The sequence below is a fragment of the Acinetobacter sp. FDAARGOS_559 genome (assembly GCF_003940475.1).
Taxonomy (GTDB): Bacteria; Pseudomonadota; Gammaproteobacteria; order Pseudomonadales; family Moraxellaceae; genus Acinetobacter; species Acinetobacter baumannii.
The window spans coordinates 403,699-1,326,444 of record NZ_RKJG01000005.1; the positions used below are offsets into that span (position 1 = coordinate 403,699).

Genomic DNA, 922,746 nt, shown 5'->3' on the forward strand with positions numbered 1-922,746 from the left:
CAACGTTTTGATGTAGCCATTATGGCTGATGAGGCTTTAACTGGACCTGACAGCGCGTACCGTATTGCAAAAAATCATGGTGCAGATGTATTTGCCGTAAAAATTGAACAATCTGGTGGTCTGATTGAAGCATGTGAAGTTGGCAAAATTGCTGGTTTGGCTGGTATCGATCTATATGGCGGCACTATGCTTGAAGGTCCTGTAGGAAGTATTGCATCGGCCCATGTATTTGCAACTTTTGAAACGTTAGCGTTCGGCACTGAATTATTTGGTCCGTTATTACTTACCGAAGAAATTTTAAAAGAGCCGCTACGTTACGAAAACTTTGAATTGCATTTGCCGACAGCTCCGGGCTTAGGCATTGAAGTTGATGAAGATAAGATTGAGAAATTACGTCGTTAAGGCAACAGGATAAGGAGTTTCCCATGTTATTTCATGTACGTATGGATGTGCATATTCCACTTGATATGCCAGCCGACAAAGCAAATGAAATTAAGGCCGTTGAAAAAGCTTATTCGCAAGACTTACAACGCCAAGGTAAATGGCGTCATATCTGGCGAATTACAGGCCAGTACTCGAACATCAGCATTTTTGATGTAGAGAGCAATGAAGAATTGCACAACATTTTACAAGGTTTACCTCTCTATCCATATATGGACATTGAAGTGATGGCACTTAACCGTCATCCATCTTCTGTTCGTGATGATGATTCGTAAATAGAAAGAATTTTTTAAATGCGATCTCTGAAGTCCATTTAAAAACCAAGCAGATTATTCAGAAGGTAACAAGGAACGTGGCGGCAATTATTCGCTAGCAAAACAAAATGCCCGCAGCGCTGCCACCCAAAACCGTATTGCATACTTAAGGAGTTTTAGTATGAACCGTCAACAAATTGATGCGCTTGTAAAACAAATGAATGTCGACACTGCAAAAGGCGAAGTTGATGCACGTGTTCAACAAATTGTAGTGCGCCTTCTTGGGGATTTATTTCAAGCCATTGAAGATTTAGACATCCAGCCTTCTGAAGTTTGGAAAGGTTTGGAATATTTTACCGATGCAGGTCAAGCAAATGAACTTGGTCTTTTGGCAGCAGGCTTAGGTCTTGAACATTACCTTGACTTACGTGCAGATGAAGCAGATGCCAAAGCTGGTATTACAGGCGGTACACCTCGTACTATCGAAGGTCCACTTTATGTTGCTGGCGCACCTGAATCAGTTGGCTTTGCACGTATGGATGACGGAACCGAGACTGGCAAAATCGATACCTTAATTATTGAAGGTACGGTAACCGACACTGATGGCAATATTATTGAAAATGCCAAAGTTGAAGTATGGCATGCCAACAGTTTAGGTAACTATTCATTCTTTGATAAGTCACAATCTGACTTTAACTTACGCCGTACCATTTTCACCGATGCAGATGGTAAATATGTAGCGTTAACCACTATGCCAGTTGGTTATGGATGCCCTCCTGAAGGTACAACACAGGCTCTTCTTAACAAGTTAGGCCGTCATGGTAACCGTCCATCTCACGTTCACTACTTCGTTTCTGCACCGGGTTACCGCAAGCTGACTACTCAATTCAACATTGAGGGTGATGAGTATTTATGGGATGACTTTGCCTTCGCTACTCGTGACGGTTTAGTAGCAACAGCAGTAGATGTCACAGATCCTGCTGAAATTCAACGCCGTGGTTTAGATCACGCTTTCAAACACATCACATTTAACATTGAACTGGTTAAAGAAGCCGCTGCTGCTCCTTCAACTGAAGTTGAACGCCGTCGCGCTAGTGCTTAATTGAAAGCGTATGTGAGTTAAAAGTTCGCTTTTGACTCACAAAATTTACTCCATTTATTACTACCATTAAGAATTTCAATAAATTTTTAGCGGTAGTAATACATCACGTTACCTCATGCTCTAAGGTTTCTCACATGATTGACAAAAGTAAGTCCTCACTAAGCGAGGTTCTATCGCAGATTAAAGATGGTGCAACCATCCTGATTGGTGGTTTTGGTACCGCAGGACAACCCGCTGAACTCATTGACGGTCTGATTGAACTTGGCGTTAAGGACCTGACCATTGTGAGCAACAATGCCGGTAATGGGGATTATGGTCTGGCTAAACTGCTCAAAGCCGGTTCTATTAAAAAAGTGATTTGCTCTTTCCCACGTCAGTCTGACTCTTATGTGTTTGATGAACTGTACCGTGCCGGAAAGGTTGAACTTGAACTGGTACCGCAAGGCAATCTGGCGTGCCGTATTCAGGCAGCAGGTATGGGCCTTGGGGCGGTGTTTACCCCAACTGGCTTTGGAACACTTTTAGCTGAAGGCAAAGAAACCCGTCATATTGATGGTAAAGATTACGTGCTTGAGTATCCGATCAAGGCTGACTTTGCCCTGATTAAAGCCTATAAGGGCGACCGCTGGGGCAATCTGGTTTACCGTAAATCTGCACGTAACTTTGGCCCGATCATGGCCATGGCTGCTGATGTCACTATTGCTCAGGTCTCTGAAGTGGTTGAGCTGGGTGGATTAGACCCGGAACACATCATTACCCCAGGTATTTTTGTACAGCACGTTGTACAAGTAGCGCCCGCACAGTAAGCAATAAGGAGAAATAACATGAGCTACCAGAAACTCAGCCGTGACCAGATTGCACAACGTGTGGCACAAGATATTCCAGATGGTGCCTATGTCAACTTGGGTATTGGTTTACCAACCAAGATTGCCAGCTACTTACCTGCCGATAAAGATGTCTTCCTACATTCTGAAAATGGTCTGTTGGCTTTTGGCCCACCACCAGCGGCAGGTGAAGAAGACCCTGAACTGATTAATGCGGGTAAAGAGTTCGTGACCATGCTTGAAGGTGGCAGCTTTTTCCACCATGGCGATTCATTTGCCATGATGCGTGGTGGCCACCTTGATATTGCTGTACTCGGTGCATTTCAGGTGGCAGCCAATGGTGACTTGGCGAACTGGCACACGGGTGCACCTGATGCAATTCCTGCGGTAGGTGGTGCGATGGATTTAGCGGTTGGTGCCAAGAAAGTATTTATCACTACAGACCATGTGACCAAACAAGGCGAGCCAAAGATTGTCGCTGAGCTCACTTATCCGGTAACGGGTAAACAGTGTGTTGACCGTATTTACACTGACCTGTGTGTGATTGATGTGACCAAAGCTGGTTTAAAGGTGATTGAGAAAGTTGAAGGTCTTAGCTTTGATGAGTTACAGGCTTTAACGGGTGCAACTTTGATTGATGCGACTCAAGGGTAAGGTTTACACAACAAACACCTATTACACAGCATTCACTATCGTGACAGGCGACATGGATGTCGCCCGTTGGACAGGGAGGCAAGGAAGCCTCCTCTATTCAACAAAGGTTTTTGTTACTTTTGACCTTTCAAAAGTAAGGTATCGCTTAAGCAAAAGACCTACGGTTATCACAGTAAATTACAGCCGTGATGTTATTTGTTGATATGAAAATTTATAAAGCATCACAACGGAGTCTTATCTGTTTAAGCCAGATGCCACCAGCTAATTCGTGTCACTTTTTTAAAAAAGTAACCAAAAACCTTTGTTACTCAGACACAACATCCCTGTTGTGCTGAGCAACGAGGCGACATCCATGTCGCCACCGTGAAATACCTACGGAGAATGGCTAAAAAGGCCTGAAGTAAAGGACAAAAGTTAGAATGAAAAACGCTTATATCATCGATGCCATCCGTACTCCATTCGGCCGTTATGCCGGTGGCCTTGCACCCGTCCGTGCCGATGACCTTGGCGCTGTGCCGATTAAGGCTCTCATGCAGCGTAACCCAAGTGTAGATTGGGAACAGGTCGATGATGTGATTTATGGCTGTGCCAACCAAGCGGGTGAAGACAACCGTAACGTGGGCCGTATGTCAGCACTACTTGCTGGTTTACCGTATCAGGTGCCGGCAACCACCATTAACCGTTTGTGTGGTTCATCACTCGATGCCATTGCTATTGCTGCCCGTGCCATTAAAGCAGGTGAAGCGAACTTGGTGATTGCAGGTGGTGTAGAAAGCATGAGCCGTGCACCGTATGTGATGAGTAAGTCTGACAGTGCCTTTGGCCGTAGCCAGAAGATTGAAGATACCACCATGGGCTGGCGTTTCATTAACCCTAAACTTAAAGAATTGTATGGTGTAGACACCATGCCCCAGACTGCCGAAAACGTAGCTGAACAGTTCAACGTCAATCGTGCAGATCAGGACCAGTTTGCCTTGGTGAGCCAACAACGCACCGCAAGCGCGCAAGCCAAAGGCTTTTTTTCTAAAGAAATCGTGGCAGTTGAAATCCCTCAGCGTAAGGGTGATGCGGTGGTGATTGATACCGATGAGCATCCTCGTGCATCAACCACACTTGAAGCTTTAAGCAAACTTAAGCCTGTTGTAAAAGCAGAGGGCACGGTCACTGCGGGTAATGCTTCAGGCATCAACGATGGTGCAGCAGCTCTATTGATTGCTTCGGATGAGGCAGTTCAGGCCTACAATCTCAAACCACGTGCCAAGATCATTGCTTCAACAGCAGTGGGTGTAGAGCCACGTATTATGGGTTTTGCTCCGGCACCAGCCATTAAAAAATTACTTAAACAAGCCAACCTGACTTTAGAGCAGATGGATGTGATTGAGCTGAATGAAGCCTTTGCTGCACAAGCTTTGGCAGTGACCCGTGATTTAGGCTTACCAGACAACTCTGACAAGGTAAACCCAAACGGTGGTGCCATTGCTTTAGGCCATCCACTTGGTGCATCAGGTGCACGTCTTGTGACTACAGCCTTAAACCAGCTTGAACAAACAGGCGGTCGTTATGCCTTGTGTTCAATGTGTATTGGGGTGGGTCAAGGCATCGCATTGATTATTGAACGTGTTGAAGCACTTTAAGGAGAAACAAATGCCATCTTTTCAATCTGCCGATGCACAAATTAACTATCAAACCTTTGGTGAGCCATCTTCCCCTGCTCTGGTGTTTTCCAACTCTTTGGGCACCAATTATGGTATGTGGCAAAAACAGTTTAATGAGCTAAAAGATCAATTTTTTGTGATCTGCTATGACACTCGTGGTCACGGTTCATCATCTACGCCTAACGGCCCATACACTGTAGAGCAATTAGGTGAAGATGTTGTCCGTTTACTGGATCATCTGAATATTAGCAAAGCTGCTTTTTGTGGTATTTCCATGGGCGGTTTAACAGGTCAATGGCTGGCGATTTACTACCCTAACCGTTTTAGTCATGTCATTGTGGCAAATACTGCCGCTAAAATTGGACAAGAACAGGCATGGCTTGACCGTGCAAAATTAGTACGTGAGCAAGGTTTACAACCAATCGCAGCTACAGCAGCTTCGAGATGGTTTACAGATCCCTTTATCCAAAGTCATCCTTCAATTGTCAACAACCTGTGTAACGACTTAAGTGCTGGCAGCGCAATAGGTTATGCCAATTGTTGTGAGGCTTTGGCTAAAGCGGATGTCCGTGAGCAATTAAAAGACATCAAAATTCCTGTATTGGTGGTTGCAGGAACTCAAGACCCTGTAACGACAGTTGCAGATAGTCAATTTATGCAGCAGCGCATTCCTCAATCAAAACTTGCAGAAATAGATGCCTCTCATATTTCTAATGTCGAGCAACCAGAAGTTTTTAATAAAATCTTAACGGATTTTTTAGCAGATTAATTTAATGATTCAAAAAAATGGCCTATAGGGGCCATTTTTTATATTTCTTAGAGTTTTGAAATTTAATACCGAATCATCACCGATTTTAATTCGGTGTAATCTTCAATAAATGCATCTGAAAACTCCCTACCAATTCCTGAAGCTTTCACGCCACCAAATGGAACTGATGGATCTAAGAACGTATGCATATTAACCCACAAGGTACCTGCTTCAATTTTAGGAATTAAACGTAAGGCTTTAGATAAGTCATTTGTCCAAATACTTGCGGTTAAACCAAAGCGTGACTGATTCATCAGTTGAACGAGTTCTTCATCAGTGTCGAATGACATTACCCCAACTACTGGACCAAAAGTTTCCTCTGAAAATAAAGGATCATCCGTATTTTTAAAAGAAATTAAAGTCGGCTGTACAAAATACCCTGTCTGATCTAGAGCCTCTCCACCTGCAATAATCTGATTGTTAGCTTTAGCCATATCTAAATAATGTTTTACTTTATGAAAATGTGGCTGATTAGAGAGTGGACCAAACATACTTCTCTCATCCATGGCCGAACCAATTTTGAAACTAGAGAGAGCTTTAGAGAGTTTTTCTACCAATTCATCATATTTTGTACGGTGTACAAAAAACCGTTCTGGGGATGCACAAACTTGACCTTGATGCACAAAAGTTGCTTGTAATAAAGTTGGTAAAATCTCATCAATATTTGCATCAGCCAAAACGGCTATGGCATTTTTACCGCCCAGCTCTAGACTTACACGGGTTAAATCACTATTCATCGCGAGCTTACCAATGGCAATGCCGGTTGGTACTGAACCTGTAAACGAAACTTTCTTAACGAGCGGAGATTCAATTAAATATTGCCCTGTATCGCCCTTACCTGTCACTACATTAATTACACCGGCTGGAATACCTGCCTCAATAGCAAGTTCAGCTAAACGTAATAAAGATAAACTGGCAAACTCACTTGGTTTAAGCACAATGGTACAGCCTGTTGTTAAAGCTGAACCGATTTTCCAAACGCCAATCATGAGTGAAAAATTCCAAGGCACAATCCCTGCAACCACACCCACTGGTTGCCTTAAAGTAAAGGCTGTATATTTCTCACCTTGCATAGAAGGAATAGACGGTTGCATGGTTTGACCATTAATTTTGGTTGCCCACCCTGCAAAATATCTTAAGAAAATAACGGATTGTGCAACTTCAAGATGACGGGAAATATTGATAAGTTTTCCTGTAGACAACGTCTCGAGTTGTGCAAGTTCTTCACCATATTGCTCAATTAAATCGGCTAGCTTGTTCAGTTTAACGCCACGTTCATACGGCGTCGTTTCAGCCCAAGCATTTTGAAAAGCATGTTCAGCACTTTTGACGGCGCTTTCGACATCTTGTTGACTACCAATACTAATTTGAGCAACCACTTGTTCAGTCGATGGATTCACAATATCCACTTTATCTAAATGCTCTGCAGTAGCTAATTTTCCATCAATAAAATGTCCATGTTGACGTGTCATAAATTGCTGCACGCTTTGTAAAATCTTAACTTCACTCATTTTTTATTTCTCTCAATTCATTTAAAAGGATTTATTAATAGATGTATTGCAAAATTAACTGCGCATAGACATTGGTTTTGTCATCGTAGTTTTGAGTACCGCCACTATGGATATCGTGTTTTGGTTTATAAAGTCCCACTAAAGGAATCACGTTGAATTTTTTATTAACTGACCAGACTGAAAAGACATCCAGCTCATATCCATCTATATTGGTTAAAGACTTATTTACTGTTTTAAACTTATAGGCCAAAGCACCCAACATAAAATTTTCTTTTAAGTTCATCATGTAAGAAAGTTGATGAATGTCGGCATTTTTATTGAATGGTCCAGCATAGTTTCCGGCAACTTCACCCTGAAACCATGTACCAAAGCCGACCGTATTTCCATAAAACATAGGGTCGTATTGGTCTGAAAAATGACTAAAACGGTAGCCTAATGAAGGCGTATATTTTGAAGATAAAAAGTTATAGTTCAGCGCTAAGTAGCCAGCATTTTCTTGGCCATCTTTTTTATCTTGAACTACAAACTCAGTTTTAACTTGTATCTCTGGTAAAGGTTGATAATTCAAGCGTAAAGCATAATTTTTAAGGTCTTGTCGTCCTGAAACCTGTTCAGCATCTGTAAGATCTAATACGTTTAAATAGGTAAACCCAACGCCCTTATCTTTAAGCTGATACATCAGATCAGTCACAAATAGTTCTGGGGAAAATTGTGCTTTATTATCTGACTTTAAATAAGCCAGCTTTAGCGTTGTATTCTCTTGCGGTTTATATTGAAGCAAACTTGTAAAATCAAAGCTTCGACGAGCTGCCAGATAATATGCTCCGCCTCGATCTAGTGTGCCATCCGCAGGCGCTTTTCCAAGGTTTAATGCATCACCCGCAATAAAGAACCCGTCACCAATCATGATATTTTGCCGACCAATACTTAAATCATAGGTCGTTAACTCATCTTTATTGGTGCCGTCTTTAAAACCAATGACCCATTCATTCACATCTGTTTTACGTTCTTTGCCATTACTATTTTGGCCTGCGTCACCATCACCAAATGTGGCCGAACTAATACCACTCAAACTTGCATAGAGCTGATTGTTTTTAAAGGTGTATTGTCCTTTAGCACCATATTTAAGATGGCCTTCTTGCCAATTGATTCTTTCATCATGTAGGTTTTCGCCGTTATAGCTTTTACCACTACTAAAAGCTCCAAAAGTTGCTTCAAAAGTTGGCTTAATTTCAAGTTCACCAGCATGCACAGTTGAAAAAAATGAGACAAAGAGAGTCCCTCTCACAACCTGAGAAAATAAATTTTTCATTGAGAAATTCCTTTTTTGCGAACAGCCTAACCGTGCTCAGATATGGGTAATTTATTCGTTACCCATCCTCGTCATGTTGGTCTTTAGTGATGGTCGTGCTGCGTGCTTTGCTCTTCTTCACCCAAGTTTAAAGTCGGGGTGTTGTCAAAGAAGTTCCAAGGTTTGATTAGGGTATAAACCCATTCTGTCGGCATAATTGGCCATTCTTCAGCACGTGCCACATGGGTTGTGCCTGTTGTCATCCACACCACAAGGTCTTTATTTTCAATATTTTCGTTGTTACCAATGAACTGTCCTAAGCCTGTATCATGAGTTGAACGGTTTGAATATTTCCCTTCAGGATAGCGTTCGTCTGGATTGTACTGAGTCACCCAAATTTGCTTATCCATAAAGTTCAAACGTTTAAATAACCATTCATCTTTAGAAAAATTAGCTCCTTTCGCCACAGGGTGTGTTCCACCTGCAAAAGGAATCAATTGGTAAGAAACCGGATTACCTAATTTATTTTCCTTATTGAAATTAGTCAGTAATCGAATGGTAGATGGATCAAACTTTTCAGCTGCATTTTGCTCATTGGTAATGACTTTACTGTCAATTTGCATTGAACTTGTACGAACACCACCTTTGTCATTGGCTTTCACTACAGGGTCCATATGCATAAAGCTGTTATTTTCCCCATCTACATCCATGTCTAAGCGGAAGTTATAGATGTGCTGATGCGTTGTACCCACAATATTATGGTCAATTAAAGTTCCATATTTGGTGTCTTCTTTGGCAGTACTGTCATGCATGGTGCGTGCTTTAACACCTTTAACAGCTTCAATACCCGTTGCACCCGCATTAATTCCAATTACACCATTTTGGGAAAATACCCAGTCAAACATGTAATCGTAGTTTCCAACTGTACTAATCCAGCGCACAACAAGTTCACGGCGTGCTTCACTCGCATCCTGATTGCCAAAAATTTCGTGATGTTTATATTCAGGTCCTGCATAACGTTCAAACACGGCAATGGCATTTGGAATCACTTGTGGCTGGCCTTTATAGTCTGCAATCACGGCATCAAGTAAAACTGCATTGTCGGGTGCATCTGTTCCCGGAAGAATAGATGAGGTAAGTGTTCCCATACCATATTCGCCAGAGTCTAAATAAGATTTGAAGTACCATCCAATATCAGGGTCACCATATGGAACCACCATTCCACCCAAGTTACCCTCATACATGACTTTACGCTTTACGCCCTTATCTTTATAAGTCACAGTTGAAAGCTGCAAGCCAACACGAGAATCTAACGCCACATGCAAACACCAGTTGCCCCAATGTATGGTTTGACCGGTAATGCTAAAGTTCTTACCCTCAGGTTCAGTAATATTGAGTGGTTTTAGCTTACTTGCTACGGGCTTATTCGACATATAAGGTCGATTTGCCATTGGCACAGGAATGATCGCACCTTCTTCAATCTTGATAATTTTTTCTTTATCTAAATCGACTACAGCAACTAGGTTCTCAATAGGATGCGCCCAATAGTTACCATCGCCGACATCGAGATAAGCAACGACTTTTAATATATTGAGTTGTTTATCCAGACCATCTTTACCGCCAAAATATCCAACAGTTAGCGGAGTAGCGATCACTTTCTTCACATCGGTAATACCGCGTTTGCGTAACGCGTCTTGATATTCTTTACTCGTCTCAATTACGCGCTGTACGGCTTCAAAATTATCAAGCAAAACCATACCGTGAGTATCTTTAAGTACATTCCATTTTGTGACTTGTTGAGTATTAAGATTAACTTCACCTTCAATCGCTTGATTGCCCTTTAATAAAATAAATGAGGCAATACGATCTTCTTTAAAATCTTTATGATTAATAAAGTAATCCCATACTTTGGCTTTTTCAGGTTCTTTAAGCTTTAACTCGGCAAAACGCATATTTTTATAGGCGTATTTCGAGCGGTTAATCACATCAAATGTCTTTTTAATTTCATCGGAATTTAAGCTATTGAGTGGATGAAACGTATTTTCAATTTTAAAGGTTTGATCTAACCCAGACTGGAAGACTTCGTTAAAAAAATCTTTTCCAATAACAGGCTTACCATCTTTGATTAATAACGGGACACTGAGTTTTAAAGGTTTGCCATTCACTAAAACCTGATTTGAGTTTGGCTTGGCTCTCACCACTATAGAACCTTTGGTAATTGTATAGGTATTGGTAAAGTCATCTTTAACAACTTTAGCGCCTTGCTCATTCATGTTCTGATAAAGTGAGACCATGTCGGCCTTTCCACCATGCGCAAACGCTTGAGTATTGAGTCCCCAAAAGCTTGCAGCGATTGATAAGTTAAGTGCCAGTATTTTTTGTATGTCATTCAATAATCGTTGTTTACGCATTGGTTTCATCCTTTTCATCTATCCCTGAACTATCTGAATCAGACAGTTAAAATGCACTTTCCTGTGAGTGAAATTCATTAGACCAACTTAATAGTTCTATGGTTATTAAGCTTATCTAACCTGTTCTAATGAATTTAATTTCAACACAGTTACATAGGGCTAGCTTGTTCAAGAATGACGTCGAATTTGTCTAAAAATGACATTAAAAGAAGAAGTATTTTAAACTGACATACCCTCTCTAAATTCTTTAGGAGAGATACCATAGGTCTTTTTAAAGATTTTTGAAAAATGAGCACCATCCCAAAACCCCCACTTCAAGGCAATTTGGGCAATCGAATTCTGTTTGTTCTTTTTATCGAGTAAATCTGCTTTGACTTTTTCTAGGCGTTTGAGCTGTATGTATTTGTTAATAGATAAATTTTCTTGAAGGAATAAACGGTAGAGATGTCGTAGTGATACTCCAATATGCTCTGCAATTAATTTAGGGGTTAAATCTGGTTTTGCTAAGTTCTCAATAATAAAACGCTCGGCTTTTTCCATCAGGTTATTTGAACTATTAATATTTTTATAATTGATTGTGGGTTTGATTAAAGCAATCAGCGCATCTTCAAAAGCATTACCATCTTCCGTTGCATACCAAAGTTTGATGTTTTCAGCAGACATATTTTTCAAAATATTCTTGAGTAAAAAACCACTCATATTTTGCGTAATCAGTTTTCCAAAATATTCGGTACTAATATTTTCTTTAAGTAATTTTTCACGCGACAGGTGCACTGAAATCTGACTCACCAAACCTTGCGGATACATCGAAATAGTTTCGACCGGGTCTACCAACACAATATCGCCTTCATTCAGACTTAGAGTCTCATTCTTATACTCGAGCAGCATTTTTCCCGAATACTGCAAAATCAAAAAACAAAAACGATTATTCACTCGATCTATTTCATCGGCTTTTCGGACAATTTTATTGGCATTATTTTTAATAAAAGCAATTTCGGTATCGCCCAATAAAAAGCACTGAACCTCACCAATGAATAAATTACGGGTTCCATCAAAATCGGTTTCAAAATTGCCGCACACATTTTTAATATGGTGCGTCCATGTGAGTAATGCATCACTTACATATTGGTTCATCCCTTACCTCTCTATACATGTGCCACCGCTCAAGATTTTGCGCTTGTGGTGGTGCACTGTCTTGGCATATTTGCAATCATGTTTTATTGATAAACAAATTGTGTGCCAAAAATTCCTTATCCGTGGAATTGTTTTGATGATAGTCAGCTAGATGTAAAGAAGCTGATAAATCAATTCAATTTATCAGCTTAATGGGGCTTATGCTACTCCCGCAAAATCTCGCAGCATGGTAATAAAAATATTCTTTTGTTCCTCAGAATACTTTTTAAACACCTCATTTTGGTGGCTATCGGCAATATCAAACAAATACTGCGCCGTTTGTTTGCCTTTTTCGGTCAGGGCGTACAAATTATCATGATCGACCAATAATCCTTCAAATTTTAGAATTTCAGCCGACCTTTCAACTTCTTGCATTGGCATAGCAATATCGCGCGGTAAATCTTCTTTACTTGAAGCAGTACCACTGGCCAAAACAAGCAAGAGACGAGATTCACTGGTACGAAAACCCGAAGCCATTTGCTTTGGAATATAGTCGGTTTGATAAGCTTTGAAAGCACGGCTCATTAAGTAGCAGACATTATTATATAAGTGCCCATAATGTGTTTGGTCTACGCCGCTCTGTTCAGTTTGCTTAACTTGAAGGCTCGGATGCGGCATGACACAAGAATATGCACCTTGATGGTAGACCAATGGGCTTCGACCTTGGTCATGGAAACGAACCACCTTACCAATAATAATCCAGTGATCACCGCCTTCAATAACCTGATAGCGTTCGCACTCAAACACCGCAGAACAATTTTCTAAGATGGGTGCACGTCCTGCACCGAGTTGAAAATTTGTGTCGGCAAATTTATCTATATTGCGTCTCGAAAACTTATTAGACAGCTCAATTTGCGTGCCCGATAAAATATTAACTGCAAAATGTGTTGCTTCTTCAAATACTGAAAAACTTGACGATTTTTTATCAATACTCCACAAAATAAGTGGTGGATCGAGTGATACCGAGTTAAAACTATTTGCGGTTACACCGACTTTCTCACCTTGTGCATTTTGTGCAGTAACAATGGTAACGCCTGTTGCAAAATTTCCTAATGCTCGTCGAAACTGTAGTGGATCGACCGTAAACTCATCTATTTGTTGTAATACATTCATCATCTTTCTCCTAAACCTTCTCTTACATCCATATAAATCGCGAGAGCATTAGATATCTAAAACTAATCTCGGTGTTTTAGAGCGTGAACAGCACACTAATATTTGCTCATTGCTGGCCTTTTCTTCGTCAGTAAAATAAACATCTCTGTGATCTGGTTCGCCTTCAATCACATCGCACATGCAGGTTCCACATACGCCTTGCTCGCATGACATTTCGATCTCGATGCCTTCTTTAGCCAAAGCCTGCAAAATGGTTTCACCAGCTTCGACCATAATGATTTTTCCACTTCGCTCAGCCACCACCTCAAATGAATCTCCTGACGTGTCTGTTTCGACTTGGAAATACTCTTTGTGGATTTGCTGCTCAGGAAAATCGTGAGTCGTGGCGAGATTAATCACCCAATCCATGAAACCGACTGGACCACAGGTATAAATATGACTTTCAGGGTCAATATCTTTAATGGCAGATTCAAAAAATGCTCTGTGGCTTGCGCCTTCAGATTTAAAATGGAAAGTTGTGTATTGTGCTAACACACCATTTTTAATTTCATCAACAAAAGCACATTTTTCAGGGCTAGCACCACAGTAGTGAAGCTCAAATGATGCACCTTCATGTGCAAGTTGATATGCCATCGTAATTAATGGCGTAATCCCGATTCCACCGCCAATCAATACACTGTGCTTGGCTTTTAAAAGTGGAAATAAATTTTTTGGCTCACTGACCTGAATTTGCATCCCATCTCTAATTTCATCAAATGCAGAAATCGAGCCGCCACGTGATTCAGGGTCACGTAAGATTCCAAGGCGAAACTTTCCTTCGTCATTTGGATTTTGGCAAAGCGAATATTGGCGCACCATACCATTCGGTAAGTGCACATCAATATGTGCACCGGGTTCAACCTTTGGTAATGCAGCAGAAGTTGCAGATTCAAACTCCATAACTGCAATATTTCCACCTTCCACATGGCGATTTTTAACGACAACATCATAAAGTGTAGTCATGATTTAACTCCCTTTTCATGGTTAAGCGATTGGCTTAACGCATGAATAAACCACCGTTAATATCCCATGTTGTGCCAGTCACAAAACTTGCATTTGGACTCGCAAGCAACCCACAAGTTTCAGCAATAAAATGCATACTTCCTAAGGCCTTAACCGGAATATTCTGGATGAACTGTTCCATTTTTTCGTCTGGCACCACACTATGAACGATTGGTGACTCCATTGGTCCCGGTGCAATCGCATTGACCGTAACACCTTTTGCCGCAAACTCTTTGGCAAAGATTTTGGTTAACGTCACAATGGCACCTTTGGTTGCCGCGTAGTGTGCACCCGTTGCAGTACCGCCGTTTTGTCCTGCTAACGACGCCATATTAATGATGCGTCCATAACCTTTTTTCGCCATATATTGGCCAATAATTTGACAAGCCTGAAAGGTGCCGCGTTGATTAACTTGGGTCACCCAATCAAAATCGGCTGCGGTAATTTCTAATACAGGCGTTGCTTTGGTGACGGTGGCATTGTTAATTAACACATCAAGTTTAGAAAATTTCTCTTCAATCCATTGCACCGCTGCATGAAAATCTGCCTCGACCGAAATATCCAGCTTTAAAGGAAACATATTTTGGGCATACTGACTTTGTGCCTTGGCATTTTCGGCTTTTTCAAGCGTACTGGCTGACAAAATCACTTGATGGCCTTGGCTCGCAAAATATTCAGCAATCACATTACCGAGTCCAGAAGCAGCACCTGTCACTAAAACAACCTGTTTCATGTTACCGCTCCTAAAGAATGTAGCTAATACCAGCCAAGGTATCTGTTGAGTTAACCAAGTTAATGATTTTACGGTTAATCTTAAAACCAGTATCGGCATCACGAGTTAGATGGTATGTAATATCGGCCGTGTAATGCTTGAGGTTTTCTTTACGGAATTCACGTAGGTTTTGAGCACAACGTAAAACGATTTCATCATTTTGATCTTGAATCACTCGTACTCGCGAAATACTGCGTACCGTATTCGCCTTTGGTGCTGTAGAAATTGCCTCACCATTTTCAAGACGCTCTACCCGTAACTTACGCATATGATTATCGTCATAGGCATAATTTAAGTTGTTTTCGTAGTCTGTGAGGTTCGGGTCAATCGGAATGATATAAATGCCCTTTTCACTCCATAAATTAAGCCATTCACGGTACTCGCTGTGGTCTAACATATCTGCTTCAGCCCAGATGAAAGCAGTGACTTCATTTAATAATTGCAGATTCATATTCATTGCTCTCTCCTTAAGCTGTCATCATCTTTTTCCATTGCTGATATGCTGCACGCATACCTGTTTCAGCACTGACATCACTTTTTAAGCCATCTTCAGTTTTGACTTCGCCCGGTAAACCGCGGTTGAGCATGATCCATAAATCATTACCGGCATTGGCACCGTGTTGCACGCGTTCCCAAGCCTCAGAGTCATCTGGCGTACCAAAACCAAATGGGCCTTGGAAATGTTCATGCAAACGTAAACGATATTGATTGGCAATTTGTGGACCGCCATCCATCGTAATCACCGAGTGATGAATTTCTGTTTCAGCAACTGAAATTGGCTGTAACACACGGAAGAACGCCATTGAGCACGCAATATTCGGAAATAAATTTAAGTTAAAGCCAGAACCACCGACGGCACGAACAATACGGCGTACTTCTAACTCTTCATGACCTTCATCACGCAAAGCTTGAGCCAAGTCTTCGAAACGCTCTTGAATTGGTCGCTCCATTAAGTCTTCTTCTAAATCGACCAGTTCAGGAATCATCACCATGACACTGTGACCATTACCTAAGTCTTCAACAAAGCCCGGCTGGTTTTCGAAGTTAAAGAGTTCTTCGGTTTTTTCATCTACAGAACTTAAGAATGACTTATGTACCAACGGGAAGTGATATGCATCGGTGGTATTTTCAAGCTGGATTTTCCAGTTACCCGGGAAACGGAAACGGTGTTCACCCAACACTTTAATTGGATAACCCGCACCTTGTTTCATAAACAGGTCAATCCATTTTTTCGCAGGCCCAAGGAACTCTTCAAGCGGTTGGATGTCTTCTTTAAATGAAGCGAAGATCATGCCGTTATATTCTTCTACCCGTAGACTCACCAGCGGTAATTCTGACTTATCTAAACAATCGCCGTAACTTTCCGGAGATGGCACACCACGTAAACTGCCATCAAGTGCATAACTCCAACCGTGATATGGGCATACAAAACTGTTAGTTTTTCCTTTTTTATGTTCACATACGGTTGCTGCACGGTGACGGCAACGGTTTAAAAGTACATGGACTTTCTTTTTACGGTCACGCACCACTACAACAGGCTGTTTACCGATATTAATGGTTTTATAGCTTCCGCCTTCTGGAATTTCGCTGGTATGCGCAACCCACACCCAAGTGCTATAAAAGATTTTTTCCATCTCTTCATCAAAAATGCGTTCATCTTTATAAAGAGAAGTATGGGCACGGTCACTTTTAACTAAAGCATCATAATCAATGCCAATGTTATGCGTTGGGATAATACTGTTCATATCAATAGTCCTTTTAAATATGTCCTGGGTCATTCCTGGGAAGGTACCGGCAACTCGGCTTCACTGTGCCAATGCGATACCGGACGACTGAAAATATTCTGTGTTTGGAAATGTTTAATTTTCCATGTTCCATCTGCTTGCTTCTGAAACTTCACCTTGAGCTTTGCTGCATTTAGATGACTACGGCCATCTTGAAAAGTTGAAGTTTGCAACATCAGCCATGAAGCATTTGCATCATTTTGATTTACATAAATTTGTTCTGAATTTACAAAGTGTGCATTCATGACAAAGTGAGATTCTTTTTGTGTATAGCGTTTGAACATGTCGTAAATCGACTGCCAAGAATCATAACGGCCAAAAGATTTGGCATATTTCTCACCAATACCTTCCCAAATACAGTCTTGATCAAAAAGATTCATCAACTCATAAAGATCTGTATTTGCATTGAGCTCGTCGCAGATTTCCATATAACGGTTTATGCAGTTACGAATGGCATTGTGTGCTTCCAACTGTTCTAGCCGTTCTATGATTTCTGCAATATTCACTTTGTCAGTCATTGCGGTCGCCTTAACGTTGAATAATCAATTCACGCCCAACACGAGCTTCAACTTTGCAATATTTCCAAAGTTTGTATGGCCCTTCACCCACTACGGTCGTTCTAAACAAGTTACAAGCTGCATGTACTGTCTCAATATCCGGAACATCTGCAAGCAAATAAGTGGTCCAAGGCCAGCCCGTACTTGCACCCACCATGCTTTGGTCATCATCAAGATTCCCAAAAACATGCACACCAGGTAGGTCATGAATGCCATTCCACATTTCACCAAATGCTGCCCAAACCGCTTTTGCTTCAGCAGGTTCTGCATCAAAAAAGTTCTGGTTAATACCCATGCAAAACAACACGCGTAATGGTTTTTTAGCTTCCATCTCAATATTCCTTTTTTAAAATTTAAACTTATAGATAACCAGGGGTTGGCTTTAACCCGAAACTGACTAAACCTGCATTTTGTAAAGTTGCATCACCCATAAAGGCATGCTGGGTCACCACGTTGGTGTCATTTACAAAACGGCTAAATGGATTGTTGGTATAAATCGCTGTCATACCCGCAAGCATTTGCATTTTTCGGGTGACTTTGGCGCAAACTCGCGCTGCATGGGTACATGCCAAACGCATATCGCTAATTTGTTCAGCAGTTGCTTCACGACCAGCAATAATTTCATTCCACACAATATCCATGGTTTGATAAAACCAAGACTTTGCCGCCTGAAACTCTGCATCAGCTTGAGCAAACTCATATTGAGTCACTGGGCGGTTTGCAATTTCTGACCCACCTGTAATAGATGCTTTACCCGGTGCTAATTTTTCAAATTCTTCTAATGCGGCAGCTGCAACCCCAATACCCACCACGGTTAATACTTGAGTCGCTAAAGACAGTGATGGATATTTAAAAAATGGCTCGCTGAGTTTTGAAGGTTCGCCACGTACAAAGGTCCATTTCTTTTCGACCAATACATCTTCAACCACCAAATCATGGCTTCCGGTACCTTTTAGGCCAACAGTGTCCCATGTCATTTCGATTTTGGCTTTGTTGGCAGGCATCACTGCCATGCGTGGTAAACCTTGCATTTCATTATTTTTAAGGGGTGAAATTCCCACGCCAACAATGTCAGCGCCCATACAACCACTTGAGAATTTCCAGCGTCCGCGCACCACCACACCTTCATCGGTAATTTCGGCAGGCTGCGGCGGAAAAATACCTCCGGCAAATACGACATCTGGCCCGTTTTGGTATAACTCTTTCAGCGTTTCTTCCGGCAAACTTCCTAAATACGCAGGACTCATACCGAAACTTGCTACCCAACCCACTGAACCATCAGCTTTAGATAAAGTTTCGATCAACTCACAAAACTGCCGTGGTGACCATTCTTCACCACCAAAACGTTTAGGCACTAAGGCACGGTAAACACCAATTTTTTTAAGTTTTTCGATAATGTCTTGGCTCACATAGGCCTGATTATCAAACTCACCTGCACAGGCACGCTCACGAATTTCTTGGCACAAAGCATCTAAATCAACTGCTTTGTCTTGAGAAGCAAACTCCATTTTAGACAACTTATTCATCATCTAACTCCTTGTAATTTATTGCATTGCATCAACACAAAATTTAGCTATTGCACATAATTGCTCATCTTTTTGATGCTTTGATACGATCTGTAAGCCCACAGGCAAACCTTCACTGGTTTCAAGTGGCACTGAAATGGCTGGATGTCCTGATAAATTAAATGGTCGAACTAAACCGGTTAGGTTCAAAAAAGCGACCGTGTTTTCAGCTTCAGAAACTTTTGGTGGAATTTGTGGAAGTGTCGGCAGAACCAATGCGTCATATTTTTCTAATAAAGCATCGAGTTCCTCTGTCAGTTGTGCTTTCACAACTTCTGCTTGTTTTACTTGCTCTAAAGTGGTTTGGGCTGCTTTTAATAAACGATTATTTACATCAGAACCAATTAAGCCTGTTTGGGTTAACTCACCAAAAGCTTGCCAGTTTTCATAGTTAATAATCTGCATGCCTGCATCATAAGCTGCTTCAAAATGTTCAACTTTTTCTAAAACGGTCTCTAAATTCGCTTTTTGAAGTGCTTGATAAATACAGTTCCAAACAACCTCATCTGCTTTGACATTGAGCAGCGCAAGTTTTGGTGTACGAGTGCATTCAGCCGGCTTAAAAGTTGGATCAATAATTTGCATAGCTTTTTCAATCATCTCGACTGAATTTGCAAAAGGACCAACGCAATCTAAAGAACTTGACGGCGGGTATACGCCTTCGCGACTTACCCGACCGAAAGTCGGTTTTAAACCATAAACTCCACAGCATGCAGCGGGCATACGGATAGAGCCGCCCGTGTCTGTCCCTAAAGTAAAGTCAGCTTGTTTAGCTGCAACTGCTGCGGCTGAACCACTTGAAGAGCCGCCCGGAATAAGTTCAGGATATTTAGGGTTAATAGGTGTACCAAAAGCGTGGTTAATGCCTGTAATTCCAAAAGCCAATTCGTGCAAATTTGTCTTGCCAATAATTTCGCAATCAGCTTTTAAGATGTTTTTAACTACCTCAGCATCATCATGTGCGGGTTCGACTTCTAATAAAGCTCTACTGCCAGCAATGGTTTTTAGACCTTGAATATCTATAGTGTCCTTCACCATCACCTTAAGTTTGCCGTTTCCTTTTTGCACACTTTGGCTAATAATATTCATTCACTTTTCCATGTATTTTTATCCATTAATTAAAATATCAGAAAATTTAATGGAATTGTCAAGTAATTTTTCTAATGTGTGTTCAAGGAAATATGCAAAATTTTGTTTATAATAGAATTACCCTTTTTTTACTAAGTTATTGCTTAGCTATGCTTGATCATTTAGAACAATTTCTTCCCAATAAAGAACCGTCGAGTATTCAAAACTTCCCCTTTTTCTGGATTTCCCAAGTTAATGGTAAATATTCACAACTTATTGAAAAATCTATAAAGAAACTTGGCATTGATAATACTCGCCGCAAAATTATTTTAAGTACCAATGCGCTTGGGGAAGCCAGTATCACTGACATTGCCAATCTTTCTACTTTAAAACTCACAACAGCAACAAAGGCTGTATATCGTTTGGTAGAAGATGGAATTGTGGAAGTCTACTCTTCTACCGCTGATGAACGGATTTCGATGGTGAAATTAACGGCCAAAGGTGTTGAGCTTGTTGAACAGATTAACCAAATTAGTGTGGTTACCTTAGCGGGGATCCTCAATGCTTTTTCAGAAGATGAACTGCATAATCTAAATCATCAGTTAAAAAAATTATTTGATCTCATGCCATCAAGTTAATTATTTCCATCGACACTAAATTAACTTGGCTCTAGAGCAGTTAAAGCTAGTCTTTCTTTAGCTGCTCACTATAAAAAATCTGCTATCAATAATAAAATTCATTAAATTCAAATATTTATAATAATTCACCCCTCCTAATAGCTCACTTAACATACTTTTTAGGTATCTAAACATACTCAACAAGTAATGGAATTTTACATATAAAAAGAAAATAATAATTCAATAATCTAGTCAGCATTACTATTTCCGTTTGTGTTAAGTCACCTTCTTCAAGGCCCCTTACCAAACCAAATTCAATCATTTCTAGCCGTTTCATAATTCATTTCAAATGGGGACGTATCAAAAATTTTGAGGATGAATAGAAGCTAGAGATCAATTTCTTTAAAGCGTTTTATACATAAGGATTAAGTGTATGAACCAAAGTAATATCGCTGTTGAAAGGACACAAAAGAAAACCAATGCATATGCATGGTATGTGGTCATACTTTGTATGTTGGCCTATATATTTTCATTTATTGACCGTCAAATTCTGGCGTTGATGATTGAACCCATCAAAGCAGACCTTCAACTTTCAGATACTCAATTTAGCTTGTTACATGGCCTTGCCTTTTCACTATTCTACGCTGTGATGGGCTTACCATTAGCCTATATTGCCGACCGTTTTTCCCGACCAAAACTGATTTCAATCGGGATTATTGTCTGGAGCTTAGCAACAGCAACTTGCGGTTTAAGTAAAAACTTTATTCAACTATTCCTAAGCCGTATGGCTGTGGGCGTTGGTGAAGCAGCTTTATCTCCAGCGGCCTATTCAATGTTTAGTGACATGTTCAGTAAAGACAAACTAGGCCGCGCGGTCGGGATCTATTCAATTGGTGCTTTCTTAGGTGGAGGTATCGCCTTTTTAGTTGGCGGTTATGTGATTAACTTGCTTAAAGGCGTGACACTCATTGAAGTTCCTTTATTAGGTGCACTCAAAGCATGGCAAATTGCCTTTTTAGTGGTGGGATTACCCGGCATTATTATTGGTTTGCTATTTATTTTGACAGTTAAAGACCCTGCACGTAAAGGACAGCAGCTCAACCAAAGCGGACAAGTTGACCAAGTTAAATTCACGCAGTGCCTACAGTTTATCAAGAAACATGCAAAAACTTTTGCTTGTCACTATTTAGGTTTTACCTTTTATGCAATGGCACTCTACAGCCTGACTAGTTGGACACCAGCATTTTATATTCGTAAGTTTCAACTCGCGCCGACTGAAACAGGCTATATGCTCGGCACTATATTGCTAGTTGCAAATACTTTAGGCGTGTTTTGTGCAGGATGGCTAAACGACTGGTTTATTAAAAAAGGACGCCAAGATGCACCGATGTTCACGGGGGTGATTGGTATTGTTGGCCTGATTATTCCAATTGCATTTTTCACCCAAACAGATCAACTCTGGCTTTCAGTAACTTTGCTCATTCCTGCAATGTTCTTTGCCTCTTTCCCACTTGTGATTTCGGCAACAGCATTGCAAATGTTAGCACCCAACCAATTTAGAGCACGCCTTTCTGCCCTATTCCTTTTGGTAAGTAACTTAATTGGACTAGGTGTTGGTACAACATTAGTCGCAATTATTACAGATAAGGTTTTTGGCAATCCATTAATGGTGGGTTCTTCTTTATCTATTGTGGGTGGTTTGTCCTGTGTACTGGCTTTGGCTCTACTTTTTAAAGGCTGTAAATCCTTTAGTGAAAGCATGAAGCTTGAAAAATTACATTAATTGAAGCAACAGCCACTTATAAAAACAGGAGTTCCCTTTAAACAATTTAGGGAACACCACACCAATATTTCACAATACGTAATGCCGAGGACTGGCATATATCTTGGAAATGGATTATGGAATTATTTCACCGTTTTAAACCACACACTTTAGCTTTTGCCACTTTATTTATTATGTGCAGCAGTTCTTGGGCTGCAAATCCAAATCAGCAAACTGAAGATGAGTGGAAATTCACTTTAAAAAATGCCTATATCAATCGTGATTTTGATAATGACGCCCTTAAAGATACCGGTAGTTGGTCTCAGGCAGCATCTTTATTTTATAAATCGAAAATGCATGACACTCCACTAGTCATAGCAGATAAACCTATTACGATTGGAGCTGACGCTTCCGTTCAATACGCCGTACGTTTGAGTTCAGACAAACATGTCGCAGATACAGTTTTGCCTTTTAATAAAGAAACGCAATCTCAAGCATCTGATTATCTAAAATACGGCGCGACTTTAAAACTAGGTTATGACAAAACACTTTTAAGTGTCGGTGAACTCTGGCTAGATTTACCTGTAACGGCTGTTGATGCTAGCCGCCAGTTACTCACCTCGTATTGGGGAACCAATCTTAAATCACAACTTTCAGATCAACTTTACGCAGAAATTGGCCGAGTGGAAAAAGTCTCGCCACGAAATGAAGAAGATTTTAAAAAGTTTTCGTTCACAGCAAATGGAATGACCAAAGAATCTGATGGCTTAAATTATATTGACCTGCGCTATCAGTTTACGCCGTCTTTGAAGGGCGAATATTATTTTGGTAATTTAGAAAATCTCTACAATAAACACTATGTAGGGCTTGAGCATACGTGGAAACAACCAACTTTTGCCCTGACCTCCAAATTTAAATACTTCAATGCAAAAGATGACGGCAATACTTTTGATATTGATGCCCAGAACATCGGTTTACTTGAAACCGTTAAAGTTAAAAACCACACCTTTGGCTTGGGGTACCAGCAAATTATGGGTGAATCAGCTTACCCTCTACCGGATGGATTCTTGCCAGAAACCTATTTCATTAACTGGAATGCTACAGGTTTCTTTAAAGAAGATGAAAAGTCTTACCATGTCATGTATGGCTATGACTTTAAAGATTACATTCCCGGCTTAAACGCAATGGTGAAATATGTTTACGGTCATGACTTTAAAGCAGCTAATGGTGAGAAAAACCACGAAACCGAGTCTAATGTGATTTTAAACTATGCATTTCAGCAACCTTTCCTAAAAGGTGTGGCCCTGCAATACATTCGGATTGACTACAACGTAAAACATGGTAATGACTTTGGTGAAGACCGTTTATTTGTTAATTACACCAAAAAATTCTAAATAAAAATTACCCCCTAAATCTTAGGGGGTAATTTTTTATCCTAATTTATTAACCAATCTCAAAGGTAAAACCTTCATGGCAATACTCATTGGTAACCACGGCCACTGCGGTACATAAGCTTTTACAGGTTGTTTTTCGATCGCTTTTACTAAAGCTTTACACCCTGTTTTGGCGTCAACTTCAAAAGGTAAATGTTTAGCACCTTCATTCATTTCGGTACGGATATAACCCGGGAAAATGGTTGAGACTTTAATTGGAGTATCTAGTAATTCAGCACGAATACCTTCAGCCAAGTGAGCGACCGCAGCTTTACTTGCCGCATAAGTCGATAAATGTTTTGGTAATCCGCGCATCGCACTCATGGATGACATCACCACCAAATGACCAGCGTTTTGCTCTCTAAAAATTTCAACTGCTGCTTCACACTGCGCTAAGGCAGAAATAAAGTTTGTTTCAGCTGTGGCTCTGTTAATTTCAAAATTACCTTTACCAATACGACGGCCATTTCCGACTCCCGCATTTACAATAATTCGGTCTAAATAGCCAAACTCTTGTTTAAAGGCTCGAAATACTTCAAAAACCTGATCGTAATTGGTGACGTCCAGACTTTTTGCAATTACTTTAATACCATACTGATTTTCCAGTTCAGTTTTTAAAGTTTCTAATCTGTCTAAACGGCGTGCACAAATCGCTAAGTTATAGCCTTTGGCTGCAAATTCATGCGCCATACCCGCGCCCAATCCAGAACTTGCACCTGTAATTAAAATTGTCTTTGCCATGCTTTTATCCTTATTTTAAATCCATGTCAGTAAATCTGGACGCTCAGCTTTTATAAAATGATGTTCATTTAAACTTAAAACCTGAGCTTCATTTCCAACCAAACGTAAAGTCGTGAGGCTTGTATTAGCAATTGCCCAATTCAATGCAAAAGTTCGATTAGGACTGAGTTCAAGCAGTTTTCCAATTGCTACAGAAATCACACCACCCGAGGTAAAAACAATTGCATAGCGAGGTTTGGTTTTTGCTAACTCATCACAAAGTTGCTGCAATGCTGTTTCGACTCTTTCTTTAAAATGTGGCCAAGACTCATCATATTCATGATGAAAATCACCATCTGTCCATCGTCCAATGGCACCTTCAAATATTTTGGCAAGATAAGCACGTGGGTTCTGTTCTTGCGCCACGTCAGCTTTTAACAGTTCAGGTTGTTCAAATCGCGGCTCATAACGGGCAAAAACCTGTTGATGGTTAAACTCATTCCATAAATTATTATGATGAATCACCGCATCTGGAAAGCATTCATTAAGTGCAAGCTTTGCAGTCTGCTCATGACGCTGCATAGTTCCAGCAACCACATAAGGTTGTTCTTTCAATATTTGCTTAAAATAACGACCTAACAAAGTCGCTTGAGCCTCGCCATTTTCAGACAGCTCATCATAGTTACTTTTACCAAACGATGCCTGTCCGTGTCTTACCAGATAAATTGTGGTCATCTTCTTAAAATACCCTGTATTTTCTGTAGAGATTGCTGAGCAAATTCAGATTCTTGCAATTTTTGCTGTGCGATAAGTTTTAAAGCTCGAATATGTAGCGCATGAATCACGATCCAGAAATCTTTAAATGCAGGATTTCGGGTTTGCTTGTGGTAATAACGGTAATAGATTTGCTGGGCAATCACGGCTAAACGGAATACACCGAAGACTTCATAAAAAGCCCAGTTTTCAGGCTCCAGACCTGTTTTTTGCAAATAATACTCAACAACTTCTTTGCGAGAGAACATTCCCTTTAAGTGAGTAGGCTGACGGCGTGTTGATCTAAAAATCATATTATCCGTTGGCTCAACCCAATAGGCCAAAGCGCTACCCAAATCCATTAATGGATCACCTAAGGTCGCCATTTCCCAATCCAGTACCCCAATCACTTCTGTTGGATGCTCTGGATCTAAAATCACATTATCAAAACGCCAATCATTATGAATAATACAAGTCGTAGAGTCTTGAGGGATATTATCATTTAACCATTTTCGGACATATTTAAATGAAGGAACGTTGATTGTACGGACTTTTTCATAGCGCTTATCCCAACCTTCAACTTGTCTACGGCAATATCCCGCACCTTTGCCTAGTTCAGCTAAAGGCGTGTTCTCATAAGGAACTTGATGTAACTCAATCAGCTTATCAATAACATTTACACAAAGCTCATGAACATTTTCTTCAGTAAAACCAAGCTCAGGCGGTAACTTTGCACGAGGAATAATGCCTTCAATGCGTTCCATGACATAAAAATCACAGCCAATGACCGATTCATCCTGACAAAGTGCCACCATTTTAGGAAGCACTGGATAATAAGGCGCAAGATTTTTTTGCACCATATATTCACGGGCCATATCGTGGGCCGACTTCGCTTTTGTTCCTTTTGGAGGACGTCGTAAAATTAAATCGGTATTTTCATACTTTAAACGATAAGTCCAATTCGACGCCCCACCTGTATATTGAGTAACGACTGCTGGGCCAACCAACTCAACACCTTGGTTTTTTAACCAGTTTTCAACTGCCCCAATATCAAGTTCTTCACCTTCACGTACTTCACCGCCTACATCAATTACCGACATATTTACTTCCTTTAAACTTATACTTTTTTATGACGACCAAAATAACCACGTTTGGCTAACTCTAATTTGGCAATCATGCCTTTATGTACTTCATCTGGACCATCAGCTAAACGTAAACTGCGTGCTTGGGCAAAGAAACCCGTTAATGGCGTATCTCTCGAAACGCCCGCACCGCCATGTAGCTGAATCGCCATATCGACTACTTTTTCTAATACACTTGGAGCCACTACTTTAATTGCAGATATTTCTGTTAAAGCAACCATATTTCCTAAAGTATCCATTTTATAAGCAGCATACAAGGTTAATAGTCTGGCTTGATCTATGGCTACCCTTGCATCAGCTACGCGTTCAAGGTTCCCACCAAGTTTTAAAATTTCTTTGCCAAACGCCGTTCTAGACATACCTCGATCAATCATAAGTTCTAGAGCTTTTTCAGCAGCTCCAATACAACGCATACAATGGTGAATACGCCCTGGCCCTAAACGACCTTGTGCAATCTCAAAACCTTGGCCCGCTCCACCAATAAAGTTTTCAAGAGGCACTCGAACATTATTAAAATGAACTTCACCATGTCCATGCGGTGCATCGTAGTCACCAAACACAGGTAACATCCGTTGAATTTTGACACCTGCTGTATCAATTGGTACTAAAACCATGGAGTGTTGATGGTGACGGTCTTTGGTTTCATCTGGAGTATGCGCCATAAAAATAATGACTTTAGCATTTGGGTCACCTAAACCAGACGACCACCACTTTTTGCCATTTAAAACAATTTCATTACCATCGATGAGCGCAGTCGCTTGCATATTGGTTGCATCGCTTGAAGCAACATCGGGTTCAGTCATACAAAAAACCGAACGAATTTTTCCGTCCAATAAAGGCTCTAACCATTGTTGTTTTTGCTGTTCACTGCCATAGCGCCATAACAATTCCATATTTCCTGTGTCTGGTGCATTACAGTTAAAAACGGTAGGTGCCAATAAGCTACGGCCAGTTAATTCAGCTATGTGCGCATATTCTTGAACAGTTAACCCTGCACCCAGCTTTTCATCGGGTAAAAACATATTCCAAAGACCAGCTTGCTTTGCTTTAGATTTCAAAGTTTCTAAAAGCTCAGGCCATTGCCATTTTTTCCAGTTTCCATCCGGATTTAACTCGTGAACTTCTTCCCAAAATTTTGCCTCGACAGGTTCTATTTCTTCTAAAATAAATTTTCTTGTTCGCTCGGTAAAATCCTGAGCTTTCTTTGAGAGTTCAAACATTCTTTTTCCTTTACATCATTATCTGGTCTTTACATCAACATAACTTGAAACTTAATATGAATGAAATGATTTTATTAAATAATACCTCATGAATAATATTCATAACCTGCATGGCCTAGACTTAAGTTTTTTCCATCGAATTGATATCAATTTATATCCGCTATTTATCGCAATTTATGAGCAAAAAAGTATTTCAAATGCGGCAAGCAGTCTCAATATTACGCAGTCGGCAGCAAGTCATGCTTTACAAAGATTACGCCAGCAACTTGAAGATGATGTATTCATACGTGTAGGCAATAAAATGTCTGCAACGCCTTTTGCAGAACAGATTTATCCAACTGTTAAGCAAGCACTTTTAACGATTCAAAATATTAGCCAACAGAAACATGTCTTTGATCCAACCAGTTTAAAAAGCTTAAAAATCGCCGTTCATGATGAGATTGAACCGATTATTCTTCCAAGGCTTGCTCAACATTTTCAAAATCTTAATTTAGATTTGCAGTTTGTCAGTATGAAGCTAGATCGAAAACACATCATGGCGGACTTAGCGACGCAGCAGCTCGATTTCGTGATTGACCTAGAACAATACTTATCTCCTAAAATTACCTTTGATCATTTGGTCACAGATGAGTTCGTCATTTGCAGCCCACTTAAAGAAGTCGATTTATCTCGTTATATTAATGGTCGACACATCGGTGTTTCATCACGCCGTACGGGTGCCTTACTTGAAGATATTTATTTAAACCAGCATCAGAAAATTTCAAGAAATGTATTTATGCGCTGTCAAAACTACTCAACAGCGTTACAAGTTTTGGGAGCTCAAGCCGACGCAATATTGACCATGCCTCGTATGATTTTGCAGCATTTATCTTATAGCCCTAAGATTCGGTTACATTCTCTACCTTTTGAGATGACCAATATTAAAATGGGTATGTTTTGGCACGAAGATTTAAGGGATAATTTAAGACATCAATTTTTGCGACATGAAATTATTAAACTTTTTCAGTAAAGCAAATTGATCTACTAAGCTTCTATCGTACAAGGACCAGTAATGAGTAAAGATGAACGGATAATCCAGAATCAGGACAACAAAAAAACGATTCGTCATGAAGATTACATTGCTGGCATCGGTAAAGGCATGGCGATTCTAGATAGCTTTAGCAGTAATCAACATCGTTTAAATATTTCTATGGCGGCTGAAAAAACTGGGCTCACCCGAGCGGCAGCAAGACGTCACTTATTAACTTTAGAATATTTAGGTTATCTTGAGTCAGATGGCCACTATTACTATTTAACTCCGAAAGTTCTTAAATTTTCAGGAGCTTATTTAGGTGCAGCTCAGCTTCCAAAAGTGTCCCAGCCTTTATTAAACCTTCTAACTAACCAGACTTCCCTTATTTATTCAGTGATGGTACTTGATGGTTATGAAGCCATCACCATTGCCCGTAGTGCTGCCCACCAACAAACTGACCGTGTAAATCCATATGGCTTGCATTTGGGTAACCGCTTACCTGCTCATGCGACATCGGCGGGTAAAATTTTACTGGCACATTTAAGCCAAGAGGAACAATTAGATTGGCTCCAAAAATATCCTCTTCAACGTCTAACCAAATATACACATGTTGAAAATGATAAATTTTTAGAGTTACTACAAGAGATTCGAGAACAAGATTGGTGTTATTCACGTGAAGAACACGAATTAGGTGTTCATGCGCTCGCCGTACCAATTTATGGACAAGACTTTAAAGTGGTTGCAGCTTTAAATATTGTCTCTCCGACCATGAAAACAACTGAAGAATATTTGGTTCAACACATTCTGCCTTTATTGCAAGAGACTTCGCGGGACTTAAGACAAGTTCTTTAAATCTTGCTTAGGCTATTTCCATAAGATTAATTTTATTTTTGCTTAGGCTATTTGAATAAATAAAATGGTCGGAATGTATGCTTAGGCTATTTCTAAAAGTAATTAAATGGGATTTTTAAATAGCGGATGCCATTCACTTCAGGTTCCGGAAAATTTCCACCGTTCATATTAATTTGAATTGAAGGCAGAATTAATTTTGGCATTGCCAAAGTAGCATCTCTTTCTTGACGCATTTTTATGAATGATTCTTTGGAAACTCGTCGATTTAAATGGATATTGCTTTGCTTTTGAGTTTTTATATCTGTTTGACAGATATATTCGTCACGGCCTTCGGGCTTATAATCATGGCATAGAAACATACGCATATCGTCAGGAAGTGTATAAAGCTTTTGTACCGAATCATAAAGTGCAGCAGCACTTCCTTTAGGAAAATCGCATCTGGCCGAACCATAATCGGGCATAAATAAAGTATCCCCGACAAAAACAGCATCACCAATCACATAGCTTAAGCAAGCAGGTGTATGCCCTGGTGTAGGAATGTTATAGGCATCTATTTCCCCTATTTTGAAATGTTCATAATCTTCAAATAGATAATCAAAAGGCTGATTTTCATTGAATTTCTTAAAATCAAAATTATAAATAGCCGAAAATGTTTCTTGTACTACCGAGATTTTTTGACTAATCGCAATTGTACCGCCCAATTTAGATTTTAAATATTGAGCCGCAGTCATATGGTCCGCATGTACATGGGTTTCTAAAATCCATTGTACTTTAAAGTTTTGCGCCAAGACATAATCGACGATCAGATCAGCATTAGTTGTTTTTGTAGTGGCCGAAGCAGCATCATAGTCAAGCACACTATCAATAATTGCGCATTGACGAGTCGCTAAATCCGCAACAACATAGCTAAAAGTATTGGTATTTTCATCAAAAAAATCTTTTACTAGAGGTTGTTGCATATCTTTAATTTCCTTTATTTAAAATTCGGTAAATAAACATTCCTACTAACATCGCGACAATAAAATAAAGTGCTTCAAAATGCCCTAATCCAATAAGAGTTAAAGCGGGCGCTGGACATATACCTGCTATTCCCCAGCCTATACCGAAAATAAAAGCGCCTACAATTAACCTTTGGTCAATCTGTGTATTTGTTGGTAATTGAATTTGTTCATTAAAAATCGTTTTTGGTTTTTTAATAGCCCTTTGAAACGGAATAAATGCCACAGCAATAGCACCTAGCATCACAAACATTAAGCTAATATCCCATTGTCCAAAAATATCTAGAAACCCTAAAACCTTTGCAGGGTTAGACATACCAGAAATCATTAACCCCAATGAAAACAAACCACCAAATATAAAAGCAAAGATATTTTTCATAAGATTACCCCAGCACATGGCGAATGGTATAAACAGTCAGCATGCCAGCAAACATAAAAACTGCGGTCGCTATTATTGAGCGTTTTGATAGCCTGCTCATTCCACAAATACCATGCCCACTTGTACAGCCTGATCCAAGTCGTGTACCAAAACCAACAAGTAGCCCTGCCAGAATAAGTACAAATGAATTGGCTTTAATTTCGATTTCAGGCTGATAGAAATAACCATATATAAAAGGTGTAATCACGAGTCCTGCAATGAACCAGAATGCAGAACTTTTAAATATATCTCTAGATGGGCTAATGAATTGAGCAAGCAAACCACTAATTCCAGCTATACGACCATTTATATATAAATACCCAACTGTTGCGATACCGAGTAATAAACCACCCACAAAGGCATAGACAATACTTGACATATAAGCACTCTTAACAATATATGTTTTTATAATCTGTATTATACGCTGATTCTTTTAGAAATACTTAATATAAAAATTTTAAGTTTATAATTCTTCTTAACAAGAAAAAACCCCAAGATTTTGGGGCTTTTATCATTAAATTAGATCTTTAATGCCTAATTGTTCAGGTAATTTTTCCATAACTTTATTTAATCTATTATTTGCTGGAGAGATACAACCTGTGTAATGGCTTAATTTTGTTTCTGTACCATTGGGTTGAATCCAGGTGATGTAATAGCTAGGCATATCGGTCGCAGTTTGCTGACAACCTGCAGTTTTAGATTGGGTTCCTGTTTGCGGACGATAAGTTTTTAATTCATCAGCAAGTTTTTGATAATCTTTTACGCTACCTTGAATTTCTTTAACGCCAATTGCTTTTGTATATTGCTTACCTTCAAAACGAATTAAACCTGTAGGTGTTACTTCTACTGAGTAAATTGGGCATGCGCCGAAACATGGACTAGAAGCATAACGAATGGTTTCTTGTGTATTAGGTGCTTGTTGAACAGAAGCACAACCCATTAAAGCCAAACCGGATAAAGTTGCAAGAACTAAAAATCTCATTACATCACCTATTATTATCAAGTGGCATTAATCTAACAAATCATATGCAAATTGTCATTAAAGACTCATTTTTCATAGTATTATTTGCTATTACTTAGGCTATTTTTAGTTATTAAGAAAATTAAAATATAAAGCACATAAAAAAAGGCCCATCGTTAGATGAGCCTTAAGCCAATTAAAGCTTAAATTCCTGAAATACAAATTATTACTGGGTAGTAATAACCTGCGCCGACCATTCTATCTTAATGCAATACATTATTTAAATATAATATAAGTATATATTTACGCTCGTTTTTCCAACAAAAAAAACCTGTTTTTTAGAGTTAAAAACTCAATAATGTTTATTTTTAATTAAAATTCACAACTTTAAGTTAAACAAAACTTAATAAATTTTGAAATTTTATTTATAGGTAAAACATTATAAAAAAATGCTTAATAGTTCGGCTATATCTAGTGTTCAGGATGAATCAATTATAGGAATATTTTAAGTTTAGCAATAACTTCAAGCACTTTTTTACTATTTGGTAAAGCTATCTCACTAAAATTACAGAATTTACGCAAACACTCTAATAGAAAAAAGATATTAAAAAAATAAGGGCAAAAGAAAATTTAACCTTTTGCCCTCTTTCATTATTTCTCTAAACTATATGCGATCACATAATCACCATGGTCTGGGGACTGTCGTGCACCACCCGCGGTAACCACTACATATTGTTTACCTGTTTTAGGTGAAACATAGCTGATTGGTGTACCTTGACTACCTACTGGCATACGTGACTTCCACAGCTCTTTACCTGTAGATGAATCAAAAGCACGCAAGTAATAATCTTGAGTTGCAGCAAAGAAAACTAAACCACCTTGAGTTGCCATTGGCCCACCAATAGTTGGCATACCAATCGGTGCTTTCAAGCCCATCTTAATACCAAGTGGTCCAGTGTCCTCAACTGTACCAAGTGGTACTTGCCATGCAATCTGACGAGTTTTCATGTCAATTGCTGTCATGGTACCAAACGGTGGTTTTTGACAAGGAATACTTAAAGCGGACATAAAGCGGTTTTTATTCACTTTATATGGTGTACCTTTCATTGGTACAGCACCCATACCTGTATTTACTTTTTCGCCACCACTCGCCTGAATCTTAATATCTTCAGGTGTTTGTTTAATGAGTTGAACCCATAAACCAAGACGCATATCGTTTACGAACATGTAACGATGTGTCGGGTCAAAAGCAATACTACCCCAGTTCATGCCACCTAAAGAACCAGGGAAGCTTAATGAAACATCAGTACCCGGTGCAGTAAATAAACCTTCGTAACGCATTGACTTAAAGTTAATACGACACATGAGCTGATCAAACGGCGTTGCACCCCACATATCTGACTCAGTTAAAGTCTGATTACCAATTTGAGGCATTTCAACAGAACGTGGTTGAGTTAAACTGTATTGCTCACCCGGAATATTTGCCGCTTTCACTGGCTGTTCAATTACTTTAGTTAGCGGTTTACCAGTTATGCGGTCAAGGACAAAGAATTGACCTGATTTGGTTCCAATCACAACAGCTGGCTTAGTCGTACCATCTTTTAATGGAAAGTCGACTAGACTTGGTTGCATTGGTAAGTCAAAGTCCCATAAATCGTTATGAACAGTTTGATATACCCACTTTTCTTTACCCGTTGTCGCATCAAGTGCCAAAACAGAAGTATTGTATTTGTGATCTAACGGATTACGGTTACCACCCCAAATGTCGACAGATGAACTACCCATCGGTAAAAACACCGTATTCATTTGTGGATCATATGACATTGCAGCCCAAGAGTTTGCCGAACTACGTTTATAGGTTTCACCCGGTTTAAGAACATAGTTAGGATCTGGATTACGCGGGTCAAATGCCCAGCGAAGTTTACCCGTGATCACGTCATAACCACGTATTACACCACCCGGCATATCTGCTGCCACGTTGTCTGCAATACGGCTACCCACCACAATAGTTGTTCCGGCAATAGTTGGTGCAGAAGTCACTTCAAAACGTGGAGCCTTAGTCCCACCACCTAAGCCTTCGAGTAGATCAACCGTTCCATTTACACCAAAGTCCGCACAGCGCTGACCATTATCTGCATTGACTGCAATTAAACGGCCATCTGGCGTATTGGTATATACACGACGTGGACAGGCTGTGTTGTTGGCAACAGTAGTGACTGGAGTTGCACCAGCTAAAGTTGGTTGCACCAGTGGTTTAGTTGAATCGAAGTATGCAACACCACGGCAACGTTCCCAAGCATCGGCTTTTGAGTTTACCTCAGCTTTCCAGATCTGTTTGCCCGAGTCAGCATCTATGGCAAAAATGTTGTTATGTGGCGTACATAAAAAGACTTTATTTCCAACTTGTAGTGGCGTCATTTGATCTTCGGCACCATTACCGCTACCCGTTGTAAAATCACCTGTTCTAAAGCGCCAAGCTTCTTTTAGTTTATGAACGTTATCTCGGTTAATTTGATCGAGAGCAACAAAGCGACTACCACCCGCATCATTTCCATAATTTTCCCAATTCACCTGTTTTTTTGCAGGGTCAACTGGTACTAAAGGTAGTTTTTCACCTGAGCTTGCTACTGTCGGATGCGGTTGGAACATTTGATAGAGCGCAATTAACATACCCACAACGACTAAGCCACCTACTGCATAGGCTGAAGATGCCAAACTAGTTTGAAATTGGTAGCGTCGAATTGAAGGTAAGGTAAATAACAACGCAGCAAAAAGACCAGCAGGAAACATTAACCGCGAGAATAACGGCCAAAATTCCCATCCAGCATCAATGAGTGACCAAATTACGGTACCAACAAAAACAGCCGCAAAAATCCAGACACCCAGCGCTTTTTTCCGGAAAATACTAATTGCTGAAATGGTTATAAACAGTCCTGAGATAAGGAAATACCAAGAACCACCGAGAGATACTAGCTTTCCACCGCCCACGATATAAAAAATACCAGTAGCCAATAAAGCTAAACCTAAAATAAAACACCATATTTTGAATAAGATATGAAACTTAGAATCTGACTCAGACATAGATCCTACTCCACATATACTGAACCCGAATAGTTCAAGCATTTGGGCCAGTTAAACTATGTCTAACCAGCCATCAATATTATTAAAAATTAACTTTTACACTCAGGCCTGCCACCCAAGCATCATCGACTTCTTTCACACCAGCAGGTTGATGGATATATTGAATGTTTGGACGTAACATGACGGCCGGAGACCATTGATAGGTATAGTTCAACTCGACATTTAACTCGTCGTCTTGAATTGGAATATAGTCAGATGCAATCGGATCATAGCTATAGTATCCGCGGCTTTCGTTTGTCGCGATCTGTTTATCTTTAGCACGATCATTGACTACATAATTGGCAATACCAAAGCCAATCGAATCATTTGGACGGCTATCAAACGGTCCCTTATACCAAAGAGCAAGCTGTTGCGTACTTTGAACAAAAGTCGTTGCTTTATCATTTACAACGCCATTAAAACTTACATATAAACCGCGTTTCGGATCTTGGCCGGCATGGCTAAGTTGTTGCTGTGCATTAATCCAGAAGCTTTGTTTTCCGTGATGCACTTTACCCGCAGTTTTAATATCATTTGCTTCTGCGGTTGAGTACAGCGCACCTACTTTATATTCACCCGGTAAACCATTAAAAGCAGCAAGTTTTGGTTTCCATGCAAGTTCAACTGGTATGGTAGCACCCTTGACGTTATTCATATCCAGATTAAAACCATCACTATTTGATTCGGTTTTAATATTGTCTGGATTGACCTCATACACACCAACACCTAAAGTCCACTCAGGTGCAAACTGATATTTAACGTTTGCAGCCCAAACACCGACTGGTGAGTTATACCAAATTGAACCAATTGATTTTCCTAACTGCCCACCGCAAAGCAATAAGTTCTGAAACTCACATTGAGAACTATTAAAGTCCTCTGACATTCCCATACGACCAAATTTGACCTGTACAGTATTATCAACAAAGCCCTTCTTCACCCATGCTTGGGATAAACGCCAAATTTTCCCGCGACCATAAATTTCTTGAGCATTGCCCAATTGGCTAGAACGTGGGTCTTTAATACGCTCAAGAGTTAATGCATTACCGTCACGTTTAGTCACGACTAGGCTCGCTGTTGTATCTTTCCAACCAGCAATTTTTTCTAAATCGAAGTTGGCACCTAAAGAAAGTTGTGCGGCATTTTCAAAAGTATTGCTGTCGTTATAACCACCCTCTAAATTGGTGGCAGCTTGACTCATGATAGAAGCCGTAAATTTATAGCCCTGTTGCTCTAATTGTTGGCGTTTTCCATTCCAGTCGCCTAGCAACCATTGACGGTCTTGTGACCACGGCTCATTTGCAAGTGCAAATTGGCTGCCCAATATAGCAATTGTTAGCATACTCAATTTCATTACATTTGGCATTTCAAGTCCCTTTTGTCTTTTCTGAAATGCGCCCCTGTTTTGAGGCGCTTTATTTTTTGTTATTTAACTTGCACAAACCCGAGTTCAGATGTAGCACCAAAGCGATCAGTCACATTTGCTGTAATTGAGGCAACTTTGACTGTTGGTTTCCAATTGGCTTTTGCTTTACCTTCGGTATCTGTAGCTACTGTTATTGTTCCTAAATATTGCTCAGCTTCTTTTGATACTGTATTTTGGTTGCCAAAAAACTCAACTTGATAGCGTTGATTTGGTAAGCCATTAACTTCTACTGTAACTGAACCTTTATTCGCTGTTAACTTAGGAGCTTTAATACCCTGATTCGGCTGAGCATTACAGCCCTGTTGATTTGGCTGAGTACATGTCTTTTGAAGCTTAGATGGTTCAATCACCACACCACCACCACGAGAACCAACAAACCCTTCATGCTCAAGTGCGGGTACTCCAAATACAATTGCCCCTAAACGCTGATCTGGTACACATGAACCACCTGCTTCACAACGTTTAATATCTTTACCATTGTCCCAAATCAGGTTTTTAGTTAATGTAATTCTTGCATTTGCATCTTTTTCAGAGCGGATGGCTACACCAATACGGTTACCATGTACTTTATTGCTATCAAGAATGTTGCCATCACCCGTCATATTGAAACCAATCGAGTTATTGGTCATTTCGTTGTAGGCGATATAGTTACGTTTGCCCCAGTTAATCTGTAAACCATCTGAATAGTTTTCGAATTTATTACCAACTACGGCATTGTCATTACCCCACAAAATTTCAATACCTTGTGATGGTTCAGGATTTGCTTTGGTTGAAACAAAATGGTTATTCGCAATTAAGTTAAATGCTGCACCACGTGTCAGTTCTAAGCCATCACCATTGTCTTGGAAAATGTTGTCTAAAACTTTGTTGTTATTAGTCGTAGTTGCGGTTGGGTTACCTTTACCATCATCACCCGTCAACATAACACCTGCACCACCATAGTTATTACTAATACGGTTGTGTTGAATCAGGTTATTGCTCGAGCGGTTAATCAATACCCCAATACAGAAGCGATGAATGTCTAAACCTTTTAAAGTGACATTGTTGACGTCACGCAATACCAACCCCGGTAAAGTCATAGTACGTACATTGGTGCCGTACTGCTCAGGGTTTGCACCTGGACAAGCTTTTGCACCTTCGCCTTTAATATAGTTTGAACCATCAATTGCGATGTATTCGCCAGTTTTATCCCACTGAGTACCAATGATTTTGACGGGTGCTTTAATTTCAGGAAGTGCACTATTTAATTTAATCGCATAAGGTGCTTTGCCTACTGCTTGAATCAAGATATCGCTAGCTTCGCTTGGGTTTGCATTGGCTTGTTCAATTGCCCAGCGTAAAGAGCCTTTATTGCTATCATCTTGATAACGGTCAACCACATAAGTTTGAGCCGCAGCTATGCCTGAAACCATCAAACCTAATGCAAGAGTAATTAAACGTAATGTATTCATTTCATCATATCCTTATGATTTACGGGTTTGTTGGTTGAACGGTTTGTAAAATCTGTTTGAGCTTAGTTACATCAATTTGACCCGGTGCAGAAGCCTGACCAATCATGCCAAAGCTATAACTTCCGCCCATATTGGCAGTCGCAACACGAGAAATCGTACCTAATTGCCCCATCGACATTGTCAATAATGGCTTAGTGGTTTGCTGGCTTACTTTTAAAGTTGCGTTCATTAAAGTGAAGACATCTTGTTTAGATTTAGGCATTACAGCAATTTTGAGAACATCTGCGCCCATTTGATCTTGTTTTAACAAGCGTTTTTCAATTTCATCTTGGCTTGGTGTTTTTTGGAAGTCGTGATTAGACATGACAACGAGCACTTTCTTTTGATGTGCTTTTTGAACAATTTCTGAAACTACTTTTTGATCACGGAACATTTCAACATCTAACCAGTCCATGAACGGATTCTTTAAATAAGCCTGATAAGTCTTACCATAATCAGCATCACTAATTTCAAGCTGGCCCCCTTCGTTTTTGGTACGAATAGTGGCAATCATTGGCTTATTGCCTAAAATCTTTTTCAGCTCATGACCTAAGGCAATGACTTGTTTTGTATCGCTGGCAAAGCTTAATAAATCGATACGGAACTCTGCTAAATCAGCATCTGCTGTATTTGCAATGACTTGAGCTTGTGCCAATGCTTGTTCTTTAGTTTTTGCGGTAATCGGAACAATCGTTTTAACGGCTGTAGCGGCAGGTTGTGTCTGAGCAGCTAAAGCAACAGGTTCAGCATTTACCTGTGCTGTAAAAAATGGGAGTGCAAGCAAACTGAGGCTTAATAATGTTTTCATGTTCATATCGTTCATCCTTAAAAAGGCTACACGCATCCTTGAATAATCAGGTGTAGCCTTAGGTGTTTCTTAAATATCAAAAAATACAGTTTCGTCATCGCCTTGAATACGAATATCAAAGCGGTAAACAACTTCACCATTTTCTTCAAAACGTTTTGCAATAAGAGTTTGGCGACGTGGGGCCCATTCAATGCTATTTAGAATTGGATCGTTAGCATTTGCCTCTGCTTCATCTTCAAAATAAACACGTGTATGAAGACCCAAGTTAATACCGCGAGCGAAAATAACTAACGCAATATGTGGAGCTTGAGTTGAACCCTTACGACCTGCTGTCGCGCCCGGTTTAATCGTATTGAAACTCCAAACGCCTGTTTCAAAATCGGCACCTGTACGGCCCCAACCCTGAAATGCCGGGTCAGCTTTTTGCTCACGCGTATCTGCCTGACTTGGATAAATACCGTTCGCATCAGCCTGCCAAATTTCAATGAGTACATCACGTAGCGGTAAACCTAATCCGTCAAATACTTGACCTTCAAGACGAATACGCTCACCTTTTGTCTGGTCTTTAACTAACTGGTTATTAAAGTTATTTTCAAAAACTTCAATACCGGCCTGTTGTGGCAATAAACCAATGTGAACGTAAGGACCACCTGTTTGAGATGGAGTTTCTTTTAATTCCTGAAAATTCCAGTTGTTCATGCTCGTGCTCCCGATTAAGTCAAATCATTTTCGAAGTAAGTCGCTCGACGTCCACGTAAAGTGATGTCAAAACGGTAACAACGGCTATCTGCTTCGATAAAGTTGTTTTTATCTTCTAGTGCAATCAAGGCACGACGTTGATCTTCAGACGGAATCGTTTTTAAGATCGGGCAAGTATCAATGAGCGTATCGCCCTCAAAATAAAACTGTGAAATCAGACGCTGCGCCCAACCATCAGCGATTAAAGAGAAATGAATATGGGCAGGACGCCATTCATTAATACGGTTACGCCATGGGTACGGACCCGGTTTAATGGTACGGAAAATATAAAAACCGTTTTCATCAGTTAAGGTACGACCACAACCACCAAAGTTAGGGTCCATTGCACCAATAAACTTATCGTTTGGATGACGGTAACGACCAGAAGCGTTGGCCTGCCATACTTCTAGAAGTGCATTTTTTACAGGACGACCAAATTGGTCACGAACATAGCCATGAACAATGACACGCTCCCCAATTGGCAAACCATCTTTGGCATAGTTCAAAATCAAATCGTTATCTTTTGGGCCAAACAGGTTTGAAGAAAAATGCGGCGCAGTGACTTCAGTTAAAGTCTCATTAATTGAGATCAATGCATTTTTTGGCGAACGTAATACACTTGTTTTATAACCTGGCGTATACGCTGGTGGATGATCATCTGTATTACGTTGGGCGTAAGCACCCCAGCTATGTTGTGACATCTTTATCTCCTTAATCCTGTTCTTTCGCTGCAATTGGGTTTACTTCTATCCCCAACTCTTTAAAGACTTCTTCAGCCATATGCATTGCAGCGTTTGCAGCAGGTAAACCCGCATAGAGTGAACTGTGTAAGATCAGCTCTTTTAAATCTTCTTTAGTTACACCGTTGTTGAAACAAGCACGTAAATGCATGCGTAGTTCATCTTCACGGCCCAGTGCCAATAAAATTGCGATAGTCACTAAACTACGGGTATGACGTGGTAAGCCTGGGCGAGACCACACTTCACCCCATGCATAACGGCTAATAAAATTTTGGAAATCTTGGTTAAAGTCATTTAGGTTCTGCAAAGACCGACCAACATGTTTTTCACCCAAAACTTCAGTCCGCACCTCAATGCCTTGTTTATAGCGTTGTTCATCATTCATTGTGATAGACCTCTATTAAGTTGCATCGGTATGCGCAACAATTGATTTAATAAATACCGCAACAGCAGCAGCGGTCGCTGGAATGAGTAATAAACTAAGAATGGCGGTAAACGACCAATCATTGCCGAGTAACACAGCTCCAATCCACGCACCAAATACCGCACCAAAACGCCCAATACCCGTCATCCAAGACACACCAGTTGCGCGGCACTGCGTTGGGTAGAAACGAGCGCTTAACGCCGGCATCGAAGATTGCGCACCATTAATGGCGATACCCGCACAAAGTACCAATACTGCAAGTAAGGTTGAGTTGCCTAAGCTTTGACCGACAGCAATTGCAAATAGACCTGCGGCAAAGTAGAAAATGGCGATAACTCGGTTCGGGTTGAATTTGTCCATTGCCCAACCAATAAACAATGCACTCACTACACCGCCGAACTGGAACAAACCGCCAATAAATGCAGCACGCTCCATCGAAGCACCTGTTTCACGCATAAGTGTTGGTAACCAACTTGTTAGCAAGTAAACAACCACGAGTCCCATGAAGTAAGTCACCCAAAGCAAAACCGTACCTTTGGCATATGGCTTAGAAAACATAATTCCAAAGACATTTTTCTTTTGAACAACTTCTGTTTTTTCTTCAGGCACATGAAATGCTGTCGCATTTTGAATCTGTGCTGGTGCAATATGGTTTAAGATTTTGCGTACTTTTTCTGGATTCTTGCCTTTCACAATTAAAAAGCGGTAAGACTCAGGTAACACCAAAATCACTAAAATCATTAAAATTAAAGGTGACCAGCCGCCGAGCAAAAATAAACTATGCCAACCGTAGGTCGGGATAAGCCAACTGCTAATAAAACCACCTGTAGCCATACCCAAGTTGTAGCCACAGAACATACATGTCACGAGTAATGAGCGAATGCGGGTTGGACAGTACTCAGAAAATAAAGTGGTCGCATTCGGCATAGCTGCGCCAAGCCCAATACCTGTCAAAAACCGTAAAACGACAAGGCTATCCAAGTTGGTTGCATAAGCAGATGCCAAGGTGAACCCACCAAATACAAGCATCGAAAAGGCTAAAACAATTTTGCGGCCAAAGCGGTCAGCTGTCGGGCCAGAAACTAAAGCTCCAATAATCATTCCACCAAGTGCGGCACTCATCACCGGCCCTAACTGAGAACGGTCAACGCCCCAGTCCTGAGCCAAAGCTGGAGCGATAAAACCCATTGCAGCAGTATCAATACCATCAGTAAAAATAATTAAGAAACAGATGATTGCGATCATCCATTGATACTTACTGAGTGGAGCATCATTAATTAATGCTTGAGCATCGATACTTTTGCTTGGTGCAGCGTAATCCTGAGACGCCATATTTGCCTCCTTAAGGCCAATTCCTTTTAAATTACTAAGCGATTAGATTTGCTGAATAAATCTAGTCAATTCCTGAGTAAATCTTTGTGGTTGCTCAATATTAGAAAGATGAGATGCTTCAAGTTTTGCAAGCTGGCTATTATTAATTGCTTTCTGCATAAATTCGGCATCTGCCACTGTCGTTACCGGATCTTCTGTTCCTGCAATCAGTAGCGCTGGAATTTGAATTTGTGCAATTTCATCTCTTAAATCAGCATACGCTAAAGCACGACAGGCATTCGCATAACCTTGTGCTGGTGTGTTTGCGAGACTTTGAATCGTTGTCTGTGCAACCACATTATGTTGATAGTCAAATTTTTCACTGAACCAGCGGGTATGCGTAGTTTTAACTAGCTCGGCTAAACCATTTTTTTCTACCGATTCAGCACGACTTAACCAAGCCTCAGTCTGACCAATTTTGGCTGCTGAGTTTGCAACCGTAATGCTATTAAAACGATTTGGATGATGAATACCCAACCAAAGCCCTGTAATTCCGCCCATTGATATGCCGCAAAAATGAGCTTTTTCAATATTCAAGGCATCTAAAATATCAACAACATCTTCAGCTAAGTTTTGCAATGTGGTGTCACTAATTACATCACTTTCGCCATGACCACGTGTGTCGTATGTAATGACATTAAAATGACTTTTTAATTCATTCAGCTGAGGTTGCCACATACCATGGTCTGTTCCTAATGAATTAGAAAACATAAGCACAGGAGCATCTTTTAGACCATCTGTATAAACTGCTAACTGTTTTCCTTGACGATTGCTAATAGTCTGTTTCACTTTGACTCTCCTTGTGCTTCTTTCAAAACCGCATCAATCTGTTGCTGAATATTGCCTAAATAGTTTTCTGGTTTGAAAATATTCCTTATCTCTTCTTGGCTAAACTGCCCTTTTATTTCATCTAGTTGGCTAACAACATCAAACAAATGCTCATTTTGTGCTACTGCTGTTTTACATGCAGCTTCAACTAAATGATGAGCATTTAAACGACCAATTTTGGGAGCAAGTGCCATCATCACCGCTTCTGCCATAATTAACCCGTTGGTACACTCAAGGTTCTGTTGCATATGCTCAGCATTAACTTCAAAACCTTGTAGAACTTCACCAGTACGGCTTAATGCTCCAGCACAAAGCTGAAAGATTTCTGGAACTGCTAACCATTCTGCATGCCACGCACCTAAGCTACGTTCATGTTCCTGTACCATGCTTTGATAAATGCTAGACATCAGTGCTGGTACACGATTCGCCGCGGCCAATACGGATGCTGCCGCAACTGGATTACGCTTATGAGGCATGGTCGATGAACCACCACGACCCTTTGCGGTTGGCTCAAACAACTCTGCAATTTCAGTTTGCATCATGAGTGACCAATCCCGTGCCATCTTGCCCGTATTCCCGACAATCATGCCAAGCACACTTGCAATTTCTACAATACGATCACGCTCACCATGCCATGTACTTGTTGGTACAGTCAGATTCAGTTGCTTCGCAAATGCGCTGACCACAAGCGAACCTTGGTCTTGCAATGAAGCCAACGAACCCACAGCACCGCCTAACTGAGCAGTGAGCACACGTGACTTCATAGCTTGTATACGATCTAAATCACGTTTAAATGCAGAAGCCCAACGAGCAAGCTTATGCCCTAAAGTAATAGGTAAAGCTTGCTGTAACCATGTACGCCCAATCATGACTTGATGGCGATATTGTTTAGCTTGTTGTAATGCTGTGGTGTAGCACTGTTGAAGTTGACCTTCCACAATTTTCAACGCATCACGGCATTGCAAAATACAAGCTGTGTCTAAAATATCCTGACTGGTTGCTCCCCAATGCATATAACGCGAAGCATCTTCATCAGTATCTTTAACAATTGCCGTAAGCTGTTTTACAAATGGAATTGCGATATTCCCAGCTAAGCCAGTTGCTACCGCCAAAGCCGAAAAGTCAAACTTTTCTAACGCCTGTTCAGCTACTTGGGCAATGGTATTTGCTGCATTTTGAGGAATCACGCCAACTTGTGCCTGCGCTTGGGCTAACGCAACTTCAACCTGAATCATGTAGGTGATTAAAGATGAATCACTAAAGATTTCAGTGACGTCTTTTTGGTAAAACAAGCTGGCATATAACTGGCTCATGATTAGACTCTCTCAATAATCAATGCGATACCTTGACCTACCCCAATACACATTGAACACAAGGCATAACGGCCACCTGTTTGTTCAAGCTGGTTTAAAGCTGTCGTCACAAGACGTGCACCTGATGCACCAAGTGGATGACCTAAAGCAATGGCACCACCATTTGGATTTACCTTGTCAGAGTTGTCTGGTAAGCCTAAATCACGGGTCACTGCCAAAGCCTGTGCAGCAAAGGCTTCATTGAGCTCAATTACATCCATTTGCTCTAAAGTCAGGTTGGCTTGTTTAAGTAATTTTTTAATGGCTGGTGCTGGAGCAAAACCCATAATGCGTGGTTCTACACCTACAGCTGTCGAAGCAATGATCTTGGCACGTGGTTTTAGGTTGTAAGCCTGAACTGCATCATCAGAAGCAATCAGCAGAGCCGCTGCACCATCGTTAATGCCTGAAGCATTCCCCGCAGTAACTGTGCCATCTGCTTTAACCACAGGTTTAAGTCTGCTTAAACCTTCAAGTGTGGTTGATGCACGAGGATGCTCATCGGTATCAATCACCACCGCATCACCCTTACGCTGAGGGATTTCAACTGCCACGATTTCTTTAGAAAAAAAGCCTTTGGCTTGCGCGCTTGCGGTGCGTTGTTGGCTCACCAAGGCAAACTGGTCCTGATCTGCACGATTGACATTGAACTGTTCAGCGACGTTTTCAGCAGTCTGGGGCATGGTGTCTACACCATACAATTCTTTAAGTTTAGGGTTAATGAAACGCCAGCCCATGGTGGTGTCCTCAATCTTCTGGCTACGGCCAAAGGCACTGTCAGACTTACCCATCACATAAGGTGCACGGCTCATGCTTTCCACACCACCAGCAATTACTAGATTTGCTTCACCTGCTTTAATGGCACGGGCAGCAATAGCAATGGCATCGAGTGATGAACCACACAAACGGTTAATGGTGGTTGCTGGAACCTGATACGGTAACCCAGCAAGCAGTGCTGACATACGGCCGACATTACGGTTATCTTCACCGGCTTGATTGGCACAGCCATAGATCACATCATCGACCTGTTCCCAATCTACACTTGGGTTACGCTGCATGAGCGCTTTAATCGGCACAGCGCCAAGGTCATCGGCACGGACAGGCGCAAGGCCACCGGCATAACGGCCAAATGGAGTACGGATGGCATCGATGATATAAGCGTTTTTTAATGTCATTTCCCTACTTCCTTACCCTTGAGTCGCATCAATCAAAGTTGCACCGGTTAAAGCCTGTAACTCATCAAAGCTAAGACCTTCAACTTTCTCAATCACCTTTAAACCATCTTTAGTCACATCAATCACACACAGGTCAGTGTAAATACGGTCAACACAGTGTTTACCCGTTACCGGATAGGTCAGCTCAGCCACAATCTTTGGCTCACCTTGCTTGGTTACATGGTCTGTAGTGATAAATACTTTCTTGGCACCAACCGCCAAATCCATCGCACCACCAACAGCAGGAATCGCATCCGGCGCACCCGTGTGCCAGTTCGCTAAGTCACCATTCGCTGCCACCTGAAATGCCCCAAGCACCGCAATATCAAGGTGACCACCACGCATCATGGCAAATGAATCGCCATGGTGGAAAAAGCTGCCGCCTTCAAGCATAGTCACAAACTCTTTACCCGCATTAATCAGTTCAGGGTCTTCTTCACCCGCAGCTGGCGGTGGGCCAAAAGCCAACAGGCCATTTTCAGAATGTAGAAAGACATCTTTGTCAGCAGGTAAGTAGCTGGCAATCTTGGTTGGTAAACCAATACCCAAGTTCACATAGGCACCATCTGGAATATCTTGTGCCACACGTTGTGCAATCTGGTCACGGCTGAGTTTCTGGTAGCTCATGTTATTTCTCCTTATTGCTTACTGTGCGGGCTGTACTTGTACAACGTGCTGTACAAAGATACCTGGGGTAATGATGTGTTCCGGGTCTAATCCACCCAGTTCAACCACTTCAGAAACCTGGGCAATGGTGACATTGTTAGCGGCAATGTAAAAATGACCCCCCAACAGCATTTGAAAATTGACCCCCTTGGTTAATATAGTGGTCTTTTTGGACTGCTCAACATGTTAACTTTGGAGCAAGCAGTGACAATCCAAATACTTCATCAACAAGGTCAATCTATTAAGGCAATTAGCCGCGAACTCGGTATTTCTAGAAATACTGTGCGTAAATATTTACGATCTCAAGTAACACCTAAATATCAACGAACACAATCTAAAGTGAGTATTCTTGAGCCTTATAAACCGTATTTAATCAAACGTGTAAATGCCGCCGATCCAGAATGGATACCGGCTGCAGTGTTGTATCAAGAAATCTTGCAAAAAGGCTACACGGGGAAAATTAGAACACTACAAAATTATCTCAATACATTAAAGCCAACTAAACAACCAGAGCCGATTAAGCGATTTGAGACTCAACCAGGTCAACAAATGCAGGTTGATTTCACAAAAATTCGACGTCATCACACCACATTAAAAGCATTTGTTGCAACTTTGGGATACTCTAGAGCAACCTTTGTTAAGTTTTATGATCATGAACGTTCTGATGCATGGATTGATGGCTTAGAAAGTGCTTTTCAGTTCTTTGGTGGTGTTCCTAAAGATGTATTATTTGATAATGCTAAGGCCATTATGATTGAACGTGATGCTTATCAAGATGGTCAACATCGCTGGAATGCTAAATTACTTGATTGTGCTAAGAAATATAACTTCCGACCACGTGTTTGTAAGCCATATCGTGCGCAAACAAAAGGTAAAGTAGAACGCTTTAATAGTTATTTGAAATCAAGTTTTATCGTGCCATTAAAAGCAAGTTTAAAGGTGGTTGACCTTAGCTTAGATGTTGATATGGCAAATGCCTATATTGGTCGATGGCTTAGTGAAACAGCAAATCAACGCATTCATGCAACAACTAAAGAAAAACCAAGTACTCGTTTGCTTGAAGAACAACAATATTTTTCTTCATTACCTTTATTTAATGATGGTTCTAAAAAATCTGTAATTGATGATGTTAGCCCATCATCACTCATACCTCATGAGAGTGTTCAACACCCCTTATCAATCTATGATGAATTACTGGAGGTTTCTTAATGAATTTACAGTATGAGCGTATTGAACAGCTTTGCCGTCAGCTTGGTCTACAAACAGTGGCATCACAATGGTCACATCATGCACAACAAACCTTAGCAAAGGATGGCAGTTATGCAGATTTCGTTGAAGCTATGCTATTACATGAATACACAGCCAAGCAGCAACGTAGTCAACAGATTCTTTTACAACTTTCAGGTCTTACTCAAATCAAAACGTTGGAGGCTTATGATTTTAATTATGCTTTAGGTGCTCCAAAGTCGCAGTTGCTTGAACTATTTAATTTAAGCTTTATTCCAAGAGCTGAAAATGTTGTATTTATTGGTGCAAGTGGTGTTGGGAAAACACATCTATCAATGGCTTTAGGCTATAAGGCAATTATGAATAATATTAAGACTAAGTTTATTACTGCAGCTGATTTAATGTTGCAACTTAGCCTAGCTTATCAACAAGGTAAATTAAAAAACTACATGCAACGTGTTGTACTTGCTCCAAAGTTATTGATTATCGATGAAATAGGATATTTACCATTTGGTCGTGAAGAAGCAAATTTATTTTTTAATGTTATTGCCAAGCGCTATGAAAAAGGCAGTACGATTTTGACCAGTAATTTACCATTTAGCCAGTGGTCTAAATCATTCGCAGATGATGTTACTTTGACAGCAGCAATGTTGGATCGTTTATTACATCATTGTCATGTTGTACAAATATCTGGGGAAAGTTATCGTCTAAAAGATAAAAAGAGAGTAGGAATTCAACCACAAATTGAGTCTTAATAAATCATCAAAGGGGTCAATTTTACTTTGCTGTTTTAAGGTAAAAGGGGTCAGTTTTAAATTGCCGTTGACAACATCAGCAGCCATGGCCATGATCGGGCCAAAGTTACGGGCAGATTTACGGTAAACCAGATTGCCCCAGCGGTCGCCCTTGTAAGCTTTAATCAGGGCAAAGTCAGCCTTGATCGGATACTCAAGCACATAGTCTTTACCATTAATATGACGGGTTTCTTTACCTTCGGCCAAAAGTGTTCCAAAGCCAGTAGGTGTAAACACCGCCCCAAGTCCCATACCTGCTGCCTGAATACGGCACGCCAGATTGCCTTGTGGTACCAGTTCAAGTTCAACCTTTCCGGCACGGTATAGTTCATCAAACACATAAGAGTCCGACTGACGTGGGAAAGAGCAAATCACTTTTTTAATTGAACCGGCTTTGAGCAGTTTAGCCAGACCATAATCCCCATTACCGGCATTGTTGCTCACAATGGTCAGGTCCTTAACACCGAGTTCAATCAGACCGTCAATGAGTTCAGCGGGTTGTCCTGCGGTACCGAAACCACCAATCAGAATGGTTGCACCATCTTTAATCTGCGATAGAACCTCGCTTAGTGAGGACTTACTTTTGTCAATCATTAGACAACTCCATTGTGCTCATTGAAGAAGAGAGAGGTAAGAGATTTAGGCACACTGAGGCGAGAAGAATAGATAAATATTTCACTCAATCCCGAGTGTTTCCCTTAGATTTCCCTTTTAAACATTTTTGATAATTTTCAGATTTTGATCTAGTCAGCTATATATAGTTTTGTTCGATTTAGGATTTTTTTGTTCGACTATCGAACATTATCTAAGTAAATTACTTATTCAATCTTACAAATACAAGTTGTAAAAAAATACTAATTATTTTGGATAGATATGTAGAAACACCATATTCACTTAGGCTATTTTATAGGTAAAAAATTACCATCTATCCTGTATATAAAATCTTAATTTTGTGATTGTAAAATCAAGCGAGCAAGTTCTAAATCATCGGGGTAAGTAATTTTTATATTATCAGAACGCCCCATGACCACCAGTACACTCTCTCCTATAGATTCAAGTGCACTCGCCTCATCAGTAATAGTCAAATTATTTTTTAGCGCTGTTTCTATCGCTTTTTTAAGAATTCCGATTTTAGCAATTTGAGGAGTTTGAGCTTGCCACAACAGCTCTCGACTCACTGTTTTGTCAATTTGCTGTTCCTGATTCACTTGTTTTAGCGTATCGCGTACCGGAATTGCCAAAATAGCACTCTGGTTAGTCTCAATTGCATTTTTAATAAGAGTATTCAAGCATTCGAAAGTCACGCAAGGCCTTGCTGCATCATGTACTAATACCCAATCATCCTCATCTGCAATCTGTGATAGATAATTCAGCGCATTTAATACCGAATGCACACGTTCAACGCCACCATTACAAAAATGCGCTTTATGCTTATCTTGAAAAGATAAAGTTGAGGCAAAAGTATCTTGTTTTCCAATTGCCAAAACATAACCCGTCAGCGGAAGCTGACTTAAACGCTTAACCGTATGTTCTATAACAGTAGCATCTTGAATATATTGGTATTGCTTTAATTCAGTTTTGGAAAACCGACTTCCTGAACCAGCCGCAGGGATAACTGCCCATAATTTAGTCTGGGATGTCTGGTGATGGAGGTGTCTCATTAGTTTCCAAATCTACTTTAGCGTTCGGGTCAATATAAATAGGTTTGTAATGGGTACTAATTGTACTCATTTGAACAAATGTCTCATGTGGCTTAACCAAACCTAGATCTAGGCGAGCATGCTCTTCTATCGCCTCCGTACCATTCTTTAGGTCGAAAACTTCAGCTGCCAAAATACGGTTTCGCTCTTTAAGCTCGTCATTTACTTCGGCTTGTTGTTGAATCTGCTGCATAAGCGCTTGATGAGGAAAATAACCACCCTCACCTAACCAAAACTGATATTGCAATATAGCCACTAAAACAATAACCAGTAGCAATATAAGTTTGCTTGAAGTGGAACGAAATACTTCTAACATAGCATTAAGAGCTTTAATTAAAAACTTTGATTAAGTTTTTGTATTGTATGACAATTTACAAGCAGCATGCAAAATTCCTGCAAAGTTCCTGCAAAACGATGAATGGTCATATTACTTTAAATTGACCATTGTGACATGTTTCATTTTGTCAAAATTCAACTCAATTGGAAAGGAAAATAATGTTTATGAACACAACTGCTTATAAATCAATCTATGCATATAAAAATACTTCTAATTAACAAAAAAAGCATCTCAGTAAATATAAAAAAGCTTCCTGAAAGATATAAAGAAATAGATTCTCTGAACATAAAGACTATCTTCTTACCACCAATGACCAAAGTTTAAATATTGTATTACTTACAATGCTTGATTCCGGCCGTAGTTTTATTCAAGATGATAAATTAATAAAACAGAATTTTTTTAAAATTTAATAGCTGTATCGTCATTTTTTTCAGGCTCGGCCCTTCTATTCTATATATGAGATTTATATCTTTTAATTTCATATAACAATACACATATATCAATTTCTTAACCAATAACCACTTAAAAAGTATATTTTTTTTAATTTTATTCTGATATGAATTTTAAATGTATTTTTTATACATATTTAAACAAGTGAGAAAAAGATGGATCTTTCTAATATTCTTATAGGTGACACAACGTGGTCCTTTGTTTTAGAAATTTTGGTCCGTTGTACCATCATGTTTATCATTATCATTAGTTTTCTAAGGCTATCTGGTAAACGTGGTATTCGGCAACTCTCCTTATTTGAGCTTGCCATTATTTTATGTTTAGGTTCTGCTGCTGGCGATCCTATGTTTACTAAAGATTTACCGATTGCCCATGCATTGATAGCTTTTATCGCTATTCTTTCTCTATATCGTCTGGTCACTTGGGGTATGGTAAAACATAAAAAAATTGAAGACTTATTAGAAGGAAAAGCGCTCTGTGTCGTTAAAGAAGGCCTTTTAGTCTACAAAGATTTCCAAAAACAGACCTATTCTCATGATGAGTTTTTTTCGGAAATGCGCCAACAAAATGTTGAACATTTAGGCCAAGTCAGAACAGCCCTGCTTGAATCAGATGGTATTCTGAGCTTGCTTTATTATGAAGATGAAGATGTCAAATGGGGACTTCCTTTATTCCCTGATGCTTATCGTAAAGCAGAAGTTCTTAAAATTAATACTTTTTATTCCTGTATGAAATGTGGCGAAACTAAAATTTTAAATAAGCTAGATCAAGAATGCTCTCGTTGTCATCACCACAGTTGGGCTGAATCTTTAAAAACCCGGCGCTTAGGGTAAATAAAAAGTGCTATTTCTAACACTTAGAAATAGCACTTATATTTAGATATTAATTTTTCATCAATATTTAAATATATAAAGCTTTATTCAAAAGATTAGTTTAAACCTTTGAATTCAGCTTTACCGCGGTAAACCGCTTTAGTTAACTCTTCAATACGAAGCAATTGGTTATATTTAGAAACACGGTCAGAACGGCAAAGTGAACCAGTCTTAATTTGACCTGCTGCTGTACCTACTGCTAAATCAGCAATAGTTGAATCTTCTGTTTCACCAGAACGGTGAGAAATAACAGTAGTGTAACCATTTGCTTTAGCAAGGTAGATTGCATCTAAAGTTTCAGTCAATGTACCAATCTGGTTATATTTGATCAAAATTGAGTTACCAACTTTTTCATCAATACCACGTTGTAAAATCTTAGGATTAGTTACGAATAAATCGTCACCAACCAATTGGATTTTATCACCAAGAATTGAAGTTAAGTAACTCCAGCCTTCCCAGTCAGACTCATCCAAACCATCTTCAATAGAGATAATTGGATACTGCTTAACAAGACCAGCTAAGTAATCAGCAAATTGATTGCTTGTAAAAGACTTGTTGCCTTCACCTTCAAGAATATATTGACCATTCTTGTAGAATTCTGAAGATGCACAGTCAAGTGCAAGCATAATATCTGAACCAGCTTTATAACCAGTTTGCTCAATTGCTTGAAGAATTACTGTAATCGCTTCTTCATTTGAACGAAGGTTAGGCGCAAAACCACCCTCATCACCTACAGCTGTGTTCAAACCTTGTTTCTTAAGAACTGATTTCAAAGAATGGAATACTTCTGCACCAGCACGTAATGCTTCAGCGAATGAAGTGAACCCAACTGGCTCAATCATGAACTCTTGAATATCAACAGTGTTATCTGCGTGAGCACCACCGTTCAAAATGTTCATCATTGGTACAGGCATAGTCAAAGTAGTTTGACCACGTAAGTTAGCAATGTATTGGAACAATGGAAGTTTTTGTTCAGCTGCTGCTGCGTGAGCTGCTGCTAAAGATACCGCCAAAGTTGCATTAGCACCTAGTTTAGATTTGTTTTCAGTGCCATCAAAAGCAATCATTTTTTCATCAAGCGCTTTTTGTTCAAAAACACTTTGACCAACAAGCAATTCATGAATTGAGCTATTTACATTCTGAACAGCAGTACGAACGCCTTTACCTAAGTAACGAGATTTGTCGCCGTCACGAAGTTCTAAAGCTTCACGAGAACCAGTTGAAGCACCAGATGGTGCACATGCACGACCAACCACCCCAGATTCTAAGATGACGTCTGCTTCGATGGTTGGGTTACCACGAGAGTCCAAAATTTCACGTGCACGAATGTCAACGATTTGGCTCATGAACAATTCCTCAGTTGAATGAATAACGCGATGCAAATTCCTGCATCAATGAGTATCTAACTTTTTGAATCCTTTAACTAAAGTATCCAATTCTTTTAGTTGTGCCAAGAATGGCTCAAGCTGTGACAAGCGCAATGCAGATGGTCCATCACATTTCGCTTTATCTGGATCTGGATGAGACTCTAGGAATAATCCCGCTAAACCTGTTGCCATACCTGCGCGCGCTAAAGTTGTAATTTGAGCACGGCGACCACCAGCTGAATCTGAACGACCACCTGGAGTTTGTAAAGCATGAGTCACGTCAAAGAATACAGGTACATTCATTTCTTTCATGATGTCAAAGCCAAGCATGTCTACAACTAAATTGTTATAGCCAAATGCTGAGCCACGCTCACAAAGAATAAGTTTGTCATTTCCCGCTTCTAAACATTTATGCAAAATATGGCGCATTTCATGAGGAGCCAAGAACTGTGCTTTTTTAATGTTGATAATAGCTTGGGTTTTCGCCATTGCTTCAACAAGATCAGTTTGACGGCTTAAGAAAGCAGGAAGCTGGATAATATCAGCGACTTCGGCAACTGGCGCTGCCTGATATGGTTCGTGAACGTCGGTAATAATTGGTACATTAAAATGTTTTTTAATGTCGCCTAACCATTCAATACCTTTTTCAAGTCCAGGACCACGGAATGAATGCAAACTAGAACGGTTTGCTTTATCAAAACTCGCCTTAAATACATAAGGAATATCTAGGCGTTTACAAATATCAATATAAGTTTCAGCAATTTCAAAAGCTAAATCTTTTGACTCGAGTACGTTCATTCCGCCAAATAATACAAATGGCAAATGATTTGCCATTTGTATATCGCCTAAACGTACAACTTCTTGTGGTTTTAATTGTGACATTTAAACTTTCCCAGTTTATTTTAAAATCGCATTACTTACTTTTTTGGTGCTGTGTTTTTGCAGCGTCAATAAAACTAGCAAATAATGGATGTCCATCACGTGGTGAACTTGTAAATTCCGGGTGGAATTGTACAGCAATAAACCAAGGATGTTCAGGAATTTCTACAGTTTCAACTAAATGTTGCGCTGAAGAATAACCAGAAATCTTCATGCCCGCTTGTTCAATCGCTTCAATGAAACGATTATTCATTTCATAACGGTGACGATGACGTTCGGTAATCTCAGCTTTTCCGTAGACTTCACGAGTTTTTGTGCCTTCAACCAATTCTGATTTTTGTGCACCTAAACGCATTGTTCCGCCTAAGTCAGACTCAAGGCTACGCTGTTGTAATTCACCGCGCTCATCTAACCATTCGGTAATTAAACCAATCAATGGATATTTTGTAGAGCGGTTAAATTCTGTAGAAGAAGCTTCTGGCATACCTGCAACATGGCGAGCATATTCAATAACAGCCAACTGCATACCCAAACAGATTCCCAAGAAAGGAATACCATTTTCACGTGCGTATTGAATAGCTTTCATTTTGCCTTCAGTACCACGCTCACCAAAACCACCAGGAACTAAAATCGCATCAGCTGTTTTCAAAATAGAAACATCTTGACTTTCAAGCTCTTCAGCATTGACATAATCAATTTGTACTTTTACGCGATTTTTAATACCAGCATGTAACAATGCTTCGTTTACGGACTTATAAGCATCCGGTAATTCAACATACTTACCGACCATTGCTACACGTACTGTGTATTCTGGGTTAAGTAATGCTTCTACAACATTATCCCAATCAGTTAAGTCAGCTTCCGGTAAATCAGTAAAACCAAAACGTTCACAAATCAGGTCATCTACGTTTTGCTCATAGAAGCCACGTGGAATTTGATAGATCGTTTTCGCATCTTTACACACGACAACCGCACGAGCCTCGACGTTAGTGAATAACGCGATCTTACGTTTAGTGTCAGCATCAACATCATACTCAGTACGACAGATAAGAATATCTGGCTGAATACCGATTGAAAGTAACTCTTTTACAGAGTGCTGAGTTGGTTTGGTTTTTAACTCTGCTGCCGACTTAATATATGGCAACAAAGTTAAATGCATAAGCATGGTACGTTTATGACCAAGCTCAACCATTAACTGACGAACCGACTCCATAAACGGTAAAGATTCGATATCACCTACGGTACCACCGATCTCTACGATAGCAACATCATAACCTTCGCCTGCGCGGAGTACACGTTCTTTAATATTGTCAGTAATATGAGGAATAACCTGAACTGTACCACCTAAGTAATCACCACGACGCTCTTTATTTAAAACGTCTTGATATACACGACCACTAGTGAAGTTGTTTAGTTTGGTCATTTTCGCGCGACGTAAGAAACGTTCGTAATAACCCAGATCCAGATCTGTTTCTGCACCATCTTCGGTAACAAAAACTTCACCATGCTGGAATGGGCTCATTGTCCCTGGATCGACATTAATATAAGGATCCATTTTAACCATTGTGACTTTTAAGCCACGAGCTTCCAAAAGTGCAGCAACAGAAGCAGCAGAAATACCTTTACCTAGCGATGAAACCACACCACCAGTGACAAAAATAAAATGGGTCATTAAGTTTCTCGTACAATCAAGCCGAAATCGGCCTACAATGTTTGGCAATTTTACTGTACTCTGCCCCTATAAAGCAAAGTCAAACCGCATCAATTCAAAGAACAATAAACAACTGGTTATTCTATCAGCATTTTTAATAAAAAATTAGCTCAATCTGACATGATTTTTTCATAGCTATTTACTGTTATAATGCCAATTCCTCAATTAAATGTTGTTTAGGGCAATGGCAAATAAAAAACTTTTAATCTGTGCTGCAATTGCGGCTGGACTATTGTTAACCGCATGCGTTAAAAAAGAGACACCGAAAGAAGAAGAGCAAGACAAGATTGAAACTGCTGTTTCAGAACCTCAACCACAGAAGCCTGCAAAATTTGAATCTTTAGAGAGTGTAGATACTCAAGAAGCTCAAGTTCAAGAGCAACCACAAGTTGAAGTTCATCGTGAAGAAACTGCTAACACGACAACTGAAATTCGCCGTGAAACTCGTCCTGCGCGTTCTGATGAATCTTCACAGACACAAGTTGCTGAACAACCTAAATCTGAGACACCAAAAGTAGAACCTAAACCAGAAAAAAAACCTGAGCCTAAAGCTGAACCTAAACCGGAAAAAGCTCAGTCAAAACCAGCTGCTAAGGCAACTGAACCTGCGAACACAGAAGATGATGCCGTTGCTGCTGCTATTGCTGCTGCAACACCAGCACTTAAGAACTAAGCTTCTGTTCAAGAATGCCCAAATTATTTTTTTAATTTGGGCATTTATATAAATAGTCATAATACAAATAAATTTAATTTTATTACTTTTTGTCTTTAAAGCTCTCCTGTCTATCATTTTAGGACAATCTATTTTCAATCATTCGAAATTTATTGACTCCAATCTAGTCTGCTTATAATTTTTATTAACAAGTTCCTTTTTGGAACTTAATCTAAAAGAAGATTGGAGCAAGAAAATGAAAACAGCTTTAAACCGTACACCAGCCTCTTTTCCTGTCCGCCGCATGGACTACAATTTTGAAGATACTCCGCGCTATTGGTGCAATCATGAGCCTTCTCTCACCCACTATTTCACGGGTCTTTCAACTTTATTTCCTGAAGGTGAATCATACTTTGTTAGATCTGTCCGTGCTTTACGAGCTAAAGCCAAAGAGAATGAAATTCTAGACAGAGAAATAGGTGCATTTATTGGTCAAGAAGCAATGCATTCTAAAGAACATCATGCTTTCCATGTCAGTGCACAACAATATGGTTTAAATCCAGAATCACTAGAGAAAGCTACAGGTATTGTTCTTAAAGCTATTGAGAAAGTTTTTAGTAAAAAATGGAATTTATTGGTAACTGTTGGATTAGAACACTATACAGCTGTTCTGGTAGTCAGCATGATGCAATCTGTAAATGAGCTTATGACCGACAACACTATTCGCAACTTATGGTTATGGCACAGTGTTGAAGAAACCGAGCATAAAGCTGTTGCATTCGATTTATATCAACATCTATATGGCAACGGATTAGATGCATATATTCCACGTGTTGCAGTTTTTACATTCAGTTTAGTTCTGATTACAGCCTTTTCAACTATTTACCATATTGTTCTAATGAAACGAGATAAGCAACTGACCAATTTCAAAACTTGGCGCAACTTTTTTAACTTTGCGAGCAAACAATATAAAGTGTTGATTCCTAAATTTCTTGAATACTACCGTTTTGATTTTCACCCCAACCAGACAGATGAAAAAGCTTTAGTTGCCGCTACAAAAGTAAAACTTGGAATAAGTGATAGATCACCCCTCTTATCTTAAAGTATAAAAAATAAAGCCCGAGATCTGGGCTTTATTTATATTCAAAGATTATCTATTTATTATGTTCAATTAAAAAATAATCAGCCATGAGACGTGCTGCCCACGATGTACTGCGCCATCCCTCATAAAATGCACAATGACTTCCTTTTTTCGTTGTCACCACAGCAACATTGCTCATCTGCTGAATTGGCTCTTTATATGGCTCTAAATTTTTAATAGAACATACAGGGTCATCTTCAGCATTCAAAATCATTAAAGGAATTTTAATATTTTCGAACACATAAATCGGGTTAATAGATTTACAGTAAGTTTCATAATCTTCAAAACCCGCCATCTCGAAGTATTCTTTTTCAAATTCTTCTAAATTGGTTGCTGATAAAACTTTCTCTAAAGATGCAATCTGACTCCATGTATTTTGGTACGGATAAATAAAATACTTGAAGAGCTTCTTAGTCATCATTTTACTGTAAAAAGGATGGACATTTTTAAAACCAATTTCTGTGTTATAGCCCGGACACATCGCAAAAGCAGCTTTAAAAGGTGTATCTTCGCCTTGTTCACCCAAATAACGAACTAGCAGCCCCGTACCGGCCGAAGAACCTACCGCATATAAATCCGATGCCGGAAATAAACTTTGAATATGGTTAAGTTGTTCTTTTAAATCACTTGTAGAACCAAAAAGAGAAATTTGGGGCACAGGCATTGGCAAACCTGCGTGACCACGGCGCAGGCATAATGCAATTCGCCAGCCTGTGTATTGATTTAAATCACGTACCAATTCACGCATACTCTCAGGTGTACCTGTAATGGTATGCATAATTACAATTGTTGGTGTATCTGGAGGTAAGTTATAGCCATACCAAGCAATTGCGGTAATACCACCATCACTCATAGTGAGTTGATCAATTCGATCATATGCCAACTTTATTGTTTGTTTTCTAATAAGATCAAAATAAAGTAAGTGAACATGACTATTTGTGAGCCAAGGCGTAGGACGATATTTCTGTTTAAGTTGAGGTAGCTTATCCAAAATATCTTTTATTTTTCCTTGAGGATGATAATAGACTTTTGGGTGCTCAGCGCCCAATACTAAATCGAACAGCTCCGAACCGAAATCTTTAATTTTATTAAAAACAGATATGCCCATATCCAATAACTACCTATGACTATGAGTTAAATGATTGCCGCACTAAGGCTGCAACCTGCCGTCCCCAAACTGCGTAAACATCTTTACTTGGATGAAAACCGTCGCTTGCCATAGGCAAGTTCATGGCTTGAAAAGTTTCAATATCATATTCAAGAAACTTAAAATGGCTTTGTGGTGCTAACCATTGTTGTAATTTTTGATTCATTTGCTCTGCATATTGCCCAAACAACCAAGCTAGTGGATTCGGTAAAGCCGGGAAATGTTGCATTGGAGGCACACCGGAAATGATAATCAACTTTGGCTGAAAACGTTTCTGTATATGCTCAAATAATTGCTTCTGTTGTTTAATCCATGATTTAGCAGAGGTCAACTTTGTGACATCATTTACACCAATAGATGTCACAATCACATCATACTTCTGCTCTTCTAAATGCTGCAAAGCATTAAAAACTTGTCGAGTTGTATCACCAGTTTTGGCATGAAGTTTCCACTGTAGGGAAAATTCATTTTGCAGTTCTTGAATAATAGCACCAGACAAGGCATCTTTCTGATTTTCTACACCAACACCTGCTGCGGCAGAATCCCCCAAAATAAGCAGAGATAAAGATTTACCTTGACCAGCTCTACCTTCTCGTTCACCTTTAGCTTCTGCTAAACGTGGTGTGTTCTTCCGAACTTTATGGCCTTGTATAAATAATACGGGTAATAAAAACAACGTTGAAAGTTTTAACCACATTTTTATATACCTCAATATTCTTTCTTAGGCTATTTAACAAAATTATTGAGGTTTAAATTGAGCTATTCGTATGCCCATTTGCTCAGCTAATGCAGCTAAACCGCTCATTGGACGAATCATTACTTCAAAATCAACAATTTTACCCTGCTCATTAAAACGAATCATATCAATACCTTTTAATGATTTATCTCCCACATCCGCACTAAACTCTAGCACTACATTTTCACCATCTTCCGTGTAAAATTCTCGATGATAGGTAAAATTCTGAAATACCTGAATTACATTGGTGAGAATAAAGAAAACAACTTGTCTTCCCTCATAAGGTTTATAAGCAACCGGTGAATGGAAAACGACTTCATCTGCCAGCAAATCATTTAAGTTCGATAAGTCATTTGATTGAATCATGTGATGCCATTTTTCTAATGACTGTTTAGTTATTTCGAGTGTCATTTTTATTTTTCCTTCAAATAGGTTTTAGTAATGAGCATTCTCTTACACAAGACAATGCTCATTTAAGTCATTAAAGAACCGCTGCTAGTTCAGCACCTTGACGAATAGCACGTTTAGCATCCAACTCACCTGCTTCTTTAGCACCACCAATCAAATGAACATTCTTACCATCTGCTTTTAATTGGTCATACATCGCAGTAAATGATTCTTGGCCCGCGCAAATCACAACATTATCAACCTCAAGTACCGTTGGTTTGCCATCAACAGTAATATGAAGCCCTTGATCATCTACTTTGTCGTATTGCACACCTGCTAACATTTTCACGTTTCTGTTCTTAAGCCCGGTACGGTGAATCCAACCAGTCGTTTTACCCAGCCCTGCGCCTACTGAGGAAGCTTTACGCTGCAACAAATAGATTTCTCGTTCAGAAGCTTCAACTTTTGGCTGCTTTAAACCTCCGACATGTTCATAGTGAGTATCAATACCCCACTCTTCATAAAATTTTTCTGGATTTAAACTGCCACTTTCACCTTCATGGGTTAGGTACTCAGCCGTATCAAAACCAATACCACCCGCACCAATAATGGCAACACGCTGACCTACTGCTACACGCTCTTTAAGCACCTGTAAGTAGCTCAACACTTTTGGATGATCAATACCTTCAAATTGCAATTGACGAGGCGTTACACCAGTTGCAACTACGATTTCATCAAAGTCTGATTGGCTTAACTCTTCATAAGTGGCTGGATGGTTTAATACAAGTTCAATGTTCGGGCGTAATTCAATTTGACGATTGAAATAACGCAATGTTTCGTAGAACTCTTCTTTGCCTGGCACAGTTTTAGCGATATTAAACTGACCACCAATTTGATGACTTGCTTCAAAGATTTTAACTTGGTGTCCACGATCTGCCGCATATACAGCAAAACTTAAACCTGCTGGTCCTGCACCTATGACAGCAATATTTTTCTGATTTTGTGCTTCTTTAAAGATTAGTTCTGTTTCATAACATGCTCGAGGATTAACCAAACATGTTGCAATTTTCATAGAGAAAATGTGGTCGAGACAAGCTTGGTTACAGCCAATACACGTATTAATTTCATCGCTACGGCCTTCACTTGCTTTTAAAACAAAATCAGGATCTGCAAGCATTGGACGTGCCATTGAAACCATATCCGCATGACCCGACGCTAATACATGTTCAGCCATTTCTGGTGTATTAATACGGTTCGATGTAATTAATGGAACTGAAACTTCACCTTTTAATTTTTCAGTGACCCAAGTAAATGCAGCTCTTGGAACTTTGGTGGCAATTGTTGGAATACGAGCTTCATGCCAGCCAATACCCGTATTAATGATCGTAGCCCCAGCTTTTTCAATCGCTTTAGCAAGTTGAATAACTTCTTCTAAAGTAGAACCACCTTCAACCAGATCAAGCATCGATAACCGGTAAATAATAATAAAGTTTTCACCCACTATTTCACGTGTGCGTTTTACGATCTCAACAGGAAAACGAATACGGTTTTCATAGCTACCACCCCATTCATCATCACGATGGTTTGTTCTGGCTGCAATAAACTCGTTAATTAAATAACCTTCTGAACCCATAATCTCAACGCCGTCATATCCAGCGTATTGAGCAAGCTTCGCACAGTTTGCAAAATCATCAATCGTTTGTTGAACCTCAGCAGAAGTCATTGCTTTAGGCTTAATAGGATTAATAGGTGCCTGAATTGCCGAAGGCGCAACAATCTCTGGCTGATAAGAATATCGGCCCGTATGTAATATTTGTAATGCAATCTTCCCGCCAGCAGCATGTACAGCTTCGGTAATGACTTTATGTTTTTCTGCTTCTTCTGTGCTATCTAACTTAGAAGCATGAGCAAAGGTTAAACCTGCCTGATTGGGTGCAATACCGCCAGTAACAATAAGACCCACATCACCTTTAGCACGTTCTGCATAAAAAGCTGCCATACGCTCATAACCACCAGGCGCTTCTTCTAGACCAACATGCATAGACCCCATCAATACGCGATTTTTTAATGTCGTAAAACCTAAATCTAATGGTTTTAATAAATGTGGATATAACGACATAACAACTCCTTGGCTTGCTAATCTGCTTGCTTAATGCAACTTGTTGCACAAATTTATAATCAAATTTTGACTTTTATGCAACATGTTGCATAATCTAATGAGTCACACTTTACTTTTGCTTACAAACGGATTGCCATGTCACTTCCTCATGTTTTATTGACCAGTTTACTAGAACGGCCAAGCACGGGCTTTGAACTCGCCCGCCGTTTTGACCGATCTATGGGCTTTTTCTGGAATGCCACACATCAGCAAATTTATCGTGAACTCAATAACATGCTTAAAAAAGGCTGGGTTTCCACTTTAGAAAATGAGATGGATAGTGGCCGAAAAAAAACTTATCAAGTCGAACAGCTTGGCCGTATTGAACTCGCTTCATGGATGACGCAGCAAAGCGAACCGGCACAGCTTAGAGATGACCTAATGGTAAGATTGCGCGCTGAGGCGCAATTGGGCAATAATCAAATATTACCCGAACTGTTACGACATCTTGGTCTACATCAAGAAAAGCTTAAGCTTTACCAAACTATTTACGATAAAGATTTTAAAGATAGCGATGATTTGAATAATCGAGTGTTATATATTCATAAAATGATCTTAAAACTCGGCATTACTATGGAAACTGAGTGGATCAAATGGTTGGAACAAGTCATCCCGCAATTAAAACACTTTGCTCAAGATAATGTATCTGGAGAATAATCATGCCTTATTACACCATGCCCGATCAGGAAAGTTTATTTGTACGCCGTGTTGGTCGTGGTGAACCGGTATTAGTTTTATCCGGCTTAGGTATGCAAAGTTGGCAATGGCTACCTTTTATCTATGCAAATCGTAAAGAATACGAGTTTATTATTCCCGACTGGCGGGGCTTTGGCGGTTCAAAAAATTGTGCAATTCCCGAGCAAGATGCCATATCAAGCCACTGGCAAGATGTTGCTCACTTAATTGAGCAATTAAAATTAGATAAATTTATTTTAATAGGCTACTCAATGGGAGCCACCACTGCAATGCATGGCATGAAACATGCTCATCTCGCTCAGCAGTTAAAGGCCTATTTACATATCGATCAAACGCCTAAAATTTCAGTAGATGCTACATGGCAATATGGGTTATTTGGGCCATTACATGCCCAATTTAAACAATTACTCAATGATATTTATCAGTTATTATCAATCCATAAAAATGCTAAATATCTTTATGAATTATCACTTCCGGACCGTCAAAAGTTGGTGCGGTTGTGGGTAGATTTTATTGAATTGCAAAGTAGCAATCCGTTTAGTCCTTTTGTTTTTAAAACTGCATTAAAACAACCATTTTTACAAAAATATCTTCTTCCGATTCAGCGTTTAGACTACTTATTTTGGTATGTCGAAAATTATCTTTTCCACAATGAAGATTATCGTGAAGCACTTCAGCAATTACAGTGCCCAACAACTTTCTTTATTGGTCGCAATTCGACACTCTATCCAGAAACGGGCCAAACCCTGATTGCACATAGTGTCGAACATGCAAAAACAATTTATTTTGAACGTTCAGGCCACACGCCATTATTAACCGAGCCAAAAAAATTCGGGCATGAAATCACTACTTTTTTATCCGAACTTAAACATGCTTCTTAAAAAAAGGGATCTGCTAAAACAGATCCCTTTTTAAATTTTTACATCATTAAGCTGAATGAGCTAATTCACTTGCTTTTAACTGTTTAGCAACATTTAACAAAAGCTGTTCAGTTTTATCCCACCCCAAACAACCATCCGTTACCGACTGACCATAAGTCATTTCACATGAAATCTTCTGGTTACCATCAACTAAATGGCTTTCAATCATGATACCCTTTACCTGAGTTTTTAGACGTTCAGCAACGATTTGCTGTAAAACTTCTGGCTGACGTAAAGGATCTTTACCACTGTTACCATGACTACAGTCAATAACTAAGGCAGGTAGGTTTTGTTTGTGCTTTTCTCTAATTGCCTGAATTGAAGCCAAATCATAATTAGGACCGTGATTGGCTCCACGTAAAATCAAGTGTGGCAATGGATTTCCAGCACTCTGAATCACTGAAGGCAAACCTTGCTGATTCATACCTAAAAATTGATGCTCATTTTGTGCAGACTGAATAGCATCTAAAGCAATTTGAATTGAGCCATCCGTACCATTCTTGAAGCCAATACTGTATGGCATATGACTTGAGATTTCACGGTGGATCTGAGACTCACTAGTACGAGCTCCAATTGCACCCCAGGCCAATAAATCATCAAAATAGCCTGTTGCCATTGGGCTTAAAATTTCGCTCGCAATCGGCAAGCCTTTTTCAATAATTTGTAAATATAGCTCACGCGATTTTTCTAAACCTAATTGTAGATTAGATGAACCATCAAGATTTGGGTCATACATAAACCCTTTCCAACCTACTGTTGTACGCGGCTTTTCAATATAAGCACGCATCACAATGAAGATTTGATCTTTTACTTTTTCTTGTAATTTTTGCAATCTATCTGCGTATTCAAGTACAGCAACTGGGTCATGAATTGAACATGGTCCTGTAATAACCATTAAGCGCTGATCTTTGCCAGCAAGAATATTTTGAATAATTTGACGATGTTCTGCAATTTGTCGTGCGAAGGTCTGCACAAGCGGGTATTTAGCTTTTAACTGAACAGGTAAACTAACTGGTGTTTCTTTTGTATTGCTTTGAGTTAGTAAAGTATTTAAGGCATTCATTGGTCTTTTCCTTTGGACTGAAACCTAATCAGTCCGATCATTTATTTGAGCGTTTTGGATCTATTCGTTGGCAAAGGTAGGCAAAAGTAAAACCAATAAAAGTTGCTAAAGTATGAATAAGTCATGTTGTTCATTTTAAAGTCCTCGATTTGAAAAAGATAAAGCATAAAAAAACCTGATCGGGGTTGCCGATCAGGTATTAACTGTGATGGGCAACTCTCGTGCCCGAATACGCTCAGGCAACTATCTAAATTGCCAGAAATAAAAGTAAGCGTTAGAATTCACAGATTGATTTAACATCTTTATCTCAAATATTAAAAAATGTTCCTTAAATCTAAAATACGCATTGTTGATGACTTTGACAAGTATTTTTTGCGAAAAAATTGCTTATTTTTTTCACTTAAAATTTAAATAATCACTCTCAGAATTAACGGATTAATCCTTGGGGCTGTAAAATAATTAAACCTGCTCCGCAAAGCACGATTACGCCACCCAAGATATCCCATCTGGTTAAAGCGACCTGATCTACAAAACGAAGCCACATAAGCGCAGTAAAAATATAAATACCGCCATAGGCTGCATAAATCCGTCCAGAAGCTGCCGGATGCAATGTCAGCAACCAGACAAACACGGCCAAACTCAGAGCTGTAGGTAACCATAGCCACGCAGACTTCCCTTCTTTTAAAATAAGATAAGGAAAGTAACAACCCAAAATCTCAGCAATTGCAGTAATAATAAATAACCCGAACACACTAAATATTCGGGTTATAGAAAGACTATCAATTAACATAAATTAAGCTGGTTCTGCCGTATGGTGATCTTCAAACACTTCAAGTTTTAGACCCACTGCTTTACCATCTTCTTTCTTCACTGATACCGCCACATTACCGCCATGATCTGCAAGTTCACCAAACAAAATCATTTCAGCTAATGGTTTCTTCAAGTGTTCTTGAATGAGTCGTTGCATTGGTCGAGCGCCCATTAAACGATCATAACCATTTGTCGCTAACCAGTCGCGTGCACTTTGATCGACATCTAAAACTACGCGTTTTTCATCTAGCTGCGCTTGCAATTCTGTCAAGAACTTATCAACTACAGATTCAATCACTGTGGTTGGTAAAGCTTTGAATTGAATAACACCATCTAGACGGTTACGGAATTCAGGTGAGAATGCACGTTTCATGGCTTCTTGGTTGTCCGAACTATGGTCTTGCTCTGTAAATCCAATGCTTGCACGAGAAATACTTTCTGCACCAATGTTCGTCGTCAACACAATAATGACATTTCTAAAGTCTGACTTACGACCATTATTGTCTGTTAATGCACCATGATCCATGATTTGTAATAACAGGTTAAACACATCAGGATGTGCTTTCTCAATTTCATCCAGTAACAATACACAGTGTGGATTTTTATGAATCGCATCTGTGAGTAAGCCACCTTGATCATAACCTACATAGCCTGGAGGAGCACCAATTAAGCGAGAAACAGCATGACGCTCCATATACTCAGACATATCGAAACGGACAAGCTCTACACCTAAAAGTTTTGCTAATTGCTTAGTGACTTCCGTTTTACCAACACCCGTTGGACCAGCAAATACAAAGCTACCAACAGGCTTGTCTGGTGATTTCAAACCAGCACGTGACAACTTGATTGCAGAAGCTAATGCAGTAATTGCCTCATCTTGACCAAATACAACACGTTTTAGGTCACGCTCAAGATTTTCAAGTACTGATTTATCATCTTTAGACACTGTCTTAGGCGGAATACGCGCAATTTTAGAAACGATGTCTTCGATATTTTCTACAGTAATTAAGCTGTCTTCACTTTCTGCTTTTAGACGGCGCTGTGCACCTGCTTCATCAATGACATCAATCGCTTTATCTGGCAAGAAACGATCATTAATAAATTTCGCAGAAAGCTCAACCGCAGAAACCAAAGCTTTGTCGTCATACTGTACATGGTGGAAATCTTCAAACTTCGTTTTCAAGCCACGTAAAATATCAATAGTTTCAGAAATGCTCGGTTCATTTACGTCAATTTTTTGGAAACGACGAGATAACGCATGATCCTTTTCAAATACCTGACGATATTCTTGGAACGTGGTTGATCCAATGCAGCGTAAAGTACCATTTGCTAAAGCTGGTTTGATGAGATTCGATGCATCCATTGTGCTGCCCATACTAGAGCCTGCACCAATGATCATATGGATTTCATCAATGAATAAAATCGCATTCGGATTTTTCTTCAAAGCGTTTAACAATTGTTTTAAACGTTTTTCAAAGTCACCACGATATTTTGTACCCGCAACCAATGCACCAATATCAAGACTGTAAATTTCTGCATGGCTTAGCGGTTTTGGTGCTTTACCATTTACAATGAGCCAAGCAAGGCCTTCTGCAATTGAAGTTTTACCTACACCTGGGTCGCCTACTAACAATGGATTGTTTTTACGACGACGGCAAAGAATTTGTGCTGTACGCTCAATTTCTTTCTCACGACCAATGAGTGGATCAGTTTTACCTTTTTGCGCTTCAACATTTAAATTGAGCGTATAAAGTTCTAATGGTCCGGCATTGCCTGAATTGCTTTCACCTTCAATGTCTTCAACTTCTTCTTCAACCTGAACTTCGTCTTTACGTGTCCCATGAGACAAGTATTGAGTTAAAGTCAATCGATTAATTTGATGACGTTTAAGCAGATAAACAGCAAAAGAATCACGCTCTGAATACATTGCGACTAAAACATCCGCACCTTCAACAGTACGGTCACCACCACTCGATTGAACGTGGAAAATTGCACGTTGCAAAATACGGTCGAAACTTTCTGTTGGATGTGGAGCTTGCTCGCTATTTTCGCCAAGCTTAGGAGTATGTTGTTCTACATATTCTTCTAATTCTTTACGTAAAGAAACAATATCAGCTCCGCATGCTTTTAATGCATTCACAGCCGAATCGTTATCGAGTAAGGCTAATAGTAAATGTTCAACTGTAAGAAACTCATGTCTCTTTTGACGAGCCATGCTAACAGCCAAACGTAATGATACTTCTAATTGACGACTGAGCATGTGACCCCCTTATGCTTTAGGCTCAATCTGGCAAAGTAATGGATGACCTTGCGATCGAGCGTAATTATTAACAAGGTTTGCCTTGGTTTCCGCGATGTCTCTTGGATATACCCCGGCAGTACCTTTACCTTCATAGTGTACTGTTAGCATTACTTGAGTTGCTTGGTCAAGATTCATTGCAAAGTATTGTTGTAAAATTTCAATTACAAAGTCCATTGGCGTGTAATCGTCATTCAATAATACCACTGCATATAAGGGAGGACGCTTGAGTTCGGGAGGTGCTGTTTGCACAACAACCTCTCCGTCATGATCTTCGTTTTGCGAATCACTTAAGCGTGGATTGAAGTGCCAATCGACATAGCCAGACTGCTGAAAAGAAGCCTTAATATCTTTTAAATTTGTTTGACGCTTATTTGTTCGCATATGATGTTACTATTGTGAATTTGCTTCAGCTTGAGGAATTTCTGCAACAAAAGCAGAAGGTGTTTCGACAGGTTTACCACGCTGCCAACTAAAACGCTTAATAACCGGTGTATCAGAACCGCCTGTTAGACGCACTTCAATAAATTGAGGTGTGAACCCCTTAGGCATCGTCCAACGGCCAGTCAAACGCTCAAAATCAGTGAAGTTAAAGTTCTTATCTTCAAGTGGTACCACTAAAACTTCTGTATCTTTAATCAGTCTTATTTCAACTGAACCTGCAGCACGGCGTTTACTCGGGCTAACTTGTACCAGATCAAGCTGATATTCATAAGCATTTTCCGGTAACGGTTTAATCGCCAAATTCTGAATTGTTAAGCTTAAACCACCACGTTGTCTTAAAATTTCACGGTAGATGTTACTCATACCTTCTTGCTGTGTTTTATCAGCATTGGCTTGATTAAGTGCTTCAAACAAATCATTAGCATTTGTAACAGCAACATCACGCTCTTGTACAGCAGCATTCAAACTTTTGTTAACTGCATCTAATGCTGTTTTTTGTTTTTGCACTACCTCAACCAATTGCTCTGCATCTGCATCGTAACCAACAACAGTTAAACCTTGACGGTGCCCAATTGTATAGCCGAGCGCAAAACAACCACTCATTAAAATAGCGGCACCAATAAATAATGGTTTATTGGTGTTTAAAAATTTTTTCTTTTGCAACGAACTTTCTACAGAAGTCGTCTGTTCCGAGTTTTGCATCGTCATCTCAGTGTTTAAGATCAGAGTCAAGACACACATTTAAATCGAAATTTAAATGTGTGTGAAGCAAAAAAGAGTTTTTTATGGTAATAAACCAATCCCTTGTAAGCCTTCATCTTCATTAAAGCCAAACATAAGGTTCATATTTTGTACAGCTTGGCCAGATGCACCTTTTACAAGGTTATCTTGAGCCGCCAAAATAATGAGTTTATTTGGTTGTGGTTTATACAAAGCAATACGTAATTCATTTGCTCCACGCACGCTGCGAGTTTCAGGTGAACTATTTGCAGGCATGACATCTACAAATTTTTCATTTGCATAGAAGTCTTCATACAAAGCTTGTAAGTCTGTTTGTTTACCCGCTTCTGTCAAGTCTACATAAATTGTACTTAACATACCGCGAATCATCGGTACTAGGTGCGGAACAAATAAAAGACCCTCAAAAACATCTTTCTTACCTGCAATATTTTCCAAAGCCTCTACAATCTCTGGATGGTGGCGATGGCCTGCAACACCATAAGCTTTAAAGTTATCCGCATTTTCACTGTAAATCATGCCCAAACTTGCTTTACGACCAGCACCAGAAACACCGGATTTTGCATCAATAATAATATTCTTTGTTTCAATCAATGCTTGTGCTGATTTTAAAAGTGGAGCCAAGCCTAGTTGAACAGTCGTTGGGTAACAACCCGGATTACCAATGACTTGAGCTTGCTTAATTTTTTCACGATTTAACTCGGTTAAACCATAAACAGAATCTTTTAGTACATCTGGGCAAGCATGCTCCATACCATACCACTTTTCAAATTGCTCAAGATTCTGTAAACGAAAGTCAGCAGCTAAATCAATAACTTTGGTGCCTGCCGCAATCAAATCTTTCGCATGTTGCATCGCAACACCATGAGGAGTTGCAAAAAATACAACATCACATTCTTTTAATGCATCAATGTTTAAATCTGAAAATTGAAGATCTGTATGCCCACGTAAGTTTGGGAACATATCAGCAACTGGTTTGCCCGCTTCTGTACGTGAAGTCAGAACTCGAACCTGCGCTTTTGGATGTCGTAATAAAATACGTAATAGTTCAACGCCTGTATAACCAGTTCCACCAACAATTCCGACAGAAATCACGTGCATTACCTCAAATTTTGAATCTATACTTGCGGTAGTATGACAGGATGTCTAGGCTTACAAAACCATTTCATGCTTGGTAATTTTAATTTTTTTATTTTAAACGATAATTACATAGCACTTGCCGGCCTGTCAGTACCAAACAAATATCAGTAAATAAATACCAAATTTATTTTTGGAGAGCTAGGATGCTTGATCAATCAAAAGAAATAAAAGTGTGCACTTATCTCGGCCTCACCACTTTAATTTTAAGTGTAGCCCTTGTTGGGTGTGGTGGTGGTAGCAGTAGCGGAGGTTCATCTAACACGCCTAAACCGTCTGAACCCACTCCTGAAGTCATGACGGATATTACGCTTAAAACCCCTGTCGAAATGCGCAATGTTCAACTCAAGGTATATGATAATACCGACAATAGTATTTTGATTGATACCCAAGTTGCCAGTTTAACGAGTTACGATATTAAACTTCCAAGCACAAAACTAAATCGTCTTTATCGTGTTGAAGTCACGACCCAAGGCTCATCTCAAGTATTTGATCCAACCAAATCTGAATATCAAAATATTTCTGGTGTTTATCACGCTTTTATTACCCCAAGCTCGATAAGCAATAAAACACAATTGATCAGCCCAAGTTCAGAAGCAATTTATCAACGTGCTGTGATTCGTTCAGGTCAGTTGCCTAATGAGACAATTATCCCAACCCGTATTGAACAATTACATGTTGACTTAGCCTCTCAAGATGTCTACAGATCTCTTCTTAATGCGTTTAAAGATACCAATATTCCAAGTTTAAGTCCGGCAAGTACGCTTACAATTTTAAATTTATTGAAATACTCAACCACAAAGCCAAGTACTTATGTGGATAGTTATCTAAGCTTTGGTTATCTTCAATATTGGTCAAGCATCCATAATACGAATTCACCTTATCAAGATCTCACCCAAAGTCTCGCTACAGATTTAAAAGATGGATATTTAGACGGCAAAAAACTTATTGGGGACAAAACATCTTTTACCCCTATCTTCACCTCAGCCCCTGATAATATTGATCCAGCAAAAAACACACTTTTAGATATCGCAGCTAATCAAAAGGTAACACGTGATTACTTTGCCACTAATCTAAGAGCAGCCACCTTTAAACTAGCAGATTTGCAAGATCAATCCCATCTAGACCCAATAGGTTATGATCTACTGGACAAGAAACAATATTCGGGGATTATACCTGCTGGTAATACATCTGAATTTTTCCGTATAGATGGTGCGGGAGATTACCGACGTGCTGTTGGCTTTAGTGGTATTACAGCGACCTGCAGTGGTTCGGCTTATCCGTGTAAACAAGGTTTAACTAGTATCAATATTTCTGACCCAAAACTACCAGCTACAGACTATTTAGTTGGTCACTATGAAGACAGTACAACAGGCTGCCAACTTAACTTCCGTGCTAATGGTCAAATTGAATTAATTAAAGGCTCTCAAAGCTATCGCTCTGCCTTAAGCGCAGATAGTACAGATAACTTACTGCAAACCGACGCTGCAAGTTATAGTTATTTACTTAACTCAAGTTCATCCGAACCTAACAATTCAACACAGCAATATAATTTTATACAGCTACATATTAAAGCGAACAAGATTGTTAGTGCTCAAGCAGGCCTTGATAGCCGCAAAGCACCAGATGTCTTACAAACAACACAATTAGAGTGTAGTTTTAGTTAAGCTGTAACATACCACCATGCAGGCAATGGATTACCTTTTAATTGTCTGCGATGCTGCATATAGTTAGGGTCGAACTTTGCAACTTCGGCCCAAAATGCAGGACTATGGTCGAAGTGTTTGGTGTGTGCTAGTTCATGAATGCAAACATAACGGGTAATTTGAGCAGGCATAAGAACCAGACCTGCATGCAGCATAATATTATGTTGACTACTGCAACTTCCCCAACGAGTTTTAGGACGTCGGATTGCACACTCTGTATAACTCAGCCGAGTTTTTTGGCTAAGCTCTGACAAAAGTACTGGCAACTCTTGTTTTGCATAAGCAATAACAGCGTTTTGTAAAGCTTGATAGGGTTGTTGATCTTTAATAAATAAATAACTATTTTCCCAATCAAATTGAAAAATGCGATGTTGCTTCTGCACAACAATTTGAAAAGGCTGTTCTCTATTAAAAAAAGAAATTTCTGAAGGAATTTCAAACGAGGTAGATTGAACGTGGTGCTGTTTATTCCACGTCTCGATTAACCATTGTTCAGACTGAGCTAAAAACTGCTGAATTTGTTTCTTACTACAAAATAACGGCACAGTAAGTCGTATAGACGCAGGCTCAACACGTAAGCGCAATTTTCTTGCCCTTACGTGACGAACAATTTTAATTTCTGGCATTTCCACAGACATTACTGTGCAGTACGCTCTTCAATACCATCATTTGTTGCAACAATTGCAATCGTTGCTGGATTTAACGCAAAAATACCGTTAGTCACAACACCCGGAATGTTGTTAATTGTCTTTTCCAAATCAATTGCATTTAAGATATTCAAATTAAATACATCTAAAATAACGTTTCCGTTATCTGTTACCACACCTTCACGATAAACCGGATCACCCCCTAAGCTTACCAATTTACGAGCTACAGCAGAACGCGCCATTGGAATCACTTCTACAGGTAATGGGAAATCACGACCAAGTTGATCAACCCATTTTGAATCATCAACGATACATACAAACTTTTTAGCAATTGAGGCTACAATTTTTTCACGAGTTAATGCTGCGCCGCCGCCTTTAATCATATGCATGTGACGATCAATCTCATCTGCACCATCAACATAAGCATCAAGGCTACCCACATGGTTCATATCAACCACTTCTATGCCTAATTTTTTAAGACGATCTGCTGTTGCTTGAGAACTTGCTACTGCTGCTTCTAATTGTAGTTCAGGCAATAAATCAATCAGGAAATTTACAGTACTTCCAGTTCCTACCCCCAAAATGCCACCTTTGGGTAAGTGTTTTAAAGCAGCTTTCGCAGCAGCTTGTTTCTTTTCATCTTGGGTTGCATATAGGCTCATTACATCACTCAACTATTTTTTGACATTTATGCGCCAATAAACGGCGCAAATGCACAAGGGTTTGCTACAATAATTTCCTATTTTAAACTGTTATAGGGAAGATGAACATGCTGTCTCGTGTGGTACGACAAATTTTACAAGCAACGGTTTATGATGTTGCAATTGAAACACCTCTCGAAGCAGCTCCACGAATTAGTCAAAAATTAAACAACACAATTCGTTTTAAGCGTGAAGATTTACAACCAGTTTTTTCTTTTAAATTACGCGGTGCCTATAACCGTATTAGCCAATTACCGAAAGAACAACTTGAACGTGGCGTGATTTGCGCATCTGCCGGCAACCATGCGCAAGGTGTAGCGTTGTCTGGTCAACGTTTAGGTATTCCTGCAATTATTGTTATGCCAAGTACTACCCCTGACATTAAAGTTCAGGCAGTGAAGCGTTTGGGTGGCCAAGTTGTATTACATGGCGATAGTTTTGATATTGCAAACAAATACGCTCAGCAACGTGCCGAAGCTGAAGGATTAGTTTTTATTCCACCTTATGACGACGAGTTGGTTATTGCGGGCCAAGGCACAATTGCGAATGAAATTTTACGCCAATGGCGTGATGTAGAATATGTTTTTGTTGCTGTTGGTGGTGGTGGCTTAATTGCTGGTGTAGCAGCTTACTTAGGTGATGTTGCACCGCATGTCAAAGTCATCGGTGTTGAATATGAAGAGTCAGCTTGTTTAAAAGCAGCGCTAGAAGCAAATGAACGTGTAGTCTTACCCCATGTAGGCCTATTTGCTGATGGTACAGCAGTCGCTCAAATTGGTGCCTTACCTTTTGATATCGTTCGTCTACGCAAATCAGATAACTCTGGACCAATTGTTGAACCAGATATTGTTACTGTAAATACAGATGAGATCTGCGCTGCAATTAAAGATACTTTTGATGAAAACCGCAGCATTGTTGAACCGTCTGGTGCAATGGCCCTAGCGGGTATCAAAAAATATGTTGCCGAGCATAAAATTAGCGGCAAAAACATGGTCTCGATTGTTTGCGGCGCCAACATGAACTTTGACCGCTTACGTTACATTGCAGAGCGCACCGAATTGGGTGAACAACGTGAAGCAATTTATGCAGTTACTCTTTCTGAAGAAAAAGGCGCATTCTTAGGCTTCTGCCGTGCTCTACAGGGCCGTAACATTACCGAGTTTAACTACCGTGCAAATAACACAGAAGAAGCACAAGTTTTTGTGGGTATTAGCTTAAAAGGTGGTGACACTGAACGTCATGAAATTTTAGAACAACTTAAACAGCAAAATTATGTTGTAGATGATTTATCTGATGATGAAGTTGCCAAATTGCATATTCGTTACTTGATTGGTGGTCATGCCAATCTGGATGACGAAAGATTGTTCCGTGTTGAGTTTCCGGAACGTCCAGGTGCCTTACTCACCTTCTTAACTCGTTTAGGTCCAACCCACAATATTACGCTATTCCATTATCGTAACCACGGCGCGGCTGAAGGTCGTGTACTAGTTGGCTTACAAGCAACAGATGCTAAACAAAACCCAGATGGTTTAATTGAAACTCTTGAGCAAATTAGCTATCCATATGCAGAAATTACCGACAATGTGGGCTATAAACGTTTCTTGAAGTAACCTTTCATTTTGATAAAAAAGCCGGCAAATATGTCGGCTTTTTTATCATTTAAGCTTATTATTTTTTATATTTACATTGCTTCTCTTTATCTCAAAGAAAATATCATTAAAAATAAAGCCCTAACTAAGTATAAAAGGACAACTATGGCACAGTTCGCGGTCATCGGCTTGGGAAGTTTTGGGGCAACTGTTGCTCAGGAGCTTACGAGATTAAACCATGATGTTATTGGTATTGATACAGTCAAAAAGAATGTTGAGAATCTTGCCGATGTTTTAACTCATGCTGTCATTGCTGATGCTACAGATGAACATGTATTGGATGAATTAAACATTCAAAATTGTGATGCAGTGGTTGTAGCAATTGGTGAAGATATTGAAGCCAGTATTTTATGTGTGCTGAATTTAAAAAATCTGGGCATTGATAAAATTTGGGTAAAAGCAAAAACCAAAGCACATCATACGATCTTATCTCATCTAAATATCAATAAAATCATTCATCCTGAAGAAGACATGGGGGTACGTGTTGCTCAAGCACTAAACTACCCAATGGTGAGCCGTTACATGTCTTTAGATGATGAGCACTATATTGTAAAAATTGATATTCCAGAGAAATTAAACGGCATTAATTTGTACGGAATTATGCAGCAAGCTCCTCAAGTAAAAACGCTTCTTGTAAAAAGACAACAGCAGATTTTATTTGAAACCGAAGAGACTTTTACTTTACAAACGCATGATATTCTTATTTTAGAAGGTCATTTACAACAGCTAAAAAAACTCTCAAATTGTTTCATATAAGAAAACGAACCAGAAAATATGTCTCTTAAGCCTAAACCGCATAAAACACTAAATTTAAGCCCACCTTCTCTGTTAGCACTGGGCTTTCTGGGCTTTATTGTCTTTGGCACATTATTGCTTAAACTTCCCATTGCCAATAACGGACATGTTAGTTGGATGGATGCTCTATTTACGGCGACCTCGGCAGTCACTATTACAGGTCTATCCGTTTTAAATATTCATGAATCTTTTACACTTTTCGGACAGGTCATTATTTTATTATTGATTCAGTCAGGTGGTTTGGGCTTTATGACTTTTGCTATTTTGGCAGCATTAAGTTTATCTCCTAAAGTTGGCCTTAAACAGCAAATGATGGCTCAAGATAGCCTTGGGCAGACTAGTCTTTCAAAGGTTACTTTTGTAGCAAAAGGTGTTGTTACTTACACACTTCTTTTTGAACTGATTGGAACAGTGATCTTAACTACCGCATTTACACCGATTTATGGCTTTGCTCGAGGACTATATTATGCAGTTTTCTATAGTATCTCATCATTTAACAATGCGGGTTTTTCACTATTTAGCAACAGTTTAGTTAACTTCCAAAGCAACTACCTTATATGTATTACGATTAGTTTGCTCTATACATTAGGTGGACTGGGTTTTTTAGTCCTCATGGATATCAAACAAAATAAAAAATGGAAAAAACTCAGCCCAAATAGCAAACTCATCCTAACAACTATTGCGATTATTAATTTGGTTGCGTTTGTATTAATTTGGGTTTTGGAAGCACAAAATCCTCATACCTTAGGTCTGCTCAATGTAGGTGATCAAGCTTTAAATGCATGGTTTCAAGCGACTGTTCCACGTTCTTCAGGGTTCAATACTATTGATACTGGAGCAATGACCAACAGTAGTTCTTTACTTATGATGCTACTCATGTTCATCGGTGGAGGTTCACTCAGTACTGCTGGAGGTATAAAAGTCGGCACCTTTGTCATATTAGTTTTAAGTGTACTTTCCTTTTTAAGACGTACCGATGAAATCAGGGTTTTCAATCACTCCGTTTCTCACGAAACTACTTATAAAGCCTTAGCTGTCACCGCAATTACCAGTATTCTCATATTTATCGGGTTCTTTATACTTTTACTTTTAGAACCTAAAGCAGACTTTATGAACTTATTATTTGAAGTCGTTTCAGCAGCCTGTACGGTAGGCCTTTCTCGCGGTATCACGCCAGATTTACACAATAGTAGTTTATTTATTTTAAGCCTACTTATGTTTGCAGGCCGTTTAGGCCCCTTAACACTCGCCTATTTAATTGCTACTCCTAAAAAAAGCCGTCTCAAACACCCTCAAGCCAATATTCAAATTGGTTAATAAAAAAGCCGCTGTAAAAGCGGCATTTTTATAGGTCAAACTTAGTACCAGTTCATGAGTGAAACACCCAAACCGGCATAAGTTGCACGATGGTTATAGTCAATTAAGCTTTCCCCATAACCATTAAATAATTGGAAGTGTCCGCGCAGCTTGCCACTAATCGGGAAAGCCCAGTCAAACTGAACAGCACCATGAGAATCATCACCACCTTTTAAAGAGTGACGTAGCATTAATGAGAAGTCATTTTGCTTCCACTTATAAAAAGCAGTTAAATCACCACGACCGATGTAATCTTCAATATCTGGATTGTTATCATCTTTGCTGTCTTCTTCAATGCGTATCCATGGACGAAGCATTAAAGCAAAGTTACCGCGTTCTAAACCCACATTAAAGATGACACGGTTCCAGCTACGAGATAAAGGATCTGAACGTCCATTTGATTGGTGATTTAAAGTTACCCCAAGCAAACGACCATCTAAGCCAAGCAACTCATAGTTTGTTCTAAACATTAAACTTGCTTCTGGCTCATAGTTCGTTTCACGGAATGGACGAGATTCTTCAGCATTAAAGGTCTGCCAACGTGAAGATTGAGTATAACCTACCCACAAGTCACCATTGTTACCAAAAATATTTTCCCAAGCTTTCGTTTTCAAAGAAATCTGGAATTTACTTTCAGTTGATTTAAGGTTTTGGGCCTCTGTCACCGTATTATTTGGGTTTGGACTGCTTGGAAACTCATTTTTATCGCTCGTCCAGAAAACTGGTAGCAAGTAAACAGGTTGATAAGCACGAATATTCCAAACACCCAGTTTGCTTTTTTCAGACAACTCCCAGCGCTGATCTAGCAAAGAAGAAGTAGGTTCAATTGTAGGTGCCTTACCAATTACTTTGATATTACTTACCTTATCTACAACCTTTTCTTTAAATGTTTCAGGTTGAACAACAGGTTTATCAATTTTTTTAACAGGCTCTGGTACTACTGCGGCTTGAACTACTGGTAAGGCCGATGGTTTAAACACAGCATCATAACAAGCTAGGCGATCAGCATTCGAAGCAAGGGCAACACATGCATCTACACTCGCAGGTTTTACAGGGGCTAAGGTGTCGGCATATGCCACCGACGCACATAAACAGCTAAGCAGGGTTCCCATACTTAGCTGTAAAGATGTGCGTTCAAATTGTCTGAACGCCATGTTCATCTCCAATTTTTATTTTAATTAACTTGTTTGATCGTAAAGCCCAGTTGTTGCAATTCATCACGTTTTGCAAAAGGTGCAACGACAGCTTTTACAGGTGCTTGTTCAATTAAATATTGACGCGCAACACGTTGTAAATCTTCTAAAGTTACATACAATAATCTTTCACGTAATGTACGACGGAAAGTCGGAGTTCTTGCATGCAACAATGCATAACACGCTGTTATTGCTTCACCTGCTGGTGAACCAGGTTTGTCCATACTTGCCACCAGACCAAGAATTGCTTCTTCAAGCTGATGAGGTTGTTGCTCTGTGTTTAACAACCATTGCACGCTCGCTTCAAAATCTTTAAAAGTCTCTGCTAAGCGTGGGTCACGGTAACTAAAGAAACGGAATGAACATGCATTTCCATCATAACTAGCACCACCACCATAAGCACCCCCTTTTTCACGGATAGCACTGTGCAAGAAACCATTACGCAAGTAAGCTGCCAATACCATTAGAGGTGCCGCATCTGGATGAGATACTTCCACAGCTTGATATGCAGAGGCACAGAACTGAACATTGGTTTGAATTAACCAAGCTTCATGTTCATTATCATTTTCTTGCTCAACTTGGGTTAACTCAGCCGCTGCTGTATCAACGTTTAATTTATCCCAAACATTTTGTATTTCTTCAACTAAACGTTCTGACTGATGCTCTTCACATACGAGCAGGAACTGTTTAGGTGCTTGCAATAATTTTGTGTGAATATGCTTCAATTCAGTAATAAGCGCATCATAAGCAGCATCATCTTGGGTAATTTTAGTAACAAGCTCGCCTAACCAGTTCAACGCACCTAAACCTGTGTTTTGATAGTCGCGTTGAGCTAATGCACTCATGTTACGAGAAGCAATCTGCATTGCATAACTATGACCAGCACCAGATAAACGAGACTGCCAGCGTGTCTTACGTTGCTGCAATAACTCAATGATTCGCTCTTTTTCATCAAAACGAAGTTGTTCAAATGCTAATTTTAATAAATGAATCGCATCGAACTTCTGAGTTAAAGATTTAGTTGTTAAAGTTAACCAAGCACTAATTTTGTCTTTATCATCAACCTTACTGCGTAACGAAGCACCCATGCCCAAACCACCACTTACAGCTGTTTGTAAGTTCTGGAGTTCAAGATAATCGTACTCACCTGCACCAACTTCACCCATTAAAATAGAGAGCAAATTGAAGTATGGTGATTTAACCACATCATCTGGAATTTGAATAAGTACTTGTTGATAGTAAATACCATTGGTTCCGGCATGATACAAATTCAACGGCGTATCCATTCGATTACAGATAATTTCACGCAATTGACCTTGTACAATATGCAAGTCAGCCGGTACGTCTTCTAGACCTACTTTTGGCAACAGTTCAAGATTATCTGGTGTATCTTGACGTTCTTGCAATGCCTTGGTTTTAGCGATGATCTCTGCTTTATCTTCTTCAGTTAGCTTTTCACCAATCGCAGCTAAACGTGCTTTTTCAGCTTCTTGTTCTTTCGCTGACTTGGTTGCATCCGGTACTAAAGTCATTTGCACGCGGTGCGGATTATCTAATAAATGCGTTTGAATCAGGTTAGATAACCACATTGGGTCTTGGAGTTCTTCTTTAACCTGAGCAATGGCACTATCAACATCCCAAATTTGAATCGGATCGTTATGGTGAATCGCACCACTTAACCCATTTAAAATTAGGCTTAAGCCATATGGTGTACCATCACCATTAATTTCACGTTGGTGTAACTCGATTTGATGCAAAATTGCATCAACTAACGATGAGTCAATTGGTTTTGCAGCTACTTCACGTAAAACGTTTAAAACACCATCTCTAAAGCTCTCTGCATGCTCTGGATTTGAACCTTGAACACCACAGTAGAACGTCATTTCAAAGTTACTATCGTCTACACCCATTAAAGGACCAGTCGACTGAGCATAGCCACAAGTTTCTAAATAATGACGAAGTGGTGAAGCTGAGTTTTCGAGTAAAACGCCTTCTACTAATCGCATACCCAGACGAAGTTTAATGTCACTTGCCTGAGGTAATAACCACGACAATACATGGTAAGTTTTGTCCTTTAACTCATCGCCATCAACAGCATAAGTTTCAGTAACTTCAACAGGTGCTGTTAAGCGTTTTTCTGGTTTCGAATATAAAGTTGTACCAGCAGTGAACTTATGTAGAGCCAATTTTTCAAATTGCTCTTGTAATTCATAGGCGGTTTGGTTACCAAAAGTCATAAATACCGCATTACTCGGATGATAATGGGTTTTATAAAATTCAACCAATTGTTCATACGTTAAGTCAGGAATATCTTTTGGATCGCCACCTGAGTTGTAGTGATAAGTGGTTTCAGGGAATAAATGATGGGCCAACTGGTGGTAAAGCTGATCAGAAGGCGCACTCATTGCACCTTTCATTTCATTGAAGACTACGCCTTTGTATACAGGCTGACCATTTTCAAGTTCAATACGGATACCTTCCTGAGCAAAATCCAGAGGATTCAAATTTGCCGAGAAAGCAGCATCAAGATAAACAGATAATAAGTTTTGGAAATCTTTCTTATTTTGAGTTGCAAATGGATATGCAGTCCAATCTGCTGCTGTAAACGCGTTCATAAAAGTATTTAATGAACGGCGTATCATTAAGAAGAATGGGTCACGAACAGGAAACTTTTCAGAGCCACATAAAGCAGTATGCTCTAAAATATGTGCGGTTCCTTTAGAGTCCATAGGTTGTGTTCTGAACGCAACAAGAAATACATTTTCATCATAATCAGTTGCCAAGTGATAATGCACCGCACCTGTGACTTTATGCTTATATTCAGACACTAAAATATCTAATGCTTCAACATGGTGCTGACGTAGCAACTGAAACGCAGGGTGAACAGTTTGAGAAATGGTTTCAGTGACATCTACAGTCATGTGATCTCCTAACATATCGGATAAGTGAATAAGTCTCATTATAGCCTGAGTCGGCTTGAGAATGGCGAATAAAAGCCAAGCAAAACACTATGTTTTTGTTAAGTATTAGTTTTCATAGCCATAGCTTTAATATCAAGCACATAGCCCGCGTCGTTGTATCCTATCAGAACAAAACCTTTTAATACCATCTATATCCTACACGACAAATAAAAAAGCTCATCGAAATGATGAGCTTTTTAGAGTTTTTTTTAATTAAAAACGATAGCGAAGTGCAACTTGAGCATTTAAAGGATCGCCCATCATGTTCGAATCATTTGCTCCACTATGACCTGACACAAAATAATCGCGATCAAACAAGTTATTTAGGTTCAAGTTCACATCATAACGTTCACTTTGATAACCTAACGCCGCATTTACAACTGCATATCCCGGTAAAACGTTTTTGTTGTCTGGCGCACTAAAACGTGATGATTCACCACGACCACCCACAGCTGCATACCAATGATCATTAATTTGATATTTTAACCATAAGTTAGCAGTATTGTTTGGCGTGAGCGCAGAATGATTGCCTGTAAATCCGATAGTCGATTTTTCAATCTTACCATCCATATACGAATAACCAGCCAATACTGACAATTGATCGGTCAACTGACCTGTTAATGAAAGCTCAACACCTTTGGTTTTTTGCTCACCTGCTAAAATTGCATTTGAACCATTAGGATCATTCGGGTCTTTATTTTGAATATTAGTTTGGCTCATTTCAAATAAAGCCAAGGTTACATTCAACTGATCATTTACATCCCACTTTGCACCGATTTCATAGTTTTCAGTTTTTGTTGGCCTTAAGTCATCACTGTTTTGATAAAAAACAAATGAATCAGCCAAAGGTTGGAAAGAGCGGTTATAAGAAGTATAAAGTGAGATATTATTTACTGGCTGATAAACTACCCCTATTCGTGGTGAATAAGTATTATCAGTACGATTTAAATCCAGATTCTTACTCGTTTTATCGTCACGATCTTGCGACAAATTGTCATAACGTAAACCAACTAAAACTTTAAGCTGGTCTGTCACTGTCATTAAATCTTGCAGATATACACCATAGTTTTCAAAGGTATTAGTATTATTTGTGTCTGCGTCTATATTTGTATCTAAAGGAGTCCAATTTTCGAGCTGTGGATTAAATATGTTCGTAATTTGACGAGCTTTACTCCACACAAGTTCGTCTTTATGTTGCTTACTATATTCAGCACCTATGAGTGTATTATGCTTTAAAAAGCCTGTATTAAATAAAGCACTTAACTCTTGCTGGACATATATACCATCTTCATTACGTATTCGTTTATTCTGACTTAATTGAATTTGATCAGCAGGCAATTTATTTTTGTCAGGATCTTGATGAGATACAACACTATACTGGCGATCGAGTGAGTAATTATAGTGACGAACTGCACCATGATATTTAAAATTATCATTAAACTCATGGTCTAAGCTGATAGTTTGGCTTGAGATTTCAGTATCAACATCCCCAACCTCTTTACCATTTAAAGCGCCATAAAAAGTTTTAGGATTTGTTTTAACAGGTTTACCTGTAATCGGGTCTGTCGGGAAACCTTGATCTGCCAAACGGTTATCATGCAAATAGTCAGCCTGAAGTAAAAGTTTGGTCTTATCAGTAATATCCCACTGTACAGATGGAGCAACCGCTTGACGTTTTAAAAAAGCCTGATCACGGTAACCATCTGAGTCTTCAACTGCACCAGTTAAACGAACCTTAACATTCTCTGCGACTTTTTCATTTACATCGACTTCTGCGCGGCGTTGTCCTGTTGTACTACCAATCAGGCTCACTTCATGCAAAGATTGATCGATTGGTTTTTTATTAATCTTGTTAACTAAACCACCTGCCGAACCACGCCCATATAATACCGAAGCAGGTCCTTTTAAAACTTCGATCCGCTCTACATTCGACATATCGCGAAAATACAATGCGTCATCGCGAATACCATCTACATAGTTATCGGTGATTGCAGAGAAACCACGAATCATGACCTGATCACGTTGTCCATCTCCTACACTAAAGCTTAAACCTGCAACGTTTTGCAAGGCACCTTGCATAGAGGTAACTGTCTGTTCTCTTAAAACTTGTTTGGGTACAACGTTTACAATTTGAGGGACATCTTTTAATTGCATAAGTCCTTTAGTTGCACTTGATGCTTGCCCCACTTCTTGTTTTAAACTGATTTCCTTATCAGCTTTAACTGAAATTGTTGGAAGGTTGGTTACTGCCTGTTGATCTGCTTCCAGAGCATATACATGGCTTGTCATAACCCCAACTGATGAAATAAATAAAACTGAACGCTTCATATAAGTTCGCTACGAAAAATTTCAGGCGAAGTTTCAATGAAACAGTATAGATTTGTAAATATTAGCAAGAATCATTATTAATTGATAATATTTATTAAAAAGATTATTTCAATTGCTTAGGCAAAAAATAAAACTCTGCTAGCCGCTGAATAACCTGAATTTTATTCAACAAACTACAGGAAATGTGAGCAATGGTGTAAACTTATCGATCTGATTTTTTATTCTGTGACAACACATATGGCAACTGTAGATCTTTTTGCAATTGGTAATGCATTAATCGACCAAGAATTTAAAGTTTCTGATGATTTTCTTAGTCAGCAAGGCTTACAAAAAGGCACCATGCAGTTGTCTGATGGTGAAACACAATCTGCCCTTTATGAAAAATTAAAACAAACTCAAGATTACAAAGGTCAAGCAAGTGGCGGCTCTGCTGCAAATACAACTGTAGCGTTTAGTGCATTAGGTGGTAGCGCATTTTATGGTTGCCGCGTTGGTCATGATGATTTAGGTGGAATTTACCTGCAAGGGCTAAATGATGCAGGCATCCAGACTACACCAAAGTCCATCAGTGAAGGTGTGACCGGTACCTGTATGGTTCTCATTAGCCCAGATTCTGAGCGTACTATGCATACCTATTTAGGTATTACCGCTGAGCTCTCTCAAGGCCAAATCGATTTTGAACCATTAAAAACAGCGAAATGGCTTTATATTGAAGGCTATCTTTCTACAAGTGAAACAGCACGTAAAGCGGTAAAACAAGCTAGAGAAATTGCAAAAGCTCACGGCGTTAAAATTGCCCTATCTTTATCAGATCCTGCAATGGTTCAATACGCTCGTGAAGGCCTAGAAGAGCTTATGGATGATGGTGTGGATTTATTGTTCTGTAATGAACAAGAAGCCTTAATGTATACCAATACCACTACTGTTGAAGATGCACTTACTCAATTACGTTTTAAAAACCATACTGTTGTGATTACACAAAGTGCAAAAGGTGCTTTAGTTGCAAATCCAACTCACCATTTTCACGTCGCAGGCCGTCATGTTGAAGCTGTAGATACAAATGGTGCGGGTGATGCTTTTGCAGGTGCCTTCCTCTACGCATTAAACCATCATGAAGATTTAACTGCTGCTGCACAGTTAGCCATCTTAATTTCAAGTGAAGTCGTGTCTCAATTTGGTCCTCGTTTAGCCATTAATGACTATGCTAAACTTCTCGAAAATTTTCAGAAGGAATGTGCTTGAAATGGAAAGGATCTGTATGACGGAAGAAGTTCCTGAGCGTGAAGCTAGAGCTTTTGACACTTTACAAGGAACTACTATTTTCATTACACAGCGTGATGGCTCTTTCTACGCCTATCAGAATTTATGCCCACATTTGCAAACCGAACTTGAATATCTAGAAAACCAATTTCTAGATCAAGACCAAGAATATATCCAATGCTCAACCCACGGTGCTTTATTTAACGTGGAGACTGGTGAATGTATTTCAGGTCCTTGTTTAGGTGAGTTTCTAAATAAAGTTGAGATTAAGGTGCATTCAGATGGCGGTATTTATATCGTAGACTGAGATCATCAACATTAGAGTTTCTACCATGGCTGATTTCTTTTTTAATTATTATCTTATGCCATTTCATTTAAGTGTTGTGGCTTTGATATTGCTCAGCGTGGTAGAAACTATTGGTATGTATGTTGGTTTACGACCAAGCCAGCTATTAAAAAAAATTGCGCCAGTTTGGCTTACCAACTCCCCTTTGCTCAATGTTAAATTCTCTAAAGCTCTAATTTTTGTTTTTTTACTCATCAATTTCAGTTTTGCCGGTTATTTTTTACAGCTTTCTTTCTTTGCTATACAGCATTACTTTATCACGCCGTTTTACTTAATCATCCCTGCACTGGTCATCGCGATTTTCTTTACCGTGTTTATGATTCACTGCCTTGATCAAGTCATTAAGCCCAAGCTTACACATACCAACTATAACCTTTTAGGGCGTCTAGCAACTATTTCCAGTGGTAGTGCAAGACCTGGTTTTTCAGCACAAGCTCGTGTACGTGATGAGTTTGGACAACTGCACTATGTCCAGGTTGAACCTGAGTATGGTGAGTTAGAACTATATTCACAAGTCATCCTTATCAAAGTGCATAAAAGCCATTATGTTGCCAAGAAAATTTCTGTTTCGAATGACCTTTTCGCGCCTGATTAATTATTAATAATTCTTCTCGTCTTTTATTGCTTTTAAAAGGTGTAATTATTGCCTTTATTTTACTGTTATTTTAATTGAATATTAAACCAACCATTTTAGTTAGAAATAAAAAAATACTTTATTATATCCAACCTTTTTAATCAGAATTAAATATAAATCAAACTATTTTAATCAACTTAATATTTTTATTTACAAGTGTTTTAGTTGGATTTAATAATTAATTCAAACTATTTTAGTCAGATATTTTATCAATAATTATTTTAAATTATTAACCACATGATTTTTATTACAAAAATAATTAAGTTTCTATTTAAAATATATTTATTGTTTATTTTTAATATATTTTGATTAATAATGAAATTAATATGTATCGAGGTTTATTTTATGAGCCTTAAAAATCTAGATATTAACTCCCGATTAATTAGAGAAATCGCAATTATTCTAATAATTAAAGTCGCGCTTCTCTTAACAATCAAACATATTTGGTTTGACGCTCCTACTATCCCCAAAAATTTTGACAATCAGGTCGCCGAGCATATTGCAGGCGATAACTCTTCCCACATTAAGGAGACACGTTGATGATTTCTGAAAGCGTGGTTGATCTTTCGCGGTTCCAATTTGCCATGACCGCAATGTATCACTTTCTTTTCGTACCTTTGACCCTAGGCCTTGCATTTATTCTGGCTATTATGGAAACCACTTACGTTATATCTGGTAAAGAGATTTACAAGGATATGACTAAGTTTTGGGGAAAACTATTTGGTATTAACTTTGCCTTAGGCGTAACTACAGGCTTAACCATGGAGTTCCAGTTCGGAACAAACTGGGCATATTACTCTCATTATGTAGGTGATATATTCGGTGCACCATTAGCAATTGAAGGCTTAATGGCATTCTTCCTTGAGTCTACATTTATCGGTCTATTCTTTTTTGGATGGGACCGCTTAAGTAAAGTTCAACATCTAGGAGTAACTTGGTTAGTTGCCCTAGGTTCTAACATGTCAGCGCTCTGGATTTTAGTTGCGAATGGCTGGATGCAAAACCCTGTAGGTGCAGCATTTAACTTCGAAACCATGCGTATGGAGCTTGTTGATTTCGGTGCACTTATTTTCAACCCGGTTGCACAGGTTAAATTTGTACACACTGTTTCTGCCGGATATGTAACAGGTGCGATTTTCGTACTCGCCATTTCAAGCTACTATCTACTCAAAAAACGTGACCTTCCTTTCGCACGTCGTTCATTTGCAATTGCTGCCATTTTTGGCCTTGCTTCTACACTTTCAGTAATTTTACTTGGTGACGAGTCGGGTTATGAGTTAGGTGATGTTCAAAAAACTAAACTCGCTGCAATTGAAGCCGAATGGGATACTCATCCTGCTCCTGCTCCGTTTACTTTGTTTGGTGTACCAAACCATGAAGAAATGCGAACAGATTATGCAGTTAAAATTCCATACGCATTAGGCCTCATCGCCACTCGTTCAACTACCAAAGAAGTTACTGGTTTAAAAGACTTAATGCAGCAGCACGAAGTTCGTATTCGTAACGGTATGCTTGCTTATGCTGAACTTGAAAAATTACGTGCTGGTGATCGCTCACCAGAGTTATTAGCTTCATTTGAGAAAAATCAAAAAGACTTAGGCTATGGTCTACTTCTTAAGAAATATGCTCCTAATGTAGTCGATGCAAGCGAGCAGCACATTCAAGCAGCGGTAAAAGATACTATTCCAAATGTTACAGCTCTGTTTTTCTCTTTCCGTGCAATGGTTGCTTCTGGCTTCTTAATGCTGCTTCTTTTCATTTTAGCGACTTGGGCAGTAGCGAAAAGAAATGCTGAGAATAAACCTTGGCTACTTAAATATGCATTATTTGCCCTACCACTTCCGTGGATTGCTGCACAAACTGGTTGGTATGTAGCAGAGGGCGGCCGTCAGCCGTGGTCTATTGGTGAAATTTTACCTACGCACTTATCAGCTTCAAGTTTAAGTACGGGCGATGTGTGGGGCTCAATTCTCGCTCTAGCAGCGTTCTATACCGTACTTTTGATTATTGAAATGTACTTAATGATTAAGTTTGCTCGCTTAGGTCCAAGCTCACTTCACACTGGTAAATACCATTTTGAAAAACAAGAGCCAAAAGCAGCTGTTAATGGGGAGGCTTTATCATGATTGAATACGAACTCCTAAAAATCATATGGTGGGTGTTAGTTGGAGTCCTACTCATTGGATTTGCCCTAACCGATGGTTTCGATATGGGCTCAATGGCACTCATGCCTTTTGTTGGTAAAACTGATAACGAACGCCGTGCTGCTATTAATACGATCGCACCCCACTGGGATGGTAATCAGGTCTGGTTTATCACTGCTGGTGGCGCGCTATTTGCAGCTTGGCCAATGGTATACTCGGTCGCATTTTCCGGAATGTATTGGGCCTTATTACTTGTGCTATTTGCCCTGTTCTTACGTCCTGTAGGTTTTGACTATCGTTCTAAACTTGAAAATACCCAATGGCGCAACTCTTGGGACTGGGGACTTTGTATTGGTGGTGCCGTACCAGCGCTTGTTTTTGGTGTTGCCTTCGGTAATTTATTCTTAGGTATTCCGTTTAGTTTAGACAGTACATTACGCTCGGAATATTCAGGTAGCTTCTTTGCTCTTCTTAACCCATTTGCTTTAATTTGCGGTATTGTCAGCCTTTCTATGTTGTGTGCTCATGGCGGCGCTTGGCTTATGCTACGCACAGAAGGTGCCTTGAAACAACGCTCTGCTAAAGCAACTCAAATTATGGCAGCCATATTTTTAGTTTGTTTCCTTGTAATTGGTGCATGGTTGTACTTCGGTCAAGTCCCAGGTTATAGCTATGCTGCTGCAGTTGATCCAAACGCAGCACTTAACCCTTTAGCCAAAGAAGTAGTCACAAACAACAACCCAGGCTGGTTGAATAACTACAGCAGCTATCCGATTACAAAAGTAGCTCCTGTACTGGCAATTTTAGGGGCAATTATTGCCTTCTTTACAGCATCAAAAGCCAAAGCGGGTTTAAGTTTTGCTGGCACAAGCTTAATGATTGTAGGTGCGATTTTAACTGCCGGTTTTGCACTCTTCCCATTTTTATTGCCATCAAGTGTTAATCCAAACTCTAGCTTAACAATGTGGGATGCCGTATCAAGTCATCGTACTTTAGGGGTTATGACTGTTGCTGCATGCATATTCGTTCCGATCATTTTGATCTACACCAGTTGGTCGTATTACAAAATGTGGGGCGTTATTACTAACAAACATATCGAGTCAAACTCGCATAGCCTGTACTAATAAGGAGAAGCAAATGTGGTATTTCGCATGGATTCTTGGAATTTTGATGGCATGTTTCGCGGGTGTATTGAGCGCTCTTTATATCGAACATCATCAAAATTTAGATGAGGAATAAATCATGGCAACCGCAATGACAGCATCAAATCAACGAAAAGCTCAAGCATTCGCAATGGCCATTTCATTTCTGTTGGCATTGCCGCTTGCTGTAATTTTACTGGTGCATCCTTCCCTCATGTTAGATGCAAACGGACACTACAATCATAGCCAGCTTATGCTGGTGATGGTGGGTATTTCCGGAGGCTTCATTTATGGGGTGGGTTTTGTGCCGCACTTCTGGTTATGGAAATGGTTGTTTAGTCCATGGATAGCTTGGCCTCTCATGCTTTTAGGCTATTACATCTGGTTTCTAACCTAAACAAAAAGGACCTCATTTGAGGTCCTTTTTCATTTCGATTAGTTTAATAGATAATAATTAATTCGACTGCTCAGCTAACCAAGCCATAAACTTTTGACGCTCTGCTTTAGAAGATTTTTTCCAAATTTCTGCCAAACGCTGATCATTAGTTTGTGCTACACCAGTAGCAGGCATAGTTGTTGCAACAGGCGCATTAGCTTGAGTCGTGGTAGGTTTTGCAGCAGCATACACAGCGTCAGGTTGTTGTTTAGATGATTTAGTCGTGAAATCAGTAACCTTACCTAGCAATCCCGATGCAAACCACGGTCTTGCCTCATTATTGGCACCAGTTTGTTGAACAATTAACTCATTATTTGAATTATATAAAGCCACTGTAGGTTGCTCAGCATATTTTTTGGCTTGTTCAAATTGTTTTGGAGCATCTACCATTGCAAGCTTATAAGTTTGACCATCTTTGAGCGCTGGAGTTTGAATGGTAACCACTCCTGACTTAACAATATCGTGTTCGCCACTTAAATGCTCAAAATATTCTTGATAACGTACACTTAGGCTTGTCTCACCAGCATCGACTTTATAATTATTTTTAGAAGAACGGAATAATCCAGAGTTGACTTCCTGACCATTCACCGCAAGGATTACGATTTCCTCTGGCGCTGTAATTGTAACTGCTGAAAATACTGAACCGCTGAGTAATAAACCCATCGCAGCGACACTTAATCTTAAAGTCATCTGTTCACGTCTCTGTAATATTTAATAGTTTGTAAAAACATGAGCAATATGCAATATGATTATGACGATTTTATGACAACCTCCTGTTTACGAAGCTGCCTCTCAAGCTTTTAAAATATTTTTTTGAATTCTAATAAACACCTATTTTATTGATCATTAATTTCTAACTAATTTTAAAAGCATAAAAAAAGAGTACCTCTAGGTACTCTTTTCATCCACTCAATTTAGTTGAATGTTTTAAAACGATCTTCATCGCTAATAAATGCTTTTTCACCAGCTGGTGCTTCAACAGAACCAAATACAAGTTGAGCACGTAATTTCCAAGTTGCTGGAACATCAAATGCTTCAGCAGCATCAGCATCAACAATCGGGTTATAATGCTGTAACGATGCACCTAAACCAAGTTCTGAAAGCGCAGTCCAAGTCGCAAACTGAGCAATTGCACTTGAATGTTCAGACCAAACTGGGAAGTTATCTGCATATAATTCAAATTGTTCTTGTAAGCTTTTAACAACGGCTTGATCTTCATAAAATAGTACTGTACCAACACCAGCAACGAAGCTATCAATCTTTGCATTTGTACCGGCAAAGGCATCTGCAGGAACAATTTTACGTAATGCTTCACGAACTAAATTCCAAAATTTAGCATGTGATTCACCATAAAGAGTAACAACACGTGAAGATTGAGAGTTGAACGCTGATGGGCTATGTTTAACCGCTTCACGAATAGTTTCTTCAATTTTTGTGCGATCTAATGCAACATTTTTACCAATTGCATAAATAGTACGACGGTTTTTAATTTTATCTAAGAAAGTAGACATTTTTTATTTCCTACCTATTTAATTGACCATGGGCCGTTGTTTGGGAATGAATATAGTCTATGGAACTCATTTCTTATAATCAGCATTAAAAATATGACAGTTCGTTTTATTTTCGCAACAATAAAAAAAGATATGGATATAAAAAAACCTCACTATTTTGTGAGGTTTTTTTAAGTCTTGGCTAAGAATTATTTTTCAGTTTCAAATAGTGCTGCAACAAACGATTTCGCCGAGAATGGTCTTAAATCATCAATTTTTTCACCCACACCAATGAAACGAATTGGCACATGAGTACGACTAGCAATATTAAATAATACTCCACCTTTTGCTGTACCATCCAACTTAGTAATGGTAATACCTGTTAAACCGACAGCCTGGTCAAATTCTTGTACTTGGTTGATTGCATTTTGCCCAGTACCCGCATCTACAACCAACATAATTTCATGAGGCGCTGTTGCATCAATTTTTTGCATAACACGCTTAACTTTCTTAAGCTCTTCCATCAAATTACTTTTGTTATGCAAACGGCCCGCAGTATCTGCAATCAGTACATCAATACCTTTAGCTCGCGCACTTTCAAAAGCATCAAAAATAACTGATGCACTATCGGCACCATGACCTTGAGCAACTACAGCAATATCGTTACGCTCACCCCAGATTTGCAATTGTTCAGTAGCAGCAGCACGGAATGTATCACCTGCCGCCAACATCACTTTTTTGCCTTCACCTTGTAAACGCTTCGCTAATTTACCAATTGTTGTTGTTTTTCCAACACCATTTACCCCAACCATTAAAATCACATAAGGTGATTTATTAGGGTCAATATGCAAAGGCTTCACACGTGGAGCAAGCAAAGCAACTAACTCTTCTTGCAAGGCTTTATAAAGTGAATGTGAATAGATCAAATCACCACGAGCAGTACGTTCAGTTAAGTTGGTAATAATCGTTTTTGTTGCATCAACACCAATATCTGCAACTAATAATTGCTCTTCGACTTCTTCAAGCAACTCATCATCAATTTCTTTCCCACCAATTAAGATATTAACCATCCCATCGGTGAAATTACGACGAGTTTTGCTCAAGCCTTCTTTCATTCGCCCAAAGAAACCAGATTTTGGTTGCTCAGGTTCTGTAGAAGGTGCAGCCTCGACCACTTCTTCAGCTTTTACTTCTTGCTTAACAGGTGACTCAACGATAGGAACATCGATAGCAGGTAAATTAGGCAATGTGACATCGTCATCCCCGATCTCAGCATCTATCAAGAATTTATTTTGCATATTCGATTGTTGTTGCATGCCGATTCCTTGAAAAGCAGCGTGTTAAAAAACGGAAAGTTTAGCATAAATTCAAATTTTTGCCTGCTTCAATAGCGTGCAAAACCTTTTTGAAATAAAGACAATACTTATTGAGTATCTTCTTGCGCTAATGCAGGATATTGCTTGATATGATTATGTTCAAACTGATAAGCATGCATTAACTTTAAATACTCTGCTCTATGAATTTCTGATTGAGCCATAATCAACTCGGCCATATCTTGAGTTCTTGGATAAGTAGCCTGTCGAGAAAGTTGCACAATTCGTTGATACTGTTCTGAATTCACAGGACGTAGTAATGCCAAATAAGACAGCATAAAAATACAGCCAATGATAATAATCACAACCAGATTAAAACATTGATCTGCCTTTAACTCAGACTTTAATTTAAGAAAATTTTCTTTGAATGTGAGCATGACCTACCTCTAATGAATGTAGTGTAGGGTTCAATGCACTTCAGCACAAGGTCAAAATCCAGTAAGGCTATTATTCTTTAACCTTACTGGATGACAATTGCTAGCCCATTAAGGAACGAATTACAGAGAAGTATAAAATTGCAGCAATAATAACTAATACTAATAGCATAGCAAAAATACTTAAACCTTCTTCTGCATCTGCTGGGTGCAATTCATCTTCATCTGCAATTTTTCTAAGTTCACCATCATAAACTTGATAGAACCAAGCTTTTTGATTAGGGTCTAATTGACGAGCATAGTCGAAAACCCGTTTCCTTTGTGCTAAACAATAATCCCCTAAATGTATTTCTTGATGGAAAATTGCTTCGTCTAATAATTTACGATGGTAATGGGCAAGTTCTATGATTTGCTCCTCTTTAGGAGGATTATCAAAAACAAAGCCATCAATAGTATTTGTCATAGTTATTCTCCTTGTCTTTTATTCTCATATTGATTTTACTCAAAATTATTTGTGAATAATGTTTAATCATGTATCCTAATAGTGAACTAATTGATGCTTCTCAATAGTTGACAAATCCATTAATTTGTAATATTAGTTTAACAATTCTAAGTTAAATTAGTTCAAAGGCAGTGGCCTTTAGAAAAAGTAATCATAATTACAATAAGGAGTTTTATATGATTCAACGTATCTCTCATCATGATTTAGAACATGTATACGCAACTGCGGTTAACACAATTCAGTCTCAAATGAATTTCCAAGATGCAGTTGCACAGTTAGAAGAAGTTGCTCGTGCTGGTCACGGTAAAGCTGCTTTGTTCTTAGCAGAACTATACTACCAAGGTTTCCGTGTTGAACGTGATTCCATGAAAGCACAATACTGGCAGAAACTAGCCACGATGCAAGCATAAAGAAACGTCACTTAGGTGGCGTTTTTTTATGTCTGTAAAAAATTCAATATAAATTAACCATAACTATGTTCATCTTGCGCTTCGCCAAAGCTTTAGCCGCTTTGTCTTGCTCAGGTGGCGTTTTTTTATACCTGTAAAAAGTTCAATACAAATTAACCATAACTTCGTTCATCTTGCGCTTTGTCAAAGCTTTAGCTGCTTTGTCTTGCTCAGGTGGCATTTTTTATACCTATACAAAACCAAAATTACCTATTTATCTAAAGCCTTACTTCGCCACTTCAGTCGTGACTTAGAAAGTCCCCCTTATCCAGCATTTATTTGTATAGATATTTCTACTCATCAATATTTGTTTACGATTTGACACCTGTTTAAACTGAAATGTCATGTGGTTCTCTTATAATAAGCAGGACAAGTTGAAAACCTTTAAATTTAAAATGAACAGTTTAAGTAATCTACAACCGGTTTCTAAAGACTTGATGATCAAGATTTATATTTTAAGAACCATGATGTACTGCGGGGTTCTGTGGGGACTATTTGATGAAGGCTGGGCCATTAAATCAGATCAGGAAGATTTTATTTTTCCGTTCTGGCTAAATGGAGTACAAGCACATCGATACGCCAAAACTCACTGGCCCAATTACAAGCCAAGAAAAATTACCCCAAAAGACTTCCATGAATCTTTATTACCTACTTTAACACGGTTAAAAGTCACTCCTGCTTTATTTAACTCATCTCATCGCAAGTTGAAGTTATCTACACAGCAAATGCATCATTTCTTTTTTAATCATCCAAAATGGCAGGTAGCTTAAAGTTTCTTTGAGCTACCCAAGATAGCGTGCTTTTTGAACGCTTAAGCATAAAACTTATATTTGAATGACTAGCAAGTCTTTGCATTTTTCAAAAATCGAGCTAATTTAAATCAAAATGATAAAACAACAGGACAGAAGAAATGACTATCGTTGCACAAGTAATTAAGAACAAATCTGAACAAGCCATTTTTACAATTTCACCCGAAGCAACTGTCCTCGAAGCAATTACGATTATGGCTGAAAAAGGTATTGGTGCTTTAGTCGTAGCAGAAGGTGAACAAGTTGTTGGAATATTATCTGAACGCGATTACACACGAAAAGTAACGCTTATGGAGCGCTCATCTTATAGCACTACTGTTGCTGAAATTATGACAGCAAAAGTGATTACGGTAGGTTTAAATAATACGGTTGAAGAATGTTTACAGCTCATGACTGATCGTCATTTACGTCACTTACCTGTATTAGATAATGGAAAATTGGTTGGTTTCATTTCAATTGGTGACTTGGTTAAAGCCGCAATGGAAGACCAGAAAGTTTTGATTGAACAATTAAAACAATATATTTCAGGCTAAATAGAAAAAATAAAAATGGGCGATTAACGCCCATTTTTATTGTTTTTAAACTTAAAGATAATTCGTAATTAATGCGACTAAACGCTCTAGCAAAATATCAGCTTGAGCTTGTGTCATGTTAATTGGCGGTAATAAACGAACCACCGAACCTGCCGTAACGTTAATAATAAGTTTGTATTCATCACGAGCAATCGCAACGAGCTCAGCACAATCTTTAGGTAATTGGATACCAATCATCATACCGAAACCACGTACTTGCACATTCTTATCCGACAATTGAGCACGTAATTGGTCAACAATATAATTACCCACTACTGCTGCATTCTCTACTGCATTTTCCTTCTGGATCGTATCAATTACCGTGTAAACCACACGAGAACCCAATACTGTACCACCATAAGTAGAACCATGACTGCCAGGCCCTAATAACCCTACCGCTTTACCTTGAGTCATTACAGCACCCACCGGAAAACCGTTACCCAAACCTTTTGCAGTAGTCAAAACATCCGGAATAATATTCGTATGTTGATACGCAAAGTATTTACCAGTACGGCCATTACCAGTTTGGATTTCATCTAGCATCATTAACCAGTTATGCTGGTTACAAATTTGGCGAACTTCTTCTAAATAGCTAAATCCTTGTGGTGCAGTATTAATACCACCTTCACCTTGAATTGGTTCAATTAAAATAGCAACGATATCTGGATGCTGTAAGGCAGCCTCTTGGATGGCTTCAATATCACCAAATGGCACTCGAATAAAGCCTTCCACTAAAGGTGCAAAACCGTCTTGTACTTTCTTGTTACCAGTTGCTGAAAGTGTCGCCAAAGTACGACCATGAAATGACTGCTCAGCAACAATAATCTTTGGCAAGCTTATACCTTGTTGAGTACCAAATTTACGAGCAATTTTAATTGCCCCTTCATTTGACTCGGCGCCACTGTTTGAAAAGAAAATTTCTTCCATACCTGAAACTTCAGCAAGCTTTTGAGCAGCCGCAGTTTGCCAAGGAATTTCAAATAAATTGCTCGTATGCACGAGTGAAGCTGCTTGCTCTGCAATGGCCTCTGCAATAGCTGGATGAGCGTGCCCTAAACCACATACAGCAATACCAGTGAGTGCATCTAAATATTCTGTACCATCTTGTGTATAAAGATACGCCCCTCGGCCTCGAACAAAACTGATCGCTTGGCGACCATAAGTAGCCATTAAATGTGTTGGTTGATCAGGTTGTACTGGAGCTAGGGTAATATCAGTCATCACGAACTCTGTCTGTATGAGGTTTTAAGAAGGGTTTATATAAACAAAAACTTGCACTGATGAAAAGTCTCATCATTCATTTATCTAAAATTTCGTCTGCTTTTTGCTATCGCTTCGGTTTATACAATAAAATATTGAATATTCTGTCCAACTTTAAGCAACAAGGCGGTTTGCAAAGCGATGTGAACACCCCCTATAATGCTGCAAGATTAGTTGAGGATCTATTTATGACTGAACAAGCACGTGATACTGAAGCGTTAATTCGCGATCAAATTGCGAAGCATCCCGTTTTACTTTACATGAAAGGCACTCCACAGTTTCCACAATGTGGTTTCTCTGCACGTGCAGTAGAGGCGCTCAGTCAAATTGGTCGTCCATTTGCATATGTGAACATCTTAGAAAACCCTGATATTCGTGCAACTTTACCAAAAATTGCAAACTGGCCTACTTTCCCACAATTATGGGTAAACGGCGAGCTTATTGGTGGTAGCGATATCATGCTTGAAATGTTCCAAAATGGCGAATTAAAACCATTAATCGAACAATACAGCGCAGCTCCAGAAGCTTAAGTATAAAAAAGCCAATCGAAAGATTGGCTTTTTTATACTTATAAATTTAACAATCACTTATACCGACATAACGAAATAGTCCATCTACACCAAGATCTGCTTTTAAAATAGTTAAATTTTTATATGGTGTAGTCGTTATCGCATCAAAAATATTCATGTTCGGATCTTCATGTAACTCATCTACGTTTTGATTCATAACTTGTTCAAAACGGTCAGCAACAAATTCAAATCCTAAGTCCATTGCAATAAATACTGTATGTTCACAAGGTTGAACATATTGCTCTTGTGTCCAATCAATAACAGCAAGCTTACAAATCGGGCAAATAATATTAGCGGTTGCGTTCTCTAATTCAACTAACTGGTAAGACATATTATTTAAAAAATCGAGAAAAATATATTTTAGGAGAATTAGCCTATAAGCGCCATATTTGCTTATTAATTTAAGAAAATAAATTACAAAATAATTTCAATGTAATTACAATGAAATTTCAACTTATTTAATACTCTCTTTTAAGGTTTATTTATAAGCTTTTTACAAAAAATTAAAATCAAACTTTATCGTTGCAAAAGTAATAATGTAAAATCTTTAGTGTTGCATAAATAGGATATTTTAATGCTCACAGATCTTGATGATTTTTATTGTTTTGCCCTTGTTGTTGAGCATGGTGGATTTAGTGCCGCCGAACGTGTTACGGATATTCCAAAATCAAAATTAAGTCGTCGTGTTTATAACTTAGAGGAAAATTTAGGGGTTCGCTTAATTCAGCGCAGTTCTCGTCATTTTGCAGTTACCGATATTGGTATGGATATTTATAGACACGCCCAAGTCATGATGAATGCCGCACAAGCAGCTCATGATTTGGTTGATCACTTAAGTATTCAACCTAGGGGTGTAGTCAAAGTAAGCGTTCCTGTAGATATAGCACAAAACCAGCTACCCAAAATTTTACCGGCATTTTTAAAAAAATATCCTGAAATTCGTTTACAACTTATTGTAAGTAATCGACGCGTTGATGTAATTAATGAAGGAATTGATATTGCTCTACGGGTCAGATCTAAACTAGATGATGACCCTAGTCTGGTACTAAGACAGTTTGCGCTAATAGAACAAAGTCTCTTTGCAAGCCAAGCTTATTTAAATGAGTTTGGTAATATTAAGTCACCTGATGAGTTAAGTGATCATCGTATTTTAAGCTTGTCTGAAGAGCATTTAGATCAACAATTTATATTACATGGCCCAGACAACCAACTGAAGAAAGTGAAAGTTAGCCCAACTATCATGGGAACAAATATTTATATGCTTGCCCAACTTGCAAGTCAAAATTGTGGTATTGCCTTGTTACCTGACACAGCAGCTGAGGATTTTGTAAAATCAGGTCAGCTTGTGCAAATCTTGCCAGATTGGAAAGCAGCCCACGGTATATTCCATGCTGTTTATCCGTCACGAAGAGGCTTATTGCCAGCTGTACGTGTATTTATTGATTATTTGGTAGAACATCTTTCAGAACATCCATAAATCAAAGCCGCATAAAAAAGTTCGATAGATTATCGAACTTTTTTATGCATATTAAATTTCTGAATAATTTCCCACACCTTCAGGCCACGGTGTTAATAATTCAAATCCAGTATCTGTAACAGCAACCATGTGTTCCCATTGAGCAGATAATGAATGATCCTGAGTAATTACGGTCCAGCCGTCATTTAGCTCTTTTACCTGAGGTTTGCCTGCATTAACCATAGGTTCAATTGTAAAGACCATCCCTTTTTTCAAAACAAGACCTTGGCCGCGTTGTCCATAATGCAGAATATTAGGTTGTTCATGATAAACTTTACCAATACCATGCCCGCAATATTCACGAACAATGCTATATCCTTCGCGATGAGCGACCGATTGAATAGCGTAACCAATATCCCCTAAAGTCGCCCCTGGTTTAACTGCATGTATACCAGCGACCATTGCTTCATAAGTAGTTTCAACTAATTTTTTAGCATGTGGATTTACGTTACCGACATAGTACATACGGCTCGTATCACCAAAATAGCCATCTTTAATAATTGCTACATCAATATTAATAATATCGCCATCTTTTAAAATTTTATTTTGAGAAGGGATACCGTGACATACCACTTCATTGACTGAAGTACATATTGTTTTTGTGAATCCATGATATCCCACATTAGCCGGTATAACTTTTAAAGTATTTACGATGTAATCATTACAAATATTGTCTAAATATTCAGTTGTTACACCTGGCTTGACATACTCCCCTATCATTTCTAAAACTTGTGCAGCCAAACGCCCAGAAACTCTTAATTTTTCTAGATCTTGTTCAGTTTTAATTGTAACAGTAGAAGCTCTCATTCAATTTTATCCTCGTAGGCACTGCTTTTACCACGCCTACAAAAATGTTAGTTAATTTAGAATATTTTAGAATGGATATAGGATAGGCGGAAAGCTTTAAATGTCCAAATATTCAACATTCATAATAGAAATTTATATTTTCATTTTTACACAATTTCTTTAAAAAGTCAGACCTAAAAAATGTTTTCTTTATTTCTTTCAATGAGTTTTCAAGTAGATAACTTAACCAGTTGATATTTTTAATATCTCTGGATGATTGATACGGCCTAAAAAAAAGCTTTTTCACATAAAATAGCGCTTGATCATGATCTCTTTTGCTCTAAAATTCTTTCTTTTTTGTTAAATTTAATTTATGCAACAGCTTCGTACCGGAGATATTATTGCCTTAGGTTTTATGACCTTTGCCCTCTTTATTGGGGCTGGCAATATTATCTTTCCTCCCATTGTCGCTCAACAAGCTGGTGATCATGTATGGCTAGCTGCCATAGGTTTTTTGATTACTGCCGTTGGTTTACCTGTAATTACCATTATGGCCCTCTCTCGTATGCAGGGTTCCATTGAAATTATTAGTTCACCGCTAGGTCGTATCGCAAGTCTGATCTTAACTGTAGTTTGTTATCTATCAGTTGGCCCTTTATTTGCTACACCACGCACCGCAACTGTTTCTTATGAAATTGGTTTCTCATCTTATTTTGGAACGTCTAGCAGTAGCCTTTTAATTTACAGTGCAATTTACTTCGCATTTGTAACTGTCGTTTCTTTATATCCGAACAAGCTTTTAGACACAGTTGGACATGTTCTAGCTCCTCTGAAAATTATCGCTTTAGCAATTTTAGGTATTGCAGCGGTTATGATTCCTGCGGGTTATGTTCCTGCTCCAATTAATCATTACGTTAACTCTCCTGTTTCAGAAGGTTTCGTAAATGGTTATCTCACCATGGATACTTTAGGTGCCTTAGTATTTGGTATCGTCATTATTCAAGCGATCTATTCGCGTGGTGTTACTGACAACAAGCTAGTAACCAAGTATGCAATTATTGCCAGCCTTATTTCTGGTGTAGGGCTTACTTTAGTTTACTTAAGCTTATTTAAATTAGGTTTGGGTAGTCATGAAGTCGCTCCTAATGCAGCAAATGGTGCTGTAATCCTACATGCATATGTTCAACATGCTTTTGGGAATATGGGTTCACTCTTCTTAACAGGCCTCATTTTCTTAGCATGTATGGTTACTGCAATTGGCTTAACTTGTGCATGTGCTGAATATTTCGCTCAACTCACCAAATTGCCATATAAGCTTTTAGTTTTCATCTTAGTTGGTTTCTCTTTCATTATTTCCAACCTTGGATTGACTAAGCTAATTGCCGTATCAGTACCTGTCTTGAGTGCAATTTATCCACCTGCAATTGTAGTTATTATGCTCAGTTTCTTCTGGAAATTTTGGCATAAACCATCTTTTATTGTCGGTTCAGTAACAAGCATTGCTTTAATTTTCGGAATTATTGACGGGCTTAAGGTTGCGGGCTTTGGTGATTACCTTCCTAATTTCCTTCAACACTTACCGTTAAATGAACAAAACTTGGCATGGTTGATCCCATCTTTAGTTGTTCTTGTAGTGACTACTCTTATCGACAAAGTTAAACATAAAAGCATTTAATCTGATGTTTTTTTGAAATCGAGTTTTACCCAAACATGATTTTATATATTGAATAAAATGCTGCGTTTACCCAACCAGCATTTTATTTCTAACATCAGCATTTAGTGACAATTCAACTATAGATATAATTAATTTTTACTGTAATATTACACTAAAATAATTTTTAGCTTACTCAGGAAAGAAGAGCATAAATGAAAAGTAAATATTATTTAACATTAGCAGATGCTGAGTTTTTAATGGAAGAAGCTCAGAAATATGCAATTGAACACAACTTTAAAGTCAGTATAGCCATTGTTGATGAAACAAGCTCTTTATTACTTATGAAACGTCTAGATGGCGCTTCTCCTCTCACCACACATCTTTGCTTAGAAAAAGCTAAATGCTCATCAATGAGCGGTCGTCCTTCTAAATTTTACGAAGAGCTTCTTCAAAATGGTCGTCTTGGTTTCTTGAGTATGCCAAGTGCTAAAGGTATGCTAGAAGGCGGAAAAGCGATTATTTATGAAGGCCAGATTTTAGGCGCGATTGGTGTTTCAGGTGTTCAATCTTTTGAAGATGCTGAAATTGCTCAACACGCTATTGATGTTTTTTTAAAAAAACAAAGTAGCTAAAGCAAATTTAAAGAACAGAGAAATTATTACACTTTTCATTTAAATAATTTCTCTTTTCTAAAAAAGTAATTATTTTATACAAAAATGTTTAATATTTACTTTTTTAATACCTTAACCATTTATAAACATAGAAGTTTTTATAAAACTGTTCAAAAAATTTTCTATTGACTATTGAATTAAGCTAAAAATACAAGTACAACATTAAACTTATTCTTGACTAAAACATTCGGTTTTAGCGCAACCACAAGGAGGGATGGAGATGTTATCATTACATTTCAACAAACAAGTCTTCATTAACACTCTGAACAGCAAAGATTCAGTTGTTTATGGAGTAACGACGCTTGCTCTTATGCTGACTTTACTGTTTCAAGGTATGATTAAAGGGAATCTGAAACCCGAATACTTTATGTATGCCATGGTTGTTTCTTTTGTATTTTGTGTATGGGCCTTTGTCGACCACAAAATGCGAAAATTAGCTAAAAGACGACTTAGTCAACAGAAATAAGAATTCTAAAAATGGATGAGCGATCATCCATTTTTATTTGCTTAAAAACAATAAAATTGTCCCCATCACTAAAATAGCAGTTGCTAATAGCTCAGTAATAATTAAGGCGAACATCATAAACGTCATCAACCATGTAGGTAAACTAAAATGTCCTAACCTATGAGGTTGTTTAAACTGATTGGTCGTATCCTGCAAAAATCCGTGGATGATATAAACTAAAATTGAGAAACTAAAAAACAGTATATTTGCCAATACACACCATAAAGCAATATCTTCATTTAAAATCGTGAAATAGCTCAATACAGCCAGAATAAGTGTGGCTGCTGCATAAAGCAAACTGCTTCTATGTGCAATATCTACATAATAATGTGCGCGGCTTAATTCGGAACGGCGAATTTGCCAATATTTCCATACTCCAGTTAACATTCCTATCCATAAAAAGACGCCACTAAAGACAATAGCCAGCTGTACAGCTTTTGATAAATCCATAATTTCCATTATTCGTTTTATTAAAATTTGATGAGCTATATAACATAAATCTTGACTTTATAGTCACATTTTAATCAAGTACCTTTTCAGAACTCATGTACATTAAGATAAATGATTAGCCAATTAACTTTAAATCTATGGATAAGACTTTTGAATCTTTTGGGATTACCTGTAAAGATGGTTATCAGCTTGCAGCTCAATTTTATCCTGCTCAAGAAAAGAAAGCTGAATACCCTATCCTGATTTGTCCAGCAACAGGTATAACTAAAAACTTTTATCACTCTTTCGCAACGTGGTTAAGCCAACAAGGCTATGATGTATTGAGTTTTGACTTCCGTGGTATTGGCGAATCCCTACATGGAGCTTTAAAACAAAGTACCGCAAGTATTACCGACTGGGGAACACTTGATATTCCTGCTGCAATTGATGCTTTATTAATAAAAACGAAAGCAAATCAAGTTATTCTTATTGGACATAGTGCTGGCGGACAACTACTAGGGGTCGTACCTAACTATAATAAAGTCGCAAAAGTGATAACGGTTGCAGGTTCAACTGGACATATTAAAGGTCTTAAAGGAAAAACCAAGGTTTTAGCGCCAGTTATGTTTAATCTTATCTTCCCTATTTCTAGTCTTGTTAAAGGTTATGGAGCAACTCAATTCATTGGTATGGGAGAAAACCTACCTAAAAAAGTTGCTCAACAATGGCGAGAGTTTTGTAGCCGTCCCGGATATGTAAAAAACGCCATAGGCAAGACAATTTTTCATGATTTTCATTCAGATATTCAATGTCCAATTACTGCTATTTGGGCTGATGATGATGAGATTGCAACCAAACGTAACGTACAAGAATTATTAAGTTTATATCCAAATGCAAATAAAAAAATGATTGAGCTTAGCCCAAAAGATTTAGGCTATAAATCAATTGGCCATATGCTGTTATTTAAAAAATCACATCAAAAACTTTGGTCTATTTTAGAACAAGAAATTAAACATTAATCACTGCTTTTATTTTCGCCTCTAAGTCAGTAATCCGGCTTAGAGGTTTTTTTGTATTAAAAACGAGCAGCTTTTTACTTAAATGCGTCGATATACCATTAAAGTTCTGCTAAGGTAATTCATCTGAAGCTGTTGTCAAAAAACAGGTATATTTACTTGTTTAATGCAAACAGCTTCTTTTTTTCTGTTTTAGCTAAAGCCAAAGAAATTGTTCAAGGATAATTATGCTAGCACTAGAGCCTCAACATATTCATATGAATCAACATGCTGTTGATAAAACACATGCATTAAAGTGTCTAGTAGATATATTAGAAAAAGATGGGTTAGTTACGCCTGAATATATAACGGGACTCATCAATCGTGAACAACAAAGCGCGACTTATTTAGGCCAAGGCATTGCCATTCCCCACGGTACTCCTCAATCACGTGAATATATTTTAAAAACAGGTATCCGCTTAGCCCATTTTCCCGAAGGTGTGATCTGGGATGGAGAAAATAAAATTTATTTAGCTGTAGTGATTGCAGCAAAATCTGATGAACATTTGCAAGTTTTGCAAATTCTTACTCGTGCATTAATGCATGACGTCAGCGAACAAGTAAAGAATGCTTCTAAACCTGAGCAGATTATCGAATTACTACAAGCTCAGCCATTATCTTTAGCGCTTCATGAAAATCTTATTCAAACCGAAATCGACGCACAAGATATCGAAGATTTATTTTGGGCAGCTTCTCAAACACTCAAAAAACATAATTTTGTAAAATGTGGTTTTCTAAGCTCACTTGATCCAGAACAGGCCATTCAACTGCAAGATCAAATCTGGTCCATTTCTAGCAATCACTTTGTTCAGCAACCAGCTATTAGCATTACTAAACCATCACAGGCTTTAGAGCTAAATGGTAAAAAGCTGAACACCCTCGTTTGTATAGCAGCCAATGACCAACTCGATAATGAAAGATTTAATCGTTTAATTGATATTTTATTTAACCCTGAGCAAGTTGCCGAGCTAGATAAAACTCAAACTCCAAACGAAATTGCAAAAATTATTGGAGCTGACGTTGTTCCTGACTGGCCTCAACGTTCAGTAGTGCTGGCAAATGCACACGGCTTACATGCCCGACCAGCTACACACCTTGTCAATCTTACAAAAACCTTTCAAGGCGACATCCAAGTTGCAGTAGACGATGGTAGCTTTGTTTCTGCCAAAAGTTTAACTCGTCTTTTAGCATTAGGTTGTAAGCGTGGCCAAACTCTACGTTTTATCGCTGAGCCAGAAACCGATGCCGTAGAGGCTTTAGATCAAGTTATTTTGGCAGTGCAGCAAGGCTTAGGTGAAGAAGTTGAAGCGCTACCTGTAACCAGTGAAACTCCTGACCAGCTCCCTGCTCAAACTGCAATATCAAATGCTACGACATTAGGTAACAATACGGGCATTGCAGCATCAAGTGGCTTAGCTTTTGGACCCGTCCATGTGATTAAACCAAAGGTTTATCAATATGAACGTATGGGTTCAGGCGTAAAAGTCGAGAAAGAAAATTTAGATATTGCCCTACATGCAGTAAAAAACAATATTCACCAAGTCATAGCCAAAGCTGATGCCTCTGAAATTAAACAAATCTTTCGAGCTCACCTAGAAATGCTTGATGATCCTGATTTAATTAATGGTGTATATCAAAAAATTTATCAAAATTTATCAGCACCAGCTGCGTGGCATGAACATATTGAAGCTGCAGCTAAAGCACAGGAAGCACTACCAGATCGTTTACTCGCTGAACGCGCAACAGATCTACGTGACATTGGTGACAGAGTTTTAACCCAATTATGTGGTGAAGTGGTTATTGAAGAGCCTAAAGAGCCTTATATTCTAATCATGCATGACGTGGGGCCAAGTGATGTCGCTCGTCTCAACAAAGACCGTGTCGCAGGTATTTTAACTGCTATAGGCGGTGCAAGTGCGCATAGTGCAATTGTCGCACGTGCTTTAGGCATTCCAGCTATTGTTGGTGCTGGTGAACAAGTCCTAGAAATTGATCCGAAAAGCACTTTACTTATTAATGGTGATACTGGAACTTTTGTTTTAAATCCAGATGCAGCGCAAATCGAACAAGCCAAGCAAGAGCGTGAGCAACAGCGTCAAATTCGTGAAGAAGCTGAACGCCATAGCCACGAGCCAGCAATTACCTTAGATCAACACCAAATCGAAATTGCAGCCAATTTGGGTAAAGTTCAAGCGACAGCACAAGCAGTAGAATGTGGTGCTGAAGCAATTGGCCTACTTAGAACCGAACTTGTTTTTATGTCTCATAGCAGTGCACCTAATGAGGCTGTTCAAGAGGCTGATTACCGAGTTGTATTAGATGCACTTGCAGGTCGCCCGCTTGTAGTACGTACATTAGATGTAGGCGGTGATAAGCCTTTACCTTACTTACCAATTGCTGAAGAAGAAAACCCATTCTTAGGGTTAAGAGGAATTCGTTTAACTTTAAGACGCCCTGAGCTTTTAAAACAGCAATTAACCGCTCTACTAAAAGCATCTGATAATCGTCCGTTACGCATTATGTTCCCTATGATTGGACGCGTTGAAGAATGGCGTGCAGCCAAAGCAATTCTTGACGAAGTAAGAGCCCAACATCCATGTGACAATTTACAAGTTGGTATTATGATTGAGGTTCCGTCTGCTGCTTTACTTGCACCGGTTCTTGCACAAGAAGTCGACTTTTTCAGTATCGGCACAAATGACCTGACCCAATATACTTTAGCGATTGACCGAGGCCACCCAATACTCTCAGCGGAAGCAGACGGATTACATCCAAGTATTCTTAATTTGATTGATCAAACAGTAAAAGCTGCCCACAAACATGGCAAATGGGTAGGAATCTGTGGTGAGCTTGCAGCAGACCCTAAAGCTGTACCTATTCTCATGGGATTAGGTGTAGATGAACTGAGTATGTCCCCAAATAGCATTCCTTTGGTAAAAGCTCAAATCCGTACACTAAGCTATAGCCATGCTCAAAAGCTTGCGCAACAAGCTTTACTATGCGATAGCGCCCCTGCTGTGCGCCAGCTATCTGAACAAGACTTATAAGATTGGGAATAGTAATGGCTAAAATTTTAACAATTACTTTAAACCCTGCAATTGATGTAACCATTCAACTGAATGAGTTATTAGTAGGAGAAGTGAACCGACAAGAGTCGGTAGAAATTCATGCGGCTGGCAAAGGCCTTAATGTTGCTCAAGTATTAAAAGACTTAGGTCACGATGTAATCGTAACCGGCTTTTTAGGTGAGCATAATCGACAAATTTTCGATACACATTTTGCACAAGCTCAATTTCAACCTGAGTTTATTTATATTGATGGTGAAACCCGTCAAAATATAAAAATTGCTGAGCATTCTGGGCGGATGACCGATTTAAACGGCAAAGGTTTCTTTGTTTCTGAAACAGACAAACAAAGGCTATTTAATAAGATTGAAGCTCTGTTACCACAAGTCGAGGTTGTTGCAATAGCTGGTAGCCTCCCACAAGGTTTTAGTATTGATGAGTTACAACAACTTATTCAACTGATCAAAAAAAATAATAAGAAAGTTGCCCTAGATACCAGTGGTAAAGCATTGGTTGCTGCAATTGAGTGTCAACCTTGGATGATCAAACCGAATACCGATGAGTTGGTTGAAAGTTATCAACGTCCTGCAACAAGCTATGCTGAACAAAGAAAACTTTTTGATAGCTTAACCAATATTGAGCATGTGGTTATCTCAATGGGTGAAGATGGCGTAAATTGGTTACACGCCATTCATCCCTTACATGCTCAAGCACCAAAAGTTATCGTAAAAAGTACAGTAGGCGCTGGTGATTCACTCTTAGCCGGCATGATCCATGGACTTGTTAACCAAATGCCTCCTGAAGAGACCTTAAAAACTGCGACAGCCATTGCAAGCCATGCTGTAACACAAATTGGTTTTCGAATCCCTACTTCTGAGGTTCTAAACCAATTAAAAGCACAAACTATTATCAATTCATTGAGTGAATCTGATGCAAACTGCTAAACATTTATTATTTGTCACTAATAGTCCGCAACAGCAAGTCAATGCTTTAATCTTGGCTCGTAAACTTGCTTTAGTCGCAACCCAACACGGCTATAAACATAGTGTCATTTCACTCGATGAGTTTGAATCAAGCGATCATTTTGATCATGTCATTATTATTGGACAGCAACCTAAAAATCTAAATATTTTTGGTCAAAACGCTTTATCTTTAGTTTCTATTGAAGATATTAAAGATGATGCAGACAAAGCACTTTTAACGGCACTTGAACACTCAAAACCAGCAAATGAGTGGGAACAAAAACCTAAGCAAGCTTCAAATACCGCAACTCATTTTGTTGCCATTACTGCTTGCCCAACTGGAGTTGCCCATACATTTATGGCAGCTGAAGCGTTACAACAAGGTGCAGAAAGACTTGGGTATCAAATCGATGTAGAAACTCAAGGTTCTGTAGGTGCGAAGAATATTTTATCACCTCAAGCGATTGCTGATGCCGATATTGTTATTCTTGCTACTGACATTGAAGTCAACACTGACCGTTTTGTAGGTAAACGTGTCTATAGATGTAGCACTGGTTTTGCTTTAAAACAAACCGACAAGGCTTTTGCTGAGGCAATTGCTAATGCTCAGGTTTTAGAACAAGGTAAACAGCAAGCAACAACGGAAAATAAGGATAAAACTGAAAAAGTTGGTGTATATAAACACTTATTAACTGGTGTTTCTTATATGCTGCCTATGGTTGTTGCGGGTGGCTTGCTAATTGCACTTTCTTTATGTTTTGGCCTAAATGCAGCAGAACAAGCTGGTAGTCTGCCAGCCATATTAAAACAGATTGGCGCAGCAGCATTTACCCTCATGGTACCCATGCTGTCGGGTTATATTGCATATTCGATTGCAGATCGCCCTGGTCTTGCACCCGGTTTAATCGGGGGTTTATTGGCAGCACAGTTACAAGCAGGATTTTTAGGTGGTATTGTTTCTGGCTTCCTGGCAGGTTATATCGCATTATTTATTGCTAAAAAAGTCAAGCTTCCAACTAGCTTAGAGTCCCTTAAGCCCATTTTGATTATTCCATTATTAGGAACATTATCTGTTGGGTTGATTATGTTCTATGTGGTAGGTCAACCTGTAGCGCATATTTTTGAGTTAATGAAAGATTTCCTCAACAACATGGGCACAACAAATGCTGTATTAATGGGAATTATTTTGGCAAGTATGATGTGTATTGATTTGGGCGGACCAATCAATAAAGCTGCTTATGCTTTTACAGTTGGACTACTTACCACCAATACCTATATGCCAATGGCAGCCACGATGGCAGGCGGTATGGTTCCTGCAATTGGGATGGCAATTGCAACCTTCCTCGCTAGAAATAAATTTAGTACTGGCGAAAAAGATGCAGGTAAAGCTGCGTTTGTGCTTGGTTTATGCTTTATTTCAGAAGGTGCAATTCCATTTGCAGCAAAAGATCCAATGCGCGTTATTCCAACCTGTATTCTAGGTGGCGCAGTAACTGGTGCATTAGTTGCTTTATTTCACTGTGAGCTTGTGACTCCGCATGGCGGTGTATTTGTACTACTGATTCCGAATGCAATCAATCATGCGTGGTTGTATCTTGCAGCAATTGCGGCTGGAAGTATCGTAACGGGAGTAAGTTATGCCATCATTAAAAAGAATCAAGAAGAAAAATTATTAACAAACTCATAATTTAAAAAGGGAGAATATAAATTCTCCCTTTTTATTAGTACTCAGTTTTATAGATTAATTTGAACGGCATGTGTTATCAGTTGTTCTAAGGTAAAACACTAAAAATTTAATTTGAGGCCACACTCATCTTTTAATTTCAAAATTTGTAGAATTACATTTGAATCTTTGAGAAATAATTACCCCTTATTCACACAAATAATTTTAACATTTAAAATCAATAACTTACAAACAAATATTCATTAATTTTATAGATAATTCATCAATTGTGTTAAATGTATGGTAAATTTTCATCTTCAAAAAATCTTTTAAACATATGATTAATTTAAATATTTACCTATTGAATGGATTTATTTTTTTAAGTTATGACTTTATAGACAAAAAATTTTGATAGAAATGTCACGTTCAAAACGAGTTTTTTTTTCTACGATTCTCATGCAAACAAATATCGTTCATTTTACGACCAAGCGAGTAGCCAAGTTCAAATAAACGGTAAGGAATAAGTTTTATCAGAAGAGAAAAATTTATAGTTTGTCCTTGTTAATCAAACAATATAAATTTTGCTCATGACTTAAAGTCCTGATATAACTTGCTTAGTGAAACTATATTTTTCCACTATTAAAATAAGTTTCATAAAATGCGATCCACCAAGGTATGGGGAAAAGTCAATGACAAAGAAGTATGCGCGTTTTTTACCTACAACAGAATCTTTCACTCTTGAAGATTTTCCATATTATTGGATTACTCAGGTCCATGCTCAATATGTTCAAAATATTGATAATGCCCTCAAAAAATATGGCCTAGATAATTCACGTCGACGTATTATGCTTGCACTAAGTAGTAAACCTCACGCTAGCGTATCAGAGCTATCTGATATGATTATTTCAAAAATGTCGACTACCACTAAAATTGTTTATCGCTTAAAAGATGAAGGCTTAGTTGAAACCTATTCTTGTCAATCAGATGGTCGTATTACACGTGTATATCTTACCGAACGTGGTACAGAAATGATTAATAAAATTAATGACCTAACGAGTGTAGTACTTGAACAATCATTCGAAGGTATCACCCCTCTTCAACTAGAAAAAATGATGGAAAGCTTAAAATTGCTTTTAAAAAATCTTTCTCGATAATTGTTGTTTTTAACATTTTAAAACGATTAATTCTCAAGCTCTCTCATGAGAGCTTTTTTATTATTTTCTCTTATGTTTATAGGAATACAGACTTCATAAAGTAATCAATTAAACACTATGCTTGTTGACTTGTTCCTTCAACTCCAGTAGAAACTCTCTCTTAATATCTCTAACGTAATTTTAGGAAAAAATGGCTAAAAGAAAATATAAAAGTGATAAGTTTCAAGTACGTCGTATTAACCGTCAATGGTGGGTACTTGAAAAAGATTTAGAAACTAACTGTTACAGCAAGCATGAACAGGTAGCTACTAAGACATTAGCTAACAATTATGCTGACGATTATATAGAGCAGTATTATATGAACCTCTACATTCAACAACAGTTGAAAAAACCGGAAACCGTATAAAAAGCCTCCATGGCTTTTTTTATTTATAATTTAATAAGTTAAATAAAATTAAAATAATAAAATTTTGACATAAAAAAAACCTACATCTTGGGGAAAATGTAGGCTATAAAATGCACAAAAAGGAATTATATATCCTTTTTGATGAAAAGAATTCTACGATAATATAAGACCTTATTTTATATTACTTTTGTAAAGTTAATAGTATTTATTGTATTAACCTCTAATATCTTAAATGCTTTTTCTTTATAAATTTTTTCTCATAAATATTTAAATTAATTAACTCTTCACGAGTTAAAATGTTTTTGATGTATGAGTTTTTTATAAAAACTCTATTTGAATTTTATAAACAACTGTTTTAACAAGTTTTTTACAAAAATACGCATAATTTTTTCAAGTTAAAATTCTACATTTCATAATCTTTAGGAGATTAAAAGTTAATAAATAACATATGCATAGATGATTAATAAAATTTTTATTTAAAAAAAACCTTTATTCAAGACGAAAAAAACATCAAATATTAATTTTTTATAGCTTTTGTGGTGACGACACAACTATTACAATACAGTTTATAAATAGTTTAACTCTTCAGCAGTTTTAGGCATGTTATGACTTCAATGTCGAACACTACCCAAAAGCATTTTATTGTTGAGCAGTTTCCTTTACCGACTTGGGTCAGTGATGAAAAAGGCTTAATTTTATACTGCAATACGGAGTGTACAAAGTACTGGCGCGATACTTCTCCTCCATTGTTTCAACAATGGCTAGATTTCGTGTACCCTGCCGATTTAGAAGAAGTTAAAAACAACTGGTTAGATGCGATACGACTCCGATCAAGAATTGAATTTAAATGCCGTCTTTTGCATAAAACCCATTATTATCGATGGTGTAAAATTTCTATTCAATTGTCGAAATACCATGAATCTTCTCAAGAAAATGAATGGTTTATTAGTTTTCTTGATATTGACCAAGATATACAAGAGCAGCAAAGCTTACGAAAAGATATCGATATACAAAATCAAATGCTCGATATCAGTGTCGATTGTATTAAGGTTTTAAATACAGATGGCACTGTATCTCATATGAATAAATCAGGATGCCTTGCATTAGGTATACCTGTAGATGAAAAAAAATTCGGTATGCGATGGTTAGATCTTTTACCACCCCATATTCGTAAACGCGGAAGAGTTGCCTTAAAAAAAGCCTTACAGGGTAAAGTGGCCCGATTCGCTGGCATGAGTTGCTTACCAAATCAAGATCCAGAATATTGGGATAACATGCTTACCCCAATTCAACATACAAACGGCGAAATTATTCAAATATTGTGTGTTTCGCGAAATGTCACTCAACAGTATCTTACCGAAAACCGTCTAAGAGATATTAGCGAGAGAGATGAACTCACAGGATTATTTAACCGACGCTCATTTAAGCTACAACTAAAACGCACCCTAGCTTACTCAAGAGAAACCCAAACCAGTGTAGGGCTACTTTTAATTGATCTAGATCATTTCAAGCATATTAATGACACTATAGGTCATAGTGCTGGTGACCACTTATTAAAAATACTTTCTAAACGTTTTAATCAGTGCGTAGACCCTGAAAGATGTTCAGTTGCCAGATTAGGTGGTGATGAGTTTGCAGTTATTGTTAGCCATTTAAAAAATGAGAGTGATGTTCGTGAACTTGCAGAAGTATTGCTTCAACAACTCAATCAACCCATTACATATGCTGGGAATGTGCTCAACGGCGGCATGAGCATCGGCTGCGCCATTTATCCTCAAGATGCAGTTGATCAATCGAGCTTATTAAGTTGTGCCGATATGGCATTACATGACTTAAAAGCCCGTGGTCGTGGCGGCATACGTATGTATAACCCAAGTATGATGCAGTTAACCGAGGCAATCGCCTCTCAACTCAACATTGCTCGCCAGCTTATTCGTCATCATACCATTCAGCCCTACTATCAACCCAAAGTCGATCTAAAAACTCATGCTGTAGTGGGCTTTGAAGCATTACTCCGCTGGCATACGACTTCGGCCCAAAGAGGTTTGCCTTCTCAGATTGCTGAAGCTTTTAAAGACTACGATTTAGCCAGTAAAATTGGTGAAATCATGCAACAACAAGTTTTGCATGATATTGCTAAATGGATAAAATTAGGTTTTGTGCCGCTTCCTGTTTCTCTAAATGCCGCACCAGTTGAGTTCTTAAGAGATAATTATGCTGAACGTTTATTAAAAAAGATTAATCAACTTGAAATTCCTACCCATTTAATTGAAATAGAAGTTACTGAACATATGCTGGGTGACCGTGGTTCTGAATATGTGATTCGCGCACTTAATAAACTAAAACAGCATGGAGTACGCATTGCTTTAGATGACTTCGGAACAGGTTTCTCTTCTTTAACACATATAAGAGACTATCCTATTGATTGCTTAAAAGTTGATTGTAGCTTTATACAAAAGATGCAACATGATCCATCCATTTATGCAATTGTTCAGGCAATTGGCTTACTTGCTCCAAATCTCTCACTCGGATTAATTGCAGAAGGTATTGAAACACCAGAACAAGAAGAGTTGCTTCTTCAATTTGGATACAACATAGGGCAAGGTTTTTTATTTGAATCAGCTATTGACGCTAATCAGGTGATCTCTATTCTTAAACAGGGTCAGGCTTATCTAGAAAGTCACTATTCTATGAATTAGTCATTTACCTTACACACTAAAAACAAACAATAAAAATTATAAAATTGGCGATAATATAATCATAACGATAACAAGTTTAGGTTCTTCAACAATAAATATTGTCACAAGACAATAAGGAGCAATATATGAGTTATCACCATATTTTAGTTCCGGTCGATGGTTCTCCTACCTCACTTATTGCTGTTAATCATGCTGCAAGTCTTGCTAAAGCCTTTAGTAGTAAAGTTACTTTGGTATATGCGCTCACTATTGATCCATTTATTTCAGTTGAAATTATTGATAGTACAGAAATTGCGCAAGATTATTTTAATAAAGCGAGAGCTTCGATTCAGAGCATTTTAGATCAAGCTAAAGAACAATTTAGCCAACATGGAATTTCTGTTGAAACCAAAATTGTTGAAGGTCAAACAATTCATACAGAAATCATCAAAGCAGCAACTGAGCTAAAAGCTGATTTATTAGTGATTGGTTCTCATGGGCGAAAAGGTTTTAAAAAGTTCTTCTTAGGAAGTGTAACTCAAGCACTTTTAGGAGAAATTCATGTGCCAGTATTGGTCGTAACTGAATAAATCTAAACCTTTATATAAAAAACCCAGCTATATAGCTGGGTTTTTTGAAATAAGTTACTTACCGTTATATGTAAATTTAATGAGAGAACCGGGATTCTCTAAAGTATGAGTGACTGAACCATCATCTTTTTGTACATTCCCCGCTGTATCAGTCAGCACATATAAGGTATTACCTTCTGGACTAGCGATGACATCACGATAACGGTTATTGCTTTTAAACATTGGGATAGCATCATCCAAAGTCGTGCTATATGTCGGGTCCAATTTAATACGGAAAATCACCCCACGTTTTAAAGATGGGACCAATAATGTATTTTCCCACCCTGGAATCGCTTTTTTGCCTCCCGTATATACATATGCCGATGACGGCGCAACCGTTGGCCAGCAAATATATGCCATCTCACCACAAGTAGGGTCATTATAGTTATAGGTATCTTGTACCGTATATAAAGTTTTCAAAGGCGGCACAAAGTTTTTACCAGTCCATTCAGACTCTTTAGTCACAGGAACACCTGTTGCTACTTTTATCCCGTTTTGAGCTAAATCTTTAATTTGTGATTTATTGGTTGCTGCCGAATAGTTTGCATAGGCATAACCACTGTCATCTTTATAACCAGCTACATTTGGCCAGCCATAGTTACCACCTTTTAATACAAGGTTAATTTCATCATCAGAATTTGGCCCTTGCTCAGATTGTAAAAGCTTTCCATTTGGAGCAAATGCTAAACCTTGTGGATTACGGTGCCCTAAAGTGTAGATATGACTCACTACTCCGTTAAAGCTTGGGTTGTCTTTAGGAATACTTCCGTCCAGATTTAAGCGTAATACTTTACCCATATATGTATGGTAGTCTTTACTATTGAGCTCTTGCTGAGTCGGAGTATGCTGTGCCTGATTCGGTAAGAACAGATAAGCTAACTGATTACGACCTTGGTCACCAATCGTATAGTAGATTTTTTGGTCTGGACCAATGACGAGACGACCAGACTGATGATCTTTTGATGACGGTAAACCTGCAATCAAATCAATAGGCTTTTCAAATGTATCTGTAGTTTTATTATAGGTATATCTACGAATAATCGTCTGATTAGGTAACTCTTTATCTGTAGATTTTGGATTTTTAAAAGTGCCTGAAATATAGATATAAGGGTTATGTTTAAAGTCAGGATGAAAAGCAAAGCCTAACAAACCATTTTGCCCATCAGCATCACTCACAATTTCAGGCACCTGAAATACTGTTTTCGCGCTACCAGATTCAGGATTTACTCTTAAAATTTTGCCAGTTGCACGTTCGGTTAACCAAATTTGATTATCTGGCCCCCATAACAAAGCATGTGGTTTATTTAAATTGGACAGAATCACTTTTTTATCAAAATTTTCTGTTTTCGCTTTTGCGAACTGAGCAGGTGTCAGAGGTATATCTGCAAATGCCGTATGAAACGTAAATAGTTGTGCAGCACCTAAAAGAGTGATTTTTGCTAATAAATGTTTATTCATAGTTCCACCTTATAAAGTTTTCTAAAGAGTTACTTAAACCGCTGAAAACATTGGTTTGTATACGTTCTCTATATCTTTTGTATTATGATGATTAGCTCATTTATTAAAATCCAAATTTCTGCAAGGCTCTGTTGCATAAAAGTAGCTATTCAAAACAAATGAATATTTTATAAGTTGCCTTATAAATCATTGATCTCATTTTTAAGATAAATAATTTGAAAGAAAGCTTTAACAAAGTAATTGAAAAGTAAAATTTAATACTCAAATAGACAATTCAATCTATAAAAATATACATACCACATAGTTAAAAGATCCAAGCTAAAGATTAAGGATCCTTACAAATCGAATTTCGTTATGTGTGCAAATTTTAAACCCCTTAAGAGAGAGCATTCTTATCAATTAGACTTACTTGAACCCACCTTTGATTACAAATCAGATGTCTATCCAAGTGATGATTGCCCAATAATCTTATCTCATCAAAATGAATGGGAATGGCGAAAAGTTAAATTTGGAATGTTGCCACCATATGCGAAAGAAGTTTCATTTAAATATGCAACTTATGATGCAAGAACTGAAACGGTTGATCACAAACGTTCATTTAAACATGCCTGGTCAAATGATCAATTTGGCCTAGTTCCTGTTGAAGCTATTTATGAACCGAAATATATCAATGGTAAAGCACATTGGTATGGCATCTTTCGTCAAGATGGGAAGCCATTTACGCTTGCAGCAATTTATGAAGAAACCATAATTGATGAGCAGAAAGTTAGAACAATGTCGCTATTAACAATCAATGCAGATCGACATTCTTTTATGAAACAGTTTCATAAACCTGACGATGAAAAACGTTCAATTATTGTAATACCTGACCATCTTAGAAACGATTGGTTAAACTGCAAACACACTGACGCTCCTAACTTTTTCTTAGATATGCCATTAAATGAATTTACGTCTCTGCCTAAAGCAGAAATGAACAAATCAAAAAAAAGTTAGATGCCTAATAAGTGAAAGTAGCAAGCTTAAATGGCTCCCCCTAAAAACTTATGTTATCCTTCGCACCTCTTTAAAACTTCAAATTTTCATTATCCATGACACTAACGCCACCTTAAGTTTATTTACCCTTCTCCTTTGTAAATAACTCATCACTGTCTAGTGATGTGGTGTAGTCGCTTGTGTGTTGGTATATCACATCACTAGCCTTTCTAAAATTTAAAATTCTAGGCTATTTCCATGTTAACGAATCTTCGAGAACAATGGTTCTCTAATGTCCGTGCAGATATTCTTTCTGGGCTTGTTGTTGGTCTGGCTTTAATTCCAGAGGCGATTGCCTTTTCAATTATTGCAGGTGTAGATCCCCAAATCGGTTTATATGCGTCTTTTTGTATTGCGGTTATTATTTCTTTTGTAGGTGGCCGTCCTGCCATGATTTCGGCAGCAACGGGTGCTATGGCCTTAGTCATGACGACCCTAGTGAAAGAACATGGTCTTCAGTATTTATTCGCAGCTACTATTTTGACGGGTGTCATACAAATTATAGTAGGATATCTTAAGCTTGCTAAGCTCATGCGCTTTGTCTCTAAATCGGTTGTGATTGGTTTTGTAAATGCTCTCGCCATACTCATTTTTATGGCCCAGCTTCCAGAACTAGTCAATGTAAGTTGGTACGTCTATCTATTAGTCGCTATTGGTTTAGCAATTATTTATCTATTCCCTTATGTACCAAAGCTTGGAAAAATTTTTCCATCTCCCCTTATATGTATTGTTATAGTCACATTACTTGCTCTCTTTTTGGACCTTGATGTGCGAACAGTTGGCGATATGGGAGCACTCCCAAAGTAAGCATCCGGCTAACACAGCCTTACCAAGCGGTCCTATAAGCCTTAATTTAGTTCCCACCTAAAAACAAGGTAAGCATCCGGCTAACACAGCCTTACCAAGCGGTCCTATAAGCCTTAATTTAGTTCCCACCTAAAAACAAGTGGGGACTTAATCCATGAACATGGATATATATTCAGCAACACCTCCTGTTGCTAAAAAACGCAGAACATACAGCAAAGAATTCAAACTCAGTATTGTCAATGCCTGTAAAAATCCTAATACCTCGATCGCTTCGGTCGCACTGCAACATAGTATTAATGCCAACCTTGTCAGTCGTTGGATCAGGATCTTCAGCCATCATGAGGGTGCCGTGCAGGATCCTACTCATGTGAATCCAGCATTTATTGCTTTGCCTTACACTGCTGCAATCAGCCAACCTATTGATGAGAGGATCACGTTGTGTATCACCGTGCCTCATACGAATAATGATATTCAGCTAAAATGGCAGACATCAGAAATACCTGCCTTGGCAGAATTACTCAAGGCACTGGCAACATGATCCGTATCAATGAAATTTGGCTCTCTACCCAGCCCATGGATATGCGAGCAGGAATGGATACTGTCATGGCTCAGGTGGTGAGAGCCTTTGGCTACATCAAACCGCATTGCGCCTACCTGTTCTGTAATAAACGTGGTCATCGTATGAAAGTGTTGGTACATGATGGACTGGGCATCTGGCTGTGTGCCCGGCGTTTGGAACAGGGTAAATTTCACTGGGCTCAAGTTCACCAAGGTGAAACCGTGGCCCTCAGCCCGGAACAGTTACAGGCATTAATCCAAGGTTTGCCCTGGCAGAGAATTGGATTGCAGCAAGTGGTGAATATGCTCTAAACCAAGCTCGACCATTCTGCCATCCTCCAAACGTTCTATTTCATTCTCTTCATGACCTCAGGCATACTGCGGTCATGAATACGCTGCCTGACTTAAGCCAACTGACCCATGAACAACTGCTGGAATTCACCAGACAGTTGGCGATGCAGCATCAGTCTCTAGCACAATCAAACCAACAATTGGATGCCAAAGTTCAACATCTTTCTATTCTCAATCAAAAATACGAGCATGAACTGGCGCTGTTTAAAAAGCACAAATTCGCCCAAAAGAATGAACACTTAACGGCAAAACAAATCCACCTATGGGATGAAGCGGTTGAAGAAGATATTGCTGCTGTTGATCTGGAATTAGAACGATTAAATGCAGATAAAACCGATGCAGCGACACAGAAAGCCAAAACCAATAAACCTAAACGTCGACCACTGCCAGATCATCTACACACCATCCGTATTGAGCATGAACCTGCATCAACCCAATGCACTTGTGGATGCCAACTCCGTCGTATCGGCGAAGATGTCAGTGAGAAACTGCATTTCAGACCGGCACAGTTCTATAAGGAACAGCATGTGCGTGGTAAATGGGTCTGTGATCAGTGTGACACTCTGACTCAGCAAGCGATGCCCGCCTATGTGATTGATAAAGGCATTGCTTCACCTGAATTGCTCAGCCATGTGCTGGTATCGAAGTATGCCGATCATTTGCCGCTGTACCGTCAACGTCTGATCTATCAGCGGGCGGGAATCGAACTTTCTAGATCAACTTTATCTGACTGGATAGGTCGCTGCGGTGTAGAACTGGAACCTCTGGCCAATGCCTTAAAAGAGGTGGTGCTGCAACAGCGGGTGCTGCATGCAGATGAAACACCGGTCACCATCATGCGGATGGGTGAGAATGAGAAAAAACCGAAGAAAGGTTATGTCTGGGCCTATGCCACCACACAGTACAATCCAGTTCAGGCGGTGATCTATGACTTTCAGGATAGTCGTTCAGGCCAGCATGCTGCAGAGTTCTTGAAAGGCTGGCAGGGCAATCTAGTCTGTGATGATTACAGTGGTTATAAAGCACGCTTTAAATCAGGCCAGGTCATAGAGGTCGGCTGCATGGCCCATGCACGTCGTAAATTCCATGAACTGCATGTGACCGGGAAAAGTCAGGTCGCTGAACAGGCATTGGTGCTGATTCAGAAACTGTATGCGATAGAAGCAGAACTCAGGAAAAAGACCGATGGTACAGCGGAAGACCGCCGCGAATACCGACAACAGCATAGTCAACCAGTGATGCAACAACTATATGAATGGCTCAACCAACATCATCTGACAGTGCCATCGAGTTCTCCCACCGCCAAGGCCATCAATTACACTCTGAAGCGTTGGCCAGCCTTAAGCCGCTATCTGGATGATGGCAATCTACCGATATGCAACAATTGGGTAGAGAATCAGATGCGTCCCTGGGCGTTGGGGCGCAAGAACTGGCTGTTTGCAGGTTCGCTGCGCAGTGGTCAGCGAGCGGCAAACATCATGACTTTAATCCAGTCAGCAAAGCTGAATGGGCTGGATCCGTATGCCTATTTAAGTGATGTGCTGAAAAGGTTACCGACACATAAAGTGACCCAGATTGAAGAGTTACTGCCGCACTGCTGGAAACCTAAATCGAATTAAAAAATAGGTATGGGATTCAGCGGACGCTTACAAAACAAGTGGGGACTTAATCCATGAACATGGATATATATTCAGCAACACCTCCTGTTGCTAAAAAACGCAGAACATACAGCAAAGAATTCAAACTCAGTATTGTCAATGCCTGTAAAAATCCTAATACCTCGATCGCTTCGGTCGCACTGCAACATAGTATTAATGCCAACCTTGTCAGTCGTTGGATCAGGATCTTCAGCCATCATGAGGGTGCCGTGCAGGATCCTACTCATGTGAATCCAGCATTTATTGCTTTGCCTTACACTGCTGCAATCAGCCAACCTATTGATGAGAGGATCACGTTGTGTATCACCGTGCCTCATACGAATAATGATATTCAGCTAAAATGGCAGACATCAGAAATACCTGCCTTGGCAGAATTACTCAAGGCACTGGCAACATGATCCGTATCAATGAAATTTGGCTCTCTACCCAGCCCATGGATATGCGAGCAGGAATGGATACTGTCATGGCTCAGGTGGTGAGAGCCTTTGGCTACATCAAACCGCATTGCGCCTACCTGTTCTGTAATAAACGTGGTCATCGTATGAAAGTGTTGGTACATGATGGACTGGGCATCTGGCTGTGTGCCCGGCGTTTGGAACAGGGTAAATTTCACTGGGCTCAAGTTCACCAAGGTGAAACCGTGGCCCTCAGCCCGGAACAGTTACAGGCATTAATCCAAGGTTTGCCCTGGCAGAGAATTGGATTGCAGCAAGTGGTGAATATGCTCTAAACCAAGCTCGACCATTCTGCCATCCTCCAAACGTTCTATTTCATTCTCTTCATGACCTCAGGCATACTGCGGTCATGAATACGCTGCCTGACTTAAGCCAACTGACCCATGAACAACTGCTGGAATTCACCAGACAGTTGGCGATGCAGCATCAGTCTCTAGCACAATCAAACCAACAATTGGATGCCAAAGTTCAACATCTTTCTATTCTCAATCAAAAATACGAGCATGAACTGGCGCTGTTTAAAAAGCACAAATTCGCCCAAAAGAATGAACACTTAACGGCAAAACAAATCCACCTATGGGATGAAGCGGTTGAAGAAGATATTGCTGCTGTTGATCTGGAATTAGAACGATTAAATGCAGATAAAACCGATGCAGCGACACAGAAAGCCAAAACCAATAAACCTAAACGTCGACCACTGCCAGATCATCTACACACCATCCGTATTGAGCATGAACCTGCATCAACCCAATGCACTTGTGGATGCCAACTCCGTCGTATCGGCGAAGATGTCAGTGAGAAACTGCATTTCAGACCGGCACAGTTCTATAAGGAACAGCATGTGCGTGGTAAATGGGTCTGTGATCAGTGTGACACTCTGACTCAGCAAGCGATGCCCGCCTATGTGATTGATAAAGGCATTGCTTCACCTGAATTGCTCAGCCATGTGCTGGTATCGAAGTATGCCGATCATTTGCCGCTGTACCGTCAACGTCTGATCTATCAGCGGGCGGGAATCGAACTTTCTAGATCAACTTTATCTGACTGGATAGGTCGCTGCGGTGTAGAACTGGAACCTCTGGCCAATGCCTTAAAAGAGGTGGTGCTGCAACAGCGGGTGCTGCATGCAGATGAAACACCGGTCACCATCATGCGGATGGGTGAGAATGAGAAAAAACCGAAGAAAGGTTATGTCTGGGCCTATGCCACCACACAGTACAATCCAGTTCAGGCGGTGATCTATGACTTTCAGGATAGTCGTTCAGGCCAGCATGCTGCAGAGTTCTTGAAAGGCTGGCAGGGCAATCTAGTCTGTGATGATTACAGTGGTTATAAAGCACGCTTTAAATCAGGCCAGGTCATAGAGGTCGGCTGCATGGCCCATGCACGTCGTAAATTCCATGAACTGCATGTGACCGGGAAAAGTCAGGTCGCTGAACAGGCATTGGTGCTGATTCAGAAACTGTATGCGATAGAAGCAGAACTCAGGAAAAAGACCGATGGTACAGCGGAAGACCGCCGCGAATACCGACAACAGCATAGTCAACCAGTGATGCAACAACTATATGAATGGCTCAACCAACATCATCTGACAGTGCCATCGAGTTCTCCCACCGCCAAGGCCATCAATTACACTCTGAAGCGTTGGCCAGCCTTAAGCCGCTATCTGGATGATGGCAATCTACCGATATGCAACAATTGGGTAGAGAATCAGATGCGTCCCTGGGCGTTGGGGCGCAAGAACTGGCTGTTTGCAGGTTCGCTGCGCAGTGGTCAGCGAGCGGCAAACATCATGACTTTAATCCAGTCAGCAAAGCTGAATGGGCTGGATCCGTATGCCTATTTAAGTGATGTGCTGAAAAGGTTACCGACACATAAAGTGACCCAGATTGAAGAGTTACTGCCGCACTGCTGGAAACCTAAATCGAATTAAAAAATAGGTATGGGATTCAGCGGACGCTTACCTCCCAAATACTCTACCTATTTTTTTAATTCCGGATATTCCTCTTAATTTAGATACAATTCTTATCATTCTTCCTTATTCATTGGCGTTAGCTGCAGTTGGCTTACTTGAGTCGATGATGACAGCCACAATTGTTGATGAAATGACGGACAGCCCGAGTAATAAATTTAAGGAATGTAAAGGTCAAGGTATTGCCAATATTGCCTCGGGTTTTATGGGTGGGATGGCTGGATGTGCCATGATTGGGCAATCAATGATTAATGTTAAATCAGGTGGTCGCACACGCTTATCTACTTTATGCGCAGGCATATTTTTGCTGATTTTAGTAGTATTTTTAAGTGATTGGTTGAAAGTTATTCCTATGGCTGCGCTTGTTGCTGTCATGATTATGGTATCAATAAGTACTTTTGAGTGGCGTTCACTTACCCAATTTAAAACTAATCCTAAAAGTAGCAATACCGTTATGATTGCAACGGTTGTTGTAGTTGTAGCTACTCACAATCTAGCATTAGGCGTATTGACAGGTGTGCTACTCTCCGCGCTTTTCTTAGCCAATAAACTTGAAAATGATATACAGGTAATAAGTTCATTAGAAGGCAACGCTCGTTTATATGATTTAAGAGGACAAATCTTTTTTAGTTCTTCAGATAAATTCATGCACGGCTTTAACTTTAAAGAAGAAGTAAAAGAAGTCATTATTGATCTGACTCATTCACATATTTGGGATGTCACTTCGGTTGCAATGCTTGATTCAGCAGTAGAAAAGTTCCAAAAGAATGGCATACAAGTTACTGTACGTGGTTTAAATGAAGCCAGTTCAATCATGATTGACAAGTATGGTACACATGCAAAAATTTAAAAAAAGGTCCTTCGGGACCTTTTCAATCATAGAGAATTATATTTTTATTAAGGAGATTTATATAACAAGCGGTTTGGGCTACCTGAAGGGTTTTTTACTACGTTACTGCTCGCTTGATTTAAAAGATTGGTAGAGATCGTTTGAGGTGAAGCCGTAGGTGTACTTTGAAGCATTTCAGCAACTACACCAGCAACATGCGGGGTTGCCATTGAAGTACCATTTAATATCTTGGTAGCTGTATTACTTCCAATCCAAGAAGAATTAATTTGGCTACCCGGTGCAAAAATATCAACACAGCTTCCATAATTAGAATAGCTTGCCCGAGTATCGGTATTATCTGTCGCAGCAACTGTAATAGCCTTACTTACTCTTGCTGGAGAAGATGTACATGCATCTGTATTTGAATTGCCAGCGGCTACGACCATGACATAACCATTATTATATAAGTTTTCCACTGCACTATCTAAAGAAGAACTTGTCGCCCCACCTAAAGACATATTTACAACTGCAGGTTTTTTACCATTTTTCAATATCCAGTCTAAACCAGCAATAACATTACTTGAGGCCCCTGACCCATCACATCCCAAAATCCGGATTGGAACTAAATTGACATTTTTGGCAACACCATAGGTCGTACCCCCTACCGTTCCAGCAACATGGGTCCCATGTCCATTACAGTCGGTTGTACCATTGCCATCAGATATTGCGGTATAACCACTTAATACACGTCCTGAAAACTCTTGGTGACTAGATAATATACCAGTATCCACGATATAAGCCGTAGTACCTGAACCGGTCTGTAAATAAGAATAAGCCGAATTTAATGGTAAAGCTTTCTGGTCTATACGATCTAGTCCCCAATCTGGATTACTTTGAGTAGTTGCATCAATATTTACTATTGTATCGCTTTCTACTGAAAGAACATGAGGGTTCTTTTTCATCGCTTCAATAAAGGCTGCCCCTGCTGTATCAGGTAAATAAATTGCAAAACCTTTAAGAACAGTATCGTAGCTTTGTAAAACTTTACCAGCATGTTGTTTAGCAATATTTTGTGCGAAATCTTTAGAAGGACCTGCATCCTTATTTAATATAACAATATATTGATTTTTAATAATTCCTTTTGCTTGGGAAGAATCATTTACAGGATTTGTAACATTTGAAGCGGCATACACAAAATGAGTAGCTGCTATTGAAAGACAAATAGCAGACACTTGGCGAATATTCATGACTATCTCCATATATTATATTTCAGGTATTTTTATGATAATTAATAACTTTTTACTTCAGGATTAAAATTTTAGATGAGAACTTTGAGGAGTTTTATCTGCTTTTAAACCCCAACCATATTTTCATAATTTTTTAGGTTAAACAATATCAATCCACTTTTTTATAGAAAAATGTGACATCTATCTACTTATAATTTAAATATTTTATTTTTTTATAATTAAAATATCACTCTATTTGGGTTCAATAATATAAAAGAATATAACCATTATGATAAGAACTATAGTAGCCATTGCTAAGTAAGTACCAACAGTATTAAAACTTCTTAAAAACTTCAAAATATCCATAACAATATGATAATTAACAGGTTATAGACAATTATTTCAAAATATAAAAGTCCATACAACTATAAAAAATTAACAATTTCTTTAACTGTGATTAATATGTATAATAAATGTATAAATATATATTCCCTATTTTTTTATTAATCAAGCTTATTAGTAATAAATTATATAAACAAATGATTTGAATTTTCTTATCTAACTAAAATAAACCCTTTATATAAAACTTAGCCAGTTTAAAAATATTTTTAATAAAAAATACCCACATATCTTAAAAATATGTGGGTATTAAAAAACAAACAACTTTACAGACGCAGTATATGCATATATAAATATATACCTTTAAAGATATATTTACAATACTTCTTTAAATTTTTCACTTGAATTGAACCGAATTTACTATTAACTGTCTTTTTAATGCGCGGATCTTTGTATCGTTAACGAATTGTACAAAAATAAAAAAGTCCGCATCTTGGGAAGCTACGGACTATAAACTCATCTAAGCAACAGCTAAACAGTTTGTCGATTAGAGAGAAAACACTATCTTTTTAATCTAATCGAGATATTAGTTTAGGTCAACTTAAAATAGTATACAGCAGTAAAAAACTCAAAAAATTGTGACACACTCTACACTTCCTTGTTGATTAAGCAAAAATCAATATATTTATTTAAATTTAATAAAACAATATATCAATTTATATGTTGTTCAACTTGGTTATTTATCATACTCAGTGCTCTTGTACTGAAATATTTTATTAGCTGAACTTAATATTATAAATAAGATAACTTTTCATGATTTTCCAGCCACCTATTGTTTCTATAATATTTAAATCAACTTACCCTATGTTTACCAAGGCTAACTCAAACTTAATTTCTCACTTAAATATAAATTTAAAATAGTGTTCTAAAATAGAGTAATGGTTAATCTCAGGAATAATTTCAAAAGAAATCATATCGTCACCTTGACTAAGTCGGTACTCAAAATAATTTTGACTTTGCCATTTTAATTCACTAAGTTCTAATCCACCACACAAAATCGTACAAGGAATATTGATCTGTTCCTGCTGATGAATAGGACTATATTTCAAAATATCCTCTTGCGATAAGTTTAAAGCGTGATTTAAATGACTCTCTTGTATAGGTAATAAATCATAAATCCCACTTAATAAAGTTGCCTTGGATAATAACGGATGGTTTAAACATAAAGCACCAAGATGAGCACCTGCTGAATGGCCGACCAATACTACTTCGTCTGTTTTCCAATTCTGCTGTGCAATAAAATCGAGCGCTTGTTGAGTTTGAGCAACGATTTGTGAAATATGACTTTGAGGAGCCAAGTCATATTCTAAAAGTACACACTGCGCTCCTTTTGCTAATATGTACGGCGCTATAAAGACAAAGTCCGATTTATCACACCACTGCCAATATCCCCCATGTATAAAAATTACGGTTTTATTGACATGTTCTAGAGGAAAAAAATCCAGCGTTGATCGGTTCTTTGAACCGTACTTTATATCTTTTATATGATGATAGGCCTGATAACTCAGCAAGCTTCTGTATTGGAAGCCTGCTAGTATTTCACCTTCATTCTCTACCGTTGTAGCATTGTCATACTTTCTCATATACCAATCACTTCAATGTTTCTTCACTAGAGTTGAGATTTAACTTTACGGTAGAACGTTTCAAATAATAGAAAAATATAAGAACCAGAACTAAAGGTACGCCAAATTGTAAAGTAGACTTAAATTCACTGGTAAACCAGGTAGTCACTGTAATGCTTAAAATCGCAATAAACCCAAACAAAGAGATAAATCGACTAGCAGGAATTTTAAATTTTAGTTGTATATTTTGCTGAACCATATGTCTTCTAAAAAACATATGAGTCACAAATATACTTCCCCACGTGAACAACGCACCAAACATGGATAGCGCAATCATAATTGGAAATGCGGAAGCTGGATTAATCGTATAAACAATACTAGCAATACCAATCCCTACCGCAGATAACAACAGCGCATTTACCGGTACACCATTACTACTAATTCGACCAAAGACTTTTGGGGCATCACCTGCACGTGACAAGCTAAACAGCATACGAGTTGAAATATAAAGCATGCTATTCATGGCTGATAAGGCAGCTACAATTACAATAAAGTTTAAAATACTATCCGCATACGGGATACCGACATTCTTCATGACCATAACAAACGGACTTGTTGCATCTGCTCCAATCAAAACAGTCCACGGCACCAAAGTAACGATTAGGAATAAGGACAATAAATAAAACAAAATGAGTCGAAGTGCTGTGCTTTTGAATGCTTTTTTAACTGCCTTTTCTGGGTCTTTAGCTTCGCCAGCCGCGACAGCAATCATTTCTATACTTAAATAACTAAATATTGAAATGATTACTCCAATCCAGACCCCACTAAAGCCATTTGGAAAAAAGCCCCCATGTCCTGATAAATGAGTTACAACTTGTGTCATTCCCTGATTGCTTTGCGTCAAGATACCAATAGACAAAAGAATAAACACAATAATGGCAAAAACTTTAATTGTGGAAAACCAGTATTCCACTAGTCCAAAAGCTTTAACACTATAGGCATTTACAACAAGTAAGGTCAGTGAAAAAAATCCAATCCAGACCCAAGAGCCTACATTTGGGAACCAGAGCTTCATATAATCAGCAACGGCGGTAATCTCTGTACCTACCGCCAGTACAATACAAGCCCAGTAACAGTAGCGAACTAAGAAGCCAGCAAGTGGACTTATATAATGTTCTGCATATGCACCAAATGAGCCCGAAGTAGGATGCTGAACTGTCATTTCAGCCAAACAAGCCATAAGCGCAAAAGCAATTAAACCACCAATCGCATAGCTGACTATGACTGCGGGACCTGCAAAGCTAATTGCAAATTTGCTTCCCATAAACAATCCGGTTCCAATTGCTCCACCAATCGCAATCATCCCCATCTGTTTTGCAGATAACTTTTTATGCAGCCCAGCTTCTCTATTTTGTATTTCATCAAAACTACTCATAGGCCCTCCTAGCCATTTGTTTTATTTTGATTCCTTAAAATCAGGTCACTTCACCGCGAACTAAATACTTTTTGTTTTTCCATTCACTATTCAGCATGGTTTCTTTTAAGTGCTGTACTGCATTCCAAATATCTTCAAAGCCCAGATACAAAGGTGTAATACCAAATCTCAAGACTGCAGGTTCCCGATAATCACCAATCACACCGCGTGCAATAAGTGCCTGAATAATTTCATAACCGAATTCATGACGATAACTAACATGGCTACCACGATGCTTATGATCTAAAGGCGTAATTAACTCAAATCCAAATTCAGAACATTCTTGATGTACCAATTGAATAAATAAATCAGTTAATTTCAAAGATTTCTCACGGATTTTTTTCATATCAGCATGCAGGAAAATATCCACTCCGCATTCAATCAAACTCATAGAAATAACCGGCTGAGTTCCACATAAATATCGGCGGATACTATTCGCTGGCTCATAATGCTGTGCCATATCAAATGGTTTTTTATGACTCCACCAACCTGATAAAGGCTGCCAGAACTGATCACGGTGCTTTTCATTGACCCAGAGCAATGCAGGAGAACCAGGGCCACCATTTAAATATTTATAGGTACAACCAATCGCAAAATCGCTATCAGTTTGATTAAGGTGCATAGGAACAGCACCGACTGAGTGACATAAATCCCAAATCACCAAAGCACCTTTAGAATGAATTTGTTCATTAATAGATGCCATATCATAAAAATAACCAGTGCGGTAATTCACATGGGAAAGTACCACTACAGCAACATCTTTCTCTAAAGCACGAGATAAGTCTTCTACGCCATCAATTAATTCAACCTGATAGCCCTTTTGAATTAAGTCAATGAAACCTTCAATAATGTAAATATCTGTTGGAAAGGCATCTTTTTCTGCCACAATAATTTTGTGTTCAGGGAATTTATCAGCCTGAATTTTTACCGCTGCAGATAAAACTTTAAATAAGTTCAGTGTAGTTGAATCTGAAATAACAACTTCACCTTTTTCCGCACCAATCAGTTTAGCGACTTTGTCACCCAGCCGTGTTGGTAGCCCCCACCAGTCTGCCTTATTCCAGCTATTGATCAGATCTTCTCCCCATTCTTGGGAAATAATATGCTGAGCGACAGCCAAAGATTTCTTTGGTCTAGCACCTAAAGAGTTACCATCTAAATAAATGACGCCTTCTGGCAATGCAAATTCATCTTTAAATTTTTTGAGTTCATCTTCCTGATCCCAATACAAACACTGTTCACGAGTAATCATTTGATATTGCACCTATTTCTACATTTCCTTTGTATTTGAATTTTATCACGTCAATTTGTACGATTTATTCGATAATATTTGATCAAAAATAGCTATTTTCGTATAAAATTCTAATTAAAATTAAAAAATATGGATGAAATTCGAAAATGAATGTAGATGCGATCGATCTAAAAATTTTGAAGTATTTACAAGACAATGCCCGTTTAAGTAACCAAGAACTTGCTGATCTTGTTAATCTTTCAGCATCTGCTTGTCACAGACGCGTTAAAATTTTAGAAACCAACGGAATCATTGAAAAATATCAAGCAAAAGTTAATTATGAAAAATTAGGTATAAAAATTGAGGCAATAGTTGAAATAAAACTTGCTCAACTCACCGAAAATGACCACAACTTTTTTTTAAGCCAAATCAAGAATTTTGATGAAGTCATCAATGCTTATATCATTACAGGTGAATCTAATTATGTACTGCACGTTGCCACTAAAGATCTAAACTCTTTTTCTCATTTTGTTATTAATACACTCAATAAAATTAAAGGTGTGGTAAGCATTAACTCAAAAATTATCTTACAGAAAATTATACAAAAGCCGCTGTAGAATATTTAGCTAAAATTAAAAAACTCTCGTTAAAAAATTTTTACTATGATCGAAACTGAACGTTTAATCTTAAGACAATGGAAAGAGTCTGATTCAGAGCCATTTATCAAAATGGGTTTAGACGAAGATGTTATGCGTTTTTTCCCAAAGCTTTTAGCTGCTACTGAAAGTATAAGTTTAATTCAAAGAATATCAGCTCTTATTGATGAAAATGGCTGGGGATTTTGGGCGGTAGAATTAAAAGAAACTCAAGAATTTATAGGCTTTATTGGCTTACACAACCAACCAGAACAATTTGATTTTTCTCCCTGCATTGAAATTGGATGGAGAATTGCTACAGAACACTGGAAAAAAGGTTATGCCACTGAAGGAGCAAAAGCAGCATTGGACTATGCCTTTAATATTCTCAATAAAGATAAAGTGGTTTCTTTCACAGCAACAGTGAATAAGCCATCTCAAGCCGTGATGGAAAGACTAGGAATGCGCAAAGTTAAATACTTTAATCATCCCAAGCTTCCAGATGAACATGCCTTACAAAAGCATGTTCTTTATGAAATATATCATCCTAAGCTTGAGTTATGACTGAGTTAAATACTAATATAAAAATATTTCAATAAATTTAAATGGTTACTACTCATCAAAGTCATAACCTACAGAGGTGGAATACTCCCAATACTCATTAATCTTATTCGCTATATCTTCTTTGTCCATGGTAGTTAAAACGTAGAAAAGTTTTGCCTCTTTATTTTTTCTCAAAATTAATAAATTGTAATAGTCATATTCGGGGCCATTTAGCCCTAATGATGGCTGTTCTTCACAATGCTTCTCAGCCTTGTAATGCCATTCAAGTTTATAAGTATCAATACCATTGGCAGCATTGATTACAATGCCATCATTGGCTCCTCCAATAAATCCAATTTTCATCGCCTACTCTAAATTGTTATTCAAATGATTTTTAATATAACTTTAAATAAGTAGAGTTCAATTTATAAAATGTTTGCCAATACGTATCCTATGTAAATCAAAATAACGAGATGATTATTTCATTGTCCGTAAATACTCATAAGCTTCTTTTTCGTTGCTCTCAAGATGAACTTTTGCTTCCGTTTCATCATTTAATGTTTCGTTTATTATTTTGCTCCCTTCATAAGAAATTTGATGACCAATCTGGAAATCTGCTCCTAATGCATCAATCACAATAAACTGCCCAGCCGTGTTTGAAGCAATAAAAAAACTGTTGTTACGATAACCATATCTAATTGTATATAATCCCACTTTTATTCCAACTTTTAATAATATTTAAATAATAATAATTTCATATAAAGTATAGAAACGCAAAAAAGTATCAAAAAACTAATTTACAATTCATATAACTACCTATTTTTAAAAATTTTATCAGTCATTTTTTTATCTACTCTACTTCTATGACCATTTTCAAAAAATTTATTCACATGGCACAATTTAGTAGTGGTATCACAAAATACACCATTAGAAAAAGTAAAAGCAGATGTATCAAAGTCACCTTGTGAAAAAGCTTGTTTTGCTTTTTTTGCACCTAAATATTGATTAGTTAAGGATTTGGAAACGCCCTTTTTATCTGCACAAATATATTTATCACAGACTACACCTCTTTTAGGTGAAAAAACTGCAGCTGTATTTTGTGCCAATGTATTTGCACTAAACGCAAAACAAACAGAACCGATAAAAACAACAAAGAAATTAGAATTTTTCATTTTTTAATTCACTCGTTATCATTAATTATTGAAATAATATACCAAAAGTAAAATATCTTTAGAACTTTAAAATGATGAGATAACAACAAATCAATCTGTTTTTGAGGCTTTAATGTTTATAATCTTAAGCTAATTTCTTCCATGTATATTTAAAGCTGGAGCGTTCGCAACATGAATAAGGTAGTCCTGTTTGACATGGATGGAACTTTACTAGATTTGGCTTTTGATGACTTTATCTGGAACGAATGCTTACCTAAAAGACATTCTGAAACACATCATCTATCTTTAACTGAGAGTCAAGAAATATTAAACCAGTTTTATCGCAGCCATAAACATACGCTTGCTTGGTACTCATCAAATTACTGGACACAAACAACTGGCGTGGATGTTTTAAAGCTCCAGCAAGAATTTCAGCATAAAATTAAAGCGAGACCAGGATGCATGGAGCTGCTCAACGCTTTAAAAGCACAAGATTATCAATGTTGGCTAGTCACCAATGCTGACTGTGCAAGCCTAAAATTAAAACTTGATAACGTTCCTATCCAAGATTTTTTTGAAGTCATCGTATCTAGCGAACAAATTGGTTACGCAAAAGAAAACATCCGATTCTGGCAAGAGTTGCAACGCTTGCATTATTTTGCGCCAGAAAGCACTATTTTTTTAGATGACACTCTTCCTGTTTTAAAAACAGCAGAAAAATTTGGTATAAGACACTTGTTTACTATCTTACAGCCCTCAAGTCTTAAGAGTAAAAGACAGCCACAAGATTTAGAGTATAAAGCTCTAGATCAGCTTACAGAGCTACTGTCTATTTTGAATCAAATTGATAGAAAGGATAATGATGTCAAAATTGCGTGAAAACGATGCTGTAGAAACCATGCGTGTCGACAAATGGTTGTGGGCAGCACGTTTTTTTAAAACCCGTTCTATTGCTAAAGCTGCAATTGAAGGGGGTAAAGTACATCACAATAATGAACGTGTAAAAGTTTCTAAAGAGATTCGTGTCGGTATGGAGCTCGTAGTTCAACAAGGTTTCGATAAAAAAACAGTTGTTGTTAAAGCGCTCTCCAATACCCGAGGACCGGCTCCTGTTGCACAACAACTTTATGAAGAAACAGAAGTAAGTATTGCAAGACGGGAGTTGATTGCTTCCCAACGAAAATTGCATAATCTAGCACGACCTGACCATAGACCAAGCAAGAAAGATCGGCGACAAATCAATCGGTTTAAACAGGATAATGATCAACATTATGAAGATCACTGGTCTTATAATGATGAATAAAAACGTCGAGTTGTGTCGCACTCACATATACAATATATAGAAGCTAGAGAAAAAATCTGTCACTATTAGCCCTGTGAAACAAGTTGAGATTCAATGCATCCACTTGGGTTAAACGTGATGAACATAGAGTATTGAGGTTTTTGAGATGGATGAGAATAAAAGCAAAGCATTACAAGCCGCTTTGAGCCAAATTGAGAAGCAATTTGGTAAAAATACGGTTATGCGTCTTGGTGATAACACTGTTCAAGCAGTTGAAGCCGTATCTACAGGTTCTTTAACTTTAGACATCGCATTGGGGATTGGTGGTTTACCAAAAGGCCGTATTATCGAAATTTATGGTCCTGAATCTTCTGGTAAAACTACAATGACATTGCAAGCAATTGCTCAATGTCAAAAATCTGGTGGTACATGTGCTTTCATTGATGCTGAGCACGCCCTAGACCCTCAATATGCACGCAAACTTGGTGTAGATATTGATAACCTACTTGTTTCACAACCCGACAATGGTGAGCAAGCACTTGAAATTGCTGACATGCTTGTCCGTTCAGGCGCAATTGATTTAATCGTTGTGGACTCGGTAGCTGCACTTACCCCTAAAGCAGAAATCGAAGGTGAGATGGGTGACTCTCATATGGGTCTACAAGCACGTCTTATGAGCCAGGCACTTCGTAAAATTACGGGTAATGCTAAACGTTCAAACTGTATGGTTATCTTCATTAACCAGATTCGTATGAAAATTGGTGTTATGTTTGGTAGCCCAGAAACTACCACTGGTGGTAACGCTCTTAAATTCTACGCTTCAGTTCGTTTAGATATTCGTCGTATCGGTCAAGTAAAAGAAGGCGATGAAATTGTTGGTTCAGAAACTAAAGTTAAAGTCGTTAAGAACAAAATGGCTCCTCCGTTTAAAGAAGCTATTTTCCAAATTCTATACGGTAAAGGTACTAACCAACTAGGTGAACTTGTAGATTTAGCTGTACAACAGGATATCGTACAAAAAGCTGGTGCATGGTATTCATATCAAGGCAATAAAATTGGCCAAGGTAAAAACAATGTAATTCGCTATTTTGAAGAAAATACTCAAATAGCTGAAGAAATTGAACGTAATATCCGTGAACAATTGCTGACTACAGGCACAAATGGTGCAGTTCAAATTGAAGATGAAGAAGAGCCAGATCTTTTATTAGAATCGTAATTATACATGAGTCATAAAACGCCCTTCGGGGCGTTTTTTACAAGGAATTTTATATGTTCAAAAGAAACGATGAGCAATCTCAGCAGCGCCCTCCTCTTACTGGCCAACGTTTACGCTCATATGCTTTTGCTTTACTCACTCGCCGAGATTACTCTAAAGCAGAGCTTATCGAGAAATTAGCTCTTTATGCACAAAATATAGAAGAAGTAAAACAACTGGTTGAGGAGTTATCTGAACAAAATTACCAGAGTGATCAGCGTGTTGCTGAGCAAATGCTAGCAAGCCAAATTCGTAAAGGTAAAGGACCGAAACGGATTCAACAAGCTTTAAAAACTAAACAAATTGAAAATGATTTAATTGCAGATGAAATTCAAGAAATTGATTGGGTAGAACAAGCTTATCAACTTAAAGTTAAAAAATTTGGAGAAGCTGTAGAGAAAGATCCAAAACTTAAAGCAAAACAGATCAGATTCTTACAATATAGAGGATTTGATTTAGATGTAATTTTAAAAGCAATCCAAAGAAAATTGGATTAAAAGAATGGTGGCAACCCCACTAGCAAAACTTCGGCACATCATAGATCTGCTACCGTTGCTACCTTCCGGTCCTGGCGGGGTTCACAGAGTACAATTGCGAAGCCACCAGCGGGGCTACCATTGCAAAACAAAGTATAGAGATTTTTAAAAGAGTTGCAACCCTTCTCTGTCTTTTTCAGCAAGTTTTTGTTTCGATTGATTAATTCATCAGCAAAAATAGCTTAAAACACTAAAAATGTAATTTTCTGAACTTATGCTCTTTTCGTATTTTGCATAAAATATGCTTGAAGATTGTAAACTATCCTTGCATTTAAACTGTTAACTGCTTTAATTGCATTGATCAATGAAAAACCTTAGATATTTAGAGAATTGTTTTTTATATTCCTGTATCGAGGTGGCTTTTATATAAAATTATGGATTTATACACATGCAAATGAAGAAGCATTCTTTATTATTTATTGCCTTAATGAGTACCACTTCTCTATACGCAAACATTCCTATCGAGTCTCGTGGTTTAAGTCAAAATGATGGTAGTGCATCTAATACTTCTTCAAGCAATATTTCAGTTCCTACAAATTTAAACTGGGAATTGATGCAAAAAAACCAACAATTAGAAAATGATATTCGTACATTAAGAGGTCAGTTAGAAGAACAAGCGAATGATATTGAGCAATTAAAGAAAGACCTTGCGAACCGCTATACTGATTTAGATCAACGTTTAGAATTATTACACCAAAAAGTTGACCCTGACAGTGCTACACAAGATGATAGTTCGAATGCAACGTCCGATAACACTACTCCTGCTAGTGCACCAGCCCCTCAAACCACAGAGAGTAATAAAGTAGCTACAGTACCAGCCACACAAACTTCTGAGCAGCAGCCTAGCGCACCAACAACCACTACTCAACCAGCACCAGCTGCTGCGCAAAACCCGTCAAATTCCCTCGAATTAGAAAAAGCTGCTTATACTGTAGCTTTAGATGCGTATAAACAAGGCGGTGCTAAAAAAGCAATTGCTCCAATGCAAAACTTTATAAAAAACCATCCTAATAGTATCTATACAGGTAATGCTTATTTTTGGTTAGCCGAGTTTCATTTAGCGACAGATCCAGTAAACTATAATGAAGCAAAGAAAAACTATAATGTCGTAGCTAACCAATACCCAAATTCAAGTAAGGCACCTCGAGCATTGTACCAACTTTATAGTATTGCTAAAGATGTTGATAAGAATACTGTGTCAGCAAATCAATACAAGAACAAGTTACTTAGCCAATATCCAAAGTCTGAAGAAGCAAAATTCTTTAACAAATAATTTAGACATAAAAAAGACACTGTTTTAACAGTGTCTTTTTTTATGTCTTCTTGATTAGCGCACAATTCCACGCTCTGATTGTTCAAGAGAATCAATCAAGAGTTGAGCTTCCGGAACTGAAGGTAAGATTTCACTTTTAATTTGGTCAATAGCTTGAACAGAAGTTAATCCAGATTTAAATATCAATTTATAAGCTTCTCTTAAGCCTTGAATTGTATTTTTAGACCAACCTTTTCTTCGCATACCTTCAATATTTATACCAAACGCATGTGCAGGGTTACCAGACGCCATCACATAGGCCGGAACATCTTTAAGAATCAGAGATGCCCCACCAATCATGCTATAAGAATCGATCTTACAGAATTGATGAATTCCAGAATTACCACCCACAATAACGTGATCACCAATATGTACATGTCCAGCGACACCTACATTATTAGCAAAGATATTATGGTCACCTACGATACAATCATGTGCAATATGTGTATTTACCATTAATAGGTTATGACTACCTATCTTGGTTAATGCATTATCTTGCACCGTACCTCTATGTAAGCTGCAATGTTCGCGAATTAGATTATTGTTACCAATTTCAAGCCACGTTTCTTCACCTTTATATTTGAGGTCTTGGCAAACTTCGCCAACACTTGCAAATTGAAAGATTTCGTTATTTTGGCCAATTCTGGTAAAACCACCTACAACCACATGAGAATGTAATTTAGTACCAGCACCAATAGTCACTTGAGGACCAATAATACAATAAGGTCCTATTTGAACATCTGAAGCAATCACTGCAGATGGATCAATAATGGCGGTAGAATGGATTAAATCGTGATTGCTCATGCCTGCTCTGTTTTTTGGTGTGAAATCATAATCTCAGCGGTTGCTGCTACAATGCCGTCAACGCTAGCTGTACAATTGTATTTGTAGATACCGCGCTTCTGCATAACCAACTCAGATTTTAATACAAGTTGATCACCTGCAACTACTTGTTTTTTAAATCTAACTCTTTCTGCACCAGCAAACAGGAATAATGAACCTGGTTTTGGCGTTTCATTGTTCATAATAAAACCAAGAACGCCTGAAACTTGAGCTAATGCTTCAACAATGAGAACACCAGGCATAATTGGATATTCTGGGAAATGCCCTTGTAGGAACTCTTCATTGATAGAAACATTTTTATAACCAACAATACTATTGTCAGTAACTTCAGTCACACGATCAACCAATAAGAATGGGTAACGATGCGGCAAATATTGACGAATCGTTTGAATCTGCATTGGTAATTCAGGGATGGCAAATTTAGGTGTAGTAGACTCGGTCATAATATTCTATTTACGCAAATTAAAAGTTGATTCAAGAGACTCTATTTGAGCTTGTATATGATCAAGTCGTTTAGTGATTTGGGTCAATGGCACATCTGCTAATTGTCGCAAGCGTACAATCGTCTTTTTCCAATGATTATTTTCAAATAATCCGGTTCCCGAAGAGTAAGTTCCAGCTTCAGAAATATTTTTTGTGACCATTGACATTCCAGTCAAAGTCACATTATCAGCAATTGAAAGGTGTCCTGCCACTCCACACGCCCCAGCTAGAATACAGTTTTTGCCAATTTTTGTACTTCCAGCAATACCGCACTTCGCTGCAATAGCAGTATTTGAACCAATATGGACGTTATGTGCAATTTGCACAAGGTTATCAATAATAACCCCATCTTCCAAAATTGTATTATCAAGTGCGCCTCTATCAATACTACAATTTGATCCAATTCGGACATCATTTCCAATTAAAACTGAACCTAATTGAGCAATACGATGCCACTTTCCTTGATATGGAGCAAAACCAAAACCTTCTCCACCAATGACAGTACTTGAATGAATACGGACGCGATCTCGTAATTTAGAACTACCTGTAATAGTGACATGAGAATCAATAAAACAGTCTTTTCCAACTTCTACATTATCATCAAGTTTGGTATGTGACTGAATGACGGTATTATCGCCAACTACACAATTCTCACCAATAACCACATAGTGACCAATATAAGCAGTTTCGGAAATAACAGCAGATGGATGAATTTGGGCAGTGCTTTCTATGCCTGTTGAGCTAATCTTTTTATCAAATACATGGGTAAGGATTGCAAACGCAAGATAGGGATTATCAACAATAATAAAATTATCTTTTTCAGGAAGATGCTCTTTTAAAGCTGCAGTAATAATGTAAGCACCCGCACGGCTTACTTTAGCTTGATCGAGATGTTTCTCACCATTCACAAAAGTAAGATGGTTAACCTCTGCATTTTCCAAACTCGCCAAGTTTGAAAATTGAAGACTACCTTCACCAATTAGCTCACCTTTAACAAGGTGAGCTAATTCATCTAAACGATATTGTTGCACTTTCATTAATTTATTTCATTGAATTAACCTTTTGTATCATTTTATCAGTTAAATCATACTTAGCGTCATAGGCAACAGTCGAATTTTTATTCAAAATAAAGTCAAGATTATTTTCTTTTCGTAATTGCTCAGCAGCTTGCTTAACTCTAGTCTCAAAAGTTGTATTCATACTTTGTAAGCTCGTTTGAACTCTTGACTGTAAGCCTTGCTGTGTTGAATTAAACTCATTTAATTTCGATTGATACTGAGATTGTAATTTTTTAATCTCATCTTCTTTCATTTTTTGGCCTTGAGTCTGCGCTTGACGTTGAAGCCCTTCTAACTCTTTACCTAATTGCTCAAGCTTAGTTGTAGTTGGTTTCACAGACTGGTTTAAGCTTGCATTTTGCTGTTTCAAATAAGTACTACTTTCAACAACTTTAGCAAGATCAATTACCCCATAACCAGCTGCATTAGCTGCTACTGAAGCTACTGTCAGGCCTAACCCTAACATTAATTTATTTAATTTATTCATATAAATCTCTTTCCTTATTTCGTTATGCAAAAAGATCGTACTTAGAAAGTACGACCAATTTCAAACTGAATTTCTTTAGTTTCATCACCCGGTTTATCATTTAACGGGAATGCATAGCTAAGTGACAATGGACCAATCATGGTAATCCAGGTTACACCAACACCCACACTATAACGTAAGTTACCTAAATCAAATCCATAATTATCTTCACAATATTTTCTAACATCCGTAATGGTCTGGCCATTAATCTTCATACCTTTGTTGCCATAAACAGAGTTATCAATATTACATTTAGTATCAAAAACCTGACCGCCTTCAGCAAAAAGAACAGGACGTACTTGTCGAGTCCAGTCACCTTTAAATGGCATTGGTAAAACTAACTCTGTACCAAATTGGACCAGAGCATTGCCACCTACTTCTTCAGGAGAACTATCATTTTGCTTAGTTTCTTGTAGATTTACACTTGGATATTTAGGTCCTAGGGTACTGTTATCATAGCCACGAACAGAACCGTAACCGCCTGCATAGAAGTTTTTATAGAATGGCAAATCATTACCATAACCTAACTTACCATAACCACGAAGTACAAAGCCGGTACTACCAATAGGGAAAAATGCTTGAGTATCATAAGTTACTTTTTGATAATCAACATCACTACCTGGTAAACCAATTTCAAGACCTACACGATGAGACATACCTGACGTTGGGAAAATTGGTCTGTTTAAAGTGTTATAAGACCAACCCAAGTTCAAGTTATAAGTAAAGAATTCCCCTTCAAATGCATTATCATAAGTTTCTTCAGGGACTTTACATTCCCCCTTCTCGGTATCATATTGAGAATTACCATTTGCATCTGTTGGGCAATATGTACCTTTACTAGTTGCCTTACCGCCATTTGCCAATAAATAATCACGTACATATGTAGAAACATAAGGACCTGTGGTTACTTTAGTGTTATCAACGCCCACCGAAGCACTTAAACTTTGATTTTCGTCAATTGGATAACCAAAACTTAAACTACCACCGAAACTATCCGTTACATAGTTGTTAACGTTATAGTCATCATTCAGCTTCGTTTTACGATAATAGACATTATAACCGCGGCTTACCCCATCAATGGTAAAGTAAGGGTCAGTAACACTTAAGTTGTAATAGTCTTGAGTTTCAGAACGCGATAAGTCAATTGCAACTCGGTTACCAGTACCCATAAAGTTAGTTTGACTAAGTCCTGCTTGGAACGTAATACCACCACTTTGCGAATAACCAACCGCTAATGTAGTAGTACCTGAATGTTGTTCTTCAACATTTACGTTTAAGTCAACTTGGTCTGGAGAGTTTGGAATACGAGCAGGTTTAATATCAACGGTTTTAAAGAAACCTGTACGCTCTAAACGAACTTTAGATAAGTCAATTTTTTCATTGCTCGCTAATGCACCTTCCATCTGACGCATTTCACGACGTAATACTTCATCAGAAGTTTTGCTATTACCAGTAAAATTAATACGACGTACGGTAACTTGTTGACCTGGATTCACATAATAATTTAAGTCAACAACGCCAGTTTCATTATTAATCTGCGGCACAATATTTACATCTGCAAAATAATAACCTGCATTACCATACTTACGTAAAAGTAATTGCTTAACTGCATTTACTTTTTCTTGTGAATAGGTATCACCATCTTTATAAATTTTTAATGCTTGTAATTCTTCAGGCTTATAAAGTGCATCACCTAAGAATTTAGTTTGACCAAATTTAAATTGACTACCTTCATCAACAGCAACCTCAATAAAGATATGCTTTTTATCTTCACTAATATTGAGTTGGGAATTATTAATATTAAAATTAATATAGCCTTTGTTAAGGTACATGGCACGTAAAGCTTCAAGGCTTGCAGCCATTTTTTCACGTGCATAGCGGTCATTACGTGTGACTACAGAAGCCCAACCACTTTCTTTAACTGCAAATGCTTGTTTAATTTCACTGTCTTTAAAAACAGTATTACCAATTACATTAATATCAAAGACTTTTGCCGGCGTTCCTTCATTAAAATTAATTTTTAATTCAACGCGGTTATTTGGACGAGCAACTGTATCAACTGTAACATCAGCATCGTAACGGCCTTGTTGAGTATATTGTTGCTCTAATTCTGTCTCAATGGTTTGCAAAGCAGATTTCTTAAAAACCTCACCCTCAGCAATACCCATTTTTTTGAGGCCTTGTTCTAGAGCCTCTTTTGGAATAAGTTTATTACCCTTAAATTCAAGCTTTGAAATAATTGGGCGCTCAATAACATTAAAAACCAAAGTATCATTTTCTTTTGATGCTTTAATATCATCAAAAAGTCCAGTGGCATACAATGTTCGAATTGCTTCGGCGATCATCGGTTCATTAACGCGATCGCCACTGTTGATTGGCAACATGGTATAAACATTTGCAGGAGTAAGACGGACCAACCCGTTTACACGAATATCTCTAACAACGAAATCATCAGCTGCATATGCTTGTTGTACCGCTGCCATAGCGCTAACAAGTGCCAAAGGCATTAAAAAATGTGTGTGCCGCATGCCAGTTTTTTCCAGTAAGTTATAAATCCATATACGTTTACAAACGCATAAAGTCATTAAATAAAGCTAAAAGCATCATACTACCGAGCAGTACCATACCAATTTTTAGACCAAACATTTGTATTTGTTCAGAAACAGGCTTCCCACGAATAGCTTCAATAATGTAATACACTAGATGGCCACCATCTAGCATTGGAATTGGTAATAAGTTTAAAATTCCAAGGCTTACACTCATTAAAGCCATAAAAGAGATAAAGGTTTCCCAACCCATTTCTGCACTTTGGCCAGCTACTTTTGCAATGGTAATTGGTCCAGAAAGATTTTCTAATCCAATTAGTCCCTTAACCATTTTTACTATTGAATTCAAAATCATGCTAGAGATTTGGCCAGTTTTATCAAGTGCCATTTCAAAAGCTTGTATTGGAGTATATTGAATTGTTTGCTTATATTCGTCAGGAATTGTAATTTTTCCAGCATCACTTTTTACACCAAGTACTCCATTTACCTGCCCCATGCTATCACGCTTACCTTGTGGCATAACTTGTAAATGTACTAGTTGTTCATGACGTAAGACATCAATCTTAAGTAACTTTTCTGGGGAACGCTGGACAACTTCTACCACGTCGAACCAATCTTTCATAGGCTGGCCATCAATCGCAACAATACGATCGCCCACTTTCATCCCTTGACGAATCGCCGCACCATCTTCCGTTAACTCTGTTACAACAGCAGGAATCACAGGTCGATAAGGCAAGAAACCTAATACGTCCAGTGCAGATTCATTTTGATTTTTTAGAAAATCTTTAATTGGTAATACAAAATTTTGTTCGGAACCAGCACGGTCCACATCAATATTTATAGTACCTGTTTCCCCAACTCGATCAATCAAAGCAAAGTTTAGCTTTTCCCATGTCGTTGTCTCTTTCCCATCAACAGCAATAATTTTGTCACCTACATGCAACTGAGCTGCTGCAGCTGGAGAGTTTGGAATAATTTTGCCAATTTTAGTATTTAATTGTTCTTGTGCTGGTAAAAACAAAATCCAAAAGAGGAGTACGGCAAAAATCAAGTTAATTAATGGTCCAGCAGCAACAATCGCTATACGTTTCCACGGTTTTTGACGGTTAAAAGCATATGGTAGATCTTGTTCTGCCACATTACCTTCTCGCTCGTCCAACATTTTGACATAGCCACCTAAAGGTAAGGCAGAAAGCTGATATTTAATACCAGACTTCTTAGACGTCCATTTCAGTAAAGTTGGTCCAAACCCAATTGAGTAAACTAAAACTTTAACGCCAAGTTTTCGCGCAACCCAGTAATGGCCAAACTCATGGATTGCAATTAGAGGCCCAAGTAAAAGAGCTGCCGCTGCAATCATAAACAGTGCATTCATTTCAGCCTCCAATACTTGATATATATTGCTGAGCTACAGATCGGGCCACTTTATCTTTATCTAAAATGCACTCGATGCTTTCAGCCGCTGCATTCTCTAATTTTTCCAAAGTATGCTCTACCACTTGCGGAATACTTGTGAATCCAATCCTTTCCATTAAGAATGCTTCAACTGCAATTTCATTAGCTGCATTCAAAATGGTGGGCGCCAAACCTCCCGCACGCATTGCTTGTCTTGCCAAATTTAATGCAGGAAATTTTTGGGTATCCGGTGCCTGAAAATTAAGTTGAGAATACTCAAATAAATCTAAAGCAGGAACATTAGTTTGTAAACGCTCAGGCCATGCCAATGCATGTGCAATCGGAGTACACATATCCGGGTTACCCATTTGTGCTAATGTTGAACCATCAACATACTGCACCATAGAGTGAATGATACTTTGTGGATGAACAACAACTGTAACAAAATGTTCAGATATTGAAAATAAATGACAAGCCTCAATTAACTCTAACCCTTTATTCATAAGAGTAGCCGAGTCAACCGAAATTTTTTGTCCCATTGACCAGTTTGGATGTTTACATGCTTGTTGCGGTGTTACATGAACCAATTGTTCTAGGGAATGATTTAAAAAAGGACCACCAGATGCTGTAAGCAATATTTTAGATACACCTAGCTGTGGTTGCCCTGTTCTATCTGCTTGTAAATAATTATGAGGCAATGATTGGAAAATTGCATTATGTTCCGAATCAACTGGCAATAACAATGCCTGATGATCACGAGCAGCTTGCATCATGATTTCACCAGACATAACTAATGCTTCTTTGTTGGCAAGTAGTACTCTTTTACCTGCCTTAACAGCCGCTAAAGTTGGCAACAGCCCAGCTGCCCCTACAATTGCAGCCATAACAATATCCACATCTGTATGAGATGCGATATCGACTAAACCCTCTTGCCCAGCTAAAACATCAATAGCCGATATATTTTGCTGAGCAAATAGTGTTTTTAGTTCAGCTATTTTCTGTTCAGGAACAACAACAACTTTAGGTCGAAACTGTTTGCAGATTTCAACAAGTTCAGAAATTCGACTATGCGCCGAAACTGCAAAGACTGAATACTTATCTGGATGTTGACCTAAAATTTTTAAGGTACTTTGTCCAATAGAACCGGTTACACCCAATATGCAAACAGATTGTGTCATCTATAAATCTACACCAATAAGCTTTAATATATACATTCCCGTTGCAAAAATCGGGGCTGCTGCGAGTAAAGAATCAATACGGTCCAATACACCACCATGACCTGGCAAAACACGGCCAGAGTCTTTAATACCAGCACGGCGTTTGATCATTGATTCAAATAAATCACCTAATACTGAACCGAACACTGTAATTAAAGACAAAATCAAGAATAGAAGTTGTTGAACCCAAGTTAGGTTTAAATATTGATATTGCACCACAAGCATTACAATAATTGTAGTGAGAATACCGCCATATAAACCTTCTACTGATTTATTAGGACTTACTGTAGGCGCCAATTTTCTTTTACCGAATTTACGGCCTACAAAGTAAGCTCCACTATCTGCACCCCACACAAGCAAGAACAAATACATCAACCACCATGGTGAGCTTTGCCATACTACAAAGATTGCAGTCACTGCTGCACAGATAAGAATCAAACCAATGACATATAGGGTCGCGTTATACCACCCATCGAATTCAGGAAAAGACTTGACCCAATAAACACTAACGAGCCAAGTTAAAATTGAAGCAGACCATAACAGTAAAGCAATGTCATGAAAGAATAAGGCAACACCAGAAACAAAGGCAACAAGTAGACCATAACCCCAAGCTTTAGGTTTTACTACTGCACCAACTTCCCGAGGCATTAACTTATACCATTCATACCCCGCAACTCCTGCTGCTACAATCATAAGTACCAACATTGGATAATGTGATTGCGTAGCAAACATACAGCCCAAAACAACTGCAACAAGTACCAATGCGGTAACAATCCGCTCTAACATTATAATTTCTCGATTTTCTCTTGCTGAATTTGTTCAGATGTTTTACCGAAACGACGTTCACGCCCTGAAAAGACATTCAATGCATGGTCGAATTCTTCCACTGTAAATTCCGGCCACAAAGTATCCGTAAAATACAGCTCCGCATAAGCTGCTTGCCATAACAAGAAGTTAGATATACGGAAATCTCCACCTGTACGGATCAACAAGTCCACAGCTGGCAGATCGTTTAGACTGACATATTTTTCGAACAAATCAACATTTATTTGATCAGCGTCAATTTCGCCACGGGAAACTGCTTGAGCAACCTGCTTAGCTGCATTTGCAATATCCCACATACCACCATAGCTTACTGCAATAGTTAATGTCATGGCGTCATGATGTGCTGTTTGTTGCTCTGCATCTTCCATTAAGGCAACTAAATGTGAAGGTAATCGGGAACGATCCCCTATAAAGCGCAAAGCAATATTGAATTTCTTCATGCGAGGTATTTGCTCATGAATCGTTTCTTCAAGAAGTTTCATAAGCAGATCGACTTCATATTGTGGTCGATTCCAATTTTCACTCGAAAATGCAAAAACAGTTAAAGCACGAACGCCAGTTTTAACACAATGTTCAACAATAGGGTCAAGAACATTTTTACCCTCTCTGTGCCCATCGCCTTTTTGCATTTGATTTTTCTTTGCAAAGCGATTGTTGCCATCCATGATGATGGCAACATGCTGAGGAAGATGATACTCTTCTGAATCGGTCATAAAAATTAGACCTTCATCAATTCTGCTTCTTTCGCTGCTAGACGCTTGTCTACTTCTGCAACATATTTATCAGTGATTTTTTGGATATCATCGCCTGCACGACGCTCATCATCTTCAGAAATTTCTTTCTCTTTTAACAATGCCTTGATATCACCTAATACATCACGACGAATATTACGGATAGCAACTTTCGCATTTTCAGCTTCACTACGAGCGATTTTCTGCATATCACGACGTGTTTCTTCAGTTAAAGCTGGTAAAGGTACACGGATTGAATCAGCAGTAATAGGATTTAAACCTAAATCACTTTCACGAATTGCTTTATCAATTGCAGCAACCATCGTACGTTCAAAGGGTTGAACGATAAGCGTACGAGAATCTTCAACACCAACGTTCGCTACTTGGTTTAAAGGCACATCAGAACCATAGTAAGGAACCATTACCCCATTTAAAATTGATGGGTGTGCACGGCCGGTACGAACTTTAGCAAACCCTTGTTCCAAAGACTCAAGAGTTTTTAACATACGCTGTTCGCTGTCTTTTTTCAGATCGTTAATCATATGATCTTCCTTACTTATTTATTCAAGGATGTATATAACAAATTTAATTTAGCGCTAGTATAAAGAGCTTTACGGCACACGTACATTATTTAGTAACGCGTGTACCCTCTTTTTCACCCATTACCACTGACAATAGCGCACCAGATTTATTCATATCAAATACTTGTAATGGAACATTATGGTCACGGCATAAGCAAATTGCCGTTAAATCCATAACACCCAGTTTTTCATCTAACACTTGGTCAAATGTTAAATGGTCATATTTCACCGCATCTTCGTATTTGCTCGGATCTTTATTATAAACACCATCTACTTTGGTCGCTTTCAAAATTAAATTTGCTTCAATTTCAATACCACGTAAACATGCTGCTGTATCAGTTGTAAAGAAGGGATTCCCTGTTCCTGCTACGAAAACGCACACTTCGCCTTGGCTTAAATGACGAATCGCATCACGACTTGAGTAAGACTCTACAACAGTACCGATTGGTAGCGCTGACATAAGACGAGTTCTGATGTTACGGCGCACCAATGCATCACGCATTGCCAAACCATTCATAACAGTTGCAAGCATCCCCATCTGATCACCTGTTACACGGCCAACCAAACCGTCTTTTTGTAACTGGCTACCACGATATAAGTTACCGCCACCCACAACGATACCTACTTGCACCCCCAAGCCAACCAAATGTGCAATAGAAAGTGACATCTGATCTAAAACTTGAGCATCAATACCCATATCTTTATTACCTGATAAAGCTTCACCAGATAATTTTAATAAAATTCGTGAATAACGGGGGCTGATTGTTTCCGCCATGATTTTGCTCCAAGACCTCTTAAACTGAATGCTTTTTGAATCGTGATTCGATTAGACCGATTTAATTTTAATTAACTTTGCAAATAAGTCGTATTCATCCGCATCGGTAATTTCGACTTCCAACATATCGCCTGGTTGAATAGTGCTCTTATCGATATCTTCTACAAAGACATTACCGTCAATTTCCGGAGCATCGGCATAAGAACGTGCAACAGCAACAGGATATTCATCTTCCAAACTATCGACCAATACAGTCATCGTTTGACCAATACGTTTTTGTAATTTGGCAGCAGAGATTTGTTGCTGCACTTGCATAAAGCGCTCGTAACGCTCTTGCTTAATTTCTTCTGGCACATGATCTGGTAAATCATTTGCCGTAGCGCCTTCTACTGGTGAATAGGTAAAGCAGCCTACACGATCAAGTTGAGCTTCAACCAACCAATCGAGCAAAATCTGGAAGTCTTCTTCAGTTTCGCCTGGAAAGCCAACCACGAAAGTAGAACGGATCACAAGATCCGGGCATTTTTCGCGCCATAATTTAATTTTTTCTAATGTATTCTCACTATGCGCCGGACGTTTCATTAATTTAAGAACGCGTGGGCTTGCATGCTGGAATGGAATATCGAGGTATGGCAAGATTTTACCTTGAGCCATCAAATCGATTACTGCATCAACATGTGGATATGGATATACATAATGTAAGCGAACCCAAATTCCAAGCTGACCAAGTGCTTCACACATGTCAAAGAATTTGGTTTTTACGGGCTGTCCATTCCAGAAATCGAGCTTATATTTGGTGTCTACGCCATAAGCTGAGGTATCTTGGGAAATGACCAAGATTTCTTTTACACCTGCACGTTTTAACGCAGCAGCTTCTTCTAATACGCTTCCAACCGGACGTGATACTAAATCACCGCGCATGCTCGGGATAATACAGAAGGTACAACGGTGGTTACAGCCTTCAGATATTTTTAAATAAGCATAATGTTTCGGTGTTAAACGGATACCTTGTTCAGGAACAAGGTCAATAAACGGATTATGTTTAGGCGGTGCTGGGACATATTCATGTACAGCTTCCATAACGTCTTGATAAGCTGCTGCACCAGTAACTTTTAGAACATTAGGGTGCATTTGACGAATTTTATCTTCGTCTTTACCTAAACAGCCCGTCACAATAACTCGGCCATTTTCACTCATGGCTTCGCCAATTGCATCTAAAGATTCTTGTACTGCAGATTCAATAAAACCACAGGTATTAACAACAACTAAATCAGCACCATCATAATCTGATGCAACTTGATAACCTTCAGTCTTTAACTGAGTTAAAATTCGTTCAGAATCTACCAATGCCTTAGGACAACCTAAAGAAACAAAACCGACTTTGGGGGTCTTCATGAATCTGCGCTCCACTTGAATGCGCGTATTGTATGTCTTTTCTCGTCTCAAGCATAGGTGGAAACCCCACTCTTTGTGTAATGCACCAAAATACAACCAATATTTGCACCAAAACTCAATATTGCACCAAGTTGGATCATGATATTATTGGTCTATACATCCGTATTTTTGACCAAAAGATATTAAGAACGATTTTAGAGCGCTTTAACTACGCTTAAAACCTTAAAATAAACCATAAACAAAGTTGGCGTACATTTTGCATCAATCATGTTCTATAACGGTGAAAACCGATAACCAATGAAGATGCCATTGCGCCATTTTAAGACAGGAACGATTCGCTAATGGATCAACACACACCTATCGACTATCGCCTATTGGTAGACAATTTAACTACTGCGATTTTATTAATCGATAGTAACTTTAATATTTTTTATTTGAATTCCGCTTGTGAAGCACTTTTTGACATTAGTTTGCTTCGCGCTTCTGGACAACCGGTTTTAAATTTACTTCATGCACCTGATGATACCTTTAATACGCATGAAGCCTTATTGAACACATTAAAAACGGGACAACCTTATACACGTCGTGAAGCCATCATTAATGTCAATTTTAAAGATTTACATGTGGATTATACGGTCTCTCAATTAAATGCAGGTAAAAGCTACCACCCGCTGTTACTTATTGAGTTAAATCCTATTGATCGTATGTTGAAAATTTCTAAGGAAGAAAACCTAATTCAACAACATCAAGTGGCTAGACAACTGGTTCGAGGCGTTGCTCACGAAATTAAAAACCCTCTGGCTGGTATTCGGGGGGCAACTCAGTTACTTGCTCGTAGTTTAAATGACGAGAGCTATGCTGAATTTACAGATATCATTATTAACGAGGTAGATCGTCTCACCAATTTGGCCGACACCATGTTGGGCTCAAGACAACTGCCAAGTTATGAAAATGTAAATGTGCATGAACCTCTAGAACGGGTACGCTCTTTAATCGCAAATCAGACCAAGAAAAAAATCAAAATTACGCGTGATTATGATTTGTCTTTACCCGATGTAAAAGCCGATCGAGATCAGCTCATTCAAGTCATGCTCAATATTAGCGTTAATGCGATTCAAGCTATTACAGAAAATAAATCATTTTTTACAGATCAAGAGCCTGAATTAATTTTACGCACCCGTATTCAACGTCTAGTCACCATTAATGGAGTACTCAACCGCTCTGCTGTACGAGTCGATATTGAAGACAATGGACCGGGTATTCCCGAAAGCATTTTAGAGTCTGTGTTTTACCCTTTGGTTACAGGACGAGCAAAAGGCACAGGGCTTGGCCTGAGTATTGCACAGAACATCATGCATCAACATAACGGAATGATTGAATGCCAATCAGTTCCTGGAAAAACAATGTTTAGCTTATATTTACCTTGGGAGTCAGACCGTGTCGCGAAATAAAATATGGGTTATTGATGACGATCGCGCCATGCGATGGGTACTTGAAAAGACCTTTAAAGAAGAAGGATTTGACGTCACCAATTTTGAAGAAGCTCAAACAGCACTGGAACGTTTACATCATGATGCGCCCGATGTCATCTTAACTGACATTCGTATGCCAGGTATTGATGGGTTAACTTTCTTATCTAAAGTGAAAAACTCTCACCCCGACTTGCCTGTTATCATTATGACAGCGCATTCGGACTTAGAGTCTGCTGTATCAAGCTATCAGACTGGTGCATTTGAGTATTTACCAAAACCATTTGATATTGATGAAGCTTTAGCTCTAGTCAATCGAGCGATTTTGCATATCAATAAATTGCAGCAGCAAGAAGCGACAAAAACAGCTTCACCACTACAATCAACAGAAATTATTGGCGAATCTCCTGCTATGCAAGAGGTTTTCCGAGCGATTGGTCGTTTATCTCAGTCGCATATTACCGTTTTAATTAATGGTGAATCAGGCACAGGTAAAGAACTGGTTGCGCATGCTTTACATAAACATTCTCCACGACGCGCTAAGCCTTTTATTGCTTTAAACATGGCAGCAATTCCTAAAGATTTAATCGAAACGGAATTATTTGGTCATGAAAAAGGTGCTTTCACGGGTGCAAACACCCAACATCAAGGCCGCTTTGAACAAGCAAATGGTGGAACTCTCTTCCTTGATGAAATTGGTGACATGCCATTTGAAACCCAGACTCGATTGTTACGTGTGCTCGCAGATGGTGAGTTTTACCGAGTTGGTGGTCATATACCGGTTAAAGTAGATGTCAGAATTGTCGCGGCAACCCATCAAGACTTAGAAAAACTGGTGAATGAAGGTCGTTTTCGTGAAGACTTATACCACCGTCTAAATGTTATTCGAATTCATATTCCGAAGCTTGCGCATCGTAGTGAAGACATCCCGATGCTGGCTCAACATTTCTTGGCTCGCGCGGGTAAAGAGCTAGGTGTAAGTCCAAAGATTTTACGCACTGAAACAACGGACTATATGCAACAATTACCTTGGCCTGGTAATGTTCGTCAGCTTGAGAATACCTGCCGTTGGTTAACCGTCATGATTACTGGTCGTGAGGTTTATCCGGAAGATTTACCTTCTGAGCTTAAACAGGTTCCACTCCAAAAAAGTAGTGAGACTAGTCAACCAGCACCATCTTTTGAACGTATTTCTTTGCACCATTGGGATGAGCTACTAAGCCAATGGGCAATTCAAAAACTTAAAAATGGTGAAATGAAGATTTTAGACATTGCTACTCCAATGTTTGAGCGCACCTTAATTAATGCAGCACTACAGCAAACTCGTGGGCGCAAACGTCATGCAGCCGAACTGTTAGGTTGGGGTCGTAACACCCTAACCAGAAAGTTAAAAGAGCTAGGCATGGATTCTGCTGATGATGATGATGAAGACGAACATAAAGCAACTTTGTCAGAAGCTTAAAACCGAAGCAAAAATCAAAAAGCGGCTAATTTAATTTAGCCGCTTTTCTTTATGACTATTTAAATCGGAATTAACTGCCAAACTAAAATGTGAACATACAGTTACATGATCAAAAAATTCTAAATTTCCACATAAATCATTATATTTTATATATTTTACCTGAACCTATGCTCTACTTATTGTTTACCAGATGACCTAAAAACATACCAATGACCATCGTTAAAGATAGATTTGCTATACTAGATAAGCAGTGTTAGCCGTCGTTATTAAATTTTATGCATGATCCAGTCCTTGAGTCACATCATCTCGTATGTGAGAAACCCCAAACACGCCGCGGTATAGAACGTCGTTTAGCTCTATTGCTAAGCGCAACCGAGCTGTTTTTGGAAAAAGGATATGATGCTGTCTCTCTTGACGACATCGTTAATCATGCTGGTGGTTCAAAAACCTCTATTTATAAATACTTTGGTAATAAAGATGGCTTATTTACTGCAATCTGCGATTATCGCCGTGAAATGTTTTTTAAAGATATCTGCATTGCATTTCAAACAGAGCAAACTTCTTTAAAAGATTATTTAATCCAAACTCTCATCCGTTTTTATAAGCACATTATTCAACCTGAACACATTGCCTTTTTACGTTTGGTTATTGAACAAACTCAATGTAATGCGACTTTAAGCCAATACTTATATGAAAAATGTGCTCTGGATGTCCAAAATACAATTGCTCAAGCCTTACTCATATCTCATCAATCAGGTGAAATTACCTGTACATCTCCTGATCATTCCTCTCTTATGTATTTTGGAATTTTACGTGATATTGAATGGCGAATGATTATGGGAATGCCTCTCCCACCTAATGAAACGGAAGTCATTGATTATATTAACTATTGTGTTGATATTTTCTTAAAGGGCCATCATAAAGTCTAATTCTTTTGCATTTTGAAATGCTTATAGTATAGTAGACTTCTTTTTTCCCACTTCCACCCAGCCAACAACAGATAATTGTTGTAATTCAAAACAATTATTATGGAGTAGCTACATGGCTCTAAGACATTTCCTGACTTTACGTGATCTATCCACTCTAGAACTTAATCGCATTTTGGAACGCGCAAGCGAACTTAAGAAAATGCAGCAAAGCAATAAGGTATATCAACCTTTTGTTGGTAAAGTATTGGGAATGATTTTTGAAAAATCGAGCACACGCACTCGTATTTCTTTTGAAGCTGGTATTAATCAATTTGGTGGTAGTGCCATTTTCTTATCACCACGTGATACGCAATTAGGCCGTGGTGAACCGATTGAAGATTCAGCCCGTGTTATTTCAAGCATGCTTGATATCGTAATGATTCGTACTTTTGGTCACGATATCGTTGAACGTTTTGCATCTTATTCAAAAGTTCCCGTTATCAATGGCTTAACTGATGATCACCATCCTTGTCAGTTACTTGCAGATTTACAAACTTATATTGAACATCGCGGCAGTATTGAAGGCAAAACCGTAGCTTGGATTGGTGATGGCAATAATATGTGTAATTCATACATTGAAGCTGCACACATGATGGGTTTCAAACTCAAGATTGCATCACCAAAAGGTTATGAACCTAAACCTGAGTTTTTAGCAGAGTTTGGGCATTGTGTTGAACTTTTTGATAATGCGGAAGATGCGGCTGTAAATGCTGATCTTATCGTTACAGATGTATGGGCAAGCATGGGACAAGAAGAAGAACAGAAACTTCGTGAAAAAGCCTTTGCTGATTTTCAGGTTAACGAGAAATTAATGGGACTTGCACACCCAGACTGTTTATTCATGCACTGCTTACCTGCTCATCGTGGTGAAGAAATTTCTGAAACCATGCTCGACCATAAAAATGCCGTAGTATGGGACGAAGCAGAAAACCGTCTGCATGCACAAAAAGCTTTAATGGAATTTTTACTCAACGAAAATTTGAAAAAAGCTTAATTCTAATTCAAAAAACAGCATCGTTAAGGTGCTGTTTTTTTTATTTTTATAAGATCCCTATTCCCCTCATTTATTATTTTAAAAATTTTTATGATGTTGCCCAATATATAAACAGTCTATATTTCAACTGTCACACATAATCGTGTATAACATTCTACACAATAAGCCAAGCCTACTCGTGTAGAGTGCGATTATGACAACCCTTGAACAATCATTATCTGAAATCCCTGCATTTTCGATCATTCATGAACATTTATTTAGTTCAGCGCAACCTTCTATCGAACAACTTAAGCTCATTAAAGAGTATGGTTGTAGCACTGTTATAAATTTAGCTTTATCGAATTCACCAGATAGTATTAAAAATGAAGATCAGGTCTGTCTTGAATATGGTTTAAATTATATTCATATTCCAATTGACTGGGAAACACCCTCTTCTGACCAATGCTTATTAGTTTTAGATTTGATTGATCATTTAGTGCAGAATGAAATTGCTTGGATACATTGTGCCAAAAATAAACGCGTAAGTTGTCTTATGTATGTCTACAGACAATTTTATATGAATATGGATATGCCAACCTGTCAGGATTTGCTTCATGAGATTTGGGAGCCAAATGAAACATGGACAGGACTCATTCATAGTATTACCTTACAGCTTCAAGGCCGTAAGGCTACCTTAGAACTTCAACAGTCTTTGCAACAAACCAATGATTTAGTTTAATGAGATATTAACACCGTCGCTGTTGCTAAAATTCCTTCTTGGCGACCAGTAAATCCAAGTTTTTCGGTTGTGGTCGCTTTGATACTAATTTGATTTAAATCTACATTTAAAACATCTGCAATGCTTTGACGCATTTCCAAATTGTATTTGGCTAATTTAGGACGCTCACAAGCTACCGTAATATCAGCATTATTTAAATGATAACCTCGGTCTAATATTAATTGATAAACATGTTTAAGTAGAACACGGCTATCCGCTCCTTTAAATTCTGGATCTGTATCCGGAAAATGCTGACCAATATCACCAAGTGCTAGAGCACCTAGTAATGCATCACATAATGCATGTAGCACGACATCGCCATCAGAATGTGCCTTCAAACCATGCGTATGCGGAATTTGAACGCCAGCTAAGGTTACGAAGTTACCCTCTTCAAAGGCATGCACATCCATTCCTTGTCCAATACGAATTTGAGCAACCATATAAACTCTTCCCTTCTATTATAAAAGCTTAAGAAATCTTGTATTCAACCGTCGTGTTTCGCTATAGTACACTTAGCAAAGTAGACTGAAAGTATAAGCGATCATGCCGTCGAATACTGATATGAATCAATTGAAAAGATTAAGTTTTGTCGTGACATTGAGTTGTTTATGCTCATCGCTTGTTTTTGCAGAGTCTATCGACTGCTCCAACTCAAAAGCAGAGCTAAAAATCTGTTCAAAAACCTTTAGCGAAGCACGAAAGCAGCTCAACAATAAATATCTTTCTGCATACTTGGTCACAGATGCCCCCCTGCAGCTTCTACAAGATACTCAAACATTGTGGCTTAGACAAACACAACAATGCAAAACCAATTCATGTATTCAACAACAGTTTGATGTACGTGGTGATGATTTAAATTTTTATGCTTCACTTAAACAAACCCTAACTCAGCATTATCTTAAATTTGAAAATGGACATATTGCATCTCAGCCCGTTCATTTACAAATACATCAACTTGCTAAAGATAAAATCAAAATTGAAGGTTTAGCTTACCGTAATCCGAATAACCGAAAAGAAACCCAAACGGTTTCACTTATGGCTTACAGCTCTCCTGAACAGAAAAGTGAAATTTTAGATAATGAACATAACTGTAAATATAAATTTGACTTTCAGAAAGCACTGCTCATCGTAAAAACCCAGCAAAAAGGTTGTGAGCGCTTCACAGGAATTTATCGCCTGTACGACTAGTGAATATAAAATAAAAAAGCCAGTGCATAGACACTGGCTTTTCTTTTTATGCTGGATACTTTTGTTGAATATCCTGACTCACCAAAACAGCTGTAGCTGCTGACAAAGTCCAGCCTAGATGACCATGCCCCGTATTATAGAAAACTCGAGACTGTTTAGACTGTTTCACAACTGGCAACATATTAGGCATCATTGGTCTTAAACCCGCCCAAGGCACAACATGCTCAGTTGAAATGTCAAAATTGCGGTTTACCCAATTTACCAAAGGTTGAATACGGTCGGCTCGAATATCTCGATTATAACCATTAAACTCGGCCGTACCTGCTACACGTAAACGATCTGGTCCTAAACGAGACGTTACAATTTTAGCGCTCTCATCCAACAAACTCACCCACGGTGCATTTTTTATACTTTTTTCATCTTTTAATTGGACGGTAATTGAATAACCTTTGACCGGATAAACATTTACACGTTCACCAATCATATCAGCCAACTGATAACTTCCTACACCACCACAAACCACCAGAACATCACCTTCTAATTGAAAGCTGTCTGTTTGGGAAAGATGCGGATGCTCAGCACTTGGCTGACAATTCAGTACCACTTTATCTGTATGACACTTAATATCAGTAACTTCCAAACCGAATTTGTACTGAACGCCATATTGTTTAGTCTTTTCAGCTAAAGAGGTTGAATATTTATGGATATCACCGGTTGCATCGCTTGGTGTGTAATAGCCACCAAAGTACTCACCCGTTAAAGAAGGTTCGATTGATTTCATTTCCTCAGGTGAAACCGAGTAACGTTCTAAAGTCCCTTTATTTAAGACATCATTAACTCGCTTGGCGATGTCATAATCATCCTTTGTATGGTACATATGAAGAATACCGCGTTTCTCCAAATCAAATTGAAGCTGCTCTTTTTCAGCTACGTCAAACAAGCGCTTACGCGCAAGTAATGCCAAGCGAACGGTTTCTATTGTGTTGGCTTCATAGTTTTTAATATGAGACAAAAACTCAACCAACCAACTATATTTATGTAGGCTAAAGGAAGGATTCAATAATAAAGGAGCATCTTTTTGCCTCATCCATTTAAAACCTTTTATAACGGTCGCTTTCTGGTTCCAGACTTCTGCATTACAAGCAGATAATTGCCCTCCATTTGCAAATGATGTTTCCATGGCTGGATAAAGATGGCGATCAATCACTGTGACTTGGTAACCTAATTGAGATAATTCATAGGCTGAAGTAACCCCTGTGATTCCTGCACCAATCACAATAACATGTGGCATAACAGACTCCTCTGAAATGCAAGAACATTTCATCAGTACAGCCCATCTGTCATTTGTACCTGAGAGTTTCGACCTAAATACTACCTTTTAGTATTTCGATCTTCCCCTTCGGTGAGTTTATGACTTATAAGTTTTTATTCTCCATGCTTATAAATCTTAAGCTGCTCTCCAGATTTTTTAATTATTACAGTCCTTTTGCCTGAGAGTTTCCGGGCCTGTTGCTCCTTCGGCGGGTTCTTAAGAACCTCTCTCCCGCAATAATTTTGTATTTATATAAGCAATGTATCTGCCACTTTTAAAAAAACGCATTCTTTTCTTGTAAACTTTTGTACAACCCACCAAAAAAACACACAATCTTTTGATTTAATTATAAAAAAGGTGAATTATAAGAATTCACCTTTTGATATTCATTAGAGCTTTCCATTAAGCACTTGGTCCGAAACGGTACCTTTCCATTGCTCCCGCAAGGTTGGCAAATAAAATTTCTCGCCTATTGTGAACAGTTCAGCATCAATGAGTGCATGAATTTCGTGCATAAAAATATAATCCAATGCAACTAAAGAAAGTTGATGATTTTTTTGTGCTACTTTTTTACGTTTCGCTTGAGCTTGTTTAATTAGCTCATTTGCAAAGTTTTTATCTTTATAAGCAGTAATTGCATTTAAACGAAGCTCAATCACACCCCAACCTGCCAATAACTTTTTGAAGATTTCAAAGTCTTTTGAGGTTGATTCCCAAGTTACATTTTCCAGATCATTATCTTCAGGTAAAACAGGTAATAATAAATCACCAGTACTTGGAAAAATCTTTTTAAGATTTAACAGAAATTTAACAGGCTGATCACTTGGGTAATCATTAAATTGCACATGTTGTTGAGTATCTGTTAAATAAATAGAGAGCATTCAAAAAATCCTTAACTAAACGACTGTTTTTCATAATTAATTTAAAAATTGCAAGAACGAAAGCAATTAAAAAATAATATAAAAACAGGATAAGGTGGGCATTTTAACAATTATGGCAGCTTATTCAACACCAAGTTGGTTTGATAAAGCTTAATAATGAATAATTACAACCTAGAAACTTGCAAATAAATCTTATACAACTTTGAAAATTAAAAATATGCATATTTTAGATATATTATTTTTTAGTTTACTGTTAAATTTAGTGTTATAATACAGTGATTTACTCACTTTCATCTGGGCTTCCAAAGAAATGAATAGATTACAATTAATTTTATTAGTTTTAAGTACTGCTACTTTTTCTCCTTTTGTATTTTCTGAAACAACTCTCTCCCCAACCAAATATGAATTTTATGGACAAGAGTCAAAACGTCATAAAAGTATGCTTGAGGTAAATAATAGTTCAGATCATAAAATTAACGAATCACAACACAATCCTTTCCGCTCTGATTCAAACAAACAAAACGTAGATTTTTTTGAGATTGCAAAACACTACCAAGAAGAGCAACCACAAAACACTTATTCTCACTCTCCTGACCATACTGTAAATATGAGTGATCATGAACGAAGTCTCTATTACATTAGAAATCATGACAACATGGGCCTTCAAAGAGATGTTCGTTATCAACAATATAGATCATTAAAACAACAATATGATAAAGGTGTCATTTCTCGTGATGAATATAAAAATAAAGTTTACAAAATCTCAAGATAAGCTTATCTATATTGAAGCCTTCTTTTAAAAAGGAGGCTTCTACAGTTAATTTTGATATAGATTGTTAAAAATATTTTAAATAACAAAGATTCATAGTAAACAAACAATAAAAAGTAAACAGTTTTAGCTTTTAAAACGCGCCACACTACTCAAATCTTCTCTACAAATAAAGGAGATAGCAATGAAGATTCGCGCTTCACGTACCTATTCAACTTATTCAAATAATTATTTTATTTCTAAAGAGTATGAATGCAGTGTTATTCCGGTAAAAGGAATGTGCTTTACTGATCTTGGTTTGACCGAAAATGGTGTGATTCAGCCAGTAGAAATTAATGAGGTCACTATAGATCCAGCATCTAATTCTTATCATATTCTTTTAGCTAAAGACTCACATGAATATACAAAAGAAGAATTAAAAAGAAAGTTTGAAGAGATGAAAGCTAATGGCTGGGAATATATAGAAGATCTATTGGTATAGCTCTTATTTTTAATAAATAACTTAGGGTAAATGAATGGCCCTAACTTTAACATCTTAAGCATAATAGCCATCAGTAGTTAAGAGTTTGTAAAATCGCTACAAAATATACTGCTGATGGCTATTGTTAAATCGCTTATTTACTATTTGGCGAAACCATTTTTTCAGGTTTAACCACTTCATCAAATTGCTCCGCTGTAACAAGTCCTAGCTCTACAGCAACTTGTTTTAAAGTTTTATTCTCTTTATAAGCAGTTTTCGCCACTTTTGCAGAGTTTTCATAACCAATAACCGGATTTAATGCCGTAACTAACATAAGAGAATTATGCAAGAAATGATCAATTTTCTCACGATTTGGCTCAATCCCTACTGCACAGTGATCATTAAAACTATTACATGCATCACCAAGCAACTGAATAGATTGCAGTAAGTTATAAGCAATCACTGGCATAAATACATTGAGCTCGAAGTTACCGGAAGCACCAGCGACATTAATAGTGGTATCGTTGCCAAGTACTTGGGCAACAACCATGGTCATGGCTTCACTTTGAGTCGGGTTCACTTTACCTGGCATGATACTTGAACCAGGTTCATTTTCAGGAATACGGATTTCGCCGAAGCCGCAACGTGGACCACTTGCTAACCAACGAATATCATTGGCAATCTTGTTTAAGCTTACCGCTAGTGTTTTTAATGCACCTGATGCAAACACAGCAGCATCACGTCCTGCAAGTGCTTCAAATTTATTAGGAGCGGTAACAAATGGCAAACCCGTTAAAGCTGCAAGCTGAGCTGCTGCCTTAACAGCATAGTCAGGATGAGCATTTAACCCAGTTCCTACGGCTGTGCCACCTAATGGCAACTCATACAGACCACTTAAAGCTTGTTGTAAACGCACTAAACCATGCTCGAGCTGAGAAACATAACCGCTAAACTCTTGACCAAGTGTCAGTGGCGTTGCGTCTTGTAAATGGGTACGGCCAATTTTAACAATATCTTGGAATTCGTCTGACTTTTTTTGCAAAGTCGCTTTAAGCTGTTCTACAGCAGGGATCAGTAATTCATTAATTTGCAAACTTGCCGCAACATGAATAGCCGTTGGGAATGAGTCATTAGTAGATTGTGCGCGGTTAACATGGTCGTTTGGATGTACCGGCTTTTGTGCTCCGAGCGCTTGGCCTAGCTTTTGATTTGCAATATTTGCAATCACCTCATTACAGTTCATATTACTTTGCGTACCTGAACCTGTTTGCCAAACCACAAGTGGAAACTGAGAGTCCCATTTCCCTGCAATCACTTCCTCAGCTGCCCCCACAATATATTGGCTCAAATCTTGTGGTAACTGGCCTAACTCTGCATTGGTTATTGCCGCTGCTTTTTTTACCAAGCCCATCGCTCGAATCATGGCACGGGGTAAACGCTCCTGCCCGATTTTAAAGTTCTGTAAGCTACGTTGGGTTTGTGCACCCCACAGCGCTTCATTCGGAACTTCAATCTCACCCATTGTGTCATGTTCAATTCGTGTTTGCATAGAAACCTCGGTTATCTGGTTAAAGAACTCACGGGCTGAAGCAATTTATGCTTTGGCTAGTTAATTTTAGTATCGTACTCAAGCATTCCATTATTGTAAATAAGAATCATTATCTTATCTTCCATTTAATGTATTTTGATAAAATCTCCATTCATCTTCAATCATTTGTTTTAAAGTTCGCTTAGGTGCCCATTGTAATAAAGTTTTTGCTTTTCCTATATTTGCACCAATCTGTGCTAACTCTTCATGCTTATAAATCGCAGATTGTGTCGGAATTTCGGCTTGGGTAACCTGTGAAATTTCATCTAATAATTGACGAATCGAATGCACTTGCTCATGAGCAATATTAAAAGCTTCACAGCAATGGGTTTGATCACGTAACCAATGTAAAGTTGAGCTTACTGCCTCACATACATCTAATACATGTAAAAAGCTACGTTCCACGGTATGGTCCTCGGTAGAAGACTGATCTTGTAACTCAATTAAATCACGTTGCATCGCTGCAACTTGCATGGCAAGCGGTACAATATTTTTAGGGAGCTGTGCTACATACTCGCCTAATACGCCATGCTCAAAAGCACCTACAATATTTGATAGACGTAAAATTGCAATTTTCCATTCATGATCAATTTTGTAAGTATCACGGATGATTTCTTCAATCATCTGTTGCGACTTAATATAAGGGTTAGGATAAGCATAGTTGAAATCATCTGTTTCGCTTAACTGTGAACCAGATTTTCCATAGACTGCCAAACTAGATAAATGAATAAAATGACGGACGCCTGTACGTTGCATTGCACGCAATAGGCTCATGATACAACTGACATTATCATTATAATATTCAAGCGGTTTTAAATTAGACTCTTCAATAGATTTAAAACCAGCCGTATGAATGACTGCATCAATTGAGTACTGTTCAAATACTTTGTTCAATGCAGGCGTGTTACGTACATCAAGTTTAACAAACGGAACGTACATACCAGAGATGTATTCTAACCGCTCAAGCGTTTGCAAGGTCGAGTTAGCCAAATTATCGACAAGAACCACTTCTTGGCCTTGAGCCATGAGACTCAATGCAATATGTGAACCGATAAAGCCTAAACCACCTGTCACTAAAATCATTGTATACTTACCTTTCTCTTAATGTATCTACGCCCATTTAGACGTATGACCATAGTGAATTCTCAATGAGTACATTACTACTAATAACCTCTGCTCCTACTTCGATCCATGCTTGGCATGCGCTGGGCCTAGCTCAGGCACTCAAAAGTAAAAATGAAGACTTTCGTGTATTCTTTTACCAAGATGGCGTTCAAGTTGCGAATGATTTTCAGTGGGTTCCTGACGACCAGCGTAATTTAACGCATGAATGGCAAAAGCTCGCGATCAGACTTCCTGTTTGCGTTAGCGCTGCTCTTGCACGCGGGATTACCGATGCAGAAAATGCGAGTCGCCATCAACTTAGTCATCACAACCTAGCGAACAACTTTGAGTTGGTTGGTCTAGGTGAACTTGCTGATGCAGTACAGTCAGCCTCTCGTCTTCTTCAATTTTAAGTTACTTTGTTAACTTAGATTGTTGCTTTTAAAAGGTATATTGTGTGAAAACTGTACTCGTTATTTTGACCCAAGCCAATTTAACCAGCCTACAAGTCAATGAAAGCCTCGCCGCTACTATGGTTTTAGCAACCTTTGGCTCACCAGTCAAAGTATTATTAAAAGATGCGGCTCTTAGTCTTTTACAAAATGAAGGTAACTTCGACCAATTGCAGCATGCTTTTAAAATTGCTTCAAACATGGTGGATAGCTTTGAGTTTTATGACTTAAGTCCAATTCTTATTGAAGCAAAAAACAAACAGCATCCATTTGTTCAAAACAGTGAGCAAGAACTAGAATTTGTTCAGTTAGATACTGAACTCATCCAGTCTTTCGATCATGTCTTATATTGGTAGATAAAGGTGTAATTTTAATGACGCAATCAACTCTTTATCTTGTGCAAGCTTCTTATCACCATACTCCTCGCATTATTGAAGAACTTGCAAAGCTATTTCATAAAGATGATCAAATTGTTTTTATGGGTGACTCAACTGCTCAACTTTCGGTAAATATTTGTCAGCAGTTTGGCTCAGTTTCTTGTTTGTCTCATGAAAAAGATTTAATTGATGCAGAAACCTTGGCTCACGTTAAGGTATTGAACTATGATCAGTTTGCGGATCTGGTTTTACAATTTAATCGATGCATTTCTTTGAAATAATATAGTTAGGCTCATTTTTATGAATTTAGAATTAGATCAAGATGGTCATTTAGTCGACTATACGATTTGGAATCCCGAAGTCGCACAGGAACTCGCCAAATCTCTCGATCTTGAATTAACAGATTGGCATTATGAAGTTTTAGCTGCGGTTCGCCAATTTTATCAGCAATTTGGGCATTCTCCTGCAACACGTCCTTTGATTAAGTTTTTAATGAAAACCGTCAGTCCAGATATTAATAATGCTGTTTTACAGCAAAAATTTAATACCGGTTTAGTTGCTCGCCATCTCAGTCGCTTGGCTGGTATTCCTAAACCGGCAAATTGTTTATAAATTTTTATGCGAATTTTTTAGCGGCAGCGACACATAAAATTGTTACTGCCGTTACCATTAACATCGACCAACTTACGTGTTCATGTAATAAAAGTGCGGCAATCGCAAGTCCCATTAAAGGCTGTAAAAGCTGTAGCTGGCTAATTGCAGCAATACCGCCTTGTGCAAGTCCTTTGTACCAAAAAAAGAACCCGATGAGCATACTAAATAAAGATACGTAAACCAGTCCTGCTACCGCTGATGTAGATACATCTTGAAAGGAAACGGGCATATAAAAAAGAGTAGCAAGCAGCATAATCGGCAAAGCTAAAATAAGCGCCCAACAAATCACCTGCCATCCACCTATTTTTTTCGAAAGTACTCCGCCTTCTGCATAACCAAATCCACATAGAATAATTGCAATAAGCATGTATAAATCGCCGATGCCAAAAAAAGCTTCACCCGATAAGAAAAACATATAGGTAAAAACAACCAAACTGCCTAAAATTGCAAATATCCAAAAAAATAAATTTGGTTTTTCTCCACCTCTCACTACTGCAAATATGGCAGTAGCTAATGGCAGAAGACTAACAAAGACAATCGAGTGGGCTGCGTTCATATACTGTAGAGCAAGCGCAGTAAATAAGGGAAAACCAACTACAACGCCTAAAGCCACAATAGCGAGTGGCCACCAATCTTGTTTAGCAGGCTTTTTTTCCTTAAGCAAAAAGATAAGAATTAAACCCAAAACTCCTGCAATGACAGCTCTTGCTGCTGTTAGAAAACCAGGCTCAAAACCTGTTACCGCAACACGGGTAGCCGGTAATGAACCAGCAAAAATTGCAACCCCAATAAAACCATTCACCCAACCGTTCATAAACTTTTGCATATTATTCTCCGCAACTATACGAAGAATTTAAGCTGTGATATGGTGTCAAAACCAGATACAAAGCAGTACAATTTAAAAAAACTGTTATGTATAAGCAAACAGTACAGTTAGAGATAAATAGTGTGAACCAGACCAAAACAAAAATCGAACTTGTTATTTCACAGATTGAACAACAAATTAAGAATCGCTCTTTAACTCCAGGAACCCGACTTCCCTCTGTACGTAAACTAGCCAAAGATTTAGGTTTTTCTGTTTCTACTATTGTCGAAGCTTATGAGCGATTAATTGCCCTAGGTAAAATTGAATCACGTAGTGGTTCCGGCTTTTATGTCGTGGCACCACTTGCACCTTTAGCCTTAAGTGAATTAGGACCCAAATTAGATCGCTCTATAGATCCGTTATGGATTTCACGCCAGTCTTTAGAAGCAGAACCTAATGCGTTTAAACCCGGTTGTGGTTGGTTACCAAATGATTGGATGCCACTTGAAAGTATCCGCAAAGCATTAAGATCAGCCACACGTAGCGAAGACGATAGTTTATTGGGTTATTCTTCACCGTTAGGGCTGCCCGCATTAAGAGATCTACTGGCTAGACGGGCACAAAGTAAAGGTATAGAGGCAAACCTTAATCAAGTCCTTCTAACCGATTCAGGCACTCAAGCTATTGATCTGGTTTGTCGTTTTTTACTTAAACCAGATGATGTAGTTCTAATTGATGACCCTTGCTACTTTAACTTTCATGCTCTACTTAAAGTTCATCAAGTTAAAGTTGTTGGTATTCCCTACACTCCAAATGGCCCGGACTTAGAGGCATTTAAAGAAGCTATCGAGAGCTATAACCCTCGGCTTTATATTACAAATTCCGGAATACACAACCCAACTGGTGCAACACTCTCACTCTCGACAGCTCATCAATTATTAAAGTTGATTGATCAGTCTAATTTAATTGTGATTGAAGACGATATCTTCTCAGATTTTGAATATACTCCCGCTCCACGACTTGCAGCCCTAGACAACCTTTCACGCGTGATTTTTATTGGAAGTTTCTCTAAAACGCTCTCTGCTTCCATTCGCTGCGGCTATATTATTGCGAAACCAGAATGGATTGATCAAATTACCGATTTAAAAATAGCCACCAGCTTTTCTCACAATGGACTCTCAGCCAAGATTTTACACACAGCTTTAACCGATGGTTCATATCGTAAGCATCTAGATTTATTAAAAGTTCGTTTAGCTCAAGCCATGCAAGAAACAATCGCGAAGCTTAAATCGATTGGGATAGAACCGTGGATTGAGCCCAAAGCTGGAATTTTTGTGTGGTGTCGTCTACCGGAAGGTGTAGATGCAGCGAAGATTGCCCGTTTTTGCCTGAATCGGCAAGTGATTCTCGCCCCGGGTAATGCCTTTAGCCAAGCACAATCGGCAGGTCAATTTATCCGTTTTAATATTACACAATCAAATCATGATTATATTTATAAGACTCTTGCAGAAGCGCTTCTACAAGAGTCGTTAGAGAAACAAGTTTAAGCCTGTTTTTGCTTTTGTTCCATATAAGCAAAATAGCCCGGCCCAGCCGAAACCTGAACTTGTTTTGCATGTAATGGTTCACGACATACTGAACACACCATAACAGGTTCAAACTTATGTCCACATGCTTTGTGTCGATATTCCAAAGGTTTACCTAAACCTTGGTCCATCCATTTATCTGCCCAGTTCGCCATAGATAAGATAATTGGATAAAGCTCAAAGCCTTTATCTGTGAGACGATATTCAAAGCGTTCCTGACGGTCAAAATAAGGCGCTTTCACTAAAATTTCGTATTCAACCAACCGTTTTAAGCGATCAGAAAGGACATGACGAGTGACACCTAATGATTTTTGAAAGTCATCAAAACGACGAATTCCCATAAAAGCATTACGTAATATTAGCATCGTCCATCGATCACCAATCACTGATAGCATACGGGCAACAGAACAAGGCTGATCACCGATGTCATCCCATTTCATCTTTATGCTTTCCTCAATATAAAACTGGCCTACTTGCCTTATTATTTATACCCTAAACCACTTAATATGTTATATGCAATATTCAGCTTAGAAATAAGTTTTTAGTATATTTATAAAGCTTATTTTTTAAAATAACAGTCACTAAAAATAGTTATAAAATATAATTAATCCATCAGTATGGATTAATTATATACAGCTTATTTATAAGTTAATTTGAAATAAAGATCCCCTTTAGCACCGTTCCTGATGCTAGTTTTGTACTTGCAGGAATACGGACTAAACTATTGGCTTGCATAAGGTTACTCAGCATATGGGACTGCTGCTTGGCCAAACTTTTTACTTTAAGTTGCCCTGCATCAAAGTAAGCATACATTCGTAAAAAACGCTCACGTGCATCTTCTTTTAAATCATGCTCTAAAATTGCAGTAAACCATTCTGGTCCATGTCTATTGCCCTGCAATGCATCAAGCAAAGATTTACCATAAACTTGCATTGCGACATATACCGCAGCCGGATTGCCCGGTAAGCCTAACAAATAACAGGAATGGTGGGTTTGTGAATTATGGTATTCGGCAAAGAATAAAGGTTTACCCGGTTTTTGTTTAACTTTCCAAAAGATTTGTTCAAATCCAACTTCGAAAGCACAGGGCCGAACAAAGTCGTAGTCTCCTACCGAAACTCCGCCAGTCGTTATAACAACATCATAGCTGTCTTTTAGTTGGTTAAAGTAATGGGTGACCTGATCTGCTTCATCTGCCACATGAATGAGTTCAACATCTAAACCATAATCTTCAAACCAAGCTTTTAGTAATGGACCATTTGCATCAAAGACTTTTCCATCGATTAAATCTTTTGCCGTTTGAGCAACTTCATCACCCGTGATCAAAACAGCGACTTTCGGTGCACGATAGACTTCAAGGGTTTGCACACCTGCCATACTTAAAGCAGCCAAGCTTCCAATATTTAGAAACTGACCTACTTGAGCAAGTAACTGCCCTTGCTGGATTTCTTCTCCGGTAAAGCGGATATCGGCTTGAGGGCGTATATGTTCCGTTAAACAAATTTCTTGAGCCGAAATAACCGATACGATTTCTTGCCGTGCTACATGCGTTGTCCCTTCAGGAATTTTGCCGCCCGTAAATATACGAATCGCCTGACCTTCACCGAGTATGTCATGACTCTCGCTTCCGGTACGAATCTCACCTGTGACTTGGAACTTTTGATTATTTAAATCTTCTGTATGGCTACAAAGTGCATAACCGTCTACCGCACTTTGAGAAAAGCTAGGTAGATTAATTTCAGAGTAAATCTCTTTGGCAAGATAACTACTTAGGCTATTTGTTAGAGTCTTTTGAATAGAGCTTAAGTTTTTAGGCTTATTAATAACTAAATCTAGCGCTTCATCTATACTGATTAATCCACGCTCAGCACCACAACCTGACATTATTCATAGCCTCCTGGATGCGGTAAATCACGGCAAACATCAAAAATATGGACTAATGCGGGTAAAATAGCGGCCATTGATTCGCTTGCTCCACCACGGCTTCCCGGTAACGTCACTACTAACGAACGGTCAATAAACCCGGCTACTCCGCGTGACATAGCAGCGTATGGCGTGCGTTTTTGTCCAAATGAGCGAGCAGCTTCCATTAAGCCATCTAATTTACGTTCTAAAAGAGGCTCTAGCGTATCAACTGTAATGTCACGCTTACCAATTCCTGTCCCACCCACGGTCATAATACAAGCATACGATTTGGTGAGTTCTAGGACCAATTCTTTGAGATCATCTGCTTCATCAGGCAAAATTTGATAATGGATCGGATCAAATCCAGCTTCAGTTAAAGTTTCAACCACAGATTTTCCGGCAGTATCCGGCTTTCTACCCGCTGCTACGGTGTCTGACAAGACAATAACAGCAGCCGAAACAGGTTGACGCAATACCCGTTTAAAATGGGATTTTCCGCCTTTTTTCTTAAGTAGTTTACATTGATCCATCCAGAGTTCTTCTGGTTCACAATGAGGCTTTAACATATCGTAAATAGTTAAACCTGCAAGGCTTGCCGCCGTTAAAGCTTCCATTTCTACACCAGTTGGTCCAATGGTCTCAACGACAGCAATAATTTTTACAAAGTCATGTTCCAATTCATATTCTACATCTGCCCGATAAATCGGTAGCGGATGACATAGTGGAATCAGCTCATCAGTTCGTTTTGCTGCCAAAATTCCTGCAACACGTGCTGTTTTTAATGCATCACCTTTTTCCGTGTTTCCTTGTCTTAATAGTTCAATACAGTGCGGTGGTGCATATAAAATCGCTTGTGCTTCGGCAACACGATAACTTTCCGGCTTCATTCCTACGTTTTTCATTATTTATCCTAGTATTACATATTTCAGTGTGAGTGCTCATGGCCGGCATGATGATGGTGATGTTTGTGCTCGTGCGGTGCATCCTTACGAATACAACAGCCCTCTACATAATGACTTGTGCCATCTGTAAAAAACTCTTCTTTAAAGACAGGTACTTCATGCTTTACCCGTTCGACCGCTTCCTCACATGCCTGAAAAGCTTCACGGCGATGGGCTGCATAAGCAATTGCAATGATTGCTGTTTCGCCCACATCTAAATATCCAATCCGATGAACCACTCGCACATAAGATACCTGATACTTTTTCTCAATTTCTAGTTCAATTTCATGTATCATTTTTTCTGCAAGCGGTTTATACGATGTATATTTCAGCGCCTTTACCGCTTTACCTTCGTGGTGATTACGAACCGTACCCATAAAAATATCGATACCGCCACATTCAGGAAAAGACTGAATCGGATCAAAAGTATCCAAGCTTAAAGCCTGCTCTTGTATTCTTGCGAACTCTTTCATGACTCATCCTCCGGCAACTGGTGATAATAAAACCAAAGTACATGGCTCACTTAAGACAGTTTGTCTGGTTATGACATTATCACCAATCGCACATGCTCATTTTTCCATGGCTTTTGTAGATTCCGGATGCAATAAAACAATTTCATCTAATACATCTTTAACCAGACTATGGCTAGGACAAACTAGCAAAAGATTTTCAGGAAGCAATTTTTCAATTGCACCAAATGCTTCGACTTTAATTTGGATAGATTGTTGCATTTATCCCCCAAGCATATGCATGCTGATTTTACGGGTTTGTTGATGTTGTAAGGCATGGAAACCTTTGGCTTTATGCCAGATATAAGGATGAACCAGATTCTTTAAATTTTGGATATACACACCATATTCCGGAGTATGTTGTTTGCTTACCAGCGTTTGAAGCTGAGGCTTAATATTTAAGCCTTGCGGCGCAAATAAACAGTTATATAGTTCGCCTTTTGCGGTAAGCCGTATACGGTCACATTGGTGGCAAAATGAATGCGTAATTGTGGAAATAATTCCTAAATGATAGCTACCGTTAATTAGATATTGACGCGCTGGCTCATGTTGCTGCTCGATGACTTGTACCGAATAATACGGTTGCAATACCTGTAAAATTTCAGCCTCACTTACCACATCTTTATTTGACCAAAGTGCATCACCATCAAGCGGCATAAACTCGATAAAACGCAAAGGAATATGATGAGCAATTGACCATTTCACCATAGGTAAGATTTGATCATCATTTCTATCTTTCATTAACACGCAGTTAATTTTAAAAGGTAATCCTACTTCTTTTGCAGCTTGTATCCCCTCTAAAACAGGCTCCAATTTTTTCTTGGTCAACTCTTTAAACTGAACAGGATCTAAACTATCTAAACTAATGTTTAAATCATCTAATCCAGCGTCTTTTAACTGCTTGGCATGTTTAGCAAGGTAATGACCATTGGTAGTCATCGATATACGTTTTAAACCTAAACTTTTTAAAGACTGTAGATCTCGAATGAAATGAACAATACCTTGACGCATTAATGGTTCACCACCCGTAATGCGAATACTTTCGATACCTTGCTGCACCATAAAATGACAAAATTGAAAGAGCGCTTCAAAACTAAGCAAGTCTTGTTTATTTAACCATTCTGGATGCTCAGGCATGCAATATACACACTTAAAATTACAGCGATCAGTTACAGAAATTCGTAACTTACGCTTGATACGCCCATATTGATCTTGCAGAAGGCTTGGCGCAGTTTCAGAGTGATATTGTTTCATCATTTGCACTCATATCGAGAACAGTTCAAATATTGCGAGCACCGATTATGAACAATCAAATAGAAAAAATTGCGCCTAAATAGTGCTTTGCTTTTTATGCAAAATTTGTTCCAGCTCTACTTATCTTCCATAACATTTAAATTTTTATCGGTTTTTCACCGCGCCTTCTCAAGAATAATTTAAAAATAAATCTCGAGTTAGCGCGGTAAAATCTATGTTTTACTTGATTCTATTTCTAACACTTTTCTAAACGGATGGGTACATATTTATGGTACGGCGTTTTCGACAATGGATCACAATGTTCAGCAGAAATAAGTAAGTTTAATTGTGGTCCAATCGGTTCTCCATTTTGAAATCGCATACCATAGCCGTGTGGAAGTGATACGACACCTCTTCTCATCCCATCATCCAACTCAATAGCTACCTGAATTTCTCCATGCGCTGAGATACATTTAAGCTGCCCTCCTGCATCTACATTTAAGTGTCTTGCATCTTCAGGATGAATACGCAGTGCACCTTCTGCATCTACTTTTCGCCAAGCAGGGTCACGGTAAATTTGGTTGGCATTGTAACTACGGCGTTCACCTGACAAAAGGATGAAAGGAAACTCTTCAACATTAACGTTATGGCTTTTCAAGCTTGCGAGTTCACTTAACATCTCGGGAATTGCAAGACGTATTTTCTTATCTTTATAAGCTACCAGTTTCCAGACTTCGTCATATTCATGTTGCGATAAAACCATACCTGAACGTTGCTTTAATATCTGCTCAAATAGTTTGACACCTTGTGTTAACGGATTACCTTTATAACCTGCACGGCGTACTGCTTTGGTATGTAAAACAGCATATTGAATAGATAGCGGCAATAAAAAAGCAACTGAATCTGCAGAATTGCCAAGTCGTTTACCAAGAGTTCGATAAATAATAGAGGCAGCAAAAGGAATATATTTTTTATGTCGTGCTAAGGTAAGTCCTAGCGCCGACAAGTAGGGTAAATAGGCTGTTTTTCTCGAGTCGACCGCAGCTATTTTTTCTAGAATTGGAAAATTCTTCGGAATGGCATACATAGCTTCCAGTAATCGAGTATAAATTTCGGCTTCCGGTAAAGTGTTTGCTTGAGCAGCCAATACGGGATGACGCAGGTGAAAACCATTCTTAGGAAATTCCAAGTTAAAACCGGTAAATTCCCATTTTTCAAACTGAGTATGAGCAGGCAAAATATAGTCCGCTAGTCTCGCGGTTTCCGTCATGGCAACATCGACCACAACCAACAAATCTAATGCTTTAAAGGCTTCCTCAAAGGCAGGTGTGTCAGGGTAAGTTAATAGTGGATTACAACTATCTACAAACACAGCACGAATTCGCTTTTCCCCTGCTTTTAGGATTTCATCGGGTAAAATATTAGGTGGAAAAAACCCAGAGATCGGGAACATTTTATGATAAACGCTACGTCGATATTTTGGTTTTCTTTCGTCCGTATCGGTCAAAATTGGAATAAACATGGTATGCAAATTATTGGTACCCTGTTTTCCAAAATTCCCTGTCAGCAAGTATAAAAGCTTTTCTAAATAACCATTTAATGTCGTATTCAAAGTATGTTGAATACCTAAATCGATACGTACACAGCCTCTTTTTGCCTTTGAAAAATCTCGAACAACCTGATAAATCAAATCGACAGGTACATCAGCTTTAGCAATATAGTCTTCAATCGGGACATGGTTAAATGCAGCTTTTACTTCTTCAAACCCGTGTGTATGCTGCTCAATAAACGCTGCATCATAAAGCTTTTCTTTAATAATGATTGCAATCATGGCCGACATTAAAAAAGCATCTGTTCCCGGTTTTAGCTGCACGTGAATGTCTGCTTGTTTTGCCGTTTCAGTAACACGCGGGTCGAACACCACCATGGTTCGGTTCGAATCTTTCTTAATATGTTTTAGCGTGTCTCGTGCGTTGGGAATACCATGTGCCTGAAACGGGTTCGTTCCAATAAAAAGTACGTAATCTGCGTATTCAACATCTTCTGTAGTATGGCAGGCCTGACTACCGAATAAACGTCCATTGAGCCAGAAATCACCTGTTTTTTCTTGGGCAAGTGAGTTATATGCATAATAACTTTTCATAGCCAATAAAAGTTGTCGGCCATAAGCTGCGCCGAGGTGGTTACCCTGACCACCGCCCCCAACTGAAGCAAAAGCAGTACCGCCAAATTTATCTCTAATCTGAACCAATTGATCGGCAATTTCTTGTATCGCTACATCCCAACTAATTTCTTGAAATGAGCCATCTGGCTGGCGTTTTAAAGGTGCGGTCAAACGGTCTGCATGTTTCTGGTAATGCTGTAATCTTGCGGCTTTTTGGCAAATGTAACCTTGAGAAAATGGATGCTCAGGATTACCTTTAATTTTGACAAATTGGTTATCTTTAATTTCTACGCTCAAACCGCAGTTTCTTGAACATAAAATACATGCGGTCACATCTGTTTTACTTTGCTGAGCTGCAGCTGCGTCCATCATTTTTCTGGCTCCGTTTATTTTTATACATCTGGCTAGAATGAAAATAACAAGTTCCAAAATAGAACTTAAATTCTAAACAGTCAATAACTCAAAATTTAAAAAATGATTTCAGATTATCAATGTAAATTTTAAATCGATATGATTGAAGTTCTAATTTGTCGAAAAAATCTCTTTAAATGCTTTAATTTGTTTGTATTGTTGAAGCTCATCTAAAGAATTAATGCTATGGAAAAATAAGTTCTGCTTTTGAAAAATGGCTACTTGTGCATGTAAAAGTTTAAAGCAATTTTTTAAACTCAATTGTTGCTTATCAATTTGCTGCTCTAGAACCTCTAAACTTTCACGTTTTAACAAACAAAATGGGTATAAAGCATCTCCGTTAATTGAAACGTAAGCTGCCTGAGCCTGTTTATTTTTCCGAAGAGCGCTGTGTAATTTCGCAACGACTTGTGTAGGTATGTAGGTCACATCACAAGGAATAAACAAAACATAATCTGCCTTTACATGTGACCATGCACTTTTCATCCCCATAAGCGGACCAAAAAAACCGGAAGCATCATCTTGAAAACATTTAATATCGGGCACAATACTTTGATAGATTGAATAGTCTCGATGACTATTCACCCAAATTTCAGATACTGAAGATTTTAGCTTTTGGTGAATCTTAAGAAGTTGCGTATCGCCATCGAATTGCTGCAACAGCTTATTTAAACCATTCATACGGCGGGCTTGTCCACCCGCCAGAATGACCAGATCAGTTATAGGATATCCCTTATTCACACTTCTACCTCTTGCTGGCAAGCTTTAATTAAGCCACGGATTTCAGGTAAACATGATCCACAATTGCCACCAGCTTTTAAACAAGCAGTGACCTGTTTTTCATGGGTAATGTTTTGTGTTTTTATTGCTTCGATAATTTTATTCTTACCTACTTTAAAACAACTACACACCAAAGGCCCATCATTATTGGTAGCCGACATTGGCATACCTGCTAGTAAAGCTTTACGGTGCAAGGCGCTCAAACGTTCTCGTTTAAACAGACTTGCTACCCAGTCACGGTCTGGCAATAAATCTGGCGGTGCAATATATAGACTTGCAATTACAATGCCATCTTTCAAAATAATACTATGGCTCAGCTGTGAAGAAATATCTTCTATGCTTAACCATTCAAAGGTTTCATCGGCAAATGGCAAAAAGCTTTTCAGATTCTTTTGAGTATCATGAAAAGTTTGGCGGTCTGCAAGTTCATAGCGATTGGTTTTCACCATTTTGACTTTAGTCCACCATGCACAGTGCTGTAGCGATTCTTGAATATGCGAATCGTATCCTTCACGAATATAGAGCACACCTTGCCAAGTGGTATAGAACGGCTGAATAGTTACAGGCGTATGTTTGAACTCGGGCTCACCTGAAATTGCATCAACTTCCGGATTCACGACTTTACCAATACGGGCGTCGGATGCGACCTGTTCAGTCCAGTGAATCGGTGCAAAAATTTGCCCACGACGGACACCTGATGAGAATGTCACGCGTAGTACACAACTGCCCCATTTCGAACGAACTTCTACCAAGCCTTGATCACGCACACCAAACTTCAATGCATCACTCGGATGAATCTCACAGAATGGTTCAGCACGATGACTGGTTAAATTTGGCGACAAACCAGTACGGGTCATGGTATGCCATTGATCACGAATACGCCCCGTGTTCAAAATGAGCGGATAATCTTCTGAAATTGCATGTACCGGATTAATTGCAACAGTAGCAATCAATTTTGCCTTAGCATTTTTGTGACTAAACTGGCCCTTGCCAAACAGTTGTTGAACAGCTTTAGCGTCTTGGTTTTTATCCCATACTGGCCATTGCACTGGTTGTAGAGCGTCGTACTCAGCAGTACTTAGGTTCATTAAACCTTTTAAGTTGAAATAACGGAACGTATCAGTTTGCTCACGTGTATTGATGTCAGCATTATCTTGTGCTGACAAAGCCGCATGTTCATTAAAAATATCAACAGCACTATTAAAGTCAAAACCTTTAAAGCCTAATTTTTTCGCAACTTGGCTCACTGACCACCAATCCGCTTTTGCTTCACCCGGCGCAGGTAAAAAAGCACGTTGACGTGAAATACGGCGTTCGGAGTTGGTTACTGTACCGTCCTTTTCACCCCAACCTAAAGCTGGAAGTAACACATCGGCGTAAGCCGTAGTATCGGTATCGGCACAGATATCTGACACCACAACCAATTCGCATTTCTCTAAAGCACGTTTCACCTGATCGGCATCTGGTAAACTTACCACCGGATTGGTTGCCATAATCCAGATGGCTTTAATTTTTCCAGCTTCAACAGCACGGAACAAATCAACAGCTTTTAAGCCAGCTTGAGTTGCAATAAATGGGCTGTCCCAAAAGGTTTGCACTACTTTTTGATGTAAAGGGCTATCTAAGTCCATGTGTGCCGCTAGCATGTTGGCTAAGCCACCCACTTCTCGACCACCCATAGCATTGGGCTGGCCTGTCATTGAAAATGGTGCAGCACCGAGTTTTCCAATTTTACCTGTTAGTAAGTGGCAATTAATAATGCTGTTGGCTTTATTCACACCCTGACTTGATTGATTCACACCCATTGAAAATAGCGTGATTACCTTTTCAGTCTGCGCAAATTTCTCAAAGAACTGCTGTAATTTGTCTAAAGAAATACCACTGCGTTTGGCAACATAGGCAATATCCGTTTCTTGCTGACTACTTACCAAAACCTCTTGCAAACCTTCAGTATAGGCATCCACAAAGGCCTGATCGGCATGACCATTTTGATATAGATATTGGAATAGTCCGTTAAACAATGCGACATCTTGGCCCGGTAAAATCGGTAAATGTAAATCCGCTTGCTCACAAGTACTGGTAAAACGTGGGTCAATCACCACAACAAACATATCTGGATTGTGGCTTTTAGCCTGCATAATCCGCTGATACAGCACAGGATGGCACCATGCGGTATTGGAACCAACCAAAACCACCATATCTGCATGTTCAAAATCTTCATAACTTGCAGGCACAATATCTTCACCGAAACTACGTTTGTGACCTGCCACTGCAGATGACATGCAAAGGCGTGAGTTGGTATCGATATTTGCAGTGCCCAAATAGCCTTTTACAAACTTGTTCACCACATAATAGTCTTCAGTCAAAAGCTGACCTGAAACATAAAATGCAATGCTGTCACGACCATATTGATCGATACAAGACTGGAATTTATCGGCAATTTTATTGATTGCTGCATCCCATGTGGTTACAGTCCGAAGTGGCTTACGACCAAACATCGGTTGAAGTAGACGTGTTTCTAACCCCAAAGTATCCGCAAGTCGGCTACCTTTAATGCATAAGCGCCCAAAGTTGGAAGGATGCTCAGCATCCCCCTCAACTTGCACCACAGGTCCTTGAGGTTTTTGTTGAACGTTTACACTAACACCACAACCTACACCGCAATATGGACATGTTGTTTTAGTTGTTTTTGCAACATGGTCGGAGCTATCGATTTCAACGCTTGGAATACTATTCATAACTGCTCCTTTCCCTATTTAGCCTGCATTTTTTAATGCAAAATCTCGACCAAATAGCAGCTTATTTCTAAATGAAGAAACAGGAGTTTGATCTGCAATTAACTCTGCATACCACATGCCATCTTCAGTATCACCGAACAGTACTGCACCGATTACTCGATCGCTTTGAATGATAATACGCTTATAAATCTGGCGTTTTTCATCGTTCAGAATAATGTCTTCATAATCATTTTTCGGTTCAAAATTGCCCGCAGAGAATACATCGACTCCACTCACCTTTAACTGAGTCGGTACGGTTGGCGCTTTAAAAGTTAAGCTGCCGTGTTCTGCTAAATGGGTCGCGCAAATAAAAGCTTGCCCCCATAGTGGCTCAACTAAACCAAAGGTCTGTCCACGATGTTCGATACACTCACCCACCGCATAAATACTTGGATCAAACGTTTGCATGGTGTCATTCACCAACACCCCTCGATTGCAACGTAGACCAGCACTTTGCGCCAAAGCAATATTCGGACGGATACCTACAGCAAACACCACAAGGTCAGCATCTAACACTGTGCCATCTTTCAAACGGATTTGTTTGACATGACCGTTTTCATCACCGATTAACGCTTCGGTATTAGCTTCGGTAATGATTTGAATGCCTTTTTGCTCAATGCTATGACGAAGTAATTGACTCGCACGCCCATCAAGTTGGCGTTCCATAATACGGTCCATTAAATGCAGCACAGTCACATTCATACCACGTTGCTTTAATCCATAGGCAGCTTCTAAACCCAGCAAACCGCCACCAATCACGACTGCATTAGTTTTTGAACCACAGTATTCAATCATGGTGTTAACGTCATAAATATCACGGAAAGTTAACACCCCTTTTAGGTCAACACCTTGAACTGGTGGAATAAATGGTGCCGAGCCTGTTGCCAGAATCAAACGGTCATAATCAACTGTCTGGCCTTTTTCGGTGTAAACCACTTTACGCGGACGATCAATTTTTACGGCTTTATCACCAGCAATAAATTTAATGCCTTTATCGTCGTACCACTTCGGTGGATGCAACATAATGTCTTCAATGGTTTTCTCACCCGATAAAACCGGAGACAACATAATACGGTTATAGTTACCCCATGGTTCTTCACCAATCACCGTAACTTCATAACGGTCTGGTGCCATATCAAGCAAATCTTCCAGACAACGCATCCCTGCCAAACCATTCCCGATCAGCACCAGTCTAAGTTTGTCTTGTGATACACCTGTATTGGTAATATAAGTTTTTTGCGGCACCGCATTGACCCAAACACGACCATCAACAATTTTGCTCGGATAAACCGCCAATTTTTGGTCTTTATCTTCTAAACAACGGCCCGTAGCTAAACTGAAATGTTGTTTATAAATTGGTGATGCAACGACTCGTTCGCCTTGTAAATCACCAATAATCCCGCGGCTCATCACATTCGCTTGGCTAAACGGATCTTTATTGCTCAGTACATAAACACGTTTTTCATGCCCCACACGGAAGATTGCAACCGCTTGGCCGCCCACTAGCGCTCCCGCACCCGTGTTTGGGGTTAAATCATCGAGTGCACAAACGTCAATCCATTGATCATCAGGAAGCATATTTTTGTCTTGTACAATATTCATAGAAACTCTCCTTTATGCTTCAACCATTGGAATACGGTCTTCTGAACGTTCAGCTTCGGTTAATGGACGGATTTGACCACGTTCAGTTGTAAATTGAATGTGTGGATCGGCCTGTTCATTTGCTCCTGCGTTGATATACGTTTGGAAGCGTTTACGCACCTCAGGGTTTTCGACAGCTGTACGCCATTCATCTTGATATGTACCAATAATGTGTTCCATACGGCGCTCAAGCTCGGCAGCTAAACCAAGAGAGTCATCAACGATCACAGATTTAAGGTAGTCTAGACCGCCTTCCATGTTGTCACGCCATACACTGGTACGTTGTAAACGGTCTGCCGTTTGAATGTAGAACATAAAGAAACGGTCGATATAACGAATAAGTGTTTCTTTATCGAGGTCAGATGCAAGTAATTCTGCATGACGCGGTTTCATACCACCGTTACCACATACATAAAGGTTCCAACCCTTTTCAGTGGCAATCACGCCTACATCTTTACCTTGTGCCTCTGCACACTCACGTGTACAGCCAGACACTGCCATTTTCAATTTATGTGGTGAACGCAAACCTTTGTAGCGGTTTTCAAGTTCAATCGCCAAACCAACCGAGTTATCTACCCCGTAACGGCACCAAGTGCTACCCACACAAGATTTCACTGTACGTAACGACTTACCATAGGCATGACCAGACTCGAAGCCCGCAGCATTTAACTCTTCCCAAATAAATGGAAGCTCATGAACTTGCGCACCAAACATATCAACACGTTGACCACCAGTAATTTTGGTGTACAAGTTATATTTCTTCGCAATTTGACCAATCGCAATTAAGCCATCCGGAGTGACTTCCCCGCCTGCCATACGCGGTACAATTGAGTAAGAGCCATCTTTTTGAATGTTACCTAGGTAGTAGTCGTTACTGTCTTGCAGACCTGCATGACTTGGCTTAAGTACGAAATCATTCCAGCAAGATGCCAAAATATTTGCTGCCGCCGGTTTACAAATATCACAACCTAAACCATGACCATGTTGATGAATTAAATCATCAAATGTCTTGATTTCATTGACACGAACCAAGTGATACAACTCTTGACGCGAGTACGGAAAGTGTTCGCAAATGTGATTATTAACAGTCACACCTTGACGTTGTAACTCTGACTTCAATACTTGAGTCACTAATGGTGCACAACCACCACATGCTGTTGCTGCTTTGGTGCATTTCTTTAATGCACCTAAAGAGGTCGAACCATCACTAATTGCTTGGCAGATGTCCGCTTTTGATACGTTGTTACATGAACAAATAGTCGCACTGTCTGGCAGCAAATCGACTCCGCTACCACCAGATTTTGCTGCTGATTGCTCAAAACCCGGCATGATTAAACTTTCAGGCACTTCCGGTAAAGCCAGACCATTAAGCATCATTTGTAAAAGGTCGTTGTATTCTTTGGCATCACCCACTAAAACCGCGCCAAGCAATTTGGTTTTGTCGGCATTTACAACAATCTTTTTATAAACCAGTGCATGTTCATCTGCATAGAAATAGCTTAATGCACCTGGGGTCATAGCATGTGCGTCACCAACAGAAGCAACATCAACGCCCATCAACTTCAACTTGGTGCTCATGTCTGCGCCAGCGAAGCAATGACACTCTTCATCTAAAATGTGTTTTGCTGCAATACGCGCCATGTCATAGCCCGGTGCAACTAAGCCATAAATTTTATTTTGCCAAAGCGCACATTCACCAATGGCATAAATGTTTTGATCCGATGTTTGGCAATAATCATTAATCACAATACCGCCACGCTCACCAATCGCAAGTCCGCTATTACGCGCTAATTCATCCCGTGGGCGGATCCCCGCAGAGAATAAAATCACATCAGTTTCGAGTTCACTACCGTCGGCGAACTTCATCACATGAGTGGTATTTACACCAGACTCAATAGACTGAGTCGCTTTTTGTGTATGGACTTTTACACCTAAATCTTCAATTTTACGGCGTAAAACCTTGCCCCCTAAATCATCAATTTGAACTGCCATCAAACGTGGTGCAAACTCAACAACGTGTGTTTCTAAATCTAAATCACGTAATGCTTTGGCTGCCTCAAGCCCAAGTAAACCACCGCCAATTACTACGCCTGTTTTAGCCTTTAAACTTGCTGCACGAATGGCATCTAGATCTTCAATGGTACGGTAAACAAAGCAGTTCTCGCGATCATTACCCGGAATTGGCGGAACAAATGCATATGAACCAGTCGCCAGCACCAACTTGTCATAGCTAATCACATCACCATGATTGGTTGTTACGGTTTGTGCAGTCGTATCAATCGCCACTGCTTTAGTATTTAAACGCAGGTCAATGCCATACGCATCGGCAAAATCAAAACGTGCTAAAGATAAATCTTTTGCCGATTTCCCTGAGAAGTATTCAGTCAAATGCACGCGGTCATATGCGATACGAGGTTCTTCTGCAAGAATCGTGATTTCCAATTCATCATCTGCTTTTTCTAAAATGGCTTCGATGAATTTGTGGCCCACCATACCATGACCAATCATTACCAATTTCATAGTGTTTCTCCTCAAATCACGTTGCTTTTAAGCTGCGTTCTTGCGTTCTCAAATAGACATTGTTGTTTTGCCTTGTGCTCTACCGAGAAACGTATCAACATCACAAAGCGTATAGCTGCTTGGAACCCATTTTTTCCACTCGTTGACGACACCCAATGCATAGCAAAGTCATAAAAACAAATAAAAAAAGCGAGCCCCCTCATACGGAAGGCTCGCATCGCTGAAACTGAAAAATTAGTTAATTCAGATGTAACTTTTTTATGCAATAAAAATAAAGACATAACCTTCACTCCGACTGAACGTAAATTTTCTGTGTGTACAGTTGCACTCACAAATTCGATCAGAACGGACATCGTTGGCCGTCTTTAAAACTTATGGTCGTCTTCGACCTGTAATTAACTAAGCATTTTGCATGCCAATTCTTTTTAAAATTAATATTAATAATTTTTTATTTTTATTTTCAATTACTTAAAATAAAACCCATTTTTATCCAAAAAGAATATTTAATTTCCCCTGCACTATTGCTGCTCGTCTATATGGTTTAAACAAAAATAAGTCTTGCCACAAAATGAATCGCTTTTTTGCACCAATATTGATCAAAACAATGCTTTAGCATAGTAAAGGACCACTCATGCCTGGTTTTTTGTTTAATTTTGGATGGCACTAATCTTGCTTAAAAATTGATAACAAAAAACGCGTCGAATTGGCGCATTTTCTTAGCCTGATTTTCTGAACTTATGCCAAAACTCAAAATAGCTCTTATCGATGATGATCATGCGCGGGCCGACTATATAAAAAATAGTCTGCTTGAAAATGACTTTGAAGTGGTTGCCTGCCTTACTTTGGACCACTTAAATATTTTTCGTCTTGAAGATTTACAAGCCGATGTCATCTTGCTCGATATGGATCATCCCCATCGTGACATTATTGAAAGTTGTGTGAGTAGCTATGACCTACCAACTGTTCTATTCACTAAAAATTCAGATAAAGACACCATCAAACAAGCTATAGATGCAGGCGTAACGGCTTATATTGTAGATGGCATAGACCCCGCCCGCTTACATACCATTTTAGAGATTTCAATTGAGCAATATAAAAAACATAAAAAGCTCGAAGGTGACTTAAAAGAAGCTCAAACTAAACTGGCAGATCGTAAAGATGTTGAAAAGGCCAAAGTGCTACTCATGCAACTGCATGGCTTACCTGAAGACACAGCTTTCCAATTACTCAGAAAAAATGCCATGAGTCACCGTATAACGATTGGAGAAATGGCACGGCGTTTACTTGATGCTCAAAAATTACTAAATGATCAACTAAAGGATGAATAAATGAGCAAATTAGAAAAGACTCAATTGCAACTCGGCTATATTCCTTTACTTGATTGCATCGCTTTACTTTGGGCAAAGCAGCAAGGTTTCTTCGAAGAAGTCGATTTAGATGTTACTTTAGTCAAAGAAGCATCATGGGCAAGTCTACGCGACCGTTTAGCTTTTGGTTTATTAGATGCTGCACATTGTTTATCTGCAATGCTCCCTGCAGCAGCAATGGGTGCAGATCAAATTGGTATTGCACTGCAAACCCCGCTCGTTTTAAGTAAAAACCGTGCTTTTATCAGCTTAAGCCAAAAATTAATTCATCAACTGGCTATTCAAGAAAACGATAATGCACAAACTACCGCCCAAAAAGTTATTCAATACATTGAACAAGATCATACTCTTTCTCTAGCCCATGTATTTAAACATTCAATCCATCATTATTGTTTAAGAGAATGGCTTGCGTTGGCAGACTCTAGAATAGCTCAAATGCTCAAACTCAAAGCACTTCCGCCACCGTATATGGTCGAAGCTTTAGATAACCATGTGATTGATGGTTTTTGTGTGGGAGAGCCTTGGAATACTCAAGGTGAACTTTTAGGTTTAAGTAAAATCGTCTGCTCAAGTCAAGACATTATTCCCAATGTGGCAGATAAAGTTCTCGCAGTAACTCAAGAATGGGCTGAACAACATCCTCAAACCTTAGTTGCCCTTACAACGGCAATTATGAAAGCTCAAAAAGAATTGAGTAATTTAAAAGATTTTGCACCTGTCTTAAAGTTATTGGTCGAGTTTGGGATTGTCCGATTTCACTGTTCTGAAGAAGTGCATGTCGATAAATATTATATGATTCAAAATATTGTAAAGTACTTGGTTAAAGAAAATGCGGCTCCCCAACCTGAAGATTTCCATTGGTTATTTCAGCAAATGCAAAAATGGGAAAAACTTCAATTAGCCCCTGATCAAATCATAGAACTGAGTGCACAATGCATTAATCTCGAGTGCTACAATCAAGCCAAACTCTAAAAAAACTTAAGCGTATTATAAAAAAAGCTGTCTTTATTAACAAAGACAGCTTGAAAGACCCATAAGACAAATGCGTTATACGCATTACTACATTTAAAAGACTCAACTCATCCATTAAATATAGCTCTTATGTTTCCGATCATAACCAGTTAAAACTTATCATTTTCAGACATTTCCATATCAATAACTGACATTTCATAGATTTTATCTCCCACCTATAATTTCGACGAACAGCTGAAACTCCCCTAGATATCAGCCCGTAATTTTGTTAACTTGATTATGTTACAAATTCAAAATGCAGATTTTAGTTAATGAGTAAGGGGATAAAATAATGAAAGATATCTCACACCGTGAAGTTTATGCACTGGTTGATATTAATAATTGCTATGTCAGCTGTGAGCGTCTTTTCAACCCTAAACTCAATGATAAAGCTGTAGTTGTTTTATCTAATAACGATGGATGTGTGGTCTCACGTAGTGAAGAGGCAAAACTTTTAGGAATAAAAATGGGAGTACCTTGGTTCCAAATTGAAAAAGATGCTTTACAAGCAGGCGTTCAAGTCTATTCAAGCAACTACACTTTATATGCCGAGATGTCCCGCCGTTTTTTTGCTGTTCTCGGTGAGTTTTTCTCTCCAGATGATTTAGAAGCCTACTCTATAGATGAATGCTTTATTCATCTCACCCCTTACCTCCAATCTATCGATATCTCTGACTACTGCAACAAAGTGAGAAACACTCTCCTAAAATGGTTAGGCTTACCTTGTTGCATTGGAATTGGATATTCAAAGACACAAGCAAAACTTGCCAATCACTATGCTAAGAAAATTAAAAGTTTTAAAGGAGTATGTAATTTCATCACCTTAGATCCATTAATTATGGAAGACCTCATGCAACAGACATCAGTCAAAGAGGTATGGGGAATCGGCTATCAATTAGTCAAACAGCTACAAAGTTATGAGGTGTACACATGCCTAGACTTAACTTTTGCCAATGAACACCATATGGCAAAGGCATTTTCTGTGGTCATGGCACGCACTATTCGTGAGCTAAAAGGCCAATCCTGTATTCAACTTGATGATCCAGCTATTCCAACGAAACGGATTTTAGCATCACGAAGTTTTGCTCAAGCTTTATCCAGTATTGAGATTATTAAACAAGCACTTATCTTTCACCTTAACCGGGCACATCGCCGTTTAATGAAACAAGAACAACTTTGTGCCTGTGTTCAAGTTATGCTTTATGAAAAAACCGACAAACCGCCCTATAAAAAAGCCACATCTCAAGCAATTGGTCTTCATTATGCAACAGATGATTTATGCATACTTACTAAAGCAGCTATGCAGCAAATTGATGTTTTATATAAAGAAAATAAAAGTTACATAAAAATTGGAGTATTATTTTGTGCTCTACACGCACGTCAGCAACATATTGATGATTTATGGCAGCCTCTGGAACTTATTCATCAAAGACAACAATTGATGGAAACTTTAGGTACAGTCCGTAAGCGCTTTGGTAGCCACTATTTACAAGTTGGATATCACTCACGTAATCCATCTTGGCAAATGAAACAATGTCATCGCTCAAAAAATTACCTAACTCGCTGGAATGAAATGTTAACGATTGAAGATGCTTATACCCCCGTTACACAAAATACATGAACTGTTTTTGTCAATTCGGTTTAAAATAAGCTCCGTTAAATTACTTGAAATTTTGTCATTTTTTAACATTGCTAATTCGTCGCAAAATTTACAATATATAAGCCGAATTTGGTGTACCCTTTCTGCGACAATTAAAAGAAATTATAAAAAACTTGTAGAAATATATGCCATAATAAGCAAACTTTGCAGACATCTTGCAAAGATTATTTGCAACTTTAGAGCTGGAGCAATCTGAATGAGTTCGACCATTTTGGTAATTCATGGACCGAATTTGAATTTGCTGGGAAAACGCGAACCAGAAGTATATGGTCATCTTACCCTAGACAATATCAACCAACAACTTATTGCTCAAGCTGAACAAGCCTCAATTACACTAGATACTTTTCAAAGCAACTGGGAAGGTGCCATTGTTGACCGTATTCATCAGGCACAAACAGAAGGCGTAAAACTGATTATTATTAACCCTGCTGCCCTCACTCACACTTCAGTTGCTTTACGCGATGCCTTACTTGGCGTTGCCATTCCCTTTATTGAAGTACATTTATCAAATGTTCACGCACGTGAAGCTTTCAGACATCATTCTTATTTATCAGACAAAGCAATTGGCGTGATTTGTGGTCTAGGCGCAAAAGGTTATAGCTTTGCGCTCGATTACGCTATTGAAAAAATTCAACCATCTAACCCAAACTAGTTCAGGAATAGTCGCCCATGGATATCCGCAAAATTAAGAAACTCATCGATTTAATGATTGAGTCTGACTTGCAAGCGATTGAAGTTAAAGAAGGTGATCAATCGATCGCTTTAACTCGTCGCAATCCTGTCGTTGCTGCGGCTGGTGTAGCACTTCCGGCAGCTCCTGTTGCTGAAGCACCTGTTGCAAAAACACCACGTGGAGCAGTTGAAACTTCTCCTATGGTTGGTGTGTTCTATGCTGCTCCAAGCCCAGGCGAAGCACCATTTGTTAAAGTAGGTCAAACAGTATCTGCTGGTGAGACTTTGGGTATTATTGAAGCAATGAAAATCATGAACCCGATTGAAGCAACTCAAAGCGGTGTGATTGAAGAAATTTTAGTGAAAAATGGTGAAGTGATCCAATTCGGTCAACCTTTATTCCGTTATCGCGCGTAATACCCCGGGGACATCTATGTTGCAAAAAGTTTTAATTGCAAACCGTGGTGAAATCGCTTTACGAATTACCCGGGCTTGCAAAACATTAGGAATCAAAACTGTTGGTATCTATTCAGATGCCGATAAAGATTTGATGCATTTACGTTTCGTTGATGAAGCAGTATGTATTGGTCCGGGTGCAAGTAGTGACAGCTATTTAAACATTCCGGCAATTATTACTGCTGCAGAAATTACTGGTGCCGATGCAATTCATCCAGGTTATGGCTTCCTTTCGGAAAATGCCGAGTTTGCTGAAATTGTAGAAAGCTCAGGTTTCACATTTATTGGCCCTCGCCCAGAACATATTCGTTTAATGGGTAACAAGGTTTCTGCAATTGTTGCAATGAAAAAAGCTGGCGTACCTACGGTACCTGGCTGCGACCATGCTGTAACTATCCATAACGCATTAGCTGAAGCGAAAGAAATCGGTTTCCCGCTTATTGTTAAAGCGGCAGCTGGTGGTGGTGGTCGTGGTATGCGTATTGTTGAACGTGTAGACACACTACTTGAGTCAGTTCAAGCGGCTCAACGTGATGCAGAAATGTGGTTCGGCGATGATACCGTATACATGGAACGCTTCTTACAAAAACCTCGCCATGTCGAAGTTCAAGTTTTAGGTGATGGTAATGGCCACGCGATTCATTTATATGACCGTGACTGTTCATTACAACGTCGTCACCAAAAAGTGTTAGAAGAAGCTCCTGCGCCAAATCTACCGGAACAAGCACGTGCTGATATTTTACAAGCCTGTGTACACGCATGTCAGTTAATGCAATATCGTGGTGCTGGTACGTTTGAATTCTTATTTGAAGATGGTGAATTCTTCTTCATTGAAATGAATACTCGTGTTCAGGTTGAGCACCCTGTAACTGAAATGGTGACTGGTGTTGACATTATTGAGCAGCAATTACGTATTGCAGCTGGTTTAGGCTTAGAGCTTCAACAAGAAGATATTGAAGTTCGTGGTCATGCCATTGAATGTCGTATCAATGCCGAAGATCCAACAACATTCTTACCTTCACCAGGTAAAATTGAAAGTTTCTATGCACCAGGCGGTGCGGGTATTCGTTTAGATTCTCATATCTATCCTGGATATAGCATTCCGCCATATTACGATTCAATGATTGCAAAATTGATTGCTCATGGTAAAGATCGTGAAACTTCACTTGCCCGCATGCGTCAAGCGTTAGATGAAATGATTCTTACAGGAATTAAAACCAATATTCCTTTGCATAAAGATCTTATTTTGCAGGATAAAAACTTCTGTTCTCAAGCAATGGACATCCATTACCTTGAAAAACACTTGTTAAAGCAAGTGGAAGAAGAAAAGAAAGCTGAAACTGCATAATATGCTTCATATAAAAAAGCCTCTTAAATAAGAGGCTTTTTTATATCTACTTGTTTATGGCAACATTCGGCGTAAAGTTGCGAAACATTGCTCACCCTTAGCCGTTGAGCAGAAATTAATAGTATGGTCATTTTTCCATTGCACGAAATATTGAGAAATATCACCTGTCTGATCTTGCTTCTGACCAGAACAATCTACTTTATTATTATCAAACTTAATTTGCATTACTAAAGCCGATAGCTGCTCTTTAGGGTCATCAGATGGCTGATATTCATAAATACCGTATGACCACTCTTCACCACTTTTAATCACCACATCGTTACTACTGCGGAAATTATAATACTCTACACATTTTTTATTATTTGGAATCTCCATTCCCCATAATCCCATAATTTCAGGACGCGTAACAATACGTATAGCATTAGGATTACTTGCAGTGCGAACAGGTTGTGCTGTTGGCTGTTGAGTCGCTGTCTCAGCCATAGCAAAACCAGAACAAGCCAATAATAATCCCATAATATAAATATTTTTCATAGATTTATTAATCATTAAACGCATGGGTTTAAGTTAGCACATTTTTTTAGAAAAACATTGTTTCATAACCATATAAAAACAATATTTTTCAACCGTAACGAACCGATACTTCTCATCAAACAATTTCTATCTTTAACTCGGTATTCCTAACAATTTTTATCACTATTTAATCTAAGAAACTGACTTTTCGATTTGTTTAGGTAACCAATAGACAAAGCACAAACCAAATAGAACCACTAAAGCAGCGATCATAAAAATATGCTCACCCGTAAGAATTTTCCAGTAATGACCAGCCAAAATACTTCCGAACGCCACTCCAAGTCCCCACATGGTGCTATAAAAAGCCTGACCTCGACCTTGCTGCCCTATTGAAAAGTTTTGAAAGATAAGCCGCATTGCGATGAGATGAAATAAGCCAAAACTAAAGGCGTGTAGGCACTGTGCAAATAGCTGACCTATGAAATAGTGAGAGAAAATAGCAACTAATAACCAGCGTATACTTGTCAAAATCAAACATACTGCTACAAGGCTACGCCAAGAAAATATTTAAAAAACGTAGTTGCATATGCAAACATCACAATTTCAGAAACCACGCCCATAGCCCATAAAAAGCCAATTTCCGTTGTACTAAAATTTAACGATTTCAGAAAATTGCTATAGAAGCTATAAAAAGGTGCATGTGAAAAAAGAAGAATAAACTCAATTGTGAAAAAAGCAGCAACTTCAGGACGTTTCAGCACAGGCAATAAAGGTTCTAAATGCTTTTGTGAAGTTGGGGCCCCTTCTGGTTCACGTATCGTAAATGCCCAAATAAATGCTAAGGAGGCAATGATAAGCAATAATATAGGCAACATTGAAATCGGAATGATTTCTAAAATTGCCCCTATTGTAAATACACCTACAATAAACCCAACTGATCCCCATTTTCGAATCTTGCCATAAAGTTTCGCCCTTTGGTCTCCTAACCAAAATAAAGTTACTCCTTCAAATTGAGCTAAAATAGCATTTTGGAAAAAACTAAAAATAAGCATCAATAAAGCAACTGACTGAAAAGTATTAGGAATTATAAAAATAGCTAACCATATACATGCCTCCATCCATGTGGCAATCCGCACTAATAGCATTCTTTTACCGGATTTATCGGCGATCCAGCCCCAAACCAAAGGGGCAAAGAAGCGCGTCACAATAGCAATAGAAGATAAAATACCTATCTCTTGATAATTAAATCCCTGATCTTGGAGATATAAGTTCCAATACGGCATAAATGTGCCAACAATGGAATAATAAAAGAAGTAGAATCCGCCTAATCTGGTTTGGATTGTAAATGGTGGGAACAAGATGTAAACCTTTTTACTTTCAATAGGTTAAAAATTTTAGATAGCTGTATATGAATGTATTCATTTGCTCACACTTATAGGATGCATGTTTTTAAGCTCTATACATATCAACTTACTGACTTTCGTAATTCTATCATTTCCAACAGATGCAAATAATGTATTAAATTAAATACTTCAGGTTATTAGTTTATAGATGGGCTGGATTTAAAGTATTAAAAAAGCCTATTCATATATGAATAGGCTTTTTAGTTTTTATCAATTATTCGTCTTACTATGAATACAAGTTATGCTAACTTCTTTGCTTCTAAATAGTGAATATCAGCAATTTGTGCATCCAAAACTCATTCCATAAAGCACAATAATCTATACAAAGCGTTGTTAAGCTCTCATAATCTTCTTTGTTATTGCTTGCGCTAACGCAAACCAGAGATCATCTTCATGATCATCATCTGCTGCTTCTGAGGTTTCGTCAGTAGATACCCCATGAACATGGTAATAGCCGCCACCTTCAACATCCACGCCAATGGCTTTAGTCGCTTCACGAAGTGGTGGGCTAAAAAGAATCACTTCTTCTTCCGCCACTGCAAGTAAAGCAACTACTTTAATATAACTATCATAAGATGATTCTAGAAAATTTCTTACCTGATCTGCAATTTTGAAGGTTGATACTCTCTACGGTCCTTCTCACTCAAACCATAATCATTCAATAAATCTTCATATAAAGGATAATGTGCATACTCCGGATTACCTAGATAATAATTGTCCGGGTCTGTTCCTGGTCTAAAACCAAATTCATCAAGTACATTTAAACTTAATAAAACACGTGGAAACATTTTAGCTCCAGAATGGAGTTTAGGCTCCAATTGTTTTGTCTGGAACTGGCCATTAATAAGGCATCAGTAAAAATCTGAACAATCGCATGACGATATTCTAAATGAATTCTTGTTAAAGTGAATTTATCAAGCAATCCATTATTTAAAACTTCGATCGCCGGATGTTACATACTGGTAATTCAGCAATTCTCGCTCTTAATTGTTTGAGAAATTTTAGATTTTCTTCCCACTGTTCTGTAGGAATACTATTCTTCATCCCCAGTAATGCCTTTTGTCTTGGATTATCGAAATCTTCAAATTTTTTGACATAATCATTCTCAATAACAAATTAATTCTTATAGTTAGGTTATGAGTTCCCCATTATTTTAATCGTGCATTCATTTGCTACTAAATAAAATTGTATACTCATCCCTAACAATTTGATATTAGGTTTATTATTACTACAAATCAATGGATAATTTAATGAATTTTTTTAATGAATCAAATAACAATTAATATCGAAAAATACTATTTTTTTTAGGCTCTCACATGTTGTATTACATTAGCGTTTTCAATATGATTAAACTGACTTTTGCCAGAGCACTAGCCTTAAAAAGAAACGGATTTCAAAAGATTTACTACGGGGAAATCGATGTCAAAAGAGACACTATTATAAAAACAGCAACTGCCCTTTTTAATGAAAAAGCTATAACTCTATTGGAGTGGACAGAATTATGCTGAATCTAATGTTGCAAAGATGACATTCTACAAGTATTTTCCTTCAAAGGAAAAGCTAATAGAATCATGCCTTTACAGAGAAACTCTGATATACAGTCCGCTATATTAGAAAGAATCAATACCAATGACCTACCTTTAGTTCAACTCAGAAGCTTATTTAATTGGTATATTGACTGATTTACACAGAAGACTTTAATGGATGCTTATTTAAAAGGCAACTATGGAAGTAGTACAACTTTATCCATCCGTTAAAAATCCTATTAATGAATATAGAGAATGGCTCTATGAGCTTGTTTTTCTATTTTAATTAAAATTCAGGTAGAAGACGCAGCTGCATTAACCAATCTATTTCTTAATATCCTCGATGGAGTTATTAATGATGGAACAATTGATAAAAATTTAATTAATGCTGAAAAACTTGGTCTTATATTAAAAAATAATCGATCTTGAAAAAATTGAGGAATTAGTCGCTATTTAATTTAATAACATTGAAATACTAGACTAAAAACAAGAGTGTATACTTTTGTTTTTAGTCTAGAAGTTTCATTTAAAAATTTTATTAAGCACTAAATATTATAAAATTAATAAGATAATTTTTCTTAAATATTAACCAATAGAATTAGTAACAATATAAATTTTATTAAAAAGCTTATACATAAACCCTTAATACCTCTAAAAGAGTTCTTACTCATTAGCTGTATTCCCTCAAACCAACCTCATAAATCTATTGGTACTAGAATAAATTACGAAATTATAATTACTAAGAAATAAATCATAGATTATTTAGTTTCTCTAGATAAATTAAAGAATAATATTTAAACAAACTTAACAATAAAAATTTTTCTATAAAGTGCTTTTCATAAATATCTATACTAAATATTGTATTGATCATATGAGCTGTGTATTTAGAGAGCAAAATTTACGAGATATTTCATAACACCAAGCAACAGCATTGCTAGTAATTCAGCACAATGATACTTTAAAATCTACAATCAAGCTAACCAATGAAAAGTGCAATTTCAAATACAATTTAAAATAGATATACTTCACGACAAAGTTTGCTCGATATCTCTTTAAAATGTCCCCTATTCTAGCTTTTGGCGTAGTCTGTTCCGTCTCATACATATTTATGCCGGTATTTTTATTGCCCCATTTATATTTGTTGCCGCATTTACTGGCTTACTATATGCAATACGCCTCAGCTAGAGCAATTCATCTATAAAGTGTTTATACGTTCAGCCTTTAAATAAGAATACACCCTCTAAGCCAGCAGATTGAAGCGCAAAAAAGTCATGCCTGCAACTGCAAAATTACAGAGTCAGCCATCACCAAGCCCTGTGCAAATACCGGGTCTATTTTTCAGATATTCATTAATAGTTAACCCTCCTTAACTGTTAACCAAAACCCTAGTGTTGGCGCACTGGGGTTTTTGCTTTTTGGAATAAAGTACATTTCTTACTTCCCATAGAATTAATAGACGCACTTTACCCCCTTCCGTTTTTTAATATCAGGCGGAAAAACTTCCGTTGACTTTGTTAAAAAATTGTTTCTGTTAGTTGACTCACACTTCATACCCGTTTTCTACCCGTAAAAAAAGAATTACCACCCGAAGGTGGTCGTTTCATAATATTGGTTGTCAATAATTTTTCGTAGTAGTCAGCGACATGCAGTGTCAACAGGTAATTTCTCTCTTATACTTGATACTTCTAAACAAAACCGCCCGAAGGCGGCATTAACTGTTTTCAATGTCTTTTCTGGCTTTTTTAAACTCTTTGATCACTTCAACGATCGTTTTACCTTCCTGCTTATCAATGAAGTTAAAGATCCAACGGACCAAAGCCCAACCGGGTAAACCACACACAAAGAAGAATCCACCAAGTGCAATCATCCCCCATATATCAGTAACCCATTCATGAAGCCCCCACTTCACGATAATGAATGAACCGCCAGCAAGGCTTGATACAACCGTACAGATCAAACCTACAGCCCACTCTTGTGGTGAACGTGGCATACGTGTCATTAATACAACTGCTGCAACCAAGCCGACCGCTAAAGCCACCACAATTGCAACCCCATAAAATTTTAATAGTGCTGTAAAACCGCTTGTAGAAACTGGTTCCATGCCTTTTACTCCAGAATTAGGCAATAAAAAAGCACCCATTTGGGTGCAATGCTTTTGTTAAAATCAAGCTTCTAAAGTCGCTTGAGTCACTCTCGCCGAGTAGTTCCATGATGTTGGCTTCCAGACATCACGTGCTGCAACCCGAATGTAATAAGTCGTGGTTGAATCCAGATTTTCAATTGTGCAGGCATTCTCGGTACCGGTCCAACTCGCGGCCAGCGTTTCCGGATTAAAGCTGGCATTTTTGCTGATCCACACCTGGTAATCTTTCAAGTCTGGCACCTCACTTGGTATCCATGTCACCGTGATTGAGTTTGATGTAGCCGATGTATAGACATTGGCCAAGATTGGAGGGACTGGATTGCTGATATTCAGGTCCGTAAATGTACTGGTACCGTTTTCTGATTTGCTCGCAACACGGATTGTATAGTTACGCTGCACTCCATCCACTCTAGCTTCTTCCATCGAATAGGTGTATTCAGCACTGGTCGTTTCAATCGTTCTAAGCAGAGTGCTTCCAGACGAGACCTGCACAATATAACCCTGTGCGCCAGCAGCAAACTGCCATTGTACCTTAAATGAACTACCCACAAATGGCGACTGTAGCGATAATCCCTTAACACCTGAAGGACGCCCACCGTTGAGTGTATGGCTATAAGCTGTGACCTCATCAAGAGTTTGTTCTTTCTGCTGCAGGCCATTGAAGCTGGTGAATTTCAAATAGAGGGTTTTATTAATCAGATTCGAATTGAATTCATGCTGAAAGATGGCTTTATCTATTCGCACAAAGGATTCACCGGTATTATGCGCTAAAGCATCATCAAACCGTCCACGTAACACACCTCCAAGCGTATACAAGCCAGATCCATTTAAAGTTGCATCGACATAGCTGACATATTCATCACCGACTCTACAGAGCGTTGTATTCACCTGAGCATCTTCAGACGTTCCACTAAAAATCTGACTGGATGTATTTAGCTGGACTTGCATTGCAGTTGCACTGGAATTAATTGCAGCAACTAACTGGCCATAGCGTGCAGATCCGTAAATTGTTCCAATCATTTCATACGTTGTATTGTCCAGACTCGCCCAGACATTACAGCCGCCCCAGTTGCTTCCACCCGATGCTGCTACCCATACCTGATTTTTACCATCCGTTAGATCGAGCGGCGGTTCAAAGATTACCGGTGCATTAACATTACCAGGTTCCTCGTTACCCCCCTGATATCCGTTTGATGCCTGTAAGTCGTATTCAACGGCTGAGCGTGAACCTAAGGCCAGTTCTTCTGCAGTCACTGTGAGTAATCCGTCCTGATCCTCCTCGATACGCGTGATACGCACTGGGAAGCGATCTAAACCCAAAGACTCATCTGTGAGCGTCACGATATCCATCGGCTCGAGTCGGCAGTACTTCCAGCCCAGATCAAACTCATATTCATTGCGCACGTAAAGTTTGCGCTGTAGCAATAATTGCACAGCATGTCGGGCAATCTTCGGCTCACAGAAAAAGTCGTACTTCACTGGATCCTGAGTGCGTAGTCCAAACATTTCAATGTTTGCTTGGTCTTTCGCTTCGACCGTCTCGGTATTGTATTGATTGAAGCGATTCACGTACTCAATCTGACAGTGATTAAATGCATCCGTATCACGGCTACGCTTCACGCGAACGGGCTGATCATCACCAATGAAGTCATCATCTGTTAAATGATAGGCTGGTGTGAGATCCGGTGTAAACGTGACTCCATTTCCCGATACCGCAGTGTCACCATAAGATCTAATTTTTAAGCCATCCGGGCTGGGTACAATCGCACAATTTACCGCCTCAACAATTTCATTAACGATTTCATGCGCGGCACGTTGTTCTGTCAGTGCAGGACTGATAAATAAGCCGGTGGCTGTACAGTAACGGCGAAACTCTGAGAGATCCGCCACATTCAAATTAGGTGCAGCACCATAGCGTGGATGACTAATTAGATCCTCAACAACGTCGGCCGGATTAGCATCATGAATCGTATCTGAAAACGTAATGTCGCTAATCACTTCAAAGTTATGATTCGATAATGATGCACTACCACCTAAGTCATAATTTGCACACGCGATATAGCCGAGAAATGGATAGTGTACTGCCTGATCAGGATGCATTGACGCCAGATAACCCCACACTGGGTTATGATCACCGTCGAAGAGTTCAAATCCGAGTTGATCAATTGGCTTGAGCTGCACACCGCCTTCAGTTTTTGGAACAATCTGCTCCTTATCTCGCCAGATATTGCCAATATCGCGTATTTTGGTTTCGCATAAACCCAGCATTAACGATGCGCTGTATGTATACGTTGTATTGCTTGTTTTCGTTTTACCGCCCTTACCTCCCGACTTGGTTGTCGTAGTATGCGCAGTCGATGAGAAATCGCCATACCAGAACATATTCGCAGCCAACCGGTTTTTGCCGTAGACCAGTGGCTGGCATAGTCCATATGCAGATTGCTGAACACGCATAGAGTTGATGCGGTTGTCTGATGTACTGATTGTTGTACTACCAAAGATTCCACCCATTATTTTTTCAGCCTCTTCATACGAAAAAACCCGGCGATTCGCCGGGCTAAACTTCCTTTGGTACCATCTTGAAGAATGACTCCCAGATGGATATATGAATGAATGATTGTTGGCCATTCAACGACAATTGCGCCATGGCTGACACATTTGCCAATTTTATAAAGCACAATATCCCCCGGCTCTGGTGGCCCGTCCACTTCAAAGCAGACACTCCTGATATGCTCAAGATAGCGCTCACCCATCTGATGCATATGCCAGTCTGGCGGATACGGACGCGGATCTAAATGGTCCATGAGTCCAACTTTTTCATAGACCTCACAGATCAGCGTACCGCAATCCACACCCACGCCTTTGACACGGCCTTGGTGGTGATATGGGGTGCCGAGCCAAGTCAGTGCTTCTTGAACAGCGAGCTGGTTTTTCTGCATAGACTCCCCTAAATTTTGGTAATAAAAAAACCGCTAAATGCGGCCTTTTATATCATCTTGGTTTCAGACAACGCTTCAGGCTTCGGGCGCTCAGCTTCGTACTGCTCTTCTGAAATGAACTCGACGTTGTGAATTGTCGAAAGTGTATTTGTGTCAGATAGCTCACCCATTGTGATGACAGCACCAGTGTCTTTATCTATAACTTTGTAGAACTGCCCATCTGTAATTGTATAATCAGTCATTATACTTGTCCTCCATCTGTAATTGTCCAACCTGCACTTACTAAATTTGCTCTAGCACTCGAAGATACAGAAGAATATTTTGATAAACCCATGCCCAATAATCTAGGTTTAATTCTTGATGCCCACTGGTTTCTTCTTGTCGTATTTACATCTAGCCATAAAGCGTTCAAGAAATCATCATAATAGGATGTTCTATATGCCTTACCCTCCATGAAAGAATCCAAAGATACCTCTACGTTGAACTTAGGACACCATGCTGCTAGTGGCTGATCAAACGCCGTTGCATATGCAAACATTCTCCACATGTCCAAACACGCAGACACGTTCCATGATTCCACAGGCTGATTAAATGACAAAGCTTCTTCAAAGAACTGCGCAAGATCCGTACACACAGATACATCCAAAGCTGCCACTGGCTTATTGAACGACTTGGCTTGGTGCATGAACATCCTTAATGCTGTGCATTTAGAGAAGTTGAGGTTCTCGATGGTCTGATTGAAGGATTCAGCCCCCATGAACATTTGACTAGCCGTCACAACAGATCTTGTATCCCAGTTACTTAGTGGCTGATTAAACGACTTAGCGTACTTGAATAAGCCATCCATGTATTCGACCTTTTGAACATTCCAGTCGTTCAGGTCCTGATTAAACGCATGGGCGTTTTCGAACATATACGATATATTTGTGGCAGAAGACGTGTCCCAGTTGCCAATAGGCTGATTAAAAGACTTGGCCCAGCCGAACATAGATGAAAAATCAGATACCTTAGAGGTATTCCATTTATCCAAAGGCTGGTTGAAATCAACACAATTCGCGAACATCCCTGCAAATGCAACGGCTGATTCCGTTACCCATGAATTTAGGGGCTGATTGAATGGAGTCCCTTGAAACATAGAAGAAAACTCAGTTATTTTCCTAACATCCCACAAGCTCAAATCCTGATTGAAATTAGGGGAATTATGAAACATACTTACGGCATATACTACGTCAGACATGTCCCAGTCTGATAAATCATATGCCACAAATTGGTTCCAAAACATCTTAGCCATACTGTTAATAGTATACGGTCTTCTAGAGTAATCGATCTTCATCTGATCTGGTTTGTTTCCGCCACAGAGAGATGTATCGGTAAGATAATTGTTGAACATCAACTGACAACTTTTCAGACCATCATCGATTTTTATTTTAAAATAACATACTATTTGTCTAGGTAAAGTTAACTCAGTAGTATCAATCGCGATAGGGTTCTCTGGAACTACCAGTCTATCTGGAACATTTGCGGCCCATGCGACGAATTTGCCTCCGTTTATGGTGATAGGGTTTTCAGCATGTGAAAGGCCCCATGTCCAGAGTTCAACCTCGTCGGCTCCGTTAGTTCTGCGATAAATCGCAATATTGCACTTGCCTAATTTAGGGAATACTTTAGATCTAGTATTGATAGATCCGTCTGTTTTAAGTAAAAGAGTATTTGACATATCTCACCTGATTAATTGATTAACCATACCGTATCTAGGTAGTTGATTCTGGCATCGATATACCTATATGCCTGCTCTAGATCTGGATAATTACTATTGCCGAAGATCGGTGTTACCCCCCATTTGGCTTTATCTTTCGAATAGATGTCTCTGGGGATATTTCGGGCTACTTCCACATAATGCTTAACTACCGCATATGTAGATATGTCTCCGCTTTTTCTTAACTTTGTGTAAAGCTCACGGATTTGAGGCAGATATACTTGTCTAAATCTAGGCCAGATATCACCACTGACAATGAAACCTGTTTGAGTGGCTCCCGCGTTTTCGCCAGTAAACCAGTTTAAAGTCCAGTCCAAATCGTAAGGCAGAATAGACCAATGGATATTGTCCCATGTCATGATATTGTAGTTATTGCCATTGATATCCCAATGCCCAACTAATTCAGCAAAGATGTAAAATATCAACCAGTGAGGTAAAACCAAAACAGAAGCGTGGTTTTGATAATTACTATCTAAGTCCTTAGTAAAGTTGAAAAGTCTTTCGATCGAGGTTTGTACCGCAGCAAATTTACTGGGTACAGGCCCTTGGTCTTCATATCCTGACATTTTAGGAGACTTTATTTCCCAGTCATGTGGATCAAAACTTTGACTCAAGTGTGCATCATATGTTGCACTATCTAAAAAGATATGGTTCAAATCAGCATTGTTAAGTGCGTAATTTTGTCTAGTTTTCTTTAATCTTAAGGTATATAGACCATAAAACTGATTATTTAAATAGACAACACAAGGTATTCCGTGAGGATAGTACTTTGCATCAGCTGTGTATTCTGCATCTGCTTTCCTATCAGTATTTGCTTGATAAATAATATTATTTACTTTGCAGTAAGGATAATCCAGTTTTCTTACAAGGCTATTCCAAAATCTGTAGCCACCTTGGTCGCGGAAATGGGTAGGGTCCCTGTAGAATCCCTTTAAGTGAAAAGAGTCAGTGGCGATCATGCTACCTACTTTGACCTTGAGCGATTCCATATCTGAATTAAAAAGATCCAATGTGTAGTTTTTCTTATAGTCGTATGCTGACCCTTGACCTTGGACCGTTACTTCCATGTTTGATTTGAAAAATGTCTGAGAGTTAGATGGGTCACTAAACGAACACACACCCGATACAGTTGTCTCGCCTAAATCGGTAGGCGGCTGGCCCACCATAGTGAAATCGATCCTGTAAAAACTCAATTCAGGGATGGCGATTTCGGTTTGCTCGATCACTTCGTCTGATGATTCCGAGCTGCTACCGAAAGGAGTAACTACTTCATCTGCTATGATTTTTGTGAAATACCACTCACCTTTAGAATTCAAAGAGGCAAGCATGTTTCCTGTATTATCGGAAACTGCAAGAACCGTGTCTCCACCAACCTCACTTGTAGATTCGATATTCAAATCAATATTTGAAAGATCAAATGAACCTCTTACCGTTCCATCTCTTCCAATTGAGAATAAAACATTATCCAAAGCATCTGAAATGATGAATAAGTCATCTGGGGTTGAGGAAATTGTATAAGGATTATTCGAGGTTTCTACTTTTGTTAAATTTGCGCCATCCCAAACATAAAGCCCTGCATCGTCTCCCCGAGCAATACGTACGGTAGAATTAGCAGGTACATTTATTTTATCTGCATCAAATAAGGCCATTGTTGCATAGCTATAGTTGCCACCTTGCGCCTCGACTAAATCAAGTGACATTTGACGAATATGATTGAGCAAAACGGTTAATGCATTTTTAAACTGTGATTCGGTGATAGTGTTCCCGATAAAATCGTAATCGCTCGGTACAGTCATTGGGTTACCCTCAAGAACAAAAAACCCCGCGAATGCGAGGCTTAGAAAGTTAAATTTGATTAAACGGATGTTTCAGGGATTGGTATAAAAGGCACGCCGCGGAAACGGGAAAAGTTATTGAAGCGGTTCTGGCAAGTTTCCAGACGCTTGTCGCAACCCGGATAAACCTTGATTCTCTGCCCCACCTCAGGATTTTCAAGTAATGGCAATGTAAGAAGCAGCACATCGAGCTCATGCAGACGAATCGTTCGTTTAAGACCTTTATTACCACCCTCTAAAAATTCGATCACTCCTTGGGTAAACCATCCTTGCGGCTGGTTAATGTCACACAAGATTCGTGATGCAGTACTGTCTGTTGCGACGGTAGTCTCAAATGCATAATTTGCACGGTCTAAACCACAGGCGTGATCAAACAGTGTATTGCTGCAGCTCGGCTGGTATAAATTACGCGGCATCTGCACGTTCAATTCATCCAAATCTGATGCAACACTGGCGTGAATCGTATTGCGATCGAACTCAGGTTCAATAATCCGGCCTTCAAACAACTTGATTGTTCCCGCACTGGTATCCGTAGGTGTGGATGCATCCATAAAAATACGTTCAAGCTTGAAACGTGCACCGTCCATTTGACCATTGTGAAAGGCTTGGACAATAGGAATTCCACCAATAGTATTTTCATCCAATCCATTGATCGTAATAGACAGGTTATCAACCTCAATACCAATCGAAAGACTAATCCCTTCTCTCTGGATGATTTCGCCACTTGAAAAATAAGTATAGCCTTCCACAATCAAATCGAAGTCATAACTAGTCGCTCTTATAACATCACCTTGAATGGTAGTAATTGTATAAAGATCTGCCGTAATGAATTGATTTGCATCTAATAACGCAATAAGTTTATCTGAAGCTGCTCTCATACCTTATTTCCTAGTGACCCAATCATGTCGACTTTCCCAGCTTTCCAGAGCTTAGACATAAAATTGGTATATTGCTGTTCATCATCAGCAAAACGACAACGATAGTAAAAGGTGCCAGTTACAGTAATAGATTCACCTTCTAACAATGGAATCGATAGCTGCAACAGACCATTGCTTGTAATCGTAAATTGAAGATTCCACATCTGAGCACTTGGAATTGACCACATCTCATTGTTGGGATTTGACCACATCAATGGATCTTCATTTTCTTTAGCTAATGTATGCTGAATCGGAATTCTGGTCGTGTATATCTGTTTGTATAGCTGGAATAGTGTTTGCGTTCCATTTCCTACAATCGTGCATTCAAATTGATGATCTTCTGGCATCTTAAAAAGAAAAGAATCAAATGATCCACGGCGCTCAAGAAAGAACCCTTCAAGCTGCTGTAATTCCTTGCGTCCTTTGCTTTCACGAAGAAAGGCAAAGGACATGCTGATTTGATACTTGGGTACCGCCTGATAACTGGCCCGTAGCTCGCGGCCGTTTACGGACTGCATGATCTTGGTATTGAACATCGGGGTTTTGGTGAGATCCCACTCTAAACCCGGCAGTTCAGGAAACAATACGTCTGACATGAATCCTCCTTATTTACCAAAATTGCGGTTATAGCCTTTCAAGCTGTTTGCTACAGCTTTACCGTTTTTCTTCAGCCATCGATCAGCACCTTTGGTGTCTACAAATCCAAAATTAAAGTGATACGAATCACCACCAGATGCAGAAGCAGGATCAGCAAACCCAGCATTGGCCATAGATTTACCTAAGGCACGAATGGTATTGGCATGCTGTTTCGGCAATACCATTTCTTCTTCGTGCAATTGCGTCATAGGGTTTACACCAGATGGAATGTCGTAACCGCCTCGAGCAGATTTGATCTTGCCCGCAAGACCAGCAACCAAACCAAAAGCAGCCGCACCAGCACCAACGGCTAAAATTGGACCGACATACGGAATTGCGACCATCGCTTTAAAAGCTCCGGCCATTGCTTCCCAAGCGGACATCATGATGCCTTTGATAGCTTCAGCTGCTTTTAATCCCAATCGAGCTAAACCACCCGCAGCTGTAACACTGGTACGTGTTGCCTCACCTGCGATCGTTGCTCCCGTTTGAGCCGCTTGGCCGGAAGCCTCGGCCGCTGTTTCAGCACCAACGAAACCAAGTTTACGAGCCAACTTAATGGCTTGGATTCTTAGCCATCCTTGCAACTCTTTAGTAGCTGTTTGCAAGGCAAATTGCCCCATGTCAGCCAGAACTGCTTTAGTTGCATTACTCCAAGTCAAGGTACCATTCATAAGAGACTGAATGCCCTGATCCCAAAGGTTAGAAAGTCGAGAAGTAAACCCACCGAACTTAGCTTCAAAGTCTTTCATTTCCGCATCACTGATTAAGCCCATAGACTTAGTGTCAGCAACTTTCTGATCTGTCTCTAAATCAGAAATGTTGTTTGTGATTTGGTTTTGATTGCCTTGTTTGCCAGTAATACCGGTTTGCTCATTCTCAAGTGCCAAACGCTCTAAAAGACCTTGCCGCTTAATTTCGCGTAACTGATCTTCTAGCTGTTTTTCCAATTGAACTTTACGGACATTTGAAATTTTCTTGGCATCAAATTCAGCTTGGATCCGTGCAGCTTCGATTTCATAAAGTCGTTGTGCTTGCTGTTGATAATTGTCGATCTGTTCTTCACGAGCTTTTTTGTATTCCTCAAACTCTTTTAAACGGATAGCAATAATCTTGTCTGAAGCATCCTTCTCGGCTTTGACTTTTGCAGCGGCTTTTTCATCTGCAGTCATCTTGGATTTTTCAATCTCTTCCAGTGCCTTTTGCAGATCTAAAGCGACTTTCTTTTCTTCGGATGCATATTTATACCGAATATCAGCCAGCGCTTTAGCTGCCTGCTCAGCCTGTCGTTGACGCTCTTTAGCCTCTTGTTCAGCTTTGGATTTTGCAGATGATTTAGAACCGCCTTTATCATCCTTAACGCCTGTACCAATCCCCTTATTAGGATTTGGAGGCGGAGTGCCAATTCCAATTTTTGGCGTATCTGGTTTTTCAATGGGCTTTGCAGGATCCTTATACACATAGTTGGTAATTTTTTTACCACCTGCGGAAGTAACATCGAGAATCCGTTGCCCAGCAGTTACGAGTGAATTAGTGGCTGTAGCTGCCCCTGCATTCCATGTGTTTTTCAGGTCATTCATTCGTCCTTTCATTTGATTGGTATATCGATCAGTGATACCGCCAAGTTGAGATAAGCCACCCTCCCATGCTGCTTTCGCACCTGAGAAATTGAAGTGAAGAATATTGTTAACAACACTACCAAATGTTTGAAACTTAACTTGTAGAACATCCAGACCGTATTGGATAGTGCTACGAACCATATCAAAGCCAGCCATAAGGCCATTAAATGCAATGATAAGAGCTTGGCATACTGTAACTACAACGGCGCGAATAATTGCAAAGGCGGACTGAACACCAACCTGAAAGCCTGTTACTACTATTCCTAAACCACGAATCACAACCGATACAGCATCCATAAAACCAATTTGTGCTACTGATCCATCACCGATATTGCTCGTCAAATCCTGCCAAATCCCACCAATGGTATTAAAAATATCCTCAACAATACTAAAGAAGCTGCCAAAAATACTGATAATAGATTTTATGGAATCATCAATTCCTTCTTTAGATTCAACTGCAAAATTTAAAAATCTATTTGCCAAGTCTGTCAATGCTGGTGCTGCTTGAGCAGCCATTCGAGACATAACACCTTGCACAGTTGAATGAATCGTCTCTAATGCTGTATTGAATTCTTTCGTTGATTGCATTGTTTCTGAACTCATGATCACCCCTAAATCATGAGCTTGTTTTGCGTATTCCTTTAATTTTTCGGCATTATTATCTAAAAGTGGTGCCAATAATGTCGCATCATCAGCCAATGAATCCATATAAAAAGTCATTTCGGCTTGAGAGACATTGGCCTTTTGAAGGGTTTGATGATACTTCTCAAGAATTTGAGGTCCAGATAAACCTTGAAATTCTTTAGCAGTTACTCCAACTTTAGGGGCAATCTTTTCAAAGAAGTCGGCCATTTCTCCGCCGCCTGTTTGCATGAAGTCACCAAACTTATCGTTGACATCCTTCATGATGTCACTCAGCTTATCTTGCTCGACACCAACCTTCTTTGCAGCAAATGCCCACTCTTGAAACTCTGTTGCATTGGCATTTGCTAAACGGGATTGTATTTCTATTTCTTTTGATGCTTTCCCAACTGCTGAAACTAAGTCAGGTATTGCACCTATAGCCTCAGCTGCTGTTCTAGCCAATTCCTCACCAATACCTAAGAGAAAGCCTCCTTTAATTAGTGAGAAACCACCCGTTAATGAATCTTTAATATCATTGCCTACACTCTTAAACTTATCTGAGATGTTGTTTGCAAAATTATTAAATTCTGAACGTATACCTGACAAGTCGATTTTAAGATCAATGCCTTGACTGGAATTTTCAATTTTCCTTGAAGAATCTGAAACTATTTTTTCTGCATCTTTCATCCCCTCTTTTAGTTCAGAGGTCTTGGCACCGACATGGACTTCAACACGGTTATTGTTTGCCATAACTTCCTCACTGGCATTAAAAAAGCCCCTTGAAAGGGGCTGAGCTAAAATAAAAAAACCTTGCAATAGCAAGGCTTTTTAAGGTTATTTATGGCAAGTTAATCAGCCATATTTTTTGGCAAAATCTTCATCAGAGGTGCATAGATAAATTATGCCCTCAAAAAATGCAATTATTGCAGGCAATAACGTCCAGCAAAAAATCAAATAAAGTATCCCCATACCGACTTTGCCCAAGTAAAACTTATGAACTCCTATACCCCCAAGAAATAGAGCAAAAATCCCAGCAGCAATTTTGCTTTTCTTTCCATTTACTTTTGCGTCTTGTTGTCTTACACCACATTTTGGGCAAATTTCAGCACGTGCATCAATTTGCTGACCGCATGCATAACAAAATTTAGTTGGAACCATTTAAATACTGCCTATTTAATTTCAGCTTTAATTTTTTGAATCATTTTCTGTTCCAAAACACCACGTGAAACACAAGTTAAAGTGATATTTTGAGTTACATCACCAACTTTATAATCACCTTGCAATGTTGTGCGAACATCTAAAGAATTATCAGCAATTAAAATATTATAAGCAACCTTAGTACTGGTTCGATTATCTTTTAAATAATCAATGCCCATTGTTGTTCCGCAATCAGCTAAATCTGGTGTAAGGCGATAATCACGAGCTGCAGTAGAGATTACTCCAGCATCAGCATTAGCGCTCATAATCTGTTCACCATTAATTGCTACCGCACGTTGAGCTGCTTTAAAAATTTGATCCTTCGTAGCGCTCACTTGCTCGCTTGCACTTTGATTTAATGTGACAGGCGCTTTATATGTCGTTGCACAACCTACTAAACTAGATCCCACCACCAAAGCAAATAATATCTTTTTCATGATTTCACCGATTGTTATAAAGTGAACCTAATTTAACAAACCGATTACTTTTTGTCACATTGAAAAAAATCAGGGCGGCTTTAACCACCCTGCGGGAAACTTTCTAACACTTCTAGCATATCATCCTCTTCATCATCTGAAACGGTGATAGCTTGCGGAGTTTCTTCGATACCCATGAAAGCTTCTAAAATACGACAAAGACGTTGTATTCCTATATGGGCGGGAGGGTTACTTTGCTGATACGCACTTAATGCTCTTAATCTAGGTAGATCCATTTCTTCACGTACATACTCGTAATCTTTACCCATAGTTAGCACTAAATGCGTGTAAAGCTCCTCCCAATCTATTCCCCCGAACCACCTGCAGCGTTGTCATCATTTCCTTTAAGACCTGACACAGACATTACAGCTTCCATAACTTCCGTGAGTTGATCCATATAAATCATGTCAGCAACATCATCACGTGTGATATCCGGGTAATTGCGCTTAAGCGACTTAAACGCAACATCAATCACGGTACCCACATCATCGGGCTTAAATGCTTGAAGAGCTGGCAATAACTTTTCAACCGCACCAAGTGACAAAGGAGCAAATACAAATGGCTGACCATCAATAATAATTGTTGAGCCACGTGGGTTATCAACTTGCTTAAATTGCATCTGGTATTACTCCGATAAATCGATTTTGAAAACACGGTTAAGATCATCAGCCATAGGCTGGAATTCAAACTCAGGAATATCGTAATCGTCCTGTTTTGAACTGAATCCAAGTTTGTTACTGGTACAACGGAAGAAATTCATGTGCATGAACTTGCCTTTGTAGTCACGTTGCAGGTCAACGGCAAACTCTGGCGTATAACCCATATCTAGGTTAGATACAGTGATTGACTTAGCACCCGCTACCATTGCTGAATAACGGAAGTTAATAAATACCGTTTTACCAGCATCGGCAGCAGCAAATGTATAAGCACCGGTTGCCGCATCTACACTGTATTGCCCTGTTGTTGGCGCTGAAGCTACACGTTTAAGTGGGATTGCTTTCGCATCCGTTACGCCTAGATCCTTTACATATGTACCGCTGTTAGGAACAACTGGTGTAACAGTACCACCAGCCGGAATCACTTCACCATTAATGGTTTGGGAAACTGTTTCGATTCCACCTTCAGCAACAACGCCACCGAAGAAAATGGAATTTAATAAGGTACCGTTAATACGTCCGAAAGAAGCTTTACATTTAATGGTACCTTTACCGCGTGCTGCATCAACGGCGAATTGACCACGACCGAAAAGCTCTTTTAAGTCATAGCTAATATCCACACCAACGGATTGCATCACCCCCACTTCTACTGGTGTGGGATTAATAATCGGTTGCCCGTATACATCTTGAATCGGTGTAGCAAAGATCTTGCCGGCACCAAATAAATATTGAGCCATTTATTTTGACCTCTCTAAAATGACAAAACCGCCATCGAGGCGGTCATATAATGAATATTTTGTTAATTGGTTGTGAGGATCCGGATAGGGATAATTGCAATCGCCTGATCATCCAGCATGTTTTCTACTGCTTCATACACTTCTATTGTGCCTTCAATCCAGCAATGCTCTACCAAACCACCTAAGGTTTGATATTCACTGAAATCCGGATGGTCTGGCTGAATAGCTTCACGTATACGATCGATGAATATATTCATCTGCGATGATGGTGGCTTTGTAGTGTCCGATTCATGAATATAGAGATAAACCTCAGCAGCTAGTTCAACTTTTGAATCTAAACCATGTACCGGGACTTCTTGCTGATTGCCTTGTGTAATAAACATGGCTGGACGCTGTTCTGGTGTTACATGGTTAAAATGACGTAAACGGCGACTTACCGTAATCAATCCTTCTACCCTTGCGCTTAACCTTTCAAACAACGCCTGATAGATTGCTTCGCTATCCACCTGCTATACCTCGCTCAATTGCTGCATCAATATTTTTCGGCACAATCTTGGCCACGATATCCAGTGAATCACGCATGAACCGCAATTCTCTAAACCGAACATTCCTTGAATGGGCCTTAATATTGACCTGAACCGGTGATATAGGTCGGCCAAAAGCCTGTTTAATTGTCCTTAGGTGTGCTTTAACACCCAAAGCACCATTTAGACCAAACTCATGTGCAGGTGCATAAGGCACCAAAGCACCGCCAGCTCCCACGGTTCCCTCAATGGAATCCTTATCCTCATCCACCTTTGATGAAACGGATCCACGCAAACGGCCAGACTGAACTTTGAGTCGTTGGCCACTTAACATGTCTTCCTGAACAATCCGCTGTAAGCGCAAAGTAAGAGCGTTAACCGTGCGTCTTATTTCAAACCTAACGCGATTATTCATCTCATCAAAATTGACCTGAGTATCAACACGATAATCGCTCATAGCTTAATTACTCTTTAGCAGATGCTGCAGATTTCTTTGGCTCAACCACTTCAACATAACGCTCAAAACCTAAGGGCTTTAAAATATGGATAATGTCATTATCCGATTCCAAAACGCCGTTTTTGATATCTAGGTTTTGCCCAGCAATAACGAGTTTGGTTGGCTTGTAACCTTCTGGTGCCTGATACTTAAAAGGCATATGATTCTCCTATACAACAAAAGCACCAACACCCAAACGGTTAGGGTTAGTGCCTTCATCATCAATTGGAATGGAATTTTTTAACGCAAGGTAACGTTGGCCATACATGCTGAGATCATAGAAAGCTTCTTTCGATGATCGTGAATAACTCACACTTTGGCCCGCAATTGTCATGCTTGAGGCGGTACCAAAAGCAGCACCATTGCCACTTACAGTACCAACTTTAAGAATATGTGCTGCATATAGACCTACAGCACGTTCCTTTAATGCCCCGAACTCAATTTGAGAAACAATCAGATCCGCTTCTTCTAAAGCATCCTGAATTTTTGCATCTGGCAAAGACATTAAACTCGAATCAGTCGAGAACTTTTCACGAAACGTTTGTACGTCCATAGACTCACCTTATTCTTTAGCCTGAGCTAACTTAGCTTGTAACTGCTCAAGTGTTTCATCATCACTGAACGTTACTTCAAGCGCTGTTAATTCAGCCTTCACGGCGGCCAAAGCGTCTTCATCAGTTGGCTTTTGCTGCTCACCTGCTGCATCGTTTTGTTTACCACCTTTACCACCACGGCCACCAGTTTTACCTGTTGCTTTTGGCTCATCATCTGGGATTTCCTGAACTTCAAGTTCACCGATATTAATAAGATGTTTAGCAAACTTATTTTTAGTGAGCTTCTTGTGCGCTTCTTCATCCACAAGAGTTGGTGTGCCTGTAGGCAAAACAGCAATACCAGAAAAAACAAAAGCGGCCTGTAAGCCGCTATAGATATAAGAATATTTCATACTGTTTTAATCCTTACACGTGATCCAAGTAACGGAGAGAATCAACGCGCTTCAACCATACGCCTTGATATTTATAGTGACCAGGCACTTTAATATCCACACCAACTGGTTGAGCTGCCAAGAAAGTGACGTCATCACATTTCATTTGAATGCATGACGGATCACGGCGGTAAATAATAGAACGGTCAGCACCTGCCGTACCTTTACCATTTGAACGACCTAAACCACGAATGGTTAACGGCTTACCTTGTGATGCGAAGATGTTATTTTCTTCAATGAATTTTAAGAAAGTCTTTCCGCCAGAATCAGCAACTACACGGGTAGAAAGATGTAAGTACTGATTTGATGCCATCAAATAAGTATCTGGCTGTACGGATACATCCCCATCAACAAGATCTTCAGCATCTGCCAAGCTTGCATTGAAGTCACTTAGTACTTCTTCAATGGTTGCGGTGGCCCAGTTATGTTGGGCTGTAACTATGGTTACACCCGTCTGATTTAAGAAGCCCTTAACTCCGGTAAGAGCATTGCCATACCAAGCAATGTTACTTAAGTGTTTTTCTGCAGCTAGGCGAGCGGCCTCTACTTTATCTGCTTCAAGTGCTAAATTTATTTTTTGGGCTGCTTGTAACTCAAATACTGAATACATATAACTGATCGTGCCGACCTTCACTGGCAATTGAACAGTATCATATTCAACTTCAGCCACGGGAATATCATTACCAGTTCCTGAATGATCTTTACCCATACCCACACCCTTCTTACGGCTTAGGATCTCTCCTCCACCATATACGGCATTGACAGGTTTAACAGGAATGTATTTAGCGTAATCCATCACTTGCTGAAGCTGAGGACCCATTTCGTTAAATTCTTCCAATTTAACGAATAACTGGGCTAATGCATCAATATTAAATGCATCCCCAATATTTGCCTGAACCATTTGAGCTACTGGTGTTAGACGTAGCTTCATTGCTGCCAATTTACTCATAATTATTATGCCCCACGTAAGCGAACAGCAGCTAAGCCCTGCTCATTTGAAATTGTTTCCCAAGATGCGTTCGGTAACTCTGTACCGTCTGTTGCTGTTGGGGATAAAGAACCTAACGGCGCTGCTGTGGTACCGTTAGCTGTTTTAACATAAACCTTTGCGTTGATATCGGTAACTGGTGCGGTGACCTTCACGTAAATCGAGCCTATCGTCATAACCGGTGCTACATCAGTAGCCTTATAGGCTTCTTTGCCATCAGCCGTTTTGCCTGACTTACCTACGCCGTGACGTACGATAATTCCAAACTTGGTATTAGTTGCACCAGTTACCGCTGAAACTGTTTTTCCGTCAGTACTTCGTACAACCACGTCACCATCGTTTACCAAACCGGTACCAGCCACAGGCAGGGATAAAATATCCTCTGGGCCAATGAGGTGAAACTTCATACCGGGTACAGCATCGTATTGCTTAACCATGATTTACTTCCCCTTAGATTGTTTTGTATGCGTTTTCTTTACTGTAGGTCTTTTCTTCCCCACCGCCTGCTGGGTCACCATCGCCAGCTTTAACACTTTGTTGCTGGTGAAGTGCATCACCTACAGGATTAGAAGGTTGAGTACCCTTCACAGCACAGAGTGCACGGAAAGTTGTGTCGATCTGCTCAGGCTTTGCATCACCTACTGATACGTTACCCATCAAAGCAGTTACTAAAGCATCACCAGCTTTTGCAGCAATAACATCACGCTTGATTTGCTCACATGAGCAACCTTCGGTTTTAACTGTTGGCACCAATGCTTTAGCATCGGCAATCACAGCAGCACGCTCTGCAGCAGCTTGCTCAAGCTTTTCAGGCGTCATCTGGTTCTTTTCCAGATCACCTACTTTTTGCTCCAGTGCTGTTTTTTCGGCATGTAACTGATCTACAACCGCTTGAACTGCGTTCAATTCATCACCTATAGAAAATTGCTTATCACCAACTTTGAGCTTTGCCGCCTTTAGATTGTCAAGCTGCTCTTGCTGGATTTTTAATGCATCCGCTAAAGGCGTGTTATCGCCAATGTTATAGCGCACACCATTTACAATAACTTCCATTGATATATTCCCCTTATGTGGAGTTTGTTGTTTGTCACCGATGCGGCAATCACCACCACAACGGCCATATTTAACGAGCGCTACGTGATTGCCTATAAAATTGATAAATTTGGCTTGATACGGCGTGCCATCTGGCGCCGTACCCTGCTCAACGATTAATAAGGCTCCATAGCCAAGCGACATTTCTAGCCGCTCGTTGCTTTGGATCAGATCAATACTGATCTTGTCTTTAATGAGCAAATCACCCACCAGATAATCGCCTTCCTGCCGGACGTTCTCACAATAGCCAATGTGATAATCCTTCCAGTTAGAAGCGTTAATTTCATTTTTAGGCGGGTGATAGTCAGTAGCGTCTACACCATTGAAGCTTTGAATAGCCTCAGGTTTGAAAAGCTCTTCTGCAGGCGTGTAGACACTGATGACTTGATCAGCGGTATAACCTTCCAGAGATGGAAACTCATACGCATAGTACTGTCGTACTTGTGGCGCTTTAGCTAAGCGAACATTGACGCATTTCAGATACCCCTCTTTGGTAAATGAGCGTGTCGATTCGCTTGGCGCAAAGTCACCAATTTTGAGTTGGTAAATGGTTTTCATAAATTGCGCTCAATAAAAAAACCACCCGAAGGTGGCTTTATTAATTTTCAAAATTACGTTCTTGAATAGGTAACAGAAAAGTCTTTAGCAGAACCGAAATCTACACCATCAATAAAAATATTAGTTTTAATGGGTTTGATATTCGGCGGCTGCAATCCTTTTAAACTTCCCACCACCTCTTGAAACTTTTCAGCAGCCTTACCCGCCGCCTTAGCCAAGTTAGGAAACCCGTCACAGCAAGACATTAACCACAGTGGAGTGAAGTCGCCACCAGTTACAAACCCGCCTTTAGCAAATTTCTGTGCTTGTAAACGGCGATAAAACCGTTTTTTACTAAACTTTTTGCGTTTCATGGCCATAAATCCTTATTAATGGTATTAGGCTTTTAAAGCCATAATGATCGAATCTAATTTCCAAAGCAGAATGGGGATTGAAATTAAAAGAACTGACAAGAAAACCTTTTTCAAAGTGAGTTCTCGGATCTGGTTCATTTGCTCAGGGGTTACGTTACTTACTTCATCCCATTTTATTGGAGGGGTAGAAACAGTTGGTGGTGGAGGCTTAGGTTTTTTAGAGCTTTCTACTCCATCTACTTTAACTAATGGGGGTGTACAAACAATCGGCGGAGTGGGTCTTCTTGGACCGTGGTCCTTCCCACACTTCCAGCATTTCTCGCTAGCGTTAGAATCAGTCAATTAAGATATCCTCATAGTTAGGCAATGCCGTGCAACGACATCGGATAGGCTGACCGGGATGTCCTCCATCTGGCGGTGAATCCCATCTGAATGTCTTGCCTTGCTTATGTTGATGATCTGGCCGCACTCGCTCGTCTTTGGCCGTTTGCCATGTGTATGTCTCAACACCCATCGAAAGCTGTCGGGCTTGGTTGATTTGGCCGTTAATCTTGCCCATCTGATCACTAGCAATAAGGCGCGCACGATAATCAGTAGATAACCCTAATTGCTTAATAGCTTTGGCCAACTCTTCATTTGTTTGTCCAGTCTGCAAAGCATTAGTAATTAATACTTCAAGCTTATCGGCATATTGCTGTGGAATGGACTTAATCAAACTGACATTAGCCGTAATGTTTAGATCTACCTCATCCTGAATATCAGCAGCTCGATAGAACGGCGTTAGATCCACACCAATAATCGTTTTAGTGTGCTCTGCAATTTGCTTGTCCACTTCCTTTTGGGTGTCAGTCACAACTTTTGTGGCCAACGGTCGCGAAACCTCAACAACATACTTTGTGAGCTTTTCCCTAAACGCCGTCATCATGTCTGAGAACCAAGCATCACCGATATTCTGGCCGACTGTAGGAATAACCAATTCTTTTGTTTGTTCCTGACAGTATTTTGAAATAGCCAGTAGTTGTCGTGTGTAATAAAGCTCTACACGGCGGTTTACGTGCACGGCTCTCGGCTTGGAAGCTTTACGACCTTTTTTACGTTTCTTCGCCTGCTGGAGGTGGGGTTTCAGGATCTGAATTATCGTTGTCATTAAGCTTCACCATTGTCTCAAGCTCTTTGATATGTTTTTCATCAATCACTGAATAAACACCATCAATAACAAGCTGTTTTGCTATCTGTGGCTCTGTAATAATGCCCATCTCTAAATATTTAGCATCCCGTTCTGCGTTAGCTTTCTCAACTTCAGAGCGGACCTTAGCGTCTAATTGCCATAACGGGTTAAATACTACGTCCAAACTTGGAATCTGACGTCCAAATGTAGTTTGAACAATCACTCTTAAAAGCTTCATCATGAAAGGCTTTAAGGACCATATTTGCTTGGTAGCAATACTGTCGTAATAGTTCCGAGTGTCATGCTCACCAGTCGCGTTCATACCTGCAGGTGATTGCCCAAATAAAATTGTATATGGCATATCGGCAGCGCCAGCAGCTTGAATTGAGAATTCACGCATAAGATCAGGCAAACCACCAAAGCTATAAGATTTAGAGTCGTACTCCTCATCCTTATCCAAAACGATCATACCGTTCAAGCCCTTAAGCAATCCGACACTAAGAAAACGTTCAGCTACGGATTTCATATCCTCTTTGATCTTATCGACCAAGTTAGGTGTTCTAATCACGTCAATTTTTGATTCATGGACCAGACTAGCAGTGGCTTTCTTTACGGCAGCATGATCAAGTAGATCCTCATAAACTTCCTGTAAGACACTTACCGGCTCTTCATTAACTACATCGGCATGGCCAAACTTATATAAGCGGGTATGGTGGATTCTTTGAGTTGATTTCCCGTCCAGCTTTAACTTATAAAATTCAGGCTGCTTTAAAAGTCCACCTGCCTCCTTAGGCGATAAGTATTTACTGGTATCAGCTTCAATGTGCTTTTTCTTAAGCACCGTGAAAAACTCTAAACGCCCCACGCCTAACTTGTTTAAATCAAACGGTTGATCTAAGTTGCCGCCGTCCACAGTTCCTAGAAGCACATAGCAAACGCCATACAAGCGAGAAAGGACCAAGCTAGATAAGAGCACCCCATCTAAGTTAAAAGTCTTACACGCCTCTTTGAGCTTTAATAAATCGTTATCCTGAATCCCTTCATAGAACCATCCAGCTCGTAACATGTCACTTGCTGGGCGGTTGACGATTCGCTTAGCCAACCAGTGTTGATACACCGCTTCTAATTGCTCATCAGGAATAACTTTCTTAACGAATGAACCATGTGAAGCTTTGTCACGGTCGGTACCAATATTTGAGACAAAGTTTGTATATGCCCCTGCATCGCCAATTGCATCGGGCTTTTTAGTTTCAGCCATAATTTCCTCTAATCAAATACAGTTGGCTTTTTGGCTAATGAATCATTAATCGCATCAATGGTCGGGTCCCACTGGTCGTCATGGTCATGTGACCAATCAGCAGTAAGGCCTTCAATCTCTTCAATGTAGTTCAATAGCCACGGTGCATTAGCAGGTAACCAGACACGGCGTTCTTCAACATAAAGAATGACGTCCATTGTCCTTGATAGTTTGTCAGTACTTCGCTGAATCGCACGTATTGGTAAAGTGGTCTGCTTAGATATGGACTGAATTAAACCGGTACCACTCGCCTTATCCTCTACGGCCATATAACGAAGCTTGCCAATCTTTGTGTTGCTATCCTTGTGTTTGTTGATAAATGACTTCGCTTCTTTTAAAAGTTCTGGTGCTTCCCATTTGCCACGCTTCACGTCAATGATGTAAAGGTTATTGTCATAGCCAAGACCAGCACATAAGAACACTGAGAAGTCGTTATGTTCTTTTGTCTTTTGCGCCGTATCTGCCCAAATCGCACGCCATTTAAGAACAGGTAATTCAACATAACGGCCAAACCATTCAGCCTTAACAAGATCACCACCCAGCTTTTTAGGGTTTTGCATGTATTGGCTTGCAAATGTATAACGGGATACTGTTGCACCGTCTTTATCCTGTCCGCCTTGTTCGAGTTGCAATAGCGATTGCAATGATTCTTTTAACGGCCAATAGCTTTGACGGCCTTTCGCATCTCTCTCAACATCACGTGGAATTTTGCTTTGTATTTTTTTAGGCAACTTACTGATGTACTCATCATCGATAAGCGCGGGAATACTGATCTGCTCCCACTCACCAGGTACATTACCCGTCATCACAAAGTTAGTCGGATCTTCAACATGCAAACGCTGCATGATCAGAATAATTGGCGTGTCTGATTTAGCTTTACGCGAGTTGACCGTATTTAAGATCTTACGGTTAGCTTTACGTCTTGCTGTTTGGCTAAATGCATCCTCAGGCTTTAATGGGTCATCAAGAATAATTGCACCGGTAAAGCCTTTATCCGCTAATGTACCAGCACGGCGACCCGTGACCTGCCCACCCATTGATGCAGAATAAACATGACCAGCATCATAACCATCAACGGTAGTTTTCCAGCTCGACTTAGCATCCGTACTGGTAGAAATCTTTACTGGCCATAAACTCTGAAAGTCTTCCGACTTAACAATGTTTCTGGCTGTTGCCGATACATCCTCAACTAGTGACTGTGAGAAAGACAAATACAGAAACCGCGAACGAGGATTACGTGCTATACCACGGGCAATAAGGTTTGTAAGTAATTCAGTTTTGCCGCTTCCGGGTGGAACGTTAATAACTAGGTTTTTAACCTTGCCAGCAATTACCTCGTCAATCTTGTCGGCAATATATTCATGATGCCAATTGACCGAAAACTTAAAGCCCATACGTGGCAAGAAGAAAGCACGAGTGAAAAATAAATGTTCTTTCTCACATTTAATCCGTTTAGCTTTGGCTTTAACAGGATCAATATTCGTTCTCGAGTTCATCTATCGCCTGCCTTACCTGCTCATCGGTAGCAGTCACATAGGTAATATTTTCGCTTTGTAATGGACCACCACCAGCGCCTGTAATTTCAGTCTTATTCGTGTACTTGCCGCCTATGTCCTCAGCAGCTTGCTTAAGAATGCTTAGAGCTGCTACACGGTTTCTACTGTGCTTTTGATATTGGCTTTCGTAGCGCTGTAAACGCACCGCTAAATTTGCAATAGGGATTGCCTCAGGCTTACCCAAAAACATTTCGCGAGTCTTTTCAAAATCTTTTCTTAATTCTTCGCTCAGGTTCTCGCCTGCCCGTTTGGTCGGGTCGTATTTCTCACACTGCTGTTTAGTAACTTTTATCCCGTATTCTTGGTTGACGAGCTCAGCAGTTTCTGTGGGTGTATTAAATACGGCAAGTGAGCGAACTATAAAGAGTTTTACCTCTTTTTTTAGAGCCGCCATATCCTCAATCCTGTCAACCTACGTCAACCTAAATAGCCAAAAAAAAAGAGCCTCAAGGCTCAGGTAATTACGCAGTTTCCACAACATTTCGAAATATCTAAATCAGAAACAAACGGCGGGTTTTTAGCGACTTCAATAAGCCGCTTAACGTTTTCATTTGCACCCCAGCGTTTAACAACACCGATAAACTCTTCCACATCGTGACCAGCTAAATAGTGCTTTGGCAAGCCAGTATGATCACTGTAAATAATCTCGCCGTCTTCTTCACGTTCTACACCTATATGGTAAAGCTCATGTTCAAGCAAAGCACAAAACTCACGATCATTTGCTTTTTCGCAAAAGGTAGCATCAACAGTTATTAAGTAAGTTGGCACAAAGCCGAACCAGTCTCGCATCTGTTGCTCTTGTCTGGCCTTACGCCAGCCACCAACATTGAACATGACTTTTTCGCACTGGCCTAACACCATAGCTTGCTTGCTTTTATATGCAGAAGAGGCCCAAGCAAATGCTAAAAATTCTTCATTATCGTGAAGCAGTTCAGCTATGTGATCATGATCGGGGTTATAAAGAGGTCCACCAATAGTTAAGTAATTAGCAACAACCCAATTTTTTAAATCGGGCGCTGGAACAATACGAATTGCTTCCTCTTCTTCAGCTTGATCAATAAAATCAGTCGGTGGAAATGGTCTTATTTGCTCCATCTTCAATTCTCGCTAATTCACTTTTTATCCAGTTGATGACATATCCCGACAAAATAGAATCTGGATGAAAGCGCTCTATTTTGTATCCCATCTCTTCAGCAAGATCATATCGATCAAGATTCCATGCTTTATTTGACAGCTTTCCACCACGCCCACCAGACCAGGGCCCACCCTCAATTTCAATGAGCAAACGCAATTTCACTATATGAAAATCAAAGCGCCAGTGTTTGGTATGGATCGGCTGAAACTTACTTTCAAATCCAATCGCCAAATCCTCAAGCTCTTCCTTAAGTGTTGCCTCAGCCTCGAGATATTTTTGCTTCGCTTTAGGTAGCGGTCTGGATTTAGGCTTGGTTTTAGGTTCTTTTTTCCGAGTAAGCCAAAAGTATTCTGTAGAATCCATTATTCTCACCCATAAAAAAACCGCCCTAAGGCGGTGGCTAAACTCACAGGCAATATAGTATTACTTCTTAAAAGTTGCCTTATAAAGCTTTGAATTAAAGTAATCCGTAATTTCTTTACCTTCGTTTTGAATTTTTTCCTCATTTAAGGGTAAAAAATCTAATTCAGATTTGAAGCTCATATACTCTGGAATAAATTTCTTTATAGGCGGAGGTGGTTTAGGTCCACCTTCTGTAATTTTTTCGATAAATCCAGCTAACCATAAAATATACTCACCTTCTGAATTATGAGGAGGAATCAAACTCACATCTATTTTTACTTTACATTCATCTAATTGTTTACTAAACAATTCAACAAAATCAATAAAATTATATTTTAATTTAAATTTTGTTCCCTTAATTTCTCTGCGTATACATGTCATAAGTAAGTTCATATTTTCAATACAGTCATGTGAAAACAATTCCTCATCTTTAATTTTGTTATAAATATTTTCCGCAAACATGAGATACTGTGTCATTTCAGCAGCTCCTCATTTTTATAAAGTATTTTTCTTAAGGTAGCCCTATTATAACAATGTTGCAACAAGAAATTTTCCATTTTTAGTTTAAGAAAATTTTAAAAATTATAAAAACGATTATATTCAATAAATTAGTACAAATAAAAGCTATGGAAGTTTGATCTTTCTATTGAGCTTTAAAATGGATTATTGTGTTTAAATCATCAATTTAAAAAGCTTGCCTAGTAGGCAAGCTCCCCCTTTTTTTGATATTTGCGCTGATCAATAAGGTTTAGTGTTACTTAAAGCAACACACTGATAATACTGAAATATTTAAAAATAAAAAAGCCCACTTCCTATTTTTATTCAGAAATGGGCTTAGCGAAAAAAAACGCTTAGACCTGAAATAGGAAATATCTATTCGGAAATATCTCCAACTTCATATTGGCATAATATTTAAGCACTAGCAATAGGGATTGAATTAAAAATATTAAATATTCATATTTAAATAGATAAAGATTTCTTTTTAAATAGTTTTATTTGTAGCCTACATAATTTTTTTTCTTATCAAGAGTTATAAAGAATATGTGCCCATCAATAGGTAATACTTAATAAGGTCTTATGTGTAGTAACCATTAGGCTCTAGAGACTAAGAACTCAAACTGACTAAAAATAAAAAATAATTAATTTTCAATATTAATGATCATATACTGCAAAGTTATGTATATTCCAACTTCTCCATTGTTGAGTGCCTCATATAAGTCTTCATCAACGAAATCTCCAGATTCATCATATAGCCATTTATGAATTTGAATAATTTGTATATTCCCTTTTTTGTCTATTCTTGCTATTGGGTCTATTACGGACCGAACTATCACTTTCTTCTTCGTCTTAACATCGAGCAATGTGATAATTGTCATTTTAAAATCCTTATAAATATCCTGTATAACAACTACTCTCAATCAATAAAGATTTTTATATTTAAATTACTTAAATAGCAATCTTTTCAATCTAAAAAATAAATTAAAAACACTTCAATAGTATGTGCCTATTAGAAAAGATACCTTAAATATTCTACTAGCAATAAAAAACCGCTTTAAGGGCGGTTCATCTAAAATTCACAGGTACTTAATGAAGATTTTTTTTCTGTCTTTGCATCTTTCTGGGCTCACAAATTTTTCCAATAAAGTTAGTTAACCACAAAATACTTTCTTCACGATCTTCAAAATGAGGTATAAGGCTTAAATCTACTTTTATTTTGCGATCAACTAAAGGCAAACTTAAACAATGTTCAAAGTCTATTGAGCTGTACTTCAATTTGAGTCTTTTTTCTGCAGCTTGATTCTTTATCTCAGCCATAATGCGATTTAGATTAACAATCAAATTATTTGAAATTTTATTATTTTCATATACCCGTTCGTAAACTGTCTCAGCTACATCAATGTAATTTATTAGCTCTACATTCTCATTCATAGCATTTGTACTCCGTTTTTTTAATTATTCTCCTAAAATCATGTTTATTTGAGTCACCTAATGCATCATCTAAGTAAATATTGTTTAAATTCGATTAATTTAATTTTAAATAAATTATTGAATTAATAATATAATTATTGGATTTTATAATATTTTTATACATCTTTATCCTTAGCAAATTCAATTAAAATTTAATAAAAAACCCCGCCAATAACTAGTATGTAGCGGGGCCATTTGCGCCGTAATACGTCCGGCAAACGATAAAACTAGTTTTTAGGTGCTCTAAGGATATTTAGAACTTTCTCAGACATATCATGTAAGTCAGATCCAATTGGCAACCAGAAATGGAACACCGTATTGTCGCGGTTAAAAACTTGCTTGTAGTACTCAGTTTTAAAAGATGGGTCGATATCTGAAGCTTTTAACAATCGCCCTTCTTTTTCAATCTTTTGCCCGTCAAGTTCACCACCAACACAGATATTCATTTTAAGTACCAGATTTTAATTAGACTGGACTATAGCACAAAATAAAAAAGCCCACCGATTGGCGAGCTCTTAAATTCATTCTGGCGATTACTTTACATTTCGCCCATTTTAGAAATCTTTATACTCAAGTGTATACCCAACTGTCAAGCGTAAGTTTCTTGACTATCAGGAAGTTCAAAACGGAATGATCGAGAAATACGCGATCTAATTTCATTTTCCCATTCTGCAACAATAGATTCTCCAAATAACTCAAACTTCTGATAGCTTTTTATATATGCAGTCTTGGTGGCAACAATACCTGCAATTTTCATTTTTTCATTTAACGTATATGGTCGCTTACCAGTACCATTACATTTTTCACAAAACCTTGCCCCATCAGGAAAACCCTTTGAATTAAAAGTTTCAAGTTTTCCTATTCCTTGGCATGCTCCACACATAGCTTTAACAAAAACATGGCCACGCAAAATAATCTCAGCCATACCTTTTGCCAGATTAGTAAGATCACCTTGGGCATTAGTAGGGGTAAATTTTTTCTTTACCATTTCTTTATGAATCTCTACCGCTAATTTATTTCGCGCTCGGAAAAAATTACCTGATTTAATCTCACCACGAACAAACTCAACCTTACCCGGAATATCTTCAATACGGCGTTCGGTTTGAAAATTAAAGTCATACTTACTGTAAAAAGTTTCAGTCTGTTTTTGTGCTGGGGTAATTATTGCGATTCGCTCAAAATCAACCTTTTCAATCAAGACAGTGGCCCAAAGCTTTGCAGCTGGCGATAACAGCGCTAATTCACCTAAAACTACATCTTTCGAAATTTTCTTTCCTTCAGCTTTGCCTTGAGCAATAGCAAGGCGAAGTAACTCAATAAAATCAAACTTTTCAACCAACATAATCGCCTTCCTATTTACCCTTAATTAATAATTCAATTTGCTTTAATGCTATACCGGACTTAACTTGCTCTGTGCTGAACCGTAAAACTGTAAAACCCATCATTGCTGCGGAGTTGTATTTCTCCATATCCCCTATATAGCCTTTGCCCCTTGTATGGCGGCCTCCACTCCAGATCCCGCCTTCAACCTCAATCAAAATTTTTGTACCAGTAATCAGAAAATCAGCTCTCCATTTGCGTTTTGGATGGAACTTATATTCCTGTTCAAAACCTATCTTGCATGCTCTTAAATGCGTTGCCAGAACCATTTCACCCACACTTGGTTGTCTGGCAACTTGCTTTGCTGAACGCCGCTTTTTATTTTTCTTAATAGGAAATAACTTACGGTATTCAGCAATGCTGACTGATGACATCAAGCACCACCTTTCAGCAAATGGTCCAATTGATTAGCAAAGCAGTTATAAACTCGCGCTTTATCCTGATCACCAAAAAGGCTGGAAGAATGAGCATCTTGTTTATACTTCTGAGCCAGTTTTTCAATTGACTCCCTTAGTTCAACCAGTGTGCTTTGCTTTTTACCGCTGAGTGGTTCAATTGAGCGTGATACGTGGTCAGCCATTTCTTTTTCCATATGATCGAAGTAACTTTGACGTGCTAAATTCCTCGACTTGATTAGCTCTGGTGAAATAAGCTTTTCCATTTCACGGCGTTGCGCTTCAATCCACCTACTGTCCATTTTTTGCGCCCTCCGCATTAAACTTCTTCGCTTGGTCAAGTGCCTTCTCTAATTGAAGTAACTCGTTGTAATCAGTATTAGATAGCCCACTCCGGTTATATCGGCCTCGTAATTTTTCACAAAGAGTCTTAACTTCTGCAAAACCGCCGTAAGAATTTATTAACTCTTCAACTGCACAGTGTTGGCATTTACTCATGGCGATATCCTTTCTCATCTAGCTCTTTACGCGCCAACCACCACAAAACCACCGCACCGCTAATAGCTGCTGTAAAAAATGAAATTAATAAGCCCCACGCTAAAATCTCGAATTTATTCAAGCCGCCTCTCCTTTACCTTTTTGTTGAAATCCAACCTGAATGAGGTATGGCATCAATTTTTGTTGTTGCTCTGGATCTGCAAGTTTCACTGCGACACGTGCAGCAAGTTGTTCATAGCTCTCGTTACCTTCAGCGTATTTGCTTGCAAACTCAGGATGTACAGAAAGTTTTTGAGCAAATGAGTAAATCTGTTTTGAACTAAGAGTATTTGATTCTCCCTGCGGGACTCGGACCTGCGTTCCAGAATTTGGTTTTTTAGATTGTTCACGTGCTTGGTATTTTCCACATGCGTTGATTAACCAATCTGCAAAGTGGTAATTCATGAGTTCATCGCAAAGATTCTTCTCGGCGTTGTAGAGTTCAAATGCTCGTAACTCTCGATCGAACCAAGTCGCGTTTTTGATCTGCTCGTAAGTTTCCTGATCAGTTGCCAAAAGAATTTCTTCACGAAGTTTTTTCAAACTCAACCATGTTTTTTTATTTTTAGATTCTTCTGATAGATTCTTTGAAAGATTCCGTGTCCCAACGTTGGGACTGTTTAACGGAATTGTTGGGACTCTTTCATGGAATTGTTGGAACTGTTCCGTTGTTGGAACTGTTCCATTGTTGGTATTGTTTAAATCATCATTTTCAGTGTCAAAGTGTACCTTTGTTGGTACTGTTTCCCGACCTTTAACTCCGATCAAAAGATAGACTTTTACCTGCTTAGTTTTACCTTCGCGCTTACCAGTATCGATAATAAATCCGTCTTCAATTAACTCATCAATGATTTTTAAAACGGTCTTACGGTCCATTTCCGTGTCATCAACTAAACGAGCAATACTTGGATAGCATTCATGTGTTTCACCAGCTCGATCGGCTAGTGAAAGAAGGACTAATTTTTTGAGTGGTTTTAATGCTCCACCCACCTTTTGTTTTTGACGGGTTTTCCAAGCCCAAACTGTTGCATCTAGACTCATTTATCCCCCTCTTCATTCAACTGAATGAATGTGCTACCCAAATAGCGGATCCGTTTAGCTCGATATAAACTTGAGATGATCGGGCCAGCATGAATAAGATAAATCCCATGTTTTCCATGCTCGTCAACCAAAGCCTGCATGAATTCATCACGTGTTACAGCAGCATTTTTTTCGTCACGGTTTTGGCGGGCTAAATTTTCCTTCCGTTTTTTCAACAAACCAGACAAAGTTCTTAATGCTGGTTCATGCCAGGATTGAATATGCTTTTGTTGTTGTTCAAAGGTACTCATGACACCTCCGCTAATGCTTGCTCAGCTTTTGTTAGGCGGCGTTTGGCATTAAGTTCTGCAACTGTTGCTGTGCGGATTTCTTTTGAAGAAACTAGAATCAAATGATTCTCTGATTTGATGGTCCATAAACTAGTCAAAGTTTTGTTTTTAACTTCAAACAAATCATTTGATTTAAAAGTGCGGCACTCTTCAGTAAGTACAACAACGTCACCAGATAGAAATTCTGGTAAGTTGTAATTAGCCGATTGATTTGCTAAATTGTTTTGCATATTCGATTCCTCTAGCAAGTAATTGAATTAACTAGCCTGATGGACCAGATCAGGCTTTTTCTTTCTTTACCTTAGAAATATAAGTTGCAGCTTCCGACTTAAGCGCCTCTCGAAGTTGGCGAATGTGGTTTTCCATTTCTTCTAAGATTTCTTCTGTATCTGCTAATTCCGCAGGTGTAACAACTCCATCCTCTAAAACTTTGTGGACCTGTTGATTGGTTTGGCCATTGTTAATATTTATATGTAGCAAGGTTTCAACAATGCTGACTTCATGGCCTTTCTCATCCACTTGATTAGCTGGCACTAGAACATAACCAAGCATGTGTGCCCATGCCTTAACTAAAGCTGGGTTGCGTGTAAACTGAATCATTGCCTCAAGCTTCTTAATACTTGGTAAATGGCTTTCCATATTTGGGTTTGCGTAATTAAGTACGCTCTTGTAAGAGTCACCAAGTACGTTTGCAATTTCTTGCGGCGTAACTCCTTGTGACTGGTGAATCATCTTGTAAATTGCTGTTTTAGCCTCTGGGCTTAAGTTGATTTCACTCATATGTGAATCCCTCTTTAAATTTCACGTATACGCACGTTTGCTAATTTGTGAGAATTAGCTCACGGATTGGTTTTGCTTCTTAAGGTTCTTGCGAACATATTCCCAGTTAATATCTGGTCGTAATTGTTCTGCCTTAACTTGACCCTGAGTAATTTCCTCAATTTTCAAACAGCGATCTTCTGGAATTTTCTCAGGATTCCATTTGCTAGCAGCCCAAGGTGTAACCCCTATTTTTCGAGCTAAAGCTGAGATGCTCCCTGCAAAAGTCACAGCGTTATTAAATGCTTCATGTGGAGTAGTCATAAATGACACCAAAAAACCTACTTAAAGTAGAAAGAAATATACTACCAAAAATAGAATTGGTGCAACTAAAAATTGATAGTAAAATTCTACCCACAGTAGAAAAGAAGCCTATTTTGATGGAAGACGCTAAATACAAAGACTTTGCGGACCGACTCAACGCATTGATGAAGGCAAAAGACTCTCCAATTAAAACTATCAATGAGTTAAAAAATGCTATTGGTGTTTCTTATGAGATGGCTCGTAGATATACACTCGGTTCTGCTAAACCAAGAATTGAAAAGCTACAAACATTGGCTGATATTTTTGGAGTGGAAATTAGTTACTTAGACCATGGCACTAAGTTAGACAATAATATTGATTTATCAGATAAAGTTGGTTTCGAAGGACGCAGGGTTCCAGTAATCTCTTGGGTTGCGGCTGGTTCATTTACACCGATTGAGACAGTTTTGAAAGATACGGAAATTGAAGAATATTTACCGCCAAATAAAAGATGCGGGAAAAATGGATATGCTTTAAAAGTAGTAGGATATTCTATGGCTCCAACCTTTCTACCGGGTGATAGAATATATGTGAATCCAGACATTCAAACATTTGATCTTAAAACAGATGATCTTGTAATTGTAGCTTGCGGCCCATGTATTTAAACATTCAATCCATCATTATTGTTTAAGAGAATGGCTTGCGTTGGCAGACTCTAGAATAGCTCAAATGCTCAAACTCAAAGCACTTCCGCCACCGTATATGGTCGAAGCTTTAGATAACCATGTGATTGATGGTTTTTGTGTGGGAGAGCCTTGGAATACTCAAGGTGAACTTTTAGGTTTAAGTAAAATCGTCTGCTCAAGTCAAGACATTATTCCCAATGTGGCAGATAAAGTTCTCGCAGTAACTCAAGAATGGGCTGAACAACATCCTCAAACCTTAGTTGCCCTTACAACGGCAATTATGAAAGCTCAAAAGAATTGAGTAATTTAAAAGATTTTGCACCTGTCTTAAAGTTATTGGTCGAGTTTGGGATTGTCCGATTTCACTGTTCTGAAGAAGTGCATGTCGATAAATATTATATGATTCAAAATATTGTAAAGTACTTGGTTAAAGAAAATGCGGCTCCCCAACCTGAAGATTTCCATTGGTTATTTCAGCAAATGCAAAAATGGGAAAAACTTCAATTAGCCCCTGATCAAATCATAGAACTGAGTGCACAATGCATTAATCTCGAGTGCTACAATCAAGCCAAACTCTAAAAAAACTTAAGCGTATTATAAAAAAAGCTGTCTTTATTAACAAAGACAGCTTGAAAGACCCATAAGACAAATGCGTTATACGCATTACTACATTTAAAAGACTCAACTCATCCATTAAATATAGCTCTTATGTTTCCGATCATAACCAGTTAAAACTTATCATTTTCAGACATTTCCATATCAATAACTGACATTTCATAGATTTTATCTCCCACCTATAATTTCGACGAACAGCTGAAACTCCCCTAGATATCAGCCCGTAATTTTGTTAACTTGATTATGTTACAAATTCAAAATGCAGATTTTAGTTAATGAGTAAGGGGATAAAATAATGAAAGATATCTCACACCGTGAAGTTTATGCACTGGTTGATATTAATAATTGCTATGTCAGCTGTGAGCGTCTTTTCAACCCTAAACTCAATGATAAAGCTGTAGTTGTTTTATCTAATAACGATGGATGTGTGGTCTCACGTAGTGAAGAGGCAAAACTTTTAGGAATAAAAATGGGAGTACCTTGGTTCCAAATTGAAAAAGATGCTTTACAAGCAGGCGTTCAAGTCTATTCAAGCAACTACACTTATATGCCGAGATGTCCGCCGTTTTTTTGCTGTTCTCGGTGAGTTTTTCTCTCCAGATGATTTAGAAGCCTACTCTATAGATGAATGCTTTATTCATCTCACCCCTTACCTCCAATCTATCGATATCTCTGACTACTGCAACAAAGTGAGAAACACTCTCCTAAAATGGTTAGGCTTACCTTGTTGCATTGGAATTGGATATTCAAAGACACAAGCAAAACTTGCCAATCACTATGCTAAGAAAATTAAAAGTTTTAAAGGAGTATGTAATTTCATCACCTTAGATCCATTAATTATGGAAGACCTCATGCAACAGACATCAGTCAAAGAGGTATGGGGAATCGGCTATCAATTAGTCAAACAGCTACAAAGTTATGAGGTGTACACATGCCTAGACTTAACTTTTGCCAATGAACACCATATGGCAAAGGCATTTTCTGTGGTCATGGCACGCACTATTCGTGAGCTAAAAGGCCAATCCTGTATTCAACTTGATGATCCAGCTATTCCAACGAAACGGATTTTAGCATCACGAAGTTTTGCTCAAGCTTTATCCAGTATTGAGATTATTAAACAAGCACTTATCTTTCACCTTAACCGGGCACATCGCCGTTTAATGAAACAAGAACAACTTTGTGCCTGTGTTCAAGTTATGCTTTATGAAAAAACCGACAAACCGCCCTATAAAAAAGCCACATCTCAAGCAATTGGTCTTCATTATGCAACAGATGATTTATGCATACTTACTAAAGCAGCTATGCAGCAAATTGATGTTTTATATAAAGAAAATAAAAGTTACATAAAAATTGGAGTATTATTTTGTGCTCTACACGCACGTCAGCAACATATTGATGATTTATGGCAGCCTCTGGAACTTATTCATCAAAGACAACAATTGATGGAAACTTTAGGTACAGTCCGTAAGCGCTTTGGTAGCCACTATTTACAAGTTGGATATCACTCACGTAATCCATCTTGGCAAATGAAACAATGTCATCGCTCAAAAAATTACCTAACTCGCTGGAATGAAATGTTAACGATTGAAGATGCTTATACCCCCGTTACACAAAATACATGAACTGTTTTTGTCAATTCGGTTTAAAATAAGCTCCGTTAAATTACTTGAAATTTTGTCATTTTTTAACATTGCTAATTCGTCGCAAAATTTACAATATATAAGCCGAATTTGGTGTACCCTTTCTGCGACAATTAAAAGAAATTATAAAAAACTTGTAGAAATATATGCCATAATAAGCAAACTTTGCAGACATCTTGCAAAGATTATTTGCAACTTTAGAGCTGGAGCAATCTGAATGAGTTCGACCATTTTGGTAATTCATGGACCGAATTTGAATTTGCTGGGAAAACGCGAACCAGAAGTATATGGTCATCTTACCCTAGACAATATCAACCAACAACTTATTGCTCAAGCTGAACAAGCCTCAATTACACTAGATACTTTTCAAAGCAACTGGGAAGGTGCCATTGTTGACCGTATTCATCAGGCACAAACAGAAGGCGTAAAACTGATTATTATTAACCCTGCTGCCCTCACTCACACTTCAGTTGCTTTACGCGATGCCTTACTTGGCGTTGCCATTCCCTTTATTGAAGTACATTTATCAAATGTTCACGCACGTGAAGCTTTCAGACATCATTCTTATTTATCAGACAAAGCAATTGGCGTGATTTGTGGTCTAGGCGCAAAAGGTTATAGCTTTGCGCTCGATTACGCTATTGAAAAAATTCAACCATCTAACCCAAACTAGTTCAGGAATAGTCGCCCATGGATATCCGCAAAATTAAGAAACTCATCGATTTAATGATTGAGTCTGACTTGCAAGCGATTGAAGTTAAAGAAGGTGATCAATCGATCGCTTTAACTCGTCGCAATCCTGTCGTTGCTGCGGCTGGTGTAGCACTTCCGGCAGCTCCTGTTGCTGAAGCACCTGTTGCAAAAACACCACGTGGAGCAGTTGAAACTTCTCCTATGGTTGGTGTGTTCTATGCTGCTCCAAGCCCAGGCGAAGCACCATTTGTTAAAGTAGGTCAAACAGTATCTGCTGGTGAGACTTTGGGTATTATTGAAGCAATGAAAATCATGAACCCGATTGAAGCAACTCAAAGCGGTGTGATTGAAGAAATTTTAGTGAAAAATGGTGAAGTGATCCAATTCGGTCAACCTTTATTCCGTTATCGCGCGTAATACCCCGGGGACATCTATGTTGCAAAAAGTTTTAATTGCAAACCGTGGTGAAATCGCTTTACGAATTACCCGGGCTTGCAAAACATTAGGAATCAAAACTGTTGGTATCTATTCAGATGCCGATAAAGATTTGATGCATTTACGTTTCGTTGATGAAGCAGTATGTATTGGTCCGGGTGCAAGTAGTGACAGCTATTTAAACATTCCGGCAATTATTACTGCTGCAGAAATTACTGGTGCCGATGCAATTCATCCAGGTTATGGCTTCCTTTCGGAAAATGCCGAGTTTGCTGAAATTGTAGAAAGCTCAGGTTTCACATTTATTGGCCCTCGCCCAGAACATATTCGTTTAATGGGTAACAAGGTTTCTGCAATTGTTGCAATGAAAAAAGCTGGCGTACCTACGGTACCTGGCTGCGACCATGCTGTAACTATCCATAACGCATTAGCTGAAGCGAAAGAAATCGGTTTCCCGCTTATTGTTAAAGCGGCAGCTGGTGGTGGTGGTCGTGGTATGCGTATTGTTGAACGTGTAGACACACTACTTGAGTCAGTTCAAGCGGCTCAACGTGATGCAGAAATGTGGTTCGGCGATGATACCGTATACATGGAACGCTTCTTACAAAAACCTCGCCATGTCGAAGTTCAAGTTTTAGGTGATGGTAATGGCCACGCGATTCATTTATATGACCGTGACTGTTCATTACAACGTCGTCACCAAAAAGTGTTAGAAGAAGCTCCTGCGCCAAATCTACCGGAACAAGCACGTGCTGATATTTTACAAGCCTGTGTACACGCATGTCAGTTAATGCAATATCGTGGTGCTGGTACGTTTGAATTCTTATTTGAAGATGGTGAATTCTTCTTCATTGAAATGAATACTCGTGTTCAGGTTGAGCACCCTGTAACTGAAATGGTGACTGGTGTTGACATTATTGAGCAGCAATTACGTATTGCAGCTGGTTTAGGCTTAGAGCTTCAACAAGAAGATATTGAAGTTCGTGGTCATGCCATTGAATGTCGTATCAATGCCGAAGATCCAACAACATTCTTACCTTCACCAGGTAAAATTGAAAGTTTCTATGCACCAGGCGGTGCGGGTATTCGTTTAGATTCTCATATCTATCCTGGATATAGCATTCCGCCATATTACGATTCAATGATTGCAAAATTGATTGCTCATGGTAAAGATCGTGAAACTTCACTTGCCCGCATGCGTCAAGCGTTAGATGAAATGATTCTTACAGGAATTAAAACCAATATTCCTTTGCATAAAGATCTTATTTTGCAGGATAAAAACTTCTGTTCTCAAGCAATGGACATCCATTACCTTGAAAAACACTTGTTAAAGCAAGTGGAAGAAGAAAAGAAAGCTGAAACTGCATAATATGCTTCATATAAAAAAGCCTCTTAAATAAGAGGCTTTTTATATCTACTTGTTTATGGCAACATTCGGCGTAAAGTTGCGAAACATTGCTCACCCTTAGCCGTTGAGCAGAAATTAATAGTATGGTCATTTTTCCATTGCACGAAATATTGAGAAATATCACCTGTCTGATCTTGCTTCTGACCAGAACAATCTACTTTATTATTATCAAACTTAATTTGCATTACTAAAGCCGATAGCTGCTCTTTAGGGTCATCAGATGGCTGATATTCATAAATACCGTATGACCACTCTTCACCACTTTTAATCACCACATCGTTACTACTGCGGAAATTATAATACTCTACACATTTTTTATTATTTGGAATCTCCATTCCCCATAATCCCATAATTTCAGGACGCGTAACAATACGTATAGCATTAGGATTACTTGCAGTGCGAACAGGTTGTGCTGTTGGCTGTTGAGTCGCTGTCTCAGCCATAGCAAAACCAGAACAAGCCAATAATAATCCCATAATATAAATATTTTTCATAGATTTATTAATCATTAAACGCATGGGTTTAAGTTAGCACATTTTTTTAGAAAAACATTGTTTCATAACCATATAAAAACAATATTTTTCAACCGTAACGAACCGATACTTCTCATCAAACAATTTCTATCTTTAACTCGGTATTCCTAACAATTTTTATCACTATTTAATCTAAGAAACTGACTTTTCGATTTGTTTAGGTAACCAATAGACAAAGCACAAACCAAATAGAACCACTAAAGCAGCGATCATAAAAATATGCTCACCCGTAAGAATTTTCCAGTAATGACCAGCCAAAATACTTCCGAACGCCACTCCAAGTCCCCACATGGTGCTATAAAAAGCCTGACCTCGACCTTGCTGCCCTATTGAAAAGTTTTGAAAGATAAGCCGCATTGCGATGAGATGAAATAAGCCAAAACTAAAGGCGTGTAGGCACTGTGCAAATAGCTGACCTATGAAATAGTGAGAGAAAATAGCAACTAATAACCAGCGTATACTTGTCAAAATCAAACATACTGCTACAAGGCTACGCCAAGAAAAATATTTAAAAAACGTAGTTGCATATGCAAACATCACAATTTCAGAAACCACGCCCATAGCCCATAAAAAGCCAATTTCCGTTGTACTAAAATTTAACGATTTCAGAAAATTGCTATAGAAGCTATAAAAAGGTGCATGTGAAAAAAGAAGAATAAACTCAATTGTGAAAAAAGCAGCAACTTCAGGACGTTTCAGCACAGGCAATAAAGGTTCTAAATGCTTTTGTGAAGTTGGGGCCCCTTCTGGTTCACGTATCGTAAATGCCCAAATAAATGCTAAGGAGGCAATGATAAGCAATAATATAGGCAACATTGAAATCGGAATGATTTCTAAAATTGCCCCTATTGTAAATACACCTACAATAAACCCAACTGATCCCCATTTTCGAATCTTGCCATAAAGTTTCGCCCTTTGGTCTCCTAACCAAAATAAAGTTACTCCTTCAAATTGAGCTAAAATAGCATTTTGGAAAAAACTAAAATAAGCATCAATAAAGCAACTGACTGAAAAGTATTAGGAATTATAAAATAGCTAACCATATACATGCCTCCATCCATGTGGCAATCCGCACTAATAGCATTCTTTTACCGGATTTATCGGCGATCCAGCCCCAAACCAAAGGGGCAAAGAAGCGCGTCACAATAGCAATAGAAGATAAAATACCTATCTCTTGATAATTAAATCCCTGATCTTGGAGATATAAGTTCCAATACGGCATAAATGTGCCAACAATGGAATAATAAAGAAGTAGAATCCGCCTAATCTGGTTTGGATTGTAAATGGTGGGAACAAGATGTAAACCTTTTTACTTTCAATAGGTTAAAAATTTTAGATAGCTGTATATGAATGTATTCATTTGCTCACACTTATAGGATGCATGTTTTTAAGCTCTATACATATCAACTTACTGACTTTCGTAATTCTATCATTTCCAACAGATGCAAATAATGTATTAAATTAAATACTTCAGGTTATTAGTTTATAGATGGGCTGGATTTAAAGTATTAAAAAAGCCTATTCATATATGAATAGGCTTTTTAGTTTTTATCAATTATTCGTCTTACTATGAATACAAGTTATGCTAACTTCTTTGCTTCTAAATAGTGAATATCAGCAATTTGTGCATCCCAAAACTCATTCCATAAAGCACAATAATCTATACAAAGCGTTGTTAAGCTCTCATAATCTTCTTTTGTTATTGCTTGCGCTAACGCAAACCAGAGATCATCTTCATGATCATCATCTGCTGCTTCTGAGGTTTCGTCAGTAGATACCCCATGAACATGGTAATAGCCGCCACCTTCAACATCCACGCCAATGGCTTTAGTCGCTTCACGAAGTGGTGGGCTAAAAAGAATCACTTCTTCTTCCGCCACTGCAAGTAAAGCAACTACTTTAATATAACTATCATAAGATGATTCTAGAAAATTTCTTACCTGATCTGCAATTTTTGAAGGTTGATACTCTCTACGGTCCTTCTCACTCAAACCATAATCATTCAATAAATCTTCATATAAAGGATAATGTGCATACTCCGGATTACCTAGATAATAATTGTCCGGGTCTGTTCCTGGTCTAAAACCAAATTCATCAAGTACATTTAAACTTAATAAAACACGTGGAAACATTTTAGCTCCAGAATGGAGTTTAGGCTCCAATTGTTTTGTCTGGAACTGGGCCATTAATAAGGCATCAGTAAAAATCTGAACAATCGCATGACGATATTCTAAATGAATTCTTGTTAAAGTGAATTTATCAAGCAATCCATTATTTAAAACTTCGATCGCCGGATGTTTACATACTGGTAATTCAGCAATTCTCGCTCTTAATTGTTTGAGAAATTTTAGATTTTCTTCCCACTGTTCTGTAGGAATACTATTCTTCATCCCCAGTAATGCCTTTTGTCTTGGATTATCGAAATCTTCAAATTTTTTTGACATAATCATTCTCAATAACAAATTAATTCTTATAGTTAGGTTATGAGTTCCCCATTATTTTAATCGTGCATTCATTTGCTACTAAATAAAATTGTATACTCATCCCTAAACAATTTGATATTAGGTTTATTATTACTACAAATCAATGGATAATTTAATGAATTTTTTTAATGAATCAAATAACAATTAATATCGAAAAATACTATTTTTTTTAGGCTCTCACATGTTGTATTACATTAGCGTTTTCAATATGATTAAACTGACTTTTGCCAGAGCACTAGCCTTAAAAAAGAAACGGATTTCAAAAGATTTACTACGGGGAAATCGATGTCAAAAAGAGACACTATTATAAAAACAGCAACTGCCCTTTTTAATGAAAAAAGCTATAACTCTATTGGAGTGGACAGAATTATTGCTGAATCTAATGTTGCAAAGATGACATTCTACAAGTATTTTCCTTCAAAGGAAAAGCTAATAGAATCATGCCTTTACAAGAGAAACTCTGATATACAGTCCGCTATATTAGAAAGAATCAATACCAATGACCTACCTTTAGTTCAACTCAGAAGCTTATTTAATTGGTATATTGACTGGATTTACACAGAAGACTTTAATGGATGCTTATTTAAAAAGGCAACTATGGAAGTAGTACAACTTTATCCATCCGTTAAAAATCCTATTAATGAATATAGAGAATGGCTCTATGAGCTTGTTTTTTCTATTTTAATTAAAATTCAGGTAGAAGACGCAGCTGCATTAACCAATCTATTTCTTAATATCCTCGATGGAGTTATTAATGATGGAACAATTGATAAAAATTTAATTAATGCTGAAAAAACTTGGTCTTATATTAAAAAAATAATCGATCTTGAAAAAATTGAGGAATTAGTCGCTATTTAATTTAATAACATTGAAATACTAGACTAAAAAACAAGAGTGTATACTTTTGTTTTTAGTCTAGAAGTTTCATTTAAAAATTTTATTAAGCACTAAATATTATAAAAATTAATAAGATAATTTTTCTTAAAATATTAACCAATAGAATTAGTAACAATATAAAATTTTATTAAAAAGCTTATACATAAACCCTTAATACCTCTAAAAGAGTTCTTACTCATTAGCTGTATTCCCTCAAACCAACCTCATAAATCTATTGGTACTAGAATAAATTACGAAATTATAATTACTAAGAAATAAATCATAGATTATTTAGTTTCTCTAGATAAATTAAAAGAATAATATTTAAAACAAACTTAACAATAAAAATTTTTCTATAAAGTGCTTTTTCATAAATATCTATACTAAATATTGTATTGATCATATGAGCTGTGTATTTAGAGAGCAAAATTTACGAGATATTTCATAACACCAAGCAACAGCATTGCTAGTAATTCAGCACAATGATACTTTAGAAAATCTACAATCAAGCTAACCAATGAAAAGTGCAATTTCAAAATACAATTTAAAATAGATATACTTCACGACAAAGTTTGCTCGATATCTCTTTAAAATGTCCCCTATTTCTAGCTTTTGGCGTAGTCTGTTCCGTCTCATACATATTTATGCCGGTATTTTTATTGCCCCATTTATATTTGTTGCCGCATTTACTGGCTTACTATATGCAATTACGCCTCAGCTAGAGCAATTCATCTATAAAGATGTATTATACGTTCAGCCTTTAAATAAGGAGATACACCCTCTAAGCCAGCAGATTGAAAGCGCAAGAAAAGTCATGCCTGCAACTGCAAAAATTACAGAAGTCAGACCATCACCAAGCCCTGTGCAAACTACGCGGGTTATTTTTTCCGATCATACACACCATCTAAATAATGAAGCCATTTTTATTGATCCTTATACGCTTTCTGTAAAAGGACAACTTGCTGTGTATGGAACCAGTGGCGTATTACCGTTACGTACATTCTTAGATCAATTACACAGCAATTTATTATTAGGAAAATGGGGACGTTTTTATAGTGAACTTGCTGCAAGTTGGCTTGGTTTTTTAACTTTAAGTGGGCTATACAGTTGGTGGAAGCGTCGCTCAAACTTCAAAAACAGACAAACAAATAAAAATCACTTATTAAAATGGCATAGTTCTATTGGGTTAGCTTTACTACCACTTTTATTGTTCATTGCGATTACTGGTCTTACATGGTCTCAATGGGCTGGTGATAATATTCGTATTGCCCGTCAATGGTTAAACTGGCAAACACCAACATTGACCACCTCACTAAATCAGATTTCATTGCCAGAAATGTCTCATCATGAACATCACGAAATGATCATGGAAACGCCAAATTTAGACATCATGCCAGCTGAATTCGATTCTGTATTAGCAATTGCTCGAGCAAAAGGGATTAATTCAACAGAAATACAAATCAAACCGCCAGTTGCTGCGAACCAAGCTTGGACTGTTGCGGAAATACAGCGTAAATGGCCCACACAAGCAGATAGTATTGCGATTGATATGCATGAACACAAGGTAATCGATAAACTCGCTTTTAAAGATTATTCATTAGTTGCAAAACTTACACGCTGGGGAGTTGATGCACATATTGGGGTACTATTCGGTTGGGTCAATCAATTAATTCTGGTTCTGTATGCGCTCGGGCTATGTGTAATGATTGTTTATGCGTATAAAGCTTGGTTTAAAACCTCCAATGTAAAACTTACGACCCATCATTTTATTAACCAAACTTTGTTCGTATGGAAACATGCAACTACACAACAAAGAATAATTACGATATTAATGCTTGCTGTTCTAGGGCTGAGTTTACCTATTTTTGGATTTAGCTTAGTCATCACCTTATTTATTTTGTTCATAAAAAAACAGCTCCCTCTTAAAGCTTAATAAAGCTCTGGTCTTTGCCAACTCATCAGCTTCTCGTATTAGGGAGATGATCAGTTGGTAAAAGATTAAATGAATAAAATACCGGTTAAACAATTCCCTACTTGTAGTTTTGGCTGCTTCTTGGCAAGGTATGTGCCAGTAAAACATTAGGAATTTGTTCACATATGGCGAGTCCGGCACAAATCATTCGACATAAATTTCTCAATACATTCTTTTCACGCCACTCTATTTGGTTCTTGTGTATTTTTACTGCACTCACAATCACGTGGTTTAGAACCGTATATACACCTCATAGTATTTATTATTTTATTTCGGATACTTTACTCAACGGTTTATGGGTCGTCAGTGGCGCATTAAGCTTATTAGGTCTATATGATGTCTTACAAAATAGACATTCAATCTTAAGAAATTACCCGATTATGGGCCATTTCCGTTTTTTATTTGAAGATATACGCCCTGAAATTCGCCAATACTTTATTGAAGCGGATCAAGATGCCCTTCCTTTCTCGCGTATGCAAAGAAGTTTGGTTTATCAACGTGCTAAAAATGAGAATGCAGATAAACCTTTTGGATCAATTATTGATGTCTATCAAGAAGATTATCGCTTTATTGTTCATTCCATTAGTCCATGTCCACCAGCGGATCCTAAGAGTTTCCGTATTCAAATTGGTAATGCCCAATGCCTTCAACCTTATAGTGCATCCATTATGAATATCTCTGCCATGAGCTTTGGTAGTTTAAGTGCGAATGCAATACGTGCATTAAACAAAGGAGCACAATTAGGCGGTTTTTATCACGATACCGGTGAAGGTAGTCTCAGCCCTTATCATTTAGAAAATGGTGGTGATATTGTTTGGCAAATTGCCAGTGGATATTTTGGCTGCCGAACTTTAGATGGAAAATTTGATGAACAGAAGTTTGCTAAGCAGTCTCAATTGCCACAAATCAAAATGATTGAGCTTAAGCTTTCGCAAGGGGCTAAACCGGGCCATGGCGGTATTTTACCTAAACATAAGATTACTGCTGAAATTGCCGAGATCCGTGGTGTTTCCCGTGACCATGATTGTATCTCTCCTGCGAAGCATTCAAGCTTTTCGACACCAATTGAAATGATGCATTTCTTACAGAAGTTACGAACTTTATCTGGTGGTAAACCGGTAGGTTTCAAACTGTGTATTGGTCAACCTTGGCAGTTTATGAGTATTGTAAAAGCAATGCTTGAAACAAAAATTGTGCCTGATTTTATTGTAGTTGATGGTTCTGAAGGTGGCACTGGCGCAGCCCCTATTGAGTTTAGTGACTATATCGGAACACCATTACGTGAAGGCCTACGTTTTGTTCATAACACACTTGTAGGTGCTGGCCTAAGAGATCAAGTTAAAATTGGTGCAAGCGGTAAAATTATTAGTGCATTTGATATTGCCAGCACATTTGCACTCGGTGCAGATTGGGTGAACTCAGCACGTGGCTTTATGTTTGCAGTTGGATGTATTCAAGCGCAAAGTTGCCATACAAACCAATGTCCTGTAGGCGTTGCAACCCAAGATAAAGATCGCCAGAAAGCACTCCATGTACCGACCAAAGCAGAACGTGTATTTAATTTCCACAAAAATACATTACATGCATTATCAGAAATGTAAGCGTCCGCTGAATCCCATACCTATTTTTTAATTCGATTTAGGTTTCCAGCAGTGCGGCAGTAACTCTTCAATCTGGGTCACTTTATGTGTCGGTAACCTTTTCAGCACATCACTTAAATAGGCATACGGATCCAGCCCATTCAGCTTTGCTGACTGGATTAAAGTCATGATGTTTGCCGCTCGCTGACCACTGCGCAGCGAACCTGCAAACAGCCAGTTCTTGCGCCCCAACGCCCAGGGACGCATCTGATTCTCTACCCAATTGTTGCATATCGGTAGATTGCCATCATCCAGATAGCGGCTTAAGGCTGGCCAACGCTTCAGAGTGTAATTGATGGCCTTGGCGGTGGGAGAACTCGATGGCACTGTCAGATGATGTTGGTTGAGCCATTCATATAGTTGTTGCATCACTGGTTGACTATGCTGTTGTCGGTATTCGCGGCGGTCTTCCGCTGTACCATCGGTCTTTTTCCTGAGTTCTGCTTCTATCGCATACAGTTTCTGAATCAGCACCAATGCCTGTTCAGCGACCTGACTTTTCCCGGTCACATGCAGTTCATGGAATTTACGACGTGCATGGGCCATGCAGCCGACCTCTATGACCTGGCCTGATTTAAAGCGTGCTTTATAACCACTGTAATCATCACAGACTAGATTGCCCTGCCAGCCTTTCAAGAACTCTGCAGCATGCTGGCCTGAACGACTATCCTGAAAGTCATAGATCACCGCCTGAACTGGATTGTACTGTGTGGTGGCATAGGCCCAGACATAACCTTTCTTCGGTTTTTTCTCATTCTCACCCATCCGCATGATGGTGACCGGTGTTTCATCTGCATGCAGCACCCGCTGTTGCAGCACCACCTCTTTTAAGGCATTGGCCAGAGGTTCCAGTTCTACACCGCAGCGACCTATCCAGTCAGATAAAGTTGATCTAGAAAGTTCGATTCCCGCCCGCTGATAGATCAGACGTTGACGGTACAGCGGCAAATGATCGGCATACTTCGATACCAGCACATGGCTGAGCAATTCAGGTGAAGCAATGCCTTTATCAATCACATAGGCGGGCATCGCTTGCTGAGTCAGAGTGTCACACTGATCACAGACCCATTTACCACGCACATGCTGTTCCTTATAGAACTGTGCCGGTCTGAAATGCAGTTTCTCACTGACATCTTCGCCGATACGACGGAGTTGGCATCCACAAGTGCATTGGGTTGATGCAGGTTCATGCTCAATACGGATGGTGTGTAGATGATCTGGCAGTGGTCGACGTTTAGGTTTATTGGTTTTGGCTTTCTGTGTCGCTGCATCGGTTTTATCTGCATTTAATCGTTCTAATTCCAGATCAACAGCAGCAATATCTTCTTCAACCGCTTCATCCCATAGGTGGATTTGTTTTGCCGTTAAGTGTTCATTCTTTTGGGCGAATTTGTGCTTTTTAAACAGCGCCAGTTCATGCTCGTATTTTTGATTGAGAATAGAAAGATGTTGAACTTTGGCATCCAATTGTTGGTTTGATTGTGCTAGAGACTGATGCTGCATCGCCAACTGTCTGGTGAATTCCAGCAGTTGTTCATGGGTCAGTTGGCTTAAGTCAGGCAGCGTATTCATGACCGCAGTATGCCTGAGGTCATGAAGAGAATGAAATAGAACGTTTGGAGGATGGCAGAATGGTCGAGCTTGGTTTAGAGCATATTCACCACTTGCTGCAATCCAATTCTCTGCCAGGGCAAACCTTGGATTAATGCCTGTAACTGTTCCGGGCTGAGGGCCACGGTTTCACCTTGGTGAACTTGAGCCCAGTGAAATTTACCCTGTTCCAAACGCCGGGCACACAGCCAGATGCCCAGTCCATCATGTACCAACACTTTCATACGATGACCACGTTTATTACAGAACAGGTAGGCGCAATGCGGTTTGATGTAGCCAAAGGCTCTCACCACCTGAGCCATGACAGTATCCATTCCTGCTCGCATATCCATGGGCTGGGTAGAGAGCCAAATTTCATTGATACGGATCATGTTGCCAGTGCCTTGAGTAATTCTGCCAAGGCAGGTATTTCTGATGTCTGCCATTTTAGCTGAATATCATTATTCGTATGAGGCACGGTGATACACAACGTGATCCTCTCATCAATAGGTTGGCTGATTGCAGCAGTGTAAGGCAAAGCAATAAATGCTGGATTCACATGAGTAGGATCCTGCACGGCACCCTCATGATGGCTGAAGATCCTGATCCAACGACTGACAAGGTTGGCATTAATACTATGTTGCAGTGCGACCGAAGCGATCGAGGTATTAGGATTTTTACAGGCATTGACAATACTGAGTTTGAATTCTTTGCTGTATGTTCTGCGTTTTTTAGCAACAGGAGGTGTTGCTGAATATATATCCATGTTCATGGATTAAGTCCCCACTTGTTTTTAGGTGGGAACTAAATTAAGGCTTATAGGACCGCTTGGTAAGGCTGTGTTAGCCGGATGCTTACTCAGAAATGATTGCTGCGGCAGGTTTACGTCATCCATCGGATATTAAAGCTCATCATTTAGCTCAACGGATTAATGACCGTGAAATTAAAAACTATGCTCAATTACACTTCTTCTTAAAAGAAGGTGAGCTTTTACAATCTGAACTGAAAAATGATGATGATAATTTCTATTATCGTATGTGGAATATGGCTGACGCCAATCATTTTTAAATAGTTAAAACTGAAGCTGCCTCTATAGGCAGCTTCAAACTTTAATAATAAAAATGTTTCGGCTTTGCATGTAAAAAGGCTGGAATTAAACCTGTTAAAGCCGCACGAATATCTGCACGTTCGTTAATTAATTGATGGGAACCCTCTTCCAGCATCAATAAGGTTTGAAGCCTAAACTTACGGCGAATAAACTCGATGTTGTAACGCCAGTCTACTGTTTGATCTAATGCCCCTTGTGCAAGCCAGACAGGAATACGACAAGCAGGTCGCTCTTCCATTTCCTGCATCCATTTTGACATTGCCAAAATCCAGTCCATGCCCATCATGCGTGGCTGCAATGGATCTTTTAAACGAATAAATCTTAAAAATTCAGGATTATGGTTATTTCGTCTAAAGTGTCGAGGCACTTGACGCTTAATACGACGAATAATGCCTAGACCTACCGGATTATGCCACCATGCTGTTTTAGCAGGTCGAATTAATGGTGAAAGCAATAAAACCCTATCGACGATTGGGTCTTGTCTTTTTTCTGCATACTCAAGCAAGTGATGCATCCAGATTGCCCCACCCGTACTTTGACCAATACCTACCCATGGTTTCGGTAATTGATCAGCATGTTTGACATATTGATAAACCGCCATCAAAACTTGTTGATAATGGTCAAAATTTTGAATACTTGCAGGTGAACCATTACTCAAACCATGACCAGGTAAGTCGTAGGTAATAACACTAAAGCCTTGTTCAAGTATTTCGCGAATAATGGGCTGATAAATTCCGCTATGCTCCAGATAACCATGCAATAAACATACGGTTCCTTGGATTTTGTCTAATTTAGGTTTAAAAACTTGGACATGCAGACGGAATAAAGGCATTTGGACATAGCCTTGCCAATGCTCACAGTCCAGTAAATGTAAACCGTATAATTTACGGTATGCTAAAAGCTCACGAGAAGGTTCTTCTAAGGTATTTAAATTGAGTGGGCTTAAAACTTGCGGAGTGAGTTCACGGTTCGGAACCGGTAAATCTAATTGTTTTAATACGGCAGGATTGAGAAATGGAATCTCAGACATTAAGGCACCTCTCGACAATCACTTGAACCAAATAACATGTCACGAATTGTCGCAAGTAATTCATAATTTGCACGACGACTATGATCGTAGTTTTGTGTACTCGGTTGCCAACGTGTAAGCGGGGTTGGCATTGGAGCGGTAACAGGAATAGTTTCTATCCCATTTAAAGCAAATAAACGGCGCGTACGTGGCATATGATATTCATCTGTGACCAACATAACTGTAGGCGCACCACCTTTCTTTTGAAGTAACAATGAACTAAAGCGAGTATTCTCACAGGTATTCATACTGCGCTTTTCTAATAATTTTGCATCTACCCCACGCGCTTTCAACCATGCTTGCATATAAGGGGCTTCAACTCCACTTAGTACGATAGGTAGATGGTTTTTCTTTTCAACTTCTAAGGTTTTTTCTAGTCTTAACCGCGTATAGCTGTTAACTACAATATCTTTGCCATTTTTATCTAAAGTTAAACCGCCACCCAATACTACAATCGCATAAGGTTCTGATAACTTTTTAGGTTGAGCAGGCAGAGGGTTTTTACGAACATATTCAACTTTCTGCTCAGGCTCGCTCGCCGCTTTTTGATGCTCTGGCACTACAGGTTTTCTTGCTAAAAACTCCGTATATTGCTCTGTAAGGGCTTTATTTTCAGAACTATTAATAGAAAGTGCTGCATCGATAGGACTACTTGCTTCATCAGCTGCATCAATTTCTGAATTTTTTGCAACCAAAGGAACACTCACAGCCGTCGTTTCTTTCTCTTCCTGTAGTTCTTGTTCTTTTTCTTCTAAAAGAATAATTTGCTGCAAAGCCTTATAGTTTTCTTGTATGTAACCCAAATCTGCTGTCTTATTTTCACGTAAAGCATCTTCTGTTAACTTCAAATAAGCCTGACGAGCAATCCATAAATTTGACCCCGGCTCTAAGTTATCATGTTCACTTAATGCTGCTTTTCGCTGGCTTTCCGCAGCCACCTCATTAACATCTACCGGAACAAAATAGTTAAGTCCAGCTACAATAAGTTTTGAATAAAACGGCGAATACAAAAAAATCACGAAACAGCCTAATAGTACAAATAGTACAGTAACTACTTGTACAAAACGTACCATCAAGTGTACTTTTGGCATAAAACTATTCCGTATGATTTTCAATTAAACCTAAATTGTTATAAAGCACAGGCTCTGGTTCTAACATAATTTGGAAACGCTGTTCAACATCATGTTGTACAGCTTGATAAGTTTTCTTTACATCCGCAAGAGATGCATTGGCATAATTCACCAAAACCAAGGCTTGCTTATGGAACATTCCCACTACACCGAGCTGTTTACCTTTCCATCCAGCCTGATCAATTAACCAACCAGCAGCAATTTTAACGTTACCATTAGCCTGAGGATAATGTGGAATTGTTGAGAATTGTGCGATTAATCGTTCAAATTCTTGAGTATTTACAATCGGATTTTTAAAGAAACTTCCTACATTCGGATATTCTTTTGGATCAGGTAATTTACTTTGACGAATATGAATGACCTGATTTTGTAAATTTTCAGCAGTCAGGTTATCTCCTACTGCCTGTTTTAAATCGCCGTAATTTAGCTTTAGATTGGCTTGTTTAAGCAGCTTAAAGGTGACATGAGTAATGATGTAACGAGCTGGGTCATCTTTAAAAATGCTATGTCGATAAGAAAAATGACAATCTGCTGCCGAAATTGATCCGGTTTGTTTTAATAGACGGTCATAGACTTGTACCGACTCAATAAACTCACCAACCTCAACACCATAAGCACCAATATTTTGCACTGGTGAAGCACCAACCAAGCCCGGAATAAGTGCCAAGTTCTGTAAGCCAAACCAATTTTGCCTTGTAGTATATAAAACGAAATCGTGCCAAACTTGTCCTGCACCGACTTTAACTTGAATAAAATCCTGATCTTCAGATAAAACGTCTATGCCCTGAATATCAAGATGAATAACTAAAGCATTAATTTTTTGCGGTAATAGCATGTTACTACCGCCAGATAATACAAGTACATTTAGCTCATGCTCTTTAGCAAAAGTTAAAGCTTTTTCAATATCTTCAATAGATTTGACCTTAGTGTAATGAGAAGCTGTAACATCTAAACTTAAAGTATTGAATGGCTTAAGCTGTACTTGATTTTGAATTTGCATTGTATTGAAAAACCTGTTCTTAAACATTCAATTGTTTTTTTAGGATATTAATCCACGCCAACGCACTTGATTCACATTGGTCGAGTACACGTTCAAAGCCCTCATCTCCACCATAGTAAGGGTCAGGCAGAGCTTGTTGTGGATATTGAGGATCATGTTCACTCATTAATGCCACTTTTGCTCGAATTTGATGGCTGCCAAATTGGAAGATAGCTCTTTGTAGCAAGTCGTGGATATCATCAAAGTTTTGATGATCCATTGCCAAAATCAAATCAAAATCTAAAAAGTCTTGAGTTGAAAGTTGTCTTGCCCGCAAAGAAGATAAGTCATAGCCTCTTTTTTTTGCATGCAATTGGCTACGCTGATCAGGTGCTTTATTTGGATGATAATTACTTGTTCCAGCTGAATCGACAATGATATTGAGTTGATGCTGATCACAATAATGTCTAAAAACCACTTCAGCCGTGGGAGAACGGCAAATATTTCCTAAACAGACACATAACACCTTATACTGTGCTTCCATTAGAAATTTATTCCAACCACTTAAACTAAAAAATAAATAAGTATTTTACACGCAAAAATCTGCAAAAACCCGACAAAATTATCCATTATTATCAGGTTTGAATTGACCATTGTGACAAGCTCTCATTTTCTCAAAACTCACGCAGCTTGAAAAGTAAAATGAGAGATTTTAAAGGAATTTTCTATGTGCTCAATCCTCAACTCAATCTTGATTGCCTTTCAAGATTGAGTATCTGTAGCAATGAACACTGAAAAATCTAATAGCTTATAAATATTGCAGGATCAGTGTGAGAAAAAATTATTAAAAGAATTTGATATCAGTTGGAGTCGATATTTTAGCTGCATCGCCTAAAGGTTTTAATGAGCCATTTTTGGTATCAAAACGGAATAAGCTAATGTTATTACTATAAACATTCGTCACATACAGATATTTACCTGACTCATCAAATGAAAAAGCACGTGGTTCAATACCATTGGCCTTATAAACTTGTGGTTGACCTAAAAGCCCATTCTGTTGGATTTTAAATACCAAAAGTTTGTTGTCCGCACCACGATTTGCAGCGATCACATACTTACCATTTGGACTAAGAATAATTCCACTTGCACTCTTGAATTCAGGTGTTTTGTCTTCGTGAACCAGTTTTAGCTCAGCGACTTTTTTCAAATGGCCATCTTGTACGTTAAATGTCACAATTTCACTTCGCATTTCCGCGGTAATGTATGCCTGTTTACCATTTGGTGAAAAGACCATATGACGTGGACCAGAACCATGCTTAAAACTCACATCTCGGCTCTTGTCCGCTTCAAGTGGTTGAGGCTTACTTGGGTTGTAACGAAAAGCATAGACTTTGTCATTTCCAAGATCACTTGCATATAAATACTTACCATCTGGGCTAAAAGTTGTCGAATGGGCATGGCCACTATCCTGACGCCCTTTAACATGACCAGAACCCTCCGAAAAAACAATATTTTGTACCATTTCACCCAAATGTCCATTTGGTAAAATTGGCAAAACAGCGACACCGCCACGTCCTTTATCAAATGCAGAATAATTCGACACAAATAGGAATTTACCATCTAAACTGATAGAGGCATGTGTTGGATGCCCGCCATGACTATTTACCGTGTTCAATACCTCTACCTTTCCGTTTTGAACCGATAATGCCGTTACCGCCCCTTCATTTTCTTCATTAGTGGTATATGCAAAACGGCCATCTTTCGATTTTACAACCCAAGATGGACTTTTCATTTGCAATACCTTAACAGGAGTTAAGGTCCCGTCAGCATTAACTTGTAGCTGGTACAAACCTTCACTGGCTTTTTCTGGTTTTTGCACAAGCGGTGCATCTGGGATAGATGTCCAGGTTCCTACTAAAGCGATTTGTTGTTGTGCTGCGTTTACTGTAGAGCCCCATCCAAATGACAAAAGCGTCAATGATAATGTTGCTGTTAATTTTTGAATTAGCTCACGATACTTAATATTTGCATATCCATTTTTGTCGGTATCCTTGCCGTATCCAGTATTGACATCAGTATCTATTTTCACATGCATATCCTTAAAAAAATTTACCTTATTTGCATTTGCCAATAAGGTATTCACAATCTAATTTCATTTAATAATTTTGAAAATTAGTTTATAAAATGCCAATTTTCAAGTGAATTTTCTTTAACTAAATGCAGCTTAAAAGCACAGCTACTTTTAAGAGAATTTGCAGAATGAATCCTATAGAATGCATCTATAATAATTTTCAAAAATAAGGAAATAATGTATATGAGCCATTTTCAGTTTCAGACCGTTCCCAACATTATTTCAGGACTCGGTTCTATACAAGAATTACAGAATGTGTTGGCATCAAAAACTTACCGCAAGTTATTATTGGTAACTGATGCGGGTATGATTAAAAATCAGTTACACCTGCCTATTCTTCAAATTTTAGATACTCTTAAAATTGAACATGTCATTTATGCTGATGTTCAGGCCGACCCACCAGAGCAAGTGGTATTAGATGCAGCAAATTATGCTAAACAGCAAAATGTAGATGTTATTGTCGGCTTTGGAGGCGGAAGTTCTTTAGATGTAGCCAAAGTGATTGCCTTACTCGCACATCCTAACCAAACTCAAAACCTACAAGAAATGTACGGGGTAAATCAGGTCAAAACAACCCGACTTCCACTTATTTTAATTCCCACTACAGCCGGTACTGGCTCGGAAGTGACACCCATCTCAATAGTGACTACAGGTGAAACGACAAAAATGGGAATTGTCTCTCCGGTACTCTATGCCGATACAGCAATTCTTGATGCAACTTTTACTCAAAATCTACCTGCCCATATTACGGCTGCTACAGGTATTGATGCAATGGTCCATGCCATTGAGGCATATACCTCTAAACATAAGAAAAATATTTATACCGATATTTTAGCGAAACACGCTTTGAAGCTGCTGAACCATAACTTACCGAAAGTTCTTAAAAACGGTAATGACTTAGAAGCACGTCAGAACATGCTGTTCGGTTCAATGCTTGCAGGTCAGGCATTTGCAAACTCACCTGTTGCTGCCGTGCATGCTTTAGCATATCCATTGGGTGGACATTTTCATTTGTCGCATGGACATACCAATGCTTTGGTGCTCGTTGAAGTACTGAAATTTAATGCGCCTTATGCCAAACAATACTATGCAGAACTTATGCAATGGCTTGATCCATATAGTAATGGCAGCACCGATGGTTTGTGTGATCTGTTTATTGACCATATGCAAAATCACTTAGACCGTAGTGGTTTGACTTTAAAACTTAGCGATTTGAGTATTGAAGAGTCTAGCTTACCAAGACTTGCTCAAGATGCCATGTTGCAAACTCGATTACTGCAAAATAATCCACGTGACATGACAGAAGCAGCTGCTTTAGCAATTTATCAGGCGATTTATTAATGACTAAACCCGTTTTAAAAACTCGTGATCAATTTAAATTCTTTTTAGATATTCAAACTCGCTGGGCAGATAACGATATTTACGGTCATGTGAATAATGTGACCTACTATAGCTATTTTGATACGGCAGCCAATGCTTTGCTCATCCAGAAAACAGGTTTTGATATTCATGAAGCAAAATCAATTGGTTTAGTCGTTGACTCAGCTTGTAGCTTTTTTCAAGAGTTATCATTTCCAGAAGTTATTCAGGTAGGCGTTGCGATTGGTAAAATTGGTACGACATCTTTACGCTATGAATTGGCAATCTTTAAACAAGGTCAAGACCAAGCATCAGCTCAAGGACATTTTGTGCATGTGTTTGTTGATCGTGAAACACGCAAGACTGTTCCAATATCCGAGTCAGTCCGTGAAGTTCTAGAGAATTTTTTATTATAAAAAATGAGGCAAAAAGAAAATAAGTTCCTCTTTTTGCCTCATCCTAACTTAGATCATTGCAGGATCACTAAAGGAATCCTCACCTGTTTCGACTCGGCCAGCAAAACGTCGGTAATAATACGGATCACTCTGGCTCGTAACTTCAAAATCATACCAATGCCCAACATCAACCAACGACCAATGTTGCTTAACAACTTGTCCCGCTTTTACGGTCAGTTGCAATGGTGCATCTTGTCGATATGCACAAGGTTTTACTGTCAATATTGTATCCTTGGTTCCCTCATTCATGAGTTCGACATAAACATCACCATTAGCAATGTCATAGCACACTCGAATTTCAGGTTTAACACCACTATCGATAATACGTTGAGTATCCCCTTTAAAATGACGATGGTAGCCATTTGGACCAAGTACCCATAGGTCATAACGGCCTAAGTTATCGTTTAAAGCATCCCATTTATCATCTAAAGTTTTATTCGGCTCGACAATATAACGCTTTGGAATACGGTCTAAATTGAGCTTATCATATACGTGGAAAACCGCTGCTTGCTTACCCGTATTAGAAAAAATCAATTGCACCTTACCATCTGCTTTACAACGCGCACTGGTATGCAACTCATAAGGTAGCGCCCGTGATAGACGGATCCCACTTTGCTGAATGGGTAACTTAACATCCGTGGGTACAGGAACAGCTGGCAAAGCTTCTTGGTTTTCCCTTAGCGCATCTGCCTGCAGACGTGTTTGTTTACCACTCAACTGCGGTAAAACATCTGCATTTGGTGTTTTAAAGTTAAATGCACTTGTTAAATCACCACACACCGCACGACGGTATGGACTGATATTCGGCTCTTTTACACCAAAACGTTTTTCTAAAAACATGAGCACAGAAGTATGGTCAAACACTTGTGAGTTGACCCAACCGCCACGACTCCATGGAGAAATCACATATAAAGGAACACGAGGACCCGGACCATAAACTCGTCCATCAGGTGTAGGCTGTGAATGGCTCCCCTCAGGTGCAGCATGATCAAAATATTCATCTTGCATATCAGCATTGCTTAGTGTCGATTTACCTGCGTACTGGCCATTTTTGAGTCGAGATGGTGCTGATGGCGATGGCATATGGTCAAAGTAACCATCATTTTCATCAAAGTTGATGAGCAGAGCCGTTTTACTCCACACCTCTGGTACAGCAGTTAATGCATCAATAATTTCTTGAATAAACCAAGCTCCTTGAACCGGGCTTGAAGGGTCCGGATGTTCGCAGTATATCGATGGCGCGTTAATCCAAGAAACTTGAGGTAACTTCCCTTCACGAATATCTCTTTTAAAAGCGTCGAGATACTCTTCTGGTTTATTGCCCGGTAGCGTATTTGCAATGCCTTTATAGAGTGGATTTTTGGTATTATCAGTAGCCGCATCATAGGCTTTATACGGTAGTTTTTGACCCGTATCGGCATACGGTTTATTCGGCTCTCCCCCGCTTGAAACGGGATAACCGGATGCAATGTTGGCCTTTCTAAAAGAACGGAATGCACCCAACATATTATCGCCCCATTCATCTGGCATATTCTGATAACAAATCCAGCTTATCCCTGCTTCTTCTAATCTTTCGGCATAGGTTTTCCAAGTGTAACCACGGTCTGCCGTCGCTGGGTTACCATCAATCCAGTCCCATTCATTATTTACAAATGAACGCTTGGTCGGTGTTGCACCATTGGTACCAGTTAAATGAAAAGAGCGGTTCGCATCTGTTCCGGTGTGCATAGAACAATGGTAGGCATCACAAATCGTAAAGGCATTGGCAAGTGCAAACTGATATGGGATTTCTTTTTCTTTAAAATAGCCCATAGATATATCGGTTTTATGAGTTGGCCAGTTTGCCATACGTCCATTGTCCCACGCCAACTGACTGTCATCCCACGTATGAGGCGTACCATCTGCACGCTGTGCATTATTGGCTGTTCCATCTAAGTGAAATGGGGTTAAAACCTGACCATTACTTCTCAGCTGTTCCCATACACGGCGACCATTTGGCAGAGGGATTGTAAAACGGTCAGCAAAGCCTCGAACGCCCTTTAACGTACCAAAATAATGGTCAAAAGATCGGTTTTCCTGCATTAAGATGATGACATGTTCAACATCCTGAATAGTGCCCGTTTTATTATTTGCAGGAATTGCTAGAGCTTTTTGAATACTCGATGGGAAAGCCGCTAACGCTGCAGCGCCAAAGCCCATATTTAAAGAGTAATTTAAAAATTTACGACGTGTAATCATGATCAAATTCTTTTTATTATTTAAGTTTATGGAGCACAGCGCATGACAGGCTTTTTACCTGTGTCGGGTGTATTCGAATTATCATTTGCCGAGTCGTTACAACCACTCAGCAGAATAGCGCCGATTAATAAAAAATAAGAATATTTAAAGGAAGTTGTTCCTGTGCATTGCCTTTTCATGACGATATATAGTCCATTTAAAATCTAAAATGGCTAACATAGAAAAGTACAATGACAGTGGCGTGACCTGAATATTTCAATCCAGTGAAAACTATGAAAATTCTATTTTTCAAGTTTCTCACCAGATCAAAACTCAATTGAACTTAAGGCTTTAATTGAATATTTTGCAGCTCACCATCAAAAGTCTCTATGAGGCTTTTAATAACGGGTTGTTGCTGTAATAGTTCTGTAGCCCGATGGAAAGCTTTTTCTTTACGAACGCTTTGCATAACATACGGTGTAGCAGTATTGACTGCACCATACTCGACCGTAAATTGTGTATTTGGCCACTGCTGCTTTAAAGCTTCAATTAAGGCTTGTTGTAGCTGAGTCAACATATTTTCATATTCTTGAGGAATATGGAAAACCGTGTTGCCACCAATTTCCCCAGTCATCACACCATGTTGAGCAAGTTCTTGAACGGCTGGAGAAAGCTGGCTATTTCTAAACCAAAACTCCCACTTTTCAAGTGTCCACTCACCTTCCAAAGTTTGTGATGGCAACTTTAAAATATCTTGTGGCATCAGCTGGCTGTTATCTGTTGCGTTAGGCTCTTTTACCACCGCAACTGTTTCAACAATTTCAACTTGCACCAATGACTGTTGTTCAATAACAGGTTCAGAAACCAAGTCATAAGCTGACGTATCTTGAGCAAGTGAAAATTCAGCACTCGATGCTTCAAATAAACCTATAGGCTCAGCAGTAGAAGCTGGTTCAGGTTCGATTTGTTTGACTTGGGTTTCAGCCTGAACTTGTACTAACTTTTGTTCTGGTACCGGAATGAAATCTTCCTCAAGGACACTAACAGTCTCTTGAACAACTGCTGACTCAAGTCCAATCAACTCATGATGATTTGGGTCAAATACCATTAAGTCCTGATTAGGCTGAGGTTCAGGTTCAGGTTCAGGTTCAGGTTCAGGTTCAGGTTCAGGTTCAGGTTCAGGTTCAGGTTCAGGTTCAGGTTCAGGTTCAGGTTCAGGTTCAGGTTCAACCATAGCGGGTTGGCTAATAACTTCAACAGGCTGAATAGCACTTACAGGAGTAATCTCTTGGGCTGTTTGAGCTTGTGAATTTAGGCCTACTTCTGCTTGCCCATTTTTTTGAACAGGCTCTGAAACTAAAATTTCATTTGGTGCTAAAGGACGGAATGCCAATAATCGTAAAACGCACATTTCAAAACCTTGCTCTTGCGTTACGGCAAGCTGCAAGTCTGAACGGCCTTTACATGCGATTTGGTAGTAAAGCTGCAAATCTTGAGCAGAAATCAGTTTAGAAAGCTGAAGAATTTTGGCATTAATTTCTTCACTGTACTTTAAGCCGAGCTCTGGTAAATATTGTAACAAAGCCAACTCATGCAATGTTGAAATGAGCTGATCCAGTACTAACGAGACATCTAAGGCTTGATATCTAAATTGGAGTAATAACTGGCTCACTTTTTCACGTTGGTTTTGATGAACCGCTAAAATCAAATCATATATGATCGTACGGTCAATCAGGCCAAGCATTTCTTTAACATCTTGATGATGTACAGCACCTTGCCCATAAGCAATGGCTTGGTCAGTTAAAGATAATGCATCACGTAATGAACCTTGAGCAGATTCAGCAATTTGCCAAATTGCATCTTGATCAGCAGTAATCTGTTCTTTTTCAAGAATAGCACCGAGGTGCTTGGTAATTTCATCGACAGCTAAAGGTCTTAGAGTAAATTGCAAACACCGTGAAATAACCGTAATCGGTAGCTTTTGTGGGTCTGTCGTAGCAAACAAAAACTTAACGTGTTCTGGTGGTTCTTCTAGTGTTTTTAATAACGCATTAAAAGAATGCGTAGAGAGCATATGTACTTCGTCAATCAGGTAAACTTTAAAACGACCTTGCGTTGGTGCATAAGGAACGTTGTCTAAAAGTTCACGCGTATCTTCTACTTTTGTTCTTGAAGCAGCATCGATTTCGATTAGGTCAATAAAGCGGCCTTCGTTTACCGCTTTACATGTTGCGCAGACTTCACATGGCGTAGAAGTCACACCTGTTTCACAGTTCAAACACTTGGCTAAAATACGTGCAATTGTAGTTTTACCTACACCACGCGTTCCTGTAAATAAATAAGCATGGTGAAGACGACCGCGTTCCAATGCACTACTTAATGCACGAGAAACATGGTTTTGTCCCACTAACTCATTGAAATTACGTGGACGGTATTTTCTAGCAAGTACTTGATACATGTATGCTCCTTGTTACAGGCATAAGCATACTTTGTTTTTAAAAGAGTGTGAACGTATAAAGCTCATATCCGTACAGATAAACTGCGAACTGGCTTCTTTTCTCTACCAGAACCGTTTATTTGTCTAAGGATGATCATGGTGTAACTCCTGATCTGTAACACCCTCATCCATCGTTTGCACGAGCCCCACACCATCCTTAATTTCAGCCGAATAATTTCCCTTCTCGGTAAAAATCTGCATGATTGTATAATGGTCTTTTTGACTTTGAGTAATGGTAAAGAAATTCTGATTCGGATCGCCCTGATCAAATTTCCCAGCCCATCGAACAATATCTTGGTCAACAGGTTCGATCTCTACAATTTTACCCGTGCGATTAATGCCATATTCCAACATTTGGAACTTAACAGTGTCACCCACTTTTTTAAGTTCAATCACATTTGGATCATATTTAATGACCATACCTTCTGCATTTTTAATTAGTGGAAAATTAACATTAGAAGGCAGTTGATCCTTTTCTATTTCATTAAAAACAATCTGTTGTTGAGACAATCTTTCTTTTTCGGACGCACTCAAATTCAGTATATTTTGACGAGCAAATTCATTCTGATTATCTGCCAGTTTTTGCCCAGTCCCTTGCCCATTTTCTGAAAATGATGTTAAAACAGAAGAGCTTTGCTGTGAAAAGGCAAACCAGATTAAAACTGCTAACGCCACACAAGCGATAGTAGTTCCTATTAACAATTTATTTTTCTTCATTATTTACAGCTAGAAATAGAGATTAGTTATATAGAGAAATTTTCTGCGCATTCAGATTAATGACACTGACCGCATCAATTTTTCCTTCTACACCTAAACGTACACCATATTTAGGGTTATCTAGATAGGGACTCGAATAAAAATTAATATTATTGCCACCCATTGCTGTACTTCCTAAAGGATGAGCAAAACCTGAGCCAATATTGGTTGAACCATTATGGTAAAGACCAAGATTGTGCCCAACTTCATGACGCATAGCAGCGAAAGAACAACCTGCAATATCATTTGCACCAATCATGTTATATGCAGAAGCATTAATCCAAGCCCAACCACAACCGCCATCACCCGGTTCATTACCTTGATAATAGACACCGTCTGCCAATACACGTTTCCGCTCATTTTGTACCGTGGTGTCATCTCGGCCAGTAGAGATTGCTTCTTTTAAAGTGGCAGCCGGGATTTTATAAGTTAAATAGCCCACATTTCTTAAGTAAAAGCGTGCATTCGAATTTTCAGCAGTTAAATTCGTTAAATTTACGCCTTCAATCATTCTAAGTTTAGCAGCGCTCTCTCCTAAAATTGAGTTTACCTCTGGGCTAGAAACCAACAACATATCAATTGTATAACTATCTACTGTCCAGCCTTGAGCGGTATAAATAAAACGGCGATTTTCACCATTTTTAATTGCAGTAGACAAGCCATTAGCGGCATTAATATAAGTGTCTGCCGATGCATTAGACACAATAACCACCTTATCCCCGACTTGAGCTTTAGCAGGTAGCTGCAAGGTCGGTTGCCAATTTGAGGTAGACAGTTTCACCTTTAAAGTGGGCTGCGTCATATTCGGTAAAGTTGCTGGGATTGTTGCTGTAGAATCAATCACCTTTGTTGGTGAAGAGATCAGCTGCCAATATCCTTTGTCGCTTACATACATAAACTCATATTGATCGCCTGTTTTAAGCGTTAAAGTCGCTTGGCTATTAATATTTGTATTATTAATTTTTGCAGACCAAGTTGCAGTAGACTTGATAATAATTCTATCCCGATCACTTGCAGTGGTCGGCAAAGTGAAATTGGAAACCCAGTTTCCATCTCCAAATGCAATTTCGGTAAGTGGACTATTAACTGTCGCTAATGACGTTCCAATTTGCTGAACATTTAGCTTCTGAGGCTTTATATATTCAGGAACCCATTTTCCTAAAGCAGAATAATATTTAAACCAATATTCAGATCCATTTTTTAATATAAAACTGCTTGGGAATAGTAAGTTTGTTTTATCAATCTCCGAACTTGTACTTGCTGTAGAAACAACTTGTACGGTTGTTCCGTCACGTACGTCACTCGGTAAAGCAATGGTTTGTGCCCATTTGTCATTTTGAATGATTACTTTTTGCATAGATGCAGTTGTTAATGGAACAACTTCATAGGTCGCACCATTAGTAGGACTCACAGTCGCTAACTGAGCGATCCATTTATTTTGACTGCTATTAAAGATGAATTGATAAACATCTCCACTATTTATCTTTAATACTTCTAACGGAATATTGGTATTAGAAGTATCTAAATAACTACTATAAGCAGCACTAGAACGAATTGTAATTTTGTCCAAATTATTAGCGCTTGTGGGTAAAGTAAGGTTTTTGACCCAATTCCCATTTGCTAGATTAAATTCTAAATCTGAATAACCGGATGGAATTGATCCACTATTATTATTCTGATTTGGTGAAAGTACAGTTGCGGCATATACAAGTGAAGACGCAACAATTGCTCCAATAATGAGTGATGTTTTTAATTTAAAATTCACAGCAGCCTCTTTTATTTTTTTTAGATTTTTCGAATAGCAGGTTAGCAAACCATTTTTACACAGTCAATTTCACAACAATTAATTTTTCATTAAATTTCAATTACATGGCCACCGAATCATTTTGAAATAAAAATATGAACCTTTTTAAAGAATAGTTTAGTTATGAGAATTAAATAACCAATTTTTAATATGTAGAAAATATTAAAAAGATATTTAAGGATAAAAAGAAAGGTAGCCTCTCTTTTTATCCTTTAGTTTTAATTTACTTTCTTCGGAAAACTAAACCAGACAAATACAGTTAAAAGGAAGAAACAGATCGCTGAGAGGGTAAGTACCCAACTATGGGCATAGCTAAAAGCTTGCTGCGCCACTACAATTAATTGCCCTCCTAAAGGATTTTCAAGATTAGAGGCTAATTGCATGGTTTCTCCAATCGAGATACTCGCTTTTTCAATTAAGCCTGACGGAAGCTCGGCTGGCAAAACAATTGAGCGGCTATAAAACCAAGACAACATTAAACCAAAAATAGCAACACCTAAGCCAGCGCCAAGCTCATAGGCCATTCCCTCAATGGCACCTGCTGCACTCGCCTTTTGAGGGGGCACAGATGACATAATGGCAGCAGTTGAGGCCAGTAAGGCAATCTCAATACTAAAGCCCAAAAAGACCATACACGTCCATGCTAAAAAGTGGTCGGTTGAAAAGTTGAGCTGAGCAAGCCCCCATAAACTGAGCGCGCTCACTAAAATACCTAGGCTCGATACTCTACGTAAACCCCATTTATTTAAACAAATACCTGCTAATGGACCACCTAAACTAATTGCAATCATAAATGGAATAATAAACATCGCCGCCTGTAATGGAGAAAACCCGTGTACAAATTGCAACTCTTGAGACAAAAGTAATTCAAAGCCAACCAAAGCAATCATGGACACAACTGCCATAACAATACTGGTAGAAATCACTGGATGTTTAAATAATTCCAGATCAATCATTGGTGTCGTAGCTCTTTTTTGGCTTCGAATGAAGTGAATTAATGTGCTTATACCCACCACAAACATCACAACCGTGAACACCGAAAAGTTATACATAGCCGATTTAATTGAATAGATGAGGCTTAAAATTGCTACAACCAAAACTAAAGCTTGCCCTAAGTTAATTGGCTGATCAGTTTTCTCTTTTTGTTTAGGAATGATCATCACGATCATAACTAGAACGACTAAAATGATCGGGATATTAATGAGGAATACAGCTCCCCAGTGGAAATGCTCTAATACAAAACCACCGACTAATGGACCAAAAGCTGCTCCACCTCCACCTACTGTAGACCAAAGACCAAGTGCAAAATTTCTCTGCTTTTCTTCGGTAAAGGCATTACGGATACCGGATAAAGTGGCAGGAATAAGCATAGCTGCCCCTAGACCTAAGACAGCACGAGAAGCAATTAAGGCATAGGCAGTTGGAGAAAAAGCCGCAGCTAACGAACCCACACCAAAAACTGCGGTTCCAATAAATAATAATTTTTTAAAGCCAATACGATCACCAAGTGCACCCATCGGCAAAATCAAACCCGCCATAATCAGTGAATAAATATCAATAATCCATAAAAGCTGATTGGCAGTTAAATTCAATGCTGCACTTAAAGATGGTGTTGCAACATGCATTACCGTTGCATCAATCGTAACTGGTAAATAAATGAGGACGATAATTGTCAGGATTAACCATTTTTTTTGCATAACGCTCTTCAATATCCAAAACTTGGACATGTGTTCAAATCATGGTTATTATATACACAACTGGACACTTGTCCAACTTTTAGTTTTAATGTAATTTGTGTCGAATTCAGTCAGGTAAAAAAACATGGCCTATCTTAATCGCGATCAACGCAGAGAAATGATTCTGCAAGCTGCCATGCAAATTGCTTTGGCTGAAGGTTTTACAGCCATGACGGTACGTAGAATCGCAACAGAAGCACAAACCTCTACCGGACAAGTCCATCATCATTTTTCTTCGGCATCTCATTTAAAAGCTGAAGCTTTTTTAAAGCTGATGGAACAGCTTGATGAAATTGAACAAACTCTCCAAACAACTAGCCAATTTCAAAGACTCTTCATCTTATTAGGTGCAGAAAATATAGACAGGCTTCAGCCCTACTTACGTTTATGGAATGAAGCTGAACTCTTAATTGAACAAGATATTGAAATACAAAAAGCGTATAACCTCGCCATGCAAAGTTGGCATCAAGCTATTGTGCAATCGATTGAATGCGGTCAAAAAGAAGGCGAATTTAAAAATAGGTCTAATTCCACAGATATTGCGTGGCGACTCATTGCCTTTGTGTGTGGATTAGAAGGGATTTATAAACTTGGTTTACAAGGTTTAGTTGAAGAAGATTTTAAGCGTCATACCGAAGCAATTATTCGCCTAGAATTATTATAAATGTTGAGCTGGCATTGCTTAAAAATACCAGCTTTAAAATACTAAAATTAGAACCAGCCTTTACGGCCTTTTAAAATTTGGTCGGTGCAACGTAAAGCTTCTTGAGTCAGCCCCCACAAACGATAATCGCCTGTAATTGAACCAATCTGGAAGTTATGGGTATAGGCAAAGCTGAGGTCACGCTCAGGATCACACCACGCTCCTGAACCATTGTAACCAATATGCCCAAAACCATTTTTAGCTCGTTTACCCATAGTAATAATGCGGTGATATCCTAAGCGCCAATTCATCGGTATTGGCATGACACGATCACGTGCATAACTTTGAATAGTACTAAGTTCTTTAAATACTTCTGGGCGAATCAATTGCTGTCCATCCCATTCACCTTGATTTGCTAGCATCGCATAAATTTTAGCAAGGCTATTTGCAGTAAATGTCCCGTTCGCTGCCGGAATGACTGCTTGCAGTCCCTCATCACTAAAGAAACTAAAATTTTTCATTCCTTTTGGAATCATCGCATCCTGAAAGTCTTGCGGGTCTTGACCCGTCCATGTAATCACTTTTTCAGAGAGTGAACTCTTACGCGTCTGTGGCTTTTTAGGTTTTTCAACTTGAGTAGACGCTGGTTTTTCTGGTTTTGGTTGAATAATTAAACGTGCTACACGATCCAACTCATTTGCAGGCGTTCCAAAATAAGCACCATCTAACTGTAATGGCTCAACAAGATAATTTTGCATGAGCTGATCTAGAGATTGACCAGTTGCTTTTTCAAGTACGCCACCGACAAGCCAACCGAATGTTAAAGCTTGATAAGCATTGCCCTCTCCTGCAAGGAATCTTGGCTTAGTCGCCGCGACCACCTCTAACATATGTGACCAGTCGAGCATTTCTCTCGCACTTTCGATGATATTTCGAACATCAAACATGCCGCTTTGATGGCTTAGCACATGACGCAAAGTCATTTGCTCTTTTCCATTTTGAGCAAACTCAGGCCAATAGGTCGCAATCGGTTTGTCGTATTCTAAAAACCCTTCACTTACCAAAATATGCGCTAAAGTTGCAAGTACACCCTTACCTGTAGAGTAGCAAACTGCCAATGTGTCAGGTTGCCAAGCTTCAGTTTGTGATTTTAGACCGGTGTAGATATCTACAACTTTTTGGCCTCTAAAATAAACCGCTAAAGCAGCTCCACCTTGTCCTGTTCTAGCATCTTGAAGACGGCTGAACTGGTGAGCTAAATCAATAAAACGTTCATCTAAAATACCGTGATAGTTATGGGTATCGGCCAGTAAAATTTCTTTAATCACATGAAGTTCCTTGCATTTTTTGTTATTTTGCTCAAAAGCAGCCCAAACCTCTGTTCAGGCTGCTGCTATTTTTATAATGCTTTTACAGTTCCTGCAACATGCGGTTTTTGTGATTTGGCATTACGAATCAAGAAATCTGTCTTTTTATCTGCATTTGCAGTTAAAAACTCAACTTTTGATGGCAAGAACATTGGTAGCTTAAACCACACATCTGCTTCATAAGCATTTGGCAACTCAAGGTTCGCTAAAGCTTTTGCTTTGCTCCACATGCCATGCGCAATGGCTTGCTTAAAACCAAATGCTTTTGCAGTAATGGCATGAATGTGAATTAAGTTAAAATCACCAGACACTTTCGCATAACGGCGGCCTGTGTTTTCTAAAATATTCCACTCTGCCTTTGGAACATAAGATGGCGCTTGTTCTTCTTTGGCTTTCTCACCTACTCTTTTCTCAACTTTTTGGCGAGATAAATAAGTTGTTAAGCCTTCCATCACCACTTCATTGCCAACTTTTGCTGTGGTAATAAAGTCAAACTGAACACCTTTATCATGTGGTTTTAATTCCCCAAATTTACATGAGAGAGTGAGTTTTTCAGTTACGCCAATCGGTCTGGTCTGTTTAATCTGGTTACGGATATGCACTAAACCTAAAATTGGAAATGGAAATGCTTCTGCCGTCATCATATGCATTTGCAAGCTTTGAGAAAGTACCGCTAGATAAATTGCCGGTACAAAGCCATTATTTTGAAAGCCACATACTTCGTTATAAGCCTTCAAATGGTTCTGATCAATTTCTAAAGTATCTACCACATATTCAACTTGCGGTAATATTTTTGGACCTTTCGGTTTTTTAAAAATTAAACCTTGCACTACTTTTGGATAAGCCAATGCCGCTTTTGGTAGTTGGCTAAAATGACGAGTATTCATACCTAACCTTTTATAATTTATAAATTCTTGAATAAAAAAGGGATGCACAAGCACCCCTATTTAGCTAAAAGTGCTTAAGCGCCCAACAAGCTTTGACCGCACACGCGTACAACGTTGCCATTTACACCTGTAGAAGCAGTTGATGCAAACCATGCAATCGTTTCTGCTACATCAACAGGTAAACCACCTTGTTGCATTGAGTTCATACGGCGACCAGCTTCACGAATCGCAAATGGAATCGCAGCAGTCATTTGGGTCTCGATAAAGCCAGGTGCTACTGCGTTAATGGTAATACCATTTTTTAGAATAGGCGCAGTAAATTTCACTAGGCCAATTACACCTGCTTTAGATGCAGCATAGTTGGTTTGACCAAGGTTACCAGCAATACCACTAATTGATGATACACAAACAATGCGGCCATTTGCATTTAGACCATCGTTTTCTAACAAGTAGTCGTTTACGCGTTCAGCAGCAGACAAGTTAATGTTAATGACTAAGTCCCAAAGCTCTGGCTTCATGTTTGCCAAAGTTTTGTCACGTGTAATACCTGCGTTATGAACAATAATATCTAAACCACCTTGTTTAGCCGCAGCAGCTTTAATTTTTTCGCCCGCATCAGCAGCTGTAATGTCAATTGCCAATGTAGAACCACCAATGTCAGCAGCTACACGGTCAAGATCAGCTTGTTGTTGTGGTACGTCTAGACAAATAACATGCGCACCATCACGTGCCAACACATGTGCAATTGCTTCACCAATACCACGGCTTGCACCAGTTACTAACGCAGTTTTTCCAGCAAGCGGTTTTGCCCAATCAACATCAACTACATCTGCTTTAGATACACGAATCACTTGACCAGATACATAAGCTGAACGTGGTGAAAGCAAGAAGCGTAATGTTGATTCAAGGTTTGCAGCAGCACCTTCGTCTACATACACAACTTGAGCAGTAATACCCTTTTTAAATTCTTTACCTACAGATTTGATAAAGCCTTCAAGTGCACGCTGAGCAATCGCCTGTTTTACAGTTTTTGCAGTTTCAGGCGTTGTACCAATAACAATCACTCGACCAGAAGTCGCAACTTGACGTGCAATCGGGTTAAAGAATTTATAAAGTTCGTTTAACTGTTCTGAGTTTTGAATACCAGATGCATCAAATACAACAGCTTTGAATTTTGATTCTTTATCGCCTGCATTGAATGGACGTAAATTTAATCCAACTTTTGCAGCTTCTTGTTGTAATGCAACATTATTGCCTACATAGCTATCTGCATGAATATTGCTAAGTACTTGTGCAATCGCACCAGACAAAACGCTTGACGGCGCCGCGCCAACCAATACTGCACCTTTCACTACTGGCTGAGCACTTTCAAAACGCTCTAATACAACAGGCGAAGGTAAACCCAGATTTTTAACAACGAATTTACCAATAGGAGATTGCGTAAATGCTTGGTATTGATCAGTCATGATTATTATCTCTCAAAGAAATGAATTTTCTACGACAGGCTTCATTATGTTATGAGATGGATAGAAACAATATGAAAGCAGTCGTTCATTAGAGTTACTCCAAATCATACTTGAGTTCATCTTTGGATGTCTTGACCTGAATGCTATCTACAATGTCATTCTAGTCAATACAGGTCTATTTGAATTGTGTTAAGGTAGCTAACAAGAATATCGTTATTATGCTTGGAAAAGCCTTATGAGCAAAACAACTCAAGAAAATCCAGCAGTCGAGAATTCTGCTCAGGAAAAAGTGTCAAATACATCAAAGTCGGCTTCTAACACGGCTAAGCGTAACAGCACTACTCCTAAAGCAGCAACTAATACACCAAAAACGACACGTACTCGTTCAACGACTGCACCTGCACGTAGCCCTCGTAGTAAGAGCGCTGCTTCAGCAACCCCGTCTACATCTTCAAATGTAGCTGCAGCACCAAAAGCAACAAAAACCAAAACTTCTGTTCAACAGGATAAAACCATGAGTCAAAACACTGTTCGCCGCGTTGCAATCCTTGGTGGCAACCGTATTCCATTTGCACGTTCAAATACTGCCTACTTTAAAGCGTCTAATTCTGACATGCTGACAGCAGCATTGAATGGTTTGGTTGAGCGCTTTAATTTACAAGGTAAACGTATTGGCGAAGTTGTTGCGGGCGCTGTTTTAAAACATAGCCGTGACTTCAACATGACTCGTGAAGTTGTATTGAGCACAGATCTTGCTCCTGAAACTCCTGCTTATGACATCCAAATTGCATGTGGTACAGGTTTACAAGCAGCATTTGTTGTTGCTAACAAAATTGCGCTTGGTCAAATCGACGTAGGTATTGCAGGTGGCGTAGATACAACTTCTGACGCACCGATTGCTGTAGGTGATGGCTTACGTAAAGTTTTACTTGAACTTAATGTTGCTAAAACAGGTAAAGACCGTCTTAAAGCTCTAACAAAGATTGATTTTAAAAAGCTTCTTGATGCACCAAGCAATGGTGAACCACGTACTGGCCTTTCAATGGGTGAGCACCAAGCAATCACTGCATTAGAATGGGGTATCACTCGTGAAGCACAAGACGAGCTAGCTGCAAGCAGCCATCAAAAACTTGCTGCTGCTTATGAGCGTGGTTTCTTTGATGACTTAATGACTCCATTCTTAGGTCTTAACCGTGACAACAACTTACGTCCTGACAGTACAGTTGAAAAACTTGCTAAGTTAAAACCAGTTTTCGGTAAAGGCGAAACTGCAACAATGACTGCAGGTAACTCAACTCCGTTAACTGACGGTGCGTCTGTGGTATTGCTTGCTTCTGAAGAATGGGCAAAAGAAAACGGACATGAAGTTTTAGCTTATCTTTCTTTCTCAGAAACAGCAGCTGTTGACTTCATTGGTAAGAACGGTCCTAAAGAAGGCTTATTGATGGCTCCTGCTTATGCAGTACCTCGTATGCTTAAGCGTGCTAACCTTAAGCTTCAAGACTTTGATTTCTACGAAATCCATGAAGCATTTGCATCTCAAGTACTCTCTACTTTAAAAGCTTGGGAAGATGAAAAATTCTGTAAAGAACGTCTTGGCTTAGATGCACCTTTAGGTTCAATTGACCGCTCTAAACTGAACGTAAATGGTTCATCTTTAGGTGCAGGTCACCCATTTGCTGCAACTGGTGGTCGTATCTTGGCTACAGCAGCTAAATTAATTAATGAAAAAGGTTCAGGCCGCGCATTAATCTCGATCTGTACAGCAGGCGGTGAAGGTGTGGTTGCGATTGTAGAAAAATAATTTCTATTTATCGACCAAAAAAATAAGCACCCATCTGGGTGCTTATTTCATTTCAATCTATGTGAATTAATGAAGTGATGCTGCTTTAGCATTTGGGAAAAACTTATCTTCAATATGGTCATAGCACCACTGGAAAATAAAGGTATAAACCAAAATACATAAGGTCAAACCTATATCTAAAATAAATGCATCAATCACTGTCATCTGCATCATATATGCAATCATTGGAACAGTCGCAATCAGCAAACCACCCTCAAAACCAATCGCATGTAAAATCCGCACAGGGATCGTTCTTTCCCAATTAAATTTATGCTCTACTTTTTCGAAATAGTGGTTAAAAATCATATTCCAGAAAACTGAAACCACTGCCATAAACACACCAAGTGTTCCGGTCACTTCCATCGGCATGTCAAAAATAAAACTTAATGCAATCGCAATGATGACCAACAAAATTCCTTCATAACTGATTGCATGAATGAGTCTTCTCTTGGAAATCAACATTTTTAAATACTCAATAATAACTTGGATAATGTGCATTTTATTTTTATAATTTTGATTAATCTAATCAGGTTCTTTCAATTTTTTTGACAGATGAATATTAATCAAGAACAACTTCTCATGTTCCAAGCCGTTATGGAAACAGGTTCATTTTCAGCAGCAGCAAGGAAACTCGGTAAAGTCCCCTCTGCTGTGAGTATGTCGATTGCTAATTTAGAAATTGATCTGAACCTGACTTTATTTGAACGTAAAGGCCGTGAACCTACTCCTACAGCCGAAGCACGAGTGCTATATGAAAAAACGGCGCAACTATTGATTGAAATGAATCAATGGAAACAGCACGCGCATGCATTAAGTACTGGGCTGGAACCTAATCTTACTATTGTTGTGGTGTCTGAGCTGCTACATACCAATTGGACCGACTATGTTTGCCTGCTAGAAAGTCGCTTTCCCGATCTACAAATTAATATTGTGTCTGCCCCTCAAGAAGATGCGCTTCAAATGTTGTTAGATGGATCTGCCCAACTGGCCCTTATGTTTGAACGTGAGCATTTAGACAATAGAGAACAGTTTGTTGAACTCAAACGTGAAGCCTTAATTCCTGTTATTTCAAAAACCCATCCGCTCGCAAGCCAAGAGCATGTCTCATATGAGCAGATTTTGGGTACAAGACAAATTGTGGTGGCAAGTCGAGATGAAACATTAAAACCCGAATTATTATTTTCAAAACATTACTGGCGTACAGACAACCACCACTCTGCTTGCTTAATGATTTTACGTAATTTAGGTTGGGGCGTACTTCCACAAGAGATGTTTAAAGAAAATCCCGAGTTAAACAACAAGCTTAAAGCATTAGATGTATTTGATTTTACGCCTCGATTTGAATATTACGTTGATTTGGTCTGGAGCCGCGAAAGTGAACTCGGTGCTGCTGCACGGTTTTTGATTGACTATATTCGTAATAAGCGAATGCAACCAGCTCCGTAAAATCATTTCAATTTAGATGCAGAACCTAAACGTTTTTCTTTGAAACATAACAATTGATATATCGACAGTATGGATAGAGTTTGTGCTATAAAGAAAACATAAGATTTTTTATTGAAGATGTTGAATATCAATGACTCATACAGCACTTGACCAATTAAAAACATTAACGACCGTTGTTGCTGACAGTAGCGACCTTGAAGCAATTCGTAAATTTCGTCCCTTAGATGCTACGACGAATCCTTCGTTAATTACCGCTGCGGCAGAACAACCAGAAAGTAAAGAGCTCATTGAAGATGCTTATTATCAAGCTAAAGAAGAAGGCTATAAAAATGATGAACTGATTGAAAGAACCATTGATATTTTAACCGTAAAATTTGGTGTAGAAATTTTAAAACTCATTGAAGGCCGTGTTTCTACAGAAGTCGATGCTGCACTTTCATATGACACCGAAGCGACCATTCAAAAAGCACATGAATTATGTGAGCTTTATAAAGGTTATGGTATCGATCAGTCACGTATTCTGATTAAAATTGCATCGACTTGGGAAGGTATTCAAGCGGCTAAAGTGTTAGAAGCTGAAGGTATTGCTTGTAACCTCACTCTCCTTTTCGGTTTACATCAAGCCCAAGCGTGTGCAGATGCCAAAGTTACTTTAATCTCACCTTTTGTAGGCCGTATTTTAGACTGGTACAAAAAAGCTGAAGGTGTAGATTCTTACCCAATCGAGAAAGATCCAGGTGTGGTTTCAGTTAAGAAAATCTACACTTACTACAAGCAGCAAAATATTCCAACTCAAGTCATGGGTGCGAGCTTCCGTAGCATCGACCAAGTGCTAGGCCTTGCAGGATGTGATTTGCTTACGATCTCTCCAAGCTTGCTAACGCAGCTTGAACAAGATACGCGTCCAGTCGATGCAGCACTTGATGCGAACAAAGCAAAACAGGCAGAAGCGATAGTTAGACCAGCTCAAGATGAGCAAAGTTTTAAAGATGAACTTAACCATGACTTAATGGCATTCCAACTTTTACAAGGTGGTGTTGATGGCTTTATTAAAGCGCGAGATCAATTAAGTCTTTTATTACGTCAATCTTTTGGAATTGATGCAGAAATTAAATCTTAAAAACTGCACTTTTCATACAAAATTACCGATTTTTGTTATCATGACAAAAATCGGTTTTTTATTGGGTTTCTCGTGTTCGGCATAACAGACTTAACAACATATATTATTGGTACATTCCTAATTGTGTTATTGCCAGGGCCCAATTCTCTTTATGTGATGTCGATTGCTTCACGCTATGGTATTAAAACCGGATATATGGGGGCACTTGGTATTTTTACCGGTGACTTAATTTTAATGCTCTGTACTGTACTTGGTGCGGCTTCTTTATTAAAAGCATTCCCTTGGGTTTTTATCGTACTCAAACTCGTCGGCGCACTTTACTTGTCTTATTTAGGTTTTAAGCTTCTACAAGGCAGTATTCAGCGCTGGAAATTACGTAATCAACCCCAAGCAGAAATGGCTGATTTACCTGCTTTAGATAAAGTTCACCCTTATAAAACAGCCTTAAGTATTAGTTTACTCAACCCTAAAGCGATTTTATTTTTCCTGTCTTTCTTTGTGCAGTTTGTTGAACCGGATTATGCCTATCCAGCTTTAAGCTTTTTAATTTTAGCGGTGATTTTACAAATTATTAGCTTTAGTTATTTAACTGCGCTTATTTTCTCTGGAATTAAACTTTCAACTTTTTTCAAACAAAACCATAAAATTGCAGCAAGCGGAATTTTCTTAGTTGGCATTTTATTTTTCGGATTTGGCTTAAAGCTGGCAACTTCAACAATGTAAGCTGCCGAGTCAAGGAAGTCTGAATTTATTAGGTTGTTAAAATGCCAGCATGCCATCTGTTTTAACTTCATTGAGCACAAAAAATGTTCTTACCTGTCTTACCCCGGGTAAAGCAATAATTTTTTCACTATGAAAACGGTTAAAAGCAGCCAAATCTTTAACACGAATTTTTAGAAAGTAGTCAACTTCTCCGGCAACCAAGTAACATTCAAGAACATTCTCCAAATCACCTGCTGCTTGTTCAAATGCCTGAAAGCTATCAGGTGTCGAGCGATCCAGCACTACTCCGACCAAAACAATAGTCTCACGTTGCACCATACCCGGATTAATTCGAGCACGCACATCCAAGATGGCCCCAATCTTAAAAAGACGCTGAGTATGGTTCCAACATGACGAAGTACTAATGCCAACAAGTTTTGCCAGTTCAGCATTACTTAAACGTCCATTCTCTTGTAAACAGCGCATAATTTTCAATTCAAGAGGTGTTAAATTTTCAGCCTGCTCATCCATAAAACAATATCCCAAATTCCCCGTTTGTTATGAAATAAATAATACCATTAATGGCTATTTAAAAAATATTCTTTCATTTTAAAGTCAAAAATAGAAAGCACCTTCTTAAAAAAAATTGTTAGATTTACCTAGCTGAAAACATAGGCAGAAACATATTAATTTTTCAGGGACTTAGAACATTTAGCTATGCAAAAGATTCTTCAAGATTTCTCAATACCAGCCGTATTTGCTGGTTTTATTACCTTTCTTATTGGTATTAGTGTTTCGGCTATTTTAGTGATTCAGGCTGCTCAAGCTTTAGGTGCGTCATCTGAACAAATCACCTCATGGTTTTGGGCTTTAGGCTTAGGTATTGGTTTATCAGGACTTATCCTTTCTTGGAAATTTAAATATCCCGTAGCAACAGCTTGGTCAACAGCGGGCCTCGCTTTAATTATGGCAACAGGTAGTGGCTATAGTTTAAATGAAGCAATTGGCGCTTTTTTAGTAGGTGGTTTACTCACTGCGATTTTAGGCTTTTCAGGTATATTCCAAAAAGCGCTTTCCTATATACCACAAAGCCTAACCAGTGCCATGCTTGCCGGAGTTCTGCTTAAGTTTGGTATTTCACTTTTCGCGAGCTTGCAAAATGATTGGACATTTGTTTTATCTTTACTCGCCATTTATGTCATTACAAAAAGATTATGGCCGCGTTACAGCATTGTATTTACCGCCTTGGCAGGTATTGCCCTCTGCCCTGTTTTTTTAGACTTTCATATGCCTACTCTTGAGTGGTCCTTGGCTAAACCCGTTTGGATTAGCCCTGAATTTAGCTGGTCAGCACTTTTAGGCTTAGCATTACCACTTTTTGTGATTAACATGGCATCGCAATATCTACCTGGTATAGCCATGATCAAGAGTTATGGCTATAAACCGCACGTTAATCAACTAATTGGTTGGACTGGTTTAACTCAAGTTGTGCTTGCACCTTTTGGATGTTACAGCGTTAATATTGCTGCGATAAGTGCTGCCGTAAGCTTAGACGACCAAGTTCATCCTGACCCAAGCAAACGTTATATTGCTGGTATAAGCTGTGGCTTTTTTTATATCTTGATGGGGCTATTTGCTGCAACCCTCACAAGCTTGCTGATGTCTTTTCCTCATATTTTTATTGTAGCGTTAGCAGGCATTGCCTTACTTGGTACGATTAGTCACAACATTGCGCTTGCGTTTGGTCCAGTTGAAGACCGCGAAGCGGCATTATTTACCTTTTTATGTAGTGCGTCGGGTATCCAATTTTTCGGTGTTGGTTCAGCTTTCTGGGGACTGGTTGTCGGTATTGTTGTATTTATAGTCCTTAAATTTAAAGCTAAAAAATAAGGCTTAAACGAAAGAGTTTGCGCTTCATCATTTAGAGAAATTCATAAAAAATTAAACGCAAACTCTCGTTAAATTAGTTAATTGTGTTTTTATCCCAAAACGCTTGCCGTATTTGCGGCATTGCATTTAAGTGATTAATGATGTGTTGTGCTTCTTCTGCTTCGATTGAGGTTGCAATTAGCGTTACTTCTATCTCAACCTCTTTTTCTCCAAAAGGTGTGACATCAATATCTTTAGCAGGATAATTATGATGCTTTAGGGTTAGGTTTAATTCATCCATAACGACCTTGCTCTGACTTCGGTCACATATAATGTAAATTACATGTAAAACTTCTGTGTCATCGTCTAACGGACGACGGTCAATGATATGGACAATCGGCCTTAATAGCGTATTGGCAGATAAAATAAAGGCTGTCGCCAATATTGCTTCAATAATTAAATCAGCACCCGCGGCAGCACCTACTGCCGCAGAACACCATAAAGTCGCTGCGGTATTTAAACCGTGGATGTTGCCTTCTTGGCGCATAATGACACCCGCACCCAAAAAACCAATACCCGAAACAACATAGGCAATTACCCGAACAGCTCCATCTGCTCCAGTAAGATTAATTGCAATATCTACAAAAATTGCTGCACCTACCGCAACTAGAACATTTGTTCGAAGACCAGCTGTACGTTGCCTATACTGACGTTCGAACCCAATTAACGCCCCTAAAATAAAAGCAGCCGAGAGACTAATTAAAGTATCAATAATATTTGATAAGTCTGTATGTTGTAAAAATTGCAATTTCATTTTGCACCTATTGTTTTATTGCCAGCCATAACGGCGGATATAAATTTTCTTTACCCATTGAGTAACACACATATAAGCACCTAAAATTACAGGTAAATATAAAAAATAACTTAAAGGTAAAGCTTGTAGTTTTAAATAACTTGCTAAAGGACCCATTGGTAAGAAAATCCCGATACACATAATCACCGCTGTCATTATTAATAATGGAGTCGCGGCACGACTCTGAATAAATGGAATTTGAGCTGTACGGATCATATGGACAATTAATGTCTGGGTAAGTAAACCCACCACAAACCAGCCTGATTGGAATAGCGTCTGATGTTCAGGAGTATTTGCTGAAAATACAAACCACATTAACCCAAAAGTAATCATGTCAAAAATGGAGCTAATCGGTCCGAACACCACCATAAAACGGCCAACTTCTTCAGGTTGCCAACGCTGTGGTTTTGCAATTAACTCTTCATCCACATTGTCAAAAGGAATCACAATTTGTGAAACATCATAAAGTAAGTTTTGAATGAGTAAGTGAATAGGCAACATGGGTAAGAAAGGAATAAAAGCACTTGCAATAAGTACCGAAAAAACGTTACCAAAATTTGAACTCGCCGTCATTTTGATATATTTCAGCATATTGGCAAAAGTTCTACGGCCTTCAATCGCACCTTTTTCAAGAACCATCAGACTTTTTTCAAGCAAGATTAAATCTGCAGACTCTTTAGCGATATCTACTGCAGTATCTACTGAAATACCAATATCGGCAGCACGTATAGCAGCGGCATCGTTAATACCGTCTCCTAAAAAACCAACCACGTGACCATTTGCTTTTAACTGCTCAACAATACGTTCTTTGTGAACCGGACTTAATTTCGCAAAAATGTGGTATTGCTCTACTGCTCTTTTGAGTTGTTGATCAGTTAAGGTTTCAATTACACCGCCCAATAAAACTTGATCATAATTCAGGCCAATTTCTCGGCACACTTTTTGGGTGACAAACTCATTATCCCCAGTTAGCACTTTTACCGTTACACCATGGGCATGTAAACTCTGTATAGCTTCTTTGGCAGACTCTTTAGGTGGATCAAGAAAAGTAATATAACCTATTAAAATCAGATCACTTTCATCAACAACTGAATAATTTTCCTGATGATTTTTAAACTCACGATACGCTACTGCCACCACTCTTAAACCATCTCGGTTATAGCGTTGAGTTAATGCCTCAATTGCTACTTCACGTTGCTTTGTTAAAGGCTCTACTTTGCCATTTACCTCGACATAACGGCAAACCTTTAACATTTCCTCAACTGCACCTTTGGTAATCATACGGGCTTTTTGTTGAGGCGTTTGTACCACGACTGACATACGGCGGCGATCAAAATCAAAAGGAACTTCATCTAACTTCTTGTAACGTAACTTCTGTATTTTGATCTGATCATCAACAGCTTCTAAAACAGCCACATCAAGCAAATTTTTTAGGCCTGTTTGATAATAACTATTTAAAAATGCCTGCATGAGTACAAAGTCTGATTTCCCGCCTTGAACATCAATATGTTGGGATAAAAAGATTTTGTCTTGAGTCAGTGTTCCAGTTTTATCGGTACACAGAACATCCATGGCACCAAAGTTTTGGATCGCATCTAGACGTTTAACAATCACTCTCTTTTTAGATAAGAAAACCGCCCCCTTTGCCAAAGTTGAAGTCACAATCATCGGTAGCATTTCTGGAGTAAGACCGACAGCTACAGATAATGCGAATAAAAATGCTTCGGCCCAATCGCCTTTGGTGAAGCCATTAATGAAAAGTACAACAGGTGCCATCACCAACATAAAGCGAATGAGCAACCAACTTACTTTGTTGACACCCATTTGAAATGCAGTCGTGCTCCGATCAGTAGCCGTAACTCGATGAGCCAATGCACCGAAATATGTTTGAATACCCGTACTTAAAACCACTGCCTGAGCTGAACCAGAAACAATATTGGTCCCCATGAATACAATATTATCTAGCTCTAAAGCGCTGGTTTCTTCGAGATTTTTCTGCAACGGAAATTTCTCGACAGGCATTGATTCACCAGTCATTGCAGCTTGAGAGACAAACAAATCTTTAGCAGACAAAATTCTACAATCCGCAGGAATCATGTCACCCGCAGATAATAAAATCACATCACCTGGCACTAAATACTGAATTGGTATCTCAAATTGTTGATTGGTTTGGTCTTTAGTATCAATGCCATAACGCTCATGCATAAGTTCTAAATCTTCTGCACTGACTTGATGGCGCAATACAGTAGCAGTATTACTCACCATTGCCTTTAAGGCATCCGCAGCTTGATTTGACTTTGCTTCTTGCCAGTAACGAAGTAGTGTTGAAAGAATTACCATCACACTAATAATGGTTGAACCCGTTAGATCATCGGTAAAGAAAGCAATCAATGCCAAAAGGCTAAGTAAAATATTGAACGGATTACGGTAGCAATACCAAAGGTGTTGCCACCAAGTTAATGGCTTTTCATGAGTAACTTCATTAAGCCCCACCGTCATTTGTTGGGTATACGCTTGCTCTTCTGTAAGCCCCGTCAAATGAGTATCAAATTGTTTTAATAGATCATTCGTTTGAGCCCTTGATGCTTTAAGCAAACGCTTAGATAAATTTTTGCTAATTTCTTGAGCATAACTAGATTGATGTAGCTCTTTAAAAGATCGATTACGACCGAAAAAACGCATCAAATGAAATCTTTGTAAAAATGCTGTAAAGAGTCGTTGCCAGAATTTCATCACGAAATCCTCCATTTTTTAGGCGTACAAAGCTCTTGACCTTATTAAAAATAAAGTCTTTTAAATTTTTTAATTTAGAAAGGAATAGGAGATCGTAGACTTACGATGAAGAAGAGAAAATTAGCCCAAAGCCAGACCAACGTTGACGGAATGTCACATAACTGAACATGGTCCGAATGCTTTGAATCGCATGAGACGAATTGTTTACCAAGATTAAAATCTGGTAAATATAACGGTCGTGTATGGAAGCGTATAAAAACATTGGCTTCTCCCCATTTCTAGCGAGAAACTAAACAGATAAATGCTGAAGTGAATGATTACAAATCAAGTAATTTGTATAGGTTTAATCTAATTTTTAACAAAGCTATCTCATTGCAAGATAGCCTCTCCTAAAGGTTACCTTGCTCAGTATTGGCTTTGGTTTAATTGATAATTAAACTCGAACCTCGAACAACTACCCATTTAGGATCTCCGTTAAATAAACTCGCGGCAAGTATAGGTTTTACTCTACAAGGCACAAGATTTTTTTTGTAATTTTTTATTAATTCATCAGTGACTATAACTCACAGTTCTCTAACCACCACTGTTTTCGCCATCTTGTCATGCCATCCTTGTTTTTTAGCATCAAATGCGACCCAAATAAGGCCGATACAAAACACTAAAATAGATGGAATATATCCGATATAGCGAATGAGAGATTGTACGAAAGTTAACTTATTACCTGTCTTTTCATCGAGAACTTTTAAACGCATTAGACGTTTTCCTGGTGTCCCTGCAAAGTAGATCCAACACAAAACAGTATATAAAAATGGAAATGCATAATTTACGATCATATCAAACCAATAGTTTTGCGGTTTACTACTCATACCTGTAGCAAATATGAGATCGTAATCTCCATGATAAAAGATCCATGCGGCTGGAATAATTGCTAAAAAAAGAATAAGAGTATCAATGATCATTGCGCCAAATCTTAACCAAAACCCTGCATATTCATATTTATAGGTCATGTGTTCACCTCGCTTTTGTTATTTTTTACCTAATGCCACAGTAACTAATTTATTGGTCTTTCATCGTAATTGAAATCTTTTTATTTTTAAATACTTAATGTATTTTTTAATTTCCGGTTTTATTTAGAATTGTAATAAGATTTTTGAAAAATAAAAGCCATATCAATTTAAGTTAAAATAATATATATCATATTAAAATATTTAAATTACACCTCATTTGTATGAGGTGAAAACTAATTATATTTATTAATTTAATCATTTATAACCAATGGTTATTTCCAGAATAAAACATCAATTTTAAATTCTTTTTTTAGCAAAAAAGCTGCACAAATAAGCCCAATACCGATGATGATTAAAAACATGCTTAAACTTAATAATCCTCCCAGAGCAGAGCAAAAGCCTAAAATAGCTAAAATATAAAATAAAATTACACTAATACTTGGCATTCAATTTATTCCACTACTTAAAAATAAAAGCAATTTATTCTATCGAGTCTGTAAAGGAATGCTGTTTTCAAATGTTGATTACACCCCATATTTGTATCAACTTAAAAACAATATGTTAATAATTCCTACTAAATGTAAACAACAAAAATATAAATGTGATAAATATCACATTTATATTTTATTTAACTTCAAAATAATGTTTTTCAGTAATAAGTTTTATTTTTAGATTTTTATATAATCGATCTTTTGAGTTTTCTAACGAAGGAACAACTTTTTCTGCAAACTTATCATCTGCCATGAGTCTTGCATAAGTTTTATATCCAATTACTAGCTTTTCTGGCTCTTTACCAGTTTGGCGAAATTCCTCGATAAGTTTACTGACTTTCTTTGCTGTTAAATCGGCCATATCTTACTACTTCCCCCTTACATATGATTTGGTTATACGATTTCTGTGTGACAAAAATATGAAAGGTAATTTATTGTAAAGTTCTTCTAAAAAATTAAATTTGGCATAGTCTCAACTCCCTCTTTATCGCCCCTCACTAAAAACATTAAAAATCAAATATATAATTAAATACCATTTAATTTAACTACAAGTGAATTGAATTGATTTCTACCTTTAAACAAATGTGTTAATCTTTAAGTAAGAAAAGCTTCATACATATAACAACTTGTAAATAAGAGGAATAACATTATGAATTACCGACATATTATTGTACCTGTAGATGGTTCTGAGATTTCTTTGGCAGCAGCACGACAAGCCGCCCATATCGCTAAAGCTTTTGGTAGTAAACTTACAGCAATTAGTCTAGTTGCAGTGGACCCGTTTAGTGGTGTTGATTTCTATTACATCTCTCCTGTTGTAAAAGATTATTTTGTTGAAGCGCGTGCTAATGCAGAAAAAACACTTGCGAAAGTAAAAGCTCTTTGCGCTGAAGAAGGTGTTGATATTGAAACACAAATTATTCAAGGTGAAATCTCATCTGATGGCATTCTTAAAGCTGTAGAAGAGTTGGGTTCAGACCTGATTGTTATTGGTTCACATGGTCGTAAAGGTTTCCAAAAACTTATTTTGGGTAGTTTTGCGCAAGATGTTCTAAACAGCACTAAAATCCAAGTTTTGGTGGTAAAAGAATAATTGCTGAGTCGACTAAAAGCCTAATCCATTGATTAGGCTTTTTATCATAAAAAATGCATAAGTTTTACACAGCTTAAAAACCGTTATACACTATTGTTCTCTTTCCCTCTATTTTGTGAGTCACGCCAATGAAGTAAGTCTTTTTTCTCATCAATTTTCTCTTTTTTGATGTGCAAAATAGACTATTCTTTAGTGACTTAGCGTCTTTATTTAAAGCTTTACACTCCTATTTTGTACATCCTGTATTTATGAGGTTCTTATGACTCAGCAGCAGGCATGTGTAATTTCACAACTCACTTTGGAGTTTCCTTCAAAAGTGGTGTTTAAAGAATTGAATTTCTCACTTGAGCATCATCAAGTATCAGCCTTAATTGGCCGCAATGGTCAAGGTAAGTCTTTACTTATGCAATTGCTTCACAAGATTTCACCCACTACAGAAATGCATATAAGTGGTCAAATAAACTGGCAAACAAACCATGCATATTTATCTCAGCTCACTCGTCTCCAATCAGACACAATTGCAGAAGCTTTAGAGGTCAACCATCTTTACAACGCTTTTCAAAGAGTGGAACAAGGCGAAGCTGAATACGATGATTATGATTTGTTAGAAGGACATTGGGATCTTCCTAATATTTGGGAGGCTTTACTACGGTCTGCTCAGCTACCAACCGATTTAGACTTTCCTGTTAAGCAGCTAAGCGAAGGCCAAAAAACCAAGTTAGCCTTATCCGCATTATTTTTAAAAACTGATCATTACCTATTACTTGATGAGCCAAGCAACCATCTCGATCAAGAAGCTAGACAGTGGTTAATTGCTCAGTTAAAGAAACATCCAGTAGGCGCTCTTATTATTAGTCATGATCTGACTTTGTTAAATGAAGTCGACCATATTTATCACTTAAATGAGCATGGCCTACAGCACACTACAGGAAATTATGAAAAATTTTATGAGCAATATCAGTCCCAAATCGAGGCTTTAGAACAGTCAGTACATCTGCATCAACGTGAAGTTAAGCACATGAAGCAAAAGCAGCATGAAGTTTTAATGAAAGCCCAAAAACGTGAACGTGCTGGCAACAAACTTCGTGACTCAAACTCGCAAGCTAAAATTTTGCTCGATTTTAAAAAAGAACAGGCTGGGCAAAGCCTAGGAGCAATTCATTCTCAACATCAGCGTCAAATCGATCAAAGCCAGCAAGACTTGAAGAGTAAAAAAGTACTTCTAGAAACTGTTAAGCCCCAACAATTTATATTCCCCTCTTTTAACAAAAGAACTGGAGAAATTCTTAGAATTGAGAACTTAAAACTCAACTATGGGACACAACAACCAATTCATCTCGCCTTAAGAGCTTGTCAAAAGATTCATTTGGTTGGCCGAAATGGTATTGGGAAATCAACTTTGCTGAAACAGATTGATCAATCAGCTGTAACTGCTACAGATGAAATTAAACTGTTTGCAAATTGCTTTTATCTCGACCAGAACTTCAGCTTTTTATTAGACCATCTCTCTGCTGTTGAAAACTTAAGAAATATTAACCCAAATATTACTGAGTTAGAGTGGAGAAATTTATTAGGTCAGCTTCGGATTCGTGGTGATAAAAGCACATATCCCTTAGCTCAACTCAGTGGTGGTGAGAAGTTAAAAGTTGCTTTACTAGGTTTGAGCCATGCTCAGCCTATGCCTGAACTTTTATTACTTGATGAACCAGAAAACCACTTAGATATCGAGTCAAGAGAGTTATTTGCAAATGCTATTTCTAATTATGAGGGTGCTGTGCTATTAGTTTCACATGATTTAAGTTTTGTTGAAAAATGCGGGATTGTTGATTCAATTTATTTAAATTAACACTACGCTATTTTTATGCCTATATAAAAGCTCTAATTATTAGAGCTTTTATATAAATCTTTTAATTATCATTTTATTTTTTATTATCTAATATTTGTAGATCTAGATTAAAAGAAACTGCTCTATTTCTTTGTGCGCTTTTTTTCATTTGATAAACTTGAACAATATAATCACCATCGACAGGTAGCGTTACTTCACCTGAAAAACCTACAGTCGAACCCACGAATAATGGCTTATCTTTACCAGGCTTTTGACCTGGAGCGAAAATATTAATATAAGCTAAATTACCATAACTATTAATATTAAATTTTAAAATCTGTCCACTTTTTGCAAAAACTCGATATCTTACATCATCATAACCTTGAAACTTTCCGGTTAATGTAGTTTGAGAAGAACCTTTTAAAAAGCTTACTTTAGTCTCAATATTTTTAGCAACTACAGATAATGGTATAGATGAAATCAAACTAGATAATAATAAAATTTTAATGATTTTTTTCATTTTTAGCCCTCAAAATTATTTTTAAATTATTATAAGAAAGATAATTTTTATTAAATTTAACTTTATGTATAGATTTGATGAGTAGCGTTTGGATTTGTAAGTTATTTCTTCGCTATTCAAAAGTGAGTGTCATAAAACTTAACTTATCAGCTCTTGAAATTTTACAGCCGAAATTTATGGTAATGGCCATAATGAGTCATTTTATCAAAGTGGCTTTAAGTACATGTCCTATAAAAACCGTATGCAATTCAATGCAAGCTATGGAAACCAACTGGCACATATAAAAGAAGATTCATATTTTTCTGTAGTGCTGTCTTATCAATGCAAGATTATTTTGATCCCTAACAATAGCTAGGAATAGCAAGACGCAGCAAAGTTATTTTAAAGCCCATCTAACGATAGGCTTTAAAATTTATAAAAATTAGGAGTCTTTATCCATTGAGTGTGGAGTCGTGGTTTTATCTTGCTGTTTAGTATCATTCTCACCTTGGCAAGCCGCCACAGAAAGCGAAACGATTGCTGCTAAACCTAGGGTAGCGATAATTTTAGTCATATCTCACCTCATACAGTTTTAATTGATTAGCTTATAAATACTGGCTATCAATATTACGATCAGCATAGATTTATAGACTTTTTTGTAGTGTTCACAAAGAAATGTAAAATGAAAAAGTATCCCAAAGATTTTAGTTTATTGAATTCATCTTCAGGATACTGCTTCAAATGATTAAAAAATTAAAATCTGTAGCCCACCCCTAAATATGTAATGATCGGATCAATATCAACTTTAGTTGACCCATGAATTAAGCGAGCGCCCGTATTTTGGTTAATGACATCAATTTGTGTTCGATTATTTAGTTTTGCATAAGATACTGAGGCAACCGTATACCAAGAATCATTAAAATCATAAGTAAAACCGGCAGTAAATATAGGCGCAATCGCATCATCTGCATCTACTTTAACCACCATATTTCCACTAGACTCTTTACGATCCAAGGCAGCCCCAGCCTTACCATCTAATACATTTTGAATCATATGACCTGCAGAGATCAGGTCAGAACGAATTTCGTCATTTAGCTTAATATCATTAAAATGAGCATACATTAAACCCACACCTAAATAAGGTCTAAACTTGTTCACCCCACTCTTCCCAAATTGATATTGTGCTTCAATTGCAGGGGTCCAAGCACGAACACTAGCTGCTTTAGGTTTATTGCCTAAATTGGTAATCGGGACCGCTTGACCTAAGGTAATGCCGTTCGGAAAAAGAATTTTAACTAATTCATGTGGTGACAACGCGACACCACTTAATGGAGCCAAGATTTCGCCTTGACCTTTAATATCGACTTTAGGGGGAATGCCTCCAATAAATTGTAAAGACACATTGTCATTGAGGTAATAGTTAAACATAAGCCCTAATGTGTCTGTGTCATCTACTTCAAGGCCAGCATCATTTTGATGCCACTGCTCTAACCCTTGAATCGTTGCCTCACCTGCTACCTCAGGTTTTATATTGCCTTCTTCATCAAGTAAGAGCCCTTTTAAAAAGTCATCATTTAAAGCGAGTTCAAGAAACTCTTTTTGATTAAAAGGTTCACCGCCTACATCTACCTCTGTAGCATTAGGATCAACGGAGTTTAAGAAACTGGTCGGCGAAATGCTTCCAACTTTAGCAACTGTTCCATTTTTAACACTTGTATTGATATTAAATGGATTAGCTTTACCTTGAGGCATTACATGTAACCAACCTGCCGAGACAGAAAACCGTTTTACTCCCTCTGCATAACTCATATTTGCAAATATCAATAATGAGCTGGCTATTACTATTTTCGATAATTTTATTTTCATTTTTATTCCATCCTAGAAATGCATATTGCTAACTCTGCAATATGTTCTTGGAATATAGCCAAGTTATATTTTTTATCAATTAGTATAATTTTTAAGCAAATAAATTTAAGTTAAATCCATCACATTTTCATATATAAATTGATGACTTAGTTATCTTAATTAGCAGACGAACGGTAAAATTTTAGTTAAAAATAATTTTATCAAATGGTAAAAAATAGAGGTGAAAACCAGTGCTATTTTGATACTTAGCTCTTTTTTAGAATTATAAAAAAAGCACCCTTAGGTGCTTTAAAAAAATAACTTCATTAAAACTTATATTGTAGTGTTAGCGCCGCATTTCGAGGGGCACCTAAAGTAATTTGGCCATATGCCGGGAAAACACCGTAATATTTTTTATCAAATACGTTGTTAATATTAAGCTGAGCCGAAAAATCTTTTGTAATTTGATAACGAGCCATAAGGTTTACAAGTGCATAATCTCCTTGCTCAACTTTCTCAATAACTTCTTTGGGATTTTCGGCATTAATATAGGTACTGCTTTGCCAATTTACCCCGCCACCCACGGTTATGTTTTCTAATTTGCCCGGTAATTTATAGGTGGTAAATGTCTGAATCATCTTGCGAGGAAGTTGGGTATTAACATCGGCATCATTTGCATCTTTGGCAGAGAACTGGCTATAACCTGCTGTAATATTCCAGTCTGGTGTGATTTGTCCACTTACTTCAACTTCAAAACCTTCACTCGTCGCACCTTTTGCTGCCCGATAATAGGTTTCTTTTACCCCGTTACGAGTAACTTGTCCTGCTTCCTGAGCTAAATTGTCTTGCTTAATATGATAAAGCGCTAAAGTACCATTCAAACGTCCATCAAACCATGCAGATTTTAAGCCTACTTCAGTACTGTTTCCTTCAACCGGGTCTAAATAGTTTCCATCAAAGTCTTTATTGTCTTGAGGCTGAAAAATACTGGTATAACTTGCATATGCAGTATAGACATCATTGAAATCATAGATAATACCTGCATAAGGAACAAATTCGTGGTCATATTTTATGGATGAACTACGACCATATATATTCTTTTCATAATTTGTAAAACGCCCACCTAAAATAAATTTTAGAGGCTCAATCGGATTTAAATAAGTCGCAGCGAATAGTGCATTTTGTTCAATATTATATTTTTCATTGAGTGTAGGTGCATTCCACACTGGCTCAGGCATGCTGCCGTTCCATTCAAAGAAATTGCCAATTTCCATTTTTGTATCAGTTGAACGAGCATACGCTGTAAAGTCCTGATTGGAATATTGATAACCCAAAACAACCTTTTGCTCTAAGCCCCACAAATCAAAACTACCATTGAGCTGCAAAGAAGCGTTATCTTGCTCTACCTCAAGGTCATACGCTGATGCATAAGGAGATAGCCCTAGACCAGTATTTTTGTCTACACTACCCGAAACATATAAAAGCTTTGAATTAGCATCACGCTTACCATGAGAATAAGACAGTTTAGCTGACCAGTTGTCATTAAATTTATGAGTTAAATCTGCAAATAGATTGGTATATTTAACATTCCAACGTGTCCAGTCAGCACTTGTAGTGGTATTTTTAGACCAGTTCGTTTTTGTGCCATCACTAAACCAGACAGGTAAACCTCCCCACATTGGTCCACGCGGATCATCTTCTTGATAAGTTACCCCACCCGATAAAAGGGTATTTTCAGATAAATCTGCTTCAGCACTTAACAGTAAAGTTAGCTTTTCTTTAGACAACAAGTCGGTATAGCTGTCGCCTTGTTCATATTGGGCCACTGCTCGTCCACGTACTGTCCCTGATTGATTAAGGGAGTTGGCAATATCACCCATAACACGGTAATTATCCCAACTCCCTGCACTCACTTCTACGTTAGCAGTTGGCTCTGTACTCGTAGCACGCTTACGAACCATATTAATCGCAGCAGATGGATTTCCAGCACCAAATGTAAGACCTGTTGCCCCTCGAACTACATCAATATGATCATATAAGGCCATACTTGAGAAAATTTCACCTGAAGACCAAGGCAAGCTATATGTGGTGGGAATACCATCAATAATATAATTATCTACTACAAAACCACGTGAATAGATTCCGCCTCGGTTGGTTTCATAACGGTTGACACTTACCCCTGTAACATTTTCAGCGACCTCAACCAAAGTTGACAATTGCTGGTCTTGTAAACGCTGTTGAGTAATGACAGAAACAGATTGTGGAATCTCACGAACGGATAAACCCAGTGGAACCGCTGTATCTGTTTTCCCTGCTATATAACTTTTTTCATTTTCTTCGCCACTTCCAGCTTTTACTTTAATGGTAGGAAGAGTTCCATATTCCGAAGTCTGCTGATCAGTCTCTGCATGCGCTGAAATTGTGCTCATTGCTATAGCAAGTGCTAATGCATTAATTTGAAAGTGTTTCGTAGTCCTTTGCATAATCTTTAAGTAGCTTTAAAAAAATTACATGAATAATACAAAGAATAATTATCATTTGATACCGATTATCAATATTACTTTCATTTATTTTATTTATGGATTATACAAGTTTTTATGATTGAAATTTATTCCTAACTAAGCCTATTGATGCTAAAAATAAAAGAGTAGCTGAGAAAAACGGATCAAACTTAAGATGAATATTTTTATTCGTGATGAGCGAGAAGAAGATATTAAAGAAATTGAAGAATTGACTAAAGCGGCATTTCTAAATGCTGAACATACGAGCCATACTGAACACTTTATTGTTAATAATTTAAGAAAGCACAAACAACTTACAGTCTCTTTAGTTGCGGTTGAAGATAATACTATTGTTGGGCATGTGGCAATTTCACCAGTGCAAATTTCATCAGGTGAAAAGAATTGGTATGGCTTAGGACCTATTTCTGTCGCGCCGAATAAGCAAGGACAAGGTATTGGATCATTGCTTATGAATAGCTCTTTAGAAAAATTAAAAAAATCAGGCGCAAAAGGTTGTGTTTTATTAGGTGATCCAAAGTATTACAGTCGCTTTGGTTTTAAGGCATACCCTGACCTAAAACTACCTGGTGTGCCCCCTGAATACTTCCAAGCCTTAAGTTTTCAAAATTATGTTCCTAAAGGTGATGTAAGCTACCATGAAGCATTTAATGCCCAAGACTAATTTAGAATTTTCTTTATTAAAAATAGATTTTATTAATTATAAGAAATACAAAAGTCTAATTTATCAATTGGTTGCTTAAAACAGGTCCATGAATCTTTTTCCGGTTTTTCAATAATTTTTTTAGTTTTTAAATCACGATAATAAATAGTCGCATCTTTTAAATTCGACAAATTACTTCCTACAGAAACACATGAATCGTTATTTGAACAAATATTTGATTCTTTAATAAAAACTTTTGTATTAGCAAAAGTTAATCTTTCAAAGTTAGATGTCGAGTTATTTGTAGAAGAAAGTAAGCAAGGCTCAGTAATATTTCTACCATTCACTACAAAACAACTTTTACTGACTTCGAATGGCACTTGAGCAAAGGAGCTTGTAGCATAAGCTAATAGAAATAATATAATAAGGCGCTTCATGTTCTTTCTCTCTATATAATCAACATCTAGTCTAAAACTGCCTATAAATATTTAGACTATATTTTCAGTTCGCTATTTATAATACCTGTATTAAGATAAGTTAAATATTTACTATTCGATAAATTTTACAAAATATTAAAGCATTAGCTTATAGGCTACCTAACAATCGCAAAGTTATTCATTAAGCACTTTCCAATCGGTTCCAATTTGTGCCAAAGCTGGTAGCTCATCACTATTAAAAACATTGTAATTAGCATCTACAGCGAATCGATAGAGTGGTATTGAATCTGCCTCTGTTTTCTTAAAAAAACTAAAATCTTCAGTGATATGTATTAAGTCTTCTGCCCTATTATCTATTCCCAATTTGTTTCCACTGGCACCTGACGGTATATGTATATAACTTTCACAAGTTAATTCGACTATATTTCCATCTAGATCTTGATATGAACATTTCATGTTTAAACCCTTCCGTAATTTTTATAGATGTGTAGAAAAACTTAACATGCTATACAGATAAGTTATGGAATTTTTTATGATGTAATTGTTTAAGTATGTATATGGCAAAAGAAAACCGCCCCAGAAGGCGGTTGCTGAAATTTTCCAGCGATTATAAAAGTGCGGTGGACACACACTTTTATATGGCTTTAAACCAGATTTATTTTTTTATTATTTTTCTGATATTCTTCAGAATTAAAATAATTCACAATCATCTTTGCATTTTCTTCCGATACTGCTTTTTTATTTTCAACTACCGTCTGAGCTTCTTTTTTTGCGTTAAAGTCGGCTGGCACAATACTTGAAAGTGGTGGTAATTTTGGCTGCCCGCCAACCGTGATTCTTTCAATAAAGCTCGCTAGCCACATAATATATTCACCTTTATTTTTATATTTAGGCATTAAACTCATGTCGAGTTTAATCGTGCATTCACTTAAAGGTTTACTTAGGCATTCTTCAAAATCGATAAAATTGTATTTGAGTTTACAGGGAGTTCCCTTTATCTCTTTACGAATAATACTGACCAAGTTATTTAGTTGTTCGATCAGGTTATCTGAAAACAATTTATCTTCTTCTAGTTTTTTATAAACCTTCTCGGCAATTATTAGAAATTTTGGCATATTTCCTTCCCTCTTATATTGACCATCGCGATTGATCAGACTTTTAGGGAAGTATGATGAATATATTATTGCAATATGTAAGTATTGAAATACCAAATGTAATCTATAAGAGTGTTCTGAAACTGACTTCCATAACGAACCACAGCAATGAATAGAAATGTAAAATCCATCACATTTTAACTCCGAAAAATTTTTATATTTAGTAATAATTTTCTAAAAAAATTAAGCTCATCAATAATATTATTTGACCGGTATTTTTTTGGTTTTTTGAGTAAAAAATAGAATATAGAAATATTTGAATTATTTTTATTTTACTGCCTTGCTGAATAACTAAGTTGCCTAGTCGAGGGGCTAGAACGTTAACCGTGTCTTCAGCAAGGTCTTTTATGATTATGTTTTAGTTTGATGCTGCTCACGCACCGCTTAAAGCTGCTTCAAACATTTCAATAATTGCTTTGGCTCCTTCTGCCTTTTGCCTTGCGTCCTGATCGTCAAAGATAACCGTTTCGTCATTTAGTTCACTCACATATCGCCGGGCTTCGTCTAGAGCTCTCCTTATTTTTTGTACTTTATGTTTGTTTACGTCTTTGGCAATGGTTGGCGCATATCCTCCACGTTTAGCGTTTTTAAGTTGTCTAGCTCTGTTCTCAATTGCTGTAGCCATTCAAACACTCCAACTCACCTAACAAATCTTAGTAAAGCAACTTTATTGTTTGTTATTCTTAAACATTTAGTATTTTCTTTGTTCAAAGTGTCAAATTTGTTACTTAAGCCTTACTCCTGCAAGTTTTAGATTGAGTTTGCTTAAAATCTTTTAAGCTACAATGTGCATGTAGCTTTCAAAGTCAACTTATACAGCTATTTAATAATAATTTTCTAAGAATAGTTATAAATTAATGTATAAAATTATTAAAAAGATGCTATCTATTTGAAAATAAAATAGATAGCACGCTAACAGTTGTTTATTCTACTGTTAATTTCTGAAAATCATGGCCTGAAGGTGCCTGATACACTCTTAAGCCAAACTCAGGCAAAATCGCAATCAGATGATCAAAAATATCTGACTGAATTGCTTCATAAGAAACCCATGCGGTGGTATTGGTAAATGCATAGATTTCTAATGGTAGACCTTCACTCGTTGGTTGTAGTTGGCGAACGATAAGCGTTTGATTTTGAGCAATCCCCTTATGCTGGCGCAAATAGAATTCAACATATGCTCTAAATGTTCCAATATTGGTTAAGCGTCTTTTGTTATAACGTGACTGACTACCTAAATGCTTATTAAATTCGTCAATCTCAGATTGCTTGGCATTGAGGTATTGATCTAGCAATAAAAAATCTTTGAGTTTTTGTTGCTCTTCTTCGGTCATGAAGTGCACGCTAGTTTGATCGATATAAAGAGAACGCTTCATACGGCGACAGCCCGCATTACTCATACCACGCCAGTTTTTAAAAGTGTCTGTCACTAGTTTATTGGTTGGAATCGTGGTGTATGTTTTATCAAAGTTTTGAACGGTCACTGTGTGCAATGAAATATCAATGACATCACCATCAGCATTGAGCGATGGCATTTCAATCCAGTCCCCAATACGTACCATGTCATAAGAGGCAATTTGTACACTCGCGACCAATGACAAAATCGTATTTTGGAAAACTAACATTAATACGGCTGCCATTGCACCGAAGCCAGCCAACAACGTAAATACATCCTTTTTCAGGAATGTACCCAAAATCATTAATCCGCAAACAACAAAAATAATGAGTTTAACGAGTTGCAAATAACCTTTAATCGGCTTGTTTCTAGATTTTGGATTACGCTGATAGATTAAATTAAATATATTTAATAATTCACTAATGGTGAGCGCAATCGTGAGAAAAATAAATGCCTGTGCGCCCATCTGTACTAAAGCAACCGCTTTTTCCGACAAATGCGGAACGGTAGTAATACCATTCATAATAACAATGGCCGGCACAATATTGGCAAATCGCTTAATGACACTATGCTGGGCAAAAACTGACTGGTTGAGTGACTTAATTTTAGTCACTAAATGACGTATTCCCCGAACAATAATTCTTTTGGCAATGAAATTTGCTAATGCAGCAAAAAGGATCAAAAGTGTGAGCGAAACTAGCATTTCTAGCCAAGGATAGTTGCTTAACTCAGCTTGAAGATCACGATAAAAATTAAAAAAATCCAAAACCTACACCTTAAAACTTTATTTTCAATAATTTTAAAGTGTTCATGTGTGATAGATTAAGGCTTGTTTACATATGTCGTCATAAATACAACAAGGAAGTAATATTCAATCGTAAAATTAGATAAAAGCTGATCACTACTATTCGACTAGACAATAAATAGATTAACAAGTATGGAATAGGTGGAAAGATATTGATCTCAAGTCACTGTTTCTCTTTGTACATATAAAAAAAGATTTTTATTCCTTAAGAATGCTACAGATGAACAAGTTTTAAGACTTTTAAAATGTATTAAATTAATCAAAACTCTTAACTCTCTTAGAAGATCTTTTGTTATTTATGTTTATTTAAGAGCCACAAATACTTCTATTATATAGATTAATAATATTATTAATTAAAATCATTCTCATTTATAATTCGACGAATTTACAATCACTCTCAGGGCGAGAAAATGGGAAATAAGATAAAAAGTAATAAACTTTTTACTAGGAAGTCTGAAGCAAAAAATATCATTCCACTTCTATCACTTGGTGGAGCCATCTTTCTCTCAAACTCGGCCTTTGCAGCCTCGCCTTCTGAGACAACAGATGCTGAAAAAAAACCTGAAGCACTCCCTACAATTACAATCACCGCTTCACGTGCAGATGAACTTTCTACATCTGCCAAACAAGTGACCAAGCTAGATGAAAAACAAATTGAACTTTTAAGAAATGGTTCATCTGGAAATATTGCAACTGTTTTAGCTAAAGCCGTACCGGGCCTTTCCGACTCAAGCCGAACCATTACCGATTATGGTCAAACTTTACGGGGCCGTAATGCCCTCATCTTGGTCGATGGCGTTCCAATGAACCTGACACGCGACACATCAAGAGGTCTTTCAGCTATCGACCCTGAAAGTATTGCTAACATTGAAGTCATTCGCGGTAGTAACGCAATTTATGGTGGTGGCGCTTCTGGCGGTATTATTTCAATTACCACGAAAGCTGCTGGCGGTGAACCTACCGCCAAAACAGTCGTTGGGCTTCAAACACCTTTAACAAATTTCCGTTCTAATGCTTTAAGTGGTGACATTCATCAATATTTCACAGGCAGCTTTAACGCTTTTGACTATGCACTCGACTTTGGTTACCAACGTATTGGTAGTCCGTACGATGCAAGTGGCGACCGTGTTGCCCCTGAACCAAGTCAAGGAGATTTATATGATGCCGATGCTTACAGCGTAGGCGGTAAGCTTGGTTATCATATTGATGACAACCAATATGTCCAGTTTGCTGCAAACTACTATAATGCCGAGCAAGACTCAGATTATGCATCTGACCCAAGTGTTAAAAAAGCTCCAGCTGGTACAGTGCCAGCAAAAGCCATTAAAGGCTTAAAGCTTAAAGACCAGACTAAAAACGAAAATCAGATTTACAATTTAACCTATAACCATAAAGACTTTTTTGGCAATAAAGTTGAAGCTCAAATTTATTACCGCGACTTCTTTACCCGTTTTTCACCATTTGATGCACGTGTTTCTGAAAATGAAGTCAGCCCACGTGGTGGACAAGTGGATCAGGTATCTCAAGAAAATAATGTACTCGGTAGCCGTTTAACTGTAACCACCCCCCTCGAGTTTTTAGGTGATACCTCATTGGTTTGGGGTGGCGACTTTAACCGTGAAAAAAGCGAAATGCCTTTAGATATTTTCGATTCTGATATTTATGACCAATCTGGTGGTCTAGAATTTGTAAAAACTGGCAAGCTCATTTACTTACCCGAACTCACCACGCAAAGTGTTGGTGGTTTTGTACAGTTAAAACACCGCTTTAATGACCAATGGTCGGCTGAAGCTGGTACGCGTTATGAAGACAGCTACGCGCAAATTGATAGCTTTATTCCACTATCACAACTTGATCCTGACACACAATCATATAAGCCCAACCCTTACACCGTTGAGGGCGGAAAAGTGAAAGCTGATGCATGGTTGTATAATGCTAATGTGACTTTCTCTCCAAATGATCAACACTCGATTTATGCATCTTTTAACCAAGGTTTCCAGTTGCCTGATGTCGGTGTAGTTATTCGCAATGCCAGCACAGGTTTTAATCTTGGTTCGTCATTCTTAGAGCCTGTAAAAGTTGATAACTATGAGTTAGGCTGGAAAGGAAACTTCAATAACTTCTCTTCAAGTTTAGCTATATTCCACTCTACTTCTGATCTTGGCGCTGTTCAACCAGTGAGTAATAGTTTGGTTATGCTTAGAACCAAAGAGAAAATCACTGGTGTTGAAGCAACTTTTGACTATCTGGACGATGCCAATGTTTGGGGAACCGGTGGTAGCGTTACGTGGATGAAAGGTCGTGAAAAACCTCAAGATGGTGCTGAACGAGACATGACGGGTTTCCGTATTCCACCATTAAAACTTACAGCTTACGTTTCTTATAGCCCAACTGAAACTTGGACCAACCGCCTACAAGCGACTTACTTCGGTTCAGAAGATTACCGCTTAAATGGCGTAAATAGTTTTGGTCGTTACGATGTAAAAACGTATACAACAGCAGATTTAATCAGTAGCTTTGCGCTTAACAAAAAAGACACTGTGACGATTGGTTTAGAGAACATGTTTAACCGCAAATACTATCCTCTCTATAGCCAATTATTAAGATCGGGTAATAACACTAGCCATTTAATGGCAAATGGTGCAACGCTGAAAGTTTCTTATAGCCATAAGTGGTAATTGAGATTTTAGTTAGTAACTAACATTATAAAAGCCCCATTATCGGGGCTTTTGTTTCTTATAGAGCGCTGTTCTAAGAAAACTTCGATATAAAATAATCTAATAGTTTATCCTTTTCATCCACTTGGTTGTTACCGAGTTGCTGAATGATTGTGCCCTCCACCATATATACAAATAGCTTGGCATCATTAAAAGAAGCATCCGCATTTAGCATTCTAAGCTGACTGTAAATTTCATTTTTGAGCCATGTTCTATAGCGCATTGCGGTCTGATAGGCGTTGGGATAACTATTTTTAATCTCAAAAATAGCTTTAAATAATAAGTAATACGGCCCTTCTAAATCGGTATGTAAATAATAAAGCTTTTTGAGTTTATCTATTGCGGCAGTGTTTAAGTCATACTCGACCATTGCGACCACTTGTTCTTGGAGCTTTTCTTTTTGCACCATCAGGCAGATTTCAATAAGTCGCTCTTTGGAGTGAAAGTAATTATAAAAAGTGGCTTTCGTAATTTCTGATTCTTTCACTATTCTGTCGATCCCAATAAGGTGGAACCCACGGTGATGAAACAGATCAATCGCTTTATTTACAACGTATAAGGCACGTGTTGGGAGAACTAAATTTGGCATAGTTTTACCGTTATAAAATTTTTTGTTGGATGTAGAGATAAAAAAGCCTGTGCCCTTTTTGGGAGAAAAAAGGCACAGCAAAGCCGTAAAGACTGTGCTTGGCACATCTCAAGTTTTATTATTGATACAAATTTTTGAGCCGTAATAACCTAAAGCCTGAAAACCCTAAAGGCCATCAAGCTGTTTAAAGATGATTTAAGTAGTATCGTTATAGCTTTTGGCAGTGAGAGCCAAGAAATAATGAATGCGCAAAGCCAACTCCTTCTATTGGGAGTTCTGCCAGGCATTAAAATTATGGTGGCAACGGAAGCGGGTTAGCAGACTTGGTAATACACAAGCACACCCAAAGGTGTCCCACTCCCGTCCTACCGCTACAGGAGGAGACGAGAAGCTTACACACAAGACTATTCCTCAGAAGGAATAATTCTGATGCGGTATTACAGGCGGTCTGCTAAAACCGACTGGTAATGTAGGCCAGTCCGGAAAGGATATTATCCAAGTTACGTGCAGTCAAGCACGCAAAATGCTATTTGCTTTAAAATAAGTCATTAAAAAGTAAGGGTAAATAATTTAGCTTCATTATTAAATGAGGGTTTATAAAATCGAAGAAATTTATATAGATATATAAGTTTTGATGGGCCAAAATGAATGCTTATTTTAAAACCATTTATAAAAACCTGTAGATGAGTCTGAATATAAGAGGACATTTAATGAAGAACTTTCTCACCAAGAAAATGTACGTAACTAGAGCTTTATTTTTTGCTGTAGGCGTTATGGCTTTGGATGTTTCCCCTATAGTTATTTCTAATACTCATGCAGCGACAGAACAAAAAATGGATAATTTATCGACTACACTTTCATTAATTTTTGCAGATAAACCCATAGAAGCTTCTTTATTTAGCCCTCAATTTTTAGGACAAGTTTCCATCACACAAATTCAAAAAATTGTTGATGATTTAAAAGTCTCTTTAGGTGCTCTTAAAAGTATTAATGTTTCAAATGGCTCTGGGACTATTGATTTCGAAAAAGGAGAATTACCCGTTTCAATTAGCTTAAATGAGCAAGGACAAATTAGTACTCTTTGGTTTAGCGCGCCTCATTTTAAGACAATAAGCCTAGACGAAATGGTTAAAGGTCTACATGAAAATACAATCGGTAAAACATCTCTTTTAGTTATTGTAGATAACAAGCCTGTGGTTGTAGAAAACGATAAAACTCCTATGGCTGTCGGTTCGACTTTTAAATTACTGGTTTTAAAAGCTTATGAAGATGCAATAAAAAAAGGCGAATTAAAAAGAGAAACTATTGTTTCTTTAAAAGAAAAGAATCGCTCATTGCCAACAGGAGTTTTACAAAACTTGCCTGCTAGTACACCTGTAAATCTCGAACTTCTTGCGCAGTTAATGATACAAATTAGCGATAATACAGCAACAGATAGCTTGATAGAGGTATTAAAGAAACCTCGTATAGAAGCGTTGTCACCTAGGAATTCTCCTCTGCTGACCACACGAGAGCTATTTCAACTGATTGACCCAAGTAATGAAAAGCTCAGAAATAAGTTTAAAACAGGAACAAAGTCGACTCGTCTAGAAGTACTCGCTGAGCTAGACAAACTACCGCTACCGAATGTGAGTAGTATTGGAAAATCGGCTACTTGGCAAGATGCTGAATGGTATATGTCAGCCAATGAGATTTGTCCTCTGCTTGAAAGTGTTCAAGATGCTCCTGCTCTGAACAGTTCTTTAAATCCACTTTTTAAAAATTTAAATTGGCAAAAGATTGGTTTCAAAGGTGGATCCGAATACGGCGTCATCAACTTTTCTGTAATTGGAAAAACTCAAAAAGGCCATAAAGTGTGCGCCGTATTTACCGCAAATGGAAATGAACCACAGCCTGAGTCTAAACTAGCACTATTATTTACTGGAATACTTCAAGCTGTTGATTCTATGAATTATTAGACATAAAAGATTAAAAAATTGAAGATAATATTTAAAGGAAGAATAATGGAAATTTCATTAAGATTCGCGACCCCTGCCGATCTCAAAGCTATAAACGAACGCTATGCCAAAATTGATTTTGTACCATCACATGATGATGAACTTATTGTACTAGCTTCTATTAGTGAGAAAACTGTTGGTCAAGGTAGAGTTGTAGGTATTGATGCTAACAGCGGCGAGCTTGGTGGAATTTATGTTTTTCCGGGCAATGAAGGATTAGGAATCGCCCGTAAGGTAGTTGATTTCTTAATTAAAAATTCAGATTTTTCTATGCTTTACTGTTTACCCTTTGCCGAGTTAGAAGGCTTTTACGGCTCTATGGGTTTTGCTGCTGTGAAAGATATGGCTCAGGTTCCAGAAGCTGTACTAAAAAAACATGAGTGGTGTAACAGTAATTACGACAAACCGGTTTTGCTTTTAGAAAGAAGTAAATAAAAGAATATCTATAAAAAAACCGCCCCAGAAGGCGGTGGCTGAATTTAAACCAGCAATATATAGAAGTATGGTGGACGAATACTTCTATATTCTTTTACGAAGGAGTTTTTTTGGTTTTCATAAAATCTTCCGATTTAAAATATTTAATAATCATATCTGCATGCTCTTCTTTAGGAGGAGCAACAGTCACAGGAAATGATTCTTTAGAAATTTTAAATCCGTGCGGAATTAATTGTGAAATTGGTGGAAATTTAGGTTTTCCACCATCGGTAATTCGCTCGATAAAACTTGCTAACCAGAGCAAATACTCTCCTTCGTTTTCAAACTTCGGCATTACACTTAGATCAACTTTGACTTTACATTCACAAAGAGGCTTCGTGAGCTGCTCGTCAAAATCAATATAATTGAACTTAAGTTTAAACTCAGTCCCTTTAATGGCCTTACGTATCTGACTGATTAAACAATTCAGATTTTGTGTAAGGTCATTGGTGAATAAGTCGTCTTTTTTAATATTCTTATAAACCTTTTCAGCCACGGCTAAATACTTTGGCATTTTTACCCTCCTCAATCTCAATTGTTATAAATTTTTGATCTTAAAATGTTTTATGGTTCTGATTATGATTAAACAAATGTAAAGGAGTGAAACAATATTATACTCAAACGTAAGTAGTTAAAGTTTTATGTAAAGGTTACTGGACAATCACCTAAAAAAATTATGGTTTTAATAACTCATCCGCAATTTTTTTTAAATATTATTATTTTTTTAAATATTTATTTTCAATTAAAATTTATCATTTGGTAAAATTAATACGATCTTATTTGCTGATCTCGTCTTACGAGTCCTAAAACTGATCTACGAACTCTTATTTCATCTTCAGAAAATGGTAAATGCTCTTTTAGCTCATCTATAGAAAGTGAATTATTTTCTATTAAAAAACAGTCTTGTTCGGTCGTCCAACGTGAAGCTATTGATTCAGTTTGTTTCCAGTAACGTTTCATATGCCCTAGTAAATTAATCAGTCTAAAAGCTTACGATGAGTGCAAGCTTTTTATAGATTTTGTGCAGAAAGAAGAGTAGGAATAGTACCGAAATACTCAAAAATAAAAAAGCCAAACACCTCAATAAAACATTGTTAACTATTTCAAATGACTTTTTCGGTAATAAATGACATGCTAAATTATTAAATTTTTACTAATAGGAAAGAATGAAATTGAAGCATGACTTTCCCTCACGCTTTGTTTTCTGTTCACATAGAATTTTCTGGCAGCGGCCTGTTTTGCGCTTGCTGCTGGTAAGCAAAGCTGGTCTACAGAACAAAGAGCCCGTTATGCTCAGGAATAATTTTAAGCTCATGTAGTGCCAAAATTACTAATGAGCTAAAGTATTATTCTCTTTAATACCCCATACAAATGTTCTAAATATTTATTTAAGCCGTGTATATAAATTAATTTTTTAATATACAAATTAAATTCTAATATTAATTTCTTTCAATTATAATTTAAAACAATGATGGGATTAAAAAAACCTATTACAAAATATTTAAAAATCCTTTAAATACAATACATTAAAATCAATAAAGCATACTTAACCCTTTAAAAAATCGTCTTATTAAACTATTGATTAAATTTAGCTTTGTTTCAATTTTGATATTAATAAGAAAACTAGATAGTAAGGGATATTTACTGTGAATCAGACTCAACATCACACCACGGAAGTTGCAATTTTAGGTGCAGGCCCAGTTGGGTTAACAATTGCAAATTATTTAAGTAAACAAGGTGTACAAGTTACTGTTATTGAACAACTAGACCAACTCATTGATTATCCAAGAGCGATTGGTATTGATGATGAATCATTACGTACAATTCAGTCAGTAGGGTTAATCAAACAAGTTTTACCGCACACCACCCCTAATCATGCTATGCGGTTTTTAACACCCAAAGGTCGCTGTTTTGCGGATATCCAGCCTATGACTCGCGAATTTGGCTGGCCACGTCGTAATGCATTTATCCAACCCCAAGTTGACCGTGTTTTACTGGAAGGTTTAGCAGCCTATCCAACCACGGAGGTGCGTTTTTCACGTCAATTAAATAGCTTCACTCAAGACAAAGACCATGTAACTTTAAATTTAACGACTAAAGATCAAAAGCAGGAAATTGTTCAAGCGCAGTATTTAATCGCTTGCGATGGCGGGAATTCATTTGTACGCCGTACACTTAACATTAATTTTGAGGGTGAAACTGCTCCAAACCAATGGATTGTTATTGACCTTGCCAACGATCCACTAGCGACGCCTCATGTATATTTATGCTGTGATCCAGTACGTCCTTATGTATCGGCTGCTTTACCACATGGTATTCGTCGTTTTGAGTTTATGGTAATGCCAGGAGAAACTCAGGAAGAACTAAGTAAACCCGAAAATATTAATCGTTTATTGCGTAAAGTTTTACCACATACCGACAATATTGAAGTAATTCGTCAACGTGTCTATACGCACAATGCACGTATTGCAGACCGTTTCCGTGTAGACCGTATTTTATTAGCTGGAGATGCAGCGCATATTATGCCTGTATGGCAAGGCCAAGGTTACAATAGTGGCATGCGTGATGCTTTTAACCTTGCTTGGAAGATGGCTTTAGTCATCAAAAAAGTTGCAGGCCCAGAAATTCTAGATAGTTACCAATTAGAAAGAAGAGATCATGCTCAAGCCATGATTAATTTATCTGTTCTGGCAGGCCATGTACTTGCTCCACCAAAGAAATGGCAAGGTGTTGTGCGTGATGGTATTGCATACGTATTAAATTACATACAACCAATAAAACGTTATTTGTTAGAAATGCGTTTTAAACCCATGCCAAAATATCATCAAGGCATCTTGGCACCCTTTCCAGAAAAAAATACGCCTGTCGGAAAGATGTTCATCCAGCCTCATGTTCAGCTTGAAAATAAAGACAAAATTTTACTCGACGAAGTGATTGGCAATAACTTTGCTATTCTTGCTTGGGGAGTTAATCCTACTTGGGGTATATCACCAAATGTAATGAAAAAATGGGATAAGTTAGGAATCAAGTTTATTCAAGTCGTACCAGCTGTTCAGTTAGATGCACCGAACCGTTCTTCTCATGAACATGTAATTACTATTGGCGATGTAGATACTGAAATTCGCTCTTGGTTCAGTCAAACGAATCAATCTATGGTGATTTTAAGACCTGATCGTTTTATAGCAGGACTCGCTATTCCTCAAACAGTAAACAGTATAAGTGAAGAGTTGTTCCAAAAAATGCATTTGGTCATCTAAAAGTAATTAAGCCATTCTTTAGAATGGCTTTTTTTTAAAAGGAAAAATTTAGATGAAACTGTTTTTTAAGTACATCCAAAATTAAATCTATAGCTTTGTTAACATGGTCTTTTCTATAAGAAACATATAAACCTATCATAGGCAAAGGTTCTACGGTTTTTTTTACTACAATTTTATCTCCTAAAAGTGGGATGACATACTGAGGAACGAGACTCCATCCAATTTCCATTCCAACCAAGTTAACATTCAGTAAAATGTTAGTTGAGTACTGTACGACATTGATATTAAGTTTAGATTTTTTAAAAAATCCATCAATAATTCGATAAAGTTCAGGTGAAGCTTCTTCATTACACATCACAAAGTTATGGTGCTCAAAACTTTTTATACTGATGCGTTCCTGTTGAGCATCTGGAGAGTTTTTAGGAATAATTAAAGTCAACGGTTCTTGAAAGATTTGAATAGAAACTAATTCATTTGTATTAGCCCCGTAACGGGTAAAAGCAATATCTATCTCGCCCTTCTTAAGCGCCTGTAGTTGAGCATCATCGGTTAAGCTTTGAAAATCAATTGTAAGCTCTGGGAAATGTGCTCTAATATTCGGCATGATGTAAGGGAAAACTTTCATTTCAGCTGCTGGAACAAAACCAATATTTAATTGTTCTTGTTCAACTTTTGCAGTTTGTCTAGCCAAGCTAATAGCTTTCTCTGTGTGCTCTAATATAATCAAAGCTTCTTTAAAAAAAACTTCCCCTGCTTTTGTAAGCTCGACTTTTCGCTTGCTACGTATAAAAAGTTGAACACCAACTTCATCTTCTAAATCTTTAATTTGCTGGCTGAGCGAAGGCTGTACCGTATGCATTCGTAATGCCGCTTTTGTAAAATTCAGCTCTTCAGCAACCGCAACAAAATAACGTAAGTGACGTAATTCCATGTCATATCCCAATTTTTGTCTTTATATCTCGATTACATAGCCAACGATATAAAAATAAAGTCATTATCGTTACCCATGCACACAACTGGTAAGTTTTTTCATAGCCTATTTGAGCAATAATAAGTCCTACCAGAACCGAACCAATTGCCAGCCCTAAATCAAATAAAGTAAAAAAGGTTGAAACCGCATACCCAATTCTGTTTTTCTCAACCGTTTGTATAGCCATCGTTTGAAAAACAGGAAAAAGTGATCCGTACCCTGCACCAATTAAAACCGCAGCAAACCAATATTCCCACTGGGTTTGCATTTGACTCACCAAGAATAATCCTACCGCAAAAAGAATAAACGAAGGATAAACCACTGAGTTAGCTCCTCTTTTATCGTACGAATAGCCAACCCAAGGACGCGCGATAATCATTGATATTGCAAAGATAATAAAAAAAATACTTGTTTCAGCAAGTAAGTGTTTCGTTTCGCTATAGACACTAATGAAACTCATAATGCTTGAATAAGCCATGGCAACAAATAATGCAACCACCCCTATAGGTACCACTCTCCTTTCGATAATACCGTTTAAAGAAATTTTTTGCTTTGCTTGAACCCACTGTCTATCTTTTAACGAAGACACAGGTATAAGAAAGCAAAAAACCAAACCTAGACACACAATTAAAGTGAGAAGAATAAATAGATTATAAAAACTAGTGTAACGCAGAGTAGCTAGTGCAATCATCGGCCCAAATACAACTGCAAAATTCGTAGACATGACAAAATATCCCATGCCTTCGCCTTTCCTCTGCTCTGGGATGAATTCATTCACAATAGGTACGGTTACTGTAGTTAAAATACTAAACCAGATTCCATGCACGAATCGGATCAACAGTAATACCCATAGTTGATTTATAAATAAATAACCAAAGGCCAAAAATGCAAACAGTAATCCTGAACCGCGCAATGCAGTTTTTTCGCCTAAGCGTTCAATGATCAAACCAGCAAAAGGACGAATGGCAATCGATGAAATCAAGAATAAAGTTAGTGCCAAACCTGCCTGACTAATTGAACCAGATAATTCTTTTAAAATATAAAGAGGTAATATGGTGAGTAAAGCATAGTAATAAATGAATAAAAAAAGGTTGTTCAATACACAAAGGATAAATGAACGATTCCAAAGCTTTTCATTGGCAATTGGGTGCATTTTTCTTACTCAATTAAGGTTTTTATTTAAAATACGAAGTCAATTCATCTGACATTTACAATCATTGATTTGCTCTAAACTTAGAGTGGATAGACTTGAGGGCTTCTTGAATTGAAATAAAATGAAAAAAGCTCCCAGAGCTGAGCTTTTTTCATTGTTCTATTTGGACTTTGGACTATTTAGCCTGATGTAATCGACGAATTACCAAAAGCATCAGTAATGCTGAAATGACAATTCCAGGAATAGCAGCGGAAATAACACCTGTAGCACCGCTTCCCATTGCGAGTAATTGACCAGCAATTGCGGGACCTAACATTGCACCAATACGTCCAACCGCTGCGGCACTGCCTACACCAGTTGCCCGAATCTCTGTTGGATATACGATACTGCCAAAAGCATATAAAACGCCTTGTCCACCAATAGTAAATGTCCCCATTAAGGCTGCGGCTGCATACATTGCAGTTAGATTTCCAGCTCCATTTAAACTAAATAAACCAGCTAAAATACCTATATACATAAGGATAATCACATAGGCTTTATTCCAGCGGTCAATCAAAATACCCAGTACAACAGTCCCAATGGCAGCTCCCATTTGGAAAAATACTTGAGCTAAACTGCCCTGTTGACGAGAGAATCCCAACTCCATAAATAGAGACGGTAACCAACTCAACATGATGTAAACCACCATCAAGGTAAAAAAATAGCTTGCCCACAGTAATAAAGTCTGTGAAGCATAATTATTTTGAAAAAGATTTTTAAAAGAGCTTTGTATGTGGGTAATCGATTTATCTTGAAATCTCGTTTGTAAAAACTCTCGAGATTCAGGTAAAAATTTGATCATAAGAGGAAGTACCAAGAGTGGAACAACTCCCCCTACATAGAAAATCGTTTGCCAGTGACCGCTTACATCGTAGGCTGCTAATAAAGATACTAAGATAGCTCCTATTGGCATACCACAGTACATTAGACCAACGGCACGACCACGATTTTCGTTAGAAACAGCTTCTGAAACAAGAGCAATCAAATTCGGCATCGCAGCCCCTAAACCTGCTCCAGCAAGAAAGCGTACTAATAGCAAAGTATAGAAAGTATTTACCCAGACTGTAAAAAGCGTAAATACAGCAAAAATAGCCACAGCCCCGATCAACACCATTTTACGACCAATACGATCGGCATAACGTCCACCCATTAACGCGCCTGGTAGTAAACCCAATATTCCTGCACTAAAAAAAATACCTAGTTGAGAGCTATTTAAACCAAAGGATTCTCGAATACCTACAGCCGCAATACCGGCTGCCTGTATATCAATTCCCTCAATCACAGCAATTAGAAAACAAATAGCGATCGTAATAATAGAGTGCTTATTTCCTGCACGGTTCATAGAAAAATCCTTTTCTATCAATTTGAAAAATCTCAGCACATCATTTATTAATCACTTTGATTTCGACATTAGCCTTAAGTTTTATACATTCAAAAAAAACAACAAAGAAAACTTTATCCTCTTCTTTAAAATATTTTATTTTTAGACAAATTAATTATAATAAAATTAAAAACTAAATTAAATTTCAAATACTTAAAAACAATTAAAGGGGTTTTTAAAATTTATATATCTAAAAAAGATATTAATCATGATGAAACAAAACTGCTTTCTCAATAGTTAAGAGTTATTATACAGTTCAAATTAAGTATTAATGCTTTCGATTTCTAAGAGATATCTATAATCAGGCATAAAAAAACCGTCATATAATCATGACGGTTTTTCTTTTCAATATTAAATAGGCTTTTAGTATAACAAGGCTATTTAAATTAATTTTCGCAATTCAATTGATATATCTAGTAATTTTTCTTTATCAAAGGCGCTAGAACTAGAAACTAATTTTTTTAAGTGTCTAACATCACGCGCCTGATTGACTGCAATACCCGCAACAACGATGCCTTGATCTAACCCGAATAAGGTAAATCCTACATTTTGGTCTTCTTGCGGATTCATATTGCCTCGTATATGCCATTCTTTTGCAGACATATCTCCAACGAATTGAAAATTAAAATCATATTGATCTGTCCAGAACCATGATGGATTAGCTTGAGGTTGTGCTAACCCCATGACATGACGAGCAAAAGTACCTGCTTGATTATTGGCATTTTCCCAAGTTTCAATACGGGCATAATTACCATCTGAACGCAACTGAGTTGCTACATCACCAGCAGCATAAATATCAGGATTTGAAGTTTGGCAGTTTTCATTCACTTTAATAGCAAAATCGACATCTAAACCAGCATCTATGGCCAATTGAGCATTCGGTACAATCCCAATGCCATAAATAACAGCATCGGCAATTAACTCTTCACCACTGTCCAATAGCATGACAATTTCTTCACCACGAAGTTTAGTTTCAACAATTTTCACATTTAATCGAACATCAACACCTCGGCTACGGTGTTGATCCAATAGAAACTCACTAATAATTGCTGGCGAACGCCCCATAATCATTGGGCTTTGTTCTAGCACAACTACATCACAACCCTTAAAGCGAGCGCTAGATGCTAATTCTAGACCAATCACTCCACCACCGATCAATACAATACGCTTTTCTGGCTGTAGTACAGAAAATAATGCTTGCGAGTCCTCTAAATTCCGTAGGGTATAAACATTTTTTCCTAATATATCAAAAATAGGAAGACGCCGAGGTGCACCACCTGTTGCCAACAACAACTTGTCATAATGGACATGTTCACCACTTTCCAAAATTACTTGATATTGTTCAGGTACAATCTTTACAACAGCATTTCCCTTAATAAACTCAACACCTAAGTCTTCTAACTTCTGTTGAGACAGAATCTCAATTTTAGTCTGTTCAGGTCTTAGAATCATATCTTTAGACAAAGGCGGACGCTCATAAGGTAAATGAGGTTCATCACCTATTAAAATGATTTTACCGTCGTAATTGTTATTACGTAGTTCCAGAATTGCACTTGCACCTGCTTGCCCAGCACCGATGATGACAATAGTTTGAATATTCATCGCCTTATCCCTTATTTCAGCTCGGCAGAGACTATGCCAAAGCCCGCAATCCATTCACTAATTGGTTCATAGCAATGTAAGGTCATTTCATAATCGCCTACTGTCTGTAATGCCGCAAAAGCAGCCATCCAAGTTCGGACTTCTTGTCCCCCACGTCCACCTTCATGTCGAATTTCGTCTTCGGTCATCGCTTCAAGCGCAGCAAAGTTTGCATTTTTGAATTTTTCCAATAACTGCTCATCCCATTCTGGATTGAGTGGTATAGACACACTCTTGTCACCTGCTGCTAGACGTTGTCCAACTGAAATGATTTTGGCCTGACGTGTATTACGAGCTTCAACAGTTGGGTTTCGTCCAGCAATGAGAAATTCTTCAACTTCTAGTGGTACCGAACCCATCTGAGGTGTTGGAGGATCATGTGAAAGACCGCCTGTACCTAAAATTAATATACGTTCATTGTCCAGATTGATTGACTTAATAAAGGCGCCAATTGCACGACCTAATGCAATAGTTCGTTTTGTCGTAGGCATTGGCGCAGCAGCACCATTAATAAATATTGGAATGGTTGGATAGCGATTAAGTTGACCATCACATAAAAAATGCAGCGGTTGGGTTACCCCATGATCCGCTTGCATACGATATGAATATGCAACATCCACACCTTCATCAAGTACTTTTCGAATTAAGTTTAATGCTGTGCTTTCAGGCACATTAAGCTCACCAGGTCCATAATTCCAATCACCTGCTGCTGTTGCGCGGACACCCACGCAGAAACTCGGCATCAGATCATAAAAGAAGCCGTTAAAATGATCTGGCCCAAAAGCAATAATTAAAGTTGGGTCGTATGCTTTGACCTCGGCAGCCAATTTTTCAAAAGTATGACGCACCGTTTGTTCTTGTTGTTTTTCTGCCGGAGACGCAAATTCCATTAGCGGGCTATGAGAAGCACAAATAAGTTTAACAGTCATGATTAGCTCCGAAATAAGACAGTTTTTAGCTGACTTATTAGTCCATTAATATCGGATTAAAATTAAGCATCAAAAAAACCAGCGTTCGCTTGGCGTAAGCCACGAATGCCCAAACCACAGTCAGCATTTATAAAAACGCCAGATAATGGACGGTTATTTTGACGAGATGCGAGCAATACATAAGAACCAGTCATGTCTTCTGGTTCTGGTAAGAATCTCAATGGCATGCCTTGCCCAATTCTTTGTGGATCACGTGCATCAAGTAATCCTAGATTTTCCTGTCCAAGGGATGCAGCACCTTTCACATTGACATTCATGCCTGATGGAGCAACTGCATTCACACGCACTTTCGGTGCCAACTCATAGGCCAGTTCACGCACTAAACCTACATCAGCATGTTTTGATGCGGTATAAATTGGACCACCACCAGATGAATAAAACGCTGAGTTAGATAAGGTAAAAATCATTGAGCCTTCAGTTTTGAGTAACTCATCTAAAGCTGCTTTTGCACCAAGCAAATAACCCTTCGTGTTAATACTCATGATTTCATCAAAGGCTTTATCTAACTGTTCGCCACTCATGTTAACGATGTCGGCATAATGATCCCAAATACCGGCATTACCAATAAAACAGTCAAGTTTTCCAAAACGTTCTACGGTAGCCTGCACAGCACGAACGTTATCCTGAAAATTAGCCACATCTCCTGTCACTGCTACGATTTTGTCACCATAGCGTGCAATCAATTCATCTACTTTTGATTGAGATCGTTGCAACACGCCAACATGTGCTCCCTCTTGTAAAAAGCGCTCAACCAACGCAAGCCCTAGTCCTGAACCGCCACCAGTAATTAGCGCAACTTCACCCTCTAGCCAGCCCATCATTACGCTCCTACCATTTCGACATAAAGTGCACCATCTTCAATCACGACAGGGAATGTCTGAATCGAGTCAGTCGCTGGTACACATTGTGGTACGCCAGTTTTCAAACAAAAACGTGATGCATGAAGTGGACATTCGACCGTGCCATCATCCTCTAGGTAACCTTCTGACATAGAAGCATTACCATGACTGCATTTATCATTCATGGCAAAAAATTCACCATTGAAATTGAACACAGCAAGTGCGGCAATATCACCTACATTACAATCTACTTTCAGTGCTTCGCCTTCATCCAACTCATCAATCTGACAAACAAAAATCTTATTCATTAGAAAAACACCGTAATATTGTGAGAAATCAAAGTCGCTTGATCGAGGGTGATATCGCGTTTAGCAATTTTCCAACCTAAACTACTGCTCTCATCTTTTCGAATCAGATCAACTCGTTTACCAATATAGGTCAGTATGTCTTTTTCTTTTTGCGAGCGATAAAGCAAATAATTACTAAAAACTTGATATTCATTTGCTTGTGCAGTTGCTTCGACCCGTATATTAGTAATCAAGTGACGAGTACGTGATGGCGGTTCTTCGGACCACGACATCCCTGTTTCTAATTTTGCTACACGGCGTTCTAGTACAAATTTGTCGTCGTGATAAATCCATGTTGATGGTGGTGCAATACATTTACGACGATCACGTGTTTGCGCATTTGTCGTCGTTTTGAGCGTATATAAAATATCTTCGCTTAAGATTTCCAACCAATCACGAAATTTCCAGTCATCTAACAATTGTGCTTCTGCATATAGAAACTGACTAATGTCGTGGTGAAGTTCCAATCCAATAGAACGCCATACTGGCTGTGGTTTTAATGAGTCAATGATCTGGTTCATTTCACAAGCTCCTTCTCACCCTTTTTAGCCGCTTTTTTCAAAAGCTCTTGCTCATACGCCTCATCTGCCCGTTGCACGTCTTCCCATTTTTCATGCATCAATAGGTTTGCCCAATGACGATACATGCCACGCGCGGCGGTTTCAGAAAAAACATGGTTAGTAATACCGGGGATACCATCTTCACGGTATTTTTCATTGCCAAGTCCCATTTCCATAATGAGTTTACTTTTTCGCGCTTTATAACCACGTAACACTTTCTGGATCTCAATCCAGTTTTCACCATCGTCTGCTTCAGCAAAACCAGCTGGGCCAAATGCTCGGCAAGCATTCAACTCCATCGCTTCTTTGATGTGCTGCGGAGCTGCTTTGTCCGTGATACAGAACGCCCAAACTTCAGTTTTATCTGGTCCACGTGGATGCCAAATGCGCATCGTCGTCATACCATTCAACCAAGACAAAGTTGGGAACATGGTGTTGTGTCCAGCCAAGCGTAAAGCACGTGTGTCGCCCAAACGCTCTTTGGTTTCTTCATAGGTTTCACGGAAGTAATCCGCTACTTGACCATCTACCCAGAAATTAGCATCTGGTCTTTCGGTCAGAAAGAAACCTGAGCCATGGCCGCGTTGACCATATTGCACACAGCTTTCTGCTGTTTCCCACACTGGACGTGCAGTTTGTGCTGTACCTAATGCTTTAGAAGCATCATCATTTGGTTTACCACCTAAAACTTGTACTGCAGAGGCATGCGAGTACGGCGCGTGGTATTGATCAGAAGCAAACTGTTCTGCTGCAAATTTCCAGTTACAGTTAATTTCCCATTTATGAATGCCACCAATGACTTCCGAGCCACCTTCACGGCGGTCAATCATTGCATCCAGATACCAAGCAATATCTCCCATATAATCAAGTAATTCGGGTGTGTCATCTGCCCAACAACCAAAAACTAAACCTTTATAGCTTGCAACACGAGGAACCTCTTGCAATCCCCATTCTTCTTTACAAGCCCCATGTGGGAAGGCGACACCTTCTAATGGAATATCTTTAAGTGAACCGTCAATCCCATAGGACCAACCATGATAGGGACAAGTAAATGCACGCGTATTACCACAGTCAGCATAGCTAACCCGCATAGAACGGTGACGACATTGATTTAATAATGCTTTAATAGAACCGTCTTTTTGGCGAATAACAATAATTGGGTCCTCGCCCATATACGTATTGAAAAAGTCGCCTGATTTTGGAATTTGGCTTTCGTGACAAAGAAATAACCAACAACGTCCAAAAACACGCTCTAACTCTAGTTCGTATAATTGCGGATCTGTATAGATAGCTGGCGAGATACGTCCATTTTGTGCATCGACTAAAGCATCGATTTCGCACACTTCAATTTTTCCATTCATGAGAAGCACTCCTGCTGTCGCCAAAAAAGCACAACATAAAATTCAATTTAAATGGATAATGATTTTTTAAACGTTTTAAGTGAAATATTTTATTTGTTTCAAATTAGACTTTTTATGAATTATTCATTATAGATTTTAAATATTAAAATTAAGCTCAACTGATACTAATCGGTAGTTTTTATAAACGGATTTATGGTTTTTAACCATTTAACATTACTCTATTAACGACCTAAAGTTAATAAGAGGATTTTTGGATCACAACTGATATGGAATTACGTCATTTACGCTACTTTGTAATGGTGGCTGAAGAACTCAACTTTAGTAAAGCTGCACTTCGCCTTTACACAGCTCAACCATCATTAAGTCAACAAATTAAAGACCTTGAAGATGAAGTTGGCGTTACATTACTACATCGTACTAAACGTAAAGTTGAGCTCACCGAAGAAGGAAGTATATTTCTTGAGCAGGCGCGTTTAACTTTAGCTCAAGCAGATAAAGCGATTGCAATGGCCCGCCAAGTTTCGAAATTAAAAAAACAACAACTGACGATTGGTTTTGTCCCTGTCGTAGAAATGAAAGTTTTTCCATCTGTTCTTCCAAGTTTAAGGGTACAAAACCCAAACCTGAAGATCGAATTACGTAGTATGAATAACACCGAACAAATGGAAGCCCTAAAGAATGGGATTATTGATATTGCATTTATGAGAGATAATTTAAATAACGATGAAATACAAAGCCAGTTCGTATTACGTGAACCATTAATGCTATTAATCCCTCATAACCATTCACTTGCCCAGTTCAAACGTATACCAGTAAAGCTTTTAGATAATATTGACTTTATTATTCCATCGCCCGAGCAGTCTTCAATTTTACATCATACTATTCTTAATTTTGCCGAAATTCACAATATTAAATTTAATATTGTTCAAACTGCCCATAATATTCTATTTAATATTAATTCGATAGGAATGGGATTAGGCTGCGGTATTTTGCCTAGTTATATAGAGCCCTTAACTTTAAATAATATTGTCACCCGACCACTGGATGTAGATCTACCCTTTTTAGATTTATACGTCAGCTATAGAAAAGATGCTGAGTCTTCAGGAGTCAAAGAATTTATAGATTTATTGAGTAAAGTTTTTTACTTAAATATTAATAAAGCTTAAAATCCTTCAGTTAATACAAAAGTCTAAGATAAAATGACAAGGCTCAGCAAAAAACTAAAAATTTTACTTTAAATACAGGAAGAATAATAATTTATCCTTCCTGTATTGTTATATTTTATTTAACATCATGTACTGCTAAATATTGTTTAATAATCTGGTTAAATTCTTGTGCTTTTTCAACTTGTGACCAATGACCACATTGACTAAAAATATGTGCATCTGCATGAGGTACAATATTCAAAATATCCCAAGTACGAGATACAGGAATAACTACATCTTGCACACCATGAATGAGTAATACAGGAACTTGAATCTCTTTCATCTTTTCAAAATCAAGCGGGAACTCAAAACGGTCACGGTCTCGTGCACCAACAACATCCATCAATCGATCCGAAGCGTAGTCATTTTTTGCTGAGTCAAAACGAACTTTAACCAATTCATCTGTGACTAAAGACTTATCGACCACAAACATTTCTAAAGTTTTACGGATACCAGCTTCTGTCAATTCAGGATTAGCATGTGCTTTAAGTGCTGCCGTCTGTTTAGCACCACCCGTTCCCATTGATACAATACCCAGTACACGCTCTGGGTAATCCAATATAAACTGGAATGCTAACCAACCACCTAAAGAATTGCCTACTAACCAGGTTTTTTCAATTCCTAAAGCATCTAATACACGGACCGCATGATCTACCCATGCCCGGATACCGTAGGCTGTGCCTTCTGCAACAACAGTTTGTCCATAACCAATCGAATCAATAGCAATACAGCGTGCCTGCTCAGCAATTTGTGGTAAGTTCAACCACCAGTTTGCTGCTGCTGAAACACCAGTACCCGAACCATGTAAAAATAAAATTGGAGTACCTTCTCCAAGCTCATGATAATGAGTGAGCTCGCCTGCTGCAGTTTCAATCCATTTGTCTTCCAAACCAAAAAATGGATCTGTTTTATATTCGGGGATTTGTACTGTGCCCATGTCATTCCTCTTACAATTTATACAGCTCAACTCAAGATTAAGCTGCTTTTACTAGGTCAAATTTTAAATGTTTTACTCACCCATCTTACCTGTTCACGGCGCCTAAACTGATACTTGTTTACGATGAGGTGATACAAAAAAAATATTAATAACCATTTGTTATTTAAATAAATATTTAAAAGTATTTAAAATTTATAGGTGTATGTCGTTGCAATACGATGTTCCTGCAAATCGCTTGCTTGGCCTGCAATATTGTCGAAGTTCACATCGATATACATCCACTGAAAACCTAAGCCTTGTAACCTCCCTTCTGGCACAACGTAATTCAGAATAAAGTTGAATTCATCTTCTTTGCCTTTGCCTGTTAATGCACTTGATTCATAAGCTGAATCAATGCCCCAACCATGCCAATATTTTGCAGTGGTTTTTAAACCTTTAATGCCAAGATCACTAAAATCATAGCTATAAGCCACACCCACCGATTTTTCATCTTTACGGATAAAGCTCGCAACTGACCAGTTATCTAAATAAGGCTGGGGTACCCAACCTGCGAGGGATGGGAAATATGGTGCGCCAGTTGCTGCACTCGGGTTACTACCATGGTCACCAAACATTTGCTGATAAGATAAACCTATACTGTGTGAGCCATAAGTTAAGGTTGAGCCTATAGACAATGCCTGATTATCAATATCACCATACAAGGCATCTCCCGACTCTGCATTGTCGAAAAAACGTATGTGTGAATCGACTTTTAACTTGTCATAATTGTTCTTATAGTTCACACCCAAGTAATTTTGACGATAGATATTCGTCACATCACCATAAAAGTAACTTGCAGTCCAGTTTTTATTTAATTGGTAATCTATGCCCGCAACATACATTCCATCAGTTTTACCATCATTATTTAATGCTTTAGGCCATAGACCAAAATCCATTGGCTGATTTTCATAACGGGCATTGATACTATCCAAATAACCTAACGTTAATTTGGTGTTTTTGAAATCTTTTGACTCTAGCCATACCCCATTATAAGTGGTCAATAATTGACGTGATGGATCAAAATGGATTACTGGTGTTACAGGTAAAAGTTCACCAATTCGTAATTCAGTTTGGCTGATTTTCGCTTTAAGAGTTGCTCCTATTTTTCCAAACTGGCGCTCTTGTTTTCCTGTGCCTGTATCAGAAATCCCACTGTATGGCAGAACCCAATCTGCGTTACGGTCACGCCCATCCAGACGTACAGCATACTGTGCTAACACATCAACACCGAGTTGTAACGCCCCAAACTCTGCATAGCCCGATTTTGCATCCAGTGTCACAGCTTGCGACCAACTCCCCCAGTTTTTTGCAGGGGTGTCATCATACTGACGATCTAAATAGAAGTTTTTAAATTTCAGCTGAACCTGACTATCTTCAACAAAACCAGCATATGTACAAGTAGTTCCTATTGTTGCTACCAAACAAGCCATTGCGATCCATAACGTTTGACGACGCATTGCGTACTTCCTTTCAATCAATCCATGAAACCAAGCCCTATCATGCTCAACTCTATTTTTATGAAAAATGCGACTAGAGTATTAAGATATTTTTCTTTTTAAACTCAATGCTTTAAAAAAATGTTACTTTTCCAGTAATGGGAATTTTTAACAGATCACTAAAAACGATTAATCATTTCAAAAAAAATAGACCAACTATTTGTTATATATGTATTTATTATAAAAATAACTTTATTTAAATTCGCTATTTTTAATTTTTTAATCGATTTTTTATTTAAATAGAGACTTATTTAATTAAAATGATGTCTATCCATTTATAGAAAATAACGCTTATATCCAAGTTATTTCATCTAGATCAAATCATTAGATGTAAAAAAAGCACTCTCGTGGAGTGCTCTTTCATTTGTAAAAAACTTATGCGCTTATTACTTTCGCTTTTGACATAGTCAAGGCAAGATCTTCAATCATATCCTCCTGTCCCCCAACCGTACCACGGCGACCTAGCTCTAATAAAATTTCACGTGCAGAGACGCCATATTTAGCTTCGGCACGTTTTGCAAACAACAAGAAAGATGAATATACACCTGCATAACCTAACGTTGCTGCATCACGATCGGCACGAATTGGATTTAGCATCATTGGAATTACAAGATCTTCTGCAATATCCTGTACTTTAAACAAGTCTACGCCTGTTTCTATTTGCATACGATTTGCAACTGCAATAAATAACTCAAGTGGCGTATTGCCCGCTCCAGCTCCTAGACCAGCTGCTGCCAAGTCGACCCGAATTGCACCAGCTTCAACCGCAGCAACAGTATTGGCAACACCCATACTCAAATTATGGTGACCATGGAAACCTAATTCAATACTGCTATCAAGCTCCTGACGAAGTAACCCAATCCGATCGGTTACATCCTGTGGCAACATGTACCCAGCAGAGTCAGTGACATAAATACAGTTAGCACCGTAAGACACCATTTTTTTTGCTTCTTCTAGCAAATGTTTTGGCGATGCCATATGTGCCAACATTAGAAAGCCTACTGTATCCATTCCCAATTTTCGAGCAGCAGTAATATGCTGTTCAGATACATCTGCTTCCGTACAGTGTGTTGCAACACGAATGGTTGAAACACCAATCTCATGTGCCATTTTCAAATGATCAACTGTCCCAATACCCGGTAATAAAAGTGCGGAAACCTTAGCATTTTTCATGCGTGGTACAACAGCAGACAAATATTCCTCATCTGTTGCAGCGGCGAAACCATAGTTAACTGAACTCCCTCCCAAACCATCACCATGAGTGACTTCAATCAAGGGGACACCTGCTTCGTCTAACGCTGTTGAAATGGCAATCATTTGCTCAACTGTAGTTTGATGACGTTGTGGATGCATACCATCACGTAACGTCATATCATGCACAATAATCTTAGACATACGGTTTCTCCTTAAACAACTTCAGCTTTTGGGTTAGATAAAACGCGCTCTGCAAACATTTCTGCAGTACGTGCGGCTGCGGCTGTCATAATGTCAAGGTTACCGGCATATTTTGGCAAATAATCTCCTAGGCCTTCTACCTCAAGAAATATCGAAACACGATTACCATCAAATACAGGGCCATTTACTAACTTGTAGCCCGGAACATATTTTTGGACTTCTTTGATCATGGCATTTACTGATTCAGTAATTGCAACTTGGTCCGGTTCTCCATCAACTAAACAGTGAACTGTGTCACGCATCATTAGTGGTGGTTCAGCCGGGTTAATAATAATGATGGCTTTACCTTGTTTAGCTCCGCCAACCTTTTCAATTGCACCAGCAGTGGTGCGAGTAAATTCATCAATGTTCTTACGAGTACCCGGGCCAACCGATTTTGTTGATACAGTGGCAATGATTTCAGCATAGTTAACAGTCTGTACCCGTGAAATCGCTGCGACCATAGGAATAGTTGCTTGCCCACCACAAGTCACCATATTCACATTAGGGACTTCACCCGCATCCAACAAAGCTTCTAAATTCACTGGCGGTACACAAAATGGACCAATTGCTGCAGGAGTTAAATCAATCATCAATACCCCAAGCTCATTTAGCTTGCGACTGTTCTCTGCATGTACATATGCTGAAGTTGCATCAAAAGCAATTTTGATATCATCTTCAAGGACATGAGGTAATAAACCATCAACGCCTTCAGCCGTAGTTTTTAAACCTATTTTTTCAGCGCGAGCCAAGCCTTCGGAAGCAGGATCAATTCCAACCATCCATACTGGTTCCAATAATTCACTACGCTGTAATTTATATAATAAATCCGTTCCAATATTTCCTGGACCGATTAAAGCGCATTTAATCTTTTTCATTTCCTTATCCTTTATTCAGCAGCAAAGCATGCAACGACTGAATTGAAGCCTTCAATTTCAACTTTAAATTCATCCCCCGGATGAGCCACCACCATTGGACCCAATGCACCCGTCAGGACAATATCTCCTGCTTGTAATGGACGTCCGCGTCGTACCATTTCATCAGCTAACCAAATTGCTGCATTCAATGGATTAGCTAAACAAGCTTTACCAACACCTTGCGAAACGACTTCTTCACTACGAGTCATAGTCATTTTGCAATTCACTAAATCAAGTTGATTAAGCTGTACTGGACGTGAACCCAACACAAAAGCTGCACTTGATGCATTGTCAGCAACTGTGTCAATCAAAGAGATTTTCCAGTTCTCAATACGACTATCAACTATTTCAATAGCGGGTAAGGCATAGTCTGTTGCACTAATAATGTCTGCATATGTATGTCGGGTTTGGGTTAAATCCTTTTTGAGTACGAGCGCAATTTCAGCTTCAACTTTTGGCTGAATCAGTTTGCTAATTGGAATTTCTTCACCATCACCGTATGCCATATCAGCAAATAGCATCCCAAAGTCAGGTTGATCTACGCCAAGTTGGGCTTGTACTACTTTAGACGTTAGACCAATTTTTCGCCCTACTAAACGGCGCCCTTCCGAAAGTGCACGTACAGTATTGATTTCCTGTACTGCATAAGCGATATCCACATTTGCCTGTTCACCACCAAGCTCAGCACGAATAGGAATAATCGCAGTTTGTGATAGTTCAGCTTGTCTTAAGGCCAAAGCAACTGAATCAACAACAGCAGAATTCGACATCAATATTTCCTTAAACTGCAAAATTGAATGTATACTGCGTCACTGAAGGTATAAAAACGGAATACGAATTTCAGGCAAAGTTAGACACAACAAATCCCTTGTATTTTCCGAGACAGCTACCTACTGGAACGTGTACATAAAACAGTTTAAGAATGAAAAAATCCCCATCTAAATGCCAATACTTATTTTGTTTCATATAATAGTTTTTATTTATAATCGGAACAGAATGCCTTTAAATATTTATATTAGGCCTACGAGAGCTATGTTGATCTACAACCTCTACCTCTAAAAGTTCTTTAATTTTTATGATTTTCAATCAGAGGATCCCCCCAAAATTTATCCATCTAATATAATTCTATTGAACTTAAATAAATTATATAGAATTATCCATTTTTCTAACTTCAGAGGAAGTACATTTTAAAATCCCTTAAAAGGTGTATATGAAATATTAAAGAAGTGTATTTCTAATATTTCATGACGTTTTATGATGAAATTCCTGTAATTATATTAAGTAATAGCTATGAACATGAATGAATATGAATATGTCGATGGGCAAAGACATTCTAGTTTTGCTGATCTGTTTGTTTATTATGAAAAATTAAATCAAGAAATACTTCAAGAAAAGGAATGGGCACTAGATCAGCCCTATGGTTTTCAAGAACGCGAATTATTCGATGTGTGTTATGCAAAAACTCCAGCTAAGGCAATTATTATTTATTTACATGCGGGTTACTGGCAATCGAGAGATAAAAGCCAGTTTCGTTTTATTGCACAGGATATAAGCTCTCAAGGGTATCATTTTGTTTTAGTCAATTACCCACTTTGTCCTACAGTTAAAATTGGAGGCATTGTAAGATCTATACAATATGCTATCCATTCTATAAAAAATTTTTTTAGATATAAAGAAATCGATCTCCCTATCATTTTGTGTGGTCATTCAGCAGGTGCTCACCTAGTAACTGAACTAGCTATTCAGAATAGTAAATCAGTACACTCAAAACTTTTTCATGGCGTCATAGCAATTAGTGGTATTTATGATCTAGCTCCTCTAAAAGATACTAGCCTAAACCAAGCATTGCAATTAACGGAAAGTGAAATTCAATATTATTCACCAGTTTATAAAAATAGCTTATTGATAGATTTGCCATTTACTTTTCTAGTAGGCCAAAAAGAAACTAACGCTTTTATTCAACAAAATCAGAATATGGCAAAACTTTTAGCTGCTCGAGGAATAGTTAAGAAAGAAGAACTATTAGAGCATGATCACTTCAGTTTATTACAAGAGTTCTTTAAAAAAGGACGTATCTTTCAACATATTGAAATGATGTATGACTTTATTTCAATATGAATAAATAAATTAAAAGTGCCCATGGGCACTTTTAATTTATGGTTTAGCTTTTAATATTTATTAAATTTTGTAGAGACTTAGCTGTCTTATCTGGGTTTAGGAAAATTACCGCAGCTATACCTATGATCAATAAATATAATCCAATATATTGGAAACCAATATTCATACCTGTTAATAAATGGTTCATCATTTCAGGTAATAGAGGTTCGCTTTTCTTAGGTTGAATATATCCGGCTGTATCCATCAGGATTCCGACCATTATAGGTGATACCATCCCACCACAAGAAGCAAGTGCTGTTAGTGTAGCCATGACCACGGCTCTTTGTTTAGAACAAACACTATATGCAACTGCCGTAGGAACTAGAGGAAAAGTCATAGCAAAGCCAGCAGCAAAGATTAAAACGGCTACGGCTGTTTCACCGTTTAAAAATGGAAGAATCTGAAATAGAACACCTGAAGTTATTAAGATTATTCCTAATAAGACGCCTAAAGATACATGTACAGACCTTCCTTGTGCCATTAACTTTCTAGACAAAACTCCTGCTAAAAAAAGTACAAGTGCTCCACAAATCCAAGGGAGGGTCACTAAAACCCCTAATGATTCAGGAGTGACATTTACTACGGCAGATAAATAACGTGGAGCCCAAGTTGTAAGAAATCCCATTGCCCAAAAACAACCAGCGCCAGCAAGAAATGCAACAATAAACATTGGAGAGAAAAATATCTTTGCCATTGGTATGGGAGTTAGATCATCACATAGGTCGACAATACTTTGCTTATTATTTGCATCTAACCGCTTAGTTAGAGGACGACTCAGCTCCTTTTCAGAGCGAATATGGCTATATGGCCCTTCTTTCGCAACAAAAAACCATAAAGATGTCCAAATTAATCCAATAATTCCAAGAAAACCAAAAGCCCAACGCCAACCGTAATTAGGATGAGCAATAATCCAAGCCAGTATCGGAGCAGCAATAATTGGCCCTAGAGTAGAACCTATGGCTACCAGACTACTAGGTAAGCCTCTTTCTTTTGGTTCATACCAACCATGTACATGTTGTAATGTAATAGGGGTCGCCGGGCCTTCAGCCGCACCTAATAATATTCTTGAGATCAGTAATAAGGCAGCTCCACCCCATAACATTGGAAACATTAAAACAGCCCAAGCAACTCCCATAAAAAAGATTAACCATCTTGTTTGTACTCTCATAGCAATAAAACCGACTAAAATTGCCGAAATTGCAAATAAGAAAAAGAAAGCACTACCAATAAATCCAAATTGACTACCTGAAAGTGACAACTCTTGCATAGCAGGTTCTGCGACTAATCCCAAAACAGCCTTATCGGCAAAATTAATCATCTGAAAAATAATTAATAGGCCCGTAATAACCCAAGCTTTTTTTTGTATGCTTTTATCTATTATCTCAGAGGGAGCTAATAGCTCAATACTAGAGCTTTTCATAATAATTCCTCCTGATTTCTTAATACAGCTTCAGCTTTTTGAATTACTTTTAAGTTATTAATTTCAAAAATATCATTATCTTCTGCTGCACTCACAAGCCCACCGAATTCTGACTGTGCGTATGAGACCATTTTTTCTATATCTGCTGCATTTGGTAAATTAGGAACAATATGATGTAAAATTAGATGCTTAACATTTGCATTGGCCGCAACTTTGCCGACTTGTTTATAAGAAGTATGAGATTCTTCAAGATGTACAGCAATCCCATCCCTAGTAGGACCTTCAGGAAAAGTTTGTAATATAGCCTCTAGATCAATGACTTCATGTAATAACACATCTGCATTTCTTGCTAATCGAATACAGTTTTCTGAATATGTAGTATCTCCTGATATTACTACTGAACCGTATTTAGAGTCGAAACGAAATCCAAAAGCTGGATAACACAAACGATGATCGACTAAAATTGTACTTACTTTAACATTTTCATCTTCATAAATAATGAAAGGTTCCATTTCAGGATGTCGTGCATATATCGGATCTGCTTTGGCTTCTTTGGGAATTTCAATATCATGTGCTTCTATCCATTCGCTAGGACTTGTTCTTTCCTCATCTGCCATTCTAATTGCAATATCTGAAGCAAATACGCCTCGCATTAATGCTCCCACCATCTCCTTTGTGCCAACCATAGGATGATCGCCTCCACAACATCCTTGGATATGCACGTGATTTTTCTCAGCTAAAGCTGGATTTTTAGGTGGTTTCCCTGGTCCAAATACTTTTATAGGTTGGCTGAAAGACTCACCAGGAACTTGCCATCCTGTAAAGAGATAAGCCCCTAGATCATAAATATGGTCAGAATGATGATGGGTTATAAAAATACTACGTAACTGCCCCCAAGATGCATGATTTCTATAATTACGAATGCTTCCCATTCCACAATCTACAACATAAACTGCTCCGTCAACACAAATAGCTGTTGAAATACCAGCTCGGCTACTTGAAACAATTGGCCCACCTCCTGTTCCAAGTGCGTAAATCTTCATTCCTTTTGCTACATTATTCGACATTTAATTTTCCTCGTCATAAATTTGATCCCGCATTTCTAAATTATTCGACGAGCCCATATGTAAATATCCGCGTATTCATGAATAACTATACTTTTATTCTGTAAGTTTATATTCATATATAAAAAGAGCACCTTAAGGCGCTCTTTTAACTCATCAGGTTATTCATAATTTTCTAGCTTGTCAGGTGCAATAAAGCGAATATTTCTTAAAGCAGAAATACGCACAACTTCTTCTGGCTCAGTTAAATTGTGTAATTCAGAGAACAAACTAGCTAAATCATTTCCTGGACTTACCCAGAAAATTCCTTTCCCAGGTGTTTCAGAAACAATTTTATAACCATGTATTGTCCCTCTTGGCCAGTATAAGTAGTCGCCAGCCTTGGCAATACTCCACTCCCCATCGAGATATAAAGCATATTCACCTTCAATAATAAATGCGTGCTCATCTTGAATAGGATGCATATGAGGAGGCACAAAAGTGCCAGGAGGATCATTAGAGATCCATGCAAAACTAGATTTTTGATCTCCTCCTACCATCGGCTCATAAACATGTCCCAAAACATTCCATTTTATTTTTTCACTTTCATCATCATGCCTTGTTTCTCCGAATTCAAAATTACTTTGTATTTCCGAAAAAATTAATTGATTCATAAAATAAACTCCTGTTTTGCCCTCTCTCAGTCAAGCAAAAAGACACTTATCGTTTCTATTCATTTATTAGATAGATAATGTCTATTTATTAGAATTATTTTAAATTTTATAAAGATCGGATAAGGAATCCTTAAAATTTGAATAGTATTCTCTTCTGCTTATTTATAAGTTAGTTGAGTTATCGAAGGAATACTTTCGAGTTTAAATTATGATTAATCTTTTTATAAAGCAACTACTTCTAAAAGTGGGTGAAGAACCAGATCCACGTTTTACGCTTGCCAACGAGCGGACTTTTTTAGCCTGGACACGTACAGCTCTTGCTTTACTGGCTTCAGCAGTAGCATTGATTACGATTTCAGAACATTATCATCAACTTCAAAAAGCTCAACAAATTTTTAATGTATTAGTCATAGCGTCTTTAATCATTAGTTCCTCTGCCCTCCTTCGCTGGTATCGAGTAGAAATTGCTCTAAGATTAAAGAAGCCGCTACCCTTTCCCTTCATGACTCCTGTACTAACGCTACTAAGCTTTATCATTTTATTTGTTTTTTCTTTTAAGTAAGTTGAACTAAAATGCTAAAAGATGATTCAGGATTACAACCCCAAAGGACTTATTTAGCTAATGAACGAACTCTTTTTTCTATTTTAGCTACCAGTTTATTTATTAGTAAAATTTTTACCAATTTTCCTGTTATTAGTCTTTTAATTTTAACTATTACTTGTCTCTACTTTACTAGTCACTTATTTTTAGCTTTCCATGTTCAAATAAAGAATCTGGAAGTAACAGAACGAAAATATACTTTTTTATCACACGCATTAATGATTTTTTTAATAGGTTTTATTTGTTTTGTTGCAAAAAATTTGTGACTTTAAGAGGTCTAATAACAACTTCAAAAAACTTAAAAGCAGTAGTAACCTGCTAAATTTTAGAGGAGAGTTAAGCGCTATACTTCTATAGATTAAAATTTGAGAATACCCTCAACTATGGACAAGACTTAAATTCTGGATGAAACTGTTAAAATGAAAACATTTTAACCCTAAAATTTCAATTTTGAATATGGAAAAACTACTTCAATATATTGAATTATATTGTACTTAAATCAAAGCATAGATTTGCTTTTTATAGATATCTTTTATCTGAGTTAAATGGATTTTAAGGAGATGAAGATGACCGAATCAATTAGACAAATTGGCCCTTTTAGAAATAAATTTAGTGTGCATCACACCGAAATTACCAGGACAATCCAATGGATGGGAAAAATAAATGGCCCCCATCAATTAGATGTCCCATCACCAAAACACATGGACTTTTTCCATGAAGGTTTCAGCTTGGGGGATATTACTTTTGGTCAAGTTTCTTATTCAACAGAAGTGCAAATTAAACTAGATGATCTTCAAAAAAGCTATATTTTTAATATTCCTATTCATGGCCAGCAAACGCTAAAAATTGGTAATTTAAATATAGAGTCAAACTCAGAGGTTGCTACTCTTCTCTCTCCACAGCTCCCACTTATTATGACTGTAAATGAGGGATGTACTAAACAAGTTATCCGGCTTTCGAAAAGCCTTGTAGAAGAACATCTAGTTAAATTACTAGGTTATAAATTACATCGACCATTAGTATTTGATGTTCATGCTCCTTTGCAGGGTAAAATAAAACAATGGTTTCAACTTGCAATGCATTTACAGGAAATGGTCAGTGATGATTATTCTTTATGCGATGATTCTGGAGTTTGGCGTAATTTTGAGTCTAATCTAGTTATTATGCTTTTAAATGCTCAGCCACATAACTATTCTCAAGAACTGAATTTGCGTCAACAAGGTCGGCCTAATTATTTATTAAAAGTAGAACAAATTTTGATAAATTCTCTAAACCAACCTTTAAACTTGAAAGAACTAGGAAAAGTTTTAGGGGTCTCTCGAGAACGGTTATATAGGGACTTCCATTTATATTTTGGCCAATCGCCTATTGCTTATTTTCGTAATTTACGTTTTGAAGTAGTTCACAAACGCCTTCAAGAAATTCGACCTTGGGAAAATGTTTCCAGTATTGCTTTAGACTGTGGTTTTCAACAATTAGGAAGGTTCTCAAGCGAGTACAAAAAAAAGTTTGGAGAACTTCCTTCAGAGACTTTATTTAACTCTAAAACCTCAATCTTACTTGAATAGAAATATCTTTTCCTTCAAAAATCTAAAGCCTAATCAATTTATTAAATAGTTTTAATAGTTGATTTAACAAACATGTTTAGATTAAATCAAAAGGTGAAATTTAAAAAATCAATTCTCATTAATATAAAAGCAATTATTAAAATTCAAAATAAATATTCTCCCTTAAACCAGAAAAATATTAATAAAAGCCCACTTTAATGTGGGCCTTTATTACTTCTTTTTCTTTGCGCTGATCAAGAAGGTTAATATAAAAAACAATAATCGAATTAAAATATTAAATTACACCTCCTTATAAAATTTAAAAAACCAAAGGAACTTTATAAATCCACTGTAAAATTCTTATTTTTTGAAGATTTATTACCTTTCCCTTAAAGCTTCTCTTGCTTTATTAAAAGGCTTAATCAAATAATCTAATACTGTTTTTTCTCCTGTTTTAATATCTACTGTAGCTACCATACCTGGTGTAATATTAAAATATTTTCCAGCTTTATTTATTAGCTTATCAGATTCTGCGCGAATATAGACTCTATAATAAAATTGGTCTTGTTTAACTTCATCACGTAATGTATCTGGGGAAATAATAGTAACTTTTCCTTTTAAACCACCATAAATAGAATAGTCATAAGCAGTAATTTTAACCAAAGCTTCTTGTCCCGGCCTAATAAAGGCAATATCTCTTGGAGATATACGTGCTTCGATTAAAAGTTTTTCATCTAAAGGAACGATTGTCATTAATTTTCCATTTTGAGGAATAACACCTCCAATAGTCATAACATTTATTTCTTTAATAATCCCTCGAACTGGTGATTTAAAAATCGCCCGTTTAAGCATATCTGATTTTCCCCTTACAACTTGAGATTGGGTTTCGATATCAGTATTTGCTTTTGCTAATTCTTCACGGGATTTAACTAAATATTGATTTTGAACATCATTCATTTGATTTATTAAATCGGTCGCCTGACGTTTCAAACGTAAGACTTCAACATTACTAGCTGCCCCCTTGGCTACAAGCGGCTCTGTCATTGCTAACTCTTGTTGCACTAAAACTAAAGCTTTTTTTAAACCGGCCAAGGATTCTTCTAAATTTGAACGTCGCGAGTAATAAAGAGCTGTTTCCTCTTTCACAAGAGTCTGCTCTTCTAATACTTCTTTTGGAAATACTAAAGCTGTCCCATTTACCTCAGCACTTAAACGTGCAGCTGTTGCTTTAGCAGAAAGCAGTAACGATTTGGACTCACCAACATTTGATGCAAATCGAGTAGGGTCAAGTTGTGCAAGGTTCTGCCCCTTATCCACAATTTCACCTTCGTTGACATTGAGTTTAGTTAAAATCCCACCTTCTAAAGATTGAATAATCTGTTCTTTTGAAGAAGGGATAACCTTTCCAGTTCCTGTCGAGACTTCTTCTAATGTAAATAGCCAAGCCCAAATGAATAAAGCAAGAAGCCCACAACAGATAACCCATATAAATACGCTAACTTTAGGTAAAGGTTGTCTTAATTGTTCATTTTTATTTGAACTAGCCCAATTCAGCTGTTTATAACTCATCATTCGGCTCCTATTTTTTGCTTTGGTTGTGATAATTTCAGAACCTGCTCTTTAGGGCCATCTAATACAATTTTTCCATTATTAATAACAATTACACGATCAACTAACTCTAATATTGCCCGTCGATGAGTCGCAACAATTAATGTTTTATTACCTAACCAACTCTGAAGTTGCTCAATAAACTGTTTTTCAGAAACATCATCAAGAGCAGCTGTAGGTTCATCTAGAAATAAAACATTAGGTTTTCTGATTAACAACCGTGCCAATAATAAGGCTTGTTTTTGTCCACCAGATAGACCAGCTCCACCTTCTAAAATTTGATAGTCTAACCCTTCCTTTTTCTCATGTATAAAATCTAAAACCCCTGAAAGATTTAATGCTTCTAAAATATCTAAATCTGTTGCTAACGGTGCCCCTAATTTTAAATTCTCTCGGATTGATCCATAGAATAAGTGGGAGTTTTGGTTTAAGAGTCCTATATCACGCCGAATATCTAATGGATCTATCAAGCCTAAAGTAACACCATCTAATTTAATATGACCTTGTAAAGGTTCCTGCATACCTGCTAATAACTGTAATAAAGTGGATTTCCCAGCCCCATTACGTCCTAAAATTGCAATTTTCTCTCCTGTTCTAATAGTAAGCTTTGGAATTACCAATGTTGGTTTTCCATCATTTTGACTATATCTAAATTCGACTTGATCTAATTCATAGTTTCCAAATAATACAGGCCTGTGAATGAGATGTGCACGAGGAGGTTGATCAACTGGCTTTTTCATAAGCTCATCTAAGCCATTTTTCGCAACTTTAGCTTGTTGTAAACGTCCTAGCACCCCTGAGATTTGTGCAATAGGACCCAGCATCCTAGATGAAAGGATTGAACAAGCCACTAAAGCACCAGTTGTCATTTCCCCTTTCATGACAGCAAAACAGCCGATAAGTACCACAATAGCAAAAGTCAAACCTTGTATTTTTTGAGTCCATGCCATCATGACACCAACTAATTTACGGTGTCGCATTGAAATATCGGCTGATACTTCATTCATATGATTCCATTGATTTTGGAAACGGGATTCTGCTCTTAATAACTTTATATCTTCAATTCCCTGGACAGATTCAACTAACATTGCATTGCGTATAGCACTTTCTCGCATTCCTTCAGAAGCTAATTTTGCCAATGGTTTTTGTATTAAAATGCCAGGAATAATCATAAGTGGTACTACAATTACCATCACCCAAAATAGGTTTCCACCGATCAACCAAAAAATAATAAGAAATAAGAAGAAAAACGGTAAATCAGCAATCGCGGATATTGTGGTAGAGGTTACTAACTCTCTAACACCTTCCAATTCCCTAATTTGTGAAATAAAAGTACCTGTTGATTTAGAGCGTTCTTTATTTTTAATTCTTAAAGCATGACCGAATACTAAGTCTGAAATAGTTAAGTCAGCACGCTTTCCTAAAATATCTGATAAATAAATACGGGCTACACGTAAGCAAAATTCAAAAATTGCTGCTATTAATACCCCTCCTGCTAATACCCACAAGGTTGGTACAGATTGAGCTGGAATAACTCGGTCATATACATTCATAGAAAAAACTATAGTTGCTAATGCCAATATATTTGCAACCAAAGAAGCAAACATAATGTCTATATATCTTTTCCAGTCACGTAAAATAACTGCCCAGAACCAGTGAGCTTCATATGGTTTTATATATTCATCAATACGAGCATCTGGCACAGATTTTTCGGGCCGTAAAATATAAATATTAGTTACATATGCTTTAAGATTATCGAGCGTAAAAGTTTGTGCTAAACCCTGATCACCACTGAACTGAACACTTAGATTCTGATTTGCATCAATTTTGTCTAATACACCTACTTGGCCATCTTTCATTTCAATGATGACTGGCAAATGCCATGGACTAATCTCACATAAGTCTAACTTGGCTTTACGATAATTCATTCCAATTTGGCGTGCCGCCAATGTTAAAATTTCATCTATTGTTTGGTTCTGATTCCAATCAAATTGAAGTCTGAGCTTCTCTTCCGATGGATCAATAAGATAATGTCTAGCAATAACTAAAATGGCATGAAGCCATGGCTGATAACTAATTTTGTTGCTCATGGCTCAATTTTGAATCCTTGAATAGAAGTATCATTTAAATGATATAAATCTCGAGAACGACCAGTTATTTTAATAAACTGTACTAAATTCGAATAAATATCATATCTAGCAGTCTCTATTTCCTGAGCTGCGCTATGAATGGCTTGTTCAGCATTTAAAAGATCAACAACGGACCGCGTGCCTAATTTATATTGCTCTTGATATAGCTCTTTTGTACGAATCGTAGACTTTTGACGCTCTCTAAGGATCTGAATTTGTTTTTGCTTATTTTCTATCTCTTGTCGAATACGCTGAACTTGATCTGATATATCTAAATATACGGAATTTAACTTTGCTTTCGCTGCTTCCTCAGCATAACTTGCTGCCCGTTCCTTAGAACGTATCGCCCCTCCTTGAAAAAAATCACTCGTTGTTTCAAGCATTATAGAATTATAAAACCCATCATCTTTATTGTTATTCGGATTTCTACCATTTATTGCCTGACTTAAACTTCCTTTAATATTTATAGTTGGATAATTACTTAATTTCGTTTGTTCCTTTTGATATTGAGCAACTTGTATTGCTGCTTGTGCAACCATCATTTCTGGAATTAATGTAAACTTTGTTTCATTATAAAGACCTGAATTTTCAGCTAGATAGTCGGGTATATTTATTTCTAAATTTGAAACGTTGTAGCCTAATAAATTACGTAATTTTTGTTGATACTGTTTTAGTTGAGTTTCTTGAACAATTTTATTCGACTCAGCAGCTTCTAAATTTGACTGAGCTTGTACTGGATCGGCTTGGCTACTAATACCTGCATTTGCACGTAGATTCGCAATCTCAGCAATACGTGCTATGCCATTAATTTGCTGATCAGCTATACGTATAATCTCTTGATAGCGTTTAATGTTAACAATTGCATTTGCTGTTTGATAAGCAATGTCATCAATATTTACCAAAGTATTGGCTTGTTCTTGAATTAATTTAGCTTTTTCAATATCAACAGATCTTTTAACTTTTCCAAAGTCATATAACATTTGAGATGCTGAAATCGTAAAAAGTTGTCTTCCTCGCTCTCCTGAAGTTAAATCAGCTGTAGTAATTCCACCCGATATTTGAGGATAATATGCAGCCTTAGCCACATCAATACTTGCGCTTTGTCCAGCAATCATCGCAATACTTTCAGTAATTTCTGGGCGACGTTGTAACGCTTGATATATTGCGCCAGTAAAATCTAGGTATTTCGAGTTCCTTTTCAAATTTTCGTCTGGAATTTCAGTCAAGAAATTCTTCTCTTGATTTTTTGAATAAGTTACTAAAGGTAACGAATCTGATATAGTCCTCTCATCCAAACTAAAATCGCTCAGCATTTGAATATTTACTTTAAGAAAATTATTTTCTGTTTCTTTTTTGAATATATAGTTCATCTCTTTCTTTGCAGTATTTAATATATCTGCCTGAGCTTGAGTTATAAACAAAAAGATAGGAGAAAATAAAATCCACCCTAATCTTGATTTCATTAGTGCCATTTTAGAAAACTATATTAAATCCATCGATTATGGATTATTAAATTAAAGAATATTCAAATAAATAATCTTTTAATCAATATAAAATAGAAATAAAAAAGGTTATAGATCTATGATCTATAACCTTTTCATTAATTAACCAATAATAATCTGATTATTGTTGAGTAAATCTTGCAAACTTAAGCCTGCTTGATTTTCAATAATTAATAAATCAGACATATTATGTGTCCCAGCACTACCATCACGGTCTACCTGAACTATGGCATTACCATTACCATCATCAACTACAGTAATATAATCACCTAAATTACTTTTATCTGTTAATAAACCTTCAAAGAAATCTGATCCAAATTGAATTTTGTCATTAGCTTCGTAATCTACCCAAGTGTCTGTACCATTCCCTCCAGTAGCATCTGTTGCATTTAATAAATCATATATAATGGTATCCTCACCTCGACCAGTGGAAATAATGTCATTGCCTGAACCACCATAAATAACATCATTACCTGCACCAGCAATAATAATATCATTTCCAGCACCACCATAAATCGTATCATTCCCACCTTTAGTTTCTGGATCAGCAGCATCAGCAGCAACAAAATCGCGGAAATTCTCTTTTATATAGTCATAGATATCTTGCTGGCTTGGTTCTGCACCATTAGTAACCTCAGCTTTTAAATATGCGATTAATTTTGAATAACCTGAGTATTTAGGATATTGAAGAGGATCATATCCTGCCCATGTTAAATGATCCGTATTTATAGCATCACCGAACAGAACATCATCTCCAGCTCCTCCTTTAACTGTATCATCCCCAACATTAGCAGGTATAAAGTTTTCAGAACCACCTATTAAATAAGCTATCAGTTTATCAGCATCCGCAATAGCTTTGGCTTCACCATGATTAGTACCACTCCAATCACCAGGAAGTTTATTTCCATTGACATCGGTATTATCATAACGAGAGACCGTAGCATCACTAATTGAACTACTCACACCTACTGCGAAAACTTTACTCTGCTCCGCTAATGGAGCAAATGCGTTGTCCAAAGTTGATTGAGAACTGTTTGGTTCTCCATCTGTAAGGTAATAAGTTTGATTTTCAAAATCAGCAGTAGAGATATCGTCAAACCAATCTACAGCTTTATTAAATCCTTGTTCTGGATAGGTACCACCGCCAGCTTTTAAGCTATCAAGATAAGTGAATATTTCATTAATATTATCTTTACTTACATTTAGGAAAACTTGGTTATAACCATTTCCAACACTACCATTTGCTGAGAATGAAGCGATTTGTAGATTAATCACGCCATCATGATCAGCCATTTGCTGAATAAAGGCTTTAAGGCCTTTAATAGCAATTGCTAAGCGAGATTCACCAGCTGGTGGGTTACTTGTACCATTCATTGCCCATAGCATACTGCCAGACAAATCTAATACAACAGAGACATTATAATTTTGCCCAGCAACAAAATTGGTCTGTAAACCTCCGATATCCCCTGCGAGTACATCATTCCCTGAAGTACCGACTACATTATTATCACCATTATTAACATCTGTCGTTGGATCTGCTTTAATTATTGCTTCCAACGAATCATTATCTTGAAGTTCAGTACCATTACGATCTTCAACTTTGGCAACAACCTCCGTAGCATTTCCTTGTGCTGTAGTTAAAGTGTAACTATATTCACCATCAGCATTCGTAAATACTTCTTCAGTAAATGTTAATGTTTCACCATTTTCATCAATACTAGTAATTTCTAGAGTGACTTTACTATTTGGAGCAACATCTTCTGTCACACCAGTAATTTTGGTGCTATCAGTATCATTAATATCTACTGTAATTGATCCGTCAACGCGGTCCAATCCACCTTGATCCGGCGTAGATGGATCATTGTCATGATCGGTCTTCAACAGGCTGTCTTCTGCATTGACCGGAGTACCATTACGATCCACTGTTTCTGCCTTAACGGTCAATTCGCCATCAGCAAAGCCGGCCGGCACTTCTGCCGTATAGCTGCCATCAGGATTAACTGTGGCTTTCACCTGCTGTTCCAGCGGATTGCCTGACTGGTCCTGACCGGTAATGGTTAAGGTCACTTCGCTGCCCGGTGCTACATCTGTGGTCCCACCTGTGATATGGCCCTGGTCGTCAACATCTACTGTAATTGATCCGTCAACGCGGTCCAGACCACCTTGATCCGGTGTAGATGGATCATTGTCATGATCGGTCTTCAACAGGCTGTCTTCTGCATTGACTGGTGTACCGTTACGATCAACTGTTTCTGCCTTAACGGTCAATTCGCCATCAGCAAAGCCGGCCGGCACTTCTGCCGTATAGCTGCCATCAGGATTAACTGTGGCTTTCACCTGCTGTTCCAGCGGATTGCCTGACTGGTCCTGACCGGTAATGGTTAAGGTCACTTCGCTGCCCGGTGCTACATCTGTGGTCCCACCTGTGATATGGCCCTGGTCGTCAACATCTACTGTAATTGATCCGTCAACGCGGTCCAGACCACCTTGATCCGGTGTAGATGGATCATTGTCATGATCGGTCTTCAACAGGCTGTCTTCTGCATTGACCGGAGTACCATTACGATCCACTGTTTCTGCCTTAACGGTCAATTCGCCATCAGCAAAGCCGGCCGGCACTTCTGCCGTATAGCTGCCATCAGGATTAACTGTGGCTTTCACCTGCTGTTCCAGCGGATTGCCTGACTGGTCCTGACCGGTAATGGTTAAGGTCACTTCGCTGCCCGGTGCTACATCTGTGGTCCCACCTGTGATATGGCCCTGATCATCAACATCTACTGTAATTGATCCGTCAACGCGGTCCAGACCACCTTGATCCGGTGTAGATGGATCATTGTCATGATCGGTCTTCAACAGGCTGTCTTCTGCATTGACCGGAGTACCATTACGATCAACTGTTTCTGCCTTAACGGTCAATTCGCCATCAGCAAAGCCGGCCGGTGTTAGCGGCAATGTAAAAATGACCCCCCAACAGCATTTGAAAATTGACCCCCTTGGTTAATATAGTGGTCTTTTTGGACTGCTCAACATGTTAACTTTGGAGCAAGCAGTGACAATCCAAATACTTCATCAACAAGGTCAATCTATTAAGGCAATTAGCCGCGAACTCGGTATTTCTAGAAATACTGTGCGTAAATATTTACGATCTCAAGTAACACCTAAATATCAACGAACACAATCTAAAGTGAGTATTCTTGAGCCTTATAAACCGTATTTAATCAAACGTGTAAATGCCGCCGATCCAGAATGGATACCGGCTGCAGTGTTGTATCAAGAAATCTTGCAAAAAGGCTACACGGGGAAAATTAGAACACTACAAAATTATCTCAATACATTAAAGCCAACTAAACAACCAGAGCCGATTAAGCGATTTGAGACTCAACCAGGTCAACAAATGCAGGTTGATTTCACAAAAATTCGACGTCATCACACCACATTAAAAGCATTTGTTGCAACTTTGGGATACTCTAGAGCAACCTTTGTTAAGTTTTATGATCATGAACGTTCTGATGCATGGATTGATGGCTTAGAAAGTGCTTTTCAGTTCTTTGGTGGTGTTCCTAAAGATGTATTATTTGATAATGCTAAGGCCATTATGATTGAACGTGATGCTTATCAAGATGGTCAACATCGCTGGAATGCTAAATTACTTGATTGTGCTAAGAAATATAACTTCCGACCACGTGTTTGTAAGCCATATCGTGCGCAAACAAAAGGTAAAGTAGAACGCTTTAATAGTTATTTGAAATCAAGTTTTATCGTGCCATTAAAAGCAAGTTTAAAGGTGGTTGACCTTAGCTTAGATGTTGATATGGCAAATGCCTATATTGGTCGATGGCTTAGTGAAACAGCAAATCAACGCATTCATGCAACAACTAAAGAAAAACCAAGTACTCGTTTGCTTGAAGAACAACAATATTTTTCTTCATTACCTTTATTTAATGATGGTTCTAAAAAATCTGTAATTGATGATGTTAGCCCATCATCACTCATACCTCATGAGAGTGTTCAACACCCCTTATCAATCTATGATGAATTACTGGAGGTTTCTTAATGAATTTACAGTATGAGCGTATTGAACAGCTTTGCCGTCAGCTTGGTCTACAAACAGTGGCATCACAATGGTCACATCATGCACAACAAACCTTAGCAAAGGATGGCAGTTATGCAGATTTCGTTGAAGCTATGCTATTACATGAATACACAGCCAAGCAGCAACGTAGTCAACAGATTCTTTTACAACTTTCAGGTCTTACTCAAATCAAAACGTTGGAGGCTTATGATTTTAATTATGCTTTAGGTGCTCCAAAGTCGCAGTTGCTTGAACTATTTAATTTAAGCTTTATTCCAAGAGCTGAAAATGTTGTATTTATTGGTGCAAGTGGTGTTGGGAAAACACATCTATCAATGGCTTTAGGCTATAAGGCAATTATGAATAATATTAAGACTAAGTTTATTACTGCAGCTGATTTAATGTTGCAACTTAGCCTAGCTTATCAACAAGGTAAATTAAAAAACTACATGCAACGTGTTGTACTTGCTCCAAAGTTATTGATTATCGATGAAATAGGATATTTACCATTTGGTCGTGAAGAAGCAAATTTATTTTTTAATGTTATTGCCAAGCGCTATGAAAAAGGCAGTACGATTTTGACCAGTAATTTACCATTTAGCCAGTGGTCTAAATCATTCGCAGATGATGTTACTTTGACAGCAGCAATGTTGGATCGTTTATTACATCATTGTCATGTTGTACAAATATCTGGGGAAAGTTATCGTCTAAAAGATAAAAAGAGAGTAGGAATTCAACCACAAATTGAGTCTTAATAAATCATCAAAGGGGTCAATTTTACTTTGCTGTTTTAAGGTAAAAGGGGTCAGTTTTAAATTGCCGTTGACACCGGCACTTCTGCCGTATAGCTGCCATCAGGATTAACTGTGGCTTTCACCTGCTGTTCCAGCGGATTGCCTGACTGGTCCTGACCGGTAATGGTTAAGGTCACTTCGCTGCCCGGTGCTACATCTGTGGTCCCACCTGTGATATGGCCCTGGTCGTCAACATCTACTGTAATTGATCCGTCAACGCGGTCCAGACCACCTTGATCCGGTGTAGATGGATCATTGTCATGATCAGTCTTCAACAGGCTGTCTTCTGCATTGACTGGTGTACCGTTACGATCAACCGTTTCTGCCTTAACGGTCAATTCGCCATCAGCAAAGCCGGCCGGCACTTCTGCCGTATAGCTGCCATCAGGATTAACTGTGGCTTTCACCTGCTGTTCCAGCGGATTGCCTGACTGGTCCTGACCGGTAATGGTTAAGGTCACTTCGCTGCCCGGTGCTACATCTGTGGTCCCACCTGTGATATGGCCCTGATCATCAACATCTACTGTAATTGATCCGTCAACGCGGTCCAGACCACCTTGATCCGGCGTAGATGGATCATTGTCATGATCGGTCTTCAACAGGCTGTCTTCTGCATTGACCGGTGTACCGTTACGATCAACCGTTTCTGCCTTAACGGTCAATTCGCCATCAGCAAAGCCGGCCGGCACTTCTGCCGTATAGCTGCCATCAGGATTAACTGTGGCTTTCACCTGCTGTTCCAGCGGATTGCCTGACTGGTCCTGACCGGTAATGGTTAAGGTCACTTCGCTGCCCGGTGCTACATCTGTGGTCCCACCTGTGATATGGCCCTGATCATCAACATCTACTGTAATTGATCCGTCAACGCGGTCCAGACCACCTTGATCCGGTGTAGATGGATCATTGTCATGATCGGTCTTCAACAGGCTGTCTTCTGCATTGACTGGTGTACCGTTACGATCAACCGTTTCTGCCTTAACGGTCAATTCGCCATCAGCAAAGCCGGCCGGCACTTCTGCCGTATAGCTGCCATCAGGATTAACTGTGGCTTTCACCTGCTGTTCCAGCGGATTGCCTGACTGGTCCTGACCGGTAATGGTTAAGGTCACTTCGCTGCCCGGTGCTACATCTGTGGTACCACCTGTGATATGGCCCTGATCATCAACATCTACTGTAATTGATCCGTCAACGCGGTCCAGACCACCTTGATCCGGCGTAGATGGATCATTGTCATGATCGGTCTTCAACAGGCTGTCTTCTGCATTGACTGGTGTACCGTTACGATCAACCGTTTCTGCCTTAACGGTCAATTCGCCATCAGCAAAGCCGGCCGGCACTTCTGCCGTATAGCTGCCATCAGGATTAACTGTGGCTTTCACCTGCTGTTCCAGCGGATTGCCTGACTGGTCCTGACCGGTAATGGTTAAGGTCACTTCGCTGCCCGGTGCTACATCTGTGGTCCCACCTGTGATATGGCCCTGGTCGTCAACATCTACTGTAATTGATCCGTCAACGCGGTCCAGACCACCTTGATCCGGCGTAGATGAATCATTGTCATGATCGGTCTTCAACAGGCTGTCTTCTGCATTGACCGGAGTACCATTACGATCCACTGTTTCTGCCTTAACGGTCAATTCGCCATCAGCAAAGCCGGCCGGCACTTCTGCCGTATAGCTGCCATCAGGATTAACTGTGGCTTTCACCTGCTGTTCCAGCGGATTGCCTGACTGGTCCTGACCGGTAGTGGTTAAGGTCACTTCGCTGCCCGGTGCTACATCTGTGGTCCCACCTGTGATATGGCCCTGGTCGTCAACATCTACTGTAATTGATCCGTCAACGCGGTCCAGACCACCTTGATCCGGCGTAGATGGATCATTGTCATGATCGGTCTTCAACAGGCTGTCTTCTGCATTGACCGGAGTACCATTACGATCCACTGTTTCTGCCTTAACGGTCAATTCGCCATCAGCAAAGCCGGCCGGCACTTCTGCCGTATAGCTGCCATCAGGATTAACTGTGGCTTTCACCTGCTGTTCCAGCGGATTGCCTGACTGGTCCTGACCGGTAATGGTTAAGGTCACTTCGCTGCCCGGTGCTACATCTGTGGTCCCACCTGTGATATGGCCCTGATCATCAACATCTACTGTAATTGATCCGTCAACGCGGTCCAGACCACCTTGATCCGGCGTAGATGGATCATTGTCATGATCGGTCTTCAACAGGCTGTCTTCTGCATTGACCGGAGTACCATTACGATCAACTGTTTCTGCCTTAACGGTCAATTCGCCATCAGCAAAGCCGGCCGGCACTTCTGCCGTATAGCTGCCATCAGGATTAACTGTGGCTTTCACCTGCTGTTCCAGCGGATTGCCTGACTGGTCCTGACCGGTAATGGTTAAGGTCACTTCGCTGCCCGGTGCTACATCTGTGGTCCCACCTGTGATATGGCCCTGGTCGTCAACATCTACTGTAATTGATCCGTCAACGCGGTCCAGACCACCTTGATCCGGCGTAGATGGATCATTGTCATGATCGGTCTTCAACAGGCTGTCTTCTGCATTGACCGGAGTACCATTACGATCCACTGTTTCTGCCTTAACGGTCAATTCGCCATCAGCAAAGCCGGCCGGCACTTCTGCCGTATAGCTGCCATCAGGATTAACTGTGGCTTTCACCTGCTGTTCCAGCGGATTGCCTGACTGGTCCTGACCGGTAATGGTTAAGGTCACTTCGCTGCCCGGTGCTACATCTGTGGTCCCACCTGTGATATGGCCCTGATCATCAACATCTACTGTAATTGATCCGTCAACGCGGTCCAGACCACCTTGATCCGGTGTAGATGGATCATTGTCATGATCGGTCTTCAACAGGCTGTCTTCTGCATTGACCGGAGTACCATTACGATCCACTGTTTCTGCCTTAACGGTCAATTCGCCATCAGCAAAGCCGGCCGGCACTTCTGCCGTATAGCTGCCATCAGGATTAACTGTGGCTTTCACCTGCTGTTCCAGCGGATTGCCTGACTGGTCCTGACCGGTAATGGTTAAGGTCACTTCGCTGCCCGGTGCTACATCTGTGGTCCCACCTGTGATATGGCCCTGATCATCAACATCTACTGTAATTGATCCGTCAACGCGGTCCAGACCACCTTGATCCGGTGTAGATGGATCATTGTCATGATCGGTCTTCAACAGGCTGTCTTCTGCATTGACCGGAGTACCATTACGATCAACTGTTTCTGCCTTAACGGTCAATTCGCCATCAGCAAAGCCGGCCGGCACTTCTGCCGTATAGCTGCCATCAGGATTAACTGTGGCTTTCACCTGCTGTTCCAGCGGATTGCCTGACTGGTCCTGACCGGTAATGGTTAAGGTCACTTCGCTGCCCGGTGCTACATCTGTGGTCCCACCTGTGATATGGCCCTGGTCGTCAACATCTACTGTAATTGATCCGTCAACGCGGTCCAGACCACCTTGATCCGGCGTAGATGGATCATTGTCATGATCGGTCTTCAACAGGCTGTCTTCTGCATTGACTGGTGTACCGTTACGATCAACCGTTTCTGCCTTAACGGTCAATTCGCCATCAGCAAAGCCGGCCGGCACTTCTGCCGTATAGCTGCCATCAGGATTAACTGTGGCTTTCACCTGCTGTTCCAGCGGATTGCCTGACTGGTCCTGACCGGTAATGGTTAAGGTCACTTCGCTGCCCGGTGCTACATCTGTGGTCCCACCTGTGATATGGCCCTGGTCGTCAACATCTACTGTAATTGATCCGTCAACGCGGTCCAGACCACCTTGATCCGGCGTAGATGGATCATTGTCATGATCGGTCTTCAACAGGCTGTCTTCTGCATTGACCGGAGTACCATTACGATCCACTGTTTCTGCCTTAACGGTCAATTCGCCATCAGCAAAGCCGGCCGGCACTTCTGCCGTATAGCTGCCATCAGGATTAACTGTGGCTTTCACCTGCTGTTCCAGCGGATTGCCTGACTGGTCCTGACCGGTAATGGTTAAGGTCACTTCGCTGCCCGGTGCTACATCTGTGGTCCCACCTGTGATATGGCCCTGATCGTCAACATCTACTGTAATTGATCCGTCAACGCGGTCCAGACCACCTTGATCCGGTGTAGATGGATCATTGTCATGATCGGTCTTCAACAGGCTGTCTTCTGCATTGACTGGTGTACCGTTACGATCAACCGTTTCTGCCTTAACGGTCAATTCGCCATCAGCAAAGCCGGCCGGCACTTCTGCCGTATAGCTGCCATCAGGATTAACTGTGGCTTTCACCTGCTGTTCCAGCGGATTGCCTGACTGGTCCTGACCGGTAATGGTTAAGGTCACTTCGCTGCCCGGTGCTACATCTGTGGTCCCACCTGTGATATGGCCCTGGTCGTCAACATCTACTGTAATTGATCCGTCAACGCGGTCCAGACCACCTTGATCCGGTGTAGATGGATCATTGTCATGATCGGTCTTCAACAGGCTGTCTTCTGCATTGACTGGTGTACCGTTACGATCAACCGTTTCTGCCTTAACGGTCAATTCGCCATCAGCAAAGCCGGCCGGCACTTCTGCCGTATAGCTGCCATCAGGATTAACTGTGGCTTTCACCTGCTGTTCCAGCGGATTGCCTGACTGGTCCTGACCGGTAATGGTTAAGGTCACTTCGCTGCCCGGTGCTACATCTGTGGTCCCACCTGTGATATGGCCCTGGTCGTCAACATCTACTGTAATTGATCCGTCAACGCGGTCCAAACCACCAGGGACCGATTCATCTTCGGGTGTATTTGGATCATCTGGCTTACCTGCATTCAACTGATCTTCAGCTTTTACAACTTTACCATTTTGATCTACAACCTCAGACTCTACTTTTAAATCGCCATCGGCAAAATCTTTTGGTACTTCTGCGGTATAACTACCATCAGAATTAACAGTTGTTTCAATTTCCTTGCTAATTAAATTGCCATCTTTATCTTTACCTGTAACTGTAATATTTACTTTACTACCGTCAGCAATATTCTCAGTCTTACCCGTTATAAATCCATCGCTTTTAACTTGAATAGTATTCGTACCATTTGGTGTACTAGATGAGTCATCATTATTCGCTGCAGCAATTACCCCTCCAACAACCCCAACGCCAGCTAACCAAGGTAAAAGACTAACAAGTTTACTACCAGCCTCTGGCAGTAAAACCTCTAATCCAGGAATACCTTTAAAGTCAGAAAGCCCATCAAACCAATATAGAACACATCCTTCTTCTTCAAATACTAAATCAGAAACCACATCATCATAAGCAATGAAGAAATTTTCAATAACTATCACTTCACCATTTTTCAATTTAAGCAATAAGTTATTACCGTCACGGATAAATTCCTCAACATCATCACGATGCATTTTCGTATGAACGATTGATGCTTCTGTTAAAGTAATCTGATTCGAATTAACTATTGATTTCTCTAATGAATCTTTTTCTATTACAATAAAATTAGTCATATTTCACCTAAACTTCTTATTCCATAAATTGGTAATTACTTAGAAATCCCAGTAATTTCGACAGTTACACGACGATCTGGTTGCAAGCAGGTTTTTAAGGCTTCTTGTGATTTAGCGTTAGGACACCCATCAGTTACAGGTTGAGTTTCTCCCATGCTTGCTGTACTGATAACGCTATCAGCCACCCCATTTTGGATTAGAAGATTCCGTACTGTATCCGCCCGGCTTTGCGCCAGCTTTTGGTTATAATTGTGATTGCCTAATCGGTCTGTATGACCAGTCAATTTAATTGCACTTACCGAGACGTATCCCTGCGAAATTTTAGAAGCTAAATCCGTTACTTCTTGGCGCCCTTTTGGCAGCAAGTCATTAAGTGTAGAACCATCAAATTTGAATAAAGTATCTGCTGATAATTGGATTACTGAAGTGTGTTCAATAGTTGGAGTTGCTTCTTTTTTTGAGCAAACAAGTTCTTTTCCATTATTTAAAATATAAGGTTTGCCATTCTTATCTATGGAAAGGGTCAAATTATTGTCGGATAACTGATTGGTTTGAAGGTCTACATCACATGATTGACACTCTTGAGAAGTACAATTTTTAACTTTGAAATTGTAAATTTCAGGCTTCAAACGGTACTGCGCTGCATTATTAATATAGAAGCTACCCGATTGAATGTTGTCTATATAGAAATTAATAGGACAGTTTTGCTTTTCCGGAGCATCTTCTGCACATAATTTATCATCTCGTTTTACGTTTATTACTTGAGCCTTATCGTTGCCCCCTTCTTGAAACCGTAAACCTGTAGGCTGGGAATAATTGTTGGCTGCACAGGCAGACAGTCCAATTGACACAGCTATTACTAACAATCGCAATTTATACATATAGCATTCCCTAAACGTTAAAAGTAAAAACCATTGTTATCTCTATACTTGTGAAGCAGTTCTCACATATGCAAAGTGAAGTTATCAAATTCACATCATGATTTATGTTCATTTTACACATTTTTATTTGATTTCAAACTATGCTTTTTATATTAAAAAAATAAAAATAGTTTCAAAAAATTCTTTTATAAATTTAAATACTTAATATTTAATATTTTTTTTAATTTATTTTTTTAATAAAAAATTGTTATTTTTTATCTACAACTAATTATGTGCATTTTTAACATAGAAAATTTGTGACTGCGTGACTTAAGCTCAGTAGCGTCTTATGCGGATAAAGTAAATAATTTCTATAAGAGAATAAGACATAAAAAAAGCCATACTTAAGTAGATGGCTTAGATGAAGAGCAGTTTGAAAGAAAAAATTAAGTTAAATTTAGTCTACTTTAAATTTAAACTTATAAATCAAACCCACCGAAGATTGGGGGCTCTTCTGTCGTACTATCATCATTATTTGAGTTTCCTTCCGACGAGTTAGAACCATTTTCTTGTTCAGATGTTTGTGGAGGAGCTCCATCTTTACTTGATGGATAATCATCCATTAATAATATTGTACTTAGCGCAGCACAATGAGTTCTTAGGCTCTCATTATCATCATCGTACATTGTTGGATATAATTGTTTAGAATATTGTGAAGTATAACTTGCAGTCCAATTCTGCAAGATATTAGGTAAATTAAAAGTATAGTAATATGTTTTTTCTTCATTGGGTTGATAAGTATTAACAGTTTCATCATTTAAACAATAATTCGTTTCTGTTTCTTTTTCTGTTTTAGAACCCGTTAATTGTATAGCAGCTTTACAACTGTTGATGTACTCATAGATCGGTTCTGATGTCGTATTTTTCACAATAACTTGTAATTTATACCTTACCTTTAATCCACTATTTATTCCTAAAAGATCCATCCGATCCCCCATTTTCATAGGGATAAATGGAGCATAGTGTCTAACAAATTGAATTGTTCGCTCTACACCGCCACAATATTGTGTTACAGGATTTGGATAAGCAACAGCATACTCACCATCATCTTCCATTTGATTAGAACCTGGATTTGGTCGAGGATTAGTAACAGGGTTTTCAGTACCAACTGTCATTTCGCCCGTACCAGTTCCCCCTAAAGTCACTCCAACATTAAATCCGCCATCCTCTCCAGTACAACCCGAGAGCATAAATAAACCTACAGATACTAATGGTAGTGTAAGACGCGAATGAGGCATATGAGTTATCTCAATAAATATTGTAAGAACTAAAAAACAGAAAATTCCTTTAAACCTGTTTTTTCATGAAATATTTTATAGGAAACTTAAATACTTGGAATTATTCAATCACTATAAAATTTAAATTTTATAGAATTCAAGTAGCTAACAAAAATCTAGGTATTCAGAAATAAATATATTCTTTTACAATTCTATGATGTCTGGAACTCCGGTCTTATTAAAACCTAATATAATTTAACAATAAACATACTTTTTGACAAACAAAAATGTGCAATTAAACCATTTTTCATAAAAAAATTATGTGAGAGGGGAAATAAAATTTTAAAAAAATAATAATATGTGCAATATGTACATATTTTTTAAATAATGGTACATTTTCTTTGAGTGACTCTAAACAAAAGGAGATAGAACTGTAACATTTGAATAGAAAAAATTACGATAGCTCAAACAGTAAGTTTTTATTAAACAGTTGACACTAGGGAAATGAGTTAAATTCTATGCGTGCGTATTCTTTAGACTTTCGCCAGAATGTAATGGCTGCTTACAAACAAACGCAACATAAGTCAAAAGTCTGTAAACAGTTTAAGATTGCCAGATCAACACTGGATGAATGGATTGCTCTTGAAGAAACAACACAAGATTTAAAACCACTACCACTTACTCGTACTGGCAGACCCTTTTCTATTTATGACTTAAAAAGCTTTGAAGATTTTGTAAAATCTACACCCTTCTCTAAAATCAGAGAATTAATAGACCCTTTTGAACATAGATTTGGTTATAAAGTCTCATATTCTATTCTATGGAGAGGCTTAAAAAAAATTGGGTGGAAAAATAAATTTAAAAGTCGAGAGTGAATCAATATTTATTTATCATATTGGAAAATACCCAGACGAAACTGTTTATTCGCGTCAGGGGATCTTTCATCGTTTTTACAATATTCTATTGCCGAAGAAAGGATAGCCTTAGACATCAAATTCCACATATCAAGACTTAATTTTTTAAGCTTTTCTACAGATTCAGGACTTAACTCGTCTGCAAAAATAGCTTGTTCTAAAAAATTGGTTTTTTGTGTTAGATTACTAATCCCGGCTGCAAGATGATCTGAAATATTTTGAGTAAATAGTTGCTTACTTTCATCCATTTGTGGATCTGGAGTAAAACTGGAATTCTGCAAAATAATTTGATTATTTTCTTCTATGACCAACCCCAATCGTTTAAGTTCGAGTAATATTGATTTTGGATGCTTTTCAGAAGATATCTGCTTAACCAAGCCCTCAAAACTTGGTTCCTCCCCATTAAAAGGAATTTGGGTTGGCAGTTTTTGTCCTATCCATAAACCTATTACACGAGCAGGTACACTAATAGGTAATTGCTGATTAAACTGATTAATTAATCTATACTCACCATAGGTCTGACAAAAACTTCTGACATCACGTCGCCCTAAACCAGATAATAAGCTAACAGCAGAGTCTGTTTTTTTTTGTTTAATAGAGTCTAGCTCTTTAATGGCTTCATTATAAAATACCGACTTTAGGGCGGTTGAAAACTCATTGTAACCAATACCAGTTTTAATAAGCCAACGAACCAACTCAGGCATAATACTGATAGCATGTTCTAATGTCGTTTCAGTGTCATGAGACAACATCATGTCTTTAGAAGTTACCAAAGCCGATGTCTCTTTACCCATGCATACTCCAGTGTGAGATGAAATAGACTTCCCCAAATCAATAGTAGTTAGAAAGTTAAAAAACATTTTAATTTAATAAAATTATACTTTTTCAACCTAATAAATTGTAGGCTTTTTTTTAAAAAAATGTAGGCTTTTTTTTATAAACTAACGGACTATTTCGTACACTTGGTTCATTCTCTACAAGCTGTGTTAATGGTAAAAAGAGAATTATTAAGTTTCTTATAACACTAAGATATGTCTAAAAATATAAAAAAAACAATATTCAAAGAAATTAAATTATTAAAATATTTCAAATAAAAACAAAAACTTATACAAAAACCATTTTGATTATCAATAACAATTTGAAAAATTTAATTCTGTAAAAAAATAGGCTTATTCTTCATTCAATATGAATAAGCCTTTTATAGAAATAATATATGAATTTTTTTACTCAATGATACCATCAACATCTATTACTACGCGCCTATTGGGTTCTAGGCATTTCACTAATAGATTTTTTGAAAGACCATCTGCACAGTGTTTTACAGGATCCTGCTCGCCTAGACCTTGTGCAATAAGAACTTGGGCGTTGATTTGATTATTCAAAAAATATTGTTTTATCGTTTCTGCTCTTTTTTGAGATAACGTTAAGTTATAAACCTCCCGTCCTAAGTAATCTGTATATCCCAAAATCCGAATTGTTCTAATTTCTTTAAATTTATGAAGTTCTGCAACCAAACGATCTAAATCCTCCCTTCCTTTTAGATTTATATGATTCAGATCACTTTTATCAAAAGCAAATAATGCATCTGCGCCTAGTGTATAACGTTTGATTGATACTTGCTGTTTAGGCTCTTCTTTCTTTGGTGGATTGAATGATGGAGGACAAGCAGCATTTTCCGGATCAATCGGATTCCAATAAAAACTGCTTGCAATCATATTTTGATCAAATAAAACCTTATATTGGCAAGTAATTATGCCATTTTCACCTTTGCCAGGTGTATTAAAGTGAAATAAATAATTCCATTCTCTTGGTCTCCACCCATCATCATATTGTGGTCGTCCAATTAATTCATATAACTGATCTTTTGTCATACCTGAACGAACTTGGCTTAAACTTTGTAAATTTGGAAATGTTCCTAACTCCTTATTAAAAATAACATCATTAGTTTTATGCCATTTAGGATTGTCAGTCATACCCTCTTTTGTAATTAACGTACCAGTTGAACACCCACTAAAAATTCCCACTGCTAAACACATGATAAATAAATTTTTCATATCTGAATTCCCGTATAAATTTTGTATTCGATAATTTAATTTTAAGTAGTCTTTATATTAGACACACTGAAATATTCAATGTGCCTAATAATCACTAAAGGCTTACCATTGGATACCGGCACCTACAGTTCCTCCAAAATCACCACGGGAATTACCACTTCCAGACATTTTAAAGACCCATTTTCCATTATCTGAAATCGATGACATACCTATTGCATAACCAGATTCACCTCGGTACGTACCACCGCTGATTGCCATCATACTTTTACCTGGAATGTAAGCTTGTGGTAATCCCGCGGTTGCCATTGCTTGAGCAATACCTCCATTGGCATGATCTTCTAAATCATCGATACGTTTATTCGTTGTATAGAATGCTTGTTCTAATTGATTACTTACATTAGTGACTTGTTGATCTAAGGAATTCAGTGCATCTCCAACATTATTGTAAGAGCCTCCACCCACATTATAAGTAGGGCCTGTATTGGTTTCATAATTGGCACCACCACCTAAGTAGTTATAAATATTGGTGTTGCTCGCATGTAACTGAGATCCATTAATCGCATCTTTCGATGTAGAGTTAATTGTGCCGTCCGCTACATTTGTAACTTTACTTGCACCAGCATTTATACCTGTTTGATCAATTGTGATATTTCCTACAGAAACTTTATCTGTAGTAATCGAACCAGAAGTAACTGTATCAAACTTCACATCTTTACTGGTTGCCACTTGATAGTTCGTACTACCATCGGCATTTTTACTACTTGAAACCGTAATATTCTCACCAGCCGATACTGTTGTTTTAGCAGCTGTCGCAGCCGCAGTTGCATTTTGAGCAACCTGTTGTAGTTGATCTTCAGTAGCAGCTTGTCCTGAAAAAATATTGTTAGGATTCCAAGTCGTATTTGTTAATCCATTAACTGTACCAGCCTCACCATTAACAGTAACTTTTCCAGCAGAGATATTGCCTTTTGATCCATCAATCAAAACATCTCCAGCTTGAATTGTTCCAGAATTACCATCAATTGATACTGCATTATCTCCTGCGCCAATTTTAATTTGATCAGCTAAGCCCACTTTAATGTCATTACCAGAATTCGTTACTAGTACACCATTATCAGAGTCACCATTAATATTTACAGTTTGACCTGGTTTTACTGTGCTTGTCGCATTCGAACCTGAATCAGTACTTACATTCCAACCTTGGTTTGCATTTGCAGCCTGATCATTTACATGTTTAATTGCATCATCGATGGTGTTTTGCCCAGTGCCACCAATATTGCTCCAAGTAATCTGATTATTAGTATAAAGAGCATTACCACCAAACAGTTGAGTCAAGTTATTACCTAAGCCAAAAAGCTGACTACCATTGATGGCATCTTTAGAATCTGCACTAATAAGACCATCTGCAACATCAGTTACTTTTTTATCACCTGCACTAATACCATCTTTTGTTATGCTTGGGCCATTAGCGATAACAATACCGTCTGTTGTAATTGTGGTATCGCCAACTGTGACCTTATTAAAATCAACCTCATCTGCTGTAGCAACAGTGTATATATTTTGCCCATCCACACCAGTGCTTGAAGTAACAGTAATATTTTTCCCTTGTTCAACCTCCGTTCTTGATGCTGCTGTTGCCTGGTCTACATAGGTTTTATTGGTAATATGGTTTCCTTCGGTAATTGGGCCTGTGTAGTAGCTGCCTCCATTATTCACCGTGAAGCTATCGCCTAGCTTGGTTTCTCCTGTCGCAGTCAGGTTCGTCGTGTTCACTGTATTGAATGTCACATCTGCTGCCGTACCCACCGTGATACTGCCATCCGCATTCGCTGTTAACTCAACATTGTCTCCTGTCACAAAGTTAACCTTGTTGTCATCTTTATTGACTGTCTTAACATCAACTCCGTCAATCTGCGTCACCACACTTTGCAAGGCTGTATCCGCCTTAACCAGACTGTCTTTGGTACTTTGACTCAAATCAACTGCATAGTCCGTAACATTGTTGGCATCAGGACTACCTGCCGTTACCGTAATTGCACTTGATCCTGCTGACGCAGTGCTACCTTTGGCATTTACCGTATAAATATTCTGTCCATTGCTACCTGTAGTTTTAACTACATCGGCAACATTCGTTCCCGCTGCAACCTCCGTTCTTGATGCTGCTGTTGCCTGGTCTACATAGGTTTTATTGGTAATGTGATTGCCTTCGGTAATTGGACCTGTATAGTAACTGCCTCCATTATTCACCGTGAAGCTATCGCCTAGCTTGGTTTCTCCTGTCGCAGTCAGGTTCGTCGTGTTCACTGTATTGAATGTCACATCTGCTGCCGTACCCACCGTGATACTGCCATCCGCATTCGCTGTTAACTCAACATTGTCTCCTGTCACAAAGTTAACCTTGTTGTCATCTTTATTGACTGTCTTAACATCAACTCCGTCAATCTGTGTCACCACACTTTGCAAGGCTGTATCCGCCTTAACCAGACTGTCTTTGGTACTTTGACTCAAATCAACTGCATAGTCCGTAACATTGTTGGCATCAGCTGTACCTGCCGTTACCGTAACTGCACTTGATCCTGCTGACGCAGTGCTACCTTTGGCATTTACCGTATAAATATCCTGTCCATTGCTGCCTGTAGTTTTAACTACATCGGCAACATTGGTGCCCGCTGCAACCTTCGTTCTTGATGCTGCTATTGCTGAATCAATTGTATTTTGTCCAGTACCACCAATGTTACTCATTGAAAGTGTGCCATTACTATTTAAACTAGCATCACCTCCTAAAATATCTATTGTGCTATTAGCAACATTACCTAATATATTATTCGTTGCATATAACTGACTACCATTGATAGCATCTGTACTAGTCTCGGAAATAGAACCAGATCCTACATTTTTAATTTGACGTTCTGCTCCCGCTGAACCAACTGACAATTGCATCCCTGTATTTGTAACTTGTCCCGCAAAATTACCATAGGTCAAACCATTTAAATTTGCCTCTGACTCTAGTGTTGCATCAGTAACAGTATTTGCATTTGCACCTAAAGCAATTGAATTCTCTTTAGTAGCTCGAGTATTCGTTCCAATACTTACAACATTATTAGTATTTACACCTATATTAGAATTTGAGCCTAAAAGAACATTGTTGTTGCCTTGAGAAGAAACCCCAGAAAGGTACCCTATAGCAATATTCTCATTTCCTTTTATATTTGCACCAGCATTATTTCCGAATGCCGAATTATTATTTCCAATAATGCGTTGACCTGTATATACACCTGTCAATGTATTGCCATCTCCTTCTAGAGAGACACCTGAAGCCGTACCGATAGCCGTATTAGAATTACCAGTAGAGTTTGTAGTATTACTAATTCCTGTTAATGCATTACTACCTAGAGCGGTATTATAGCTCCCAGTTCGGTATCTTGCTGCATTTTGCCCTACATAACTATTGTGTTGACCAATGCTATTTTGACCTGCTTGATCACCAATAAATGTCGCATATAGATATTGAGAATTACGCCCAGCTTGATTGCCTAACATAACACTATCTGAACCATAGGTATTTTTAGCACCGTCATCATAGCGTTGCGCATTCTGAGCGGCATAAGATCCAATAATAACTTCGCTACCACCTACTGAACGAGCATTTAGACCTATTGCTATAGAACCAGGTAGGCCATTCACATCATTAATGTGACTTCCCACAATTACTTGTGCATTATCACCAATAGCAATACCACTATTACGATTACTTACGGTTGCATCACTTCCAATTGCTACAGCATTTCGTGCAGTTGTCACTGAACTTCCATAACCTTGAGCAATTGATTCATTAGAATTAGCATCAATATAACTGTTACGCCCCAAAGCTAACGCACTATAAGATAATGCTTGAGCAAAATCACCCATAGCTATTGAGAAATCGGCATCGGCATTTGCAACACGACCAATACTGATTGCACTCCATCCATCTGCCGTAGAGCTATCACCAACAGCCACAGCAGCAGTCCCAATAGCATGGGCAACAGAACCTACTGCGACTGCCCGATCTCCATTTGCAATACTACTGTCTCCTAGCGCAATAGTTCCATCTCCAATTGCATTATTTATTCGACCTACTGCAACTGCCCCATCACCTTCAGCTGTATTTGATGAACCTATCGCTACAGCCCCGACACCATTAGCATGCTCACCATAACCAATAGCTACAGCACCTCCAGAACCTACAGTATATTGACTACCTTTTGTACTAGCTATACTGTTAGATCCAATCGCTACATTATTAGATAGGTCTTCATTTATATTAGAGTTATCTGCGATAATATTTTTACCAATAGCAACTGAGTTTTTACCTAACGCATTAGCAGTTTCTCCAATTGCCACACTATTAGTACCCGAAGCAGTTGTATCAATAAAACCAATTGCAATTGCTTCTTGTCCAGAAGCTCTTGCATCTAAATTAGCCTGACCTACATTTTGTGCGTTGGCTTGCACGCCGTTAATGAGAGTAAAACCGCCAGTTGCTGTTTGGCCAAGACATGTCCATGGAACGACACTAGTAAGATTGGTTGCCGCTTGACTCACACAATTATTGCTCGGTCCAATAGCCGCAGTTACTATTGGTGTTCCTATATCTGCGCTACCTGCTGCAAACACACCAGTTGATATTAAAGCACTTAAAAAGATACCACCCACCCAAATGTTAATATATTGATTATATTTAACTTTACTAGATGAATTACCAATATTTTTATTTTTAATATTATTACCTGAACTACGCTTCCCTCTGGCCTTAGAGAGTTCTGAAGCAGTAACCCAAATACCTAGAACATCATTCCAAATTAACCGATATATCTTATTCATTTTAATTTCCTTTTTAGCATACGTTGATTGGAAATATTTTTGTGCTCAAGCTAACTGCTAGAGATGCGACAGTTATAACTGCAGCAACAATTTTTCTATTAGTGTGATCAAATTATCATCACATTTAAATATGTGCAATATGCACATAATATTTAATAAAAATATTATTCGTGTCGTAAAATTTCTTCTATTTACATTTCAGGATTTGATAAATTTATAATTTTTAATTATTACAAAAGGTTACTATGTTTTTTTACTAAACTTGAAAGATATCGGCCCCATAAAAGGCACAACTGTACAATAAAATAAATTTAATATTTTTTTTAAAAAATTAGCTTTAGATCTGTTTAGTGATTAAAAGGTTCCACTAGTTAAATCAATTGCAAAAAAATTCTCAAAAAACACTAAAAAATTACTTAAAATCAATGTAATAAAATTATTTATAAACTTGAGGTAATAGAAATATTAGACCTATAAATATTAATAAATTAAGCCCTACAAAACTATAAAATAAAAAAGCTCAAAGCATTTTGCATTGAGCTGTGCATAATACATGCAATAGATATCACATTATGCCTGAACAACGTGAATCTTGTCTTAAAATACCATAAAAATGTACACATTGAACATATTTATGGTATTAATTAAAGATTTGTTCTAAATCACAATGAATGATTGTTAAGAGATAATATTTTGCTCTATTTTTACTTATTCACAATTGTTGCTCCTATAACAAATTATGGAGATGTTTCTAACTCATCGTATGATGTTCTTGATCAACAAACTCAAAAGTAGCCACATCAATCAAATATCCTATAATCTAAAGGTTCTTTAATCTTAAAGAGGTAGGTCTAAAAAACATCTCTACAACCATATCTCGTTCGTCCAAACTATTTGAACTTAAAAATTGGGACATCAAACCATCTATTAGGTTTAAAACCATGTCAGCATCGGGTTTTAATGCACGGGTTTCTAAACTAAAAATTAGATCAAAAATTTCTCGAAGCAACCATTTTCTATATTCTATCGCCATACGGTAAGCTTGAGGATAAACTCCTTTAGTTTCAAAGAAAGCTTTAAGTAGTAAGTGGTACAGGCTATTAAAATTGACGTGTAAAATAATAATTTCTTTGAGTTTATCGGTTGTGTTGTAATAACGGTTTGAATAAATAATGGATAGCACTTCTTCTTTAAGCAGGCTTGTTTGAAAGGCGATACACATTTCAATCAAGCGTTCTTTTGAGTAAAAGTAGTTGTAAAGCGTAGCTTTTGGAATTTTAGATTCTTTAACTATAAGGTTTACACCCGTTGTATGAAAACCACGAGTTGTAAATAAACGGATAGCTGTATGAATAATGTTTAGTTTTTTGGAAGATGTTTCTAAATTTGACATAGTTATACCGCTTAAAATAATTTTTTGTTGTATATAAAAGAGATAGAAATGCCGTCACTCTTAAATTGAGCGCTAAAAACAGACATGCAAAAGCCGCACAATAAAGATGTGCTCGCCTATCTCGGGTTTATTGTTGCTATGATTTTTGAGTCGTAACGATGTTTAGGTTTAAAAACCTAGAGTCGATTCAACCGCTTTATAGACTGTTTAAGTGGTATAGACAAAAAGACTTTGGCAAAAACCAATAAATGAGAAGAATTAGTACGCATAGCGAACTCCTTTGGCTATAAAATAACTTTACTTAAGATTTAGTCATCCATTCTAGAATCTTTTATTTTTGAAATTTAAAAATATAAGTAAACTTAAAATGTACTCCGTTATATTAATTAAGACTTTGAATGCCGACTGATGCTTATTTTTCCTCCATAATACATAACGAACGGCTAATCCAAGGAAGGAAATGTTATTTTTATGGTTACAATAAGGGATTCAAACTAAAAAATGATTATTGTTAGATCTAAAACAAGGTAAAGTTTTATATTAGCTAATTTTTTAAGAATTATTCTCTAATTTAACTAGTAAATTTATAGACCGATAAAATGAATAATTAAATCCATCTTATCGGCTTGCTAGAAGAGGTTTTTAAAACCTTATTTTTTATTGTTTAATATATTTTGGAAATTCTTTTAAAACCTTATGACAAAAGTGGCCTTGTGTATCCTCTTTCTTCCGCTCTTCAAATTCCTTCATCCCAAATTTCATAACCTCTCTACCATATTTTTCGCCGAGATCATGTTTAGTACATTTTGCGGCAGCCTCTTTTAACTCTTCTGAATAATAGTGATAGTTACAGTCAAGTTGAGCTCGGCTTAAAAAACCATGGAGCTCTACTGCTTTTTCGCATTGTGTTTGCTCTAGAAGATTTCTAGATTCTTGACTCGCATAAATTGAAGTTCCTACTAATAAAGTGAAAATCGTTACTAAAAAATTACGCATTATTTCCCCGACGAAGTTATTAAAAGTATTAGTCATAATATTGCGGGCGTATTAAATAATAATTATCTCTAAGTGTCTATTAATAATAAAGAAAACAGGATAACCTTCTTCTCTTTCGAATATTTAATCACCTTATTAAAATTAGGTGATTAAGTTTTAACAAGTATATATTATTTATTTTACTTCCCTATTTAATTGTTAAATTAGTACTTTGGTTAGGGATTAAAGTATGCCTTTTTTTTGACTTTCAATAATAATATTTAGCTATTTAGTTAGGATATTTAATAAGATTCTTGGAAAGATGAGCGCTATGACCAATAAGAATATATTTATTATTTAACCAGTATTTGATGATTCTAATGTATGAATCAAAAATTCCTAATATTTGATTTTTGGGTAAGATCCGCAAAGAGCACTGTTTAGTCACCCTTACTGAAACAGTGCTCTTTGCTTCATCACAACTCCTATCCAGTAGAGTCCGATGCATAGAAATAGTGTATGGCTGTGTCGCTCAAAATGTTTACTGAATTTTCAGTTTTTTTAAATGATATCAGCATAAAAATCACGTATATTTAAAATTAACAGAAGAATCTTCTTTGGTTTATATTTTGAACAGCACAGAATACACACTAGATCGCATAGATCGGAAAATATTATCTGCCCTACGTAGAAATGGCCGTTTAACGGTTGCACAGCTCGCCGAAGAAGTCGGGCTTTCATCTTCGCCTTGCTGGACTCGACTCAAACGTTTAGAAAGTCTAAAAATTATTGAAGGCTATACCGTAAACGTAAACCCCAAAGCGATTGGCATTCATGAGTTGTTTTTTATTGAAATTACCCTAGAACGCCACGACGATGAAATGCTAGAAAACTTTAGCGAGGCTTTGGCAGACATTCCAGAAGTGGTCGAGGCGCATTTAGTTACGGGCGACTATGATTATTTGGTGAAAGTGGCCGTAAAAGATGCCGAGCATTACGAGCGTTTTTTACGTAAAAAGCTCTACTCGATTAAAGGAATCCGCCACACGCGTTCAACCTTTGCTTTACGACCACTTAAATCTGCCAATACTGCCGATTTAATGTTGATTGAATAATTTACTTATAGGGACGGTTGAGTGGTTCATTGTTTTAATTTGATTTTATTCAATGTTACACATAAAGCTCTCTTGTCAGCTTCTTTAAGTTGAGGATGCTGAACAGGCCACATATAGCTACAGCCATGAGGCGCTTTGTTATTATTTTTCTTAAGTTCATAGGCGATATTTTTTAGCAGCTCTGTGTTTAAAGCGCTAATTTTTACGCGTACTTCGCTTAAGTCTTGAGGCTTCCAGTTGGTTTCCGGACTCGACAACCAGTCGGCGCGATAACGGTACTGGATTGCTTTAGCCACATCCATTTGCACCACTATAAATGGCTTTACTGTTTCGCTGTTAAGCCCAAAAGATTCGGCTTCAGAAAGCGATTGATCGAGTACTTTCTTTTCTTGTGTTAAATCTTCAATCGGTAAATGCTGCTCTGCCTTATAACCTGCGACATCTTTCATATAAGATAAGCGTTCGTTAATTAAACGCGCGGTTTGCTCATATTGATATGCTTGTGCCAGTGAAGAAAAGCACATCAAAGCTGCCACTGTAGTCGCTACTTTAACCGTTTGTTGAATATTCTTAATATTTAACATTTAAGTACCTTCAAAATTATTGTTCTGTTGTCATTCCAAAGAAGTACTCTATTTTAAGAACACTCGAAAGTAAAATCTCAAGACACGCTAAGCTCTTGACTCCATGCAGTGTTAGGTTGTTGATAGATGTACTGACAGACTTGTTTAACAGATGAAATAAAGTGCTGGTTTTGCCCATCCCATTTTTCCACCATGCAATATGTCACATGTATACCTTTGGGTTGAAACTCTCTTGCCAATGACTGTGATAACGCTCGAATACTCGCAAACATGCTTTGGCTTAACACATCGTAGTGAGCCGAGTTATTAGATGGCGCTCCAAGAAAAATAACAGTACCCCGCTGCTGCTTTAGCATTGGTTTAATCACTGCTTGTGACACGCTCACTGCGCTTAAACCCGTTGTTTGCCAACTGTGCTCAATTTCTTCTAAAGATAAAGCTTCAATATTTGGCGCAGATGAAAAATTTGGCTGAAACACGCATAACTCAATGTTATGACTATGACTGGCAATATATTTTAGTAAGCTTTTTAAATGCTCAGTATTCACCAAGTTTAAACGGACACTCGTTATGCCATCATTTACACGGTTTACTTGTATATTCTGAACGCTAGAATCATGCACAGCTTGATAGACATGCAATGGAGATTGCTCATTTTTGTCTAAAATTACAAAGTTCTGGTCAAGTAGTTCTATATCATGACCTGCAATAACTACACAGCCCTGCTTTTTTTGAAACTTCTGAAATATTGTTTTTAGCATATGAGTCTCTCAAAATTTTTCTTGGTATGGGCGTAAATCTAGCTCGCGTGTCCAAAGCTCAGGGCTTTGCTGGTAGAGCATCCAATAGTTGTCGGCTATGGCATTAATATTGAGTCCACCTGTCCCCCGTGTGAGACGAATGAAACGTCCTAGACCAAATAAAGCTTTATTAATTCTGTCGCCATCCACCATTCCATCAATAATGACATGAGCAATATGAATGCCTTGAGTTTTATAAATTTGAGCTAAATTTAACGCATAAGTCCGCAAGGCAGATTTCCCCATAGTGAAAGCTGCGAAAAAAGGCTTTCCACGCAATGAAGCACTGGCTCCGGTAAAAATAAGCGTACCGTGGTTTTGTTCTTTAAATATTTTTAAACAGCTTTGAGAAACTAAATAGGCTGATAAAAAAGTGGATTGCCACATTTGAGTAAAAAATGATAACGGACTGCGTAAAAAAATTGAGGGAATATTTCCCCCAACATTATGAATAACTGCAGTAATGCGTTCATTCTGACTTATGATGGTGTCAAACAATGCCTGTACTTGATTGATATCTTCTGCATCTAGACGAAATGCCACAGCTTCACCTGCATTGGCATGGATTTCGGCAGCTACTGCCTCAATTTTTTGGAAAGTACATCCAGCAACGTAAACTTTTAAGCCCTCTTTTGCAAAGCGATGACAGACAGCAGCACCAATGCCCTGTGATGCCCCAACGCCAATAACAACTGCACAATCTCGTATTTTATCTGGTGTTGCTGATGCCATAGTCGTCTCAACCTGTTTGTTTTTTATACCATGATGCCATAAATGGACGATCCAAGATTTCCTTACCAAACTTCTTACTTGTACGAATGACTTCACCAAGTTGAGCAACTACAGCTATGTCTGCAATCGTTTGATTCTCACCTACTAACCATTCACTTTGTGATAAAACCTGCTCAACACGGTCGAGGTGTCGTATAAATTCTTCTTCAACATTTTCAGCCTTCATTCTGCCCAAGCCTTGAAAGAAAAGCTGTGTTTTGAGTTCAGCTAAAATAAAACCCTTCACCATAGGTTTTTCATATGCAGGACGGCCAATACTGCTAATACGAATTGCTTCTTCTAAAGCTTCCGAATCATTTACCCTTAAATATACTTCATAAAAATAGAGTGATTCATCTGCCCAGTCTTCCCAAAGTTCTGCAAGTGCTTTTTGATTTGTGTCTTCGGGATAAAGTCGAGGTGTATCCGGAAAGGTTTCGTCTAGGTAGCGAGCGATACGGGTACTGTCTTGTATACGTTGCCCTTTATGGTCAATAACAGGTACTTTGCCCACTTTACTGAGCAAAGGAACTTTCGCTCCAAGAATGCCGTTGTAATTAATCGTTTCGTATGGGATTCCCTTAAATTTCAAAACCCTTGCAATTTTTTGGCAAAATGGAGAAATTTCCCATTGATGCAAAATAATATCCGACATTTATTCACCTTTATTTTTAATTGCCTGTTTTGCCACTCAGTTCCTTTTTGGAACTAATTATTAAATATACAGTATATCTTTTTAAGTCAAACTGTTTTTGATGACGACCAAGTTTCAAAATATAAAAAAGCGCTACCCCTTTTAAAGAAATAGCGCTTTGAAAACATGAATAATTCAGAAAATCTAATTAAACGCTCAGCATACTATTTAAAGTTTCAGAAACGTTTTTAGATTTCACTTTAGGCTGCAACGCTTGTAAAGCCTGTTGCACTTGAGTGCGCTGAGGTTCGGCAAGCGTATACCAGCGAGATAACACCTGTAATAAGCGTGAACCTAAAATCGGGTTTTTCTCGTCCAGATATTCTGCAAGATTAATAAAGTGAGATACACCAAAGCCCCACGTATTTTCTGGGTTATTTGACAAACCACCACTCACGGCGCGAATACGGTTTGGTGTGGTTAAGTCATAATCAGGATGCTGAGTTAGATATTCAATTGTCTCAACTGTGGCATTTGGGTTTGCTGCCTGAATCATAAACCATTGGTCTAAAGACAATGCTTCGTCTTTAAAGCGGTTATAGAAATCAGCTAGGGCTTCTTGTGCTTGAGGCGCACTTTGCCACACTAGTACACGCAGCGCACCTAAACGTTCAGACATATTCCCCGTGCTTTGATATTGCTCATAAGCTAATTCAAATGCACTTTGATCACCCTGACGCGCCATCATCATGAGCATAATGTTCTTTAATGCACGTACACCCATCGCTAAAGAAAATTCTTTTTGCAAGTCAGGGTCCAGTGTAAGGTACGTATCTTTCCAGAACGAACCCAGCTCTTGAGCCAAACGATTGAGTAAGGCTTCACGTTTTACATGAATATCGGCTGGTGCATAGTTTTGATCAATACGGCTACCCAAATAACCTTCAGTTGGTACATCAAACAAACGCGATGCTAAAAGTGGATCACGACCAACTAATTCAGGCAATGTACTTTGAATAGCTTGAATATAGGTATCCGCAGAGTGATCTTCTAACAAAATACGTTCAAGCAAGGTTTGTGTTGCTTGCCATTGGTTAAAACCATTTGTTTCATGTTGAATTAAGAATGCTAATTCTTCATCACTGTAATCAAATACCAGATTTACAGGTGCAGAGAAATTACGTAGTAGCGAAACAACAGGTTGCTCAGTTACCCCTGTAAACTCAATAGTTGCTTCATCTTGATCAAATAAGTACACACCATCTTTAACACCATTTACAAATAGGCTTTCGTTTTGGAGCGTATATTGTTCACCTGTTTTCGCATTAAATAATGCCAACGCTACAGGAATTGGGACAGCTTTTAAATTTGGATATTTTGGATGTGCTTTTAGGCTTTGTTTAAAGCTTAGACGATAAGTTTGCGCTGCTGCATCATATTCACCTTTCGCTTCAAGCTTTGGTGTACCTGGTTGGTTATACCAAGTTAAGAATGCAGATAAATCAACACCTGAACCTGCAGAGAGTGCAGCAACCCAGTCTTCAACAGTTACGGCTTGTCCATCATGACGACGGAAATATTCATCCGTTCCCTGACGGAATTTTTCTTTACCCAGTAATGTCGACATCATGCGGTTAATTTCCGCACCTTTTTCATAAACAGTCGCTGTATAGAAGTTATTAATTTCGACAAAGTGGTCAGGGCGTGGTGGGTGCGACAATGGACCTGCATCTTCTGGGAATTGATGCGATTTAAGAACAGCGACATCGTCAATACGTTGAACCGCAGCAGATTGTAAATCTTCCGAGAAAGATTGATCACGGAATACAGTTAGACCCTCTTTTAAGCACAACTGGAACCAGTCACGACAAGTAATACGGTTCCCTGTCCAGTTATGGAAATATTCATGGGCAATTACAGACTGTACACGCATAATCGCTGCGTCAGTTGTGTATTCTTCATCGGCAAGTACGCATGAGGTGTTAAAGATATTTAAACCTTTATTTTCCATGGCACCCATGTTGAACTGGCTCACCGCCACAATCATATAGTTGTCGAGATCATAGGCACGGCCATAGTGCTCTTCATCCCAACGCATAGAATGTTTTAAAGCTTCCATTGCGATATGGCATTTTGGAATGTCTTTCTCAATGGCATAGATTTCTAAAGCAACATCACGTCCTTCAGAAGTGGTATAGCGGTCTTTCAATACAGCTAAATCACCAATCACACAAGCAAACAAATAGCTTGGCTTTTTAGTCGGGTCTTGCCAGATCGCAAAGTGACGGTTTTCACCAACTTCACCTGTTTCAAGCAAGTTACCATTCGCAAGTAAAACCGGATATTTTTTGTCTGCTTCTACACGTGTAGTAAAAACTGAAAGTACGTCTGGACGGTCTGGATAGAACGTAATTTTACGGAAACCTTCAGGCTCATTTTGCGTTACAAATAAGTCGCCAGCTTTATATAAACCTTCAAGCTGAGTGTTGGTTTCAGGGTGAATAATCACTTGAGTTTGTAAAATGACTTCATCTGGTGCATCAGTGATCACCAGTTGTTCACTATCGAGTGAATATTGTGCAGGAGTAAGATCTTGGCCATTGAGCTGAATAGATTGCAACTCAAGATCACGGCCCAGTAGCACCAAGTCTCCAGCAGTTTGACGCTTCATGACTAAAGTTGAATCAACAATTGTTTTATCGTCATAGACTTGAATATCAAGATTAATTGATTCAACCAAGAACGCAGGTTTTTGATAATCTTTTAAATAAACTGTTTGATCTGCCTGAACTGGAGGCTGCGCCGCAATATTCATCTTTATTCCTTATATACTTTTCGGAAACCGTAGTACGAATTTTATGAACTTGATCATACACATTCATACATACTGTGTTTGTTTACCTTTATAAAATTAATGGGACTTCATTTATACATTTCAAATTAGAATCGTCTTTTATTAGCACAGATTAGACCAAAATTACGATAATCGCTGCTTATATAATCAATCTATACAATAAAAATAAAACTCCTTTCGCTTTTAACATTTTTGAGGAGCTGCTTACATTTTGGGCATGGTTCTTGCCTTAACCAATATACCAGTATAAGTATTTCAATCAGAACAAGAGGAACTCACTATGGAATTAAAAGCTTATTTACATCGAATAGAAAACATTAAAGCGATTCATGATCTAGATGCAGCAGGACTCGACCATCATGTGATTGCCGTGTTCTTGTCTGCCGAAGGTATTTCAATGACTGCTCAGGAGGTAACCACTATCGTTAATACGTATGACGCCTTAGGTAAAGTGAAATTACCAAGTAAAAAAGTGCAGGCACTGATCAATGCCAAAAAACTTGGACAAAATGATGAGACCTTGCCGTGCCCTGTTTAATCTTAACTTTTAACCTCTTATAAAAACCTAAAGTCAAAACAAAGACTTTAGGTTTTCTATTTTTGCATCAAACAAAAAGACAATCTCATCTATCGGCAATGCGGCTGTGTATAATAGGTCAGTCATGATTAATTTAAACGTTCGGAGCGAAATGGCCTTACAAATTCTACAAAAACAGCTAGATGAAAGTAGCCATTGCCCTCTCTGCCAAGCGTCGATGTATTGGGTAGATGCCGAACAATTTGAGCAAGACGTTCAATTTCATGAATGTAGTCATTGCCAACACCGTGTATTTAAAGACACAAAAATGACGTGTCATTGCGACCAATGCACTAAACAAAGAAAAAAGCTTTTACAGCAGACCAGATTACAAGAACAACGCCAGTTTAAGTCAAAAGATCAACCTCAGCGTAGTCTGGAACAACTGAGTTTTTTAAATAAACTTTTTCTGCTTAGTCTGCTCGATGACTATGCACGAGACGATGTTGCACATGACGAATACATTCACTGGGACCAGATAAAATATCAGCCGATAACCCCCAACTGGATGTTCCAAAGCCATCTCATTAAACAGCTTCATAAAGATGGGATTTTAAATGCACAAGATCAAACCGATGAACCACAGTGCTTTTATTTAAATATTCGTCTAGATGGTTATAGCGACCCAAGTTTATTTAGTGTAGCTCAGCAACTACGCCACTGGTTCTATGAAAACCTAAGTCTTGGTATTCCATTTCGTAGTGCCGATGAAGTGAAAGACGTGCTGTTTCAGGTGCTCTATCAAGAAATTATTCAGTTCACTCAGTTCTATTGCCGAACTTGGGGTATCCAAATTGCAGGAAGCTCTAATTTTCAAGCCTTTTGCTACCGTTTAATGGACTCATTGGCAATTGGACAAATTTATTATCTTATTCAGACCGCACTTGAATACCTTTATAAACAAAAGGCGTTACAGCCACGAAATGAAAAGTTTATTAATACCAATTTATTAAAGAAAACTTTAGAGCAATATCGGGAACGAGCTTTAGCTGAAAAGTGGGAAACTTCGATGTTGCCACGCCCTTACAATATTCCTTACAGTAAAATGAGCCATATATTATTTAACCGCTTTTTAGGTTATGACGAACAGATATTTGTACAACCTGTATGGAAAGCATGGCGAAAAATCGAACCTCGTTTAAACTTTTACTCGGTTAAACGTTGTATGTACTGTGGTTCAAATGATCTAAGCGTGGACTATGATGCAGCAGATTATGTGTCGTTGATTTGCCAAAATTGCAAACATCAAGATCACTATTTTACCCGTTAACTTTCTTATCTCTGGCTTAATAAGGATTATCAGATGACTTCGACATCCAACCTCATTGAACAGGTGATTGAAGCTTGGCAAAACATGCAGGCAAAAACGCCGCTGGTACAATGTATTACCAACAGCGTTGCTGCCAACTACACAGCCAATGTATTACTTGCTTCCGGTGCTTCACCTGCCATGATTGATAATCCTTATGAAGCAGAAAGTTTTACCAAAATTTCATCGGCTTTAAGCATTAATTTAGGCACACCGACTTCAGAGCAAATGCAAGCCATGCAAATCTCTGCCAAGACCGCACAGCTCAATAACATTCCGTGGGTACTTGATCCGGTGGGATATGGGCCAATATTAGCTTGGCGTAGTCAAATGACAGACGAGCTTTTACAGTTCAAACCAAGCGTTATTCGTGGTAATGCCTCAGAAATCAGTACGCTAGCAGGCAACCAAGTTCAATCTAAAGGTGTGGATAGTACCTTAAGTAGTGATCAGGCCTATCAACAGGCTTATGCACTATTAGCACATGCAGACTGTATCGCTATTTCAGGTGAGTCAGATTATATTTTATCTAGAGAATTAGATGCTGTGATCCAAGTAAACGGCGGAAGCCCGTTACAACCCAAAATTACTGCAACTGGCTGCGCTTTGGGTGCATTAATTGCAGCATATAGCGCTGTGACGACACCAACCATTGCAGCTCTTTCAGCTCATATTCATTTTGCAATTGCAGGTAAACTTGCTGCAAATCAAGCTCAAACGATGGGTAGTTTTAGTAGTATATTTATGGATTATATCCATATGTTAGATGCTAATCTGATTGAGCAATACGCAGATATCAAACTTTTAAATAAACAGGCATAACCTAAACTATGCCTGAATTACACTAGACTCACTTTAAAAGTAAGTAGATGTCGGTAATAAGGTCGCACTCGTTCACTTCATGCACAAAGTTGTGATAGTGAAAGAAAACCGGATAATCCCCTGCTTCTTCTGGTTGCTCAGGTAACCAGTTTCTAAAGATGTAATAGACGCTATCTTTAATCTGGTCATGGCTACCAAAATGTCTTACGGTTGCATAACGCCCCGCAGGAATTTCACCTGTTTGTACGCCGTAACTATTTTCAGGTACCGCCTTTTCAATTAAACCTGCTATATCAAACCGAAACTCGTCAGCTGGTGTCTGATCGGGGTCAGCAAAAGGAATACCATAAGTTTTAGACTTAGTTACAGGCGATAAGCCAGTTTCTTTACGCCAAGCAATAAACTGCGCAGCAGTTTCCAAAACTTTATCGGGACTTCCTAAATGTGATAGATAGGCAATCTTTTCAGCAGGTCGCTCAACAATATTTACATTCATTTTTAGCTCACTTTTTGGAATCGTAAAAACAAACTTCTGGCGCCAAGATTCCCAGTCTGGTTTATCTCTAAAAGCCCTAGGAGTTTGATCAAATGAACGCTTAAATGCACGAGTAAATGCCTCTGGACTATCAAACCCTGCTTGCAAGGCAATCTCAATAATTTTGAGATCGGGTTCAAAAGCCAATTGAAAAGAGGCCCGCTTTAAACGAGAAAGTTGGATAAACTTCATCACATTTAAACCAACATGAATGGCAAAAATACGATGAAAATGAAACTTAGATAAGGCCGCAACCTGGCTCAACCTATCGACATCTAGGTCTTCATCTAAATGTCTTTGAATATAATCGCAAACCAGTTGCAGCTTTTGTGTATATACAGCCATACATTTATGTCTGTTCATTCGATAGCACTACTTTTACATAGTGCTCATTGCTATTCTTGATCGAAATTGCGTTTTTTAGAGTTATACAACTTGCTTAAAATAATCGTCTCTTGGCATGTCGATAATCTCAACACACAATTGAATTTCTTTATTAAACTCTTGTGGTAGATATTTTTTGTTGCTGAGCACCGCTAATAATTGCTCACCCACAAGCTGTTTTTGTTCAGTAGTTCTTCCCGACAAAATATAGGCTTTTACAAGGATATAGGCTTGATCAACCCCTAAGCCAATCAGAAAAACCTCATCTCTACGCGCACGACTTTTAATGTCTTCTGGACTAAACAACTCTGTTTCAATCAACGTGGTATTAATTTCTTCAAGTAATTGTTTTGCATTTATTCCAGTTAAGTTATCTGAATAATCAACTACAACGTGCGGCATAGCCACCTCAATTTATATAATAAGTCATTAAGCCAATTAAACTTTATTCAATAAATAATAAAGCTAATCGAACCTGATCATATCCCATTCGAGGGCTAGTTGCCTCAACAATTGGTCTTAGTTTGATCGAACCATCATCAGAAAAATGATCCGGATTTTGGCGTTTTTTCAATTTTTTATAAATTTTACGCACTTCTTCGACCACTTCTTCACCAGGATGGGCAACCGAAATATCTAGCTTTTGTTCTTTATGCAGTCGTGCCAAGTGATTAATAATGGTTGCAGGTGTTAGACCACGTTCATGTGCAATATCTTCAATTTCGTAGCCTTCTTCAAACAATGCACGAGTTTCGTCCAAAGTCGCTGAGGCGTAATTTTGCTTCTCGCCTCTCGCTAGTTTTTTCTCATTCCTTGAAATTTCAGTTTCATTTAAGGTTCCACCACAATGACGAATAAAGGCTTTATGTTGAGCCGTTAAATCGACATTAGCAAAATTATCTTCGGCTTCTGTAGAAAGTTCTTGAAAACGGCGATCAGCTTTTACAGCCAGACTATCTAACTCCAAAGCTTGTTCATTAAAACCTAATAATTTTAACCCTGTTAAAGACTTCAAACGTGAGAGCGCAACATAACCTTGCCCTTTTTCAAAGGTATGCATCAGGTTAATTTCAGCAGCTTCCAAAGTCATACCTTGGCTTTTATGAATGGTAATCGCCCATGCCAAACGAAGTGGAATTTGCTGGAAACTTGCAATGACTTTTCCTGCTTCATTTTCAATTGACCATGTTTCAGGCGCTACCAGCAAAGTTGTACCATCGGTTAATTTTACCTTTGGCAATAACCCATTTTCGTCATCTTCTTCAAAACCGATCACCTCACCTAAACTTCCGTTGATATAACCCATATCAAAGTTGTTTTTTACAAACATGACTTTGGCATGCTTTTTAAGTGTGAGTTCTTCCGGAGCACGGACTGAAGATTTTAAGGTCTCTAATAACTTTTCATTACCGTCTAAAACGGCATTAAATTGATGCCCTTCATTATCAATTTCGTTTAAGTGCTGATAATTGATATTGTCGACATCCATATTATGCGTATAAAGACGAGTAAAGGTTTCGCCAATGTCATGAGTACGGGATTGATGCAAAGCTTGCAAATGCTCGGTTTGAATACTTTGCGCACGAATCGCATTTAATATCTGATTCAGAATTTCATCATCTTGGCGGTGTTGTTCTGTTAAATAACATACCCGAAATTTGGCTTCGACCCATGCATCAGACATAAAACAGAACTTGTCACGATTGTCTTCACCATTACGGCCTACAGGCGGCAACTGGAAGAAATCTCCAGCCACAATTACTTGAATGCCACCGAATGCTTCATCACTTTCTTTAAAATATTTTAAAACCTGATTGACCAGATTAAGCTGCTTCGCATGGAGCATTGAGATTTCATCAATCACAAGAACTTGCGCGTTTTCAAGATGTTCCTTGAGATATTTACGCTCTTTCATGCGTTTCAAGTCATCGTCAGTTAGATGATCTTTGATGCCAATACCAGCCCATGTATGAATGGTCATGCCATTCATATGCGTTGCAGCAATACCGGTAGACGCTGTAATCGCTACAGGTACTTTACGCGCTTTTAAATAATGGATGTACTGATTGAGTGTATAGGTTTTCCCTGCACCAGCCGAACCGGTTAAAAAGACATTTTCACCTGCTTTTAGCAGTTTAAGTGCAGTTTCCTGTTTCATAATCTCATATGTACATCTTCAACAGCCCATAGCTTAACGATTTTCCCGAAAAATTTAAATGAATGAGCTAAACTTTCTATAAAAGCAATATAAATCAACAACTAATATCAAGTTGGTATTTGGTAGGTTTTTGGTAGGTAGGAAAATAATCTACACATCACAATACTAAGGCCATGGTGAGGCTCACCTGTAATAACAAACAATGGATTTATGGAAAAAGGAATCACTCCATGGCTTTTAAAAATATTGCAGATCAAACAAACGGTTTTTATATTCCTTGCGTATCACTCTTTGGACCAGGATGTGCCAAAGAAATTGGAACAAAGGCGCAGAACCTCGGCGCAAAAAAAGCATTAATTGTGACCGATGAAGGGCTATTTAAATTTGGCGTTGCAGATCTTATCGCAAGCTATTTAACCGAAGCAGGCGTAGCGAGCCATATTTTCCCGGGCGCGGAACCTAACCCAACCGATATTAATGTTCACAACGGTGTGAATGCCTATAACGAAAATGGCTGTGACTTTATTGTGTCGTTAGGCGGTGGCTCATCTCATGACTGTGCAAAAGGGATTGGCTTAGTGACTGCAGGTGGTGGTCATATTCGTGACTACGAAGGCATCGATAAAAGTAAAGTTCCAATGACGCCATTGATTGCAGTCAATACAACGGCTGGTACTGCATCGGAAATGACCCGTTTCTGTATTATTACCAATACCGATACTCACGTAAAAATGGCTATTGTGGACTGGCGTTGTACCCCACTTATTGCGATCGATGATCCGAAACTCATGATTGCAAAACCGGCGGGTTTAACGGCTGCAACAGGTATGGATGCATTAACCCATGCAGTTGAAGCATATGTATCTACGGCGGCAAACCCAATTACTGATGCGTGTGCAGAAAAAGCAATCACCATGATTAGTCAATGGTTACAACCCGCTGTCGCAAATGGCGAAAACATCGAAGCGCGTGATGCGATGAGCTATGCGCAGTACTTGGCTGGTATGGCATTTAACAATGCATCTTTAGGTTATGTTCATGCAATGGCACACCAGTTAGGCGGGTTCTACAACCTACCTCACGGTGTATGTAACGCAATCTTGCTACCACATGTTTGTGAATTTAACTTAATTGCTTGTCCAGATCGTTATGCAAAAATCGCAGAATTAATGGGTGTAAATACCCACGGTCTCACCGTAACAGAAGCTGCGTATGCTGCAATTGATGCCATTCGCAAACTGTCTTCTTCAATTGGTATCCCATCTGGCTTAACAGAACTTGGCGTAAAAACTGAGGACCTCGCGGTGATGGCCGAAAATGCTCAAAAAGATGCATGTATGCTCACCAACCCTCGTAAAGCAAACCATGCACAAGTTGTGGAGATTTTCAAAGCAGCACTTTAATACTGATGTAACGCTATGTTCCTGTAGTAAGTCAAATCCCTCCGACCGTTGACTTACTTTTTGGGGAATACTTAGCTCCAGCGGTATTCCCTTTTTTTTTAAAACCTATACTCCAACCTTCTCTAAACCTAATTGACAATTTGCCCATTTCATTGAAGGATACTCAACATGACTTAATGACAATAGCTCGATAAAAATGAATACATTTACAGCTAAACACAATTATGCCCCAGATATTTTAGGTGCCGGCTATGAGCAGCTAACGCTCAACTTTCCAGATGATTATGAAGGTAAAGTTGTAGCCACCTTAGTTCGTAAAAAAGCCACTCAACCAACTCAAAAAGCGGTACTTTATATTCATGGTTTTTTAGATTATTTCTTTCAAACCGAAATGGCCGAGCAATTTAATGCCCATGGTTATGACTTCTATGCACTCGATTTAAGAAAATATGGCCGCTCAAAACTGCCTCATCAAATTTTCTATAATGTGCTCGATTTAAATGAATATGATGCCGAAATTACTCAAGCATTAGAGATTATTGGCCAAGAAAAACATACACAAGTTTTACTTGCAGGTCACTCAACAGGCGGCTTAACGGCAACGCTTTATGCTGCGCATCATCCTGATCATCCCCTCATTAAAGCACTCTGGGCGAATAGTCCGTTTTACGATTTTAATTTAAGCTTAGTCGAAAAGAAGTTTGGTATTCCAATGCTCAGTCGAGTAGGAAAATATCTGCCAAAAGTTAAATTTCCAAGCCAACTGAACAAATGGTACACCACCAGCCTACACAAACAACTTAAAGGTGAATGGGACTTTAATCTGGACTGGAAACTGACCTCTGCACCAACAGTGCAATTGAGTTTTGTACATGCGATTCATACTGCGCAAAAAGAAATTCACCGCGGTGTTAAATTGAATATTCCAGCCCTGATTATGCATTCGCACCAAACTAAAAACCCACGCAAATGGGGACCCGATGCAACTCAAAGCGATGTCATTTTAGACGTTAAAGACATTGCCAAATTTGGGAAAAAAATGAAAGGCGATGTCTCGGTTGTCTCTATTCACAATGGTTTACACGATTTAGTCCTTTCGGCCCAGCCAGTACGGGAACAAGTCTATCAGCAACTATTCCAATGGCTGGATCAAAAAATCACCTAACTTAGCTTAGGTGAGTCAATATATTTCACCAGCAATTGATGCGCAGGATGTTCACTCGGTAATAACTCCATAAGACGTTCTACCGCATCGATTGCTTCAGGGAAATGAGCTAAATGCTTAAGTAATAAATCTGTTTCTTGTGTTTTAAAAATCGCATCACTTAAGCGCGACTCAAGGCAGTCACGCCATGCACACAGAAACGGACTTTCGGTTTTTGCCAGAAATACGCCCGTATAAAGCTGTAATGCAGAGGCGACATATCCAGCATCAAGCGCTTGTTCAGCTTGTAAAAAATCGGCCTCAACATGCACAAGTAACCGATATGGACGTGAACCAAGCAAACCTCCCAATATATCTCGCAGTTGAGACATTTCAGCTTTAAGCGTACCCATGCTTACTTTACGCTCACCATAAAGTGCCTGATAGAGATGCTCTAAGGTTAAACCATGTGGACATAGTGCCAATATCGTTAAAATTTCAATTTGACGCGGCGTCAATAATAAACTTTTGCCGTTAAATTTAACTTGCGGCGTCGAAAATGCCCGGATGTGTAAGTGCTGGCGCTGTTGTTCTAACAAGGCAGATTGAATAATGGAGGCACAACGCTCAGCGGCCAAAATGCCCAAGGTATTATGGTTTTTCCATGTGGTTGATAAATCTACCACGCCCAAGGTTTGTTTTGAGTATGGATCGATAATGGGTGCCGCATAACAAACCCAATCGTGAATCGACTCCATATAATGTTCATTGGAAAAAACACAGCTTGATTGTTGAGTTTTTAAAGATAACGCCAATGCATTCGTACCTACAAATTCTTCACGCCATTGACCACCTTGTACAAAATGTACACGTTCAGCAGCACTCTGCATTTGAGCACTTGAGGCTGTCCAGATAATGGTACTACCGATGTCACCCACAGCAATAACCATAGAAGACTGCTCTGCAATATGACGTAAGTCATCAGCACACTGGCTTAGTGCCAGATCTAAAGCATTTTGTGAAGCAGATTTTCTTTCAAGTAGAGGTGCTGCAAATCTTTCTTTAGGAATCGCAGCAGAAGCTGATCGTTCCCACGAGCTTGCAATACTTTGGCCGAGTTTGGCAGCGTTCTGAGGAGAGAGACTATTTTGCGTGCGCAGTTGATCAATCAACATCCTTTGCTGCAATAAATCCTTTTTTGTGAACATTTGTAAATTCCTTATATATTCACATTTCTATTCCAACCTTTCTCCAACCTTCTTCTTTATATCCTAATTATACAAAGTACGAAAGTACTTACTGACAGGGTTCTTGTTAGTCTTTAGTCCTAAAAAAGCAAAGGAATATTTATATGCGCTATATCGATCCAAATCAACCAGGCTCAAAAGTTCAATTTAAATCACAATATGAAAATTTTATTGGCGGTGAATGGGTTGCACCTCTAAAGGGTGAATATTTTGATAATGTGTCACCAGTGGATGGAAAAGCTTTCACACGCATTCCACGCTCTAGTGCTGAAGATATTGAACTTGCTTTAGATGCAGCACACAAAGCGAAAGCTTCATGGAATAAATCTTCACCGACTACACGTTCTAATATACTTTTAAAAATTGCTGATCGTTTAGAAGCAAATCTTGAAATGCTTGCGGTTGCAGAAACTTGGGATAACGGTAAAGCAGTGCGTGAAACTTTGGCAGCTGACCTTCCACTTGCAATCGACCATTTCCGTTATTTCGCAGGATGTATTCGTGCTCAAGAAGGCGGCATCTCTGAAATTGATGAAGATACCATTGCCTACCATTTCCATGAACCACTAGGTGTGGTTGGTCAAATTATTCCATGGAATTTCCCGATTTTAATGGCTGCATGGAAGCTCGCTCCCGCTTTGGCGGCTGGTAACTGTGTGGTGATTAAGCCAGCTGAGCAAACTCCGGTAGGTATTTTGTTGGTTGCCGAACTCATCCAAGATATCTTACCGCCGGGCGTACTTAATATTGTGAATGGTTTCGGTGCAGAAGTTGGCCGTCCGTTAGCGACAAGCCCACGTATTGCCAAAATTGCGTTCACAGGTTCAACTCAAACTGGGCAAATGGTGATGCAATATGCGACCGAAAATATTATTCCAGTCACGCTAGAGCTTGGCGGCAAGTCACCGAACCTTTTCTTTGAAGACATCATGGATAAAGAAGATGACTTCTTAGAAAAAACGCTGGAAGGTTTTGCCATGTTTGCCTTAAACCAAGGTGAAGTATGTACTTGCCCTTCTCGTGCTTTAGTACAAGAAAGTATTGCTGATCAATTCTTAGAGTTGGCCGTCGAACGTGTAAAACGTATTAAAACTGGTCATCCTCTTGATACTGAAACCATGATTGGTGCTCAAGCATCTTTGCAACAACAAGAGAAAATCTTACGTTGTATTAATACGGGCCGAGAAGAAGGTGCAGAACTCTTACTTGGTGGTAGTGGCCGTAAAGAAGTAGGTGATGGTTTCTATGTTGATCCGACTATTTTTAAAGGCCACAACAGCATGCAAGTTTTCCAAGAAGAAATTTTTGGTCCTGTACTGGCTGTGACAACATTTAAAGACTTTGACGATGCAATCAAAATTGCCAACGACACTATGTATGGTTTAGGTGCAGGTGTATGGTCACGTTCAGCCCATATTTCTTACCGTGCTGGTCGTGCTATTGAGGCGGGTCGTGTCTGGACAAACTGCTATAACATCTACCCTGCTCATGCTGCATTTGGTGGCTACAAGAAGTCTGGTATTGGTCGTGAAAACCATAAGATGATGCTAGATCACTACCAACAAACCAAAAACTTGTTGGTGAGTTATTCAACCAAACCAATGGGCTTCTTCTAAGTTTCGCACCAAGTTGATACCAAACTATCAATGCTAGAAGGAAACAAGCTCATTAATTATATAAGAAGCCGGTAATTTAAATTGCTGGCTTTTTTATTTAGTACAGTCAGCTCTCAGATTTTTACTATCTGGAATAAAAAAGCATCATCTAATATTTAAAGCACATCATTTAGGCATTGCTTTTGCATTCATTCATACAAACCAACTCGCAGGAGTATTGTATGAATCAACCAGAAACAGCTTCCGTTATTTCTTCAAGCGCAGAAGTCTCATCAGCAGAATATTTTGCTCAGCGCCAACTTAAACAAGGTACCGTGGGTTGGTTACTCCTGATTGGTTTAGGCGTAGCGTATGTGATATCAGGTGATTTTGCCGGCTGGAACTTTGGTATTGCTCAAGGTGGTTGGGGTGGTATGTTTATTGCCACTGCTCTTGCTGCCTTGATGTACCTGTGCCTATGTCTTTCTATGTCAGAAATGTCCACCATGATGCCGACAGCAGGTGGCGGTTATAGTTTTGCACGTGCTGCCTTTGGACCTTTTGGTGGTTATTTAACAGGTACGGCGATTTTAATTGAATACGCAATTGCACCAGCGGCGATTGCCGTATTTATTGGTGGTTATTGCGAATCTCTATTTGGTATTAATGGCTGGATGATTTACCTCGCCTGTTATGCCATTTTTATGGGTATACATCTCAAAGGTGCCGGCGAAGCTTTAAAAATCATGTTTGCGATTACACTTGTCGCCGCTGTTGCCCTTGTCGTGTTTATTGGGGCAATGATTCCACACTTTAATGCACAAAATTTATTTGATATTCCAGTTAGTACAGGTGTTGGCGCAAGTCTTTTTTTACCTCATGGCTACTTGGGCATCTGGGCCGCGGTTCCTTTTGCTATCTGGTTTTTTCTTGCAGTAGAAGGTGTTCCGTTAGCAGCAGAAGAAGCAAAAGATCCAGCCAAATCTCTGCCACGCGGTTTAATCGGTGCAATGCTCATCTTAACAGCATTTGCCATGCTTATTTTGTTCTTGGGTGCAGGCGCAGCAGGTGCAAGTACTTTACAAAACTCAGGTGCCCCTCTGGTAGATGCTTTGGTTAAAGTTTATGGCACCAACACTTGGCTTGCGACATTCGTAAACTTTGTGGGTTTAGCTGGTTTAATCGCAAGTTTCTTCTCAATTATCTATGCCTATTCACGTCAAATCTTTGCATTGTCACGAGCTGGTTACTTACCTACTTCACTCTCGTTAACTAACAAAAATAAAGCTCCTTATCTGGCAATTATTATTCCGGGCATTATCGGGTTCTTACTTTCACTCACAAAAGAAGGCGATTCACTCATTTTAATCGCGGTTTTTGGTGCAACTATTTCTTATGTGCTGATTCTTTTATCCCACATCAAACTGCGCTTATCTAAACCCAACATGCCTCGTCCTTATAAAACTCCAGGAGGAATCATCACTTCAAGCATTGCACTAGTTTTAGCAGTCGCTGCTGTGGTCGCAGGTTTTGTTGTTAATCCGAAAGTGTGGTTTATTGCTGCCGGTATCTATGTCGTATTTATTGCTTACTTTTTGTTCTACAGCCGCTATCATTTAGTGAAAGGAACACCAGAAGAAGAGTTTGCAAATATTAAAGCCGCAGAACAAGAACTATAAATAAAAGGATGTAACTATGAGTTATCGCAATATTGTCGCCAATCAACAGTATCACTTTGCTGACCTAAAAACGTTAATGGCCAAAGCTACACCGTTACGTTCAGGCGATGAGTTAGCCGGTGTAGCTGCCAGAGATGCAACCGAACATGTTGCGGCACAAATGACTTTGGCTGATGTGCCATTAAAAACCTTTTTAAATGAAGTTGTAATCGATTATGAAACTGATGAAATTACACGACTGATTATTGATGAACATGATCTGGCAGCCTTTGCCCCTATTTCACACTTTACAGTAGGCGATTTTAGAAATTGGCTACTTGGAGAAGATGCCACTGCAGAAAGCTTAAAAGCATTAGCATCGGGTTTAACTCCAGAAATGGTGGCTGCTGTCAGCAAAATTATGCGCAATCAAGATTTGATTTATGTCGCCAGCAAATGTGAAGTGGTCACCCAATTTCGCAACACAATTGGTTTAAAAGGACATCTTTCTACCCGTTTACAACCCAACCACCCTACCGATGATGTGCTCGGTATTTCAGCCAGTATTTTAGATGGGTTGATGTATGGCAATGGCGATGCCGTAATTGGCATTAACCCTGCCACGGATAACCTGCATAATTTGTCAGAGCTACTGAAATTGCTTGATCATGTCATTCAGGAATATCAAATTCCAACGCAATCTTGTGTACTTACGCATATCAGCTCAGGCATTCAACTGGCTGAAAAAAATGTACCGATTGATTTAATGTTCCAATCAATTGCCGGCACCCAACTGGCTAATGAAGGTTTTGGAATTTCACTTGATTTACTACAAGAAGGATATGAAGCCACCCTCTCACTCAAGCGCGGAACCATTGGACAAAACGTCATGTACTTTGAAACGGGTCAAGGCAGTGCCCTATCAAGCAATGCTCATCACGGCGTTGACCAACAAACATTAGAAACTCGTGCCTATGCGGTGGCCCGTAAATACAATCCGCTTTTAGTGAATACAGTCGTTGGTTTTATTGGCCCCGAATATCTCTTTAACGGTAAACAAATTATACGTGCGGGACTGGAAGATCACTTCTGCGGTAAGTTACTTGGCGTGCCAATGGGCTGCGACATTTGTTATACCAACCATGCCGATGCCGACCAAAATGATATGGATGTACTTCTTACTCTATTTGGCGCCGCGGGCATTAACTTTATTATGGGGATTCCGGGTTCAGACGATGTCATGCTCAACTATCAAACCACTTCCTTTCATGATGCTCTCTATTTAAGACAACTCTTAGGTTTAAAACCCGCTCCTGAGTTCTCCGCTTGGCTTGAACAACAAGGGATTTTTAAACAGCAAAACTCTCAAATTTGTTGGGCAGACCATATGCCTGACCAATTCTCTCGTCTGCTCATGAATTAGGGAGAACACTATGAAACTTAATCGTGATATTCAATATCCATCCTCTACCCATCAGGATCAGTGGGAAAAGCTCAAACAGTTTACCGATGCCCGCATTGCTCTGGGTCGTGCAGGTTGTAGTATCCCAACACGCGCCTTACTTGAGTTTCAGTTGTCTCATGCACAAGCAAAAGATGCAGTTTATCAAGAGATGGATGTTTCCTACCTCTCGGAGCAATTAGCACAGCAGCAGCTGCAAAGTTTTCATATACAAAGTAATGCACCTAATAAAGAAATTTATCTTAAACGTCCAGATTTGGGGCGCCAACTTTCAAACCCATCAAAAGATACCTTAATTAAGAAGTATGCAGAAAACCCGCAACAGTATGATGTTTGTATTGTGGTAGGTGACGGTCTCTCTGCAAGAGCGATTGAAGCAAATGCCATCGCATTTATTGCAGCGCTAAGTGAACATATTCAGCAAGAAAATTGGAGCCTTGCCCCAATTGTACTTGCAACAGGGAGCAGAGTTGCTTTAGGCGATGAAGTTGCAGAAATTTTTAAAGCATCCATGTTAGTCATGCTGATTGGAGAACGCCCTGGTTTAAGCTCTCCTGACAGTATGGGAATTTACTACACATGGAATGCATATTCAGGCTGTCTCGACTCCAAACGCAACTGTATTTCAAACGTTCGCTCAGCAGGTTTAAGTATTCCGGTTGCTGTACAACGTTTAATGGCATTAATGAGAAAATCGAAACAGCTTGGCTTTTCAGGAGTGAATTTAAAAGATGAACATCAACTTTCAAATATCGACCATAATGAAAACGCAAAGCTTTTATTTTAAATAGCAGTTACGCGTAGATATTTCTTACCTACAAAATATTTATGCGTAACAAGATTATCTTAACGAAAAATAGCAATTTTCAGGTATTGACGATTTGTATGGATATTTTCTTCTTTATATTTATCGCTATACTCCACCTATTGATCTTCTCTAAATCATTTGTATGAACACAACAAACGCCTTCCCTAAAACTATTTATGCCATTCAGCATCTTGCTTTCGAAGACCTAGGTTCATTAGAAGATGTTTTTTATCAACTTGGGTTTCGTGTCCGCTATTTTGAAGCAGGTGTGGATGATTTAACCCCTGCTTTTACACATGACGGTTTAACTATTATTTTAGGCGGCCCAATCGGAGTTTATGAAACCGAAGATTATCCATTTTTAAAAGATGAAATCGCTTTACTCAAACAACGATTGGCAGCAGATAAACCTACACTTGGTATTTGCTTAGGCGCACAGCTCATTGCTCATGCACTTGGCGCCAAAGTATATGCAGGCCATCAAAAAGAAATTGGCTGGGGAGCCTTAAGCTTAAGTTTACGTCCTAATCAGGTATTATCACCTTTGCTTAATAATGTGCATGTTTTACACTGGCATGGCGACACTTTTGACCTGCCTGAAAACGCAGTGTTATTAGCTAGTTCAGAGATTTATACTAATCAGGCTTTTGAAGTTGGAAATAATATTCTTGCCTTGCAGTTTCATATTGAAACAACAGAAGAAAATTTTGAGAAATGGCTCATTGGCCATACATGTGAACTTCGCCATGCTGGAGTTTCAATTCCAAAACTGCGTGAGCAAAATATTGAATATGCCCCTGCACTTGAGCAAGCTGCATTTGAAATTATTCAAAAATTCTTAAAAAGAATTGGATATAGTGCTTAAATGAGTGATTTTTTAATCCGCATTAAATATAGCTTTTTACTACCTCGTATTTTTTGATTGTTTTTTAAACAAAAAAAGCTTTATATTTTATTTTTAGAAACATTTCAGAAAAATTTCAGTGTATTATTAATTTGTAACATAAAATATACGCTGATTTACTATGGATATCTGGAAGTTTATTAAAAGCTTTAATACGGTTAATACTTATTTAATGCTTTCAACTATGCTTCTCATACTATTAGTTCTTTATTTTTATGTGATTAACCCGGCCTAAGCTACTTTGCCAAGGACGTTAATCATAAAGAAAAAGAAAATATGAGAAGACACCTAAATAAAAAGCCCAACTTTACAGTTGGGCTTTTTTATATCTGCTGTTTACTCACCACATGGTATTCATCTTGCGAAAAAGTAAGAGATAATCAATCTCTTACTTTTTCTCAGGCTTGAAGCTGTCTTTTAAGTCAAGAACACGGTTAAACACAGGCTTCTCAGGAGTATGATCGTATTGATCAGCAACGAAATAACCTTCGCGTTCAAACTGGAAGCGATCTTCTGGCTTCGCTTGAGCTAAAGCAGGTTCGATCACAGCTTGAACCACTTTCAAAGAATCTGGATTTAAGTTTGCTAAGAAATCATCACCAGTTTCAGGGTCCGCTTCTGTAAACAATCGATCATAAATACGTACCTCAGCAGGAATACCTTTAGTTGCAGATACCCAGTGAATTACGCCTTTTACTTTGCGACCTTCAGGATTTTTACCTAAAGTATCCGGATCGATTGAACACTTCAGCTCAACGACTTCACCGTTTGCATCTTTAATGACTTCATCACACTTAATCACATATGCATGGCGTAAACGAACTTCACCATCAGGAATTAAACGTTTAAAGCCTTTTGGCGGTACTTCTTCGAAATCTTTACGGTCAATATAGATTTCTTTAGTCAATGGAATAACGCGCTCACCCATATCGACATTAGGATGACGAGCATGGGTAAGGTCTAAATCTTCCGGTAAGTTCGTAAGTGTTACTTTTAATGGATTTAACACTGCCATACCGCGCGCTGCCGTATTCTCTAAAGATTGACGAATACAGAACTCAAGCATTGCGACATCCACAATACCGTCAGTTTTAGACACACCTACACGTTTACAGAAATCACGTAGGCCTTCTGGTGTGAAACCACGGCGACGCATACCGACAACCGTTGGCATCCGAGGATCATCCCATCCATTCACATAACCGCCTTCAACCAATTTACGTAATTTACGTTTAGACGTAATGGTGTAATCTACGTTTAAACGAGAAGATTCATACTGGTGCGGCACAGCTTTAGACTTAACTTTTTCAACGATCCAGTCATAAAACGGACGGTGGTCTTGGAACTCTAATGTACAAAGTGAATGTGTGATTCCTTCGATCGCATCAGACAATGGATGAGCATAGTCATACATTGGGTAGATTTTCCACTTATCACCTGTTTGGTGATGCTCTGAATGTAAAACACGATACAAAATTGGGTCACGCATATGTACATTCGGGCTTGCCATATCAATTTTGGCGCGTAAAACAGCTTCCCCCTCTTTAAGTTCACCATTGCGCATTTTTTCAAAACGAGCAAGGTTTTCTTCAACAGAAGCATCACGATATGGCGAATTTTTACCTGGCTCAACAAAGCTACCACGATTTAATTTGATTTCTTCTGGAGACTGCAAATCAACATATGCATCGCCTTGTTCAATCAACTGAATTGCCCAAGCATAAAGCTGATCAAAATAACCGGAAGCATAACGTGGTTCGCCATTCCAGCTAAATCCAAGCCATTTCACATCATTGGCGATCCCATCAACATACTCTTGTTCTTCCGCATCGGGGTTAGTATCGTCAAAACGTAAATTACAAAGACCATCAAACTCTTCAGCAACGCCAAAGTTGAGGCAAATTGCTTTTACGTGACCAATATGTAAATAACCATTTGGTTCTGGCGGGAAACGCGTTACGATTTGTTTGGCACGTCCGGTAGCTAAATCATCGGTAATGACTTGGCGAACAAAATCTAATCCAGCCTGTTGTTCTTGCTGCGCAGAATCGACAGAGGCATGAGTATTCGGTGTCGGGTTGTTTGGCAGGTTCGAGACAACATCATTAGGCTTCATAGTGTATCAATCACTTCTTTGTAGATAAAATTTCGAAAAAATAAACGCTATCTTCATTTTTCACAAAGATTTTAACGTTTTTTACTTGCCTTGTAGTTTACAGTTTGCTTATGCTTCTCTCAACCAAAAACCCATGGTCAATTTGCCCATGTTTAGGAGATTAATGTAATGAGTTTTCCTCAAGTCGAATTAAACACCAACAAAGGTCGTATTGTTCTTGAGCTTAACACTGAAAAAGCACCGAAAACGGCTGCTAATTTTCTAGAATACGTACGTGACGGTTTCTATGATGGCGTGATTTTCCACCGCGTTATCGACGGTTTCATGATCCAAGGTGGTGGCTTTGACGAAAACTTCAAAGAAAAAGCAACTCGTGATGCGATTGAAAATGAAGCTGACAACGGTTTAAGCAACGATGTAGGTACCATTGCAATGGCACGTACTCAAGCTCCACACTCTGCTTCTGCACAATTCTTCATCAACGTAAAAAACAACTCTTTCCTGAACCATACTTCAAAAACTGCACAAGGTTGGGGTTATGCTGTATTCGGTAAAGTTGTTGAAGGTATGGACGTTGTAGAAGCAATCAAAGGCGTACGTACAGGTAACCGTGGTTATCACGCTGACGTTCCTTTAGAAAACGTTGTTATCGAATCTGCTAAAATTATTTCTGAATAATTTTAGGATAAAGCTGTGACTTATCTGTTTATTTCAGATTTACACTTGTCACCTGAACACCCTCGACTCGTTCGAGGGTTTTTAGATTTGTTGGTACATTATCAAAATAATCAAACACAGCTTTATATTTTAGGTGATTGGTTTAATGCTTGGATTGGTGATGACTATTCAGCGCCTTGGCTCGACGAAATTGTCGAGACTTTAAAAGTATTTAACCAAAAAGGGAATCACGTTTATTTCCAAGTGGGTAACCGAGACTTTGCTTTAAATCAGGTTTTCCTTGATAAGTTTAATGGTGTATTACTTCCTGATATTTATTATCTCAACATTGCAGGTCACCAATACCGTTTGGAACATGGCGATGCGTTATGTACTGATGATATTTCCTATCAAAGATTTAAAAAAATTATCCGAAATCCCTTCCTAGTTGCTTTTTTACGCCGCACCCCCTTGAGTTTCCGTACAAAACTGGTCAATGGTTTTCGCAAAAGAAGTCATTCAGACAAACAGCAAAAAAGTTATGAAATTATGGATGTAAATGAACAAGCTGTTGTCTCTGCCCTCACAGATGTAGATATACTTATTCATGGACACACTCACCGTCCAGCAATTCATCAATTACAACATAAACAGCGGATTGTTCTTGGCGATTGGCGTGAAGATCATGCACAAATTTTAGAAATTGATCCCTCTTCACATCTGCAGCAAATCAAACTAACTGATTGGTATTATTAATTAATATTCAGTTATTTTTCAAATACTTAGCTTGTTTATTTAAATCAAAACCCCAAATCATACATAGACAGGTAATAAATACAAATTTCCAGTTTATATGTGCATACTTTTGATATTCGATATATAAAATTAAAAGACACAATACAAATGCAAAAATTAGAAAGGCTTTAATAATTCTAATTTCTCGCAGCTTACTTTTTCGATTAATTGGTATTAATTCAAACATTTTCAATAAATTAGTAAAAAATTTATATAAGTATTATATTTCTTTATCACATTAAAATGCAGATGTTTTTCTCTAAAATCGCGTATGATGCCAAAGATTAGAACCCTTCCATTGTAATAAGATTGATATGGAGTAAAGTATGGATTTATTAAATACGGTTAAAAGTCGCTACACTACCAAAGCGTACGATCCCGAGAAAAAAATTCCTCAAGAAAAATTCAATAAGTTATTAGAAATTTTATGCTTTACCCCTTCTTCAGTGAATATTCAACCTTGGCATTTCTTGGTTGCAGACAATCCTACTGCTAAAGAACGCATTGCCAAAGCCTTAACAGGACGATATGCCTACAATGCACCCAAGGTTCTTGAGTCATCACATACCCTTGTATTTTGTACAAGAACAGATATTTCACCCGAATATTTAAATCAGTTACTTGAACAAGATGATTTAAGTGGCCGTTTTAAAGATGAGAAAGCCAAACTTGGTCAAAAGGATACTCGTCATGGCTATGTTGAGTTTTACCGCAATGAGCAAAAGAATTTATTCGGCTGGATGGAAAATCAAACTTTTATCGCTTTAGGACAACTACTGTTTGCAGCTGGTCTTGAAGGCATAGATGCAACCCCAATGGGTGGCTTTGACGAAAATGTTTTAAATGAAGAATTTGGCTTAAAAGAAAAAGGCCTGCGTAGCTCTGTAATTGTTTCACTGGGTTATAGAAGCGAAAATGACTTCAATGCGAAATTGCCAAAATCTCGTCTGCCGGATGAAGTTATTTTTACACATTTATAAGAATTCAGTGGAGTTCAAAAGAACAGTCTTTTGAACTCCTATTTCATAGCTAAGGCTAAACTCACCAGTCCGCTTATTCCTAAAATAATTCCTAGGATGGTAGGTAATTTTAATTTTTCTTTATATAAAACTACGCCACAAACTATTCCAAGTAACACGACCAAAATATTCATACTCGCAAAGACAATGGCCGGAGAATCTTTGAGTAAAATATGCGCTTTAACGTATAGGGCAATGTTTGAAAAATTTAGTACGCCTAGCATTAACCCAGCAAAAGTATTTTTAAAATGCCATGCTGAATTTTTTTGAAATATTAAATAAATAATCGATAAAACAAAGGCCGTTATAAAAATTAGATTTAAAGTCAAAGTAAACTGTAGGCCTAAGCTACTCGTATATTTTAACAAGATATCTACAGCGGCATATCCAAACCAGACACTCATTAACGCAAGAATTGCTTTTTTTGACTGAGATCCGGAAGACTCGTTGAAATGACCTAATAAAATTAAGAGAACAGCAAAAATTCCCAAACCTATCCCTAATAATTTAAGAGAATTAAACTGCTCTTGGAAAAAGAAATAAGCCGCCAATAAAGAAAGTACCACGGACAGCCGCTGAGCAATTTCGGTTTTGACAATACCTGCGTACTCTAAAGATTTAGCAAGGCACAAAAAAATACTCGGTAGAATGACGCCTAAAGCCACTATTAGCCACCAAGGTGTATGTTGTATAGAAATATGCTGAATATCTGGCTTAAACCACAGATAACATAGCAAGCTGGCACTTGAGTAATTCCATGCAATCATTTGCATGGGTTGATATCCCTTTTTCTTTAAATTTTTAAGTAGTACAGAAACCAGAACACTGCACAATGCTGCAGCAAATATTAATACCATTTGCAAAGAACCTATTAATCTAAATTTTAAGAAACAGAGATGGACCGCAGGTAGCTTTAATATGCTTTTTTATATTTTTAAAGCCATAAAAAAACCAGTCATCACTGACTGGTTTTTTTCAAGCTAATCAATTAACGATTGTTCTCGTCGTCTTGACCATCTTCAAATTTAGAATCGTTATCAAAACCGCCTTGATGTCCGCCGAAGCCGCCTTGACCACCGAAGCCGCCTTGACCACCGAAGCCACCTTGACCACCGAAGCCACCTTGACCACCGAAGCCGCCTTGACCACCGAAGCCACCTTGACCACCGAAGCCGCCTTGACCACCGAAGCCAGCACCTTGAGCACCACCAAAGCCAGCACCTTGACCACCGAAGCCACCTTGACTACCACCCTGAGCTGGGAAACCTGCACCTTGTGCACCTGCTGGACGTGGGTTACGAGCTGGAACAACTGTAGAAATTGCGTGTTTGTAAACCATTTGACTTACAGTATTTTTTAATAAAACAACATATTGGTCAAAAGATTCAATATGACCTTGTAATTTAATACCGTTAACAAGGAAAATAGAAACTGGGATGCGTTCTTTACGGAGAGAATTTAAGAACGGATCTTGTAAAGTTTGACCTTTAGACATTTTTAACTCCAAAAAAAAATTTTTAAATCAGCGCAAAAAAACTATCTTTATTTTTCAACTAAAAATTATAAAAAGACAGTGTGCAAATTTTGCTTTATCCATAAGAGTTTCGCAAGTCTTCTTTCGCCTGCTTTATCGTCAAGTAAGTTTTAAAATCGTGTATTTCTTGCAAAGAACGTAACCACGTATATTGACGTTTGGCAAGTTGTCGTGTTGCAAATAAGGCTTTATCCTCCATCTCCTGCTTTTTTTTGTGACTCATATCACTTTTTAATAGAAATTCTAGAGCTTGTCGATAACCAACAGAACGCATAGAGGGTAAATTTTCATCTAAATCGTATTTTTCAATTAGAGACTCGACTTCACTCAAAAAACCGATATCCCACATTTTGCTTAATCTTTGCTCAATGCGTTGATGTAATTCTAACCGATCTGGAAGTAAAGCGTAGTTATGAAATGTGTATCGATATGGTACATTTTTTGGTTGTTCTGCCTGCAATTTGGTAATTGGTTGACCTGTAATACGGTAAACTTCCAACGCCCGAATAATTCTTTGCTTATCAGAAACCTTAAACTTCACTCCAGCCGCCGGATCTACTGCCACCAGCTCATCATAAACAGCTTGCCACCCTTCATTTGCTGCTTTTTCTTCAATTGCTGCGCGAACATTTGCATCTGCACTTGGCAAGTTACTTGATAATCCTTCTAAGAGAGCTTTGAAATACAGCATGGTTCCTCCTACCAAAATAGGAGTTTTGCCACGTGAATGCATCTCATCAATTAAAGCACAAGCGTCTTCAACAAACTGAGCAGCCGAATAGACCTCAAGTGGAGTAATAATATCAATTAAATGATGCGGATATAGCTCCTGCTCTTCACGCGTTGGCTTAGCCGTACCAATATCCATATCTTTATATACAAGTGCAGAATCAACTGAAATTAATTCAAAATTTCCACGTTCATAGAGTTCACATGCCAAAGCGGTTTTTCCGCTTGCAGTCGGTCCCATTAAATTGATGACGGGCAATTGGTTTGACATGTAAAACTACTCTCCTCGAGCAAATAATTTATCTAGTTGAGATAATGGAAATGCACGCCAAGTTGGGCGACCATGGTTACATTGGCTCGCAAATTCGGTTTGTTCCATTTGGCGAAGTAAAGCATTCATTTCTGAGAGACTAAGTTGTCGATGAGCACGTACTGCACCATGACACGCCATACCTGCTAACAGTTCATCACGCTTTTGCAATAAACCTTGTGCTTCATCATTTGGATCTAAGTCATTGAGAAGTTCGGGAATAAGATTTTCAAAATCCGCTTTTTGCAAAATAGCCGGCACACCACGCACAATGACTTGCTCATCGCCATATAAATCAATCTCTAACCCTAAGCGTTCAAGCTGAGGTTTTAAGTCCTCAACACGAACAGCTTGCATACGACTAATTGAGATCACTTTAGGGATAAGCAACTGTTGAGATGTCCAAAACTCAGGTTTATCCCAAGCATTTTTCATTTGTTGCAACAAAATACGCTCATGTGCTGCATGCATATCAACAATAATCAAGCCTTCAGTATTTTGCGCCAAAATATAAATTCCATGAAGCTGGGCAATTGCGATACCTAATGGAAATTCATCTACCTTAGCGACAGGCTCAATATTTTCATCAACTGAAAAATTAGCAGGTTGATCACGTAATGGAGCCAAGTAAGTCTTTAATGCATTATTTAACTGCGCAGAACCATTATATTTTGGAGTTTGTTCCGCATAATGAACAGCTTGGGGACGACTATTATTAAAATCAGTTAAAAGCTCAGTAGAAGGCTGATAACCATTTGGCTTGTCTACTGCTGTATCAGCGGCTTGCGCTGTACGGTGCAATGTAAATTGTTCTTGGTATTTAGGCTGAGGTTGTACCGAAAGATTTTGAGTATCGTCCACTTTCATGGCTTGTGCTAAATCAGCACTAGCTGTCTGAAATTGTGCTAGCGTTTCTTTCGCATAATGTCTTACAAACTCATGTACTTCACGTTGATTTAGAAAACGAATCTCATGTTTCGTCGGGTGAACGTTAACATCAATATTTTCAGGATCGACTTCTAAGAAAAGTAAATAAGATGAATGCTGATGGCCATGTAAAATACCGTCATATGCCATTCTTAAAGCATGTGAAATGGTTTTATCTTTCACAATCCGGCCATTTACATACACATATTGTAAGTCTGCTTGGGCACGTGCATCTGAAGGATGCCCTAGCCAACCTGACAAACGCATATTAATACTTTCGGCATCGATCCAGTAAGCATTTTGAACAAACTGTTGACCCAATAATTGCTGTACACGCTGAAATCTTAATTCACCACTATCTGCTATTGGTAAATTAATTCGAATATTATCGTTATGCTCAAGTACAAAACGTATATCAAAATGCGTTAAAGCTAAACGGCGTACAATTTCTTCAATATGCCCAAATTCAGTGGTTGGCTTTTTTAAAAATTTACGGCGAGCAGGTACATTAAAAAACAAGTCCTGAACTCGAATATGAGTGCCCTTTTGTGCAGCAACAGCTTGGACTTGTTGATGATCAAAGGCTGTACCATTCACCTCAACCTGATGACCAATTCCGCTTTCATCTTGGCTACTGGTTAAAGTCAATCGTGAAACTGCTGCAATAGAAGCAAGTGCTTCACCACGGAAACCTAAGCTAACAATCGCGTGTAAATCTTCTGCTGTTTTAATTTTACTGGTTGCATGGCGCATCACTGCCAATGGTAAGTCATCAGGATGAATCCCATGTCCATTGTCAATAATCTCGATTAATGTTGAGCCGCCTTGTGCAATCCGCACAATTAACTCGGTTGCACCTGCATCAATTGAGTTTTCTAATAATTCTTTTACGACCGATGAAGGACGTTCAATCACCTCACCGGCAGCAATCTGGTTGGCTAACGCGGCGTCTAATGTATGAATACGACGTTGTGTTAGCTTTTCATCAGTCATGAAGCTGTTCCTGCAAAGTCTGGTATAAATGCTCTGTTGGTAAAGTTAAGGTGACGAAACGATTGAGTTCATCATCTGATTTTTGAATATCAATGACGATATCTGCTTCAGGGATTTCGTCTCCACCTTTCGATGGCCACTCAAATAAAAATAGTGCATCCTGAATATCTAGATAATCACGGATTCCCATTAATTCAAGTTCGTACGGATCATTGAGACGATATAAGTCAAAATGAAAAATTTCTTTATTATTGATTTTATATGGTTCAACCAACGTATACGTCGGACTTTTAACCGAGCCTTTATGCCCTAGAGCTTGCAAAAAATAACGGGTCAATGTCGTTTTACCGGCGCCCAAATCTCCAATCAGATAAATCACGCCAGCTTGAACATGCTGCGCCAATGCCTGAGCTAAACGCTGAGTATCTTCTTCATGATTTAAGACCATTTTCAATGAATACGACATAACACACATAACATGATTCAAAATAATCGATATGATACCATTGCCCTGCTTTAAAGCCTACTTAAGTGCTTAAAGTTGGCTTTTTTTACATCACATTTATTAAATATTGACACACTTTTATGTCTAGCCCGATTGAATTTTTCCCACCTATGATTGATGGCGTAAGCGCAAGCCAAGTCTATCTTCCTCCACAAACGACAGCACAAACCATCTATCAATTTCTTTGCGAAAATTTTCCACATATAAAAGCAACAGAGTGGCAGCAGCGTTTTCAAGATGGGCTTATTTACGCGGCAAATGGCGAAAAATTAACATTAAACAGCCCTTATATAGCAAACACGCATATTTTTTATTACCGATTCCTTGCTAACGAAGTACATGTTCCCTTTGAGCATCAGATTTTATTTGAAAATGATGACTTGCTTGTTGTAGATAAACCCCATTTTTTAACGATTAGCCCAACAGGACAATATGTACAAGAAACATTATTAGTCCGATTAAAAAAGCAAACTGGTAATGAGTTTTTAACCCCGATCCACCGATTAGACCGTGAAACTGCCGGTGTCGTTTTATTTTGCAAACGACCGCAGTCACGTGGAATTTACCAACAGTTATTTGCAGATCGTCAAGTCAATAAGACTTACCATGCAATCGCTCCATATAAAGCTGAATTAAAATTTCCTCAGAGTTTAAAACTGTATTTAGATAAAGGTACACCCTTTTATACAATGCAGGTGATTGCACATACAAAAACCAATACCGAAACTAAAATTGAGCTGATTGAACATAATCACTCATGGGCTAAATATTGTTTAACGCCAACCACCGGAAAACAGCATCAACTCCGCGTCCATTTAAATCATTTGGGAATTCCGATTAAAAATGATCCGTTTTATCCAATAGTTCAACATAAAGCCGATGATGATTTTTCTCAGCCCTTACAGCTTCTAGCTAAGCAAATTTCTTTTATAGACCCGCTAACAAAACAGGAAATGGTTTTCAATTCACAGCTTGAATTGACACTGTAATCGCATCGTAATGACAAAAAGATTATTTTTTATGCTGAAAGACATTGAAATTACATTCCGATGGTTTAAAATAAATCCCTAAAAATTAAAAATCATTTGGTTTTGTTATTCATGCGAAAAACAGAAGTTTATCAGGTTCGACTTGACTCCCAAGAGAAAAAACAGGCTTTTGCTGTTTTTAAACAATTGGGGATTACCCCTGCCCAAGCAGTGCGACTGTTCTTTAAACAAGTCGTCTTAACCAAATCTATTCCTTTTGCGATCGAAAACCAGAATATTAATATGGAACAATTATTAAAACTGAGAAAAGCAAAAGCATCTTCATTAAATCAGAACGCTTCAACTTTAAATGAAGATGATGACCATGAAGATTTATTTGAAGAGTTAAATGCACTATTAGGTGAAAGTGACAAAACTTAACGGTGTTGCATTTTTAAACAACTTTTAACGTCAATTCGCTTCTTTTTTAGTTATGCTCTCTTTGTAAAAATATAAACATAAATACAAGGAGCGCCTAATGATTGTAAGACGAGCGACCTATGAAGATCTAAGCCAACTCGCTGTCCTATTTGATGAATACCGTCAATTTTATGGTGCATCTTCTAATCTCGAAGAATCCCATCATTTCTTAAAACAACGTTTTGAGAATAAAGAGAGCGTATTTTTCATCCATATTAAGGACGAAAAAATTACTGGGTTCGTATTGCTTTATTTAGGTTTTTCTTCAGTTGCTTGTTCAACTTACTACATCTTAGATGATGTATATGTTACTCCCCTATTCCGTCGTCAAGGCTCAGCAAAACAGCTCATTGATACAGCGATTTTATTTGCAAAACAAGAAAATGCTTTACGTATTAGCCTAGAAACCCAATCGAATAATCATGAATCTCACCGCCTCTATGAAAAAATGGGGTTTATTAGAGACAGTGAGTTCCAGACATTTCATTGTTTTCTTAAATAATATTTTGAGCGAGTTGTTTTTCCTGCTCCGACAAATATACCCAATCCCCGTCCTCAATTTCAGGTAGAACCAATTGACCAATTTGATGTCGATGTAATTTCTCGACTTTATTGCCTACGGCTGCAATCATTCTTTTGACTTGATGATAAACACCTTGATGAATAGTCATCGTTAATTGATGAGTTTCTAGTAGTGCTACATCTGTGGCAGCAAATACCCCTTTTTCTTGGTGTAAATTAACTCCCTGAATAAGCATTTCAATTTGCTCAGGGGTTACGGGGTCGTAAGTTGTAACGTGATAAACCTTTGGTACATGTTTACGAGGATGAGTTAAAGCTTGTAGATATTTACCATCATCAGTAAGTAAAAGCAGCCCCGTTGTGTCTTGATCCAAGCGTCCAACCGCCTGCACACCACGATGAATCATGGTCTCAGGCAGTAGGCTAAAAACACTTTGATGATGCTGAGGATGATGAGAACACTCGAAACCCTGAGGTTTTCTTAGAGCAATATAAATTTTTTCTCTATATTGATAATTTTGACCAAAAACGGAAAACTCAAAATTTTCTGGGGCGAACTGCTTTTTGAGATCACTCACAACCTCCCCATCAATACTTACTGAACCATTTTTTATTAACTGCTGACAATATTTACGTGAACCAAACCCTTGTGATTGTAAAATTTTTTCCAGCAGCATAAAGCTTTCTCTTTAAAACGAAACCATTATTTTAACGTAATTTTAGTGTTTTATTACCTTCTGCTTTATCATCTTCGCATTTAACTTCATTAACTTTGAATTATTCTTCAATAACACGATAAATTTTTTCGTTTTGTTCACTTTCAAATAGCAATTCTGTAGTGGGTAAGATCACCTCATTATCTACAATAATATGTTCGATACGCTGACTTAGCTTTAAAGGCTCATTTTCATGTTCAACTAAATTCTTCTTTAATTGAGCTTTCGCATCATGAATTTGATCAAATTGGTCTTTGATCTTGATATCTATAATATCCATAAGATTAATCCTGTACTCATGAGTAGTGATTATTTTTATATCACACTCTCTCAAAAGAATACTTTTTAAGTTGTTAATTTATATAACATTGTTTCCAAGCGTAACCACAGATAAAACTCTTTATCATTGAGTCATATACAAGAAAATCTCCACTAAAAAGCCTTTGTTTGATCTTTTTTAACCTTAAAAGCTCTGACATTTTGGCTCTCAATTATTATACAATTCAAATTATTTGCTTTTCTTACCGCTTCTCATGCTTGCCCAATTCGATGTTAATTTAGTTGTTTTATTAGTTTTACTTATCTGCGGTTTACTAAGTCAAAATGCAGCTGTAACCATCGCAGCAGGTATTCTAATCGTCATAAAAATCACGCCATTAAATCAATTTTTTCCTTATATTCAGGCCCATGGTTTAAACTTAGGCATACTTATTCTAACAATTGGCGTACTCACCCCTATTGCAAGTGGCAAGCTTAGTGGAGAGAGTATTTTAAAATCCTTTATTAGTTTTAAATCTTTAGTCGCTATTGCAATTGGCCTGCTCGTCGCGTGGCTAGGTGGTCGTGGTGTAAAACTTATGTCGAGCCAACCTGATGTTGTGGCAGGCTTACTTATTGGTACGGTTGCAGGTGTGGCGTTACTCCGTGGTGTACCTGTTGGCCCACTGATTGCAGCAGGTCTATTATCTTTATTTATAGGTAAATAAAAGGCACCCGAAGGCACCTTTTAATAAATGCTTAGGCTAAATAAGTACTTTTAACCTGAATAGTAAGAAGTGCGTTTTAAAGAAAACTTTTCTAGCTGCTTTAAGAAACCTTCAAAGTAGCTCTTCTCTTTTTCTTCAGTTCTATAACCTGCATACAAGGTACGTCTTAAACCCGCTGGAGAAACACAATCTAGACGGCGGCTAGTCACCCAACCCTTTTGTTCGTATTCATTGACTACCCAATCTGGCAAAGCAGCAATACCTCGGCCACTCGCAACGAGTTGAATAAGCATTTGCGTTAAGTCTGTTGTTCGGATTTGTTTTGGTTGAATATTTGCAGGTATAAACAGTTTCGACATGATATCTAAACGGTGCTTATCAACCGGGTAAGTAATAAGAACCTCTTCTGCGAGATCCTGAACAGTAATATTTTCAGCACGAACCAATCGATGAGTATTTGATAAAACCAAACGCGACTCATATTCAAAAATCGGGAAGTATTCGATTCCTTTTAGTGCGATCGGATCGGCTGTAATAAGTAAATCAAACTCAGCATTTTGTAAAAGTTCATGTGGGTTCGCTTCGAACCCCGAAGCAAAGTCTAAATCGACGTCTGGATATTGCTGACGGTACTGATTGAGTAAAGGCATTAGCCAGTCAAAACAGCTATGACATTCAGATGAAAAAATAATTCTGCCCGTTTGTCCGTGCACAATACGTGTAATATCACTCTGAGTAATCTGAATTTGCGGCAATACATCATCAGCTAACTTAAGTAGGCGTTGTCCTACATTAGAAAAACTAACAGGTCGACTGCGGCGATTAACCACCTCTACCCCATACCAATGATCTAATTCTTTTAATTGGTGAGAAATAGCCGAGGGCGTTAAGCATAGGTCATTAGCTGCAGCGACCAGTGAACCATGTTCACGTAAAGCAACTAAAGTTTTAAGGTGTCGAATTTCTAACATGGGCACAAGCCTGAATACATAAATTTATCTATAAATTTTCAAGTTATCTCTTGTTTATTACTAAACAGAGTTAACGGAGATAAATCATCACCAATGAATACCATTCATCTTATCACAAAATTAATTAATTTGTCTCAACATAAGTTTTTGTTAATTACATATGGACTTTACTAACAAATAAAAAATAGACCCATTCAGATCTATTTTTTATAAAATGAAAATATTCTTACTCGGTAACTTGTAAGCTAACAATCGTATAATTTTGATTTTTAGGCTTTAACTTTAAATCTACTGGAGCTGTGACTTCCATTAAATATTCTCCAGCTTTTGGAAATTTAAGTTCAACTTGTCCTTTATCATCAGCTTTAAAATGTAATACTTGTTTATCAGTTGCACCTTTTTCTCTTAAATTAATTTCAGCATAAGGTAGGTTCTGGCCTTTTTCACTTATGGTTAGCTGAACTGCTTGAGTAACTTTAAGCTGGTTAGGATGAACAGAAAAATTAACTTTAATTGGTGTATTTGGAAGTTGAATATCTGAAACTTTACCTTTTGAAAGATAACTTTGTAATACCCATTCTCTTGTTACTTCCTCTGTTTTAATCTTTTTAGTTTTAAGATCAGCAGGAATTAAATAGTCACGCTCTTTTTTTGGCGGAGCTTTATCTGCTGGTAAATCAAAAAATAAATGCCACTCCTTTTGATCATATACATATTTTAAAGGGTAACTTGCCTGAGTTTGCAGAATATATGTACCGTCTTCCGGTAAAGCAACATCGAAAACAGTTACAGATTTATGTAGAGCTTCAGCATTAATAACTTTAGGATCGTGTTTAGGGGTAATGACGGTAAGCTTGGCATCTTTTAAAGCGTATTCACTATTTAGTGCTTCTTCAGCATAACCAGCTACTACCGGTACTTGTGTCTGCTCAGTTTTATACGCTAATGGCGCAACATAAGGTTCATGAGCAAGGCTGTAACTACATACAAAAACAAGTGATGTTACTAATAATCTATTCATTATTTCTCAATCCTAATTAGGAAAATTTAAATTTTTACAGACAAATCATAAGCAAATGTATTATACACAAATAAAAATAATTCTTATTATCATTAATAAATTTAAGTTAAAGATTTTTATATAAAAAGAAAAAGGCCAAGTGGCCTCTTTCATTACCTCATTGTTCTTTTACTTTTGGAAAAGCTTGATTAAAGTCAATAAGCTTATAACTTTTTACTAAATCATCTTCGCCATAAGTCACTTCATAAGTTGTTTCTTTACCATTAAAGTATGCTTCAGCTGGAGTTCCAAATACTTCCCATAAACCTATTGAGGCAACATCTGCAACCCCATGCCCAAATGCACGACCTACTTTCACCCACTTTGAATAGCCTTGCTGGAATGTATAGATTTCAACTCTTGTCCCATCACGGTACTCAGACAATACAGGTGCCCCAAACTCTGCAATAACATAATTACGAGAGCTACCCGGATTTAAAACATTTAAATTTTTTTTACTTGGTTGATTACCAGCCATAAATACGGCACAACCAGACATAGATAACATAGCCATACCAATAAGGCAGGCAATAAATAATTTTCTCACGATTTAACTTCTCTATTTCTTAAGTATTTATACAAATTATTGTAATGCTTAAAGTATTACGCGCTCATCATATCCAATTTGATAAAAGAATTCGATAAATTATTCAATATAAAGATAAAATGTTCCGGTTTTAAATGTGCAAACTTCCTCTCGAGATTCTAGTTTTTTATTATTTTGGTCTCTTTTCCCTTATACTTTCTTTTTTGAGTTTCCTTTTATTAATTTATTATGGCGTCACCCCAATCCCCTTCTTCTTCCCCTCGACATTACTCACTCTTCTTGGCAATTTTTTCTCTTGCAGTAGGCGGTTTCTGTATTGGCACTACAGAATTTGTCGCAATGGGTCTTATTCAGGAAATTGCACACAATTTAAAGATTACAGTACCTGAAGCTGGGCATTTTATTAGTGCTTATGCATTAGGTGTTGTTATTGGTGCCCCTATTATTGCCATTTTGGGTGCCAAAGTACCTAGAAAGACCCTATTGCTTTGCCTCATGCTGTTTTATGGTATTGCCAATGCATGCACAGCTTTAGCACATACCCCAGAAACCGTTTTAGTCTCCCGTTTTATTGCAGGTTTACCTCATGGCGCATATTTTGGTGTCGGCGCTTTAGTCGCGGCTGAACTAGCAGGCCCTTCACGAAGAGCTTCAGCAGTTGCGCAAATGATGATGGGGCTGACCGTTGCTACCGTTATTGGCGTACCCTTAGCAACATGGTTAGGTCAACATTTTGGCTGGAGAGCAGGTTTTGAATTTTCAGCAACGATCGCATTCTTTACTTTAATTGCTGTAGCTTGCTTTGTACCGAATATTCCAGTTCAAGCTACTGCCAGCATAAAAACAGAATTAGCTGGGCTTAAAAATATAAATATGTGGTTAACCCTTGCAGTCGGCGCAATTGGCTTTGGGGGCATGTTCTCGGTATATAGCTATGTCTCACCAATTCTCACTGAATACACTAAAGTTAATATCCAGATTGTTCCTATTGCATTAGCGCTGTGGGGCATCGGGATGGTGATTGGTGGTTTAGCTGCGGGTTGGCTTGCAGATAAAAACCTCAATAAAACTATTGTGGGCGTACTCATTAGCTCAGCGATCGCATTTGTAGTCGCAAGCTTTCTAATGAGTAATATCTATAGCGCAATTGGCTCTTTATTCTTAATTGGCCTAACCGTTATGGGTTTAGGTGGGGCTTTACAGACACGCCTCATGGATGTTGCAGGTGATGCACAAACGCTAGCAGCCTCACTTAACCACTCCGCCTTTAATCTTGCTAATGCATTAGGCGCTTTTTTAGGTGGTTGGGTACTGAGCCATCAGATGGGTTGGATTGCACCAATCTGGGTAGGTTTTGTACTGAGCCTTGGTGGCCTTATTATCTTACTCATTGCATTTGCTGTAGAAAAAGCAACTCAAAAAGCCTGAGTATGATCAGGCTTTCGTTGAATCTCTAATCTGTTAACTTTTCACCACAGTGCGGGCAATAACATTTCTTCTCTCTAACAGCTTCTTTCTCTTCTAATACTTTTTCGCGCATAATTTGAATAATCAGATTATGCGCTTGTTCTTTTGGTAGCCCTACTTTTTGTCGAATACGTTCTATTTCAACTTCATCATGCATGATATCAATACCACGCACTTGAAGTAACTCACGGAACTCTTGTTCAAGGCGCTGATTACGCTGGTTAAGTTCATTGGCCAAACCAGAAGCTAAAATACCAGCTGGTAAAGCAGCAATCCCTACCCCTAGAATTGTTATTAAGGCTCCCAATAATTTTCCTAGACTAGTTACTGGTGTGACATCGCCATATCCGACTGTAGTTAAAGTCACAACCGCCCACCACATTGCTTTAGGAATAGAGCTAAAAGCTTCCGGTTGTGCTTTATTCTCAACGACATAAATACCAGAGGCAGTCATAATAATCATAATGATTAAAATAAAAATCACTGCCTGAAAAGAACCTTTTTCTCGCTTAATCACACATAACAATATTTGCAATGAGATGAAATAACGAGTTAATTTTAATAATCGGAGTAACCGTAAAATTCTTAACATACGAAGATCTATTCGTACAAAGAAATTTAGATACGCAGGCAAAATTGCCATGAGGTCAATCAGTGCTTCACCACTTTTCATCCATGCTAAACGCTGCTTCCATGCAGCTTGTGTCGGATCACGCTCGACTATACTCCAGAGCCGTAAGAGATATTCAATACTGAAAATTGCAATTGAGACATTTTCAAAGTAGTCAAACCATATACGGTAGCTGTAATACAGATCATTTACTGTTTCTAGTAATACAGCAACTACATTCCCAATAATTAAGAAAACTAAAAAGTAGTTAATACATCGACTTACTGTCGTTTCGTAATCATGATTATGAAGGTTGTTATAGAAGAACCGACGTACTGTCTTCCATGCTAAAATTCGCATACGGATCTGAACCACGTTATATTGAACATATATTAAGCTCACATACGTAAAATCACCATTATAGCGGCCAATAAAATATTTTATTAATTGTATTAGCTAAACAATCATAAATAATATTTCATATTTACTAATTATATTTTAATGCGCTGCAACATATCTAAACTCATTTTCCTCCCACCATTGCACATCATATATACCGGCATGGGACTTCAAAATGACATTAATATAATTTTGTAGCAACATAATATGGTGAGTAATATCTAACTTTCTAAAAAGAAATCTTCTTAAAATTGGTGTATTTGGTGAAATGAATATTGCAAAACCATTACTGTATTCTTCATAAACGCTAATACCGATATACATCGTAATCTCAGGTAATGGCACTTCTATTTCCCAGCCCCAACGCTCAGCATTTAACTCAATATTTAAGTGATATCTATTTTTTAATATACTATAAATATATTGTGCAATATCTTCAGTTTTCTGTACTAAAGTATTCCCGTCTTCTGCTGATAAATTTTGATCATATAGCTGATAATCATCAAATTTAAATTCAACAATTGTCTTTAGCATTTTTAAATTCCATATATAAAATACCCATGTTCTTTTTAATTATTTTTAAGTTCATACAAATATTTTAAAACAAAATCTTCTTTAATATCTAGCGTTATATTTATTTTTACATTTTATTAGAATAAAACATGATTAATTTATTATTTTAATAATTAAAATATGTACCAATTCTCATTAAAATAAAAAGGAGCTGAATAATCAGCTCCTTTTTTGTACTAGATCGACCTATTAAGTCAACTGAGCAGCAGCAATTTTCTTAGTATCTACTTTATCAGCAGCATTTGTATATTCGCCCATTTGGTCGAAATTCAAATATTTGTAGATGTCAGCAGACATACTGTCAATTTGAGCTGCATATTGTTGGTATTCTTCTGGAGTTGGTAATTTACCAAGTACAGCAGCAACAGATGCAAGCTCAGCAGATGCTAAGTAAACGTTAGAACCTTGGCCTAAACGGTTAGGGAAGTTACGTGTAGAAGTCGAAACAACAGTTGTGTTCGGCGCAACACGTGCTTGGTTACCCATACATAATGAACAACCAGGCATTTCTGTACGCGCACCAGCACGGCCATAAGTGTTATAGAAGCCTTCTTCCATTAACTGATGTTCGTCCATACGTGTTGGTGGAGCCAACCATAAACGAGTTGTTAATGAACCGCTTGGTACTTTCTCAAGTAACTGACCAGCAGCACGGAAGTGACCAATGTTAGTCATACAAGAACCGATGAATACTTCATCAATTTTGTCGCCTTGAACGTCAGAAAGAAGTTTCGCATCATCTGGATCGTTCGGGCAGCAAAGGATAGGTTCTTTGATTTCTGACAAGTCAATTTCATACACTTTAGTGTATTCAGCATCAGCATCAGCTTTAAGTAAGCTTGGGTTTGCTAACCATTTTTCCATGTTTTCAACACGGCGAGCCATCGTACGTGCATCACCATAGCCTTGTGAAATCATCCACTTAAGCATTGTGATGTTAGAACGTAAGTACTCAGCAACTTTCTCTTCTGAAAGTGTGATTGCACAACCAGCAGCTGAACGTTCAGCAGAAGCATCAGAAAGTTCGAATGCTTGCTCAACTGTTAAGTCAGTTTCCATTTCTGTTAAGTCGATTTCTAAGATACGACCAGAGAAGATGTTTTTCTTACCTTTTTTCTCAACAGTAAGATCGCCTTCTTTGATTGCATAGTAAGGAATCGCATGTACAAGGTCACGTAAAGTGATACCAGGCTGCATTTTACCTTTGAACTTAACAAGAACTGATTCAGGCATATCAAGTGGCATTACACCAGTTGCAGCAGCGAAAGCTACAAGGCCAGAACCTGCTGGGAACGAAATACCAATTGGGAAACGAGTATGCGAGTCACCACCAGTACCTACTGTATCTGGAAGAAGCATACGGTTTAACCAAGAGTGGATAATACCGTCACCTGGACGTAAAGATACACCACCACGGTTCATGATGAAGTCTGGAAGTGTATGTTGCATTTGTACGTCAACTGGCTTTGGATAAGCAGCAGTGTGACAGAAAGACTGCATTACTAAGTCAGCAGAGAAGCCCAAGCAAGCTAAGTCTTTTAACTCATCACGAGTCATAGGACCAGTTGTATCTTGAGAACCAACTGTAGTCATTTTAGGCTCACAGTAAGTACCTGGACGGATACCTTGACCTTCTGGAAGACCACATGCGCGACCAACCATCTTCTGAGCTAAAGTGAAACCTTTGCCAGTGTCAGCTGGTTGTACTGGAGTACGGAATAATGTAGATGGAGCTAAACCTAAAGCTTCACGCGCTTTAGCAGTTAAGCCACGACCAATGATCAAGTTAATACGACCACCAGCACGTACTTCATCTAAAAGTACTGGAGTTTTAAGTTCAGACTCAGCGATTTGTTCGCCATTTTTGAACGCAGTTACTTTTGCAGCAGCATGATCGATTTTAAGAGTAACTTCGTCACCCATGTTCATGTTAGAAACATCGATTTCTACTGGTAACGCACCAGCATCTTCCATTGTGTTAAAGAAGATCGGAGCAATTTTACCGCCTAAGCACACACCACCGTCTTTTTTGTTTGGAATGTGAGCGATTTCATCACCAAAGAACCAAAGAACAGAGTTTGTTGCAGATTTACGAGATGAACCTGTACCAACAACGTCACCTACATAAGCAACTTGGTTGCCTTTAGCAATGAGTTCTTTAATTTGGCTTAATGGACCAACTTCACCTGGTTTTTCAGGGTTGATACCATCACGCTCATTTTTCAACATTGCATTTGCATGCAATGGGATGTCTGGACGGCTCCATGCGTCTTGAGCTGGAGACAAGTCATCAGTGTTTGTTTCACCTGTTACTTTGAACACAGTGATTTTGATTTCTTCTGGTACATCTTTACGACTAGTGAACCATTCAGCATCAGCCCAAGATTGTAAAACAGCTTTTGCATTTGCATTGCCAGCTTTAGCTTTATCAGCTACGTCATGGAACGCATCAAATACAAGTAATGTTTTTTTCAAAGCTTCAGCAGCCAAGCTACCTAATTCAGCATCATCCAGAAGCTCAACTAAAGGCGCTACGTTATAGCCACCAAGCATCGTACCTAGTAAATAAACTGCACGTTCTTTAGAAACTAGCGGAGATGTCGCTTCGCCTTTTGCAATCGCTGCCAAGAAAGCTGCTTTTACGTAAGCTGCTTGGTCAACACCTGCAGGAACACGGTTTTCAAGCAAATCAACCAAGAATGCTTCTTCACCTGCCGGTGGGTTTTTTAATAACTCAACAAGTTGAGCAGTTTGAGCATCATCAAGTGGCTTCGGTGGGACTCCGAGTGCGGCACGTTCAGCAACGTGTTGGCGGTAAGCTTCTAGCACGGTGTTCATTCCTCTTTTTTTAAAAAATTACTTGTAAATTCCAGCTTTCACAAAGCTTCACAAGTAATATGGACTACAAAATTTTACTAGAGTTCAAGCCAAAAGTTAATGAGCGCGGGGTGTTTCTCCGTGATGCCCATTATTTTGTAACTAAATACCCGTGTATAAATAATGATCTTAATGATGGATTTATCATGCGGTATTTTAAGTTAAAAGAACACTCCACCTTAGTGGAGTGTTTGATGATGTCTTATACACTTAGAATTTTTTGTAGTTTGGCATTTTGTCATGTGGGGTAACCAAACACTCATCTGTCATTTGTTTTCTAATCTTTTCTTGTAAGGCTTCTGGATTCGTTTTTAATTCGTCTTGTGGAATGGCGTAAACTTTTTCAATAATATTAAAGATGAATTTTTTCGTAATTTCGTCTTCAATTTTATTAGCATGCTCAATGGCTTGAGACTTCTCAATTGCTTGCTGACGGTCAAACAGAATACTTCTTGCTGCATTTCCCACACTTGTACAATAGCCATGCCATTGCTCTTCAGGTGTTAAAGGCTTTTTTTCTGTACAGCCGACTAATAACATGCCCATTAAAACAAATAAAACTTTTTTCATCATTACTCTACACAGACTATGCTGCCCACATCATACTGAATCTGACAGACTTTGCAAAAATTCTACTTATATGTCTTTATTTTTGCCCAACATTCAATAAAAAACCGAGATGTTTTCATCTCGGTTTTTAGTGTTCTTAAAGTGTTTAGAATCGCCAATTGTAGAATAAATCTATTGCTCGTTCTAAAGATTGACTTGCTTCCAAATACAAACGGCGGTTCATTTGATAACGCAACGTCAGTTTATTGACTGGAGTAAACACACCCACACCATAACGAATAAATAAATCAGGTGTAATGTAACCAGTTAAACTTACTTGAGTATCATCTCCTGTACCTTGAGCATCTAATGCAAGACCACTCAAACCAAAAGTACGACCAATTTGATTCGTTAAAGCACGAGTACCACCCAAGCCCATACTAATACCGGCAGCAGCAATTGTATTGTTCACATCAGATTTAAAGCCTTCTGCATTACTTAAACCACTGGCACCTTCATTAATACGCCCTGTCACGAGTGCATTTAATGCCTCTTGTTCAGAAAGGCCTGCATCATTATAAACTTGAATGTTTGGTGATGAAGCAGTACCGGTGACACGAACCCCAACCATACTACCCTGAACATTTTTATTCGCATCAATATCTAACGTCGGGTTTGCTAATGGACCATTAAAACGGGCAATTGCACGATTTAAATCCAGGCTTTGACCATAGGCCTCAATTTTCACTTTTTGACTTACACCAATAGCACCCATTGCTCGCATTGCCGTTTCATAACCGCGTTGGGTTAAATTCAAACGACCCACTAAAGGAATATTACTGTTAAAGCCTTGGAAGATGACTTGATTGCCAATATTTACCGAGATATCTGCACGGATATCCCACGGTTTTGCCGCACGTAAAATTGCAAGTGGGTCCTGACCTTGGCGAACAATACGAACATCTGAAGATGTGTTAACCACTGGTGCAGTTGTTTCAGGCATTGAAATACGTGCACGAGGAACATCTACTGATCCTTTCAAGCTTAAACGCTTATCAAAAGGATACATATCAAGTGTCAAATTCGGATTTGCAATGGCCGTAATTAATGGAGCTTGACGTACAAGTAAGTTATCGCCTTTTAAGTTTAACTGTAGACGCGGTGCATTTTTCCAGTCAAAACTACCTTTAAGTAACCCTACACCTTGTCCACTATTGAATGCACCATCAATTGTTGCCATGTCCTGACGAATAGATGAATACACCTGTACATTGGTTAAATTAACCGGCAGGGAAATCATACTGATCGCCCCGTTTTTCAAACGCATTTCGCCCGTAAACTGTGGCTGGGTCAAAGTACCATTCACTTTGCCAGCTAAGGCTAAGGTACCACTCATTGACCGTACATCTTGAATGAATGGTTTTAACACTTTTAACTGTACATCGTTAAAAGCTACCTCACCATGCATTGGCATAGATGATTGGTATGGATTAATAATAACATTCGCATATCCTGTACCAATATCAGGTGTTTTTACATCGACACGGAACAATAAGCCTTCTGAAATACTTTTTGCAATTACACTCAGTTCATCATAAGCCAAAGTAGTCGGTGGATCTTGCGGGTCTTCCGCTGCTAGGCCCAGTTCACCTTTTCTGGTCACTAAGCGTGCATCAAGCTTAGGATGCCCACCATTTACCCAAGAAGCTTTAGCATAACCATTAAGTTGGCCTGTCATAGCCAAACCTTCCGGCATGAACGCAGCAAAATCACCTAAATCTAGATTTTGAGTAACAAATGAAATATTACCTTGTGCTTTACTCACACGCACAGGCTGGTCAAGACACAACTGGCTATTTGTACTTTGCCAGCAATGTTGCCCAACATATAATTCAGAACGTGCCGATGAGAAAACAACTGGTGCATTTTGATTTTGTGCTAGGCGAATTCGGCGTGAATCAAAACTTCCTTTTTGAATTTGCCCTAACCAATCATTCTTCGCATTAAATCCACCTGCTAACTGAACATAGAATTTAGAAACATTATTATTTCCTTGCACTTTTAATAAATGTGCTTTTCTTGTTCCTGTTAAATTCACCTCAGCAGACTGAATTTGACGGCTACCACTACGTAAATTGTCTAATTTTGCTGTTAACTGAGTTGGTGTTGTTTCGGAAGTAGGCAATTCACCCTGGATACGAAGTTTTTTAATACTGACTAATGTATTAAATGCAAAATTATCAACCGCAATATTCGCCGTAGCTTTCAAACGCGGTTGAGATTGGACACTCAAGTCTCCATATGCACGCCCACTTAAACCCGGATACAACTCATAAAGCGCAGGGGCATTCAGCTTAATTTTTAAATTCTGTGCATTACCAGTCGCCTGCAACTGGTTTTGCGCATAAACTAAAAATAGATTATTTGCTTCAAATTGCTGAGGTAAAAAGCCTTTTTGGTTCGAATCCATAAGTATGGATAAGTTACCTTTACCTCTGACTGGCTTATTATTCAAATAACCTGCAAGGTTCAATTGTTGAATATCAATACGCTTTAACTTGTCAGACCAGATGCCTTGTGTTTTTACATTTCCTGAAATTTCACCTTTTACACTGGAGGCAAAATATTGAGGTTTAAAGCGTACTAACGAGCTATTAATATCCCAAGCAATACGGTCTTTTAAATTTAATGCCCCAGTCGCATAGATTTTCCCAGCAACACCATCATGTTGTAACTGACTAATTCGGATAAATTCTGGAGTACCTGCAATAGAAAACTTTAATAGTCCATTGGCTTGATTAAGCGCTTTTAAAGATCCGTCATAATTGACCGCAAAGCCTTTAAAACCGCCACCTGCTTTAACATCATTAAATAATAAAGCTGCTGTACTTTTTCCAGCTAGCGCAACCATTTCTTGACCTGCTTGAGCCAAGCGACCTTTTAAATCAATTTTTTCAAGCTGAATAATTTGTTGATTTGGCTTTGCAAAACCGCTGGCTTTAATTGATCCGTTGAGCAAGTTAACTGGCGCCGCTGTATGTATACTTTGTGGATTAAAGTCTTTTGCATTTAATAATGCATTCCATGCCAGCTGACGTTTTTCACTTGGTAATAAGACTTTGGCCTGACCTGTGAGGCTACCCTTTTGAGCCGCAAAACTAAAACTAGGAACATTAAGAATATTATCTTTAATATTCAAAGTTGCTAAATATTGTCCAGCCGGTAATAAGGTCTGTTCATGCTGATATACCTTTGTCGAAACTTTAATATCTTGCTGACCGTCTCGCAAAGTCAAATCAACTTGACCACTATCACTACTTAACCAACCTATATATGGCATAGCACGATCTATATTTGCCCAAGCCACATTCATAAACATAGGTTGTGGCTTCTTATTCTTTTCAGGTGCTTGGTTTAGTTTAAGTTTCCAAGATTCATAGCGGTCAAAGTCTACATTGGCAAATACTTCCGTACCTTTTTCCAAAGAGCCAGTTGAAGAAACAGCTGCATCTAGACTTGGCGGCAAGAAATCCTGAACGACCTGAGGAATAGCTTTGTCTTTAGGATTAACATGATCTAGACGACCTTTGATGTCCCAAGTGACATGATCTTTCCAGTTCACTAATCCTTTAAGATTAACTGCACCCTTCATGACCTGACCGTTAAAATCAGTAATATTCAACTGATGAACCAGATCAGTATTCATTAAGGCGTTGTACTGGCCTTCAGGTAAATTCTCCCCTTTTAAATCTGTCTCAAGTGCTAAGTTGAGTTGCTTAATATCACCTTGAAATTTAATTACACCGTTTTTAGCAAATAATTTTTGCTCAACCAGTAAAGGCAAGTGATAATTTTTGAGTAACAATGCACCTTGCATAGGCACTTCATGACGAACAGGATGTAAAACAACCCAACCTGTTAATAAATCTGGTGTTGTCGTTGCTACACCGGCTTGCAAGGTATCTAAACTACCTCGCGCTGCCACCTTAATATTTTGGATGTTTAAACTTTTTAAAGAAGGGATTCTTAAATCTGCAGTCGCATTCAGTGGATATTTACCGCTAAAGTCCATATTTCCTGTTGCGTTATGAACAGAAAGATATCCCATATCCATACTTGAATTTTCAAATTTCAGTTTTGTCTCTGACCACAAAGCATCATTTAGATGAACATCATGGAAATTTACGACAGAACCTGAATTTTTAATTTCTAAATGATCAACATCTCCAACATCTACACGAAGCACAAATGGTAATTTAATGGGTTTAAACTCAAATGGCTTATCCGATGGCGGAGCTTTGTTAATAATAACTAAGTTACGGACATCTGCATTGCTCAAATGCACTTCTTTTTCTAATATTAAAGAACGCCACCCTAAACGGACATCAGCTCTATCTAAAGTAACGTCAACTTCTTTTAACTGAACAATAATATTTTTAAGAATAATTCCCCTGAGTAAATTACCCCCCTCATACTCGTATTTAATGACTTGCTGAGCTTGTAAAACACGATCTAATAAAAAACGACTTCCACGGTCAGTCGACATCATAATAATGATGGAAGCAACAAGTAATAAAAGTATGATCAAAATTGTCAGCAAGAAGCTACGCAAAATACGTCGCTTCTTAGGAGAGCTAGGTGCCGAAGTGGGCTGCTGTTCTACTTCCGCCATAAAATAAACCTAATAAAATTTTATTTTTAAAGTTGTGGACCAATAAAGAAATGCAAACGAATCGGATGGTTATCATCAGAAATACCAGAAGCCACGTCTAAACGAATTGGTCCAATTGGGGACTTCCAACGAATACCGACACCCACACTATAGGCCGTCGGATTACTAAAACTCTTATCGTAAGCATTACCAAAATCAGAAAAAACAGCTGCTCGCCAACCCTCTTTGAATTGATAGTTATATTCTAAAGAGCCTACTGCTAGAGCCTGTCCACCAATCTTATATCCATTATCTTCTGGTGAAAGACTTTTATAATCAAAACCACGAATTGTCTGGTCACCACCAGTAAAGAATCTTAAATTGTATGGAACTTTATCAAACTCATCGGTAAAAATATAACTAAAATCGGACCGCCCAACAAACTGATGGTCATCATTTTCACCTAAAGAATAAATAAATCTCCAACCCGCAGTTGCAATCGCCATATTGGCATCTGAAAGTAAACTTTCACTACCTAATTCTAATTTATAAGTTTGTTTAAAAGCTTTGGTCGGGTTTAAGCGTGTATTACTTGAAGTTTTAGAGGTCTCATAACTAAATAATAATGCTTCTTGCTCTGATGCAGCAGTTTTAAATGCATCTGGTAGCTCAGAGATATCCACATTCCCCTTTTGAGTTAGGCGGTCGAGACGATAACGTACCCCAATAGTATGTTGCCAGTTTCCGAGTGGTTTTTTAATAACTCGCTCACCCCCTAAAACTGCCGATTCTGTAAGTAAGCTTACATCCGGACCAATATCATCCCTGGTCTCACGCTCGTAACCACCCACAATATTAAAGTAATCATTTAATGGATGTTTATAAGGAATACTATAGCGCCCATCTATAGATTGACGAATTTCAGAAACTTCTAAGTTAGCATCAAATGAATGACCGTATTTATTTACAAGCGAACGTCTATATTGACTACGTAAACGGGCGCCAGTGTCGGTACCATAACCAATACCTGTTTCCAGACTATTTAGTTTATCGGCATTTAACGTCACAATCACTGGTATACGTTTTTCTTCCCGAGCTTGAGCCTGTAAACGGTCTTGTTCAGACTCTTGTTCTTCATGTTGTACAGTTGCAGCTTTTAAAGATGCAGGTGCGGCTTGTACATTTTCAGTTCCGGCAAATTGTTTTTCATCTACCACATTTTGTGTTACTTCTTTACTTGAGGAAGCCAACTGGCGTGCTTTGGCAAGTTGTTGTTGCTCTAAAGGAAGCAGCTTCGATTCGTCAATATCAACATTCTGCTGATCGACCAACGCTTGTAAATCGGGTGGTAACTCAAGTGGTTTTTCAATTGGGTCGGGTTTAATTGAATCGACCAAGGTATAGTTAAAATAACGTGAGTTAGTCAGGTTATTTGCTAAAACATTTACACGCCAAAAAGCATAGTCATCACCCTCTTTCCACGGTGCCATGCTTTCAAGAATATTCATATTTAAAGGTAATGGTTTTGATGGATCGCTCATGCGGAACTCAACCTTACCAAGCTTATAACGCTCCCCCGTCTCATACTTGAGGTTAATATCCGCTTTATTTTCAGGTTGGCTCACTTTTACGTCATGTAAACGCCAATACGCATCAAAATAACCATTATCCGATGCAGCATCGACAATTCGGCTTTTTGTGGTTTCGTAAAGGCCATGATTAAAAATATCACCTACATCTTGGTCAGGAACTAAACGAATGACCTGAAATTGTGGCTGTTTTGCACCAGCACCAGTAAATTCAATGTTTTGTTCATTAATCCGTACTGGTTCATTTGGCGTTACATTAACGCGTACGCGACTGGCACTTAACTTTTCAAAACGAAACTCAGCATTGTAATAGCCTACAGCTTGAGCAGCCTGATTACTTAAGCTCCTAAGTTGCGGTAGCGCTGCATTAAAATCTTCAAATGATTCTTGGGTAAATGTAGATAATTTACCTTTGATATTTTTAGCTAAATCATCTGGCGCACCCGTAACCTCAGCAGTAATACGGGGTATCTGCTCCATTGGAATTACCCGAGGTGGACGGATTTTATTGAATATACGTCTAAAGAAACCTTTTTCTTCGGGTGGCTCTTCAACGGCAGCAGTAAGCTCAGGTAAAGTTTTTCCTGTTTCATTGGCTTCAACCACAATCTTACTATCAGATTGAATCTCATGCATGAGCTGGTCAATATTTACAGGGGCCTGATTAATTTCATGTAATTCTGCTTGTGATGCGTCATTCACCACCATTTCTGGTTGTTTTTGCGTACCATTTTGGAAGTTTTGAGCCTCGTTTTTTGCCTCTTCTGCTACCCGATAAATTTCATTTGCCATATTCTGGTCAACAGGCATAACCGGTAAGTCTTCAAGATTATCAAGCGTAATTGGCTTAAATTCTTCAATCTGTTTCGGAAATTGTTCTTGTTGTTGCAATATAGCCAAGCTATCTTGTTGTTGCTGTGCTTGAGTTACAAGAGTAGCGACATCGGTAATTGGAACATCACTTGGGTTATTTGTATTAGTTTGTTGTACCAATGAATCTGTTACCGTCTGGTTTGCTTCTGGTGTAACGGTCTCAGCCGAACTTTGAGCATAACAAGGAGTAACACATAAACTTAATAATAAGCTGCTACAAATAAGTTTAGGTATACTCTGCATTTTTAAGATTAAATGCATAGAGTGAGAAAGAGTTGACTGTTTAAACTTAATTTTAGAAGGCATGAAAAACTCTAAACTTATTTTTTAATAAACGCACCAATATGAGGACAAAACTCACTCAAAACCATTGATTTTTCATTTAATCAAGCGTTAAAAATATCATACATGGTTTTAGATGCAAATTAACACTCCGTCACATTTTTTTATAAAACTCAATGAAGCTTGCACATGATGAAACAAGATGAATCCCTGATGACATCACGTCGGTTTGTACCGATGTTTTTTACCCAGTTTTTTGGCGCATTAAATGACAATGTTTATAAGCAAGCTTTATTGTTAGTCATTACTTATGGTTGGATTCAGCAACAATCTGCACCAGTAAGCACACTCAATAATTTAGCAGCATTGTTGTTTATTTTGCCATATTTCTTTTTTTCAGCAACTGCCGGACAAATTGCTGATAAGTATGAACGCTCACAACTTGTCCGTGGCATAAAAATTTTAGAAATCATTATTATGCTCATCGGTTCTGCCGGTTTTTTATTGGGGCATTTATGGTTGCTTCTTTTAGCCCTATTTTTGATGGGCACACATTCAACTTTCTTTGGTCCTATTAAATATGCCATTTTGCCAGAAATCTTAAAACCACATGAACTCATGTCTGGCAATGCCCTGTTTCAGTCTGGTACATCCATGGCTATCTTATTCGGAATGATCTTGGGTGGTGCCGTAATTGCATCATCAGATGGAAACTTATTGTGGATTAGTATTACTGTAGTAGCGATTGCTTGCATAGGTTATTTATTCAGCCGTTTCATCTTGCCACAAAAAGTTGCCGCACCTGATTTAGATATTGACTGGAACTTTATTCGTACAAGCTTTCAAACTATCAAATATGCCAAAAGCTTACCGTTAGTGTTTACAATTTTGTTAGGTAACTCATGGTACTGGTTTTATGGAGCGACTTATTTAACTCAAATTCCGCAGCTTACCCAGCAAAACCTTCATGCATCGGAAAATGTGGTTAGCCTATTACTCACTTTCTTTTCAGTCGGTATTGGTGTGGGTTCTCTTCTTTGCCGCAAAATTGGTGGTTCAGAAATTAATATTAAAATGGTGCCAATCGGTGCAGTTGGCCTTACTGTTTTTGCGCTCTACCTTGCAGCCAGTCTGGCTTTTGTACCTGAAAGAACTGGAGCATTACTGACTTTAAAAGATGTTTTTACCCAAGGCTGGGTTTACTACCATGTCATGATTGCTGTGACTTTATTGGGTATTAGTGGCGGTTTTTATATTGTTCCCCTATATGCCATGATGCAGGCTTATTCACCACGTTCACATCGTGCACGTGTTGTTGCAGCGAATAACATCCTAAATGCCGTTTTTATGGTTTCTTCTGCAATTTTTTCAATCTTAATCTTAAGTGTTTTAAAAATTGATATTAAAATACTATTTATTATTACAGCTGTACTTAGTGCAATCTTTAGTATCTGGCTTCTTGCCCGACTAAAACCAATGCTTGCCACAGCCCACCTTTCTTTAGAGGACTAATTTATGCGCCACTATACTGGATTTGATCAACTTATTAACTCTTTTGATCAAGCATTACGTAGTCTTGTTCCGGGTGCAACAGCAGCACAGCGCCAAAATCCAGCTGAAACAGTAGAAGCAAAACTTGGTGTAGAAGATGCTCGCCATGTTGCAGGTTTAATGCGTGTTAACCATAGTGGTGAAGTGTGTGCTCAAGCACTTTATCATGGGCAAGCATTGACAGCGAAATTGCCAAATGTACGCCGCGAAATGCAACAGGCAGCGATTGAAGAACAAGACCATTTAGCTTGGTGTGAAGACCGTTTAAAAGAGCTAAATAGTCATACAAGCTTATTGAACCCGATTTGGTATGGCCTTTCATATGGTATGGGTGCTCTTGCCGGTATTGCAGGTGATAAATATAGCTTAGGTTTTGTTGCTGAAACTGAACGTCAAGTTAGTCTACATTTGCAAGATCACTTAAATCAGTTACCAGCACAAGATGAACGCTCGCGCAAAATTCTAGAGCAAATGAATGAAGATGAATTGCATCACCGTCATACTGCACTTGAAGCAGGTGGTGTTGAATTACCATATGCAGTAAAAATCACAATGACTGCTATTTCAAAGTTAATGACAAAAACGAGTTATTATCTTTAAAAAAACAAAGGATTGATCTCATTCAGATCAATCCTTTTTTAAAATATTATTTTAATCCATGATCATATTTGAAGCGTTCGATATCTCGAATTGAGTTCCAATAGTTTCTGTTAATACGGTCACGATCAATTTGTAATTCTCTTAAAAGCTTACGATAACGTTCACGCTCTTCTGGCTTTAATTTTTCGTTATAAGCACTGTCAGAATATTGCTTAAACTTCTCGTCATAACGCTCATATTCAGCTTTTGCATTGTAGTAATCTGAGGCAGCTCGATAATAAGGTCTTAAACGATTACGCTGCTCAACTGGGCATACATTAATATTACCGTTACCCTCTAAAGCGTTATAAAAAATATTTGCTGGCTGGCAATAATAACCTAGGCCTTCTTTATACCCACGTTCATATGACTTTTGATCTGGAACAATATTGGCTTTTCCACATGCTTTGTAATATTGATCTAAACGTGGCGAAGAACCTTTCGAACCATCTTTCTCACCCACTAATGACCAATTCGCAGTCTTACATTCTTCTACGCTCATTGCAGCACAACCTGAAAGGCTGATTGCTAAAATGGCTAAACCGATATTTTTCATATTAAGAGAACTCAAAAATAAAAATTAAAAAAACGCAAAAAATAAAATTCCATTACATACACTATATAAGTCTTGCTCAATTCAAGATTTATACATAAATGTTTAACTGGATAAGATTTTAAGTTTAAAGCAGTTTGACCATCTCACCAAATTTAAGGATCACAATTCTTAATTATGTTTAGTTTTTAAAAGCGAAATCATGAACGATCAGACAACTCTTTGATGGCCCTTATACGTTAATTTTACTTTAAAGCCTTATCATAAAAGCACCAATTAAATTATTGATTATTAATATAAAAAACTAAATTCACTTATAAATAAACTATTTATTATTTTACTGTTTTTTTACGGGATTAACGCCAAAGGCTACGGTAGGATTTGAGCTAAATAACCACCAAGGTTTTTTATAATGAGTACGCTTATTTACCCAAATTTAAACTTAAAAGATCCTCACTTTAAGGCATTTAAAATATCAGATGATTTTATTCCACCGACACAAGATCATACTTTCAACGCAGATCTTTTTTTAAAAGAAGTTGATGAATATTTAAGTTTATATCCTCACACTCAGCACATTGATATTTGTCTACATGACTTAAACGGGCATATTCGTGGCAAACGTATTGACGTTAAGAGTCTGAAAAATCTATCGAATGGATGTTATTTTCCTCTTTCTATTTATGCCATGAGCCTTGATGGGAAAGTGATTGAAGAAACAGGTCTGGGAAAATATATTGGTGAACCAGATAGACTTTGCCTGCCCATTTTAGGCAGCTTGCAACCCAGTGCCTTATCCCCAGAATTAAATGCTCAGCTTTACCTATCAATGCAAGAAGAAGATGGTTCTGGCTGTCGCTATGAACCACGTAATATATTAAAAAAACTATTAAATCAGTTACATGCTAATAATTATTTCCCTGTCATGGCTGCCGAGCTAGAGTTTTATCTTTTCTCACCTCTGCATCAATCTGAAATATGTTCAGAAAACCAATGTTTTGATATAGATGCGCCAAATAACTATCAACAAGTCCTAGATGAAGTTGAAAAAGCAGCCTTACTACAATCAATTGAAATTACCGCAATTGTTGCGGAATCATCCCCTGGACAATACGAATTAAATCTTCAACACAGCCATGACATTTTAAAGCTCTGCGATCAAATTAATGCTTTAAAAAGAATTGTAAAACAAGTCACAAGAAAGCATGACTTAACCGCTTGTTTCATGGCGAAACCAAACTTGGCAAAGGCTGGTAGTGGCATGCATTTTCATATGAGCATACTGAATCAATACCATCAAAATATATTTAGCTCAGAAGAAAAAGATGAGCTTTCAGCCAAATTATTGAGCGCGATTAGTGGCCTAATTGAGTTAATGCCTGCATCTATGGCGATTTTAGCGCCTAATATTAATTCTTATAGACGTTTTAAAATTGGTCATCACGTGCCATTAGAAGCCAATTGGGATACTAACAACCGGAATGTTGCAATCCGAATTCCATGCTCAGACGTACAAAATCAACGCTTAGAATATCGTGTTGCTGGAGCGGACTGTAATCCCTATTTGGTAACAGCGACTATTTTAGCGGGCGCGTCTTATGGCTTATCTCATAAGTTACCACTGCCAAAACCTGCACATCTTTTAAAATTTCCAGACGAGCACATTTTATTAGCTAACAACCAACCAGAGGCCTTAAAAATATTTAAAGGAAGTCTTATTTTAAAAGGGTATTTAGGGGCAGACTTTGTAGAGCATTGGTACACAGTTAAACAGGCTGAATATCAAAATATTCACAGTCAAATGACTGAAGCAGAACAACATTGGGATATATAAAATAAAAAGAGCAAAAAAACTATAAACCACTTTGCAAACCCTTAGGGAGAAATACCCTAAGGTTTTTTTTATATCTCATTAATGATTTTTCTGTTTAGCTAAAAAACGTAACCCAACACCTGGTTCAGTAGCAATATAACGTGGCTGAATCGCGTTATCTCCCAACTTACTGCGCAATTTACCCACCAAAATACGTAAATAGTGCGTATCTTCCTGATGGGTGGGTCCCCATAGCTCTTTTAAGAGCTGTGGCTGTGTTAAAAGCTGCCCTTGGTAGCGCATTAATAACGTCAAAAGTTGAAACTCTTTTCGAGTTAAAGTAATTGGCTGTTGCTCGATCCAAACTAAACGTTGCGTGACATCAACCTTGAGATAACCATCGTCATACACATGAGCTTCTTGCTGAATCGGTTGATTTCTTAAAATGACACGTATGCGTGCCAAAAGCTCTTGCACACTAAAAGGCTTGGTCATGTAGTCATTTGCACCAGCATCTAGCAAAGCAACTTTTTCGTATTCATCAGCGCGTACAGATAACACAATAACGGGAACATTCGACCAGCTACGTAATTCTTGAAGGACTTCTTTCCCATCTAAATCGGGTAAGCCTAAGTCTAGAATCACCAAATCAGCCCCTTGGGTTGCTAATGCCTCTAGGCCTTTGTAACCCGTTTCACAGAGCGTGGTTTTGTATTTTTGAGTTCTTAAAGCAATGTCTAAAAATTTACGGATTTGAGGCTCATCATCAATAATCACAATACGTGTTTCTACAGGTGATGTTTCTGAACTTATCATGAATTTACAACTTATTCTTTTACTGGACGAAGGGGTAATTTGATTTGAATTAAAGTACCTTTATTTTGGCGCCCTGAAAATGCTTCTATTGTACCCATATGAGCACCAATAATCGCTTTTACAATTGTTAGCCCTAAACCTGTACCGAATTTTCCACGGTCTCCACGCTCCATAGTATAAAACATATCGAAAATGCGATGTCTTTCGTCTTCAGGGATGCCTACACCTTTATCTTCAATTTCTATTTTTACTTCATCTTCTGACAAAAGATGAGTACGGATCATGACTGGCTCATCTGGAGGTGAAAAGTTTGCCGCATTTTCTAAAACATTAAAAATAGCTTGCTCTACCAGTGCTGGGTGGACATACAAACTAATTTGTTGCTCAGGTAATTCAACTGACACTTGAGTATCTGGTTTATAACGCTTTAAACGGCGGGTTGCCGAACCAATTAATTCATCCACCCCAATCCAGTCCCTTTTTAAAGTTAGACCTTCGTGTCCCAAACGGGTCATATCAAGCAAGTTTTGAATATAACGGTCTAAGCGCTCACCTTCTAAATGAATTGTTTCAAGCAGATCTTGTTGGTCTTGTTCTGACATATCAGCTTTAAAATTAGCAAGCGTGTCTGCTGCGCCAATGATAGAAGCAAGTGGCGAGCGTAAATCATGCGATACCGAAGATAATAAAGCAGAACGCAAACGCTCTGTTTCACTGATGACTTTTGCTTGTTCAAGCTCATCCACCAATTGGGTTCGAAGTACTGCCTGTGCAATATATTCGATTACACTTTCAGTCAATTTCTTTTGCTCAAAATTTAAGGAAACCACTTCATCCTTAAAGTAAATTCCCACAATACCTAGGCTATTTTTTTGTTCTAAAAGTGGTAAAAACCACCAGTTTGACTGACTCAGAGTATCGGTAAAGCGCCCGCATGGCTGCTGATGTTTCAAACACCATTCTGCAGCTACTTTTTCTTTATCATTTAGCTCAATATCAGATGAAATTATTTTATCTCGAATAGAAATCCACACTTTAGTTTGAAGTTGTGTTTCTAAAGTCATACGTCCTGTTTGCATGACTTCTTCAAGGTTTACTGCGCTAGAAAGCTTACGCGCCAAGTCTTGCATTACCGTAGTGTAGGCATTCGCAGCTTTTAAAGACAAAACTTGCTGGCGTAACTGAGAAGCTAAACGGCCAGCAATTAAAGCTGCTGCAAAAAAAGCAACAACGGTGACTACCCCTTGGTGTGCTGAAATCTGAAAGGTATAACGCGGGGCAATAAAGAAAAAATTATAGGCTAAGAAACAAATAAGAGCAGCCACTACTGCAGCGAGCATTCGGGTCTTAGTTGCAACAATTAAAACAGAAATAATAAAAATGACAGAGAAGTCTTCAATACCAAATAGAACTTCTGCGAAGTGAGCTATAAAAATACTTGCGCATGTAACAGCTAAAACAAAAACACTTTCTTTTAATGATAAAAATGAAGGTTTTTCGAGCTGATTAATCTTTTTAGTGCCCTGTTCTGGGTGCAAAATGGTTAAAGCAATCGAGTTTTCTTGATTTAATAATTGCTGAGCTAAATTTTTCTTAAATAACTTTAACCACCACGGTGAAATACTTTTACCAATGACTAGATTGGAAATACCTCGGTCAATCGCAGCATCCATTAACACTGAAGCAACTCGCGGCCCATATAAAACCTCCGTTCGACCACCGAGTTGCCGAGCCAGCTCAAATGCACGGTCAATCTCGATGTATTCTTTTTTATAAGAATTCGCTGAACTCTGTCCAAAGTCCGAACTTTTAGCAACATTCACTACAGTCCATGTAGCACCATTACGTTCTGCTAAACGACAGCCTGCTCGCACTAAATATTCAGAAGAGCCTTGCCCATCTATCGCAATCATCAATTCATTTTGCAACGAGATAGATTTCAAACCCTTTGAGACATAACTCTCTTTTAAGTCTGAATCGACATGCTCAGCAACGCATTGCATTGCCAGTTCACGTAATGCCGTTAAATTTGAAATGCTAAAAAAGCCTTGTAATGCCAGATTTGCTTGCTCTGGCATATAGACTTTTCCTTGATGGAGCCTTTCAATAAGCTCACTAACTGGTAAATCAATTAAGCGAATGTCCCGAATACGGTCAAATACCCGATCTGGTACCGTTTCATTTACTCGGATTCCCGTAATCTGGTACACCACATCATTTAAGCTTTCTAAATGTTGAATATTTATAGTGGTGAATACATCAATACCTGCGTCTAGCAATTCATTGACGTCTTGCCAACGTCGTTCATGGCGACTATTTGGGACGTTGCGATGAGCCAGTTCATCAACTAAAACGATTTGCGGATGCCTAAGTAAAATAGCATCCAAGTCCATTTCTTCTAAAGTATGCCCCTGATATTGCATTTCCTTTCTAGCAATTTGAGGCAACCCTTCCAAAATTTTTAGAGTTTCAATTCTTCCGTGGGTTTCAACAATACCAACAACAACATCTGTGCCCTGTTGAAATAGTTCTTTAGCGCGGGCGAGCATGGCATAGGTTTTTCCTACACCTGGTGCCGCACCAAGAAAGACCGTTAGACGACCGGCTTGATATCTATTAACATGATTTAATAAGGCCTCAGCCTGATTTTCGCGATTGCTTTGCACTTGATATCATCCGGTAAACTAACAACTTTATTTTTAAGTTAATGTGTAGATTGTAATTGATCTAAAGCGATATTTAGCTCTAATACATTAACACGAGCTTGCCCCAATACACCAAACTGCTTCGGTTCAACATACTTTTGCAAAAGCTCTTCAACAACCTTAGGGTCGACATGACGCGCTTGAGCCACTCGAGCAACCTGTAACTGAGCAGATTCAGGACTAATATGCGGATCAATACCACTCCCCGATTTAGTCACCAAATCACTTGGAATAGGGTTATTACCTGTGTGGTCTTGTTTTTTCACCGCAAGAATCTGAGCATCAATTTGTTGCTGTAGTTCAGGATTAGTACGCGCTAAGTTTGTACCTGCCATAGCCATCGGGTCATAAGCGACTGCTGAAGGACGCGGATGAAAATAAGCCTCTCCAACAAATGGCTGAGCAACTAATTTTGACCCTAGAACTGTATGGTCTATTTCAATCAAACTACCATTTGCTTGATTGTTGAATAACACCTGTCCCGCACCTGTAGCGATCGCACTATAAACAGCACCGCAACCCACAAGGGTAAAAATTAGAAGTCCGAAAGATGCTCTTAAGGTCTGACCCAAATTTGCTTCTGAATTTTGTATATAAGTTTTCATTTCAAACTCCAGATTACAAACCAAATAATTGAACAATCACTACATCAATCGCTTTGATGGCAAGGAATGGTAGAACCACACCGCCCACCCCATAAATCAACATATTTCGACGTAGTAACTGAGTTGCAGTTGAAGGTTTAAATTTGACGCCTCGGAGTGCGATTGGAATTAATAGCGGGATAATAATCGCGTTAAAAATTAATGCAGATAAAATCGCGCTGTTTGGACTTGCTAAGTGCATTACATTCAATACTTGCATTTGTGGAATCGCAGCAGCGAACAATGCAGGTAAAATGGCAAAGTATTTAGAGACGTCGTTTGCCAATGAAAATGTTGTTAAAGCACCACGGGTAATCAACTGCTGTTTCCCAATCTCGACCACAGCAAGTAATTTGGTTGGGTCTGAGTCTAAATCGACCATATTGCCAGCTTCTTTTGCAGCTTGTGTGCCTGAATTCATGGCTAAACCAATATCAGCTTGTGCTAATGCTGGCGCATCATTGGTTCCATCACCGACCATCGCAACTAAACGACCTTGTTGTTGTTCGGTGCGAATACAAGCCAATTTGTCTTCTGGTTTTGCTTCGGCAATATAGTCATCTACCCCTGCTTCAGCAGCAATCGCAGCAGCAGTTAATGGGTTATCGCCTGTGACCATGACAGTTTTAATACCCATTTCTCTTAAACGAGCAAAACGTTCTTTAATGCCGTGTTTAATCACATCTGAGAGTTCAATCACCCCCAGTACATGATGTTGATTTGCGACAACCAATGGTGTCGCACCCTTTTTGGCAACTTGCTCAACACGTGCTTTTAACTCTAAATCTTGAGAATAATCTTCATCTACAAATTTCAAGATTGCATCTAAAGCACCTTTACGAATTTGGTCACCATTCGGTAAATTCACACCAGAAATTCGAGTCGAAGCACTAAAAGAGATAAATTCGGCTTGCTCAGGTTCTTGCTGTTTTAAGCCTTGCTCTTTTGCTAACTTAACAATCGATTTACCTTCTGGTGTTGGGTCGGCAAGTGAACTTACCCAAGCAGCAGCTCTTAATTCAGACTCGGTTACCGAAGTTAAGGGATAAAAAGAAGTCGCTTGACGATCACCATAAGTAATGGTTCCTGTTTTATCGAGTAAAAGCATATCAATGTCACCCGCAACTTCGACAGCTTTACCTGATTTCGCCAAAACATTGGCTTTAAGTGCGCGGTTCATGCCCGCAATACCAATCGCAGGTAACAAGCCACCAATCGTTGTTGGAATTAAGCAGACCAATAACGCCACGAGTACAACTGGATCGAGCTCAATATGCAAGTAATGAGCAATAAATGGCAGGCTAATCACGACAATTAAAAATGTGATTGTCATCACCATTAACAAGAAGCCAAGCGCAATCTCATTCGGAGTTTTCTGGCGATTTGAGCCTTCGACCAAAGCAATCATACGGTCTAAGAAACTTTGCCCAGATTCAGCAGTCACTTGCACAACAATACGATCTGTAAGAACTTTGGTTCCACCAATAACACCTGAACGGTCTGTTCCAGCTTCACGTAGCACAGGTGCAGACTCACCTGTAACAGCCGATTCATTAATAGTTGCAAAGCCTTCTACAATCTCACCGTCGGCTGGAACAAGCTCACCTGCATGTACTTCAATAAAATCATTTAAATGAAGTTGGGTCGCTGCAACTTGAGTCGCTTGACGGTCTGTCAAAGAGTTGAGTCTTCGAGCTGTTAAATTTTCTCTTGCTGCACGTAATGAAGATGCCTGTCCACGACCTCTGGCCTCTGCAACTGCTTCAGCATAGTTAGCAAATAAAATAGTAATAAACAGAATTGCTGTAACCGCAAAACCAAATAACAGCGTGGTGTAACCCAAGATTGTACTAATGCCTGTAACTACTGTTCCAAGCCATACGATTGCCATCACAGGATTTTTAATTGCATGCTGCGGTAGCAGTTTCACAAATGCATTTTTCCAAACTTCAAAATTTGGCACTGCCATGGTTTGTTTATGGCTATTTACATGAGTTTGTGTATTCATTTTCACTCGCCTCCTTAGCCTTTAACCAACAAAAGTTGATCGGCAATAGGCCCAAGGACAAGAACTGGCATAAATTGTAATAAGGTAAGCAACACAACAATCGTAATCAGTGTTAAAGCAAAGGTTGGTGTTTCAACCTGAAGACTACCTGCTGTTTCGGGTGCCTTTCTTTTTGCTGCTAAACGTGTGGCAATCATTAATGGCAAAATTAATGTAGGGAAACGTCCTAACAGTAGAGCGATACTACAAGTGACATTCCACCATACAGTGTTGTCTCCAAGACCTTCAAAACCTGAACCGTTATTAGCAAACGCAGAAACATATTCATAGAACACTTGGCTAATACCGTGTGGTCCTGGATTACTAATTCCAGATATGCCTGGAACGCTGAGGCTTAATGCAGTAAACGCAAGAATGACTAAAGGTTGAATCAAGATAATAATCGCGAGCAACTTAATTTCTGCCGCTTCAATCTTGCGTCCAAACAATTCAGGTGTACGACCTGTCATTAAACCTGCAATAAATACTGCGAGTAACAGATAAATCATAAACTGTTGCAGACCACAGCCCATACCACCCCAAATGGCATTAATCAGCATGTTAATGAGTTCGACTAAACCGGTAAGCGGTGCTGAAGAATCATGCATCATATTGACCGAACCGTTATTCACCTGCGTAGTGATCGCTGCCCAAACTGCTGATGCGGCTGGTCCAAAACGTTGTTCTTTACCTTCCATTACGGCAAGTTGAGATGCTGTCGATGACATACTCTCAGACCAGACAGCCGCCGCACCTGAAATAATCGACATGAAAAGCATGCTACCAAACACAAAGTAAGCAAACTTTTTACGCTGGGTAAAATGCCCAACCATAAAAATCACGGTAAGTGGAATAAGTAATATCGCAATCATTTCTAATAAATTAGAAAGTGGTGTCGGATTTTCTAAAGGCACAGAACTATTTGGACCATACCAACCACCACCGTTACTACCTAATTGCTTAATCGCCACCATTGGCGCAACTGGCCCTAAAGGAATTTTTTGAGTTTCAACGCTATTGGCTTTATCAATAAGCTGTACTTCTGGCCCACCTTGGAAAGTTGATGGCACGCCTTGGCTGTTAAGCAATAATGACCAGACAAAACAGAGTGGAAGCAAAAAGCGAACTGTAGGGCGAATTACATCTGCCCAATAGTTCCCAATTAAAATTTGGTCTGGCTGCTCGGCAACATCGGCTGCAATATGGCTTGGGCGCTGATAAAAGAAAGCTCTTAAGGTCGCGACAACTAAAGCCAGCCCCATCATTGGAGTAATGACTTGCAAGCCCACAATACCTGTCATTTGCGACAAATAAGATAATTGAGCTTGTCCAGAATAATGCTGTTGATTGGTATTAGTTAAAAATGAAATAACCGTGTGTAATGCTAAATCCCAACTCATATTTGGTGCATGGTTCGGGTTTAATGGTAGCCATGCTTGCGTCATAAAAATAGCAAGAATAGCCACTGCAAGAAAAATACAGCTCACAACAAATGCTAGAGAATATTGTTTCCAGTTCATTTGTTGTTGTGGAGATACACCTAATAAGCGATATACAGGATTTTCAATCCAGCGAAATAATCCATCGCCCCACATCGGCTGACTTGCCATCACTTTGGATAGATATTTACTGAGGCACCATGCTAGAAAAATAGCAATAAATAAAACAAGTATAAGTTCTAACATGGCTATTCTCCTCTATACCCCTTGTTGGCTTGATTTGCCAAACTGGAAATAAGGAGAGATGGAGAAATATCATTTGTTTTAAGTCCGCATAAGACAATGCCAGACTGATGCAAGATGCGCATTTGAGAATTTATAAGCATCTTTATTGTCCTGAAATAACACTAATTTAGTGAATTTCAGTATTGATAAAATGCCCGTAAATTCTCTATTGAAGAAGTCAAAACCCGCGTAAAGTTTGCGTAAAATTTAGTTTGAAAGACATTAAACTTTAAAATTAACGACTGGATAAAGTGTGCTATCAGCCTTTAAGGTCTCACAATGCCAAAGTTCATATAAAGGAATTTTTACATCGAGTGCTAACGGCAATTTTTTAGAATTAAATTGCATATGGTCCAGATCAGCTCCCCATGCAATCAAATCTACATCTAAAGAAATATGATGTGATGGTCGAACACGCCCAGAATCTGACTCAAGTTTCTTTAAAAAAGATTCAATTTGTTCACACGATAAAGTACTTCTTAATAGACACGCTGAGTTCCAGTAATCATCTCCAATACCATCTCGACATGGAATTTGATAAACAGATGAAAACTGCACTTTCCCCAAAGTTGCTAATTGCGTATAAGCAAAAGTAAAGTGTTGTGCTGCGTCTAAATTACTCGCTAGGGCGAGCGCAAAAATTGTTTCTGGTGCGTTCAAGACGAATTCCTACAGCATTTGCTTCTGCAATGATGGCTGGCTTACGGATGGTTATGGTAATTTTTTCAATTGTTGGAAAGGTTTCAAACAAACATTGCAGAACGAGATGTGCTGCATGCTCGATTAATTCGGGCTTAGCTTTCTGAATGGTTTGGGCCGATAACTCACAAATCTGGGCATAGTTGAGTGTGTCTTCAAGCTTGTCAGACGCTGCAGCTCGGCTCAAATCATTATGGATGGTTAAATCCAACATCAAAGGTTGAATGATTTGTCTTTCCCAGTTGAAACAGCCAATCACTGTCTCAACCTTCAAGCCTTCAATAATAATGGCATCCATAAATTTAAACTGACCTTAGTGCTTTAATAACGAAGCAGGTTCCATATTTTGAACCATTTTCAAACGTTGGTCTGCATAAATATCAGTATAAGGTGCGAGTACGCGCATAAAACGATCGAAATAAAGCATTTGCTTAAATAATAAGGCAAAATCTCGAGGGAATTTAATACCATGACGCTCACCAACAGCTACCATATCCATCATGATGTCGTTTAAATCGGCTGGATTAGAAGCCAAAATCTGCTGTGGATCAGCCATTAACACACCATTAAATAAACGCTCTAGATCTTGTGCTAAAACCTGAACGTCAATTTTATTATGGGTCATACCCATTTTGAGCATGTTTTCAGCCATTGCCTGATAATCAGTTTTTTGTAAAGCATCCATAAATGCAATGCATGCTGTCCAAACTTCCGGCTTTAACTGCCCGACAATACCGAAATCAATAAAACCAACACGGCCATCTTCAAGCAGCATTAGATTTCCAGCATGTAAGTCCGCATGGAAGCTCTTACATAACATTAAGCTACCAAACCATGTGTTCATGGCAGTAATGAGTACTTGCGATGGATCTTTAGCATATTGTTTAACAACGCTAAAGTCTGTCAAAGGGACCCCATATAAACGCTGCATGGTCAAAACACGGCGCGTAGAAAACTGATGATAAACTTTAGGTGCAGTAGCAGCTTGGTTTTGGGAAATATTTAAATATTCCACAAAGTCATCTAAATTTTGTGCTTCTTCAATGAAATCGACTTCACGCACCATACGGGTTTTAATTTCATCAACAATGTCAGAAAGAGCGGCAAATTTAATTTTAGGTACCGCACGTTCAAGCAATTTAGCAGCCCAATGCACCACATTTAGGTCAGTGTACAAAATGGTTTCAACACCCGGTTTTTGTACTTTAATAACGACATCTTCACCAGTAGTTAATTTAGCCGCATGAACCTGAGCAATTGAGGCAGAAGCTAGTGGTGTTTCATCGATATAACTAAAAATCTGGCTTAAATCACGCCCTTCAAACTCAGACGCAAGTACACCTTGAATATAGCTAAAAGGTAAAGTTGGGGTCTGGTCTAAACAGCCTTGGAATTCTTCTACATACTCACGTGGGAATAGCGATGGGGTACTCGCGATAAACTGACCAAGCTTAATATATGTTGAGCCAAGCGACTCAAAAGTCTCACGCATAAGTTTGGCATTACTTAGCTTATCAGTTGCATACTTAATACCGGCTTTAGCCGCAACTACTGCGGTTTCACCGATGCGGGCAACAGAGCGCAATCCATCAAATAAAACATTTTTTTTCATATTTCTTTAAAACCAGAATATTCAAATCAAGTGTAGCAAATTTTGGTTTATTTGCTGATTAGCTTGCCTGACAAAGTGGACAATTTATGTCTTTATCAAAATTAACAATACGTTGCATCATATTTAACCCATCCCAAAGTAACAGTTTTTGTTTTAGCGGCGTTCTGTTTAGTCCTAAATACAATAAAGTGTGATGTGCTTGTAATGACGCAATCATTACAGGTGTAGTCGCAAGCACACCAGATTCCGCACATCGCAGCCCTTCATTGGCATGTTGTTCTTTCGGGAACAAACATTCATAACAAGCTGAATCACCTTCAACCATAAACATTTGCGCCTGAAAACCAATTGCAGAAGCGCTAATTAATGCGACTTGATGCTTTTTACAAGCTGCATTCACTAAATAACGCGTTGTAAAGTTATCACAGCCATCTAAAACGACGTCTTGATGTTCAACTAGTTTATCAATATTATGTTCGTCTAAACGTTCGTTAAAGTATTCAACACAGATATAAGGGTTAATTTTCTGTAACCGTTTAGCTAAAACTTCAGCTTTATAACGTCCAATATCTTCATGACCAAATGCGATTTGACGTTGTAAATTACTTATCTCAATGGTATCTGCATCAATGAGGGTAATTTTCCCAACTCCTGCTCGTGCAAGTAGTTCCGCGCTACTACAGCCTATTCCGCCAGCACCGACAATTAATACATTGGCGAGTTTAAGTTTTTCCTGAGCTTCAATATCCCATCCATCAAGTAAAATCTGACGGCTATAGAGATGCATTTCTTCATCACTTAACTCTACAAAATCGATATCTTGGAGCTCGGTCACACGTTAATCCTTTCACTTAGAAGCCAAGTGATTTTATGACTAAGTTCGTCATTAGGAAAGCTATAAAATGGAAACAACTTTTTTATTCAGTTAATCCCCTATTACATTACTTCTCACATGCTTTCTGCAACAATAGAGCTATCCCTTTTCTGTATTACTTAGGCTAAATATGTCCCAATCATATATTGCACCAGTAGAGTTAGAAAAAGCTTATCGTTTGTTAAATCATGGTCCAACTGTACTAGTCTCTGCTCAGCATGGTGATGACCGTAACGTGATGGCTGCCGCATGGGCATGTGCCTTAGAGTTTAAACCTGCCAAAGTGACCGTCGTTTTAGATAAAAGTACTAAAACCCGACAGCTGGTTGAGCAAAGTGGTTATTTCACACTACAAGTTCCTTGCTATGCACAGCTCAATATGACCAAGCAACTTGGTACCATTAGCAAATTAGATGACCCACAAAAACTTGAACACTGCGGGGTTGAGCTGTTTTATCAAAAAGATCTGACCAGTCCGCTTGTATCAGGTTGTATCGCATGGCTGGTATGTAAACTTATTCCTGAACCACATAATCAGTCAGCTCATGACCTATTTATTGGTTCTGTTGTAGGTGCATGGGCAGATAGTCGCGTTTTTAGAGATGGGCACTGGCATTTTCAAGATGCACCAAAAGAACTTCGTAGCCTGCACTATATTGCTGGTGGAACATTTTATTTAATTGGTGAGGAAGTGAAAGCCGATCTTTAATATAAAGAATAAAGGGAAATTCTAAATATTTCCCTTTGTTCAAATTAGCTTGCGTAGGCTTGCTGCATTTTTGCAATTTCTTGCTGCTTCAACAGTCCTCTTTGAATTTTTCCGCTCGTGGTTTTCGGTAGACTGTCCACAAACTCAATTTCTTTTGGATAAGCATGACGAGATAAACGGTTACGAACATATTGCTGTAACTTATCTTTTAATGTTTCACACGCTTGATAAGCAGGCTTAAGTACCACAAAAGCTTTGACTATTTCGGTTCGTTCCGGATCTGGCTTACCAATTACTGCTGACTCTAATACGGCCTCACACTCTAATAAAGTACTTTCAACATCAAATGGTCCAACTCTATAGCCCGAAGTTGTAATGACATCGTCAGCACGACCCACAAAATCAATGCCCCCATGTTCGTTTAAAGTGACCGTGTCACCAGTTAAATAGTATTTGCCAACAAAGGCTTTGCGATTATTGCCACCATAACCTTTAAACCACATCAATGGAGATTGCTCCGAGTCCATTGCCAAAATACCAACACCACCAGTTGGCAATTCTTGATAATTTTGGTCTAACACCGCAAAACGATGTCCAGGTATTGCAAAACCAGCTGAACCTACTTTTAATGGATGCTCAAGAGCATGATGATTTGCAATCACCATCCCTAGTTCAGTTTGGCCATATTGATCAAAAATATTGACCTCCAAATCCTGCTTAAACCAGCTCACAACCTCAGGAGTTAATGGCTCACCTGCACTGCTCACTACGCGTAAATGTTGTTTAATTGAAGAGTCAAATTTTTCCTTAAAACCAAAGAACATGCGAAATGCTGTAGGCGATCCTGTTAAATTACTTACTTTATATTTTTTAATTAATTCTATTGCCTGATCTACATTAAATGAACGCTCATCCATAATAATGCTATGCCCCAAGCTTAAAGGCCCGGTAATGCCATAATACAAACCATATGCCCAGCCCGGATCTGCCAGATTCCAGAACATATCCTCTTCACGCAAATCGACAGCATGAGTCATATAACCTTTAAATGCTAAAATTGCTTTTAGTGGAACAGGTACAGACTTCGCAAGTCCAGTTGTGCCTGAGGTAAACATCATTAAAAAGTCATCATCAAAGCTACGATTTACTGGCTCACATTGCTCAGAATATCGTTGTAAAGATTGCCAAAAATCAAAGTCATGCTCAGATAAAAGACCTGTTTGATGAACAGTTACAATAACCGGAACATTTAAGGTATTCAGTTTAGGGCGCTGTTCATCATTGGTCACAATCAATTTAGTTTGAGCAGTCGTAATTCGGTGATCAATCGATTTTGCTTCAAAGGCAGTAAATAAAGGCTGATAAATAGCGCCTATACGCCATGCTGCCAAAATTGTAATTAATAACTCAGGCGTTCTTGGTAGAAGTCCTGCAATACAATCTCCAGCTTGAATTCCTTGTGCTTTAAAGAAGTTAGCAAGTTTTCCAGAAAGTTCAGCAAGTTGTTCGAACATATAGTGCTCTGCCTGCCCGTTTTTTCCTTCCCAGATAAGCGCTGTTTTATTTTTTCCTACATAACGCTCACAGCACTCAACATAAGCATTTATTGCTTGGGGATGCCCAACAAGTTGCTCTTCGATGAGCCTTGTAAGATCAAATTGCTGATAAGCTTCTGCCAAAGTTTTCATGATGCTCACCTTCATTCCGTTTGATGATTGATTTTGTGTAAGGCCACAAAATCTGTCCTGACTGTTATTGTTTTAGCTAAAGCTTGAAGAATATTTCTTCAACTTTTCCATCTATTTCAAACAAAACTAATAGCAAAAATGCATCATTTCAATTGCAAGAAACCGCACATAGTGTGCGGCTTCTTGCAGTTTTAAGTTTAAAAACTCAATACCTTATGATCTAAACTTGAGCCACTTCACGAGCAATCACCAAGCGCTGAATATCAGAAGCACCTTCATAAATCTGGCTTACACGAACATCCCGATAAATTCTCTCAACAGGGAAATCACTGACGTATCCATAACCGCCATGAATCTGGATTGCATCCGAACAAACTCGCTCAGCCATAGTTGATGCAAAGAGTTTCGCCATTGAGGCCTCTTTTAAACAAGGTAGTCCCGCATCTTTTAAAGTTGCAGCATGCAAAACTAGCTGATGTGCAGCTTCAATCTGAGTTGCCATATCGGCTAAGCGAAAACCAACCGCCTGATGCTGAACCAGCTCTACACCGAAGGCCTTACGTTCGTTTGCATATTGCACGGCTGCATCAAAAGCCGCTCTTGCCATACCAACAGACTGAGCGGCAATACCAATACGTCCAGCCGCTAAATTAGATAGCGCAATTTTATAACCTTCACCTTCTTGTCCCACCAAATTTTCTAAAGGAATCCGGCAGTCCTCTAACGTAATGGTTGCGGTGTCCGAAGCATGTTGACCCATTTTGTCTTCAATACGAGTCACCAAGTAACCTGGTGTATTGGTCGGTACAAGAAAACACGAAATTCCTTTTTTGCCAGCCTGTTTATCTGTAACCGCAAATACCAAAGCTACTTGGGCATTTTTACCACTGGTAATAAATTGCTTTACGCCATTGAGTACCCAATGGTCGCCATCTCGCTCTGCTTTACATAAAATCGCGCTCGCATCGGAACCGACATGTGGCTCAGTTAAACAAAAGCATCCTAGCCATTCACCAGAGGCAAATTTTGGCAAATAGGTTTGTTTTTGCTGCTCTGAACCGTATGCCAGTGTAATACCGCAAATCAAAGAGTTTTGTACGCTTACGATTGTCGAAATAGCACCATCGCCTGCGGCAATTTCCTCAATTGCGAGTACCAAAGATACATAATCCATTCCGGCACCGCCCCATTCATCGGGCACAGTCATCCCCATAGCGCCTAGGGCACCTAAGTCTTTTAATTCCTGAGCCGGAAATTCATGGGTCTTATCGCGATGTGCAGCAGTTGGTTTTAACTGATTTTGCGCATAGTTACGCATCATCTCCTGAACCATACTTTGTTCAGCATTTAGAATCATTTCAACATCCTTATTTTATTATTTTGCTGCCATGCGAATTGCACCATCTAAACGGATGACTTCACCATTTAAGTAAGAGTTTTCAGCAATATGGGCAACCAAACGAGCAAACTCTTCTGGTTTTCCTAAACGAGATGGGTACGGCACCATTTGCCCCAAAGCATCTTGTACATTTTGTGGCATACCCTTAAGCATTGGAGTTTCCATAATTCCCGGTGCAATGGTCATAATACGAATGGCATGTCGTGCTAGCTCACGAGCAATCGGCAAAGTCATCGCCACAATAGCGCCTTTTGATGCAGAATAAGCTGCCTGTCCAATTTGACCGTCAAATGCTGCAACAGAAGCAGTGTTCACAATGATGCCACGGTCCTCTTCACCTTCTTCAACCGTGTTTTTGCTCATTGCATCTGCTGCAAAACGCAACATGTTAAATGTACCTGTGACATTAATATTTAAAGTCTTTGCAAATAACCCCAAGTCATGAACGCCCTCACGGCCAACTACTTTTGCAGAAGGGCCAATACCGGCACAGTTCACCAAACCATACAAATGACCATGTTTGGCCAACACATCTTTAAAGAACTGCTCAGCAGCTGCTTCATCAGTTACATCAAGTTTTACAAAGTCAGCTTTTGGTCCTAGTTGTTTCGCCTGCTGCTCACCTGCTTCTACATTCATGTCTACTAATGTGACTGAGGCACCCTGCTTTACTAAATATTCAGCCGTTGCAGCTCCTAAACCAGAGCCACCACCTGTAATCACGAAATGTTTTCCTTGAATTTTCATTATGTAACGTCCTATAGAAATGTTCTTTAAGCTTAGTAGTGAGAGTAAAAGTTGTTTTTTTCCGATACAATTTCAAAAAACCTCAAAATGCTTGCAGCTTTTGATCAATCCAAATTTTGAATATGAAATATTTCACTTGAAATACGTAAAAAATGAGTCTTTGACATGGTTGTCCAATCTTCTTTAAGTAAAGGAACAATTTCGATTGCACTGGTACATGAAGCATTAAGTGCGGCTTATGCCAAAGGGCTCAATACTCAAATTATTTTGAATAAAGCTGGCATTCCTGCTGAATTACTTATGACACCTAAAGCGCGTGTTCCGGTAGCAACGTATGCACAATTATGGATAGAACTTGCCAATGCCATGGATGACGAGTTTTTTGGCATGGATAGTCACCCTATGCGCCGTGGTAGTTATAAATTACTTACAAAACTCGTCAGTACGGCTGAAACTTTAGAAAAAGCGCTCTACGATATTTTGAAGTTTTTTAATTTTGTACTTGACGATATACGAGGAGAACTCATTCAAGAACAAGAAAAAGCTTATTTGGTGATTCATGATCAAGAACAACCCAAACGTATGTTTACCTACGCAACCTTTTTAATGTTGGTACATGGGCTTATGTGTTGGTTAGTCGATCAAAGAATTGGCTTAAACCGTATTGCTGTACGTTGTCCAAAACCGAACGATATTCAAGATTATTTGGTACGCTTTTGTGAAGATATACAATTTAATGCCGAGACAAATCAGATTGAATTTGATGCACACTATTTAAATATAAAAATTAAAAAAGATAAAAAAGCGCTTTACGATTTTTTAGAGCAAACTCCACAAAATCTTTTGGTTCGTTTTAAAAATGAAAATGCATTGAGTGTTGTTATTCGGCGTCATTTATTAAAACTTCACCCAGCCGAATGGCCTGAACTCAAAGATGTCGCACAGCAGCTCAATATTTCAGAAGCTACCGTTCAACGCCGACTTAAACATGAAGGAGTGAGTTATCAACAAATCAAAAATGAAATTCGCTGTGATATTGCAATTGAACGTTTAAGCAAAAGCAATGATTCAATACAAGACATTAGTGAAGACTTAAATTTCCATGACCCGAGTGCATTTCACCGTGCTTTTAAAAAATGGACAGGTGTTAGCCCCGGCGCTTATCGGGAAGCAACCCTTAACTCTACAGCTTGAGTTATTCTTATTTTATTAATAATGATGCTAAAGTGACTCGATCATTTTGACCATAATCTTGAATAGTTTTTATCTCACTAAAACCATGCTCTGCGAAAATGCCTCGAACAGCTTGCCCCTGATCGTAACCATGTTCCAGTGCAATCCAGCCTTGCGGTTTTAACCAGTTCTTGCCTTGAGCAATAATAATTTCAATATCGGCTAACCCATGATGGTCTGCAACCAACGCACGACGCGGCTCTGTTGCCAAAGCTTGCATGTGTTCATCTTCAGGGTCAATGTAAGGCGGATTAGAAACAATTAAATCAAATTGTTGGGGTTCCAGTGCTTCAAACCAAGCGCCACAAGCAAATTTCACATGATGCAAGCCGTGTGTTTGTGCATTTTCTTTTGCAACATCTAAAGTAGGTGCGTAAATATCAGTTGCTGTGACGAACCAATCTGGACGTTCACTTGCCAATGCAAGCGCAATTGCACCTGTTCCCGTTCCCAAATCCACGATATTTGCATTCTTTGGCAAATTTAGATTTAAAACAGTTTCAACTAAAACCTCAGTATCTGGTCGTGGCACTAAAGTATCCGACGTTACTTTTAAATCGAGCGTCCAAAATGGCTGCGAACCTGTCACATAGGCTAAAGGTTCACCATTTTGGATACGTTCAAGACCAGCCAAGTAATCTTGCTCTTGTTGGGCTGTTAACTCTTGCTCAAGTCTGAACTTTAATTCGAGAGAATTGATTTTTAGAAAATGCTCAAGCAGCCAAGCATTTTCCTGTCGTTCATAACTGTCAGGCTCACCACGAATTGCAAGCGCTTGAGCAATATTCATTAGCCGCCATTTTCCTGTGCAAGCATCGCAAGCTGATCTGCCTGATATTCACGATGTAAACTATCGAGCAATTCCGTTAGATCACCTTCCATAATGGCATCTAACTTATATAAAGTTAGGTTAATACGGTGATCCGTCATACGTCCTTGCGGGTAGTTATAAGTACGGATACGTTCAGAGCGGTCACCAGAACCGACCAAATCACGGCGCATTTCAGAAGTTGCTGCATCGGCTGCTGCACGTTTAGCATTTTCTAGACGTGATACTAGCAATGCCATCGCCTTAGCTTTATTTTTATGCTGTGAACGTTCTTCTTGGCACTCAACGACTGTACCGGTTGGTATGTGAGTAATACGGACTGCCGAATCGGTTTTGTTAATGTGCTGACCACCCGCACCTGACGCACGGTAAGTATCAATACGCAAATCTGCCGGGTTAATTTCAACGTTAGTATCAACGTCAATTTCAGGCAAGATTGCTACTGTACAAGCTGACGTATGCACACGACCTTGTGATTCAGTTGCTGGAACACGTTGTACACGATGCGCGCCACTTTCGAACTTTAAGCGGCCATACACACCATCACCATCTACACGGCAAATAACTTCTTTAAAACCACCATGCTCGCCTTCATTTTCAGAAAGGACTTCAATACGCCAACCTTGCGATTCGGCATATTTGCTATACATACGGAATAAATCGCCTGAGAAAATTGCAGCTTCATCACCGCCCGTCCCAGCACGAATTTCTAAATATGCAGCATTAGAGTCATTTGGATCTTTTGGAATCATCAAAATATTAAGCTGGCTTTCTAATTCTTCAAGCAATGCTTTATTTGCTTGAATTTCTTCTTCTGCCATATCTTTAAAGTCAGGGTCCGACTTCATCATTTCAGCAGTTTCAATATCTTCTTCTGCTTGACGGTATTTGCCCCAAACTTCGGTAATTTCAGTTAAATCACTATGTTCACGAGACAGTTTACGGAAACGTTTGTTATCGGAAATCACTTCTGCATCTGCAAGCAATGCAGTAAGTTCTTCATGACGATCACAGAGTTGATCAAGACGTAAACGGAGTGACGCTTTCATAAGAGGAAATATCTCAAAAGTCCAAAAAACTTATCTAGATAAATATAAGAAGATAAGCCAAATCATAAAAATAGCGCATAGTTTACAGTTTATGCCAATTAAATAACATATGTAATCCTTTAAAACATTAACTTTCCAAATCCATATAATAAAAGAGACTTTATTTATAAAGTCTCTTTAACCGCTATAGTTATTTTAATTTTTCTAATAAAGATTTACCGACAAGAACAGCCGAAGTTGGATTTTGTCCAGTAATAAGTTCACGATCCACCACTACATTTGGCGACCAAGCTTTCGTATTGCTTTGATATTTTGCTCCAAGTGACTCTAATGCAGTTTGTGGATAGAACTTCATCTCACCGCCTTTTAATAAGCCCTTCGCTTGCTCTTCTTCTTGATTGCTAATTACTGTCATCCGATAATTTTTATAAATCCATTCGCCAGTTTTGACTGTTTTACCTTGTTCTAGTTGTCCAACTACTTCCGAGGCATTAGGTAAAGCTGACATCAAAGCTATAGCCCCATGACAAACCAAAGCTGTAGGTTTTCCAGCTTTATGGAAAGCTGTAAGTACTTTTCCAAGTTGTTTATCTTTTAATAGGTCTTGCATAGGCGCATGTCCGCCCGGAATATAAATAGCATCAAATTGATCTATACCAATTTGCTCAATACGAGATAGGCTCACAACTGGAGAATCTTGAGCAGAAGTTAATTTTAGATCATGTAATAAACCAGCATACTGCTTTAATGCTTTTTCATCTTGATTAAAATACATTACATTATTTGATGACTCATCTAACGTTGGAGCTTTCCCCTTTGGAGTGGCAAATGTTACGGTATGCCCTGCATCTAAAAGCATTTTTGTAGGCTGCATCAACTCATTAAGATAAAAACCCGTTTTAAAAACCTGCTTATTCTTTAGCTCTAACTGTCCTTCATCAGACAATACAATCAATACATGAGCGGCATTTGCACTTAATGCTGCCGAAGCTGCAATCATTGCAAACATTATTTGATTTAACTTCTTCATTATTCGACCTTCATTCCAAGCATTTGCTGGATTTATAACTGGGATGGATATATTCTATTTTTACCCCAGAGGTAGAAAAACAACTCATTTCACAAATCTTTTTTGCGTTTGAGGACAAAATGTCTCGCCAATTTGACCATCTTGCCGATGTTGAAGTGTTTTTAATTGTGGCCGAAAAGCTTTCTATTAGTGCAGCTGCAATTGATTTATCTACAACGCCTTCAGTCATTAGTAGAACAATTACAAGACTCGAGAAAAAATTAGGTATCCAGTTTTTTAGAAGAACTACTCGCCATTTAAGTCTGACCGAAGCAGGTCAGCTTTACTATGAAAAAATGCAACATGCTTTTCAGTTAATTGACCATGCTGAACGCGTGGTTCAAGGTGAACAACTACAAATTTCTGGAAAAATTAAATTAAGTGTACCTACGACTTATGGGCACTATCGTCTACCACCCTTATTAGAAAAATTTCTTTTGAAATATCCGGACATTCAAATTGAAATTAGTATTTCTAATCGAAACGTTGACTTAATTGCTGAGGGTTTTGATTTAGCCATCCGTCAAGGACAACTTCCTAACAGCACCCTTATTGCTAGACCTTTAGAGCAAGCACCTTTAAAACTTGTCGCCTCACCTGCTTATTTGAAACGCATGGGTATTCCAAAAAATTTGGAAGAATTAAAACATCATCAATGTATTGCCTTTGAATTGCCCAGTAGCGGCAAAATAACCCCATGGTTTTTAAAAAACGATAATGAGGAAATTCAATGGACACCAACAAATCGAATTTTAGTAAAAGAAGATATTGTTGGTGTGGTAACTCTTGCTGAAAGCGGGCTAGGTATATGTCAAAGTTACGACTTTATTGTTAATGAAAAAATTCAACAAGGAAAACTACAACCTATACTTAATACATATGCAGGTCATACACGTCCTTTTTCTTTGTTATATGCGAAGCATAAACACATGTCCTCTGCTACCCGAGCTTTAATTGATTTCTTATGTTCAAATGATGACTAGCTAAACTGAATATATATAAATGGTATTTAATTTTTCTAGGTGAATAATAAATATTCTATTTTAATAGAAAGCATACAAAGAAGACACTAAACTCCAATAATCGAATGAAGGTTCTCCACATTTAAAGAGAAGTGTTTTGTTACATTTGCCGTAACGAAAGATATTAAGGTCCTGTAACTTGGGACACGGAGTAAATGATGAAATTAAATGCTTTATTATGTAGTGCTGTTTTAGCTACTTCTATGGTAACTGTAGCACATGCTGACAACACAACTCATGTAGCAGCAGCTTCTGCTTTAGGTAGTGTTGCTGGTACTGCAATTGGTAAAAGCATGGGTGGTACATCTGGCGCAACAATTGGTGCTGCTTTAGGTGGTGCTGGTGGTGCAGCAGTTGCAAGTGACCGTCGTCACCGTACAGAATCTGCAATTGGCGGTGGTTTAGGTGGCGGTGCAGGTTATACTGTTGGTAAAAGCATGGGTGGTACAAACGGTGGTTACATCGGTGCTGCTTTAGGTGCAGCAGGTGGTTCTGCTTTAGGTAATAAAATTTCTAAAGACCGTGATGCAGACCATTCTTCTAAATATTGGAAGAAAAAACACCGTCATCATCGTCACTAATTACCGTGATGAAATCGGCTTAAAAACACCTTCGGGTGTTTTTTTATAACCCAAAATTTTGGTTTCCAAGATAGTTGCTCATAGTTTATCCACATATTAATAGAAACAATACAAAGCAGACACAAAACTATCGTATCAGCATGTGCCTTCTTCATAATTTTCTCGAAATTTTTAATTACATTTAGCTCAAGACATAAAGATTGCTCGTTATTGAAAAGAGCATGGAGTTCCACAATGAAAATGAATGTTTGGTTAGCAAGTGCATTAATCGCAACAACATCTATGGTTACAGTTGCTCATGCAGATAATGGTACCCGTGTAGCGGCAACTTCTGCTCTAGGTAGTGTAGTAGGAACAGCAATCGGTAAAAGTATCGGTGGTACATCAGGTGCAACAATTGGTGCAGCTTTAGGCGGTGCTGGTGGTGCAGCAGCAGCAAGTGACCGTCGTAACCGTACAGAAGCGGCTATTGGTGGTGCTTTAGGCGGTGGCGCAGGTTACACCGTTGGTAAAAACATGGGCGGTACAAATGGCGGATATATCGGTGCAGCAGTTGGTGCCGCTGGTGGTTCTGCTCTAGGTCGTAAAGTTGCCCAAGATCGTAACTATGATGACCGTTATGACCGTCGTTATGATCGTGATGACCGTAGATATTATGATGGTGATCGCCGCTATTACAGAGGTGGTAACTACCGTCATGACAACGGTTTACACCGTGGTTGGTACAAACATCGTTAATTTATATATCAATCTAAAAAAGCACCCTAGTGGTGCTTTTTTATTTTAGGAAGAAAGCCATATCGAAAAAAAACGATATACATTAGCTTCTTTATATCGTATTATTTCGATATAACGTTTTCCGAGAATATCGCATGCGATCACTTCAAGATACTAAATTTTCAATTTTGGAGCTTGCCCCTATACGTGATGATAAAACTATTGAGTTTTCATTACGTCATGCATTAGAGCTTGCCCAACATGCAGAAAAGTTAGGTTATGACCGTTTTTGGCTTGCAGAACATCATAATATGGATGGAATTGCGAGTTCGGCAACAGCTGTTTTACTTGGTTTTATCGCGGCTCATACCCAGCGCATTCGTTTAGGTTCAGGCGGGATCATGCTGCCAAACCATGCTCCCTTAGTGGTTGCAGAACAATTCGGTACATTAGCTACTTTATATCCAGACCGTATTGAGTTAGGTTTAGGTCGCGCTCCAGGTACAGATCAGGTCACCATGCGTGCCTTACGCCGCGGACATCAGGAAACAGAAGATCAATTCCCGAGAGATGTTGTAGAAATCTTGCAATATTTCAAAGCACCTCAAGTGGGCCAGAAGATTATTGCGACACCTGGACAAAATACTCATGTACCTGTCTGGTTGTTAGGTTCAAGCTTATTTAGTGCCCAGTTGGCTGCAAAACTTGGTTTACCCTACTCATTTGCATCACATTTTGCACCACGTATGCTTGGTCAAGCCATTGAACTTTATCGTGAGAATTTCGAGCCTTCTGAATATCTAGATAAACCTTACGTTTCAATGGGTGTTCCAGTTGTCGTTGCAAGCACAGATGAAGAAGCACAATTCTTGGCAACAAGTGCTTATCAACGTGTATTAGGATTAATTCGTGGGGAAAGTCTCAAACTTAAGCCACCAGTTACATCTATGCAGGGATTATGGAACACGGCAGAACAACTTTCTGTTGAAAACTTCTATACGATGGCACAAATCGGTTCAGTTGAAACAGTACGTTCGGGTCTGCAAAAACTTCTGGACACTTATGAAGTCGATGAGTTTATTTTTACTTGTGATGTATACGAAACAGCTAAACGCTTAGATAGTTTCACCCAATTAATGCAAGTAAAATCAGGAAATTAATATATATGCAACATCTCATGTTTGAATCTATATCAAGCATGAGATAACCACCTATCTGAAAATACTTTACCCAGACTCCTTGCTTGGTTATTTATATTAAAACGATAAAAAATCATCATAAATGAAAACCAAAAGGACTTTTGGAAAATGAGTATTGACCTTAAAAATAATGTCGCTAAATCAGCTATTTTTCAAAATACAGTTGAGGATTTTGAAGCCTTCACTGGTCAAATTCTGCCATCAAATAAACTTAAAGAATTTGATTTTTCTCATTTAAATGTAGCCATTATTGGAACGGATCAGGAGACCGTAACGCATTTAGAAAAAATCTGCCAACAGGCAAAATTCGTAACGGTATTTCAAATTACGCCTCACTTTATTTTACCTCACAGTCAAATCGGTATACATCGATTAATTACCCATCCACTTATTGCCAAGAACCGGAGGTTATTTAACAATCGTGTTAAAAGCATCTTAGCTTTACGTTTTCTTGAAACCCAAGTAAATGAAACATGGCTTAAACGACTTTTGACGCCCAATACCGCACGGGCAAATAAAACATTTTTTAAATCGGATAGCTACTATACGGCACTGCAAAGACCAAATTGCAAACTACAAACTTGGCCGATTGTAAAAGTTACCGATACAGCCATTTATAGTATGGATGGCACTCAACGACCCGTTGATATCATTATCAGAACTACACCTTAAAAATAAAAAAGCATGGTTGATAGACCATGCTTTTTTTCACTCATTTCAAATCATATCGAGTTAAATACCCCTGCTCATCATAATGTAAGATGATGCGCTGAGACTTTTGTAATTCTAATAATGATTCGGTACTGACCATAAATTGTGAGGCCAGCAACTCAACAGAGCTATTCGGAGCTTTGCTGCGGCGATCATCTCCATGAAATCTAAGCCAGTTATAACTTGCCCATAAAATTAAAATGAGCGCGCTCAGACCTATTAACAGAAGTAAATGCAATAAAGTTTTCACTTCTGAAACATGATCTACCCACACATAGTCATAGATGAGGTGCCCTTCAAAAATCCATAAAAATAATGAAACGAGTGGAAAAAGCAGCCACATTAAACAAAACCAACCTATTGTTTGTAACGTATAGTTTGCGGTTTTATTTTTCACATATTCAGGCTGATCAATATATTCAGGTATATCTAAAACTTCTACGTCGATATTTGCATCATTTTTCATGAATGATCTCCACGGAAGCCTCGGTCAGGGCTTACCCAACGAGCACGTTTTTTGGTGTTAAAAATAGTCTTAGGTACTGCAACAACACTGGTAAATAACGTCAGTAACCAGAAAAATAATGGATACCAAATTACCCAAAAATAATTTCTAAAAAGCCGACCACGATCATAACGATGGTCTATCCATAAACTTACTAGAAATTGGACAAGACATGTTCCACCTAATATCACGCCATACCACTGCGGCATGAGTGAATTAATTTGAAATTGTTGCGGTAAATCCACAAACAATCCCACAAAAAATAGAATAAAAATCATAATCATCACATATGACCAAATAATGCTGACTAAAGCTTCGAGCATTACCGGCCACATACGGCGCAAGCGGAGTTTGAACATTTTAGGAATATATTCTAATAATACCTCTACCCCACCTTGTGCCCAGCGTAAACGCTGTTTCCAAAGGCCTTTAAAGGTTTCCGGCATATAGATATAACAAAGTGCTTGAGGAATATATTGAATGTCCCAATGGTCCATTTGGAGCTTCCAAGAGATATCAATATCTTCCGTAATTTTGTCATCAGACCAAAAGCCCACGCGAACCAAAGCGGTCTTTCTAAATGCTGCAATTACACCTGATACTGTAAAAATACGGCCATATGTTCTTTGTGCGCGCTTAATCAAGCCAATAATTGAAGAGAACTCGCCAACTTGTAATTTACCTAAAATACTTGAGCGATTTAAAATTCTAGGATTCCCAGTTACAGCACCAATTCTTGGAAAATTCAAAAAAGGCTGCATAAGCCAAAGTACTGCATGAGGATGTAATAAAGCATCTCCGTCAATACAAACTAGATATTCGTATTTACTTACTAACACTCCCGATCTTAAAGCTACGGCCTTACCTTGGTTTTCTGCCAGGTGCACAACTCTTAATCGGGCATCTTGAGCTGCCAGTTCATCAAGAATTTCGGCAGTGCTGTCACTACTTCCGTCATTTACAGCAATGACTTCAAAATTCGGATATTTTGTTTGTAAGGCATAACGAATCGTTTGTCGGACCTGAGCTTCTTCGTTAAAGCAAGGAATAATAATACTGCACCCTTCACTTGATGGTTCAGGCAGTTGCTGCTCATGATATTCCCTTTTAAAAAAAAACCAGAGACCTCCTACCATCCATGTCCAAGCCATCAGCAACGGATATAAAAAGGCAAAAGCAAATAAAATATCGAGTAATACTTTCATTACTTTTTCCCCTCAGTCGCGAGACCTGCAAAGGGTTGATATATGACCGAACTCGAATTCAAGCTAATCGGGTTATATAAATATTCATGAACATTTTTTGAGTTTTCATTGGTATAGCCATCAATACCAAATTTCTGAATACCTATGCGCTGAATATTGAAAAGACCTTGTTTCACTTCTTGCCAGGCATTTTGCTGACTATTTTCGGGTAATGATAAAGTCAGCATAATGCGCTGTTTATATTTCGAATCAAGCGTATTTAAAAGTGCTAATACGTGATTAAACTGTTTTTGCTTACCCACTATATTGAACTTAAGATTTACTAAATCATGTTGGGATAAAAGCGTTTTTAAAAGCGTTGGTAAATTTTTGATATGTTCAAAATCAGGTGTAAGCAATAAACTAAACTGAGCCTGATTACTCATGTTTAAATAAGGCTTCACAGCCTTTTGAGTAAGCTGGCTCACATATGTAAGCTGTTTTAATTGGTCAGCACAGGCATTTTCTTTTATTGTTGTGCTTTGCATAGCACAATTTAAAGTGGTTCCAGCATTAAGTTGAATACCACTTAAATTACTATTGAAACGTGCGATATCCTTCGCTAAATCTGCCACCAAAAACGGTTTATTTTTTTGAGGATATACAGGCAACTCTAAAATAACCGACTGTCCGGCACGAGTTTGTGCCTGCCATAAAGTTCGGTTCAAAATATCTTGCTGGACGCTTAGTTGATTTGTTGGGAAATAAGCAATGTCATACTGCCCATCGCCATCTTGATCATCTAAAGGTTTCAATATCAATGTGTTATTTTTTAAGCTATAAAGCTTGGATAACAATAACCCTAGTTTCTCATCTGACTGAGTATTAGTTGAAGCAGCTAATTGTTTTAAGTCCATACTCACAAAGTGGCGAGGTTGCTTAAATAAATCTAATTCTTCAAAGTTGAGAATATTGATCATACCCTCTGTTAACTGCTCAGCTGTAGGATTATTAGTGACCAAACTACGTTTAAAAGTCGAGTCACTCACTCTATTCATTCCATCACGCCCTAAACTGAAAGAAAAAATAAAGCCGGCTTCTTGAGACAATTTTTCTAATTGCTCATTCACAGCACCATAAGGCCAAATAATTGCCTTAGGTTCAACACCCACTTCTTTCTTTAAAACGGCGTATGATTTTTTTAAGTCCTGCAAAATACGTTGTTGATATTCTGCATCCGTTTCATAACGCTTTTGTGATTTTAAATACGCGTAAGAAGTCGCAGCAGGCTGTTCATTCCCTTGGGGATTAGCCAATACTCCATGGTGCAAATTATCACTATGACTTGCAAACTCGGCTAAGCCCGAAGCTTGCATTTCTCGCACTTGCTTCCAATTGACTAGATTTCCTTGTCCATAAGCTTCATAGCCAGCTTGTGTATTCCCATTTAGCCAACTGGTCGGAAGTGCAAATACTGCTGGAATCTGATATTGCTTAAGTAATGGAAATACACGGCTATAACTACTTAAAGCGCCATCATCGAAAGTTAACAAAATAGAATTATGAGGTAATTCCTTACCTTGTTTACGCGCTTCTTCAATATCTTTTAAGCGAATGGGCTTCCAGTCAGATTGACTTAACCAGTCAAAGAACTGTGCTAAATTTTTCGTTTGGATTGCATAAATATCCCGATCCCCTTCTTTTAAGACATCATCTCTGACATCATGAAAAGTTAAAGAAACCGTATGATTTTTTGGTAAATCTTTTTCTATCTGGGCATATGCAAATTGCAGAGGCAACAATGTTGAGATCAAGGCACAGCCCAACATCTTCGACAATAAATTATTCATTAAAAACGCCCTTCAAATCCAAAAATACCGTAGGTATGTTGTTCATCATGACCATCGTAAGGATGGTATTGCCAACCAATTCCATAATTGAGCTGCCATGTCCGTGATAGCTGCCATTGATGTTGATATTGCAAAGAGTAAGTGGGTTTAGCAGAGTAATCGGCCTGTTTATAAAGGCCTACACCCGCTTCAAAATGCTGTTTAAATGAACGCTCATATTCACGCCAAGTCACCCAATCATGACTTAAGTTCAACTCAGCGCTGTAATGTGAACTTGGACTAAAATAAGCTGTTTGATCTTGGCTGTTAGTACCGTAGAAACCTCGAACAGTGCCATACGTAATATGATGAGGTGCGTCGAATAGTCTTTCACGCCAAAATGTTGAAAATTCTTGTTGTTTGTTACCATCACTAATATCAGTTAAACCGTAACTCGCGCCAATCTGGCGAGATTCATCTTTTTGCCATGTGACAGCAGCTCGGTAAGATTGACCATCTTCCCCTGCATGAAGGGCTTGTAGAGGAATGTCAGCCTGACTGTTATATTGCAATTGATACTGCCAGTGGTCATTTAGCCATTGGGACCAATCAAGACGGACTCCTGCTTGTCCACCATCCGTACTTTGCGACACAATTGCCGCCAACGCCTTACGGTTCGCCTGCCATTCTGCTCCGACCCCATAACGCTGGTCATGCACATCGCCAAAACGGTACTCACCATAACGATCTTGATGCCAAGCGAATAAACGATAATTATCCTTAATCCAAGGGCTATTAAGACGCGTTTCCATTTCACGGTCTTTTAAACCATTCTGCCCACTTACAGTATCGCGACCGTCGGCCTTACTTTGCCCCCAAGTGGTTGAGTGTGAAATTGTGGCTCTATTACGATCTTCTAATTCTTTTCGACTTTTAATGACCCCACTATCATCAGGGTAATATTGCACTAAGTTTTGAGTCGTTTTTCGCCATGTCGGAATATCACCTAAAGCTTGAGCATTTTGCATTTCATTAATGCGGGTGTCTTTAGCAATCGGATCTATACCATTTAACCGGGAAATTGTTTTTTTTGCCTCTAGCGGTTTTTCTCTCCAACGTTCTACACGCGCAAGATTATTAATCAGGCTCTCATTCGCAGGCGCCTGCTCTACTTTTTTTTGAAAATGCTTTTCAGCTTGATTCAGATGATTAGCATAGGCTAAATGCATTCCTTGTAAAGCAATATAATCATCACGATCAGGATGACTGGTTTTATCTACACCCTTAGCCTGACTATATTTATAAGTTGGAATAAGCCGATCAACTTCAGCGAGAAGTTGTTCAGCTTCCTTATATTTTTCTTGTTCAATATAAGAATAATACAGTCCCGTATAAACGGTCATATCCGGATAATTCTTTTCACTTAAAAGCGTTTTATAAGCAAACTCGGCCTGTTTCGGTTTTTGCTCCGCCAAATAACTATCCGCAATTGCATGACGTACATATGCCGGTAATTTTCCGAGTGGAATATTCAACTGGGTGAAACTCTCTATAACCGCTTTTGAACGCCCTCTAAAATCTAATCCATATAAATAATCGTAATAAAACCGTAAGTAATTAGGATCGGAAGGATTCATTTGCTGATGCATTTTTTGTCCTTGCTCCAGCACTTTATCTAATTCAGCAAAGCTTTCGGCATCGGCTAGTCCTTCACGATTTAAATATTTATATCGAGCAATTGCATTGTTGATATGTTGAGAAAACTCACTAACTTGTAAAGTCTGCAACATTTGCACTGTTTGTTCAGTTTTTTCGCTCGCTTGCAGCAATTGCTGTGCCTTTTTATATGAGCCAATAGCAATTAAATCGTAAACATATTCTTGTAAAACAGATGAAGATTTTGGTTGTTGTTGATAAGCATGCTCAACTGTAGCTAAAGCATCTACGGGTAAATTTATTAAACGATAAGCATATGCAACCCGTACCAACTGATCAGCAGTTAAACCTTTAATATCGATCTTCGACAACTGATCTTTAGCATTCGCCACATCTTGAGCTTCAGCATACAAAACCGATAATAAAATACGGCCATCAACTGACTTTTGAATATTGAACTTATTTGACCAGTCAATTGCAGTTTTAAAATGCTTAAAATCACGAAAATTTTGAATTAAAGGTAACTTTGCATATTCTGGAAAGCCTACATAATTAATATTTACCAAAAATCGTGAAAAATTCGTAAGATCCCTTTTTTCACTTGACATAATAAACAGATAATCAGCAAGCAGCTTTTGATCATGCGGGTATTTATTTAGCAATTGATCTAGTTGAGATACAGCTTGTTGAGTTTGTCCTGCTCTATAATTTTGAATAGCTTGCTCACGCAATACATCAACCTGAGCAGCGTATAAATGAATTGGCAAGAGATAGACCAATGAAAAAACACATTTCTTTAGCATTTTGAGAATCGAATAGTCCCATATCGAGATGGGAAAGTATAGTTAAAAATGTGACTCACATCACAATAATCAAATAACCAGCAACTTCAATCACAAATGATAAATATGGAGAAAAAAAGTATTTGTTTTTTTAAAAGCCACCTAAAAACAAACATTTATAAAAATATAGATTATTCTTTTATATACATTTCTTTTCAAAATTATTCTTTTTGAATATATTTAATTTGCACAAAACACACTTAACATTAACCAATCAAAAACATTTTTATATAAATGGTTTTATATTTAAAACTTTTATTTTTAATTTGTTTTATATTTAAAACCATTCAATTTAATCATATTAATAAAGTTTAAATTGAATGGTTAAAATAAATAATTGACTTAATTAACCAATACGACGTTTTAAACCTGTCATTTGTAAAATACGAGTAGAAATTTCTTCAATCGACATTTCGGTAACATTTAAGTATTTAATTCCCTCAGAAATATAAATACCTTCAATAGCTCGCAACTCCATCTGACACTGACTAAAGCTTGCATATCGGCTATTCGCTTTACGTTCACTTCGAATGGCAACCAAGCGCTCAGCATCAATCATCAAACCAAATAATTTACTGCGGTGCTCTCTTAAAACTGCCGGTAAACGATTATCGTCTAAATCTTCTTCGGTTAAAGGATAGTTAGCAACACGTATACCAAATTGCAAAGATAGATAAATAGAAGTCGGTGTTTTACCGGAACGAGACACGCCAATTAAAATTAAATCGGCTTTGTCATAATGGCGGGTACGTGCTCCATCATCATTATCAAGCGCAAAATGAACAGCATCAATCCGGGCCTTGTAATACTCCGAATCGGTCACGGCATGAGTCTGTCCGACTAAAGTTGTAGGCGGGGTTCCAAGCTCCTGTTCCAGCTTACTAATTAACCCTTCAAACACATCCAGATTAACCGCTTTAGCCGTATTAATAATTTCTCGCACATGCGGATCGACCAAAGTATCAAATACTAATGGCAGGCAACCATCTCTGGTCTGACACTTGTTAATCTCGACCACCACTGCCATTGCGGCCTCTTCAGTGGTGATATAAGGCATGATGTGAATATCAAAATCTACGTTAGGAAATTGGGCTAATAACGAATGTCCAAGGGTCTCGGCAGTAATCGCAGTTCCATCAGAAATAAAAAAAACACTCCGCTTAAATTGTTTACTTTCTGACATTAAAATTCTCCTTAAACATTTGTCTTAGTGCTATATAATCTTTATAGTAAACTGATCTTACATGACTGTCGCTTAGTAAAATTCTCAACTAAGCACTTTATTTTTTAATTTCATGCCAAGATAGACATTAATACTGCAAAAGTGGAGTGAAAACTTTGGAAGCGCGCGTAATCGGTCTAGAAAAATTAGGGAAACACGATGTCGAACTCGTAGGTGGGAAAAACTCATCTTTGGGTGAAATGATCAGCCATTTATCAAATGCTGGTGTATCGGTACCTGGTGGTTTTGCAACAACTGCTGATGCCTATCGTGAGTTCTTAGACCAAAGCGGTCTTAACGCTCGAATTCAAGCAGAACTTGCAGAGCTTAACGTTGACGATGTAAATGCCTTAGCAGAAACTGGCGCTAAAATTCGTCAATGGATTGTAGAGACTCCACTTACACCTGGCTTAGAACAAGAAATTCGTGAAGCATTTGCTGCACTTTCAAATGGTAATCCAGATATTGCTGTTGCTGTTCGTTCGTCTGCTACTGCAGAAGACTTACCGGATGCATCGTTCGCCGGTCAGCAAGAAACTTTCTTGAATATTCGCGGTATTGATAACGTATTAATTGCTGTAAAAGAAGTATTTGCATCATTATTTAATGACCGTGCTATTGCATATCGCGTTCACCAAGGTTTTGAACACAGTCTAGTTGCGCTTTCTGCTGGTGTTCAACGTATGGTTCGCTCTGAAACTGGCGCTGCAGGCGTAATGTTTACCCTTGATACTGAGTCTGGCTTCCGTGATGTTGTATTTATTACTGCATCTTACGGTTTAGGTGAAATGGTTGTACAAGGTGCCGTTAACCCGGATGAATTCTATCTTTCTAAACCATTATTAAATGCAGGTAAACACGCGGTATTACGCCGTAACCTTGGTTCTAAGCACCAGAAAATGATTTATGGTGAAGAAGGTTCAGCGGGTAAATCTGTTGTAGTTGTAGACGTTGAAAAACAAGAACGTCAACAATTCGCGTTAAATGATCACGAGTTACAAGAGTTAGCGAAACAAGCGCTTATTATCGAAAAGCACTATGGCGCTCCAATGGATATCGAGTGGGCAAAAGATGGTGACGATGGTCAAATCTATATTGTTCAAGCTCGTCCTGAAACTGTAAAGAGCCGTCAAAATGTCGGCACAATGGAACGCTACCTACTCAAGCAAAAAGGTACTGTACTTTGTGAAGGCCGTTCAATCGGTCAACGTATTGGTTCTGGTAAAGTCCGTATTGTTAACTCAATTAAAGAAATGGACAAAGTACAAGACGGTGACGTACTTGTATCAGACATGACTGACCCAGATTGGGAACCAGTAATGAAACGTGCTGCTGCCATCATTACTAACCGTGGTGGCCGTACTTGTCACGCTGCAATTATTGCCCGTGAACTTGGCGTACCAGCAATCGTAGGTTGTGGTAACGCAACTGAAGTATTGACTGATGGTCAAGAAGTTACTGTTTCTTGTGCTGAAGGCGACACTGGTTTCATCTACGAAGGCGCGTTAGATTTTGAAGTTCAACGTAACTCTATCGAATCTATGCCTAAACTTTCATTCAAAATCATGATGAACGTAGGTAACCCTGACCGTGCCTTTGACTTTGCTCAAATTCCAAACGAAGGTATTGGACTTGCTCGTCTAGAGTTCATTATTAACCGTATGATCGGTGTTCACCCTAAAGCTCTTCTGAACATTGAAAGCTTGCCTCGCGAAACTCGTGCTGCGGTAATGACCCGTACAGCTGGTTATGCATCACCTGTAGAATTCTATGTTGAAAAACTAGTTGAAGGTATTGCTACACTTGCAGCAGCATTTGCTGATAAACCAGTTATTGTTCGTATGTCTGACTTTAAGTCAAATGAATATGCGAATCTTATTGGTGGTAAGTTATACGAGCCAGAAGAAGAAAACCCAATGCTTGGCTTCCGTGGCGCAAGCCGTTATGTTTCGGACAATTTCCGTGACTGTTTCGAACTTGAATGCCGCGCACTTAAAAAAGTTCGTGATGAAATGGGTTTAACTAACATCCAAATCATGATCCCATTCGTACGTACAGTGTCTGAAGCGAAACGCGTTATTGAGTTATTAGCTCAAAATGGCTTGAAGCGTGGTGAGAATGGCTTAAAAGTCATCATGATGTGTGAATTACCAACTAATGCATTGTTAGCTGAACAATTCCTTGAACACTTCGACGGCTTCTCTATCGGTTCTAACGACTTAACTCAGTTAACACTTGGTCTTGACCGTGACTCTGGTATTGTTTCTCACTTGTTCGATGAGCGTGATGCTGCTGTAAAAGCTCTCCTTTCTATGGCAATTCATGCTTGTCGTAAAGCGGGTAAATATGTCGGTATCTGTGGTCAAGGACCATCAGACCACCCAGACCTTGCAAAATGGTTAATGGAGCAAGGCATTGAATCAGTATCTCTTAACCCTGACTCGGTTTTAGACACATGGTTCTTCCTTGCTGAAGAAAAAATCAAGCAAATCTAATTTGTTATAAAAAAAGACCCATCCGTGGGTCTTTTTTCATCTTTAGAATAGAGAATTTTTACTTATGCAAATTTACTTGGCACGTAATAATCAACAAGCTGGGCCTTACACCTTAGAACAACTAAATCAAATGTTGGCAAGTCAACAAGTTTTGCTTACTGATTTAGCTTGGCATGAAGGCATGACAGAATGGAAAGCTTTAGGAGAATTAACCCAAGGTAAACTTGTATATCAACCTACTGGTTATTCTGCTTTTTCAGCAAATACAAATACGCCTTATAATGAGACCATTCAGCACATTCGTGTAGAAACTAAAACACACGAGCTTGCTTCAATTTCGTCTCGTGCTCTTGCAAAAATTATTGACTTATTACTTTGGCTACCTATTGCAGCTATTCCGTCTTTTTTCTTTAATGAAGCTCAATATAAACAACTTTTTGAGTTACAAAAACAGATGCAATCTGCAGAAGTTGCATCAACTAAAGCAGCTGAACTCCAACAGCAGCTTTTTACCCTTATTCCTATAGAAGCTTGGCATACAATGCTACTTTATGTCGTCATAATGCTCGCTATTCAAGCATTTTTATTGACTAAGTTTGGGCAAAGTATTGGTAAAAAAATTGTCGGAATTAGAATTGTCGATGCCGAAACCAATGGTAAAGTTAATTTAACGCGTATCTTCCTTCTAAGAAGTGTCGTTTTCAGTAAGCGTCCGCTGAATCCCATACCTATTTTTTAATTCGATTTAGGTTTCCAGCAGTGCGGCAGTAACTCTTCAATCTGGGTCACTTTATGTGTCGGTAACCTTTTCAGCACATCACTTAAATAGGCATACGGATCCAGCCCATTCAGCTTTGCTGACTGGATTAAAGTCATGATGTTTGCCGCTCGCTGACCACTGCGCAGCGAACCTGCAAACAGCCAGTTCTTGCGCCCCAACGCCCAGGGACGCATCTGATTCTCTACCCAATTGTTGCATATCGGTAGATTGCCATCATCCAGATAGCGGCTTAAGGCTGGCCAACGCTTCAGAGTGTAATTGATGGCCTTGGCGGTGGGAGAACTCGATGGCACTGTCAGATGATGTTGGTTGAGCCATTCATATAGTTGTTGCATCACTGGTTGACTATGCTGTTGTCGGTATTCGCGGCGGTCTTCCGCTGTACCATCGGTCTTTTTCCTGAGTTCTGCTTCTATCGCATACAGTTTCTGAATCAGCACCAATGCCTGTTCAGCGACCTGACTTTTCCCGGTCACATGCAGTTCATGGAATTTACGACGTGCATGGGCCATGCAGCCGACCTCTATGACCTGGCCTGATTTAAAGCGTGCTTTATAACCACTGTAATCATCACAGACTAGATTGCCCTGCCAGCCTTTCAAGAACTCTGCAGCATGCTGGCCTGAACGACTATCCTGAAAGTCATAGATCACCGCCTGAACTGGATTGTACTGTGTGGTGGCATAGGCCCAGACATAACCTTTCTTCGGTTTTTTCTCATTCTCACCCATCCGCATGATGGTGACCGGTGTTTCATCTGCATGCAGCACCCGCTGTTGCAGCACCACCTCTTTTAAGGCATTGGCCAGAGGTTCCAGTTCTACACCGCAGCGACCTATCCAGTCAGATAAAGTTGATCTAGAAAGTTCGATTCCCGCCCGCTGATAGATCAGACGTTGACGGTACAGCGGCAAATGATCGGCATACTTCGATACCAGCACATGGCTGAGCAATTCAGGTGAAGCAATGCCTTTATCAATCACATAGGCGGGCATCGCTTGCTGAGTCAGAGTGTCACACTGATCACAGACCCATTTACCACGCACATGCTGTTCCTTATAGAACTGTGCCGGTCTGAAATGCAGTTTCTCACTGACATCTTCGCCGATACGACGGAGTTGGCATCCACAAGTGCATTGGGTTGATGCAGGTTCATGCTCAATACGGATGGTGTGTAGATGATCTGGCAGTGGTCGACGTTTAGGTTTATTGGTTTTGGCTTTCTGTGTCGCTGCATCGGTTTTATCTGCATTTAATCGTTCTAATTCCAGATCAACAGCAGCAATATCTTCTTCAACCGCTTCATCCCATAGGTGGATTTGTTTTGCCGTTAAGTGTTCATTCTTTTGGGCGAATTTGTGCTTTTTAAACAGCGCCAGTTCATGCTCGTATTTTTGATTGAGAATAGAAAGATGTTGAACTTTGGCATCCAATTGTTGGTTTGATTGTGCTAGAGACTGATGCTGCATCGCCAACTGTCTGGTGAATTCCAGCAGTTGTTCATGGGTCAGTTGGCTTAAGTCAGGCAGCGTATTCATGACCGCAGTATGCCTGAGGTCATGAAGAGAATGAAATAGAACGTTTGGAGGATGGCAGAATGGTCGAGCTTGGTTTAGAGCATATTCACCACTTGCTGCAATCCAATTCTCTGCCAGGGCAAACCTTGGATTAATGCCTGTAACTGTTCCGGGCTGAGGGCCACGGTTTCACCTTGGTGAACTTGAGCCCAGTGAAATTTACCCTGTTCCAAACGCCGGGCACACAGCCAGATGCCCAGTCCATCATGTACCAACACTTTCATACGATGACCACGTTTATTACAGAACAGGTAGGCGCAATGCGGTTTGATGTAGCCAAAGGCTCTCACCACCTGAGCCATGACAGTATCCATTCCTGCTCGCATATCCATGGGCTGGGTAGAGAGCCAAATTTCATTGATACGGATCATGTTGCCAGTGCCTTGAGTAATTCTGCCAAGGCAGGTATTTCTGATGTCTGCCATTTTAGCTGAATATCATTATTCGTATGAGGCACGGTGATACACAACGTGATCCTCTCATCAATAGGTTGGCTGATTGCAGCAGTGTAAGGCAAAGCAATAAATGCTGGATTCACATGAGTAGGATCCTGCACGGCACCCTCATGATGGCTGAAGATCCTGATCCAACGACTGACAAGGTTGGCATTAATACTATGTTGCAGTGCGACCGAAGCGATCGAGGTATTAGGATTTTTACAGGCATTGACAATACTGAGTTTGAATTCTTTGCTGTATGTTCTGCGTTTTTTAGCAACAGGAGGTGTTGCTGAATATATATCCATGTTCATGGATTAAGTCCCCACTTGTTTTTAGGTGGGAACTAAATTAAGGCTTATAGGACCGCTTGGTAAGGCTGTGTTAGCCGGATGCTTACCGTTTTCATTATATTAAACTTACTATTTATGCCTATTAGTACAATTATTGACTATGCTTTTGCATTAGGACAAAAGCGACAAGCTCTACATGACAAAATTGCAAGAACAAAAGTGATCAAATGATAGTAAATGACTCATTCATTTAATGTCTAAAAAAAAGGAGGCACCTCGCCTCCTTTTTTTCCATAGAGAGTTGATATTTAAATAAAAGCTCTGTTGAAATTAGATACCCTACAAAAAAAATCGGGTTTTAAAACAATTATTTCAGACGACTTTATGTGTAGCTTAGTTTGTCGATATGAGGCATAATGCCCTACAACGTAGCGGTGTCACATCATTGAGAAGTCTAATTTTTAAGACTAGCGTTCTCAATCATGCGACACTTTAATCGCTATCCCATATTTAATTAGGGAATGGGACTCTTCACCGAGGTTGTAAAATGAGACAAACGATTTTAGCTGTATTGTCTTTATCAACGCTTGCCGCACTTTTGACTGGGTGTGGTGGTGATATGGTACTTCTAAACTCTAAAGGTCCAGTTGGTCAAGGTCAAAGTGACCTTATGATGACTGCGATCTATTTAATGTTACTTGTGGTGATTCCTTCAATCATCATGGCATTATGGTTTGGTTGGAAATATCGTGCGTCAAATAAAGATGCAGACTATAAACCTACATGGGCACACTCAACTGCAATTGAAGTTGTAGTATGGGGTATTCCTGTCATTATTATTGGTATTTTAGCTTGGTTAACTTGGTGGGGTTCCCACAAGTATGACCCATACCGTCCTTTAGAATCAGATAAAGCACCTTTAACTATTCAGGTTATTGCTGAACAGTTCAAGTGGATTTTTATTTATCCTGAACAAAACATTGCGACTGTTAACGAAGTACGTTTCCCAGAGAAAACTCCGTTAAGTTTCAAAATCACTTCTAACTTCACGATGAACTCATTCTTCATCCCACAGTTAGGCGGTCAGATTTATGCAATGGCAGGTATGCAAACTCACCTTCATTTGTTAGCAAATGAAACTGGTGTATATCGTGGTTTCTCTTCTAACTACTCAGGCTATGGTTTCTCTCAAATGCGTTTCAAAGCGCATAGCGTTACAGAGCAACAATTCAACGAATGGGTAGCGGCTGTTAAAGCAGGTAATGGTACAACCATTAACCCAGAAGCAGTTCAAAAAACTACGCTTGACCAAGCTGAATTGGCAACCTTACGTGATGGCGATCGTTCTAAGCACCAAATCGAGCATTTAGTAAATCGTGCTAAAGCTGCTGGTGACCAAGAAGCGCTTGCTAAAGCAGAAGCGATGAAACCGTTCCCGACTAAGCCACACCCTGTGACTTATTACTCTTCAGTTGAACCAAAATTGTTTGAAACAATTATCAACCACTATATGAGTAACTATCATGGTGCTGACCACTCTGCTGCACATACAACAGCAGAAACTCATGTTGCAGCTGAACACGCTGCTCAAGGGGAATAAGACATGGATATGATTTTTGGTAAATTGGGTTGGGACTCTATCCCGACAGAGCCAATCGTACTTGTCACCATGGTCTTTATGGCACTTGGTGCAATTGCTGTGCTTGGCGGTATCACCTATTTCAAAAAATGGGGATATTTGTGGAAAGAATGGTTTACAACTGTAGACCATAAAAAAATTGGTATCATGTATATCATCGTATCTGTCGTCATGCTTTTGCGTGGTTTCGCCGATGCGATCATGATGCGTTTACAACTTTTCCTCGCTAAAGGCGGTGGTGAAGGTTATTTACATCCTGACCATTACGACCAGATCTTCACCGCACACGGTGTAATCATGATCTTCTTCGTAGCAATGGGTCTAGTTGTAGGTATGATGAACATCTCTGTACCTTTACAGATCGGTGCTCGTGACGTTGCTTTCCCATTATTAAACTCTTTAAGCTTCTGGTTATTCGCTGGTGCTGCTGGTTTAATGATGCTTTCACTTGTATTAGGTGAATTTGCTGCGACTGGTTGGATGGCTTACCCTCCTCTGTCTGGTATTCAATATTCTCCTGGTGTAGGTGTTGACTACTATATCTGGGCACTTCAGGTTTCTGGTCTAGGTACGCTTTTATCTGGTGTTAACTTCTTCGTTACCATCATCAAAATGCGTGCGCCTGGCATGAAATTGATGGATATGCCTATTTTCACGTGGACTTCACTTTGTACGGCTGTATTAATCATTGCATCTTTCCCTGTATTAACAGGTACTCTTGCGATGCTTACATTAGACCGTTACTTCGGTTTCCATTTCTTCACAAATGAGCTTGGCGGTAGTCCAATGCTTTATGTGAACTTGATCTGGACATGGGGTCACCCTGAAGTATATATCTTGGTATTACCAGCATTTGGTTTATACTCAGAAATCGTTGCAACCTTCTCTCGTAAAGCGTTGTTCGGTTACAAGTCTATGGTATATGCAACAATTGCAATTACTGTATTAGCATTTGTTGTATGGCTTCACCACTTCTTCACCATGGGTGCTGGTGCGAACGTTAACGCGTTCTTCGGTATCATGACCATGGTTATTGCGATTCCTACTGGTGTGAAAATCTTCTCTTGGTTATTCACCATGTATAAAGGTCGCATCACCTTTACTACTCCAATGTTATGGACGCTTGGCTTCCTTGTAACATTCGGTATCGGTGGTTTAACTGGTGTACTTATGGCTGTTCCACCTGCGGACTTCCTTGTACACAACTCATTATTCTTGATCGCTCACTTCCATAACGTAATTATCGGTGGTGTGGTGTTTGGTATGTTTGCCGGCATCATTTACTACTGGCCAAAAATGTTTGGTTGGAAGCTCAATGAAGCATGGGGTAAAGCTGCATTCTGGTTCTGGTTCTTCGGTTTCTATTTTGCATTCATGCCACTTTATATCCTTGGTTTCATGGGTATGACTCGTCGTTTGAATACATATGACAACCCTGAATGGGACCCATACCTTGCGATTGCATTATTCGGTGCTGTTCTTGTTGCGATTGGTATTGCATGTTTCTTAATGCAAATCATCGTTGGTTTCTTACAACGTCACCAAAACATGGACTACACAGGCGATCCATGGGATGCTCGTACACTTGAATGGGCTACTTCTTCCCCTGCTCCATTCTATAACTTTGCTCATGAACCAGATGCAAGCGGTATTGACCGTTTCTGGACTGACAAAGAAAACGGTGTAGCATACGCACGTAATACTAAATATGAAGACATCCACATGCCGACTGATCGTGCTGCTGGTTTTGTCATTGCAATGTTCATTACTCTTCTTGGCTTTGCACTCATCTGGCATATTTGGTGGCTCGTAGTTGTTTCATTCGTTGCAGCTGTTGTTAGCTTGATCGTAAGCTCATTCACTAAGAATGTTGATTACTATGTTCCAGCTGCAGAAGTTGAGCGTATTGAAAACGAACGCTATGCTTTACTTGAAAAACACTTGAAGAAGGACTAAGGAAATGGCTGAAGTACTTCATCACGACAACCACGGCCATGATGGTCATCATGAACATGATGATACTGACTTAACGGTCTTTGGTTTCTGGACATACTTGATGAGTGACTTGATTCTTTTCGGATCACTCTTCATTGCGTTCGCTGTATTAAGCAGTCATGTTCCACCAGGAACTCCAAGTGCATATGACCTGTTCCATGAATCATTAGGCTACGTGTTAACTGAAACATTTGCCTTATTGATTTCATCGGTAACTTTTGGTTTTGCGGTACTTGCATCTTATAAAAAGAATGTAAATCAAGTGATCACTTGGTTATTTATTACATTCCTTTTTGGTGCAACCTTCATCGGGATGGAACTCTATGAATTCCATCACCTTGTAGAAGAAGGTCATGGTCCAACTCACAGTGCTTTCTTATCATCGTTCTTTACTTTGGTAGGTACGCACGGTATCCACGTAACTTCTGGTTTAGTGTGGATGTTGGTATTGATGTATCAAATCAAAACTAAAGGTTTGACTTTACCGAATACACGTCGTCTTGCTTGCTTAAGCTTGTTCTGGCACTTCCTTGACATCGTTTGGATCTGTGTATTCAGCGTCGTTTACTTACTGGGAGTTCTCTAATGAGTAGTCATGAGCATAATGCTGCTGGTGCGTCACACGGTAACTTTAAGCAATACACTGTTGGCTTTATTCTTTCTGTCATCCTTACCATCATCCCATTCGGGATGGTGATGGCGGGTGGTTTCAGCCGCGGTCTTTTGGTTACAGTGATTGCAATCACTGCCGTTGCTCAGGTTCTTGTACAACTTGTGTACTTCTTACACATGAATACATCATCTGAACAACGTTGGAATATGATTGCATTTATCTACACAATCCTATGTATCGCTGTACTTTTAATCGGTTCTGTGTGGATTATGAATTACCTTCACTACAATATGATGATCTAAACTGATTGTCATGTTGAAAAAGTATTTATTCCTGACTAAACCAGGAATTCTCTTCGGTAATTTCATTACCACCTTGGGCGGCTTCTTCTTAGCCGCCCAAGGCTCTATAGACATCTTATTATTATTGCTCACTCTCATTGGAACAACATTAGTTGTTGCTTCAGGTTGTGTGGTTAATAATGTTATAGATCAAGATATTGATACAAAGATGCAGCGCACTCAAAACCGTGCACTCGTTAAAAAAACCATCTCTCCTACTGTTGCGCTTGTATATGCTTTCGTACTCGGAGTAATGGGTTTTAGCATTTTGTGGTTTGGTGTAAATGGTTACGCGTTTTTGTTTGCAATGATTGGTTTTATTGTCTATGTCGGTTTTTACAGTTTGTGGACTAAACGTACCTCAATCCATCAAACCGTCATTGGTAGTATCTCCGGAGCGAGCCCTCCTGTTATTGGTTATACAGCAGTAACTCATCAATTTGATGTGGCAGCCTTGCTTTTGTTTTTAGCATACGCTTTATGGCAAATGCCTCACTCTTGGGCAATTGCAATTTATCGTTTTGATGATTACAAAAATGCGGGAATTCCTATCTTGCCTGTAGCACGTTCCATTTATCGCACGAAAATTGAATGTGTAATCTATATCCTGTTGTTTGCAGCTGTTTTGAATGGGTTATATTGTTTTGGCTACACCAATGTATTTTTCTTGATTACCTTTAATGCTTTGAGCGCATACTGGTTTTATTTATCAATTATTGGATTTAAAGCCGAAAACGACCAACTTTGGGCTAAACGCTTTTTCCTTTACTCAGTAATCTTAATTACTTTGCTAAGTTTAAGTTTTAGCTTTACCTATCAATCCCCTGCTCCAAATCTTCCTCTCTTTTAATTAAGGGAGGATTTCCTCCTCTCTCAAATAACTTTTATATTTCTCATCAAAAGATTTGTTTTTAGTCTAATTTTTACCTATAATTCAGCCTTCGCATTTTTTGCGACGTAGCTATTTATATTTTTAGCTATGACTCCTTGCTTCTAATTTTATTAGGGGCTGTTTAAACCGTAAGGAGCTGACAATGCGTCATTACGAAATCGTACTTTTGGTACACCCAGACCAAAGCGATCAAGTTGTAGGTATGGTTGAACGCTATATCTCTCAGATCAAAGAAGCTGATGGTCAAATTCACCGTTTAGAAGATTGGGGCCGTCGTCAATTGGCTTACCCAATTAACAAAATTCACAAAGCGCACTACATTCTTATGAATGTTGAATGTGGTCAATCTACGCTTGATGAGTTAGAAGAATTATTCCGTTATAACGACGCGATCATTCGTAACCTTATCATCCGTCGTGAACACGCAATCACTGAAGAGTCATTGCTTGCTAAGAGTGCTGAAGAAAAGCGTGCGCGTAAAGCTCAACGTGAAGAAGCACAGCAAGTTGCTCAAGAAGCTGAATAAGGAGAACATCAATGGCACGTTTTTACCGTCGTCGCAAGTTCTGCCGCTTTACAGCTGAGAATGTTGCGTACATCGACTACAAAGATATCGATACTTTAAAACAGTACATCACTGAAAACGGCAAGATTGTTCCTAGCCGTATCACTGGTACTAAAGCTCGTTATCAACGTCAATTAGCGCTTGCTATCAAACAAGCTCGCTACTTGTCTTTGATTCCGTACACTGACAACCATAAGTGAGGTGATCTGTGGACGTTATCTTATTACAACGCATTAAGAACCTTGGTAAATTAGGCGATAAAGTATCAGTTAAAGCTGGTTACGGCCGTAACTTCCTTATCCCTCAAGGTAAAGCAGTTGCAGCTACTGAAGCTAACACTGCTGCTTTCGAAGCTCGTCGCGCTGAACTTGAGAAGCAAGAAGCTGAAGTATTAGCTGCTGCTCAAGCACGTGCTGAACAATTGAACGAAGTTAACATCGTTATCACTGCTAAAGCTGGTGACGAAGGTAAACTCTTCGGTTCTATCGGTACTCGTGACATCGCTGACGCGTTAACGAATGCTGGTCTTACAGTTGACCGTGCAGAAGTTCGTTTACCAAACGGTGCGCTTCGTCACACTGGTGAATTCAACATCGCAATTCAATTGCACCATGATGTTGTTGCAGAAGTTCTCGTTACTATCGTATCTGAGTAATTTCTCATCAAAAAAAGAGCATGCTTACGCATGCTCTTTTTTTATCTCTTAAATTTAAGCAATAAAATTAGATATATTAATTCCTGATCAGTTCTTCAGTTTAATTGGTTTTTTAATTAGGTAGTTTATTTAGTTTTGTTTTAAGATAGTTCTCGGCTTAAAACCCTTTTTGTGTACACATTTTATCATCAGGTCTAATTATGTCTCAGGCGAATGCCACTTCTTTAACCCTTTCATCTCCAACAGAAAATAAGACGAGTGAATCAGGCCAACTTAAAGAGTTTCGCACTCCCCCACACAATTTAGCCATTGAGCAAGCTGTACTTGCTGCGCTGATGACCGTTGCTGAATCTTTTGAACAAGTCAGTGACTTACTCAAAGAAAATGATTTTTATGCCACTCGTCATAAATATATTTATCGTGCAATTGAAAAATTAGCACAGGAAAACTCACCGTATGATGCGGTTTTGGTCAACGACTGGCTTTTAAAACAAAACTTACTCGATGCGATTGGCGGTGAAGAATATTTGATGCAGCTTATGGCTGACTCACCTTCGAGTTTCTATAATCTTGAAACTTATGCGACTAAAATTAAAGAATTTTCTACACTACGCAGTATGATTAAGGTAAGTACTGAAATTTTACAAAATGCTTATGACACAAAAGGTCGAGGTGTAAGTGAAATTTTAGATTTAGCCGAAACAAGTATTTTCTCTTTAGCAGAACAACATAACAACAATAAAAAAGATTCTGGACCTAAAGCAATTAGTTCTGTAACTGCCGATGTAATTAGTAAACTTGATGAACTTTCAAAATTAGACGGAAATATTACTGGTTTAACGACTGGCTTCTTAGAGCTCGATAATAAAACTTCTGGTATGCAACCGGGTGATTTGATTATTGTCGCAGCACGTCCATCTATGGGTAAAACTACTTTCGCCATGAACTTGGTTGAAAGTGTTTTGCAATACAATAAACTCCCAGCTCTCGTATTCTCTATGGAGATGCCAGCAGACTCTATTGCGATGCGTCTAATTTCAGCTATGGGTAAAGTGCATCAAGGGCATTTACGTTCAGGTAATTTGGATGCTGATGAATGGACTAAAGTAACGGGTACCATTCTGCAACTTCAACAAATGCATTTGTATATTGATGATTCCTCTGCCCTACCACCTACTGAAGTTCGTGCCCGAGCTAGACGTATTGCAAAAATGCATGATGGTAAAATCGGCTGTATCATGGTCGACTATTTACAGTTGATGAAAGTTCCGGGCATGGGTGACAACCGCGTTGGTGAGATCTCGGAAATTTCACGTAGCTTAAAAGCTTTAGCTAAAGAAATGAACTGTCCTGTGATTGCACTATCTCAGCTTAACCGAAGTCTGGAAAACCGACCTAATAAACGCCCAGTAATGTCTGACTTACGTGAATCTGGTGCGATTGAGCAGGATGCCGACTTAATCATGTTTATTTACCGTGATGAAGTTTATAACAAAGAATCGAAAGAAGCAGGCACCGCAGAAATTATCATCGGTAAACAGCGTAATGGTCCAATTGGTACTGTTCGCCTTGCCTTTGAAGGCCAATATACTCGTTTTAGTAATCTCTCTCCTGAGTATTACAGCCAATATGATGATGAAGAATAAACTCTATCTCTAGCCCAAAGGAGTAAATGAGGGTGCGTCAAGCAACAGTTTATATTGATCGCCAAGCGCTTCAATATAATTTAAACCGTGTCAAACAACTCGCAGCAAATTCAAAAATCGTAAGCATGGTAAAGGCCAATGCATACGGACATGGAGTCAAAGACTGTTTAGCAGCCTTAAATGCCTCAGATGCCTTTGGTGTAGCCTGCCTACAAGAAGGATTAGAAATCCGTGAACTTGGTTTCGAGCAACCAGTTACTTTAATTGAAGGGGTATTTTCTGAAGATGAAATGCCCGTCGCAATTGAACAAAAATTTGAATGCGTCATTCACCATCAACAACAGTTTGAATGGTTAATTAAACACAAACAAGCATATATTGCCCAAGGCTTAAAAGTATGGGTTAAATTAAATAGCGGTATGAACCGTTTAGGTTTTAAAAACCCAGAAATTATTGAAGTGATTAAGACATTAAAGTCTGAAGGTTTTACATGTGTACTTGCTATGCATTTTGCAAATGCAGATGTAGACCACCCTTTAAATGAACAACAAAAACAGCAATTTTTGCATATTAAAGAAACTTGCGATCCAATTTTAGCATCATGCTGTAATTCAGCTGCCATCTTTAAATGGCCAGAACTAAATTTTGACTATGTACGTCCTGGTATTATGCTCTACGGAGCTTCACCTTTTGCAGATAAAACAGTGCATGATCTTGATTTGAAACCTGTCATGACTTTTACTGCAGAAATAATAGCGTTAAACCATATTGAAGCTGGTGAACACGTAGGTTATGGCTCTACTTTTTGTGCTCAACAGGCTATGGATATCGCCATTGTTTCTATTGGCTATGGTGATGGTTATCCAAGAGCTTATGTTAAGCAAAATTTTGTCGCTATTGATGGCAAACTTTGCCCAGTTGTGGGCCGTGTAAGTATGGATATGATTGCGATTGATGTCACAAATACTCAAGTAAAACTTGGCACCAAGGTTGAACTTTGGGGAAATCACCGTTTAGTTGATGATGTGGCTGAAGCAAATGGCACAATCGGTTATGAATTACTTTGCCGTCTAAGTTCTCGCCCAGTCCGTCAAGGTACTTAAAGTTCACTAAATAAAAAATCCAAGCACTGCTTGGATTTTTTTTGAATAAATTTTAGCGCCAATAATCATCTGTAGGTTTTGGCATTTCCTGTAAACCACGGCGTAACGTATCTGACCATTGACGACTAATTTGTGAAAAATATGGATCGTCTTCAGTAATTCGCTTACCCATAGGGATCACAAAACTATCTTTACTATAAACTAATGCATCTAACGGCAAACCAACAGAGACATTAGAACGCAATGTAGAATCAAATGAAATTAAACTACAACGAAGAGCATCATCTAATGGCATCGCATAATATAAAGCTCGATCTAAAATAGGTTTGCCATATTTACTTTCGCCAATTTGAAAGTAAGGCGTATCTGTGGTGGCACAAATAAAATTGCCTTGCGGATAAACATTATAAAGCTGCATATCTCCGCCTTTGATTTGTCCCCCCACTAAAATACTACAGGCATAATTCATTTGTTCTTGGGTATCTGAACTGATATCTTCTAAAACGCTTTTCAAGGTTTTACCGACTAGGTCAGCCACTTCAAACATAGTATTAATGCTATATAAATTAGGCTCTTGTTGCAAAATAAGCGCATTTTGCAAATGCCCAATAACCGCTTGTGTAGTTGCTAAATTGCCTGCTGTTTGCAAGGCAATAAATCGCTCTCCCGTTACTCCAAAAGTATGCAGTTTACGGAACACAGAAATATGATCGACCCCGGCATTAGTTCGAGTGTCACTTATAAACACCAAACCCTGTTCTAATCTCAGCGCACAACAATAGGTCATTTCGTTCTCTTTACATTCAACAAGCCAGCACTTGAACCACAGACATCATATTTTCAGTACCACCTTTTTCTCGCACCCCCCTAATGGGCGCAACATCGAGATAGTCCCGACCAACAGCAAGATAAATATGATGCTTTGGTGTAAACAATTGATTGCTTACATCAAAACAATACCACTGATTATCTAAAAATACCTCCGCCCAAGCGTGACTGGCAAGGTGCGGATAATTTTGATCAAATAAATAACCAGAGACATAACGTGCTGGTAATTGTAACGCACGACACATGGCGATTAAAACATGTGCATGATCTTGGCATACTCCTTGAGCTGCATGAAAGGCTTGCGTGGCAGTCGTATGAACAGATGTACTATCTGGTTGATATGGCATCTTTTGCAGGATATTTTCACTGAGCAAAGCAATGTGTTGTCGATCTTTGACGGTTACAATTTTCTGGGCAAAATCCAACATTTCAGAATCATATTGAGTGGCCGCTGTACTTTGAAGAAATATTTTTGATGGTATAGGTACATCTACTCCACCTATCTCTGTATTTAAAAGCTCAACAATACCCTGCGCCATAAAAGTAAGATGTTGGTATTCATAACGCTGGCTAGCCGTTATCCAAATATTATTAAAAATATCTCTTTTGAGCGTCTTGTCACCAGGCACACTGATTGCCCAATTCATAACATGTTGATGCAGCGATGTTTGAGGCATCATCTTGATATACTGAATACTGTTTTTAGCAGTTTCAGTATAGTTATAATGGGTTTGATGATTAACCATCAATTTCATAATTATGCCTCGAACATATATTCCAACTGCTGGGTAAAATTATAATAAGCTTCCCAATTTGGATAATCTTTTAATAATTGCCATGGTTGAGTTAATTTATTCCACCCTAAGTCATTCAGCTGTTGAAGTAATTGTTCTAACTCCTGCAAGAGCTGTGTAAGGTCTTGCTGAAAACGTAGTTGTATATCAAATAATTCTATCTTTTGTCCTAAATGCAGAAATAACGCTATATCTTCATGTTCAGCATCAAGTATTTGATTACATTTCGCTAAAGCCTGCTTTAATGAATCAGGATGAGCTTGGACTCCCTTAATCGCATGATTTAATTCTGCATAGGCATTTGAAGATAATATTCCTCTTAACTCTTGAATATTATCTTTAGCAATAGCAAACTGATTCAGTAACGAATATGTTTGTTTCGTATCCAACATATAGCAATTCAGTAATTCTGCTTGATCAATAACTAGCCCAAATGCTGCTGCAAATTGGGCTGCTTTAGCATCATCTGTAAATGGCAAATGTGATACAGCAAATTGAATTCGCATTAAATAACGACCCAACCAATAAATGTGGTGCGCACTCGAATTGAGTAAAACCATAAATTTCCTCTTTAACCAACCATTAAGAATGTAGCGTTTCAACGACCCATGTATCTTTAATACCTCCTCCTTGTGAGGAGTTAACGACTAAAGAACCTGCCTGCATGGCTACTCGTGTTAAACCTCCGGGCACAATTTCGGTCCGATAAGGAGAACTGAGTACAAACGGGCGTAGGTCGATGTGGCGCTCAGCCACCCCTGCTGTAGTTAAAGTCGGTGCAACCGATAAAGCCAATGTTGGCTGGGCAATATATTCATGCGGTGTAGCAAGCAGTTTTTGTCTAAATTCATCAATTTCACATGAGCTTGCTTTAGGACCAATTAACATGCCATATCCACCCGATCCTTGAGCTTCTTTAATGACCAATTGATCTAAATGAGCCAGTACATAGTCCAGATGTTCTTTCTCACGGCACTGGTAAGTAGGTACATTCTTCAAAATTGGTGTTTCACCCAAATAATATTGGATCATCTGATCAACATATGGATAAATCGATTTATCGTCAGCTACTCCAGTGCCGGGTGCATTGGCAATCACTACATTTTTCTGTAAATAAGCAGACATTAAACCTGCCACACCTAAAGCACTATCAGGTCTAAATGCAAGTGGATCTAAAAAATCATCATCTAAACGGCGATAAATCACATCAACCTTTTGACGGCCGCGAATCGTTTTTACAAATACTTGATCATTTTCTACAAATAAATCTCGATTGGTGACCAGTGGCACATCCATTTCACGTGCCAAAAAAGCGTGTTCATAATAAGCACTGTTAAAACGTCCTGGCGTTAAGACCACAATAAAAGGCTGATCAATTTCAGAGTTTTCTTGAAGTATTTCTTTTAATAAGCTTGGGTAGTGTTCAATACCTTGCAGATTGTTAGCAGCACAGAGCTCAGGCATGAGTTGTTGACTAATATTCCTGCATTCAATCATATAAGATACGCCAGATGGTGTTCTTAAATTATCTTCAAGTACAAAAAACTCGCCTTCACTGTCACGAATAATATCTATTCCGCTAATTTGAGAATAAATTTTGCCTTTAAGCGTGTGTTTAAGCATATGGGGCTGAAAAGCCTCATGACAAATAATCTGACTTTCCGGAATTAATTGCTCTTTTAAAATATGTTGCCCATGATAGATGTCATCTAAAAAATAATTAAGCGCTTTAACTCGCTGTGAGCAGCCAGCTGCGATTTTTTCCCACTGTTTTTTCTCAATAACCCTTGGAATGAGATCAAAAGGTATCGTTCTCTCCACTCCCTCCTTATCACCGTATACGTTAAATGTAATGCCGTGATAGAGAAAATGTTGCTTAGCCTCCGCATTTAATTGTTTCAACTCATCCAAAGTACGAATGCTCAGCCATTGTTCAATTTTTTTAGAGGCCACACCGTTAGACGTTGCATCATCCAACATCTCATTAAAAAACTGCGATTTTAGTTGTTCAAATAGGTTCGACTGTACGGAAAGATTTTCTATAAACGAAGTTTGGTTAAGTAATGCGTTGGTCGCCTGTTCCTGTAAAAAATAATCAATATCGGCTTGTAGGTCTTTCTCTTGTTCTGACATAGCAACCTCGTCTTATCATTTATCTATATTTCATTTTTAAATAAGCAATTTCAGTGCCACTTATATATCTATAATGCTTATTGAGTATCATTGTTATAACTTTCTTCTAAATTTTAGCATTGATTGTAAAAGCTGCTATAAACCAAATCTGACAAACTTGCTAAATCTGTAAAGTTTTTTTATTGTGTTGACACCAAAGCAATTGGATATAGATGTATTACGCTTATGTCTGTAACAGAAAAAGAAACTTCAAATAGTTTATATCGCCAATGGCAGATTCTATCTCGCCTTCCTACCGGTAAATGGATCGGAACTCGAGAATTGCAAGAAATGCTTGAGCGTGAAGGTATTGAAATCAGTTTAAGGACAATTCAGCGTGATTTAAACCAAATTGCTCAGCGTTTTCCAATTGAAAGTAATAAAGCTGTACCTCAAGGCTGGCGTTGGCAATCAGATGCACCAATTCAAAGCTTACCGCATATGACAAGCTCTCAAGCTGTAACTTTTATGATGGTTGAGGAACATCTCAAACATTTACTTCCACCCAGTCTCCTTGACGAGATGGGGCCTTGGTTTGATTTGGCAAAACGTAGTCTGTCTACACAAAATAATGTGAGACAGTGGATTAATCGTGTCCGTATTGTGCCAGCAAGCCAACCTCTTATTCCACCTGTAGTGGACCGTGCTGCTCAGCAGGCAATTTATGAAGGTCTACTACAAGACAAACAGATTGAGTGCGTCTATCGGGCCCGTGTAAATCAAGGCGAAGATAAAACTTATATTTTAAATCCTCTTGCTTTGGTCCAAAAAGGTGCTGTGATTTACTTAATTTGTACTCGCCATGATAAAACTGAAGTACAAACATTTGCCTTGCACCGATTCAAATCTGCTAAAGTTTTAGAAAGTCGGGCTTTACACCCTGTCAATTTCGATATTGACCATTATATTGACTCAGGAGCTTTAGGTTTCAGAGTAGATTACAACCAACCCACTGAATCTATTCAGCTTACTTTAACCATGACCGAGCAAACTGCTAAAACTTTTTATGAAAGTCAGTTAAGTAAAGATCAGACCGTTACCCCAATTGAAGAAAATATTGTCGAAGTTACGGCGACCGTTCCATTTACATCCCAACTCGTATGGTGGTTACGGAGTTTTGGTAAAAAACTGCTTCATATTGAGCCAGTTCAAGTACACAATGCTGTGCGAGAAATTGAGCCTGATAGCAAATAATCAGTAGATATAAAAAAGAGAACCATATGGTTCTCTTTAGATTTTGAATTGTAATTTTCTTAATTTTATATTGGTATTTATACTTTTATTTATTTTCAGATCAATATGTTTTCCCCCGCCAAAACTGATCTGCTTCTTCTTTTGCGCTATGTTGAACATGAGCATTGGCATGCCATTTCATATCCATTGTAGCGAATTGATTTCATTGTCATGTTTAAAGCCCTCTTGTTTGAACGTGAATTTAATATAACTTTCGCTTTAAAACTTGTGAAATAAGAAAAAAAGGATGCAAAATCTCTTTTGATGCTTAGGAAAATTCCATATATTTTTTGATCAGAAAATAAAAAAGCCCAGTCTTAACCGGGCTTTTTTTACACGCTTAAATAATTAAGCCGTTTTTTTCGTCATATTATTTTTACGAATCGTGATCATTACAAGCTGAACAGCGGCTGGGGTAACACCAGGAATACGGCTCGCTTGAGCTAATGTTTCCGGACGAACTGTTTTCAACTTCTGAGTAATTTCGCGAGATAAACCTGAAACGACGTCATAATCAAAATCAGCAGGAATTTTGGTTTCTTCAAGACGTTTTAATTGAGCTACATCTTCATGCTGACGGTTGATATAACCTTCGTATTTAACAGCAATTTCAATTTGCTCGCCGACTTGCTGTGATACGTCAGAACCAGTAAGTTCCGCAATTTGGCCAAAATTAATATTAGGACGTTTAAGCAAGTCAATCGCACTACATTCTTTACTTAAGTCAGCACCTGTCATTTCAACAAACTTTTTACCCATTGGGTTGTTAGGTGCCGCCCATAAATGTTGTAAACGAGATGTTTCGCGCTCAACTGCTTCCATTTTTTCGCAATAAGCCGCCCAACGAACATCATCAACCAAACCAAGCTCACGACCAATAGTTGTTAAACGTTGATCGGCATTATCTTCACGTAACATCAAACGATATTCCGCACGTGAAGTGAACATACGGTATGGCTCTTTCGTACCTAAAGTAATCAAGTCGTCAACCAATACACCCATATAAGCTTGGTCACGTTTAGGTGTCCATTCTTCTTGTTCCCATGCACGGCGTGCAGCATTCAAGCCTGCAAGTAAACCTTGGGCACCCGCTTCTTCATAACCGGTAGTACCATTAATTTGCCCTGCAAAATACAAGCCGTTAATTGCTTTAGTTTCTAGGGTAAATTTCAAAGCTTGCGGGTTGAAATAGTCATATTCGATTGCATAACCCGGACGTAAGATATGGGCATTTTCCATACCGCGAATCGAGCGCACAAGTTCAAACTGAACATCAAATGGTAATGAAGTCGAAATACCATTTGGATAAAGCTCATGTGTATCAAGCCCTTCTGGCTCTAAGAATACCTGATGCGAGTCTTTATCAGAGAAACGATGAATCTTATCTTCAATTGAAGGACAGTAACGTGGACCTACCCCTTCAATAACACCGGTATACATTGGTGAACGGTCTAAACCACCACGAATAATATCATGAGTTTTTTCGTTAGTATGCGTGATATAGCAGTTCACTTGTTCTGGGTGCATAGACACATCACCCATGAACGACATTACCGGAGACGGGAAGTCGCCTGGTTGTGGTGTCATAACAGAAAAATCAACTGAACGTGCATCAATACGTGGAGGTGTACCTGTTTTTAAACGGCCTACCGGTAATTTCAATTCACGAAGACGCTGAGCAAGAGCAATAGAAGGAGGATCACCAGCACGTCCGCCGCTTGATTTCTCTAAACCAACGTGAATAACACCGCCCAAGAATGTACCAGTAGTTAACACAACAGTTTTTGCATCAAAGCGGATACCCATTTGGGTCACAACACCCTTAACTGTATCGCCTTCAACAATCAGGTCATCAGCCGCTTGTTGGAAAATATCAAGATTTGCTTGATTTTCTAAGGTCTCACGAATCGCAGCTTTATAGCGAACACGATCAGCCTGAGCACGCGTTGCACGTACTGCTGCACCTTTACGCGAGTTTAAAATACGGAATTGAATACCGCCTTTATCGGCAGCTAAAGCCATTGCACCGCCAAGCGCATCAATTTCACGAACTAAGTGCGACTTACCAATGCCACCAATTGCTGGGTTACAGCTCATCTGACCCAAAGTCTCAATGTTATGGGTCAAAAGCAAAGTCTGTCGTCCCATACGCGCAGCAGCAAGCGCCGCTTCCGTACCTGCGTGACCGCCACCGATAACGATAACATCATAAACTTTAGGATAGTGCATGAGTACAAAAACACCAGAAAAAAAAGACGGAACATTATAGCAAAATTATCTGCTTATAGATGTACATAATTACAAAATTGTCGTGACATGATTTACGGTAAGCCACATGTTTTGACATTTTGTTTCATGAACTCAATACAAAGTGAATGTTTTTAAAACTTTTTCATTTTAGAATAAAAAACGTACAGCACTTCTATGACTTTAAAATTAACGCAACTAGAAGGAACACAAAATGAAAACGACCATGTTGAAAATCTTAACAGCATCTCTAATTTGTTTTTCAGGCGTAACTTTTACACACGCTGCTGACACGAGCAAAGCCGAAACTCAAAAACAAATTCGAGTGTGTGCAAAAAAACAGCAAGGTGAATGGGTTTCTTACAATCACAACGGTGTAACCTTTAATGGTACTTGCCAGCCGAACGAAAATGGCAAATTACAATTCAAGGCCCCTGCTCCTTAATACAGTTTTGACTTAAGATATAGAGAAATCGTTTTATATTCTTCTATATCACATCATCATTTTCAAAAAGCGGTCCATTAAAGATGGGCCGTTTTCTTTTTTAAACTACTCTAGTCGGCTACAATATGCCTTTAAATAAAATTTTAGGTCCTTTTCGTGAAGTGGTTACAAATACACATTACCGTTGATCAAGAACAAGTTGAATTCACAGAAACACTTTTAATGTCTCTAGGTGCGGTAAGCGTAACTTTGGATGATGCCGAAGATCAGGCTTTACTGGAACCATTACCAGGTGAAACACCACTCTGGAACAAAGTCATTGTTACTGGTATTTACCAACAAGACGAACAAGACCCAATTGATGTTGATACTTTAGAAGCTTTCTTAAAAGCACAACTTCCAGATGTGCCGATGCGTCATGAAGAACTTGAAGATCAAGTTTGGGAACGCGCATGGATGGATTATTATGAGCCAATTCAGATCGGGGAAAAATTCTGGATTGTTCCTGAATGGTTAGAGCCACCAGAAGCAGATGCTACAAATATTAAGCTTGACCCAGGCCTTGCTTTTGGTACAGGTAATCATGCAAGTACTTTCTTATGCTTACAATGGTTAGGTAAAACTGATGTTAAAGATAAGATCGTGATTGATTATGGTTGTGGCTCAGGCATTTTAGGTGTTGCAGCTTTATTATTAGGCGCTAAGAAAGTCTATGCGACAGACATCGACCCACAAGCAGTTTTAGCAACTAAACAAAATGCAGAACTCAATGGTGTATTAGACCGTTTATATGTAGGTCTTCCTGAAGAGTTTGATCAAGAATTCAAACCTCAACAAGCAGATGTTTTAGTCGCAAATATTTTAGCGGGTCCTTTAATGGCACTTGCGCCAGAGTTCGCAAAATTACTTAAATCTGATGGTGATTTCGCACTTGCTGGTGTAATCGAAGAGCAAGTTGCTGATGTTTCAGGTGTTTATTCTGAATTTTTTGATATATTAGATGTCGAAAAGCGCGAAGAAAACTGGTGCCGCATTTCAGGAAAACGTAAAACAACAAATTGAGATGTTTTAACTCATGAATGAAAAACAAACCCGCTGCCCTAAGTGTCTAACAGTTTATAAAGTTTCTCTTACTCAGTTAACTGTTGCTCAGGGTATGGTTTGTTGCCCTAAATGTAATTTAAGTTTTAATGCTCTGACTAATTTAGTAAATGTTGAGCAGCCGGAAACGGTAAACTCATCTGCTTTAGCTCATGGCTCTATGCAAACACGATATATGACCCATTCTCATGTGTTAGATATCTTTGATCAAAAAGTTGAAAACTCTAATATTGATCTTTTGACTTATTTGAATAATTTAAATTACTTCCATAATGAACCTATTAATGCTCTTCCTAATCTTAATTTGGCTGAGCAAGCAACCTCTCCTGAACAAGATAACGGTAAAAAGCATAGCTGGTTGTACTATACGCTTTGGAGTTCTGCAAATCTGATTCTGATTTTGGTTTTTACTTTTCAGATTCTTTGGTTTAACCCTAAACTCATGCAACAAAGCCCTGCGATTAGCCATGCCTTTAATTATGTTTGTCAAATATTGCATTGCAACAAGTCAGCTGAACAATATCAACTTCTTTATATAGAAAAGGTAAAGCTACGTAAAATTGGTACAGAGCATACTCAACTTTCAGGTGTTCTCATAAATCAGAATAATAAAAGTATTGAGTTGCCCAACCTAAAACTCAGCTTTGGCAAAGAAACCGATCAAGAAGAAATCATTTTTACCCCTCAACAATACTTGGTCGAAAATTTACGTGGTATTCAACGTATTCCGACCAATACACCTTTTAGATTCCAAGTTGAGCTAAATAAAAGCAAAAAAAGCCTAGTAAATTATCGATTAGAAATTGTCCACCCCTAATTTGTAAAAAAAGTGAAAAAAAATTAAAAAAAAATGCAGTTAATTTGCTCACTTTTTCCTAGACAATGGTATGATACGCGCCACGAAAGCTTTGACTCATATACTCCTCGCTCTCAATTCAAAAAATATACTGTTAAGCATGTGTGCTTTTCTACATTAAGCGCATAGCCTAACTTTTTTTGTTTTTGAGGGGGCTGTAACAAATATTTAATTATTGTTACGCTTATTTTTTACTCAATACGAAGAAATATGGCAAGCTAATTGTTCTTATGTTTTAGAGTCACTGTTTTAGGATCTAAAACAGGACTCCGTATTTTTAGACCACATTTATATACTACTTTACCCAAGCTAGTATTTGATTTTCGGATTAACTCGCATGAATAGCAAATCTCCTATTTTTACTGCACAATCTGATGTTGCTCTTCGCATCCACGTGGATCGCGCAGTTCGCCATTATTTTGCACAATTGCAAGGTGAGCAACCATCTCAGGTATATGACATGGTGCTAGCAGAAATGGAGAAACCTCTTTTATCTGTAGTTCTAGAATATACTCGTGGTAACCAAACACGTGCCGCAGAAATTCTTGGACTCAACCGTGGCACTTTACGTAAAAAGTTAAAAGCTCACGGTTTAATGAGTGAATAAATGATAAAATGCTCACGGCTTCGTGGGCATTTTTTTTGTGCTTCTAATTGGTTTTAATCCGTAGACTTGAAATTGTTGACTTGAACATCATGACTATTAAACGTGCTTTGATTTCTGTATCAGACAAAACAGGAATTGTCGAATTTGCTCAAAACCTTGCAGCTTTAGGGGTAGAATTATTATCTACAGGCGGCACATACAAGTTGCTTAAAGATAATAATATTGCTGTTGTTGAAGTATCTGAACATACCGGTTTCCCGGAAATGATGGATGGCCGTGTTAAAACACTACATCCAAAAATTCATGGCGGTATTTTGGCTCGTCGTGGTCTAGACGAAGCTGTTATGCAAGAACACAACATCGATCCAATCGATTTAGTTGTAGTTAACCTTTACCCATTTGCGGCTACAGTAGCTAAACCTAACTGTTCTCTTGCTGATGCTATCGAAAATATCGACATCGGTGGTCCAACAATGGTACGTGCTGCTGCTAAGAACCATGCATCTGTCGGTATTGTGGTAAATGCTTCAGATTACGATACAGTTATTAGCGAATTAAAAGCTTCTGGTTCACTTTCTTACGAAACACGCTTCGATTTAGCGGTTAAAGCATTTGAACATACAGCTCAATATGATGGCATGATTGCTTCTTACTTAGGCGCTCGCGTTGGTAAGGCCGAAGGTGAAGCAGATTTATTCCCTCGTACGTTCAATACCCAATTAAACAAAGCACAAGATTTACGTTACGGTGAAAATCCACACCAATCTGCTGCTTTCTATGTTGAAGCAAATGCAAAAGAAGCTTCTGTTTCTACTGCAAAACAATTACAAGGCAAAGAATTGTCTTATAACAACATTGCTGATACTGATGCTGCCCTTGAGTGCGTAAAATCATTTGCAAAACCAGCTTGTGTCATCGTAAAACATGCTAACCCTTGTGGTGTTGCCGTTTCTTTAGACGGTATTAAAGCTGCTTATGATTTAGCTTACGCAACAGATCCAGAATCTGCTTTCGGCGGTATTATTGCATTTAACCGTGAGTTAGATGTTGCTACTGCTCAAGCAATTGTAGATCGCCAATTCGTTGAAGTAATTATTGCTCCAAGCATTGCTGATGGTGTACTTGAAGTTACTGGCGCGAAGAAAAATGTTCGTGTTTTAGTATGTGGTGAATTACCTGCAATTGATGCACGTGCTCCACAACTTGACTATAAACGCGTTAACGGCGGTTTACTTGTTCAAGACCAAGACTTGGGCATGATCACCAAAGATGATCTTAAAGTTGTGACTAAACGTGCACCAACTGAACAAGAAATTGATGACCTTATTTTCGCATGGAAAGTTGCGAAATACGTAAAATCAAACGCTATTGTTTATGCGAAAAACCGTCAAACTATTGGTGTAGGTGCAGGCCAAATGAGCCGTGTTAACTCAGCACGTATCGCAGCAATTAAAGCTGAGCATGCTGGTCTGGTTGTTGAAGGCGCAGTTATGGCATCTGATGCATTCTTCCCGTTCCGTGACGGTATTGATAATGCAGCGAAAGCTGGCATTAAATGCATTATTCAACCGGGTGGTTCTATGCGTGATGAAGAAGTTATTGCAGCTGCTGATGAAGCTGGCATTGCAATGGTCTTCACTGGTATGCGCCATTTCCGCCACTAATTTAAATTTAGTCCTCCCTAACCCTCCTTTTATTCAGGAGGGTTTTCCACAATAATGGAACTATCTCTCCACCTTGAGAAATAGAGGGGGATGAAAAAGGATTAAAGTTAAGGAACAAATTAAAAATGAATATTTTAGTTTTAGGTAGTGGTGGTCGTGAGCATGCTTTAGCATGGAAAATCGCGCAAGATGCCAAAGTTACTCAAGTTTTCGTTGCGCCTGGTAACGCAGGAACTGCAACAGAACCAAAATGCGTTAACGTTCAGCTCGATATTTTAGACAACCCGGCAATTATTGCTTTTGCTAAAGAAAATAATGTTGAACTGATTGTTGTTGGCCCAGAAGCGCCATTAGTAAATGGTGTTGTTGATGCTGCGCGTGAAGCAGGCGTAAAAATTTGGGGACCTACTCAATATGCAGCACAGCTTGAAGGTTCAAAAGCATTTGCTAAGCACTTTTTAAAACGCCACAACATTCCAACTGCTTTTTATGAAGTATTTACGGAAGTTGATGCAGCAAAAGCTTATGTTGAAAAAAATGGTGCACCAATTGTAATTAAAGCTGACGGTCTTGCGGCTGGTAAAGGCGTTATCGTTGCAATGACCAATGAAGAAGCTTTTGCAGCAATTGATGACATGCTTGCAGGCAACAAATTTGGTGATGCAGGCTCACGTGTTGTAATTGAACAGTTCCTTGCTGGTGAAGAAGCTTCTTTCATTTGTATGATTGACGGTAAAAACATTTTACCAATGGCAACTTCACAAGATCACAAACGTATTTTTGAAGGTGACCAAGGTCCTAACACAGGTGGTATGGGTGCCTACTCTCCTGCTCCAGTTGTGACTCCAGACGTTTTTGAGCGTGTAATGAATGAAATTATGCGCCCAACTGTTGATGGTATGGCTGCTGATGGACATGTTTATACTGGCTTCTTATATGCTGGTTTAATGATTGATGAACAAGGTCAACCACGCGTAATTGAGTTTAACTGCCGTTTCGGTGATCCGGAAACTCAACCTATCATGATGCGTTTGAAGTCATCTCTTGTTGATTTGGTTGAAGCAGGTATCGCAGGTAACTTACCAAGCGAAGCAGAATGGGATGAGCGTAAGTCAATCGGTATTGTACTTGCAGCAGAAGGTTACCCAGACAGCGTGCGTAAAGGTGACGTTATCTCAGGTATCGGTCAATCACCAGAAGATACTAAAATCTTCCATGCAGGTACTGCTACTCGTGAAGATGGCCATATCGTTACTTCTGGCGGACGTGTACTTTGCGTGACTGCTCTAGGTGACAGCGTTCTTGAAGCACAAATCAATGCTTTAGAAGTATGTGGGCAAGTAACCTTCACAGGTATGCAATACCGCAGTGACATTGGTTACCGTGCTATTGCTCGTGAAAAAGCTGAATAAAAATTTAAATAGTAAAAAAGCTCTCTTATGAGGGCTTTTTTATTTTGCTTATTCACTTATCACAAATATTCATATTAATCTTAATTTTTATTCAATTCTGATTAATAAGATCGAAACATGTCCACTATATTGAATATGTTTTTATTGTTATGATTGGTTAAACCGTTGGAACTTTCAACATCACCAATTTTCCCAGCTGAGAGCCAACCTGAATGGTTGAGATCTCTCATAATCAGGACTTTTTTTACATGAAAAAGCTGATCAGTCTTTTTTTAAGCGCGTCTGTAGTATTACTTGCAGCTTGCGGCAAACAGCAAAATGAACCACAAAATGGCAAAGACTCTGCTCAGTTACAAACTGTAGTCATTGCTTCTACTGGTTCTGACGCTGATATTTGGCGCTATATTGCAACTTTACCGGAAACTAAAGCTGCGGGTCTTAAACTTGAGGTGAAAAACTTCACTGATTATGTTGCAATGAATACAGCTACTGCAAACAAAGAAGTTGACCTAAATGCATTCCAATCTTATGCCTACCTTGTTGCATTTAATGCTTCAAATAAAGATAAGATTGCTCCTGTTGCTACAACTTATCTTGAACCAATGGGTATTTACTCAAGTAAATACAAAAAAGTTGATGAGTTCCCTCAAGGTGCAAGCATTGCTATTCCTAATGATGCAGCGAACGAAGCTCGTGCATTGTTATTGTTACAAAGCGCAGGTCTAATCAAGCTTAAAGCTGACTTTGATCCAGCGAAAGGCACTCCAAGCGATATTACTGACAACAGCAAAAAAATTGACATTAAACCAATTCAGATGGCAACTGCTGTTCGTGTAAAAGACGAAGTTGATGCAATTGTTTTAGGTAATACTTTAGCAATGGAAGGTGGTTTAAATGTGCTTAAAGATTCTATCTATTATGAGCCAGTTGACCAAAGCACAAAGCTGAATGTAAATATTCTTGCAACTGCTGAATCACGTAAAGATGACCCTGTTCTTCAGAAAGTTGGTCAGCTTTACCACACTGAAGCTGTTAAAAAATACGTTGAACAGGACTTTGGTGGTACAAAAGTTGACGTGAATCAGCCAATCAGCTACCTCACGCAAGCTAAATAGTAATATAATAGCTGCAACGCGAAACAGGCAAAGACTCTTTGCCTGTTTTTTCTTTTTAGCATAGTTTTTGACGACATGATTCAATTTAAAAACATTTCAAAGCACTATCAGCTTAAAGGCCAAACTATACGTGCACTGGACCAAATTAATTTGGAAATTCCTGAAGGCAGTATTTTCGGCATTATTGGCTATAGTGGTGCAGGTAAAAGTACTTTAATCCGCCTGATTAACTTACTTGAACGACCAAATGAAGGTCAGGTTATCATTAATCAAAAGGACTTCACTGCTTTGGATGCGCGTTCATTACGTCAGGAACGTGCAAATATTGGTATGATTTTTCAGCACTTCAATTTGCTTCAAACCAAAACAGTTGCTGAAAATATTGAAATGCCAATGCGTCTGCTAAATTACAGCAAAGCAGAACGTGAAAAGCGTTTAAATGAGTTACTTGAATTCATTGATCTTAAGCATAAAAAAGATGCTTATCCAGATGAGCTTTCTGGCGGTCAGAAACAACGTGTTGGTATCGCTCGTGCTTTAGCCAACCACCCTAAAATTCTTTTGTGTGATGAGGCCACCTCTGCCCTCGACCCACAAACGACAAAGTCGGTTTTAGAATTATTAAAGAAAATTAACCAAGAGCAAAAAATCACAATCGTCATGGTAACTCATGAAATGGATGTGATTGAGACTGTATGTGACCATGTTGCTGTCATGGAAGCTGGTAAAGTGATTGAGCAAGGCTCAACCATTGATATCTTTAGTAATCCACAACATCCGACAACTAAAAACTTTATACAAACTGTTTTACATCAGCAGTTGCCTGTAAATATTTTAAATCAACTGGAAAACCAGCATCATCACAGCATTTATTGCTTACAGTTCTTAGGGCGTTCAGCACAAGAGCCTGTGATTCAGTCGCTTATTAAACAATTTGATATTAGTTTAAATATCTTATTTGCCAATATGACTGAAATTAACGGCACCGTCATTGGTCAGATGTTTGTACAGCTTTTAGGTGATCCACAGTTGATTCGTCAGGCGATTGAGTTTTTAGAGAAAAATGAAGTGAGTGTAGTTCAATCAGGAGATCAAGTATGAGAGATTTAATCGTACAGTGGTTAACTGAACTTACTCAACCTTTCTGGCACAGTTCACTTTCAATTGACCAGTTTGTAACTGCATTGCAAGAAACCTTCCATATGGTGTTCTTTGCGCTTTTATTTGGTGGTATTTGGGGCTTTATCCAAGGGATTATTCTACTTGTAACCCGCCCAGAAGGCATTTTGCCAAATAAATTCATTTATCATTTACTCAACCCAATTGTAAATGCTTTACGTTCTCTGCCATTTATTATTTTACTTATTGCAGTTATTCCACTGACCAAATTATTGGTAGGAACTTCAATTGGTACATGGGCAGCGATCGTTCCTTTAACAATTTACGTTGGACCATATATGGGACGTCTTATTGAGACTTCCCTGCTTGAAGTAAATGAAGGAATTATCGAATCTGCTCAAGCTATGGGTGCAACACCTTGGCAGATTATTTCGCGCTTTATCTTACCTGAAGCTCGTAGTTCGCTTATTTTGAACTTAACGACTGCTACGATTAGCCTTATTGGTGCAACCGCTATGGCGGGTGCAGTTGGTGCTGGTGGTATTGGTGACTTGGCAATTTCTTATGGCTATCAACGTTTTGATACAAGCGTCGTTATTTTAACGGTTATTGTATTATTACTTTTGGTACAAATCGTTCAAATGCTAGGAAATTGGCTCGCAAAAATGCGCTAATTGAACTCCTACAAAAGCCCTCTTCCATGAGGGCTTTTTTATTTTAGAGAGTCTAATTTATAGAGCATTTTATTAGACAGGTTACTCAAGGTAATTTCTGTTATTATCAAAATTAGCCCGTAGATACTGCTTTGGGATTTAGTTTCAGGATAAAAAAATGCGTTATAGAATTCATTATATTGATGTGCAAAATGCCCTACAAAACTATATCTGGATTTTAGAAGATACTGAGACTCATGAAGCTGTTGCAGTTGATCCAACAGAGGCTGAGTTAGTCACCCACTTTTGCCAAGAACATCAATTAACTCTAAAACAGATTTGGCTTACCCATTGGCATAAAGACCATATCGGCGGTGTTGCTGATTTAACGGCTAATACGCCTATGGCGGTATATGGCCCAAGAGATGAACTAAGTAAAATCCCTGGCATTACTCATCCCTTACAACACGATGATCATCTAAAATTTAATGATTTAAAAGTAGAGATTATTGCAACACCAGGCCATACCTTAGGTCATATTGTATATTTTATTGAAGAGCTTAATACCCTCTTTTGTGGAGATACCTTATTTGCAATGGGATGCGGGCGACTATTTGAAGGTACAGCAGAACAGATGTACCACTCACTAAATCGTCTTGCTGCACTACCCACTGCAACAAAAGTGTATTGCACACATGAATATACACTTTCTAATGCGGAATTTGCCTTAAGTGTAGAACCTGAAAACCACGCACTGCAAGAACGTGCTGAACAAGTCCGCATGCTTCGTCAAGAAGGTAAAATTACCTTGCCAAGTAGTATTGAACTTGAACTAGCAACAAATCCCTTTTTACGTGCTGAAAGTGTAGATGAGTTCGCTCACTTACGTAGCTTAAAAGACAATTTTTAAAATTATAAGCTTTCAACCAAGATACAGTTTAATTTTAAGAACTGTATCTTTTTGAATAAAGCATGTTGCATGAAATTATTTTTTACATTTATTGATTTTAGATTAATTTAAATTGATTAAATTTTATCCCAATATCATTATTTTAAAATATATATAAAAAACAAAAACTTAAAATTTATAAATATCCAGATTAATTACATAAAAACTTAATAAATTTATAAAATGAAGGATATTGCTTTATCTATTTTACTTTTTTTACAAGATGCAAAATAAAACAAAGTTTTCCCCCTTTAAAAAATTCGAGTAAATCCCTATTAATAAATAAGGTGTAAGACACGGATAGAAGGAGTTCTCACGTGAAAAAGGTTGTTAAAGCGAAAAATTTAATTGCGTTCCGTATTTGGTTAGAAAAATTAGGGTATTCGGTTAAAAACCTTGCTGATGGAAAAGGTTTTACTTTCAGTTTTAAAAAAGAATATGGCTTAGTGACCTGTGATTTGGCAGGTAATGCTTTAGCAATGCAATTAGGTGAAGAGTTTGAGGATCACTTAAAAGCATAAGCCTAGGTTATTTAATATACTATTTATAGTATAGGTAACTCAAAAGTTCTGCTTTTTAAAAAGTAGTTCTATACGAGAATTTGTGAAATTTTTATAGTGGCTTTTTCCTTAATAACTATTAATGAGTAGATAGTTTTTAAATTATATTTTTTGATCATTAAATAATAAAACCTGTAGCATAGCACCTCTCCCGATTTGCCAGTTGCTACAGGTTTTTATTTCGAATTAAAAATTAAATAATTAATTCGTTTTCGATTTGCGTAATGCTTTATCTAGAACATCCTTGTCCAGAGCTTTGTCCCAACGGGCAACTACAATGGTTGCACATGCATTACCAATTAAATTGGTTAATGCACGACACTCCGACATAAAACGGTCAATACCTAAAATAAGCGCCATACCTGCCACTGGTACAGCAGGTACTACCGACAAAGTAGCTGCGAGTGTAATAAAGCCTGCGCCCGTTACCCCTGCCGCACCTTTAGAACTCACCATTGCCACTAAAAGCAATGCAACCTGCTCACCAATTGATAAATCAACATTACATGCTTGTGCAATAAATAAAGCTGCCATAGTCATATAGATATTAGTTCCATCAAGGTTAAATGAGTAACCTGTTGGAATGACAAGACCTACTACAGATTTTTCACAACCTGCTTTTTGCATTTTATCCATTAAAGATGGTAAAGCAGCTTCAGAAGAGCTTGTACCTAAAACTAACCAGAGTTCGTCTTTGATGTAACGAATTAAATCGATAATTGAAAAGCCATTGTAGCGTGCTACAGCCCCTAAAATGATTAATACGAACAGCACTGCCGTGATATAGAAAGTCATAATCAATAGTAATAAATTACCGATTGATTCGATTCCATACGCACCGATAGTAAATGCCATAGCACCAAAAGCTCCAATTGGTGCAAGTTTCATTAACATGCCAACCAAATAGAAAACCGGAGCCGTGAGGTTATTTAAAAAATCAGTAATTGGACGTGCACGGTCACCCAAGGCAGCTAAAGAAATACCAAATAGGACTGCTACAAATAGAACCTGCAAAATTTCACCACCAGCAAGCGGACTCACTAATGTTTGCGGGATAATATTCATGAAAAAGTCAGTAATATTTGTAGCATGAGCCTTTTCAACGTAACTATTTACTTTATCGTTGACTAAGGTTGCCGGGTCAATATTTAGGCCTTTACCAGGTTGAATGATATTAGCCACAATCATACCAACCACAAGCGCAAGGCTAGAGAAAGTAAGGAAATATAGCATTGCCTTACCTGTCACTCGCCCAACTCGACTCATGTTCGTCATGCTGGCAATACCGGTAACCACTGTCAAAAAGATTACGGGAGCAATAATCATTTTGACGATTTTGATGAATGCATCACCAAGCGGTTTTAAGCTCTCGCCAAGTTCTGGGTAAAAATGACCAATTAAAATGCCCAAAATAATTGCAAAGATGACCTGTACATACAAAATTTGATGAAACTTTTGTTTTTTCTGTACCGTTTCTTGGTCAAGGGTATTGAAATCCATTATCTAAATACCTTTTCGATGGGGATAAAAAAATAAAATATAAAGCGTGCACCACAAGCTGCTTTAAATGAAGTGGAGCCATTGTAAAGAATAAAAAACACCCTGTGTCATAAATTTAAAAAATGTAAAATTTAAAAACCATGCATAATTTTGTATAGAAAATATTTATCTCAATAAGTTTCATAAAACTCAAAGCCTTCAAAAATTTACATAAATGCATGTTTATAAAATAATTTAATTAATTACATCATTCATTATCTATGTTTATTTTTGATTTTTAAATGAGCAGAACAGGTATTTTAAAAATAAATGATTAACTCATCCTCATATCAATCTTAAATTATGAGAATTTATTTTTTAAATAATAAGAAAGATTGATATATATTTATTTAATAAAAACAAGGGACTAGTCTTTTTATAGATTTTATCTACTTATTTTTTATAAAAAGACGGTTTAAAAGGTCATATACATACTCAAGACTAAGATCATGATTGGTAAATAAAATTCGAAATAACATAGGTGCGATTACTGCCTCGATGATTTCCTGATTAGGTATAGTAAGCTCATTACGTAATTTTGCCCTGTTTTGAATAATATCGAGCTGCTGGATAATTAAAGTCTCACATTTACGGGCATTAGAATCCGAGTTTGATGTATAGAGTACATCTCGCAATAAGTCTTGCCCAACCTCTGAAGCATATTCTTCAAAATATTGCTCAACCCATGCTGTAATATCTTGTTGGAACGAACCTAAATCTTTGGGTTCCATATCAGGCTTGAGTTCATTTAAAGCTACATCTGAAAATAATTGATTGATGTCACCCCATCGACGGTAAATGGTTGAAGGTGTAACCCCTGCCTGCACTGCAATCATAGGAATAGTAATTTGGCTTTGCTCAAAATCTTTTTGTAGTTCTTTTACAGCTTGATGCACCGCAGTTTGTATCCTTTCGCTGCGTCCACCAGGGCGTAATCCAGTAACAACTTTTGCCATTTATAAACTCTGTAAAGGGATCAAAAAATTTATAAATATTTATAACTATATACAAAATACACTAAAGCTAAGGATTTGCTTTAGTGGAAAAATAATGTATAAAAGCTAAATATTTGCTTTTATGTTATTCATCTTATATGAACAATTCAAGTTCAAAACGGTCAAGAGCTGTTTTTCAATTAGATGCGGCAAGTGCTTTGACACTTAATACCATCACGCTCATGACATTCATGGCTGCATCTAGTGCGCCGACACCACTCTACCGCCTATACCAACAGCTTTGGCAATTTTCACCGGTTACATTGACTTTGATTTTTGCCACCTATGCTTTTACGCTGCTTGGCTCATTACTCATTATTGGTTCTTTGTCTGACTATATTGGACGCCGCCCAGTCATTATTGCAGCTATTACTCTGCAAATTATTTCAATGAGCTTTTTTTTATTTGCTTCAGATGTTTCGATGTTATTCATTGCACGAGGCTTACAAGGAATCGCAACAGGGCTTGCTGTTTCAGCTATAGGCGCAGCAATTTTAGATTTTAGTAAGCTTCATGGCTCACTGATTAATAGTATTGCACCAATGATAGGTATGGCTGTTGGAATTTTTCTGACTTGTTCTATTTTGCAATTCTCTGCCCACCCCTTACAGCTTGTTTTTGAGTTCTTATGTTTTCTTCTTATTTGTGAACTCATTTTAAGTTTTCTTACTCCAGAGACCGCACAAAGAAGATCCGGTGCACTTGCTTCATTAAAACCCAATATGGCCATTCCTCCACAGACAAAAAGCGCTTTATTGAGTATTAGCCCGATTAACATTGCACTTTGGATGGTCAGTGGTTTCTTCCTATCGCTTATGCCATCTTTACTGGCAAAAATTTTCCACACGTCATCGGCATGGCTAAACGGGATTATGTTTATGGCGCTCGCCCTTTCCGGTGCGGTAGGTATATTAACGCTTAGGAAGTCGACAAATTTCCGTATTTTATTAACCGGTACGCTCTCGATTGCTATTGGTGCCATTGTCTTATTCATCGCCATTAATCTAACCAATGCTGTAGTTCTATTTTTAGGTTCTATTATTACTGGAGTTGGTTTTGGTACAGCATTTATGGGGGCTATTCGTAGTGTAATGCCATTGGCACTTCCCGAAGAACGTGCGGGTCTTATGGCTGCTTTTTTTGTTGAAAGTTATTTGGCTTTTAGTATTCCTGCAATTTTAGCTGGCTATTTTGTAGGTAAAATTGGGCTGATGAGTACGGCAAATAGTTATATTGGTTTTATTATCTTATTGTCACTGGTCGCCCTTCAGATGATTATTAGAAATTTTAAAAATAAATAAGCCATAAAAAATAGCCTCACTAGAGGCTATTTTTTATTTACTGATCACGCCAATGCTTTAAAAAGCTTTTCATGTATTTTTTAAATGGCCAAGTAAACTGTTTTACAAAGCTATTTGGAATTTTATAACCTACTGTTCCATATACACTTGCCAAGTGATTCGGCATATATACGGTTTTAAATATGACATCATAGAGTGGAATAAAAGCAGCATAATTTTTATCAATCGCAGGTTTTTCTGAAGAATGATGCCAATGATGAAATTCTGGTGTTGCGATAAACCAACGTAGATATGGAAAGCGAAAACGTACATTCGAATGAATAAAAATCGCATGAAACGAAATAAAAATTAAATAAGCAAAAACAGCAGAAGTATGAAACCCTAAAAGAAAAATCGGTAAAGTGGCAATAAAACGAGTCATTAAGACTTCAACAACATGTAAACGGGAAGATGCTAACCAATCCATATACTCGGTCGAATGATGAATCGCATGAAACCGCCATAAAAAGTTAACTTCATGCATGGCTCGATGCAACCAATACACTGTAAAATCAACCACAATGAGCAATTCAATGAATTGCAGCCAAATTGGTTGAGCTTGAACATACGGCACAATTGGATTATCAGGCAAATGTGTAATCCAATATTGAATTGGCATAACCGTTAAGAAGCTAAATAGTTGAATGCCAATATGACTGACCATGAAATATTTCATATCAGTCACCCAGCCCACTCTTAAGATCTTTTGTTCAGGGTTTTTACCAAAAAATCCTTCAAGGGGTATGAAAATAAAAGCCAAGATGACTAAGGTAAGTACAAAATAATCAATACCTGCATAAAATGGTACACTTGGAATGACTGGAGCATGAATTACACCACAGCCTAATACTACTGCTATGAGTGCAAAGCATAAACCATAAAAGCCATATCTATTTTTTCGTATGATTGCACTAAATGCTCCAAAACCTGCGCTAATAATAATGCCTGTGATCAGGCCATAATAAAAAAGACTATAGTGCTTTGCATAAAGTGGACGTAACTCAGGAGTTGTCAACACACTGGGAAATAAAAAACATAAAGCACCAAATAAGCAAAGTAAACTTAATACCATGGAGATAAAGGCACTAATTTTTCCTAAACCAGCATTAAGCTCTAAATTTTCAAATTTTGCTCTTAATTGATCGGTCATAATTCATATAAAGTTCTTATTATATATAACGCGAATGCTATCAAAGTTTAATAATAAATTGGAAATAACTTTAACCTCTTAGATCAAACCTCTTAATCTGAAAATAAAATTTTAAATAGCTGTAAATTGTTCTTATAAAACTTCAAATATTTGACCTACAGATTGAATCAGCCATTTTCTGGCAATAATATCATCACTACGATTAAACCAGTTTAAGCTCACTTTAAAAGAATCCATAGCAAAAGGTAATTCAAACATTTGGACATTACCATGAGCTAAATAATGCCGAGCTGCTCGCGACGGTAAGGTCACCAACATATCTGAACTCTGCAAAACACCTTGTAAAACACTAAAATGTGGAACCTCTAAACGAATTCGTCGCTTCAAATCCATTGTTTTTAAATATTGCTCAACTTGGATATGCCCTGTCGATGACTTGATGGCAACATGATCTTCTTGCAAATATTGTTCTAACGTCAGTTGCTGTTGTAGCCTTGGATGGTCAGCTCTAGCAATACATACATATCTTTCTTCAAATAAAGTACGCGTTTCTATTTTAGGCATTATGGTCTGCGTACTATTAAATACGGCTAGATCTAAAAAGCCATCAATAAGCCACTGCTCAACCTTAGACGACTGAATCTCTTCAATCTCAATTTGAATAGAGGGTGCTGTTTTCTGCAAAAAAGCCATAAGACTAGGCAAGAGACATATCTCCCCTGCGTCAGAGAGTCCGATTCGGAAAGTTTTATTTGAATTTTGAGGATGAAATTCCTGTGCTTGAGCAATCGCTGATTCAATATTAAAAATTGCTTGATGAAAAATTGGATAAAGCTCATGTGCAACTTTTGTCGGCTCGACACCGCCTCGGCTTCGGGTAAACAACTCGTCATTTAACTGACGGCGTAAACGATTCAAATTATAAGTTACAGAAGGCTGGCTCAAATTCAATTTATCCGCAGCTTTACTAATATGCCGAGACTCGTAAATACAGACAAAAACTTTAATCAAACCTAAATCCATGGTTCTGATCCTTTAAATACTCTAAACAAAGACTTTAACTTCTTTGCTTAGAGTTTAGTTCTTTTTACAGGAATAAAAATGCTTAATTCTTATGGAGATATACTTGAATTTAGCATTACACGTTTGGTTCGATTACAAATACTTATGGCAATAACACTTAAGGCTGCTAGCACACAAGGAATGGCTAGCGCGATAAAATTATATTCAATGGGTAGATGCAAACTTAAAAGCCAACCGCATAAAATCGGACCTAAAATCGCCCCAATCCGACCTACACCCAAAGCCATACCAATGCCAGTGCTGCGAATTGGTGAAGGATAGAACTGAGCCATATAAGCGAGCAATAAAATTTGCCCACCGATAGACGCTGCACCTGCAATGGCAACACAGAAATATAAAATGACCATGGGTAAAGCATAGCTTAGCAAGTAGAGCGACACTGCACCTGCAAAGAAGAGTGAACAAATGACCTTACCAAGGTGAAAACGATCAGCAAAGTATCCTCCACCGATTGCGCCCAGCATCCCGCCCAAGTTTAGTGCCAGTAAAAAGACCAGACTGGTTGATAAATCATATCCTGCCTCGACCATGAGTTTTGGTATCCAGTTGCCGAGCGCATACACCATGAGTAAAGCCATAAATACACTTAGCCAGAAAAATACAGTGACTAAAGCACGGTTCTCGGTAAATAGAGCAACCAAAGGCCGAGCCGCAGTTTGTTGGTTTTCTTGGTGTAATACGATGCTCGTATGATCAGTTATGCTTTGTTCTGGTGCTAATTGTTGAAGTAAGTCACGCACCTCATTCCATTTTTTTTGGCGAACCAGATAATCAATTGATTCAGGTAAAAATTTCCAAATAATCGGTAATGAAATGAGTGGAATACCCGCCAGAATAAACATGATTTGCCAACCAAATTTAGGAACCAACCACATGCCTAAAAGTGCTGAACTCATCCCGCCAATCGCATAGCCGCTAAACATGAGCGATACCAAAGTTGATCTTAATTTCTTTGGGGCGAATTCGGTCATTAAAGCAATAACGTTCGGCATTACTCCGCCCAAACCCAGGCCGGCAATAAAACGGTAAATGGCAAACTCTTTGGGGCTGTTGGCAAAACCACATAACACCGTAAAACCACTAAAAATAAGGACACACAGCATAATTAAACGCTTACGGCTAAAGCCATAGGACTCTAATTTGTCAGCTAAGCTACCGAAAATCATGGCACCAAACATCATGCCAAATAATGCGACACTGCCCAGCAATCCAGCAGTCATACTATCTAACTGCCAGTGTTGCATAAGCTTGGGTAATGCAACGCCATAAATGACTAAGTCATAGCCATCAAAAATAATTATGAGTGCACTCAGCAAGATCACTCGCCAATGTAAGGACGTTAATCTTGCATCATCAATCAATTGATTTGCATTTAGTTTTTCCATAATTGCTTTCCTTAGCAAATTGTGTGTAAAACAAAAAATTATTTAAATAGTTGCCATTCCTAGCTGATGTAATTGTTGCTGTGCTTCTGCAACATCCTGTTCTAGATCGTGTTGCCATAACCAGTCAAAACGATGTTCAAGATGTTCGCCAATTGCGGCAAATGTTGGGTATTGAGCTGAATAACATTCATAAATTTCGCCAGACTCACGAGAAGTTTGTTGAACACGACAAGCGCGTTTTAAACGCAAATTTTCATAGATGGCAGACACATCGGTTAATTGATCTGCTTGTAAGTTCTTTGTCGACAATAAAGTTGCAAGGATTAATGCATCTTCAAGACCTTGGCCTGCCCCTGCACCTTGGTGAGGTAACATGGCATGTGCAGCGTCACCCATAAGAATCACACGTCCCGAGACGCTTTGATAAGTCGAGAGTTCTTCAATTTCATGTAAGGCCCAAATAGTAGGCTGTTCAATTAAACCGAGTAATGTTTGACAGCTTTCACTCCAGTCTGAAAAATCGGAAAGCATTTGAGCTTTATCTACAGGCTTAGTCCACGGTGTATCGGCTGGTAATACCGTATCTTCGCGGTTTGAGCAGAAAGCAACGATATTAATTTGCTCCCCTTTACGAATTGGGAACGTTAAAATATGTTTATCTTTGCCCAATAACATTTGGGGAATATCTGCTAAATCTGTATCGCCATTTATTTGCTGCAAAGCTTCTTTAAATGAAGCGTGAGAAATAATGCCACGATATGCCCAAGTTCCTGAAAAACGTGGATGAACTGGTGGTAAATGATGAGAAGCTAAAACATATTGGCGTGTCACAGAGCGGATACCGTCCGCCCCTATCAAATAGTCACATTCATGCTGAGTACCATCATTAAAATGCAAAATCACCTGATCATCTTGTTCTTCAATCGCCTCTAGACGTTTAGAAAAATGGACATTTTGCGTAGGCATGTGAGGAATAATTGCATCTAGAAAATCAGCACGATGAACAGATGACTGCCCTACACCTGCCGCGATAGATGCAGATAAATATTCATCGGTATAGCCATTGCGCCATTGAAACCAAACCTCTTGAAATGGAGCCGATACTTTATCTGCAATCGCATGATATTCGTTAGTTAAACCTAACAGTTCAATCGCTTTAACTGCATTGGCACCAAAAGAAATCCCTGCCCCAATTTCAGAAAACTGAGGTGCAGATTCAAACATTTGCACGTCTAAATGGGCGTGTTTACTTAAATTACTTGCTAAAGCCAGACCAGCAATACCACCACCGACCACGGCAATTCGAATATATGTATTCATGTGTTTGTTCCTTAAACATCATTATCGTTTTCACATATTCATTTTTGAGAAGTTGGCTTATAAAGTCCAATTAGTATTTTTTTTGTTCAATTATTTAAAAATTAAATAATTCAGTTTAAGGATTAAATAACTCCTTAAATTATTAAGTTTTTCTTAAATTTTATTTCTAACACATTGACTTAGAATCTAGTCTTAAAATAAAATTAAAAATGAACTTTTGTTCAATTTTATTAATTCAATTAAAAACATTCTGTTCTGTAGTGTATGTTTTAATTTAAAGGTATAGTTATGAAATTAGTTAAATTATCTTTTGCGGGTCTTGCTCTTTTTGCATCAGTTCAAACTTTTGCTGCTGAGCAAACTACAGCTACACCAACTACCCAAGCTTCTCCATCAAAATTTGTTGAAGTACCTGTAGCTAATACAGATAAAGCAGCTTCGGAAGTAGCTGCATCTGAAGCTGCTCCTGCAAAATAATTAACTAACTATTAGTTATATAGCCTCTATATAGAGGCTATTTTTGTATGGGGTCTTTCTTATATATTTATTTATGAATACTGTTAAAAGAAATCGTAGTCCAAGCATAGAAAAAACCGAAGCTACTAAAAATTCAATTTTAAAGGCCGCTTTAAAAAAATTTTTAGAAGTCGGCTTTGCAAATACCAAAATTAGAGATATTGCGGATTTGGCTCAAGTCGGGGTGGGCACTGTTTATTGTTATTTCAAAACCAAAGAAGATCTCTTTGAAGGGGTCATTAATATTATGTTGAATGAAGAATTTATGGTGGTTAAAGCGGATACTCTAAAGCCAGATCAAAGCGTATATGAATTTTTATATAAACATTTTGAACAGATTATTGAATCTATCTATTCATCAGGACGTGATGGTATTTCTAAATTAGTGATTAAAGAAGGACAAAACTTTCCTCAGCTTAAAGAAATTTATTTTAATAAGATGGTGACTCCATATCTACGTGAGTTTGAAAAATTAGCTACGATTGCCAACGAGCGTAAAGAAATCTCTCTAACCTGTACACCTGCAGAATTTGCACTACTTATTGTGGCTCCCATCTGGATGGGTATTTTATATAACGGAATATTACAAGAGAGTGAGTCAATATCTATTAATCATATTTTTTACTCAAATTTATATGCTTTATTCCACTCAAAAGTTTCATGAATTACATAAGATAGTTAAAAAAGCCTTCATATTAAAGGCTTTTTATCTAATATTTTTTAAGTTCTATTAAAAAGTATCTGCTACATACATACGTACCATCTCGCCTTCCTCATCCTTTACCAACATTAAAAACCGCCAACCACATTTTTCATAAAACTCGGTATGGTCTGTTATTAAATAAAGTGTTTGGATGCCCTGATTACTCAAGTCTTCACGTACAAAATCTAAAATCTGTTTTGCAATATTTTGGTTTCGATAGTTCTCTTCTACAAATAAAGCACATAAGTTTGGTGTTAAATCTTTACGCTCATGGAAGTCATTATCAATGACTCCTGCTCCAGCAATTAAATGCTTATTTTCATTTAAAACAATGTACCACTGTGGAATAGCATGCCTTTGATCAATGGAAATCTGAATACTCTCAAGATAGGCTTCCACAGGGATTTGCCATTTTTCAGAAAACCACTGTGCAGCCATTTCTTTGTATTGAGGGTAATCAGATAACCGTAATATTTGCATAAAATAAACCTATTTTGCCCAACCTTTTTAAGGTTGAGTCACTGAACTACGAATGGATTGCTGGGTTGGACTCTCATAAGTTGTTTCAGCAACTGGTGAGACACGCCATATTGTATTACCAACATCATCTGCGACTAATACTGCACCCGAAAAATCAATTGCTACCCCGACAGGACGCCCATACGCTTTGCCTTTTTCACTTAAAAACCCTGTCAAAATATCTTGCGGTGGACCAGAGGGCTGACCACTTCTAAATGGCACAAAAATGACTTTATATCCACTATGTGGTTTACGGTTCCAAGAACCGTGCTGTCCAATAAATGCTCCGCCTCTAAATTGTGGCATGAGTTCGGCTGTATAAAATGCAAGACCTAACGAAGCAGTGTGGTTACCTAGAGCATAGTCTGGTTTAATTGCACGAGCCACCATGTCAGGATTTTGTGGTTTGACTCGTACATCTACGTGTTGACCATAGTAACTATAAGGCCAGCCATAAAAAGCGCCATCTTGTACCGACGTCATATAGTCGGGCACTAAATCACTACCAATTTCATCGCGCTCATTTACAACTGTCCAAAGTTTGCCACTTTGAGGTTGCCAAGCCATACCATTTGGATTACGCAATCCTGTTGCAAATGGACGTGACTGACCACTTGCAATATCGAACTCCATAATTTGTGCACGGCCTTTTTCTTGATCTAGACCATTTTCGGCCACATTACTATTGGAGCCAACGGTAATGTAGAGCTTTGTACCTTCACGATTGGCAATAACATTTTTGGTCCAATGGTGGTTTAGAGGCCCACCCGGTAAGTCCAATACTTTAGTACCGGTTGAAGTAATATGGGTTTCACCTTCTTGGTAAGGAAAACGCATGAGTGAATCCGTATTGGCAACGTATAAATGATTTCCTACCAGTGCCATACCAAACGGTGAGTTTAGGTTTTTAAGGAATACCGTTTTTTGGTCAGCTATACCATCGCCATTCGTATCACGGAGTAAACTAATTCGGTTTGCACTTGGATGAGATGACCCTGCCCGTCTCATTACGAAGGTCATAATTTTGCCTTTAATCCCTTTGCTGTCTTCAGGTTTAGGTGGAGCATCCGTTTCAGCCACCAGCACATCACCATTTGGTAATACATAGAGCCAACGTGGGTGCTCAAGTCCTTTAGCAAATGCTTTTACTTTTAAACCTTCTGCCGGAGTCGGCATCACACCACTTGGCCAACCTTGTGCCGGTGCTATATTTACGGTCGGAAATAAGCTTGTTTTCGGTTCAGGCAACTTTGGCTCTGGGCCATAACTCTCGTTAATCGGATATTGAGAGGACGAAGCACAGCCTGTAACTAAAACGGTAGTGCCCAAAATCGGCAGTAAAAAACGTGTAAGCATCTTTTATCTCCATTTATTATTTTTTCGCAATAAACACAGGGTAATGCTTTAGAAGAGAGACTTATAGTTGATTTATTTAACTGTACTGAGCATTACAGTCTATATTTTTAAAATTTTAATACATAACTGGGTGTTTTCTAGAGGTTTAGCTTACCCTAATGCTTAGCTATAAATTAATACCTGACATTTAGTTTAATTACCAAAAGTATTTATGTTGGCTGATAATACTTATTAAGTAATTTGGTTTATTGTGCCTATTTTTTAATTAAAAATTCCTTTACCCTGACTTACTTTAATTATTTTTAACTTTCACTGTAGCTCAGGTGTTCAATTAAGTTCATTTATTTCTTATGTCAAAAAATTTAGCAACCTTGATTGGTTTAAGTGCCATCCTAATGTGGGCCTCTATGGTGGGTTTTGTAAAACATATTACGACTGCAATCGGTCCAGATGTTGGCATTACGCTGATCTATACCTTAAGTGCTTTACTCCTGCTCATTATTTTTAGGGTGCCAAATTTTAAATTAATTTCTAAAAAATACTTAATTTTAGGGGCAATTTTATTTATTGCTTATGAGCTTTGCTTTTCGTTTGCACTTGCCTATTCAAAGACAGCGCAACAAGCGATTGAAGTAAGTATTGTGAACTACCTTTGGCCAAGCCTGACTGTTTTAGCTTTTGTTATTTTTAGAGAGTTAAAATTTAATGTGTTTATTATTTTAGGATTACTCATTTCAATTGCCGGTATCATTTTTATTCAGACCGGGAACGGAGATTTTAGTTTAGGTCGTGTTGTCGATAATTTTCATAGTAATCCTTTAAGTTATATTTTGGCCTTTATAGGTGCCATTATTTGGGCTTTTTACTGTGTGTTGACCAAGAAAATGGGTAAAGGACAAAACCCTATTTCTATTTTCTTTCTTGGTGTTGCCATAACCTTGTGGCTAAAATTACTTTTTAGCGGCCAAGTGAGTTTGCCTTCACTCGATTTAAATACAATTTTATCTTTAATCGTTGCTTCTGCTGCAATTGGCCTCGGTTATGCAGCATGGAATATTGGCATTATTCATGGCAACATTACCATGCTGGTGGTTGCTTCTTATTTTACCCCAATCATTTCATCTTTACTTGCCATGCTGGTTTTACAGACAGAGTTATCAATCAGTTTTTGGCAAGGTACAGCCATGGTCACGGCGGGTTCACTGATCTGCTGGCTTTCAACAAATTGGGCTGTGATTCGTTCCTATTTCAGCATAAATTAAAAGCTGATGAGTATTTATACCGAACCAGCAGCAATAGAACGGACTGCCGTTTTTTGCTTTAATGCAAAATTTACAGCTTCTTTCGCATGAATGGTGGTGGTATCAAATAGTGGCACAGAAAATTTGATATCACCAATCAACATACAAATTTCGGTACACCCCAAAATAATGCCCTCGGCACCCTGCCCAATCAACTCTTCAACAATGGTCGTGTATTTGTGTTGCGAATCGGGGTTGATCACACCTAAACAAAGCTCTTCATAGATAATGCTATGTACTATTTTCCGATTTGCATCATTTGGAATAATCACCTCAATTCCACGATCTTGTAATCTGGCTTTATAAAAGTCTTGCTCCATGGTGAAAGCGGTTCCCAACAGTGCAACTTTACGGATGTTTTGACTTAAAATTTCTTTTGCTGTGGCATCAGCAATATGTATAAATGGAACCGTAATGGCATCTTCAATTTGAGGCGCTACTTTATGCATGGTATTAGTACAGACTAAAATACAGTCTGCCCCTGCTTTTTCTAAATTTTTTGCTTGCTCAGCTAAGTAGGCTCCAGCTTCTTGCCATAAACCTTTCGATTGTAAGGCTGCTATTTCTTCAAAATCGACACTATTTAGAATGATTTTGGCTGAATGTAGTTTCCCTAACTTGTTCTGAACCATTCTATTAATTTGTTGATAGTAAAGTGCTGTAGATTCCCAGCTCATACCGCCGAGTAAACCGATTGTTTTCATTATTTAAACCTTTTACTGGACCTAAAGCTTATCTATATCTTCTTAGATAAATAGACAGCTAGAATAAAATTGCTTTTTTACATTCTTTCTACTTTTAGCATTTTAAGTGGGGGGACAATTGTACTTCTTAATAGTTTTTACTAAAAAATGAAAAAGAAGCTCTGCTGTAACCAAGGAGTAGCAGAGCTTTTTGCAGAAATAGTTACCAATCAGCACATAGGTTTTTTAGCCAGCAATTGCCTAAATAAAATCGATGCGTGATTATGTATATGTGAAGAATGTACAAGCTTTATTCTAAAATTTTAAGGTATTTTAAAATTACACATTAAAAACAAGTGAACGGTGAGCGCTCACCCCAGCCATCATTCCATCTGCAACTGCGAATGGTACTGAACCACCTAAACGTGCAATATCCCCACAAGCAAAAACTCCATTTACTGTGGTGTCTTTTGTCGCGCTTGTTTTGATTATTTGTCCAAACGGTGTGTCTTCGACTTCACATCCAAGCTCAGCCACCCAAGGTTGAGTAATATAGGTACGTGTAGGAACAAACAGTCCATCTAGAGCAATAATCTTTCCATCCGTAAAAACTACCTCAGCATTCGCTCTAATTTCCTGAATAAAACCTGGTTCTACAACTACACCACGTTTTTGCAAGGAAGTATGCCATTCTGTATGGATGAGTTGATCATCTCCATTAAGTAAAAGTGTAGTTGGCCCCCAATCAGGCAACATCATCGCCAATTGCAGGCTGTGCTCAGAAGTGGCCAAAATACCGATTTTCCCTTGTTGTAATTCATATCCATGGCAATATGGGCAATGAAAAATCGTTTTTCCCCATCTCTCAGCCAAACCAGATATTTCCGGCAACTGATCGTTAACTCCTGCCGCAATAATAATTTTTTTTGTCTGAATGGAAACTACCCCATCAATACAAATACAAAAGCCTTCATCTATTTTTGCGATTTGTTTAACCCATCCATTTTTCCAGTGAACAGTGCTATATGCTTCTAATTGATTTTTTGCAATTTCAACAATTTCACTAGCTCGAGTTCCATCTTGGGTAAGGAACCCATGAGAATGTTCAGCAAAACGATTTCTTCTTTGCCCTGCATCAATAATCGCAATATTTCTACGTGCGCGGGCTAACGGCATTGCTGCTGATAAACCCGCATAACTGCCGCCGATAATCGTAACGTCGTAAAGCATTTTGTGCACCCTTAATAAGTAACTTATGAAGTTACATTAATGCTTTTTATTTTAATTTGCAACTTTTCATGTTACATTTTATCCATCCTATTAATTGCGCTGTTTTTTTTTGCTTATGCGTACAGACAATAAACTTTCCCGAATACTTCACGTACTTTTACATATGGCAAGGCAAAACCGCAGTTTTACTTCTGAAGAAATTGCAAAAATGCTATCAACTAATCCTGTAGTCATTCGTCGCACTATGATTGGATTAAAACAGGCTAACTTCGTACAATCAGAAAAAGGGCCTGGTGGTGGCTGGCATTTAATTGGTGATATAGAAAAAATTACGCTTTTTGATATTTATAATGCTGTTGGTGAACCTACAATTTTTGCAATCGGCAATGAAAGACAAAATCCAGAATGTGCAGTAGAACAAGTCGTCAATGCAGCTCTAGATGCAAGTATTCAAGCTGCACAGGCGATTTTGATCCAGCGCTTAAAAGGAACTACCCTAGCCGATCTTGCAAAATCATTTGATCAAATTTGTATCGAAAAAGGATGGGATTCACAACACTCACATTGAGTAATTTTTTCCTCACATGCTTTTAACTTAAAAAGCTCCTTAGCCATAAGGAGCCTTTTATTAAACGTATAACAAATAAGTCTTTATTAAGATGAACATATACCGTTATTGATGTTCATCTTTTTATTTGAATCTAGCGCCACAATTGAAGAAGATATGGTATTAATAATTTGACTCATCGCTTCATTTGAAGCACTTACAATTGCTTCCATTTTTTTAGCTTTTTGATCAATCGGCTGTTTAAACGCAATTCTACAATTGAGCTGCGCTCCTCTATTCGAGATTACTTTCGGATTCGTTGATTCTAGTTGCGTAGGCGGTATTTGGCGCTTCACTACCCAAGATACGGCAACGTTGATATTGCTATTATCTATAATATCAAAATGAGAAAAGTCAGTAGAAACTCGATATAGAGGCTGATTGTTTCCAGAAAGCCCACTGCTATAACTGTCAATTGCTCCAAGTTTTTGTTGCAAACCAGCCGATAAGGTATCGCGTAATTGTGTACCCAAAGTCGATGTCCAGCGCTCATTATCAAGTACAGTCGACTTACCATTACTGTCTTGTAGCACCAGTGGCGCACGGTCTAAGCGATCTGGAATCCCGACCGGCAAGACCTCAATCACCTGCACGGTCGAGTTCGAGACCGGAGTCACTTTAGGTGTAAGCGTATAATAGTTTGGTGTTGGTGAACTAGAACATGCTGTCATGGCTATCGCTGTCAAAAGCACTCCACTCCCAAGCAGCCATTTGGCTACTTTAGAGTGTTGCAATGATCGGTTCTTTTTATTTTTCATCGTTGGCCTCTGGTCTCTTACCACGAATAATAGATTCAGGATGTTGTTCAATATAGTCTGCCATTAACTGTAATGACGCAGCCGCACGAGTCATTTGTTGTAGTGCTTTACGTACGTCTTGTTGTAACGGCGCATCGCTTGACAAAATAGACTCGGAAGATCTTACAGTTTTACGAACATCGTCTAAGGTTGCTTGTAAACCAGGGGCAACTTTACCATCTAACTGTTTAACCAGCTTGTCGGTAGACTCAATGGCTGTATTCATATTCTTAAGCGTTTTGCGAACATCCTGCCCAATTTCGACTAGTGGGAATTTCGTTAATTTATCAGCAATTTGGGAAACCTGTGCCTGTAAACCACTTAACTCTGTTGCAGTGGTTGGAATTACCACACGGCCATCATTCAAGATTTGTAGAGTGGCAGGTTTTGCTTTAGGGAACTTATCTAAAGCAATATAGTTTTGACCCGTTAAGAGGTTGCCGGTTCTCATTTGGGCACGCCATCCATGCTCAACAAAATTTTTGAAAATGTCGCTGTTTGGATTGAGTGCTTGGCCGTTTTCAACACGTGAAGGATAAATCACTGCCTCAACACGCATGCGAATCTGCTTATAGTTGTTATAAAACTCTGCATTAATTGATTTAATACTACCAATTTCAATTCCCATGAAGTCAATTGGCGCACCCACAGCCAAACCACGTAATGAGTGATCAAAGTACATAATCACGCCACGCGGTAGACCATCCGGCTCTTTTAATGCTTCAGCTTTTGAGTCCCAAAGATTAAAACGGCTCTTGTTAGCAGCGACAGTCCCATTTGAGTTTTCAGGGAAACCAAACGCAATACCACCAGCCACAATACTTGCAAGCGATTGAGTATCTAAGTTAAAGCCTGAAGCATTTAACGTCACATCAATACCACTTGCTTGCCAGAAACGTGTGTCAGTCGTTACAAATTTATCGTACGGCGCACGAATAAACGTCTGAAGTTCTACACTTTTACCGTCATCAGATAGCTTATAAGCTGTAATTTGTCCTACGTTAATTCTTCGGTAATAAATTGGCGAACCAATATCTAAAGATCCCAAATCATCGGCTTTCAAGAAAAACTCTTTGCCCGGCACATCGGACGTAATCACTGGCGGTATTTCCAGACCTGTGAATTCAAGTTTTTTCTCGGGTGATTTCCCGCCATCCACTTCAATATATGAACCCGACAATAAAGTGTCGATGCCTGAAACCCCACTTGTCCCAATCCGAGGACGCACTACCCAGAACCGTGAATCTTGAGCGGCGAAATTGCTTGCATCCTTACGTAAATCAATGCGCGCAATAATGTGAGATCGGTCTTCTGCAAGATCGATTTGCCGTACCACCCCAATGTCTACCTGCTTATAGCGTACTGTTGTTTTACCTGCGACTAAACCTTCGGCAGTACGAAAAGATACTTCAATGGTTGGTCCATTAGAAAGTAATGCTTTCACCGCCAAAGAAAGCGCAATCAGCAGCGCAATAAGTGGAATAATCCAGATTAGTAGAGGCTTCCACCGATTTTTCTTTTCTTGGGGTTCTGGTAAATCATTCATGTTTTCCAGTTCAACATCTGTTTCATGATGATCTGAGGTCTCACTGGTTGTTTTGTTTTCAGACATACTCATTGTTCTTTTATTGACTGGGATTAATGGAATCATTATTCAAAGGCGAGTGTTCTGCCTGAATAATTGTGTTTTTTTCCGAAGAAACACGGTTAGGTTTATTTGTATTTTGAGATGCATAAAAATTATCCCAAATAATACGTGGGTCAAAACTTAAAGATGCAAACATGGTTAAAACCACAACCGCACCAAAAGCAATTGAACCCGGTCCCGCTAAAATAGTTGCAAGTGATTGAATTTGAATAAGAGCGGTAAGTAAGGCTACCACAAACACATCAATCATGGACCAGCGCCCTACAAATTCAACAATGCGGTAGAGTTTAATGCATTGCTCTGGTGCAAACTTCCACGCCGCGGATGACTGTATATATACAACCAACAACAGGAAATACAAAATAAGAAGCTTTAGCATCGGAATAAAAATACTCGCCATAAAAATGACCACCGATACCAAATAGTCTCCACTTTGCCAAAAGTAAATGACCCCACTCATAATGGTATCTTGCTGACGGCCCAGAAGAGAGTCAGTTACCGTCATAGGAAGGACATTTGCAGGAATATAGAGAATGGTAGCAGCCACCACTAAAGCGAAGGTACGATTTAAACTTCCTGGCTTACGCTCGTGCAAAACGCTATGGCATCTAACACAGCGGAGAATTTGGTTTTTATGAGTATCAGCTTTATTTACTTTTGAAGAATTCAATAACCCACAACAATGACACAATATCAGTGAAAGATCTTTGGCTCTTGGATATTGTTTTAAAATCATATTGGTATTTGTGATTTTTTCAGAAGTCACATTTTTTATTTTTGCCATGGCTGTGACCTATCAATTTCATTCCATATATCACTCACCTTTACGGAAGTAATATAAACCATTAATAGGCTCAAGACCGCAAATGCCCATAGAGCAATTTCCGGAATAACAAGAACCATGCCCATTAGTTTTACAAGCGTGACCAGAATTCCAATCAGGAACACCTCAACCATTCCCCACACTCTCATAAAATAAAGTGTTCGCAAGGCACCGACTAAAAATTGGGGGCGTTTCTTTAATATACTGACCATACCGAGTACATAGCCCATCAATAATAAATATGTAAGTGGCACAATGAATGTAGTAATTAAAATAAGAACACCGACAAATGCCCGATCGTAATGAAACATCACCCACACGGCGCCCAGTAAAGTGGTTTCTGATATGTTGCCTTGCAGTTCAATTTTGACAATGGGAAAGCTATTGGCAATAACAAATACAATGAGGGCCGTTAAAATTAGAGCTAACAATGTAGTAAAAGGCTTGGTATGCCGATAAAGCTCTGCACCACAGCAGACACAATAAGCTCTTTTCCCGTAAGCAAGCGGGACTCTACGATAGACGGTATCGCACTCCTCACAACCTGCTAATTCTTTAAGCTTCATAGTTATACTCTAAGATTTATCGTTTTACTGTGCTAATAATTGCTTACTACAACGCTTGCCTAAAATAGTATTTATAAGCAATGTGCCAAACTAATCTCATTTCTTCAAGAAAAAATTAGTGACCGCATCAATGAATTCTTTTATTAAATAAAAGAAAAAGAACTAAAAGCCCCTTTTCTCAAAGGAGCTTTTAACACGTTTAAAATTAAATGGATATTATATTTGAATAAAATTAGGCGCTCTTCAACGCAAAAATATTCCAATGCAACTTCACGCCCAATACGCCTAATAAAATTAAACCTGCACCTAAAACTTGAGTACTAGTCAACACATGATCAAAGAAGAAATAATCAATCACTATGGTCGATATTGGATAAATAAAAGATAAGATCGCAATATTATTTAAAGGTATTTTCTTAATCGCCGAATACATTAAATAGTAGAGAAATGCAGTATGCAAAACTCCCAATCCGACCACAAACAGCCATTGTTGACCGATCGGCGGGTTTTCAAAAACCGAAATAAACGGAGCCATGACAATCGCCCCGCTCAGAGTTTGTATAAATACAATTAATAACGGCGGTGTATTACTTAATTTTTTAGTGATTAATACCGATATTGAATAAAGTGTTGTGGCAATAAGAACTAGCCCCAAGCCGACTAACTCATTAGAGTTCACCGAAGCACTGCCTAAGCCTATAATCACGATTAGCCCTATAAAAGCAACGATGGTCCATAGCACATCATTTTTATTGAGCTTTTCGTGAAAGACCAACGCCCCTAAAAATAAAATGACAAACGGATTCACGTGATAAACAATCGTCGCTAAAGAAATAGAAGTTTTAGGAAAAGCAGCAAACAGTAGAACCCAGTTAAAAATAATTAGAAGGCCCGAAGTCACCATTAAAAACAGTTCTTTTTTACCGAAGTATACTTTTTTAAAATGACCATAAAAGTAACAAATCGGTATTAAACACAATGCTGAAATAAGGCAACGGAAAAATACAATATTAACGGGTGATTGACCTGACTTAATCACAAATAGACCAATACTCCCTGAAAGCAGCATAGCTACAACCATTTCAAGCGTGCCGACTTTTCTTTTTAGATGATGATCATCCACGAATTTCTCCAAAAATTTATATTGTTAAGTCTTCATCTATTTTTATTTCAGATTTTATAAACTCACTTTTTCTTAGTATTCCGTGAGTTTTTAGTCTAAATAACTTGTCCTTTTTAAAATCTAGAACAATAAAATAAAAGATAAATCATGTTAATTTTTAATTAAGAAATCATTATTTCAAAATAAAAAGATAGTTAATTCATTCTAAAATACTGATTCTTTAGCTCAATAAATTTAGTCAACCCTCACTAAAAAGTAATCTAACAACTTGGTTTGTTCTTCGGCTCTGTCTGAAGTCAAAAGTCCTAAAACTGCCCCATCTATCATAAATATAAAAATTTCCGCTTCGGCATATGAAACGGCTTTTTTAGTTTCCATAAGCAGGCAGAAAATTTCATTTTTAATCCATCGTCTATAGCGTATTGCCGTTTGGTAAGCTATAGGATAACTCGTTTTAATTTCAAAAATTGCTTTAAACAACAGATAATAAGCGCTCTTTAAATTGGCATGTAAGAGATAGATTTGCCTGAGTTTATGAGCGAAAGTTGAATAGTGAGTCGTTTCTATCTCCACTCTTACTTTTTCCATTAATGTGTCTTTTTGAAGTAAGAGGCACATTTCAATCAGACGTTCTTTTGAATGAAAGTAGTTATAAAAAGTAGCTTTGGAAATTTTAGTTTCGCTAATAATTCGGTCTACCCCAACCTTATGAAACCCGTATTGTTTAAATAAATCCGATGCTATGTGAAGCACGTGTAATGCTCTAAATGAAGTGCCTAAATTTTTCATGTATACCGCTTAAAATAATTTTTTTTGTATATAAACGAGATAAAAATGCCGTCACTCTTAAAATGAGTGCTAAATACAGGCATGCGAAAACCGCACAAAATGGTGTGCTCGCCTATCTCGGGTTTATTGTTGCTATGATTTTGAGACGTAACGATACTTAAGGCGTAGAAAACCTACGGTCTATTGAGCCGTTTTAATGACTGTTTAGGCGGTATAAATAGAGAGAATTTGGCAAAGGCCAATAAATAAGAAATAGTACGCATAGAAAACTCCTCATGTCTAAAGAAGTTCTACCGAATCACTGTCAAATGATTATGGTGGCAGAACGAGAGAAGGTTGACAGACTGGTTAGACGCCAGCACACCCGAAGGTGTCCCTCTCCCGTCCTACCGCTACGGGAGGAGACGAGAAGCTTACACACAGAACTATTCCTCAGAAGAAATAACTCTGATGCGGTCTAAATCAGCCTGTCAAAGCCGGCTGGCAATGTAGGCCAGCAGGCAAAGGATAGTGCTCTGCCCTATTACAGTCAAGCACACAAAATGACATTTGTTTTAAATTAGATCATTAAAAAGTAAGGATAAATAATTAAAATTTATTGTTCATTTGGGTTTATAAATTATTTATATAAAACGTAGTATATATGCCTAATAAAAGTTTATTGTTTACTTTAACTTGAGTATGAATCATATATTTTGATAACAATTTAATTCATTTATACAAGGATAATTATGACTTTAAATACAGTAATGCTCTCTACTCAAAGGCTTACCCTAAAACCATTTACCGCAAATGATGCAGATGAAACCTATAACTGTATTACTCCTACGCTCACACGCTATATGGCTTGGGATCCTCAACCAAGGCATGAATTCGATCAAACTTGGAGTAATTGGCTAAAGAACTTTGCTCTTGGCACTGAAATTATTTTTGTTATTAGAGAGACATCTTCTCAAATATTTATAGGTCTTGTAGGACTACACCGCATGCAAACGAGTAACCCAGAGTTAGGCATATGGATACGCGAAGACTATCACCATCATGGCTATGGTAGAGAAGCTGTAACAGCAGTAGCAAAATGGGCAATTGACTTTGTTAAGCCAGACTTTTTTGTTTATCCCGTCGCCGAAGATAACTACCCAAGTCGCAAAATTGCTGAATCTTTAGGGGGCAAAGTAGTTTCAAAATTTTCTGGTCCCAAATACGAAGTTGTAACCTATGAAATTCCTGTTAGCTTTTAATTCTATAAAAACCATATTAATCAAACGGCTATTAGCTTCATAAAAGATACAACTTGCAAAATAACTGCTATGGCAATATTTTAGAGTAATTACTCTAAAATGAGATCTAATAATGAAAAATATAAGAATTGGTTCATATCACTGGATGCAAACTACAAATGGTCAGCTCAGCTTCAAAGAAAAAATTAAATTAATTCAAAAAATTATGGTGCCTAGCATCCTGAGTTCTATAAAAATAAATTACTATCGATTTCAAACTGGTAACGATTTTGATATAGGGCAAATTGTAATACCAGATACTCAAATGATTAAAATCGCACTTGAGGAATTAGAATCAAAAGCAAGTATATCTATTTACAATCATTCATGGCGAACATACTTCTGGGGAGCCGCCCTAGGTCATTTACAAAACCAGCAGTTTGACCCTGAGTTACTCTTATTAGCTTCACTTTTTCATGATATTGGTCTAACTGAGCAACATATGCATAGTAAAGGCTGTCAATGTTTTACATATGAGAGCGCTAAACAATTTGAGCAAAAGGCGAAAGAATATAACTTTGATGACAAGAAAAGCGAAGTGATTAAAGATGCTATATGTCTACACATGAATGGATATATAGAGGATTCTGATCCACCTGAAGTTGTTCTATTACAGCAAGGTGCTTCTTGTGATGTAATTAGTGACAACCAATATAAGCTCCCCTTATCTTTTAGAAATGAAATTTTAGAAAAATATCCTAGAAATCAATTTAATAAAGAATTCATTAAACTTATTAATTTAGAGAGAAAAAATGTTCCGAGTTCGCGAACAGGCTTATTATATAACCTTGGATTACCCCTCATGATTAAATCAAATTTATATAAAGAATAATTTTAATAAAACATATTAGTTATAAAACTACTTTCTATTATGACTAGAAATTTCGATTAACAACTGTTTAATATTTCTTAGCATGAGTATGCCTTAATATATGTAAAAGATATAAATTAAAGGCACCCGCTCTAATGAATGATTCAGTTAAGTGGTTAGAAATTCTAAATAAAATTACTGGTATTGCTCAAACAGGCTTACATTACTCAAAAGATGTTTATGATAAAGAACGTTATGAGCAACTTTTAGGGCATATTGAACATCTATTAGAACTAAAAGAAATTAATACAGAAAATTTTATTAATAATGTTCTTCAAAATGTGGGTTATGCGACTCCCAAACTAGATGTTAGAGCAGTTGTGTTTAAAGAAAATAAATTGTTATTAGCAAAAGAAATTGGCGATGGACGCTGGTCTGTTCCCGGTGGTTGGGCTGATGTAGGCTACTCAGCATCGGAAAATGCAGAAAAAGAAGTTTTAGAAGAGACAGGATTGCGGGTTAAAGCCATTAAATTATTAGCTTTAACTGATAGAACCAAGCACCCTCATCCTCCAATGTTTTTACATGTGTATAAGGCATTTTTCTGGTGCGAAATCATTGATGGCGAACTTACCCCGAGTATTGAAACACCAGAAGTTGGCTTCTTTGGTAGAGATGAATTACCCGCGATTTCTACAGCACGTGTAACTGAAGAACAGATTCAACAATTTTTTGATTATTTAGAGTCAATCCCTGAAGCAACAAAGTTTGATTAATGAAAACCTGATATAAGGCAAGTTCAGTTTTTGTATATGAAAAGTAAAAAAACTTGGCCTTTTAAGCTCAAAAAATAGCGCTTAACTTTTATGCTAATCTCATGTCTTTTATCAATTTTTATATAATTTTTTTACCCCATAATTCAGTTTTACCACTAAGTAAACTTATGTAACTTTATCCATACAATTTCTCCACAATTTAAAACTCTAACATAAACAAATAATTAGTTCTCTTTTGCTATCTTGTTGATCATTAAGAGAACACCTCTTAATTCCCTTTTCTTGAGTAACTCATCGTTATTCTGTCTCTTTATTCTGCAATTTTTTAATTCAGTATTTAAAACCGTATATTTTCACTTTAAATACTGAGATTCAATTCTTAGGCTAGATATGCGCACATCTGAAAAACAAGTAAAACCTATTGAGATTGATGATATCAATATCATCGAGAACGAAAAAACCAAAAAAGCGATTACTGCAGCTGCATTAGGTAATGCAATTGAATGGTTTGATTTCGGCGTTTATGGTTATGTGGCATACGTTCTCGGTAAAGTATTTTTCCCAGATGCTTCACCAAGCGTGCAGATGATTGCCGCGCTTGCTACATTTTCAGTACCTTTTATTTTCCGTCCATTAGGTGGTCTTTTCTTTGGACATTTAGGTGACAAATACGGACGTCAAAAAGTTCTGGCCATTACTGTCATTATTATGTCCATCAGTACCTTTGGTATTGGCCTTATTCCATCTTATGAAACAATCGGTTTATGGGCACCTATTCTTTTACTCATCGTAAAAATTGTACAAGGCTTCTCCATTGGTGGTGAATACTCAGGTGCTGCGATTTTTGTAGCTGAATATTCTCCGGACCGAAAACGTGGTTTTATGGGAAGCTGGCTTGATTTTGGATCGATAGCCGGCTTTGTACTTGGGGCTGCAACTGTCGCCTTGATCACACACGCCGTGGGTGAGGCACGTTTTGCCGAGTGGGGTTGGCGTATTCCATTCTTTCTCGCTCTACCACTGGGCATAATCGGTTTATATTTACGAAACCGCCTTGAAGAAACCCCTGTATATCAACAGCATTCAGAGCAACAAGCACAAAAAAGCAAACCTCAAAAATTTAGTTTCAAAGAAATTTTTGTTAAACATAAACGTAGTTTATTGGTGTGCATTGGCCTCGTAATCAGCACTAATGTTACTTACTACATGTTGCTAACTTATTTACCAAGCTATTTTTCGCATAACTTAGGCTATTCAGAAGCACATGGTGCACTTATTATCATTGCGGTTATGGTTGGCATGTTATTTGTACAACCTGTGATTGGTTATTTGAGTGATAAGTTCGGACGTCGCCCATTTATTTTTATTGGAAGCTTTTCTCTTATTTTCTTGTCCTATCCTGCCTTTGTATTACTTAACTCTGGAGTAAATTATCAAATTTTTATAGGCTTACTTATTCTTGCTTTATCTCTCAATATGTCTATCGGAGTGATGGCATCAACTTTACCTGCCCTATTTCCAACTGAAATTCGTTATAGCGCTTTAGGTATTGCCTTTAATTTCTCAGTGGTTATTGCTGGTTTAACCCCAACTCTTACCGCAACGCTGGTTGAAACTACCCACAATCTGATGGTTCCAGCCTATTACTTGATGATTTGCGGGGTGGTAGGTATTGCTACTGCAATGTATTTAAAGGAAACAGCCAATAAGCCTTTAATTGGGGGCGTGCCTATTGCTCACAATATAGAGGAAGCACAAGAGTTACTTGAAGAGTTTCATGAAACTATTGAACAGAAAATTGAAAATATTGATCAGAAAATTCAGGAGCTTCAACAAAAACGTCAAAAACTTGCAGATAAACACCCTGATATAGCATGAGTGAAGCAACGTTTTTTATAAGAGTAGCGACTTAAATGTCGCTATTCTTTTAATATATTTTTCATTCAATTTGATAGTAAAAAAGAATTAACTTAGTAAATCTATTATTAGGAATAATATTTAATAAATAAAAAAGCCAATTCTTTCGAATTAGCTTAATTACAGCAGACCAGCTTTAGTTGAAAATTGCTTCTTGGTTTTATTGTTCGCAACAATCTTCATTCGTTTTTGTTATAGGTCTAACTTAGCTTTCCATTGTGACAATTCAATTAAAAAAACACCTCAGCCTACCCCAAAACAAACTTAATACATATATAAGTTATTTTAGAGAACTCCATCACAATTTTGATGGGTGCTTATGATAAACAGCTACACAGCAAAAGGTTTAAATCTATTATGCTTGAGTTATCTAATTGTTAAGTATGTATGATGGAACAGCAAACTTTATTACAAGAACTGAACTCACTCATTGAATACTATTCAAAAAGAACCGATTGCCCGCCTAGTCGAATACGCATCGGCTATAGAGCTTATGCAAAACTCATGCAGTGCCCGCCTTTTGCCGATGAAGTAATAAACTCGGCGCTAGATCCAAATAAGCGGAAATATAAAAAGATAAAAATTAAAATTACAAAAGATGATGATCAGTTAGAAATTGAATAGTTTGGTTAAAGATAAAAGCCCTTTAACTGAGCTTTTATCTTCTATATAAAACAGCTTTTAAAACTCGACTTGTACCGTGACCGTATCTTGATAAGTTCCCGCTGGTATCGTGTCTGCGTTTTCATCCACAATTTTCGTGGTAAACACATAATTCTGCTGCGTTACTCCATTATGTACGCCTGGATTAATCGTTGCATTTAAACTCGACCAACGCTCGTTACCGCTTCCCCATCGGTCATTCGATGAATTCTTGAAAATATCGTATTTTAAATATGTATTTCCCGTTTGTGACTTCATAGCTCGCTGGTTGCCGTTTTGCGGGGAAAGTCCATTATTTAAACTCACATAATATGGTGTATTTACCGAACAACGTATTCCCATAGACGACTGAACAGGTTCAAGCTTGGAAGCAAACGCCGCCGTACCAAAGTTTACGTCTTGAGCTAAAATTCGGCAGTCTGGCAGTACAGTAATTGAGAGTGAACCAAGCGAGTCTGCCCCACTTCCCCAGTTAAAACCAATACCTAATACCCCACGTTTAAACCCAGGGCTCTCAAAGAAGGCACCGATTCCCACAATCGCAACTGCGGGCACAGAATAGAACCATTTTACTTTTAACGGTGAGTCGGCTCGATAAACACCCGGCGATACACTTTGCCCAGCCGGAAGCCGTATGTAGAAAGGTAAATTGCCATCAGGCCCGCTAAAAAGATTGACCAGCGTAAAGCTACTCATATCTTTTTCTTGACCTAAACTAATGATTTCATTGTTACTGTCTAAAATAATGGCGTTAAGTTTTTCTCCGGTCTGAGCATTGGTAAATGAATTCGACATTTGCTCGACCCGATATTTTAGGTAGGTCATGTTTGCTAAAGCCAAGCTAAAACCCGTACACGACAAACCCGAATTAAATTGTGATGAGTTTTCACCGTTTTCCATTAAGTAAATAGACGGGACCGAAATAGAGGATGTACCTGAAGCGCTCACGCTACATGCAGCATGAGCCAAATTTCCCGTCAATATCAGTCCAGAGAACATGCATAAATGTCTGAGTAATTTTTTTGTTTTTATATTCATGGCAAAGATACCTCGTGACAAGTAACAGGTTTAACCACCACAATCTGCTGCTTGGCTTGTTCTACATCTACAGAAAAATCTGCTTTACAAATACTTTGGTCCGAACGCTGAACCGTTACGGTGTTATTCGGTTTTAAATTTTCTAAATAGACAATGCCATCCATTCCCACATAAGAAGACTCTTGATCAGCTCTATGTACTACAGACCCTACCGGCACAGGTTTGCCATCTGCCTGAGTCAAATAGACATTTGCAGAAATAGACTGATGAACAGGGAACTTAATCACAACGCCCGAACCGCGTTTAGCCGCTATCCGTTGTTCAACTTGTGTGATTGTAAAGTTTGAAGGTAAGTCGATTGGGTCGACGCTGTATTTACCCGAATAATAAGGTGTTACCGATGGCACAAAAATATGGCCTTTTTTATTACTGCGGCCAATTAAACTGTTTTCGTATCTGACCAGAACATCAGGCACTTGGTTTGTATCGATCAATGCAAAAGATTCACCTAATCGGTTTGAAGCAAATAAATCACCTGCCATATAAATTAGGGAACCGGATAGGCCAAACCAGTAGTTATAGTCATGGTTTCCAGACAGACCAAAGTCAGTATTAATATAACTGTTGCGATAATTGACGCGTGCCTGATTTAAATCTTCACTATTTTCATTAAAGCGTCGGGTTAAATCGACACCAAAACCACCTTCAGATGGAACAGAGCGGTTGAAGTTAACGTAGCCAGTATCGCCCTGCTTATTAAACGCATAACCTGAGTTAACAGTCGCGTTTCGCTGAAACAACGGTATCGAAAGCTGAAATGCAGCACTCCATTCTTTTTCGATGAAATCACGGTTGGCACTTAATGAAACAGTCACACCATTCATATAAGTCGGTAAAACAGGCGCCCAAGACAAGTTTAAAAAGCGATTTTTGAAGTCATTCGCCTTGGTATTGATATAACCAACGCCAAAAGTTCCTGAGTTTTTAGTGGCAAAGTAAGTATTGGCCGTTAGGCTTTTATTGCTATTAACTGAAATTAAATTGCTATATTGCAGCCGTGAAAGGTCAGTATATTCATCATCACGTTGGTTATGGTTAATGCTAAAACCAAACCGATTACGGTTATAGCTGTATCCAACTGTATATTGATTACCTTCCAAGTCTTTCGTTCGATCTTCAGACATAGATTTGTCGGCTTTACTTTGGGTAAAAGAGGCACTCAGCACACCTAAATTTGCAAGCTTGAGTACAGACCCAGCACCCCATAACTGTAAATCTGAAGAAAGTTCGGTGCGTCCTTCTACAGTCAGCCAGTCATTTACCCCATAACGGGCATCAGCTGCACTTGCAAATTTTCCATAAGAAAAATTCTTAAGTCCGTAGTCTTCTCGAATTTTTCCTAAAGACAATGAGTAATCAAATAAGCCGGGCTTGAGCAAAGTATTAGAAATATAAAATGGGACCGATGTTGTGACTTGACGCCCGACTGCATCAGTCGTAACCACAACGGCTTCCCCTTTACCGTTAATAAAAGGAACATTATTTAAAATAAACGGTCCAGACTGTACTTCTGTTGAGCTGGTTTTTTGCCCATTAATAATTAAGTCGACTGTACTTGGCAACGCGGCTTGCCCAATAAATTGTGGCAATGGATAGGTAATTAAATCCGGTCGGGTTGAATAGTTTCTCTGTACCTGAAAACCGCCTAGTCGAACAGAACTTCCCCACGTCGTTTTACTACCGGTAATAATGTCACCCAATAAAAAAGATGTAGCATTCTTTTGGTTATCAAACTGCCAAGATGTGTCATAACGACGATAGCCGTCATTATCTACAGACTCGGCGTTACCTTCATTTTTGTATTGGTTTTTGACATAGACACCAGAGTTTTTAATGACCCCTAACGGAGAGAAAAAACGCTGCTCAGTAAATAAACTACTGGTTGAACCGCCTTGATAGGGTCTATATGTATAAAAATCATAGTTATTGAGCAGCCCTATACCAGACTGAGCGACTTCCGGCTTATACCATGAGTCTTTACCCAAAACTTGAGTGGGCATCCAAGCGGGCGGAAAATTGAGCTTAAAGTATTGGTTCGAAGATTGATATTCATAACTTACATCTTTTAATTTATCTAAAGATATCCAATCACTCGCGTCACCACTAAACCCCAAGGTCAAAACATCTTGATTAGATAAAGATGTGTCAGTGTTTGTTAATAACTCTTGAGGGATCTTAATTTCTAATTCATCAATCAGCTTCTTTTTTTGTATGAAGTACTCATCATTTTTCACAATCACTGGCACAACTTGCTGGACTGAATATTGGTTCACAACCAAATCTAGGTACAGTTTAAAAAGTTGATTAATTTCATTAATGTCTCTTGGTGGTGGAGGCAAATCGCCTGCGAACACAGTATTTGGAATATTTAAACATCCACCCGACAATAAAATCAGCAAAATACTTTTGCATAAATTATTATGCCGAAGGATCATGATGGATCCTCCATTTTGGTGATTTCGATCAATTCTTGTTTAATACCAGAACTGTCTACACCATAAATTTTAGATGTTTTTGACAACTCATGTGCCGTTGACTGATCAATAGCAAACTTTACAGTGCTATTTGATAAAACATAGCCAAAAGCAGCCTTTCCTAAAGAGATATCATTACCTGTTTTTGAAGTTTTCAGTGCCGAAAGACGGGCAAACTTCTGACCATTATTTTTAAGATATAGCTCAGACTGGCCTTGTTGATTATTGCGGATTGACCACTGCAAAACCGGTTTTGCTAAAGCATTTTTTGCATTAAGTTTTTGACTTTCTTCGGTTAATCCACTGCCAATTCCTTTCCCATAAGCAAACAATGGAATTGAGTAACGCATTTGGAAACTTACTTTAGAAGCATCTTGCTCGTTGCCATCAGAAAGTCGAATTGGCAACTCATCTACAATCAGACGATATGACTGCTCTTTGCCATCCGGCAAATTGGCGCTTTTGGTTAAGCGAAGCATATGCTTCTCGCCTGCTTTAATTTTGGCTACAGGCGGGCTTGGTATAATTTCTGATTGCTCACTATAGTTATCTTTTAAGCCATCTTGATTCCATTTAAACACCCGAATTTGCACCATCGCATCGGTCTTACCCGTATTTTGAAGCCAAACCGCAGTTGCCTTTTCATTGGCTTCTATTTTTGGATAAATCGGCCAAATTAGAAAAGTTGCTTGTGCCATCACAGGTGTAACAAGTGATAATGTACTTGCAAATAAAAAAGATTTTAAAATGCCATTTTTAATAAATGCAGAATTGTTCATACAAATCACCATGTAATCATTATTGAAACAGTATCTTTATAAATTCCGGCCGTATGGGGTTCATTATTATTTTCTAAATCAACGACACCATATATTTCAAAATTTGCCAGACGGTTTGTAGGTGTTGTAGTAGGCAATAAATATTTATTACCTACAATATATTCATTAGATAAACTGCTAGAGTTATACAGTTTGTAAGATAAATAATTAGGGGATGAACCATTCTTCATACGTCTTGTATTATTTTGAAGGTTTTCACCACCATCTATAGAAATACTTACAGGTAAACTTTCCGTACAACGGATATTCCAAGAACCTTTGCTATTAATAACATTAGTCATTACTTTATTTTTTGATAAAGCAGAGTATTTACCAAAATCCATGTTTTGCTCAATATTATCTATTGAACAGCCATTTTCAATTTTAGCTTGTACTTTAAAACTTGAATTGAGCTGAGGATCTGCTGCATATATAAATTGACTAACAGATAGCAAAAATATTGCTTTAAAATATAAGTATTTCATTTTTCTTAAAACTCAATCGTAATTGGTACTATATCTTTATATTCACCCCTAGATATACGACTACCATCATGGGCTGCTTGACCAAAAATATCGATATTCTTTTTATTATTCATATCATTAAGAATAAAAGCTTCATTTGCTTTAATGACTTGTTTATTTAAACCATAGAGCAAGTTATAAGCAATAAAATCTCTACCATTACTTAAAGCATGATAATAATTTTGTGAAAATGAAGCTGGAATATTACTATCATTATTTCCTGCTCCAAATATTATTTTTACAGTTGAAATACCTGCACACTCGATCTGAAAACCTGAATTACCATTATTAACTAAACTAGCGTCTAAAACCCCTTTAAAAGCTGTGGTAGCTTCACCAAAATCTATAGTTCCAAAATTTAAATTTGCTGCATTATTTTCTACAACATTATTATTAACAGAACAAGAAGGCAATAATTCAATTTGACTAGTTAATTTAGCTCCAATTTCACCTGCATTTACTAAAGAAATTAAAAAATAAGAAATTATAAATGCCGAACCACGATTGAATATCATCTTCCCTCCATTTAAAACAGGTCTACTCATATTTGAGCAAACCTGCTACTCAATTAATTATTTCTTTTTTATATTTAGAAATTTACAGTGACTAATAGAGTATCTTTATAATCGCCTTGTGCTTTTGGTGTACCTGTGTTTGGAGCAATTGCACCGAAAATTGGTACAGCAGTAGCTTGGCCACTTACTGTAGTGAACTGTTGTGGTTGGTTTACAACATAAAGGTTTGTACGTGCAGCATCGCGATAAACGTTATATGCAACTACATCAGCAGAAGCAGTATTTTTTAAAGTACGGTCTGTACGTTCACCACCGTCAATTGCGACTGTAAAATCAACAGGATCTGTTCCGTCACAAGTCACAGAAATATTGCCACCTGTTGCTGCTGAAGCAACTTCAGCAGTTAATACGTTATTCCAAGTACCGGAAGTTTTACCAAAATCTAAAGTACCAAACTTGTTCATATTTCCTTCAGTTTGACTACCACCTACAGTACAGCCTGTTGAGATATTTAATTTAACGTCAACCTGTCCAGTAACAGCTGCTTGAGTATTTACCGCATAACCAGCAACTATTAATGCTGCAAGAAGTGATTTCTGAATGTTTTTCATATTCATAACCTACATATATAATGATTAGATTTGTAGAACAAAATGAATCAAACTCGACAAATAAAATATGGCTAATCTGTTTTATATATAAAACAAACTACCTTTTACTATTGTGTGATTCTCTTCACAATTTAATAACAATTATTTAACTTGTATACACATATTACAAAAAGACTATGTTGAGTTATTTAAAATCAATTTTTTTAATCTTACAAAAACTCCCAATTAAATACCCACCCCTACTTTATTAAAATGGCTAAAAATTAGAAAAAGAAATTATCTTTTTAACGATCATACTTTTTAAATAATTATTCAAATACAATTATTTATACACACAACAAAAACAAGTATTATTTGTTTTTATTAAAATAGGTAACATGACCTATTTTAACCCTACCTAAAGAAATAAAAATAAGTCATTTGACCCATTTTTTAACCATTAATTAGGTCGAATGACCTAGATTTAAAAAATATAGGTCGTTCGACCTAATTTTAGTTTAATAGAATTTAAATATTTTATTTATATTTTTTTAATTTCATGGTTTAGAATGCCTTTTTTTAAATAGTACTTACAGGCTGGATAATGATCAAAATTGATACCTTTGATACTATGCAAATAAAGAAGTCCTTTACCACTCTAAAAGGGCAAGAAAGAATAAAGCAGATCTTAAGAAATGCTGAAATAGTTTTTCTTACTAAAGGTTATTCCGGATTTAGTATGAGAGGAGTTGCAACTCAATCAAATATTAGTTTAAGTACTTTGCAACATTATTTTCAAAATAAAGATATTTTATTAAAAGCTTTACTTAATAAATTAATTTGTGACTATATACAGCGTATTGAAATTTTAATTAATTTGAATGCAAATGAACCACCTTTAATTCGGTTTATGAATATTATCACTAATATAATTTATGAAATAGAGCAACCGATCATCACAAATGCATTTAAAGAGTTTTTCTCTATTTCAGATCATTTGCCCTATGTATATGAAGCTTTGTCAATCATACAAAAGTATAATCTCGAACTTATCTATAAAATCATCCTACCCATTCATAATAAAATATCTTCAGAAGAATATAAAGAAAGAGCCATTATTATAATCACTCAACTTAATGGATATTTAGTTCAACATTCGAACAAAAATACAGATGAAAGTTATAAAGAATTTTTAAGAAGTATACTGTTAAAAAATATATTAAGATTAGTCAGTGAACCATAAATTTTAAAACATAGGAGCCAGTTCTCCTATGTTTTTAATATATGGTGGTGTTGTACTCAATTATTATATTACTGTGCGAAAGCTTTAATTTCACTTCGAATCAAAATATGTCGAGATGGAAAGTAAAAGCGATAAGCCAATTCGTAAGAGTCAAATAGAGCTAACTGAGATTGATGAGTTGCCCAATAATAGGCCGTCATTCCCTTTTCTTTCCTCACGTTTAAATAGTAAGGAACAGCAAAGTTGTTCGAAACAATCATAAAACTCATAGTACTTGATCTAGCTATTTAGTGGTTTTGGACAAAGTCAGCTTTAATTGAATCTAACGAACGTAATATGGGCGCCAACATAGACTCCGCAATTCGCATGGCTTCTGACTCAGACTTGTGTTGAATAGCTTGAACAAGTTCACTATGTATTTGCTGGTTTGGGTCAGGTAAATTTTTATTAGTCACTAGCTCTAAGGTGTATTGATAGCTTGAGTTTAAGAAATACTCATAAGTTGCCTGTAAAGCTTTATTATGAGTCGCCTTGGCAATTGCCAAATGTAGTTTCTTATCACTTAACATGAAGTTAGCAACATCTTGTTGATTTGTTGCTGCTCTATCTTCTAAACACGCTATAACATCGCGCATATCTTCAGGCGTGCTATGTCTAGCGGCTAATTTAGCAATTTCGATTTCTAATAAACATCGTACTTCTACGTGTTCATATAAATCAGAATGATGAATTGAATTAATCACAATCGAAAAGTCATTCTTCGTACGTACAAAAGTACCCAGCCCCTGTTTGACTTCTAAAACACCTAAATATTCTAAAATTTTAATTGCTTCACGAATGGTGTTTCGACCCACACCCAAACCTTGAACAAGCTCAGGTTCAGTCGGAATTTTCTCATCTACTTTCCAAATGTCATTTTTAATATTCTGACGTATGACATGAATCACTTCATCTACCAGAGATCTTTTTTGAATTTGCTCAATCATTAAAATTGGTACTAGTAATCTTAAACATACGGTGATACTATCATCCTATGTTTAATTGTTCAATTTCTCTTTCATGCATTTTTAAAGGTTGAGCTCATGGAATTAAGTCAGACAATTTCAAATCTTATTTTTGAAATTCAAAAGCTTACTCAAGCAGTCGAAAAAATTTCTAAAACCCAAGAAATTTCTGTAGATGTCTTAGATGAGGCAATTGCCTTTAGATGGGAAAGAGAAAATAACAAAGGTTCGCTCGTCGCGATCCGCAAACCTCAACTCATTTCTTTTAATCATCTGTGCAATATCGACAGCCAACTCACCAAAGTAAAGTTAAATACTGAAGCTTTTGCAAAAGGCTTGTTGGCAAATAATGTACTCTTGACAGGCTCACGTGGTACAGGCAAATCGTCTATTGTAAAAGCCTGTTTAAATGAATATCACCACTTAGGTCTTCGGGTGATTGAACTTGAGAAAAAGTATTTAGAAGATTTGCCTAAGATTATTAACTTACTACAAGACCGTACTGAGCGTTTTATCATTTTTTGTGATGACTTGGCCTTTGAAGCCGGTGACTCAAGTTACGCAACTTTAAAAACTGTATTAGATGGTTCACTGGCCTCTAGTTCAGACAATACACTCATTTATGCGACATCAAATCGAAAGCATATGGTGGCCGAATACAATAAAGATAATACCGAGTTAAATGTCGGGGAAAATGGCGAATTACGCCCAGGCGATAGCATTGAACAAAAGATTTCTTTAGCAGACAGATTTGGTTTACAAATTAATTTCTATGGCTTTAGCCAACAAGAGTATTTAAAAACAGTTCAATACTGGCTAAATGAATACAAATGGCAACAACGTGAAACTTGGGAAACGATTCAGTTAAAAGCTATTCAATATGCAACTCAGCAAGGCAACCGCTCAGGAAGAATTGCCAATCAATTTGCCAAAATGATTGTGGGCCAAGAAATGCTAAGTGCAGCAGATTTAACGGTTTAAGTTGTTGGCTATAAAATGCCCCATAAAAAAAGCCCTTACGGGCTTTTTTTAATTAAGCAATAAATTTCAACATAAGCTGAATCACAGTTGCATTAATCAAGTCGACAAAGAATGCACCACAAAGCGGAACAATTAAGAATGCTTTATGCGATGGGCCATACATATTGGTAATCGCCTGCATATTTGCAACGGCGGTTGGTGTAGCCCCCATACCGAAACCACAGTGACCTGCTGCCAATACTGCCGCATCGTAATTTTTCCCCATTACACGGAAAGTCACAAATGCTGCATATAAAGCCATAGTCAGTGTTTGAGCACCTAAAATAACCACAAGTGGACCTGCTAAGTCAGCAAGTTGCCAAAGCTTTAACGAAAGCAATGCCATTGCTAAATAAAGAGATAAAGACGCATTACCAAAAACGTCAATCGCGCGGTCAAAAATATCAACCTTCAACACGCTTTCTAAAATATTTCTTAAGATTACACCGCCACCAAGCGCCCAAACGAAAGTTGGTAACTCAAACCAAGTTCCCTTACTGAAGCCAGTCATAAATTCAGCAAATGCTAAACAGGCTGCAAACATACCAAGCGTGGTAATTGCATTGTCGGCAGTAATTAAACGAACTTGATGCGGGTTTTCAAACGGTGCAAGATCATCTGAATTTTGTTCAACATGCGTGTCACGCTGCTGAATCTCAGCATTGGTTTTTGCTTGAGCAAGGCTATAACGATTAATGAGCAATTTGGCTAAAGGACCACCAATAACACCACCAATAATCAAGCCAAACGTAGCACTTGCCATACCTAACGCTAAAGCACCCTGAATACCATGCTGGCTTTCTAGAATTTCACCCCACGCACCTGCTGTACCATGACCACCGGTTAATGTAATTGAACCTGCAATCAAACCAATAAGTGGGTCTAGACCCAATAAGGTTGCAAGGCTCATACCGACAGCATTTTGAACAACAATAAATGAGGCTACACAAATTAAGAAGATGACTAAAGCAGTACCACCCTCTTTAAGCTTCATAAAATTGGCACTTAAACCAATTGAAGCAAAGAACACGAGCATAAAGCTAGTTTGTAATTCACTACTAAAAACAATACTGTATCCCCAAAAAGTGTGGACAAGTAAAGAAACTACCGCAGCGACCAAACCACCTGCTACTGGTTCAGGGATATTATAACGTTTTAAAAAATCAATCCGATTGACAAGAAAGCGACCCAACAATAGAACGATGACCGCCGAAATTAGTGTATAAAAACCATTAAAAACAAATTCCATATATACTACTTTCTGATTACATTCCTAACGGATTGTAAAATAATTATATTTTATTTTTTAATATGTAAAAAAAACACAAATAAACTTTACAAAATTACTCTACCAATAAATTTTTACTATTCTTAAGAATAGCTTAAATTTTTAAATATTTTATACAAAATCATACCCTATTATTTAATTTATCAATCATTTCAAAATCTTATGTAAAGAAATCATTAATTTAGTATAACTTCACTTTGATCTCTTAAACAGAAAATCCTGTCTTTTAGGTCACTGAACTCATCTTTTATTCCCTTTAATATCCGCAAAAGACCAGCTCGTTATTTGCTCTGGGCAACATCTTTATAGGTTTTATATTCAATGAGTTTATTGCTTAAAGTTCGACAGAATGTTCCACAGGTACAGTCGATTAAAACATCTCTTAAAAAGCGTGCTGGTCAGAAAATACCTCACATGCTCTCCAATGCATCAGATCTGTTTTTTAGAGGGTCGGAAATTGCCCTGTCAGGAAAAACACCTTTTGATGTAATTTATAAGCATGAAATTATAAGCCTTCGCCATTATAGAAATGAGACAGAAGCATCAGCCAAACACCGTGTGCCGTTAGTGATTGTTCCACCTTTAGCTGTGAACATGCTCATTTACGATTTGTTCCCTACCCGCAGTCTCATACGTTATTTTTTAGATCAAGGCTTCGAAGTTTATTTAATAGACTGGGGCGTACCTACCCGCAATCAAGCCAAATACAATTTTGGCACCTACGTAAAAGTCTTTATGCCTGAAATGTTAAAGCAGGTCCGTATACATAATGGGCAACAACAGCTTTCATTACATGGCTGGAGCTTAGGCGGCGCACTTTCACTTTGCTATACCGCGTTATTTAAAGATAAAAATATTAAGAATCTGATGATTCTTGCTTCCCCGATCGACACACATAAAGCAGGTTATATGGGTAAGCTCTATGGAAGTCTGACTAAACCTGCACAGTGGGTCCGTAAGCATACGCCTTTTCGTATTCGCCAACATGTACCAAGTGAAGTGTTTCATATTCATGGATGGCAAAACACACTCGGTTTTAAATTAACGGACCCCATTGGCAATTTAAAAACCTATTGGCAACTTCTTAAAAATCTGGATAACCGAGAATTTATTGTTGACCACGCTACCTCTAGTTCATTTATCGACAATATGCTGGCCTATCCGGGTGGCGTTATGCGCGACATTATTTTACGTTTCTGGATTGATAATGAACTCTCAACAGGTGTAATCAAATTTGGGGAACTTACAGCTTATTTAAAAGATATTGATTGTTCAGTGTTGGCTGTAGGTGGAGATACAGACATTATTGTGACCGCCGATGCTGTTAAGCCCCTTATGGATTTAATTAGTAGCCAAGATAAAACATTCAAAACTGTGCCCGGCGGCCATATGGGCGTAGTGTCCGGTAGCCAAGCTCCGACCTCTGTTTGGCCTGAAATGAGTAATTGGCTGGCTACGCGTTCAGATTAATCAATTCAAACGTTAATGAAAAACCAGCCTGTTAAACCTTAGGCTGGTTTTAATGCACACTAAATTTTTAAAGTTTTTGCACAAATCTTCTAGAACTACTTTTATCTCTTTTATATTGTTTCAGGGGACTAAAATTAAAAGTTTATAGGTCAGTGCTTATGAGTAGTAACTGGGTGGATATTTCAAAAGATACCAATACGGGTATCGAAACAATCCGTGCTCATTTTACTGGCCATGCTTATGATCCCCATTGGCATTCAAGTTATTTAATTGGTGTAACTGAATCTGGCATTCAACAATTTCATTGCCGTAAAAAGCAAATCAATAGTCATGCTGGGCAAGTCTTTATGCTTGAGCCAGAAGAAATTCATGATGGACATGCGCCTGCATCTGATGGTTTTACCTACCAAATGCTTTATCTACATCCAGAATGGTTAAAGCAACGCCTTCAAGGTTTGTTTCACAACAGCCCCGATCATTACGAACTAGTGATTGATGCGCCATTAAAATCCGATGATCAACTTGCAATCATTACTTCGCAAGCATTTCGACACTTACACTATAAAGAAATGAATATTGTGAAAGACAATAGTCTAGATGTGCTTATTCAATATATTGCCCAAGGTAAATGGTTAAAAAAAGCTTCTCAATCTTCTTGTATTCATGTTCCCCAGATCGCCCATCAAATCCGAGATATTCTGCATGATCATTTATTTGAAGATATTGGGTTAGAAGATATATCACGTATGGTGGGACTAGACCGTTACCATATTCACCGTATTTTTAAATCCACTTTTCATTTAGCTCCTCATCAATATCTTATTCAACTGAGACTTACACGAGCACGTGATTTACTCGCTAGAAGTATTTCTCCAGCACAAGTTGCTTCTGATTTATGTTTTTCAGACCAAAGTCATTTAAGTCGTTGGTTTAAACGCTGTTATGGACTAACACCAGCCGCTTACAGAAAAATCTGCACAAATCTTCAAGATTAAAAATCTTAATTATTTCATCTTGTCTCTCCCAATTAACTAAGGTAGACAAGATGGAAAACCTTACTGCATTTTCATTATTTGCAATTGTTGCCTCAATTACTCCAGGCCCGACCAACTTTATAATTTTAAGTTTAAGTAGTCATTATAAAATTTCTAAAACACTTCCCGTTATTTTAGGTTCTTGTATTGGAGCGGCCTTACTTGTATTAGTGGTTGGTATTGGCCTTGGCTCCACTATTCTGGCTTACCCTGTTATTCAAAAAATTATGACATGGGGTGGTTTAATCTGGCTTACTGTTCTAGCTTGGAAACTATATAACTACAATCCTGTTATCTCTTTAGAAAAAAATGAACAATACCCTCCTATTGGTTTTAAAGCTGCATTTTTAATGCAAGCGATTAATCCTAAAACATGGATGATGGCTTTTGCAGTTATTAGCGTCTATACAAAACAGGGACAAGATATCTTGATAAATGTCTCAATTTTATCCTGCATTTTTTTACTTATAGCATTTCCTTGTCTCTACCTATGGGCCTTAGTAGGCAGACTAAGTACTCGGCTTCTTTCAAAACCCAAGCATATAAATATTTTTAACAAAATAATGGCTATTATATTACTAGCCTCGGTCTGGTGGCCCATGTTCTCTATATTTTGATCATCAAAATCTAATCAAAATAGATAAGGAAATCTATTTTTAACAAACATATTTTAAATTTATAAGTTCAAATTATTACTTCCCATTATACAAATTATAAAAACTCATATTAACCAACTTTTTAATAATAATATTTTTAATTCATCAAATTTTATTTAAAAATAATAATTGAATATCTGATGTTACTTTTTGTTATTTATGTAAAGACCATCCCAACAATAATTTTAAATAAACATATGTAAAATATAAATTTTTATTCATACAACTTTGTAAAATTAGGTTATTTTTTATACAAATGTAGGCAATGTCTCACAATTATGTAAGCCAAAACTTACAACATAATTGATTGTTTTTCCTATAATTAATTTCAGTACATATAAGCACTCTTTACTATTAAATAGAAAGCTGAATATTAATAAAGAGATCTGGAGAAAATGATAAAGTCATCTTTATTAATATAAAAAGTCTCAATAATAGAAAAAGAATCTCAAAAAATGAATATGTACTATCTTTCCTCTGGAAACAGAGGAAAGATTACTTTTTAAATCTTCAGATAGGATATAAAGAATGTTTATTGCAAAAAATATATTTGTATATTTACTATCAATGTTAGCTTTATGCTTACTAATTATTCTTTTTAACTATCTAGGAATGAATCAGACACTAAATCTCATCATTTCTTCAGCGCTCTTTGGAATATTTATTACTTGGTACTACAAAGGAAGCGGACTGTGTATTGCCCTTTTTAGCTTTTTTTACTGGGCAATGTTTGTGATTAGTCAAAGTTTAGAAGTGATATGGATGCTGTCGATTTCAGTAATTGTCTATTTAGTCATGACACAAATCGTACCTAAACTCAAACACATCCATATCGGTATTGCATCTAATAGCTAGAACGGGTTTACTCCCCGATTCACCATTCCAACTTTTTTAACCGTATTCATCTTAGTTTGCTCTGCAATTAAGAGTTCATTTAAGAAAAATTTGAGGTTTTGCTGGTTCAGCAAAAGCGGGTTAAAGGTATTCTCTCCCATGTTAAGAAAGAAAGCTTCAATAGTTGTATTACGCTGCACGTATTTCATTGACCAACGCTGAAAAGAGTGTTCATCAATGGAGTATGTGCATAACCATTTAATATTATAATGCCTTTGATCTTTTTGAATTTTTTCAAATAATCTTTCAACGACCTCTTGTTCGCCTTCTAGACATTGAAAAAATGCATTATCGGCATAATAAAGCACCCCACAAATCCCGTTTAAATCGTTGAAATCACGAGCTTCTGTCAGAATATCACGTAAATCTTGTAGCAAATCTTCATTTTTTTCATTTCGTTGGCTGGCATAACACAGGCGAACGTTCATAAGACTTCCGTGAAATATAAAATTTCATTATTAATGGAATTTTCAACTTAACATACCTTTATTTAAAATACTTTATATTTCATTATTATAAAAAATTTATAAGCTTGCTTATTTCAATAAAAAAGCCCGAATCTAGTTCGAGCTTTTTATTTAAAATGAAAAATTAGTTAACACGTTCAATTTGTAATACTTCAATTTCAGTCGGTTTAACGCGGTGGGTATCAACCTCACCTACAATACGCACTTTATCTCCAACCTTTAACTGCCAACCATTTGCCAAATCATCATCGACATCAATCACGATTGAACCTGTTTTGTCTTTAAATTCATAATGGTCGCCAGCGATATGCTTAACGATAGTACCAGTTAAGGTTACTCCTGTTTCATCAGCTAAAGTTTTAGCTTTTGAAACAGTGACTACATTTTTTGCTGCTTGATTAAGTAAAGTGGGATCTGTTCTTGCAAATGCTGCACTACTAGTTAATAAAACAAGTCCAGTGAGTGTGGTAAATAATATTTTTTTCATGAATGTTCTCCTCGTTATTTTATCTATAGCTATCTAAACAATTTGTGAAAACCGTGAGTTTTAGCTTTTGTGATTTTTTGTGTCATCGTGTCAGATATACAGCACTATTGTTGAGAAGGTCTTTGCGTTGGCCTAGATATTTGTATGGTCATAATGAAAAAAAACCACATCGGGTGATGTGGCAAAAAGGTATAGCTCAATGAACACTAAACTACTATATATAACAGAGGATCTGAGTTTAGAATATATTTTAATTATTAAAATAATCTTAAGAAAATAAGTTTAATTAAAGATTTTCTAAAAATTTTGATAAACCTTCCGGCGCTCTTCCTTCGAGTCGACTACTGGTAGTTACTCGGACTAAATTACTCCATGTAATATTACAGCACTGCCTTATCAGTTTTTGAATGAGTGAAATATCTTCATGACAAGGAACAGGTTCAAAACCGCCTACTTGCATATAAGCAGCAGCACTAAAACTTAAATTTGCGCCATGAATATGGTGATGATTCATACAATCCTGATAATGCGATAAATATTTTTTTTGTTTCATAACTGATAAACGGCTAAGGTCATCTAAAGTCACAATGCCACAAATTGCATCTGTAGGTTGATGCAAAATCTGGCAGCGTAACCAGTCAGGGCTGACCACACTATCAGCATCTGTACAAGCCAGCCAAGTTGCGCCGTTTTGAATAAGTTGGCGGATACCTAAGTCCCGTGCCTTTCCGACACATGCATAATTACATTCAATCCAGCTTACTCCGTAGCGCTGTACAATTGAGCGCGACTGATCCGTACAACTATCAAGTACAACCATAACCTCGACTTGTTCATCCGGTACTTTTTCAATCGCCTCCTGAATTGATTGCAAACAGGCGGGCAAATGTTGCTCTTCATTATGCGCTGGAACTACAACACCTATTTTCATCGTAATTGTTCTCGCTGAGCTATTGATGAAGGATTAACCGTCCAAACATCGACCATAAAGTCCGGATCGTTCAGACTTAAATAGTGATGAAATGGAAAAGATTGTTGAAAGCTTTGATGGACTTTTTGGGCATTCAATTCAAAATCTTGAATATCATGTCGCCAATGGCAACACAAAATTTCCCCTTCCGGGTTTAAGGCCTGTTTTAACTGTTCAATAAACTCACCTAACTCATCGAATGTGAGGTAGTACGCCACTTCGCTAATTACAATCAGGTCAAATTTTAGTTCATAAAAATCTTCAGGTATTTTTCTATTTTCAACAGTCACATGTTCAAATGCTTCTAACCGTTGGGATGCGAGCTGAACGGCTTGCTCCGACACATCAATACATAACAGACGAGCAGCGCGCTGAGCCAGATAAACACTTAAATGCCCATTTGAACAACCAATTTCTAAAACTCTTTCGTAGTGTGGTCGCGTTAATAATGCAAGGCAGATTTGTCTTTTACGGGCTTCATACCAGTGATAGTCATAGCCCCATGGGTCATTATTACTACGATACAACTCTTCAAAATACACACGAGAATGAATCACTCAGATATACCTCATAAGGCATTAAAAGACGGCTAATCGCACTTGAGGATAAAACGGCGGAATTTCCTGTGCTCTCATCGGCTTCAAGTTGTGTTTTAAATTGCATAACCGCCTGATGTTTTTTAATTAACTGGTTTTCAGTTAAGGCATAAGCTTTTGCTTTGGACCAGTTAATTCGTGTGTCAAAAGGCTCTGCCCAATGCCATGCCCAAATCAATACATGCAAACATAGTAAGTCCCGAGCTTCGGCAAAAGCTTGTACTGTTTTCCCGACCGCCTCATGATCTGGATGGCCATCAAGTGCATAGCTACAAATTAAAATATCTTCGGGCTGAACTATTTGGCTAAGCGCCTGATTCAATTGATCAGTCTGTAAATGAATTTGACCATCCATTAGATTTAAACCAATCCGTTCAGAAAAAGCTGAAATACCTAAAGTATTTAAAGCAGCCAGTGTTTCTTGCGGACGTAAATCGTTCAATTGGTCAGGAGTATATTTCACTGAATGAGGATGGCTTTGTGTTCCATTACTGACTGCCAAAATGACAATATGGCAGTTTTGCTCGACTAGCTGCTGCATTAAACCGCCACAACCCAGCACTTCGTCATCAGGATGCGGAGCAACAATCACCACTCTTTTAGACTGAAACAACTTTAAATTCAGCCGATCTAAAGGATTTTTTTTAAATGCCTCAAGCCACATGAATTCGGGTGTGCCTTCACCTGAAATCATACGGTCCTCTACTAAGGGATGCTTCAAAGTTCCCATAAGCTTTTCTCCGGTAAACAGAGCTCAGCAATAGACTCATAATCAAAAGCCGCATGGCTCTGTCGGATAAATACTGGTAAATCAGCGATGAGCTGTGAAAATGTAGGCTCTTCACAATAAGGACGCGCGCCCAAAGCTTTACCAACGAGTTGAATAACACTCTGGCAGCATTGTTCTGTTTGGGCACGTAATATACGGATTTCACGCTCATGGCTGAGCGCAGGCTCATCATCAATGAGCTTGGCAATATATTGAAAATACTGTTTGGTTACAGAGAGCTGTTGAGCCAACTGCCCTAAATACATTTTTTTAAATGCGTTTGGGTTAAGGGTGCAACTTTTATGTAAGAAGCTAACCAAGCGTACCGCGGCACCATACCAACAAGCCGCAACACCAGCAGCACCATGCCAAAAACCCGGACGCTCCAAATAGCAATTTGGCAGTCCGATAGGAATAACAGGAGTATTGTCAAAATGCACTTGAGCTGTTTGGGTTCCCTGCATACCGACTGCTTGCCAGTGGCTCAAGTCAACATGAACAGAGGGATGAGCCAAATCAACGATACAAAGCTGTGCTTGGCCTTCTTTGTCCTTATAACTCATTAGGGCTTTTTGAATAAACTCTGCACCTGAGCACCAGGTTTTTATGCCATTACAGTGATTGTTCTGGACCTGTACAGGTGCCGGACCACCCTCTGCTGCCCATACCGCCCAAATCTGATCATCGATTTCGTCTTGATAGCCCAATTCATTTAGAATACTTAAAGCATCATGATGTGACTCAAATAATTTAGCGAGACTTAAATCATACCCTGCAATTTGAGCAAATAATTGCCATCGCTGATAGGTATGACCTGAAGCTGGATAAGGCAAACTTTTAGATAAACTTACCAATTGGTAGAGTAAATCTTGGCGGAGCTGACTTTTGTTTTCGGCCTGAGCATGTTCAAATTCATTCAACATACTCAAGATTGTCATATTTATAGATATTTTAATATTCATTACAAATAATTATTCAAAAGTATTCACTTAAACATATCGAAATAATTCTGTTTAATTAAAGATATAAAATGTAATAAAAAGATATTTTATATAACTTTATTCAAGGAATATTTCTTTTTATTTCATTGTTACCTAAATATATCGCTTAAGTGAAATTATAAAATAATCATGTAAGGTTTATTAAAAATTAAGGATTTCTGCCGTTTTATCCAGTAATTTAGTTTCTACCGTTTTTCTATTTCCAAAGAAGAGGTCAAAGATGAATACTTTAAATATTAATGATATTAAAAAACATGCAGACGTTATTGCTTCTTGTGGCACCAAAGTAGGAACTGTCGATCATCTTGAAGGTGAAAATCAGTTAAAACTCACCAAAGATGAAAATGATCAACATCATCTTATCCCTACTTCTTGGATTGGTGAGGTAAAAGAAGATCAAGTCATTTTAAATAAAAACTCAGAAGAAGTTAAAGAAAACTGGCAAGCGATTTAAACATCTTTGCTCAGTTAGCTTTTAACTCTTTATATTATTATAAAAATCCAACTACAATTAAAATAAAATAATTAGAATTAAAAAAAGTAAAAAGCTCCTTTTTATTAAGGAGCTTTTTATTTATATGGTTAAAAATTAATTTAATATTTATAAATTACTCTGATTGATCGCAACCGAACGGGTTGCTTTACGCTTTCGGGTCACAAACAAACCGCAAACCACCACACCTAAGGTTACACCTAAAGATAGAGTCGTTTCATAACTATAGGCTGGTGAGAAGAACATATAAGCCAATACACTTAAAATAATGATAATCACAAACCAAGTCAGCCATGGGAATAACCACATTTTAAATGGAATTTCCGCTCCAGCCGCTTCTAGCTTATGTCTTAAACGTAGTTGCGAAAACGCAATAACCAAGTACACGAGTAAAGCAATTGACCCTGTGCTTGAGAGCAATAAGCCAAAGACTTTTCCAGGAAATACATAGTTAATGACACAGCATACTAAACCAATAAAAGTTGAGGAAAACACCGCAATTGCCGGTACACCGGCATAGTTCACTTTAGTGACTGCCTGTGGTGCTTCATTACGTGTTCCCAAACGAAATAACATACGAGAAGACGTATAAATTGCCGCATTCATACAGCTCGCCACGGCGATAAACACGACCGTATCAATAATAAGTTTAGTGCCTGGTACGTTTAAGCTCATTAAAACGTATTGGAATGTCCCGTACTTTTGTAAGTCCGGTGAACGCCAATCGACAAGTGAAACCGCAATAAACATTGAGACCACGAAAAAAAGAATAATACGGTACAACACCAAATTGGTGGCACGTCTAATTTTTTGTTTAGGGTTAGATGACTCTGCTGCGGCAATCGAAACAATTTCCACACCAAAGAATGAAAATGCCGTAATTAAAATGGCAGATAAAATTCCTCCCATACCGTGCGGCATAAAACCAGCGTTGTTGTATAAATTGGCAACACCACTGACATTTTTAGCTAAAGGCCAAATACCTGAAATTGCCAAAATACCAATAATAATGAAACCAATAATGGCTACCACTTTGACCAAAGAAAACCAGAACTCAAGCTCACCAAAACTTTTGGTACTAAAAAAGTTGGCTAAGCTTAAGAACACAATAAAGCAAAATGCATAGATAGAAACCGAAACGCTCGGAAACCACGAATGTAAAATTTCAGCACCTGCGATGGCTTCTACCGGAATCGCAAGTACCCAAAACCACCAATATAACCAACCAATGGTAAAGCCTGCCCACGGGCCAATGGCTTTACGGGCATAGGTAGAAAAGGAACCAGTATCTGGCTCTAAAACGGCCATTTCACCTAACATACGCATAACCAGAAAAACCATAATGCTGGTAATCAGGTACGCAAGAATCACCGCTGGGCCTGCTTTGGCAATTGCAGAAGATGAACCGACAAATAAACCTGCACCAATAACACCGCCAATACTAATCATTGTGATATGGCGATTTGAAAGTCCTTCGCCTAATTTTTTTGTTCTATCATTATTCATATTTCATTCCTTAAAAATATATCCATAAAAACAATCTATTACATGTTCAAAATCCTATGTTATGAAAAAGGGAAAACCTAATGTTTTCCCCTTGTTGCAATAATTAATTTAAAGTTGGCATTGAGAACTGTTTTGCTTCACGGACTTGAGCCGAAGGCCAGCGCTGTGTAATGGTTTTACGGCGTGTGTAAAAACGGACACCATCTGGACCATACGCATGTAAATCACCAAATAACGAACGTTTCCAGCCACCAAAGCTATGATAAGCCACAGGTACTGGTAAAGGCACATTAATACCCACCATACCGACTTGAATATGACTGCTAAAATAGCGTGCTGCCTCACCGTCACGGGTATAGATACAAGTACCGTTACCATATTCATGGTCATTAATGAGTTGCATCGCTTCTTGCATGGTATTTACACGCATAACTTGCAACACAGGACCAAAAATCTCTTGCTGGTAACTGGTCATGTTTGGTGTGACTTGATCAATTAAAGTTGGCCCAACAAAGAAACCTTTTTCATAGCCTGCCGGTTTTGCATCGCGGCCATCGACCACAATTTTTGCGCCTTGCTGCTCTGCGCTTTGAATATAAGCCTGCACTTTGTCTTTATGCGCTTGGGTAATAAGTGGTCCAAAGTCGTTGCTTGCATCTGCATAGTTGCCGAACTTCAATTTTTTCATTTCCTGAGTCAGCTTATCAATCACAACATCGGCAACTTCATCTCCAATGGCAACCGCAACCGAAAGTGCCATACAACGTTCGCCAGAAGAGCCAAAAGCTGCACCTAATAATGAAGTCACTACGTTATCAATATCGGCATCAGGCATAATGATCGCATGATTTTTTGCACCGCCTAATGCTTGACAACGTTTGCCCGTTGAAGTCGCTGTACGGTAAATATATTCAGCAATTGGTGTTGAACCCACAAAGCTGACTGCCTGAATACGAGGATGGTGCAATAAGGCATCTACCGCCTCTTTGTCACCATTCACCACATTAAACACGCCGTCAGGCAAACCTGCCTGTTTTAATAATTCTGCAAGGTATAAAACCACAGAAGGTGCTTTTTCAGAAGGTTTTAAAATAAAGCAGTTACCGCAAACCAGTGCCATTGGGAACATCCATAACGCCACCATGGCCGGGAAGTTAAACGGTGTAATTCCAGCAACAACACCTAACGGCTGGAACTCACTCCATGAGTCGATATCTGGTCCGACATTTTTTGAATATTCCCCTTTTAAAAGCTCCGGTGCGCCGCAAGCATATTCAACATTTTCAATACCACGTTGCAGTTCGCCTTGAGCATCATGAGAAATTTTACCGTGCTCTTGCCCAATCAAAGCGCAAATCTTTTCGGCATTTTGCTCTAATAATTGTTTGAACTTAAACATGACACGTGCACGTTTAATGACCGGTGTATCTCGCCATGCAGGAAATGCTTGTTCGGCCGCCTGAACTGCTTCATTTACCGTTTGTGCATCTGCAATTTCGACTTCTTTACTAATTTCACCCGTCGCAGGATTGTAAACTGGCTGTTTTCTTGCCGTTTTAGATACAATTCTTCCTTGAATGAAATGCCCTAGCACTTTTTTGGCTTGTTCACTATGCGTACTATTTTCAGTTGAAACTTCGTCATAGCTAAAATCTTCTAGGCCATTTGTCATTGTTGTTACTCCTTACTACAATTAGTTTTCAGATCAAACTGTATTTTTCATTTAGATTTTGAAGATGGGTCTGTTGACATTACAGACTTCGGTAAAATGCCTAATAAAGCTTAATTCACTTGATAAAGCGCATCGCCTACAGCATTCATTAAGCGGTCAATATCTGCTTCTGTACTATTAAACATTGGACCGAACTGAAGCGTGTCGCCACCAAAGCGAACATAGAAACCTTCTTTCCAGAGTTTCATACCTATTTCAAAGCCTCGAATGGTGGCATCACCATCACGCGGAGCTAACTGCAAAGCACCAATCAAGCCACAGTTACGAATGTCTAAAATGTGCGGTGCGCCTTTTAAACCATGCAGCATTTTTTCAAAACTTGGTGCCAACGCTGCCGATTGAGCCAGCAGGTTTTTCTTCTCTAAAATTTCAAGCGCAGCTAAAGCGGCAGCACAAGCAACCGGATGTGCCGAATAGGTATAGCCGTGGGTAAATTCAATGGCATGTTCGGGTAGGTCCTGCTGCATAAAGGCAGAATAAATTTCATGGCTTGCCACCACTCCACCTAAAGGAATAGCACCATTGGTCACCTGTTTCGCAAAGTTCAAAATATCTGGTGTTACCCCAAAATATTCTGCCGCCGTCCACGTTCCTAAACGCCCAAAACCTGTAATCACCTCATCAAAAATTAACAAGATGTCATGCTCATCACAGATTTCTCTTAAACGTTGTAAATAGCCTGTTGGCGGCACAATACAACCCGCAGAACCAGAAATAGGCTCCACAATGACGGCTGCAATATTTGAAGCATCGTGTAGCTCAATTAACTTAAGCATTTCATTGGCAAGTTCTACCCCGCCTGTTTCTGCACAGCCTTTGGTAAAAGTTAAATCAGGTTGCAAAGTATGAGGTAAATGGTCTACATCCATAAGTTGTCCAAACATTTTACGGTTGCCGCCAATCCCACCTAAACTTGTCCCTGCAACGTTCACACCATGATAGCCACGGGCGCGACCAATCAATTTGGTTTTACTTGGTTTACCTTTAATGCGCCAATAGGCACGTGCCATTTTTATAGACGTATCTGCCGACTCCGAACCTGAGTTGGTAAAGAAAACGTGTTGTAGTTTTCCAGGCATATGCTGAACAATTTTATCTGCCAGCTTAAAAGAAAGCGGATGACCAAACTGGAACGCTGGTGAGTAGTCGAGCTGACCTAATTGAGCACTTACCGCTTGTTGAATTTCAGGCAAGCTATGACCTGCACCACACGTCCATAAGCCTGAAAGTGAATCGAATATTTCACGGCCAGAATCATCAATTAGGTACGATCCTTTGGCACCCACAATCATACGTGGGTCTTTAGCAAAGTTTCGGTTTGCTGAAAAAGGCATCCAGTGTGCCTGATAATTTATGTGCATATTATTATTGGTTTGAACCGCGTCCAAAGTATGTTCAGAGTCGCTGAATTTATCCGTATCAAACATAACCATTCCTGTTTATTTTCAAATTATGGTTTGAGTGTACATAGCGAGATAAGTTTGATAAATTCAAATTATCTTGAGTTTAGATTTAAAAAAACAAAACTAAATGAAACCTAAAAAATTAAATCAAGTTACTGATTTTGATATAAAACTTCTCAAAATATTTAAAACGGTTTGCGACTGTCACAGCTTTACATCTGCAGAAAGTATTTTAGGTATTAGCCGCTCTGCAATTAGTTTGCATATGAGTGATTTAGAAAATCGTCTGGGCATTCGGCTGTGCCAACGTGGCCGTGCCGGCTTTGCCCTGACCGATGAAGGACGGGAAATTTTAGAATATATCGAAGTGCTGACAGCAGCCATTGAAGACTTCCGTTCTAAAGTCAATCAAATGCATAACCGTCTTAAGGGTGAATTTAATATCGGCATTATTAACAACCTTGTGACTATGCCTAGAGGCTATATCACCAACACCTTGACACAACTTGCCGAGGAACATGCCGAGGTTATTATTAATATCAGTATGAGCACCCTTTCAGATATTGAGTGCCGTGTACTTGATAACCGTTTGCACGCAGGTGTTATCCCCCTTGTTACGCCTTTGTCTGGTTTAGACTATTTCGATTTATATAGTGAAAGTTCATTTTTATATTGCGGCAAAAATCATCCTTTATTTAACCAATGTAGCAACATTCATTTAAATGAATTAAAAAAATGGCAAGCCATTCTTCCTAATTATGCAATTACCTCGGAAGCAGCCAAATTGCATCAGCTTTTAGATTGTAAAGCGACGGCAAGTGACCGCGAAGGTATTGCCTTTCTCATTTTAACCGGAAAATTTTTAGGTTTTTTACCCGACCACTATGCAAAAAAATGGGTTGAAGATGGTGTTATGCAACCTATTTTAAAAGATAAAATGCACTACAGCACCCCTATATGCTTAATTACTCATAAGGGTAAAAATCACAATAATATTTTAAAAACCTTTATGGAAATGCTTGAGAAGCGAATAGCTAACAATTAAAAGTACCAAATATTTCAGTAGAATTTATATTTATTAGTATAATTTAATCTCCTATTTTTATTAATAAAAATATATAATTTTTATTTCACATTAGAGATAACTACATAAGGTCTATTCATGAAAAAAATTTCAAATTTAACAGCCTCTCTTTTATTTATTATATTAACTGGTTGTGGAGGAAGTAGTTCAAGCACTAATAATACAGAGAATCTATCATCCCAAACTAAAGAACAATCTCCACAAGAAACCAATACTCTAAAGTGTAATCGAGGGATTCTACTCAACTCTACACTTTCAACAAATACAATTTTTGATGAGCCCTTATATTCCCTTACATACAATTATAAGCAAATACCTACAGGCAATAGCTTCACTACTATAAGACAATTGTATGCAGATGAATTTCAAAGAAATGGGCAGATGATATATTCATCACCAAAAGCAATTTATAATGTAACCGCTGACGAAATTGAAAGTAGTTTAGCTGAAGATGTTGTACAAACTTATGACCTTAACTCTTTTGGCCTTTTCACTAAAAAGACTTATCAAAAGCAAAATAATGGTTGGCCTGAGGGCTATATTGTTGCCTCACAAGGTTCACAAATTACGACTGCTCAATTTAATGATAGTTGTAGCTTAAATTCAGATAATGTTAGTTTCGATTATGAGAAAATTAATGTTTCTGGTAAAAAAGTAGCTGATATTTTCCCTCCTAATATCATAAATTCAATACCAAAACATTCAGACTATATTTATATTAGTGATCAATTTTCTCGTATTCTTAAAGATAATCAAACAGCCTTTGCAAATTTAGTAAATAGTAATGCAACTTTCCCAAGTGGCTCTTTTGTTTATGTCCCAAAGTCTGTTATTTATAACAATACAGAATTTTATTTATTTGATAGCTCACTCACTGATTTCAAAACTCTAGCTGAATGGCAACAAAAACTTTATCCGAATTTTAATTATAAATTTGATACTGTTGCTGGCTATAAAGTGACTTATTTTGTAGATAGTGCAGGTAACCCAATTTTTGACAATGGTAAAGATCCAGCCATTGAAATGAATGGTAAAATTTACGATGGGGAATGGCAAGTTAAAGGCAATGTTATCTCTGAAACATATGGAGCACCACCAACTACATGGAATACTAACTACCAATCAAAAAGTGAATTTGCTTTATACAATAAAGCAAGTTATGACTTTCTTGTTGCCCAAATCCAAACTTACTATAAGTAAAATTTAAAACCTGTATATCCCCAAGTACCTTACCAAAGTACTTTGGGATATTTATCTAAACCAAACCAATCTTTAATAAAAAGTAATCTAATGCCTTATTTCCTTCATGCGCATCGTTCTTGTCTAAACACTGAATAGTTGCGCCTTCAATCATATATAAAAATAGTTTGGCATCATTAAATGAAGCACCAAATTTAAGTATTCTAAGCTGACTATAAATTTCATTTTTTAGCCATGTTCTATAGCGCACGGCGGTTTGATAAGCGTTGGGATAGCTATTTTTTATCTCGAAAATGGCTTTAAATAATAAGTAATACGGCCCTTCTACATCGGTATGTAAGTCATAAAGCTTTTTGAGTTTATCGATTGCGGGAGTGCTTAAGTCATACTCAATCATTGCGACCATTTGCTCTTGGAGCTTTTCTTTTTGCACCATCAGGCAGATTTCAATCAGCCTTTCTTTAGAGTGAAAATAATTATAAAAAGTCGTTTTTGTAATCTCTGATTCTTTCACTATTCTGTCGATGCCAATAAGGTGAAATCCACGGTGATGAAACAGATCAATTGCTTTATTTACAACGTATAAGGCACGTGTTGGGAGAACTAAATTTGGCATAGTTTTACCGTTATAAATTCTTGTTGTTTGTAAATGAGATACTTTTTTGGGAGAAAAAAAGGCACAGCAAAGCCATAAAGACTGTGCTTGGCACATCTCACATTTTGTTGTTACTAAGTTTTAAATAAAAATGACTTTGAGCGTGAAAACCTTAGGGTAATCAAACTGCTTTAAATTTTTAAGCTGTGTCGTTATAGCTTTTGGCTTCGAGAGCCAAGAAACAATGGATGTGCAAAGCCAACTCCTTTTTATTGGAAGTTCTGCCAGACATTAAAATTATGGTGGCAGAACGAAAAGGGGTTGACGGACTGGTCATAGAGCCAGCACACCCGAAGGTGTCCCCCTCCCGTTCCGCCGCAGAGGGGGCACGAGGGGCTAAGCATTAAAAGTAAAACCTTTAATGCTTCTATGATACGGTCCGTCAAAACCGACTGGCGATGTAGGCCAGCACGCAAAGGATAATAGTCACTCTATTTATCGTCAAGCACAAAAAATGACATTTGCACTAAAATACAGCAATTAAAATAATCGACAGTTAAACAAGTAGTTAACAAATTTTTTTAGAATATCTAACTAAAAAAGTTATAATTTCACAATATGCATAAGATTAACTAAAATCAGGCTTCTAATAATTAAATAGAAGCCTCTTTTTTATAAATTAATAAATACTTGTACACTTCTCATAGGCTAAGCGTACCGCTTGTCCTAATTCTTCATCAGTTACATTATTTGTAACAATAATTTCATCATCTTTACTTAAATCTGAAAAAACTATAATCTAATCATCTTGATGATATCAATTAAACTCTATGAGTATTACTACATACTAAATCATAAAACAATCCTATAATCCCTATCTACAAGGGGTTTTATTAATTTATTCCACCAATATATACCATTTTTTACATCATCTGGTAAATAATCCAAACTACTTGATAACCTATTAATCTGATCAATAATAAAATGAAAATCTTGTTTACTTAACTCATCAAAACGCATAAAAATAATTTGTTCAACAATTTGTTTATATATATCTGGATAACTTTTCTCAAAAAGATATGAAATCAAACTTGATATATAGGCATCAACAGTAGAGTTAACATTAATAGTCAACAATATTTCATCAGAAAGTTTTTTTCTTTACCAATAATATAAGTCATACCCATATTCTATCTCACTATTAAAATCTTTTCTCTTTGATAAGAAGGAAGGCTTTTTATAAAATTATTAGATACAAAAAAATCAATTAAAATTTTGTCTTTATTAGACTTTCCTAATAAGACTATTAAATGATCTAAAAAACTATTCGTCATTTTTCTTAACCTCTTCCTGTATGATATTTTTTAGGAATTTATCATAATCCACATTAGTGAAATCATTAAATTCTCATGCACTAAATAAAAAGCCCCTGATCAAGCAGTTTTTTTTTATTATTAAGTATTAGTCTCGACTTTTGATCTCCAATCCTGGCTTAGAAATATCAATATCAAAATTATTGTTCTTAACAGTCCCTTTACTAATACCTCCAACAACAATTCCTGCTGCTGCATTAATTAAATACTCTGCTCCCTGCTTACTATTACTTAATTCATTTGATAAGGACTCATAAGTATCTCGTTCAGCTTCAGGGACTTCACTCTCATATTGTGGATTTGTTAATTTCTCTACAACATCTGTACTTGTCAAATGCGCCGATGCAGTAAACGCATTCGCCAATACATCTATACTTTTTCTTTATAAGGGTACACTCTTAACTATTACTGCTAACTAAAAAACCCACTTAAATTTAAGTGGGTTTTACTAATATACTTATTTAACCCCTAATCTACAGGTATTTAGTTATTCTAAAATTCTTTAATAATATTTAGATACCTTACCCTAATAAGTAATATCACTTCTTAAACTAAGCTACGAAAATACTGCTTGATTATGAGGCCTCCAAATTAACCCAAAAAAAACGATTTTAGGTTCACAAAATAAAATATCAAAATTTCCACCAGAAACAATTATAAATATCAAACTTCAACGATTACTTTTTCCTTACTTCCCGATTTAAGATACTCCCCCCACAAATTCAAAATTTTTAGAAATAAATCTGTAGGTATACCACCTCTATAACCTATTTGTATATTAGGCATTATATTAAAAGCAGTTATATCCTTACATACCTCTGCCTTTCTAAAATAGCCATCCACTATATATTGGCATTCATTACTATTATCATCCAATACATTACTTAATTAAATAAGTATACTTTCAACTTTTTTACTTGTATCAACATTACTGATAAAGTATAAATAATCATCATTACCTTCTAAAAAATTTTCAAACCCTCTATTTTCATCCAGATTATCTAATCTAAATAATTGTGGAACAAGAGTTCCTTCATCACCTTCATATTCTTCACGTAAAGTATAAGAAAATTCTAAAATCATTTTAACCTCAATCATTGTAAAGGCCATCCTCGCCATTGACTAATATTACCACTAGGTGGTACAAACTTAACTTTTACCCCAGAAGGTGTAGTAGTAAAATCTTCTTGTGGACGTAAATTAGCTGGCTTATTTTTAAAAGCCTCTGATAGTTCATATTTCAATCTTGCTTCCGACCATCCTTGAGGAAAAATGTCGAGCCATTAGGCTGACCTTGTTTATCCTTTTCTACCTCATTGGCAAATTTAAGACTGGCTATTACTACTAACTAAAAAACCCACTTAAATTTAAGTGGGTTTTCCTAATATATTTTTTAGCTCCTAATCTACTGCATCTACCCATTCTAAAAATTCTTTAATGATTTTTAATAAATAAGATTTAGGCACCTTACCTGAATAAGTAATATCACTTCTTAAATCAAGATATGAAAATACTGTTTGATTATGAAGCTTCCAAATGAATTCAACAAAATTTGATTCATATTCATAAAAGAAAATATCAAAATCATCAAAGGAGTCACCTAAACTTGCCATATATTTTCCAGTTGTATTAGGATTTAAGAAATAATCAAATTTTCCTTCTGTGCTTAGTTCTACTTTCTTTATATCAAGCTTTTCTGGATTAACAATTCTATTAAGGCTCGCTTTAAATGTAGGAATATAAGTGCCATCCTCTAATGTACCAACTTCAATTCCATTTATAACAAGCACTAAGTTAATCATGACTTTTCTTTGCTTACTATTAGCATCAATACACTTTAAGGCAAAAATACTAGGATCACCAAATAACATTTTACTTCCTCAATATTTCAGGTGGAATTTTGCCAACATCACTTCTATCAACCCCACTTGCTGTTTTACCATTCGTAGAACCGTTCCAATGGAAATTACCATTACCATCATTTTGGAAGCGATGATAAACTTTTTTTCCGTTTATCACCTCTACTGCCCATCTATTCCCATCAGAAGCTACAATACTGTTGTCCCATAAAGTCTTATGGTTATCTGGCAGAACTGATTTTGTCTTGTTGTAACCAATTTGATTCCCTCCTTTAGGGTCATGGTGGCCAGGATTTTCATAATATTGAATATCCGTTTTTATTACTTTATCTTTAGTAGAAGGCTTTGTTCCTTCAACAATATAATTACCAACTGTGTTATTACTTTCATCTTTATGAGTACCTAATATTTTATGGCCTGTAATAGGATTAATATTTCCTATCTCAAATCCTGACTTAGAAATATCAATATCAGAATTATTGTTCTTAACAGCCCCTTTACCAATACCACCAACAACAATTCCTGCAGCTGCATTAATTAAATACTCAGCGCCCTGCTTACTGCTACTTAATTCATTTGATAATGACTCATAATTATCCCGTTCAGCTTCAGGCACTTCTTTGGCATATTGTGGGTTGATCATTTTCTCTACAACATCTGTACTCGTTGAATGTGCTGATGCTGTAAAGGCTGTTGCTAATACATCTATTCCCTTTTTCTTATATGGTCCTGCTAATGCATCCATTCCTAAAGATTGTGCTGAACCAACGACTAAACGTACAGGTCCCGAAATCATTAAGCCAACCGCTAATTGCACAGTTTCTAAATCAACTCCTGTATCCTTACTAATCTCTTCAATACTATTACCTATGAAATTAATCTCTTGTAATAGTTTCATCCCAATTGTTGATTGATTTTGTATCTCAACCTTATAGTCCTTAAAGGTAATTTCATCATTCGCAGTCGGTGACTGGTTCCTATCTGTTCCTAAAATGTCATTTATACTTAGACCTTGCTGTTTCAAGTGATCTATTTTGTTGTTCAGATCATTTAAGTTTTCTAAAACTGTGGTCATTCCCGCTGCTTTGTCATCAAACAACTTATTAATTGTTTGTGGCTCTACCCCTTGTTTGATTAGTCCTAAAACAACCTCACTGCCTAAAGTACCAGAATCTTTATACTGCGTTGGCATTTTATAAAGCTTCGCTTGAACATTATTTAATGTCTGTAAAACTTGATTTTTATATTCACTTTCAGGCAATGCTTTAATAACATTTTCAGCACTTTGACGGAAGTTCTCTGGCAAATCTTTCTGCTGCTGAACAATCTCCGCTCGACCACTTTCACTCAACAAGCGATGATCCACCGTGAAACTACCATTTAACATTCCTGTGGTTTGATCGCGGGTAATCTCTTGAGTAGTGTTAATGTCACGATTGGTCAGTTCAGTTGTGTTTTTAACTGTACCTTGCCCCATCGTCGCTTTAGTAAGCTGCTCAGTTTCCTGTCCATTGCTTTGTAATCCAAGCGTGGTACTGCCATTCGGATATTTAGATTTTTGACCATCTTTTTCTTGAGTAGTCTTACCAATCGTTGTAGAGACATTAAATCCACGGCTACTGTTATAGTTATGGTCTTGAATATCTTTCAGCTCAAGCGCACCGCTATAATTTAGGCCTTTATAGTCAGTTAACGTACCATCTGCATTCTTGGTCGCATTGGCAATCACACCACCAATATTCGTAACCTGTTTAACTCCCATTGCATCTAGATTAGCATCGTGGTCTTTGTCACCTATAAGCAACTTACTCGTGTTATTGACCCACGCACTGTCACTACTGCCCTTACTTTGGTTATAGCTAGCACTAACATTACTGATTCCACTTGAACCAAAACCAGCTCCAATACTGCCGCCTTTACTACTGTTACTACTTTTCGCCGTATCTTGTAAACTTTCTACATGGATTTGGTTGACCTGTAAGTTACCCCGATCAGCAATGGAAACTTCACCACCCTGAATATTGAGTTTATTCAACTGACCTTCTGTACGGTTTAATGCAACCTCACTGTTCACATGGGTGAGGCTTTCACTTTGTGATTGACTGGTTTGTTTGCCAATTGAAGCACTTCCACCACCACCTGAACTATAACTAATACTTTGACTGTTAGTTTTACTACTGCTCTCTTGGGTACTATGTTCTGTACCTGCCGTTACATTTAAATCTTTAGTTCCATTGAAAGTCGTTGTGCCCGTAGCTGTTAAACGACTACCCTGAATATTGGTATTTTGGCCTTCAGATTTCAGCGTCAGATTATTCAGCTCTAAATTACTTCCTTGCCAATGTCCCTGAGTCTGGTTGTTATTGGTTGTGGTTTCTATACGTTCACCATTCGCACCAATGGTAAAACCATAAGTCGCGGAACTGGCTGCTGCCGCGGCGGCTGAAGCACCCACTGCAATTTGTGCGCTGGCTAAGTTTGCTGTAGCCATCGCAACATTTGCTTTACTGTCATCCAATGCTTCTTTGGTGAGTTTACCTGCTGCATAATCACGCTGGGCCTGACTATAAGCATCTTTGGCATCTTTCAGTGCTGAAGCCGCATCTTTCACCGCACCCACTGCGAGTGCAGCATCTAAATAGGCATTACGTACTCCAACTTCTACACTCGTTTTTTCATTTTTTGTTTTTTCTTCTGTGGTGGTTTTATTTTCATAGCCACCAATATTGAGCTCTCCTCGACCATGGTCTATCGTGGTATCGCCTGTTGCCTTGATATTCTGTCCTAGAATATCAACGCCTTTACCCCCATTAATACTCAAGTTATCTGTATTAATGCTACCAGCCTTATGAGTCGTTTCAGTCACCGTTAAAGTATTTTTATCTTTTTCAGAAACAAAACCGCCTAAACGAATACTGTCCTTATTCAGCTTAACCCCTAGGCCTTCTATAGTTTCAGTGCTATGACTACTGCTTTCGATATTTTGCTCTTCCGCAGCATTTAATGTCACTTTTTGACCTGATAATGCAACATTTTTCGCCGTCAGATCTGCGCTAGTTAATGTTGTTTGTCCAGATGAACCAACCGCAATATTTGCTGCATTTAAACTCGTACCTGTTTGACGAATCTGTTCTGTTCTTTGATTATTTGATTCACCCACAGTAATTTTCTTATCAAGTTTAAGTCCTGGAGCCAAAGCCTCTAAACCTGACATCCCCACAGCAAGACCTTTTACAAGTTCTTTAGCAATACCTCGGTACCCTTTTTGCTGCTCATCCCACTGTTGGTCGTGAGTTTCTAAGGTAGATAAGGTCACATTTTCAGGCATCACGGAACCATCAGCAGCTTTTAATGTTCCATCTGCCTGACGTTGCATCTGGGTATTTCCAACGTAAATACTTTGCCCAGCTTGTACATCATTGGCTTGAAGCTCAATATCCTTAGCAGCATTAACATCAACCGTATTGCCCGCTTTTAAGGTCGTTTGCGCAACTTCTTGATCGATATAACCAGATTGTCGATTGTTATAGGTAGCAGCATTCTTTTTTGATGATGTCGAACTTTCACTCTTTTCATTTAAAGCAGATAATAGTTGAACATTGCCTTGCTCTGCTTGTATCTGAATATTATTCCCCGCCGTTGCTTTTAGGTCTATCGCGGTAATATTGCCTTGTTGGCTATTCAGAATTACATTTTGACCGGCATTAATTTGGTTTGCCTGCGAAACCGTTTCATGGGCATTATAAGTTGATGATTTTTTACCACCAAATGAACTCTTGTAGGCAAACTGACTAGATGCTGTACTCTGAGTTAAACCATTTTCGAGTTGGATATCATTTTCAGCTAATAATTCAACATTACCAATTTGACTAGAAAACTGAACCGCTTTCCCTGTAATGTTTTTGCCTTGAATCGCAAGTGTACCTGCACTAGAAATCTGACTACCAATATCTTGTTGTTGCGCGATCTTATAGTTATTTTTTGCATCAAGATTCAGTTGTTCTTGCTTACCAATCTGCACAGCACCGATATCAACATTACCTTGTGTATTGATTAAGGTTGCACCATTGCTGTTATTAATTTCAGCGCCTTTTAATACACTATTACCCGCAACATTCAATACAAATGTCGCTTTATTCAAATCGACGGCCCCGGCTTGAATATCACCAACATATAGACCTGCAACCCGATCCAAACCAGTTGTACTTGCACTGAACCCACCGACTTGTGTATCAGTGGTACGCGTGGTTGATGTGACATTAAGATTCCCACCGACATTCATGGCCATGGTATCTTTAGCTTGAATTGACCCACCAATATTATTCAGGTCTTTTTTACTGGTGATATCAACCGCATTCCCTTGAATACGTCCCATCAGGTTGTTGACATTATCTGCGGTAATCTGCACGGCCTCACGTCCAGCAATTGTTGCTGTATTGAGTAAATCACCATCCAGATTAAATTTGATGCTATTCCCTGAAAGTAATGTTCCATCTCCTTTTAAGTCACCCGCACGAGCTTTGACATACACCTGTGGTGCTAAAGCCTTGGTTTGAGTTCCATCTGGTAATGTGACATCTTTTTCAACTAACCACACAATATCACTGGTGAGTTGTGCGATCTGTGCTGGGGTTAAAGCAATGCCCGGACGTAAGCCATATTGTTTGGCATAAGTGACACCGTTATTCATCAAAGCTTTATATTGTTCTTCATCCGAACCATAGCCTTCAAGGAAGCGATAACCAGTTAAATTAGCAATCTGGTCTTGAACCATACGCTGCTCATAAAAACCATCACCCAGACGTTTTTGTTGTAACGCTGGGTCTAACCCTAATGCATCTAACATGTAGTCTGAAGAGAGCCATTGGTTATAATTGGTAAAACTTGAATCAGTTTCGATTAAATAGCCAGCTTTGCTGTCAGCACCCACACGGTATAAGGCATTATTTGCAACTTTAAACTGGCTATTGTTGATCGTACGGATTTCAAGCTGCTCGCCTGTTCCAGCTTGGTCTGGTGCATTTGCTTGATCCGTTGTCGATGCCTCAGACACCTGTTCTGCCGTTTGACCTTGCAATTGCTCCAAAACTGAAACTTGTGTCGTATTGTTTTTAGCCTGAGTATTAGCAGTATCTTGATTGAGATTAGAAACTTGTATGTCTGACTGAACAGCATTTGGCTGTGCAGAAACTAAATCTTGCCCTTGTGCCTTTTGAGCATCTGCTACATCAACTTGTGATGTACTCACAGTCACATCATTATTTTGTGTAGTCTGAGAAATATCAGGGTTTTGTGAAGTCGTTTGAGCATCAGTACCTTGTGCAGTCTGACCAGAATCACTCACTGATAAATTCTGTCCTTGTGATGTTCCAGCCTGTCCAACATCTGTGGTTTGATCTGTTCCTTTTAAACCATTGACATTAGTTGTATTGGTTTGTGCTGATGTTATGTTATTGCTACTGGTATTATTAGATACCCTAGTAATATCTTGGTTCGTTTGGTTAAGCGGATAATGCTCTATCGTTTGACTTACAGGCAATTTGATCGTTTCTACTGAACTAAAACTAAATTGATAATCTCCAAAGAAATCTTTTCCACTACGCTTTTCATAGAGATGTTGCCAACCACTTACATTCGTTTCTCGATTACCAAGAACTTCTGTGTTTGTAATCGTTCCGCCCGTATTCGTTAAATTTCCGCCCGCAAAAATCTGACTTTTATCATTAATCACTTGTGAACCTGATAAATCCATATTACCACCAGCGATAATTTTTGCAGGTGCAGAAGTTAGAACCTGAGTTTCAGTAATAACTTCATCGTAATCATAGCTACTGGAGTCCTCACCAGGATGCATGTATCTAAATACAGTCCCATCAAAGTTGGCCCAAACACCATCAAAATACTTATTTAGCCCCTCTTGACGTGAAACCTCCACCTCATGAGTACTAAAATTCTTATTAATATTATTAATCGTTTGAGTTGAAAGGCGCATATCGCCCAGTGATTCAATCGTTGCACTTTCATTATTAATGACAGTCGCTTGACCTGTGGCTTTACGATTCTCATCTAAAGCACCACCCAAATATAAATTTCCAGCACTAAAGATCAATGCCTGACTGTCATAATCCTGCGTATTCGCCAGATTATTCAGAACATTAACACCTAAGTTCATGTCACCACGTGATGCAATCACCGGTGCAGTGCCATTGGCATCAGGTAAGTTATTTAGAGTGTTAGTACTAATCGCCAAGTCTGTTCCATAAATACGACCCGTACCTTGGTTATTCACCGTATCGGCAGTCAAAGTAGTCAAATCACCATTGATCAACCCTGTATTATTAATCTGCTGCTGAGCTATAAGCTGGGTATCATGACTCTCTATTTTAGCGTTGTTACTATTACTGATATTCACTGCACTGAGTTGTAACTGATTGCCCGCATTAATAGTGCCATCGTTATTGATGTCACCAGCACTGGTTAGGCTCAGGTTTTGATTGGCTTGCAGTTGCGCAGTTGCATTGTGTTGATAACTGTCTTTAAGCTGGATATCAGCATTCCCTAGACTTAACACCTTGCCATCACCTGTCAATGATTTCGCATTGATATTCAGATTTTCACCAGCAAGTAATTGCCCATTCAGGTTATTAACTACGAGTTGGTCACCTTGAATACCAAGTTGCTTCACTGCACTGATTTCACCAGCTTGGTTATTCAATTGTTGGCTAATATTCAACTGGCTGTTTTCACTGCTTCGAATCGTAGCCGACTGGTTATTTACAATCGAAGTATCTAGATTCAGATTTCCGGCATCAATGCCCTGAACCGAAGTATCGGTATCTGTGAGCGCTTTAGTATTCTGGTTATCCAACTGCTGGGTTTGAATATCAAGCTGCCCGGCTGCCATGATATGGCTATCAGCATCGGTAGACGTCAGTTTGCCCTGGTTATTAATATGCTCTATTGAGAGTTGCATATCTCCCATGGAAAGGATCTGGCCCGACTGATTGTTCAGTAACTGATTTTGACCAGTTCCCTGTAATTTTAAGTTTTGAACAGCCAGTAAAGTACCGCCACTGTTTTGCACTTGATTGAGACTGATATCTAGGTTTTGGCCACTGGCCACATACCCTTTAGTATTATCCAGTGTTCCGAGATTCTTTAAAGTGAGATTACCTTGGCTGAGTAAACCACCTTGTGTACCACTATTGCTATTCACCAGATTTTGCCCGTTGGTATCAAGCACCAGTGAAGTTTTAGCCTGAACTAGACCCTGATCGTTATTGAATGCGCCAGAAGTAACATTAACTGTATCTGAACTCATTAAACCGTTTTGGTTGTTGATCGCTTGCAACTCGGCATCAATATCCAGAAGTTGCTGGGCAACAATCTGGCCTTGACTATTATTTAGACCTGTCGCATGGATACTGATTTGATTGTTTGAAAGCAATGAGCCCGACTGGTTATTGAGAATCTGATCACCACTATCTAGATTCAAACTGCCGGTTACACTGCCAATTTGACCTTGGGTATTATTTAAGCCCTGGCTCGTGAGCATCACATCCTGATTGGCTGCGATGACTCCAGTCTCATTATTGATCAGCCCTGTACTTTGTAAGGCTACACTGCCTTGTGCATTGATCTTACCAGATAATGAGTTATCAATTGCTGCCGCACTGATGTTAAGGTTCTGTCCAGCTTGCAGTAAACCTGTCTGATTCTGCAAGACCTGAGTACCAGCCTGAACTGTTAAATCCCCTTGTGTACCAATCTGACCTTGATTGTTATTCAAACCTTGACTGTTGATATTGATACTTTGATCACCAACAATTGAACCTTGTGTATTATTGATATTTTGTTGACTGACTAAATCAATACCACCTTGAGTATTAATTTGTCCCGCGCTGTTATCTACTGATAATGCTTTAACCGCGATATCAGTTTTTGCCTGCAATGTACCTGCCTGATTACTCAGCGCCTGATTTCCAGTATCAATAGCGAGTCCACCTTCAACACTGCCAATCTGCCCTTGATTATTATTTAAACCTTGGCTGTTTAAAGTGACTTCATGGTTGGCAACCAGAGTTCCTGCCTGATTATCAACTAAATCTGCACTGATAATATTCAATGCATCCTGTGCACTGATTTGCCCTTGCTGACTGTTATTGATTGAGCTGGCATTAATCTGAGTACTGGCACCGCTGTGAATTTGACCTGTCTGATTGTTCAACGCACCATTAATATTCAGATCAAGATCGGCCTGCTCACCACTTTGAATAATCCCTGTCTGATTACTCAAATTTTGGCCAGTCAACTGAAGCTGTTTGTTCGATAAAATTTGTCCATGATCGTTATTCACATCACCCTGGCTACTGATAGTCAACTGCTCTAAAGCGCTGATCACTCCACTATTGGTGAGACCCTTAACATCAAGGCTGAGTGATTTCCCAGACTGGATCGCACCTGTACCATTATTTAAAGCCAAATCACCTGTCTCAATCAGTAGATCGCCTTGCTCTGTTCCTATTTGACCACCATCGTTGTTAAGACCTTGACTCTTTAACTGCATTTGCTGAGATGAGACGATGATCCCACCAGCATTATTAATCCCTTGAGCTGTTGTAAGATTTAAGTCGCCTTGAGCACTGATTTGACCTTGCGAACTATTGTCTACAGAAGCGGCTTGAACCTTGGTAGAGCCACCACTATACAGCTGACCACCTAGGCTGTTATCCAACACACCACTTAAATTAAGATTGAGATCACTATTCGTTTGTAATAAACCACCTTGGTTATTGAGGTCTTTACCCACAAATGTTAAGGCTGTTCCTGAGATAATCTGGCCTTTTAGGTTGTTTAAACCTTGAGTATTTAATACCAGTTGTTGGGCGGAAATTAGTCCTGACTGGTTATCTACATGTTGAGCACTTAAAGTTAAATCTTGTGTGGAAATGATTTTGCCGGATTGATTACTCAGATCACCAGAACCAGCCTCTATCATTACAGGTCCCGTAACACTGCCAATTTGACCAGCATCATTATTTAAACCCTGACTATTTAGCTGTACAGCGTGATTAGCAACAATCTGACCCGCATTGTTATCAATATCCTGATTGATCTGTGCCGATAGATTACCTTGAGTATTGATCAATCCTGATTGATTCAATAAGCGATCCGCTATGAGTTGAATATCTCCTTGCGCCTGCAATAGACCCGCCTGATTTTGAAGCTCTCCTGAACCACTATTAATGTTCAGTACATCATTCACACTTGCGATTTGACCCTGGTTATTATTAAGTCCCAGGCTTTGTATCTGTACTGCATTATTGGCAATAATCTGTCCAGAGCTATTATCTACAAGCTGATGAGCTTGTAGATCAATTCTATCTTCTGAACTGATTAAACCGGATTGGCTATTCACCTGTTCAGCATCAATCTGGATATTGCTTTTCGATTGTAAAACACCAGACTGATTATCTAAGGCGCCCGTACCACTATTTACAGTCAATGCATCATTCAGGCTGACAATTTGACCTTTATTGTTATTGAGTCCTTGGCTATTCAAATTAACTTGCTGGTTTGCAGCAATAATACCGCTTTGGTTATTAATATCTTTTGTGGCCTGGATATCTAAAGTCGTTTGACTGTTCAACTGTCCTGTCTGGCTATTGTCCACCTGACCCGCGCTGAGTTGCAAAGCCTGACCTGCAATGACTTTACCTGTTTGATTACTCAATACACCTTGGCCTGCATTCAGAACGATATTGCCCTGCGCACTGCTGATATTTCCTAGATTATTATTCAGCCCTTGGCTATTTACCTGAATACCCTGATCGGCAGAGATTATCCCTTGCTGATTATTGATTTCTTTCTGGCTCTGCAAATCAATTTTCGCTTGAGAAATGATTTGCCCTTCAGTGCTATCAATCGATAATGCTTTTGCGGTTAAATCAGTTTTTGCCTGTAATGTACCCGCTTTATTGCTTAAGGCCTGATTTCCGGTATCAACAGTTAAACCACCTTGAATGCTACCAATCTGTCCTTGATTATTATTTAATCCCTGACTGTTTAAAGTGACATCTTGATTGGCAACTATAGTGCCTGTTTGGTTATTAATCAGTCCAGCACTCATGATATTGAGTGCATCCTGTGCACTGATTTGTCCTTGCTGACTGTTGTCTAAAGCATTCACTTGTAGATTCAAACCAGCACCACTCAGCAACTGGCCTGCTTGACTATTATCTAAGGTACCATTGAGTACAAGATCCAATGCTGAACCACTACCCGACTGAATGATTCCAGTCTGATTAGTTAAGTTTTGTCCATTGACTTGCAAGGTCGCATTGGTCGCAATCTGTCCAGCGTTGTTACTAATATCACCCGAACTTAAAATATGGCTATTACCTAAAGAACCGACAATACCTGAATCATTGTTAATTCCTGCTGCTTGTAGATGAAGTTCAGTTCCAGCCTGCAAAGAACCAGCTTGGTTAGAGAGCTGACCTTGACCGACGTCAATCATTAACGAACCATTTTTACTTCCAATTTGACCCTGGCTATTATTTAAACCTTGGCTTGTTAGCGTAATATCCTGATTGGCAACCATAGTTCCCAATTGGTTATCAATCGCTTGCACAGCATCAATATTCAATACGCCTTGAGCACTAATTTTACCTTGTCCACTATTCTTGACTGAACCTGCTTGAATAATCGTGTTGCCACCGCTTGCCAATTGTCCTGATTGACTATTATCGAGTAAGCCACTGAGCTTGAAGTTAAGATCAGCACCACTTTGCAGTAAGCCGCCCTGGTTATTAAAGTCCTTTCCTACAAAGCTTAAGGCTGTTCCAGAAATAATTTGGCCTTTGGTATTATTCAGCCATTGCTGCTGCATATCCAATTTTGCTTGAGTAGCAATGACCCCTTGCTGATTATCAATCCCTTGGGCTTTTAATGTTAAATCTTTGACGGATTGAATATGACCTTGCTGGTTACTCAACACACCAGAACCCGCATTAATGTTGACAATATCTTCAACACTGCCTATCAGACCTGCATTGTTATTTAAACTCTGACTGCTGAGTAAGACTGCCTTATTGGCAACGATCTGACCTTCACTGTTATCAATATCTTGCGTGATTTGTGCTTGAATCGATCCTTGAACACTAATTAAACCTGTTTCATTTTTTAATTGATCTGCCTTGATCTGGATATCTTGAGCTGACTGTAAAGAACCCGACTGATTGATGAGTTGCCCTGTACCCGCATCTAGCGTTAACCCACCTTGTACCGAACCAATTTGCCCGCCGGTATTATCCAGTCCTTCTGACTGAATCCCAACATCACTATTGGCAATGATCTTGCCAGATTGATTGTTGATCACTCCTAAACTGGTCACGGTTAATGCATTTTGTGCAGAAATAAGCCCATCTAAGCGATTATCGACATCACCGGCCTGAATAATACTATCTTGACCTGCATAGATTTTTCCTGCTTGGCTGTTATCCAATAATCCTGTTATTTGTAAATTTAGATTCTGGTCTTGTGCTGAACTCAACTGACCGCCCTGATTGTTCAGGCTGCCAGAAGTAATATAAAGGGTCGTTGGACTCTGAATAAGTCCGGATTGATTATTGATCTGTTCTTTAACAGCGAGTGTAAGCGGTTTTAATGTTCCGCGTTGAACCATTTGACCTTTTTGATGGCTCAAACTATTCGCAGTCAAGTTGATCTGATTCGCCGAAGTGGTTGCACCATCTAATACAACTTGTCCACCCTTCAATAATAGTTGTCCATTACTGAGAATCTGGCCTTGTGCGCCTTGCAATTGATCGGCAGTGATATTCAGTTGCTGGCTCCCTGCATGGATAATCTTTCCAGCTTCATTATTCAGAGCAGACGTGTTCAGGTTAATTGAGGATGCATTACTGCTAATTTCACCTGCTTTGTTATTTAAACCATTCACAAAGTTTAAAGCAAATTCATTAATGCCCGTATGCTGGATTTTACCTTGACTGTTATCAAGTTGTTTGGCGTTCAGCACTATATTTTGAGCACTTAATTGCCCTTGTTGATTATTAATGAGGTTCTGGCTAACTAGGTTGAGTTGATCTTTGGCAACTACGCTTCCAGCTTGTGTGGAAATGTTGCCAGTTACACTCCCTAGTTCAATATTTTGTGCCTGCAATTGCCCTTTTGCCGCATCAATATTGCTTTGTGCTTGTACTTTTAAATTACCGCCAGCTAAGGTTTGTCCATGTAAACCGACTTGATCTGAACTAATTGAAACATCACCAGCATTAGCTAATTTGCCTTCCCGATCTAGGCCCGCTGCAATCAATCCACCTACACTATGTTCTAAAGTTGAACTGGTAATTTGGACATTTTTTCCAGCCGCCAAAGTACCAGCATTCTGAGTATTTTGTCCTGTAATCGTTAAATCTTGATCTGCATAAACACTCCCCGTGTTTTTAAGTTGATCATGCTGTAACTTTATTGATTTAGCTTGAATCTGACCTTGAGTATTATCAAACTGCTGAGCAATACTGTTTAAATTTTGCTGAGCTGCGATAGATCCCTGATTGTTATTAACCGTCACATGTTTCTGATTAATTTGATCTGCAACAATTTGTCCTGATGTATTATTAAGAGATTGGCTATCTAAATTTAAATTGGTTTTAGCCTGAATGAGCCCCTCAGTATTATCAATCGCTTTATTCGCTTTAATATTTACAGCTTGGTTTTCTGAGTAAACAACACCTGACTGGTTCTTCACATCACTTGCATTAACGTTGACAGTTGCTCCACTAGCAATTTGTCCATCAACATTATTCAACTCACCAGTTACCGCTAAATCAAGCTGTCCAATTGACTGGATTTTTCCGCCTTTATTGTTGGCAGACTGAGTTTGAATATTAAGAGTACTATTAGAAGCAAGCTGGCCTTGCTGGTTAGTAAAACTTGAGGTTTGGATATTGGCACTTTTAACAGTAAGCTGACCTTGGTTATTATTAAAGCTATTTCCTTTAATATTGATAGCACCTAAATTAAGTTGGCCGCCTTGGTTATCTAAACCATTTTGGCTGTCTAAATCTACACCACCATTAGCAACAATTGCACCTTGATCATTATTCAGCACATCTGACACATGGATAAAACCAGTATCGTAAGTTTTTGGAGTTGTATCTACTGGAGTTACAACACCTAAACTTCCACCATCTTTAGATGGATCTGTTGGAACTGTCGGAACACTTCCCCCTGTAGATCCCCCAGTACCGCCACCAGTATTACTTTTAGCAATTCCGATTTTACCGCCAAGGTTTGTCATTGAACCCGACTTTAAATCAAGTCCTTGTATGCCTGTTTGTTCGATAGAGCCACTATTTTTTAGATTTTTAGAATTAATCGCTATTCGAGCAGCATTTAACGTACCACTATTGGTAATAGTACTCTGATTTTGGAGATGTAACTCATCTGCACTACTGATTAGACCAGAGTTATTTAAATTTTGGCTCTCAACTAAAATTTGTGAAGTTGCGCTACTGATATTACCTGTATTCTGGATATTCTGAGCTTTCAGCTGTACCTGATCTTTATTCGCGATCAAGTTACCATTATTGATCAAATCACCATTTGCATTTAGCGTAAGCGTACTTTGAGTACTATTTATCGTACCTGCGTTACGTACACCTAGTCCCTGCTCTGTTCCCACCAAAAAGATTTTTCCGGCATACATCCCACCCAGTTGGCCTACATCTAAAGCAAAATTTGGCTGAGGTGTGGTTGTAGCTGCTGTCGTTGCCGTGATTTGAGGAGCAACTTGGTCTTTGACTTGAATATCATTTTGTCCAAGGACCGTATTGAGTTCATTTGCATACAAGCCTGCATTTACTTTTAAAGCACGCGCATAAATATCCGTATAAGGGGTTAAACTTCCGTTTAAGCCTTTACCTTCAATCGTAACCTGACCTTCACGAACTCGGAATGATTCAAGATAACCTTGGTTCATTACCGCTTGACCCGTGGTTAAAGTAAAACGGTCTGCGTTAATCACACCACAGCCATCACAGATCAAACCAGATGGATTCGCAATAACAACTTGTGCTTGTTTTCCGGCAACTTCAATATAGCCTTTGAGTTGACTTGGATTATTACTATTCACTTCATTCAAAATAACTTTGGCTTCGCCTTTTGCAAGCCATGGGTTACCTTGTACCCAGCCTCCTAACTGAGTTTGGGTGTTATTTCGTGAATTATTTAAAATGGCACCTTCTTGACCAACATCAAATTGTGTATAGGTATTCCGCGAAACTCCACCCGCACTTGGTGTCTGAATATTGACCTGAGTTGTTCCATTTGCGCTATTTAAAATAGTCGGTTGCTGCGATGTAGGCGCACCTTTATCGGCAATAATCTGAGTTTCAGCCACACTGCTCATTGGTAAGCTAATTACCAATGCTCCCAAACAACCAATTACAGCAAAATTAAGTGGATTTAGTTTTTTATAATGAATAGGTAGAACCGAATCTATAGTCGAATCTGTTCCCACTTGTCCCTGACTTTGCCCTGCTTGCTTAGTTTTACTTTTTACAATTTCAGCAACAGCAATAAACATACCGCGAGCATGGCTAAAAATAATACGATAACGGTTCTTATTCATTCTAAAATCTCACTAAATCTTTTTTTAATAAAGTTGATTAAGTTCTGGACCTTTAAACTTGAATTAATAGGTCCAATTCACGCTAAATCCAGTCGTGTAATCATCTGTTTCGAAGTGATCTGGCTTTTTCAAAGGCGCACCCACAAAAGCGTCATAATTCAAACGCAAGGGAGTAATTTGTCCACGCAACCCAATAACTGCACCTAATAAACTCGTGCCTGGTAAAGGATTCGGATAATGTGCAGTTTTTCCACCAACCTCTCCGTAATCGATACCTGCATACCAAGAGTGTGGCTTATTCATAATTGAGCCACTCAGTTCATTGCGAACTAAAAAACCATTATCAGCCAATAAAGTTTGCTCGCCATCAAAACCTCTTACGGTATAACGGTTTCCAATTGAAAATCTGTCTTGAGGAGTTAAAGGTTGATTGCTGTGCTGAGTACGCCATTCAGCTAAATATTGCAGATTTTGCTGACCCACTTTAAAAGGCACTTGTAAACTGGCATTGGCCTGTAGAATCCCGACATGTGTATAAGCTTCACCAAAGTCTTCTTCTGGTGCCCTCATTGCATTCAACCAACCTGTACCACGTTTATAAGTCACATTGCCGCTTAAAGTGGCATTAGAAAAATATTCGGTATGATCAAGAGTTGCTTTCCAGCCTGCAGTCTTACGGCGCTGTACTTCTACTTCGACATCATTAATATAGTTTTGTGATTCACGATACCATCCACCAAAACCTACAGCAGTTTTACGGTGAGCATCTCGATAAATAATTCGAGACAAATCTGCATTAATGAGTTCGCTTTTACCGCTGTATTGATAAGTTTCAGTGCTTCCAGCGACTGTTTGTAAATAGTTAGAACGGCTATAACTGGTTGAAAATAACCAATAATCAAATGGAATGGTATAACTTGCATAAAAGCCATCTGTACCATGTTTACCAGAACCATTGCTACCTAAATCATGGTTATAACTGATATAAAATAAATCATTTAAAGTTAACACATGGTCAAGTGACAAGGTCGCTGTACCTTGGTATTTTCCAGTAGCATCAGAACCTGAATCATCAATCCCCACATGTAAGCGATAAGGTTTAGCTTGTTGCCATGCAAGAATCACATCACTATAACCCGGTTCATTTTTTTGTTCTGCTGGCTGGATTTTAAAGTCAGCTTCAACCGTTGGCACTCGTTTAAAGTTTTCTAAACCTTGCTCCATATCACGAATATTTAACAGCTCACCCGACTTCATCGGTAAAGCATTCCACAAATGTGCACGTTTAGAAGTACCATCAGCGAACTTAATCTGATCCACTCGTCCTGGAATAACACGAACACGCACCGTACCGGATGCAATATTTTGCTGAGGAAGCAAAACTCGTGTTGTTACATAACCGTTTGCTATAATTTTATTTTGTACAAGATCAAGGGCTTGGTTTAGTCCATTTACCCCTAAACATCTTCCAATAATATTGTTCTTGCCAGTAGTAATTACATTAAAATCTGATATGAATTGATGGGCTTCTTCACCTTCTAAAAATATTTTTTTAATTTCAAAACAAGGTGTTTCACTGTTAGAACGTAAATATTGTAATTGCTGAGCTGAAATCTTATTTTGTTCTTGCCCTAGATTAACGTTTACATCTGGTTGAATTTGTTTTTCTAAAGCACTATCACGTTGCTGTTGTCGAATAGTTTGGTCAGCCTGAATTCTCTGACGAATAGGATCATCCGAGTCCGCAGCAAAACTTAGGCCCCCCGTTAGTGATAAGCAGATGAATAAGACACTTTTATTAAATTTGTTATAGTTCAACATATAAAATTAAACCGTGATTAATATCAACTTAATTTTATTTTAACAAAACCTTAACAAAGTGGAAGCATTTTTTATACAGATTTGTCTGTATGTAAAATAAATCTTATTTTCTTAAATCTTACTTTTATAAGATATTAGTTTTAAATCACAATTTATTTATAAAAATCAGCTAGACATAAAAAAAGCTCCCGTAACAGGAGCTTTTTTGAATCTTGGCAGAGGATCAAGGACTCGAACCTTGACGAACGGTTTTGGAGACCGTCATGCTACCATTACACCAATCCTCTATAGACAATTAAACCATTCAGATTTAATCATAAAAAAAGCAAGATCATCGTCTTGCTTCTTTCTATGGTGGGGGCGAAGAGACTCGAACTCTTACACCTTGCGGCGCTGGAACCTAAATCCAGTGCGTCTACCAATTTCGCCACGCCCCCATCTGGGACATTTATTTAAAATAAATGTGGCAGAGGATCAAGGACTCGAACCTTGACGAACGGTTTTGGAGACCGTCATGCTACCATTACACCAATCCTCTTCCGAGATCTAGATGTCTTAACATCTATATCAAACTTTAAGACTTAACTTAAAGTGGTGGGGGCGAAGAGACTCGAACTCTTACACCTTGCGGCGCTGGAACCTAAATCCAGTGCGTCTACCAATTTCGCCACGCCCCCGATGGCTGTGTATATTAGCGATAAGATCTAACAGTGACAAGTGTTTTTTTTTCAAAAAAAAACTGACCGAGTAATTTGTATACAGTTACTAGATCAATGATTTTTATCAGGTTGAGAGCGCTTTTAAGCAATTTATCGCTTCATGTACATTTGAAAACCGGTTTTGCTGCTGTTTTTGTAACAAGCCTGAAAGTAGTGGCAAGAAAATTTGCAACGAACTTGGTAATTCCACATTTAATTTTTGACAGTGCAATACCGCCCACTCATGGTAACTATTTGCTTGTAAACGAGTTTGCGTTAACCATTCATACAATACGATTCCCAATGCATATAAATCACTTTGAACGGTTTTATTGGCACCATGAAATAGCTCTGGCGCCATATACCGTGGTGTAGCATCAGTTATTGGATCAGGGCTTGAAATAAGTCGTGTTTTTTCAAAGTCAATTAAATAAAGCTCTTGCTTAAACTTTCGAAAATGTTCTTTTTTAATATCACCATGAATCCATCCTAACTCATGAAGCTCTGCTAACTTAACAAGTGTCAGATAGATTTTCTCATTTATATTTTTTAAATTTTGCTTTTGATCTAAATCATCAAACCAACAATCTGTATCCGGTAAAACTAATACTCTTCCTTGAAATTGTAGTTGTTGAGAAACAGTACTGCCCTCGATAATTTTAAATGGCAAAAGCCAATTCGCTATTTTATATGTAATATCTTCATAAAATTGCAATTCATGCAAAAAATCTTGCTCACTTTGAGCATGTACATTTGGCAAATGAAATTTTAACCAGTAGGAATCAGCATCTATAGTACATGTCCATAGATGCCGTCCTAAAGCTTCACTTCTAGGCTTTGTCACACATTTTAGGTTTTCTATATGAGAAGCAAAATCATGCTTCAGCATAATAAGATTCTGGCTGTTGTTTCTTTTCTTCAAAACGTAAAACTTCTAAACAGTGCTGAATCGTTTTACCAATACGCGCGTGCGTTTCAATAGAAGAGATTTTCGGCCAAGTCGCGCGCTCACCTTCTCGCTGTAAACGTTTAAACAAATGTGGGCGTGGGTTTTGTAGCGTATAGGCATAATGTTTTAAGCTATATTTGGCAATAATATTAACATCACCATAATAGCGCTGCCCTACTACGCCATATCCATGATCGAGCAGTCTTCTTACGGGTGAAATCGCGCCTAATCTTTGCCGTGTAAAGTCCATCAGCCCCATTGAAAGTACTTTACCTTGGCGTCTTAAAATTCGTTCAGGCCAACTTAAAACGTCTTTACGGAAACGGCGCGCATCATCTTGCATAAACGGTACAACATGCGGATTCACTTGACTGGCAATGGTGTAGTTTAAATTATAAAGTCTTGCCATTCTTTCTTGTGGGAAATCGCTACGTACACTGCCGTCCACCCATTTAGTATTTGCCATATATGGAGTATGTTCACCATCATAACGCTTACTGGTTAAACGCACAGGTGGAAATAAAACTGGCACAGCACAAGAAGCCAATACCGCACTCCAAACCAAAACATTTGGAGTCATAATCGCATTCATAATTCGAGGGTTTTCAGTTGCATCGTACGGCGCAACAGCGACATTAATATTCAAACCTGATTTTTTGAATGCTTCTTCAAAAGTAAGATCGCCTAAATTTTCAATTAAGAATTTTTTTAAATAGTGGACATCTGCAATACCACCATTCCCTTTTATAAGCTCACGAAGTTTTCTAAAGTGAAAAGCATCACTAAAAAATTGCTCACCATTTAGCAAGTTTTGGATATCTTCACTGGCAGAAATTCCCAACATACCCGTCATAATGGCACCCGCACTTGAACCAGACAGGACTTTAGGCATTAAATCTTGTTCAATTAAAGCCTTACATACACCAGTATGAAAAAGACCTAAGGTTGCTCCCCCCGAGAACATAAGAGCAGGTTGTCCATATGCTTTTTCACAATTTTCAAAAAATTCGATTTTTTCTTTTCTTTGGAATGTAATACATTCACTAGATGCAATGTAAGCCAAGCTTTGGCTGACTTCTTCAATATAATCTTCAATTAGTTTTTTTGTGCCTACATGTGTGGCAGCAAACAACATAGGGTGGCCAATATTTGCAATATCGTAGGTCAACCCTTCTTTTAAAAGATAAATCAAATCTAAAGTGCGGTGCTGCTGACGATATCTTTTCAGTAAAGTGTAACGATAAGAAATGAGCTCGGCATCGAAGTAAGGCGAACTATTATCAAACTTCCACTCTTGCGCCCCAGTTTCTTCATCCAGTTTTAATGCAAAAGACTTCCACTCTTCATAAGATTCAGCCATGTCTAACTGACGTTGTAATTTTTTGATACGGTAAGCCTGATGCGGATTCATATCACTTCGTATTTTTTCAAACATATTTCGTCCTCATCTTCACAGATGATTTTACTGAATAGACATGACAACACTATGCGCGGTCTGAACATTTCAATCAATTGCAAAACCGATAAACTGCATGAGTCGTATCTTTTTTGTCAGCTTGCAAATTTCGGTGTTAGTATCCTAGTAAATTACTGTTTAACATGATTGATTAACCATGGCTACCATTGATTTACCCGACAATTTAGTTCAAACCTTATCACTTGTATTAAATCAGTTACAGCAGGTCTTACCTGAACCGAAACAAGAGACCGATTTTACTGCCCCTGCTTTTAGATGGGAAAACCAGCAGCTTAAAGCCATTTATACACCTAAAAATATTTATCTTGATGACTTAAAAGGCATCGAAAGACAAAAAGAAAAGATCATTCAAAATACTTTGCAGTTTTTAAATGGCTTACCGGCAAATGATGTACTTTTAACGGGTTCACGTGGTACGGGTAAATCCTCTATTGTTCGTGCTTTACTCACGGAGTATGCACCTCAAGGATTACGTTTGATTGAAATTGAACGTGATGATTTAGCAGACTTACCGAAAATTCAAAAAATTATTCAAAACCGACCTGAAAAATACATCGTCTATTGTGATGATTTAGCATTTAATGCTGAAGATGAAAATTACCGCAGCTTAAAAAGCGTACTAGATGGTTCCTTACAGTCGGGTTCAACAAATTTTATTATTTATGCGACCAGTAACCGTCGTCACTTGTTACCTGAGTTCATGCATGAAAACACCCCTGTAACCAAAGTAGATGTGCCTCAATATACTGAGCTTCATCCGCAAGAAGCGATTGAAGAAAAGATCTCTTTGTCTGACCGTTTTGGTTTGTGGTTATCTTTTTATCCAATGGATCAAAACTTATATTTAGAAATCGTAGAGCATTATCTAGATAAAGCAAACATGCCTTTTAATGATGAAGTTCGTGCTGAAAGCTTGCGTTGGTGCCAAATGCGGGGTCAACGCTCTGGTCGAGCTGCTTATCAGTTTTCTAAGCATTGGATTGGTTTAAACGCCTTAAAAGATTTGTCTAACAATTAAATAAAATGTCCCGCAAAGCCTTAGCTTTGGCCTATAAACCGCTTAGCTTTGGCAGTTGTTTTTCATAACCTAAGACAAAGATAGCCCTTCTTTAGGTTTATATATGAAAAAACAATTGCCAAAAATTTCTACAACAAGTAAAGCGCTTGCTAAAAGTTTATTACTTGCACAAGGCGTTTTAGACCAAGCAAAAAAATATTCAACTCTTCCTTTTACTCAAACTCATATCATCCGTCCAAGAATTGACGAAAAATATTATAGCTGGACACACTACGGTATCTTTTTCCCACTTTTACCAGAGCCGCATCGTTACTTAAATATTATGATTTTAATCGGTACACCAGGTGCACTTGCTTTTGATCATGATGACATCATCACTGGTAACCCGAGAAAAACCGCTACTTTCTTTTCAAGCACAGCTGCTCTGGAACAAGCTTTACTGAAGGCCTATATCATTCCTGAAGATACAAAAATTAATAAAGATGGGGCCTTAATAGAACTAGGTCAGGAAATTTTACTTCAAGGAAAATTTCCACACATCCATATTAATGGACATTATAATGGGTTTGATTTCGACTTTGATATCGATATCACTTCACATGTTTCATGGTTTATAAAAACACCAATCTATGATCATTTTAGTTTATTGGCAAAGTTTAAAGGTTTTTTAAACTATCAAGCAAAATGCATTGAAACCCAAGGACTTTGTACTTACGAATATGCACGAGCAGTGGGTCCTCACTCCATTACAAATAAACTTATTCCTGATGCATATAAACTGCCACTTGATTTTTTTACTTATCAAATTATCAATTTAAACGAGGCCACTCAACTTCTTCTTACCAAAGCCGATATTGCAGGACAAACAGTTGCATACACCCTGCATATTAGACATCTGGACCAGCCAGCTGAAATTTACACAGATGTAAGCTTTGATATTATTTCGCACCAAGTTGATGACTTCGTTTCACCTAGTGGACAAAAAATGCGACTTCCAAAATATTTTTCTTGGATCGCTCGAAATGATGCAAAGCAAATTATCTTAAACATTCAGGCAGAAATTGACTGCCCATTCCGCTATGGTCATGGGCGAGGTTATGCAAGTAGCTATATATTTACTGGTCATTATTTTGGCAATGAAGTTCAAGGCCGTGGATACATCGAATATATTGATATCGAAAATCCTAAAGCCTTTGAAGATGGGTAATCTTACTCAGGAATAGTAAGTTCAGTCATTGGCCATCTTGGTGTGGTCGTTACCGCTAAACCATCATGCTGACCTGCTTTTAAACGCTGATAACCTGCAAATGCAATCATTGCACCATTATCTGTACATAAAGCAGGCTCAGCATAGTAAACCTGAGCTTTAATTTTCGCCAATGAAGTTTCCAACTGTTCACGTAATCGTAAATTTGCACTTACCCCACCAGCAATTACTAAACGCTTAAGCCCAGTCTGCTTTAAAGCTTTTACAGATTTTTTTACTAAGGTATCTACAATGGCTTCTTGGAATGAGGCAGCAATATCAGCATCACGGTTTTCGCCGTTCAATTTTTTCAACTGAACAGAAACTGCCGTCTTTAAACCACTAAAAGAAAAGTCTAAGCCCTGATGAAGCATTGGGCGTGGAAATTCAAATGCTAAAGGATCACCAGATAACGCCAACTTAGCAATATTTGGTCCACCTGGATACGGCAGATTCATCATTTTTGCGACTTTGTCGAAAGCTTCACCTGCCGCATCATCAATTGACTCACCTAATAGCTCATATTGACCAATACCATGAGCTGCCATCAATTGTGTATGACCACCTGAAACAAGCAATGCAACAAATGGAAACTCAGGCGGTTGGCTTGAAAGCAAAGGAGCTAACATATGACCTTCCATGTGGTGAACACCAATTGCCGGTTTATTAAGTGAAAATGCTAAAGTTCTTCCAAACAAGGCTCCAGTCATTAACGCTCCCATTAAACCCGGGCCACGTGTATATGCGACTGCATCAATTTCCTGTTTCTTAACACCACTTTGTTCAAGCAGCTGATTCATTAAAGGAATAAGCTTACGAACATGGTCACGAGAAGCTAACTCTGGAACCACACCACCATATTCGGCATGAAGTTTTATCTGGCTATAAAGAACCTGTCCCCGTAAGCCGAGTTCGCTATCATAAAGTGCCAACCCTGTTTCATCACAAGAAGTTTCCAAGCCTAAAACAATCATCAAAACTGCCTTTTATATGAGTCAAAATATTGCAATCGCTATTATAGACTTGTGATATGAGTTGTAAATGAGTAAAATACTGACCTTCACTTGTGATCTGGCGCAATGGTGTGCCTGATCTTATCCATAATCTAGAGGATTTTACATGCCACAAGTTAAGTTGAAAGAAGGCGAACCAGTTGACGTAGCTATCCGTCGTTTCAAACGTTCATGCGAAAAAGCTGGTGTTTTAGCTGACGTTCGTAAACGCGAATTCTACGAAAAACCAACTCAAGAACGTAAGCGCAAAAAAGCTGCTGCAGTTAAACGCTACCAAAAGAAATTGGCTCGCGAATCTGTACGTACTACTCGCCTTTACTAATTAATTTGTGATTGACTGCTAACATTATGACTACTTTAAAAAACCAAATTACTGATGCATTAAAAACTTCTATGCGTGCCAAAGATATGGCAACAGTGACGGTTTTGCGTAGTCTACAAGCAGCAATTAAGCAAATCGAAGTCGATGAGCGCATAGAGCTTGACGACGCTCAGGTTCTTGCGGTCATTGAAAAGCAAATTAAACAACGTAAAGAATCGATCAAAGCCTTCGAAGGTGCTGGTCGTGATGATTTAGCTAGTAAAGAACAAGCCGAAGCTGAGGTTTTATCTCAGTTTCTACCAGAAGCTATGACTGAGGAAGAGCTTGATTCTCTTATTGAGCAAACGATTGCTGCTCAAGAAGCAACTAGCATGAAAGATATGGGTAAGGTGATGAATTCTCTACGTCCGATCATAGCCGGGCGTGCCGATCCTGCTCAAGTTTCAGCAAAAATTAAAGCTAAATTAGCTTAATCCCCCTCTCTTCTTATATATCCTTAAATTAAACTTTCTCGTAAGTTTAAGTATATTTATGCCTGTGAAAATTCCAAAGTCATCCTAGACCTTAAATTTTCATTCGTCGCTCATCTTGCATTTGCTTTAATCGACTATCTATTCTGGCTGACATGGCCTGATTACCTTTTGCAAGACGTTGTGCATGCAACATCGATTTAATTGCATCCTCTTCACTACCAGACCAGTACTGTGCTTCAGCACGATATCGTAATACATTCACAGCTCTTAATGGTGAATTTTTATCTAAATTGGCGGCTTGTTGTAATAATTGCCAACCTTGAATATCTCGGGCATTTTTATTAATAAAACGCTGCACCAAAGTTTGCACTTGAGCATATTTACCTTGACGTAATAAAACCTCAGCCAATTTGTAGCTAAAAGCTTTATTTTCAGGCATTGTCATTTGCAAGGAAGCAATTGAATTATAGGCCTGATCAAGTTTATTCTGGCCTAAATAAATATCTGTTTGAATTAAGGCAACTAATGGCTTACCGCTTGATTTCGCCTGCTCCAACGTTGCTTGGGCTTGAGTATAATCACCTTGTTTAAGATAGAAAGCCGACAAAGCCAATAAGCCTGCCAGATTTTTTTGCGATGCCAGACTTTGCAACTGATTTTCAGTAGCTTCTCCAGCAACCACCATGGTATACCATTTTAAAATTTCAAAATCGACATCATATATTCGACTTTTAACTTTAGGCATCTGGTTTGCTCTCAAGCGAGCCTCACTCATACGTTCAGAGGTAAGAGGGTGAGTCAGCCAAAAATCTGGTAAAAAACTTACACGGCTCGTCGCTCTATGCATCGTTTCAAAATAATCCGCCATGCTTTGCGGGTTATAACCAGCGGCATACATATATTGCATACCGATTCGATCCGCTTCACGCTCTTGATTACGACTATAAGTGAGCTGTTTATCAAGAAGTGCTGCTTGTGTACCCAACATAACAGCGGCACCAGCGTCTCCACCAGCCTGAGCAGCTAAAGCCACCCCTGCCAACAAACCAGCCAAGCTTAAAAGGGTTTGTCCTTTAAAAGCTTCTTCCGAACGACTAAAGTGCCTTTGCGAAACGTGAGCAATTTCATGAGCCATTACCCCCGCAATTTCATCAATATTTCGTGCCGATGAGATAAGGCCAGTATTTAATGCAAATAACCCACCTGGAACAGCAAATGCGTTAATTTGAGGGTCTTTAATTACAACCAGAGCGATCGGCTGCCCCAGCTGAGTTTCACTTAAAATATTAGAGAAAACTTGAAAAAACTGATCTTCTAGCCATACATCCTGTATAACCGGCATTTGCTTATGAACTTCACGGAAAACTTTTTCGCCAATAAATTTTTCTTTCTGTTGGTCGAGCAGCCCTATTCCACTTCCAATATTTGGAATTTCAACCTGTCCAGAAGCTGGCTTGGGGTCAAAAGGATTAGCGTAAGAGGCATTTGTTATCAAAGCCAAACTTAAAATAACTGGCAAAAATTTCAAAAGTTCTTCTCTTATTAAAAATTAAAATAACAAAAAAGCCCATCAATATCATGCTTCAGTTATTTTGCATCATATCAACAGGCTTTCACTATAACATTGAAAATAGACTATATTTGCAATGAAGTGTTATTCATCCTTTACACAAAATTAGGATTCACTAAATATCTAGGCGTCTTGTCCTCTAGTGCTTCCACCAAGTTTTTATAAGCTAAATTTGCCATTTTCTTACGTGTTTCAGCTGTAGCAGAACCTACGTGAGGCAAAGTGACAACGTTCGGCAAATTGAAAAGTGCAGATTCTTGCAGAGGTTCTTTCTCATAGACGTCTAAACCAGCCGCAAAAATAACTTCATTTTGCAATGCTTCAATTAGGGCTTGCTCATCGACAACTGAGCCACGCGCAATATTAATAAATATGGCATGCTTTTGCATAAGCTCAAATTGAGCCTTGCCCATTAAAGCTTTAGATTCCGCATTTAAGTCAACAGCCGTCACTACAAAATCAGATTGTTGTAATAATTCTTCCAACCCCAGATATTGAGCTTTTAAAGGTTCCGCTAACTCAGGTTTCTCGCGACGATTATGGTAAACAATATTCATGTTAAAACCATAAAAGCCACGACGTGCAATTGCAGCACCAATATTACCAAGTCCAATAATACCTAATGTTTTTCCAAAAACATCGAGACCAAACTGCTGTGGCCCAACTGTTCTTTTCCACTCACCTTGTTTAGTCCAGTGATCTAGAAAAGGAACTTTTCTGGCTGCACTTAATAACAAAGTAAAAGCAAGATCTGCTGTCGTTTCAGTTAGAACATGAGGTGTGTTTGCTAACCAGATTTTTTTCTGATTTAAATAACCAACATCATAATTGTCATAACCTACAGTCACAGAAGAAATAATTTTTAATTTTTGGGCAGGAGAAAGATTACTTTCATTGAGCAAACGACCAGCCCCAATCATGCCATCAGCATCTACTACTTCTTGTCGTATCTGTTCATTAATATCACCCAGTTTAGGGTTCAATACGACAACATAGTAATCCTGCTGTAACCGTGACAAAATTTCCTCATCAATTTGGCTAAAAACCACAACCTTTTTCATGTAAATCCCTACTACTCATTGTTATCTTGCATAAGTTGCCACAATCTTTTCTTAAGAAGAGGCTTATCTAACATTTCTTTTAAACTAGCTAAATGAATAATATTTGCATGTTGAATATAGGTACATTTACCCAAACATAAAATCTTTTTCTCTGCCGCTACAGCATCTAAGAAACCTTGAATATAAGAACCTACCCCTCGTTGATCTTGATAGGCTACCAGAGGAAATGGCCATCTTAATTCAGAATATTGTCCTACCTTCACCTTTTGTATATTTGCCCAAAGTTGTTTCTCTTCTGTTTCCAAAGCCGTTACATCAACAAAAATTACACATTTTTCAAGACAATAAGCCTGTAACTCAAATGGAGCAATTGTCTCTTGCTCAATGACTTTAGGTTTTTCTACAAGTTTCTCTGGCTGCGAGACTTCTGCAACCACTATTGATGGCTCTTCCACCACTTTAGGAATTTCAAGCACCTGTGGCTGAGTGTTCTTTTTCTCAAAAGCAGGAACATCTATGGTAGGTACGGTAATTGACTCATGAGGTTCAACAACCTGATCTCGCCACAAAGTATGGGCATTATTTTTTTGGCACACTTGTGTTCTAGGAATCCATACGTCTATTCCTAAAGTTGCCAGTATATTTCTTTGCTGCCCAATCATGTCTAAATCAGTACCTCTAATCTACACACATTCTAACGGGCTTCTGATTTTTTTTCAGCGTTTTCTTTTAATGATACTCTTTGGAAACTACATATGTTTCTTAAATAATCATAACGCTATTTTTCTTCTGCATTTGCTCTACAATTTCATCAGACTCAAAACCAAATCGCCAATAGAGCAACTCAAGCACATCAAGTTCATCTTGAGTAATAATACGATCACTCCACAAGCACATTTCAGCAATTGCCAATATACTTAAGCGGTCACGCAGCAATAACCCAGCAATATCATTTAAAATTTCTGCCAAGTCTAAAGGTTCATCCGAAATTTCATCATAAATATGCATTTCATCAGGATTAAGCAAAGAACGTAAGATACGTTCGCGAACCTCTAACTGATTCGGACTATTGATTTGTTGCACATGAAGTAATGCATCAATTAAACGAACAATTTGAGGTTTTACCTCTTCAAATGCTGTCGGCAAATGAAGTGGCATCAAGTTTAACTCGTACTTAACACGCTCGAGTAGAAGTGCATCAAGTAATCCAATTTCCCCATCTTCTTGAATAATAAGGGCCAGTTTAGTCAAAAATTGACGAGCAATGCTGGCAGGCATATGACCAATATTTTTACATGCATCATGAAATATCTGAATATGAATACGCCCATCAAGATTAAGTAAGGCATCCACAATTGCATGGCTTACTGGCGCATCTTGTGGAATAAATTCTCGATATTGACGAATCATTAAAATAGCAACCATCACCTCACGTGAACCAGTCGCAGTTTGTAATGCACGTTGAATAAGTTCAGGGCGCTTTTTATTACGACGGATATCACTACTTAATGGTTTAATTGCATCATTCAAAGCAAAACTGATTGGAGAAAGACGCAACAAAGGCAAAGGTTGTGGAGATGACCACGGCGTATAAATTTCAGTCTCAGATTCTTCTAGTACATGGAACAAACTAAATAAAGGACGATTTCGAAGTTTCTTTAAATTTTCTAATTGCAAATCTTGCAATAAAGTTGGGTTAAGCTCATAAATACGTTCACGAATACTTGGGTGAATATTCATCCAACTTTGCGGGCTAAGTGAATTCGCAAAACACATATGTGCAATCGATTCAGAATAAGCACTATGAATCTGCGAACCAGAATGGTGAACGTAAATACGCAATAAAGTTTGGGTATTAGTGCTATTTTTTAATAACCGCATCGTTTTTTGGTCATTGCGAAATGTACGACCACTTAATGTTAAATATTTAATAAAACGAGTGATTAAAACACCTAAACTTCCCGCCAACCAAATCACACCACCTACGGCTACAAATACAGTCTCGAACTTATGCTTATAACCCGGACTGTAGCGCTTAAACCCTTGTTTGGCGAGCTTACTCCCCCACTGACTAAAAGTAGTCAAACCACTATATAAAATTTTTAGTTTAGTATTTTCTACTGCTTCACCCGATAAAATCTGGTTAAATTCATGACCCAATAAGCCATATAGCTCTAGCTCATCAAGGTTCTGTAAGGCACCCCAAGTTAAAATAATTACAATATCATTCGAGTGAAAACCTGCCGTTAATGCATTAACACCTACTTCATCAGGTAAAACATAAAGTGTTGGAACGTTCAGGGAAAATGTTTGTGCCAGATGTTCTGTAATTTTTAATGCGGCATGTTCTTCTGGTGTACTTTCACCTTTTACCAAACGACGAGCTTTCAACTGCTTAGCAAGTGAATGGCCACCTTTACGCAAAATATAAAGTTCGGTCACCACAGACCAAACCATAATAAAAAGCAAAAGAGCAATAAAATATGGACTTAAAGCATGCCACCAAATCGGCTCGCTATAATCAAAGAAATGAACAAGTAAACCTAAAATTAGATTTAAAATAAAAATAGTTAAAAGCACAGCGACCAAACACATAGTGATGGACCATGCCATATTTTTATTTTCGATTAAATAGTGGCTTACTTCTTTCAATGTAAATAATCCCAATTACATTGTTAAGTTTCATCATAAAAGAAAAAAGCGGGAAATACCCGCTTTTTTCGGCTATTTCTATTCTTCTTTAATACCGGTCAAATCTACTGATGCTGCATCAATATTGACATCAATATAACCATCTTTTTTCTTTTTCGCAGAATCATTACGTTTCTGCTCCAAATTATTCAGATAGTCTGCATCAATTCCACCAGTTACATAGATACCATCAAAAACAGAGCAATCAAACTCGGTTAATGTAGGTACTTTACTTGTACGTACAGCGTTCTTCAAATCTTCCAAATCTTGGAAAATTAAACGATCAGCACCAATAATTTCCTGAATTTCTTCTACACTGCGTTCTGAAGCAATAAGCTCAGTTTTAGCAGGCATATCGATACCATATACGTTCGGATACATCACTTTCGGTGCAGCTGAAGCAAAGTATACTTTTTTCGCACCTGAGTCACGCGCCATTTGAATGATCTCATTACACGTTGTACCACGCACAATTGAGTCATCCACTAATAGAACGTTCTTGCCTTTAAACTCTAACTCAACAGGGTTTAATTTCTGACGTACAGATTTTTTACGTTGTTGTTGACCTGGCATAATGAAGGTACGACCGATATAACGGTTTTTCATAAAACCTTCACGGAACTTCACGCCAAGAATATTTGCCAACTCTAAAGCTGAGGTACGGCTTGTATCTGGAATTGGGATAACCACGTCAATATCATGGTCTTCACCCCAGTCACGCAAAATTTTATGCGCTAATTTCTCACCCATTTTTAAGCGAGCTTTATAAACCGAAATACCATCAATAATTGCATCTGGACGAGCAAAATAAACATATTCAAAAATACATGGACGGTATTTTGGATTTGCAGCACATTGCTTTGTAAATAACTCGCCGTCAGCATTAATGAAAATTGCTTCACCCGGAGCAATATCGCGCTCAATTTTAAAGCCAAGCGCTGTAATCGCTACAGATTCTGATGCAATGATATATTCCATCTCGCCTTGCTCAGTTACACGAGAACCGTAAATAAGCGGACGGATACCATTTGGATCACGGAAACCAACTAAGCCGTGACCAGTAATCATTGCCACCACACCATAAGCACCTTGGCAGCGCTCATGTACACGCGAAACGGTATGGAAAATATCTTCCGGTGTAGGATTTAAAGTTCCTATCTTTTGCAATTCATGAGCAAAAACGTTTAAAAGAACTTCCGAATCAGAGTCCGTATTCATGTGACGCAAATCTGTTTTGAATAGGTCATCATGAATTTCTTCTGCATTCGTCAAGTTACCATTATGTGCAAGTGTAATACCGTAAGGTGAGTTCACATAAAATGGTTGAGCTTCCGCACTGCTTGAAGAACCAGCAGTTGGATAGCGCACATGACCAATACCGTAATTACCAAGTAATGCTCTCATATGACGAGTATGAAAAACATCACGTACCATACCGTTATCCTTACGAAGGAAAAGACGGCCTTCATGGCAGGTTACTATTCCAGCTGCATCTTGCCCACGATGTTGCAACATCGTTAATGCATCAAACAACATTTGGTTCACTGGCGATTTACCGGCTATACCAACAACTCCACACATAGCAACCTCGCAGACAAGCTAGGAATTAATAAAAAGGATTCTTTGTTGAATGGTCAGGTCGAAGTTCTGTTTCCTCCGACTCTTCCATTGGTTTTGGAGAAGTGCGCGTTACACCGCCTCCAGATGTTATCTGATGAAATGCCTCACTTGCTGCATCTTTAGAAAGCTCTGTCGCTAAAGGTGCATAAGGCAATAAAAACTGGATAAATTTGGATTGTTTCCAATGAGGCGAACTTTCTACCCAAGGACCAACACCCTGCATGGTAATAAGAACAACCAATAAACCTTTCAACGAACCAAAAGCACCACCTGCTAAACGATTTAATGGCCCCAACTTCAAACTTTTCAAGAGGCCATTTAAAAATGCAGTGACGATCCAAGTTAAAACGATAATTAAAAGTGCAATAAAAGCGAAAGCCGCGATCTTTTGAACCACCGGATCCTGACTTAAACCTGACATTGACGGAGCTAGAAGAACAGCATATTTTGCACCCATAATTAATGCAAAAATCCATCCTACCAAGTTCGCAAAGGCTTTTATAAATCCTTGTCGCAAACCGTTTAGCCCCCCAATGAGCAAAAGTATCAGAATGATGATATCAATGGTGTTCATGTTCAATTAAGTCATGGCTTCAACACATTGCTTCACAAGCGTTGGTCCCGTATAAATCAGACCACTATAAATTTGTACAAGCGTTGCTCCAGCCTGTTGTTTCGCTGCAGCTTGTTCACCCGACAAAATTCCGCCCACACCAATTAAAGGAATCTGTCCTTTTAATGTTTGAGCAAATAAACGTAAACATTCCGTACTTTTTTCAAATACAGGTGCACCCGACAAACCACCTGACTCATTACCATAAGGCAGGTTCTCTACCCCTTCTCTCGATAAGGTCGTGTTCGTCACAATAAGACCATCAATTTTAAAATCTAATAATTGTGCCGAAATAAATTCAACATCTTCAGCTGTTAAGTCTGGAGCGACTTTAAGAACTAAAGGTACATAGTGATTATATTGCTCTGCCAACTCAAGTTGACGTGCTTTTAAGGTTTGCAATAATTCAGTTAATGCATCACCACTTTGCAAACTACGCAAATTTTTAGTATTTGGAGACGAAATATTAACCGTAATGTATGAAGCGTAGTTATAAACTTTCTCAAGACAAATCAAATAATCATCAACGGCTTTTTCAACAGGTGTATCAGCATTTTTACCAATATTAATTCCTAAAATGCCTCTAAATTTTGATGCTTTAACATTCTCGATTAGCTTATCAACGCCATCATTATTAAAACCCATGCGGTTAATAATAGCTTTAGCTTCAGGAATACGGAATAAACGTGGTTTTGGGTTACCAATTTGTGGGCGAGGTGTAATTGTACCAATTTCAATGAAACCGAAACCCAACCCAGCTAATGCATCAATATGAGCACCATTTTTATCAAGACCGGCTGCCAACCCTACCGGATTAGGAAATTCGATTCCCATACATGTAGTTGGCTTTGCTTCTACGGTCTGGCGCATCATGCCTAGCTTATGCGCTTTATCAAGCATGGATAATGTTAATTCATGGGCACGCTCTGGTGCTAAACTAAACAACATCGGGCGAGCAAGTGAATATAACATACCAATCACAGTCTACTGATTTTAGGTACGCATATTATAGGCACAGGCAGCACAAAACACCATGCTTGACACAAGCATATTTTGATATGTTATTGAACTGTCGCTGTTAATTTAATCTGACCTTCACTAGAAACCATTTCCATCTTTTGAATACTTAAGCCCATCTGTGCAAGTTGTGTTAAAAAGTTAGCTAAAATTGCATAATTCTGATGTGTTACAACAATTTGTAACTGTTCTCCATTTTGCTGGGAAGACACAGTTAAACCTTGTTGCTGAGCTACTCGTTGTATTTTTCCAGACTTATCTAGTTCAAGCTCATTGGCAGGCTTCATCGTGACTGCATTACTTTGCATCCATACCATCAAATCTTTTAAATCATTTAAACGTTTTTGCTGTTGTTCTGCTAAGGAATGCATTTTCCAAAGTGAATATCCAACAATGACGACTACAACAAAAATAGTAGTAAAGACCACCATAATACGTTCACGGACAGTTAAGCGATCTAAATATTGAACAATTTGTTCAACCCACTGATCGAAGCGGTTTTGCAACTGAGCTAACATTTTCATTATTGTATTTTCACCACCCCAATCGCACCACTACCATCAGCTTGAACATTACCTAACTCAGCTTTAAAACCTTGTTGATTAAGTTGTTGGGTTAAAGCTTGCAAATCATCTGCTGATTTTGCTTTTAGTGCCATTGTTAAGATTGAAGCATCATAATTGAGTTGCTGAGCTAAAATCTGTCTTTGCATTAAAATAGGTCCAACCCGGCTTAACAGAGAAAGTGCCTGGGTATCACCTTGCTGGCTCATTCTTAAATGACTTTCGAATTGTCCTTTAATATTTTGTTCAGTCACACGACTAGATGGACCAAACCAATATTTATATTGCTCAATTGCCTGTTCAGCAGTCTGATCTGCCACCTTTTTCAATTTTACCCAACGCAATAAATCATAGCTAAACTGCACGACAATAATTGCTAGAACAACGGCGGCACAAGCTTTCCAATAGTTAGAGAAAGTACGTTCTTGCCCTTTTGATTTTGGCAAAACATTAAAAGGATGCTGCTTAGTTTTATCTAAAGGCTGAAATTGATAAACAAACTCAGAACGTTGCTCTGCGCTTGAGGCGGCTTCTAAACTCTCTAGTTGCTCTGCTGCTAAACCACTATATTGATAATGTGTTTCGGCTGACTGGAACTCTAAAAAAAGCCCCAAGTCATCAATGGAATTACCTAACCACTTATTCTCACGCACCAAAAGCTGATGACCAATATTACACAGAATAACTTGCTGAGCTTGTGGTTCAGGTAAAACTAGAAAATCTGGCAACAAAGCTACAAGTTTGGTTGGTAACAAAGCTAAAGAATGTTGCCATGTCTCTACCATCCCTTGAGCAACACCCAAAACAGTTAACCGATCGGCATGAAAATGGTGAACCACTTTCATGTGATCAATCGGTAAAGTCACAAACTCTTCAAGTAGATATTTAACCCCATCAGCGCCAAGCTGTTTGTAATGGGACTTTGCCATCGTTTGCTGAAGCATTTGAGCATGACGACTCGGAAAAAAGACTGTAGCTTCTTTTCCTTGATGTATTTGCAAGTCTTGTATTAATTGATCGAGACTTGCAGCCTGCAACCAGTTTTCTCCGTTAGACCAATGCCAAACTCCATTGGTTTCAGGCATCCATATGTACAGCATGTGGGCTAAATAACCTTTTTAATTATATTGTGGGTATAAAACTATTCTTTTGTGTTGATAAACCATTTGCAATAACAGCTTGATCATAAATTCTAGCTTCAGCAAGTGCAAATGGATTGAAATTTTCATGAGTAAGTAACTCTGCAATATGCCCTACCACATTCATATGGCAAACAACCACAATCGACTCATAAGGAATTTGAGATAGCCATTCAATCGCTTCTTTTGCATCATCGTCAGGCTTAATTTTGTCGCATAACAACACTGGCACATCTTTAAAATAGGTCTGGATATGCGCCAACGTTTCCTGAGCACGCAGCAAAGGACTAACAACAAAAATATCTGGTTTTACAATATCTTTTAAAAACGTTGCCGTTTGCTCGGCCTGTGCATGTCCACGCGCAGTCAGAGGACGTTTAATATCATTACCATTTACTGGCGGAGCAGCTTCCCCATGACGAACTAATGTCAGTTGCATAAAATTTCCTTGTAAACAATTCCTGCATTATAACCACAATTTATGACATTTATTCGTCAGACTTCATGATGAGGTAAAACAAACTCGACATCACTACGGTGTCCATTTTTCATAAGAGAAAGTGCAATATTTAATGGTGGAGCGCCTTCAAAAATGACCTCATATAAAGCATTGGTTATTGGCATATATACGTCTAGTTCTTGTGCCTTGCCACGCACCTGAACAATCGTGTTAATACCTTCTGCAGTTTGACCTAATTCTTTACTCGCTTGTTCAAGCGTTTTACCAGAACCTAGCGCATAACCAATTTGATAATTACGACTTAATGGACTATTACAAGTCGCAAATAAATCACCTACTCCAGATAAACCTAAGAACGTGAGCGGATTTGCACCTTGTTTTACCGCGAAACGGCTCATTTCAGCCAAAGCACGCGTTAAAATCATACTTTTGGTATTTTCACCAATTTTATATGCTGCACCAATTCCCATAGCAACGGCATAAATATTCTTAAGCGCACCGCCTAACTCAACTCCATGTACATCATCGCTACCAAAAACGCGGAATAACGCACTATGAAGTGCATGCTGTACGGCATAACGGACGAGTTCAGAATCACTTGCAATTACAGTACCAGAAGGCATACCTGCCATAATTTCTTTAGCAAGATTTGGTCCTGACAACACACCATACGGAACTTCTGGTAATTCTTCACGAATAATATCGCTCATGAAGCTAAATGTTTTAGCTTCAACACCTTTGGTTAAAGACACAACAGCTTGCGCGGTAATGTAAGGCGCTATTTGTTTTAAAACGTCACGGAATGAGTGGCTTGGAATTGCAACTAAAATAATATCTCGGTCACATACTGCTTGCTCAAGATCAGAAACTGCACGTAATGAAGATTCTAAAGTGAAGTCTGGTAAATAACGTTTATTAATATGGGTTTTATTAATTTCTTCTGCTGTTTCGGCATCACGAATCCAGATCATGGTATCGCAGCCATTACGAGCAGCTAAATTTGCCATGGCTGTACCAAAGCTACCGCCCCCTAAAACGGTAATACGTAATGCCGTTTTTTTATCGACCGCAACAGGTTCCACCAAATCTGTAAACTTAAATTCAGCCATGCTTTATTATCCTATTTCTTACTTTTACAGACGTTAAGCCTGCCAAACTTTTACGAATTCTTTACTATCAATATCTGCACGCGGTGCAATTGCTTTAGCTGCTGTGCCGACATAAATAATACCTGAAATCAAATCATGCGGTTGCAGACCTAAATGCTGTTTTAACCAGTTTGATTCGACAACGGCACCACTACGCCACATGGTCGAGAACCCTTGAGCTTGTAAAGATAACAAAAGATTTTGTACTGCTGCGCCTGTACTCAAAATTTGTTCGAAGTGTGGAACTTTCGGATGATCTTGTAATTGCGTAAGAGCTAAAATAAGTAGCGGAGCTCGAAAAGGATGTTGCTTCACTCGTTCAAGCTGTGCAGGATCAGACTCACCCAAATCGACCAATGCTTTTGCCAGAACTTCACCAAAAGCAGCACGTTGGTCACCTGACACAATTACAAAACGCGTTGGCTTAAGTCTATGATGATCTGGAGCTGTTAAAGCTGCCTGAAAAGCCAACTCTAACTGATCTGTATTTGGGGCTGGCTCAACTAATTGGCCAATAGACTGACGCTGATGAATATTTTGGTGAATTATTTGTATTGCTGAATCCGTCATTAATATTAATCTAACTCAAAAATTCGAAATAGATTAGCATAATCTACCGTTAATCCACCATTGAATCTAGCTTATAAACTTAGTGAATTCATAGTTTGACATTTTTTAATACAAAACATCAAAACTCATACAACGTCTTCAAAATCAATTAGAAAACTTATGTTCAAATAACCCTATCTTTTGGTGATTAACTTAGGTGCATTATGAAAAAAATAATTTTAGCGAGCGCAATGAGCGGTGTTGTTTTATTACTAGGTGCTTGTGCAACCACGCCTAAAAACACTTTAGCGATTCAAAAAGAAAATAATCAGTTTGAAGTGACTGGAATTGGCAAAACCAATTTAATTGCAAAGAATAATGCGGTTACTGCGGCACAAAAAACATGCTCTAAGAGCACAACGCCAGTTATTGTTGATGAAAAAACGTCGTACCATGGGGTTTTAAAAGATGTGGTAAGTGAAAAGACTGGTCAAATGGTAGAAGCTGCTGCGGGTGTCATCGGTACTTTAACGGGTAAAAATGCATCTTTAGCAAAAGATGATGACTATCAAACAACGCTTACCTTCTATTGTAAAATAAATTAATCAAAAAAAATCCCAATCATTTGATTGGGATTTTTTATTAGCAATAACCATCTAGTCGGGTTAGAGGCAATTTCTTACCAATTGCTTTTTCAATTTCGGGTAAATAGAAAGCATCATCTTCAGATAAGAAACTAATACTTACCCCTTGTGCCCCTGCACGACCTGTACGACCAATACGATGGACATAATCATCAGACTGTTCAGGCAATGTAAAATTCACTACATGTGATACGCCGTCTACATGAATACCACGACCAGCAACATCGGTTGCGATCATGATGTTATGCTTGCCTTGCTTAAACTGCTCCAACATTTTTAAACGTTTATCTTGAGCAATTTCACCAGATAGCATCCCCACTTTGTATCCATCTTTTTTCAAATGGTCGTAAAGACGACGTACCTGATCACGGCGATTGGCAAAGATCATGACTTTATCAATTGGCTCTTCACGTAAAATATCTTGTAAAAGACGATATTTATCTTGTTTAGCCACAACGTAAACACGTTGTTCGACATCATTATTGGTCTTTTGTTCAGGTTCAATTTCAACAGTTACTGGTTCAAATAACCACTGTCTTGCCAAGTTCAAGACATCATAACTAAATGTTGCAGAGAACATTAAGGTTTGACGTTGTTCCTTACGTGGTGAATAACGCACAATACGTTTTACCGAAGGAATAAAGCCCATATCCAATAAACGGTCAGCTTCATCAATCACTAAAAATTCAATTTGATCGAGCCAAACTTCTTTTTGTTCTACAAAATCAATTAAACGCCCTGGTGTGGCAACCATGATATCGACAAAATTAGCATCAAGTTGCTTCTTCTGCTTATCGAAATCAACACCACCTAATAGGGTCACTAGGTGTAAATTAGAAAATTTTGTGAGAGATTTTGCATCACTTTCAATCTGCAATGCCAACTCACGAGTAGGTGCTAAGATTAAAGCACGAGGCTCACCACGGAAGCGTTGCTCCTGAACCGGATTATTGAGCAAATCATTAATTACACTAATCAGAAAGGCAGCAGTCTTACCTGTACCTGTCTGTGCTCGCCCAATTGCATCATGCCCGGCTAATGTATATTTTAAAACCTTTTGCTGAATTGGGGTCATTTGAGTAAACCCTAAAGCATCAATCGCCTTTTTAAGTTGCGGATGTAAATTCAAGGTTTCAAAACCAGATGTCATAAATACGCGCTCTAACAAACAATCTCTCGAATGAGAAGATCATTATAAACAAAAACGCCCCAATTCAAAAATTGGAGCGTCCATGATTCATCAAAAAGATGAATTAGTCTAAAGGCTGAACGTTTTCAGCTTGAAAACCTTTTTGACCTTGTACAACGCTAAATTCTACACGTTGACCGTCACGTAGAGAACGGTGACCGTCACCTACGATTGCACGGAAGTGAACGAATACATCGTCGCCGCCGTTACGTTGAATAAAACCAAAGCCTTTAGTGTCATTAAACCACTTTACTACGCCTTGTTCACGAGCTGTCATAAGTCAATCCTCAGATGATGAAAAAAGGACCTTCCGGTGTTGCAAACAGCAGAGCAAACAAGGTTTTAAAATTTTTATAATCTTAAAGCTTGTAATCATTCTGTAAAACTATCAACAATTTCCGGTTACATCCATTTGTTATAGGGTTATTAAAACAATTTAACTGTGTGGTAATTCCTAAAACGGTTCGAGCTTAACACGGGTTTATGACAATTAATAGAATTTTTTTCATTTATTTCCCCTATTTTTAGCTGTTTTTTTAAACAGCTTATTACAATAATTTTTATCAGTATTGATTAGTTGTTCTTTATATAAAGTTATGTAGTGTTTACAAAAATTTGTTAAAATAATTTTTTTAGTTGTTTTGATGATGAATGAGCACTACTTCTTCCGCTACGACGCCTATTGAAATTAATGCCCTTGGCCAACCTTGTCCAATGCCATTATTAATGTTGAAACGTGAACTTAAAAAATTATCGGGAAAACAACTATTCTTATTAAAATCATCTGACCCGCATAGTGAAATTGATGTAACACGTTATTGCCAATTACATCATTTTACGTGTCAAACCATGCAGATTTCAGAAAGAGAATTTCACTATTTAATTGAAACTCAATAATTCTTTGCTAAACTAAAAGATTAGAAACTGCATAAAATTTTACATTTCTATACCCAATTTTCCTTAATTATGAAGCCGATTCAAATTAAGATGAACTTATTGGTTAATCCATCCTATCCTATAAGGAGAACTCATGAGTGACAGCAGCAATCAATTGATGCCCCTGTCATTGTCTGCGCCCGGTGTAAACCTTGGTGCATATATCAGTACTGTCAATCAGATTCCTATTTTAACGGCTGAGCAAGAAAAAGAGCTTGCTGAGCGTTATTATTATGACCAAGATCTTGATGCCGCAAAAATGCTGGTAATGTCGCATTTACGCTTTGTCGTTCACATTGCGCGCAGCTATGCAGGTTATGGCCTACCTCAAGGTGACCTTATTCAAGAAGGTAACTTAGGCTTAATGAAAGCCGTAAAACGTTTTGACCCAAATATGGGCGTACGTCTTGTATCTTTTGCCGTCCACTGGATTAAGGCAGAAATCCACGAATATGTTATTCGTAACTGGCGTATTGTAAAAATTGCAACAACCAAAGCTCAGCGTAAACTTTTCTTCAATTTACGCAGCTTAAAAAAATCGAGTAAAAAGCTCACATTAGAAGAAGCACAATCTATTGCAAACGACTTAAATGTTACTCCAGAACAAGTTTTGGAAATGGAAGGTCGTTTAACAGCATATGATGCTGCTTTTGAAGCTCAAGGCGATGACGATGATGACACCCCGCACACTGCGCCAGTGTTATATCTTGAAGATAATCGTTATGACCCTGCTCGTTTAGTAGAAAATGAGGATTGGGAAGAACAAAGTACATCTGCTTTGCATGACGCAATGAACCAGCTAGATGACCGTTCACGTAATATTTTGCAGCGCCGTTGGTTAGATGACGATAAATCTACCCTCCATGAGCTTGCTGCTGAATATAATGTTTCTGCTGAACGTATTCGTCAGCTTGAAAAGAATGCGATGGAAAAAATTAAAGTCGCAATGTCTGCAAGCTAAAGAAAATGAAAAAAATAAAAGGGCGATAAGCCCTTTTGTTTTATCTGGCTATGTTTAGCCAACCTATTCTATGGTAACGTTGCCTTTCATTATTCAGTTGCGTTTTTTGTTATGTGGATTGCCATTTCAGCCCTTAATCTTGCTTTCGCAGTCATGTTGGGTGCTTTTGGAGCACATGGTCTTAAAGCTCACGCGAGCCCTGAACAACTTGCTTGGTGGCAGACTGCAACCGACTACTTTTTTTATCATGCGCTTGGATTGTTAGCGCTTGGTATTTTAAGCAAGGTTCTTCCTCATTTCCCAATCAAGTTATCTTTCTTGCTTATTCAGATTGGCATTCTGTTCTTTTGTGGTTCGCTTTATATCATGGCATTGGGTTTACCGCGGATATTAGGCGCAATTACGCCAATAGGTGGAGCTTTGATGATTGCTGGATGGCTAATCTTGGCTTGGAATGCTTTCAAATACGCAAAATAATCGGAATGTGATCATGCAAATTTATTTAAATGGCGAATTAACGGACACGCCTAGCCAAAACCTGTTGCAACTCATTCAGGAACTGGCACTTGAAGGAAAACGTTTTGCTGTTGAACACAATCAGCAAATCGTGCCTAAAAGCAAATTAGAGCAAATTACGATTGCTCAACATGACCGTATCGAAATTATTCACGCTGTTGGCGGCGGCTAAGTCGGAGTTATCCATGCAAGACACCCCTCTCATTATTGGTTCACGTTCTTTTCAATCTCGTTTATTGGTAGGAACAGGGAAATATAAAGACTTAAATGAAACGGATTTAGCCATTCAAGCTAGTGGTGCAGAAATCGTAACTGTCGCAATCCGCCGTGTGAATATTGGACAAAATCCAGATCAACCGAATTTACTTTCTGTCATTCCACCAGAAAAATATACAATCTTGCCAAATACCGCAGGTTGTTTTGACGCTGACAGCGCAGTACGCACGTGTATGCTAGCGCGCGAGCTACTTGATGGTCATAACCTAGTAAAACTTGAAGTGTTGGGTGATGAAAAAACTTTATATCCAAATGTAACCGAGACTTTAAAAGCCGCTCGCACTTTGATTGATGACGGTTTTGAGATTATGGTCTATACCTCTGACGACCCAATCATTGCTCAAGAACTTGAAAGTATGGGCTGTGTTGCAATTATGCCTTTAGGTAGTTTGATTGGTTCAGGCCTAGGTATTTTAAACCCGCATACCATTTCAATTATTAAAGAAAATGCCAATGTACCGGTTTTAGTAGATGCAGGTGTTGGTACAGCAAGTGACGCTGCGATTGCGATGGAGCTTGGTTGTGATGGCGTATTGATGAACACAGCGATTGCAGCGGCTCAAAATCCTATTTTGATGGCTTCTGCAATGAAGAAAGCTGTTGAAGCAGGACGTGAAGCATTTTTAGCTGGGCGTATGTCACGCAAACGCATGGCAAATGCAAGTTCACCAGAAACAGGTTATTTCTTTAAATAATTTATTTCTAAGGAATCACTGTTTTTTTCAGTGGTTCCTCTCTCCTCTCATGTAACCATTTTCACTTTTCAAAAAAGATTAAAAATCTATATCACTTTATTCAATCAACAGATCTAAATTTTATATATTCAGCTTAGGCTATTCCAATATTTTCTTTAAATTTTGCTTGGCGTTTAACTCAAAATTCTTTTGGAAATATGCAGTTTGATAAAGCGGCTCAGACTGATAAAAATTCATTAAAACTTCTTTTCGCTTAATTGAATATACTTCTGAATCAACCCAAGAATACTCCTGCTGAATTTGCTGTTCATACTGGATAAAACGTTCAGGTGTTGCTGCCAAAATAGCTAAATCGATATCTAACAAAAATTGCAAATCTGTTTCACCGGTTGGTGCATGCTTTTGAGTCGCAAGAATCCAACGCTTTATTTTCTGTATTGTATCGAGCTGTAAATCTTGAGCCATTAATTGCTCAAATAACTCGGCACTTTTAAGTTCATTATCTAGCGCTTGAGGTTCGTAGACTACATCATGGAACCAGAGAGCCAATGCAACAGCATATGGATCATTTAATTCGGACTGAATCGTCTCAATTAAACTCAAACATTCATATAAATGTTGTACGGTGTGGTAGGCACGCTGCTTTTCACTATAAGCAGCAATAAGTTCATTTAAAATTTTCTGCGGTTCAGAAAAATGATAATGCTGATGCAGCTCAAACCAAAAAAGTTCCAGTTTTAATAAGTAAAGCTGTATCAGCATCTATTAACCACGCTTAGGATTATTGTTCATCACGCTTAAACACCAACTCTTTTGCCGATGAGTTATCAGCATCAAAGTAGTAACCCTCGGTATTAAACGCTTTGATGTCTTCAGCTTTATTTAATTGGTTTTCAATAATAAAACGAGCCATTAAACCACGTGCTTTTTTCGCATAGAAACTAATGACTTTATATTTGCCATTTTTCTGGTCAAGGAAAATAGGCTTCACAATTTCAGCCTTAATTTTCTTTTCATTGACAGATTTGTAATATTCATCTGAAGCCAAATTTACCAGCAATTCTGATTTAATTGCCGCTAAATCTTCATTAATCTGGTTAGTGATGATGTCATCCCAAAATTCATACAAATTGTGACCGCGCGTATTTTTTAATTTAGTGCCCATCTCTAAACGATAAGGCATCATTAAATCTAAAGGACGCAATAAACCATATAAACCAGAGAGCATACGCAAATGCTGCTGAGCAAAATCAATATCTTTATCTTTTAAGTGATAAGCATCTAAACCAGTATAAACATCTCCTTTAAATGCATAAATTGCCTGACGAGCATTTGAAAAATCAAATTCTGGCTTCCAGTCCCTAAAACGATCAGCATTAAGTGTGGCAATTTTTTCACTGACACTCATTAGACTCGCAATTTCCGACGCAGAAAGTTTGCGGCAAACATCAATTAATTGTGCGGAGTGTTCTAACAAGCGCGGCTGAGTAAACTCATCTGTAGGTAACGCTGTTTCATAATCTAAAGTTTTTGCAGGAGAAATTAAAGCAAGCATAGACAACCTGAAAAAATTATTATTAATGCCAACTATAACAGTAGATATTTTTTAATGCTAACTCGTGTTTTCAATGACGACTATCGGTAAAATAGCACTTATGTATTGTTATTTAGCGGTTCTTCTATGTCTGAGCAAATTTTCATCCAGGGTCCAGTAGGTAAAATTGAACTTTTCGTTGACCGCCCTGAAGGTGAAATCAAAGGCTTTGCAGTTGTTTGTCACCCCCACCCATTACAAGGTGGAACCCCTCAACATAAAGTCCCTGCTCTTTTAACCCAAATCTTTAATGAATATGGCTGTATTGTTTACCGTCCTAGTTTCCGTGGTTTAGGCGGCAGTGAAGGTGTTCATGATGAAGGTCATGGAGAAACTGAAGATATTTTAGCTGTGATTGAGCATGTTCGTAAGCTTCATGCAGGTTTGCCATTTTATGCAGGTGGCTTTAGCTTTGGCTCACATGTTTTGGCAAAATGTCATGCGCAGCTTAGCCCTGAATTACAGCCGGTACAGTTAATTTTATGTGGTTTACCAACAGCTACTGTTGTGGGATTACGTCACTATAAAACACCTGAAATTCAAGGTGATATTCTACTCATTCACGGTGAGCAAGATGACATTACCTTACTTTCAGATGCAATTGAGTGGGCAAAACCACAAAAGCATCCAATTACGATTTTGCCGGGCGCCAACCACTTCTTTACAGGTTATTTAAAACAGCTTCGCCAAATCATTACACGTTTTATTATTATGAAATAAACGGTAACATGATGGGCATAGATTGAGTCTATGCCCATCAAGTTATATAACGTGTCATTATTGAAAATTATTCCAACTTAATCCAAAACGCGCTAAATATTTTTTCACTCGGTCGCTATCATTTGTTGTATTACGTTGTTGGCGTGATACTGAAAAGAGTTGTCTTCCTGCCTCTGCCATTGATTTTGAATTTTCGCAGACTTTGAGTACACCTCGTAATTGAATCTGATCAAATTCATCTATTTGTTCCAGCTGCTCAGGACTTAAATAGCTCAACAGAATATCTGCATCTTTATCATTGTAAGATTCATCCTGAATAAGCCAAAGCTGCTTTAGACGTTGAATTTCTTTTTCTACAGCATCACGACGAATTAACTCACCTTGAGATAAAGTTGCCAACCGAGTTACGCTCGCTGCTAAATCTCTAAAATTCCCTTGCCACGATGCATCTGCTGATTTAGCAAATTTTAAATATATTTCTAAGGCATCACGTTGAAAACGTAATTGTCTTTGATGAATTGCAGCAAAACGCTGTAGCTCAAAATCAATATTGGGTGCAATATCTTCTACACGGTCTTTTAAATTTGGCAAGAAGAATGTCCATGTATTCAAACGGGCCCATAAATCTTCACGGAATCGACCAGCTTGAACTTCATTACGTAAATCACGGTTAGTACCTGCAATTAGCTGAAAGTCGGCCTGGATTTCTTTATCACTTCCAACAGGAAAAAAGCTTTTGTCTTCTAAAGCTTTTAGCAGCATGGCTTGTTCATCAAGTCCTAATTCACCAATTTCATCTAAAAATAAAATACCTTGGTCAGCACTTTTTAATAAACCAGCACGAGAGGCAGCGGCTCCCGTAAATGCACCTTTTATATGACCAAATAAGGTCGACATGGCACTATCACCACGTAAGGTTGCACAGTTAACATCAATAAAACGGCCACTTAATTGAAATTTATCTTTCTTTAACTGAAAAATTTGTTTTGCCAAATGAGACTTACCAACACCTGTCGCACCCATAATTAAAATAGGCGCGCTAGATCGGGTTGCGACTAACTCAACCTCCTCAATAAGCTGATTAAACGCTTTATTATGAGTAGAGATATTTGCTTTAAGTTGCTGCCAATTTTGTTTTTGTTCATCATCGAAGCGCTGTTTTAAAACATCGTATCGAGACAAATCCAAATCAATAATTCTATATTCACCTTCTGATGTCTTGTGTTGGTTAGGTGAACTTTGAATGAGTTGAGCTGGTAAATAATGTGCATCTACCAATAAGTACCAACAAATTTGAGCAACATGCGTTCCTGTCGTGATATGCAGTAAATAGTTATTTTTTTCAACATCAAACGGATAGGTTTTTACAAAGTCATAGAGTGCACCATAAACTTCAGCAAAATCCCAAGGATCTTTTATACTGACCTTATGTCCAGAAACCTGTGTTTGTGGAGAAATCTCTTTAGCATCTGCTGCTATAGATTTAACTAAATTATGATGTTGTCGATCATGTAAAAGCACCAATTCATCTACAAGCAAATCTTCATGCATTAACAGGCTAATCGTAGGACGCCAACGTTGCCATCGATCTGGCTTTCTCCCCTGATCAAGTGTAGAACCGACAAAGCCAATAACGACTGTTTTCTTTGCATCCTTCATAATTTCTATAAAATTTTATAAGTGTCTATAATATACAATACGCATTTGACCAAACAATTCCAAGAATATGCTTCATTTTACTTTTTTAGGCACGTCTTCAGGTGTACCGACCCTGACACGTAATGTTTCAGGATTAGCAGTTCGTAACAGCAAAAATAAGGACTGGATTTTAATTGATGCTGGCGAAGGGACACAGCATCGCATTCAACAAGCCAAACTTTCACTACAAAACCTAGTTGCCATTTGTATTACACATGTTCACGGCGACCATTGTTATGGTCTAGTTGGTTTATTGGCAAGTGCAGGCATGAATGCCCGTAGTAAACCCTTAATCGTGATTGCACCGAAAGAAATTCAGCAATGGTTTGAAATCACTGCCCAGCTTACAGATTTATATTTGCCCTATTCCCTTCAATTTATTGATGTAAATGAAGCAATGCAGCCACAACAGATCACTGACGAATTCATTGTTCAGGCACACCCTCTAAGCCATCGTGTTCCAAGTTTTGCTTTTAGCATTTATATCAAATCTATTCAGAAGAAGTTAGATACCAAAGCTCTAACTCAGCTTGGCGTACCTCAAGGAGATATGTGGGGCCATTTGAAACGAGGCTACAATATTGAATTTGAGGGACAAACTTTAAAAGCTCAAGACTTTATCAAAATTCAAAATCACCAAGTTCATGCAATTATAGGTGGTGATAATGACCAACCAGAACTATTAGTTGATGCTTGCAAAGATGCTCAACTCCTTATTCACGAATCGACTTACTTGCAAACGGTTTTAGATAAAGTCGGCAAAGGTCCAATGCATAGCTCAGCAAAAATGGTGGCTGAATTTGCAGAACAGCAATCTTTAAGCAATTTAATTCTGACGCATTTTAGCCCCCGACATCAGGATAAAGCTGGGCAGCAAGCTATTACTGAAGAAGTTCGTCAGTTTTATAAAGGTCATTTTTATTTAGCAAATGATTTTGATGAATTTACTTTAAGTGAAGCTGGACAGCTTTTAAAAGTCGATAAAAATGAGAAGACCCATTAAATAAATATATCCAAAAAGATATTTAAATATATTTTTAGATATCTTTTAAATATTAAAATTTTCAACAGAAATTAGTTACACAGAAAGAATAATTATTTTTATATATTATTTTCAATAACTTATATTTTAAATTAAGTGTATTTTTAAAAGTTGGCACACTCAGTGCAATAGTACAAAGCACACAACATCATTCGGATATTGTGAATAACACCTGCCTGCAAACGCTTGGCAGGCAGGCTTTGAAAGGAAAAGAAAATGTCTGTCATTGAAGAAATTAACCAACAAGCTCAGTTTGAACAAAAGCAGCAACAACGTTCTTATGAAGTTCTGCAAAATGAAAAAAGTACGCCAGTCAAAATGTGGACTAAAGGCGTGCTTGTTGATGACAACTCAAAACAACAATTATTACAAACAGCTCAAATGCCTTTTATTTATAAATGGATGGCTGTTATGCCAGATGTACACTTTGGTTTAGGAGCAACTATTGGTAGCGTAATTCCAACTAAAGGGGCAATTATTCCTGCTGCCGTGGGTGTAGATATTGGTTGTGGAATGATGGCAACCCGTACAAGCTTAACTGCTTCAGATTTACCAGATAACTTACATGCTCTACGTAGTGAACTTGAACGATTAATTCCCCATGGAATGACTAAGCGCGGACGTGATCGTGGTTCATGGGAAACTCCCCCAGAAATGGTAGATCAAGCTTGGGCCGATCTTGTTGCAGATTTTGAATACATTTGTGCAAAACATCCACGCTTAAAAAACACTAATAATCGCAAGCATTTGGGGACTTTAGGTACTGGAAACCACTTTGTCGAAATCTGTTTAGATGAGCATGATCATGTTTGGATTATGTTGCACTCAGGTTCTCGTGGTGTAGGCAATGCTATCGGTAATTATTTTATTGAACTTGCACGTAAAGACATGCAGAAGCATTTCATTAACTTGCCAAATAAAGATTTAGCATACTTGGTTGAAGGAACTGAACATTTTGATGATTACTGGTTTGCTGTAGGTTGGGCTCAACGCTTTGCGATGAAGAACCGAGAAATCATGATGCAATCTGCGATTAAAGCCTTGGCCACCATTGTACCAAAGCCTTTTCAGGCACGTTTAGAAGCAGTGAACTGTCACCATAACTATGTGGAAAAGGAAGAACACTACGGTGAAGAAGTAATGGTCACTCGTAAGGGTGCAGTCCGTGCGCGTCTAGGTGAATACGGAATTATTCCAGGTTCAATGGGAGCGAAGTCGTTTATTGTCCGTGGGCTTGGAAATCAGGAATCTTTCTGTTCATGTTCGCATGGTGCTGGCCGTGTTATGAGCCGTACTGAAGCAAAACGACGTTTTACTGTGGAAGATCAAATTGCTCAAACTGAAGGTGTGGAATGCCGTAAAGATGCAGCAGTTATTGACGAAATTCCATCGGCATATAAACCAATTGAAGATGTAATGAAAGCACAAAGTGATTTGGTTGAAGTGGTTTATACATTAAGACAAGTGGTTTGTGTTAAGGGTTAATGCTATGCAAAATACAGATATAGAAAAACTCAATCATATTTTAGAAGGGATATGTATAACAGCAAATGCTTTAGATCCAGAATTTCAACCACAATTTGACTGTTATATAGAACTATTAAATTTCAATGAAAATATACCAATTTATGAGAACTTCAAGCAATTCTTTACTATTAACTCCGTTTGGAGAAGTATGAAGAAAATGTGTGATGACCCACAATTTGTAGACTGGCAATTTCAAATGAAAAGTATAGGAACACCTACTGAAACAATAAATTATTTTTTCCGTAAAAATCTATTTCCTACGTTAAGTGATAAGCAATTTACAGTAATTGCAGTTTATTTAAAATCATATATTGAAGGTCTAATCGGAGAATTAAAAGACTCCCAACAAGGCTATATAAGACCACCAAATAAATACCTTCCAAAGTATCTCCAACATTGGCAGCACCTTTACCTCCAAGGTAAAGATGCAGAAATTCTGGTTACTTTTGAAGCCAACACTTAAAATTAATACAGGTAAATAAATGAAACTCGCAGAAGCACTTTTACTGCGAAGCGATCAACAAAAAAAGCTCGCTTCGTTAAAACAACGAATTAATGCCAATGTATTGGTACAAGATGGTGATGAACCTAGTGAAGATCCAAATGAGCTCATCAAACAAGTATTCGCTTTAACTCAGGAAAGCAATCAATTGATTTGTCGTATTCATTTGACCAATGCACAAGCAAAACTGGAAGATGGCAAAGTATTGTTGTCCCTATTAAGCTTGCGCGATAGTTATGCTGAACAGCATAAGATTTTAATAGATGCGATTGCCAATACGCATCGAGAACCTGATCGTTATAGCTCACGTGAAATTAAGTGGAAGAAAGTCATTCCTGTTTATAGCTTACAAAAGCAGGCGGATGATATCAGTGCGAAACTACGTGACTTAAACGTAAAAATTCAGGCTGCTAACTGGCAAATTGATCTAATCAATTAAACAATAGATTTTGTGAAATTATTTTCACAATCAAAGTTTGGGCATACTGGGCGAGTACAAGATCCTGCATTACTCCGATCTGAGGGATTGAAAATAATTCAGGCGGCTATGGCAGCATGTGAGCCGTGCATCGATATTCACTTATCAGGCTCAGCATTATGCACCTACTAAACCTTTGTCAAAAGCAAAGTCACGCGTTACTTCGCATTACCATGTACTGACAGTATGTTCATTAAATTAGAAAATAAGGAAAACAGAAGTGAATACAGTTTTGGCAAATATGCCAAAAGCCATTCAAATTGATGGCTCACAAGGTGAAGGTGGTGGACAGATTTTAAGAACCGCCCTTACCCTTTCAATGATTACAGGTCAGGCATTTGAATTAATTAATATACGTGCAGGACGTAAAAAACCAGGGTTAATGCGTCAACATTTGGTTTGTGTACAAGCATCTCAACAAATTAGCCAAGCTTATGTAGAGGGTGCTGAATTACATAGCCAACGTTTATATTTCGCACCTCAGCATGTTCAAAGTGGTAAATATCAATTTCAAATCGGTTCAGCGGGTAGTACAACACTGGTTTTACAAACGCTTCTACCTGTTTTGTTATTACAAAATGAAGCTACCGAACTCACCATTTCAGGGGGTACACATAACCCACTTGCACCAACAGCAGATTTTATTGAACACTGCTTTTTACCTGCTCTAACAAAGATTGGAATTAACGTCGATTTTAGATTAAATAAAGCTGGCTTTTTTCTAATTGGTGCGGGTGAAATTCAAGTTACCATTCAGCCATGGCAACATCGAAACAGCTTAAAGTTATTAGATCGTGGTGCTTTGCAATGCAATGAAGCTTTTGCAGCAGTATTAAATCTTTCAGAAGAAGCACAGATAGCACAACGTGAATTAATCACATTAAGTAAAAAACTAAACTTAAGCTCTCAGCAACAATTTCATTTAAATGGAATTAGCCAAGGCAATACAATGTATGTGAAAGTTACTCATCAATATCACACTCAACTGTTTACAGCTTTAGGTGAGATGCGCAAAAGTGCAGAGCAAATAGCTGATCATTTAGCAAAAGATGTAAATTTATATTTATCTTCGCAGGCTGTTGTAGATGAGTATTTGGCAGATCAATTGCTTCTGCCTTTAGCTTTAGGTCAAGGTGGTGAATTCACCGCACAATGTATTAGCGAACATACTCGTACTCAAGCAGCCATGATTGAAAAATTTATTGATTGTGAAATCGAATTTGTCGAGTTAAATCCACATCATTTTCATGTAAAAGTTAAAGTTTAAGAAGCTCATAATTGAGCTTCTTATCTCTTAAAAAATTACTCTACAGATGCCAAAGCGATTACCAGTAGCTTCCAGCATTTCTCTACAGTATCAACTTTGACTCGTTCACCCGGTGCATGTGCCCCCTGAATATCCGGACCAAACGAAACCATCTGTAAATGTGGGTAATGTTCAGCAATAATCCCACATTCTAAGCCTGCATGAATTACTTTTAGATTTGGCTCAATATTAAATGCATTTTGATAAGCTTGTTGTAAGCACTTTAGAGCAGCCGAATCTGGATTTGGTGTCCAACCCGACACTAACGGCGTAAGTGTAGAGCCGATATTAAATTGGCTAAAATGGGCCTGAATTTTTTCGGCAAAATCTTGAGCTTCTTGGTTCACCATTGAACGGACCATTAAAACAGCTTTTCCACCTTCTCGATTTAGTCTCACCACCCCAATATTATTTGAGGTTTCAACTACATCTGGTAGAACCTGACTCATACTTGCAACACCATAAGGACTTGTTGCCAAAGCTTGCAACCATTCATTTTGCTGTTGTTGAGCAATCGCTTCGGTCACTTCAGCACCAGCGGGTTGAATACTTAATTGCAAGTTGTCATCAATACCCTGTAGCTGTTCTTTCCATGCCGTTTGATATTCAGCAAGTAACTTTTCTAGGCTTGATAACTGATTAGGCGAAATTGCAATAGTTGCTACAGCTTCTCGCGGTAAAGCATTACGGGCCGTACCACCTGTAAACTCAACAAGATGCCCACCTAGAGAGGCTAAATGTTGATTTAAAAAGCGAGCCAAAATAACGTTGGCATTGCCACGTCCTAAATGAATATCTACGCCAGAGTGACCACCTTTAAGACCAGCCACCTGAATATTCACAATATTCAAATTTTCAGGAATTGGCTCATAATTAAGCGGCTGCTCTACCTCAACATCAATACTACCAGCACACCCTAAATACAACTCACCCCACTCTTCCGTATCAATATTAAATAGCCATTTTCCTTTTAGCACACCTGTCTCTAAAAGTCGCGCACCACTCATCCCTGCTTCTTCATCGACTGTTAAAAGAACCTCTATTGGGCCATGAGCAATATCATTTGAATCTAAAACAGCTAATGCCAAAGCCACCCCAATGCCATTATCAGCACCTAAAGTAGTGTCTTTGGCAATTAGCCAGCCATCCTCAAGAACTGGACGAATCGGGTCTTTAAAGAAGTCATGTACCGTACCAGTATTGGCTTGTGTGACCATATCTAAATGGCCCTGAAGAATAACTCCAGACACATGTTCTTTACCCTGAGTCGCATTTTTACGGATAATCAAGTTTCCTACTTCATCTACATAAGTTTCTAAATTCCGACTTTCGGCCCAGTTTTGTAAAAACTCACGAAGCTGCTGTTCATGCTTTGACGGACGAGGAATAGTACAAAGTGTTTGAAAATGCTGCCAAACGACTTGAGGAGATAATGCTGCAATATCAACTTGTGTCATGAAAACTACACTCTAATTATGTAAATATCTTAATAATTTCAATATACACAAAGCATTAAAGATAGGTAGCGATTTCGGGAAAGATTTTGTATTTTTATATTTAATCTAAAGAAATTGTACGACTTTTCTAAAAAGCCGTACTTCACAAATAAGTCTTAACAATAATATGTTTAGCTTTTCCACTCAAATGCTGAAAAGCTATGATCGGCTTTCAAGCTATTTTCAACAGCCTGTGCAAGCTGACGAATAATACTTTGTGTTTCGATTTTCTCAAACCAGTCTTGTTCTTCATCAGGATTGGCAGAGATTTCACACATTAAATGCCCATCATGGTCGGTTTGCTGGCAAGTAATAGACAATGGTAAAAGGTGATTATCAATACTTACTTCCACTTTTTCATGTTCATGCACAATATGCTGTGCATCAAAACCATAATTCCCCAGTTGTTTAAACAGTAAAGCCGCTACATATTCTTGAGTGATATGGCATTCATTTGGTGGATGATCAAGCACCCCATGTTGTGGGCAACTGGCAATAAATTGTAATTTTTTCATCCTTTGTCCTAACACTTTTATCATTATCTGCACTTAGCATAAGCAATAAACAAACAGCAGCCAAGCCTTTAGCTCGCTGCTGCCGTTGCTATTGTGTTAGCAATTATAAAATGTGTTAGGTAAAAAGTTATTGGCTAACTTCAATCGTTAAGCCTGCACGATTCGCCAACTCAGTAAAAGTTGGGAAACTTGTAGCAACAGTTTCAGTACCGTGAATTGTAATCGGACCAGAAGTACGAAGACCTGCCATACTAAAACTCATCGCAATACGGTGGTCATGGTGTGATTCAATTTCACCACCAGCAAAGATTGGTGACCAATCACCAGATTTGCCTTTACCTTCGATAATGATGCCATCTTCAGTAGGTGTGCAATCAATGCCCATGATTTTTAAACCATCTGCCATAACTTGAATACGGTCAGATTCTTTCACGCGAAGCTCTGCTGCACCTGTTAATACTGTTTGGCCTTCAGCACAAGCCGCTGCAATAAATAAGGCTGGGAATTCATCAATTGCTAAAGGTACTTGGTCTTCAGGCATGTGAATGCCTTTAAGCGTGCGTGAACCTTTAATATGAATATCAGCAATAGGCTCTCCACCAGCGATACGCTCATTTTCAACAGTCAGGTCAGCACCCATCTGTTTTAAAATTTCAATTACGCCAGTACGTGTTGGATTAATACCTACCGCTTCAAGTACAACGTCTGCACCTTCAGTAATTGCAGCGCCCACCATGAAGAAAGCAGCAGATGAAATATCAGATGGTACTTGAATATTAGTACCCACTAACTTACCGCCGCCCACAAGGGAAATTTTATTGCCTTCAGTTTTAACATCATAGCCAAATGCACGAAGCATACGCTCTGTATGATCACGTGTTGGTTCCGGTTCAGTTACCGAAGTTTCACCTTCAGCCCATAAACCAGCTAGTAAAATACCAGATTTCACTTGAGCAGATGCCATAGGTAAATCATATTGAATACCTTTTAATTGCTGACCACCAGTAATGCTTACAGGTGGTGTACCTTTCTCACCTGTCGTTTGGATTTGCGCCCCCATTAAACGTAATGGTTTAGCAATACGCTCCATTGGACGTTTAGAGAGCGAAGCATCACCTGTCATAACAGAATCAAACTTTTGTGCAGAAAGCATACCTGAAAGCAAACGCATGCTTGTTCCAGAGTTACCCATATATAAGGCACTTGCTGGTGCTTTTAAACCATGCATACCCACGCCATGAATGGTCACTTCACCATTTTTAGGGCCTTCAATGCTTACACCCATATCACGGAAAGCTTGTAAAGTTGCTAAAGCATCTTCACCTTCAAGGAAGCCAGTTACATGAGTCGTGCCTTCTGCAATAGCACCAAACATAATGGAGCGATGTGACACAGATTTGTCACCCGGTACGGTAAATTTACCTTTAAAAGCCTTATTTCCCGGTAAGATACTGAATTGCTGTGTCACCTTATTTTTCTCCATTAAAGGTTTTTTGGCTAACATATGATTGAAATGCTGACGTGCTGCCTGAGCATGGCCGAGTAAACCCATTAATGCATGAGAATCTTCGTTTTCAATCAATTTTCTAAGTACGGTAAGTTGTTTCTCGAAGCCATCTACAGCATTTAATATGGCTATTTTATTGGCAAAGAAAATGTCATGCCACATTTGAGGATCACTGGCAGCAATTCGTGAAAAGTCACGAAAACCACCCGCTGCATAACGGAAAATATCAAGGTTATCTTCACGGTTTGCAAGTTGCTCGACCAGATTAAATGCCATTAAGTGCGGTAAATGACTGGTATGCGCCAAAACCTCATCATGTTTGGCAACATTCATACATATCACTTCAGCTTTAGCAGCTGACCAAAGTTGAATCAGTTTCTCAACTGCCCATTCTGCACTGGTTGGTAATGGCGTCAAAATCACTTTGTGATTTGCAAATAGATCGACCTTACCTGCGTGGACACCCGTGTGTTCACTTCCCGCAATCGGATGCCCAGGAACAAACCCTGCTGGTAAATCTTCACCAAATACAGCTTTTGCTGCATCTACGACATTACCTTTTGTACTTCCCACGTCAGTTACAATTGTGGTTTCAGACAAATAAGGTTTAATTTGCTCAAGCACTTTTTGAGTGGCACGCACTGGCAAGGCTAAAACAACTAAATCCGCCCCTTTCACAGCTTCTACAGGATCGGAAAACCCTTCTTGTATTAAGCCAAGTGATTTTGCATCTTCTAAAGTTTTCTGTGAGCGTGTAGATGCCACTATAGTTGTCGCCATCTTTTCGGCAACAATAACCCGTGCCAAACTCGACCCAATGAGTCCTAAACCAATAAATGCAACTTTTTTAAATAGGGGTTGTGACATAACTTCAACTTTGCTTTTGCTCAACGTTATTTAAACCTTTGAGCAATTTGTTTTTTAAGCATAATGACATGCCCATCTTGATACATGTCATTATTCCAACATGAGTGATTAAAGAACGGCAGCAGGATAAGAACCTAAAATACGAAGCTCTTTTACCATTGGACGAATCTCATTGATTGCCGCAGCCACATTTTCCTGATCGATATGACCTTCTAAGTCAATAAAGAATACATATGCCCATTTTTCAGGTAATGCTGGACGGGTCTCAATGCTCGTTAAGCTAATATTATGTTTTGCAAACGGCGCTAAAATTTCTAATAAAGCACCTGCACGGTCATGCGCTGAAATTAATAACGATGTTTTGTCATTGCCACTTTGTGGAATTTTTTCACGGCCAATCACTAAGAAACGAGTAGTATTTTCCGGATTATCTTCAATATTGCTATGCAAGATTTCAAGGTTATACATGCCTGCTGCAATATCAGACGCGATCGCTGCTGAATGCCATTCATTGCGAATACGGCGTGCAGCTTCTGCATTTGAGTTTAAGGCAACACGTTCAACACCCGGATAATGCGCGTCTAACCATTGGCGACATTGAGCCAAAGTTTGCTGATGCGCATAAATCTGCTTAATACTGTCTTTACGTGTATTTTCAGAAACAAGGAATTGATGATGAATACGCAATTCAACTTCACCAATCACATTTAAATTCGAAGTTTTAAAACAATCTAAAGTATGATTTACGATACCTTCAGATGAGTTTTCAACCGGAACTACACCGTAATGCGCACTACCCGCTTCTACTTCACGGAATACTTCATCAATAGTTGGTAGCGGACGAACAACCGCATCTTTACCAAAATGTTTAAGTACGGCAGATTGAGTAAAAGTACCTTCTGGGCCTAAAAATGCAATACTTTGCGGAGCTTCTAAAGCAAGGCAAGCAGACATAATTTCACGGAACAAACGGGCCATAGTTACGTCAGATAAAGGCCCTTGATTGCGCTCCATAACTTTACGTAAAACTTGTGCTTCACGTTCAGGACGATAAAACAAAGGATTCTCTTCAGAAGCAAATTTAGCTTTCGCAACAGCTTCAGCAAGGCTTGCGCGGCGATTTAATAACTCTTGAATCTGTTGATCTACGCTATCAATATCTTCGCGAATTTGTTCTAAACTAAGAGAAGTCGTTTTGTTTTGATCATCGTTGATCATTGGAAGGCAGCCTCAGCAAAATCATCTTTTAAACGAGAGTATAACAATAGTCGGCTTTGATTTGTTAGGCAATATGGGTGTATGGGCTTTTTTCATTAATCCGGCTCGAACCTTTGTATAAGATTACTTTATTTGATAATGATTTTCATTTATTATTTGACTTATAACATTTTCTTAACTTTATTATGCTTAAATCTTTTTTCTTTTTATCTTGTAATTTCCTTCTAGGCTCTTTAATAAGTAGTTCCGTTTTGGCTCAAGCCCCTGTAAAAAATCAATCAAAAATCGATTTTCACAACAATCAGGCCCAGTTCCAAATCAAATCTAAAAATACTGGACATGAATACCTTATTCAAATTTATAAACCACCTGTTGCCCCACCCCAACATGGTTATCCGGTACTTTATATATTAGATGGTAATGCAACATTTCCAAGCGCAATGAATATTGCCCAGTCGATTGGAGCAGGCTCTGCAAAATTAGGTTTAGATCCGCTCATTATTGTAGCTGTGGGCTATCCTCAGCAAAAAACCTTTGATGTGCAAAAACGCGCTTATGATTACACCCCAAAACCTTCTGCCGAGTTTCAAGCACAAGGTAAATATAAATATGGTGGTGCTGACCAGTTTATTGCTTTTTTAAATAATGAGCTTAAGCCTGAAATCGCTAAACAATTTCCAATTAATAGCCAACAGCAAAGTCTCTATGGGCATTCTTTTGGAGGGTTGTTTGTGCTTTATCATTTTTTTCAAAAACCTACTGCATTCCAGCGTTACTTTGCTGCAAGTCCTTCTCTCTGGTTTGATCAAGGCATGTTATTTCGAGAATTAGAACAATGGCAAAGTCAAAAGCAAACCGTGTTCCCAATGCTAATGACGACAGTCGGTACACATGAACAAGGTGGGCCACATACCCAGTTTAATCAAAGAATTAATAAAGACGATTTCTTTAAAGTCTTAGAAAATAAGCGTTCAGACCAATTTACTTATTGGCATTTCAATAATCCTGCTGAACAGCATATCACCAATTTGTATGCGAGCTTACCTAAAGCGCTTATGTTTGCTTCATGCCAAAATCTAGAAAGCTGTAAATCTTTATTCGATGAACCATCGCAGAAAACAGCTAAATAATAAAAAAAGCCTACTCAAAGGTAGGCTTTTTTTGAAACTATTATTAAGCTTTGCCGATTAATCCACGTGCTACGATTTCTTTCATAATTTCATTTGTACCGCCGTAAATACGTTGAATACGGGCATCTACAAAGAAGCGTGAAATTGGATATTCAGTCATATAACCATAACCACCAAATAGTTGTAATAGGTTATCCGCCACCTTCATTTGCATATCTGTACTAAAACTTTTCAGTGCTGCAGCCGTCTCAACATCAAGTTTACCTTCTTGATATAAAGCAACATTTCGCTCATAGAAAGCTGTTGTCGCAAGCTCATCAATTTTTGCTTGTGCTAAAACAAAACGAGTATTTTGGAACTGTGAAATAGGTTGACCAAATGCATGACGTTCTTTTACATAAGCGGTTGCCAAATCAATTGCACCACGAATAGCGCCAACCGCTGTCGATGCGATAGCCGTACGTTCACGCGGTAATTCTTGCATTAAATAAGCAAAACCTTGTCCAGCTTGTCCGAGTAACTGATTTTTAGGAACCTTAACATTGTCAAAAAATAGCTCAGATGTGTCTTGAGAATGCAATCCGATTTTGTCGAGGTTAGTTCCTTTTTTGAAACCTTCTAGGTGAGTATCCACCAATAATAACGATACACCTTTCGCACGCGCTTGCGGATCGGTTTTTACTGCAAGCACTACAAGGTCAGCATGTTGTCCATTTGAAATAAACGTTTTAGAACCATTTAGCAAATAATGGTCATCTTGCAAAATGGCACTGGTACGCATTGACTGTAAGTCTGAACCGGCACCCGGTTCTGTCATACCAATTGCTCCGACTACTTCACCTGTTACCATTTTCGGTAACCAGTATTGTTTTTGTTCTTCGGTCCCAATATGTAAAATATAAGGCGACGCAATCTCAGAGTGACAAGAAATAGCAGTTGATAATGCGCAAAATCCAGCACGAGCCGATTCTTCAACTAACATTAATGAATAATACGTTGGGACGCCATAACCACCATATTCTTCTGGGACATCCACACATAAAAAACCATTTTCGCCCAGTTGAGACCAAACTGAACGTGGCATAATTCCTTCACGTTCCCATTGGTCATAATGTGGAGCAATATGCTCATTCATAAAACGTTTAAAATTATCACGGAATAATTCTAAATCTGCATCATATGCCAACATAATATTTTCCTTCGGCTTTATTGTTTTATCGAATCTCATTGCTGTGCATGCTAATCATTTTTTACACAACTGTCATGGCTTAGCTGCTCATTTAAACTGTACTTTTCAGTCAGCCAATAAAAAAGGAAGCCAAAGCTTCCTTTTTTATTGGTAGATCTGAATTAATCTAAACCTTCTGCAACCTGAGGATTTTTTGGAGCCAACATTTTTCTGTCAACTTCATCTGGGTTGTTTAAAGCATCATTGAGCTTATCTTTGTCTAAAGCACCCACCCATTTTGCAACTACAATCGTTGCCAAAGAGTTACCAACAAGATTGGTTAAAGCACGTGCTTCTGACATGAAGCGGTCAATACCTAAAATCAATGCCAAACCAGCTACCGGAATATGTCCTACTGCAGATAAAGTTGCTGCCATAACAATAAAGCCAGAGCCTGTTACACCCGCTGCACCTTTAGATGAGATTAGGAGTACCAACAACAAAGTAATTTGATGTTGAATATCAAGCTGTGTATTCGTTGCCTGAGCAATAAAGATTGCAGCCATAGTCAAATAGATTGATGTACCATCAAGGTTAAATGAATAACCTGTTGGAATAACTAAACCAACAACCGACTTTTCACAACCTGCAATTTCGAGTTTACGTAACATGCGAGGCAAAACAGATTCAGAAGAAGATGTACCAAGTACAATTAATAGTTCTTCACGAATCAGGCGAATCATTTTCAGAATACTGAATCCACTAATGCGGCTGATTGTACCCAAAATTAAGAAAATAAAGAGTAAACACGTAATATAGAAGCAGATAATAAGCTGGCCTAACTGTACCAGTGAACCTACACCATATTTACCGATAGTAAACGCCATTGCCCCAAATGCACCAATTGGCGCAAGCTTCATAATCATGTTCACAATGTTAAAGAACACGTGTGCAATTTGATCAATTAACTTTAAAACTGGGCGTCCTGCATCACCTAACTTATGAAGCGCAAAACCAAATAGTATTGCAAAAAGAAGGACCTGTAAGATTTCACCATTTGCAAATGCACCAACCACCGTATCTGGGATGATATGCATCAAGAAATCAATGGTAGATTGTGACTCACCAGAAGTAACGTATTTTTGGATACCTGAAGTGTCCAGAGTTGCAGGATCAACATTCATTCCTACGCCTGGCTTTGCAATGTTAATCACCACAAGGCCAATCAGAAGCGCGATTGTTGAAACGATCTCGAAGTATAACAACGCAACACCGCCAGTTTTACCAACTGACTTCATGCTTTCCATACCAGCAATACCACTCACTACTGTACAGAAAATAACAGGTGCGATGATCATTTTAATCAAACGAATAAAAGCATCACCTAATGGCTTGAGTTGCTCACCTAAACCTGGAATATGTTGTTCAACACCATTAACAATTTGCGTTGTACTTGGTGAGAAATGCCCTACCAAAACACCCGCAATAATCGCAATAATCACTTGAAAATAAAGTGATTTATAAATCGGTTTTTTAGCCATAACTTTACTTCAATCTATATTTCCAAGTCCGTTGGAAATATCAAAATGAAACGTCTATTCTTTACGAATACACAGCCCTAACCTTTCACATGAACACCGCAAAAGGGAAACGGTTTTTTAGAAACAAAAACCTTCCTACTACCTCAATGAAAACAAAAAACTGTTTTCTAAAACAGGAGAATACCTGAAGTTTCTAACTACTTTGAGTAGCTAGAAATAACCTCTTACTTTTTCAATAAAAAGCTGAAGATATAGGAGAATCACAGAAAATTATGATATGAGTGCTCAAAAAAGCACATGAAGTTTACTCGAATTAAATCACGATTCGATTAAAATTTTGGCTAATACGCACAAAAAATACTCATGCAGCCTTAAGACTTTAGTATGAGAAACACTTTTGATATTTTTTCATCAGTTTTTTATGTCATATTGATAAGTCCTTGTAGACATTTCATTTTGAGCTGCCTACTCCCCTTACTTTTACTGTTTTGAATTGCCATGAATACTAAACGTAATATATATAAAGATGCTGAACATCCCTTTGCTCAATATGTCCGTATTTTAGGTAAGGGGAAAACTGGATCTCGCTCACTGAGTTATGAAGAAGCCTATCAGGCTTTTACTATGATTTTAAAAGGCGAAGTTCTTGACGTTCAGTTGGGTGCTTTTTTAATGCTGCTACGTGTTAAAGAAGAATCTATTGATGAACTTGCAGGTTTTGTACAAGCCACAAAAGACCAGCTTCATTTTGCACCTTTAGAAGTTGACTTAGATTGGTCATCTTATGCCGGTAAGCGTAAACATTATCCTTGGTTTTTATTAGCGGCTCTTACCCTTGCTCATCACGGTTATAAAATCGTAATGCATGGCGCTTCCGGACATACCATTAACCGAGTTTATACCGAACAAGTTTTGGAATATTTAGATTATAAAATTTGCCATTCTGAACAAGAAGTTCGTACCCAATTGGCAGAACAAAATTTCGCTTACTTACCGCTAGATGTGATTTCACCAGTTTTAAGCGAATTAATATCTCTAAGAAATGTCATGGGATTGCGTTCACCTATTCATACTTTAGCCCGTTTAATTAATCCTTTTAACGCTAAAGCCACCTTACAAGCCATATTCCATCCTGCTTACAGAACTTCACATCAGCATAGTGCACTTCGCTTAGGCTATCAAAATAGCGCAGTTATTAAGGGCGAAGGCGGCGAATTCGAGCGAAACCCAGACGCGAAAACACTCATTTGTGGTATTAAAAATGGCGAACTCTATGAGCATGAGTTGCCAAAGCTTACGCCTGAACGTAGCCCAATTGAAGAAGAGTTAGACTTAGCAACCTTTAAAGCTGTCTGGCTTGGGCAACAGCATCATGAATATGGGGAAATGGCCGTAACAGAAACCATGGGTATTGCGTTATATACCATGGGCGTGGTTTCTAATTTCGAGGAAGCGATGCAAAAAGCAAAAGTATTATGGGAAACACGAAATTTAAGCAATCTTAATTTGTAGTTAACAAATGCTATCGTGAAGGTCGACATGGATGTCGACCGTATCACTGCGATACAGGAAGTATCGTCAGTGATACAGAGGATTTTTGGTTACTTTTGATCCTTCAAAAGTAATAAAAGCCTATATGCTATAACTTATGAAAAACATGCTATATAAGGCTGTATGGAATAACCAAAAATAATTTTTCTATCTTATTAAGTTTTAAACAAAACGAATCGGTTTAAATTCAGGCTCATGCTTGTGATGATCATCTTCACAAACCTCACCCTCTTCTTTTGTACCACGGTCAATATAACCACTACGCTGTTCTTCTGGTAAGTTCTTTAACTCCCAAGCAATAACAGCTTGCATACATGTTTCACGCTGTTCTTTCGTTAAAGCAACACCATTTGGCCATTTACCAATTTCTACTGCTGTTTTTAAACGCTCTACAATCTCAGGGTTTAAAACAGATAGCATTTGTTCAATATTCATGATTCATCTCTTTGAAAAGATTCAAAATCTTGGTTCCAACCCAATTTGGTACGACAAGCCATATAGAAATCATAACCAGGTGGGTGTAATAAACTTAATTTAAATGGGTGTTTGCGGATGTGCAAACTATCACCGACATTGAGAGAGACACTATGTTGTCCATCTGCACTTACCATCGGTAATACCCGATTTTCGCGAATGACGATTTTAATTTCACTTTGCCCACCAACTACGATTGGGCGTGAAGATAATGTATGGGGATGCATAGGAACTAATGCAATAGCATCCATACTAGGATGTAAAATTGGACCACCACCTGATAAAGCATAAGCAGTTGAACCAGTTGGTGTCGAAACAATTAAACCATCACTATGCTGGCGATAAACATATTGCCCATCGATATTGAGTTCAAAATCGATCATATGTACCGACTTACCAGAGTGTAGTACGACATCATTTAAAGCAATTGCATCATAAATGACTTCCCCATTAGTACGTACTTCCATTTCAAGCAAGAAACGGCGATCAAGTTGGAAATGACCTTGTAAAACCTGATCAAGCTTAAAAATAGCTTCCGAAGGCTTAATATCGGTTAAAAAACCTAAACGTCCACGGTTAATCCCGATCACAGGCGTATTGTAGCGCACTAAAGCTCTGGCTGCATGAAGCAATGAACCGTCACCACCTACAACAATCACCAGATCAGCGACTTCACCTAATAAGTGACGACTAACGACTTGCGCATGATCATAGGGCACTAATTCGGCAGTTTCCTGATCAAAAATGGGGTTTAGGCCTAAACTTAGCAAATGGTCATGAATTAAACATAGTGTTTCTACAACTGATGATTTATCTGGTCGACCAATTAACCCGACGTTTCTGAAGGACTTATGTGAAATTTGCACGAATGAGTAAGCTCCGCTGCGATTCTAAGCTATCATAACATTAACCAGATTAATTTAAAAAAACATAACAACAAGATACTGTAAAATTCAATCTAAGTTTTCCATTTATTCACAGTTTTATCATTGCAAATTGATGACAAGCTATCGCATCATTAACGCATTGTTTAGGGTTTTATCTCATTTATATGAAGTTTGAACGTGGTATCGGTTTCTTCGCGCTAATTTTTTCCATTTTGGTGATTGGTGCTTTTATTGCTCTTAGTATCTATCTGATTCGTTTAGATAATATTATACGTGAAAAATTTGAAGGACAACGCTGGGACATTCCGGCCAAGGTGTTTGCTCGACCTTTGGAAATTTATAATAATGCGCCAATTACTCAAGCAAATTTCACCCAAGAATTAAAATTACTAGGTTACAAAACTTCAAGTAATTATGACAAGTCTGGAACCTATGTTGCTCAAGGCAGCAACATGTATGTCCATACACGTGGTTTCGACTATGGCGACAGCGTAGAGCCTGAACAGGTTTTAGAACTGAGTTTTGCAAACGACCAAGTTGTAGAAGTTCGCAGTACAAAACCTTCATCAACTGGAGTTGCCCGTTTAGAACCTTTATTAATTGGGGGCATTTATCCTCAACATAATGAAGACCGCGTTTTGATTAAGCTTAATAGTGTTCCTAAACCACTTATTGAAGCTTTAATTTCTACAGAAGACCGTAACTTTTATCATCACCACGGTATTTCGATTCGTGGTACAGCACGTGCTTTGGTAAGTAATGTAACTGGAGGACGTCGCCAAGGTGGTTCGACCCTCACCCAACAGTTAGTCAAAAACTTCTATCTAACCCCTGAACGCACACTTAAACGTAAAGTTAATGAAGCATTAATGGCTTTACTTATTGAGTTGCATTACAGCAAAGATGAAATTTTAGAAGCATATTTAAATGAAGTGAATTTAGGTCAAAACGGTAACTATTCAATCAATGGTTATGGATTGGCCTCTCAGTTTTATTTCGGTTTACCACTACGTGAGCTTAATGTTGCACAACAAGCTTATTTAGTCGGTTTGGTTCAAGGTCCATCTTTATATAACCCTTGGAAAAACCCTGAAGGGGCAAAAAATCGTCGCGATACAGTATTAAATAACATGCGTGTCATGGGGTATTTAACTCAAGCAGAGTATGAAACTGAAATTGCGCGCCCTTTAAATGTTCTAAGCAAGCCAAGCCTAGGTCCAGCAAAATTCCCTGACTTTTTAGATATTGTGCGTCGTCAATTACGTACCGAATATCAGGAAAGTGATTTAACCAATCAAGGATTACGTATTTTTACGACCTTGGACCCAATTGCGCAAACACAAGTTCAAAATGCCTTTAAAGCTTCTGTAGAGCGCTTAGCTAATAGCAACCCTGCTCGCTTGAAAAACCTGCAAGGGGCTGTACTGATTGCCCATCCTGAAAATGGCGAATTAATTGCAGCTGTCGGGTCAACACAAGACTTTACCGGCTTTAACCGTGCCTTAGATGCAAAACGCCAAGTCGGTTCTTTATTGAAACCTGTCATTTATTTGAGCGCAATTGAATCTGGACGTTATAACTGGGCAAGCCAGATTGAAGACGCTCCAATTAGTGTTCCAGTAGACGGCGGTAAAAGTTGGACACCGAAGAACTATAGCGGCGGTGGTCATGGAATTGTGAGTTTAAGTGAAGCCTTAGCAAATTCTTATAACCTTTCTGCTGTGCGCTTAGGTCAAGAGTTCGGGTTATCTACATTTACCAACAATTTAAGAAAATTTGGTGTTGAATCGACAATCCCGGCCTACCCTTCTATTTTCCTTGGTGCAGTTAATATGTCACCAATGGAAGTACTGGGTATTTATGAAAACTTTGCTACAGGCGGTTTCAAATATCCGACTCGTGCGATTCGTTCTGTTGTAGATGCAAATGGACGTTTACTTGATCGTTATGGCCTAAACGTACAACAAACCATTGATCCATCTGTCGGTTATATCATGAACTATGGCTTACAACAGGTCATGTCATCAGGTACAGGACGTGCAGCCTATAACAGCTTATCTCCAGCTTTAAAATTAGCGGGTAAATCAGGTACGACTAACGATACACGTGACTCATGGTTTGCCGGCTATTCAGGTAATCATGTTGCAGTAGTATGGTTAGGTTTAGATGACAATAAAGTAACTGGTTTAACAGGTTCATCTGGTGCATTACCAGTATGGATTAATGTGATGAAACAATTACGCCAGACACCAGTAAACTTACGTCAACCAGACTCTGTACAGTGGCAATGGATTGACCGTGCATCGGGTGACTTATCGGCACAAGCTTGTGATGGTGCCATGTATATTCCAATGCTAGCGCATACAGTCCCACATCGTGCTACGCCATGTGGAGCACCGTATTATCAAGTTGATCCAACATATACGCCACAAAGTGATAACACAATTCCTGAGCCTCAGGATGATAATACCGACAGTTATATTCGTGAAAGTGAAAACCAGATGGAACAAGATCTGTCGAATAACACACGAATCATTTCAAGTGGTAGTTATAACAACTAAGCGTTAACAGGAAACAGGATATGTTAAAGAAAGGTGTTTTTTATATTGGTGCTGTACTTATGGTCGGCTGTACAACTTTACCAGATCATTCAGCTCCAAAAGAGAAAACACCTCCTGTTTCTGAAAAGAAGAAGTCCGAGTCCTCATCTGGTGTAAAAATTACACCTTATGATCATCCGGAAATTCAACGTAAAAGCTTACAAGTGATTGTTCCTCAGCAGAAAAAGCCGCAACGCTTTAATGATGATGGAAGCCAGTTACCCGCTTTTAAAACTTTAATGCAAAAAACCGAGCAGGCTTACAAAAACCAACAATGGTCCGAGGCTGAGCGCTACGCTCTTCAAGCACAGCGTTTAGCGCCACAGGCAGCCGAGACCTATTTATTTCTGGCATTAACTGCAAATCATAAACAGCAATATTCTAACGCTGAGTCTCTTGCAAGACGTGGTTTAAGCTTTGCGCAGAGTCAAGCCATGAAAAAACAACTTTGGTTGGTCATTTTAAAAGCTGGACAACAGCGCAATAACCCAAAAACTGTTCAAGAAGCACAACAAGCATTGAAAGCTTTCTAGCTTTTAATGCTTTATTCCTTATTAAAAATTACGAATACCCGCCAAGCCATATGCACCATGTTGTTGTGCTGTGGCTAAATCATCAGGACTCATGCCTCCCAAAGCAAATACGGGAATTTGGCACTTCTCGATTAAATCAGCAAAACGATCCGTAAGCATCCGGCTAACACAGCCTTACCAAGCGGTCCTATAAGCCTTAATTTAGTTCCCACCTAAAAACAAGTGGGGACTTAATCCATGAACATGGATATATATTCAGCAACACCTCCTGTTGCTAAAAAACGCAGAACATACAGCAAAGAATTCAAACTCAGTATTGTCAATGCCTGTAAAAATCCTAATACCTCGATCGCTTCGGTCGCACTGCAACATAGTATTAATGCCAACCTTGTCAGTCGTTGGATCAGGATCTTCAGCCATCATGAGGGTGCCGTGCAGGATCCTACTCATGTGAATCCAGCATTTATTGCTTTGCCTTACACTGCTGCAATCAGCCAACCTATTGATGAGAGGATCACGTTGTGTATCACCGTGCCTCATACGAATAATGATATTCAGCTAAAATGGCAGACATCAGAAATACCTGCCTTGGCAGAATTACTCAAGGCACTGGCAACATGATCCGTATCAATGAAATTTGGCTCTCTACCCAGCCCATGGATATGCGAGCAGGAATGGATACTGTCATGGCTCAGGTGGTGAGAGCCTTTGGCTACATCAAACCGCATTGCGCCTACCTGTTCTGTAATAAACGTGGTCATCGTATGAAAGTGTTGGTACATGATGGACTGGGCATCTGGCTGTGTGCCCGGCGTTTGGAACAGGGTAAATTTCACTGGGCTCAAGTTCACCAAGGTGAAACCGTGGCCCTCAGCCCGGAACAGTTACAGGCATTAATCCAAGGTTTGCCCTGGCAGAGAATTGGATTGCAGCAAGTGGTGAATATGCTCTAAACCAAGCTCGACCATTCTGCCATCCTCCAAACGTTCTATTTCATTCTCTTCATGACCTCAGGCATACTGCGGTCATGAATACGCTGCCTGACTTAAGCCAACTGACCCATGAACAACTGCTGGAATTCACCAGACAGTTGGCGATGCAGCATCAGTCTCTAGCACAATCAAACCAACAATTGGATGCCAAAGTTCAACATCTTTCTATTCTCAATCAAAAATACGAGCATGAACTGGCGCTGTTTAAAAAGCACAAATTCGCCCAAAAGAATGAACACTTAACGGCAAAACAAATCCACCTATGGGATGAAGCGGTTGAAGAAGATATTGCTGCTGTTGATCTGGAATTAGAACGATTAAATGCAGATAAAACCGATGCAGCGACACAGAAAGCCAAAACCAATAAACCTAAACGTCGACCACTGCCAGATCATCTACACACCATCCGTATTGAGCATGAACCTGCATCAACCCAATGCACTTGTGGATGCCAACTCCGTCGTATCGGCGAAGATGTCAGTGAGAAACTGCATTTCAGACCGGCACAGTTCTATAAGGAACAGCATGTGCGTGGTAAATGGGTCTGTGATCAGTGTGACACTCTGACTCAGCAAGCGATGCCCGCCTATGTGATTGATAAAGGCATTGCTTCACCTGAATTGCTCAGCCATGTGCTGGTATCGAAGTATGCCGATCATTTGCCGCTGTACCGTCAACGTCTGATCTATCAGCGGGCGGGAATCGAACTTTCTAGATCAACTTTATCTGACTGGATAGGTCGCTGCGGTGTAGAACTGGAACCTCTGGCCAATGCCTTAAAAGAGGTGGTGCTGCAACAGCGGGTGCTGCATGCAGATGAAACACCGGTCACCATCATGCGGATGGGTGAGAATGAGAAAAAACCGAAGAAAGGTTATGTCTGGGCCTATGCCACCACACAGTACAATCCAGTTCAGGCGGTGATCTATGACTTTCAGGATAGTCGTTCAGGCCAGCATGCTGCAGAGTTCTTGAAAGGCTGGCAGGGCAATCTAGTCTGTGATGATTACAGTGGTTATAAAGCACGCTTTAAATCAGGCCAGGTCATAGAGGTCGGCTGCATGGCCCATGCACGTCGTAAATTCCATGAACTGCATGTGACCGGGAAAAGTCAGGTCGCTGAACAGGCATTGGTGCTGATTCAGAAACTGTGTTAGCGGCAATGTAAAAATGACCCCCCAACAGCATTTGAAAATTGACCCCCTTGGTTAATATAGTGGTCTTTTTGGACTGCTCAACATGTTAACTTTGGAGCAAGCAGTGACAATCCAAATACTTCATCAACAAGGTCAATCTATTAAGGCAATTAGCCGCGAACTCGGTATTTCTAGAAATACTGTGCGTAAATATTTACGATCTCAAGTAACACCTAAATATCAACGAACACAATCTAAAGTGAGTATTCTTGAGCCTTATAAACCGTATTTAATCAAACGTGTAAATGCCGCCGATCCAGAATGGATACCGGCTGCAGTGTTGTATCAAGAAATCTTGCAAAAAGGCTACACGGGGAAAATTAGAACACTACAAAATTATCTCAATACATTAAAGCCAACTAAACAACCAGAGCCGATTAAGCGATTTGAGACTCAACCAGGTCAACAAATGCAGGTTGATTTCACAAAAATTCGACGTCATCACACCACATTAAAAGCATTTGTTGCAACTTTGGGATACTCTAGAGCAACCTTTGTTAAGTTTTATGATCATGAACGTTCTGATGCATGGATTGATGGCTTAGAAAGTGCTTTTCAGTTCTTTGGTGGTGTTCCTAAAGATGTATTATTTGATAATGCTAAGGCCATTATGATTGAACGTGATGCTTATCAAGATGGTCAACATCGCTGGAATGCTAAATTACTTGATTGTGCTAAGAAATATAACTTCCGACCACGTGTTTGTAAGCCATATCGTGCGCAAACAAAAGGTAAAGTAGAACGCTTTAATAGTTATTTGAAATCAAGTTTTATCGTGCCATTAAAAGCAAGTTTAAAGGTGGTTGACCTTAGCTTAGATGTTGATATGGCAAATGCCTATATTGGTCGATGGCTTAGTGAAACAGCAAATCAACGCATTCATGCAACAACTAAAGAAAAACCAAGTACTCGTTTGCTTGAAGAACAACAATATTTTTCTTCATTACCTTTATTTAATGATGGTTCTAAAAAATCTGTAATTGATGATGTTAGCCCATCATCACTCATACCTCATGAGAGTGTTCAACACCCCTTATCAATCTATGATGAATTACTGGAGGTTTCTTAATGAATTTACAGTATGAGCGTATTGAACAGCTTTGCCGTCAGCTTGGTCTACAAACAGTGGCATCACAATGGTCACATCATGCACAACAAACCTTAGCAAAGGATGGCAGTTATGCAGATTTCGTTGAAGCTATGCTATTACATGAATACACAGCCAAGCAGCAACGTAGTCAACAGATTCTTTTACAACTTTCAGGTCTTACTCAAATCAAAACGTTGGAGGCTTATGATTTTAATTATGCTTTAGGTGCTCCAAAGGTAAGCGTCCGCTGAATCCCATACCTATTTTTTAATTCGATTTAGGTTTCCAGCAGTGCGGCAGTAACTCTTCAATCTGGGTCACTTTATGTGTCGGTAACCTTTTCAGCACATCACTTAAATAGGCATACGGATCCAGCCCATTCAGCTTTGCTGACTGGATTAAAGTCATGATGTTTGCCGCTCGCTGACCACTGCGCAGCGAACCTGCAAACAGCCAGTTCTTGCGCCCCAACGCCCAGGGACGCATCTGATTCTCTACCCAATTGTTGCATATCGGTAGATTGCCATCATCCAGATAGCGGCTTAAGGCTGGCCAACGCTTCAGAGTGTAATTGATGGCCTTGGCGGTGGGAGAACTCGATGGCACTGTCAGATGATGTTGGTTGAGCCATTCATATAGTTGTTGCATCACTGGTTGACTATGCTGTTGTCGGTATTCGCGGCGGTCTTCCGCTGTACCATCGGTCTTTTTCCTGAGTTCTGCTTCTATCGCATACAGTTTCTGAATCAGCACCAATGCCTGTTCAGCGACCTGACTTTTCCCGGTCACATGCAGTTCATGGAATTTACGACGTGCATGGGCCATGCAGCCGACCTCTATGACCTGGCCTGATTTAAAGCGTGCTTTATAACCACTGTAATCATCACAGACTAGATTGCCCTGCCAGCCTTTCAAGAACTCTGCAGCATGCTGGCCTGAACGACTATCCTGAAAGTCATAGATCACCGCCTGAACTGGATTGTACTGTGTGGTGGCATAGGCCCAGACATAACCTTTCTTCGGTTTTTTCTCATTCTCACCCATCCGCATGATGGTGACCGGTGTTTCATCTGCATGCAGCACCCGCTGTTGCAGCACCACCTCTTTTAAGGCATTGGCCAGAGGTTCCAGTTCTACACCGCAGCGACCTATCCAGTCAGATAAAGTTGATCTAGAAAGTTCGATTCCCGCCCGCTGATAGATCAGACGTTGACGGTACAGCGGCAAATGATCGGCATACTTCGATACCAGCACATGGCTGAGCAATTCAGGTGAAGCAATGCCTTTATCAATCACATAGGCGGGCATCGCTTGCTGAGTCAGAGTGTCACACTGATCACAGACCCATTTACCACGCACATGCTGTTCCTTATAGAACTGTGCCGGTCTGAAATGCAGTTTCTCACTGACATCTTCGCCGATACGACGGAGTTGGCATCCACAAGTGCATTGGGTTGATGCAGGTTCATGCTCAATACGGATGGTGTGTAGATGATCTGGCAGTGGTCGACGTTTAGGTTTATTGGTTTTGGCTTTCTGTGTCGCTGCATCGGTTTTATCTGCATTTAATCGTTCTAATTCCAGATCAACAGCAGCAATATCTTCTTCAACCGCTTCATCCCATAGGTGGATTTGTTTTGCCGTTAAGTGTTCATTCTTTTGGGCGAATTTGTGCTTTTTAAACAGCGCCAGTTCATGCTCGTATTTTTGATTGAGAATAGAAAGATGTTGAACTTTGGCATCCAATTGTTGGTTTGATTGTGCTAGAGACTGATGCTGCATCGCCAACTGTCTGGTGAATTCCAGCAGTTGTTCATGGGTCAGTTGGCTTAAGTCAGGCAGCGTATTCATGACCGCAGTATGCCTGAGGTCATGAAGAGAATGAAATAGAACGTTTGGAGGATGGCAGAATGGTCGAGCTTGGTTTAGAGCATATTCACCACTTGCTGCAATCCAATTCTCTGCCAGGGCAAACCTTGGATTAATGCCTGTAACTGTTCCGGGCTGAGGGCCACGGTTTCACCTTGGTGAACTTGAGCCCAGTGAAATTTACCCTGTTCCAAACGCCGGGCACACAGCCAGATGCCCAGTCCATCATGTACCAACACTTTCATACGATGACCACGTTTATTACAGAACAGGTAGGCGCAATGCGGTTTGATGTAGCCAAAGGCTCTCACCACCTGAGCCATGACAGTATCCATTCCTGCTCGCATATCCATGGGCTGGGTAGAGAGCCAAATTTCATTGATACGGATCATGTTGCCAGTGCCTTGAGTAATTCTGCCAAGGCAGGTATTTCTGATGTCTGCCATTTTAGCTGAATATCATTATTCGTATGAGGCACGGTGATACACAACGTGATCCTCTCATCAATAGGTTGGCTGATTGCAGCAGTGTAAGGCAAAGCAATAAATGCTGGATTCACATGAGTAGGATCCTGCACGGCACCCTCATGATGGCTGAAGATCCTGATCCAACGACTGACAAGGTTGGCATTAATACTATGTTGCAGTGCGACCGAAGCGATCGAGGTATTAGGATTTTTACAGGCATTGACAATACTGAGTTTGAATTCTTTGCTGTATGTTCTGCGTTTTTTAGCAACAGGAGGTGTTGCTGAATATATATCCATGTTCATGGATTAAGTCCCCACTTGTTTTTAGGTGGGAACTAAATTAAGGCTTATAGGACCGCTTGGTAAGGCTGTGTTAGCCGGATGCTTACAACGATCCCATCCTAATGCACTAACGTCCGGATGAGTAGCCGTCACTTTTACAGGACTAACAAAAACGGCATCACAGCCAATTTGCTGAGCATGTTGTAAAGAAACTGCATCGTGACAAGCAGCAATAAAACGTATTCCTATCTCTAAGTCACCTTTATGTAAACTCATGAGCTGAGATTGTTTTAAATGAACAGTCTTGATCTGTTTTTTTAATTCGGAGTTCAATTGCTGCCAAATATCTACATTTATAATTAAATTTGATCGTTGCCCTTCATCTAAGGCCGTTAATTGTTCTACTTCTCGCGGGCCAAATTCATCTTCTATACGCCAATACAATAAAGCATCACTATTCGCTACAGATGTAAGTGTATGGCTAATTTTAATAAAATGAGGCCAATACAATCTTTTAATAATGTCTTTATTGGCTTTCGGGAAGTTTAGGTGAAGTAGCTGTTCACGTGTGTACCATGTCCAAGGCTGATGGATAAGATTTAATAACTCATCAGGTACATAACTATGGAACAAATGAAGGTTGACGATAATGTCATCATATTCATGGTGAATATAATCAAATTGATGCCAATCTTTTAAACCAATACCGACTTCTTCATAAATTTCACGGCGGCAGGCTTCTTCAGGCGTTTCACCCTGCTCTACCTTTCCACCAGGAAACTCATGCTTTCCACCTTGATGCTGCTGTTCACCACGCCATCCCACTAATATTTTTCCACGATGAATTAAGATAGCTATTGCGACATCGACAATCGGTTTGGGCATTTTTCTACTCACTAAAATTTTTCACAAGTGTAAGCAAATTTTATCAATTTATAAAATCTTTAAAATCTCATTGACAGATCTATTCGATAATGATTATCATTTAAATCGTTCAAGAATATACCACGGAGCACAACAAATGAACGCACCTTTTAGCTTATTTACACGCAATACAGATTCAGCTCATGCCTTACCAATGCTGCATTCTAACAACCTATTCGCCTTAGGTCGTGAAATTCGAATTATGCATGCTGGCGAGGAATATCGTTTACGCCTTACTCGCAATAACCGTCTCATTTTAACTAAATAAGAACGATCCTCGCGTTTCAATAATATTCGTGGGAAAACAAAAAATGGATAGCATGGGCAACCATGCTATTTTTGTATTTCACGGTTAAAAGGCAGTATTACTTCAACTTTTAAGCCACCTTGGCTTGCATGCATAAAATGTAATTCCCCACCATGGAGTTGAATAATTTTTTTAGTAATTGATAACCCTAACCCTGAGCCTTGTTGCTTTGTCCCTAATACACGAAAAAAACGCTGTCCTAAACGCCTTAAGACTTCATCATCCACACCATTCCCAGTATCTTCTATAGAAATCTTCAGCTTTTGCTGGTACTGGCTTAGCTCAACATGAATAGCACCCAAAGCCGGACTATAACGAATAGCGTTATCAAATAGATTTCTAAAAGCAATAAACATGAGCTCTTCATTTGCAAATGTTTTGGTTTCATTTGACAGAATGTTTGTCTCAATTACCATGTGTTTGGCTTGTGCATCAATATTTACTGTATCTATCACTCTAGCTAATACATGATTTAAATCAACGACACTCTTAGAGAGTTCTAATTGCTCTGTTTCATTAGGTTCCAAGCGAGCGAGTAACAATAAATTTTCCAGTATTTTTGTACTTCTTGAAACGTCTTCTTGAATACGCTCAAAATCATGATCAAGCTCTGGAATATGCTGATATTTCCGTTGCAACACCTGAAGACGCATTTGTATGGCTGATAAAGGTGAACGTAGTTCATGTGAAGCATCTGCAGTAAAACGCTGTTCAGCAACCAGTGCCCTTTGTAGCCTTGCAAGTAGCTGATTTAAAGCATCAATCACAGGCTGAATTTCTGTAATAACATCTGGTTCTTGAATTGGCTCTAAGTTTGAGGCAGTTTTTTGAGCAATACGTTTAGAGAGTAAATTCAGCGCAGCCAATTGTTGTTCGGTACGCCAACTTACAATAACCCACTGTAGTAACCAGAACAGCACCATAAGGCCACTATATCCAGCAAGTGCTTTTAATACTTCTTCAATACGTGTACTAATGGGCTGAAAAACTTCAACTTGTAGCTCTGAATCTTCTTGTTGTGCAGCCAGACTACGCCATAATTGGCCATCAAACCAAAAATATGAAAAACCTTCTGATAAATTACCTTTTTCAAAAAGTTCATGCTGATAGGTATGAGAATGGGTAAGCACCTGACCTGTATCTAATAACTCATATTGAATATCAAATTCATCACTCAGCTCGTCAAACTGCTTCATCGAGTGTTTAGAAAGGTCAGAAACCAGTAAGGTATCTGAAATTTCATCCATGATTTCATCTTGTACTGACATGTTGTGATAAATCGAAAATATGGTGAGTAAACTTAATGCCAGTAGCCCCACCACAATACTGCTCCACATGGTGGTTTTAACCAGTTGTGACTGCAAGGATGAACGATTTGATCTCATTTTAAGTCTCCCATACGGTAGCCTAGCCCCCGTATGGTTTTAATACTGCTGCTTCCGATTTTTTTTCGAAGCTGATAAATAAAAACTTCGATTGCGTTACTCTCGATTTCCTCGCCCCATGCATAGAGTGCTTCTTCTAATTGATCACGGGTAATAATATGCTCAGGATGAACCATAAGTTTACGTAATATTTGAAATTCTTTTGCTGTTAAATCGATAGTCTTACCAGCACATAATACAACTTTCGCTTGTGTATCAAGTTGCAAATCACCCCACGTTAAAATCGATTGCTGACTCAGAGTTTGTTTACGTAATTGAGCGCGGATGCGAGCCGATAATTCTTCTAGGCTAAATGGTTTAACCAAATAATCATTTGCACCTAAATCAAGCCCTTCTACTCGGTCATGAATGCTGTCACGTGCGGTAATAAAAATCACGGGAACGTTTTTTTGTTTGTGGCGGATGGTTGTTAAAACTTTTTCACCAGTCAGTTGGGGCAAGCCCCGATCAAGCAAAATACAGTCATAATCATGCTGCTCAATTGCTGTAAGGGCATAATCACCACGTTCTACCCAGTCTACTTGATAACCGTCTAATTCTAACCATGATTGAATACTTTCAGCTTGAGAGCGATCATCTTCTGCAAGCAAAATTCTCATCTGTTTTTCCTGTTATATCCTGATTGGATGTTGCCAAGTCTTTATAAAAAAAGCAAAGCCGCATGATTTAAATGCGGCTAAAAGGAATAAATGTAGAAATTAATTTATTAGAACTGGACCTGATCTACATCAATTTCTACACGTTTTAAAGGCTTATAATCTATGTCTACTTCACCAATTAAAGTCACATTTGTATTGGCTGAAACAGCACGTCCTTGCCAAAGCTCATCATCTACATCAATTGTAATGCTACCGCTCTTATCGCGGAATTGATATTTTTCATCACCTAAAGATTTTACGACCTGACCATGTAATTTTACAGGTGTATTATCTTTTGATGCTAAAGCTTGTTTCACTGTAGTAACTGTCGCTGGAGCAATAGCTGCCTGATTCACAGGTGTATTTGCTACTACCATACCCGCAGTTGCCATACCCGCAGTCATCAAAATTACTTTAAGCATTTTCATAAAATTACCCTCTGTTATTTGGTTTACCCTTGGAATAAAACAATTACATCATCGGTAGATGAGGTGAATCTTAAGAAAAATTTAATTTAATGGAACAACCCGCAGCACCTCTTCCAAGGTGGTCAAACCTTCAACAACTTTGCGAGCTCCTGCAATTCTTAAAGGCTCTACACTTTCTTTTTTAGTTTGGCTTCTTAATTCATTTAATGTCGCATGACTGCTAATAAGATGCTTAAGCTCAAGACTAACTGGCATAAACTCATAAATGCCGATTCGACCTTTATAACCCGTATGCCGGCACTCTTCACAACCTACTGCCCGATAAACTTTTTCTGGCATTTCCATAATGTAGTCAAATGTTAGGTGCTGCCATTCCTCCTCATTAATATGAGTTTGTTGTTTGCAGTTTGGGCAAAGCTTACGCACTAAGCGCTGTGCCAATACACCTAAAATAGTCGCGGCTGTTAAAAATGGTTGTACACCTAAATCATGTAAACGGGTCAAACTAGACGGCGCATCATTGGTGTGTAAAGTTGATAATACCAAGTGGCCTGTGAGTGCAGCCTGAATGGCCATATTCGCAGTATCTTGGTCACGAATTTCCCCAATCATAATAATGTCTGGGTCTTGTCGCATAAGCGCACGCACACCATCTGCAAAGCCCAGTTCAATTGCATGATTGACCTGCATTTGGTTAAAACTAGGCTCTAGCATTTCAATCGGATCTTCAATGGTACAGACATTGACCTGCTCGGTTGCAAGCTGTTTTAAAGAAGAATATAACGTTGTAGTTTTACCAGAACCTGTTGGCCCCGTAACCAAAATAATGCCATGACTATTTTGCGTAATACGCTGCCATTGCTGTAATAAAGACTGGTCAAAACCCAATTGCTGAAAGGAACGTACTAACACATCTGGATCAAAAATACGCATAACCAGTTTTTCACCAAACGCTGTTGGTAAGGTAGATAGACGTAGTTCGGTTTCTTGGCCTTTCGGCGTACGTGTTTTTAATCGACCATCTTGCGGTTTACGCTTTTCTGCTACATTTAGCCGCCCTAAAATTTTAATCCGAGAAATCACGGCGGTCAGAGTATTTGAAGGCATGTTATAAATGGTATGTAAAACACCATCGATACGGAACCGAACTTTGCCATTGTCTTTACGCGGTTCCATGTGAATGTCACTGGCGCTCTGTTCAAATGCAAATTGCAATATCCAGTCGACCAATTTCACAATATGCTGATCATTGGCATCAGGGTTTTGGCTATCACCAAGCTGTAAAAGCGCCTCTACACCTTTGTTATCACGGTCATGAGCCGCATCTTTTTGAGCTGAGTTTACTGCTCGGCTGACTTGATAATATTCTCGTAAATAACGTTGTAATTGCTCGGGGTTGAGAAATACCCGTTCAATTTTTTTGGGTGCTAAACTCTTCTCTAAATTATTTAGCCAGTCTGTTTGAAAAGGCTGGTCTGTTCCTATCACAATTCGGTCCGCATGGACTTCTACAGCTAAAATATGATTACGGATCGCAAACTCTTGCGACATGACTTGAGTTAAAGCACTCACATCTGCCTTTAAAGGATCAATCACAAATAAAGGTAATTGTGCCCGATCTGCAAACCATTGGCACAGACGGTTTAAACTTAAATGTGCTTGTACATGATGTTGGTCTTTTAAATTAAAATGCGCAATCCACTGTAATGGATGCCATTTCAACTGATCTTTTTGCCTATTTGTGGTTTGTACAAGTAACTTATCTCGTTCAGTGATACGGCCTTCTTGTAATAGTTGTTCTAGACACCAATGTGTGTCTATTTCTACATGTATATTCATGTGTTTTCCCCAATATATTTTTATAATATATCAGAGAAGTTTTAGATTTAGCCCGTCTAAAAAACCCAAGTTTAGCTTTTAAATATCTTTGAACTTCAAATAATTAATCCAATTCTCAACTTAGTATTTTTTTGTGTCGTAGATCATATTTATAAAGATGCTTATTGTGATGGTTTGATTAAAAAAGAGACTAGGCTCAATACAAGAAAAAGCATAAACTGAAATGGAATACATGATTTTTAAATAGCTGACATCTACATATAACAATAAACCAAAGAGGAAGTATTATGAATCTTCCAATGACAATGTCATTACAAACCGTATCTTTTGAAGAGTTTATTACCACCATTGCGGCTGCATTAGGCTGCGGCTTATTGGTAGGTCTGGAACGCGAACGAAGTAAGTTAAAACACGAATATAAAACTTTCGCGGGTTTTCGTTCTTTTGCAATTAGTTCCCTACTTGGAGCAATTTGTTTTTTATTTGGTACCGCAATCGGGATTGTAGGCGCTCTACTTATAGGCGCGATCAGTATCGTATCTCTTAAAAATCAGCCAAATGACCCCGGTGTCACCACAGAACTTGCCTTTATTATGACTTACTTTATTGGGGCACTTTGTATCTGGAATATTTCGTTAGCTGCGGGACTCGCCGTCATCATGACAATTATTTTATTAGCAAAACAATCAATGCACGGCATTGCCAGTCAATGGATTACCGAATCGGAATTGCGCGACGGGATTTTTTTACTTGCTCTACTTCTAATTGCTTTACCTTTAGTTCCCAATAAACCTTTTTGGGGACCCGTTCTAAACCCTCATGTGATTTTAAAGTTACTGACGTTGATTTTATTTGTACAAGCCCTTGCACATATTGCAAAACGGCTTTTATCCTCTAAAAATGCCTTATTACTTTCTTCTTTAGCCTCGGGTTTTGTTTCAAGTACTGCCACCATCGCGAGTCTAGGCTTAGAAGTACGCTCTGGTCGCGCGAATGCAAAAACAAATGCAGGTGCAGCATTAATGTCATGCGTTTCCACATTGGTACAAACCTTAATTATTGTCGTCGGTATAAGTTTGGCATGGTTCAAACTCATTATATTTCCAACACTCATTGCATTGGCTTTTTTAGCGGTATGGGCTTTCATCTTATTACGTAAGGCAGAACCAAGTACGACTTCATCTGAACTCGATACCAGAATGTTCAGCTTAAAAGAAGCGATTATTATTGCTGGGACACTTACGCTCATTCAGGCAGGGGTTTATGGCCTAAGTCTATATTTAGGTAATGCAGGCTTAATCGCGGGGACACTACTTGCTTCTTTATTCGAAATACATGCCGCTATTGCAGCAGTGATTGTACAAGGTGAACCAAATAACTCTCAGACGTCGTTATTAATCGCGTTCATGGGTGGCTTTGCTGTTCATGCAATTGCCAAGAGCATTAACTCTGCCATTTCTGGTGGACTGCATTATGCCCTTGCTTTCATACCTGCCCAAATTTTGCATATGACAATATTTATTGGCTTGCTATGGATGAACATACATTGGTTCTAAATAGCTTTATTACACGAGCGATGTGTCTTTCACCATATCAACAACTGTAATGACATTGCCATTAACTTTAAAATGAATATCAAAATTCGAAAATTTCATTTTATAGACTCGTTCAGGGTCTTCTTGATAGGCAGGTCTAGGATCTAATGACAATACTTGTTCTAATTCATCAAGATATTGTGCATTAATTTCTTTATTTTTAAAAAGAGACTGCTGGGTAGACAATGCATTTTCAGACCATAAGACCGATTTTCGTTCTGGTTCGGCCTGCGCATAACCACTTTGAGCATCAACAATTGCATCTGAATAGTGAATATAAGGCTTAATATCTAAAATTGGCGTGCCATTTAATAAATCACTGCCAGTAACATAAACTCTTAATGATTTACCGAATTTTTCAAGCTTGTTTAAACGTACTACAGATAAGCCTATAGGCGCTGGGCGATACATACTACGTGTTGCAAACACACCTATTTTTTCATTGCCCCCTAGACGTGGTGGGCGAACTTGAGGCCGAAACTTAGTTGCAGTCTCCTGATTTTTATTGTCATGAAACTGCCAGATGAGCCAAAGATGACTAAATTGTTCGATTCCCTCAAAAGCTAATAAGTCATTATAAGGTTCTACCATTTCGATATAAGACTCGATATTGACCAAATTAGGCTGACGTGGAATACCAAATTTTTCTCGAAAAGGTGAGCACATGTGCCCGACTATTGGGAGGGTGACAGAATTCATCATCACTTTTTCTTATAAACACAATTAAATATATTCAGTTTATCGGGAATGAAATTAGATTAGAATAGCAACCTGTTTTCTTTTAATCGTGATCGAGACCTTTAATGGCTGCTTTTAACGTTGAACGCATTACTCATGTGCACCACTGGAATGACACCCTTTTCAGTTTTAAAACTACACGCGACGCTAGCTTACGTTTTAAAAATGGTCAGTTCGTGATGATCGGACTTGAAGTGAATGGCAAACCGTTAATGCGTGCATATTCGATTGCAAGTGCGAACTACGAAGAAGAGTTAGAATTCTTCTCGATTAAAGTACAAGACGGTCCTTTAACTTCGATTTTGCAAAAAGTACAAGTTGGCGACGAAATTTTAGTTTCTAAAAAACCAACAGGTACATTGGTTCATGATGACCTTTTACCTGGTAAAAACTTGTATCTATTATCTTCTGGTACTGGTCTTGCTCCATTCTTGTCAATTATTCGTGACCCAGAAACTTACGAACGCTTTGAAAAAGTAATCGTAGTTCACGGTACGCGTTATATTTCTGAATTAGCTTATCAAGACCTAATCTTGAACGAATTACCAAACAATGAGTTCTTTGAAGAATTAGGTATTAAAGACAAACTTGTTTACTACCCTACCGTTACTCGTGAACCTTTCCATACTCAAGGCCGTGTAACAACTGCAATTGAAACTGGTGCTTTATTTGAAAAAATTGGTTTACCACGTTTCAACCGTGAAACTGACCGCGCAATGCTTTGTGGTAGCCCTGCATTCTTGAAAGATGTTGCTGCGTTACTTGACCAACACGGTTTAGTTGAATCACCTCGTATGGGTGAAATGGGCGACTATGTCATTGAACGTGCGTTCGTAGAAAAATAAGATTTTTTCTAATTAAAAAACCGAGGCAAAGGCCTCGGTTTTTTATTTCTGTTTTTACAACTTAATCGTACCGTCGATACAAGTAACAGCAGCTCCACCCACTAAAATTTTATCTTGATGTAATTCAAGTTGAAGCTGTCCTTCACGCCCTAAAGCTTGCCCCTGAGAAGAAAGCACCACATCATTTTGCGCAGGCAAAATACCATGGTAACGAATGAAAGATGCCACGCTACCATTACCGCTACCACAAACAGGATCTTCGTTAACTCCATATGCCGGAGCAAATGAACGAACTTCTATGCGCTTTTGCTCATTACTTTCTTCATAAAATCCATAAATTGTAGAGCCTGTTACTTTCATCTCTAAACTAAATTGCTTTAAAGCATTTAGATCAGGCTGACTTGCCAAAACAGCCTTAGCATTAACAGCTTGCAATACAACCCAGCGGGCTCCGACATCCACCAATGCGGCATTCCATTGAGTATTGATTTTACATTTTAAAATCTCGGCCAACTTCTCAGTTTGCAGTGCATCTAATAGTGTAATTTTAGGTTTAGGTAACTCAAAGGAAATATGATTTGAGTCATTCACGGTCAGCGTCACCAAACCAGCAGCGCACTGCTGTACCAGCTGACCTTCTTTCGCTTTAATTAGACCTGCCTCAAGCAAAGCATAGGCTGTACCAATGGTAGGATGTCCTGCAAACGGCAACTCGCTTTGTGGAGTAAAGATTCGAACCTGATAGTCAGCTTGTGAATCAGTGGCTGGCAATACAAATGTGGTTTCAGAAAGATTGGTCCAGTTCGCAATGGCTTGCATCTGCTCAGACGTTAAGGTACTGGCGTCCATAATGACCGCAACAGGGTTTCCTTTAAATGCTTGTGAAGTAAAAACATCAACTTGTTTAAATGCAACAACAGACATAGACCACTCCTACTGATTTTGTAATTTAAAATATGGCTTTAAATCCTCACCATTTTTTGATCTTACTGTTTTATTTTTAATGGTCACAGTATCAGTTAATATGAAAAATAATAGACACAGTTCTTAAAACTAAATCCTCCATTAAAAGTATTAAACTAAATTAATCACAATATTTGAGATAAATATGAGATCACTATAAAGTGTATCCATTGCTTTTGCTTTTTAATAAATTGATATGTACAAATATAAAAAAGTGAGTGATGACCTTACTCTTCAAATTCAGAATGGCAGGCAACCTGTGGGTTCTCGGTTGCCATCAATTCGAGACTGTGCCCAACATTATCAAGTTAGTATTAACACCGTAAAGGAAGCTTATCGGAAGCTTGAAGACCAAGGTTTAATTTCTGTTCGTCCACAGTCTGGCTACTATGTTTGCCATACACCTTCAAACTTGCCAGATCTTGAGGAGCGTTATATCAGTGAAGAAAAAGTATCTCTTTCGGGAATTAGCTGTTTTCTCGCACAAATTGTTAAAAAGCAGATGGACCCCGACTATGTCAATTTGGCCCTAGCTTGTCCCTCAGGTGAAAACTTCTACCCGATTGAACGCTTAAAACGTTTAACTGCTCAGGTTTTACGAACACAGCCGGATATTTTTAAAAGCTATACTTTACCGCCCGGCTCTATACGTTTACGTACTCAAATTGCTAGACGAAGCTTACAGTTAGGTATGTTTCTTTCAGCAGATGACATTGTGCTGACTCATGGCACTATGGAGGCTTTAAGTCTTGCAATTATGGCAACCACCCAAGCAGGTGACAGCATAGCGCTTGAGATTCCTACTTTTCATAACTTATATCCACTTCTTCAGAATTTAGGACGAAAAATTGTAGAAGTGCCTACTTCGCCGCATACAGGGATGTGTCTAGACGCACTTGAAGAACTATTAAAATCTCAAAGTGTACAAGCCATATTAACTATTCCAACAGGACATAATCCTCTTGGTTTTAGCATGGCTGAAAACAACCGACGTCGTTTAGCAGAGCTCGCTAATCAATTCCAAATTCCTGTTATTGAAGATGCGATGTATGCCGAATTACAACTCACCGAGCCTCTACTACCCAACATTAAGGCATTTGACCAAAATGGATGGGTTTTGGTCTGCGGCAGCTACACCAAAACTGTGGCACCCGACTATCGAATTGGTTGGCTAGAAGCTGGACGCTTCCGTAATATTGTGCAGCAGCTTAAATTTACAACCACTGTTGCCGAGCCAGCTTTACTCACAGAAACGTTAGGACTTTTTTTAGAAAATGGCGGATATGATCTACATTTACGTCAGCTCAAAAAACGCTATCAACAACAAATTGACACCATCAAATCTTATATTTGTCGTTATTTTCCAGTCGGTACTCGAGTCAGTCGTCCACAAGCGGGATTTATTTTATGGTTAGAGCTACCCGAATCAATTGATACCCTAGAACTGTTTCATCAGGCCATGGATGAAAAAATCTTATGTATGCCGGGAATTTTGTGCTCGGCTGATAAACGATTTAGTCATTGTTTACGTATTGCAGCTTGTTTTGAGTTAAATCCTAAAATGTTAAATGCTTTGATGCGTTTAGGAGAGTTAGCAAAAAATATGCTACCTGTACAAAAAGATGTAGATCAAATCCCTACTAATTCAGTAGGTTGAATCGAAAATATAGAGTTAATAAAATAAAACCATATATTTTTTATGCCTTTTATTTTATGAAAACCGAACTTCTCTCTCCCGCAGGTTCACTTAAAAACATGCGCTATGCATTTGCCTATGGTGCAGATGCCGTATATGCAGGACAACCACGTTATAGCTTACGTGTACGTAATAATGGTTTTGACCATGACAATTTAAAAATCGGAATTGATGAAGCCCACGCTTTGGGTAAAAAGTTTTATGTTGTGGTGAATATCCAGCCACATAACAGCAAATTAAAAAACTTTATTCGTGATCTTGAGCCGATTGTGGCTATGCAACCAGATGCTTTGATTATGTCTGATCCCGGCTTAATTATGATGGTACGTGAGCATTTTCCAGAAATGCAAATTCATCTATCGGTTCAAGCCAACGCTATTAACTGGGCCACTGTTAAATTTTGGAAAGACTACGGCCTAAGCCGTGTAATTTTATCTCGTGAATTATCTTTAGAAGAAATAAAAGAAATCCAGCAACATGTGCCAGATATTGAACTCGAAGTTTTTGTACATGGCGCTCTATGCATGGCCTACTCAGGCCGCTGTTTACTTTCTGGATATATGAACAAGCGTGATGCCAACCAAGGTGCTTGTACCAATGCTTGCCGTTGGGACTATAAACTGCATAAAGCCCAAGAAGATTTAAACGGCGATGTAATTCCAGTCACTCAGCTAAATACACCAGAAAAGTCTTGCTGCTCATCAGGACAATCAGAAGCAACCTCGGTTCAAACTTTACTCGTACAACGTAATGAAGAAGAAATGTTTGCTGCCGAAGAAGATGAACACGGCACCTATTTTATGAACTCCAAAGATTTACGTGCGGTACAACATGTAGATCGTTTAACAAAAATGGGCATCGCCTCACTCAAGATTGAAGGCCGTACTAAATCCTATTTTTACTGTGCCCGTACTGCTCAAATTTATCGAAAAGCCATTGATGATGCTTTAGCAGGTAAACCTTTTGACCCAAGCTTAATGACCCAACTCGAAGGGTTGGCAAATCGCGGTTATACCGAAGGCTTTTTAAGACGGCATGTACATAGCGAATATCAAAACTATACTGATGGATCATCACATTTCAACTACCAACAATTTTGTGGAGAGGTTGTAGAACGTCACGGTAATTATATTCGGATTGAAGTTAAAAACCGTTTTGTGGTGGGCGACTCACTTGAGCTGATGACGCCTCAAGGCAATATCACCTTTAACTTAACCGAAATGCGCGATTTAAAAGGCAACCCAATTACAGATGCTAAAGGTTCGGGACATTTTGTTGAGATTCCACTTTCACAAGATGTTGATATCAGTTATGCCCTACTCATACGTAATTTGCCGCATGCAAAAGAAAGTATTACTGCATCTACATTGGCTTATTCAGCGAGTTAAATATGGCACTTTTAATTACGAGTGACTGCATCAATTGTGATATGTGCTTACCAGAATGCCCCAATACGGCTATTTTTGAAGGCAACAAAGTTTATGAAATCGATCCACTTCGTTGTACAGAATGTGTAGGTTTTTATGATGCCCCAACATGTAAGGCGGTTTGTCCAATCGATTGCATTAAACAAGACCCTGCACATATTGAAAACAAAGAACAATTATTAGAGAAATTTAAAGGTCTGAATTTAATTGGCTCATTCTCTTCTTAAAACCATTTAGAGGATCAAGTTAAAATCGCTGATCCTCTTTTTATGACTATGCTGACCAGCTATTAAATAAATGAAGAAATGGTCTAGAGCATATTGCTAGTGATAAAATCAATTTATCAGTTTAGTTCCATTTACTGGTACTTTTGTACCAAAAAAATTGAACAATCGTTAAAACAGGTCAAACTATATCAACATCTCATGTAGATTGATTAAAACCCTTTCTGGCGCAGCTTCCCATGTCTTATCTTTATTTAGCAATTGCGATTGCTTGTGAAGTTATTGCAACTTCAGCATTAAAAGCATCTCAAGGTTTTACTGTTCCAATTCCGTCTATTATTACGGTTGTGGGTTATGCAGTTGCTTTTTATTTATTATCTCTTACGCTCAAAACAATTCCGATCGGGATTGCCTATGCCATTTGGTCAGGCGCAGGTATTATTTTAATTTCTGCAATTGGCTGGATATTTTACAAACAGCATTTAGACTTGGCTGCCTGCATTGGTTTAGCTTTAATGATTGCAGGCATTGTGATTATTAATGTGTTTTCTAAAAACACCCATCTATAAAATATAATAAAAAGCAACCGAGTATGCTGAGAAGCCTTTTAAAAAATTTCATCATACTCGGTATCAGCAGCTTATTTTAAACTGCCCGTCAAAAATTGCTTTAAACGTTCACTTTTCGGGTTATTGAGTACTTCATCAGGATGGCCCTGTTCCTCAATTTTTCCTTGATGCAAAAAAATCACCTGATTAGATACATGACGCGCGAAACCCATTTCATGTGTCACCACAATCATGGTACGTCCTTCTTCAGCCAAGCCCTGCATTACTTTTAGTACTTCACCTACCAACTCTGGGTCAAGCGCACTGGTTGGTTCGTCAAACAACATCACTTCCGGTTCCATAGCCAAAGCACGAGCAATCGCTACACGTTGTTGCTGACCACCAGATAAAAATGCCGGATATTTACTTTCAACGCTTTCAGGTAATCCCACTTTACGTAAATATTTGCGCGCACGTTCTTCCGCTTCAGAACGCTTTACTCCAAGTACATGGATTGGCCCTTCAATGACATTTTCCAGTACTGTCATGTGAGACCATAAATTAAAGTGCTGAAATACCATCATCAGCTGGGTACGCATTTTTTGTAGTTGCTTTGGTTCAACCACTTTTAAATTGCCTTTTTTATCAAAGACCGTGCGTAATTTTTCACCATTGAGCTTAATCGTACCATTGCTCGGTTGTTCTAAAAAGTTGATACAACGTAGCAAGGTACTTTTACCTGAACCAGATGAACCAATAATACTAATTACATCACCGGCATTTGCATCAAGTGATATTCCTTTAAGTACCTCATGATCGCCGAATGTCTTATGTAAATCGCGAATCACTAGTTTTGCAACCTGTTCCATTTATGTCTCCTAATGATTCGATGGCTTTAAAAATGCCAACCAACGTTTTTCCAACTTACGAAATATCCAAATCAAAATAAATGCCAACACTGCATATAACACTGCAGCAATTCCAAAAGCACTGAAAGTGTCATAGGTTGCCGCATTCACATCACGCGCAATTTTTAAAATGTCGGGAACTGTTGCTGTAAATGCAATGGTTGTGGCATGCAACATTAAAATGACTTCATTGCCGTAAAACGGCAAAGCACGGCGTAACATCGACGGAATGATAATACGTGTGTAGAGTTTCCATTTTGACATACCAAAAGCTTGGGCAGCTTCAATCTCACCATGTGGAATAGAACGAATTGCTCCAGCGAAGATTTCAGTAGTATATGCACCAGTATTAAGCGCGAATGCCAAAATGGTGCAATTTATGCCCTCTCGAAAGAATGCATCGAGTGTCTGATGCTCGTGGATATAATCAAAGCTGTAAATACCTGAGTAAATAATCAGTAGTTGGATATACAGTGGTGTGCCACGAAAAACATAGGTAAACAACCAAACTGGACCATGCAACCAGATATTTTCTGATACTCGCGCAAGTGACAAAGGCACAGCAAGCACAAATCCAATACCAATCGATAGCACCAATAACCAAGCAGTCATCGCGACACCGGTAATTTGTAGGCCATCGGTCCAAAGGTATGACTGCCAATATTGTTGAAGGATTTCAATCATAATTGTCCCTTCCTCACACCAGCAGAATAATGACGTTCAAGCCATATTAAAATCAGGTTCGACACTGTGGTAATTGCCAAATAAATAGCGGCAGCGACGATGCTGAAAAAGAACAGTTGCATGGTACTTCTACCCGCATCTTGCGTAATTTTTACGATATCAGTCAGGCCAATAATGGAAACCAGTGCGGTCGCCTTAATCAAAACTTGCCAGTTGTTACCAATGCCGGGCAATGCAAAACGCATCATTTGAGGGAATAATACACGGTGAAAAACCTGCCACGGCGTCATCCCATAGGCCATTGCTGCTTCAATTTGTCCCCTTGGAACCGATTGAAATGCACCACGAAAGGTCTCGGTAAAATATGCACCATAAATGAACGCTAAGGTAATCACACCAGCCACAAATGGGTTGATATCAATTTGATCCATTTGCAGTGCTTCAGTAATTTGGTTTAGACCCAACTGCAAGCTATAAAATAACAGCAGCATAATCACTAAGTCAGGCACACTACGGATGAGTGTGGTATAGGCGGTTGCAATATAACGTAAGGCTTTAATATTAGAGAGTTTTGAACTCGCACCAATTAAGCCAATAATGACAGAAAGCAAGAGTGATAACAGCGCAAGCTGTATGGTCATCCATGTTCCGCTAAGAAGGAGTGGCCCGTAGCCAGAAAAAGACATGACTCATCTTCTCCTTAAAAACAATATCTAATATTGATGAGATGAGAATAGATTTAAAAATGTCGGCACTTAGCCGACATTTTTCACATCATTAGTAAATGCTAAAAGAGAAGTATTTTTTCTCGAGTTTCTTGTATGTACCATCCGCAATGATTGCAGCGAGTGCCTTGTCAATATTCGCTTTCAAGTCTGCATCTTCTTTACGTAAACCGATAGCCGCACCTACACCCAATGTTTTGACATCAATTACATTGCCGCCGGCAAAAGAGAAGTTTTTACCCTTCGGTTGTTTTAAGAAAGCGCCATCAACCATGATTGCATCTTGTAAAGTTGCATCCAAACGACCAGACATCATGTCTTGGTAAATCAAATCTTGAGTTGGATAAGGGACAACACTTACACCTTTTGGAGCCCAATAGGTTTTAGCGTAAGTTTCTTGAATTGTGCCCTGCTGTACACCGACACGCTTACCTTTTAATGAAGTAGGTGTTGGTAATAACGGTGAACCTTTTTTTGCAACCATACGCGTTGGTGTGTTGTAGATTTTGCTACTAAATAAAATTTGTTTTGCACGTTCATCAGTAACAGTCATTGATGAAAGAATGCCATCAAATTTTTTCGCTTTAAGTGCGGGAATCATCCCGTCAAAAGAGTTTTCAACCCAAACACATTTGGCTTTAAGTTTTGCACAAATAGCATTACCCAAATCAACATCAAAACCAGTTAACTTGCCATCTGGTGTTTTATATTCAAACGGCGCATAAGACGACTCAGTACCAAAACGAATCACCTTCCAATCCTTTGCTTGGACATTCGTCGCAACAGCAGCCAGAACTAAGGTTGTTGAAACGAATATTTTTTTCATAAAGCTTGCCATCTTGAAGCTTCTCCTTAAAACACAAATAAGGTGATAAAAACTTGAGTATTTCGAACTTACTCATCTACTGAAATAACAGCAATTTCTATACCATAAGTTAAGGATTTATGAAGATGTCTAAGCAATGATCTGTATTGACGGATTAAATGTTGAAAAATCAATCAAATTTTAAGATTAAGTTTTGAGCGTATAAGCTTCAGCAATATTATGCTGCTCGACCAAAGTACGAATTGTATATTCATGACCAGTTTCTTTATCACAGGCAAATTCACATTTCTGGTCGAAAGGTAAAGCTGTACCGCCAAGTAATGGACAGCCTGCAAAAAGTTCAGCGACCCAATCTACAAACACTTTTACTTTAAGCGATAAATGACGATTTTGAAGATAAACTGCTGAAATCGGCATCGGTGCTGGCGTCCACTGAGGCAATACCTCTTTTAACAAACCTGATTCTAAATGGTTGGTGAGCATATAACGTGGGCCTTGAATTATGCCAAAACCTTGCAAAGCCAAGTCGATATAAGCATCACCATCATTTACCGAAACACGTCCACGTACTGACACACTTTTAATTAAATCATCAACCACAAAGTCCCAATCGAAGTTGCGTCCGGTACGGCTTGAAAAGAAGTGAATTGCTTTATGATTTTTTTGCAAATCTTCAATTGAGGTAGGTTCGCCATATTTTTCTAAATAAATCGGTGAAGCAGCAGTTGCACACTGGAAAGTTCCGATACGACGCGCAATTAAGCTTGAATCTTTTAATTCACCCACCCGAATTGCACAATCAACCGCTTCTCCAACCAAGTCTACAGGTCGGTCGTTCAGACCAATTACTAAATCAATATCAGGATAGCGTGCATGAAAATCGCGGAGCCTTGGAATTAAAATTAAACGTCCAATCGATACAGGCACATCAATACGAAGCTGACCTCTTGGCCCCCGCTCTGCATCATGAAAAGAAGATTCAATATCGGCAACATCCGCTAAAATACGGGCTGTCCGATCATAATATACGGCGCCATCCGGTGTGAGACTAATTTTTCGTGTTGTCCGATTAAGCAATCGAACTTGTAAATGCTTCTCTAAAGCCTGAATGGTTGTAGTCACAGAAGCACGCGGTAAACCCAAACTATCAGCTGCTAAACTGAAACTATTTGTTTCAACAACTTTGTTGAATACTCTCATGGCATGAAATAGATCCACACGCACACTCCTATTAATGCATTTTCTAGTGCAAACACATCAATTGTTATAAAAATACGAATAGTGTTATCAAATTTAATATATTTATTCGTGATTGACAAACTTTTATGCTCCGTCCATTCCATAAACCCTGTTTCTCCCATACGGACCATAACTAAAAGTCTGAAAACAGGTATCCAAATAACTAGGAGCACCTCATGTCATTTTCCCGCAAACAGTTTGCACTGTCTGCCATCTTTGTCGCTATTTTAGCAACCGGTGGCAGTTTTATGTTGTTACATGAAAATGCCGATGCAAAAGCTGCACCAACCGCTGCCCAACAAGCTGCTACTGTTGATGTAGCCCCAGTAGTAAGCAAAACCATTACCGATTGGCAAGAATATTCCGGTCGTTTAGAAGCAATTGATCAAGTTGATATTCGGCCTCAAGTTTCAGGAAAACTCATTGCCGTACATTTCAAAGATGGAAGCCTCGTTAAAAAAGGTGATTTACTTTTCACAATCGACCCTCGTCCTTTTGAAGCAGAACTGAACCGTGCAAAAGCCCAGCTTGCTTCAGCTGAAGCACAGGTAACATATACCGCAAGCAATCTTTCGCGTATTCAACGTCTCATTCAGAGTAATGCTGTTTCTCGCCAAGAACTGGATTTAGCCGAAAATGATGCACGTTCAGCAAATGCTAACCTACAAGCCGCTAGAGCTGCTGTCCAATCTGCACGTTTAAATCTGGAATACACCCGTATTACTGCACCAGTCAGCGGCCGGATTTCACGAGCTGAAGTGACCGTTGGTAATGTAGTTTCTGCAGGTAACGGCGCACAGGTTTTAACAAGTTTAGTGTCTGTATCACGCCTATACGCATCTTTCGATGTTGATGAACAAACTTACCTGAAATATATCAGTAATCAGCGTAATTCAGCACAAGTACCTGTCTATATGGGACTTGCCAATGAAACAGGCTTTACTCGCGAAGGTACAATCAACTCAATCGATAACAACCTGAATACAACCTCAGGTACGATTCGTGTTCGCGCAACTTTTGACAATCCAAACGGCGTTTTATTACCGGGCCTATATGCACGAATTCGTTTAGGTGGAGGCCAACCTCGACCAGCGATTCTGATTAGTCCAACCGCGGTTGGTGTCGACCAAGATAAACGTTTTGTCGTAGTAGTTGATGCGAAAAATCAAACTGCTTATCGCGAAGTAAAACTCGGTGCCCAACAAGATGGCTTGCAAATCGTAAATAGCGGATTACAAGCGGGTGATCGTATTGTAGTGAATGGTTTACAGCGAATTCGTCCGGGTGACCCTGTTACACCGCATCTCGTTCCTATGCCAAATTCACAAATCACTGCTAACGCTACTCCTCAACCTCAGCCAACAGATAAAACATCAACTCCGGCAAAAGGTTAATCACATATGAATATTTCTAAGTTTTTTATTGATCGGCCGATCTTTGCTGGTGTTTTATCAGTATTGATTTTACTCGCCGGTCTGCTTTCGGTATTCCAATTACCGATTTCTGAATATCCCGAGGTTGTTCCACCATCTGTGGTGGTACGCGCCCAATATCCGGGTGCAAACCCAAAAGTGATTGCTGAAACGGTTGCATCTCCGCTCGAAGAGTCAATCAACGGCGTCGAAGACATGCTGTATATGCAATCTCAAGCAAACAGCGACGGTAACCTAACCATTACGGTGAACTTTAAGCTCGGTATCGACCCAGATAAAGCCCAACAATTGGTTCAAAACCGTGTGTCTCAGGCCATGCCCCGTTTACCTGAAGATGTACAGCGCTTAGGTGTAACCACACTAAAAAGCTCACCTACTCTAACTATGGTAGTGCATCTGACCTCACCAGATAATCGCTATGACATGACCTACTTACGTAACTATGCGGTGCTCAACGTGAAAGACCGTTTAGCGCGTTTACAAGGGGTTGGTGAAGTCGGATTATTTGGTTCTGGTGACTACGCGATGCGTGTGTGGCTCGATCCACAAAAAGTAGCACAGCGTAACCTCACCGCGACCGAAATTGTGAATGCAATCCGTGAACAAAATATTCAGGTTGCAGCGGGTACAATCGGTGCATCACCAAGTAATTCACCTTTACAGCTTTCGGTCAATGCTCAAGGTCGTTTAACCACTGAACAAGAATTTGCAGATATTATTTTAAAAACTGCCCCTGATGGCGCGGTTACCCGATTGGGTGATGTTGCACGTGTTGAACTCGCAGCTTCACAATATGGCTTACGTTCATTACTCGATAATAAACAAGCTGTCGCAATTCCAATTTTCCAAGCTCCGGGTGCGAATGCTTTACAAGTTTCCGATCAAGTGCGTAGCACGATGAAGGAGCTTTCAAAAGATTTCCCATCTTCAATTAAATACGACATTGTTTATGACCCGACTCAATTCGTACGTGCCAGTATTAAAGCGGTCGTTCATACCCTACTTGAAGCAATTGCACTGGTTGTTGTGGTTGTTATTTTATTTTTACAAACATGGCGCGCCTCAATCATTCCATTGCTTGCCGTACCGGTTTCAATTATTGGTACATTCGCGCTCATGCTCGCTTTTGGTTACTCAATCAATGCGCTATCACTGTTCGGGATGGTGCTTGCCATCGGTATTGTCGTCGATGACGCGATTGTGGTCGTCGAAAATGTCGAGAGGAATATTGAAGCAGGCTTAAACCCAAGGGAGGCGACTTACCGTGCCATGCGAGAAGTCAGTGGACCGATTATTGCCATTGCTTTAACACTTGTTGCAGTATTCGTACCTCTTGCCTTTATGACAGGCTTAACAGGGCAATTCTATAAACAATTTGCCATGACTATTGCCATTTCAACGGTTATTTCGGCATTTAACTCGCTTACCCTATCTCCTGCTTTGGCAGCGCTGTTACTGAAAGGACATGATGCTAAACCGGATGCCTTAACACGTATTATGAATCGTGTATTCGGTCGTTTCTTTGCACTGTTTAACCGTGTGTTTTCACGTGCTTCAGACCGTTATAGTCAAGGCGTCAGCCGTGTCATTTCCCATAAAGCTTCGGCAATGGGTGTCTATGCAGCACTTCTAGGTTTAACCGTTGGTATTTCCTATATTGTTCCGGGCGGTTTCGTTCCTGCTCAAGACAAACAATATTTGATTAGCTTTGCGCAGCTACCAAACGGCGCATCATTAGATCGTACCGAAGCAGTCATTCGTAAAATGAGTGATACTGCGCTTAAACAACCTGGTGTAGAAAGTGCGGTTGCCTTTCCTGGCCTATCAATTAACGGTTTCACCAATAGCTCGAGTGCCGGTATTGTCTTTGTGACCTTAAAGCCATTCGATGAACGTAAGGCTAAAGACTTATCTGCAAATGCAATTGCAGGTGCACTCAACCAGAAATATTCAGCTATTCAAGATGCTTATATCGCGGTTTTCCCACCACCACCAGTGATGGGCTTAGGCACGATGGGCGGCTTTAAACTCCAACTTGAAGACCGAGGTGCCTTAGGCTATTCAGCCTTGAACGATGCTGCTCAAAACTTTATGAAGGCAGCACAATCAGCTCCTGAACTGGGTCCAATGTTCTCAAGTTATCAAATTAACGTACCTCAACTAAATGTAGATCTGGACCGTGTAAAAGCTAAACAGCAAGGCGTTGCTGTGACAGATGTTTTCAACACTATGCAGATTTATTTAGGTTCTCAGTACGTTAACGACTTTAACCGTTTTGGACGTGTTTATCAGGTCCGTGCACAAGCCGATGCGCCTTTCCGTGCTAACCCTGAAGATATTTTGCAGCTTAAAACCCGTAATAGTGCCGGACAAATGGTGCCATTATCTTCATTGGTGAATGTAACTCAAACCTATGGTCCTGAAATGGTCGTTCGTTATAACGGTTACACATCAGCAGATATTAACGGCGGCCCTGCCCCAGGTTATTCATCTAGCCAAGCAGAAGCTGCGGTTGAACGTATTGCTGCACAAACTCTACCGCGTGGTATCAAGTTTGAATGGACAGATTTAACTTACCAAAAAATCTTGGCTGGTAATGCTGGACTTTGGGTATTCCCAATTAGCGTATTACTCGTGTTCTTGGTTTTAGCTGCTCAATATGAAAGCTTAACCCTACCATTAGCAGTTATCTTAATTGTACCAATGGGAATCTTAGCGGCTCTGACAGGTGTCTGGTTGACAGCTGGAGATAACAACATCTTTACTCAAATCGGTCTAATGGTACTGGTCGGGCTAGCCTGTAAAAATGCCATTTTAATTGTCGAATTTGCGCGGGAACTTGAAATGCAAGGTGCGACTGCCTTTAAAGCAGCCGTTGAAGCAAGTCGTCTACGTTTACGCCCAATTTTAATGACCTCTATTGCATTTATTATGGGTGTAGTGCCACTGGTTACTTCAACTGGCGCAGGTTCTGAAATGCGACATGCGATGGGTGTTGCCGTATTCTTCGGCATGATCGGTGTAACATTCTTTGGTTTATTCCTCACCCCGGCCTTTTACGTTCTGATTCGTACCCTCAACAGCAAACATAAACTGCATTCTGCGGCAGTTCATGAAGCGCCGTTAGCTAGCCCACACGATCATTAAGGAGGACATTTGGTGATTACATCAAAACAAAACTGGTTGTTGTCCTCACTCATGGGAAGCCTGCTTCTTGCAGGCTGCTCATTGGCCCCAGAATATCAACCTGCAAAAGTTATAGTGCCAGTCAAATTCAAAGAATCTGACCCCAAACTTGAAGATAATAACTGGAAGATTGCCCAACCTGCTGATCAGCAAACTCGTGGTGAATGGTGGCGCATTTACAATGATGCTCAACTGAATGAACTTGAACAGCAAGCTATCGCAGGCAACCAGAACCTAAAAGCGGTGGCAGCCAATATTCAGGCTTCACGTGCATTACGTTCGGCAGCTCAAGCTGAACGCTTACCAAGTATTGATGCCGGATTTGGGCCAACCCGCCAAAAGCCGTCTCCGGCTTCACTCGGTTTAGATGACAAAGCACATACTTCGGCTCAAACCTTATGGCGCGCTCAAGCCAATGTTTCATATGAGCTCGATTTATTTGGTCGTGTAGCAAGTAGTGTCAACGCAGCAACAGCAGATCTACAGCAACAAGAGGCTCTATATCAGTCGGCACTTTTAGCTCTACAAGCGGATGTAGCTCAAGGTTATTTTCTGATACGTCAACTTGATACAGAACAAGCAATTTATAACCGAACAATCAAATTGCTAGGTGAAACACGAGATTTAATGCAGCTTCGTTTTAAAAACGGACTGGTCAGTGAATTAGATGTTTCTCGTGCACAAAGCGAACTTGCTACCGCACAAACCACTGCCCTAAATATTGCTCGTAACAGAGCCAGTGCAGAACATGCGCTTGCAGTCTTATTAGGAAAACCACCAGCAGACTTTAACTTGGCAGTTCAACCTTTAACTGCAAATAGTATCCGTCTCCCTGCCGGTTTGCCGTCAACTTTACTTGAAAGACGACCCGATATTGCGGCTGCAGAGCGTGCAATGGCAGCAGATAATGCACGTATTGGGATTGCTCGTGCAGCATTTTTCCCAAAACTCAGTCTTACAGGAGCTTTAGGTTATGAATCTTCAAGTTTAAGCGAGTTGGGTAAATGGTCGAGTCGGACTTTTTTACTAGGACCTGTCGCTGGTACTATTTTGTCGTTACCTTTATTTGATGGTGGACAACGTAAAGCAGGCGTTGCTCAAGCAAGAGCGGCTTATGAGGAAAGCGTCGCCAACTATAGACAAACTGTACTAAACGCATTTCGCGAAGTTGAAAATGGTTTATCTGATCAAAGAATTCTCGATCAGCAAATTCAGGCTCAAAACCAAGCACTCTCCTCTTCTCGTCATGCCAATCAACTTTCTCATTTACGTTATCGAGAAGGTGCTATTAGCTATCTTGATGTAATTGATTCTGACCGCACTATTTTGCAACAAGAACAATTAGCAGCTCAGCTGAAAGGTAGCCAAATCATTGCAAGCATCAATTTAATCCGTGCTTTAGGGGGCGGTTGGAGTAGTTAATAAAAAAGCGCCTTACGGCGCTTTTTTTATATACACAAATTATTTTGCATATACAGGGAATTTTGCACAAACAGCTTCAACTTTTGCTTTTACATCAGCAATAACTTTTTCGTCACCTTTGCTGTCAATCACGTCAGCGATCCAACCAGCAAGTTCACGAACTTCAGCTTCACCAAAACCACGAGTTGTTACTGCCGGAGTACCGATACGGATACCAGAAGTCACAAATGGAGAACGTGGGTCATTTGGAACTGAGTTTTTGTTCACAGTAATGTGAGCAGCACCTAACCAAGCGTCTGCATCTTTACCAGTTACGTCTTGTTTGATTAAAGATAACAAGAATAAGTGGTTGTCTGTACCACCAGAAACAACATCATAACCACGAGCGATGAATACTTCAGCCATTGCTTGAGCATTTTTCACAACTTGTTGTTGGTAAGCTTTAAAGTCGTCAGACATTGCTTCTTTGAAGCAGATTGCTTTAGCAGCAATCGCATGCATTAATGGACCACCTTGGTTACCAGGGAATACAGCTGATTGAAGTTTTTTCTCGATTTCTTCATTCGCTTTCGCAAGGATTAAACCAGAACGTGGACCACGAAGCGTTTTGTGAGTCGTCGTTGTTGTTACGTCAGCAATTTGAACTGGGTTTGGATATACACCAGCAGCAACAAGACCAGCAACGTGAGCCATATCAACAAAAAGGTAAGCACCAACTTTGTCCGCGATGTCACGGAAACGTTGCCAATCTACAACACGGCTATAAGCAGAGAAACCAGCAACGATCATACGTGGCTTGTGTTCCAATGCTAAACGTTCAACTTCTTCGTAATCAATCTCACCAGTTTCAGCATTTAGACCATACTGAACAGCGTTATACGTTTTACCAGAGAAGCTAACTTTTGCACCGTGAGTCAAGTGACCACCGTGAGCCAAGCTCATACCTAAAACTGTATCGCCTGGGTTAAGAAGCGCTAGATAAACAGCAGAGTTAGCTTGTGAGCCAGCGTGTGGTTGAACGTTTGCGTAATCTGCACCAAAAAGTTCTTTAGCACGGTCAATCGCCATTTGCTCAATAACATCTACAAATTCGCAACCGCCATAATAGCGTTTGCCAGGATAACCTTCTGCGTATTTGTTCGTAAGTTTTGATCCTTGCGCTTCCATTACCGCAGGAGAGCAATAGTTTTCAGATGCAATTAACTCGATATGTGCTTCTTGACGCTCATCTTCAGAAGCAATTGCTTGAGCTAATTCTGGATCAAATTCAGAAATGGAAATATTGGCAAACATTAGCGGGGGTCCTATAAATTAGGGCTTTTAAGCCGTGCTAAGATTGCGGCATATTGTAGCATGAACTTTATAATTAAACAGAATGAAGTTAGCTCAGTTTTAAATAAAAATGGCTCAAGTTTTATAAAAAATGAGCCATTGTTTATAAATCAATTAAAAAGCTCGTTTAAAGCTTATATTTTAAATTTATCCATCGTTAATTTTAGCTTACAATAATATTAAAAAGTCTTTAAATATCAATAACTCTACTGAGCTGCCAGTAAAGACTGAACATTTCCAACAATATTATCTACATTACTACTCATCGCCGTCCCATGATCCCAGTTACCCGTCACATAACTATTAATTTTAGTACCTACGACAGTGGCATTAGATATCAAGATATCCGTTGCTACTTTAGGTACTGTCGAATCTGCTAAACCCTGATAGATAATGATTGGTGTCGTAACTTTTACTTGTAACGGCTGCGAATCTTTATCTAAAAATGTTTTAACTAACGGTACAGCCATAAAGTTAGGCTGTGTGCGGGTATAACCGTCAAGTGTTCCATTATGTTCTGTAACATACTGAGTCATACCCGCTCCAAAGGCCTGTCCTAATGGTCCAGAACAAATTGTTTCCGCTTGTTGGGCAATACTTGAAATTTGTGGAGTAAATACTTGTGGATAATCAAAAGTGGGTTGTGTGTTGCGAATACCAGCTGTGACTAAAGCTGTATAAGTGTCAAGTTGAGCATACATTGAGATCTTTTTATCTAGAGTTGCATTCGCAACAGACTGCTCGCCTGCTATTAAAATAAAACCTAAATTAGAAGCAGGCGCTACGGCTACTGTACCTTTATATTCTAGTTGTGCACGGCTCGCATACTGTGCAGCTCCTAATGCAGCATGCCCACCTTGAGAATGACCTACAGTGACCCATTTTTTCGAAGTTAATAAATTACGTTGCGATAAATAATTGCGTGTTGCAACCACTGCATCGGTAATTGAAAAAGCCTCACTTTTAACATTTAAGAAAGGATGTATACCTGGGGTACCCAAACCTTCATAATCAGGTGCCACAACAACATAACCTGCTGCTAATAATTTACTAATTAAATCTTTTGTACTGTCTGCTAAAGCTGCTTTACTTGGTGCACATACATCTGCCACACCCGTAGTGCCATGCGCCCAGACTACAATGGGCCAACCGCCGACTGGTGGTGGAGTGTTTGGTGTAAACACTAGACTTGTTGCCTGCACTTCTTGTCCACTTTGACCTAACATTTTATAAGTTAAAATACTACTTTCTGCGGCAACTGATCCTAAGTTAGTACTTGTATAGGCTTCAACTTTAACAACTGGATTTTGAATATTATTGGTTGGAGTTCCAGATGGATTAGTAGTAGCTGGGCCATCATCACTACTTCCACCTCCACAAGCGACTAAAAATAAACTCGTACTAAGAACGCTCGTCATTAATAGTTTCATTTTCATTGGTATATCTTCCCTTAAATTCCATTTTTGTTGTGCTTTAGTTTTTTAATCAACATTCTCTAATGTCTTAAAAACAATTACGCCTAATCTTAATTTTCCGCAAGTTCTATTCGACAAAATCAATCCCTGAAAAATTCTATTTTTAATATAAATTGTCGTTCTCACCACTTTCCGCCTCACTTCAGGTTTTAAAGTGCGAGGCCAACTGTTAACATTCTTGGTTACTCGTAATTGTTTAAAGGGCCGGATATGCAAGCCATTATTTTAGATACAGAAACACATACACTAAATGGTTTGCCTATTGAAATTGCATATGCCCCAATTGAAATTAATGCAGGCAAGCTCACCTTAGATAAAAGCAAATTGTTTGATCAACTTTATCAAGTTGGGACCCCTATCTCTTACGCAGCTATGGCAGTACACCATATATTAGAATCAGATTTAGAAAATCAGCCCCACTATAAAACTTTTAAATTGCCAGACACTACAACTTATATTATTGGCCACAATATTGATTATGATATTGCCGCGATTGCGCGTTGCGGTGTAGATGTTTCTCATATCAAACCAATTTGTACGCTAGCTTTAGCACGTAAAACCTGGCCTGATGCAGAAGCGCATAATATCTCAGCACTGATCTATATGATTTCTCAAGGCAGCAGTAAAGCTCGTGAATTACTCAAAGGCGCGCACCGTGCCGATGCGGATATTATTTTAACTGCCAATATCTTGATGCATATTGTCTATCATTTAAATATTCATGACATTGAAGAGTTGTACCGTGTTTCTGAAGAAGCACGTATTCCCACAACAATTAACTTTGGCAAGCATAAAGGTACAGCTATTGCTGAACTCCCTAAAGACTATATTCAATGGCTATTGCGCCAAGACGAGCTGGACGTTTACCTACGTAAAGCATTAGAAAGTGCATTTTAACGGCCTAAATAGATGATATTCATAAATTCTTCATCATATTGTCATTTTTGAGTTTTATCGTTAGCCCCATTTATATTTTATTAAGAACAGTACTGTTTGATAGAAAAAATCAAACAGGCTGCTTCATTTTTATATTGGGGAAAAATGATGGCTGGTTTTTATCGAACCAATTTGGGAAGAGTCGCGCTTCAACAACGTAATATTGCTTTAAATGCCAAACAAAGACGTTTACTTCTATTAATTGATCATGAAGATTTTCAAACTCTCAATACCGAGTTTAAAAAACGCATTGCTCCACCAGAACTCATTCAACAACTTATTGACTTAAAGCTTATTGCCCCTATTAGCGAAAACGATTCAGAATTTGCTGAACAAATACCTCTCTCAGAATCACCTACCACGAGTTTAGAAGTAAAAGCGCAACAAAAAAGCACCATAGATGAAAATGAAAGTGCCGATTTGACTGGAGAAATTAAAGTTTCTCTAGAACCATCATGCCATTCTTCAAATATTGAAAATACTCAGCCACCAATTCCTGTTCAACAACTTACTTTTGAAGAAATACAACTATTAATGAAACAAAGCTTAAGCCAATACTGTGGGCTTATGGCCAAACCACTTATTCAAAAAATAGAACAAATTAAAAATCTTCAAGAACTAAAAATGTGCCAAATGCAATGGATTACCAGTTTGCAAGAGTCAAGGATTCCCCCTCATGAGCTGGCACATACGCTTCACTCTATTAATTATTCAATTCAGCTCATTCAGCAAAAGAACTAAAACATAACAAGCTGCTGTTTAATTAAGCATTAAATTCACTTGGTACGTATTTCGTGCTTTACCTGCAAGTGTTTTTTTCCTATGATGTGCCCCACACACGCGCTCGTAGCTCAGTTGGATAGAGTACAGGTTTCCGAAGCCTGGGGTCGTGGGTTCGATCCCCGCCGAGCGCACCATTTTATATATAATAACTTCATAAATTTATCTCAATTTTATAAAATTCCGACTATTTTACTTGGTTTATTAATCATTATCGCTCAAAATATACCCCTCTTTCATAATGTGAGAATTTCATGACTGATGCTTTGGTTTTAAGAGATTTGTCCAAAACATATCGTAATGGTTTTCAGGCGTTAAAAGGTATTAACCTCACTGTGCCTGAAGGTGAATTTTATGCGTTGTTAGGTCCAAATGGCGCCGGCAAATCAACAACCATTGGTATTATCAGCTCCCTCACGAAAAAGACCTCAGGAACAGTTGAGATTTTCGGGCATAATCTCGACACTCATCCATCCTTAGCAAAACAGCAGCTTGGCGTTGTCCCTCAGGAATTTAACTTTGGGCAGTTTGAAAAAGCATTTGATATTTTAGTAACGCAAGCTGGTTATTACGGTATCCATAGAAAGATTGCAGAAAAGCGCGCAGAACATTATTTAGAAAAACTGGGCCTATGGGAAAAACGTAATATACAAGCACGTATGCTGTCAGGTGGTATGAAACGCCGTCTTATGATTGCCCGTGCCATGATGCATGAGCCTAAACTTCTTATTTTAGATGAGCCTACTGCGGGTGTAGATATTGAGTTACGCCGTTCTATGTGGGATTTTCTGACCGAAATGAACGAAAACGGTACTTCTATTATTTTAACGACACATTATCTCGAAGAAGCAGAAATGTTGTGTCGTCAAATTGCCATCATTGACCGTGGTGTCATTAAAGAAGATACCAGCATGAAAAGTTTCTTAAACCAGCTAAGTGAAGAGTCTTTTATTTTTGATTTGGCTGAACCTATTGCCCCACTCCAGCTCAATATTATTGGTGTGAAGTTCAATTTAATTGATAGTAGTACTTTAGAAGTAACAATGGATAAAGCACATACATTAAATGATTTATTCCAACTTTTAGAGTCACAAGGTATTCGTGTTCGCAGCATGCGAAATAAATCGAATCGTCTTGAAGAGCTATTTGTCAAAATGGTCGAGAAAAATCTTGAAGGAGCGGCAAAATGAACTTTAACCAACTGCAAATTGCCCTCTGGACTCTAGTTCGTAAAGAAGTACGCCGATTTCTACGCATTTGGCCACAAACCTTATTACCACCTGCAATTACCATGAGTTTGTACTTTGTCATTTTCGGTAATTTGGTTGGCTCACGTATTGGTGAAATGGGTGGCGTAAGTTACATGCAATTTATTGTACCTGGCCTCATCATGATGGCTGTCATTACCAACAGTTATGCCAATGTATCATCGAGTTTCTTTAGTGTGAAATTTCAAAAAAGCATTGAAGAGCTGATTATGAGCCCTGTGCCTCTGCATATTATTTTGTGGGGCTATGTTATTGGTGGTATTTGTCGAGGTGTCTTGGTTGGTGCAATCGTTACCGCGATGAGTATGTTTTTTACTGACCTTTTTATCCATAACTGGTTCGTAACTATATATACAGTATTAATTACATCCGTTTTATTTTCTTTAGGCGGTTTCATTAATGCAGTCTACGCAAAATCATTCGATGATATTTCTATTATTCCAACATTTGTACTTACTCCACTTACCTATTTAGGTGGTGTGTTTTATGCCATTAGTGCACTTGGTCCTTTTTGGCAAAAACTTTCTTTAATTAATCCTATTGTTTATATGGTAAATGCTTTCCGTTTCGGCATTTTAGGTCATAGTGACGTGAACGTTTCGTTCTCTTTAATCATTGTGACATTGTGCTGTGCTGTACTTTACGGAATTGCTTATTATTTACTTGCTCGTGGTTCAGGAATGCGTGAATGAGTGTCGAACAGTCTTTATTGGGTAAAGAAACCCAATATCCAACTAGCTATCAACCCGATGTGTTATTTCCAATTGCACGTGCTCAATCTCGTGAAAAATATGCTCATATCGAAGGTATAACCCAAGGTAAAGATTGGTGGCACGTTTTCGAAATTTCTTGGTTGAATGCTCACGGTATTCCACAGGTTGCTATCGGCAGAATTACACTGCCAGCTTCTTCACCGAATTTGATTGAATCAAAGTCATTAAAACTTTATTTCAATAGTCTTAACTTCACTCAGTTTGACTCTACACAGTCATTCATTAAAACAGTTGAAAAAGATTTATCTGCTGCGGCAGGTGCAAAAGTTGAATTAACCCTATTTCAAGTAGATGATTTAGAGATTTCTAAACCTCAAGGGATCTGTATTGATGATCTTATGCCAGAGCGTTTAGAACGACACCCTGATGCTACTCTCTTAAAACTTGATGAGTCAGGTGAAGAAATCGAAGTTGAACTGTATTCTCATCTTTTGAGAAGTAACTGCCCAGTCACGGGTCAACCGGATTGGGGGACAGTTTTTATTCGTTTTAAGGGCAAAAAACCTTGTTATCGTAGTCTTTTAGCCTATATTATTTCGTACCGTCAGCATAACGGTTTCCACGAACAATGTGTCGAACAAATCTTTGCCGATATTTGGCAAAATTTGCAACCTGAAAAGCTGATGGTTTATGCAACTTATACTCGCCGCGGTGGACTTGATATCAATCCTTGCCGAGTATCGGATCTTACATGGATGCCAAAACCGATTCGATTGGCACGACAATAAAACGAATAATTTGAGGATACACCATGCCGTTTTTTGGTTTTACCCCTTCTGAAGGCTTATTGAACGATATACAGACTGGAATTGCGAATAAAAATTCTAGTGAACCGTTATATCCACTTCGAGACAAAATCGCTTTACAACTCAATGAAGAAATTATTGAAAATGTACTTACCCAGTTAGTACAACATTTCCCAGCGAGTGAAAAAAGAGATACTGCCGAAAAACTAGCTGGTTATGTCAAATCAACAGTTGCCGTGCTTTTAAAGCAATTACTCAGCAAAGCGCCAAACGATGTGGTTAAACAGTCAGTTGAGTTTTCAGAGAAAAGCTTATTTAAAGATCCGCAAGGCCAATATAAAGTTGGCGTTGCTTTAGATGCTGGCCTAGTTACCAACTTGAAGCATAATTTTGCCGAGCTTCAGGCGGGTAATGACATTAATAAAGCAGCATTAGCAGAACTATATAAACAGTTCGGTGATGCTATGGTGAGACATTTTATGTCTGACTTTAATAAAACATTAGATTTAGGCATGATTAAGCGTAAAGCAGCCGATATTGGCGCTGCTGCTGTAACTAAAGCAGTTCATATTGCGATCGACAAACTCATTCCAAGTTTAAATCGCACTGAACTAAAAGCGATGGCTGAATATCATGATGGACTATTCTTTAACTAATAAAAAATAGTCTATCGGAAACCTGGTGAGAGCCAGGTTTTTTTATTGCAAAATATTGATATACATTGTCATAAATCAGGTTTATGTTAGCATGCGCCAAGCACTGATTGACCTTTAGTTAAAGCCGCATGTCTCCTAGTCCACAATATAAATTTTTACGCCAAGCTCCTCGAGATGGCCTTAGTACTGCCATGCAACCTTCGCGCTGGCAGCAGCTTCATATTGACCCTTGGTTATGCCTATTTTTATTCCTAAATGCATTGTTAGGTTTAACGGTACTTTATAGTGCATCTGCACAAGATGTGGGACTCGTCAGTAAACAGGCCATGAGCTTTGGTATCGGCTTTCTGGTCATGATTAGCCTAGCGCAAATTCCACCCAAGGTTTATCAAGCTTTTTCACCTTATTTTTATTTATTTGGCCTGTTTTCCTTAATTGGCGTTATGGTTTTTGGCGAAGTTCGCATGGGTGCGCAGCGCTGGATCGATATTCCGGGGTTCGGGAGTGTTCAACCCAGCGAATTTATGAAAATTGGCATGCCAATGATGGTTGCATGGTTTTTAGCTCGTAAACCTCTTCCTCCTAGCTTCTCGCAGGTTATTTTGTCTTTAATGTTAATTGGTGTTCCATTTTTACTTATTGCAGAACAGCCTGACCTAGGAACATCACTATTAGTATTAGCAAGTGGGATTTTTGTACTGTTCTTAAGCGGGTTATCTTGGCGCATGATCGGTGCAGCAGCAGCTTGTGCAGCTATTGTGATTCCAATTGCATGGGAATTCCTTTTACACGACTATCAACGTCAACGGGTATTAACGTTGCTTGACCCGGAAGCGGATGCTTTAGGAACAGGCTGGAATATTATTCAGTCCAAAACAGCAATCGGTTCTGGTGGGTTTTCAGGTAAAGGTTTCCTCGAAGGTACTCAATCACATTTGCACTTCTTACCAGAAGGCCATACTGACTTTATTATTGCTGCTTACTCAGAAGAATTCGGTTTAATTGGTGTACTTATATTAGTAATTCTTTATTCGGCCATTATTTTTAGAACATTTCAAATCGGTTTACAAAGCTTTCACAATTATGGCCGATTAGTGGCTGGCGCGTTTGGTTTGTCTTTTTTTGTTTATGTATTTGTAAACGCAGGAATGGTCAGTGGTATTTTACCTGTAGTGGGTGTTCCCTTACCTTTTATGAGTTATGGCGGTACCGCTATTATTACTTTAATGGCCACTTTTGGTTTAGTCATGTCTATTCATACACATCGATAATCTGGAATTTAAAAAAGATATGTTGTCTCAATTTGTTAATAAAACTTTAAAAGTGCTTGCCTTGTGTACTGGCCTTATTAGCACAAGTCATTTTGCTCAGGCCAATGATTTTGTAACTCATCCTAACTATTTAAATTTTAAACAAAAAGCCATGAGCACTTATGGCTTAAGCGGTGAACAGGTTGACGCCGCTATGAATGGTGCAAAAAATTTACCAAACATTATAAATATTATGACTCGCCCTGGTGAAAGTAAGCCTTGGTACGACTATCGCTCTATGTTTTTAGTCGAAGGTACTATTCAACGTGGTGTCCGCTTTAAAAACCAATATGCCGATGCTCTCAATCGTGCTGAACAACAATTTGGTGTCTCTCAAGCGGTTATTCTAGGCATTTTAGGTGTTGAAACAGGTTATGGAGCCAATAAAGGCTCGTTTATTACTCGTGATGCACTTGCAACGTTAGCTTTTGGCTACCCACGCCGTGCTGAATATTTTGGTGATGAGTTAGCTGCTCTCATTGCATGGACTTACAAAGAAGGCTATCCAACCAATAGTATTGTAGGTTCTTATGCAGGTGCCATTGGCTTCCCGCAGTTTATGCCAAGCAACATTAGTAAGTACGGGGTCGACTTTGATGGTAATGGTCATATCGACCTACGAAACTCTGCAGAAGATGCGATTGGCTCAATCGCAAATTACTTAGCAAAACAAGGCTGGCAACGCGATCAACCTATTGGTTTTATGGCTCGTTACACAGGTTCAAATCCGGAAAGTATCATTGCTAAAGATTTGACCCAGCCCACTCCGTATGGTGCACTAAAAAACCAAGGGATTTCCCCTTTAAATCCGTTAGTCAAAATTGATGACTTAGATATGGTAAATGTTATTCAATTACAAGACTATAACGGTCCAATTTACTATTTAACCTATCCGAACTTTCAAGTAATTACGACTTATAACAAAAGCCGAATGTATGCGACTGCCGTATGGTTGTTAGGTACAGAAGTAGCTAGCCGATAGGCTAGCTTTTTGATGAGTTTATGTAAAAGTCAATAAATATTTTTGTTAAATCGATCACAATACAAACATTTTAAATAACTTGTTACATATTTGGTTATTTTTTAACCTAAAACTGTAAGTTTTTGCCCTTTTTGTAACTATTTCTCGTTAAAGACTAGACACTCTCCGTAAGCGATGAATATTATCCACCCCAATCAAGCAATTGCAAAAGTGAATAATTAGGCATGTTCACTTCAATTTTTAGCTCTTTGGCTAAATGAAAAAGTGCATGTTCTCAGGAGTTTATATAAATGCAGTTATCGCTGAAATACATTCTTGCACTGACGGCTAGTTTAAGCATGGCCCCACTGCACGCTGAAATGATGCAATCATCATCATTAAATAGCGATGTAGATGGTCCAAATGCAAATTTAGCTGCACGTGTGTTGAGTAAAGATACTCAAAACTTTAATTCTCGTTTCTCTAACATTAACAGTCTTTCAATCACTGAACGTTCTGGCGATCAAATCCGTCGTCAAGCTATCGCAGCTAAAATTGAAATCCCTGAAGATGAGCCTTCAGTGATTGAAAAACTTAACACAGTAGCTTCAAATACTGTTCGTAAGTTTAGCCAAACTGGCATGGCATCGTGGTATGGTCGTCAATTTCATGGCCGTAAAACTGCAAGTGGTGAAACATTCGATATGAATGCACTTACTGCTGCTCACCGTAGCTTACCGCTTAACTGTTATATCCGTGTCACCAACAAAGACAATGGCAAAAGCGTAGTGGTAAAAGTAAACGATCGTGGTCCTTTCCATGGTAATCGTGTGCTTGATTTATCATACGGTGCAGCTAAACGCCTTGGTATTACCAATGCTGGTACTGCTAAAGTAAGTATTGAGCGTGTAGACGGTCCTACTTCATAAGCGATTACTCCTCGAGTTCATGAAAAAGCCACAAGTTAAGTTGTGGCTTTTTTAATATAAAAAAGAGCAAAAAGACCCTATAAAAATTTTGTGTCTAGACTCGTTTTTTCATTACAAAAATGATTATTTTTTAACCCAAAAACACAATGATTTATTCTTTATCGATTTTTGCGCATATTTTTCGATTACAGCCATTTTAAAATAATTCCGCTACCCTAGTACCACTTTAGTCTAAAAAGAATTGTTTAACGCGTTTTAAGACAAGATGAGTTGAGTATTTTTCTATTATTTTCCCATTCTTCATGAAAATGAGGTTTTTTTGAGGATTTGTCTCTCTCAAAATCACAAATAAATAACCTAAAATTTTTGAGCTCATCCCTCCCTTTCTTCAGTACTGTTTTTCATTTTTGTGCTGAAATGAATAAACTTTAAATTTTAGGCTTACTTGATTTAACAAACATGTCGATATACAACTTGTCTTGTCTCTCCCGATAACGAGAGGATAAAATATAAACAGAAAAAGAATGACTCAAAATTAGACAAGGAGAACAAGGTCTATGAAATCTATCGGTGAATGGTTTGATGAATATAGTGAAAGTCATCAAAACCCGATAAATAAGAAAATTCACTGGGTATGTGTTCCAGCTATTTTATTTTCGATTATTGGAATTATTGCTCACTTTAGTGCCCTACTCACCGCTTTACTCGTAGTACTGACCCTCATTTTTTATGCTCGGCTTGATCTTGTACTTGCAGTAGCAATGGCTGCTCTACTTGTTGTGATGGCATGGCTTATTTATGTTCTGCCAGTAGGTGTAGGATTTTATATTGCTCTTTTTGTGTTTGCCTGGATTGGACAATTTTATGGACATAAAGTTGAAGGCAAAAAACCTTCTTTCTTTAAAGATTTGCAATTTCTCTTGATTGGTCCGGTCTGGTGTATGGATGCTTATCTTGCAAAGATATTACCTCATTGGAAAAGCCGTCAGAAGAAACTGATTGCTCAATAAATTTTTAAGAAGCTGAATCCTAAAAAGATTCAGCTTTAACTTAATGATTTATTAGAAAATTTATAAAATAAAAAAATGCCAGGCTCAGCAGAACGCTCGGTAACACTTTTTTAAAATAGAAAGCCACGATAGTACAAAATATCGTTGCGTATAAGTAAGGATTATCTAAAAATCCTCTTAATTCATTATTTTCAAAAAAAATTACTGGAATACAAATAGCACTTAATAAACAAGGAGCTGAATAATTCAACATTTTATTCATAAGTACTGGTAATTTAACTTTTACATTTGGTTCCAAAAAATAATAACGATTAAAAAATACGATAGCTGCCAGTCCTAAAATCATGAGCCATGACATTTTATTTTTCTCCCATTTTATTTTCGACTATTACCGCAATAAACATCCCCAATAAACCAGAAATTAGAATGGCTCCTTCTATATGAAAATACTTAAGTACAAAACCACTGACACAAGTCATTAAAATGCCTGCCATTACAGGCTTCCCCTTACACATAGGAACAATCATGGCAACAAAAATAGCAATAATGGAAAAATCCAAATGATAATTTAATAAGTTAGGTAGCGCGGTTGCTAATAAAATACCAACTAAACTAAAAACCACCCAAAATAAATAAAAGCAAAGACCTGCTCCGAATAAGTATTGAGGATGTTTTTTCTCATTAGGAACACTTACTGCAAATAATTCGTCGGTAAGCAGAAACCCTAAAGTTAGTCTTTTTGAGAGAGGTAAAATAGAAACGTCATTTCTTAAAGTTAAAGCATAAATAAAATGTTGAGCAGTAAGAAAGAAAATAGTGACATAGATGGTTAATAACGATGCACCTTCCATCACCATGCTTAAACTTACTAATTGCGCAGCGCCAGCAAACACAATTCCTGACATCGCTAGTGCTTTATAAAATGATAAACCCGCATGAATTGCCATTGATCCAGCTAAAATAGCCCATGGTATAACCGAAATAGATAGTGGCAATATATCTGTAAGCATCCGGCTAACACAGCCTTACCAAGCGGTCCTATAAGCCTTAATTTAGTTCCCACCTAAAAACAAGTGGGGACTTAATCCATGAACATGGATATATATTCAGCAACACCTCCTGTTGCTAAAAAACGCAGAACATACAGCAAAGAATTCAAACTCAGTATTGTCAATGCCTGTAAAAATCCTAATACCTCGATCGCTTCGGTCGCACTGCAACATAGTATTAATGCCAACCTTGTCAGTCGTTGGATCAGGATCTTCAGCCATCATGAGGGTGCCGTGCAGGATCCTACTCATGTGAATCCAGCATTTATTGCTTTGCCTTACACTGCTGCAATCAGCCAACCTATTGATGAGAGGATCACGTTGTGTATCACCGTGCCTCATACGAATAATGATATTCAGCTAAAATGGCAGACATCAGAAATACCTGCCTTGGCAGAATTACTCAAGGCACTGGCAACATGATCCGTATCAATGAAATTTGGCTCTCTACCCAGCCCATGGATATGCGAGCAGGAATGGATACTGTCATGGCTCAGGTGGTGAGAGCCTTTGGCTACATCAAACCGCATTGCGCCTACCTGTTCTGTAATAAACGTGGTCATCGTATGAAAGTGTTGGTACATGATGGACTGGGCATCTGGCTGTGTGCCCGGCGTTTGGAACAGGGTAAATTTCACTGGGCTCAAGTTCACCAAGGTGAAACCGTGGCCCTCAGCCCGGAACAGTTACAGGCATTAATCCAAGGTTTGCCCTGGCAGAGAATTGGATTGCAGCAAGTGGTGAATATGCTCTAAACCAAGCTCGACCATTCTGCCATCCTCCAAACGTTCTATTTCATTCTCTTCATGACCTCAGGCATACTGCGGTCATGAATACGCTGCCTGACTTAAGCCAACTGACCCATGAACAACTGCTGGAATTCACCAGACAGTTGGCGATGCAGCATCAGTCTCTAGCACAATCAAACCAACAATTGGATGCCAAAGTTCAACATCTTTCTATTCTCAATCAAAAATACGAGCATGAACTGGCGCTGTTTAAAAAGCACAAATTCGCCCAAAAGAATGAACACTTAACGGCAAAACAAATCCACCTATGGGATGAAGCGGTTGAAGAAGATATTGCTGCTGTTGATCTGGAATTAGAACGATTAAATGCAGATAAAACCGATGCAGCGACACAGAAAGCCAAAACCAATAAACCTAAACGTCGACCACTGCCAGATCATCTACACACCATCCGTATTGAGCATGAACCTGCATCAACCCAATGCACTTGTGGATGCCAACTCCGTCGTATCGGCGAAGATGTCAGTGAGAAACTGCATTTCAGACCGGCACAGTTCTATAAGGAACAGCATGTGCGTGGTAAATGGGTCTGTGATCAGTGTGACACTCTGACTCAGCAAGCGATGCCCGCCTATGTGATTGATAAAGGCATTGCTTCACCTGAATTGCTCAGCCATGTGCTGGTATCGAAGTATGCCGATCATTTGCCGCTGTACCGTCAACGTCTGATCTATCAGCGGGCGGGAATCGAACTTTCTAGATCAACTTTATCTGACTGGATAGGTCGCTGCGGTGTAGAACTGGAACCTCTGGCCAATGCCTTAAAAGAGGTGGTGCTGCAACAGCGGGTGCTGCATGCAGATGAAACACCGGTCACCATCATGCGGATGGGTGAGAATGAGAAAAAACCGAAGAAAGGTTATGTCTGGGCCTATGCCACCACACAGTACAATCCAGTTCAGGCGGTGATCTATGACTTTCAGGATAGTCGTTCAGGCCAGCATGCTGCAGAGTTCTTGAAAGGCTGGCAGGGCAATCTAGTCTGTGATGATTACAGTGGTTATAAAGCACGCTTTAAATCAGGCCAGGTCATAGAGGTCGGCTGCATGGCCCATGCACGTCGTAAATTCCATGAACTGCATGTGACCGGGAAAAGTCAGGTCGCTGAACAGGCATTGGTGCTGATTCAGAAACTGTATGCGATAGAAGCAGAACTCAGGAAAAAGACCGATGGTACAGCGGAAGACCGCCGCGAATACCGACAACAGCATAGTCAACCAGTGATGCAACAACTATATGAATGGCTCAACCAACATCATCTGACAGTGCCATCGAGTTCTCCCACCGCCAAGGCCATCAATTACACTCTGAAGCGTTGGCCAGCCTTAAGCCGCTATCTGGATGATGGCAATCTACCGATATGCAACAATTGGGTAGAGAATCAGATGCGTCCCTGGGCGTTGGGGCGCAAGAACTGGCTGTTTGCAGGTTCGCTGCGCAGTGGTCAGCGAGCGGCAAACATCATGACTTTAATCCAGTCAGCAAAGCTGAATGGGCTGGATCCGTATGCCTATTTAAGTGATGTGCTGAAAAGGTTACCGACACATAAAGTGACCCAGATTGAAGAGTTACTGCCGCACTGCTGGAAACCTAAATCGAATTAAAAAATAGGTATGGGATTCAGCGGACGCTTACATATATCTATCGCCCCTCGTAAAAAAAGATGCGGTGGTCGGCTTTTAGAAAATCTAATAGATTGATTTAAATGAGTATTCATCCCTAGACATCTATAACAGTTATTATTTATAGATTTTCTGGTATTTAGCTCAGCTTCTCTTGAACAAAATTGCGGTTAGCACTGCAAATAAATTTTAAAGATTAAGACTCGCCACATATTGGGTTGGTGTAACACCCATCGCCTTTTTAAAATGACGATTAAAATGGCTTTGATCAGAAAAACCACATTGCTGTGCAACCATTACAATTTGAACGCCTTGTTTTAATAATTGTCTCGCTTTTTGCAAACGCGCCTGTACTAACCATGCATGAGGCGGTAAACCTACATGTTTTTTAAATTGTCTTAAAAAATGCCATGCACTTAATCCGACCATATCAGCCAATTCCTGCAAAGAAAAATTCTTTTCAGGCATATCAGCTAACAAATCTTTAACTTTTAATACTTTTGAATAAGCTTCTGGTAACTCGCAAAAGGTGTGTCTTGACTTACCATGACGTACCATTAAGCATGCTAATGTTGATAAATACATGGTTTCTTTAAGCAAAAAATTGTCTTTTTGTTCTAATAAATCAAATAATAAACACAGTTGTTGAGATAATCCCAAGTCCTGAATTACAGCTTGCGGAAACCAAGGTGCCCCATGGCCTTGCTCAAAAAAATCTTGGCTTACTTCAGCAAGCATTTCGGGTGTAGGATAGATTGCACGGTAACGCCAGCCCGATTCAACAGCAGATGAGCCTGTGTGAATTTCATCTGCATTAACTAAAATAATGTCACCTTTAGGGGCAACATGTAGCTGACCCGTCCTAAAAAAAGACTGTGCACCCTCTTCAATGACACCAATACAATATCCTTCATGAGTATGCTTTGAAAATTGTGTTTGGTGATAATGTGCTTTTAATAATTCTAAACCGCCCAACTCTCGCAAATGCAAGTAGTCAGCCTGTTCCCGGTGCATATATACATCTCATCTATTTATCTACAAAAAACATAGCATGTTTTAAAAAGATGCATAGAACAAAATTGCTGTTATGGGGAAATGGATATCCTATTTTCTATTGATAAATACGACCATTATGTTTTAGCCAACCATTTTCATGACGGTTCTGGGGATCATGATGCGTCCAATGTAATACTCCACCTTTTGCGTTATATTCATATTCCCCGTTAAATTCGACAATATCACCCTTTCTTAAATCTTCAATTTTTGGTGCTAAATCAATATTATGTGCTACTAAAATTGAAAGTCCATTTTTTAATACCAAAATAAATTTCTGGTGTCTCGACCCATCATTATCTTCTCTTAAGATTGCTTTTACTCGACCACTACCCTGCACTTGAATGTTACTTTGTCTACGTTCATAAGCAGCCTTTATGGTATCTACTCCATCATTTGAAAACGTCGTTTCAGTACGCTGATTCGCAGGTATGCTTGATGATGGTGTCGAATTGTTTTTATGCCCAGATAAGTCCAGACCCAAATATGCAGCAATCAATAAAACAATTATGCCGCCAATACCTAGATTCTTTTTATTTGTCATCTTTATATTCCGTTTTCAACAGAGATAAAAAAAGCCCCATAGGGGGCTTTTTTTTGAAGATACGAATTACTTCGCAGCAGCTTGAGCAGCAGCAACTTCTTCAGCAAAGCTAAGTTCAGCTTTTTTCTCGATACCTTCACCAACTTCGAAACGTACGAAGTTAGCAACATTTGTACCAGTTGCTTTTAGTACGTCAGCAACTTTTTTCTCGTTGTCGATAACGTACATTTGACGGTCAAGAGCAACTTCGTTTAAGTATTTCTCAACAGAACCAGTTACCATTTTCTCAACGATGTTCGCTGGTTTACCAGATTCTAACGCTTTCGCTTCAGCAATTTCTTTCTCTTTAGCGATAAGGTCAGCTGGAACAGCTTCAGCATTTACTGCTACTGGGTTGAATGCAGCAACGTGCATTGCAATACCTTTACCAGTGTCAGCATCACCAGTATAAGAAACTACAACACCGATTTTTAAACCGTGTTTATAGATAGCCAATTGTTCGCCTTCAACGATTTTCGCACGACGAACTTGGATGTTTTCACCGATTTTTTGAACAAGCGCGATACGAGCTTCTTCAACTGATTGGCCATCAGCTAATTTTAATTCAGCAATTTTAGCAGCATCAGTTTCGCCAGCAGCTAATGCAGCAGCAGCAACTGTGTGTGCAAAGTTAGAGAAGTTTTCGTCTTTAGCAACGAAGTCAGTTTGACAGTTTACTTCAACTAAGATCGCTTTATTACCGTCTTGAACGATAGTGATTGCACCGTCAGCAGCAATGTTGCCAGCTTTTTTAGCAGCTTTAGCTTGACCAGATTTACGAAGGTTATCAATAGCAAGTTCGATGTCACCGTTCGCTTCTGTTAATGCTTTTTTGCATTCCATCATTGCAAGACCAGTACGGTCACGTAATTCTTTTACCATGCTTGCAGTAATTGCAGTCATGTTGATCTCCTAAAATCGGTAGAAAATAAATCTGTTCAACAAAAACGGCCCAAAGAAACTCTGGGCCGTTTGCACTCTCGACGCTTAATTTGCCACCATTACATGTCGCAAAAATGACAAGCCTGCGTCAAAACGCATTAAGCCTCAGAAGCGTCTTTCGCAGCGTCATCGCCTTTTGCTTGAGCGTTCGCTTGAGATTGAGCGTATTCTTTACCAGCAAGAATTGCATCAGCCATAGCTGAAGCATATAAAGTTACTGCACGGATCGCATCGTCGTTACCAGGAATAACGTAATCTACGTTGTCTGGGTTAGAGTTTGTATCAACGATACCGATAACAGGAATACCTAAGTTTTTCGCTTCTTTGATTGCAATCGCTTCGTGATCAACGTCGATTACAAATAATGCGTCAGGTAAACCACCCATGTTTTTAACGCCGCCTAAAGAGCGCTCAAGTTTTTCCATCTCACGAGTACGTTCTAAAGCTTCACGTTTAGTAAGCTTAGCAAAAGTACCGTCTTGAGATTGAGTTTGAAGATCTTTTAAACGGTTGATAGATTGGCGAAGTGTTTTCCAGTTCGTCAACATACCACCTAACCAACGGTGATCTACGTATGGTTGACCAGCGCGTTGAGCTTGTTCACGGATGATGTTAGAAGCAGCACGTTTTGTACCAACGAACAAAACTTTATTCTTTTTGCTTGCTAATTGGTTAGCGAAGTTCAAAGCATCATTTAACGCAGGAACAGTGTGCTCAAGGTTGATGATGTGAATTTTGTTGCGCGCGCCAAAAATGTATTGACGCATTTTTGGGTTCCAGAAACGAGTTTGGTGACCAAAGTGCGCACCTGCTTGAAGAAGGTCGCGCATGCTTACGTTGTAATCTGCCATTTTCTTTACCTTAAAAGTTGGGTTAGGCCTCCATATATCCGCATTCTCCACCTTTTTACGGGCACCCAGAGTAATGTGACGATATATGTGCGGATTTTTACTCCACCTATCAAAATTCTTCGTAAAAGATATTCACGAAAAGCATTTGATAAAATGGGCGGCTATTTATACCATAGACGCTTGTAAATTACCAAAAGTTTTTAGAGATCATGAACAGTACTTATACAGCTCCACGTCGATTAATCAAAACTCCAGATGAAATTGAAAAAATGCGCATTGCAGGACGACTGGCGGCTGAAGTTCTAGATATGATCAAGCCGCATATTAAAGCTGGTGTAAGCACACTCGAGCTTGATACGATTTGTCGTAATCATATTGAAAATGTACAGCACGCTATTCCGGCCTGTGTAGGTTACGGTGGTGCGCCAGGACGCCCTGCTTTTCAACACTCTATCTGTACTTCGGTTAACCATGTTGTATGTCATGGTATTCCTTCTGAAAATAAAATCTTAAAAAACGGCGATATCCTTAACATCGACGTGACCGTCATTAAAGATGGTTATCATGGCGATACCAACATGATGTATATCGTGGGTGGTGAAACTTCTATTCTGGCAAATCGTTTATGTAAAGTAGCTCAAGAAGCGATGTATCGTGGAATGGCAACAGTTAGAGATGGTTCGTATTTAGGCGATATTGGACATGCCATCCAAAAATATGTCGAATCAGAGCGTTTTAGCGTAGTGCGTGAATATTGTGGTCATGGCATTGGTACCGTTTTCCATGATGAACCTCAAGTGTTGCACTATGGCCAAGCTGGTACGGGCATGCGTTTAGAAGCTGGTATGACTTTCACTATTGAACCTATGGTAAATGCGGGGGTTTGGCAAACCAAATTGCTTGGTGACAAATGGACAGTTGTAACCAAAGACCATAAACTTTCAGCTCAATATGAACATACTATTTTAGTCACTAAAACAGGGATTGAAGTATTAACAGCTCGCCCAGAAGAAGATCTTTCACGCTTCAATCAATAATTTAATCAAAATTAATAAAAGGCTGCTTTATGTAGCCTTTTCTTTTTTATTTTGTACTTTTTATTAATAAAAATTTCCAAATATAAACAAATATTTCAAAAAAATTACAATTATTAATTTTTAATACACAATTATTTCAATAAAACGCGTTATGGTGGGCTCAATAAAAATCAGTAAACAAATGCTCGGACATGGAGTCCTTTTATGATGAAAAAGTCATTATTTTGTATGACAGCTGCCTTATTTGCTCTGCCAACAGTCACTTCCGCCGCTTCCCCATATTTTAGTTTAAAAGATGGTGATGGTTTCAAACGTTTTTCAGTCTCAGCTGGTTGGCTCCATGCTATGCCTCAAGGCTCAGGAAATCCTGTCAATATCAATACTAGCGTTGCAGAAGGTACAAAATCTAAAGTTGGAGATGTATCTACAAAAGCCGTTTTAGACGCAATCGATCAAAGTAAATCTTCAGGACAATTTTGGCATAGCACTATTAACCTTCTTGATAAGTTTACAGACACTCTTCCCTCATCACTTGCGGGTACAGCAGAAATTAATGGTCTTTCTCAATGGGAACAACAAGGTTCTGGCTTAGAAGCTGCTGATGTTGATACCGTTGGTCTTATGTTTAACTACAACTTTACGGATAATTTATCTTTAGAAATTAAAGGTGGTATTCCCCCTAAAGTAGATATTAATGGAAAAGGTAATATTTACGCTCCCCTCTCTGGAAAAGCGACTCCACTAAAAGATGGAACTGTGATTGGAGGAATCATCGGAGATGGTATTGCCAAAGCGGGTGGAGATATTCCTTTAAAGCAAGACATTCATATTACTGATCTTTCTCAGGGCGGTAAGGCTGCGACCGCACGTGCATGGTTACCAGCTGTTGAGCTACATTATCAATTTGGTAAAACAGGTGTAAATAAGTTCCGTCCTTATATCGGAGCTGGCGTGATGTATGCATACTTTAATGATTTAAAAATGAATTCCGGTATTGAAGCTGATTTAATTCAAGCGGGTCACATGATCCAGAATATCCATGATAATAAAGCAGGTGCAGCATTAGATCGTAAAACATCTTCTGCTAATCCTATTGTGAAACTAGAAGCGACAGATACATTTGCACCTATCGTTACCGTAGGAGCAACTTATGATTTTAATCCGAACTTGTTTGCTGTAGGCTCAGTTTCTTATTCGAAAATGAATAGCGAAGCAAAAATTTATGTGACTGATCAAAATACAGGTAAAGAATTAATTCAGGCAAATAGCAAAATTGATATTGACCCGCTTATTACTTATTTAGGTGTGGGTTACCGATTCTAAATCTCAAAAGCACACAAGCTATAAAAGCTTTACTTAAGCTTTTATAGCTTTTTTATTTATCCTGCCAAAATTGCTTCTTTTTAAACCAAAATGCCAAAAAAATGAGCATTTTTTAGGATCATATTTACTAAGTTCAACCTTCTTTATTTTTTATTAACACCTCTTCTTTTAATTCCTTTTCTCTAATGATTTTTATGTTAGACAACTAACCTAATAAAATTAAAAACTAAGATTTTCCTTTTAGTAAAAATTATCTTTTGGCACGCCCTTTGCTTTATTTATGACATGATGAATCAATGGCGATTCAATGGATAAACCAAGACGGCCAAAGATGTCCGCTCTGATCGGTATGCAAATAGACAATTCATTTTGTCGTGCAAATTAAAATTTCGTTCAGTTCAGGGGGACGGCGTATGTCTTCAAATATTAATTTAGATGCAAAAAAAGCGACTGAAATTAAATTATTCAGTTTTTCAACCCCAGCCATGCGTGCTTTCCACATGACTTGGCTCGCGTTCTTTGTCTGCTTCTTCGCATGGTTTGCTTGCGCTCCATTAATGCCCGTTATTAAAGGTGAGTTCGGCTTAACCAAAGATCAAATTACCAATATTAATATTGCCGCCGTTGCAATTACAATTTTAGTGCGGCTTGCTGTCGGACCACTTTGTGATAAATATGGTCCGCGTATTACTTACACCACCCTTCTCTTACTTGGCAGTATTCCTGTATTTGGTGTTGCCGCTGCCAACAGCTATGAATCTTTTCTTTTCTTCCGTTTACTCATCGGTGCAATTGGCGCAAGCTTTGTCATTACGCAATATCATACCAGTATCATGTTTGCACCAAATGTCGTAGGCACAGCAAATGCAGCTGCTGCGGGTTGGGGTAATGCTGGCGGTGGTGCAACACAAGCTCTAATGCCTTTATTACTCGGTGCAATTGTCATGTTCGGTGTCGAGCAAACTATGGGTTGGCGCGTTGCATTAATCGTACCAGGCGTAATGATGGTAATTGTTGGGGTTCTTTACTGGAAACTTACCCAAGACTGTCCTCAAGGAAACTTTAAAGAAGTTCGTGCACAAGGTATTGAGGTGGGTAGTGGTAAAAAAGGTGGCATGGCAATCTTAATGCAAGCGGCTCGTAACTACCGTGTCTGGATTTTATTCCTCGCTTATGGTGCTTGCTTTGGTATTGAAATTTTCATCCATAATGTTGCCGCAATGTACTATGTTGACCAATTCAAAATGGATTTAAAAACAGCAGGGTTAACCGCAGGTATATTTGGACTTCTTGCCTTATTTGCACGTGCATTGGGCGGTATTATTTCCGATAAAGTCGCACTCAAAAAAGGTTTAGACGGACGTACTAAAGTACTTGTACTGATGATTTTAGGCGAAGGTTTATTCTTAATACTCTTCTCTCAAATGAACGTCGTAGCTCTTGCAATTATTTCCATGACAGTTTTTGCATTGTTTACCCATATGGCTTGCGGAGCAACATATGCACTGGTCCCTTTTATTGACCGAAATGCATTAGGCGGCGTCGCAGGCATTATTGGCGCAGGTGGAAATGTGGGCGCAGTAGCAGCTGGTTTCTTACTAAAAGGCGTACTTGATATTCAAACTTGTCTATTTATTTTAGGTGGACTGGTTATGGTTGCAGGCTGTAGTGTAATTTTGATTCGCTTCACAACCGAGCACAAAGAAAAAGAAAAAGTACTTTTTGAACAGGCTCTACTTGAACGCAATTCAGCAGCTTAATTCTGATAAGAAGCAGAAATCACAAATGATTTTTGCTTCTTCACCTTTTTCATAATAATCCGAAATCTCTAAGATACTTTTTAATTTTTCTTAAAATAATTTTATAGATATATCGATATTATTCGATATATCTTCTACAATGATTTATCACATTCTTATAATTTTCTACTCACAATGACTAAAACAAGCCATCAGTTTTCTCAATCACTCATTTATATGCTCATTGGAAGTGCCATTATTTTGGCTTTGTCACTAGGTGTACGACATGGTTTTGGGCTTTATTTAGTCCCGATGAGTCATGAGTTCGGTTGGGGACAGCATGTTTTTAGTCTAGCAATTGCCATGCAAAATCTAATCTGGGGTGCAGTTCAGCCTTTTACTGGGGCAATTGCAGATAAATATGGCAGTAAAGTTGTGGTAACAGTCGGCGGATTACTTTATACCCTTGGCTTACTCTTAATGGCTTTTAGTTCAAGTGTACTCATTTTGAATTTAAGCTTAGGTCTGATTATTGGTTTAGCTTTATCAGCAACTTCTTTTACAGTTCTGCTTAGCGCAGTAGGCCGAGCTGCTCCGCCAGAAAAAAGAAGTATGGCAATGGGTATTGCCAGTGCAGCCGGTTCTTTTGGCCAATTTATTATGCTGCCTTCTACCCTTCTCTTACTTAAGACAGTGGGGTGGTCATCAGCTTTAATGGTAAGTGCGCTGTTAATCGCTCTTATTATTCCTCTAGCATGGATGTTAAAAGGGCCAAGCAACCAAACCCCAAAAGCAATTGCCCAACCTCAGCTCACCTTTAAACAAGTACTTCACATTGCGAGAAAACATAAACCTTTTTGGTGGTTAGCTTTAGGCTTTTTAGTATGTGGCTTCCAAGTTGTCTTTTTGGGTGTTCACCTACCAGGTTATTTAATCGACCACGACTTTGATGCCGCTACAGGTACAGTGTTTCTTGCTTTAGTCGGATTATTTAATATCGTAGGGACTTATGGCGCAGGCTGGTTAGGAGATCGTTTCTCGAAACCTAAGTTATTAATGGCACTTTATGGTAGCCGCGGCATCGCAATCATTGCTTTCTTATTATTACCTCTAAGCACTTATACAGTATATGCTTTCGGTATTATCATGGGGCTTCTATGGCTTTCTACGGTTCCTCTCACCAATGGTATCGTGGCAAATATGTTTGGTGTTAAATACCTTTCAATGTTAAGTGGTATTGTATTTTTCACCCATCAAGTCGGGTCTTTCTTTGGTGGTTGGCTTGGTGGTGTTAACCATGATTTAACAGGTAATTACAATGCGATTTGGCTCTGTTCTATCGCATTGAGTATATTAGGGGTAATCGTACATTTCTTTGTAAATGAGGAGGCTGTTATTCATGACGCATAATGCCGTACTTTTGAAAACAATTGTGACTTTCCTCATCTTAGCTCTTCTGGTTTTATCTATTGTTTTATGGAAACAGACACCTGATTTGTTTGAATATTTTAATCAAGCATTTTGTGCACACTAGAGGGATGAGACGCTGAAATCACTCTGTACATTGTCATAAAAATATAAAAAACATATGGTCTAATAAAAATAAAAAAGCCCGCAAGTTTGCGGGCTTTTTCATGAAAAACTTATTTAAAATCAAAATAAACGATTCATACCATTAAGTGCAGCTACACGGTATGCTTCAGCCATGGTTGGATAGTTAAATGTCGTTTCAACAAAATATTTCAAAGTATTGTTTGGGCTGTGCATAACTGCTTGTCCAATGTGGATAATTTCAGCAGCATTATTACCAAAACAGTGAATACCTAAAATTTCCAAAGTGTCACGATGGAAAAGAATCTTCAACTCACCTACTGTATCACCGGTAATTTGTGCACGCGCTAAATGACGGAAAGAAGCCTGACCGACTTCATACGGAATTTTCTCTTCCGTTAATTCCTGTTCATTCTTACCAATAGATGAGATTTCCGGAATGGTATAAATACCTGTAGGGATATCACGTACTGGCTTCGCATCTTCACCACTCATGTTTGCACCAGCACAGCGCCCTTGGTCATAGGCAGCCGAAGCAAGTGAAGGCCAACCAATCACGTCACCAGCAGCATAGATGTTTTCAACTTCAGTTTGATATTGATCATTTACAGAAAGTTGACCACGGCTATTTGGTACCAACCCAACATTTTCAAGACCTAAACCTTCTGTGTTACCTGAACGGCCATTACACCAAAGAATCGCATCAGCTTTAATCTTTTTACCACTTTGTAAATGTAGAACAACGTGGTCATCAAATGTTTCAAGATGATCCATTTGTTCATTGTGACGAATCAACACGCCCTGTTCACGTAAGTGATAAGACAAAGCATCGGCAATTTCATCATCTAGATAACTTAAGAGTTTTTGTTGAGTATTGATCAAATCAACTTTGTGGTCTAAACCAATAAAGATTGAGGCATATTCACAGCCAATAACACCTGCGCCGTAAATAATGATTTTTTGAATTGAGTAATCAAGATCAAGAATTTTGTCCGAATCAAATACGCGCGGGTGGTCAAAATCAAGACCTTGCGGATGATAAGGACGACTACCTGTCGCGATCACGATTTGCTTACAGATAATTGTTTCTTTAATGCCTTCGTGGCTAAAAACTAAAACTGTATTTTTGTCTTGAATATATGCACGACCATGGAAGACACCAATTTTGTTACGGTCATAAAAGCGTGTATGCGTATCAACCTGTTGTTGAATCACTTTGTGCGCATTACGCAAGACCTGTTTCATAGTGAACTGTTTCCATTCACCTACTTTTTGAAACATTGGATCACGCTGATAGCGAATAATGCTAGAAACTGTTTGACGTAATGCTTTACTTGGAATGGTTCCTACGTGTGCACAGTTACCACCGAGTTGATCACGTACATCTACAATTGCAACACGCTTACCAGCTTTTGCAAGCTTCATTGCCGCGCCTTCACCTGCAGGTCCAGAACCGAGAACTACCGCATCGTACTTAACGAAATTCCCACTAACGACCTCTTTTTTACGTGGCATTGAAAGCTCCTTCCTCTGTTGAATGACCATATTTTATAATAAATTATGGCTAATATGCGGTGAATTTATGTATTTCTCAACCCTATATTTCTGAATAGCCACATTTATTATATGAATAGTTATTTTCCGCTATTACTTGTAGAAGTCCGCTATAATACAATGTCAATGTCTCTATAAACGAGTGGAAAAGTTAAATATGTCAGAACACCGTAAACCTGAACAGGGTGTAAAACTTCGTGGCGCAGAAAAAGTCGCAAGAATTCCTGTAAAAGTTGTACCTACGGTTGAAGTGCCGCGTAAACCTGACTGGATTCGTGTCAAGATGACGGCACCAGAAGAAGTTCAGCGTATTAAAACGACTTTACGTGCTCAAAAACTCCATACCGTTTGTGAAGAAGCAGCTTGTCCGAACCTTCCAGAATGCTTTGGCGGTGGTACAGCAACATTCATGATCATGGGTGATATTTGTACACGTCGTTGCCCTTTCTGTGACGTAGCGCATGGTCGTCCCAATGCATTGGACCCTGATGAACCACGCCACATGGCAGAGACAATTGCCAATCTTAAGCTCAAATATGCAGTAATCACTTCGGTTGACCGTGATGACTTGCTTGACGGCGGTGCACAACATTTTGTGGACTGTATTAAAGAAGCTCGCGCACTTAGCCCAAATACATTACTTGAAATTTTAGTACCAGACTTCCGTGGACGTATGGATATTGCTTTACGCATTATGACCGAATGTCCACCAGACGTATTTAACCACAACATTGAGACTGTACCTCGTCTATATAAAGCGATGCGTCCAGGTTCAGATTATCAGCACTCTTTAAACCTATTAAAAATGTTTAAAGAATACTGCCCAGACATCCCAACAAAATGTGGTTTGATGGTGGGTATTGGTGAAACTGAAGAAGAAGTCATTGCATTGCTTGATGACTTACGTGCTCACGATGTCGACTATGTCACTATTGGTCAATACTTGCAGCCTTCTAAACAGCATGCACCAATTGACCGTTTTGTAACACCAGAAGAATTTGAACGTTATGCAGAGCATGGCCGTAAACTTGGCTTTAGAAATATTTGGTCTGCACCAATGGTTCGTTCAAGCTATTTTGCTGATCGCCAATACTATGGTGAACCTGTTCCTGAAGTTCGTCGCAAGGTAGATCCTGCGAAAAAAATTGCGGTACAAGCAATCGAAGCTTAACACTTCATAAGTATTAAAAAGGCCTTCAGATTATGAGGGCTTTTTTATTTATACAAGAAAATCAATAACATTTCTTGACAAATCGATAAAACAAGCCATTACACTTTCATTCAAAAATATTTTATACCTAAAAGCACGATATATCCCTGCTCTAGCATATACATCAATTGCGACATAAAAAATCAAATTTAAACAGCATTAAAAAATTCGCTAGTTAAGCCTTAAATCTCTCCTCGCTTTTTTATTATTTCTAACTTGAGGGCTTATCTAGCAAGGAGCAAGTATGATTTTCCTACTCTTTGTTTTAAGTATTGTCATTCAGCTTGTTGCAATATGGGCAATTTTCTTTTTTAACCTAAATAGAGTCACTGGTAGTGTTATTACGATTGCTGTAGCCATACTTACTGCTTTCATTTTAACGCCGTGGGCATTACTTTTAGGGATTCCCCTTATTGCACTTAGCATTATTATTTTGTTTAAACCTTTACGGTTTAACTTAATTACCCAACCTGCATATAAAACTCTGGCCAACTCAATGCCGAGCATCAGTACCACTGAACAAGAAGCCTTAGAAGCAGGAACAAGCTGGTGGGAAAAAGAGTTATTTATGGGGGCTCCAGATTGGTCGCAATTTGAAAAATATCCCTATCCTACACTTTCACCAGAAGAACAAAGTTTTATTGATAATGAAGTTGAAGTGCTATGTAGCATGCTTGATGAATGGGAAATTCACCATCAATTAAAAGACCTTCCTCCTGAAGTTTGGCAGTTCATTAAAGATAAAGGCTTCTTGGGTCTTATTATTCCAAAATCCTTTGGTGGTAAAGAGTTCAGCTCATTTGCTCAAAGTCGCATTATGAGCAAAATTGCCTCGCGTTCATTAACTGCTGCGGTGAGTTGTATGGTTCCTAACTCATTAGGACCCGGTGAATTACTCATGCATTACGGTACAGATGCGCAAAAGCAGCAATATCTACCGGGACTTGCTAAAGGTGAAGAAATTCCATGCTTTGGTTTAACCAGTCCGGAAGCAGGTTCAGATGCAGGTGCAATTCCAGATTCGGGTGTAGTCTGCTATGGCGAATATGAAGGTGCTCAAGTTCTTGGGCTCCGCATGAATTTCTCTAAACGTTGGATTACGCTCGCTCCAATTGCCACAGTGGTCGGTCTAGCATTTAAACTTTATGACCCCGAAGGTTTACTTGGAGATAAAACTAAAACTGAGTACGGGATTACCTGTGCTTTAATTCCAGCCAATCATGCAGGCGTAAAAAAAGGTGCACGACATTATCCAGGCTCTCCATTCATGAATGGGACAGTAGAGGGTGAAGATGTCTTCATTCCAATTGACTGGATTATTGGCGGACAAGAAAATGCTGGTAAAGGCTGGCGCATGCTGATGGAATGCTTAGGTGTTGGCCGCGGTATTTCACTGCCAGCATTGGCCACGGCCGCAGGTGAAATGAGCTATCTCACTGTCGGTGCATTTGCAAGAATTCGTCAACAGTTCAATATTTCTGTCGGCAAGTTTGAAGGTGTACAAGAAGCAAGCAGTGAAATTGCCAGCGATGCCTATATGCTTGAAGCATTCCGTTATTTAGTGACGTGTGGTCTAAACCAAGGTGGAACCCCTGCTGTAATGACTGCCATGGCAAAATACTATGCAACTGAAACAATGCGTAAAGTGGTTAATCACGGAATGGATATTGCTGGAGGACGTGCAATTCAACTTGGACCACGCAATTTCCTTGCTCTCACCTATCAAGCGATTCCAATTGCCATTACGGTAGAAGGTGCAAACATTTTAACCCGCTCGTTGATGATTTTTGGTCAAGGCTCAATGCGTTGTCATCCTTATCTTTTTGAAGAATTGCAATTACTTCAGTCTGACGACAAAGCCAATGCCGTACAAAAATTCGATGATTTGTTGTTTAAACATTTAGCCTATACCTTTAACCGCGGTGCTAGATCATTTGCTTATGGTTGGACAGGTGGTTCGAGTGATGCGCCTCAGTCAGCAGATCAATTCACTGCAAGTTACTATAAAACCATCAATCGTTTTAGCGCCAATTTTTCACTTGTTTCCGATATGGCGCTAGGATTACTCGCAGGAGATCTAAAGCGTAAAGAAATGCTATCAGGCCGCTTGGCAGATATTCACGCGCACTTGTTTATTGCCACTGCAATTTTAAAATATTATGAGGCTGGACAAAAAACTGAAGCTGAACAACTTCATGCCAAACTAGCACTGCAAAAAGCATTCTTGAATATTCAGGAAGCATTTTGGGGGCTATTTGACAACTTCCCAGCCAAGCTTCCAGCAGCATTTGTTAAATGGATATGCTTCCCGTTAGGTCGTGTGATTTCAAAACCTGACGATGAGTTAAAACAACAAGTTGCTGAACTCATGATGGAAGAACATCCGTTTAGAGAGCAACTCAAACGCCATGTGTACTATTCAACTGAACCTAATGATGTCACTGGCCGTCTAGAGCACACGTTCCAAATGTTAAGAACCATTGAACCGCTTTGGGATAAGTTTAAGAAAGCTGAATCCAAAGGCAAGTTTACGGGTCTTACTTTTGAAGAGAATATTGCGCAAGCGATAAAAGAAGGCTTTATTTCTGAAAGCGAAGCTCAACAATTATTGCAGTACAACGCAATTCGATTCGATAGCATGCTTACCGATGTTTTTGATGAAAAGTTAAATAAAGACCTACCTTTATCAAATCCTCATCAAATAGTATGACTGATGCCTCCACTAATTCACTATTGCAATCATTTTTGATTCGCATTAATTAATAAACAGCCATAAAAGCGTCACTCGACGCTTTTATTTTTAGGAGAAATTAATGTCTAAGCAAGATTACGAAAATGGATTAAAAGTACGCACAGAAGTGATGGGAGAAGCTTTTGTAAAACGTGCCCAAGAAAATACTGTGCCCTTTACCCAGCCTTTACAAGACTGGATTAATGAACATGCATGGGGATCGACTTGGCAACGTGAAGGTGTGCTGCCACGTAAATATCGCTCATTAATTACTTTGGCAATGTTAACTGCACTCAAATCACCAACAGAACTCAAGGGCCATGTTCGTGGTGCACTCAACAATGGTTGTACAGTTGAAGAAATTCAGGAAACTTTATTGCATAGCCTGCCATATTGCGGTGCCCCTGCTACTCAGGAAGCTTTCCGGGCTGCGTTAGAAGTCATTCAAGAATATCAACAACAATAACTTCAGTATGAGCCAGCACTTTACTGGCTCATTTAAGTTTAATTCAATTTAGTCGAATGAATATTTAAATTACGGTCACCAATTACGACAGCCTGACGGCAAATACCTTCTGCTTTACGTTGATTCTCAAAAACTGCTGCCGACATCGGCTCAAAACTATCAAAAAAGCAGATTTCATTTTGATCTATAGAATAAATGAGCGACTGATTCCCTACCCCTTCTAAAGTGTCGTAGTACACAATCACCATTTTTCCATTTTGCGTCTCTGTTTGAATATCTTGATAGCTCAGCGCTGGCCCAGTTGGTATTCTTAATACCTTTGCTTCTTTATAGCTCATGCGTTCGCTTGGGCTAATGTTAGGATCATGATCTGAGTGAAATGACACCTCAAAGCCCAACTTTTTTAAAGCAACGGCTAAAGCAATCGTATAAGTTCCTTCATCGTCATAGCGGCAAACTTTAATCAGCTCAGCAACATCAATTGGTACTCCATGATGTTGAAGTACCATCCAAACTGCAAAAAGGCCACAGTTCGCTTCGAGGTTTGCCAAAGATTCGGGAATATTTAAGGCCATAATTTAAATCTAAAGTCGTAATTACGCAGATAATAAACAAAACTGGATTGGCACTAAAAGCTTTTCCAAGTACAATGTTCCGCTAGTCGAGGGATGCTGCGACAAATGATCGGCACTAAAGATCATTTTGCCAGGCTCGACGATCGGTTAAACAGTTGTTTTAACCAACAACGGCATCCGCGAACAGAATGATCAATACTATTTTTTCCTAGGAGATCCTGATGAACGCGGTTAATGCTTCATTTACAGATTACAAAGTTGCTGACATCTCACTTGCTGACTACGGTCGTAAAGAAATCAAACTTGCTGAAGCAGAAATGCCAGCTTTAATCGGCTTACGTAAACGCTATGCAGCTTCTAAACCACTTGCTGGTGCAAAAATTCTTGGTTGTATCCACATGACCATTCAAACAGCGGTTCTTATTGAAACGCTTGTTGAATTAGGTGCTGAAGTTCGTTGGACATCTTGTAATATCTTCTCGACTCAAGACCACGCTGCTGCTGCAATTGCTGCTCGCGGTATTCCAGTTTTTGCTTGGAAAGGTGAAACTGAAGAAGAATATGTATGGTGTCTTGAACAACAAATCAATGTAAATGGCCAACCTTGGGATGCCAACATGATCTTGGATGATGGCGGTGACTTAACTGCTCTTGTTCATGAAAAATATCCTGCTCTTTTAGAGCGCATTCACGGTATTACGGAAGAAACTACAACAGGTGTTCAACGTCTTATCGAAATGTGGAAAGACGGCACTTTAAAAGTACCTGCAATCAACGTAAATGACTCTGTTACTAAATCTAAAAATGACAACAAATATGGTTGCCGTCACTCGTTAAATGACGCAATCAAACGCGCAACAGATATGCTTTTATCTGGCCGTCGTGCGCTTGTGATCGGTTACGGTGACGTAGGTAAAGGTTCTGCTCAATCTTTACGTCAAGAAGGCATGATCGTTCGTGTAACTGAAGTTGACCCAATTTGCGCAATGCAAGCATGTATGGATGGTTATGAAGTTGTATCTCCATACAAAAACGGCGTACAAACAGGTAAAAAAGAAGACATTAACCACGATCTTCTTGGCAACACTGACCTTGTTGTAACAACAACTGGTAACTACCATGTGTGTGATGCAGCAATGTTAGACAGCTTAAAAGCTGGTGCAGTTGTATGTAACATCGGTCACTTCGATACAGAAATCGACACGGCTTATTTACGTGGTTACAAGTGGGTTGAAGTTAAGCCACAAGTTCACCAAGTTTATCGTTCAGAAGACGAAAACAACTATCTTATCCTTCTTTCTGAAGGCCGCCTTGTAAACTTAGGTAATGCAACTGGTCACCCATCACGTGTAATGGACGGTTCTTTTGCTAACCAAGTTTTAGGTCAAATTCACTTATTCCAAGAGAAATTTGCCGACCTACCTGCAAGTGAAAAAGCTGCAAAAATTCGCGTAGAAGTTCTTCCTAAGAAACTTGACGAAGAAGTTGCTGCTGCAATGGTTGCAGGTTTCGGTGGTGTACTTACTCAGTTAACTCAAGAGCAAGCTGATTATTTAGGCGTTGCTGTTGAGGGGCCATTCAAATCTGACGCTTACAAATACTAAGAACATAAGGGCAGACGGTGAACCGACTGCCCTTTTTTCTAAAAATGTTTCGCTGTTTACAAGGATTTGACATGACTAAACGTACACCTATTTCTTTTGAGTTTTTTCCGCCAAAAACTGATGCTGGTGCTGAAAAACTTCGTATTGTTCACCAAGAATTACAGCAATTAAATCCAGAGTTTTTCTCGATTACTTATGGTGCTGGTGGTTCTACTCGTGAACGCACACTTGCTGCTATTGAAGATTTCAATGGTAAAGGCACTCCTGTTGCCCCTCACCTTTCTTGTATTGGTGATGATAAGACGCGTATTGCTGAACTACTCGATTTATACAAAGCTCAAGGCATTGACCGTATTGTCGCTTTACGTGGTGACTTACCATCTGGACAGGTTGGTCTTGGCGAACTTCCTTATGCTCAAGATTTAGTACGTTTTATTCGTGAGCACTCAGGCGACCACTTTCATATTGAAGTTGCGGCTTATCCAGAAATGCATCCTCAAGCCGAAAGCCTTGACTCAGATATCCAACGTTTTATTGAAAAAGTACAAGCTGGTGCCAATGCGGGAATTACTCAATTCTTCTTTAATCCAGACTCATACTTTTATTTTATAGAGCGTTTGGAAAAAGCTGGAATTAACATTCCAGTCGCTCCTGGTATCATGCCTATTACCAATGCAAGTAATTTAATTCGCTTTGCAGATGGTACTGGTGCTGAAATTCCTCGCTGGATTCGTAAGCAATTACAAGCCTATGGCGATGACAGTGAAAGTATTAAAGCTTTTGGTCATGAAGTTGTTGTTAAGCTATGCGAACGCCTCATTGCAGGTGGTGCACCAAGCTTACACTTCTACTCAATGAACCAAGTCGAACCAACTCGTCAGCTTGTTGTTGACCTTGGTTTAAATTAATTTTGTAAGGCGTACCCAATGAATCGTTTTTTTATCGAAACTGAACTTACAGTTGGCTCAACAATTCAACTAACTGAATCAGTCTTCCATCATTGGGTACGTGTTTTACGCGCACAATTACAAGAACAAGCCATACTATTTAATGGCCAAGGTGGTGAGTATCTCGCGACATTGACCGAAATTAATAAAAAAAATGCGTTTGTCACTATTGAGAATTTTAATCCTGTAAACCGTAATGCCCCATTTAAAGCCATTCTTGGTCAGGTCATGAGTAAAGGTGACCGAATGGATTATGCCATTCAGAAAGCAACTGAACTTGGCGTCAGTAAGATTCAGCTCTTGACCAGTGAACGTTGCGAAATGCGTTTGAAATACGACCGCGATCAAAAAAAATTAGATCATTGGCAAGCTGTTGCAATTGCAGCATGTGAGCAATGTGGACTCAATTTAGTTCCAGAAGTTTTAGCACCTATTTCTCTTTATGAATGGTTAAACTCATCTGACCTTCCTGCATCTAAATTTGTTTTAGCTCCTGAAAAAGAGCAAAAAGATGTATTGGCAGGAATACAACCTGAACTAGCCCTCTTAATTGGTCCTGAGGGTGGTTTAAGTGACAATGAAATTACTCAAGCCAATCAAGCTGGATTTATGAACTGGTGTATTGGGGACCGTGTATTACGTACTGAAACTGCACCTGTTGTAGCATTATCTATTTTAAATTATCGGTTTTTATCCATATAAACTTATTGAACATTGATTAAATCAACAATTAAAGTTAACTTACTTTTACGGTATGAATATTAATTTAAATTTTTTTCCACTGATAAATCAGATTCTTTCTGTATAAATGTAAAAAAATAGGATAGAAAAATCTTATGTCTGGCCTTCAGGAAGAATATTTACAGCATCAAACAAAAATTGAGCAGCTTCGCCTCTCAATTCAATATATCCGCTGGTATCTTGTTAGCCTAATTTTACTGTGCCTAATTTCAGCTATTATTTTCTTTTGTTACTTTACTTCTTACATTACAAACTTTATTTGGTCAATTGGCTTTACTATTTTGACGCTTACTTGTCTATTATTTGTCCCAAAGCTATTAACACATTATCGTGATATTCATTTCATTAAGAAAACAGATTTAGTGCTACAAGGCATTTGTTTGGCGTCTGGAATTTTAATGGGAATAAATATCATTGTTCTGCATTTTTCCCTTCCTGACACTTTAATATCTGTTTCTGATGTTCATATCCTCATAGCATTATTTATTACCTCAGCCCACATAATTGGTCTTACATTTTTAACTCAACAACCTCGATATTTTTATTTACTCTTTATTCCAAGTACAGTTCCACTCATTATTGGACAGTTTACTCATTCTCAAATCACCCAACTCCCCTTTTACTTTGCTTATAATTTAGCTTTCGTCGCAACTTTACTTTGTGCTTATGCAACTCAGCGTAACTATCAAAAAATTTCTCAACTATTATTTAAAAATAAACAACTTGTTCAAGTAGCAGAACAGCATACTCAATGGGCTGAAGAGTTATGTGTACAGCTCCAACAAGAAGTAAATAAATCTAAAGATATTGAAGCACAGCTTCAATTTAATAATCATTTGCTCGAACAAAAGGTTCGGGAAAGGACATATGACCTCACTAAAATGAATGAGAGGCTTGAAAGCCATCATCATAATTTAGCATTTGCACATGAAACAGCAGGTATCCGACCGTGGGATTGGGATATTGAGAAACAAAAATTAGAAATAACGTTTTTTGATCAACAAAAACAAACTCAAAATACTCCTTTACACCTCAAGTCAATTTTAGAGCGCATTCATCCCAATGACCGAAAGTTATTTGATGAACGTTTAAAAGAACACTTGGAAGGAAAGTCTGATCACTTCAATATTACTTTCCGCATTTTACGTCGTAATGGTTCTTGGCGTTGGATTCATGACGTAGGACGTGTCATTAGCCGTGATCCTAAAACCAATAAAGCTTTACGTATGGTTGGAATGACCAGAGATATTCATCAGGAAAAAAAAGATCAAGAACATTTGAGACTTTCTGCGATTGTGCTTGAGCAAGCAGCTGAAGGAATTTTTATTCTAGATGAAAAACTCAACTATATTGAAGTTAACCCCTATTATGAGAAATTAACTGGCTTTTCAAAATCTGAATTATTAAGTCAGCAGCTATTTAATATCACAATAAATCAGAAGCTACAGCAACAACAATTTCACGACTCCATTACTCAACAACTTCTAAAAACTGGTGAATATATGGGCCAATTTGATGAAAAGTTTACATCGGGTAAAAGTGTCTATTTATGGCTTCATATTAATGCAGTTAAAGATGACTACAATCAAATTATTAATTATATTGGTTTTGCACGTGATTTAACCGACCAAAAGCGACAAGAGCAGCATTTATCTTATTTAAAAAATTATGATAGTTTAACTCACCTTCCTAACCGCTTTTACTATTATAATCAATTACATCAATATCTTGTTAATCCATCTTATAGTTTTAAAAATTTGGCTTTAATACGTATTAATATCGATAGATTTAGAGCATTTAATGAGTTTCTAAATAATGATAGTGGGGATGAGTTACTTAAACAATTTGCACAGCGACTACGACTGACCAATATCAATGCAATTTTAGTGGCTTACTTAAACGGTGATGATTTTGCAATTATTTATGAAATATCACCTATTCATCCCAACATTGAGCAATATTGCCAAAATATATTACAAGCTTTAAATGCGCCTTTTTATATTGATGAACAAGAATATTTCATTACAGCTTCTATTGGAGTCGCTTGTTTCCCTGAGCATGGCCGACAAATTGATCACCTCAACAATCATGCCGAACAAGCGTTGTCGGAAGCAAAACGTTTAGGTGGCAACACTATTAGCTATTATTGTAATAAAACTACAAACCCATATAAGACAGCAGACTTAGAACAAGAGTTGCGTAAAGCCATTCAAAATGATGAATTTGTGGTGTATTACCAACCAAAAATTAATTTAAATGACAAATCGATTAAAGGTTTTGAAGCCCTCATTCGCTGGCAGCATCCTGAAAAAGGGTTAGTTATGCCGAATATGTTCATTCCTTTTGCTGAACGTAGTAGCCTTATTTCCGATATTGGTAAAGTCGTTTTAGATAAAGTTGGCAAACAGCTACAAGAATGGAAAAAAGCTGGCTATGCCGATGTTCGAGTTTCTGTAAATATTGTTGCTCAACAAATTCATCGAGGTCTTTTACTCAGTGATTTAGACGAAGTTTTAGACACATATCATCTTGATGGTTCAAATTTAGAACTAGAAATCACGGAATCTGCTTTATTAGATAATACTGACAATGTAAAAAAACTATTACACTCCATTAAAGAACGTAATATTTCAATTGCACTAGATGATTTTGGCACTGGATATTCATCGCTAGCTTATTTAACAGAATACCCAATCGATGTTTTGAAAATTGACCGAGCCTTTGTTTTGAAAATCGGTGATCAAAAACAAGAAGCAATTGTGAATGCGATGATTGCGATGGGTAAAAGCATGGGATTAAAGCTAGTTGCTGAAGGTGTAGAAACCAAAGAACAAGTTATTTATCTACAAAAGCAGCAATGTGATTTTTTACAAGGCTTTTTCTTTAGCCGTCCACTTCATCCAAATCAGATTCTTCAATATCTACAAACAAATACGCATATTTGATAATTGTTTTAACAGTCTATTTTACATGCGCTGGTTTTTCCAAAAATGAGCGTTTTTGACTGTGAGAAATAGAGAAGTAGTGTTATATTCTTTAGCATTTAGCTCACCATGAGGCTATTGGCCATTCGTCTACCTATTATGTTACTTGATATAATTTTGTACATAGTAAGCAGATAAATAACCAACCTTTGTGAGCAACTTGACTAGTTTGCTTTTTTGTATCAATAGAGACTCAGATGGACGATCAATCTTTAAAACAGGCCGCTTTAAATTACCACGAATATCCAAATCCAGGGAAAATCAGCGTCACGCCAAGTAAGCAACTTGTCAACCAACGAGATTTGGCTCTAGCTTATTCACCAGGGGTTGCTGCTCCATGTTTAGAGATTGAACGTGATCCTTCAGCTGCTGCAAAATATACAGCGCGTGGTAACTTGGTTGCTGTTGTCAGTAACGGTACTGCGGTTCTTGGTTTAGGTAATATTGGTCCATTAGCTTCTAAACCGGTAATGGAAGGTAAAGGCGTTCTGTTCAAAAAGTTCGCTGGTGTCGATGTATTTGATATTGAAATTGCTGAAAACGATCCAGATAAAATCGTTGATATTGTTGCTTCATTAGAACCAACTTTCGGCGGTATTAACCTTGAAGATATCAAAGCACCTGAATGTTTCTATATCGAAAAGAAACTTCGTGAACGCATGAAAATTCCTGTGTTCCATGATGACCAACACGGAACAAGTATTATTGTAGGTTCAGCATTATTAAATGCTCTACAAATCGTTAATAAGAAAATTGAAGAAATCAAAATCGTTGCTTCAGGTGCAGGTGCTGCTGCTCTTTCTTGTTTAGATTTACTTTGTGCTTTAGGCGTAAATAAAGAAAATATCATTGTTGCCGATTCTCGTGGTCTACTTACGACTTCACGTGAAGGCTTGGATGAATCGAAAAAACGTTATGTACAAGACATTAAAGCGACCCAATTACATGAAGTAATGGCTGGCGCGGATATGTTCTTAGGTCTTTCAGCTGCTGGTATTCTCACCAAAGATATGGTGAAACAAATGGCTGAAAATCCGATTATTTTTGCATTAGCAAACCCGGATCCAGAAATTCTGCCTGAACATGCACATGAAGTACGTCCAGATGTAATCATGGCAACTGGTCGTTCGGACTACCCGAACCAAGTAAACAATGCTTTATGTTTCCCTTATATCTTCCGTGGTGCACTTGACGTAGGTGCTACAACAATTAACGAAGATATGAAAATTGCATGTGTACATGCAATTGCACGTATGGCTCACGTAGAAGCTGACGCAGCTACTTATGGTGAAAAATCTGCTTCATTTGGTCGTGACTACTTAATTCCACGTCCACTTGATCAACGTTTGATTTTAGAAATTGCGCCTGCTGTTGCTAAAGCAGCAATGGATTCAGGTGTTGCAACTCGTCCTATCGAAGATTTCTCTGCATATCGTCAAAAACTTTCTGAGTTTGTTTATAACTCAGCATTCTTGATGAAACCGATTTTTGCTCAAGCAAAAACAGATCCTAAACGTATTGCATACGCTGAAGGTGAAGATGAGCGCGTATTACGTGCTGTTCAAATTGCAGTTGATGAAGATTTAGCTAAACCAATCTTAGTTGGTCGTACAGCAGTCATTGAAGCAAACATCAAAAAATTAGGCTTACGTTTACAACACGGCGTAAATATCGAAATTGTAGATCAAGAACAAAATCCGTTATACGAAGAGTTCTGGAAAGACTACTATCAAACCATGCAACGCAAAGGCATCACTGTTGAATATGCTCAACGTGAAGCTCGCCGTCGTTCAACACTCATTGCTGCACTTCTAGTTAAGTTTGGCAAAGCAGATGGTATGTTATGTGGTACTTACAGTAGCTATAACATTCACCTTGACTTCGTACGCAATGTAATTGGCCTTAAAGAAGGCATGAACAACTTCTTCACGCTTAATGCATTAATGCTTGAAGATCGCAACTTGTTTATTGCTGATACTTATGTAAACACTAATCCTACTGCTGAACAACTTGCTGAAATGACTATTTTAGCGGCTGAAGAAGTACGTCGCTTTGGTATTACACCACGCGTAGCGCTACTTTCTCATTCAAGCTTTGGTAGTGACCAGACAGATTCAAGCGCTCAAAAAATGCGTGAAGTTTATCGTATTTTATCTGAGCAAGCTCCAGAGCTTGAAGTTGAAGGTGAAATGCATGGTGATGCAGCATTAGACGAAAATATTCGTCATTTTGCATTCCCTGGTTCTCGTTTCAAAGGTTCAGCGAACTTATTGATTATGCCGAACCTAGATGCAGCAAATATTTCGTTCAACTTGTTAAAAGCAACTTCTGGCAACAACGTAACAATTGGTCCAATTTTACTAGGTGCTGCTAAACCAGTTCATATTTTGACTCCGACAGCGACGACACGCCGTCTTATCAATATGACTGCTTTAACTGTTGCTGAAATTCAACAGCAAGAAAAGTAATTTAGAAACCGCTTTTTACGAAAAGCCTTTCTAATGACTTGAGAAAACCTCTATTCTGTAGCATGATTGCTTGAAGAATAGAGGTTTTTTCATGCAAGTGTATTTAGTAGGCGGTGCTGTTCGAGATTATTTACTTGGGCATCCCTATCAAGAAAAAGACTATGTTGTGGTCGGTGCAACGCCGGAACACATGCTCGCCCAAGGTTTTCAACCTGTAGGCAAAGATTTCCCTGTGTTTCTTCATCCCGAAACTAAAGAAGAATACGCACTTGCACGAACCGAACGAAAGTCTGGGCAGGGATATCACGGGTTTCAATTCTTTACTGATACAACCGTAAGTTTAGAAGATGACTTAATTCGTCGAGACTTAACCATTAATGCGATTGCAATGGATCAAGACGGTAAAATATATGATCCATATGGTGGTCAAAACGACTTAGAAAATAAAACTCTGCGCCACGTTTCAGAAGCTTTTGCTGAAGATCCTCTACGGGTATTGCGAGTCGCGCGTTTTGCAGCCCGATATTTCCCATATGGTTTTCAAATTGCGCCAGAGACATTGCAACTTATGCAAACCATGGCAGATTCAGGTGAACTTGATGCACTAACACCAGAGCGCGTCTGGAAAGAAACTTCACGCGCTTTAATGGAAAATCATGCCGATATTTATTTCCAAACTTTGCGTGATTGTGGGGCTTTAAAACATCTTTTCCCTGAGATTGATGCTTTATTCGGTGTGCCTCAACGTCCCGAATATCATCCTGAAGTGGATTGCGGCATTCATACTTTAATGTCATTACAGCAAGCTTGTAAGTCGAACTACTCGCTTGATGTACGTTTCGCTGTTTTAGTACATGATCTTGGTAAGGCCCTCACTCCAGCCGAGGAACTTCCTCGCCATATCATGCATGAAGAACGCGGGATTAAGCCAGTCACCCAATTATGTGAACGTTTAAGAGTTCCGACACAGACCAAACAATTAGCCTTATCTGTTTGCAAAGAACATTTAAAATGTCACCAGATTATGTCCTTGAAACCTGGTACTTTATGGCGTCTATTGCAACGCTTAGATGTTTTACGTCGTCCAGAAAGAGTGGAAGCTTTTGTACAAGCCTGCGAATGTGATGCAAAAGGCAGATTAGGACTAGAAGACCGTCCATATCCTCAAGCTCAATACATGCGTGAAGCCATGCAAATTGTTCGCTCCATTAAAGTTCAAGATTTACCAGAGAACATTAAGGGTGCTGAAATTGGTGAAATGCTTATTCAATATCGAATTGAAGCTTTAGCTGAATTTAAAAATCAGCATCAAAGTCTTAGTCACTCCTAATGAACAACAATAAAAAAAAGCCTCAAAATGAGGCTTTTTTTATTTAGGTTTTAACGTCTTGGAAGCGGAATATACTGAGATTGTGTATTCTGTGCTTTTCGCTCACCTACCGTTACAACATAGTTTTGTTGTTTGCCTTCTCTTTCAACCAGAACATTAATTTCGCTATTTGGTGCTTGTAAAGCGACATAATTAATTAAATGAGAAGCTGAAGTGATCGGCTCATTATTCACCTGAACAATTTTATCGCCAACTTTAATTCCTGCAGCATCTGCCGGACCATTTTTTAAGACATCAGCAACCACTACACCTACTTGCTGCTTAGGTGCCAATACATCGTCTTGTGTAGGTGGAAGTAAACTAATACCCAACCAACCACGAACAACACGACCATCTTTTAAAATCGAGTTTAATACTTGCTGACAAACCTTTGCCGGAATCGCGAAGCCAATACCTAAAGAGCCACCCGATTGTGAGAAAATCGCCGTATTTACACCAATCAAGTTACCAGCCACATCGATTAATGCGCCACCTGAGTTACCTGGGTTAATTGCAGCATCAGTTTGGATAAAGTCTTCATAGGTATTAATACCTAAATCAGAGCGACCGGTTGCTGAAATAATCCCTTGAGTTACAGTTTGCCCTACGCCAAATGGGTTACCAATTGCTAAAACAACATCACCAACTTCATTACCACTGAGCTTAAAAGGCAATACTGGCAATTTATCTAAATCGATTTTAATAACCGCCAAATCCGTATCAGGGTCGGTACCAACAATTGTAGCTTCTGCTCGACGTCCATCATGTAATGCCACCACAATCTGGTCAGCTTGAGCAATCACATGATTATTGGTGAGAATATAACCATCGGCGCGAACAATAACCCCTGAACCTAAACTATTTTCATTTTGCTGTTGTTGCTCAGGAACCTGATTTCCAAAAAATTCACGGAATACCGGATCACTTAATAAAGGATGATTTTGTTTAACTTTCTGGGTCGTAAAAATATTAACTACTGCTGGTGCTGCAACTTTTACCGCAGCACTATAAGACACCACCCCGCCCGTTCGAGAAGTATCAACCAGTGGCTCAACTTTCTCAGCTGGCATTTGCACCCCATCAACTGCAACAGTTGGTTTCGGCTGATGGTATTTTTGCCATGCAATAAAACTGGCAATTACAATAATAAGTAACACCCAAGGTAACCATGTAAAGGTGCGGCGCACGTTCATATCCTCTACGCAAAGAAGTTTTTAATTAAATTAATATATTGAACAAAAAGAGTTTTCAGTTAAGCATTTTAAATTAAATATGTCGATATACATAAAAAAGTCAAAAAAGATTTGTCTAGCTTTAGTTACACAACAAAATATGTTTCTATAGCTTTAGCAACTTTTACTACTCAATTCAGGAAATATCATGGCAAATTTGCATGAAATTATTCAGTGGTGCGACCAAACCTTAAAAGCAGCAGAATTTAAAGATTACGCACCAAATGGCCTGCAAATTGAAGGTTCAACTGAAGTAAAACGTATTCTTTGTGCAGTAACTGCTTCTGAAGATGCAATTGATGCAGCCATTGCTCAGAATGCCGATCTCTTACTCGTACACCACGGTTATTTTTGGAAGGGCGAACCGTACCCAATTACTGGTATGCGAGGTAACCGTATAAAAAAACTTATTCAAAATAATATCTCATTAGTCGCTTACCATCTGCCTTTAGATGCACATCCGAGTTTAGGCAATAATATCGCTATTGCAGAAAAACTAAACTTACAAAATTTAGAACCACTTGATCTAACCGAGAAACATCCAATTGGTAATATTGGTTATTTAGAGCAAGCGCTTTCTGTAGAGGAATTTAAAGCAAAACTACAAAACAGTTTTGATTTTAAAGTGATCCATTTACCGGCTGAAAAACAAAGTATTCAAAAAGTGGGCTTCTGTACAGGCGGTGCTCAAGATTTTATTGTTAAAGCTGCTTTACAAAATTGCGATGCTTATATTTCAGGCGAAGTCAGTGAACGAACTTTTTATGAAGCAAAAGAATTAGGCGTTCATTATTTTGCCTGTGGTCACCATGCAACCGAACGTTATGGGGTTCAACGTTTAGCACAAGCAATTTCAAAGCAGTTTGCTATTGAAAGTGAATATTTTGAATTGAATAATCCGATTTAATTAAGTCTTTTTTTCAATCTGTGTTATGCGTATTAATTAGATCTTTATTGTGTATAGTTCTTTAAAAGGCTGCCCTATTGCATCCAGAATCATTTACAATAGAGCCACTTAATTGTATAACCCAGCAAATGCAAGGAATAGGAACATGACAACCATTACTTTACCTGCACTTCCATATGGCTATGATGATTTAGCGCCACATATCAGTAAAGAAACTTTAGAATACCATCACGATAAACACCACAATACCTATGTTGTTAACTTAAACAACTTAATCAAAGGTACTGACCTTGAAGGTAAAACTTTAGAAGAAATCATTAAAGCAACTGCTGGTGATGCATCTAAAGCTGGTATTTTCAACAATGCTGCTCAAGTTTGGAACCACACTTTCTACTGGAACAGCATGAAGCCAAACGGTGGTGGTAAGCCTACTGGCGCAATCGCTGCTAAAATTGACGAAGCTTTTGGTAGCTACGAAAAATTTGCAGAAGAATTTACTGCTGCTGCAACAACTCAATTCGGTTCAGGTTGGGCTTGGTTAGTTGCTGATGAAGTAAACGGTAAACTTTCTATTACTAAAACTTCTAATGCAGACACTCCACTTGCACATGGTCAAATTGCTGTATTAACAATTGACGTATGGGAACACGCTTACTACATCGATTTCCGTAACTTACGTCCTAAATACATCGCAACTTTCTTAGAAAACCTTGTGAACTGGGACTATGCAAATGCAAAACTTGCAGGCCAACCAGCTGGTGTAGAGAAATAATTTTATTTCTTTATAAAAAACCACCCTGTTTTGGGTGGTTTTTTTTATTTTTAGTACAACAAAAGCATATTAATCAAGCAAACGATTCATTTTCTTTAATATTCTTATTGACGCTTTTAGATTTCATCCATAAAATGCGCATCAGATTCTCCAATAGCTCAGTCGGTAGAGCGACGGACTGTTAATCCGCAGGTCCCTGGTTCGAGCCCAGGTTGGAGAGCCATCTACTAATCTCCCATAGCTCAGTCGGTAGAGCGACGGACTGTTAATCCGCAGGTCCCTGGTTCGAGCCCAGGTGGGAGAGCCAAGATTCTAAAAGCCCACATTCATTGTGGGCTTTTTCTTTTCTAATCATTTAATATTTTTCTATTATTTTGAATAAAATCAATGTTTCGAATATTTTTAAACCAATCAGTTAGATATTCTCACTAATTCCATTATTAACCCTTGACCTCGCCCCCTTTCCTGCCTAAAATCCCTTTCCAGATTCTCCCATAGCTCAGTCGGTAGAGCGACGGACTGTTAATCCGCAGGTCCCTGGTTCGAGCCCAGGTGGGAGAGCCAAGATTCTTAAAAACCCACTCCTTATGAGTGGGTTTTTATTTGTATGATGTCTTCACATGTTCGAATCGAGTCACTTATTTTTTATTATTTTAGGTTGCTTAAGCACCTGTATTTTTCTTCTTGTTTGTTTACGCCCTTATTTATTTCCAAAACAAAAGTTCTTCGCCCGTCCTGTTATTACTAATTTTGAAACTCAAATGTTTATACGCTTAAAACAGAGTTTCCCAAGTTATCATGTTCTAGCACAAGTGGCTTTTAGCGCATTAATAACCAGTAATGATTATAAGATTCGTAGTCAGTTCAACCGTAAAGTCACTGATTTTGTTTTGCTTGATGAAAACATGGAAGTAATAGCCATTATTGAGCTAGATGACCCTACTCACCTTGAGAAAGTAGAAGAAGATCGTCTTCGTGATCAAATGCTCATAGAGGCAGGTTATATCGTAAGACGCTATACAAGTATCCCGAGTGTACGCCAGCTACAAAAAGATATTTATTAAAAATTACTGTTATTTCTTGTCAGAATTGGCAGCTTCTTTCTCAGCTATTCTTTTTTCCATTTCTAAACGCTGCTGTTCATATTGTTTCTTATTCTGAGCATCACTTTTTGCAGCCAAAAAAAGTATTCCAATAATCAGAAAAAGAATAAGTAAACCTAATCCCATTAATAACCAAGGAACAGATTTTTTTTCAACAGATTGCTGGCTCATAAGTTCTTCAAACTCAAATGGTATCAATTTAAGAATGCGTAACAATATAACAAAAAGAGCCTCTATAAAGAGACTCTTTTTTAAAACTAATTTTAATCAAGTAAATAGTTCTTAAAATTTACCTGTACAGTGAGGGCTTTGGCTGGCATCTTTCTGCGCATCAGTTAACACAATACCTGTACCCGCTGACATTTTAGCTTGAATGAAATCTACAGCATTGGCATTTTGACATACGATTGCTTGAGTATGAGTTGCATTTGGTACAATTGTTAATTGATAGCCTTTATCGTAGCCTGCTTGAGGGAAAAACTTCAAAGCATTCGCTTTCATATTGGCAAATAAGCCTTGTGTTACTACTGGTAATACTGCTTGATCTTTTTCACCCTGAATAATAAATACTGGTGTTTTAATAACTTTCTCGGCTGTAGCATTCGTCGCAGGTTGAGTCGCTTTCAAAAAGTTTTGAACAACTTGATCTGTCTTAAATTTATTCAGATCGATACCGTACTGAGTAATTTGATGTGTAGGGTCAGCCAAGAAAGCTAATATTCCCGCTTTAAATTTCTCTTGCAGGCCGTTTGCAGTATCAGGCGCAGGATAACTTAAACAAGCACCATCATCGCCAGTACGACCATAGGCCAATTCTGCAATGTCAGCTGCTCCCGATGTAAAAATTGCCTTCAAGTCATAGTCTGGTTGCTGTGCTTTAATCCCCGCACTAGCGAATGCTGCATATGCTAATAATTCGGCATATCCTTCTGCAGTTTTATCAATTGTAGGTACAGCAAGTGCTAGTGGATCATTTGGAGACATTTGACCTGCAGCAATCGCTGCATCAATCTGTCTACGCGCTCTAATTGCCTGATCTAGCTTACTAACTGCAAAATTACTGTCTTGATTCATTTCAGGATCAATATAAATTTGAATGATTGTTCCTAAGCTTGAAGCAGGTGCTCCAGCTACAGCACCCTTATAACTTACATCCGTATTAGCAAACTCAGCAGTACCCAATGAGGCATGTCCACCTTGAGACTGACCAATTGACATCCAATCGCCTTTTAACTGAGTCCCATAATGCTCTTTTACTGCTTTAACTGCAGCTAATGCTGATTTTGCTTCGCTAGATAAGTTTAAGTACGGATGTACCCCTGGGGTGCCTAAACCCTCATAATCTGGTGCCACAATCACATAACCTGCTGCCAACAAAGTCTCAGCAAGGATTTTAAATCTCGGATTAATTGCATTTTTACTTGGTGCGCAACCATCACCCACCCCAACAGTTCCGTGTTCCCATACTACTACACGATAACCATCTTTCGGTTGTGTTGCTTTTGGAAACAGTACCATTGCTGTAGCAGTTGCGGTTTTTCCTTGAACATTTGTCATGTTATAAGTCATGACTTTAATTGATGAAGCATTATCAACTTTATCAATAGCATAATTACTTTCAGAGACATAAGCTTTATTTGTGTCTACCCCTGTGTAGTCATCATCATCGTCATTACATGCTGTAAGAAATAATGCTGAAATTGATAATGTTATAGCTAAAGCAATTTTTGACCGTTTCATAGAATATCCTTTTTATGTGTTATTTATTCCGCATATTTTTCATGCACAAATATTAAGACATAAAAAAAGTGCTCTGCATAGAACACTTTTCAACCTCACGGTCATTTTTACTATATGAAATTTAAAAATATTCCTAGAAAAATGATTAATCCAACCCAACGATTGTGACGGAATGCCCAAAAACATACCTGAGGGTTGCGGTCTTTGGTTTTAATTGTTTGATATATAAAATCAAATGCCACTACAACTAAAGCAATAATGGCCCAAGGAAATAAGATATTTTCTAAATATAGCGCTGTACCAATCAAAACAAGACTTATTGCTTGTAAAAGCGCAATAATCTGGATGTCATATCGACCAAAAAGAATAGCGGTAGATTTCACACCAATCTTTAAATCATATTCACGGTCTGTAATTGCATATTGAGTGTCATAAGCCACTGTCCAAGCCAAATTACCAAAATAGAGCAGCCAGCAAGTCAGATCCGGAGTTTTACCTACCGCAGTAAAGGCCATTGGAATTGACCATGAAAATGCTGCTCCTAAAAAAACTTGCGGTAAGTTGGTATAGCGTTTCATAAATGGATAAATGAAAGCTAAAAATAATGCTCCAAATGACCAGTAGAAAGTTTCTATGGGTAAAAAGAACAACAAACATGCACTTGCTAAAACAAGACCCAAGAATACATATACTGCTTCTCTGGCTCGAATAACCCCTGTTGCTAACGGACGTGTTTTTGTACGCTCTACATGACCATCTACTTTACGATCAGCAAAGTCATTAATGGCACATCCAGCAGCGCGCATAAAAATGACGCCTAAAATCATGACGAATAAAATACCTAAATTCGGTATTCCTTTTGATGCAACCCAAAGTGCCCACATGGTTGGCCAAAACACCAGTTCAGTACCAATTGGCTTATCAAATCGGCATAGATAATAATAAGCTTCTAAACGCTGACGCCATGTTGTACCTGTTGCAGTCGTCATAGTAATTCCTTGTCGTGCTGCTGATATAAAAAAGCTTCAAAAGCCGGTAAGAATGTTTCTTGAACAATAAATTTACATCCATGCCAAGTATAACAACTTTGTCGCGTCCAGCCTTCTGGTAAACGAATAACCCGGCGATCACAAAGTGGTGTTGTTCTTTGAAATAAAAAAAGACCTATCGGCTTAGAACCAATATGCTGAAATATACGGGCTTTTTTTTGTAAACTTTGAATTGGAAAAATACTTTTTGCTTTCACCCAAGGCTCTACATCACTGCCATATAAATAGGTTTCCCTTACCCAAGAAGTGTGAGTATGGGGCATGTTCATCCATTGACTGTCGGCAAAAGTTAAACGCTGGAAATGTTCTTTGAAAGGCTTTACGCTGAACTTCCCACCACCCAGCTCAGTGAGTTGTTGTGTCAGAGAACCAGACGCATACAACCATGTTTTCAATTCAGGATTTAAAGTCTTTTCCTGCTTAAGTACTGGTTGTCGTTTACGCATAATCTGCTCACATGAAAACTCGCACCTAGTTTACCCCAATTTTTTGATAAAAAACGTAGAGAATTCAATCAACATTCCAAGCAATAAAAAAGCCTGCATAAGCAGGCTTTTTTATGAAGTATGTATTACAGGCTGTAGTACATATCGAATTCAACTGGGTGAGTAGTCGTGTTAAGACGACGTACATCTTCAGTTTTAAGTTCGATGTATGCATCAAGCATTTCTTTAGTGAACACGCCGCCTTTTAACAAGAATTCGTGATCTGCTTGAAGTGCTTCAAGAGCCATATCTAGGCTATGAGCAACTGTTGGGATTTTTGCTTCTTCTTCTGGAGGAAGATCGTACAAGTTTTTGTCAGCAGCTTCGCCCGGATGGATCTTGTTTTGGATACCGTCGATACCAGCCATTAATAACGCAGCGAAACCTAAGTACGGGTTCATCATTGGGTCTGGGAAACGAGCTTCGATACGTTTGCCTTTAGGGTTAGAAACGTAAGGAATACGGATAGACGCAGAACGGTTACGCGCTGAGTAAGCAAGCATAATTGGTGCTTCGAAGTGAGGAACCAAACGTTTGTATGAGTTTGTAGATGGGTTTGTGATTGCATTCAATGCACGAGCGTGCTTGATGATACCACCGATGAAGTACAACGCCATTTCTGAAAGGCCTGCATATTCATCACCAGCAAACAAGTTCTTGCCATCTTTAGAGATAGACATGTGAACGTGCATACCAGAACCGTTATCACCTACCATTGGTTTAGGCATAAACGTAGCTGTTTTTGCATATTGATGTGCAACGTTCCAAACAGCATATTTGAACTGTTGAACTTCGTCAGCTTTACGTACAAGCGTATTGAAGCTCACACCAATTTCTAATTGGCAAGAAGCAACTTCGTGGTGGTGTACTTCTACACGACCTGGGCCCATGATGTCTTCAATTTTTGCACACATTTCTGCACGCATATCTTGTGCAGAGTCAACTGGAGGAACTGGGAAGTAACCACCTTTAACACGTGGACGGTGACCTGAGTTACCAGACTCGTAATCTTTACCAGTAGACCAAGCAGCTTCTTCAGCGATTAATGTATGACGAGCGCCAGACATATCGATGTCCCATTTCACTTCGTCAAATACAAAGAATTCTGGCTCTGGACCAAAGAATGCAGTATCACCGATACCTGTAGATTTTAAGTATTCTTCTGCACGGCGAGCAATCGAACGTGGGTCACGTTCATAACCTTGACCAGTTGAAGGTTCAATAACGTCACAAGTCACAACTACTGTTGGCTCAGCAAAGAACGGGTCGATGAAACCAGTTTCTGCATCCGGACGTAAAATCATGTCAGATGCTTCAATACCTTTCCAACCAGCGATTGAAGAACCATCGAACATTTTACCGTCTTCAAAAGTATCTTCATCAATAGAATCAGCTGGGTAAGTTACGTGCTGTTCTTTACCCTTAGTATCAGTAAAGCGAAAATCGACCCATTTTGCGCCACTTTCTTGTATGAGTTGAAGGACCTTGTTCGCCATGCTCATTTTGCTCCAATGAAATTTTGTTGCACTTGTTGAGTGCGTGTTAGTTGCTGGTATTTATTAAGCAATTCTCATACCAACTTTATAAGACTTACCTAAAACATTGAATTACTTATAAGTATTCATGATTTAGGCCCCTTGTCTTGAACCCATTATACTGTTTGCTTGTGCAAATGCACCATATTCACACATTTTCAAATTATGGCATATTTAAATAGCTCATTATTGCCCTAATTTAGTGCAAAATTGTTGCACTGATATAAACCGCTGCATCAATTTCTAACAGTCGTCCATGATCATAATACTTTCTTATATATAATGCTGAGATTCTTATCGGATTACTTGAAAATAATCACTCCTTTGACATCGATCTTCCCCAATGAGTTCCTTTGGTTTATTTCAGCAACTTAAATTTATGACTTAAACCATCAGTTAAATGCCTTCTGCTTTAGTTAAAATCTAATAATTATTTTTCATTTTTATGAATTTCTCTAAATAAACGCACTATTTAGTCGCTATCTAAGCAGTTAATAAGACCACATATAGTAGATCTCACATTACTCAGCAAAAAATAAATTTTACTATTCATGTTCTTTTTCATTCACTTTTTTTATACAGGCCAAACTTGCTTTTATTATTAAAAAAAACTAAAAACTATATGCATAAATTTTTGTTATAAATAAACAAACCAAAAGTTATGTTTATAAAAAACTTAAAAGCATTCAAGGATTTGAATAATGAAATATGACTTTGAACAATCGGATAAAGCTTTTTTCGGCCATCCTAAACCATTACAAACGCTATTTTTTACAGAGCTTTGGGAAAGATTTTCTTATTATGGAATCCGGCCCTTACTCGTTCTTTATATGATTGCGATGGTCAATGACGGCGGTCTAGCACTTGATCGACCAACTGCCGCAGCGATTGTTGGATTATTTGCAGGCTCCATGTATTTAATGACCGTTTTTGGGGGGTGGGTTGCTGATAACTGGTTAGGCCAAGCACGTGCTGTCTGGTACGGTTCAATTATTATTGCCTTAGGCCACTTATCAATTGCCCTTACATCTGTATTTGATCAGTCTTTCTTTTACTTAGGTTTAATACTGATTGTTTTAGGTACAGGGTTATTTAAAACATGTATTTCCGTGATCGTGGGAACACTATATAAAGCCAATGATGCAAGACGTGATGCAGGTTTTTCCATTTTCTATATGGGAATTAACATGGGGTCATTTATTGCCCCACTTATTACAGGGCTTTTGGCGAAAGACCATGGCTGGCATTTAGGCTTTGGTATTGGTGGCATTGGGATGTTAATTGCTTTATTAATTTTCCGTTTTATGGCAATGCCTCAGCTCCAAACTTTTAATGAGCTACGCCAAGAAGCCAATAGCTGTAGCAAACCTGTCGTAGAAAATAAAAATGCGCCTAAAATTGTATTTAGCTTTTTATTCGCAGTTGCAGTCGTTATTGCGCTAACCTTCCTTAGTATCATTCACATCAATCCCGTGGCTGTCGCGACCTATTTAACCGTAGGAATTAGCATTGGGATTATTGCTTATTTTGCATATTTACTACTTTTCCTGAATTTAGAGCAACATGAAAAATTTAAAATAATTATTTGCTTCGTTTTATTAGCAGCCTCTGCCCTATTCTGGTCAGCTTTCGAACAAAAACCCACAACTTTTACTTTATTTGCGCAAGATTATACGGACCGTATTGTTTTCGGATTTGAGATTCCCACTGTATGGTTTGAATCAATCAATGCTCTTTTTATTATTATCTTTGCTCCAGTTGCAGCTTGGCTATGGGCGAAACTAGGTAAAGCGAATAAAGATCCAAGCTATATCAGCAAATTTATTATTGCGTTGTTATTCGCAGCAGGTGGCTTTTTACTTATGTCTCTAGCCAGTCATTTTGCTATTCATGGCGGAGTAGTTTCACCATTTTGGTTAGTCGGTACTTTATTTCTTCTTACCATAGGTGAACTTTGCTTAAGCCCAATTGGCTTATCAACCATGACCAAACTTGCACCTGATGTCATACGTAGTCAAATTATGGGTTTATGGTTTACAGGTACAGCTCTTGGCAACCTCATGGCAGGTTTAATTGGCGGGCAAGTCTCGGCAGATGGTATTAATCATTTACCTAGCCTATTTATGCGCTGTGTATTAGCCTTGGTTATTGGCGCAATCGTGTTATTTTTATTAAAGAAACCAATGAATAAATTAATGGACAAAAGTACCAACAAAGTTCAACCTGATTTGGAAACGATATGAACGACTTAACTGTTCCAGAAAAACTAGCGAAACTTCGTGAACTCATGACCAATCAAAGTATTGATGCTTTGGTTGTCATGAGTGCAGACCCCCATATGTCTGAATATTTACCAGACTATTGGAAAGCAAGGCAGTGGTTAAGCGGTTTTAGTGGCTCTGTTGGCACTTTAGTTGTGACCCAAAATTTTGCAGGACTCTGGGCCGATGGGCGCTATTGGGTACAAGCCGAACAACAACTCGCTGGAACTGGCTTTCAATTACAAAAACTGACCAGTGATGAATCTTCTACACATCTCGCATGGATTGAGAAAAATCTACCGGCTGGTTCGGTTATTTCAATAAATGGGCAAACACTTTCAATCCAGCAATTTAAAGGGTTGGAAAATACAGCAAAGCAACGTGGCTTTAAGCTTGAAACACAGCAAGATTTAATTGATTCGATCTGGTCTAATCGTCCAGAACTTCCTTTAGAGCAGATTCATTTAATGCCTGAAGGGTTAAATGCCCTATCTCGTAAAGAAAAAATTCAGGCAATACGCGAAATATTAAAAACTAAAGCGATTGAAGGACATTTCATTTCATCTTTAGATGATATTGCTTGGGTCTTAAATGCACGTGGACAAGATGTAGAATACAACCCTGTATTTCTTTCGCATTTATATATCAGTGCTCAACAGGCTGTTTTATTCATTGATAGTAACAAAGTTGATTTAACTACCCAACAGGCTTTTAAAGCTGATGGCATTGAGATTCGTGACTATCAAGATACAGCTAAGTTTTTATCGAATATTTCTGATGCCTCAGTACTTTTAGATCCAGCCAAAGTCTCGATTTTTCATGAACAAGCCATCGCAAAAGATATTCAGGTTGTCTACGACATCAATCCAAGTACACTTTTTAAATCGCGTAAACATGAAAGCGAAATTGCTCATATCCGTCATGCCATGGTGAAAGATGGTGTTGCCCTTTGCCATTTCTTCAACTGGTTAGAAAAAGCACTTCATCAAGGTCAACGCATTTCAGAACTCACCATTGATGAAAAGATTACGGCTTTCCGTGCTCAACAAGAGGGTTTTATAGGCCCAAGCTTTTCAACGATTGCCGGCTTTAATGCCAATGGTGCTCTACCTCACTACCGTGCAACTGAAGAACATTACTCATTCATTGAAGGCGATGGTTTATTGCTGATTGATTCTGGTGGACAATACGTAGACGGCACTACCGACATTACCCGTGTTGTTCCTGTAGGAACACCAACAGAGCAACAAAAACGTGACTATACTCTGGTTTTAAAATGTCATATTGCTTTGGCAAAAACGATTTATCCGGAAGGTTTAGCTGCCCCACTACTCGATTCAATTTGTCGTCATACGTTATGGCAATATGGTTTAGATTATCGTCACGGTACAGGTCATGGCGTAGGCTTTGCGCTTAACGTGCATGAAGGACCACAAGTGCTTTCTTATTACGCGCCTATTCATGCCTATAGTAAGTTGCGTGAAGGTATGATTCTTTCTAACGAGCCGGGCTTATACCATGAGGGACAATACGGTATTCGTATTGAGAATCTGGTTGCAAACAGACTTCACTCAGGGTTTGAGAAAACCTACGGCGATTTCTTAGAATTTGAAACACTGACCCTTTGCCCGATTCATTTAGATTGTATCGTCGTTGACATGCTAACGGATGAAGAGAAAGACTGGTTAAATAGTTATCATCAAACTGTTCAAGAAAGACTGGCTGAACATTTATCTGGCGATGTTTTAGATTGGTTGATTTATAACACACGTAAGATTTAATCTTCTTGTATGACCAAGGCAGAATAGTTTTTTATTTACAATAGAAGCTTATTCTGCCTTAATTGTAGTTATCTATAATTTCAAAAAGCCTCACCTCTTAAAGCCCTTTTTTCTGCAAATTTCTAGCGAATGAAATAGTTAAACTGGTTACTTCTTTTTTTGCTATATTAGCCCATTAGAAAACGGCTTCTTATTTTTCAAACCTAAAAAGCCTTTTCTGTAAACGGGTATCAATATGGGTAACTTTTTAGTCACTTATTAAATATATTTTAATTATCATGAGGTTAAGTTCATCATGCTTCTAATGATCGAAAAGAAGCATTGAACAAATCTAAAAAAATCTAGCAAAATTTTAAAAATCATAAATTATTGAAAATTATTAAAAATACAAATCTAAGCAAATCTAAGCAAACTATGCAAAATCTCTAATCTTGAGTATCATTTTGAGTATGGCCCTAAAAATGATAATTGGATACTCAAGATTTCATGTTAAGTGACTCTAAAATTAGAAGTGCAAAACCAAAAGCAAAGCTTTATCGAATTGGTGATTCGGATGGTTTATGTATTGAAATTAAACCTAATGGAAAGAAGTATTGGCGCTATCGTTTCCAGTGGCTTAAGAAAACTCAAATGATGAGTTTAGGCGAGTACCCTATTGTGGGATTAGCCGAAGCTCGTACAAAAAGAGATGAAGCTAAATCTTTAGTAGCAAGCGGTATAAATCCAGTTGAAGAAAAAGAAAATCAGAAAAAAGCTAAATCTGATGAATATGAAAATAGAGTTCTCTTTAAACATGTTGCTGCAGAATATAAAGCTGAAAAACTAAAAAATCGTTCAGAAAGATATCAAGAAGCTTTTCAACGTGCTTTAGATAAAGATATTTTAAAAGTTATTGGTGATAAGGATATTAAAGAGGTTACCTCAGCAGACGTTTTGACAATTATGAAAAAGACGATTGCACGAGTTAAGCGTCAAAAAAACCATGGTACTGGCGAAGTATCAGCAATCCAAAATCGTACTTTTATTGGTGGTGTAATGCGTTATGCAATCGCTACACTTAGAGCTGAGTATGACCCAACGTATGCAGTTAAAAACGTTGTTGAGCGTCCTGAAATAGAACATGCCAGACCAATGGAAAAACATGAAGCTGTGCAACTCAGGAATAAATTAAATAGTTATGGTGGATCTACTACAGTTAAAAATGCTGGTCTTGTAATGCTCTACTCAATGCTTAGGACTATCGAGATCCGTCGCATGAAATGGGAATATGTCGATTTTGAAGAAAGAACAATCACCTTTCCAAAAGAGATGATGAAAAAGAAACGTATTCATATCGTTCCTATGTCCGATCAAGTTTTTAATATTCTTCAAGAGCAACGCAATATTGTTGGAAATCGTGAATATGTTTTCCCAGCAATTTATCAAGATGGAATGCTCTCAGCTACTACATTGAACAAAATGCTTGATTATATTGGTTTGTCTGATGTAACAGCTCATGATTTTCGCGCTACAGCATCCACATTACTAAATGAAAAAGATTACGATGATAAATGGATTGAAAAACAACTAGCCCATGCGGATGGAAATAAAACCAGAGCTACATATAACCATGCAAAATATCTTGAAAGCAGACGAAAAATGCTACAAGACTGGGCTAATATCGTAGATAGTTGGGCTAATTAATAGGTAGTCTATGTGCGCTAATTATGAACCTATATCAAAAGACCGAGTACATCTACTAGATTTGCTTGAGCCGACATTTGAATATAAAAATGATATTTATCCTGGTTACGACTGCCCTCTTATTTTTTCTAAAGATGGCCACATTGAATGGCGGCAAGTTAAATTCGGCATGATCCCGCCTTGGAACCATGACTTAAAATTCTCAAAGTATACCTATAACGCTAGAACTGAGACGGTAGATAAAAAGCCAAGCTTTAGACATGCATGGGCTAAAAGCCAGTTTGCACTAATACCAGTTGAAAAGATCTATGAACCGAGATATGTGAATGGTAAAGCGGAAAGATGGGGAATTTATCGAGAGGATGGCTTACCTTTTACAGTTGCTGCTATTTATGATTCAACTGTTATTGATGGGCAGCAAGTTCGATCTATGTCGATGTTGACCATTAATGCAGATAATCACCCTTTCATGAGTCAGTTCCATAAACCAGAAGATGAAAAGAGATCTATCATTGTCATTCCTGAAGAGTATCGAGGAGATTGGTTGAATTGCAAAAAAGAGGATGCAGATCAATTTTTCTTTGATATGCCTTTAGGTGAATTTACTGCCGAGTATTTTCCTAAACCAAGAAAATCAGCCAATTAAGTGCGTAGAATTTCCGACCAAATGCACTTTTGGCTACGTCAATTTTTGACTTCTATTTGTTTATCCACAGCTTTTTAAATTTGAATTTATGCTCATCTCTAGAATATCATCTTGAATATGTTACAAAATCAAGCTAGGGGAAACATATGAGCGAAATTGTACCATCCATTATCCAGATAAAACCGTACATCGCACAAAGTATTGTTTTATCTGAGGCCTTATCTATCAAACAAGTTGTACCATCAACTCATCTACTCATCCCTTACGCATTAGAAAAAATCAATGCAGGTTTCCCCTCTCCGGCTCAAGATTACATCGATAAAGCACTCGATATGAATGAGCACTTAATCAAAAATGCAACTTCAACGTTTATTGTCAAAGTTGCATCACTATCAATGCTCAATGCGGGTATAGATATTGATGATGAATTGATTGTGGATCGTAGTCTTGATGCAAAGCACGGCGATATTGTTATTGCACTAATTGACAATGAATTCACAGTTAAACGTTTAATGATCGATGAAAAAGGTCAATGGCTTAAAGCTGAGAATCCTGAATATAAAAATATCTATCTACAAGAGGGCCAAGAACTAATTATCTGGGGCGTTGTCACTCATATCATTAAAATGACACGGCATTAAGTCATGAAACATGAGAACAAAGTATTTTTTCTCATCGATGTAAATAACATGTATGTTTCATGTGAGCGAGTCTTTGACCCGTCTTTGAATGATAAGCCTGTTATTGTTTTGTCAAATAACGATGGGTGCGCCGTGGCGCGTAGCAATGAGTCTAAAACTTTAGGTATTAAAATGGGTGTGCCGCTTTTTCAAATTAAAGACATTGTTCAGCAACATAACGTAATCGTTCTTTCAAGCAACTATGCAATGTATGCTGAAATGTCACGGCGCTTTCATACGATCCTTGCGTCTTACGTCACAGATGAAGAAGTTGAACCGTACTCGATTGATGAGTGCTTTATTGATTTCACAGCCTATGAAAAGAATTTTGACTTAGAAAAAGTTGGCCAGCAAATGCACCAACAAATATGGAAGTGGTTAGGCTTACCTGTCTGTGTCGGAATCGGCAGAAGTAAAACAGAAGCAAAGATTGCAAATCATATTGCAAAGAAATATCCCGGCTTTAACAGCGTTTGCGATTTAGTGAATATGGATCCGTGCAACAAAGAATACTACTTTGCTCAAATTGATGTTTCAGAAGTTTGGGGCGTTGGCCGTAAGCATGCGAAAAAATTGCAAGGTATGGGTATCAACACTGTTTTAGACCTTGCATGTGCTGAACCACGCGAGATGCAAAAACGTTTTTCTATCGTCATGGCCAGAACCATTTACGAACTGCAAGGTATCTCATGCATTGAGATCGAGCACACTCCACCCTCAAAAAAGCAAATAGTTGCAAGCCGGTCTTTCGGTGGTCGCGTAACTGAACTAACGGATCTAAAAGAAGCTATCTCGATGTATGCTCAGGATGCTTGTAAGAGATTGCGCGATGAAGGGTTACTATGCGGATGTATGATTGCTTTTGTGCAGTCAAACCCTTTCGATCCCAATATGCCTTTTTACAATAAATCTATTACTGGCTCTTTTTCAGAACCTACTGACTGTGCAGTAGACTTTGTTAGAGCCGCAACAAGGATGTTGAACGATATCTATAAAGAAGGAATTAAATATAAGAAGTGCGGAGTAATATTAACTAGTTTAGAGCCTAAGGCTGGGCATACTTATGACCTTTTAACCGACTTTGAGCACATAGAGAAAAAGGAATGTTTGATGAAAGCCATGGATGGTATCCATAGTAAGTTTGGAAAGAAGAAAATAGGAATCGGACCATGTTTTGTTCCTGGTCGGAACTGGTCTATGACTAGGGATAAATTGAGTAGAAATCCGTTTCGGTGGGACGAGCTGTTGACTATTAAGTTTTAAAAAGTAAAATCGATGTAAATATCTAATACTGTTATCAAATGACAAATATAATTCAATTTAGAAGAAAAAAAGTTTATCGAGGTATTGTTGCCCCTAGTGGTATTATGGCTATTAAGGGAAATAATTTGTTTTTAGAACGAACATATATACCAGAAGATATTTTTTATTATGTAATGTATTGGGATAAAATAGCTATTCCTACAAGTTCAATAATTCATATGGGATTACCTTTAGAAAAAGAATTAAAATCGTTAGGTATATTGGAAAGGCCAAGTTTACCAGCTACAGGAACAGTAGAGGCTGCTAGGCATGTTCACTGGACATTTGGTGAAGTTGCTAAACAAAAATTAAAGGATGATGATTTTGATTGGATTATCCACCATATGTCTGGCGATCCTATTTATCTTCCTGAACATTCTACAAAAAAAGATACACTACGACTTAAAATTACCAATGCATTACCGATCCCATCCTCTGATGGGAAATTTTCTTTAGATGATTTATTAGAGTTTAAAAATAGAAGAGCTTCCGAACTTGAAGGTTTACATACTACAATGGATAGGCTATTAAAAAAGCTTAATCATGAAGAATTAGATGTAATCAGAAAAACTGAATTAAAAAGATTTGAAAATGCAATTTTGGAGTTAGATAGAACAGTATTTGAGCGTTTTAAAATAATGAAAAAAAGTGATTTTGAAGTTAATATTGACTTAACTGGAGATGCTATTCAAGCACTTATTTTAAATACCCCTGCACTTATACATGATATAAAATCAAATGGTATACCGCTTGCAACTATTGCTACTTCTATACTTTCCATGTTTTCACTTTCTAAAAAGTATGGAGTTACGCTAAATCAGTATAATCATGGTGATTTTAATTTAGAATATATTTCTAGTGCACGTTCAGAAAATATAATATTCTAAATTCCAACCTCATTTGAAAATCTATAAAAATTAAGCCCTCATTAGAGGGCTTTTACACAAATGCCTATATTCACATTGTTATTGATCGTATGTGCTGTACATCCTGAAAGAAGTATGCACAGCAATATTAAAGCTTTCATGACATCCAACTTTTAACTTTGACTAGATTGGCTTTACGTTCAACTAAGCCATTTGTACCGCCATTAATGCGACGGGTTATAGTTATAACGTCATCACGATCTGCAAGTTCATTCAATCCGTTGTTAGACCAGAATTTACAAGCGACTAGCAAGCCGATACTGGGAATTGCTACAAGTTCCGGATGTGATTCAAAATCAATGCCCAATGCTCGACCATATTTTTGATAGTTTTCACGTCCAGTCAACTGGATGGGACCACGCCCTTTAAAACGCACTCCATCGCCAGCCATAATATTGCCCAAGTCTTTACGACCTTCATAAGCTGTACCACTTGCGATTTCTTCCATGTATCGAAAATTACCCGACTCATGTGCAAGCTGTGCAATGAAGTGAGCAAAGCGCAACTCATTGTAGAGAATTGCATAATCTTTGAAGTGTACGTTAGCTGCTAATGCCAGCTCTTCAGCTCGACTTTGATTTGCGCCAAGTTTCTTAAATAAGGCTGTAAGAGTGCCGCGCCCTATCTTCCCATCAGCTGCAACACCGAGAGACTTCTGTAAATTGATAAATTTCATTTCACTCTTCCTAATATAATAAAAAAACCGCCCGAAGGCGGCATTAGGTGTTTTCAATGTCTTTTCTGGCTTTCTTAAACTCTTTAATCACTTCAACAATCGTTTTCCCTTCCTGTTTATCTATGAAATTAAAAATCCAACGGACTAAAGCCCAACCAGGTAAACCACAAACAAAGAAGAACCCACCAAGTGCAATCATCCCCCATACATCAGTAACCCATTCATGAAGCCCCCACTTCACAATAATGAATGAGCCACCAGCCAAACTTGATACAACCGTACAAATCAAGCCTACGGCCCACTCTTGTGGTGAGCGTGGCATACGCGTCATTAATACAACTGCTGCAACTAAAGCGACCGCTAAAGTCACCATGATTGCTGCACCATAAAATTTTAAAATTGCTGTTAAACCGCTTGTAGAAACTGGTTCCATGCCTTTTGCTCCAGAAGTAGGCAAAAAAAAGCACCCGATCGGGTGCTATGTAAAAATTTAAATTAACCTTCAGAAGTACTTTGAGTAATCTGATTTGTATAGTTCCAGACTGTGTTTTCCCATACATCTCGTGCAGCAACACGAATGTAATATGGAGTAGTTGGTTGTAGTCCTCCAAATGTAGTTGTTAAATCTGTGCCGGTCCACGTAGGCGGCATTTGTGTAGGATCAAAATTAGGAGTAGGACTTAGCCACACTGCATAATCTTTCAGGTCTGGTACTTCGCTCGGTACCCAATTCACTGTAATAGAATCTACCGTAGCAGCTGTATAAACATTTAGAAGTACTGGCGGTACCGGATTGCTAATACTTAATTCAGCAAAAGTACTAATCTGGTCGCCGTTCTTACTTGCTACACGTATTGTATAAGCTCGTCCTACTCCATCAGTCTTAGCTTCTTCTATCGAATAGCTATAATCCGTATTGGTTGTGTCAACTTGACGAATCATAGCCCCATTAGACCAGACCTGAACACGATAGCCATCTGCACCAGTTGAGCTTTGCCATTGAACCTTGAAAGTGGTACCAACAAACGGTGATTGAAGGGAAAGACCTTTAACACCTGCTGGACGTCCACCAGATAATGTATAGCTATAAGCTGTTACCTCATCTAATGTTTGTTCTTTGCGCTCCAATCCGTTAAAACTCGTGAACTTTAAGAAGATCTGCTTACCCACCAAATTTTCATTATATGGATATACAAAAATAGCCCGATCAAGACGTACAAAAGGCTCACCAGCGTTATGAACCTGAGCATCATCAAAACGCCCACGTAGCACATCACTTAAGGCATAAAGACCAGATCCGTTTAAGGTGGCCACTTGATAATTAAAATACTCGTCACCTACTTTACAAAGCGTTTGATCGGCTTGAGCATCTTGTAGGGTTCCACTGAAGATACGACTTGCTGTATTGAGCTCAACTTGCAAGGCAGTATCATCTGCATCAATTGCAGTAACTAGTTGGCCGTATCGTGCGGATCCGTAGATAGTCCCGATCATTTCATAAGTCGTATTATCAAGACTTACCCATACATTACAGCCACCCCAATTGATGCCACCAGACACCGCAACCCATACCTGATTTTTACCGTCTGTTAGATCTAACGGAGGCTCAAAAATAGCTGGAGCATTCACATTACCCGGCTCTTCATTACCGCCTTGATAACCATTAGATGCTTGTGAATCGTATTCAATAGCAGATCTTGAACCTATGGCCAGCTCCTCAGCAGTAACCGTTAACATGCCTCCCTCATCCTCCTCAATGCGTGTAATACGTACAGGAAACTGATTTAGGCCTAATGCTTCATCAGTAATAGTAACAACATCCATAGGTTCCAAGCGGCAGTACTTCCAGCCTAAATCAAATTCATACTCGTTACGAACATAAAGCAGTCGTTGTAAGCGAAGCTGTGCAGCATGACGGGCTATTTTAGGTTCACAGAAATAATGACATTCCACAGGATCTTCGGTACGTAGGCCAAACATTTCAATATTCGCTTGATCCTTAGCTTCAGTAGTTTCTGTGTTGTACTGGTTATATCGATTGATGTATTCGATCTGCACATGATTATAAGCATCTGTATCACGGCTACGGCGAACTCGCACCGGTTCATCATCGCTAATAAAATCATCATCAGTTAAGTGATAAACCGGTGTGAGATCCGGAGTAAAAGTAACGCCGTTTCCAGTAATAGCTGAATCGCCAAAAGAACGGATCTTTAAACCATCTGGACTTGGTACCACAGCACAATTTACAGCTTCGACAATCTCGTTGATTGTTTCATATGCTGGGCGCTGTTCTGTGAATGCGGGACTAATTAAAAGATTGGCAGCTCGGCAGTAAGTGCGAAACTCTTCTAAATCAGCCATATTTAAATTAGGCGCAGCCCCGTACCGGGGATGTGTAATAAAATCTTCAATCACATCAGCTGGATTAGCATCATCAATGGTATCCGACAAGGTAATTGTACTAATCACCTCAAAGTTATGATTTGAAAGGCTGGCGCTATTCCCCATCTCATAATTCGCGCATGCAACATATCCCAAAAATGGATAGTTAATTGCCTGATCCGGATGCTTTGAAACAAGCCAGCCCCAAGGAGGATTATTATTGCCATCAAATAGTTCAAACTTTAACTGGTCGATAGGATCTAGCGTAATTGATCCTTCCTGCTTTGGTATGTACTGTTCTTTATCAACCCATATCAAGCCAATCCTTTTAATCTGATTCTCACACAAGCCAAGCATGAGCGAAGCACTATAACTAAATGTAGTATTGCTGATTTTAGTGCCCCCACCCTTACCGCCTGATTTCTCGACCGTAGTGTGAGGCGTTGCCAAGAAATCCCCGTACCAAAACATGTTTGCCGCCACACGAGTTTTACCATATACCAATGGCTGGCAAAGCCCGTAAGCTGATTGTTGAATCCGCATAGAGTTAATACGGGTATCTGACGTACTAATTGTTGTACTACCAAAAACACCACTCATTCTTTTAGCCTCTTCATACGAAAAAACCCGGCAATTCGCCGGGCTAAACTTCCTTTTGTTCCATCTTGGATTATGACTCCTTGATGGATATAACTGTGAATGACCTGAGGCCACTCAATAACAATTGCACCATGACTGATACATTTGCCAAAGTGGTATAAAACAATATCACCTGGTTGAGGTGGTCCTTCTATCTTGTCACATACACCTAAGATGAGTTCTAAATAACGCTGCCCCATCTGGTGCATGTGCCAGTCTGGTGGATATGGCCGTGGGTCCAAATGATCCATGAGACCTACTTTTTCGTAGACCTCACAAATCAATGTACCACAGTCCACACCAACCCCCTTAACACGGCCTTGGTGATGATATGGTGTGCCCAACCATGTTAGAGCCTCTTCAACTGCTCGCCTTCCAGTACTCATTGTTTGCTCCATAAAAAAAGCCCCAATAAAAATTGGAGCTTTTCTACGTTAAACCCAGTGCTAGTCACATAATTTGATTTTCAGCATGCTTTTAAATAGCCAAGCGCCTATTCCCAGCAAAAGAGCGACCATTAAAAAAGTTTTATCAAAAGTCACAAAACCAAATAGTAATGTAAAATTTAAGAAAATCTTATAAATATCAAAATCATTGTGAATTATAAAGTTAATTCCTGCTATTACAGCAATTGCCACCCAAAGCAATGGTAAAAGTCTAAACAGTCTTCGAACAAAGAATACAATAGATGTCTAGAAATCTTTTATAAAACGATTGTAAATAATTCCCATGCTAAGACCTGATAATACAAAGAATATTGAGACTCCATAAATTCCAAAATTCCCAAGAGTACTACCAGCTTCAGGATGAAATAGCTTCCAACTAATAAGATGATAGATCATGATTGCGAAAGCCATTAACCCTCGCAACCAGTCTAAACTTTCATATCTTTTCATGTATTTCTTCTTTGTTTTAAAACAAAGAAGAAATACATGAATATTAAATTAAAAGTCACCTTCAAGATTATGCAAAAATTAACAATTAATGTGGAAAAACTACATAATATTTATCGTTAATGCGCTCACTGATTTTAGTCAATTTTTCAGAATCTGTGTTTACTAAAACCCAGTTCTCAAAGAAATGCCCTATAAAATATGATGAGGCCTGATCGCCATTTGCAGTAATGCTTGATCCAAACCAAAAACCTAGATTGTTTTTCTGGGTTTGCAATTGAGTTACTGTAACGTCAGATGTGACTAGTACGCCATTATTAAAAGCCTTCAATCCAGCCGAGTCAGCATAAATAGAAAGTGGTTTTGCACTCTCATACCCAGTTGTAACATTTGAGCCAACAGAACCAGTTGCACCCCAAGCTGAAGCGAAATTTGTCCAGGATTTCAATGTTGTATTATTTGAATCTGGTCGACTAAGTGTCCACGCCGCTGCTGTGTATGGGCTTGCCGCACCACTTGGACTATTAGCATCATGATCAATTTTTGAATACAGTAGCCCTAATGCAAAGGTTGTTGAACTTCCGTAAGATGCTAGTTGTGGAACCAAATATGCTGTAGCAGCACCGAAAGCATTAACATCGGAAACTGTACCAACAGAATGCATATATGTAGTCATTGTGCCGGCAAAATAAACAGATGGCACAGTAAGATTACTATTTAATTTTGCTGGAATAGTTCCATTCGTCACAATCATGTCTCCTGATTCATTAAAAATACTATAGAGTTTTGACACATTGCCAGAGTTTTTGTCATATTTAATTCCCCAAGCAGGGTTTACTGCGCTAAATACTTCCCCTTCAGAAATGCCATTAGCATAAATAAAACTAAAAACATCTAAGAGGGCATTCGTATCATAAATAATGCCCCCATCAGCAACTACACGATTTATATAGAAATTAATATCAGGTAGATCAATGATATTATCTACTGCATTTTGTGATTTCAAAACTAATTGACCAGCCATAATTAAAGCTCCTGTGCTTGTTTGCCAGTGTTGGTTTCATTGATAGATAAAATCTGACATTTTAGTGAGGTGACATAGTCCGCCTCCCACAAAACAAAACATTGTGTTGGCGATAAACGTTCTATACAGCTATAAACAGATGTAATATTCGTATTTGCTACGTCATATTCGTGGGTCCAGTCAGAACCACCGTTAAAAGAAGTGAAGAGTTTTAGGTTTTTGCGACCGATTGAATAAGTTCCCACATAATGAAATTTGGCATTGCTTTTATCAAACTTATTTTGAGCTTGAATAAGTCCGCTCATGATTGGAGTTTCACAAAGCTGATTATGTGGAGTGAAAGGAGTTAATTTAAAATCGCCATCAAGCAACTTGCTCCAAGTTTTTGTGTTGATTCCCGTGACTTCTCTTCGTATACAGAAAAGAATATCTCCATTTACATCTTCAGCGCACTGTACCTCATTACTCATTGTTTCATTGTTGAACGAGCCATCATGCCATGTCTCGCCATCATCATCGGAATAAATGTAACCTGCTCGAAATTCTTCGGTTCTATATCGCACACCAGAATACCAAACAGGGAAAATTATACGTCCACGATTAGAGCCAAAACGTTTTACAAGTCCTTGTGAGCACGGACAAAGTAAATTGTAAAAAGGCATATTTAAAAAATGCCCTATATCTTCATATTCTGACCATGTAACCCCATCATCGTCTGAGTAACGTTTATATAAGGCATGACTTGTAGTGCCATTGCGCTTTACATACAGAACGATAATACGTCCCGAATCAAGTTTCACAGCACAAGCATTCATAAATGACCAACGCTTGTTATTTTCATCAACATAAGTACTGTGTAGCGATTGCAAATTAGTTGCCGACACAGTCAAATTATCTTGATCAACTGTTAGCGTTACTACACCCTGCGAATTCTCGCCAAAGTCATCACCATCCCGTCTCGCTTCAAAAAAACATAAATATTTGTTAACTGCTATCCTTGTTATAGCTGGGATGCGGAGCATAGTTACAGGGTGTGGGAAAATACCAGAATCATTAACTTGAGCTGCTGTGATAGCTGTTAGTGTTGTACTTGATTGGGAATTGGTAAGTTGCTCAAGTACATTATCTGCATACTCGGCACCGGCAGCTGAACTTAGACTCTGTGCTAACTTTGATGTAATTTTTTTGGAAAGTAAGGCTTGCTCAGTAAGATTACCAATTTTCGGTATAAATAAATCTTTATTCTGATTCAGTTTTATTAAAGGCAAGTTATTTACATCATTAAAAACGAAATAATTCTTCCCATTATTTTTAAAAACCATGCTTTTTAAGGTATTCAAAGCATCAGACATTAAACTTAATTTATATTTTCCTATGTTCACATCAAGAGCTTTATTAATACTAAATACTGGTACATTATTAAAATCTCTAATTTCAATAATATTTGATCCAGCAGTAATACTTAAGAGACTATTTAGAAGTTCGACATTTTGATTCAATGAATTGATATATGTTGCAATATCTTTTTTTAACCCTTTAATCCAAACAGATCCATTCTTATAAATATTAACAATAGGAGTATTATTTCCATCTTCCAAACTAAATAACTTCATAAATGAAGTTCTAATCAAGGCACGCGCATCAACATATTCTTTTGAAATATTGATAGCTTGTGTCTTAGGATCATATTGAGATTTTTTTAATGTGACTCCATCCCAATTATATGAACCATTCTTGTTCGGATCTGGATCATTCCCAACTTCAATGATTGTTCCGGCAGGCAAGGAGGTTTTGATTGTATCCGCGGTTGCATAAGTATCTACGCCATAGTGCCCCGCTCCTATTGCTGAAACTCTCCCGTCCAAGTCTCCAAGGAAATCGATAAGTTGAGTTTGCGCAGCCTTAAAACCACTCTCAGTTACATCTGAACCCACAAATGCTTCAGCACTAGGTAGTTCTGCCATTTTGACCTCCAAAATGAAAAAGCCCTGCTATATTGCAGGGCTTTGGTCTATTTAAAAGTAATTAAACTGAAGTTTCGGGCACCGGAACAAATGGAGAACCACGGAACCGAGCTCGATTATTAAAACGATTTATACAAGTTTCTAAGCACTTATCACATCCCGGATAAACACGAATTGCTTCACCAATTGCTGGCATTTCTAAAAGTGGCAAAGTTAGAAGTAAAGCACCTGTTTCATGTAGGCGTACAGTGCGTTTAATTCCAATATTTACCCCCTCTAAAAACTCTACAACACCTTGAGTAAACCACCCTTGTGGCTGGCTTAGTTCACATAGAATCCTGTTAGGCGTGCTATTTGCTGCAATAGTTGTATTAACGGCAAAATCAGCACTTTGTAAGCCACAAGCGCTATCAAACAAGGTGTTTAAGCAACCTGGTTGATAAAGGTTGCGTGGCATCTGAAGTTTTAATCCGTCAACATCTGAAACCACACTAGCTTTAATTTCGTAACGGTCAAACTCTGGCTCTACAATTCGACCTTCAAATAAAACCAATGTGCCGGCACTTGTATCAGTTGGTGTATGAGCATCCATAAAGATACGCTCTAACTTAAATCGCGCACCATCAAGCACACCATTATGAAATGCTTGAGCCACTGGTACTTCTCCAAATTTAGTAGTTTCATTTGTACCAATCGTGATAGATAAATTATCTACTTCAATGCCTAAAGAAAGACTAATACCCTCACGACTTATAATTGGACCTTGTGACGAAAATACTTTACCGCCCACGGTTAAATCAAAGTCATAGTTTGTAAAGCGATACGCAATGCCCTGAATTGTGGTAATCGTATATAGATCAGCCATTATGAATTGATCTGCATCTAACAGGGCAATAAGTTTCTGGGATGCTTGTCTCATATCTTATTTCCTAGTGAACCAATCAACTCAACTTTTCCAATTTTCCAAAGCTTATGCATAAAGTTGACATATTCTTGTTCATCATCTTTAAATCTGCACCGATAATAGAAAGTTCCAGATATGGTGAATTTTTGTCCTATTTGTAAAGGGGCAGAAAAAATTACCTTTCCATTTGCGTTAATACCAAAACCTGTATACCACATTAAATTATTGTCATTACTCCACATTAACTTTGAAGAATTTTGACCCCACATCTTAGGATCTCTGACTTCACTATTATCTGCTTCAGTATTTCCCAATAAAAGCTTAGCTGACCCAACCTGTTTAAATAATTGATATTCCGTAGAACCATCGCCAATAATTGTGCATGTGAACTGATTATCATCAGGCATTTTGTAAAGAAACGAATCAAATGAACCACGGCGCTCTAAAAAGAATCCTTCTAACTGCTGTAATTCTTGCCTGCCTTTCGACTCTCTCAAAAATGCATATGACATTGAAATTTCATACTTGGGTACAGCCTGATAGCTTGCCCGTAATTCACGACCATTTATGGATGTCATAATTTTGGTGTTAAAAATGGGACTCTTTGACAAGTCCCACTCCAAACCGGGTAATTCAGGAAAAAATACATCTGACATGCACTACTCCTTATTTCCCAAAACTGCGGCTATAGCCCTTAAGTCCACCAGCCAAATCACGGCCATGTTTCTTCATAAAGTCTCTAACTCCTTTGGCATCAATGGCATTAATGTTGAAAACAGTGGCACCACCTCCCCCGCCTTCAGCAACCGCAGCAGCTCCAAAACTTGCCCCATTGCGTAATGCGTTACCCATTTCACGAATGGTATTCGCATGTTGTGAAGGTAGAACCATTTCATCTTCATGCAGTTGAGTAACAGGATTCACACCGGATGGAATGTCGTAACCGCCTCGAGCAGATTTAATCTTGCCCGCTAGACCAGCAACCAAACCAAAAGCAGCCGCACCAGCACCAACGGCTAAAATTGGACCGACATATGGAATTGCGACCATTGCTTTAAAAGCTCCGGCCATCGCTTCCCATGCCGACATCATGATGCCTTTGATAGCTTCAGCAGCTTTTAAACCTAAACGAGCTAAACCACCTGCTGCAGTAACGCTGGTACGTGTTGCTTCACCTGCAATGGTTGCCCCTGTTTGAGCAGCTTGGCCAGAAGCTTCTGCTGCTGTTTCAGCACCGACAAAGCCAAGTTTACGAGCCAATTTAATAGCTTGAATTCTTAGCCATCCTTGCAGTGTTAGCGGCAATGTAAAAATGACCCCCCAACAGCATTTGAAAATTGACCCCCTTGGTTAATATAGTGGTCTTTTTGGACTGCTCAACATGTTAACTTTGGAGCAAGCAGTGACAATCCAAATACTTCATCAACAAGGTCAATCTATTAAGGCAATTAGCCGCGAACTCGGTATTTCTAGAAATACTGTGCGTAAATATTTACGATCTCAAGTAACACCTAAATATCAACGAACACAATCTAAAGTGAGTATTCTTGAGCCTTATAAACCGTATTTAATCAAACGTGTAAATGCCGCCGATCCAGAATGGATACCGGCTGCAGTGTTGTATCAAGAAATCTTGCAAAAAGGCTACACGGGGAAAATTAGAACACTACAAAATTATCTCAATACATTAAAGCCAACTAAACAACCAGAGCCGATTAAGCGATTTGAGACTCAACCAGGTCAACAAATGCAGGTTGATTTCACAAAAATTCGACGTCATCACACCACATTAAAAGCATTTGTTGCAACTTTGGGATACTCTAGAGCAACCTTTGTTAAGTTTTATGATCATGAACGTTCTGATGCATGGATTGATGGCTTAGAAAGTGCTTTTCAGTTCTTTGGTGGTGTTCCTAAAGATGTATTATTTGATAATGCTAAGGCCATTATGATTGAACGTGATGCTTATCAAGATGGTCAACATCGCTGGAATGCTAAATTACTTGATTGTGCTAAGAAATATAACTTCCGACCACGTGTTTGTAAGCCATATCGTGCGCAAACAAAAGGTAAAGTAGAACGCTTTAATAGTTATTTGAAATCAAGTTTTATCGTGCCATTAAAAGCAAGTTTAAAGGTGGTTGACCTTAGCTTAGATGTTGATATGGCAAATGCCTATATTGGTCGATGGCTTAGTGAAACAGCAAATCAACGCATTCATGCAACAACTAAAGAAAAACCAAGTACTCGTTTGCTTGAAGAACAACAATATTTTTCTTCATTACCTTTATTTAATGATGGTTCTAAAAAATCTGTAATTGATGATGTTAGCCCATCATCACTCATACCTCATGAGAGTGTTCAACACCCCTTATCAATCTATGATGAATTACTGGAGGTTTCTTAATGAATTTACAGTATGAGCGTATTGAACAGCTTTGCCGTCAGCTTGGTCTACAAACAGTGGCATCACAATGGTCACATCATGCACAACAAACCTTAGCAAAGGATGGCAGTTATGCAGATTTCGTTGAAGCTATGCTATTACATGAATACACAGCCAAGCAGCAACGTAGTCAACAGATTCTTTTACAACTTTCAGGTCTTACTCAAATCAAAACGTTGGAGGCTTATGATTTTAATTATGCTTTAGGTGCTCCAAAGTCGCAGTTGCTTGAACTATTTAATTTAAGCTTTATTCCAAGAGCTGAAAATGTTGTATTTATTGGTGCAAGTGGTGTTGGGAAAACACATCTATCAATGGCTTTAGGCTATAAGGCAATTATGAATAATATTAAGACTAAGTTTATTACTGCAGCTGATTTAATGTTGCAACTTAGCCTAGCTTATCAACAAGGTAAATTAAAAAACTACATGCAACGTGTTGTACTTGCTCCAAAGTTATTGATTATCGATGAAATAGGATATTTACCATTTGGTCGTGAAGAAGCAAATTTATTTTTTAATGTTATTGCCAAGCGCTATGAAAAAGGCAGTACGATTTTGACCAGTAATTTACCATTTAGCCAGTGGTCTAAATCATTCGCAGATGATGTTACTTTGACAGCAGCAATGTTGGATCGTTTATTACATCATTGTCATGTTGTACAAATATCTGGGGAAAGTTATCGTCTAAAAGATAAAAAGAGAGTAGGAATTCAACCACAAATTGAGTCTTAATAAATCATCAAAGGGGTCAATTTTACTTTGCTGTTTTAAGGTAAAAGGGGTCAGTTTTAAATTGCCGTTGACAGCAGCTCTTTAGTAGCTGTTTGCAAGGCAAATGCTCCCATATCAGCAAGCACTGCTTTAGTGGCATTACTCCAAGTCAAGGTGCCATTCATAAGGGACTGAATGCCTTGATCCCAAAGGTTGGCAAGACGAGAAGTAAAGCCACCAAACTTAGCCTCAAAGTCTTTCATTTCCGCATCACTGATTAAGCCCATAGACTTAGTGTCAGCAACTTTCTGGTCTGTCTCTAAATCAGAAATGTTGTTGGTGATTTGGTTTTGGTTACCTTGTTTGCCTGTAATGTTGGTCTGCTCATTTTCCAAAGCCAAACGCTCTAAAAGACCTTGCCGCTTAATTTCGCGTAACTGATCTTCTAGCTGTTTTTCCAACTGAACTTTACGGACATTTGAAATTTTCTTGGCATCAAATTCAGCCTGAATTCGAGCTGCTTCAATTTCATAAAGTCGTTGTGCTTGCTGTTGATAATTGTCGATCTGTTCTTCACGAGCTTTTTTGTATTCCTCAAACTCTTTTAAACGGATAGCAATAATCTTGTCTGAAGCATCCTTCTCGGCTTTGACTTTTGCAGCGGCTTTTTCATCTGCAGTCATCTTGGATTTTTCAATCTCTTCCAGTGCCTTTTGCAGATCTAAAGCGACTTTCTTTTCTTCGGATGCATATTTATACCGAATATCAGCCAGCGCTTTAGCGGCTTGCTCCGCTTGTCGTTGACGCTCTTTAGCCTCTTGCTCAGCTTTTGATTTAGCCGATGATTTAGATCCACCTTTCTCGTCCTTTTCACCAGTACCAATACCTAATTTTGTATTAGGTGGTGCAGTTCCTAAACCAAGCTTAGGAGGTTTTGGCGGTTCGACTGGTTTGGTCGGATCCTTAAATACATAGTTGGTAATCTTCTGATTACCCGCTGTTGTAACCTCAAGAATTCGCTTACCTGCTGTGACAAGTGAATTTGCTGCTGTAGTGGCTCCTGCATTCCAAGAGTTTTTCAGGTCAGCCATGCGGCCTTTCATTTGATTGGTATAACGTTCTGTAATCCCGCCTAATTGAGATAATCCACCTTCCCATGCAGCTTTTGCGCCTGAGAAGTTAAAATGGAGGATATTATTAACAACACTACCAAATGTTTGAAACTTAACTTGTAGTACATCCAAACCATACTGAATAGTACTTCGTACCATATCAAAGCCAGCCATAAGGCCATTAAAAGCAATGATTAAAGCTTGGCATACCGTGACTACAACGGCGCGAATAATTGCAAATGCAGATTGAACACCTACCTGAAAGCCTGTAACCACTACACCTAAAGCACGCAGAACCACAGATATTGCATCCATGAAACCAATCTGAGTATTAGCATCGTCTCCGATACTTCCAGTTAAGTCGCTCCAGATTCCCCCGATAGTTGTAAACTGCTCACTTAGAATGCTAAACAGGCTTTCAAAAATTCCAATAATCGATTTAATTGAATCATCAATGGCATCCTTGGAATCAACTGCAAAAGTTAAAAATTGATTAGCTAATTCAGTAAGGGATGGAGCTGCTTGTGCTGCAATACGGGTTAATACTCCTTGAAGTGTTGTTTGAACAGTCTCAAGGGACGTATTAAATTCTTTGGTAGCAGCTATGGCATCTTCACTCATGATTACGCCTAAATCATGAGCCTGTTTAGCGTACTCTTTTAATTTTTGACCATTGTTATCCAGTAATGGAGCTAATAATGTTGCATCGTTCGCAATGGCTTCCATATAGAAAGTCATTTCAGCCTGTGACACATTAGCTTTTTGCAAAGTCTGGTAGTACTTTTCTAGGATTTGCGGACCAGATAAGCCTTTAAATTGTTGGGCGGTGACACCGACTTTTGGCGCGATCTTCTCAAAGAAATCGGCCATCTCACCACCACCAGTTTGCATGAAGTCACCAAACTTATCGTTTACATCTTTCATGATGTCCGATAGCTTGTCCTGCTCCACGTTTACTTTTTTGGCAGCAAATGCCCATTCTTGAAATTCTAAAGTATTCGAGTTTGCTAATCGGGCTTGAATCTCTAACTCTTTGGAAGCCTTACCCACTGCAGATACAAGATCAGGAATTGCTGCAACCGCTTCCGCTGCACTTCTAGCAATCTCTTGGCCAATACCAAGAAAAAAACCGCCTCTGACTAAAGATAGGCCATTAGTCAGCGAGCTCTTAATATCATTGCCTACTGTCTTGAACTTATCAGAAAGGTTTGAGGCAAAGCCATTTAGCTCTGACCGTAGATTAGAAAGATCAAGTTTAAAATCAATGTTATGCCCAGTACTTTCAATCTTCTTGGCGGAATCTGAAACTATTTTTTCTGCATCTTGCATACCTTCCTTTAACTCGGAAGTTTTAGCACCAACATGCACTTCGACACGGTTATTATTTGCCATACACACCTCATAGGCATAAAAAAACCTTGCCGATGCAAGGTAAATTTGAAAAATAAAAAACCCCGTGTGAACGGGGTTATTTTCTAAAGAATATTTATTGAATTACAACTAAGTCAGTTATTCCACAACCTGACGATGCAGCTTGAGAATGTATAAATCCCATATTAAATTGTTTGACTGTTTTAGTTTCACCAGCTTTAACAATCTCATAAATTACTCGGCTATTGCTGTCGATCTTTGTTTTACTATTAGAATAGTGCTCACACTCTACAGTGATATCTTTAATGTCATATTTACTATTATTTTTGATTTTAAAATCAACCAACATGACACTATCAAAACCACCTTTTGACCAATCATAATCAAGTACAGTATTTTTTAATGCATCTTCTTTAGGTGACAATTCTCTAGTGCTACTTGATGAAGAAGATCCCTCTCCACCACCAGCAATAATGCCAATAATAAATAGAATAACAAATCCTAGAAAGATCCATTTTAATAAGGAGCGTTTTTTAACTTTTGCTCCACAACTTGGACAATTTTTAGCTTGAGTACTAACTTGTGCCCCACACTCTTTACAATTTGTTAAAGCCATTGATTTATCCTTATAAAGTTTAATCAACAAACTTTAACCAACGCTTACAAATAATGCAAACAGGGCAGCCTCAACCACCCTGCGGAAAATTCGACAAAACTTCCAACATATCGTCCTCGTCATCATCTGAAACGGTAATAGCTGGCGGAGTATCATCAATACCCATAAATGCTTCCAAAATACGGCAAAGGCGCTGTATTCCAATATGCGCGGGAGGGTTACTTTGCTGATACGCACTTAATGCTCTTAATCTAGGCAGGTCCATTTCATTACGTACATAGTCGTAATCTTTACCCATCGTTAGTACTAAATGCGTGTACAGCTCCTCCCAATCTATTCCCCCGAACCACCTGCAGCGTTGTCTTCATTTCCTTTAAGACCAGACACAGACATTACAGCTTCCATAACTTCCGTGAGTTGATCCATATAAATCATGTCAGCAACATCATCACGTGTGATATCCGGGTAATTGCGCTTAAGCGACTTAAACGCAACATCAATCACGGTACCCACATCATCGGGCTTAAATGCTTGAAGAGCTGGCAATAACTTTTCAACCGCACCAAGTGACAAAGGAGCAAATACAAATGGCTGACCATCAATAATAATTGTTGAGCCACGCGGGTTATCAACTTGCTTAAATTGCATCTGGCATTACTCCGATAAATCAATTTTGAAAACACGGTTAAGATCGTCAGCCATAGGCTGGAATTCAAACTCAGGAATATCGTAATCGTCCTGTTTTGAACTGAATCCAAGTTTGTTACTGGTACAACGGAAGAAATTCATGTGCATGAACTTACCTTTGTAGTCACGTTGCAGGTCAACGGCAAACTCTGGCGTATAACCCATATCTAGGTTAGATACAGTGATTGACTTAGCACCCGCTACCATTGCTGAATAACGGAAGTTAATAAATACCGTTTTACCTGCATCGGCAGCAGCAAATGTATAAGCACCGGTTGCCGCATCTACACTGTATTGCCCTGTTGTTGGCGCTGAAGCTACACGTTTAAGGGGAATTGCTTTCGCATCCGTTACGCCTAGATCCTTTACGAACGTACCGCTATTAGGAACAACCGGAGTAACAGTACCGCCAGCCGGAATCACTTCACCATTAATGGTTTGGGAAACTGTTTCAATTCCACCTTCAGCAACAACGCCACCGAAAAAAATTGAATTTAACAATGTACCGTTAATACGTCCGAAAGAAGCTTTACATTTAATAGTACCTTTACCGCGTGCAGCATCTACGGCGAATTGACCACGACCGAAAAGCTCTTTTAAGTCATAGCTAATATCTACACCAACGGATTGCATCACCCCCACTTCAACTGGTGTGGGATTACTAATCGGTTGCCCGTATACATCTTGAATCGGTGTAGCAAAGATCTTGCCAGCACCAAATAAATATTGAGCCATTTATTTTGACCTCTCTAAAATGACAAAACCGCCATAGAGGCGGTCATAAAATGAATGTTTTGTTAATTGGTTGTGAGGATCCGGATAGGAATAATGGCAATCGCCTGATCATCAAGCATGTTTTCTACTGCTTCATATACTTCTACGGTGCCCTCGATCCAGCAGTGCTCTACCAAACCACCTAAGGTTTGATACTCATTAAAATCTGGATGGTCCGGCTGAATAGCTTCACGTACACGATCGATGAATATATTCATCTGTGATGATGGCGGCTTTGTAGTGTCCGATTCATGAATATAGAGATAAACCTCAGCAGCTAGTTCAACTTTTGAATCTAAACCATGTACCGGGACTTCTTGTTGATTGCCTTGTGTAATAAACATGGCTGGGCGCTGTTCTGGTGTTACATGGTTAAAGTGACGTAAACGGCGACTTGCCGTAATCAATCCCTCTACCCTTGTGCTTAACCTTTCAAACAACGCCTGATAGATTGCTTCACTATCCACCTGCTATACCTCGCTCAATTGCTGCATCAATATTTTTCGGCACAATCTTGGCCACGATATCCAGTGAATCACGCATGAACCGCAATTCCCTAAAACGTACATTCCTTGAATGGGCCTTAATATTGACCTGAACCGGCGAAATAGGCCGGCCAAACGCCTGCTTAATTGTCCTTAGGTGTGCTTTAACACCCAAAGCTCCATTTAGACCAAATTCATGTGCAGGTGCATAAGGTACCAAAGCACCACCAGCTCCTACAGTTCCCTCAATGGAATCCTTATCCTCATCCACCTTTGATGAAACGGATCCACGTAAGCGGCCTGACTGAACTTTAAGTCGTTGGCCACTTAACATGTCTTCCTGAACAATCCGCTGTAAGCGCAAAGTAAGAGCGTTAATCGTGCGTCTTATTTCAAACCTAACGCGATTATTCATCTCATCAAAATTGACCTGAGTATCAACACGATAATCGCTCATAGCTTATTTACTCTTTAGCAGAGGTAGCCGTTTTCTTTGGCTCAACAACTTCAACATAACGCTCAAAACCTAAGGGCTTTAAAATATGGATAATGTCATTATCAGATTCTAAAACGCCGTTTTTGATATCTAGGTTTTGCCCGGCAATAACGAGTTTGGTTGGCTTATAACCTTCTGGTGCCTGATATTTAAAAGGCATGGGATTCTCCTATACGACAAAAGCACCAACACCTAAACGGTTAGGGTTTGTGCCTTCATCATCAATTGGAATTGAATTTTTTAACGCAAGGTAACGCTGGCCATACATGCTGAGATCATAGAAAGCTTCTTTCGATGATCGTGAATAACTCACACTTTGGCCCGCAATTGTCATGCTTGAGGCTGTACCAAAAGCAGCACCATTGCCACTTACAGTACCAACTTTAAGAATATGTGCTGCATATAGACCTACAGCACGTTCCTTTAATGCCCCGAACTCAATTTGAGAAACAATCAGATCCGCTTCTTCTAAAGCATCCTGAATTTTTGCATCTGGCAAAGACATTAAACTCGAATCAGTCGAGAACTTTTCACGAAACGTTTGTACGTCCATAGACTCACCTTATTCTTTAGCCTGAGCTAACTTAGCTTGTAACTGCTCAAGTGTTTCATCATCACTAAACGTTACTTCAAGCGCTGTTAATTCAGCCTTCACGGTGGCCAAAGCGTCTTCATCAGTTGGCTTTTGCTGCTCACCTGCTGCGTCGTTTTGCTTGCTGCCTTTACCACCACGGCCACCAGTTTTACCCGCTGCTTTTGGCTCATCATCTGGGATTTCCTGAACTTCAAGTTCACCGATATCAATAAGATGTTTAGCAAACTTATTTTTAGCGAGCTTCTTGTGCGCTTCTTCATCCAGAAGAATTGGTGTGCCTGTAGGCAAAACAGCAATACCAGAAAAAACAAAAGCGGCCTGTAAGCCGCTATAGATATAAGAATATTTCATACTGTTTTAATCCTTACACGTGATCCAAGTAACGGAGAGAATCAACACGCTTCAACCATACGCCCTGATATTTGTAGTGACCAGGCACTTTAATATCTACACCAACTGGTTGAGCAGCTAAGAAAGTGACGTCATCACATTTCATTTGGATGCATGACGGATCACGGCGGTAAATAATAGAACGGTCAGCACCTGCGGTACCTTTACCATTTGAACGACCTAAACCACGAATGGTTAACGGCTTACCTTGTGATGCGAAGATGTTATTTTCTTCAATGAATTTTAAGAAAGTCTTTCCGCCAGAATCAGCAACTACACGGGTAGAAAGGTGTAAGTACTGATTTGATGCCATCAAATAAGTATCTGGCTGTACGGATACATCCCCATCAACAAGATCTTCAGCATCTGCCAAGCTTGCATTGAAGTCACTTAGTACTTCTTCAATGGTTGCGGTGGCCCAGTTATGTTGGGCTGTAACTATGGTTACACCCGTCTGATTTAAGAAGCCCTTAACTCCGGTAAGAGCATTGCCATACCAAGCAATGTTACTTAAGTGTTTTTCTGCAGCTAGGCGAGCGGCCTCTACTTTATCTGCTTCAAGTGCTAAATTTAATTTTTGGGCTGCTTGTAACTCAAATACTGAATACATATAACTGATCGTGCCGACCTTCACTGGCAATTGAACAGTATCATATTCAACTTCAGCCAAGGGAATATCATTACCAGTTCCTGAATGATCTTTACCCATACCCACACCCTTCTTACGGCTTAGGATTTCTCCTCCGCCATATACGGCATTGACAGGTTTAACAGGAATGTATTTAGCGTAATCCATCACTTGCTGAAGCTGAGGACCCATTTCATTAAATTCTTCCAATTTAACGAATAACTGAGCTAATGCATCAATATTAAATGCATCCCCAATATTTGCCTGAACCATTTGAGCTACTGGTGTTAGACGTAGCTTCATTGCTGCCAATTTACTCATATTTATTATGCCCCACGTAAGCGAACAGCTGCTAAACCCTGTTCATTTGAAATTGTTTCCCAAGATGCGTTCGGTAACTCTGTACCGTCTGTTGCTGTTGGGGATAAAGAACCTAACGGCGCTGCTGTGGTACCGTTAGCTGTTTTGACATAAACCTTTGCGTTGATATCGGTGACTGGTGCAGTGACCTTCACGTAAATCGAGCCTATCGTCATAACCGGTGCTACGTCAGTAGCTTTATAGGCTTCTTTGCCATCTGCCGTTTTACCTGATTTACCTACGCCGTGACGTACGATAATTCCAAACTTGGTATTAGTTGCACCAGTTACCGCTGAAACTGTTTTTCCGTCAGTACTTCGTACAACCACGTCACCATCGTTTACCAAACCGGTACCAGCTACAGGCAGGGATAAAATATCCTCTGGCCCAATGAGGTGAAACTTCATGCCGGGTGCAGCATCGTATTGCTTAACCATGATTTACATCCCCTTAGATTGTTTTGTATGCGTTTTCTTTGCTGTAGGTCTTTTCTTCCCCACCGCCTGCTGGGTTGCCATCACCAGCTTTAACACTTTGCTGCTGGTGAAGAGCATCACCTACAGGATTAGAAGGATGAGTACCCTTCACAGCACAGAGTGCACGGAAAGTTGTGTCGATCTGCTCAGGCTTTGCATCACCTACTGATACGTTACCCATCAAAGCAGTTACTAAAGCATCACCAGCTTTTGCAGCAATAACATCACGCTTGATTTGCTCACATGAGCAACCTTCGGTTTTAACTGTTGGCACCAATGCTTTAGCATCGGCAATCACAGCAGCACGCTCTGCAGCAGCTTGCTCAAGCTTTTCAGGAGTCATCTGGTTCTTTTCCAGATCACCTACTTTTTGCTCCAGTGCTGTTTTTTCGGCATGTAACTGATCTACAACCGCTTGAACTGCGTTCAATTCATCACCGATAGAAAATTGCTTATCACCAACTTTGAGCTTTGCCGCCTTTAAATTTTCAAGCTGCTCTTGCTGGATTTTTAATGCATCCGCTAAAGGCGTGTTGTCGCCAATGTTATAGCGCACACCATTTACAATAACTTCCATTGATATATTCCCCTTATGTGGAGTTTGTTGTTTGTCACCGATGCGGCAATCACCACCACAACGGCCATATTTAACGAGCGCTACGTGATTGCCTATAAAATTGATAAATTTCGCTTGATACGGCGTACCATCTGGCGCCGTACCCTGCTCAACGATTAATAAGGCTCCATAGCCAAGCGACATTTCTAGCCGCTCGTTGCTTTGGATCAGATCAATACTGATCTTGTCTTTAATGAGCAAATCACCAACCAGATAATCGCCTTCCTGCCGGACGTTCTCACAATAGCCAATGTGATAATCCTTCCAGTTAGAAGCGTTAATTTCATTCTTAGGCGGGTGATAGTCAGTAGCGTCTACACCATTGAAGCTTTGAATAGCCTCAGGCTTAAAAAGCTCCTCTGGCGGTGTGTAAACATTAATGACTTGATCAGCGGTATAACCTTCCAGAGATGGAAACTCATACGCATAGTACTGACGTACTTGAGGCGCTTTAGCTAAGCGAACATTGACGCATTTCAGATACCCCTCTTTGGTAAATGAGCGTGTCGATTCGCTTGGCGCAAAGTCACCAATTTTGAGTTGGTAAATGGTTTTCATAAATTGCGCTCAATAAAAAACCACCCTAAGGTGGCTTTACCAATTTTAAAAATTAAGTTCTTGAATAGGTAACCGAAAAATCTTTGCCTGCACCCAAGTCGACACCATCAATAAAAATTTTTGTTTTAATGGGTTTAATATTTGGAGGCTGAAAATCTATCTTTTTGATACTTTCCACCACCTCTTGAAACTTTTCCGCAGCTTTACCCGCTGCCTTAGCCAAGTTAGGGAAGCCATCACAGCAGGACATTAACCACGGCGGGGTGAAGTCACCGCCAATTACTAGCCCACCTTTAACTAATCCCTGTGCTTGCAAACGGCGATAAAACCGTTTTTTACTAAACTTTTTACGCTTCATGGCCATAAATCCTTATTAATGGTATTAGGCTTTTAAAGCCATAATGATCGAATCTAATTTCCAAAGCAGAATGGGGATTGAAATTAAAAGAACTGATAAGAAAACCTTTTTCAAAGTGAGTTCTCGGATCTGGTTAATTTGCTCTGGTGTCAATTTTTTAGAGCTTTCTACTCCATCTACTTTAACTAATGGGGGTGTGCAAACGATTGGTGGTGTTGGTCTTCTTGGCCCGTGGTCCTTCCCACACTTCCAGCATTTATCATTTGAATCAGTCAATTAAAATATCCTCATAGTTAGGTAATGCTGTACACCGACATCGGATAGGCTGTCCGGGATGTCCACCGTCTGGTGGTGAATCCCATCTAAATGTCTTGCCTTGCTTATGCTGGTGATCTGGTCGCACACGCTCATCTTTCGCTGTTTGCCATGTGTATGTCTCAACACCCATAGAAAGCTGTCTGGCTTGGTTAATTTGGCCGTTAATCTTACCCATCTGATCACTAGCAATAAGACGCGCTCGATAATCAGTAGATAACCCTAATTGCTTAATAGCTTTGGCCAACTCTTCATTGGTTTGTCCAGTCTGCAAAGCATTAGTAATTAGTACTTCAAGCTTATCGGCGTATTGCTGCGGAATAGACTTAATCAAACTGACATTGGCCGTAATGTTTAGATCTACTTCATCCTGAATATCAGCAGCTCGATAGAACGGCGTAAGATCCACACCAATAATTGTTTTGGTGTGCTCTGCAATTTGCTTGTCCACTTCCTTTTGGGTGTCAGTCACAACTTTTGTGGCCAACGGTCGGGAAATCTCAACAACATACTTTGTGAGCTTTTCCCTAAAGGCCGTCATCATGTCTGAGAACCAAGCATCACCGATATTCTGGCCTACTGTAGGAATAACTAATTCCTTTGTTTGTTCCTGACAGTATTTAGATATAGCTAGTAATTGCCGTGTGTAATAAAGCTCTACACGGCGATTTACGTGCACGGCCCTCGGCTTAGAAGCTTTACGACCTTTTTTACGTTTCTTCGCCTGCTGGAGGTGTGGTTTCAGGATCTGAATTATCGTTGTCATTAAGCTTCACCATTGTCTCAAGCTCTTTGATATGAGCTTCATCGATCACTGAATAAACACCGTCAATAACAAGCTGTTTTGCTATCTGTGGCTCGGTAATGATGCCCATTTCTAAATACTTGGAATCCCGTTCAGCGTTAGCTTTCTCAACCTCAGAACGTACCTTAGCGTCTAGTTGCCATAACGGGTTAAACACAACATCTAAACTTGGAATCTGACGACCAAATGTAGCTTGAACAATTACTCTTAAAAGCTTCATCATGAATGGCTTTAAGGACCATATTTGCTTAGTAGCAATACTGTCGTAATAGTTCCGTGTGTCGTGCTCACCAGTTGCGTTCATGCCTGCAGGTGATTGCCCGAATAAAATCGTATATGGCATATCGGCAGCACCAGCAGCTTGGATAGAGAATTCACGCATAAGATCTGGCAAACCGCCAAAGCTATATGACTTAGAGTCATATTCCTCTTCTGCATCAAGCACGATCATGCCATTTAAGCCTTTAAGCAATCCGACACTAAGAAAACGTTCAGCAACTGCTTGCATGTCAGCTTTAATCTTATCCACGAGACCGGGTGTTCTAATCACGTCAATTTTTGATTCATGCACAAGACTTGCTGAGGCTTTCTTAACGGCGGCATGATCAAGCAGATCTTCATAAACTTCCTGTAAAACACTTACCGGCTCTTCATTAACTACATCGGCATGGCCAAACTTATATAAGCGTGTATGGTGGATCCTTTGCGTAGATTTTCCATCAAGCTTTAGCTTATAAAATTCAGGCTGCTTTAAAAGTCCACCTGCCTCCTTAGGCGATAAGTATTTACTGGTATCAGCTTCAATGTACTTTTTCTTAAGCACCGTGAAAAACTCTAAACGCCCCACGCCTAACTTGTTTAAATCAAACGGTTGATCTAGGTCACCGCCGTCTACAGTCCCTAGAAGCACATAGCAAACGCCATATAAGCGAGAAAGTACCAAACTAGATAAGAGCACCCCATCTAAGTTAAAAGCCTTACACGCCTCTTTAAGCTTCAATAAATCGTTATCTTGAATCCCTTCAAAAAACCATCCAGCTCGGAGCATGTCACTTGCTGGTCGGTTGACGATGCGCTTAGCTAACCAGTGTTGATACACAGCTTCTAATTGCTCATCAGGAATTACTTTCTTAACGAAAGAACCGTGTGAAGCTTTGTCACGTTCGGTACCAATATTTGAGACAAAGTTTGTATACGCCCCTGCATCGCCAATTGCATCGGGCTTTTTAGTTTCAGCCATAATTTCCTCTAATCAAATACAGTTGGCTTTTTGGCTAATGAATCATTAATTGCATCAATGGTCGGGTCCCACTGGTCGTCATGATCATGTGACCAATCAGCAGTAAGGCCTTCAATCTCTTCAATGTAATTCAATAGCCACGGTGCATTAGCTGGCAACCAAACACGGCGTTCTTCAACATAAAGAATGACGTCCATTGTCCTTGATAGCTTGTCAGTACTTCGCTGAATCGCACGTATTGGTAAAGTGGTCTGCTTAGATATGGACTGAATTAAACCGGTACCACTCGCCTTATCCTCTACGGCCATATAACGAAGCTTGCCAATCTTTGTGTTACTGTCCTTGTGTTTATTGATAAAAGCTTTTGCTTCTTTCAATAGCTCTGGTGCTTCCCATTTGCCACGCTTCACGTCAATGATGTAAAGGTTATTGTCATAGCCAAGACCAGCACATAAGAACACTGAAAAGTCGTTATGTTCTTTTGTCTTTTGCGCCGTATCTGCCCAAATCGCACGCCATTTAAGAACAGGTAATTCAACATAACGGCCAAACCATTCAGCCTTAACAAGATCACCACCCAGCTTTTTAGGGTTTTGCATGTATTGGCTTGCAAATGTATAGCGTGACACTGTGGCGCCGTCTTTATCTTCCCCGCCTTTCTCCAGCTGAAGCAAAGAAAGTAAAGATTCTTTTAACGGCCAGTAGCTTTGACGGCCTTTCTCATCACGTTCAACATCACGTGGAATTTTGCGCTGTATGTGCTCTGGTAGCTTACTGATGTACTCATCATCAATAAGTGCGGGAATACTGATTTGTTCCCACTCACCAGGTACATTGCCAGTCAACACAAAGTTAGTCGGATCTTCAACGTGCAAACGCTGCATGATCAGAATAATTGGCGTATCAGATTTAGCTTTACGAGAGTTGACCGTGTTTAAGATCTTACGGTTAGCTTTCCGTCTAGCTGTTTGGCTAAATGCATCCTCAGGCTTTAATGGGTCATCGAGAATAATCGCACCGGTAAAGCCCTCATTGGCTAATGTACCAGCACGGCGACCGGTGACCTGCCCGCCCATTGAAGCAGAATAAACATGACCAGCATCATAGCCATCAACGGTGGTTTTCCAGCTCGACTTAGCATCCGTACTGGTAGAAATCTTTACAGGCCATAAGTTCTGAAAGTCTTCCGACTTAACAATATTTCTAGCTGTAGCTGATACATGGCAGAGTAAAACTTGAAGTGCGACATAAACCACCTAATTAATTTAAAGGGTTTATGGAGTATATAAAATTGTCATACCATCATCTTAACTTTGAAGATCGTACTGCATTAATGCTTGAGTCAAGAAAAGAAGGCTTTTCAGCCAGAAAATTTGCTGAACTTATTAAAAGACATCCTAGTACGATCTATCGTGAGCTTAAAAGAAATAGCATCAATGACGTTTATCAAGCTCAATATGCTTCTGATAACACTTTTGCTAGACGTAGACGTGGTCACAGAAAACTCAAAATCGATTCAATCCTCTGGAAATTTATTGTTGAAGCGATCCGTTGTTTATGGTCTCCTCAGCAAATAGCAAAGCGTTTAAAGACATTTCCTGATTTGGATCAAACAATGAATGTAAGCCATACAACGATTTATTCAACGATACGAGCATTACCCAAGGGTGAGTTGAAAAAAGACTTATTATCCTGTCTACGTCATGAAAATAAAAAGCGAAAAGCTAACGGTGAACCTAAAAAAGATTCTATATTACAGGATATTAAAACTATTCATGAGCGCCCAGCCGAAGTTCAAGAAAGAAAAATACCGGGTCATTGGGAAGCTGATTTAATTAAAGGTAAAGACAATAAAAGTTCGATAGCAACACTTATTGAACGAAATACACGGCTCTGTATCTTGGCAACATTACCTGATGCAAAGGCAGAATCAGTGCGCAAGGCTTTAACTGAAGCTCTGAAATATTTACCTGCAGAACTGCGTAAAACGTTGACCTATGACCGTGGACGTGAGATGTCAGAACATAAAATACTCGAAGAAGATTTAGGCATAGATGTATATTTCTGTGACCCACATTCACCCTGGCAAAAAGGCACATGCGAAAATATGAATGGTTTAATTAGGCAATATTTACCTAAAGGGATTGATTTAAATCAGGCAGATCAGCATTATTTAAATCAAGTTGCCATGTCACTGAATACTCGTCCTAGAAAGGCGTTAGATTGGCTTACACCATTAGAGAAATTTGCTCAGCTTGTTGATTATCATATGGCTTTTGAAACTGTCGCACCTCATGTTTGAATTCGCCCATCCTCTACAAGTGATTGCGAGAAAGACAAATACAAAAAGCGCGAACGAGGATTACGAGCTATACCACGGGCAATAAGATTTGTGAGTAGTTCAGTCTTACCGCTTCCGGGTGGAACGTTAATAACTAGGTTTTTAACCTTGCCAGCTATAACCTCATCAATCTTGTCGGCAATATATTCATGATGCCAATTGACCGAAAACTTAAAACCCATGCGAGGCAAGAAAAATGCTCGTGTGAAAAATAAATGTTCTTTCTCACATTTGATCCGCTTAGCTTTGGTTTTAACAGGATCAATATTCGTTCTCGAGTTCATCTATCGCCTGCCTTACCTGCTCATCGGTAGCAGTCACATAGGTAATGTTTTCGCTTTGTAATGGACCGCCGCCAGCGCCTGTAATTTCAGTCTTATTCGTGTACTTGCCGCCTATGTCCTCAGCAGCTTGCTTAAGAATGCTTAAAGCTGCTACACGGTTTCTACTGTGCTTTTGATATTGGCTTTCATATCGCTGTAAACGCACCGCTAAGTTTGCAATTGGGATTGCCTCAGGCTTACCCAAAAACATTTCGCGAGTCTTTTCAAAATCTTTTCTTAATTCTTCACTCAGGTTCTCGCCTGCCCGTTTTGTCGGATCGTATTTCTCACACTGCTGTTTAGTAACTTTTATCCCGTATTCTTGGTTGACGAGCTCAGCAGTTTCTGTGGGTGTATTAAATACGGCAAGTGAGCGAACTATAAAGAGTTTTACCTCTTTTTTTAGAGCCGCCATATCCTCAATCCTGTCAACCTACGTCAACCTAAATAGCCAAAAAAAAGAGCCTCAAGGCTCAGGTAATTACGCAGTTTCCACAACATTTCGAAATATCTAAACCAGAAACAAACGGCGGGTTTTTAGCGACTTCAATAAGCCGCTTAACGTTTTCATTTGCACCCCAGCGTTTAACAACACCGATAAACTCTTCAACGTCATGACCTGCAAGATAGTGCTTAGGAAGACCAGAACTATCGCTATAAACAATTTCTCCGTCCTCGTCTCTCATCACTCCAATGTGGTAAAGCTCATGTTCAAGCAAATAACAGAACTCTGTATCGTTTGCACGCTCACAGAAAGAAGCGTCGACAGTTATTAAATATGTAGGTACAAAACCAAACCAGTCTCGCATCTGTTGCTCTTGTCGAGCTTTACGCCAGCCACCAACATTGAACATGACTTTTTCGCACTGGCCTAACACCATAGCTTGCTTGCTTTTATATGCAGAAGAAGCCCAAGCAAATGCTAAGAACTCTTCATTATCATGAAGCAACTCAGCAATATGGTTATGATCAGGGTTATGAAGTGGTCCACCTATAGTTAAGTAGTTAGCCACAACCCATTTCTTTAGGTCTGGTGCCGGTATTAAACGAATTGCTTCCTCTTCTTCGGCCTGGTCAATAAAATCAGTTGGTGGGAATGGTCTGATCTGATCCATTAAATATTTGCCTCTTTAAGTTTTTAAGCCACTGACTAGCGAAATGAGCTTGGATCTGTAATGGACCAGATTCATTAATCTTAAATCTTGGTGCTGCCTCTATGCGAATTACTGTGTAACCCATCTCTTCAGCCACATCGTAACGATCAAGACTCCAAGCTTTGTTTTTTAGCTTACCCTTTCGACCACCCGACCAAGGGCCACCAGCAATTTCAACTAATATGTGATGTTCAATTAAATGAAAATCAAAACGCCAATGCTTAGTAGACTTAAACTGGAATTTCTTTTCGTACTTAATTTCCAGATTGTCTAAAGCTTCAGTAAATTCTTCTTCAGCTTTTAAGTATTTTTCTGTAGCTTTCGGCAACGGCATGCTCTTTGGTTTAGGTTTCCTTTCTTTTTTTCTGGTGAGAATAAAATACTTTTTAGGATCCATTGCACCACCAATATTTATAAGAAGCCCTCAGGCTTATTGTTGAGCCGTGCGATTAATTTATTTTGCTTTGCTATGGCCAAAAAAAATCGCTCATCTAAGTGAGCGATCTCTTCTTCTGTTAGGCCTTTGGTTGTGCAACTGCCTGTGTGATTTAGCTCTATTTGGAGCTGTCTAATCTCATGCGTAATTTTTTGAAATTCAGTCATACATACTCCAAAAAGAAAAAGCCCCGCCAATAACTAGTATTTGGCAGGGCTTCATGCGCCGTAATACGCTCGGCAAATTAAAAATTTAAATCTGAAGAAAAATTTATACTTCTTATTAAATGGATAAATTGATTGTATTCATCTTCACTATCGAACGGAAACTCTACTTCAGAACCATCCGAGAAATTAACTAATACGGAGCTAAGGTCTATACTTGATTCTATTTTGACAATTTGATCAAGATTATAATGACATGTACCAACTTGATAGAATTTAGGCAGATTACCCATTTCTTATTCCTGTTTAATTTTATTTAGAAAATTATAAGGCCTAAGCATAAAATTTCATAATTCATTCAATACAAAAAAGCTCACCATTTGGCGAGCTTTTAAAATCTTTCTGGCGATTACTTTACATTTCGCCCATTTTAGAAATCTTTATACTCAAGTGTATACCCAACTGTCAAGCACAAGTTTCTTGATTATCAGGAAGTTCAAAACGAAATGAGCGAGAAATACCCGATCTAATTTCATTTTCCCATTCTGCAACAATAGATTCTCCTAATAACTCAAACTTTTGATAGCTTTTTATGTAAGCAGTCTTAGTGGCAACAATTCCTGCAATTTTCATTTTTTCATTTAATGTATATGGACGCTTGCCAGTTCCATTACATTTTTCGCAAAACTTTGCACCCTCAGGAAAACCCTTTGAATTAAATGTTTCGAGTTTTCCTAATCCTTGGCATGCTCCACACATAGCTTTAACGAAAACATGTCCGCGTAAAATAATCTCAGCCATACCTTTTGCCAGATTAGTAAGATCACCTTGGGCATTGGTAGGGGTAAATTTTTTCTTTACCATTTCTTCATGAATCTTTACCGCTAATTTATTTCGCGCTCGGAAAAAATTACCAGATTTAATCTCGCCGCGAACGAATTCAACCTTGCCCGGAATATCTTCAATACGGCGTTCAGTTTGAAAATTAAAATCATATTTACTGTAAAAAGTTTCAGTTTGTTTTTGTGCCGGGGTAATTATTGCAATACGTTCAAAATCAACCTTCTCAACCAGTACTGTGGCCCAAAGCTTTGCAGCTGGTGATAAAAGTGCTAATTCACCTAAAACAACATCTTTAGAAATTTTCTTACCTTCTGCTTTGCCTTGAGCAATAGCAAGGCGAAGTAACTCAATAAAATCAAACTTTTCAACTAACATAATCGCCTTCCTATTTACCCTTAATTAATAATTCAATTTGCTTTAATGCCATACCGGACTTAACTTGCTCTGTGCTGAACCGTAAAACTGTAAAACCCATCATTGCTGCGGAGTTGTATTTCTCCATATCCCCTAAATAGCCCTTGCCTCTTGTGTGACGGCCTCCGCTCCAGATCCCGCCTTCTACCTCAATCAAAATCTTTGTACCCGTTATTAAAAAATCTGCTCTCCATTTACGATCAGAATGGAACTTATATTCCTGTTCAAAACCGATCTTGCATGCTCTTAAATGCGTTGCCAGAACCATTTCACCCACACTTGGTTGTCTGGCAACTTGCTTTGCTGAACGCCGCTTTTTATTTTTCTTTATCGGAAATAACTTACGGTATTCAGCAATGCTGACTGATGACATCAAGCACCACCTTTAAGCAAATGTTCCAACTGATTAGCAAAATGGCTATACATCTGAGACTTTTCAAAATCTCTAATACGACTTAATTCGTGTGCCTCAACTCTGTAACTTTGAGCCATTTCACTTATTGTTTTTTTTAACTCCTCCACTTTCGCTTGCTTTGACTGCTGACCAGCTTCATAGGCAATTCGGCAGCAATTAGCATGAATCAAAGCTAAATTGCCTTGCTTTCCCATCCATTCGTTAAATGTCATTGGCTTATCCATGCTTCACCTCATACGATTCAAAGAAAAACTTTACCGGCTCAGACTTAATTTCAATCAGTCCAAATCGAAGTAAATGACGAGCATGTGTGCTATCGCGTAGTAACTGCACATCACGGTAATGTGCAAGCATTTTTCGCCACCCTTCCAGCGGCATAGACGATTTGTTTGTATTGCAAGGAACACATGCAGGGTTCATGTTTTCTAAAGTGTCGTTTTGCGGTCTAGTCATTTCACCCGTAATTAACTTACCGCCACCAACATGAATTAAATCTCGCTTCACTGCTTCGATATGGTCTGCATGCCACTTATCGCCAAGCAAATCACCACAGTAAGCGCAATGTCCACCAAACTTTTGTTTTAGCTCAGCACGTTGCTGTTTAGTTAACTTCATCGGCTATGCTCCACTTTCATACCGTCAAACTCTTGATCAATTACGGCCATACCGCGCACTACAGCTGCTTGTGAAGGAAGCTTCTTAAAATCAATAGTGTTTACTTCATGGCAGTGTTTGCACATAAACTTATTTTTCTTTTCAAGCTTTGCCTGTATTTCACGGACCTCTGCCAGCATTCTGTTATTACGTTGGGTGACTTGATTCAATTGGTCTAAATATTTGGCAATCCATAAAACTGGATTAAGTTTTGTTTTGCAGTCCATACAAAGGATCTCATTATCTTCCTTTGATATTTGAATACGCCCGTGATCACACTCCACAATCTCATTTCTACGTGTGAACTTGATAACTTGATTTTGTTCATCAACATGAATCACATGCTTATCTTGGAAATGGCTCATATATTCACCCGATCAATTAGCTGAAGAATATTTCGAGGAATCGGCATACCTTCACGGCGACACATCTCAACGTATTCGTGCGGATTATCGAAAGGATCTGGACCTAATTCTTTTGCAAGTTCAGGCTCTTTTTCCTTAGCCTTAAGCTTTTGTAATGGTGCAGGTTTACGACCATTGATTTTTAAACGTTCCATCAATGATTGGAGATGCTTTTGCGCTTCGTCATTGCTTACTGGGGTGTGTTCAGGTTCTTTATGCTCTAGTTGTAGCGGTGGAGTGTAAAACTCTTGCTGACGGCCTTTTAACTGAGCTTTAGCCACCATCACGTTGTATGTCCCGAAGAAATTATCTTGAGCTGCTCGCATTTGGCCGGCTTCGATCAAATACATAACCTCGTCTAAGGCGTACTTAGTGATTTGGGTAATAACCACGGAACGGTCAGTTGTAAACTTACATGCGCGAGACCAAGCTTCTTCTGGAGGCATCCAACTTTCACCGATACACCAGGTGCGAAACTCGGCAAATGACGGCATAAAGCGTCCACCTGCTGTAAGTAATCGAGCAAGTGCGTTGTTAAATTGGTTTTGTTGAACGCCAACCAGTGTTTTAAGTGCGATTTGCTCAACCACTGACAGAGGAATTGCACTTTCGCCTGTTGCTGGAAATTGCTTATTGAACTGAGCAGCGTAAACAGTGCGAAGAGAAGCGATTAATTGACGCACTTCGTTCAAGGTAATCTCATGCATGACCTACCTCCTCAATCATTGGAAACTTTTTTGCTGGGGTTACATCCACGATTTGAGATTCGCTCTGTTCTTCAAAAAGATTAGCGAAGTAACCCGACTCTTGTGGTTTTTGACCAGCTGAATTGATTTGCTCTTGTTTCTTGCGGTTAGCAGCGACTTGTTTCTCGTTGTTTTGAACCCAAGAGAACCACTTAACCAACCAGATGCTTGGTGTATTCAACGAACTTGATTCGTTTGCAAAGTACCAGTCACCGAAATTTTGAATCATGGTTCTCAAGTCGATTTCAGGTACAGAAACAAATCTTTGTTGAGCAAGTGAGATGAAATCGTATTGAAACTCGCTGTATTCAGAAATGAATTCACGCATTGAATAACGCTTGTGATCATCGATCTGATACTGAGCAAATTGAATTGGAGTTAATTGCGAATTTTCTCCACGCGTATTACCACTACTATCAATAATTGGTTCTTGGTTAATGGTTAATGGTTTATGGTTATTGGTTGGTTGCACGCCCGTTTGTTCTTCGTTTAACGGATTTTCAACGACCGTTGAATTTTCGTTAGACGATTGATCATCTTTTGATGAACCACTGTTGGACGAACCTTTCTTTTTCGCTGCACGTTTTGCAGCAGACGCTTTACCAGCCTCACTCGCTTGTTTCTTTTTCCCGTGGTATTCAGCAATTTCTCGTTCACAACGATTATTGCGATAAACACCTTCTTCAAGAATGAAAAACTCATCAAGTACATATTTGAGAGCTTCTTTTTGCTCTTCGGTAGTACATTGCAAACGACGTGCTAAACGATCAATGCTTGTTGCATCAATCGCCTTCTCCGTGTCGTAATACATGTCTAATAAGTCACGGTAAATCGCACGCTCAATTAAACTGAGGTGGCGAGTCGCATTGTTAAAGTCACCAATATGGTGTTGGTAATAATTCATGCGGCCCCCTTAATTTGTTGCGTAATAAATGGATTATTTGCTCTGGCGATAGCAGCCATTGGATATGGAGAAACGGAGTTACCAACCATAAAGACTTGATCTTTTTTAGATAGAGGCTTTCCATCGCTCCCGTATTCAATTACGTATGAATCTGGAAACCCCTGCGCTCTAAAAAGTTCACGTGGTTTAAGCATGCGTATACAGATATCAACAATTGCCCAAGGTTCACCTTTGATCCAAACAGTAACTAGGGCTAAACGATCTTTAGTAGTGATCGTATCCATTGGCTCAGTGATACTTCTTGCGTCTCCATTGCCGTAGTAGTTAATTAAAAATGCAGCAACACGAAGAGCGCCCTTATAGTTATCTTTGCTCAACTTGGCAGTAACTAATCCATGATGCCCACCTTTCACTTGTGCACATATGGTTGATAGAGGCTCATCAATTGACCAATTCCGCTGTTGAGAAGCGTTTGCAAACTCTGTAATAAACGGAACAAGGATTGGACTTATTAAAGAACTATGTCCGCCATAACCTGCTGTAGTTGTTGCTAATGGTTCACGTATGTCATGACCAAAACTTGTACGGAAATCACGGCCAATAAAAGGTGTGGCAGAATTAACAAAAAATGGCTCTTTAGTTTCAATGACATATTTTTGAATACCTTTAGCTATGCGTTTTAGAGTTGCATCAGCTAGAGGACCTTGCGGCCTATCAAAAATAGAATTTCCTAAATCTGAAAAATCAACACATTCAACTGTTGAGCGCCATTTTTTTAAATTGCCCTTAGGTTTCTTTGAGAAGTATTTTTCTGGCCATACTATTGGTTGCCCATCACAGCGTGCAATGAGAAATAATCGCTCACGTTTTGTTGGCGCCCCAAAGTCAGCAGCAATAATATTTTTTTGCCACTCAACTTCATAACCAAGTTGTTCAAGACTACGGACAAAGTGTTTCCAAGTCCTCCCTTTCTTTTTTGGGTTTGGTACTAAGAATTGATTGTGACGAGGAACTCGCTCACCAGGCTCTGCAATTCGATTTACCTTTTTTCCATTAAGATCAATTTTATCGAGAGTAATGACTCTGCCTGTTGCTTTGTCTCGTTTTGCAATTAAAGGCCCCCATCCTAAGATCTGCTTAACATTTTCTAAGCTGATCACATCAGGTTTAACTTTGCCTGCAAACTTAAGAACCACCCAAGAAAGGTCACGTATTTCTTTTTTACGTGGTTGGCCACCTGCAGCTTGAGAATGGTGTGTACAGTCAGGGCTTGCATGAAACCAACCCACTTGATAGCCATCACATATTTCAATAGGATCTACTGCGAATACATCTTGAACATAATGCTTTGCATGGGGATGATTAGCCTCATGCATAGAAATTGCTTTAGGATTATGATTTACAGCAACATAAACAGGCCTGTTTAAACCCATTTCTAAACCGGTGCTTGCACCACCACCGCCTGCAAAGAAATCTACGATGATTTTTTCAGAAAAATTTAAGTCGAATTGAGTTCTAAAAGAACGAGCAGCATCAACAAATGTATTCATGCTTCACCGCCTTCTTTAATCTGAATGTATGTGCTACCTAAGTATCGAATACGCCCAGCACGACCAAGGCTTCTAATAATTTCCTCAGCATGGTTGTACGTAATACGATGCTGACGCACTAAAACCTCTTTAAATTCATCTCGCTTTACAGCTGCATTTTTAGTATCAGCTTTAATTCGCTCTAGGTTCTCTTCACACTTTTTGATTAATGCTTTAAGTGTGTGGAGAGACGGCTCAAACCAGCTCTGGATTATTTGCTGTTGATTTGATAGATTAGTTTGCATATTCGATTCCTCTAGCAAGTAATTGAATTAACTAGCCTGATGGACCAGATCAGGCTTTTTCTTTCTTTACCTTAGAAATATAAGTTGCAGCTTCCGACTTAAGCGCCTCTCGAAGTTGGCGAATGTGGTTTTCCATTTCTTCTAAGATTTCTTCTGTATCTGCTAATTCCGCAGGCGTAACAACTCCATCCTCTAAAACTTTGTGGACCTGTTGATTGGTTTGGCCATTGTTAATATTTATATGTAGCAAGGTTTCAACAATGCTGACTTCATGGCCTTTCTCATCCACTTGATTAGCTGGCACTAGAACATAACCAAGCATGTGTGCCCATGCCTTAACTAAAGCTGGGTTGCGTGTAAACTGAATCATTGCCTCAAGCTTCTTAATACTTGGTAAATGGCTTTCCATATTTGGGTTTGCGTAATTAAGTACGCTCTTGTAAGAGTCACCAAGTACGTTTGCAATTTCTTGCGGCGTAACTCCTTGTGACTGGTGAATCATCTTGTAAATTGCTGTTTTAGCCTCTGGGCTTAAGTTGATTTCACTCATATGTGAATCCCTCTTTAAATTTCACGTATACGCACGTTTGCTAATTTGTGAGAATTAGCTCACGGATTGGTTTTGCTTCTTAAGGTTCTTGCGAACATATTCCCAGTTAATATCTGGTCGTAATTGTTCTGCCTTAACTTGACCCTGAGTAATTTCCTCAATTTTCAAACAGCGATCTTCTGGAATTTTCTCAGGATTCCATTTGCTAGCAGCCCAAGGTGTAACCCCTATTTTTCGAGCTAAAGCTGAGATGCTCCCTGCAAAAGTCACAGCGTTATTAAATGCTTCATGTGGAGTAGTCATAAATGACACCAAAAAACCTACTTAAAGTAGAAAGAAATATACTACCAAAAATAGAATTGGTGCAACTAAAAATTGATAGTAAAATTCTACCCACAGTAGAAAAGAAGCCTATTTTGATGGATGATGCTAAATACAAAGACTTTGCGGACCGACTCAACGCATTGATGAAGGCAAAAGACTCTCCAATTAAAACTATCAATGAGTTAAAAAATGCTATTGGTGTTTCTTATGAGATGGCTCGTAGATATACACTCGGTTCTGCTAAACCAAGAATTGAAAAGCTACAAACATTGGCTGATATTTTTGGAGTGGAAATTAGTTACTTAGACCATGGCACTAAGTTAGACAATAATATTGATTTATCAGATAAAGTTGGTTTCGAAGGACGCAGGGTTCCAGTAATCTCTTGGGTTGCGGCTGGTTCATTTACACCGATTGAGACAGTTTTGAAAGATACGGAAATTGAAGAATATTTACCGCCAAATAAAAGATGCGGGAAAAATGGATATGCTTTAAAAGTAGTAGGATATTCTATGGCTCCAACCTTTCTACCGGGTGATAGAATATATGTGAATCCAGACATTCAAACATTTGATCTTAAAACAGATGATCTTGTAATTGTAGCTTGCGCTGGCGATTCAGAGGCGACTTTTAAAAAGCTTATCATTGAGGGCGAAGGAACAAGTAAATTCTTGGAACCATTGAACCCAGACTGGCCTGATAAAATTATTAAACTTTCCGAAGATTGCCGCCTTGTTGGAAAAGTGGTTGGCTTGTACCGAGATATTTATTGAATTTCAGCTTATTTTCTTTGAAACCAATTATTAATTTTTTACTTTAAACCCACTTTTTGTGGGTTTTTTATTATTTAAAACTAATAATATACAACTTTAAGTAGGAAATAATCCCTACTATGTATTGACTTAATTTCTACTTAAAGTAGTATTTGTCTCGTAGACAACAAAAAAGCACACCGAACCTCCTACCTCTCGATGTGCTTTTGCAAACTGCGAGATCAATTATGAACGTAAAAGTAAACTCATTCAACTCATTTGCATTTGTCAGCATGGCTGCACTTGCAATCTCTGGTGGTTCTTTAGTTGCTTGCCAATTGCAGCCAGCTTTCCAAACAAAAGAAGCTCCTTCTCTATTTACTCCAAAAACGCAACCAAGTACTTACGGGGTTTTAACCGCAAAAATCACAGGTAAACATTCTGGCGTTGCTGTAATTAAATTAGATAGCTTCCGTTTAAACGTTAGCTTTGATTTTGAAGCTCATCCAGACAGCTACGGCGTTCCGGGTTCTGAATTCACCGCTGTCGATATTACCCAACTCACTGTGAATGAAATCACTGACATTAACGGTAAGTCATATAACGATTTCACCGAATTTGAAGACATCCGAAACATCAATGGCCTTCTAAAAGGCTTCATCGAACGTAACAAGTTGGTGGAGGCTGAACATGTCTAATTTCAAAAAGCACCCTGACGGCTACAAGTCTTATTTGGGCCGTGATGATAAAGGTCTTTATTCCGTACGTATTAAGTGGGCTATCTATGCTGCAAACGCTAACGGCTCAGTACTTTACGAAATTAAAGATGGCGTTAAAAAGCCACTTAATGTTGAGCAATTTAAAGCTAAGGAACCAAAGATTTTCGCTTCTCTTATGCAAGTAATCGACTTCCAACGCAGAAAGCAGCTCGCTATAAAACTGCGTGAAACAAACATTCCTACTTATGACCGCAAAGCTTATAAAACTAAGCGCGGCTTCACTGGCTCAAGATAAGGATAATAAAATGGCTCTACCGATTATTACTGCTGACCAAACTTTATTGGTTCAAGCAATTATTGTGTACCTATACGCTGATCCGGGTTTAGGTAAATCATCGATGGGCTTTACTGCGGAAAAAGCAATTTCTTTTGACTTTGACCGTGGTGCTCACCGTACTGGTGAATTACGTCGTGGTGCAGTTGTACAGGTTCAACAATGGAGTGATGTTGCAAACCTTACTCCGCAGGACTTAGCACCATATAAAACCGTAGTCATTGATACCGTGGGTGCAATGCTTGAATGCATTAAAACCCACCTGTTACTTACGGCAAATAACCGTCAAAAAGATGGTTCTTTAAAGTTAAAGGCTCAAGGTTTAGCGAACCAAACGTTCAAGCAATACATCAATACTTTGATCAGTTTAGGTAAAGATGTTGTTTTCATTGCACACGCATCAGAAGATCAAAACGGTGATCAAATTATTTACCGACCAGATCTAGGTGGTAAAAACCGTAACGAGCTTTACCGTATCGCAGATGTCATGGGTTATCTAACAACTGTTACTACAGGTGAAGGTAAAAATGCCCGCGTTATTAATTTCAAACCTTCGCCTACACATCATGCGAAAAACTCAGGTGCTTTAGGCGGTGAAACCGGTGAAGTATGGGTACCTGATCTTAAAGCACACCCTACTTTCTTGGCTGACCTGATTACTCAAGCTAAAGATCACATTAACACCTTAACGCCTGCACAACTTGCAGCAGCTAAAGCCCAAGAAGAGCTAGAAAACTGGAAACAAAGCTGTGAAGAAGCTGAGCATGCAGGTGACCTTAATCAATTAACTGAGTCGCTTGATAAAGAACACATGTATTACCAGAACATGCGACAAGCAATGTTAATGAGAGCTAAAGCATTGAATTGCACGTTTGATAAGCAACGTGGCACTTGGATTAGTCCCCCTGAATTTAACGGCATCTCAGATCAACAAAGAGATGAACTTCAAAACTTCATAGCTGAACGCGGCCTAGACGTGAAAACAGTTTGTGAACACTTCGGCATAGATACCCTTATTCAAATTGAAGCAGCAAATCTGCCAGCAGTTAAACAAGACATTGAAACATTAGCTAAAACGGGGATGACAGCATGAATAATCTAATCACTGCAGCTGAAGCATTTGCAGCTCTTCAAAAAGGTAAAACTGTTCTTTGTCGTCCTATTGGAGACATGTTGGACTTTTCTGACTTAGATCAATTCCCCGCTTCTGTTTTTGGTAAACCGGGTTTTGAATTCTGCATCAAAATCGAAACTATTGAGCTGGCTGGCATTACATTCACAAAGCCATTAACTATTGATGAGTATGAAGAGGGTCAGGAAGTTTATGTAATCAGTACATATTCACCTACGGTTTATGTTTTAGATTTCAAAACTAACGCATTAATTGATTCTATTAACAGTGGCTTCGTTCAACGTGATGCAGAAAACGCCAAGCTTCAATTAAAAGCACTGTCCAAAGCGTTAGGTTTTGAAGTTAATGATGACTTAAGTGTTATTCGTCTTGGTGAGGAACCTAAAAAACAGAGAGGCAAAAAATCAAAAGCTGAAAAGCCTAGTGAAGTTATTTCTGCAGAAACTCAACCAACAATTGTTATTACCGAACAAACAAATGTCATCACATCTGAAGATCTGTTAGTTCCAGAAACTAACGAGCCTAAAGTAGATCCTGAATATCAGAAGGCATTAGATGCTCTTCTACAGCGTGTAAAAGAGTCAAAAACACCTGCAGAAGTAAATGCGGTTTATCGATATACCCGTACGTGGAATGACAAACAAATGGAACCTCTCCTCGTTGCCACTCACAAACGACTTGAAGAGCTAGAAAAAGAAAAGGCATCTGCTAATGAGCCACCCTCTTTAATGGTTCAAATCCAAACTGCACCAGACCTTACAACGCTAGATGCTTTGGAAATAGACGTGGCTACACGAGATCCGCAGATTCAACCGAAGCTAATGGGGTATGTGAGAAAACGCCGCTATGAATTAGAAAATCCAGCAGTTTCTCAACCAGAAGCAGAGCCAGCCTATCTTTTAGAGGATGGCCTCTAATATGAAAGATCAGTACAAGAAAGTGAGCCCAAAACACATGCTTGGTTTTATGTACTACTTGCAATTGCTGGGCTACGTAATAGTCCGGCAAGGCATGGATCAAGCAATGTTCCTAACAAAACATTATGCGGTACCAGTCGCTTGGCGCCGCATAACGATCGACTACAACAACCGTTTAAATAAACCAGCACAACAACTTTATAAAGAGTTTGTTGAGTGGACTAAAGAAGAATATGCAGAGATGGTGGCTTAAATGACAGGTAATGAACGTATCCCTTTTGAATCACAATTCAAAACTACAGAAATTTTTAAACGTGAAAGTGCTATTCGTAAAAATGACATCCTAGCATTCAGTGAAACAATGAATGGCTATTTCAATATTGTAACTAATGATGCTTGGCAGTTATGGAATAAAGCCAAAGCCGAGACGGTGCCAGAGAAAAAGATTTACTTAACCTGTGAGCAATTATATGCAGCAGCAAACTTTGGTGCACCAAACAAAGATCCAGAACTTTTAGAAACTGAATTAACAATTGCTTGGTTTGATGAAGCTCATAGCGGCAGTGGTTACTACGTTTATATAAGTGAGTATCCAGAAGAAGGTGCAATGAAGCTGGAAAGCGAATCAGGAGCTGAGGGATGAGTGACTATATGCACATGACACTTGAGCAGCTTCAGCAAGAACATGCAGAGTTACTTCTGTTTAATGAAGAATTGGATCGTCGTTGTAAAGCTCACAAAGCAGATGCACAAAAATATCAAACTAAGTGCTGGCACATCACAACACTTTTGATGAATCCAGTTGATCAAGACATGACTTTGAAAGCAATCCAAACAGTGATTGAAAGGGTTGGTGAAGAATGAGTAGTCTCGATTTTGAGCAACTTTATCTAATGGCTCTCATGAATAGTAAAAAGCCAAAGTACGTTTTGAATTGGGTTCATGTATCCAGACATGGGCCAGGTGCGACAAAAGCTACAGAAATTTGTGAATATTTTGGGATAGATCCAGAAGGTACAGATTTTGTTAAAGCGGAAAGTAAGGAGGGGTAAATGGGACAAATAGTTAAAATAGAGGCTAGCATTCTAGAAAAGATTGTTGCTGTAGCTGAACGTATTGCTCAGTCAAAAGAAGAACGCCGAGTTGGTCGTGAAGAATTTGCACACATGCTCAATATCGAACCTGAAACTCTAGACGCTCGGATTCGTGAAGGCAGATACCAAAGGCCATACAAGGATGGGCGAAAAAGTTTTTGGTTATTGTCCTACGTGCAATCTGTCGTTACAGACACAAAAGAATCTGGTAAAGTAGCCACCTATTGAGGTGGCTTTATTTTATACAATGAGATAGGTACTTTTTCAATATTGAGTACCAAATTGAGTATCAAAATCACCCCAAAATAAAATCCCTTTATATATTAGTGAGTTGAATCTAAAATGCTTCTAATGATCGACAATTACGACTCTTTTACCTACAACATCGTTCAATACTTTGGCGAGTTGAATCAGGAAGTAAAAGTAGTTCGCAATGATCAAGTCACATTAGAGGATATTGAACGATGGCAACCAAAATATCTTGTGATTGGTCCTGGCCCTTGCTCTCCAAGCGAGGCAGGTATTTCAATTCCTGCAATTAATCATTTTGCTGGAAAAATTCCTTTACTTGGGGTGTGTTTAGGCCATCAAAGTATTGGGCAAGCTTTTGGCGGAAAAATTGTAAGAGCCAAAACGGTGATGCACGGACGTTTATCTGATATGTACCATAGCAATAAAGGTATTTTCAGTAATCTTCCTAGCCCTTTCTCAGCAACTCGTTATCATTCATTAGTCATTGATCAAGAAACACTACCTGACTGCCTTGAAGTAACATGCTGGACCAATGAAGCAGATGGCTCAATGGAAGAAATTATGGGCGTTAAACATAAGACACTTCCTGTTGAAGGCGTACAATTCCATCCTGAATCCATTTTGAGTCAACATGGCCATCAAATCTTTAAAAACTTTTTAGACATCTACGCATAAGTCAGCCGTCAATAGATTGTTTTAAAAGTAATTTGATAAGAACCCTGAATAAAAAAGCCAACTACGATCAGTTGGCTTTTTTTATGGCTGAATCAATTACAACTTTAACTGCTGCACAATCGATCCATCTTGTTTTGCCACCAAAGATTCGCAGAGTTGAATACGTTCTTTGGTTTGTTTCAATCCTCTTTCTACCCCAACCAACTCTTTAGTTCGTGGTGCAAAAAAGTCATTTAACTGTGCCGCTTGTTGTTGGGTACAAGCTGCCCCACTGAACATTGCAGGGAAACGCCCAGCCGAAGATTTACCTAAACGATCAAACACGGCGTCATGATTTACCTTAAACCAAGACCATAAGCCACCTTGTTCATCTCCATAATTATTGATGGAGTTAACCACGGTACGAACTTCACCTACTTTAACCCGCGGATTTAAAATCAACTGACGTGCTTGTTGGCGTGTTGCTTCTTGATTTGCTGAACCTAGGGCTGTAAGAATCGCAAGACGTTGTGTTGGTTGAGTCACGCGTTGTAACTCTCCAGACAATCGGTCAAAAGCTGGTTGACCTTTTTCTTGTACACGTACAGCTAAAATGGTTGGCAATAATTCAGGTGTTACTTGCGCAAAATTAAGCTGCTTTTGGGCAAATAGAACTTCTGACTGTTTTAACAGTTGGGTACGAACTTCAGGAACTTGAATATCTAGAGCAAGAAATCTAACCAACTCACTACGCCATAAACTGTCTTCAGCTGATTCACCTGTTTTGCTGACATAACCCAACTGATTTAATTTAGGTAAATATAAATTTGCCAAAACTTTTCTAAAATGTTCACGTTCAGCTTCTGTTTTCAATACATGGCGATGAATGGTACTTAACTGGGAAAACAGCGCTGTACTAATTTGTCGGCTATTCGAATTGGCAAATTTCTTCGCAGCATCTACGACAGCCAATAAATTAATATCACCGTGGTTAAATGCAGCTGAAATCGCGTAGGCGTAGGCCAGCTGTTCAGTATTAGAAAGCTTTTCTGTAGCTGCAGTCAGACGAGTAAATTCTTTTTGTGGCAAACTAAATTGGTAGTATCCTGCCGCATCTGCATTTGGTATATACCAACTGCCAAGGCTGGCACCTTTGAGTTCAATTTTGGCTTCTGCTTGGTCTACCAATTCACATTGCACTTTACTACCTGCATTTGGAACTTCATAACGTACACATAATGGTACACCCCATAGGCTTCTTGCATCACCTTTTGAACCCACAGGTAAGTAACGGCTTTGCTTCACATTTAAAAAGACTTTATTGCCTTCTTGCTGTAATGCGGTATTAATTAAAGGCACACCTGGTTGATCAAGAAAACTTTTCATCGCTCTAGTAAAGCGCTCACCTTGTCCAGATTGCTCTGCTAAAGCGCTAATTAAATCATTGGCTGTCGCATTACCATATTGGTGCTTATTAATATAACTGCGCACACCTTGTTTGAATTTTTCTTCACCCAAATAGCTTTCAAACATATTTAAAACAGCTGCACCTTTTTGGTAAGTAATACCATCAAAAGCAGTTTGAATATCGGCATTACTTAAAATAGGCTGGCGAATACGGCGCACACTCACCAAGCTATCACTTTTCATCGCATCTGCGGTGTCTGTAATACGTTCTAGGTCAGCATTAAATTCGGGATGTAATTTTTGAGTAATTTTACTTTGCATCCATGTGGCAAAAGATTCATTTAGCCACAAATCATCCCACCATGGCATCGTGACGACATCACCGAACCATTGATGCGCCAACTCATGTGCATTGACATTAAATGAATTCTGTACAAAAGAAACTGGCGAGTCCTTATCTAACAACATTAGATAGTCTCTAAAAGTAATTAGCCCCGGGTTTTCCATAGCCCCAGCGGCAAAGTCTGGTGCTGCAAGTAAGTCGAGCTTGTCAAATGGATAACCAAAGGCAAAATAATCTTCTAAAGTTTTTAAAATGGCTGGCGTTTCAGATAAGGCATGCTGCATTTTTTCAGCTTTAGCATCGGGTGCAATACCACGTAACTGGATCGGCTGCTTACGCCATGAAGTTGCTCCAATATCAGGTCCTTTTTGTAATTGCCACGGCCCGACAGCCAATGCAAGTAAATATGTTGGTAGTGGTTTGGTTTGTGCAAAACTGAGTGTTTTCCACCCTGACTTCTCTATTTGCTCAGATGTTTGTTGAGTATTGGCAAAACCTGAATATTTGCTTGGAATCGTCAAACGAATATTAAACGGCGTTTTAAAACGTGGTTCATCAAATGATGGGAATGACTGGCGTGCACTAATTGCTTCCATTTGAGTCATCACATAAGGTTTACCCTCAAACTCGATTTTATAAATACCATCGAGCTGCTGGTCATACGCTGCATTAAAATCTAGAACGAGTTGATACTGTCCTGCGGGCAAGATTTTGGCAAATTTAATTTTACTCACCCCATCTACTTCAGAGGCTTGCTCATATTTTGCCTTGGTTTTAGTACCCTCTGCCGATGTGATATTCACATCTTTCACCGTCAAAGATTTACCATGAATCCAGATGTGATCTGTGGCTTGAGCCAGCTTTAAATGAATCGTAGTTTTACCGGTATAGCCTTTTTGTGCGGGATCAATCTTAAAATCTAAATCATAAGATTCGGGTACGACCCACTCAGGTAATTTACCAATCGGGATTTGTTCACTATTATTAGATGCAAAAATCTGTGTAGCCGATAAAGATAATAATGTTGTAAGTAGTAATCTTTTTTTAAATGAAGGCTTGACCAACATAAGGGGTTTTATCCTCTGTAGTTTTAAATAAAAAGATGCAGCAATTGCTGTACCACTTCGCTGCATCCCCACATCATTCTTAGAATTTATAGTTAAACTCCAACCAACCTTGACGGCCGAATGGTGAATATGATCCTATCGGATAATACGGCCAACCGCCTGTGTCATCTCGTTTCACTTTGTCAAACAGGTTATTAATAATGATTGAAGCAGAAGCTTTTGGAGAGATTTGATAAGTACCGCTCCAGTTCACCAAATACGTTGGGCTTAAATAGGCAGTTTGGTTACCATTTGGAATTTTGCCATAACGATTAACTAATACTGTTGATGCCCAATCACCAAAGCTCCAGCTGAGACTGGTATTAAAACGGTCACGCCAATCAGGAATGGTTAAATCTTTTAAATAGTCATCTTTCTCGTGATCTTTTGATTGTTGATATTCATGTTCTAGTACACGACTATAATTTACCGTCCAGAGAAAGTTACCAAAGCTGTCTGTTTTCCAACGCCATCTGCTAGTGAAATCAATCCCACGCGTATGGTCGGATGCAGCATTAATCGGAACGATATTTATATTCTTAATCACATTTGGGTCGACAACTGCATTTGCAGGATTACGCTCTACACGTGCCAATGCATCAATACAGGCCGCAGAGTTAATATCTTGGTTGCCTAAACGACAATCTGCTTCTAAACGTAGAATTTTGTCATCACTCAAATTTCTCACAAGATTATCAATTTTGATATCCCAGTAATCGACGCTAATGTCAAACTTATTGGTTGGCGACCAAACAAAACCTGCCCCATAAGATTTACCCTCTTCAGGTTTAAGCTCTTTGTTTCCGGTTAAAGTGTAGTTCGCCCCAGGTGCGTAATCTTTAAAGCTACATTTATCTAAAGATTGTCCCGTTTGGCTACAACGTAAATAATCGGTGGTCTTTTCGAAATAACCTTTTTGTTTATTTAAAAACAGATAGTTCATATCTGGTGCACGAAAACTAGTTGCATAGTTACCACGCACTAATAAAGTCGGATGTGGTCTAAACTCGAGACCCGAACCGAAAGTTAGCTTATCAATGCTGTTATCTGACAAAGCATAACGGTCATAACGTCCGGACAAGGTTAAATTTAACGGTTTTGCTAAGGGTAAGAATAATTCAGCACCGAGTGCTTGGCGCGCACGTGTACCTCCATATTCGCCACTAGAACTTAAATTATAATATTCACCATTTTCGATCGCCTCATCTGGCTTAATCGAGAAGCCTTGACGTCCGATTTCAGCCACAGCCGCAAGTTTGGCCATTCCTGCAGGTAACTTAAATACGTCACCATTCGCGCTTAAGGTTAAACTTTGCGCCCACGACTTATCTTTTTCTTTTGTTGTGCCCGAAATACTTTCAAATTCACTTGCTGTGAGTGGTCGACTTAAACGATCTAAATGAGGTGAATAAATAGGAATACCATCTGCATCTGTACCAAGTTGCTGACCTAAGAAGTACTCATCAACATTCGAACGTAATAAGCCTTGGCGGCGTAGCTGACTGGTATAGATGGAACCATTATAGGCTGCTTCATAACTCCAGCTCGTCTCTCCAATATCACCTCGAATTCCAAAATTTAAGTTAGAAGAAAGTTCTTTCCATTTTTTATTTATTCGTTCTACTCCGCCTAACTCTTCAGGCGCAAAACGACGATTCCAAATTTCATAATTTCCCGAGTCTTGATTTAGGAAATAACCACTTGATGCGCCTAAAGAGGTCCATATCGGACTACGGGTATTGTTTTCAATTTGATTTACCCCAATTAAAAAATCGGCAAATAATTGAGTTTTATCATTTAACTCATAATCTAAACCGAGATAACCATTTTGGCTGCGGTTTTGGGTCTGAACCGTCCAATAAGTTGGCCGTGCCAAACCACTGGCACAATTGTCCGCCCCTGCTTGTCCAATATTATTGACTGATCCGTTAAATAAACCATTAAAGGCCTGACACCCACCAATAGAAAGGTATTTACCAGTATCGGCATTTTTACGGCCCACAATCGTGTCTGGTTTTTCTCCCAAACGAGTTCGGCTCTTCATAAAATCCCGATCGGCTGCCCATATCGGTTCACGGCCGCTGAGTTCAATCCCATAAACGAGACTAAGCTTGTCTAAAGTTTTACTGCCACTCAGTTGTAAACGTAAGTTTTCACCACCTTCTTTAGTTCCACCTGCCTTAATATTAAATTGTGTGCCATCTGTTTTCTTTTTTAGAATAATATTTACCACGCCTGCAATTGCATCTGAACCATAAATTGCAGAAGCGCCACCGTTTAATATTTCAATACGGTCAATAATAGCAGTTGGAATATTGGCTAAATTTACAAAATTGACAGAACCGTCGTACGGTACAGGATAGTCTGCAACCCGATGTCCATTAATTAAAGTTAAAGTATGATTAGGTCCTAAGCCTCGTAAGCTAATGGCATTAGCCGCAGGTGTAAAAGTATTTCCATAATCGGCACCTTGCACAAAACCAGTGTTTTGCGTCAGGTTATTGAGTGCATCAAATGCGTTACTAAAACCTTGTTTTTCAATATCGGCTGCGGTAATGACGGTCACACTAGTCGGGCCATCTTTTTGTGCTTTTGAAATTCGAGATCCTGTTACTGCAACACGGACTACTTTATCTGGTTTAGCTTGGTTTTGTGTTTGCTCTACGGTTTCTTGCGCATAGCTTTTTAATGGATGAAACAGTGCAACAAATACAAAAATAAATGAGCGCTTATTTTTTAAAGCCCCTACATATTTCAAGTTATTTAAATACATATTTATTAATAGACAAAATAAAGATCGCCCTACTATATCCACTTTTATTTGGTTGATTTATACACATTTTTTCTAGATATATTGATGTTTAAGATATACCAAATGGTTAATTATTTATCATAAAAACTCACAACAAACTAAAACCTTTTTCAATAAATAAATTCTGTTTATGACTCAAACCCATACCCTAACTGAGCAAAATTTTTAAAACTCTTATCGAACAACAAAAATCTTTGGTTATTTTCTGCTAACATAGCTCCCCTAGCTAGTGAATCATGGAACGCAATAGGCCGAACCTCCCACACTCGATCAACTTCACCTAAAAATTTTAATCATTAATGCTGTAAATCATGACTATGAATATCCAACAGGCGCTCAACCACATTACCAAGAACATTCATTTGACTCAGCCTCAAATGGAAGAAATTATGCGCAGCATCATGCAAGGTGAGGCAACCGAAGCACAAATTGGTGCTTTAATGATGGGCCTACGCATGAAAGGTGAAAGCATTGACGAAATGACAGCGGCCGCACGTGTCATGCGTGAATTTGCGATCAAGATCGATGTGAGTGATATCAAACATTTAGTGGATATCGTTGGAACTGGCGGTGATGGACAAAATTTATTTAACGTCTCTACAGCATCTAGCTTTGTGATTGCTGCAGCAGGTGCGACTATTGCAAAACATGGTAATCGTGGCGTTTCAAGTAAATCAGGTTCATCAGACCTACTTGAACAAGCAGGTATTCACCTTGATTTAGATATGCAACAAACCGAACGCTGTATCCGTGAAATGGGTGTAGGTTTCTTGTTTGCACCAAACCACCACAAAGCCATGAAATACGCTGCTGGCCCACGTCGTGAACTTGGTATTCGTAGTATTTTTAATTTACTCGGCCCACTGACCAACCCGGCTGGTGTAAAACGCTTTGTGATTGGTGTGTTTTCAGATGAACTTTGTCGCCCGATTGCCGAAGTGATGAAACAACTTGGTGCCGAACATGTCATGGTTGTCCATTCAAAAGATGGTCTTGATGAAATCAGTCTTGCAGCTCCGACAACTATTGCTGAGCTTAAAAACGGTGAAATTACGGAATGGGCCCTTAATCCTGAAGATGTCGGGATTGAGTCACAAACATTAAATGGTTTGGTTGTCGCAGATGCAACGGCGAGTCTAAAGCTCATTAAAGATGCTTTAAGCAAAAATAAATCCGATATTGGTGAAAAAGCAGCAAACATGATTGCGCTTAATGCAGGCGCAGGCATTTATGTAGCAGGCATTACCAAGACTTATGCTCAGGCTGTTGCATTCGCTCAAGATATTATTTACGGCGGGCAAGCATTAGAGAAAATGAGTGTTTTAGCTGAATTTACTAAAACATTAAAACAATCTCAGGCAGATTAAGGACTTCTCATGATTAATATTCGAAATACCATTTTAGGTAAAATTGTTGACCGTAAACATGAGGAACTTGCTGCGCGTTTAAAACAACGTAATTTGCAAGATGTAGAAGAGCTTGCAAAAGCAGCGACTCCGGTGCGTGGCTTTGCAAATGCTTTACAACATAAACGTCCGGGGGTGATTGCTGAAATTAAAAAAGCATCTCCATCAAAAGGAATCATTCGCGCAGACTTTAATCCTGCCGAAATTGCTCAGCAATATGAACAAGCTGGAGCAGCATGTTTATCGGTATTGACCGATGTTGATTTCTTTCAGGGTGCAGATGAAAATATTGCGATTGCCCGTCATCATTGTGCCCTACCTGCTTTACGTAAAGACTTTTTGGTCGACCCGTACAATGTAGTTGAAGCACGTGCTTTGCATGCTGACTGTATTTTATTAATTGTTGCTTGTTTGTCTGACCAGCAACTCGAAGAAATGTCTAAAACTGCGTTTGAGCATCAACTTGATGTATTGGTTGAAGTCCATGACGAAGAAGAAATGGAACGCGCTTTAAAGCTTTCTGAGCAATGTTTATTAGGCGTGAATAACCGTAATTTAAAAACGTTTGATGTAGATTTAAATACATCCATTCGATTGAAAAAATTACTTCCGACCTCACGTTTACTAATTACTGAAAGCGGTATTGCTACACCAGATGATGTACATATGATGCAAGAGCATGATATTCACAGCTTCTTGGTGGGCGAAAGTTTTATGAAACAACCTCGTCCAGATCAAGCTTTTACTGCCCTTTTTGGACAACCTCAAACGGTTTAATGAAGATATATGAGTAATAAAGATTCATCGCTTTCTAAAGAGCAACAGAAGTTATTGAAGCAATTTAAAAAGCAAATCTCCAATCCTCATTCAAGCAAAATCGCAAGTCAGCCTGAGACTAAAAAATCTCAGGCTGAGTCTGAAGAATTGGAAGATACCCATCTGTTTCAACAGGCTGTTGCAGGTGTAAAACGCATCAACAATAGCAATGTTGCCGATGTAAAAACACCTCGTGCCAGAAAAGTCGACGCACAAACGCTAGCGAAACGTGTAGCTGCCGAAGGTGGTCGTGACACCGAACATGCCGAGTTATCAGATACGCAAGCTGCTTTAAATCCGGTCGCAAGCCAAGCAACGTTAAGCTATCGCATCGCGACTCTGCAACATAAGGTTTTTGAAGACTTAAAAGCAGGCAAGATGCGTTGGTTTGAAGCTGTAGATTTACACGGCTGTACCATTGAACAAGCACGTGACGCAGTTTTACAAATTATCCAGATGGCAAAAGATGAAAATCAAAATGTCATCAAAATTGTGCATGGTAAAGGCCCAGAAGCGGTCTTAAAAACCTATGTCAACGGATGGTTACGTCAGCACCGCGATGTTTTAGCTTTTGTCAGTGCTCCAGAAAATCAAGGTGGTACAGGTGCCGTTCTCGTACTGCTTAAACGTGCAGAAAAAAATCCAAAATTCGAACAAAAAAAATGATCCTTTGGGATCATTTTTTTACATCAAATACCTGTAATAATTGAGCAACTACTGCAACGGCAATCGTTGCAGGTCGTTTCGATGAAATCCCCTCTATCCCGATCGGGCAAACCAAACGTTGTAATGTTTCCTGAGTATAACCTCTCACCTGCATACGTTTTTCAAAAATGGCCCTTTTACTCTTTGAACCAATCATCCCAACATAAGCAAATGTTTTTGCCGTAGGTTTTAAGGCTGTAAAACACAGTTGCAAATCTAGTTGATGATCGTGCGTTAAAATTAAAACTGCACCTGAACGGTCAAAATGCTCTATCTCGGCGTCTAAGGTATCAGTTGTTATACAGTGCACCTGTTCCAGTAAATCGGTTGGGAAAATATCATCACGCGGATCAATCCATTTCACCCGAACACCAATAGGCAATAAACAACGAACAATTGCTTCACCCACATGCCCTGCACCACAAACCAGTACTTGCATGGCATAAGGCTGAATCTGCTGGCTAAATTGCCATTGCTCACTACTGTCAGAATCAAACTCGAAACTTGGTTGTTGTTCCATCTCTATAGCCTGCCAAGTGGATGCATATTGATGTGAGACGTTACGCCATATATGCTTTCCAGCTCGCCATGCTTGGAAACTTCCAGATAAATCCGACGCAATTTCAGCGGGTAATATTTTTTCAAACAATAACCAAATTACTCCGCCACAACACTGCCCAAGCCGAGCACTGAGGTTAAAACGTTCAATACGCCTTACACAAGTTCCCGTTTCACTTAACATTGCTTTAGCAATATCAATTGCCTGAAACTCTAAATGCCCACCACCGATCGTATCTGACTGCTGCCATTGCAGTTGTAAATTAAACCGCAACAACATCGTTGCACCAACTTCTCGTGGTGTAGAACCATCAGCACGGACCACTGTGACCAATACCATAGGCAACGCATCGGCTTGCCAAGCTACAAAATCAGTCCACCATTGTAAATGTTGCATAATCTTCTACATTCTAGCTTGTGGGCGATCTGCCAAAGCTTGTCCCCGTCCAATAGCGATTGCACGTAAAATTTCTTCGGCAGTTGCCGGAGCATTGAGTACGAGCAGTGCATTTTCTGGTATAGCCGCCTGTACAGCCTGCCGAATTGCAGAGAAAACAGATAATGCCAACATAAATGGCGGTTCACCTACCGCTTTAGAGCGATAGATGGTGTCTGCCTGATTTTGATTATTAAATAGTTTGACATTAAAAATATGAGGAATGTCCACACTGGTCGGGATTTTGTAAGTTGAAGGTGCATGGGTAAATAATCGGCCTGCGTGTGGACCCTGCGGCTGCCAATACAACTCTTCTGTCGTGAGCCATCCCATCCCTTGCACAAACCCACCTTCAATTTGCCCAATATCAATTGCAGGGTTAATTGACTGCCCAACGTCATGCAAAATGTCAGCACGTAATACTTTCATTTCCCCAGTTAAGGTATCTATTGCGACCTCACTGACCGCTGCACCATAGGCATAATAGAAAAATGGACGCCCCAAATGGTTGACCTGATCATAGTGAATTTCTGGCGTTTTATAAAAACCGCTGTCCCATAGCTGTACACGTGCCATATATGCCCGTTGAACCAAATCTGGAAATGTCCATGAGTGACCATTCGCTGTTGAAACCATACTATCTTCAAACTGGACTTGCCCTGCATCACTGTCGCTTATGTCTGCTGCAAGTTTTGCCAGACGCTCACGAACTTTAATACAGGCATTTTGAACAGCTTTACCGTTTAGATCCGCGCCACTCGATGCTGCAGTTGCCGAAGTATTTGGTACACGAGAAGTATCGGTTGCAATTAAACGAACGCTATCGATTGGTAAACCCAACTCATATGCAGCGACCTGCCGTACTTTGGTATATAGCCCTTGTCCCATTTCTGTACCACCGTGCGTAATCGCGACAGTGCCATCCATGTAGACATAGACCAGTGCACCTGCCTGATTGTAGTGCACGGCGTTAAACGAAATACCAAACATTAATGGGGTTAACGCAATACCACGCTTAATGATGTCATTGTTCTGATTAAAGGCATGAATAGTCTGTCTACGCTTCGCGTAATCACTACTTTGCAATAGTTCGGCTACCAATTTTGGCGCAACATTATCACGGACTTCTGCCCCATAGTGCATACGGTCACGTCCACCACCGGGCTGCTCGGCAAAGAAATTGCGCTGACGAATTTCAACTGGATCACAACCTAAATAACGCGCAATGTCATCAATAATATTTTCAATGACAAACATACCTTGCGGTCCACCAAAACCACGATATGCCGTATTGGAAACAGTATTGGTTTTACAACGTAAGTTACGTAGCTCAACTGCATTTAGATAATAGGCATTGCCAATATGGCAAATCGCCCGTTCATTCACTGGCCCAGAAAGATCAGCCGAAAAACCACAATTTGAAGCCAGTTGTACCTTTAAACCTTGCAGAACACCACTGTCATCAAAAGCTACAGACCACTCATAAGCAAAACCGTGACGTTTGCCTGTAGCACTCATGTCATCATCACGATCTAAGCGTAATTTACACGGACGGCCCGTTTTTTGTGCTGCCAAAGATGCAATGCATGCCCACTGTGCCGACTGCGACTCTTTACCACCAAAACCACCGCCCATACGGCGGCTTTCCACACTCACCTGATGCATATTCATGCCTAGTGCATGACAAATCAGCAGCTGCATTTCGGTTGGATGTTGCGTTGAGCAATAGACTTTTAAGCTCTGATTTTCTTGTGGAATCGCATAGGAAATTTGCCCTTCAAGATAAAAATGCTCTTGCCCACCCAGCTCAATAGCACCTGAAAGTTGATGTGCTGCGTTTTGAAATGCCTGCTCAACTTCACCATGGCTAAATTCAACAGGCGGCAACACCCACGATTCTTTTTTAATCGCATCTTGAATCGTTAAAATTGGGGTTTCGGGCACATACTCAATTTTTGCTAAGCGAACTGCCTGACGGGCTTGCTGATAACTCTCGGCCACAACCACAAACAAGGCTTGTCCATAAAACTCAACCTGTTCCTCGGCAAAAATTGGGTCATCTTTAACAATGGGTCCCCAATTATTTTCAACCTCAATATCTTTTGCCGAAAAAACTGCATGGACGCCATCGGCCTGACGTACTGCATCTAAATCAAACTTACTGATTTTGCCTTTGGCACAATTCGAGAATCCGACTGCCAAATGCAACGTATTTTCAAGCTCGGGTAAATCATCAATATAAGTTGCCTGCCCCGTCACATGTAAATGCGCGCTCTCGTGTGGAATCGAATCACCTGCTTTAGCTGATTTTTTAGAAATATTTAAGTCAATGGTTTGATTCATTTTAGATCTCCACCATAGCGATCAAGTCATTCACACGAGTGATCGTTTGAGACAGGATTTTTTCTACATAAAAACGCTGTAAACAGTTTTTCGAGACGTGTAAACGATATGCCGAGCTAGCACGTCCATCATCTAAAGGCTGATAGTCTTGCGACAATGCCTGCTGCGCCTGAACGATCAATTCTGCTGTAATTTGCTGGCCTTCTAATATGGCTTCTGCATATTTTGCACGTTTGGGAATAGCTGCCATACCACCAAAAGCAATTCTTACATTGTGAGTGACATCATCATTATCTAACTCACAAGAAATAGCTGCACATACCGCAGAAATATCTTGCTCAAATCGTTTGGCAATTTTATAGCTGGCAAATTTAAAACGTGTCTGCCCTTCACGAAGCGGAATAACAATCGCCTCAACAAACTCACCAAGCTGTAATGCTGTTTTTTGATAGTCTAAATAAAAGTCTTCCAAAGCAATTTCACGAGTCTGCTCACCTACACGCAAAATCAATCGTGTACCTAGCGTAATTAATGCTGGCATTGAATCACCAATAGGCGAACCATTGGCAATATTTCCACCTAGCGTTCCTGCGTTTTTAATCGGCATGGAAGCAAAACGGCGCTGCAATTCTTGAAAGTCGGGATAAAAATCTGAAATTTTAATGAGTGCATCACTCAAACTTACATTTGCCCCAATCGTTAAAGCATGGTCTGTGACTACAATCTTTTTCAGCTCTTCAACTTGACCGATATAAAGTATATCGCCCAAATTACGGCCCTGCTTTGTGACCCACAAACCGACATCTGTGCTACCTGCAACAATACGTGCTTGCGGCAACTCTAAGCGTAATACGGCAAAATCCTGCAAAGTCTTGGGTGCAAAAAATTGCTGACTATGATTATTTAAATGCAATGCAGGTAATGCTTTGATCTCTTTTAATACATCCATTACTTTTTGGCGTTGTAATACCACACGTGGATAGTCATAAGCTTTTTGTGCTGCATCTAAAATAGGGCGATAGCCTGTGCAGCGACATAAGTTTCCAGAAAGATAATCACTGATTTTATCTTTGCTTGGAGACTGTTGTTCATTTTCATACATTGACCATAACGACATGATAAAACCGGGTGTACAAAAACCGCATTGTGAACCATGCATATCGACCATCGCCTGTTGTACCGGATGAAGTGTGCCATCTGGTACTGGCAATAAGCTATGAAGGTCTTCTACTGTAAATAGGGCCTTACCATCTAAAGTTGGTAAAAACTGAATACACGCATTCACACTACGTAATTGCAGGTTGTCATTGACCAACTCACCAATCACTACTGTACATGCACCACAATCGCCCTCAGCACATCCCTCTTTTGTACCAGTCTGCCTAGTCTTACCAGTTTGAGTATATTCTCGCAGAAATTGTAAAACCGTCATTGTAGGTACTACGTTTTTTACTTGCTGCTGACCACCACGGAAAAAGAAGGTGATTGGACGTTCTAACATGTTTTATCCTTATGCTTTATAATAATGCTTCTGTGCAAATATGATGCCATTAGGCGATCATTTAGAACTTATCAATATTAAGCGCACATTTCATGTCCAAACACTTGACTATTAACGATAAAAAACATGAAATTTATTCATCTTTTATCAAGCGTACAGAAAAACCAAAATAAATATAGTGCGAGGATTTATGAACATCAGGTCATGTTTCTGATACAATGCCGAGCTTGTCTAATAGAGTAAATTTATACGTCTTATGTCAATGCAGCAATCGTACGCAAATATTCTGACTGCCGTCGGTGAAGACCTTAATCGTCCCGGCCTTAAAGATACGCCTGTGCGTGCGGCTAAAGCTTTTTCATATTTAACTTCTGGCTATAGTAAAACTTTAGAAGAAGTCACCAATAATGCTGTTTTCCCATCAGATAACCATGAAATGGTATTGGTGAAGAATATTGAATTTTATTCGCTCTGCGAACATCATCTTCTCCCATTCTATGGCCGTGTTCATGTTGCCTATTTACCAGAAGGCAAAGTTCTTGGCTTATCTAAATTTGCACGTATTACCGAGATGTTTGCTCGTCGTTTGCAAATTCAGGAAAACCTGACTCAGCAAATCGCTGAAGCTGTTGCAGAAGTCACTGGTGCTCGCGGTGTCGCTGTAGTCATCGATTCAGCACATATGTGTATGATGATGCGTGGTGTAGGTAAACAAGAATCTACCACCCGTACAGTTTCATTTGTCGGAGATTTTAAAACCGATAAAGAAGCACGCCGTGAATTCTTAAGTGCAGTACCAGAAAGCTACTAATATAGTTTTTACTGTCTAAATAAGAGCCCGACAATGTTGGGCTTTTTTTATAGCTGAACGCGATAAACTTCGATCCAATTCTATAAAACATAACAATTAAATTAGGTGATTTTTGTTATAAAAGTAGGCATCTTTCTTTTTAAATAATTTATGAGCTAATCCTCTGTACACGACAAATTTCACAGAACCCTTATCCTATCAGGATTCTGCTTTCTTAAAATTGCCAAAATTTCCTTAAACTCTTCTTTTTTCCCAAAACCAATTAAACGCTGAATCGCCATTTGAACATAGTCTAAACCATAGCGAAATAAACTCATTGAGAGTCGTCCATGCTTCTTTATTTTTATCGCTTTTTTTTGATTATGTTGCCATTCACCCGTTAAGTAACACCAACAGAAGCTTATAGCTAACACCGCAATCAATTTTTTCACTCGTCTAGGGTCTGTCAAGCGCGTATTTTCAAGATTAAACCCGCGTCCTTTGAGACAACTGAATAAGGTTTCAATTTCCCAGCGTAATGCATAATCCTGAATAGCATTGGCATTAAACTGAGGAGAAACGACGAGTAAAAGCTCTCCATTTTCTAACTGTAGTGCACTTATATATAGTTTCACCCGACCAACCAAAATCCGTCGTTTACGACATTCAATTTGACCAACTTTAAGATGGCGAAATAAATCACTAATTTTATGATTCTTTCCTAAATGATTGGTGACAATGAAGTTTTTTTAACACGAATGCAGAAGTTGATGTCTTGTTCAATTAACCATGTAAACCACTGCTCACCGATAAACTCTCTGTCTGCGAACACATTCACAATACGGTCTTTACCAAAAATGGCTATAAAGCGTTGAATCAAAGCAATACGCTCTTTCGTATCTGAATTTCCACGTTTATTAAGCAATGTCCAAAGGATAGGTATCGCTATTCCACGATAAACGATTGCGAGCATCAGGATATTAATATTTCGTTTTCCCCATTTCCAATTGGTTCTATCTAAAGTCAGTTGCACTTGGTCGAATGAAAACATATTGAAAATCAACTGAGAAATTTGACGATAATCAAAATACTGACCTGCAAAGAAGCGCTGCATACGTCGATAAAATGATTGTGGTAAACACTTGATGGGCAAGGCTTTAGATGCAGAAGAAAGATTACATGTTTGCTTTAAAATAATCACAAGCATGATGAGCGCAAAGCACTTTAAATGTGACTTGTTCCATTTTAGAGATTTGTTTAAGATAAGATATAACTCATTGAGATGTGTCATAGTATTCGTCGTTAGAAAACAATTATTGTGACATTATTTCAATGAGTTATCTATTTTTGTCGTGTACAGAGGAGCTAATCATGCGATTTAAAAAAATTTCTTGTCTACTTTTATCCCCGCTTTTTATTTTTAGTACCTCAATTTATGCGGGCAATACCCCAAAAGACCAAGAAATTAAAAAACTGGTAGATCAAAATTTTAAACCATTATTAGAAAAATATGATGTGCCGGGTATGGCTGTGGGTGTTATTCAAAATAATAAAAAGTATGAAATGTATTATGGTCTTCAATCTGTTCAAGATAAAAAAGCCGTAAATAGCAGTACTATTTTTGAGCTAGGTTCTGTCAGTAAATTATTTACCGCGACAGCAGGTGGATATGCAAAAAATAAAGGAAAAATCTCTTTTGACGATACGCCTGGTAAATATTGGAAAGTGCTAAAAAATACACCGATTGACCAAGTTAACTTACTTCAACTCGCGACGTATACAAGTGGTAACCTTGCCTTGCAGTTTCCAGATGAAGTACAAACAGACCAACAAGTTTTAACTTTTTTCAAAGACTGGAAACCTAAAAACCCAATCGGTGAATACAGACAATATTCAAATCCAAGTATTGGCCTATTTGGAAAGGTTGTAGCTTTGTCTATGAATAAACCTTTCGACCAAGTCTTAGAAAAAACAATTTTTCCGGCCCTTGGCTTAAAACATAGCTATGTAAATGTACCTAAGACCCAAATGCAAAACTATGCTTTTGGCTATAACCAAGAAAATCAGCCGATTCGAGTTAACCCCGGTCCACTCGATGCCCCAGCATACGGCGTCAAATCCACCTTACCGGATATGTTGAGTTTTATTCATGCCAACCTCAACCCACAGAAATATCCGGCAGATATTCAACGGGCAATTAATGAAACACATCAAGGGTTCTATCAAGTAAATACCATGTATCAGGCACTCGGTTGGGAAGAGTTTTCTTATCCGGCAACGTTACAAACTTTATTAGACAGTAATTCAGAACAGATTGTGATGAAACCTAATAAAGTGACTGCTATTTCAAAGGAACCTTCAGTTAAGATGTACCATAAAACTGGCTCAACCAACGGTTTCGGAACATATGTGGTCTTTATTCCTAAAGAAAATATTGGCTTAGTCATGTTAACCAATAAACGTATTCCAAATGAAGAGCGCATTAAGGCAGCTTATGCTGTGCTGAATGCAATAAAGAAATAACCGTTTTAGCCAAAAACAAAAAGAGAAATGGATAATCCCATTTCTCTTTTTTATGCACTTATTCTTTAAAAGAACCAAACATATCCTAAGCTTGATTTCATCCAATCTAGATGATTTTGTTTTTCATAATCCCAATTAAAGCGAATGGCATTATTACTATTAATGGCATATTGCCACTGTGTATTTAGCCGTAAGTTCCATTGGTTTTGGTCTTCCCAATATGGCAGCTCAACTTGTACCACAGTGTTAAATTTTTCAAACCACTGATTCATACATCCTAATGTCGGCCCTACTCCCACACGCCAGCCTTTATCTAAATTTGAACCCGCTTGGACATAAGTTTGTACCTGCCCATAGCAAATATGTTTGCGCTCATAATCTGCAAGACTGTAACCAACCTGAGCATTAAAACTCGCGACGCCATGCTGCTTTTCATCACTATAAACACCGTCATGAACCGCTTCCTGACGCCAGCCTAAGTTAAATCCCCAAGTCAGCGGAGTTTTAAATGGTTGAATCGGGTTATAAGAGTTCACTTCTAACAGATCAAGATATTCTAGTTTTAAATGATCATCTCGCCACTGTGCATTACCATTTAAAAATAATAATTGAGTACCTGCACGGTATCCGCCCTGTGGATCTATTAAGTCATGATAAGCCTGCCTATGACCTATCTCGATAAACTTGTCACCTTGCACCTCGCCCAGTTTTAGCGAAACATTACGTGCATTATGGCCTTGAATCGGCTCGGTTGATGGTCTTTTAGGTTCTTGGCGCTGTTTGTCTAAATCAATCTGACTTCGTAGTGCTAAAAGCTGTCTAAGCTGTGGTTGAGCAAAGCTTTCTTCAACTTTGCGGCCAATAAACTGTAGATATAAATCATCATAAGCCATCTCAAGAATTTTGGCCTGATCTGATGGGCTAAATGATTTAAGTGTTTCCGAAGACTCTTTAATTGGCTTCATTGCTAACTGATGAGCAACTTTAGCTAAAGATGCGCCATGCTGGTGAGCTTGGGCCAATAATTGAGTTTCTAAAGCAGGTCGATACACAGGAGCTTTGGTGAGTCCTTGTTGTTGCATCGCTTTAATGGTTTCCATTGGAATAGAAGCGTAGTTAAACTTTTCTTGTAGATGAGATTCAGGTTTAACTAAATCGACTAAGCCCAATAACCGATATGCACAGTTATCACTCACAAAGTAATAAGGGAAGCTTACATGTTGCATTTCCCAAATATGACTCACCAAAAACCGCGTTTCTTCTGGAGATAGATTTAACTCATATTCCCACAAATCACGGCTCTCAAAATCACCATATTCTTTTACCTTACGATAGTAAGGCATAAGTGAGTATTCACCCGGATATTGCCCTGTTAAGCCTTTCCATGCATATGACCAGTTGTCATTGCCTGCCACAGTTGCTGCATAGTTTACGGCATAAGAAACGAGGTTCAACTGCTGTTGATCTTTAGGATCTAGACGCAATAAGGTATGGCCAAACATTGAGCTTGGATTGCCCATAAAATCTGTGGCGTAAATTAGGGTCGCTTTGTAAGGCTTAATCTGCCCAATCCAGTTTTCAAATTCTGAACATTTTACTTGCGGCAATTCATTTTCTTGAATACCTAATTGCTGTATAAGCCACTGACTGCGTGCCGGAAATTTACAACGAATTGACTGGTTATCTTGCGTAGGTATAAATAATGCCGAGATGTCTGCTTTCAGTTCTTCTTTTAAATTATTTTTTCCATTTTCTGATAGAAAATAGCCAGCATAAGTGACCTCACTTTTCTGGTTTTTATTGGCATACATGAGCCTTTGCCATGTAATGTCTTGGTCTAATTTTTTTTGTTCTGCAATGGACCAGTAGTTTTGAATAGATGGATTTGTTTCTGCTGAATACGCAATATTCACTGCCAAAGAGGCAAAAATTAAAACAACCGATTTCATTAAGCTCATCAATTTTAATCATTAAATATAAGAAAAACCCTGCCAAATGACAGGGTTTTCAATTTCAAACTTATACGTAAGCTTTTAAAACTTCGTCTTTAGCCATTACGTTTTGTAATGATGCTAATACTTGAAGTGTGTTTTGGTTGTTTGTTGAATAGATTTCACCAAAGTTTGCTTTTGAAACTTTGAAGAAACGGTCTTTATCTTGTGGTTTGATTTGCATTAACTCAGCAAGTACATTCAGGCTTTCACCTTGGCCTACAGCCATGTCACGCGCTAGAGCTTCTGCATTTTCATTTGTGAAAGTAACAACTTGTGCTGTAACTGTTCCACCTTGACGGCAACCTAGAGTACCGAAAGTAATACCTAATAATTGGTTAGTAAAAATACCGTTTGTTGTTGCAGCAAGAATTTTAGGCACCACTCCTTTTTGGCCAGCCCATACTTGCGTACCCACACCACAACCTACATCGTTATCAGCCATAGCAACACTTGAACCAGCTGCTAACAAAGCAGCTAAAGCTAATTTTTTTAACATAGATGTATATCTCCAAAAATCATTATTGATTGTTTCTTATGTATTGTTATGTGTAATTCTTATTACACGATATTAAAGATAGCGATAAGCCAATCATTTAGCAATTAAAAAATAAATAATATGATAAAAAGTGTAAAAGAAAAATTTATCTTAAATTCCAATTACCTTGATTATCTCGATGACCTAATATTTTAAGCACCAGTACTAAACTTAAGAGTAATAATAAATACCATGAACCAAGTTTACCCCAGCCCACCATATGCCAAGCCTCTACCTGACTTGGATAAAGCCAAATTTTATAAAAGGTACTAATATTTTCAGCAATCCAGATCAGAAAAGCGAGTGTTAACAATACAGGTAGCATCGGTGTTTTAAATTTATGCTCATTTAATTGGAAATAAAGTTTTGTTTTCCAAAAAATAAAAACACTGATGGCAAATAAAATATAGCGAATATCGGGTACAAAAAATTTACTCATAAAATTTATATATGAGAAAAATGCGAGCAAAAGCATACTTCCGAAACTCGGAAGTTTTTCAAAAGAAACTTGCAGCAGGCGTATTGAGCGTGCAAAAAAACTACCTACGGCAGAGTACATAAAGCCTGCAAATAAAGGCACAGTCAAAATTTTAAATACCGCAGGCTGCGGATATTGCCATGAAGCAATCGCAGGATGAGTCAAGAATATTTCCATGACCATCGCCATGACATGAAATAAAGCAATAACTTTGGCTTCTGCCCATGATTCAAGTTTTAAATATAAGAGACATATCTGAATAATCAGTGCATATATGAGTAAATAATCATAACGATAAAAGCCCATATATTCATGGCTTCCCATCGACGCAGTTAGGGCAAAAGCAATGAGAAGCAAAATACCAAACAAGGCTGCCGAAACAGCCTTGCCAATAAATTGAAGAGGCAAAAACAGATATTGCACAAAAAACTATCCTAGATATTTAGCACTATATTCATGTACCGTATCTACAAAGATTTTTGGCTGCGCCGGATCTACCCATTGGGTAATACCGTGCCCTAAGTTAGCAACGTAACCGGTCTTCTCACCGTTTGCGTAAGCATCGTCTAACATTGCCTTTACAGCTTTTTCAATTGAAGCCGCCGAACCATATAAAACAGCCGGGTCAAGGTTCCCTTGTAGGGCAACACGACCTGCCACCGTGGTTCGAGCCGTATTTAATGGTGTCGTCCAGTCCAGCCCTAATGCATCGGCACCTGTCGTGATCATTGGTTCTAACCATTGACCGCCACCTTTAGTGAACACAATCACTGGAATACGGCGTCCATCTTTTTCACGTTGTAAGCCCGCGATAATCTTCTTCATATAGTTAAGAGAGAACTCTACATATTCACGGTGTGCTAAAGCCCCACCCCAACTATCAAAGATTTGAATTGCCTGAGCGCCTGCATCAATTTGCGCATTTAAGTAGTCAATGACTGAATCTGCTAAATGGTCGAGCAACGCATGCAAAACTTCCGGCTGCGCATACATCATTTGCTTGGTAAAACGGAACTCTTTGCTTGAGCCGCCTTCAACCATATAAGTCGCCAGTGTCCAAGGACTACCCGAAAAACCAATCAGTGGAACTTGTCCACCTAAAGCAGAACGAATCGTACTTACTGCATTCATCACATAATCAAGATCGGCTTTAGCATTAAGCTTAGGTAAGTTAGCCACATCTTGTTCAGTACGTACCGTTTTATGAAACTTCGGACCTTCTCCAGTTTCAAAATATAGTCCAAGCCCTAATGCGTCAGGAATAGTTAAAATATCTGAAAATAAAATTGCTGCGTCTAAATCGTAGCGACGCAAAGGCTGCAAAGTCACTTCACAAGCAAACTCTGTATTTTTGCATAAAGATAGAAAGTCACCAGCTTTTGAGCGTGTTTCCCGATATTCAGGCAAATAACGTCCTGCTTGGCGCATCATCCATATTGGAGTGGTATCTACAGGCTCACGTAATAAAGCACGTAAGAAACGATCATTTTTAAGTGTCGTCATTGCCGATCTCTATCTTTTTCATGTGGCAGCATCATAACAAAAGGTGAGTGTTTTTATAATTTCAATTTCACACAAAAAACTTGCCAATCTACTAAAAAATGCATATTTACACAAAAGTCTACTGCAAGAAGAAACGTTTTCTGCAATACTTGCAGCATGTTACATCGGGTTTATTTATATCCCTTCGAGTCTCAAATAAGCCAATATTAAATTCATAAGAATGAATGATTGGTGAGTTTATGGCCTAAAGGATCTGATTTTCCCTATTGCTTATATGAAAATTCTTAAGGTTGAATTACATGTTTGTTCGCTCATTACTCGCTATGAGTTTAAGTTGTATTATTGCTAATGTTGCTTTGGCTGCGTCAACAACTGAGCAACCACTGAACCCTAATAAAGTATCTGCTCCTGTAGAAGATCCGATTGATCCGCTTGCTGTAGATGCTGCTTCAACTGTAAAAGCTCAAGCTCAGACTCAGATTACAGCTCAAGAACAAAATGACTTAAATCGAGCGTCTACAACATTACAAAATTTACAAAAAGCTGAAGATCCAAATGCCGATTCAGGTATTGCTGCTTCAGAACCAACAGCGCCAGCTAAAACAACAACAGCATCTAAGACTGCTACTTCTGCTCCAGCCGTTTCATGGACATTAGATGGCTTAAACAATGCTGAGTGGTACGAAAATATTGGTAAAGGTCAATTACCAGTTTATGCACGTGCCCATGTCATGCTAAACAATGCGCATGCTTCACCGGGTGCAATTGATGGCATGAGCGGTAAAAACACATTTAAAGCAATTGCATCTTTCCAGCAAATGAATGGTTTATCTCCTACTGGTGAACTGACTAAAGAAACTTGGGATGCGCTTGTTGCTAAACAAAACAAACCAGCATTTATTGAATACACTATTACCGATGCCGATTTAAAAGGTCCTTACGCACAATCAATTCCTTCTGACTATGCTTTACAAGCAAAAATGAAAGGTTTGTACTACACACGCGTAAGTGAAATGTTGGGCGAGAAGTTTCATATTGATGAAGCCTTCTTAAAGAAAATTAACCCGACTGCGACATTCAAAAAAGTTGGTGAAAAAATCATTGTTCCAAATGTACGCAATGACTTACCAGAAGATATTCACTTGATTATTGCGCATAAAGGTGCAAAACAGTTGTATCTGTTTAACAGCCGTAATCAAATGATTGCGTCATTTCCTGCAACAATTGGCAGTACTGATACGCCTTCTCCGACCGGTACTTACAAGGTAGTTGGTGTAGCACGTAACCCTTGGTATAGCTACTCACCTTCTAACTTCGTACAAGGTAAAAACTTAAAACCGCTTTCTTTACCACCTGGCCCAAATGCTCCTGTAGGTAATATCTGGATCGGTTTAAGTAAAAAATCTTTTGGTATTCACGGTACACCAAACCCGTCTTTAATTTCTAAAACTGCATCACATGGTTGTATCCGTTTAACTAACTGGGATGCTAACGATTTAGGTAATAAAGTACGTTCTGGCGTAACTGTTAAATTCTTAGAATAATCCTTTTAAATAAAAATAAAAGAGCCTGCTTTATGCAGGCTTTTTTATTAAATTTTTAATATATCTCAGTGGAATATTTAGTTATTGTTTTGACTATAAACATAACACCAGCCTAGGTTTAATAATTACACAGCAATTTTTGTATTTAGAATATTTAGCATGGTTTGCATCTTAGCTTCTGTTTCTAGCCATTCAGCTTCAGCATCTGACCCTTCAACAATCCCCGCACCAGCATATAAGCGCATTTTATTTTCACTGAGTAGACCACAGCGAATCGTCACTACCCATTCTCCATTACCCTCGGCATCCATCCAGCCTACTAACCCCGTGTAATAATGTCGGTCATAACCTTCATGATCTAAAATAAACTGCTTAGCAACATGAGTTGGTGAGCCACAAACCGCTGGTGTTGGATGTAATTCTAATGCAAGGTTTAATGCATTCGGTGCCTGTTGTTTGAGCATACCTTGGAATTCTGATGATAAATGCAACATTGTTGATGTTTCTAAAATATCTGGAAATTCAGAAACCTTAAGCTCTACACAATGAGTGGCTAAATTTCTAATAATATTTTCAACCACAATTCGATGTTCATGTTGGTCTTTCTCAGAATGATTTAATTCTTGTTGGCTGACGAAATTTTTTTCGGAAATCTGAGATTTGGGTCTAGAACCGGCCAAAGGATTACTGGTTACAATACGACCTTGTTTTGATAAAAGCAGTTCTGGGCTTGCGCCTAGAATATAATTATTATGTTCTACTGGAATCACAAAATTATAAGCATTTGGATTTTGTTTTAATAAAGCAGCCAATAAGTTTTCTGGCTCTTGATGACGGTTGAACTCATATTCAACAGCCTGAGAAAGAACAACTTTTTCTACCTTCTTTTTCTCAAAAGCATCTAATGCTAACTGTACTGTACCTTCAAATTTTTGGCGTTGAATGAGTAATGATTTATTAATTATCTCAATGTTATTACGATTTTTTAATGAGTTAATCGTAGAAGATGCTTGTGTTATTTTTTTATGATCAACATAAAAATTTAAGCTACTTTTCTTTGTAATATCAAAAGGTATAGCACCAATTAAAACTGGATTTTGATGGCCTTGCTTTTTAATTTCTTCAAAACATTTTGCAATCTCATCATTAAATAGTGCGGTATTTGCTGCAGGTGTATTTAGCGTTTTAACGAATTCGTTCACTTCGAGATAATAATTTTTCGTAGAGAAACATGAAAATTTCTTTTGACCGACATGATCTAAATTTTGCTCTACTGATATTTGAGTCTGCATCATCTGTATATCACCTCTCACATTGATTTTTTTCAAGCAAATTCTGTAGTACTTCTTTTTAAATATAGGAGTATAAAAATACTGAAACACACATTAATGCAAATGATTATTATTATCAATAATAAAATTAGTTTTCAATGCAAGAAATTGTAATTATCTCGTTATTTGTATAAAAAAATTGAACTTTAATCTCTAGATTTATCTCGATTGAACTTTCTTGACTAAGGTAAAAATAAAGAAACTCGCCATCTTGTTGTTTAAAATTTATATTTTTAAAATCAATAATTTGCTTATATTTTAAATAAATTGCTTTAATGATACTTTCTTTAGCAGAGAATATTACCAAATATAAATATGCTTGTTTTTTTTGCAGCTTTTCAATTTCTGCTTGTTCATTTTTATTTAGAAAAACATCATAAAACTCATCTTTCTTTTGAAAAAAAATATAATGTTTTTGAGACTCTATATCGATCCCAAATATTTTTTCTTGAACCGTGTTATTTCTAGCATATGCGATGGCATGACATGATTTTTTTGATCCAACATGGCTAATCCCACCTATCACTCCTTCGGGCCATAGGGGTTCCCCATGTCTACCTTGATAGACAATAGAATGTTCTAAATTGAGGCTTTGTAATGCATATTTTGCTGCTAAGCGCCCCGTCAAGAACTCTAATTGTCGAATGAAGCGTGAGTTTTTTATCTTCGGTGGAAGAAATATATTCAGCTCCTGATAGATATGATCAAGCTGAGGTATTTCTTTGATTTCACTGAGCTGGACTTTATGTATATCTAGCCCGAAAGCTGTTAGCTTTTCATATTGAATATTTATTTCATCCAGGCATGGATTAGCCCCTCTACTTAACTGCTTCTCCGTATTCATAGCCTGTACTTTATTCAATATTCACTGTCAATGTTTCAACGATGGCAGCAATGTTTTCAAGCATCTTTAGTCGGGTCTCGCGATTGAGAAAGTAGAAATGATCCCCTTCAAACTCAATACTTCCTAACCAATTTTCTGTGTGTTGTTGCCATGCATCCATCATTCTCTTATTAGGAATATCAGGGTCCTGTTTGCCATAAAATGCAACAATCGGAACCTCAGTCTTGTGTATATTCTCGCTAAGCAATTGATCGCTAAGATAGAAGTCGTTACGAATGATTTTGAGAAAGAATGTGAGTGCATCCTGATTATTTAAAATTTCGTCAGGAAAATTATTGTATCGCTTTAATTCATCAATAATTTTTTCATCGGTTAGCTCATGCTTGTACCGCATATGTTGAATATAGTGGTGCTCAGGTCGGCTACTTATAACAATTAATCTCAACTGATCAATTATGGGTTTTTCATTCAAATAATTGAGTACTTTCCAAATCAAGCCACCTCCTACACTATGTCCAAATAAAATAAATGGTGTGTCTGAGTAAGCTTGTATTTCATTGGCAATTTGCATAGCCAATAGATCAGGATCATCAATCAATGGTTCATTTATTTTTATACCATGACCCGAATATTCAATAGGAATAATACGAATACTGTCAGAGATTAGCTTTTTCCATGGATGATAAATACTCGCGCTACTCCCCGCAGGCGGTAAACAGAACATATTATATTGATGTTTATTCACTTAAGAATTCTCCAAATATTAAGCATTTTTCTTTTATAAAAAATGCTTAAATCAGGTTTCTGCTCTATTTTTTAAACAGAAGTTGAAGCTAAATTGATAGTTTGAGTCGGTTGCCAAATAGCTGAATCACGATGTGTCACAAAAATAACCGTAGAAGAAAGAGCACGTATCGTTGTAACAATTTCCTGCTCAGTCTCTTCATCCAAGGCAGAGGTTGCTTCATCAAGTATTAAAATCGGCGCATTTTTGAGTAATGCTCGGGCAATTGCGACCCGCTGACGTTCACCACCAGACAATGCGGTGCCTTGTTTACCCACCGATTGATTAATTCCTTCTGAACTACGGTCAATCATTGCGCCTAATGCGGCATCTCTTGCAGCCTTTTCTATTTCATCATCAGTTGCATCAGGTTTACCTAAACGGATATTTTCAGCCAGTGTACTTGTGAACAAAATAGGTTCTTGTGTGACATAAGCGATATTCGAGACCAAATCTTCATATTTCATTTGATCAAGAGCTATGCCACCAAGGGTAATTTTTCCTCTTTGTGGATCATCAAACCGTGTAAGCAATTCAAGTAAAGTACTCTTACCACTACCGCTTGGTCCGGTAACCCATACTCTGCTCCCCAATGCGATATCGAGAGATATATTTTCAAGTGCTGGCGCATAGCTAACGCCTTGTACCGAAATATGATGGCCAGTAGGAATTTGAGGGTGTAATGGCTCAGGTAACTCAGGTGGATGGGTGATCTGATTAAAGTTGCGTAGTGCAGCAAATAAATCATTGATATGCAACCCTGCGGTAGCAAGTTCACCTAATGGCGCTGCTGCACGTCCAATTAAGACGAGTAATGCCAACACCAAAGCAGCATGATTGACACCAGCAAGTACCAGATAGGTTGCCATCCCTGCAATGGGTAAAACACTTGCCAAGGTCGCAACAAAACTTGCAAATGCAGCAGCACGGTTGATCCGTACTAATGTCTCTTCTTGCTCTTCCCAACGATGTTCCAGCCTTTGAACCGCACGTTCTGGTCCCGCGGCTGTGCGTAATAACTCAACATGATCAACCAATTCCAACGTTGCTTGTGAAGCAGCTAAATCGGCAGTATTACGTTTTTTATCAATATGCATGAGTGCACGTTGTGCTAGGAATTGAGCAAATAAAGAGAGTAAAAGTAAGCCTAAAGCGACAAATGCTACGCCTGCTCCAGCAAGCAGGCCTATTCCTATTGTTAGAAATAAAGGCATAAAAGGCGCATGTAAAAAGGTTTGCAATTGATGAGCAGGGATACTCATAAACCCAGGAATTCCCTGTCCAGCAATTGTCTTAATCTGAGCACGCTGTTCATTGGTAAACCAAGAGAGCTTAGCACGAGCTAAAGATTTGCCTAACTCAGCAAATAGGTCTCCTGCTAAGCGCACACCAGTAAGGAAGCCAGCACGAGTGACCACCACTGTCACTAATATTGCTGCAATTGCACTGATGAGAACCCAGCTTGGTGACCATTGATTGACAATTGCAAATGCCAATACGGTATATGCGATTGCTTCAATTGCTGCAACAATGATCCATCCGATACCAACAATAATTAATTTTTGTTTGGCCGCACGAGGAAGCATCGAAAAAATCTGATCTTTATTTAATTTAGCAGGAGTATTCATAAAGATTTCCCTGAGTCAGTTGGGCCGTTAAGCACTAACCTGCTGTCGGCATGAGCAGCTAAGGCAAGATCATGAGTGACCATGACGATGGTTTTATTCTGGTTTTTAGCTAAGTCGCTTAACTCCAATATTATTTTTGTCGCATTGGTCTGGTCGAGTGCGCTCGTTGGCTCATCTAATAAAATAATAGGAGCTGTGGATAAAAACGCACGCGCTATTCCTATGCGCTGTTTTTCACCGCCTGAAAGTAAAGTTGCATCTGCATTTAAATCTACTTTTAATTGGGCCTTGAGTAATGCCTGCTCAAGTTGTTCATCATTTGCATTAACGGCAGATAAGGATAAGTTTTCTCTTACTGTGGTCGGTAATACATCTCCACCTTGTGGAATAAACAAAACCTTTTCATGTCTTAGTTTTTCATGTAATTGCAAAATATCTGTTTTTGCTAATTGAACGACACCTTCTTGCAATACGACTAATCCAGCAAGTGCCCGCAGTAAGGTTGTTTTGCCAACTCCACTTGGTCCTGTAATTGCAGTCATTGAATTTTTTGGAAATGAATAACTTAATCGATCAAATACTTTTTGATTTTCAATTGCAAAGCTTGCATTCACTATTTCGAGTGTTACATCTTGCTCAATCTGTTGTAGATTGCCCGATGAAAGTACTGGCTCTTTTAAGAAAGCAGATAAACGAGTAGCTGCAGCCCGCCCAGCAGCGACATAATCAAGACCATGCCCTAAACGTAGCGAAGGTGTCACGATGGCCAAACTAAAGAAAAGTGTTGCAGCCAAGGTCATGCTGTCGTATTGATAAGCTACAAAATAGGCTATGGCAAAGGTTGCAACAGCTTGTAGTAATGCAGTGGCAACAGCAGCGAGTGTTGCGACTTTACTCACCCAAGACACCATATTTTGAGTGAAATTTTGTGCTGATTGAGTATAGGCTGTTAAAGCACCTGATTGTTGCCCATATATTCGATTATCACGAATGCCGCGCGCATAATCATCAGCAGAACCAATAATATCTAACATGACCTGCATACGTGCAGCGCCATCCCGTTTTGATACATGTGGGACAATAATTAAATAATAAAGTGAAGCTATTGCACCAGGTAATAATACCCAAAGGGCCATCGGGCCAACCAAAGCAATTAATAAAACAATAGAAACTAAAGGGATTACAGCAAAAATCGCAATTTCCGACGGTAAATGCGCCACCATATGGTGTAAGGTTGCGATATCGTCTGAAACCAGTCGTTTTAAGTTTTGGTCACCCTGTTTTGATAGGGTTGTGTTAGGTAACCGAATTAAATGATGAGCAATTTGACGACGTAATCGTGCCGAAAATCCAGCCTCTGCATCATGCACTAACCATGAAGCCAGTGCTGCCAATGCCGCCCCGACTATCCAAAAAACCGCTGAAAAGATCACCCAATAAGAAGATAAATAACCAATCAACTGAATCATGCCCCACAAGGCAGTTAAAATGGCTAAACCAGAAAATACGGCAGCAAGTGTTCCTGCAAATAATTTAGGAAATGCTGGCTTGAGTGCAGGTGCCAAGGAAGAGTCTGTCATCAGATGAGATAACTTTAAATCAGACATGCTTATCTCTCTTTATATTCATAGAAAAAGCGGTACTTAAAATGAAATCTCGCTTCAATTGACCAGCAAGAATTGCCTTTTTCGGCTTTAAAAAAGTATGAATAAGAAAATCAAATAAAAAGTATTTTTTTAAAAACTTTAATTGCATCAAAAACTTCCTAACCACCCTATCAAAATATTTTTAGATCATTTTCTAGACTGTAAAAATTAATATGGATTTGTCTAAATCATTTTGGTTGATATGACTAAAAACCAACTGTACGTTTAGAGGCACCTTGTAAATCAAAAATAACGTCGTCAATTAAGCTATCAATCTGACGTGTATCTCGGTGATGTGCCGTAGTAATTAAATGAGCCATATTTCCGGAAGTTGCCAGATAATGCTTTTTCCAGATGTGCTCAGAGGGACACGGAAATACCACAGTGATTGAATTCGGATTTCGCCAAGCAGGAATGCCCACTGCCTGAAAGCGATCAACCGCGTACTGGGCCATTTTTAGACAATGTTGAATTCTCTGCCGTCTTTGTAAATTGGTTTGGCTACGTATTGCTGCCCACATCAGCAAGACGGTATGACCATTACGAGAACCGCTAATGGTTTGATCCCGTGTAGAGATATAGTCAACATCTACCGATATACGTTCTACATTTTGGCGCTTGGCCACAACAATGCCACACGGAATTGGTGAGCCAATCATTTTATGACCAGACACACAAATCGAGTCGATGCCATGAGCAAAGGTAAATGCTTGAGGATGGTCAACAAAAGGTAAAATCATGCCACTCAAGGCAGCGTCGGCATGAATATAATAATCTCGGCGCATGATTCCGATTTGCGCTAAGCGCTTTTGAATCATTTCAATATCATCAATTGCGCCGGTCATGGTCGTACCAATATTTGCAAAAATAATGGGGTGACTTTCTTTATTGGTTTTTATTTTATGGGTTAAATGATCATAGTCGATTTCACCATTATCCAATGATTCGATCACACAAGATTTCATCTGCAATAATTTGGCGATTTTTCCCACCGAATAATGCGTATCTTTTGAGTAATATAATGTGGAATCAGGAAATAGCTCACGCGCCAGATAGCAGCCAAACATATTACCTTCTGTGCCACCATTGGTTACGTATCCCCAGCTTTCTTCAAAGGGAATTTGAAAAATTTCAGCAAAATACGCCATCACATCTTTTTCAAAATCAAAAGAATTCAATGCGTAATTACTATAGTCTTTCCAATCACCACAATTATTAATAGAGAATTTGAAAAAACGGAATAAAGCGGAATAATCAAAATCTGCAGATTCAGGATATCCAATATTGAAGTATTGATGTTTTAAACAGTAATTCCAGAATGTCTCTATTCTCTCTTGATCAGCAGGCGATAAAATCATTTTTTGCTCCGTTAATATGACGATTACAAGTCGTCTAAGGAGTCGCTATCAAAGATATAAATTTTATGTAAAATTTAGCGACCAGGATTTGTCGTATGCCTTATGATGGCAACCCTCTACCCTGCAATCCTTTGCCGTGCATCAACCAATGACCACCAATTTGATAAGGTGGGTGTGCGTCCTAATTCTTCAAAACTGATATTGATTCCCTGCGCTTTGAGTTCCGAAGAAAACTGCATAATTCGTAATGAGTCCAATCCATAAAGAATCAGGTTTTCTTCTGGATCTAATTCATCTTCTTCAATAAGCTGCTGGACCTTTTGCTCTAGCCAAGGTCGTGTAATGCCTGTTGCCACCTGCCCCACTACAGATTCGGTATCCACAACTTGACCACAACGTGAAGATACATATTTCAAAGCTAAGCGGTGTTCTTCTTCTGAAAAATCGGCAACTGCATCTCCAACCAGAAAGGGTTGTATGTCACTCATAAAAGCTTCAATTGCCGTAACCATACACCCGATATGGGCATAGACACCGCCAATAATGAGCTGATCACGATTCCAGTTTTGCATTCTTTCAAGCAAATCCGAACGTTTAAACGCGCTATAACGCCATTTCGTTAAGACAATGTCATGTTCAGCAGGAGAAAGTTGATCAATAATTTTTTGCTGATCGATTGTTGAGGCTGGCAAACCCGGTCCCCACATCGCATTCAGTAATGCACGATCTGCCGCTGGCTGTTCATAAGGCTGTGCTGTATAGACAACAGGAACATTGTTCTGATGTGCCCAACTTCTTAGTTGAACTAAATGATTAACAACCGTTTTAATTAATTCACTTTCAGCATCGTAAAAATTTAAAAAGTAACGCTGCATATCATGAATTAATAAAACTGCTCGAGAAGGATCTAATTGCCAGTCTGTTTTGTTATTTGGATAACTCTCTCTTTTGGGCATGAGATAAGTAGAAATTTTTGAAATAGCCATATGCTGCTCAATATTTACTAAGATGTTGTAGATGTATTTAAAATGCTGCGAAGTTGTTTTTTGTCCACCTTACCGACTGCGGTCAGTGGCAAACTTTCGATTAATTTGATCTGATCTGGAAGTTTGTATTGTGCAATACCCAGCTCCATGAGATGGCGTCTGAGCACAACAGCTTTAAGTTCAGGATTACGAGAAACAATAAAGGCACAACTCTTTTCACCGAATTGTTCATCAACAATTGCGACTAAAGCTGCGTGCATAACTTCCGGATGTAAAAGAATAAGTTTTTCTATTTCTTCCGAAGCAATCTTTTCACCACCACGGTTAATCTGGTCTTTAATTCTTCCTACTACACGTAAATTACCATCAGGGGTACGCTGCACGAGATCGCCCGAATAGTAATAGTTATCCTCATCAAAGACCTGTGAATTATGTTCAGGGCTTTGGTAATAACCACAGAAGGTATAAGGCCCACGAGTCGCAAGCATTCCTACTTCACCTTCCGGAACTTCTTTATACTGCTCATCTACAATTTTTATTTCATCATCAGAACTGATAGGACGCCCTTGTGTCGTAAAGATTTGCTCATCGGAGTCATCGAGTCTGGTGTAATTGACCAAGCCTTCAGCCATTCCAAATACTTGTTGTAATTTACAATTGAGGACTTCAGGAACTTGACGAGCTAAAGATTCAGGGAAACTTGCTCCCCCCACTTGAAGCAACTTTAAAGACTGAGTTTGATCTTTATATTGCGCGGCTTTTTCTAGCCACATAATGACAGCACTCGGCACTAAAGATGCCATATTGACTTGATGTCTTTGAATAATAGAAAAACAATTGAGCGGTTCAGGATTTGGTGCCATAACAACACATCCACCTGCATGTAAAACACCTAATGCACCGGGTGAGCTCAACATAAAGTTATGCGGAGCTGGCAGAGCACATAATAACCGGGTATTCGAGTTTAAACCGCAAATCTCGGCACTGGCTCGCACACTATAGTCATAGTCATTATGCGTGCGTGGAATAAGTTTTGGTGTTCCCGTACTTCCACCTGACAACTGAAAGAAAGCAACTTCATCAGCAGGTGTAGATGAAAAATCGACTAAGGTCTCTGCTGGTGTTTCAATCCAGTCTAATAGTCCGAAATCGGTAGCTTGATGATTGAGCATCAAAATAATTTCAGGACTTAAATTTACTTCATGAAGTGAGTCAATAAATTGATTATTGCTAAAGACTTCATGCTGACGCGAACCAATTAAAAGCTTAGGTTGAATCTGTTTAATGAAGGCATTTAGTTCATATTGGCGATGGCTATATAGCGCATTGAGCACAACCACGCCTGCTTTAAGCAAGGCAAAAAAGACAATATAAAACTCCGCAACATTGGGAAGTTGTACTAAAGCAGTATCACCCTTGCCCAAGCCTTTTTCAGCTAGTCGAGAGGCTAAATTTGTTGATAGCTGGTCCAGCTCGATATAACTCAACTGACGCTCACCACAAATAATTGCCGGTGAATGCGGATGCGATTGAACCCCTACCGTTAAAATGCGCGTCAAAGGTTGGTCAATCCAATAACCTTTATTTCGATAGTTTTGCGCTCTCTCGGGAGACCAGCGACCAAACTCAATCAACTGTTTTTTCATGACATTCTAAATATTCAATTTAATTTAATGGTTTTCAAGCTATTGATTCTTCGTAAAGTTTCTTACATATCGGCATAAATATTTAATTTGAATACCGACTAAAGAAAACTCTTAAGACGGACAAGCTATATATTCACAGCAAAATTGGAAATGATTAACAAATGCAACTGGTAATCATTTTCATTTGTTTGTATGATGCTGAAACAAGATTAATTTGTCAACCGAGTTATCGTTCAATGTGTGAATTAACTTCGATGCAAGCGGCCTGCTGGTTTGGTCGCTCTGGCAACGCAACTTTAGGTGGGGTTGCTGCCCACCTCTATGCAGAATTTGACGGTCAATTTATTGATCTACAAAAATTACATTTAGCACTTCAACGACTTTATAAAGAACACCCTATTTTGAGATTAAGTTTGAGTGCCGATGGCATCGCAAACATCATGTCTGAGAAGACTCAACAGATATTAGAAGTCTATGATTTTTCAAAGCTTAGCGATTATCAAATTGAGCAAATGCTCATGCAAAAACGGGAGCAATGGACCCATCAAAAACTTGATCTAAGTCAGGGCCAGACTGCAAGATTTTCTATAAGTGTTCTTAAAAATAATATTTTTCGTTTTCATATAGATACGGACATGATTGCTATAGATCCGTCCAGTTTTTTGAACTTGATGGAAGATCTTTCTTTGTTTTATGAAGACCCAGAAATATCATTCTCCCGTCCGCCTAATTTTTTTGACTGGTATCAAAAAATACGGACAGATCCTGACCTAAAAAAATTAAACCAACGAGACCGCTTATGGTGGAAACAACGTCTGCCTCATATTAGCCCTGCTCCGTCTCTACCTTTCATTCATCAAGAATTCAAAACAGCAAAAAGTGATCGTTTAAGTACGTGGTTATCGCCGGAAGAACGAAAAGCATTACAACAACTTGCTAGAGAACAACGCATTACTGTGACCAATCTGATATTAGGTCTATTTGCCTATACGCTTGGTCATGCAACCAAAGATCACAGCTTCCGATTAAATATTCCTACTTTTTGGCGTGAGCCGGTTTTAAAAAATGTCGAAGGCACTATTGGTGATTTTGCTAATCTAGTCATCCTTGATGTCGATATGAAAGGAATAACTACCTTAGCTGCATTCTGCAAACAAATAGCAAATCAAATGCTTGAGTTATTAGAGCATTCACATTATTCGGGTGTGAATGTTCTACGTGACCTGTCCCGTTATCATGGTAGTGCACAGATTGCTCCAGTGGTATTTACAGCGGCACTCGACTTAGAAAACGATAATTTGCTTTCCGAACGTGTCCGCCGTGTTTTTGGCTCAATGAATTGGGTCATTTCACAAGGGCCGCAAGTTGCACTTGATGCACAAGTTGCTCATGTAGATGGCGGTATTTTAGTTAATTGGGACATCCGTTTAGATGCTCTACCCAAAGAATGGACCACAAATTTATTTGAATCTTTCATTCATTTACTTAAAAATCTTGCCGCACATCCTGAGCAACTTAATACACAAATTATAAACTCAGCACAAAATACCTCGTCAGATCGTACGTCTCAAAAACCATTAAATGCATTACAGCAAGCTTATCTATTGGGTCGAACTCAAGCCCTTCCTTTAGGTGGTGTTGCCATGCAAGAGTTTAGGCAGTATCACGGCAAAATGGATATTGTTTTATTAAGACAACGATTGGCAAAAATGGTACGGCGGCATGACAGCTTACGAACCTATATTGATAAAAATAGGTTCGTACAATATGTAAGCGATCAAGTGAGTGTCAATTTAAAAGAAATAGACCTAACTACATGGGATCCTGAACATGCTTCTCACCACATCCAGTCCTATAAAAATAGTTATACGCATGAGCTATTTGATTTAAATCAGTCGCCTTGGAATATCACCGTATTTTTATTAAAAAATAATCTATTAACAATTTTTGTCCGCTTTGATGCATTGATTTTAGATGGCCGATCTATAGCTTCACTTATGTTAGAGCTATTTGATGGGCAACAACATGATATCCAAACACAAATAGAAGAAAATGAAGCTGAAAATAGCTTATCTGTTCATCACACAGATATGGCTTACTGGGAAAGAAAATTTTCTAAATTATCGGCTATTCCTGCGCTTCCGTGGAAAACGCCCTTACAGCATTTACCGACTTCACGTTACCAACGTAAAAGTTTGGTTATAGAAAAAGATCAATTTAAACAGTTGTCTAAAATTGGCGCAAAACATTCACTGTTTAAAAACTCAATCATCATGGCGATTATTTTGGAAGTGCTATCTCATTGGAGCACGGACAAATCTCTATGCGTTGCTGTTCCTACACTTCCTCTCTATGCCGGACCATTTTCTAATAGCTCTACGTTTATTGCTGTTGAGTGGAAAACCTCACATCAATTTGCTGAACAAGCAAACCGTTTGCAAACTGAAGTTTTAGAGGGTTTACAGCATCTTTCATTTTCAGGCGTTGATCTCGCTCGACTATTATTTGAAAAAGTTGGCACTGCTCCAGTATTACCGATTGTAATTACAAATGGTTTGTCATGGCCGGTATTATCTGAATCTCATCCTATTCAGCAACTAGATGGACTGACCCAAACACCTCAAGTTGCAATTGATATTCGCTTTAGCACAAGAAATGACGGCGCTTTGATTTTCGATATTGATTATGCCCAAGAAGCATTTCCACCCAACATGATTGACGATTTCTTGGATGCACTGCAATTAGCAATCAAGCAAATTATTGGTTCAGAAATATTCAGTTTTGATCTCAGCAGTTTTTTCAGTGAGCTTCAAAATAAACGTCTATATTTTAAAAATAATGAGTCCGGTCATTCATCTATACCACTTGAAAATAATGCTAAACAGCAAAATCAACTACTCGACATTTATTTAGAAGTGATAGGTCACCCGCCAAATAAGGAAGTGGACAACTCAACTCATTTTACTCATCTCGGGCTACGTCCGCATCATTTAAAGGTTGTTTCAAAACGTATTAATGAAGCATACGCGATTCAGCTCTCACCTGTTCAACTTATTCAATGTCGCAATATTGCTGATGTAGAGAAACTACTAACAGCACATTAATTCGTATTTTGAACTTTCATCATTTTGGAAACAGATAAAGTATAAACATGAAAAAAATAGATATTACCGGAATTGGTATTGGGCCATTCAACTTAGGTTTAGCTGCTCTTTTGTCTCATCATCCCGAAATCAAAAGCGTATTTTTAGAACGCAAACCAGAATTTCGATGGCATGAAGGACTGCTATTGCAAGGTACGACATTACAAGTTCCTTTCTTTGCCGACTTGGTTACTATGGCCAATCCTTGCCATCCCTTAGGCTATATTAATTATTTACATCAACATGATCGCTTGCATCAGTTTTATTATTACGACAGTTTTTTAATTCCACGCCGTGAATATGACCATTATTGCCGTTGGGCTTCAAAACAATTACCCGATTGTCGATTTGGAGAAAACGTAAGCCATGTGGAATATGATGCCAAGCTGAATAAATTTATTATAGAAAGTGAATCAGCCTCGGGCGAAAAACAAAAATATATAAGCCAAAATCTGGCGATTGGTATTGGAACTAAACCTCGAATTCCTAAATGGCTGGAAATATGCAAACACCCTTTGGTAAAACATTCAGCGGAGTTTGCAAAAATTCAGGAACAACTCAAGCAATGTAAACAGGTCACGGTTATTGGCTCGGGCCAGAGTGCAGCAGAATGTGTACTTGCTTTATTTAATTCACTTACACCAGAACAAGTAAAAGCAGGTGCATCTATTCGTTGGATCACACGTTCTGCCGGCTTTCACCCAATGGAATATTCTAAACTTGGACAAGAGTGCTTTACCCCTGCATATATGCAATATTTCCAAAGCCTGCCTAGAGATAAACGCCGCGATATTGCTGCTAGTCAGGGCCTGATCTATAAAGGGATTAGCTTCTCAACCATTGGTGATATATATGATGTGCTTTATGAGCGTTCAGTGGGTGGTGAAAAATCCGGCTTAAGCCTATACACAAGCTGTGAGGTTGAATCGGTTGAAGAACTTGAATCGGGTTCTCTGCGTTTAACCTGTTTGCACACCCAACTCGATCAACGTTGCGAATTAGAAACTGATGCCCTTGTCGCAGCTACAGGCTATGTTCATGATTGGCCTGAATGGTTCCAAAATATGAAGGGTTTTATTTTAGCTGTTGATGATAAAAATGATTGTATTGTTCAAGAAGACTTTACGGCTTTACGTTGTGATCAAGGACAAGGTCGAATTTTCATTCAAAATGCCGAGATTTTTCAGCAAGGCGTTGGTTCTCCTGACTTAGGGATCGGAGCAACTCGAAACTCAGTCATTATTAATCAATTACTAGGACGTAATGCTTATCGAATTCCTAAACAGTCTTCTTTCCAGCACTATGGTTTGCCAGAATAAAATACGAATATCATAAAAAACCCGCGATTGCGGGTTTTTTATTCGGTTGAAGATTACAACAAATTAAAAGTCATATGATACAGATAGCATATACGTTCTTGGTGCGCCTAAAGCCAAATTCGTCAATTGTGGCTGTGCCCAATACGCTTTGTTGGTTAAGTTGTAGATATTGGCACGGAAAGTAACTGGGTGGTCCTCGACTTTCGTGCTATAGCGTGCGCCAACATCTAAGAGCGTACGCCCAGGTACGGACAAGGTATTTTCTGCATTAATATATTGCTTAGAAACTGCATTGATATTTCCTGATAAGGTTAAAGTCCCTTGTGCTACTTGAGTATCCCACTCTGCTCCAAGCTTAGCCTGATTTTTTGGCACAGCAACTGCTGTATGACCATCGTTTCCTCCACTCTTAGTCTTGGTAAGTTCAGGATCAAGATAGGTAAAGCCACCCATTAAACGCACATGTTCAATCGGTGAACCAAAAAATGACCATTCAATACCACGATTTCGTTGTTCTCCATCCGAAACAAAGGTAGGTAAGTTATTCACAAGCTTTGAAGGATCTAAATAACTACTTGGTTTGGTAATTTCAAATGCACTCAAGGTATGCGCAAATGTCCCCAAATCAACCTTCAAACCAAGTTCCTGTTGTTTGGTTTTTTGAGGAGGAAATATTTCCCCTGGATTTGATGCAGTTGCAGGTGCCTGATCACCCTTTGTCAAACCTTCAATATAGTTTGCATAAACAGAAATTTTATCAGTCGCTTTAATCAGTAAGGCGACACCAGGCGTGGTTGCTGATTTAGCATTTTCAGGTAATGTATTAACAGAACTTGTTGCTTTTACAGTCTGATGACGAAGTCCTAAAGTCAACTGTACTTTATCTTGAGCAAACGACAATGTATCGGCTAAACCAAAGCTAGAGGTAGAGAGTGTCGAATGAAATAGAAACGGCGGTGTAAATTCCGGTTTAGGCCCCCAATTTGGATTGGGATCATAAATATTCGTAATAACAGGATCACTAAAACCTGGGATAATTCTATAACCATAATCATCTTGTGCATGATTATAGTAGGTTGCATTGGCGACCCATTGATGTTTCACAGGCCCCGTCTCAAACTTGCCTTTAAAACCAGCATCTGCTGATTTTTTATCGACGTCAAAAGCAAGTTGACCAAGTGTTGAACTCAGTGTTCCAGTGCTACTCGTAATCGTCCCTGCACTTGCCCCATTGTATTTATATTCAGTTGTACTTTGTCCATAAGCCGCATATGCCATCAACTGATCAGAAAAATCATATTCGCCACGAATCATTGCGCCTTTATCTTTGGTTTCAACAGAGCCCCAATCCGGACTAAGTAAGGTATCCGCTTTCGGCGGTTTCGGAATTCCAACTGCAGTAGAGACGTTAACACCACGTGTCACACCATCAACATGATCTAAGGCATCGTAAGCATCAACAAAAACACGTGCTTTTTCACCTTGCCAATCTAAGCCAAGCGAAAATAAACGACTTTCTTTAGACTGATCATTAACTGCTGCATCTCCATCTCGATACATTCCATTGATACGAACGCCGAATTCTTTATTTTCACCAAATCTTCTTCCAACATCGACATGTCCACCAAACTGGGCATCCGACATATAAGTTGTGGTCAATCGTGCAAACGGTTCATCAGCCGCATATTTGGTCACTAGATTTACCGTTCCACCCACCGATCCTGCTGGCGGCATCCCATTTAACAAAGCGGAGGGACCTTTCAACACCTCAACGCGGCCAAACATTTCCGGAGAAGTTCGATAAAACGGTGTGATACCAAAAAGTCCGTTCATTGACATATCATTCGTACTCGAAGCATATCCACGAATATAATAGTTTTCACTCCAACCACCACTTGCACCGTTGGTATATATCGATGGATCAGTTGCTGCAATCACCTCTGTAATATCTTTTGCCTGTTTATCTTCGATATACTTATCGGTATAACTAATCGTATTAAATGGCGTATCTAGAAATTTTTTACTACCGAGAAATCCAACATTGCTCGATGTTGCAACTTGCCCACCTGCATAAGTATCGTCTTGTTCAGCTTTTACGGTAATTGCTGGTAAAGCTGCTACATTTGTTTGAACAGCCTGTTGTTGTTCTAGAGTTTTTGTTGAATTATCAATAACAGCAGCATAGGTGTTTGATGCACATAGAACAAATACGGTGCCTAATGCATAGCCTAATCGAAGGGCCATTTGTGCAGATGCAACACCATTTAATACAAAAGAACGGTGATTAATTCTTTGATCATTCCCACTTTTAAAATTACGGTTATCGCTAACGTTGTTCATTGAAAGACCTTTAATGTTGTGATTCATTTTTTATTAACTATCTGCTTAAAATTCATAGCAAAATAGTGAAAATTTATGCTGTAAAATTTAACTAAGTGATGTGCCCAAAAATTTATTGATAGCCTTTTTTCACATCTTCCATCACTATTTTGAGTGAGGTTGGGCTTGCAGCCGTGGTGTACCACGCATCGGCATCGACAAAAATGACACGACCGTTTTTCCATGCTTTGGTTTGACGTAATAATGGATTTTCAACACTGGCAGCATTAATGTTTGAGCGATGTTCCATCACAGCAGTTCGGTCCACGATATAAAGAATATCGGGATCCGCTTTTTTGATGAATTCACTCGAAATAGGTTGCCCATGTAGACTTGTATCCACCACACCACTTGCAGGCTTTACACCAAAAGCATTAAAAATAAAGCCATAGCGTGACTGAATACCAAAATTACTAAATGCCCCATTGTTATGAAGAACGACTAACGCTCTTTCTGGGCGATTGGCCGTTATGGCTTGTACTTGCTTCACCTGTTCATCAAGTTCAGAAACTTTCTGGCGAGCTAAGTCTTCTTTATTAAATATTTTTCCTAAGGTCATCATATGGTCTTTAACCAGACCAATATGATTACTCTCACTGTTGTTGAAGTTAATATCGTAGTGAATGGTCGGGACAATTTTTGACAGTTCCTGATATTGATTAACGTGTAATGGCGTCATCAAAATCAGGTCTGGTTTTAATGCATATATCCGCTCCATATTGGGCTGTACAATTGCACCCAAATCCTGAATTTGTGCATCTTTTTTATATTTTTCCAAAAAGTGTGGAACATAATCTTTTGGCATTCCCATAATCGGGACATTGAGTTGATCTAGAAAGTCAGCTTCATTCATATCAAGTACGGCAACGCGTTGCGGTAAATGATCTATCACCGTAGTTCCAAGCGCATGTTTCACCGTAATCGGTTCTGCTAGCTTCTGAGAAGCCTGAGTGGTATCTGCAACTTTTTGATCACATGCTTGTAGAGTGACAGCTGCCGCTATGATGAGGGCTACTCCCCCATACTTTTTCTTCCAGTTCATATGTATTCAAGCTCCAGATGAGTTGAAGTAATTACACATACAGCCACGCTCACTGTATGTAATTTCAAAATCAAGCTCGTACAGATCATTTAATTGCGCCTCTGTAATCACTTGTTCCGTTAACCCACTGAAATGAAGCTTGCCGTTCTTGAGCGCGACAATATGGTCCGAGTAATTCGTGGCAAAATTGATGTCATGAATGACTAAAATCACAGTGCGCCCTTGTTCATCACATAAGCGTCTGAGTGCACGCATAATTTGAACGGCATGTTTCATATCAAGGTTATTTAAGGGTTCATCTAATAAAAGTACGTCTGTTTGCTGGGCGATCGTCATCGCCAAAAAGGCCATTTGCCTTTGACCACCACTAATTTCATCTATGTAAGATTTGCGCAGTGGTTCTAAAGAAAGAAACTCAATCGCCTCATCAACCACCTGACGATCTTGCTCGGTTAAAACACCACGGCTATAAGGAAAGCGTCCAAATGAAACCAGCTCTTCTACGGTTAAGCGCAAATTAAAGCCGGGTGCTTGACGTAAAGTCGCGACATGCTTGGCGTAAACAGCGGTTTTAATATCCGCAATATTTTGATGATTAAGAAAAATCTCGCCTTTATCCGGCTCAATTAAACGTGCCATCATCATGAGCAATGTCGATTTTCCGGCTCCATTTGGACCAATGAGTGACGTCACCTGACCTGTAGGAAATTCAACATTTACGTCAGTCAGTATTGGCTTATTTCCATATGACTTATTGATATTCTTGACATGAATCATGCAACACCTCGGGTACGAACCGTCAGCGCAAGGAAATAAATGCCACATACGAGGTTGACCAGAATGCTGACGGTCGTTTTGTAATTAAAAACGTGCTCAACTAAAATTTGAGCAGCAATAAATATGGCAATCGTGATGGCACAACCCATGGGCAGCGTTAATTTATGCTTATAACTTCTTGCTAGTGCATAAGTAATGTTGGCAATGAATACGCCCATAAATACTGTCGGGCCAATCAGGCTGGTAGATACCGCAACCAAAATAGCGATCAGGGCTAAATAGAAACTGACATAGCGGTGATGATGAATGCCTAATGAAATGGCTTGCTCACGCCCTAAAATCAGAACATCCAGAACAGGGAGCGCTTTTCTACCGAGGAATAGAACAATGACTACGGCTAAGCTGGCATACAATAAAGTTTCTGGTTGAGAGCGATTAAAAGAAGCATAGCTAAGGCCTTGGAAAACAGAAAATTCACCAGGATTAATTTTGAGTTGAATAAATTGAGTAACCGTCCCGACGACCATCGTAAGGACTAAGCCTAAAAGCAACAGGAGAAAGACATCATTTCTGCCATATGGCAATAACCACTTATGGATTACCCACGAATAAAGCAGCATTAAAACGATAGAGATAAAGAAATTACCATTTACCCCTAACTGGCTTAGTCCATGCGTTCCCCAAAAGAACAACAACAAAACTTGCCATAAGAGATAAATCGCTTCATAGCCCATAATTGAGGGAGTCAAAATACGATTACCGACCAATGTTTGAAAAACAATCGAGGAAAAAGCAACGCAAATACCGGCTATCACAATCGTGGCAAGACGCAGAAGTCGGTTAGGAATGACGTCATCAAAATCTAGTCCTGAGTTTAAAAATAAAAAACTTATTGCTAGGCAGATGACAATCAGATAAATCATCCATAGCTTTGTAATACGCATTATCTGAACTCCCTCAAAATGAGGATGAGGAAAATAATTCCCCCCACACCACCTGCGGTAAGTCCAATTGGCACTTCAAATGGATAAATAATCGAGCGACCAAGAATGTCGCAAACCAGTAATAGAGACGCCCCACCTAAAGCCACAATGGGCAAGGTTTTAGCTAAGTTCTCTCCGTATTTCAGTGCGACTAAATTGGGGACCACGAGCCCGACAAAAGGAATAGCACCAACCGTAATTACTGTGGTTGAAACTGTAATGGCAACCAGTATCAAACCAATGGCGGCTATAGCCGCATAACTGAGTCCTAAGCTAGAAGCCATCTCTTCCCCCATACCAATCACAGTAAAGCGGTGTGCAAAAAGATAAGTCAGGACAACAATCGGAAAAATAATGTAAATAACTTCATAGTGGCCTTGGACAATTTTTGAAAAATCTCCTAAAAGCCACCCTTGCATACTTTGTAAAATATTAAAGCGATAGGCATAAAACTCAGCTAAGGCACTCAGTACACTGCCGTACATCAAGCCAATAACTGGTACTAAAACCGTATTTCTAAAACGGATCCGCCGAATAATTGCGATATAAATTAAGCTAGCAATAAAACAAAAAATGATCGCAAATATCATCTTGCTCAGCGTGCTGGTTACCGGAACTAAAGTTAACGACACTAAAATTCCCAGTTTGGCAGCATCTAAACCACCCGAAGTTTCCGGTTCAACAAACTTGTTACGCACAATGTGCTGCAAGATGACGCCACATACCGCCAACCCGATACCGGTAAGCACAATAGTAATTAAACGAGGAATACGGCTGGCTGTAAGAGTGAGCCAACTCTCATGAGAAAAAGAAAATAAGGTAGACCACTGGATTTGCTCAGCCCCCAGCAATAACGAACAAATACATAAAATGATAAAAATACAGAATAAGCCAAATCGCATCAGTGGCGTGCCCCACTTGAGCGTAATAAAGCCGATGCAAATTGCAAATTTAGTCCCATCAAACCAAAGTGAGGGAAAATTTGTTCAACATTTGATGGGTTTATCAACCTTTCATGATTGAATATTCTCATGAAAATTCCTCAATTTTATCGAGACAACAGAATCAGTTCCTTTTGAATAGGCAAAATCACAGCCCTATTCCGAGGAGCGTTTTTTCATCTTTAAATTATTTTTGCCCAACCAATTTCGAATTAAATAAATATTAATCAATCACTTATTATTTATTTTCTATTTTAAAAATTCGTCATTCTCAATTGGTACTATCTACTTGCAAATAATAATCTTGATGTAAATGAGAATCAATTATAGTATGTTTAAAGGTAAAATGTAACCCTACTGTTACATCAGCACAGTTCATGTGGACATCAACTCATTAGAAAAAGGTCAATTTTTGCAAACAAGCAAATCTATAACATTATGAATTATATGAAATTTAATCTAATGTAAAAATTTGCGAAATAAAAATTGATGAAAATAGCCATTTGATAAACCAGGATTCATTTATGTTGGAACAATTTTCCAAATCGCCCTCTCTCCTTTCGGTTACTGATTACGAAGAACATATCTGGATGTTGCAATTACAACAGCCTGAACAAGTTAACCGACGTTTTAATCTATGGAAACTTAATCAAGATTTAGACATTCAACTGCTCACTAAAGCAATTCAAGACATCATTAAAACTACACCTGACTTAAATGTCCGCTATACATTTAGTGACGAAGGTGATTTATACAAATATCCATTTGATGACCATTCAACTTGCCTAGAAGTAAAAAAGAGCAATGCAGAACACGTATTTGAGCAGGTAAATACCTTAAAAGCGCAAGCATGGAATGCAGAATTTCATCCCCCTTTTTTTACAAGTCTCGTAGAAACTGAACAAGACTATTTCCTTATTTTAGCGCTCCACCCGATTCTCGATGAAAGCTATCAAAAGTCAGATTTCATTCAAGCTATACAAAATCGATATCAACAATATTCACCCAATAATGTGCCATTGGTGCTGACAGAAATTGATATCTCAAATCATCTTGCAAGTTCTACAAAAGCGCCAGAACAACCTAATCAAACTTATGTTTCAGAAATTATTTTAGAAGAGTTCCGAAATACGCTCGCTGAACCAGAAATGAGCCAACATGATGACTTTTTTGATTTTGGTGGCCATTCACTATTAGCAACACGAATTATTGGAAACCTACTCAATAAACATGGAATTGAGATTCAATTTAATGATTTCTTTAAATCCCCATCTGCTGCTGATTTAGCTCAATACGCTTTAGTTAAATCTGCAAAAACTGAAAAAACTACCTTACAAAGTGTCGATCAAGCCCCGCTTACTTTAGCTCAAGATTTCCTGTGGCAAGCTTATTCCGCGTTCGATTTTAGCCCAATTTATAACTTACCATTTGCCGTAGAATTCCTTGAAGAAATTAATGAAGATGTTTTCTTTCAGGCGTTTACAGATATTGTTGAGCGCCATGCAGGTTTACGCACAATTTTTAATAGCGCCAATGGTCAAACCTATCAACAGGTTATTCCTACATCTGAACTTAAACAATTCAAATGGTTTTGGAACAGTGCCGAAAGTCACGATGCAACGCTTGCAAGTGAAGCTTCATATAAATTTGATTTAACCCGTGAACTTCCCCTAAGAATTCGTTTAATTCGAAATGCTAAAGGTCGCCAAACTTTATCGTTTTTAGTTCATCACATGGTGATTGATGAATGGTCTTTAAATACGATTATGGCTGACCTTGCGCATGCTTATCTTGCTCGCTCAAATGCTCAAGCCCCAAACTGGAAGGCACCTGCCCAATCCATTCTTGATTTTTCTTTACTCCAGCAAAAACAAGGTATCAACCAAGACCATCTAAATTATTGGACTAACCTATTAAGAGGAGCAACCAAAGGTCTAAACCTTCCTGTTTCGGAACATGAATTAAATACTGAAAAGGAAAAACCACAAGTCCAATGGCTCGAACTTAAATTTGCACCGGAAATGTATGAAAAGCTTCTCGCATTTTCGAGACAACATAGCTCTTCTATTTTCGCGGTTCTCTATACTGCTATCGCCCATGCATTACAGCAACAAGGTAATTTAAAAGATATTGTGATTGGTACTTCTGCCTCTGGACGAACTGATCCTGAGTTTTTTGATACGGTGGGTTACTTTACGACCATGGTTGCGCATCGCACACAGTTTAGCCCTTCAGATTCATTCCAATCGTTGCTCCACAATATCAGCACAATGATTAATACCTCGATGGCCTATGCAGATATTCCAATCAACCATATACAAAATGCATTAGGAATGAGCGCAGATGAAGGACTGTTATTTGATGTGTTTATTCATATCCATTCAAATAATGCTTTAAACGGCGCGCTCAAAACACCACAGGGACAAGACCTTCCTTATCGTCAGATTTTGCCGGAACGTGATGAATCGATGTTCGGGTTACATTTTGAAATTATGGAAAATGTGATTGATGGACAGCATCAGTTAAGCATGATTATTACGTATCAGGCCCACCGCTTCCCGACTGCAACAGTGCAAAGTATCTGTGAAAAAATTAAGGCAACCTTAGCTCAAATCTAGTTACCCTAAAACCCACCATGTGCTTAAAAGCAAACAACTCAACTCCGCTTTTAAGCACATTTCAATTTTTCTATTTTATTTGCTGCTCTACTTTATTCACCACATCCTGAATTGTTTTGCAGCTAACTAGCGTATAAAAATCAATTTGTGTATTGAGTTTTTGAGAAAGTTTCTGAGCAATACTCATGAGTTGTTTCGGACGAACGCCTATCGCTAATATTTCACTTCTATAAAAAATATCCATTTTTTCAGCTTGACTGTCAGATATGCATTCACGGAAAACCGATAAAACCGAATCCCCCACCTCAGCGATTGATGACTGTGTTTTAGAAGAGTTTGCAGACAACGTAGAAGTTACGTAAATTTTCCCCTGAGCGATTTCTTGCACAGCTTTACGATCAATTTTTCCATTTCGGGTCAGAGGTATGGTTTCGACGGCCAAATATTTGGAAGGAATATGTGAACTCGGTAAATGTATTTTTAAAAAGTTCTTTAATTCGGGAGTATTTAAGCGAGTAGTTTTGTATTTATTTTCTAGAGTGTAAACGGCGACTAACTCTTGAGTTTCAGTTGTTGGATGTACACAACTTACTACCACACAGTTATGGATATACGGGTTCTTCGTCAAAGCATTTTCAACCTCGGCCGCAGAGATTCTCACACCTTTTATTTTTAAATAACCTTCCTCACGTCCCGCAAAAATAATATTTCCATCTTCCCTAAAATATCCTTGATCACTCATGCGAAAAGCAGTTTGAGTTTCATTTTCACTCGCTTGAATTTCAACGAAATCTTTATAGTAAATTTCCCCATCAAGTAAATAACCATTAGATAAATTTAGGCCAGTCATATACATCGTACCGACCTCACCCATTTGGCAAGGCTTCAGATTTTCATCCAAAATAAAATAACGGTTATTTTCTAAAGCTTTTCCATACGGAATAATTTCCTGATCCTGCTCATTTATTTCATGCCATATACTCCAAATTGTGGTCTCGGTAGGTCCACCTAATGAAAATAAACGAGCGTTAGGCAATTGTTGTCTTAACTTCGCTATAAGTGAAGGCTTGATATAGTCACCGCCTTGGGCAATTAAACGCAAAGACTGTAGTTGTTCTTTTTGAGCTACACTGAACAGCATATCGACAATGGCAGGAACACTGCTCCAAATTGTAACCTTGCAACGATCTACTAAATTGGCCCAGACAACGGCATTTTTACTTTGCTCAAAAGATGGAACCACCAAAGTTGCACCCACTGCCATTGAAGCAAATATATCAAATACCGACATATCATGATGAAACGGTGTTACCGCCATAATCACATCGTCAGCAGTAATTTTCCATTCCGAGATTGTCTGTTGTAGCGTGTTTTCTGTGGCCTGATTATTTAAGACTACACATTTCGGAGTCCCTGTACTTCCCGAAGTATATAAATAATAAGCCGGACGTCGGTTAATTTCTGCATTTAAGCTCGGTTCATACTCAGTTGTGGCCGATAAAATCTCATTAATATTTAGTGTTTGCACACCTGCAATGGATGAGTCACTTACCACAACATCTGCCCGACTATTCGTCAATAAATAGTTCAGACGCGACGGTGGAGAATCCATATCTACAGGTAGCCAAATGATACCTGTAAGCGCACATGCCAAAGCTGTATAAATATGCTCAGGACTTTTTCTCAGGCAAATTGCCACCACTGACCCTGTTGCCAAGTCTTGCATTTTTAGTGCATACATGACTTTGGCGACCTGAGTCCCTACCTCAGCATAACTAATGCTACGACCTTCAAAAATGAGTGCTGTTCGATTGGAATTTTGCTCAAAAATATTTTCATAAATTCGCTTTAAGAAATTTTCTACATTGTTATTTTTATCATTCGTTTGCCCTAAATTTTGACTCAAATCTTTTAGCATTTATCTTGGTCCTCACCCTATTCTTTATGCAATACCACCCAACCTAATATTCAAAACAAAGTTATAAAAATTTCGTCTTTATCGCTGTTTGTTTGAATAATAGATACCCCAGCACAATAATATAAATGATAATCATTTACAATTACTATTAAGAGAAATATCAATTTCTCTCCTTTAAAAGCCATTAATAAAAAATGATAAATATCAAAATAATAAAATAATTTTTGCTATTCGATTTAATTGCTTAGAGAACTAATTCTATCGTTTAAAACCCACAATTAATAATGATTATTATTTACATTGAGAGCTAACTTGGTTATCGTAATGAATAGAGAGACTACATCTATATCAATTATTACGCTCTATAGTAATCATGAAGCTTGGGTTATATGTATGACAAAAATTGCAGAAAAATCGAAACAAGAATATGGCGACTTACTAAAAGAAAAAGACCATTTACAAGATATGGAACAGCTTGAGATGACTATCGTCTCGATCCATACGCCGTATCCGTCCATTGTAAGAATTCAAGGAAAAATCAACACATTACAGCCAGAGCTTTGGCAAGCTCCCAATTTAGCAATTCGGTTAATTGTGAGCAATCCGCCAGAGGGACAACCCATTTCACGCGTCTATACGGTCCGTTCATTTAACCCTATAAACGCTCAAATCGAAATTGATTTTGTTAAACATGAAGATTTAAGCCCAGCAATGGAATGGCTTAATTCGGCTCAAGTAGGTACAAAAATCGGGCTTATTGGCCCCCGCCCTCATTTCATTCCCAATTTCACAGCTAAAAAGCATGTGGTCATGTTTGCCGACGATACGGCTGTACCCGCGTTATATTCAATACTCAAGCAATGGGAACTCGGCATAAGTGCGGATATTTTCATTGAAAGTTTTGAAAAAGACATTGCTAGCCAATTACCCGAACTTGAGCATGTCAAAATTCATTCGTTCCATAAAGAACATCACACGTCACAGAAAGGCCTTCTTTTAAAGGCAGCATTTGCGCTAGAAAATTATGAAAATATTACGATTTGGGCGGCTTGCGAACGCAACGAAGCAAGAGCCTTACGTCAATTTTTTCTAGAAGACCAACAGTTAAATAAAAATGACGTGCGCATTGCTGGCTACTGGAGAGATGGCATATCAAGTTCAGAGTTAGACAAACTGCGTGCTCAACATTATCAGGAACATATTCAGCAAGGTAAGACCTTAAACGAATATGATGACCTCGATTTGGCAAATTAAGTTTCTTTTACATACAAATAGGCACTGGCTCTGGATATACCTAAATGTTGGGCAACCGTTTCCACCGCCTTTTTAATTTCTAGTAAGCCATTATTCTTGAGTTCTTGTATTAATTGCTTTCTCTCATTGAGTTTTAACATACGCGGTGTAGTGGCATGTTTTGAAGCAAACTGATCGATATATTTTCGAATTGCTTCCGTGCCATTCGGTTCCAAGTTTTCAATAATGCTGTCAGTTTCAATTTTAGTGAAATGCTCTAAAGCGCTTTGCATCCCTCTAAATAAGGTTAAATCAATATTCATACATAAAGCAGCTACGTACTGGCCCTCTTCATCTTTAATGCCGATCGAGGTGCTTTTTGCAGGGCGGCCATCTGCAAACTGGTTAGCATAGTTTGTAATAAGGTTTGGAAACTCCGGAGACATAATTCTTGCCAGCCCCAACTCAGTTGCCGGATCTCCAACTTGTCGGCCAGATAAATTATTGTGTATGGATAGTATGGCATGCTCAGGATTGGTTAAGTCATGGACAACCACTTCACAAAAAGGCGCTAGTGTTTCACTTAACCCTTTCGCGATAGTATCAAGTTGAGTGAGTAAATGTTTATCACGATTGCCCAATGTATTTCTCCTAATGACTTCATTACTGTTTCAAACCTTACATTGACCAAGCAAACAGTAATTTAGACTTTTTATCTAATTTTAAACTTAATGTAAATCAAAATCTTATATCTCATTGTTATCAAATTAAAAAATAAATTAGACATTTTATCTAAATATATATATTTTATCTAAACAAGGTCAATAGATTGTGCTTTCCTTGGCAATACGAAATCTTGCATCCGAAAACATTGAATAGAATCAGGTTTAATTATGAAAAATTTAACCCTTCCCACTTATGAAGATGTTGCAGCCGCTGCTGAACGTATAAAAGATTTTATAAATAAAACTCCTGTTTTAACTTCACGTACGGTGAACAATGAATTTGAAGCAGAAGTGTTCTTTAAATGTGAGAATTTTCAGCGTGTAGGCGCTTTCAAATTTCGTGGTGCCATGAATGCACTTTTGCAATTTAATGAGATTCAAAAGAAAGCAGGTGTAGTTGCTTTTTCTTCGGGAAATCATGCACAAGCCATTGCGCTTTCATCAAAAATTCTTGGTATTCCAGCAACCATTATCATGCCTAAAGATGCACCTGCTGCAAAAATGGCAGCAACGCGAGAATACGGCGGCAATATTGTTGAATTTGACCGTTATACGGAAGATCGGGAAAAAATTGGAAAAGAGATTGCCGAAAAAAATGGTCTGACATTAATTCCGTCTTATGACCACCCGCATGTGATTGCAGGTCAAGGTACGGCTGCTAAAGAGTTATTTGAAGAAGTTGGTGATTTAGATTACCTGTTTGTATGTTTAGGTGGCGGCGGTTTGTTGGCAGGTTCTGCCCTGTCTGCTCGCCAGCTTTCTCCGAACTGCAAAATATATGGCGTTGAACCTGCGCTAGGAAATGATGGACAAATGTCTTTTAGAAAAGACGAAATTGTTCATATTGATACCCCTCCAACCATTGCCGATGGCGCGCAAACTCAATATTTAGGCAAATTGACCTTTCCTATTATTCAACAGAAAGTTGATGACATTTTGACGGTCACAGACGAAGAACTCATTAACGCTATGAAGTTCTTTGCTGAAAGAATGAAGATGGTGGTTGAACCGACTGGATGTCTCGGATTTGCGGCTGCCCGTAATTTAAAAGATGAGTTAAAAGGCAAACGTATCGGCATTATTATTAGTGGTGGCAATGTCGATATTTCTAAATACGCGGAGTTTTTATCTGCTTAATCAAACTCAGTGTCTCTCTATAATTTCCTTTAAAGCCTTATAGATAGACATTTATATGTAAAGTCTTTTTAAAAAGCCTGTTTTATACAGGCTTTTTTTATATCTAAAATTTAAAACGAATATTTATAAAAATCTTAATCATCTTAAAAATGCAACAATATGTTGCATCTACTCTATTTTTAGCTTTACCCCACAGGTTTAACATATTCCTCAAGAGATAAATAATAATTGAGGAGATCGAGTCATGAATGCTTATTTGCATCGTAGTGAAGATCGTGGTCATGTTAAAGCAAGCTGGTTAGAGTCTTATCATAGCTTTTCGTTTGGTAGCTGGTATAACCCTAAATATATGGGGGTAAGTGCACTTCGAGTCATTAATGATGACCGAATCGATGCCCACAACGGTTTCGGTACTCACTCGCATGACAATATGGAAATTTTAACCTGTGTGCTTGATGGTGCAATTTCACACCGTGACACCATGGGAAATGAAGGCCAGATTAAAGCAGGTGAATGGCAACTTATGAGTGCCGGAACAGGTGTTGCTCATAGTGAGATTAATAACACCGATACGCCAGTGCACTTATTACAAATCTGGATTATTCCTGATGTAAAAGAAGCCGAGCCAAATTATCAGCAAATTAGTTTGGACCCACGTAATCAACCGAACGAATGGCATTTGATTGCAGGCCCTGACGCAAATGCACCAATGCATATTCGCCAAGATACACAGGTAAAATCTGCTGTACTTGAAAAAGGTCGTGAACTGCCAGTTGAGACTTCAAAACGAGTAAATTACGTTCATGTAATTTCAGGTGAAGTTCGTATTGGTGAGTACGAAGTGAAAGCGGGTGATGCTCTGGTCTTTGAAGATAATGCCGTGATTCATGCAAATGAAGACAGCCAGTTTATCTGGTTTGATTTACCTTAAACTGCTAAAAAGCCCTTTTATATGAAAGGGCTTTTTAGTCACTGCTACCGCCCCCATCACATCCGCCTGAGTCGGAAAATGATGAGCAATCATTTGATGAATGAGAACTATGGTGACTGTTATCGTAAATATGGTGGTGTGGTGAATGTGTTGAAGCTGAATAATCATGCTCACCCGATGGTGAATAATTTTTTGAATTTCTGAGTAATGCGATTAAGCAAATGATTCCAATACTCGAAAAAATGGCTATAAATATCACAATAAATAACTTCAAATAACGTCCTCCCTCATACAGCTATAGAGATCATTGTTGTTTTTCTCTTTCATTATTTAAAGGAGCCATGCTAAATAAACAAGTTATTTTTTGATAAATACAGCATGCAGCCCCTTTCTTATAACTCGTATTTAGCCGCTACTGACACAACCCTAAACTTTTCATTTGCATGTAGTTAGTCCTCTTAAAAAACATTCAAACACACTCTCCCGCTCGCTTACCCCACCTGAGCTTAAAAGCTGAATAATTGTGCCCTCCACCATATATAAAAATAGTTTGGCATCGGTAAAAGAGACATCGGGTTTAAGCAATCTAAGTTGGCTATAAATCTCATTTTTTAGCCATGTTCTATAGCGTACTGCGGATTGATAAGCGTTGGGATAGCTATTTTTAATTTCAAAAACGGCTTTAAATAATAAGTAATACGGCCCTTCTACATCGGTATGTAAATCATAAAGTTTTTTGAGTTTATCGATTGCGGAAGTACTTAAATCATATTCGACCATTGCGACTACTTGTTCTTGAAGCTTTTCTTTTTGCACCATTAGGCAGATTTCAATAAGCCTTTCTTTAGAGTGAAAGTAATTATAAAAAGTCGCTTTTGTAATCTCTGATTCTTTCACTATTCTGTCGACGCCAATAAGGTGAAACCCACGGTGATGAAACAGATCAATTGCTTTATTTACAACGTATAAGGCACGTGTTGGGAGAACTACATTTCGCATAATTTTACCGTTATAAATTCTTGTTGTTTGTAAATGAGATACTTTTTTGGGAGAAAAAAAGGCACAGCAAAGCCTATAAAGACTGTGCTTGGCACATCTCAAGTTTTATTGTTGCTAAGTTTTTGGTTGTGACGATTTAAAGCCTGAAAGGCCTAATAGCCCTCAAACTGCTTTAAAGTTTATGTGGTGTCGTTATAGCTTTTGGCATTGAGAGCCAAGAAATAATGGATGTGCAAAGCCAACTCCTTTTTATTGGGAGTTCTGCCAAAGCATTAAAATTATGGTGGCAGAACGAGAAAGGGTTAGCAGACTGGTGAAAGATATAACCAGCACACCCGTAGGTGTCCCTCTCCCGTCCTACCGCTACGGGAGGAGACTAGGAGTTTACACATAAGAGTATCCCTCAGATGGAATAACTCTGATGCGATCTTTCATCACGGTCTGCTAAAACCGACTGGCAATGTGGCCAGCAGGCAAAGGATAGTGCTCTGCCCTTTAGCAGTCAAGCACACAAAATGACATTTGCTTTAATTTAGATCATTAAAAAAGTAAGGCTAAATAATGAGTAAGTTATTGTTTAAGAGGGGTTTATAAGGGTGGGAAGATAAAGAAATATGAATGAAGCCTTCATTGACTGAGCTTTATTATTAAATCTATTTCTTGTTTATATAATTTTTAATATTTTAGTTTACATAACATTAAAAAGCCATAATTGATTGATAAATAATAATTTAATAAATTAATTTAGGATTTTAATAATACGAAAAATTGCTTTTCATGAGTTTATTATCATCAAACAACAAGGATTATGGTAAAAATTATTCTTTCAGCAATATATCATTGATATAATTGAAAACACTAAATTTCAGTTCGATCTGACTAACTAGACAATTAAATTAATTTGTGAGTACTTAAAAGTGGAATTCAAAAAAATAGAACATATGCTATCCCTCCAAGATCAAGTAAACTCGCTGATTTCAACACATTGGAGACAAAATCAAAATCCTTGGTACCGAGCAATTTGGCTTGAGAGTGCTGAGCTATTGGAACATCTTTCTTGGAAATGGTGGAGCCATAATAAAAATAATATTGAACAAGCTCAATTAGAGTTGATAGATATTTGGCATTTTGGTCTTAGTGATTTATTACAGAAATATGGTACATCTGAAGAGGTTATTAATTTTCTAAAAGAAACTCACAATGAAGATGAACCAAAAATAGAAAATGTAACGGATATCCACCTTTTAATTGAAAGGTTTGCTTTATCAACATTAAAAAATAAATCATTCGATATATCTTTATTCTTTAATTTATGTGAAATTTTAAATTTAGAATTCAATGAATTATATAAAATTTATTTAGGAAAGAACGTACTAAATGAGTTTAGACAAAAAAATGGCTATAAAACAGGTAACTATAAGAAAATCTGGAACAAGCATGAAGATAATTACTATTTATTTAAAATTATTAATGAACTTGATGTCGATAAAAGTGAATTTTGCCATCTTGTATATGAAAAATTAGATAATCAGTATCAAGAGTCTTTTAAATCATGATAGATGAAGATGAAATTGAGCGGCATCTACGTATCTCTAAAGATATGTGGTCTGATCTTGTTATGCTCCAAAGTTGGCCGCAGCAACGATATTTTAATCCTCGAGGATGGGTTCAAAATTTTAGGAAAAGTGAAATACCATATGCTCTTCGATTAATTGACAACATGACATACTATTCAGATGAAATGAGTAAAGCTCTTTTTAAGAGTGCTTTTCACAGATTATGTAAAATCATTCTACAAAATGAAACATGTGTACATTACAATCAAGCTTCTATAAATTGGCAAACTTTTAAGAATTCAGCATATATAATCCCAATAAGTGGTGAAACCCCAAACCCCAGTGATAGTGGTTTTAGATATGCCAGATATGCTAGAGATTTATGTAAGATTGAAGAAGCAAATATACTTTCATTAGAGCAAGCGATTAGAACGATTCAAAATGGACGCCCTGCAAAATTAATTTTTGTTGATGATTTTCTAGGCTCTGGAGAACAATTTCTAAAAACATGGTCTAAAAAATTTGATATTGGAGGATCTTATAAATCATTAGCTAATTCAGTGTGTAGTAATAGTAGAATTGAAATATATATTTGTACAATTATTAGTACTCAATATGCCATTGAAAACATTCACCAAGTTTTACCAAATGCTGTTATATCCCCTGCTCACATATTTACCCCTTATCATAGTGTTCTTAGTGAACATTCTTATATTTGGCGTGATGATATGAAAACTGAGGGGCCACAGTTTATACAAGAAATAAGTAGTAGACTTGGGATTCCAGACTTAAATGGAGAACTAGGTGAAAATGATGAAATATGTTGGCGTGGTTTCAAGAAATTAGGCTTGTGCGTCGCTTTTCAGGATTCTATACCTGATGCCTCAATTCCATTACTGAATTTTAGTTCAGAAGAATGGCAACCATTGATTAGGATTGGCTGATGAATTTAACATATCAAGAACTTAAAGATGGAAATGAAAAATTAGGTCTTTATAAAGCAGAATGGTTAAGTGATAAAATTTTTGATTACTTTAGCGAACCAGGTTATTTTCATCAGCTTGTTAATAGTCGACCGTGTATTATTGTAGGTGGCCGAGGCACTGGTAAAACTACCGTTTTAAAAAGTCTATCATATGAAGGACAAAGTAGATTAAATAAGGAATCCTCACCATCTGAATGGAATTTTTATGGTTTATACTGGAAAGTAAATCTAAATCGTATAACTAGTTTTGTGAAGAGAGGCCTTTCAGATAACGAATGGCAGCCGTACTTTATACACTATTTAAATTTAATTTTATGTCATAAATTATGTCAATTTGCAGTTTGGTATGAAAAAACGCAAGATCAAAAATTAAATCTTGATGAAAGACTATTACGTAAAGCTGTAACGACTCTAAATATACCAATAGAATACGTACAAAATATCGAAGACTTAGAGGATGAAATTGATATTTTAATTGCAGAGCTAGAATCTAAGTTAAATACAATTTCAAGCGATGATAAAATTTTCTTGACTATGTTAGGGGCCCCAATAGATAGAGTATCTGAACTTCTACTACAGACTACAGAGTTAAATGGAAAACAATTTGTATTTTTAATCGATGAGTTTGAAAACTTTGAAGATTATCAACAATGTATTGTTAATACATTAATGAAGCAAATTAATCATTTATATACTTTTAAAATCGGTGTCAGAGAGTTGGGTTGGAGAAAACGTTCAACTTTAAGAGAAAATGAAATTCTAAACTCTCCAGCAGACTATTTTAAAATTGATATGAGAACTGTTTTTCAGGAAAATAGTTTTTCAGTTTTTGCAAAACAAGTTGTAGAAAGTCGTTTACCAGAGTTAAAAAAAATTGGAGGTATTGAAAAACTTTTACCATCATTAGTAGAAGAAGAAGAAGCTAATATTCTAATTGGTGCAGAGCAAGAAGCACAAATTAGAAAAAATTTAGCCTCATCATTACCAAAAAAATATTTAAAGCTTTTAGATCAAAAATCTATAGGTCATATTCAATTTATTGACTATATGTCTAGATCACGTGAAGAGCCATTTATAGAAAACTTAATTAACTGGTTAGAAAATGAGGGTGAATGGAAAGACAAGTTTAATAACTATTTTCATGCTTACCTTTTCAGTATAAGAAAAGGTAAATCAGGAATAAGAAAATATTATACAGGTTGGGACACTTTTATATTGTTAGCCAATAATAATATTCGTTATCTTATTGAACTTGTAAATAAATCCATACAAATATACTTAGATAACCAGAGTATAGCCCAAATTCAATATATTGATTTTGATTCTCAGACTAAGGCAACACAAATAATTGCAAAGAAAAATTTTACTGAATTAGAGGGTATTAGTATTAATGGAGCAACATTAACTAAACTTTTATTAGGCTTAGGACGTCTATTTGAAGTTCTAGCTTCCAATTCAGAAGGCCATGCACCAGAAGTAAATCAATTTTATTTAAATAAAACAAGCGAAGAAAATCAAAATGTAGAAGCTATACTTACTCATGCTGTTATGCATTTAGCTCTTATACGTATCCCAGGTACAAAAATAGGTGATATAACAAGTACGAGAGACTTTGATTATATGATCCACCCTATTTTTGCTCCCTTTTTTGTATTTTCTCACAGAAAAAAGAGAAAACTAGCGCTTGAAGCTACAGATATAATTACACTCATTGATGATCCCAAAAAAGCTTTAAAACATCTTATTCAAAAAAATAAGCGACCAGCTGAGGTATTACAATCTTCATTACCCGATCAATTGGACTTATTTGGGGAGTACTTAAATGTATCTAATTGATAGACCTATCATTACTAAAACTTACAATAACTTAGAAAGTATTGAAATTGAAAATGACAGTGTATATTTATATGGACAGAGTCTAGAGGACAGAGCAGATATCTCGACTCTTATTCAAACAGCCTCTAAAAACATAAAATATATAAAATTAAATATTAATAATGAGGAAACTACTCTTTCAGTTCATCTAAAAGAGATTCTTACAGTTAATTTAAATGATGAGAATAGTATTAATAATTTTTTCTCTCATTTTCAAGAAAAAAATTTTTATTTAGATATTACAGGATTAACTCATTCAGCTTGGGCTCCATTAATAAAATTTTTTTCAAAACATAATGAACTTTCTATTAAAGTTATCTATATCGAACCAAGTAGTTATTCCCGAAAATTAGCTCCATTAGATAATGAGTTTTACAATCTGAGCTCACATATTAAAGGAGTAGCCCCTGTAAATGGTTTCCATACTTTAATTGATTCAGATGAATTTACCTTCGTGCCTTTACTGGGATTCGAAGGAGCAAGATTTAATTTAATCAATAATACTGTAGAACCTAAAAGTAAAGACTCTATTATTCCTTTAGTAGGTCTACCAGGTTTTGAACCTTGGTATGTTTTTGAAACTATTCGTGGTAATCGACAAATTTTAAAAATTACTGAATCTTATCAATGGATAGACTACATACCTAGTGATTGTACATTTAGCTGCTACTACAAGTTAGAAGAAATTTTAAATATTAAAAAAAACTTAAAAGTCGCTCCAATCGGCACAAAACCACATGCTTTAGCCGCATTTATTTTGGCGTTAAATTATCCAAATAATGTTGAAATTGTATATGATCACCCTATACGAACATCGAAAAGAACTGACGGAGCTTCCAAAGTTCATGTTTATGATATAAAACATCTGTTTAGGTATCCCCCTTCTATCAACCTCAACCTTGCTGATAGAAGGAGAGAAAGACGAGAAAGACGAACTTAAGTTGTGATAGACCAAATTTTTACTCCAGATGCTCTGGCTAATGAACTAGTACAATTCTATTCATTATCAAGCCCCCCTCTCCTAGTCGCAGATTTCGCGGTAGGAGAAGGAAGTCTCATTCAGGCTGCTCATAAATACTGGCCTGAGGCAAAATATATAGTAAATGATATTGATCAGAATATTCTTAATAAGATTAAATTAAAAAATGCAGAAATTGATTATTATAATGAAGATTTTTTAGTATCTAATTTTACGAAATTGTTTGAAAAAATTGACCTAATATTATTAAACCCTCCCTTTTCACATGGGAATAGAAAAATGTATGTATGGGATGAAAATAACATTTCAAGTGGAATAGCTCTTTTTTTTATTTATAAATCTTTAAATTACTTGACTAAAAATGGTCAACTTTTAGCCATACTACCTAATGGATGTTTTTCAACTGAGCGAGACGCTTTAGGTTTAAAATATATTCAAGATTTTTATCATTTTGAAAAATTTGAAATAAAAAATAATCCGGCTTTCTATAAAGCTCGTCCTAACACAAGTATAGTACGAATTACAAAACAAAAAGATAAATTAAAAAGCTTAAATAATATTAGCCATTCTATACATTCTCAGTTCTTAAATAATTTTAAAGTATTTAGAGGAAATATTCAGCTACACAAAGAAGTAACTAGAGGACCGATACCACTTCTACATACAACTTCATTTAAAAATAATAATGTAGAACCTATCAATTTTATTTTTAGCACTCTCCCTACTGTTAAAGGAAGGATGTTAATTATTCCAAGGGTTGGCAACTTTAATAAAAATCATATTATAATTTATTATGCAAAAAATAATATTCATCTTTCTGATTGTTTATTTTCTATAAAATGTAAAAATCTAAAAGAAGCAACTCTATTAAAAAAATATATTTTTAATAACTGGGAATCCTTCATTAATCTTTACAATGGTTCTGGTGCCAAATTTATTACAAAAAGAAAATTAGAAAATTTTTTACAAAATTTTAAATAGTATTTTTCTATTTTATAATTAGCAAAGACTATATTAAATATAATATTATTTAAAGCCATAAGAAAAGCCCTAAACCATTATAGTTTAGGGCTTTTTTAAGTCATATAAAGCTATTCGAGTTTATATGACTTTAAATCTTGGTAGGCATATCCAGACTCGAACTGGAGACCTCTACGATGTCAACGTAGCGCTCTAACCAACTGAGCTATACGCCTAAGATGGAAAGCATCATATTCATTTTTCAAAAGCAAAACAAGTGATTTACCAGTGAAAAAAATACAAATGAGCAGACTTTGAGCAAACTCTTTTTCATTTCCCAAAAAGTAAAACGGTACATGGTTCAACCACATACCGTCTTTGTTTAGCCAAATATCAAGGTCAACTTAACAAGGGCACTTCTTCAAAGTACCACCTGCAGATGGGTATCTTGCATCAACACAATGTCGATAGAAAGTTTGTGCATCCATAGGCGTTAAATCTGGATGATGGGCTTTCATATGCTCCAGATACGTTTGATAGTCCGGCACACCAACCATGAGTCGGAAGCTTTGCTGTAAACGCTGCCATAAGGTTGCGATACGTGACCAGTTCTTTGGAGAGAGCAATATCTCTTTTTGCGAAAGCACGGTCATTTTGATGATTTTCGCAATAATGACAGTACCATTTTTTGCAAATTTAAAATTCATCTTTATTCTCCTCGAGTGGTAACCACTTCAGGATCGGTATATACCGCAGGCGCTTCATTTACAGTCGGTGTTGGACTTGCTAAAGCACGACGAACAATACCAATTGAGGCAATAATCATGACAATCGATACAATCATAAAGAAGCCACAAAGTGCAGCATTAATCTGGTTCGACATCACGATAGTTTGCATTTCGGCAATGGTTTTTGCAGGCTTAAGAATTTCACCGCGAGCAATCGCATCGGAGAACTTATGTGCTTGAGCCAAGAAACCGATTTTCGGGTTTTCGTGGAAAATCTTCTGCCACCCTGCTGTCATACAGGTAATGAACAAGAAAATGGTTGGAATGATCGTCACCCACACATACTTCTCTTTTTTCATTTTGAACAGAATCACGGTACCCAAAATGAGTGCCATCGAAGCCAGCATTTGGTTACCCACACCAAATAAAGGCCATAATGAGTTGACGCCGCCAAGTGGGTCAATCACACCTTGATAGACGAAGAAGCCCCATCCACCTACCGCAACGGCCGTACCTAACAAGTTACCAAAGAATGAACCTGAAGATTTAACCGCCGGAATAACAATACCAACCGTGTCTTGCACCATAAAACGACAAGCACATGTTCCTGCATCTACCGCAGTTAAAATGAACAATGCTTCAAATAAAATCGCAAAGTGATACCAGAATGCCATCATGGCACGGCTGTTAAAGATTTCAGAAATGATATGAGCCATACCAATAGCAAAGGTAGGCGCACCACCTGTACGTGAAAGGATTGAGCTTTCACCCACTTCTTGAGCTAAAACCGTCAACATTTCAGGCGTAACAACAAAGCCTAAATTACGTACAGCTTCCGCTGCAGATTCTACGGTTGTGCCGAGCACTGCTGCTGGTGCATTAATCGCGAAGTACACACCTGGGTCTAATACTGTCGCACAGATCATCGCCATGATCCCGACAAAAGACTCCATAAGCATACCGCCGTAACCGATCATGCGGATATTAACTTCGTTATCAACAAGTTTTGGTGTCGTACCACTCGATACCAGCGCATGGAAACCTGAAATGGCACCACAGGCAATAGTAATAAATAAGAACGGGAATAAGCTACCTGAGAAAACCGGACCTGTACCGTCAATAAAATGGGTAACAGCAGGCATTTTAAGGTCAGGCAATGCAATCACAATACCGACTGCCAAACCAAGAATAACCCCGATTTTAAGGAAAGTAGATAAATAATCACGTGGTGCTAATAACAACCAAACCGGTAGTACCGATGCGATAAAACCATAAATGATGAGACACCAAGTGAGCTGTGTTCCAGTTAAAGTGAAGAACTCACCCCAATATGGATCTGCGGCAACATGTCCACCATACACAATTGCCAGCATCATTAAAACGAAGCCAATAATTGAAACTTCGGCGATACGTCCCGGACGAATAAAGCGCATGTAAACGCCCATGAACAATGCAATTGGAATAGTGGCTGCAATACTAAAGACACCCCACGGACTATGTGCAAGTGCTTTCACAACAACTAAAGCCAATACCGCAAGGATAATAATCATTACCCCAAGTGCACCCAACATGACCACAATACCGGCAAAAGGACCAAGCTCCTGCTTTGCCATTTCACCCAGTGAACGGCCATCACGGCGTGTTGATATAAATAAAACTAGAAAGTCTTGTACCGCACCCGCCAGAACCACACCAACCAATAACCAGATGGTGCCCGGTAAAAAGCCCATTTGTGCAGCCAAAATTGGCCCAACTAATGGCCCTGCGCCGGCAATCGCGGCAAAGTGGTGTCCAAACAGTACATACTTATTTGTTGGCACATAGTCTAAGCCATCGGCTAAACGATGTGCAGGAGTTAACCGTCTCGGGTTTAATTCAAATACTTTAGTTGCAATAAATAGACTATAAAATCGATATGCGATGCTATACACACATGCAGCTGCCAGTACCAACCATACTGCATTAACATGTTCACCACGACTTAGCGCCAGCATCCCGAAAGAAATAGCACCTATAATTGCTACTAGGCTCCAGACCAATTTGGAGGGAAGCGTAGATTTCGCTTGCATTGTGTCCATTCTTAACCTCTCAATAAATAATTACAGCAGTTTTATATTGTTATGTACTGTTCTCTGCTCAATCCTTGTGACTCTACTCCTCCTTTGTTCTTTTTCCTCTTATACTTTCGCATAAAAAAAGGGATGATTGACATCATCCCTTCGATAATAGTTTATTTTTTAACTATTATGCACGCTCTAAATACTCACCAGTACGAGTATCTACACGAACGCTTTCTTCTTGCTGAACAAATAACGGAACACGAACAACCGCACCTGTTTCAAGCTTAGCTGGCTTACCACCACCGCCAGAAGTATCACCACGTACGCCCGGATCAGTTTCAACAACTTTCAACACAACGAAGTTAGGTGCATTTACGTTTAAAGGAACGCCATTGAATAACATGATTGTACATGTTTCATTTGAGTCGTCTTTTAACCATTTAGCAGCATCACCCATTGCAGTTTTGTCAGCTGCAATTTGTTCGAAGCTTTCTGGGTCCATGAAGTGCCACATTTCGCCATCGTTGTATAGGTAGTTCATTTCTACTTCTACGATGTCAGCAGCTTCTAAAGTATCACCAGATTTAAAAGTTTTTTCTAAAACTTTACCAGTTTTAAGGTTACGTAATTTTACACGGTTGAACGCTTGGCCTTTACCCGGTTTTACGTATTCGTTTTCCATGATTGAACATGGGTTACTATCAAGCATGACCTTAAGGCCTGGCTTGAAATCATTTGTAGAATAATTGGCCATGACTGGCACACTCCAAACTTAACAAGTCAACTATGCGATATAATGCGCTGTTGCATTATCTTAATCGTGTCGCATGATAAACTATTTACACCAAGAGCAAAACTGGCAATCACAACTCAGTGACCTTATTACCGATCCTTTAGAGTTGTTGAACCTGCTCGAGTTATCCACTGATCAGCTATTATCAGGGGCGATTCTGGCTTCTGAAAAGTTTAAATTGCGTGTTCCGCGTGCGTTCGTCGGAAAAATGAACGCTAAAGATCCTCTTGATCCGCTTTTACTCCAAGTGTTACCGCATCATTTAGAACTTGAGGAACATCCTGAGTTTGTCACCGACCCTTTAGGTGAAGAAGCAGCCAATCAGTTACCGGGTGTTTTACATAAATATAAATCTCGTTTTTTACTGACTTTGACCGGTGCATGTGCGGTCCATTGCCGTTACTGCTTCCGCCGTCACTTTCCTTATCAGGAAAATTTACCTAAAAATGAAGATTGGCTAAACATTAAAAATTATATCGAGTCGAACCCCGATATTAACGAAGTGATTTTAAGCGGAGGTGACCCTCTTACGCTTTCTAACCGTAAATTAGCACTTTGGCTAGAACGTTTATCATCTCTCAAACAAGTGAAGATTCTGAGAATTCATTCACGCGTTCCAATTGTCATTCCAAACCGTATCGATGAAGAGCTTATTTCTTTATTAAAAAACAGTAGGCTGCGTATTATTCTGGTGGTACACTCAAACCATGCTTCTGAACTCGATGACTTTACTTGTTCAAAATTGTTGCAGCTATCTGAACACCACATTACTGTTCTAAATCAGGCAGTATTGCTTAAAGGGGTGAATGATTCTGCTCAAACTTTAACTGATTTAAGTTATCGTCTATTTGAAGCTCGCGTTATGCCATATTACTTACATGTATTAGATAAAGTAAAAGGCGCACAACATTTTGATTTAATACCATCTGAAATAGATGCGATATATCAAGACGTGTTAGCGAGCCTACCAGGATATTTGGTTCCTAAACTCGTCAGGGAAATTGCGGGCGAAAAGAATAAAACACCGCTTTTTGGGGCTACAACTTTTTGAGTTATATAATAAGTGATGATGAATAATGCACTTTCGGACATTTTTCACAATCAAACCGCACTTACTCGTGAACGGTTAAGCTTTTGTGAAGCCAACATTAAAGATCTTAATGAGTGGGTCACTACCCTTTCTATTATGCAATTGGGTGATACTTCAAAAGCGCTATTTACAGCAATTTTGGAGCTGAATGAGTTAAATTGTAGTGAAACCTTACGCTTTGACTTAATTCAGACACTTCACCCAACCATTAATAATGTGTTGGCGAGTTTAGAAAAAAACTTCTTTAACCAAGGCGTCATTAGTACCGACCGTAACGAGCACATTATTGAACTGGCTATGCTTCTGCGCTGTTATTTTGCCAGTATTTATTTAAATATTGCGCAAACAAGCCACGAACAGCTACAAAAGCAGAAGTTTTCTTTATTCTCTTTTAAACAAAAGAAAAATTTACAAACCGCACGAATTCTGGCGACATTCCACGCATTGCAGCAGTTGACCAATCTTTTATATCAACAGCATATGCTCTATAGCGAACCTGTCAAAGGTCAATGGTTAATTGCCCACCAGCTTTATGAAACAGCGGTTCAATACAAATATCATTTAACCAATATTAATCATATTCAAGGTGTACAGCACCCGTTAGCCAATATTACGCAGGCTTATGCACAGCTTATTTTATTAGATATTTTTAACACCAATCAGATTCGCCAGTCAGAAATTCAAGCCCTGTTTCAATGTAGTTTTGACTGGGCACGCATGATTCAGATCTTGCCGAAAGACACTGCTTCAACAAAGTATGTGGTCGACCCGACTAAAGATCATCCGCCTGTATATAACAAGAAACAAAGCTCAAATTTCAATCCAAGTATTTTTATTAGCACGCAAGCTTTGCTTGAGCATGTCACTGCCACCATGCATAAAAATGCTCAATATATGTCTAAAAATGAAAAGATTTATTTAAGTCCCGCATTAAAGTTCCATGTTCAAACGATTTTGGGAACCACAGCACAGCGCCGTCATGAGCGTTATGAATATAATGCAGCTTTACAAATCTGTTTTGGCTTAAGTACCGCACATTTTTATTTATCTAAAGCCAAAAACTTTGAAGAAACGCTACAACTGAGTAATAACTATAATTTACAAAGTGAATCGAAAGTCTTATCCAATTTAGAGAAAAAAGAACAACAAACCTCATCTTATCAACGCTTAAGCCGTGAGAGTAAAACCATTTATCAAACTACCGTGCTTGATATTAGTGTTAATGGCTATCGTATTAAATGGTCCGGCGAAGCACCTAAAAACTTAAGAACCGGCGAATATATTTTGGTGAAGGAAACGCTACATGGTCAGTGGCGTGGCGGTGTAATTCGCTGGATTAAGCAATCTACAGAAAAAAGTCTGGAACTGGGTTTAGAAATTCTTTCACAAGCCATGTTCCCTTGCGCTGTACATATTCAGGCAGAGCGTCATACGCGTAATTATCACCCTGCACTATTACTACAAACTCAAAACCTAGAAGAAATACAAAACACGCTTATTTTACCGGGGTCTCAAATTTTTAGAGAGCAACAAACAATTCATTTACGATTGGGGACAGAAGAAATCAAAGTGTATCTACTCAAAGCACAACTCATTACTCAAAGTTTTATTCAATTTCAATTTGAGCTTCTGAATGAGCAGCAACAGTACCTGCTTGATCAGTTCATGCTGAAAAAGAATAACACCGTGAATAGCCAAGATTTATGGGAAGCATTAAAGTGAGAAACTCTTTACTATCTAAAAGGTTAAAACGTACTGAAATACGTTTACTCATTATTGATGATAACCAGTTACGTTATAACCAAATTTTAAATTTATTATCGGGGAATGATTATCAAGTTAATGCCTTATTACTTGATGATTTAAAAAGTTTTGAAAAGCAGCTCAATACATCTTGGGATGTCATTATTTTTGGTCGCGCCTATGATTTGAAAATTGAACAAACTCTCTCCCTTGTTCAAGCCTCAGAACAGCCGCAGCTTCCAATATTACTTTTACAGCCAGACGATTACCAAGCGCAGCAATATCAAAGCTATATTCAAAAAGGGATTTATGATGTAGTCCCATTAGAACCGCTAGATTATTTCTATATTACCTTGGTTCGGGCACTGTCATACAGCCGCCTTTTACAGACGGAACAACGTCTTTTGGCCGAGCTTGATACCATTCATACGCATACGCAAACGCTGGTCGACAACAGCCATAAAGCAGTTGCTATTTTTCAAGAAGGCATCCACATTAAGGCAAATACCGAATATTTGAATCTTTTTGGTTTTCAACAAGAAGAAGACATTATCGGATTACCGATTTTAGATGTCTTACAACCCAACGATTTAAATGTTTTTAAGCAGCGGTTTAAGAAAATTTCTTTAGGCCAGTTCGATCAAGCACGCTTTGAAATCCAGAGTCAGCATCAGGCTATTTCGGGTAATAATGCGCTAAAACTCGAGTTTATTCCAAGTCAAGAAGAAGACGCGGTACAACTCACCATCGACTATCAAGTTGATTTAACTACTCCAGCAAATAGTGCTCCGTCCGAAAAAAGTGTTGGGTTAAGTGCAGCTTGGCCACAGATTAATCGTCATTTATCGACCCACCCTGCCCAAGCAAACGCCGTTGTTTTATTTAGACTTGCACAGTGCCCAGAACGAATTTTTCAACAGGGTTGGCAAACTTTAGGGCAATATCTCAATCAGCTCCATGGTTTTTTAAAAGACCATGCACAGATGCCGATTTTCCAAGTCGACTTGGGTAGTTATGTGGGGATTTTACAAGCCGAAAATAGTTCAGTTTTAAACTCACAGCTAACGAGTTTACAAACTTTGCAAAAAGAACATTTGTTGAAAGTGAATGAGCAAAACTTTTCAGTACAGTTAAAGCTTGGTTATGCTTTTCTCAACCAACCCTTAACTGAGAACTCTTTTAACTCACTGCTGAACGAGGCGGAAAAGCAAGGCTTACCTCAGGTTACACCTCAACTTGAAGTAATGCCAACAGTAGAAAAAACGGTTTCACCGAGCATCGAAGCTGTTCCTCTTGATTTAACAATTGAACATTTTGATCATACGCCTCAGTCCTCTTTACTCCAGCAGTTAAGACAAAAACTAGCTCAGGGCGAAATACATCTGAAGTACCAGCAAATTTATGATAAACATGACCAAGAAACTCATAACTATGAAGTGACAAGTGGTTTTATTGCTGGTGAACAATGGTATGACTTAAATGATTTAAGTGATCTTAAAGAAGATGCCGAGCTTTCAATTCAGTTAGACCGCTGGATATTGGTAGAAGCGTGTAAACAGCTTCATAATTTCATTGCTCAGTATCCTAAAGCGAAACTCATTATTAACCTTAATATTGATATTTTGCTGAAAGATAAAACATTCCCCGAGCTGATTTCCAAACTACTGACTATTATCGGAAGTAAAATTGAAAGCCCACTGATTTTGCAATTTTCAGAACAAGCTCTTCAGCCTTATCTCCCAATTGCTCAACAGCACATTGCTCGCTTACGCCAACATGGTGCGGAAATTTCAATTCGAGATTTTGCTTCTTCTATGTATAGCGATTCAATATTACAGCAGCTTGATATTCAACTTGTAAAATTACAGTCCAGCAAAACTGATCTATTAAGCTCAGACCAAGGGCTTAATAACTTGCAAGAAAAAATATTGAACTATTTGACTGTAAAACCGATTGGAATTTTATTAGCTCACTTGAATGATATGAACCTGTTTGCCAATGCATGGAATGTAGAAGCGCGCTTTCTACAAGGTGATTATTTTCAGAAAAAACTTGACCGCTTAACAGACGTACAAGACCAATAATGGTCTTGTATATTAAAAACAAAAAACGGGCATAAGCCCGTTTTTTGTTTCGTTTTGAAGTATTAACGCTTGATAGAGCGAGACATACCAGCAAAACGTTGTTTGAATTTGTCGATACGACCACCAGTGTCTACATTCTTTTGTTTACCAGTGTAGAACGGGTGGCAAGCTGAACATACGTCAAGGTAAATAGTTTCTTTACCTAAAGCAGAACGAGTTTCGATTACGTTACCGCAAGAACAAGTTGCAACTAATTTTTCATATTTTGGGTGAATATCGGCGCGCATCGTCGATTACTCCTAATTGAAGAAAGGCTTAAGCTGTCATCGCAATTGATCACTCTCAATTAAATTGAGGAAAGCTTTTACAAGCAGATCAACACCACAACAGACCATTCTTTTGGCCCACCGAAACCTCAAGGGTTAGAGCTAAGCACAACAAGTGGGCAGTATTATACGCCATATAAATTTTTTTTGCGAATTAATCTTGGGATTTAGCCAAGTAATTTGCAATCACTCCACAGACCATTAACTGGATTTGGTGAAAGATCATAATTGGTAAAACGATCATACCTAAAGGTTGGCCAATAAATAAGATTTGTGCCATAGGTACACCACTGGCCAAGGTCTTTTTTGAGCCACAAAAGAACACTGTAATTTGATCAGCTCGGTTAAAACCAAAAACGCGCGGTAAATAAAGTGCAAGCAGCATAATAATGGTGAGTAAAACAGAACAAGCAATCGTCAAAAGCAGTAAGGTTTTCCAACTCACCTGATGCCAAAGCCCCGCAACCACTGCCCCACTAAATGCACCATAGACCACCATCAAAATTGAACCTTGGTCAAATGCTTTTACAATACTTGGTACTTTTGCCATATATGGAAAAACATAGGGACGAAGTAATTGCCCTAAAACAAAAGGCACTAATAGCAACAAAGTAATTTGTATAATTGAAGATGTAGGATCAAATCCGTGCTGACTTTGTCCTAAAATAAAGAAACTGACTAAAACTGGCGTAATAAACATACCTACCAAGTTTGAGAAAGATGCGCTACATACCGCCCCCGCTACATTCCCTTTTGCAACTGAAGTAAATGCAATAGAAGACTGAACAGTAGATGGCAAGAAACACATAAACAAAAAACCCCAATAGAGCTGCTGCCCTAATAGAGGTAAAAGAATAGGTTTAGCCAATAAACCAATAGCAGGAAAAATAAAGAACGTAATTGCAAATACCAGTAAGTGCATTTTCCAATGCAAAATACCTTCAATGACTGCCTCACGAGACAGCTTTGCACCATGCAAGAAAAATAAAATAGCAATCGCGACTGTAGTTAATGTATTGAAATACTGCGCAGCTTGACCACTGACTGGAAAAAAAGTTGCTAGTAGTACCATGCCAACCAACAAAATTGTAAATCGATCAAGTGCCAAGAACTTCAGCATGTTCACATCCTATGATTATTTTAGATAAAGAAAAGCCCAGTTGATAAATTGACCATTTGGTCAAGCCTTCATCATACTGGGCTATAAAAATAAAGCTAGACTTTTAAGACCTAAATCTTAAAGCGCCTGAGTCATTTATTTAATTATTTCTAGCATTTGCGTCTTGTTGAATAAGCTCGACTTTGTAGCCATCCGGATCTTCAACAAATGCAATCACCGTTACACCACCCTTCATTGGGCCAGCTTCACGAACGACTTTACCGCCACGTGCTTTGATTTCTTCACAAGCTTTATAAGCATCTTCAACACCAATCGCAATGTGACCATAGCCATTTCCTAAATCATAACTTGAGGTATCCCAGTTATGAGTAAGTTCAAGCACGGTATTATTTTCTTCATCGCCATAACCAACAAATGCCAGTGTAAAGCGACCTTCTTCATAATCACGCTTACGAAGTAACTTCATCCCTAATACTTCGGTATAGAACTTTAAAGATTGTTCTAAATTGCCTACTCGCAACATTGTATGAAGCATTCGCATATATTTATCTCCAGAAAACCCTCATTCTGATGCTTGTTTAGCCAATAACTTACTTACCCAAATTACAAGTAGTAAAATTGGTAATCCCATCAAGAACGTAACCGTAAAAAAGCCAGAATAGCCTATATGATTTACTATTGTACCTGAGTATCCGCCAATAGTTTTAGGCAGTAATAACATTAATGAACTAAAAATAGCGTATTGCATAGCTGTAAAAGATACACTTGTTAGACTTGAAAGAAATGCAATAAAAACCGCTCCTGCCAGACCCGAAGCTAGATTATCAAATATGATTCCCATAACAAGCCATGTCTTACTGTAAGGTACAACTACTTTTCCTTTCAATTCGATATCAATATTTTTATCAATCGGAATCGCTGGGATATCGGATAAACTCATACGATATCTAGGTTGGCTTTCTGATAAATTTTTTTGATAGGTATGAGTCTGAACTAAAGTCTTTGTTTGCCCATTAACCTCATAATTTGCCTGCACTCTTATTGCATCAAGCTTAGCAAGTTCTGTCCCTGAAATAACTGCATTCCAGTCACTATTTTTAATTTTACCATCTACTTTAACTTGTGGATTTAAGAAAATATTTACAGATTTTATTTGACTATTTTTCGGCAAATTTAGCAAAGTGCCATGAAGGATTATATCTTTTGCTAACTCATCTTTATATACAAGATTATCGCCCCCTATAGCTTGGATATAAATCTCCGGTTTTGGCTCATTTTTGTATAGTTTTAGTGGAATAGTTATTTTTAAAGGTTCAATATACCCTTTAGGTTGCGAGGCAATAGAAACTTCTGCTTGGGTTGTTAAAGTATTACTTGGAAATTTTAAAGACCAGTTTCCTACCTCATCAGGGTTTGCGGTATATACTTGATCGCCAATATTAACCCGGACCTCTTGCATAGAAGCACCAGATTTGACTAAACCAACAAAAATTAAATTAGTTGTGCTCGCTAAAATTGCTCCTAACAACATCATTTTCATGACGTTATAACGCTGAGCTAACATCCCTCCGAGAAATCCACCTAATATTACAAAGAAAATCGCAAAAAACTTATTAAACCAAGCAATTTCTTCTTTATCAAAATTTAAATCTAAATAAAACAGATTAGCCATTACCCCAGCAACGACATCTGAAATACGATAGAAACCTATTAATAATAAAATTGCTAAAGCTACTTTTAATCCATATCGCTTAAAAAAGTCTAGTAAAGGTGATAACCATGTTTCTACAACAATTTTTTTATTAATTAAACCAAATTTAATTAAACCCAGAATAACAATAACAGCAATTGATATACTAATTAAAAACTTAATAACTAAAAGTATAAAATTTAAAAAAGCATCTTCGATAGAAAATGAATCAAAAATTAAACCGATTTGATAAAAACTAATTCCAAAAACTATGGTTGAAATAACAAAAACTGCAAATAACTGGACATAATCTTTTGCATGATAATGATGTTGTAGGCGCTTAACTACAGGTTCATGGATGAGTAAAGTTGTAATAATTCCTACAATCATCAAACCAGCCATTAATAAATAGGTGGTTCGCCATGCTTCATAAATATAATTACCAACTGCTGTTCCCAAAGATGCAGCAAATAATAGTGCACCTAATTGAGTAATAATTGTAGCAGTGCGATACCCTGCATTATAAGTTGAAGCTAAAACAGTTTGTATATTTGGGTCTTCAGTTAATTCGATACGGTAAGCATCCACAATAATATCTTGTGTTGCTGATGAGAAGCCAAGAAAAATAGCAGCCCCTGCCATAATCGTTAAATTTGACAATGAACCGAAATCAGATGTGTTGGGTAATGGATTTGTAAATGCCATCATACAAATTGCACAAATTACCAAAAGTTGTGATACCAACAACCAACTACGTCTTAGGCCCATTCTTCTGGTTAGATATGGCAAGGGTAACTTGTCTATTAGCGGCGCCCAAATAAACTTAAATGAATAAGCCAAAGCTGCCCAAGAGAACATTGTAATAGTACTTCGGTTAATTCCAGCCTCAGTCAACCAAAATGATAGAGTTGAAAAAATTAGAAAAATTGGAATTCCCGATGAAAAACCCAAAAACAACATAATGATTGCACGGCGATCCAAGAAAGCTTTAAAAGAACTTTTCCACCCTTTCGATTCAGAAATCATTCGTTTTTTATTTTCCATAAATTATAAATGCGCCTATTCAATCGCTTCTTACAATTGCTTTCAAGATTCTTTATGCAATCAAGTTTTGTTTTGATGATAAAAACGGCAAGTTTGCTTGATATTTTATGCTAAACCTGTATACCTTTAATCTTCAACCTTCGTTTTCTTTTGCTGGATATCAACAGTGACACAAAAACTTGATCAAGTGACATCTTCAACTTTATCACTCGCTAAAACAAACACCACAAACGTCACAATAAATGCATTTCCTTCAGCTTTTGAGCAACCTGATATTAAAATGACTTTAGATAAAACAGCGTTAAAACCCGAACAACTTACGCACATTCCAAATTTTGAAAATATTCCAGCCTCAACAAAACGCATCAAGCCGCTCAACAACTTTTTAGGGCAAGACCGCGCCAAAGCTTCGGTAGAAGCCGGTATTTCCTTACCCTACTCTGGTTATAATATTTTTGCGGTAGGAACTGCAGGCTTAGGTAAACGCACCATGATTAAGCGTTTACTCCAACAACATGCCAAAACAATGCCTACTCCAGATGATTGGGTATATGTTTATAACTTTAAACAAGCTCGTCAGCCTATTGCGCTACGCTTTCCTGCTGGACAAGGAACCAAGTTTCAACAAACTCTTCATCAAACTTGGCAAATTATTTTAAAGCAGCTTGAACGTCGTTTTAGTGCAGAGACTTATCATAACCGTATCGAGCGAATCCGTCAGGAAACTGGTGATGAACAGCAACAGGCGCTTGTCGAATTAACAAAAGAAGGCGAAGAACTTGATCTAAAATTGATTTCTCGAAATGAGAAACATGGCTTTGTACCTGTACAGTTAAAAGATAATCAGGTTCAAGAACTGACTCAAACAGAAATTGACGCTTTAAATAGTAAACAGCGTGCTGAGATTGCAGCCAATATTCGCTATATGGATAAAAAGCTTGAGCGTCTTGGTTTGCATTTGGGCGACTTAGAAGATGATGCACGCGACAAAGTTTCTGTTTTAAATCGAGACATCGCCACTCAGGTGGTTATGCCGCGCATGGACTTAATTTTAAATAAATATGGGCAAGTGAAAGGCCTTGAAGATTATTTAAAACAGTATGCTCAAGATATCATTGACAATGTTGAGTTAATTTTAGAACAAGAAGAAGATGACTTTGCTCCTGCTATGTTCAATCGCGTACCAGCGCGTTATCAAGCAAATGTGATTGTCTCAAACAAGCCAAATAGCGGTGCACCAGTTATTTTTGAAGATTTCCCAACGCACTATAACTTGCTGGGTCATGTAGAACAACTCACCCACAACGGCACAATTACCACAGATTTCACTCTTATTCGCCCTGGTGCCCTACATCAAGCCAATGGTGGTTTTTTAATGCTTGAGGCCGAGCAATTACTCGAACAGCCTTATGCATGGCAAGGTTTAAAGCGTGCCTTAAAATCGGGCCAACTCAAGCTCTCTTCTCTTGAACATATGTTGACTTTAACCGGCAGTATCTCGATAGAGCCTGCTGCTATTCCACTTGATATTAAAGTGGTACTGATGGCAGAGCCTGAGATTTATTATGAAATTTTAGAAGTAGAACCAGAGCTTGGTAGCGTATTTAAAATTCGCGCAGATTTTACCGATACATTACAACGTAATGACGAAAATGAACAAGCTTATATGCAGCTGATTGCAGACTATGTACAAGCCGATAAACTGCTTCCATTTGACCGCAGTGCTCTAGCGGCATTACTGACAGACTCAAGCCGTCAGGCCGAAGACCAAAGCTCATTGTCGTTACATGCTTCAACGTTGGGTGATCTTATTCGTGAAGCGCATCATCATGCATTTAAAGCCAATGATAAGATGGTAACCGACCAGCACATTAACCTTGCCTTACAACACCGACAATATCGCTTAGGCTATTTAAGAGAACTTTACTGGCAAGATTTATCGCGTGGAACCCAGTTAATCGAAACTTCTGGCCATCGTTTAGGTCAAATTAATGCCCTCTCTGTCATTCACTATGCAGATGTTGAGTTTGGTTTACCTTCACGCTTAACTGCCTCGGTTTATCAAGGCGGTGGCGATATTCTTGATATTGAACGTAGTGTAGAACTAGGCGGTTCATTGCATGCCAAAGGCGTGTTACTCATGTCTAGCTTCTTAAAAGCTCACTTTGGCCGTGAACAGATTTTACATTTTTCTGCTGCTCTGGCTTTTGAGCAAAGCTACGGACAAGTGGACGGCGACAGTGCAACCGTTGCCGAGCTTTCTGCATTAATCTCTGCAATTAGCCAGTTACCAATTGATCAGTCATGGGCAATTACCGGTTCTATGAACCAGTTAGGTCAAGTTCAACCAATTGGTGGCGTAAATGCAAAAATTGAGGGCTTCTATGATGCATGTAAGCTACAAGGTTTAACTGGCAAACAGGGTGTCATTATTCCACGCCAAAACATGCAACACTTGATGCTACGTCAAGATGTGATTGATGCGGTGCGAATGGGTCAATTCCATATCCATGCAATTGATACAATTGATCAAGCACTTGAGATTTTAATGGCTCGCCCTGTTGGTACCCTCGACAAAAAAGGCAAATACAGTAAGCATTCTATTTATGCCGCTGTAATGGAACAACTTGAGTACTGGCAAGCGATCGAAGATGGCGCAGAAGTTGAAGAGGAGCCGAAGAAGAAAAAGAAAAATAAGAAAAAAATTAAAAAGCATGAAGAGCTCACAGCCGATGATCTTCCTCAAGAAACTCAAGAGGAAGTTGCTACGCTAAAGCAAAAATAACACTGACATAAAAAAGGGCTTGTAATAACAAGCCCTTTTTTATGAATGAGATAAAAGTTAACGAACAATCTGCATTGCTCTTCCGCCAGCCAACTGGCTGAAGTATTGCTTAAGCGCTTCGACACAACGTTGAATTTTCATTGGCTGTTGATCGTGTTTTGCAATCTCTGCATATAAAGTGAAAGCTGGGAGTTTCCAATCTGGAAGGATTTCAATTAAAGAACCATTCTTCAGTTCTTTTTGAGCATCTAAATATAAAATTCTGGCAATTCCATGCCCTTGCTGGCATAGCGCTTTAGCCACTTGTAAATTATTACTTTGCAAACGGCTTGCCATCTCGATATTTAATTTTTCACCAGTTTTAGCGTGCTGAAAATTAAAACTACGTGAATCATTCATTGCATTGATAGAAAGCAACTCATGGTTGTTTAAATCATTTGGATGCAAGATTGGGCTTGTTTGATTGAGATAGCTGGGAGAGGCTACCAAAATCTGATCGACAAAAGCCATAGGAATAACAGAGTCGCTCTCTTCTACCGCTGTAGAACTCATGCGCACTGCAATATCAATTCGCTCTTCGATTAAATCGATATATCGATGCCCCACTTCAAAATGAACAGATAGACCACGATGGGCAGACATCCAGTGAGATAAAGCAGGAATAATGTGCTGAACCGCTAAATCAGGGGTAGTTGCAATACGCAAGTCACCAATCAAATCATCTCGCAATTCATTGATTCTGATTTTGCCTCTTTCTGCTGCTGCCAACATTTCTTGGCAACTTGAGAAAAAAGCCTGCCCTGCCTCAGTCAAACTAAGTTTTCGCGTAGAACGATGTAATAAAATTACATCCATTTCATTTTCAAGAGAACGGATTTGCTGACTTACAGCACTTGTTGTAATGCCTAATTCACGTGCCGCACCACTAAATGAACTTTTTTCAACCACACAAGCAAAAACACCCATCGCACGAAGCTGATCTAACATAGGTTTCCTCAAATCTAATTCTAAATTTATAAAAAATGCTTATTGTTGTAATGAAAGCAACCAATTGTATTATACGAGGAAACCTATATTTAATGCATTAGCTAATTTGGTAAAAGATTTGCAGGGTTGATCGGTTTACCGTCAAGGCGAATTTGGAACTCAAGCATAACGCGAGATGCCCCTGAAGACCCCATTTCAGCAATCTTTTGGCCTGCAGTTACATTGTCACCACTCTTCACCATCATCTTGCTATTGTGGGCATACGCACTGATGTAACCATCAATATGTTTAATTAAAACTAAGTTACCATATTCTTTCAGACCATCGGCTGCGTATACAACTTGACCATCAGCCGCCGCATAAATCGGGTCACCTTGGTTACCACCATAACGGATTCCTTTGACATTATTCGCCAAATTAAAGCCTTGAATAACCGGACCGTTATTTGGTTTCACCCAACGTAAGCTTGAGCTTGGAATAGATGCTCCCACTGTTGTATTGGTTGATGGCGCAACAGTTGCTGGCGGTGGAGTGGTTGTGGTTGGTGCAGTAGTTGTCGGTAAAGCAATTGTTTGACGCTTAATTGGTTCCGGTTGCGCCATGACTTGTGTCGACACAGTTCTTGGTGAAGAAGATTTCTTCAATCGTAATGATTGATTAACATAAATACGATATGGCGGTGCAATACCATTCATCTCTGCAATACTGAGATAGTCCAGACCATAACGCATTGCAATACCACTTAAAGTATCACCTGAACGGACCGTGTAATAGTTAGGAGCCATTGCATAGCGAGAACTATTATTAATTTGTGGTTTAGAAGCACATCCTGCCATTGCAACAGTAAAACCTACAGCTACAGACAACATCATAATTTTCATTATTTTGTCTCTTTGAATATGCAATCTGCTTTGTTGCCCAGTTAAATGCATCGATCTCCCTCACTAAATGCTACAAATCATTTCGGCTAAGAGTACCAAAAAAGTAAGAGGAAACATGTTCCTCTTTTTCTTTATTCACAAAGTTATAACATTCGGCTCAGTTTATTACCCCAAACTGGCCTGCAAATCTTCTAAAACCGCATAGTTTGTTGCGTCCATCTGAATTGGCGTCACGCTCACAAAACCATTCGCGACCGCAAAAAAATCAGATTGTATTTGACTGGCAATACGCTGTGGATCAGTTACCGCCTCACCAGCAAGACCAATCCAGTAAACCTGTCTTCCTCTAGGGTCTACATGGCTGGTGATAGGTTTAGATTGAGCGCGGCGGCCTTGGTAAGTAATTTGAGTCCCTTTAAGCTGAGGTACATCTGGAATATTAATATTAAAAATATGTCGCGGTGGCAGTGCAGGTAGTCCTTTTGCAATAAAGTCATGTACCCATTTGGCAGCTTGTGCATAATCATCTTTATGGTCGTATGAACGTACATCAGGCCCAGCCAAAGAAACCGCAATTGCAGGTTGTTTCATTAAACGACCTTCAAAGGCGGCGCCAACAGTTCCCGAATATAAAACATCATCGCCTAAATTTGCGCCACTATTGATACCACTGACAACTAAATCAAATTCGAAATCAAATAATCCATTCATGGATAAATAAACACAATCGGCTGGTGTGCCATTAACAGCCCATACATCTTCAGCAATTTGAATAGGACGTAAAGGACGATCTAAAGTTAAGGCACTCGAAAACCCGCTTCTTTCACTTTCTGGAGCAACCACCACAACACGGCCTAGTGGTTTTAACGCGTCAGCTAAAGCTTGTATACCTGGTGCAAATACACCGTCATCATTGGCAATTAAAATATTCACAAAAAATCTTTCTCGACAAATAAACCCAGAGGTTTTCTCAATTGAATTATTTGTTGAATTATATATATTTATGCCTCCATAGCATTATAAAATTGTGAAAAAATGAAAACTTTCGCTCCTTTTTTTCAAGTATTGGGGATCAGTATCACATTGTGTACTCAAGCGGTTTTTGCTGATGAGGGTATCTCAACACAAGAAGCTGACAGCTTAATTAAAGATGACATTGCCTCTACTCAAGTCTTACAAGAAATTTGCCCTACTTTTGTTGGTGCAAATAAAAAACTTGAAACCAATACTCAAAAGATTATTGCCATGTACCTGAGTGGTTATTCCAATAAATCAATTACCTTCTCTGCGCTGCAAAATGATTCAGAATATAAAACCCTGTTAAGTGAAGCACGTCAGGCTGCCAAAGAAATGGATCACCACGAACAACATGAACTTTGTGAGGAAGTGGTAAATTATAAAGATTAAGAGCTTAGCTCAATCAGTACGCTTATCTTTGGGGTTTTCTGTTGAGATAAAGCAGAAAACCTACATAACAATACATTTTTTCCATTTTTTTAGCGTTTAAATTGTTTAAGCTATCGACATATTTCAAATTTTGGTTTCAGGTTATCCATGTTTATGAAAAAAAGCTTAGTTCAATCACTTTCTGTTGTTTTACTCATGACAATGGCAACAGTGGGTTATGCTGCTGACAAGAAAAAAACAGCTGAAAAGAAAACTGAAAATGAAAATGTTGTTGAAGTTACACCGTCCAAAGGTACTACACCGGAAGAATTAGCAGCAATTCAAGTACTTTCTGAAATTTGCCCAAGTTTGATTGGTAAAAAAGATGCCGAATTTGCTCAAGGTTATGAGCGTCTTGTAAAAGACTATTTACCAAATGAAGCCGATCCAGTTGCAGCTTTAGAAAAACGTAGTAAAGACAAGAGCTTCAAGAAAGTCTTAAAAGAAGCACGTAATGATGCAAAAGCTGCTGGTAACGAACAAAATACGTTAGTTTGCCAAGACGTGAAAGCTTATCAATCGCAAAACTAAATTAGTTAAAAACTCTCTAGTTACAATACTGTTTGAAAAAGCCGACTTCCCCCATAGAAGTCGGCTTTGCTTTATCCTAAAATGCTAGGCTCTTCTGCTTCATACAAGATATTGGAATTACCTAGAATGACTCGAAAAAGCGCTATTGCTGCACTCCTCCTCTTACCAAGTTTTTCTTATGCAGCAACTGTCTTATCAGCTCCGCCAGAATTAAATAATAAGTCTTATGTATTAATGGATTACGAGACAGGACAAATTCTCGCTTCTAAAAATGAAAATGAAAAGCTTGCTCCTGCTTCTATGACTAAAATGATGACAAGCTACATCATTGAACAAAAATTATTAAAAGGTGAGCTTACCGAAAATGAACAGGTTCGTATGAATGAATCTGCTTGGTGTAAAGGCAGTAGTTCTGAATCATGTATGTATGTTCCATTAAATGGCACAGCAACTGTTTTAGAAATGCTTCGCGGTATTATTATTCAGTCAGGTAATGATGCATCAAAAGCAATGGCTGAACATATTGCTGGGAATGAAGGTACTTTTGCTCACATGATGAACCAGGAAGCAAAACGTATCGGAATGACCAATACCCAGTTTATTAACTCAACAGGTATGCCAGCTGAAGGTCATTACTCAACTGCAAAAGATATGGCTGTTTTAGCACAACATATTATTAAAGACAGCTCAAAATACTACCCGATTTATTCTGAAAAAGAATTCACATTTAACGGTATCAAACAAGGTAACCGTAATGCTTTACTTTACACTGACCCAAGTGTTGATGGCTTAAAAACAGGCCATACTGATGAAGCTGGTTACTGCTTAACGACTTCAAGTAAACGCGGTCCAATGCGTTTAATCTCAGTTATTTTTGGTACACCAAGCATGTCTGAACGTGCTGACCAAACTCGTGCACTATTGGCATGGGGTTTTGCAAACTTTGAAACTGCAAATGTACAACCTGCAAACCAAGTTCTTGCAAAAGCTAAAGTTTGGTTTGGTAAAGAAAATGAAGTTCAGGTTGGTTTAGCTGAAAACTTTAATGTGACTATGCCTAAAGGCAAAGCGGACGGCATTAAAACTCAATTGGTTGTTCAACCGAACCTAAATGCACCACTTCAAAAAGGTCAAGTCGTTGGTAAGCTTGTTGCAAGTTTAGACGGTAAAGTTATTGCTGAAAAACCATTGGTTGCTTTAAAACCTGTTGAAGAAGCTGGTTTCTTCGCACGTTTAATTGACCATATCAAACAATTCTTCAGCAACTTATTCTAAATTTAAATAATTTTAGAATAGTTGAATTAAGCACTCATGCTATTAGCGTGAGTGCTTTTTTATTTTATACTTTTACTAAATTTTCTATTGATACTTCTCATGGCAAAAAATATCCGCCCTTATTTAGACCATCACCCACAAATTGATCCAAGCTGTTACATTGATGAAATGTCCGTGGTTGTAGGTGATGTTAAATTGGCCGAAAATGTTTCGGTGTGGCCTTTTGCAGTCATTCGCGGAGATGTAAACAGTATTCAAATTGGCAAAAACAGTAATGTACAAGACCACTGTATGCTACATGTCAGCCATAAAAATGATGCAAAACCTAATGGTTCACCTCTTATTATTGGTGAAGATGTGACAGTAGGCCATCATGTGACTTTACATGGCTGTACTATTGGTAACCGCGTACTAGTCGGAATCAATACGGTTATTTTAGATGATGTTGTTATTGAAGATGATGTGATGATTGGTGCGGGAAGCTTAGTTCCGCCTCGTAAAGTTTTAAAAAGTGGTTATCTTTATGTTGGAAGCCCTGTACAACAAGTACGCCCTCTAACCGAAAAAGAATTGGCATTTTTACCTTACTCAGCAAGACATTATGTAAAAGTGCAAAATAACCATAAAGATAATCAAATAAATTAAAACAAACCGAGTTTTTCAAACGATAGAGTTATTCGCATGCTCTATCGTTTGTAAGATGACCGTAGCCAAAAACCCCTAAATTTCGTATCATACGACTTTTAAATTCATGGTGCTTTTTTATGGCCGCATGGACTCCTCATGTCACTGTCGCTACAGTCGTAGAAAAAGATGGACGCTATCTTTTTGTCGAAGAACATAGCGAAGGTTTTGTACACACAGTGTTTAATCAACCTGCTGGTCATGTGGAATGTGGTGAAACACTAACAGAAGCAGCGATCCGTGAAACGCTTGAAGAAACAGGACATCATATAGATATAGATGCCCTACTTGGTATTTATACTTATACCCCCCCTATGTTTCCGGACCGTACTTATTATCGCTTCTGCTTTTTAGCGCATGTGACCCACGTCGAAAGCGACCCAAAACTTGATACAGGTATTGTTTCTGCTGTCTGGATGACTCTAGATGAACTTAAAGAATCTGCCCGTGCACGTAGTCCTCTTGTCATTAAAGCCATTGAAGACGCCATGAAAGGACAACATTATCCTTTAGCTCTTATTTATGAGCACCCTTTCTCTCCCTCATTAACTTCTCATTTGGATGCCTAGTCCTATGCAACAACGTGTCATCGTCGGTATGTCTGGTGGCGTAGATTCCTCTGTTTCTGCGGCGCTCTTACTTCAACAGGGTTATCAAGTTGAAGGCCTTTTCATGAAAAACTGGGAGGAAGATGACGGCACGGAATACTGTACGGCAATGGAAGATTTAGCCGATGCTCAAGCAGTCGCAGATAAAATCGGTATTAAACTTCATACTGCAAACTTTGCTATGGAATATTGGGACCGCGTATTCGAACACTTCTTGGCTGAATATGCAGCCGGTCGCACTCCAAACCCAGATATCTTATGTAATAAAGAAATTAAGTTTCGCGCATTTTTAGATCATGCCATGACCTTAGGTGCAGATTTTATTGCAACAGGTCATTATGCTCGTCGTGCTGAAACTGCTTATAACTCTAAAGGTGAAGCATATGCACCTTTATTACGTGGTTTAGATAACAATAAAGACCAAACTTATTTCTTACATGCAGTGCATGGCCGTGAAATTAATAAAACCCTTTTCCCGGTAGGGGAAATTGAAAAACCGGAAGTTCGTAGAATTGCTGAAGAACTGGACTTAGCAACTGCGAAGAAAAAAGATTCAACTGGTATATGTTTTATCGGTGAACGTCGCTTTAATGACTTCCTTAAACAATATTTACCCGCTCAACCAGGTAAAATTGTACTTGATAACGGCAAAGAAGTTGGTGAACATCACGGTCTGATGTACTATACGCTCGGTCAACGTGGCGGTATTGGTCTAGGCGGTATGAAAGGTGCATCAGAAGGTGCATGGTTTGTACTTCATAAAGATGTTGCCAATAACCGTTTAGTGGTCGGCCAAGGACATGATCACCCACTTATGCAAAGTACACAGCTTTGGAGTGAGGCCATTGACTGGGTAGCAGGCGAGCAAAATATTCCGGCTGAAGGATTACGTTGCACCGCTAAAACACGCTATCGCCAGCCTGATCAAGCTTGTACAGTGTTTATTGATGAAAATAGTGAGCATGGTGTTCGTGTTGAGTTTGATGAACCTCAACGTGCAGTTACACCAGGCCAAAGTGTTGTATTTTATTCGGATGAAGTTTGCCTAGGCGGGGGTGTTATTCACCATACAAACGCCCCTACACCAAATTTTATTTAAGGGAATGAATGGCATGGTGGAGTTACCCTTTCAACAATCACAAGCCTTGAATGTTCGCCAAAACCGTGCCCTTGCCTTGGCTGGGGTATTTCAAGCGGCCCAGCTTACGCATATGACCGCCATGACAGGTCAGCAAAGTATTGGTGAAAGTGGTAACTTTTATTTTGAGTTATTAATAAAGGCGAGTTTAAATATTCGCCCTACAACAAATAATAATGCTGTTCAGACGTTGGATTTTTTCAATCAATTGGCTGATATTTCGTTGGGTCTTAAAACTCTTGAAAATTGTATCACTCAGCCTTTTACCAATGCGCCTAAATCTCGTTTACCTAAAATGCGTAGTGCAAAACTTCCAATGTCTTATGCGATGTCACTTTTGCAGTTAGAGAAAAAGGTCTATAGCAATCCTGAATATGTGGCGATTATTGAAAAAGCGCAGCAAAAAATTTTAAAACAGCTTTCTTTTTTTGATAATAACTATTTACACCCAAGTATTTTAGCCAATTTGGCGCAAACCTATGTTGATACTGCCGGACAGATTAATCCACGCATTCTTGTTCGTGGTAATGCTGAGGCATTTAAAGATACCAACCATACCAACCGTATTCGTGCTTGTCTGTTTACAGGGCTACAAATGGCCCATTTATGGCGACAACTCGGCGGTAGTTCATGGAACATGATTTTTAGCAAACGTAAATTGCTACAGGATATTCAAGCACTTGCTCGTTTACAGTACCAAGTTATCTAAGGCTGTAACGAGATTATTTTTGTTTTATGTTTATTCCAGCATTAAGGAATCGTTATGAACGCTTTAACCGCACTATCACCATTAGATGGACGTTATGCCAGCAAATGTGATGCGCTACGCCCTTTTCTTTCTGAGTTTGGTTTAATTCATGCTCGTGTCACTGTGGAAGTGCGTTGGTTACAAGCGCTTTCTAACCGCCCGGAAATTGTTGAAGTTGCTCCTTTCTCAGCTGAAACAAATGCAGCTCTAGATGCAATCGTAAGCAACTTCTCTGAAGAAGATGCGAACCGCATTAAAGAAATTGAACGCACAACTAACCATGACGTAAAAGCAGTTGAATACTTCTTGAAAGAGAAAATTGCAGGTATTGCTGAATTACAAAATGCGGGTGAGTTCATTCACTTTGCTTGTACATCAGAAGACATCAATAACTTGTCTCATGCACTTATGCTTAAAAACGGTCGTGAAGTTTTAGTATCAAGCATGAAGCAAATTTTAAATGCAATCTCTGCTTTAGCTACAACTCATGCTGAACAACCGATGTTGTCTCGTACACATGGTCAAACTGCTAGCCCAACAACTTTGGGTAAAGAAATGGCGAACGTTGCATATCGTTTAGCTCGCCAAATCAAACAATTTGAAAATGTTGAATTACTAGGCAAAATCAATGGTGCAGTAGGTAACTACAATGCTCACCTTTCTGCTTATCCAAATGTGGATTGGCCAGCGCATTCACAAGCTTTTGTTGAATCTTTAGGTTTAACATTTAACCCATATACAACTCAAATCGAGCCACATGACTATATGGCTGAATTATTTGACGCATTACGTCGTTTCAATACAATTTTGATCGACTTTAACCGTGACGTATGGGGTTATATCTCTTTAGGTTACTTCAAGCAAAAACTTAAAGAAGGTGAAGTTGGCTCATCAACTATGCCACATAAAGTTAACCCAATCGACTTTGAAAACTCTGAAGGTAACTTAGGCATTGCAAATGCAGTGTTGGCTCACTTAGGCGAAAAATTACCAATTTCTCGCTGGCAGCGTGACTTAACTGACTCAACTGTACTTCGTAACATGGGTGTTGGTTTTGCTCAAAGCTTAATTGCTTTTGATGCTTGCTTAAAAGGTATTGGTAAACTTGAACTCAATGCAAACCGCTTAAATGAAGATCTTGACCAAGCTCAAGAAGTTCTTGCAGAGCCAATTCAAACGGTTATGCGTCGTTATAACGTTGAAAAACCATATGAGAAGTTAAAAGCATTAACTCGTGGTCAAGCAATGACGCGTGACATGATGGTTGACTTCGTAAATGGTAACGAACTTGCTCAAGTACCAAGTGAAGAGCGTGCTCGCTTAGCTGAGCTTACACCTGCAACTTACACAGGTAATGCTGCTGAACAAGCTAAACAAATTAACGAATTAATTAGCAAAATCTAATTAAAAAAGTTATAAAAAGCGAAGCTTAGGCTTCGCTTTTTTATTACACTCATACAAATCAGAATAAAGACTTATTTATAAAATGATCGAAAAAGAATTCAAAGTTAAACACTATATTGCACTTGGCCTGCTTTTTATTGCCATTATCATTTCAGGTATTCAACCACTTGAGTTTGAGGCTTATTTGCTTCATCAAGCTGGCACTGTTTTTATGGTGATTCTGCTTTTTATTATTTTCAAAAAAATTGGACTCGATTTCTTAAGTTTTACTTTTTATCTACTGTTTTTATTAATCCATATTATTGGTGCTCACTATCTCTACTCCTACGTTCCATACAATGACTGGATACAACAGGTGTTCCATTTCAACCTAGATCAATATATGGGCTGGTCCCGCAATATGTATGATCGTTTAGTTCATCTTGCCTATGGTGTTTTGCTCTATCCTCTTATTTATCGTGTATTCCAAGTATGGTTACCCACTGCACGTCCTTTTTCTTTATTCTTACTTGTAGTCCAGTTTGTGATGGCGTCTAGTGTCTTTTATGAACTGATCGAATGGGTAATTGCAATCGGGCTATCACCTGAACAAGCTGAAAATTATAATGGGCAACAAGGTGATATGTGGGATGCACATAAAGACATGTTACTCGCTACAATTGGTGCAATCCTCTATGGGCTAATCGCTCTTCTCACAACACCAAAAAATCAAACAATAAATTAAAAAAGCGCTCATTGAGCGCTTTTTACATGTTGTCTCAAATACCCTAAATAACTGGATAAGTTTGATCTAAAAGGTTTTGTAAAACCGAAGAAGTTGTATCAGGTAAAGGATGACCAGCATTTGATGTTGTCTGACCAACTGATGCATTTACTTCGATTGGCTCAGATGCCTGAGTCATTTTTAACGCTGTTGATGAGAGAAGTTTTGCGATTGGGTCTGATTCACTAGCCGTAGAACTTTTTAATAAATCATCTAAAGGAACTGATTTCTGCGGGTTATTCGTCTCAGTTGTTGTATTTTGCGCTACCTTTAAAGTATGCAATCCGACACTATCTGCCAAAGATGGTCCCTCTGTACTTAAAGTATCTACTGAAGTTTCAGACAGACTCGCAGCCTTTGGAGCAACTACATAAAAGGTAAATGGAGAACTTGCCTCACTGGTAAGGCCTGCCGCATCAGTTTGAGTCAAAGTAATAGTATGCTTACCAAGAGCTAAGTCTTTATCAAATGTAAATGACCAAGATCTACCACTTGTTACCGTCACAACTCCAATTGCAACACCATTATCATAAATCGTAAGAGTTGCATTTGCTTCACCTGAGCCTGTAAGTTTTGGTCTAGCATCGTCAGTTTCAGAACCAGCCGTTATAGCTCCTTTAACAGCACCTACATCATCATCTACGCTATTTAATATAGGTTTTGCTGGTGGTGTTGTATCTTTTGTACCTACAATATCAACAATTTCAGACTTATTTCCAGCATTATCTATAGCTGATACCGAAGCATGTTTATTATCCGTTAAAGCTGGTGAAATAGAAATTGTAAATTTTCCATTCGCATCCGCTGTTCCACTACCAATTACCTTCCCTGTTGTATCTTTAATTTCAATTTTGGCATTGGCCTCAGCCGTACCAGTTACAGAAGTACCATCTGTATTAATTTGAACAGTCGGTTTATCTGGTGCAATCGAGTCAAAGCCTGGCGTAATTTCAACTGGTTTAGATACATTACCAGCAGCATCTTCCACAACCACTGTGCCCTTTTGCGCCTCTTTTAAAGCAGGTGAAAGTGTAATTTGAAATTCACCTTGAGCATCGGCGGTCCCACTTCCAATCACTTTACCATCGGCATCTTTTATTTGAACTTTTGCATTTGCTTCAGTTTTACCATGGATTACCGATCCTTCTTTATTTACTTCAACAAAAGGAGAGGCTGGTGGTATGGTATCTTTACCCGCAATAATTTTAACTTCCTCAGATTTGTTACCCGCAGCATCTTCGGCAACCACTTTACCGCCCGCTTCACTGGTTAATGGTGGAGTAAGTTTTAAAGAATAAATACCATCTTTATTCGCAAAAACAGTTCCTAATACTTTGCCAGTGGCATCATAAACAGTGATTTTTGCATTTGCTTCTGCTTTACCTGTCACTAAGGAACCATCATCACTCAATTGAGCTTGTGGAACATCTGGGGCAATTGTATCTTTTGTTCCTGTTACCACAGTAACTTTAGAATTATTTCCAGCCGCATCTTGGGCAATAACATTTAATTTATCCCCATTCACTAACGGCTTATCTAATTTAATCGTGTAATTTCCGCTCGCATCAGCAACACCTGAGGCCACTGTATTACCTGCTGCATCTTTAATGTAGATTTTCGCATTTGCTTCAGTTTTGCCAGTCACTGTCACAGTATCATCAGCAAGCGTAGCTGTAGGAGCAGCAGGTGCTATTAAATCGGGAGTACTGGGTGAATCATCTTTGTCATCTTTATCAAATGCCCAAAGATATAAACCTTCAGCGGCTAAAACTGCTAAGCCTGCTTTTAGTACATTACCCATTGAAAAGCTTGGATCATTATCAACGGCCATTGTTGCAGCTGAAGGACTCGTACTGGTATAGGCCAAATCCGTAACATGATTTAAGCCTCTATAATCTATAACCTTACCTTGAGCATCAAATTGTGCTTCAACAAATTTTCCTTGTTCAGTTGGAAAAACGAGTGAATGCTCTGTTGTATTCGTTGCTTCATTAAAGAAATTTTCTAAGACAATTGTTTCTCCATTTTTTAAATGGATGACTAGACTTCCACCCTGCTTTTCCATCGATGCGATATCTTTTTGACTTACACCAATTTGAATAATAGTAGGTTGGTTTAAAACCACCTTATTGAGCTGACCATCTTGCAGAACGTCCAAACCCTCTTTGGATGCTACAATTATTCTTGTCATTATTTCCTGTCCTAAATTTCAGTTATATTTTTAAATGTTTATCTTTTAAATGGATCATCTAAAAACTATTTTATTGTTGCCTAAAATATCAAAATCACTTATTTATCACAATTCAATAAGTATATTTATCAACAATTTTTTTTGAATCTTTATTCAATATCTATTTTTTATAAAAATGAATTGTCGTTCCGGCAATTCAAATCAAATTCTTTTAATCTTTCGCATAAAAAAGAGCACCCCTAAAAGGCACTCTTTAATTTGAAAATATATCTTAATTAAAATTTAGTATCGCGCATTTGAACTAAAGTTGAATTCGCTTTTGCTAAAGTATCAGCCACTTTATTCATTACAGCCGGGATCAGGCTATCTGCCATTTGAGCTGCTTGTAAACCTAATTTTTCACCCAAAGTTGCTTTTTTACGGGTATTAATTACATATACATCATGCTGAGGTAACAATGCTAATAGATACTCATCGGAAGTTTGTAGTTTGTCTACAAGGTTTAAATCAAGTGCATCTTGACCATACCAATGTTCACCTGTAGCAACCTTGTCCACATTAAGCTGTGGACGATATTTCTCTACAAAGTGCTTAAACAACACATGCGTTTGTTGTAGCTCTTCTTCAAACTTCGCCTTACCTTCAGGAGTATTCTCACCAAACATGGTGACAGTACGTTTATATTGCCCTGCTGTGTAAAGTTCGAAGTCCACGTTATGTTCTTTTAAAAGACGATTAAAATTTGGTACCTGAGCCACAACACCAATCGAACCCACAACAGCAAACGGTGCAGAAATAATTTCATTTGCAATACAAGCCATCATGTAGCCGCCACTTGCCGCAACCTTATCGACACAAATCGTTAAATGAAAACCTGCGTCACGCAAACGAACCAATTGAGCTGCCGCCAATCCATATCCATGAACCATACCACCCGGACTTTCAAGACGTACCACAACACGGTCACGTCCAGCTTTAGCCGTTGCTAAAATAAGGGTGATTTCTTCACGAAGATTTTCAACCGCAGATGCCTGAATGTCACCTTTAAAATCTAAAACAAAAATTTTCTGGTTGTTCTTACGGCGAATTTTAGCTTCTTTTGCAAGTTGTTGAGCCAATTGTAAAAGCTCTAAACGACTTGCTGTGGTTTGTGCAATTTTTTTTCTCTGTTCATTTACACGTGCATTTAAATGACTGACACGTATTTCCGCAGGGAGTTTAGGCAAATGGAATAACATAAAATTCTATGCTCATAAGTTTGTCTTTATAGCCTTAAGATGTGGTTCTTTTGATTAAAATTCAATAGCGATTTTGCAAAATAGAGTCATTTTCATTTATTAAATAAAAGAAAAAGAGCACGAGGCTCTTTTTCTTTTACAACGATCAATTAACCGAAACGGCCAGTAATGTACGCTTCTGTCAATTGGTGGTCAGGCTGAGTAAATACTTTCTCTGTAGAGTTTACTTCAATCAAATCACCTAAATGGAAGTAAGCTGTACGGTCTGAAACACGAGCTGCTTGTTGCATCGAGTGCGTTACAATAACGATTGTGTATTGATCAGAAAGTTCAGAAATCAGCTCTTCCACTTTCGCCGTTGCGATTGGGTCAAGCGCAGAACAAGGTTCATCCATCAAGATCACTTCTGGACTTACTGCAATTGTACGTGCAATACATAAACGTTGTTGCTGACCACCAGATAAGCCAGTACCCGGTTGGTTTAAACGATCCTTCACTTCTTCCCATAGACCTGCTTTACGCAAGCTATTTTCAACAATTTCTTCTAAGTCATATTTGTCACGTGCTAAACCGTGTAGCTTCGGACCATATGCCACGTTATCAAAAATAGATTTAGGAAATGGATTTGGCTTTTGGAACACCATACCAACCTGTGCACGCAGCAATACAACATCCAGATTTGGATCATAGATATTTTTGTTATCTAGAGTGATCTTACCTGTCACACGACAGCCATCAATCGTGTCGTTCATACGGTTTAAAGTACGCAGGAAAGTCGATTTACCGCAGCCTGATGGCCCAATAAACGCAATTACTTCATTTTGATAAATATCTAAATCGATGCCTTTAATCGCTTCAAAGTCACCATAATAAACATGGGCATCTTGTGCACTGATCTTGATTTCGGTTGAGTTTGGCTTTTTTGAAGCATGTGGTTCAAAATGCGAAACGTACGAAGTGCCATGATGCAGTTGTGTATCTGTAAGTTGAGATTGTTCAGTATTCACTAACTTATCCTTTTCTAAGGAATTCGTAATATCAATAGTATTCATGATTTATCCTCTATTACCAACGCACTTCGAACTTTTTACGTAACCAAATTGCAAGGCTGTTTAAACCAATCATTAATGCAAGAAGTACGATAATCGCAGCAGCAGTACGGCCTTCGAAGAAGTTACGCAACTCATTACCCTGCCATAGATAAACTTGGACAGGTAAAGCAGTTGCTTGATCAAATGGGGTGGTTGGAACACTTGCAACGAATGCACTCATCCCGATTAAAAGTAAAGGTGCAGTTTCACCGAGTGCGTGTGCAACACCAATAATTGCACCCGTCATGATGCCCGGCAACGCTAACGGTAAAACATGATGGAAAACGGTTTGTACTTTAGACGCACCTAAACCTAGAGCAGCTTGTCGAATTGAAGGTGGCACAGCTTTTAAAGAAGCACGTGTTGTAATAATGACTGTTGGTAGTGTCATTAAACTTAATACCAAACCACCGACAAAAGGAGCTGACAACGGTAAATGCATCCAACCAATAAAGATTGCAGCACCCAACAAACCAAACACGATTGAAGGTACAGCAGCAAGGTTATTAATGTTGACTTCAATAATGTCTGTAATGACATTCTTTGGAGCAAATTCTTCAAGATAGATTGCGCTGGCAACACCGATTGGAATTGAAATAATGATCACAATCAGCATCATGAATAATGAACCCATGAATGCGCCTGCAAGACCACTAATCGCTGGTGAACTACGAGAGTCAGGATTCTTAAATAAAGTCGTATTAAAGGTATTTTCAAGTACACCTTTTGCTTTAAGGTCATCTGCCAACTTGCGGATTTCCGGATCAAGTTGTTGCTGGTCGTCTGGTAATGAACGGTCAATATTACCCTTCAGCCATACATCTACATTGGCATCACCCAAGAAAGTTAAGTTCTCTTTTTTCCCAATGAGTGATGGGTCAGCAAACACCATATCACGTAAGCGATAAGCTTCAGAACTTGCATAAAGGCTACTTAAATAATCGCGTTGTGATGCAAGTGAAGGATCTTTAGCAATCATGCCATTTACGATCAGGCTATCCCAATCGACCATCCCCATTTTCGTTTGCCAATCGACATAACGCTCTTGGTAATGTGCAGGTGTTTCACCTTGTGTACGTACCGGCACTGGACCTGCATCAATTACTTTAGGATCGAAGTAGACCGGTACATTCATACTGGTTTGCCAGAATGCCGGTAACCCTTTTGCCAAAATACTGCCAAACAGTAGCGCAACGAATGCAAGGCCAATAACAACTGCTGACAAACCTGCAAAGCGGAAAGCTTTTTCTTTGCGGTGACGTTTAGCCAGTGATTTTTCAATCACTTTTTTACGGCGATCACGTGCCTGAGCAGCGGCTTGTGGATCAAATACGTTCTGATCCATAGGAGACGATGTATTTGATGTACTCATTCGTATTGCTCACGGTATTTACGCACAATGTACAGTGCAACAATGTTTAATCCTAAAGTGATCACAAAGAGTGTTAAACCCAGTGCAAATGCCACCAAGGCCTGTGGGCTCGCAAAATCAGTATCACCCGTTAACTGTTTTACAATGGTTACGGTAACTGTCGAAACAGCTTCAAACGGATTTGCATGTAGAAGTGGACTGTTCCCTGCTGCCAAAACCACAATCATGGTTTCCCCTACGGCACGCGAAACAGCCAATAAAAATGCCCCTGTAATACCCGGTAAAGCTGCCGGTAAAACCACTTGGCGAATCGTTTCTGATTTGGTTGCGCCCAGTCCTAACGAACCATCACGAAGTGCACGAGGAACTTGAGTAATAATGTCATCAGACAAAGATGAAACGAATGGGATAATCATAATTCCCATTACAAAACCAGCAGTCAAAGCACTGGTTGCATTAATTTCAATACCAACATACGCACCAGCAGCTTTAAAGAATGGCCCAATAATCATCATGGCAAAAACACCATAAACGATTGTTGGAATACCCGCTAAAACTTCAATGGTAGGTTTTGCCCATGAGCGTAACCACGGCGAAGCATATTCAGCTAAATAAATAGCAATCATTAAGCCAACAGGTACAGCAACTAATAAGGCAATACCACTGACCATGAGCGTGCCCCATAGTAATGGTAATAAACCATAACTACCTTCTGCATTACCTGAAGTACTAAAGCCGGGGTTCCATTCTGTACCAAAGAAAAAGTCGATTGGACTTACAAAATGGAAGAAGTGCATTGCCTCACCAAACATCGACATTACAATGCCGATCGTGGTTAAAATTGCAACGCCAGAACATAAGATCAAACCAACATTAATTGCACGCTCAACTTGGTTACGTGCGCGATATTCTTGGCTGATTTTTTTCTTTGCCCACACTAAGCCCAACAAAGCGGCACAGACAACAACAGCAAATTTGGCAAAAGAGCCAATAGTTTGAAATTTTGCATATTGCTGAGCAGCAGCCAACTCATAAGCTGCGGGATGATCACTTACCCCAAAACCAGAAGCGATCGCTTGAACTCGATCAACAAGTACACTTCTTGCTGCTTCATCTAGAGAAGCTGTTACAGAAGCAGGTACGTTGTTAAAGATAATATGATTTAAAATACTTGGCTCAACCAAGTTCCAAATGATCAAAATTAAAAAAGCAGGGATACCGCACCAAAGCCCAACCAGTGCGCCATAATAACCAGGACGAGAATGTAATGTCGCCGAGTTGCTTCCCTTACCTGCTAGGTGGCGGCTCTTTCTCAGCCCAAGTTGATATGCAATTGCCACAAGGGCTAACAACACACCGATAAGTAGCAGATTCATGTATTCTCCACTGTTTTCTCAATTGTCATAATTTGGGAAAAACGTGTTAGACAAAAAGGCTGATGATCGCTTGAGATCACCAGCCCCTATTCAAACTAACTTATTTAACAGTTTTACCTGCTTTAAAGTCAGCTAAAACTTTAGCGCGTTCTGCATCAGACATCGCGATTAAACCATCACGCTCAGCTTTAGAACCTTTACCAGTCGCTTTTTTGCTTAGGAAGTATTCTACGTATTGTGGTAAACCTTTAACTGATTTTAAGTGCTCGCCTTTTACATAGAAGTATAGTGGACGAGATACAGGGTATGTACCATTTAACACAGTTTTCTCAGAAGGAACTACGTTGTTTACTGTCGCTACACGTAACTTGTCACGGTTCATGTCATAGAAACTTAAACCAAATACGCCTACTGCACTTGGAGAAGTTTTTAAGCGAGCTAGAGTTTCTGTATAGTCACCAGCAATTTCAATTACACGGCCGTCTTTACGGAAAGTAGAACATGCTTTCTTTTGAGCGTCTTTGTCTAAGCTCTTGAAGTATTCATACGCTTCGCAACCAGCTTCAACCATTTTCTCTTGGAAAACTTCACGCGTACCGTGGTTAGACGCAGGAATAACAAGTGTAATAGGCTCATTAGGAAGTGATTTGTCAATTTGGTTCCAGTTTGTATAAGGGTTTGGAACCAATTTACCTTTTGAAGGTAACTGTGCAGCTAAAGCAGCAAACACATGGTAAGGTTTTAATTTATAAGCTGCTTTGCTTGAGCTAGAGGCAAATACAATACCGTCATAACCAATTTTGATTTCTTGAATTTGTTTTACACCAGCTTTGTTACAAGCTTCGATTTCAGTGCTTTTAATTTTACGAGAAGCGTTTGCAACGTCGATTGTGTTGTCACCAACACCTTGACAGAACTGTTTTAAACCAGCAGAAGAACCACCAGAACCTACAACAGGAGTTTTAAATTGAGGGAATGTATTACCAAACTCTTCAGCTACAACGCTGGCAAATGGTAATACAGTTGAAGAACCAGCAATTTGAATCGTATCACGAGCTGCATTTGCAGTCGTTGTTACAGCGGCCCCAGTTACTGCTAATGCAATTGCGATTTGACGTGGATTTAAGCGCATTCTGTTCTCTCTCATTAATGCAATAGGTTGTACGTCACTTTTTGTTGAGTGCTTGTACGCTCTTCGATAGCTGCATTGTGAATAGAAAATATGACAAATAAGTTACAGTATTATGACGCTTTCATGATTTTTATAATGTTCATTGTCACATTTTTAAATCTATTTTATATCAAATATTTAAGATGATTTTACAAGTACTTTGATATTTAGATTTAATGGGAAATATGACAAATGTTCAAAATAATAAAATTATAATTATGCTTAAATTATAAAAACTTAAGTAATTTAATGAATTGATGTTACAAAATTATTTTATTGACACAATTCTCAATTTTTTACGTGTCACCTTTATTTTTAAAAAATTATTTCGCCCGAACATGAAAATATTATGACAAAACAAAAACGGTTATCTGTCATATGTCAGATAACCGCAATATCACTGTAAATTTAGCTTATTAGTTTGATTGTACTTCCGGCATTGCGACCATTTTTTTACGATACTTAAAGAAATACATAATCGCTAAAACAGCAAGCCAGATAGGCCCCAAAATAACAGCGAGCCTCATATCTGGTGTCATCGCCATAATAATGAGAATGAAACATACAAAGCTAATAGTTAAATAATTACTCCATGGGCTCATAATGCTTTGGAATTTGGTTTGACGCTTTTGCAATTTCATTGCTTTGGTAAATTTCAAATGCGTGACTGAGATCATAAGCCAGTTAATAACAAGCGCCGCCACAACCAACATCATAAAGAGCTGAAAAGCTTGACCTGGAATTAAATAGTTGACCACTACACAGACTGCTGTAATTGAAGCAGACACAATTGCAGCAGGGACCGGAATACCGCGGCTGTTCACTTTTTTCAAAATTGCTGGCGCATTGCCCTGCTCTGCTAAACCATGCAACATACGACTATTACAGTAAATACAACTGTTATAAACCGAAATAGCAGCAATCAAGACCACAAAGTTTAGAACGTTCGCAACACCATTACTATTGAGTGACTGGAAAATTAAGACAAACGGGCTACCGCCTTCTGCCACCATATTCCATGGATAAAGACATAAAAGAATACCGATTGCACCGATATAAAAAATCAGGATGCGATAAACAATCTGGTTTACTGCCTTTGGAATTGTTGTTTCAGGTTTTTTCGTTTCAGCCGCAGCAATACCGATAAGTTCCAGACCACCGAATGCAAACATAATGACAGCCAAAGCCATAATAAAGCCATGAATACCATGCGGAAAGAAACCACCGTGTTGCCATAAATTTGCAACACCCGCTTGCGGACCTGCTGAGCCTGAAAGTAAAAGATAAGCACCGAAGCCAATCATACTTAAAATCGCAACAATTTTAATGCAGGAAAATAAGAACTCCGATTCCCCAAAAAAGCGGACATTTACCAAGTTAATGCCGTTAATTAAAATAAAGAAAAATAGAGCGGTCAGCCATGTCGGAATTTCTGGCCACCAAAACTGAATAAAAGTACCAATCGCACTCAGTTCGGCCATACTCACCAGTACATACAAAACCCAGTAGTTCCAGCCAGACATAAAACCAGCCATTTTGCCCCAGTATTTGTTCGCAAAATAACTAAAAGAACCACTTACCGGTTCTTCAACAACCATTTCACCTAAATGACGCATAATCAAAAAGGCAATAATTCCTGCAATTGCATATCCCAATAAAATTGAAGGACCTGCCAGTTTAATTGTTTGTGATAAACCTAAGAATAATCCTGTTCCGATCGCCCCTCCGAGTGCGATGAGTTGAATATGCCGATTGGATAAGCCTTGTTTTAACTCGTGCTTATTGTTTGCATCCATAACATTATCTCCAATGTTGGTGTCACTTCCTGTACACCTTTATTCAGCACCATATCCGAAGGTCAGAAACCGACCTTCGGACATAAGTTGCTTTAGTATGAGTCCATTTAATTTTTGAGAAGACGTGTCCTATCTTCTATTTAAAAAGAGATTGCATCCTTACATTTAACTGGTTGGGAACGCTCCTTTAAAATTTCATAGCCGCGATCACCGTAGTCAAAACGTGCAATCACAGAAGCAAATTTTTTCAAACTTACCGGCGCATCCATTGCTGGTAGTTTCAATTCAATGAAAGTTAACTGATCATTTTGCTGAACATTATCTAAAACGCTCTTCAGTTGGCCAGCAGTCTCAACCACGTAAGTGGTATGGCCTTTTTTACCGTTAAATACCGCTGGAATTTCGGTGTATTTCCAGTTTTGCACGTCGTTATAGGCAGCGTTTTCACCCATAATTAAACGTTCAATGGTATAGCCGCCATTGTTCAACAAGAAAATAATTGGTTTTAAACCATGGCGGATAATCGTAGAGAGTTCTTGTACCGTAAGCTGGAACGAACCGTCACCAATAAACAAAATTTGACGACGCTCAGGAGCAGCTAACAAACTACCAAGCAAAGCTGGCAAGGTATAACCAATAGAACCCCAAAGCGGCTGCGCAATATATTTAGCTGAGGCAGGAAGTTTGATACCTGACAAAGCAGAGTTTGATGTTCCTACTTCACCAATAATCACATCATCTTCTTTTAAGAACCCTGAAATGTAGTTCCAAAGCACATCTTGGCTAAGCTTCTGTTGAGCTGGCGCTTCAATTACTTTCTGAGGTTGTTTTTCAAGAAGAGGTATTGACGATTTACGTGGCGCAACTTTTTTATTTAGCTCGACAAGTAATTGTCCAATTTCAATACCCGGAAAATCCTGACCAAAAATATTTAAGCCATAAGATTTAATTTCGATGTAGTTCTTGGTCTCAATTTGATGCGTAAATACAGCTGAGCCTACATCGGTAAAGCGCGCGCCAACACCAATTAAACAGTCAGATTGTTCAATGATATTTTTTACATGCGGTTGGCTTGCTCCACCCACATAAGTTCCGATGTAACGAGGTGAGCCTTCATCCATAATATTTTTTGCAGTATTCATACCTGCAAATGGAATTGAGCATTTTTGAGATAAATCATTTAAAAGTGAAGTTACACCAAAAACTGAAGCCTCATTATCAATTAAAAGCGCTGGACTTTGAGCATTCTCAATAATGTCACAAAGTTTGCTTACCACACTTTGCAATAATTCAGGTTCAACAGCTGGGTAGCTTAGGTCGAGCGGACGCTCAGACACTTCAATTTTAACGTGAGTAATATCACCAGGTAGTTGGATGTGTACAGGACGGCGTTCAAGGAAACACTGACGCAATACGCGGTCAATTTCAGAAGCTGCATTTGCAGGAGTTAAACGAGTTTGGGCAACTGTGAACTCTTTCATACAGTTCATAATGTTGTCGTAGTTACCATCAACTAACGTATGATGTATGAGAGTGCCCTTTTGAACTGCATGTAAAGGTGGAATACCTGAGATATGAATAAGAGGTACATTTTCTGCATAGGCACCGGCAATACCATTAATAGCACTTAAGTCACCTACACCATAAGTGGTTGCCAAGGCAGAAAAACCGTTAATTCGTGCATAACCGTCTGCTGCATAGGCAGCATTTAATTCATTACAATTTCCAATAAATTCGAGTTGTGGGTCTGCTTCAACTTGTTCTAGATATGAGAGGTTAAAATCACCAGGTACACCAAAAAGATGTTGGATACCCATTTGTTTTAGACGAAGATTTAAAAATTCACCAATTTCTATGAACATTGCTCTATATCCTTTGAGACCAATTTTTATTCCATAGAAAAATAATATTTCATCTATCTTTTAGATTTCGTGCATAATGAAAACGCATTTTAATAAAAATACATGATTTGTGTATCATAAAAGGATTTTATGCAATGGATAAGTTCGACTGGCAAATCATTCAGGCACTACAAAAGAATGGACGACTCACCAATCAGGAAATTGGAGATTTAATCGGTTTATCTGCTTCTCAATGTTCAAGACGACGTCAATTGCTTGAACAAAAGGGCGTGATTCTTGGCTACACGGCACGCATCCAGCAACAGGCGCTAGGGCTGGAAGTTACAGCGATGATTCACATAAACTTAAGGACACACGAGGCGAAATCACAGCAGGCTTTCCAAGAGCTGATTGAAGCTGAAGATAACATTCAGGATGCATTTTCAATTAGTGGTGATGCAGATTTTATTTTAAAAGTCGTTGCTGAAAATTTAGAACAGCTTTCTCAATTTGTGACTGAAAGATTACTTTCTTATAATTTTATAGGCCACATAAAGTCTTACATTGTTCTAAAAAAAATTAAAGAACAGAATCATTTTTTAATCAAGCCTAAAAGCATAAGCTATCATCACTCTCAATAAAATAACTCAGCTTTTCACTCTTAAAAGTGAAATAAAAAGGCGGATACTAAATCCGCCTTAAAATTAATATTTAGACTTTACTAATATGGACCGTTTGTCCAATCGTATTTTCAAGCAAACCTTCCAAACCAAACTCAGCGCCTAAGCCAGACATTTTCCAGCCGCCGAAAGGTGCATGAGGCAGTATTTCTGCATGGGTATTAATCCAAACCGTTCCACATTGAAGCTGTGTAGCGTAGGTCTGTGCGGTTTTAAGATCAGAAGACCAAATTGAACCACCCAAACCAAACTCACTGTCATTGGCACGAGCAATAGCATCGTTGATATCGGTATATTTTAAAACAGGCAACACTGGACCAAATTGCTCTTCTTGCACCACACGGCAAGAGTCAGAAACTTCAGTCAAAATAGTTGGCGCAATAAAGTAGCCCTGCTCTGGTAGCTGTTGTTGTCCAGAAAGTGCTTTTGCACCTTGTGCAATCGCTTCAGTAATCAGAGCTTTTACCTTGTTATATTGCATCTGGTTTTGTACTGGTCCAAATGTTGTAGAAGATGCCATACCATCCCCCACAACTTGAGCGTTGGCAATATCAGCTAACTTTTGAGATAAAGCTTCATATTGGCTTTCATGCACATATAAACGCTTTAACGCCGCACATGTTTGACCAGCATTCAAGAACGCCATATTAAAAATCTTAGCAGCAATTTCATCGATATTTGCATCTGGTAATACAATACCAGCATCATTACCGCCAAGCTCTAAAGTTAAGTGTTTTAGCTGCTGAGCTGCACCAGCCATAATGTGCTGCCCTGTTCGAGTTGATCCCGTAAACACGACTTTTTGCACATCTGGATGAGAAGATAATGCTTCACCAATCTCACCAGCACCAACCACAATTGAGATCACACCTGCCGGAACTTCTTGCTGAATGATTTCACATAGACGTAAAGTCGATAATGGTGTGTATTCCGAAGGTTTGCTAATGACAACATTACCTGCACGTAAAGCAGGCATGATATGCCAAACTGCAATCATGAGTGGCCAGTTCCATGGCGTAATTGAAGCCACTACACCCAATGGTTGTCGATGGCGCTCAATACGCTTAGTTTCACTGTCTTCAATTACTTCTACCGGTAAATCCATAGAAGCCGCATAACGCGTCCAGCCAATTGCACCTTGCACTTCCATTTGTGCCAGTGCAAGTGGTTTACCTTGTTCAAGCACCACCAGCTCTGCAAGCATTTCAGCGTGCTTTTCAATACCGTCTGCAATCTTGTTTAAAATTGATTTACGCTCATCATGCGAGACAAGCTGCCAAGCTTTAGAAGCCTGTTTAGCTGCACTAACAGCTTGATTCACTTGTGCAACTGATGCTTTTGCACAACGTGCCGCAGTTAAGCCAGTAGCAGGGTTAATAATTTCCAGTTCACCTTGTTCACCTGAACAAAGTTGACCGCCAATAATAAGTTTAAATTCATTAAGCATATTCGCTTGTTGCATTTCTTCTTCCTTGTCTTAATTGTAATTACGACTTCTTACTTTATGCAAAATGGTTTAAAGCAAGTGCCGTATTGATATATCAATGCGACCAAAAAATCGGGAACATACCAATACAATAAGAAATTTGCTCACCATAAATCATGCATAATTATTTTTGTTTTTTGAAAATATGCATGTTTTGTGCATATACCCTTCTTCTGATACACACTTTTAATAAAAATAATATGTAATAAAAAAGCCCGGCAATAAACCGAGCTTTTTGGGGTATCAACTCAATTAGTCGATTGGTGGTACATAGTTACCAGAAGCAATCGCATCTTTAATGCGTTCAGCTTCAGCCAATACTTGAGCTAAAAGATTCTTAACGTTGTCGACAGTTACTACAGGGCTTAATGTTGTCATCTTCAATGACTGTACATTACCAACTTTTGTTACACCGATATTTGCTTCACCACGTGCAAACAATTCATCTGCTACGTTTTGGTTCAAACTATCGATAAACTCAACTGGGTAACCTTCCGGAACAACACGGAACAATACCGAAGCAAATTGTGGTTCAACTAAAAGCTCTAAACCTTCAGTTGCCTTGATGTAATCTGCAACTTCACGAGTCAGTTTTACACCATGATCAATCATTGAACCATATAGCTCTTCGCCAAGTGATTCAATGGTCATCCACAATTTTAAAGCATCAAAACGACGAGTCGTTTGTAATGATTTAGACACAAGGTTAGGTACGCCATGCTCTTCATCATAAGCAGAGTTCAAGTACTCAGCTTCGTAGTGCATGAAACGATAGTTAGCTTCATCTTTTAACAAGAACGCGCCACAGCTGATGCTTTGGAAATAATGCTTATGGAAGTCGAGAGTGATCGAATCAGACAGCTCAATACCATCAAGCATTGCACGATAGTCATTTGATAAGATCAGTGCACCGCCCCACGCAGCATCGATATGCATCCATGAACCATACTTATTAGTAATTTCACGGATTTTTTTCAATGGATCAATTGCACCAGCATCAGTTGTACCCGCTGTCGCAACGACACAAGCAACAACTTTACCTTCAGCTTGAAGATGCGCCATTGTTTTTTCAAGAGCATCAACATCCATCTGTGCATTTTCATTCACAGGAACAGTCACAACTGACTGGAAGCCCATGCCCATCATTGCCATGTTCTTTTGCACAGAGAAATGTGCATTTTCAGAACAAATGACTTTGACGTTTTTCATTGCTTCAGCTGGAATACCATCACGCTGTACAGACCATGGGTTACCATTTTCGTCTTTCCAGTTTTTCGCAATGCACCAGTCACGAGCAAGTAACACACCCATCAAGTTAGATTGAGTACCGCCAGAAGTGAACACACCTGCCTGACCAGAACCGTAACCTACTTTTTGACGCAACCAATCAATAAGCTGAACTTCCATTAATGAACCTGCCGGGCTTTGATCCCATGAGTCCATAGACTGGTTAGTTGCATTGATTAACACTTCCGCGATCTGGCTCATCACCATGGTTGGGCAGTGTAAATGTGCTAATGAGTGTGGATGGTGTACTTTCAAGCTTTTATTCAAGAAAAGCTCAATCATACGTTGAAGAGATTGTTGTACACCCATACCTTCTTTTGAAGGTTGGAAAGAAATTGCTGAACGCAATTCTTTAATACTGCCGCCTGTGTACATTTTTTCATTTTGCAACCATGCTGAAACGGCTTTTACCGCTTCGCCCATTGCTGACTCATAGTCAGCAATGGATTGTGCATCATTGCAGAGTAACGCTTTACGATGTTCTGCAAAATCCACCATACTTACGCGCCTCGCACTGCAACCAATGCTTCTGCAACTGCTTTCTTAAAGCGAGCAATTACTTCTACACACTCTTCTTGAGTAATGATGAGTGGGCAAAGTAAACGAATTACTGTACCGTTACGACCACCTTTTTCAAGCAATAACTTGTTGTTAAAGCAAGCAGTTTGGATCGCAGCCGCTAACTGAGAGTCAGCAGGGTGAGAACCGATACGGTCAGCAGGTTTACGCTCGTCAACGATTTCAACACCAATCATTAAACCGCGGCCACGTACGTTACCAATACATGGGAATTCAGTAGCTAATTTTTTCAATTCAGCTTGTAAGAATTCACCACGCTCTTGTGCATTTTGAGCAAGGTTTTGTTCCTTGATCGTTTCTAATACGACAAGACCTGTACCCATAGCAAGTTGGTTACCACGGAAAGTACCAGTGTGGCCAGCAGGCTGCCAAGCATCAAATTTACGCTTAATACCTAATACTGCAAGTGGTAAACCACCACCTACTGCTTTAGACATTACAACGACATCAGGTTCAATACCGGCATGTTCAAATGCAAACATTTTGCCTGAACGAGCAAAGCCTGCTTGAACTTCATCTAAAATTAAAACGATGTTGTGCTTTTCAGTCACTTCACGGATTTTTTGCAACCATTTTACTGGAGCTGTAACAACACCGCCTTCACCTTGAATTGCTTCAAGAATAACAGCAGCAGGCTTAGTTACACCGCTTTCAACATCTTCAATAAAGTTTTCGAAATAGTAAGTTAAAGCGTCAACACCAGCTTCACCACCTAAACCAAGTGGGCAGCGATATTCATGCGGATATGGCATGAATTGTACGCCTGGCATTAAGCCATTCACTGCATTTTTTGCACTTAAGTTACCAGTCATTGCAAGTGAACCATGAGTCATACCATGGTAACCACCAGAGAAACTGATCACTGAGCTACGGCCAGTGTAAGTTTTAGCAAGTTTAATTGCTGCCTCAGTCGCATCTGCACCAGAAGGACCACAGAACTGTAAGCAATATTCTTCTTTACCACCTGGTAAATATGCTAACAACGCTTCAGTAAACGCATCTTTTAAAGGTGTGGTTAAGTCTAAAGTATGCAATGGCAAACTACTTGCCAATGTGTCTTGAATACTTTGAATCACCGCAGGATGATTATGACCTAAAGCCAATGTACCTGCCCCAGCTAAACAATCAAGGTACTGTGTACCTTCAACATCAGTAACCCAGCAACCTTGTGCTTTCGCTATCGCTAACGGTAATTTACGTGGATAGCTACGAACATTCGATTCCATTTGACTTTGGCGAGTCAAATAATATTCGTTGGTAGCATTAGTGGCAGGGTTGACAGAAGTAACGCTCATATCGGATTACCATCTCTGATAAGGGTAGAAAGAAATAAGTCTGGTGACTTTTGGTCCTTTGACTCGGTGCTTTATAGAACTAGCGAAGACACATATTTTATATCTTGTAACTAGGAGCGCGATGATACCTAATTTTGCAAGAAAAAAAACGTCTTTTGTGTACTTTACTCATCTAATCTTATTGAAAAATTGTATTATCCCAATAGTTATGATGAATTATCATCATACTATGTGACAACCTAAAGAAAATATTCTTTTTTTATATTCGTGTGATTTTTTAAGTTACATTGAAACACTTTAATTCTAAGTTTTTTATTTTTAAAGAATTTTATTCTTACCAAAAATTAAAAAACTTGATTTAAATATTACAAATACCCCACAAAATCTGCAAAAGTTATGCATAACTTATGTTTAACATTTCTTAATGAAAAAAATTAAATTTATATTAATTTTTAAAGGATAAATTTATGCGTACTTTAGCAATATCTACTCTTCTCCTTGGTACGGTACTCAGCCCTATGGTTTTTGCCCAAGATGATAATGCCCTTCACTACAATATTGTAAATGTTCAAGCAGAAGCTTCTCGCCAAGTTTCAAACGATGAAATGCATGCAACTTTATATATTGAAAAAAGCAATAAGCAGCCTGCAGAACTTTCAAACCAAATTAACCAGTTAATGAACCAAGCACTCGCGACTTCGCGTAAATATCCACAAGTGAAAGTGGAAACTGGTGCTCAAAGCACTTATCCAATTTATGACAATGACAGTAATAAATTAAAAGAATGGCGTGGCCGCGCGGAAATTCGTCTAGAAAGTAAAGATTTCAAAGCTGCTAGTCAATTAATTAATGAGTTACAACAAAGCTTTCAAACTCAATCCATTAATTTTAGCGTCTCAGATGAGCAACGTAAAAAAGTTGAGAATGAATTGATGGTAGAAGCATCTAAAAACTTTCAACAGCGTGCGCAAATATTGACTCAAGCATGGAATAAAAGCCAATATTCTTTGGTCACTCTAAACCTGAACACGAATAACTATTTTCCTCAACCTGTAATGCGTGCCAGCCTAGCTAAGTTCGCTGCTGCTGAAGCGGCACCAGCTCAAGACATGGCTGCTGGTGAGTCTAAAATTACTGTAAATGCAAACGGTTCAATCCAGTTTAAATAATTCATTTTTCAATCTAAAAACCGCATTCTTCATGCGGTTTTTTATTGCTCGCTATTAATGTTCTAAACGCAAATCCTGTAATGAATTCCAAGCTGCTTTTGCCAGAATTTCTCTATAGTCTTTGGGGTCAGCTTTTACACGTTGTGATAACCACGCACGGCAATAGCTCTCTGTAGAACCAATCACTAATGAAAGCAAAAGTTCATGTGGAATTAAACTAAATGCTTTAAATTCTTCAAAGTTTGAAATCAAGCTAAATATCTTTTGGTTTCTACTCTTATTTTTTTGTGCAAGTTGCTGCTGTTCCTCCCCCTCTATAATGTTAAAACGTGCATTAATTAAGAATTTTGCAAATTCCGGTTGCTCACTTACCCAGTCCACATAACTATAAATTAGAGCTTCTACAACATCTTTTAATGTTTTGGACTGTTTTAAATATTCATCTCTCAGAGCTGTTTGATCATCTAAAGCTGAAAAAAATAAGGCCGCAACTATACCCTCTTTATTTTTAAAATGATGATAAATCGCCCCAACGCTACTTTCTGATTTGGCACGAATCATTTCAATACTAGTCGTTTCAATGCCCTGCTCTAAAAAACAATCTAAAGCATCTAATAATATTTGTCGTTTTAAAGCAGCTCTTCTTCCAGGATATAAGCGTTCTAATAAATTTTGAGCAGATACCATTTTGTATTCTCTGACCAGTCATCGGAGATATTTTGAATGACTTGACGCATATTTGTAAACAGAACTATATTCTTAAACAGAATAATATTCTGTATTTTTTAAAATTAAAGGAAGTCAAATCATGGCAACCACATTAGAACTCTGGAATAAAGTAACGGCTTTTCCTAAAGGCAAGTGGACTTTCTCTCGTATGCTGTGCTTAAAAGCACCTTATTTCGGCAGTATTTCCCCTCTTTTTATTGAGTTAAAACCGAATTATTGCGAAATTTCTATTAAGAAGAAGCGTTCTGTGCTTAACCACATTGGAACAGTCCATGCGATTGCGATGTGTAATATGGCTGAACTGGCGGGTGGAACAATGACAGAAGTTACTGTCCCGTCTACCCATCGCTGGATTCCAAAAGGAATGACTGTTGAATATTTAAAAAAAGCTGAAACAGACTTAATTGCAATTGCTACACCAGTGGAAGCTGATTATAACTGGGAAAAAGCTGGAGAATATTTAGTCAACGTAGATATTTACGACACTCACAAAGATAAAGTATTTCATGCCACAATTACCATGTGGATTTCTAAAAAGAAATAAAAAAAGCCCTGAATTCTCAGGGCTCTTTTATCTTATTTTTTAAATGGGAACGCATATTTCACAATACGCCCAACCACTTGTCCAAACTGCTTAACAAAGCTGGCATTGTTATAGTTCAAGCCATATTTCTTACAAACCGCCTCAACTTTTGGAGCCATTTGACGATAACGACGAGCAGGAATATCTGGGAATAAGTGATGTTCAATTTGATGACTTAAGTGACCAGACAAAATATGGAATGCTTCTGAACCTGTTAAGTTAGAAGAACCACGAATTTGGCGCATATACCAGTGTCCACGACTTTCTTCTTGTAAAACAGATTTTGGAAACACTTCTGCATCTTTCGTGAAATGACCACAGAAAATAATACTAAAGGTCCAGATATTACGAAGACCATTTGCGACCAAGTTACCTGTAAATACTGGTAATGCTGCCGGCCCTGCAATAAGAGGGAAGAAAACATAATCTTTAAAAAGTTGCTTGCCAATCTTTTTATTAACCGGTTTTAGCTCTTCTAAAAATTGTGCCTTGGTCTTACGTTTGTAAAGTACACGCCCAATTTCAAGATTCTGAATTGCTACGCCCCACTGGAACAATAAGCAAAATGGAATACTATAAATCGGTTGCAACAAGAACCCTGGCTTCCAACGTTGCTCAGGGAATAAGCGAAGTAAGCCATAACCAATGTCATCATCAATACCTTTAATATTGGTATAAGTATGATGTTTATAGTTATGGGTTTGACGCCAGTTATCAGAGGTACCTACAGTATCCCATTCATAAGTTTGACCATTAAATTTCGGGTCATTCATCCAGTCATATTGACCGTGCATAACATTATGGCCGAGCTCCATGTTCTCCATAATTTTAGAGAAGCCTAATAGACCCGTACCTAAAATCCACGCTGGCGGGAACCAACCTGCAAATAAACAAGCCCGGCCTAAAAAGCTACTATAACGAATAGCAGCATAGACACGGCGGATATATTTAGCGTCTTTTTCACCCAAATCATCCAATACTTCTTGTTTGATCTGATCAAGCTCTTTTGCAAATGCTTCAAGTTCTGCTGGAGTCAAATCTCGATTTTTAGGATTTTTAAAATATTCGACTTTCACTGGCATATTCATAAGAGTTCTCTCTTAAAGATCAATAACTAGATCGGATTGTGCTGAGTTCACACAAATTTTAAGTAATTGGCTTGGTTCCGTATTTTGGCTACCGTTTAGTAAATTACGTGTAGAACCTTGCGTTTTACTACAAACACATTTATTACAAATTCCCATACGACAGCCATGTGTCGGCTTAAGGCCTTCATGCTCAAGGCTGACCAAAATGGATTGGCCTTTAGGAATTGCAATCACTTTATTAGACTGGGTTAATGTGACATTCACATAACCAATGTCATCCGCAGAACTTTCATTAGTTAAACTAAATGCTTCAGTAAGTACTGTTGGTGCTTTTTCAAAAAGCTGTTCAACATTTGAAACAAAACCCGATGGACCACATGCATAAACTGTGCTGTTTTCAATACCATCAACCAGTGCAAGATGTTCGGCATTTAAACGTTCATCATTTGGTGTTTCTTGTGTGTAAAACACCTGATAGCTAAAGTTTGGGTTTTGTTCAGCCACTTGTTCAAAGTACTCTGTAAAAGCAGCATCAGAACGCTGTTTGACCCAATATAAAAGCTGAACCTGCGTTTTTTCTAACTGTTGGCTTTGCTTAATTGCTGTGATTAAGCTCAACATTGGTGTAATACCACTACCAGCAGCTAACATAATTAATTTCGGTGTCTGAATGTTTTGTTGCATGTCACCATAAGGCTGCCCAAGCTCAAAAACATCACCAATTTTGCTTTCTGCAATAAACCAGTTACTGACAATACCATCAGCAACTTTTTTAACTGTTAAACGTAAGTGCTCTGCATCAATTTGCGTCAAGCTATAAGTACGTTCATAACGACGGCCCGCAATTTCAACAATCACTGGATGATGTTGACCTGCCGCGCCCATTTTCACCAAGCGGTTACATTTTAATGTCAGGCTCACGGTGTCATGAGCTACGAATTCTTTTTTTACAATTTGAACTAGTCCATGCTGCACGGACCATAAAGGATTTATTTTTTGTAGCCAGAAGTTCGCCATATTTTTGTCAAATACAGCTTGTGTTAATGAATTGAATAGAGAATTTCTCTTTTCGATTGCTTGCATAACTGAGGGCTCTGTCGCTCTTTTTTAATTATTATACACATGTATATATATTTGTATATACACTCGTACTTTTAATTACAATTTCACAAGTTCCCTGTCTAACGCTATAATCCAGACAGTTTAAGAATATATTGAAAAACATGACCCAAACCTCACTTTCTCAGAGCCCAAATGACACAACCTCATCACAAGATGTCATTGAAATAAAAACAGTAACGCGTTCTGTTGGAAGAAAAGCGACGATTACGAAAGAAGAACTTTTTCAGGCAGCTCTTAACCTGATTGGTCCACAAAAAAGTATTGCCTCACTCAGCTTACGTGAAGTTGCAAGAGAAGCTGGTATTGCCCCAAACAGTTTTTATCGTCACTTTAAAGACATTGATGAATTAGCTATTTCACTCATTGACCGTGCCGGTATCGTATTACGTAAAATTATTCGTCAAGCTCGCCTTCGTGCATCTTTGCAAGACAGCATTATTCGTAGTTCCGTCGAAATTTTTCTGCAACAGCTGGATGCTGATGAAGGTAATTTAAGTTTATTGTTGCGAGAAGGTTTTACAGGTTCCGCTTCTTATAAAGCTGCTGTAGATCGACAGCTCAACTTCTTTCAGCAAGAGCTACAAGAAGATTTAATTCGCTTAGAACGCCTCAATAACAATCATCTATACCATCCTGAACTTGTTGCAAAAGCAATTACACAACTTGTTTTTCACATGGGTGCCAAAGTGATTGACCTTCCTATTGATCAGCGTGCGGAAGTCGCAGAACAAACAATGATTATGATCAGAATGATTTTAGAAGGTGCCCGTCATCTAGACGAAGCAAAAATAAGATAGATTCCACATAAAATGGTTTGTGATTTTACAAGCCATTTTTTATACACCTGTGCCTGCTGATTAATAAAAATATAAACCATAGATTGAAGCAGCTTAGATGCAAGAGTATAAGTAAATAATTCTAGCAATACATATCGATACTTCCCCACGTTATTCAGGGATTCACATGCAAAGTTTGAGTAATCGTCAAAGCCTGATTGCAAGCTATATTCTGATGGGCATTTTTTTGCTTTCGGTTATCCCCTTGCATCTCTTAGCAAGTTTTTTTGCAGGCTTTCTCATTTATGAAATTATTATTAGTTTAAGCTCTATTGTTGAACGTTATATTGATGGTCAAAGAGCCCGCATTTTTATTAGTATTTTATTAAGTATTATTACTATTTCTCTTCTTGCCTTTTTCATTACAAGTTTAATTAGCTTTGTAGTTTATGATTTAAAAGGAGTCGGTTTACATAGTATTAACGGTAAAGTCGACCAAACACTACTGCACTTACAAGCGGAGATTGGGAAATATTTACCAGGCTATATTCCAGATAGCGTTACAGAACTGAAAGATGAAATATTCGCGTTTATGAAAGATAACGTGACTACATTAAAAAATGCCAGTTCCGATATTTTGCATAATCTAGTGACTATGGTGATGGGTCTTATTATCGGTATATTGGTTGCTATTCACGGCTTTCACCGACGTACCCCCCAACCTGTTTTCAAATCGTTACTGATTCAACGTATTCAAAAATTATCAATTTCTTTTAGAAATGTAGTTTTTGCACAAATTAAAATTTCAGCGATTAATACGCTGCTCTTTATATTATTTGCTTTTGTCCTATTGCCGATCTGGGGTGTTCACTTACCTTTCGCCAAAACCTTAACCATTCTTACCTTTATGTTTGGCTTAATTCCAATTTTAGGGAATTTAATTTCAAATACTTTAACTTTTATTGCGGCTCTTACAATTTCACTCGGTCTAGCAGGTGTTGCGCTACTCTACCTCGTATTAGTTCACAAGTTAGAATATTTTATTAATGCCAAAATTATTGGTCATAAAATTAATGCCAATGCATGGGAAATTTTATTGGCTATGTTAATTTTCGAGTCAATCTTTGGCTTAAGTGGCTTAATTGCAGCACCGATTTTCTATGCTTATTTAAAACTAGAATTAAAAGATGCCAGATTGATTTAACCAAAATTTACTCAATAAAAAAGCGCCCGTGTGGCGCTTTTTTATTACTCATTGCTTATGGTTTAACTACTACAAGCACTTGAATCGCTTCAGGGGTTACGGTTAAGCCATCAAGCAAGCTTAAACCTTCTTTTTGCAACTTCTGTAAGCGCTCAATTTCGTCTTGGCGAATGCTCGGGTTGAACTGTTTTAAGTAAGTTAAACGATCAATCTCATATTGCCATTTATTACCATAATGCTCTTTTGCTTGCTGTTGAAGCTGAGGTAAACCTTCTTTAGCAATATCAAGTGCTTGTTTATAACGCTCTTCAATCACTTCACGGCGGGCCTTAACCACTTGGCGGCAGCTATTGCCATCTAAGTGATGCAAATACGGTTTTAAAATGGTTGGATCAATCTTTTCAGATAAGTCCTGACCATTTTCACTTAACAATACGCGAATAAGTTGTTTTGGTAAGCTTGATGGCAAGTTCAAGGATTTTGGTGCCACCACATCAACTTTAAACCAGACTTCAAGTAAAACCGAACCTTGCTTTAATGCATTGGACTTAAGCACAGCAACATTGGTACTACCAAATGATTGTGTACGGATCATTTCCATGACACTTTCAATAAATGGATGTTCTAAAGTTAGATACTGAGCGTCTTCACGCATTTGCGCTTGGTCACGATAGAAAGTCGCAGTCATACCTTCTTCATCTAATGCCAAACCTTGCACTTGCATCTGGTCGGTTGGACGAATAATGACTGTACCGTTACTTTGCTCATCAAAGTCAATATTAGTTGAAGACATGAAACGCTTCACAAACATAGGCAGCGTTGTATTGTCATCATAGTCTTCTAACGCTTGAACAATTTCTTGTGCAACGATAGGACGACATGAGTTGTACTCAAGCAAACGGTCTCGACCAGCTTGTAACTCTGCTTCTAAAGCTTGGCGTTGAACATTAACTTCTTCGAGTAAATCCTCAAATGTTTGACCTTGGTCGGCAAGCAAGCAATCTTTTAATTCAACAATAAAGTTCTCTTGTAGCGTTTGAGCTGTTGGAGAAATATTGCTGAAAATATTCAATGCTTCATTGTACCAACGGAACATACGCTCTTGAGCGGTGCCCATTAAATACGGTACATGAATCTGGATACGGTTTTCTTGACCAATACGGTCTAAACGACCAATACGTTGTTCTAAAACGTCAGGGTTTGCAGGCAAATCAAATAAAATTAAATCACTCGCAAACTGGAAGTTACGGCCTTCTGAACCAATTTCTGAACAAAGTAAGATTTGAGCACCGTAGCTTTCTTCTGCAAAGTAAGCAGCCGCTTGGTCACGCTCAAGCAAACTCATACCTTCATGGAACATGGCTGTACGAATACCTGCATGCAAACGAAGCGCACTTTCTAAAGACTCGACAACAGGACCACTACGGGCAATTAAAAGAACTTTTTTATGCTTAAGTTCTTTACGTAGAATTTCCATTAACCACGGTACACGCGGATCATTTTGCATCCATGAGCCATCAATTTGTGCTTCTTCTGGCCACATTTGTTCGCGTAATTTACCGTCTTTTGACCAATCTGCTGGCGCAGGTAAAGGCGCAGGTTGGCAATCACGGCCAGGGAAGCCTTGAATCGCTTCACGCGTATTACGGAATAAAATACGACCTGTACCGTGACGGTCTAACAACTCATGAATCGCTCTGAAACGTTGCTCAGGTTGGTCTTCAATTGAATGCCCCAACAAACCTTCTAAAGCAGTTAAATGCTCTTGAGTTAAAGGTTCATCTGACATAAGCACTTCTGCAACTTGCGCAGTTTGCTGATATTGAGCTTCTTCATCCAAGAAACGCTCTAAACTACTAAAGCGCTGTGGATCTAACAAACGTAAGCGCGCAAAGTGGCTTTCTACACCCAGCTGTTCAGGCGTTGCAGTAAGCAACAATACACCTGCCGTATTTTCAGCAAGCTCTTCAACCAAGTCGTAACGATCGTTACCACCCTCTTCTTCGCTCCACATCAAGTGATGTGCTTCGTCGACGACGAGTAAATCGAAACCAGCTTCTAATGCTTGCTCACGCAAATCGTCATGGTCCACCATCAAGTCGACGCTGGCAATAATGCATTGCTCAGTTAAGAACGGGTTAAGTTCTGGATCATGTTCTTTAATAGATGCGGTACGGGTTAAATCAAACAGAGAAAATTGCAAATTGAAACGGCGACGCATTTCAATCATCCACTGATACTGCAGAGAATCAGGGACTAAAATCAGGATACGTTCAGAACGGCCGGTTTTAAGCTGTTGGTGGATAATTAAACCAGCTTCAATTGTTTTACCTAAACCTACTTCATCAGCAAGTAAAACACGTGGTGCGAAACGTTTACCGACTTCATGTGCAATATAAAGCTGATGCGGAATTAAACCTACACGCGCCCCAACCAAGCCGCGTAATGGGCTGGTTTGCATTTGCGCCTGCATCAGCATTGCTTCAATGCGTAGGTCATACCACTCTTTATAATCAATCTGGCTTGCCAGCAAACGATCTAAAGGTTTTGATAATTGAATTTGTGCACCAATACGTGTTTCGTTTAGCGCTTTACGTTCTTGCTCGCCATTTTCTAAAGTACGAACCACGTTATAACGCAAAACACCATGACGGTCTTCAATAGACTCGACATTCCACTTATTGCCTTCTTGGTCTTGAACTTCATCATTTACATTAAAGATGATGCGAGAAAGCGGTGCATTGTTGCGTGCATAAACACGCGTTTCATCGCTCTTGGGGAATAAAATGCTGACAGATCTTTCATCTACATCAATAAGAACGCCTAAACCGAGCTCAGTCTCTGTATCTGATAGCCAACGTTGACCAATAGCATACTGCTGCAATTTTTCCACCTTTTTCTCAAGTTCGCACTACATATTGTACGATGCAAAGTAGCTTATTTTTGCATCTTTTTATGTAGTCTTTAAAGCAAAATTTTGCAGCAAAAACTAATTAAATTGTTTTGCTACAAAAATTACTCATCGAAAGTTTTTACATTAAAACGGTACAGGACAGTTAAAAGTTAATGATTCCCCTGTGACAGGATGATTAAAGCTTAACTGTTTAGCATGCAAGCACAGACGAGGAACAAGTAATTGTTCCGGTGTTGCATACAATGTATCACCTACAATCGGATGTCCCAGATATTGCATGTGTACACGGAGTTGATGAGAACGACCGGTAATCGGTGTCAATTTGACACGCGTAACCGGTTGTCCTTGAATCTGGAAATGTTCAATTGCCTGCCAATGTGTTAAAGCAGGTTTGTTATGAGAAGTATCGACAATATGTAAAGGTGGTCGACTCGGATCATAGACGACAGGGATATCCACTGTCCCTTCATCCTCTAAATGACCAGCAACTAGCGCTTCATATATTTTCGAAGTTTGACGGTCTTGAAATTGGCGTGCAATCGCACTCTGTCCACGCTTAGATAACCCAAAAACCAAAATACCCGAAGTATCACGGTCAAGGCGGTGAATGAGCAAAGTTCGTGGTTCAATTGCCACCAGTCTTGTCAAAACGCTGTCATGTAAATCACCTTTCCCTGGCACACTCAAGATGTCCGAAGGTTTATGAATCACCATAAAATCATCATCACGATAGATCAGATGTTCACTTAGAAAATCACTCAAAGTTGTATTCCCAAGGCAAGATGAAAAACAAGCGGGCAATAATAAAAAGCTTACGTCCGAATTACAATGCCGTTCGGGTAAATTAACGACAGAATTTGCAAATATTATGAATCACATTACGACTAAAGCCGATTAGCGCTTCAATAACTGCATAATATGTTGCAATGTAGGGGTTTGCATCAACTCATCAACAGTTAGGCTCGCACCATTAGCACGCCATAATTCCACCAAATAATTGACTCCCGAAGCGTCTAGACCATAGTTTCTTAAATCTATTTCGGGATGAATTTCCATTGGATGTCGCCCTATCTGTTCAGCAACTGCCAATAAAATTCCTTTATCGGACAACACCTGTAATGACGGTGCACTTAAAGACCATAAGCGCATTAAAGTCTGCGTGTTTATATGTTGAATATGGTCAAAACTTATTTTTTCAATCCATTGTATATGCTGCTCTAAACTACTTGCCAAGATTGCATCATTTACAACAGCTACATAATCGGTAATGGATAAAACAAGCTGCATGACCTGCTTAAATAGCGGTGATAAATTCCCCGCCATAATCACCTGTGCCTGAGTATTTGATGACAAGTGCTGCCCAAGCTGTAACATGGTCTGTTGAAGTTGAGATGACTGAATCATCATGACTGGAATTTCGAGGGCTTGTGCTCTTTTACTTAGCATTTCTAAATGATCGGCTAATGGCTGATGCGTCCAATCAGATATATTTTCAAGATCATCTAGCCCGACTAGGAGCAATATGCTTTGCGTAGATTCAATTGGCCAATTTGAAGTACTTGCGGCTAACTGGATTTTTCGAGGTAAGGAATAAAACATTGTTCTCTACAAATATAAAATAGCTCAAATTAAAAAGCCCGTTTAAAACGGGCCTTTTTGCTTACTTCATTTCGGCGAAGGTTTCTTTTGCAGCCTGAATGGTAAACCCGATATCTTCATCAGAATGAGCAGATGAAATAAAGCCTGCTTCAAATGCAGACGGCGCCAAGTTTACGCCACGTTTTAACATGCCATGGAAGAACTTTTTGAAAGCTTCAATATCACATGCCAACATAGAGTCAAAGCTTGTGATGTCTTCTTGATCGGTAAAGTAAAGCCCAAACATTGCGCCAGCTTGCTGAGTTTTAAATGGAATACCCGCTTCATCTGCTGCTGCTTGTAAGCCTGCAAGTAACTTTTCAAGTTGAGCAGATAATTTGCTGTAAAAGTCCGGTTGACGTAAATGTTTAAACATTTCAATACCAGCACGCATAGCAAGTGGGTTACCAGATAAAGTCCCCGCTTGGTATACACCACCTAAAGGTGCGATGCATTCCATGATTTCACGCTTACCGCCAAACGCACCTACAGGTAAGCCCGCACCAATAATTTTACCCAAAGTCGTTAAGTCAGGTTTAACGTTATAAACTGACTGAGCACCACCTAAAGCAACGCGGAAACCTGTCATTACTTCGTCAATAATAAATACAGATTTGTATTCATCACACACATCACGAATCGCTTGTAAGAAACCTTCAATTGGTTTCACCATATTCATGTTACCTGCGACAGGTTCAATAATGACGCCTGCAATTTCATGACCAAATTTAGCAAAGCATTCTTTTAATGCTGCAATATCGTTATATGGCAGTGTTAAAGTGTGTTTAGCGAAATCAGCTGGTACACCTTTTGATGTTGGTTCGCCCTCACCTTTAGTTAATAAACCAGAACCTGCTTTTACTAACAATGAGTCAGAGTGTCCGTGGTAACAACCTTCAAACTTCACGATTTTGTCACGGCCAGTATAACCACGTGCTAAACGAATAGCAGTCATGGTCGCTTCTGTACCAGAGTTGGTCATACGTACCAATTCAATAGATGGCATGATTTCACAAATAATATCTGCCAACGTTGTTTCGTGTACGGTTGGTGCACCAAAACTTAAGCCATCTTCTGCTGCTGTTTGCACAGCCTTAATAATATCCGGATGAGCATGGCCCAAAATCATTGGTCCCCAAGAGCCAACATAATCTACATAGCGCTTACCATCTACATCCCACAAATACGCACCTTTGGCTTTCTCAATGAAAACCGGTGTGCCTCCAACGCCATTAAAGGCACGTACCGGAGAGTTCACACCACCTGGAATGTGTTTGCTGGCTTGTTTAAATAACTGTTCTTGCTTTGGAGATAAACTCATGGAAATGCTCGTCTTAAATATCTAAAAAATAATTTTGAAAGCTTAAGAAAATAATTGTGCCCACGCTTGTACACGGGCAGGAATTTCAGCAGTTGATCGACCTAATATATCACTAATGACTGCACAGAGGTCAGCTCCAGCCTCAATCACAGGTTTTGAATTTTCAACAGTCAAACCACCAATTGCACAAATAGGTAAATCATATTGAGCTGCTGCTTGCTTAATCACTTCTATACCTACATTGCCAGCTTCCGGTTTAGTGGCAGTTGCATAAACCGCACCAAAGGCAACATAAGTTGCGCCATCGGCAATTGCTTTTTGAGCAAGCTCTAAAGAGTTTAAGCAAGTACGGCCAATAATGACACCTTCTGGTAACTGCGATTTTGCATCGGTAATTTCACCGTCACTTTGGCCTAAATGCACACCTAAACCAAACTGAGCAGCCAGTTTTAGGTCATCATTAATGACAAAAGGAACCTGATATTTTTCACATAATTGTTTGATCTGTTCAACTTCAGCAGGCTGGTCGGCTTTGTCTACTTTTTTACGGCGGTACTGTAAAATTGCGATTTGACGGGTTACGAGTGCGGCGTCTAATTTTTCTAATAATAATTGGATTGGGTCATCATTGGTAATGAGGTATAAACCGCGCATAAAAATTTCACCACTAAATATCTTGAGCTCAGAATATATTTTCTTCTTTTAAATTTAAAGATAAAGAATACTAAGCAGTGATCATTTATTGTTTATCTTAACGCTTAAGTGACGTATACCGTCATGAACTGTTTGAAGCGAGAATAAGTAAAGATCAAAATTTTCTAAATGACGTATGCCGTCATGAATATAATTGCGAATATATTCCGCAACCCAGTAACTTTCTAAATGACGTGTGCCGCCATGAACTAATGTTCAAAGCTAAAACAATTGTTCACGTTTTTCTAAATGGCGTATGCCGACATGAACTTTCTTAGGTTTAACCCTCATTTAGCTTTAAATTTCTAAATGGCGTATGCCGCCATGAACTCGTCAATTTTTGCTGGAAATGCTCTTTTTTACTTTCTAAATGGCGTATGCCGCCATGAACTTACTTGTGCCATCCGGTGAAACTTGAATCTCTTTCTAAATGGCGTATGCCGCCATGAACATTCACAGGGCGCACCAGTTGATCTATTTGCTTTTCTAAATGGCGTATGCCGCCATGAACAAAAATACAAATCAATGGGTTGTGCGCTTTATTTTCTAAATGGCGTATGCCGCCATGAACGATAAAAAATGATTTATGTATTTGTGATTTTTTTCTAAATGGCGTATGCCGCCATGAACCTGCAACCATAGCCACACCCTTAATTAACTTATTTCTAAATGGCGTATGCCGCCATGAACATAAACCATGGGGTTATCGTGCTCCATTGGTCTTTCTAAATGGCGTATGCTGCCATGAACACTGCCTAGCTTATCTTGAATAATCACATTTATTTCTAAATGGCGTATGCCGCCATGAACCAACATGTCCATGAACTTTCGTTCGTTCTCTTTTTCTAAATGGCGTATGCCGCCATGAACTTTTAGATTGTGCGGAGTCTGGTGCAACTACTTTTCTAAATGGCGTATGCCGCCATGAACGCCTCTACTATTTGGAAATGTCAGTTGAGGAATTTCTAAATGGCGTATGCCGCCATGAACTCAATTATGTTGGCTTGTTTGATTTATGGGTCTTTCTAAATGGCGTATGCCGCCATGAACAGTTGGCATTATTGGCTTAGCAAGTGCAATTCTTTCTAAATGGCGTATGCCGCCATGAACGCCATCCTCAACACCTACATTCATGACTTCCATTTCTAAATGGCGTATGCCGCCATGAACTTTAAAGGCTTAATGCAATTTAAATCATTCTCTTTCTAAATGGCGTATGCCGCCATGAACTAGCTCGCCTTCACTTCCCTGATGTGATTTTATTTCTAAATGGCGTATGCCGCCATGAACGGTGGTGTTTATACGCAAAGCGGCCGATTCAATTTCTAAATGGCGTATGCCGCCATGAACAACGATGGGTGCGCCGTGGCGCGTAGCAACGATTTCTAAATGGCGTATGCCGCCATGAACAATCTTGAGCATCAATAACCCATACGTTTTGATTTCTAAATGGCGTATGCCGCCATGAACATACCGCCTTCGGGCGGTTTTTTATTACCTGATTTCTAAATGGCGTATGCCGCCATGAACAACTCTTCAATGGTGATAAAAATCAAGTCTGGTTTCTAAATGGCGTATGCCGCCATGAACGTCTATCTGACCTAGAGAGTTGCTATCTGGTAATTTCTAAATGGCGTATGCCGCCATGAACATGGGCTGGGAGTCAGTTAAAGCCATCTATAATTTCTAAATGGCGTATGCCGCCATGAACGAAGCGGAGCAAATGTTTGCACGCATCGGCAAATTTCTAAATGGCGTATGCCGCCATGAACCAGTCACCTTTATTTTCCAAGCTTTCTAAATATTTCTAAATGGCGTATGCCGCCATGAACATAACTTCTCAATTGAGGGGGCTAGAATCTTTTTTCTAAATGGCGTATGCCGCCATGAACAGCCATGTCAGTCATTTAATAAGCTTCATGATTTTCTAAATGGCGTATGCCGCCATGAACGGCCTACTGATCAAGCTTGTAAATCAGTTTAATTTCTAAATGGCGTATGCCGCCATGAACTACGTCCCTTATATTTTTTTGCGCGTTTTATATTTCTAAATGGCGTATGCCGCCATGAACCGGTGGTTTTTCCATTGCTGATTGGTTTGGTATTTCTAAATGGCGTATGCCGCCATGAACAAGGGCATTACCTTTCTACTATTAAGTTGGCTTTTCTAAATGGCGTATGCCGCCATGAACTTGATTACAGGTGTTGGCCGTAAGCAAGTTAATTTCTAAATGGCGTATGCCGCCATGAACATTGACACACCGCCACTACGATTACTATTAATTTTCTAAATGGCGTATGCCGCCATGAACTAACACAAATCTGCTGACCGTTGAACGTACCGTTTCTAAATGGCGTATGCCGCCATGAACAGCTGATGCAGAAAGAATAATGTTCACGCACTTTTCTAAATGGCGTATGCCGCCATGAACTAGGAGTATTGAAGCTATTGCGATTATAATTATTTCTAAATGGCGTATGCCGCCATGAACTGGCTTTTCTTTTCCCTGATTTAGCACATGCTTTTCTAAATGGCGTATGCCGCCATGAACGAGGTCTTTGATAATAACCGCAAGAGCGCAAATTTCTAAATGGCGTATGCCGCCATGAACTTGAAAGGTTGGGGGAGTCCACGTCTTCTAATTTTCTAAATGGCGTATGCCGCCATGAACTATCATTAGGCGGTTTATAACAACCACCATATTTTCTAAATGGCGTATGCCGCCATGAACGAATTATGTGTACTAGTTCACTATCTTTTATTTTTCTAAATGGCGTATGCCGCCATGAACCTCCTCAGGCAACTAGATGTAACCCACGTTTGTTTCTAAATGGCGTATGCCGCCATGAACGCGGGCAGCGACTCGTCGCGCCTGACCTTTCTTTTCTAAATGGCGTATGCCGCCATGAACTGGAGACGATCTATACCATTATGCTTTCTTATTTTCTAAATGGCGTATGCCGCCATGAACATGGAGGTTGATCAATTGGATCAATTGGAGGCTTTCTAAATGGCGTATGCCGCCATGAACGTATTACAGCTCAATTATTAGATGTTCAAACTTTTCTAAATGGCGTATGCCGCCATGAACTCCCGCTTAGAACTTGTAAACAAAATTCTGATTTTCTAAATGGCGTATGCCGCCATGAACCCGCCTTTAACTCTCGAAGATGCCACTATATTTTTCTAAATGGCGTATGCCGCCATGAACCAACGAGTATTTCGCAGATTTGCGGAAACGTTTTTCTAAATGGCGTATGCCGCCATGAACCAGGCATTAAAGCCTACGTTATGAAAGAACTCTTTCTAAATGGCGTATGCCGCCATGAACCTAAAAGACCAACCATCTTAAATAACTTGGTATTTCTAAATGGCGTATGCCGCCATGAACTATAAAATTATAGTAAAAATATAAGTTACAACAAGTGTTTATCATGGATTTTGGCATTTTACCCAATCAAAAAAAGACCTATTGTAACTTATTGATTTTATTGAGCTGTTAAAGAATAGAAAAAATATTGGGTCAAAACTCTGGGACTGTTGTCATTCGGCTTAGTCCATAAGTTCCAAACATCCCATCCCTTGCCTCATCAACAAGTGATTTACCAATATATAAACGATAGGGGCGATCTACATTTTCCTCACGTTTTGCACTGAGACTTTTTAAACTTACGTATGGTTCAACCACTGGTTGCTCAACATATTGTTTAAAATGCTGTCTAGCCTGATCCAAAGAAATATTACGACGTTGTGCTTGATGAACTATACGTTCCTCAACACTCATTCTAGGATTAACTCGATAGTAATGCGCATAACCTGTAATCTTGGCTCGAGGCACTTCTCTCGGTTGAGTGATATGTACATAATCAATGAATCGTTCTAGCCATTTGCCTAAGTTAAGTTGTTGTAAGTCATTTTCCGAGCTGGCAAACACACGAATTTTTGTACCCAAAAAACCAATTTTCTTTTGCTCATTGATACGATATTGAGGAAAAGATACACCGAAGGGTATTCTACCCTGCTCATTGCTATGTTCGGCAAAAGCAATATGAAGCTGGGTATAAACTTTTGACCAAATAAAATAAGGGGAAATTTCATCTTGATCAATCAAGGTAATTTCTTGATACCAATTCATCATTACTCCTTACCACTTTGACCAAACACTCCACCACGTACTAAAACAGCCATCACGTAATGTTCTTGTTCAGGATTCTCAAGCGATTCCCCTAATGCATATTTATCAAATAAACTAAAAAAGTCTTTTTTATCCTTAGGAGTACGATAGGCTTTTCCAAGATTCGTTACCGCACCGTATGGCTCAATCGCAATTGCAGCTTTTTTCTCATCAAATTCAGGATACCAAGTATCTATTGTACGTAATGCATTTCCAATTTTCTGAGAGTGCATTGCAGCAACATCCTTCACTTGATAAAGAATTTTACTCTTATCACCTTTTCCTTTATCTAATACTAATTCTTCGCTTGGATAGACTTCTTGTGCTTTTCCTACCAATGCATAAGCTTCAACTTTAATTAATAAGTATGGTGTTTCACCTTTTAAAGCCTGTGCAATTTGGTTTGCTAAGTTTTGAACCTTTTCATCAATATGATCAAAGTCATGCAATGGATATTCCAACGCATTAAATGTTACTGCTGGTTGATCATTAATCGTTACAACAACTTCTACTTTCTTCGCCCCCACACGGTTACGCCATAAGAAACGAGCATTGGCGATATTTAAAGCATAACGTTTTGCTAACTCTGTAAAACCATATTGCTGAATATAGTTATTAGCAACTGACTGATAAGATTTTAGAAATATTTCATTATTACAAGCAGATGGGTTTTCTATGCCACCTAATACTTTCAAAGTGAATCCAACTTTTAAAGTATCTTGATGCTCACCTAAAGCACAAGCATCTACAGTTTGTAAATTGGCTTTTTCAACTTCGGCATTCAATTTCATTGGGTCACCGGCAACGGCTGGTTTTAGTCGATTAGAAATAGTCCCCCGAACGGATTTCTGAATCAGTTTTAAAGCCGTTTGTTCTTTCCGATTTCCCCATGACGTACCATAAAAATAACCATCAGATGGAACAAGTTTCTTTTCAAATGCAAGTACACTTGCAACTGCTTTTTCATTTTTAGCCATGATTTTTTCCTTTTCAGTTTTTAAATCAAATTGTTGAAATATTTTTACAAAGATATAAATTATTTTCTAAATCAACATGATATTGCCATAACAGTTGATCTATATGTTCTATACGGTATGGCATCACAAACTCCCCTAAAGTGAGAACACTTTCAGCAAACCGATGCGGTGTATTAGCATCGCGTTGATTTTTTGCTTGACCTAGTTCGGAGATTCCTTGAAAACCAATAGCAATCGGTACAAGCCAGCCGTGCGTTTGACGTTTTGAGTTCCATGTTACTTTTCCATTCTCATCTACAGCAGAACTATGAGTAACTTTCAAATAATCTAAAACTGCATCTAAAGCATCACGCCCCTGATTCATACTTTCTACAACGAGATCACGGCGTTCAATGAGTACATGTCCAAGCATTAATTTATTTAAAATAGGTCTTAATTCTTTATCGTGACTCTCATCTTCATCGAAATCTATTATTTGGCACTTTTGAACAGATAGAACATCTCCACTGGCAAATTTCATACTACTAACTAAATCTGGAACAATTTTCAAAAGCTGCTCTCTTTTTTTAAAGCCTAGATTTTCAATCTCGATTAAAAGAGAAACTTCCAAGTGACATCGTGCTTCTTCAATAAAAGCCGGTCTGCTTCCATCTTTATCTAGCGGATTCGCAGTGCCTATAATCGAATGAACAAAGTCCCCCTGTCCTTTATAAGTTTGCAAATTAAATTCATGACAGCTCACAGCCACTTTAGTTAAAGCTACATCACAATCTTTCGTTTGTAACTTTCGTTGCAAAGCATGAACTGCACCCAACCAAGCCGTCATTGCAGGAAATCCAATGGTATATGGACTACTCATTGCATTAGCATTGTGGAGTTTTAAATGAGGAATCAATAAAAAATGACGCATTAAAAAAACTCCTTTGCTTTTTGTAATGAGTTCTCTACCCATTGTTTGACATCCAGTAACTCGCCTGTTCCTAACGTATAAGCATCGCTAATCACTTTTTCATAGCTTCGTAATATCCAGCGTGCTACCTCTCTACTTAATTCGTCTCTCCAGTCAGAATTTTCTTCTCGTTCTTTCTGATGAACTTTATCCAACCAAATACGCTGTATTTTAGGTAGGCTGGCGTAATAATCCTGATTTGACCATCCCTCAACTGCATATTCTCTAGTTTTTAAGGCTTGTAGTAATATTTGATCAATCACAAACTGGATAATATTTTTTATTGCATTACGAATATCAATATTATTTAAATCAAGCTGCATAAATTTATGCAATTGAATAAAACTATCCTGATAATTTTTTCGATATAAAGATTGAGCAAAGAAATCAGCTTTTGGAAGCCGAATTGTTCTTTTTTCTAAGACAGGAGGGCAACTTGGTAATAAATAAGCTCGCCCTGCATTTTGGCTATTTAGAACACTGACATTTTGTGGTTGAGTTCCACCATAACCTGTTACAGTTAAATCAAAAATATCAGAATATCCAACTTCATGATGCTCATTTTTCTTACGTGACTCTTTAGCCTGTTTAGTCTCTTCAGAAAAACGCATAGCATCTACCGATTGTTTTAGCCGAGTAATTAAACCAGATGGCGTCAAAATAGACAGCAAATGGTATTGAGCTTCACCAACTGGGAAATAGACCTGCTTCACTAGATGATCAGTTTTAATAGAATCATCTGTTGCTTTTATTTTTAAAAATTCTGAACTTAAATTATCAAAGTCTAATTCAGCATGGGCAATTAATTTTTTAAGTTCTTGATCTTGCTTTTCGAAACCATCCAATACTGTCAAGTTTTCAGTTAGAGCTAAGGACAGAAACTTAAAGACATCCATTGCAGCGGCGTTACCAAATACATCTAAAGAATAATCCACATTACCGCTTCTTAAATAACCATCATTACAATACTCTACCTTAGCAATAACACTTGAAGTTTTCGCACTTGGATGACTAAATTTACTCGGATGACTCACCATAGAAAGTTGAGTAACCCGCTTTGCTGCGTCAGGAAGCCACTCATTCAAACTAAATTTATCATTTGCTTGCTGCTGTAATTCTGCTATGGCACTTTCATTTTCGGCCTTTTTTATTCGATCTTTTAACCAAAGTTCTTTACGCTCATTTAAAAATGTATGGATACTTTCAGCCATATTTACTCCATTCTATTATTTATCCAAAACTACAAGTCCAAATTGCTCGGAAAAGGTAAGTTGTTTATCCTCATCATATTCAGGCAACATGATTTCCCCATATCGTTTTGCTAATTCTTCTATCATTTCATTAACATCTTCATTTTCATCTAATTTATCAAGCGCTAAACGACACAAAATGTCGTAATAATTTCGATTTAACCATAATCGATTTTGTTCTAACTTACTTAATTTAATGTGATGAATATCATAAAAACCATTACGATCAATATACGCACCAAAATCATTCTTCTCACAAAATACAAGCTTATGATTTTTCGGCACCGCAAAAAGCTGGATATTAGGCGAGCTTTGCCTAAAAGGTGTAAACCTCTGAGGTAAAGCAGTTAAAAACCACTTTTGTGTCAACCATGAATTGAGTGGTTTTGCTCCAACTTGCTTATATGAAGTTAAAGCATCTGCCATCACTGCGTGTTCAAGGTCTGCCAATTTTTTTATTGCTTGCAATGGCTGATTTGCTTTAATTCTAGGAATAGCATTGATATTAAAATTAGCTTCTGAGTTATCAAGAAGTTCTTTTAGGTTTTTGGTCTGCAATTTGAATTTATCATTATTAATTTCAAAACCAGGTTTTTCAAATGCTACTTTAGCCTTTCTTAACCCTTTTAAATTATATTGCATTAAAGCAATATTTGGATTTTGAATATCCTGATCTAATTTTCGATGACGTAATACTCGACCAGCCAACTGAATAATAGAACGATAAGAAGATGGCTCTACAATGGCCCAATCAAAATCATGATCTCGACCAACCTCTTCGACAGGTGTAGCAACCAAGATAAAAATAACATATTCATCATCTGTCGAATCTAGATGCTGGCGAATCACATCATCTAAAAATGCAGCAGTTTGTTCTCCTAATTTTTCTTTCCGTTTTAAGACTCGATCTAAATGTCGCTCTTGTTCACTGCGTAGTAAAAGCACTTGCCGACTATGATATGCCATCACTCGCGGTGAAATCCCTTGAGACCATTCAGCATTTAGTAAGTATTGAGTAAGTGCAACACATGGCGGAATATTTGCTACTCGCACCACACCAAAAGAAACTTTTTTACCGGTTTGAGTATCAATAGTATGATGTTTGAAATGCAACTGTTCAGCATTTTGCTTAATCCGCTCAAAATACTGAGACTGCAAACTCTGATCTAAACGTCGAACTTCTTTTTCTGTCACCAAATCAGAACAATCTACAATATAAGCCTTATGCTTTACGATTTGCTTACTTAGCGCATCTGCTCGAAGTTCAATAAATTGATCATGTGCTTTTTTATATTGCTGTACTAAATCTTCTGATTTACCTGAATTAATTGTTTGAGTTTTGGTTTTAAACTCATCTACCCACATTGCAACCGTATCAATATTTTTCAGCTTCTTAAATGCACAATATAACGACCAACCGTGCTGATAAGCATTAAAAAATCCTTCAGCTAATGCAGGTGGAATCGTTGCAGAAGAAATCATTACTTTCCGACCTAACATTCCTGCTAAATATATAAGTCTGGCAATCGCAATCAAGTCTTGACCATTAAAATCATCAACTTCATCAATGACTAAATCAGATGAGGAAAGCCTTAAACTTGGCAAAATATATTTACCGCCACGTTTGGTTTCTGTAGCTGCCATCAGATGATCAATGGTGCAAGTCAAAACTGGTTTATACAAAAAGGCTTTATTACGCTGCTCTTGATTCTTTGGAAATAATGCATTCATAAACTCAGCTTGGGGCATAGCATCATAATCAAGTTCGTTATCTAATAGTTCTTCTAATGACTCTGAACCTATTTCCTCAATGCTGAGCTCTTCTGTCTGATTATTTTTTATATCCTGATGATGTAACTCCTGTACAGCTTTTGAACCAATTAAAACCGCCAGCTCATCACTACTTAAACCAATATCATGACGATATGAATCACCTGTTTGTAACGTTAGTGTTCTTAGCCCTAAGGCTAAAACATAACGTAATGATTGACCATCTTGAGATAGGGCTTGCATAATTTTGGCATTGGCAATGGTTTTACCTTTTCCAGTACTTGCCATGTTGACAATAAACCAACCTTGTTTCTCACTCCCCTCATTTTTTTGAATGAACTGTTGAATCCCTTTAACAGCTTGATCTTGCCATTCAAAACCTTGTGGACTTTTCTTTTTTAATTTTTGAATATCATATGCAGATTCCATTTCATCAGCCAAACGGCTTAGGGACTGGGCTACTCGCATTGCATTGTCACTGACACGTACCAAATGCTCATCTAAATACTGTTTGGCTTGTTTCGTTTTTGGATCAGTATTTGCAACGAGTGATAAACTTGTTTTCCAAGTTTTATCAGCCTCACACGATGAATAATAATGATCTCCTAACATGAGACATAAGCGTGCATGATGTAAAATCACTCGCCAACAACCATCAACAAAAATCTGTTCTGATACTTGAGATTCTTGTAATAAACGCGCTGACCATTTTTTAACTTGCTTGGTCCATTCGACCGATTGAGTCAATAAACCTTGTTCAAACTCGAAGCATAATTGGAGGCGCTGTTGATACTCTTTTTCCTCAAACTTATTTTGATAACCCCAATCTGCTTCGATAAATTCAAATAAATCCTTGATACATGAAATATCCTCACTCCCATATTTTTTATACTCTTTTTCAGTTTTTAAATTCGGCAGGCGATGATGCGAAACAATTAACCAAGCAGCTAATTGAGCAAAAGGTGGAAGTTGGTCTAGAACTTTCGATTGATCTGAGTTCTTTATAATCGTTTGTTTGAGTAGTTCCTCGTCCCAAGTTTGATTCATCAATAGTTTTAACCATGCTTCATCAGACTTAGTATTACCAGATGATTGCACCAAAGCATTTAACAACATGCAGGAAATCCATTCATGTCGTAAAGGATCACCTTTGAATTGATCATTCTTACTCAGTAGTTTTTGCTGAAACAAAACAGTTGCTTTACCCCAATCATGAAGTAAAGCAGACACTGCAACCAATGCTTTAATGAGAGGTAAATAATGCCAATCATTTTCCCATTTATTTTGAGCTAGACTTTTTTTCGTGGTGTTTACAGGCACAATCCCCTGCTCATTAAACTTGTTACGATTTCCCACTATCCACATGAGCTCACTTCTACGCCGACCCCGTATCCAATGACAACTCACCGCAGTATTCTTTGTGACTGTTTTTCTGAGTAGTTTTTTTACAGCCAATAAGCCATCTTCAGTAATGACTGTTTGCCATGTGTTATCACCGATCCGATCTGCAAAAGCATCTAACACACGACGAGTTCGAGGAATCGCTTTCTTTTCGCATTGGGAAATAAAGGTTACGAACATAAGCTAGTAACCTCATACTCATTGGAATTAATGAGGACTAATACAAGTCTTACACTTATATTAGCCCTTCTAAGCAACCTATGCGGCTGTGAAAAAAACATATCAAAAAAGATACATCTAGTATTTTCTAAGCTGTCTATGTGACAGTTGGTATTAATTATACTCATAACTCATTTTCTAAATGTAAAATCTAGATATATTTCTGGGTTAAAATTCACCGAAATATTCACTGACCATATCAATGAAATAAAAAGCACAGCAAAAAGCTTATTTTTAAACATAGATGTATCTCTTTAAATATTAGTAATGAGCAAAATAACACCAATTTTAAAAAAATACAACCATACTAGATGTTTCTAATTAAATTTAAGTAGAGATTTATCTTTTACCTCATCAAACATCCAGTCCAGACATTTATACTCTGTAAATTTCTGCAATAGCTGTTGACGAAACTCTTGTTCTTTCATCCCCTCTTTAGCACAAATAAATGCCCATGGTAAAACCACAGCATCTTTAATCAAATCAGCTACATCAAACACCAAAGCACCTCGTCGGGTTTTACCATGCATGACAGCAAAACTATGGCTAATCCCTAGTACCCAAAGTGTCGTCGCACTTAGGCCATAGGCCAAATAATTGCCATGGTTCAAAAAGTCATTCGCAAGGTCACCCTGCTCAGGGTTCCGTTCAAAACTGAGTTTGCAACGAGTCGCTGCAATTTTATAAAGTTGTTTGGTTGTTTGAGCCTCTGCAACTAATAAATCCCCAACCTTAGTCATGTTAGGAATTTTCTTTTCAAAACCATTTAAGGCTTGCTGAATATCAAGGTCATCTAAGTAAAAACCTTCATCTTTTAAATCTTTATCTTTCGCCCAAATTTTGCGGATAAATTCAATCCGGGCAAATTGAAACGCTTTCGCAACATCTAAACGTTTGGTTTCATCAAACCAAAAGCTCATCCAGCCTTGCATGTATTCCGTTGGTCGATATTCACTCTGAGGTGTTAACCACTCCACCTCACTACCTGCAAATAAAGGTGTTCCACCACCTCCACAAAACCCCACCAATACCCCTGCACTACATAACATTCGCATCGCAGCTTGAGTAATGGATGTACCTGTTCCAAGTAAAATTACAGTGGTGTTAGCAATTGGAATATTCCAATATTGGTTTTCGTTCTTCGCTTCAGTGAGATATAAAACTCGCCCATCTTTTTGCATTACTCGACAATGTTCAAGGTAGTACAGATTAGCTCGTTTAGAATGTAATATTGCTTTTAAGTCAGATGGGTTAAGTTGTTCCATTCTTTTGATTTCTCTTGTTTTTTCTTATATTACTTAAACATTAGGTAATAAAAAAGCTGCCTAAGCAGCTGTGCGACAGTATATGTCGTTTTATTACTTTAAATTTTATCATATTCTCTCTTTTAAGAATCAATCTTATCGTGCTTGCGATCAATTAAACTTAATCGACCAGTCGCAACATCAGAGAGCATTCGCCAATCAGAAATAAAGCTATAAAGCGGTTGTTTAAAACTGGCAGGTTTATTTTTCTCAAACATAAAATGTCCAACCCATGCACATGCATAGCCAGAAACTAAACCATAGAGTGCGTATTTGGCCTGTTTCTTACGAATAGCTTTTGAAAAAAAGTATAGACCAATGCTACTTCCCACTGCATGTAAGCGTCTGCTCATAATGTTACGGTGTTCAGTTAAATAAAAACGATAAAATTCCTGATAGTTTTTAATAGGTAACTCAAACTCTGGCTGAGTTTCATGATTAAAATTTACGGGTGCATTCACGATCATCTTCCTGATTTTTATTTGATCAAAACATCACCTGATTGTACACCTAAATAAAAGTGTAGCGTCATATGTTTGATTGTAACTTTCTCTATCAAAAACATTATTTTTAGCGCTAAGCTATTATACTTATTCAAGATAGTTTAAATACCTGATTCAGGGAGATCTGTTATGGTTGAAGTTGAGCTTAAGTTTCAGTTACCTGAATCGAAGAAAAAAACCGTCCAGCAATATTTAAAAAAACATAAAGCACAGCATATTCATTTACAGGCCAAGTATTACGATACACCAGACCGCCTACTTGCAAAAAATGGTATGGCCTTACGCTTACGTAAAGAAAATGATCTGTGGGTACAAACCTTTAAGGCTGCCGGCCAAAGTCATTTACATCGTGTCGAAGAAGAAGTTTTTTTAGGAAAATGCGATCAAGAACCTGACTTAAACCTTGAGTTATATAAAGACAATAAAGCCGTCACAGATTTGATTACTCAAGCTTTAGGCTCTGAAGTCGAAAAGCTAAGCTTACAGTTTGAGACTGATGTACAACGTACCTATCATGTTTTTGAAGCAGATGACACGGCAATTGAAGTCTGTCTCGATGACGGCGTCGTAAAAACAGCAACAGCACAAAGCAAAATTTGCGAAGTTGAGTTCGAACTTAAACAAGGTGCAGTTAAAACACTTATTCAATTTGCTCAGCAATGGATTAATCGTTATGAACTTTGGCTCGATGTGAGAAGTAAAGCCGAGCGCGGTAATTTACTCGCATTGGGGCAAGCTACTTCACCGGCTGTTCACGCAAAAAAACTGAACTTAGATAAAAACATTTCAGCAGAACAGGCACTCAAAAAGATTGTAGAAAACTGTTTGGGACAATTCTTGCCTAACATGGCCGCAATTGCCGATGGAGTTGCCGAGGCTGAGCACATTCATCAGGCACGCGTAAGCTTACGCTGTTTACGTAGTGCACTAAAACATTTTTCAGCATGGTCAGACGAGTTAAACCCTGTGTGGGAAGAGCAAATTGCCGAACTGTTCCGTCAGCTTGGGGACACGCGAGATGAAGATGCTATTCGTACCGAAATTTTACCTATGATTGTGCAGCATGGTTCACCTGAGCTTTTACTTCCGATCTCTGAACAGCCATTAAAAGACCTTGCCACACTGTTTAAATCAGCAGACACCATTAAGCTTATACTTGCCTTATTAGCATTTGCCTATTCAGAAGAAGACAATCAAAACGGCAAAGGAAAATTGAAAAAATATATAGGAAAAAGCTTAGATAAGTTACATCATCAAGTGGTGAGTAATGCCGATCATTTCACTGAACTTGAAGTCACCGAACAGCACAGAACGCGCAAGAAAGCCAAACAGCTTCGTTACTGCATTGAGTTTATATCGAGCTTATATCCTCGTAAAAATGTTCAGCAGTTTTTAAAACAATTACAGCCTGTGCAAAATACTTTAGGACTTTATAACGACTTATTTATTGCCGAAGATCTATTTAATAAAGCGGTTGAACACGACCCACATTTTTGGTTTGCATTAGGATGGGTTAAAGCCAAACAACCTTATTTACAAAATCAGTCTGCCGAAGCTTTGCAAAAATTTAAACAGGCAAAAACATTTTGGTAAGAATCTTGAAGTCGCGGCAAATATGCCGCGACTTTTTATCTATATTTACCAAATACTTTCCATACACCGTTATCTGCTAATGGATCGCTATAGCTATCACTACGCTGTTTTCTTGGCTTATCACGGGCATCGACGAGTTTAAAGTGTGGCTCTACCCCTAACACAATACCATTGGTATAAAACCGTGAACGCGTATATTCACTTTGACCATGCTGAAATACATACGTCCGTAAATCAATAAATTCACGGTGTGCTACTAGCGCTGCTGTATCATCACTTTGCAACCATTCTTGCATGGTAAATATCTGGTTTGTGTCAAACTGCCCACATTTTTCAATAAGACTGGCCACACCACGGAAAGTTTTTGATTCTTTTGCGCGTGTTTTATTAATCCGAATTCGGTCTACATGGAAAAAGAATAAGGGTAAGTTTAGATGGCTTGGTAAATGAATTGCATCTGGTAATTCATCTTCCATAAAAGGTTGAAAAAGCTCTTGTGCCCTTTCTATTAAATCTTTCCATTGCTGATAATAGGCCAAGACTTCTTCTTGCAAACCATAATAAATTGGCAGCCCTTCTACATGCTCCAAATATTGGGGTGGAAAAATATGCTGGCGTAATAAAGCAATGTCTGTTTTTAGACTTTGAACGGCAATTGCATCTTGCATATTATAACTCCTAATACTTAGGCTATTTACAGACTAAGGCAAAGGTTTTGTTTCCGCAAGGCTTTGCCTATAATAAGCAGCTCTATTTTTGCGGGAATAAGTCATGTCTCAAAAGATTAATGCAACAGATATTACTGAAGAAGAAGCGTTAAATGCTGTTTTCTTTGAGCGTGCGGATGAATTCATTAAACAAGCAAATGATTTTTGTCGCCCGCCAAAAGGCCAAAAGCCAGACCCGGCCGAGCTTCGTGGTCAAGTGAGCGCAGCCATGTTATTTGCAACTGCTCGTTTTAATACATGGGTGGCTGCTAATAATTTTAAAGATGGTAATGAAATGCGTGATGCAAAAGATCAGGTGATGTCTTATCTTCTTCAACAGTTCCAAATGATGCTTGAAGATAACTTTGATGAGTATTGTGAACAGTTCGATAACTACTTACGTTTCCGTAAGAATGAAGATTTTCATACTCACAAACACGACCATTAAAATATTTTACCACTCAAATAAAAAGCCACATGAAGTGGCTTTTTATTTGGCAATTATTTACTGCTTTTGTGCTTGACCATACTGGTCAGCCATAACTTCAACAAGATTTGAAGGTTTAATATATTTTTTAATAACTGCGTTCACATCAGCAACCGTTAACTTTGTTAACTCTTGGTCACGTTTAACACGGTCAAGTAATGTTTTACCTGACTCAAGCTCTAGATTTAACATACCGTGGATATTACGTTCATCTTCTAAGGCAGTAACACGTTTCTTCATGATATCCGCCTTCGCTGCTGCAAGCTCCTGCTCTGTAATACCATGAGTAATTAAGTCATTTAGAACCTTATGAACTGAAGCAGAAACTTGTGCTGAGCGACCAGCCGTATAATTTGCACTAATGCTTAACGCACCTACATTCGTGTCTCGATCTAATTGCAAACCAGTACCAAAACCATATACCAATGCATTTTTTTCACGAAGCTCTTGAGCCAAACGTGATGAAATTTGAGATTCACCCAAAATGTAATTCATTAAAATTAATGCAGAAGCGTCAGGATGATTTTTCCCAACCGGTAATGCAAGTACACTTTGATAACTACCAAACTCACGCTGCTCAGATAAGACATGTACTTGCTGGGCAGGGAAATCAACGTGCTGAATCAAGATTTTTTCATACGGTTGTTTGCTATTCCAGCTTCCGAACTCTTGATTCAATAGCTTTTTCATTTTTTGGGCATCAAATGCACCTGTAATCGCAATTTGCGCATGATTCATGGCAAAGAAATGCTGATAAAGCTCTTTGACTTGTTCTTGAGTCACATTCTTTAATTGTTTTTTAGCCAGCTCCGGTTCAAAGTGATAACGCAAATCACCTGGCTGGTATTCTTCTACCAAGCGAGATAATGTTAGACCTGCTACCACATCCGGTTCTGTATAAGGACGATCAAGACTAGATAAGCTTTGAGATTTAATTAAGTCAAATTGAGATTGTTCAAATTTAGGATTTTTCATGACCTCTAGAACAAACTTGAAAAACTCATCGAACTTTTCAGTTTTAGATTGAATATTAATGGTCATGCCATTGCCATCGGCACTCGCATAAGCTGCGCCACCTGCATCAATCGATTTATCGGCAATATCTTGCAAGCTATATTTATCAGAACCGCGAAGTAATAAATATGAAGTTAAATCAACAACCGTACCTTTATCGAATAAAGATTTTTCAGTACCAAAATCCATAGTAATGGTGGCATAGGTACGATCATCACGGGTTTCTACAGGGAATAAAGCATACTTCATTCCATTTTTAAGCTTTCCGCGAAGGATCTTTTTCTCATTACTTTCGGCATATTGCTTAGACGTTTTTAAAAACTCGGCAACTTCTTGTTGATAAACTTTCGGATCTTTTAAAGGCTCTGCTTTAACATCTGTTTGATCTAATGTTTTAGGCTTATCTTTTGCGTCGAGTTGTAATGCTTTCTTTTGGTCTTCTGGTGTTGGCAAAATATCGCCATCAATACGATGACCTGCAACAAGGAACTGTTTTAAGGTTTGATTTACCTCATTGAGCTTCACTTTATCAATTGAATCTAAATCTTTAAAATATTGGTCCCATTGCCCATCCGCTACAGTGTAATCACTTAAACGGGAACCCAAAGCAACGGCATCTTTATTGACTAACTCACCTTGCGTTTTCATTAAGCTTTTTACACGATTTAGCTCAGTCTCTGTAAAAGGTTTACCCTTTTCAATTCCAGAGAGCAAAGCGCTTTCAACTTTTTTAGGGTCATTTTTTGGTGAATAAATAGCACCTAAAAATACGACGTTAAAATCTTGATCTAGCCATGTTGATGCCTGAACGTCTGTACTAACACCTGTTTCAACCATATTTTGGTACAAATGACCACTTGGCTGCATGGTATACAACATAGGTGCGAAAGCCAGTTCCGGTTGAATTTTTGTGTTTTTACCATCCATATAGATATGGAATTTGGCCAAATCACTGCCCTTTTTCACCACAAACTCACGGTTTTTGAGTTTTGTAGAATCTAACACAGGCACTTGAACAGGCTTAGGCACAGCTCGCGCAGGAATTGGGCTAAAATATTGGTCTATCGTTTTCAAAACATCAGTTTTATCAAACTTGCCTGAAATCACCATGACCGCATTATTAGGCGCATACCAACTGCGATAGAACTGGTTCAACTCAGGCATTTTAATTGACTTAAGCTCAGGTAAATCACCAATCGGTAATCGACCTAGATATTGATTACCATAAGCCGACTTCCACATTTGATCCATCAAGACAGCAAAAGGCTGATCCATACGGACTTCACGTTCACGCTTTACGATTTCAATTTCAGAAGGCACAAATTTTTCTTGTAGAACTAATTTGTCCATGCGCTCAGATTCAAGGTACAGCACTTGATCGAGTGCTGTTTTTTCTGGACGGACAATATTGGTGTATTTGGTTGAATAGTAATCCGTACTCGCATTCGTCATTAACGTATATTGATCTAAACGGCGTTGGAATTCTTCACCTTTTACATTTTGCGTGCCTTTAAATGCTAAATGTTCGAGTAAATGTGCTAAACCACTTTTACCCTGTGGATCATTTAAAGAACCCGTTAAATAAATGGTATTAATAAAGATTTTATTTTCTTTGTCATTCGGCGCAAGCACTACCCGAAAACCATTATCTAATTTATATTCCTCAACATTTTGCTTACTTTTTACTAATGTTGTTTGTGCAAAAGAGGCAGCACTTAAACCAAAAATACATAGGGAGAGAGTCAGTTGTTTAAACTGCATAAACATATAAATACCAATTAATTTGAATAATAAAAAATCAATAGTTGTGTGACTATAGTAGGAAATTTGAGCTGACTTTCATAGTAAAGATTTGAAAAAAAAGCCGTTTATTTAAACGGCCTTATATTTTAAGGAAAAATTTCGGCTTGCATATAAAGTTTGCCATATCCCGAAATTTCAATACGTTCCTGATTTAAGACATTACAATACAATACGCCTCCACGGCTAGAAGCCTGATAGGCCACAATATTATTTTTAGCGAGTTTCTCTGCCCATAGTGGCGCTATTGCGGTATGAATTGAACCAGTAACCGGGTCTTCATCAATACCTGCGACAGGTGCAAAATAACGAGAAACACAGTCATATTGATCGTCAGCTTTTGAAGTTATTGCAACATCCATTGCTGTAGTTGTAATTGCAGTCCGCTTACCTAAGGCTTTAAGTAAGTTCATGTCGGGTTGCTCATCTAACACATCTTGCACTGACTCATATTCAACAATGTAGGCTTGAACATTTTGATAAACCGCTTTAAACGGTTTTGTTAATGCTTGACGTAAAATAGCCGGATAATCTTCAACTTGCTGAGCTTTACGAATTGGAAAATCCATTCTGATTTTGCCGTCTTCATCTTGATGAACTACAAACAAACCTAAGTTTCGTACATGAAAATTAAGAGTCTTTTTCTCAGTAAAATCTTTAAATAATACGAAAGCACTCGCAAGAGTCGCATGCCCGCAAAAATCCACCTCAACCGTTGGAGTAAACCAGCGTATTTCATAATTTTCAGAGTCTATAATTTTTACAAAAGCAGTCTCAGATAAGTTATTTTCAAGTGCTATCTTTTGCATTAAATCTGCATCTGGCCACTCTTTTCCAATAATCACAGCAGCCGGATTTCCACGAAATAGCTCTTTGGTAAAAGCATCGACTTGATACATTTTCATGTTAGTGCTCTCTTTCTTAATAGGCTCATTTTCGAAAATTATTTAAAAGAAAAACAGATAAAGTTTTTTAAAAATTAACATCACAGTTGCAAGTTACACATATAAAAAAACGGCTCATCCAGAGTGGAGAGCCGTTTAATATTAACTCTTAATGATGTTGAGTTAATTCAATTTCATCTTCGCTATTCATTATAGCTTTGTCGGTCTGCCCCATAAATTGGCTTGTAACTACACCAGCAGTCATCGAACCATTTACGTTTAACGCAGTACGTCCCATATCAATGAGTGGTTCAATTGAAATAAGAAGAGCAACCAATGTTACAGGTAAGCCCATAGCAGGAAGTACGATCAATGCTGCGAAAGTTGCACCACCACCAACACCGGCTACGCCAATTGAACTTAAAGTCACAATACCCACTAACGAAGCAATCCACATTGGGTCTAGGGTGTTAATACCCATAGTTGGCGCAACCATGACTGCGAGCATGGCTGGATATAAACCCGCACAACCATTTTGTCCAATAGTGGCACCAAAAGAAGCAGAGAAACTTGCAATAGACTCAGGCACGCCCAAACGACGAGTTTGCGCTTCAATGCTCAGTGGAATACTTGCAGCACTTGAACGACTCGTAAACGCGAATGTTAGAACCGGAGCAACTTTCTTGAAGAACTTAAGTGGAGAAACACCTGTCAGAGTCAAGATAATGGCATGCACGACGAACATAATCGCCAAGCCTAAATAAGACGCCACCAAGAAACCACCTAGGTTCAAGATATCTGCGACATTTGAACTTGCCACAACTTTCGTCATTAGGGCAAAAACACCATATGGTGTAAGTGTCATCACTAAACGAACAAGCTTCATTACCCAAGACTGTAATGTTTGAATAGCCGTCAGAATACGTTGACCTTTTTCTGCGTCATCTTTCATTAGGTTGAGTGCTGCTATCCCCAAAAAGACAGCAAAGATAACCACGCTAATAATTGAAGTCGGATTTGCACCCGTTAACTCAGCAAAAGGGTTACTCGGAATAAAAGAAAGAATAAATTGCGGTACGCTTAAGTCTGTTACTTTACCCACATAGTCGGTCTGAATTGCAGTAAGTCGAGCTGTTTCAGCCGCTCCTTGTACCAAACCTTTGGCAGTTAAACCAAACAAGTTCGTCACAAATACCCCAACCAGCGCAGCGATGAGTGTGGTAAATAACAAAGTCCCGATGGTGTAGAAGCTGATTTTTCCTAAAGAAGAAGCTTGGTGTAGCTTCGCTACCGCACCTAAAATCGAAACAAAGACCAAAGGCATCACGACCATTTGTAAAAGTTTTACATAGCCGTTACCAACAATATTAAACCAGCTAATAGATTCAGCAAGAATCGGATGGCCACCGCCATAAATCAAATGTAGTCCTAAACCAAACACTACACCTAAAATTAAGCCAGCTAGAACTTTTTTAGATAAGCTCCAGTCCGTTTTACGTGTTTGGGCGAGTAAAAATATTAACCCGACAAAAACCACAATATTGATGATTAAGGGTATATTCATTCCCAAACTCCAAATTATTGCTTGTGTCATCTTTTAAGGGGGCATATTTGACCATAGCCGGCATATATAAACTACCCTTTTCAACAATTTTCTAGCATGCAGATCATTACCGATCTGAATGAGAATATAAAATGACTTTTAAATACATATATATCACTTTTAAAACATAAGTTACGTTAGATATTTATGTATAAAAATTAAGCGCATTTCTGTATAAATTGTTGCTCAATAAAACAAATAAATTGCTTTAAATTACTGCCCCATGTTTCAGGAGGCTGGGCGACCAAATAAGTAGTGAAATGTGCAGATTCAGTGTTAATTTCAAAACAACTTAATGAGACTTTATCGGCTACTTTATTCAGATATGACTTTGGCAATAAAGCAAAACCGACACCTAATTCTACACAGCTTACAATGCCATCCAGACTGCCCATTTCCATAATTTGCGAAGGTGGCACACTGTGATCATTTAAAAACAACTCAATTGCATGCCGATAGGAACATCCTTGTCGAAATGCAATAAATCGAGTCTTTGCGAGGGTGGCAATGTCGGGAAAATCAATTTGTTGTTTTGGGCAAACCAAAACCAGTTGTTCTTGCCACACCGGAAAACTATATAGCTCTGGAATCACATATTTAGAAGCGACAAAAGCACAATCGACTTCTCCTTGTTGCACAGCATTTAACAAATATCCTGTCGGGTGAGTTTGAAGTTCAAGCGGCAAATTCGGATATTGCTGCATACATTCATTAAGCAATTGAGGAAGTCGTATTGCTGCTGTCGTTTCCATACTGCCCAAACGAATAGTTTCATTCGGGTCAATATCACCTTCTCGGAAGATTGTCTTCGCTTTATTATGCAGTGCGATCATTTGCACAGCATAACTATGTAGCTGGTGTCCTGCATTGGTTAATGTAACGGGGTTATGACGATTTAATAAAATCACACCTAACTCTTCTTCAAGCTTTTTCACGTGGCTCGTGATATTGGATTGAACCGTACACATTTTTTGTGCAGCCAATGAAAAACTTCCACTCTCTGCAACCGCTAAAAAAAACTCTAAAGACTTAAGCAACATGCCACTATCTCAAAATAAGATAATTAATATCATATTAAATCATTTCTAATGATAAATAAACTCGATTTTAATAATAAAAAAATTGAGAGATTTCTCATGTCTACATTCTATCGAATGAGCCTGCTTGTCTTTTTAGCGACTTGCCTAGGAATTGGTATTTTTAGATTTTCCTATACCGCACTCATGCCTATTATGATTGTGCAATATGGATGGACTCACGACTTTGCAAGCTATTTAGGAAGTGCAAATTTATTGGGCTATCTGGTTGGCGCATTATTGGCACTGTTTAGCATTAAAGAAAAATCTATACCCGCTTTGATTATAACTTCGGCGGTTTTAGGTAGCTTAAGCCTACTCTGCTGTTCTTTTATACACATGCCTTTGGCTTGGTTTATTCTCTGGCGCACCATTTCAGGTATCGCAGGTGGCCTACTCATGATTTTGGCGCCCAGCTTTGCCATGAAAAATATTGCAATTAGCCAAAGGCTCAAAGTCAATTTTTTAGGGTTTAGTGGTATTGGCGCAGGCGTGTTATCTGCCACTCTCATTATTCCTGCACTTAAAAATATGCCTGTTCAATATGTCTGGGAAATTTTTGCCGCCATTTCCATTATTGGCAGTTTGGTACTTTTTCAGTTATTAAGGCACCCACCTACCGAGTCCGTTCAAACGGCCAATCACGCTCCTCAAAACTTCAAACATTCACGTTTAGGACTGGTCATTATTATTGCTTATATGTGCAGTGCTTTTGCATATATCCCACATTCTTTGTTTTGGATGGACTATTTATCGGGGACCCTACATTTTCCATTGCAACAACGAAACTTATTTTGGGTTCTTTATGGAGTCGGAAGTTGTGTTGGCGCCTTTGTGGCGTATTGTTTAAGCCGCCTTATTGGATATTTGCAGGCAATTAAATGTCTATACGGTGTCTATTGCTTGGCAGTTGCCCTACCATTTTTTTCACATGCTACTGCTTTGCTCACTTTATCGTCCTTTCTTACAGGTTTACTCACACCTGCCACCGTATTTATTAGCTCTTACAGTCTGCTACAGATTTATGAACAGCGTTATCAAAAAATCTGGAGCCTTGCCACCATTGGGTTTGCCAGCACTCAGTTATTAGGTGGCGTTGTTATTAGTACTTTACATCACTTGCATTGGTCTTATGCCCACCTGTTTTTAATGGGCGGTATTGTTTTGTTATTTGCATTGAGCCTTTTAATTCCTATCCGTTCATCCATGCCGAACACTCTCGGAGAAACCGAAACGTGAAAACTTTATTCTTTCCTCTCTTTTTGATTGTTTTCGTACTCCTTATTCAGGCTTTAGACCAAAGCTATCAAAAGAAAATTGGTGTTTCTAAGCCCCAGAAACATCCAGAATTTATGCAATAAAAAAAGCCCCTATACATAAGGGGCTTTTCCATTGAGTAGTCGTATATTGCCAAAATAAAAATTAATGAATAGATCAGTAGAACAAACCGCATAACAGCTATTTTAGTACGCTTATTAAAAACGCTTAACTGACAAAAAATGTCATATTATGTCAATGTAGAGAGCTATTTTCTGATCTATATTCAGTCAAAATTTATAATTTTTAATACTTAAAATTGAGCAAAACATGAGCAATAACAATTATATTGATGAGCTTTTAAAGCTCTTGGCGATGTTCGCTTTTATCGGTGTTTTATTACTGGTATTTAAGTGTCAGACCATCTTTGCACTGGATATGACAACATCATACGAAGTCTCGGTAAGGATTGTTATCTATATTGTCACAGCAGCTATTTTGGGCTTTTTAACACGCAATCATATTGAGTTTACAACACAATTTTTAATTGCTGTTCCATTTGCATACTTTTGGCTAGAGCCAATTCTTGACTACAAGGCCATTCAAACTATCCCAGATGTTCCGTTTTATCTCTCGGGTCATGGTCAAAGTTTAGGACTACTCATCGTGATCATATTTTGTTTTGCCCTATGGGTATTTAAAGAAACAAGCTCAAACTCGCTTGAGTCTCAAAATGTCTAAATGAGGATTTTTAGGGAGTTTTATAAAGTTAAAAATCGTCACTGTACTCTATGTTTTTATAATATATATTTTAAGCAAATTAATTTATATCAATTAAAAACTCTAAAAATGTTCAATGTATCAAACCCAGCAAATGCTGTTGTTGTAGGTATTATCGCAATAATTGCTACAATTAGTCTTCTGATATGGAAGTTTAATTTTTATCTCGGTATAGATATATACACCAGTGGAGAGGTGCTATTTAAAACATTATTGTATGCCGCCCTAATAGGACTATTTAGTTACTATTTTCGCCATACAATTAAAATTAGTAATACAGTGATTTTATCATTACCGCTTTTTTTCTTTTGTATTCGGCCTATTCTAAACTACAAAATGACGCATACCATTGGAAATGTACCACTGTATGCAACACATCATGGGCAAGGCTTAATATTGCTGAGTTTAACGATATTAGCATGTATATTGTGGGCATATACGGCTAATTCCTAGCTAAAATTTTAACGTTTAATATTCTTATTTTTATTATTTTTCAATATTATAAATCTAAAGAATTTAAAAGCCCTCAATTGAGGGCTTTTCTATGAAAGTTTAATCTTCCATATGTTGAGTTATGGCGTCGCCAAATTCTGAGCAACGTAACAAGGTCGCTCCCGGCATTAAACGCTCAAAATCGTAAGTTACGGTTTTAGCTGCAATCGCTCCTGAAATACCTTTAATAATCAGGTCCGCTGCTTCTGTCCACCCCATATCACGGAGCATCATTTCAGCAGAGAGAATAATTGAACCCGGGTTGACTTTATCTTGCCCAGCATATTTAGGTGCAGTGCCATGCGTTGCTTCATACACTGCAATAGCTCCACCAATATTCGCACCTGGCGCAATCCCGATTCCCCCTACTTCTGCTGCTAAAGCATCTGAAATATAGTCACCATTTAAATTAAGAGTTGCAATTACAGAGTAGTCAGCAGGACGCATCAAGATTTGTTGCAAGAAAGCATCTGCAATCACGTCTTTAATAATGATGTCTTTACCATTTTTAGGGTTCTTAATTTTAACCCATGGGCCACCATCGATTAATTCACCACCGAAACGATCTAACGCTAACTCATACCCCCATTCTTTAAAGGCACCTTCGGTATATTTCATAATGTTGCCTTTATGAACAAGAGTCACCGAAGGTTTGTCATTATCTATTGCAAACTGAATAGCCTTACGAACTAAGCGCTGTGTTCCTTCTTTAGAAACAGGTTTAATACCAATACCACATCCTTCAGGGAAACGAATTTTTGTGACCCCCATTTCTTCTTGAAGGAATTTAATGACTTTTTTAGCTTCTTCAGAATCTGCTTTCCATTCAATACCTGCATAAATATCTTCCGAGTTTTCACGGAAAATCACCATGTCAGTTAACTCAGGATGCTGAACGGGTGAAGGGACGCCTTGGAACCAACGCACAGGACGTACACATACATACAAATCCAGTTCTTGACGTAGTGCAACATTAAGTGAACGAATGCCACCACCGACTGGTGTAGTTAAAGGGCCTTTAATTGAAACTACAAATTCACGCAGCGCTTCAAAGGTTTCTTCCGGCATATAAGTACCGTAAATTTTATTGGCCTTTTCACCGCAATACACTTCCATCCATTCAATAGAGCGTTTGCCGCCATAGGCTTTTAAAATTGCCGCATCAACAACTTTTTTCATTGCCGGTGTAATATCTACACCAATACCGTCACCCTCAATGAAAGGAATAATTGGATGATTTGGTACATTCAGTGACAGGTCTGCTTTTACTGTAATTTTATCACCGTCGGCAGGAACCACGATCTTCTGATAACCCATTATGTAGATTCTCCCTTTTATAATATTTAACTAACCAAACAAAAATAATTATCGATAAACAATACTTTCAACTTTTATTAACGCATAATAGCTTAATCGAATTTAACCCTTTTTGAGATTTATGTGGGAAATAAGCAAATTTCGCACTTAAATATAGCTCAATGTTTTTACCGCTTATTTGAAAGAAGAAGTCATTTTTTATGAAAATCGTCATTCTCAACAAACCATATGACGTTCTCTCCCAGTTTCGTAAAGACGAAGCACACATGACGGTCTCTGACTTTGTAGATGACCCGACTTTGCGCATAGCAGGCCGTCTTGATATGGACTCTGAGGGTTTAGTTTTCTTAACTGATCATGGTGGTTTGAATCAGTTCATTACCAACCCTGCGAATAAAAAATACAAAACGTATTTAGTTCAAGTTGATGGCGATGTAACCGAAGAAGCGCTCGAGCAGCTTCGTAAGGGTGTAGAGCTTAATGATGGTATGACTTTACCAGCTAAAGCAATTAAGGTAAGTGAGCCTGAATGGTTATGGGACCGCGATCCTCCTGTACGTTACCGTGCCAGCATTCCAACATCTTGGATTGAAATCTCTATTTGTGAAGGTCGTAACCGCCAAGTTCGTCGCATGACCTCTGCGGTAGGTTTTCCGACTTTACGTCTCATTCGTACAAAAATTGGTACGATTGACTTAGTTCAATTGGGATTACAACCGGGCGAAACCAAAGAAATTGAGCCTCTACTCTACCCAGACTTTAAAGATGTTCCGGCTGAACAACCTTATCGTTCACGTTCATATGTGAAAAAACCGGGTGGCACTGGCGGTAAGCCAATGGTTCGCAAGAACAAAGATGGTTCTGCGAAAAAATCTGGTACAAAGCGTATTTGGCAAATGGATGAAAGTGAAAAACCGCGTCGTAAGACTAACGGTACAACGCGTCCAAATACCAAAGCACCACGTGGTCGTAGCCGCAGCAATAGCCGATAAAAATATTTAAGTTTTAAAGCTCACGTTAGTGGGCTTTTTTTAATGACTTTTATTTTATAAAAATAAAAAGCCGGTGCTTATGCACCGGCTTTTAGCTATGTACTAATGAATTAGTAATTAAGCCTGAACAGTTGAAAGCGCTGCATTGAATGTAGCACTTGGACGCATTACAGCGCTTACTTTCGCTGGGTCAACTGCATAGTAACCACCGATATCAGCTGGCTTACCTTGTACTTGAGCAAGCTCAGCAACGATCTTCTGTTCGTTTTCAGCTAATGCTTTTGCAAGTGGAGCAAATTTAGCTTTCAACTCAGCATCTTCGTTCTGTGCAGCAAGTGCTTCTGCCCAGTAAAGTGACAAGTAGAAGTGACTGCCACGGTTGTCAAGTTCGCCTGTACGACGTGATGGAGACTTGTCATTGTCAAGCAATTTACCAGTCGCTTCATCAAGTGTCTTCGCAAGTAACTTCGCACGAGCATTATTTTCTTTAATACCCATTTCTTCTAGAGAAACTGCAAGCGCAAGGAACTCACCAAGCGAATCCCAACGTAAGTGGTTTTCTTCAACAAGTTGTTGCACGTGTTTAGGTGCTGAACCACCCGCACCAGTTTCGTACATGCCACCACCCGCCATAAGCGGAACGATAGACAACATTTTCGCAGAAGTACCAAGTTCCATAATTGGGAACAAGTCAGTTAAGTAGTCGCGTAAGATGTTACCGGTTACAGAAATTGTATCGAGGCCACGAACTACACGCTCAAGTGTGTAACGCATTGCACGTACTTGAGACATGATCTGGATATCAAGACCAGTCGTATCGTGATCTTTTAAATACTTCTGTACTTTCTTGATCAATTCATTTTCGTGTGGACGGTATGGGTCAAGCCAGAAGATCGCAGGCATGCCTGAGTTACGTGCACGAGTTACTGCAAGTTTTACCCAGTCACGAATCGGAGCGTCTTTCACCTGACACATACGCCAGATATCGCCTTCTTCAACATTTTGAGTCAATAACACTTCACCAGTGTCAAGATCAGTAATATTTGCAATACCTGCTTCAGGAATTTCAAAAGTCTTGTCGTGAGAACCGTATTCTTCAGCTTTTTGAGCCATCAAACCAACGTTTGGTACTGTACCCATTGTTTTTGGATCAAAGTTACCATGCCATTTACAGAAATTAATCATTTCTTGGTAAATACGGGCAAATGTTGATTCTGGCATCACTGCTTTAGCATCGTATTGCTTACCATCAGCACCCCACATTTTACCACCAGCACGGATCATTGCAGGCATAGAAGCATCTACGATGATGTCGTTAGGTGAATGGAAGTTAGTGATGCCTTTTGCTGAGTCAACCATCGCAAGTGCAGGACGGTGTTCTTGGCAAGCATGTAAATCTTCAATGATTTCTTCACGTAATGAGGTCGGAAGAGTTTCGATTTTCTCGTATAACCCAGCCATACCGTTATTTACGTTAATACCTAATTCGTCAAACAACTTACCGTGTTTTTCGAAAGCTTCTTTATAGTAGATTTTCACACAGTGACCGAAAACGATCGGGTGTGAAACTTTCATCATTGTCGCTTTTACGTGTAATGAGAATAAAATTCCTGCTTCACGGCAGTCATCAAGTTGTTTCTCATAGAAGTCGCAAAGCGCTTTTTTGCTCATGAACATTGAGTCAATGATTTCGCCTTCTTGAAGCGCAACTTTTGGCTTAAGAACAATGCTCTTACCACTGTTTGTGATAAGTTCCATTTTTACATTGCGTGGACGGTCAAGTGTCATTGACTTTTCACCGTGGTAGAAGTCACCTTCTTCCATGTGTGAAACGTGAGTTTGTGACCATTGTTTCCACTCGCTCATTGAGTGAGGGTGTTTCTTAGCGTAATTTTTAACGGCAGCAGGAGCACGACGGTCAGAGTTACCTTCACGAAGAACAGGGTTTACTGCTGAACCTAGGCATTTGCCATAACGAGCTTTGATTGTTTTTTCTTCTTCAGTCGCTGGGTTTTCCGGATAGTCAGGAATTGCATAACCTTTAGATTGAAGTTCTTTAATACATGCTGTCAATTGCGCAACAGAGGCACTAATATTTGGGAGTTTGATAATGTTAGTATCTGGATCTTGTGTAAGACGACCTAGCTCAGCAAGGTTGTCGGATACCTTTTGCTCTTCACTTAGGTAGTCAGCGAATTCTGCGAGCACACGTGCAGCTACAGAGATGTCACTTTTAACAATCTCGATACCAGCTGGCTTAGTAAAGGTCTCAATGATCGGCAGTAGCGAATAAGTCGCCAATAATGGCGCCTCGTCAGTCAGTGTGTAAATGATGGTTGACTTTTCACCAGCCATATATAGCCCCTTCCGTTGAATTGAGTTTTGAGGACCGAGCTTTTGGCCCAGTGCCTACGAACCGATATGCTTAAATAAAACCCTGAGAGTATCGGCTCTCATTGGCTTTCAGTCAACGAAATATCCAGTGATAACGACATTTCGCAGCGAAATAATACATAATTTAAATCTATCGATAATAATCTTATACCTAACTTATGGTAATAAATGTGCTTTTACCAACTTTATAGGTATAGAACAGTCTTAAATTACATGAGATATCTTTCAGAGTTCTGACAATTATTATACTTTTCATTCAAAACAAACTCAAAGATAAAGACTCTTTCTATGTTTTGAAATTAAGAAAAAACAAAAACCGATGCACGAAACATCGGTTTTTTATAAATTAATTAACGGTTATTTAGGCTTTTAACCATTTGTCAGCTTTGCTTTGATCTTCAATAATAAGTTCAACTTCAGTTAAGTTTATGCTGTCACTTGTAACTTCAAACGACAATAACTCATCACGGCGGAAAGCCAAGACTGAGTAATTACCCTTTTGTTTAGCATATTTCTCAATAAGTTTTGTGGTCGCTTTTAGTCCATCAATTGCAATAATGACATCATTAGCAGAAATACCCGCTTTAGCACCAGCTCCCTCACGGTGAGCATTTTGTACTAACACACCTTCAGGCTTATCAGCTAGCTTTAAACCATAAGCTAAAGTCTTATCATTTTTAAGCGTATAACTTAAACCAAACTCAGGAAATAACTGATCGAGTGGTAACTCTTCAGTAGTATTAATCAAATGATTGATTTGCTCTACCCAACTATCGCCTGTTAGCTCTTCGCATAAATCAAAAATTGTACGCTCATTAACCTGAACACCGTTTTGCGTATTTTCATACAATCGACGCATTAAGGCATCAAGGCTAGAACCACGTAAACGTAAGCCTAAGTCCAAACACAAGGCAACTAATGCACCTTTGTTATAATAGCTCGTGCCTGCATTATTCGAATTTTCATCTTGACGATAAAATTTAATCCAAGCATCAAAACTTGATTCTGCTACTGTTTGAACAAAACGTCCCGGGTTTTGCAAATAGCGATCAATCTGTGACTTTAACAAATCTAAATAAGACTTTTGGGAAATCACGCCACTGCGCAATAAAATTAAATCATCGTAATACGAAGTAAACCCTTCAAAAATCCACAGTAGTGAGGTATAGCCTTCTTGATGCAGGTTGTAGTTCGCAAAATTTTCTGGACGGATAAACTTTACTAACCAAGAATGAAAATATTCATGACTGCATAGACCTAAGAAACGTTGATAATCTTTCGAAGGTTCAGTAGGTTCATTCGATTTCGGCAAATCATCTCGTGGAGTAATCAGACTTGTGCTATTGCAATGCTCTAACCCACCGTAACTATTCCCTGTTGCCATAGTCATGAAGGTATAGTTTTTAAACGGTGCTGAACCAAACAGATCAATTTCGGCTGCACAAATTTTTTCAATATCCGTTTTTAAACGATCAACATTCGTAGCGTGAGTACCTGAAATTACAAACTCATGTTCAATTCCATGCGTTTCGAAGCTAAAACGCGTTTGATCAGCCAGTTCAAATGGACTATCAATGAGTTGATCATAATGATCAGCTTTTAAAGTAAAACGTCCTTTTACTAAACTTTTTGAAGCTAATCCTGTTGCTAACTGAAAGTGTTTTAATTCATCCGGCAAAAAGATTTCTAATTCACATGCAGATTGTTCTTGGCCTTCTAAGCCTAAACACACACAGGCAGGGTTAATATATAAACGCGTTTGATCTACATAAGCGCCACGTACTGATAAATCATATGCATAAACATCATATTCAACAGTAATTAACTCGTGATCGGTGTTAAATAAACGCCAGCGATTTTTTTCAGTCTTTTTAATATTGAGCATGCGTCCAGCTTCATCATAGGCCTTTACTGCCTCGATGTGCTTAGAAAACTCTCGAATGAGATAACTGCCCGGAATCCACGTTGGTAACCATAGTTCCTGATTTGGATTCGCTAAAAAGCGAATTGTCACGTGAACAAGGTGTTGTTTGTAATCATCGAACTCAATTTGATAATGCAACATAAATTCTTCAATTTAAAAATAAGAACGGTTTCACATTAGATTATCACTTTTTTGTATCGACTTGCGTAGATGTATTTTTTGGCAACAATTCACACTAGCCTTCTACAAAAAAAAGGCATAGCATGCTGGGCATCTGTGTTCCGTATTTGCCAGTAAACGTCAAGGTCACCTAGTGAAATTCTTCCTATCTCTTTTTACGCTGTTTAGTATTTTCTGTACTACTCTTACCAATGCTGCTCTACTTAATATTGCTCCTGAAAGTGTTGAAGCCGCTGCATGGACAATTGTAGATACCCAATCTGGTCAAATTATTGCTGAGCATAATAGTCATGTACAACGTGCGCCAGCATCTTTAACTAAAATGATGGTGGCCTACATTGCATTAAAAGAGATTAAGGCTGGAAAGTTAAAACTGAACGAAGTCATTACTGCAACACCAGTCGTAAGCGTGGTGCAGTGGGATGAATCACAAATGTACCTCAAAGCGGGCGAGCAAATTTCAGTTGATCAGCTCTTGGCTGGTTTAATTGTTATGTCTGCAAATGATGCAGCTGTGACTTTGGCTGAAAAAATTTCTGGTGATGTGCCTCATTTCGTACAACGTATGAATCAAGAAGCACAAGCACTGGGTATGAAAGACACGCACTTTAGTAACCCTGCTGGTATTACAATGCCGGATCATTACACGACAGCTCATGATTTGAGCTTATTAAGTCAGGCAGTGATTCACCAGACCCCTGAATATTTACATTATTCGAAAATGCCGAGCTTTAGCTACAATCAACGTTTTCACCACGCGACGAACCTTGCGCTCAAATACGATCCATCTGTAGATGGCTTAAAAACTGGCTATACCAAAGCAGCAGGTTATAACTTGGCTCTAACAGCTTCACGCCCTTCATTTTCACCGAACTTACCGCAAAGACGTTTACTGGTAATTGTCTTAGGTACACCAAGTGCCGTGAAACGTGCTGAAATTGCAGATAAATTAATGAATCTTGCTTATGCTTATACACGTGATGAAGTAGTTATTCCTGAGCAAAAATTAATTGCTGAATTGCCTGTCATTAAATCAACTTTAAAAATGTTTAAAGTAGAAACTAAGCAGCCAACCATTGTTACGACTTCTTTATATGCTGAGCCAACACCAATTGATTTAAATACGTTTGATTATGCTACACAGCGTATTCAAGTTCTTGATAGCAATCAACAACCTAAAGTTATTGCTCCACTTGAAACAACTCAAACACGTGTAAATATTCAGTTAAATGAGCAAAAGTTAACAGCACCGTTAATGAAAGCGATGAATTTGGCAACAGTTTCAATTTATCAAAACAACCAGCTCATTCGCAGTCTTCAAATTGAAAATGATGTACACATTGAAGAAGCAAATATTTTCCAAAGAATTATGATGTGGTTCTCAAGCCTATTCTCAATCTTTTCATCAAGTGAGCACAGTGCAGCAAAACTCTACCCTATAGATTCGCACTAAAAACATCAAATTGTGCACAGATGCACAATAAATTTTATAAAGAAAAGATGGCATAATTTAGCCATCTTTTTTTATAGAAAAATAATTAGGTGATAAAAATGACCCAAAACTTACATCATATTGTTATTGTCGGTGGTGGCGCTGGTGGTTTAGAACTCGCCACACAACTTGGTGAAACTTTTGGGAAAAATGGTAAAGCCAAAATTACATTGGTTGACCAAAATTTAACTCATATCTGGAAACCATTACTTCATGAAATTGCGGCGGGTTCTTTAAATCCTCACGAAGAGCAAACCAATTATTTTGCCCATGCAAAGAAACACCACTATGAATTTGTGTTGGGAACATTAACAGCAGTAAATAAAGATAAGAAAATAATTGATTTAATTCCCCCTCAAGTCTCTAAAGAACAAAATACCCATATTCAACAACTCAGTTACGATACACTGGTTTTAGCGCTTGGTTCAGTATCAAATGATTTCAATACACCCGGTGTTCGTGAAAACTGCCATTTCCTCGATAGCCGTAAACAGGCGGATATTTTCCAGCAAGATCTTTTACATTTATATATCGAAGCGCAAAATCAACCCGATCAACGTACATTAAATATTGGAATTATTGGTGCGGGGGCAACAGGTGTCGAACTTGCGGCTGAACTGATTGAAACGACCAAAAACTTTTATCGCTATGGTTTAAAAAAGATCCATCCGAATCAAGTCAAAATTACACTCATTGAGGCCTCAGAACGCATCCTCCCTGCCCTAAGTGAAAAAACAGCTGAACATAGCGCAAAACAGCTTCAAAAAATGGGTGTTGAAATTTTAACTAAACACCGTGTTGAAAAAATTGATGAACACTGTATCTATTTTAGTAATGGTAACCAACTCAACAGTGATGTTACGGTATGGGCAGCTGGGGTAAAAGCACCAAAATTACTTGAAAGTCTTAGCGATTTCGAACGTGACAATATTAACCGCTTAATGGTCTATGCAACGCTACAGACCTATTCCGATCCTAATGTATTTGCATTTGGTGATTGTGCCCATTGCCAACTTGATGCAAGACACCCGCCTCTCGGACCACGCGCTCAAGTTGCTAGTCAACAAGCAAGCTTTTTAGTCGATGCTATGGCTGCTAGGCTAAATGGCCGATCACAACCGATGTTTACTTTTAATGACAAAGGTTCACTTGTGTCTTTAAGTCGTAATAAAGCGGTTGGAGAATTACTGGGGGATGTCAGTGTCCAAGGATATATTGCTAAAACGATGTATGTATCTTTATACCGTTTACATCAAGCAACAATTCACGGATACACTCAAGCTGGACTACTCACAATGAAAGATTTACTTACAAGACGAGTACGACCAAAAATTAAGCTGTATTGAGTTGAATTTTTTAAGTTCATCCCTATTTAGATAAAAACGCATTAGAAAAAGTGTTAAAGATTGAGATTTTGTAGTCTACAAAATTTATTTTTCACTTTATGATGTACGCTTTAATTGATTGAATGGATCAAAAACATGACTGCAATTGCAAATAACCACGTGGTTTCATTCCACTATAAATTAACAAACGCTGAGGGTGAAACACTTGATCAATCTCAAGGTGAACCACTTGCCTATTTGCATGGCGCAGGCAACATCATTCCTGGTTTAGAAAATGCATTAACTGGTAAGACTGTTGGTGATAAATTCACTGTTAACGTACCAGCTGCTGAAGGTTATGGCGAATACAACCCAGACCTAGTACAAGAAGTTCCTGCTCAAATGTTCCAAGGCGTTGATAACATTCAACCAGGTATGCAATTCCAAGCTCAAACAGATGACGGCGTTCAAATCGTTACTGTTAAAGCTGTTGAAGGTGACAACGTTATCGTTGATGCAAACTTCCCACTTGCTGGTCAAGATTTAACTTTTGAAGTTGAAATCGTAGAAATCCGTGAAGCTTCTCAAGAAGAATTAGATCACGGTCACGTACACGGTGCGGGTGGTCACCACCACTAAGTCTTCTTTTAGAAGATAATAAAAGGCAAAGCTTCGGCTTTGCTTTTTTTATGTCTTTATTTTATATAATATTCATAGAGTTAATTTATTTTTAGGGACTTGCATGTCAAATGCTTATCAGCTCATTTGGTTTCGCCAAGATTTGCGTATACATGATCATGCAGCTTTATGGCACGCCAGCCAGCAAGGACCTTCCCTCGGTTTAGTCATCTTATCGCCAGAGCAATGGAAACAACACGCCGATGCTCCAATAAAAATAAGTTTTTATTTACGACAACTCAGAACGCTTCAGAAAGAGTTAGCAGCAATTCATATTCCACTAGTTATTCAAGTCATTCCCTATTGGAAAGAGATCGCAAACTTTATTTCTGATTTCAGCAAGAAATATAATATTGAAAACGTGTATGCCAATATCGAAATAGGCGTAAATGAATTAAAAAGAGATAAAACGGTACAAGACTATTTAAATCGGCATGGCAAAGAACTATTTTTATTCCATGACCGTACTATTTTTCCTTTACGTTCAATCCGTAACCAATCACAACAACCATATCAAGTATTTAGTGCATTCAAAAAAGCCTGTTATACAAAGCTCGACACAAGCGGTTTACCTCAATGTTATCCGGTCCCTAATAAACAAAATGAAGTACCACTAGATTTTTTACAGGGGGAAAATATTGATTTAGACGAAATTGAAAAGCTATTTTGCTCATCTCTCTCAAAAGAACAGCAAGATTTATGGCCTGTTGGCGAACAATACGCATTAGAACAATTAGATCAATTTATTGAAGAATCGGTTTGTCATTATAAACTCGAGCGCGATTTTCCTCATATACAAGGTACAAGTAAGCTTTCGCCTTATTTAAATATTGGTATTTTATCTATTCGACAGTGTTTACAAGCACTCTTTCGTAATCAACATGGCAACTTTCACTTAGTCAATGAGGGCCAACAAACATGGTTAGACGAACTTCTTTGGAGAGAGTTCTACCAACATATTTTATTTGATTTTCCGCATGTTTCTAAACACATCCCGTTTAAGAAAGATAGTCAGAAGATTAAATGGAACCATAATCCAGAACATTTAACCGCATGGCAAACGGGTCAAACCGGTATTCCTATTGTTGATGCCGGGATGCGACAACTTTTACAAACAGGCTGGATGCATAATCGAGTACGTATGATTACGGCCATGTTTTTATGTAAAAATCTTTTGATTGATTGGCGCATTGGTGAACAATGGTTTATGCAACATTTAATTGATGGTGACCTCGCCGCAAATAATGGCGGTTGGCAATGGTGTGCCTCAACAGGAACAGATGCCGTACCTTATTTTCGGATTTTCAACCCAATTGCTCAATCAAAGAAGTTTGATCCGGAGGGTGAATATATTCGCCAATGGGTGAAAGAATTGGCTCATTTGGACAATAAAACGATTCATGAACCCTACTCAAGCAAAACCGATCTTGGTTTAAATTATCCAAAACCCATAGTAGATTTAAAAGAAACACGCCTTAAAGCAATTGAAACTTTCAAGAATATTTAGATAACAATTGAGTCTGCTCTGTTTATTTTTGATGAAAAATTAATAACAAGGTTTGACTATACAGTGGCTTTAATCTACAAATAAACATAATAGATACCTAAAAAGGACAGAAACAACAACTACTTCGCAAATCAACACCTTTCATTATAAAAGTATAAAAAAATTAACATTACAAAAAAGGTAGCATAGGCCACATGCAACAAAAACACCCCGGTAGAACACTCATCTTATGGATTATCGCAGCTCATCTATTTATGGGAATGGTTGCATATGAGTGGCTGCCTGTGAGTTTTAGAGGAAGTTGGATTTTTATTCTTCTTCTTTTAATTTCAGGTGCTTTTTTAGAAGTCGGTTTGTCTTTAATTGTAGGTTTAGTCGCTTTTATTGGGGTTGCCGTATACTTTTTACTCGACTTAGGCGCACAAACACATATTGAACGTCAGTTACTTTTACTATTCATTATTCCCCTAATTCCGCTCTTTCTAAGTGCTGTACGCCACAATATTGAAATTAATGTACAGAAATATCGTGATATTCAAAGCTATGACCGAAACTATCGCCGCGATATTTTCCCGCTCAGTGCTTTAAAATACTTTCAGCGTAGTTTTTTTAAATTACTTGATCACCATAATGTACAAGATTATGAAGTATTCGAAATCCGAATTCTTAATCGCAGTCTGATTAAAGAAATGTTAGGCGATGATGTCTGGAAAACAACTCAAAATGAAATGATTAAAATTTTGAGCCAACATGAACCCAACGAGATTGTTTTCCAGTTTGCAGATGATGATCTGGAAAATATTTACAGTATTATGATTCGCCAGCAGAAAACAGAAGAAGACCCTGTATTCTTAAAAAAATTAAAAGAAATTACGACCTTGCGTCTTGAGGAGGAATACAAAATTGTTCCTCTTCCACCCGAGGAGATGAGCTAATGTCTAATCTTCTTAATATTTGTGGAATTGTAATCGCCTCTAGCCAATATCCAGATGCCACATTACAACAATTCTATCGACAATATTATCATTGCGAAATTAAAGCTGAGCAAATAAAAGCCGAGGTTCAAAGTCCTAGTGATCTTTCCATGTTTTTCCCTTACCAAGATACATGGTGGCCTGTCTTTACAATTGATCAGATTAGCTCTGAAAGTTTCCAAAAGTTTATCCATAACGGAATTAGACCCGGCATTATCTTGCCAGACGAAGTATTTAGTTTTCCTCACTATTTCTTGTTAAAAGAAGCAGTAAGCCAAGGTGCTATTCCTATTGTGCTTTTTAAAACTGAACAACCTCAATATTTTGCCGCAAAAGCAACTTTTTCGACCGCTATTGGTTTACGCCCAATGGCTGCTTTTGTGAGTACGGGATGGGATGAAAATTTAATTTCTCAACCAGCAGGTAGTTATATTATCCAGCTAAATTCAGCAAATTTACCATTACCCTCAAGAGAAGTCAGACAAGGCCAACATTTATTTTACTCGGCCAAGGGTTTTAACGGTCATGTTTCAGGTTATGAAATTATTATTAATCCCCCTGCCGATTTACCCCTATCTAATATTCGATATCCTCAACTCGGCATTTCTTGGAACTTTAATAATATTGATTATGAGAGTACTCCTGAACATATAAGTACGAATCTTATAGGTTATATATTTATTGTTTTAAGCATTGTTGTTGTTCCACTTGACCTGATTTTAACAACGACGTATCCGGATCTACTCGGCACATTTGGTAGCTATATTTCATGGATCTCCTTAGTGGTCGGGGCAATTTTATTATTGCTGCTCATCTCTTCTATTATTAGGAGGGTCCGTAAAAATGGCTCCAATTGATATCCTGTTTTTATTTGGCTTTTTAGGTATTTGGATTCCACAAGCATTTTGGGCATGGTTAAGCTATCAAGCGTGGAAGTATTCCAAAACGGCTGAAAAAGAGCTGCAAAACTTACCAATACCAGAAAGATGGCCAGTCTTAAGTGTTTTGATCCCTGCTTATAATGAAGGCGTTGTGATTGAGGACACTTTGCATGCCATTGCTCAACAGGACTATCCGGCAGAGTCTTATGAAGTCTTACTGATCAATGATGGCTCCAAAGACAACACCCTTGAAATCGCAGAAAACCTCGCAAAAATTTATCCTTGCATAAAAATTGTCAATGTACCCAAAGGTATGGGTGGTAAAGGTAAATCAAGAACGCTTAATAATGGTCTTCCCCATGCCAAAGGTGAGTTAATTGTTGTTTACGACGCCGATAGTACCCCTGAACCCGATTGCGTCCGATTACTTGCCCAAACCTTGTTAGCCGATAAAAAGCTAGTCGCGGTAAATGGCAAAGTCAGAACCCGTAACTGGCAAGATAGTATTTTGACTCGTTTTATTGCGATTGAATTCATCTTTTTCCAATGGATCTTTCAAGGTGGACGCTGGCAACGTTTTGAACTATCAACATTAATGGGAACAAATTATGTCATCTGGCGCGATGCTCTAGAGACTTTGGGCGGTTTTGATGAAAAATCGCTAGTCGATGATACAGAAATGAGTTTTCGAATTTTTATCGGACAAAAACGAATTAAATGGGTTCCCTATGCAATCGGTTGGCAACAGGATCCTCCTTCATTAAGCGTATTCGTTAAACAGCGCTCACGCTGGACTCAAGGTAATTTTTATGTAACACGCAAATATTTACCTGTAGCACTGAGAACCCCATTCCCAATCGGGATTGAAATTCTAAATAACATTATGTGCTATATCCTTTTTGTACCGGCTTTATTCTGGAGTCATATTACCTTAACGCTTGGCTTACTTGATATTGCAGGTATTTCAGTTCCTGGTCCATTTACACTATTGTGGGGACTCTCATTTTGTCTCTATGTAGCACAAATGTGGTTTACGCTTTCTTTAGAAAAAGTTAAACCAGAACTCTATTTTTATTCTGTCTTATCTTACGTAAGTTACTCACAAATCTTCTTATTTATTGTGTTTAAAGCCGCATTCGACATGCTAAAAAATAAAATACAGGGCAACTCCCTTCAATGGTACAAAACGGAACGTAGCAAGGAGAAAAAATAAATGAAAAAGACTTTTGATCTTTACCAAACAGCTCAAGTGCTCCTTGCCAGCACCAGTTTTTTGCTTGCCATGTCTACTCATGCTTATACATGGAAACTCGACGATATTAGTACCTCGACTAAATATACAGTCGAGCCTCACTTTTTCTATATTGGAAAAGGTGCTGAATGGCAAAACATTCAGTTTTCGAGTGACTACTCAACTGAAAATGACACAACAGTACTCGTCAAATATGACGACAAGCTCATTTATAACACTACGCTTAATGGTGATGGCCAATTCAAATTTAATATTCCTGCCAGTCAGAGTGGTTTTCACCGTTTAGATTTTATTATTCAACAATATGCAAAACCAACGACGCTTAACCAAACAAAAGAAACATTCTGTACAGAAGATATTGATCACTTAACTTATTTGAGTAATTCCCAACTCGACTTTACGCCTATTCGAAATGAGTACCGTTTAAAAGATCTACCGGACGCTTTATTTAACCCTCAGGCTAGACGACCTACACCTTTTGTCGGAATCTTAAAATATAACCGTAAAGAAATTACCGAAGCCTCTATGTTGGCCCGATTAGTAAGTTCGTGGAGTTCTGTAACGCCAATTGAATGGGTTGATTCAGGCCAAACCAATCTAAATCCTGAAACGAACTTTATTATTGAAGTGATTCGTTCGGCAAGCCCACTCAAAGGAGGAGCCTTAGTACAAATTGCTAAACCGGCTGAAGGTGTACCGACGCTATCTATTACTTATCACACTCCACAAGAGCTTACCGCTGCCATTAACGGGCTAATTAATCCAACTTATGTGCAACAGCTTGATACGGGTAGCGCTATTTTTCCAACTACAATCTCAGCACCAGCTTGGGCGCAATTTAAAAAAATTGATACGCTTGCAGATCTAGGTATTCAGGATTTTCGACTAAATCATGCCGAAAAGAATTTATTTCTTGATTTTCCGGCAGTATGGCAACCTACTGATATTCTGCAAGGGCAAATCGCACTTCGTATTCAAAGTGGACTATTACAAGGTTCAAATATTACAGCATGGATTGATGGAGGACTTGCAGGAAGTATGAAAACGGCGGATCTCGCATCCGACCCTGTAAACCGACAGTTCAACATCTTTGCCAAGGAAATTTCAAATACAACCAACTTTAGCTTGAAACTTGAAAACTCGGTTATTGCCAATTCTCAATGTTTACCCAATGCTCACGGCTCACTTTGGGTTGATACCGCCAAATCAACGGTAAAACTTCCCCATAAACTTAAAAATGGTGTTGCTGCTCTTTCAATGACCTTAGCCACCAAGCCAACGATTGCAATTGATGACCAATCAGGGGCATTAAATATTGCCATTATTTTAGGACAAGTCGCTAAAAACATGCTGCTGACACAGGCACCAATGCCAGTGAACCTAGTACGCTTCTCTCCGACTTCCCCACAAGCAGTGAATGTGAGAGTGAACAAAGAGATTTATCAGCAACAAGTCTTAATGCATCAAAATATTATTTATGCACCCGCAGCAGCGAATGGCTTTATCGTAAGTTATAACAATAACCGCTTCGATGTAATTACAGACTCTGAAAACGGTGCACAAACCTTTATGCATTTATGGGGAAAAATACAGCATAAAATCCCAAATAATGTGACTAAAATGCTGGTTTCTGAAAACGGCAATATTTATGTTCTTCAAAAATTAATTGTGGGTAATCAAAAAGCGCCATTAGTTCAGCAATCATCATTCTTTTTATTAGTTGTGATTATCTCTGCAATTATGATAATAGTGATCTTCTTGTGGTATTGGTTACGACGTAATAATGAAAAAACAGATACCAATTAAAATAACTGCTTTTATTATTTTAATTATATGTAGTGTAGTGGGTTATGCGGGGTTGTTCAAAAATCATGGGCAACCTCCCATTATTGAGGGTATCTTCTGGCAACCTGACAATGATACTACTCCTCCTAAAGGAAACTGGCATTACTTAGGAATAAATACTTTTGTTCCTCAATGGTCAGTCGTTGAATCTAAATCTTGGTGGAAAAACTCCAATCTTCCTCAATGGGAAAAAGCCGTTGATTTACAAAAAATTAAACAGCAACCTTGGGCTAAAAATCTTATATTGGGGTTAGCAGGTGAATATAATGAACATGAAGCGCGTGCTAATGTCGTTGCTTTGGGAGAAAAATCTGCACAAATTATTCAAGAACAAAATGATGCATCTTTAAAAGGCTATTATTTTCCAGTAGAAGCCGACCCAACATGGCTAAGAGTAAGTACCTTAGGACATGTTTTGGAAAAATTACCCTCACCTATTTGGGTTAGTGTTTATAGTGGTGAAAGTGAACCCGAAAACTACGATTTATGGGTTAAAAGCTGGCTTCCTCAACAAGCAGGCGTTTTTTTCCAAGATGGTGTAGGTGTCGGAGTACGAACTCCCGAACAAGCTAGACGTATTTTAGATCAACTTGAACAGACACTTGGAAAAGATAAAACGGTTATTGTTTTAGAAGCATTTCGAACCAAGAAAAATGGTCAATTCCGTGCAGCCTATCCTTGGGAAATTATCTCTCAAATTAAGGCGTATGAAGGGAAAAAAATTTATATTTTTGATGGCCCCCACTATATGGGCCGATGGTCCGTTTATATTGTCGGTCTATGGTATCGACTCGTTTATGGCAGCACACCCGCCACCATAAACGAACCCAAAAACTCAAAATAAATGATCTCTAGTTATAAGTTCTGGCAATTTCATCTAATATTCGCTGGGCAGCACGTCCATCACCAAACGGATTTTCAACATGAGCCATTTTTTGGTAATGCTGCGAATCCGTTAAAAGTTTCTCAGCCTCTTCAATAATTTTCTGCTGATTTGTTCCAACTAATACCCCTGCTCCCACCTCTACCACTTCAGGGCGTTCAGTCGTGTCTCTTAAAATTAAGACAGGCTTATTAAATGATGGGCTTTCTTCTTGTAAACCACCAGAGTCCGTTAAAATAAAGGTGGAGCGGTCGATAATGGCCAATAAACTCGGATAATCGAGTGGCTTCACAAGATGAATTTGAGCATGATTTTTAAACTTATCGTGCACTACATTATGTACAGCAGGATTTAAATGTACAGGCCAAATAAAATGTAAATCAGGATGATGTTTTGCTAAATACTCAACAGCATTACAAATATTCTGAATTCCTTCGCCAAAATTCTCACGGCGGTGAGCAGTTATAAGTACAACTTTATCATTTTGTTTTAATTCAATTCCGTAAGGCTCAAGTTGATTTTTCAAACCCGTCTTTTCAGCTATGAGTTTCCTTCCTAAATACACAGCATCGACTACCGTATTCCCTGTCACTGTAATCAATGAAGGTGGAATCTGCTCATTTAACAAGTTACGCTTTGATTGTTCTGTAGGGGCAAAATGCCATTTGGTAATACGAGAAACTAACTGGCGGTTGCCTTCTTCAGGAAATGGATGATCTAAATCATAAGAACGTAAACCCGCTTCGACATGGGCAACAGGAATCTTCATTGAAAATGCAACTAGCCCAGCAGCTAACACGGTTGTAGTATCACCTTGAATAACAATTGCATCTCTTTTTTGACCATCTGTATAGATATTTTCAAGTTGCGTTAAGCCATGAATTAAAAGCTGATTCAGGCTTTGTCCAGCATTCATAATTTTAAGACGATGATCAATTTCAACCCCAAAGAAATCTATCGCATCTCGAACTAATTCATCATGTTGTCCTGTAAAAATAACTTCTACCTGAAATCGTGCATCTTGTTTTGCTAATAAAATTACCGGAGCCAACTTTATGAGCTCTGGACGAGTACCAAATACAATTGAAATAAAAATTTTCTTCATTATTAGAAATCCTTATAAAAAACAAGTTCTACACGAGTATTGTTGTAATGATCTTTTGTATTAACCGGTACGTCTTTAAAATAATTGCCATATAGACGTTCAACCCGTAGTTTTATCGGTTGATAATTAAAAGGCTGCCATGAAATGCCTGGGCCATATTCAAATAAATTATTGTAATATTCATCTTCGCTATCCGCTAAGCCATGCAATTTCACATAAGCCTGCACAGACCCACTCTCACCCTTATAGAGATTTAAACCTGTGCGTAAGCGTAAGTCCCCAATAACGTTATAGTCCTCTCTCGAATAAGTCGCGACATTGCCATATAAGTCAGTAAAATAATTATCTAAACAAAGTGAATGATCGCAGTTTGATTGTGAATACCATTCTTGATAACCCGTTACACCGCCCACAACACTCTCACGAAATCGCTTTCTATTTCTATCAATCAAGTCATAACTTCCACCAACTTCGACATAGGCTCGCACAGGAATGGAAGTCCACGGTTGATAATTTGCCCCTAACCCTAAAGTGGCTGCATTTTCATCAATAATTTCAGGTCGGACCCCACCTTGTGATTGAGTATCGCGGTTTAAATTAAGAAAGGCATATACTTGGGCTCGCCCGTTATCGATGTTTTTGCCATACCTCATTTTTAAAGGAAAAATAACATCGTCATAACGTGACTCATAAGACGGTGCAAAATAAATATCTTTAAAATATGGTTTAACTTCTCCCCCACTTAAATTTTTAACTGCCTGAGTTGCTTTAGCAGCAATTTCAGGGTCTGAAGAGGAACTTAACTCTTTAAATAAAACCAATGCTTCACGATCTTTCTTCTGCTGATTCAGCAAATAAGCTTCTTGTAATTTTAAGGTGTCATCTTGAGGAGCTAAATTTCTTGCTTGTCTTAAGCTTTGTAAAGCTTCTTCCCTTTTTTCAAGCCGAATCTGTAAATAAGTAAGACTTTTCCAGACTTTAATATCGGTTGGTGTCAGTTTACTAAGCTCAACTAATATTTTTTCTGCTTCTTGCGGTTGAGACTGTTCAATTTTATAAAATCTATCCCATTTATCATAAATAGGGTTACCGGGCTTATATGCAGGGTCGACTTGCTCTTGTGCATAAACTGAGCTTATACCGGTCATTCCCAAAGTAGAGATCGCTGCTCCCATCAATAATATTGAATGTGTTATAGAGTTTATTGTTTTGATATTTTTCATTTTCACCTCTACAGTAAATTAGACTTATTAGGGAGGGCAAGTCTTTGGAATGATCAATAAATATTATAATTAAAAATAATAAGTTACATCGTTAAGTTAGGTTAAGGATGTTTTAAAATAATTGTTTAATCTCCATTTTTATTATTGATCTATTCTGTCTTATCCCTAAATTTCCTATAATAATGACATATTTTTTGAACAATAAATTGTAAAATTTCATAGTATTTATAAAACATTAATAAGGAAAAACACATGGCTTTTCCACATCATACAGAGCATCATGCCATTCAGCGCTCAGGTTGGCTAAGAGCCTCAGTATTAGGCGCTAATGATGGCATTATTTCAGTGACTAGCTTAATTATGGGGATGGCTGCAAGTGGGGCAAGCTCACATACTCTATTTATCACTTGTGTTGCTGGACTCATTTCAGGCGCAACCTCAATGGCTGCCGGAGAATATATTTCGGTTAAATCTCAAGAAGATATTGAAAAATCAGATTTAGCTATTGAGGCAAAAGAATTAAATAAATACCCTCAAAAAGAATTGGATGAATTAACTCAAATCTATATTTCTAGGGGACTTTCAAAAGAACTAGCAAAGGAGGTGGCTATTCAGCTTACGACTCATGATGCTTTGGGTGCACATGCCCGAGATGAAATCGGTATTCATGAAAATACGGCGGCAAACCCAATTCAAGCAGCACTCTCCTCAGCAGCTTCATTTTCATTTGGGGCATTTTTCCCCATGCTTGCCATTTTGTTTAGCCCAGAGCATTTAATTATGCCAAGTGTCCTTATTACAGGTATCGCGGCATTAGCAATTTTAGGTGCCCTTTCGAGTTATTTTGCAGGTACGTCTAAAATCAAAGGTAGTTTACGTATTACCTTATGGGGTATTTTAGCGATGGCTTTTTCAAGCTGGATTGGTTCCTTATTTAATGTCACTCCTTTATAAGAGAGTTTTTTAAATAAGACTCTTAATATTTAAAAATTAAATAGCCAATATTATTTGCTCTTCATTCTATTTTCACGTTATGGTGAAGAGAAAGAATTGAGGTGAATAAAATGAGCCTATTACAACAACTTGCAATCAAACATCCAATTTTTCTGGCTCCTATGGCGGGCGTCTCTACTCCTGAATTAGCAGCCGAGGTTTCAAATCAAGGAGGCCTTGGATCATTAGGCTTAGGAGCAAACACACCGCAAAGTGCACGTGAACAAATTTTAAAAACTCAAGCGCTCACGGAAAACCCATTTCAAGTTAATTTTTTCTGTCATCGATCGACTGAGCTTAATGTAGAAAAAGCAAAACAATGGCTTGAGTACCTACGTCCTCATTTTGAAAAATTCGGTGCTCAACCGCCCCAAGAATTACACTGTATCTATTCAAGTTTTTTAGACAATGATGATTTTTTAAATATTGTTTTAGAAACTAAGCCGAAAGCAGTAAGTTTTCACTTTGGTATTCCGCATCCGCATCAAATTAAAGCTTTAAAAGAGGCTGGTATTTTGACTATGGTTTCGGCAACTAATTTGATCGAAGCTCAAGCTATTGAGGCAGCGGGTATCGATATTATTATTGCCCAAGGGATTGAGGCAGGCGGACATAGAGGGATTTTCAACCAAACTTTTGATGGGGCAATTAAAACTAGTGACTTGGTTCAACTAATTGTGCAGCACTGTACACTTCCGGTTGTCGCCGCAGGTGGCATAATGACTGGCTTACAAGCCAAACATATGTTGGGCTTAGGCGCAGCCGCAGTCCAATTAGGGACAGCATTTGTTCAATGCCAAACTTCAAATGCTTCTGCTGAATATCGTAAAGCCCTATTTAGTAAACCTGTAACACAGATTAGTGCCAGTCTTTCTGGGCGTCCTGCTCGAGGGATACTCAACCATTGGCATACAAAAATTGATTCACCTACTCGCCCTGTACAACCTGAATATCCTTATACCTATGATTTAGCAAAGCAACTAAATGCTCTTGCAAGCAAACACCACGATTACGGTTTTGGTGCTTTTTGGGCAGGAAGTAACGTTGCACAAATACGTGAACTTGAAGCACCTGATCTGGTTAATCAACTGGTCGTTGAAATGCTAGACAATGAATAGGTAAAAATTCCAAGCAACCAGTCTCTGTACTGGTTGCTTTATTTTAGTGAGTTTCTAATAAATTAACCTGTTCAACCTGAACATCGCTCATCAAATTACCTTCAGCGAGCAATTGATTAAAATAACTCTCAACAACTAAAGCTTGTTCGGCAGTCGTTTCAACTTTATACATATTTTGTCGAAACTCATTACTTGAGCGTAAACCTTTGGTGTACCAAGCAATATGCTTACGGGCAATACGACAACCAGAGTATTCACCATAAAACTGATATAACTCAGACAAATGCCCTAAAAGCACTTCTTTAACTTCTTCAATATTCGGAGCAGCAAGGTGTTCACCAGTTTTTAAGTAATGGGCAATTTCACGAAAAATCCACGGTCGACCTTGTGCAGCCCGCCCAATCATAATTGCATCTGCCCCAGTATAGTCCAGTACATATTTTGCTTTTTCAGGACTATCAATATCACCATTAGCAATCACAGGAATATGGATTAATTCTTTAACATGCTTAATCAATTCATAACGGGCGGTATTTAAATACATATCTTCACGCGTACGGCCGTGTAGTGCTAATGCAGCGATGCCAGCCTCTTCGGCACGCTTAGCCACCCGTAGAATATTCTCTTGGCCATTTAAAAATCCCAAACGGGTTTTTAAAGTTACCGGAACATCAACTGCTGCAACGACTGCATCTAATATTCGAGCTACCAAATCTTCGTCTTGTAATAACGCTGAACCCGCTAATTTATTACATACTTTCTTTGCAGGACATCCCATATTGATATCAACAATTTGCGCGCCATTTGCGACTTGGTAACGAGCCGCTTCAGCCAACTGTTCCGGATCGGAACCAGCAATCTGTGCAGAAATTGGAGCTAACTCTCCATCAAAATTAGCACGATAAAGACTTTTTTTAGTCATACGTAAAGTCTTGTCAGCAGTCATCATTTCACTGACTGCATGACCCGCACCGAAATACTTGCACAGTGCTCTAAATGGACGGTCAGTTACACCGGCCATAGGGGCAACAATTAAATTATTTGACAGTTGATAGGGACCAATATACATATATATTCATACAATTGATGATCGGCATAGTATACTTCATCCGCTTGATCAGCTCATCTTTTTATGCAGGTGTCCTCCTCTCCATGAACAAACCGTTGTCTTCCCGTTTTTTATTTAAATCATTCGGTATGGTTGCCGTATGCATGAGTTTAGCTGCTTGTGGAGATAAAGCCTGGTGGTCAAATAATGATGAGCCTGAATTAGAAAGCCAGCAAATCAAGCGTCTCATTCCATCTCGTGTGCATGACCGTGAGTCATGGGCTAAAGATATTGATGACATTATGAAAGACTTAGACATTCCTAAAACCAAACAAAATGTCTGTAGTATTGTGGCGGTCGTTGATCAAGAATCCAATTTTGTCGCCAATCCTCAAGTGCCAGGATTAGGACAAAAAGCAGTTGAGGAAGTCAGTACACGTTTAAATGAAAAATTTGAAGATAAGCTTGGCAAAACCATTGGTGGAACAATTGCAGGTTACTTTGAAGAAGTACTAAGAACCCAACCCTCTCCTGACAATAACTATATGAGTCAGATGCGTAAAGTTAAAACCGAGAAAGACCTTGATTTACTTTACCGAGAAATTTTCGACTTTATGGCCAAACACTATCACGTGAGTGCTTTAACTGGCGCAGCTAAATTAGTTGGACAAGATATTGGCGAAAAAATGAATCCGATCACTACACTGGGTTCAATGCAAGTTCATATTAACTATGCCAAAGCAAACAAACGCTCGAGTATGAATACTGCTGCCCTACGTGATGACTTATATACCGAGTATGGCGGCCTATATTATGGAATTCACCGTTTAATGGTTTATCCGGCAGATTATGATAAAGCCATTTATCGTTTTGCAGATTACAACTCTGGTATGTACTCTAGTCGTAATGCAGCTTTTCAAAAAATGCTAAAAGAACTCACCGACAAGGATATAAGTCTTGATGGCGATCTACTCCTTTACACAAAAGATGGTGATCCACGCGCAACTCAAAGCGAGTCAGAAAAAGAACTAATTACTGTATTTGCTAGTAATAATGTTTTAGTTACACCAAGACAGATTCGTGATGATCTAAAATTAGAAAAAGAGAAAAAGTTTGAGAGTACTCAAACTTATATTGCGCTGACTAAACTTTATAAATCAAAAACTGGCAAAGAGCCGCTCTATGCAATTATGCCGCAAGTGGTGATTTCTGGGCCTAAACTAAGTCGTGACTATAATACTAACTGGTATGCAACCCGCGTAAACGGACGATATGAAACATGTATGCAACGAGCGAAACGAATAAGACTATAAAAAATCTCGCCCTGTTCGATTTTGATGGAACCTTGTGCAGTAAAGACAGTTTTACAGGGTTCATCTTTTATGCGTTGTCTAAACGCCATATTGTGAAGCAAGGCTTGAAAATCCTGCCATGGATTCAAGCCTATTATCTTAATTTTTATCCAGCCCATGCTATGCGTGCCAAGCTATTTCGTAGCATGTTCAGAGATACTCCTGCAATTGAATTGCAAAGACTAGGTGAAGAATACGCACAAGAACTCGTCTCGGCACTTTCACCTGAAATTTTTGCACAATTACAGCAACACCAGCTATTAGGTGATCAGGTGGTATTAGTTTCTGCTTCCATTGATATCTATCTTGCTCCACTTTGCAAATTACTAGGTATCGAATTAATTTGTACTGAAACTCAAGTCAAAAATGGCATGATGACAGGTTACTACTCAACTCCGGATTGTAGTAGTGAGCAAAAGAAGTTAAGAATAAGTGAGCAATATCCTCTAAAACATTATCAGCGAATCTATGCGTATGGAAATAGCTCAGAAGATTTAGACATGCTTAGTCTTGCTACACATCCTTTTATGGTCGGTGAAGATCGAATCTTGCCCTCATTAACCCCACAAAAAAAGCTCGCATGATGCGAGCTTTTTTAATTTAGAACAACTTAGTAAATTGCCATATGATCGCGATGAATCATTTCTAATGAACGGGCTTCACCAAGTACTTGGTAAACTTTGTCTGAAGAAAGACCTTTAATAATTTCAGCAGAACGAGAGCTAAAATTCACTCGCCCAACCGCAACACGTTTACCTTGTTTATCGACACATTCAACCACATCACCACGATCAAAATGTCCTTCAACAGTTTTTACCCCAACAGGCAATAAACTGCGATGTTTCAATTTAATCGCTTCAACTGCGCCATCATCAATTACAAGACGACCCGCTGTTTGTAAATGTGCAGCAAGCCATTGCTGATGTGCTGTCATACGGTCTTTATCAGTCGTAAACAACGTACCCAGCATCTCACCCGCCATCACTCGTGACAACACATTGTCGCTTTCACCACTAGCAATCAATGTCGGGCAACCTGACTTGGCAGCTAAACGTGCAGCACGAACTTTAGTGACCATGCCACCTCGCCCAAGCACACCACCACCACCAGCCATTTCAAATAAAACATCATCCATGGCACGCACAGTTGATAATAACTTTGCGTCAGGGTTATGACGTGGGTCTGAATCAAACATACCTTGCTGATCTGTTAAAATAATTAATAAATCAGCATGTACTTGACCAGCAACCATAGCTGCGAGTGTATCGTTATCACCAAAACGAATCTCATCGGTAGATACAGTATCGTTTTCATTAATGACCGGAATAACACGCCAATCAATCAAGTTCTGCAATGCATCACATGAATTTAAGTAACGACGGCGGTCTGCCAAATCATCATGTGTTAACAACACCTGAGCAGTTCGGATACTATGATTTTCAAGCACACTAGACCAAGTATGAATTAGGCCCATCTGCCCAATTGCGGCACATGCTTGAAGACTGGGTAGATCGGTGGGTCGACTCGCAAGCTTCATACGAACCATACCTTCTGCCACAGCTCCTGAAGACACTAAAATAATTTCGTGTCCAGCATTGTGTAAATCTGCAATCTGTTTCGCCCAATGCGAAATAGCGTCCAGATCTAGACCCTGCCCATTTGCCGTGAGTAAAGATGATCCGATTTTAACAACGATTCGTTTACACTCACTGAGCTTACGTTGCCCATCGACCACTTCTATCATGTTTTCCTCGGTTTTTTAATCACGAACGTAGATGCTTTCTACATCACCATCGTCTTCATCGTCATCGAAGTCATCATCATCGTCCATCATGCTTTCAAGGCGTTGTGCCTTACGCATAGCACGGTATGCTTCCTTCGCTGCAATGGTCTGTTCACGTGTTTCAGCTTCAAGCTGTTCACGGAATGCTCTTACTTCTGCTGCGTACTCAGGATCTTCAACTTCACGTTCACGTTGTTGTTCAATCTGATCCATGAGGTAATAAACAACTTCTTTGGTTCCTTCTTCGAGTAAACCCGAGGTCTTAAAGACAGGACCTGTCCATTGCAACTCATCTAGAATATGCTGACACCATTCTTCACGGCTTTCTTCAGCAATCTGATCAAGTTTATTGAGTACTAATACAATTGGTAACTTCGCCAAAGTAGGAGAAAACTTGGCAAGTTCATTCATAATTGCTTTAGCATTATGGGCCGGGTCTGAACCATCAATTGGTTGTACATCAATAATGTGCAAAAGAATACGTGTACGTGCTAAATGCTTAAGGAAACGAATACCTAAACCTGCACCTTCTGCTGCACCCTCAATAAGTCCCGGAATATCTGCCATCACAAACGAGCGGTGACGGTCAGCATCTACTACACCTAGGTTAGGAACCATAGTGGTAAATGGATAATCTGCTACTTTTGGTTTCGCGGCACTTACTGCACGAATAAATGTTGATTTACCAGCATTTGGCATACCTAATAAGCCAACATCTGCCAATACTTTCAACTCAAGGCGAATTTCACGGAACTCACCTTTTGTACCTGTCGTACATTTACGTGGAGCACGGTTGGTTGATGATTTAAAGTGAGTATTTCCTAAACCACCTTCACCACCGCTTGCAACCATTACTCTTTGGCCGTCTTCTACCAGATCGCCAATAATATCGCCTGAATCTGTATCAACAATTGTTGTACCAACGGGTACTTTTAAAACCACATCTTCACCACCACGTCCGGTACAGTTAGCACCTGCACCGTTTTTACCACGCTCAGCGCGGAATTTACGGGTGTAACGGTAATCGACTAGGGTACTTGTATCATCATCTGCTTGAATATAGATACTTCCACCACGTCCGCCATCACCACCATCTGGGCCACCAAATGGTACAAATTTTTCACGGCGAAAACTGGCTACGCCATTGCCACCGTCGCCAGCCTCTACGGTAATGACTGCTTCATCAACAAAGCGCATTTGCCAATCCTCTAAAAACTCTAAAACCGCCTATTCTGCCATATTTTCAGAAAATTCTCGAATAGAAAATCGAGAGAATTCTACTTTCCTGCTGCTTATTTTATTTCTTTTTATCAGGAGATAAACCTACAGCAAGTCATGGTCTATTTTTATTGATTAATTACCTAAGGATGAACATTACGTAACGGTAAATCCATCTTCATATCCAAATTAGCTTTAGTGTGCTGAACAGAGTTATACATAATGGCATTAAAGCTTGAGATATTCCCCATTTCCATTGCATCGTTAACGTTCAAACTTGGATTAAACTGATGTTTAATTGGCAAATTTATAGATTCGTCAAACTCAAAATAAACCGGACCATTAAAAGCAATTTTAACCGGAATGGTATAACTACGTTTTAACTGAAATGGAATATCAAGTTTAATCGGGATATTTAATTTTAATGGAAACCTTGGTAATAACTTATTTTTGTAAATTAAATCAGTGGTTGTTTCTAAAGGCATCACCTGATCGACTTTTAATGTTGTCGCATAATCAACACTTACTGTAATTGGAGTCTCGACTTCAAACTCTAAATCAGCCAAGTATCTTCCTTTTAATGGAACTGAAATCTGACGGTCAATATCAATAGAGGTGTCTAATTTACCTATCGATTGAACCTGCAAATTATTACCAACATGTATTTTAGTTTCTAATGATTCTGGTAGACGAATATCCGACTCATGTGCTGAAACTACAACTGAAGCCTGTATGTTTAAATAGAACCAAAATAAGATTGCCGTGAGTATCATAATCAGAAAGAAACTGATTAATATACTTTTTAATGAGCCAAACATAAGCCATTCACCTATTTTGTCTGGTTCTGAACAGGTGAAGAGTTATCTTCGCCAGATTTAACGCGATTCAGGCTCATGCTCGATAGTGGTATTTTTAACTCACCATGCTCGATTTTAACTGGCAAGGTATTTTTTACATCTACCGACGCATTTAAAGCTGTTTTCACGGGGACATTCAAACTTCCTTGAATTGGAATATTTGTTTTTAATTGAGCATTTAATGGAATATGAAGATTTTCTTTTAAGACCGTTTTTACTGGCGCATCAAACTTCAAATGAACTTTTTGATCGAGTGGAACTTGAATATCAATAGGTACATCTAACTGTAAAGGAATATTTCCTTTTAATGGCAAAGTAATATCTTTACCAAGTACTCTCACCTGAACTTTCGTGTCAATTGGCAAACTTTGGTCAACTTTTAAAGTTTCTTTAACTGGAATAACCGTACTAATCGGCACCATATTATCGAAATAGACACGTGGTGTTAAAGTCTGTGTCAAAGGAATATTTAACTTCTCATTAATAGGAATATTAGCATTCACTCGCCCTTTAACATCGACATTTAAAGCATCTTTTACTTTAACTTGTACCTGTAATGGCTCTTGTAAATCGATCGCTACTGCTTGGTTTTTCAACGGAATATAAATATTAAAATGTTTAAACACCCAAATAGCGATAAGTACACCACATATATTCGCGATGATAATAAAAAAGAAGACGATCAATAATCTTTTAAACTGCTGCAATTCCAATCCCTTACTATTTCTTTTTGTTCCTTAAACCGTATTCTCATTGATTTCTAAAAAATAATCAGCATATATTTTGTACGGTTGTAAAAAAACCCAGTCTAAACTGGGTTTTTTTGTCACATTCTTTTATCTAACGTTAAAGCAGATTAAGCGTTAGTTTCTGCAGGGATTTTTTTATAGCTTACGCCACACATTTGCTCAGCAATACGTAATACTTGGCAGCTATAACCTACTTCGTTATCGTACCAAACATATGCAGTTAAGCGGTTACCAGAAGTAATCGTTGCTTGAGCATCATATACACCAGCAGTACGAGAACCGATAAAGTCGCTTGATACCACTTCTGTAGAGTTGGTATAACCAATTTGACCTTGAAGGTTAGAGTTGATTGAAATTTGACGAATGTATTCGTTCACTTCTTCACGATCAACTTCTTTATCGAGCGTTAAGTTTAAAATCGCAAGAGATACGTTTGGTGTTGGAACACGTACAGAGTTACCAGTTAACTTACCTTTTAATGCAGGCAATGCTTTAGCAACAGCTTTAGCAGCACCAGTTTCAGTAATAACCATGTTCAATGTAGCAGCACGACCACGGCGATCAGCTTTATGGTAGTTATCGATCAAGTTCTGGTCATTTGTAAATGAGTGAACTGTCTCAACGTGACCATTAAGAACTTTATATTTGTCATCCAATACTTTAAGAATTGGAGTGATCGCATTTGTTGTACAACTTGCAGCAGAGATGATTTTGTCTTCATCTAAAATGTCAGAGTTGTTTACACCAAATACAACGTTTTTCATTTCGCCTTTACTTGGTGCAGTTAATACAACACGTGCAACACCTGGGCATTTCAAGTGTTGGCTTAGGCCTTCAGCATCACGCCATTTACCAGTGTTGTCGATTAAAAGCGCGTTTTCAATACCGTATTGAGTATAGTCTACTTCGCTTGGGCTAGACGCATAGATCACTTTAATGAAGTTACCGTTAGCGATAATTGCTTCGTTTTCTTCATCAACAGAAATTGTACCTGCAAAAGTACCGTGAATAGAGTCACGACGAAGTAAAGAAGCACGTTTAGCCAAGTCACCGTCAGAAGACTTACGAACAACAATCGCTTTAAGGCTTAAACCACGACCTAAACCTGATTGGCTAATGATTAAACGAGCCAAGATACGGCCAATACGACCAAAACCGTAAAGAACTACATCTTTAGGTTGTTCAGAAGTTGCGCTACCTTTAATTGACTCAACAGCTTGAGCAACAAAAGCGTCAACATCACCGCCTTTTTCTTTATATTCAACTGCAAGTTTACCGATATCAACTTCTGCAGAACCGATATTTTCAACTTTTGCTAAAGCTTCTAAAATTGGGAAAGTATTTACTACAGAAAGCTCAACATCTACAACACGTGTACGACGGTGAGTTTTCAAAATTTGGATAACAGAACGGTTAATTAAAGAGCGACCGTAAACAGATACGACAATATTTTTTTCACGGTATAATTGACCGATTAATGCAATCATACGTTCCGCGATTTCTTCACGGTTTTTCCAACGGCCTTGGTGTTCAGCGTGCAGGGCGATGATAGTGTCTTTGCTCACAGATACGTCCTCTAATTAATTATATCTAGGCGTGATTTTTAAAACCCCGTAATTGTAATGGAATTATTGGCAAGAATGAATCAAAAGCTGACGTTAGTGGCTAGATTTTCCCAAAATTCATCATAAATTCATAAAATACCTATAATTATTTTTTATTATCTTATTGTTTAAAGCCGCTAAATTTTTGCTTTTTCTTACTTTTTAGATTTTGATGCTCTAATCGTGAGCATCATTTTTTAATCTTTTTTGATATTTTTCGATATTTAATTGCAAATTTTTGGCTTTTTGCTGCTGTTGATAAAGATGAAAAGCCCCTTCTAAAACCAATACGAAAACGGCACACCAAATTGGAAGATAAGTAAACCATTCTTCTTTACCAATACTTTCCCCTAACACTAAAGATGCTAAAGCAAGTAACACCGGTTCAAGATATCCAAGCAGTCCAAACACAACCAAAGGTAAATAACGGCTTGCCAATATATAACATCCCAAGCCTATAGCACTAAGCACACCTAAACCCGCAATAACCAACCCGAGTGTCGGCTGATCGAGGAACTTACTATATGGCAATAACCCTGTATGTGTCAGATAGATTGCAACTGGCATAATAATCAGAAGGTCCCACCAAAAGCCCCCTAAATTATCCGTTTTAATTTTCTTACGTAACAAGAAATAAGCGGAATAACCTATAGCCACTAAAGCAGTTTCCCAAGCAATACTTCCTAGTCGAAAAATCTCATGCCCTACACCAATAATTGCAAGAACAATAGCGATCCACTGAAATTTCGATATTTTCTCTCCATATAAGACACTACCCGCTAAAACCAAAACAAGCGGTAACAGGAAATATCCCAAAGAAACTTGCAAACCACGTCCATGCATAGGCCCCCATAAAAACAGCCATAACTGCACCGAAGTCAAAACGGATGTTGTAATGAGTAATAGAAGTAAAGAAGGTTTCGCTAAAATACGTTGATATATATTTTTAATATGGCTTAAATCACCACTCCACCACATAAATAAAGTTAAAAATGGCAAAGTCGCAATAATACGCCATCCAAAAGTCTGTTCACTATCAAGCTGGCCGAGTAATTGAGTATAAAAATAAAGAACACCAAAAGTTAATGATGCCATGACAGACAAAATCACGCCCTTTAACATCACTAACCTCTTTATACTTTAAGAAAAATAAAGCGATACAATACTTGATTTATCCACTATAAAAAAGAAAAAACCATGCGAAAACATGGTTTTTTCTTAAGCAGCATATATTTATTCTTTATGCTCGGTATGAATAATATCTCGAATATCAAATCCTAATGTTTTTGCATAATTTAGATATTCATCAACCACTTCTTTGTGTGGATGTGGCGTTCTAGATAAAACCCAAAGATATTTTCGGGAAGGTTCGCCTACCAAAACGGTTTGGTAATCTTCATCGAGCTTTAAAATCCAGTAGTCTCCACGAATTATCGGAATCCATCTTACAGCTTCTGGTAAAAAGCTTACCTTTAATTTCGTGTTATACGGCGGATTTACTACAAAAGCCTCACCGATAGATTGCTGTAATTGCTTTTGATTATCGTAGCAGCGGTTATCTACAACTATGTTTCCATTTTCATTTAAGGTATAGGTTGCAGATACATTGTAAGCACATTTTTTTTGGAAAAAAGCAGGTTTACGCGCGACTTCATACCACACACCTAAATAACGGTCTAATTCAACCTTATCGACTGTAGGTAGAGGCTTCTGCTGGGCATAGGCATATGTTCCGACAGCTAAGCCAGTCAGAACAATACCGCCCAATGCAATTTTTGCCAAGCGCCAACTGGCTTGCGGAACATTATTTCGAAATGCCATTGTTGCCCTCAACTCTTTGTTGTGAATACAAAATAACTTAAATATCTACAGTAGCTTGTTTTTTAAACAAATCATGTAGTGTTATGTATCCATTTATTGCAACATTTGCGCTTTTAAACGAACAATTTCATCACGAATACGCGCCGCTTGCTCGAATTGTAAATCCTTCGACGCCTTTAACATTTCTTTCTCTAGCTTAGTAATGTGCTTACTAAACAATTTAGGGTCAGAAAGAATATGTCGTTCATCTGCGCTAAGTGCTTGTGCCTGCTCTAGTACTTTCTCATCAATCTGATCATCAGAAAGTACTTCACCCGTATCAATTTCTTTCACAGCCTGACGAACTGCACTACGTGGCGTAATACCATGCTGCTCATTAAACTCGATTTGTTTTGCACGTCGGCGCTCTGTCTCATCAATTGCCTTTCGCATAGAATCAGTAATTGTATCAGCATATAAAATTGCTTTACCTTTCACATTTCGCGCAGCACGACCAATCGTCTGAATAAGCGAACGCTCAGAACGTAAGAAACCTTCTTTATCTGCATCTAAAATAGCAACTAAAGAAACTTCCGGCATATCTAAGCCTTCTCGCAGCAAGTTAATACCCACTAGTACATCAAATACACCTGTACGTAATTCATGAATAATTTTGACACGTTCAACTGTATCAATATCCGAGTGCAGATAAGCAACCTTAACGCCATATTCTTTTAAATAAGAAGTTAAATCTTCCGCCATACGCTTGGTTAAAGTCGTTACCAATACACGCTCATTTAAGTTCTTACGAATATTAATCTCAGACAAAACATCATCGACTTGGGTAAGTACCGGACGAACTTCAATTTCAGGATCAATCAAGCCCGTTGGTCGAACAACCTGCTCAACCACTTGTTCTGATTTTTCCAGTTCATATCTAGCTGGTGTGGCACTCACAAAAATAGTGGTCGGGACAATACGCTCCCACTCTTCAAATTTCATTGGGCGGTTATCAAGCGCACTTGGTAAACGGAAACCGTAATTCACCAAGTTTTCTTTACGCGAACGGTCACCTTTATACATTGCGCCAATTTGAGGAACCGTTACATGCGACTCATCAATAATAAGTAAGGCATCTTCAGGTACATAGTCAAATAAGGTCGGTGGTGCTTCACCTGCCGGTCGTCCCGATAAATGACGTGAGTAGTTTTCGATACCATTGGTGTACCCTAACTGCTGCATCATTTCCAAATCATAACGAGTACGTTGCTCGATACGCTGCGCTTCGAGTAACTTGTCATGTTCACGGAAGAACTTAAGCTGGTCTTGCAATTCATCCTTAATGGTATCGATAGCTCGTGTTAGGTTGTCTTTTGGCGTCACATAATGGCTTTTCGGGTAAATCGTGACACGTGGTACTTTGCGGACCATTTTACCGGTAAGCGGATCAAACCAGCGAATTGAGTCTACTTCGTCATCAAAGAGTTCAATACGAATCGCATGTTGGTCGGATTCTGCCGGGAAAATATCAATAATTTCACCACGGATACGATACGTACCACGTAAGAATTCAAGCTCATTACGCGTATATTGCATTTCAACCAAACGGCGAATAATTTCGTCTCGACTTACTCGGTCACCTTGGACCACATGCAATAACATTTGCATATAAGCATTTGGGTCACCCAAACCATAAATGGCCGAAACAGAAGCAACAATAATCGCATCACGACGTTCTAACAAAGCACGCGTTGCCGATAATCGCATCTGGTCAATATGGTCATTAATTGCCGCATCTTTTTCAATAAATGTATCTGATGACGGAACATAAGCCTCGGGTTGATAGTAGTCGTAATAACTTACGAAATACTCAACTGCATTGTTTGGGAAGAAAGCTTTAAACTCACCATAGAGCTGGGCTGCCAAGGTCTTATTATGCGCCATCACAATCGTCGGACGCTGAGTTTGGGCAATCACATTTGCCATGGTATAGGTCTTACCTGAACCGGTCACACCTAGCAGTAACTGATTACGAAAACCCTTTTCGATACCATTCACCAGCTTTTCAATTGCCTGTGGCTGATCACCCGCTGGCTGGTAATGAGTGACCAAATCGAAAGGTTGATTTTCGTTCACAGTTCTCTCTCTTTATAAAAAATTTGAATTTATCGTCTAGCAAATTAATGGGGATTTTTTCCCTAATTTAAAGTCTATATTGAGATTAATCTATATCGAAAATATTAAGCATCTTGATACTTGACCAATGCTTTAAACGGTTGCAACATGGACTTATCCATTAGATAAAAAGCATAACCATGACCTATCAATATCATGATGAAAGTATTGTAACCGAACTCCCTGAAGATACCGTGTTTGTCTTCGGTAGTAATATGGCTGGACAACATGGTAGTGGAGCCGCACGTGTTGCCAGTCAGCATTTTGGGGCTGTAGAGGGTGTAGGACGTGGCTGGGCTGGTCAGAGCTTTGCAATTCCAACATTAAATGAACATATCCAACAAATGCCACTCTCCCAAATCGAGCATTATGTTGAAGACTTTAAAGTTTATGCAAAAAATCATCCTAAAATGAAATACTTTGTGACAGCTTTAGGATGTGGGATCGCAGGTTATAAGGTTTCCGAAATCGCTCCTCTTTTTAAAGGCATACATCATAATGTGATTTTTCCTGAATCGTTTAAACCGTATGTTGAAGAAGATGCTATTTCACAGTTCCCAACACTCACTCAAAAAATGGTTCAAAGTTTCATTAATGATGAAGTTATTTTCTACTTCAATCACGGCAGTGAATCTTTTGAAGATGCTTTAGATAAAACGGATTTATCACGTGCTGAAAAAGCGATAGCGCTTATTGTGCTTAATGAGGAATTGTATCCTCGTGACCGCTATGGCAGAGGCCGTGACCACGAATTGAGGGATATTTTAGGTAAGCTCAATGGTAAGATTTTTAATATTCATGGTAACTCAGAAGGTGCAATGATTTTCGTAAGTGTAATTGTTGCGCTTATGGAACTTTATGATTTTGATGAGCAAGATTTTATAAAATTATGGCGCGGTGAGAAAAATATCGACCACCCTATTAACCGTTAATTTACTTTAATATTTTATGAGTGAAGCAGATAAATTCTGCTTTCTCATTATTTTATTTTACTTATATTTAATATTTTTATTTTAATTATTCTAATAGATTTAAAACGATTATTTCCCAAATCTTAGTTTTTCTCATTATACTTTAAGACAAACTGAATACTTAAAAGAAACGCATGGAAACTTTAGATTCTTCAATTTTTGACCTCACCCCAATTCCAATGTGGATTGAAGACTTTAGTGAAGTTAAGCAGTTATTTGACTTATGGAGAAATCAAGGGGTTGAAAACTTATATGAATTTCTAAGTCAAAATGAAAATCTAGTGGTTGAATGTGCTCATAAAATTAAAATTATTAAGGTCAACCAAAAAGTATTAGACCTTTTTGAAGCAAAAAACCAAGAAGAGTTATGTGCCAACTTAAATCTTATTTTTAAAAAAGAAATGTTTGAAGCTCATATTCATGAACTCGAAGCCTTATGGAATGGCAAAACTCATTTCTCGAGTACCACTATAAATTACACGCTCTCTGGTAAACGTATTGATGTACAACTACGTGGAGCAATTTTACCGGGTTCTGAAACTACGTTTGACCGTATTTTAATTACCACCGAAGACATTACTCCGTATCAAAATGCACTTCGTCAGGAAGAGAAAAATCGACGCCTAGCAGAATCAATGTTTATCTACTCCCCGACTTCGCTTTGGGTTGAAGATTTTAGCCGTATTAAAAATAGAATTGATCAGCTTAGGCTATTAGGAATTGAAGACTTTAGGACTTTTTTAGATGTACATCCTGAATTTGTTCGCCAATGCATAGAAGACATTTTAATTTTAGACGTCAATCAGTCGACTCTAGATTTATTTAAAGCACCAGATAAAACTACTCTGTTAAAAAATACCCATAAAATTTTTGCCGAAGAGATGGTGGAAACTTTTAGAGAACAGCTGATTGAACTCTGGCAAGGAAATATTCACCACAAGCGTGAAGCCGTTAACTATGCGTTAGATGGCCAAATCAGAAATGTCTTATTGCAATTTACCGTATTCCCCGGTTATGAAGAGACTTGGGGATTGGTACAGGTTGCGCTTACAGATATTACTGCACGAAAGAAAGCCGAAAATTATCTAGAATATTTAGGCCAGCATGATGTACTGACCAAACTTTATAACCGAGCTTTTTTTACAGAAGAGCTTAATCGTTTAAATCGCAGTATTATCCGCCCTGTTTCTTCAATTTTTTTAGACATGAACGGCTTAAAGGAAACCAATGATCAACTTGGCCATGATATTGGTGATGGTTTATTACGTCGAGTAGGTAATATTTTAAATCAGGCAATTATGAATACTGCTTATACAGCTTCTCGAATCGGTGGCGACGAATTTGTAATTTTAATGCCTGGTGCAGATGAAGCGAATGTTTTGATGATGCTGCAAACCATTCAGGAGCTTTTTAATATAGATAATCAATATTATTCAAGTCATCCTATTAGTATTGCGATTGGGCACGCCACAACAAAAGAAAATGAACAAGTTGAAGATATGCTAAAACGCGCAGATCATCATATGTATCAAAAGAAAAAAAGTTATTATCAAGAAATTCTTCTACCATAAAAAAACAGGCATATTGCCTGTTTTTTTATTTAAATTAGCGCTTACCCATAGAACGACGAGTACCACGCGGTGGCATCCAAGTTCTATCTGCATATTGTTCAGGTTTCGGACGTACTTGGTTGTGTACAGCATCGCCTGCTTGGTTACTTTCATTCGGCATTGGAAATGGCAATTTCACCAAAGCCTTTTTCTGTTTTGGCTGTTGCTCAGTCATGATTCATTCTCGATATTTCGATTGCGGCTTATTATAAAGGATTTTTCTTGTTTCTTTCGAAAAAAGCTTCAATTGAATAAAACCGCAACAAGATCTTTCATAAATTAAACTTTTTTACATCTAAAAATCCCCACATCCGCAAATTGCTTAATTTTTGCGATAAGATAGTGTGCTTTTTATTTTTAATCCCATAAGAGGAATATTGCCGTGGACGTACGTCTTTCTGATCGTGTCAATGCTATCAAACCGTCCCCTACACTTGCTGTAACTAATAAAGCTGCTGAGCTTAAAGCTGCTGGTAAGAACGTGATTGGTTTGGGTGCTGGCGAGCCAGATTTTGATACCCCTCAACACATCAAAGATGCTGCAATTGAAGCGATTAATAATGGTTTCACCAAATATACGGCTGTAGATGGTACTCCTGGGTTAAAAAAAGCAATTATTGCTAAATTAAAGCGTGATAATAATCTTGATTACCAACCTAACCAGATTTTGGTTTCTTGTGGCGGTAAGCAAAGCTTCTTTAACTTGGCACTAGCATTATTAAACAAGGGTGATGAAGTGATCATCCCTGCGCCATTCTGGGTAAGCTATCCAGATATGGTCATTATTGCTGAAGGTACGCCTGTTATCGTGAAATGTGGCGAAGAGCAACGTTTCAAAATTACACCTGAACAATTAGAAGCAGCAATTACTCCTAACACTCGTTTAGTGGTATTAAACAGCCCATCTAACCCAACAGGTATGATTTATAGCAAAGCTGAATTAGAAGCTTTAGCTGAAGTTTTACGTCGTCATCCGCAAGTATTTGTTGCATCTGACGACATGTATGAACCAATTCGTTGGGAAGATGAGTTCTACAATATTGCAACTGTTGCACCTGATTTATATGACCGCACGATTGTTTTAAATGGTGTTTCTAAAGCATATGCAATGACAGGTTGGCGTATTGGCTATGCAGCCGGCCCAGCAAAAATCATTGGTGCAATGAAAAAAATCCAGTCTCAATCAACTTCTAACCCGACTTCAATTTCGCAAGTTGCTGCTGAAGCTGCGTTGAATGGCCCACAAGATGTTTTAAAACCAATGATTGAAGCGTTTAAACGTCGTCATGACTTAGTGGTTAATGGCTTAAACGACATCAAAGGGATCTCTTGCTTACCTGCTGATGGCGCTTTCTACGCGTATGCAAATATTCGCCCTCTTATTCGTGCAAAAGGCTTAAAATCTTGCACAGAATTCTCTGAATGGTTACTTGAAGAAACTGGCGTAGCGGTCGTTCCTGGTGATGCATTTGGTTTAGGTGGTTTCATGCGTATTTCATATGCAACAGCTGACGAAGTACTTGTTGATGCGTTAGCACGTATCAAAAAAGCTGCTGAATCAATCGAAGGCGTTGATGCTGCAATTGCATCTATCGAAGCTGAAAAAGCTGCTAAATAATTTGAAAATATAAAAAAGGCCTCAAAATTGAGGCCTTTTTTATAATTAAAATTATTCTAAATTAAATAAAGCTGCCACCTCAGCCTCAGTCAGTTTTTTTGTATCATTCTGAAAATTATAAAAATCAGGTTTTGAATCAATAAAAATTTCCATATCTAATTTCAAGTCTTTTACTGGTTCATTTAAAGAAAACACATTGATATTGCAGTAACTTTGATCTTTTGTTCTCCAAAAAATTGTTGTTCCACAAGCGTTACAAAAGCCTCTTTCACCCCATTCAGAAGAGTTAAATACACTAAGATGCTTTTGCTGAATAAACTTTAAACTACCTTTAACTACATCAACTGTCATAATGACACCACTGGTTTGTCTACGACACATCGAGCAATGGCAAACATGTACATCATGATTTTTTAACTCAACTTCGAAAGCTGTTTCACCACATAAACACTGTCCGTTCATTATTATTTTCCACAAAAAGTTTATATTTTTAGAGTTATAAAATATTCTGCTCAACCAAATTTTACAAGTTTATAAACTATAAGTGACCTATCTTTCTATTCACTCCAACTTGACAATAGTTAATTTAACGCCTAATTTAACATCAAGTTCCATTTTAGAACTTTAATAACTGAAGGACTCAAAAAATGAAAAATCCTATGGAAATGACAGGCCTCGAATTTTTACAAGCCATGATTGAAGGTCATATTCCACCTGCCAGTATTAGCAAAACTATTCCGATGCAACCTACTGAGATTTCAGAAGGATCTGTAACTTTCAAAGCACAAGCAGATCATAATCACCTAAATCCTTTAGGTGGTGTACATGGTGGTTTTGCTGCAACTGTTCTAGATTCAGTAACTGGCTGTGCTGTACATACAATGCTACCTGCTGGTGTGGGTTATGGAACCATAGATCTTAATGTGAAAATGTGCCGCCCTCTTCCACAAAATCAGGTTTTAATTGCCACAGGTAAAGTGATCAATTTAAGTAAAAATTTAGGTATTTCCGAAGGAAAAATTACTGATGAAGAAGGCAAACTTTATGCTTATGCAACAGCAACCTGCATGATTATTCGACCATAAAAACCAAGGCAGCTTTAAACGGCTGCCTTTTTTATTAAGTAAGGAATATCTGGGCGGTCACAAGTTTTCGCAACCACATAAGGTGCCCAAATATTCTTAAGTTGAAGCTCTATCACTTCATGATGCTGAGTAGACCAGGCTAAAACTTTATTTTTACCTAGGAATAATTCCCCTTCGAGCTGGAAAATATAGAGAGGTTTAGATTGATCTAATACCTTGGAACACTTTAAAACTTTCAACGAAGTATGCACATCCCATTTTGAACTAAACCAGAGTTGTAGTAAGTCACCTAAATACAAATCTTGTTTTTTAAATGGAAAAGCATCGATCCATGCATCTTCTACAGGTGTGTAATAAGATTCTGGTTGATTTAAAATATTGAGATAATTGCGTTGATAAAAATCAAAATTAGAAAAAATAGAAGCAACAGTAAGTGTTTTCATACTTATCTCCGATTTAGCCATTTTAGTGCTGGCAAGTTGGTTTAAATCCACACTGTTTGGATTACTCCAAACGCTTGTTCTTTTCTGAATCTAGCAATTGAATTTTCAAAGTGCAAGTAATTTATGATCTCACCTTTCAACTGGTCAAATAAAAAGCATACAAGACAAAAATGAATAAAACATGACGATTTTTACTTGACCCTTGTCAAAATCTCCTTATAATCGCATGCAGATTCTCCCATAGCTCAGTCGGTAGAGCGACGGACTGTTAATCCGCAGGTCCCTGGTTCGAGCCCAGGTGGGAGAGCCAAATACTAAAAAGCCCGCAGCATTAAAGCGGGCTTTTTTATTACTCTCTATTAAAGTATACCTATAAAAAATCCCCTACTGCCTGTAGAGGATTTGCTTTTCATAATTCAAATATTTACCAAAACAAATCATTAGATCTAAACTTAGGTGACCTTCTACGCTTAGATCTTTTTAAAATTACATTATTCCACTTCTACAACTTTTAAAGGGTTAAAAGTTTGAGTCGTTGGCATCATTTCTATACGGTTAATATTAATATGCGGTGGTTGTGATGCGATCCATGCTACTGTATTTGCAATATCTTCCGGCAAAATTGGATTTTTCTTATCGTATAGACTATTAGCTTTCTCCTGATCCCCCTTAAAACGTACAAGAGAAAATTCGGTACCACCACACAACCCTGGTTCAATATTCGTTACTCGCACGCCAGTACCAGCCAAATCTGCACGTAGATTTAAACTAAACTGCTCTACAAAAGCTTTTGTTGCCCCATATACATTACCACCTGGATATGGGTATGTACCTGCAATTGAACCCATATTAATGATTAAGCCTGATTTCTTCTTTACCATACTTGGTAAAATTAATCGGGTAACCGTAACAAGGCCTTTAACATTGGTATCAATCATGGTGTACCAATCATCTAAATCCGCTTTATCTGCTGGCTCTAGACCCAATGCCAAGCCTGCATTATTCACTAGTAAGTCAATTTGATCGATTTGAAATTCATTTGGTAATTCTTTAAATAACTTATTTATATTTTCTGCCGTATCAGTCATATCAAATACGAGTGGGTAGAAATTTTCGCCAAGCTGTTTTTGTAGTTCTTCTAATTTTTCTGCGCGTCTTCCACATCCAATAACTTTATAGCCTGACTCAATCAGTTTCTTTGAAATACTATAACCAAAACCTGCTGATGCGCCTGTAACTAATGCTAACATTCTTATATCCTTAGAAATAATTAACTGCTTCAGTTGAACTCATGATGAACATATCAGCCTTTATATTTACACAATATTTATTATTAGCCTAAAAAAATAAAAGTTTTTTTAAAAATTTTAAGAGAAATTTAAATCTGTAAAAATATATTTATTAAATAATGATATGCATTAAAAAACTAAAAAATGGTCCTTACTTAACCTTAAATATCGACTCAAACTATTTAGAAGTTAGAGCTACTTAATAAAAAAGTTTACCGTGAAAGGTAAACTTTTTAACTTGAGGTATCCAAGCTTATGCAGGGATACCACTATGAAAACGGAAAGTATCATCTGGAGTCAAAATCAGATTCTTTTCAACTTCACGGATATGTTCAATACGCTGTTGAATATCTTCTTCAGGATCTTTCATTTTGGCAGTTTTTGCGACGTCAAGCGCTAGTGCTAAATAGTCTTCAAAATGACGAGATTCTGACTTAAGCAAGTAACGGTAATAACGTCCTAACTCATCATCAACACGCGGAGCAAGCGCATAAAAACGTTCACATGAACGTGCTTCTACAAAAGCCCCAATCACGAGTACATCAATTAGAGCTTCTGGTTCATATGTGCGGATTTCTTTTCGTAAGCCACCTGCATAGCGTCCAGCACTTAAACCTTTCCACTCTTGCCCACGTTTTGTCATAAATTCTAGAACTTGTTCATAGTGAAGCATTTCTTCACGTACAAGCTGGGCAAGCTTAACTTGTAGGTCCGTAAAAAAACTATAGCGGAACATCAAGTTCATGGCTGTACCCGCTGCCTTTTTCTCACAGTTAGCATGATCTTGCATCAAGATGTCTAAATTATTAACGGCCTCATCCAACCATTCTTTTGGGGTTTGGCACCCTAAAAATGCTAATACAGGCTGCATTAATTCATCGTAATTGATACTCGACATTACTACTTATCCTGCTGCCTGAATCGCTGTTTTCATGTCTTTCACCGCCTGTACCAGCCCAACAAAAACACTTTCCGCAATAATTGAGTGACCAATATTTAACTCATGAATTTGTGGAATTGCCGCAATTGGAGCAATATTTTTCAGATTCAAACCGTGACCAGCATTTACAACCAAACCTTTTGAAGCTGCGTATTCCACACCTTTTACGATGCGAGCAAGTTCTTCTTGTTGCTCTTGCTCTGTTGTTGCATCTGCATACGCCCCAGTATGTAATTCAATAGTAGGCGCTCCACAAGCAATTGCTGCATCAATTTGAGCAAAATCAGCATCAATAAAGAGTGAAACATCACAACCAATGGCAGCTAAGGCTTGAGTTGCAGCTTTAACTTTTTCAAAGTTACCTACTACATCTAAACCACCTTCTGTTGTAACTTCTTGGCGTCGTTCTGGTACAAAACACACATGTTGCGGTTGAATTTCTTTCGCAAACTCAACCATTTCATCAGTTACGGCCATTTCAAGATTCATACGTGTTTTCAATAATGGACGCATACGACGTACGTCATCATCTTGAATATGTCTGCGATCTTCACGCAAATGCAAAGTAATCCCCTCTGCACCCGCTTGTTCACAAATAAGAGCAGCTTCTACAGGGTCTGGGTAAGCAGTACCGCGCGCCTGTCTTAAAGTAGCAACATGGTCTATGTTTACACCAAGCAATGCAGCCATAAAAAAATCCTAATTACGATTGAGTTTGAGTATTTTGAATCCACAATTGTCGACTTTTTAGGGGACGGTCACCTAAAAGCGATGTAATCATTTGACGGTATAGTTTACCTAATAATTGCAATTGTTCGTGAGAAAAATCCTGTCCCTGCTCATAATTCAGCATGGATAAAATTGCTTTTCCTGACAACGATGAGCGACTTGCCTGAACAACGGGGGCAAATCCTTCAGTCACTTGAAACTGATAAAACTGTTGAGGCAAAATTTCTTTTTGTGAGCTATCAATTGAAAAATCAATCGCATAGCCCAGCTCTGCAAGCAAGATATGCTCAAATTGCCTCAAGATCTGTCTAAGAAATAAATCCGGATTTTCATGAGAAGACAGCTGCTGGAGTTGAAGCAGCGTTAACTGATATTGTTCAAAAGTTTGTGGCATTGCCTCTTCTAGTGGGCAAAGTCTAAGAACAATTTCGTTTAAATAGAATCCTGCAAAAAAAGCATCGCCAAAAAAGAAAACCGGCTGATTTAGTATTTCCAGCTTTGTAAAATTTTTGAGCTCACTTTTGCCTGTGGCTTGTAAACGGATTGGCTGATATTGAGGAGGCGGAGTCTGTCTTAAAATACCATCAACCCGCCCATATTCTTGAGTGAAGAGATGCACAATATGGCTTTTTTCACGATATTTACGATGGTGAATCATATATCCATGTAGGACTTCATTGCGCATCATAAAAAGAAACTATTCCTCAGATTCTTTTTCTTTTTTATCTTCGTCATCACCATCAGGAATTACAGCCCCTACAACAGCAGCTGTACCCTTCACTACACCTTTAGTCGTTTTATAAGCAATACCTACTGGTACGGTTACAAGCTTATATACACAACCTTGCAACATCAATGTACATCCAACGATAATCAATATTGATGTAATTGCTTTCATACCAGTATTCCCTACTTTTTAGATATCACTATATCCTAAACTTTTTAAAGCACGTTCATCATCAGACCAACCGCCTTTGACCTTAACCCATAAGGTAAGCATGATCTTTTGTTCGAACATTTTTTCCATGTCTTTACGTGCATCCATGCCAATTGTTTTAAGCTTGGCACCTTTTTCACCAATTACAATCGCTTTTTGACCAGGACGATCCACAAAAATAGTTGCATCAATATAGGTACATGCTGGTTTTAAACGACCAGTTTTTTCATTAATAGTTGCTTCTTCCGTTTTGAAAGATTCAATTTGTACTGTTAAATCATAAGGTAGCTCTTCACCCAACTGACGCATGATTTTTTCACGGATGATTTCACTTGACAAGAAGCGCTCTGAACGGTCCGTAATTTGATCGAATGAATATAAAGGTGGCTGATAAGGAAGATATTTTTCAATCGTTTCACTTAAGTGCTCTAAGTTTGCTCCACGGAGTGCAGAAACAGGAACAATCTCAGCAAAATTCATAAGTTTGGCACGTTCTTGAATTAAAGGGAGAATCTCTCTCTTATCTCCAAAAGTATCAGCTTTATTAATCACCAAAATAACTGGCATATCAGCATTCTTGAGTTTCTCAAGAACTAAATCGTCATTTTGAGTCCACTTGTGGGCATCAATAACAAATAAGACTAAATTCACGTCACGTAACGCAGAATGCGCAGCACGGTTCATCATTTTATTGATTGCACGTACTTCTTTCTTATGCATACCTGGGGTATCGACATAAACCGCTTGCATTTTTTCACGCGAATCAATACCAATAATTTTATGGCGTGTCGTTTGAGGTTTACGTGAAGTAATAGAGAGTTTTTGGCCCAATAAATGGTTCATGAGGGTAGATTTACCCACATTTGGACGTCCTACAATCGCCACAAATCCGCTCTTAAAATCCGAAGGAATTGTAACGCCTTTGGAACTAAAAAATTGATCAATCAGATTGTTTGGATCTTGGTTTTCGTTTGAATCTGGATTGATTTGATCAGAATGCATCGACATGCAGGTTATTGCTCCAATAACTTTAAAATTTCCGCCGCTGCTGCCTGCTCGGCAAAACGACGACTTGACCCCTCACCATGAATTTTTGATAAACCATCTACCAAACATTCAACTTTAAAGTGCTGATGAGGCGCATCACCCTGAATATCTACAACCTCGTAAACAGGGAGAGGTTTTTTACGTGCTTGTAGATACTCTTGTAAACGTGATTTTGGATCCTTGAGTTGATCTGTTGGCTCAATATGATCTAAATAAGGCGTATACCATTTTAACACAATATCTTTGAGTAGGTTCAGATCACTACTATCAAGATAAATTGCACCAATAATAGCCTCCACTGTGTCAGCCAATATTGACTCACGATGATGACCACCAGATTTCAACTCGCCTGTGCTTAATATTAAACACCGACTAAGTTGCAAATCGGTTGCAATTTTACCTAATGCTTCCTGACGTACTAAAGTCGCGCGCATACGCGTTAGTCGCCCCTCATTTTCATGAGGGTACGCATGGTATAAATAATTGGCGATAATCATCCCCAACAGTGAATCGCCCAAAAATTCCAGACGTTCGTAGTTATACTTATGACTCACCGAACGATGAGTCAAAGCCAACTGTAGCAATTCAGGCTGCTTAAATTGATAACCGATTCGACTGAGTAAGCGAGGATCACTTAGCTTGAACTGATGTTTTGTCAAAACTCTTCTCAAATGTTAAAACTAAATCAATATTCAGTAAGAAAGGCTTTCTTACCTCATATTTCTTTTTGACTGTTAGACTTGGCTGGTTAAACACTTCAGCAATCTCTTTAAAATGCAGATCACGAATGTTGTTCATTTCCAGTCGTTGGTCCATCTGTGTCATAAACTTTTGGGGTGTGATATCAGCCGAGCTTTGTTGCATAAGCTCTGTAATCTGATTATTAATCACACGATCATCCCAATATGCTGGCCAAACTGCAAGTACGGCTTTCACCGCAATTGCAAATATGACCACCCCAAATAAAATTGCTAAATACGAAGTACCCTGTTGTGCCTTACGCATTTTTGTTTTCCTAATGGTTGTTTTTAATCTATTTTCCCATTTCGGTTAAAGCTTGGCAGGTGGAAACCAGGTTCTTTATGCATCCAGACATAGAAAGCTCGGCCTGTTAAATTTTCTTCAGGTACGAAGCCCCAGAAACGACTGTCAGCACTTTGATCACGGTTATCCCCCATTGCAAAGTAATGTCCTTTCGGAACTGTTACTTCCCAATATAAACCGTCTTGGTTTGCATATTTACCATTATCAACATAGTTGATAAATGGTGCCTGACGCGCAACATTTACGCCTTCAAGCTCACGCATCGTAAAGGTATGATCACCAATTGTTTCTTTATGATAAATAGAAGTTGGTGTATCTAAAGCATCTTTTTCGCGACTAAACTGTGTTGGTACTTTAGGAATTTTTTGACCATTAATAATCAATTGTCCATGATCATAAACAATATGGTCACCAGGTAAGCCAATTACACGTTTAATATAACTAATAGTAGGTTGTGGTGGATAACGAAAAACGATGACATCACCACGTTTCGGTTCACCGATATCAATCACTTTTTTATTGACGATAGGTAAACGGACACCATAGTCAAATTTATTAACTAAAATAAAATCGCCAGTCTCTAAGGTCGGAACCATAGAGTCTGATGGAATATTAAATGGTTCATAAAGAAATGAGCGAAGTACAAGCACAACAGCTAAAACCGGCCAAAAGTCATAGGCCCATGTAATAACAAAATTTTCGTTCTCTCGCCCTTTATTTGCACGCTGTTTAAAAACAAGCTTATCTAGCAACCACACTGCAAATAAAATCAGCGTAACAGGAACAAGAATTAAATTAAAATCAAAATCCACAGGACCTCACTCGCAGCTTAGCTGCTTGCCTTGCGGCTGGGAGAAGATAAGTTCATCCCAGCCTTTTCTCTTATCTTTCTACTTTCAAAACAGCTAAGAACGCTTCTTGTGGGATTTCTACACTACCCACTTGTTTCATACGTTTCTTACCTTCTTTTTGTTTCGCAAGTAGTTTCTTCTTACGAGACACGTCACCGCCATAACATTTTGCTAAAACGTTTTTACGCATCGCCTTCACGGTCGAACGAGCAATAATTTGTGCACCAATAGCAGCCTGAATTGCGACATCGAACATTTGACGTGGAATCAAATCTTTCATTTTCTCAACTAAAGCAATACCACGATGACGAGCATCATTACGGTGACAAATCATTGCAAGCGCATCGACCTTCTCACCATTAATTAACACGTCAACCTTAACTAAAGATGAACTCTCAAAACGAATAAAGTTATAGTCAAGTGAAGCAAAACCACGTGAACATGATTTAAGCTTATCAAAGAAGTCCATAACCACTTCAGCCATAGGAATTTCAAAAGTAATTGAAACTTGATTACCTAAGAATTTCATGTCTTTTTGTACACCACGGCGCTCAATACATAGGGTCATGACGTTACCTAAGTACTCTTGCGGTACAAGAATATGACACTCTGCAATTGGCTCACGCAAATCTTCAACAACAGAACCATCCGGCATTTTAGATGGACTATCAATATAGATCGTATCGCCTTTTTTAGTGACAGCTTCATACACTACCGTTGGCGCTGAGCTGATCAAATCAAGGTCATACTCGCGCTCTAAACGCTCTTGTACGATTTCCATGTGCAACATGCCCAAGAAACCACAACGGAAACCAAAACCAAGCGCATCTGAACTCTCAGGTTCAAAGAATAAAGCCGAGTCATTGATCTGTAGTTTTTGTAGGGCTTCGCGGAATGGTTCAAAATCGCTTGCATCAATTGGGAAAAGACCTGCGTAAACCTGAGGTTTAACCTTTTTAAAACCAGGAAGTGAAGCTACTTCAGGGGTTGTTGAAAGCGTGATGGTATCACCTACCGGCGCACCAAAAATATCTTTAATACCCGCGATAACAAAGCCTACTTCACCAGCTTCAAGCACGCCAGTTTCAGTATGTTTAGGGTTGAATACACCTACCGATGTAACAATATGAGTCTGACCAGTAGATTTAACCAACATTTTGTCGCCCTTGCGGATACGACCATCTTTAATACGAACTAAAGAGACAACACCTAAATAGTTATCAAACCATGAGTCAATGATTAATGCCTGTAAAGGAGCCTCACGGTCACCTGTTGGAGCAGGAATAACATCAACTAATGTTTCTAAAACACCTTCAACGCCTAAGCCTGTTTTTGCAGAACATGTAGGTGCATTGGTTGCTTCAATACCGATAATTTCTTCAATTTCGTGAATAACGCGCTCAGGCTCTGCTTGCGGTAAATCAATTTTATTTAAAATTGGAAGAACTTCGAGACCTTGCTCAATAGCGGTATAACAGTTTGCAACTGATTGTGCTTCTACACCTTGTGCAGCATCAACAACCAATAACGCACCTTCACAAGCAGCTAATGAACGAGATACTTCATAAGAGAAATCAACGTGTCCCGGAGTATCAATAAAGTTAAGCTGATATTCCTGCCCGTTTGGATGAGTATAGTACAACGTCACCGAAGCAGCTTTAATGGTAATCCCACGTTCACGCTCGAGCTCCATTGAGTCCAAGACCTGAGCTTGCATCTCACGATCTTGCAGGCCACCACACATCTGAATAAAACGGTCAGCCAAAGTAGACTTACCATGATCAATATGAGCGATAATCGAGAAATTTCGGATATTTTTGATATCAACGGATTTTTTAGCTTGCGCCATGGGCTACCTTGAGAAAATATAAAGTGCTATGTAGCTTGTTTTAATACATAGCCAAAGCGGTTTAACAAATTGCGAGAGATTATAGCAGATGGATATTTTAAAGTATCCAAAATTCATGAGCTTTGTACTTATGTTTTAAAAAATGGTAATTCAAAGCACAAGTAATGCTTCTGATTATCGGGCATATGAAACAGTAAAATCTAAAGGATTAATACTTGAATCAAGAGGTTTATAAGCCTGTGTAAAAGTCGGCGACATACGCTTAGGTCGACCTGAAGCAATTTCAATACATGCCCATTTGGTATTTCCGACGAACAAAATTGCCTGATCAGAAGGACGGAAAAAGGCATACTGACGAAATGAATATAAAGCATTAATATCATCTAGCCATGTCCGCAATACAATTTCTTCACCTTCAAATGCAGCTTTACGGTATTGCACATGGTGTTCAACCGCAACCATTGCATGTTTTAGCTCTAGATATTTGGTTACCCCTACCCCTAATGTTTCCACATGAGCAGCAGCGACGTCTTGCATCCACTGGACATACATTACATTGTTAACATGCCCTAAAGCATCAATATGCTGTGGCTGAACCTGAATATGTAAATCGAAAATACTGCTCACAAAACACCCACTTTAATCATTAAATTCAAAGCTAAAATTTAATTAGCTAGATCGAACATTATGCCGAATACAAATAATAAAAAACCACCCATTTTCAGGGTGGTTCATTTTTATAATATTTTACTGAATACGTAAACCAAGCATTGCTCGTTGTCCTTGACGAATAATCCCAACTCGCGCAACTGTATTTTTCGGCAAATTCGAAACAACTTTTGCAAAATCCTGACTATTCAAAATCTGAGTATTATTAACCTGAATAATCACATCGCCAGGAATGATATTTGACAATGATGCTAATCCACCACGGCGAACATCTTGTACATAAATACCGCCTTTTATACCTAAAGCATTTTTCTCTGGCACAGCGAGATCACGAATACTCATTCCCAATACTGGACCTTTAGAAGCAGAGGCTTGATTACCGGTAGCTGGTGTTTCATCAGGTGCTGTTGCTAGTGTTGCCGAGATATTTCGGGTTTTATCATCACGTAAAACTTCAAACTGAACAGTTTGGTTTGGTTGTACTTTATTTAATGCATAAAGCAAATCACTAGTACGCAGTACAGAAGCACCATTTAATTTTAGAATAACATCGCCAGCTCTAAGCCCTGCTTTTTGAGCAGGTGAATTTGGAGAAACCTGAGTAATCAGAGCACCTTCCGGTTTAGGCAATTTATAGGCATCTGCAAGGTTACGGTCAATATCTTGCATCATAACGCCTAGGTATGAACGAGTCACTTTCCCTTTCGTTTTAAGCTGTTCAGCTACATCCATCGCAACATCAATTGGAATAGAGAAAGACAGACCCATATAGCCACCCGTACCACTAAAGATACGTGAGTTCACCCCGACAACTTCACCATTTTGGTTAAACAATGGACCGCCTGAGTTACCAGGGTTCAACGCCACATCGGTTTGAATAAATGGTACAGAGGTTTCACCGCTCATGTTACGTGATTTAGCGCTGACAATACCTGCCGACGCTGAATAATCAAAACCAAATGGTGAACCAATTGCTAAAACCGGCTCTCCTACACGTAAACGGTCAACATTTCCTACGCGTAAAGCAGGATAGTTAGTTCCGTTTACCTTTAATAATGCAACGTCTGTCCGCTCATCACTACCGACCACTGTTGCATCAATTTCACGACGGTCATTTAAAGTAATACTGATGCGGGAAGCATTTTCAATTACATGGTGGTTCGTAAGTAAATAACCATCTTTACTAATAAAGAACGCGCTACCATATGCAGTTTTCTCTTGAGGACCTTGCTGCTGTGGAATGATGACCTGATTACCAAAGAAACGTTTTAAAATTTCAGGAACTTGCTGTTGTAACAGTTCATCCTGAGTCATTTTTTTTACAACGTTTACACTCACCACAGCCGGACTAACTTGTTCAACGAGGTTTGAAAAATCAACAGCAGCATTTGCTTGAACAGCAGCAACTGTAAATACCGCTGCATACATTCCTTGTTGTAAATAGCGAGATTTCATTCGATGCTCACCCACAATTGGTCTACGAGAATAAGAATAAAACTTTTGTATCACAATGCCTTGGAATTGTGCGTAACAATATGTTTATTTGTAAGGCATCCTCATCACGTTTATTTTACACATTGCAATTTTTTAAGCTAATTGCAATTTTTCTGTGACTTAGAGCGCTTAAGCTCTTGCCTTTTTAGGTAAAAAGGGGTGTCATTAGCGGACGTTTTAAATTGATGCGAATGGACATGCCTAATCAACAGACAATTCACCACTTTGACGTGATTATTGTGGGCAGTGGCGGTGCTGGTTTAAGTCTGGCTTTATCGTTACCAAGTCATTTTAATATTGCAGTTTTAGCTAAAGCTGCTTTAACTGAAGCAAGTACCTTCTATGCACAAGGTGGTGTTGCTGCAGTACTTGATGAAACTGACTCTATTCAACAACACATTAATGACACTATGATTGCAGGTGCTCATTTATGTGAAATGGATGCAGTCCAGCATACTGTAGAAGGCGGCCGTCCTTCTGTTGATTTCCTTTTAAAGCAAGGTGTGCAGTTTACCTTAGATGAAGATGAACAGCTTCATTTGACTCGTGAAGGTGGCCATTCGCAGCGCCGTATTATTCATTCTGCTGATGCAACTGGCAAAGCTATTTCAACCACTTTGGTTGAACGCGCCAAAGAACGCAAGAATATTACTATTTTTGAAAACTATATTGCGATTGATTTAATTACTTCGCATAAGCTAGGTCATACAGAGCAAGCAAATCGTGCTATTGGTTTGTATGCACTAGATGAAAGTACTGAAAAAGTTCATACCTTCCTTGCCCCATTTACCGCACTTGCTTGCGGCGGCGCAATGAAAGCTTACCTTTATACGTCTAATCCGGATATTGCTACTGGTGACGGTATTGCGATGGCATACCGTGCAGGTTGCCGTGTTGCCAATATGGAATTTAACCAGTTCCATCCAACCTGCCTTTACCATCCGCAAGCACGTTCTTTCTTAATTACTGAAGCCATGCGTGGTGAGGGTGCTTACTTACGTTTACCAGATGGCGAACGTTTTATGCTACGTTTTGACGATCGTGCAGAGTTGGCTCCTCGCGATATTGTGGCACGTACCATTGACCATGAAATTAAACGTCTCGGTATTCGCCATGTGTGGTTAGACATTACACACAAATCACCTGAGTTTATTAAAGAGCACTTCCCTACACTTTATGCACGATTGCTTGAGTTAGGTATCGACATCACTAAAGACATGATTCCGGTGGTGCCAGCTGCACACTATACCTGTGGTGGTGTTGTGGTTGACTCAAATAGCCAGACTGACATTGAAGGTCTATATGCAATTGGTGAAACCTCTTATACGGGTTTGCATGGTGCAAACCGTATGGCGAGTAACTCATTACTTGAATGCTTCGTTTATGGCATGAGTGCAGCAAAAGATATCGAAAGTAAGTTTGATAAAAACTTCAAATTACCGGAAGTACCCACTTGGGACGATTCTCAAGTAACCAATCCAGATGAAGATGTCTTGATTTTACAAAACTGGGATGAGTTACGTTCGACCATGTGGAACTACGTTGGTATTGTAAGAACCACAAAACGTTTAGAACGTGCTTTACACCGTATTGAAATGCTAAAGCGTGAAATTACTGAATATTATCAAGATTATCGTGTCAGCAAAAACCTGATTGAACTGCGTAATCTTGTACTTGTTTCCGAAATGATTGTTCGTTGTGCTATGCACCGTAAAGAATCACGTGGCTTACATTACACACTTGATTATCCGGAAACTTCGAGTGAGATTCGTAAAACGGTTCTGACGCCTCCAAACTTTGCAGTAGAGCAACCTTTGGTGAATACTAGTGTATAAATAGTTTTTTATAAAAAAGCACGGTTCATGTCGTGCTTTTTTATTACTTAAGATTTATGGTCTAGGTGGAATTGAGTAAGTCGCGGTCACATGTGCCACGGGTTCCTCTTGCCCTACCGAATAAATCCAGACCTCACCTACGACTAAGCTCTTTCCTACTTTCATGAGCTTACATTCACTGCGTAAGTCTTGATCACCCGCGGGTTTTCTCAGGAAATTAATATTGAAATTGGTGGTTACAGCTAAACCAATAATTCCAATTTCGCCGAGTATTGCAATATATAAAGCAAAGTCTGCCAAAGTCATCATAGTCGGGCCAGATATAGTACCACCCGGACGTTGATGTCTTTGGTCAACATGATAATAAACAACCGCAGCTTTAGAAGTGACTGATTCAATCGTGCAATGTTCCAAACTTTGTGGGAATTCCTTTTCAAGAAATGCCACAATTTCTTCTTTTGAGCTTTTCATCCTTGTTTTTCTTCGATTTCAGAACAGTATTCAAAATAGCATAGAATACTGCCCAATATTTTCTATGACGTTTAAAACCAGATTTCTTGTCATTTTTCACCACTCCCAAAAAAATATGAGAGTGGCTAATCCCATGGCCTATGCTAAATATTGCAGAGCTTGCTCGAACACCTGATCTGGACTTTGTGTAGCATCTAAACGTTTAATACGCTCAGGCTCAACCTTCCATAAGGTTTCATAACCTTCACGAACCTTAGTAAAGAAGCTTAACTTTTCTTGTTCAAAACGGTCTAAAGCTCCACGTTCACGTGCACGGTTCATACCAAGTTCAATCGGTGCATCTAACCAGAAAGTCACCTCCGGCATGCGTAAAACGAAGTTATGGTTTAAAAGCTGTAATTTGTCTTGGCTTAAACCACGACCGGAACATTGATAAGCAAAACTCGCATCGGTAAAACGATCACTTAATACAATTTTATTAGACTCTAATGCTGGCAAAATAACTTGTTGTAAGTGTTGAGCTCGTGCCGCATAAATTAAGAGCAACTCAGTATCATGACTCATATTTTCATCATGATTCACTGCCAAAAGCATCGAACGAATCTGCTCAGCGAGCGGTGTTCCACCCGGCTCTCGAGTTAAAACAACTTGTTTACCTTGTTCTTCAAAATGCTGATGAATTTTTCGAATAAGTGTAGTTTTTCCTACCCCTTCCGTGCCTTCAAAGCTAATAAACATCTCTTTTCCTTATTTCTTCGATCTCAACACGGATAAATACTCTTGCACTGCTTGGTTATGTGCTTGCAAGTCTGCCGTAAATTTATGTCCACCATTACCAGTCGCTACAAAATAGATGTTATTTGAATCATCTGGATGTAACGCAGCCTCAATGGCTTTTTGGCTTGGCAGCGCAATTGGAGTTGGCGGTAACCCATTAATTGTATAGGTATTATATGGTGTTGGTGTACGTAAGTCTTCGCGAGTAATGTTACCCTTATAGTTTGTACCCATACCATAAATTACGGTTGGATCAGTCTGTAAACGCATACCGAGTTTTAAACGGCGCACGAAAACCCCTGAAACTTGTGTAAGTTCGCTATCGAGGCTCGTTTCTTTTTCAACAATAGAAGCCATGATTAAAGCTTCATACTTATCTTTATAAGGTAAATTCGGTGCCCGCTTTGCCCAAGCCGCATCTAAGGCTTTCATTTGACGATGATATAAATCAGTCAGGATTTTCTTATCGGTCTCGCCTTTAGCAAAGAAATAAGTATTAGGTGCAAACAGGCCTTCAGGATGATGATAAGGAATACCTAAAGCCTTCATAATCTGGTCATCTGGTAAATCCAATATCGTATTTTTTACATTTTTATCGTTTTTTAGTGCTGTAATCAGCTGCTTAAAAGTTGTTCCTTCAATCACTAGAACACGATTCATCTGGGCATTATCAGCATCAGATAACATCTCTAATACTTGTCTTACGCTCATTCCCTGCTCTATCTCATATACACCAGCTTTCATACTGTCATGAATCATAAACTTTTGATAAAGCTTAAGTACAATTGGGAAATGGATTTTATTTTCTTTGGCTAAGCGATCAATAAAACCAGAATAGGTCTCACCTGATGTGATCGATAGCATCTGCTTTTTCCCTTCAATAGGATAAGCTTTAAATAAACTTGACCATAAAATAGCAAAAATAGAAATTAAAACGATAAAACAGCCAATCAGCACTAACTTTTTTGGAAAATTAGATGCTGTTTTCTTGCCCTTTTTTTTAGCATTTTTTGCTTTCGCATTCACAGGTGGCTTCGGCATATTAATGAATCTGATTCAAGTTAAGAGTATGAAATAAATTTAGGCACGCCTGTGACTCTAGAATTTGTTCACTGATTTGAGTAACTACTCGCATTGGATGTAAAGCATTACAAAAGAATAGACTCTGTATTTGTGGTACTTCATCTAGCTCAATTATTCTGACTTCACAGGCAATTCCGTAGTGCTGCATACGCGCCAAAATTTCTGCACGCATCACACCGTGGACGCCATTATAGCGAAGTTCCGGAGTAATCCATCTATCATTTAAACGAATAAAACAATTACTGCTTACCCCTTCAACAATATAACCTTGTACATCAGTTACTAAAGCTTCAACCCAGCCTTGTTGATCTGCTTCTTTTTTTAGCAATACCTGCTCAAGACGGTTTAAGGATTTAAGCCCAACTAAACTCGGCATGGTTAAACCTAAAGCCTGGTTTAAAACTCCACACTCAATAAAATCTGGTTGGAACTGCTCCAATGCTTTTGGATAAAACCAGATATAAATATCTGCCGCATGCTTTGGCAAACTATAGCCACGATCGCCTTCACCACGGCTGATCACAATTTTTAAAGTCCCGTTGAGCACGAGATTCTGATTTTGTAGATGCTGCAAACTCTGTTCGATTAACTCAAAATCTGCAACCAAAGATAATTTTTGGCAAGCAAGTTTTAGACGTTCCCAGTGCCGTGCTTTAAGCTCAATCTTATTTTGAAAAACACGAATTGTGGTAAAGCAGCCATCCCCATAATGAAATGCCCGGTCCAATAAAGGAATGGTCTCTACAGGTTGTCCATTTTTAAAACACCACATGCTTAATCCGTCCTTTATTTAAAACCACCCAACAATACAACACCTTTCATTTAATTAATAAATGACTGATTTTAAAAAATTATACCGATTTAAGAGAAACTTTTGAAACTTGTTATATATCAAGATTTAAGAATAACTTATCCATTTTTATTATTTCTATATTTTTCATATTAAATTCGTTTTTTATTATTTTTTTAGAATAAAGACTAGCGCTATTCTGCGTTCATGTTTTGAACATTTCGTATTTTTTGAGGGGTTATCTCATGCGTTTTTCTCAGTTAAAAGTCGGGGTTATTGCTGCATTACTTTCTGTTTCATCGTTTGCAGCTCAAGAATTCTTAAACGTTTCTTACGATCCAACTCGCGAGTTATATACAGATTTCAACAAACAGTTCGGTACTTACTGGAAACAGCGTACCGGTCAAGATATTGAGTTTAAACAGTCACACGGTGGTTCTGGTAAACAGGCCCGCGCTGTAATCGACGGCTTAAATGCAGATGTTGTGACATTAGCACTTGCTGCTGATATTGATGAAATTGCTGAAAAAGCAAAATTGCTTCCAACAGACTGGCAGAAAAAGTTACCGCAAAACTCTACTCCGTACACATCAACTATCGTGTTTTTAGTTCGTAAGGGTAACCCTAAACAAATTAAAGATTGGGGTGACTTAATCAAGCCAGGCGTGGAAATTATTACGCCAAACCCGAAAACTTCTGGTGGTGCACGTTGGAACTATCTTGCAGCTTGGGCTTGGGCAAAACATCAAGCAGGTGGTAACGATGCAAAAGCACAAGAATTTGTTCGCCAAATTTATAAACACACCAAAGTTTTAGATTCAGGCGCCCGTGGTGCAACCACTACATTTGCTGAACGCGGAATTGGTGACGTATTACTGGCTTGGGAAAATGAAGCACATTTAGCTATCCGTGAACAACCTGGCAAGTTTGAGATTGTGACGCCATCTTTATCTATTTTGGCTGAGCCGCCAGTTGCAATTGTTGAAAAAAATGCAGCGAAAAAAGGCAACTTAACTATTGCAAAAGGTTACCTCAACTATTTGTACTCACCTGCTGGTCAAGAAATTGCAGCACGTAATTTCTACCGTCCTCGCAATGCAGCTGTACTCAAAAAATACAGCAATGTATTTAAGCCATTGAAACTTGTCACCATTGATAAAGAGTTTGGCGGTTGGACAAAAGTACAAAAGCAACACTTTGATAATGGTGGTGTTTTCGATCAAATCGTGAAAATCAATAGTGCAGAGAAGTAATTCTTTGTTCTAACGATAAGGAGAACAGACATGACACACACTGTAATTGTTCCGGGTGTAGGTGGAAGTGAACATCAACATTGGCAATCTTGGTTGCAGCGTCAACTCGTGTCTAGTTCTCGCGTTGAGCAAAAAAACTGGGATAGACCCGTATTAAGCGAATGGATTGAGCAATTCGTTAACACAGTTCAAGCAGTACAAACACCAGTCCAAATTGTTGCGCATAGTTTCGGCTGCCTAACTAGTGTTGCTGCCTTAGCAGAGCATCCAGAGTTACAACTTCAAGTTAAAAAACTGATTTTGGTTGCTCCTGCAAATCCGGCACGTTTTGGTGAAGCGGGATTTGCCCGTCATAGTTTGACTGACTACAAAGATTATTTTCATCAGCTAAAAATTAATGTGCCTGCAACGCTACTCATTAGTGAAAATGATCCATGGTTAGACTTTTTTGATGCTTTACAGCTTGCGAAATCTTGGCAATTAACCCCGATTAACCTTGGACAAGTCGGTCATATTAATGTTGCTTCAGGCTTTGGTCCGTTTCCTGACTTACTGAATCATCTACTTCCTGAAGACTCGATGTGTAGCCACTCATCTATTGATTCGGTAAAGACACATTTCTCTTTGAAATTTGCTTAATACCTAGCTTTATACCGCGCCATTTATCTTTATTTATTCGCTTACTGGTTTCAGCAGGCTTTTCTCTTTGAGGAAATATCATGTCGCAGCGATCCCGAGTGCTGCCTGGGTTTGGTCTATCATTGGGCTTCACCCTCGCTTACGTTTCTTTTATTGTGCTTATTCCATTAGCCGCAGTCTTTATCAAATCATTTGGAATCGGATGGGACGGACTATGGGAAATTTTAACCTCTGAGCGTATTTTAAAATCGCTTCAACTCAGCTTTAGTTCAGCCTTAATTGCGGCGTTTATTAATGTTGTTTTCGGGCTACTTTTAGCTTGGTGCCTTGTCCGTTATAACTTTCCCGGAAAGCGTCTGGTTGATGCCTTAGTGGACTTACCTTTTGCACTTCCAACAGCAGTTGCAGGTATTGCGTTGACCTCACTCTATGCGCCTACAGGCTGGATTGGTCAATATTTAGAACCACTTGGTATTCAGGTTGCATATACCCCTATCGGGATTACGCTAGCTTTAGTGTTTATCGGCATTCCTTTTATTGTTCGAACCGTTCAACCGGTATTAAGCGATATTGAAACTGAACTTGAAGAGGCAGCTTCCGCACTCGGTGCAAATCGTTGGCAGACCATTACCAAAATTATTTTACCAATATTACTCCCTGCCCTATTTACAGGCTTTGCTTTAGCATTTGCTCGCGGTGTAGGTGAATATGGTTCTGTAATTTTCATTGCAGGTAACCAGCCTTTTAAAACTGAAATTGCTCCGCTTATGATCATTTCTCGCCTCGAAGAATATGACTATGCAGGTGCAACGACTATTGCAGCAGTGATGTTGGTTCTCTCTTTCATTATTTTATTTGTCATTAACTTACTTCAAGCATGGGCAAACCGTCGTACAGGGAGAAATGTCACATGAACCTACATACCGACAGCAATGCACTTGCCTTGAAATTGCAATCTCGTGACGCGACACGTGAACCAACTTGGGTACGTTATACGCTCATTACAATTGCACTGATTTTTTTCCTTAGCTGCCTCATGTTGCCACTTATTCTGGTTTTTGTTGAAGCATTTAAACAAGGCCTTGAAGTCTATGTTCAAGCTTTAATTGATCCAGATACGTTATCAGCAGTGAAATTAACACTATTGACCGCAGCAATTGCCGTTCCGATTAATGTGATATTTGGTGTTGCCGCTGCATGGGCTGTTTCCAAATTTCAGTTTAAAGGTAAAGCAATTTTAACCACCATTATTGATATGCCTTTTTCGGTTTCACCTGTTATTGCAGGTTTAATGATTGTACTGATTTTCGGTGCTCAAGGCTGGTTAGGCGGCTGGCTCATGGAACATGACATCAAGATTCTATATGCCGTACCTGCCATTGTTTTAGCGACCATCTTTATTACAGTTCCATTTGTGGCGCGTGAGTTAATTCCACTTATGGAAGCGCAAGGAACTGAAGAAGAGGAAGCAGCGATTGTACTCGGTGCATCAGGTTGGCAAACCTTTTGGAAAGTCACACTCCCTAACATTAAATGGGGTCTGATTTACGGCGTGATTTTGTGTAATGCCCGTGCAATGGGTGAGTTTGGGGCAGTATCAGTAGTTTCTGGCCACATCCGTGGTGAGACCAATACCCTGCCTCTACATGTCGAAATTTTATATAACGAGTACACCTTTAGTGCAGCTTTTGCGGTGTCCTCACTACTTGCTTTCTTGGCACTATTAACACTGATTTTAAAAACCTGGTTAGAACTACATCAAGACAAACCAGAACCGCATTCAACTGATTCGTAAGGAATGAAATCATGAGTATTCAAGTTAAAAATATTGAAAAACACTTTGGTGCATTCCATGCGCTTAAAAATATTTCACTCGATTTCCCAGAAGGTGAACTGGTTGCCTTACTCGGACCATCTGGCTGCGGTAAAACGACGCTACTTCGTATTATTGCGGGTTTAGAGTCAGCAGATGGTGGTCAAGTCTTACTAGAAGGCGAAGATGCAACCAATGTACATGTCCGTGAACGTCAGGTCGGTTTTGTTTTTCAGCACTATGCTTTATTCCGTCACATGACCGTATTTGACAATATTGCCTTTGGTTTACGTGTCCGTCCTCGTGCCACACGCCCATCGGAAGCCGAAATTAAAAAACGAGTGACTCGTCTGCTTGATTTGGTTCAATTGGGCTTTTTAGCAGACCGTTACCCAGCCCAGCTTTCTGGTGGTCAACGCCAACGTATTGCCTTAGCTCGTGCACTTGCCGTAGAACCTCGTGTGTTATTGCTTGATGAACCATTTGGTGCACTAGATGCTAAGGTTCGTAAAGAATTACGCCGCTGGTTACGTAACTTGCATGATGAGCTGCATATCACTTCAATTTTCGTAACCCATGACCAGGAAGAGGCACTTGAAGTAGCAGACCAAATTATTGTGATGAATAAAGGTAACGTCGAACAAATTGGTTCTCCGCGTGAAGTTTACGAAAAACCTGCAACACCATTTGTATTTGATTTCTTGGGTCAAGCAAATCGTTTTGAAGGTGAACATGCAAGCGGTATTATCCGTATTGGCAATGATCGTATCGAATTACCGACCACAGTTCAGGCACCGCAAGGAAAAGTAATTGCTTTTGCCCGTCCGGATGAGTTACATATTCATGCGCAACCACAGGCAAATACAATTGAAGCAACTTTTGTACGTGAAGTCTGGATTGCTGGAAAAGTAGTGGCGGAATTACAAGATCGTAATGGACGTTTAATTGAGATTGCTCTGAGCAGTGAAGCTGCAAAACAACATGCATTTAAACCAAATCAAACTGTTTGGGTAAGTGCATCTCAACTTCACCTATTTGCAGATCAAGTTGCTTAAGGAATTATTTGGTGAGGAGCCATCTCGCGGTATTTAAAGCCGTTCCTCACCTCTTTTGAGGAAAAGTGTAAATGAACTTTCAACAATTAAGAATTATCCGAGAAACAGTACGCCAAAACTTTAATTTAACGGAAGCATCTGCCGCGTTATACACCTCTCAATCAGGTGTAAGTAAACATATTAAAGATTTAGAAGATGAATTAGGCGTACAACTTTTCGTCCGTAAAGGTAAACGTCTGCTGGGTTTAACTGAACCCGGTCAATCACTCCTTAGCATTGTAGAACGCATGCTTGTAGATGCTGAAAATATTAAACGTCTTGCCGATGACTTTAATAAAGTGGACGAAGGTACTTTAACGATTGCAACAACACATACTCAAGCACGTTATGTATTACCACCAATCGTCAATCAATTTAAGAAACTATTTCCAAAAGTTCATTTGATTTTGCAACAAGCAAGCCCTGTCGAAATTGCAGAAATGCTTTTACAAGGTGAAGCTGATATTGGCATCGCGACAGAGTCTTTAACAACTGAAGAAAATTTAGCAAGCATTCCATACTATCAATGGCAGCACAGCATTATTACTCCTCAAGATCACCCACTTACACAGCTCGATAAAATTGATCTTGATGCTTTATCTGAATACCCACTAATTACTTATCACGGCGGTTTTACAGGTCGTTCAAAGATCGATAAAGCATTTGAAGATGCACAAATTGATGCCGATATTGTAATGTCTGCTCTTGATGCCGATGTTATCAAAACTTACGTTGAACTCGGCATGGGTGTCGGAATTGTCAATGATGTCGCTTACGATGCAGAGCGTGACTATCGTTTAAAACAAATTAAAACTGATATCTTTGGTGTCAACACCACATGGATTGCTGTTCGCAAAGGCCATTTATTACGTGGTTATGGTTATGAGTTTATTTCTTTATGCTCACCTGATGCTGACATTAAAGCATTGAAAAAAATTGCCTATCCAGATGAATAAAGTTTAAGAACAAAATAAAAGAGCTACTTATGTAGCTCTTTTATTTTTAGATATAAAAAAACGAGCCGAAGCTCGTTTTTTTACTATTTATTACCAGTAGAAGTTTACACCAACTTTACCAACTGGCATCCATTCGTATTTATTATCGTTACGAATTTCATTTGCTTCTTTATCAACCGCATCCTGAGCAGATGTTGGGTTACCAGTTACAGCAGGAGCAAGATTATACTGAGTTAACTCAACTTTTGGATTACCAGTATAGTAAGCACCTACTTCACCAAATACACCCCAGTTTTTGCTAATCTTTGGAGCAAAACCAAAACCTAAATATGGAGCGATGTCATTTTTGTAAGACATTTTACCTCTTACACCGCCCTCTTGACCAGGAACTGCTTGTTGATAGTTTTTACCATCAATTGATAAGGTATCACCATTACCAATACGTTTAGCAAGGTCATAATCATTATCTAAGTAAGCCGCACCTGCAGCTATATATAGGCCTTGAGCCCATGGATTTGTGCTGGCACCCCAAGGACGAATTTCAGCATTTAGATAGACATTGTTATTATCCATGTCTAAATCATACTTAGTGCCATTTACTGAAACATCATCTGTCCAAGAAATGTCACCGCCGTTATAACCCAATGCTAAACCTACATATGGGTTTGCTTGCCATAACAAAGCACCACCGTAACCTGTAGTACCTACTTCAGCACGAGCGCCTACTGGAATTAATTGGTTTTTATCGAATGCATAGCTGTCATGAACAACAGCTTCATCCGCCATTGCAGCACCAGCAGCAAGTAAAGCTGTAGTTGTCACTAAAACACGTAATACTTTCATCGTTTTCTCCTTAAGAAAAGGCTCTGTTTTTAATTTATTCAGCTTGTGACAAAAATTATATTCAAGAGCATAGATTCTTTTTTATACAAAAACTGCTAGATTTCTGTTATTTTTTGATACAAATTGAGTTAAATTTTTATTTTCAAATCATTTTTGTGTAAAAAACACTTGATTATCTAATAAGCTTATTTTGATTTAACTCATTTATACCTCAATTAAACGTAACACGTTTTTTCAAAGATTCTTGTCACAAATTAGTGTAAAATCTTTAAAATTTTTTATGGAAGGAAGATCATGTCTCAGCTTTCTACGATCATTGAGCAAGCATTTGAAGACCGCGCAAATTTTACTGCAGCAGATTGCCCAAGCGAAATTCGCCAAGCTGTTGAAGAAGCAATTGCTGGTTTAGATAACGGTACACTTCGAGTTGCAGAAAAAATCAATGGTGAATGGGTTGTTCATCAATGGTTAAAAAAAGCTGTTTTATTATCATTTAAACTTAATGACAATAAACCAATCGAGTCATGTGATCTTCGTTTCTACGACAAAGTTGAAACTAAATTCTCTGGTTGGACTGAAGAGCAATTTAAAGCTGCGGGTGTTCGTGTTGTTCCTCCTGCTGTTGCTCGTCGTGGTAGTTTCCAAGCTAAAAATGTGGTGTTAATGCCATCTTATGTCAACATTGGTGCTTACGTAGATGAAGGCACAATGGTTGATACATGGGCAACTGTAGGTTCATGTGCTCAAATCGGTAAAAACGTTCACTTATCAGGTGGTGTTGGTATCGGTGGTGTTTTAGAACCATTACAAGCTAACCCAACCATTATTGAAGACAACTGCTTTATCGGCGCACGTTCTGAAATCGTTGAAGGTGTTATTGTCGAAGAAGGCTCTGTTATTTCTATGGGTGTTTATATCGGTCAATCTACACGTATTTATGATCGTGAGACTGGTGAAATCCATTACGGCCGTGTTCCTGCTGGCTCAGTTGTTGTACCAGGTAACTTACCGTCAGCTGATGGTAAATACAGCTTATACGCTGCAATTATCGTGAAAAAAGTTGATGCACAAACACGTGCAAAAACAAGTTTGAACGATTTGTTACGCGCTGACTAATTTCAGTTTGATCAAACATCTCTACGATCAACACTGATCGTAGAGATTTTATTTTTTATATAGTGTGGTATTTCTAGAATGGCTTCCTTACGTTCCTCTGCAATTCCTGTCTCTGACCCTGCGTCCGGTCTACGCATTACCGAGATTTTTTACTCCTTGCAGGGTGAAGCAAATGCCTCTGGCCTACCGACTGTATTTATTCGTCTCACAGGTTGCCCTTTACGTTGTAGTTATTGCGACACCACTTATTCTTTTGAAGGTGGCGAACGCTTATCACTTGAGCACATTATTGAAACGGCTGAAAAATATCAAACGCCTTATATTTGTGTAACAGGCGGTGAACCACTTGCACAACCCAATTGCTTAATTTTATTACAACGTTTATGTGACGCTGGTTTTGACGTTTCCCTAGAAACCAGTGGCGCTCTTGATGTATCAAGAGTGGATCCGCGTGTTTCAAAAGTCCTCGACTTAAAGACTCCAACTTCTGGTGAAGAACACCGTAATCTCATCAGTAATCTTGACCATTTAACACCGCGTGACCAAATCAAATTTGTGATTTGTAATCGTGAAGACTATGAATGGTCAAAACAACAAGTTGAACAATATCAACTGCAAACCAAAGTCAGTACTGTTTGGTTCTCCCCTGCTTTTGCGGTTGAAAAAGGTGCTGTTGGCCTGCCACGTTTAGCACGTGATCTGGCACAGTGGATACTGGACGACAAACTACCTGTACGTTTCCAGCTACAGTTACATAAACTGCTCTGGAACGATGAATCAGGTCGCTAATCGTTCAATAAAATAAATCATTCCGAATATGGAGAAAAATATGCGCCCTCGTGCCATTGTTTTACTTTCAGGCGGCTTAGACTCAACCACTTGCCTAGCTTGGGCACAAGCGCGCTATGAATGTATTGCTATTAGTTTTATGTATGGTCAACGCTCAACCACTGAACTTGATGCCGCAAAAGCATTAGCTCAGCGTGCAGGTGTTGAACACCGTGTAATTAATATCGATTTAGCCAATTTAGGCGGGTCTGCACTTACAGATCATAACATTGCTGTACCAGAACAATTACAAGAAGGTATTCCTGTAACTTATGTACCAGCACGTAACACAATTTTCCTCTCTTATGCCTTAGCAGCAGCAGAAGTTTTCAATGCTGAAGCGATTGTTATCGGCATCAATGCTGTTGATTATTCAGGATATCCTGACTGTCGCCCAGAATTTATTGATGCTTTTGCCAATATGGCTCGTTTAGCAACTAAAGCTGGCGTAGAAGGAAAACCTCTTAAATTTGAAACACCCCTGTTACATTTATCCAAAGCGAATATTATACGTTTAGGGATTGAACATGGCGTAGACTATAGTCAAACGGTATCTTGCTACCAAGCAGATGCTCAAGGACGTGCGTGTGGTAAATGTGACAGTTGCCGTTTGCGTAAAGAAGGCTTTATCGATGCTGGTGTTACCGATCCAACACGCTATATACCGCAATAAGTAGGTAAAATTTATGAAGTTGTTAAAATCAAATCTTATTCTTTCATCTTTATTCTCAGCAGCTGCACTTATGGCTGGTTCAGCTCAAGCAGCTGAAAACCCAGTTCAAGCAGCATATAAAAGCACTAACGTTAAAGGTGCATTAATCAACGTTTGTAAAGACCAAACTGCAAAAGGCGGTAAATTAAGTTCAGCAGAAGTAAGCAAATTCTGTAGCTGCCAAGTTGAAGCGCAAGGTAAAGTGACTGAAGCACAAAAATGGGAAATTCAAAGCGCAATCAATGCGAAGAAAAGCCCAAGCTCTTTAGCTTTTGTACAACAGCAAAACCGTGACCTTAAAGCATGTTTCGGTCCTCAGTTAACAACTAAGCTTGAGAAATTAACTGAAGAAGCAATGAAAGCAGCTCAACAACAAGCTCCTAAAAAATAAGCTTTTGTTGCTCC

Annotated in this window: 850 protein-coding genes, 10 tRNA genes, 1 other RNA gene, 24 pseudogenes, 1 CRISPR repeat array and 1 riboswitch (1 of these 887 only partly in view); of the genes and pseudogenes, 352 read left to right on the forward strand and 533 right to left on the reverse strand. The window is 38.6% G+C overall.

Features of this window, described 5'->3' with window-relative positions; all coding sequences use genetic code 11:
* The 7 genes from EGS71_RS03390 to pcaD (EGS71_RS03420) form a co-directional block, all read left to right on the forward strand.
* Positions 1-402, forward strand: the 3' end of a protein-coding gene (locus EGS71_RS03390) for a muconate/chloromuconate family cycloisomerase (protein ID WP_000286343.1). Its footprint begins 705 nt before the window's first position; the window shows 402 of its 1,107 coding nt (coding positions 706-1,107); the start codon falls outside the window, past its left edge; its stop codon occupies positions 400-402.
* A 23-nt stretch (positions 403-425) separates the two neighbouring features.
* The gene (catC, locus tag EGS71_RS03395) at positions 426-716 is read left to right on the forward strand and encodes a muconolactone Delta-isomerase (protein ID WP_000897235.1); all 291 of its coding nucleotides are present in this window, start codon (positions 426-428) and stop codon (positions 714-716) included.
* Positions 717-876: 160 nt separating this feature from the next.
* The gene (catA, locus tag EGS71_RS03400) at positions 877-1,797 is read left to right on the forward strand and encodes a catechol 1,2-dioxygenase (protein WP_001081618.1); all 921 of its coding nucleotides are present in this window, start codon (positions 877-879) and stop codon (positions 1,795-1,797) included.
* A 134-nt stretch (positions 1,798-1,931) separates the two neighbouring features.
* Positions 1,932-2,603: a 3-oxoacid CoA-transferase subunit A gene (locus EGS71_RS03405; protein WP_000566009.1), complete on the forward strand. Its 672-nt coding sequence runs from the start codon at positions 1,932-1,934 to the stop codon at positions 2,601-2,603.
* A gap of 18 nt (positions 2,604-2,621) precedes the next feature.
* Positions 2,622-3,275 carry a 3-oxoacid CoA-transferase subunit B gene (locus tag EGS71_RS03410; RefSeq protein ID WP_000121787.1) on the forward strand — a complete coding sequence of 218 codons (654 nt, stop codon included), beginning with the start codon at positions 2,622-2,624 and terminating at the stop codon, positions 3,273-3,275.
* A 419-nt stretch (positions 3,276-3,694) separates the two neighbouring features.
* A complete protein-coding gene (pcaF, locus tag EGS71_RS03415; RefSeq protein ID WP_000786466.1) occupies positions 3,695-4,909 on the forward strand; it encodes a 3-oxoadipyl-CoA thiolase in 1,215 nt (404 codons plus the stop codon).
* 10 nt (positions 4,910-4,919) lie between these two features.
* Positions 4,920-5,699, forward strand: coding sequence for a 3-oxoadipate enol-lactonase (pcaD, locus tag EGS71_RS03420; protein ID WP_001138982.1), 780 nt, complete (start codon positions 4,920-4,922; stop codon positions 5,697-5,699).
* A 62-nt stretch (positions 5,700-5,761) separates the two neighbouring features.
* On the opposite strand, the gene EGS71_RS03425 is transcribed toward pcaD (EGS71_RS03420), so the two are convergent.
* The 13 genes from EGS71_RS03425 to EGS71_RS03485 form a co-directional block, all read right to left on the reverse strand.
* Complete coding sequence (locus EGS71_RS03425; protein WP_000005620.1) at positions 5,762-7,249, reverse strand: NAD-dependent phenylacetaldehyde dehydrogenase; 1,488 nt, start codon at positions 7,247-7,249, stop codon at positions 5,762-5,764.
* Between the two features lie 34 nt (positions 7,250-7,283).
* A complete protein-coding gene (locus EGS71_RS03430; RefSeq protein WP_085944088.1) occupies positions 7,284-8,501 on the reverse strand; it encodes a hypothetical protein in 1,218 nt (405 codons plus the stop codon).
* A gap of 143 nt (positions 8,502-8,644) precedes the next feature.
* On the reverse strand, positions 8,645-10,960 hold the full coding sequence (gene tynA / locus EGS71_RS03435; protein ID WP_085944086.1) for a primary-amine oxidase: 2,316 nt from the start codon (positions 10,958-10,960) through the stop codon (positions 8,645-8,647).
* Positions 10,961-11,170: 210 nt separating this feature from the next.
* Entirely contained in the window at positions 11,171-12,085 is a 915-nt protein-coding gene (gene feaR / locus EGS71_RS03440) for a transcriptional regulator FeaR (RefSeq protein WP_001077864.1), read from the reverse strand.
* Between the two features lie 198 nt (positions 12,086-12,283).
* Positions 12,284-13,240 carry a p-hydroxyphenylacetate 3-hydroxylase reductase component gene (locus tag EGS71_RS03445; protein WP_002010270.1) on the reverse strand — a complete coding sequence of 319 codons (957 nt, stop codon included), beginning with the start codon at positions 13,238-13,240 and terminating at the stop codon, positions 12,284-12,286.
* A 45-nt stretch (positions 13,241-13,285) separates the two neighbouring features.
* Positions 13,286-14,239, reverse strand: coding sequence for a PDR/VanB family oxidoreductase (locus EGS71_RS03450; protein ID WP_000210295.1), 954 nt, complete (start codon positions 14,237-14,239; stop codon positions 13,286-13,288).
* Between the two features lie 34 nt (positions 14,240-14,273).
* Positions 14,274-15,011, reverse strand: coding sequence for an SDR family NAD(P)-dependent oxidoreductase (locus tag EGS71_RS03455; protein WP_000815906.1), 738 nt, complete (start codon positions 15,009-15,011; stop codon positions 14,274-14,276).
* 10 nt (positions 15,012-15,021) lie between these two features.
* Entirely contained in the window at positions 15,022-15,507 is a 486-nt protein-coding gene (locus EGS71_RS03460; protein ID WP_001056942.1) for an aromatic-ring-hydroxylating dioxygenase subunit beta, read from the reverse strand.
* Between the two features lie 10 nt (positions 15,508-15,517).
* Positions 15,518-16,795: an aromatic ring-hydroxylating oxygenase subunit alpha gene (locus EGS71_RS03465; protein WP_001084472.1), complete on the reverse strand. Its 1,278-nt coding sequence runs from the start codon at positions 16,793-16,795 to the stop codon at positions 15,518-15,520.
* Positions 16,796-16,824: 29 nt separating this feature from the next.
* Complete coding sequence (locus tag EGS71_RS03470) at positions 16,825-17,352, reverse strand: nuclear transport factor 2 family protein (RefSeq protein ID WP_000130500.1); 528 nt, start codon at positions 17,350-17,352, stop codon at positions 16,825-16,827.
* A 10-nt stretch (positions 17,353-17,362) separates the two neighbouring features.
* Positions 17,363-17,722, reverse strand: coding sequence for a hypothetical protein (locus EGS71_RS03475; RefSeq protein ID WP_000387550.1), 360 nt, complete (start codon positions 17,720-17,722; stop codon positions 17,363-17,365).
* A gap of 28 nt (positions 17,723-17,750) precedes the next feature.
* Complete coding sequence (locus tag EGS71_RS03480; RefSeq protein ID WP_060706136.1) at positions 17,751-18,899, reverse strand: acyl-CoA dehydrogenase family protein; 1,149 nt, start codon at positions 18,897-18,899, stop codon at positions 17,751-17,753.
* 36 nt (positions 18,900-18,935) lie between these two features.
* The gene (locus EGS71_RS03485; protein ID WP_001021598.1) at positions 18,936-20,045 is read right to left on the reverse strand and encodes an amidase; all 1,110 of its coding nucleotides are present in this window, start codon (positions 20,043-20,045) and stop codon (positions 18,936-18,938) included.
* A gap of 149 nt (positions 20,046-20,194) precedes the next feature.
* Between EGS71_RS03485 and EGS71_RS03490 the strand changes: the two genes are divergently transcribed.
* From EGS71_RS03490 to EGS71_RS03500, 3 genes are all read left to right on the forward strand, one after another.
* A complete protein-coding gene (locus EGS71_RS03490) occupies positions 20,195-20,662 on the forward strand; it encodes a MarR family winged helix-turn-helix transcriptional regulator (RefSeq protein ID WP_000884019.1) in 468 nt (155 codons plus the stop codon).
* Between the two features lie 412 nt (positions 20,663-21,074).
* Entirely contained in the window at positions 21,075-22,424 is a 1,350-nt protein-coding gene (locus EGS71_RS03495; protein WP_001076618.1) for a spinster family MFS transporter, read from the forward strand.
* Positions 22,425-22,540: 116 nt separating this feature from the next.
* Positions 22,541-23,797 carry an OprD family outer membrane porin gene (locus EGS71_RS03500; protein WP_000418526.1) on the forward strand — a complete coding sequence of 419 codons (1,257 nt, stop codon included), beginning with the start codon at positions 22,541-22,543 and terminating at the stop codon, positions 23,795-23,797.
* 36 nt (positions 23,798-23,833) lie between these two features.
* On the opposite strand, the gene EGS71_RS03505 is transcribed toward EGS71_RS03500, so the two are convergent.
* The 4 genes from EGS71_RS03505 to EGS71_RS03520 are packed head-to-tail and all read right to left on the reverse strand — an operon-like array spanning position 23,834 to position 27,671.
* The gene (locus EGS71_RS03505) at positions 23,834-24,577 is read right to left on the reverse strand and encodes an SDR family oxidoreductase (RefSeq protein WP_001140457.1); all 744 of its coding nucleotides are present in this window, start codon (positions 24,575-24,577) and stop codon (positions 23,834-23,836) included.
* Between the two features lie 15 nt (positions 24,578-24,592).
* On the reverse strand, positions 24,593-25,291 hold the full coding sequence (locus EGS71_RS03510; protein ID WP_000208324.1) for a histidine phosphatase family protein: 699 nt from the start codon (positions 25,289-25,291) through the stop codon (positions 24,593-24,595).
* Positions 25,288-26,409 (reverse strand): phosphotransferase family protein, encoded by a 1,122-nt coding sequence (locus tag EGS71_RS03515; RefSeq protein ID WP_000110883.1) that lies wholly within the window; start codon positions 26,407-26,409, stop codon positions 25,288-25,290. Before EGS71_RS03515 ends, EGS71_RS03510 begins: the two co-directional genes overlap by 4 nt.
* A 17-nt stretch (positions 26,410-26,426) precedes the next feature.
* A complete protein-coding gene (locus EGS71_RS03520) occupies positions 26,427-27,671 on the reverse strand; it encodes an acyl-CoA dehydrogenase family protein (protein ID WP_000462477.1) in 1,245 nt (414 codons plus the stop codon).
* Positions 27,672-27,759: 88 nt separating this feature from the next.
* On the opposite strand from EGS71_RS03520, the gene EGS71_RS03525 reads away from it, so the two are divergent.
* Both EGS71_RS03525 and pcaU read left to right on the forward strand, forming a co-directional pair.
* Complete coding sequence (locus EGS71_RS03525) at positions 27,760-28,680, forward strand: LysR family transcriptional regulator (protein ID WP_001059556.1); 921 nt, start codon at positions 27,760-27,762, stop codon at positions 28,678-28,680.
* 42 nt (positions 28,681-28,722) lie between these two features.
* Positions 28,723-29,535, forward strand: coding sequence for an IclR family transcriptional regulator PcaU (gene pcaU / locus EGS71_RS03530; protein WP_000030964.1), 813 nt, complete (start codon positions 28,723-28,725; stop codon positions 29,533-29,535).
* A 92-nt stretch (positions 29,536-29,627) separates the two neighbouring features.
* Here pcaU and EGS71_RS03535 read toward each other — a convergent pair whose 3' ends face one another.
* The 17 genes from EGS71_RS03535 to EGS71_RS03615 all read right to left on the reverse strand — a co-directional run bounded on the left by EGS71_RS03535 (position 29,628) and on the right by EGS71_RS03615 (position 46,218).
* Complete coding sequence (locus EGS71_RS03535) at positions 29,628-30,494, reverse strand: MBL fold metallo-hydrolase (RefSeq protein ID WP_001187024.1); 867 nt, start codon at positions 30,492-30,494, stop codon at positions 29,628-29,630.
* Between the two features lie 4 nt (positions 30,495-30,498).
* The gene (locus EGS71_RS03540; RefSeq protein WP_000789128.1) at positions 30,499-30,912 is read right to left on the reverse strand and encodes a DUF6691 family protein; all 414 of its coding nucleotides are present in this window, start codon (positions 30,910-30,912) and stop codon (positions 30,499-30,501) included.
* A 4-nt stretch (positions 30,913-30,916) separates the two neighbouring features.
* Positions 30,917-31,330 (reverse strand): YeeE/YedE family protein, encoded by a 414-nt coding sequence (locus EGS71_RS03545; RefSeq protein ID WP_000095340.1) that lies wholly within the window; start codon positions 31,328-31,330, stop codon positions 30,917-30,919.
* A gap of 135 nt (positions 31,331-31,465) precedes the next feature.
* Positions 31,466-31,933 carry a DUF6438 domain-containing protein gene (locus tag EGS71_RS03550; protein ID WP_001211835.1) on the reverse strand — a complete coding sequence of 156 codons (468 nt, stop codon included), beginning with the start codon at positions 31,931-31,933 and terminating at the stop codon, positions 31,466-31,468.
* Between the two features lie 630 nt (positions 31,934-32,563).
* Positions 32,564-34,993 carry a glucose/quinate/shikimate family membrane-bound PQQ-dependent dehydrogenase gene (locus EGS71_RS03555; RefSeq protein WP_000004216.1) on the reverse strand — a complete coding sequence of 810 codons (2,430 nt, stop codon included), beginning with the start codon at positions 34,991-34,993 and terminating at the stop codon, positions 32,564-32,566.
* Positions 34,994-35,075: 82 nt separating this feature from the next.
* On the reverse strand, positions 35,076-36,395 hold the full coding sequence (locus EGS71_RS03560) for a carbohydrate porin (protein WP_001134233.1): 1,320 nt from the start codon (positions 36,393-36,395) through the stop codon (positions 35,076-35,078).
* A gap of 59 nt (positions 36,396-36,454) precedes the next feature.
* Positions 36,455-37,906: a NosD domain-containing protein gene (locus EGS71_RS03565; RefSeq protein ID WP_001094691.1), complete on the reverse strand. Its 1,452-nt coding sequence runs from the start codon at positions 37,904-37,906 to the stop codon at positions 36,455-36,457.
* A 19-nt stretch (positions 37,907-37,925) separates the two neighbouring features.
* On the reverse strand, positions 37,926-38,753 hold the full coding sequence (aroD, locus tag EGS71_RS03570; protein WP_001986093.1) for a type I 3-dehydroquinate dehydratase: 828 nt from the start codon (positions 38,751-38,753) through the stop codon (positions 37,926-37,928).
* A gap of 69 nt (positions 38,754-38,822) precedes the next feature.
* Positions 38,823-39,452: a protocatechuate 3,4-dioxygenase subunit alpha gene (gene pcaG / locus EGS71_RS03575; protein WP_001067202.1), complete on the reverse strand. Its 630-nt coding sequence runs from the start codon at positions 39,450-39,452 to the stop codon at positions 38,823-38,825.
* 14 nt (positions 39,453-39,466) lie between these two features.
* Complete coding sequence (pcaH, locus tag EGS71_RS03580; protein WP_000077912.1) at positions 39,467-40,192, reverse strand: protocatechuate 3,4-dioxygenase subunit beta; 726 nt, start codon at positions 40,190-40,192, stop codon at positions 39,467-39,469.
* A gap of 10 nt (positions 40,193-40,202) precedes the next feature.
* Positions 40,203-40,616, reverse strand: coding sequence for a 4-carboxymuconolactone decarboxylase (gene pcaC / locus EGS71_RS03585; protein WP_000997505.1), 414 nt, complete (start codon positions 40,614-40,616; stop codon positions 40,203-40,205).
* Between the two features lie 15 nt (positions 40,617-40,631).
* On the reverse strand, positions 40,632-41,987 hold the full coding sequence (locus EGS71_RS03590; protein WP_000168120.1) for an MFS transporter: 1,356 nt from the start codon (positions 41,985-41,987) through the stop codon (positions 40,632-40,634).
* Between the two features lie 42 nt (positions 41,988-42,029).
* The gene (pcaD, locus tag EGS71_RS03595; RefSeq protein WP_000814783.1) at positions 42,030-42,815 is read right to left on the reverse strand and encodes a 3-oxoadipate enol-lactonase; all 786 of its coding nucleotides are present in this window, start codon (positions 42,813-42,815) and stop codon (positions 42,030-42,032) included.
* Positions 42,812-44,167, reverse strand: coding sequence for a 3-carboxy-cis,cis-muconate cycloisomerase (locus EGS71_RS03600; protein ID WP_000080986.1), 1,356 nt, complete (start codon positions 44,165-44,167; stop codon positions 42,812-42,814). Before EGS71_RS03600 ends, pcaD (EGS71_RS03595) begins: the two co-directional genes overlap by 4 nt.
* Positions 44,168-44,169: 2 nt before the next feature.
* A complete protein-coding gene (pcaF, locus tag EGS71_RS03605; protein WP_000172927.1) occupies positions 44,170-45,381 on the reverse strand; it encodes a 3-oxoadipyl-CoA thiolase in 1,212 nt (403 codons plus the stop codon).
* 12 nt (positions 45,382-45,393) lie between these two features.
* Positions 45,394-46,047: a 3-oxoacid CoA-transferase subunit B gene (locus EGS71_RS03610; RefSeq protein ID WP_000121783.1), complete on the reverse strand. Its 654-nt coding sequence runs from the start codon at positions 46,045-46,047 to the stop codon at positions 45,394-45,396.
* Positions 46,048-46,065: 18 nt separating this feature from the next.
* Positions 46,066-46,218, reverse strand: a complete 153-nt coding sequence (locus EGS71_RS03615; protein WP_002010363.1) for a CoA-transferase — start codon at positions 46,216-46,218, stop codon at positions 46,066-46,068.
* A gap of 51 nt (positions 46,219-46,269) precedes the next feature.
* Between EGS71_RS03615 and istA (EGS71_RS03620) the strand changes: the two genes are divergently transcribed.
* Positions 46,270-47,295, forward strand: a complete 1,026-nt coding sequence (gene istA, locus EGS71_RS03620; protein WP_002009888.1) for an IS21-like element ISEc57 family transposase — start codon at positions 46,270-46,272, stop codon at positions 47,293-47,295.
* A complete protein-coding gene (gene istB, locus EGS71_RS03625) occupies positions 47,295-48,068 on the forward strand; it encodes an IS21-like element ISEc57 family helper ATPase IstB (protein WP_001053381.1) in 774 nt (257 codons plus the stop codon). The genes istA (EGS71_RS03620) and istB (EGS71_RS03625) overlap by 1 nt, the downstream gene beginning before the upstream one ends.
* Here istB (EGS71_RS03625) and EGS71_RS03630 read toward each other — a convergent pair.
* The 3 genes from EGS71_RS03630 to ftsB form a co-directional block, all read right to left on the reverse strand.
* On the reverse strand, positions 48,021-48,701 hold the full coding sequence (locus EGS71_RS03630) for a 3-oxoacid CoA-transferase subunit A (protein ID WP_002010081.1): 681 nt from the start codon (positions 48,699-48,701) through the stop codon (positions 48,021-48,023). The genes istB (EGS71_RS03625) and EGS71_RS03630 overlap by 48 nt on opposite strands.
* Positions 48,702-49,051: 350 nt before the next feature.
* Complete coding sequence (gene ispD, locus EGS71_RS03635) at positions 49,052-49,768, reverse strand: 2-C-methyl-D-erythritol 4-phosphate cytidylyltransferase (RefSeq protein WP_001216213.1); 717 nt, start codon at positions 49,766-49,768, stop codon at positions 49,052-49,054.
* Positions 49,734-50,123, reverse strand: coding sequence for a cell division protein FtsB (gene ftsB / locus EGS71_RS03640; protein ID WP_000895054.1), 390 nt, complete (start codon positions 50,121-50,123; stop codon positions 49,734-49,736). The genes ispD and ftsB overlap by 35 nt, the downstream gene beginning before the upstream one ends.
* A gap of 626 nt (positions 50,124-50,749) precedes the next feature.
* Between ftsB and EGS71_RS03645 the strand changes: the two genes are divergently transcribed.
* Complete coding sequence (locus EGS71_RS03645) at positions 50,750-51,427, forward strand: DUF421 domain-containing protein (protein WP_000366082.1); 678 nt, start codon at positions 50,750-50,752, stop codon at positions 51,425-51,427.
* 95 nt (positions 51,428-51,522) lie between these two features.
* Here the strand turns inward: EGS71_RS03645 and eno are convergent, their stop codons facing one another.
* The 3 genes from eno to EGS71_RS03660 are packed head-to-tail and all read right to left on the reverse strand — an operon-like array spanning position 51,523 to position 55,384.
* Positions 51,523-52,812 carry a phosphopyruvate hydratase gene (eno, locus tag EGS71_RS03650; RefSeq protein WP_000078452.1) on the reverse strand — a complete coding sequence of 430 codons (1,290 nt, stop codon included), beginning with the start codon at positions 52,810-52,812 and terminating at the stop codon, positions 51,523-51,525.
* A 45-nt stretch (positions 52,813-52,857) separates the two neighbouring features.
* Entirely contained in the window at positions 52,858-53,715 is an 858-nt protein-coding gene (gene kdsA / locus EGS71_RS03655; protein WP_000080538.1) for a 3-deoxy-8-phosphooctulonate synthase, read from the reverse strand.
* 31 nt (positions 53,716-53,746) lie between these two features.
* Positions 53,747-55,384 carry a CTP synthase gene (locus EGS71_RS03660; RefSeq protein ID WP_000148658.1) on the reverse strand — a complete coding sequence of 546 codons (1,638 nt, stop codon included), beginning with the start codon at positions 55,382-55,384 and terminating at the stop codon, positions 53,747-53,749.
* Positions 55,385-55,607: 223 nt separating this feature from the next.
* Here EGS71_RS03660 and EGS71_RS03665 point away from each other — a divergent pair, with 223 nt between their 5' ends.
* Both EGS71_RS03665 and EGS71_RS03670 read left to right on the forward strand, forming a co-directional pair.
* Positions 55,608-56,096, forward strand: a complete 489-nt coding sequence (locus tag EGS71_RS03665; RefSeq protein ID WP_001284531.1) for a hypothetical protein — start codon at positions 55,608-55,610, stop codon at positions 56,094-56,096.
* Between the two features lie 235 nt (positions 56,097-56,331).
* A complete protein-coding gene (locus EGS71_RS03670) occupies positions 56,332-57,177 on the forward strand; it encodes a metal-dependent hydrolase (RefSeq protein WP_000844945.1) in 846 nt (281 codons plus the stop codon).
* Positions 57,178-57,229: 52 nt separating this feature from the next.
* On the opposite strand, the gene EGS71_RS03675 is transcribed toward EGS71_RS03670, so the two are convergent.
* The 4 genes from EGS71_RS03675 to EGS71_RS03690 all read right to left on the reverse strand — a co-directional run bounded on the left by EGS71_RS03675 (position 57,230) and on the right by EGS71_RS03690 (position 61,605).
* Positions 57,230-58,324: a YheT family hydrolase gene (locus tag EGS71_RS03675; RefSeq protein WP_000513042.1), complete on the reverse strand. Its 1,095-nt coding sequence runs from the start codon at positions 58,322-58,324 to the stop codon at positions 57,230-57,232.
* Between the two features lie 19 nt (positions 58,325-58,343).
* Positions 58,344-59,060 (reverse strand): SGNH/GDSL hydrolase family protein, encoded by a 717-nt coding sequence (locus EGS71_RS03680; protein ID WP_000266300.1) that lies wholly within the window; start codon positions 59,058-59,060, stop codon positions 58,344-58,346.
* Positions 59,061-59,102: 42 nt separating this feature from the next.
* Positions 59,103-59,510, reverse strand: a complete 408-nt coding sequence (locus EGS71_RS03685) for a nuclear transport factor 2 family protein (protein WP_000171423.1) — start codon at positions 59,508-59,510, stop codon at positions 59,103-59,105.
* Positions 59,511-59,580: 70 nt separating this feature from the next.
* Positions 59,581-61,605 carry an NADPH-dependent 2,4-dienoyl-CoA reductase gene (locus tag EGS71_RS03690; protein WP_000061162.1) on the reverse strand — a complete coding sequence of 675 codons (2,025 nt, stop codon included), beginning with the start codon at positions 61,603-61,605 and terminating at the stop codon, positions 59,581-59,583.
* Between the two features lie 135 nt (positions 61,606-61,740).
* Here EGS71_RS03690 and EGS71_RS03695 point away from each other — a divergent pair, with 135 nt between their 5' ends.
* Positions 61,741-62,301 (forward strand): PadR family transcriptional regulator, encoded by a 561-nt coding sequence (locus tag EGS71_RS03695; protein WP_000056572.1) that lies wholly within the window; start codon positions 61,741-61,743, stop codon positions 62,299-62,301.
* A 2-nt stretch (positions 62,302-62,303) separates the two neighbouring features.
* Positions 62,304-63,221 (forward strand): alpha/beta fold hydrolase, encoded by a 918-nt coding sequence (locus EGS71_RS03700; RefSeq protein WP_001147220.1) that lies wholly within the window; start codon positions 62,304-62,306, stop codon positions 63,219-63,221.
* A 46-nt stretch (positions 63,222-63,267) separates the two neighbouring features.
* Here EGS71_RS03700 and EGS71_RS03705 read toward each other — a convergent pair whose 3' ends face one another.
* From EGS71_RS03705 to argC, 6 genes are all read right to left on the reverse strand, one after another.
* Complete coding sequence (locus EGS71_RS03705) at positions 63,268-64,323, reverse strand: 3-deoxy-7-phosphoheptulonate synthase (protein ID WP_000993012.1); 1,056 nt, start codon at positions 64,321-64,323, stop codon at positions 63,268-63,270.
* A gap of 427 nt (positions 64,324-64,750) precedes the next feature.
* Positions 64,751-65,113, reverse strand: coding sequence for a YnfA family protein (locus EGS71_RS03710; RefSeq protein ID WP_000904308.1), 363 nt, complete (start codon positions 65,111-65,113; stop codon positions 64,751-64,753).
* 3 nt (positions 65,114-65,116) lie between these two features.
* Positions 65,117-67,393, reverse strand: a complete 2,277-nt coding sequence (clpA, locus tag EGS71_RS03715) for an ATP-dependent Clp protease ATP-binding subunit ClpA (RefSeq protein WP_000952702.1) — start codon at positions 67,391-67,393, stop codon at positions 65,117-65,119.
* A gap of 9 nt (positions 67,394-67,402) precedes the next feature.
* Positions 67,403-67,816 carry an ATP-dependent Clp protease adapter ClpS gene (clpS, locus tag EGS71_RS03720; RefSeq protein ID WP_001260033.1) on the reverse strand — a complete coding sequence of 138 codons (414 nt, stop codon included), beginning with the start codon at positions 67,814-67,816 and terminating at the stop codon, positions 67,403-67,405.
* A 9-nt stretch (positions 67,817-67,825) separates the two neighbouring features.
* Complete coding sequence (locus EGS71_RS03725; RefSeq protein WP_085940527.1) at positions 67,826-68,584, reverse strand: DUF6776 family protein; 759 nt, start codon at positions 68,582-68,584, stop codon at positions 67,826-67,828.
* Between the two features lie 75 nt (positions 68,585-68,659).
* Entirely contained in the window at positions 68,660-69,715 is a 1,056-nt protein-coding gene (gene argC / locus EGS71_RS03730) for an N-acetyl-gamma-glutamyl-phosphate reductase (protein ID WP_000558175.1), read from the reverse strand.
* Positions 69,716-69,897: 182 nt separating this feature from the next.
* Between argC and EGS71_RS03735 the strand changes: the two genes are divergently transcribed.
* Positions 69,898-71,418, forward strand: coding sequence for a hypothetical protein (locus EGS71_RS03735; RefSeq protein WP_000886875.1), 1,521 nt, complete (start codon positions 69,898-69,900; stop codon positions 71,416-71,418).
* On the opposite strand, the gene EGS71_RS03740 is transcribed toward EGS71_RS03735, so the two are convergent.
* Both EGS71_RS03740 and rpiA read right to left on the reverse strand, forming a co-directional pair.
* On the reverse strand, positions 71,415-72,095 hold the full coding sequence (locus tag EGS71_RS03740) for a SprT family zinc-dependent metalloprotease (protein ID WP_000110128.1): 681 nt from the start codon (positions 72,093-72,095) through the stop codon (positions 71,415-71,417). The genes EGS71_RS03735 and EGS71_RS03740 overlap by 4 nt on opposite strands.
* Positions 72,095-72,766 carry a ribose-5-phosphate isomerase RpiA gene (gene rpiA / locus EGS71_RS03745; protein ID WP_000061059.1) on the reverse strand — a complete coding sequence of 224 codons (672 nt, stop codon included), beginning with the start codon at positions 72,764-72,766 and terminating at the stop codon, positions 72,095-72,097. Before rpiA ends, EGS71_RS03740 begins: the two co-directional genes overlap by 1 nt.
* Before the next feature lie 101 nt (positions 72,767-72,867).
* Here rpiA and ilvA point away from each other — a divergent pair, with 101 nt between their 5' ends.
* The 3 genes from ilvA to EGS71_RS03760 all read left to right on the forward strand — a co-directional run bounded on the left by ilvA (position 72,868) and on the right by EGS71_RS03760 (position 76,566).
* A complete protein-coding gene (gene ilvA / locus EGS71_RS03750; protein WP_001983729.1) occupies positions 72,868-74,415 on the forward strand; it encodes a threonine ammonia-lyase, biosynthetic in 1,548 nt (515 codons plus the stop codon).
* A 144-nt stretch (positions 74,416-74,559) separates the two neighbouring features.
* Complete coding sequence (locus tag EGS71_RS03755) at positions 74,560-75,210, forward strand: potassium channel family protein (RefSeq protein ID WP_001983728.1); 651 nt, start codon at positions 74,560-74,562, stop codon at positions 75,208-75,210.
* A gap of 18 nt (positions 75,211-75,228) precedes the next feature.
* Positions 75,229-76,566, forward strand: coding sequence for a TrkH family potassium uptake protein (locus EGS71_RS03760; RefSeq protein WP_000053918.1), 1,338 nt, complete (start codon positions 75,229-75,231; stop codon positions 76,564-76,566).
* Positions 76,567-76,607: 41 nt separating this feature from the next.
* On the opposite strand, the gene EGS71_RS03765 is transcribed toward EGS71_RS03760, so the two are convergent.
* From EGS71_RS03765 to EGS71_RS03775, 3 genes are all read right to left on the reverse strand, one after another.
* Positions 76,608-77,759 (reverse strand): phospholipase A, encoded by a 1,152-nt coding sequence (locus EGS71_RS03765; RefSeq protein ID WP_000885650.1) that lies wholly within the window; start codon positions 77,757-77,759, stop codon positions 76,608-76,610.
* 20 nt (positions 77,760-77,779) lie between these two features.
* On the reverse strand, positions 77,780-80,719 hold the full coding sequence (locus tag EGS71_RS03770) for an insulinase family protein (RefSeq protein ID WP_000215281.1): 2,940 nt from the start codon (positions 80,717-80,719) through the stop codon (positions 77,780-77,782).
* 252 nt (positions 80,720-80,971) lie between these two features.
* Positions 80,972-83,086, reverse strand: a complete 2,115-nt coding sequence (locus tag EGS71_RS03775; protein WP_000831228.1) for a TonB-dependent receptor — start codon at positions 83,084-83,086, stop codon at positions 80,972-80,974.
* A gap of 237 nt (positions 83,087-83,323) precedes the next feature.
* Here EGS71_RS03775 and EGS71_RS03780 point away from each other — a divergent pair, with 237 nt between their 5' ends.
* The 8 genes from EGS71_RS03780 (at position 83,324) to EGS71_RS03815 (ending at position 89,009) form a co-directional block, all read left to right on the forward strand.
* Positions 83,324-84,328, forward strand: coding sequence for an adenosine kinase (locus EGS71_RS03780; protein WP_002010178.1), 1,005 nt, complete (start codon positions 83,324-83,326; stop codon positions 84,326-84,328).
* A gap of 16 nt (positions 84,329-84,344) precedes the next feature.
* Complete coding sequence (locus tag EGS71_RS03785) at positions 84,345-84,653, forward strand: Rieske (2Fe-2S) protein (RefSeq protein ID WP_000134203.1); 309 nt, start codon at positions 84,345-84,347, stop codon at positions 84,651-84,653.
* A 25-nt stretch (positions 84,654-84,678) separates the two neighbouring features.
* Complete coding sequence (locus tag EGS71_RS03790; RefSeq protein ID WP_000753036.1) at positions 84,679-85,287, forward strand: OB-fold-containig protein; 609 nt, start codon at positions 84,679-84,681, stop codon at positions 85,285-85,287.
* Between the two features lie 384 nt (positions 85,288-85,671).
* Positions 85,672-85,866 carry a cytochrome oxidase putative small subunit CydP gene (gene cydP, locus EGS71_RS03795; RefSeq protein ID WP_000053889.1) on the forward strand — a complete coding sequence of 65 codons (195 nt, stop codon included), beginning with the start codon at positions 85,672-85,674 and terminating at the stop codon, positions 85,864-85,866.
* Positions 85,866-87,452, forward strand: coding sequence for a cytochrome ubiquinol oxidase subunit I (locus tag EGS71_RS03800; RefSeq protein ID WP_000622647.1), 1,587 nt, complete (start codon positions 85,866-85,868; stop codon positions 87,450-87,452). The genes cydP and EGS71_RS03800 overlap by 1 nt, the downstream gene beginning before the upstream one ends.
* Positions 87,449-88,594, forward strand: a complete 1,146-nt coding sequence (cydB, locus tag EGS71_RS03805) for a cytochrome d ubiquinol oxidase subunit II (RefSeq protein WP_000575160.1) — start codon at positions 87,449-87,451, stop codon at positions 88,592-88,594. The genes EGS71_RS03800 and cydB overlap by 4 nt, the downstream gene beginning before the upstream one ends.
* A 13-nt stretch (positions 88,595-88,607) precedes the next feature.
* The gene (cydX, locus tag EGS71_RS03810) at positions 88,608-88,709 is read left to right on the forward strand and encodes a cytochrome bd-I oxidase subunit CydX (protein WP_000270276.1); all 102 of its coding nucleotides are present in this window, start codon (positions 88,608-88,610) and stop codon (positions 88,707-88,709) included.
* Complete coding sequence (locus EGS71_RS03815; protein ID WP_085916945.1) at positions 88,710-89,009, forward strand: cyd operon YbgE family protein; 300 nt, start codon at positions 88,710-88,712, stop codon at positions 89,007-89,009.
* 57 nt (positions 89,010-89,066) lie between these two features.
* Here EGS71_RS03815 and EGS71_RS03820 read toward each other — a convergent pair whose 3' ends face one another.
* From EGS71_RS03820 to EGS71_RS03840, 5 genes are all read right to left on the reverse strand, one after another.
* Positions 89,067-89,738 (reverse strand): DUF2057 domain-containing protein, encoded by a 672-nt coding sequence (locus EGS71_RS03820; RefSeq protein WP_000175347.1) that lies wholly within the window; start codon positions 89,736-89,738, stop codon positions 89,067-89,069.
* Positions 89,739-89,962: 224 nt separating this feature from the next.
* Positions 89,963-90,559, reverse strand: a complete 597-nt coding sequence (locus EGS71_RS03825; RefSeq protein WP_000102943.1) for a nitroreductase family protein — start codon at positions 90,557-90,559, stop codon at positions 89,963-89,965.
* Positions 90,560-90,747: 188 nt separating this feature from the next.
* Entirely contained in the window at positions 90,748-91,854 is a 1,107-nt protein-coding gene (ftsY, locus tag EGS71_RS03830) for a signal recognition particle-docking protein FtsY (protein ID WP_001187342.1), read from the reverse strand.
* A gap of 107 nt (positions 91,855-91,961) precedes the next feature.
* Positions 91,962-92,288 (reverse strand): hypothetical protein, encoded by a 327-nt coding sequence (locus EGS71_RS03835; RefSeq protein ID WP_000955083.1) that lies wholly within the window; start codon positions 92,286-92,288, stop codon positions 91,962-91,964.
* A gap of 100 nt (positions 92,289-92,388) precedes the next feature.
* Complete coding sequence (locus EGS71_RS03840) at positions 92,389-92,748, reverse strand: hypothetical protein (protein ID WP_000185571.1); 360 nt, start codon at positions 92,746-92,748, stop codon at positions 92,389-92,391.
* A 215-nt stretch (positions 92,749-92,963) separates the two neighbouring features.
* On the opposite strand from EGS71_RS03840, the gene EGS71_RS03845 reads away from it, so the two are divergent.
* The 3 genes from EGS71_RS03845 to EGS71_RS03855 all read left to right on the forward strand — a co-directional run bounded on the left by EGS71_RS03845 (position 92,964) and on the right by EGS71_RS03855 (position 94,578).
* Entirely contained in the window at positions 92,964-93,197 is a 234-nt protein-coding gene (locus tag EGS71_RS03845) for a hypothetical protein (protein ID WP_000616034.1), read from the forward strand.
* Between the two features lie 434 nt (positions 93,198-93,631).
* Positions 93,632-94,006, forward strand: coding sequence for a DUF2750 domain-containing protein (locus EGS71_RS03850; protein WP_001087274.1), 375 nt, complete (start codon positions 93,632-93,634; stop codon positions 94,004-94,006).
* A 140-nt stretch (positions 94,007-94,146) separates the two neighbouring features.
* A complete protein-coding gene (locus EGS71_RS03855; protein WP_000156920.1) occupies positions 94,147-94,578 on the forward strand; it encodes a CBS domain-containing protein in 432 nt (143 codons plus the stop codon).
* 51 nt (positions 94,579-94,629) lie between these two features.
* Here EGS71_RS03855 and EGS71_RS03860 read toward each other — a convergent pair whose 3' ends face one another.
* The gene (locus EGS71_RS03860; RefSeq protein ID WP_000129944.1) at positions 94,630-95,838 is read right to left on the reverse strand and encodes an aspartate aminotransferase family protein; all 1,209 of its coding nucleotides are present in this window, start codon (positions 95,836-95,838) and stop codon (positions 94,630-94,632) included.
* Between the two features lie 227 nt (positions 95,839-96,065).
* On the opposite strand from EGS71_RS03860, the gene grxD reads away from it, so the two are divergent.
* A complete protein-coding gene (gene grxD, locus EGS71_RS03865) occupies positions 96,066-96,407 on the forward strand; it encodes a Grx4 family monothiol glutaredoxin (RefSeq protein ID WP_000138830.1) in 342 nt (113 codons plus the stop codon).
* A gap of 46 nt (positions 96,408-96,453) precedes the next feature.
* On the opposite strand, the gene EGS71_RS03870 is transcribed toward grxD, so the two are convergent.
* Positions 96,454-96,777 (reverse strand): hypothetical protein, encoded by a 324-nt coding sequence (locus tag EGS71_RS03870; RefSeq protein ID WP_000121850.1) that lies wholly within the window; start codon positions 96,775-96,777, stop codon positions 96,454-96,456.
* Between the two features lie 243 nt (positions 96,778-97,020).
* On the opposite strand from EGS71_RS03870, the gene EGS71_RS03875 reads away from it, so the two are divergent.
* Entirely contained in the window at positions 97,021-97,923 is a 903-nt protein-coding gene (locus tag EGS71_RS03875) for a LysR family transcriptional regulator (RefSeq protein ID WP_000954523.1), read from the forward strand.
* A 51-nt stretch (positions 97,924-97,974) separates the two neighbouring features.
* Here the strand turns inward: EGS71_RS03875 and map (EGS71_RS03880) are convergent, their stop codons facing one another.
* Entirely contained in the window at positions 97,975-98,769 is a 795-nt protein-coding gene (gene map, locus EGS71_RS03880) for a type I methionyl aminopeptidase (protein ID WP_001202777.1), read from the reverse strand.
* 352 nt (positions 98,770-99,121) lie between these two features.
* Between map (EGS71_RS03880) and brnQ the strand changes: the two genes are divergently transcribed.
* The 3 genes from brnQ (at position 99,122) to EGS71_RS03895 (ending at position 101,539) form a co-directional block, all read left to right on the forward strand.
* A complete protein-coding gene (gene brnQ, locus EGS71_RS03885; protein WP_001186685.1) occupies positions 99,122-100,423 on the forward strand; it encodes a branched-chain amino acid transport system II carrier protein in 1,302 nt (433 codons plus the stop codon).
* Positions 100,424-100,614: 191 nt separating this feature from the next.
* Positions 100,615-101,034 carry a GlcG/HbpS family heme-binding protein gene (locus EGS71_RS03890; RefSeq protein ID WP_000838063.1) on the forward strand — a complete coding sequence of 140 codons (420 nt, stop codon included), beginning with the start codon at positions 100,615-100,617 and terminating at the stop codon, positions 101,032-101,034.
* Between the two features lie 259 nt (positions 101,035-101,293).
* Positions 101,294-101,539, forward strand: coding sequence for a hypothetical protein (locus EGS71_RS03895; protein ID WP_000949688.1), 246 nt, complete (start codon positions 101,294-101,296; stop codon positions 101,537-101,539).
* A 33-nt stretch (positions 101,540-101,572) separates the two neighbouring features.
* Here EGS71_RS03895 and EGS71_RS03900 read toward each other — a convergent pair whose 3' ends face one another.
* On the reverse strand, positions 101,573-102,028 hold the full coding sequence (locus EGS71_RS03900; RefSeq protein ID WP_000365974.1) for a hypothetical protein: 456 nt from the start codon (positions 102,026-102,028) through the stop codon (positions 101,573-101,575).
* A gap of 137 nt (positions 102,029-102,165) precedes the next feature.
* Here EGS71_RS03900 and EGS71_RS03905 point away from each other — a divergent pair, with 137 nt between their 5' ends.
* From EGS71_RS03905 to EGS71_RS03940, 8 genes are all read left to right on the forward strand, one after another.
* A complete protein-coding gene (locus tag EGS71_RS03905) occupies positions 102,166-103,026 on the forward strand; it encodes an alpha/beta fold hydrolase (protein ID WP_000361710.1) in 861 nt (286 codons plus the stop codon).
* 224 nt (positions 103,027-103,250) lie between these two features.
* Complete coding sequence (ptsP, locus tag EGS71_RS03910; RefSeq protein WP_000880354.1) at positions 103,251-106,109, forward strand: phosphoenolpyruvate--protein phosphotransferase; 2,859 nt, start codon at positions 103,251-103,253, stop codon at positions 106,107-106,109.
* Between the two features lie 14 nt (positions 106,110-106,123).
* On the forward strand, positions 106,124-107,071 hold the full coding sequence (gene pfkB / locus EGS71_RS03915; RefSeq protein WP_001062797.1) for a 1-phosphofructokinase: 948 nt from the start codon (positions 106,124-106,126) through the stop codon (positions 107,069-107,071).
* Positions 107,058-108,776, forward strand: a complete 1,719-nt coding sequence (locus tag EGS71_RS03920; RefSeq protein ID WP_001192477.1) for a fructose-specific PTS transporter subunit EIIC — start codon at positions 107,058-107,060, stop codon at positions 108,774-108,776. Before pfkB ends, EGS71_RS03920 begins: the two co-directional genes overlap by 14 nt.
* A 665-nt stretch (positions 108,777-109,441) precedes the next feature.
* Positions 109,442-109,906 (forward strand): MarR family winged helix-turn-helix transcriptional regulator, encoded by a 465-nt coding sequence (locus EGS71_RS03925; RefSeq protein WP_000163427.1) that lies wholly within the window; start codon positions 109,442-109,444, stop codon positions 109,904-109,906.
* 190 nt (positions 109,907-110,096) lie between these two features.
* Positions 110,097-110,312, forward strand: a complete 216-nt coding sequence (locus EGS71_RS03930) for a hypothetical protein (protein ID WP_001129188.1) — start codon at positions 110,097-110,099, stop codon at positions 110,310-110,312.
* 605 nt (positions 110,313-110,917) lie between these two features.
* A complete protein-coding gene (locus tag EGS71_RS03935) occupies positions 110,918-113,011 on the forward strand; it encodes an EAL domain-containing protein (protein ID WP_000203163.1) in 2,094 nt (697 codons plus the stop codon).
* 125 nt (positions 113,012-113,136) lie between these two features.
* Positions 113,137-113,580, forward strand: a complete 444-nt coding sequence (locus EGS71_RS03940; RefSeq protein ID WP_000120225.1) for a universal stress protein — start codon at positions 113,137-113,139, stop codon at positions 113,578-113,580.
* Positions 113,581-113,634: 54 nt separating this feature from the next.
* Here EGS71_RS03940 and EGS71_RS03945 read toward each other — a convergent pair whose 3' ends face one another.
* Positions 113,635-115,077, reverse strand: a complete 1,443-nt coding sequence (locus tag EGS71_RS03945) for a glucose/sorbosone family PQQ-dependent dehydrogenase (RefSeq protein WP_001032857.1) — start codon at positions 115,075-115,077, stop codon at positions 113,635-113,637.
* Between the two features lie 354 nt (positions 115,078-115,431).
* Between EGS71_RS03945 and EGS71_RS03950 the strand changes: the two genes are divergently transcribed.
* The 9 genes and pseudogenes from EGS71_RS03950 to EGS71_RS03990 all read left to right on the forward strand — a co-directional run.
* Entirely contained in the window at positions 115,432-116,070 is a 639-nt protein-coding gene (locus EGS71_RS03950) for an SOS response-associated peptidase family protein (RefSeq protein WP_000332543.1), read from the forward strand.
* Positions 116,071-116,307: 237 nt separating this feature from the next.
* Positions 116,308-116,910: pseudogene (locus EGS71_RS03955) on the forward strand (SulP family inorganic anion transporter); the annotation flags it as partial.
* 160 nt (positions 116,911-117,070) lie between these two features.
* Positions 117,071-117,454 (forward strand): transposase, encoded by a 384-nt coding sequence (locus EGS71_RS03960; RefSeq protein WP_001055589.1) that lies wholly within the window; start codon positions 117,071-117,073, stop codon positions 117,452-117,454.
* Complete coding sequence (gene tnpB, locus EGS71_RS03965; RefSeq protein WP_000619347.1) at positions 117,451-117,786, forward strand: IS66 family insertion sequence element accessory protein TnpB; 336 nt, start codon at positions 117,451-117,453, stop codon at positions 117,784-117,786. Before EGS71_RS03960 ends, tnpB (EGS71_RS03965) begins: the two co-directional genes overlap by 4 nt.
* A 74-nt stretch (positions 117,787-117,860) precedes the next feature.
* Positions 117,861-119,444: an IS66-like element ISAba25 family transposase gene (locus EGS71_RS03970; protein ID WP_001094424.1), complete on the forward strand. Its 1,584-nt coding sequence runs from the start codon at positions 117,861-117,863 to the stop codon at positions 119,442-119,444.
* 53 nt (positions 119,445-119,497) lie between these two features.
* Positions 119,498-119,881 (forward strand): transposase, encoded by a 384-nt coding sequence (locus EGS71_RS03975; RefSeq protein WP_001055589.1) that lies wholly within the window; start codon positions 119,498-119,500, stop codon positions 119,879-119,881.
* Positions 119,878-120,213: an IS66 family insertion sequence element accessory protein TnpB gene (tnpB, locus tag EGS71_RS03980; RefSeq protein ID WP_000619347.1), complete on the forward strand. Its 336-nt coding sequence runs from the start codon at positions 119,878-119,880 to the stop codon at positions 120,211-120,213. The genes EGS71_RS03975 and tnpB (EGS71_RS03980) overlap by 4 nt, the downstream gene beginning before the upstream one ends.
* 74 nt (positions 120,214-120,287) lie before the next feature.
* Positions 120,288-121,871: an IS66-like element ISAba25 family transposase gene (locus EGS71_RS03985; RefSeq protein WP_001094424.1), complete on the forward strand. Its 1,584-nt coding sequence runs from the start codon at positions 120,288-120,290 to the stop codon at positions 121,869-121,871.
* Between the two features lie 31 nt (positions 121,872-121,902).
* A pseudogene (locus EGS71_RS03990) lies at positions 121,903-122,760 on the forward strand (SulP family inorganic anion transporter); the annotation flags it as partial.
* Between the two features lie 47 nt (positions 122,761-122,807).
* Here EGS71_RS03990 and EGS71_RS03995 read toward each other — a convergent pair.
* The 5 genes from EGS71_RS03995 to kynU all read right to left on the reverse strand — a co-directional run bounded on the left by EGS71_RS03995 (position 122,808) and on the right by kynU (position 128,652).
* Positions 122,808-123,986 carry a S8 family peptidase gene (locus EGS71_RS03995; protein ID WP_001026396.1) on the reverse strand — a complete coding sequence of 393 codons (1,179 nt, stop codon included), beginning with the start codon at positions 123,984-123,986 and terminating at the stop codon, positions 122,808-122,810.
* Between the two features lie 231 nt (positions 123,987-124,217).
* Complete coding sequence (locus tag EGS71_RS22750) at positions 124,218-124,331, reverse strand: hypothetical protein (protein ID WP_085916944.1); 114 nt, start codon at positions 124,329-124,331, stop codon at positions 124,218-124,220.
* 869 nt (positions 124,332-125,200) lie between these two features.
* On the reverse strand, positions 125,201-125,947 hold the full coding sequence (locus EGS71_RS04000) for an alpha/beta hydrolase (protein ID WP_001233770.1): 747 nt from the start codon (positions 125,945-125,947) through the stop codon (positions 125,201-125,203).
* 7 nt (positions 125,948-125,954) lie between these two features.
* A complete protein-coding gene (locus tag EGS71_RS04005; RefSeq protein WP_000093791.1) occupies positions 125,955-127,361 on the reverse strand; it encodes an amino acid permease in 1,407 nt (468 codons plus the stop codon).
* 40 nt (positions 127,362-127,401) lie between these two features.
* Complete coding sequence (gene kynU, locus EGS71_RS04010) at positions 127,402-128,652, reverse strand: kynureninase (protein WP_000632783.1); 1,251 nt, start codon at positions 128,650-128,652, stop codon at positions 127,402-127,404.
* Between the two features lie 146 nt (positions 128,653-128,798).
* On the opposite strand from kynU, the gene gigD reads away from it, so the two are divergent.
* On the forward strand, positions 128,799-129,248 hold the full coding sequence (gene gigD / locus EGS71_RS04015) for an Lrp/AsnC family transcriptional regulator GigD (protein WP_001099948.1): 450 nt from the start codon (positions 128,799-128,801) through the stop codon (positions 129,246-129,248).
* A 45-nt stretch (positions 129,249-129,293) separates the two neighbouring features.
* Positions 129,294-129,830: a GNAT family N-acetyltransferase gene (locus EGS71_RS04020; protein WP_000573221.1), complete on the forward strand. Its 537-nt coding sequence runs from the start codon at positions 129,294-129,296 to the stop codon at positions 129,828-129,830.
* A gap of 48 nt (positions 129,831-129,878) precedes the next feature.
* Here EGS71_RS04020 and EGS71_RS04025 read toward each other — a convergent pair whose 3' ends face one another.
* From EGS71_RS04025 to EGS71_RS04035, 3 genes are all read right to left on the reverse strand, one after another.
* A complete protein-coding gene (locus EGS71_RS04025) occupies positions 129,879-130,172 on the reverse strand; it encodes a hypothetical protein (RefSeq protein WP_000689662.1) in 294 nt (97 codons plus the stop codon).
* A gap of 114 nt (positions 130,173-130,286) precedes the next feature.
* The gene (locus EGS71_RS04030; protein WP_000525044.1) at positions 130,287-130,523 is read right to left on the reverse strand and encodes a hypothetical protein; all 237 of its coding nucleotides are present in this window, start codon (positions 130,521-130,523) and stop codon (positions 130,287-130,289) included.
* A 98-nt stretch (positions 130,524-130,621) separates the two neighbouring features.
* Entirely contained in the window at positions 130,622-130,981 is a 360-nt protein-coding gene (locus EGS71_RS04035; RefSeq protein ID WP_000798367.1) for a YcgJ family protein, read from the reverse strand.
* A 171-nt stretch (positions 130,982-131,152) separates the two neighbouring features.
* Here EGS71_RS04035 and EGS71_RS04040 point away from each other — a divergent pair, with 171 nt between their 5' ends.
* The 4 genes from EGS71_RS04040 (at position 131,153) to EGS71_RS04055 (ending at position 133,994) form a co-directional block, all read left to right on the forward strand.
* Positions 131,153-131,839 carry an HAD-IA family hydrolase gene (locus EGS71_RS04040; protein WP_002009676.1) on the forward strand — a complete coding sequence of 229 codons (687 nt, stop codon included), beginning with the start codon at positions 131,153-131,155 and terminating at the stop codon, positions 131,837-131,839.
* Complete coding sequence (locus tag EGS71_RS04045) at positions 131,823-132,263, forward strand: RNA-binding S4 domain-containing protein (protein WP_000040963.1); 441 nt, start codon at positions 131,823-131,825, stop codon at positions 132,261-132,263. Before EGS71_RS04040 ends, EGS71_RS04045 begins: the two co-directional genes overlap by 17 nt.
* A 145-nt stretch (positions 132,264-132,408) precedes the next feature.
* Positions 132,409-133,458, forward strand: a complete 1,050-nt coding sequence (gene recA, locus EGS71_RS04050; RefSeq protein ID WP_000344169.1) for a recombinase RecA — start codon at positions 132,409-132,411, stop codon at positions 133,456-133,458.
* A 53-nt stretch (positions 133,459-133,511) separates the two neighbouring features.
* The gene (locus tag EGS71_RS04055) at positions 133,512-133,994 is read left to right on the forward strand and encodes a regulatory protein RecX (RefSeq protein WP_000476751.1); all 483 of its coding nucleotides are present in this window, start codon (positions 133,512-133,514) and stop codon (positions 133,992-133,994) included.
* A 14-nt stretch (positions 133,995-134,008) separates the two neighbouring features.
* On the opposite strand, the gene ffs is transcribed toward EGS71_RS04055, so the two are convergent.
* Positions 134,009-134,105: signal recognition particle sRNA small type (ffs, locus tag EGS71_RS04060), an RNA gene on the reverse strand.
* 316 nt (positions 134,106-134,421) lie between these two features.
* Here ffs and EGS71_RS04065 point away from each other — a divergent pair.
* Complete coding sequence (locus EGS71_RS04065; RefSeq protein ID WP_001178072.1) at positions 134,422-135,306, forward strand: YbgF trimerization domain-containing protein; 885 nt, start codon at positions 134,422-134,424, stop codon at positions 135,304-135,306.
* Between the two features lie 54 nt (positions 135,307-135,360).
* Here the strand turns inward: EGS71_RS04065 and lpxA are convergent, their stop codons facing one another.
* The 12 genes from lpxA to rimO all read right to left on the reverse strand — a co-directional run bounded on the left by lpxA (position 135,361) and on the right by rimO (position 147,720).
* Positions 135,361-136,149: an acyl-ACP--UDP-N-acetylglucosamine O-acyltransferase gene (gene lpxA / locus EGS71_RS04070; RefSeq protein ID WP_000064875.1), complete on the reverse strand. Its 789-nt coding sequence runs from the start codon at positions 136,147-136,149 to the stop codon at positions 135,361-135,363.
* Positions 136,146-136,631, reverse strand: a complete 486-nt coding sequence (gene fabZ / locus EGS71_RS04075) for a 3-hydroxyacyl-ACP dehydratase FabZ (RefSeq protein ID WP_000140523.1) — start codon at positions 136,629-136,631, stop codon at positions 136,146-136,148. The genes lpxA and fabZ overlap by 4 nt, the downstream gene beginning before the upstream one ends.
* Before the next feature lie 6 nt (positions 136,632-136,637).
* Positions 136,638-137,708 carry a UDP-3-O-(3-hydroxymyristoyl)glucosamine N-acyltransferase gene (lpxD, locus tag EGS71_RS04080; protein ID WP_000868100.1) on the reverse strand — a complete coding sequence of 357 codons (1,071 nt, stop codon included), beginning with the start codon at positions 137,706-137,708 and terminating at the stop codon, positions 136,638-136,640.
* A gap of 4 nt (positions 137,709-137,712) precedes the next feature.
* Positions 137,713-138,216 (reverse strand): OmpH family outer membrane protein, encoded by a 504-nt coding sequence (locus EGS71_RS04085; protein WP_001037943.1) that lies wholly within the window; start codon positions 138,214-138,216, stop codon positions 137,713-137,715.
* Between the two features lie 41 nt (positions 138,217-138,257).
* Positions 138,258-140,783 (reverse strand): outer membrane protein assembly factor BamA, encoded by a 2,526-nt coding sequence (bamA, locus tag EGS71_RS04090; protein ID WP_002016574.1) that lies wholly within the window; start codon positions 140,781-140,783, stop codon positions 138,258-138,260.
* A gap of 37 nt (positions 140,784-140,820) precedes the next feature.
* On the reverse strand, positions 140,821-142,176 hold the full coding sequence (rseP, locus tag EGS71_RS04095) for an RIP metalloprotease RseP (protein WP_000992583.1): 1,356 nt from the start codon (positions 142,174-142,176) through the stop codon (positions 140,821-140,823).
* A 1-nt stretch (position 142,177) separates the two neighbouring features.
* Positions 142,178-143,374 (reverse strand): 1-deoxy-D-xylulose-5-phosphate reductoisomerase, encoded by a 1,197-nt coding sequence (ispC, locus tag EGS71_RS04100; protein WP_000194637.1) that lies wholly within the window; start codon positions 143,372-143,374, stop codon positions 142,178-142,180.
* The gene (locus EGS71_RS04105) at positions 143,375-144,199 is read right to left on the reverse strand and encodes a phosphatidate cytidylyltransferase (RefSeq protein WP_000893489.1); all 825 of its coding nucleotides are present in this window, start codon (positions 144,197-144,199) and stop codon (positions 143,375-143,377) included.
* Complete coding sequence (gene uppS / locus EGS71_RS04110) at positions 144,199-144,951, reverse strand: polyprenyl diphosphate synthase (protein ID WP_000132219.1); 753 nt, start codon at positions 144,949-144,951, stop codon at positions 144,199-144,201. Before uppS ends, EGS71_RS04105 begins: the two co-directional genes overlap by 1 nt.
* A 5-nt stretch (positions 144,952-144,956) precedes the next feature.
* Entirely contained in the window at positions 144,957-145,511 is a 555-nt protein-coding gene (gene frr / locus EGS71_RS04115) for a ribosome recycling factor (protein WP_000606428.1), read from the reverse strand.
* Between the two features lie 85 nt (positions 145,512-145,596).
* Positions 145,597-146,325, reverse strand: coding sequence for a UMP kinase (pyrH, locus tag EGS71_RS04120; RefSeq protein ID WP_000852257.1), 729 nt, complete (start codon positions 146,323-146,325; stop codon positions 145,597-145,599).
* 51 nt (positions 146,326-146,376) lie between these two features.
* Entirely contained in the window at positions 146,377-147,720 is a 1,344-nt protein-coding gene (rimO, locus tag EGS71_RS04125; protein WP_000856678.1) for a 30S ribosomal protein S12 methylthiotransferase RimO, read from the reverse strand.
* Between the two features lie 341 nt (positions 147,721-148,061).
* Between rimO and glnL the strand changes: the two genes are divergently transcribed.
* The 5 genes from glnL (at position 148,062) to EGS71_RS04155 (ending at position 153,331) form a co-directional block, all read left to right on the forward strand.
* Positions 148,062-149,171 carry a nitrogen regulation protein NR(II) gene (glnL, locus tag EGS71_RS04135; RefSeq protein ID WP_000371970.1) on the forward strand — a complete coding sequence of 370 codons (1,110 nt, stop codon included), beginning with the start codon at positions 148,062-148,064 and terminating at the stop codon, positions 149,169-149,171.
* A complete protein-coding gene (glnG, locus tag EGS71_RS04140; RefSeq protein WP_000089273.1) occupies positions 149,158-150,651 on the forward strand; it encodes a nitrogen regulation protein NR(I) in 1,494 nt (497 codons plus the stop codon). The genes glnL and glnG overlap by 14 nt, the downstream gene beginning before the upstream one ends.
* A 275-nt stretch (positions 150,652-150,926) precedes the next feature.
* Entirely contained in the window at positions 150,927-151,580 is a 654-nt protein-coding gene (adeN, locus tag EGS71_RS04145) for a multidrug efflux transcriptional repressor AdeN (RefSeq protein ID WP_002010358.1), read from the forward strand.
* A gap of 112 nt (positions 151,581-151,692) precedes the next feature.
* The gene (gene argF / locus EGS71_RS04150) at positions 151,693-152,613 is read left to right on the forward strand and encodes an ornithine carbamoyltransferase (RefSeq protein WP_001207983.1); all 921 of its coding nucleotides are present in this window, start codon (positions 151,693-151,695) and stop codon (positions 152,611-152,613) included.
* A 193-nt stretch (positions 152,614-152,806) separates the two neighbouring features.
* Positions 152,807-153,331, forward strand: coding sequence for a protein tyrosine phosphatase family protein (locus tag EGS71_RS04155; RefSeq protein WP_000209125.1), 525 nt, complete (start codon positions 152,807-152,809; stop codon positions 153,329-153,331).
* Here the strand turns inward: EGS71_RS04155 and ispF are convergent.
* A complete protein-coding gene (gene ispF / locus EGS71_RS04160; protein ID WP_000226512.1) occupies positions 153,328-153,810 on the reverse strand; it encodes a 2-C-methyl-D-erythritol 2,4-cyclodiphosphate synthase in 483 nt (160 codons plus the stop codon). The two genes, EGS71_RS04155 and ispF, sit on opposite strands and share 4 nt — an antisense overlap.
* A gap of 103 nt (positions 153,811-153,913) precedes the next feature.
* Between ispF and EGS71_RS04165 the strand changes: the two genes are divergently transcribed.
* Positions 153,914-154,558: a hypothetical protein gene (locus tag EGS71_RS04165; protein ID WP_001139838.1), complete on the forward strand. Its 645-nt coding sequence runs from the start codon at positions 153,914-153,916 to the stop codon at positions 154,556-154,558.
* Positions 154,559-154,604: 46 nt separating this feature from the next.
* Here the strand turns inward: EGS71_RS04165 and EGS71_RS04170 are convergent, their stop codons facing one another.
* Entirely contained in the window at positions 154,605-155,849 is a 1,245-nt protein-coding gene (locus tag EGS71_RS04170) for a D-amino acid dehydrogenase (protein WP_001120924.1), read from the reverse strand.
* 177 nt (positions 155,850-156,026) lie between these two features.
* A riboswitch (glycine riboswitch) is annotated at positions 156,027-156,114 on the reverse strand.
* 145 nt (positions 156,115-156,259) lie between these two features.
* Positions 156,260-156,751 carry a hypothetical protein gene (locus tag EGS71_RS04175; protein WP_000949167.1) on the reverse strand — a complete coding sequence of 164 codons (492 nt, stop codon included), beginning with the start codon at positions 156,749-156,751 and terminating at the stop codon, positions 156,260-156,262.
* A gap of 310 nt (positions 156,752-157,061) precedes the next feature.
* Here EGS71_RS04175 and EGS71_RS04185 point away from each other — a divergent pair, with 310 nt between their 5' ends.
* Positions 157,062-157,523 carry a hypothetical protein gene (locus EGS71_RS04185; RefSeq protein ID WP_001081043.1) on the forward strand — a complete coding sequence of 154 codons (462 nt, stop codon included), beginning with the start codon at positions 157,062-157,064 and terminating at the stop codon, positions 157,521-157,523.
* A 181-nt stretch (positions 157,524-157,704) separates the two neighbouring features.
* On the forward strand, positions 157,705-158,001 hold the full coding sequence (locus EGS71_RS04190; RefSeq protein ID WP_000701849.1) for a hypothetical protein: 297 nt from the start codon (positions 157,705-157,707) through the stop codon (positions 157,999-158,001).
* 133 nt (positions 158,002-158,134) lie between these two features.
* Here EGS71_RS04190 and fumC read toward each other — a convergent pair whose 3' ends face one another.
* Together fumC and galE are read right to left on the reverse strand one after the other, a co-directional pair.
* Positions 158,135-159,529: a class II fumarate hydratase gene (gene fumC, locus EGS71_RS04195; RefSeq protein ID WP_001194768.1), complete on the reverse strand. Its 1,395-nt coding sequence runs from the start codon at positions 159,527-159,529 to the stop codon at positions 158,135-158,137.
* 114 nt (positions 159,530-159,643) lie between these two features.
* Positions 159,644-160,651 (reverse strand): UDP-glucose 4-epimerase GalE, encoded by a 1,008-nt coding sequence (gene galE, locus EGS71_RS04200; protein ID WP_000604790.1) that lies wholly within the window; start codon positions 160,649-160,651, stop codon positions 159,644-159,646.
* A gap of 65 nt (positions 160,652-160,716) precedes the next feature.
* Here galE and tusD point away from each other — a divergent pair, with 65 nt between their 5' ends.
* From tusD to EGS71_RS04220, 4 genes are read left to right on the forward strand one after another with little or no spacing between them, the layout of a single operon-like run.
* Complete coding sequence (gene tusD, locus EGS71_RS04205; RefSeq protein ID WP_000105718.1) at positions 160,717-161,085, forward strand: sulfurtransferase complex subunit TusD; 369 nt, start codon at positions 160,717-160,719, stop codon at positions 161,083-161,085.
* 44 nt (positions 161,086-161,129) lie between these two features.
* A complete protein-coding gene (locus EGS71_RS04210) occupies positions 161,130-161,480 on the forward strand; it encodes a hypothetical protein (RefSeq protein WP_000859773.1) in 351 nt (116 codons plus the stop codon).
* A 17-nt stretch (positions 161,481-161,497) separates the two neighbouring features.
* Positions 161,498-161,782 (forward strand): hypothetical protein, encoded by a 285-nt coding sequence (locus EGS71_RS04215; RefSeq protein WP_000194628.1) that lies wholly within the window; start codon positions 161,498-161,500, stop codon positions 161,780-161,782.
* Between the two features lie 19 nt (positions 161,783-161,801).
* Complete coding sequence (locus EGS71_RS04220) at positions 161,802-162,113, forward strand: TusE/DsrC/DsvC family sulfur relay protein (protein ID WP_001047540.1); 312 nt, start codon at positions 161,802-161,804, stop codon at positions 162,111-162,113.
* 4 nt (positions 162,114-162,117) lie between these two features.
* On the opposite strand, the gene EGS71_RS04225 is transcribed toward EGS71_RS04220, so the two are convergent.
* Positions 162,118-162,981 carry a DMT family transporter gene (locus tag EGS71_RS04225; RefSeq protein ID WP_001168989.1) on the reverse strand — a complete coding sequence of 288 codons (864 nt, stop codon included), beginning with the start codon at positions 162,979-162,981 and terminating at the stop codon, positions 162,118-162,120.
* A gap of 122 nt (positions 162,982-163,103) precedes the next feature.
* Here EGS71_RS04225 and EGS71_RS04230 point away from each other — a divergent pair, with 122 nt between their 5' ends.
* A complete protein-coding gene (locus EGS71_RS04230; RefSeq protein WP_001076969.1) occupies positions 163,104-164,507 on the forward strand; it encodes a PLP-dependent aminotransferase family protein in 1,404 nt (467 codons plus the stop codon).
* On the opposite strand, the gene EGS71_RS04235 is transcribed toward EGS71_RS04230, so the two are convergent.
* From EGS71_RS04235 to EGS71_RS04290, 12 genes and pseudogenes are all read right to left on the reverse strand, one after another.
* On the reverse strand, positions 164,504-164,986 hold the full coding sequence (locus EGS71_RS04235) for a winged helix-turn-helix transcriptional regulator (RefSeq protein ID WP_000870671.1): 483 nt from the start codon (positions 164,984-164,986) through the stop codon (positions 164,504-164,506). The genes EGS71_RS04230 and EGS71_RS04235 overlap by 4 nt on opposite strands.
* Positions 164,987-165,194: 208 nt before the next feature.
* Positions 165,195-166,430 (reverse strand): molybdopterin molybdotransferase MoeA, encoded by a 1,236-nt coding sequence (locus EGS71_RS04240; RefSeq protein WP_002010289.1) that lies wholly within the window; start codon positions 166,428-166,430, stop codon positions 165,195-165,197.
* On the reverse strand, positions 166,430-167,353 hold the full coding sequence (gene moaCB, locus EGS71_RS04245; RefSeq protein ID WP_000799981.1) for a bifunctional molybdenum cofactor biosynthesis protein MoaC/MoaB: 924 nt from the start codon (positions 167,351-167,353) through the stop codon (positions 166,430-166,432). The genes EGS71_RS04240 and moaCB overlap by 1 nt, the downstream gene beginning before the upstream one ends.
* 23 nt (positions 167,354-167,376) lie before the next feature.
* Complete coding sequence (locus EGS71_RS04250; RefSeq protein ID WP_000657198.1) at positions 167,377-167,865, reverse strand: molybdenum cofactor biosynthesis protein MoaE; 489 nt, start codon at positions 167,863-167,865, stop codon at positions 167,377-167,379.
* A 3-nt stretch (positions 167,866-167,868) separates the two neighbouring features.
* Positions 167,869-168,123 (reverse strand): annotated as a pseudogene (locus EGS71_RS04255) (MoaD/ThiS family protein).
* Positions 168,124-169,164: a GTP 3',8-cyclase MoaA gene (gene moaA, locus EGS71_RS04260; protein WP_085941333.1), complete on the reverse strand. Its 1,041-nt coding sequence runs from the start codon at positions 169,162-169,164 to the stop codon at positions 168,124-168,126. It abuts the pseudogene before it with no gap.
* A gap of 226 nt (positions 169,165-169,390) precedes the next feature.
* Positions 169,391-171,670, reverse strand: coding sequence for a molybdopterin-dependent oxidoreductase (locus tag EGS71_RS04265; RefSeq protein ID WP_000968521.1), 2,280 nt, complete (start codon positions 171,668-171,670; stop codon positions 169,391-169,393).
* A 150-nt stretch (positions 171,671-171,820) separates the two neighbouring features.
* Positions 171,821-172,450, reverse strand: a complete 630-nt coding sequence (gene mobA, locus EGS71_RS04270; RefSeq protein WP_001032653.1) for a molybdenum cofactor guanylyltransferase — start codon at positions 172,448-172,450, stop codon at positions 171,821-171,823.
* On the reverse strand, positions 172,447-175,227 hold the full coding sequence (locus EGS71_RS04275) for a nitrate reductase (RefSeq protein ID WP_001084807.1): 2,781 nt from the start codon (positions 175,225-175,227) through the stop codon (positions 172,447-172,449). Before EGS71_RS04275 ends, mobA begins: the two co-directional genes overlap by 4 nt.
* 18 nt (positions 175,228-175,245) lie before the next feature.
* The gene (gene nirD / locus EGS71_RS04280; protein ID WP_001028495.1) at positions 175,246-176,868 is read right to left on the reverse strand and encodes a nitrite reductase small subunit NirD; all 1,623 of its coding nucleotides are present in this window, start codon (positions 176,866-176,868) and stop codon (positions 175,246-175,248) included.
* A 12-nt stretch (positions 176,869-176,880) separates the two neighbouring features.
* The gene (gene nirB / locus EGS71_RS04285; protein ID WP_000780182.1) at positions 176,881-179,427 is read right to left on the reverse strand and encodes a nitrite reductase large subunit NirB; all 2,547 of its coding nucleotides are present in this window, start codon (positions 179,425-179,427) and stop codon (positions 176,881-176,883) included.
* Positions 179,428-179,438: 11 nt separating this feature from the next.
* Positions 179,439-179,780 carry a hypothetical protein gene (locus tag EGS71_RS04290; protein ID WP_000114559.1) on the reverse strand — a complete coding sequence of 114 codons (342 nt, stop codon included), beginning with the start codon at positions 179,778-179,780 and terminating at the stop codon, positions 179,439-179,441.
* A gap of 384 nt (positions 179,781-180,164) precedes the next feature.
* Between EGS71_RS04290 and EGS71_RS04295 the strand changes: the two genes are divergently transcribed.
* Together EGS71_RS04295 and EGS71_RS04300 are read left to right on the forward strand one after the other, a co-directional pair.
* Complete coding sequence (locus tag EGS71_RS04295; protein ID WP_001125253.1) at positions 180,165-180,755, forward strand: ANTAR domain-containing response regulator; 591 nt, start codon at positions 180,165-180,167, stop codon at positions 180,753-180,755.
* On the forward strand, positions 180,756-181,766 hold the full coding sequence (locus tag EGS71_RS04300; RefSeq protein ID WP_000039920.1) for an ABC transporter substrate-binding protein: 1,011 nt from the start codon (positions 180,756-180,758) through the stop codon (positions 181,764-181,766).
* Here EGS71_RS04300 and EGS71_RS04305 read toward each other — a convergent pair.
* Positions 181,763-181,881: pseudogene (locus EGS71_RS04305) on the reverse strand (hypothetical protein). The gene EGS71_RS04300 and the pseudogene EGS71_RS04305 overlap by 4 nt on opposite strands.
* A gap of 216 nt (positions 181,882-182,097) precedes the next feature.
* Here EGS71_RS04305 and EGS71_RS04310 point away from each other — a divergent pair.
* The 4 genes from EGS71_RS04310 (at position 182,098) to accC (EGS71_RS04325) (ending at position 185,941) form a co-directional block, all read left to right on the forward strand.
* Positions 182,098-183,426, forward strand: coding sequence for a Y-family DNA polymerase (locus EGS71_RS04310; RefSeq protein WP_000652008.1), 1,329 nt, complete (start codon positions 182,098-182,100; stop codon positions 183,424-183,426).
* Positions 183,427-183,661: 235 nt separating this feature from the next.
* A complete protein-coding gene (gene aroQ, locus EGS71_RS04315) occupies positions 183,662-184,117 on the forward strand; it encodes a type II 3-dehydroquinate dehydratase (RefSeq protein ID WP_000099412.1) in 456 nt (151 codons plus the stop codon).
* Positions 184,118-184,134: 17 nt separating this feature from the next.
* Positions 184,135-184,554, forward strand: coding sequence for an acetyl-CoA carboxylase biotin carboxyl carrier protein (gene accB / locus EGS71_RS04320; RefSeq protein WP_000354611.1), 420 nt, complete (start codon positions 184,135-184,137; stop codon positions 184,552-184,554).
* A gap of 16 nt (positions 184,555-184,570) precedes the next feature.
* Positions 184,571-185,941 (forward strand): acetyl-CoA carboxylase biotin carboxylase subunit, encoded by a 1,371-nt coding sequence (gene accC / locus EGS71_RS04325; protein ID WP_000939648.1) that lies wholly within the window; start codon positions 184,571-184,573, stop codon positions 185,939-185,941.
* A 54-nt stretch (positions 185,942-185,995) separates the two neighbouring features.
* On the opposite strand, the gene EGS71_RS04330 is transcribed toward accC (EGS71_RS04325), so the two are convergent.
* The 3 genes and pseudogenes from EGS71_RS04330 to EGS71_RS04340 form a co-directional block, all read right to left on the reverse strand.
* Positions 185,996-186,499, reverse strand: a complete 504-nt coding sequence (locus EGS71_RS04330) for a hypothetical protein (RefSeq protein WP_001238660.1) — start codon at positions 186,497-186,499, stop codon at positions 185,996-185,998.
* A gap of 147 nt (positions 186,500-186,646) precedes the next feature.
* Positions 186,647-187,812 (reverse strand): annotated as a pseudogene (locus EGS71_RS04335) (MFS transporter).
* Positions 187,813-188,096: 284 nt separating this feature from the next.
* Positions 188,097-188,901: pseudogene (locus tag EGS71_RS04340) on the reverse strand (hypothetical protein).
* A gap of 371 nt (positions 188,902-189,272) precedes the next feature.
* On the opposite strand from EGS71_RS04340, the pseudogene EGS71_RS04345 reads away from it, so the two are divergent.
* Together EGS71_RS04345 and EGS71_RS04350 are read left to right on the forward strand one after the other, a co-directional pair.
* Positions 189,273-189,840, forward strand: a pseudogene (locus EGS71_RS04345) (TetR/AcrR family transcriptional regulator).
* A gap of 629 nt (positions 189,841-190,469) precedes the next feature.
* A pseudogene (locus tag EGS71_RS04350) lies at positions 190,470-190,723 on the forward strand (PepSY domain-containing protein); the annotation flags it as partial.
* Between the two features lie 371 nt (positions 190,724-191,094).
* Here the strand turns inward: EGS71_RS04350 and EGS71_RS04355 are convergent.
* The 23 genes from EGS71_RS04355 to EGS71_RS04465 all read right to left on the reverse strand — a co-directional run bounded on the left by EGS71_RS04355 (position 191,095) and on the right by EGS71_RS04465 (position 209,914).
* On the reverse strand, positions 191,095-191,484 hold the full coding sequence (locus EGS71_RS04355; protein WP_025464891.1) for a hypothetical protein: 390 nt from the start codon (positions 191,482-191,484) through the stop codon (positions 191,095-191,097).
* A 63-nt stretch (positions 191,485-191,547) separates the two neighbouring features.
* Positions 191,548-194,037, reverse strand: a complete 2,490-nt coding sequence (locus EGS71_RS04360; protein ID WP_000508791.1) for a phage tail protein — start codon at positions 194,035-194,037, stop codon at positions 191,548-191,550.
* Entirely contained in the window at positions 194,037-194,465 is a 429-nt protein-coding gene (locus EGS71_RS04365; protein ID WP_001171474.1) for an NlpC/P60 family protein, read from the reverse strand. Before EGS71_RS04365 ends, EGS71_RS04360 begins: the two co-directional genes overlap by 1 nt.
* Positions 194,466-194,512: 47 nt before the next feature.
* Positions 194,513-194,707 carry a hypothetical protein gene (locus tag EGS71_RS04370; protein ID WP_000133295.1) on the reverse strand — a complete coding sequence of 65 codons (195 nt, stop codon included), beginning with the start codon at positions 194,705-194,707 and terminating at the stop codon, positions 194,513-194,515.
* Positions 194,707-196,182 (reverse strand): BspA family leucine-rich repeat surface protein, encoded by a 1,476-nt coding sequence (locus EGS71_RS04375; protein WP_000072426.1) that lies wholly within the window; start codon positions 196,180-196,182, stop codon positions 194,707-194,709. The genes EGS71_RS04370 and EGS71_RS04375 overlap by 1 nt, the downstream gene beginning before the upstream one ends.
* An 11-nt stretch (positions 196,183-196,193) precedes the next feature.
* Positions 196,194-198,017 (reverse strand): CotH kinase family protein, encoded by a 1,824-nt coding sequence (locus EGS71_RS04380; RefSeq protein WP_000217928.1) that lies wholly within the window; start codon positions 198,015-198,017, stop codon positions 196,194-196,196.
* Between the two features lie 59 nt (positions 198,018-198,076).
* The gene (locus EGS71_RS04385; protein ID WP_001200707.1) at positions 198,077-198,934 is read right to left on the reverse strand and encodes a DUF2163 domain-containing protein; all 858 of its coding nucleotides are present in this window, start codon (positions 198,932-198,934) and stop codon (positions 198,077-198,079) included.
* Positions 198,931-199,569 (reverse strand): DUF2460 domain-containing protein, encoded by a 639-nt coding sequence (locus EGS71_RS04390; RefSeq protein ID WP_001286150.1) that lies wholly within the window; start codon positions 199,567-199,569, stop codon positions 198,931-198,933. Before EGS71_RS04390 ends, EGS71_RS04385 begins: the two co-directional genes overlap by 4 nt.
* A 9-nt stretch (positions 199,570-199,578) precedes the next feature.
* Positions 199,579-202,602 (reverse strand): hypothetical protein, encoded by a 3,024-nt coding sequence (locus tag EGS71_RS04395; protein ID WP_000002825.1) that lies wholly within the window; start codon positions 202,600-202,602, stop codon positions 199,579-199,581.
* A gap of 102 nt (positions 202,603-202,704) precedes the next feature.
* On the reverse strand, positions 202,705-203,010 hold the full coding sequence (locus EGS71_RS04400; RefSeq protein WP_000249256.1) for a TM2 domain-containing protein: 306 nt from the start codon (positions 203,008-203,010) through the stop codon (positions 202,705-202,707).
* Between the two features lie 11 nt (positions 203,011-203,021).
* Positions 203,022-203,486: a hypothetical protein gene (locus EGS71_RS04405; RefSeq protein ID WP_002010255.1), complete on the reverse strand. Its 465-nt coding sequence runs from the start codon at positions 203,484-203,486 to the stop codon at positions 203,022-203,024.
* 80 nt (positions 203,487-203,566) lie between these two features.
* Positions 203,567-203,794 (reverse strand): hypothetical protein, encoded by a 228-nt coding sequence (locus EGS71_RS04410; RefSeq protein WP_000513920.1) that lies wholly within the window; start codon positions 203,792-203,794, stop codon positions 203,567-203,569.
* Positions 203,795-203,829: 35 nt separating this feature from the next.
* Positions 203,830-204,144: a hypothetical protein gene (locus EGS71_RS04415; protein WP_001159817.1), complete on the reverse strand. Its 315-nt coding sequence runs from the start codon at positions 204,142-204,144 to the stop codon at positions 203,830-203,832.
* A 6-nt stretch (positions 204,145-204,150) separates the two neighbouring features.
* Complete coding sequence (locus tag EGS71_RS04420; RefSeq protein ID WP_000090023.1) at positions 204,151-204,918, reverse strand: hypothetical protein; 768 nt, start codon at positions 204,916-204,918, stop codon at positions 204,151-204,153.
* A 62-nt stretch (positions 204,919-204,980) separates the two neighbouring features.
* A complete protein-coding gene (locus tag EGS71_RS04425; protein ID WP_000376609.1) occupies positions 204,981-205,424 on the reverse strand; it encodes a hypothetical protein in 444 nt (147 codons plus the stop codon).
* The gene (locus EGS71_RS04430) at positions 205,417-205,899 is read right to left on the reverse strand and encodes a hypothetical protein (protein WP_001287063.1); all 483 of its coding nucleotides are present in this window, start codon (positions 205,897-205,899) and stop codon (positions 205,417-205,419) included. The genes EGS71_RS04425 and EGS71_RS04430 overlap by 8 nt, the downstream gene beginning before the upstream one ends.
* 7 nt (positions 205,900-205,906) lie before the next feature.
* Positions 205,907-206,098, reverse strand: a complete 192-nt coding sequence (locus EGS71_RS04435) for a hypothetical protein (RefSeq protein WP_001116149.1) — start codon at positions 206,096-206,098, stop codon at positions 205,907-205,909.
* A gap of 9 nt (positions 206,099-206,107) precedes the next feature.
* Complete coding sequence (locus EGS71_RS04440) at positions 206,108-206,491, reverse strand: DUF4054 domain-containing protein (RefSeq protein ID WP_000383138.1); 384 nt, start codon at positions 206,489-206,491, stop codon at positions 206,108-206,110.
* A 9-nt stretch (positions 206,492-206,500) separates the two neighbouring features.
* Positions 206,501-206,884, reverse strand: coding sequence for a hypothetical protein (locus EGS71_RS04445; RefSeq protein WP_000877805.1), 384 nt, complete (start codon positions 206,882-206,884; stop codon positions 206,501-206,503).
* Between the two features lie 13 nt (positions 206,885-206,897).
* Entirely contained in the window at positions 206,898-207,872 is a 975-nt protein-coding gene (locus tag EGS71_RS04450) for a DUF2184 domain-containing protein (RefSeq protein ID WP_086375484.1), read from the reverse strand.
* A gap of 5 nt (positions 207,873-207,877) precedes the next feature.
* The gene (locus EGS71_RS04455; RefSeq protein ID WP_000240727.1) at positions 207,878-208,348 is read right to left on the reverse strand and encodes a hypothetical protein; all 471 of its coding nucleotides are present in this window, start codon (positions 208,346-208,348) and stop codon (positions 207,878-207,880) included.
* Between the two features lie 13 nt (positions 208,349-208,361).
* A complete protein-coding gene (locus tag EGS71_RS04460; protein WP_000849769.1) occupies positions 208,362-209,561 on the reverse strand; it encodes a DUF2213 domain-containing protein in 1,200 nt (399 codons plus the stop codon).
* 53 nt (positions 209,562-209,614) lie between these two features.
* Entirely contained in the window at positions 209,615-209,914 is a 300-nt protein-coding gene (locus EGS71_RS04465; protein ID WP_000823405.1) for a hypothetical protein, read from the reverse strand.
* A gap of 115 nt (positions 209,915-210,029) precedes the next feature.
* Here EGS71_RS04465 and EGS71_RS22415 point away from each other — a divergent pair, with 115 nt between their 5' ends.
* Complete coding sequence (locus tag EGS71_RS22415) at positions 210,030-210,260, forward strand: hypothetical protein (RefSeq protein WP_153309870.1); 231 nt, start codon at positions 210,030-210,032, stop codon at positions 210,258-210,260.
* Here EGS71_RS22415 and EGS71_RS04475 read toward each other — a convergent pair.
* From EGS71_RS04475 to EGS71_RS04570, 20 genes are all read right to left on the reverse strand, one after another.
* A complete protein-coding gene (locus tag EGS71_RS04475) occupies positions 210,249-211,061 on the reverse strand; it encodes a phage minor head protein (protein WP_000207479.1) in 813 nt (270 codons plus the stop codon). The two genes, EGS71_RS22415 and EGS71_RS04475, sit on opposite strands and share 12 nt — an antisense overlap.
* On the reverse strand, positions 211,006-212,340 hold the full coding sequence (locus EGS71_RS04480; RefSeq protein WP_000852313.1) for a DUF1073 domain-containing protein: 1,335 nt from the start codon (positions 212,338-212,340) through the stop codon (positions 211,006-211,008). Before EGS71_RS04480 ends, EGS71_RS04475 begins: the two co-directional genes overlap by 56 nt.
* An 8-nt stretch (positions 212,341-212,348) precedes the next feature.
* On the reverse strand, positions 212,349-213,875 hold the full coding sequence (gene terL, locus EGS71_RS04485; RefSeq protein ID WP_001088669.1) for a phage terminase large subunit: 1,527 nt from the start codon (positions 213,873-213,875) through the stop codon (positions 212,349-212,351).
* The gene (locus tag EGS71_RS04490; protein ID WP_000729394.1) at positions 213,853-214,329 is read right to left on the reverse strand and encodes a DUF2280 domain-containing protein; all 477 of its coding nucleotides are present in this window, start codon (positions 214,327-214,329) and stop codon (positions 213,853-213,855) included. The genes terL (EGS71_RS04485) and EGS71_RS04490 overlap by 23 nt, the downstream gene beginning before the upstream one ends.
* 59 nt (positions 214,330-214,388) lie before the next feature.
* A complete protein-coding gene (locus tag EGS71_RS04495) occupies positions 214,389-215,030 on the reverse strand; it encodes a putative metallopeptidase (RefSeq protein WP_000435242.1) in 642 nt (213 codons plus the stop codon).
* Positions 214,999-215,433: a hypothetical protein gene (locus tag EGS71_RS04500; protein WP_000378505.1), complete on the reverse strand. Its 435-nt coding sequence runs from the start codon at positions 215,431-215,433 to the stop codon at positions 214,999-215,001. Before EGS71_RS04500 ends, EGS71_RS04495 begins: the two co-directional genes overlap by 32 nt.
* Positions 215,434-215,493: 60 nt before the next feature.
* Positions 215,494-215,949, reverse strand: a complete 456-nt coding sequence (locus EGS71_RS04505; RefSeq protein WP_000195754.1) for a hypothetical protein — start codon at positions 215,947-215,949, stop codon at positions 215,494-215,496.
* Positions 215,950-216,611: 662 nt separating this feature from the next.
* Positions 216,612-216,848 carry a hypothetical protein gene (locus EGS71_RS04510; protein WP_000152665.1) on the reverse strand — a complete coding sequence of 79 codons (237 nt, stop codon included), beginning with the start codon at positions 216,846-216,848 and terminating at the stop codon, positions 216,612-216,614.
* 208 nt (positions 216,849-217,056) lie between these two features.
* Entirely contained in the window at positions 217,057-217,401 is a 345-nt protein-coding gene (locus EGS71_RS04515; RefSeq protein ID WP_001005052.1) for a hypothetical protein, read from the reverse strand.
* A gap of 266 nt (positions 217,402-217,667) precedes the next feature.
* A complete protein-coding gene (locus EGS71_RS04520; RefSeq protein ID WP_001017703.1) occupies positions 217,668-217,886 on the reverse strand; it encodes a hypothetical protein in 219 nt (72 codons plus the stop codon).
* A 143-nt stretch (positions 217,887-218,029) separates the two neighbouring features.
* Positions 218,030-218,782, reverse strand: coding sequence for a hypothetical protein (locus EGS71_RS04525; protein ID WP_000959660.1), 753 nt, complete (start codon positions 218,780-218,782; stop codon positions 218,030-218,032).
* A gap of 10 nt (positions 218,783-218,792) precedes the next feature.
* Complete coding sequence (locus tag EGS71_RS04530) at positions 218,793-219,194, reverse strand: DUF559 domain-containing protein (protein WP_000100166.1); 402 nt, start codon at positions 219,192-219,194, stop codon at positions 218,793-218,795.
* Positions 219,194-219,517 (reverse strand): hypothetical protein, encoded by a 324-nt coding sequence (locus tag EGS71_RS04535; protein ID WP_000378368.1) that lies wholly within the window; start codon positions 219,515-219,517, stop codon positions 219,194-219,196. The genes EGS71_RS04530 and EGS71_RS04535 overlap by 1 nt, the downstream gene beginning before the upstream one ends.
* Entirely contained in the window at positions 219,507-219,713 is a 207-nt protein-coding gene (locus EGS71_RS04540) for a hypothetical protein (protein ID WP_000030900.1), read from the reverse strand. The genes EGS71_RS04535 and EGS71_RS04540 overlap by 11 nt, the downstream gene beginning before the upstream one ends.
* Entirely contained in the window at positions 219,706-219,834 is a 129-nt protein-coding gene (locus EGS71_RS04545) for a putative phage replication protein (protein ID WP_001031747.1), read from the reverse strand. Before EGS71_RS04545 ends, EGS71_RS04540 begins: the two co-directional genes overlap by 8 nt.
* Complete coding sequence (locus tag EGS71_RS04550) at positions 219,831-220,793, reverse strand: helix-turn-helix domain-containing protein (RefSeq protein WP_000050658.1); 963 nt, start codon at positions 220,791-220,793, stop codon at positions 219,831-219,833. Before EGS71_RS04550 ends, EGS71_RS04545 begins: the two co-directional genes overlap by 4 nt.
* Positions 220,790-221,083 carry a hypothetical protein gene (locus tag EGS71_RS04555; RefSeq protein WP_000102848.1) on the reverse strand — a complete coding sequence of 98 codons (294 nt, stop codon included), beginning with the start codon at positions 221,081-221,083 and terminating at the stop codon, positions 220,790-220,792. The genes EGS71_RS04550 and EGS71_RS04555 overlap by 4 nt, the downstream gene beginning before the upstream one ends.
* On the reverse strand, positions 221,080-221,352 hold the full coding sequence (locus tag EGS71_RS04560; RefSeq protein WP_001180650.1) for a hypothetical protein: 273 nt from the start codon (positions 221,350-221,352) through the stop codon (positions 221,080-221,082). The genes EGS71_RS04555 and EGS71_RS04560 overlap by 4 nt, the downstream gene beginning before the upstream one ends.
* Positions 221,353-221,401: 49 nt before the next feature.
* Positions 221,402-221,902 carry a phage regulatory CII family protein gene (locus EGS71_RS04565; protein WP_001289843.1) on the reverse strand — a complete coding sequence of 167 codons (501 nt, stop codon included), beginning with the start codon at positions 221,900-221,902 and terminating at the stop codon, positions 221,402-221,404.
* 54 nt (positions 221,903-221,956) lie between these two features.
* Positions 221,957-222,205: a transcriptional regulator gene (locus tag EGS71_RS04570; RefSeq protein ID WP_000210973.1), complete on the reverse strand. Its 249-nt coding sequence runs from the start codon at positions 222,203-222,205 to the stop codon at positions 221,957-221,959.
* Between the two features lie 2 nt (positions 222,206-222,207).
* Here EGS71_RS04570 and EGS71_RS04575 point away from each other — a divergent pair, with 2 nt between their 5' ends.
* Positions 222,208-222,849, forward strand: a complete 642-nt coding sequence (locus EGS71_RS04575; protein WP_228201088.1) for a LexA family protein — start codon at positions 222,208-222,210, stop codon at positions 222,847-222,849.
* Positions 222,836-223,449 (forward strand): annotated as a pseudogene (locus tag EGS71_RS04580) (ABC transporter substrate-binding protein); the annotation flags it as partial. The gene EGS71_RS04575 and the pseudogene EGS71_RS04580, both read left to right, overlap by 14 nt.
* On the opposite strand, the pseudogene EGS71_RS04585 reads toward EGS71_RS04580, so the two are convergent.
* Positions 223,446-223,564 (reverse strand): annotated as a pseudogene (locus EGS71_RS04585) (hypothetical protein). The pseudogenes EGS71_RS04580 and EGS71_RS04585 overlap by 4 nt on opposite strands.
* A gap of 216 nt (positions 223,565-223,780) precedes the next feature.
* Here EGS71_RS04585 and EGS71_RS04590 point away from each other — a divergent pair.
* From EGS71_RS04590 to accC (EGS71_RS04605), 4 genes and pseudogenes are all read left to right on the forward strand, one after another.
* Positions 223,781-225,107 (forward strand): annotated as a pseudogene (locus tag EGS71_RS04590) (Y-family DNA polymerase).
* 235 nt (positions 225,108-225,342) lie between these two features.
* Positions 225,343-225,798, forward strand: coding sequence for a type II 3-dehydroquinate dehydratase (gene aroQ / locus EGS71_RS04595; RefSeq protein WP_000099412.1), 456 nt, complete (start codon positions 225,343-225,345; stop codon positions 225,796-225,798).
* A 17-nt stretch (positions 225,799-225,815) separates the two neighbouring features.
* A complete protein-coding gene (accB, locus tag EGS71_RS04600) occupies positions 225,816-226,235 on the forward strand; it encodes an acetyl-CoA carboxylase biotin carboxyl carrier protein (RefSeq protein ID WP_000354611.1) in 420 nt (139 codons plus the stop codon).
* A gap of 16 nt (positions 226,236-226,251) precedes the next feature.
* Entirely contained in the window at positions 226,252-227,622 is a 1,371-nt protein-coding gene (gene accC / locus EGS71_RS04605) for an acetyl-CoA carboxylase biotin carboxylase subunit (protein ID WP_000939648.1), read from the forward strand.
* Between the two features lie 53 nt (positions 227,623-227,675).
* Here accC (EGS71_RS04605) and EGS71_RS04610 read toward each other — a convergent pair whose 3' ends face one another.
* From EGS71_RS04610 to EGS71_RS04620, 4 genes are all read right to left on the reverse strand, one after another.
* On the reverse strand, positions 227,676-228,179 hold the full coding sequence (locus EGS71_RS04610) for a hypothetical protein (protein WP_001238660.1): 504 nt from the start codon (positions 228,177-228,179) through the stop codon (positions 227,676-227,678).
* 147 nt (positions 228,180-228,326) lie between these two features.
* The gene (locus tag EGS71_RS04615) at positions 228,327-229,190 is read right to left on the reverse strand and encodes an MFS transporter (RefSeq protein WP_265936751.1); all 864 of its coding nucleotides are present in this window, start codon (positions 229,188-229,190) and stop codon (positions 228,327-228,329) included.
* 28 nt (positions 229,191-229,218) lie between these two features.
* Positions 229,219-229,416, reverse strand: a complete 198-nt coding sequence (locus EGS71_RS22875; protein ID WP_265936747.1) for an MFS transporter — start codon at positions 229,414-229,416, stop codon at positions 229,219-229,221.
* A 358-nt stretch (positions 229,417-229,774) separates the two neighbouring features.
* Positions 229,775-230,638 carry an iron-containing redox enzyme family protein gene (locus tag EGS71_RS04620; protein ID WP_000037355.1) on the reverse strand — a complete coding sequence of 288 codons (864 nt, stop codon included), beginning with the start codon at positions 230,636-230,638 and terminating at the stop codon, positions 229,775-229,777.
* A 324-nt stretch (positions 230,639-230,962) separates the two neighbouring features.
* Here EGS71_RS04620 and EGS71_RS04625 point away from each other — a divergent pair, with 324 nt between their 5' ends.
* The 3 genes and pseudogenes from EGS71_RS04625 to EGS71_RS04635 all read left to right on the forward strand — a co-directional run.
* Positions 230,963-231,535, forward strand: coding sequence for a TetR/AcrR family transcriptional regulator (locus EGS71_RS04625; RefSeq protein ID WP_000043926.1), 573 nt, complete (start codon positions 230,963-230,965; stop codon positions 231,533-231,535).
* Positions 231,536-232,145: 610 nt separating this feature from the next.
* Complete coding sequence (locus EGS71_RS04630; RefSeq protein WP_000074617.1) at positions 232,146-233,486, forward strand: PepSY-associated TM helix domain-containing protein; 1,341 nt, start codon at positions 232,146-232,148, stop codon at positions 233,484-233,486.
* A gap of 164 nt (positions 233,487-233,650) precedes the next feature.
* Positions 233,651-235,123 (forward strand): annotated as a pseudogene (locus EGS71_RS04635) (FMN-binding glutamate synthase family protein); the annotation flags it as partial.
* Positions 235,124-235,153: 30 nt separating this feature from the next.
* Here the strand turns inward: EGS71_RS04635 and EGS71_RS04640 are convergent.
* The 3 genes from EGS71_RS04640 to EGS71_RS04650 all read right to left on the reverse strand — a co-directional run bounded on the left by EGS71_RS04640 (position 235,154) and on the right by EGS71_RS04650 (position 237,527).
* Positions 235,154-236,737 (reverse strand): IS66-like element ISAba25 family transposase, encoded by a 1,584-nt coding sequence (locus EGS71_RS04640; RefSeq protein ID WP_001094424.1) that lies wholly within the window; start codon positions 236,735-236,737, stop codon positions 235,154-235,156.
* Positions 236,738-236,811: 74 nt separating this feature from the next.
* Complete coding sequence (tnpB, locus tag EGS71_RS04645; protein ID WP_000619347.1) at positions 236,812-237,147, reverse strand: IS66 family insertion sequence element accessory protein TnpB; 336 nt, start codon at positions 237,145-237,147, stop codon at positions 236,812-236,814.
* A complete protein-coding gene (locus tag EGS71_RS04650; RefSeq protein WP_001055589.1) occupies positions 237,144-237,527 on the reverse strand; it encodes a transposase in 384 nt (127 codons plus the stop codon). Before EGS71_RS04650 ends, tnpB (EGS71_RS04645) begins: the two co-directional genes overlap by 4 nt.
* 80 nt (positions 237,528-237,607) lie before the next feature.
* Between EGS71_RS04650 and EGS71_RS04655 the strand changes: the two are divergent.
* Positions 237,608-237,823 (forward strand): annotated as a pseudogene (locus tag EGS71_RS04655) (FMN-binding glutamate synthase family protein); the annotation flags it as partial.
* Between the two features lie 41 nt (positions 237,824-237,864).
* Here the strand turns inward: EGS71_RS04655 and EGS71_RS04660 are convergent.
* The 5 genes from EGS71_RS04660 to EGS71_RS04680 all read right to left on the reverse strand — a co-directional run bounded on the left by EGS71_RS04660 (position 237,865) and on the right by EGS71_RS04680 (position 243,130).
* Positions 237,865-238,893 carry an alpha/beta hydrolase gene (locus tag EGS71_RS04660; RefSeq protein WP_001290023.1) on the reverse strand — a complete coding sequence of 343 codons (1,029 nt, stop codon included), beginning with the start codon at positions 238,891-238,893 and terminating at the stop codon, positions 237,865-237,867.
* Positions 238,893-240,023, reverse strand: a complete 1,131-nt coding sequence (locus tag EGS71_RS04665; RefSeq protein WP_001127152.1) for a YdcF family protein — start codon at positions 240,021-240,023, stop codon at positions 238,893-238,895. Before EGS71_RS04665 ends, EGS71_RS04660 begins: the two co-directional genes overlap by 1 nt.
* A 4-nt stretch (positions 240,024-240,027) precedes the next feature.
* Positions 240,028-241,062: a UDP-N-acetylmuramate dehydrogenase gene (murB, locus tag EGS71_RS04670; protein ID WP_001166925.1), complete on the reverse strand. Its 1,035-nt coding sequence runs from the start codon at positions 241,060-241,062 to the stop codon at positions 240,028-240,030.
* 19 nt (positions 241,063-241,081) lie between these two features.
* Positions 241,082-241,585, reverse strand: coding sequence for a low molecular weight protein-tyrosine-phosphatase (locus EGS71_RS04675; protein WP_000388070.1), 504 nt, complete (start codon positions 241,583-241,585; stop codon positions 241,082-241,084).
* A gap of 300 nt (positions 241,586-241,885) precedes the next feature.
* Positions 241,886-243,130, reverse strand: coding sequence for a lactonase family protein (locus EGS71_RS04680; RefSeq protein WP_002010334.1), 1,245 nt, complete (start codon positions 243,128-243,130; stop codon positions 241,886-241,888).
* Between the two features lie 225 nt (positions 243,131-243,355).
* Here EGS71_RS04680 and EGS71_RS04685 point away from each other — a divergent pair, with 225 nt between their 5' ends.
* Complete coding sequence (locus tag EGS71_RS04685) at positions 243,356-244,513, forward strand: iron-containing alcohol dehydrogenase (protein ID WP_000017872.1); 1,158 nt, start codon at positions 243,356-243,358, stop codon at positions 244,511-244,513.
* Positions 244,513-244,947 carry an acyl-CoA thioesterase gene (locus tag EGS71_RS04690; protein ID WP_000165801.1) on the forward strand — a complete coding sequence of 145 codons (435 nt, stop codon included), beginning with the start codon at positions 244,513-244,515 and terminating at the stop codon, positions 244,945-244,947. The genes EGS71_RS04685 and EGS71_RS04690 overlap by 1 nt, the downstream gene beginning before the upstream one ends.
* 48 nt (positions 244,948-244,995) lie before the next feature.
* Here EGS71_RS04690 and EGS71_RS04695 read toward each other — a convergent pair whose 3' ends face one another.
* The 6 genes from EGS71_RS04695 to amvA form a co-directional block, all read right to left on the reverse strand.
* Complete coding sequence (locus EGS71_RS04695) at positions 244,996-247,224, reverse strand: phosphocholine-specific phospholipase C (RefSeq protein WP_000632995.1); 2,229 nt, start codon at positions 247,222-247,224, stop codon at positions 244,996-244,998.
* A gap of 26 nt (positions 247,225-247,250) precedes the next feature.
* Positions 247,251-247,403, reverse strand: a complete 153-nt coding sequence (locus EGS71_RS22420; RefSeq protein ID WP_001987559.1) for a hypothetical protein — start codon at positions 247,401-247,403, stop codon at positions 247,251-247,253.
* A 143-nt stretch (positions 247,404-247,546) separates the two neighbouring features.
* Positions 247,547-249,661 carry a DNA polymerase III subunit gamma/tau gene (locus EGS71_RS04700; RefSeq protein WP_031946249.1) on the reverse strand — a complete coding sequence of 705 codons (2,115 nt, stop codon included), beginning with the start codon at positions 249,659-249,661 and terminating at the stop codon, positions 247,547-247,549.
* A gap of 123 nt (positions 249,662-249,784) precedes the next feature.
* Complete coding sequence (cpaB, locus tag EGS71_RS04705; RefSeq protein ID WP_002016116.1) at positions 249,785-250,417, reverse strand: metalloprotease secretion chaperone CpaB; 633 nt, start codon at positions 250,415-250,417, stop codon at positions 249,785-249,787.
* A gap of 22 nt (positions 250,418-250,439) precedes the next feature.
* Positions 250,440-252,221 carry a metalloendopeptidase CpaA gene (gene cpaA, locus EGS71_RS04710; RefSeq protein WP_002009967.1) on the reverse strand — a complete coding sequence of 594 codons (1,782 nt, stop codon included), beginning with the start codon at positions 252,219-252,221 and terminating at the stop codon, positions 250,440-250,442.
* A 257-nt stretch (positions 252,222-252,478) separates the two neighbouring features.
* The gene (gene amvA / locus EGS71_RS04715; RefSeq protein ID WP_001170312.1) at positions 252,479-253,957 is read right to left on the reverse strand and encodes a multidrug efflux MFS transporter AmvA; all 1,479 of its coding nucleotides are present in this window, start codon (positions 253,955-253,957) and stop codon (positions 252,479-252,481) included.
* A gap of 124 nt (positions 253,958-254,081) precedes the next feature.
* On the opposite strand from amvA, the gene EGS71_RS04720 reads away from it, so the two are divergent.
* Positions 254,082-254,660, forward strand: coding sequence for a TetR family transcriptional regulator (locus tag EGS71_RS04720; protein ID WP_000323808.1), 579 nt, complete (start codon positions 254,082-254,084; stop codon positions 254,658-254,660).
* A 47-nt stretch (positions 254,661-254,707) separates the two neighbouring features.
* Here EGS71_RS04720 and EGS71_RS04725 read toward each other — a convergent pair whose 3' ends face one another.
* The 3 genes from EGS71_RS04725 to EGS71_RS04735 all read right to left on the reverse strand — a co-directional run bounded on the left by EGS71_RS04725 (position 254,708) and on the right by EGS71_RS04735 (position 258,359).
* The gene (locus tag EGS71_RS04725; RefSeq protein WP_000588784.1) at positions 254,708-255,967 is read right to left on the reverse strand and encodes a serine hydrolase domain-containing protein; all 1,260 of its coding nucleotides are present in this window, start codon (positions 255,965-255,967) and stop codon (positions 254,708-254,710) included.
* Between the two features lie 71 nt (positions 255,968-256,038).
* Positions 256,039-256,893, reverse strand: a complete 855-nt coding sequence (locus EGS71_RS04730) for a MaoC family dehydratase (protein WP_001097352.1) — start codon at positions 256,891-256,893, stop codon at positions 256,039-256,041.
* Positions 256,894-256,967: 74 nt separating this feature from the next.
* Positions 256,968-258,359: a 3-oxoacyl-ACP reductase gene (locus tag EGS71_RS04735; RefSeq protein WP_000132115.1), complete on the reverse strand. Its 1,392-nt coding sequence runs from the start codon at positions 258,357-258,359 to the stop codon at positions 256,968-256,970.
* A 235-nt stretch (positions 258,360-258,594) separates the two neighbouring features.
* Between EGS71_RS04735 and EGS71_RS04740 the strand changes: the two genes are divergently transcribed.
* Complete coding sequence (locus EGS71_RS04740) at positions 258,595-260,163, forward strand: acetyl-CoA C-acetyltransferase (RefSeq protein ID WP_000047940.1); 1,569 nt, start codon at positions 258,595-258,597, stop codon at positions 260,161-260,163.
* Between the two features lie 66 nt (positions 260,164-260,229).
* Here the strand turns inward: EGS71_RS04740 and aceI are convergent, their stop codons facing one another.
* A complete protein-coding gene (aceI, locus tag EGS71_RS04745; protein WP_002010078.1) occupies positions 260,230-260,664 on the reverse strand; it encodes a chlorhexidine efflux PACE transporter AceI in 435 nt (144 codons plus the stop codon).
* Positions 260,665-260,754: 90 nt separating this feature from the next.
* Here aceI and EGS71_RS04750 point away from each other — a divergent pair, with 90 nt between their 5' ends.
* The 3 genes from EGS71_RS04750 to leuE all read left to right on the forward strand — a co-directional run bounded on the left by EGS71_RS04750 (position 260,755) and on the right by leuE (position 263,491).
* Positions 260,755-261,648, forward strand: a complete 894-nt coding sequence (locus EGS71_RS04750; RefSeq protein ID WP_001024733.1) for a LysR family transcriptional regulator — start codon at positions 260,755-260,757, stop codon at positions 261,646-261,648.
* Between the two features lie 130 nt (positions 261,649-261,778).
* Positions 261,779-262,768, forward strand: coding sequence for a transaldolase (gene tal, locus EGS71_RS04755; protein WP_000149849.1), 990 nt, complete (start codon positions 261,779-261,781; stop codon positions 262,766-262,768).
* A gap of 72 nt (positions 262,769-262,840) precedes the next feature.
* Positions 262,841-263,491, forward strand: a complete 651-nt coding sequence (leuE, locus tag EGS71_RS04760; protein WP_000467074.1) for a leucine efflux protein LeuE — start codon at positions 262,841-262,843, stop codon at positions 263,489-263,491.
* A gap of 36 nt (positions 263,492-263,527) precedes the next feature.
* Here the strand turns inward: leuE and EGS71_RS04765 are convergent, their stop codons facing one another.
* Positions 263,528-264,001, reverse strand: a complete 474-nt coding sequence (locus EGS71_RS04765; protein WP_000344223.1) for an Lrp/AsnC family transcriptional regulator — start codon at positions 263,999-264,001, stop codon at positions 263,528-263,530.
* A 186-nt stretch (positions 264,002-264,187) separates the two neighbouring features.
* On the opposite strand from EGS71_RS04765, the gene EGS71_RS04770 reads away from it, so the two are divergent.
* Positions 264,188-265,360: a benzoate/H(+) symporter BenE family transporter gene (locus tag EGS71_RS04770; protein WP_001169533.1), complete on the forward strand. Its 1,173-nt coding sequence runs from the start codon at positions 264,188-264,190 to the stop codon at positions 265,358-265,360.
* A 73-nt stretch (positions 265,361-265,433) separates the two neighbouring features.
* On the opposite strand, the gene EGS71_RS04775 is transcribed toward EGS71_RS04770, so the two are convergent.
* From EGS71_RS04775 to EGS71_RS04790, 6 genes are all read right to left on the reverse strand, one after another.
* The gene (locus EGS71_RS04775; RefSeq protein ID WP_000775740.1) at positions 265,434-266,153 is read right to left on the reverse strand and encodes an MgtC/SapB family protein; all 720 of its coding nucleotides are present in this window, start codon (positions 266,151-266,153) and stop codon (positions 265,434-265,436) included.
* A 15-nt stretch (positions 266,154-266,168) separates the two neighbouring features.
* Entirely contained in the window at positions 266,169-268,925 is a 2,757-nt protein-coding gene (mgtA, locus tag EGS71_RS04780; protein ID WP_000674108.1) for a magnesium-translocating P-type ATPase, read from the reverse strand.
* Positions 268,926-269,025: 100 nt separating this feature from the next.
* Positions 269,026-269,187 (reverse strand): hypothetical protein, encoded by a 162-nt coding sequence (locus EGS71_RS22425; protein ID WP_001983688.1) that lies wholly within the window; start codon positions 269,185-269,187, stop codon positions 269,026-269,028.
* Positions 269,188-269,488: 301 nt separating this feature from the next.
* Positions 269,489-269,932 carry an RDD family protein gene (locus EGS71_RS04785; protein ID WP_000221476.1) on the reverse strand — a complete coding sequence of 148 codons (444 nt, stop codon included), beginning with the start codon at positions 269,930-269,932 and terminating at the stop codon, positions 269,489-269,491.
* A gap of 272 nt (positions 269,933-270,204) precedes the next feature.
* The gene (locus tag EGS71_RS22430) at positions 270,205-270,378 is read right to left on the reverse strand and encodes a hypothetical protein (protein ID WP_001139330.1); all 174 of its coding nucleotides are present in this window, start codon (positions 270,376-270,378) and stop codon (positions 270,205-270,207) included.
* A 178-nt stretch (positions 270,379-270,556) separates the two neighbouring features.
* Positions 270,557-270,784 (reverse strand): hypothetical protein, encoded by a 228-nt coding sequence (locus tag EGS71_RS04790; RefSeq protein WP_000774578.1) that lies wholly within the window; start codon positions 270,782-270,784, stop codon positions 270,557-270,559.
* 288 nt (positions 270,785-271,072) lie between these two features.
* On the opposite strand from EGS71_RS04790, the gene EGS71_RS04795 reads away from it, so the two are divergent.
* Both EGS71_RS04795 and EGS71_RS04800 read left to right on the forward strand, forming a co-directional pair.
* The gene (locus EGS71_RS04795; protein ID WP_001109442.1) at positions 271,073-271,516 is read left to right on the forward strand and encodes a universal stress protein; all 444 of its coding nucleotides are present in this window, start codon (positions 271,073-271,075) and stop codon (positions 271,514-271,516) included.
* A gap of 259 nt (positions 271,517-271,775) precedes the next feature.
* Positions 271,776-273,362 (forward strand): ATP-binding cassette domain-containing protein, encoded by a 1,587-nt coding sequence (locus tag EGS71_RS04800; RefSeq protein WP_000193891.1) that lies wholly within the window; start codon positions 271,776-271,778, stop codon positions 273,360-273,362.
* 73 nt (positions 273,363-273,435) lie between these two features.
* Here the strand turns inward: EGS71_RS04800 and EGS71_RS04805 are convergent, their stop codons facing one another.
* The 4 genes from EGS71_RS04805 to EGS71_RS04825 all read right to left on the reverse strand — a co-directional run bounded on the left by EGS71_RS04805 (position 273,436) and on the right by EGS71_RS04825 (position 278,168).
* Complete coding sequence (locus tag EGS71_RS04805; RefSeq protein WP_000720297.1) at positions 273,436-273,861, reverse strand: hypothetical protein; 426 nt, start codon at positions 273,859-273,861, stop codon at positions 273,436-273,438.
* Between the two features lie 421 nt (positions 273,862-274,282).
* Complete coding sequence (locus tag EGS71_RS04815) at positions 274,283-274,414, reverse strand: hypothetical protein (RefSeq protein WP_000161254.1); 132 nt, start codon at positions 274,412-274,414, stop codon at positions 274,283-274,285.
* Between the two features lie 179 nt (positions 274,415-274,593).
* Positions 274,594-275,706 (reverse strand): OmpW/AlkL family protein, encoded by a 1,113-nt coding sequence (locus tag EGS71_RS04820; protein ID WP_004736587.1) that lies wholly within the window; start codon positions 275,704-275,706, stop codon positions 274,594-274,596.
* A gap of 305 nt (positions 275,707-276,011) precedes the next feature.
* Positions 276,012-278,168: a TonB-dependent siderophore receptor gene (locus EGS71_RS04825; protein ID WP_001189903.1), complete on the reverse strand. Its 2,157-nt coding sequence runs from the start codon at positions 278,166-278,168 to the stop codon at positions 276,012-276,014.
* Between the two features lie 193 nt (positions 278,169-278,361).
* On the opposite strand from EGS71_RS04825, the gene EGS71_RS04830 reads away from it, so the two are divergent.
* Complete coding sequence (locus tag EGS71_RS04830; protein ID WP_001019949.1) at positions 278,362-278,868, forward strand: GNAT family N-acetyltransferase; 507 nt, start codon at positions 278,362-278,364, stop codon at positions 278,866-278,868.
* Positions 278,869-278,900: 32 nt separating this feature from the next.
* Here the strand turns inward: EGS71_RS04830 and EGS71_RS04835 are convergent, their stop codons facing one another.
* From EGS71_RS04835 to EGS71_RS04855, 5 genes are all read right to left on the reverse strand, one after another.
* Complete coding sequence (locus EGS71_RS04835) at positions 278,901-279,284, reverse strand: hypothetical protein (protein ID WP_000825559.1); 384 nt, start codon at positions 279,282-279,284, stop codon at positions 278,901-278,903.
* A gap of 174 nt (positions 279,285-279,458) precedes the next feature.
* Entirely contained in the window at positions 279,459-279,740 is a 282-nt protein-coding gene (locus tag EGS71_RS04840; RefSeq protein WP_000650375.1) for a hypothetical protein, read from the reverse strand.
* A gap of 188 nt (positions 279,741-279,928) precedes the next feature.
* Positions 279,929-280,399, reverse strand: a complete 471-nt coding sequence (locus EGS71_RS04845) for a hypothetical protein (RefSeq protein ID WP_001123841.1) — start codon at positions 280,397-280,399, stop codon at positions 279,929-279,931.
* Between the two features lie 412 nt (positions 280,400-280,811).
* The gene (locus tag EGS71_RS04850; protein WP_000179474.1) at positions 280,812-281,063 is read right to left on the reverse strand and encodes a hypothetical protein; all 252 of its coding nucleotides are present in this window, start codon (positions 281,061-281,063) and stop codon (positions 280,812-280,814) included.
* A 298-nt stretch (positions 281,064-281,361) separates the two neighbouring features.
* Positions 281,362-282,597: a mechanosensitive ion channel family protein gene (locus tag EGS71_RS04855; protein WP_000345328.1), complete on the reverse strand. Its 1,236-nt coding sequence runs from the start codon at positions 282,595-282,597 to the stop codon at positions 281,362-281,364.
* 449 nt (positions 282,598-283,046) lie between these two features.
* Between EGS71_RS04855 and EGS71_RS04860 the strand changes: the two genes are divergently transcribed.
* Positions 283,047-285,314, forward strand: coding sequence for a TonB-dependent receptor (locus tag EGS71_RS04860; RefSeq protein WP_000527021.1), 2,268 nt, complete (start codon positions 283,047-283,049; stop codon positions 285,312-285,314).
* A 73-nt stretch (positions 285,315-285,387) separates the two neighbouring features.
* Here the strand turns inward: EGS71_RS04860 and EGS71_RS04865 are convergent, their stop codons facing one another.
* A complete protein-coding gene (locus EGS71_RS04865; protein WP_001133227.1) occupies positions 285,388-285,942 on the reverse strand; it encodes a TetR/AcrR family transcriptional regulator in 555 nt (184 codons plus the stop codon).
* 710 nt (positions 285,943-286,652) lie between these two features.
* Here EGS71_RS04865 and EGS71_RS04875 point away from each other — a divergent pair.
* Both EGS71_RS04875 and EGS71_RS04880 read left to right on the forward strand, forming a co-directional pair.
* A complete protein-coding gene (locus EGS71_RS04875) occupies positions 286,653-287,900 on the forward strand; it encodes a serine hydrolase (RefSeq protein ID WP_002010312.1) in 1,248 nt (415 codons plus the stop codon).
* A gap of 45 nt (positions 287,901-287,945) precedes the next feature.
* Positions 287,946-288,374, forward strand: coding sequence for a GNAT family N-acetyltransferase (locus tag EGS71_RS04880; RefSeq protein ID WP_000406274.1), 429 nt, complete (start codon positions 287,946-287,948; stop codon positions 288,372-288,374).
* Positions 288,375-288,468: 94 nt separating this feature from the next.
* Here the strand turns inward: EGS71_RS04880 and EGS71_RS04885 are convergent, their stop codons facing one another.
* Complete coding sequence (locus tag EGS71_RS04885) at positions 288,469-288,927, reverse strand: hypothetical protein (RefSeq protein ID WP_001127329.1); 459 nt, start codon at positions 288,925-288,927, stop codon at positions 288,469-288,471.
* A gap of 251 nt (positions 288,928-289,178) precedes the next feature.
* Entirely contained in the window at positions 289,179-289,373 is a 195-nt protein-coding gene (locus EGS71_RS04890) for a hypothetical protein (RefSeq protein WP_002010410.1), read from the reverse strand.
* A 686-nt stretch (positions 289,374-290,059) separates the two neighbouring features.
* Here EGS71_RS04890 and EGS71_RS04895 point away from each other — a divergent pair.
* On the forward strand, positions 290,060-291,670 hold the full coding sequence (locus EGS71_RS04895; protein ID WP_001077081.1) for a bifunctional 3-(3-hydroxy-phenyl)propionate/3-hydroxycinnamic acid hydroxylase: 1,611 nt from the start codon (positions 290,060-290,062) through the stop codon (positions 291,668-291,670).
* Between the two features lie 34 nt (positions 291,671-291,704).
* Here the strand turns inward: EGS71_RS04895 and EGS71_RS04900 are convergent, their stop codons facing one another.
* The 9 genes from EGS71_RS04900 to hcaE all read right to left on the reverse strand — a co-directional run bounded on the left by EGS71_RS04900 (position 291,705) and on the right by hcaE (position 300,950).
* On the reverse strand, positions 291,705-292,601 hold the full coding sequence (locus EGS71_RS04900; protein ID WP_000423245.1) for a LysR substrate-binding domain-containing protein: 897 nt from the start codon (positions 292,599-292,601) through the stop codon (positions 291,705-291,707).
* A 1-nt stretch (position 292,602) separates the two neighbouring features.
* Positions 292,603-293,793 (reverse strand): MFS transporter, encoded by a 1,191-nt coding sequence (locus EGS71_RS04905; protein ID WP_000553351.1) that lies wholly within the window; start codon positions 293,791-293,793, stop codon positions 292,603-292,605.
* Between the two features lie 175 nt (positions 293,794-293,968).
* Positions 293,969-295,174 carry a 3-(3-hydroxy-phenyl)propionate transporter MhpT gene (gene mhpT, locus EGS71_RS04910; RefSeq protein ID WP_001077903.1) on the reverse strand — a complete coding sequence of 402 codons (1,206 nt, stop codon included), beginning with the start codon at positions 295,172-295,174 and terminating at the stop codon, positions 293,969-293,971.
* 420 nt (positions 295,175-295,594) lie between these two features.
* Positions 295,595-296,815, reverse strand: coding sequence for a 3-phenylpropionate/cinnamic acid dioxygenase ferredoxin--NAD(+) reductase subunit (gene hcaD / locus EGS71_RS04915; protein ID WP_001025817.1), 1,221 nt, complete (start codon positions 296,813-296,815; stop codon positions 295,595-295,597).
* 11 nt (positions 296,816-296,826) lie between these two features.
* A complete protein-coding gene (locus tag EGS71_RS04920; protein WP_000216622.1) occupies positions 296,827-297,783 on the reverse strand; it encodes a 3-carboxyethylcatechol 2,3-dioxygenase in 957 nt (318 codons plus the stop codon).
* Between the two features lie 62 nt (positions 297,784-297,845).
* Positions 297,846-298,661 (reverse strand): 3-phenylpropionate-dihydrodiol/cinnamic acid-dihydrodiol dehydrogenase, encoded by an 816-nt coding sequence (hcaB, locus tag EGS71_RS04925; RefSeq protein WP_004736599.1) that lies wholly within the window; start codon positions 298,659-298,661, stop codon positions 297,846-297,848.
* A 2-nt stretch (positions 298,662-298,663) separates the two neighbouring features.
* Complete coding sequence (gene hcaC, locus EGS71_RS04930) at positions 298,664-298,990, reverse strand: 3-phenylpropionate/cinnamic acid dioxygenase ferredoxin subunit (RefSeq protein WP_001033367.1); 327 nt, start codon at positions 298,988-298,990, stop codon at positions 298,664-298,666.
* Positions 298,990-299,550 carry a 3-phenylpropionate/cinnamic acid dioxygenase subunit beta gene (gene hcaF / locus EGS71_RS04935; RefSeq protein ID WP_001071801.1) on the reverse strand — a complete coding sequence of 187 codons (561 nt, stop codon included), beginning with the start codon at positions 299,548-299,550 and terminating at the stop codon, positions 298,990-298,992. The genes hcaC and hcaF overlap by 1 nt, the downstream gene beginning before the upstream one ends.
* Positions 299,547-300,950: a 3-phenylpropionate/cinnamic acid dioxygenase subunit alpha gene (hcaE, locus tag EGS71_RS04940; protein WP_001013451.1), complete on the reverse strand. Its 1,404-nt coding sequence runs from the start codon at positions 300,948-300,950 to the stop codon at positions 299,547-299,549. Before hcaE ends, hcaF begins: the two co-directional genes overlap by 4 nt.
* Before the next feature lie 266 nt (positions 300,951-301,216).
* Here hcaE and hcaR point away from each other — a divergent pair, with 266 nt between their 5' ends.
* Positions 301,217-302,116 carry a DNA-binding transcriptional regulator HcaR gene (hcaR, locus tag EGS71_RS04945; protein ID WP_000423285.1) on the forward strand — a complete coding sequence of 300 codons (900 nt, stop codon included), beginning with the start codon at positions 301,217-301,219 and terminating at the stop codon, positions 302,114-302,116.
* Positions 302,117-302,231: 115 nt separating this feature from the next.
* Here hcaR and EGS71_RS04950 read toward each other — a convergent pair whose 3' ends face one another.
* The 5 genes from EGS71_RS04950 to mhpD all read right to left on the reverse strand — a co-directional run bounded on the left by EGS71_RS04950 (position 302,232) and on the right by mhpD (position 307,748).
* The gene (locus tag EGS71_RS04950) at positions 302,232-303,092 is read right to left on the reverse strand and encodes an alpha/beta fold hydrolase (RefSeq protein WP_000537604.1); all 861 of its coding nucleotides are present in this window, start codon (positions 303,090-303,092) and stop codon (positions 302,232-302,234) included.
* Between the two features lie 185 nt (positions 303,093-303,277).
* Positions 303,278-304,588, reverse strand: coding sequence for an OprD family outer membrane porin (locus EGS71_RS04955; protein WP_001254302.1), 1,311 nt, complete (start codon positions 304,586-304,588; stop codon positions 303,278-303,280).
* Positions 304,589-305,002: 414 nt separating this feature from the next.
* Entirely contained in the window at positions 305,003-306,022 is a 1,020-nt protein-coding gene (dmpG, locus tag EGS71_RS04960; RefSeq protein WP_000034795.1) for a 4-hydroxy-2-oxovalerate aldolase, read from the reverse strand.
* An 11-nt stretch (positions 306,023-306,033) separates the two neighbouring features.
* Positions 306,034-306,939: an acetaldehyde dehydrogenase (acetylating) gene (locus EGS71_RS04965; RefSeq protein WP_000721213.1), complete on the reverse strand. Its 906-nt coding sequence runs from the start codon at positions 306,937-306,939 to the stop codon at positions 306,034-306,036.
* A gap of 11 nt (positions 306,940-306,950) precedes the next feature.
* Positions 306,951-307,748 (reverse strand): 2-keto-4-pentenoate hydratase, encoded by a 798-nt coding sequence (gene mhpD, locus EGS71_RS04970; RefSeq protein ID WP_000071307.1) that lies wholly within the window; start codon positions 307,746-307,748, stop codon positions 306,951-306,953.
* A gap of 520 nt (positions 307,749-308,268) precedes the next feature.
* Here mhpD and EGS71_RS04975 point away from each other — a divergent pair.
* The gene (locus EGS71_RS04975; RefSeq protein ID WP_002016265.1) at positions 308,269-309,096 is read left to right on the forward strand and encodes an alpha/beta hydrolase; all 828 of its coding nucleotides are present in this window, start codon (positions 308,269-308,271) and stop codon (positions 309,094-309,096) included.
* A gap of 43 nt (positions 309,097-309,139) precedes the next feature.
* Here the strand turns inward: EGS71_RS04975 and EGS71_RS04980 are convergent, their stop codons facing one another.
* The 3 genes from EGS71_RS04980 to EGS71_RS04990 form a co-directional block, all read right to left on the reverse strand.
* Positions 309,140-310,555 carry an MFS transporter gene (locus tag EGS71_RS04980; protein WP_000842798.1) on the reverse strand — a complete coding sequence of 472 codons (1,416 nt, stop codon included), beginning with the start codon at positions 310,553-310,555 and terminating at the stop codon, positions 309,140-309,142.
* Positions 310,552-311,622, reverse strand: coding sequence for an MBL fold metallo-hydrolase (locus EGS71_RS04985; protein WP_000069900.1), 1,071 nt, complete (start codon positions 311,620-311,622; stop codon positions 310,552-310,554). Before EGS71_RS04985 ends, EGS71_RS04980 begins: the two co-directional genes overlap by 4 nt.
* A 158-nt stretch (positions 311,623-311,780) precedes the next feature.
* Positions 311,781-312,272: a cupin domain-containing protein gene (locus EGS71_RS04990; protein ID WP_001072508.1), complete on the reverse strand. Its 492-nt coding sequence runs from the start codon at positions 312,270-312,272 to the stop codon at positions 311,781-311,783.
* 208 nt (positions 312,273-312,480) lie between these two features.
* Here EGS71_RS04990 and EGS71_RS04995 point away from each other — a divergent pair, with 208 nt between their 5' ends.
* Together EGS71_RS04995 and EGS71_RS05005 are read left to right on the forward strand one after the other, a co-directional pair.
* Positions 312,481-312,834 (forward strand): YidH family protein, encoded by a 354-nt coding sequence (locus tag EGS71_RS04995; protein WP_000609050.1) that lies wholly within the window; start codon positions 312,481-312,483, stop codon positions 312,832-312,834.
* A 605-nt stretch (positions 312,835-313,439) separates the two neighbouring features.
* Positions 313,440-314,441: an AraC family transcriptional regulator gene (locus EGS71_RS05005; RefSeq protein ID WP_000140361.1), complete on the forward strand. Its 1,002-nt coding sequence runs from the start codon at positions 313,440-313,442 to the stop codon at positions 314,439-314,441.
* Positions 314,442-314,798: 357 nt separating this feature from the next.
* On the opposite strand, the gene EGS71_RS05010 is transcribed toward EGS71_RS05005, so the two are convergent.
* The 4 genes from EGS71_RS05010 to EGS71_RS05025 all read right to left on the reverse strand — a co-directional run bounded on the left by EGS71_RS05010 (position 314,799) and on the right by EGS71_RS05025 (position 322,611).
* The gene (locus tag EGS71_RS05010; protein ID WP_002010012.1) at positions 314,799-315,992 is read right to left on the reverse strand and encodes an HlyD family efflux transporter periplasmic adaptor subunit; all 1,194 of its coding nucleotides are present in this window, start codon (positions 315,990-315,992) and stop codon (positions 314,799-314,801) included.
* Positions 315,989-318,118, reverse strand: a complete 2,130-nt coding sequence (locus tag EGS71_RS05015) for a type I secretion system permease/ATPase (protein WP_000066244.1) — start codon at positions 318,116-318,118, stop codon at positions 315,989-315,991. The genes EGS71_RS05010 and EGS71_RS05015 overlap by 4 nt, the downstream gene beginning before the upstream one ends.
* Positions 318,115-319,629 carry a TolC family outer membrane protein gene (locus tag EGS71_RS05020; RefSeq protein ID WP_001196866.1) on the reverse strand — a complete coding sequence of 505 codons (1,515 nt, stop codon included), beginning with the start codon at positions 319,627-319,629 and terminating at the stop codon, positions 318,115-318,117. Before EGS71_RS05020 ends, EGS71_RS05015 begins: the two co-directional genes overlap by 4 nt.
* Positions 319,630-319,761: 132 nt before the next feature.
* Positions 319,762-322,611: a VWA domain-containing protein gene (locus tag EGS71_RS05025; RefSeq protein ID WP_228201089.1), complete on the reverse strand. Its 2,850-nt coding sequence runs from the start codon at positions 322,609-322,611 to the stop codon at positions 319,762-319,764.
* A 76-nt stretch (positions 322,612-322,687) separates the two neighbouring features.
* Between EGS71_RS05025 and istA (EGS71_RS05030) the strand changes: the two genes are divergently transcribed.
* The gene (gene istA, locus EGS71_RS05030; protein WP_002009888.1) at positions 322,688-323,713 is read left to right on the forward strand and encodes an IS21-like element ISEc57 family transposase; all 1,026 of its coding nucleotides are present in this window, start codon (positions 322,688-322,690) and stop codon (positions 323,711-323,713) included.
* Positions 323,713-324,486, forward strand: coding sequence for an IS21-like element ISEc57 family helper ATPase IstB (gene istB / locus EGS71_RS05035; protein WP_001053381.1), 774 nt, complete (start codon positions 323,713-323,715; stop codon positions 324,484-324,486). The genes istA (EGS71_RS05030) and istB (EGS71_RS05035) overlap by 1 nt, the downstream gene beginning before the upstream one ends.
* Positions 324,487-324,542: 56 nt before the next feature.
* Here istB (EGS71_RS05035) and EGS71_RS22755 read toward each other — a convergent pair whose 3' ends face one another.
* The 3 genes from EGS71_RS22755 to EGS71_RS05060 all read right to left on the reverse strand — a co-directional run bounded on the left by EGS71_RS22755 (position 324,543) and on the right by EGS71_RS05060 (position 332,184).
* Complete coding sequence (locus tag EGS71_RS22755; protein WP_228201090.1) at positions 324,543-330,026, reverse strand: BapA/Bap/LapF family prefix-like domain-containing protein; 5,484 nt, start codon at positions 330,024-330,026, stop codon at positions 324,543-324,545.
* Positions 330,027-330,061: 35 nt separating this feature from the next.
* Positions 330,062-330,907, reverse strand: coding sequence for an OmpA family protein (locus EGS71_RS05055; protein WP_000277482.1), 846 nt, complete (start codon positions 330,905-330,907; stop codon positions 330,062-330,064).
* 458 nt (positions 330,908-331,365) lie between these two features.
* Positions 331,366-332,184 carry a hypothetical protein gene (locus EGS71_RS05060; RefSeq protein WP_001120776.1) on the reverse strand — a complete coding sequence of 273 codons (819 nt, stop codon included), beginning with the start codon at positions 332,182-332,184 and terminating at the stop codon, positions 331,366-331,368.
* A gap of 497 nt (positions 332,185-332,681) precedes the next feature.
* On the opposite strand from EGS71_RS05060, the gene EGS71_RS05065 reads away from it, so the two are divergent.
* On the forward strand, positions 332,682-333,038 hold the full coding sequence (locus EGS71_RS05065; RefSeq protein ID WP_001203192.1) for an IS630 transposase-related protein: 357 nt from the start codon (positions 332,682-332,684) through the stop codon (positions 333,036-333,038).
* Positions 333,039-333,046: 8 nt separating this feature from the next.
* Here EGS71_RS05065 and EGS71_RS05070 read toward each other — a convergent pair whose 3' ends face one another.
* From EGS71_RS05070 to EGS71_RS05090, 5 genes are all read right to left on the reverse strand, one after another.
* Positions 333,047-333,871: a hypothetical protein gene (locus EGS71_RS05070; protein WP_000514224.1), complete on the reverse strand. Its 825-nt coding sequence runs from the start codon at positions 333,869-333,871 to the stop codon at positions 333,047-333,049.
* Positions 333,872-334,300: 429 nt separating this feature from the next.
* Complete coding sequence (locus tag EGS71_RS05075) at positions 334,301-335,131, reverse strand: OmpA family protein (RefSeq protein ID WP_000792806.1); 831 nt, start codon at positions 335,129-335,131, stop codon at positions 334,301-334,303.
* A gap of 102 nt (positions 335,132-335,233) precedes the next feature.
* Positions 335,234-339,994, reverse strand: coding sequence for a YadA-like family protein (locus tag EGS71_RS05080; RefSeq protein WP_001034064.1), 4,761 nt, complete (start codon positions 339,992-339,994; stop codon positions 335,234-335,236).
* A gap of 820 nt (positions 339,995-340,814) precedes the next feature.
* Positions 340,815-341,387, reverse strand: coding sequence for a TetR/AcrR family transcriptional regulator (locus EGS71_RS05085; RefSeq protein ID WP_000067195.1), 573 nt, complete (start codon positions 341,385-341,387; stop codon positions 340,815-340,817).
* A 657-nt stretch (positions 341,388-342,044) separates the two neighbouring features.
* The gene (locus EGS71_RS05090; RefSeq protein ID WP_001243511.1) at positions 342,045-342,383 is read right to left on the reverse strand and encodes a hypothetical protein; all 339 of its coding nucleotides are present in this window, start codon (positions 342,381-342,383) and stop codon (positions 342,045-342,047) included.
* A 608-nt stretch (positions 342,384-342,991) separates the two neighbouring features.
* Here EGS71_RS05090 and EGS71_RS05095 point away from each other — a divergent pair.
* The gene (locus tag EGS71_RS05095; protein ID WP_001089197.1) at positions 342,992-343,477 is read left to right on the forward strand and encodes an Lrp/AsnC family transcriptional regulator; all 486 of its coding nucleotides are present in this window, start codon (positions 342,992-342,994) and stop codon (positions 343,475-343,477) included.
* A gap of 26 nt (positions 343,478-343,503) precedes the next feature.
* Here the strand turns inward: EGS71_RS05095 and EGS71_RS05100 are convergent, their stop codons facing one another.
* The 5 genes from EGS71_RS05100 to pepN all read right to left on the reverse strand — a co-directional run bounded on the left by EGS71_RS05100 (position 343,504) and on the right by pepN (position 349,081).
* Positions 343,504-344,061, reverse strand: coding sequence for a chorismate mutase (locus EGS71_RS05100; protein WP_000932098.1), 558 nt, complete (start codon positions 344,059-344,061; stop codon positions 343,504-343,506).
* Between the two features lie 77 nt (positions 344,062-344,138).
* On the reverse strand, positions 344,139-344,822 hold the full coding sequence (locus EGS71_RS05105) for an SDR family NAD(P)-dependent oxidoreductase (protein ID WP_000920700.1): 684 nt from the start codon (positions 344,820-344,822) through the stop codon (positions 344,139-344,141).
* A gap of 9 nt (positions 344,823-344,831) precedes the next feature.
* Positions 344,832-345,593: an SDR family NAD(P)-dependent oxidoreductase gene (locus EGS71_RS05110; RefSeq protein WP_000135420.1), complete on the reverse strand. Its 762-nt coding sequence runs from the start codon at positions 345,591-345,593 to the stop codon at positions 344,832-344,834.
* 7 nt (positions 345,594-345,600) lie between these two features.
* On the reverse strand, positions 345,601-346,287 hold the full coding sequence (locus tag EGS71_RS05115) for a glutathione S-transferase family protein (protein ID WP_001279991.1): 687 nt from the start codon (positions 346,285-346,287) through the stop codon (positions 345,601-345,603).
* Positions 346,288-346,474: 187 nt separating this feature from the next.
* Entirely contained in the window at positions 346,475-349,081 is a 2,607-nt protein-coding gene (gene pepN, locus EGS71_RS05120; RefSeq protein ID WP_001017222.1) for an aminopeptidase N, read from the reverse strand.
* A gap of 319 nt (positions 349,082-349,400) precedes the next feature.
* On the opposite strand from pepN, the gene EGS71_RS05125 reads away from it, so the two are divergent.
* The 3 genes from EGS71_RS05125 (at position 349,401) to thiM (ending at position 351,828) form a co-directional block, all read left to right on the forward strand.
* The gene (locus EGS71_RS05125) at positions 349,401-349,658 is read left to right on the forward strand and encodes a hypothetical protein (RefSeq protein WP_000420540.1); all 258 of its coding nucleotides are present in this window, start codon (positions 349,401-349,403) and stop codon (positions 349,656-349,658) included.
* A gap of 151 nt (positions 349,659-349,809) precedes the next feature.
* Entirely contained in the window at positions 349,810-350,967 is a 1,158-nt protein-coding gene (locus tag EGS71_RS05130; protein WP_001207858.1) for a hypothetical protein, read from the forward strand.
* A gap of 33 nt (positions 350,968-351,000) precedes the next feature.
* Positions 351,001-351,828 carry a hydroxyethylthiazole kinase gene (gene thiM, locus EGS71_RS05135; RefSeq protein WP_000204867.1) on the forward strand — a complete coding sequence of 276 codons (828 nt, stop codon included), beginning with the start codon at positions 351,001-351,003 and terminating at the stop codon, positions 351,826-351,828.
* A 28-nt stretch (positions 351,829-351,856) separates the two neighbouring features.
* Here the strand turns inward: thiM and EGS71_RS05140 are convergent, their stop codons facing one another.
* The 3 genes from EGS71_RS05140 to EGS71_RS05150 all read right to left on the reverse strand — a co-directional run bounded on the left by EGS71_RS05140 (position 351,857) and on the right by EGS71_RS05150 (position 354,905).
* Positions 351,857-352,708, reverse strand: coding sequence for an AraC family transcriptional regulator (locus EGS71_RS05140; RefSeq protein ID WP_000312226.1), 852 nt, complete (start codon positions 352,706-352,708; stop codon positions 351,857-351,859).
* An 81-nt stretch (positions 352,709-352,789) separates the two neighbouring features.
* Positions 352,790-353,149 carry a 5-carboxymethyl-2-hydroxymuconate Delta-isomerase gene (locus tag EGS71_RS05145; RefSeq protein WP_001120981.1) on the reverse strand — a complete coding sequence of 120 codons (360 nt, stop codon included), beginning with the start codon at positions 353,147-353,149 and terminating at the stop codon, positions 352,790-352,792.
* A gap of 43 nt (positions 353,150-353,192) precedes the next feature.
* Positions 353,193-354,905 carry an AAA family ATPase gene (locus tag EGS71_RS05150; protein ID WP_002009652.1) on the reverse strand — a complete coding sequence of 571 codons (1,713 nt, stop codon included), beginning with the start codon at positions 354,903-354,905 and terminating at the stop codon, positions 353,193-353,195.
* Positions 354,906-355,135: 230 nt separating this feature from the next.
* On the opposite strand from EGS71_RS05150, the gene mdh reads away from it, so the two are divergent.
* Both mdh and EGS71_RS05160 read left to right on the forward strand, forming a co-directional pair.
* Positions 355,136-356,308: an iron-dependent methanol dehydrogenase gene (gene mdh / locus EGS71_RS05155; protein ID WP_000874704.1), complete on the forward strand. Its 1,173-nt coding sequence runs from the start codon at positions 355,136-355,138 to the stop codon at positions 356,306-356,308.
* A gap of 196 nt (positions 356,309-356,504) precedes the next feature.
* Positions 356,505-357,473, forward strand: a complete 969-nt coding sequence (locus EGS71_RS05160) for an alpha/beta hydrolase (RefSeq protein WP_001091602.1) — start codon at positions 356,505-356,507, stop codon at positions 357,471-357,473.
* Here EGS71_RS05160 and EGS71_RS05165 read toward each other — a convergent pair.
* Positions 357,470-358,660 (reverse strand): helix-turn-helix domain-containing protein, encoded by a 1,191-nt coding sequence (locus EGS71_RS05165; RefSeq protein WP_000494374.1) that lies wholly within the window; start codon positions 358,658-358,660, stop codon positions 357,470-357,472. The two genes, EGS71_RS05160 and EGS71_RS05165, sit on opposite strands and share 4 nt — an antisense overlap.
* 143 nt (positions 358,661-358,803) lie before the next feature.
* Between EGS71_RS05165 and EGS71_RS05170 the strand changes: the two genes are divergently transcribed.
* From EGS71_RS05170 to EGS71_RS05190, 5 genes are all read left to right on the forward strand, one after another.
* Complete coding sequence (locus EGS71_RS05170) at positions 358,804-360,315, forward strand: aldehyde dehydrogenase family protein (protein WP_001269055.1); 1,512 nt, start codon at positions 358,804-358,806, stop codon at positions 360,313-360,315.
* A 221-nt stretch (positions 360,316-360,536) separates the two neighbouring features.
* The gene (eat, locus tag EGS71_RS05175) at positions 360,537-361,973 is read left to right on the forward strand and encodes an ethanolamine permease (RefSeq protein ID WP_001075438.1); all 1,437 of its coding nucleotides are present in this window, start codon (positions 360,537-360,539) and stop codon (positions 361,971-361,973) included.
* A 16-nt stretch (positions 361,974-361,989) separates the two neighbouring features.
* The gene (locus EGS71_RS05180; RefSeq protein WP_000122149.1) at positions 361,990-363,375 is read left to right on the forward strand and encodes an ethanolamine ammonia-lyase subunit EutB; all 1,386 of its coding nucleotides are present in this window, start codon (positions 361,990-361,992) and stop codon (positions 363,373-363,375) included.
* 10 nt (positions 363,376-363,385) lie between these two features.
* Complete coding sequence (gene eutC / locus EGS71_RS05185; protein ID WP_000774020.1) at positions 363,386-364,201, forward strand: ethanolamine ammonia-lyase subunit EutC; 816 nt, start codon at positions 363,386-363,388, stop codon at positions 364,199-364,201.
* A gap of 163 nt (positions 364,202-364,364) precedes the next feature.
* Positions 364,365-365,087, forward strand: coding sequence for a glutamine amidotransferase (locus tag EGS71_RS05190; protein ID WP_001098470.1), 723 nt, complete (start codon positions 364,365-364,367; stop codon positions 365,085-365,087).
* 427 nt (positions 365,088-365,514) lie between these two features.
* Here the strand turns inward: EGS71_RS05190 and EGS71_RS05195 are convergent, their stop codons facing one another.
* Positions 365,515-367,242, reverse strand: coding sequence for a glutamine--tRNA ligase/YqeY domain fusion protein (locus tag EGS71_RS05195; protein ID WP_000803948.1), 1,728 nt, complete (start codon positions 367,240-367,242; stop codon positions 365,515-365,517).
* A 168-nt stretch (positions 367,243-367,410) separates the two neighbouring features.
* Here EGS71_RS05195 and EGS71_RS05200 point away from each other — a divergent pair, with 168 nt between their 5' ends.
* Positions 367,411-367,920: a peptidylprolyl isomerase gene (locus EGS71_RS05200; RefSeq protein WP_000009660.1), complete on the forward strand. Its 510-nt coding sequence runs from the start codon at positions 367,411-367,413 to the stop codon at positions 367,918-367,920.
* A gap of 15 nt (positions 367,921-367,935) precedes the next feature.
* Positions 367,936-368,655 carry a UDP-2,3-diacylglucosamine diphosphatase gene (locus EGS71_RS05205; RefSeq protein WP_000221684.1) on the forward strand — a complete coding sequence of 240 codons (720 nt, stop codon included), beginning with the start codon at positions 367,936-367,938 and terminating at the stop codon, positions 368,653-368,655.
* A gap of 7 nt (positions 368,656-368,662) precedes the next feature.
* On the opposite strand, the gene EGS71_RS05210 is transcribed toward EGS71_RS05205, so the two are convergent.
* The gene (locus EGS71_RS05210; RefSeq protein WP_000462401.1) at positions 368,663-368,881 is read right to left on the reverse strand and encodes a hypothetical protein; all 219 of its coding nucleotides are present in this window, start codon (positions 368,879-368,881) and stop codon (positions 368,663-368,665) included.
* 139 nt (positions 368,882-369,020) lie between these two features.
* Here EGS71_RS05210 and nfsB point away from each other — a divergent pair, with 139 nt between their 5' ends.
* Entirely contained in the window at positions 369,021-369,674 is a 654-nt protein-coding gene (gene nfsB / locus EGS71_RS05215) for an oxygen-insensitive NAD(P)H nitroreductase (protein WP_002010183.1), read from the forward strand.
* A 38-nt stretch (positions 369,675-369,712) separates the two neighbouring features.
* Here the strand turns inward: nfsB and EGS71_RS05220 are convergent, their stop codons facing one another.
* The 5 genes from EGS71_RS05220 to tsaE all read right to left on the reverse strand — a co-directional run bounded on the left by EGS71_RS05220 (position 369,713) and on the right by tsaE (position 374,672).
* Positions 369,713-370,570, reverse strand: coding sequence for a DMT family transporter (locus tag EGS71_RS05220; RefSeq protein ID WP_002005139.1), 858 nt, complete (start codon positions 370,568-370,570; stop codon positions 369,713-369,715).
* Positions 370,571-370,701: 131 nt separating this feature from the next.
* Complete coding sequence (hfq, locus tag EGS71_RS05225; protein WP_000033651.1) at positions 370,702-371,208, reverse strand: RNA chaperone Hfq; 507 nt, start codon at positions 371,206-371,208, stop codon at positions 370,702-370,704.
* A gap of 94 nt (positions 371,209-371,302) precedes the next feature.
* Positions 371,303-372,247 (reverse strand): tRNA (adenosine(37)-N6)-dimethylallyltransferase MiaA, encoded by a 945-nt coding sequence (gene miaA, locus EGS71_RS05230; protein WP_000070777.1) that lies wholly within the window; start codon positions 372,245-372,247, stop codon positions 371,303-371,305.
* A gap of 6 nt (positions 372,248-372,253) precedes the next feature.
* Positions 372,254-374,206 (reverse strand): DNA mismatch repair endonuclease MutL, encoded by a 1,953-nt coding sequence (mutL, locus tag EGS71_RS05235; protein ID WP_000129005.1) that lies wholly within the window; start codon positions 374,204-374,206, stop codon positions 372,254-372,256.
* A complete protein-coding gene (gene tsaE, locus EGS71_RS05240) occupies positions 374,199-374,672 on the reverse strand; it encodes a tRNA (adenosine(37)-N6)-threonylcarbamoyltransferase complex ATPase subunit type 1 TsaE (protein ID WP_002049012.1) in 474 nt (157 codons plus the stop codon). Before tsaE ends, mutL begins: the two co-directional genes overlap by 8 nt.
* Before the next feature lie 119 nt (positions 374,673-374,791).
* On the opposite strand from tsaE, the gene EGS71_RS05245 reads away from it, so the two are divergent.
* From EGS71_RS05245 to EGS71_RS05255, 3 genes are all read left to right on the forward strand, one after another.
* A complete protein-coding gene (locus EGS71_RS05245) occupies positions 374,792-375,700 on the forward strand; it encodes a pseudouridine synthase (protein WP_000097948.1) in 909 nt (302 codons plus the stop codon).
* 111 nt (positions 375,701-375,811) lie between these two features.
* Complete coding sequence (locus EGS71_RS05250; RefSeq protein WP_001232531.1) at positions 375,812-376,120, forward strand: type II toxin-antitoxin system RelB/DinJ family antitoxin; 309 nt, start codon at positions 375,812-375,814, stop codon at positions 376,118-376,120.
* 97 nt (positions 376,121-376,217) lie between these two features.
* Complete coding sequence (locus EGS71_RS05255) at positions 376,218-376,661, forward strand: GNAT family N-acetyltransferase (RefSeq protein WP_000637089.1); 444 nt, start codon at positions 376,218-376,220, stop codon at positions 376,659-376,661.
* Here EGS71_RS05255 and EGS71_RS05260 read toward each other — a convergent pair.
* A complete protein-coding gene (locus EGS71_RS05260; protein ID WP_000923631.1) occupies positions 376,654-377,358 on the reverse strand; it encodes a pseudouridine synthase in 705 nt (234 codons plus the stop codon). The genes EGS71_RS05255 and EGS71_RS05260 overlap by 8 nt on opposite strands.
* 100 nt (positions 377,359-377,458) lie before the next feature.
* The gene (locus EGS71_RS05265) at positions 377,459-377,677 is read right to left on the reverse strand and encodes a hypothetical protein (protein ID WP_000351255.1); all 219 of its coding nucleotides are present in this window, start codon (positions 377,675-377,677) and stop codon (positions 377,459-377,461) included.
* A gap of 253 nt (positions 377,678-377,930) precedes the next feature.
* On the opposite strand from EGS71_RS05265, the gene EGS71_RS05270 reads away from it, so the two are divergent.
* Positions 377,931-378,383: a DUF441 domain-containing protein gene (locus EGS71_RS05270; RefSeq protein ID WP_000880860.1), complete on the forward strand. Its 453-nt coding sequence runs from the start codon at positions 377,931-377,933 to the stop codon at positions 378,381-378,383.
* A 50-nt stretch (positions 378,384-378,433) separates the two neighbouring features.
* On the opposite strand, the gene EGS71_RS05275 is transcribed toward EGS71_RS05270, so the two are convergent.
* The 3 genes from EGS71_RS05275 to EGS71_RS05285 form a co-directional block, all read right to left on the reverse strand.
* A complete protein-coding gene (locus EGS71_RS05275) occupies positions 378,434-379,354 on the reverse strand; it encodes a LysR family transcriptional regulator (protein WP_000890088.1) in 921 nt (306 codons plus the stop codon).
* A 226-nt stretch (positions 379,355-379,580) separates the two neighbouring features.
* Positions 379,581-380,375, reverse strand: coding sequence for a DUF4198 domain-containing protein (locus tag EGS71_RS05280; RefSeq protein ID WP_001080988.1), 795 nt, complete (start codon positions 380,373-380,375; stop codon positions 379,581-379,583).
* Positions 380,376-380,532: 157 nt separating this feature from the next.
* The gene (locus EGS71_RS05285) at positions 380,533-380,961 is read right to left on the reverse strand and encodes a hypothetical protein (RefSeq protein ID WP_001228379.1); all 429 of its coding nucleotides are present in this window, start codon (positions 380,959-380,961) and stop codon (positions 380,533-380,535) included.
* A 228-nt stretch (positions 380,962-381,189) separates the two neighbouring features.
* Between EGS71_RS05285 and EGS71_RS05290 the strand changes: the two genes are divergently transcribed.
* Positions 381,190-382,389, forward strand: a complete 1,200-nt coding sequence (locus EGS71_RS05290) for an MFS transporter (protein ID WP_002014361.1) — start codon at positions 381,190-381,192, stop codon at positions 382,387-382,389.
* 25 nt (positions 382,390-382,414) lie between these two features.
* On the opposite strand, the gene EGS71_RS05295 is transcribed toward EGS71_RS05290, so the two are convergent.
* The 6 genes from EGS71_RS05295 to EGS71_RS05325 all read right to left on the reverse strand — a co-directional run bounded on the left by EGS71_RS05295 (position 382,415) and on the right by EGS71_RS05325 (position 394,855).
* Positions 382,415-383,398: an ion transporter gene (locus EGS71_RS05295; RefSeq protein WP_001221035.1), complete on the reverse strand. Its 984-nt coding sequence runs from the start codon at positions 383,396-383,398 to the stop codon at positions 382,415-382,417.
* 138 nt (positions 383,399-383,536) lie between these two features.
* Complete coding sequence (locus EGS71_RS05300) at positions 383,537-383,971, reverse strand: hypothetical protein (protein WP_000920881.1); 435 nt, start codon at positions 383,969-383,971, stop codon at positions 383,537-383,539.
* A gap of 228 nt (positions 383,972-384,199) precedes the next feature.
* Positions 384,200-386,839 carry a bifunctional aconitate hydratase 2/2-methylisocitrate dehydratase gene (locus EGS71_RS05305; RefSeq protein ID WP_000888596.1) on the reverse strand — a complete coding sequence of 880 codons (2,640 nt, stop codon included), beginning with the start codon at positions 386,837-386,839 and terminating at the stop codon, positions 384,200-384,202.
* 258 nt (positions 386,840-387,097) lie between these two features.
* Complete coding sequence (locus tag EGS71_RS05315; RefSeq protein WP_000976735.1) at positions 387,098-387,460, reverse strand: hypothetical protein; 363 nt, start codon at positions 387,458-387,460, stop codon at positions 387,098-387,100.
* 142 nt (positions 387,461-387,602) lie between these two features.
* Entirely contained in the window at positions 387,603-392,108 is a 4,506-nt protein-coding gene (locus EGS71_RS05320) for a translocation/assembly module TamB domain-containing protein (RefSeq protein ID WP_000852505.1), read from the reverse strand.
* Between the two features lie 26 nt (positions 392,109-392,134).
* Positions 392,135-394,855: an autotransporter assembly complex protein TamA gene (locus EGS71_RS05325; RefSeq protein ID WP_025464958.1), complete on the reverse strand. Its 2,721-nt coding sequence runs from the start codon at positions 394,853-394,855 to the stop codon at positions 392,135-392,137.
* A gap of 165 nt (positions 394,856-395,020) precedes the next feature.
* Here EGS71_RS05325 and EGS71_RS05330 point away from each other — a divergent pair, with 165 nt between their 5' ends.
* Complete coding sequence (locus EGS71_RS05330) at positions 395,021-396,343, forward strand: MFS transporter (RefSeq protein WP_000977590.1); 1,323 nt, start codon at positions 395,021-395,023, stop codon at positions 396,341-396,343.
* Positions 396,344-396,346: 3 nt separating this feature from the next.
* Complete coding sequence (gene coq7 / locus EGS71_RS05335) at positions 396,347-396,982, forward strand: 2-polyprenyl-3-methyl-6-methoxy-1,4-benzoquinone monooxygenase (protein ID WP_001216784.1); 636 nt, start codon at positions 396,347-396,349, stop codon at positions 396,980-396,982.
* A 46-nt stretch (positions 396,983-397,028) separates the two neighbouring features.
* Here coq7 and EGS71_RS05340 read toward each other — a convergent pair whose 3' ends face one another.
* Complete coding sequence (locus EGS71_RS05340; protein WP_000789248.1) at positions 397,029-397,577, reverse strand: DUF2799 domain-containing protein; 549 nt, start codon at positions 397,575-397,577, stop codon at positions 397,029-397,031.
* 409 nt (positions 397,578-397,986) lie between these two features.
* Here EGS71_RS05340 and EGS71_RS05345 point away from each other — a divergent pair, with 409 nt between their 5' ends.
* On the forward strand, positions 397,987-399,408 hold the full coding sequence (locus EGS71_RS05345; protein WP_000105605.1) for a glutamine synthetase family protein: 1,422 nt from the start codon (positions 397,987-397,989) through the stop codon (positions 399,406-399,408).
* Between the two features lie 78 nt (positions 399,409-399,486).
* Here EGS71_RS05345 and EGS71_RS05350 read toward each other — a convergent pair whose 3' ends face one another.
* The 9 genes from EGS71_RS05350 to EGS71_RS05390 form a co-directional block, all read right to left on the reverse strand.
* Positions 399,487-400,203 (reverse strand): response regulator, encoded by a 717-nt coding sequence (locus tag EGS71_RS05350; RefSeq protein WP_000625748.1) that lies wholly within the window; start codon positions 400,201-400,203, stop codon positions 399,487-399,489.
* 11 nt (positions 400,204-400,214) lie between these two features.
* Positions 400,215-402,869, reverse strand: coding sequence for a sensor histidine kinase (locus EGS71_RS05355; protein WP_001191604.1), 2,655 nt, complete (start codon positions 402,867-402,869; stop codon positions 400,215-400,217).
* Positions 402,870-402,907: 38 nt separating this feature from the next.
* Complete coding sequence (gene kdpC / locus EGS71_RS05360; RefSeq protein WP_000860729.1) at positions 402,908-403,513, reverse strand: potassium-transporting ATPase subunit KdpC; 606 nt, start codon at positions 403,511-403,513, stop codon at positions 402,908-402,910.
* A gap of 13 nt (positions 403,514-403,526) precedes the next feature.
* Positions 403,527-405,566, reverse strand: a complete 2,040-nt coding sequence (gene kdpB, locus EGS71_RS05365) for a potassium-transporting ATPase subunit KdpB (protein ID WP_085944091.1) — start codon at positions 405,564-405,566, stop codon at positions 403,527-403,529.
* A gap of 8 nt (positions 405,567-405,574) precedes the next feature.
* A complete protein-coding gene (gene kdpA / locus EGS71_RS05370) occupies positions 405,575-407,284 on the reverse strand; it encodes a potassium-transporting ATPase subunit KdpA (RefSeq protein ID WP_000891219.1) in 1,710 nt (569 codons plus the stop codon).
* Positions 407,285-407,545: 261 nt separating this feature from the next.
* Positions 407,546-407,983, reverse strand: a complete 438-nt coding sequence (locus tag EGS71_RS05375) for a 2-amino-4-hydroxy-6-hydroxymethyldihydropteridine diphosphokinase (protein ID WP_000993397.1) — start codon at positions 407,981-407,983, stop codon at positions 407,546-407,548.
* Entirely contained in the window at positions 407,940-408,320 is a 381-nt protein-coding gene (gene folB, locus EGS71_RS05380) for a dihydroneopterin aldolase (RefSeq protein WP_000338779.1), read from the reverse strand. The genes EGS71_RS05375 and folB overlap by 44 nt, the downstream gene beginning before the upstream one ends.
* A gap of 15 nt (positions 408,321-408,335) precedes the next feature.
* Positions 408,336-409,634 (reverse strand): ABC1 kinase family protein, encoded by a 1,299-nt coding sequence (locus EGS71_RS05385; RefSeq protein ID WP_000742543.1) that lies wholly within the window; start codon positions 409,632-409,634, stop codon positions 408,336-408,338.
* A gap of 58 nt (positions 409,635-409,692) precedes the next feature.
* Positions 409,693-410,469, reverse strand: a complete 777-nt coding sequence (locus EGS71_RS05390) for a HesA/MoeB/ThiF family protein (protein WP_000137898.1) — start codon at positions 410,467-410,469, stop codon at positions 409,693-409,695.
* Positions 410,470-410,638: 169 nt separating this feature from the next.
* Between EGS71_RS05390 and EGS71_RS05395 the strand changes: the two genes are divergently transcribed.
* The gene (locus EGS71_RS05395; protein WP_000083683.1) at positions 410,639-411,217 is read left to right on the forward strand and encodes a flavin reductase family protein; all 579 of its coding nucleotides are present in this window, start codon (positions 410,639-410,641) and stop codon (positions 411,215-411,217) included.
* A 44-nt stretch (positions 411,218-411,261) separates the two neighbouring features.
* Here EGS71_RS05395 and EGS71_RS05400 read toward each other — a convergent pair whose 3' ends face one another.
* The 3 genes from EGS71_RS05400 to EGS71_RS05410 form a co-directional block, all read right to left on the reverse strand.
* On the reverse strand, positions 411,262-412,905 hold the full coding sequence (locus tag EGS71_RS05400; RefSeq protein ID WP_000853296.1) for an AMP-binding protein: 1,644 nt from the start codon (positions 412,903-412,905) through the stop codon (positions 411,262-411,264).
* Between the two features lie 220 nt (positions 412,906-413,125).
* Positions 413,126-414,262: an acyl-CoA dehydrogenase family protein gene (locus EGS71_RS05405; protein WP_000602463.1), complete on the reverse strand. Its 1,137-nt coding sequence runs from the start codon at positions 414,260-414,262 to the stop codon at positions 413,126-413,128.
* Positions 414,263-414,280: 18 nt separating this feature from the next.
* Positions 414,281-415,051, reverse strand: coding sequence for a 3-hydroxyacyl-CoA dehydrogenase (locus tag EGS71_RS05410; protein ID WP_000701533.1), 771 nt, complete (start codon positions 415,049-415,051; stop codon positions 414,281-414,283).
* A 165-nt stretch (positions 415,052-415,216) separates the two neighbouring features.
* Here EGS71_RS05410 and EGS71_RS05415 point away from each other — a divergent pair, with 165 nt between their 5' ends.
* The gene (locus tag EGS71_RS05415) at positions 415,217-416,245 is read left to right on the forward strand and encodes an AraC family transcriptional regulator (protein ID WP_000261451.1); all 1,029 of its coding nucleotides are present in this window, start codon (positions 415,217-415,219) and stop codon (positions 416,243-416,245) included.
* 7 nt (positions 416,246-416,252) lie between these two features.
* Here the strand turns inward: EGS71_RS05415 and prmC are convergent, their stop codons facing one another.
* The 3 genes from prmC to EGS71_RS05430 all read right to left on the reverse strand — a co-directional run bounded on the left by prmC (position 416,253) and on the right by EGS71_RS05430 (position 419,192).
* Positions 416,253-417,074, reverse strand: coding sequence for a peptide chain release factor N(5)-glutamine methyltransferase (prmC, locus tag EGS71_RS05420; protein ID WP_001017489.1), 822 nt, complete (start codon positions 417,072-417,074; stop codon positions 416,253-416,255).
* The gene (gene prfA, locus EGS71_RS05425) at positions 417,074-418,162 is read right to left on the reverse strand and encodes a peptide chain release factor 1 (protein ID WP_000648005.1); all 1,089 of its coding nucleotides are present in this window, start codon (positions 418,160-418,162) and stop codon (positions 417,074-417,076) included. Before prfA ends, prmC begins: the two co-directional genes overlap by 1 nt.
* 190 nt (positions 418,163-418,352) lie before the next feature.
* Positions 418,353-419,192 (reverse strand): type 1 glutamine amidotransferase domain-containing protein, encoded by an 840-nt coding sequence (locus tag EGS71_RS05430; RefSeq protein WP_000735892.1) that lies wholly within the window; start codon positions 419,190-419,192, stop codon positions 418,353-418,355.
* Positions 419,193-419,311: 119 nt separating this feature from the next.
* Here EGS71_RS05430 and EGS71_RS05435 point away from each other — a divergent pair, with 119 nt between their 5' ends.
* From EGS71_RS05435 to EGS71_RS05460, 5 genes are all read left to right on the forward strand, one after another.
* Complete coding sequence (locus EGS71_RS05435; RefSeq protein ID WP_000089875.1) at positions 419,312-420,214, forward strand: LysR family transcriptional regulator; 903 nt, start codon at positions 419,312-419,314, stop codon at positions 420,212-420,214.
* A gap of 197 nt (positions 420,215-420,411) precedes the next feature.
* Positions 420,412-420,834, forward strand: a complete 423-nt coding sequence (locus EGS71_RS05440) for a glycine zipper domain-containing protein (RefSeq protein ID WP_000772606.1) — start codon at positions 420,412-420,414, stop codon at positions 420,832-420,834.
* Positions 420,835-421,068: 234 nt separating this feature from the next.
* Positions 421,069-421,572, forward strand: coding sequence for a hypothetical protein (locus tag EGS71_RS05450; RefSeq protein ID WP_000783724.1), 504 nt, complete (start codon positions 421,069-421,071; stop codon positions 421,570-421,572).
* Between the two features lie 134 nt (positions 421,573-421,706).
* Positions 421,707-422,711, forward strand: coding sequence for an LLM class flavin-dependent oxidoreductase (locus tag EGS71_RS05455; protein WP_001257210.1), 1,005 nt, complete (start codon positions 421,707-421,709; stop codon positions 422,709-422,711).
* 147 nt (positions 422,712-422,858) lie between these two features.
* Entirely contained in the window at positions 422,859-423,422 is a 564-nt protein-coding gene (locus EGS71_RS05460; RefSeq protein ID WP_000020766.1) for a hypothetical protein, read from the forward strand.
* 40 nt (positions 423,423-423,462) lie between these two features.
* Here EGS71_RS05460 and pgaD read toward each other — a convergent pair whose 3' ends face one another.
* The 5 genes from pgaD to EGS71_RS05485 all read right to left on the reverse strand — a co-directional run bounded on the left by pgaD (position 423,463) and on the right by EGS71_RS05485 (position 430,660).
* Entirely contained in the window at positions 423,463-423,927 is a 465-nt protein-coding gene (gene pgaD, locus EGS71_RS05465; RefSeq protein ID WP_000786637.1) for a poly-beta-1,6-N-acetyl-D-glucosamine biosynthesis protein PgaD, read from the reverse strand.
* Positions 423,924-425,171 (reverse strand): poly-beta-1,6-N-acetyl-D-glucosamine synthase, encoded by a 1,248-nt coding sequence (pgaC, locus tag EGS71_RS05470; RefSeq protein WP_000866237.1) that lies wholly within the window; start codon positions 425,169-425,171, stop codon positions 423,924-423,926. The genes pgaD and pgaC overlap by 4 nt, the downstream gene beginning before the upstream one ends.
* Positions 425,171-427,000, reverse strand: coding sequence for a poly-beta-1,6-N-acetyl-D-glucosamine N-deacetylase PgaB (gene pgaB, locus EGS71_RS05475; protein WP_001061298.1), 1,830 nt, complete (start codon positions 426,998-427,000; stop codon positions 425,171-425,173). Before pgaB ends, pgaC begins: the two co-directional genes overlap by 1 nt.
* Positions 427,000-429,438, reverse strand: a complete 2,439-nt coding sequence (pgaA, locus tag EGS71_RS05480; protein WP_000913311.1) for a poly-beta-1,6 N-acetyl-D-glucosamine exporter porin PgaA — start codon at positions 429,436-429,438, stop codon at positions 427,000-427,002. The genes pgaB and pgaA overlap by 1 nt, the downstream gene beginning before the upstream one ends.
* A gap of 385 nt (positions 429,439-429,823) precedes the next feature.
* A complete protein-coding gene (locus EGS71_RS05485) occupies positions 429,824-430,660 on the reverse strand; it encodes a pyruvate, water dikinase regulatory protein (RefSeq protein ID WP_000004354.1) in 837 nt (278 codons plus the stop codon).
* 146 nt (positions 430,661-430,806) lie between these two features.
* Here EGS71_RS05485 and ppsA point away from each other — a divergent pair, with 146 nt between their 5' ends.
* Positions 430,807-433,194, forward strand: a complete 2,388-nt coding sequence (gene ppsA / locus EGS71_RS05490; RefSeq protein WP_000853480.1) for a phosphoenolpyruvate synthase — start codon at positions 430,807-430,809, stop codon at positions 433,192-433,194.
* 64 nt (positions 433,195-433,258) lie between these two features.
* Positions 433,259-433,897 (forward strand): annotated as a pseudogene (locus EGS71_RS05495) (RDD family protein); the annotation flags it as partial.
* A gap of 32 nt (positions 433,898-433,929) precedes the next feature.
* Here the strand turns inward: EGS71_RS05495 and EGS71_RS05500 are convergent.
* The 3 genes from EGS71_RS05500 to EGS71_RS05510 all read right to left on the reverse strand — a co-directional run bounded on the left by EGS71_RS05500 (position 433,930) and on the right by EGS71_RS05510 (position 436,303).
* Positions 433,930-435,513 (reverse strand): IS66-like element ISAba25 family transposase, encoded by a 1,584-nt coding sequence (locus EGS71_RS05500; protein ID WP_001094424.1) that lies wholly within the window; start codon positions 435,511-435,513, stop codon positions 433,930-433,932.
* Positions 435,514-435,587: 74 nt separating this feature from the next.
* Positions 435,588-435,923 (reverse strand): IS66 family insertion sequence element accessory protein TnpB, encoded by a 336-nt coding sequence (tnpB, locus tag EGS71_RS05505; RefSeq protein WP_000619347.1) that lies wholly within the window; start codon positions 435,921-435,923, stop codon positions 435,588-435,590.
* A complete protein-coding gene (locus EGS71_RS05510; protein WP_001055589.1) occupies positions 435,920-436,303 on the reverse strand; it encodes a transposase in 384 nt (127 codons plus the stop codon). The genes tnpB (EGS71_RS05505) and EGS71_RS05510 overlap by 4 nt, the downstream gene beginning before the upstream one ends.
* An 87-nt stretch (positions 436,304-436,390) precedes the next feature.
* Here EGS71_RS05510 and EGS71_RS05515 point away from each other — a divergent pair.
* The 11 genes and pseudogenes from EGS71_RS05515 to alr form a co-directional block, all read left to right on the forward strand.
* Positions 436,391-436,513: pseudogene (locus EGS71_RS05515) on the forward strand (RDD family protein); the annotation flags it as partial.
* A gap of 316 nt (positions 436,514-436,829) precedes the next feature.
* Positions 436,830-437,882, forward strand: coding sequence for a ubiquinol oxidase subunit II (gene cyoA, locus EGS71_RS05520; RefSeq protein WP_001250044.1), 1,053 nt, complete (start codon positions 436,830-436,832; stop codon positions 437,880-437,882).
* 3 nt (positions 437,883-437,885) lie between these two features.
* Positions 437,886-439,877: a cytochrome o ubiquinol oxidase subunit I gene (gene cyoB, locus EGS71_RS05525; RefSeq protein ID WP_000367186.1), complete on the forward strand. Its 1,992-nt coding sequence runs from the start codon at positions 437,886-437,888 to the stop codon at positions 439,875-439,877.
* A gap of 4 nt (positions 439,878-439,881) precedes the next feature.
* Positions 439,882-440,502 (forward strand): cytochrome o ubiquinol oxidase subunit III, encoded by a 621-nt coding sequence (gene cyoC, locus EGS71_RS05530; protein WP_000852577.1) that lies wholly within the window; start codon positions 439,882-439,884, stop codon positions 440,500-440,502.
* Positions 440,502-440,831 (forward strand): cytochrome o ubiquinol oxidase subunit IV, encoded by a 330-nt coding sequence (locus EGS71_RS05535; RefSeq protein ID WP_000094534.1) that lies wholly within the window; start codon positions 440,502-440,504, stop codon positions 440,829-440,831. Before cyoC ends, EGS71_RS05535 begins: the two co-directional genes overlap by 1 nt.
* A 10-nt stretch (positions 440,832-440,841) precedes the next feature.
* The gene (gene cyoE, locus EGS71_RS05540) at positions 440,842-441,720 is read left to right on the forward strand and encodes a heme o synthase (RefSeq protein WP_000915318.1); all 879 of its coding nucleotides are present in this window, start codon (positions 440,842-440,844) and stop codon (positions 441,718-441,720) included.
* A gap of 184 nt (positions 441,721-441,904) precedes the next feature.
* Complete coding sequence (gene rpsF / locus EGS71_RS05545; RefSeq protein WP_001216679.1) at positions 441,905-442,288, forward strand: 30S ribosomal protein S6; 384 nt, start codon at positions 441,905-441,907, stop codon at positions 442,286-442,288.
* 11 nt (positions 442,289-442,299) lie between these two features.
* Positions 442,300-442,527, forward strand: coding sequence for a 30S ribosomal protein S18 (gene rpsR, locus EGS71_RS05550; RefSeq protein WP_000090661.1), 228 nt, complete (start codon positions 442,300-442,302; stop codon positions 442,525-442,527).
* Positions 442,528-442,535: 8 nt separating this feature from the next.
* Positions 442,536-442,982 carry a 50S ribosomal protein L9 gene (gene rplI / locus EGS71_RS05555; RefSeq protein ID WP_000382591.1) on the forward strand — a complete coding sequence of 149 codons (447 nt, stop codon included), beginning with the start codon at positions 442,536-442,538 and terminating at the stop codon, positions 442,980-442,982.
* 200 nt (positions 442,983-443,182) lie between these two features.
* Positions 443,183-444,628, forward strand: a complete 1,446-nt coding sequence (dnaB, locus tag EGS71_RS05560; protein ID WP_000075891.1) for a replicative DNA helicase — start codon at positions 443,183-443,185, stop codon at positions 444,626-444,628.
* A 32-nt stretch (positions 444,629-444,660) separates the two neighbouring features.
* Entirely contained in the window at positions 444,661-445,731 is a 1,071-nt protein-coding gene (gene alr, locus EGS71_RS05565) for an alanine racemase (RefSeq protein ID WP_001248170.1), read from the forward strand.
* Positions 445,732-445,783: 52 nt separating this feature from the next.
* Here the strand turns inward: alr and EGS71_RS05570 are convergent, their stop codons facing one another.
* From EGS71_RS05570 to EGS71_RS05585, 4 genes are read right to left on the reverse strand one after another with little or no spacing between them, the layout of a single operon-like run.
* Positions 445,784-446,518, reverse strand: coding sequence for a proteasome-type protease (locus EGS71_RS05570; protein ID WP_000220477.1), 735 nt, complete (start codon positions 446,516-446,518; stop codon positions 445,784-445,786).
* A gap of 16 nt (positions 446,519-446,534) precedes the next feature.
* Entirely contained in the window at positions 446,535-447,314 is a 780-nt protein-coding gene (locus tag EGS71_RS05575) for a transglutaminase family protein (RefSeq protein WP_000772589.1), read from the reverse strand.
* Positions 447,315-447,316: 2 nt separating this feature from the next.
* On the reverse strand, positions 447,317-447,913 hold the full coding sequence (locus EGS71_RS05580) for an alpha-E domain-containing protein (RefSeq protein WP_000243518.1): 597 nt from the start codon (positions 447,911-447,913) through the stop codon (positions 447,317-447,319).
* A gap of 22 nt (positions 447,914-447,935) precedes the next feature.
* Positions 447,936-449,486: a circularly permuted type 2 ATP-grasp protein gene (locus EGS71_RS05585; protein ID WP_001295024.1), complete on the reverse strand. Its 1,551-nt coding sequence runs from the start codon at positions 449,484-449,486 to the stop codon at positions 447,936-447,938.
* Positions 449,487-449,711: 225 nt separating this feature from the next.
* Between EGS71_RS05585 and EGS71_RS22545 the strand changes: the two genes are divergently transcribed.
* Positions 449,712-450,719 (forward strand): helix-turn-helix transcriptional regulator, encoded by a 1,008-nt coding sequence (locus EGS71_RS22545; protein ID WP_000117150.1) that lies wholly within the window; start codon positions 449,712-449,714, stop codon positions 450,717-450,719.
* A gap of 387 nt (positions 450,720-451,106) precedes the next feature.
* Here EGS71_RS22545 and mnmG read toward each other — a convergent pair whose 3' ends face one another.
* A complete protein-coding gene (gene mnmG, locus EGS71_RS05595) occupies positions 451,107-452,987 on the reverse strand; it encodes a tRNA uridine-5-carboxymethylaminomethyl(34) synthesis enzyme MnmG (protein ID WP_000559182.1) in 1,881 nt (626 codons plus the stop codon).
* A gap of 232 nt (positions 452,988-453,219) precedes the next feature.
* Between mnmG and EGS71_RS05600 the strand changes: the two genes are divergently transcribed.
* From EGS71_RS05600 to EGS71_RS05650, 11 genes are all read left to right on the forward strand, one after another.
* Positions 453,220-453,450, forward strand: a complete 231-nt coding sequence (locus tag EGS71_RS05600; protein ID WP_000859008.1) for a hypothetical protein — start codon at positions 453,220-453,222, stop codon at positions 453,448-453,450.
* A gap of 156 nt (positions 453,451-453,606) precedes the next feature.
* Positions 453,607-454,512, forward strand: coding sequence for a 50S ribosomal protein L11 methyltransferase (gene prmA, locus EGS71_RS05605; RefSeq protein WP_000871703.1), 906 nt, complete (start codon positions 453,607-453,609; stop codon positions 454,510-454,512).
* Between the two features lie 13 nt (positions 454,513-454,525).
* Complete coding sequence (locus EGS71_RS05610; protein WP_001003281.1) at positions 454,526-455,368, forward strand: zinc-ribbon and DUF3426 domain-containing protein; 843 nt, start codon at positions 454,526-454,528, stop codon at positions 455,366-455,368.
* A 376-nt stretch (positions 455,369-455,744) separates the two neighbouring features.
* Positions 455,745-456,014: a DNA-binding transcriptional regulator Fis gene (gene fis, locus EGS71_RS05615; RefSeq protein WP_001086304.1), complete on the forward strand. Its 270-nt coding sequence runs from the start codon at positions 455,745-455,747 to the stop codon at positions 456,012-456,014.
* 89 nt (positions 456,015-456,103) lie between these two features.
* On the forward strand, positions 456,104-457,678 hold the full coding sequence (gene purH / locus EGS71_RS05620) for a bifunctional phosphoribosylaminoimidazolecarboxamide formyltransferase/IMP cyclohydrolase (RefSeq protein WP_000153210.1): 1,575 nt from the start codon (positions 456,104-456,106) through the stop codon (positions 457,676-457,678).
* 125 nt (positions 457,679-457,803) lie between these two features.
* Entirely contained in the window at positions 457,804-459,090 is a 1,287-nt protein-coding gene (gene purD / locus EGS71_RS05625; protein ID WP_001024112.1) for a phosphoribosylamine--glycine ligase, read from the forward strand.
* Between the two features lie 248 nt (positions 459,091-459,338).
* Entirely contained in the window at positions 459,339-460,205 is an 867-nt protein-coding gene (locus EGS71_RS05630) for a MetQ/NlpA family ABC transporter substrate-binding protein (protein WP_002009704.1), read from the forward strand.
* 75 nt (positions 460,206-460,280) lie between these two features.
* Positions 460,281-461,306, forward strand: a complete 1,026-nt coding sequence (locus EGS71_RS05635) for a methionine ABC transporter ATP-binding protein (RefSeq protein ID WP_000614025.1) — start codon at positions 460,281-460,283, stop codon at positions 461,304-461,306.
* Complete coding sequence (locus EGS71_RS05640) at positions 461,303-461,998, forward strand: methionine ABC transporter permease (RefSeq protein WP_001205190.1); 696 nt, start codon at positions 461,303-461,305, stop codon at positions 461,996-461,998. The genes EGS71_RS05635 and EGS71_RS05640 overlap by 4 nt, the downstream gene beginning before the upstream one ends.
* A 157-nt stretch (positions 461,999-462,155) precedes the next feature.
* Positions 462,156-462,887, forward strand: coding sequence for a hydroxyacylglutathione hydrolase (gene gloB, locus EGS71_RS05645; RefSeq protein WP_001270568.1), 732 nt, complete (start codon positions 462,156-462,158; stop codon positions 462,885-462,887).
* 356 nt (positions 462,888-463,243) lie between these two features.
* The gene (locus EGS71_RS05650; protein WP_000758190.1) at positions 463,244-463,447 is read left to right on the forward strand and encodes a hypothetical protein; all 204 of its coding nucleotides are present in this window, start codon (positions 463,244-463,246) and stop codon (positions 463,445-463,447) included.
* Positions 463,448-463,687: 240 nt separating this feature from the next.
* On the opposite strand, the gene EGS71_RS05655 is transcribed toward EGS71_RS05650, so the two are convergent.
* Together EGS71_RS05655 and EGS71_RS05660 are read right to left on the reverse strand one after the other, a co-directional pair.
* Positions 463,688-464,986, reverse strand: a complete 1,299-nt coding sequence (locus EGS71_RS05655) for a dicarboxylate/amino acid:cation symporter (RefSeq protein WP_000347180.1) — start codon at positions 464,984-464,986, stop codon at positions 463,688-463,690.
* 428 nt (positions 464,987-465,414) lie between these two features.
* Complete coding sequence (locus EGS71_RS05660) at positions 465,415-465,981, reverse strand: TetR/AcrR family transcriptional regulator (protein WP_001151706.1); 567 nt, start codon at positions 465,979-465,981, stop codon at positions 465,415-465,417.
* Positions 465,982-466,118: 137 nt separating this feature from the next.
* On the opposite strand from EGS71_RS05660, the gene EGS71_RS05665 reads away from it, so the two are divergent.
* A complete protein-coding gene (locus EGS71_RS05665) occupies positions 466,119-467,321 on the forward strand; it encodes an MFS transporter (RefSeq protein WP_001066113.1) in 1,203 nt (400 codons plus the stop codon).
* A 37-nt stretch (positions 467,322-467,358) separates the two neighbouring features.
* Here the strand turns inward: EGS71_RS05665 and EGS71_RS05670 are convergent, their stop codons facing one another.
* The 4 genes from EGS71_RS05670 to salA all read right to left on the reverse strand — a co-directional run bounded on the left by EGS71_RS05670 (position 467,359) and on the right by salA (position 472,298).
* The gene (locus tag EGS71_RS05670) at positions 467,359-468,510 is read right to left on the reverse strand and encodes a sterol desaturase family protein (RefSeq protein ID WP_000132027.1); all 1,152 of its coding nucleotides are present in this window, start codon (positions 468,508-468,510) and stop codon (positions 467,359-467,361) included.
* 132 nt (positions 468,511-468,642) lie between these two features.
* Entirely contained in the window at positions 468,643-469,533 is an 891-nt protein-coding gene (locus EGS71_RS05675) for a LysR family transcriptional regulator (RefSeq protein ID WP_000363046.1), read from the reverse strand.
* 89 nt (positions 469,534-469,622) lie between these two features.
* On the reverse strand, positions 469,623-470,978 hold the full coding sequence (locus EGS71_RS05680) for an MFS transporter (protein ID WP_000413385.1): 1,356 nt from the start codon (positions 470,976-470,978) through the stop codon (positions 469,623-469,625).
* Positions 470,979-471,020: 42 nt separating this feature from the next.
* Entirely contained in the window at positions 471,021-472,298 is a 1,278-nt protein-coding gene (gene salA / locus EGS71_RS05685; RefSeq protein ID WP_001099553.1) for a salicylate 1-monooxygenase, read from the reverse strand.
* 288 nt (positions 472,299-472,586) lie between these two features.
* Between salA and EGS71_RS05690 the strand changes: the two genes are divergently transcribed.
* Together EGS71_RS05690 and EGS71_RS05695 are read left to right on the forward strand one after the other, a co-directional pair.
* Positions 472,587-472,775, forward strand: coding sequence for a hypothetical protein (locus tag EGS71_RS05690; protein WP_000780012.1), 189 nt, complete (start codon positions 472,587-472,589; stop codon positions 472,773-472,775).
* A gap of 73 nt (positions 472,776-472,848) precedes the next feature.
* A complete protein-coding gene (locus EGS71_RS05695; protein ID WP_001098931.1) occupies positions 472,849-473,478 on the forward strand; it encodes a TetR/AcrR family transcriptional regulator in 630 nt (209 codons plus the stop codon).
* A gap of 66 nt (positions 473,479-473,544) precedes the next feature.
* Here EGS71_RS05695 and EGS71_RS05700 read toward each other — a convergent pair whose 3' ends face one another.
* A complete protein-coding gene (locus tag EGS71_RS05700) occupies positions 473,545-473,997 on the reverse strand; it encodes a GNAT family N-acetyltransferase (RefSeq protein WP_001166575.1) in 453 nt (150 codons plus the stop codon).
* Positions 473,998-474,024: 27 nt separating this feature from the next.
* On the reverse strand, positions 474,025-475,392 hold the full coding sequence (locus tag EGS71_RS05705) for a PQQ-dependent sugar dehydrogenase (RefSeq protein ID WP_000957805.1): 1,368 nt from the start codon (positions 475,390-475,392) through the stop codon (positions 474,025-474,027).
* Between the two features lie 350 nt (positions 475,393-475,742).
* Here EGS71_RS05705 and yddG point away from each other — a divergent pair, with 350 nt between their 5' ends.
* Entirely contained in the window at positions 475,743-476,654 is a 912-nt protein-coding gene (yddG, locus tag EGS71_RS05710; RefSeq protein ID WP_000042010.1) for an aromatic amino acid DMT transporter YddG, read from the forward strand.
* 14 nt (positions 476,655-476,668) lie between these two features.
* On the opposite strand, the gene EGS71_RS05715 is transcribed toward yddG, so the two are convergent.
* The gene (locus EGS71_RS05715; RefSeq protein ID WP_000848607.1) at positions 476,669-477,397 is read right to left on the reverse strand and encodes an aspartate/glutamate racemase family protein; all 729 of its coding nucleotides are present in this window, start codon (positions 477,395-477,397) and stop codon (positions 476,669-476,671) included.
* Between the two features lie 318 nt (positions 477,398-477,715).
* Positions 477,716-478,615, reverse strand: coding sequence for an NAD(P)/FAD-dependent oxidoreductase (locus tag EGS71_RS05720; protein ID WP_085941335.1), 900 nt, complete (start codon positions 478,613-478,615; stop codon positions 477,716-477,718).
* Positions 478,616-478,721: 106 nt separating this feature from the next.
* On the opposite strand from EGS71_RS05720, the gene EGS71_RS05725 reads away from it, so the two are divergent.
* The gene (locus EGS71_RS05725) at positions 478,722-479,174 is read left to right on the forward strand and encodes an Rrf2 family transcriptional regulator (RefSeq protein WP_001258367.1); all 453 of its coding nucleotides are present in this window, start codon (positions 478,722-478,724) and stop codon (positions 479,172-479,174) included.
* An 86-nt stretch (positions 479,175-479,260) separates the two neighbouring features.
* Here EGS71_RS05725 and EGS71_RS05730 read toward each other — a convergent pair whose 3' ends face one another.
* From EGS71_RS05730 to EGS71_RS05755, 6 genes are all read right to left on the reverse strand, one after another.
* Positions 479,261-479,971 (reverse strand): PqiC family protein, encoded by a 711-nt coding sequence (locus EGS71_RS05730; RefSeq protein ID WP_000791361.1) that lies wholly within the window; start codon positions 479,969-479,971, stop codon positions 479,261-479,263.
* A complete protein-coding gene (locus EGS71_RS05735; protein WP_002009974.1) occupies positions 479,961-481,628 on the reverse strand; it encodes an intermembrane transport protein PqiB in 1,668 nt (555 codons plus the stop codon). The genes EGS71_RS05730 and EGS71_RS05735 overlap by 11 nt, the downstream gene beginning before the upstream one ends.
* Positions 481,629-481,635: 7 nt before the next feature.
* Positions 481,636-482,442 carry a paraquat-inducible protein A gene (locus EGS71_RS05740; protein ID WP_001062702.1) on the reverse strand — a complete coding sequence of 269 codons (807 nt, stop codon included), beginning with the start codon at positions 482,440-482,442 and terminating at the stop codon, positions 481,636-481,638.
* Positions 482,430-483,047, reverse strand: a complete 618-nt coding sequence (locus tag EGS71_RS05745; protein WP_000768112.1) for a paraquat-inducible protein A — start codon at positions 483,045-483,047, stop codon at positions 482,430-482,432. Before EGS71_RS05745 ends, EGS71_RS05740 begins: the two co-directional genes overlap by 13 nt.
* Before the next feature lie 232 nt (positions 483,048-483,279).
* On the reverse strand, positions 483,280-484,170 hold the full coding sequence (locus tag EGS71_RS05750; protein ID WP_000340896.1) for a DMT family transporter: 891 nt from the start codon (positions 484,168-484,170) through the stop codon (positions 483,280-483,282).
* Positions 484,171-484,404: 234 nt separating this feature from the next.
* Positions 484,405-484,959 carry a TetR/AcrR family transcriptional regulator gene (locus tag EGS71_RS05755; protein WP_000792945.1) on the reverse strand — a complete coding sequence of 185 codons (555 nt, stop codon included), beginning with the start codon at positions 484,957-484,959 and terminating at the stop codon, positions 484,405-484,407.
* 731 nt (positions 484,960-485,690) lie between these two features.
* Between EGS71_RS05755 and EGS71_RS05770 the strand changes: the two genes are divergently transcribed.
* The 5 genes from EGS71_RS05770 to EGS71_RS22550 all read left to right on the forward strand — a co-directional run bounded on the left by EGS71_RS05770 (position 485,691) and on the right by EGS71_RS22550 (position 490,367).
* A complete protein-coding gene (locus EGS71_RS05770; protein WP_000174406.1) occupies positions 485,691-486,200 on the forward strand; it encodes a GNAT family N-acetyltransferase in 510 nt (169 codons plus the stop codon).
* Positions 486,201-486,312: 112 nt separating this feature from the next.
* Positions 486,313-487,071: an HD domain-containing protein gene (locus EGS71_RS05775; RefSeq protein ID WP_000790135.1), complete on the forward strand. Its 759-nt coding sequence runs from the start codon at positions 486,313-486,315 to the stop codon at positions 487,069-487,071.
* Between the two features lie 134 nt (positions 487,072-487,205).
* Positions 487,206-487,826: an NUDIX hydrolase gene (locus EGS71_RS05780; RefSeq protein WP_002009664.1), complete on the forward strand. Its 621-nt coding sequence runs from the start codon at positions 487,206-487,208 to the stop codon at positions 487,824-487,826.
* 390 nt (positions 487,827-488,216) lie between these two features.
* Entirely contained in the window at positions 488,217-489,704 is a 1,488-nt protein-coding gene (gene proP / locus EGS71_RS05785) for a glycine betaine/L-proline transporter ProP (RefSeq protein ID WP_001260521.1), read from the forward strand.
* Positions 489,705-490,133: 429 nt separating this feature from the next.
* The gene (locus EGS71_RS22550) at positions 490,134-490,367 is read left to right on the forward strand and encodes a hypothetical protein (protein ID WP_000437833.1); all 234 of its coding nucleotides are present in this window, start codon (positions 490,134-490,136) and stop codon (positions 490,365-490,367) included.
* A 57-nt stretch (positions 490,368-490,424) separates the two neighbouring features.
* Here EGS71_RS22550 and csuE read toward each other — a convergent pair whose 3' ends face one another.
* From csuE to csuAB, 6 genes are all read right to left on the reverse strand, one after another.
* Positions 490,425-491,444 (reverse strand): Csu fimbrial tip adhesin CsuE, encoded by a 1,020-nt coding sequence (csuE, locus tag EGS71_RS05795; protein ID WP_002016113.1) that lies wholly within the window; start codon positions 491,442-491,444, stop codon positions 490,425-490,427.
* Positions 491,441-493,939 (reverse strand): Csu fimbrial usher CsuD, encoded by a 2,499-nt coding sequence (gene csuD / locus EGS71_RS05800; protein WP_000603306.1) that lies wholly within the window; start codon positions 493,937-493,939, stop codon positions 491,441-491,443. The genes csuE and csuD overlap by 4 nt, the downstream gene beginning before the upstream one ends.
* Positions 493,936-494,769 (reverse strand): Csu fimbrial biogenesis chaperone CsuC, encoded by an 834-nt coding sequence (gene csuC / locus EGS71_RS05805; protein WP_004712917.1) that lies wholly within the window; start codon positions 494,767-494,769, stop codon positions 493,936-493,938. The genes csuD and csuC overlap by 4 nt, the downstream gene beginning before the upstream one ends.
* Positions 494,763-495,281 carry a Csu fimbrial biogenesis protein CsuB gene (gene csuB / locus EGS71_RS05810; RefSeq protein ID WP_000876479.1) on the reverse strand — a complete coding sequence of 173 codons (519 nt, stop codon included), beginning with the start codon at positions 495,279-495,281 and terminating at the stop codon, positions 494,763-494,765. Before csuB ends, csuC begins: the two co-directional genes overlap by 7 nt.
* Before the next feature lie 5 nt (positions 495,282-495,286).
* Positions 495,287-495,835: a Csu fimbrial biogenesis protein CsuA gene (gene csuA, locus EGS71_RS05815; RefSeq protein ID WP_000577006.1), complete on the reverse strand. Its 549-nt coding sequence runs from the start codon at positions 495,833-495,835 to the stop codon at positions 495,287-495,289.
* A 74-nt stretch (positions 495,836-495,909) separates the two neighbouring features.
* Positions 495,910-496,446: a Csu fimbrial major subunit CsuAB gene (gene csuAB, locus EGS71_RS05820; protein ID WP_000790104.1), complete on the reverse strand. Its 537-nt coding sequence runs from the start codon at positions 496,444-496,446 to the stop codon at positions 495,910-495,912.
* A 583-nt stretch (positions 496,447-497,029) separates the two neighbouring features.
* Between csuAB and EGS71_RS05825 the strand changes: the two genes are divergently transcribed.
* Complete coding sequence (locus EGS71_RS05825) at positions 497,030-497,668, forward strand: TetR/AcrR family transcriptional regulator (RefSeq protein ID WP_000590088.1); 639 nt, start codon at positions 497,030-497,032, stop codon at positions 497,666-497,668.
* Positions 497,669-497,736: 68 nt separating this feature from the next.
* Here EGS71_RS05825 and EGS71_RS05830 read toward each other — a convergent pair whose 3' ends face one another.
* A complete protein-coding gene (locus tag EGS71_RS05830; RefSeq protein WP_000637306.1) occupies positions 497,737-497,928 on the reverse strand; it encodes a hypothetical protein in 192 nt (63 codons plus the stop codon).
* Positions 497,929-497,955: 27 nt separating this feature from the next.
* On the reverse strand, positions 497,956-498,654 hold the full coding sequence (locus EGS71_RS05835) for a FadR/GntR family transcriptional regulator (RefSeq protein ID WP_000572515.1): 699 nt from the start codon (positions 498,652-498,654) through the stop codon (positions 497,956-497,958).
* Positions 498,655-498,750: 96 nt separating this feature from the next.
* On the opposite strand from EGS71_RS05835, the gene EGS71_RS05840 reads away from it, so the two are divergent.
* The gene (locus tag EGS71_RS05840) at positions 498,751-499,653 is read left to right on the forward strand and encodes an ATP-binding protein (protein ID WP_000423651.1); all 903 of its coding nucleotides are present in this window, start codon (positions 498,751-498,753) and stop codon (positions 499,651-499,653) included.
* Between the two features lie 52 nt (positions 499,654-499,705).
* Here the strand turns inward: EGS71_RS05840 and gltS are convergent, their stop codons facing one another.
* Entirely contained in the window at positions 499,706-500,941 is a 1,236-nt protein-coding gene (gene gltS, locus EGS71_RS05845; RefSeq protein ID WP_000397471.1) for a sodium/glutamate symporter, read from the reverse strand.
* 360 nt (positions 500,942-501,301) lie between these two features.
* Here gltS and EGS71_RS05850 point away from each other — a divergent pair, with 360 nt between their 5' ends.
* The 4 genes from EGS71_RS05850 (at position 501,302) to EGS71_RS05865 (ending at position 504,995) form a co-directional block, all read left to right on the forward strand.
* Positions 501,302-502,450 (forward strand): alpha/beta fold hydrolase, encoded by a 1,149-nt coding sequence (locus EGS71_RS05850; RefSeq protein ID WP_000054920.1) that lies wholly within the window; start codon positions 501,302-501,304, stop codon positions 502,448-502,450.
* 158 nt (positions 502,451-502,608) lie between these two features.
* Complete coding sequence (locus EGS71_RS05855) at positions 502,609-503,445, forward strand: AraC family transcriptional regulator (protein ID WP_000097865.1); 837 nt, start codon at positions 502,609-502,611, stop codon at positions 503,443-503,445.
* A 50-nt stretch (positions 503,446-503,495) separates the two neighbouring features.
* A complete protein-coding gene (locus EGS71_RS05860) occupies positions 503,496-504,101 on the forward strand; it encodes a LysE family translocator (protein ID WP_000429462.1) in 606 nt (201 codons plus the stop codon).
* Positions 504,102-504,668: 567 nt separating this feature from the next.
* Positions 504,669-504,995: a hypothetical protein gene (locus EGS71_RS05865; RefSeq protein ID WP_000469224.1), complete on the forward strand. Its 327-nt coding sequence runs from the start codon at positions 504,669-504,671 to the stop codon at positions 504,993-504,995.
* On the opposite strand, the gene EGS71_RS05870 is transcribed toward EGS71_RS05865, so the two are convergent.
* The 6 genes from EGS71_RS05870 to EGS71_RS05895 form a co-directional block, all read right to left on the reverse strand.
* Entirely contained in the window at positions 504,992-505,462 is a 471-nt protein-coding gene (locus tag EGS71_RS05870; RefSeq protein ID WP_001102890.1) for an AnBLUF65 family BLUF photoreceptors, read from the reverse strand. The two genes, EGS71_RS05865 and EGS71_RS05870, sit on opposite strands and share 4 nt — an antisense overlap.
* 163 nt (positions 505,463-505,625) lie before the next feature.
* Positions 505,626-505,988 carry a NirD/YgiW/YdeI family stress tolerance protein gene (locus EGS71_RS05875; protein WP_000721829.1) on the reverse strand — a complete coding sequence of 121 codons (363 nt, stop codon included), beginning with the start codon at positions 505,986-505,988 and terminating at the stop codon, positions 505,626-505,628.
* Positions 505,989-506,274: 286 nt separating this feature from the next.
* Positions 506,275-506,919, reverse strand: a complete 645-nt coding sequence (locus tag EGS71_RS05880) for a glycosyltransferase (protein WP_000690471.1) — start codon at positions 506,917-506,919, stop codon at positions 506,275-506,277.
* Complete coding sequence (locus EGS71_RS05885) at positions 506,916-507,515, reverse strand: class I SAM-dependent methyltransferase (RefSeq protein WP_000581928.1); 600 nt, start codon at positions 507,513-507,515, stop codon at positions 506,916-506,918. Before EGS71_RS05885 ends, EGS71_RS05880 begins: the two co-directional genes overlap by 4 nt.
* Positions 507,490-508,284: a PIG-L deacetylase family protein gene (locus EGS71_RS05890; RefSeq protein ID WP_000536980.1), complete on the reverse strand. Its 795-nt coding sequence runs from the start codon at positions 508,282-508,284 to the stop codon at positions 507,490-507,492. The genes EGS71_RS05885 and EGS71_RS05890 overlap by 26 nt, the downstream gene beginning before the upstream one ends.
* Complete coding sequence (locus tag EGS71_RS05895; RefSeq protein ID WP_000931128.1) at positions 508,272-509,246, reverse strand: hypothetical protein; 975 nt, start codon at positions 509,244-509,246, stop codon at positions 508,272-508,274. The genes EGS71_RS05890 and EGS71_RS05895 overlap by 13 nt, the downstream gene beginning before the upstream one ends.
* Before the next feature lie 298 nt (positions 509,247-509,544).
* On the opposite strand from EGS71_RS05895, the gene EGS71_RS05900 reads away from it, so the two are divergent.
* Positions 509,545-509,778 carry a DUF2171 domain-containing protein gene (locus tag EGS71_RS05900; protein WP_001094391.1) on the forward strand — a complete coding sequence of 78 codons (234 nt, stop codon included), beginning with the start codon at positions 509,545-509,547 and terminating at the stop codon, positions 509,776-509,778.
* A gap of 147 nt (positions 509,779-509,925) precedes the next feature.
* Here the strand turns inward: EGS71_RS05900 and EGS71_RS05905 are convergent, their stop codons facing one another.
* The 3 genes from EGS71_RS05905 to EGS71_RS05915 form a co-directional block, all read right to left on the reverse strand.
* Positions 509,926-511,323, reverse strand: a complete 1,398-nt coding sequence (locus EGS71_RS05905) for an amino acid permease (RefSeq protein ID WP_001058177.1) — start codon at positions 511,321-511,323, stop codon at positions 509,926-509,928.
* Positions 511,324-511,426: 103 nt separating this feature from the next.
* A complete protein-coding gene (locus EGS71_RS05910; RefSeq protein ID WP_000181279.1) occupies positions 511,427-512,995 on the reverse strand; it encodes a CoA-acylating methylmalonate-semialdehyde dehydrogenase in 1,569 nt (522 codons plus the stop codon).
* 110 nt (positions 512,996-513,105) lie between these two features.
* Positions 513,106-514,488, reverse strand: a complete 1,383-nt coding sequence (locus EGS71_RS05915; protein ID WP_085944093.1) for an aspartate aminotransferase family protein — start codon at positions 514,486-514,488, stop codon at positions 513,106-513,108.
* Positions 514,489-514,585: 97 nt separating this feature from the next.
* On the opposite strand from EGS71_RS05915, the gene EGS71_RS05920 reads away from it, so the two are divergent.
* Both EGS71_RS05920 and EGS71_RS05925 read left to right on the forward strand, forming a co-directional pair.
* Positions 514,586-515,503 carry a LysR family transcriptional regulator gene (locus tag EGS71_RS05920; RefSeq protein WP_000802861.1) on the forward strand — a complete coding sequence of 306 codons (918 nt, stop codon included), beginning with the start codon at positions 514,586-514,588 and terminating at the stop codon, positions 515,501-515,503.
* 117 nt (positions 515,504-515,620) lie between these two features.
* The gene (locus tag EGS71_RS05925; protein ID WP_004736712.1) at positions 515,621-516,742 is read left to right on the forward strand and encodes a hypothetical protein; all 1,122 of its coding nucleotides are present in this window, start codon (positions 515,621-515,623) and stop codon (positions 516,740-516,742) included.
* Between the two features lie 55 nt (positions 516,743-516,797).
* Here EGS71_RS05925 and EGS71_RS05930 read toward each other — a convergent pair whose 3' ends face one another.
* The 14 genes from EGS71_RS05930 to EGS71_RS05995 form a co-directional block, all read right to left on the reverse strand.
* The gene (locus EGS71_RS05930; RefSeq protein WP_025464890.1) at positions 516,798-517,358 is read right to left on the reverse strand and encodes a TetR/AcrR family transcriptional regulator; all 561 of its coding nucleotides are present in this window, start codon (positions 517,356-517,358) and stop codon (positions 516,798-516,800) included.
* 831 nt (positions 517,359-518,189) lie between these two features.
* Positions 518,190-518,471, reverse strand: a complete 282-nt coding sequence (locus EGS71_RS05935; protein WP_000154821.1) for a hypothetical protein — start codon at positions 518,469-518,471, stop codon at positions 518,190-518,192.
* A 327-nt stretch (positions 518,472-518,798) separates the two neighbouring features.
* Positions 518,799-519,044: a hypothetical protein gene (locus EGS71_RS05940; protein ID WP_002010141.1), complete on the reverse strand. Its 246-nt coding sequence runs from the start codon at positions 519,042-519,044 to the stop codon at positions 518,799-518,801.
* Between the two features lie 554 nt (positions 519,045-519,598).
* Positions 519,599-519,808 carry a hypothetical protein gene (locus EGS71_RS05950; RefSeq protein ID WP_000573640.1) on the reverse strand — a complete coding sequence of 70 codons (210 nt, stop codon included), beginning with the start codon at positions 519,806-519,808 and terminating at the stop codon, positions 519,599-519,601.
* The gene (locus EGS71_RS22445; protein ID WP_000873035.1) at positions 519,805-519,954 is read right to left on the reverse strand and encodes a hypothetical protein; all 150 of its coding nucleotides are present in this window, start codon (positions 519,952-519,954) and stop codon (positions 519,805-519,807) included. The genes EGS71_RS05950 and EGS71_RS22445 overlap by 4 nt, the downstream gene beginning before the upstream one ends.
* Positions 519,955-520,110: 156 nt before the next feature.
* Positions 520,111-520,581, reverse strand: a complete 471-nt coding sequence (locus tag EGS71_RS05955) for a hypothetical protein (RefSeq protein ID WP_000896070.1) — start codon at positions 520,579-520,581, stop codon at positions 520,111-520,113.
* Position 520,582: 1 nt separating this feature from the next.
* Positions 520,583-535,225 carry an ESPR-type extended signal peptide-containing protein gene (locus tag EGS71_RS05960; RefSeq protein WP_002010332.1) on the reverse strand — a complete coding sequence of 4,881 codons (14,643 nt, stop codon included), beginning with the start codon at positions 535,223-535,225 and terminating at the stop codon, positions 520,583-520,585.
* 63 nt (positions 535,226-535,288) lie between these two features.
* Positions 535,289-537,046: a ShlB/FhaC/HecB family hemolysin secretion/activation protein gene (locus EGS71_RS05965; RefSeq protein WP_000935949.1), complete on the reverse strand. Its 1,758-nt coding sequence runs from the start codon at positions 537,044-537,046 to the stop codon at positions 535,289-535,291.
* Between the two features lie 213 nt (positions 537,047-537,259).
* Positions 537,260-537,333 (reverse strand) — tRNA-Trp (locus EGS71_RS05970).
* Positions 537,334-537,398: 65 nt separating this feature from the next.
* Positions 537,399-537,483, reverse strand: a tRNA-Leu gene (locus tag EGS71_RS05975).
* A 27-nt stretch (positions 537,484-537,510) separates the two neighbouring features.
* A tRNA-Trp gene (locus tag EGS71_RS05980) sits at positions 537,511-537,584 on the reverse strand.
* 54 nt (positions 537,585-537,638) lie between these two features.
* A tRNA-Leu gene (locus EGS71_RS05985) sits at positions 537,639-537,723 on the reverse strand.
* 106 nt (positions 537,724-537,829) lie between these two features.
* Entirely contained in the window at positions 537,830-538,633 is an 804-nt protein-coding gene (locus EGS71_RS05990) for a protein kinase domain-containing protein (RefSeq protein WP_000912081.1), read from the reverse strand.
* Entirely contained in the window at positions 538,620-540,128 is a 1,509-nt protein-coding gene (locus EGS71_RS05995; protein WP_000461855.1) for a DUF3336 domain-containing protein, read from the reverse strand. The genes EGS71_RS05990 and EGS71_RS05995 overlap by 14 nt, the downstream gene beginning before the upstream one ends.
* Before the next feature lie 178 nt (positions 540,129-540,306).
* Between EGS71_RS05995 and EGS71_RS06000 the strand changes: the two genes are divergently transcribed.
* The gene (locus EGS71_RS06000; protein ID WP_000190819.1) at positions 540,307-541,188 is read left to right on the forward strand and encodes an ATP-binding protein; all 882 of its coding nucleotides are present in this window, start codon (positions 540,307-540,309) and stop codon (positions 541,186-541,188) included.
* 103 nt (positions 541,189-541,291) lie between these two features.
* Positions 541,292-542,395, forward strand: a complete 1,104-nt coding sequence (locus tag EGS71_RS06005; protein WP_002009950.1) for a DUF6670 family protein — start codon at positions 541,292-541,294, stop codon at positions 542,393-542,395.
* Between the two features lie 2 nt (positions 542,396-542,397).
* On the opposite strand, the gene tsaD is transcribed toward EGS71_RS06005, so the two are convergent.
* The gene (gene tsaD, locus EGS71_RS06010; RefSeq protein WP_000636263.1) at positions 542,398-543,408 is read right to left on the reverse strand and encodes a tRNA (adenosine(37)-N6)-threonylcarbamoyltransferase complex transferase subunit TsaD; all 1,011 of its coding nucleotides are present in this window, start codon (positions 543,406-543,408) and stop codon (positions 542,398-542,400) included.
* Positions 543,409-543,553: 145 nt separating this feature from the next.
* On the opposite strand from tsaD, the gene rpsU reads away from it, so the two are divergent.
* Positions 543,554-543,769, forward strand: a complete 216-nt coding sequence (gene rpsU, locus EGS71_RS06015) for a 30S ribosomal protein S21 (protein WP_001136722.1) — start codon at positions 543,554-543,556, stop codon at positions 543,767-543,769.
* A gap of 26 nt (positions 543,770-543,795) precedes the next feature.
* Entirely contained in the window at positions 543,796-544,242 is a 447-nt protein-coding gene (locus EGS71_RS06020) for a GatB/YqeY domain-containing protein (RefSeq protein ID WP_000209410.1), read from the forward strand.
* Between the two features lie 91 nt (positions 544,243-544,333).
* On the opposite strand, the gene EGS71_RS06025 is transcribed toward EGS71_RS06020, so the two are convergent.
* The 12 genes from EGS71_RS06025 to EGS71_RS06080 form a co-directional block, all read right to left on the reverse strand.
* Positions 544,334-545,761: a M48 family metalloprotease gene (locus EGS71_RS06025; RefSeq protein WP_085944101.1), complete on the reverse strand. Its 1,428-nt coding sequence runs from the start codon at positions 545,759-545,761 to the stop codon at positions 544,334-544,336.
* Between the two features lie 146 nt (positions 545,762-545,907).
* Entirely contained in the window at positions 545,908-546,873 is a 966-nt protein-coding gene (locus EGS71_RS06030; protein ID WP_000758325.1) for a 2-hydroxyacid dehydrogenase, read from the reverse strand.
* Between the two features lie 11 nt (positions 546,874-546,884).
* Positions 546,885-547,535 carry a hypothetical protein gene (locus EGS71_RS06035; RefSeq protein ID WP_000580179.1) on the reverse strand — a complete coding sequence of 217 codons (651 nt, stop codon included), beginning with the start codon at positions 547,533-547,535 and terminating at the stop codon, positions 546,885-546,887.
* Between the two features lie 100 nt (positions 547,536-547,635).
* Entirely contained in the window at positions 547,636-549,525 is a 1,890-nt protein-coding gene (locus tag EGS71_RS06040) for a M48 family metalloprotease (RefSeq protein WP_000665946.1), read from the reverse strand.
* Positions 549,526-549,603: 78 nt separating this feature from the next.
* Positions 549,604-551,145 (reverse strand): amidophosphoribosyltransferase, encoded by a 1,542-nt coding sequence (gene purF, locus EGS71_RS06045; RefSeq protein WP_000334674.1) that lies wholly within the window; start codon positions 551,143-551,145, stop codon positions 549,604-549,606.
* A gap of 25 nt (positions 551,146-551,170) precedes the next feature.
* A complete protein-coding gene (locus EGS71_RS06050; RefSeq protein WP_001091967.1) occupies positions 551,171-551,758 on the reverse strand; it encodes a CvpA family protein in 588 nt (195 codons plus the stop codon).
* A gap of 6 nt (positions 551,759-551,764) precedes the next feature.
* Positions 551,765-552,769 carry a quinone-dependent dihydroorotate dehydrogenase gene (locus EGS71_RS06055; RefSeq protein ID WP_000966983.1) on the reverse strand — a complete coding sequence of 335 codons (1,005 nt, stop codon included), beginning with the start codon at positions 552,767-552,769 and terminating at the stop codon, positions 551,765-551,767.
* Positions 552,770-552,858: 89 nt separating this feature from the next.
* A complete protein-coding gene (gene gspM / locus EGS71_RS06060) occupies positions 552,859-553,338 on the reverse strand; it encodes a type II secretion system protein GspM (protein WP_000783000.1) in 480 nt (159 codons plus the stop codon).
* Entirely contained in the window at positions 553,338-554,477 is a 1,140-nt protein-coding gene (gspL, locus tag EGS71_RS06065; RefSeq protein WP_004736718.1) for a type II secretion system protein GspL, read from the reverse strand. The genes gspM and gspL overlap by 1 nt, the downstream gene beginning before the upstream one ends.
* Positions 554,478-554,499: 22 nt before the next feature.
* Positions 554,500-554,955 carry a SixA phosphatase family protein gene (locus EGS71_RS06070; protein WP_001177595.1) on the reverse strand — a complete coding sequence of 152 codons (456 nt, stop codon included), beginning with the start codon at positions 554,953-554,955 and terminating at the stop codon, positions 554,500-554,502.
* Positions 554,956-555,011: 56 nt separating this feature from the next.
* Positions 555,012-556,085, reverse strand: a complete 1,074-nt coding sequence (locus EGS71_RS06075) for an NAD(P)H-dependent glycerol-3-phosphate dehydrogenase (protein ID WP_000807316.1) — start codon at positions 556,083-556,085, stop codon at positions 555,012-555,014.
* Between the two features lie 33 nt (positions 556,086-556,118).
* Complete coding sequence (locus EGS71_RS06080) at positions 556,119-556,694, reverse strand: nitroreductase (protein WP_000132180.1); 576 nt, start codon at positions 556,692-556,694, stop codon at positions 556,119-556,121.
* A 203-nt stretch (positions 556,695-556,897) separates the two neighbouring features.
* On the opposite strand from EGS71_RS06080, the gene EGS71_RS06085 reads away from it, so the two are divergent.
* Positions 556,898-557,278: a hypothetical protein gene (locus EGS71_RS06085; protein ID WP_000720482.1), complete on the forward strand. Its 381-nt coding sequence runs from the start codon at positions 556,898-556,900 to the stop codon at positions 557,276-557,278.
* 37 nt (positions 557,279-557,315) lie between these two features.
* On the opposite strand, the gene rhlB is transcribed toward EGS71_RS06085, so the two are convergent.
* Positions 557,316-558,467, reverse strand: a complete 1,152-nt coding sequence (rhlB, locus tag EGS71_RS06090) for an ATP-dependent RNA helicase RhlB (protein ID WP_000200418.1) — start codon at positions 558,465-558,467, stop codon at positions 557,316-557,318.
* Between the two features lie 103 nt (positions 558,468-558,570).
* Complete coding sequence (locus EGS71_RS06095) at positions 558,571-558,783, reverse strand: cold-shock protein (RefSeq protein ID WP_000126912.1); 213 nt, start codon at positions 558,781-558,783, stop codon at positions 558,571-558,573.
* Positions 558,784-559,157: 374 nt separating this feature from the next.
* Here EGS71_RS06095 and EGS71_RS06100 point away from each other — a divergent pair, with 374 nt between their 5' ends.
* The 5 genes from EGS71_RS06100 to EGS71_RS06120 all read left to right on the forward strand — a co-directional run bounded on the left by EGS71_RS06100 (position 559,158) and on the right by EGS71_RS06120 (position 561,890).
* Complete coding sequence (locus tag EGS71_RS06100) at positions 559,158-559,403, forward strand: sulfurtransferase TusA family protein (protein ID WP_000108398.1); 246 nt, start codon at positions 559,158-559,160, stop codon at positions 559,401-559,403.
* Between the two features lie 133 nt (positions 559,404-559,536).
* Positions 559,537-560,403, forward strand: a complete 867-nt coding sequence (gene rpoH / locus EGS71_RS06105) for an RNA polymerase sigma factor RpoH (protein WP_001285359.1) — start codon at positions 559,537-559,539, stop codon at positions 560,401-560,403.
* 111 nt (positions 560,404-560,514) lie between these two features.
* Entirely contained in the window at positions 560,515-560,880 is a 366-nt protein-coding gene (locus EGS71_RS06110; protein WP_000264715.1) for a DUF423 domain-containing protein, read from the forward strand.
* 13 nt (positions 560,881-560,893) lie between these two features.
* Positions 560,894-561,091 carry a sulfur carrier protein ThiS gene (gene thiS, locus EGS71_RS06115; protein ID WP_001167820.1) on the forward strand — a complete coding sequence of 66 codons (198 nt, stop codon included), beginning with the start codon at positions 560,894-560,896 and terminating at the stop codon, positions 561,089-561,091.
* 13 nt (positions 561,092-561,104) lie between these two features.
* Positions 561,105-561,890, forward strand: a complete 786-nt coding sequence (locus EGS71_RS06120; RefSeq protein ID WP_001154368.1) for a thiazole synthase — start codon at positions 561,105-561,107, stop codon at positions 561,888-561,890.
* Between the two features lie 138 nt (positions 561,891-562,028).
* On the opposite strand, the gene EGS71_RS06125 is transcribed toward EGS71_RS06120, so the two are convergent.
* Both EGS71_RS06125 and yaaA read right to left on the reverse strand, forming a co-directional pair.
* Positions 562,029-562,652 (reverse strand): metal-dependent hydrolase, encoded by a 624-nt coding sequence (locus EGS71_RS06125; protein WP_000908221.1) that lies wholly within the window; start codon positions 562,650-562,652, stop codon positions 562,029-562,031.
* Between the two features lie 19 nt (positions 562,653-562,671).
* Positions 562,672-563,445 carry a peroxide stress protein YaaA gene (yaaA, locus tag EGS71_RS06130; protein ID WP_000880398.1) on the reverse strand — a complete coding sequence of 258 codons (774 nt, stop codon included), beginning with the start codon at positions 563,443-563,445 and terminating at the stop codon, positions 562,672-562,674.
* A gap of 126 nt (positions 563,446-563,571) precedes the next feature.
* Between yaaA and EGS71_RS06135 the strand changes: the two genes are divergently transcribed.
* Entirely contained in the window at positions 563,572-564,204 is a 633-nt protein-coding gene (locus EGS71_RS06135) for an alpha/beta hydrolase (protein ID WP_000003115.1), read from the forward strand.
* Between the two features lie 57 nt (positions 564,205-564,261).
* On the opposite strand, the gene rtcR is transcribed toward EGS71_RS06135, so the two are convergent.
* Positions 564,262-565,863, reverse strand: a complete 1,602-nt coding sequence (gene rtcR, locus EGS71_RS06140) for an RNA repair transcriptional activator RtcR (protein WP_000650525.1) — start codon at positions 565,861-565,863, stop codon at positions 564,262-564,264.
* Positions 565,864-565,930: 67 nt separating this feature from the next.
* On the opposite strand from rtcR, the gene EGS71_RS06145 reads away from it, so the two are divergent.
* From EGS71_RS06145 to rtcA, 5 genes are all read left to right on the forward strand, one after another.
* Positions 565,931-566,905, forward strand: a complete 975-nt coding sequence (locus EGS71_RS06145; protein ID WP_000902247.1) for a ribonuclease Z — start codon at positions 565,931-565,933, stop codon at positions 566,903-566,905.
* 255 nt (positions 566,906-567,160) lie between these two features.
* The gene (locus tag EGS71_RS06150; protein ID WP_000110900.1) at positions 567,161-568,429 is read left to right on the forward strand and encodes an RtcB family protein; all 1,269 of its coding nucleotides are present in this window, start codon (positions 567,161-567,163) and stop codon (positions 568,427-568,429) included.
* Positions 568,430-568,433: 4 nt separating this feature from the next.
* Positions 568,434-568,934: a hypothetical protein gene (locus tag EGS71_RS06155; RefSeq protein ID WP_001181674.1), complete on the forward strand. Its 501-nt coding sequence runs from the start codon at positions 568,434-568,436 to the stop codon at positions 568,932-568,934.
* 19 nt (positions 568,935-568,953) lie between these two features.
* Positions 568,954-569,412, forward strand: a complete 459-nt coding sequence (locus EGS71_RS06160) for a DIP1984 family protein (protein ID WP_000761350.1) — start codon at positions 568,954-568,956, stop codon at positions 569,410-569,412.
* Positions 569,413-569,671: 259 nt separating this feature from the next.
* A complete protein-coding gene (gene rtcA, locus EGS71_RS06165; RefSeq protein ID WP_001098961.1) occupies positions 569,672-570,718 on the forward strand; it encodes an RNA 3'-terminal phosphate cyclase in 1,047 nt (348 codons plus the stop codon).
* A gap of 35 nt (positions 570,719-570,753) precedes the next feature.
* On the opposite strand, the gene EGS71_RS06170 is transcribed toward rtcA, so the two are convergent.
* From EGS71_RS06170 to pheA, 4 genes are all read right to left on the reverse strand, one after another.
* Complete coding sequence (locus EGS71_RS06170) at positions 570,754-572,214, reverse strand: aminoacyl-histidine dipeptidase (RefSeq protein ID WP_000195389.1); 1,461 nt, start codon at positions 572,212-572,214, stop codon at positions 570,754-570,756.
* Between the two features lie 170 nt (positions 572,215-572,384).
* Entirely contained in the window at positions 572,385-572,768 is a 384-nt protein-coding gene (locus EGS71_RS06175) for a hypothetical protein (RefSeq protein ID WP_000735997.1), read from the reverse strand.
* Between the two features lie 127 nt (positions 572,769-572,895).
* Positions 572,896-575,142: a bifunctional prephenate dehydrogenase/3-phosphoshikimate 1-carboxyvinyltransferase gene (locus EGS71_RS06180; RefSeq protein WP_000082063.1), complete on the reverse strand. Its 2,247-nt coding sequence runs from the start codon at positions 575,140-575,142 to the stop codon at positions 572,896-572,898.
* A 108-nt stretch (positions 575,143-575,250) separates the two neighbouring features.
* Complete coding sequence (pheA, locus tag EGS71_RS06185) at positions 575,251-576,360, reverse strand: prephenate dehydratase (protein ID WP_000606364.1); 1,110 nt, start codon at positions 576,358-576,360, stop codon at positions 575,251-575,253.
* 185 nt (positions 576,361-576,545) lie between these two features.
* Here pheA and EGS71_RS06190 point away from each other — a divergent pair, with 185 nt between their 5' ends.
* A complete protein-coding gene (locus EGS71_RS06190) occupies positions 576,546-577,490 on the forward strand; it encodes an alpha/beta hydrolase (protein WP_004736719.1) in 945 nt (314 codons plus the stop codon).
* A 43-nt stretch (positions 577,491-577,533) separates the two neighbouring features.
* Here EGS71_RS06190 and EGS71_RS06195 read toward each other — a convergent pair whose 3' ends face one another.
* Both EGS71_RS06195 and EGS71_RS06200 read right to left on the reverse strand, forming a co-directional pair.
* Positions 577,534-578,679 (reverse strand): acyl-CoA dehydrogenase family protein, encoded by a 1,146-nt coding sequence (locus tag EGS71_RS06195; protein ID WP_000881877.1) that lies wholly within the window; start codon positions 578,677-578,679, stop codon positions 577,534-577,536.
* A 161-nt stretch (positions 578,680-578,840) separates the two neighbouring features.
* Positions 578,841-580,199, reverse strand: coding sequence for a dicarboxylate/amino acid:cation symporter (locus EGS71_RS06200; RefSeq protein ID WP_001085436.1), 1,359 nt, complete (start codon positions 580,197-580,199; stop codon positions 578,841-578,843).
* A gap of 498 nt (positions 580,200-580,697) precedes the next feature.
* On the opposite strand from EGS71_RS06200, the gene EGS71_RS06210 reads away from it, so the two are divergent.
* On the forward strand, positions 580,698-581,711 hold the full coding sequence (locus tag EGS71_RS06210; protein WP_001093412.1) for a glycosyl transferase family protein: 1,014 nt from the start codon (positions 580,698-580,700) through the stop codon (positions 581,709-581,711).
* A gap of 201 nt (positions 581,712-581,912) precedes the next feature.
* Here the strand turns inward: EGS71_RS06210 and EGS71_RS06215 are convergent, their stop codons facing one another.
* Positions 581,913-582,185 carry a YeaC family protein gene (locus EGS71_RS06215; RefSeq protein WP_001019667.1) on the reverse strand — a complete coding sequence of 91 codons (273 nt, stop codon included), beginning with the start codon at positions 582,183-582,185 and terminating at the stop codon, positions 581,913-581,915.
* Positions 582,182-583,090 carry an NAD(+) kinase gene (locus EGS71_RS06220; RefSeq protein WP_001167242.1) on the reverse strand — a complete coding sequence of 303 codons (909 nt, stop codon included), beginning with the start codon at positions 583,088-583,090 and terminating at the stop codon, positions 582,182-582,184. Before EGS71_RS06220 ends, EGS71_RS06215 begins: the two co-directional genes overlap by 4 nt.
* 185 nt (positions 583,091-583,275) lie before the next feature.
* Between EGS71_RS06220 and mrcB the strand changes: the two genes are divergently transcribed.
* Together mrcB and EGS71_RS06230 are read left to right on the forward strand one after the other, a co-directional pair.
* On the forward strand, positions 583,276-585,672 hold the full coding sequence (mrcB, locus tag EGS71_RS06225; protein WP_000667412.1) for a penicillin-binding protein 1B: 2,397 nt from the start codon (positions 583,276-583,278) through the stop codon (positions 585,670-585,672).
* A 20-nt stretch (positions 585,673-585,692) separates the two neighbouring features.
* Complete coding sequence (locus EGS71_RS06230) at positions 585,693-586,244, forward strand: tetratricopeptide repeat protein (RefSeq protein WP_000913439.1); 552 nt, start codon at positions 585,693-585,695, stop codon at positions 586,242-586,244.
* Between the two features lie 21 nt (positions 586,245-586,265).
* On the opposite strand, the pseudogene EGS71_RS06235 reads toward EGS71_RS06230, so the two are convergent.
* Positions 586,266-586,394, reverse strand: a pseudogene (locus tag EGS71_RS06235) (dGTP triphosphohydrolase); the annotation flags it as partial.
* Between the two features lie 87 nt (positions 586,395-586,481).
* Here EGS71_RS06235 and EGS71_RS06240 point away from each other — a divergent pair.
* The 5 genes and pseudogenes from EGS71_RS06240 to istB (EGS71_RS06260) all read left to right on the forward strand — a co-directional run.
* Complete coding sequence (locus EGS71_RS06240) at positions 586,482-586,865, forward strand: transposase (protein WP_001055589.1); 384 nt, start codon at positions 586,482-586,484, stop codon at positions 586,863-586,865.
* The gene (tnpB, locus tag EGS71_RS06245; protein ID WP_000619347.1) at positions 586,862-587,197 is read left to right on the forward strand and encodes an IS66 family insertion sequence element accessory protein TnpB; all 336 of its coding nucleotides are present in this window, start codon (positions 586,862-586,864) and stop codon (positions 587,195-587,197) included. The genes EGS71_RS06240 and tnpB (EGS71_RS06245) overlap by 4 nt, the downstream gene beginning before the upstream one ends.
* A 74-nt stretch (positions 587,198-587,271) precedes the next feature.
* Positions 587,272-588,387, forward strand: a pseudogene (locus EGS71_RS06250) (IS66-like element ISAba25 family transposase); the annotation flags it as partial.
* Between the two features lie 88 nt (positions 588,388-588,475).
* A complete protein-coding gene (istA, locus tag EGS71_RS06255) occupies positions 588,476-589,501 on the forward strand; it encodes an IS21-like element ISEc57 family transposase (RefSeq protein WP_002009888.1) in 1,026 nt (341 codons plus the stop codon).
* Positions 589,501-589,758 (forward strand): annotated as a pseudogene (gene istB, locus EGS71_RS06260) (IS21-like element ISEc57 family helper ATPase IstB); the annotation flags it as partial. The gene istA (EGS71_RS06255) and the pseudogene istB (EGS71_RS06260), both read left to right, overlap by 1 nt.
* Positions 589,759-589,789: 31 nt before the next feature.
* Here the strand turns inward: istB (EGS71_RS06260) and EGS71_RS06265 are convergent.
* The 4 genes and pseudogenes from EGS71_RS06265 to EGS71_RS06280 form a co-directional block, all read right to left on the reverse strand.
* A complete protein-coding gene (locus tag EGS71_RS06265; RefSeq protein WP_001094424.1) occupies positions 589,790-591,373 on the reverse strand; it encodes an IS66-like element ISAba25 family transposase in 1,584 nt (527 codons plus the stop codon).
* 74 nt (positions 591,374-591,447) lie between these two features.
* Positions 591,448-591,783 (reverse strand): IS66 family insertion sequence element accessory protein TnpB, encoded by a 336-nt coding sequence (gene tnpB / locus EGS71_RS06270; RefSeq protein WP_000619347.1) that lies wholly within the window; start codon positions 591,781-591,783, stop codon positions 591,448-591,450.
* Complete coding sequence (locus tag EGS71_RS06275) at positions 591,780-592,163, reverse strand: transposase (protein WP_001055589.1); 384 nt, start codon at positions 592,161-592,163, stop codon at positions 591,780-591,782. The genes tnpB (EGS71_RS06270) and EGS71_RS06275 overlap by 4 nt, the downstream gene beginning before the upstream one ends.
* A gap of 57 nt (positions 592,164-592,220) precedes the next feature.
* Positions 592,221-593,027 (reverse strand): annotated as a pseudogene (locus EGS71_RS06280) (NUDIX domain-containing protein); the annotation flags it as partial.
* 136 nt (positions 593,028-593,163) lie between these two features.
* Here EGS71_RS06280 and hemP point away from each other — a divergent pair.
* Complete coding sequence (gene hemP / locus EGS71_RS06285; RefSeq protein WP_000993415.1) at positions 593,164-593,334, forward strand: hemin uptake protein HemP; 171 nt, start codon at positions 593,164-593,166, stop codon at positions 593,332-593,334.
* Between the two features lie 65 nt (positions 593,335-593,399).
* Here the strand turns inward: hemP and EGS71_RS06290 are convergent, their stop codons facing one another.
* From EGS71_RS06290 to EGS71_RS06305, 4 genes are all read right to left on the reverse strand, one after another.
* A complete protein-coding gene (locus EGS71_RS06290; protein WP_001257353.1) occupies positions 593,400-594,758 on the reverse strand; it encodes a sensor histidine kinase in 1,359 nt (452 codons plus the stop codon).
* Positions 594,755-595,417: a response regulator transcription factor gene (locus EGS71_RS06295; RefSeq protein WP_001221454.1), complete on the reverse strand. Its 663-nt coding sequence runs from the start codon at positions 595,415-595,417 to the stop codon at positions 594,755-594,757. Before EGS71_RS06295 ends, EGS71_RS06290 begins: the two co-directional genes overlap by 4 nt.
* 107 nt (positions 595,418-595,524) lie before the next feature.
* Positions 595,525-595,884 carry a NirD/YgiW/YdeI family stress tolerance protein gene (locus tag EGS71_RS06300; RefSeq protein ID WP_000783084.1) on the reverse strand — a complete coding sequence of 120 codons (360 nt, stop codon included), beginning with the start codon at positions 595,882-595,884 and terminating at the stop codon, positions 595,525-595,527.
* 81 nt (positions 595,885-595,965) lie between these two features.
* Entirely contained in the window at positions 595,966-597,723 is a 1,758-nt protein-coding gene (locus EGS71_RS06305; protein ID WP_001020909.1) for a GspE/PulE family protein, read from the reverse strand.
* A gap of 287 nt (positions 597,724-598,010) precedes the next feature.
* On the opposite strand from EGS71_RS06305, the gene EGS71_RS06310 reads away from it, so the two are divergent.
* A complete protein-coding gene (locus EGS71_RS06310) occupies positions 598,011-599,279 on the forward strand; it encodes an MgtC/SapB family protein (protein WP_001052952.1) in 1,269 nt (422 codons plus the stop codon).
* Between the two features lie 9 nt (positions 599,280-599,288).
* Here the strand turns inward: EGS71_RS06310 and tsaA are convergent, their stop codons facing one another.
* On the reverse strand, positions 599,289-600,017 hold the full coding sequence (gene tsaA, locus EGS71_RS06315) for a tRNA (N6-threonylcarbamoyladenosine(37)-N6)-methyltransferase TrmO (RefSeq protein WP_004736720.1): 729 nt from the start codon (positions 600,015-600,017) through the stop codon (positions 599,289-599,291).
* Between the two features lie 104 nt (positions 600,018-600,121).
* Here tsaA and EGS71_RS06320 point away from each other — a divergent pair, with 104 nt between their 5' ends.
* Positions 600,122-600,901, forward strand: coding sequence for a ferredoxin--NADP reductase (locus EGS71_RS06320; protein ID WP_000718711.1), 780 nt, complete (start codon positions 600,122-600,124; stop codon positions 600,899-600,901).
* Between the two features lie 54 nt (positions 600,902-600,955).
* Here EGS71_RS06320 and EGS71_RS06325 read toward each other — a convergent pair whose 3' ends face one another.
* Entirely contained in the window at positions 600,956-601,825 is an 870-nt protein-coding gene (locus EGS71_RS06325) for a PhzF family phenazine biosynthesis protein (RefSeq protein WP_000117591.1), read from the reverse strand.
* Positions 601,826-602,054: 229 nt separating this feature from the next.
* Here EGS71_RS06325 and EGS71_RS06330 point away from each other — a divergent pair, with 229 nt between their 5' ends.
* The 4 genes from EGS71_RS06330 to abeS all read left to right on the forward strand — a co-directional run bounded on the left by EGS71_RS06330 (position 602,055) and on the right by abeS (position 605,780).
* Positions 602,055-603,521 carry a PLP-dependent aminotransferase family protein gene (locus tag EGS71_RS06330; protein ID WP_085944094.1) on the forward strand — a complete coding sequence of 489 codons (1,467 nt, stop codon included), beginning with the start codon at positions 602,055-602,057 and terminating at the stop codon, positions 603,519-603,521.
* A 56-nt stretch (positions 603,522-603,577) separates the two neighbouring features.
* Entirely contained in the window at positions 603,578-604,948 is a 1,371-nt protein-coding gene (gene yegQ, locus EGS71_RS06335; RefSeq protein WP_000845872.1) for a tRNA 5-hydroxyuridine modification protein YegQ, read from the forward strand.
* Between the two features lie 2 nt (positions 604,949-604,950).
* The gene (locus tag EGS71_RS06340; RefSeq protein ID WP_001196301.1) at positions 604,951-605,214 is read left to right on the forward strand and encodes a YfhL family 4Fe-4S dicluster ferredoxin; all 264 of its coding nucleotides are present in this window, start codon (positions 604,951-604,953) and stop codon (positions 605,212-605,214) included.
* Between the two features lie 236 nt (positions 605,215-605,450).
* On the forward strand, positions 605,451-605,780 hold the full coding sequence (gene abeS, locus EGS71_RS06345) for a multidrug efflux SMR transporter AbeS (RefSeq protein WP_000121131.1): 330 nt from the start codon (positions 605,451-605,453) through the stop codon (positions 605,778-605,780).
* Between the two features lie 71 nt (positions 605,781-605,851).
* Here the strand turns inward: abeS and EGS71_RS06350 are convergent, their stop codons facing one another.
* From EGS71_RS06350 to adeL, 5 genes are all read right to left on the reverse strand, one after another.
* Complete coding sequence (locus EGS71_RS06350; RefSeq protein WP_000438618.1) at positions 605,852-606,628, reverse strand: ABC transporter ATP-binding protein; 777 nt, start codon at positions 606,626-606,628, stop codon at positions 605,852-605,854.
* A gap of 9 nt (positions 606,629-606,637) precedes the next feature.
* Complete coding sequence (locus EGS71_RS06355) at positions 606,638-607,351, reverse strand: ABC transporter permease (protein ID WP_000569987.1); 714 nt, start codon at positions 607,349-607,351, stop codon at positions 606,638-606,640.
* On the reverse strand, positions 607,348-608,037 hold the full coding sequence (locus tag EGS71_RS06360) for an ABC transporter permease (RefSeq protein ID WP_000010368.1): 690 nt from the start codon (positions 608,035-608,037) through the stop codon (positions 607,348-607,350). Before EGS71_RS06360 ends, EGS71_RS06355 begins: the two co-directional genes overlap by 4 nt.
* A 91-nt stretch (positions 608,038-608,128) precedes the next feature.
* Positions 608,129-608,914, reverse strand: coding sequence for an ABC transporter substrate-binding protein (locus tag EGS71_RS06365; RefSeq protein ID WP_000135839.1), 786 nt, complete (start codon positions 608,912-608,914; stop codon positions 608,129-608,131).
* A 174-nt stretch (positions 608,915-609,088) separates the two neighbouring features.
* Positions 609,089-610,120, reverse strand: a complete 1,032-nt coding sequence (gene adeL / locus EGS71_RS06370) for a multidrug efflux transcriptional repressor AdeL (RefSeq protein ID WP_002000718.1) — start codon at positions 610,118-610,120, stop codon at positions 609,089-609,091.
* A gap of 197 nt (positions 610,121-610,317) precedes the next feature.
* Here adeL and adeF point away from each other — a divergent pair, with 197 nt between their 5' ends.
* Genes adeF through adeH form a run of 3 tightly spaced genes read left to right on the forward strand, consistent with a single transcriptional unit; the run spans position 610,318 to position 616,182 of the window.
* Entirely contained in the window at positions 610,318-611,535 is a 1,218-nt protein-coding gene (adeF, locus tag EGS71_RS06375) for a multidrug efflux RND transporter periplasmic adaptor subunit AdeF (RefSeq protein ID WP_000010635.1), read from the forward strand.
* Positions 611,536-611,541: 6 nt separating this feature from the next.
* The gene (adeG, locus tag EGS71_RS06380) at positions 611,542-614,721 is read left to right on the forward strand and encodes a multidrug efflux RND transporter permease subunit AdeG (RefSeq protein WP_001027060.1); all 3,180 of its coding nucleotides are present in this window, start codon (positions 611,542-611,544) and stop codon (positions 614,719-614,721) included.
* 12 nt (positions 614,722-614,733) lie between these two features.
* Positions 614,734-616,182, forward strand: coding sequence for a multidrug efflux RND transporter outer membrane subunit AdeH (adeH, locus tag EGS71_RS06385; RefSeq protein ID WP_000633117.1), 1,449 nt, complete (start codon positions 614,734-614,736; stop codon positions 616,180-616,182).
* A gap of 39 nt (positions 616,183-616,221) precedes the next feature.
* On the opposite strand, the gene glyA is transcribed toward adeH, so the two are convergent.
* Positions 616,222-617,475 (reverse strand): serine hydroxymethyltransferase, encoded by a 1,254-nt coding sequence (gene glyA / locus EGS71_RS06390; RefSeq protein ID WP_000457893.1) that lies wholly within the window; start codon positions 617,473-617,475, stop codon positions 616,222-616,224.
* A gap of 60 nt (positions 617,476-617,535) precedes the next feature.
* On the opposite strand from glyA, the gene EGS71_RS06395 reads away from it, so the two are divergent.
* A complete protein-coding gene (locus tag EGS71_RS06395) occupies positions 617,536-617,691 on the forward strand; it encodes a hypothetical protein (protein ID WP_002010476.1) in 156 nt (51 codons plus the stop codon).
* 29 nt (positions 617,692-617,720) lie between these two features.
* On the opposite strand, the gene EGS71_RS06400 is transcribed toward EGS71_RS06395, so the two are convergent.
* Complete coding sequence (locus EGS71_RS06400) at positions 617,721-618,950, reverse strand: alpha/beta hydrolase (protein WP_000782588.1); 1,230 nt, start codon at positions 618,948-618,950, stop codon at positions 617,721-617,723.
* Between the two features lie 249 nt (positions 618,951-619,199).
* Here EGS71_RS06400 and EGS71_RS06405 point away from each other — a divergent pair, with 249 nt between their 5' ends.
* The 11 genes from EGS71_RS06405 (at position 619,200) to EGS71_RS06455 (ending at position 628,358) form a co-directional block, all read left to right on the forward strand.
* Positions 619,200-619,886: a putative quorum-sensing-regulated virulence factor gene (locus tag EGS71_RS06405; protein ID WP_001147934.1), complete on the forward strand. Its 687-nt coding sequence runs from the start codon at positions 619,200-619,202 to the stop codon at positions 619,884-619,886.
* Between the two features lie 144 nt (positions 619,887-620,030).
* The gene (locus tag EGS71_RS06410; protein WP_161795015.1) at positions 620,031-620,666 is read left to right on the forward strand and encodes a hypothetical protein; all 636 of its coding nucleotides are present in this window, start codon (positions 620,031-620,033) and stop codon (positions 620,664-620,666) included.
* A 99-nt stretch (positions 620,667-620,765) separates the two neighbouring features.
* A tRNA-Arg gene (locus tag EGS71_RS06415) sits at positions 620,766-620,842 on the forward strand.
* 117 nt (positions 620,843-620,959) lie between these two features.
* Positions 620,960-621,895 (forward strand): ABC transporter ATP-binding protein, encoded by a 936-nt coding sequence (locus EGS71_RS06420; protein WP_000128669.1) that lies wholly within the window; start codon positions 620,960-620,962, stop codon positions 621,893-621,895.
* On the forward strand, positions 621,892-622,665 hold the full coding sequence (locus EGS71_RS06425; RefSeq protein WP_001010536.1) for an ABC transporter permease: 774 nt from the start codon (positions 621,892-621,894) through the stop codon (positions 622,663-622,665). Before EGS71_RS06420 ends, EGS71_RS06425 begins: the two co-directional genes overlap by 4 nt.
* Positions 622,662-623,474 carry an NADPH-dependent 7-cyano-7-deazaguanine reductase QueF gene (queF, locus tag EGS71_RS06430; RefSeq protein ID WP_000110170.1) on the forward strand — a complete coding sequence of 271 codons (813 nt, stop codon included), beginning with the start codon at positions 622,662-622,664 and terminating at the stop codon, positions 623,472-623,474. The genes EGS71_RS06425 and queF overlap by 4 nt, the downstream gene beginning before the upstream one ends.
* Positions 623,475-623,497: 23 nt before the next feature.
* Positions 623,498-624,148, forward strand: a complete 651-nt coding sequence (locus tag EGS71_RS06435; protein ID WP_001115740.1) for a hypothetical protein — start codon at positions 623,498-623,500, stop codon at positions 624,146-624,148.
* A gap of 128 nt (positions 624,149-624,276) precedes the next feature.
* The gene (gene rodA / locus EGS71_RS06440; protein ID WP_000075224.1) at positions 624,277-625,419 is read left to right on the forward strand and encodes a rod shape-determining protein RodA; all 1,143 of its coding nucleotides are present in this window, start codon (positions 624,277-624,279) and stop codon (positions 625,417-625,419) included.
* 19 nt (positions 625,420-625,438) lie between these two features.
* Complete coding sequence (gene mltB, locus EGS71_RS06445; protein WP_000951088.1) at positions 625,439-626,440, forward strand: lytic murein transglycosylase B; 1,002 nt, start codon at positions 625,439-625,441, stop codon at positions 626,438-626,440.
* Between the two features lie 290 nt (positions 626,441-626,730).
* Entirely contained in the window at positions 626,731-627,348 is a 618-nt protein-coding gene (locus tag EGS71_RS06450) for a septal ring lytic transglycosylase RlpA family protein (protein ID WP_001177236.1), read from the forward strand.
* A gap of 557 nt (positions 627,349-627,905) precedes the next feature.
* Positions 627,906-628,358: a DUF962 domain-containing protein gene (locus EGS71_RS06455; protein ID WP_000835608.1), complete on the forward strand. Its 453-nt coding sequence runs from the start codon at positions 627,906-627,908 to the stop codon at positions 628,356-628,358.
* Positions 628,359-628,398: 40 nt separating this feature from the next.
* Here EGS71_RS06455 and EGS71_RS06460 read toward each other — a convergent pair whose 3' ends face one another.
* Both EGS71_RS06460 and EGS71_RS06465 read right to left on the reverse strand, forming a co-directional pair.
* Positions 628,399-628,716 carry an AzlD domain-containing protein gene (locus EGS71_RS06460; protein ID WP_000118658.1) on the reverse strand — a complete coding sequence of 106 codons (318 nt, stop codon included), beginning with the start codon at positions 628,714-628,716 and terminating at the stop codon, positions 628,399-628,401.
* A 1-nt stretch (position 628,717) separates the two neighbouring features.
* Positions 628,718-629,359, reverse strand: a pseudogene (locus EGS71_RS06465) (AzlC family ABC transporter permease); the annotation flags it as partial.
* 87 nt (positions 629,360-629,446) lie between these two features.
* Between EGS71_RS06465 and EGS71_RS06470 the strand changes: the two are divergent.
* The 3 genes from EGS71_RS06470 to EGS71_RS06480 all read left to right on the forward strand — a co-directional run bounded on the left by EGS71_RS06470 (position 629,447) and on the right by EGS71_RS06480 (position 631,820).
* The gene (locus tag EGS71_RS06470; RefSeq protein WP_001055589.1) at positions 629,447-629,830 is read left to right on the forward strand and encodes a transposase; all 384 of its coding nucleotides are present in this window, start codon (positions 629,447-629,449) and stop codon (positions 629,828-629,830) included.
* The gene (tnpB, locus tag EGS71_RS06475; protein ID WP_000619347.1) at positions 629,827-630,162 is read left to right on the forward strand and encodes an IS66 family insertion sequence element accessory protein TnpB; all 336 of its coding nucleotides are present in this window, start codon (positions 629,827-629,829) and stop codon (positions 630,160-630,162) included. The genes EGS71_RS06470 and tnpB (EGS71_RS06475) overlap by 4 nt, the downstream gene beginning before the upstream one ends.
* Before the next feature lie 74 nt (positions 630,163-630,236).
* Complete coding sequence (locus tag EGS71_RS06480; RefSeq protein WP_001094424.1) at positions 630,237-631,820, forward strand: IS66-like element ISAba25 family transposase; 1,584 nt, start codon at positions 630,237-630,239, stop codon at positions 631,818-631,820.
* Positions 631,821-631,825: 5 nt separating this feature from the next.
* Here EGS71_RS06480 and EGS71_RS06485 read toward each other — a convergent pair.
* From EGS71_RS06485 to rpsB, 5 genes and pseudogenes are all read right to left on the reverse strand, one after another.
* Positions 631,826-631,933: pseudogene (locus EGS71_RS06485) on the reverse strand (branched-chain amino acid ABC transporter permease); the annotation flags it as partial.
* A 94-nt stretch (positions 631,934-632,027) separates the two neighbouring features.
* Positions 632,028-632,852, reverse strand: a complete 825-nt coding sequence (locus EGS71_RS06490) for a helix-turn-helix transcriptional regulator (RefSeq protein ID WP_000554500.1) — start codon at positions 632,850-632,852, stop codon at positions 632,028-632,030.
* 97 nt (positions 632,853-632,949) lie between these two features.
* On the reverse strand, positions 632,950-633,435 hold the full coding sequence (locus EGS71_RS06495) for a DUF3465 domain-containing protein (protein ID WP_000182521.1): 486 nt from the start codon (positions 633,433-633,435) through the stop codon (positions 632,950-632,952).
* Between the two features lie 66 nt (positions 633,436-633,501).
* Complete coding sequence (gene tsf, locus EGS71_RS06500) at positions 633,502-634,377, reverse strand: translation elongation factor Ts (RefSeq protein ID WP_000125378.1); 876 nt, start codon at positions 634,375-634,377, stop codon at positions 633,502-633,504.
* Positions 634,378-634,514: 137 nt separating this feature from the next.
* Complete coding sequence (gene rpsB / locus EGS71_RS06505) at positions 634,515-635,267, reverse strand: 30S ribosomal protein S2 (RefSeq protein WP_001982118.1); 753 nt, start codon at positions 635,265-635,267, stop codon at positions 634,515-634,517.
* Positions 635,268-635,476: 209 nt separating this feature from the next.
* Between rpsB and map (EGS71_RS06510) the strand changes: the two genes are divergently transcribed.
* The 4 genes from map (EGS71_RS06510) to EGS71_RS06525 all read left to right on the forward strand — a co-directional run bounded on the left by map (EGS71_RS06510) (position 635,477) and on the right by EGS71_RS06525 (position 640,776).
* A complete protein-coding gene (gene map / locus EGS71_RS06510) occupies positions 635,477-636,304 on the forward strand; it encodes a type I methionyl aminopeptidase (protein ID WP_001089491.1) in 828 nt (275 codons plus the stop codon).
* Between the two features lie 204 nt (positions 636,305-636,508).
* Positions 636,509-637,627: an OmpW/AlkL family protein gene (locus EGS71_RS06515; protein WP_002010440.1), complete on the forward strand. Its 1,119-nt coding sequence runs from the start codon at positions 636,509-636,511 to the stop codon at positions 637,625-637,627.
* A gap of 413 nt (positions 637,628-638,040) precedes the next feature.
* Complete coding sequence (locus EGS71_RS06520; protein WP_000097625.1) at positions 638,041-639,387, forward strand: MFS transporter; 1,347 nt, start codon at positions 638,041-638,043, stop codon at positions 639,385-639,387.
* Between the two features lie 174 nt (positions 639,388-639,561).
* Positions 639,562-640,776 carry an MFS transporter gene (locus EGS71_RS06525; RefSeq protein ID WP_000169413.1) on the forward strand — a complete coding sequence of 405 codons (1,215 nt, stop codon included), beginning with the start codon at positions 639,562-639,564 and terminating at the stop codon, positions 640,774-640,776.
* Between the two features lie 243 nt (positions 640,777-641,019).
* On the opposite strand, the gene sthA is transcribed toward EGS71_RS06525, so the two are convergent.
* Positions 641,020-642,432: a Si-specific NAD(P)(+) transhydrogenase gene (gene sthA / locus EGS71_RS06530; protein WP_001137505.1), complete on the reverse strand. Its 1,413-nt coding sequence runs from the start codon at positions 642,430-642,432 to the stop codon at positions 641,020-641,022.
* A gap of 196 nt (positions 642,433-642,628) precedes the next feature.
* On the opposite strand from sthA, the gene lipA reads away from it, so the two are divergent.
* From lipA to EGS71_RS06545, 3 genes are all read left to right on the forward strand, one after another.
* The gene (gene lipA / locus EGS71_RS06535) at positions 642,629-643,642 is read left to right on the forward strand and encodes a lipoyl synthase (protein ID WP_001289259.1); all 1,014 of its coding nucleotides are present in this window, start codon (positions 642,629-642,631) and stop codon (positions 643,640-643,642) included.
* Positions 643,643-643,925: 283 nt separating this feature from the next.
* The gene (locus EGS71_RS06540) at positions 643,926-646,391 is read left to right on the forward strand and encodes an acyl-CoA dehydrogenase (RefSeq protein WP_000576659.1); all 2,466 of its coding nucleotides are present in this window, start codon (positions 643,926-643,928) and stop codon (positions 646,389-646,391) included.
* Between the two features lie 103 nt (positions 646,392-646,494).
* On the forward strand, positions 646,495-646,878 hold the full coding sequence (locus tag EGS71_RS06545) for a carboxymuconolactone decarboxylase family protein (RefSeq protein ID WP_000043121.1): 384 nt from the start codon (positions 646,495-646,497) through the stop codon (positions 646,876-646,878).
* Between the two features lie 38 nt (positions 646,879-646,916).
* Here the strand turns inward: EGS71_RS06545 and EGS71_RS06550 are convergent, their stop codons facing one another.
* Positions 646,917-647,453, reverse strand: coding sequence for a cysteine peptidase family C39 domain-containing protein (locus EGS71_RS06550; RefSeq protein ID WP_001196980.1), 537 nt, complete (start codon positions 647,451-647,453; stop codon positions 646,917-646,919).
* A 221-nt stretch (positions 647,454-647,674) separates the two neighbouring features.
* Between EGS71_RS06550 and ahcY the strand changes: the two genes are divergently transcribed.
* From ahcY to EGS71_RS06580, 6 genes are all read left to right on the forward strand, one after another.
* Entirely contained in the window at positions 647,675-649,057 is a 1,383-nt protein-coding gene (gene ahcY, locus EGS71_RS06555; protein WP_000994845.1) for an adenosylhomocysteinase, read from the forward strand.
* A 71-nt stretch (positions 649,058-649,128) separates the two neighbouring features.
* Positions 649,129-649,965 carry a methylenetetrahydrofolate reductase [NAD(P)H] gene (gene metF / locus EGS71_RS06560; protein WP_000167014.1) on the forward strand — a complete coding sequence of 279 codons (837 nt, stop codon included), beginning with the start codon at positions 649,129-649,131 and terminating at the stop codon, positions 649,963-649,965.
* 18 nt (positions 649,966-649,983) lie between these two features.
* Complete coding sequence (locus EGS71_RS06565; protein WP_001078578.1) at positions 649,984-650,706, forward strand: 16S rRNA (uracil(1498)-N(3))-methyltransferase; 723 nt, start codon at positions 649,984-649,986, stop codon at positions 650,704-650,706.
* Positions 650,707-650,840: 134 nt separating this feature from the next.
* Positions 650,841-653,690 (forward strand): putative bifunctional diguanylate cyclase/phosphodiesterase, encoded by a 2,850-nt coding sequence (locus tag EGS71_RS06570; RefSeq protein WP_000016034.1) that lies wholly within the window; start codon positions 650,841-650,843, stop codon positions 653,688-653,690.
* A gap of 236 nt (positions 653,691-653,926) precedes the next feature.
* Positions 653,927-656,197, forward strand: a complete 2,271-nt coding sequence (locus EGS71_RS06575) for an NADP-dependent malic enzyme (protein WP_000342684.1) — start codon at positions 653,927-653,929, stop codon at positions 656,195-656,197.
* A gap of 91 nt (positions 656,198-656,288) precedes the next feature.
* Positions 656,289-657,527: a multifunctional CCA addition/repair protein gene (locus EGS71_RS06580; protein ID WP_001198543.1), complete on the forward strand. Its 1,239-nt coding sequence runs from the start codon at positions 656,289-656,291 to the stop codon at positions 657,525-657,527.
* Between the two features lie 50 nt (positions 657,528-657,577).
* On the opposite strand, the gene EGS71_RS06585 is transcribed toward EGS71_RS06580, so the two are convergent.
* Positions 657,578-658,753: a S1C family serine protease gene (locus EGS71_RS06585; RefSeq protein ID WP_001254962.1), complete on the reverse strand. Its 1,176-nt coding sequence runs from the start codon at positions 658,751-658,753 to the stop codon at positions 657,578-657,580.
* Positions 658,754-658,946: 193 nt separating this feature from the next.
* Here EGS71_RS06585 and EGS71_RS06590 point away from each other — a divergent pair, with 193 nt between their 5' ends.
* The 6 genes from EGS71_RS06590 (at position 658,947) to EGS71_RS06615 (ending at position 661,541) form a co-directional block, all read left to right on the forward strand.
* Positions 658,947-659,705: a Nif3-like dinuclear metal center hexameric protein gene (locus EGS71_RS06590; RefSeq protein WP_001284929.1), complete on the forward strand. Its 759-nt coding sequence runs from the start codon at positions 658,947-658,949 to the stop codon at positions 659,703-659,705.
* A gap of 145 nt (positions 659,706-659,850) precedes the next feature.
* A complete protein-coding gene (locus EGS71_RS06595; RefSeq protein WP_000208082.1) occupies positions 659,851-660,477 on the forward strand; it encodes a superoxide dismutase in 627 nt (208 codons plus the stop codon).
* 147 nt (positions 660,478-660,624) lie between these two features.
* Positions 660,625-660,700: transfer RNA gene (locus EGS71_RS06600), tRNA-Asn, on the forward strand.
* An 8-nt stretch (positions 660,701-660,708) separates the two neighbouring features.
* Positions 660,709-660,784 (forward strand) — tRNA-Asn (locus EGS71_RS06605).
* Positions 660,785-660,965: 181 nt separating this feature from the next.
* A tRNA-Asn gene (locus EGS71_RS06610) sits at positions 660,966-661,041 on the forward strand.
* 56 nt (positions 661,042-661,097) lie between these two features.
* A complete protein-coding gene (locus tag EGS71_RS06615) occupies positions 661,098-661,541 on the forward strand; it encodes a DUF2726 domain-containing protein (RefSeq protein WP_000464148.1) in 444 nt (147 codons plus the stop codon).
* Positions 661,542-661,550: 9 nt separating this feature from the next.
* Here EGS71_RS06615 and EGS71_RS06620 read toward each other — a convergent pair whose 3' ends face one another.
* The 5 genes from EGS71_RS06620 to glnA form a co-directional block, all read right to left on the reverse strand.
* Positions 661,551-661,751 carry a hypothetical protein gene (locus tag EGS71_RS06620; protein ID WP_000082789.1) on the reverse strand — a complete coding sequence of 67 codons (201 nt, stop codon included), beginning with the start codon at positions 661,749-661,751 and terminating at the stop codon, positions 661,551-661,553.
* Between the two features lie 111 nt (positions 661,752-661,862).
* Positions 661,863-663,320, reverse strand: coding sequence for a lipase family protein (locus EGS71_RS06625; RefSeq protein WP_000830600.1), 1,458 nt, complete (start codon positions 663,318-663,320; stop codon positions 661,863-661,865).
* Positions 663,321-663,430: 110 nt separating this feature from the next.
* A complete protein-coding gene (gene ubiA / locus EGS71_RS06630) occupies positions 663,431-664,309 on the reverse strand; it encodes a 4-hydroxybenzoate octaprenyltransferase (RefSeq protein WP_000205472.1) in 879 nt (292 codons plus the stop codon).
* A complete protein-coding gene (locus EGS71_RS06635) occupies positions 664,306-664,815 on the reverse strand; it encodes a chorismate--pyruvate lyase family protein (protein ID WP_001231791.1) in 510 nt (169 codons plus the stop codon). Before EGS71_RS06635 ends, ubiA begins: the two co-directional genes overlap by 4 nt.
* Positions 664,816-664,940: 125 nt before the next feature.
* The gene (gene glnA, locus EGS71_RS06640; protein ID WP_000061267.1) at positions 664,941-666,356 is read right to left on the reverse strand and encodes a type I glutamate--ammonia ligase; all 1,416 of its coding nucleotides are present in this window, start codon (positions 666,354-666,356) and stop codon (positions 664,941-664,943) included.
* 734 nt (positions 666,357-667,090) lie between these two features.
* On the opposite strand from glnA, the gene EGS71_RS06645 reads away from it, so the two are divergent.
* The 7 genes from EGS71_RS06645 (at position 667,091) to EGS71_RS06675 (ending at position 675,629) form a co-directional block, all read left to right on the forward strand.
* The gene (locus tag EGS71_RS06645) at positions 667,091-668,632 is read left to right on the forward strand and encodes a peptide MFS transporter (protein ID WP_000872618.1); all 1,542 of its coding nucleotides are present in this window, start codon (positions 667,091-667,093) and stop codon (positions 668,630-668,632) included.
* The gene (locus EGS71_RS06650; RefSeq protein WP_000999147.1) at positions 668,629-670,431 is read left to right on the forward strand and encodes an aminopeptidase P family protein; all 1,803 of its coding nucleotides are present in this window, start codon (positions 668,629-668,631) and stop codon (positions 670,429-670,431) included. Before EGS71_RS06645 ends, EGS71_RS06650 begins: the two co-directional genes overlap by 4 nt.
* A gap of 486 nt (positions 670,432-670,917) precedes the next feature.
* Positions 670,918-672,114 (forward strand): tyrosine-type recombinase/integrase, encoded by a 1,197-nt coding sequence (locus EGS71_RS06655; RefSeq protein WP_002010361.1) that lies wholly within the window; start codon positions 670,918-670,920, stop codon positions 672,112-672,114.
* A 10-nt stretch (positions 672,115-672,124) separates the two neighbouring features.
* Positions 672,125-672,760: an SOS response-associated peptidase family protein gene (locus EGS71_RS06660; RefSeq protein WP_002009854.1), complete on the forward strand. Its 636-nt coding sequence runs from the start codon at positions 672,125-672,127 to the stop codon at positions 672,758-672,760.
* Between the two features lie 146 nt (positions 672,761-672,906).
* Positions 672,907-673,401 (forward strand): LexA family protein, encoded by a 495-nt coding sequence (locus tag EGS71_RS06665; protein WP_002010205.1) that lies wholly within the window; start codon positions 672,907-672,909, stop codon positions 673,399-673,401.
* Between the two features lie 3 nt (positions 673,402-673,404).
* Positions 673,405-674,703 carry a Y-family DNA polymerase gene (locus tag EGS71_RS06670; protein WP_002010113.1) on the forward strand — a complete coding sequence of 433 codons (1,299 nt, stop codon included), beginning with the start codon at positions 673,405-673,407 and terminating at the stop codon, positions 674,701-674,703.
* Between the two features lie 38 nt (positions 674,704-674,741).
* Positions 674,742-675,629 (forward strand): DUF6236 family protein, encoded by an 888-nt coding sequence (locus EGS71_RS06675; RefSeq protein ID WP_002009691.1) that lies wholly within the window; start codon positions 674,742-674,744, stop codon positions 675,627-675,629.
* 136 nt (positions 675,630-675,765) lie between these two features.
* Here the strand turns inward: EGS71_RS06675 and EGS71_RS06680 are convergent, their stop codons facing one another.
* The 10 genes and pseudogenes from EGS71_RS06680 to EGS71_RS06725 all read right to left on the reverse strand — a co-directional run.
* A complete protein-coding gene (locus EGS71_RS06680; protein ID WP_002010194.1) occupies positions 675,766-676,344 on the reverse strand; it encodes a glycoside hydrolase family 19 protein in 579 nt (192 codons plus the stop codon).
* 43 nt (positions 676,345-676,387) lie between these two features.
* Positions 676,388-676,777, reverse strand: a complete 390-nt coding sequence (locus tag EGS71_RS06685) for a hypothetical protein (protein ID WP_002009787.1) — start codon at positions 676,775-676,777, stop codon at positions 676,388-676,390.
* Between the two features lie 62 nt (positions 676,778-676,839).
* Positions 676,840-679,329: a phage tail protein gene (locus tag EGS71_RS06690; RefSeq protein WP_002009924.1), complete on the reverse strand. Its 2,490-nt coding sequence runs from the start codon at positions 679,327-679,329 to the stop codon at positions 676,840-676,842.
* Entirely contained in the window at positions 679,326-679,754 is a 429-nt protein-coding gene (locus tag EGS71_RS06695) for a C40 family peptidase (protein WP_025464968.1), read from the reverse strand. The genes EGS71_RS06690 and EGS71_RS06695 overlap by 4 nt, the downstream gene beginning before the upstream one ends.
* Before the next feature lie 306 nt (positions 679,755-680,060).
* The gene (locus EGS71_RS22765) at positions 680,061-680,264 is read right to left on the reverse strand and encodes an acyltransferase family protein (RefSeq protein WP_002009918.1); all 204 of its coding nucleotides are present in this window, start codon (positions 680,262-680,264) and stop codon (positions 680,061-680,063) included.
* An 85-nt stretch (positions 680,265-680,349) separates the two neighbouring features.
* On the reverse strand, positions 680,350-681,285 hold the full coding sequence (locus tag EGS71_RS06705; protein WP_002010405.1) for a hypothetical protein: 936 nt from the start codon (positions 681,283-681,285) through the stop codon (positions 680,350-680,352).
* 2 nt (positions 681,286-681,287) lie between these two features.
* A complete protein-coding gene (locus EGS71_RS06710) occupies positions 681,288-683,249 on the reverse strand; it encodes an exo-alpha-sialidase (RefSeq protein ID WP_002009735.1) in 1,962 nt (653 codons plus the stop codon).
* Positions 683,250-683,310: 61 nt separating this feature from the next.
* Entirely contained in the window at positions 683,311-684,168 is an 858-nt protein-coding gene (locus EGS71_RS06715) for a DUF2163 domain-containing protein (protein WP_002010143.1), read from the reverse strand.
* Positions 684,165-684,809 (reverse strand): DUF2460 domain-containing protein, encoded by a 645-nt coding sequence (locus tag EGS71_RS06720; protein ID WP_002010125.1) that lies wholly within the window; start codon positions 684,807-684,809, stop codon positions 684,165-684,167. The genes EGS71_RS06715 and EGS71_RS06720 overlap by 4 nt, the downstream gene beginning before the upstream one ends.
* Positions 684,810-684,819: 10 nt before the next feature.
* Positions 684,820-685,446 (reverse strand): annotated as a pseudogene (locus EGS71_RS06725) (phage tail protein); the annotation flags it as partial.
* 88 nt (positions 685,447-685,534) lie between these two features.
* Between EGS71_RS06725 and istA (EGS71_RS06730) the strand changes: the two are divergent.
* Together istA (EGS71_RS06730) and istB (EGS71_RS06735) are read left to right on the forward strand one after the other, a co-directional pair.
* A complete protein-coding gene (istA, locus tag EGS71_RS06730; RefSeq protein WP_002009888.1) occupies positions 685,535-686,560 on the forward strand; it encodes an IS21-like element ISEc57 family transposase in 1,026 nt (341 codons plus the stop codon).
* Positions 686,560-687,333 (forward strand): IS21-like element ISEc57 family helper ATPase IstB, encoded by a 774-nt coding sequence (gene istB, locus EGS71_RS06735; RefSeq protein ID WP_001053381.1) that lies wholly within the window; start codon positions 686,560-686,562, stop codon positions 687,331-687,333. The genes istA (EGS71_RS06730) and istB (EGS71_RS06735) overlap by 1 nt, the downstream gene beginning before the upstream one ends.
* Positions 687,334-687,389: 56 nt before the next feature.
* Here the strand turns inward: istB (EGS71_RS06735) and EGS71_RS06740 are convergent, their stop codons facing one another.
* The 18 genes and pseudogenes from EGS71_RS06740 to terL (EGS71_RS06825) form a co-directional block, all read right to left on the reverse strand.
* Positions 687,390-689,816: a hypothetical protein gene (locus tag EGS71_RS06740; RefSeq protein ID WP_002010345.1), complete on the reverse strand. Its 2,427-nt coding sequence runs from the start codon at positions 689,814-689,816 to the stop codon at positions 687,390-687,392.
* A gap of 94 nt (positions 689,817-689,910) precedes the next feature.
* Positions 689,911-690,411: a zinc ribbon domain-containing protein gene (locus EGS71_RS06745; protein ID WP_001229359.1), complete on the reverse strand. Its 501-nt coding sequence runs from the start codon at positions 690,409-690,411 to the stop codon at positions 689,911-689,913.
* A 70-nt stretch (positions 690,412-690,481) separates the two neighbouring features.
* Entirely contained in the window at positions 690,482-690,709 is a 228-nt protein-coding gene (locus EGS71_RS06750; RefSeq protein WP_002009752.1) for a hypothetical protein, read from the reverse strand.
* 35 nt (positions 690,710-690,744) lie between these two features.
* A complete protein-coding gene (locus EGS71_RS06755) occupies positions 690,745-691,059 on the reverse strand; it encodes a hypothetical protein (RefSeq protein ID WP_002010188.1) in 315 nt (104 codons plus the stop codon).
* A gap of 6 nt (positions 691,060-691,065) precedes the next feature.
* Positions 691,066-691,833, reverse strand: a complete 768-nt coding sequence (locus EGS71_RS06760; RefSeq protein WP_002009682.1) for a hypothetical protein — start codon at positions 691,831-691,833, stop codon at positions 691,066-691,068.
* A 62-nt stretch (positions 691,834-691,895) separates the two neighbouring features.
* The gene (locus EGS71_RS06765) at positions 691,896-692,339 is read right to left on the reverse strand and encodes a hypothetical protein (protein WP_002010108.1); all 444 of its coding nucleotides are present in this window, start codon (positions 692,337-692,339) and stop codon (positions 691,896-691,898) included.
* Positions 692,332-692,814 carry a hypothetical protein gene (locus EGS71_RS06770; RefSeq protein WP_001287060.1) on the reverse strand — a complete coding sequence of 161 codons (483 nt, stop codon included), beginning with the start codon at positions 692,812-692,814 and terminating at the stop codon, positions 692,332-692,334. The genes EGS71_RS06765 and EGS71_RS06770 overlap by 8 nt, the downstream gene beginning before the upstream one ends.
* Before the next feature lie 7 nt (positions 692,815-692,821).
* Positions 692,822-693,013: a hypothetical protein gene (locus tag EGS71_RS06775; protein ID WP_002009772.1), complete on the reverse strand. Its 192-nt coding sequence runs from the start codon at positions 693,011-693,013 to the stop codon at positions 692,822-692,824.
* A gap of 9 nt (positions 693,014-693,022) precedes the next feature.
* Complete coding sequence (locus EGS71_RS06780; RefSeq protein ID WP_000383138.1) at positions 693,023-693,406, reverse strand: DUF4054 domain-containing protein; 384 nt, start codon at positions 693,404-693,406, stop codon at positions 693,023-693,025.
* Between the two features lie 9 nt (positions 693,407-693,415).
* Positions 693,416-693,799 carry a hypothetical protein gene (locus EGS71_RS06785; RefSeq protein WP_002010252.1) on the reverse strand — a complete coding sequence of 128 codons (384 nt, stop codon included), beginning with the start codon at positions 693,797-693,799 and terminating at the stop codon, positions 693,416-693,418.
* A 13-nt stretch (positions 693,800-693,812) separates the two neighbouring features.
* A complete protein-coding gene (locus tag EGS71_RS06790; protein WP_002009954.1) occupies positions 693,813-694,787 on the reverse strand; it encodes a DUF2184 domain-containing protein in 975 nt (324 codons plus the stop codon).
* A gap of 5 nt (positions 694,788-694,792) precedes the next feature.
* Positions 694,793-695,263: a hypothetical protein gene (locus EGS71_RS06795; protein WP_002010374.1), complete on the reverse strand. Its 471-nt coding sequence runs from the start codon at positions 695,261-695,263 to the stop codon at positions 694,793-694,795.
* 13 nt (positions 695,264-695,276) lie between these two features.
* Positions 695,277-696,476: a DUF2213 domain-containing protein gene (locus EGS71_RS06800; RefSeq protein WP_002009646.1), complete on the reverse strand. Its 1,200-nt coding sequence runs from the start codon at positions 696,474-696,476 to the stop codon at positions 695,277-695,279.
* 52 nt (positions 696,477-696,528) lie between these two features.
* Positions 696,529-696,834: a hypothetical protein gene (locus EGS71_RS06805; protein ID WP_002010135.1), complete on the reverse strand. Its 306-nt coding sequence runs from the start codon at positions 696,832-696,834 to the stop codon at positions 696,529-696,531.
* Positions 696,835-696,858: 24 nt separating this feature from the next.
* Positions 696,859-697,110 carry a hypothetical protein gene (locus EGS71_RS06810; protein WP_079768808.1) on the reverse strand — a complete coding sequence of 84 codons (252 nt, stop codon included), beginning with the start codon at positions 697,108-697,110 and terminating at the stop codon, positions 696,859-696,861.
* Complete coding sequence (locus EGS71_RS06815) at positions 697,103-697,915, reverse strand: phage minor head protein (protein WP_000207477.1); 813 nt, start codon at positions 697,913-697,915, stop codon at positions 697,103-697,105. The genes EGS71_RS06810 and EGS71_RS06815 overlap by 8 nt, the downstream gene beginning before the upstream one ends.
* Positions 697,860-699,194 carry a DUF1073 domain-containing protein gene (locus EGS71_RS06820; RefSeq protein WP_002010371.1) on the reverse strand — a complete coding sequence of 445 codons (1,335 nt, stop codon included), beginning with the start codon at positions 699,192-699,194 and terminating at the stop codon, positions 697,860-697,862. The genes EGS71_RS06815 and EGS71_RS06820 overlap by 56 nt, the downstream gene beginning before the upstream one ends.
* An 8-nt stretch (positions 699,195-699,202) precedes the next feature.
* Positions 699,203-700,432, reverse strand: a pseudogene (gene terL / locus EGS71_RS06825) (phage terminase large subunit); the annotation flags it as partial.
* Between the two features lie 95 nt (positions 700,433-700,527).
* Between terL (EGS71_RS06825) and EGS71_RS06830 the strand changes: the two are divergent.
* Positions 700,528-701,496, forward strand: coding sequence for an IS30 family transposase (locus EGS71_RS06830; RefSeq protein ID WP_012308653.1), 969 nt, complete (start codon positions 700,528-700,530; stop codon positions 701,494-701,496).
* 8 nt (positions 701,497-701,504) lie between these two features.
* Here EGS71_RS06830 and EGS71_RS06835 read toward each other — a convergent pair.
* The 17 genes and pseudogenes from EGS71_RS06835 to EGS71_RS06915 all read right to left on the reverse strand — a co-directional run.
* Positions 701,505-701,819: pseudogene (locus tag EGS71_RS06835) on the reverse strand (helicase); the annotation flags it as partial.
* Positions 701,797-702,273, reverse strand: a complete 477-nt coding sequence (locus tag EGS71_RS06840; protein ID WP_000729394.1) for a DUF2280 domain-containing protein — start codon at positions 702,271-702,273, stop codon at positions 701,797-701,799. The pseudogene EGS71_RS06835 and the gene EGS71_RS06840, both read right to left, overlap by 23 nt.
* A 58-nt stretch (positions 702,274-702,331) precedes the next feature.
* Positions 702,332-702,973, reverse strand: coding sequence for a putative metallopeptidase (locus EGS71_RS06845; RefSeq protein ID WP_002009680.1), 642 nt, complete (start codon positions 702,971-702,973; stop codon positions 702,332-702,334).
* On the reverse strand, positions 702,942-703,409 hold the full coding sequence (locus tag EGS71_RS06850; protein ID WP_025464972.1) for a hypothetical protein: 468 nt from the start codon (positions 703,407-703,409) through the stop codon (positions 702,942-702,944). Before EGS71_RS06850 ends, EGS71_RS06845 begins: the two co-directional genes overlap by 32 nt.
* Before the next feature lie 14 nt (positions 703,410-703,423).
* On the reverse strand, positions 703,424-703,615 hold the full coding sequence (locus EGS71_RS06855; protein ID WP_000134358.1) for a hypothetical protein: 192 nt from the start codon (positions 703,613-703,615) through the stop codon (positions 703,424-703,426).
* A gap of 77 nt (positions 703,616-703,692) precedes the next feature.
* Positions 703,693-703,905, reverse strand: a complete 213-nt coding sequence (locus EGS71_RS06860; protein ID WP_000527469.1) for a hypothetical protein — start codon at positions 703,903-703,905, stop codon at positions 703,693-703,695.
* Positions 703,906-704,077: 172 nt separating this feature from the next.
* The gene (locus tag EGS71_RS06865; protein WP_002010243.1) at positions 704,078-704,830 is read right to left on the reverse strand and encodes a hypothetical protein; all 753 of its coding nucleotides are present in this window, start codon (positions 704,828-704,830) and stop codon (positions 704,078-704,080) included.
* Between the two features lie 10 nt (positions 704,831-704,840).
* Positions 704,841-705,242, reverse strand: a complete 402-nt coding sequence (locus EGS71_RS06870; RefSeq protein WP_002009712.1) for a DUF559 domain-containing protein — start codon at positions 705,240-705,242, stop codon at positions 704,841-704,843.
* Positions 705,242-705,508, reverse strand: coding sequence for a hypothetical protein (locus tag EGS71_RS06875; protein ID WP_000360558.1), 267 nt, complete (start codon positions 705,506-705,508; stop codon positions 705,242-705,244). Before EGS71_RS06875 ends, EGS71_RS06870 begins: the two co-directional genes overlap by 1 nt.
* On the reverse strand, positions 705,501-705,899 hold the full coding sequence (locus EGS71_RS06880) for an HNH endonuclease (RefSeq protein WP_002009846.1): 399 nt from the start codon (positions 705,897-705,899) through the stop codon (positions 705,501-705,503). Before EGS71_RS06880 ends, EGS71_RS06875 begins: the two co-directional genes overlap by 8 nt.
* Positions 705,896-706,303 (reverse strand): hypothetical protein, encoded by a 408-nt coding sequence (locus EGS71_RS06885; RefSeq protein WP_000017854.1) that lies wholly within the window; start codon positions 706,301-706,303, stop codon positions 705,896-705,898. The genes EGS71_RS06880 and EGS71_RS06885 overlap by 4 nt, the downstream gene beginning before the upstream one ends.
* Positions 706,300-707,049 carry a hypothetical protein gene (locus EGS71_RS06890; protein ID WP_025464973.1) on the reverse strand — a complete coding sequence of 250 codons (750 nt, stop codon included), beginning with the start codon at positions 707,047-707,049 and terminating at the stop codon, positions 706,300-706,302. Before EGS71_RS06890 ends, EGS71_RS06885 begins: the two co-directional genes overlap by 4 nt.
* The gene (locus EGS71_RS06895) at positions 707,042-707,992 is read right to left on the reverse strand and encodes a YdaU family protein (RefSeq protein WP_002010228.1); all 951 of its coding nucleotides are present in this window, start codon (positions 707,990-707,992) and stop codon (positions 707,042-707,044) included. Before EGS71_RS06895 ends, EGS71_RS06890 begins: the two co-directional genes overlap by 8 nt.
* On the reverse strand, positions 707,989-709,542 hold the full coding sequence (locus EGS71_RS06900; protein ID WP_002009818.1) for a DNA cytosine methyltransferase: 1,554 nt from the start codon (positions 709,540-709,542) through the stop codon (positions 707,989-707,991). Before EGS71_RS06900 ends, EGS71_RS06895 begins: the two co-directional genes overlap by 4 nt.
* A complete protein-coding gene (locus EGS71_RS06905) occupies positions 709,539-709,826 on the reverse strand; it encodes a hypothetical protein (RefSeq protein ID WP_002009763.1) in 288 nt (95 codons plus the stop codon). Before EGS71_RS06905 ends, EGS71_RS06900 begins: the two co-directional genes overlap by 4 nt.
* A 49-nt stretch (positions 709,827-709,875) precedes the next feature.
* On the reverse strand, positions 709,876-710,376 hold the full coding sequence (locus EGS71_RS06910) for a phage regulatory CII family protein (RefSeq protein ID WP_001289843.1): 501 nt from the start codon (positions 710,374-710,376) through the stop codon (positions 709,876-709,878).
* 54 nt (positions 710,377-710,430) lie between these two features.
* Positions 710,431-710,679 (reverse strand): transcriptional regulator, encoded by a 249-nt coding sequence (locus EGS71_RS06915; RefSeq protein WP_000210973.1) that lies wholly within the window; start codon positions 710,677-710,679, stop codon positions 710,431-710,433.
* Positions 710,680-710,681: 2 nt separating this feature from the next.
* Here EGS71_RS06915 and EGS71_RS06920 point away from each other — a divergent pair, with 2 nt between their 5' ends.
* The 11 genes from EGS71_RS06920 to EGS71_RS06970 all read left to right on the forward strand — a co-directional run bounded on the left by EGS71_RS06920 (position 710,682) and on the right by EGS71_RS06970 (position 716,575).
* Complete coding sequence (locus EGS71_RS06920) at positions 710,682-711,473, forward strand: LexA family protein (protein WP_031946637.1); 792 nt, start codon at positions 710,682-710,684, stop codon at positions 711,471-711,473.
* A 227-nt stretch (positions 711,474-711,700) separates the two neighbouring features.
* Positions 711,701-712,150 (forward strand): hypothetical protein, encoded by a 450-nt coding sequence (locus EGS71_RS06925; protein WP_002009895.1) that lies wholly within the window; start codon positions 711,701-711,703, stop codon positions 712,148-712,150.
* Positions 712,143-712,466 (forward strand): hypothetical protein, encoded by a 324-nt coding sequence (locus EGS71_RS06930; RefSeq protein ID WP_000064469.1) that lies wholly within the window; start codon positions 712,143-712,145, stop codon positions 712,464-712,466. The genes EGS71_RS06925 and EGS71_RS06930 overlap by 8 nt, the downstream gene beginning before the upstream one ends.
* Positions 712,467-712,476: 10 nt before the next feature.
* Positions 712,477-713,598, forward strand: coding sequence for an ATP-binding protein (locus EGS71_RS06935; protein ID WP_002009727.1), 1,122 nt, complete (start codon positions 712,477-712,479; stop codon positions 713,596-713,598).
* On the forward strand, positions 713,595-714,554 hold the full coding sequence (locus tag EGS71_RS06940; protein WP_002010443.1) for a hypothetical protein: 960 nt from the start codon (positions 713,595-713,597) through the stop codon (positions 714,552-714,554). The genes EGS71_RS06935 and EGS71_RS06940 overlap by 4 nt, the downstream gene beginning before the upstream one ends.
* A gap of 1 nt (position 714,555) precedes the next feature.
* Entirely contained in the window at positions 714,556-714,807 is a 252-nt protein-coding gene (locus tag EGS71_RS06945) for a hypothetical protein (protein ID WP_000654840.1), read from the forward strand.
* Positions 714,808-715,197, forward strand: a complete 390-nt coding sequence (locus tag EGS71_RS06950) for a hypothetical protein (RefSeq protein WP_000147325.1) — start codon at positions 714,808-714,810, stop codon at positions 715,195-715,197.
* Entirely contained in the window at positions 715,194-715,418 is a 225-nt protein-coding gene (locus tag EGS71_RS06955; RefSeq protein WP_001286975.1) for a hypothetical protein, read from the forward strand. The genes EGS71_RS06950 and EGS71_RS06955 overlap by 4 nt, the downstream gene beginning before the upstream one ends.
* Positions 715,415-715,606 carry a hypothetical protein gene (locus tag EGS71_RS06960; protein WP_019767537.1) on the forward strand — a complete coding sequence of 64 codons (192 nt, stop codon included), beginning with the start codon at positions 715,415-715,417 and terminating at the stop codon, positions 715,604-715,606. Before EGS71_RS06955 ends, EGS71_RS06960 begins: the two co-directional genes overlap by 4 nt.
* A complete protein-coding gene (locus tag EGS71_RS06965; RefSeq protein ID WP_000529848.1) occupies positions 715,607-715,876 on the forward strand; it encodes a hypothetical protein in 270 nt (89 codons plus the stop codon).
* A gap of 114 nt (positions 715,877-715,990) precedes the next feature.
* On the forward strand, positions 715,991-716,575 hold the full coding sequence (locus EGS71_RS06970) for an anthranilate synthase component II (RefSeq protein ID WP_000925673.1): 585 nt from the start codon (positions 715,991-715,993) through the stop codon (positions 716,573-716,575).
* A gap of 96 nt (positions 716,576-716,671) precedes the next feature.
* Here the strand turns inward: EGS71_RS06970 and EGS71_RS06975 are convergent, their stop codons facing one another.
* On the reverse strand, positions 716,672-719,443 hold the full coding sequence (locus EGS71_RS06975; RefSeq protein ID WP_085946131.1) for a M1 family metallopeptidase: 2,772 nt from the start codon (positions 719,441-719,443) through the stop codon (positions 716,672-716,674).
* 7 nt (positions 719,444-719,450) lie between these two features.
* Positions 719,451-722,183, reverse strand: a complete 2,733-nt coding sequence (locus tag EGS71_RS06980) for a TonB-dependent receptor plug domain-containing protein (protein WP_000281145.1) — start codon at positions 722,181-722,183, stop codon at positions 719,451-719,453.
* 356 nt (positions 722,184-722,539) lie between these two features.
* Here EGS71_RS06980 and trpD point away from each other — a divergent pair, with 356 nt between their 5' ends.
* Genes trpD through EGS71_RS06995 form a run of 3 tightly spaced genes read left to right on the forward strand, consistent with a single transcriptional unit; the run spans position 722,540 to position 725,110 of the window.
* The gene (trpD, locus tag EGS71_RS06985) at positions 722,540-723,589 is read left to right on the forward strand and encodes an anthranilate phosphoribosyltransferase (RefSeq protein ID WP_079261102.1); all 1,050 of its coding nucleotides are present in this window, start codon (positions 722,540-722,542) and stop codon (positions 723,587-723,589) included.
* Positions 723,590-723,598: 9 nt separating this feature from the next.
* Entirely contained in the window at positions 723,599-724,405 is an 807-nt protein-coding gene (gene trpC, locus EGS71_RS06990; protein WP_000608316.1) for an indole-3-glycerol phosphate synthase TrpC, read from the forward strand.
* A 9-nt stretch (positions 724,406-724,414) separates the two neighbouring features.
* Entirely contained in the window at positions 724,415-725,110 is a 696-nt protein-coding gene (locus EGS71_RS06995; RefSeq protein WP_031946286.1) for a Smr/MutS family protein, read from the forward strand.
* Positions 725,111-725,120: 10 nt separating this feature from the next.
* Here the strand turns inward: EGS71_RS06995 and xdhC are convergent, their stop codons facing one another.
* The 3 genes from xdhC to xdhA are packed head-to-tail and all read right to left on the reverse strand — an operon-like array spanning position 725,121 to position 729,987.
* A complete protein-coding gene (gene xdhC / locus EGS71_RS07000) occupies positions 725,121-726,104 on the reverse strand; it encodes a xanthine dehydrogenase accessory protein XdhC (RefSeq protein WP_001164223.1) in 984 nt (327 codons plus the stop codon).
* A gap of 6 nt (positions 726,105-726,110) precedes the next feature.
* Positions 726,111-728,486, reverse strand: coding sequence for a xanthine dehydrogenase molybdopterin binding subunit (gene xdhB / locus EGS71_RS07005; protein WP_001076804.1), 2,376 nt, complete (start codon positions 728,484-728,486; stop codon positions 726,111-726,113).
* Between the two features lies 1 nt (position 728,487).
* A complete protein-coding gene (xdhA, locus tag EGS71_RS07010) occupies positions 728,488-729,987 on the reverse strand; it encodes a xanthine dehydrogenase small subunit (protein ID WP_000893699.1) in 1,500 nt (499 codons plus the stop codon).
* A gap of 262 nt (positions 729,988-730,249) precedes the next feature.
* On the opposite strand from xdhA, the gene folE reads away from it, so the two are divergent.
* On the forward strand, positions 730,250-730,798 hold the full coding sequence (gene folE, locus EGS71_RS07015) for a GTP cyclohydrolase I FolE (RefSeq protein ID WP_001187844.1): 549 nt from the start codon (positions 730,250-730,252) through the stop codon (positions 730,796-730,798).
* Between the two features lie 179 nt (positions 730,799-730,977).
* Here the strand turns inward: folE and EGS71_RS07020 are convergent.
* Positions 730,978-732,068 (reverse strand): IS4-like element ISAba1 family transposase gene (locus EGS71_RS07020; RefSeq protein WP_085940648.1). Its coding sequence is split into 2 segments (ribosomal slippage): positions 730,978-731,528 and positions 731,528-732,068, totalling 1,092 coding nucleotides; the frame shifts between segments, so codons are not numbered across the junction.
* Positions 732,069-732,148: 80 nt separating this feature from the next.
* Here EGS71_RS07020 and EGS71_RS07025 point away from each other — a divergent pair.
* Complete coding sequence (locus tag EGS71_RS07025; protein ID WP_001211238.1) at positions 732,149-733,300, forward strand: extended-spectrum class C beta-lactamase ADC-26; 1,152 nt, start codon at positions 732,149-732,151, stop codon at positions 733,298-733,300.
* A gap of 65 nt (positions 733,301-733,365) precedes the next feature.
* Here EGS71_RS07025 and EGS71_RS07030 read toward each other — a convergent pair whose 3' ends face one another.
* The 4 genes from EGS71_RS07030 to hemE form a co-directional block, all read right to left on the reverse strand.
* Complete coding sequence (locus EGS71_RS07030; RefSeq protein ID WP_000055513.1) at positions 733,366-735,258, reverse strand: DUF4105 domain-containing protein; 1,893 nt, start codon at positions 735,256-735,258, stop codon at positions 733,366-733,368.
* Between the two features lie 61 nt (positions 735,259-735,319).
* A complete protein-coding gene (locus EGS71_RS07035; protein WP_000914200.1) occupies positions 735,320-735,790 on the reverse strand; it encodes a DUF3015 family protein in 471 nt (156 codons plus the stop codon).
* A 145-nt stretch (positions 735,791-735,935) separates the two neighbouring features.
* A complete protein-coding gene (locus EGS71_RS07040; RefSeq protein WP_001199675.1) occupies positions 735,936-736,730 on the reverse strand; it encodes a DUF817 family protein in 795 nt (264 codons plus the stop codon).
* Positions 736,731-736,736: 6 nt separating this feature from the next.
* Positions 736,737-737,810, reverse strand: a complete 1,074-nt coding sequence (gene hemE / locus EGS71_RS07045) for a uroporphyrinogen decarboxylase (protein WP_000209397.1) — start codon at positions 737,808-737,810, stop codon at positions 736,737-736,739.
* 299 nt (positions 737,811-738,109) lie between these two features.
* Here hemE and EGS71_RS07050 point away from each other — a divergent pair, with 299 nt between their 5' ends.
* Complete coding sequence (locus EGS71_RS07050; protein ID WP_002010386.1) at positions 738,110-739,354, forward strand: L,D-transpeptidase family protein; 1,245 nt, start codon at positions 738,110-738,112, stop codon at positions 739,352-739,354.
* 125 nt (positions 739,355-739,479) lie between these two features.
* On the opposite strand, the gene basJ is transcribed toward EGS71_RS07050, so the two are convergent.
* From basJ to basE, 8 genes are all read right to left on the reverse strand, one after another.
* Entirely contained in the window at positions 739,480-740,649 is a 1,170-nt protein-coding gene (gene basJ, locus EGS71_RS07055; RefSeq protein ID WP_000983829.1) for an acinetobactin biosynthesis isochorismate synthase BasJ, read from the reverse strand.
* Between the two features lie 124 nt (positions 740,650-740,773).
* Positions 740,774-741,529 (reverse strand): 4'-phosphopantetheinyl transferase family protein, encoded by a 756-nt coding sequence (locus tag EGS71_RS07060; RefSeq protein WP_001091014.1) that lies wholly within the window; start codon positions 741,527-741,529, stop codon positions 740,774-740,776.
* A 10-nt stretch (positions 741,530-741,539) separates the two neighbouring features.
* Positions 741,540-742,274, reverse strand: coding sequence for an acinetobactin biosynthesis thioesterase BasH (gene basH / locus EGS71_RS07065; RefSeq protein WP_001032903.1), 735 nt, complete (start codon positions 742,272-742,274; stop codon positions 741,540-741,542).
* Between the two features lie 71 nt (positions 742,275-742,345).
* Positions 742,346-743,941, reverse strand: coding sequence for an acinetobactin export ABC transporter permease/ATP-binding subunit BarB (gene barB / locus EGS71_RS07070; protein WP_001095756.1), 1,596 nt, complete (start codon positions 743,939-743,941; stop codon positions 742,346-742,348).
* Entirely contained in the window at positions 743,938-745,548 is a 1,611-nt protein-coding gene (barA, locus tag EGS71_RS07075) for an acinetobactin export ABC transporter permease/ATP-binding subunit BarA (protein WP_001281543.1), read from the reverse strand. The genes barB and barA overlap by 4 nt, the downstream gene beginning before the upstream one ends.
* Positions 745,549-745,793: 245 nt before the next feature.
* Positions 745,794-746,945, reverse strand: coding sequence for an acinetobactin biosynthesis histidine decarboxylase BasG (gene basG / locus EGS71_RS07085; RefSeq protein ID WP_000603872.1), 1,152 nt, complete (start codon positions 746,943-746,945; stop codon positions 745,794-745,796).
* A gap of 116 nt (positions 746,946-747,061) precedes the next feature.
* The gene (gene basF / locus EGS71_RS07090) at positions 747,062-747,931 is read right to left on the reverse strand and encodes an acinetobactin biosynthesis bifunctional isochorismatase/aryl carrier protein BasF (RefSeq protein ID WP_001018271.1); all 870 of its coding nucleotides are present in this window, start codon (positions 747,929-747,931) and stop codon (positions 747,062-747,064) included.
* Positions 747,932-747,948: 17 nt separating this feature from the next.
* Positions 747,949-749,577, reverse strand: coding sequence for a (2,3-dihydroxybenzoyl)adenylate synthase BasE (gene basE / locus EGS71_RS07095; protein ID WP_000744363.1), 1,629 nt, complete (start codon positions 749,575-749,577; stop codon positions 747,949-747,951).
* Between the two features lie 161 nt (positions 749,578-749,738).
* Between basE and basD the strand changes: the two genes are divergently transcribed.
* Positions 749,739-752,681: an acinetobactin non-ribosomal peptide synthetase subunit BasD gene (basD, locus tag EGS71_RS07100; RefSeq protein WP_001177748.1), complete on the forward strand. Its 2,943-nt coding sequence runs from the start codon at positions 749,739-749,741 to the stop codon at positions 752,679-752,681.
* A gap of 47 nt (positions 752,682-752,728) precedes the next feature.
* Positions 752,729-754,039 (forward strand): putative histamine N-monooxygenase, encoded by a 1,311-nt coding sequence (gene basC / locus EGS71_RS07105; RefSeq protein ID WP_000717771.1) that lies wholly within the window; start codon positions 752,729-752,731, stop codon positions 754,037-754,039.
* Between the two features lie 63 nt (positions 754,040-754,102).
* On the opposite strand, the gene bauA is transcribed toward basC, so the two are convergent.
* The 5 genes from bauA to bauD form a co-directional block, all read right to left on the reverse strand.
* Positions 754,103-756,406: a TonB-dependent ferric acinetobactin receptor BauA gene (gene bauA, locus EGS71_RS07110; RefSeq protein WP_001016284.1), complete on the reverse strand. Its 2,304-nt coding sequence runs from the start codon at positions 756,404-756,406 to the stop codon at positions 754,103-754,105.
* An 85-nt stretch (positions 756,407-756,491) separates the two neighbouring features.
* Positions 756,492-757,460 (reverse strand): siderophore-binding periplasmic lipoprotein BauB, encoded by a 969-nt coding sequence (gene bauB, locus EGS71_RS07115; RefSeq protein ID WP_001104136.1) that lies wholly within the window; start codon positions 757,458-757,460, stop codon positions 756,492-756,494.
* Positions 757,461-757,466: 6 nt separating this feature from the next.
* Positions 757,467-758,237 carry a ferric acinetobactin ABC transporter ATP-binding protein BauE gene (gene bauE / locus EGS71_RS07120; protein ID WP_000582117.1) on the reverse strand — a complete coding sequence of 257 codons (771 nt, stop codon included), beginning with the start codon at positions 758,235-758,237 and terminating at the stop codon, positions 757,467-757,469.
* Positions 758,234-759,181, reverse strand: a complete 948-nt coding sequence (gene bauC, locus EGS71_RS07125; RefSeq protein ID WP_001223269.1) for a ferric acinetobactin ABC transporter permease subunit BauC — start codon at positions 759,179-759,181, stop codon at positions 758,234-758,236. Before bauC ends, bauE begins: the two co-directional genes overlap by 4 nt.
* On the reverse strand, positions 759,181-760,122 hold the full coding sequence (bauD, locus tag EGS71_RS07130; RefSeq protein WP_001210792.1) for a ferric acinetobactin ABC transporter permease subunit BauD: 942 nt from the start codon (positions 760,120-760,122) through the stop codon (positions 759,181-759,183). Before bauD ends, bauC begins: the two co-directional genes overlap by 1 nt.
* Positions 760,123-760,751: 629 nt before the next feature.
* Between bauD and basB the strand changes: the two genes are divergently transcribed.
* Positions 760,752-762,779: an acinetobactin non-ribosomal peptide synthetase subunit BasB gene (gene basB, locus EGS71_RS07135; protein ID WP_000939837.1), complete on the forward strand. Its 2,028-nt coding sequence runs from the start codon at positions 760,752-760,754 to the stop codon at positions 762,777-762,779.
* A 70-nt stretch (positions 762,780-762,849) separates the two neighbouring features.
* On the opposite strand, the gene basA is transcribed toward basB, so the two are convergent.
* Positions 762,850-764,697, reverse strand: coding sequence for an acinetobactin non-ribosomal peptide synthetase subunit BasA (basA, locus tag EGS71_RS07140; protein WP_000910265.1), 1,848 nt, complete (start codon positions 764,695-764,697; stop codon positions 762,850-762,852).
* Between the two features lie 393 nt (positions 764,698-765,090).
* Here basA and bauF point away from each other — a divergent pair, with 393 nt between their 5' ends.
* Positions 765,091-765,951 carry an acinetobactin utilization protein BauF gene (bauF, locus tag EGS71_RS07145; protein WP_000160874.1) on the forward strand — a complete coding sequence of 287 codons (861 nt, stop codon included), beginning with the start codon at positions 765,091-765,093 and terminating at the stop codon, positions 765,949-765,951.
* Here the strand turns inward: bauF and EGS71_RS07150 are convergent.
* Positions 765,948-766,571: a helix-turn-helix transcriptional regulator gene (locus EGS71_RS07150; RefSeq protein ID WP_000528179.1), complete on the reverse strand. Its 624-nt coding sequence runs from the start codon at positions 766,569-766,571 to the stop codon at positions 765,948-765,950. The genes bauF and EGS71_RS07150 overlap by 4 nt on opposite strands.
* 252 nt (positions 766,572-766,823) lie before the next feature.
* Between EGS71_RS07150 and EGS71_RS07155 the strand changes: the two genes are divergently transcribed.
* The 3 genes from EGS71_RS07155 (at position 766,824) to EGS71_RS22880 (ending at position 768,927) form a co-directional block, all read left to right on the forward strand.
* Positions 766,824-767,792, forward strand: coding sequence for a threo-3-hydroxy-L-aspartate ammonia-lyase (locus tag EGS71_RS07155; protein ID WP_000793838.1), 969 nt, complete (start codon positions 766,824-766,826; stop codon positions 767,790-767,792).
* A 244-nt stretch (positions 767,793-768,036) separates the two neighbouring features.
* Positions 768,037-768,723: a pirin family protein gene (locus tag EGS71_RS07160; RefSeq protein WP_000995342.1), complete on the forward strand. Its 687-nt coding sequence runs from the start codon at positions 768,037-768,039 to the stop codon at positions 768,721-768,723.
* Positions 768,724-768,801: 78 nt separating this feature from the next.
* Positions 768,802-768,927 (forward strand): hypothetical protein, encoded by a 126-nt coding sequence (locus tag EGS71_RS22880; RefSeq protein ID WP_262975633.1) that lies wholly within the window; start codon positions 768,802-768,804, stop codon positions 768,925-768,927.
* A gap of 231 nt (positions 768,928-769,158) precedes the next feature.
* Here the strand turns inward: EGS71_RS22880 and EGS71_RS07165 are convergent, their stop codons facing one another.
* A complete protein-coding gene (locus tag EGS71_RS07165; protein WP_001246782.1) occupies positions 769,159-769,722 on the reverse strand; it encodes a TetR/AcrR family transcriptional regulator in 564 nt (187 codons plus the stop codon).
* Between the two features lie 917 nt (positions 769,723-770,639).
* Here EGS71_RS07165 and EGS71_RS07175 point away from each other — a divergent pair.
* From EGS71_RS07175 to EGS71_RS07195, 5 genes are read left to right on the forward strand one after another with little or no spacing between them, the layout of a single operon-like run.
* A complete protein-coding gene (locus tag EGS71_RS07175; protein ID WP_002010310.1) occupies positions 770,640-771,278 on the forward strand; it encodes a dUTP diphosphatase in 639 nt (212 codons plus the stop codon).
* Positions 771,275-772,222: a hypothetical protein gene (locus EGS71_RS07180; protein WP_000564578.1), complete on the forward strand. Its 948-nt coding sequence runs from the start codon at positions 771,275-771,277 to the stop codon at positions 772,220-772,222. Before EGS71_RS07175 ends, EGS71_RS07180 begins: the two co-directional genes overlap by 4 nt.
* Positions 772,222-774,099, forward strand: a complete 1,878-nt coding sequence (locus tag EGS71_RS07185) for a hypothetical protein (RefSeq protein WP_001054892.1) — start codon at positions 772,222-772,224, stop codon at positions 774,097-774,099. The genes EGS71_RS07180 and EGS71_RS07185 overlap by 1 nt, the downstream gene beginning before the upstream one ends.
* Complete coding sequence (locus EGS71_RS07190) at positions 774,086-775,078, forward strand: hypothetical protein (protein WP_000280761.1); 993 nt, start codon at positions 774,086-774,088, stop codon at positions 775,076-775,078. Before EGS71_RS07185 ends, EGS71_RS07190 begins: the two co-directional genes overlap by 14 nt.
* A gap of 3 nt (positions 775,079-775,081) precedes the next feature.
* Entirely contained in the window at positions 775,082-776,098 is a 1,017-nt protein-coding gene (locus EGS71_RS07195) for a class I SAM-dependent methyltransferase (protein ID WP_000566930.1), read from the forward strand.
* A gap of 138 nt (positions 776,099-776,236) precedes the next feature.
* Here the strand turns inward: EGS71_RS07195 and EGS71_RS07200 are convergent.
* The 4 genes from EGS71_RS07200 to efp all read right to left on the reverse strand — a co-directional run bounded on the left by EGS71_RS07200 (position 776,237) and on the right by efp (position 779,619).
* Positions 776,237-776,313, reverse strand: a tRNA-Val gene (locus EGS71_RS07200).
* A gap of 168 nt (positions 776,314-776,481) precedes the next feature.
* The gene (locus tag EGS71_RS07205) at positions 776,482-776,784 is read right to left on the reverse strand and encodes a YbdD/YjiX family protein (protein WP_001009533.1); all 303 of its coding nucleotides are present in this window, start codon (positions 776,782-776,784) and stop codon (positions 776,482-776,484) included.
* Between the two features lie 2 nt (positions 776,785-776,786).
* Positions 776,787-778,883 carry a carbon starvation CstA family protein gene (locus EGS71_RS07210; RefSeq protein WP_000380468.1) on the reverse strand — a complete coding sequence of 699 codons (2,097 nt, stop codon included), beginning with the start codon at positions 778,881-778,883 and terminating at the stop codon, positions 776,787-776,789.
* A 166-nt stretch (positions 778,884-779,049) separates the two neighbouring features.
* Positions 779,050-779,619 (reverse strand): elongation factor P, encoded by a 570-nt coding sequence (gene efp / locus EGS71_RS07215; protein WP_000035083.1) that lies wholly within the window; start codon positions 779,617-779,619, stop codon positions 779,050-779,052.
* Between the two features lie 73 nt (positions 779,620-779,692).
* Here efp and epmB point away from each other — a divergent pair, with 73 nt between their 5' ends.
* From epmB to EGS71_RS07230, 3 genes are read left to right on the forward strand one after another with little or no spacing between them, the layout of a single operon-like run.
* A complete protein-coding gene (epmB, locus tag EGS71_RS07220; protein ID WP_000611579.1) occupies positions 779,693-780,709 on the forward strand; it encodes an EF-P beta-lysylation protein EpmB in 1,017 nt (338 codons plus the stop codon).
* Between the two features lie 15 nt (positions 780,710-780,724).
* Positions 780,725-782,470, forward strand: coding sequence for a hypothetical protein (locus EGS71_RS07225; protein WP_000981543.1), 1,746 nt, complete (start codon positions 780,725-780,727; stop codon positions 782,468-782,470).
* Positions 782,467-784,575 (forward strand): EAL domain-containing protein, encoded by a 2,109-nt coding sequence (locus EGS71_RS07230; protein WP_002010049.1) that lies wholly within the window; start codon positions 782,467-782,469, stop codon positions 784,573-784,575. The genes EGS71_RS07225 and EGS71_RS07230 overlap by 4 nt, the downstream gene beginning before the upstream one ends.
* Positions 784,576-784,637: 62 nt before the next feature.
* On the opposite strand, the gene rpmE is transcribed toward EGS71_RS07230, so the two are convergent.
* From rpmE to EGS71_RS07250, 4 genes are all read right to left on the reverse strand, one after another.
* Complete coding sequence (gene rpmE, locus EGS71_RS07235) at positions 784,638-784,862, reverse strand: 50S ribosomal protein L31 (RefSeq protein ID WP_001200845.1); 225 nt, start codon at positions 784,860-784,862, stop codon at positions 784,638-784,640.
* Positions 784,863-785,055: 193 nt separating this feature from the next.
* Positions 785,056-786,027, reverse strand: a complete 972-nt coding sequence (locus EGS71_RS07240; RefSeq protein ID WP_169518026.1) for a bile acid:sodium symporter family protein — start codon at positions 786,025-786,027, stop codon at positions 785,056-785,058.
* A gap of 133 nt (positions 786,028-786,160) precedes the next feature.
* A complete protein-coding gene (gloA, locus tag EGS71_RS07245; RefSeq protein WP_001242511.1) occupies positions 786,161-786,562 on the reverse strand; it encodes a lactoylglutathione lyase in 402 nt (133 codons plus the stop codon).
* A gap of 21 nt (positions 786,563-786,583) precedes the next feature.
* A complete protein-coding gene (locus EGS71_RS07250) occupies positions 786,584-788,755 on the reverse strand; it encodes an AmpG family muropeptide MFS transporter (protein WP_000428288.1) in 2,172 nt (723 codons plus the stop codon).
* 166 nt (positions 788,756-788,921) lie between these two features.
* On the opposite strand from EGS71_RS07250, the gene EGS71_RS07255 reads away from it, so the two are divergent.
* Positions 788,922-791,540, forward strand: a complete 2,619-nt coding sequence (locus EGS71_RS07255; protein WP_000192286.1) for a Lon protease family protein — start codon at positions 788,922-788,924, stop codon at positions 791,538-791,540.
* A gap of 57 nt (positions 791,541-791,597) precedes the next feature.
* Here the strand turns inward: EGS71_RS07255 and EGS71_RS07260 are convergent, their stop codons facing one another.
* From EGS71_RS07260 to surE, 3 genes are all read right to left on the reverse strand, one after another.
* Entirely contained in the window at positions 791,598-792,527 is a 930-nt protein-coding gene (locus EGS71_RS07260) for a LysR family transcriptional regulator (RefSeq protein WP_000886770.1), read from the reverse strand.
* A 101-nt stretch (positions 792,528-792,628) separates the two neighbouring features.
* A complete protein-coding gene (locus EGS71_RS07265; protein ID WP_000550750.1) occupies positions 792,629-793,459 on the reverse strand; it encodes a peptidoglycan DD-metalloendopeptidase family protein in 831 nt (276 codons plus the stop codon).
* A 114-nt stretch (positions 793,460-793,573) separates the two neighbouring features.
* Positions 793,574-794,341, reverse strand: a complete 768-nt coding sequence (surE, locus tag EGS71_RS07270; protein WP_001023216.1) for a 5'/3'-nucleotidase SurE — start codon at positions 794,339-794,341, stop codon at positions 793,574-793,576.
* Positions 794,342-794,443: 102 nt separating this feature from the next.
* Here surE and EGS71_RS07275 point away from each other — a divergent pair, with 102 nt between their 5' ends.
* The 9 genes from EGS71_RS07275 (at position 794,444) to EGS71_RS07315 (ending at position 801,966) form a co-directional block, all read left to right on the forward strand.
* Positions 794,444-794,815, forward strand: coding sequence for an MCR_0457 family protein (locus EGS71_RS07275; RefSeq protein WP_000846423.1), 372 nt, complete (start codon positions 794,444-794,446; stop codon positions 794,813-794,815).
* A 147-nt stretch (positions 794,816-794,962) separates the two neighbouring features.
* Complete coding sequence (locus tag EGS71_RS07280) at positions 794,963-795,385, forward strand: MCR_0457 family protein (protein ID WP_000480885.1); 423 nt, start codon at positions 794,963-794,965, stop codon at positions 795,383-795,385.
* A gap of 126 nt (positions 795,386-795,511) precedes the next feature.
* Positions 795,512-796,660 carry a D-alanyl-D-alanine carboxypeptidase PBP5/6 gene (gene dacC, locus EGS71_RS07285; RefSeq protein ID WP_000197255.1) on the forward strand — a complete coding sequence of 383 codons (1,149 nt, stop codon included), beginning with the start codon at positions 795,512-795,514 and terminating at the stop codon, positions 796,658-796,660.
* Positions 796,661-796,759: 99 nt separating this feature from the next.
* Positions 796,760-797,305, forward strand: coding sequence for a gamma carbonic anhydrase family protein (locus EGS71_RS07290; RefSeq protein WP_001107199.1), 546 nt, complete (start codon positions 796,760-796,762; stop codon positions 797,303-797,305).
* A 119-nt stretch (positions 797,306-797,424) separates the two neighbouring features.
* The gene (locus EGS71_RS07295; RefSeq protein ID WP_000741964.1) at positions 797,425-797,913 is read left to right on the forward strand and encodes an NUDIX hydrolase; all 489 of its coding nucleotides are present in this window, start codon (positions 797,425-797,427) and stop codon (positions 797,911-797,913) included.
* 4 nt (positions 797,914-797,917) lie between these two features.
* Positions 797,918-799,051, forward strand: coding sequence for a tRNA 2-thiouridine(34) synthase MnmA (gene mnmA, locus EGS71_RS07300; RefSeq protein WP_001187604.1), 1,134 nt, complete (start codon positions 797,918-797,920; stop codon positions 799,049-799,051).
* Positions 799,052-799,064: 13 nt separating this feature from the next.
* Positions 799,065-799,799 (forward strand): high frequency lysogenization protein HflD, encoded by a 735-nt coding sequence (hflD, locus tag EGS71_RS07305; RefSeq protein ID WP_000229970.1) that lies wholly within the window; start codon positions 799,065-799,067, stop codon positions 799,797-799,799.
* 54 nt (positions 799,800-799,853) lie between these two features.
* A complete protein-coding gene (gene purB, locus EGS71_RS07310; protein WP_000993080.1) occupies positions 799,854-801,242 on the forward strand; it encodes an adenylosuccinate lyase in 1,389 nt (462 codons plus the stop codon).
* Positions 801,243-801,324: 82 nt separating this feature from the next.
* The gene (locus EGS71_RS07315) at positions 801,325-801,966 is read left to right on the forward strand and encodes a DUF2238 domain-containing protein (RefSeq protein WP_000570324.1); all 642 of its coding nucleotides are present in this window, start codon (positions 801,325-801,327) and stop codon (positions 801,964-801,966) included.
* Positions 801,967-802,009: 43 nt separating this feature from the next.
* Here EGS71_RS07315 and blp2 read toward each other — a convergent pair whose 3' ends face one another.
* The 8 genes from blp2 to EGS71_RS07355 all read right to left on the reverse strand — a co-directional run bounded on the left by blp2 (position 802,010) and on the right by EGS71_RS07355 (position 814,102).
* The gene (blp2, locus tag EGS71_RS07320; RefSeq protein ID WP_000196834.1) at positions 802,010-804,196 is read right to left on the reverse strand and encodes an Ig-like repeat protein Blp2; all 2,187 of its coding nucleotides are present in this window, start codon (positions 804,194-804,196) and stop codon (positions 802,010-802,012) included.
* A 275-nt stretch (positions 804,197-804,471) separates the two neighbouring features.
* Positions 804,472-805,434: a protease SohB gene (gene sohB, locus EGS71_RS07325; RefSeq protein ID WP_000897185.1), complete on the reverse strand. Its 963-nt coding sequence runs from the start codon at positions 805,432-805,434 to the stop codon at positions 804,472-804,474.
* A 149-nt stretch (positions 805,435-805,583) separates the two neighbouring features.
* Complete coding sequence (gene pstB, locus EGS71_RS07330; protein ID WP_001091973.1) at positions 805,584-806,486, reverse strand: phosphate ABC transporter ATP-binding protein PstB; 903 nt, start codon at positions 806,484-806,486, stop codon at positions 805,584-805,586.
* A 13-nt stretch (positions 806,487-806,499) separates the two neighbouring features.
* Entirely contained in the window at positions 806,500-807,897 is a 1,398-nt protein-coding gene (pstA, locus tag EGS71_RS07335) for a phosphate ABC transporter permease PstA (protein ID WP_000107954.1), read from the reverse strand.
* Complete coding sequence (gene pstC / locus EGS71_RS07340; RefSeq protein ID WP_001050723.1) at positions 807,894-809,273, reverse strand: phosphate ABC transporter permease subunit PstC; 1,380 nt, start codon at positions 809,271-809,273, stop codon at positions 807,894-807,896. The genes pstA and pstC overlap by 4 nt, the downstream gene beginning before the upstream one ends.
* 100 nt (positions 809,274-809,373) lie before the next feature.
* A complete protein-coding gene (locus tag EGS71_RS07345) occupies positions 809,374-810,405 on the reverse strand; it encodes a substrate-binding domain-containing protein (RefSeq protein ID WP_001238909.1) in 1,032 nt (343 codons plus the stop codon).
* Between the two features lie 455 nt (positions 810,406-810,860).
* The gene (locus tag EGS71_RS07350; protein WP_000339846.1) at positions 810,861-812,240 is read right to left on the reverse strand and encodes an amino acid permease; all 1,380 of its coding nucleotides are present in this window, start codon (positions 812,238-812,240) and stop codon (positions 810,861-810,863) included.
* 140 nt (positions 812,241-812,380) lie between these two features.
* On the reverse strand, positions 812,381-814,102 hold the full coding sequence (locus EGS71_RS07355; RefSeq protein WP_000469456.1) for an alpha-keto acid decarboxylase family protein: 1,722 nt from the start codon (positions 814,100-814,102) through the stop codon (positions 812,381-812,383).
* Between the two features lie 134 nt (positions 814,103-814,236).
* Between EGS71_RS07355 and EGS71_RS07360 the strand changes: the two genes are divergently transcribed.
* A complete protein-coding gene (locus tag EGS71_RS07360; RefSeq protein ID WP_000357089.1) occupies positions 814,237-814,722 on the forward strand; it encodes an Lrp/AsnC family transcriptional regulator in 486 nt (161 codons plus the stop codon).
* 70 nt (positions 814,723-814,792) lie between these two features.
* Here EGS71_RS07360 and EGS71_RS07365 read toward each other — a convergent pair whose 3' ends face one another.
* The 3 genes from EGS71_RS07365 to EGS71_RS07375 all read right to left on the reverse strand — a co-directional run bounded on the left by EGS71_RS07365 (position 814,793) and on the right by EGS71_RS07375 (position 819,408).
* On the reverse strand, positions 814,793-816,223 hold the full coding sequence (locus EGS71_RS07365; protein WP_001183487.1) for an aldehyde dehydrogenase family protein: 1,431 nt from the start codon (positions 816,221-816,223) through the stop codon (positions 814,793-814,795).
* 276 nt (positions 816,224-816,499) lie between these two features.
* The gene (locus tag EGS71_RS07370; RefSeq protein ID WP_000227388.1) at positions 816,500-818,032 is read right to left on the reverse strand and encodes a pyridoxal phosphate-dependent decarboxylase family protein; all 1,533 of its coding nucleotides are present in this window, start codon (positions 818,030-818,032) and stop codon (positions 816,500-816,502) included.
* A 2-nt stretch (positions 818,033-818,034) separates the two neighbouring features.
* A complete protein-coding gene (locus EGS71_RS07375; protein WP_000117544.1) occupies positions 818,035-819,408 on the reverse strand; it encodes a diaminobutyrate--2-oxoglutarate transaminase in 1,374 nt (457 codons plus the stop codon).
* 467 nt (positions 819,409-819,875) lie between these two features.
* On the opposite strand from EGS71_RS07375, the gene EGS71_RS07380 reads away from it, so the two are divergent.
* The gene (locus tag EGS71_RS07380; RefSeq protein WP_001259420.1) at positions 819,876-820,577 is read left to right on the forward strand and encodes an SIMPL domain-containing protein; all 702 of its coding nucleotides are present in this window, start codon (positions 819,876-819,878) and stop codon (positions 820,575-820,577) included.
* Positions 820,578-820,631: 54 nt separating this feature from the next.
* On the opposite strand, the gene EGS71_RS07385 is transcribed toward EGS71_RS07380, so the two are convergent.
* Positions 820,632-821,264, reverse strand: a complete 633-nt coding sequence (locus EGS71_RS07385; protein WP_000253001.1) for a TetR/AcrR family transcriptional regulator — start codon at positions 821,262-821,264, stop codon at positions 820,632-820,634.
* Positions 821,265-821,385: 121 nt separating this feature from the next.
* Here EGS71_RS07385 and EGS71_RS07390 point away from each other — a divergent pair, with 121 nt between their 5' ends.
* Complete coding sequence (locus EGS71_RS07390; RefSeq protein WP_000246244.1) at positions 821,386-821,850, forward strand: hotdog fold domain-containing protein; 465 nt, start codon at positions 821,386-821,388, stop codon at positions 821,848-821,850.
* Positions 821,851-821,882: 32 nt separating this feature from the next.
* Here the strand turns inward: EGS71_RS07390 and EGS71_RS07395 are convergent, their stop codons facing one another.
* Positions 821,883-822,977, reverse strand: coding sequence for a fatty acid desaturase family protein (locus EGS71_RS07395; protein ID WP_001057073.1), 1,095 nt, complete (start codon positions 822,975-822,977; stop codon positions 821,883-821,885).
* A 12-nt stretch (positions 822,978-822,989) separates the two neighbouring features.
* Positions 822,990-824,060 carry a ferredoxin reductase gene (locus EGS71_RS07400; protein WP_001147892.1) on the reverse strand — a complete coding sequence of 357 codons (1,071 nt, stop codon included), beginning with the start codon at positions 824,058-824,060 and terminating at the stop codon, positions 822,990-822,992.
* A gap of 140 nt (positions 824,061-824,200) precedes the next feature.
* Here EGS71_RS07400 and fabR point away from each other — a divergent pair, with 140 nt between their 5' ends.
* Both fabR and EGS71_RS07410 read left to right on the forward strand, forming a co-directional pair.
* Complete coding sequence (fabR, locus tag EGS71_RS07405) at positions 824,201-824,896, forward strand: HTH-type transcriptional repressor FabR (protein ID WP_000195202.1); 696 nt, start codon at positions 824,201-824,203, stop codon at positions 824,894-824,896.
* Between the two features lie 166 nt (positions 824,897-825,062).
* Positions 825,063-826,079 (forward strand): AI-2E family transporter, encoded by a 1,017-nt coding sequence (locus tag EGS71_RS07410; protein WP_001191208.1) that lies wholly within the window; start codon positions 825,063-825,065, stop codon positions 826,077-826,079.
* A 55-nt stretch (positions 826,080-826,134) separates the two neighbouring features.
* On the opposite strand, the gene rapA is transcribed toward EGS71_RS07410, so the two are convergent.
* The 12 genes from rapA to EGS71_RS07470 form a co-directional block, all read right to left on the reverse strand.
* Complete coding sequence (rapA, locus tag EGS71_RS07415) at positions 826,135-828,972, reverse strand: RNA polymerase-associated protein RapA (RefSeq protein ID WP_000413591.1); 2,838 nt, start codon at positions 828,970-828,972, stop codon at positions 826,135-826,137.
* Between the two features lie 144 nt (positions 828,973-829,116).
* Positions 829,117-829,755, reverse strand: a complete 639-nt coding sequence (locus EGS71_RS07420; protein WP_001279311.1) for an RluA family pseudouridine synthase — start codon at positions 829,753-829,755, stop codon at positions 829,117-829,119.
* Between the two features lie 132 nt (positions 829,756-829,887).
* Positions 829,888-830,592, reverse strand: coding sequence for a phosphopantetheine-binding protein (locus tag EGS71_RS07425; RefSeq protein WP_000500062.1), 705 nt, complete (start codon positions 830,590-830,592; stop codon positions 829,888-829,890).
* A gap of 61 nt (positions 830,593-830,653) precedes the next feature.
* Positions 830,654-831,952: a glutamate-1-semialdehyde 2,1-aminomutase gene (hemL, locus tag EGS71_RS07430; RefSeq protein WP_000059227.1), complete on the reverse strand. Its 1,299-nt coding sequence runs from the start codon at positions 831,950-831,952 to the stop codon at positions 830,654-830,656.
* A gap of 42 nt (positions 831,953-831,994) precedes the next feature.
* Entirely contained in the window at positions 831,995-832,606 is a 612-nt protein-coding gene (gene thiE, locus EGS71_RS07435) for a thiamine phosphate synthase (protein ID WP_001214814.1), read from the reverse strand.
* Between the two features lie 161 nt (positions 832,607-832,767).
* A CRISPR array of direct repeats spans positions 832,768-836,037; the repeat unit is 28 nt; unit sequence TTTCTAAATGGCGTATGCCGCCATGAAC.
* A gap of 132 nt (positions 836,038-836,169) precedes the next feature.
* Positions 836,170-836,781 carry a type I-F CRISPR-associated endoribonuclease Cas6/Csy4 gene (gene cas6f, locus EGS71_RS07440; protein WP_001104791.1) on the reverse strand — a complete coding sequence of 204 codons (612 nt, stop codon included), beginning with the start codon at positions 836,779-836,781 and terminating at the stop codon, positions 836,170-836,172.
* Positions 836,782-836,783: 2 nt separating this feature from the next.
* On the reverse strand, positions 836,784-837,797 hold the full coding sequence (gene csy3 / locus EGS71_RS07445; protein WP_001097004.1) for a type I-F CRISPR-associated protein Csy3: 1,014 nt from the start codon (positions 837,795-837,797) through the stop codon (positions 836,784-836,786).
* A 25-nt stretch (positions 837,798-837,822) separates the two neighbouring features.
* Positions 837,823-838,707, reverse strand: a complete 885-nt coding sequence (gene csy2 / locus EGS71_RS07450) for a type I-F CRISPR-associated protein Csy2 (RefSeq protein ID WP_001215683.1) — start codon at positions 838,705-838,707, stop codon at positions 837,823-837,825.
* A complete protein-coding gene (gene csy1, locus EGS71_RS07455) occupies positions 838,707-839,957 on the reverse strand; it encodes a type I-F CRISPR-associated protein Csy1 (protein ID WP_000841018.1) in 1,251 nt (416 codons plus the stop codon). Before csy1 ends, csy2 begins: the two co-directional genes overlap by 1 nt.
* Positions 839,958-839,972: 15 nt before the next feature.
* On the reverse strand, positions 839,973-843,347 hold the full coding sequence (gene cas3f / locus EGS71_RS07460) for a type I-F CRISPR-associated helicase Cas3f (protein WP_000498209.1): 3,375 nt from the start codon (positions 843,345-843,347) through the stop codon (positions 839,973-839,975).
* Between the two features lie 356 nt (positions 843,348-843,703).
* Positions 843,704-844,651 carry a type I-F CRISPR-associated endonuclease Cas1f gene (cas1f, locus tag EGS71_RS07465; protein WP_000436800.1) on the reverse strand — a complete coding sequence of 316 codons (948 nt, stop codon included), beginning with the start codon at positions 844,649-844,651 and terminating at the stop codon, positions 843,704-843,706.
* Positions 844,652-844,773: 122 nt separating this feature from the next.
* On the reverse strand, positions 844,774-845,157 hold the full coding sequence (locus tag EGS71_RS07470; RefSeq protein WP_000636740.1) for a DUF962 domain-containing protein: 384 nt from the start codon (positions 845,155-845,157) through the stop codon (positions 844,774-844,776).
* Between the two features lie 165 nt (positions 845,158-845,322).
* On the opposite strand from EGS71_RS07470, the gene EGS71_RS07475 reads away from it, so the two are divergent.
* Complete coding sequence (locus tag EGS71_RS07475; protein WP_000230498.1) at positions 845,323-846,786, forward strand: CYTH and CHAD domain-containing protein; 1,464 nt, start codon at positions 845,323-845,325, stop codon at positions 846,784-846,786.
* Positions 846,787-846,821: 35 nt separating this feature from the next.
* Here the strand turns inward: EGS71_RS07475 and EGS71_RS07480 are convergent, their stop codons facing one another.
* Complete coding sequence (locus tag EGS71_RS07480; protein ID WP_001149996.1) at positions 846,822-847,454, reverse strand: hypothetical protein; 633 nt, start codon at positions 847,452-847,454, stop codon at positions 846,822-846,824.
* Between the two features lie 103 nt (positions 847,455-847,557).
* Between EGS71_RS07480 and EGS71_RS07485 the strand changes: the two genes are divergently transcribed.
* Positions 847,558-847,941 (forward strand): DUF3144 domain-containing protein, encoded by a 384-nt coding sequence (locus EGS71_RS07485; RefSeq protein ID WP_000078676.1) that lies wholly within the window; start codon positions 847,558-847,560, stop codon positions 847,939-847,941.
* Between the two features lie 57 nt (positions 847,942-847,998).
* Here EGS71_RS07485 and EGS71_RS07490 read toward each other — a convergent pair whose 3' ends face one another.
* From EGS71_RS07490 to EGS71_RS07505, 4 genes are all read right to left on the reverse strand, one after another.
* Complete coding sequence (locus EGS71_RS07490; protein ID WP_000480988.1) at positions 847,999-850,761, reverse strand: M16 family metallopeptidase; 2,763 nt, start codon at positions 850,759-850,761, stop codon at positions 847,999-848,001.
* 122 nt (positions 850,762-850,883) lie between these two features.
* Positions 850,884-851,699, reverse strand: coding sequence for a PhzF family phenazine biosynthesis protein (locus tag EGS71_RS07495; RefSeq protein ID WP_000784938.1), 816 nt, complete (start codon positions 851,697-851,699; stop codon positions 850,884-850,886).
* Positions 851,700-851,847: 148 nt separating this feature from the next.
* Entirely contained in the window at positions 851,848-853,242 is a 1,395-nt protein-coding gene (locus EGS71_RS07500; protein WP_001025080.1) for an L-cystine transporter, read from the reverse strand.
* Between the two features lie 197 nt (positions 853,243-853,439).
* On the reverse strand, positions 853,440-854,321 hold the full coding sequence (locus EGS71_RS07505) for a LysR family transcriptional regulator (protein WP_000925121.1): 882 nt from the start codon (positions 854,319-854,321) through the stop codon (positions 853,440-853,442).
* Positions 854,322-854,417: 96 nt separating this feature from the next.
* On the opposite strand from EGS71_RS07505, the gene EGS71_RS07510 reads away from it, so the two are divergent.
* From EGS71_RS07510 to EGS71_RS07525, 4 genes are all read left to right on the forward strand, one after another.
* Positions 854,418-855,596 (forward strand): YbfB/YjiJ family MFS transporter, encoded by a 1,179-nt coding sequence (locus EGS71_RS07510; protein WP_002009964.1) that lies wholly within the window; start codon positions 854,418-854,420, stop codon positions 855,594-855,596.
* Positions 855,593-855,718: a hypothetical protein gene (locus EGS71_RS07515; RefSeq protein ID WP_000853583.1), complete on the forward strand. Its 126-nt coding sequence runs from the start codon at positions 855,593-855,595 to the stop codon at positions 855,716-855,718. Before EGS71_RS07510 ends, EGS71_RS07515 begins: the two co-directional genes overlap by 4 nt.
* 226 nt (positions 855,719-855,944) lie before the next feature.
* Positions 855,945-856,355 (forward strand): hypothetical protein, encoded by a 411-nt coding sequence (locus EGS71_RS07520; protein ID WP_000069679.1) that lies wholly within the window; start codon positions 855,945-855,947, stop codon positions 856,353-856,355.
* Positions 856,356-856,847 carry a hypothetical protein gene (locus tag EGS71_RS07525; protein ID WP_001218088.1) on the forward strand — a complete coding sequence of 164 codons (492 nt, stop codon included), beginning with the start codon at positions 856,356-856,358 and terminating at the stop codon, positions 856,845-856,847.
* 99 nt (positions 856,848-856,946) lie between these two features.
* Here the strand turns inward: EGS71_RS07525 and icd are convergent, their stop codons facing one another.
* Positions 856,947-858,203 carry an NADP-dependent isocitrate dehydrogenase gene (gene icd / locus EGS71_RS07530; protein ID WP_000542120.1) on the reverse strand — a complete coding sequence of 419 codons (1,257 nt, stop codon included), beginning with the start codon at positions 858,201-858,203 and terminating at the stop codon, positions 856,947-856,949.
* Positions 858,204-858,403: 200 nt separating this feature from the next.
* Here icd and EGS71_RS07535 point away from each other — a divergent pair, with 200 nt between their 5' ends.
* Positions 858,404-859,195, forward strand: coding sequence for an rRNA large subunit pseudouridine synthase E (locus EGS71_RS07535; RefSeq protein WP_000706555.1), 792 nt, complete (start codon positions 858,404-858,406; stop codon positions 859,193-859,195).
* 117 nt (positions 859,196-859,312) lie between these two features.
* On the opposite strand, the gene EGS71_RS07540 is transcribed toward EGS71_RS07535, so the two are convergent.
* Positions 859,313-861,550: an NADP-dependent isocitrate dehydrogenase gene (locus EGS71_RS07540; protein WP_000896679.1), complete on the reverse strand. Its 2,238-nt coding sequence runs from the start codon at positions 861,548-861,550 to the stop codon at positions 859,313-859,315.
* 400 nt (positions 861,551-861,950) lie between these two features.
* Positions 861,951-863,654, reverse strand: a complete 1,704-nt coding sequence (locus EGS71_RS07545; RefSeq protein WP_000903516.1) for a M61 family metallopeptidase — start codon at positions 863,652-863,654, stop codon at positions 861,951-861,953.
* A gap of 172 nt (positions 863,655-863,826) precedes the next feature.
* Between EGS71_RS07545 and EGS71_RS07550 the strand changes: the two genes are divergently transcribed.
* The 9 genes from EGS71_RS07550 to EGS71_RS07590 all read left to right on the forward strand — a co-directional run bounded on the left by EGS71_RS07550 (position 863,827) and on the right by EGS71_RS07590 (position 874,491).
* Entirely contained in the window at positions 863,827-865,146 is a 1,320-nt protein-coding gene (locus tag EGS71_RS07550) for a D-alanyl-D-alanine carboxypeptidase PBP6B (RefSeq protein ID WP_000667907.1), read from the forward strand.
* Between the two features lie 98 nt (positions 865,147-865,244).
* Complete coding sequence (locus EGS71_RS07555; protein WP_000193164.1) at positions 865,245-866,531, forward strand: NAD(P)/FAD-dependent oxidoreductase; 1,287 nt, start codon at positions 865,245-865,247, stop codon at positions 866,529-866,531.
* Between the two features lie 135 nt (positions 866,532-866,666).
* A complete protein-coding gene (locus EGS71_RS07560; protein WP_000123995.1) occupies positions 866,667-867,149 on the forward strand; it encodes an FKBP-type peptidyl-prolyl cis-trans isomerase in 483 nt (160 codons plus the stop codon).
* Positions 867,150-867,252: 103 nt separating this feature from the next.
* Positions 867,253-868,695, forward strand: coding sequence for a cryptochrome/photolyase family protein (locus tag EGS71_RS07565; protein WP_000063721.1), 1,443 nt, complete (start codon positions 867,253-867,255; stop codon positions 868,693-868,695).
* 194 nt (positions 868,696-868,889) lie between these two features.
* Positions 868,890-869,630, forward strand: a complete 741-nt coding sequence (locus EGS71_RS07570; protein ID WP_001186260.1) for a hypothetical protein — start codon at positions 868,890-868,892, stop codon at positions 869,628-869,630.
* Positions 869,630-870,526, forward strand: coding sequence for a hypothetical protein (locus tag EGS71_RS07575; RefSeq protein WP_000067482.1), 897 nt, complete (start codon positions 869,630-869,632; stop codon positions 870,524-870,526). Before EGS71_RS07570 ends, EGS71_RS07575 begins: the two co-directional genes overlap by 1 nt.
* Entirely contained in the window at positions 870,513-871,763 is a 1,251-nt protein-coding gene (locus EGS71_RS07580; protein ID WP_000035257.1) for a glycosyltransferase family 2 protein, read from the forward strand. Before EGS71_RS07575 ends, EGS71_RS07580 begins: the two co-directional genes overlap by 14 nt.
* Entirely contained in the window at positions 871,764-873,608 is a 1,845-nt protein-coding gene (locus EGS71_RS07585) for a hypothetical protein (protein ID WP_000750591.1), read from the forward strand. It abuts the gene before it with no gap.
* A complete protein-coding gene (locus tag EGS71_RS07590; RefSeq protein WP_000744230.1) occupies positions 873,586-874,491 on the forward strand; it encodes a hypothetical protein in 906 nt (301 codons plus the stop codon). The genes EGS71_RS07585 and EGS71_RS07590 overlap by 23 nt, the downstream gene beginning before the upstream one ends.
* A 7-nt stretch (positions 874,492-874,498) precedes the next feature.
* Here the strand turns inward: EGS71_RS07590 and wecB are convergent, their stop codons facing one another.
* The gene (gene wecB, locus EGS71_RS07595) at positions 874,499-875,635 is read right to left on the reverse strand and encodes a non-hydrolyzing UDP-N-acetylglucosamine 2-epimerase (RefSeq protein ID WP_000718050.1); all 1,137 of its coding nucleotides are present in this window, start codon (positions 875,633-875,635) and stop codon (positions 874,499-874,501) included.
* Between the two features lie 2 nt (positions 875,636-875,637).
* The gene (locus EGS71_RS07600; protein ID WP_002015683.1) at positions 875,638-876,858 is read right to left on the reverse strand and encodes a tetratricopeptide repeat protein; all 1,221 of its coding nucleotides are present in this window, start codon (positions 876,856-876,858) and stop codon (positions 875,638-875,640) included.
* A 252-nt stretch (positions 876,859-877,110) separates the two neighbouring features.
* Here EGS71_RS07600 and EGS71_RS07605 point away from each other — a divergent pair, with 252 nt between their 5' ends.
* Positions 877,111-877,812, forward strand: coding sequence for a VIT1/CCC1 transporter family protein (locus tag EGS71_RS07605; protein WP_000885362.1), 702 nt, complete (start codon positions 877,111-877,113; stop codon positions 877,810-877,812).
* A gap of 110 nt (positions 877,813-877,922) precedes the next feature.
* Complete coding sequence (locus tag EGS71_RS07610; RefSeq protein ID WP_000055200.1) at positions 877,923-878,969, forward strand: NAD(P)H-dependent flavin oxidoreductase; 1,047 nt, start codon at positions 877,923-877,925, stop codon at positions 878,967-878,969.
* A gap of 43 nt (positions 878,970-879,012) precedes the next feature.
* On the opposite strand, the gene dusB is transcribed toward EGS71_RS07610, so the two are convergent.
* Complete coding sequence (dusB, locus tag EGS71_RS07615) at positions 879,013-880,038, reverse strand: tRNA dihydrouridine synthase DusB (RefSeq protein ID WP_002009782.1); 1,026 nt, start codon at positions 880,036-880,038, stop codon at positions 879,013-879,015.
* 83 nt (positions 880,039-880,121) lie between these two features.
* Here dusB and EGS71_RS07620 point away from each other — a divergent pair, with 83 nt between their 5' ends.
* Entirely contained in the window at positions 880,122-881,330 is a 1,209-nt protein-coding gene (locus tag EGS71_RS07620) for a DUF1615 domain-containing protein (protein WP_001039857.1), read from the forward strand.
* Positions 881,297-881,953 (forward strand): HAD-IB family hydrolase, encoded by a 657-nt coding sequence (locus EGS71_RS07625; protein ID WP_000271368.1) that lies wholly within the window; start codon positions 881,297-881,299, stop codon positions 881,951-881,953. The genes EGS71_RS07620 and EGS71_RS07625 overlap by 34 nt, the downstream gene beginning before the upstream one ends.
* Positions 881,954-881,979: 26 nt before the next feature.
* Here EGS71_RS07625 and proB read toward each other — a convergent pair whose 3' ends face one another.
* From proB to uvrB, 8 genes are all read right to left on the reverse strand, one after another.
* Positions 881,980-883,113: a glutamate 5-kinase gene (gene proB / locus EGS71_RS07630; RefSeq protein WP_000573844.1), complete on the reverse strand. Its 1,134-nt coding sequence runs from the start codon at positions 883,111-883,113 to the stop codon at positions 881,980-881,982.
* A gap of 15 nt (positions 883,114-883,128) precedes the next feature.
* A complete protein-coding gene (gene cgtA / locus EGS71_RS07635) occupies positions 883,129-884,349 on the reverse strand; it encodes an Obg family GTPase CgtA (protein WP_001212949.1) in 1,221 nt (406 codons plus the stop codon).
* A 164-nt stretch (positions 884,350-884,513) separates the two neighbouring features.
* The gene (locus tag EGS71_RS07640) at positions 884,514-885,188 is read right to left on the reverse strand and encodes a hypothetical protein (RefSeq protein WP_000468065.1); all 675 of its coding nucleotides are present in this window, start codon (positions 885,186-885,188) and stop codon (positions 884,514-884,516) included.
* An 11-nt stretch (positions 885,189-885,199) separates the two neighbouring features.
* On the reverse strand, positions 885,200-885,934 hold the full coding sequence (locus EGS71_RS07645; protein ID WP_001183838.1) for a hypothetical protein: 735 nt from the start codon (positions 885,932-885,934) through the stop codon (positions 885,200-885,202).
* 149 nt (positions 885,935-886,083) lie between these two features.
* Complete coding sequence (locus EGS71_RS07650; protein ID WP_000031228.1) at positions 886,084-887,541, reverse strand: glyceraldehyde-3-phosphate dehydrogenase; 1,458 nt, start codon at positions 887,539-887,541, stop codon at positions 886,084-886,086.
* Between the two features lie 216 nt (positions 887,542-887,757).
* Complete coding sequence (gene rarD / locus EGS71_RS07655; protein ID WP_160948537.1) at positions 887,758-888,705, reverse strand: EamA family transporter RarD; 948 nt, start codon at positions 888,703-888,705, stop codon at positions 887,758-887,760.
* A gap of 108 nt (positions 888,706-888,813) precedes the next feature.
* On the reverse strand, positions 888,814-889,401 hold the full coding sequence (locus EGS71_RS07660) for a lipocalin family protein (protein WP_000885644.1): 588 nt from the start codon (positions 889,399-889,401) through the stop codon (positions 888,814-888,816).
* Positions 889,402-889,494: 93 nt separating this feature from the next.
* Positions 889,495-891,516, reverse strand: a complete 2,022-nt coding sequence (gene uvrB, locus EGS71_RS07665; RefSeq protein WP_001004983.1) for an excinuclease ABC subunit UvrB — start codon at positions 891,514-891,516, stop codon at positions 889,495-889,497.
* Between the two features lie 179 nt (positions 891,517-891,695).
* On the opposite strand from uvrB, the gene EGS71_RS07670 reads away from it, so the two are divergent.
* Positions 891,696-892,487 carry a hypothetical protein gene (locus EGS71_RS07670; protein ID WP_000222197.1) on the forward strand — a complete coding sequence of 264 codons (792 nt, stop codon included), beginning with the start codon at positions 891,696-891,698 and terminating at the stop codon, positions 892,485-892,487.
* A gap of 173 nt (positions 892,488-892,660) precedes the next feature.
* A complete protein-coding gene (locus EGS71_RS07675) occupies positions 892,661-894,097 on the forward strand; it encodes a diguanylate cyclase domain-containing protein (protein WP_000448849.1) in 1,437 nt (478 codons plus the stop codon).
* 34 nt (positions 894,098-894,131) lie between these two features.
* Here EGS71_RS07675 and EGS71_RS07680 read toward each other — a convergent pair whose 3' ends face one another.
* The gene (locus tag EGS71_RS07680; protein ID WP_000139632.1) at positions 894,132-894,311 is read right to left on the reverse strand and encodes a hypothetical protein; all 180 of its coding nucleotides are present in this window, start codon (positions 894,309-894,311) and stop codon (positions 894,132-894,134) included.
* A 207-nt stretch (positions 894,312-894,518) separates the two neighbouring features.
* On the opposite strand from EGS71_RS07680, the gene EGS71_RS07685 reads away from it, so the two are divergent.
* Complete coding sequence (locus EGS71_RS07685; protein ID WP_000383200.1) at positions 894,519-895,754, forward strand: pyridoxal phosphate-dependent aminotransferase; 1,236 nt, start codon at positions 894,519-894,521, stop codon at positions 895,752-895,754.
* Between the two features lie 51 nt (positions 895,755-895,805).
* Here the strand turns inward: EGS71_RS07685 and EGS71_RS07690 are convergent, their stop codons facing one another.
* A complete protein-coding gene (locus tag EGS71_RS07690) occupies positions 895,806-896,216 on the reverse strand; it encodes a GFA family protein (RefSeq protein WP_001014252.1) in 411 nt (136 codons plus the stop codon).
* A 185-nt stretch (positions 896,217-896,401) separates the two neighbouring features.
* Between EGS71_RS07690 and EGS71_RS07695 the strand changes: the two genes are divergently transcribed.
* Positions 896,402-896,839: a PaaI family thioesterase gene (locus EGS71_RS07695; protein WP_000795395.1), complete on the forward strand. Its 438-nt coding sequence runs from the start codon at positions 896,402-896,404 to the stop codon at positions 896,837-896,839.
* A gap of 14 nt (positions 896,840-896,853) precedes the next feature.
* Here the strand turns inward: EGS71_RS07695 and EGS71_RS07700 are convergent, their stop codons facing one another.
* Together EGS71_RS07700 and EGS71_RS07705 are read right to left on the reverse strand one after the other, a co-directional pair.
* Positions 896,854-897,282, reverse strand: coding sequence for a hypothetical protein (locus tag EGS71_RS07700; RefSeq protein WP_000855167.1), 429 nt, complete (start codon positions 897,280-897,282; stop codon positions 896,854-896,856).
* Between the two features lie 41 nt (positions 897,283-897,323).
* Complete coding sequence (locus EGS71_RS07705; protein WP_085944103.1) at positions 897,324-897,458, reverse strand: hypothetical protein; 135 nt, start codon at positions 897,456-897,458, stop codon at positions 897,324-897,326.
* A gap of 58 nt (positions 897,459-897,516) precedes the next feature.
* Here EGS71_RS07705 and EGS71_RS07710 point away from each other — a divergent pair.
* Positions 897,517-897,592: transfer RNA gene (locus EGS71_RS07710), tRNA-Asn, on the forward strand.
* Positions 897,593-897,773: 181 nt separating this feature from the next.
* On the opposite strand, the gene EGS71_RS07715 is transcribed toward EGS71_RS07710, so the two are convergent.
* From EGS71_RS07715 to EGS71_RS07770, 12 genes are all read right to left on the reverse strand, one after another.
* A complete protein-coding gene (locus EGS71_RS07715; RefSeq protein WP_000880601.1) occupies positions 897,774-898,532 on the reverse strand; it encodes an SDR family oxidoreductase in 759 nt (252 codons plus the stop codon).
* Between the two features lie 292 nt (positions 898,533-898,824).
* The gene (locus EGS71_RS07720; protein ID WP_000095056.1) at positions 898,825-899,469 is read right to left on the reverse strand and encodes a tRNA-(ms[2]io[6]A)-hydroxylase; all 645 of its coding nucleotides are present in this window, start codon (positions 899,467-899,469) and stop codon (positions 898,825-898,827) included.
* A gap of 6 nt (positions 899,470-899,475) precedes the next feature.
* Positions 899,476-900,201, reverse strand: coding sequence for a pyridoxine 5'-phosphate synthase (gene pdxJ / locus EGS71_RS07725; protein ID WP_000729414.1), 726 nt, complete (start codon positions 900,199-900,201; stop codon positions 899,476-899,478).
* A gap of 13 nt (positions 900,202-900,214) precedes the next feature.
* Positions 900,215-900,928, reverse strand: a complete 714-nt coding sequence (gene recO, locus EGS71_RS07730) for a DNA repair protein RecO (RefSeq protein ID WP_000985104.1) — start codon at positions 900,926-900,928, stop codon at positions 900,215-900,217.
* A gap of 9 nt (positions 900,929-900,937) precedes the next feature.
* Complete coding sequence (locus tag EGS71_RS07735; RefSeq protein ID WP_002010472.1) at positions 900,938-901,138, reverse strand: NF038104 family lipoprotein; 201 nt, start codon at positions 901,136-901,138, stop codon at positions 900,938-900,940.
* 18 nt (positions 901,139-901,156) lie between these two features.
* Positions 901,157-902,179 carry a GTPase Era gene (gene era, locus EGS71_RS07740; RefSeq protein ID WP_086225832.1) on the reverse strand — a complete coding sequence of 341 codons (1,023 nt, stop codon included), beginning with the start codon at positions 902,177-902,179 and terminating at the stop codon, positions 901,157-901,159.
* Positions 902,180-902,190: 11 nt separating this feature from the next.
* Complete coding sequence (rnc, locus tag EGS71_RS07745) at positions 902,191-902,883, reverse strand: ribonuclease III (RefSeq protein WP_000160699.1); 693 nt, start codon at positions 902,881-902,883, stop codon at positions 902,191-902,193.
* Positions 902,855-903,229 carry a DUF4845 domain-containing protein gene (locus EGS71_RS07750; RefSeq protein ID WP_001224039.1) on the reverse strand — a complete coding sequence of 125 codons (375 nt, stop codon included), beginning with the start codon at positions 903,227-903,229 and terminating at the stop codon, positions 902,855-902,857. Before EGS71_RS07750 ends, rnc begins: the two co-directional genes overlap by 29 nt.
* A gap of 23 nt (positions 903,230-903,252) precedes the next feature.
* Positions 903,253-904,080: a signal peptidase I gene (gene lepB, locus EGS71_RS07755; protein ID WP_000344900.1), complete on the reverse strand. Its 828-nt coding sequence runs from the start codon at positions 904,078-904,080 to the stop codon at positions 903,253-903,255.
* A gap of 70 nt (positions 904,081-904,150) precedes the next feature.
* On the reverse strand, positions 904,151-905,968 hold the full coding sequence (lepA, locus tag EGS71_RS07760; protein WP_000035781.1) for a translation elongation factor 4: 1,818 nt from the start codon (positions 905,966-905,968) through the stop codon (positions 904,151-904,153).
* Between the two features lie 174 nt (positions 905,969-906,142).
* Positions 906,143-906,595: an acyl-CoA thioesterase gene (locus tag EGS71_RS07765; protein ID WP_000094834.1), complete on the reverse strand. Its 453-nt coding sequence runs from the start codon at positions 906,593-906,595 to the stop codon at positions 906,143-906,145.
* A 120-nt stretch (positions 906,596-906,715) separates the two neighbouring features.
* On the reverse strand, positions 906,716-908,092 hold the full coding sequence (locus EGS71_RS07770; protein WP_000842416.1) for a Do family serine endopeptidase: 1,377 nt from the start codon (positions 908,090-908,092) through the stop codon (positions 906,716-906,718).
* 230 nt (positions 908,093-908,322) lie between these two features.
* Here EGS71_RS07770 and nadB point away from each other — a divergent pair, with 230 nt between their 5' ends.
* Positions 908,323-909,966 carry an L-aspartate oxidase gene (gene nadB, locus EGS71_RS07775; RefSeq protein ID WP_031946290.1) on the forward strand — a complete coding sequence of 548 codons (1,644 nt, stop codon included), beginning with the start codon at positions 908,323-908,325 and terminating at the stop codon, positions 909,964-909,966.
* A 54-nt stretch (positions 909,967-910,020) separates the two neighbouring features.
* Here the strand turns inward: nadB and EGS71_RS07780 are convergent, their stop codons facing one another.
* From EGS71_RS07780 to pabC, 4 genes are all read right to left on the reverse strand, one after another.
* A complete protein-coding gene (locus EGS71_RS07780) occupies positions 910,021-910,437 on the reverse strand; it encodes a PaaI family thioesterase (protein ID WP_000842540.1) in 417 nt (138 codons plus the stop codon).
* Positions 910,438-910,575: 138 nt separating this feature from the next.
* A complete protein-coding gene (gene tmk / locus EGS71_RS07785) occupies positions 910,576-911,175 on the reverse strand; it encodes a dTMP kinase (protein ID WP_000470760.1) in 600 nt (199 codons plus the stop codon).
* 9 nt (positions 911,176-911,184) lie between these two features.
* Positions 911,185-912,255, reverse strand: a complete 1,071-nt coding sequence (gene mltG, locus EGS71_RS07790) for an endolytic transglycosylase MltG (protein WP_031946291.1) — start codon at positions 912,253-912,255, stop codon at positions 911,185-911,187.
* 1 nt (position 912,256) lies between these two features.
* Positions 912,257-913,069, reverse strand: a complete 813-nt coding sequence (gene pabC / locus EGS71_RS07795) for an aminodeoxychorismate lyase (protein WP_000263425.1) — start codon at positions 913,067-913,069, stop codon at positions 912,257-912,259.
* A gap of 263 nt (positions 913,070-913,332) precedes the next feature.
* On the opposite strand from pabC, the gene EGS71_RS07800 reads away from it, so the two are divergent.
* The 6 genes from EGS71_RS07800 (at position 913,333) to EGS71_RS07825 (ending at position 918,842) form a co-directional block, all read left to right on the forward strand.
* A complete protein-coding gene (locus EGS71_RS07800; protein WP_001212600.1) occupies positions 913,333-914,340 on the forward strand; it encodes a sulfate ABC transporter substrate-binding protein in 1,008 nt (335 codons plus the stop codon).
* 30 nt (positions 914,341-914,370) lie between these two features.
* Positions 914,371-914,979: an RBBP9/YdeN family alpha/beta hydrolase gene (locus EGS71_RS07805; RefSeq protein WP_000149922.1), complete on the forward strand. Its 609-nt coding sequence runs from the start codon at positions 914,371-914,373 to the stop codon at positions 914,977-914,979.
* A gap of 80 nt (positions 914,980-915,059) precedes the next feature.
* Positions 915,060-915,893, forward strand: coding sequence for a sulfate ABC transporter permease subunit CysT (gene cysT / locus EGS71_RS07810; RefSeq protein WP_000083115.1), 834 nt, complete (start codon positions 915,060-915,062; stop codon positions 915,891-915,893).
* Positions 915,890-916,774 carry a sulfate ABC transporter permease subunit CysW gene (gene cysW / locus EGS71_RS07815; protein WP_001048807.1) on the forward strand — a complete coding sequence of 295 codons (885 nt, stop codon included), beginning with the start codon at positions 915,890-915,892 and terminating at the stop codon, positions 916,772-916,774. Before cysT ends, cysW begins: the two co-directional genes overlap by 4 nt.
* Positions 916,775-916,785: 11 nt before the next feature.
* Entirely contained in the window at positions 916,786-917,847 is a 1,062-nt protein-coding gene (locus EGS71_RS07820; RefSeq protein WP_000027499.1) for a sulfate/molybdate ABC transporter ATP-binding protein, read from the forward strand.
* 71 nt (positions 917,848-917,918) lie between these two features.
* A complete protein-coding gene (locus EGS71_RS07825) occupies positions 917,919-918,842 on the forward strand; it encodes a CysB family HTH-type transcriptional regulator (protein WP_001011052.1) in 924 nt (307 codons plus the stop codon).
* A gap of 90 nt (positions 918,843-918,932) precedes the next feature.
* Here EGS71_RS07825 and carO read toward each other — a convergent pair whose 3' ends face one another.
* On the reverse strand, positions 918,933-919,685 hold the full coding sequence (gene carO / locus EGS71_RS07830) for an ornithine uptake porin CarO type 1 (RefSeq protein WP_002009856.1): 753 nt from the start codon (positions 919,683-919,685) through the stop codon (positions 918,933-918,935).
* A 294-nt stretch (positions 919,686-919,979) separates the two neighbouring features.
* Between carO and dapD the strand changes: the two genes are divergently transcribed.
* From dapD to EGS71_RS07850, 4 genes are all read left to right on the forward strand, one after another.
* Positions 919,980-920,801, forward strand: coding sequence for a 2,3,4,5-tetrahydropyridine-2,6-dicarboxylate N-succinyltransferase (dapD, locus tag EGS71_RS07835; protein WP_000080867.1), 822 nt, complete (start codon positions 919,980-919,982; stop codon positions 920,799-920,801).
* A 78-nt stretch (positions 920,802-920,879) separates the two neighbouring features.
* Complete coding sequence (queE, locus tag EGS71_RS07840) at positions 920,880-921,590, forward strand: 7-carboxy-7-deazaguanine synthase QueE (RefSeq protein WP_000157724.1); 711 nt, start codon at positions 920,880-920,882, stop codon at positions 921,588-921,590.
* A 40-nt stretch (positions 921,591-921,630) separates the two neighbouring features.
* A complete protein-coding gene (queC, locus tag EGS71_RS07845; protein ID WP_001247780.1) occupies positions 921,631-922,302 on the forward strand; it encodes a 7-cyano-7-deazaguanine synthase QueC in 672 nt (223 codons plus the stop codon).
* Between the two features lie 13 nt (positions 922,303-922,315).
* Positions 922,316-922,732: a hypothetical protein gene (locus EGS71_RS07850; protein WP_000771345.1), complete on the forward strand. Its 417-nt coding sequence runs from the start codon at positions 922,316-922,318 to the stop codon at positions 922,730-922,732.
* Positions 922,733-922,746: the final 14 nt, after the last annotated feature.

Bases quoted from the DNA above. Each gene is read 5' to 3' on its own strand.
- pgaB (WP_001061298.1), bottom strand. From the start codon at position 427,000: ATGAATAATTTATTGTCGAAGATGTTGGGCTGTGCCTTGATCTCAACA.
- EGS71_RS06815 (WP_000207477.1), bottom strand. From the start codon at position 697,915: ATGACAACGATAATTCAGATCCTGAAACCACACCTCCAGCAGGCGAAG.
- EGS71_RS06720 (WP_002010125.1), bottom strand. From the start codon at position 684,809: ATGTCAGATGTATTTTTTCCTGAATTACCCGGTTTGGAGTGGGACTTG.
- EGS71_RS04785 (WP_000221476.1), bottom strand. From the start codon at position 269,932: ATGACCTATAAATATGAATATGCAGGGTTTTGGTTAAGATTTGGCGCA.
- tnpB (WP_000619347.1), top strand. From the start codon at position 629,827: ATGATCCGTATCAATGAAATTTGGCTCTCTACCCAGCCCATGGATATG.
- xdhC (WP_001164223.1), bottom strand. From the start codon at position 726,104: ATGCAACATTTACAATGGTGGACTGATTTTGTAGCTTGGCAAGCCGAT.
- EGS71_RS03790 (WP_000753036.1), top strand. From the start codon at position 84,679: ATGGCTGATTTCTTTTTTAATTATTATCTTATGCCATTTCATTTAAGT.
- hcaE (WP_001013451.1), bottom strand. From the start codon at position 300,950: ATGAATGGAAAAATTGAAGTGTGCGAAATCGATGCTTTAGTCGATGCA.
- EGS71_RS03840 (WP_000185571.1), bottom strand. From the start codon at position 92,748: ATGACAAATACTATTGATGGCTTTGTTTTTGATAATCCTCCTAAAGAG.
- EGS71_RS05840 (WP_000423651.1), top strand. From the start codon at position 498,751: ATGGAATTAAGTCAGACAATTTCAAATCTTATTTTTGAAATTCAAAAG.
- EGS71_RS06570 (WP_000016034.1), top strand. From the start codon at position 650,841: ATGTCTGGCCTTCAGGAAGAATATTTACAGCATCAAACAAAAATTGAG.
- EGS71_RS07540 (WP_000896679.1), bottom strand. From the start codon at position 861,550: ATGGCTGGTGAAAAGTCAACCATCATTTACACACTGACTGACGAGGCG.
- EGS71_RS03905 (WP_000361710.1), top strand. From the start codon at position 102,166: ATGGATAAGACTTTTGAATCTTTTGGGATTACCTGTAAAGATGGTTAT.
- EGS71_RS03835 (WP_000955083.1), bottom strand. From the start codon at position 92,288: ATGCTCACATTCAAAGAAAATTTTCTTAAATTAAAGTCTGAGTTAAAG.
- EGS71_RS05020 (WP_001196866.1), bottom strand. From the start codon at position 319,629: ATGGCACTAATGAAATCAAGATTAGGGTGGATTTTATTTTCTCCTATC.
- EGS71_RS06515 (WP_002010440.1), top strand. From the start codon at position 636,509: ATGATGAAAAAGTCATTATTTTGTATGACAGCTGCCTTATTTGCTCTG.
- EGS71_RS05100 (WP_000932098.1), bottom strand. From the start codon at position 344,061: ATGTTAAATATTAAGAATATTCAACAAACGGTTAAAGTAGCGACTACA.
- EGS71_RS06035 (WP_000580179.1), bottom strand. From the start codon at position 547,535: ATGATTGGGCAGCAAAGAAATATACTGGCAACTTTAGGAATAGACGTA.
- EGS71_RS04370 (WP_000133295.1), bottom strand. From the start codon at position 194,707: ATGACTGATTATACAATTACAGATGGGCAGTTCTACAAAGTTATAGAT.
- aroQ (WP_000099412.1), top strand. From the start codon at position 225,343: ATGAGTTCGACCATTTTGGTAATTCATGGACCGAATTTGAATTTGCTG.
- ispF (WP_000226512.1), bottom strand. From the start codon at position 153,810: ATGGTTGCTCAAATTCGTATTGGACAAGGAATGGATGTGCATGCCTTT.
- mnmG (WP_000559182.1), bottom strand. From the start codon at position 452,987: ATGCACTATCCTAAAGTTTATGATGTTATCGTTATCGGTGGCGGTCAC.
- EGS71_RS04455 (WP_000240727.1), bottom strand. From the start codon at position 208,348: ATGGTTAAGCAATACGATGCTGTACCCGGTATGAAGTTTCACCTCATT.
- pdxJ (WP_000729414.1), bottom strand. From the start codon at position 900,201: ATGGCTGCATTGCTTGGTGTAAACATAGACCATGTTGCTACTTTAAGA.
- EGS71_RS07625 (WP_000271368.1), top strand. From the start codon at position 881,297: ATGTATGCAACGAGCGAAACGAATAAGACTATAAAAAATCTCGCCCTG.
- EGS71_RS05575 (WP_000772589.1), bottom strand. From the start codon at position 447,314: ATGAAATTGATGGTTAATCATCAAACCCATTATAACTATACTGAAACT.
- tsaE (WP_002049012.1), bottom strand. From the start codon at position 374,672: ATGTCGTATTCATTGAAAATGGTCTTAAATCATGAAGAAGATACTCAG.
- EGS71_RS06300 (WP_000783084.1), bottom strand. From the start codon at position 595,884: ATGAAAATGCTTAAAGTAATTTTGATGACTGCGGGTATGGCAACTGCG.
- eutC (WP_000774020.1), top strand. From the start codon at position 363,386: ATGAAACTTAATCGTGATATTCAATATCCATCCTCTACCCATCAGGAT.
- cpaB (WP_002016116.1), bottom strand. From the start codon at position 250,417: ATGAAGAAAAATAAATTGTTAATAGGAACTACTATCGCTTGTGTGGCG.
- EGS71_RS06020 (WP_000209410.1), top strand. From the start codon at position 543,796: ATGACTACTTTAAAAAACCAAATTACTGATGCATTAAAAACTTCTATG.
- cydP (WP_000053889.1), top strand. From the start codon at position 85,672: ATGAGCCTTAAAAATCTAGATATTAACTCCCGATTAATTAGAGAAATC.
- EGS71_RS06980 (WP_000281145.1), bottom strand. From the start codon at position 722,183: ATGTATTTAAATAACTTGAAATATGTAGGGGCTTTAAAAAATAAGCGC.
- basC (WP_000717771.1), top strand. From the start codon at position 752,729: ATGAAAAAAATAGATATTACCGGAATTGGTATTGGGCCATTCAACTTA.
- EGS71_RS05220 (WP_002005139.1), bottom strand. From the start codon at position 370,570: ATGGTATTAATATTTGCTGCAGCATTGTGCAGTGTTCTGGTTTCTGTA.
- EGS71_RS07360 (WP_000357089.1), top strand. From the start codon at position 814,237: ATGGATAAGTTCGACTGGCAAATCATTCAGGCACTACAAAAGAATGGA.
- EGS71_RS03490 (WP_000884019.1), top strand. From the start codon at position 20,195: ATGCTTGATCATTTAGAACAATTTCTTCCCAATAAAGAACCGTCGAGT.
- EGS71_RS06350 (WP_000438618.1), bottom strand. From the start codon at position 606,628: ATGGAACAGGTTGCAAAACTAGTGATTCGCGATTTACATAAGACATTC.
- EGS71_RS05300 (WP_000920881.1), bottom strand. From the start codon at position 383,971: ATGCTAAAGACAATTGTTGAATTTAAATTTGATGATTATCAGCTATAT.
- EGS71_RS05150 (WP_002009652.1), bottom strand. From the start codon at position 354,905: ATGAAACAGGAAACTGCACTTAAACTGCTAAAAGCAGGTGAAAATGTC.
- EGS71_RS03930 (WP_001129188.1), top strand. From the start codon at position 110,097: ATGGCTAAAAGAAAATATAAAAGTGATAAGTTTCAAGTACGTCGTATT.
- EGS71_RS06935 (WP_002009727.1), top strand. From the start codon at position 712,477: ATGGCTCTACCGATTATTACTGCTGACCAAACTTTATTGGTTCAAGCA.
- EGS71_RS06655 (WP_002010361.1), top strand. From the start codon at position 670,918: ATGTTAAGTGACTCTAAAATTAGAAGTGCAAAACCAAAAGCAAAGCTT.
- EGS71_RS04510 (WP_000152665.1), bottom strand. From the start codon at position 216,848: ATGACAATTATCACATTGCTCGATGTTAAGACGAAGAAGAAAGTGATA.
- EGS71_RS04005 (WP_000093791.1), bottom strand. From the start codon at position 127,361: ATGAGTAGTTTTGATGAAATACAAAATAGAGAAGCTGGGCTGCATAAA.
- EGS71_RS07750 (WP_001224039.1), bottom strand. From the start codon at position 903,229: ATGCGTAAGGCACAACAGGGTACTTCGTATTTAGCAATTTTATTTGGG.
- EGS71_RS04185 (WP_001081043.1), top strand. From the start codon at position 157,062: ATGAATAGATTACAATTAATTTTATTAGTTTTAAGTACTGCTACTTTT.
- fis (WP_001086304.1), top strand. From the start codon at position 455,745: ATGAATAGCAAATCTCCTATTTTTACTGCACAATCTGATGTTGCTCTT.
- rpsB (WP_001982118.1), bottom strand. From the start codon at position 635,267: ATGGCAGATTACAACGTAAGCATGCGCGACCTTCTTCAAGCAGGTGCG.
- EGS71_RS03690 (WP_000061162.1), bottom strand. From the start codon at position 61,605: ATGTCGTTATATCCACATTTATTAAAACCATTAGATTTAGGTTTTACG.
- eat (WP_001075438.1), top strand. From the start codon at position 360,537: ATGAATCAACCAGAAACAGCTTCCGTTATTTCTTCAAGCGCAGAAGTC.
- kdpA (WP_000891219.1), bottom strand. From the start codon at position 407,284: ATGTTAGAACTTATACTTGTTTTATTTATTGCTATTTTTCTAGCATGG.
- EGS71_RS07735 (WP_002010472.1), bottom strand. From the start codon at position 901,138: ATGAAAGCAATTACATCAATATTGATTATCGTTGGATGTACATTGATG.
- EGS71_RS06910 (WP_001289843.1), bottom strand. From the start codon at position 710,376: ATGAGTGAAATCAACTTAAGCCCAGAGGCTAAAACAGCAATTTACAAG.
- EGS71_RS04380 (WP_000217928.1), bottom strand. From the start codon at position 198,017: ATGACTGTACCGAGCGATTACGATTTTATCGGGAACACTATCACCGAA.
- EGS71_RS06770 (WP_001287060.1), bottom strand. From the start codon at position 692,814: ATGAGCGATTATCGTGTTGATACTCAGGTCAATTTTGATGAGATGAAT.
- EGS71_RS05275 (WP_000890088.1), bottom strand. From the start codon at position 379,354: ATGTTAGAAATTCGACACCTTAAAACTTTAGTTGCTTTACGTGAACAT.
- EGS71_RS07560 (WP_000123995.1), top strand. From the start codon at position 866,667: ATGACTGCAATTGCAAATAACCACGTGGTTTCATTCCACTATAAATTA.
- EGS71_RS04330 (WP_001238660.1), bottom strand. From the start codon at position 186,499: ATGCGTTTAATGATTAATAAATCTATGAAAAATATTTATATTATGGGA.
- EGS71_RS07495 (WP_000784938.1), bottom strand. From the start codon at position 851,699: ATGAAAATGTATCAAGTCGATGCTTTTACCAAAGAGCTATTTCGTGGA.
- rhlB (WP_000200418.1), bottom strand. From the start codon at position 558,467: ATGACATCTGGTTTTGAAACCTTGAATTTACATCCGCAACTTAAAAAG.
- EGS71_RS05280 (WP_001080988.1), bottom strand. From the start codon at position 380,375: ATGAATAGATTATTAGTAACATCACTTGTTTTTGTATGTAGTTACAGC.
- EGS71_RS06495 (WP_000182521.1), bottom strand. From the start codon at position 633,435: ATGACAAATAAAAAGAATCTAGGTATTGGCGGCATAATTGTTTTATTG.
- EGS71_RS06750 (WP_002009752.1), bottom strand. From the start codon at position 690,709: ATGGGTAAAGATTACGACTATGTACGTAATGAAATGGACCTGCCTAGA.
- tnpB (WP_000619347.1), top strand. From the start codon at position 119,878: ATGATCCGTATCAATGAAATTTGGCTCTCTACCCAGCCCATGGATATG.
- pcaF (WP_000172927.1), bottom strand. From the start codon at position 45,381: ATGACATTAAAAAACGCTTATATCATCGATGCCATCCGTACTCCATTT.
- EGS71_RS03685 (WP_000171423.1), bottom strand. From the start codon at position 59,510: ATGACACTCGAAATAACTAAACAGTCATTAGAAAAATGGCATCACATG.
- EGS71_RS04410 (WP_000513920.1), bottom strand. From the start codon at position 203,794: ATGGGTAAAGATTACGAGTATGTACGTGAAGAAATGGATCTACCTAGA.
- lepA (WP_000035781.1), bottom strand. From the start codon at position 905,968: ATGGCGCAAGCTAAAAAATCCGTTGATATCAAAAATATCCGAAATTTC.
- basJ (WP_000983829.1), bottom strand. From the start codon at position 740,649: ATGATGCAGACTCAAATATCAGTAGAGCAAAATTTAGATCATGTCGGT.
- EGS71_RS05065 (WP_001203192.1), top strand. From the start codon at position 332,682: ATGCGTGCGTATTCTTTAGACTTTCGCCAGAATGTAATGGCTGCTTAC.
- EGS71_RS04985 (WP_000069900.1), bottom strand. From the start codon at position 311,622: ATGTCGAATAATGTAGCAAAAGGAATGAAGATTTACGCACTTGGAACA.
- EGS71_RS05460 (WP_000020766.1), top strand. From the start codon at position 422,859: ATGAGTATTGACCTTAAAAATAATGTCGCTAAATCAGCTATTTTTCAA.
- EGS71_RS05145 (WP_001120981.1), bottom strand. From the start codon at position 353,149: ATGCCGCACGTTGTAGTTGATTATTCAGATAACTTAACTGGAATAAAT.
- EGS71_RS05060 (WP_001120776.1), bottom strand. From the start codon at position 332,184: ATGCCTCATTCGCGTCTTACACTACCATTAGTATCTGTAGGTTTATTT.
- EGS71_RS04825 (WP_001189903.1), bottom strand. From the start codon at position 278,168: ATGCAAAGGACTACGAAACACTTTCAAATTAATGCATTAGCACTTGCT.
- EGS71_RS07670 (WP_000222197.1), top strand. From the start codon at position 891,696: ATGACCTATCAATATCATGATGAAAGTATTGTAACCGAACTCCCTGAA.
- EGS71_RS06470 (WP_001055589.1), top strand. From the start codon at position 629,447: ATGAACATGGATATATATTCAGCAACACCTCCTGTTGCTAAAAAACGC.
- EGS71_RS03765 (WP_000885650.1), bottom strand. From the start codon at position 77,759: ATGGCGTTCAGACAATTTGAACGCACATCTTTACAGCTAAGTATGGGA.
- EGS71_RS03710 (WP_000904308.1), bottom strand. From the start codon at position 65,113: ATGTTAATTGATAGTCTTTCTATAACCCGAATATTTAGTGTGTTCGGG.
- EGS71_RS07470 (WP_000636740.1), bottom strand. From the start codon at position 845,157: ATGATCGTGAATGCACCCGTAAATTTTAATCATGAAACTCAGCCAGAG.
- EGS71_RS05125 (WP_000420540.1), top strand. From the start codon at position 349,401: ATGGAATTAAAAGCTTATTTACATCGAATAGAAAACATTAAAGCGATT.
- nadB (WP_031946290.1), top strand. From the start codon at position 908,323: ATGGACATGCCTAATCAACAGACAATTCACCACTTTGACGTGATTATT.
- EGS71_RS05860 (WP_000429462.1), top strand. From the start codon at position 503,496: ATGGAAAACCTTACTGCATTTTCATTATTTGCAATTGTTGCCTCAATT.
- EGS71_RS05920 (WP_000802861.1), top strand. From the start codon at position 514,586: ATGAAACCTAAAAAATTAAATCAAGTTACTGATTTTGATATAAAACTT.
- EGS71_RS04155 (WP_000209125.1), top strand. From the start codon at position 152,807: ATGACAACCCTTGAACAATCATTATCTGAAATCCCTGCATTTTCGATC.
- rpsU (WP_001136722.1), top strand. From the start codon at position 543,554: ATGCCACAAGTTAAGTTGAAAGAAGGCGAACCAGTTGACGTAGCTATC.
- purD (WP_001024112.1), top strand. From the start codon at position 457,804: ATGAATATTTTAGTTTTAGGTAGTGGTGGTCGTGAGCATGCTTTAGCA.
- EGS71_RS04405 (WP_002010255.1), bottom strand. From the start codon at position 203,486: ATGAAAAAGATATTATTTGCTTTGGTGGTGGGATCTAGTTTAGTAGGT.
- EGS71_RS03935 (WP_000203163.1), top strand. From the start codon at position 110,918: ATGACTTCAATGTCGAACACTACCCAAAAGCATTTTATTGTTGAGCAG.
- EGS71_RS04770 (WP_001169533.1), top strand. From the start codon at position 264,188: ATGCAAAAGATTCTTCAAGATTTCTCAATACCAGCCGTATTTGCTGGT.
- EGS71_RS03560 (WP_001134233.1), bottom strand. From the start codon at position 36,395: ATGCCAAATGTAATGAAATTGAGTATGCTAACAATTGCTATATTGGGC.
- EGS71_RS06790 (WP_002009954.1), bottom strand. From the start codon at position 694,787: ATGAGTAAATTGGCAGCAATGAAGCTACGTCTAACACCAGTAGCTCAA.
- hemL (WP_000059227.1), bottom strand. From the start codon at position 831,952: ATGAGTTTATCTCCAAAGCAAGAACAGTTATTTAAACAAGCCAGCAAA.
- EGS71_RS06960 (WP_019767537.1), top strand. From the start codon at position 715,415: ATGAGTAGTCTCGATTTTGAGCAACTTTATCTAATGGCTCTCATGAAT.
- EGS71_RS03515 (WP_000110883.1), bottom strand. From the start codon at position 26,409: ATGTCGGTAATTGATGTAGGCGGTGAAGTACGTGAAGGTGAAGAACTT.
- EGS71_RS07555 (WP_000193164.1), top strand. From the start codon at position 865,245: ATGACCCAAAACTTACATCATATTGTTATTGTCGGTGGTGGCGCTGGT.
- EGS71_RS05405 (WP_000602463.1), bottom strand. From the start codon at position 414,262: ATGATTCTAAATGCTGAACAAAGTATGGTTCAGGAGATGATGCGTAAC.
- EGS71_RS04440 (WP_000383138.1), bottom strand. From the start codon at position 206,491: ATGGACGTACAAACGTTTCGTGAAAAGTTCTCGACTGATTCGAGTTTA.
- adeN (WP_002010358.1), top strand. From the start codon at position 150,927: ATGCATGATCCAGTCCTTGAGTCACATCATCTCGTATGTGAGAAACCC.
- mnmA (WP_001187604.1), top strand. From the start codon at position 797,918: ATGCAACAACGTGTCATCGTCGGTATGTCTGGTGGCGTAGATTCCTCT.
- EGS71_RS07155 (WP_000793838.1), top strand. From the start codon at position 766,824: ATGAAAAATTTAACCCTTCCCACTTATGAAGATGTTGCAGCCGCTGCT.
- EGS71_RS03615 (WP_002010363.1), bottom strand. From the start codon at position 46,218: ATGCTGTTGGGGGGTCATTTTTACATTGCCGCTAACAATGTCACCATT.
- EGS71_RS05875 (WP_000721829.1), bottom strand. From the start codon at position 505,988: ATGAAAAAAATATTATTTACCACACTCACTGGACTTGTTTTATTAACT.
- argF (WP_001207983.1), top strand. From the start codon at position 151,693: ATGGCTCTAAGACATTTCCTGACTTTACGTGATCTATCCACTCTAGAA.
- EGS71_RS03860 (WP_000129944.1), bottom strand. From the start codon at position 95,838: ATGACTGATATTACCCTAGCTCCAGTACAACCTGATCAACCAACACAT.
- bauC (WP_001223269.1), bottom strand. From the start codon at position 759,181: ATGCGTATTACAAAGCTATGGATGATTTATCTGATTGTCATCTGCCTA.
- EGS71_RS04830 (WP_001019949.1), top strand. From the start codon at position 278,362: ATGAATATTTTTATTCGTGATGAGCGAGAAGAAGATATTAAAGAAATT.
- tnpB (WP_000619347.1), top strand. From the start codon at position 117,451: ATGATCCGTATCAATGAAATTTGGCTCTCTACCCAGCCCATGGATATG.
- rpiA (WP_000061059.1), bottom strand. From the start codon at position 72,766: ATGAGCCTATATGCAACCCAAGATGAAAAGAAACAAGCTGCTGCGAAA.
- EGS71_RS06120 (WP_001154368.1), top strand. From the start codon at position 561,105: ATGCAAGACACCCCTCTCATTATTGGTTCACGTTCTTTTCAATCTCGT.
- EGS71_RS07850 (WP_000771345.1), top strand. From the start codon at position 922,316: ATGAAGTTGTTAAAATCAAATCTTATTCTTTCATCTTTATTCTCAGCA.
- EGS71_RS07640 (WP_000468065.1), bottom strand. From the start codon at position 885,188: ATGTTTGGCTCATTAAAAAGTATATTAATCAGTTTCTTTCTGATTATG.
- csuC (WP_004712917.1), bottom strand. From the start codon at position 494,769: ATGGTGATTTGTATGAACAATTCTGCATTTATTAAAAATGGCATTTTA.
- hemE (WP_000209397.1), bottom strand. From the start codon at position 737,810: ATGACGACACTTAAAAATGATCGTTTCTTACGTGCTTTATTACGTGAG.
- basF (WP_001018271.1), bottom strand. From the start codon at position 747,931: ATGGCTATTTCAAAAATTTCTACTTATCTCATGCCCAAAAGAGAGAGT.
- basB (WP_000939837.1), top strand. From the start codon at position 760,752: ATGTTGCAATTACAACAGCCTGAACAAGTTAACCGACGTTTTAATCTA.
- EGS71_RS06215 (WP_001019667.1), bottom strand. From the start codon at position 582,185: ATGAATATTGAACAAATGCTATCTGTTTTAAACCCTGAGATTGTAGAG.
- EGS71_RS03565 (WP_001094691.1), bottom strand. From the start codon at position 37,906: ATGAATACATTACGTTTAATTACTCTTGCATTAGGTTTGATGGTTTCA.
- EGS71_RS05535 (WP_000094534.1), top strand. From the start codon at position 440,502: ATGAGTAGTCATGAGCATAATGCTGCTGGTGCGTCACACGGTAACTTT.
- EGS71_RS04525 (WP_000959660.1), bottom strand. From the start codon at position 218,782: ATGTTGGTTGAAAAGTTTGATTTTATTGAGTTACTTCGCCTTGCTATT.
- EGS71_RS04480 (WP_000852313.1), bottom strand. From the start codon at position 212,340: ATGGCTGAAACTAAAAAGCCCGATGCAATTGGCGATGCAGGGGCATAT.
- fabZ (WP_000140523.1), bottom strand. From the start codon at position 136,631: ATGACCGAGTCTACTACACCTAAATTTGCCATCCCTGAATTACCAATG.
- EGS71_RS07660 (WP_000885644.1), bottom strand. From the start codon at position 889,401: ATGGCATTTCGAAATAATGTTCCGCAAGCCAGTTGGCGCTTGGCAAAA.
- EGS71_RS05260 (WP_000923631.1), bottom strand. From the start codon at position 377,358: ATGCTGCTGGAAAAAATTTTACAATCACAAGGGTTTGGTTCACGTAAA.
- EGS71_RS04190 (WP_000701849.1), top strand. From the start codon at position 157,705: ATGAAGATTCGCGCTTCACGTACCTATTCAACTTATTCAAATAATTAT.
- EGS71_RS05780 (WP_002009664.1), top strand. From the start codon at position 487,206: ATGAATGATTCAGTTAAGTGGTTAGAAATTCTAAATAAAATTACTGGT.
- EGS71_RS03950 (WP_000332543.1), top strand. From the start codon at position 115,432: ATGTGTGCAAATTTTAAACCCCTTAAGAGAGAGCATTCTTATCAATTA.
- EGS71_RS07690 (WP_001014252.1), bottom strand. From the start codon at position 896,216: ATGAACGGACAGTGTTTATGTGGTGAAACAGCTTTCGAAGTTGAGTTA.
- recA (WP_000344169.1), top strand. From the start codon at position 132,409: ATGGATGAGAATAAAAGCAAAGCATTACAAGCCGCTTTGAGCCAAATT.
- EGS71_RS06710 (WP_002009735.1), bottom strand. From the start codon at position 683,249: ATGGCAGAACTACCTAGTGCTGAAGCATTTGTGGGTTCAGATGTAACT.
- EGS71_RS04430 (WP_001287063.1), bottom strand. From the start codon at position 205,899: ATGAGCGATTATCGTGTTGATACTCAGGTCAATTTTGATGAGATGAAT.
- EGS71_RS06675 (WP_002009691.1), top strand. From the start codon at position 674,742: ATGACAAATATAATTCAATTTAGAAGAAAAAAAGTTTATCGAGGTATT.
- EGS71_RS07770 (WP_000842416.1), bottom strand. From the start codon at position 908,092: ATGAAATCTCGCTATTTACAACAAGGAATGTATGCAGCGGTATTTACA.
- EGS71_RS07025 (WP_001211238.1), top strand. From the start codon at position 732,149: ATGCGATTTAAAAAAATTTCTTGTCTACTTTTATCCCCGCTTTTTATT.
- EGS71_RS03410 (WP_000121787.1), top strand. From the start codon at position 2,622: ATGAGCTACCAGAAACTCAGCCGTGACCAGATTGCACAACGTGTGGCA.
- gspL (WP_004736718.1), bottom strand. From the start codon at position 554,477: ATGCTGTACATATGGATGCCTGAAACCAATGGAGTTTGGCATTGGTCT.
- tnpB (WP_000619347.1), bottom strand. From the start codon at position 435,923: ATGATCCGTATCAATGAAATTTGGCTCTCTACCCAGCCCATGGATATG.
- EGS71_RS04395 (WP_000002825.1), bottom strand. From the start codon at position 202,602: ATGGCAAACAATAACCGTGTTGAAGTCCATGTCGGTGCCAAGACCTCT.
- miaA (WP_000070777.1), bottom strand. From the start codon at position 372,247: ATGTCAAACCAATTGCCCGTCATCAATTTAATGGGACCGACTGCAAGC.
- basA (WP_000910265.1), bottom strand. From the start codon at position 764,697: ATGCTAAAAGATTTGAGTCAAAATTTAGGGCAAACGAATGATAAAAAT.
- EGS71_RS03475 (WP_000387550.1), bottom strand. From the start codon at position 17,722: ATGGAAGCTAAAAAACCATTACGCGTGTTGTTTTGCATGGGTATTAAC.
- istA (WP_002009888.1), top strand. From the start codon at position 685,535: ATGTTAACTTTGGAGCAAGCAGTGACAATCCAAATACTTCATCAACAA.
- EGS71_RS04435 (WP_001116149.1), bottom strand. From the start codon at position 206,098: ATGCCTTTTAAGTATCAGGCACCAGAAGGTTACAAGCCAACCAAACTC.
- bauA (WP_001016284.1), bottom strand. From the start codon at position 756,406: ATGAATCACAACATTAAAGGTCTTTCAATGAACAACGTTAGCGATAAC.
- EGS71_RS03890 (WP_000838063.1), top strand. From the start codon at position 100,615: ATGAAAAGTAAATATTATTTAACATTAGCAGATGCTGAGTTTTTAATG.
- basG (WP_000603872.1), bottom strand. From the start codon at position 746,945: ATGATTTTATCGCCTGCTGATCAAGAGAGAATAGAGACATTCTGGAAT.
- grxD (WP_000138830.1), top strand. From the start codon at position 96,066: ATGACTGAACAAGCACGTGATACTGAAGCGTTAATTCGCGATCAAATT.
- EGS71_RS03680 (WP_000266300.1), bottom strand. From the start codon at position 59,060: ATGTGGTTAAAACTTTCAACGTTGTTTTTATTACCCGTATTATTTATA.
- EGS71_RS07500 (WP_001025080.1), bottom strand. From the start codon at position 853,242: ATGAATATACCCTTAATCATCAATATTGTGGTTTTTGTCGGGTTAATA.
- EGS71_RS03510 (WP_000208324.1), bottom strand. From the start codon at position 25,291: ATGACCACAATTTATCTGGTAAGACACGGACAGGCATCGTTTGGTAAA.
- EGS71_RS05295 (WP_001221035.1), bottom strand. From the start codon at position 383,398: ATGCGAATTTTAGCATGGAAGACAGTACGTCGGTTCTTCTATAACAAC.
- queC (WP_001247780.1), top strand. From the start codon at position 921,631: ATGCGCCCTCGTGCCATTGTTTTACTTTCAGGCGGCTTAGACTCAACC.
- csy1 (WP_000841018.1), bottom strand. From the start codon at position 839,957: ATGGCTGAAAGTATCCATACATTTTTAAATGAGCGTAAAGAACTTTGG.
- ftsB (WP_000895054.1), bottom strand. From the start codon at position 50,123: ATGTTAGAAGTATTTCGTTCCACTTCAAGCAAACTTATATTGCTACTG.
- EGS71_RS04740 (WP_000047940.1), top strand. From the start codon at position 258,595: ATGAGCAAAACAACTCAAGAAAATCCAGCAGTCGAGAATTCTGCTCAG.
- EGS71_RS03450 (WP_000210295.1), bottom strand. From the start codon at position 14,239: ATGACTACACTTTATGATGTTGTCGTTAAAAATCGCCATGTGGAAGGT.
- rseP (WP_000992583.1), bottom strand. From the start codon at position 142,176: ATGAATGCACTGTTTATGATTGCAGCGGCAGCTCTTTTACTTGGGCCT.
- EGS71_RS05455 (WP_001257210.1), top strand. From the start codon at position 421,707: ATGCGATCACTTCAAGATACTAAATTTTCAATTTTGGAGCTTGCCCCT.
- EGS71_RS05950 (WP_000573640.1), bottom strand. From the start codon at position 519,808: ATGATTGAGGTTAAAATGATTTTAGAATTTTCTTATACTTTACGTGAA.
- pstA (WP_000107954.1), bottom strand. From the start codon at position 807,897: ATGAGTACATCAAATACATCGTCTCCTATGGATCAGAACGTATTTGAT.
- EGS71_RS22550 (WP_000437833.1), top strand. From the start codon at position 490,134: ATGGAACAGCAAACTTTATTACAAGAACTGAACTCACTCATTGAATAC.
- ahcY (WP_000994845.1), top strand. From the start codon at position 647,675: ATGAACGCGGTTAATGCTTCATTTACAGATTACAAAGTTGCTGACATC.
- EGS71_RS04850 (WP_000179474.1), bottom strand. From the start codon at position 281,063: ATGGCTACAGCAATTGAGAACAGAGCTAGACAACTTAAAAACGCTAAA.
- cas3f (WP_000498209.1), bottom strand. From the start codon at position 843,347: ATGTTCGTAACCTTTATTTCCCAATGCGAAAAGAAAGCGATTCCTCGA.
- EGS71_RS04515 (WP_001005052.1), bottom strand. From the start codon at position 217,401: ATGAATGAGAATGTAGAGCTAATAAATTACATTGATGTAGCTGAGACA.
- EGS71_RS06305 (WP_001020909.1), bottom strand. From the start codon at position 597,723: ATGAATATACATGTAGAAATAGACACACATTGGTGTCTAGAACAACTA.
- EGS71_RS04550 (WP_000050658.1), bottom strand. From the start codon at position 220,793: ATGAGTCTAGATGCAACAGTTTGGGCTTGGAAAACCCGTCAAAAACAA.
- EGS71_RS06080 (WP_000132180.1), bottom strand. From the start codon at position 556,694: ATGACGGATTCAGCAATACAAATAATTCACCAAAATATTCATCAGCGT.
- EGS71_RS05855 (WP_000097865.1), top strand. From the start codon at position 502,609: ATGAGTAGTAACTGGGTGGATATTTCAAAAGATACCAATACGGGTATC.
- EGS71_RS07490 (WP_000480988.1), bottom strand. From the start codon at position 850,761: ATGTTTATGCAGTTTAAACAACTGACTCTCTCCCTATGTATTTTTGGT.
- EGS71_RS06565 (WP_001078578.1), top strand. From the start codon at position 649,984: ATGAATCGTTTTTTTATCGAAACTGAACTTACAGTTGGCTCAACAATT.
- EGS71_RS05160 (WP_001091602.1), top strand. From the start codon at position 356,505: ATGAATACATTTACAGCTAAACACAATTATGCCCCAGATATTTTAGGT.
- EGS71_RS04880 (WP_000406274.1), top strand. From the start codon at position 287,946: ATGGAAATTTCATTAAGATTCGCGACCCCTGCCGATCTCAAAGCTATA.
- EGS71_RS05700 (WP_001166575.1), bottom strand. From the start codon at position 473,997: ATGCAAATATTACGGTTATCTGATTACCCTCAATACAAAGAAATGGCT.
- dacC (WP_000197255.1), top strand. From the start codon at position 795,512: ATGACTCGAAAAAGCGCTATTGCTGCACTCCTCCTCTTACCAAGTTTT.
- amvA (WP_001170312.1), bottom strand. From the start codon at position 253,957: ATGCAAAAAAAATGGTTAATCCTGACAATTATCGTCCTCATTTATTTA.
- EGS71_RS03455 (WP_000815906.1), bottom strand. From the start codon at position 15,011: ATGAAACAGGTTGTTTTAGTGACAGGTGCTGCTTCTGGACTCGGTAAT.
- EGS71_RS06740 (WP_002010345.1), bottom strand. From the start codon at position 689,816: ATGGCAAATAATAACCGTGTCGAAGTGCATGTTGGTGCTAAAACTTCC.
- EGS71_RS05635 (WP_000614025.1), top strand. From the start codon at position 460,281: ATGATTCAATTTAAAAACATTTCAAAGCACTATCAGCTTAAAGGCCAA.
- EGS71_RS04535 (WP_000378368.1), bottom strand. From the start codon at position 219,517: ATGGACAGTAGGTGGATTGAAGCGCAACGCCGTGAAATGGAAAAGCTT.
- EGS71_RS06930 (WP_000064469.1), top strand. From the start codon at position 712,143: ATGTCTAATTTCAAAAAGCACCCTGACGGCTACAAGTCTTATTTGGGC.
- EGS71_RS05770 (WP_000174406.1), top strand. From the start codon at position 485,691: ATGACTTTAAATACAGTAATGCTCTCTACTCAAAGGCTTACCCTAAAA.
- EGS71_RS06525 (WP_000169413.1), top strand. From the start codon at position 639,562: ATGACTAAAACAAGCCATCAGTTTTCTCAATCACTCATTTATATGCTC.
- EGS71_RS03735 (WP_000886875.1), top strand. From the start codon at position 69,898: ATGCTTGATCAATCAAAAGAAATAAAAGTGTGCACTTATCTCGGCCTC.
- argC (WP_000558175.1), bottom strand. From the start codon at position 69,715: ATGCACGTGATTTCTGTCGGAATTGTTGGTGGAACTGGTTATACAGGC.
- EGS71_RS03500 (WP_000418526.1), top strand. From the start codon at position 22,541: ATGGAATTATTTCACCGTTTTAAACCACACACTTTAGCTTTTGCCACT.
- pabC (WP_000263425.1), bottom strand. From the start codon at position 913,069: ATGTGGTGTTTTAAAAATGGACAACCTGTAGAGACCATTCCTTTATTG.
- EGS71_RS07680 (WP_000139632.1), bottom strand. From the start codon at position 894,311: ATGACTGAGCAACAGCCAAAACAGAAAAAGGCTTTGGTGAAATTGCCA.
- EGS71_RS05440 (WP_000772606.1), top strand. From the start codon at position 420,412: ATGAAATTAAATGCTTTATTATGTAGTGCTGTTTTAGCTACTTCTATG.
- EGS71_RS07225 (WP_000981543.1), top strand. From the start codon at position 780,725: ATGATGAATAATGCACTTTCGGACATTTTTCACAATCAAACCGCACTT.
- bauF (WP_000160874.1), top strand. From the start codon at position 765,091: ATGACAAAAATTGCAGAAAAATCGAAACAAGAATATGGCGACTTACTA.
- dmpG (WP_000034795.1), bottom strand. From the start codon at position 306,022: ATGTCTAAGATTATTGTGCATGATATGACGTTACGTGATGGTATGCAT.
- EGS71_RS07525 (WP_001218088.1), top strand. From the start codon at position 856,356: ATGAGGATTTTTAGGGAGTTTTATAAAGTTAAAAATCGTCACTGTACT.
- pcaD (WP_001138982.1), top strand. From the start codon at position 4,920: ATGCCATCTTTTCAATCTGCCGATGCACAAATTAACTATCAAACCTTT.
- EGS71_RS04620 (WP_000037355.1), bottom strand. From the start codon at position 230,638: ATGTCAAAAAAATTTGAAGATTTCGATAATCCAAGACAAAAGGCATTA.
- purB (WP_000993080.1), top strand. From the start codon at position 799,854: ATGAACGCTTTAACCGCACTATCACCATTAGATGGACGTTATGCCAGC.
- mltG (WP_031946291.1), bottom strand. From the start codon at position 912,255: ATGCCGAAGCCACCTGTGAATGCGAAAGCAAAAAATGCTAAAAAAAAG.
- EGS71_RS07060 (WP_001091014.1), bottom strand. From the start codon at position 741,529: ATGAATACGGAGAAGCAGTTAAGTAGAGGGGCTAATCCATGCCTGGAT.
- sohB (WP_000897185.1), bottom strand. From the start codon at position 805,434: ATGTTATTCCATTTGCCTAAACTCCCTGCGGAAATACGTGTCAGTCAT.
- EGS71_RS05610 (WP_001003281.1), top strand. From the start codon at position 454,526: ATGAATGAAAAACAAACCCGCTGCCCTAAGTGTCTAACAGTTTATAAA.
- mutL (WP_000129005.1), bottom strand. From the start codon at position 374,206: ATGACTGATGAAAAGCTAACACAACGTCGTATTCATACATTAGACGCC.
- pcaH (WP_000077912.1), bottom strand. From the start codon at position 40,192: ATGTCACAACATAGCTGGGGTGCTTACGCCCAACGTAATACAGATGAT.
- carO (WP_002009856.1), bottom strand. From the start codon at position 919,685: ATGAAAGTATTACGTGTTTTAGTGACAACTACAGCTTTACTTGCTGCT.
- EGS71_RS04695 (WP_000632995.1), bottom strand. From the start codon at position 247,224: ATGATTACACGTCGTAAATTTTTAAATTACTCTTTAAATATGGGCTTT.
- EGS71_RS22420 (WP_001987559.1), bottom strand. From the start codon at position 247,403: ATGAAAAGGCAATGCACAGGAACAACTTCCTTTAAATATTCTTATTTT.
- EGS71_RS05830 (WP_000637306.1), bottom strand. From the start codon at position 497,928: ATGATTGTTTCGAACAACTTTGCTGTTCCTTACTATTTAAACGTGAGG.
- EGS71_RS07570 (WP_001186260.1), top strand. From the start codon at position 868,890: ATGCAACAAAAACACCCCGGTAGAACACTCATCTTATGGATTATCGCA.
- proB (WP_000573844.1), bottom strand. From the start codon at position 883,113: ATGATAGAAGTGGTCGATGGGCAACGTAAGCTCAGTGAGTGTAAACGA.
- basD (WP_001177748.1), top strand. From the start codon at position 749,739: ATGCAACTGGTAATCATTTTCATTTGTTTGTATGATGCTGAAACAAGA.
- EGS71_RS03985 (WP_001094424.1), top strand. From the start codon at position 120,288: ATGAATACGCTGCCTGACTTAAGCCAACTGACCCATGAACAACTGCTG.
- EGS71_RS05450 (WP_000783724.1), top strand. From the start codon at position 421,069: ATGAAAATGAATGTTTGGTTAGCAAGTGCATTAATCGCAACAACATCT.
- folB (WP_000338779.1), bottom strand. From the start codon at position 408,320: ATGGATGCCATTATTATTGAAGGCTTGAAGGTTGAGACAGTGATTGGC.
- EGS71_RS03770 (WP_000215281.1), bottom strand. From the start codon at position 80,719: ATGACTGTAGATGTCACTGAAACCATTTCTCAAACTGTTCACCCTGCG.
- EGS71_RS03660 (WP_000148658.1), bottom strand. From the start codon at position 55,384: ATGACCCATTTTATTTTTGTCACTGGTGGTGTGGTTTCATCGCTAGGT.
- gspM (WP_000783000.1), bottom strand. From the start codon at position 553,338: ATGAAAATGTTAGCTCAGTTGCAAAACCGCTTCGATCAGTGGGTTGAA.
- gloA (WP_001242511.1), bottom strand. From the start codon at position 786,562: ATGCGAATGCTTCATACAATGTTGCGAGTAGGCAATTTAGAACAATCT.
- EGS71_RS22755 (WP_228201090.1), bottom strand. From the start codon at position 330,026: ATGACTAATTTTATTGTAATAGAAAAAGATTCATTAGAGAAATCAATA.
- EGS71_RS06550 (WP_001196980.1), bottom strand. From the start codon at position 647,453: ATGGCCTTAAATATTCCCGAATCTTTGGCAAACCTCGAAGCGAACTGT.
- EGS71_RS07610 (WP_000055200.1), top strand. From the start codon at position 877,923: ATGAGCCTATTACAACAACTTGCAATCAAACATCCAATTTTTCTGGCT.
- EGS71_RS06425 (WP_001010536.1), top strand. From the start codon at position 621,892: ATGAACTTTAACCAACTGCAAATTGCCCTCTGGACTCTAGTTCGTAAA.
- istA (WP_002009888.1), top strand. From the start codon at position 588,476: ATGTTAACTTTGGAGCAAGCAGTGACAATCCAAATACTTCATCAACAA.
- blp2 (WP_000196834.1), bottom strand. From the start codon at position 804,196: ATGACAAGAATAATTGTAGCATCCAAAGAGGGTTTGGACGTTCTGCAA.
- galE (WP_000604790.1), bottom strand. From the start codon at position 160,651: ATGATTTTAGTGACAGGTGGTTTAGGCTTTATCGGTTCACATATTGCA.
- EGS71_RS07345 (WP_001238909.1), bottom strand. From the start codon at position 810,405: ATGCGCTTAAATCCACGTCAAATCGCAATTGCATTAGCAGTAACTGGG.
- EGS71_RS04955 (WP_001254302.1), bottom strand. From the start codon at position 304,588: ATGCGTCGTCAAACGTTATGGATCGCAATGGCTTGTTTGGTAGCAACA.
- kdpC (WP_000860729.1), bottom strand. From the start codon at position 403,513: ATGAAAACTTATATACAAAATTCAGAAGCAAATTTGGGTCAGACCTTA.
- EGS71_RS05955 (WP_000896070.1), bottom strand. From the start codon at position 520,581: ATGTTATTTGGTGATCCTAGTATTTTTGCCTTAAAGTGTATTGATGCT.
- EGS71_RS06915 (WP_000210973.1), bottom strand. From the start codon at position 710,679: ATGACTACTCCACATGAAGCATTTAATAACGCTGTGACTTTTGCAGGG.
- EGS71_RS06685 (WP_002009787.1), bottom strand. From the start codon at position 676,777: ATGGAACCAGTTTCTACAAGCGGTTTAACAGCAATTTTAAAATTTTAT.
- EGS71_RS07425 (WP_000500062.1), bottom strand. From the start codon at position 830,592: ATGTTTTATTCCTTACCTCGAAAAATCCAGTTAGCCGCAAGTACTTCA.
- EGS71_RS06705 (WP_002010405.1), bottom strand. From the start codon at position 681,285: ATGGCTGGTCAATTAGTTTTGAAATCACAAAATGCAGTAGATAATATC.
- EGS71_RS06875 (WP_000360558.1), bottom strand. From the start codon at position 705,508: ATGGATAAGCCAATGACATTTAACGAATGGATGGGAAAGCAAGGCAAT.
- gloB (WP_001270568.1), top strand. From the start codon at position 462,156: ATGCGTTATAGAATTCATTATATTGATGTGCAAAATGCCCTACAAAAC.
- EGS71_RS06180 (WP_000082063.1), bottom strand. From the start codon at position 575,142: ATGTCACAACCCCTATTTAAAAAAGTTGCATTTATTGGTTTAGGACTC.
- EGS71_RS03540 (WP_000789128.1), bottom strand. From the start codon at position 30,912: ATGAAAAATATCTTTGCTTTTATATTTGGTGGTTTGTTTTCATTGGGG.
- EGS71_RS04995 (WP_000609050.1), top strand. From the start codon at position 312,481: ATGATTAATCTTTTTATAAAGCAACTACTTCTAAAAGTGGGTGAAGAA.
- EGS71_RS06795 (WP_002010374.1), bottom strand. From the start codon at position 695,263: ATGGTTAAGCAATACGATGCTGCACCCGGCATGAAGTTTCACCTCATT.
- fumC (WP_001194768.1), bottom strand. From the start codon at position 159,529: ATGCAAACACGAATTGAACATGACACAATGGGTGAGATTGAAGTTCCG.
- EGS71_RS05180 (WP_000122149.1), top strand. From the start codon at position 361,990: ATGAGTTATCGCAATATTGTCGCCAATCAACAGTATCACTTTGCTGAC.
- rpsF (WP_001216679.1), top strand. From the start codon at position 441,905: ATGCGTCATTACGAAATCGTACTTTTGGTACACCCAGACCAAAGCGAT.
- gigD (WP_001099948.1), top strand. From the start codon at position 128,799: ATGAATGTAGATGCGATCGATCTAAAAATTTTGAAGTATTTACAAGAC.
- EGS71_RS05255 (WP_000637089.1), top strand. From the start codon at position 376,218: ATGATTGTAAGACGAGCGACCTATGAAGATCTAAGCCAACTCGCTGTC.
- EGS71_RS07695 (WP_000795395.1), top strand. From the start codon at position 896,402: ATGAAAAATCCTATGGAAATGACAGGCCTCGAATTTTTACAAGCCATG.
- EGS71_RS07800 (WP_001212600.1), top strand. From the start codon at position 913,333: ATGCGTTTTTCTCAGTTAAAAGTCGGGGTTATTGCTGCATTACTTTCT.
- EGS71_RS07675 (WP_000448849.1), top strand. From the start codon at position 892,661: ATGGAAACTTTAGATTCTTCAATTTTTGACCTCACCCCAATTCCAATG.
- tsaA (WP_004736720.1), bottom strand. From the start codon at position 600,017: ATGAATTCTGTCACCCTCCCAATAGTCGGGCACATGTGCTCACCTTTT.
- EGS71_RS05195 (WP_000803948.1), bottom strand. From the start codon at position 367,242: ATGAAGCCTAATGATGTTGTCTCGAACCTGCCAAACAACCCGACACCG.
- EGS71_RS05080 (WP_001034064.1), bottom strand. From the start codon at position 339,994: ATGAATAAGATATATCGGTTAATTTGGAATGATGTTCTAGGTATTTGG.
- EGS71_RS06075 (WP_000807316.1), bottom strand. From the start codon at position 556,085: ATGGCTGAATTTAAGTTTACAGATTTGGTGGAACCTGTTGCGGTCGAT.
- EGS71_RS04400 (WP_000249256.1), bottom strand. From the start codon at position 203,010: ATGGTTCCAACTAAATTTTGTTATGCATGCGGTCAGCAAATTGATGCA.
- istB (WP_001053381.1), top strand. From the start codon at position 686,560: ATGAATTTACAGTATGAGCGTATTGAACAGCTTTGCCGTCAGCTTGGT.
- ubiA (WP_000205472.1), bottom strand. From the start codon at position 664,309: ATGACGACTGCAACAGGTACAACATGGCGTCAGCGTTTAGAAGCTTAT.
- EGS71_RS06135 (WP_000003115.1), top strand. From the start codon at position 563,572: ATGTCTGAGCAAATTTTCATCCAGGGTCCAGTAGGTAAAATTGAACTT.
- EGS71_RS04555 (WP_000102848.1), bottom strand. From the start codon at position 221,083: ATGAGTACCTTTGAACAACAACAAAAGCATATTCAATCCTGGCATGAA.
- ptsP (WP_000880354.1), top strand. From the start codon at position 103,251: ATGCTAGCACTAGAGCCTCAACATATTCATATGAATCAACATGCTGTT.
- EGS71_RS22875 (WP_265936747.1), bottom strand. From the start codon at position 229,416: ATGCCGTATTGGAACTTATATCTCCAAGATCAGGGATTTAATTATCAA.
- EGS71_RS07030 (WP_000055513.1), bottom strand. From the start codon at position 735,258: ATGAGCTTAATGAAATCGGTTGTTTTAATTTTTGCCTCTTTGGCAGTG.
- mltB (WP_000951088.1), top strand. From the start codon at position 625,439: ATGTTGTCTCAATTTGTTAATAAAACTTTAAAAGTGCTTGCCTTGTGT.
- EGS71_RS07605 (WP_000885362.1), top strand. From the start codon at position 877,111: ATGGCTTTTCCACATCATACAGAGCATCATGCCATTCAGCGCTCAGGT.
- EGS71_RS04775 (WP_000775740.1), bottom strand. From the start codon at position 266,153: ATGAAATTGCAATTTTTACAACATACAGACTTATCAAATATTATTGAT.
- EGS71_RS06275 (WP_001055589.1), bottom strand. From the start codon at position 592,163: ATGAACATGGATATATATTCAGCAACACCTCCTGTTGCTAAAAAACGC.
- EGS71_RS06435 (WP_001115740.1), top strand. From the start codon at position 623,498: ATGCCGTTTTTTGGTTTTACCCCTTCTGAAGGCTTATTGAACGATATA.
- EGS71_RS03820 (WP_000175347.1), bottom strand. From the start codon at position 89,738: ATGACTTTAAGATTAAGTGTCGCTGCGATGGGTTTATTACTCAGCGGT.
- EGS71_RS06155 (WP_001181674.1), top strand. From the start codon at position 568,434: ATGCAAAATACAGATATAGAAAAACTCAATCATATTTTAGAAGGGATA.
- EGS71_RS04885 (WP_001127329.1), bottom strand. From the start codon at position 288,927: ATGCCAAAGTATTTAGCCGTGGCTGAAAAGGTTTATAAGAATATTAAA.
- EGS71_RS06360 (WP_000010368.1), bottom strand. From the start codon at position 608,037: ATGTCTTTTTCTGGCTACGGGCCACTCCTTCTTAGCGGAACATGGATG.
- fabR (WP_000195202.1), top strand. From the start codon at position 824,201: ATGACCCAAACCTCACTTTCTCAGAGCCCAAATGACACAACCTCATCA.
- rimO (WP_000856678.1), bottom strand. From the start codon at position 147,720: ATGAAGACCCCCAAAGTCGGTTTTGTTTCTTTAGGTTGTCCTAAGGCA.
- EGS71_RS05995 (WP_000461855.1), bottom strand. From the start codon at position 540,128: ATGTTTGAAAAAATACGAAGTGATATGAATCCGCATCAGGCTTACCGT.
- EGS71_RS05835 (WP_000572515.1), bottom strand. From the start codon at position 498,654: ATGATTGAGCAAATTCAAAAAAGATCTCTGGTAGATGAAGTGATTCAT.
- EGS71_RS07210 (WP_000380468.1), bottom strand. From the start codon at position 778,883: ATGGACACAATGCAAGCGAAATCTACGCTTCCCTCCAAATTGGTCTGG.
- EGS71_RS06840 (WP_000729394.1), bottom strand. From the start codon at position 702,273: ATGGCGGCTCTAAAAAAAGAGGTAAAACTCTTTATAGTTCGCTCACTT.
- EGS71_RS03875 (WP_000954523.1), top strand. From the start codon at position 97,021: ATGCTCACAGATCTTGATGATTTTTATTGTTTTGCCCTTGTTGTTGAG.
- EGS71_RS06760 (WP_002009682.1), bottom strand. From the start codon at position 691,833: ATGGCTCAATATTTATTTGGTGCTGGCAAGATCTTTGCTACACCGATT.
- cyoA (WP_001250044.1), top strand. From the start codon at position 436,830: ATGAGACAAACGATTTTAGCTGTATTGTCTTTATCAACGCTTGCCGCA.
- EGS71_RS06820 (WP_002010371.1), bottom strand. From the start codon at position 699,194: ATGGCTGAAACTAAAAAGCCCGATGCAATTGGCGATGCAGGGGCGTAT.
- EGS71_RS04800 (WP_000193891.1), top strand. From the start codon at position 271,776: ATGACTCAGCAGCAGGCATGTGTAATTTCACAACTCACTTTGGAGTTT.
- EGS71_RS04790 (WP_000774578.1), bottom strand. From the start codon at position 270,784: ATGGCCGATTTAACAGCAAAGAAAGTCAGTAAACTTATCGAGGAATTT.
- uppS (WP_000132219.1), bottom strand. From the start codon at position 144,951: ATGACCGATTCAGAAGAGTATCATCTTCCTCAGCATGTTGCCATCATC.
- EGS71_RS06755 (WP_002010188.1), bottom strand. From the start codon at position 691,059: ATGCAATTTAAGCAAGTTGATAACCCGCGTGGCTCAACAATTATTATT.
- EGS71_RS06615 (WP_000464148.1), top strand. From the start codon at position 661,098: ATGTTCGAATCGAGTCACTTATTTTTTATTATTTTAGGTTGCTTAAGC.
- EGS71_RS04875 (WP_002010312.1), top strand. From the start codon at position 286,653: ATGAAGAACTTTCTCACCAAGAAAATGTACGTAACTAGAGCTTTATTT.
- EGS71_RS07720 (WP_000095056.1), bottom strand. From the start codon at position 899,469: ATGTCGAGTATCAATTACGATGAATTAATGCAGCCTGTATTAGCATTT.
- EGS71_RS04720 (WP_000323808.1), top strand. From the start codon at position 254,082: ATGGCCTATCTTAATCGCGATCAACGCAGAGAAATGATTCTGCAAGCT.
- EGS71_RS06690 (WP_002009924.1), bottom strand. From the start codon at position 679,329: ATGAGTGGTGTTTTTGGTAGTACAACAATTAGTACGTCAGATACCCGT.
- ilvA (WP_001983729.1), top strand. From the start codon at position 72,868: ATGAACATGCTGTCTCGTGTGGTACGACAAATTTTACAAGCAACGGTT.
- EGS71_RS07580 (WP_000035257.1), top strand. From the start codon at position 870,513: ATGGCTCCAATTGATATCCTGTTTTTATTTGGCTTTTTAGGTATTTGG.
- EGS71_RS05655 (WP_000347180.1), bottom strand. From the start codon at position 464,986: ATGGATTTCAATACCCTTGACCAAGAAACGGTACAGAAAAAACAAAAG.
- yegQ (WP_000845872.1), top strand. From the start codon at position 603,578: ATGAAAACCGAACTTCTCTCTCCCGCAGGTTCACTTAAAAACATGCGC.
- murB (WP_001166925.1), bottom strand. From the start codon at position 241,062: ATGCAAATTCAAAATCAAGTACAGCTTAAGCCATTCAATACTTTAAGT.
- EGS71_RS04240 (WP_002010289.1), bottom strand. From the start codon at position 166,430: ATGTCAGGTTGTGGTGCTGAGCGTGGATTAATCAGTATAGATGAAGCG.
- prfA (WP_000648005.1), bottom strand. From the start codon at position 418,162: ATGAAAGCGTCACTCCGTTTACGTCTTGATCAACTCTGTGATCGTCAT.
- pcaC (WP_000997505.1), bottom strand. From the start codon at position 40,616: ATGAATGATGAACAACGCTATAAACAAGGCATTGAGGTGCGGACTGAA.
- EGS71_RS06170 (WP_000195389.1), bottom strand. From the start codon at position 572,214: ATGACACAAGTTGATATTGCAGCATTATCTCCTCAAGTCGTTTGGCAG.
- EGS71_RS03505 (WP_001140457.1), bottom strand. From the start codon at position 24,577: ATGGCAAAGACAATTTTAATTACAGGTGCAAGTTCTGGATTGGGCGCG.
- lpxA (WP_000064875.1), bottom strand. From the start codon at position 136,149: ATGAGCAATCACGATTTAATCCATTCTACCGCCATTATTGATCCATCT.
- accB (WP_000354611.1), top strand. From the start codon at position 184,135: ATGGATATCCGCAAAATTAAGAAACTCATCGATTTAATGATTGAGTCT.
- lipA (WP_001289259.1), top strand. From the start codon at position 642,629: ATGTCAGAACACCGTAAACCTGAACAGGGTGTAAAACTTCGTGGCGCA.
- EGS71_RS05430 (WP_000735892.1), bottom strand. From the start codon at position 419,192: ATGAAGAAGTTAAATCAAATAATGTTTGCAATGATTGCAGCTTCGGCA.
- EGS71_RS05880 (WP_000690471.1), bottom strand. From the start codon at position 506,919: ATGAAAATAGGTGTTGTAGTTCCAGCGCATAATGAAGAGCAACATTTG.
- EGS71_RS04215 (WP_000194628.1), top strand. From the start codon at position 161,498: ATGACGCAATCAACTCTTTATCTTGTGCAAGCTTCTTATCACCATACT.
- bauB (WP_001104136.1), bottom strand. From the start codon at position 757,460: ATGAACTGGAAGAAAAAGTATGGGGGAGTAGCCCTCATCATAGCGGCA.
- thiE (WP_001214814.1), bottom strand. From the start codon at position 832,606: ATGCGCGGTTTATACCTCATTACCAATGATGACCCAATCCAATTATTA.
- EGS71_RS05110 (WP_000135420.1), bottom strand. From the start codon at position 345,593: ATGGCATCAGCAACACCAGATAAAATACGAGATTGTGCAGTTGTTATT.
- EGS71_RS03845 (WP_000616034.1), top strand. From the start codon at position 92,964: ATGATTCAACGTATCTCTCATCATGATTTAGAACATGTATACGCAACT.
- EGS71_RS05320 (WP_000852505.1), bottom strand. From the start codon at position 392,108: ATGGCGGAAGTAGAACAGCAGCCCACTTCGGCACCTAGCTCTCCTAAG.
- EGS71_RS07820 (WP_000027499.1), top strand. From the start codon at position 916,786: ATGAGTATTCAAGTTAAAAATATTGAAAAACACTTTGGTGCATTCCAT.
- EGS71_RS06420 (WP_000128669.1), top strand. From the start codon at position 620,960: ATGACTGATGCTTTGGTTTTAAGAGATTTGTCCAAAACATATCGTAAT.
- trpD (WP_079261102.1), top strand. From the start codon at position 722,540: ATGAATATCCAACAGGCGCTCAACCACATTACCAAGAACATTCATTTG.
- EGS71_RS06940 (WP_002010443.1), top strand. From the start codon at position 713,595: ATGAATAATCTAATCACTGCAGCTGAAGCATTTGCAGCTCTTCAAAAA.
- accC (WP_000939648.1), top strand. From the start codon at position 226,252: ATGTTGCAAAAAGTTTTAATTGCAAACCGTGGTGAAATCGCTTTACGA.
- abeS (WP_000121131.1), top strand. From the start codon at position 605,451: ATGTCTTATCTTTATTTAGCAATTGCGATTGCTTGTGAAGTTATTGCA.
- EGS71_RS04975 (WP_002016265.1), top strand. From the start codon at position 308,269: ATGAACATGAATGAATATGAATATGTCGATGGGCAAAGACATTCTAGT.
- EGS71_RS04575 (WP_228201088.1), top strand. From the start codon at position 222,208: ATGACACCAAAAAACCTACTTAAAGTAGAAAGAAATATACTACCAAAA.
- tsaD (WP_000636263.1), bottom strand. From the start codon at position 543,408: ATGATTGTTTTAGGCTTGGAAACTTCTTGTGATGAAACAGGGTTGGCA.
- EGS71_RS05005 (WP_000140361.1), top strand. From the start codon at position 313,440: ATGACCGAATCAATTAGACAAATTGGCCCTTTTAGAAATAAATTTAGT.
- EGS71_RS03665 (WP_001284531.1), top strand. From the start codon at position 55,608: ATGGCAAATAAAAAACTTTTAATCTGTGCTGCAATTGCGGCTGGACTA.
- EGS71_RS05485 (WP_000004354.1), bottom strand. From the start codon at position 430,660: ATGTCAGAAAGTAAACAATTTAAGCGGAGTGTTTTTTTTATTTCTGAT.
- EGS71_RS06355 (WP_000569987.1), bottom strand. From the start codon at position 607,351: ATGATTGAAATCCTTCAACAATATTGGCAGTCATACCTTTGGACCGAT.
- nirB (WP_000780182.1), bottom strand. From the start codon at position 179,427: ATGAAATTGGTAATGATTGGTCATGGTATGGTGGGCCACAAATTCATC.
- EGS71_RS07390 (WP_000246244.1), top strand. From the start codon at position 821,386: ATGGCAACCACATTAGAACTCTGGAATAAAGTAACGGCTTTTCCTAAA.
- EGS71_RS06365 (WP_000135839.1), bottom strand. From the start codon at position 608,914: ATGGCAAGCTTTATGAAAAAAATATTCGTTTCAACAACCTTAGTTCTG.
- EGS71_RS05695 (WP_001098931.1), top strand. From the start codon at position 472,849: ATGAATACTGTTAAAAGAAATCGTAGTCCAAGCATAGAAAAAACCGAA.
- ispC (WP_000194637.1), bottom strand. From the start codon at position 143,374: ATGACACAATCTGTTTGCATATTGGGTGTAACCGGTTCTATTGGACAA.
- cyoE (WP_000915318.1), top strand. From the start codon at position 440,842: ATGTTGAAAAAGTATTTATTCCTGACTAAACCAGGAATTCTCTTCGGT.
- EGS71_RS22765 (WP_002009918.1), bottom strand. From the start codon at position 680,264: ATGAAAAGATATGAAAGTTTAGACTGGTTGCGAGGGTTAATGGCTTTC.
- EGS71_RS03600 (WP_000080986.1), bottom strand. From the start codon at position 44,167: ATGAGCCAGTTATATGCCAGCTTGTTTTACCAAAAAGACGTCACTGAA.
- thiM (WP_000204867.1), top strand. From the start codon at position 351,001: ATGACTTCGACATCCAACCTCATTGAACAGGTGATTGAAGCTTGGCAA.
- barB (WP_001095756.1), bottom strand. From the start codon at position 743,941: ATGAATACTCCTGCTAAATTAAATAAAGATCAGATTTTTTCGATGCTT.
- EGS71_RS03825 (WP_000102943.1), bottom strand. From the start codon at position 90,559: ATGTCTACTTTCTTAGATAAAATTAAAAACCGTCGTACTATTTATGCA.
- EGS71_RS05745 (WP_000768112.1), bottom strand. From the start codon at position 483,047: ATGAAGCTTAAAGAATTAGCAGGTTGTGAGGAGTGCGATACCGTCTAT.
- EGS71_RS05665 (WP_001066113.1), top strand. From the start codon at position 466,119: ATGAACAATTCAAGTTCAAAACGGTCAAGAGCTGTTTTTCAATTAGAT.
- EGS71_RS05730 (WP_000791361.1), bottom strand. From the start codon at position 479,971: ATGAAAAATAAAAAGAACCGATCATTGCAACACTCTAAAGTAGCCAAA.
- EGS71_RS06905 (WP_002009763.1), bottom strand. From the start codon at position 709,826: ATGCAAACTAATCTATCAAATCAACAGCAAATAATCCAGAGCTGGTTT.
- EGS71_RS06490 (WP_000554500.1), bottom strand. From the start codon at position 632,852: ATGCACCGGGAACAGGCTGACTACTTGCATTTGCGAGAGTTGGGCGGT.
- glnL (WP_000371970.1), top strand. From the start codon at position 148,062: ATGGATCAACACACACCTATCGACTATCGCCTATTGGTAGACAATTTA.
- EGS71_RS06000 (WP_000190819.1), top strand. From the start codon at position 540,307: ATGGCTACCATTGATTTACCCGACAATTTAGTTCAAACCTTATCACTT.
- EGS71_RS04225 (WP_001168989.1), bottom strand. From the start codon at position 162,981: ATGCAAAAGTTTATGAACGGTTGGGTGAATGGTTTTATTGGGGTTGCA.
- EGS71_RS06665 (WP_002010205.1), top strand. From the start codon at position 672,907: ATGAGCGAAATTGTACCATCCATTATCCAGATAAAACCGTACATCGCA.
- EGS71_RS07190 (WP_000280761.1), top strand. From the start codon at position 774,086: ATGTATCTAATTGATAGACCTATCATTACTAAAACTTACAATAACTTA.
- EGS71_RS04610 (WP_001238660.1), bottom strand. From the start codon at position 228,179: ATGCGTTTAATGATTAATAAATCTATGAAAAATATTTATATTATGGGA.
- rtcR (WP_000650525.1), bottom strand. From the start codon at position 565,863: ATGAAGGATGCAAAGAAAACAGTCGTTATTGGCTTTGTCGGTTCTACA.
- EGS71_RS05190 (WP_001098470.1), top strand. From the start codon at position 364,365: ATGAACACAACAAACGCCTTCCCTAAAACTATTTATGCCATTCAGCAT.
- mgtA (WP_000674108.1), bottom strand. From the start codon at position 268,925: ATGAAATTCTGGCAACGACTCTTTACAGCATTTTTACAAAGATTTCAT.
- istB (WP_001053381.1), top strand. From the start codon at position 323,713: ATGAATTTACAGTATGAGCGTATTGAACAGCTTTGCCGTCAGCTTGGT.
- EGS71_RS04290 (WP_000114559.1), bottom strand. From the start codon at position 179,780: ATGTCCGTTCTGATCGAATTTGTGAGTGCAACTGTACACACAGAAAAT.
- EGS71_RS05580 (WP_000243518.1), bottom strand. From the start codon at position 447,913: ATGGTTTTACTCAATTCGAGTGCGCACCACATTTATTGGTTGGGTCGT.
- EGS71_RS04625 (WP_000043926.1), top strand. From the start codon at position 230,963: ATGTCAAAAAGAGACACTATTATAAAAACAGCAACTGCCCTTTTTAAT.
- cysT (WP_000083115.1), top strand. From the start codon at position 915,060: ATGTCGCAGCGATCCCGAGTGCTGCCTGGGTTTGGTCTATCATTGGGC.
- eno (WP_000078452.1), bottom strand. From the start codon at position 52,812: ATGAGCCAAATCGTTGACATTCGTGCACGTGAAATTTTGGACTCTCGT.
- EGS71_RS05990 (WP_000912081.1), bottom strand. From the start codon at position 538,633: ATGCTGAAGCATGATTTTGCTTCTCATATAGAAAACCTAAAATGTGTG.
- EGS71_RS06520 (WP_000097625.1), top strand. From the start codon at position 638,041: ATGTCTTCAAATATTAATTTAGATGCAAAAAAAGCGACTGAAATTAAA.
- EGS71_RS07250 (WP_000428288.1), bottom strand. From the start codon at position 788,755: ATGGAAAATAAAAAACGAATGATTTCTGAATCGAAAGGGTGGAAAAGT.
- EGS71_RS04920 (WP_000216622.1), bottom strand. From the start codon at position 297,783: ATGACTGTTAAACTTATTTGTGCTTCTCATAGCCCGCTAATGGAATTT.
- mhpT (WP_001077903.1), bottom strand. From the start codon at position 295,174: ATGAACCGTGCAGGAAATAAGCACTCTATTATTACGATCGCTATTTGT.
- kdsA (WP_000080538.1), bottom strand. From the start codon at position 53,715: ATGTCACAATTAAAACCACAAGAAGTTGTACGTTTAGGCGATATACAA.
- EGS71_RS05510 (WP_001055589.1), bottom strand. From the start codon at position 436,303: ATGAACATGGATATATATTCAGCAACACCTCCTGTTGCTAAAAAACGC.
- EGS71_RS05090 (WP_001243511.1), bottom strand. From the start codon at position 342,383: ATGCGTAATTTTTTAGTAACGATTTTCACTTTATTAGTAGGAACTTCA.
- EGS71_RS04700 (WP_031946249.1), bottom strand. From the start codon at position 249,661: ATGTATCAAGTACTTGCTAGAAAATACCGTCCACGTAATTTCAATGAG.
- EGS71_RS07365 (WP_001183487.1), bottom strand. From the start codon at position 816,223: ATGCAACAAGCGAATATGCTTAATGAATTTAAACTTATTATTGGCGGT.
- EGS71_RS07050 (WP_002010386.1), top strand. From the start codon at position 738,110: ATGTTTGTTCGCTCATTACTCGCTATGAGTTTAAGTTGTATTATTGCT.
- EGS71_RS05630 (WP_002009704.1), top strand. From the start codon at position 459,339: ATGAAAAAGCTGATCAGTCTTTTTTTAAGCGCGTCTGTAGTATTACTT.
- EGS71_RS04660 (WP_001290023.1), bottom strand. From the start codon at position 238,893: ATGTCTGAGATTCCATTTCTCAATCCTGCCGTATTAAAACAATTAGAT.
- EGS71_RS04450 (WP_086375484.1), bottom strand. From the start codon at position 207,872: ATGAGTAAATTGGCAGCAATGAAGCTACGTCTAACACCAGTAGCTCAA.
- EGS71_RS03725 (WP_085940527.1), bottom strand. From the start codon at position 68,584: ATGACGATGCAAAACTCGGAACAGACGACTTCTGTAGAAAGTTCGTTG.
- EGS71_RS06955 (WP_001286975.1), top strand. From the start codon at position 715,194: ATGAGTGACTATATGCACATGACACTTGAGCAGCTTCAGCAAGAACAT.
- EGS71_RS22425 (WP_001983688.1), bottom strand. From the start codon at position 269,187: ATGTTTTTATACGCTTCCATACACGACCGTTATATTTACCAGATTTTA.
- EGS71_RS07505 (WP_000925121.1), bottom strand. From the start codon at position 854,321: ATGTTGCTTAAGTCTTTAGAGTTTTTTTTAGCGGTTGCAGAGAGTGGA.
- EGS71_RS06195 (WP_000881877.1), bottom strand. From the start codon at position 578,679: ATGTTGGCATATGATGCAGATTTAGAATTATTCCGTGATAATTTTAAA.
- EGS71_RS07375 (WP_000117544.1), bottom strand. From the start codon at position 819,408: ATGAGCGTTACTTCTGTCAACCCTGCCACTAATGCTACCAACGAATAT.
- EGS71_RS04415 (WP_001159817.1), bottom strand. From the start codon at position 204,144: ATGCAATTTAAGCAAGTTGATAACCCACGTGGCTCAACAATTATTATT.
- EGS71_RS03755 (WP_001983728.1), top strand. From the start codon at position 74,560: ATGGCACAGTTCGCGGTCATCGGCTTGGGAAGTTTTGGGGCAACTGTT.
- EGS71_RS05105 (WP_000920700.1), bottom strand. From the start codon at position 344,822: ATGCTAAAAACAATATTTCAGAAGTTTCAAAAAAAGCAGGGCTGTGTA.
- EGS71_RS06775 (WP_002009772.1), bottom strand. From the start codon at position 693,013: ATGCCTTTTAAATATCAGGCACCAGAAGGTTATAAGCCAACCAAACTC.
- EGS71_RS05660 (WP_001151706.1), bottom strand. From the start codon at position 465,981: ATGGCAAAAGTTGTTACTGGATTACGCCCTGGTGGACGCAGCGAAAGG.
- EGS71_RS06680 (WP_002010194.1), bottom strand. From the start codon at position 676,344: ATGAAATTTATCAATTTACAGAAGTCTCTCGGTGTTGCAGCTGATGGG.
- EGS71_RS04170 (WP_001120924.1), bottom strand. From the start codon at position 155,849: ATGCCACATGTTATTGTGATTGGTGCAGGAATCACAGGGGTTACTTCA.
- EGS71_RS04980 (WP_000842798.1), bottom strand. From the start codon at position 310,555: ATGAAAAGCTCTAGTATTGAGCTATTAGCTCCCTCTGAGATAATAGAT.
- EGS71_RS05410 (WP_000701533.1), bottom strand. From the start codon at position 415,051: ATGAAAATTCAAGGAAAACATTTCGTGATTACAGGTGGTGGCTCTGGT.
- EGS71_RS04105 (WP_000893489.1), bottom strand. From the start codon at position 144,199: ATGTTAGAGCGGATTGTTACCGCATTGGTACTTGTTGCAGTTGTTTTG.
- yaaA (WP_000880398.1), bottom strand. From the start codon at position 563,445: ATGCTTGCTTTAATTTCTCCTGCAAAAACTTTAGATTATGAAACAGCG.
- EGS71_RS05910 (WP_000181279.1), bottom strand. From the start codon at position 512,995: ATGACAAATGGCCTAGAAGATTTTAGCTATGACGAAGTTTCAACTGAA.
- aroD (WP_001986093.1), bottom strand. From the start codon at position 38,753: ATGAAAACATTATTAAGCCTCAGTTTGCTTGCACTCCCATTTTTTACA.
- EGS71_RS03705 (WP_000993012.1), bottom strand. From the start codon at position 64,323: ATGAATGCCTTAAATACTTTACTAACTCAAAGCAATACAAAAGAAACA.
- EGS71_RS06200 (WP_001085436.1), bottom strand. From the start codon at position 580,199: ATGGCTAAAAAACCGATTTATAAATCACTTTATTTTCAAGTGATTATT.
- EGS71_RS05165 (WP_000494374.1), bottom strand. From the start codon at position 358,660: ATGTTCACAAAAAAGGATTTATTGCAGCAAAGGATGTTGATTGATCAA.
- EGS71_RS05690 (WP_000780012.1), top strand. From the start codon at position 472,587: ATGAAATTAGTTAAATTATCTTTTGCGGGTCTTGCTCTTTTTGCATCA.
- dapD (WP_000080867.1), top strand. From the start codon at position 919,980: ATGTCTCAGCTTTCTACGATCATTGAGCAAGCATTTGAAGACCGCGCA.
- EGS71_RS05585 (WP_001295024.1), bottom strand. From the start codon at position 449,486: ATGTCAGAACAAGAGAAAGACCTACAAGCCGATATTGATTATTTTTTA.
- EGS71_RS04820 (WP_004736587.1), bottom strand. From the start codon at position 275,706: ATGAAAATAAAATTATCGAAAATAGTAATAGCCAGCTCATTATTGATA.
- EGS71_RS05895 (WP_000931128.1), bottom strand. From the start codon at position 509,246: ATGTTGAATGAATTTGAACATGCTCAGGCCGAAAACAAAAGTCAGCTC.
- EGS71_RS05350 (WP_000625748.1), bottom strand. From the start codon at position 400,203: ATGATAAGTTCAGAAACATCACCTGTAGAAACACGTATTGTGATTATT.
- metF (WP_000167014.1), top strand. From the start codon at position 649,129: ATGACTAAACGTACACCTATTTCTTTTGAGTTTTTTCCGCCAAAAACT.
- map (WP_001202777.1), bottom strand. From the start codon at position 98,769: ATGAGAGCTTCTACTGTTACAATTAAAACTGAACAAGATCTAGAAAAA.
- EGS71_RS03405 (WP_000566009.1), top strand. From the start codon at position 1,932: ATGATTGACAAAAGTAAGTCCTCACTAAGCGAGGTTCTATCGCAGATT.
- EGS71_RS05850 (WP_000054920.1), top strand. From the start codon at position 501,302: ATGAGTTTATTGCTTAAAGTTCGACAGAATGTTCCACAGGTACAGTCG.
- EGS71_RS06050 (WP_001091967.1), bottom strand. From the start codon at position 551,758: ATGAACACCATTGATATCATCATTCTGATACTTTTGCTCATTGGGGGG.
- csuB (WP_000876479.1), bottom strand. From the start codon at position 495,281: ATGAAATACTTATATTTTAAAGCAATATTTTTGCTATCTGTTAGTCAA.
- EGS71_RS05500 (WP_001094424.1), bottom strand. From the start codon at position 435,513: ATGAATACGCTGCCTGACTTAAGCCAACTGACCCATGAACAACTGCTG.
- EGS71_RS06480 (WP_001094424.1), top strand. From the start codon at position 630,237: ATGAATACGCTGCCTGACTTAAGCCAACTGACCCATGAACAACTGCTG.
- EGS71_RS07585 (WP_000750591.1), top strand. From the start codon at position 871,764: ATGAAAAAGACTTTTGATCTTTACCAAACAGCTCAAGTGCTCCTTGCC.
- EGS71_RS04735 (WP_000132115.1), bottom strand. From the start codon at position 258,359: ATGACTGATCAATACCAAGCATTTACGCAATCTCCTATTGGTAAATTC.
- EGS71_RS04990 (WP_001072508.1), bottom strand. From the start codon at position 312,272: ATGAATCAATTAATTTTTTCGGAAATACAAAGTAATTTTGAATTCGGA.
- EGS71_RS07295 (WP_000741964.1), top strand. From the start codon at position 797,425: ATGGCCGCATGGACTCCTCATGTCACTGTCGCTACAGTCGTAGAAAAA.
- EGS71_RS06950 (WP_000147325.1), top strand. From the start codon at position 714,808: ATGACAGGTAATGAACGTATCCCTTTTGAATCACAATTCAAAACTACA.
- EGS71_RS05210 (WP_000462401.1), bottom strand. From the start codon at position 368,881: ATGTTTGAATTAATACCAATTAATCGAAAAAGTAAGCTGCGAGAAATT.
- EGS71_RS04860 (WP_000527021.1), top strand. From the start codon at position 283,047: ATGGGAAATAAGATAAAAAGTAATAAACTTTTTACTAGGAAGTCTGAA.
- pcaG (WP_001067202.1), bottom strand. From the start codon at position 39,452: ATGAACAACTGGAATTTTCAGGAATTAAAAGAAACTCCATCTCAAACA.
- EGS71_RS03590 (WP_000168120.1), bottom strand. From the start codon at position 41,987: ATGGCGTCTCAGGATTACGCTGCACCAAGCAAAAGTATCGATGCTCAA.
- EGS71_RS05400 (WP_000853296.1), bottom strand. From the start codon at position 412,905: ATGAAAACTTTGGCAGAAGCTTATCAGCAATTTGATCTTACAAGGCTC.
- EGS71_RS07350 (WP_000339846.1), bottom strand. From the start codon at position 812,240: ATGGATGCAAACAATAAGCACGAGTTAAAACAAGGCTTATCCAATCGG.
- ftsY (WP_001187342.1), bottom strand. From the start codon at position 91,854: ATGCAACAACAATCGAATATGCAAAATAAATTCTTGATAGATGCTGAG.
- EGS71_RS03675 (WP_000513042.1), bottom strand. From the start codon at position 58,324: ATGGGCATATCTGTTTTTAATAAAATTAAAGATTTCGGTTCGGAGCTG.
- EGS71_RS07165 (WP_001246782.1), bottom strand. From the start codon at position 769,722: ATGCGAAATGTAGTTCTCCCAACACGTGCCTTATACGTTGTAAATAAA.
- adeG (WP_001027060.1), top strand. From the start codon at position 611,542: ATGAATATTTCTAAGTTTTTTATTGATCGGCCGATCTTTGCTGGTGTT.
- EGS71_RS07035 (WP_000914200.1), bottom strand. From the start codon at position 735,790: ATGTTAAAAAAATTAGCTTTAGCTGCTTTGTTAGCAGCTGGTTCAAGT.
- EGS71_RS03460 (WP_001056942.1), bottom strand. From the start codon at position 15,507: ATGAATATGAATCTGCAATTATTAAATGAAGTCACTGCTTTCATCTGG.
- EGS71_RS07370 (WP_000227388.1), bottom strand. From the start codon at position 818,032: ATGGTGGATTTTGCAGAACATCGTAAAGCGTTACTCTGCAATGATGCA.
- feaR (WP_001077864.1), bottom strand. From the start codon at position 12,085: ATGAACCAATATGTAAGTGATGCATTACTCACATGGACGCACCATATT.
- EGS71_RS06625 (WP_000830600.1), bottom strand. From the start codon at position 663,320: ATGAAACGGTCAAAAATTGCTTTAGCTATAACATTATCAATTTCAGCA.
- hflD (WP_000229970.1), top strand. From the start codon at position 799,065: ATGGTGGAGTTACCCTTTCAACAATCACAAGCCTTGAATGTTCGCCAA.
- EGS71_RS04000 (WP_001233770.1), bottom strand. From the start codon at position 125,947: ATGAGAAAGTATGACAATGCTACAACGGTAGAGAATGAAGGTGAAATA.
- csuE (WP_002016113.1), bottom strand. From the start codon at position 491,444: ATGAATATAAAAACAAAAAAATTACTCAGACATTTATGCATGTTCTCT.
- EGS71_RS07700 (WP_000855167.1), bottom strand. From the start codon at position 897,282: ATGAAAACACTTACTGTTGCTTCTATTTTTTCTAATTTTGATTTTTAT.
- pheA (WP_000606364.1), bottom strand. From the start codon at position 576,360: ATGATCAACGATGATCAAAACAAAACGACTTCTCTTAGTTTAGAACAA.
- EGS71_RS03495 (WP_001076618.1), top strand. From the start codon at position 21,075: ATGAACCAAAGTAATATCGCTGTTGAAAGGACACAAAAGAAAACCAAT.
- cydB (WP_000575160.1), top strand. From the start codon at position 87,449: ATGATTGAATACGAACTCCTAAAAATCATATGGTGGGTGTTAGTTGGA.
- EGS71_RS04500 (WP_000378505.1), bottom strand. From the start codon at position 215,433: ATGGATTCTACAGAATACTTTTGGCTTACTCGGAAAAAAGAACCTAAA.
- EGS71_RS06635 (WP_001231791.1), bottom strand. From the start codon at position 664,815: ATGCGTAAACGACAACCAGTACTTAAGCAGGAAAAGACTTTAAATCCT.
- hcaF (WP_001071801.1), bottom strand. From the start codon at position 299,550: ATGAACCAGATCATTGACTCATTAAAACCACAGCCAGTATGGCGTTCT.
- istA (WP_002009888.1), top strand. From the start codon at position 322,688: ATGTTAACTTTGGAGCAAGCAGTGACAATCCAAATACTTCATCAACAA.
- EGS71_RS03970 (WP_001094424.1), top strand. From the start codon at position 117,861: ATGAATACGCTGCCTGACTTAAGCCAACTGACCCATGAACAACTGCTG.
- EGS71_RS06450 (WP_001177236.1), top strand. From the start codon at position 626,731: ATGCAGTTATCGCTGAAATACATTCTTGCACTGACGGCTAGTTTAAGC.
- EGS71_RS04375 (WP_000072426.1), bottom strand. From the start codon at position 196,182: ATGTCAAATACTCTTTTACTTAAAACAGACGGATCTATCAATACTAGA.
- cas1f (WP_000436800.1), bottom strand. From the start codon at position 844,651: ATGGAACAACTTAACCCATCTGACTTAAAAGCAATATTACATTCTAAA.
- hcaR (WP_000423285.1), top strand. From the start codon at position 301,217: ATGGAATTACGTCATTTACGCTACTTTGTAATGGTGGCTGAAGAACTC.
- EGS71_RS03760 (WP_000053918.1), top strand. From the start codon at position 75,229: ATGTCTCTTAAGCCTAAACCGCATAAAACACTAAATTTAAGCCCACCT.
- EGS71_RS04665 (WP_001127152.1), bottom strand. From the start codon at position 240,023: ATGCCAAAAGTACACTTGATGGTACGTTTTGTACAAGTAGTTACTGTA.
- istA (WP_002009888.1), top strand. From the start codon at position 46,270: ATGTTAACTTTGGAGCAAGCAGTGACAATCCAAATACTTCATCAACAA.
- EGS71_RS05735 (WP_002009974.1), bottom strand. From the start codon at position 481,628: ATGAGTATGTCTGAAAACAAAACAACCAGTGAGACCTCAGATCATCAT.
- EGS71_RS05905 (WP_001058177.1), bottom strand. From the start codon at position 511,323: ATGAATAATGATAGAACAAAAAAATTAGGCGAAGGACTTTCAAATCGC.
- pstB (WP_001091973.1), bottom strand. From the start codon at position 806,486: ATGAATACTATTGATATTACGAATTCCTTAGAAAAGGATAAGTTAGTG.
- EGS71_RS04905 (WP_000553351.1), bottom strand. From the start codon at position 293,793: ATGCACCCAATTGCCAATGAAAAGCTTTGGAATCGTTCATTTATCCTT.
- EGS71_RS03945 (WP_001032857.1), bottom strand. From the start codon at position 115,077: ATGAATAAACATTTATTAGCAAAAATCACTCTTTTAGGTGCTGCACAA.
- EGS71_RS06895 (WP_002010228.1), bottom strand. From the start codon at position 707,992: ATGAATTATTACCAACACCATATTGGTGACTTTAACAATGCGACTCGC.
- yddG (WP_000042010.1), top strand. From the start codon at position 475,743: ATGTCAAAAAATTTAGCAACCTTGATTGGTTTAAGTGCCATCCTAATG.
- EGS71_RS06110 (WP_000264715.1), top strand. From the start codon at position 560,515: ATGTGGATTGCCATTTCAGCCCTTAATCTTGCTTTCGCAGTCATGTTG.
- EGS71_RS05775 (WP_000790135.1), top strand. From the start codon at position 486,313: ATGAAAAATATAAGAATTGGTTCATATCACTGGATGCAAACTACAAAT.
- hcaB (WP_004736599.1), bottom strand. From the start codon at position 298,661: ATGGGCTGGCTAGAGGGTGAAGTTGCGCTAATTACTGGTGGCGGTTCA.
- cydX (WP_000270276.1), top strand. From the start codon at position 88,608: ATGTGGTATTTCGCATGGATTCTTGGAATTTTGATGGCATGTTTCGCG.
- bamA (WP_002016574.1), bottom strand. From the start codon at position 140,783: ATGCGGCACACACATTTTTTAATGCCTTTGGCACTTGTTAGCGCTATG.
- EGS71_RS07290 (WP_001107199.1), top strand. From the start codon at position 796,760: ATGGCAAAAAATATCCGCCCTTATTTAGACCATCACCCACAAATTGAT.
- EGS71_RS06965 (WP_000529848.1), top strand. From the start codon at position 715,607: ATGGGACAAATAGTTAAAATAGAGGCTAGCATTCTAGAAAAGATTGTT.
- EGS71_RS04490 (WP_000729394.1), bottom strand. From the start codon at position 214,329: ATGGCGGCTCTAAAAAAAGAGGTAAAACTCTTTATAGTTCGCTCACTT.
- prmC (WP_001017489.1), bottom strand. From the start codon at position 417,074: ATGAATATTGCTCAAGCGCTTGCAATTCGTGGTGAGCCTGACAGTTAT.
- EGS71_RS06885 (WP_000017854.1), bottom strand. From the start codon at position 706,303: ATGAGCCATTTCCAAGATAAGCATGTGATTCATGTTGATGAACAAAAT.
- aroQ (WP_000099412.1), top strand. From the start codon at position 183,662: ATGAGTTCGACCATTTTGGTAATTCATGGACCGAATTTGAATTTGCTG.
- EGS71_RS06310 (WP_001052952.1), top strand. From the start codon at position 598,011: ATGAATCTTCCAATGACAATGTCATTACAAACCGTATCTTTTGAAGAG.
- rpsR (WP_000090661.1), top strand. From the start codon at position 442,300: ATGGCACGTTTTTACCGTCGTCGCAAGTTCTGCCGCTTTACAGCTGAG.
- csy3 (WP_001097004.1), bottom strand. From the start codon at position 837,797: ATGGCTAAAAATGAAAAAGCAGTTGCAAGTGTACTTGCATTTGAAAAG.
- EGS71_RS05915 (WP_085944093.1), bottom strand. From the start codon at position 514,488: ATGGTTATGTTTGATACGGATAAATTCAGCGACTCTGAACATACTTTG.
- tnpB (WP_000619347.1), bottom strand. From the start codon at position 591,783: ATGATCCGTATCAATGAAATTTGGCTCTCTACCCAGCCCATGGATATG.
- EGS71_RS05725 (WP_001258367.1), top strand. From the start codon at position 478,722: ATGCGTACAGACAATAAACTTTCCCGAATACTTCACGTACTTTTACAT.
- era (WP_086225832.1), bottom strand. From the start codon at position 902,179: ATGCATTCTGATCAAATCAATCCAGATTCAAACGAAAACCAAGATCCA.
- tmk (WP_000470760.1), bottom strand. From the start codon at position 911,175: ATGTTTATTAGCTTTGAAGGCACGGAAGGGGTAGGAAAAACTACACTT.
- EGS71_RS04765 (WP_000344223.1), bottom strand. From the start codon at position 264,001: ATGGATGAGCAGGCTGAAAATTTAACACCTCTTGAATTGAAAATTATG.
- xdhB (WP_001076804.1), bottom strand. From the start codon at position 728,486: ATGAATCAAACCATTGACTTAAATATTTCTAAAAAATCAGCTAAAGCA.
- EGS71_RS06805 (WP_002010135.1), bottom strand. From the start codon at position 696,834: ATGAAGCGTAAAAAGTTTAGTAAAAAACGGTTTTATCGCCGTTTGCAA.
- EGS71_RS06650 (WP_000999147.1), top strand. From the start codon at position 668,629: ATGAACGACTTAACTGTTCCAGAAAAACTAGCGAAACTTCGTGAACTC.
- EGS71_RS04530 (WP_000100166.1), bottom strand. From the start codon at position 219,194: ATGTCATCAGTCAGCATTGCTGAATACCGTAAGTTATTTCCTATTAAG.
- mdh (WP_000874704.1), top strand. From the start codon at position 355,136: ATGGCTTTTAAAAATATTGCAGATCAAACAAACGGTTTTTATATTCCT.
- EGS71_RS04950 (WP_000537604.1), bottom strand. From the start codon at position 303,092: ATGGGCACAGTACAAATCCCCGAATATAAAACAGATCCATTTTTTGGT.
- accB (WP_000354611.1), top strand. From the start codon at position 225,816: ATGGATATCCGCAAAATTAAGAAACTCATCGATTTAATGATTGAGTCT.
- tnpB (WP_000619347.1), bottom strand. From the start codon at position 237,147: ATGATCCGTATCAATGAAATTTGGCTCTCTACCCAGCCCATGGATATG.
- barA (WP_001281543.1), bottom strand. From the start codon at position 745,548: ATGTCTGATTTAAAGTTATCTCATCTGATGACAGACTCTTCCTTGGCA.
- EGS71_RS06970 (WP_000925673.1), top strand. From the start codon at position 715,991: ATGCTTCTAATGATCGACAATTACGACTCTTTTACCTACAACATCGTT.
- EGS71_RS06925 (WP_002009895.1), top strand. From the start codon at position 711,701: ATGAACGTAAAAGTAAACTCATTCAACTCATTTGCATTTGTCAGCATG.
- EGS71_RS06005 (WP_002009950.1), top strand. From the start codon at position 541,292: ATGAAAAAACAATTGCCAAAAATTTCTACAACAAGTAAAGCGCTTGCT.
- EGS71_RS03485 (WP_001021598.1), bottom strand. From the start codon at position 20,045: ATGAATATTATTAGCCAAAGTGTGCAAAAAGGAAACGGCAAACTTAAG.
- EGS71_RS03855 (WP_000156920.1), top strand. From the start codon at position 94,147: ATGACTATCGTTGCACAAGTAATTAAGAACAAATCTGAACAAGCCATT.
- EGS71_RS05245 (WP_000097948.1), top strand. From the start codon at position 374,792: ATGTCTAGCCCGATTGAATTTTTCCCACCTATGATTGATGGCGTAAGC.
- EGS71_RS05055 (WP_000277482.1), bottom strand. From the start codon at position 330,907: ATGTATAAATTGCGATTGTTAGTAATAGCTGTGTCAATTGGACTGTCT.
- mhpD (WP_000071307.1), bottom strand. From the start codon at position 307,748: ATGTCGAATTCTGCTGTTGTTGATTCAGTTGCTTTGGCCTTAAGACAA.
- EGS71_RS06945 (WP_000654840.1), top strand. From the start codon at position 714,556: ATGAAAGATCAGTACAAGAAAGTGAGCCCAAAACACATGCTTGGTTTT.
- csuD (WP_000603306.1), bottom strand. From the start codon at position 493,939: ATGATCCTTCGGCATAATAATTTATGCAAAAGTATTTTGCTGATTTTA.
- EGS71_RS04065 (WP_001178072.1), top strand. From the start codon at position 134,422: ATGCAAATGAAGAAGCATTCTTTATTATTTATTGCCTTAATGAGTACC.
- EGS71_RS04175 (WP_000949167.1), bottom strand. From the start codon at position 156,751: ATGCTCTCTATTTATTTAACAGATACTCAACAACATGTGCAATTTAAT.
- pstC (WP_001050723.1), bottom strand. From the start codon at position 809,273: ATGAATCTGCTACTTATCGGTGTGTTGTTAGCCCTTGTGGCAATTGCA.
- EGS71_RS03780 (WP_002010178.1), top strand. From the start codon at position 83,324: ATGGCAACTGTAGATCTTTTTGCAATTGGTAATGCATTAATCGACCAA.
- EGS71_RS03610 (WP_000121783.1), bottom strand. From the start codon at position 46,047: ATGAGCTACCAGAAACTCAGCCGTGACCAGATTGCACAACGTGTGGCA.
- catA (WP_001081618.1), top strand. From the start codon at position 877: ATGAACCGTCAACAAATTGATGCGCTTGTAAAACAAATGAATGTCGAC.
- aceI (WP_002010078.1), bottom strand. From the start codon at position 260,664: ATGTTGATTTCCAAGAGAAGACTCATTCATGCAATCAGTTATGAAGGA.
- EGS71_RS06405 (WP_001147934.1), top strand. From the start codon at position 619,200: ATGCAAGCCATTATTTTAGATACAGAAACACATACACTAAATGGTTTG.
- EGS71_RS05825 (WP_000590088.1), top strand. From the start codon at position 497,030: ATGATCAAAATTGATACCTTTGATACTATGCAAATAAAGAAGTCCTTT.
- EGS71_RS04495 (WP_000435242.1), bottom strand. From the start codon at position 215,030: ATGGAGCAAATAAGACCATTTCCACCGACTGATTTTATTGATCAAGCT.
- EGS71_RS22880 (WP_262975633.1), top strand. From the start codon at position 768,802: ATGATGAGCAATCATTTGATGAATGAGAACTATGGTGACTGTTATCGT.
- EGS71_RS04750 (WP_001024733.1), top strand. From the start codon at position 260,755: ATGAATATTAATCAAGAACAACTTCTCATGTTCCAAGCCGTTATGGAA.
- pcaU (WP_000030964.1), top strand. From the start codon at position 28,723: ATGAGTAAAGATGAACGGATAATCCAGAATCAGGACAACAAAAAAACG.
- xdhA (WP_000893699.1), bottom strand. From the start codon at position 729,987: ATGTTAGAACGTCCAATCACCTTCTTTTTCCGTGGTGGTCAGCAGCAA.
- EGS71_RS05200 (WP_000009660.1), top strand. From the start codon at position 367,411: ATGAGTTTTCCTCAAGTCGAATTAAACACCAACAAAGGTCGTATTGTT.
- EGS71_RS07575 (WP_000067482.1), top strand. From the start codon at position 869,630: ATGTCTAATCTTCTTAATATTTGTGGAATTGTAATCGCCTCTAGCCAA.
- EGS71_RS06150 (WP_000110900.1), top strand. From the start codon at position 567,161: ATGTCTGTCATTGAAGAAATTAACCAACAAGCTCAGTTTGAACAAAAG.
- EGS71_RS06900 (WP_002009818.1), bottom strand. From the start codon at position 709,542: ATGAATACATTTGTTGATGCTGCTCGTTCTTTTAGAACTCAATTCGAC.
- EGS71_RS03550 (WP_001211835.1), bottom strand. From the start codon at position 31,933: ATGAGATTTTTAGTTCTTGCAACTTTATCCGGTTTGGCTTTAATGGGT.
- EGS71_RS05070 (WP_000514224.1), bottom strand. From the start codon at position 333,871: ATGGGTAAAGAGACATCGGCTTTGGTAACTTCTAAAGACATGATGTTG.
- adeF (WP_000010635.1), top strand. From the start codon at position 610,318: ATGTCATTTTCCCGCAAACAGTTTGCACTGTCTGCCATCTTTGTCGCT.
- EGS71_RS07535 (WP_000706555.1), top strand. From the start codon at position 858,404: ATGAAAATCGTCATTCTCAACAAACCATATGACGTTCTCTCCCAGTTT.
- EGS71_RS03480 (WP_060706136.1), bottom strand. From the start codon at position 18,899: ATGGAGTTTGCTTCTCAAGACAAAGCAGTTGATTTAGATGCTTTGTGC.
- EGS71_RS03900 (WP_000365974.1), bottom strand. From the start codon at position 102,028: ATGGATTTATCAAAAGCTGTACAGCTGGCTATTGTCTTTAGTGGCGTC.
- EGS71_RS06175 (WP_000735997.1), bottom strand. From the start codon at position 572,768: ATGAAAAAATTACAATTTATTGCCAGTTGCCCACAACATGGGGTGCTT.
- EGS71_RS05925 (WP_004736712.1), top strand. From the start codon at position 515,621: ATGAAAAAAATTTCAAATTTAACAGCCTCTCTTTTATTTATTATATTA.
- EGS71_RS04795 (WP_001109442.1), top strand. From the start codon at position 271,073: ATGAATTACCGACATATTATTGTACCTGTAGATGGTTCTGAGATTTCT.
- pgaD (WP_000786637.1), bottom strand. From the start codon at position 423,927: ATGAAAAATGATGCAAATATCGACGTAGAAGTTTTAGATATACCTGAA.
- EGS71_RS07480 (WP_001149996.1), bottom strand. From the start codon at position 847,454: ATGCAAGATGCAATTGCCGTTCAAAGTCTAAAAACAGACATTGCTTTA.
- tsf (WP_000125378.1), bottom strand. From the start codon at position 634,377: ATGACTGCAATTACTGCAAGCATGGTAAAAGAATTACGTGACCGTACT.
- EGS71_RS03470 (WP_000130500.1), bottom strand. From the start codon at position 17,352: ATGACTGACAAAGTGAATATTGCAGAAATCATAGAACGGCTAGAACAG.
- EGS71_RS06785 (WP_002010252.1), bottom strand. From the start codon at position 693,799: ATGAAATATTCTTATATCTATAGCGGCTTACAGGCCGCTTTTGTTTTT.
- EGS71_RS04890 (WP_002010410.1), bottom strand. From the start codon at position 289,373: ATGAAACGTTACTGGAAACAAACTGAATCAATAGCTTCACGTTGGACG.
- rpoH (WP_001285359.1), top strand. From the start codon at position 559,537: ATGAGTGACAGCAGCAATCAATTGATGCCCCTGTCATTGTCTGCGCCC.
- EGS71_RS05140 (WP_000312226.1), bottom strand. From the start codon at position 352,708: ATGGCTGTATATACACAAAAGCTGCAACTGGTTTGCGATTATATTCAA.
- EGS71_RS05345 (WP_000105605.1), top strand. From the start codon at position 397,987: ATGAGTACGCTTATTTACCCAAATTTAAACTTAAAAGATCCTCACTTT.
- rodA (WP_000075224.1), top strand. From the start codon at position 624,277: ATGTCTCCTAGTCCACAATATAAATTTTTACGCCAAGCTCCTCGAGAT.
- EGS71_RS07185 (WP_001054892.1), top strand. From the start codon at position 772,222: ATGAATTTAACATATCAAGAACTTAAAGATGGAAATGAAAAATTAGGT.
- EGS71_RS03555 (WP_000004216.1), bottom strand. From the start codon at position 34,993: ATGTCTGAGTCAGATTCTAAGTTTCATATCTTATTCAAAATATGGTGT.
- EGS71_RS05330 (WP_000977590.1), top strand. From the start codon at position 395,021: ATGATGAAACAAGATGAATCCCTGATGACATCACGTCGGTTTGTACCG.
- EGS71_RS06230 (WP_000913439.1), top strand. From the start codon at position 585,693: ATGTTAAAGAAAGGTGTTTTTTATATTGGTGCTGTACTTATGGTCGGC.
- EGS71_RS07825 (WP_001011052.1), top strand. From the start codon at position 917,919: ATGAACTTTCAACAATTAAGAATTATCCGAGAAACAGTACGCCAAAAC.
- EGS71_RS04445 (WP_000877805.1), bottom strand. From the start codon at position 206,884: ATGAAATATTCTTATATCTATAGCGGCTTACAGGCCGCTTTTGTTTTT.
- EGS71_RS05570 (WP_000220477.1), bottom strand. From the start codon at position 446,518: ATGACCTATTGTTGTGCGCTGAGATTAGAACAGGGTTTGGTGTTTATA.
- EGS71_RS04355 (WP_025464891.1), bottom strand. From the start codon at position 191,484: ATGGAACCAGTTTCTACAAGCGGTTTTACAGCACTATTAAAATTTTAT.
- EGS71_RS04055 (WP_000476751.1), top strand. From the start codon at position 133,512: ATGTTCAAAAGAAACGATGAGCAATCTCAGCAGCGCCCTCCTCTTACT.
- EGS71_RS22750 (WP_085916944.1), bottom strand. From the start codon at position 124,331: ATGGATATTTTGAAGTTTTTAAGAAGTTTTAATACTGTTGGTACTTAC.
- map (WP_001089491.1), top strand. From the start codon at position 635,477: ATGAACAGTACTTATACAGCTCCACGTCGATTAATCAAAACTCCAGAT.
- EGS71_RS06865 (WP_002010243.1), bottom strand. From the start codon at position 704,830: ATGTTAGTTGAAAAGTTTGATTTTATTGAGTTACTTCGCCTTGCTATT.
- glyA (WP_000457893.1), bottom strand. From the start codon at position 617,475: ATGTTTGCCAATATTTCCATTTCTGAATTTGATCCAGAATTAGCTCAA.
- EGS71_RS06125 (WP_000908221.1), bottom strand. From the start codon at position 562,652: ATGCTGATACAGCTTTACTTATTAAAACTGGAACTTTTTTGGTTTGAG.
- EGS71_RS06870 (WP_002009712.1), bottom strand. From the start codon at position 705,242: ATGTCATCAGTCAGCATTGCTGAATACCGTAAGTTATTTCCGATAAAG.
- pyrH (WP_000852257.1), bottom strand. From the start codon at position 146,325: ATGGCGGAAACAATCAGCCCCCGTTATTCACGAATTTTATTAAAATTA.
- EGS71_RS04560 (WP_001180650.1), bottom strand. From the start codon at position 221,352: ATGCAAAACAATTTAGCAAATCAATCGGCTAATTACAACTTACCAGAA.
- hfq (WP_000033651.1), bottom strand. From the start codon at position 371,208: ATGTCTAAAGGTCAAACTTTACAAGATCCGTTCTTAAATTCTCTCCGT.
- EGS71_RS04565 (WP_001289843.1), bottom strand. From the start codon at position 221,902: ATGAGTGAAATCAACTTAAGCCCAGAGGCTAAAACAGCAATTTACAAG.
- EGS71_RS07520 (WP_000069679.1), top strand. From the start codon at position 855,945: ATGAGCAATAACAATTATATTGATGAGCTTTTAAAGCTCTTGGCGATG.
- EGS71_RS07395 (WP_001057073.1), bottom strand. From the start codon at position 822,977: ATGAATATGCCAGTGAAAGTCGAATATTTTAAAAATCCTAAAAATCGA.
- EGS71_RS03995 (WP_001026396.1), bottom strand. From the start codon at position 123,986: ATGAATATTCGCCAAGTGTCTGCTATTTGTCTTTCAATAGCAGCTACT.
- EGS71_RS03525 (WP_001059556.1), top strand. From the start codon at position 27,760: ATGAATAATATTCATAACCTGCATGGCCTAGACTTAAGTTTTTTCCAT.
- EGS71_RS04690 (WP_000165801.1), top strand. From the start codon at position 244,513: ATGACTAAACCCGTTTTAAAAACTCGTGATCAATTTAAATTCTTTTTA.
- EGS71_RS05130 (WP_001207858.1), top strand. From the start codon at position 349,810: ATGGCCTTACAAATTCTACAAAAACAGCTAGATGAAAGTAGCCATTGC.
- EGS71_RS05325 (WP_025464958.1), bottom strand. From the start codon at position 394,855: ATGCCTTCTAAAATTAAGTTTAAACAGTCAACTCTTTCTCACTCTATG.
- EGS71_RS07275 (WP_000846423.1), top strand. From the start codon at position 794,444: ATGAAAACTTTCGCTCCTTTTTTTCAAGTATTGGGGATCAGTATCACA.
- EGS71_RS06855 (WP_000134358.1), bottom strand. From the start codon at position 703,615: ATGACTGAATTTCAAAAAATTACGCATGAGATTAGACAGCTCCAAATA.
- purH (WP_000153210.1), top strand. From the start codon at position 456,104: ATGACTATTAAACGTGCTTTGATTTCTGTATCAGACAAAACAGGAATT.
- EGS71_RS03425 (WP_000005620.1), bottom strand. From the start codon at position 7,249: ATGAGTGAAGTTAAGATTTTACAAAGCGTGCAGCAATTTATGACACGT.
- EGS71_RS07280 (WP_000480885.1), top strand. From the start codon at position 794,963: ATGTTTATGAAAAAAAGCTTAGTTCAATCACTTTCTGTTGTTTTACTC.
- cysW (WP_001048807.1), top strand. From the start codon at position 915,890: ATGAACCTACATACCGACAGCAATGCACTTGCCTTGAAATTGCAATCT.
- EGS71_RS05740 (WP_001062702.1), bottom strand. From the start codon at position 482,442: ATGGCAAAAATAAAAAATGTGACTTCTGAAAAAATCACAAATACCAAT.
- EGS71_RS04420 (WP_000090023.1), bottom strand. From the start codon at position 204,918: ATGGCTCAATATTTATTTGGTGCCGGCAAGATCTTTGCTACACCGATT.
- EGS71_RS07315 (WP_000570324.1), top strand. From the start codon at position 801,325: ATGATCGAAAAAGAATTCAAAGTTAAACACTATATTGCACTTGGCCTG.
- EGS71_RS06400 (WP_000782588.1), bottom strand. From the start codon at position 618,950: ATGAAAATGAAACTATTAATGACGAGCGTTCTTAGTACGAGTTTATTT.
- EGS71_RS03520 (WP_000462477.1), bottom strand. From the start codon at position 27,671: ATGTTTGAACTCTCAAAGAAAGCTCAGGATTTTACCGAGCGAACAAGA.
- EGS71_RS06030 (WP_000758325.1), bottom strand. From the start codon at position 546,873: ATGAAAAAGGTTGTGGTTTTTAGCCAAATTGATGAGGAAATTTTGTCA.
- EGS71_RS04815 (WP_000161254.1), bottom strand. From the start codon at position 274,414: ATGACTAAAATTATCGCTACCCTAGGTTTAGCAGCAATCGTTTCGCTT.
- EGS71_RS03800 (WP_000622647.1), top strand. From the start codon at position 85,866: ATGATTTCTGAAAGCGTGGTTGATCTTTCGCGGTTCCAATTTGCCATG.
- EGS71_RS04025 (WP_000689662.1), bottom strand. From the start codon at position 130,172: ATGAAAATTGGATTTATTGGAGGAGCCAATGATGGCATTGTAATCAAT.
- tnpB (WP_000619347.1), top strand. From the start codon at position 586,862: ATGATCCGTATCAATGAAATTTGGCTCTCTACCCAGCCCATGGATATG.
- ispD (WP_001216213.1), bottom strand. From the start codon at position 49,768: ATGAGACACCTCCATCACCAGACATCCCAGACTAAATTATGGGCAGTT.
- clpA (WP_000952702.1), bottom strand. From the start codon at position 67,393: ATGCTCAGTCGTCAATTAGAAGTATCATTACGTTTGGCTGTTAGCATG.
- EGS71_RS05640 (WP_001205190.1), top strand. From the start codon at position 461,303: ATGAGAGATTTAATCGTACAGTGGTTAACTGAACTTACTCAACCTTTC.
- EGS71_RS07545 (WP_000903516.1), bottom strand. From the start codon at position 863,654: ATGTTGCATTATCAAATTGAGTTCGATGATTACAAACAACACCTTGTT.
- EGS71_RS05715 (WP_000848607.1), bottom strand. From the start codon at position 477,397: ATGAAAACAATCGGTTTACTCGGCGGTATGAGCTGGGAATCTACAGCA.
- EGS71_RS03465 (WP_001084472.1), bottom strand. From the start codon at position 16,795: ATGAACAGTATTATCCCAACGCATAACATTGGCATTGATTATGATGCT.
- EGS71_RS04265 (WP_000968521.1), bottom strand. From the start codon at position 171,670: ATGATGGACGCAGCTGCAGCTCAGCAAAGTAAAACAGATGTGACCGCA.
- EGS71_RS04540 (WP_000030900.1), bottom strand. From the start codon at position 219,713: ATGAGTAAATGCCAACACTGTGCAGTTGAAGAGTTAATAAATTCTTAC.
- EGS71_RS03850 (WP_001087274.1), top strand. From the start codon at position 93,632: ATGAACAGTTTAAGTAATCTACAACCGGTTTCTAAAGACTTGATGATC.
- thiS (WP_001167820.1), top strand. From the start codon at position 560,894: ATGCAAATTTATTTAAATGGCGAATTAACGGACACGCCTAGCCAAAAC.
- EGS71_RS06190 (WP_004736719.1), top strand. From the start codon at position 576,546: ATGCTTAAATCTTTTTTCTTTTTATCTTGTAATTTCCTTCTAGGCTCT.
- EGS71_RS05965 (WP_000935949.1), bottom strand. From the start codon at position 537,046: ATGTTGAACTATAACAAATTTAATAAAAGTGTCTTATTCATCTGCTTA.
- EGS71_RS05115 (WP_001279991.1), bottom strand. From the start codon at position 346,287: ATGTCGGATATTATTTTGCATCAATGGGAAATTTCTCCATTTTGCCAA.
- EGS71_RS06085 (WP_000720482.1), top strand. From the start codon at position 556,898: ATGAAAAAAATAATTTTAGCGAGCGCAATGAGCGGTGTTGTTTTATTA.
- EGS71_RS05600 (WP_000859008.1), top strand. From the start codon at position 453,220: ATGAAAACGACCATGTTGAAAATCTTAACAGCATCTCTAATTTGTTTT.
- EGS71_RS05170 (WP_001269055.1), top strand. From the start codon at position 358,804: ATGCGCTATATCGATCCAAATCAACCAGGCTCAAAAGTTCAATTTAAA.
- EGS71_RS06325 (WP_000117591.1), bottom strand. From the start codon at position 601,825: ATGTCTGTTGTTGCATTTAAACAAGTTGATGTTTTTACTTCACAAGCA.
- EGS71_RS07600 (WP_002015683.1), bottom strand. From the start codon at position 876,858: ATGAAAAATATCAAAACAATAAACTCTATAACACATTCAATATTATTG.
- EGS71_RS06070 (WP_001177595.1), bottom strand. From the start codon at position 554,955: ATGCAACTGACATTAGTTCGTCATGGGGAAGCTGCTCCGCCAGTAAAT.
- EGS71_RS05675 (WP_000363046.1), bottom strand. From the start codon at position 469,533: ATGGATTTAGGTTTGATTAAAGTTTTTGTCTGTATTTACGAGTCTCGG.
- EGS71_RS04640 (WP_001094424.1), bottom strand. From the start codon at position 236,737: ATGAATACGCTGCCTGACTTAAGCCAACTGACCCATGAACAACTGCTG.
- gltS (WP_000397471.1), bottom strand. From the start codon at position 500,941: ATGGAATTTGTTTTTAATGGTTTTTATACACTAATTTCGGCGGTCATC.
- EGS71_RS05315 (WP_000976735.1), bottom strand. From the start codon at position 387,460: ATGATGAAAAAAGTTTTATTTGTTTTAATGGGCATGTTATTAGTCGGC.
- glnA (WP_000061267.1), bottom strand. From the start codon at position 666,356: ATGAGCATGGCGAACAAGGTCCTTCAACTCATACAAGAAAGTGGCGCA.
- EGS71_RS03695 (WP_000056572.1), top strand. From the start codon at position 61,741: ATGTCACTTCCTCATGTTTTATTGACCAGTTTACTAGAACGGCCAAGC.
- EGS71_RS05015 (WP_000066244.1), bottom strand. From the start codon at position 318,118: ATGAGCAACAAAATTAGTTATCAGCCATGGCTTCATGCCATTTTAGTT.
- icd (WP_000542120.1), bottom strand. From the start codon at position 858,203: ATGGGTTATCAGAAGATCGTGGTTCCTGCCGACGGTGATAAAATTACA.
- EGS71_RS06890 (WP_025464973.1), bottom strand. From the start codon at position 707,049: ATGCATGAGATTACCTTGAACGAAGTGCGTCAATTAATCGCTTCTCTT.
- EGS71_RS05670 (WP_000132027.1), bottom strand. From the start codon at position 468,510: ATGACCGATCAATTAAGAGCAAAATTTGAAAATTTAGAGCTTAATGCT.
- EGS71_RS06620 (WP_000082789.1), bottom strand. From the start codon at position 661,751: ATGAGCCAGCAATCTGTTGAAAAAAAATCTGTTCCTTGGTTATTAATG.
- EGS71_RS07160 (WP_000995342.1), top strand. From the start codon at position 768,037: ATGAATGCTTATTTGCATCGTAGTGAAGATCGTGGTCATGTTAAAGCA.
- EGS71_RS04040 (WP_002009676.1), top strand. From the start codon at position 131,153: ATGAATAAGGTAGTCCTGTTTGACATGGATGGAACTTTACTAGATTTG.
- rpmE (WP_001200845.1), bottom strand. From the start codon at position 784,862: ATGCGCGCCGATATTCACCCAAAATATGAAAAATTAGTTGCAACTTGT.
- EGS71_RS04570 (WP_000210973.1), bottom strand. From the start codon at position 222,205: ATGACTACTCCACATGAAGCATTTAATAACGCTGTGACTTTTGCAGGG.
- EGS71_RS06320 (WP_000718711.1), top strand. From the start codon at position 600,122: ATGGCTGCTTTTAACGTTGAACGCATTACTCATGTGCACCACTGGAAT.
- EGS71_RS04220 (WP_001047540.1), top strand. From the start codon at position 161,802: ATGAATTTAGAATTAGATCAAGATGGTCATTTAGTCGACTATACGATT.
- wecB (WP_000718050.1), bottom strand. From the start codon at position 875,635: ATGAAGAAAATTTTTATTTCAATTGTATTTGGTACTCGTCCAGAGCTC.
- EGS71_RS07565 (WP_000063721.1), top strand. From the start codon at position 867,253: ATGTCAAATGCTTATCAGCTCATTTGGTTTCGCCAAGATTTGCGTATA.
- EGS71_RS06745 (WP_001229359.1), bottom strand. From the start codon at position 690,411: ATGGCTTTAACAAATTGTAAAGAGTGTGGGGCACAAGTTAGTACTCAA.
- terL (WP_001088669.1), bottom strand. From the start codon at position 213,875: ATGAACTCGAGAACGAATATTGATCCTGTTAAAGCCAAAGCTAAACGG.
- EGS71_RS05870 (WP_001102890.1), bottom strand. From the start codon at position 505,462: ATGAACGTTCGCCTGTGTTATGCCAGCCAACGAAATGAAAAAAATGAA.
- EGS71_RS06100 (WP_000108398.1), top strand. From the start codon at position 559,158: ATGAGCACTACTTCTTCCGCTACGACGCCTATTGAAATTAATGCCCTT.
- EGS71_RS03925 (WP_000163427.1), top strand. From the start codon at position 109,442: ATGACAAAGAAGTATGCGCGTTTTTTACCTACAACAGAATCTTTCACT.
- EGS71_RS06780 (WP_000383138.1), bottom strand. From the start codon at position 693,406: ATGGACGTACAAACGTTTCGTGAAAAGTTCTCGACTGATTCGAGTTTA.
- EGS71_RS05680 (WP_000413385.1), bottom strand. From the start codon at position 470,978: ATGGAAAAACTAAATGCAAATCAATTGATTGATGATGCAAGATTAACG.
- epmB (WP_000611579.1), top strand. From the start codon at position 779,693: ATGATAAACTATTTACACCAAGAGCAAAACTGGCAATCACAACTCAGT.
- EGS71_RS04730 (WP_001097352.1), bottom strand. From the start codon at position 256,893: ATGAATACTCGTCATTTTAGCCAACTACCAAAAGCGGCATTGGCTTAT.
- EGS71_RS06055 (WP_000966983.1), bottom strand. From the start codon at position 552,769: ATGTTATATTCACTTGCTCGCCCGATGTTGTTTAGTTTAGCACCAGAG.
- EGS71_RS06575 (WP_000342684.1), top strand. From the start codon at position 653,927: ATGGACGATCAATCTTTAAAACAGGCCGCTTTAAATTACCACGAATAT.
- pfkB (WP_001062797.1), top strand. From the start codon at position 106,124: ATGGCTAAAATTTTAACAATTACTTTAAACCCTGCAATTGATGTAACC.
- EGS71_RS06545 (WP_000043121.1), top strand. From the start codon at position 646,495: ATGTCTAAGCAAGATTACGAAAATGGATTAAAAGTACGCACAGAAGTG.
- EGS71_RS07260 (WP_000886770.1), bottom strand. From the start codon at position 792,527: ATGTTAGATCAGCTTCGTGCGATGGGTGTTTTTGCTTGTGTGGTTGAA.
- EGS71_RS05755 (WP_000792945.1), bottom strand. From the start codon at position 484,959: ATGAAAAATTTAGGCACTTCATTTAGAGCATTACACGTGCTTCACATA.
- EGS71_RS04475 (WP_000207479.1), bottom strand. From the start codon at position 211,061: ATGACAACGATAATTCAGATCCTGAAACCCCACCTCCAGCAGGCGAAG.
- EGS71_RS04965 (WP_000721213.1), bottom strand. From the start codon at position 306,939: ATGAAAAAGATTAAATGCGCTTTAATCGGTCCAGGAAATATTGGAACG.
- folE (WP_001187844.1), top strand. From the start codon at position 730,250: ATGCAGCAATCGTACGCAAATATTCTGACTGCCGTCGGTGAAGACCTT.
- EGS71_RS04865 (WP_001133227.1), bottom strand. From the start codon at position 285,942: ATGCCAAATTTAGTTCTCCCAACACGTGCCTTATACGTTGTAAATAAA.
- EGS71_RS05075 (WP_000792806.1), bottom strand. From the start codon at position 335,131: ATGAAAAATTTATTTATCATGTGTTTAGCAGTGGGAATTTTTAGTGGG.
- EGS71_RS22545 (WP_000117150.1), top strand. From the start codon at position 449,712: ATGTCTGTAACAGAAAAAGAAACTTCAAATAGTTTATATCGCCAATGG.
- EGS71_RS04520 (WP_001017703.1), bottom strand. From the start codon at position 217,886: ATGAATATCTGTGTTGGTGGTGAACTTGACGGGCAAAAGATTGAAAAA.
- EGS71_RS03700 (WP_001147220.1), top strand. From the start codon at position 62,304: ATGCCTTATTACACCATGCCCGATCAGGAAAGTTTATTTGTACGCCGT.
- EGS71_RS07590 (WP_000744230.1), top strand. From the start codon at position 873,586: ATGAAAAAACAGATACCAATTAAAATAACTGCTTTTATTATTTTAATT.
- queE (WP_000157724.1), top strand. From the start codon at position 920,880: ATGGCTTCCTTACGTTCCTCTGCAATTCCTGTCTCTGACCCTGCGTCC.
- EGS71_RS04360 (WP_000508791.1), bottom strand. From the start codon at position 194,037: ATGGGTGGAATCTTTGGTAGTACAACAATCAGTACATCAGACAACCGC.
- EGS71_RS06210 (WP_001093412.1), top strand. From the start codon at position 580,698: ATGAATACTAAACGTAATATATATAAAGATGCTGAACATCCCTTTGCT.
- EGS71_RS07400 (WP_001147892.1), bottom strand. From the start codon at position 824,060: ATGCAAGCAATCGAAAAGAGAAATTCTCTATTCAATTCATTAACACAA.
- purF (WP_000334674.1), bottom strand. From the start codon at position 551,145: ATGTGTGGAGTTGTTGGTATAGCCGGTAAATCGCCAGTGAACCAAATG.
- EGS71_RS05865 (WP_000469224.1), top strand. From the start codon at position 504,669: ATGTTTATTGCAAAAAATATATTTGTATATTTACTATCAATGTTAGCT.
- hcaC (WP_001033367.1), bottom strand. From the start codon at position 298,990: ATGAATAAGATTTTTGTTTGTCAGATTGATGAGTTGGATGAAGGCGAA.
- EGS71_RS06580 (WP_001198543.1), top strand. From the start codon at position 656,289: ATGCAAGTGTATTTAGTAGGCGGTGCTGTTCGAGATTATTTACTTGGG.
- EGS71_RS05290 (WP_002014361.1), top strand. From the start codon at position 381,190: ATGGCGTCACCCCAATCCCCTTCTTCTTCCCCTCGACATTACTCACTC.
- EGS71_RS06880 (WP_002009846.1), bottom strand. From the start codon at position 705,899: ATGAAGTTAACTAAACAGCAACGTGCTGAGCTAAAACAAAAGTTTGGT.
- EGS71_RS04310 (WP_000652008.1), top strand. From the start codon at position 182,098: ATGAAAGATATCTCACACCGTGAAGTTTATGCACTGGTTGATATTAAT.
- EGS71_RS04805 (WP_000720297.1), bottom strand. From the start codon at position 273,861: ATGAAAAAAATCATTAAAATTTTATTATTATCTAGTTTGATTTCATCT.
- EGS71_RS07205 (WP_001009533.1), bottom strand. From the start codon at position 776,784: ATGAATTTTAAATTTGCAAAAAATGGTACTGTCATTATTGCGAAAATC.
- EGS71_RS07805 (WP_000149922.1), top strand. From the start codon at position 914,371: ATGACACACACTGTAATTGTTCCGGGTGTAGGTGGAAGTGAACATCAA.
- tusD (WP_000105718.1), top strand. From the start codon at position 160,717: ATGAGTACATTACTACTAATAACCTCTGCTCCTACTTCGATCCATGCT.
- hcaD (WP_001025817.1), bottom strand. From the start codon at position 296,815: ATGAATATTCAAACTATTGTCATCATCGGTGCTGGGCAAGCAGGTGCA.
- recO (WP_000985104.1), bottom strand. From the start codon at position 900,928: ATGATGCGCAATGAAGTCCTACATGGATATATGATTCACCATCGTAAA.
- EGS71_RS04675 (WP_000388070.1), bottom strand. From the start codon at position 241,585: ATGGAAGCACAGTATAAGGTGTTATGTGTCTGTTTAGGAAATATTTGC.
- EGS71_RS03545 (WP_000095340.1), bottom strand. From the start codon at position 31,330: ATGTCAAGTATTGTCTATGCCTTTGTGGGTGGTTTATTACTCGGTATC.
- EGS71_RS06455 (WP_000835608.1), top strand. From the start codon at position 627,906: ATGAAATCTATCGGTGAATGGTTTGATGAATATAGTGAAAGTCATCAA.
- EGS71_RS04275 (WP_001084807.1), bottom strand. From the start codon at position 175,227: ATGAATAGTATTCCAAGCGTTGAAATCGATAGCTCCGACCATGTTGCA.
- EGS71_RS05705 (WP_000957805.1), bottom strand. From the start codon at position 475,392: ATGCTTACACGTTTTTTACTGCCGATTTTGGGCACTACCGTTTTAGTT.
- EGS71_RS04235 (WP_000870671.1), bottom strand. From the start codon at position 164,986: ATGAAATGGGATGACATCGGTGATCAGCCTTGTTCTGTTGCCCGTATG.
- EGS71_RS03740 (WP_000110128.1), bottom strand. From the start codon at position 72,095: ATGTCTGTGGAAATGCCAGAAATTAAAATTGTTCGTCACGTAAGGGCA.
- EGS71_RS06850 (WP_025464972.1), bottom strand. From the start codon at position 703,409: ATGGATCCTAAAAAGTATTTTATTCTCACCAGAAAAAAAGAAAGGAAA.
- EGS71_RS05415 (WP_000261451.1), top strand. From the start codon at position 415,217: ATGGTTGTCCAATCTTCTTTAAGTAAAGGAACAATTTCGATTGCACTG.
- EGS71_RS07355 (WP_000469456.1), bottom strand. From the start codon at position 814,102: ATGTTCATAGAAATTGGTGAATTTTTAAATCTTCGTCTAAAACAAATG.
- accC (WP_000939648.1), top strand. From the start codon at position 184,571: ATGTTGCAAAAAGTTTTAATTGCAAACCGTGGTGAAATCGCTTTACGA.
- EGS71_RS06145 (WP_000902247.1), top strand. From the start codon at position 565,931: ATGCTTCATTTTACTTTTTTAGGCACGTCTTCAGGTGTACCGACCCTG.
- EGS71_RS04250 (WP_000657198.1), bottom strand. From the start codon at position 167,865: ATGAAAGAGTTCGCAAGAATACAAGAGCAGGCTTTAAGCTTGGATACT.
- EGS71_RS04845 (WP_001123841.1), bottom strand. From the start codon at position 280,399: ATGCCAAAATTTCTAATAATTGCCGAGAAGGTTTATAAAAAACTAGAA.
- EGS71_RS03960 (WP_001055589.1), top strand. From the start codon at position 117,071: ATGAACATGGATATATATTCAGCAACACCTCCTGTTGCTAAAAAACGC.
- proP (WP_001260521.1), top strand. From the start codon at position 488,217: ATGCGCACATCTGAAAAACAAGTAAAACCTATTGAGATTGATGATATC.
- EGS71_RS04390 (WP_001286150.1), bottom strand. From the start codon at position 199,569: ATGTCAGACGTATTGTTTCCTGAACTGCCGGGTTTAGAGTGGGATCTC.
- frr (WP_000606428.1), bottom strand. From the start codon at position 145,511: ATGATTAACGATCTGAAAAAAGACAGCGAACAGCGTATGTTAAAAACT.
- csuA (WP_000577006.1), bottom strand. From the start codon at position 495,835: ATGATATTCAATCGTGGTTCGGCATTTATAATTTCTTATTTTTTAATT.
- pgaC (WP_000866237.1), bottom strand. From the start codon at position 425,171: ATGAAAGTATTACTCGATATTTTATTTGCTTTTGCCTTTTTATATCCG.
- EGS71_RS04085 (WP_001037943.1), bottom strand. From the start codon at position 138,216: ATGAATAAATTAAATAAATTAATGTTAGGGTTAGGCCTGACAGTAGCT.
- EGS71_RS06660 (WP_002009854.1), top strand. From the start codon at position 672,125: ATGTGCGCTAATTATGAACCTATATCAAAAGACCGAGTACATCTACTA.
- EGS71_RS06240 (WP_001055589.1), top strand. From the start codon at position 586,482: ATGAACATGGATATATATTCAGCAACACCTCCTGTTGCTAAAAAACGC.
- EGS71_RS05890 (WP_000536980.1), bottom strand. From the start codon at position 508,284: ATGGGAACTTTGAAGCATCCCTTAGTAGAGGACCGTATGATTTCAGGT.
- csuAB (WP_000790104.1), bottom strand. From the start codon at position 496,446: ATGAAAAACATTCAGAAATCACTTCTTGCAGCATTAATAGTTGCTGGT.
- EGS71_RS03630 (WP_002010081.1), bottom strand. From the start codon at position 48,701: ATGATTGACAAAAGTAAGTCCTCACTAAGCGAGGTTCTATCGCAGATT.
- EGS71_RS04295 (WP_001125253.1), top strand. From the start codon at position 180,165: ATGCCAAAACTCAAAATAGCTCTTATCGATGATGATCATGCGCGGGCC.
- nfsB (WP_002010183.1), top strand. From the start codon at position 369,021: ATGGATTTATTAAATACGGTTAAAAGTCGCTACACTACCAAAGCGTAC.
- EGS71_RS06595 (WP_000208082.1), top strand. From the start codon at position 659,851: ATGACAACCATTACTTTACCTGCACTTCCATATGGCTATGATGATTTA.
- EGS71_RS06265 (WP_001094424.1), bottom strand. From the start codon at position 591,373: ATGAATACGCTGCCTGACTTAAGCCAACTGACCCATGAACAACTGCTG.
- EGS71_RS05900 (WP_001094391.1), top strand. From the start codon at position 509,545: ATGAATACTTTAAATATTAATGATATTAAAAAACATGCAGACGTTATT.
- EGS71_RS05435 (WP_000089875.1), top strand. From the start codon at position 419,312: ATGTCTCGCCAATTTGACCATCTTGCCGATGTTGAAGTGTTTTTAATT.
- EGS71_RS06160 (WP_000761350.1), top strand. From the start codon at position 568,954: ATGAAACTCGCAGAAGCACTTTTACTGCGAAGCGATCAACAAAAAAAG.
- EGS71_RS04035 (WP_000798367.1), bottom strand. From the start codon at position 130,981: ATGAAAAATTCTAATTTCTTTGTTGTTTTTATCGGTTCTGTTTGTTTT.
- EGS71_RS06845 (WP_002009680.1), bottom strand. From the start codon at position 702,973: ATGGATCAGATCAGACCATTCCCACCAACTGATTTTATTGACCAGGCC.
- kynU (WP_000632783.1), bottom strand. From the start codon at position 128,652: ATGATTACTCGTGAACAGTGTTTGTATTGGGATCAGGAAGATGAACTC.
- EGS71_RS06395 (WP_002010476.1), top strand. From the start codon at position 617,536: ATGAACTTTATAATTAAACAGAATGAAGTTAGCTCAGTTTTAAATAAA.
- EGS71_RS05250 (WP_001232531.1), top strand. From the start codon at position 375,812: ATGCGAAAAACAGAAGTTTATCAGGTTCGACTTGACTCCCAAGAGAAA.
- EGS71_RS07620 (WP_001039857.1), top strand. From the start codon at position 880,122: ATGAACAAACCGTTGTCTTCCCGTTTTTTATTTAAATCATTCGGTATG.
- EGS71_RS06995 (WP_031946286.1), top strand. From the start codon at position 724,415: ATGAGTAATAAAGATTCATCGCTTTCTAAAGAGCAACAGAAGTTATTG.
- EGS71_RS05960 (WP_002010332.1), bottom strand. From the start codon at position 535,225: ATGAATAAGAACCGTTATCGTATTATTTTTAGCCATGCTCGCGGTATG.
- cas6f (WP_001104791.1), bottom strand. From the start codon at position 836,781: ATGAATTGGTATCAAGAAATTACCTTGATTGATCAAGATGAAATTTCC.
- EGS71_RS03645 (WP_000366082.1), top strand. From the start codon at position 50,750: ATGGATCTTTCTAATATTCTTATAGGTGACACAACGTGGTCCTTTGTT.
- lpxD (WP_000868100.1), bottom strand. From the start codon at position 137,708: ATGAAAGTGCAACAATATCGTTTAGATGAATTAGCTCACCTTGTTAAA.
- catC (WP_000897235.1), top strand. From the start codon at position 426: ATGTTATTTCATGTACGTATGGATGTGCATATTCCACTTGATATGCCA.
- EGS71_RS04650 (WP_001055589.1), bottom strand. From the start codon at position 237,527: ATGAACATGGATATATATTCAGCAACACCTCCTGTTGCTAAAAAACGC.
- EGS71_RS06340 (WP_001196301.1), top strand. From the start codon at position 604,951: ATGGCACTTTTAATTACGAGTGACTGCATCAATTGTGATATGTGCTTA.
- EGS71_RS07265 (WP_000550750.1), bottom strand. From the start codon at position 793,459: ATGCATTTAACTGGGCAACAAAGCAGATTGCATATTCAAAGAGACAAA.
- EGS71_RS07715 (WP_000880601.1), bottom strand. From the start codon at position 898,532: ATGTTAGCATTAGTTACAGGCGCATCAGCAGGTTTTGGTTATAGTATT.
- EGS71_RS07410 (WP_001191208.1), top strand. From the start codon at position 825,063: ATGCAAAGTTTGAGTAATCGTCAAAGCCTGATTGCAAGCTATATTCTG.
- EGS71_RS04840 (WP_000650375.1), bottom strand. From the start codon at position 279,740: ATGAAATGTTCATATCAAGATCTAGATGGAAATATAGTCGAATTAACT.
- EGS71_RS03775 (WP_000831228.1), bottom strand. From the start codon at position 83,086: ATGAAGCGTTCAGTTTTATTTATTTCATCAGTTGGGGTTATGACAAGC.
- EGS71_RS06460 (WP_000118658.1), bottom strand. From the start codon at position 628,716: ATGTCATGGCTCATGATTTTAGGACTGGCAGCTATCGTATTTTTTAAT.
- pgaA (WP_000913311.1), bottom strand. From the start codon at position 429,438: ATGCTAAAGAAATGTGTTTTTTCATTGGTCTATCTCTTGCCAATTCAT.
- cyoC (WP_000852577.1), top strand. From the start codon at position 439,882: ATGGCTGAAGTACTTCATCACGACAACCACGGCCATGATGGTCATCAT.
- EGS71_RS05930 (WP_025464890.1), bottom strand. From the start codon at position 517,358: ATGCCAAATTTAGTTCTCCCAACACGTGCCTTATACGTTGTAAATAAA.
- EGS71_RS05340 (WP_000789248.1), bottom strand. From the start codon at position 397,577: ATGAAAAATATCGGTTTAGCCATTTTAGCAATCAGCCTTTCAGGTTGT.
- EGS71_RS04835 (WP_000825559.1), bottom strand. From the start codon at position 279,284: ATGAAGCGCCTTATTATATTATTTCTATTAGCTTATGCTACAAGCTCC.
- EGS71_RS07510 (WP_002009964.1), top strand. From the start codon at position 854,418: ATGTCTACATTCTATCGAATGAGCCTGCTTGTCTTTTTAGCGACTTGC.
- EGS71_RS03870 (WP_000121850.1), bottom strand. From the start codon at position 96,777: ATGTCTTACCAGTTAGTTGAATTAGAGAACGCAACCGCTAATATTATT.
- EGS71_RS05265 (WP_000351255.1), bottom strand. From the start codon at position 377,677: ATGGATATTATAGATATCAAGATCAAAGACCAATTTGATCAAATTCAT.
- EGS71_RS04900 (WP_000423245.1), bottom strand. From the start codon at position 292,601: ATGGAATTACGTCACTTACGTTATTTTGTTGCGGTTGCTGAAGAGCTG.
- EGS71_RS04505 (WP_000195754.1), bottom strand. From the start codon at position 215,949: ATGACACAGTATCTCATGTTTGCGGAAAATATTTATAACAAAATTAAA.
- hemP (WP_000993415.1), top strand. From the start codon at position 593,164: ATGAACGCACCTTTTAGCTTATTTACACGCAATACAGATTCAGCTCAT.
- pcaF (WP_000786466.1), top strand. From the start codon at position 3,695: ATGAAAAACGCTTATATCATCGATGCCATCCGTACTCCATTCGGCCGT.
- pepN (WP_001017222.1), bottom strand. From the start codon at position 349,081: ATGAATATTGCGGCGCAGCCTCCAGTTCAGGCAGATCAAACAGTTTAT.
- EGS71_RS04460 (WP_000849769.1), bottom strand. From the start codon at position 209,561: ATGAAAACCATTTACCAACTCAAAATTGGTGACTTTGCGCCAAGCGAA.
- istB (WP_001053381.1), top strand. From the start codon at position 47,295: ATGAATTTACAGTATGAGCGTATTGAACAGCTTTGCCGTCAGCTTGGT.
- cgtA (WP_001212949.1), bottom strand. From the start codon at position 884,349: ATGCGCTTTGTTGATGAAGCAGTCATTACCGTAGAGGCTGGCGACGGT.
- EGS71_RS04365 (WP_001171474.1), bottom strand. From the start codon at position 194,465: ATGCAGAAAAACCAGCTCGCTGTTCAAGAAGCACTGACTTGGCTCGGC.
- EGS71_RS03670 (WP_000844945.1), top strand. From the start codon at position 56,332: ATGAAAACAGCTTTAAACCGTACACCAGCCTCTTTTCCTGTCCGCCGC.
- EGS71_RS05270 (WP_000880860.1), top strand. From the start codon at position 377,931: ATGCTTGCCCAATTCGATGTTAATTTAGTTGTTTTATTAGTTTTACTT.
- EGS71_RS03445 (WP_002010270.1), bottom strand. From the start codon at position 13,240: ATGATGAATGTATTACAACAAATAGATGAGTTTACGGTCGATCCACTA.
- dusB (WP_002009782.1), bottom strand. From the start codon at position 880,038: ATGTATATTGGTCCCTATCAACTGTCAAATAATTTAATTGTTGCCCCT.
- bauD (WP_001210792.1), bottom strand. From the start codon at position 760,122: ATGCGATTTGGCTTATTCTGTATTTTTATCATTTTATGTATTTGTTCG.
- dnaB (WP_000075891.1), top strand. From the start codon at position 443,183: ATGTCTCAGGCGAATGCCACTTCTTTAACCCTTTCATCTCCAACAGAA.
- EGS71_RS05085 (WP_000067195.1), bottom strand. From the start codon at position 341,387: ATGTCAAATTTAGAAACATCTTCCAAAAAACTAAACATTATTCATACA.
- csy2 (WP_001215683.1), bottom strand. From the start codon at position 838,707: ATGCGTCATTTTTTATTGATTCCTCATTTAAAACTCCACAATGCTAAT.
- EGS71_RS07485 (WP_000078676.1), top strand. From the start codon at position 847,558: ATGTCTCAAAAGATTAATGCAACAGATATTACTGAAGAAGAAGCGTTA.
- EGS71_RS05010 (WP_002010012.1), bottom strand. From the start codon at position 315,992: ATGATGAGTTATAAACAGCTGAATTGGGCTAGTTCAAATAAAAATGAA.
- EGS71_RS04300 (WP_000039920.1), top strand. From the start codon at position 180,756: ATGAGCAAATTAGAAAAGACTCAATTGCAACTCGGCTATATTCCTTTA.
- clpS (WP_001260033.1), bottom strand. From the start codon at position 67,816: ATGCGAACAAATAAGCGTCAAACAAATTTAAAAGATATTAAGGCTTCT.
- EGS71_RS05395 (WP_000083683.1), top strand. From the start codon at position 410,639: ATGTCCCAATCATATATTGCACCAGTAGAGTTAGAAAAAGCTTATCGT.
- EGS71_RS04165 (WP_001139838.1), top strand. From the start codon at position 153,914: ATGCCGTCGAATACTGATATGAATCAATTGAAAAGATTAAGTTTTGTC.
- queF (WP_000110170.1), top strand. From the start codon at position 622,662: ATGAGTGTCGAACAGTCTTTATTGGGTAAAGAAACCCAATATCCAACT.
- EGS71_RS06590 (WP_001284929.1), top strand. From the start codon at position 658,947: ATGGCAAATTTGCATGAAATTATTCAGTGGTGCGACCAAACCTTAAAA.
- salA (WP_001099553.1), bottom strand. From the start codon at position 472,298: ATGAATACATATATTCGAATTGCCGTGGTCGGTGGTGGTATTGCTGGT.
- trpC (WP_000608316.1), top strand. From the start codon at position 723,599: ATGATTAATATTCGAAATACCATTTTAGGTAAAATTGTTGACCGTAAA.
- EGS71_RS04465 (WP_000823405.1), bottom strand. From the start codon at position 209,914: ATGAAACGCAAAAAGTTTAGTAAAAAACGGTTTTATCGCCGTTTACAA.
- cyoB (WP_000367186.1), top strand. From the start codon at position 437,886: ATGGATATGATTTTTGGTAAATTGGGTTGGGACTCTATCCCGACAGAG.
- EGS71_RS03975 (WP_001055589.1), top strand. From the start codon at position 119,498: ATGAACATGGATATATATTCAGCAACACCTCCTGTTGCTAAAAAACGC.
- EGS71_RS06410 (WP_161795015.1), top strand. From the start codon at position 620,031: ATGATGGCTGGTTTTTATCGAACCAATTTGGGAAGAGTCGCGCTTCAA.
- bauE (WP_000582117.1), bottom strand. From the start codon at position 758,237: ATGATTCATGTCAAGAATATCAATAAGTCATATGGAAATAAGCCAATA.
- mrcB (WP_000667412.1), top strand. From the start codon at position 583,276: ATGAAGTTTGAACGTGGTATCGGTTTCTTCGCGCTAATTTTTTCCATT.
- EGS71_RS06670 (WP_002010113.1), top strand. From the start codon at position 673,405: ATGAAACATGAGAACAAAGTATTTTTTCTCATCGATGTAAATAACATG.
- EGS71_RS06860 (WP_000527469.1), bottom strand. From the start codon at position 703,905: ATGGGTAATCTGCCTAAATTCTATCAAGTTGGTACATGTCATTATAAT.
- EGS71_RS06800 (WP_002009646.1), bottom strand. From the start codon at position 696,476: ATGAAAACCATTTACCAACTCAAAATTGGTGACTTTGCGCCAAGCGAA.
- EGS71_RS22430 (WP_001139330.1), bottom strand. From the start codon at position 270,378: ATGCCAAGTATTAGTGTAATTTTATTTTATATTTTAGCTATTTTAGGC.
- EGS71_RS07180 (WP_000564578.1), top strand. From the start codon at position 771,275: ATGATAGATGAAGATGAAATTGAGCGGCATCTACGTATCTCTAAAGAT.
- EGS71_RS06295 (WP_001221454.1), bottom strand. From the start codon at position 595,417: ATGAGAATTTTGCTTGCAGAAGATGATCGCTCTCAAGCTGAAAGTATT.
- brnQ (WP_001186685.1), top strand. From the start codon at position 99,122: ATGCAACAGCTTCGTACCGGAGATATTATTGCCTTAGGTTTTATGACC.
- sthA (WP_001137505.1), bottom strand. From the start codon at position 642,432: ATGCCACGTAAAAAAGAGGTCGTTAGTGGGAATTTCGTTAAGTACGAT.
- EGS71_RS04385 (WP_001200707.1), bottom strand. From the start codon at position 198,934: ATGAGAGCAGCTTCAGATAAACTTATTGCGTTATTAGATGCAAATCAA.
- EGS71_RS06830 (WP_012308653.1), top strand. From the start codon at position 700,528: ATGCTTGAGTCAAGAAAAGAAGGCTTTTCAGCCAGAAAATTTGCTGAA.
- EGS71_RS04020 (WP_000573221.1), top strand. From the start codon at position 129,294: ATGATCGAAACTGAACGTTTAATCTTAAGACAATGGAAAGAGTCTGAT.
- EGS71_RS07380 (WP_001259420.1), top strand. From the start codon at position 819,876: ATGCGTACTTTAGCAATATCTACTCTTCTCCTTGGTACGGTACTCAGC.
- EGS71_RS07475 (WP_000230498.1), top strand. From the start codon at position 845,323: ATGGTTGAAGTTGAGCTTAAGTTTCAGTTACCTGAATCGAAGAAAAAA.
- EGS71_RS06645 (WP_000872618.1), top strand. From the start codon at position 667,091: ATGAAATATGACTTTGAACAATCGGATAAAGCTTTTTTCGGCCATCCT.
- nirD (WP_001028495.1), bottom strand. From the start codon at position 176,868: ATGAATATTGTACAAGACAAAAATATGCTTCCTGATGATCAATGGATT.
- EGS71_RS07780 (WP_000842540.1), bottom strand. From the start codon at position 910,437: ATGAAAAGCTCAAAAGAAGAAATTGTGGCATTTCTTGAAAAGGAATTC.
- EGS71_RS06715 (WP_002010143.1), bottom strand. From the start codon at position 684,168: ATGAGACAAGCATCCCAGAAACTTATTGCCCTGTTAGATGCAGATCAA.
- moaCB (WP_000799981.1), bottom strand. From the start codon at position 167,353: ATGAAAAACGTAGGAATGAAGCCGGAAAGTTATCGTGTTGCCGAAGCA.
- EGS71_RS06095 (WP_000126912.1), bottom strand. From the start codon at position 558,783: ATGACAGCTCGTGAACAAGGCGTAGTAAAGTGGTTTAATGACACTAAA.
- EGS71_RS04685 (WP_000017872.1), top strand. From the start codon at position 243,356: ATGAGCCATTTTCAGTTTCAGACCGTTCCCAACATTATTTCAGGACTC.
- efp (WP_000035083.1), bottom strand. From the start codon at position 779,619: ATGGCCAATTATTCTACAAATGATTTCAAGCCAGGCCTTAAGGTCATG.
- EGS71_RS04630 (WP_000074617.1), top strand. From the start codon at position 232,146: ATGTCCCCTATTTCTAGCTTTTGGCGTAGTCTGTTCCGTCTCATACAT.
- EGS71_RS03895 (WP_000949688.1), top strand. From the start codon at position 101,294: ATGTTATCATTACATTTCAACAAACAAGTCTTCATTAACACTCTGAAC.
- coq7 (WP_001216784.1), top strand. From the start codon at position 396,347: ATGCGCCACTATACTGGATTTGATCAACTTATTAACTCTTTTGATCAA.
- EGS71_RS06695 (WP_025464968.1), bottom strand. From the start codon at position 679,754: ATGAGTACTGGAAGGCGAGCAGTTGAAGAGGCTCTAACATGGTTGGGC.
- EGS71_RS06290 (WP_001257353.1), bottom strand. From the start codon at position 594,758: ATGAGATCAAATCGTTCATCCTTGCAGTCACAACTGGTTAAAACCACC.
- EGS71_RS05385 (WP_000742543.1), bottom strand. From the start codon at position 409,634: ATGAAAAAAAATGTTTTATTTGATGGATTGCGCTCTGTTGCCCGCATC.
- EGS71_RS07385 (WP_000253001.1), bottom strand. From the start codon at position 821,264: ATGGTATCTGCTCAAAATTTATTAGAACGCTTATATCCTGGAAGAAGA.
- EGS71_RS06920 (WP_031946637.1), top strand. From the start codon at position 710,682: ATGACACCAAAAAACCTACTTAAAGTAGAAAGAAATATACTACCAAAA.
- EGS71_RS03785 (WP_000134203.1), top strand. From the start codon at position 84,345: ATGACGGAAGAAGTTCCTGAGCGTGAAGCTAGAGCTTTTGACACTTTA.
- EGS71_RS03940 (WP_000120225.1), top strand. From the start codon at position 113,137: ATGAGTTATCACCATATTTTAGTTCCGGTCGATGGTTCTCCTACCTCA.
- EGS71_RS04045 (WP_000040963.1), top strand. From the start codon at position 131,823: ATGTCAAAATTGCGTGAAAACGATGCTGTAGAAACCATGCGTGTCGAC.
- basE (WP_000744363.1), bottom strand. From the start codon at position 749,577: ATGAAAAAACAGTTGATTGAGTTTGGTCGCTGGTCTCCCGAGAGAGCG.
- EGS71_RS03920 (WP_001192477.1), top strand. From the start codon at position 107,058: ATGCAAACTGCTAAACATTTATTATTTGTCACTAATAGTCCGCAACAG.
- EGS71_RS06540 (WP_000576659.1), top strand. From the start codon at position 643,926: ATGATTTTCCTACTCTTTGTTTTAAGTATTGTCATTCAGCTTGTTGCA.
- tynA (WP_085944086.1), bottom strand. From the start codon at position 10,960: ATGAAACCAATGCGTAAACAACGATTATTGAATGACATACAAAAAATA.
- EGS71_RS03535 (WP_001187024.1), bottom strand. From the start codon at position 30,494: ATGCAACAACCTCTAGTAAAAGATTTTTTTGATGAAAATACCAATACT.
- tal (WP_000149849.1), top strand. From the start codon at position 261,779: ATGACTCATACAGCACTTGACCAATTAAAAACATTAACGACCGTTGTT.